Origin of the sequence: Nonomuraea turcica (assembly GCF_030718205.1) — a bacterium.
Lineage (GTDB): Bacteria > Actinomycetota > Actinomycetes > Streptosporangiales > Streptosporangiaceae > Nonomuraea.
The window spans coordinates 1-885,037 of sequence record NZ_JAUZQF010000001.1; the positions used below are offsets into that span (position 1 = coordinate 1).

Sequence of the window (885,037 nt, forward strand, 5' to 3'; positions counted from 1 at the left end):
GCGGGGCATGGCCCCCCCGACCCCCCGTCCCTGGGGGCTGTTGCCCTCAGACCCCCGTCTTCTCGGGCTGTTGTCCTCTGGGCTGTTGCCCTCAGACCCCCGTCTTCTCGGGCTGTTGTCCTTTGGGCTGTTGCCCTCAGACCCCCGTCTTCTCGGGCTGTTGTCCCCACGTCTGCTGCGGCTTTGCCCCCAGAAGTCCTTTGTTTGCTGTGGTTGTTCGTCGTTGGGTGCGGTCCCACCCTGACGAAGTCGTCGGCGGATCGCAAGGGTTGTGGGGGCTCTTTTTCTGGGGGTGGGGCGCCCTTGGAGCGTGCTTCAGGGTGGTTGCAAGGTGCTTTCGGGGGGCTTGCTGATGTGTTTTACGTCACAGCCTGGTGTCCAGCAGCTCGCCCAGTAGGTCGGTGAGGCTCACCATTCCGATGACTGATCCTGATTGGTTCGTTACCAGGGCCAGGTGGGATCTTGCCTCTTGTAGGGCTGTTACCGCTTCTGGGACCTGGGTTACGCATGGCAGGTGGGGGAGGGTGTGTGTTAGGTCGCCTGCTTTGTCTCTTGGGTTTAGGAGGGCGTCTCTGGCGTGTAGGGCGCCTTCTACTGAGGTGGGGGTACCTACCAGGAGTCTCAGGTGGCCGCTTTCTGTTGCGGCTGATCTGATCTGGGCTGCTGTTGCTGCTGGCGGGACCATGACCGCCTGGGTTATGGGGACCATGAGGCGTTCTATGCCTTCTGCCTGGAGGCGGAGGGCTCTGGTCAGGAGGTCGTGTTCGTCTCTGTCCAGGAGGCCCATGCGGCCTGACTCGCCTACCAGCATGGCCAGTTGTCGCGGTGTGCGCGTTGTGGCGAGTTCGTTTTTCGGTTGTACGCCGAAGAGGCGGAGGATGGCGTTGGTCAGGGCGTTCAGGGTCGTGAGCAGGGGGCGCATCACGTGGGTGAAGGCGCGGAACGGCAGGGTCAGGAGGAGAGCCGCGCGTTCCGGGTGTGTTAGGGCCCACGATTTGGGGGCCATTTCGCCGATCACCATGTGGAGGAACGTCACCAGCGCCAGGGCGAGGGTGAGGGATATGGGGAGGCGGAGGGACTCCGGGATTCCCACGGCGGCGAAGACCGGCTCCAGCGCGTGTTCCAGTGCCGGTTCCGAGACCAGGCCCAGGCCCAGGGTGCACAGGGTGATGCCCAGCTGGGCGCCGGCCAGCATGAGAGACAGTTGCCTTCCGCCGGATACGGCGGATTTGGCGGCGAATCTCACCACGCGGTTGCTGCCTGTGGCCATCTCCTCCAGGCGGTGGCGTCTGGCGGAGACGAAGGCGAATTCGGCGGCGACGAACAGCGCGTTGAAGGCCAGGAGGGCGAGGCTGATGAGGAGCATCGTCATTGGGTCGCCTCCGCGTGCGCGTGCTTTGCGGGGACCAGGCGGACCCATTCGGGGACGCGGCGGTTCAGGGACATGACCGTCACGTGCGCCACGTGGTTGTGGTCGGTCTCTGTGAACGGGTCGTCGGTGGGGTAGCTCATGGGGACCGTCAGCTCGTCCCCAGGGTCTGGCAGGCGGCCCAGTTGGGCCAGGATCAGGCCGGCGAGGGTGTCGTAGTCGTCGCTCTCCGGGAGGGAGATGCCGGTGGCGCGCTCTACCTCGTCCAGCCTCAGCCAGCCGGGCACCTCCCAGACGCCGGGCCCGCGCTCCACGGCGCCCGCCGGCTCGGGGTCGTTCTCGTCCAGCAGCTCGCCGACCAGCTCCTCGGCCAGGTCCTCGATGGTGATCACACCGGCCAGGCCGCCGTACTCGTCGATGACCAGGGCGATGTCGTCCCTGGCCGTGCGAAGTTTGTCCAGTACGGCCGGAAGGGGGAGGGAATCTGGGACCAGGAGAGCTGGGCGGGTGATGGTTTTGATGTCGCCTTCGTTCATGTGTGATGCGAGGAGCTCGCGGACGCCCGTCACTCCGAGCACGTCGCCGTCGGCGCCGAGCACCGGGTAGCGGGAGTGGCCGCGCCGCCGCATGACCTCGAGCAGGTCGGAGATCGGCTGCGTGTCGCGGAGCACGACGACTCGAGGGCGGGGGACCATGATCTCTTCCGCTGTGCGGTCGCCGAACTCCAGGGCTCGCTCGAGGAGCTCTGACAGAGTCGGAGGGAGCTCGCCGGCTTTGGTCGACTCTTCGATGATGCGTGATAGCTCCTCCGGGGTCGCGCCGTGCTCCACCTCCTCCACGGGCTCGACGCCGACGCGCCTGAGCAGGCCCGTGGCGGCCGAGTCGAACAGGCGCACCAACGGGCCGACCACGGCCAGGTAGGTCAGTGTCGCGCTCGCCAGGGACTTGGCCACCGGCTCCGGGCGGGCGATGCCCAGGTTCTTCGGCGCCAGCTCGCCCAGGACCATCTGCACCACCGTGGCCACGAACACGCCGGCGGCCACGGAGATGCCGGAGATCATGGTGGTGGACAGTCCGGTGTTCTCGAGCCAGGGGCGGACGATCACGGAGATCGCCGGTTCGGCCAGGAAGCCGACCAGCAGGGCCGTTACCGTGATGCCCAGCTGGGCGCCGGAGAGCATGAAGGACAGCCGCGAGGTCACCTGGAGTGCCTTCTCGGCGGACTTGTCGCCCGCGGCGGCCTGCTCACGGAGAATGCCGCGGTCCGCGGCGACGTACGCGAACTCCTGAGCGACGAAAAAACCCGTTGCCGCGGTCAGGAGGAACAGGGCCAAGAGCCCGAAATATGCGCTCACCGCAGTGAGCTTTCAGAAGAACCCGTGCCAGAGCACGGGCAAAGACTCCACGGGTCCGGAGCGGACACGATCATCCCTTCGATAGAGGTCGTCACCAACGTAACGACACAAGTGGCGACTATGTTTCCACGGTCACTGTGCGTGACGCCTTATGGCGGATCCGCTGGTTCTCGGTAGTTTTCCCTAGACAAAGGTTGGGCGAGGCTCTGCACTTGCCGGGGGTTCGACGTACCGTCTATGACAAGCGAAGGGAAGAGGGCGAAGTGACTGAGGACGACCGGACGAGGGCCATGCGCTCGCCAGGCGACGGCCGCCCGCTGCCTCCAAGGCCCGCTGACGGCTTGCGCTCCGGCGGTGCGCCCGCCTACCAGGTGCCGTCCGGCGGGGCGGGAGCGCCCACGCACAAGCTCCCTGTCGCTTCCCAGAATCCTGAGGCGCCGGCTCCGCCCAAGGCCGGCTCGCGGGTCTATGGGAGGGCGCGGTCGGGCAGCAGTCCGGTCAAGCCGCTGCGGTCCAGGCGGGACGGCGCTCCGCCGTCGGAGATGGCCCCCAGAGGGCCCCGCAAGCGGCCGTCGGGTAAGACGGTTCTGAAGATCGTTGCCGGGCTGCTGGTGGTGTTGCTGGTGGCGGCCGTGGGCATGTTCTTCTGGATCGACTCCCGGTTGGCCGGGATCGACGCGGTGCTCGACGACTACGAGGGCCGTCCGGCCGACACCCCGGGCACCAACTGGCTGCTGGTGGGCTCCGACAGCCGCAAGGGTCTGTCGGAGGCCGAGCGTAAGAAGCTCCGCACCGGGCGTGCCGTGGGGCAGCGTACGGACTCGATGATGTTGCTGCACATTCCGGAAGGCAGCGACAAGCCGACGCTGGTCAGCCTGCCCCGCGACTCGGCGGTCACCATCCCGGGCAAGGGGCGCGACAAGCTCAACTCCGCCTACTCGCTAGGTGGGCCGAAGCTGCTGGCCCGCACGGTGGAGACGGTCACGGGGATCCATGTCGACCACTACATGGAGATCGGGTTCGCCGGATTCGTGGACATCGTGGACGCCATCGGCGGCGTCGAGATCAATGTCCGGGCCGACGTGAACGACCCCAAAGCGGGGCTGAAACTGAAGAAGGGCACGCAGGTGCTCAATGGCGCCCAGGCCCTGGGGTACGTCCGCACCCGGAAGGGCGGCGCGCTGCCCGACTTCGAGCGGACCAAGCGGCAGCGGCAGTTCCTCGGCGCGGTCGTGAAGAAGGCGGCCAGCCCGGGAGTGCTGATCAACCCGTTCACCTCGATCCCGCTGGCCATGAGCGCCACGGACGCGGTCCAGGTCGACGGCGGCACCGGGGCGTTCGACATGCTCTCGCTCGGGCTGGCCATGGGTGACAGCCCGGTGACGACGGTGGTGCCGTTCGGCGGGGAAGAGCCTGTGCCGAGCGGGGGCACGGCGGTCAAGTGGGACCGGACGAAGGCCCTGGCGCTCTTCGACGCGCTGAAGAACGACAAGCCGGTCCCGAAGACCGTTGTCGACGCCGGCTGATTCCCGGGCCGGGGCTAGCCCGAGGAGCCGGCCGTGGCGGTTGTGGCGGCGGTGATCGCCGCCATGGCCGCCGCGTTGATGGAGGCGATGGTCTTGGCGACCGCGTCGCCCGCCCAGGCGCCCTCCGCGATCTCCTTGATGCGTGCCTTGCTCGCTCCCGGGAACGCCTTGCGATCCAGCTTGGCCGCGTGCATGATCGCGATCAGGACGGCGGTGCGGGCGTCGGGGTCGGCGCCCGCGAGCACGGCGGAGACTCGTTCACGGACGTTCGCCTCCACTCCCGGCTGCGCCTCCAGCCAGCGGGTGGTCGGAAACAGGCCCAGGACCTTGCCCCGTTCCTCGGTCAGCACGCCTGCCGAGGCCAGCTTGGTGAGCAGGCGCGTGCGTAGCTTGGCCGAGTGCAGGCGCTGCACCCACCACTGCGGTGTGCGGTCCTTGCGTTCGGCGGCGATGCGGGTGAGCGTGGCGTCCAGCTCGTCGTCGCCGACCGGGGCCGGGTCCTTGAGCGTGAGCTTCTTGTTCGACAGCTCCACGCGGTCCGCCACGGCGAGCTCGGCCAAGATGGCGCCGGCCAGCGCCGGGTCGAGCTGCGTGGAGTTGATGAGCGGCTTGCCGTCTTCTTTGTAAGCCAGCAGGAGGAGTTCCTCGGCGATCGTCACCGTCATGGTTCGACACTAATCTCCCAGCCATGACTATGTCGGAGACGTTGCATGCCGTCGGTCGTCCGCTGCTCCAGGCGCAGCTGGAGCATCCCACCGTGGCCGGGATAGCGCGGGGCGACCTGGCCGAGCCGGTGTTCAGGTCGTGGCTGGAGCAGGACTACCTGTTCCTGCTCGACTACGTGCGGGTGTTCTCCCGGCTGGCCTGGCAGGCGCCCGACGCGCATCTGGGCGACCTGGTGGATCTGGCGCACACGACGTACCACGACGAGCTGAGCTTGCATCGGTCGTTGTCGGCGGAGTTCGGGGCCGATCTGGACGGGGCGGTGAAGGGGCCGGCGTGTGCGGCGTATACGGCGTTCCTGCTGGATTCGGCGGCGTCGTACGGGGAGGGGCTGGCGGCGCTCTATCCGTGCATGTGGGGGTATTCGAGCCTCGGGCGGATCCTGGTGGAGAATCCGCCTGCCGAGCCGCGGTACCGGGCGTGGGTGGACACGTACGCGCATCCGGGGTTCGCGGCGTTGACGGTGCGGATCGCGCAGATGATCGATGAGGCCGACCCCGATCCGGCGCGGGCGGAGGCGCTGTTCAGGGAAGGGATGGCACACGAGCTGGCCTTCTGGGACGTTCCGTAGTTTCCACAGGCTGTGGACGGCCGGGTGTGCGCCGTACCCTGGTGGCATGCCGGAACTTCCCGAAGTGGAATCTCTGGCCCACTTCCTGCGCGACCGGGCGGTGGGCCGCACCATCCTGGGTGTCGACGTGGTCGCCATCCAGGCGCTCAAGACGTTCGATCCGCCGGTCACCGCGCTCGGCGGGCTGACCGTGACCGGCGTGGCCAGGCACGGCAAGTTCCTCGACCTCGACTGCGACGGGCTGCATCTGGTCATCCACCTCGCCCGCGCGGGGTGGCTGCGCTGGCGCGAGGATCTGTCCGGGGCGAAGCCGGTCCGTCCTGGGAAGGGGCCGCTCGCGGTGCGGCTGCGGCTGGCACCCGATGACGAGGACTTGGCGCCCGGGTTCGAGCTCACCGAGGCGGGGACGCAGAAGCGCCTTGCCGTCTATGTCACGAAAAATCCGGACGATGTCCCCGGCATCGCCGCCCTCGGCCCCGACCCCCTGGACGAATCCTTCACCGTGGAGGCGCTCAGGCGGATCGTGGGCGGGAGCCGCACCCAGATCAAAGGGCTGCTGCGCGACCAGAAGGTCATCGCGGGCATCGGGAACGCCTACTCCGACGAGGTGCTGCACGCGGCCAAGATGTCCCCGTTCAAGATCGCGGCGACCTTGACGGACGCCCAGATCGCCGATCTGCACGAGGCCATCGTGACCACGCTGAGGGAGGCGGTGGAGCGGGCGCACGGGCTGGCGGCCAAGGACCTCAAGGCGGAGAAGAAGTCCGGGCTTCGGGTGCACAACCGGGCGGGGCAGCCGTGTGACGTGTGCGGTGACACGATCCGCGAGGTGTCGTTCGCCGACTCCGCGCTCCAGTACTGCCCCACCTGCCAGACCGGCGGCAAGCCCCTCGCCGACCGGCGGCTGTCTCGACTCCTTAAGTGACCCCTTTTTCTTTTACGGTCGCCCAGCGTCACCGCACGCGCCGACGTCCCTTGCCGTCTGTCATGGCCGGTCGTGAAGGCTCACGGGTTGCTCGCCGTGACGGAGCGCATGCTTGGCCGGGTTCCGTGGTTCGGGGCTGGGCCGCCGTGTCCGTTGCGCCGGTCTCCGCCGCACCCCGACCCGGCGCCCATGCCGCCTCCACTCGTCCAGGCGGCTCGGCCCGCCCGCACCGGTCCCCGGCCTGACGTTGCGTCGATGGCGGTGTCGCTCGGCCGAGGGTGGGTCAGGCCTTGACCGGGACGCGGTCCCTTGTCCGTGTGCGGGTGCGGAGGCCGATGGTGGCGATGATGGCGGCCAGCAGGGTTGCGGTCACCGGGGCGAGGAGGGCTGTGCGGAGGGCGGTCAGGGATGCTTGGGGGGTGGGGTCGGTGCCGAGAGCCGCGACGTGGATCGCGGTGACGGCCGACAGGCCCAGGGCGGCGCCGAACTGGAACGAGGAGTTGATGAGGCCGCCGGCCAGGCCCTGCTCGTGCTCGGCGATGCCGTCCGTGGCCACGATCGTGAGCGGGCCGTACACGAAGGCGAACATCAGGCCGATGAGCAGCATCGACGGCAGCATGGCCGCGTACGTCCAGTCCAGGCCGACGCCCAGGAACAAGGCGTATGCCAGCAGGCCCGACAGCAGGCCGCCCAGCACGACCTTCGCGTTGCCGTACCGGTTGACCAGCCACGGGGTGAGTGTGGGGGCCAGCACCACGTCGGCGGCGGCCGCCAGCAGGGCCAGGCCCGTCTGGATGGTGGACCAGCCGCGCAACTCCTGCAGGTAGAGCGTGACCAGGAACTGGAAGCCGAAGAACGAGGCCGTGAGCAGGGCGGCCATCAGGTTGGCCCGCACCAGGGAGCCCGACCTGAGGATGCCGAGTCGCACCAGCGGGCCGGCGGAGCGGCGCTCGACGGCGGCGAACGCGGCGAGCAGGGCCAGGCCGCCGGCGAAGGCCGCGACGGTCAGTGGCCAGCCGTCGGCCGGCTGCTCCAGGCGTACGACGCCGTAGACCAGCAGCATCATCGCGCCCGTGATGGTGACGGCGCCCGCCAGATCGAACCCCGTGGCCGGAGGGCGTTCGGCGGCGGGCTCCTTGATCAGAGGGATCGCGATGGCCAGGATCACGGCCGACATCAGCACCGGTGCGAAGAAGACCCAGCGCCAGCCGAAGGCTGTGAGCAGGCCGCCGATCACCAGGCCGAGCGCGAAGCCGCCCGCGGCCGTCCCCGCATAGATGAGCAGCGCCCGGTTGCGCAGCCGGCCCTCGGGGAAGGTCGTGGTGATCAGGGAGAGGCCGGCCGGGGTCATGAAGGCGGCGGCCACACCCGTGACGAAGCGGGCGATCAGCAGGACCCAGCCCTCGTCCGCGAAGCCCCCGAGGCCGGAGAACACCAGGAACACCCCGAGCCAGAGCAGGAACATGCGGCGGCGGCCCAGCAGGTCGGCCGCGCGGCCGCCGAGCAGCATGAAACCGCCGTAGCCGAGCACGTACGCGCTCACGACCCCGCTCAGCATGCCCGTGGACAATCCCAGGTCGGCTCGGATAGACGGGAGGGCGACGTTCAGCATGGCCACGTCGATGCCCTCGAGGAAGATGGCGCCGCACAAGACGGCGAGGACGCCCCAGGAACGGGCAGGCATGACAAACCCCCGGTTACGAATAGGCAGTCGGTTCTCTCTTGTAACCGTCCACATCTTGGGCCAGCATGAAATGTCATGGAAGACGGCACTTTCAGATCACTCAGTTACTGCGACAGCACCGTGGACGACGACTACGACGTGCGGCAGTGGGACACCCGCGAGGACTGCGAGGTCCGCCAGATACTCGACCGCATCGCGGACAAGTGGTCGCTGCTGGTCATCGCGTTGCTCGACTGCCAGAGCCTGCGTTTCTCCCAGCTGCGCCGCGAGATCGACGGCGTCAGCCAGCGCATGCTCAGCGTGACCCTGCGCCACCTCGAGCGTGACGGGCTGGTGTCCCGTAAGGTCCACCCGGTGGTGCCGCCCAGGGTGGACTATGCGCTGACGCCGCTCGGGCGGACCCTGCACCAGACGATCAAATCCCTGGTCACGTGGACTGAGGAGCATCAGGCGGAGATCGCGTCGGCGCGTGCGGAGTACGACGCGAGGCAAGAGATGATGGAGGCATGACCGTTCCTGAGATCGAGGCCAGTGCCCTTCCCGATGACGCCTACCTGCTTGACGTGCGCGAGCAGGAGGAGTGGGTGGCCGGGCACGCCCCTGACGCCGCGCACATCCCCATGACCCAGATCCAGCAGCGGGTGGACGAGGTGCCGGCAGACCGGACGGTCTACGTCGTCTGCCGGGTGGGCGGGCGGTCGCTGCAGGTCGCGGCCTGGCTCAACCAGCTCGGGCGGGACGCGGTCAACGTCGGCGGCGGCATGCAGTCGTGGGAGGCCGCGCGCCGCCCGATGGTGAGCGAGACCGGACAGCAACCTTTCGTGGCCTAACGCGCAGTTCGCCCTTTATGGCATCATGAGGGCGCTAACTTCAGATTGTCGCGGGAGCTCGGGGTGCCGGGCTGAGAGGGCAGCTATCCAGCCGCTGCCGACCGCCTGAACCTGTCCGGGTAATGCCGGCGTAGGGAGTGTGCGATGACGCATGTCGCCGACGAAGTTCCGCTGACCCTCCAGGGAACGCCCCCGAAAACGCTCGGCGTCCTCGATCAAGGCGCGCTCTGGGCGAACCTCGGCGTCAGTCTCCTGGGCTTCTCGGGCGCCCTCTACCTGCTCGACCCCCTCGGCAACGCACCGCTCAGCCTGATCGCCGCGCTCACCGCCACCGTGGTGGGCAGCCTGATCGGCACGTCCATGGTGGGCCTGGCCGCCATCCCCGGCACCCAGACGGGGCAACCCTCGATGGTGCTGCTCCGCGGGCTCTTCGGGGCCAAAGCGTCCTACGTGCCCACGGTGCTGAACATCGTCCAGATGCTCGGCTGGGGCGCGTTCGAGCTCTGGGTGATCGCCAAGGCCGCCAGCGCGATCTTCAGTGGCATCCCGTACCAGGTGTGGGTGATCGCGGCCGGGGTGCTGACCACGGCGCTCACGATCTGGCCGCTCGGGGCGGTCCGCCTGATCCGGCGGTACGTCACCATCGGCGTGATCGTGTCCATGATCTGGTTCACCTGGTACCTCGTGTCCGAGGCGCCGGCGCACACAGGTGGCGGCTGGACCGCCTTCCCCGCGGCCGTGGACTACGTGATCGCGCTCTCGGTGTCCTGGGTGCCGATGGCCGCCGACTTCGCCAGGCACTCCAGGTCCAGCAAGGCCGCGTTCACCGGCGTGGTGGGCGGCTACACGCTGGCCCAGGTCGCCTGCTTGGGGCTGGGCGTGTACGCGGTGGCCATCGCGGGCGCGGACGCGGTGCTCGCGGACGGCACGGCGGTGTTCGGACCGTTCGTGGCTGCGCCGCTGGGCGCGTTGTTCTTCGCGATCCTGGTGCTGCGTGAGACCGACCAGTCGTTCGCCAATGTCTACTCCACCACCGTGTCGCTGCAGAACCTGATGCCCCGCGTGGACCGCAGGGTGTTCTCCACCGGCATCGGCGTGCTCACCATCGCGATCGCGCTGGTCGTGGACGTCACCTCGTACGGCGCCTTCCTCGGCGTGATCGGCGCGGTGTTCGTGCCGATGTTCGCGGTGCTCGCCGTCGACTACTTCGTGCTGGGTGGCGCCGACCGCTGGAACACCGACGAGAACGCGCCCTCGCGCTGGACGATGCTGGTGCCGTGGGCGCTCGGTTTCGTCGCCTACTGGCTGACGACCTCGACTCCCACCGTGCCTGCATGGGACGGCTTCTGGGCGTCGGCCCGTGAGCTGATCGGCTTCACCCGGCAGCCCTGGATGAACGGCGCGCTCGGCGGGGCCTTGGTGGCCGCGCTGGTGACGCTGGTCATCGGCCTGCTGCTGCGGCGCGCTGCTCGACGTTGAGCAGGTGCTGCTTGGCGGCCGGGCCGCCCGCGTAGTCGCCGAGGGCGCCGTCCTCGCGCACCACCCGGTGACACGGCACGATCACGCAGACGGGGTTGGAGGCCAGCGCGTTGCCGATCGCCCGCAACGCGCGCGGCCGGCCGATGCTCGCGCCGATCTCCTCCAGCGTCGTGGTCGTGCCGTACGGCACCGCCATGGTCTTCTGCAGCACCGTGCGCGCGAAGGAGGTGGCCAGCGCCAGGTCCACGGGCGTGGCGAAGGCACGCAGGCGGCCGGAGAAGTAGGCGTCCAGCTCCCTGCGCACCGGGTCGAGCCGGCGCGGGTCCGGGCCGATGAACCTGCCCACATGCTTGGTGACCAGCTCGAAGACGGCGTTTTCCGGCTCGAAGGAACACGCGGCGATGCCTTTGCCGGTTACCGCCAGCACCATCCGGCCCAGCGCGCCGTCGTAGGTGCCGAAGGCGATGTCCGGCGGCGTCTCGCCCCGATAGGTGGTGGAGGTCACACGTAGCAGGGCATCCAGATCGCCGCTCGTCATGCCTCCACCCTTCCCCGCGACTGAGAAATCGCCGTGACCGCAGCGTATCGGACGGATCGCCCGACGCACCCACCTCGCCACGGGCACTATGGAGGTGTGGGGGACCAATGGGCCGGTAGTGACGATGAGATCGCTCGCGCGGTGCTCGCCAGCTCGCCCAACGCCGTCGTGGCGCTCGACAGGGACCAGAGCGTGCTGGTCTGGAACGAGGCCGCCGAGCGGCTCTTCGGGTGGACGGCCGAGGAGATGCTCGGGCGCAGGGCGCCGATCGTGCCCGCGGAGCTGACCGCCGAGCTCAACGCCGTGCTCGAACGCGTGCGCACCGGGGGCCAGGTGTCGCTCCGCACCAAACGCCTGCACAGCGACGGCAGCGTGCTCGACCTGCGGGTCGACATCAGCGCGTTGCGGCTGGGCAGCGCCGTGGCCGGCTACGTGTGCGTGCACCACCTGGCCAGGACCGACGAGGTCGCCAAGAACCGGATGGCACGCCGGGCCAGGCTCGTGCGCAAGCTGACCGACGTGGTCGGCGACATCAACTCCGAGCTGGAGCTGCCGGCCGTGCTGGACCGGATCTCGGCCAGCCTCACCGAGCTGACCGGGGCGGACGCGGGCGGGTTCGTGCTGATCGAGGAGGAGCGGCTGCGGCTGGTCAGCACGTACCAGCTGCCGGAGTCGATCAGGGGGACCACCTCCGACCTGCGGACGAGCCTGGTGGACCGGCTCTTAAGAACCGGCAAGACCGTCCTGCTGCAGTCGAACGAGCTCGACGACCTGGTGTGGGCGAAGCTGAACGGGCTGCACACGATCGCGCTGGGCCTGGCAGCCGTCGGCGGGCGGCCGTACGGCGCGCTCTACGCGCTGTTCGCCCGGCGCACGCCGGGGCATCTCGAACTGGAGCTGCTGGAGCTCCTGGCCGGGCACGCCGGCATCGCCGTCGGCAACGCGGTCGCCTACCAGGAGGCGGTCCGGCAGCGGGCGCACGAGCAGGCCGTGTTCGACGCCAGCGCCGACGGGATCGCCGTGCTGGATCAGGCCGGGCGCGTGGTGCGGTGGAACCCGGCCGCCGCCGAGATCACCGCGTTCCCCGCCGACGCCGTCATCGGCGGGCCGCCGCCGTTTCCGCTGCCCGAGGCGGGGGAGAAGCTCACGTTCCAGATGGAGAGCGGGCGGTGGCTGGACGTGGTGAGCGCACGGGTCGAGGAGACCGGCGAGATCGTCGTCGACTTCCGCGACGTGACCACGGCCAAGGAACTCGAGGAGGCCAAAGACCTGTTCCTGGCCACGACCAGCCACGAGCTGCGCACGCCGATCACGATCGTGCGGGGGTTCGCGAGCACGCTGGACTCGCGCTGGGACAAGATGAGCGACCCCGAGCGCCGCTCGGCCGTGCACACGATCGCCGAGCGGGCCAGGTCCCTGGGGCAGCTCATGGACCACCTGCTGCTCGGCGCCCGGGCGGGCGCGGACGAGCTGAAGGTGCGGATCGAGACGTTCGACCTGGCCGAGCGCATCCACGCCGCCACCCTGGGCCTGCCGGCGTTGTCGGACAAGCACCGGGTGGAGGTCGTGCTCCCCGACAAGCTGCCGGACGTGCTCGGCGACGCCCTGGCCACGGACATCGTCCTGGGGCAGCTGCTGGAGAACGCGTTCAAGTACTCGCCGAAGGGCGGGCTGATCAGCGTCGAGGCCTGGCTGGAGGACCAGAGCGTCGTCGTGGTGGTCGACGACGAGGGCGTCGGCATCGCCCCGCCGGACCGCGAGCGGATCTTCGAGAGGTTCGTCCAGGTGGACAGTGGCGACCGGAGAAGGTTTGGTGGAGTGGGGCTGGGTCTCTACATCGTCCGCAGCCTCGCCCGAGCACAGGGAGGCGACGTGAGCGCTCATCCGCGACCCGGAGGTGGCACCAGGATGCGGCTCGTCCTGCGGTGCCCGTCCCCTATCGGATCCGACACACCGATGCGGTAACGAGGTGGTCACGGTTCCGCTGACCTATCGTCCAATGTGTACAAGCTGTGATCGAGATGCGGTTTCTGGGATCGAGTAACGGGGCATTTCGGTCGTACCGGGGAGTGTTCCCGCGGGGGGCACAGGGAACGGGGAGGTGGGTGTGTCAAGCGTGGTGCTACTGCCGTACGCGCCGTCCAGCGTTGCCGTCGCCCGCCAGCGTCTGAGCACTGACCTGCAGGAAAGCGGGGTCTTTTCCACAGCGATCGACGATGCCGTGCTCGTGGTGAGCGAGTTGCTGAGCAACGCGCTGCGGCACGCGCATCCGCTGCCGTCGGGCATGGTGAGGGTGGCCTGGCTGCGTAGCGACGATCACATCGAGGTTGCGGTCAGCGACGGGGGCGCGGCGACCGAGCCGCGGGCCGGCCGCCCGACCCTGTCCTCGCTGGGGGGCAGGGGGCTCGGCATCGTGGAATACGTGGCTGAGAGCTGGGGAGTGCGTCACGACGGGGACACCACGACGGTGTGGGCCATCCTGCCCGCCCCCAAAGGATCGATGAACGGGCAGGTCGCAGCACTCAAAGAGGCCGGCTAGTCAGCACGGCCCGCTCTCCGGTCGCCCATGCCGTGGACACCAGCAAGTAGAGCCCGGCCGCCAGCGGGAGCACGAGTGCGGCCAGCACGGAGCCGTACGGCAGCAGCCGCATGATCCTCCGCATCACCTCAGGCTGCTCCTCGGAAACCTTGATCTGCCGCGCGGACAGCCACGCCACCGCTGTGACCAGTGCAATGACCAGAACGAAGACCAAAACCGGAGCACTGACCAGACCGTAATTGGTGACCAGTCCGGCCACTTGGTGCCCCAGGGGCGCCCCGAACAGGTCGTGACCGGCCAGGGCGGTCGGATGCGTGGCCACCCGGTACATCAGCCACATGAACGGCAGCTGCGCCAGCATCGGCAGGAAACCGGCGAACGGCGAGCTGCCTTCCTTGGCGTAGAGCGCACGTGTCTCCTTGGCCAGTCGCTCCGGATTCCGCCCGAAGCGTTTCTGCAGTTCGCGAAGCTTGGGCGCGAGCCGCTCGCGGATCTTCACCGTACGGGCCTGGCGGACGTTGAGCGGCAGCAGCAGGAGCCGCACGGTCACCGTGAACAACACGATCGCGAGCGCGGCATTGCCCCCGGACATGCCGATGATGAACGTGACAAGAGAATCGATCATGAGCCCTTCCATCAACAGGAGGTGAGAGAGGGCTCACATGCCGATGAGCCCCGCTGACGAGTGGTAGCGGGGCATGCCTAAGGCGCTCGTGGACGCGGACGTCCGGCCGCGTCGGGGTCGCGCTGGCGCTGGAACGCCGTACGGCGCGCGTAACTCAGCGGAAAGCTCGGCGGCTCCCCGCTGAAGACGGGCAGCAACGTGGCCGCCCACGTGGCCAGCAGCAGGATCGCCACCATGGTGATCCCGACCAGCCACGGATCAAGCAGGAAAAGTGTCAATGTGACCGGGAGGACTTGCCGACCACGGTGACCGCGATGAAGGCGACCAGGCCGACCACACCGATGATCAGGGCGATCTTGAACAGGAATGCCAGCATCGGCAGCAGGAAGTTGAACACCACGAAGAGACCCAGCAGGGTCCCTAGGACGAGCATGACGACTTTACCCATGGAGCCACCGTACGTCCTCCGGTCATGATCCGCGAGCCTTACGAAGCGATGACGTCATGCCACTTCCGCAGGGCGTGGCCGTACCGTGAAGGGGTGAACACGCGCATCCTGGTGGTCGATGACGATCCGACCGTCTCCGAGGTCGTCGCCCGCTATCTGGAGCGCGACGGGCACGAGGTCGAGTGTGTGGGCGACGGCGCGGAGGCGCTGCGCAGGGCGCTGGCGCACCCGCCGGACCTCATGGTCCTCGATCTCATGCTGCCCAAGATCGACGGGCTGCAGGTGTGCAGGAAGCTCAGGGAGCGCTGGCCGGTCCCGGTGATCATGCTGACCGCGCTCGGCGAGGAGATCGACCGGGTGGTCGGCCTGGAGACGGGGGCCGACGACTACGTGACCAAACCGTTCAGCCCACGTGAGCTGGCGCTGCGCGTGCAGTCCGTGTTGCGGCGGGCCAGGGGCGCCTCCGTGACCGGGGGGACCGGGGTGCTACGTGACGAGGACCTCGTGGTGGACGTGGGAGCCCACGAGGTGCGGCTGCGCGGGGACGAGGTCATGCTGACCGCCCGGGAGTTCGACCTGCTGGCATACCTCATGCGCAACCCACGCCAGGCGTTCAGCCGCTCGGCGCTGCTCAACCAGGTGTGGGGGTGGTCGTTCGGCGACTCGTCCACGGTGACCGTGCATGTACGGCGGCTGCGGGAGAAGATCGAGCCCGATCCGACCGCCCCGCGCAGGATCGTCACCGTGTGGGGGGTCGGCTACCGGTACGAGCCCTTGGAGGACGGCTCATGATGCCTTCTCTGTGGATGGTCGTCGCCGTGTCGGCCGGGTTGGGGCTGCTGGTCGCGCTCGCGGGGATCTTGCTGATGGGGCGGCTGCGCACCAGGTCCATCGGGGTGATGATGGCCGTGGTCGTGGTGGTCGCCGTGGCCGCGACGCTGGCCGGCATCGTGGCGATCATCATGCAGATGCTCCTCGAGGGAGCGGTCAGGGACTTCGTGCTCGTCGTGGTGGCCGTCGGGGGCCTGGTGGGACTCGGGGTCGCGTTCGTGCTGGCCAAGCGGGTGGTGCGGGAGAGCAAGCGGCTCGTGGACGCCGTACGGGAGCTGCCCTTCGTGGCGCCGCAGGGGCTGCCCGCCGAGTTGCAGACGATCGCGAACACGCTGGAGGAGGCGTACGCGCGGGAGCGGGCCCTGGAAGGGGCGCGGCGCGAGCTCGTCGCCTGGGTGAGCCACGACCTGCGGACGCCGCTGGCCGGGATGCGGGCCATGGCCGAGGCGCTGGAGGACGGGGTGGTGTCGGACACCGAGACGGTCGCCCGCTATCACGGCCAGATCAAGCTGGAGGTGGAGCGGCTGTCCGCCATGGTGGACGACCTGTTCGAGTTGTCCCGCATCCACGCCGGGGCGCTGCGGCTGTCCAGGGCCCGCATCGGGCTGACGGACCTCGTCGCCGACACTCTGGCGGGAGCCGAGCCGCTCGCCAGGGCCAAGGGCGTGGTGCTCACCGCCGAGGCGGCGGAGCCCGTGCCGGTGGAGGCCGACGCCGGGGCGCTCGGGCGGGCCCTTGGCAACCTCGTGGTCAACGCCATTCGGCACACGCCGTCGGACCGGACCGTGGTGTTGCGGGCCGGGGTGGAGGAGGGGATGGCGTGCCTGTCCGTGACGGACTGTTGCGGGGGGATTCCCGACGAGGATCTGCCTCGGGTGTTCGAGGTGGCCTTCCGTGGGGAGGCGGCGCGGACTCCCACCGCGGACGGCGGCGCGGGGCTCGGGCTGGCCATTGCGCAGGGCATCGTGGAAGCGCACGACGGGCTGATCGGGGTGGTCAACGAGGGGCCTGGGTGCCGGTTCGAGATCCGGCTTCCCCTGGTCAGCGGCTGACGCCCTTGGTCGGTTCGTGCGGCCCGGCGCCGTTCGCGGCAGCCGTATCGGGTATGTCCGGCTGGGTGCCGAACGACTCCGACATTGCCCGAAATGTCGGGCAGGGCCAGCGCCACATGCAGCTCCTGCACCGCAGGATCGGGTGTGCGGCGTCGCTGGTAATGCCGCCCGCGTCCCTCGGCTGGTGGAGATCGAGCAGCCTGAGCCCCAATTCGGAAAATTTGAGCAAATCGCTGCGGGCGCCGGCGAGGAACTCGAGGTCCTCGGTCGCCAGCCGGGTGCGGATGGGGACGTAGCCCTCGTGGTTCACCAGGCCACGGAGCCGTCCTGCTTCGTCATGCCATGAGGTGGCCTTCTCTGTGCGGATGAGGATGGACTCCAGGCGTTCTCGGAGCCCCTGACGCTGGAGATCTTCAGGGTTTTCTGCCTTCATCGATACGGGATCCGCCCCTCCTACTCGACGCCGCGGCGGCTGATTCGGTGTCACACTGTCAAGCTTTGCGTACTCTCTGTTTCCGTGGAGCCCAAACGGCGGACAAAAACCTGTCGTTGCCCTCTCGGCGTGACAACGTGACCGAAAGGCTTCGCGCCGCTAGCCTGCCCCTGTGGAGCTCAAGGTCTCGACTCGATCACATGCCGGGTGCGCGGTCGTCGCGGTCACCGGGGAAATCGACCTCTATACGGCGCCTCACCTGCAGTCCGAGTTCACTCGGCTGCTGCAGGAGGGGCCAAGCCGGGTGGTCATCGACATGTCCGCCGTGGATTTCTGCGACTCCACGGGGATGAACGTGCTGCTTTCGGCGCTCAAACGGATGAAAGAACAGGGTGGGACGCTCGAAGTGGCCGCGCCACGTCCCGCCGTACGCAAGATCCTGCAGGTCACCGGGCTCGACTCGGTGTTCATCGTGCATGACGAGGTGCCAGAGGAGTTCCTCATCGCCGAGGGATCGTGACGCGAGCCGTACGCGGACGCGGGGCGGTGCTGCCGGTGTGTGCTGCCCGGCCGCACCCCCGTGTCCAGCGCGTCGATGCGCTGTGCCGGGTAGGCGTGAGGTGGAGCGTCCTACGGCTTGGGCGGTGACGGCGACGTCCCGTTCGGGTGATGTTCTCTGTCTGGGGCGACTACCTTGGAGGACGATGTTGTCCTGTTCATGGAAGGTGACGGCCAGTGACCGGTGACACCGCGGTCATCATCCCGGCCGCCAACGAGGCCGACCGCATCGCGGCCACCGTCAAGGCCGCCGCGGCACTGCCCGGCGTGGACCTTGTCGTGGTCGTCGACGACGGCTCGCGGGACCAGACCGGCAGGGTGGCGCGCGCGGCGGGAGCCCGGGTGGTGCGGCACAGCCGCAACAGGGGCAAGGCCGCGGCGATGGAGACCGGAGCGGAGGCCGTACGCCTCCTGGACGAGGACGCCACCCCCCGCCACCTGCTCTTCCTCGACGCCGACCTGGGCCGGACGGCCGCCGCCGCGGCGCCGCTCGTCGAGCCCGTGCGCGCTGGCGAGGCCGACATGACCATCGCCGTGTTCACGACGAGGGTGAAGCTCGGCGGCCACGGCTTAGTCGTACGCCTGTCCAGGGAGGGCATCCGCCGGGCCACCGGCTTGGAGCTCGCCCAGCCGCTCAACGGTCAGCGTTGCCTGACGAGAGCGGCCTTCGAAGCGGCCCGGCCGCTGGCGCACGGGTTCGGCGTAGAGACCGCGCTGACGATCGACCTGGTGCGCAAGGGCTATCGGGTGACGGAGGTCGAGGTGGACATGGCACATCGGGCGACGGGGACGGACTGGCGGGCGCAGCTCCACCGCGCGATCCAACTCCGTGACGTGGCCCGCGCCCTGGCGATTCGCGACCCCCTGGTCACCCAAAACCTCCACAAACTTCACCCCAATCGCTGACCACCTGCGCCTCCCGCCCGGACCGTTGTCGTGCTCCGCCGGTTATCCACAGGCAACGGCCACCCGGCCGAAGGCGGTCGGCGTGTGTGCTGGAATTTGCGGGTGACTTCGCAGACGCGGCACGACAAGGCACGAGGCCGGCTGGCAGGGGCGGCCACGGGGGCGATCGGTGTCTCGATCCTGCTGACGATCATCATCGGCCTGCTCGGCCCGTCCCCCATGGTGCCCGCACTGGGTGGTCCGGCCTGGCACCCGCCCTATTCTCTCGACGTCCACCCCGCGCCTCACCTGACCGTCGCCCTCGCCGCTGTCGCGCTCATCCTGGGCGGGCTCGGCCTCCTGGCCGCCCTTTTCGCCGTGCGCACGACACCCGCGGCCAATGCCGACGTTCCGGTTCCGGTCGGCTCCGGCTCAGCCGGGACTCAAGCCGCACCCGGCCAAGAGACCCAGCCGATGGCACGGCGGCCCGGCCGACGCCGCTGGGGCTTGCCGAGCGCGCGCCTGCTGGTGCTCATGGGCTGCCTCGCCGCCGGGATCCTCGCGTTCCTGCCTCCCTCGGGCTCTGCCGACCATCTCAACTACGCAGCGTACGGCCGCATGGTGACGCTGGGCCTCAGCCCCTATACGCATGGTGCCGCCGACCTGGCGGGCGACCCCGTCGCCGACGCGGTCGAGGAGCCGTGGCGTGAGGAGGCCAGCGTCTACGGCCCGATGGCGACGGCTCTGCAGGCGGCCGCGAGCTGGGTCGGCGGGGACTCGCTCCGGTTGACGATCTTCGTTCTGGCGCTCTTCAACGCCGCCGCCTTCATCGCGACCGGCCTCCTCATCGACCGTTTCACCAAGGACGACCCGGACCGGCGGCTGCGGGCGGCCCTGCTGTGGACGGCCAACCCGCTCTTGCTCTATCACCTGGTCGCGGGCATGCATGTGGACACGCTGGCGGTCGCCTGCATGGTCGCGGCGCTCCTGGCCAGGAGTCGCCCCGTGGGCTCGGGCGCCCTGCTCGGGCTGGGCGTGGCCATCAAGATCAATGCTGGCCTCGTGGCCCTCGGGCCCGCCTGGGAGCTGCGCAGGCGCCCCGCCCGGCTGGCCCTCATGGCGGGCTGCGCCCTGGCGTTGGTGGTCGCCGGCTACGCGATCGTCGGGGCGGAGGCGATCACGCCGGTGACCCGCACCAGCAAGTCGATCTCGCATGCCTCTTACTGGAAGCTCGTCCAGGGCTGGCTCCAGTCCATCGTGGGCACGGGGAGCGCCTACCGGGGCGAGATCCAGGTCGGCTCGTTGCTGGTGCTCGCGCTCGTCGCCTGGTGCCTGCTCCGCTGGGCCTCCCGCACGCACTGGGCCGGCGGGGAGGCGCCGGTGGTGGCGGCGGGACTGGTGGTGGCATACCTGTTCGCCACGCCGTACATCCTGCCTTGGTACGACGGGCTGGCGTTCGGCATGTTGGCGCTCGTGGCGGCCTCTGCCGTGGACGGGTTCATGGTCGCTCACCTGCTGGCGTTGTCCCTCGCCTACTTGCCTGCCCGGGTCGAGGCGCAGCCCGCCGACCTCGAGTGGCTCAGGACGGTGGTCCGGCCTCAGATCGCGTGGGTGCTGCTTGCCCTGACCGTGGCGCTGGCGGTGTGGGCGTGGCAAGCTGCAGGGCGCGCACACAGGCGGCCAGCGTCAGCGGGACGGCGACCGTCAGCGCCATAGCCGGGATGGCGATGCCCGAGTCGTTCATCAGGAAGCCGACGAGGGCGCACGTCAAGGCGCCGAACAGGCCTGCTCTGAGCGTCGGGGCCAGCCCGTACGCCTGGCCAAGCGCCGGCGCCCCCCAGCGCGAGGGCCGGGTGAGGACCAGGAACAGGAACGCCAGCGCCACCACCGACAGGAGGGTCAGTGACCAGTTGCCGACCGTTACGCCGATCATGGCGCTGAACTTGCGGCCGACGACGGTCCACGCCTGACCGTCGATGACCTGCTGCACGAACGTGCCCAGGTGGGTCCGCTGGGTCTCGGGCCGCAGCCAGTCGACCACGGACAAGGCGCCGACCAGCGCCGCCCCCGCCAGGCCGACCAGCAGAAGGCGCAGCACCGACACCCGTCTGCCCGAGAGCAGGATGAGGAAGACGGCCAGCCCGACCACGAACGCCGGCACCCCGCCGAAGTCCGCACCCCACGACGGCCAGCCATCCGCGAACACCGCGAAGCCTCCATACAGCGAGCACACGCCCACCACGACAAACCTGGACAGCCCTCTGCTCAGCAACCATTGCGCCACCCCGGCCAGCCCGAGGATGGTGCCCGTGGCGTAGACGGCGAAGGCGATGTTACTGAAGCCGTAGAACCGCCCTCCGGTCACGGGCTCGTAGCCGGTCACGGCGTTCACCTGGAGTCTCGAGCCGGTCATGACGTCGATGAGGAGGGCGAGGGAGGTGATCGCGGCTACGGCGGTGAGCGGGCCGAGGACGTGCGCCCGCCAGGGGCCGGCGAAGGCGACGGCGGTGATCAGGCCGGCGATGGCCAAGATCGTCACAATGACGGAAAGCATCGGCACCGGCAGCGCCCACCAGGGCACCAACTGTGCCAGGAACGTGGAGACGGCGATGGCTCCGCTGACGACCGCCACGACTTGAACGGCACGCAGGAGCTTGGAGGTGCTCGCGAGCTGGTCGGTCGCGGCGGAGGAGGTGGAAGCGCTGAGGTGCGGTGGCTGGGCGGGGGTGCGGCGGCGGCGGAGTGCCAGGGCGGCCCAGGCGTAGAAGAGGAGCTGGACCGTCACCAGGACGGTGAAGAACGGGCCGCGAACCTCGCGGAGGACCTGGCTGGCCAGATCGCCGTCCGCCAGCTCCGCCACCGTGCCCGCCGCGGTTGCGGGCCCGGGACCGCCCGGTTGCCAGGGGCGGCCCACCACCTCGCGCGGGGCGGTCAGGCCCAGGAGCTGGATGGTGGTGGCGGTGAGGTCGGTGATGGTGACCAGGGCGTCCTGGCGGGTGGAGGTGGCGGTGAGGTGGCCGTGCGGGTACGGCTCCCCGCTCGGGGACGGGCCGGCGGCGATCGCCACGTGCAGGTGCGCGTTCGGGGTCACGTCCGAGATTCCGGCCACCAGGATCGTCGTGCCGGACGGCACCTTGCCGACCAGGGCGCCGATTTGCTGGTCCGCCCGGGCCACGGCGGCCTGGCGAGCCGGGGCCGACAAGGGGACCGGGACGCCGTACTCGTCGAGGGGCTGGCCCGCCCAGGCGTCCGCGAGGTCGGCTGCCTCGAAAACGATCAGGTTGTACAGGGCAGGATCGCCCAGGGCATCGAGATTAGGGGCGTATTTGGCGATATTTCCAGACCTGTCGGCCCCGGCAATCGCGGCGCCCGGCCCGACGGCCGCAACCTTGCCACCCCCGTCCGTCACCAGCTGCCCCAAGGTCCCGAGCCGCGCGTTGAAGCCGGTTTCCGACTGATGCGCCGTCAACGTCGACCAGTTGGGGACGGCCGCACCCGCGCCCGCCGGCTGGGGCGCGGCAGGGGCCGGGCAGCCCTTGCCCGCCGTGCCGGCCCGCTGACCGGCGGAGACCGTCATCCAGCCGGCGATGGGGCAGGTGATGCCGCGGTCCGGCGGGGGCACGGCCCGGGTCGAAAGCGAGGCCGAGGCGCCCTGGCTCACCAGACGCCACAGGTTGGGCGTCCGGGCCTGGTCGAGATCGCTCCATTCGAGCCCAGGCACGCCGATGAGGGCCACGCGCCCCTCGGCCGCGGTCGCCGATGCCGCTCCGGCCGCGCTCGTCAGGGCAAGTGGTCCCGTGATCAGCATGCCCAGCAGGAGCACCACGACGAACCGGCGAAGGCGGGACCCGCGGCCTACCAGCGAGCGCCGCTCGTGGCGTGCCGGGGTTGGCATGGCGTCGTTCGGCATGGACGGAATCGTTCCTCAAGACTGAGCGGGAGCAAACCTGATCTCAGAGCTTATGCTCACCGACGCGCGAAACGCGGTCGCCGGGTAACGTGCGACCTCGTGATAGATGGCGAGGTGCGGGTGATCCGGCGGCAGTGGTGGGCGTGGGCGGTCGCGGCGCTCGTCGTCGTGGCGGCCGTGGCGCCGTTGGTGCACGCGTGGCTCACCAACCCGGACGATCAACGGCTGGTCGACCTGGACGTCTACCGCACCGGTGGGCAGATGCTGCTCGAGGGGCGACGGGTCTACGACTACTTCACGCCCGCGCCGCAACTGCTGCCGTTCACCTACCCGCCCGTCGCCGCGATGCTGGCGGTGGTGCTGGCGAAGATGTCCTGGGAGACGGCCCAATGGGTGTGGACGGCCGGGATCTTCGTGGCACTGGCCGTGACGGTGTGGTTCGCATTCAGGGAGGCGCTGAGCGGACCAGCGGTGCGGAAGTACGTGCCGTGGGCGTTCGCGCTGCTGATGGTCGCCGGCACATACCTGATGCCGATCAGGGACCAGGTGCGGTTCGGGCAGGTGGACATCATGCTCGTCGCGCTGTGCCTGGCCGACTGCGTGGCCAGGCGGCCGTGGTGGCCTCGGGGGTTCCTGATCGGGCTGGCCACGGCGGTGAAGCTGACGCCCGGCGTCTTCCTGATCTATCTGTTGATCACCAGGCAGTGGCGCACGTTCTTCATGGCGTCGTTCGCGGCGGCCGTGCTCACGTTGGTGCCGTTCGCGGTAATCCCGCAGGACGCGGCCGACTTCTGGTTCTCGGCGCTGCTCGATCCCGAACGCCTCGGCTCGAACGCGGCCACCACCAACCAGTCGATCCGCGGCATGCTGATCCGCCTCTACTTGCCGGACGCGCTGACGTCCGTTCTCTGGCTCGCGATCGTGGCCGGGGTCGGCTGGTACGGCTTCCGTGGCGCCCGCGACGCGTACCGGGCGGGTGACCAGCTCACCGCGGTCGCGCTCGTCGGACTGATGGCCGTGCTGCTCTCGCCCGTCGCGTGGATCCACCACCTGGCCTGGGTGGTCGTGGTGCTCGGTGCGATCGTCGGCGACGGGCGGGATCCGGTCAGGCTGCGGGTGGCGGCGGGGGTGTGGCTCTACTACGTGGTGCCGATCCCGTGGTGGGGAGTTTCGCTGAAGGCCGCGGACATACCGGGGGTCAGCGTGGTGCTGGGGAAGATCGTTCAGAACGGGTTCGGGCTGGGGGCGTTGGCTCTGGTGTGGATGTTGGTGTCCTGGTTGCCGAAACACCGGAGATCCCCTGACTGAACCATTACCCTCTGTGCCGTGCTCGTTACCACCTGGATCATCGTGGGCGTCGTCGCCGGGGTCAGTGGCGTCATGATCGGTTATCTGGCGCTCCGGCAGGCCAGAGCCGTCGTGGAGGACTGCCAGCGGATGCTGGCCAGACAGACCAGCGAGGGCAGGGGCGATCTCAAGGCCATCAGGGACGTGGCCGTCTGCCGGTACGACGCGCTCTCCGAGATGACGGGGCGGCTGTCCTTCTCGATCGCGATGATCAACGGGCTGGGTGACGGCATCGTCCTGACCTCGATCAACGGCCGGAGCGAGACCCGTACGTACGTGCGGCCGGTGGTGGGCGGGAAGGGGCAGCAGCCGCTGTCGCCGGAGGAGGAAGAGGCGGTGCGCGCGGCCAGGCTGGGGCTCGGCCCGCTGGTCCCGTCCCGGGCATCAGGCCCGCTCTGACGGCCGGAACGGACCGTCGGCCATGGTGACGGCCGGGACGGACCGTCGGCCATGGTGACGGCCGGGACGGGCGGTCGGCCTTGGGTGAGGGCGTGGGACGGTGCAGGCCGTAAGCGATAGGGCGCGCGTGCCTGCCGACCTGCGGATACTCTAGATGCATGCCCAGACTCGCCTATCTCGGGCCGGAAGGGACCTTCACCGAAGAGGCCCTGCGGCTCCTCGACCCCACCGCCGAGCGGCTGCCCTGCGCCACGGTCAGTGCCGCGCTCAACGCCGCTCGCACCGGTGAGGCCGACGGGGCCGTGGTCCCGCTGGAAAACTCGATCGAGGGCGCGATCACCACGACGCTCGACGAGTTCGCCTGGGGCGAGCCGTTGCTGATCACGGCCGAGCTGCTGCTGCCCGTGCAGTTCTCGCTGCTGGCCCGGCCCGACACCGAGATCCCGCACATCAAGCGCGTCTACACGCATCCTGCGGCCATCACCCAGTGCCGCGCCTTCCTCGCCCGCGAGCTGCCCGACGCGGTCGTGGTGTCCGCGCCTTCGACGGCGGCCGCGGCGCAGGAGGTGTCGCTGCCGGGCGCCCCATACGACGCCGCCATCGCCGCCCGCATCGCCGGCGAGCACTATGGGCTGGTCGAGCTGGCCACCGACATCGGCGACAGGTCGGACACCGTGACCAGGTTCGTCAAAGTCGGCCGCCCCGGGCCGCTGCCCGAGCCGACCGGCTCCGACCGCACCACGCTGGTCGTTTTCCTGGCTGACGACCACCCGGGCGCGCTGTTGGAGATGCTGACCGAGTTCTCCGTGCGTGGGGTCAACCTGACGCGCATCGAGTCGCGGCCCACCGGCGACGGCATCGGGCGTTACTTCTTCCACTTCGACTTCGAGGGGCACGTGGCCGACGCCCGGGTCGGCGAGGCCATCTCGGGGCTGCACCGCATCTGCGGCGAGGTGCGTTTCCTGGGCAGTTACCCGCGGGCCGACGGCATCGCGCCGCAGATCAAGCGGGGCACGGCTGACGCCGAGTTCGCCGAGGCAGGCGATTGGCTTGCCCGCGTCCGCGCCGGCCAAGTCTGAGCGCTCCAGCATCCGCGAGTCGGACCGTCCGCGAGTCCGAGTGTCTCAGCGTCCGCGAGTCCGGCGTCCGCGAGTCCGGCGTCCGCGAGTCCGAGCGTCTCAGCGTGCGCGAGTCTGAGCGTCCCAGCGACCCGTCGCCCCTGAGTGTCCGAGCGTCCGCAAGCCTGAACGTCTGAGCGTCGCGAGTCTGAGCGTCTCAGAGTCCGCGAGCCTGAACGTCCCAGCATCCCGTCGCCCTGAGCGACGCTCGCCCTGCCCGGGTCCTTTGGCGGTCAGGCGGGTGTGTCGGGGGCGCCGACGAGGGGCCGCGGCCGCCGAGACAGCCGTTCGGGGCATGAGGCCCGGTGCGTGGTCACCGCGACCGCGTGGGGCAGGTGAGCGGCAGGTCCAGGGGCGGTCATGGCGGGCAGAGGTAATCCGGGGGCGAGACGCAGCCGGGCGCCGGTAGCCTTTCCTTGTGATTGACCTGCGTACCCTTCGTGAGCATCCCGACCGGCTACGGGCGTCGCAGCGTGCCCGCGGTGAGGACGACTCCGTCGTCGACACGCTGCTCGACCTCGACGAGCGCCGCCGATCCGCGCTGACCTCGTTCGAGTCTCTGCGCGCCGAGCAGAAGAGCATGGGCAAGTCGGTCTCCAAGGCGCAGGGCGAGGAGAAGGCGGCGCTGCTCCAGCGTGCCAAGGACCTCGCGAGCCAGGTCAAGGCGGCCGAGGCGGAGGCGGAGAAGCTCGGGGCCGAGCTCGACGAGCTCGTCCAGACGCTGCCCAACATCGTCGAGGAGGGCGCGCCGCCCGGCGGCGAGGACGACTACGTGGTGCTCGAGACCCACGGCGAGCCGCGGACGTTCGACTTCGAGCCCAAGGACCACCTGGAGCTGGGCGAGGCGCTCGGCGCCATCGACATGGAGCGGGGCGCCAAGGTGTCCGGCTCGCGGTTCTTCTTCCTCAAGGGTGTAGGCGCGCGCCTGCAGCTGGGGCTGCTCAACATGGCCATGCAGCAGGCGATCGAGGCCGGGTTCACGCCGATGATCACGCCGGTGCTCGTCAAGCCGGAGACCATGCAGGGCACCGGCTTCCACGTGGCCCACGACAAGGAGATCTACCGGCTGCCGGAGGACGACCTCTACCTGGTCGGCACCTCGGAGGTCTCGCTGGCCGGCTACCACGCCCAGGAGATCATCGACGCCGGCGAGCTGCCGCTGCGTTACGCGGGCTGGTCGTCGTGCTTCCGTCGCGAGGCGGGCTCCTACGGCAAGGACACCAGGGGCATCATCCGGGTCCACCAGTTCGACAAGGTCGAGATGTTCTCCTACGTGCGCCCCGAGGACGCCCACGAGGAGCACCAGCGCCTGCTGGCCTGGGAGAAGGAGATGCTGGCCAAGATCGAGGTCCCCTACCGGATCATCGACACGGCGGCGGGCGATCTCGGCATGTCGGCCGCCCGCAAGTTCGACTGCGAGGCCTGGATCCCGACCCAGGGCCGCTACCGGGAGCTGACCTCAACGTCCAACTGCACCGAGTTCCAGGCTCGCAGGCTCGGGACCCGCTACCGCGACAAGGACGGCAAGCCGCGCCACCTGGCCACGCTCAACGGCACGCTCGCCACGACCCGCTGGATCGTGGCGATCCTCGAGAACCACCAGCAGGCCGACGGCTCCGTGGTGGTTCCCGAGGCGCTGCGCCCTTACGTGGGCCTCGACGTGCTCACACCGGCCAAGTAGCCGGCCAGGCAGCCCACGCCGACCGAGCTGGGCTCAAGGAGCCCAGGGAGGACTGTCCGCCGGCGAGCTCGCCCGGCGGGCGTCCCTCCTGATGAGGGTGAGGGCGGGCAGCAGCACCAGCGCGGTCAGCAGCACGGCGAGCACGACCGCCGCCCAGTAGGTCGCAGGCGTGCCCGCCGCCCACCCGTGGAAGGGTGTGTAGACGCTCAGGTAGACCAGCGGCGCGCCCAGCACCCCGACGGCCAGGGGCGCCGCCCGCGCCCGCCCCGTGAAGAGCAGCGCGATGCACACCGCGAACCCCACCGGGATGGTCATCAGACCGAGGAGCCGCACCACGACATCGAGATCGGCGATCGGGCCGGCAAAGCGCTGCGCATTCACCACGGCCAGATAACTCAGGCAGGCGGCCGCGGCGAAGCCCAGGTAGAGGCGGTGGTATCGGCGCAGCCCCGCTCCGGCGCAGCCGAACAACATGCACGCGGCCAGGAAGATCGCCACGTGCATCTCGGGAGAGAGGTCCACCGACGGGCTCTCCGGGTCGTTGCCCGGCCAGCCGAGCCGCCGCCAGGTGCCCGCCTCGTCGCGGACCACGATGCCGTCCAGTCCGTTCGCGACGACCACGACGTGCCCGCCGCGCCAGGCCTGCACGGCGAGCCCCATCGAGCGCAGCCCGGACTCGTCGTCGTACGTCCTGACGAGGCGCTCGCGCTCGTCGCCGTCGGACAGGGACCACGAGGGGTGCCAGGTGTCGCCGCCGTCGTCGGACTGCTCCACGGCCATCAGACCGTGCACCACCCGATAGCAGCGCGTCGCCTGGTAGGGCACACACGCGGCGGCCTGCGGCGACTTGACGTCCTGGAGTCGGCTGCGGATGTCTGGAGGCAGGTCGTCGAAGGGGACGCTGCTCGACGACCAGGTGGCCGCATGGTCCTCGGACTCCCAGATGGTGAAGTCGTCGGCGTACACGAGGATCCGGTCGTCCTTCACCTCGACCGCAGCGGCCGTGGGCGGGCCAGGCGCGGCGGACGTGGCGGTGACCGCCAGGACGGCCAGCGGCATCGTCACGATGATCCGCCAGCGCGGGGAGGAACCTGCCGCGAGGCTGCGCCGGCGTACCCACCAGGCCAGCGCGAGCGCGGGCAGGGCGAGAAGGTCCGTGGAATCGGCCAGGACGCGCGAGGGGCCCGCTACGAGGGTCCAAGCTTGGGAGGCGGCCTCAGCGCCCGTCTCCGTCGTTTTCACGAGCGCGAACAGCACTCCCGTCAGCACGGTGGCGGCCAGGTCGGCCCGCCGCCAGAAGAACAGGGCCAGCAGCGCGGGCGCCACGACAAGGCCGGCCGCGTCGCTGAGCTTGCCCGTCACGAACCCGGGCCAGGCCTGCTTGAGCAGGTGGTCGTTGACCAAGAGCACGATCACCCCGGCAACGGTCACGGGATGACATAACCACGCGTACCTCATATAGGTGTGGACGGTGGGGACGGCCCGGCGGTTGAGGTGTGGTCCCACCCGTGACCAACCCGACACAAGCAAAAGACCGAGGCCCGCTGGAAGCGAACCCCGGTCTTGCTTGCCGATTACAGGTCAGACGGCGCGGACCTGCGAGGCCTGCGGCCCCTTCTGGCCCTGTGTGATCTCGAACTCGACCCGCTGCCCGTCTTCAAGGCTGCGGTAGCCACTGCCGACGATCTCGGAGAAGTGCACGAACACGTCCGGCGCACCGCCGTCCGGGGCGATGAAGCCGAAGCCCTTCTCGGCGTTGAACCACTTGACGGTTCCCTGAGCCATAAAAGCTCTCCCTCAGGATGTGAATCTATGGGACCCACACCTCGTGGGTCCCGGTGTGTCGTACAGCAAGCACCCGGGGTGGCTCAGACAAAGTCATGCTGGTTTTCACTACGGGATCAGCTAATACAACGCCATCACATCTAACACCATTCTGGCGCGTTGGTGTTCCCCTCCCATGGAAGATTTCTCTCGGGCAGCATGACCGGGCAAACTGGAACCTGTTATGCAGAGCCTTCCCATGCCCCGTCTAGTGGCCACCGACCTCGACGGCACCGCGTTGCGTCCGGACGGAACGGTCTCTCCCCGTACGGTCGCGGCCTTCGGCCGGGTCGAGGAATCGGGCGCTGTGCTGGTGTTCGTGACCGGACGGCCGCCGCGGTGGATGGGCGGGGTCGCGAATGCGCTACGTCACCGCGGGCTCGCGATCTGTGCGAATGGGGCACTGATCTACGACCTCCATACCGAGCGGATAGTGGAATCTCACCTCATCACGGTCGAGGTACTCGAGGAAGTCGTCGCTCAGCTAAGAGCGAACGTGTCCGATCTCGTATTTTCGGTCGAGTATGAAGCTGGTTTTGCGCATGAGTCCGATTTCCTGCTGGGTGGCCTGGACCGCGTAGGCGCCGGTGCGGTTCGTGCCGAGTCGGTAACCGCCCACCCTTGCGCCAAGCTTCTGGCCTTGCACCCGCACATGGGCCCGGACGAGCTGCAGGCCGTCGTGCACGAGCTGGTCGGGCACCTGGTGACCGCCACCCACTCCAGCGGCAGGGGCCTGATCGAGATGAGCGCGCAGGGCGTGACGAAGGCGACCGCCCTGGCGGCGCTCGCGGCGCAGCTCGAGATCAAGCCGTCGCAGGTCATCGCGTTCGGTGACATGCCGAACGACCTGCCCATGCTGAGCTGGGCAGGCACGTCGTACGCGGTCGCGAACGCGCACCCCGACGTGATCGCGGCGGTCGATCACGTGACCGCCGCGAACGACGACGATGGGGTCGCGCAGGTCCTGGAGAAGCTGTTCTAGAGGTAGGGGCCCGAGCCGCCGGGCGGCCGATGCCCCGGCTCATCGTGCGGCACGCCGGGCAACGCCCTGCGCATCTGCTCCAGCTGGGCGCGCGCCGCCATCTGCTGCGCGAACAGCGTGGTCTGGATGCCGTGGAACAACCCCTCGAGCCAGCCGACCAGCTGGGCGTGCGCGATGCGCAGCTCGGCCTCGCTCGGCGGCGTGCCGTTGTCGTCGGTGAACGGCAGCGACAACCGCTCCAGCTCGTCGACCAGCTCCGGCGCCAGACCGTCCTCGAGCTCCTTGATGGAGGACGCGTGGATCTCCTTCAACCGCTTGCGGCTGGCCTCGTCGAGGGGAGCGGCGCGGACCTCCTCCAGGAGCTGCCTGATCATGCTGCCGATACGCATCACCTTGGCGGGCTGCTCGACCAGCTGCGTGACCGAGCGGTCCTCGTCGCCGCTATCGCCCTGACCTTGGAAGTCGGGGCCCACCACCACGATGTGGGGGGTGTTGTTGTCCTCAGCATTCATATGACTCACCGTACTAGGAGGATCTTGCCGACGTGCTGTCCCGAATCCAACATACGGTGTGCTTCGGCCGCCTCGGACATAGGAACTTCGGCGTAGACCACCGGACGCACCGCACCCGCGGCCACCAGCGGCCAGACGTTGTCCACGACGCTCCGGACGATGACGCCCTTCTCCTCCACCGGCCGCGAGCGCAGCGTGGTGCCGTGGACGGCGGCGCGCTTGGCCATGAGGGCGCCGATGTCGAGCTCGGCCTTGCGGCCGCCCTGCATCCCGATGATCACCAGCCGGCCGCCGGTGCGCAGCGCCCGGACGTTGCCCGCGAGGTATTTGGCGCCCATGATGTCGAGGATCACGTCCGCCTTGATCTTTTCCGCGAAGTCCTCCTCGCGGTAGTTAACGACCTCGTCGGCGCCCAGGCGCCGGACCTGCTCGGCCTTCTCCGCGGTGCCGACGGTCGCGATCACGTGCGAGCCGAGCGCCTTGGCCAGCTGGACGGCGAACGTGCCCACGCCGCTGGCGCCGCCGTGCACCAGCAGTGTCTCGCCGCGGCGCAGCCGCCCGACCATGAACACGTTGGACCAGACCGTGCAGGCCGCCTCCGGCAGCGCCGCCGCGACCGTCAGGGGCACGCCGTCCGGCACCGGCATCACCTGCTGCCAGGGCACGGCTACGCGCTCGGCGTAACCGCCGCCGCCGAGCAGTGCGCACACCTCGTCCCCGACCTGGAACTGCTCCACGTCCGCGCCGACCTCGGCCACCACGCCGGCGACCTCGAGCCCCGGGTAGGGCGGCGTGCCGGGGGGTGGGTCATAGAATCCGTTGCGTTGCAGCACGTCGGCGCGGTTCACCGCCGAGGCCGCCACGTCGATGAGCACGTCTCCGCGCTCGACACGTGGCTCCGGCACCTCGCGCCACTCCAGCACCTCAGGGCCGCCGGGCTCGGTGATCTCAATGGCTCGCATGCGAACCACGGTAGCCGGGCAAAGAAGTTGTGGGTTGCCGGGCTGCACGGCAACGCGTGGCGTTACCCTGCAAGATATTTGCTGCCCCTTTAGACCCACCCGAGGGGGAACACGGTGGCAAGACACGATCGAGAAGAATCGCTCGAGGAACAGCTCGCCTGGCTGGACGCGATCAAGGAGACGGAAGAAGCTCCGGTCGCGGTCAGCGCCTCGAGTGCTTCTGCCGACGAGCCCATCGCCTCGCCGTACCCCAAGGACCCGTGGCTGCTCGTCCCGACGCAGCACGAGACGCCGACACCGCCGCTGTTCAGGGCCGCCGTCGACTCGGTGTACGGCCACGCGGCGGCCGAGGATCTGCCCGAGGCCGAGAGTGAGGCCGGGGAGTGGCTCGGCAAGGCGACCACCAGGGACGAGCCCACGAGCCCGGCGGGCCCGAGTGCGGACGACCCGTTCCACGCCCCGCTCAAGCCGCTGCCGCGCCCGGACGACACCGACACGTTCAGGTTGTCGTTCACGCCGCCCCTGGAGACAAGCACGCCCGAGCAGGCGGCGGAGGAGGCTAAAGACACCTCGTGGCCGCCGGCCGACTGGTCACGCCCGGCCGAGGAGTCGCCGGCCGCCGAGCAGCCCAAGCAGTTCGAGGGCGACCAGCCCGGCCCCGCTGAGGCGGATGACGACGACGAGGCCTGGGAGGAGACCCTCCCCAGGAACGAGCGCCCGCAGTGGACGGACCCGCCGCTCAAGGACGAGCCTCCCCAGGACCCCGAGCCGGTCCAGCAGCGAGCCGAGCCGCTTCAGGAGCGAGCCGAGCCGCTGGAACGGCGTCCCGATCCGCTCCAGCAGCGTCCCGAGCCGCTGGAGCGGCGTCCCGAGCCGCTGGAGCGGCGTCCCGAGCCGCTGGAGCGGCGTCCCGAGCCGGTGGAGCGGCGTCCCGAGCCGCTCCAGCTCCGTCCCGAGCCGGTGGAACGGCGTCCCGACCCGCTCCAGCAGCGTCCCGAGCCGACCGAACGGCCTGCCGAGCACGTCGAGCGGCGTCCCGAGCCGCCGTCCCCGCAGCAGGAGCGCCCTCAATGGACGGAGCAGCAGGAATGGCGGCCCGCGGAGCGCGAGATCCCCACACCGCCCCCTCAGCCGCGCCGCCGCCCGGCCCCCATCCCCGTGTTCACCGCCCCGCCCAGGCCGCCGGTCACCGGCCGGCCCACCGCCGAGAGCCTGGACCCGGAGTCCCTGCTACGCGGACGGCGTAACGCCCCTTCCAAGGGCTGGCGCCGCCTGGTCTACAAGGCCTCCGGAGGCTGGATCAAGCCGGGCGAGCCACCGGAGGTACGCCGCCGCCGCCAACTCGTCGGCCGTGCCCGCACCCCCGTGACGACGGGGCACCACCGCGTGGCCGTGCTGAGCCTGAAGGGCGGCGTGGGCAAGACCACGACCACGGTCGGCCTCGGCGCCACCTTGGCGCAGATGCGCGGCGACCGCGTGATCGCCGTGGACGCCAACCCGGACCGCGGCACGCTCTCGGACAAGCTGGTCCTGGAGACCTCGGCCACCGTGCGCGACCTGCTCAACGAGCGCGACCAGGTCAAGCGGTACGTCGACATCAGGGCGTTCACCTCGCAGGCGCCCTCGCGCCTTGAGGTGCTGGCCTCCGACCGCGACCCGTCGGTCTCCGAGGCGTTCAGCGGCTCCGACTACCAGGCCGTCTCCCAGGTGCTGGAGAACTTCTACTCGATCTGCATCACCGACTGCGGCACTGGGCTGCTCCACTCGGCCATGGGCGGTGTGCTGGGGCTCGCCGACCAGATCGTCCTGGTCAGCTCCCCGTCGGTAGACGGCGCCCGGGCGGCCTCGGCCACGCTCGACTGGCTGGAGGCGCACCACTACGCCGACCTGGTGAAGAACGCGACCGTGGTGTTGTGCAGCGTCCGGCCCCGGTCGAAGTCGGCGGTCGACATCAAGAAGCTGGAGGCCCACTTCGCCGCCAGGTGCCGCGCCGTGATCCGGGTCCCGTACGACCCGCACCTGGAGGAGGGCGCGGAGATCGACCTGGACCGGCTGCAGGAGTCCACCAGGGACGCCTACCTCCAGCTCGCCGCCTGCGTGGGCGACGGATTCGCGGGGATCCGAGATTAAGCGGAGGGTATGGGATTCGAACCCATGAGGCCATCGCTGACCTGGCCGCTTTCAAGGCGGCTGCACTCGTCCACTATGCGAACCCTCCTGTGCGCCAACCACGATAGCGGCTGCGGTGACGCGGGTGTACGTTCAGGACGTGGCGGATCTCAACGTCGAGGTGGCGCGTGCTGACTCCGGCACGATCGTGCGCCTGGTCGGCGATCTCGACAAGCTCACCGCGCCGTTGCTCAAGGAACGCCTGCTGAAGCTCTTCGCCGACGGCCGGGTCGAGATCGTCGTCGACGCGACGCGGCTCGAGTTCTGCGACTCGAGCGGCCTGTGGGTGCTGGTCGAGCACCAGCGCAGGGTGGCAGCGCAGGCGGGCTGCTTACGCCTGGTCGGCGTGCATGGTGTGCTGCAGCGCGTCCTGGAGGTGACCGGCCTCAAGGCCGCCTTCGACAGCGTGGTCATGGCCGAGCTGTAAGGGTCACCGGTCGCCCAGCTGGGAGAGCAGCCACTTGGGACCCACGATCTCCGCGCCCAGCTCGCTGACCCGCTCCCGCAGCCCCCGATCCGCGGTGACCACGACCACCCGCTCCCACGGCCGGCTCTCCCGCACGACCTCCACGATCGCGTCGTCTCCGCTGCCGGCGGCCGCCACCACCTCGATCCCGGGAACGGCGGGCACGTGCTTGGCCGCCCCCTCGACGACCGCGACCACCCTCGGATACCACTGCGCCAGCACGGGATGGTCCAGCCTGAGCCCCGCCACATCCTCAAGCAACCGCGTCGCCGCCCCCGCGCGATCGCGCCACCAGCCATGTTCGGCCCGCGCGCCGACGATGTTGGCCACGTCGAGCACGATCATCTCCGGCCTGATCGCCCCCTGGATCTCGCCCCACGTCGCCGCGAACCCCGGATGCAGCTTCCGCCCGGCCACCTCGTCCAGCGCCAGCCAGCGCAGCTCGGTGCTCTCACGGTTGGCCGGCGCCGCGGCCAGCCGCTCGGCCGACGCCGCGATCACTGTCTCGAACGCCCATCCGCCGTGATCGTCGAGGTAGACGCCCTGCACCCGCAGCCCTTCGCCGCGGAGCGCGGCCTCCTCGTGAGCCTCGCGCAACGCGCTGGTGACGGCGTCCTCGTGGCTGTCCCGCGCCCCGCCGGGCAGCCCCCACGTGCCGCCATGGTGGCTCCACCAGGAACGTTTCTGCATGAGCACGTACGGCACGCCCACGTCGTCATGGTGCACGATGAGCAACCCCGAGGCCCCATGCACCCCCCAATGCCTGTGGCCTAGAGAGCACTCGGCCCACCCATCGCCGTCCTTAGCCGCCATGGTGGGATTGTCTCAGCCTCCGCCCTTGGAGAAATGCTGGTAGTCCTTCGCACCGGACCAGTAGCCACCCCACTCCCAGCCGACCTGAGCGAAGGCCTTCACCACCTTGTCGCCAGGATTAATCACACCTTTGCCCTTCATTGGGCGCTCGGTGTACTTCTCGGCATTTTCGTGTGCCGTGCTGCCACTTGCGGTGACATATGGGTTCTGCTGGGGATTGATGTCTATCGCTTCCCCGTAGGCGTGGTTGGACCAATTACTGGAACCGGTCGCCTTGCGGCAGTTGAAGGCAGAGGTGTTGTTCGCCTCGATCGAGGCGAAGTCGTCAGCCTTGTACGCGTCCACCAGCTTCATCTGGTAGACCGGCCAGCGCCACCCGTACAGCTTCTTGAAGACCGTCACGATGTCGTCGGTCACCGTCTTGCGCACGACCAGCTCGCCGGTGTGCGGCTTGTTGTCGAACCCCCAGTAGGACAGCGTGACCAGCCGCAGATCCCGGTAGTGGACCGGGCAGCCGGGCCGCCACGAGTACGGCAGGCGGTCGCGGGCTACGTTGGACACCTTGGCGCTGAACTCGGGCGGCGAGGCCGGTTTGGTCGGCGTGGCCGTCGGCGAGCCAGGTGTCTCGTATGCGGGTGTGGACGTCGTGGGCTCAGGAGCGACCGACGCGATCGGCTCGGTCGCGGCGCACGAAACGGACGCGAGCACCACGAACGCCATGGTTGCAGCACGTTTCATCCACCCACCATATGCGACGTCTCGCCAGGTCAGGGGACTATCAGCACCGTACGGCGAGCCCTCTTCGCCAGCGTGGCCGCCACCGAGCCGCACCAGGCATGACGCGAGCGGCCCACCACGATGGCGTCGGCCATGTAGGCGCCGGCGAGCGTCTCCAACTCCCGCGCCGTGTCACCCCGTACGCTGACGAACTGCCACGGAACGCCCGCGCCCTTCAGCTCGTCCCTGAGGTCCTCGGCGAGGTCGGCCGCCGAGTCCGGGATGATCGGCGACCCGGCGAAGAACCATAGGGCGGCGGCGTTGAGCGCCTCCACGAAGGCGATGAGCAGCGCGGCGCCGTCCCTGCGGGCGAGCCCGGCTGCGTACGCGAGCGCGTTGCGGCTCGGGCCCGATCCGTCGAACCCCACCACGAGCAGGCTCGCACCGTCCTTGCCGATCTCGAACCGCCCGGCGGGGAGCCTGCCCGTCAACGGCGGCTCCCACCGCGGGTCCGTACTTCCGCCGGACATGGGCTCAGTTGTCGGCGTGCTTGCCGCGACGAGCCAGCTCACGCAGGGCGTCCGCCGCGTAGATCACGATGGCGACGAAAGAGAGCGCGGCGAGCGAGCCGCCGACCCACAGGTCGTTGACCGTCGCGTCGACGTACGCGGCGCCCCTCGGCTGGTAGCCGACCGCGAACGGGGCCGCGACCAGCCACAGGCCGCCGAGGAACAACAGGACCAGGGCGGAGACGCCCAGCTTGGCCTTCATCGGTTCTCCTCCACTCCGACCAGGGGAGCCGTGCCGTTCCTGCGGTGCTCACCCGTCTTCAAGTCCTCACGCAGCGCCTCGACGAGCGGGGCGAGCAACGCGGCCAGTTCGGCCGACGACGCCTGAGGCGTGCTCGGCACGGCCTCGGGCTCCGGCTCGGCCACGCGCGGGCGCACGGCCACCACCCCCCGCGCCACCAGCTCCTCACGCAGGGCCATGGCGAAGCTGACCACGCCGGCGAGCCCCACCACCGCCACGCCGAGACCGGTGAAGAACTCCGAGATCGTGGGGTCGGTCCAGTCGGCGTTCTCCGGTTGGGTGCCGAGGGCGAAGGGCGCGATCATCAACCACAGCCCGCCCAGGACCGCCAGGGACGCCGCGACGGCGCCCACGAACTTGCGAATCATTGCGAGATTCCTCCAGAGACGAGGTCTTTCTGCGGGGGCGTGGCCTGCGCGATCAGGGCACGCGAGGTGGGCCGCAGTACGGTACGCGCCACCGCCCTGGCGCGTTCGCGTTCGGAGCGATCGTCCGGCGGGGCCATCTTGGCGACCGCGGTGAGCAGCGCTGACGGCTCGCCGTTCGCCCGCTCGACGCGCTGGGCCACGAGCTCCAGCAGCAGCCCGGCCAGGACCAGGTCGTCCTTGCTGAGCGGCGCGGGCGCCGCGGGCGCCGTCGCGGGGCCGCGCAGCGGGAGCTCCTTGAGGAAGATCGTGGCCACGAAGCCGAGCAGCGCAATGGGCACGCCCACCATGAACACGGTCTCCAGGCCGCGCGTGAACGACTCCAGCACGATGTTCTTGATCGGCCCGGGCAGCTGCTGGATGGCACTGGGGCTGCCGAGCTTGACGTCCGAGCCGCCGGGCAGCGAGATGCCTGCCGCCTTGAGCATCTCGGCCATTTCGTCCTTGAGCCGGTTCGTCAGGATCGCGCCGAACGCGGCCACGCCGACGGCGCCGCCCAGCGAACGGAAGAACGACACGCCCGACGTGGTGGAGGCCATATCGCGTGGTTCGGCGCCGTTCTGGGCGGCCAGGATGAGCATCTGCATGGACAGGCCGAGGCCGACGCCGAGAACCGCCACGTCGAAGCCGATGAGCCACTCGCTGGAGTTCACGTGCAGCCGGGAGAGCAGGAACAGCCCCACGGCCACGATGAGCAGGCCCGCGACCGGGAAGATCTTCCACTTGCCTGTCTGGGTGACGATCTTGCCGGAGATCACGCCGGCCAGGAAGAGCGCCAGCACCATGGGCAGCGTCATCAGACCCGAGTTCGTCGGGCTGAGGCCCTTGACGATCTGCAGGTACTGCGGCAGGTAGATCATCGCGCCGAACATCGCCATGCCGACGAACAACGAGGCCAGGCTGGTGAGCACGAACGTACGGTTGCGGAACAGCCGCGGCGGCAGGATCGGGTTGCTCGCCGTCCGCTCGGACAGCACCGCGAGCGCCAGCATGAGCAGGGTGAACGCGGCCAGGAAGTACGTCCAGCCCGAGTTCCACGCGAACTCCGTGCCACCGAGTGTCAGCAGCAGCATGAGCCCGCTCGCGCTGGCCGTGATCGTCGTCGCACCCCAGATGTCGATCGAGGTGTTCCGCTTGACCGTCGGCAGCCGCAGCACCTTCTGGATCACCAGGAACGACACCAGCGCGAACGGCACCACGACGTAGAAGCACCAGCGCCAGCCCAGCCAGTCGGTGTCCACGATGAACCCGCCGAGCAGCGGCCCCGCGACCGTGGAGATCCCGAAGACCGCGCCCATGTAGCCCGAGTACCGGCCCCGCTCGCGCGGCGAGACGATGTCCCCCAGGATCACTTGGGAGAGCGCCGACAAACCGCCCACACCCAGGCCCTGCACGGCCCGCGCCGCGATCAGCTGCCCCATGTTCTGCGACAGGCCGGCCACCACCGACGACGCGACGAACAACGCCAGCGCCGACTGGAAGAGCAGCTTGCGCCCGAAGAGGTCGGACAGCTTGCCCCACAACGGCGTGGACACCGTCATCGTCAGCATGGTCGCGGAGGCGACCCATGAGTACTGGTCCTGACCGCCGAGCTCCCCCACGATCGTCGGCAGAGCCGTGCCCACAACCGAGGTCGAGATCATCGATGTGAGCATCGCGAGCATCAGCCCGGACATGATCTCGAGGATCTCGCGGTGGGTGTACGTCCGCTTCGTGGGGGAGGCGGCCTGCGCCTGGGCTACCACGACACCACATCCCCTTCATACAGTTTTAGCTGACTCGAGTATACGTGTGTTTACTAGCCGAGCGGCAAGTGGGGTCGGGTCTTGAGTAGAGTTCGGGTCATGAACGCCGAGGTGACCCGGCCCCGCGGCAGGGAGGCCACCCGTGAACGGATCCTGCAGGCCGCCCGGACGTTGTTCGGCGAGCACGGCTACGAGCAGGTGACCATCCGCATGATCGCCGCCGCGGCGGACGCCAACATCGCGCTGGTCGGCCGCTATTTCGGCTCCAAGGCCGGGCTGTTCGGCGCGGTGCTGGAGGGCGAGCCGACCATCAGCGCGCTGTTCGAGGGCCCGGAGGAGGGGCTGGCGAGGCGGCTGGCGGTTTACGCCGCCGAGCGCATGCAGCACCCGCCGGACAGCCCGATCCTGCGCACGCTCGAACGCTCCGCCCGCCACCCCGAGGTCCAGGAGGTGGCCCGCGAGCGTCTGATCGCCGCCGTGCTCGATCCGTTGCAGGCCCAGCTCGGCGGCGGCCCGGACGCTCTGGCCAGAGCCCGCATGGTGGCGGCGGTCTTCCTGGGCATCGGCGCCATGCGTCGCCGGCTCGGCCCGGAGACGCCGACGCCGGCCGACGTGGACCGGCTGACCGCGATCTTCGAGGCGTGCCTGGCCGAGTGAAACTTTCACCCCCCAACGACCTCCTGGCCAGGGGATATGCGGTGGGAAGCGATCCGATGTCTTTGACCGGCCCGCTACGCCTCCTACCATCCGGGAGTGCTAGTGGGAGCGCTCCCACATGACCAACGGAGTGATTTCATGTCTCGCAGAAGGCCCATGTTGGCGGTGCTCCTGACGGCGGCCGCCATGGCCGCGGCAGGGGCGGTCGTGTTCTCGTCGTCCACCGCCCAGGCCGCCGACTCCGCTTTCTACGTGGATCCCCAGACCAACGCGGCCAAGTGGGTGGCCGCGAACCCGAACGACAGCCGTACCCCCGTGATCAGGGACAGGATCGCCGCCGTGCCGCAGGGCCGGTGGTTCGCGACGTACAACCCGTCGACCGTGCGCGGCCAGGTCGACTCCTACGTCGGCGCGGCCGCCGCGGCCGGCAAGACCCCGATCATGGTCGTGTACGCCATGCCGAACCGCGACTGCGGCGGCGCCAGCGCGGGCGGCGCCCCCGACCACGCGTCCTACCGCGCCTGGATCGACCAGATCGCGGCCGGGCTGGCCGGCCGCCCCGCGTCGATCATCCTGGAGCCGGACGCTCTGGCGATCATGTCCAACTGCATGAACGCCTCCCAGCAGGCCGAGGTCAAGGCCTCCATGGCGTACGCGGGCAAGAAGCTCAGAGGCCAGGCCAAGGTCTACTTCGACATCGGCCACGACGCCTGGCTGGGCGCCTCGGAGGCCGCCTCCCGGCTGACCGGCGCGGACGTGGCCAACAGCGCCGACGGCATCGCGGTCAACACCTCCAACTACCGGGCCACGCCCGGGCTGGTGTCGTACGCGAAGAACGTGATCGCGGCGACCGGCGTGTCCAGGCTGAAGGCCGTCATCGACACCAGCCGCAACGGCAACGGCCCGGCCGGCAGCGAGTGGTGCGACCCGGCCGGCCGCGCGACCGGCATCTGGAGCACCACGAACACCGGCGACTCCGCCATCGACGCCTACCTCTGGGTGAAGCCCCCGGGTGAGGCCGACGGGTGCATCGCGGGGGCCGGGCAGTTCGTGCCGCAGCGGGCGTACGACCTGGCCATCGCTGCCCCGTCACCCACCGCCACCCCGACCGTGACGCCGACCGTCACCCCCACGGTCACCCCCACCGTGACGCCGACCACCGGCCCTGGCGGCTGCACGGCCACCTACAAGGTGACGAGCCAATGGCAGGGCGGCTTCCAGGGTGAGGTCACCGTGAAGGCCGGCTCGTCCGCCATCTCCGGCTGGAGGGTCGGCTGGACGTTCCCGAACGGGCAGACGATCACCCAGCTCTGGAACGGCAACCTCTCCGGCAGCGGCACGGTCTCCGTCACGAACCTGAACTGGAACGGCGCCCTGGCCGCGGGCGCGACCGCCTCGTTCGGCTTCACCGGCAACTGGACCGGCCAGAACGGCACCCCGTCCCCGGTGACCTGCACCGCGTCCTGACAGATTCGCCGGGCCCTCGATCCCCGGGGGCCCGGCGAAATATCCGCGCCTTCATTGCTGTTGCAACGAGCCAGGTCATCTATGCCGGCTCTGCGAAAGGCGCGTACCCATGGCTTTGCCGCTGTCCATCCTGGATCTGGCGCACATCGGCGAGGGAGAGACGGCGGGTGACAGCTTCACCGCCAGCGTGGCCCTGGCCCAGCGGGCGGAGGAGCTCGGATATCAGCGGATCTGGTACGCAGAGCACCACAACATGGACAGCATCGCCTCCTCGGCGACCAGCGTGCTCATCGCCCACGTGGCCGCGCACACCCAGACGATCCGCCTCGGAGCGGGCGGCGTGATGCTCCCGAACCACTCCCCGCTGACCATCGCCGAGCAGTTCGGCACGCTCGAAACCCTGCATCCCGGGCGCATCGACCTGGGCCTGGGCCGCGCGCCCGGCAGCGACCAGCAGACCATGCGGGCACTACGCCGCACCCCGGCCGCCGCGGACACCTTCCCCGAGGACGTGCTGGAGCTGCAGGGATACCTGACTGGCCAGTCGCGGATCCCCGGCGTCAACGCGACCCCCGGCAAGGGGACCGACGTCCCGCTGTACATCCTCGGGTCGTCCCTGTTCGGGGCCCAGCTGGCCGCCATGCTGGGGTTGCCGTACGCGTTCGCCTCGCACTTCGCCCCGACAGCGCTGGAGGAGGCCGTGGCGCTCTACCGGCGCGAGTTCAAGCCGTCCGAGCAACTGGCGCAGCCGTACGTGATGGCGGCGCTCAACGTAATCGCGGCGGACACGGCCGAGGAGGCGCAGGAGCAGTTCCTGGCGGCCAAGCGGCTGCGGGTGAGCAGGTTCCTGGGGCGCGGGCGCACGTTCACGCCGGAAGAGGCCGACCTGATCCTCGACTCGCCGGCCGGGCAGCAGCTCCTGCAGATGGCCAAGTATTCGGCCGTCGGGGACCCGGGCGAGGTGAAGGACTACGTCGACCGTTTCGCCGAGCACGCCCAGGCCGACGAACTCATCGTCGTGTTCTCCGCGCCCGACAGGAAGGCATGGCTGCGCTCGGCGGAGCTGCTGGCCCGGGCGTACGGGCTCTAGGCGGTTATTCGTGGTGCGGGCCGATCACGTAAGGCCCGGTGGTCTCAGAGGCCGGCAAAGGGGACAGCCCTGCCGCGACCAGCTGGGTCCGCAACGTCATCACCGTCCGCTCCAGTGCCCTGATCTGCGCCTGGAGCCGCCGGATCTGGTCGCGCATCGCGGTCGAGGTGCTCTGCTCGGTGATCAGGTCGGTGCTGAGCTGGGTGGCCTGGCTATGCACCCGGCTCATCTGCCGCTCCATCTGGGTCAGCGCGTCCTCGTAGATCGTCTTCGCTCGGAGGAACGCCTCGGCGTCCACTTTGGACCGTTCTATCTCGGCCTGATGTTCGGCCTGCGCCAGCGCGGTCTGCTGGGTCTTCTTGTTGGCGTCGGTGGCCGACTTGAAGGCCAGGTACGCCACGCCGAGCGGGACCACGCCCACGCCGACCTGGATGAGGATGTCAGTCAGCCCGGGCATCACGGCCTCCCCCCACCGGCCGGATCACGCCCGTATAGGTGATGCCGTCGTCGCTGTGCCAGGCGTTGACGGTCAGCGCGATGGGAAACTCGCTGCCGTCGCGACGCAGACCCACCAGGGGGATGATCCGGCCGTCCAGCTCCGACTCGCCGCTGGCGCGTACCCGGGCCAGCCCGGCGGCGTGCTGGTCGCGGAAGCGGGACGGCATCAGTACCGTCAACGGCCGCCCGACGGCCTCGTCCGTGCTCCAGCCGAACAAGGCCGCGGCCTGCGGGTTCCACGACAGAATGATCCCGGACGCGTCGGCGACGACGACGGCCGTGGACCCCGTGCCCGGGAGCCGGTCCACGCTGACGGCCTCCGGCCAGGTGGCGATCAGCGCGATCCAGCCGCCGAACGCCAGCCAGACCGCCCCGCCGACCCAGCCACGTGGATTGTCGCCGGTGAAGGTCGAAACCAGATATACCAGGCCGTAGAGCACGAGCAGTGCCGTGGCGGCGGCGAAGGCGACCCGGTCGGAGCGCATGAACGTCTGCACCAGGCACAGGGCGCCGATAACGCACCAGGCCGCGGCCCAGACGGTCAGCGGGGCGAAGGAAGCCAGCATGGCGTAGCCGGGGGTGGCGCGCTGGTCGGCCGGCGCGAACGCCAGGGAGGCGGCGATGGCCAGGCTGAGCAGCCCGACGAACGCGAGAGACGCGCCACGTCGTCCGATGCGGCGCATCACCCGTGCCACGACGTCGTTACTCACAGTGGCAAGATTAATGCACATCGTTAGCTCTGTAAGGGTGAATCCTTGGCCGTTGCTCAACGGGGTCAGCCGGAACGCCGGATGACCGGCATGTATCCACCTCGCGCCCGCCCGCTCTCGGCCAGAGCTGCCCAGCTGAACGTCTCGTTGTGCACGTCGACCGCCGCCACAACGGCCCCACCGGCCCGGTCCACGGTGCCCAACCACGCGAAACGCTCATCGGCCTCGTCCCGGTGCGTGATCCCTTCGACCATGAGCCGAAACCGCCCCGGCCCTTCGATCATCGAGAAGGTCACACCGGGGATGAACTCCCACCCGGCGCAGGTGGACGGCCTGCCCGAAACGAGCCGGAACGTGGGAAGTTGCACGATGGGTTCGGCCGAGTAGAGGACCAGCGTCGGTAGGGCGCCGCCGAAATAACGGGCATCCTCACGAGGGACACAGGATGGCACGCGGGGGAGTATGCCACCGGCACCACCTGATCACCTGAGAAAGACGTAACCGATCTGTGGCAGATCGTGGCCGGGATCTCTCGCCAACGTGGATGTCCCGCTGTATGACGGACTGGTGACCACGTCGATGAGAAGGAACATGTCCATGGAAAGCAGGCATCCCGCGCTCTCCCGGCTCGATGTGCTCGTCGGCCGGTGGACCGTACACGTCCCCGGCGTGGGCAGCGCGTGGGCGGAATTCGCCTGGCAGGACGAGGGCGCTTACCTGCGCCAGGTGTCCGACATCGACGCGATGCCGGACACGGCCCCGCAGGCGTGGAGGGAGAACGCCCCCTTCCCGACCACCGCCCTGATCGGCCTCGACGACGCGACCGAGCAGTTCACGATGTTGTACGCCGACGCCCGCGGCGTGCACCGGGTGTACCAGATGACGTTCGCGGGCGGCGAGTGGCGGATCTGGCGCGACACCCCCGGCTTCAACCAGCGTTTCATCGGCACGCTGAGCCCGGACGGCGACACCATAGAAGCACGCTGGGAGCAGTCGAAGGACGGCATGACCTGGGACCTCGACTTCGAGCTCACGTACTCGCGCATCGCGCCCGCACGTTCATGACCGGCTCGTCGGCACCGGGTCGTGCCGACGCGTCCGGAGCGTGCGGCCGTCAGACGTCGGTGCGCTTGAGCCGCCAGGCGGCGGCGATGACGGTCACCGCGATGTAGGCCACGAAGACGGCGAGCCCGCCCCACGGTGCGAGCATGCCCTCGCCGGGTGAGACGGCGGTGAACGCGGCGGCGGCGTCGGCAGGCAGGTACTGGGTGACCTCGGCCCAGCTCGCCGGCAGCAGCAGCGAGGCGACCCCGCTGAGCAGGAACATGACGCCGAACAGCGTGGTGATGGCTGCGGGGGTGGAGCGTAGGAGCCCGCCGAGTGCGACACCGAGCACGCCCGACCCGGCGAGTACGACCGCCGAGCCGACGACTGCGCGCGCCACCCCTGGATCGGACCATGAGGCGCCGGCGTCACCAATGATCGCTTGGCCACCGCTGAACGGGCACCCTCATCGCGGCCTCGGCGCAGTGGCTGTCCGCCATCGCCGTGATCGCGATCGTCGCCCTCGCCGTCACCGCACGCCGCGCCACCTCTCCCATGGCCAGAAGCCTCCTGCTCGCAGGCGCCGCAGGCGTGGCGTTCGCCGTGTCATCGGTCCTGACCAAGACCGTGATGATCGACCTGCCCGCCGGCATCACCGGCGCCTCGCTGCCTTCTCTGGTCACGATCGCCGTCCTGGCCGTGGCCGGACAACTGCTCAGCCAGCATTCCTACCGAGGGGGCGGCCTGGCGGCCCCGCTGGCCATGGTCAGTGTCGCGAACCCGGTCGTCGCCGGCGCGATCGGGATCCTGCTGCTGGGAGACGGCGTTCGCATGGGCGGGGCGGGAGTGGTCCTCGCCGTGGGCGCGGTCGTCGTCACCGTCGGCGGCGTCATCGGCCTGGCCGCACACACTCCGGCCGGTGACGCCGCCGCGCCCGTCCGAGGCGGTGGCACGACGCGGGACACCGTAACCGCCCTCGACCCGGACAACGCGGACACCGGCCGATCAGCGCCCTGCGTGTTCGCTTGACCTTGAACGAGCGCTGTCGGCTCGTGCGCTGGGATGTGAGCGTCGGCCGACGCCGGACCGCGGGTCGTCATCGACCACGGGCAGGCACCCAAGTCGGCGATCAATCCCCAAGCCGGAGTGCCACGCCGGAGGCGATCCGATGAGCATCGCGCCGGCGGCGCGGAGCACCGCAGGGGGTCACCTCCATCAGCGGCTGGGGACGCGACACCCCGGGAGCCGGCCATGGCGGCGATCGTTAAGGGGCTCGCATGTGGTGATCTTATGGCGGTTTTGTGGGGCCCGACGCAATTGTTGACCATGAGGCGATCGCACCGGGAGAGCCGGCTCTACCTGCGCCGTCTATCAGTCCGGTAACCGCTGATCGTGTGGCTGCTCACCACACCACCCATATGCCTCGCTGCGGACAGGCCGGAGCGAGAGTCGAATGGAGGAACCTGTGGTCAGAATGAGCCTGCGCTATGCCAGGTACGCACTCAGCACCCTGACGACTGCACTGTTCCAGCTGCCCTGCAGCTAACGGAAACACGGTCGGCCGGTCTACGGACCGGCCGACCGAGCCAGTCTGTGCCGTCAGATGAATTGAGGCCCCATGCTTGCCACAGCCGCTCGACAGCTCCGCTATGTCGCCACCGTGCTCCGCGGCGGCCGATTCGACGTTGACGCACTACGGAAAATGGTGAGCGACCTCCGTCAGACGCTTGACGAGTTCGGCGAGCCGGGTGAGGGCGCCAATGAGCTGCTGCCCGGCGGCGGTGTCGATGACCCGGAGATCCGGCGGTCGATGGCGGACCGGCGCCTGCGCCAGGCGATCCGCCAGGCTGCCGAGCACACTGCCTACTATCGGCTCTGGTTCAAGGAGCACGGGGTCGATCCGAGTCGTATCGGTCTCGATCAACTGCACCAGGTCGCGTCCACGCCCAAGTCGGCCTTGCGCGGCGCCGGTCCGGCGTTCGTGTCCGACCAGAGCGAACCGGTCCTGATGGCACAGACCACCGGCACCACCGGGACGCCGACGGTCGTCTGGTTTTCGCGCTACGAGCTGGAGCTGTCCGCGGTGCTGTCCGCGATCTCCTACCTCATGGTCGGTGGCGTGCGGGAACACCACGTCAGCATGTCGTGTGTCAGCTCGCGAGCGACCGTGGGCCTGATCTCGGTGCAGCGGGCGCTGGGCCTCGTCGGCGCCGGTTTCGTCGCGCAAGGACTGGTCGACCCGGGCATCGCGTTGGACCGGCTGGCCACGCCGCTGCACCTGCCAGGAAAGGCGCCGCACATCACCGACCTGTACACGGTTCCCTCGTACCTGGGGGCGCTCGTGCAGCGCGCCGAGCAGGACGGCTGGCAGGCCAGAGATTTCGGGCTGCGCCAGATCCTGACCGGAGCGGAAATCCTGACCGACGCGCTGCGCGAGCGGGTACGCGAGGTGTTCGACGTGCCGGTCTCCGACGTGTACGGAATGACGGAGCTCGTGCCGACCACGGGACTGGTCTGCACGCAGCAGCACCTTCATCTGGCATCCGAGCAGGCCCACTTCGAGGTACTCGACCGGAACGCCGACACCCCGGCGCCGGTGGGTGAGATCGGCGAACTCGTGGCCACGCCGTACGTTCCCTACCGAGACACGACGCTGCTCGTCCGGTACAGAACGGGCGATCTCGTCCGCCGGCTCCCGGACGAACCCTATGGCTGTGAGCTGGCCCAGCTCCCGGCCACCTCACCGATCGTCGGGCGGGCCAAACACTTCACCGGAGGTCCGACCGCCCGCGACATCCTGGAGGTGCTGCAGGGAGTGAGGGAGGTCCCGCTGCCCACCCGGTACGCGCTGACCGGCGATCCGCTCAAGCCCGATCTTCATGTCGTCGCACCACGCGGCGGCGGTCTGCTCGGCCGGATCGAGGAGCGAGCGGCGGCTCGGTCACTCCAGGTCGCCGACATCGTGCTCGTCGAAGAAGCCGGGGATCTTCCCGAGCCGTGCCGAGTGCGCGCGGACCTGTACGAGCACAGTTTCGAGACGTCGCCTTCATAGCGGCGATCACCTCTCTCGCCGGCCCGGAGACCCATGTTCACCTTGCAGAACTTCGCGTTACTCGACCTCCTCATCGCTCTGATCGTGCTGCTCGGCCTCGGCTACGCGCACCGGTTCCGGCTGCCGCGACCGCCGGTAGGGCGTTTCACCACCTCCGACGTGCTCATCATGAGCTGTCTGGTGGTCGTGATGCCCATCACGTATCTCGCCATGCCGGCACCGGCCGTCTCCGGGGTATTCGGCGTCATGTTCCTCGCCAGCGTCCAGCTCGCGCTCGCGCCGTTGCTGGGGGGACGATCGGCCACGGTCGCCGCCGTCCTGCTCGCCGCCGCCGCGGCCGGGGCCGCCATCGCCGGGTACGGCACCTTGGTGCTGGTGCTCAATGCCGTCCTCATCATGATCGCCGTGATCGGTGTGACAAGTCTGTGGACGCAGACCGGGATGACAGCCGGGCACGTCGCGGCGTTCGCCACCGCGCTGGCGGTGTACGACCTGTTCGCTACCGGCCTTGGCGACATGACCGATCGGTTCCTGGCTCAGGTGGAGGGCTATCCGTTCGCGCCGCTCCTCGCCGTGACGAGCGGAGCCATACCGGTCGCGGCGGGCCTCGGCGACTGTCTGATCCTGGCGCTGTGGCCGATGGTGGCGACCAAGGCGTACGGCAAGCCCGCGGGATGGATCGGGGCGGCCACCGGCATCGGCCTGATCATCGTGGTGCAGATCGGATTCGCCACCGGCGTGCTCCACTCAGGCATGGCGTTCCTCACCGTGCTGGGGCCGGCGATCCTTGTTCAGTATCTGCTCTGGCGCAGGATCCGCGGGGCGGAACGCCGCACCCACCAATGGCTCGGTGTACCGACGTCAGCGGTCGACACGTCCGGCCGAATCGACCAGATGGCGAGCGCCCTGCGCACCGCCCGATCCGCGACCGACCTGCCGGCCGGCACCTGGGCGGCCGTTGACGACGATGCGGTCATCGCACAGGGACCGACACCTGGGACGGCGCTAAGAGCCGCACGCCGCGCCGGTTACCTGAACGTCCCGTTCATCAGGCAGATCTAGGGCCGGTATAGCAAGGCGAACGTCTCCGTCTGTTCAGGTGCGCCCGCTTTCGTCAGGATGGCGTGCGCACGCCGCCAAGCCGACCGTGCCGCGCCCTCTCTCCCCGTCCCCTGAAACACATGCCCCAGAGTGATCAGCGTTCTGGCCTGGGCGAGCCGCTGCCCGGTTCGCCGGAAGATCCGCAGTGCCTCCTCACAGTGCTCCTCGCAGGAGACCAGCTCGCCCAGACCAAGGCACGCGGCCGAAAGAGCGCTATGTGCCTTGCCCAGCGCCAAGGCGTACCCATTGCCTGCCAGGTGCCGGGCACAGTCGGCGAGGCTCAGCGCCTCGGTGTGAAGACCTCGGAAGTGGGCCAGCTCCGATCGCGCCAGCAGCAGCTCCACCTGGTTCGGCCGATGGCTGGTGTGTTCGGCGATGGCCGCAGCCGCGGCGAGGCGGTCATCGGCGTCTCCAGCATCCCTGCACCGGAGGCTCACCAGCGCCAGTCCGATCAGCGCGCGCACCTCGACTTCGTGGTTCTCGACGCTCTTGGCCACGGATATCGCCTCCGACAGGGCTTGGAGCGCGGAGTCATAGCGACCGGCCTCCAGATGCACGCCGCCGAGGGATTCCAGCGCCATGGCCTCCACGTACGGGGATCCGATCTCGCGCCCGACGGTCAATGACCCGCTGAGCGTGGCGAAGGCGTCCTCGAGCCGGCCCATCTCCCGCTGAACCACTCCGAGGTTGGTGCGCACGACGGCCTCGAGCTGGCGCTTGCCGATCTCGATGGCCGCGGCGAGCGCCTGCCGGTGGCGCTCTTCAGCGTCGCGCAAGCGGCCGAGGTCAAGATACAGAGCCGCCAGGTTGCCGAGGCTGGACGTCTCGCCCGCGCGGTTGCCGAGTTCGCGGTCGATGGCAAGGGCTCGCCGGAACCGGCCGATGGCCCGCTCCGGCACCCCGGCCTGCGCGAGAGCCACCCCGCTGGCTCGCAGCACGGCCGATTCTCCCGCGCTCCAGCCCGCGCGGCGCAGGAAAGGCAGCGCCTGGCGGTAGGCGTCCATGGCGGCGTCCAGGTCGGCGATCCGCCACCGTATGTAGCCGATGGACATCAGCATCGCGCCCTGCCCCATGCTGTCCTGCTCGATGCGGGCGGCCTTGAGCCCGAGTTCGGCGATGCGCAGGCACTCGGTGATGGGCCGTTTCCAGGGCAGGACATCTCTCAGGGCATCGGCCAGCCGCCAGGCCAAGGCGTGGGGGCCGCGCTCAGCCGCACGGGCGATCAACGTGGCGATGGTGTCCCACTCCCGGTCGAGCCAGTTCTCCGCGTCGGCCGTGCTGCTGAAGGAGAGGGGCGTCACCTCCGTGACCGGTCCGTCCGGCGCCGGTCCGACCACGCGTACATCGACGTGCTCACCCGCGGAGACGATGGTCCGCAGGTAGAAGTCCAAGTACCGGTTGATGGCGGTCTCACGCTCGGCGGGCGGGTCCTCCGCCTCAGCCCGCTCCGCGGCGTACGTGACCAGCAGGTCGTGACAGGTATAGCGGTCCGGTCCCGCGTTCATCAGATGGACCCGCGCCAAGTCGTCCAGGAGCTTGGCCGTGTCCGTCGGGGAGTAGCCTGCCAGCGCCACCGCGCCCGCGACGGTGATGCCGGTGTTCGGCACCAGCCCGATCAGCCGGAACAGCCGCCGTCCCGCCGGGGCCAGCGCCTCGTGGGATCGTCCGACCGCGCCGCGCACCGCCGTGCGCCGATCGCCCGCGACCTCCAGTTGGGAAAGAAGGTCGTGATCGCCGAGCTCGGCCATGTACTGTGCGATCGTCTTGTGCGGGCTGCTCGCCACCCTGGCGCCCGAGACCCGCAGGGCCAGCGGCAGGCGCGCGCAGAGTTCAGCCAGTCGCGCGGCGGCGTGCGGTTCCCTGCGGACCTTGTCCGGTCCCACGGTGTCGGCGAGCAGTTCGACGGCATCGTCCGGATCAAGCACGTCCAGCGTGACCCGCCCGGCGGACTCCAGCGCCACCAGGCCGCTCAGCCGGTCCCGGCTGGTAACCAGGATCCGGGATCCGGTGTCGGGGGGTATCAGCGAACGGATCTGGTCCGGCTCGGCGGCGTTGTCCAGCACCACGAGAACACGCTGTCCAGCCAGGATCGACCGGTACAGGCCGATCTGGGCCTCAAGCTCCACGGGGATGTCCTCCGCGGGCCAGCCGAGCGCCTGGATCAGGCGCGGCAGCGCCTCGGCTGTGCTCATCGGCGGCGCCTGGTCGAACCCCCGCAGGTCGAGGAAGAGCTGCCCGTCGGGGAAGCGCTCCGCCACGTGATGCGCCCAGTGGACGGCGAGCGTGGTCTTGCCGACTCCGGCGCCCCCGACCACGAGGATCACCTGCGCGGCTGACACCTCGTCCAGCTGTCCGAGCTCCGCCCGCCTGCCGATCAGCCGGCCCACCGCCGGCGGGAGCTGCCGGGGAACGAGGCGGCGTACAGTCTGGCGCTCGGGCAGGGTGAGCGCCTCGTCGTTCCCCAGGATCGCCGCGTGCAGGCGCTGGAGCTCGGTGCCCGGTTCGACGCCCAGCTCACCCGCCAACACCGTCCGGACCCGGTCGTAGATCTCCAGGGCCTCGGCCCGCCTGCCGGACCGGTGGAGTGCCAGGATGAGCTGCAGCCAGACGCGTTCGTTGAGCGAGTTGGCCTCGGCGAGCGCCCGTAGCTCGCCGATCAGCTCTTCGTGCAGGCCCAGCCGCAAGCGGACGTCGGTCCAGTCGGACCGGGCGGAAAGCGCCAATTCCTCCAGAACAGCGACGCGAGGCGTCACGGCGGAGGTGAGCAGCGCGTCCTCGGCAGGTCGGCCGCGCCACAGCGACAGTGCGGTCCGGTATGCGTCGTTGGCCGCGGCCAGGTCTCCATCGTTCGCGTGGTGGCGGGCCGTGCTCAGCAGGTCCTCGAAGACGAGCAGGTCGAGCTGGGTCCGCTCGAGATTCAGAAGATAGCCGTGGTCCTGGGTGACGAGGTGAGGGACGACCGTTCGGCGGAGGCGGGTGACGTAGCTGTGGATGTTCGACACGGCGGACGCGGGCGGCTCTTCCCACAGGCAGTCGATCAGCCGCTCCAGGGAGACCGACATATTAGGAAAGAGCAGTAACACGCCAAGCACGGACCGCTGTTTTCCCGAGAGGTGCACGGGCCTGTCTGCGGAGAGGGCCTGAACAGAACCGAGGATTCCGTACACGGTCACAGGCGGCTCCCGATCATCGTCGAGACACGTTGTACACCGGGCCGTCGAGGCCACGCAAGGCGACCTCGTGGTCACCCGCGCGTCCACGACGCTCGGCACCGGCCTGAGTACACTAGTGCCCGGCCGCGACTGGCGCAGGTGGGCCACCACCGGGGAGCGGCCGTGTCCCGATGCGAGCGTCGACCGCCTGGGCGCCTCCATCAGCGAAGTCCCGCTGAGGAGGCCAGAACGTGCAGTTGCGCTACGGAATCAACCCGCAGCAAACACAAGCGCACGCCATCCCGACGACGCCGGACCGCTGGCCGGTCCGGATTCTGCACGGACAACCGTCGTTCACCAACCTGCTCGATGCCCTGAACGCCTGGCAACTCGTGCACGAGGCCGCCCAGGCGCTGGGCAAGCCCGCTGCCGCGTCCTTCAAGCACGTCTCACCCGCGGGCGCGGCCCTGTCCGGGCCCATCGACGAGGTCACCGAGCAGCTCCATGGCATCGTCGGCTCGCGCATCACCGACCTGACCAGCGCCTACCTTCGCGCTCGCGACGCCGACCCCAAATCCTCCTACGGCGACATCGCCGCCGTCTCCCATCCCGTCGACGCCGACCTCGCCGAACTCCTGACCGGAATGGTCTGCGACGGCATCATCGCCCCCGGATTCGAGCCCGGCACCGTCGAACGGCTCAGCACCAAGAAGAACGGCCGATTCCTCATCCTGGAGGCGGACCCGGCGTTCATCCCTCCGCCGCAGGAGTCGCGGGAGGTCTTCGGCGTGCGCCTGAACCAGGACCGCGACCAGGTCCCGATCTCCCGAGACCTGCTCGACGTCGTCGTAGGCGCGCCGTTGCCCGAGACGGCCGCCGACGATCTGGTGCTGGGCCTGATCGTCCTGCGCTACACCCAGTCGAATTCGGTCTGCTACCTGCGTGACGGTATGACCCTTGGCATCGGCGCGGGCCAGCAGTCTCGGGTGGACTGCACCCGCCTGGCCGGCGCCAAGGTGGACACCTGGTGGCTCCGCCGTCACCCGACGGTGCATGCCCTTCCCTTCGTGCCCGGGTTGCGGAACCAGGAGAAGATCAACTGGCAGGTTCGCTTCATCGAGGGCGGCCTCACCCCCCTCGAGCGGCGCCACTTCGCCCAAGCCCTGATAGAACCGGTCGACGAGCTGACACCCGACCAGCGTGCCGAGTGGAGCCGCCGTCTTAGGGAAGTCGCGTTCGTCTCCGACGGCTACCTGCCGTTCCGCGACAACATCGATCATGCCCAGCGCCACGGCGTCACCTACATCGCCGAGCCGGGCGGATCCATCCGGTCCGACGAGATCGCGGTCGCCTGCCGCGAGCACGGGATCACGCTGGCCCGCACCGGCCTACGGCTGTTCCACCACTGAGCGTCATTCCTGGCCGGGCCGGACAAGCCGCTCTTGTACGCGAACGCCGCCCCCCGTCACCTCGGCATCAGTGACCGGCTCCCTGGAACTCGGCGGTGTTGTCCGCCCGGGCCGGTAGAAGCAGGGCGGTGATGACCACAGCCACGGACAGCACCGCGCCGATGATGAAGGCCAGCCGCATGCCGTCGAGGACGGCGAGCACCTCGGTGACTCCCGCGGACTTCAGGGCATCGGCCCGCGCGCTCATCACGGTGATCACGAGCGCGGTGCCGAAGGCCGCCGCGACCTGCTGCAGCGTGCTCAGGATCGAACTGCCGTGGGAGTAGAGCCTCGGGGGAACCGCTCCGAGCCCAAGAGTGAACACCGGGGTGAAGGTCGCGGCCAGACTCACCATCATCAGCGCGTGCAGACCGAGCAGCTGCCAGAACGGCATGGTCATCGTGACCTGGGTGAATCCGGCGAGCGAGAGGGTGATCCCGATGGCGCCGGGGATGACCAGGACCCGGCCGCCGAACTTGTCGAACAGCCGGCCGACGGTCGGGCCCAGCAGTCCCATCGCGAGGCCGCCCGGCATCACGAGGAGTCCGGTCTCCAGGGCGCTGAGCCCGCGGACGTTCTGCAGGTAGAGCGGCAGCAAGATCATCGAGCCGAGCATCGCCATGAAGGCCACCGACATCAGGATCAGCGCGACCGTGTAGGTGCGGTGGCGCAAGGTGCGCAGGTCCATCAGCGGCACACCGCGCTTCTGCAACGACAGCTGGCGCACGACGAAGACGACGATGGCGGCCAGGCCGGCCGCCACGATCGCGGCCGCGACGCGGATGTCACCGCCCTCGAACTGGCTGAGCCCGTAGACCAGGCCGCCGAAGCCCGCACCCGCGGTCACCACGCTCAGCCAGTCGATGGTGCTGAACTGGGGCTCTCCGACGTTCTTGAGCTGCTTCAGGCCGCCCCAAGTGATCAGAGCGGCGATGGGGAGCACCACGGCGAACAGCAGCCGCCAGGACCCGAATTGGAGGATCACTCCCGAGACCGTCGGGCCCATCGCGGGCGCGACCGAGATGGCCAGGGTGACGTTGCCCATCACCCGGCCCCGGTCCTCCTCGGGGACAACCTGCATCAACGTGGTCATCAGCAGCGGCATCATCACGGCCGTCCCGGACGCCTGGATGATGCGGGCGCCCAGCAACACCTCGAACGACGGCGCGACGGCGGCCAACGCCGTGCCGAGCAGAAACAAACCCATCGCGGTGGAATAGGCGCGGCGGGTGGACACCCGCTGCAGGAACCATCCGGTGATGGGGATGACCGCGGCCATCGTCAGCATGAAGGCGGTCGAGAGCCACTGCGCGGTCTGCTCGGTGATGTTGAGCGCGCCCATCAGCCGCGGGATCGCGTTGATCATGATCGTCTCGTTGAGGATGACCACGAATGTGGCGAGCACCAGCAGCCGGACCACGGCTGGGGTGCGACCCGCGGGGGTCGCCAATTGGGCAGGTGAGTCGAGCTGTGGGCTGGACACGGCACCTCGATCTGGGTTGTCGGACAAGACAGGGTGATGGCTGGCGTCGCAGCCCTCGGTCTCACAAGAAGTTGTGGTCATGCAAGACTGACCGCCCCCACCGACAAAACTCATCGCCCCGCCCCAGGATTCCGGCAAGCGATGCGAAATGTCACCCGGTTTTCACCGATGGCGGACGATGACCAGGCCGGGCCGGACGCGCGCGAGGTCACCTCATCGGCGTCGGCCATCGGGGCAGCGGCAACCGGTGAAACCCGGTCGAGGGCGCCGTGAAACCGGCACCCTCGACAGTGAAGCCATGAGCATCACAGAACTCAAACGTACCGGGGGCGGCCCGGCCCACGCAGGTGGCGCCGATCTGGCCGTACGTGCGGAAGGGCTGGTGAAGACGTTCGGCGAGCACCGTGCCGTCGACGGGATCGACCTGGACGTACGCCCCGGTGAGATCTTCGGCGTCCTCGGCCCCAACGGGGCGGGCAAAACCACCACGCTGCGGATGCTGGCCACTCTGTTGAAGATCGACGCGGGCCGTGCCGAGATCTTCGGGGTCGACGTGGCCGGCAATCCGCACGTGATCCGCCAACTGGTCGGCGTCACCGGACAGTACGCGTCGGTCGACGAGAACCTGACCGCCCGCGAGAACCTCTGGCTCTTCAGCCGCCTGCAGGGCATCGCCGCGCCGCGCGCCCGGCGCATCGCCATCGAACTGCTGGGCCAGTTCGGCCTGGAGGAGGCCGCCGACAGACCGATCGCGCAGTTCTCCGGCGGCATGCGCCGGCGCCTCGACCTGGCGGCCAGCCTGATCACCAGGCCGCCGCTGATCTTCCTCGATGAGCCGACGACCGGTCTCGATCCGCGCACCCGTGGTCAGATGTGGGACACCATCCGCGGTCTGGTCGCCGACGGCTGCACGGTGCTGCTGACCACGCAATACCTGGACGAGGCCGACCAGCTCGCCGACCGCGTCGCCGTCATCGACCACGGCCGCAAGGTCGCCGAAGGCACTCCCGACGAGTTGAAGACCGCGGTCGGCAACTCCACCCTCCAGCTGCTGCTCGCCGATCCGGGCGAGGTGCCCGCCGCCGTGGAGGTCATGCGGCGTGTCCTCGGCTCCGACCCGGTCCTCAGCCCGGAGCAGGGCCGCCTCAACGTCGCCCTCGACCAGGCGGACCTGGCGGCGGACGTACTGATCGCGCTGCGCACCGCAGGGGTGTCGATCTCCTCGGTCAGCGTGGCCAAGCCCAGCCTGGACGAGGTGTTTCTCGCCCTCACCGGCCACGAGACGGACAGGGACGACGAGACCGGCACGGAGGAGAACCGATGAGCACCATGATCGCACCCGCCCGCGAGGCGGTGCGGGCCGCCGACCGCGTGGCGGCCGCCCGGCGGCGCGTCTCCATGGGGGAGACGCTCGCCCAGACCCTGACGATGGCGTGGCGGGCGCTCAAGAAGATGCGCCGCAACCCGGAGCAGTTCTTCGACGTGGCGTTGCAGCCCCTCCTGTTCACCGCGATGTTCGCCTTCATCTTCGGCGGCGCCGTCGCCGGCGACGTGGAGAGCTACCTCCCCCTGATGATCCCCGGCATCATCGCCCAGACCGTGCTGACCACCTGCATGGCCACGGGCACGCAACTCCGCGAGGACATGGAGAAGGGCGTGTTCGACCGGTTCAAGTCGTTGCCGATCGCCCGGATCGCGCCGCTCGCCGGCCCGATGGTGGCCGACCTGCTGCGCTACACGATCGCGGCCACGCTGACCTTCGCCATGGGCCTGCTGATGGGCTACCGCCCGGGTGGCGGAGCGGGCGGGGTGCTCGCCGCGATCCTGCTGGCGATCTTCACGGGCTGGTCGCTGGCGTGGGTCTTCACCTGGGTCGGCACGATCGCCCGGAGCGCCCAGGCCGTGCAGGGCATCTCCATGATGATCTTGTTTCCGCTGACGTTCCTGTCGAACGCGTTCGTCCCCGTAGAGACCCTGCCCGGCTGGCTGGCCGCGTTCGTCCGGGTCAACCCGGTCTCACACCTGGTCACGGCCGCCCGCGACCTCGCCAACAACGGCGTCGTCAGCGGAGAGGTGGCCTGGACGCTCCTGGCGTGCCTGATCGTCATCGCGATCTTCGCGCCCCTGTCGGTACGCAGCTACAAGCGGCACATGTGATCTCCGCCCGTCGCGACCGGAGACCTGCTGGACGAGACTTCGTGCCTTGTCGAGCAGGTCGGAGCCGCGCCGGTCGCCGTACTCGGCTTGCACGGTGGCGATCATCCCCGACGCGGCCCGCTCGGCGTACGGTTCGATCCGCTCGAAGGCCATGCTCGGCATGAGGCCGTTGTACGCGAACCGCTCGGCCAGCACCAGCAACCGGATCGCGTCGCCGGGAGCCATGACACCCCGCAGCAGCCCCCAGGCGCCGAGCGCGAACAGCATGCAGCCGCACAACGGGTAGTCGATGACGGGACTTTCCGCGGACAGCACGTCGTGGCCGCCGAGGATGGAGAACAGCTCCTCGCCGTACCGGACGGCTTCCGGCGGGGCGTGGTACGCGTACGCCGTCAGGGTGACCGACTCCGCGACGATCGTCCACGGCAGGGACCCGCCGTTCAGTATCCCCGGCAGGCGCAGGTCACGCGCCCGCTGGACGGCCCGGCGGTATTCCGTGAGCGCGGCGGCCGTCTCGCCGCGGGCCAGAGCGAGCTCGGCCGCGCACAACGAGACCATCGCCATTCCGCCGAGCACTGCCTCGTTGTCGTTGATCCGGGTGATCGCGGCGAGTTCGGCCTCCGCGGAGCCGAGGTCGCCGTCGGTGATCGCGGAGGTCAGCAGCAGCGCGCGGAGCTGGGTCTCGTCGTCGGCGGCGCCGAGCCTGCTCAGCACGGGAATGGCGGTTCGCGCGTGTCCGACCGCCCGCCGCCGGTCGCCGAGACGCATGACCAGGTGGGCCAGCACGGCATGCATGATCGCGGGGAACCAAGGCCCGTCGTCCTCGCGGAGCATCGTCAGGGTCCGCTCCGCGGCCTCGATCGCCCCGGCCACGTCTCCCGCGTTCTCCAGGACGTGAACGCTCGCGTGCGTCGCCGCCAAGGCCACGTCATCGTCGGGGCTCCGGCGCAACTCCGACAGCACGCGTGGCAGGTCGGGGCCGTCGGCCGCGAGCGCCACCGTGGCCATCGCCGCCACGCGGGAATCCGTCGCGTCACTGGTGGGCAGCGCGCCGAGAAGATCGCGCAGCGGATCGTCCCGGCGGTCGGTGATGATCATGACGTTCATGAGCATGATCAACGTGGCGGCCCTGGTCGCCTCGACGAGGTGCGGTGGCGGCATCCAGCCGGTGATCACCTGGGTGATGGCGTCCCGGTGCGCGAGGATCCGGGGATGGTCGCCGCGGATCGACCACAGCGCGCCGACGCCGGCCAGCAACTGGATCGCCGTGACGGGATCGGGCTCGCCGAGAGCCTGCCGGAGCAGATCGGCGAGGTTGCTCTCCTCAGCGCGCAACGCGTCGGCCGCGGCGAACTGCGCCGGGCCGAACAGCTGGGTGGCGTGACCGAGGGCGTAGGCCGTCGCCCACTCCCGCTGCGCGGCCCGAGCGGTCGACTCCTCGCCGGCCTCCTTCAGCCGCATCCGCCCGAACTCCCTGACCGTCTCCAGCATCCGGTAGCGCAGGCCGTACGTGGTCTCGCGGACGCTCAGCATCGACTGCTCGGTCAGCGCGTCCACGACGCGCAGGGCGTCCGGGCCGAGGACGTGCTCGGCCGCGGCCAGCGTGAAACCGTCGCCGAACAGCGACAACCACCGCAACGCCCGCCGTTCCGGCTCATCCAGCAGATTCCACGACCAGTCGATGACCGCGAGTAACGTCTGGTGCCGGTCAGGGGCCGTACGGTTTCCACCGCGCAGCAGGGCGAACCGGTCCGCCAGGCGCCGCGCGATGTCCTCCACCGTCATCACCCGCACCTTGGCCGCGGCCAGCTCGATCGCGAGCGGCAGTCCGTCGAGGCGGGCGACGACCTCCTCGACCACTGCCTCGTCGATCCGCACACCCGGGCGGGCGGCCGTGGCGCGCTGGCGGAACAACTCCACGGCGTCACCCGCGGGCAGCTCGCCGAGCAGGTAGACACGTTCGGCGGGGATCGACAAGGCGGCGCGCGAGGTGATGAGCACCCGCAGGTCGCGGGTCGTCACGGTCAGGAACGCCACCAGGTCGGCGACGGCCTCGATCACGTGCTCGCAGTTGTCCAGGATCAGCAGCGCCGGAGCCTGGTCGAGATGCTGGGCGATCCGGGCGCGAACGTCGGAGCGCTGCTCGGCGGTCAGGGCACGACGCCCGCTGACCGAGTCCCGAACCCCGAGCGCCGAGCCCACCTCGCCCGCCACGCCCTCCGGCGAGGAGACGCTGACGAGTTCGATGAAGTGAGCGACGTGCTGCGTGGCGTTCCTGCCGACGACATGAGCCAGCCGCGTCTTGCCCAGCCCGCCGGGGCCGACGATGGAGACCACCCGGTTCGTCTGCAACAGGGCGTGCACCGCACGGATGTCGCCGTCGCGGCCGAGCAGCGAGGAACCGTCGAACAGGATGCCCTCACGCACCGGCCGATCCGCGACGAGGAGCTCGGCGTACACGCGGGCGAGCTCAGGTCCTGGGTCGGTGCCGAGCCGCGCGACCAGGCCCGCGCGATAACGCTCGTAGCGCTCCAGAGCGGCGGCGGCACCGCGTACGGCGGCCTCGCTGCGCAGCAGGCAGGCGAGCAGCTCCTCGTCGTACGGCCGATCGGCCGCGGCCTCCTCCAGCAGCGGCAGCGCACCCTCGTGAGCGCCGCTCCGGCTCCGCGCGATCGCCGCCACCCGTCGCGCCTCGGCCACCCGCCCTGCCGCGACGCTCCTCAGCTCGGCGAGTGCTCCCGTCGCGCCGTCCAAGCCGGCCACGAGTCCCATGGCCTCTTCGGCGCGGCGCCCCGCGAGCGCCATGTCGTCGTCGCCGAGTGCGGCACGTGCCTGCTCCACCAGCGCGCCGAGCAGCAGCGCGTCCACCTGGTCGGCGGGCAGCCCGAGCCGGTAACCACGCGGCATCCGTACCACGACGTCGGCGTATGTCGCCGACCTGGTCCGCGAGACGACCACCTGCAGCGCCTTCGTCGGGTTGGCCGGCGCCTCGTCGGGCCACAGCTCCTCGACCAGGCGCTCGTCACTGACGCCTGCCCGCCCGTGCAGGGCGAGCACGGCCAGCAGGGTCTGCGCGCGATCGCCGACCACGCGCACACCCCGCCAGCGGACGCCGTCGAGCAGGACCAGTGTGGGGGACACACCCTCAGCTTACGGACGAGCCACTGAGGAGCGTGACCGCGAGCACCGCTCCACGGCCGGCCTTGCTGTGACAACCTTCGCGAAGAAGATGGCATCTAACCCGCCATGGAAGCGCTGAGCGCGGGGGACCCCCAGCGCATCGGGAACTACTGGCTCGCCGGACGGCTCGGTTCGGGCGGGCAGGGCATCGTGTACGACGCCTACGACGCCGACGGCAACCGGGTCGCGGTCAAGGTCCTGCACGCGGCCGGCGATCGTGCGATCCGCGACAGGTTCGCGAAGGAGACGACAGCCGCGCGGCGGGTGTCGTCGTTCTGTACGGCCCGCGTGCTGGCCGCCGATCTGGATGGGCGCAGGCCGTATCTGGTCTCCGAGTACGTGCCGGGGCCGAGCCTGGGCGCGGCCGTGCGGGACGGACGCCGGTTCACCGGTGACGACCTCTACCGGCTGGCCACGGCGGTGGCCACCGCGCTGACGGCGATCCATGACGCGGGAGTCGTGCACCGTGACCTCAAACCGGACAACGTGCTGCTCGGTCCCGACGGCCCGCGGGTGATCGACTTCGGCATAGCCCGCACGCTCGACATGTCGCTCACCAGGACCGGCGAGGTGTCGGGCACGCCGGCGTACATGGCGCCCGAGGTGTTCACGGGGGAGCGGGCGGGCGGGCCGGCCGACGTGTTCGCGTGGGGCGTGATCATGGTGTTCGCCGCCACGGGGCGCGAGCCGTTCGCCGCCGACAACCTGGGCGCCGTCATGCACCGGGTGCTGTCGCACCGACCCGACCTGAGCGCCCTGCCGCCACGCCTGGCCCCGCTGGTCGAGGCGGCCATGGCCAAGGACCCGGCGGCCCGTCCCACGGCCCGCGACCTGCTGCTGGCGCTGGTCAGCGGGAACGGCGCCGACACCAGGGGGCTGCTGGCGGCGGGCAGCAGGACCGCACGGGGCGTGTACGGGTCGGAGCAGGGCGATCCCGCTCTGGGGACGATCGCCGAGGACGCCTACGAGTCGCTGAACCCCGAGGAGCGGGAGGTGGCGGCCGAGGTGTTCCTGCGGCTGGTGGCCGTCGGGGAGGACGGGCACGAGACCGGACGGTCGGCCGGATATGACGAGCTGTTCGAGGGGCGCTCCGAGCGGGAGTCGGCGGCGGTCAGGCGGGTGCTGGCCGCGTTCTCGTACGTGATCGTCAGCGGCGACGGCACGGTGTCCCTGTCCCGACCCGGCCTGCTGCGTGCCTGGCCGAGACTACGCATGTGGGTGGATGCCGACCGCGACGGGCTGGCCATGCTGAACGGCATCAACGCCGCCGCCCGCCGCTGGGCCGAGAACGGCAGGCGCGATGCCGACGTGCTCCAGGGCAGCCACCTGGAGCAGGTGCTGAGCTGGGCCGCGACCGGTCGCCGGCACGTCACGCTGACCCCGTTCGAACGAGACTTCCTGCGTGCCGGCACCGACCTCACCAGACGGCGGGCCAGGCGCAGGACGCTGACCACGGTCGCGCTGGCCGGGCTGCTGGTGGTGTCGCTCGTGGCCGGCGGGCTGGCCGTCTGGCAGCGCCAGGAGACGGCACGGCAACGCGACATCCTGGCCGCCAAGCAGGCGGCCGCCGAGGCGGACCGGCAGCGGACCATCGACCCGTCCCTGGCGATGCTGCTGAGCGTGGCGGCCTGGCGGGTCTCGCCGGCGCAGCCGGAGGCCCGCTCCAGCCTGACGGCCGCACTCCAGCAGCATGAGACGGCCGTCTTCCGCGACCCGCCGGTCACGGGCGTGGCACGGCGGCTGCTCAGCCGCGACGGCCGCACGCTGGTCAGCGTCAGCGAAGGCGGGGTCAACGTGTACGACGTGCGCACCGGCAGGCGTACGGCGAGCTGGCCCCAGATGACCCTGAGCGGGACCATCTTCTATCCGCCGGCGCTGAGCCGCAGCGGGCGACTGCTGGCCGCGACCACGACCGAGAGGCTCGGTGTCTGGGACCTGAAGACCGGCAGGAAGCTGCTCGAACGGCCGCTTCCATCACCGTCCATGTTCTACTACAGCGCCGTGTTCGGCGAGCACGAGACCATGCTCACGGTGCTGTACAGCATGCATGACATCCACTACCTGCTCGACGTCTCGACCGGCGAGCAGTTCGGCAAGGGCGTCTTCGAGCTCCGTGAGGAGAAGGCGGTGAACCGGCCGCTCGTGGACCTCGCGGGCAAGCGTCTGTTACTGCCGGGAGAGCGCCTCGACCAGGTCGCGCTGCCCGGGTGGCGGATGGAGCGGCCGTTCCCCGCCTGTGCGGACCATCCCAAGGAGGTGGCGTTCAGCCAGGACGGCAGGACGCTCGCCTGCGGCAACAGCACGGATATCGCCCTCGTCGACGCCGCCTCGGGTCGCGCCCGCGGCGACTCGCTGTCCTGCCACGCCTGCGGGACCGACGGCCAGTTGCGCTTCAGCCCGGACGGCCGGTACCTCGCCTCCTTCCTCAAGAGGGATGTGCAGGTCTGGGACCTGCGCACCCGGAACCTCGTGCTCGACTACCGCGCCGAGGGCGAGCTGACCGACATCGCGTTCGACCCCGACGGCGCCACGCTCCGGTACATCATGGACGACGCCGTCGTCAGCCTGGACCTGCGGCCGCGCACCCAGGCGACGGCCGTGCCGGGATTGCCCTACCTCAGTGGAGACGGCAAGTGGGCCGTCGTCAGAGCCGGCAAGCAGCTTCGGATCTGGGACGTGGGCGCGGACAAGGAGACCGGCCGCCTGTCCGTCGATACGGAGAACGCGGTGCCCGCCGACTTCTCCCATACGAAGCTGGCCGTCATGGACGTCAACGGCACGGTCACGCTCTGGGACCTGCGTACCCGGGCGAAGCTCTGGTCGGTGCGGATGCCCGGGAAGGGTGGCGCCCCCGTCGACGTGCACTTCGCCCCGGACGGGCGGCGGCTCGCGATGACCGTCATGTACGGGCGGGTCCCGGTGTTCAAGAAAGTGGTGCTCGACGCCGCCGACGGGCACGTGCTGAGCTCGTTCGACACGAGTTCCCGAGGCGGGCCGTTCCTGCCGGGCGGCACGGCGTACGTGTCGCCGGATGGCGGCAGGTTCATCGACGTCGGCACCGGCAAGCCGGTAGGTGCCGGGTTCGTGCCCACCGAAGCGGTCGCGATCAGCAAGGGAGGGCTCCTCGCCGCGTACGAGAGCACCACCGGGCGGGTCGGGCTGTGGAACGTCGACGGGCCGAAGGCACTGCGCCCCGCCCTGCCCCGGGCCGCCGCAGCAGTCGGTTTCCTGGCCTTCTCACCCGACGGCAGGACGCTCGCCACCGTCTCGATGAGCGGCGTGCTCCAGCTCTGGGACGTCGAGGCCAGGCGACGGCTCGGCGGGTCCTACCTGCTGCAGGAGGGCCAGCCGTGGTCGCTCGCGTTCAGCGCCGATGGGGCGGCCGTGTACGTCGGGATGGGCGGGGCCGTCCGCACGGTTTCCGTTGGCGGAGAACGGGTCGCGCGGGAGGTGTGCGCGCGGGTCGGGCGCTCGCTGTCGCCCGCCGAGTGGGAGCGGTACCTGGGCGGAGCGCCGTACCAGAACGTCTGCCCCTGACGGAAGGGGCGGGCACGGGATGCCCGCCTCACCAATTGGTGCGGGGTTCAGGGTTCCGCGTGCCGGTCGAGGCCGAGCGTGGCGATGAGGTCTTCATGGAGCTCGAACCAGACACGATGGCAGGAGTCGACGTCGGTGCGGTCGACCCAGCTGCCGTCCCCGGCTCGGGCGCGCGCCAGGGCTGCGGTGAATCGTGTGTCGTATCCGCGGAACCGCGTCAGGACGCTCCCGAGCCGGTCCGCGAGCGGCCGGAGTGCGCGGTCGATGTCGGCGAGCTCGTGGAGGATTCTGGCGTCCCAGGCGGGATCGGAGTGGTCGTTGACGGCGAGCCGATCGCCGGCGGTGGGCCGGAGTTGCCAGTCGGTGCAGGCTCGTAGCAGGAGGGCGTTCAGCGGGAGGAATGCGCGGTAGACGTCACCGACCTCGTCGGCACCGTCGACGCGGGCGAGCTCGGCCGCGAGCTGGCGCTCGTTCTCGGCTCGGCCCGATCCGGTCAGCGACCAGCCTCCGGTGCCGGCGAAGGCGGTGTGTTCGACCCAGCCACATGCCTCGGCGTCGAGGAGCACCTCTTTCGTCTCGGCCGTGCTGAGGCCGTACCGGTGTGCGAGCACCGGGGTGTCGGCGAACCCGGTGATGCGCACGGCATGCAGGACCAGGAGGGCGGGCGGAGAGTCTGGCGTCATGAGTCGGCGTCCTGTCGTGCTGTCAGGCGGGTGTAGTGCTGCTGGCAGGCCTGCGGGGAGTTGAATCCCATCGCCTGCGCCATCTGCGCCCAGGTCAGGCCTGCGCTCCGGGCCATGAACAGCAGGGCTGATTCAAGTCCTTCGACCTCGGCGCGTGCGGCGGGCAGGAAGGTGAGCGCGCTCAGGATGTCCTCCGGGTTCAGGTCGGCGTTGCGCCAGACGGCGAACTGCACAAGGTCGACCGCTGACGGCGGGGCGGGCGGGGGTCGCCACGGGCGGGCGTCGAGCGCGTCCGCGCCCAGGCTCAGGAGACGCTGACGCGCGTCCTGCTCACGTTGGGCCTGAGCGTGGTCGGCGTGCGCACTGTGAGCGATGTCCTGCTTGCGTGCCATACGACTTACGATGCACAATCAACGAAACGTTGTCAACAATCTGTTGAAAGCGAGGGCGGATGATCGTACCTCTCACGGAGGCTGTCGCCGATACCTGCGGGGGCAAGGCGGGCACACTTGGCGCATTGCTGCGCGCGGGTCTGCCGGTTCCTGACGGCTTCGTCGTCTCGTTCGCCGCCTACCTCGCCGCTGTCCGCGACCTGGACCTCGGACGGTTCGCCGGGGAGCCAGACGATCTTGCTGTGGCACGGCAGGCGCTCGCGGCCCGCCCACTCCACGCCACCGTGATCGACGCACTGGGACGCGCGCTCGACGAACTCGGCGATCCGGCCGTGGCGGTAAGATCATCGGCGGCGGACGAGGACACCGGTCAGGCATCGGCGGCCGGTCAGTTCGAGAGCTTTCTCGCCGTGCACGGGATCAGCGACGTCGCCGATGCCGTACGTGCCTGCTGGGCCTCGCTGTTGTCTCCCCGCGCCATCTCCTACCGGGATGCCTCCGGCCGCGACGGCCGGCCGTCCGCCGATCTTGTGATGGCCGTCATCGTCCAACGTCATCTGGATGCCGAGGTATCCGGGGTCATGTTCACACCCGCAGGCCCGGACGACGCAACCGAGATCGAGGCCTCCTGGGGCCTGGGCCCCAGCATCGTCGGAGGCACGGTCACCCCTGACGCCTACCGCGTCGCCGAGGACGGGACGGTCACTCGCACCATCGCCGACAAACGGACCCGCCTTGACCGGCGTGGCACGCAGCTCATCGTTCGCGACGTGCCCGCCCATGCCCGGCATCAACCGACGATCGACGACGCGACCGCCACGCAGCTCGCCGAGCTGGGCAGGGAGATTGCCGGCGCACTCGGCGGACCGCAGGACATCGAGTGGGCGATCGTCGACGGTCGCACCTGGGTTCTGCAAGCACGGCCGATCACCGCCGCACCCCCACGGCGCCCTTCGCCTTCCGGCGCCTCGGACATCCCGGCCACCACACTCACCGGAACACCGGGCAGCCGCGGGACCGTGACCGGCCCCGCGAGGATCGTCCGCGGTCCCGGCGACTTCGCGCGCGTGCACCCGGGCGACATCCTCGTCTGCCCCTTCACCGACCCCGCTTGGACACCGCTGCTGCGCATCGCCGCCGGCGTCGTCACCGAAACCGGAGGCGTACTGTCCCACGCCGCGATCGTCGCCCGCGAGCACGCCATCCCCGCCGTCCTCGGCATCCCGAACGCGACAAGCAGGCTCCACGACGACACCCTCATCACCATCGACGGCACCACCGGCACCGTTGCGGCGACCAACGCGTGACCGATCACTTCCCCCACGGATCGAAAGGAGAAGGGGAAGCGGGTCCGCACGGGCATCGCGCCCCCAACGGCTGATGACAACGCGACACCTCTACCTGGCCCGCCACGGCGCGGCCGACGCGTTCGGGGAACTCACCGCCATCGGGCGCCGGCAGGTGGGCCTGCTGGGCGAACGGCTCGCCGGCATACCGGTCGACGCCGTGTGGCACTCTCCGCTGCCCCGCGCCGTAGCGAGCGCGCACGAACTCGCCCGGCATCTGCCGAACGTGCCCGTGACCGAGGCCGCCGAACTCATCGACCACGTGCCGTACGTCCCCAGCGCGGCCGAAACGCCCCCGTCCTGGGCCGGCTTCTTCGACGGCTACGACGACACCGAGGCAGCCTCGGGCCAAAGTCTCGCCAAGGCCCTGGTCGCCCGGTTCGCGAAGGTCCCCGACACGACTGCAGGAGGGACCCAATCCGACACGCACGAGGTCCTGGTGACGCATGCCTACCCGATCGCGTGGCTGGTGCGGCACGCACTGGACGCGCCGCCGCCCCGGTGGCTCGGACTGAACAGCGCCAACACCGCGCTGACGGTCATCGAGTACCGTACCGGTCTGCCGCCCACGATCGTGATGTTCAACGACATGAGCCACCTCCCGGCCGACCTGCGCTGGACCGGTTTCCCCGGAGGCGTGCGGCCGTGAGGTGCCGGTGCCGCGCTTCGGGCTTCGGGCGCAAGGACAAGCACCCGCCGCAGTTCCGCGACCGACGGTGCACGACGACCTGGCGACCCGCCCATGCATCGACGATGCTGTGACACGTGGAGTACGTGTCCAGAGTGCCACGACCGCCGCTGGCCGGGCTGATCGACGACCTCTACTACCTGGAGGGCACACCGCCGTACCCCCGCCTGACGCTGCCGCCGACGCCGTCGGCGGTCCTCATCTTCAATCTCGGGGCGCCGTTCCGCATCCGCGCCGGCACCGACCTCGAGCCGGCCGAGTACGCCGACGGCTGCGTGGTCACCACACCCACCCGCGCCTTCGAGTTCGGCTACCCAGCGGGGACCCGGTCGGTCGGCGTGCACTTCAAGCCATGGGGGCTGGCGCCGTTCCTGCCGATGCCTGCGGCCGAGCTGTGCGACCGGCCGGTGACGGTGGAGCAGGTCTGGGGCCGCGCCACCAGCGCTGAGCTGCGAGACCGGCTGGCCACGGTGGCCAGGCCGCACGAGATGCTGACGCTCCTCGAGGAGGAGTTGATGCGACGGCTCCGCGAGACCGCGGGCTTGGGGCTGGTCCGCCACGCGAGCAGCGTCATCGCGGCGGCCACGGGAGCGTTGGCGATCGGCGACCTGAGCGTGGCGGCCGGCGTCAGCAGCACTCATCTGGCACAGCGGTTCAAGGAGCTCATCGGTGTCACGCCGAAGCGGCTCGCCCGCACCTACCGCTTCGCCGCCACCGTGCGCGCGATCGACCCCGCCGGACCGGTCAACTGGGTCGACCTCGCCGGTCGTACCGGCTACTTCGACCAGGCCCACTTCGGCCACGAGTTCCGGACGTTCACGGGGCTTACGCCGACCCGGTACGTCGACGTCCGGCGGCGGTTCCTACGCGAACATCCCGGCCATGCGCTCGACGTCGGGCCGCTGCCGGCCGATTGATTTCTTACAAGAGCCGGCAACTCCCGACACGCCACCATGGGACTTCCCCAGCAGAGGAGGAAAGAGCCCATGGGCAAGGTCGTCATGTACAGCACGGTGTCGGTGGACGGCTTCATCGCGGACGACAACGACCAGGTCGGACCGCTGTTCGACTGGATGTCCAGCGGTGACGTCCCGTTGGACGAGACGGGGGAGGTGAAGGTGTCGCAGGCGTCCTACGACTACACCCGGCCGTACTGGGACCAGATCGGAGTGACGGTCGTCGGTCGCCACGTCTTCGACCTGACGGACGGCTGGGGTGGCAAGCCACCGGCCGGAATCGACCACGTGGTCGTCGTGTCGCACCGGCCGATGCCCGAGGGCTGGGACGCCGAGGCGCCGTACCACTTCGTCGACGGCGTCGAGGCCGCCATGGCCAAGGCACAGGAGCTTGCGGGCGAACGCACGGTCGAGGTCGCCGCCGGCGACGTCGGCGGCCAGGTGCTGGCCGCAGGGCTCGTCGACGAGGTCGCCATGGACGTCGCGCCCGTGGTGTTCGGGTCCGGCAAGCGCTACTTCGGGTCCGTCGACACACAGCACCTGCTGGAGGATCCTGACGTGGTGATCCAGGGCAACCGGGTACTCCACCTGCGCTATCGGGTGCGCCGATGACCGATCTGAGCGGGTATGCGAAGAAGCTCGCACTGCCAAACCCCCTCCCTTGATCCTTTATACTCTTTTATCGGTTTAAGTGATCTGCAAGTGGCACACGGCAGGCTCTCCTCATCAGCGCAACGCTGCCGTCCGCTTGGATGGCACGAAGGGGAAACACCATGCAGTTTGGCAAGAAGCTCACTGCCATCGCCGCTTGCGCCATCATGGCGACTGGGGTGCTGGCCACGGCGACCCCCGCAGCAGCTACGGCGGCTACTGCGGCTACGGCGGGGGAGAGTGCAGCACGTTACTACTACGGCGCCATCGCCGTGTCGCGGGACGGCCGTGTCGGCAGGTCCTGGGACTACAGAACAGCGACTGCCGCCAAGAAGCGGGCACTGAGGGAATGCGGCCGCTCCAGCTGCAAAGTCCTCACCACCTTTGTCAACGGTTGTGGCGCTGTCGCCTACAACGCCAGGAGAAACGTCTACTGGGGCGGCAGGGGGAGCACACCCGCCAGAGCGAAGAGGAACGCCATCGCCAACGCGGGCGGCGGCCGCTGGATCGCCTATCAGTGCACCAGACGATACCGCTAGCGCCCCGGTGAGCCAGCCGTTGCGATCATTGATCGTTTAACAGGTGCCGAGTCCCTGGAGATCGACGACTGGTTTCAGGCGCCCGAGCGCGCGTCGGCAGCTACAAACACGTGAGGGCCCGCTCAAGAGCGCGTGCCTGTGGAGATAGATCAAGTGGGGCCATCCTTCGCAGATGGCCCCACTGCCAACCGCGAGACGCGGGTAACTCGTGCGCGAGGTGTCACGAAGGGAACCGCTCCGGGCGGAAGTCCGCAAGCATCCCGTCTCTCTTCCCGCTGAGGATCTCCGAAGCAAGCAGCCGGCCGATGACCGGCCCGAGCGTGATGCCGCTGTGGGAAACGGCCTCGTAGTAGCCCGGCACAGACGGCACCGCTCCCACCGAGGGGAAACCGTCGGCCGGGATGGGCCGCTCGACTACCCGCGTCTGTACGATGCGGGAGTTGCCGAGCTCGGGAACGACGTGCCCCGCCGATTCGTGGAGCAGCCGTGCGAGTTCCGCTGGATCTTCGCCTGTGTCGATGAGTGCGTCGATCTCGCGGCTGTGGAGGACCACCGAAGCGTCTCCGTCAGGACGGATCTCGATGTGAGGCGCGTGCATGGCCCGGTGAACCGGGACCTGAGCACAGCCGATCCGGGTGACGGCGCCGGGTTCCCGGCGCATCGGCAAGTGCCGTGCGACGAGCCCGGCAATGTGGGAGGCGCTGGGTCCTGCTGCATTCACGACGATGTCGACGTCGAGACAGCTCCCATCGGATAGAGCAACTGTCCGGATGCTCCCGTCTGCACCGGTGCCGATGTCACAGACCGCGGTGCCGAACCGGTGCCCGGCGCCGGCTGCAACGGCCTGGCCGACCAGGCGGCCGACGAGATGACGTCCGTACACCCAGGCTTCGTCGGGGTAGAACACGACAGGAATCTCGCCGGGCATCGTGAGAGCAGGTTCGAGGCGTCGGCGCACCTCGGCCCCCGTCCACACCTCGACCCGGTAGTCCCAGCCAGCCAGCAGTGCGGCTGTTTCCAGGAGCTTCGCCTCTGCTACGGGATCGTCTGCCCAGCGCAGGTGGCCGCTGGGATACCACCATGAGTCTGGCCCGATGGTCCTGGCAAGCTCACGGTGCGCCGCCATGCCCGCGACGTTCAGGTCGAAGTAGGACTTGCGCGCGGTCTTGTTGCTGGCATTGACCCACGAGAAAGACCAGTTGGTGACGCCTTCGCCCGGCTGGCCTGAGTCGATGAAGATCACCTTGGCGCCGTGCCGGGACAGGTTCCAGCCCACGCTGGCTCCGAGGATGCCCACTCCGATGACAGCAACACGTTGAGGCCGCTTTCCGGACCCGATCCTCACGTACGCCGCCTTCCCAGATCACGGGCGAACTCCCGCTTCTAGCATGCACGCATGTGGAACGCCAGCGGCGGTTGCGCCGTGGGAGTCCTAGCAACCAAGGATCGCTAGGCGTATCCGCGTACCGCCCACGCCCTGGCGGTGAGCGCGATCGAGCCGTCCGGCCCCGTGGGCAGGCGGCGGCGCAGCGCGTCCCGCAGGGCGGTCCTGTGGTCCTCCGCGAGCGCCATGACGTACCCAGGCGCAGGTCCCTGGCCGCCGAGGAACGGCATCCAGTAGTCGTCGAAGTCCGCGAACACGGTCGGCACCTCGATCGGCTCGACCGCCACGCTGCTCAGCCCCGTTCCCGTCCACAGCTCGCCCAGCCGCTCCGGCCGGCACAGCGGGAAGCGCGCGCCCTCGTCCAGCGTCGCGGCGGCGGGGTCGAGGACGGTGGCCGCATCCCAGAAGTACCGCAGCATCGCCATGCCCTCGGCGTAGTCCCAGACGTAGGCGGCGACCGTCGCGCCAGGAGCGGCCACGCGTGCGAACTCGGCCACGGCGCGGGCCGGCTCGGGCACGAAGTTGAGCACCAGTCCGCTCACCACCGCATCGAACCGGCCGGCGGGAAAGGACAGCGAGGTGGCGTCGCCGACCTCGAACCTGGCCCGCGCATCGGCGATCTGGGCGCGGGCGTGCCCGATGAAGCCTTCCGCCGGATCGACGCCCGTCACCTCGGCGGGATCCGCGGCAGCGAGCACGGCGGCAGAGAGCGCGCCGGTGCCGCAGCCGGCGTCCAGCCACCGCCGGCCGGGCGGCACGCCGAGCCAGGGCACGAACGCCGCAGCCACCCGCCGGCTCCAGCGGCCCATGAAGAACCCGTAGGCGTCGCCGCGGGCCCACACCTCATGCATCACGTCGCAAGAGTAGACCGCCGGAGCCCAGACGGCGCGAAAACGCGTTGCCGCAGATACCGCAAAACGCATGGTTGTGCGCTCGTGATCACAATGGTGGAGCGCCTCCTACCTGCCCCGCTGGGAACAGGATTCCGGTGGTTGCCGGCCTCGAGCTGGCTGACAAATCTCGGTGACGGAACCGCGGCCGCCGCGCCCGCTCCGGCCGCGTCGCCATCGTGTACGTCACCTTCACGCCGAACAACGACCGGCACCTGTTCGACACGCTGGACGCCGCCCTCTGCCACCCGTACGCCTGACCCGCCAGGTCAGGCGAAGCCGTTCGACAGCCGCTGAAGGTTGGCGGCGTGGCCGAGCGGCGAGTCGTCCTCGAACCATCGGGTGAGCGTCGCGGGACTGAAGAGGTGCTCGATGGCGAGCAGCACGGCACCTGTGACGCCTTCCATGTGGTTCATCGACGCGGCCCGGATCTCCAGGTCCTGGGCCGCGAGGTCGGTTGGCCGCCACCATGGCGATGGTCCCCGCGGCGCGGTCGACCACGCAGCCCCGCATTCCCGTTGGACAGCAGGATGTGAACAATGACGAACATGGAACAGGCTCTTCCCGCGGAGAACCAATGGGGCCTGCTGGTCGAGTACGGCCGCGGACTCGAGCTCGGCTTTCACGCCCTCTGGGTGGAGAGCGACGACCCGGAAGAACTGTCCAGCCGATTCCGCGTGGATCCGGGCACACGGCTGGAGTGCGACGTGACAACGCTCGCGGGAACGTACAAAGGCCCTCCGGCGAAAGGCATCTGGATCGGCCCTCACACGCCGGGCTGGACGCACCTCATCGTCTTCGGGCTGTCCTCGAACCATCCCGCGATCGGCAATCTCGGAAGGCGGCGAGCCTTCCAGATCAAATTCTGGGGCGAGGTGGGCGAAGGCCTCGAGCCGTTGTACCTCCATTACGACGGGGAACTGCTCGGCGATGTCAATCCGCCGTACGAGGAGGGCGGATACATGTCCCTCCCCGACTACCGGCCCTTCACCGAGGGGCTGGCACTCGACCCCGACGGTGACCTTGAGCATGACGTCCACACCTTGTGGTGCATGGTCGGCCGGATCACGGGACGCTTCGCAGATCCGGAGTGGTGGACGTCGGCCCGTACCTTCTACAGCATCCCCGCCGGAGCCTGGGAACGCTGAACAACGCCGACCTGGCCAGCATCACGGTCGCCACCGCGAGGGCCACCCCCGCTCCAGCGGTGGCGACGAGCCCGCCCAGCACCGCCACCCCGAGTTCTTGTAGGTATCAAGCGGCGCCGCTCCGCGCCGCCAGTGCGGCCCTGCGCTCGGCCGCAGGCCGCGTGCGGCCTGGAGGCAACGTTGTTAGCGGCTTGTCTCTCGTGGCGTCTTGTCGCTGCGACCACGACCCACGCGATGATCGCGGCCACGATGCCGCCGATGACCGCAGAGAGCGCGCCCTGTAACAGGTTCGCCCACCAACCTTGCATGCGCCACTCCCGGGGCATCTCGTGACGAGGTCTCGTGGCTCAATGGCAGAGCTCACGTCGTTAGACTGACCTGTCCTCTTAAAAGCCGCTGGCGCCGCACATGGCGGCGCCCGTGGGTGTGCGGTGTGCGGCCGGCCGTTGCCATACCAAGAGCGAACTGGTCAGCCGTGCCCTCGATGACGGGCTCATCACCCTGGCCGAGCTCAACCAGACGGAGACCTCGTTGTAGACATTCGGCGGGCATCGGTACGCCCGATGCCTCCGTAGAACAGCCAAGACCGTCCAGCCGGAGCTGATCGCGGTGGCCGGGCCGAACTTGTTGCCGCCTTCGCTGTTCCAGACAGTCAGCGTCCCGGTGGCGGCCGAGAAGATGTCGGCCACGCCGTCGGAGTTGAAGTCCGGCGTGGCCGATCCACTCATCGCGGCTTAGCGCGGGTTCTTCGCGTGGGTGAGGGTCTCCCAGGCCAGGAAGCGCGAGGCATTGACCGGGCGCTTCTGCTTCACCCACATCTCGGCTTGGGGCATGTCGTATCCGAGACGCTGGTGCAGCGCGTTGTAGCCGACTTCGAGGTTCGGCCCGAGGCCGAGGGTGACCTTTCCGCCGCACAGCCACGATGGCACCGTCGCGCCCAGTTGCAGGCGAGCGTGGAACTCCATCGCGAATCGCAGCCGGTGCTTGGCCTCGGCGTACAGGTCCACGCCCTGGTGGCGGGCCGTCTCTGCGACGTGGGAGATGGCCGCGATGCCCCATCCCGTGTGCCCGAAGTCGCGGCAGGTTTCCTGGGCCAGGCCGTTCACGAACTTGGTCTGCCCGTGCCAGTAGTCGATGATCTCGGCTTCGGTGTCGTGCTTGCTGTTCGGCGGCGCCTTGGGCAGCGAGCCATCCGTCGCGAGGTAGATGTAGGCGGGCAGCCTGCCGCGCCAGGTCGTGACCGCTCGGTCGAAGGAGGCGCGGTCGTCCAGGTGCACGGCGATGCCGATGGCGGCATCGGTCATGATCAGTTCCCAGTTGCCTTGGTTGTTAGGCTTTCCGGCGATCACGGTCGGGAGGTACACGGTGCGCAGCTTGTCGGCGAACCGGCCGGCCTGGGTCCAGCCGGTGTAGGTGTGCTTGATGAGTTCGGCGGCGCGGGAGAAGTTGGCGCCCGCAAAGCCAGTCTGGAGCGGCGCGTTGCTCCCGGTGTGTTCAGTGATCACGGCCGACCAGGCGTCCATGATCTGGATCGCTTTCTTGGCGTAGCGGGAGTCCTTGGTGAGGTACCACCGCAGGGCGTGTGTGTAGGCCGCATTGGCGTCCTCACGCTCGTCCGAGCAGCCGTGGTCGGGGTTCCCATACATACCGCACTCCACGACGGCGCGGGGCTTGGCCGTGTAGGACAGCGAGGCATAGGAACTGCGTTGCAGGGCTTCCCAGGCAGACTTCCACGGTTCCTTGCCGAGGTTGGCTTTGACGAAGTCGAGCTGAGCACGGCTGACCAGGACGCCGGGATGCTTGAATGCGGCCGCCTGCGCGGGCTGCGGGGTGGATAAGGCGGCGGCCACGAGCATGGTGGCGGCGAGAGGGCGAGCGAGACGCACGGGTTTCCTTCCAGGCGCGGACGTCCATTCAGCCAGCCGCCGACCCAGCTGTCAACATTTCCGACTCAGCTGTCAACATTTTCGCGCCGTGGACATCGGCCGCTATACCGCCGCATGCCGTACGCACGGTTGGACACCCCGCCGGGCAATCGTGGAGGCCTAACGTGCTCAGCCGACAGCGACGGTGAAGGTGTTAGCAAGATCCCGAGATTGTCCTGACAAACATAAAGGCCCGCTCCAGGATGTGCCTGGTGGCGGGCCTTTCGTATGAGCGCGGCCGACAGGAGTCGAACCCGTAACCTTCTGATCCGTAGTCAGATGCTCTATCCATTGAGCTACGGCCGCTCGTTGCGTAAGCCAGCATAGCGGGTTCTGGGGAGTGCCTCGAACCAGTTAACGCAATCATGGCCCCCGCGGCTGGTTCCCCCGCGCCTGTGGATACATCGAAGTGTGTATCCACAGGCAGGTCCCTCGCAGGAGGGCGACAGGGGGCTGGGGTGGTGGGATAGGAGCATGAAGTGGGTCGTGTTCGGGGCTGTGGTGGCCTTCGCGGCGGGTGTGGTGCTGATCGCGGGTGGCGCCTATGTCGAGCGCGGGGTGCCCGAGTGGCTGCTCGTCCTGCCCTTGACGATCACTTGTGCTGGGGTTCTCGTGCGGCAGCGGGCGCCGCTCTTGTCTCTGGGGCTCGGGGTGGTCGCGGTCACCGTGGACGGGTTCGTGGGGCCGTCCTTGGGGACCGTGCTCGTGTTCACCGACAACCTGTACGCGGCCGTGCTCTACGGGCCGGCCCGGTTTGCTCGGGTGCTGCTCGGGGTGACGGCCACGCTGGCGGTGGTGGGTGGGGCGGTGGCCGGGTTCATCGCCCAGGACTGGCGAGCGCTGGCCGTGATGGGGATCCAGGCGGGGTTGGTGCTGGTCACGCCGGTCACGACTGCGCTGGTGCTGCGGGAGCAGCGAGATCGGGCGGCGGCCGAGCGGCTGCGGGCGGAGCAGGTGGCGCATCTGGCGGAGCTCGATCGGCAGGCGGCCATCGCCGCGGAGCGTACGCGTATGGCGCGCGAACTGCATGACATGATCGCCAATCACTTCAGCGCGATAGCCATCCAGTCCACGGCTGCGCTCTCTCGTACGGATCTCGATCCGGAGACGGTTCGGAAGGTCATGGAGTCCGTACGGGAGAACAGCGTCAAGGGGATGGCCGAGATGCGGTCCATGATCGGACTGTTGCGGCAGGAGGGGGAGGAGCCTGAGGCCACTCGGCCGCGGCTGGCCGATGCGGAGACCTTGGTGGAGCGGGTCAGGCGGGCGGGGCTCGTTGCCGGATTGCGGGTCGACGGGGATGCCCGTGAGGTGCCTGCCTCCGTTGACCTGGCCGGCTATCGGATTCTGCAGGAGGCGTTGACCAACGCGCTCAAGCATGGGGACTCGCCGGTTGACGTCGTGGTCTCCTATGAGGCCGGGCGCGTCGTGGTGACCGTTGACAACGTCGTGGGAGGGGCAGGCGCGGCGCGGTTGCCGGGGGCGAGGGCCGGGGTGATCGGCATGCGGGAGAGGGCCTCGTTGGTCGGAGGTTCCCTGGATGTCGGACCTGGTGGGCAGGACGGCATGGGGCGGGGCCGGTGGCGGGTGCTCGCCGTGCTGCCTACCTCTGACAATCAGACTTTCCACGGGAATGGGGCGGGGCCGATTGCGGTCGACGTACGGCAGGAAGGTGCGTGACAGGTGACGATCAAGGTGTTGGTCGCCGACGATCATGCGGCGGTCCGGGCCGGGATCGCCTTGATCCTCGGCGGCGTGCCGGACATCGAGGTGATCGGCGAGGCGGGTGACGGGGAGCAGGCTGTGGCCATGGCCAAGCAGCTCCGGCCCGATGTGGTGCTGATGGACGTACGCATGCCACGCCTCGACGGCATCTCGGCCACCAGGGAGCTGGCGGGGATCAGCGATGTGCTGATCCTGACGACGTTCGATGTCGACGAGTACGTTTTCGGCGCCCTGCGCGCGGGTGCGGCCGGTTTCCTGCTGAAGAACACCGACGCCGAGTCCCTGGTGGAGGCGGTCCGGCTGGTGGCGCGTGGTGATGGGCTGATCTCGCCGGCGGTCACGCGGAAGTTGATCGCGGCCTTCGCCGGGGAGGTGACGCCGTCGCGGCGGGAGCCGGCGGCCGGTCCGGACAGCCTGACGCCGCGCGAGCGGGAAGTGCTGGCCTGCATCGGGCGCGGCATGTCCAACGCCGAGATCGCCAGAGAGCTGGACATGGCGGAGGCCACGACGAAGACGCATGTCAGCCGGGTGCTGAACAAGCTGGGACTGAAGAGCCGGGTACAGGCGGCGATTTACTACTCAGGCGGCACTTAGCGCCGTAATGTGTGCGACGTGAGCATGCCGCCGCCGCCTGAGCCGCCTCAGGGGCCACCTCAAGGGCCACAGCAGGAGCCGCCTCGTCGTACGGGGCTGATCGTCGGGCTGGCGTTCGCCGGGTTCTTCGGCTATCTCGTCATCAATGTGATCACCGGCTTCGTCGCCTTTGCGTTCGAGTCGGAGGTGGCGTTCGGGGTGGGGGCCGGGTTCCTGGCGCTCGTCGGCATCGGTGTGGGGTTGGTGTTCGTGCTGCTGCGGAGATCGTGGTCCCTGGGACTGGGGCTGGGTCTGATGATCGGCTGGGCGCTCACGTCGATCGTCACGGCCGGCTGGTGCACGGGGCTCAACCCGGGCCTGTACGCGTAGATGGACGTTGTGATCCGATGGCAATCGCCCGCCCCTAGCCTGGCCTCCAGCCCGATGGCGACGTGGGGGAGAACCGACCGATGAGCATGCCGCCGCCCGACCCGAACCACCGTTGGCAGCCCCCGTACGGACCACCGCCGCCTCCGCCCAGCGGGTCCTCCACCGGCGTCGTCGTCGCGCTCGCGTTCGCCGGCCTGGCGCTCTACAGCGTGGTCAACGTCATCGTCGGCTTCTTCGTCTTCTTCGCCGCCATGGGCTCGAACGGCTCCAACATCCTCCCCGTGGTGGCGGGTACGGCGGTCCTCGCCCTCGTCGGCCTGGGCGCTGGCATAGCCCTCGTGATCATCCGCCAACCCTGGACCCGGGGCCTCGGCCTAGGGCTCATGATCGGGTGGGCGCTGTGGTCGATCCTGTCCGCCGGGATCTGCACCGGCCTGAACCCGGGCCTGTACGCCTGACATGCTTCCCCTTCACGAGATATTCGTCGGCCTGGGTGTCTTCGTGGCCTCCGTCGTCTTCGTACGGGAGGCCAGAAGACGCGGCGCCCTCAACGAGCAGTCGCTGATAGCCGTCACCGGCGCCCTGGTCGGCGGCGCCATCGGCATGCGCCTGGCCGGCTGGCTGGAGACGCTGGACCTCCAGAACCTCTGGCTGTACGGCTCCCGCAGCATCCTCGGCGGCCTGACCGGCGCGTACGTCGGCGTGCTCGCCGCCAAGAAGATCATCGGCTACAAGGAACGCACCGGCGACCTGTTCGCTCCGGCCGTGGCGCTCGGCATGGCGGTGGGCAGGATCGGCTGCCATCTCACCGAGGCCCCGGGCCGGCCCACCGACCTGCCCTGGGGCGTGCACGCCCCGGCGTCGACCCCCGAATGCCCCGGCTGCCTGGCCGGCCAGGCCATGCACCCGTCGTTCATCTACGAGATCATCTTCCAGCTCGCCGCATTCGCAGCGCTCATGTGGGCACGGAAGCGGCTCACACAGCCCGGCGAACTGCTCACCCTCTACCTCGCCGGGTATGCCGCCTTCCGTTTCCTCGTCGAGTTCACCAGAGCCAACGACACGCTCTGGCTCGGCCTGACCGGGCCACAGTGTTTCCTGCTCGTCGGGTTGCCGCTGCTCGCGTTCCGGCTCGCGTACGGCTGGCGGCGCGGTTATTACGATCCCCTTTTCCAGCGGAAGGTCATGGCATGAACACAGGGATGGGTCTGCGGGGCGACCGCATCCTCAGGTACGTCAACGCGTTCTGCCCGCACTGCCACGGCCAGGACCTGGACAAGGTCGAGCGCCTGAGCGGCTACCTGGCCGAACGCGACGGCCGCGTATGGCTGGAGCGGGGCTGCCGCGAGCACGGCCTGATCCGGACTTTGTACGACGAAGACCCAGAAATCCTCAAATACCTGGAGGAATGGACCGCCCCGACCAAGCACCACGTACCGGATCTGTCGGGAAACTTTGCTCCGATCCCCCTCGCGTACCTCAACGGCCTCCCCGAGATGCAGACCCAGCACACCTGCATCCTCCTCGAGGACATCGCCGAGACCTGCAACCTGCGCTGCCCCACCTGCTTCGCCGACAGTTCCCCTGACCTCGCCGGCGTCGTCCCCGTCCCCGACATCCTCGCGAACGTGGACCAACGTCTCGAAAGGGAGAACGGCCGCCTCGACGTCCTCATGCTGAGCGGCGGCGAGCCCACCCTCCACCCCGAGCTCAAAACCCTGCTGACCGAGCTCGAACAGCGCCCGATCACCCGCATCCTGATCAACACCAACGGCGTCCTCATCGCCAGGGACGATTCTCTCCTCGACCTCCTCACCGAGCACAGGGAGCGGGTGGAGGTCTATCTGCAGTACGACGGCTCCTCCGAGCACGCCTCGAGGCACCACCGAGGCGGCGACCTGCGCCGGCTCAAGGCCGCGGCCCTCGAGCGCCTGTCGGCGCGCGAGATCTTCACCACCCTGGTCATGACGGCCGCGCTGGGCGTCAACGACGGCGAGATCGGCGACGTCGTACGCCTCGCGCTCGACACCCCGTACGTCGGAGGCGTCTCCCTGCAACCCCAGTTCGGTTCGGGCCGATCGGGCACCATCGACCCGATGAACCGGCTCACCCACACCGGCGTGCTCAAACGCCTCGGCCCGCAGACCGGTGGCCTGGTGACCTGGCGCGACCTCACCGCCCTGCCCTGCTCCCACCCCCACTGCTGCTCGGTCGGCTACCTGATCCGCGACGACGCCCAGCAGTGGCGCTCCCTCACCGCGCTGATCGGCCACGACCGGCTCAAGGAGAACCTGGGCCTGGTCTCCAACCGCATCGCCGACAGCGAAATCCCGAAGGAACTGCGGCTTGCCGTACAGGAATCCCTGCTCGGACTCCTGTCCGAGCAGTCGTCGCTGTCCCACCCGCAGATCGGCGACCTGTGGCGGAACATCTGCGAGAACTGCGACCTCGGCGTCTCCACCCTCCTCACCCTCGCCTCCTCAGCGCTCCCGGGCCGGCGCAGGAAACTGCGCAGGATGCTGGGGGAGCGGGTGGTACGCATCACGATCAAACCGTTCATGGACATCTCCACGATGATCGAGGAGCGGCTCACGCAGTGCTGCGTGCACGTGGGCACGCGGGCCGAGCAGGACCAGTGCGCGCCGTTCTGCGCCGTACAGGCCTGGCCGCAACTCTCCCGTCAACGACTGTCGGCGGTGACGTCGTGACGGCGGACGATCCTCGCTCTGGCGAGACTTCGGCGAAGGGCCAGCCGTACGATCCGCGCTCCAGCGGGACTCCGGCGAAGGGCCAGCCGTACGACCCGCTCAGGTTGTGCGTGTACGCGACCGTCGCCGTCCTGGCCTGGCTGCTCGGGCCGTGGGCGGTGCTGGGGTTCGCGGTGCTCGGGTTCGCCGGCTACTGGAAGGCGCGGCGAGCCGGGCTGACCCGAAGCAAGTGCCTGCTCAGGGACACCCGGCTCGTGCTGGCCTACCTCGGGCTTCTCGCCGTCGTGGCCGTCGTCGCGATCATCGTGTGACCACCGCATTGCCGGCGCCACGACGTCCTCGGAATGGCCGGACAGCACGCAGCCGTACCGTCGTCACTGTTGCACGTGAAACGCCGGGTTATTCGGCGGGTACGTACAAGCTCAGGGTCTCGGCCACACAGGCAGGGCGCCTCTCACCCTCGATCTCGACCGTCAGCTTCAGATTGGACAGATAGCCGGCCGGGGTGCCCTTGACGTCCGTGAGCTCGCCCACCGCCCTGATCCGCGCGCCCACGGGCACCGGCCTGGGAAAGCGGACCTTGTTCAGGCCGTAGTTGACGCCCATCGCGATGCCCTCGACCTTGACCATCTCGAACATGAACGCCGGCAGCAGCGACAGGGTCAGATAGCCGTGCGCGATCGTCCCGCCGAACGGTCCCTCCTTGGCCCGCTCCACGTCCACGTGGATCCACTGGTGGTCGTCGGTGGCCTCGGCGAAGAGATTGACCTGTTCCTGAGTGACGGTGCGCCACTCGGTCGGGCCGAACGTCTCGCCGACGGCCGCCTTGAGCTCCTGAACATTCGCGAAGGTCCGCATGGTGCGAACGCTATTGCCCGGGTGGTACGGCTGCCAAGTTGAGCACCCGGAACGTGCCGGGCCTGCCTTCCCAGTAGATGATCGTGCTGGGCTCGGACGACGTGCCGATGCCCATCCACGAACTTCCCATGCCGACGGTGGCCATTTTTCCGGTTGCGATGTCGTACACGCTGCTGGAGAGCGGGACGAACCGGTCGAGAATCGGGGTCAGCGACATCCGGTGCCCAAAATCGGAACCCTTCACCGCGCGTGTCTCCGTGCCGTCGACCCGATGGACGAAGCCGCCTTTCGGGTTCCGCCCGAAGCACCAGGACGGTCCGCAGCGCAGCCCTTTCGTGCCCGGGCGTACGGCGATCTGCAGCGCGGTTCCGGAGGACAGATCGACCATCTTGGTCTGGTTGCGGTCGCCGGTGCCGGGCCCGGCGGCCACGTCACCAGCCCAGGGCCAGGTCAGCAAGTGCAGGCCGGCGCCACCAGGAATCTGTTCAGGGACGCCGCCCGCGATGGGGATCTCCCAGACGCCGCCCGGCTCCGACCAGACGATCCGGTCCCCGTCGATCGCGATCGCGTCGATTTCCGCCCGCTCGCCGGTCAGCGTGGTGACCAGTCTGGGCTTGCCGCCGGTCAGCGGAACCGTCCAGATCTCCCGCAGCCTCATGCCGTTCTTCCTGCCGAAGGAGAACCAGGCGATGGTCTTGCCGTCGGTCGTCATGGTCTGCGGTATGTAGTCCTTCAGCCCCGGTGTTCTCGGAACTTCGGTGACCACGCGGGACTTCCTGGTGGCGGAGTCGTACACCTCGATCTTGCCTGCCCGCTCGAACGACGACTCCGCCGAGAGCAGGACCTTCGTGGCGCTGAGGGAGGTGATCGGGCGATAGCGCCAGCCGTCGGCATTCTTGGCGGGCATGGTGAAGACCGCCTTGGGCCAGACCTTGTCCGCCGCCATCGCGTTCGGGGCCGGGCGAAGGGCTTCGGGGCTGACCGTCACCGTTCTGGTGGGGGTGGGAAGGACGTTCGAAGGGGGAGCGATCACGGGATCCGCGGCCCAGCCGGAGAAGAGACTCCTGGTCGCCAGCCCCACTCCGATCACCGCCGCCGCGCACGCGATCGCCATTGCTTGCGTGCGCCGCCGCTGCCTGCGGCGCTTGCGCATCGCGACCGCCTTCAGCAGGTCGCCTGCCTCGGGAGCACGCGTGGCAGCCGCTCGCAGCGCGCCTGCCAGTTCGTCCTCTGTCCTCATGTCCGTTCCCTTTCGAGCACCGACGGCTTGACGCGCAGTGCGTTGAGCGCGTGGAATGCCTGACTTCTCACGGTGCCGCGGGAGATGCCGAGGATCTCGGCGATCTCCTTGTCCGGCAGGTCCTCGTAGTAACGCAGCACCAGGACGACCCGCTGCTTACGCGGCAGCGTGGCCAGTTCCTTCCACAGCTCGCCGAAGGAGTGGTCGTCGGTGTAGGAGCCCTCGGGCACCTCGTCCGTCACGTGCTCCCTGTGTCGCCGGCGCCACCAGCTGATGTGCTGGCGGGCCATGATCGTGCGCACGTAGGACTCCGGGTTGTCCTTGTTGCGGACCCTGCGCCAGGCGCCGCTCAGCTTGAGCAACGCCTCCTGGACCAGGTCGGCCGCGTCATCGGCGTTGCCGGAGAGCACGTAGCCGTACCGCAGCAGGGCCGTGCCGCGCGCACGGACGAAATCCTCGAACTCCACATCACCGAGACGCACGAGAGGGTCCGCACTGTTGCAAAGATCTTTACTCGAAACCATCGCATAGGTGTTCGAGTCCGCGCTACAGTCTTAGGTACCGCAATCGAACAAGGGTTCGGCCTGGTGAGAGGGGGTGTGTCCGGTGACGGTGCTCGCGCCCGCCCCTGCTCGGACACGCCGTAGCACTTTCTTCCCAAATCTAAGACGGCCGCTATATCCGGCAATAAAGTCCGAGAGCGTGGACCCTGTGCGAAACCCTTACGCCCCCGGAGCCGGACAGCGTCCCCCGGAGCTCGCCGGGCGTGACCGAGAGCTGCAGCAGTTCGAGGTCGTGCTCGAGCGTGTGGCCCGTGGCCGCCCCGAGCGGAGCATGGTCGTCACCGGTCTTCGGGGCGTCGGCAAGACCGTCCTGCTCAACACGTTCAAGTCCATGGCCATGCAGCGGCTGTGGGGCACGGGCAAGATCGAGGCCCGGCCCGACCAGTCGATCAGGCGGCCGGTCGCGGCCGCGCTGCACATGGCGATCAGGGAGCTGGCCCCGCGGCACCGCGCGCCCGAGCGGATCGAGGAGTTTCTCGGCGTGCTCAAGGCGTTCGCGATGCGCGATCCCGGGGCTGCCAAGGGCACCTCGCACTGGTCGCCCGGCATCGAGGTGCCCGCCAGCCGCGGGCGCGCCGACTCGGGCGACCTGGAGATCGACCTCACCGAGCTGTTCGTCGACGCCGCCAGTGTGGCCACCGACCTGGCCGTCGGCATCGCGTTGTTCATCGACGAGATGCAGGACGTGCCGGCCGCCGACGTCTCCGCGCTCTGCGCCGCCTGTCACGAGCTGTCGCAGACGGGCGGGCCGCTGATTGTGGTGGGCGCCGGGCTGCCGCACCTGCCCAGCGTGTTGTCGGCCAGCAAGAGCTATTCCGAACGGCTCTTCCGCTACGCGCGCATCGACAAGCTCGACCGGGACGCGGCCGATCTCGCGTTGATCCTGCCGGCCCGGGAGGAGGAGGTGGAGTTCACCCAGGACGCCCTGGATGCGCTCTACGAGGCGGCCGACGGCTATCCCTACTTCGTCCAGGCCTACGGCAAGGTCGCCTGGGACCTCGCGCCACGCAGCCCGATCACCATCGAGGACGTCAAGGTCTCCGCGCCCGAGGCCGAGGAAGAGCTCGCGGTCGGCTTCTTCGGCAGCCGCTACGAGCGGGCGACCCCAGCCGAGCGCGACTACATGCACGCCATGGCGCACATCGGCGACGAGCCGGTCGCCACTGCTGACGTGGCCGACGCCCTTGGGCGCAAGCCGTCCAGCCTCTCGCCCGCCCGTGACAGCCTCATCAAGAAAGGGCTCATCTACAGCGCCGAACGTGGGCTGATCGCGTTCACGGTGCCGCATTTCGGGAAGTTCCTGCGCGCTCAACCGGTCTGAGCGGCGCCCCTAGACCTCTATTGGGCTGTCTAGTGGGGAAGCTAGACAGCCCAATAGAGCTATATGACCATGCCTGCCTGCGTTGTCGAGAGAAATCTACGGCTCTCTAGCGTCAGGCCGATACTGGCGTATATTCCGGCAGACTGCCGCTGTCCTGCGCGCTCACCACGGCCATCCGCACCGCCGGGCGCCGCCCGCTGAGATAGACCGCGAAGACGACGTCGTCCTGCTCGTGGTTGCGGAAGGCGAAGAAGCGCCAGCACAGCTCGCGCCAGCTGTCGTACGGCTCGGCCGAGGACAGCTCGTCCCGATGAGCCCGCCAGGTGCCGCTTGCCCGGAGCAGGGCGAGGGTGACCGACTCGGCGGGGCCGCGGCGCTGCTCGCACGGCGCGCGGTAGCGTACCCGATCGATCATCTCCTCGATCTCCGGCGACAACACGACGAGGACGAGCAGCCCGGCGGCCGTCAGCCACGACGGCCGGGTCACCGCCACCCAGCCCGTCACCGGCGCCCACAGCGAGAGCGAGGCCATCCCGGTCAGCACGACCGTCCGGGCGATCGAGCGCAGTCCGACCGGCGCCGAGCTCACCTCGCCGAAGCAGCCGCAGCCCGCATCGGGCCGCCGTCTGCGCAGCTCCAGCAGCACGTACGTGGACAGCGCGAAGAACGCGAGCGTACCCCACCGGAAGATCGCATGCGTGCTCAGCAGCAGCCCGACGGCCAGCACCATCTCACCGGCCGCGCAGACCAGCAGCGCGGGCGCCTGCATGCGGCCCGGCACCAGGACCGCCGGCCCCAGCCTGGACAGCGCCCCAGGCTCGCCGCCGGATCGTGCCGTGCTCACCTTGGCCACCGTGCCCAGGACGAGTAGCACGATCAGGATCGGCAACTGCGATTCCAACACGCGTGTCACCCCAATCCGATCTGAGCGTTGAAGCAGCCTTTCACCAAATCGCCGCCGAGTTCCACATAGGCGAACGGCGACAACTCCGCGATCCGCCCGCGTGGCGAGGTGTCGCACTCAACGCAGCGGTCGCAGAACCGCCCGGCCACGCACCCGCACGCCACCACCGGCACGTTGGCGGAGCGGTTGGAGCAGACGTTCCTGATCTGCAGGAGGGAGCCGAGGGCGAGGTAGGGCAGGCCCGCGCACGACGCGCCGACGTCCGGGCAGCCCGTGTCGGCCCGCTCCAGCATGGGATAGGCCGCCCCCCGCTCTTCCTCGTCGAACGTGTCCGACCACGTCGCGGTGCCCGAGATCCGCGACTGCAGGCCGGCATACGCGGGCGGCGGGTCCGGCACGGCCCGCGCCGGGTACGCCGGCTGCGAGGTCGCCGGCAGCAGGGCCAATCCTGCGCCGTCGCGCCTGACGCCGATCGCGTCGAACAGGTAGCCGGGCTCGAACTTGGGATGTCGCACCTGCAGCCGGCCCGACGCCCGGTAGGGGATGACGATCGTACGGTGCCCGCGATGCGGCCCGCAGTCGAGCTCCACCGTCAGGTCCTTGCGCCCGCTGATCGACAGGATCGTCCCGGTGATGCGCGTGGTGTCCGCCCAGATCCGCTCGACCACGCGCCCGTCGCGCAGGGCCCGCATCATGACCATGGAGCCCACGGGCAGATCGGCGGGTGCGGTGTCGCCGCCGTGCCAGGCGGTGGCCCACGGCGCGATGACGAGTCGCTCCTCCGTGCCGTCCGGGGTCTCGATGATGATGAGATGCGGGCTGACGTCAAGGACCTCCCCGGTGACCGCGTTGATGGGTTGTCCATCGCCTGGGTCAGGACCTGGTATGCCCGGATCGCGGCCGAGCGCGGCCGCGGCGAGCACCCGGCGGCGCTCGACGCTCGGATAGCCCATCCGCCCCTCCCTCGCTCGCTACTAGGTTCACACGACTCGGGGACCGCTCACGCCGGGTGGCGCAGAAGAGAGCAAAATACGCATCCCCTGGAGAAGGAGTTGACATCCCTCGGCGGAGAATCCGCCACCGACCTTGGCTTACCTTTATCGTCGGCGGGCCGAAACCTGAATTCCGGTTCAGGCCTAATAGGGCATGAGGCTGCGATTCTGGCCACGATGCAGACCACCGGTTGGGAAGAAGAGTTCCGCGAGTACGTCAGGACCCGCGGTCCGGCGTTGCTGCGCGCCGCTCACCAGCTCACCGGGCACCCGCTGGACGCGGAGGATTTGCTCCAGAACGCGCTGACCAAGACGTACCTGGCGTGGGAGCGCATCGAGGACCGGGGCGCGCTGGACGGGTACGTGCGGCGGGCGATGGTGAACATCAACATCTCGCAGTGGCGGCGGCGCAAGCTGGAGGAGTATCCCTCCGACGAGCTGCCGGAGATCGTCACCGACCCCGTGGTGTGGGGGGAGGTGCACGAACGGCTGGAGCAGGCGCTGGAGGAGCTGCCGGAGCGGATGCGGGCGGCGATCGTGCTGCGGTATTACGAGGACATGACGGAGCCGGAGATCGCCAGGAAGCTCGGGATCAGCGTCGGCACGGTCAAGAGCACGGTGTCGCGGGGGATGGCCAAGCTGCGGACCGCTTTGGGACTGGGAGGATGATCCGCTTCGGGTCTGGGCGTGGTCAGGAGGTGGAGGAAGAAGCCGAGTCGACCGCGACCTCGCGCTCGGCGGGGGTGGGGGCGGGGACGTGGGCCCTTTGGGCCCTTTGGTCCGGCGAACCTGCCGTCAGAGCCTCCACGCAGGCCTCCACCCCGCCCTCCACTCCGGCCTCCCCCGCGCCGGCGGTGGCGCAGGGCCGCACCACATCCCGGATCTTCCGCAAAGTAGCCAGAAACGCCTCCAGCTCCTCCGCGTCGAGCAGGCTCGTGAAGGTGTCGTCGATGTCCTGCAGGTGCTGTGGCAGCACGGACTGCAGCCGCTCGCGCCCGGCATCGGTCAGCACGGCGTAGGACGCTCGGCGGTCACTGGGACACGCCCGCCTCCTCACCACCCCTTCGCGCTCGAGCCGGTCGACGACGCGGGTCACGCCACTCGTGGACAGCCCGGTCTGCGCCGCGAGATCACTCATCCGCAGCTGCTCCCCTGGGGACCGGGCCAGCCGCAGGACAGCCTCGAAGTCGATCTCCGACAACCTCGCCGCCGCGATCGCCGGCTGGAGCCTGGCCATGAGACCGGCATGCACTTCCGCCAGCAGCCCGACAGCCGTCAGCCGGGGGTCGTCAAAGTTCATCACGTTCATACCTTAACCGACGATAGTTGACGAGAGGAATATTCCTCGTGTAGACATTTGTTGCCGCAGACATCCGCAGTGCAACCTTCCTAATAAGGAGAACCCCATGACCACCCGCACCTGGGAGGCCCTGGCCATCCCCGCCGCCGGCACCTACAACCTGGACGCCGCCCACACCACCATCGGCTTCTCGGTCAAGCACATGATGGTCAGCAAGGTCCGCGGCCACTTCGGCGACTTCAGTGGCTCGGTCACGATTGCCGAGAACCCCTTGGAGTCCACCGCCGAGCTCACGATCAAGACCGCCAGCATCCACACCGGCGTCGCCGACCGCGACGGCCACCTGCGCAGCGACGACTTCCTGTCCGTCGAGAAGTTCCCGGAGATCACCTTCAAGAGCGCCCGCGTGGTCAGCCACTCCGGCGACGAGTTCACCGTGGTCGGCGACCTCACCGTCCGTGACGTCACCAAGGAGGTCGAGCTCACCGTCGAGTACGGCGGCGCGGGCACGAACCCGTGGGGTGCCGAGGTGTGGGGCTACTCGATCAGCGCCGAGATCGACCGCGAGGACTTCGGCCTGACCTGGAACCAGGCCCTGGAGACCGGCGGCGTGCTGGTAGGCAAGAAGATCAAGATCGAGATCGAGGGCGAGGCCAACCCCGCCGCCTGAGCCCATGCTCTGTCCGGCTACGGTTATCCACAGCCCGTGAAGCCCGCCCACGCTCTGGGCGGGCTTCATCCACAACCAGTTACCCACAGCCTGTTGATAACTCTTGGTGAACGCTGTGGATAGGTGGGGAGTGGAATCGCTTTGCCGCCTCGCCAGAAGGCCGGTACGCTGTGCTGAGCCACAACGGCTTCCGGGAGGATTCGCCTAGTCAGGTCTATGGCGCCGCACTGCTAATGCGGTTTGGTGGCAACACCATCCGGGGTTCAAATCCCCGATCCTCCGCTGGCGAAAGGCCCTCTACCGAACTTCGGTAGAGGGCCTTTTTTTGATCTCTGTGGTCGCCAGGTTTGCAGTTGCCCGTCACGGGGCGTCCCAGAGGCCCCCTGGTCCATGCGATCGCTGGCGGCCTTCATCTGGAGCGTCGCTACATGGGTGTAGCGCTCTGTAGTTCCGGTCGGGCCGCAGGCCGGCGGGTAATTGGGTGGCTCGTGCCCGCCCGTGTTCCCTACTGTTTCCGCCATGCCGTCCTACGCTCATCCGCTGGCCTGGCTCTTGGCACTGGAAGGCGTGGCGCTGCTGCGTACGCAGGCCGGCGATCTCGGTGATGCGGCGTTCGTGGAGCAGCGGATCGCCGAGATCCGCAGACTTACCGCCGATCGGGACCTGGCGCTGAGCGCGGGCGCGGTCGTCGGCCGCGCCACCACGGTGGAGGGATATGCGCAGTGGGCCGATCAGTACGACTCCGAGGTCAACCCACTGATCGTGGCAGAGGAGCCACGAGTTCAGCACATCCTCAGCACGCTGCCGCCGGGCCGGGCTCTGGACGCCGCGTGCGGCACGGGAAGGCACGCCGCGTTCCTGGCAGGATTGGGGCATGAGGTCGTCGGCGTCGACTCCTCGGCGGAAATGCTCGCCCTGGCCAAGGCCAAGACGCCGGACGGCACGTTTCACCAGGCGGACCTGCGCGCCATGCCGGTCGAGCCTGCGAGCTTCGACCTGGTGGTCTGTGCGCTGGCCCTGACCCACCAGCCGGCTCTCGGGCCGGCGCTGAGCGAGTTCGCCCGGGTGACCCGGCCCGGCGGCCACATCGTGCTGTCGGACATTCATGTGCTGTCGCTGTACCTGGGGGGCGTGGCCAAGGTGGGCGGGCAGGACGGGGGCGTCCGGGCGATGCCGGCCAGCCGCTTCCTGGCCAGCGACTACATCGCCGCGATCCACGAGGCCGGGCTGGAGATAGAGGCATGTCATGAGCCCAGGTGGGGCGAGGTGCCCGGCGGGCACGGCGGCCCGCTGGCCCAGCAATGGTGCCCCGAGGCGGCCGCGGCCGCGTACCACGACACCCCCGCTCTGATCATCTGGCATCTCCGCCGCCCCCGGAAATGAGGCGACGAGGTGGGGTGTGGCGTGTGCGGTTCGGTGGCTCGGACGCGCGGAACTGGCAGAACTGGGCTGTGTACGGCAAAGCCGCCCGTGCCCTGATTACGAGGGCAATCAAAGTAGTGGACGAGCAGACGTCAGCTTCACCCTGACGAAAGCTGTCGCCCTTGCGTGAAACCGTCGAGGCGGTCATTTAGGGAGACCCGACCAGGTGTCGCGCCTGCAATCCTCCGGTGACAAGGTCGAGATCAGCGGTCGACGAAAATGATCCCATGAGAAGCTTATGCGCGCTGCTAGGCGTCCTGGCCCTGCTGCTCACGTCACCTCTGGCAGGCGCGGCACACGCACAGGCCAGCGGTTCACTGGCCCAGGTGATATCCGCGCTCAAGGGCGAGTTCGCAAAGAAGAGTAGTGTGCTGTTCTCTCAGAACACCCGCCGAGGCTTGACCTCGGACGCCAGCCTCACGGTTGCCCATGGCAAGCACCGCTTCGCCGCAAGGACAGGTGTTTACGCCAGCGATGTGACGGAGGCTTTCACAGCAGGTGATCAGGATGACCCGGTACCCTTCCGCGTGGTCAACATCGGTCGCGATAGCTACACCCAAAGCGGCTGGGACAGCCTGCCCAAGGGCAAGAAATGGAACCACTGGCGAGACAAGGAGGCTTTTCTCTGGTCACAAAACCTGGTGGACGCTCTTAACCCGAAATTCCTGCAACTGATCGCCGCTAGCGCCAAGAAGGTGCCCACCAAGGACCGTTACGACGGCGTACGCACATCCCGCTATGACGGCTCGGTGGAGGTCGGTTCCATTGGCTCGCGCAAGGCCGGCATCTACTACAGCGAGCGAGAAGGAGATTGGGACGGAGGCCGCGTCCAGTGGAAGCTCTGGTTGGGCCCGGATAACCTGCCCAGGCGTTTCCAAGCCGAGATCGTGTACGAGCCCTATGGCGCGGAGCAGAGAGCTGACACCGTGAGGATGAACGTCCTCTACAAAGGCTGGGGAACGCCTGTGCACATCACCGCCCCTCCCAAGAGGCTCGTGGTCGAGGCTGAATGAGCCCACCGCCGAGGTGTCCCGAGCGCCGCCAACATCACCCTCATGTCGCTGTGCCAGATGGCACCGTGATGGCACAAACGACCCCGCACCGTGCCATCGGAGTCCCAACCAAACAAGCAGTAGCCCTTGACCTCCTGAAACGCCATGAGGCCGAACGGAAACGAACACGTCATAACGAGGTTTAAGGGACTGCCAATGCGGTTTGGGTCTACCGCCCATCCGGGGTTCCAACCCCCGATCCTGCCCGTGCTCGGGGCTGTGGCTACATGGGTGAGTTCTCACGACCACGTCAGGTGTCTGTTTGCGGAGATATCGCGGCTACCTGGCAGACTGGGCGCCCGTGACCCGCTCTGACCTGGCTCGCAGAATTCATTCCGCATCCCACCTCACTGGCCACTTCGTGCTCCGCTCGGGACGTACCACCACCGAGTACTTCGACAAGTACAAGTTCGAGGGCGATCCCGTCCTCCTAGATGACATCGCTCGAGCGATGACTCCCCTGGTCCCGGGGGATATCGAGGTGTTGGCCGGGCTCGAGATGGGCGGGATCCCGGTGGTGACTGCCCTCGGCCGGCATACCGGTTTGCCGTGCGCTTTCGTACGCAAGCAGGCCAAGACGTACGGGACCTGCCGCCTGGCCGAAGGTGCCGATGTGTCGGGACGGCGGGTTCTGGTCGTTGAGGACGTCGTCACCAGCGGTGGCCAGATTGTTTTGTCCACCGCCGATCTTCGTGGCCTAGGGGCGCAGATTAGCGAGGCATTGTGCGTCATCGACCGCGAACAGAGAGGTGCGGCAGCGCTGGCCGCAGAAGGCATCAGGCTTTCGTCACTGTTGACGGCCACCGACCTGCACGCGATCAGGTGATCCACAGGGCCGACAACCAACTCCTCGTTCGGGGATCGGCTCCATGCACATGCCGTCCAACCGGACGACCATTAGCAGGGCGAAGCAGAAGGCGTGCAGTAGAGGTCACTGGCACTGTGCGTCCCCCTAGTTCAGGACGCGATTGCGGCCTTCGGCGAGGAGATGCTGCACGCGGCCCACGAGCTGAACGGGCCGACCTACGCACACGCCATCGTGACGACGGCGGAACTCCTCACGGCGATTCGGCCGGCGCGATGAAGAGAGGCGGGCGGTTGGGCGGGGTCAGGGGCCGGGCATCGGCAGCAGGGCCAGGTGATCGCTGGTCACCAGGTTGAACTTCAGCGCGAGGGAGACCAGCGCGTGGCGCTGCCAGTCGGCCTTGCCCTCGCCGCCCTGCGGGCCTTTGACATGGAGCTTGTTCTCGGCCAGGTAACCGATGTGGAAGCCGATGGCGCTCCGGCTCAGCCCCAGGTCGGGGAGTCTTTCGATGATCTCGGGGATCGTCGGTATGCGGGAGGTCGACGGGTCGCGCAGGCGTGGCTCACACAGTGCCACCAGGATGCGGAAATACTTGGCGTTCTGGTCGAGGGGGTAGGCGACCTGCGTGGCCGTCCCGCCATCGGTGTCGGGTGACGGCACGTGTACGTGCTGCGGCGCGAACACCAGGAACGAGATCGTGCCGTCGACCGCGGGCAGGCACACTCGGGAGAACTCGAACGGGATCGGCGCGCCCATCCGGCCCGGCGGTACCTTCACGAACTCTCCGCCGCCCTCGGGGTTCTCCACGACGTACGTCTTCGACGTACTGAGGTTGGAGAGCAGCCAGTAGTCGCCCACTGCGACGATCTTGCCGGCCCGGCGGGAGACCGCGGGGTCGTCGAGCATGATGTCCACTGGGGAGCCGGGAGTCCCGCGCCCGAAGAACGCCTGCTCTCCGGGCGCGAGCTCCAGCGAGTACGGCCGGTCGCCGGTCGGCGCCGCCGCCATCTGGATCAAGATCGTGCTGTGCATCGGCGGGACCCTACTCGCATGCCGGTGACGGTGTCCAGGTCATTCGGGCAGCGGCTTGCCGCCCGGGCGCGGGCACGTGCGCAGGCCGGCGTCGGGCTCGTTGTTGCCGCCGCCGCGGAAGTAGACCTCGCTGACGTATCCCCATTGATTGTTGTCGGCCATGGTGGAGGCCCACCAGTAGTTGCGGTAGCCGCCGCGCTCGTAACTGGCGCCCGTTTTCTGGCACAGGTACCAGTCGCCCCCCGCCGGATTGATGGTGCCGACGATCCTGCCCTTCGCGGGTGACGCATAGACCGGGATGCTCCCGCTCGGTGACCAGTCGGGGCAGTTCTGAACCGTACGGCCGTTGTGCTGGTACTGCCGGCCGCACGGCTGTGCGTCTCCCGCGGCGGCCTGCGCGGCCGGAGCGGCGGTGGCCAGGCCCGCCAGCGCGACGGACATGGCGATCGCGGCCTGTCGCTTTCTCATGATGATTCCCTCCCCGTTTCGGTGTCGCTGCGTCGATCCTGCGGGCGGAGGGCGGATTCCGTAACCTGGCAGCTGCCAGGGCACGTGGACGAAGCCCTGACCATCGGCCATGATGAGCTGAATGACGGCTCCTTCCCACGCAGGTCGTTACCGGATCGAGCAGCTCATCGGCGTCGGGGGTTTCGCCTCCGTCCATCTGGCCCACGATGACGAGTTGCGCTCGCCGGTGGCGGTCAAGATCCTCGCAGAGAACTGGGCCCGGCAGACCGACGTGCGTGAGCGCTTCCTCCAGGAGGCGCGGCTGCTGCGCAGGGCCGACTCCCACCTGCTCGTGCAGGTCTTCGACATCGGCGAGCTCGACGACGGCAGGCCGTACTTCGTGATGACGTACGCCGACCGCGGCACCCTCGAGGAGCGCCTGGCCGGCCGGCTGTTCACCATCGACGAGACGCTTGGCTTGATGCGCGACATCTGCCAGGGCGTGGCCGTGCTGCACAGCATCGGGGTCGTCCACCGCGACCTGAAACCGTCGAACGTGCTGTTCTGCTCGCGGCCGGAGGGCGGTGAGCGGATGATGGTGGCCGACCTCGGCATCGCCAGGTCCACCGCCCACCTGAGCGGGCTGACGCTGCCCGCGGGCTCGCCCGGCTATCAGGCCCCCGAGCAGCTCTACTTCGACGGGGCGCCGGACGCGCGCGCCGACGTGCACGGACTGGGGGCGCTGACGTATCACATGCTCACCGGCCAGGTGCCTGCCAAGCCGGAGCAGCGGGTGCCACCGAGCGCGCTGCGGCCCGAGGTGCCGGAGGTGATCGACGCCGCGGTGATGCGCGCCCTGGATCTTGACAGGGAGGCACGCTGGAACGATGCCGCTGCCTATGCCGCGGCCCTGTCGTCGTCGACGACCGTCTCCCCGCCGGAGACCCCGCCCGGAGCGGCCCCAGCCGGAGCGGTCCCGTCCGGAGCCGTCTCGTCCAGGGCGGTCCCGTCCGAAAGCGAGCTGCCGCGCGAGGGGCGCAGGCCGGGGCGGCGGATCGCGATCGTCGGTGGCACGGCGGCGGCCGTCGTTGCCGCAGCGGCCGTCACCGCCGTGGTCGTCAACAGTGCCCAGAGCCCCGATTCGCCCGGCGGTATCGATGCGACGACGAGCCCGCCGCCCGCGAACGCCGATACCAGCACCTGGCTGCGCGACGACTCCGACATCCCCCGCCAGTATCGCGGGCCGATCGTCCAGGCGGGCACGTACTGCGAGCTGCCCGGCCTGAGCCCCGCCCTGATCGCCGCGATGCTCAAGGCGGAGTCGGGCTACGATCCCGGCCTGTCCGATCCTGAGAACAACGAGTACGGCATCGCCAGGTGGACACCCGAGGTGCTGTGGCACTGGCAGCCGGGCGGCCTGCAGAGTCCGAAGCCCACGCCGCCGCTCAGCCCCGAGCCGTCGATCGTGTCCATGGGGCGGTTCATGTGCACCCTGGGCCCTCGGGTCCAGGATCTGCCCGGAGACCCCGCGCTAAAGCTCGCCGCCCTCTACCGCAGCGGCGTCGACCCGCTGAAGCGGGCAGGCGGCATACCCGAGCGGTGGCGCGCATACACCGACAAGGTCTCCCGCTACATGCGCGACTACCAGCCGGCCTGAGCGTGACGCCGTTGAAGTACTGCAGCCGCACGCCAGTGAGATACAAGCACGACCGCCTAGCGTCATGCCCATGCGAAGAGTGGGCGTGGCGCTGGCGGCGCTGCTGGTCCTGACGGGGTGTGCGCGAGAGGCCGCGGACGAACGCCCCCAGGGCGCGCCGTCACCGAGTGCCTCAAGAACGTCCGATACCACCAGAAACAGGCTGCTGGGCGCGCTGGCCGACGTCTCTGGCGAGGGGCCCGCCGCGGCATACCTCGAATACGGCGAACCGGCCTGGTGGCGCGGCTTCGGTGGCTCCGGCGATAGGCGCCGATGGCTGCCCGCGGCCGGTTCCGGTCTCGGGAGCTTGGCCCATGCCGCGGCGGCGCTGCCGAAGACCACGGGCATGACGCCCGAGGCGGGTGCGCGGGCGATCGCGATCGGCGTGCCGCCGCAGCAGGCATTCCGGTTCGACGGCGGTGTCGACCCAGGCGCCGTACGGGCGAAGCTGGCCGCCCTCGGCGCCAAGCCCGGACGCTTGGGCGGCCACGACGGGTTCTCCTTCGCTCCCGATACCGAGATAGACCCCTCCCGCACGATCGTCCCCGGGGTGACCAACCAGCTCAACAAGGTCGTGGTCACCGACACCACGGTGGCGACGGCCACCGCCACCGGGCCGCTGGCGGCCGTCATGGGAAGTGGACCCTCGCTGGCCGACAGCCCGGATCATGCCGCGATGGCCGCCTGCCTCGGCGATGTCGCCGCCGCCACGATCATGGCGCCGTCGGTGCCGGGCTCCGTCACGCTGTACGGCGTGGGGCTGCGCCGCCCGGCCGGCCTGGGTGACCGGCCGGTCAACATCATCTGCGTGCTGCCCTCCGCGTCCACCGCCGCTGAGGTGGAGCAGTCGCTGACGACTCGGCTCACCCCGACGGCGAACACGCGCAACGGCGGGACGTACGGCGACTACGCAGCGGAGATCACCCACGACCGGGTCCGCGCCGACGGGCGCACGGTGCTGAGGACCGTCCTGACGCTGAACGACAGGGCAGACGTGCTATTCGTCAACCGGCTGCTGTACCAGGGCGAACTGGAGGCGCTGAGCAACCCATCCCGGTGAGGCTCCCGCTGATTATGGGCTCTCGCAGGTGAGGCGGGTCGCAGCCACGTGAGGAGGGCTGTGCATGTAAAATGAAGGCATGGCCAGGAACATGCAGATCCGCGATGTTCCCGACGACGTCGCCGACGCTATCGCGGCACGAGCTCGCGCCAAGGGGCAGTCCGCGCAGGCGTACATGCTGTCCCTTTTGGTGGCGGACACGCGCCGTTCTCGCAACATCGACCTCATAGCCCAGTTCGAAGGGCGTGACGACGGCATGCACAGCGCTCCGGGCCAGACTGCGGATCTCGTCCGCCAGTCGCGGGCCGAACGGGAGGAGCAGCTGGCTGAGTCCACCGGAGACTGCCGGTGCTCGTGATCGATGCCTCTGTCATGATCAACGCGCTGACTGACGACGGAGAAGCCGGTCGCGCTGCTCGTAAGGCCATCATGACCGACCCCGCCTGGATCGCGCCCGGCCACATGCCGAGCGAAGTCGCCCACGTCATCACCCGCCTCGTCAGGCAAGAACTGATCACCCAAGCGCGTGGGCGGAGCGCCTTCGAAGCGCTTGCCCAGACGGAGATCGAATTGGCCGATATCCGGCCTCTTCTGCCCCGTATTTGGCAACTGCGCGGCAATATCAAGGCCTACGACGCCGCCTACGTAGCCCTGGCCGAAATTGAGGGCTGCACCCTGGTGACCAGTGATGCGAAGCTCGGCGGCCTGCCGGTGGGCATCGGTTGCGACATTCGCCTCGTTTGAGCGCTCGGAGGCGGTGCGCAGGCGGGCGGGACTGATCGGTCCGACAACGTCAGCGCGTCATTCGAGGGGGATCAGGCGAGCCAGTTGGGCGGCGTTGATCTGGGCGTAGTCGCGGTAGCAGTTGTTCATGAGGACGTGGGTCGACTCGGCGTCCTCGGCAAGGCGCCGGAGTTTCGGCGCCCACTCCCGCAGTTCCTTCTCCTGATAGAGGTAGCCGAACCGCTCGTGGATGTCCTTGCTCGTCCATTTCTCCGAATGGCCATGGAAGCGCACCACGGCCAGGTCTGCCGTGGCCGCGAGGACGGGCGGGATGGAGTCGGGGTAGCCCTGGGGCATGTCCACACTCACGTACGGCAAGCCATAGGAAGTGAGGAAGTCCAGCGTCTCGGCCTGGTTCTCCTTGCTCATCCAGGTGTGGTTGCGGAACTCGACGCAGATGCGCAGCGGATCGCAGCGGGCCTTGCACTCCAGGATGTACTGCTTGTTGCCCTTGCTGATGGGGAACCAGCGCGGAAACTGGAACAGGATCGTGCCCAGCCGGCTCGAGTCGTGGAGCGGGGCCAGCGCCGTCAGGAAACGATCCCATACCTGATCGACCAGCTGCGGATCGAGGTCGCGGAGATAGAGGTTCTTCTTCGGCGCCTCTCCCAGTTGTTCGCGCAGGTCCTTGTACAGCGCCGTCGGCTTGGTCGGGTGCTGGGTCAGCAGGGAGAACGCCTTGATGTCGAAGGTGAAGCCGGCCGGGGTCCGGTCACGCCACAGCGAGACCGTGCTTTCCGCGGGCGGCGAGTAGTAGGACGAGTCCACCTCCACCAGGGGAAACCGGCTCGCGTAGTAGCTCAGTCTCTCCTGGGCGGAGGTGACATCGTCGGGATACCACCCCGAGGCCAGCAGTGTCTTGTCGGTCCACGAAGCGGTCCCCACCAGGATGCGGCCCATGTCCGCACCCGTACCCGAACCCTCAGTGTCGAGACGTCAGTCGAGGATGTGGGCGGTGGCGCGGGCGTAGCGGTGGCGGATTTCCGGGACGGCCTCGCCTTCGTACGTCGCCGTGTCCTCCACCTGCCAGTCCGGGGTGGTGAGGAGGGTCGCGGCCTGGTGTGCGGCGCCGTTGGCGACGTATTCGGCCGGTGGCGGCACGGTGATCGGGACGCCGAAGATCGTGGGGGCGATGCGGCGGACGGCCTCCGAGCGGGCGGCGCCGCCGATCAGGAGGACCCGCTCCGGGCGCATGGCCAGCGCGTCCAGGGCGTCGGCCAGGCCGCACAGCATGCCCTCGATGGCTGCCCGGGCCAGGTGGGCGGGGGTGGAGGTGGACAGGGTCAGGCCGTGGATGGAGCCGGTGGCGGTGGGGCGGTTGGGAGTGCGCTCGCCCTCCAAGTACGGCACCAGCGTCAGTCCGTCCGCCCCCGGAGGAGCCTGGAGGGCGAGGTCGCTCAGGTCGTTGAGACCGACTCCGGTGATGCGGGCGGCGGCATCCAAGACCCTTGCGGCGTTGAGCGTGGCCAGCAGCGGCAAGAACCGTCCCGTCGCGTCCGCGAAGCCGGCGACCGCGCCCGTGGGGTCGGCGCTGGGAGTATCCGCGACCGCGAAGACGGTGCCGGAGGTGCCGAGCGACACGACGACGTCACCGGGCTTGGCGCCCACGCCCAGAGCGGCGGCCATGTTGTCACCGGTGCCGGGGGCGATGAGCACCCGTCCCGGTCCGGCATCCGCACCCTGCGCGCCGGTGACCGCCGTGATGGCCTCTTCCGCCGGTCCCAGCACGCGCGGCAGCAGCGGCACCGCTCCGAAGGCGGCCTTCAGCAGGTCCGTACGGTAAGCGCCGGTGAAGGGCGACCAGTAGCCGGTGCCCGAGGCGTCGCCCCGGTCCGTGGTGAGGTGGGAGAGGGGTGGGAGCGGGGCGTCCTGCCAGCCCTCCCGGGAGAACGGCACACCTGAGGTGAGCGCGCCGGCCAGCCGCCACGTGAGCCAGTCGTGCGGCAGGCACACCGCCGCCGTGCGCCGCGCGTTGGCAGGCTCGTGCTCGGCCAGCCACCGCAGCTTGGTGACCGTGAACGAGGCCACCGGCACCGAACCGGCCGCGTCCGCCCACGCCTGCGGGCCGCCCAGCTCCGCGATCAGGTCGAGGGCGGCCTGGGCGGAGCGGGTGTCGTTCCAGAGGAGGGCGTCGCGTACGACATTTCCGGACTCGTCCAGGCAGACCATGCCGTGCTGCTGCCCGGCGACACTGATGGCCGCCACGCCGTCCAGCCCGCCGGCCTCCTCGATGGCCTGCAGCAACGCCGACCACCAGTGCGACGGGTGCACCTCCGTGCCGTCCGGATGCGGTGCCCGGCCCTGCCGCACCAGCGTGCCCGTCTCCGCGTCACGAATGACGACCTTGCAACTTTGTGTCGAAGAATCGACCCCTGCGACCAGCGTCACCCACGAACTCCTAACAAGTGCTCCAGCGCAAGCTGGTTGAGATGCGTGAAATGGTATCCGCGCTGAGCGGCCATGTCGGGATCGAAGTCGTCCCCGGACAGATCGGCCAGCGTCTCGCCACGGTTGAGCGTGGGCAGGCCGAGCTCCTCGACGCGGGCGGCCCGCAGGGCTTCACGGACCTCCGGGTCGGCCCGGAAGGTGCGCGCCTTTTCCCGCAGAATGAGGTAGGTGCGCATGTTGGCCGCCGCCGACACCCACACGTCGGAGGGGTCCTCCGTGCGCAACGGTTTGTAGTCGAAGTGGCGCGGGCCGTCGTAGCCGCCGTGCTCCAGCAGGTCCACCAGGTGGAACGCGCTCATCACGTCGCCGTGCCCGAAGACCAGGTCCTGGTCGAAGCGGGGGCCGTGCTGCCCGTTGAGGTCGATGTGGAACAGCTTGCCGTGCCACAACGCCTGCGCGATGCCGTGCACGAAGTTGAGCCCGGCCATCTGCTCGTGGCCGACCTCGGGGTTGAGTCCCACCATGTCGGGAAACTCGAGCTCGCCGATGAACGCCAGCGCGTGCCCGATCGTCGGCAGCAGGATGTCCCCGCGCGGCTCGTTGGGCTTGGGCTCGATGGCTAAGCGGAGGTCATAACCGCGCTCGCGTACGTAGCCGCACAGCAGGTCGATGGCCTCCTTGTAGCGGGCGAGCGCGGCCCGCACGTCCTTGGCCGCGTCGGACTCGGCACCCTCGCGTCCGCCCCAGCACACATACGTGCGGGCGCCCAGCGAGGCGGCCAGGTCGAGGTTGCGCGTCACCTTGCGCAGGGCGTATCGCCGCACGTCACGGTCGTTGCTGGTGAACGCGCCGTCGCGGAAGACGGGATGCGTGAACAGGTTGGTGGTGGCCATGGGCACTTTCAGCCCGGTCTCGGCAAGCGCTTTCCGGAAGGCCGCGATCGCCCGGTCGCGATCCGGCTCGACGGCGAGCAGGTCGTCGTCGTGGAAAGTGACGCCATAGGCTCCGAGCTCCGCCAGCCGGTGCACGCTCTCCACGGGATCGAGAGGCGCCCGGGTGGCGTCCCCGAACGGATCGCGTGCCTGCCAGCCGACCGTCCACAGACCGAACGTGAATCGATCATCAGGGGTTGGCTCGTACATGATTCGATGCTCCCCTGGCGATCAGTTGTTCACAAGCCCGACGGATCCCGTCCCACGCTGATCTCCTCGGCGATCTTGCGTAGCTCTGCCACCTCGAGGCCGGGAGCCTTGGGCAGGTCGCGCAGCAGCGCGTCCATGACCACGGGCACGGGCTGGCCGGCGAAGCGGCCCGCAATGCCATGGACGGCCCTGAACAGCGCCTCTTCGGTGTCGCGCATCGGCATCTCCTCGATCGGCTACGCCGAGAACGCTACGGCCTCCGCCCGACAGTTTTCTCGCTATCGCTCCAGCGTGTTCCCGTCGGCCGCGGAAACGATGGCCGAACAGATCTCGTCCAGTTCCCTTACCTGCTCGGGCTTGAGCACGTCGAACAGGGCGCGCCGCACCTCCTCCGCGTGCCCGGGAGCGGCGGAGGCGAGCGCGGCGTACCCCTCGTCGGTAAGCACGGCGAGGTTGCCGCGGCGGTCGGACGCGGCACGCTCGCGGCGCACCCAGCCGCGCTCCTCCAGGCGCGCCACCGCGTGCGAGAGGCGGCTCTGGGAGCACTGCGCCTGGGCGGCCAGCTCAGTCATCCGCATCGCCCGCCCGGGCGTCTCGGACAGGCGTACGAGGATCACGTAGTAGGCGTGCGGCATGTTCGCCTCCCGCTGGAGCTGGCGATCGAGCGCCTCGTTGATCAGCTGCGTCGCCGCCAGGAATCTCCGCCAGGTCTGCTGTTCGTCCTCATCCAGCCATCTGGTCACGGTCCCATTTTAGTTGAACTCTCATATACTTAGGGCGGGACTCTGCTGAAAGGGGATCACCATGCCGGTCCATCGGCTCAACCACGCCGTCCTTTACGTCCGTGACGTGGAGCGCAGCGTCGCCTTCTACCGGGAGGCGCTCGGCTTCGAGGTCGTGATGGGCATGCGGGGCGCCGCGTTCCTGCAGGCCCCCGGCTCGACGAACGACCATGACCTGGGCCTGTTCGAGATCGGCGAGAACGCCGCGCCGTCGCCGGCCGGCCGCACCTCCGTGGGCCTCTACCACCTGGCCTGGGAGGTCGACACCCTCGAGGAGCTGGAGCGGGTCGCCGCCAAGCTGGGCGAGCTCGGCGCGCTGGTCGGCGCGTCCGACCACGGCACCACCAAGGCGCTCTACGCCAAGGACCCGGACGGGCTGGAGTTCGAGGTGTCATGGCTGGTGCCGGCCTCGCTGCTGACCGACGAGATCCTGGCCTCCCGCGCCAGCATCCGCCCGCTCGACCTCAACGCCGACAAGGAGCGCTACGGCCCCCAGACGCGGGGCGGCGTGGGCGTGTCCATCCCGGCCTGAAGTACCGTGGCTGTATCGACTCCTTCTCGTCCCGGAGAACGGTCATGCAAAGCGATCCTGATCACCTGCTCGACGCCATCGACGGCGTCGTCGACGAGTGGGAGACGCTGAGCGCCGACGCCATGCGCTGGGCGCCTCCCGAGAGCAAGAGTCCCGATTTGGTGACCGAGATGACGGAGATCTTCGGTCCGCTGGTCAACGCGTTCTCCGAGGCGCTGCGGCCGGTCAGCGACGCGTTCGAGCGCGTCCTGCACGCCCTGGACGAGGACGACGACTAGCCCGTACGCCGCCGCCGGGCCCGCCGGGGGTAGGCCTTGGCCGTCTCGGCCAGCCGCGCGGAGTGTTCGGCCTGCTTGCGCCAGTGCCCGTACGCGTCACCGCGCTGCGCCAGCCTGTCGAGCTCGCGCATGGTCGTGAGCGGGATGAACGCCGGCTCGGCGTCCCGCCACGGCGTGCCGGGCAGCGGCATGAACGTGTGCGTGTGAATGCGCGCCCCGAGATCGGCCAGATCCTCGGCCAGCTTGAGCGAGGCGGCCTGATCGCTCTCGTCCTCGCCGGGCATCCCGAAGATGAAGTCGACGTTGGGCCGGAAGCCGTGCTCGACCGCGATCCTGACCGCATCGCGCACCGGCGAGGTGTCGTGCCCGCGCCCCGAGGCCGCCAGCACCTTGTCGGATCCCGACTGGGCGCCGATGATCAGGTTGTCGTTGGCCACGTACTTCTTGAGCAGCCGCATGGCCTCCGGCGTGACATGCTCGGGGCGCACCTCGGACGGGAAACTCCCGAAGAACACCCGCCCGTGCGGCGGCAGCTCCTCCTTGACCCCGGCCAGCAGCTCCTCCACCGCGCCGAGATCGGGGTCGGGGCCGGGGGAGCCGTAGGAGAGCGAGGTCGGCGTGATGAACCGGATGTCGCGCAGCCCTCTGTCCACCATGCCCCGCACGTGCTCACGCACGCTGTCGACCGACCGGTGCCGGAACTGGCCGCCGAACATGAAGGGCGTCTGACAGAAGCGGCATGTATAACGGCAGCCTCGGGTGATCTCGATCGGCCCGTTCCTGCCGACGAAGGACGGGAACGCGTCCAGCGGCAGCTGCGGCGCGGGCCTGGTGCGGAGCGCGACCCCGTCCTCGTCCTTGATCGCCAGCCCGGGGACCGTGGTGAGCGGCCGGTCGTCCTGCAGCGCGCGGACCAGCGCGATGATCGTCGACTCGCCCTCGCCGATCCCCGCCAGGTCCCAGCCCGCGTCGATGACCTGCTGCGGCTCCGCGGTCGCGTGCACACCGCCCGCGATGTGCAGCCCTCGGCCGCCGCTCAGTGCCTTGACCGTGGCCAGCTCGGCCGCCATGTCCTCGGCGTCCGGCGAGTAGAAGGACCAGAGCACCAGCACCCGGTCGGCCTCACTGGCCGTGATGTGCTCGGCGGTCTCCTCGGGAGTGGTGCCGAGCCGCAGGTCGTGCTCGATCTCCGCGGTCTCCAGGGCGGCGAGCAGCGCGTGCACGCCGTACGTCACCGCCTTGCGGTATCGGACCACCACACTGACGTCAGCCACCATTGGACTCTATGACAGGGCTGGGGACGCTCCGTGCACGCTGGAACGCCGCCCCTCCCCGCGCCGGGATTGACGCTAGACTCGTGCCATGCACTGGCGACATTGATGACTGACCAGAGGCCGGCGCGGGGCGCGCGGACCTCCGAGGCGACGAGCACTCGGAGTCCTCGTTCGTCCTCAGCTGGAAGGCCTCATGTTCGTCGCGAAACTTTACGCCTACGCATTCGTAGGCGAATTCATCCTGCTCTACCCGGTGTACACGCTGTTGTTCATCGACACCGGGCTGTCCGTGGCCGAGACCTCGTCCCTGTTCGTCATCTGGTCGGTGACCGGCATGGTGCTGGAGGTCCCGTCCGGCGCGTGGGCCGACGCCGTGTCCCGGCGTCTGCTCCTGTGCCTCGGCCCGCTCTTGGCCGGTGCCGGTTACGCCCTGTGGATCCTCTTCCCCTCCTATTGGGCGTTCGCCGTGGGCTTCGTGTTGTGGGGCGCTCAGGGCGCCCTCGTCTCAGGCGCCTACGAGGCCCTCGCGTACGAGGAGCTGGAGTGTCTCGGCCATGAGAGCCGGTACGCCACCGTCATGGGCAGGGCCGAGTCCGCCGGTCTCGTTGCGGCGGCGGCGTCGATCGGGCTCGCCACGCCGGTGTTCGCGGTCGGCGGGTATCCCGCCGTGGGGGTGGCCAGCGTGCTGGCCTGCGTTCTCGGCGCCGCCGTCGCCCTGACGCTCCCCGAGCACAGAACCCCCGGCGCCGTTACGGAGGGCAGCTATTTGGCGGTGTTGCGGGCCGGCATCGCGGAGACCCGCAGGGATCGAGGCGTGCTCCACGCGGTGCTGCTGGTCTCCTTCGTCACGGCGATCTGGGGAGCCCTGGAGGAGTACGTCCCTTACCTAGGCGTCGAGACCGGCGTGGCCAAGGCTGCCATCCCCTTACTGGTGCTCGTCGTCTGGATCGGCGCTACGGCCGGCGGCCTGCTGGCCGGCAGGGCGCAGGGCATGTCCGCCCGCGCCTACGCCCTGACGATCGGAGGAGCGGCGCTCGCCATGGCGGCGGGGGCCGTGAGCGGGCATCCGGCCGGGTTCGCGCTGATCGCGGTGGCGTTCGGGGCGTTCCAGTTGGCCGGCGTGGTGGCCGACGCGCGGCTCCAGGAGCGGATCACCGGTCCTTCCCGGGCCACCGTGACGTCGGTCGCCGGCCTGGGGACGAATGTGGTCACCCTGGCGGTCTACATGGCCTACGGGGCCGCCTCGTCGGGCTTGCCGCATGGTGTCGCGTTCGCCGTCCTGGTGGCTCCGTACGTGCTGATCGCCCTGCTGGCGGCCCGCCCGCCGACGCCGGCACCAGTTCAGTAGCGGGACGGGATCCGCTTGGGCAGAGGCGGCGGTTCCGGGGCCGCCGCCTCCACCGGCCCCTCTTCGGGCGGCGGTACGACCGGCTTCACCGCCGCCCGCCATCGGGATGGAAAGACCGAGGCGGTGAGCAGGATGCAGCCGACCACGGGGGACCAGGTGTGGAGCAGCGTTTCGTAGCCCTGGAGATATTCGGCCGGCACGAACGCGTACCACAGCCGGTGGTCGCCCCCCATGCCCATGCGCACCTGCACCGTCACCCAGAAACCCGTGAAGGCCAGGCCGGGCAGCAGCGAGGCGAGCGGCGACACCCTCGACCCGGCCAGGACGCCGACGGTGACCACGGCGCCGAAGAACGCGGTCAGCGCTATCCAGCCAGCGATCGGCTGGGGCTTGTTGAGCCCGTACCCGAGCCCCGCGGCGATCAGTGGTGTGGCCAGCAGGCCCGCGCCCGCACCGAGCAAGTGACGAACACCGTTTCGCAAAGAGAACACCTCCAGCAATGGGACCTTACCGACCCGCCTCCCCGTTCACCTTTAAGGCGGTAAATGTCCGGTTCGAGACACGGCCAAAACCCGGCCATATCACCGAAATAGGGTCTCTTTGGTATCTGAACGGCCTTCGTACCCAGCCGTTACCTTGACAGCACCCCCACCCGAGGAGTGCACATGTTGAGAAAGCGCTCTGCGCTGGTAGGCGGCGTCATCTTAGCCGTCAGCCTGGCAACCCCGCTCAGCCCAGCAGCAGCTGACCCTGGAGCTCCGGCGTCTCAATCCGCCTCCCCAGCACCCCCCGCCATGGTCGACGCGCTCGAGCGCGACCTCGGCCTCTCCGAGGCGCAAGTCGTCACCCGGCTGGCCAACGAGGAACGCGCCGCGGCCGCGGAGTCCACGCTGACCGCCGAGCTCGGCGGGTCGTTCGGCGGCGCCTGGCTGAACGACGACGCCTCCAAGCTCATGGTCGCCACCACCGACCCCAACGCCGCCCCCGCCATCGAGGCGAAGGGCGCGCAGCCGGTCCTCGTCAAGCGCCCGCTGGCCGACCTCAACGCGGTCATGCAGAAGCTCGACGCGGCCCCGCGGCGGGCCACCGCCGCCGCCTCCCTCTGGTTCGTCGACGTCAAGACGAACACCGTCTCCGTCCAGGCGCCCACGGTCGAGGCCGCCGACGCCCTCGTCGCGGCCGCCGGCGTCGACCGGAGCCTGGTCACCGTGGCGGCGACGGCCGAGCGGCCGGGGACGTACATCGACATCATCGGCGGCGCGCCGTACTACATCGGCTCCAGCCGCTGCAGCGTCGGCTTCTCCGTCACCAGGGGCAGCACTCCCGGCTTCGTCACCGCCGGGCACTGTGGCCGGGCCGGCGCCAGGACCACCAACCCCACGGGCACCTTCCAGGGCTCGTCCTTCCCCGGCAACGACTACGCCTGGGTCGCCGCCCCCGGCAACAACGCGACGCCGTACGTACGTGGCTCCGGCGGCTCGCTCGTGACCGTCCGCGGCTCCACCCAGGCCTCGGTCGGCGCGTCCATCTGCCGCTCCGGCTCGACCACCGGCTGGCGCTGCGGCCTCATCCAGCAGCACAACGCCACCGTCCGGTACGCGCAGGGCACCGTCACCGGCCTGACCAGGACCAGTGCCTGCGCCCAGCCGGGCGACTCTGGCGGCTCGTTCATCTCGGGCAGCCAGGCCCAGGGCGTGACCTCCGGCGGCTCGGGCAACTGCACCACCGGCGGCACGACGTACCACCAGCCGGTCAATGAGATCTTGAGCGCTTACGGTCTCACGCTCCGAATCGGCTGACCGAAAACCCTCGCGCAGCGTGCCCCCCAGACCCGGGCACGCTGCGCGGCCGTTGTCGCGATGAGTTTTCGCCCGCCGCCCGGTCTGTCCCTCGAACGCGCATTCAACGCACAGAGGAGACAGTCATGACGCGACCTGCCCTGGGCAGTCTGCTGCTCGCCAGCACCGACCCCGACCGCCTCCGCAGCTGGTACGCCGCCGCCCTCGACCCCGAGAGCGACACCGACGCCAACGGTTACCGCATCCTCAAGTTCGGCGAAATCTTCCTGCTCATTGACACGCGGGACGACGTGGCGGACAAGAGTCCCGAGCCCGGCCGGGTGATCCTGAACTTCGATGTGGAGGACGCCCGGGCCGTGGCGGCCCGCATGGAGAGCGCGGGCGTGACGTGGCTGGCGGAGCTGGAGGACCGCGACGGCAGCCTCTTCGCCACCGCGATCGACCCGGACGGCAACTACGTCCAGATCATCCAGCTCAGCGAGGAGCACAGGAAGGCGATGTGACGATGTTCGGCACGACGAAAGCGTTCAGCGGGTTCTCGGTGAACGACATCGCGGCGGCGAAGAAGTTCTACGGCGAGACGCTGGGGCTCCGGGTCTCCGAAGAGCACGGCCTGCTGACCCTCCATATAGCGGGCGGCACCGACATCCTGGTCTACCCGAAGGACAATCACACCCCGGCCACGTTCACGATTCTCAACTTCCCGGTGGAGGACATCGACAAGGCCGTGGACGGGCTGGTGGCACGTGGCGTGCGCTTCGAGCGCTACCCGAACTTCAAAACCGACGAGAAAGGCATCCTCCGGGAGGAGGGGCCGCCGATCGCCTGGTTCACCGACCCGGCCGGAAACATCCTTTCGGTCTTGCAGCCGTAGAAGGCGCAGAGGGGCCTCCCGGGATTCCGGGAGGTGACCGGCGCCTCACTTGGGCACGCGGGCCAGGTTTTGGTCGGCCAGGCCGGCCAGCTCGTACAGGCCGGACGGCTTCACCTGCTTGCCGACCACCAGCATGCTCATGACCACGGTGCCGCGCCTGATCATGACGGAGCCGATCTGGGCGTTCTTGTCCCCGCCCGCGGCCGTGGTCAGGTAGGCCCGCGACTGATCGCCCTTGGTCGGCATGGGCAGTGTTCGCGTCTTGTACGAGATCTTCGCGCCGCCGACGTCTGCGGAGTAGGAGGCGCACTGCTCGGGGAGCGGCGCGGGGAACGATGCCGACGGGAGCCGCACCACGGCCTGGGTGATCGAGCCGCGTTCCGCGGCGTAGGCGATCACCGCGGCCGGCGCCTTGGCGACGTCCGGCTTGGCGGCGTCGAGCTGGGCAGCCCCGGCGCACTCCGGCCGCTCCAGCTTGGCCTCGCGCACGGCGGCCAGCCCTTGCTGGGTGGACTTGAGCGAGCCGAAGGCGCCCAGCTCCGGGCCGTACGAGACGCGCATGCCCGCGGGCGCGGGGATCAGTGCGGCCTTGAGCTGGGCCGCGTCGGCGGATGACGCCGTCGCCGGCTGCCCGGCGGCCGACGCCGCCCCGGTCTTGTCGGACGAACATCCGGCAACCGCCACCATGCTCAGACATATGCCGGAAATGGCCTTGCGCATGAGCCCTCCCCTTCACTCCAGCGGCATTTTCGAAAACGCTAGAGGAATTCCGGGCCGCGCATCCGTGTAACGTCGCTATTCGCGGAATTCAGGGGTTTTAGGAATGATTTCCGATTCGCCGTTGTTCGGGTTTCCGCCGTTAAGCAATGCCCTGGCCAGGCCCAGTCCGGTGCCGCCCAGCGTGAGCGCCTTGGCGAGCATTTCCTCGATGCCCTGGGCGCCGTTCAGCACCACCATGTGCTCCACGTTCCCGAAGGCCTTCCCCGCGGCGTCGACGATTTCCGGCCAGCGCTCGGCGAGCTGCTGGGCGACGACCGCCTCCTGGTTCTGCGCCAGCGCGTCGGCGCGCGCCTTGATGGCCTCCGCCTGGGCCAGGCCCTTGGCCTTGGCCGCATCGGCCTCAGCCATGCCGCGCAGCCTGGTCGCCTCGGCCTCCGCCTCGCCGCGCAGCCTGATGCCCTCGGCCTCGGCCTGCGCCTGGGCGACGGACGCCCGCCGCGCCGCGTCGGCGAGGGTGACCTGCTCGTACGCCTTCGCGTCCGCCGGCCTGCGCACCTCCCCCTCGAGCCGCTTCTCGGCCAGGTCGGCCTCCCGCTGCGCCGCGGCTGTCTGCTGGACCACGACCTCTTGGCGGGCGGAGGCCTCGGCCAGGGGGCCCGCCTGCTTGGCCATGGCCCCCGCGCGGTCGATCTCGGCCTGGTAGCCGGCTTGTTGAATGCGTGCCTCGCGGACCGCGGCGGCCTTCTTGATGTTGGCCTCCTGCTCGGCGGCGGTGGCCTCCTGGTCGCGCTGCGCCTCGGCGATCCTGGCCAGGGAGGCCACGGCGGCCGCGTGCGGGCGGCCGAGGTTGATGATGTAGCCGGTGGCGTCCTCGATCTCCTGGATCTGCAGGGAGTCCACGACCAGGCCGAGCTTGCTCATCTCGTCGGCCGACGACGTGCGGATCTCGTTGGTGAGCGCGTCGCGGTTGACGATCAGGTCCTCGACCGTGAGGTTGCCGATGATCGAGCGCAGGTGGCCGGAGAAGAGCTGGTGCGTCTTGTCGTCCACGGTCTTCTGCTGGTCGAGGAAGCGCCGCGCGGCGTTGGCGATGGAGGCGATGTCGTCGCCGACCTTGTAGATCACCACACCGCGTACGTGCACCGGGATGCCCTGCTTGGTCACGCATTTGACCTCGAGCTGAGAGTCCCTGCTGTCGAGCGACATGCGGCGCGCGATCTGGAAGCCGGGGACGACCAGAGCACCCTTCCCCGTGACGATCTTGAATCCGAGTGTGTCTCTGCCCCGCGCGCCGAGCCCGGAGATGAGGACGGCCTCATTGGGCTCGGCGACTCGCCAGACTAACTTGAAGGCCACGACGCAGAAGATCGCGATTGCCACGATGATGCCTGCGAGGAGCATGTCCATGATGTCTCCCGGGACGCGGTCGGACCTGTCGCCGACCAGCCTTCCCGGCACGCCCTGCCTCGAAGGTACGTGTGCTCAGGGCGTTTTACCAGACATTTCTGGATCGGCTCCGTTGGGGGTCGCGCCGTTGAGCAGGGCCCTGGCGAGCCCCAGTCCGGTGCCGCCCAGCGTGAGCGCCTTGGCCAGGAGCTCCTCCACACCCTGGGCGCCGTTGAGCACCACCATGTGGTCCACGTTCCCGAACGCCTTCGCGCCTGCCTCCACGACCTCCGGCCAGCGCTCGGCGAGCTGCTGGGCGATGACCGCCTCCTGGTTCTCCTTCAGCGCCTGGGCCCGCGCGCTGATCGCCTTGGCCTCCGCCAGGCCCTTGGCCTGCGACGCCTCGGCCTCGGCCAGGCCCAGCGCCTTCGCGGCCTCGGCGCTCGCCAGCCCGCGGGCACGGGCGGCCTGGGCCTCGGCCTCGCCGGCGATCTTCGTGGCCGCGCCGGCCGCCTCGCCGCGCAGCCGCACGGCCTCCGCCTCGGCCGCGGCGGCCTGCTTGACCTGCGAGGCCTGCGCGGCCGCGCGCAGCTCGGTCTCCCTGGCCTCGGCCTCCGCCTGGGCGATGCGGGCGTCGCGCTCGGCCTGGGAGAGCGTGACGGTCTCGTACGCCTTGGCGTCGGCGGGCTTGCGTACCTGTGACTGCAGGCGCTGCTCGGACAGCTGGGCCTCCAGCTCCGCGGCCCTGGTCTCCTGGACCACCACCTCCTGGCGGGCGGTGGCATCCGACAGCGGGCCCGCCTGCCTGGAGGTGGCCTGAGCCCGGTCGATCTCGGCCTGGTAGGAGGCCTCCTTGATGCGGGCGTCGCGCCGGGCGGCGGCCATGTTGGCGGCGGCGATCTGCTCGGCCTCGGTGGCCTCCTGGTCGCGCTGGGCCTGGGCGATGCGGGCGGTGGCGGCGACCTTGGCGGCGTGGGGCTTGCCGAGGTTGACGATGTAGCCGGTCTCGTCGTCGATCTCCTGGATCTGCAGCGAGTCCACGATCAGGCCGAGCTTGCTCATCTCGTCGGCCGCCGACGCCCGGGTCTCGCTGGTCAGGCGCTCACGGTTGAGAATCAGGTCCTCGATCGTGAGGTTGCCGATGATGGAGCGCAGATGTCCGGTGAACAGCTCGTGGATCGCGCTGGTCATGAAGTCCTGCTGGTCGAGGAAGCGGCGGGCGGCGTTGGCGATGGAGGAGAAGTCGTCGCCGACCTTGTAGATCACCACACCGCGGATCTGCACCGGGATGCCCTGCTGGGTGACGCAGGCGACCTGGAGGTTGGCGGCCCTGGTGTCGAGGCGCAGCCGCCTGGCGGTCTGGAAGCCCGGCAGCACCGCCGTGCCCTTGCCCGTGATGATCTTGAAGCCGAGGCTGTCGAGGCCCTCACTCCGCCGGCGCGCGCCCAGGCCGGAGATGATCAGGGCCTCGTTGGGCTCCGCGACCCGCCACACGGCCTTGAACAGCAGAGTGATGACGACAATGGCGGCGATGACGGCGCCGCCGATGATGTAGAGCTCAGGGGACATCGACCCCTCCCTAGACGAGTGCTTTGGCCACGTAGACCGTGCGCGGGGGGAAGTAATCCACGACGACGACGATGGCCCCGACGGGGATCTCCTCGTCTGTCACGCTCGGATGGGCGTAGAAGGCCTCGACGCCGCCCCTGATCGGGATCATGACCTCGCCGACGAGGCCAGGGCCGATCTTTCCTGTGACCCTGCCCTGTTTGCCGACCACCGGACTCCCCCCGTTGGTGATATTCCGGACGGTACTCCAAACCGGCATTCGCGGTAATAGGCCGCGCAAAATGTTTCTCGAGACGCTGCGCGTCTCTCATCCCATTTGGCCGGACCTGCTGATGATCGCGCCATGAGCTTGAGCCCGCGCGACCTCGGGATGAACCGGCCCATTTCCCGCCGTGACTTCTTCGACGGCATCGCCGTCGGCGCTGTCGTGTCCTCGGGGAAAGCCGAGAAGGCCCAGGCGAGCGCGGTTCTGCCCGCGCCGGGTGGATTCCGCGGCGGCGCAGCCCAGGCGCTCAGCGTGCCGCACGCGCTGCGGGACGGCCGTTTCTGGCAGTACGCGGACCCGCCCGAGCCCACCGGCGAGAGCTACGACCTCGTGGTGGTCGGCGGCGGGCTCAGCGGGGTGAGCGCGGCCTGCGAGTGGCTGCGCCGCGATCCCGGCGCGGCCGTGCTCGTCCTCGACAACCACGACGAGATCGGCGGGCAGGCGCGGCGCGCGCTCTTCCACCGGCAGAGCGGCCCGGCGCACGCCGACCCCGGCCTGGCCGACGGCGTGATGTGCGACGCGGAGACCTTCGGCGCGGACACGCTGGTCAGGCTCCAGTCCGACTGGGTGGCCAGGCTGCCGATCGACGGGCGGGCCAGGGAGGACCTGCGCATGCTGCACCGGGAGCCGCCCGACTGGCTTCCCGGGCTCTCGGCCGAGGGCAAGCAGGAGCGGCTGGCGGAGCTGACGTACTCGGCCTTCCTGCTGGAGGTCTGCGGCGTGCACCCGGACGTGGAGCGGTTCTACCGCAGCATGTCGTGCCCGGAATGGGGGTACGACACGCGGGCGCTCGGTGCGATCGACGCCTGGGGCACCGGATATCCGGGATTCGCGGGCCTGGGACTCGATGCGAACAAGCCGTCGCGGTTCAACTCGCCCACCGTGAAAAAGCAGTGGGGAATGGCGGATCCGGACCTTTATCTCTTTCCCGAGGGAAATCAGGCATTGGTGCGGACAATGGTGCAACGGGCGCTCGACCGGCCCGGCAACCGGGTGCGCTTCCGGCTGTCCAGCCCCGTGGTGTCGGTACGCGACGGCGCCGCGTCGGCGACCGTGGGCTACTTCGACGGCCACCAGGTCATGACCGTCACGGCCGGGGCGGTGATCCTGGCCTGCTGGAGCGCGGTCATCCCTTACCTGGTGCCGGAGCTGCCCACCGAGCAGCGGCAGGCGCTGAGCGCGGCCGTCCGGGTGCCGCTGCTGCACGCCACGGTACGGGTGCGCGACGAGGACGCATGGCGGCGGGCCGGCGTGGGCCGGGTGCGCTGGACCGGCGCGTACTGGTCGCTGACCGAGCTGGAGCCGCCCCGCCGTCCGGGCGGGCCGGCCGCGGTGCACCTGCTGGCCACGCCGTGCCGGTCGGAGCTGGGTCCTGAGGCGGGCGCCGTGGCGGGCCGGCGCGAGCTCATCAAGACGCCGTACGAGCAGCTGGAGCACACGATCCGGGACCAGCTCACCCGGCTGCTGGGGCCCGGTGGGTTCGATCCGGCCGGGGACATCGAGGCGATCACGGTCAATCGGTGGGGGCACGGGAACGCGCCCGAGTACTGCCGGCCGTGGCACCCGTTCTATCCCGACGGGCCGTTCCCCGCGGACACGGCGCGCAGGCGCTTCGGCAGGATCGCGATCGCGGGCTCGGACTCGGCGCCGGCCGCCCGCGCCGACGCCGCCGTCACCGCGGCGTTCCGCGCGGTGGAGGAGCTGGCCCGATGACGCTCTGGCTCCGGGTCTTCCTGGTCGGGCTCGCGCTCTGGGTGGCCACCGTCGTGGTGACGGCCTGGACGCACAACTCCAACCTCGTCCCGACCGTGGTGCTGTTCGGCAGTTTCTTGGTGCCGGTGACGTTCGTGGTGTGGGCGTACGGGCGGGGCCGCTCACCGCGGGTCACGGTCGAGATGATGTTCACGGCGTTCGTGGTGGGCGGCGTGCTGGGCGTGCTCGGCGCCTCGGTCCTGGAGGCCTGGCTCATCCGGCCGTCGATCATCATGTACGTGCTGGTCGGGCTGATCGAGGAGGGCGCGAAGCTGGCCGCGCTGATCTTCGTCACCCGGCGCATGACCACGCGCGGCACCATGGACGGCGTCATCCTCGGCGCGACCGTCGGCTTCGGCTTCGCCGCGTTCGAGAGCGCTGGTTACGCCTTCAACGCCCTCTTCACCTCCGAGGGCCTGTCGCTGTTCCAACTGGTCGAGACCGAGGTGCTGCGCGGCATCCTGACGCCCGTCGGGCACGGCCTGTGGACGGCCATCGCCGGCGGTGTCCTGTTCGCCGCCCGCGGCCGGATCACGGTTCCCGTGGTGCTGACCTACCTCGGCGTCTCGCTGCTGCACGCGCTGTGGGACTCGATGACCGCCATCGCCATCGCCATCACGCTTGTGCTGACCGGCCGGCCGTGGCAATTCGAGTTGCTGCGGATCGGCCGGGTGCCGCGGGTGACCGCGTGGCAGGTGCACATCTTCACGCTGCTGAACTGGGCGGGGCTCAGCACGATCTCGCTGGTCGCGCTGGTCTGGCTGTGGACGGTCGTACGATCGGGCAAGCACCGGCGAGAGATCGCGTCCCAATAATCACGGTAATGAACGTCTTCCTCCCACTGCGCCGGAGCCATAAACGGTGCTAGTCTCCTGTGCGATCTTCCGGAGGTGTATTTACACAAGGTGTGGAAATGCCCCCGACTCGAGGTTGGGACATGGGCTCGCGAAACCGGTCTATTCGGTTCAAGATCTTTCTGTTGCTGCTGCTACCCCTCCTGTCTCTGAGCGCGCTTTGGGGTTTCGTCCTCAACCTCACCATGGGCGACGCCCAGTCACTGCTCCGGGCCGGCACGCTGTACCAGACCCTCGGCGTCACCTCCACCGACCTGGGCTTGCAACTTCAGGCCGAGCGAGTGCGCTCCGCCGAGGCACTCACCACGCGTGAGCTCACCGAGGCGCTCGGCGGCCAGCGCGCCCGCACCGACCGGTCCGTCGGCGAGTTCCGTCAGGCCGTCACGGAGGCCGGCGACGCGGCCGGCAACCTGGGCCGCCCGCTGGGCACGCTGATGGGTGCGCTCGATCAGCTCGGTTCGATCAGGGCCGACATAGACAACGGCCTCAGTTCCCGCCTGTCTGGGCTGAACGAGTACAACCGCATCCTCGATTCGATCTTCCTGCTCTACGACCACCTGGTCTCCGTCTCCGACCTGGGCATACTCCAGCAGGCATCCTCGCTGCAGGCCATGGGCATGGCCAGGGAGCAGATCGCGAGGGAGCACGCGCTGGTCATCGGGGCGCTGGCCGACGGGCGGCTCACCGAGCCCGAGACCGCGGCGTTCACCGAGTACGCCGCCTCCAGGAGGTTCCTGCACGCGCGCGGGCTGGCGGGCCTCGAGGTGACGCTGCGCAGACCGTACGAGCAGATCTTCGCTTCCGAGTCGTTTCAGACCTTCCTCAGCCTGGAAGCCAGGATCGTCAGGACCGGCGCCCCGCCGCCCGACGCCGCCGGCTGGACGGAGACGATCAGCAGCCTGACCTCTCAGCTGGACAAACACGGCCTGGCCGCAGCCGAGGTGCTGGCCGCGCGCACGTCCGAGGCCGCCACGGCCACGGTCGCCGAGATCGCGATCGCGGGCGGCGTCGGCTTGATCGCAGTGCTCGCGTCGATCATCATCTCTGTACGCTTCGGTCGTCGCCTGGCCCGAGAGCTCGGCGGGCTGCGCGCGGCCGCGGTCGAGCTGTCGGAGCAGCGGCTCCCCGACATCGTGGAGCGGTTGCGCAAGGGCGAGGACATCGACGTGCGGAAGGAGGCCAAGGCGATCAAGGTGAGCGGTTCCGCTGAGATCACCGACGTGGCCAGGGCCTTCGGTTCCGTGCAGCGCACCGCCGTGACGGCGGCGGTCGGCCAGGCCGCGCTGCGGCGCGGGGTCGGCCAGGTCTTCCTCAACCTCGCCCGGCGCAAGCAGGGGCTGCTGCACCGGCAGCTGGCGCTGCTCGACGGCATGCAGCGGCGCACGCACGACCCTGACCGGCTGGAGGAGCTCTTCCGGCTCGACCACCTCACCACCCGCATGCGGCGGCACGCCGAGAGCCTGATCGTCCTGTCCGGGTCCGCGCCCGGGCGGGCGTGGCGCAAGCCCGTGCCCGTGATCGACATCGTCCGGGCCGCGGTCGCCGAGGTCGAGGACTACACCAGGGTCGCCGTCGAGGCGATGCCGGTCAGCGCGTTCGATGGGGGCGCCGCGGCCGACCTCACGCACCTGCTCGCCGAGCTGGTCGAGAACGCCACGATCTATTCACCGCCGGACACTCAGGTCCAGGTGCGCGGCGACCAGGTGAGCAATGGCTACGCCGTCGAGATCGAGGACAAGGGCCCGGGCCTGTCGGCCCCCGAGTACGCCGCGTTCAACACGCTGCTGGCCGACCCCCCGGAGTTCGACCTGGCCGACAGCGACAGGCTCGGCCTGTTCGTGGTGGCCAGGCTGGCCGCGCGGCACGGGATCAAGGTGCTGCTGCGGCGCTCGCCCTTCGGCGGCACGACCGCCATCGTGCTCGTGCCGCGCGAGATGGTGACCGAGCAGACGGCGCTGACGGCCGGCGACAGCGGGGAGGAGATGGCCGCGCTGCCGAGCCGTACCAGGAAGAAGGCGCTCGCGGTGGTCACCTCGGGCACCCACGCCGGACTGCCCAGGCGAGTGCGCCAGGCCGGCCCGTCGTCACGGCTCCAGCCGTCCGAGGAGCCTGCGCCCGGGCAGCCGGCCGACCGCTCTCCCGACGAGGTACGCGACCTGTTCTCCGCCTTCCAGCGGGGAACCCAACGCGCCCGAGAAGAAGCCCAGGATGAGGGGGACAAATGAGTGTGCCGACCACCAACACCGGTGAACTTAACTGGCTGCTGGACGACCTGACCGCCAGGGTGGCCGCCGTGCGCCAGGCGGTCATCCTGTCGACCGACGGCCTGGCGATCGGCTACTCCAAGGGGCTGATGCGGGAGGACGCCGAGCACCTGTCGGCCGTGGCGGCCGGTTTCCAGAGCCTGGCCCGGGGCACCGGCCGCCATTTCGGCGGCGGCGACGTGCGCCAGACCATTGTGGAGATGGAGTCGGCGTTCCTGTTCGTCACGGCGGCGGGACAGGGCACCTGCCTGGCCGTGATCGCCGATGCGAACGTGGATGTCGGCCACATCGCCTACGAGATGGCGATGCTGGTCAAGCGGGTGGGCCAGCACATCACGACCAATCCGCGCGCTGGAGCGTCATGAGCGACAGCCCGCAGTGGTTCGATGAGGAGGCGGGGCCCGTGGTCCGGCCCTACGCCCTCATCCGCGGCCGCACGCGTTCCTCCGGGGACACGTTCGACCTCGTCGCGACCGTGCGCGCCATCGGCGACCCGACGGATGCGCTCGGTCCGGAGCAGCAACTGATCCTGCGGGCTGCTCGCAGTCCTATCTCGGTGGCCGATCTGGCCGTCGAGCTCGACCTGCCCATCGGCGTCGTCCGAGTCCTGCTCGGCGACATGCGTGACCACGGTCTCATCTCGGTGTCGTCGTCCTCGGCCGGAGGAACGCGGTCGAATGAGCGCATTCTCAAGGAAGTGATCAATGGACTCCGTGCTCTCTGAGGACCCCGTCGCGCTGAAGATCCTCGTTGCCGGCGGGTTCGGCGTGGGCAAGACCACCCTGGTCGGATCGATCAGCGAGATCAAACCGCTGCGTACGGAGGAGGTGCTCTCCGACCGCGGGATCGGCGTGGACGATCTCGACGGCGTGGAGGCCAAGACCACCACGACCGTGGCGATGGACTTCGGCCGCATCACGATCCGCGAAGGGCTGGTGGTTTACCTGTTCGGCACGCCCGGGCAGGAGCGGTTCTGGTTCATGTGGGACGAGCTGTCCTACGGCGCGCTGGGCGCGGTCGTGATCGCCGACACCCGGCGGCTGACCGACTGCTTCCCCTCCGTCGACTACTTCGAGCAGCGCGGCACGCCGTTCGTGGTGGCCGTCAACTGCTTCGACGGGGCCGAGCGGCACAGCGTGGACGACGTGCGCATCGCGCTCGACCTGGACGACAACGTGCCGGTGATGCTGTGCGACGTGCGGCGGCGCACGTCGGCCAAGGAAGTCATGATCACCCTGGTCGAGCACTCCCTGCGCACGCTGACCTCGGCGAACTGAGGCGCACCGAGGTCGGCGTCAGAGCGCTCTGAGGCCGTTGATCACTTCACGGAGCAGGCTCTCGGTCGCCGTGGACGCCTGGTCGCGCTGCGGGCGTACCGAGACCAGGCCGTGCTCCAGCAGGTCCCCCAGCAGCACCCGTAGCACGCCGACCGGCAGGCTCACCTCCGAGGCGAGCTCGGCGACGGGCTTGCCCTGGCCGGACACGCAGCTGACCACCCTCCGGTGCTGAGCACTGAGCTCGGCGTTGGACGGGGCGGGCAACCCGGTCGCGACGACGGTCGCCAGCAGGTCGAGCGCGGAGGACGCGGGCCTGGTGCGCCCGCGCGCGACCGCGTACGGCCGGACGACGGGTCCCGCCTCCTCGTCGACCCACTCGTGCTCGCGGCTCACGGCTGAGATCCCCCATCCTGGTCGCTGTCCTGCCGCCCGCGCTGCCAGCCGGACTGGAGCGAGGAGAGCAATGCCCTGGCCTCCTCGGGCGAACGCTCCTCGGCGGGCGGGGTGGGGGGCGGCTGCTGCTGAAGCCGCTCCGGCAGGTTGGTCTGCCGCTGGCGGCGGGGCAGGCTCGTCTGCCGTTCGGCGGCCGGCCTGCCTGTCTGCTCGTCGGGGTGCTCGTGCCGTTCGCGGCGGGGGAGGCCGGTCGTCCCATTACGCTGCGGGAGGCCGGTCGTCCCATTAGGTTGCGGGAGGCCGGTCGGCCGCTCCCGCTCCGCGAGCTCCGCGGGCTGCGCCTGCTGTGGCAGCGCGGGACCCTCGCCGCGCTTGGCGGTACGGACCCGGCGCGGCAAGTCGCCGGGCCCCGTGGTGTCCGGCCGGACCACCGACACGGAGATGGACTCGAACTCCAGCGGCTGCACGGGGGGCGCCATGGGCTCGACCAGCGATCCCGGGACCAGCACGATCGCGGTGGTGCCGCCGTACGGCGAGGGCTTGAGCGTCACCTTGATGCCGTGCCGGGCCGCGAGCATGCCGACCACCGCGAACCCGAGCCGCTCGGTCTGGGCGGCGTCGAACTCCGGCGGGCTGGCCAGGCGCTCGTTGATGATCCTCCGGGTGGCCTCGTCCATGCCGAGGCCGCGGTCCTCGATCTCGACGGCGAAGCCCCTGCCGACCATCTCGCCGCGTACCGAGACCTCGTTGCTGGGCGAGGAGAAGGCGGCGGCGTTCTCGATCAGCTCGGCGAACAGGTGCATGAGGTCGGCCACCGCCGTGCCGGAGACGCCGCACTCGGTCATCGGGTAGACGCGGACCCGGGTGTACTCCTCCACCTGGGCCGCGGCGCCGCTGAGCACGTCCTCGATCGGGATGACGCCGCGCCACCTGCGGCCCGCGGAACCGCCGGAGAGCAGCACCAGGCCCTCGGCGTGGCGGCGCATGCGGGTGGTCAGGTGGTCGAGCTTGAACAGCCGCTCCAGGGCCTCGGGCTCTTCCGTCTGGTTCTGCATCTCGTCGAGCAGCTTGAGCTGGCGCTGCAGCAGCGACTGGCTGCGCCGCGCCAGGTTACGCAGCGCCTCGGACAGCCCCTCGCGCATCCTGGCCTGCTCGACGGCCGCGTCGACGGCCGTGCTCTGCACGCTGTCGAACGCCGCGGCCAGGTCGCTGACCTCGCTGGTGGCGTTGCGGGCCACCTTGATGGGCGGCGCCTCGGCCTCGATGTCGACGCTCTCGCCCTTGCGCAGCTTGGCCACGACGTCGGGCAGCCTGATCTCGGCCAGGTCGAGAGCGGTACGGCGGAGCGTCGCCAGCTCGCGGGTGATCCTGCGGCCGACCCGGACCGAGATGAAGATCGAGAAGATGACCGCGATCAGCCCGGCCGCGCCCGCGATGGCGGCCCGCACCACGATGGCGATGCCGGCGGGCTCCATCCTGGCCAGCAGCTTGTCGCCGGTGCGCCAGATGGCCTCTTGGTATTCCTTCTGCACCTGGTCGGCGACGCCCCGCCAGAGCTCGACGTCCAGCGGCCGGCCGGAGACGTAGCCCTCCACCAGGTTCTCCATGGTGACGTACCGGGAGGAGTAGTAGATCTTCTCGAACGGGGCCCGCAGCTCGCTGTCGAGGTTGGCCAGAGCCTTCGGGAACAGGTAGGTGCGGGCGCCGTCGATCCCCGCCAGCATGTGGACGTCGCGCATGTTCGCCTGGCCGTTCGCGGCGATGATCAGGGCGTGCTCGCGGCTCAGCAGCTCGCGCACCTCGTCGGCGGCGATCAGGCCCTGCGCCTGCAGCGAGAGCTCGACGTCCGTGCCCATTGTCAGCCGGGAGTAGAGCAGGTGGACCTCATCGGAGATCTTCGCGTACTCCGTCACCAGACCGCCGGGGGTGAGGCTGCGCTCATCCACCTTGCGCCTGATGTCAGGGAGCCGGTCGATCGCCGCGAACACGCTTTGGAGCTGGTTCTGCATGTCCAGCGTGAGCGCGTCCTGCGTGTCCTGCGACTGCGCCTGCTGCGTCAGGTCTTTCCTGTTCGCGTCGACCTTGGCCCGTGCCTTGCTCAGCGCGTCCGGGTCCGTGACGGCGCCTGCGATCTGCTCGGCCGAGGCCAGCCGCTCGGCCTGCAGGTTGCCGGTCAGACCGTCGGCGTGGTTGATGACACCGGTCCAGATCGTCTCGACCTTGAGCAGGTCGAGCGCCTCTCCCGACGTGGTGCTCGCGGCGAAGCCCCAGAGCGCGACCAGGGAGACCAAGGGGATGACGAGCAGCGTCGAGATCTTGAATCGGATGGATCTGCCCGATGCCATGACACCTGCTCCCGGATAGAAGATCGCGGGAGAGAATAGCATCGAAACGCATGGTTTTAAGATCGACTAGCGATAAATCTGTGATATGTCGGGATTTTTAGGGCCTCGACCTGGCTTGGCGATGTCCTCCGCCGCCAGGCGAGCCGCACCAGCCAGGCCGCCAGCACGGCGAGCAACGCCACCTCCGCGCCCAGCAGCAACCTCTCCACGAGCCCGATCATCACCCGCTCGCCCGGCAGGGCCACGTACGTGATCGCCAGCAGTCCGAACCCCCCGGCCAGCGCCACCCACTCCACGGCCCGCGCCACGGGCTTCCAGTCGGCGTCGGCGGCCAGTCGGGGGACCAGCAGCGCCCCGGCCGCCGGAAGGCTGATGAAGGCCGCCACGGACGCGTACCGATGGATCTGTGCCGCCAGGTCGAGGTCCGTGCCGATCGGCGTGGTCGGGACGATCGCGGCCACCACGAGCGCCCCCGACCACACCATCAGCAACCGCTCGGGCATCCCCCGGACGGGCGCCCCCGCCGCCCTGAGGCCCGCCAGCAACGCCAGGGACCCGATCCCCAGGACCGCCATCGCGACCTCCGTGACGCCCCCGCGGTCCGACACGGCGTACTCGCTGACGGTCACGTTCATGGGGTCGAGGTAAGGGTCGGGGCCGAACTGCCCGACCACCACCGCGACCACGGCGAACATGATCGATCCACAGGCGATCAGCGGAAAGAGCCTCTTTGCTGCGGTCATGCCGCAACTCTCCCGCTGTGCCCCCCTTCCTCACATCCGGCCCCGCCCCCGAGCCGTCCCTGACCCGACCCTGACTTCTCAGGGTCTTGCTGAAGAGAACCCTCGGGGCTCAGATCAGGACGTGGGCGTCCGGGCGGCCGACGAACGAGAACTGGGCGTTGCGGGTCAGCTTGATGTGGTCCGCCTGCCAGGTGTGCATCGAGGCGTCGGCGCTGCGCCAGTAGACGAAGTTGAAGCGGTCCGCCGAGTAGATCTTGACGGAGTCCGCCTTCAGCCGCCGCACCAGCTCGGTGTCCTCGCCCCGGGTGATGTCCGCGAACCCGTAGGAGCGGAACATGTCCACCTTGCCGAGGAACGTGCCGCCCTGGACGAGGAACGAGTAGCGGTGCTCCAGGCCGGGCAGCCGGAGCATCGTGGTGTCGCTGCCCTCGAAGTACGCGTAGTGCGCACCCTTGCCCACCAGCTCCGCGTCCGAATAGTCGAACGCCCGGACCAGGTCCGACAGGTAGTGCTCGCCGTACAGGTTGTCGTCGTCCATCTTGGCGATCAGGTCGCCTTCGGCGGCCGCGATGCCCAGGTTCATGCAGGCGCCGAGCGACAGCGAGGCGTCGGCGGGCAGGACCGCGACGTCCGTGATGCCCGCCATGCGGGCCTTGTCGGCGACCACGACGGGGTCGATGTCGAGGCCGTGCAGCACCATGATCAGCTGCAGCGGGCGGTGGATCTGCCGGGCCACCGACGAGATCGCGTGCTCGATCTGGGAGGCGCGGTTGGTGGGCAGCACGACCGAGATCGACCGGGTCCTGGGCGTCACCTGGTGCCCGAGGTCCTGGAGGATCTGGTCCACGCGGTGGGAGAACAGGTGCTTGTCGAACACCTCGCGCATCGCCAGGTGCCCCATCCTGGCCCGCAGCTCGGGGCTGTTGATCAGGTGCAGGACCTGGTTGTACGACTCGAGCGGCTCCCGCGCGATGGGAACGAGGCTGCCGAAGGTCTCCTCGATCGCCCGCGACCACCCCGACACGACCGGCGTCGCGCAGGCGGACAGCTCGAAGACCCGCCGCGCGCACATGGTCGGCGAGTCCAGCACCGAGTTGACGTTGAGGAAGACCTTGTACATCCGGTACGCGGCCAGCATCTGGTCGTAGGGCAGCTCGCCCACGATGTGCGGGCGGTACTTCTCCGGCCAGGCGTACTTCTCGTCCACCTCGCCGTTGCGCGCGAAGATGTGCAGGCCCAGCTCGCGTACCGGGTCGAGGACGGTCTCCATCTGCTCGCGGCGCTCGGGATGCTTGTCCCGGAAGTACATCCCGGCGAACACCACGTCGTGCAGCCGGCCCTGCTTCTGCTGGATCGGATTGTGCACACGAGGCTGGGCGGCGAACTGCAGCACATCAACGCGGTCGTGTCCCAAAATTTCCCGATATTTGGGCAGCATGTCACCGTCGCAGGTGAACACGTAATCGAACAACTTGGCCGTGTCGATGAAGAAGTCGAAGTTCGGCGGGTCTTCTTTGTTCCAGAAAACCGTTGGGATGCCCTCTTGCCGGCACCAGGCCACCAGATCGCGCAGGGGCTCCTTGGGCGCGTTGGTGCCGGTCATCTGGTAGCGCCAGCGGCCCTGGTTCCCATGCCAGGCCGACTCGCAGAAGAGCAGGTCGGGCCGCTTCTCCGCGAAGATTTCCGGCCAGTCCTTGAGCCCGAACTCGATCTGGTCCCACTCGTAGCGGAAGGCCATCCTGGAGAAGTCGTCCAGGATCACCGCGACCTTGAGGTCCGGCCGGTTCACCGGCCCGGCCGGCCACTTCACCGGCGGCACCTCGGCCAGCGGGGGCCGGTTGTTCGCGATCTGGGTCGCCTCGGTGACAGGGATCGGCGGCTTCGGCGCCTTCTCCTTGGAGCGGACCGCCTCCATGATCTTCCCCGGGCTCTTGGAGCCCAGGGCCTCACCCAGCTTGAACGTGCGCTTGGCCTGCGTGGCCTCGAGCTTCCACGTGGCGTACGCGGCCTTGGCCTCGGCGATCTCCAACCGCCGCCGCAGCTCCCTGACCTCCGCTTCGTAGCGCTCGACGAGCTTGCGCTCCTCGGGCAGCCAGTTGACGGGTCCCAGTCTTTGAAACGCAGGGGGCTCGGGGGTATCGGCCATGGTGGTACGCCTATCGCTCAGCGGAGGAGGTTGTCATGTTACGTCGGAAGCGAAGGCTATTCGGGGCGTTTGGCCTGGGAAGCGGGTGCCAGGTTGTCGCCCTTCAGCCAGGCCGCGATCACCGTGGCGATCCGCGGGCCCGCCTTGCCGTCCCAGAGCACCGGCAGCTCCCCGGCCGGCGTGGCGGCGCCGTCGGCCAGCGCCTTCTCCGCGGCCGCGGGCAGAAGGGCGGGCGTGACCAGCCGGTTCGTGCCATGCGTGATCGTGATCGGCCGCTCGGTGTTGGGCCGCAGCGTCAGGCAGGGCACGCCCAGCATGGTCGTCTCCTCCTGCACGCCGCCGGAGTCCGTGACCACCAGAGCGGCGCCGCGGACGAGTGAGAGAAAGTCCACATAGCCGAGCGGCTCGATGACCTTGATCGTCTCGCCGTCGACCAGGCCCGCCTCGGCCAGCCGCGCCTTGCCGCGCGGGTGCACCGGAATCACGATCGGGACCTGCCGCGACACCTCCAGCACGGCCTCGACCAGCTCCTTGGCGGCTTCGGCGGTGTCCACGTTCGCGGGGCGGTGCAACGTCGCGACGGCATAGCGAGCCGGCACGCCCAGCCGCGCCACCACGGGAGCCGGGTCCAGCGTCGGCAGTGCGGAGAACAAGCTGTCGATCATGGGGTTGCCGACCAGGTGCACCTTGGACGGCGGCACCCCCTCGGCCGACAGGTAGGCAAGCGCCTCGGGAGAGGTGGCGAAGAGCAGGTCGGCCAGCGCGTCGGTGACGACCCGGTTGACCTCCTCGGGCATGCCCCGGTCGAACGAGCGCAGCCCCGCCTCCACGTGCGCGGTCGGCACGCCCAGCTTGGCGCAGACGAGGATCGCGGCCAGCGTGGAGTTCACGTCGCCGTACACCACGACGAGGTCGGGATCGTGCTCCTGGACGACCTCCTCCAGACCGACGAGCAGGGCCGCGGTCTGCTTGGCGTGGCTGCCCGAGCCGACCCCCAGGTTCGCCACCGGATCCGGCAGGCCGAGGTCGGCGAAGAAGACGTCGGACATCAGCGCGTCGTAGTGCTGGCCAGTGTGGATGATGCCCTGCCGCACGCCGAGTTCACCGAGTGCCCGCACCACCGGAGCCGCTTTCACGAAATTGGGACGAGCACCCAAAACGTGCAGGACCAGGGGGTTCTCCCTCATTGACCTCGCCTTTCATAGCGGAAGGGAAAAAGCGTTGCCTATGGTACGGTCACGGCGTGGCATCCGACGCCAGTCGTCAAGACTCCTCTAAGGTTTCCGCGAAGTCCGCCCGTGCCGGCGTCGGTGGACTTCTCAAGGGCTTCGTCCAGCACCCCATCATCGTCACCCGCGTCGTCGTGACGAAGGTCAAGTCCGATCCCGTCCGCGTGGCCCAGGCCGCCGCCGACGCGCTCCCGCCCCGGCTGCGCCCCATCGTGGGCAGCGTGGCCTGGCCGGCCGCGCGCCGGGCCCGGCACATCGTGCGCAAGCTTGGCATGCGCGTGATCAAGGGACCGTGGAACGAGGCCAAGGAGCACTGGGACGCCGGCCGGGTCAGCCAGGCCGCCGCCGTGCTCGAGGCCCACACCAAATACCCGTTCGTCAAGCGCAGGGCCGCCTACTACCGGGGCGAGCTGGGCGCCATCAGCCCCGACCCGATCCCGCCCGGGCCCAAGGTGGCCATACTGGAGCGGGTCCAGGGCCGGGTCATGCACCTGGTCACCAACGCGTTGCCGTACACGCAGGCCGGTTACACCGTCCGCACCCACCGCATCGTCACCTCGCAGAAGGCCGCGGGGCTCGACCCGCACGTGGTCACGAGCTGGGGCTGGCCGATGATGCAGGGGCACGCGGACGCGCCGCCGTTCGAGGAGCTCGACGGCATCCCCTACTACCGGCTGCTGCCCGACGGGCACGGCGAGGTGCCGTTCGAGATGCGCGGGCGCATGATCAGGGGCGCCGACGCGGTCACCAAGCTCGTCACCCAGCTGCGGCCGCAGGTGCTGCACGCCGCCACCGACCACCGCAACGGCTCGGTCGCGCACGCCGTGCGCGACCGCACGGGCACGCCGTTCGTCTATGAGGTACGCGGCTTCCTGGAGGAGACCTGGGCCTCCCGCGACCCGATCAGGGTCGGCAGCGAGCGGCACGTGCTCCAGCGCGAGCGCGAGGCGTTCCTGATGCGCGAGGCCGACGCGGTGGTCACGCTGGCCGAGACCATGGCCGCCGAGATCGTCGAGCGCGGCGTGCCCAGGGAGAAGATCCACCTGGCGCCCAACGCGGTGGACGACTCGCTGCTGACGGCCCACTACGACGGCGCCTCGTTCCGGGACGCGTACGGCATCAAGCCCCATGAGGTCGTCGTCGGCTCGGTGTCCAGCATCGTGGCCTACGAGGGGTTCGCCACCCTGCTGCGGGCCGCCGCGCTGCTGCGTGACCAGGGCACGCCTGTGCGAGTCCTCATCGTCGGCGACGGCACCGAGCGCGACAACCTGCTGGAGCTCGTCGGCGAGCTCGGTCTGAGCGACGCCATCCTGCCCGGCAGGGTCGGGCCCGAGGAGGCGCTGCAGGCGCAGGACGCCATCGACGTCTTCGCCTGCCCGCGCGAGGACCTGCGGGTATGCCGACTTGTTACGCCATTGAAACCCGTCGAGGCGATGGCGCTCGGAAAGCCCGTGGTGCTCAGCGATCTGCCGGCCCTGTCCGAGCTCGTCGGCTCCGACGGCGCCGGGCTGCTGGTGCCGCCGGGCGATCCCGAGGCGCTCGCCAAGGCCATCGCCGGGCTCAGGGAGGACCCCGCCAAGCGGGCCGAGATGGGGGAGGCGGGTCGCGCCGAAGTGGCCGCGAAGCGCACCTGGAGCCGCGTTGCCGAGACTTATCAAGCTCTGTACCGATCCTTGGCTGAATGATGACCTTCAAGTTGCCTGTCTTTTGTGACGGTTTCCGTCGCATAAGGCGTGAGCTAGGTGGACTTGAGATAACCTTTGCGACCATGAAGTGTTGTTTCCGGCTCCTCAAGGCACAGCTGTGACAGAAATAGACTTGGCTGTCATCGGCCTGGGCTACGTCGGCATGCCACTCGCCAAGGAGGCGGTGGGCGCCGGCCTGCGAGTCGTCGGCGTGGACGTCGACCCCGCCAAGGTGGACGCGCTCAACGCCGGCCGGTCCTACATCGATGACCTGACCGATGCCGACCTCGAGCACATGCTGGCCCACGGGTTCAGCGCCACGCTCGACGAGACCGTGCTGGCCCGGAGCAACACGATCGTCATCTGCGTGCCCACTCCGCTGGACGAGGACCACCGGCCGGACCTGTCCGCCGTGGAGGGTGCGACCAAGGCCGTCGCCCGCAACCTGAGCAAGGGCACGCTCGTCGTGCTCGAGTCCACCACCTGGCCGGGCACCACCGACGAGGTGGCCAGGCCCTTGCTGGAGAGCTCGGGGCTGGTCGCCGGCCAGGACTTCCACCTGGCCTTCTCGCCCGAGCGCATCGACCCGGGCAACGCCAAGTTCGGCCTGCGCAACACCCCCAAGGTCGTGGGCGGCTACACCGCGACCTGCCGGGACCGCGCGACCGACTTCTACGCGCAGTTCATCGAGCAGGTGGTGCCGGTCAGCGGCACCCGCGAGGCCGAGATGGCCAAGCTGCTGGAAAACACCTACCGGCACGTCAACATCGCGCTCGTCAACGAGATGGCGATCTTCTGTGACGAGCTGGGGATCGACCTGTGGGAAGCCATCGAGGCGGCGGCCACCAAGCCGTTCGGCTTCCAAAAGTTCCTGCCGGGGCCGGGCGTCGGCGGGCACTGCATCCCCGTCGACCCGTCGTACCTGTCGTACACCGTGCGCAAGCTGGGCTACCCCTTCCGGTTCGTGGAGCTGGCGCAGGAGATCAACGAGCGGATGCCGTCCTACGTGGTGGCCCGTGTCCAGCGTCTGCTGAACAGGCATAAGAAGCCCGTGAACGGCGCCAGAGTCGTTATGCTCGGCGTCACGTACAAGCCGGATATCGCCGACGAACGGGAAACCCCGGCCCTGCCGGTGGCGCGTGCGCTGCTGGAACTGGGCGCCGAGCTCTCGTTCGCGGACCCGTACGTCAAGGAGTGGTCGGTAGACGGCACCCCGGTGCCGCGTGAGGAGGACCTGGCCGAAGCCGTGGTCAACGCCGACGTGACGCTGCTCATGCAGCAGCACGCCGCGTTCGACCTCGCCATGGTCGAGGCGAAGGCCAGACTCGTGCTGGACACCCGCGGCGTGCTCGCCGAGGGCGAACGCGTCGAGCGGCTGTAGCGACGGAGGGCTGCGCGCAGTGCACGTGCTCGTCATGACGGTGGTGCATAACCCCGAGGATGCTCGGATCCTGCATCGGCAGATCCGTGCCCTCGTGGATGCCGGTCATGAGGTCACGTATGCCGCCGCCTTCACCGCCTTCGGCGTCGTCCCGCGTCCCTGGGTCACCGGGGTGGACCTGCCGAGGGCGGCCCAGCGCAATCGGATCTCGGCGACGTGGGCCGCGCGGCGGGTGTTCAAGCGCATGCGCGACAAGGTCGACCTCGTCCTCGTCCACGACCCCGAGCTGCTGTTCGCCGTGTGGGGCATGCGCGGCAGACCGCCCGTGGTGTGGGACGTGCACGAGGACACGCCGGCCACGCTGTCGCTCAAGCCCTGGCTGCCCTCGCTGCTGCGGCCGCCGGTGCGGTTCCTGGCCCGCCTGCTGGAGGGCACGGCCGAGCGTCACCTGCACCTGATGCTGGCCGAGACGGCGTACGCGGGCCGCTTCAAGCACGCCCATCCGATCGTCCCCAACGAGACGTGGGTGCCCGACTCCGTGACGCCGCCCGGCGACGACCGGGTGGTCTACCTCGGCTGGTTGTCCAGGGCCAGGGGCGTGATCGAGGCGGTCGAGGTGGCCAAGCTGCTGCAGCCGTACCGGGTGGCCGTGGAGCTGATCGGTTACGCCGACCCGCAGAGCCGCCCCGTGCTCAACCAGGCCGTCACCGAAGGCGTGCTGGAGTGGCGCGACTTCATGCCCAACGACGAGGCGCTCAAACGGCTCGACGGGGCGCTGGCCGGGCTGTCGCTGCTGCACGACGAGCCGAACTACCGGCACTCGATGCCCACCAAGATCGTGGAGTATATGGCGCACGGCATCCCCGTCATCACCACTCCCTCGCCGCGTGCCGTGGAGCTCGTCGAGCGTTACGACAGCGGTGTCGTGGTGCCCTGGCAGGACCCCAAGGCCGTCGCCCAGGCCGTGCTGACGTTACGGGACGACGTACGCGAGCGGCGGGCGCAGGGCGCGCGCGGCTACGCGGCGGCTCGCGCCAACCATCACTGGCCCAACTCGGCGAAGCGCTTCGTGGCCCAGCTGGAGTCCTGGGCCGGGGTCAAGCGATAACGGGTTGCCGCACGTGCGCTGGCTCTTCTTCGTCGTGGGTGCAGTCGTCCTGGCCGTGGTCGCCGCTGTGGTCATCGTCCTTCCCCAGTCTTCGGACGAGCCGGCCCCCAAGGTGAGCAGCCCGGCTGCGTCCCAGCCGCCGTCGGACCAGCCGACCCCGCAGGTGAGCGAGTTCACTGACGACTGTGGAACGTTCGAGACCAAGGAGAGGGCCCCGTACGCCGTCACCGGCTACTGGATCATGCCCAAGTCGAACCCCTGCACCTGGCGCACCCAGCTGAAAGAGATCCACGACGTCGGCGGCGACACGATCATCAGGATCGGCTACGGCCTGCAGTTCCGCCCCGTGTCCGACGACGGCGAGATCCTGACCAGGGACGGCGAGCTCGACTCGCTCTACAAACCCTGCGAAGAGGACGGCCTGACCTGCCGCGACGCCGCGGAGCGGGACCTGAGGAAGGCCCACCCGGACAGCAGGATCGGCCGCACGTACGTCTACCGCACCGACGAGTCGTTCAGCGAGAACGTCTTCCGCTGCCCGGAGATGGAGCACAGCATCCAGGCGGGCAACCGCACCTACTTCCGGATCATCACCCAGCCGGACGGCTCCGACGACGCCACGTGCGACTTCTCCAGCAAGGGCCGCTCCTACGACCTCATCCTGGTGGCCGGCTCGTCCAAGGACAGCCTGACCCAGCTGCTCGACCTGGGTGACCAGTTCGGCATCCGGATCTTCCCGGCGCTGCCGCTGGCCCCGCGCGACCCCAACACGCCGATCAGGGCGTACAAGCACCACCTGGGCGCGCTGACCACGCTGACGCGCCGCATCCTGCAGGACTACGGCGACCGTTTTGCCGACCGTGATTCGCTGGGCGGCGTCTACCAGCCGTTCGAGGTCCAGATGTCGGCCACCCTGGCCTCCAATCCGACGCTCGAGGTGTACGCCGACCAGCACACGATCGTGGAGCAGGAGCTGCCCGGCAAACCCATCCTGATCAGCCCCTACATGGACGCGCGCCGGCGGGTGGGCTTCGGCCAGACGCCCAAGCAGGTGGCCGAGGCGTTCAAGGAGCTGGCCAAGACCGGGGTCGGCATCATCGCCCCGCAGGACAGCCGGGGCACGGGCAAGGTGGGCCTGTTCTGGCCCGACGAGCGAGACACCGAGGTGGACGAGCGGCTGCGGCCGGTGGTCGGGGAGTCCACGTACGGGACCGCGTACCACGGGTCCACGCGCGACTACTACCGGGAGATGGCGCTGGCCCGTGAGGAGATGATCCAGGCCGGCTACCAGGTGCAGCTGTGGGCGAACGTGGAGGCGTTCGAGCCGTCGGGCGAGCAGCCCTGCACGCCTCAGGGCACGCGCGGCAAGACCGACAAGAAACGCCTGGACCAGGCGGTCACCATGGCCGGACGCTACGTGCAGAAGGTCGTCTCCTACATGTGGAGCGACTTCATGACCTGCGGGCAGCCCTCGCTCGAAGAGGAGATCACCTCGGACTGGCAACGCCCGATCGCGGTGGACGCGATCAGGCGCGCGCGCGACATCCAGGACGGCGTGGAGGTCCGCGGCTACAACTTCAAGGACGGCACGATCACCATCCAGTGGTCGGGCGGGACCAAGGACCTGGTGGTGTCCGCCGTGGGCTGGCTGGATGAGAACCCGCTCGAGGAGTTGCCCGAAGGCATGTCCACCGCCTGGGTGCCGTTCGACTGGGCCCAGGTGCCCGCCGGGGAGTGGGTCAGGATCACGGTCAAGGCCCCCTCGGGCCAGGCCGCGACCGAACCCTTACACGTGCGCATCGCGACCTGACGGACGTTTCGCGGCTCACACCTAACTACGTGTACCGTGCGGTCATGGTCCCGAGCGTCCCGGTCAGCGTCGACCTGGTCGTCCTCACCGTGCGTAACCACGCGCTGAGCGCCCTGGTGTGGCGCCGCGACAACCCGCCGTTCCTGCGGCGCTGGTCACTGTCGGGCGGCTTCATCCAGCTGGATGAGGACCTGCCGGACGCCGCCCGCCGCATCCTCGCGGAGCGGGCGGGCCTCCCCGGCGCGCCGGTGCACCTGGAGCAGCTCCAGACCTACGGCTACCCGGACCGCGACCCCCGCCAGCGGGTCCTGAGCGTCGCCTACCTCGGCCTGGCCCCCGACCTGCCGGCCTCGGAGAAGGCGCACATGAGCTGGCAGCCGGTGGATGCCCTCACGGTCATGGCCTTCGACCACCGCCGGATCATGCTCGATGGAGTGGAGCGGGCCCGGGCGAAGCTGGAGTACACCTCGCTGGGGGCCGCGTTCTGCCCGCCCGAGTTCACGGTGGCGGACCTGCGCCGCGTGTACGAGATCGTCTGGGGTCGGCCCCTGGATCCCAGAAACTTCCACAGGAAGGTCACCAAGGCGGAGGGCTTCCTGGTGGAGACCGGGGCCAGCACGACACGTGACGGCGGCCGCCCCGCCAAGCTCTACCGCCGCGGCCCCGCCGAGCTCCTCCACCCTCCCATGCTCCGCTCGCTCAAGGAATGATCCCTAGCGCGGTGCGGGCACCACGGACAGCTCGCAGGCATAGGCGTCCGCGGGGGCCGCGAGCGCCCAGACGATCATCTCGGCGAGCGTCTCCGGCCGGATGCAGCGCTCGGGATCGTACGGCCGGCCGAAGGTCGTTCTGACCTCCCGAAGCAGCTCGGTGGCCGTCGCGGCCGGATAGACCGTGGTGACGCGTACGCCATGGGGCTCCTCCTCCTCGCGCAGCGAGTCCGCCAGCTCCCGCAGCGCGGCCTTGCTCCCGACGAACGCCGACCAACGGGCGACCCCGGTCATCCCGGGCGAGGCGTTGACGAAGACCACATGGCCTCGGGACCGCCGCAGCGCCGGCAGCGTCAGGCGTACCAGCGTCCGCTCCCACGTCTCCGGGCCGGCGTCGGCGACGGCCGCGATGGGAGAGATGCCCGCGCAGTGGACCAGCGCCTGTACGTCGCGCAGCTCGCCCACGGCGGCGGCGAGCGTGCCCGGCGCGGCGAGATCGGCCTCGATCGCCGGCACATCCAACCGCCCGACGTCGCGGCCGATGGCGGTCACCTGATGACCTGCCTTCACCAGGGCGCGGACCAGCGCCGTCCCGATCCCGCCCGTGGCACCGGTCACCAGCACCTGTCCCATGCCGAAGCTCCCATCCCGGAATCCCAGTAAGATCATCGCACGGCGACCAGTGCCAAGGTGGATCGCTGATTCGGTTTCGCGATAGCCATCCACCCGCACGTGCGCAGTCAGTACAGCCAAGGCTCGCTCATCGATGGAGTTCAGCCGTGTGTGTGTCCCCAGAGGGCCGAGAGGGGAAGCAACTGAATGCCACCGCCGAGAGACACGCTCTGCTCGCCGAGGTGCAGGACCACGCCAGAAGCAAATCGCTCGCCGAGCGAGTCGCGTAGCCAGCGCAAATGTGCGGCATCCTTGGCGGTTGGCGAAGCGGTGGCTTTGACCTCGATGCCGGCAATACGCCCGTCATAGCGCTCGAGAACGAAGTCTATCTCCCGGCCGTGGCGATCACGGAAATAGTAGATCTTGAAGGGCTCCGGTGTCGTGGAGCGGAGTTTGATGAGCTCATTGAAGGCGAAGGTCTCGACGAGGCCGCCCAGCGCGCTATTGCCCGGGCGTCGCAGCGCTTCCGTGTCGACCTGGAGCACGAAGGCGGCCAGTCCTGAGTCCGTGAGAAAGGGCTTGGCCGACTTGGCCGCTCTGGTGGAGAGATTGGCCGACCAAGCGGGGACGGTGGCCGTGAGGAAGACGCCGTTGAGGTAGGCGAGGTAGTTTCGGACCGTGTCCCTGGTGAGCTCGGTGCTCCGCGCGAGATCGGAGATCTCGGCAGTGCTGCCGGCTCGGGTGGCGAGAAGGCTGAGGAGACGTGGTATTGACTCTCCATGCTGGATATGGGCGAACTCGCGTACGTCGCGGGATATGACGGTACGTAGATAGGAGTCGAACCACTCCCATCGCGCCCGCCTGGCCATACTGATCACCTCGGGGTAACTGCCGCCGCAGACGACGTCGAGATAGTCGGTACGGGTCCACGGTGACGGACTCGTGCGGCGCAGCGAAGCGGGATCAGCGAAGAGGATGTCACAGAAGTCGGACGGGCCGGAGGTGCGCTCGGCCATCGAGAAGGGCCAAAGATCCAGGAAGGCGGCGCGGCCCGCGAGGGACTCCGACAGCTTGGGGACCGTCAGGAACTGCGCCGAGCCTGACAGGATGAATTGCCCACGACTGCGATCCCGGTCACTGGCCCGCTTGATGCTCAGGACCAGCGGGTCTCCGGCCCTTTGCACCTCGTCGATCAGCAACGGACGGTCGGCTTCGTCGACGAGGCTGCGAGGATCGGCGAGCGCGGCCGTCAGCTGTACCGGATCGTCCAGAGACAGGAAAGCACCGCGGTGATGATCACGGTATTGGCTCGTCACTTCGCTGCTCCCTCCGGCCGCACATGCTCATCGTCGGCGTGGACATCGAGCCGACCGCCTACACCAAGCAGGGGAAGCGGGGACCAGGAACTAAGGTAGGGCCATGCCTCGTTTCCGCCGGATCCTGGACACCATGGCCCCCTACAAGCCGGGCAAGGCCGTCGCGGCTCCCGATGGGCGGTCGTACAAGCTGTCGTCCAACGAATCCCCCTACGACCCGCTGCCGTCCGTGGTGGAGGCGATCGCCGAGGGGGCCCGCCACATCAACCGCTACCCGGACCCCGGCGCGATCAAGCTGACCGAGGCCATCGCGGAGCGATACGGGGTGCCGTTCGACCACGTCGCGCTCGGCCCGGGCTCGGTCACGGTGCAGCAGCAGCTGCTGGAGGCGGTGGGCGACCCCGGGGCGGAAGTCGTCTACGCGTGGCGGTCGTTCGAGGCGTACCCGCTGCTCTGCGATCTGGCCGGCGTCACGTCCGTCAGGGTACCGCTGGCGGGCGAGGATCATGACCTGGACGCCATGGCGGAGGCGATCAACGACGACACCCGCCTGGTCTTCGTGTGCAACCCGAACAACCCGACGAGCACCGCGATCCGGCGCGCCGAGCTGGAGGCGTTCCTCGATCGGGTGCCCGAGCACGTGCTGGTGGTCCTGGACGAGGCCTACCGCGAGTACGTCCGTGACGAGGACGTCCCCGACGGCCTCACGCTCTACCGCGACCGGCCCAACGTGTGCGTCGTCCGCACGTTCTCGAAGGCCTACGGGCTGGCCGGGCTGCGGGTCGGCTACATGATCGCGCACGAGCCCGTGGCCGCGGCCGTCCGCAAGACGATCGTGCCGTTCGCGGTCAACCACCTCGCCCAGGTCGCGGCCATCGCCTCGCTGCAGGCGGAGGACGAGCTGCTGGAGCGGGTCGAGCGGGTCGTCAAGGAGCGCACCCGCGTCCGCGAGGCGCTCATCGCCCAGGGGTGGACGGTGCCGCACAGCGAGGCCAACTTCGTCTGGCTGCGGCTCGGCGAGCGTACCCTCGACTTCGCCGCCGCCTGCGCCGTCGAGGGGGTCGCCGTCCGCCCCTTCGCGGGCGAGGGCGCCCGCGTATCGATCGGCGACCCCGAGGCGAACGACACCTTTCTCAAGGCCGCCGCCGAATTCCGCACGTGAGTGTTCGCTATTCCCACTTCAGCAGGCGGGACAGCGTGATGAGGTGGGAGGAGTTGGTCGCGGTGAAGTTCGCGTACTTCGTACCGACCAGCGCCTTCACCTGGGGATCCCACTCGGTGAGCTCCAGCCACGAGTGCAGGTAGTAGTCGACCCCGTTGGCCGCGGTCCCGGTGCCGTCGACATACAGGCTGAAGACGGGAGCCGTCGTGGAGTCGTTCCACATCTTGGCCAGCAGCGTGTTCTTCAGCGCCGTCATGTCGGCCGCCGTGAAGACCTGGGAGCTCCGGTAGAACTCCAGGAACGCCGAGAGGTCCACGTTGGCGTGGGAGAGATCCTCCTTCGTGGGCGTGTAGGTCGCGTAGTTCCAGATGTAGGCCCCGCCCGAGCTGGTCAGGTCGTTGCGGGTCCAGCGCGCCAGGCGGGTCGCCCGGTCCAGGTAGGTCGGGTTCCCGTTGACAGCGTGTAGCACCATGAGCATGTTCCCGAAGGCCAGTGCCTGGTTGTACGGCAGGTCGCTGGAGACCCTGCTGTGGCTGAATGCGTCGAAGTTCGGCGATTGCGTGTAGAGACCCTCGGTGGTCCCGATCGGTTTCCACGTGTTGCCGATGTACGAGCTCGACTCCCACCGCGGGACGATCTCGTTCTCCAGGAAGGCCCGGTAAGTGGCTGCCTTGGCGGCGTACCCGGAAAGGGCCGGGGTCTGGGCAACGAGGCGGACGAACTCGGCGATAGGGATGCCGATCATCCCGTCGTGCACGATGTACGGCAGGACCGCGCTCAGCTTGACGTCGTCGAAGTAGGCCGACCCGCTGACCGTGTAGGACTTGTGCTCCAGCCACACCTCCAGCGATCGTCCCGCCGGCAGCGAGCACGTGACCTCCTTGTAGGTCCACGTGCTGGTCGTGTACTCCAGCATGCACAGCGTCGTGGAGCCCTCGCGCAGCACGATGCGCCCCACGACGGAGCCGGTGCGCTTGCCCCAGCCGCGCAACACGTGCTGGGTGCCGCCCTCATAGGTGCTCGCCACGGGCTGGCGGAGCTTCTTCCACCTGGTCACGTCGGAGACGACGCGCACCGACTGGCTGCCCGTTCCGCTCGGCACGTCGGTGGTCCGATAGATGTGGCTGCCGGTGTCCTGGAACCTGGTCCAGTTGACGGGCAGCGTGGTGTCGCCGCTCGCGGCCGTCTCGAAGCTGGGGTTGCCCAGCTCGACCGGCGAATACCGGCTGGTGCTCCAGCCGAGGTAGCCGTCGCCGTCGATGTCGTCGGCGTGGGTCAGGATGGCGTCGGTGTGGGTGACCAGCTTGTCGAGCCAGCGGGTGTCCTGGGTGGCACCGTAGACGTCGAGATAGCTGCGCAGGATGTAGCTCTCGCCCCACGCCAGGTTCGCGCTGCTCTTGTTCGTGTAGAGCGAGTCGCCGATCTGGCTCTCCAAGGCTGTGTACTTGGTCAGCCACACGCTCTCGGCCGGGACGACGGTGGTGGTCAGGGCCAGGACGGCCGCAACCAGGGTGCGTAACATCAGGCCCCCCTGCGCGCGTGCCAGTTAAGGTAGGCGACGCAGAGCAGGTACGAGCCCTGCTGCGGCTGGGTCGCCCGGCCGTCGTAGATCGCCCGCGAGTGGGTGAAGACCGTCTCGTCCCAGGGGGCCACGGCCATCCAGCGCGGTGCCTGCATGTACTGCCCGGCGCTGTTGGTGGCGCCCGTGCCGTCGACGCGCACGTACGCCGTGGCGATCCCGTCGGCGCCGGTCGGCGCGACCAGGTTCTTGCTGTAGGTGCGCGCGAAGCGGGCCATGTCGTCGCCGATGAAGGAGAGCTTGTGGCGGAAGGCGGCCACGGCGAACTCCACGTCGATGGCGCCGTGGCTGAGATCCTCGATCTGCCGGGCGCCGGCGGTGTAGGACGGCGTGAACTCCGAGACGTTGTCCGTCTTGGCGAAGCCCTGGTAGAGCTTGCCGAACTTCGGCCAGTACGGCCAGACGTAGGCGTCGTCGGCGTCGACGGTGAGGTCCAGGGAGAAGGTGTGGCCCATCCGGCGTACCCGGTCGCGGTAACGGTGGTCGCCGGTGGCGGCGGCGAGCTCGGCGAAGGTCTGGCCGAGTGAGACGCTCTGGTTGATGGGCTGCTCGGCGCCGTCATAGGCGAGCGGCGTCCCCTTGTTCCAGACGTAGTAGCCGCGGCCGTCCTCCGTCTGGCGCCACTCCTCGTCGTGCACGGCGGCGGCGTCCTTGGCCGCCTTGAGGAACTCCAGCGCCTTGCTCTTGTATCGCGACCAGAGCGAGGGGTTGGCCAGCACCGTCCTGGCGAACGTGGCCATCGGATAGGTGATCATGCCGGTGTGCACGCTGAAGATGACCGGCTGCGAGACGAAGGAGGTTGGTCCTTGGGCGGGCGTCGCGTTGCCGGAGGGGGACTCCCGCAGGTCGCGCGCCGTCACCATGGTCGGGGTCGGGTAGGCGTCGTAGATGCGCTTGACGGCGTAATTCGCCGACGCCGGGTCCAGCGAGAGGTCGGGGAATCTCGCCACCGTGTTGTTCCAGTTGTTCTTGACCTCCAGCGAGAAGCTGCCCTCGGCGCTGCCGGTCGTGACCGTCGCGACCGCTTGGTCGGCGTAGGCCAGCGCGGTGCGTACCTGCAGCAGCGGCGTGCCGTCGGCGTCCTTGAGCGTGGCGAAGCCCACCGTGTAGGGGTGCATGGCGCGCCAGGCGGGCAGCGACTTGCCTCGATGGTCGGTGACGCCACGGGCGGAGTCGCGGTTGGCCAGCACCTGCTCGACGTTCTCGACCAACCGGTCGAGGTAGTGGGTGTCCTTGTAGGCCTCCCACATGCGCATGAAGCCCATCAGGACGTACGACTGGCCCCAGGCCAGCGCGCCGTGCTCGTTGTTGTCGGTGGGCTTGCCGGTGCCGGTACCGCTGTGGAAGAGCCGGTCGAACAGGTCGAAGGTCTCCCTGGAGGTGTAGTCGTAGGCCGATGAGCTGGAGAAGCCGAGCGCGCCCATGGCGAGCGCGCCCAGGCCGAACTGCCGTCGGGACAGGTGCATGGTCAGGACCTCCGGGCGAACCAGTTGAGATAGGCCATGTTGGCGAGGTAAGAGGCGGGATAGGCGCCCTGGGCGGGTTGCACGGCCCGGGCGTCGTAGATCGAGCGGGAGTGCGTGAACACGCCGGCGTCCCAGGGGGCGACGGCCATCCAGCGCCCCGCCTGGAGCGAACCCTCGGCGTTCAGCGGCCCGCCGGTGCCGTCGAGCCGCGCGTTGGTGGTCGGCAGGCCGTCGGGGCCGGTGGTGGCCAGGTTCCTGGTGTACGTCCGGGCGATCCTGGCCAGGTCGATGCCCCGGTAGTAGATCTTGTGCCGGAAGGCCAGCGCGGCGAACTCCACGTCGATGCCGCCGTGGCTGAGATCCTCGATCTGCCGCGCTCCGGCGATGGAGGGCGTGTACTCGGAGACGTTCTGGTCGGCCGTGTAGCCGTTGTAGGTCTTGCCGAAGGAGGGCCAGTAGGACCAGACATAGGCGTCACCGGCATCCGGCTTGAGCTCGCCTCCGAAGGAGCGCGCCATCCGGAGCGCCCGGTCCCGGTAGAAGGGGTCGCCCGTGGCCGCGGCCAGCTCCGCGTAGGTCAGCCCGAGCGCCAGCCACTGGTTGGTGGGCTGTTCCGTGCCGTCGTAGGGCAGCGGCATGCCCTTGACCCAGATCAGGTGCCCCTCAGGCCGCCATTCCCGTTCGTGGACGGCCACCGCCTCCTTGACCGCCTGGAGGTATTCCAGCGCCTTGCCCCGATATTTCGTCAGGTGGCCGTCGTGCAGCACGATCCTGGCGAAGGCCGCCATCGGGTAGGTGATCATGCCGGTGTGCACCGCGAAGATCATCGGCTTCACGCTGAGCCGCGTCTCGCCCAGGACGGGCACGGTGCCGTCGGCCGGCGCCGGACGCGGATCGCGCGCTGTCACCATGGTCGGGGTGGGGTAGGCGTCGTGGATGCGCTTGACGGCGTAGTCGGGCGAGGCCGGGTCCAGCGACAGGTCGGGGAAGGTCGCCACCCGCCCGTACCTGGCGTTGCGCACCTCCAGGGTGAAGCGGCTGGCCGAGGTGCCCGCGCTGACTGTGGCGGTGGCCTCGTCGGCGTAGCTGAGCGCGCTGCGCGCTTCGAGGAGGGGCTGCCCGCTCGCGTCCGTCAGCGTGGCGAAGCCCACCGTATAGGCGCCGGCGGCCTGCCAGGCGGGCAGCGAGAGGCCGCGGTAGTCCTTGAAGCCGCGCTCGGAGTCGCGGCCGGCCAGCACCTGGTCGGCGTCGATGATGAAGCGGTCGAGGTAGGCGGTGTCCCTGTAGGCCTCGTACATCCGGGTGAACGCGAACATCACGTAGGAGGCACCCCACGCCAGCCTGCCGCGTTCGTTGGTCTCCGTCGGCTGGCCGGGCGCGCCGGCCTCGCGGAAGACCCGCTCGAAGTGGTCGAACGTCTGTCTCGATGCGTAGTCGTGTGCCGTCGAACTGCTGAAGCCGAGCGCGCCTACGGCGAGCGCGCCCAACCCTAACTGCCTGCGGGTCAACATGATCTAGCCCTTCACTGCGCCTCGCATGCCTTCGAGGACGTGGCGTTGCATGAGCATGAAAACGATGACGACCGGGATGATCGACATGATCGTTCCGGCGGCGAGCGTGCGGACGTCGGTGCCCGTGATCCCGGCGAGGTAGGAGATCCCGAGCGCGAGCGGGTACTTCGCGGAGTCCTTCAGCACGACCAGCGGCCAGATGAAGCTGTTCCAGACCGAGATGAAGCCGAAGATGCTCAGGATGGCCAGCGTCGGGCGGGCGGCCGGCAGCATGACGTGCCAGAAGATGCGCAGCTCGTGGCAGCCGTCGGTGCGCGCGGCGTCCACGACGTCGCGCGGCACGCCCGCGAAGGTCTGGCGGAGCAGGAAGATCCCGAAGGCGGACAGCAGGCCGGGCAGGATGACGCCGGCGAACGTGTCGGCCATGCCGAGCTGGGTGACCACCAGGAACCGCGGGATGAGCATGAGCTCGCCCGGCAGGAACATCGTGGACAGGATGGCGAAGAAGACGATGGTGCGCCCGCGGAAGTGCATCTGGGCCAGCGGGTAGGCGCACAGCGCCGAGACGATGACGTAGGCGGGCACCGTCAGGCCGACGTAGATGACGGAGTTGAGCAAGTAGGTGGGGTAGGGGATGGAGGTCCACGCCTCGATCATCCAGTTCAGCACCGGCGGCCGGGGGATGATGTCCGGCGGGAAGGAGTAGACGGCCTGGTCGGCGGGCTTGAGCCCGGCCGACAGCAGGATGAGGAACGGCCCGACGAAGACCAGCGCGATCGCGGTAAGCAGGATGTACATCCCCGCGCGCCGAAGGATCATGCGAGGACCGTCCTTCCGCGGGTGATCCGGTAGTTGAGGATGGCCAGGCCGATCATCAGCACCCACAGGACCAGCCCCATGGCGCTCGCGTAGCCCATCTCGTAGCGCTCGAAGGCCGCCGACCAGATGTAGTAGCCCAGCGTGAGCGTCGCGTCCTGAGGCCCGCCCTTGGTCATCACGTAGATCGAGGTGAAGGCCTGCATCGCGTCGAGCATCTCCACGGTGATCGCGACCGCGATGTAGGGAATGAGCAGCGGAACGGTGATGCTCCGCAGGCGGTGCCAGGCGTTGGCGCCGTCCACCCGCGCGGCCTCGTAGATGCTCGCCGGGATGGTCTGCAGGCCGGCGAGGTAGATCATCATGTAGAAGCCCATGTTCTTCCAGCCTTCGACCAGGATGACCGCGGGCAGAGCCCAGGCCGGGTCGAGGAGGTACTGGATCGGCTCGTCGAGCAGGCCGGCGCCGGTGAGCATCCAGTTGAGGACGCCCTTCTGGTGGAAGACGTACTCCCAGGCGATGCCGACCGCGACCATCGACGTCACGACCGGCAGGTAGTAGAGCATCCGGAAGGTCTTGATGCCCGGCAGCTTCTGGTTGACCAGTACGGCCAGCAGCAACGGCACCACGACCAGCAGCGGGAACATCCCGACGAGAAACAGGACCGAGTTGAGCAGCGCGGTCCAGAACCGGCCGTCGCCGAGCATGCGGACGAAGTTGTCCACGCCTACGACGACGGGTGGCGGGGAGATCATGTCGTACTTGAAGAACGACAACTGGATCGCCGTCACCGCAGGCCAGGCGAAGAAGACGCCGAACAGCACGAGCGCCGGCGCGGCGAAGAGATAGGGCGTGTACCAGCGCTGTCCGGGTATGCGCATGGCTTCACACCCTTCCTTGATGATTGTGACGGCCGTAGATCAGATAACGGATGGCCAGAAGTTATACAGATCTGATACATACGGTCAATAGGTGGCGCTTGACCGGAAAAATCTGAGATGCCATTCTGCCGAAAGGAAGATTAAGGACGGCCAGAATCGAGGACCTCTGCGATGTCCCGTAGGTTTGCCTTAGTGACAGGCGCGCTGGCGCTGTCGCTCCTCACCACCGGCTGCGTGGCCGGCACGTCCACCAACGCCCCGGCTGCCGCCGACGACCAGCCTTTCGAGGGCGAGGTCGAGTTCTGGACGATCAACCTCAAGAAGAACTACAGCGACTACATCGACGGGCTCATCGCCGACTACCAGAAGCAGCACCCGAAGGTCACGATCAAGTGGGTCGACGTGCCCGGCCAGGAGAGCGCAACCAAGCTGCTGGCCGCCGTGGCCAGCGGCGACGTGCCGGACGTCGTCAACGTCAACTCCGTGGAGCTCGGCCGCTTCGTCCCGTCGCTGACCCCGCTCGACGAGCTGCTCAAGGCGGAAGACCTGGCGGACTTCCAGCCCAACCTGGTGGAACCGCTGCGCACCGACGGCAAGCTCTACGCCGTGCCCTGGTACAACGGCGGCGCTCCGGTGGCGATGTACCGCAAGTCCGTGGTGAGCAAGGCCGGCTTCGACGAGGCCGCCCCGCCGAAGTCCTACGACGAGGCACTGGAGTTGGGCGACAAGGTCTACAAGGAGACCAAGGTCTACGGCTCCAACATCATCCCGGACCACAACGTGCTCCGCTACTACGGCATCAGCCTGCTGTCGGAGGACAAGAAGATGGCCGAGTTCAACACGCCACAGGCCGTGGAGATCCTGGAGAAGTTCAAGAAGAGCTACAAGAGCGGCATCGCGCCGGGCGCGATCTCCAAGGACATCCGCAACCTGCCTCAGAGCCTGGAGAACGAGCAGGTCGCCTTCAAGCCGACGGCCAACGCCGCCGAGCTGCTCAACATCCAGAAGAACTCGCCCGACGTCTACAAGGACCTGGTCATCACCGAGCCGGTCCAGATGAACACCGGCAACTACCTCCTCCTGGCCCAGCAGGCCTTCTCCATCCCCAAGGCCTCCAAGCACAAGAAGGCGGCGGCCGAGTTCCTCAAGTACGTCACCAACGGCGCCAACCAGCTGGCCTTCTGCAAGATCGTGCCGATCTACCCGTCCACGATCTCCTCCACCAAGGACGCCTTCTTCACCCAGGCCGAGAGCGGCGACGCGATGGGCGCGGCCCGCCAGGTCATCGTGAAGGGGCTGGCCAAGCTCGAGTACAAGCCCATCGGCACCAGCAAGGACGCCGAGCTCGGGGAGTACCTCTCCGAGGAGGTCAGGGCATTCCTGTCGGGGACCAAGAGCGCCAAGGAGGCGCTCGACACAGCAGAGAAGCAATGGAATGACGCACTTGCCTCCTAAGCTCAGAATCGGGATCATCGGCACCGGCATCATGGGACGCGGCCACGCCGAGGTGCTGGCCGCGCACCCCGACGCCGAGATCACCGCCGTCTGCCGCAAGCCGCTGGCCGATGCGCCGGTGTTCCCGACGTACCGGGAACTGATCGGGTCGGGGCGCGTCGACGCGGTGTCGATCACTACGCCGGACCACCTGCACGCGGACATGATGGTGGCCGCGGCCGAGGCCGGTCTGCACATCCTGGTCGAGAAGCCCTTCACGACCACGGTGGAGGACGCCGACCGGGCCGTGCGGGCCATCCGGCAGGCGGGCGTGGTCGCCATGTGCCTGTTCAACCACCGATGGGTGCCTGCCTACGCGCAGGCCAAGGACCAGATGAGGGTGATCGGCGAGCCGGTGGTCGGCTACGCGCGCAAGGACGACACAATCTACGTGCCGACCGAGATGATCGGCTGGGCCGACCAGACGACGTGCGCGTGGTTCCTGTCCAGCCACGACATCGACCTGCTGACGTGGCTCTACGACGACCACGTCGCGGAGGTCTTCGCCACCGCCCGGTACGGCAAGCTGCGCGACCGCGGCATCGACACCCCCGACGCCGTGCAGATCCAGGCCCGCTTCAGCCGCGGCGCGGTGGCCACGTTCGAGTCGGCGTGGATCTACCCCAACACGTTCCCGACGATGGTCGACAGTTACGTCACCGTCGTCGGCGAGGACGGAGTGATCCAGCTGGACCGGCAGAAGGAGAACATCCAGCTGGCCACCGACAAGGCCTACACGTACCCGCGCAACATGCTGCAGCGGGTCGTGCACGGCGTGCCCGCCGGCGCGTACCGGGATGCCATCCACCACTTCGTGGCGTGCGCGCGCACCGGCACCGAGCCGCTGATCACAGTGGAGAGCTCGCGCCACGTCACTGCGGTGCTGGCGGCGGCGCACGAGTCCGTCCGGTCGGGTCTGCCGGTGAAGGTCTCATGAAATATGTGGAGAAGGCGCCGCATGTGGACCCGGTGCGCATGCGGCACATCACCGACGAGGCGCTCCTGGCCGAGCTGGGCGTTACGTCGATCGCCGAGGCCAGGCCGTGGCGCCGCCCCGCCCCCGCCTGGGACGGCTCCGCGACGATCGAGGAAGCCGACGCGCTCATCGGGGCAGAGGTCGACTTCCTCGACAAGGGCCGCGGGCGCTCGCGGCTGTACGGCTTCCACTACCTGCGGTGGATGACGCCGCTGGTGCACGCCTACCGCGAGACCGGCGACGCACGCTACGCCGCGGAGTGGGACCGGCTGTTCCGGCAGTGGTACGGCACGCGCGACCAGGTCGAAGGTGACTGGCCGGGCCTCGACGTCATCTGGTACTCGCTGGGCGTCTGGGCCAGGTCGATGCACGTCACCCGGGCCATGGCGGAGCTGGCGGACGAGCCCGCGCTCAGCGACGAGTGCTGGGCGATGATGATGAAGACCGTCCTCGGCGGCGCCCGCTGGTCGGCGGAGGAGCACGACGAGTTCCGGCACGGCAACTGGCAGTTCGTCTGCGCCGCCGAGCTCCTGCACGTCGCCACGCTCTTCCCGGAACTCCCCGAGGCACCGCGCTGGGCCGAGATCGGCCGGGCGCGCGTCCTGGAGCACCTGGAGCTCGACGTGCGGGCCGACGGCGGGCACCACGAGCGCTCGCCCGGCTACCACGGCATGGTCCTGGACGCCGTGCACCGTGTGCTGGCGTTGGACCCGAGCTTCGCCGAGCACCCCAGGGTGCGGGCCATGCACTCCTGGTTCGCCTCCCTGGTCACCTCCGGCGGCTGGATCCCGCACCTGCAGGACAGCGGCGTGGTCTGGCCCGCCGACGCGCTCCGGCGCGGCGCGGAGCTGGGCGTGCGGCCCGAGCCTGGGTCACACCTGCTGGACGCGAGCGGCTACGCGATCTTCCGCGCCGGGCACCTGCACACCGTGATCAACTACGGGCCCTACGTGGGGCACGAGCTCGAGCCGCACAGCCACCACGCGGCGCTCGACTTCGTGCTGTCGGGCTGGGGTGTGCCGCTGGCCTGGGAAGGGGGCGGTCCGCCGTCCTACGACGACCCCGGCTACTACGACTGGTACCAGGCGACCAGGGCGCACAACACGCTACTCGTGCCCGGCGAGGAATACACCGAGGACCGCCGCGCCGCCTGCGACCTGTTCTCCGTGTCCGCAGAGGCCGACGTCTTCACCGGGCACCATCACGGCTACAGCGCGCGGCATGACCGCAAGATCGTCTTCATCAAGGGCGACCACCCGTACTGGATCGTCACCGACCGGATCGACGCGGAGGCGGTCTGGCAGATCCACGGCCTGTCGCCGTGGGTGGAGCACGACGGTGGATTCGTGGGCACCCGCGGCCCCGGAATCTTCGTAGTGCCTCTGGAGCCGCCCGATGAGGTGCTGTACGGGACGGGTCCGGCCAGGATCCCCGACCCCGCCACCAGGACCGCCGAGTACGGCGAGATCCACTCGCTCGGCCTGAGGCGAAGCGACGGCAGGTTCACCGTCGGCATCTTCCCCTACCGCGACGAGCCACTCTCAATCCCGGAAGATTGGACGGTTCATGCTGATCGACGCTGACGCGATGCTCGGGCGCCACCCCCGCAGAGATGTGGGCACGGGCTCGATCACGGAGGCGCTGGACAGGATGGACCGCTTCGGCATCGCGGAGGCCGTGGTCAGCCACACCCTGTCGTGGCTGCACGACCCCGCGACGGGCAACAGGGAACTGCTCGGCCTGGTCGCCGATCAGCCCAGGCTGCGCCCCTGCTGGGTGCTGCTGCCTGACACCTGCGGCGAGACCGGCACGCCGGACGAGTTCGTGACCGCCGCGCTGGAGTCCGGGGTGTGCGCCGTGCGCGCCTACCCCGCCGACCACGGCTACGACCTCGCCGGCGGCGACTGCGCAGCCATGCTCGGCGCGGTCGCGGAGGCCGGGCTGCCGCTGTTCGTCGACGCGGCCCAGACCGGCTGGCCCGCGGTGGAAACCGTCGCCGCCGAACACCCGAAACTGAGGACTGTGGTGGGCGCGCTCGGCTACCGCCAGCTAAGGCAGGCGGCCGGGGTGCTCTCGCGTACCAGTAACGTCTACCTGGGCCTGGCCAACTTGTCCTCGCACTGCGGACTCGAATGGCTCGTCGAGCGTTACGGCGAGCGCCGTCTCGTCTTCGGCACGGGCGCGCCGCTCAGAGACCCGGCCGAGGCGGTCACCCGGCTGCTGTGGTCGGAGCTCGACGACGGGGCCGTGGCGGCCATCGGCGCCGGCACCCTGCTGGACCTGCTACCCGTGAGGGCGGTGTGAACGCGATCACCTCCGCGCTGTGGCGGCGGCGCCCGCAGACCAGCGTCAGGATCGTCGACGCACACGCGCACGCCGGCCCCTACAGCCTGTTCTTCATTCCCGATGCGTCCCCGGACGCGATGGTCAGGGTAATGGACAGGTGCGGCGTGGCGCACGCCGTCCTCTCCAGCCACCTGGCGATCCAGCTCGACGCGGCGGCGGGGAACGCCGCGACCGCCGAGGCGGTGGACCGCGCGCCGGACCGCTTCACCGGGTATCTGACGATCAACCCCTGGCAGGACCCTGATGGCGAGCTGGGCAAATGGGGGGCGGATCCACGCTTCGGCGGCATCAAAATCCACCCCGACCTGCACGATTACCCGCTCACCGGCAGGCGCTACGCCGGTGTGTGGGAGTTCGCGCAGCGCACCGGCTGCCCGGTGCTCACCCACACCTACGACGGCTCCCCCTACAACGATCTGGCGGAAGTGGACGCCGTCGCGTCGGAGCATCCCGACGTGGTGATCATCGCAGGGCACGCGGGCGCGACCCCGCTCGGTTTCGAGAAGGCCATAGAGGTGGCGCAGCGGCGCCCAGGTGTGATCCTGGAGGTGTGCGGGTCCTTCAACACCGGGCCCGACATCGCCAGGATGGTACGGGAGGTCGGGATCGACCGAGTGGTCTACGGATCCGACTTCCCCTTCATCGATCTTCGGATCTCGCTGGGGAGGGTACTCTTCAGTGGCCTCGGGGAGAAGGACCAGGCCGCGGTGCTCGGTGCGACGATGACCCGCTTGCTTCAGTGGAGATCCGGACTGGGGTGATCAAGATCATGGATCGGCTGCGTTCGGAGTCGAGGTCCAGAGTGGCGATCGGGATCGTAGGGCCGCACGATCTCGTCGAAGAGATCATGATGATCGGCGCCGACCTTCCGGCCGCGGCCGACTGGCGGCTGGTCGGCGCGCCGCATGCCGAGGAGCACGAGACCTACGACAAATTCCTGCGGATCTCCGACAGCATCGACGTGGTGCTGTTCACCGGACCGCTCCAGCACGACCTAGCCAGGCAGGCGGGCGAACTGCTGGTCCCTGCCACATTCGTGCCCATGAGCGGGGCCAGCCTGTACGCCAGCCTGCTGCGCGGGGTGCTCAGCCACGGGATCGACCCGTCCAGGGTGAGCATCGACTCGCTGCCCGCCGCCGACGTGGACGAGGCGTACGGTGAGATCGGCGTGAGCACGGCCGGCGTGCACCTCTCCGAGTACGACCGGCCGGAGTCGGCGCGCGGCTTCAGCGCCTTCCACGAGCAGCTCTACCGCCAGGGGGAGACCACGGCGGCGCTCACCACGATAAGGAGCGTCGCCAACAAGCTGACCGCCGCCAGGGTGCCCGTGCTGCGCCTGCTGCCGACCTCCCACACGTTGCGCCTCGCACTCAACACCGCCGCGCTGCTCGGCACCGGCAGCAGGCTGGAGGACGCGCAGATCGCCATCGTGGTCGTCGAGCTCGCCGCCTCCGCCAAGCCCAATTACTCCGGGCCGGGCAACTACTGGCAGCAGGAGCTGAAGCTGTCGCTGCACCGCTCGCTGCTCGCCGACGCGCGGCTGATGGGCGCCACGGTGGTGCCCCGAGACGAGAACAGCTACGTCGTCACCGCCACCGTCGGTGCTCTCAATCAGGCCACCGACGGGTTCAGGGTGGCGCCGTTCATGGACCGGATCCACTCCGAGGCCGGGGTCGCCGTCGAGGTCGGCATCGGGCTCGGAAGCACGGCCCGCGACGCCGACGCCAACGCGCTGGCGGCCGTCGAGAAGGCGCGCAACGCCGGTGGCGCCGCCGCGTACCTGGTCGGGGGCGACGGCACCGTGCTGTCGCTGCCGGTGCGCAGGCGCAAACGGCAGGAGAGCGTGCCCGTCGTCTCCACCAAGGCGGCCAAACTGCTCGAACGCCTGGTGGAGAGCCTCGACGACGGCGACACGATGGTGGTCGACGCCGAGATCGTCGCCGACGTGCTGTCGGTCTCTCCGCGTAGTGCTCGCCGGGTTCTTCAGAGCCTCGCGGAGGAGGGGCTGGCCTGGCCGATGCCCCCGGTCAAGGGCACCCAGGCGGGCCGGCCGCGCCAGCCGTACCGGCTCGTGCGGGCCTAGGCGTCGCCGAGGCGCACACGTGAGGGTCGAGACGCCGCCGGCCGTGCCGCCGCCTGGCAGCGGCAGCGCGGCGTCACCGTACGGCGCGCCGTTGTCGATGGCCACCTGGGCCAGGTCCGCCAGTTCGTCCACGGCCAGTCCGGCGGTGTGCGCGCGAGAGGTGATGGCGACCACCTGGTGCCCGTGCCGCACCGCGAGGCGGGCTATCTCCACGATCGCCGCAATGTCGCGGATGCCGAGCTGGTTGACCGGCACCAGCGCGCCCGCCTTTCCGATCGCATCGCATTCGGCGGTGAGCAGCCGGTCCACGGCCGATCTGGCGATCTGCGCGTACGCACTCTGGTCGATCACAAATCCTCCAGTAGCTGTCGTGCGGTCTCGGCGATCAGTTCGGCGCTGCCCGGAGCCACCTGGCTGGCCAGCACCTCATACTCGGCGTGCTGGTAGGCGCCCGCCGTCGGCAGGTAGCCGGGGTACCCGTTGACGTAGCCCAGGACCAGGGTCGGCTCGCCGGGCCGGTCGGCGATGCGCTCGGCGACGGCGAGGAACGGCTCGCCGGGCAGCCCGGCCAGGGCGAGCCCGCCGAGGCGGGCGACGTTCACGTCGACGGCCGTCCGGACGGGCCGTGCGGTGCGGGCCCGCAGTCCCTCGAGCCTGCTGCGGGCCAGACGGGTGGCGACCGGATCGCCTGACGCCGCGGCCTGCTCGTACCCGGCGGTGAGCGCCGCCTCGTCGGCCGTCGTGGAGGCGGGTTCGAGTGTCAGGCGTCGCGTGGCCCAGGAGATCCGCCGGCCAGCCGATCCGGCTCGCCAGAGCGGCGTCCCCGGACCTGCCAGCAGGTCGGCGCAGCGGTCCGCGACGAGCGCGCCCAGGCGTTCCAGCTCAGCCGCGTCCTGGCTTCGCCTGGTGTGGCGGGTGCTGATGTCACCGGCCGCGCCGGTGGCGACCACCACCGAGACGTCCTCGCCGAGTCGCTTCCTCAGACTCCTGCGTACGGCTCCGACCAGGTCGGCGCTGACCAGGCGGTTCGTCGCGGGCAGCACGGTGGGGTGCACGGGAAGGACCACCAGGACCCCGGCGAGCTCGCCGTCGTCCATGGCGATCAGGTCGAGCGGAACCACGGCGGGCGCTCGTGGTCTGCTCCGATCGGAGCCGACGCCCCGCAGTTCGCCGCGGTACACCGTGCCCTCGCACGGCCTCTCCCTGTCGATCGCCTGCCGTACAGCCGTGCCGACCGCCTCGGTGACCCGTTCGAGCCATGGCTCGGGCGTCGGCCCGCCGCCTGGTACGCAGCCGGTCTCGGGCCCTGCGTGGGTGTGGCTCGCCGCCAGCCACAGCTCGCATCCGGCCGCCTGCCTGGCCCGCCTGGCCAGGTCCTCGTTGACGCAGATGATGTCGGCGGTCGCCAGCGCGAACCGCCTCTCGCCGTCCGACCAGGTCAGCGCGCTCACCGACAGCGGGTCGGCCGGCCCCGTGGACGGCCCCGGCCGGTCGAGGTAACCGCCCATCGGCGTGCCGTCCGGCACGGGCAGATCGGTGGTGCCGTATCCCACTCTCATCGTTCCGCCGTTCTGATCATCGCCTGGTAGCGGCCGGGTCCTGCGGAGGCGGCCAGCAGGGCGGCGCCCGCGAGACTGTCACCCGCAGGGGGGTGGAGCCTCGCTCTGGGGAGCAGCCGGGCCAGCTCCGCCTCGAACCCGGCACGGAGCCCGGAGTCACGCAGCAGGCGGCCGGTCCACGCGACGGGCACCGCCGTTCCCTCCGCGAAGCAGCGGGCTGCCGCCGCCACCGTGCCCGCCAGTTCGCGGGCCGCCTCCTCGGCGATGGCCCGGGCCGTGCGGTCTTCCGTCAGCTCCAGGACGTGGACCGCGAAGCGCGCGATCCGCGCCACCGCGTCGGGAGCGAGGTAGAGGCGTCCGGGCAGGTCGGCCAGGTCGCCGAACACGGCCTGGGCACGCTCGGTGAGCGGGCCCGGTTCCGCGCGCCCGTCGAAGCCCCGGCAGGCGGCGTCGAGGCCGCGGCGGCCGATCCAGAAGCCGCTGCCCGCGTCGCCGTAGAGGTAGCCCCAGCCGTCCACCTGCCGGATGTCGTCACCCACGCCCAGTGCGATCGCTCCGGTGCCCGCGGCCAGCACCACGCCCTTGCCGCCCGAGAACGCGCCCGCATGCGAGGTGACCACATCGGTCGTGATCATCACCCGGCGGGCGGTGGCGAGCAGGTGGCCGGCCAGTTTGCCGGGATCATCCAGGACCGTGGTCAGCCCGAGGCAGATGGTGCCGAGTTCCCCCCATCCCGTCCCGATCCGCTCCAGCACGGCCATGACCGGGGAGCCCTCCGCGTACGACAGGCCGGGCAGCTCCCGGATCTCCTGGATCCGTCCCCCCTCGGCCAGGCCGAGCCGCAGGCCCGTCTGCCCGCCGTCGATCGCCAAGTCCATGAAACACCGTCCTGGTCACGATCCGGGCCGGAATCCCGCCCGGCGGTACTCGGTGGGAGAGCAGCCGACGTGGCGGCTGAACGCGCTCCGCAGCGCCTTGGCGCTCGGGTAGCCCGTGTGCGCGGCGATCACGTCGACCGGCAGGGTGGTGGTGGACAGCAGCCGGCGCGCATGCCGCAGGCGCAGGCCCGTCAGGTGGCGCAGGAACGTGGTGCGGCGCTCCTCCGCGAACAGATGCGAGATGTAGAACGGGCTCGCGCCCACCGCCTGCGCCACCGTCGCCAGGCGCAGCCCCGGGTCGGTGTAGTGCTCGGCCAGGTACGCCTCCGCCAGCGCGAGCACATCTCTGCGTGGCGGCTCGGGCATCAGCCGCCCGAGCGTCTCGCGCAGCCACATGTGCAGGTAGGAGCGCTCGTGGATGTCGCCGACCGCGACGATGTCCTCGATGGGCAGCCGGGCGCACGTCACGACCCAGTCGGTCGAACCGTCGGCCAGCCTGGCACGGTTGGCCACGTCCACGACGAACAGCAGCTGCCCGATGAGCCAGTCGCGCAGAGTCTGGGGGTCGGCGTCGCGAGCGCACCTGTTGACCCAGCTCGCCAGCAGCCCTGCCGCGCCGTTGCTGTCGCCCGCGCGGACACGCCTGGTCAGCTCCCGCTCGATCCGTACGGGTGGCCCATCGACGGACATCGCGGCCACTCTGCCACCGGCCTGCGGCTCGATCACCCGGTCGCCGCCGAGCACGAGCTTGTAGCCGTTGACCCGCCGGGCGTCCCGCTCGGTCGCGATCGAGCCCACGCTGGGCGAGCCCAGGCTGACGGTGGCGGTGCACGCCGTCTCGCGGACGATCCTGGCGCGTACTTCCTCCGCCAGCGCGGTCGCGTCGGACATCAACGCGTCGGGATCGGCTCCCGTCAGCAGGACGAGCCACTCCTCGGGCGGCTGTGCGCGGCAGGTCGCCCCCGGGCGGCCGCTGGTGGCCGCGCGCACCGCCTGGTCGGCGTGCCGGAGCTGGCGCTGTGCCCATGACCGCCCGCGAGCCTGCTCGGAGACCATGAAGTCGTCGATGTCCACCAGGGCAGCCACAGCGTAGGTCATGTCTCCACTTTAGGCGGACCGAAATTTGACCGTATTTACCAGCGTCCCGATTCCCTCCACCGTCGCCCGCATGGTGTCGCCGTCTTCGAGCGGGGCGATCCCGGCGATGGTGCCGGTCGCGATGAGGTCGCCCGGCATCAGCGTCATCCCGTCGGACAGGTCGGCGATGAGCCGGGGGAGGCCGAAGACCATCTGCCTGGTGTTGGCCCGCTGCCTGACTTCGCCGTCCACTTCCAAGGTCAGCTCCAGCGCCTGTGGATCGGGCACTTCGTCCACCGTCGCCAGGTACGGGCCCGCAGGCGCGAAGGTGTCGAACCCCTTGGACTGGTCCCACGGCACGTTGCGGGCGATGTTGGCCAGTTGCAGGTCGCGCGCCGTCATATCGTTGATCACGGTGTATCCGGCGACGGCCTCGCGCCACCGCTCGGCCGGCAGGTCCCTGGTCACCTTGCCGATGACCACGGCCAGCTCGACTTCGTGCTCCAGATGACGGGTACGGGCAGGGGCGAGCACCGGGTGGTTGTGGCCCACGAGCGCGGACGGCGGCTTGAAAAACAACACCGGCTCAGGCGGAACCTCCAGGCCGCTCTCGTCCGCGTGCTCCTGGTAGTTCAGCGCCAGACAGCAGATCTTCGTGCAGGTGGCCACGGGCGGCTCGAAGAGCACGGCGTCCTCGTCCAGCGTGGGGCCGTCGCGGTCGGCCACCAGGTCGGTCAGGCGGTCGAGCCCGTACGAGTCCAGGGCCGCGACTGGATCCGATCCGAGGTCGGCCAGGCTCACCAGCTCGCCGGCCGTGCGCCGGGCCACCAGCTCGACAGGGCTGGAGGGGGTACGCCGAATACGTCCAAGAAACATGTCCGTAAGCCCATCAAGGCCCACCGACCTCCACAAGCACCGAAATTTGCGCTTACGACCTGCTTCTTGCTCTCTTTCTTGTCGCCGGGCTAGGTGTCCCCGTTTTATGGTCGGCATGACCCGGACTCTGGATCTCAGCCGCGACCTCTACACCACTGCCCAGCGTTACATCGCAGGCGGCGTCTCCAGCGACGCGCGCCGTACCGCGGGTGTGCCGCTCTACGTGGACAGGGCGTCAGGAGCCAGGCTCTGGGACGTGGACGGCAACACCTACATCGACTATGTGCTCGGTCAGGGCCCCGCGCTGCTGGGCCACTGCCCGCCGGCCGTGGTGGAGGCCGTCACCGCGCAGGTGGCCCGCGGCATCGTCTACTCCGCCCAGCACGCGGCGGAGGCCCGCGTCGCCGAGCGGTTGTGCGCGATGGTGCCTTCGGCGGAGCGGGTCCGCTTCAACACCGTCGGTTCCGAGGCCGCGCACGCCGCGTGGCGCCTGGCGCGCGGCTTCACGGGACGTCCCAAGATCCTCAAGTTCGAGGGCCACTACCACGGCTGGCTCGACCCGGTCCTCTACAGCGTGCACCCGTCGCTGGACGACGCGGGACCGCAGGACCACCCCCGCGCCGTCCCCGGCACCGCGGGCCAGCCGCCCGCCGCCGACCTGGTGATCTGCCCCTGGAACGATCTGGACGCGCTCAGCCGTCTCATGGACGAGCACGCGGGACAGATCGCCGCCGTTGTCGCCGAGCCGGTGCTCTGCAACACCGGCGCCATCGAGCCGGCTCCCGGCTACCTCCAGGGAGTGCGCGAGCTGTGCGACCGCCACAGCAGCGTGCTGATCTTCGACGAGATCATCACCGGTTTCCGGCTCGCTCCCGGCGGTGCCCAGGAGTACCTCGGAGTCAGTCCCGATCTGTCGGTCTTCGGCAAGGCGATGGCGGGCGGCATGCAGGTGTCCGCGTTGGCTGGGCGGGCGTTCGTGATGGACGCCATCTCCTCGGGCAAGGTCGCGCATGCGGGGACGTTCAACTCCCAGCCCGTCGGCATCGCCGCCGCCGAGGCCACCCTGCGCATCCTCGACGAGCGGCGTGAGGAGGTCTATGGCACCCTCTACGCCCGAGGCCGGCAGCTCATGACCGGACTGCGCGAGGCCGCGGCCAAGGTGGGTGTCCCGATGCTGGTGGACGGGCCCGGGCCGGTTTTCCAGACGTACTTCACCGACGCGCCCGCGGTGCGGAACTACCGCGACTTCGCCAGGACCGACCGCGCCATGATGGCCCGCCTACACGCCGCGCTGCTCGACCGCGGGGTCAACATGGTGCCGCGAGGGCTGTGGTTCCTGTCCACCGCTCACACCGAGGCGGACGTCGCCGCCACCGTCGAGGTCTTCGAGGACGCGCTTCGGTCCCTTCCGCTCGGTTGAGATCACCAGTGCCACGCCGGCCAGGATGACCAAGCCGCCGAGGATCACCTGGGTCGTGATCGGCTCGTGCAGGACGAGCGCGCCCAGCGCGACGGCCACGGCCGGGTTGACGTACGCGTAAGTGGACACCAGCGAGATGGGGGCGTTGCCGAGCAGCCAAGAGAACGCGGTGAACCCGATCAAAGACCCCACCACGATCAGGTAGGCCAGCGCCAGCCAGGATCTGGTGGTGACGGCCGATAGATCGAGCCGCTCGCCGAGCCCGGTGCCGAGCACCAGCAGGCCGGCACCTCCCACGACCATCTCGACCGCGCTGGTGGCGAGCGCGTTGGCGGGCATCTGGATCCTGCTCGACAGGAACGAGCCCACGGCCCATGACACCGAGGCGAGCAGCACCACCCCGATCCCGGCGCCACTGCCGCCCTCGGCGCCGGTCAGCGACAGTGCCCCGACCCCGCCGAGCCCGACCAGCACGCCCGCGAGCGTGAGCGCCTTGGGGCGGTCGCGCACGGCGAACCTGAACACGACCAGCCACAGCGGCACCGAGGCCACCAGGAGCGCTGCCAGCCCCGTGGAGATGTACTGCTCGGCCACCGCCAGCATCCCGTTGCCCAGGGTCAGGAGCAGTACGCCCACGAGAGCTGCGCCGAGGAACTGCCTGCGCGACATCCTGAAGACCGTCGGCCCCGACCGCACCAGCAGGAAACCGGCAAGCAGGGCGGCGGCGGTGATGAACCGCAGGGCCCCGCTGAGCATGGGCGGTATCGACTCGATCGCGATGCCGATCCCCAGATACGTCGAACCCCACACCACATAGACGATCGCCAAGGCGCCCCAGACCAGGAGAGGAGCCCGGCTGTCAGGTGTGTTCGCAGTCATGGCTCATGACCTTACCGGGGGACACCGACACAATGCTCGCGAGTATCGGACTCTGGACTGTGGCGTGATATTAACGACAGGCGGCATTCGCGCCACTGTCGGTGCGCTCACCCACCTGGCAGGCTCCCTTCAGACCCGAAAGGAGCCCCATGTCCGCCGCCGTAGCCCACTTCACCGCCCGCCTGACCTTCGAGACCGACGTCTCCGACATGGCCGCCGACCTGACGGCAGCGACCCCCGACTTCGTCGTGGTCGACTCCCGCAGCCGGGAGAGCTGGGACCAGGGCCACATCGAGGGCGCCGTCCACCTCCCCACCGCCGAGATCGCCACCCGAGCCGCCGCACTGATCCCGAAGAGCAGCCTGGTGGTGACGTATTGCTGGGGCCCAGGCTGCAACGGCGCCACCCGCGCGGCCCTGGAATTCGCCAAGCTCGGCTACGAGGTAAAGGAGATGCTCGGCGGCTTCGAGTATTGGGCCAGAGAAGGCTTCCCGGTGGAGACCGCCTCCGGAATCACCCGCCGCGAGGTGGACGCGCTGACGGCCCCCGTACGCGGAATAGTTTGCGGCTGCTAATCGCGCATTACGCCCCGCCGATCGGCCCGCCCAGCACCCCCACAGCCCCGCGCAGCGCCCACTCTGGCGCGCAAGGGCATGCCGGAAAAGATTGGTGCCCCCGTCCGAATCCTGTCGATCGGGGGCGTCCGAGAACATACCCTCATCGACGCGGGTCAACCAACAAGTTCACAAGAGTCAATGACCAAGTTCCCAGACTGACAGGGCCCGTCAATTTCGCCCCGTAACCGGCCCGCAAGCCGCCGTAGCGGCGGCCCGCCGGTGAACGGGTCAGCAGCGTCTCCCTGGACAGAGATCAGCCCCGTACGGCGGTTGGCGCTGCGTTGGCTCGCCGTAACAAATGGTGTTGATGGCGGGCCAAAGGCCCGCGCGTGGGACGGCGGGCCGGCATGAATCATGAGGCCCGCCACCGGAAACGGGGTGGCGAACACGAGGCCCGCCGCCGGAAACGCGGCGGCGGAACACGAGGCCCGCCGTCCACGGATATGGACGGCGGGCCAGCGGGCTTCAAGACAGGCGACCAGACATCATCGCGGACCGAGCTTCTCCACGATGAGCCGATACAACTGCCTCGGACGACCCGGTTGCGGCGTGCGGTTGGGCGGTAGCGGCCACGCGAGTCCCTCGTCAACCAACGTGCGCAGCAACCGCCGAGCCGTGCGAGGCGTGACACCGAGCATCTTCCCCGCACCTTCCGCGTCGACCACCGTGTCGCCGCCTTCCAGCTTGGCCGCCAGCCGGGCCAGTACCTCCACCCCCTTCGGCTTGAGTGCGGTGGATCCGGTCGGCGGCATGCGCGGGGCCGGGATGAGCGCCCGCCCCTCGCGGTCCACCGCGAACCCCTGTGCCTGTTTGCCGGCCTGCGTGCGCGCCAGCGCAGCCCGCGCGTGTGACTCCGCGTCGTGCGTCGTACGCCCCATGCCCACGCCGACCTCGACCGCCAGCCCCAGCTCGTCCCTGATCCTGGCCGCGAACGGCAACACCCTGAACCCGTCCGTGGCCGCCGCGATCGACCCCCTGGTCGCGGTGACCAGGTAGCTGTGATCGTCGATCGGCCAGACGGTGGCGTTGATCCGGTTCGCCTCCTGGACCAGGAGCCGGTGCAGGGACAGCCGCAGCTCGTCGCGCCAGTAGCGGGGCGCGGCACGGCGCACAGGTTCGCGCAGCGTCGGCACCTCCACCAGCACCACGGTCAGTTGCGACTCCTCCAGCCGGTGGTGCGCGCCGAGCAGCGCCGCCGTGTGCAGCGCCGTGCGCACCGCCGCGGAGGTCGGCCTGATCCTGATGACCGGCACGCCTGCTGCTTGCAGCCGCTCGGCCACCGCGGGCAGGCACGTCAAGGCCCCCGTGGTCGCGCCCTGCCGGGCCAGGCGTTCGTGATAGGCCGCGATCGTGCCGGTGGCGCCCGGCTCGTCGCGGCTGTGCACGTCCGTGGCGGGAATGCCGAGGTCGGTGTAAGCCTCCTCGACATCGGCCCGGCTCACCACGTCGATGCTGACCCGCTGGGGGTCCATGCGGGTGTCGAGCGCGGCCTTGGCCAACGCCGCCACCAATGCTGCTCCACCGAGTTGGACGTACGTCGCGGGCATCGTCAGCACACCGGAACGCCTGGCCAGGTCATAAGGGACCGGGCTGGCGAACAGGCATGCGTCGACGCCGGGACCGAGCCGCGTCACTTTGTCCGGTGCCTCCTGCTCGTCGCGGTAGGCGGCCGCCACTAGGCGACACGGCAACGGCGCCGCGGCGTGACCCATCAGCATGACCCGCTCCACCAGGTCGTGGGGTCCGACCACGCCAATGGTGAGGTCCGGTGTCATTGCGCCCGGGCGTGACACTCGGGGAGTTTCTTCGGCCCTCTCGACCAATGTTCGTCCCATCCTGCCATCCGTTGCAGTGCTCTCTTTTGGAACGATCGCTCGCGGGGGCCGAAATGTCACGCCCGACTTTTCCGGAAAGCCGTTCAGGATGACCGCCCGACTAGAGGTCTCAGCAGCTCAACGAGGTTTTACGCGCGATTTTTAGTGTTCGGAAATCTCTCGTGTAATGTCCGCGCCGAGCGCACGCATTCGCGCGGCGAGATGTGCGTGCCCGCGATCGATGAGGTATCCCGAGTCGATCACCGTCTCGCCGTCGGCCGCGAGGCCCGCGAGCACGAGCGCGATGCCCGAGCGCAAGTCGTGCGCCGTCACCCGGGTGCCGGTCAGCGGCGTGCGGCCGCGCACGACGGCCCGGCTGCCGTCGACCTCGACGTTCGCCCCCATTTTGTTGAGCTCGCCGGCCAGCGCGAACCGGCCGTCGAAGATGCGCTCGTGGATGTAGCTGGTGCCGTCGGCCAGCGCCGCGACCGTCATCATCGGCGACTGCAGGTCCGTGGCGAAGCCCGGGTAGGTGTCGGTGATGATGTTGATGGGCCGCAACTTGCCCTCCGACCGCACGTGCAGCACCGCGCCCTGCCGGGCGAACTCGACGCCCATCTGCTCCAGCTTGTAGCGCACCACGCCCAGGTCGAGGCCGGTGCCCACCAGGCTCAGCTCACCCCCGGTGATCGCCGCCGCCATCGCGAACACGCCCGCGTCCAGCCGGTCGGGCATCACCGTGTGCTCGACGGCGTGCAGCTCGTCCACGCCCTCCACGGTGATGAACCCGGTGCCGCCGCCGCTGATGCGCGCGCCCATTTTGGTGAGCATGTCGATGACGTCGAGCACCTCGGGCTCCAGCGCCGCGTTCTCGATCACGGTCGTGCCCTTGGCCAGGGCGGCGGCCATGATGAGGTTTTCCGTGCCGGTGTGGGACGGGGTGTCGAGGTAGAGGGTGGCGCCGGTCATTCCGGACACTTTGACGTGGATGACGGTCTCGCCCTCGTCCACGATCGCGCCCAGCCGCTTGTAGCCGAGGTAGTGGAAGTCGAGGTTGCGGCTGCCGAGATTGCAGCCGCCGACTCCCTCGATGATCGCCTCGCCCAGCCGGTGCAGCAGCGCGGGGGTGAACAGGACCGAGCCGCGGAAACGCCTGGCGATCTCGGCGGGCAGCACCGGGCTGTCCAGCTTGGAGGCGTCGATGACCAGCGTGCGCTCTGACTCGTGCAGCTCGACGTACGCGCCGATGGCCTCGGCCAGCTCCACGGCGCGGCGGACGTCCTCAATGATCGGGACGTTGCGCAGGACGGTGCGGCCCTTCGCGGCGAGCAGAGCCGCACCGATCATGGGCAGCACGGCGTTCTTCGCGCCCTGGATGAACGCGGTTCCGCGCAGTGCGTTGCCACCGCGCACGCGGTAACGGACCATTCGTGCGGCTCCTTGAAATCAATGGTGAGGCTTGATCGGGCCAACAGTAGTCGCTAACACCACATGACCCAGCCGAATCATCCGCTAAAGGGAGTCCCCGTGAGCCGCTCATATGCTTCTAGGTATCGCTGCCTGGTCTGCTCGATCACGTGATCGGGAAGTTGAGGTGGGGGGTTTCCGGAGTCTTTGTCCCATCCGGATTCGGGTGAGAGGAGCCAATCCCGTACATATTGCTTGTCAAAAGACGGTTGGGTCCGGCCCGGCCGCCACTCGTCGGCCGGCCAGAACCGCGAGGAGTCCGGGGTCAGCACCTCATCGCCCAGTGTCAGCACGCCATCGGCGTCCCAGCCCAGCTCGATCTTGGTGTCGGCCACGATGATGCCGCGCTCGCGGGCGATCTCCGCGCCACGCGTGTAGACGGCCAGCGTGATCCGCCGCAGTTCCTCAGCGGTCTCCGCACCGACCTCGGCCACGACCTGCTTGTACGAGATCGGCTCGTCGTGCTGCCCCACGGGCGCCTTGGTGGACGGCGTGAAGATCGGCTCCGGCAGCCTGGACCCGTCCTCCAGCCCGTCCGGCAGGGGCACGCCGGAGACCGTGCCGCCGGCGCGGTATTCGCTCAGCCCGCCGCCCGTCAGGTAGCCCCGCGCCACGCACTCCACCGGCACCATTCGCAGCGGCCGGCACAGGACGCTGTGCGGGTCGTCGCCCCGGGCCACGATGTGGTTGGGCACGACATCCTTGAGCTGGTCGAACCACCACAACGACATCTGCGTGAGAATGGCGCCCTTGTCCGGGATGTCCGGCTGCAACACGTAGTCGAAGGCGGAGATCCGATCGGAGGCGACCATCAGCAGCAGGCCGTCCTCGGTCTCGTAGAGATCGCGGACCTTGCCGGAGTGCACGAGCTTCATCGGGCGATGTCCGTCCTGTAGTGCGAGCCGCGCAACTTGATCCGGCCGACGAGGTCATAGGCCGCCTCGCGCGCGCTCTCCTGGTCGGGCCCACTGCCGACCACGTTCAGCACCCGGCCGCCGTCGGAGACGACGTCGTCGTCGGCCCACTTGGTCCCGGCGTGCAGCACGTACGCGTGCTCGGTCTCCTGCGGCCCCGTGATCACGTCGCCCTTGACCGGCGCGACCGGGTAGTTCTGTGCCGCGATCACGACGGTCACCGCGGAGCCCTCCTTGAACACCGGGTCCAGCCCGAGCTCGCCCGTCGCGCACGCCATCAGCAGCCCGCCCAGCGGCGTCTCCAGCCGGTCGAGCAGCACCTGCGTCTCCGGGTCCCCGAAACGGGCGTTGAACTCGACCACCTTCGGCCCCTTCGAGGTCAGGGCGAGACCCACGTAGAGCACTCCCTGGTACGGCAGTCCGCGCCGCGACAACTCGGCGATCGTCGGATGCACGACCTCCCGCATGACCTGCTCGGTGAGCCCTTCCGGCGCCCAGGGGAGCGGCGTGTAGGCCCCCATGCCACCCGTGTTGGGGCCTCCGTCGCCGTCGTGGAGCCGCTTGAAGTCCTGCGCGAGCTGCAACGGCACGGCGGTGCTCCCGTCGCACAGCGCGAACAGCGACACCTCGGGGCCGTCCAGGTATTCCTCGATCACCACCCGGTCGCAGGTCAGCGCGTGCGCCAGCGCCTGCTCGCGGTCATGGGTGACCACCACGCCCTTGCCGGCCGCCAGGCCGTCGTCCTTGACCACGTATGGTGCCCCGAATGCGTCGAGGGCGGCCGCGGCCTCCTCTTCGGTGGTGCACACCCGGGCCCGCGCGGTCGGCACGTCGGCCGCCCTCATGATCTCCTTGGCGAAGGCCTTTGACCCCTCGATCATGGCCGCCTCGCTGGAGGGCCCGAAGCAGGCGATGCCCGCCTCGCGCACGGCGTCGGACACGCCGGCCACGAGCGGGGCCTCCGGTCCGACCACCACGAGATCGACCCGAAGCGTCATGGCCAGCTCGGCCACCTGCGCCGGATCGAGGGGATCGACGGGATAGACGGCCGCGAACCGCTCGATGCCCGGGTTGCCCGGGGCGCAAAGGACCTCGCTGACCTGGGGATCGAGCTTGAGCGAACGACATAGGGCGTGCTCACGCCCTCCGGAACCAATGACTAGAACGCGCACACGCTCCATTGTCGCAGGCCCGCGGCCAGGCGCAGGCTCTGGCCTCCAGGACACCACATGCCGGAACAGGCGACAATCTTTGTCGAGTTCTACCTGAACGGCGAGCGCTTGGGCCGGTATCGTCGGATAGGTTCAGTCGCCTGTGGTAAGTTAAGGCGGCTTTACGGCGTCTCTAGCGATTGGAGGTGGTCCGGGATGAATCCTGGTGATCCCAGCAGTACGTGCTTCGCCACGTACTCCCCGCATACCCCCGACCACTCCAATCCGGCAGCCTGATCGTGCCTCCACGCATGTGTGTTGATTGAGGTGACTTTTCATCGCGCGTGGAGCGTGCCATGTCGGGCGGAAAGGGACTGCCATGCGCTCGTCCACGCTTTTCCGTCGTATCAACCGTCACCCCGTGCCGTCGCGCGCCGCGCACCAGCTCGCCAAGCCGGTGCGTGAGATCTGCGTGCCCCCCGTCGACTCCATCGTCGAATTCGGCGCCTACGTCCAGGGCAAGAAGGTCTCGGCGACCGGCATCGTGGAAGCGCTCGAGCACGTGCGCGAGCACAACAAGGCCACTGAGGGCGCCAAGGCGTTCGTCTGGGTGGGGCTGCACGAGCCGGAAGCCCCCGAGGTGGAGTGGCTGTCGGAGGTGTTCGGCCTGCACCCGCTGTCCGTCGAGGACGCCGTCAAGGCGCACCAGCGCCCCAAGGTCGAGCGATATGGCGATTCGCTGTTCATGGTGCTGAAGACCGTCGCCTACCTCGACCACGACGAGCTGACCGCCAACAGCGAGATCATCGCCACTGGCGAGATCATGGTGTTCCTCGGCGTGGATTTCGTGGTGACGGTGCGGCACGGTGAGCACTGCCCGCTGACTGTGGTGCGCGAGCGCCTTGAGGACAAGCCCAAGTTGATGAACCGGGGTCCGGCCGGCGTGCTGCACGCCATCTCCGACCACGTCGTCGACCAATACCTCCAGGTCGCCGACCTCATGCAGATGGAGCTCGAAGAGGTCGAGGCCACCGTGTTCGCCGACGTCAGCTCCCGCGACATCAACCGGATCTATCAGCTCAAGCGGGAGATGCTGGAGATGAAGCGGGCCGTCACCCCGCTGCAGGCCCCCTTGTCCGCCTTGCCCCAGCGCCGCGTGATCCCGTCGGAGATGCGGGAATACTTCCGCGACGTCGGCGACCACCTGTCCAGGGTGTGCGAGCAGGTGGAGTCCTCGAACGAGCTGTGCAGCTCGATCCTGCAGGCCGCTCTGGCCCGCTCGAACGCGCTGGCCAACGAGGACATGCGCAAGATCTCGTCATGGGTGGCCATCCTGGCCGTGCCCACGATGATCGCCGGCGTCTACGGCATGAACTTCGACTTCATGCCGGAGACCAAGCAGGTCTGGGGTTACCCGGCGGTGCTGGCCCTCATGGTCACCGCCTGCGTGCTGCTGCACCGCGGCTTCCGCAGGAACGGCTGGCTGTAGCTCCGGAGACCGGGCGCGGACTGCAGGGGGCTCGAGCGCTGCCGCGCTCGCGGTCAGACGCCTACGGGCTTGAGCGGACCGACCGGCGCGGGCAGCTCGAGCCCGCGCTCACGCCACACCTTCCGCAGGCGATCGGGATAGTCGGTCACGATCCCCGCCACCCCGAGATCCAGCATCCGTCCGGCCAACCCGGGCTCGTTGACCGTCCATACAGCCACGTCGAGTCCCGCCGCGGCCGCCTGCGCCATCAGCGCCTCGTCCACCATGACGTGCTCGGGCGAGAGCGTGGTGGCCCCGGCCGCGCGCGCGGCGGCGGGAATGTCGTCTCCCAGGCCGCCCTCGTGCCAGTGCAGGGTGTCCAGCTCGATGAGCGCGAACCGGCGCGTGCCCGGCGCCATCTCGGCGGCGTGCCGCACGATCCGCCAGTCGAAGCTCAGGATGGCCACGTTGCCCAGCCTGCCGTGCCGGTCGAGCTCGTCGACGACGAGCTCGGTGAACATCTCGGGATCCGGCGTCAGCTCCGGTCTGGTGGGATCCGACTTGAGCTCGACGTGCAGGCGTACGCCCTCCGCCTCGTAGGCGTTCACCAGCCCCAGCACCGCGCCCAGCGTCGGCATCCTGGTCTCCGGCATGGCGGCCTGCGTCAACGCGAAGGGGTCGTCGAGATGCCGTGGCCACCGTACGCCCACGTCGAGCATGCGCAGCTGGGCCAGCGTGAGCGCGTTGATCGGCTTGCCGACATAGGGGTAGAGCGGATCGCCGGCACGCAGCGGCCGCGTGTCGGCGCTGGTGACCGCGGACACCGTGAGATCGTGCGTGAGCACGAGCCGCCGATCGCCGGTGAGCGCCACGTCCAGCTCGAGCGCGTGAACGCCGAGCTCCATCGTGCGGCTCATACCCGGCAGGGTGTTCTCCGGCCAGAGACCCCGCGCACCTCGGTGACCATGAATCTCAACGCGCACACCCGGACCCTACCTGCCACCGGGCACGTCTAGGCGGTGCCACGCCGTGTCCTTTTTATCCTGCTACGCCCCGTCGTGCGGTAACCGGCGGACAATAGGCTGTTCTCTATGACGGAGGTTCTCAAACCCGCCCATTCCCCAACAGTCCGGGCATGGGTCGACGGCTGGGTCATCTCCCGCAACACGCCACGCCCCGTACGCGAACCGTGGGGGCTGCGCGTGGATGTCGGCCTACCCGGTCACGTGGCCCGCCACATCGTCCCCGCCCCCACCCCGGAGATCCTCCACCACCTGACCACGACACTGACGAGGCCCGGCACCTGGCTCAAACTCTGCGCCCCCGCCGAGGCCGTCGCTTCCTACCTGCCTCCGGCCTGGACGGTCAAGGACCGGGAGTTCATGATGACCGCCCCCTTGGCCCGCACCGCAACCCCGCAGGCCCCGCCCGGCTACACCCTGGCCATCACCACCAGGGCCGGCGTCACGGCGGCCCGGCTCCTGACGGCCGCCGGCGAGGTCGCGGCCCGCGGCCAGGTCGCCGTGGCGGGCTCGGCCGCCGTGGTCGACCAGGTGGAAACAGCCGCCGGCCACCGCCGCCGCGGCCTCGGCACGATCATCATGCACACGCTGGCGTCGACGGCCGCCTCCCGGGGGGCGCGGACGGGCATCCTGGTGGCGACCTCGGACGGCCAGGCCCTGTACGAAACGGTGGGCTGGACCCTCCACACCCCGATGACCGCCGTGGTGTTGACCTGAAGTTACCGACATCTTTGTCGCCGACATCGACGTCGCCGACAAAAATGTCGGTTACCTCAGGCGAGGAACGTGAACGCGGCCAGGCGACGTGGCCGGCGACCCGCCGGCCACGTCAGAGCCGGTCAGACGAGCGAGCGCACCACCACGGTCTGGTCGCGGCCCGGGCCGACGCCGATCGCGGAGACCGGCGCCCCGGCCATCTCCTCCAGCGCCCGTACATAAGACTGCGCCGTCGGCGGCAGGTCATCGAAGGACTTGGCGCTGGTGATGTCCTCCTGCCACCCCGGGAACTCCTCGTAGATCGGCGTCGCGTGGTGGAACTCGGTCTGCGTCATCGGGATCTCGTCGTGCCGCACCCCGTCCACGTCGTAGGCCACGCACACCGGGATCCGCTCCAGCCCCGACAACACATCCAGCTTGGTGAGGAAGTAGTCGGTGATCCCGTTGATGCGGGTCGCGTAGCGGGCGATCACCGCGTCGAACCAGCCGCAGCGGCGGTTGCGGCCGGTGGTGACGCCGTACTCGCCACCGGTCTGGCGCAGCCACTCGCCCATCTCGTCCGTCAGCTCGGTCGGGAAGGGCCCGGAGCCGACCCGGGTCGTGTACGCCTTCAGGATGCCGATGATCTTGGTGAGCCGGTTCGGCGGGATCCCGGCTCCGGCGCACGCGCCGCCCGACGTGGGAGACGACGACGTGACGAACGGGTACGTGCCGTGGTCGATGTCGAGCAGCGTCCCCTGCCCGCCCTCCAGCAGCACGAACTTGCCCTCGTCCAGCGCCTTCGAGAGCACCAGCGTGGTGTCGGCGATGTGTGGCTTGAGCCGCTCGGCGTAGGCGAGGTATTCCTCCAGCACGGCTTCGTGGTCGATCCCGCGCCGGTTGTAGACCTTGGTCAGCACCTGGTTCTTCTCGGTCAGCGCGACTTCGATCTTCTTCGCCAGGATGCCCGGGTCGAGCAGGTCCTGCACGCGCACGCCCATGCGTGCGATCTTGTCGCCGTACGCGGGCCCGATCCCGCGCCCGGTCGTGCCGATCCTGGCCTTGCCCAGGTAGCGCTCGGTGACCTTGTCGAGCGCCTTGTGGTGGGGCATGATCAAGTGCGCGTTCGAGGAGATCAGCAGCCGCTCGGCGGAGATACCCCGCGCGGCCAGCCCGTCGATCTCGCTCAGCAGGACACCCGGGTCGATCACCACACCGTTGCCGATCACCGGCACGACTTCTGGCGAGAGGATTCCGGTGGGAAGCAGGTGGAGGGCGTATTTCTGGTCGCCGATGACGACCGTGTGTCCCGCGTTGTTGCCACCCTGATAACGGACGACGTAATCGACGTCGCCACCGAGCAGGTCGGTGGCCTTGCCCTTGCCCTCATCGCCCCACTGGGCACCAACGAGAACGGCAGCCGGCATGGTTCAGTCTCCTGAGCACAAAACGAAACCCCTGGCGCAAGCGCGACAGGAGCTCTTGCGTAGTGAGACTACCCGAACACGCCTAAACACCCCAAGGGCTAACCCTTGGTCAGCGCGTCGTAACCAGATTCCGTGCTGTCCTTAAGGAACTGCAGGCACCGCTCGGCCTCGTCTTTCTCGCCGATCGCCTGGGCGGCTCGCGACAGCGCGTACAGGCACCGCAGGAAGCCGCGGTTGGGCTCGTGCTCCCACGGAATGGGCCCGTGGCCCTTCCAGCCGCTGCGGCGCAGGTGGTCGAGCCCGCGATGGTAGCCCGTGCGCGCGAAGGCGTAGGAGGTCACGGCGTGCCCCTGGGCGAAGTATTCCTCCGCGAGCGCGGCCCACGCCGCCGGGTGGGCGGGGAAGCGGGCCGCCACGTCGGCGGGCTTGGCACCGGACTCCAGCGCCTCTCTGGCCTCGGGCTGATCCGGCAGGTGAGTCGGGGGCGGCCCGGCGAGAAGGTTATCCATAGGACAAGTCATACCCGCCGGGCCGCCTCAATGGCTAGGAGATCTTCGTCCCAGCGCTCTTCAGGCTCTCGCACGCCTCCACGACACGCGCGGCCATCCCGGCCTCCGCGGCCTTGCCGTACGCGCGCGGGTCGTAGGACTTCTTGTTGCCCACGTCGCCGTCCACCTTGAGCACGCCGTCGTAGTTGCGGAACATGTGGTCCGCGATCGGCCTGGTGAAGGCGTATTGGGTGTCGGTGTCGACGTTCATCTTGACGACGCCGTAGGAGATGGCCTCGTGGATCTCCGAGAGCAGCGAGCCGGAGCCGCCGTGGAAGACCAGGTCGAACGGCTTGTCCTTGCCGTATTTGGCGCCGACCGCGTCCTGGATCTCCTTCAGCACGCTCGGCCGCAGCTTGACGTGGCCCGGCTTGTAGACGCCGTGCACGTTGCCGAACGTGGCGGCCAGCATGTAGCGGCCCTGCTCCCCGATGCCGACGGCCTCGGCGGTCGCCAGCGCGTCCTCGGCGGTCGTGTAGAGCTTCTCGTTGATCTCGCCGACGACGCCGTCTTCCTCGCCGCCGACGACGCCGATCTCCATCTCCATGATGATCCGGGCCCGCGCGCACTTGTCCAGGAGCTCCTTGGCGATCTCCAGGTTTTCCTCCAGCAGCACGGCCGAGCCGTCCCACATGTGCGACTGGAAGAGCGGGTCCAGGCCCTTGGAGACCCGCTCAAGGGAGATGTCGATCAGCGGCCGCATGAAGCCGTCGAGCTTGTCCTTGGGGCAGTGGTCGGTGTGCAACGCCACCGTGACGGGGTATTTCGCGGCCACGATCCGGGCGTACTCGGCCAGCGCCGTCGCCCCGGCGACCATGTCCTTGACGGTGGCGCCGGACAGGAACTCGGCGCCGCCGGTGGAGACCTGAACGATGCCGTCGCTCTCGGCCTCGGCGAAGCCGCGCAGAGCGGCATTCAGCGTCTGAGACGAGGTCACGTTGATCGCCGGGTAGGCGAATCCGCCGGCCTTGGCCCGGTCGAGCATCTCAGCGTAGACCTCTGGAGTCGCAATAGGCATGATTCATCTCCCTGAGAAGTTACGGCTTCGCGCCAGGGCCCAGTATCCCGGCTCCCTACCCCATGTGGTAGATACAACGCGTTGTTGAAGGCGCGCGCCCGATGGTCACGCCAGGCATGCCCGCTCCGGGTAGGCTCTCGGCGTGGACTGGCTTTTGAATCTCCTAGACCCGACGTGGTGGCTCACGATTCTTGGCGCTTTCGCCACGGTCGGCGTCCTGGCCATCATCTTCGCTGAAACGGGTCTGCTGCTCGGGTTCTTCTTGCCCGGCGACTCGCTGCTGGTGGCCGCGGGGATTTTCAGCTCGGCCTCGGTGGCCGCGGGAATGGGCATCGAGCCGCTCTCGCTGCCGGTCCTGTTGATCGGCACCCCGCTGTGCGCGATCGCGGGGGCCCAGCTCGGGCATTTCCTAGGTCTCCGATTCGGCCGCAAACTCTTTGACAAGCCGGATTCACGGTTGTTCAAGCGGGAGCACGTGCTCAGGGCCGAGGAGTTCTTCGAGAAGTTCGGCCCGGCCAAGGCGGTGATTCTGGCCAGGTTCGTGCCGATCGTCCGCACGTTCATGAACCCCGTGGCCGGCGTGCTGGAGATGCCGCCCAAACGGTTCTTCCTGTGGAACGTCATCGGCGGCGTCTTCTGGGTCGAGAGCCTGCTCCTGGTCGGCCACTTCCTCGGCGGCCAGGTCGACCCCAAGGAGATCGACAAATACATCCTGCCGGGCGTCTTCCTCATCGTGCTCATCTCGCTGATCCCGATCTTCGTCGAGGTCGTCAAGAAGCGCCGCGAGGCCAAGCGGCTCCCCGTGCCCAACGGCAAACACCACCGCGTGGGCGATCCGTCCTGACGGCGTAGGCGACTACCGGTAGGAGTGGCATACGTCACGGTACGCTGCCCACTGTGGGACGCCACAGGTCAGATCCGATGGGCCTCGCCCGCCTGGCGCTCGCCGTCCTGGCGGTCGTGGCCGTGGTGACACTCCTGGTCATAGGCGGTCGCGCGCTGCTCGCCTCGCTCGACGCGCCGACCCAGGCCGAGCGCGAGCGCGCCACCGCGACCGCCCTCGCCACCGCCGGCACTGCCGGCACTGCCGGCCAGGAGGACACCGTCCAGGTGCCGACGGTGCACATCGAGTGCCTGGCCCAAACCTGCCCCACCGTCACCGTACGGGTGCCGGGCGGCGACGTGCTCCAGCACCGTGAGATGAGCAAGGGCGAGGAGGTCAGCTACTTCGAGCCCGAGCTGGACGTGGTGCTCAGCGACGCGGGCACGGTCCGCGTCACCGAGAACGGCAAGCGGCGCGAGCAGGGGGAGCAGGGCGCCAGGCAGGCGTTCACTGCCCGCGCGCCCGGCTAGAGGCCCAGCTCCTGCGGGGTGAAGGCGGTGCGGTAGTCGAGTCCCGCGCCGACGATCCGCTCGTGCGCTCCGCGGTCCACGATCGTGGCCACGGCCACCACCTCGGCCCCGGCCTCCCGCAGCGCCTCCACGGCGGTCAGCACCGACGCGCCGGTCGTGGAGGTGTCCTCGAGCGCGAGCACCCGCCGCCCCTTCACCTCGGGCCCCTCGATCCTGCGCTGCAGGCCGTGCTCCTTCATCGCCTTGCGCACCACGAACGCGTCCAGCACGCGTCCCCGCGCCGCCGCGGCATGCAGCATCGCGGCCGCGATGGGATCGGCCCCCAGCGTGAGCCCGCCCACCGCGTCGTAGTCGAGATCCTCGGTCAGGTCGAGCATCACCTTGCCGACGAGGGGCGCGGCCACGCCGTCGAGCGTGATCCGCCGCAGGTCGAGATAGTAGTCGGCCTCTATGCCGGAGGAGAGCGTGACCTTGCCGTGGACGACGGCCTTCTTCTTGATCTCGGCCAGCAGGTTGTCGCGATCTGTCATGCGTCCAAGCTTAGGGTCCTGACCAGGGTGCGAGCTTGCCGTGGGGGACGTTCGCCGGGCGGTAAAGACCGCGTCGCGGTTTAGTCGTGACGGGTTATGCGGAATGATTGCGCCGGGCAACCCCGCGTAATCGTGAGGTCACTATGGGTGTCGAATCGCCACAAAGCGACGCAGAGCTCCTGCAGGCCGTCAGGGAGGGCAACGCATCCGCTTACGGGCAGCTCTACGAGCGCCACGTCGCCGCGGCCCGCGCGCTGGCCCGGCAGCTCGTCAAGAGCACCGAGGCCGAGGACGTGATCGCCGAGGCGTTCACCAAGATCCTCGACCTGGTCGGCAGGGGCGCGGGTCCCGAGGCCGGCTTCCGCACCTACCTGCTGACCGTGGTGCGGCGCACGGTCCACGACCGGTCCAGGATCGAGGGCCGCCCACTGAGCACGGAGGAGATCGAGGACTACGACCCCGGGATGCCGTTCGTGGATCCCGCGCTCGTGGGGCTGGAGACGTCGCCGATCGCCACGGCATACCTGTCGTTGCCCGAGCGGTGGCGGGCGGTGCTCTGGCACATCGAGGTGGAGCGGAGCAAGCAGGCTGAGGTGGCGCCGCTGCTGGGGCTGTCGGCCAATGGCGTGGCCGCGCTGACGTACCGGGCCAGGGAGGGGCTTCGGCAGGTCTACCTGCAGCTGCATCTGGGCACGCAGCCGCGGCCCGAGTGCCGTCCCGTTCTCGGCAAGCTGGGCTCCTACGTCAGGGGTGGGCTGACCAGGCGCGACGCCAAGGCGGTCGACGAGCATGTGAGCGGCTGCGAGGAGTGCCACGGGGTCCTGCTGGAGCTGGGCGATGTCAACCGCGGGCTGCGGGTCATCGTCGGACCGCTGATCGCCGGGCCGCTCTTCGGCGGCTACGCTGCCGCCCTCACCAAGCCGGCGGTCGGCGGCCGCGTGGGCGGGTTGCTGCGGGCCTCGGCGTGGCTGTGGCGGGCGCCCAAGCCCCAGCAGGCCGCGCTGGCCGGTGGCATGGCCGTCGTGCTCGCCGCGGCCATCGCGCTTCTGCTGATATCCGAGGCACGGCCGATCGACACGCCCACGCCCGCGCCGATCGCCCAGCCGCCGCCATCGGCGCTGCAGGCGCGGCCCGAGCCCAGAGAGGAGCCCGCGCGGGTCCCGCCGCCGGGCAGGACCGAGCGGCAGCCGGGCAAGGCGAGGCTGCGGGCCACGATCGACCCGCTCGGTGCACTCGTACGCGCTCAGCCCGGCATCATCGGCATCCGCCTGCGCAACGACGGCGACGGGCCCAGCCAGGCCTTGGCGGCGCTCGTGGACCTGCCGCGGGGCGTGCGGCTCATCCCGGCGGCACGCCGTCACCAGGCCGCCTCCCTCGCCGGGCCCGCGGGCACGGTGGACGGCTGGGCCTGCCGCCCGGCCGGCGGCGGCGCGCGGTGCACCAGGGAGTCGCTCGCGGCCGGCCAGGGCACGGCGGTGTTCCTGCGGGTCCTCGTCGCCGGCGAGGCGCCGGTGGGCGCGGGGCCCGCTGTGCGCGTCGAGGCCGGCGCGCTGCGGGTCACGGCGCGGGCCGAGGAAGGCGTACGCGCGTCCGGGGCGCCGGCCAGGTTCGCCACCGAGGGCAAGGTGACCGTCAGGGCGATCGGCAACTCGCTGCTGACCTGTCCCGAGGAGCTGGTGGGCTGCGTGCCCGCCCGGCGGCGCGAGGGCGACCAGCTCGACAACGACCTGTGGCCGATGACCGCGCTCGACCGGGACGGCGCGGCGGACACCACCTCCTCCAGCGCGGCCGAGTTGTCGCTGCCGAAGGGCAGCCGGGTCGTGTGGGCCGGGCTCTACTGGTCGGCGAGCGGCGAGCGGGCCGGGCCCATCAAGGTCCGCCCGCCCGGGCGGGCGGATTACGTGCCGGTCCGGCCCTCTCACGTGGCCGTCCGCGAGCTCCCCGCCGGCCCCGTCTACCAGGCGTTCGCCGACGTGAGCCAGCTGGTCGCCGGCGCACGCAGGAGCGGCACATGGTGGGCGGCCGACGCGCCGATGGAGGAGGGGGTGGCCCGGTATGCCGGCTGGAGCCTGGTGCTGATCGTCACCGACCCCTCGGAGCCGTACAGCCAGGCCGTTGTGCTCGACACGGCCACCGTGATCGGCGGCCGGGCCGGGCGCGTACGCCTACCGCTCGGGGGCCTGACCCCCGCGGCCGCTCCGGCCAGGCTCGAACTGATCACCTGGGAGGGCGACGCCGACCTCGCGGGCGACAAGGTCTCGCTCGGCTCCGGCGCCCTCACCCCCGCGGGCGGCGACCGCGATCCCGCCAACGTCTTCGACGGCTCGTCGAGCGGTGCCGCGGGCATGACGTTCGGGGTCGACGTCGACACGGTCGGCGCCGAGCTCGGAGTGGATCCGGGACTGACGATCGCCACGGACAAGGACGTCATCCTGCTCGGGATCGCCGCGTTGAGCGTGCGTGCGCGCTCGTGACCGCGAACGGGACAAACTGGTACGGTCTGCCTAGACGGTCTGGTGCATCGGCGGGCAGGCGTCGAATCGTCGGCATTAACCCTCGCACGATCACCAGCTTTCATTACCCTGAGAGAGGGCCGCCGAGTCCGGTCTCTGACGGTGCAGAGCCAGCAAGGTCGGACCACCAGGAAAGGGGCGGTGTCAGTGGATCGCTGTGCGCTGTTCGTAGACGCCGGCTATCTGCTGGCTGATGGCGCGATGGCCGTGCACGGCACGCGTCATCGCGAAGCGGTCGCCTGGGATTACCCGGGCCTGCTCCAGCTGATGACCAGCCTGTCGCGCGAGCGCACCGGCCTGCCGCTGCTTCGGTGCTACTGGTACGAGGCGACGGTCGAAGGCCGCCGCACGCCGGAGCACGACGCGTTGGCCGACATCCCCGGCCTCAAGCTCAGGCTGTCACGGATCCGGCCGGGCCGTCGCGAGGGCGTCGACGCCCAGGTCCACCGCGATCTCATGACGCTCGCCCGCAACAACGCCATCTGCGACGCGGTGGTCGTGAGCGGGGACGAGGACCTGGCGCAGGTCGTGTGCGACGCGCAGGACCTCGGCATCAGGGTGAGCGTCATCCACATCGCGGCCGACGGCGGCTGGGCCGTCTCCCGCTCGCTCCGGCAGGAGTGCGACGACCTGGTCGAGGTGGGCTCCGCCCACCTGCGGCCTTACGTCTCCCTGGTGACCGGTGTCACCGACGCGGCCTCCAACGGGCACCACCAGCCGCTCAGCAACGGTCAGGCCACGCACTCGCTGCCGCCCTCGTCGTCCTCCTCGTCCCTGCCTCCGTCCTCGTTGCCGTCGTCGCTGCCCCCGGCCACGCCGTCCACCGGCAGCCATGCCGCCGGCTCGTCGTCCTCTTCCACCTCGAGCAGCCAGCCGTCCTCCAACGGGCCGGTGTCGTCGGGGCGCGGGCATGCGTCATCCACGCCGCCCTCGCTGCCCACCTATGCCAGCTACCAGCAGGCGGAGCAGCCGTCGGCCCCGTCGACCGGGCCCATGCAGGCCCAGCAATCAGCCCAGTCGCCCAGCACCGGGCAGTTCGCCTCGCCGTCGAGTGGGGGCACTTACCAGCCGTCGCAGCTGGGGCCGTACACCGGGCCGCAGCCCGCGCCCGTCACGCCGCCACCCGCCGCGACCGCGGGCGCCACCACGCTCTCCGACGCGGTCAAGGCCGCCCACCGGGAAGGGCACGACTTCGGCGAGTCCGTGGCCAGGGACGCGCCGGCGCTGTGGCTGGAGGCGGTGCTGGCCCGCAAGCCGCGCATGCCGTCCGACCTGGAGGCGCGGCTGCTTCAGGGGTCGTCGTTGCCGATCGATTTCCTGCTGCATGATGAGGTACGGCACGCGTTGCGGCGCGGCTTCTGGGACGCGCTCGAACGCGCCCGCCACTGACCCACCTCCCCGGCCCTTCCCCCGCTGCACCACTTCCCCAGTCCCGCCACCGCTCTCCGGCCGCGCCCTCCGCCGCCTTCCCGGCCGCCCCGCTCGTTTCGCCGTTTCCTTGACGTTGTGCGCTCTGGTCTCCCAACCGCCTACGCCACGGCCGTCACCGACGGCACCTTCAAGATGAACGCTCCTGCTCGAACATCTCGAGAATCTCGCTGTACCAGTCCAGATCTGGAGCGGACGAAGAGCTCAGGTACCAGTCGTCGGACTGGGCGATGTTCAGCTGCCGGGCAATCGTTCGCAGCACCTTTGTGCTGGATGCCCATTGCATGACCGCCCTGGCCCGGGAGAGCGCCCACGAGAGCTTCAGATCACTCTCGATGAACTGGAATGTTCGGTCCAGTTCGATGTGCAGTGTGGACGCAGGGGGCTCAGGACGTAGCCAAAGCTTCCAAGCAGTCGCACAGAGCGCCGGGTTCATGCGGTCGAGAGCCTCCAGGCTCGCGAATGCCTGCTCCAGCCGATCGCTCACTTCCCGGACCTCGGCTCCGGCTTCGAGCACCCTAAGCCGTATCGCCTTCAGGAGCATGTTGTGCTGCGTCCACCAGGCGAGCCCCGTTTGCCCCGACTTCAACGCTCCGTCGAGGTCGTAACGGAGCGCCATCAACGCCAGATGAAGGGCGTTCATCTCACGCTTGGCCTTGAGCCAGTCCTTGACGGGGTCGATGCGAACCGTCATCAGGAGGTGACCTCTTTCCCCGCTGGTGCGATCAGATAGCCGGCCGCTGCTAGTTCGTGCATATGTCTGTAGGACGCCGTCAGAACATATTCGACGGGGATGTCGCAAGCCCCGGCGACCATTCCCACAGCTTCTTGCCAGGGCCGCCCTTCACACAGTCGGGTAATGATCAACCCGGCCGTCCCGGCAACCTGCGCGATCGACTTCCTGCCCAGCACCAGGTGGAGGGCGCCTCCGTCGACGACCACCGCCACCTCGGGATTCAGGTCCCATCTCTGCCCCGTGAACTCCTGCAGCACACCAGCGGATACGACCACGCGCTCACGCAGCCACTTCCGGACGATCGCGAAGTCATCGGGTAGAGCGGACGCTCCGTAGAGACAGTCGCGGTATGTCGCGGTGCCGGTCCCGAAGAGCCGAGCGGCCTTGACCGTTGCCCACTTCAGGGAGGGATAGCCCTCTCCTGCTGCGGCCAGCACGCTTGTGGAGCGCCAGAGCGCCGCCTCTCGCAAGGAGACCAGTGCGCGGTCGCCCCGGCCGAGCGCATGCTCGACATCGGAACGGGCGAGATACTCGTAGGCGCGCGCCAGGGACCACTCAGCGAGCACCTGGCACGAGCGACCCTTCGAGCACCTGTCCAGAACAGTCGCCACCTCATCCGATACCGTGAGCCGAGCCGCGATGGCGAGACGGTAGTAGCGGTCGATGTCGCGCAGGGTGAACCGTGAGGGCGAATGACCTGCCGACGAGGGGTCGAACCGCGCGGCGAGCTGCTCGATGGCACCGATGTTCAGGTACTCGCAGTCGACGTACCGAGAGCCCCTGATACCGATGGAGACCGGCCTGGAAGCAGATCCCGGAGACCCCTGAATGATGTACAGGTCGATGTCGGAGTTGGCGTTGCCGATGCCTTCGATCAACGATCCCGTGGCCACACATGAGGCGTCTTCCGGCACCCTCTCCACGAACTGGGTGATCTCCTGTGCCACGCTATCCGGCAGATTCGCGGGAAGCAGGTGCGCCCAAGGGGGAACTGCGGTCCTGGTCAATGGTGTCCTCGCTGGTATCTGTAGACGGGTTTCACCGTGTTGTCTTCGAACATGACCCGGCACCGTTCCCGTTGGATCTTGCCGCTGGTGGTGACCGGGAGAGTCCCCGCCAGGACAAGCAAGACGCAGTGCGCCGAGATGCCGGCATCGTGACCGAGCGCAGCAATGATCGATCTGACGATCTCCGCGCCGGTGTGCTCGTCAAGTTCGTCCGCGTCGCTGCATTCCGCCATGACCACCGGTGCGGGCGACGGCCACTGTTCGAGCCGGCCGAGGAATACCGCTGTCCGCCCTGCCCTGAGCCGTGGATGGGCGGCACCGGCCGCGACCTCGAGTTCCACGCTGTAGAAATTCTGTCCCGCGACCTGGAAGCGTTCCTTCGCCCGCCCGATGAGGTAGAGCTCGGACTCATGCCAGAAACCCATGTCTCCCGTACGGTGGCCGGGGGTTCTGTCGATCTCGTGCGCGCCATCCGCTGACGGCCGCACCTGAGGGCCGGCGATCCAGATCTCTCCCACCCTGTCGGCAGCCAGTGGGCGGCCGGTGTCGGGATCGATGACCTCCACCCGGGTTCCCTGAAGCGGCCGCCCACAGGACGTCACCTCGGTGGCACCCTCGGTGCTCTGCACGGGGACCACATGACCTTGACGTAAACGCTCGGCGGAGACCCACAGTGTCCTGAACGATTCACCGGGGCGGCACGTTGTGACGGTCAATGTCGCTTCCGCCAGGCCGTAAGAGGGCTTGAACGCCCGGCGGTCGAAGCCCGCGGGCTGGAAGCGGTCGGTGAACGCGCGCATGGTGCTGCCGCGCACCGGCTCACCTGCCGAACGGGCGACTCTCAACGGACTGAGGTCAAACGGCCGGACGTCGCTCACCTTTCTCGCGCAGAGCGCATAGCCGAAATCAGGCGCGGATGTGTGGGTGGCGCGCCATCGCGTCATGGCCTGTGGCCAGAGTGCGGGATCTTTAACAAAATCAAAGGGGTCCAACAGAACTGAGACGTGACCTGACCACAAGGGGCGAAGCACGCTGGTTACCAGGCCCATGTCGTGATAGAGCGGAACCCAGTTGACAGAAACGTTGTCCGAACTGTCTTCGTACGCTTCTGCGGCCTGCGCGAGCTGGGCCAGTACATGCTCATGCCGGAGCGCAACGGGCTTGGGCGCCGCGATTGAGCCGGAGGTGTACTGAACATATGCCGTGGAGCGCTCGACGTGGTCGGCTGGGAGGAGGGTCCTCCCCTGCTCGCCCAGCAGAGCATCGACCAGCAGGACCGGCCGGTCAAAGAATGGAATCGCCGACATCTCAGGTTCGTCGGTCAGCAGCGCGGCCGGGTTCGATGCCGTGAGAATGCTGAGCAGGCGCTGGTGATGCCCTCGGTGCGCATACGGCCGGCTCGGTGCCGGCACCGGCACCATTCCGGCCTGGATGACCGCGAAGAATCCGGTGATGAAGCGCAGCGGGTCGCGGATCACCAGGCAGACGAGTCGGTCTTCGTCCGGGGCGTCTTCCGGTGGTTCGACGAGTCTCTGCAGACACGCACCGGCCACCGGCACGAGCTGGGATAAGTGCGCTCCCGTCAATTCGCGAGTGCTTCCGTTGGTGTGGGGGTGAACATAGCGCAGTCGCTCCACTGCTTCTCCTCTCGTGAGGAGGCGCAGGAGGGACGAGGTCGAGTCCTGTTGTCCGGCTGTGGGAACATCAGTTGTCAACGGTGGCAAGCATTTCTGCGAAGGTCTGGCTCTGGATAACGGTTTCCATGCCGACGTTCCGGCCGAGTTCCGCGGTCAGCATCTCGGCCATCTCGACGGCGTCGAGCGAGTCGCCGCCCACTCCGAAGAAGTCGTCATGAGGATGGATCCGGTCCAATCCCATGATGGCGGCGCATTTGTTGAGCAATTCCAGTTGACGCTCGTTCATCAATGAAGCGGCCTTCTATCGGTCGGGTACGCCAGTTTTTTTGGAGGGAGGCGGCCGCTGCCGAGACGATTATTCGTTCCGCTCGGCGCAGGCAGGATTCCAGTTGATCCGGGGAGAGTATCGCGGTGTCCGCGAGCAGACTTATGCCAGAACCGAGAAAAGCGTTGGCGAACAGGAGTATTTTCTCGTGCTCGAACTTCTCGATCCATTGAAACTGTTTCGTATTCGTCGACGTCGGGGTACGTGGACGGGCGACGGCATTGTATGTCATCGCTTGATAGTGGACGCCGCCCGGCAGGATACTCGTCGCGACATCCGGATCGTATTCGCCGTGCCGGTACGCCTGCATTATTGTTCGATGTACGCGTCCGGCGAACTCAAGGAACTCGGACGGCGCCACGTCGACCACGACCGGAACATTCTGGCAGAGGTAGGTGACCGATCTCTTGACCTCCGGTCTGAATCTGTTGCTGGATCTGATCCACAGCGGAAAGCGGGTGTATCGCATTTCATTGCTGAGTGGCTCGAGCAGGGCGGCGAGGATTATCGCAGACTCGCTCATGCGTGCGTATTTCGCCAAGGCCCGCGAAGCTTCGTACATCTCTCCGGAGAGGTAGCGACCGTGCCAGAAGCGCGGCGACGCCGGTGTTCTCGGCTGGATGTCAAAGGGTGGATCGGGGGCCTGCGTCATCACTTCACGCCAGTAGGCGTACGTCTCCTGGTATCGCTGGTCGGCGCTCGCCGCCTGCTGGGCGTGCGCGATGTCCAACGGTTGCGCCGTAGGCTCTTCCAGAAGTGTGCGATGATCGCTTGATTCGGACAGTAAAATCTTCAGTTCGGCGCGTAGAATTCGGTTCGAATAGGCGTCTGTTGCCATATGGGAAAGGCATAGGTTCACGCGATCGACTAGCCTTCCTCGCAGACCCAGAGCGAGACGCAGCGGCAGTTGATTCGCCACGTCGAAGCGCTCTCCCAGGTCCGGTGACTCCTGGTCGTACAGATGAGCCGAGACCTCGCCGCCCCCTCGCACCTTCTGCACCGGCACTCCGTCCGGACCCAGCGGATAGGTGGTCCGCAGAGATTCGTGACGACGCAGGATCGTCCGGAGTGCCGCCGAAACTCGTTCCATCGACACGGGCTGTGGCAAGACGAGGTGGATGAGCTGGTTCAAGTGCTGATCATTCGACGCCAGCCGCTGAATGTTGTTCCACATGGACTTCTGTGACCAGGACAGTGGTCCGCTTCTGTCATCCGAGCCGTCGAACGCGATTACCTGCATAGATCAATCCTGATTGGCATAGGCGTGGGCCTGGGCGGTGTAGAGCTTGGCGTAAAGCCCGTCGGCGTCGAGCAGGTCGGTGTGGCTGCCTTGCTCGAGGACGCGCCCGCCATCGATGACCACGATGTGGTCAGCCATGTTCACCGTGGAGAACCGGTGCGACACGATCACAGTGACCGCGCCGTGCGCGGCGGCGTCCCGGGCCTGGGCGGTGAAGGTCTCGAAGAGTTCGTGTTCGGCCTGCGGGTCGAGGGCCGAGGTGGGCTCGTCCAGGATCAGCAGCAAGGGCCGCTTCCGCATGATGCCCCGCGCGAGAGCGAGTTTCTGCCACTGACCGTAGGAAAGGTCCACCCCCTGGAAAAGGGTGCCGAGCTGGGCGTCGAGCCCTTCGGGGAGGTTGTCGACCACCGGCCGGGCACCGGCGCGGCTGACAGCGTCGACGATGGCGCCGGTGTCGTCCAGCCGGGGCAGGTCGCCGACCCCCACGTTCTCGCGGACCAGGAACTGGAGCCTCGCGAAGTCCTGGAAGACGCCGGCGCAGCGGTCGGCCCATCGCCGCGGGCCGATGTCCGTCAGCGGCACGCCGTCCGCGGTGATGGTGCCCGCCTCGGGGCGGTACAGTCCAGTCAGCAGTTTGATCATGGTGGTCTTGCCGGCGCCGTTGAGGCCGACGAAGGCGACGGTGCTGCCCGCCAGGAGGTCCAGGTCGATCCCGTCCAGCACACGGGTCGACGTACCTGGATAGGAGAAGGTGATCCCGCGCAGGCTGATCCCGGTGACCAGCCGCTCAGGGGCAGCTCTACCGACCATGGACCGTGCCTTGCTGTACTCCTTGAGCCACAGGTAGTGGTCGGTGACGTGACCGGCGTCGGTCACGGTCGAGAAGCCGACGACGATGCGCTCGATCTGCCCGCTGAGGGCGGTGGCGAGAGTGGTGAGCAGCACGACGTCCCCGATGCTCGCCCGGCCCTCGGTGTACAGGCTCAGCGTGAAGGCGAGGGCCGTGCCGAGCGCGGCGAGCAGCACAAGCCAGCCGATGGCCTCATAACCGGTGGCGACCGCGCGAGCGCGGGTGAGTTGCCGGGTAGTGTCGTCCCACAACTGGCTGGCGCGAAGGGACAGGTGGGGGCCGCTGCCCGCGATCCGCAGTTCCTTCGCCGGATCGGGACGCAGGCACAGCTCGTGCAGAGAGCGTTCGTGGCGTTCGCTCTCCCCGGTGCGGTCGCGCACCAGCCGCCGATGCCTGTTGCCGCGGTTGGTGAGCAGCAGCAGAGGTACAGCGAAGGCCGTCAGCAGCGGCAGCGCGGGATGTACCCCGGTCAGTAACCAGACGCTTGCCCCCAGGCTGAGCAGGGCTCCGACGAAGGAGGCGGCCGACCATACCGAGGCGGCCAGCGCCATCGTGCCACGGCGCAGGTTGGTGACCCGATCCAGGAAGTCCGGCCGCTCGAGGTGTTCCAGGGTGGGGATGCCGGCGGCGAGAGTGAGCACCTCGAGGTCGAGCTCGCGGGCCACCCGCACGATCTGATCCTGCCGCACTTCACCCTGGATACGTGCCATCAAGAAGGTGCCCGCGTGGGCCGGCACCCCCAAAGCGGCCGCGACCACGATGGCGGTGGTCGTCCCAGAGCTCGCACCGTCGATGAGCAGACGCTGGGCGGCCGCGGTGAGGGCGACCGCTCCCGACATCAGCGCGATCAGCACGATGTTGACGACGGTGACCGCTGGGGCGACCCGCCAGGACAGCCCGAACATGTGGCGGTAGACGACCGCTCGGTCTTTCACGGGGCGGCCTCTTCGAATCGGGAAGCCTGCAGCCGCCAGAGCCGTGCGTACGTGCCGGTGCCATGGGCGAGCAGTGCCTCGTGGGAGCCGGACTCGGTGATACGGCCGCCCTCCAGGACAACGATGCGGTCAGCGTTCCGGATCGTGGACAGCCGGTGCGAGATCAACACGACGGACACCCCGTCGGCCCTGGCCACGGAGACCACCTTCTCGAAGAACTCGATCTCCGCACTGACATCCATGCCGGCCGTAGGCTCGTCCAGAATGATCAGATCGCGGCCATGTGCGGTGGCATACAACGTACGAGCGATGGCCAGCTTCTGCCACTGCCCGCCGGACAGGTCCCGGCCACCGCTGCCGGTACGCCACAGCTGGGTGTCCAGACCATCCGGCAAACCCGCCCAGTCGGCGCCGGCCCGGCGGGCTGCCTCGCGGACCGCGGTGTCGTCAGCCGGGTGCTCAGGGGCGCCGAGGATGACGTTGTCCCGAACGGTCGCCGGATAACGCAGGAAATCCTGGTAAACCACGCTGAGCCGCCGCCGCCAGGCTTCGACATCGCAGATCGTCAGATCGTGCCCGTCCACGAGGATCCGGCCCGCTGTCGGTTCGTAGAGACCGGCCAACAGTTTGGTGAGCGTGGTCTTGCCTGCGCCGTTGACGCCGACGATGGCCACGACCTCCCCCGGGCTGATCGTGAAATCGAGACCGTGCAGAATGGGCCGCTCGCTTCGCGGATAACGGAATTCGACCTGGTCGAAACAGATCGCAGGAGTCTTGATCGTGGCAAGCTTCGCCGCTCCGGAGTCATGCCGTATGCCGTACCGGGAAGTAAGCCGGTCCACGGCCTCCACCGCGCCCTTGCCGTACTCGATGTCAAACGTCTCCCTCCCGACAAAGGTGATCTCGAAGATGCCGAAGGCCGCCACCAGGCAGGTGGCCAGCGTCGCCACGCTGATTGTCCCGCTTGCCGCGGCGATGCCGGGCACCAGAAACGCGCCCGCGGCGCACATCACCGACAGCAGCACTGCCAGCCCCTGGCGGCGCAGGATGCTGCGGCGCAACGCCCACATCGGCGAGCGAAGCTCCCAATGCGCGCTGGCCCGGCGCATGACCAGCCAGTCGGCCAGGCCGAACAGCCGGATTTCCTTGGCCGCCTCGAGCCCAGCGGCCAACTCGTCGAGGTAATCCAGCCGCCGTTGGCCACCGCTCAACTGGTCGCCGAAAGCAACGAAGAAGGTCCACTGGCGACGCTGCAGCGCCCGGCTGAGCAATGAAGCCGCGAACAAGAAAAGCGCCAGCCGGGGAAACCACACGGCGATCAGCAGAGCGGAACCGCCCGCGGCGAGCACCCGCCCGCTCAGCAGCACGCTGGAGTAGGCGGCGGTGCCGGCCGAGCGCACCCACCCGCCCTCACCGATCTCGCTGGCGCGCAGGGCGTCGTCCTGGAAATCGGCCTCCTCCAGGTGGGCGATGGTGCTCGGGCCGAGCGCGGTACGGCGGAGGACAGCCCGCAGAGCACCATCGATCCGGCGGGTCGCGGCTGTCATCACCAAGTCACCAAGCGGCCGCGCCAGACGGCTGAGGAGCAACACGCCAAGCAGCCCGGCCAGCACCCACGCGACGTTCTCACCTCGTACGGCTCCCGACACCAGCGCACCGATCAGCAATGCGAGGGCGGGACCGCTGAGGACGATGAGCACCACCAGCACCAGCAGACCGGCCAGCGAGCCATAACCGGCCAAGGGGAGAAGCCGCATCAGCCTGACCCGCTCGTCGATCAACCTGCGAAATGCGGAAGGACGCAGCGCGCCGGCATCGAACCGAGGGTCAGGGATATCGCTCGTCATCATGGGGGCTGGGCTCCAAGGCCTCCTGGGCCTCACCGTCAGGCTTCACGTACTTTGCGCGCATCTGCGTGAACGTCTCACACGCAGGGAGGATCACCGTAGGCAGGCGTGCACCAGGAATTGATTGGAGGGTAACGACCAGGCTGTGGGCATCGTCCCGCCAATCGTGTGAGGACTCACGCTCACCTGGGAGAACGTCCGGTCGAGCGCGGCACGCCGGACGGGGTTGAGTTCGTCGCCGCAGCAGAAGAAGGAGAACCGGCCTCCGGGACGGAGGATCTCGGGTACGGCCTGCTCGACGAAGACCAGGAAGTCCTCATCGGCCCAGCCGGGCGGGGGAAAGGAGTCGACCATGACAGCGTCGAAGGTGCGCCTGGCGGGCAGACTGGTCTGCCAGGGGCCCTGGATGACCTCACAGGGGTGGCCGAAGGCACGCAAGATGTGCCCGGCCATGCGCGCGACGACCGGATGGAGTTCGACGCACAGGTACGTGCGCGGCGCCCGGAGGTTGATCTCCAGCGCGCAGACCCCGAGCCCGAAGCCGATTTCGAGGACGTCCCCGGCGCCGGGCGCCGGGATGAGCGCTGCCGCGTGGCGTGCCATCAGCTCCTGTTCGGCGAAGAACATCACGTGCTCGTCATCGAAGCGCATGCCCTCGCCGTCAATGACGACCTGGGAGTCATTGAGCCAGGCGAAATACGATTCGTGATCAGGGGTGAGCGGGTAGCTCCGGCAGTCCAATCAGGGCGTCCCTTCTAGGCTTCATCTGCTCGTAGGGGAGTCTTTCGCTGGATGTCGGGAGCAGCCCTGAGTGATCATTGAGCGCGACTTGAGCAAGCCCCGGCATCGACGCGCACATACCCGGTGCATACCGCGCCATGGAAAACTCCTGCGCCTATGCGACCTGAGGGTTTCGAATTCAGGATTCTGGGCCCGCTCGAGGTGTGGAAGACAAAGGGGCCGGTGCCGATCACAGCGGCGAAGCAGCGCACTGTCCTGGCGGCCCTACTACTCAACCTGGACCGGGCACTGTCGGTGGACGACCTCGTCGACATCGTGTGGGACTATGCGCCACCGCGCGCCGCCAAGGTCACCCTCCACACCTACCTGTCCAAGCTGCGTGGAATCCTGCACAGTGATTGCGGCGCGACGATGCTGACCTCACGCTCGGGCGGCTACATGCTGGACATCGATCGCGAGCGGTTCGACGTCCACAGGTTCGAACGCCTTGTTGAGCAGGCGAGAGGCAACCTGGTGAACAGGCATGCGCAGGACGCCGCTGTGACACTGCGTACCGCGCTCGATCTGTGGCGCGGGGACGCTCTCGCGGACGTGGAGTCCGAGATCTTGAGCTCGGCCGACGGGCGCCGCCTCGAGGAGTACCGCCTGGCGGTCACCGAGGAGTGGGCCGAGCTTGAGCTCACCCTGGGGCGCCATGCGCAGCTCCTGCCCGAGCTGCGCAAGCTGGTGGAGCGCTACCCTCTCAGCCAGACGCTCCGCGCCCAGTTGATGCTCACCCTGTATCGCCTGAGGAGGCCCGCCGAGGCCCTGCAGGAGTACCAGGACACCTACCAACTGCTGCGCAACGAGGCCGGGCTCGAGCCGATGCCCGCACTCCAGTCGCTCCAGCAGTCGATCCTGGCCGCCGACCCCGCGCTCGACTGGAATCCGCCGCAGCGTACCTCGCTCTCGATCCTGCACCCGGGCACCCTGCGGCCGTTCCAGCTCCCGCCGGCCGTGCCCGAGCTGGTGAACAGGGAAACGGAGATCGAGTGCCTGCACAAGCACCTGCTCGGGCGGAACACGTTGTCGGCTCCTGCGGCATTCTTGACCGGCATGCCTGGCGCGGGCAAGAGCGCTCTGGCGGTCAAACTCGCGCACGCGATTGCGGCCGAGTTCCCCGACGGCGTGCTGTACCTGGATCTCGGCGCCACCGATCAGCCGCTCGAACCGGTCGAGGCACTTGGTCGTATCATCCGCTCGTACACAAGCGAGACGGCGGCCTTACCGGCAGACCTGAGCGGCAGGATCCAGCACTACCGGTCCCTGATCGCCGGGCGCAGGGTCCTGGTGGTGCTCGAAGACGCCCTCGACGAGGCTCAGGTGCGGCCGCTGCTTCCTGCCACCTCGGGATGCGCGGCGCTGGTCACCGGCGGTAGACGCCTACCGGGGCTGGACGGCGCGCACGTGACTGTAGGCATGCTTCCGCATCGCCACGGGCTCGCCATGCTGCGGACCATCGTCGGGCAGCGTCGCATCGCCGCCGAGCCGGACGCGGCCGACGAGGTCGTGGCGGCCTGCGGCGGGCTGCCTCTAGCGCTTCGTCTGGCGGGCGCCAGACTGGCCGCCCGCCCTGACTGGAGCATGGCCTTCTTCGCCGGCAGGATGCGCGATCCTGTCAAGCTCTTCGCCGACCTGTCGGTGGGCGACATCGATTTGCGACGGGTTCTCTCCGGCGGACTGGCCGGGTGCGGTGGTCCCGAGATACACCTGTTCCGTCACGCCACGAGCCTCGGAGAAGAGTTCGGCGCCAACGAGCTCACCGCAGGCGAGGACAGGTCAGAGATGCTCGGTGCGCTGGTGCAGCGTCACCTGATCGAGGCAGGTCAGGAGGCGGGGGAGAACGCGCCGAGGTACTCCGTTCACCCGCTGCTCAGGCTCTTGGTAGCGATAGACGGGGATGGCGACCGGCAGCACTCCAGCCCCGCTCAACGTGCGCTCAAGTCCGGCGCCCGTGACCTTTGCCAAGCTTGGCCCAGTTGCCGGAAATCGACTGGTTCTCATAAGGAGGCCCCATGACACCGACGACGAAGAAGAGGGCATGGCGTAGGCCGCAGTGGCGCGCTCGCAACGTCAGGACGCACTGCTGAGCATGGTCGTCCGCCAACGCCTCCCCCGTGGGCCCCGGCTCGTGGGGGAGGGTGTCGACCGCGTCCAGCCCGGCGCACTGCGCGACCGGGCGTTCCTGAGGGTGACGGACTTCCTGGTTCCCGAGGCCGCCGAGGCGTTGTGCCACGAGCTGGAGACCCATCTGGAATACGAGAGGGTGGAGTACGGCGAACTGACGCGGCTGTGGCGGGGCGCCCGCCCGGTCGGCGACCCGTACTTCGGCCCGCTGCTGCGCAAACCTGCTGCGGCCACCAATGACCTGGCCTACGAGGCGCTCACGGTGTTCGAGTCCCCATGGTTCATCGAGTGGTTGTCCGCCGTGACAGATACCGAGGTGTGCTTCCTGCGACCTCCTACGGCGTACCGCCTGGAGGCCGGCGATCGAATCTGCCTGCACGACGACATGACCAACCCGGTCCATGCCTTCTCCGTCGCCTACAACCTCACTCCTGGATGGCGGCAGGGCCAGGGGGGAGAGACCCGAGTAGGGCGCGTGGTGCGGAAGCGCCCGGCACCGACTCCGCCTGACTGCCCCATCGACCTTCACTACTGGGAGGTCCGGCCCGACGCGGAGATCCTGACGCCGATTTTCAACTCCATCCTCTTGATCAAGCTGAGCACCGAGTACGCGCACTCCGTCGAGCCTGTGAGCGGCGCCCCACGGCACTCGATCACCACGATCTACGGGCGCAGCGCCTTCCCCGACTAAGGAGTAAGCCGTGATTGACTATGCCGCGCGGTTGAGCATCGCCGACCACGTCGTCTTCCGCGAGACCAATGGCACGTTGTGCATGCTGTTCGACCGCGACAAGGGCGTGATGTACGAGCTGAACGAGACCGCCTCTGCCGTAGTTCGTTCGTTGCGTGATGATGCGCGGAGCTTCTCCGAACTGATCCAGGACTTGGCGACGGAATACGACGCGTCCCCAGAGATGATCGCTGAGGATTCGACGGCGCTGGTCACAGACCTCGAGCAGGCCGGACTGCTGCGAATCGTCACGAGCTGAAGGAGCACCCGTGTCGACGACGCTGACGAACGCAGCCGATTACCAGCTCCCGGAGACCAAGATCCCGATCCTGGTCCAGCTTGGCCTGACCTACCGGTGCAACCTCAAGTGCTCGCACTGCTACGCCCTCTACCGCAGGGACCGCGAGGAGTTCACGTTCGCCGAGCTTGAGCGCCTCGCCGGAGAGCTGTACGACGCGGGCAGCGGAGCGCTCGTCTACTCGCACGGCGAGAACATGATCCGCCGCGACTTCTACGACGTGGCTGCGCTGTTCCGAGACCGCGACTTCTACCAGACCCTCATGCTCAACGGCTACTACGTGCGCAGCGCCTCCGACGCGGCGAAGGTGGTCGCCAGCGGGATCAACCGCACCATGGTCTCGCTGGACAGCACCGACCCGGCAATCCACGACGACGTGCGCGGCAAGAAGGGCGCGTTCGATGTCGCGCTGCGAGCGCTTACCCTCCTCAAGGAGGCAGGCGTGGACACCGTGGGCCTGTCGACCACGATCGACACGCACAACTACGAAGACGTCGAGCACATCGTGGAGTTCGCGGTCGGCCACGGGGTCGACGCGATCAGCTTCATGCAAAACCGGTACAACAGGACCAGCGTCTTCGACCGCAGAGTGTGGCCGCGCTACCGGGAGGTGAGCCGCAGGCTGTACGACCTGATCGTCTCGCACCGCGGTGTCATCGACGTTTATACCCACGACCCGTTCATGCTGACGCTTCTTGACGACCGCATCGCCGACCCGGAATGGCGTGCCACGTTCATCGGCGCCAATCTGTGCAACGTCGGCACGAGCATGGTGTCGATCGACCCGGTCGGCAATGTGTCCGGCTGCAACTTCATCGAGGAAAGCGTCGGCAACGTCCGCGACGAGCCGTTCTGGGCCATCTGGGATCGGCTGGTGGCCAAATACTCAGACACGCTGGAGCCGCCGACCGGGCCCTGCTCCTCCTGCGATGCCTTGCCTGGGTGCATGGGCGGCTGCAAGGCCTTCCACTACAACGGCAAGTACGACGAGCGTTGCGGCGCCCAGCGGTTTGTGGACGCCGATCCGCACAGGCTGGAGGAGAGCTCTCTGGGCATCCCACAACGGGAGCCCGACAGGGCGCCCGGGACATTTCTCGGCCTGCCGCGGCGGCGGGCGAACAGCGACACGTAGGAGACCAAGGTGCGAGTGCTGTTCGTCAACCCTCACTACACGCACGACCCGCTCACCCTGCTGCTCCACCCGCCGCTCTGCTACGGCTACATGAGCAACGCGCTGAAGGCGAACGGGCACGACGTGATCCATGCCGACCTGCCCTTTGAGGGGAACCGGCCCGAGGTGGTGGCCACATACCTAGACGATTACCGGCCCGACCTGGTCGGTGTGACCAGCGTCGCGCAGAGCTACTACCACGCGTTGGAGATCGCCAGGGTCGTCAAGGAGTGGGACGCCCGCACGCCAGTGGTGTTCGGTGGTCCGCACACCTCGTTCATCGGCCCGGAGTGTCTCAGCCGCCACCGCGACGTCGACTTCGTGCTGCTCTTCGACGCCGAACACAGCATCGTCGAGCTGGTGAGCGCACTGGGCGCGGGAGGCGACACCACGGTACTGGGTGCGGTGCCCGGACTGGTGTACCGCGACGGCGACGCGATACGGACCACCCCTCCAGATCCGCCCTCACTCGACTTGGACCAGTACGGCATGCCCGACCGGTCGATCTTCGACATGGAGCGATACGCGCACTACGACTATGAGACCGTGGTGATGACCGCGCGCGGCTGCCCGAGCCGCTGCACCTTCTGCTCGACCACCGCGGCGGGCCGCGCCGCGCGATGGAACGGCCCCAAGCACGTCTGCGACGAGTTGGAGCAGGTCATCGATCTGGGCTTCAGCTCGGTGTTCTTCGGCGACGACACCTTCTCAGGAGACCCCCGCCGCGCGATCGCGATCTGCGAGGAGATCGTCCGGCGCGACCTGCGTATCCCCTGGACCAGCAACATGCGGGCGCAGGACGCGCGGCCGCAGGTGCTCGACGCCATGCGGGAAGCGGGCGCGTACCGCGTGTTCGTTGGGTACGAGTCGATACAGCAGCGGACGCTTCGGCTGGTGAAGAAGGGCACCTCGCCCGAGCGGCTTTACAAGACGGCCAACCGCATCATGGCGCACGGCTTGGAACTGCACGCTTCCTTCATCGTGGGCGCACCCGGCGACACCCACGAGACGCTTGCCGCAACGCTCGACTTCATCCGGCTGATCAACCCCACGGTCGCCACCTTCAACGTCATGGAGCCACGGCCCGGTACGGACGTCTACCGCAACCCGGATCGCTACGGCATCGCGATCCCCGATCCCTACTGGTATGAGACGACGAGCTGGCTTGACCTGCCCGTCTGCGCTACCGAGAACCTCAGCCAGGAGGAGATCAGGGACTGGGTGCACCGCTGCTACGACGAGTTCTGCGGCGACGGCTTCCGCAGGCCCGAGGTGATGGAGCGGCTGGAGCCGACCAGGGCCGAATGGGACGCGGCGGCCGATAAGGTCCAGCGGCACCTTCCCATTCTCAGCGGCTGAGTCGGCCATGAGGGTCGCACTGGTCGGCTCCGGCATCGCCGGGCTTTCCCACGCGCTCGACATCGTGACGAGCCCCGAGCTGGAGTTCACCGCGGTCTGCTCGCGCACCCGATCGCGCGCGGCCGAGCTGGCCGGCCGTTTCGGGGTGCCACGGGTGTTCAGGTCCGTCACGGAGCTGCTGGACGCCGAATGTTGTGACGCTGTGGTCGTGGCCGTGCCGCCGGCGGCGACGCTGCCCATCGTCCTGGCCTGCCGGGAGCGCTCGCTGCGGATCATGGCAGAGAAACCGGTCGCGCGCTCGGCGAGCGAGCTGCCGCTCGTGGAAGAAGTGTCGCGCGGCGTCTTGGCACCGTTCAACCGCAGGTATCTCGCCCACGTGCGGGAGGCTGTCGAGGCGGTCCATGGCGGCGCAATCGGTGCGATCCGGCAAGTGGACGCGCGGTGGGTGGGGCCCTACCTCGAGCGCTACGCGCCCGGCGCGCCGACGTACCGCGCTCGTGCCGGGCGCAGACAGGGACTTCTCGTCGACACGGGCAGCCACGTCCTAGACGCCCTCAGTTGGGTTATGGGGCCCGTACGGCCGCTGCCTGGGTGCCGGATGGAGTTCAACGCGCGGGGTGCCGAGGTCGGCTTCGATCTGCTCATGCGCAACGGTGACGGAGCGACCGCGAGCGTGCGTGCCGAGGGGAAGGGCGGTGAAGAGCGGTGGGAGATCCGCGTGACCGGCGACCGCGGACAGGCGACCCTCGGGCCCGACACCGCTGAGGTGCGTGCGGGAACCCGCCGCACCCGCCTGGCGGCCAGGCCGGTACGCCGCCCAGTCGATGACCTGCTCATCGGTTGGCGCGGCGAGCAGGTGTGGGGCCCGTCCCCGGCCGAGTTGGTGCGGCTCAGCGAGACCCTGGTCGGCGTCTACGACCTCGTCGATGCCGACGCCCGGACGCGCTGGCTCCGGCCGCGCTTCAAACCTTGGGGCCGCCTCAATGGATCATGCTGACAGGTGCTTCGTGTTCACCGGCGCTCACGGCGTCGGGAAGAGTTCGCTGATCCGAGCAATGGAATATCAGGGAGAGCGGGTAGTGAGGGAGGCCGCGCAGGACGTACGGCTGCTGATGGAAGCCGCGGGTGATCCCTTCCCACTCGACCGCGACGACTTCGAGAGCCGGTGCCTGCAACTGCACCGGATGCGAGAGGAGCGCGCGCGTGCGAGTGGTGGCACGGTGTTCCTCGACAGAGGGTGCCTCGACTACCTCGCCTACGCAGAACTAGGACCGTGGCCGCTGAGTGACGCGGAACGAGATCATTGTCGCGCGACGCGTTATGACGCAGTCTTCCTGGTCCTGCCGCACGGGCGCGAGTGGGGGTCGACGCTACGCGCCGGCGAGCGTGAGTTCTGCGAGCGTCTCGTGTGCGAGCTGCGGCGGCTCTACACCGAGCTGGGCATGCCCGTGTACGAGGTGCCCGCAGGAGACGTGTGGGAGCGCGCCGGATGGGTGCGCGCGCGGTGCGCGGAGACCGGTCAGGCGCCGCTCAGACGGTCGGCGACCTCGCCCCAGAAGGCGGTCATGTGACGGTTCACGTCGGGCCCGTACGCCACGCGCACACAGGGCACCTTTTGCACCAGCGCCATGGTGCGGCTCCTCTCGGCGCTGTCGGTGGGACGGCGAGGGAGCACGCCGAGGAAGTCGATGCCGTGCTTGCGCTGCCGGGTATCGGCGAGGCAGTGGGGGTCAGTGTGCCAGCTCGGCCGGGTCACGGGATCGATGCGCCAGCCTGCTCGCTCACGCTCGGCGACCGGCAGGACCACGCCGACCAGCTCGGCCTCTGGAACGCCGTGGACCCGGGTGAGCGGGAAGAACTCCTCCAGGTCGAAATACACCCTGCTGCGGTGCTCAGCGCCCCAGGGCAGCACGTCCGCACCGCCCAGTGGGCCGACAGGTCCCTTGTGCCAGCGCAACGACGCCCGCTCGATGACGCTTCTCTGCGGATGCTCGACCAGCGCGGTCGCGCTCACCGCCACCCGCTTGGGCCAGCCGGCGATCAAGGGCGGGCCGCCCGCGTCCCTGCGCCAGATGTGCACCATGTCCTCGGCCAGGAAATCCCAGCCGACCAGCGTGCATACCTGGAAGGCCAACGTGGACTTACCGCTGCCCGCCTTGCCCATGATGAGCACCCCCGCGCCATCGCGTGCCACGCCGGAGGCGTGGAACGCGGGCAGGCCGGCCGCCTCAAGCTGGCCGCCTATCACGTACATGAGCATCCGGCTGATCGCACGCATGGTCTCGGTCGACTCGTCGTACACCTCGAGCTCCACCAATCCGCGCTCGGGCTCGGCGGAGATGAGCATTGCCGCGGCGTCGTTCTCCCGCTGCCGCAGCCACCGCACGGCCCCCGCCTGGTGACCCACACAGACGTACGTTGTGCTCGAAGGGCCCATGCTCAGCCGTGGCAACCGCCAACAGTCGGCCAGCGTGCCCGGATCCACGCTCGGCATCGCGCGCAGCGCGACCCGCACCGTCACACCCGGCGCATCGTGTGGCGCGCCCAGCCGGTAGATCGGGCTGACCATGCTCCCCGCTCGCTCTAGGACGCTCGCCAGCGCCGATTCCACGTTCGCCGTTGCGGGGCCGCTGGAGAGTCCGAAAACTTCCGCAGATTCGAAGGAAGGCGATGTCATTGGCAGATCTCCTGACGTATGTGGGCGGTTCAGGCGCCGCTGTGGTCGAAGTCGAGGGGCCGTCCGGCGCGGGCAAGTCCACACTGATCCGGGCGCTGGTCGCGGCGTCGGGACCGGGAGCGCGCTGTGTGGACGTGGCCGCGGCCGAATCCGTGCCTGACGAGCCGATGCAACTCGTCGGCGACCTCATGCGCGCCATGCCCGCGCGTCTCGAACCGCTGGAGGCCGCGTTCCTGTTCTGCGCGCGTACGGCGGGCCGCTGCCGGGTCATCGGCCGCTTGGGGCGCGGCGGACCGGTCATCCTTTTGGCCGACCGGCTGCGCCTGTCTCTGTACGCGCAGCTGCGTCGAGCGGGCCTGGAGGTGTCGGCGGCGGCAGAGCTGACGCTGCTGGCGGCGCGGAAGGTCCGTCCGCACCTGACGATTCTCCTGGACGTCGACCACGCCGAGCACAGCCGCCGCGTCACGCATCGCGGTCACGTGCCCACGCGGGAGCGGGAATTCCGCGCACTCAGGGGATGGCTGTGCGAGGCGTTCGACACGCTAGGCGCGGATGGACCCCGCCTCGACACCACCGGCCTCACGCCCGAGCAGGTTCGTGACCGAGTCGTGGCGACCGGGGTGATGCCGGCTCTGTGACCGATCCGGACGCGGCCCCCCCCAGTGCGCTGCCGACGGCCGACCTCGTCCCATGCCGGGGCCGCTCGAATTCCGCGCTGAAACCAGACGGAAAACTCGGCCCTCGAGGCTGACCGTATCCACGGCTCAGGAATTGGCATGCAGAGTCAATCACTTTCCCATTCGCCGGTTAAGTAGTGCGAACATGCTAGCGACGCGGTAATTGAGTGCGGCTTGAGCGGCGTTGTAGCGGTGCCTGAGCATGTCATTCACCACTGCGGCCAGGCGCTAGGTTGGCCCTCATGAAGTATCTCGCATACACTCCTGAGCTCGCCGAAATCGACAAGATCCTGGTCGACGGAAATGAAGCGGGCCGCGGCCTGCAGTTGAGCCATTGGCCGGGAAACAGGACCCCCAAGCATCTGAAGGCGGATCTGAGCGTCGAGATCGCGCTCCGTTTCATCGCCGACCCCGGCCATTCGGAATGGGTTCGCGGGCGGGAAATAGTGACGAATGACCATTACGACACCGACGGCCTGCTCGCCGCATGGGTCGTGCTCAATCCGGAATCGGCGGCCGAGCACGCCGCAGCGTTGATCGCGTGTGCGGAAGCAGGCGACTTCTACGAGTTCACCCATCCGGACGCGGTCAAACTCGACCTCACCATCCAGGCCTTCGCCGACCCCGAGCGATCTCCCTTCAGGGTGGAGCCGGCCGGCGCCTCGACCGTGGAATTCGAGCAGCGAGCCAGCGACGAAATCCTCGCCCGGCTACCCGGCCTGCTCTACGACGTCTCGGATTACGAGGAATTGTGGGGCGAGCGTTACGAGAAGATCGTCGGGCGCCTGGGTTGGCTGAACGATGGTCGTGTACGCGTGCGCGAATGGCCGGAGGCGCGGATGTCCACGATCGAGAGCTCGGACAGGCTCGATCATTTCGCCAGGAACACGTTCTGCAATGGCCATCGGATACTCGAGGCTGTATCCGTGCCGGGCGGCACCTCCTACGTGCTGCACTACCGCGAGTTCCTCTGGTACGACATCGTGTCGCGCGCATCGAGTCCCAAGCACCGCATGACACGAACCGCCGATCGGCTGAACGAATTGGAGCCCGCAGGTGACGGGGCGTGGGCGGTCACCACGTGGACGCCCGCCATCTTGTTCTCCGCCGAGGGGAAGGGCGAGACGAGGGTTGTCTCGTACAAGGAGCCGCGAGGGGCGAGCGCATTGCCCGTCGAGACCGTGGAGCAGGTCATCTGCGAGGAACTTCTCGACCTCGACCGAGCATAGCCAGACGGCGCAAGGAAGTTCGGTAGCCTTGAGAGCGTTTCTCCGCTGGGTGCGCGTCATGTCCCGGCCGCCTGAATGATCATGGAAGGATCGTTGTCCTGTGAGCCGATTCCTGCCGACCGCGCCCTATCGGGGCACCCGAGACTTCCTTCCGGATGAGATGTCGGTGCGCCAGCAGGTTTTCTCCCGCCTCTACGAGGCCGTAGAGCGCTACGGCTACGTACGTTACGACGGGCCCATACTGGAATCGGCGGACATATACGAGGCCAAGTCAGGCAGGGAGATCGCGGACCAGCAGCTCTACTCCCTGACCGACCGTGCCGGCCGTAGGCTCGCGCTGCGCCCGGAGATGACGCCGTCAGTGGCAAGGATGATCGCCGGGCACGCCGGCGAGCTCCAGTTCCCTGTCCGGTGGTATTCCCACGTCAACTGCCACCGCTACGAGCGGCCACAGCGCGGCCGCGTGCGCGAGCACTGGCAGATCAACGTGGATGTTTTCGGCTCTGACAGCCCCAACTGCGAGATCGAGATCTTCCAGGTCATCCACGACATGATGGCCTCACTCGGCGCCACCAGGGACATGTACGTGCTGCGCGCCAACGACCGCATCCTCCTGGAGAGCCTGCTCGTCGACGTGATCGGGATCCCCCACGAGAAGGTCCGCGACGTCTCCTCGATCCTCGACCGCTGGGCCAAATACCCCAGGGAGCAGCTCCTGGACAGCGCGCTCCAACTCGAGATCTCCGAGCAGCAGTTCGAGCGCATCGAGGTGGCCCTGAAGTCGGACGAAAGCCTGCTGCCAGAAATGCCGGCCGAGACGCTTGAGCGGTCACCGCTGGCCAGGATTCTCGCCGGGCCCGGGCGCGATCTGGTGGTGTTCGACCCATCGATCGTGCGCGCGTTCGAGTATTACACCGCCACGGTGTTCGAGGTCTTCGACACGAACCCCGCCAACAGCCGATCGCTGTTCGGCGGCGGCCGATACAGCGATCTGGTGGGGCTCTTCTCCGACCAGCGCATCCCGGGCATCGGATTCGGCATGGGCGATGTGACGCTGATGGATTTCCTCGACACGCATGGTCTGCTGCCTACGCCCAAGCCCGAGTGTGATGTGGCCGTGATGCCCGTCGAAGAGGAACTGCTCCCCGTGGTCAGGGACATCGCCGGCGAACTGCGGGCGGCCGGCTACCGCACGGTCGTCCCGCTGGAGAGCCGCAAACTGGGCAAGGAGCTCAAGCGGGCGGACAGGAGCGGTGCCAGGGCCGGGGTCATCGTGGGGCCCGATGACTGGCAGCGCGGCATGGTGGGGGTGCGCGACCTCGCCGGTCGCGAGCAGCAGACGGTCCCACGTGAGGAGGTCGTGGCCGCGGTCGCCCAGATACTCAGCAGCCCGCGGCCTGACAGGACCACGATCTGACAACCTCCGGCCTGACGGTCCCGCGAGCGACGGACCGGCCTCGCCATGCCGCGAGGCCCCTAGGGGACGCCGACGACCGGATGGTCGTCCCATGCGCCATCCCCGGACGCGGGGTGCGTCCGGGGATGCGGCACGTCAGGACAGGGCGTCGAAGCCGGCTCGCAAATGCGTCAGGCGGTCGGTGAGGTCCGAGAGCGGCGCGGCCAGCGCCGGGTCCTGGGACTTGCGGGCCAGCTCCCGAATCCGGGCCAGCTCATCCTCCACGGCCGTCAGCCGCCGCGACAGCTCCGGCAGCACCGACGCCTGATCACCGGCCCCGGCCGGCAGCTCGCCGCTGAGCCGGTCGCGGAGCAGGGACGCCTGCTCGGCCAGCCGCTTGTTCATGTTGTAGAGCTCGGTGAACACCGACACCTTTGCCCGCAACACCCACGGGTCGAACGGCTTGGTCAGATAGTCCACCGCACCTGCCGCGTAGCCGCGGAAGGCGTAGTCGGGCGCGCTGTCCACCACGGTCAGGAAGATGATCGGAATGTTCCTGGTCCGCTCGCGCCGCTTGATGTGCGCAGCCGTCTCGAACCCGTCCATGCCCGGCATCCGCACGTCGAGCAGGATGAGCGCGAACTCGGTGTTGAGCAGTGCTTTCAGCGCCTCCTCGCCCGACCGGGCGCGCACCGGCACCAGGTCGAGCGAGCTGAGGATGGCTTCCAGCGCGATGAGGTTTTCCTCGCGGTCGTCTACCAGGAGGATCTTCGCTCGCTCCGCCATCGATCACGACCCTTCGGCTGACGAGTCAGAAGTGGCCCCTCGGCCGCGGCTCAGCCAGCCGCGCAGGCGTTCGAGCAGGCGGTCGACGTCGACCGGCTTGGGCACGTAGTCGGACGCGCCCGACGCGATGCTCTTCTCCCGGTCGCCCCGCATGACCTTGGCCGTCAACGCGATGATCGGCAGGTCGGCGAACTGCGGCATGCGCCGGATCGCCGAGGTCGTGGCCCAGCCGTCCATCTCCGGCATCATGATGTCCATCAGCACGAGCGCGACGTCCTCGTTTCGTTCGAGCTGCTCGATCCCCTCCCGGCCGTTCTCAGCGTAGACGACTGTAGAGCCGTGTCGCTCCAGCACGCTGGTCAGGGCGAACACGTTGCGGATGTCGTCGTCCACGATGAGGATCTTCGCGCCGCTGAGCGGGTCGTCACCCTGCCACTGGACAGGCGTCTCGATCGGCGGCTCGACCAGCTCGGGCATCGGCAGATCGAGCGGCATCGGCGGCTCGGGCACGGTGACGGTGGCAGGCTCGTCCGCGGGCGAGGCCATGAGCTGCCGGCGTCCCGCGCTCCCGTCCGTGGCGGCCAGCGGCCCGGTGTACGAGGCCGGCAGGTAGAGCGTGAACGTGCTGCCCTTGCCCAGCTCGCTGTCCACGTGGATCTCGCCGCCGAGCAGCCTGGCGATGTCCCGGCAGATGGCCAGGCCCAGGCCCGTGCCGCCGTATTTCCTGCTCGTCGTGCCGTCGGCCTGCCGGAACGCCTCGAAGATCACGTCCCGCTTGTCGGGCGCGATGCCGATGCCGGTGTCGATCACCTGGAACGCCAGCAGGTCCCTGGCGTCGTGCAGCGTGTTGTCGTCGAAGTCCACCCCGGGCGGCGCCACCGCGACCCGCAGCTTCACCTCGCCGCGCGGCGTGAACTTCACCGCGTTGGACAGCAGGTTACGCAGCACCTGTTGCAGCCGCTGCTCGTCGGCGCGCAACTCGTTGGGAACATCGGACTCGACGTCCACGCTGAACGACAGGCCCTTGTCCTGAGCGAGCGGCGCGAACGCCGCCTCCAGCAGATCGACCATCTTGGGCAGCGACACCTGGATGGGGTGGATGTCCATCCGGCCCGCCTCGACCTTCGACAGGTCGAGCATGTCGTTGATCAGCTGGAGCAGCGCGGATCCTGCGCTGTGGATCGTCCGGGCGAACTCGACCTGCTGCGAGGTCAGGTTGCCCTCGGCGTTCTCGGTCAGCAGCTTGGCCAGCACCAGCAGGCTGTTGAGCGGCGTGCGCAGCTCGTGCGACATGTTCGCGAGGAACTCGGACTTGTAGCGCGAGGACACCGCGAGCTGCTCCGCGCGCTCCTCCAGTGTGCGGCGGGCCTGCTCGATCTGGAAGTTCTGGATCTCGATCGCGCGGTTCTGCTTGGCCAGCAGCGCCGCCTTGTCCTCCAGCTCGGCGTTGGACCTGCGCAGCTCCTCCTGCTGGCGCTGCAGCTCGTCCGAGCGCTCCTGCAGCTCGCGGGTGAGCCGCTGCGACTCGGTCAGCAGGTCCTCGGTGCGGGAGTTGGCGATGATCGTGTTCATCGTGACACCGATGGTCTCGACGAGCTGCCGCAGGAAGTCCAGGTGCACCTCGCCGAACGGGGTGAACGAGGCCAGCTCCAGCGCGCCGAGCACGCGGCTCTCGAACAGGATCGGCAGCACCACGATCTGCGCGGGCGTGGACTGGCTCAGCCCGCTGTCGATGGTGATGAACTGCGGCGGCACGTCGTCGAGCACGATGGGCCGGCCTTCGGCCGCGGCCTGGCCGACGATGCCCTCGCCGATCGCGAAGCGCTGACGCGGCGCCCGGTCGGGACGCACGCCGTAGCCGCCGATCAGCACCAGCTCGTGGTCGCCCTCGGGATCGATGCCGTAGAAGGCGCCGTAGCGGGCCGACACCAGCGGCGTCAGCTCGCTCATCGTCAGCTTGGCCACCTCGTAGAGGTCGCGGTGGCCCTGCATGAGCCGGGAGATGCGGGCCAGGTTGGACTTGAGCCAGTCCTGCTCCTGGTTGGCCTGGGTGGTCTCGCGGAGGTTGGCCACCATCGAGTTGATGTTGTCCTTCAGCTCCGCCAGCTCGCCCTGCGCCTCGACGGCGATCGAGCGGGTCAGGTCGCCGCGCGCCACGGCGCTGGTCACGGTCGCGATCGCACGCACCTGGGTGGTGAGGTTGCCGGCCAGCTCGTTGACGCTCTCGGTGAGCCGCTTCCACGTGCCCTCGACGCCCTCGACCCGGGCCTGGCCGCCCAGCTGGCCCTCAGAGCCCACCTCGCGGGCGACTCGGGTGACCTCGGAGGCGAAGGACGACAGCTGGTCCACCATGCGGTTGATGGTGGTCTTCAGTGCCAGGATCTCGCCCTGGGCGTCCACGTCGATCTTGCGCATGAGGTCGCCGTTGGCGACCGCGGTGGTGACCTCGGCGATGTTGCGCACCTGGTAGGTCAGGTTGTTGGCCATGAAGTTGACGTTGTCGGTGAGGTCCTTCCACACACCGGACACGCCCTGCACCCGCGCCTGGCCGCCCAGCTGACCCTCGGTGCCCACCTCGCGGGCGACTCGGGTCACCTCGGAGGCGAAGGACGACAGCTGGTCCACCATCGTGTTGAGGGTGTCCTTGAGCTGCAACATCTCGCCCTGGGCGTCGACCGTGATCTTCTTCGACAGGTTGCCCTGCGCCACCGCGGACGAGACGGCCGCGATCTGGCGCACCTGAGAGGTCAGGTTGTTGGCCATCGAGTTGACGTTGTCCGTCAGGTCCTTCCAGACCCCGGACACGCCGCGGACCTGCGCCTGGCCGCCCAGCTGGCCCTCGGTGCCCACCTCGCGGGCGACTCGGGTCACCTCGGAGGCGAACGACGACAGCTGCTCGACCATCGTGTTCATGGTCGACTTGAGCTCCAGGATCTCGCCCTGGGCGTCCACGTCGATCTTGCGGGTGAGGTCGCCATTGGCCACGGCCGTGGTCACCTGGGCGATGTTCCGCACCTGATAGGTGAGGTTGTTGGCCATGGAGTTGACGTTGTCGGTGAGGTCCTTCCAGACGCCCGACACGCCCTTCACCTCGGCGCGGCCGCCGAGCTTTCCTTCGGTGCCGACCTCGCGGGCCACGCGGGTGACCTCGTCGGCGAAGGAGGACAGCTGGTCCACCATCGTGTTGAGGGTGTCCTTCAGCTGGAGGATCTCGCCCTGGGCGTCGACGGTGATCTTCTTGGACAGGTTGCCCTGGGCCACCGCCGTGGCCACGGTCGCGATGCTGCGCACCTGAGAGGTCAGGTTGTTGGCCATGAAGTTGACGTTGTCGGTGAGGTCCTTCCAGACCCCGGACACGCCGGTGACCTGCGCCTGGCCGCCGAGCTGGCCTTCGGTGCCGACCTCGCGGGCCACGCGGGTGACCTCCTCGGCGAAGCCGGACAGCTGGTCCACCATCGTGTTGACGGTGTTCTTCAGCTCGAACATCTCGCCCACGGCGTCGACCGTCACCTTGCGGCTCAGGTCGCCCTTGGCCACCGCCGTGGTCACGACCGCGATGTCGCGCACCTGGGCGGCCACACGCGAGGACATCGTGTTGACGGCCTCGGTGAGGTCGCGCCAGCTGCCCGACATGCCGCGCAGGTTGGCACTGCCGCCGAGGCGGCCCTCGGTGCCGGCCTCGCGGGCCACCCTGGTCACCTCGGAGTTGAACAGCGCCAGCTGATCCACCATGCCGTTGATGGCCTTGCCCAGGCGGCGCACCTCGCCACGGGCCGACCGGTCGAGGTCGATGCGGCGCGAGAGATCGCCCTTGGCGACCGCGTCGATCACATCGGCCGCGCCGCTCACCGGGCTCACCAGGGCCTCGATCAGCTGGTTGACCGACTCGACGCTCTCCGCCCACGCGCCCACGCCGGGGCCGGGCGTCAGCCGCTCGCTGAACCGGCCCTCCTTGACCACTTCCTTACGGACGCGTACGAGCTCGTTGGACAGATGCTCGCGACGATCGGCCACCTCGTTGAGCAGCAGCCGTATCTCGCTGAGAATGCCGGGAGGCGCATGAGGCACCCGACGCCGGAAGTCACCGTCACGCCAAGAGAAAAGGGTCTCCAGGACGGGCACGAGATCCGATTCGGTGTACGTCCTCTCCTCGGGGCTTAGCGCGGCCTTGGCCGTGGTCATGGGGCCTCCTTCACTCGCTGCCTGCCTCGGCGAGTGATTCAAGTCTGTCACGATGAGTAGCTCGTAGTCCTGTCCTTGGATTTACCCCAAGTCAGTGGGAAGTGTGGTAGGCACGGTGGGATGACTGCTTCTCCCCATGCGGTGCTGGCCGCGACGTTCGCGCCCGGCGAGACCGCTGTGACGGCTGCGATGAGGTTCACGCGTGAGGTGATGACCGCGTGGGCCACTGGTGGCGTGCTCCATACTGCCGAGCAAGTCGCAGGGGACTTGGCCGAGCAGGTCGCTGACGAGCCATTTGAGGTCATTTGGAAGCATTTCGGGGACGCCGTACAGATCGAATTCCGGCAACGAAGCGTCTCCCAGAGTGATCCGAAAGCTCCTTCCTCGAACGTCGAAGAGTGGGGAGTCACCTTCGCGGGCGATTCCCGTGTCCATTGGGCTAGGCTCACGCTACCTGGCTCCGTGGACAGGGTCGCAGCCGAATGGCTGGAGGAGAGGTCCACCGGACCTCATTGGCTGGGGTTCCTGGCTGACGCGAGCGACTTGCTGGCAGGCACTCTCGACCCCGACATGGTGCCGGCGATCATCGCCCAGATTGTGGTGCCGAGGTTGGCGAGTTGGTGCGCTGTCTACACCTCCGACGGCGCCGCCGGACCGCTGCGGCTGGTCTATCTGTGGCATGCCGACGAGGCCAGGATCGACGGGCTGCGCGAGCAACTGGCGGACATGGACGTGGGCGCCGCCGGCACCAGCGTCACCTCCACCCTTCACCTGGCCGACTCGCAGGTGCTGGCGGTGCCGCTGACGGCGCGCGGGCGCAGCCTCGGCATGATGTGCCTGGGCCGGCCCGACCGGTTCCGTGACGAGGTCATCCAGTTCGCCGACGACATCGGCAGGCGCGCCGCGCTGGCCATGGACAACGCCAGGCTCTACGCCCAGCAGGCCGCCGCCAACCGGGCGCTGCAGCGCAGCCTGCTCCCGCCCAACGAGCCCGACGTGCCGGGGCTCGACTACGGCGTCATCTACGAGCCCGCCGGCGAGGTCAACGAGGTCGGCGGCGACTTCTACGACCTGTTCAAGGCGGGCGACGACTCGTGGCGGTTCGCGATCGGTGACGTCTGCGGCACCGGCCCGGAGGCCGCGGCTGTGACCGGCCTCGCCCGGCACACGCTGCGGCTGCTGGCGCGGGAGGGATATGGGGTGGCCGCCGTGCTCGGCCGGCTCAACCAGGCGATCCTGGAGGAGGGGGAGCGGGCCAGGTTCCTCACGCTGCTGCACGGCGACATCACCCCCGTGGAGACCGGCCTGGAGGTCCGCCTGGTGTCGGCGGGGCATCCCGAGGCGCTGCGGCTCAAGCCGAACGGCAAGGTCGAGACCGTCACCACGCCGCAGTCGTTGCTCGGGGTCTTCCACGAGGTCGTGTTCGAGGCCGACACCCTCCATCTCGCCCACGGCGACGTGCTGCTGGCCGTCACGGACGGGGTGACCGAGCGGCGCTCCGGCGGTCGCCTGCTCGACGACGACGGCGGCCTGGCCAAGCTGCTCGCCGAGTGCGCCGGGCTGTCGGCCAGGGCGGTGGCCGAGCGCATCCGCAGGGGCGCGGCCGAGTTCGCCTCCGAGCCGAGCGCCGACGACCTCGCCATCGTGGTGCTGCGCGCACGCTGACGCGTGGGCGGCGTGGTGCTCGATGAGGACCTCCCGATGTACGGCGGTGCGCGCGATCGTGACAGCGGTCAGGCCCGACGGTCAAGACCGTCGGGCCTGCAAGTCCTTACAACCTGTCAACCTCAGTGTGCATTCACGTGCTTTCGCGCGAATTCGAGCTGCACCGCGATCTGCGCGATCCGCTCCGACACCACGAGCGAGCCGCGAATGGCGTCGTAGGTGTAGACCTCATGCTCGCGGCCGTGCTCGGCGAGCGTGGCCACGTACTTCTCGATCTGGCGGAGCGGGCAGCGCGTGTCGTTCTCGCCGGCGAGGATCAGCAGAGGGGCCTTCACCTGGTCGGCGTACGTGATCGGAGAGCTGGCGGCATACCGCTCGGGCTGCTCGTCGGGTGAGCCGCCGAGCAACGCGCGGTGGTAGGCGCGCAGGCTCTCGGCCTCGTCCTCGTACGAGGTCTGGTGGCAGGCGATCGGGACCGCCGCGATGCCGGCCGCCCACAACTCGGGTTGGGTGCCGAGGCCGAGCAACGTGAGATAGCCGCCCCACGCCGAGCCGGCCAGCACCAGACGGTCCGGGTCGGCGATGCCGCGTTCGATCACGCAGTGGCGTACGGCGGCCACGTCGGCCAGCTCGATGTGCCCCACCTCGCCGTGCAGCGCGTCGCGCCAGGCCGAGCCGTAGCCGGTCGAGCCGCGGTAGTTGACCCGCACCACGGCGAAGCCCGCGTCCACCCAGGCCGCGACGGTGGACGAGAACGCGTCGCGGTCGTGTGCCGCCGGCCCATGGTGCAGCAGGAAGACCGTGGGGTGGGGCGCGGTGCCGGTCTCCGGTTTGGAGATCAGCGCGTGGATGCGGCCGCCCTCGCCCTCGACGTCGATGTCCTCGACGGGCACACTCGGCGGCGCCGGCGGCCCACCGGGGTTGATCACGACCTGTCCGGTGCTGGAGCGGATGACCGACGGGCGGGAGGCGCTGGACCAGGAGTATTCGACGTGGCCGCCGGGCCGGGGAGCCGCCTCGTCGATCACGCCGTGCGGCGTGTCGATGAGGGTCAGGCCGCCGCCGGCCAGGTCGTAGCGGTGCAGGTAGCTGCGGGCCCGGTCCTCGCGCAGGATCAGCAGGCCGCGGCCGTCGTCGTACCACTCGGCGTCCAGGTCTCCGGAGTCCTTCAGCCAGATCTCGCGCTGTTCACCGGTCACCGGGTCCCAGACCAGGGGCTCGTGGCGCTGGCGGCGCTCGTGCAGGGCGAGCAGGCGGCGGTCGCCCACGACAGGGGCGAAGTGGAGTCCGAGCACACCCTTGCCGGGGCCGTCGTACAGCTCGCTGACGGTCTCGCCGTTGGCGCGGACGACGCGGAGCGCGGGGTGACGGAAATCGCCGTACTCACCGTGATTTATCGCTAAGAGCGAGCCGTCGAGGGACATGTCGCACACCCAGGCGGCCTCGGTGTGCTCGTAGAGCAACCGGTCCGGCTCGCCCTCGCGTACCAGGTGGATGCGGAAGGTGCTGTCACTGGCCAGGCTGATCGCCGCGACGCCGGTCGTGGACAGCGCGATGCCGCCGGGCTGGCCGGGCGGCAGGCTCGGGGCCACCGGCTCGTCGGGGCCGCCGGTGAACGGCTGGCGCCACCATCCGCCGAACTCGTCGCCGTCGGTGTCGGCGAACCAGTAGATCCACTGGCCGGTGGGGTCGATGGCGGCGTACGCGGTGCCCTTGGGCCGGTCGGTCACCTGCCGGATGGCACCCGTCACGCGATCCCAGGCGTAGACCTCCCACGTTCCCGTGGCGTTGGAGCGGTAGATGGAGCGGTTCGGAGCCTGACGCGCCCAGGAGGGCAGCGTCATGCGCGAGGCCCGGAACCTGGCCTGCCAGCGTTCCTCCGCCTTCATCCGGCGCGCCCCCTCCCATTGCTGTCCCGCGTGTCCCGGCTCGGGATGCCGTCCAGTATTGCGCCTACGCCGGGGAAATACGTCGGGAATGTGGGGGAATTTCCGTCTAAATGCCCCATCAGTAACACCAGTCGCACGTGTCCGTCAAGGAACAGGGCTTGATCGGGGTGCGGGCTCGAAGGTAGATAGGTGAAATGCCGCGTGCGTCACTACTTTCTGCCGACTTTTCGCGACTTCTGCGGCTTCCGCGTCCTTCGCGGCATTTCGGGAGACATATCCCGCGATGCGCTGCTCAAGGTCGGCCACGTCGGCGTGCCAGGCACTCGGGCCCATCCCGACCACCTGGGCGATGTCCTCGGGGCTCAGCTCCATGTCGAACTCGATCGAGCGCCGCCCGGTCTCCGCGAAGCCCTCCATGCTGCGCGCGACCCTGCGCTCCTTCTCCTCGTCCACGGAAAGCAGTCCCAACTCCTCTACCAGCGGGCTCAGATGTGTCCGCGCGGGCGTGACGACCACTACGACGCCGTCCGGCCGCAGGATCCTCCTGAACTCGGGCCCGTTCCTGGGCGCGAAAACGTCGATCACCACATCGGCCACCCCATCCCGGATGGGGAGAGGCCGCCACACGTCGGCCACAAAGGCTCCCGCCCTCGGATGCACCCGCGCCGCCCGGCGTACAGCGTGCTTCGACACATCGAACGCCATCCCGATGCCATCGCTCACGGCATTGAGCACGGTCGCCAGATAATGTCCGGTTCCCGTGCCGGCGTCGACGATCACCGGTGCGGTCCTGCCCTCCGCGCGGCGACCCTCGACGTTGTCCCGGTCAGACACAGGACCTCCTGCTGGTCCCACGCCGTAACCGGCCTCCATTCCCGCCCCACGGTACGCCTTCAGCACGCCGCCGTCATTCGTTTCGGTGGACGACTCGCGTTCTAGTGGACCGTTCTGCCCTGATGTGTGTTCCAGCACGCTTTCGGCCACGGCGGCGGCGAGCGGGGCGTAGTGCCCCGCGTCGAGGAACTCGGCCCTGGCTGCCACCATTGCCGCGCTGTCGGCGGTGCCCGGCGGTCTGGAGCCGATGAGGAGGCTGACGTATCCCTGCTTGGCCACGTCGAACGCGTGCCCGTTCGCACATCGCACCGCCTCCTCCTCCAGCCGCACGCGGGCGCGGCATACGGGGCAGATGAGATATTCGACGATGTCAGCCAGCATGTGCCCCATTCTGGTCCACCGCCACGGAGTCACCTATGGGAGCAGCCGTCCACAGACGTCAGGGATGGTTCGGATGAGCTCCGTGGGCGAACCGCACGGTGATGGACAGGCCGCCTTCGGGACGCGCGCTGGTGGTGAGGGTGGCGTGGTGGGCTTGGGTGACGGCGTTGACGATGGCGAGGCCGAGGCCGTAGCCGTCGCGGTGGCCGTGACGATGGGGCGCCAGTTTCTGGAAGGGCTGGAAGAGCCGCTGGATCTGGTTGTCGGGGATGACCGGCCCGCTGTTGCTGACCGTCAGGGCCACCTCCGTGCCGGAGGTCTGAGTGGTGATCTTTACGTGCCCGTCCGGGCGGTTGTGGCGGATGGCGTTGTCGATGAGGTTGGCGACGAGGCTTTCGATCAGTCCGGGGTCCCCGGCCGTCACTGCGGGCGTGAGGTATTCGGCGAGGTCAATGCCTGTCTCCGTGGCTTGGTCGCGGCGCGAGTCGAGCACTCCTTCGACGATCTGGGTGAGGTCGAGGGTGTCCCACCGGGTGACGCCGCGCTCGCTGGTGGCCAGAGCGAGCAGCGCTTGGAGGAGTCGCTCCTGGTGTTCGCCCAGAGCGAGGGCCTCCCGGCAGATCGAGCGCAGGGCCTCGGCGTCGGCGTCGGGGTCGGCGAGGGCGACTTCGAGGAGGGTGCGCAGGCCGGCGAGCGGGGTGCGCAGCTCGTGGGAGGCGTTGGCGACGAAGTGGCGCTGGGCGTCGAAGGAGGCTTGAAGGCGGGCGAACAGGTCGTCGAGGGTGTGGCCGAGTTCGGTCAGCTCGTCCGCAGGCTCGCCGAGGTCGAGGCGCCGGTGGAGGTTTCCGGCGGAGATGATTTTGGCGGTGGTGGTGATGGCGCGCAGCGGGTGCAGGAACCGGCCGGCGACGTACCAGCCGAGAGTCAGGGCGACGGGAATCAGTATGACCAGGGCGACGGCGGATCCGGTGAGGAGTTGGGGCAGGCTGATCCCGGGCCCTGCTTCGATGATCGTGCCGGATGAGGAGGGGCCTTTGGGCCTGGCCATGTCGATGCTGGCCAGCGGGACGTTGACGAATATGAGCACGAAGGTCCCGGCGGCGTAGATGCCCGCCGCGTAGGCGAGCGCGAGCCGCGTCTGCAGGGACCTTCTGGTGAGCGCCTGGGAGGTCATGACGGTCCGATGCGGTAGCCGCCTTCGCGGATGGTCTCGATCACGGGCGGGTCGCCGAGCTTGGCCCGCAGCCGGTGCATGGTGTGCTTGACGGCGCTGCTGAAGGGGTCGGCGGCCTCGTCCCAGACGCGTTCGAGCAGTTCCTCGGCGGAGATGACCAGGCCGGGTACGGCGAGTAGGCATTCGAGCAGGCCGAACTCCCTGGGGCTCAGCTCAAGGCGCCGACCGGCCCGGAACGCGATACGGCGGGCCGGATCGAGGGTGATGTCCCCGCATGCCAGGGTGGGCGGCAGCGGCGGGGTGGCGCGGCGGGCCAGGGCACGAACGCGCGCGACCAGTTCGGCGAACGCGAACGGCTTGGGCAGGTAGTCGTCGGCGCCGAGGCTGAGCCCGTCGACGCGGTCCTCGATCGTGCCGGAGGCGGTGAGCATCAGGACGCGGGTCTCACAGCGGCCGTGGGCGAGTCGCCGGCAGATCTCGTCCCCGTGGACGCCGGGCAGGTCGCGATCGAGGATCACCACGTCGTAGCGGGTGGCGGCCAGACGGTCGAGGGCGGCGGTTCCATCCAGGACGACGTCGACGGCCATGCCCTCGCGGCGCAACCCGGTTCCGATGGAGCGGGCGAGGACCTCGAAGTCCTCGACGACGAGGACCCTCACCGCCCCTCACCGCCAGTCATCGTGTGGCCGAATCTGCCGCCGGGTCGAGGTGCCATGCTTTGACGATGCCAGATCCCAGGTTCCAGCCCGGTCGCAGCGGCTGCGACCGGGCTGGAACCGGGTACCGCGTACAACCGTCGGCATGAGTTCATTCACGCCTCAACGATCCAATCAGCGGGCCGGGCAGGACCGTTTCCCTCAGTTGCTGCGCGCGGAGTGGACCAAGTTCCGCTCCGGGCTGGGCTGGGTGCTCCTCATGGCTTCCGTGGTGGTCACCGTGTCGCTCGGACTGCTGATCGCCGGGGGTGCCCGCAGCGCCTGCGTGACCGGGAAGGGGGAGGGCCCCTGCCCCGCACCTCTGGTGGGTCCCGATGGTACGGCGGTGAGGGACAAGTACTACTTCGTGCATCAGCCGCTCACGGGGGACGGCAGCATCACCGCCCGCGTGTCGGACATGACCGGGCAGATGCGGCTGCCGGACGTCGTGCCCGGAGTGCGCAATGTCAAAGAGGGAGTGGTGCCGTGGGCGAAGGCCGGGCTCCTCCTGAGGCAGAGCCTCAAGCAGGGCACACCGTACGCCGCCGTCATGCTCACCGGAGATCACGGCGTGCGGATGCAGTACAACTACACCCACGACGTGCCCGGCGGTCCTCACAATGGCCCGCAGTGGCTGCGGCTGACCAGGTCGGGCGACACCGTCACCGGCTACGAGTCGGACGACGGCAAGACGTGGACCGAGGTCGGCACGGTCAAGCTGACCGGGCTGCCGGAGACGGTCGAGATCGGGCTGTTCGCCACCTCACCAGGCGCCTTGTGGGACATGGCGAAAGCCTTCGCCCAGGCCACCGCCACCTTCGACCAGATCACGCTGGAGGGCGCGAACGGTTCGTGGCGCCGCGACGACGTCGGCGTCGTCATGGAGTCCGACGGCAAGACCCCGCATCATCCGGGCGGGGTCGTCGAGTCCGGTGACAAGCTCATCGTGACCGGGGGTGGTGACATCGGTCCCGCCACGGTGGAGGGCGGTCTGCGCGCTGACCTCATGCTGATCGGCGGGGCCGTGGGGCTGATCCCGGTGCTCGTGGCGGCGGTCTTGTTCTTCACCGCGGAACACCGGCGGAGGCTGATCGGGACCGGTCTGCCGGCCGAGTCGCATCCAGCGCGGCTGCTGGCGGCCAAGGCCTTGGTGGTCGGCGCGGTCGCGTTCGTGACGGGGCTGGTGACCTCGGGGGTCGTGGTCCCTGCCGGTCTGGCGATGTTGCGTGCCAATCAGAACCCGATACAGCCGATCACCTTGGGTACCGAGCTGCGTGTGATCGTCGGCTACGCGGCGCTGACCGCGGTCGCCGCCGTGCTGGCTCTGGGCCTCGCCGCGCTGGTCAAGCGGGGGATCGTCGCCATCGGGCTGGCCATCGCGCTGGTCGTCGTGCCTCACCTGCTGGCGAGCGCGGGGCTGGTGCCATGGCTGCTGATGATCACCCCTGCCGCCGGGTTCGCGATCACGCAGAGCATCCCCACGTTCGCGCATGTGGACGTGGACCAGTCACTGCTCGGGGGCTATTACCCGCTCCCGCCATGGGCGGGTTTGACCGTGACCTTCGGGTACGCCGCCCTCGCCCTCGGGGCGGCGATAGCCGTACACCGCGGGGCGGACTCAAGACAATCCCGCGAATGGCGCGGTGGCCGATGATCGTGCGGGGGCCGATGGCGTGGCGCCCGTGCGGGATGGGAGGCGGGTCAGGCGGCGGTTGCGGCTTCGAGGAGGAAGGCGGCGTTGGACGACGTGGCGCGGAGCTTGTCGACGAGGACCTGGAGTCCTTGCTGCTTCTCGAGCCCGGTGAGCATCCGCCGCAAGCGCCAGACCACCTTCCGCTCCTCCGCGTGCAGCAGGATCTCCTCCCGCCGCGTCCCCGAGCTCTCCAGGTCAACTGCGGGGAACAGCCGCCGCTCGGCCAGCTCGCGGGTGAGGTGCAGCTCCATGTTGCCCGTCCCCTTGAACTCCTCGTACAGGTTGTTGTCCATCCGCGACCCCGTGTCGACGAGCGCGGTGGCGAGGATGGTGAGGGAGCCGCCGCCTTCGACGTTGCGTGCGGCGCCGAAGAAGCGCTTGGGCGGGTAGAGAGCGCGGGCGTCGATGCCGCCGGTGAGCACGCGTCCGCCGCCGGGCGCCAGGTTGTTGTACGCCCGCCCCAGCCGGGTGAGCGAGTCGAGCAGCACCACCACGTCCCGTCCGGACTCGACGAGCCGCTTGGCCCGCTCGATGGCCAGCTCGGCGACGGTGGTGTGGTCGTGGTCGGGGTGGTCGAAGGTCGAGGAGTAGACCTCGCCCGCGATGGTGGCCCGCATCTCGGTGACCTCCTCGGGCCGCTCGCCCACGAGCACGACCATGAGGTGCACCTCGGGGTGGTTGCGGGTGATCCCGGCGGCCAGCGCCTGCAGGACCATGGTCTTGCCGGCCTTGGGCGGCGCGACGATGAGGCCGCGCTGTCCCTTGCCGATGGGGGCGAACAAGTCGATGACGCGCGTGCTGAGCGACTCGGTCTCGATGGTGAGCCGTTCGGTCGGGTGTACGGGCGTCAGGTCAGCGAACGTGGGCCGCCCGCGCCACTGCGTGTCGCCGTTGACCGACTCGACGCGGGCGAGCTTGTTGCCTGCGAAGGAGGCGACGACGTGGTCGCCCGGCCGCAGGTCGAACTGTTTGATTTTCTCGGGAAGCACGCGCACGTCACCCGGTCCCGGCAGGTGCTCGGCCCGGATGAACGCGGATTTTTCGCGTATGTCCAGGAGGCCGCTCACCTGCCGCACGGGCACGTCCGCACGCTGTTCAGGAATGGTGTGCACAGACATGGTGAAACCCCTTTGGGGGAATGCGCCGGACCCGTGAAGGCCGGCGAGTGATGAAAGGAAGCCGGACCCCGTAACGCGGGGCGAGGCTGAGATCGAAGATCAGCGGAGCTGTAGCTCAACGCTGGTTGGAACATACCACACGATCTGACCTACCAAACGCCTAGCCCTCTTGGGCTATTCCCGGGCGATTCTCGGGTCTTCGCGCACACGCACGGGACACGCCGCGTGACAATCTTCTTCTCGACACCGTACTCCGAGGAAAATTACCGCGGCCGGTGTATCGAAGGACACAGAGCCCCCATCAGCGCAGCGTCATCGTGTCAAGTGACATGCAGGACCCCTGCAACTCGGTGAGGGTTCCATAGGACCAACAGAACCTCCTTGGGGGAGCACCATCATGACCGTCAACCACTGCCCGCGGTGCCACCACGAGCTCGACGAGGGCCCGATCATGTACCGGTGCGCGAACTGCCGCCGCGCCGTCTACGCCGCCGACCTCGAGAACGAGTACGTTCCGCATCTCCACGCCGAGCCTGTCGCCGCCTAGTCTTGGCGGGTGCCGCATCAACCGATAACCGTGTCCGGCGTCGAGGTGACACCGCTCTGCGACGCCGTGGGCCCGATGGGGTCGGCGATCCGCCGCCCGCTCGCCGAGATGTTCCCCGATTCGGGGCTCCGGGACGAGCCGTGGGTCCTGCACTTCCACTGCTATCTGCTGCGTTCGGCGGCAGGCCGCCTCACTCTGGTCGACACCGGCATCGGCGGCGCCGAGTCGCCGGCGTCCAGTTGGGCGCCGGTCCCGGGAACGCTGGCCGGCGAGCTGGCCGCGGCCGGCGTCGCGCCCGCTGACATCGACACCGTCGTCCTCACCCACCTGCACAGCGACCACGCCAGCGGCGTGGTGACCGACGACGGCAGGCCGGCGTTCGAGAACGCGCGCCATGTGCTCCAGCAGGCCGAGCTGGACGCCGCGGCGGGGCCCGTGCTCGACCGGCTGCTCGCTCCGATCAAGGGCCAACTACACGTGGTGGAGGGCCGGGCCGAGGTCGCCCCCGGTGTTCACGTGCACCTCGCGGCGGGGCACACGCCCGGCCATCAGATCGTCCGGGTCGGCGACGTGGCCATGACCGGCGACCTCGTTGTCCATCCCGTGCAGCTCGACGACCCTGGCGTGCGTTACCTCTACGACGACGACCAGGAGGCGGCCGCACGCACCCGCGCCGAGGTGCTCGACGCGCTCAGGGCCGAGCGGGCGATTCTGGCCACCGCCCACTTCAGCGAGCCTTTCCTGCGTCTTTGAGCACGTCCGGGTCTGCCATAGTGCTGGTGTGAACGATTTCTGGGCCACGGTCAACCGGGTGATCGCAGGAGCGGCGGCGTACATCACTGACGAGAAGGGGCGGGTCCTGCTGGTCGACCCGAACTACCGCGAGCACTGGAACTTCCCCGGCGGCATCGTCGACGCCGGGGAGCATCCCGCGCAGGCCTGCGCCAGGGAAGTGGCCGAGGAGGTCGGGCTGAAGGTGGAGGTCGGCAGGCTGCTGACCGTGCACTGGGGTGAGCTGTCGTACATCCCCTATCCGCTGGTCAACTTCCTGTTCGACTGCGGCGAGATCGCCTCTGACACGCCCATCACCCTGCAGGCCGAGGAGCTGGACGACTACGGGTTCTTCACGGTCGAGGAGGCCGAGCGGCTGCTGCCGAGCCACGTCTACCAGCGGCTGCTGGCCGCGGCGGCCGCCCGGGAGTCCGGCGGGATGCGCTACCTATCGCCCGCTCAGGACGGGCTGGTCGGCCAGTAGCGAGGCGGGCAGGGCCACCATCGCGGTCAGGCCGCCGTACGGCGAGGGCGACAGGGTGACCTTGATGTCGTGCCGGGCCGCCAGCCTGCTGACCACGAACAAGCCGAGCCGGTCGCTCTGCGCCAGGTCGAACTCCGGCGTCGTGGTCAGCCGGTCGTTGAGCTCGTCGAGCTCAACGCGGGGCAGGCCGAGCCCTCGGTCCTCGACCTCGACCACCAGGCCGTTCGGGGTCGTCGTGCTCCGCACGTCCACCCTGGTCTGGGGCGGCGAGAACAGCGTGGCGTTCTCGACCAGCTCGGCCATCAGATGGGCCACGTCCGTGACCGCCGAGCCCAGCAGCGCGACCGGCGGCGTCTGGAGCACCTCGACCCGCTCGTACTCCTCCACCTCGGCCACCGCCGCGCGCAGCACGTCGTGGATCGGCACCGGATTGCGCCAGCCGCGACCCGGGGTCTGGCCGGACAGGATGATCAGGCTCTCGGCGTGCCGGCGCATGCGGGTCGTGAGGTGGTCCAGCTTGAACAGGTCCGCCAGGAGCTCCGGCTGCTCGGTCGCCCGTTCCATGCTGTCGAGCTGGAGCAGCTGCCGGTGCAGCAGCGACTGGTTGCGCCTGGCCAGGTTGACGAAGACCTGGCTGACGCCGTGCCGCAGCCTGGCCTGGTCCACCGCGGCCTCGACGGCCGTGGACTGCACCTGGTTGAAGGCCTCGACGATGTCGTCCACCTCGGCGCTGTGCGTCCTGACCTCCAGCGGCGCGATCTCGGCCGGCGTGGGCGCGGCCGTGTTCGTCCGCAGGCGCCTGACCAGCCCCGGCAGCCGTACCTCGGCCAGCTCGGTGGCGGCGTCTCGGAGCCCGGCCAGCTCGCGCACCAGGCGCTTGCGGAAGCGCAGCGAGAGCATGATCGAGGCGATGACGGCGACGAGGCCCACGCCACCCGCCACGCCGATCTTGACCAGCATGCCGATGGCCGTCGGGGTGACCCGCTGCGTGATGCCGGTCACGGCCGCGGCCTGGTTGCGCTCGACGGCCCGCCACAGGTTCTCGCCGTCCACGGGCCAGGTGGCGGCCGTCGCGGGCAGGCCGTTCGTGGCCGCCTGCCCCCTGATGGCGTCCTCGGCCTTCAGGAACTCCTGGTAGACGGGCGAGGCGGACAACGTCTCGTACGGCCCCCGCAGGTCGGCGTCCAGGTGCGAGAGCGCCTGCGCGAACAGCAGCCGCCTGGTCGCGGCCATCCCCGTGAACGCCTCCCGATCCCGGGGCTCCACCTGGCCCTTGGCCAGCACCACGGCGATCATCGCCCGCTCCCTGGACAGCAGGTCCTTGGCCTCGCCCAGCATGGTGATGGCCTTGGCCTGCTGGTAGAGCGTCATCTCGGGCACCAGCACCATGGCGTCGTACATGCGGAAGGACGCGTCCACGATCTGGCTGTAGCCGTCGATCACGTCGAGCGGCGCGACGCTCGCGCCGTCCACGTCCTTGCGGACCTGAGCGAGCTGGTCGAGCTTGCCGTTCAGGGTGTTGAGCTGCGCGGTCATCTCAGGCGACAGGTCGCGTACGTTCTTGACCAGGCGGCGGAACGTCGCCACGGCCCGGTCGGTCCGGCCGCGCCGCTTGGCGAGGCCGTCCGCGCCCCGCCCGCTGACCAGGACCTCCACGGAGGCCAGCCGCTCCTCCTGCAGCGCGATGTTGACCTGCTCCGACGGCGTGGCCAGGTTCGTGACCAAATCGTTGATCGCGAGCAGGCGGACACCGTCCGCGCCGGTCAGGCCCGCCGCGAACGCCCACAGCCCGACGAGGGACAGCAGCGGGACGAGCAGCAGGATGAGGAGCTTCACAGCAATGGGACGGCCACGCTTGGGGGGCATGCGACCTCCGGGTGCATGATGAGATCGCCTCGCAGATTACACCCCCCTTTGGAAGGATTTCTGTGCGTCTTCCGCGTTCTTTCTCCGGCTGGACCATCGCGGTCTTCGGATTCCTGGCCTTCGCCCTGGGGCTGCTCGGGCTGGTCTCGCCCGGCACGCAGCTGTCCATGCTGGGTTTCGAGGTGCTCGACGAACGGCCGGCCGGTGACTATACGGCGGTTTTCATGGCGGCATCGTCGATGGCGGCGGTGAACATGGGCGTCTACTACATGTTCGCGGCGTCGGCGGATTACACGCCGTTCTTCCGCTGGACCGTGCCGTTCAGGCTCGTGACGTTCACCGTCTTCACCGCGCTGGTGGTGACCGGGACGGCGCCGTCCGGGTTCTTCGGCGTCGGGTTGTGGGAGGGGCTGGGGGCGGCGGTCACGGGATTCGCGCTCTGGCGCGAGGGCAAGCTGATGCCCTCGCGCCAGGCGGCCTGATCACGGATTGTCGGAGCCGCCGGCCACGAGGCGGTCGCCGGCCCTGTGCTCGCGTTCCAGCCGCCGCTCCAGATCGCGTTTCTCGTCCTCCAACCGGGCCACTTGGTCGGAGGCCTCGGCCCTGGCACTGCGCAGCCTGCGGCGGTGCCTGGCCGTCCGGCGCGAACCCGAGCCCAGCATCCAGAGACCCAGCGCCAGGACGGCCATGGTGACCGCGCCCGCCAAGAACATCTCCAGGTGGTTGAGCTCAAAGGTGTATCCGAACAGGATGTACCTCGAGCTCTCCTCAGTGAGGACCAGGGCCACGGCGCCGCCGGCGAGCAGGACCAGGAGAAGACCCAAAAGAATCATCCAACTCACCCCTTGTCGTCAGAGCGCGGTTCTCCTTCCCCGATGGCGTCGGGGTATGCGCGATGATGACGTTCATGAGACCCGAGCCCGGACAGGTGCTCCACTTCTCCGAGGACCCGACGATCGAGCGGTTCGTCCCGCACGTGGCGCCCACGAGCGCGCTGAGCGAGGCGTACGTGTGGGCGGTCGACCATGACCGCTCCCCCGACTACTGGTTCCCGCGCGCCTGCCCGCGGGCGATGGCGTGGGTGGGGCCGCGCACCACAGAGGAGGACAAGGTCCGCATCATCGGCCCTGGCTGCGGTGAGCGTGTGCACGCCATCGAATACGGCTGGCTCGACGCTCTCAGGGACGTCAAGCTGTACGCCTACCGCCTGCTCGCCGATGACTTCGAGCCCATCGGCGACCCGCCGAGCGCCGTGGTCGCGAAGGTGCCGGTCGAGCCACTCGGCCCGCCCGAGCGCGTGGGTGACCTCTTCGAGCTGCACGAAGAGGCGGGGATTCAGTTGCGGGTGCTGCCCAACCTGTGGGCGTTCTGGCACGAGGTGATCGAGAGCACGCTGGAGTTCAGCGGGATTCGGCTGCGCAACGCTCGTCCATGAGCGCGACCAGCGTCTTCAGCGGCATCGAGGCGGGCGGGAGCTTCTCGCGGGCATGCCGGTTCGCCTCGCGCCGCAGCACCTCGTTGACCGGAGTGGGCACGCCGTGCAGGCGGCCGAGCAGGACGATCTCGCCGTTGAGGTAGTCGGCCTCGATGGAGCCGCTGGCCCTGGCCAGGCTCTGCCACGATGAGCCGCCGCCGCGGTCGACGCCCTCGATGGGGCGCATGTCCACCTGGTGGCCACGCATCTGGCGTTCGTCCTCGGGAGTGGAGTACGCGATGCCGGCCTTGTCCAGCACGTCCATGGCCTCGGCCCGGGCCCGGTCCACGACCGTCGCCATACCGTCGGGGTGGCCGACGAGGGCCTCCACGGCGTTGGCGAGGTTGCCGAGCAGCTTGCCGTGCTTCCAGCGCATCACGTCGGGGAACGCGCGGGCCACGAGGCCCCGCTTGCCGAGGTCGGTGACGATGCGCGCGGCGAGGTCGTCCACACCTTGTGGATAACGCCCGACGTGCAGCATGCCCGAGTAGGGGTAGCCGTGGGCGGCCACCACGCCGGGCTCCAGGTGCTGGGCGGGCAGCCAGACACACATGCCGTAAACGCGCGAAAACCGCCGCAGGACCATGCGCTCGTTGGCGACGCCGTTCTGGGCGCACACCACGGGCAGGTCCGTCGGCCAGTCGGCCAGCGCGGCGATCGTGTCCTGGGACTTGGTGGCCAGGATCAGCACGTCGTCGTCGCGGGCCGGCACGGGGCCGTCGGCGGCGGGGATGTCGAGGGTCTCGGTGGTCTCAGGGGTGATCAGGCGCAGGCCGTCCCGCTTCAGCGCTTCGTAGTGGGCGCCTCTCGCGATGAGGAGAACGTCGTGCCCGCCTTGGTACAGGCGGGCACCAATGGTTCCACCAACGGCTCCTGCTCCGATCACTATGTAGCGCATTGTCCGAGGATGTCATTCCTCATTTCGCAAGCGCTACTTGGGTCTGCGTCGTGACGGCGGTGCCGCGCCCACGTTCCCGCATGATCGTCTTGAGCACGCGCCAGCCGTCGCGGACGGCGTTGAGGTTGCTGGCGCCGTGGATGCGGGAGCGCTCGTGGCTGGGGACCTCGCGGATGACGAGCCCGGCCTGGGCGGCGCGGACGTTCATCAGCGTCTCGATTTCGAAACCGTCGCAATCGAGGTCAAGGGCCTCCAGGTGGCGCGCCCAGAAGGCGTTGTAGCCGTAGCAGAGGTCGGTGTAGCGGGTGCCGTAGAGCAGGTTGGTCAGCCCGGTGAGGACCTTGTTGCCGAGCGAGCGCCACGGGCTGAGGTCGTCGGAGCCGCCGCCGGGCGCGTATCTGGAGCCCTTGGCGAAGTCGGCGCCGGCGAGCAAGGTGTCGACGAAGGAGCGGATCTCACGGCCGTCCGTGGAGCCGTCAGCGTCGATCATCACGATGATGTCGCCCCTGGCGGCTTGGAAGCCCTCGATGAGCGCGTTGCCCTTGCCGCGCCGGGTCTGCACGACGACCCGCAGGTCCGGGCGCAGCCTCCGCGCCACGGCGATGGTGTCGTCGGCCGAGTTGCCGTCGACCAGGATCACCTCGTCGATCCAGTCGGGCAGCGTGGCGAAGACATGGGGAAGGTTCTCGGCCTCGTTCATCGCGGGAACGATGACACTGACGCTGGCGGCGGAAAGCTGCTTGTTCATGGAAACAAGGTCCTCCTGCACACATGCAGGCGACTTGACTCTGCCTTGCATTGGTCCTTTCTATGGAAGATCGTCGTCGACTCTCGCTTCGCCGATCCTTGAAAGGATCTCCTTCACCGTCTCCTCCGGGCTCTGTCGCGAGGTGTCCAGCCACAGGCCGATGCGCGGGGTCTCGCGGTGGAGCACCTGGTCGAGCAGGGTCACCGTCCAGCCGCCGCCGTAACCGTCCTTGGCCCGGGCCCGCTCCCGAGCCTCCACCGCGGCCGGGTCCGGAGCGAGCACGACCACGTGCAACGGGCGGGTGCGGATGAGCTTCGTGAAGCGCTCCAGGTCCGCTCCGAGGATGACGTCCTGGACGATCGGCGTGAACCCGGCCTCGGCGTACAGGTCCGCCGTGGTCGCCGCGATCCGGTAACGGAGGTGGAGTTGGCGGACCGCCTCGTCGATCGGCTCGGGGGTCATCTCGGCGCGGCCGGAGACCACCATGCGGCGGAAGGTGTCGCCGCGGACGTGGGCCGCGCGAGGCAGGCGCTCGGCCAGGGCCTGCGCCACGGTGGACTTGCCGGCGGCCGAGACGCCGGTGATGAGGACCGCGCCGTTCACGCGCCCACGAGTTTCCTGACCCGGTCGGCGCCCACGGCGAGCAGGAGTGTGGGAAGCCGTGGGCCGGTGTCGCGGCCGACGAGCAGCTTGTAGAGCAGGGCGAAGAAGGCCCGTTGGGCGGCCTTCAGCTCAGGGGTGGGGTCGGCGTCGGCGGGCAGGCCCGCCTGGAGCTTCGGCACCCCGTACACGAGCGTGGTCAGCCCGTCGAGTGACCAGTCGTCGAGGCCGTCGGCCAGCAGTCGCAGCGACTCTCGCTCGCTCGCGCCGAGCGAGTCGAGCAGCTCCTCGTCCGGCGACTCCCGCACCCGGGTGCGCTGGTCGGCGGGCAAGTGGGCGTCGACCCAGCGCTGTGCCCGGTCCAGGCGGGGGCGGGCGGCGTCGAGGTCGCCGATCCCGTCGAGGTCGCGCAGGATGCGCAGGGTCTGCTCGGCGTGGCCGGTCGTGATGTCCACGATGGAGGCCAGCGTCCGGTAGGGGACGGGGCGCGGGGTGACGGGCAGCGGGCCCTCGGCCGTGTGCACCGCGCGGTCGTAGGCGGCCAGCTCGGCGGGCTGGGCCTGGCCCGCGGCCACCTTGCGGCCCAAGGCGTCCCACTCGTCGTAGAGCCGGTGGATCTCCTGGTCGAAGGCGATCTTGAAGGACTGGGCGGGCTTGCGGCGGGCGTACAGCCAGCGCAGCACGGGCGCCTCCATGATCTCCAGGGCGTCGGCCGCGGTCGGCACGTCTCCCTTTGAGCTGCTCATTTTGGCCATGCCGATGATGCCGACGAACGCGTACATGGGGCCGATCGGCTGCTGCCCGCCGAACACCTCGGACACGATCCGGCCGCCGACGGTCCACGCCGAGCCCGGAGAGTGGTGGTCGACGCCGGACGGCTCGAAGATCACGCCCTCGTACGCCCACCGCATCGGCCAGTCGACCTTCCACACCAGCTTGCCGCGGTCGTGCTCGGCCAGCCGCACGGTCTCGCCGAAGCCGCACTCGCAGGTGTAGGCCAGCTCGGTGGTCGCATCGTCGTAGGCCGTGACGGTCGTGAGGTCGCGCCCGCACAGGTCGCAATAGGGCTTGTAGGGGAAATAGTCCTCCACCTGCTTCGACCGGTGCCGCGACAACACGGCGTCGATCGCGGCCCGCTCGCGCACCGCCAGCAGGATCTGCTCGCGGTAGGCGCCCGAGGTGTATTGCTCGGTCTGGCTGATCGTCCGGCACTGCACGCCCAGCTCCGCCATGGCCTCGATCATGGGGGCCTTGAAGTGCTCGGCCCAGTTGGCGTGTGCGCTGCCCGGCGGGGCGGGCACCGACGTCAGCGGCTTGCCGATGTGCTCGGCCCACGACGGGTCGATGCCCGCGGGCACCCTGCGGAACCGGTCGTAGTCATCCCAGGACAGCAGGTGCGTGCACGCGACCCCACGCCGCCTGATCTCGTCGGCGACGAGGTGGGGCGTCATGATCTCGCGCAGGTTGCCCAGGTGGACCGGGCCTGACGGGCTCAGGCCGGAGGCGCAGACGATCGGGGTGCCAGGCGCGCGCTTCTCCGCCTCGGAGATCACTTGGTCCGCGAACCTGGACACCCAGTCGGTCTCGCCACTCGTAGCCATCGGGCCATTCTCGCGGTTCCCGGCGGCTCAGGCCAACGTATTCGCAAAGCTCACGGCAGCGTGCGCGCGTACGGGTCCCACTCCGCGGGAAGCGGCTCCGGCGCGGTCAGGCTCGAGGCGATCGGGCGGAACTCCGATCGTTCGCCGGAATCGGCGATGGCGACCATGAGCTCCAGCACGTGGTACGCCAGCTCACCGGACGCCCGATGCGCCGTGCCCGCGCGGATCGACCTGGCCATGTCCAGGACGCCGATGCCGCGCCCGGCCGTGGTGCCGGACAGCGGCAGCTCCCGCCAGTCGGTGTCGTGCAGGCCGCGGGCCAGCAGCGGCCCCTCGAAGGTGTTCGGGTCGGGGAGCGACAGCGCGCCCTCGGTGCCGATGATCTCGATCATCCTGCGGTTGACGGCCGAGTCGAAGCTGAACGTGGCCGCCGCCGTGGCCGTGCCCGGGAAGTCGAGCAGGGCGTTGACGTGGGTCGGCACGTCCACCGGGAAGATCTTCCCTGCCTTCGGCCCCGAGCCGACGACCCGCTGGTCACGGGCCCTGCGGCTGTCCGCCGCCACTCGGGCGACGGGGCCGAGCAGGGACACCAGGGCGGTCAGGTAGTAGGGGCCGAGGTCGAACAGCGGCCCGCCGCCGGGCTGGTAGAAGAACTCGGGGTTGGGATGCCAGGACTCCGGGCCGAGGCTCTGCGTGGCCGCCGTGACGGCGACCGGCTCGCCGATAACGCCCGAGCGCAGGGCGTGCACCGTGGACTGGAGCCCGGCGCCGAGGAAGGTGTCGGGGGCGCCGCCGACCCGCAGGCCGAGGTTGGCGGCCTCGGCCATGATCTTCGTTCCGTCGTCGGTGTTCATGGCGAAGGGCTTCTCGCCGTACACGTGCTTGCCCGCGCGCAGCGACTCCAGCGCGACGGCCGCGTGCGCGGACGGGATGGTGAGGTTGACGACGATCTCGACCTCGGGCACGGCGAGCACCGTCCCGAGGTGGCCCGACACGGGGACGTCGTACTCCCGCGCGACCTCGGCGGCACGCTCGGCGTCGAGGTCCCCGACGCCGAGCACGCGCACGTCGGGGAAGGCGGTGAGGTTGCGGAGGTACTGGCCACTGATGTTTCCGGCGCCGACCAGGGCGACGCCGACGGGGCCATGACTCAAGAGCCCTCCAAGGAGGTGAGATAGGCGTGACTGTCCGCGAGAGCGGCGAAGATGTCGGTCGCGCACTCGTCGAGCTCGACGATGCGCCAGGCAGCGGGCGCGGCGGCCAGGATGCCGGGCACGGGCATGACGCCCTGGCCCACCGCGACGTGCGGCTCGCCCTTGACCACCGGCCCGTCCTTGACGTGCAGCGCCAGCGTGCGCTCGGCCAGGCGGCCGAGCAGGGCGGGCACGTCGGCGCCGCCCACGGCCGCCCAGTAGGTGTCGATCTCCAGGAAGACCTCGGGGGCGAGCAGGTCGGCCAGCACCTCGATGGCGTGCCGGCCCTCGACCCGCGGCTCGATCTCCCACCAGTGGTTGTGGTAGCCGATCCGCATGCCGTGCCCCGCCGCCTGCTCGGCCAGGCCGTTCAGCAGGTCGGCGGTGCGCTGGAGGCCGTCGCGGGTGGTGAACTCCTCCTCGGCGATGCCGCCGGGGAGGATCACCAGGTCGGTGCCGACCGTGGCGATGGCGTCGAAGACCTTCGCGGGCTCCTGGCTGAGCAGCGCGTACGCGTGCGTGCTCGACACGCTCAGCCCCAGGTCGTCGGCCACCTGGCGGAAGCCCTTGGGGTCGGCCGTCGGGTCGTAGGGCTCCACCGCCTGGTAGCCGAGCTCCGCGATGCGCCGTAAGACGGCGTCGCGGTCGGCGGCCATCGCCTCCCTGACCGTGTAGAGCTGGACGCTGATGGGTTTGCTCATCCACGTACCCCCATGAGGTGCTCGAGCGCGAGCTGGTTGAGCCGGGTGAAGTGGAAGCCGCGCAGGGCCGCCGCCTCGACGTCGAAGTCGTCCTTGGCCAGGTCCTGCCAGGTCTCACCCGCGGCCAGCGTGGGCTGGGCCAGCTCGTCCACGCGCGAGGCGCGGATGGCCTCCTGGACCTCGGGGTCCTGGCGGAACTTGGCGGCCTTGTCCTTGAGGATCAGGTAGGTGCGCATGTTCGCGGCGGCCGAGACCCACACGTCCTCGGGGTCGTCGGTACGCAGCGGCTTGTAGTCGAAGACCAGCGGGCCGTCGTAACCGTGCGACTCCAGCAGGTCCACCAGGAAGAACGCGCTCTTCAGATCGCCGTGCCCGAAGATCAGGTCCTGGTCGTACTTCGGGCCGTGCTGGCCGTTGAGGTCGATGTGGAAGAGCTTGCCGCGCCACAGGGCCTGGGCGATGCCGTGCACGAAGTTGAGCCCGGCCATCTGCTCGTGGCCGACCTCGGGGTTCACGCCCACCATCTCGGGGTGCTCCAGCTCGTTGATCAGGGCCAGGGCGTGGCCGATCGTGGGCAGGAGGATGTCGCCGCGGGGCTCGTTCGGCTTGGGCTCGATGGCGAAGCGGATGTCATAGCCCTTGTCGATGACGTACTGGCAGATGAGGTCCAGGCCCTCCTTGTAGCGGTCCATGGCGGCCTTGACGTCCTTGGCGGCGTCGGACTCGGCGCCCTCGCGCCCGCCCCAGCACACGTACGTCCGCGCGCCGAGCGAGGCGGCCAGGTCGAGGTTGCGCATGACCTTGCGCAGGGCGTAGCGGCGCACGTCGCGGTCGTTGCTGGTGAAGGCGCCGTCCTTGAACACCGGGTGGGTGAACAGGTTCGTGGTGGCCGCGGGGACCTTCATGCCGGTCTCGTCCAGGGCCTTCCTGAAGGCGGCGATGGCCTTGTCCCGGTCGGGCTCGACGGCGAGCAGGTCGTCGTCGTGGAAGCTGACGCCGTAGGCGCCCAGCTCGGCCAGGCGGTGCACGGTCTCCACCGGGTCGAGCGCGGGGCGGGAGGCGTCGCCGAACGGGTCGCGCGCCTGCCAGCCCACGGTCCACAGGCCGAAGGAGAAGCGGTCGTCCGGGGTCGGGGTGAATGCGGTCATTCGCGTGCGCTCCCTGATATTAGTCCATAATCTGTACATAATCCTGAGGAGGTGGATGGGGTGTCGTCAAGAGGTGTCCGGCATGATTCCATGCGTGCCCGTAACTTGGCCGTAGTACTCGGCGCCATCCACGGAACAGGACCTCACACCCGGGCCGCGCTCGCTGAGATGACCGGATTGACCAAGACCACCGTGTCGAGCCTGGTCGCGGACCTGCTGGAGGCGGGGGTGGTGACCGAGAGCGGCGCGGTGCGCGGCGGCGAGCGCGGTCGCCCCGGCGTGGCGGTGAGCCTGAGCGGCCACCGGGTGGCCACGCTCGGGCTGGAGATCAACATCGACTACCTGGCCGCCTGCGTCGTCGACCTCACCCGCACCGTACGGCTGCGCCGCACCCAGCCGGCCGACAACCGCAACTCGAACCCGGCGGAGATCCTGGAGCGGCTGCGCGACCTGGTGAAGGACACCACCGTCGAGGCCGAGTCGGCCGGGTTGCGGGTCATCGGCGCCGCCCTGGCCGTGCCGGGGACCGTGGAAGGCGGGGTACTGCGTCACGCGCCCCACCTGGGCTGGCGCGACGTGCGGGTCGACGACCTCACCATCGACAACGAGGCCAACCTGGCGGCGCTGGGCGAGCTGTGGTTTGGCTCGCGGGCCACGGACTTCCTGTACGTCTCCGGCGAGATCGGCATCGGAGCGGGGCTCGTCGTCGGCGGCACGGTGTTCCGCGGCACGTTCGGGCAGGCCGGCGAGCTGGGCCACGTCGTCGTCGTGCCCGACGGGCCCGCGTGCCGGTGCGGCGGGCGCGGCTGCCTGGAGGTGTACGCGGGACAGGACGCTCTGCTCGGCCCCCTGAACTCGGTGGCCGCGCTGGTGGCCCGCCTGGAGTCGGGTGAGCGGCGCGCGCTGGAGTCGTGCGAGCGCGCCGGGCACGCCCTCGGTGTGGCGCTCACCTCTGCGGTGCACCTGCTCGACCCCGGCAGGATCGTGCTCGGCGGGATCTTCGCCCCGCTGTTCCCCTGGCTGAAAGGTCCGGTGGCGGACGGGCTCGGGACCCGGCTCGGTCACATGCGCGGCACGCCGCCACCCCTCGTCGTCTCGGGGATCGGCGCGGACGCGGCGGTGCTGGGCGCGGCCGGGCTGGTCATCCAGCGGGTCCTCGCCGACCCCGCCGAGGTCCTCGGCCTCTAACATGTCGCCATGCTGGTGATCGAGGAGCGCACCGCCGACGACGGCGAGCTGGCCGCGTTGCTGGACGCGGCGTTCGCGGAACTGGTCGCCCGGTACGGGCCCGACGGGCGTTCGCAGGTCAAGGAAGGGGCCAGATATCTCGTGGCGTCCGTGGCCGGCACGGCCGTCGGATGCGGCGCCGTCCAACCCGTGGACGCTGTCACAGCGGAGCTCAAGCGGATGTTCGTGATCCCGGGGCGGCGCGGCCAGGGCATCGCCACGTCACTGCTGTCGGCGCTGGAGGACCTGGCCCGCGAGTTGGGTTACCGGCGGCTGCGCCTGGCTACCGGCGTGCGGCAACCCGAGGCCATCGCGCTCTACGAGCGGTGCGCGTACACGCTCACCGAGCCGTACGGCAAGTACGTGGACGCGCCCCTGACCCGCTGCTACCAGAAGGCGCTGGCTGGACCGTGACGCCAGGCCCAATCAGACCGGTTGCCTGATGCTCTCGAAGATCCGGGCGAAGCCCTCCCTGCCGTGGCCCGCGTCGATCTGGCGTTGGATGAGCCGCTGGACCATGGCGACCACCTCGGTGCTGATGCCCTGGTCGGAGCTGGCGGCCAGGAGGTGGCCGAGATCGGAGAACTCGAGGCTCTGCTGCCCTTCAACGGTGTAGTCCCCGCCGTCGATGACCGCGGCGAACCCTTGGAACCCGCCGGTCATGGCGGTCAGCCAAGGCGCGGCCATGCCGGCGAACTCGCGCGCCGTCACCCCGGCCGGCGCCACCATGGCGGCGCCGTGCACGAATCCGGCGAACATGACGTACATGCCCGCAAGGAGCGCGAGGTCGTACAGGGACGCCAGCCCGGCGTCCTCCCCGAAATAGGTGCTGGTTCCCCACTGGTCGAGCAGCGGCTTGTACTGCTGGAAGACATCGGCCGATCCGCTGTAGAGGATCGATGACCCGGGCTGGCCGATCATGTGCGGTACGGCCATGATGCCGCCGTCCAGATACGCGACGCCGGCAGCGGCGGCCCAGGCGGCCAATTCCCGTGACTGAGCCGGTGACGTCGTGGTGACGTTGATCAAGGTTCGTCCGGCCAGGTCCTCGGAGAGCGGATCAAGCACCTCGTGGACCGACGCGTGGTCCAGCAGGCATGCGATCACCAGCCCACTGGCCCCGACCGCGTCGCCGGCCGTGGCGGCGGCCTTCGCGCCCTGCGCGACGAGATCATCCGCCTTCCCCGCCGAGCGGTTCCAGATCGTTGTCGCGTATCCGGCCTTCACCAAGGCGCCTGCGAGAGCGCCGCCCATCGCGCCCAGCCCGAGAACACTCACCTGGACGCTGTCGTTGGTCGTCATGTACGGATTCCCCCTCGTGATTCGTCGTTCGACTAGATCCTCTCCGCTGCCGGTAGAGTTGACCAGTACGGACTATTTAGTCAGGTACTCACCTTCTGGTAAGTGCGTCTTGGAGGGCGGATGGCGACATCAGCACGGAGTGGTCCCTACTTCTGCGGCATCGACGCGGCGATGGACGTGGTCGCCGGCAAGTGGAAGTCGCTGATCCTCTGGGAGCTGCACAACTACGGGACCCGTCGCTTCGCCGAGCTCCGGCGCGGCCTGCCGGGCGTCAGCGAGAAGATGCTGATTCAGCATCTGCGGGAGATGGAAGAAGACGGGCTCGTCCATCGTGAGGTCTATCGCGAGGTGCCGCCGAAGGTGGAATATTCCCTGACAGAGCAGGGCGTCTCGCTCAACGCCGCCCTTGCCCCCTTGGGAGAATGGGGCGGCGAACGCATGCGGCGGATCGGCGCGGAAAGGGTGGCTCACTAGGAGTCCCAGCGCATACCAAGCCGGTACCAAGAGAAGAGTCAGAGCGGCGGCGCACGCTGGTGCCCTACCCAAAGAGGAGGAGCATCACGATGGCGCCCAACCTGCTCGGAATCCGTCTCGCCCACCGCGCCATGCGCGGCGACGCCCGCCGTCTGGCCAGGTTGATGGACCGGCTCGCGACCGGCGACGAGCCGGCCGACGCGGCCAGGCTCACCGCGATCGCCACGTTCGCCACCAAGCTGTGCGACGGCATCCACCATCACCACCAGGCCGAGGACGCCGTGTTGTGGCCGGTCATCGCACGTTCGGCCGGCGCCGAGGTGGACCTGAGCGACCTGAGCGACGACCACGCCCAGCTGGAGCGGCTGCTGGAGGAGATCAGCTGGTTCGCCACCCGGCTCGGCAAGGACCCGGTGGCCGCCAAGCGGATGGCCGCGGCCCTCGGCACCCTCGCCGACCTGCTGGACGAGCACATCGAGCAGGAGGAACGCCTGCTCTTCCCGATCATCGCCAAATACGTGTCCGAGCCGGACTGGAACACGGTCGAGAACGCCGTGAGCAAGGACGGCGACCTCGGCTTCGACCTGCCGCGGATCGGCCAGTACGCGCGCCCCGACGAGCTGGCCGAGCTCCGAAGGGTGGCGGGGCCGGTGCTGGCGCTCCTGCTCGCGCTGCTGAACCGCGGGCACCGGCGCCGCCAGAAGCTGATCTTCGGCGCGGCGTGACGCCGACCGGCGCCGTCCAGCTCGCCCGCGCGCCCGCCGCCGGCGCGCCTTGCCGCGGGTGGTCGGTTCGTCGTCTCCTCCCCTTTCGTGAGCGTTCACGGCCTGGCCAGTGTGGGGCGGTGTGATCGCGAGGTGTTCTCACCCCGTTTATGGCTCGCTGTCGCTCTGGCCGGCGTGACCGTCGGCGTCATGCCGGCCGAAGCCACCGCCATCACGAAGGTCTCCGACCCCGTCCGCCACGTCGACCCGCTGATCGGCTCGGCCAACGGCGGCAACACCTACCCCGGCGCCGTGCTCCCGTTCGGGATGATGTCCTGGAGCCCGACCAACACGGCCGGCGACCAGACGAACGCCGCAGGCTCCAACGGCTACTCCTACAACACGCCGCGGGTGCGCGGCTTCGCGTTGACGCACGTCAACGGGGCCGGCTGTCACCCGGGCGCGGCCGGAGACATCCCCATCATGCCGTACGCCGGCGAGGTCGCCTCGTCACCGACGGCCGACACCACCGACGCGATCTACGCCGGCACCTTCAGCCACGACAAGGAGACCGCGCGGCCCGGCCGGTACACCGTCACGCTGGACTCCGGCGTCCAAGCAGACCTGTCGGTCACCACCCGGGCGGGCGTCGGCGAGTTCACCTTCCCGCGGAACTCGCCGGGCAACCTGCTGTTCCGGGTGTCCAACTCGCTCAACGGCAGCGAGGACGCCGAGATCACCATCGACCCCGCCACCCGTACCGTGACCGGCTCGGTGCTGACCGGCGCGTTCTGCGGCCGCCGCGCCAACGGCGGGGTGAACAACAGGAAGAGCTACTACCGCCTGCATTTCGTCGCCACCTTCGACCGCGCCTTCTCCGGCACCGGTACGTGGGTCAACGGCGAGCTGAGGCCCGGCGGCACGACGGCGAGCGGTGGGGAGGGCTACGCGACCGGCGCCGACCGTGCCGGGCGCGGCTCGGGCGGATACGTCACTTTCGACACCGCCGCGGACGCCGACGTACGCGTGAAGATCGGCATCTCGTACACCAGCCTGGACGCCGCCAAGCAGAATCTGTCCCGGGAGTTGACGCCCAAGGACTCCGTGGACTCCGTGGCCGAGCGAGCCGGCCGTGCCTGGACGCAGCGGCTGCGTTCGATCGAGGTCGCCGGTGGCTCCCCCGACCAGCTCACCACCTTCTACACCGCCCTCTACCACGCGTATCTGCAGCCCAACATCACCAGCGACGTCGCGGGCACGTACCCGGGCAGCGACGGGAAGGTGCACCGGCTGGTCCCCGGGCAGCGCGCCCAGTACGGCAACTTCTCCGGCTGGGACCAATACCGCGCCCACACCCAGCTGCTCGCGCTGCTCGAACCGCGGGTGGCCGGCGACTACGCGCAATCGCTCTTCAACCTCGCGCGGCAGAACGGCGGCGTGTGGGACCGCTGGGTGCACGTCAACGGCCCCACCCACGTGATGACCGGCGACCCGTCGGCCCCGGCACTCGCGGGTTTCCACGCGCTCGGCGTACGGAACTTCGACGTGCGCGGCGCCTTCGACTCCCTGGTCCAGCAGGCCACCGTGCCGCACCCGTCCGGGCTGTCCGACAAGGGCTGCCCGGGACAGTGCGAGGGCCAGCGTCCCAACCTGGCCGAATACCTGCGACTCGGGTACGCGCCCCAGGACACCTGCCACTGCTGGGGCGGCGCCGCGGAGACGCTGGAGGACTCGGCCGCCGACTTCGCCCTCGCCGACTGGGCCGGACGGCTCGGCCGCGACGCCGAGCACGACACGCTGATGACGCGGGCGAGCTGGTGGCGCAACACGTTCAACCCGTCGGCCGGGGCCGAGGGCGGCTACCAGCAGGCGCGCAAGGCCGACGGCAGCTGGCTGTGGCCGTTCTCCCCGACCTCCGACGCCGGCTTCGCCCAGGGCACGAGCGCGACCTACACCTGGATGGTTCCGCACGACGTGTCGGGCCTCGCCGCGGCCATGGGCGGCAGGGAACGTGCCGCGCAACGCCTCGACGCCTTCTTCCACCGCGCGGACGGCTCGTGGGCGACCGGCGGCGACGGCTTCCGCTACGACCCCACCAACGAGCCCGGCATCCACACCCCCTGGCTGTACAACGCGCTCGGCCGACCGTGGCAGACCCAGGAGACCGTACGCGCCATGGCGTCCCTGGTCTACAAGACCGGCCCCGGCGGCCTGCCCGGCAACGACGATCTCGGCACCATGTCGTCCTGGTACGTCTTCGCCGCCCTGGGCATGTACCCGCAGACACCGAGCCGGGCCGAGATGCTGCTGTCGAGCCCGATGTTCCCCAAGGCGTGGATCAAGCGCGACGGCGGGCCCACGATCACGGTGGCCGCCCCGCAAGCCGGCCCCGACGCGATCTACATCCAGGACGTCCGCGTGAACGGCCGCCCGCACAGCCGCTCGTGGCTGCCGGAGTCCTTGCTCAACAAGGGCGGCGACGTGGTGGTCAACGTCGGCACGACGCCCGACAAGTCCTGGGCCACGGCACCCGCCGATCTCCCGGTGGACCACGTGCCCGCCGCCACCGCCCCGATACCCAACCTCCCTGAGTCCTGCGTGCCGCAGGGTTCGCACTGCCTGCACAACCTGCAGTACGACGTCGACGGAGTGGCCACGGCGGACGCCAAGTCCCAAGGCAACCTGGACGGGAAGGGCTGGAGCTTCCCTGCCGAGCAACTGCCGGAGCCCGGCACCCGTACCGTGGGCGGCGCCACCTACCTCGTGCCCGGCACCAAGGGAACGTCCGGCAACTTCCACAGCCTCCGAGGCCAGCGGACGTACCTGACCCCGGGCCGCTACCAGGCTCTGGACCTGCTCGTCACGGCCGTGAACGGCGACCAGCGGACCGACGTCACGATCACGTACGCGGACGGCACCACCTCGATTGTTCCGCTGAAGGTGACCGACTGGGCGAGCACCGCACCGCACTTCGGCGAGGAGTCCGTGATCACCGCCGACACCCGCTACAACGTCAACGGCACCGCGGACGGGCGGAAGGTGACCATCTGGCATGTGAGTGTGCCACTCGACCCGGCCCGCGAGGCGGCGTCCTTCACCAGCCCAGCGACACCCAACATCAAGATCTTCGCCCTCAGCGGTCGTACCTGAGCCGATCACCGGCCCGCCCGCGTGACAGCGGCACGCGGGCGGGCCGCTGTCACGGGCTGGCGCACTGGTAGCCGGAGGGCAGCTGTGTGTTCCCGTTGGGACGGCTGGCCTGGAAGCCGAACGTGGTGCTCTGGCTCGCCGCGAGCGTGCCGTTGTGCCCGGCGTTCCTGGCCGTGACGGTCTGCCCGTTGACGGTGAACGCGGCGTTCCACGATCCCGTGACGGTGTGGCCGGCAGGCAGCGTGAACGTCACCGTCCAGCCGTTGATCGTGGACGTGCCGGTGTTGGCGACCGTGACGGGCTGGATCACGTAGCCGGTGCCCCACTGGGATTGGGTGGCCGGCGTCGCCGTGCATCCGCCGGTGGTGGTGCCCCCCGAGGTGGTGACCGTGACCGTGTTGGACACGGGGGAGAGGTTGCCGGCCGCGTCGCGGGCGCGGACCTGGTAGCGGTAGGTGGTGTTGGCGGTCAGCCCGGTGTCGGTGAACGACGTGGTCGCCGAGGTGCCTGCCTGGGAGAAGGCGCCGCCGGACGAGCCTGGCGCACGCAGGATGTCATAGCCGGTCACGCCGACGTTGTCGGTCGAGGCGGTCCACGACAGGGCGGTGCCGGTGCCGGTCGTCCCTGACGCGGCCAGGTTGCCCGGCGCGGTCGGCGCGGTGGTGTCGGTTCCGCTCGTGGCCGGCGGGATGCGGATGATGCGGTCGTCCTGGGCCACCGGAGTGCCGCGCCCGTCGCGGTTGCTGGTCGCCACCCAGAGCCAGCCGTCCCCGCCGACCGCGACCGCGCGCAGCCGACCGTAGGTGGACTGGAGCTCTGCCAGCGGTGTGCCCGCGCCGCCGCTGCTGGTCAGCGGCACCGTCCACAGCCGCCGGCCCTGCAGCGCCGCCGCGAAGAGCGTGTTGTTGGCGTACGCCAGCCCGCTCGGTGACGCCTCCGCGGTCGTCCACGTGAGGATCGGGTTGCGGAAGGACGTGTTGCCGCAGGCGCCCTCGCACGTGGGCCAGCCGTAGTTGCCGCCCGCGACGATCTGGTTGATCTCGTCCCAGGTGTTCTGTCCGAACTCGGTGGCGTACATCCTGCCTTGGGAGTCCCAGGCCAGGCCCTGCACGTTGCGGTGGCCGTAGCTCCAGACGCGGGAGCCGGAGAACGGGTTGCCCGACGGTATTCCGCCGGTGGGCGTCATGCGCAGGATCTTCCCTGCCGGGCTGTTGAGGTTTTGGGCGTTGGCGGTGTTGCTCGCGTCGCCGGTCGCCACGTACAGCATGCCGTCAGGGCCGAAGGCGATGCGGCCGCCGTCGTGGATAGCGGCGCTCGGGACTCCGGAGAAGATTACCGTCTGCGTCTGCGGGGCGCCCAGTTGGAGCCTGACCAGGCGGTTGTCGCCGCTGGTGCTGGTGAAGTACGCGTACACCCAGCCGTCCTGGGCGTAGGAAGGCGACACGGCGATGCCGAGCAGGCCGCTCTCACCCGAGGCGCTCACCCCGCTGATCGTGGCCACCGTGGTGGGCGTCTGGCCGGGGCGTACTTGGAGGATGCGCCCGGTGTTGCGCTCGGAGACCAGCGCGCTGCCGTCAGGCAGGAACGCCAGCGCCCAAGGAACCTGCAGGCCCGTGACGGACACCTCCGCCCGGGAGAAGTCGAAACCGCCCACCACCTGGGCGCGTGCCTCGGGAACGTTGATGAACAGCGCGAGCAGCGCCAAGACCATGACCGGAACGACACGGGCGCGCATGACGGACTCCTTGACCGTTTCGCCGTGTGCGGATGTCAGCACCGTAGGCATGCGGACGGCCCGGGCTCAATCATCGTGCCGGGCGCGGTCCGGTGATCTGCGGCGACGCCTGAAACTTTCATGCCATCCACCATTCGGTGGATTTTCGGATCCACCACATCCACCGCGAATCCCGGCCCACCGGGCGATCCCCGCCGTGACCTGGAAAATCATGATTGATCCATGGCAGTCATCGACGTCACCGACCTCACCAAGAGGTACGCGGACCACACCGTACTGAACGGCATCTCGTTCTCCGTCGAAGAAGGCGAGATCTTCGGCCTTCTCGGTCCCAACGGCACCGGCAAGACCACCACCGTCGAGTGTGTGGAGGGCTTGCGACGCGCCGACGGCGGTTCGATCCGGGTGCTCGGCCTCGACCCGATCAGGGACGGCCGCGAGCTGCGCGAGCGCATCGGGGTGCAGCTGCAGCACACCCAACTGCCCGAGAACATCAAGGTCTGGGAGGCGCTCGACCTGTACGCCTCCTTCTACGCCAAGCCGCGCGACTGGCGCGAGCTGCTGGAGGAGTGGGGCCTGGCCGACAAGCGGAACGCCCGCTTCGGCAAGTTGTCCGGCGGCCAGAAGCAGCGGCTGTTCATCGCGCTCGCGCTGGTAGGCAACCCGCGGGTGGCGTTCCTCGACGAGCTCACCACCGGACTCGACCCGCAGGCGCGCCGGGCCACGTGGGAACTGATCAAGAAGGTCCGGGCGTCCGGCGTGACCGTGGTCCTGGTCAGCCACTTCATGGACGAGGTGGAGGAGCTCTGCGACCGCGTCGCGGTCTTCGACCGGGGCCGCATCGTGGCGACCGGCACGCCGGAGGAGCTGATCGACGGGATCGACGCCGAGCACCAGATGCGGTTCACGCTGATGGCGGGGGACCGCAGCGACCCGGCCGCCCTGCTGAGCGGCCTGCCCGGCGTGTCGAGCGTGACCCGCGACGGCGACCAGGTGACCGTCACCGGCCGGGGCGACTTCGCCACCACCGTCACCTCGGCCCTGGCCCGCGACCTCATCCCCGTCGCCGACCTGCGCATCGACAAGCGCACGCTCGACGACGCCTTCCTCGCCCTGACCGGCCGCTCGTTCCACCTCTGAGGAGATCCCGACATGACCGTCATCGCCAAGCTCACCACCGTCGAGCTCAAGTTGCTGGCCCGTGAGCCCGGCTCGATCTTCACGATCCTCATCCCCCTGTTCATCCTGGTCGCCTTCGGCAGCTCGATCTCGCCGGGCGACACGGTGCTCCTGCCGATGACGCTGGCGATCGCCGTGGGCCTCGTGGGGTTGTACCAGTTGCCGACCACCCTGGCCACGTACCGGGAACGGGGCATCCTGCGGCGTCTGTCCACTACTCCGGTCCGCCCGGGGAGCATGCTGGGGGTTCAGCTCATCCTCCAGCTCGTCCTCGCCTTGACCGCCTGCGCCCTGCTGCTCGCCGTAGCGGGAACCGTCCTGAGCGCGCATGTGCCCTCCCAGGTGGTGCCGCTCGCCGCTGCCTTCCTGCTGGGCACGGCCGCGATGTTCGCGATCGGCCTGCTGATCGCCGCCGTCGCGGCGAACGGGCGCACCGCCAACGGGGTGGGGGTGATGCTGTACTTCCCGATGGCGTACCTCGCCGGACTGATGCAGCCCGTCGAGAACATGCCCGTTATCCTGGCCCGCGTCGGTGAATTCACCCCCTTGGGCGCTTTTCGGCAGACTCTTCAGGACGTCTGGGCGGGTGTGTCGCCTGATCCTCTGCTGCTGGGTGTCATGGCCGCGTACGCGGTGCTCGTCAGCCTGGCCGCAGCCAAGTTCTTCCGCTGGGAGTGAAGGGTGCCGACGGTGACGGACACGCGCCTGGACCGATGGGAGCGGCTCCTCGAGCGGCTCATGGGCGGCGTTCCGTACCTGCTGCTGGCGATCTCCACGATGCTGTCCTGGCTCACCGACGACCGCGCGTGGACGTACCACCTGGTCACGCTCGGTCTGGCCGCGCTCGCCGCGGCCTGGATCCGGCTGATGGCGGCCCGCCGACCGGCGATCTACGTCGCCGGCCTGGTCATCCTGATCGCGGTCCTGTGCACACGTGGAGTCTGGTTCGCCGGCTTCTTCTCCTTCACCGGCTACCTTCACTCTTGGCAACTGCTGAACGGGAAGTGGAGGTTCGCCGGGGTGGCGGCCACGGCTGCGATCAGCATCACGGCCTACAGCGGCGGGCTGCCCGAGCCCACCCCGGCCGGGATCCTCACGCACGTGCTCTTCACCGCCGCGGTCGTGGCCGGGGTCAGCTTGTTCAGCTTCGTCGGCGAGGTCACGGCCGAGCGCAGCGCCGAGCGCAAGAGGATGGTGGCGCGGCTGGAGGAGACGATGCGGGAGAACGCCGGCCTGCACGCCCAGCTCCTCGTCCAGGCTCGTGAGGCGGGTGTGCTGGACGAGCGCCAGCGCATGGCGGGGGAGATTCACGACACTCTCGCCCAGGGCCTGACCGGCATCATCACCCAGCTCCAGGCCGCCGTGCGCGCCGAGGCCGATCCCTCCGCGTGGCGGCGGCACCTCGACAACGCGACCCGGCTGGCCCGCGAGAGCCTCGCCGAGGCGCGCAGATCCGTGCACGCCGTAGGGCCAGGGCCGCTGGAGACGACGCCGTTGCCCGACGCCCTCGCGGAGATCACCGCAGGGTGGTCGGAGTTGAACGGTGTCCGTGCGGAAGCGACCACGATCGGCACGGTCCGCGCGCTGCATCCGGAGGTGGAGGCCACCCTGCTCCGCATCGCACAGGAGGCCCTCGCCAACATCGCCAAGCACGCCAGAGCGTCCCGGGTGGGGGTCACGCTGTCGTACATGGAGGACGTGATCACCCTGGACGTACGCGACGACGGCGCCGGCTTCGACCCGGCCCGCGCCGTGGACGGGGGCGGCTTCGGCCTGGCGTCGATGCGTAACCGGGTCACCCGCCTGGCCGGCCGCTTCGAGGTGGAGTCCGAGCCGGGCGCGGGCACCGCGATCTCCGCCGCGGTCCCGGCCATACTCAAGGAGCCCTTCAAAGAGACGTTCGAGGAGACCCGGAGTGTCTGAGGCCCCCATCCGGCTGCTCATCGCCGACGATCATCCCATCGTCCGTGACGGCCTGCGCGGCATGTTCACCGGCGATCCCGGCTTCGAGGTGCTGGCCGAGGCCGGCGACGGCGCCCAAGCAGTCGAGCTCGCCCGGGCACTGGACCCCGATGTCATCCTCATGGACCTGCGCATGCCCAGGATGGACGGGGTGACGGCCATCAGGGAGCTGGCCAGGCTGGGCCTCAAGGCCCGCGTGCTCGTCTTGACCACGTACGACACCGACAGCGACGTGCTGCCCGCGATCGAGGCCGGCGCCACGGGCTACCTCCTCAAGGACGCCCTTCGCGACGAGCTCGTGCGGGCCGTGGCCGCGGCGGCGCGCGGCGAGGCCGCACTCGCCCCATCAGTCGCCACCCGCCTGCTCGGCCAGGTACGCACTCCGGTCGACCCGCTGAGCACGCGGGAGCTGGAGATCCTGAAGCTGATCGCCCAGGGCACCACCAACCGCGAGGCGGCCGCCCGCCTGTTCATCAGCGAGGCCACGGTCAAGACGCACGTGCTGCACATTTACGCCAAGCTCGGCGTCAACGACCGCGCGGCCGCCGTCGCTGTCGCCTTCCAACGCGGCCTGCTTCCACTGGAGTAGAGGCCCAGGTCGTCGGCTGGTGCAGCCGTCCCTGGCTCGCCTGGCAGGAAGCGACCATCACGAACGTGACGCTGACCAGCAGCGCCCAGGCCCCGAACTTGGCGGGGTGGACCAGCTGCCAGGTCTCCCGCTGGTGCGGGTACTGCCAGGCGCCGAGGTAGGTCGCGATGTTCTCGGCCACCCACAAGAAGAATCCGATGAGCGTGAACGACAGCGCCAGCGGCATCTGGTATCGGTGCTCGCCCACGGTGAAGTGCACCACCGTCCCCCACGTGACCAGGACGAGCGCGAGGGCCAGCGGGATCCGCAGGTCGATCCACCAGTGCCGGCTGACGAAGTTGACGTAGATCGCCAGCGCCACCAGGGTCACCGGAACCGTTCGGTAGGCCACCAGGCGCAACGAGAAGATCCGCCAGGCCGAGCAGACGTAGCTGCCCACGGCGGCGTAGAGGAACCCGCTGTACAGCGGCACCCCGCCCACCTTGGTATAGGCATCCTCGGGATAGCTCCACGAGCCGAGCCGTACCTTGATCATCTCAAAGGCCAGCCCGACCACATGGAACGCGGCGATGACGGCCGTCTCCTGACTGCTCTCCCACCGCAGCGCACGGAAGATCACCGCCACTGCCACGGCATAGACCAGCAGTGCGTCATAGCGCGGGATCGGCAGCGGCAGGACAGACGAAGCGGCGAGCCCCGCGAACAGGGCGACCGCGAACGCGCACGACTTCGCCTCGGCCCACGCGAAGCGGAACATCTGGGCGACGAAGAACCTCACGCCCTTATCCGACCGCCCGAACAGCGCCGATGTTTACCGCATTTTGGGGAGGTTAAGTGAAGAAATCGCTCACCCGCGCCGCGCGATTGATCAGTCCAGGCAGAACTCGTTGCCCTCGGGGTCGGCCATCATGATGTGACCAGCGCCGAGAGGGGGAGCGGGCTCGTAGCGCTGGAGCCGGGTGGCGCCGTGGGAGACGAGCCGTTCAGCCTCCGCCTCCAGGGCCGCCATCCGCGCGTCGCCCTCGAGCCCGGGAGCGGCCCGCACATCGAGGTGCACGCGGTTCTTGGCCTGCTTGCCCTCCGGCACCCGTTGAAAGAACAGCCGCGGCCCGGAGCCTTCGGGGTCGACCACCGCCGAGGCGTCGTTGCGGCGCTCGGGCGGCACGCCCATCGCCTCCAGGGCCTGCTCCCACGACGTGAAGCCGGGGGGCGGGTCCTGCAGCCGGTAGCCGAGGGCTTCGGCCCAGAATGCCGACAACCCGGCCGGGTCGGCGCAGTCGAAGGTGATCTGTACGTCGCGGGCCATCTCAGCTCGCCTCCTGTCGGATCTGCTGGTGGGTGTGCAGGTAGAGGTCGCGGAGCAGGCACACCTCGGCCAGATGGTGGATCAGCTCGCGGTTGATGTGCAGCACCAGGGCTGCCAGGGGACGCTCGCCGTACGGTCCCTCTGCCTCCCCGCACGGGCGGGCGAGGCCGGTTTCGCCGAGGGACTCGACCCCGGCCAGCCACGTGGCGTACTCGGCGTCGAGCTGGGCCAGCGCCGTGTCCGCGGTCGCGGCGTACTCGAACGACTCGTAGTCGGTGGCCGCGCGACCGAAGTGCGCGGCGTTGCGCATCGCGAGCACGCCGACGATCACGTGCCCGAGTCGCCAGGCGATCGTCGTGAACGGTGGCGGATCGGGCATCGGCATCGCGAAGTCGATGGTCATCGCGCCGGACCCGGCCTGCACCGGTGCGGTGCCGGTGCCGCGCGGGCGCACGCTCCAGCAGCCGGGCGCCGGCTCCCAGAAGTATTCGTCGTCGGTGAGCCCGTCGAGGCGAGCGCGCAGCTGCTCGGTCCAATGCCAGTCGATCTGCTCTCGGAGCAGGGGATTCCAGGTCTGGTCGGTCATGGTGCTCACCTTGCCGCATATAGCGGACAGAGTCGTTCCGTGATCTGTGGGACGATGAGCGCGTGACCGTCGAGGCGACGACCGAGCGGGTGCTGCGGATGCTGGCGCTGCTGCAGCACCGGCCGTCCTGGACCGCCGCCGAGCTCGCCGCCGAGCTGGGGGTCACCGACCGCTCGGTGCGCCGCGACGTGGAGCGGCTGCGTGCGCTCGGCTACCCCGTGCACGCGACCGCGGGCGTCGGCGGCGGCTACCAGCTCGGCGCGGGCACCCGGCTGCCGCCGCTGCTCCTCGACGACGAGGAGGCGATCGCGACGGCGGTGTCCCTGCGGCTGGCGTCGGGTGGCACGGTCGCCGGCGCGGGCGAGGCGGCGCTGCGGGCGCTGACGAAGCTCGACCAGGTGATGCCGCCCCGGCTGCGCGCCGAGGTCCGGGCGGTGCACGGCGCCACCGAGACCCTGGTCGGCCCCGGGATCGAGATCGACCCGGAGCTGCTGGTGACGCTCGCGCGGGCCTGTCGCGACGCCGTGCGGGTGCGGTTCCGGTACGCCGGCCGCGACGGCGGGGAGCGCGAGCGCACGGTCGAGCCGGTGCGGATGGTCGCCACCGGCCGCCGCTGGTACCTGATGGCCTGGGACGTCGACCGCGACGACTGGCGCACCTTCCGGCTGGACCGGATGCGCGAGGTGGCGGCGACGACCTGGCGCTTCCGGCCGAGGGAGCATCCGGACCCGGTCGCCTTCGTGCAGCGGGGCGTGACGGAGGCGCCGTACCGCTATCTCGCCCGGGTGCGGGTGCACGCCAGGACCGACCTGGTCCGGGAGCTGGTGCCGCCCCAGGTGGGGCGCGTCGAGGACGATCGCGACGGGTGGTGCGTGCTCGTCGTCGGCGGGGATGACCTGGACTGGATGGCCGTGCACGTGGCCCGGATGGGCTTCGAGGCGGAGGTGCTGGAGCCTCCGGAGCTGCGGGAGGCCATTGCCCGGCTCGCCCGCCGCCTCGCGGCGATGGCCGCCCGCGTTGCTACCGATCGGCGGTGACGGCGAGGGTGCCGAGCAAGGCGAGCGCGTCGGCGCTCGGGGAGCCGGGTTCGGCGTGGTAGACGACGAGTTGCTGGCCGGGTGCGGCGCGCACGTCGAAGCTTTGCATGCGCAGCGTGAGTTCGCCGACGTCGCGGTGGTGAAAGGTCTTCACCTCGGCGCGTTTGCCGCGCGCCTCGTTTCGCCGCCACAGCTCCGCGAACTCCGGACTCCGGTCCAGCATGAGGCCCAGCACCTCGCGTACGCGTGGATGGTGCGGATATTGCCCGTGGAGCAGCCGGAAGCCGGCCACCGTGTTGACGGCGGCGGCCTCCCAATCCCCGTAGAACGACCGCGCGTCCGGATCGAGGAAGAGTTTGACCAGGAGGTTGGCGCCGCCGTGGAAGCCTTCGAAGAGCGCGTATCCGAGCCGGTTGCCGGCGAGCACGTCGTAGGCCCGCCCGAGCACCAGCGCCGGGTTGTGCGGCCAGCCGTCGAGCAGCTGGAGCAACTCGGGGTCCACGCGTTCGGGGGCGGACCAGGCGGGCCGTGGGGTGAGGCCGGCGAGCCGGAACAGGTGGGCGCGGGCGTCGTCGTCGAGGTGGAGTACGGCCCCCAACGCGGCCAGGACCTGTGGTGACGGGTTGCGTTCCCGGCCTTGCTCCAGCCGTACGTAATAGTCCACGCTGACGTCGGCCAGCATCGCGACCTCCTCGCGCCGCAGCCCCGGTACGCGCCGCCGCGAGCCGGCGGGCAGGCCGGCGTCTTCGGGGCGTACGCGGGCCCGGTGGCTGCGGAGGAAGTCCCCCAGAGGCGTTTCCGTCATGCCATCAAGCGTAGGCGTGAACCGCCGACCGAGGGTGGGTGCGCTACTCCCAGGCTCACCGCGGCCTGGGCCACCTCCGTCATGCACCCGAAGCTCGAAACCATGACAAAGACACTTGAACGCAAGGTCGTGCTGGTGACCGGCGCAAGCAGCGGCATCGGCGAGGCCACGGCTCGTACGCTCGCGGCCGCCGGCCATCATGTGATCCTCACCGCCCGCCGCGCCGACCGCATCAAAACGATCGCCGATGACCTGTCTGTCGCCGGCTTCTCCGCCGAGGCACGGCCCCTCGACGTCACCGACGGCGCCCGCTTCCATGAGGTGGCCGAAGAAGTGGTGACGTCGTACGGGCGGCTGGATGTGCTGGTCGGCAATGCCGGTGTGATGCTCCTCTCCCGCCTCGACGCACTGCTGGTCGAGGAGTGGGAGCAGATGCTCGATGTGAACGTGCGCGGCCTGCTCAACGGCATCGCCGCGACGCTGCCGATCTTCCAGAGCCAGGGGAGCGGCCACTTCGTCACCGTCGCCTCGATCGGCGCCCATCAGGTCGTGGAGACCTCCGCGATCTACTCAGCCACCAAATACGCGGCCTGGGCGCTGACCGAGGGGCTGCGCCAGGAGTCGGAGCCGGGCATCCGGGTCACCACGATCTCCCCGGGCGTGGTCGACACCGAACTCGCCGATCACATCACCGACCCGGAAGCCGCCGAGGCCATGCGTACGTACCGGGCCGCCCTGATCCGTCCCGAGGACATCGCGAACGCGATCAAGTACGCCCTCGACCAGCCGTCCGACGTGGACGTCAACGAGATCATCCTGCGCCCGTCGGCGCAGCGCCCATAGAACGGGGGATGAGCATGAGCAAGACCTGGTCCATCACCGGCGCCTCCCGTGGCTTCGGCCGCGCGTTCACGGCCGCGGCCCTGGAGCGGGGCGGCCGCCACCGAGGCCGTACACCGGGCCCACGCTGAGTTGGGACGGCTCGACGTGGTCGTCAACAACGCGGGCTACGGCCACTTCGGCATGGTGGAGGAGCTATCCGAGAGCGACCTCCGCGATCAGCTGGAGGCCAACCTGTTCGGTGCGGTCTGGGGCATCCAGGCGGCGCTGCCACTGCTGCGCGCTCAAGGCAGTGGGCACATTGTGCAGGTCTCCTCGATCGGCGGGGTGGGGGCGTTCACCAACCTGGGTGCGTACCACGCCTCCAAGTGGGCGCTGGAGGGCATCAGCGAGTCCCTGGCCCTGGAGGTGGCGGCCTTCGGCATCAAGGTCACCCTGGTCGAGCCAGGCGGGTTCGCCACCGACTGGGCGGGCGCTTCGGCCCGGCGATCCCCAGCGCTGCCGGAGTACGACGGGGTACGGGAGGCCGCGGCCGCGCGCCGCAGTGTGCAGCCGCCGGGCGACCCGGGGGCGGCGGCCCGGACATTGCTGGAGGTCGTGGACTCCGACGAACCACCGCTGCGCGTGCTCTTCGGCGCGCAGGCGCCCGGGATCGTCACCGGCATCTATCAACGCCGCCTGGCGGAGTGGAAGAAGTGGGAGCTGCTGGCTCACGAGGCCCAGGGCTAGGCCGCGCTCACCCTTGGGCGGCGCTCCGGCCCTCCGTCCCCGTGACGCTGATCGTGCCGGTGGTGCCGCGCAGGCCGAAGCCGTAGTGGTACCGCTGTCGCTCCTGCCCCGTCGTGAAGAGGAGCGGGATGGCGATGCTGTGCAGCCGTTGCCACGTGTCGGCCTGCTCCGCGTAGGCCGTGACGGATTGGTCGGTCATCTCCAAGGCCAAGCGGTCTCCCGGGCTCAGGCGCAGCGGGATCTCGTTGGGCACGTGGACGAATTCGCCGTTCAGGCGTACGTCGATCCCGCTGGTCTGGCGGGTGTTGTTGTACCACACGGTGACGTAGTTGCTCCGGTCCTTCACCCAGCCGGCGAAGAGGCTGTCCTCGGTCTCGCCGCTTCCTGCGAGGCCTCCGACGGTCACGATGCTGACCGCCCGGCCGGAGGACGGCGCACTCGGCCCGGCCACCAGAGCGAAGAACGGGGCCGAGCCGCTCCCGCTGAACCGCCCTCCACCCACGCTGATCTCCGGCTTCTGCTCGTCGGGGAACGGCTGGTAGACGGTATATCGGCCGGAGGTGTCGCCGGCGAACTCGTCGAAGCCGTCGACCTTGGGAAACGCCGCGAGGTCCAGTACGGGAGGGAGTGGCGCCTGCGCCTGCTGTGTCTGCGACTTGCTCGGCTCGGCGGTGACCGGCCCACCGAGCAGAGACGGCGAGAACACCACCCCCGCAGTCACGGCGGCGGCCGACACTGCGACCGCTATTGTGATCTTGATCCAGGGCGTCCGCCGCCGCGGCGCACGGTGCCCCTGAGGGGGCGCGACCGGATCAGTGTCGTGCCTGCCCTGCAGCTGGATCGTCGGCGTCGGCCGCCCCGCTCCTCCCGCCGGCGCGACACGGTTGTCGTAGCCGCTGGTGTTGGCGCGGCCGGTGAGATCGCGGAGCACATGGGCGGCGGCCGGGCGCGCCGTCGGGTCCTTGGCCAGGCAGGCGAGCACCAGCGGGCGCAGCGGGCCGGGCACAGCGGAGACCTCGGGCTCGGCGTGCAGGATGGCGTGCAGAATCGCGGGCACCACCGCGCCGCTGAACGGGATTCGCCCGCTCGCGGCGAAGACCATGGTGCCGGCCCAGGAGAACATGTCCGAGGCCGGGGTGAGCGTCTCGGCCGAGAGCTGCTCGGGAGACATGTACGCGGGCGTCCCCAACAGCGAGGTGTTGCTCGTGACGTGGTCGATGGCGCGGGCGATGCCGAAGTCGATCACGACGGGCCCTTCCGGTCCCAGGATCACGTTGCTCGGCTTGAAGTCGCGGTGCACGATCCCGGCGCTGTGGATCGAGGCGAGCGCGGTCAACGTGGAGACCGCCAGCCGCTCCAGCCCGCTGCCGGTCCGCGGACCGTCGCGCTTGACCAGCTCGTCCAGGGACGGCCCCGGGACGTATTCGCTGACGATGTACGGCCGCTCGGCCACCAGGCCGGTGCCGATCACCCTGGCGGTACAGAACGCGGCGACCCGGGCCGCGACCTCCGCCTCGCGCAGGAAGCGGCGCCGCGTGTCGGCATCGGCCGCGTACCGCGCATGCAGCATCTTGATCGCCACACGCTGTCCGTCGGGCGACTCCCCTAGGAAGACAGACCCCTGGCCGCCCTCGCCTAACCGCGCCACGACCCGGTAGTCGCCGATGCCCTCCGGCACTCGGTCCTCGACCATGCCATGAATGGTCACGCAATCACTCCGCAAGATCGGCTTAGGTCGCTTGCTAACCGGAAAGCCTTTCCGTATAGTTCCGGAATAGCTTTCCGCTTCGGTTTACCGTACGGCACCGACAGATCGCTCACCACACCCTCGACCACAACAAACCCAGGAGAACCGCATGCAGTACCGCACCCTCGGCCGGACCGGCATCAAGGTCAGCCCCTACGCGCTCGGCGCCATGATGTTCGGGGCCGTCGGCAACCCCGACCACGACGACTCGATCAAGATTATCCATAGGGCCCTCGACGCCGGGATCAACTTCATCGACACCGCCGACATGTACTCCCACGGCGAGTCCGAGGAGATCGTGGGCAAGGCACTCAAGGGCCGCCGCGACGACGTCGTGCTCGCCACCAAGGCCAGGTTCCCCGTGAACTTTGACCCCAGCGGCGCCACCCCGGTCGTTCCGAACCGGTCGGGAGCCTCTCGCCTCTGGCTGATCCGCGCCCTGGACGGCTCGCTGCGCCGCCTGGGCACCGACTACGTCGACCTGTTCCAGATCCACCGGCCCGACCCCGACACCGACATCGAGGAGACCCTCTCGGTGCTCACCGACCTGGTGCGGGCCGGCAAGGTCCGGGCCATCGGCACCTCCTCCCTGCCCGCCTCGGACATCGTCCAGTCCCACTGGGTCGCCGAGCGGCGCGGCCTGACCCGGTTGCGCACCGAGCAGCCTCCGTACTCGATCCTCAACCGCGGCATCGAGCGCGAGGTCCTCCCCGTGGCCCAGGAGTACGGCATGGGCACCCTGGTCTGGAGCCCGCTCGCCGGCGGCCTGCTCACCGGCCGCTACCGCAAGAACCAGCAGAACGCCACACACCGGTCCCAGTTCGGCTTCCAGCATCTGAGCGACGAGCGCCGCCTGGACGCCGTCGAGCAGCTCATCCCCGTCGCCCAGGACGCCGGGATCTCGCTGACCCACCTGGCCATGGCCTTCGCCATCGCCCACCCCGGCGTCACGTCCGCGATCATCGGACCACGCACCATGGATCACCTCGACGACCTGCTCGCCGGCGTCGACGTCAAGCTCACCGACGAGATCCTCGACCGGATCGACGAGATCGTCCCGCCCGGCACCGACATCGGCCGGCTCGACATGGCCTACAACCCACCCGCCATCCAGCACGCGCGCCTGCGTCGCCGGCCCGCCGACGAACGCGCCGCCGCCTGACCGCATCCCCTCACCATCCCCGCTTATCGTCACGCGTAAAACGGGATGAACCCCTCCAGGTTCGGTGCGAGGCTGGGCTCGTGAGCGACACGCGAACCGTGGTCCTGGTCGAGGGCGTCAGTGACAAGTCGGCCATTCAAGCGTTGGCCGAGCGCCGTGGCCGGAACCTGGCGGCCGAAGGCATCTCCCTTGTGGCGATGGGCGGTGCCACAAATATCGGGACATATATCGGCAGGTTCGGCCCGTCCGGTCGCAACCTCCGGCTGGCCGGTCTGTGCGACGTCGGAGAGGAAGGCGACTTCCGGAGGGTTCTCGAGCGCGCCGGCCTGGGATCCAATCTCAGCCGAAGCGATCTGGAAGCGCTCGGATTCTTCGTGTGCGTCGCTGACCTGGAAGACGAGCTGATCCGCGCCCTCGGCACCGCCACGGTTGAGCGCGTCATTGACGCCGAGGGCGAGCTCCGCTCATTTCGCACGCTTCAGAAGCAACCCGAATGGCGCGGGAGCGCCACTCACGACCAGCTGCGCCGGTTCATGGGATCAGGCGGTGGCCGCAAGATCCGCTACTCTGGCCTGCTCGCCGCGGCACTCGATCTCGATCGCGTGCCGCGGCCGCTGGATAGGCTGCTGGCCCACCTTTGCTGATCTCCTTCCTCATCGCGGAGGAACACAAGACTCAGCCGCCGGTCAGATAGCGCTGGAGAGTCGGCGCGAGCCACTCGATCACCTCCTCGTCCGCCATGTCGGCCGCGGGAGGAAATTTCAGAATGTAGCGGCAGAGCGCCATCCCCAGCACTTGGGAGGCCACGAGCGCCGCCCTGGTCGCCGCCTGGTCCCCCGCGAAGACTGCGGTCACCGGCGCGAGCTGGCCGCCGAAGACCTCGCGCATGCGCCTGGCCGCGGTCTCGTTCGTCACCCCCGTACGCAGCAGGACCTGAAGCACGTCATCGGCGTGCCACCGCTCCAGGAAATGCCGGATCACCATCTCGCCCAGGCGCTCGCGCGGCACCTGGCTCAGGTCGGGCAGGCGTAGGTCGAACTCGGCGGCGCTGGCGAACAGCTTGTCCTTCGTGCCGAAGTACCGCATCACCATCGCCGGGTCAATGCCCGCGTCGGCGGCGACCGCCCTGATCGTCGCCTTCTCGTAGCCGTCGGCGGCGAAGCGCTCGCGGGCGGCGGCCAGGATGGCCGCCTTGGTCTCTCCTGCCGATCTCCTCATGCCAGCAAGTGTAGGCCAACACGTGTTGACTTTGTGGGCACGTTAGGTCAACAATTGTTGGCATGAGCCGAAAGGAGCACGCCATGTCGAAGACAGTGCTGGTCACCGGTGCTTCCACCGGAATCGGGCGGGCCACCGCCCTTCTGCTGGCCCGCGAGGGCTTCACCGTCTACGCCGGAGTCCGCAAGGAGGCCGACGGCCAGGCGCTCGGCCCGACGGTCACCCCGATCACGCTGGACGTCACCGACCCCGGCCAGATCGCGCAAGCGGTCAGGACGATCGATCGCCTGGACGCCCTGGTCAACAACGCCGGCATCGGCGTCACCGGCCCCCTGGAGTTCGTCTCCCTGGACGCGCTGCGCCGGCAGTACGAGGTCAACGTCTTCGGCCAGGTGGCCGTCACCCAGGCCATGCTGCCGAAGCTGCGCGCCTCGAAAGGCCGCGTCGTCACCGTCGGCTCGGTCGGCAGCTGGATCACCCTGCCCTTCGGCGGCCCCCTGTGCTCCTCCAAACACGCCATCCGCTCCCTCAACGACGCGCTGCGCATGGAGGTCAAGCCCTGGGGCATCCGCGCGGTCCTCATCGAACCCGGCTCCATCCACACCGCCGCCGTCGACAAGCTCGAAGGCGAGGTCGAACCCCGCCTGGCCGCCATCGGCGAGGAAGGCAGACGCCTGTACGGCGCCGCCTACCGGACCATGGTCACCAGCGGCCTGAAGGAAGAGCGCTCCGGCTCCAGCCCCGACGTGGTCGCCCGCGCCGTCCTGCACGCCCTGACCGCCCGCAAGCCGCGCTCGCGCTACCCGGTCGGCAAGAAATCACGGCTGATGAGCACGCTCGGCCGCATCCTCCCCCAATACACCCTCGACGCCCTGCGGCTGCGCGCACTGGGCCTGTCCTGACCCGTGGGCCACAACCTGTGAGGCGCCCCCCAACACCGCACAATGGAGGGCCATGATGCCTTTCGACGCTGTGCTCTGCGACCTTGACGGCGTGCTCCGCCACTTCGACCATGCCGTTCAGGCGGAAATCGAGGCCCGTTACGGGCTGCCGCTGATGCGGACCGCCTTCGACCCAGCCCTCATCGGGCCGGCCACACTCGGCCTGATCAGCGAGGAGAAGTGGGCGGAGTCGGTCGTCGTCGCCCTGGGCGGAGACGAACGGGCAAGGCTCGCGGTCGCCGAGTTCATCGCCGTACCGTTCACGGTGGATGAGGACGTCAAGGCGCTGCTGGCGAAGGCACAGGAGCGAGTGCCGGTGGTGCTGGTGACCAACGCCACGGACACCTTGGACGAGCACCTGGACCGCATCGGACTCACCCACTTCGCCGACGCCGTGGTCAGCAGCGCCACGGTCGGGGTGGCCAAGCCCGACCAGCGCATCTACGAGATCGCCGCAGAACTCGCCGGCGCCGCCACCGAGCGCTGCCTGTTCGTGGACGACCGGCTCGAGAACGTAGAGGCGGCCACATCGCTCGGCATGACCGGTGTCCACTACCGAACGGTGGCGGACCTCGCCGCTCGGTTGCCGTGGTAGCGTCGCCGTGGCGGCTCGTACGTGCCTGCCCCGGACGAGATGTGCGCCGTACCCGGCCCGCCAAGACGACGCACTCAAGGAGACGTCTTGGGTGCCCACACCTCCCTGATCGACTTCACCGCAGCGACTCCCCGGCCTCGTGCGTTGGATGTCCGGTGGATCCACGGCTCGCCGTCGGCCAAGCACAACACCGACCCGGACATCCAGGTCCACGCCTACGACGAGCACACGTTCATCCTCCGGCAGAACATGGCGATCGACTACGAGGCGCCGTTCCTGTTCCTGCTCTTCGGCAACACCCAGGCGGTGCTGATCGACACCGGAGCCACCGAATCCGCCGACTTCTTCCCTCTTCGCCGGGTGGTCGACGAGCTCATTGAGTCCTGGCTCGCCCGTCACCCCCGGCACGGGTACCACCTGCTAGTGCTCCACACCCATCCGCACGGTGACCACATCGCGGGCGACGGCCAGTTCACCGATCGTCCCGACACCACGGTGGTCGGCGCGGACCTGGCCACTGCCTGGGCGTACTTCGAATTCGCCGACCACCCCGCTGCCGTGGCGCAGGTCGACCTGGGAGGCCGGGTGCTGGAGTGTCTGGCCACCCCGGGCCACCACGAAGCGGCGGTCACGTTCTACGACCCGTGGACCGGATTCCTCCTCACCGGCGACACGGTCTACCCCGGCCGGCTCTACATTCAGGACTGGCAGGCATTCACCCGGACGATCGATCGCTTGATCGACTTCTGCGATCTCCGGACGGTCACCCACGTGCTCGGCTGCCACATCGAGATGACCCGGCAACCGGGCATGGACTATCCGATCCGCACTGTCTACCAGCCCGACGAGCCCCCACTGCAGATGACCACCGGTCACCTGCACGAGATCCGCGCAGCGCTGAAGGAGATCGGCGACCAACCCAGCCGCCGCGCCTTCCCGCTCTTCGTCCTGTGCCCCAGCGCCTGAGCGACGCGAACAGACGAGGTCCAGTCCCCAGCGCCCCGAACGTCAGGCTCGCCACAAGCGCGCACGAGCGGTGACGGAAGAGCCGGAGATCGAGGAGAGGGCGGTTCTGGTCCGCAGGGCGTGCCGGGCGAACGCCGCGACCAGGCTCACCCCCGCCACCAGGCTGATGATCGCCGTAGCGCTGCCGAGGCCCCGGCCTTCCGCACCGTCCTCACCGCCGATTCGCCGGCCGGGTGGGTGACGTCGGTCAGTTCGGCGATGCCTACGCCGAGGACGCGCGCCAGTTCCACCAGCACGCTGTGGCTGTCGATGCGGCGTACGCCGCGTTCGACCTGGCTGAGCCAGCTCTCCGACCGGCCGATCAGACCGGCGACGTGCCACCGATCAACTGGTTCAGCTCGCTAAGGACATCGTCCCAGGCAGGCATACGTCTCTCATAGGGCGCCGAGGGATCGAACAACACCCGCACGCCCATCTGCCTCAGAACGTCGAGACTGCGCTCAAAAGCCAGGTGCGTGGCGAGGGCGGGCTTCAGCATGGGCACGGCCACGATCGGCACCCCGTAACCAGTCAGCTCACACAGCAGGCCGAGCGCGAAGTCGCTCCGCACCGGCTCCCCGGTCAGCTCCTCAAGCTGCAGCGGATCGAAGAACCGTAGGCCCAAGGGGGTAGAGACGACGAGCACCCGCCAACGGGAGGCTTTTGCCTTGACCACGAGATCGGCGATGGATCCGGCATGGGACGGGGCCGCGCTGGTGACCACATGCAACACGGACACGATCGTCAGCGTAATTCGCCGGCACTGTGCTGTCCGTGGAACGGAGCTTGCTGCCCCGCTGTCCATGCTGTGGCAGGCTGCCGCGGACGGTCACCTCGGCGTGCCGATCATCCCCTTCTAGGCCGCAGCCCGGCACGCGACACGTACGACGGCGCCACGAGCCAGCAGCGCTCCCCGGTCCGGATGACAGCATCTGGTGCTCGAGCGCGACCCCGTCGTCGGCAGACCATTTATCTGGGGTTGTGGGTCCGTTCTCGCAGCTCAGATCGACATGGTCTCTTCTGACACGTGAGGCACGTTGACGGTCCTCAAGGCATGTTGCGTGCCGGTGCGGGGGTTCTTGTGGCGGGCCTTGGCCGTGATGAGTTGCAGCGGACTTCGGCCAGCGAGCGCGTGGTTGCCCCTCGCGCGCCTCGAGAGCAAGCGCCCGGCTGCGGGCCCAGGCCTCCGGTGGTCGCTTGCCGGGCCCCGGGGGCCGGGGCGGTCAGCCGCCAGCGTCGGTGGTCACCGTCTCGGGATCCGGCGCCTTGATGGACACCTTGGCGCCCCACCCGGTGAAGCGGCTGTCGATCGTGATCGTCTTGCCTTCGAACCCGTTGGTGTCGAATACGCCGGTGGCCGCGTACGACGACTTCACCCTGCTCACCAGCCCGGCAGAGGTCAGCGTGAGCGTGTAGGAGACCTTCGTGTCGTTGTGCATGCGCAGCGGGATCGACGCCCCGAACCAGCGCGACACCTTCTCCAGCTCCTTGAAGGTGATCTTCCCCGTGAGCGTGCTCCCGCTCAGCTTGCCCTTCTTGACCAGCGCCGCCAGGGTCTTCGGCTCGACGGGGTTGATGACCTGCCCGTAGAAGCCGCTGCCGCCGCCGAGCAGGCCGTTGCTCTTGAGCCAGGACTTGCCCTCCGGTAAGCGGTCTTCCCACATGCCGCCCGAGGTGTAGCTGACCTTGCCGATGCTGATCGTGCGCTCGCGAGGGCGGCCCACGGGGGTGGCGGTGATGTCGGAGGCCGCCACGCCCTGGGCATTGAACTGGAACGTCCCCTTGCGGCTCTGAAGCTTGATCTTGTCGTCGCCCGAGAGCGTCGTCGTCTCGGTGAACCGCACGCCGTGCCCGGAGGTGAGCTTGCTCTTGAGAGCGCGTACGGGATCCTTGGGAGCGGCCTGGGCGGGCGCGGCCGCCGCCAGCAGGCAGCCGCAGGCCACCATCGCTGTGATCGTTGTCTTTTTCACAAGCCGCGATCTTGCCGCAAGTAGGTCACGTCCAGAGCACGGCCGTAATCGCCGCTCCGGCCGGGCGGGTCGAAGGCGCGGGCGTGCGGCGCGGCCGGTCATGGCTTCCCCCAAAGGCCCCGCTCGGTCCGGTGCGATGAGTCCGAAGCAGGGCCGGCAGGCCGAGCACAGCGAGTAGGAATCGCCTGTTTGGCGCGCCCGTCGACGGGTTACGGCTCGAACGTGGCGGGATAAGTCTAGTAAGCGCGGGCGGCGGGGCGTGGCTCTGAGCGCAACCGGAGCAGGGCCGTGGCGGGAGCACCGCTTGGCGTGCCCCTCTGCACCGCAAGCATCGCGGCGACTTCTCCATGAGCGACTGGGGCAACGACGTGTACCGGGACCCCGACGAGACAGACGAATACGGCCTTCAGATCGGGCCGCGAACAGCGGCCGATCCAAGCGCGAAATTTCGGCCAGCTGTGACCAGTACCTGAAGAAGACTCCCGTCCCTGTGCCTTGGTCCCCGCCGAACTCGGCTGCGCTGCCCTGCCCATCGAGGCCTCCGCCGCCGCTTCGGCCACGCCTCCACCGAGACCACCCAGCTGTACGCACTGCTGGACAACAAGATCCCTGACACCCGAGATCCGCGCCGCCCGCCGACGACGCGACCGCGCTGTCGACGGCTGCGGTCGCAGTGTCCTACGGTGATGCCATGGGACTGCGTATCGGTGCCTTAATCGTCGATTCCCAAGATCCCGGACGACTGGCCAGGTTCTGGGCAGAGGTACTGGATTGGGTGATCAGCCAAGACGAAGATCCTGAGTGGGTCGTCGAGCCACCCGAAGGTAGTCGCGAAGACTGCGTCGTGGCCGACCTGTTGTTCATCAAGGTGCCTGAGATGCCCATCCGCCGCAGGTCCGAGCACAGTGGCTACAGCGGTACGAGGCCTACCAGCCGGTTCACACCTCAACGTGATGGTCCAGATGGCCGGCGACAAGCGGACGTCGCTATGTGTGGGTGTCGGCGAGCCATGTGCGGCGACTGGCGAGCACCGGCAGAGACCCGTAAGCCCCTTCGACTTTGTCCATGACACGGCTAAGACCGATGCGATCTTCGATGTTGAGAACGTGATCGCGTACGGCGTGGGTGCGGTTTCACTGTCAGCCGAGGGACTGGAGATGGGCCATCTCGTCGTCGGACAGCCGCAGCATTCCGGCAGTCACGTTCTCGGCGAGGTGGTGCGGATTCCCGGTGCCCGGGATGACCAGCACATGCGGCCCTCGCTGCAGCGTCCAGGCCAGCCGGATCTGCGCGGGTGTCGCGCCGTGCGCATGGGCGATGGCGAGCACGTCCTGGTGCTCCGTGGCGGTCGCCCCTGCCTCGCGCCCGGCGCCTGCGATCGCGAAGAACGGCACGTAAGCGATACCCTGCTCGCCGCAGCTGCGTAGGAGCTCCTGTTCGCCGGCCGACGCGCCGATGCCGAAGGAGTTCTGCACGCACACCACCGGCGCGATGGCCTGGGCCTCAGCCAGCTGCTCTGGTGTGACGTTGGATATCCCCAGGTGGCGAATGAGCCCAGCGTCGCGAAGCTCGGCCAGCGCGCCGAAATGGTCAGTGATCGAGCCGGTCTTCCGGCTTGGGGGGATGCGCAGGTTCACCACGTCGAGATGGTCACGCCCCAGCTGGCGCAGGTTCTCCTCGACCTGACCGCGCAACTGCTCTGGCGTGGCCCACCACCATCCACCCGACGGATCACGCGCCGGCCACACTTTCGTGGCGATGACGAGGTCGTCCGGATAGGGGGCCAACGCTCGGTTGATCAGCTCATTGGCCGACAGGTGCGGCGAGAAGTAGAACGCGGCGGTGTCGATGTGGTTGACCCCAAGCTCGATCGCGCGCCGCAGCACGCCGATCGAACGATCGCGGTCGCCCGGGATACCGGGGCCGAAGGCGACGCTGCCCGTCAGACGCATCGCTCCGAACCCGATCCGGTTGACGGTCAGGTTGCCGAGGTCCCAGGTGCCCGCCGACGCGGCGGTGTTCGTCTGTGTAGTCATGATCAGGTGTATGTCCTTGCCTAGGAGTCTGCCGGAGAGGTGTGTGAGCGCCCGCGGTCATCGGGTCTGGCCGGATCCGGGCATGAAAAAAGCCTCCCCGTGCGGAGTTGCTCCGGCCAAGAAGGCTCAAACAGTAATGATCAGTTTATCAGCTTGATCCGAGGGCCGGGATTTTGACCTCGGCTACGTGCTGGCCATCGCCGGCAACCGGCGCGTGAACCTGTTCGGGTCCGACCGTAGCCCGGCCGACATCGCCGCCAGTGTGGCCGATCGGCACTGGCATCGCTACCGCGCATGCGGCCATCGTGTCGTGTGGGCGGACGTGGCGGCCGCCGAGATCCCGGTCATCGGCTCCGAGAGCGACGCGCCTTCGGGCAGCTCACGGCATGCCACTCCCAGCAAAGCCCCGGCCCGTGGTCGGGCCAGGGGGTCGGCATCGCGGCTCACGCCACGATCGGGAAGCGGCGATCCAGACCGGTGACGCGCAGCAGCCGGGCCATGAACGGGGGCATGCCGGTCAAGGCCAGCGTGATGCCCCGTGCCCGGGCCCGGCCTTGCACGCCGAGCAGCACACCCAGCCCGCCGGCACTGCAGAAGGTGACCTGGGACAGGTCCAGGATGAGCAGGCTGGAGCTGTGGGTAAGGGCGTTCACCAGTCGCTGGCGCAGCTGCGCTGTAGTGAAGATGTCGATGTTCCCGGCCAGGTGCACGAGGGTGGACGCGGAGGCGGACGCCCCGTGGAATGGGGCGGTGTCGATGACGGTCATGGAAGTCTCCTGTTCGGAGAGGCTGAAAATGGGATGAGGAGCCTGCCGGCCGGAGATCGGTCCGCTGCCAGAACGGGCAGTGCCTGAACCGCTCAATCTGGCCGGCAGGCGGCACGTGGTCACGCCGGCGCTGACGGCCGTCTGACGGTGGACTGCGCCTCCTGCTCGGTGACCGATCCGGCCTCGTTCTCCCAGTGGGCCGAACTGCCGGCGGGCGTCGCGCGGACAGCGGGGTCGGGCGGCAGGTGCGCGAGGGTGAAAATGGCGTCGATAGTCCAGCCGGTGGTGTCCTGGGCGGTGAGCTTGAGGGTGGCCTCGGCAGGGCCGGTGGTGGTGCCCGGCGGGATGGTCAGCAGGACGACCGGCTCGGCGGCGGCGAAGAATAGAATGATCACACGCGGATCGGCGTGGTGGAACCAGCCGACCCGGACCTGCCGCCCGCGTGCCGGGATCCGGCGCGGGACGCGCTGCCACGCGTCCCGGTGCACACTGATGCGGAGCGTGACCCGGCCAAGCAGCTGGTCCACGGCGGCGATGAGGCCAGGCAGTTCGGCCCTTGCGTCGCGGGAGTAGGGCCACCAGGCCCCGTTCACCACGGCTCGTCGATCCAGCACCGGGTGGAGACTGAGCCGTAGCGCGGAATCGACCTGAGGGATCGCGGATGAGGCGGAGCTGAGCGGTGTGCGTTGAGAAAGAAGTATCGGCGTCATGGTCGCCTGACCCGTCCAGGCCCTCCGCAGAGGGACCGGTAGCGTTGGTTCGCCGCGGGCGACGCCAGCCTGAGTGCCAACGCTCGAAATGTCCTCGGTGCCTTTACTCTACCTCATCGCCCGCGAATGAGCTGGCCGGCTTGATCATGTTGGGGCCGTTGAACAGCAGGCTAGCCGCATGGCGATCTCGGTCGTGAAAGCAGTCCGCAGGCGGAAGGGCCACATGCGATGGGCGGCCATTCGTCACTGTGGTGGATGCATCTCCTTGATGAGGGTGTCGAGCGGCACATGGGCGAATCCGATGCGGGTGTCGCTCGCCCCGTAGGGCAGCCACACGGCGTCATCGTGGAGGAGGCCGCCGCAGGAGTACACCACGTTGGGCACGTAGCCTTCACGTTCGGTGCAGTCGGCGGTGAGCAGTGGGCCGGGGAGTTCGGCGATGACGCGTTGTGGCTGGTGGGAGTCGAGCAGCAGGGCGCCGATGGCGTAGTCGCGCATGGGGCCGACGCCGTGGGTCAGGACGAGCCAGCCGAATCTGGTCTCGATGGGGGATCCGCAGTTGCCCACTTGGATGAGTTCCCAGTCGCGGCGCGGGGTGTGCAGGGGTACCGGCCGTTGCCACCTGTTGTGCCGGTCAAGGGCGGTGAGTCCGGTGGTCTCGCCGTCGGAACGGCACAGCGCCAGCCTGCGTCCGCCGACCAGCCGGGGGAACAACGCCATGCCCTTGTTCACTGCGGCGGGGCCGCGCATGGGAGTGATCTCGAAATGGCGCAGGTCGTCGCTGGTGATCAGGTGAGAACGGATGTGCTGCCCGTCGTAGGCGGTGTAAGTGGCGCGGTACGACGGCCTGCCGTCTTCGTCGATGATCCGTACGAATCGTGCGTCCTCCATGCCGTTGCACTCGGCTGCGGTCGCCGGCCAGAGGACTCGCCGGTGAAGTGGGAGCTCGGCGGGGAATGCCACGGCGTAGTCCAAGCGCGTCGCGCGGCGCATCTCTTCGAGGGTCGACTGCGTGCTGGTGCGAGTGAGCAGGTCAGTGGGGAGCTGGGCGATCGCGTGTTCGAAGTCGTCGTCCTCGAAACGTTCCGGCAGGGATCGCAGCATGCTGGCCGTCACCTCGTTGTCCCAGGCGTCGTCGGCGAGTCCGGCGGCGAGCAGGTCGCGCCGATGATGGGTCCGGTGCCGGCGTCCAACGGAGAGCGTCCCGGAGCGGTCGGCGATGCCGAGGTCGGAGCCGGGCCCGAGCACTGCCGTGGTGAAGCCGATGGAGGACAGATGGCCCTCGCCGATCTGCCGCAGGCTGATCGCCACGCGGAGCTGTCCGGTGCTCAGGCCGGACTGGTCGGGATGGGGGATCATCGACGGGTTGCACACCGCGGCGGCCTCCACGGCGTACTCGTGACTGAAGTAGGCGCCCACGAGGAGGCGGGCCGGCAGGGACAGGTCGACGTCGCGCGGGACGCGATGGCGGATCAGGTCGTGGTGATGGGCGAAGGTCGCTTCAAGGTCGTGGTGCCGCCCGCCGAATCGCCGCAGCGTCCGCTGGAGCATCTCGGTCGTCTGGTCGTGATCGAGGAGGAGGACGCGGTCGATCAGCGCGGCGGCCCGGGTACGGGTGAGCGCGGCGTCCTCGCCGGGCACGAAGAGCTTGATGATCACTCTTCGCGGGTCGGGAGTCAGCGTCGGGCCGAGCCGTGTGGCCAGATCCCTGGTGGTCATGCGAGCCGCCTGGCGTGTTGCATGGTGGAGATCAGCGCGATGGTCGACTCCGCGCCCTGGTTGAGGTTCGGGCCTTGCTCGGTCAGGCCGTCGTAGCCTCCGCCGGTCGCCGGGTCCCACATCGGAACGCCGGCGTCGTTGGCACCCTGGAACCACTCCACTGCCCCCCGTACCTTCTCCTGCCACGAAGGGTCACCGGTCGCGAGTCCGGCGGTGGCGCAGGCGTCGGCGAGCGCGGCCACCTCGATCGGCTGCTGGTCGTAGCGAGACCGCGGCGCGCCCTGCCGCCAGCCGGCGGCAGGCACGACCGAGAGCCGGCCGTTCTTCGTCTGAATGTCACACAGCCACGTGAGCATGCGCAGGCCGACGCTGAGTAGCTGCCGGTCATCACTCAGGTCTCCGGCGGAGATGATCACCTCGGCGAGAGCGGCGTTGGCGTACGTCAGCTGCGGCTGTGGCCACGGCCAGGAGGGGTTCTCCGAGGGAGCACCGATCGTCTCCACGGCGTTCATCAGCAGGGTTGCGGCCACGCTGCTGTCCGGGGTGGCGCGTAGGACCTCCGCCGCGCCGAGCCCGGCGAAGGCCATGGCGCGCGGATGTGGGGAGCGCTGTTCGGCCCCGAGGGTGAAGGCGCGCAGAGCCTCATTCCGTATCCACGGAGCGGAGTTGCGGGCCGCGGCTGTGCCAAGGCCCCACATCGCCCGGCCCCACCAATCGCCGACGTCTGGCCGGTCACTCCAGCGCCGGTCGAAGGCGAGCCTGTTGCGGAACGCGCCGGAACGATCCTGAGCGTGCGTGAGGAAGGCCAGATAGCACTCGCTCAGCCGGGTCAGGCGGTGCGCCGGGTGCGGCTCCCGGCTGGCGACGACGAGGCCGCGGGCGACGTCGTCGGTGCAGTAACCGTGATGGCGCAAGACGGTGGCGTGCCGGGCATGCTCGAACAGGCCGGTGTCGTCGCTCATCCGGACCAGGTGCCTGAATCCAGGAGTGACGGTGCTCACGGCAGCACCGCGGCCGTCGCGGCCGGCCTCTGCGCGAGGAGCGACCGGGCGAGGCCGTCGTATCGGGCCGCGACCGCGGGCCACAGCAGGGTCGGGATCAGGGCGCGGGTACGGCCGGTGAGATCGTCGGCCAGCCCGGGTTGTGTGAGGACACGGCGTACGGCGGAGGCGAGCGCTGCGGGGTCGCCGTGGGGGACCAGAAGTCCTGGACCGCAGGTGAGCAGTTCCACGGCGTGGGGGAAGGAGGTGGCGACGACCGGCACGCCCGCGGCGACGGCCTCGATGAGGACGCCGGATGTGACCTGCTCCGCTGAGTCATAGGGCAGCACGACGACGTCCGCCGAGCGGATGAGTCGGCTCAGCGAGTCCTGATCCCGGTAGACAGGGTCGTGTCGTACGGCCTTGGACACCCCGATCCGGGCGGCGAGTTCATACAGGCGGTTGCGATAGGCCTCGCCTTGGTGTTCCAGCACCTTGGGGTGGGTCTTTCCGGCGATCGTGTAGGTCGGTGACGGGTCGAGGCCTCGCAGGAGCGCGAGCGCGCGCAACGCCCACTCGATGCCTTTACCGGGCCCGAGCAGGCCCCAGGTGAGCAGATGCGGACGAGGGTGGCGCCGAGCTGGGCCCCGCAGATGCTCGGCGGCACCGTGCGGGATGACGAACACCTTGCCGGCGTCCACCCGGTAGCCGGCCGTCAATCGGTCACGAGCGGTGCCGGTCATGGTCACGATCGCGCCGGCGGCGGCCCCGATCTCCTCGAGCAGGGCTTTCTGCTGAGGTGTGGGCCTGGCCAGGACGGTGTGCAGGACCACGATGCTCGGCACGATGAGGCAACGCAGCAGCGGCAGGACGTCCCGGCCGTCCGCGCCGGGGTAGATGCCGTATTCGTGCTGCACGATGGCTACGTCGAAGTCCTCGAGAGCGGCGGCCGCGGTCTTCCACCCGCCGGGAGTGTTCGCAGTCCAGGTGTGCACGACCCACGGCTGAGGCCGTTCGTCGTCGCCTTCCGCGGTGACACGGACGATCCCGCCGAACACACCGCCCCTGGTGAGATGGGCGGCGAGGGCGGAGTTGAAGGTCGCGAGCCCGCATTGGGTGGGCGGGTGCGTGCTGAGAAAGCCGTATGTGAGGGCCACTGCCCTGCCTTTCGGTCATCCAGCCGCACCAGAACGCACGCCGATGCGGCTCGCGCGGTGAAGACGGCTACCCCGTCTGCCTGTGCGGTGGAGCCCGGAGCCTGCACCGGGGGCCCGCCTCATATCGGGGGCCCGGCGGTCGCGACCCTCAGCTGATGGCGTGGTCTGCGGCCATTTGACACTATCAGTCGCTGACCTTGTCCAAGGTCAGCGATCCTCCGGTCGGCACAGCGGAAAATGCCGGCCTTCGTCCAGCGTGGCGACGTCTACGGGATGTCCGCGTGGGTTTTCCTGGTGTGTCTGGCGGCGTTCCGGCCGGCCCATTGGATGGCGTGGTCCGCGACTCGTTCCCATTGGGGGGCGCCGAGGGCGAAGTGCGGCATACGGGCGAACTCCTGGTAGTCGGTGACCGCGCGGGACGTGCGGTAGCGCTGGTAGGTCGCGCGAACCAGCGTGGCGGGAACGGTGTGGTCGGCGCCGCCGGCGATCAGGAGCAGCGGGGCGCGGGTGTCATTGCGCACGTCCACCCTGGTGGCGGGATGCCGTCGCAGATTGGCGGCGGCCGCTTGGAACAGTGGCCGGCCAGGAGCCGGGACGTGATAGCGCTGGTAGATCACCTCTGACTCGTGCGGGGTCAGAGTGTTGGTGAACGCGTAGTGGAACTGCCTGGGGCTCAGCGCCACGGTCCGAGTGCGGTTGGCGGGGTTGGCCAGGGCCGGCAGGGCGGCGCGCAGGCTGCTGAGCGGCAGCCGTAGCACACCCTTGATCGGAGCGGGGTGGATCGCGACGCCGGCGGCGCCCAGACCGCGGTTCAGCAGGATCTGGACGATCAGGCCGCCGAAGGAGTGGCCGACGATGATGGGCGGCCGGGCCTGATCTCGGACGACAGTCTCGTAGAAGTCGGCCACCTCGGTGATGCCGAGGCCGTTCATCACCTCAGGATTCTTGCGCAGCGCTTCGACCTCGATCTCCATGCCCGGCCAGGCCGGCGCGAGTACCTGATGGCCGAGCTGGGTGTAGTGCTCGATCCAGTGCTCCCAGGCGCGTGGGGTCAGCCAGAGCCCGTGGATGAGGATGATGGGAGGCTTGGCGCCGGTGTTCTCTGGTCCGGTCATGGAGCTACTCCTGAGAGGTCATTGGTCTGGTAACCGGCAGCCGTGGGCGTTACGGGGACGCGACGCGGCAGTCGGAGCTCAGCTCGCCGGCGGCGTCCCCGGTCCGGGCGGGTTCGCTCCGGCGTCCCTCCAGGACACACGAGCATGGACCAGAGGGAAACAGGGAGGTTGCGCGCAGCTCATCTCCCTGGCTGATAACCCGGCCGATCAGCGCCAGCCGAGCGAGTAGCGCCAACGCTCGTCCATGAGCCCACACTCCACGAGGCACCTAGAGTGGGGGAGACGCCTGGATCGGCGCCGCTCAGCAGAAAGGGTTGGCGGGCATGGAGCTACGTCAGCTGCGCTATTTCGTGACGCTGGCTGAAGAGTTGCATTTCGGCCGGGCCGCGGCCCGCGAGCACATCGTGCAGTCCGCGCTGAGCCAGCAGATCCAGCGGCTGGAACGCGAGTTGGGCGTGCGACTGCTGGATCGCAGCACCCACCACGTCGCTCTGACCCCGGCGGGCGCGGCTTTCCTCATCGAGGCGCGCCAGATCCTCGACCACGTGGGCCGCGCCGGGCAAGCCGCACGCAACGCCGTCGCGTCAGCGCCCACGCTCCGTGTCGGCATCATCGACGCCGGCTACGACACCATGCCGCAGATCCTGCGCGAATTCCAACACGCCCATCCCGACATCACGATCCACCAGGTCGAATCAGGCACCCCCGAGCAGTACCGGCAACTGGCCGACGGCCGCCTGGACATCGCCATCGGACCTGCTGGCCAGACCCCGGCCGCAGTGGAGTCCAAGCTGATCAGACTCGATCCGCTCGGCGTGCTGGTGCCCGACGACCACGACTTCGCCGACATGACGGACGGCGTACGCGTCGCCGCTCTCGCTGACGAACCCCTGCTGCTCGGCGAGGAATCCCAAACGCCGGAGCTCAACCAGTTCGTCCTCGAGCTGTGCCGTTCGGCCGGGTTCGCGCCCACCATCTACGAGGGAACCGTTGAGAGCACCCGCGCCGCGGCTGACCTCGTACTCCAGCGCCGGTGCGTGCACTGCGTCCCCTCCTCCTTTCGCACCTCCACCCGGCCGGGCACCACCTGGCGGCCCCTGATCGAACCTGCCACGCACTACCCCTGGTCACTGTTGTGGTACGACGCCAACCCCTCTCCCCACATCGCCACCGTCATCGACAGCGCACGCCAACTCGCCGAGCGGCTCGGCTGGCTGGAACCCGCCGTCCCGCCCACCGGACCAACGCCCGGCGGAGGGGCTCCGAGCGTCACCAGCCACAGCGATGAGCCTGTCTGATGCGCCGGCTCGAACCATGGTGTACGCCACGAAGCCCAGGTGCTGCAGACAGTGGATGGCGTGGTCCGCGACTTGTTCCCGCGCCGAGGGCGAAGTGCGGCATACGGGCGAACTCCTGGTAGTCGGTGACCGCGCGGGACGTGCGGTAGCGCTGGTGGGTCTGGCGGACCAGCGTGGCGCCGTCGCAGGGTTAGCGATGGCCGCCGGCACGGTAGGCGGATGTGGAGGGCAGTTGCCTACAGCGTTCGATGCTGGGCAGGTGCTCCTTGCGGATTCTGGCGAGAGGGGGCGGGCCGTGTCAGAGAATGTCGCGTTGATCATTCGATTCCGCCTGGTGGGCGGTGAAGACATTTCCGTGATGAGCGGGGACTTCGCTGGGGAGCCGGAGGCGGTGGCGGCGGTCGCACGTGCTGTGGACGAGCGGCGCAGCCTGGTGTTGATGCGGGCGAGATATGACCGTGAGGCTGACGTGCACGGCGTGGTCATCAACCTCGCCAATGTGGTGTCGGTGCGTGTGTCGAAGACAGACAGCGCCGAGGCGGGCCAGTACCTGTAGCGGGCGGGCTGCCCAACATGACACGGCAGAGAGGGAATCCAGTACGGGGGAACCGGATCAGTTATGACGGGACGTGTGCCGGAGGGCCGCAAGGTTGTGGTGGACCGGTCGGAAGGCTTCGGCGAGCGGCTGCTGGGGCAGTTGCTGGACCGGGCTCACGCTATGCCCCCACAGCTGATCGCTCCGTTGGTGGCGGAGGAGGTGCGCAGGATCGGTGGCCGGGATGTGTCGATCTTGCTGCTGGCCTATGACCAGGTGATGTTGGTGCCGCTGCCGGGCAGGGGGCTCATGGGGGGCGATCCCGTGCCCATTGACGGGTCATGGGCAGGTGAGGCTTTTGTCAGCGAGGCGAGGCAGGAGCATCCGGTGGCCGACGGCATCCGGATGTTCCTGCCGCTGCTTGATGGCAGTGACGAGGTCGGGGTGATGGCCCTGACCCTCAGCAGGGTCGACGACGACGACCGCCGATTTCTGCGACGGCTGGCCGGCCTGGTCGCCGATATGCTCGTCATCAAGAACAGCTATACAGACGAGTTCTCCCGGGCGCGGCGTCGCGAGCCGATGAGCGTGTCGGCGGAGATCCAGTGGTCGCTGTTGCCCCCGTTGTCCATGGCCATCCCGCAGGTCGCGGTTGCCGGGATCATGGAGCCGGCCTATGACGTCGCCGGGGATAGCTTGGATTACGCCCTCAACGACGAGGTCCTGCACATGGCCGTTATTGACGCGATGGGCCATGGTTTGAACGCCGCTGTGCTGGCGACCGTGGCCATTGGCGCCTATCGGCGTGCCAGGCGCGCCAACGTGGGGCTTGCCGAATTGTATGAATTCATGGATACCGCCATCAATGAGCAGTTCGGTCCCGATCAGTTCGTCACGGCGCAGATGGCGCGTCTGGATATCGGGTCGGGTTACTTGGAATGGGTCAACGCGGGACATCCGGCGCCGTTGCTGATCCGCGGCAACCGGGTCATTGAGGCGTTGGAAGGTGCGGGCACCCGACCGGTCGGTTTCGGCGGTGCCGCCCCGCAGATCAACACGCGCCAGCTCATGCGTCACGATCGGGTGCTGTTCTACACCGATGGTCTTGTCGAAGAGCACGAGATCGGTGGTGAGCAGTTCGGCGAAGAACGTCTGATCAACTCCATCGAGCGTGTCGGGCCCATGACGAGAAGCGTGCAGCAGATGGTACGAAGCCTTTCTCACACCCTGATGCGGCAGAGGAAGGGGACGACAAGTGATGACGCGACCCTCTTCCTGGTCGAATGGTGCGGCGGAACCGCCGACCACCTGGCCGAGGTCTTTGACCGTTCTGAACATTCTGCTGATGCGGTCGCGGGCAAGGCTTATCATCAGCCGTGCTCACCGGCCGGACGCTGCCGGGACGACCAGACGGTTCTGATCTCGGAGACGCCGCAAAACTGACCCCCTGGGGACGCTCTCCCGTTGACCACAGCCGGCACCGGGCGCAGAGCCCCGGCCTGTGGTGGGCACGACGGGATCGGACAACTCTCGGATCTCAAGGACGGCACGGTGAAGAGTGATGAATGATCGACCTCCGCGGCGGCCGGATCCGAACGATGACATGGATCAGGCACTGGCCGACGTCTTGAAAGCGATCGGCACAGCCTCGCGCGCACTCGCCTTTCAGAACGCGACGAGCATGGCCTGCCGCGGTGACCGGCAGCGGCTCGCCGTCTGTCTTGAGGCGATGACGCCTGGTCAGCTAGTTGAGGTGGCTGCCGCCGCCCGGTTGCTCAGCACCGAGGCCGACCACGCGCTCGCCAGGAGGGAGCCGTAACGGGTGTGCGGTCCGCACCGAAACGTGTGATCAGGTGCCGAGCGCGTTGGCAGCGGCGGCGGGTGTGGTGCCGGGTGGGATGACGAGCAGGTTGAAGTGCTCGATACCCGGGATGATCAGGTTGATCGGCACTCACTGCGAGAGCCGTGGCTCGCTATCGCCTCAGGTGATGAGGCTAGCTGGGATTGCGTGTTTCCGCGGGCTCGCTGAGCACCTTGAGTGGTGGGTGACCAGTCGGCGCAGCTTGCGTCGCTGTCACGGTGAGGGGGTCGTCATGACCCTGGACGCACAAAGAACGAGCGCGACCGACCGCGCACGCCTGAATGGTCAGGCGCCGCGCTGCGATCACGTCGACCTGCTCCCGGCTGTGGAGTACGGACCACCCGAATGCAAGGAATGTCTGGCCCTCGGCCAGACCTGGACGCGGTTGCTGGTGTGCCTGACCTGCGGGTGGGTGGCCTGTTCCGATGATTCACGCGGGCGTCATGCCCGTGCCCACTACCGGGAGACCGACCACCCGGTGGTCACCGTCCTGGAGCCACGGTCGACGTGGCGTTGGTGTTACGTGCACTGCCGGACCGTATAGACGAGATGAGGGAGATTCCATGACTGTTTCCGAGCAGGCGGCGGAACGCCGTCAGGACTACGACGGCGCATCGCCGTTCCCCGAGGCAGCAGGACACGCGCCGGCCGGTGGCGCTCAGGTGGGGCTGACGGCGGCGATCGTCGTGGCGCCGTTCATTGCGCTCGGTGTCGCGATCTTCCTGGCATGGGGGCAGGGAGTGGCGTTCACCGATCTGCTGCTGGCCGCGGGCTTGTATGTGGTGACCGGGCTGGGCGTGACGGTCGGGTTCCACCGGCTGCTGACTCATGGTTCTTTCACTGCGCGGCCATGGCTGCGCGTGGCGTTGGCGGTCGCTGGTTCGATGGGCTTCCAGGGCAACGTGATCGACTGGGTGGCGGTGCATCGCCGCCATCACGCGTTTACTGACCGGCCGGGCGATCCGCACTCTCCCTACCGATACGGAACCGGTCTTCGCGGGCAGCTTCGGGGGCTTGCCCACGCTCACCTTGGCTGGATGTTCACCGACGACCAGACGCCGGCCGAGCGCTATGCCCCGGACCTGCTGGCCGATCCGGCCATGGTCCGGGTGACACGCGCTTTTCCCGCGTTGTGTGCGCTGTCGCTCGCGCTGCCGTTCCTGGCCGGCTGGGCGATCACCGGCACCCTGTACGGTGGCCTGACCGCTTTCCTGTGGGCCGGGTTGATCCGCATCGCGCTGCTGCAGCACGTCACCTGGAGCGTCAACTCCCTGTGCCACGTCGTCGGCAGCAGGCCTTTCAAAACCCGCCGCCACGACCGCTCCACCAACCTGTGGCCGCTGGCCCTGCTGTCCTTCGGCGAGAGCTGGCACAACGGCCATCACAGCGAGCCCAGCTGCGCCCGTCACGGTCTCGAGCGGGGCCAAATCGACCCGGCGGGCGGGGTGATCCGCCTGCTAGAGCGGCTGGGTTGGGCCAGCGACGTGCACTGGCCCGATGCCGACCGCGTCCAACACCGCCGCGCCGCGCCGCGATCACAAGCCCGCGCCCCGGCCGGAGACTGAGCGATGCCGCTTGCGATGTCGCTGCCGGCACCTCCACCCGGCCGGGCACCTCGTGCGGCCGCGGCCACGATCGCGTCCTTCTCCGCGTCGGTGAGGACCTTGGTTCGGACCAGCTCGCCGGAGCCGGCCCCGCCCACGATCACCTACCTGCGCAGGTCCGAGCCTGGGCAGGCGTCGCGCTCGGGCGTGTATCGGAGCAGGTGTGAGCCGTACTGCTCGTCCTGGGGCCTGAGCACCGGCCCCATCACATGCTCGGCCAGCCGACTCACGATTCTTCCTTCCTGCCGCGAAGCCTGGAGGCCAGGAACCGGCCGGCTCGCTCCAGCGCCGCTGCCGCCTCGGCCGATTCGTTGTGCTGGAACACGTGCGGTTGGCGCGGAGCGACCTCCAACGTCACCGCGACCTCGTCGGCCCCGGCGCGCCCGGCCAGCCGTACGGCGTCGTCCAGCAGGAGCTCGCTCGATCCGACCTGGATCAGCAGGGGCGGCAGCCCGGTGAGGTCGGCGAAGACCGGGCTCACCTCGGGCGCCGACCTGTCACCGCCGGCGACGTACTGATCGAAGTACCACTCGAGATCGGCCGGGGTGAAGATGGGGTCGACCCCGTCCTTGGACCGCATGCTCCCGCCGCTGAGGGTGAGATCGACCGCCGGAGAGAACAGGACCGCCGCCGCCGGCATCGGCAGGCCCGCGTCCCGGGCGCGCAGCATGGTGACCACGGCCAGCCCGGCTCCGGCCGAGTCGCCCGCGATCACCAGCCGCTGGGGGTCGGTGCCGGAGTCCAGCAGTTCGCGGTAGGCCGCCAGGCAGTCATCGGACGCGGCCGGGAACGAATGCTCCGGCGCCAGCCGGTAGTCGAGCGAGATCGCCCGGCCGTCGAGGTGCTGCAGCAGCGCGACGGTGAGGTGGGCGGTGACACGCGCCGACCCGACCACGAAGGCGCCGCCGTGGAGATACAGCAGCACGTCCTCGCCTGCCGCACCGGGCGCTCCGATCCGCAGCTCCAGTGCCGGCCGTCCGCCGAGTGTGGTCGCCGATGAAGCGACATTCGCGGGTAAGGGCCTGGTGAGCATGGCCGCGAACTGCTCGCGCTGTTCGGCAAGGTTTCGCATCTGGTCCTCCAGCAAATTAGTCAAGCGACCTGACAGTCAGGTGACTTTACCACGCCTGCTGATATCGTCAAGCTGCCTGACGAAATCGCATGGAAGGGAGGCCGCACGGCGATGACGAGGCGATCCCCAACGTGGGAGCAGCAAGACCAGTCCAACGTGCCCCTTCCCACCCTGCTCACGCAGGCCAAGGACATCGCGCTCGGGCGACTTCACCAGCGGCTGGCCGACGAAGGGTTCGAGGGGATCCGGTACGTGCACGGCTCCGTCTTCCGGTTCATCGACGCCGAAGGCTCGCGGCTGACCACGCTCGCCGAACGCTCCGGGCTCACCAAGCAGGCGATCAGCGAGCTGGTCGGCGAACTTGAGGATCAGGGTTACGTCGAGCGCGTGCCCGACGCGGTCGACCGCCGCGCCAAGATCATCCGCCTCACCGACCAGGGCACGATGGCCCAGGTCGCAGCGGCCCGGATCCTCGCCGACATCGAGCAGCGGTGGTCGCGGCATCTCGGCGCGGACCAGGTCGCCGTGCTGCGGCGCGCCTTGGAAGAGGTCATCGCCCTCGAACGCGGTTAGCACTCCGACCGTTCACCCGGAGCGCGACCGCGCGAGACTCGTCAGATGCAGGATCGAGCGGTGCCTGACTGCCGCCACGTCGGCCCGCGGGCGCAGGTCGGCCGAGGACTACTCCGACCAGGACCAGCACCAGCCCGCACAGTTGCTGGACCGTCAGCACCTCTCCGGCGACCGCGGTGCCGAGCAGCACGCCCGTAACGGGGTTGAGCAGTCCGATCAGACCCACTGTCCCCGCAGGCAAGCGCCGGAGCCCGGCGAACCAGGCGGCGAAGGCCAGCGCGGTGGCGACCAGGGAGACGTAGCCGAATGCGAGGAGCGCCGGTGTGGAGAGCGCGGGCGGAGGGCCCTCCACAACTGCGGCGACCGGGAGCAGGAACAGACCTCCGGCGGTGAGTTGCCAGGCGGTCGAGGCGAGGACATCGGCACCGGCGCTCCATCGCTTGGCCAGGATGTGGCCGAAGGACGAAACCAGCACGGCGGCGACCGAGGCGAGGATTCCTGGCACGCTCACGCCTCCCACTCCCGTGAGCAGCATGAGACATACCCCGGCGAGCCCGATCACGGCGCCGGCGAGGTGCGCGATGCTGGGCCGCTCGGACACCAGGGACCAGGCAATGAGCATCATCGTCAGCGGCGACACCGCCATGACGGTCGAGGCGACGCTCGTCGGAAGCAACTGAGAGGCGGCGTAGACGAGGACGAAGAACACGCTCACGTTGAGCAGCCCGAGCACGGCGGATCGCCACCACCATGCGCCGCGTGGCCGCTGCCTGCACAAGGCCAGCAGAACGAGGCCGGCGGGCAGCGCCCGCAGAGCTGCTCCCTGCAGCGGGCGGTCTGCGGGGAGGAACTCGTGGGTGACGAAGTAGTTGGCCCCCCAGGCCACCGGCGCGACCGCGGTCAGTGCGACCCAGCGCACATTAGCTTCCATGGAAGACAATATAACTTCCCGGGAAGCTATATTGGTGTCCATGGAACATCGGCAACCGCTGGACCGCGTGGCCCGCATCCAAGCCGACTGGCGCCGCGAACGTCCCGACGTCGACGTCTCCCCACAGGGAGTGATCGGCCGGCTCCACCGCCTGGCCGACCAGCTCACCGAGAGACTCTGCCTCGTCTACGGCCGCTACGGTCTCAGCGAGGGAGAATTCGACGTCCTGTGTGCCCTGCGCCGCGCCGGTGAGCCCTACGAACGGGCCCCCGGCGAGCTCGCCGCGCACACCATGGTCACCACCGGCGCGATGACGAAGAGGATCGACCGCCTGGAGCGAGCCGGACTCGTCACCCGCCGCCGTTCCAAGGGCGACCAGCGTGGCCGGATCGTCGCCCTCACCAGACCGGGGCGCGAACTGATCGACCGAGCTTTCACCGAGCACATGCGCAACGAACGCGACCTGCTTGATCTGCTGACGCCCACAGAGGCCGAGACGCTCGAAACACTGCTCACGACCTGGCTCTCCCGCATGGAGCATCAGCACCCTCCCAGCAGCGGGTGATCCGTTGTCAGGCGCCAGGTATGCGTAGCGCTGGGCCACCTGGTGCCCGACCCGGCTTGCCGCACAGCCGTACACCCGTGTTTGGTAGGTGGTGCAGAGCGCGGGGAAGCGCTTGCGGATGCTCGGGCTCACCGGAGAAGCACCGTACGATGACACATCATGCCGTCAAGAGGGTAGGGGTCCGTGTCCGATGACCGCGCATGGCACCGGGATCCCCGCGGAGGTGCGCACCACCGGCGGGCGCCAGGTGCGAGCGGTTCGCCCCACGCTGCCAGGGCGGTGTCCCGCCGTGATCGGACGGGCTGGTGGGTGGCCGGGGCGTTGGTCCTCACGTTCACGGTCGCGGTCGCGGCCACGCTCTACGTGGTGACCGGGCGTGAGAGCGCGCCGACGTCGGCGAAGGCTCCGTCGGAGGCGCCGGCGGGGTGGCGGCTGGTCTGGGCGGACGAGTTCGACGGTCCCGCCGGGCCGCCGGATCCGGCGAAGTGGAATCTGGTCGACGACCATCTCGGCTACAACAACGAGCTGGAGTACTACACGCCGCGCAACGCGGTCGTGGACGGCCAGGGCCGGCTGGTCATCACCGCCCGGTCCGACGACGCGGGCGCCCACGACTGCAGCCCCCGCGTGTGCGCGGCCACCTCCGCCCGGTTGTTCACGGCGGGGAAGTTCGTCCAGCGCTACGGGCGGATCGAGGCCCGCATCAAGTTGCCCACAGGTCAGGGCATGTGGCCGGCCTTCTGGGCGCGGCGCTCTCCCCAGGGCAGCGGGCGCGGGGAGATCGACATCATGGAGCACCTCGGGCGCGAGCCGGACACGGTCCACGGCAACCTGCACGGGGAAAAGGGCTACGACGCGCTCAACTCCTACCGGCTGCCCGACGGGGGCAGGTTCGCCGACGACTTCCACGTCTTCGCCGCCGACTGGTACCCCGACCGCATCTCCTTCCTGGTCGACGGCCAGGTCTACGCCACCGAGCACAAGGCCGACGCCCCGCCCGGCGGCTGGGACTTCGACGTGCCCTACTACCTCCTGCTCAACCTGGCCGTCGGCGGTGACTGGCCCGGCCCGCCCGACTCGACGACCCGCTTCCCGCAGCAGCTGATCGTGGACCACGTCCGCGTGTACGCCGCCGCTACCGATCCGCCGCGCTGACCTCGGCACGCCGCCCGGGGGCGAAGGCAGCGATCAGCACGCCCACTCCCAGCAGCAGGGACAGGCCCTGCGCGAGCGTCCAGCCGAGGGCCGCGGCGGTCAGCCCGTACGGGAGCAGCGCCGCCACCAGCCCCAGGACCAGGACCGCGTTGGCGCCGTTCATGAAGACGTACGCACCGGTGCGGTCCCTGCTGATCAGGATCGTGTCCACCAGATAGTTCCCCGCGCCGACCAGCGCCGCCAGGGCCAGGACCCGCAGCGTCTCCGCCGCCTGCGCCGAGTAGGCGTCCCCGAACACCCGAAGGATGTACGGCGCGCCGACCACGATCACCGCGACGGCGGGGACGAGCAGGCCGTAGATCCCCACCACGGCCTTGCGCAGGTACCGGCGCAGCGAGATCCGCTGCGCCTCGGCGAACAGCACCTGCGCGCTCGTCGAAGGGATGAAGTTGAGGAACGCCGCCACCTGGAAGGCGATCGCGAAGTACGCCGCCGCTTGTGGCCCCTGGACGGCCAGCACCTCCAGCGGCACGACGGTGCTCGGTAGCATGCCGAGCGCGGTCGCCAGGTAACCGGCGGTGGAGAACGGCAGGTACCGCCGCAGCAGCTCCATCGGCCGTGCGCGGTCTGCGGCGCGGCGCAGCCGCGGCCACAGGGCCGCCCCGCCGAGCAGGCACGCGAGCAGTGCGCCGCCGCCGTAGGCGAGGACCAGGCCGGTGAATCCGAGCGGGACCAACGGCAGCAGCGCGCCGACCTTCAGCACGGTGCCCGCCAGGTTCTTGGCCAGCAGCGCCGCGGTGCCCCGGACCGCCACCAGCCCCGCGTCCAGCGTCCCGCCCACCGCGGTGACCATCACCAGGACGGTGACCAGCGTGATTGTCCCCGGCTGCCGGATCAGCTCCGGACCGCCGGGCAGCAGCGGCGCCAGGATCAGCAGCGACAGCAGGGCGAGCACGCCGCCGATCGCGCCGACGGCGGTCACAGCGATCGCCGCCAGCCGGCGCGGGTCGTCGGCTTTGACGAGATGGCGCAGCAGCGTGGTGGGCAGGCCGAGGGCGGCGACGGTGGACAGCAGGTTGACACTCGCGGTCACGGCGGTCAGCCAGCCGACGGCCTCGACCGGGTAGTTGCGCGCCGCCAGCGTGAAGAACGCGAAGCCGCCGGCCGCGAGCAGCACCGTGTTCGCCAGCAGCAGGAAGGTCCCGCGGACCAGGACGTTGCGGAACAGCGAGCGGACACGCTCCCGCATCCGCCCACCCGCGGCGTCGAGGCCCATGCGCTCCCCCATCCGATCGAGGCGCACGCGTTCCCCCGTCTGCCCGCCCCGATCCCGCAGCACGGTGGCGTAGCCGTTCCGGGTCGCGCGGGCGATCTCGGTCCAGCCGAGGCCGTTCACGTGCTCCAGCGCCGCTGCCGACATCGCCGCCAGCGTCGCCGCGTCCCAGCCCGCCACCGCCCGCAGGGCCGCGGTGAGCCCGGTGACGCCGCCGCGGTAACCGGCCAGGGCTGCGGCCGGCAGCCCCGCCAGGGCGGGCAGCGCGGGGACGATCAGCGGCCTGCCGTGGGCGAGGGCGAGCAGCGCGCTGCCGCTGGTGGTGATCTCGCGGAACGGCAGCACGACGATGTCGGCCGCCGCGAACAGCCCGGCGACGTCCTCGTCGCGCACCCGCCCGAGCCGCAGCTCGACGCCGTCGTCGGCGGCGGCCGACGCCTTCAGCCGGGCCGCGAGCGCCGCGTCCGGGCATGATCCGGCGATCACAAGGCGCACGTCCAGCCCGCCGGGCAGCGCAGTGAAGGCCGCAAGCAGGTCCTCGACCCCCTTGTACGGCTCGATCCGCCCGAAGAACAGGAACGTGCGGGGCCCGACCGACCGGCCCGGCGGCGGCAGCGGTGGCGCGGGGAAGGGGCCGTGCGGGATCACGGCGGCCCTGGACGGCACCGCCCCCAGGGCCGCCAGCCGGTGCAGCGCCGTCGAGTGGTGGGCGATCACGAGGTCGCAGTGCCGTACCAGGGTGCGCCGGGCGGCGGCGTCGTCGGCGAAGACCGGCCGGTGCGGCAGCACGTTGTGCGCGGTCCACACCAGCCGCAGGCCGAGCAGCCGCACGACGCCGAGGACGGCGGCGAACCACAGCTGCGCCGGCCGCCGCATCCAGGCCCCGCCCGGCAGCGCGAACTTCCACACCCAGTGCAGATGCACGATCCGGGCCCCGGCCAGCCGCCAGGCGGCCAGCTCGGCGGGGAGCAGCAGGAGGTTGAGCGTGTGGGAGAAGGTCAGCTCGCCCAGATAGTGGACGCGGACGCCGGTCCGGCGTAACTCGTCGTGCAGCAGGTCCTGGTACGGGTTGCTGTCGCGGGGGAAGACCAGCACCTTCATCGGCCGGCGCGACCCCGGGGAGCGGCGAGTTCGGCGAGCACGCCCGCGCCGTACGCCAGGTGGTCGGCGAGGACCCGCACCGGACCGTTGTGCCGGTTGCGCCAGGCCGGCAGCAGCAGCAGCGCCGGGTAGAGCGGGAACCACAGGGTCAGCGGCAGGCCGAGCAGGAAGAGGGGATACGCCACGACCATCGGTTCCCGGCGCAGCAGGTGCGCCCGTCGGCCCCGGTGCTTGAGGTAGAGCCGGGCGCGGGCCTTGCCGTAGACGTACGAGCGGCGGAGCTGCCGCCGGCGGTCCCCCCACTCGTGGGTGACGACCGCGTCCCCAGCGCTGCGGATGCGGTGCCCGGTGTCCTGGACCCGCCAGCTGAAGTCGACGTCGGAGCCGTACCCGAACGTCTCGTCGAAGCCGGCGACCTCGTCGAAGACCTCCCGGCGCACCGCGAGGTTGCCGGTGCCGCACTCCGGGAGGTAGCGGGCGGTGGCGCGGCGCCGGGCGTCGGCGTCGTAGAGGCTGTCGTGCCCCTCGGGGCCGGTGACCAGCCCCGACACGACGCTCTCGCCCTCGTCGAGGATCGGCGTGACGAGGCCGCGCAGCCAGTCGCCCTGAGGGAGGCAGCCCGCGTCGGTGAACACGACGATCTCGCCCTTGGCGGCGCGCACGCCGGCGTTGCGCTGGTGCGGAATGGTCACGCGCACGCCTGGCGGCGGGGTGAAGGCCGTCCACCGCACGTGCGGGTGGGCGGCGGCGACGGCGTCGAGCCGGCCGTCCGAGGCGTCCACGACGATGATCTCGTATGGCAGGCCGGCGGACTCGGCCGCGCCGGTGACGCCGTCGAGGGTGCCGTCCAGCGCGGGCTCGTCCTTGCTGATGATGACGATAGAGATCATCGGTGGAAGACCTTCGTGACTCCGCTCGTGTAGACGAGATCGTAGTGTGCCTCGAGGAAGCCGGTCGGGAACGCGTACAGGGCGAGCTGGTTGTCGAACAGCGACCTGGCACGGCCGACGGCGGTGTTGGTCCAGCTCGCATACACCCAGGCCCGGCGGTCCAGGGTCAGGGGGGTGATGTCGGTCTGGATCCGCCGCCCCGGCCCGAGCTCGGCGAACAACCGCAGCTGCGCGTACCGGTCGGCGTAGACGCGGTCGGGCGAGCCGCGTGCCGCCGCTTCGAGCCAGCGCGCCCCCGCCAGCTCGGCCTCGTACATGCAGAACCGCTCGCAGTCCTCGCCGCGCGCCGAAAGGTTGGTCGCCCGCTCCCCGCCGAGCAGCACGTTGTCCAGGCCGCTGCCGGTCGCGAAGGTGACGACGACGGCCGCTCCCGCCAGCCCGTACACCGTCCGGCGGAGCGGGGCGGGGAATTTGGCCGCCGAGACGCGGTGCAGCAGCCAGAACATGGCGATGGTGACGAGCGTCAGCGCCTGCAACTGGGCGCGGCTCTGGTTGTACGCGGCCGCGAGGGTGCCGGAGAAGCGCAGCAGCACCAGGGCGGCCAGCATCGGCACGGCCAGCACGCCGATCCGCCGGACCAGCCACGACGAGCGGCGGCGCAGGGCCATGACCAGGGCGCCGATCAGGCCGAGCAGGTTCGCCAGCTGCTGGACCAGCAGCACGCCGAGGTCGAGCGACGCGCTCACCGCCGGCGCGATCTTCGGGGGTACGGGCACCCCCGCGTCCCCGAGCGCCCATCGGGGATCGTCCGCGTCGGCGGCAGGCGTCACGGTGGCCTTGGGTGGACGGTATTTGGGCACCACCCGCTTGGCGTAGAGGTACGTCGGGATGCGGGTCACGTCGGTGCCCCGCAGGTAGGCGGACAGCAGCGTCCCGGCGGTCTCGGCGCCGGGCAACAGCCGCAGGCCCTCCGAGCTCAGCGCGGTGCGGAACTCGCCGATGTTGGCCGTCGACCGGGTGATCGGAACGTACCAGAGCACCCCGGCGAGCAGCCCGGGCAGCAGCGCCGCCACGACCGCCCGCGGCGCGATCCGCGGCCGCCGCAGGGCCCACAGAGCGGCCTGCAGGACCAGTGCCCCGCCGAGCATCACGGCCGTGAAGTACGCGGTCGTGTAGTGCGAGACCACGATGCCCGCCCCGAACAGGCACAACAACGCGCTCTTGGGGAAATGCCGCAGCCGGGCGTCGAGCAGGGCCCCGCACAGCGCGGCGAACAGCAGCATGGCGATCTCCTGCCGGGCCAGCGCCGGGAACTGCTGGGACAGCGCGCCCTGCGCCGTCACGAACGCGGCGGCGGCGAACGCCCACTGGCCCGGCAGGAAGCGCCTGGCGAGGTGGAAGATCCCGACGGGGAACATCGCGAAGATCGCCGGGTAGACGACCTTGAGCACCAGGAGGACCGGCAGCCCGGTCAGCGCGTGCAGCTCGGCGGGCAGAACGGTGATGCTGAGCATCGCCCCGTACGCGTCGGGGTGCGGGCCGGTCACCCAGATCCCCGAGGTCGCCGTCTCCTGGGCCACGGCGTACTCGGAGGCGATGTCGAACCCGTAGACCAGCTCGCCGCGGAGCGCGTACGACCACATCATGGCCAGCGAGACGGCGTACAGCAGCACGGCCGGCCGTCCCGTCCCGAGCCGCCCGGCTCGGACGATCCCGAAGGCCAGCACGAGCACACAGCCGGCGACGGCCGCGATCGCCACCTCGGGGCCGTACCCGTGGTTGAGCCGCAGCGCCCCCGCCGCGGCGAGCAGCGGCAGCAGCAACGGCAGCGACAACCACCCGGCGGAGGGCAGAGACCGCCACGGGACGGCCGTCTCCTGCGGCGCCCTCACCCCGGCGAGGAACAGCCCCAGGCAGACCAGCATGAGCCCGGCGAGCAGCGGCCCGGGTCGGAGCGGCGCCCCGGGGTCCGAGCCGGGACTGAACACCGCGTCGAGGACGGCGCCGTCGACCAGCGGCACGAGGAGGGTGACCGCGAGGCCGGACACCATGAGCACGATCAGCGACGCGGCCGGCACGTACAACGGGAACGCCGCCACCCGGTGGCCCGGCACCCGCAACGCCCGGAGCAGCAGGCATCCGGGCACGATCAACAGCAGCGGCACGAGCAACAGCTGGGCCGCCCACAGCTGGCGCACCTGGGTCAACCCGACGATCAGGACGAGGGCCGCGCCGTACAGCACCAAACGCCTGTCCTGCTCGCGGACGGTCACGTGCTCTGCCCCCCGCCCCGGCCGGTCCTGTCCTCGGCGAACATGCGGCGGAAGGCCCACAGACCGTGCAGGAAGCCGATATTCTCGCACGCTTCCTGGGCGAGCCGGAGGTACGGGTCGGCGAGCGCCTCGATCCTGCCCCTCACCGCGTTCCGCAGCCCCACCGGGTAGAGCAGCAGTGGTAGCAGCACGGGCGCGACCGCGACCGCCGGCCACCGGATGGCCGCGAGGGCGAGACCCGCGACGAGCACCGGCCACGGGAACACCGTCGGCCGCACCGCGGGCCACTTGAGGTACTGCATCGCGGCGCCCCGCCCGTACGCCAGACTGCGGCGCAGCATTCCGCGCACCGTGGGTGTGTACCGGTGCGCGACCGGCGCGTCGGGGACGAAGACCAGCCGTCCCGGCCGGTCCCGTCGGAGCCTGCGGGACAGGTCCTCCTCCTCGGCCGCGTACCGGAACCTGGTGTCGAACCCGCCCGCGGCCAGCAGCCGCTCCCGCTCGAACGACATGTTGCCGCCGCTGAAGGCGTAGACGTCCCGCCGCCCGCGGGCTGCCTCGGCTGTCGCCCACTGCCGCCGCAGATACAACCACAGCCGGTACGGCAGCGCCGCGCTGACGGTGAGCTCCAGCTCCAGCGGCTGGTGCCGGTTGTTGCGTTCGAGGAACCGCGGCAGGAAGCCCTCCCCGGTCACGGGCACGATCGGACCGCCCACGCCGGCGACGCCCTCCTCGGCGTAGCCGCCCAGCAGCAGCTCGGCCCAGCGGGGACACGGCTCGCAGTCGTCGTCGAGGAAGGCCACGACCTGCCCCTTCGCGGCCCGCAGGCCGGTGTCGCGTGCCGCTGCCGTGCCGCGGTTCGTTTCGTGGCGGATGACCGTGACCCCGTGGCCGCGCGCGACGTCCCCGGTCCCGTCCAGGGACGCGTCGTCGACGACGATGATCTCCAGGTCGGCGTGGGCGGTCTGGGCCGCCAGCGCGTCGAGGGTCCGCCCGAGGCGGAGCGCGCCGTTGTAGGAGCAGATGACGACGGACAGGCTAGGGGGCATCGGGACGGTTCCCGGGGATGCGGGCGAGCGGGCTGCGAACGGCCTCGTACACGGCGACCGTCCGCGTCGTGACCGTGCTCAGGTCGGTGTCCAACGTGCCCGAGTCCGGCACCATGTCCAACGTGCCCGAGTCCGGCACCATGTCCGGCGGGTGCGCGACGCCGCCTCCCTCCGGACCGGTCGCAAGGAGGTCGGCGATCGCCGCGGCCAGCCGGTCAGGGGCGCCAGGGGGGACGGCCCACGGGGAGCCCTCGAACAGCTCGGCCAGCCCGCCCACGGTGGTCGCGATCACCGGTACGCCGAAGGCGCGGGCCAGGTTGGCCACCCCGCTCTGCTCGGCGTCGCGGTAGGGCAGCACGACGGCCTCCGCCGCGGCGAACCAGGCCGCGATCTCGCCGTCGGGTACGTACCCGGTGAACACCAGCCGGTCGCGCAGCCCGTGCCGGCGCGCCAGCCGGCGCACCATCGCCTGGTGCAGGTGGTCGCGTGCCTCGAACACCCGGAACGGGCCGTGGCGCCGCCGTACCGCGCCGGCGACCACGACCCGCACCCCGCCGAGCGTCGCGGGCGGCAGCGTGGCGATTGCCCGCACCAGGTCGTCGAGCCCCTTGCTGACGTGGATGTGGCCGAAGGCCAGGAGCAGGCGGTCGTCACCCAGCCCGAAGCGGGCCCGCAGGCCGGCGGCGGTGCCGGTCGCGGGCGGCGGCGGCGCGGAGAAGTGCGGGACCACCGTGGCGTTGCCGTCCAGCCCGAGAGCGCCGAGCGTGTCCCGCGCCGCCCGCGTGTGCACGATGAGCCGGTCGCAGCCCCGCGCGAGATGCCGATACAGCGCCCTCCCCGGCCCGCGCAGCAGCGCCGTGTCGCGGCTGACCTCGTGCAGCGTGGCCACCGCCGGGACCCCGGGGCCGGCCAGCCAGCGCGCCACGGCCAAGGTACGAGCCCCGAACGCGGGCACCGCGAACTGCACGTGCACCACGTCCGGCCGGAACCGGGCCACGGCCGCACGCAGCGGCGCCACCCCACCGCCCAGCGCACCGATGACCTCCTCGGGCGCGTCGGGATGCGGACGCGCGGCGACCACCGCGACCTCGTGGCCGCGTTCGCGTACGGCTCGGGCGAGCACGTGGGTGTAGGTCCCGATGCCGTCGCGGGCCGGCGGGTAAGGGCTGACGTAGAGGATCCTCACGGCAGCATCGCTTTGACCACGTGGGAGGCGATCGAATCCAGGGCGTACTCGCCGACCCACGGCTCCGCCGGCGCATCGTCCGCGGGCCCGTCGAGGGCGTCGGCCAGGGCTGTGGCGAACGCGTCCAGCGTGTGGTCGCAGACGATCCCCCGCCGGCTGCGCCGCACCAGGTGCTGGGCCAGGTTGTCCCTGGCCGAGGTGGTCACTACCGGCACTCCGCAGGCGATCGCCTCCAGCACGGCGATGCCGAACCCCTCCCTGGTGGACGGGAAGGCGAACACCCGGCCCGCCTTGACCAGCGAGTACACGTCCTTCTGCTCGCTGACGTCGTGCCGGAACTCCACGGCGTGCGCGATGCCGAGCCGTTCGGCCTCTTCGCGCAGCGTGTCGCGTTCCGGGCCGTCGCCGATGATCCGGCAGGTGACCGCCCGGCCGCGCTCCCGCAGCCGGGCGATGGCGGCGAGCAGCAGGTCCAGGCCCTTGTGCCGCATCAGCCTGCTCACCACGACCAGGTCGGTGCGCTGCTCGTGCGGCGCTGCCTGGTTCACCCCGTCGAGGTCGACCCCGTTGGGTGCGATCGTGATCGGGGCCCGCTCGCCGAGCTCAGCCCGCAGCCGCCGCGCCGTCTCCGGGGAGACGGCGATGATGCGATCGGGCGCCCGCATCGCCAGCCGCTCGATCCACCACGCCGGCCGCCAGCCGGCGCGCATGCTGTAGCGCCAGTACTCGGGGCCCCACACCTCGTGCCAGGTCGCGATCAGCGGTTTGCGGCGCAGAGTGGCGACCAGGCGCAGCGGCAACAGGTGCAGGAACGGGATCTGGTCGACGTTGAGCACGTCGAACCGATGCCGCAGCAGCCGGAGGCAGGCCACCGCGAAGACCAGCGCCTGCCAGGTGGAGCGGACACCGTGCCGGTACATCGGCAGCAGCGGGGAGATCGCGTGGAAGGTGACGCCGCCCTCGGTGCGCACCCGGGGACCGTGCCACCAGCGCATGGTGAACACGTGGAGGTCGGCGTGCGGCGTGAAGTGCTCGTACAACTCGTGGTAGCGGATCTCCCTGCCACCGAAGCTGTACGGGTGGATGGCATCGGTGACGAGTGCCACCACGGGCCGTCTGGGCACGCGCCTACCCCTCGTCGATGTCCGCGGAGCAGGCGGCGCGGAACGCGATGGCCTCGCCGCCTTCCAGCAGGACCCCGAGAGTGATCGGGCCGGGCTCGCACAGCGCCTTCGTGGGCGGCGTGATCGTCACCGGCTGACCGTCGGCCAGGGTCACCCGCCCGCTGGCGACGGTGCGGGTCTTGCCGGACTCGGTCAGGCGTACCGACCAGCCGTACTCGCGCTGCCGCCCGGTGACGTTGCGGATGGTGAAGGAGGGCGGGACCAGGAACGACGTGGCGGGCACCCGGGCCGGCAGCGCCTGGGGTGCGACGAACGCCAGCTCGGTGTACCCGGTGGGCGCGCCGGCCAGCCCGGCCGTGAGGAGCAGGTGGCGCCCCTGCTCGGTCTGCGCGCCGAGCGCGGCCACGACGACCGCGCCGAGCAGGGCGGCAGTCGTTAAAGAGGTGAAACGGGGAAATAATCGCGTCATTTACGGCGTGACTTCACCATGATGCCAATGGGATGGTTGATCCTAATGGCACGGAAGAGGCTGGTGCCCCAAAATGACGGTCGCAACGGTACAAACGTTATTAAGGACCGTTCCAAACGGATATTTCCGTAAATTTCGGCACTGCGGCGAAGGGTGTGCTCAGCGCTGGCGGTACACCCGCACCCAGTCGACGACCATCCGCGCCGGGAAGCGCGTCGCGATGGTCGGATTTCCCACCCAGCTGCCACCCACCTGCAGGTTGAGGATCAAGTAGAAGGGCTCGTCGAACGGCCAGCCGGGATAGCGCGGGTATTGGGCGTACGGCTTGCCGTCCACCCACCAGGTGATGCTCTGGGGCGTCCAGTCGACGCCGTACACGTGGAAACCGGCGTCCAGCCGCTCCGGCAGGGTGGTCTGGCCGCCGCCCTTGCGACCCTTGGAGTGGGTGTAGGCCCTGACGAGATGGGTCTCGTGGCCGCGGTTCTCCATGATGTCGATCTCGCCGTACGTCGTGGAGCCGGAGCGGCCGGCGTCGCTGCGCTTGAGCCAGAACGCCGGCCACAGCCCCTTGCCGAGCGGCAGCTTGATGCGCGCGGTGAACCGCCCGTACGCCTGGTCGAAGGTCTTCCTGGTCTCCAACCGGGCGGAGCTGTAGTCGCACGGGCCGTACCAGCAGGCCGGCCGGTCCGCGGCCCGCGTCCGCAGCCCGGAGATGACCAGGCGGCCGGAGCCGTCCTGCACCGCGTTCGCCGGGCTGTAGTAGTGCAGCGCCTTCCGGTTCGACCAGCTCGTGCCGGACAGGGCGGTCCACTTGGTGGGCCGGCCCCGCCCGTTGAACTCGTCGGACCAGCTCAGTTTCCAGGAGGCCTCGGGCAGCGCCAGCGGCGGAGGCTCGATCGACTGCGCAGGCGGCGGCGTCGTCTCCCCGTTCCGAGCCGCGTCTGAAGGCGTCTCACCGACGGTGCGCACCCCTGCCGCGCTGGCCGCCACCACGGTGGCGCAGATCGCCGCGGCGAGGATCCAGGTGCGGAAATGGGCCGGGCCGTCAGCCGCCGTCATCGGGCCGGCTCGCGCTCGGACTTCGTTTCGTGGCGCTTCCCATAAATAATGACTTCCGGCGAGGGGCTCCGTCCTGGCCGGGACAATACCAAAGGGAGAGGCTGCGGTGACCGGAGGTGGTTGGAGGAGCGAGACGGGCGATCCCGACGGTTCGCCCGAGCAGGTGAACGAGCGGCTCTCCCAGCCGTCACTGCCACCGGACGAACGGACGTCCCAGCCGTCGTCACCACACGACGAACGGCTCTCCCAGCCGTCGTTACCGCCGGTCGAACGGCTCTCCCAGCCCTCGTTACCGCCGGTCGAACGCTTCTCGCAGCCCTCGTCACCGTTCTCTCATCCGTTCTCTCAACCGTCGTTGCCGTCGCTACCGTCAGTGCCACCGACCACCGAGCTGACCGACCCCGACGTCGGCTACCCGGCCCCGGCGACGGACCCGATGCCTCCAGGCCGGCAGAAGCGCTTCCGTTCGCTGCTGATCGGCGGCGCCTCCGTCACGTTCGCGATCGTCGTGGCGGGCGGTGTGCTGGTGGCCTCCCGCCAGAGCGACGAGCCGGCGGCCGCGGAGCTGGCCGGCAGCCTGTTCGCGGCGGGTCCGGCCGGCAGCGGCGACGGCCAGCAGCTGGAGCTCAATGGGGTCGCCGCCATGGGCGCCACGGTGGTGATCGCGGGCGGCGAGGACGCCGACTCCGGCTACCGGACCGAGTTCTTCCTGTCCAAGGACGCGGGCCGCAGCTTCGTCCGCGCTCAGGTGCGGACCGCGAAGGGCGAGCCGCCCGCCGCCGGCGAGGTCCCCCGCCACCTCGCCGCGGGCCCCGCGAGCTCCGCGAGCTCCGGCGGCTGGGTCGCGCTCGGCGACCGCGTCGGCGGCACCGTCGTCTGGACGAGCCCCGACGGCGCGGCCTGGACCCGCCAGCCCGACGCCACCGCCAGCCTCGCTTTCGGCCCGCGCGACCAGGTCGCCGACGTCGCGTGGACCGGAAACGGCTTCACCGCCGTGGGACGGACCTCGGACAAGGGCGACTTCACCGACGCCTCCCCGGTGGTGTGGCTGTCCCGCGACGGCCGGAGCTGGGAACGCCGGGCCGGCTGGCGGCTGCACCCGCCGACCGGCGGCACCCTTGCCCTCACCGACGTGGCGAGCGTCAAGAACGCCATCGTGGTCCGCGGCGAGAGCTCCATCAAGCCGTACGACATCACCTGGCGCTCGACCGACGCCGGCAGCACCTGGCAGGCGTTCGCCGTCCCGGGCAAGTCGCGTATGCCGGAGCTGACCTTCGCCGCGACCGCGACGACCATGCTCGCGGTGCGCCAGGACGGCTCCCACGCCACCACCTACACCTCGCCCGACGGCGTGCGCTGGACGACGGCGGCGAAGATCGACGTGCCGGGCTTCCGGCGCCTGTTACGGCTGACCGCCACGTCCCAGGCCGCGGTCGCCACGATCGAGACCGACAGCGGGATCCGGCTGGTCCGCAGCACGGACGGCCGCTCCTGGCAACCCGCCGGCACAACGGCCGACGGCGCCGAGGTGCGCGATGCCGCCGCGGCCGCGGACAACACCGTCGTGGTGGGCGCCGACGCGGCCCACGGGGGCACAGGCGCCCTGCTCGCGGTACGCGACAAGGCAGGGAAAGACGTCCCCACCGGCCTCCCGAACACCACCGGGAGCGGCAAGGTCGTGGACGCGCTCGGCACGGCCGACGGCCGGGTGGTCGCGGTCGGTGGCGCCAACGGGGAGGCCGCCGTCTGGACCTCCGCGGACGGGACCGCGTGGGGGCGCATCCAGGACAAGGAGAAGGCCCTGACCGGCCAGGGGCGGCAGCGACTGACCGGCCTCACGTCCGGCTTCGCCGGCTGGCTGGCGGTCGGGTCGAGCGGCCGGACGCCCGGCCGTCCCCTGGTCGTGACCTCGGCGGACGGCGAGAGCTGGCGGCGGGCCGACGGCGTGGCGGCGTTCCAGCCCGACGGCACGAACGCGCTGATCGCCCGCGGCGCCGCCGCCGGCCCGGACGGCTACGTGATCGTGGGTGAGGACGGCTTCGGCGCGGGCACCTGGTGGTCCCCGGACCTCAAGACCTGGGAGCGCGGCATCCCGGCGGGCGAGGACAACCTCGTCGGCACGCCGACGACTAGGCGGTGGATGCACTCCGTGACCAGCGGCATGTTCGGCTTCGTCGCCGCCGGCGGCGTGACCGACCCCAATGCCTACGGCGGCGTCTTCATCCGCCGCCCCACCGTGTGGATCTCGCCGGACGGCCGCAAGTGGTCGCTGGTACGCCTGCCGATCCCGGCCGGCGTCAACGAGGGCTGGCTGACCCACATCGCCTCCCACGACGATGTCCTGGTGACCGCCGGTACGGCCGTCACCGGCAACGGCACGGGCACGGCCGCGTTCGGGTACGCGTCGGTCGACGGCGGCCGGAGCTGGCAGCCGATCTCACTGCCGGTGGTGGCCGGCGAGCAGTCCAGCGTCACCGCCGTGGCCGCGACCCCGCGGGGCTTCGTCGTGGCCGGCACCGTGGGCAGGCCCGGCGACGTGGTCATCTGGACCTCGGCGGACGGCCGCTCCTGGAAGCCGGAGCAGCCGCGCGGCGTCGGCATGTCCGGCCCGGGCGACCAGCGGCTGACCGCGTTCACCACGGTGGACGGCGAGCTCGTCGGCGTGGGTTCCACGGCCACCGGCCAGGGCGACGAGCCGACCGTGTGGCGGCGCCCGCTGTCCTCGGACGAGACCGGCACTCCGTAGTGCGGTCTCAGCACGGAACCGGCACTCCCTAGCGCGTGCCCGACACTCCCAGCGCGGGACCGGCACTTTCTAGCGCGTGCCCCACACTCTCAGCGTGGCGTCACCGGCAACTCCGGTGACGGTCGTGCCGTCCCGGCTGAACGCCACCGAGTAGACCCAGTCGGCCGGCCCGTCCAGCTCGCCGGTGCCGCGTCCGCTCGCCACGTCCCACAGCCGTACCTTGCGGTCATAGCCGCCGCTGGCCAGCGTCTTCCCGTCCGGGCTGAAGGCGACCGCGGTGGCCCAGCCCCGGTGACCGGCGAGCACGGTGCGCTCCTTGCGGGCGGCGACGTCCCACAGCCGGATGCTACGGTCGGCGCTCGCGCTCGCCAGGGTCTTCCCGTCCGGACTGAAGGCCACCGAGAAGACCCAGTAGCGGTGGCCGGAGAGCACGGCGGCGGCCTCGCCGGTCGCCGGATGCCAGAGCCGTACGGTCCGGTCGTGGCCGCTCGTGGCGATCGTGGCGCCGTCCGGGCTGAACGCCACCGAGTCCACCCAGTCGGTGTGGCCGGCGAGGATCGCGGTGCCGTCGCCGGTCGCGGCGTTCCACAACCGCACGGTCCGGTCGCGGCTGGCGCTGGCCACGGTCTTGCCGTCCGGGCTGAACGTCACCGACCCGACCCCTCCGGTGTGGCCGGTGAGCGCGCCCCTGCCACGCCCCGAGGGCAGGCTCCACAGCCGTACGGTCCCGTCGTCGCTCCCCGTCGCGAGCGTCTTGCCATCCGGGCTGAACGCCACCGCGTGGACGCCCTTGGTGTGGCCGTCGAGCGAGGCGGTGACGCGGCGGGTGGCGGCGTCCCACAGCCACACGGCCCCATTGGCGCCGCTGGTCGCGAACGTCTTCCCGTCCGGGCTGTACGCGACAGCGTAGGCGGGTTCCGGGGAGAGGGTCCGGGTCACCTCCGGCTGGATCACCGGCGTCGTAGGCCCCGGGACGACGGTGGGTCGCGTCACGACCGTGGGCGTCGCCGGCCCGGCAAGGGCGAAGTATGCGCCCGTGGCGACGGCCCCGGCGGCCACCAGCCCGAGGGACGCGACGACCAGGGTGCGCCGCGACCTGAGACCGGCGCGAACGCGCGGACCCACCAGCGATTCCGTCGCCGAGACCATCCCAGCATCAGGGAACGACGCCCCGCCCGAGACCGGGGACGGACCCGAAAGCGAGGCGGGAACGGACTGCGACGACGAACCCGAGGGGAATGGCGGAGCCCACTGCGAGGACGGACCCGACGGCGAGGACGGACCCGACGGCGAGGACGGACCCGACGGCGAGGACGGACCCGACGGCGAGAACGGGCCCGACGGCGAGAACGGGCCGGGCAGCGAGGACGACCCCGCAAGCGACGGGGTGCCCGTCTGGGACGCGGCACCCTCGCCACCGCCCTCCTGCGGCCGCGTCCCGATCGAGAAGAGGGATTCCTGGCCCATCGCCTCGCGCGCGGGATTGGGCACGCCGTGGCCGAGCAGGTAGAACAGCAGGTCGGTTGCCGACGGCCGGGCCGCGGGATTCTTGTCCAGGCACGCCACCACCAGTGACCGCATCGGCTCGGTGAGCCCGGAGAGGTCCGGCTCCTCGTTGAGTATGCGCTGGAAGATGCCCGGGATGCTGTCGTTCCCGAACGGCGGCCGCCCGCTCGCCGCGTAGGCCATGGTGGCGGCCCAGCTGAACATGTCCGACGCCGCGGTCACCACGCCGGCGCTGAACTGCTCCGGCGCCATGTAAGCCGGCGTTCCGAGGATGTCGCTGCTCTCGGCGACCGTGGAGTCCAGGGCGCGCGCCAGCCCGAAGTCGATCACCCGGGGCCCGTCGGGACCGCAGACGACGTTGCTGGGCTTGAAGTCGCGGTGCACGATGCCGGCCTGGTGGATGGCGACCAGCGCGGTGACGGTGGCGACCGCCAGCCGCTCCAGCGCGTCAGGGTCGCGGACCCCCTGCGTGGCGATGAGCCGGCTCAGCGAGATGCCCTCGACGTACTGGCTGACCACGTACGGCTGGTCCCCGCTGGTGTCGGCGTCCAGCACCCGGGCCGTGCAGAACTGACGTACCTGCCGGGTCGCGGCGATCTCCTGGAGGAATCGCTCGCGGGCCTGGGGTTCCTCCGACAGCCGGGCGTGCAGCACCTTGATCGCGACGACCTGGCCCTCGGGCGACTCTCCGACGTAAACGGTGCCCTGGCCGCCCGCGCCCAGATAGCCCGTCAGCCGGTAAGGACCCACCTGGCGCGGGTCGGTCGGCCGCAGAGGACTGAAACTGGGCACACGTACCTTCCCCAAGAAGGATGCTCAGCAGAATGATGGCGCAGGGACGCTTACGCACGAAATCCAGCGCTAAAAGCCTACTCTCATAAGGCGCACATCCGGCCTTCCGCAGCAACTCGGCCGCCGGATCGTTGATCTTGACGGCTTGTGGTGATATAGGTGGATTGGTGCGATTCCAAGGTGCGGCGGTGACAGCCCGCCGGTTCCGCCGGTAGCGGTGGGACGACTCGGTGTGATTCCGGGCCACGCGGTGACACCCCGCCACCTCTCGGGCCTTGCTCACGGCCCCTGACTCCTTCGTGTGGCGAGGATCGTCCTTGCCGCTGTCGAGAGGTGGTGCCGGATGTTCACCGGGCACATTCAGGAAGTCGGAACGGTGGTGGCCGTCGACCGTGCGCGTATCGCGGTCAGAGCGCCCAAGGTCACCGCGAGCGGGCTGGGTTCGATCTGCCTGAACGGCGTCGGGCTGATGATCGCCCAGACCGATCACGAGACGGACGTGCTGGAAGCCAGGCTGACGGGCGAGACCCGCCGCAGATCGACCCTCGATCAGATCCAGCCCGGCACGCGGGTCAACGTGGAGGCGCCCTTGGCGCTGGGCGACCCGCTGGGCGGTCACCTGGTCCAGGGCGCCGTGGATGGCGTGGGCAAGGTCGTGAGGGTCGACGACGAGGGCGGCACACGGCGGCTGTGGATCAAGCCGCCGGAGCGTTTCCTCCCGCTGGTCGTCCCTAAGGGGCAGATCGCGGTCGACGGCGTCAGCCTGACCGTCGCCGAGGTGTCGCGTGACCGGTTCTCGGTGGCGCTTATCCCCATGACGTTGGAGGCCACCACGCTGGCGGAGTTGTCGGCCGGCGATCGCGTGAACCTGGAGTCCGATCTGCTCGCCCGCCTGGCGCGGCGCTGGCCGTCAGGCCCGGGGCGAGCGGTGGGCGAGGTGGTCGCGGCGCTGCCGTGGGCGGGACGGGTCTGGGGCAGGCAAGGCGTGCAGAAGGCGCTGGCGCAACTCGCGTCCGGGGGAGCCGTGGTGATCTGGGATCCCGACCGGGAGGGCGAGGGCGATGTGATATTCGCCGGGGCGCGGTTGCGGCCGGAAGCGTTCACCTTCCTGCTCACCCAGGTCTGCGGTCATCCGACCGTGCCGTGCGCGCCCGAGGTCCTGGACCGTCTGGAAATCGGGCCCATCCCTGGACCCGGTGATCGGCATGGCACCCGGCCGCACGTTCCGGTGGATCTGGCCGCCGGAACAGGCACCGGGGTGTCGGCGGCCGAACGCGCCGCGACCGTACGCCGCCTGGCCCATCCGGAGTCCAGGCCGGCCGACTTCCTCCGGCCGGGGCATGTCTTCCCCCTGGCCGCACGCCCTGGAGGGCTTGCCGAGCGTGCCGGTCACACCGAGGCCACCATCGCCCTGTGCGTGGCGGCCGGGCTACCGCCGGTCGGGGTGTGCTGTGAGGTCATGAACCCCGACGGAACCATGGCCAAGGCGGCCGAACTGGAGCTGGCCGCGCTGCGCTGGGGTCTGCCGCTGCTCGACGTGGACGACCTGAGGAAGCACCTGTGATCACGGCGGGTCGCGACCTGTATGACGATCCCCGCTTCTTCGAGGGCTACCGCCGGCTCAGGGATTCCGGCGCCGGGATCAACGACGCCATCGAGATCCCGGCCATGAGCCGCATGCTCCCTCCCGTGGCGGGCGCCGCCATCGTCGATCTGGGCTGCGGGGCCGGCGCGCTCGCCCACCGGCTGGCCGACGCCGGAGCGGCGCACGTCCTGGCGGTGGACTCCTCCCAGCGGATGCTGGCGCTGGCCACCCCGCATCCGCGGGTCCGCTACCTGCACGCAGACCTGGACGAGCTCACTCTGCCCGCCCACTCCGCCGACCTGGTAGTCAGCAGCCTCGCCCTGCACTACGTCGCCGACTACCCGGGACTTGTCCGGCGCGTCGCACACTGGCTGCGACCGGATGGACGGTTCATCTTCTCCATCGAACACCCCATCTGCACCGCCGCCGATCCGATGACCGGCTGGCGGAAAACCGGCGAGGGCACCGTCTGGCCCGTCGACGACTACGCCTCCGAAGGGCCCCGGACCCAGAGCTGGATCATCGAGGGCGTGGAGAAACACCACAGGCGGCTGGCCACGCTGATCGGCGGCCTGCTCGACGCCGGCCTGGAACTGACCGGTATCGACGAACCCGTTCCCGGCCCCGCCATTCTCCAGAGCCATCCTCACCTGGCCGAACATCTCAGACGCCCGCCGCTGCTGCTGCTGGGAGCCCGGCGCAGAAAGGTCGATCCGGTAGACGGAGCGGAATGACGAGGTTCGTGAACGCCAACCCGTACCAGACGATCGGCTTCGGCTACTCCCGCCACCGGCGCCCCGACCCCCGTATCGCCGACCAGATCGACCAGGCCCTGGGATCCGCCCAGACGGTGATCAACGTTGGCGCCGGAACCGGCTCCTACGAGCCCCGCAGCCGGCGGGTCACCGCGGTGGAGCCGTCCACGGTGATGATGCGCCAGCGTCCCCCCGGCTCCGCGCCGGTCATCCAGGGATACGCCGAGAGTCTCCCGTTCCCTGACAAGTCGTTCGACGCCGCGATGGCCATCCTCACCGTCCACCACTGGACCGACGCGGCCGCGGGCCTCGCCGAGATGCGCCGGGTATCCGGCCGGCAGATCATCCTCACCTGGGACCCCGCCGTCACCGCACGATTCTGGCTGGTCGAGGAGTACCTCCCGGAGATCGCCGAAGCTGACGCCGGACTCGCCTCTGTGGACGTTGTCCAGACCTGGTTCCGGCGCAACGGCGCACGGGTGAGCGTCGTCCACGTGCCGGTGGCCGCCGACTGCACCGACGGCTTCCTGGGCGCGTACTGGCAACGCCCGCACCGCTACCTCGACCCCCAGGTACGCGCCGCAATCTCCGCGCTGGCAAACCTCGACCAGCACCTTGTCGAGTACGCGATGCGACGCCTCGCAGTCGACGTCGCCACCGGACGCTGGCATGACCGTCACCGCCGCCTCCTGGCCGTCGGCACCCTCGACTTGGGCTACCGCCTCGTCATAACCACTGATCCGGCCACGCCGACCAGCCGGACAGGCGGTCTGCTGCCGAATGTGACCTGAGCGCCAAGGTAGCTCTGCGTGATGATGGTGGTGACAGTGCTCTGATCTTGCTGGTGCGGGAGGCCGGTGCGGCGCAAAGGCCGGCACAGATGAGGCCGGCGCACTCTCGTCCAGTCGGAAGGAGCCGAGGCGTGGGAGGGAACGCGATGATCGCGGTCGACGTGATGGACGGCATCGGGGTCGTACGACTGGCCCATGGCAAGGTCAACGCCCTGAATCTGGAGCTGTGCCGGACGATCGAGCAGACAATGCGCGATCTGGACGACCAGCGGGGACCCGTGCGGGCCGTGGTGGTGACCGGAGCCGGACGGGTGTTTTCGGCGGGCGTTGACCTCAAGCGTGTCGTGGACGGCGGCGCCGCGTACGTGGCGGAGTTCCTGCCCGCGCTCAGCGGTGCCTTCCGATCCGTCTTCGACCTGGGCAAGCCGGTGGTCGCCGCGGTCAATGGGCACGCCATCGCCGGTGGCTGCGTGCTCGCCGCGGCCTGCGACCACCGGATCATGGCCTCCGGGAGCGGCACGATCGGGGTTCCCGAGCTGCGGGTCGGGGTGCCATTCCCGCATTCGGCGCTGGAGATCATGCGATTCGCGCTGGGCCCGGTCGGCGCCCGCCGTGCGATCTTCGACGGTGCCAACCACGAGCCGGACGCGGCCCTGGCCCTGGGCCTGGTCGACGAGCTGAGCGACCCGGACGCCCTGCTGGACCACGCGATGGCCGTTGCCGGCCGCATGGCCACCGACATCCCGGCCGACACCTTCCGCTGCACCAAGGCGCAACTCCGGCAGGAGGTGAACGAGCGGCTCGACCGTGTTACGGAGCGAGCCACCGTGGAACTGTGGACGACGGCGGCAACCGACGGCCGGATCCGGGCCTTCATGGACCGGACAGTAGGCCGCTCAGCCGACGGCACCTGAGGAGGAGACATCGCCTTGCCGATCATTGATGTCTGGGCACAACATCCGACGCGGCGCTTCATCCAACACGACATGTTCGACTCGCTGCGCAACTGGTCCGGCACCTCCCTGCCACTCGACCAGCCGCCGCTCTCCGTCACCGTGGCAGCCATGGACGCGGCCGCCGTCGACCTGGCCCTGATCAGCGCTTGGTACGGGCCGGAAGGCGCGCTGATCTCCAACGACGAGGTGGCCGCCTTCGTCGCCGAGTCAGGCGGTCGCCTGGCCGGGGTCGCCTCCGTCGACCTGCGCAAGCCGATGGCGGCCATCCGCGAGCTCCGGCGGGCGGTCACCGAACTCGGCTTCAAGGCGTTGCGCATCGTGCCTTGGTTGTGGGAGCTGCCGCCCACCGACCGCCGCTACTACCCGCTCTACGCCGAATGCGTCGAGCTCGGCATCCCGTTCTGCACTCAGGCGGGCCACACCGGCCCGTTGCGTCCCTCCGAGCCCGGCCGGCCCATCCCGTATCTCGACCAGGTGGCGCTGGACTTTCCCGAGCTGACGATCGTGGCCGGGCACATCGGCTATCCGTGGACCACCGAGATGATCGCGGTGGCCACCAAGCACCCCAACGTCTACATCGACACCTCCGCCTACACCGTTCGCCGCTATCCCGCCGAGCTGGTCGCGTACCTGAAGAGCCACGGCCGGGGCAAGGTGCTGTTCGGCACCAACTACCCGATGATCACACCGCTCAAGGCACTGGACGAGCTGGATCAACTCGGGCTGGATGAGGAGACCCGTGCCATGTTCCTCCACGGGAACGCCCGGCGCGTGTTCCAGACCGGGTGATCAGCTCGGTGAGATCGCCGGGCTGCTCCGCGACCATGTTGTGGCCCTCAGGTCAGTCCTGGGAGCCTGGACAGCTCGGCGCGGGAGGAGACGCCCAGCTTGGGGAAGGCCTTGTACAGGTGGGAGGCGACCGTGCGCGGGCTGAGGAAGAGGTGCGCGCCGATCTCGCGGTTGGAGGCGCCGGTGACGGCCAGCCGGACCACTTGGAGCTCTTGCGGTGTGAGCACGTTCAGGGGATCTGCGGTACGGGCGTGGTCGGGCAGGGAGAGGCCGGTGGCGCGCAGTTCGGCGGCCGCGCGGTCGGACCAGGGGGCCGCGCCGAGTTGGTCGAAGGCGTCCATGGCGGCTTGGAGCTGGGTGCGTGCCTCGGCGCGCCGCTTGTGGCGGCGCAGCCATTCGCCGTAGAGCAGGCGGGTGCGTGCCTGGTCGAAGGGCTGCTCGGCCTCGCTGTGCAGGGCCAGCGCCCGCTCATACAGTTCCACGGCCTGGCTGTCGGGGGCCAGCAGCGCACGAACCCGATACAGGACGGCAAGCGCCCTGGATCGGCCGGTGGCCTCGGCCCATTCGGCGTAGAGTCTCAGCGGCTGCTGGGCGCGGTGCGGATCCCCGACCCGGACGGCGGCCTCGATGTAGTCGGGCCAGGAATAGCGCCACAGGAAGGCGTGGCTGGCGGGACCGGACATGGCCCGGTCCACCCGGTCGAGCATCGCTTCGTAGCGGCCCAGCGTGAAGTCCAGAGCTGCGAGGGCGTACTCGGCCCAGCAGTATCCCGGCATCCACCGGCGGTGGCCGGCCTCCCAAATGGCCTGCTCGGCCATCGCCGCGCATTCCTCCTGCGCGCCGGCGATCGCGGACAGCCAGGCGTGCACGCCCGCCAGGTAGCTGCCCCATTGCGGCTGGCCGACGTCGGCGGCCAGGGCCAGACCGGCGGCCACCGCGGAGCGTGCGGAGCGGTGGTGTCCGTTGAGGAGCTGCGCGATGGTGAAGATCGTCATGGCCTGGGGCAGGCGTCCCAGACGTCCCTCGGCCCGGCAGTCCTGGACGATCTGGGCCGAGCCCTCCAGCATGCCGTCGAGGTCGGCGCGGACCATGCTCTGGTAGGCGATGATGAAGCGCAGCTCGAACGGTATGCGTTCGGCCTGGTCCGGCATCCGGTAGGTGAGCGTGGTCACGGCGTCACCCTCCAGGATCAGGCGGAAGGCGTGGTTGAACGTGCGCACCATAGCGGCCAGCCCGTCGCCGTCCGGGCACAGCTCTTCGGTACGGCGGGCCAGCGCGACCTGGTCGGGGTGGGCCGCGCTGGCCCAGGTGTAGAAGCCCGCCAGGCTGAGCAGCGACAGCTTGACGGACAGGTCGCCGACCGCTTCGGCGCCCTCGTGCAGCAGGCGGACACCGTCCAGCGGCCGGCCCGCCTCGATCTCCAGCTTCGCTCTCACCAGGGCCAGCTCGGCCGGCACGGCCTCCTCCAGCGTTGTCTCCTCCGCCAGCCGCCGCGCCCGGTCCACCAACACACGCGCACGCTCCCACAGGCCTGCCTCGGCCGCGGCCGCGGCTGCGGCCGTCCACCGGCGTACGGCCTCGCCGGGATCGGCCGACAGCTCGGCCGCGCGCGCGTAGGCCGCCGACACCGCCGTCTGCCCGCCCCGCTGCCGGGCGCGCAGCGCCAGGCTCTCCAGCTGCCCGGCCACCTCCTCATCGGGTTGCCGGGTGACGGCGGCCAGGTGCCAGGCCCGCCGATCCTCATCGACCGTCTCGGCCAGCGCCCGGTGCGCGGCCATCCGGGCGGCGATGTCACAGCCCAGCAGCACAGCGGTACGCACCAGCGGATGGTGGAAGACCACACCCCCCAAACCCACCCGCACCAGGCCCGCGCGCTCGGCCTCGGCGAAGTCGGCCAGCGAGGCCCCGAGCAGGCCGACCGCGCCCGCGAGCACGTCCAGCTCGTCATGATGATCGAGCGCCGCCACCAGCAGGCAGCAGCGGGTGGCCTCAGGCAGCGCCGCGATCCGATCGTGGAAACCCGTCAGCACCCGGTCCGTCACCGGCTGCGCCGCACCCAGCGAGAACGACAACGGCACGACGGCGCCCCGGCGCTGCTCGGCGGTGAGCATACGGGGCAACTCGACCAGCGCCAGCGGGTTACCCCCGGCCTCGGCCACCACCTGATCGCGAACGGCCGGCGGCAGATCCGCCGCCTGCTCAGCGAGAACCTCCCGAGCCGCCTCGGCATCCAGCGTGCCCAGCCGCAACTCCGGCAGACCCCGCGCCGGAAAATCACCCTCCCGCGCGCCGAACAGCACGACGACAGGCTCGGCATACAGACGGCGCGCAGCGAACAACAGCGCGTCGGCCGACTCACCATCCAGCCACTGCGCGTCGTCGACCACGCACACCACCGGGCCCGCCGCCGACAGCTCCACCAGCAGGCTCAGCGTCGCCAGCCCAACCAGGAAACGATCACCCCGAGTCGCGCCGCCGAGACCGAGCGCGCCACGCAACGCCTCCGCCTGCTGCGGCGGCAACGCCTCGATGTGATCCACGACCGGGCGCAGCAGCAGATGCAAGGCCGCGAACGGCAGATCCGCCTCAGACTCCACACCGGTCACCCGCAACACCCGCACCCGCGCACCCGCCACGCAGGACTCCAGAAGAGCCGACTTGCCAATGCCCGCCTCGCCACGCACCACCAGAGCACCGGACCGGCCGTCCAGCAGCCCGCCGATGACGGCCTGCTCCGCCTGACGCCCGTACAACATGGCACTCCAAGAACGCCTTGTCCCTAACGTGACCTGTGGGAACGTTATCGCTTGCCGAACGTTGAGGACGATGCGGGGAACCGTCACTCCTGCGCCCTTTCCGATCGTGAGGATCCTATGGAGGGAGTCGGTGACCACGGTTCGCCGCCGAGGACATGGCGGCCCTCGTGTTCGACTATCGCGGCTTCGGAGAGAGCGGTGGCGAGCCGCGGCGGCTCGCCGACATCGGCGGTCAGCAGGAGGACCTGCGGACCGCCATCGCATTCGCTCGCCGCAGCGAGCACGTCGACCTCCGCGGCGTCACGCTGTGGGGCAACTCGCTCGGCGGTGCCCACGTCATTTCCGTCGCCGTTCGCATGAGGGCAGCCCCAACCTCCGGCTGCCCTCGCCCATGCCCGTCCGGCTACTTCGGCGCTGCTCACCTTAGCGGCGCGCTCTCTGGCGCCGCCGTCCGGCGTTCTCAGGCCGCGTTCGGTGTGGCCGCACGGCTGGGGACAGCGTCCGGTCGAGGTAGTCGGCCACGACCTGGGGGTCGTCGGTGCGCACGGCGATGTATCCGTCGGGGCGGATCAGGACCAGGGTGCCGGGGCGAACCCGGTAGAGCCGGGGTGCCTCCTGGCCGACGAGGGCCTTCGGGCACCCGGTCTGGCCGGAGTCGGCGACCTGCAGGGTGCTGACGTGTGGGCCGTGGAGGGTGGCGAGGGGATGGGTGGTTTCCACGCCGAAACCCAGAAGGGTCCAGTGCGTTCCGCGGGTGACGTCGAAGAGGCGGAGCGGGGCGCCGTCGGGGGTGGTGCCGCGGGCGTCGGGTGCACGGCCACCGGCCTTGGGGCCGCGGCGCGGGCCACCGGCGACGGTCAGGGGCGAGTCGGGGTAGGCGATGTCGAGCTGGCTGGTCTTGGCCAACAGGCGGCTCATGACGGCGGGCCGCTTGATGAGCGGGAAGAGCACATGGTCGCGCAGGAACCGGCGCACGCCCTTGAGCATGAAGATGGATTCGAAGCCGCGGGAGCTGCCGGCCAGGACCTTGGCCGCGACAGGGATACGCTCGGCCCCGTAGGTGTCAAGGATCGCCTCGGACGCGCCGGCGAGGGCCGCGGCCAGCTTCCAGCCGAGGTTGTAGGCGTCCTGGATGCCGGTGTTCATGCCCTGGCCACCAGCGGGGGAGTGCACGTGGGCGGCATCGCCGGCCAGGAAGACGCGGCCATACCGGTAGCTATGGACCATCCGGGCGTTGAAGCGGTAACGCGACAGCCAGGTTGCATCGCTCAGCGTCACCTCGGCCCGGCCGGACCTCTCGCGGAACAGCTCGCTGAAGAGCTCCAGGGTGGGCTCGGCAACCTCGCCGTCGGGGCCGGGAAGCACGCTGGCCTGGTACTGCCAGGCGCCCTCGGCGTTCGGCAACGGCGCGACGGCCAGGTACGAGCCGTCCTCGCCGAACCAGGCGTGGGAGGCGTCCGCGGCGAGGCCGTGGATATGCACGTCGCCGACGAGGAAGAACTGGTCGGTGCGGGTGTGCCCGTCCATCGTCGCGTCGAGCAGGTGCCGGACGATGCTGTGCCCGCCGTCGCTGCCGACAAGGTAGCGGGCCCGGACGATCTGGCCGTTGGCCAGCGTTGCGGTGACGCCGTCCTCGTCCTGGGTGAAGGCACTCAGTGCGGCGCCGTAGAGCACCCGTCCGCCGAGAGCGGTCAGCCGGTCGCGCAGGATCTGCTCCACCCGCCACTCCGGCAACATCACCAGGTCGGGATACGGCACGCCCGGCCGTGCTCCCGTGGCAGTGGCGGTGGCCAGTTCTACGGTGAGCTCGTGTCCCTGGTAGACCCGCAGAGGCAAGCCGACGGTGCCGTTGGCGAGGATCTCATCGATCACGCCCAGATCGTCCAGCACCTCCAGGCTGCGCGGCTGGAGCCCCTTCCCACGCGATCCGATCGCGGGCGCCTGACCGGCATCGACCAGCAGGTGATCGATGCCCCGTCGGGCGAGCTCGACGGACAAAGTCAGACCGGTCGGGCCGGCGCCCGCTACCAGGACCTGAGTGATGCCGGTTGTCATCGGCGTTCCTTTCACCCGAAAGCAGTCCACTACAACGTAGTACGACGCTGTAGTACTACGTTGTAGTACGACGCTGTAGTAGAGTCAAGGCGTGCCGAGGGAAAGTGATCGACGCGAAATGCTGGCCGACACCGCGATGCGACTCATCGACGAGGTCGGCCTCGCGGGAGTGACCCACCGCGCCATCGACGCGGCCGCCGGCGTTCCGGTCGGCACCACCTCCAATTACTTCCGCACCCGGTCCGCCCTCTACGAGGCGATCGCCCACCGGATCCTGGATCAGCAGCTCGCTGCCCTGCAGGCCGCACCGGCGACGCCACCCGACCGCGAGGACCTCGTCGACAGCCTCACCGCCGCCATTGACGATGGGACCGGCCCGGCACGCAACCGCTACCTGGCCCGGTTCGAGCTGTCCCTGGAGGCCGCCCGCAACCCTCGGCTGGCCGCGCTCATGCGCGAACTTCGCGCCGTGACCTTGCGCATCCGCACCGCCCAGATCCGCGCCGTCCACCCCGCCGCCACCGACGAGCAACTCGACGCCCTCGGCTCCCTGCTGACCGGAGTGACCTTCGACCGCATCACCGTCGGTGTCCCCGGGATGGACACCCGGGCCCTCGTCCAGGCCCTCGTCGCAGGGTTTCTGCCGGCAGAGGGTAGGAGTGAACCGTAAGTCACCTCCGTGGTCCGCTCCGGCGGGGGAGAGGCTCACAGTCGGCGGCAGCACCGCTGAAAAACCAGGCCGGCGGCGCAGCGAGGATGAACGATCAGACTCGCTCACATGTCCGGCGGGAACCAAGCCTGAAGGTTCTCCGGATTAATCGGCAGAGAGATGTGTTCGTGCGTGATCAACCACTTGCCGCTGATCCGTCGGCAGCAAACGGTCGATCGCGCCCATATCGCGCTCTTGAGCCCGTTCGTGCGCTCCCCGGTGTCCAGGTGAAGCATGTGCGCGAAGGCGACATCTCCGCTTGTCGCAATGGTGAGGTCGTGCGTTTTCAGGCTGATGGGTCCGTCGTATCCATCGAACCATCGCACAAAGTTGCGGCGGACTTCTTCGGTCCCGATGAACTGGAGAGGGGGTACGACATCGTAGTAAACGATGTCGGAAGAATAAAGTGACATGAGTGCATCGATGTCCTTTTTCTGGCTGGCATCGACTCGACTCTCCAAGAGCGCCCTAACTTCGGAATCGTTCGAAGTCACTTCATCCTCCATTCAACAACTTCTGACCGCTGAGCGGCCTTTGTGGTTTCAATAGTCTCGACGACGCAGCCCTGCAGAATGTGAGGTGCCACGCTGGATCAGGCGGTGCGGCCGGCCTTGAGCGCGGCCGCGATGTCGACGACGCGGCGGGCCTGGTGACGTGCCGCCGCCAAGGTCACCTCGGTGGGCGCCCCGATACCGGCCACGTGGGAAGTGCCGTAGGGATTGCCCGACTGGAACTGGATGGGGTCGGTGTAGCCGGGGGGCACGATGACGCCGCCCCAGTGGTAGAAGGTGTTCCCCAGCGCCAGGATGGTGGATTCCTGCCCACCGTGGGCGGTGCTGGAGGCAGTGAAAGCCGAATACACCTTGTCCGCGAGCTTGCCCTGCATCCACAGGGGACCTGTGGATTCGATGAACGCCCTGAGCTGGCTGGCCGGGTTGCCGAAGCGGGTAGGGGCGCCGAACAGCACCGCATCAGCCCACCCCAGATCCTCATGGTCGGCCTCGGCCACATCGGCGGTGTCCTTGAGATGCTGGGCCCATTCCGGCCTGGCGCCGATCGCCTCCGGCGGCGCCAGTTCGGCGACCTTCCGCAGCCGCACGTACGCGCCGGCCTTCTCGGCGCCCTCGGCGGCGGCCTGCGCCAGAGCGTGCACGTTGCCGGTGGCGCTGTAGTAAATGATCGCGACGTTAACGGGTTCCACGATCGGTTGTTTCCTTCCTGGTCGATCTCGAGCGATACGACGAGGTGGCACTGCGAAATGTGAGGCGACGCGCCAACCTCACATTCGAGGAGGCTGTCTCGTCGGCATGATGAGTGCAGATGCGACAAGGAAGGCTGGCCGGCGACACCATGAGCATCACATCCGCGGCAGGAACCTGTTGGCTCGACCCGAGCCTGAGCGCGATCATGAGCGAGCGGCGTCAGCTGATCAATCTTGCGTACCGGCTCCTCGGCTCGCTGGCCGATGCCGAGGATGTCGTGCAGGAGACCTACACCCGCTGGTACGCCATGTCCCGTCAACAGCAGGAGGCCATCGAATCGCCGGGCGCCTGGCTGACGAGGGTCGCCGGCCGCATCTGCCTGGACCAGCTCGACTCGGCGCGGGTCAGGCGGGAGCGCTACGTGGGCGAATGGCTCCCCGAGCCGCTTCCCGACCACAGAGAGTGGACCAGCGGCGGCGTCCCGGCAGACCCCGCCGACCGCGTCACTCTCGACGAATCGGTCAGCATAGCCTTCCTCGTCGTACTCGATTCGATGACTCCGGCCGAGCGCGTCGCATTCGTGCTGCACGACGTCTTTCGATACCCGTTCGCCGAGGTGGCCGAGATTGTCGGCCGTACGCCGGTGGCATGCCGCCAGCTGGCCTCCTCCGCCCGCCGCCGCATCGACGCCTCGCGGACGCCCGCAGCACCGACGGCCCAGCAGGCCAGCATCGTCAGGGACTTCAAGCAGGCGTGGGAAGCCAAAGACATCAACACCCTCATCGGCCTCCTCGACCCCGACGCCACCGGAATCGCCGACGGCGGAGGCCTGGTCAGCGCCATGCTTCACCCGATCGAGGGCAGCGAGCAGATCGCGCGCTACTTCCTCGACGTTGCCGTCAGAGCACCCGGCATGACGATGACGGAGCGCACGGTCAACGGTCAGCCCGGCCTGGTTCTCCAGCTAGGCGAGGCCACCACGGCGGTGCTGGCGTTCGACATCGCCGGCGACCGGATCAAGCGCATCTGGGCCGTACGCAACCCCGACAAGCTCCGCCCGTGGACGGCAGGCTGATCATCCGGGCCGATCGCGGTTCGTCGGTGATCCAAACCGAGCACCGCCGGCAGCGTCACCAACCGATGCGGCTCAGCGGGTCCGGTAGCGCGCGTAGATCAGTCCGCTGTCGAAGGCACGCTCCTCGACCAGCTCCAGATCGAGGCGCACACCGTCGGGGAAGAACCGCTTGCCGCCGCCGACCACGCTCGTGGTGATGAACAGGTGGTACTCGTCCACCAGGCCGGCCGCGATCGCCTGGGCCGCGAGGTTCGGGCCGTCGACAGTGAGGTCGTGATCAGCCTCGGCCTTGAGCTTGCGCACCGCGTCCGGGTCGAAGGTCCGCTCGATCCTGGTCTTCGCGCTGGACACCGACTCGAGCGTCGTGGAGTACACGATCTTCTCTGCGGCCTGCCAGTCGCGGGCGTACTGCAGGATGTGCGGCGGCTGGTCGGGCTCGGTGTGCGCGGTCTCCCAGTAGACCATCGTCTCGTACATCCGTCGGCCGTAGAGGTACGTGCCGACGGGGCGGAAGAGGTCGTTGATGAAGGTATGCACCTCCCGGTCGTCGGCCCCGGTGCCGAGGTCGCCCTCCGCCGCCTCGGCGTAGCCGTCGAGCGAGGTGATCATCGAGTAGATGAGCTTTGCCATGCGTCTCCTTCGGGTACGAGCGCGTCAGTCTGTCAGCGGTCCTGCAAGCTGTGACCTCCGCACGACCCGAAACTCATCGATCGGCTGGCCTGGCCGGTTCCGTCAACCGTCAGATCCCGGACGAAGCGCACCTCGGGCTTCTGGCCGACCACCTGGCCACCGTGGCATGGTCACCTCGATCAGCCGCCAGCACCTGTCATCCACCCTTTCGCCACGGGGAGTCCCGACCGCCGGCCGACCGAGGCCGAGGAGGCAGGCGGATTAGTGTGCGGTGGCCCGGACGGCGTCCACGATCAGTTCGGCGACACGTTCGGGGTGAGCGAGCATCACGAGGTGCGAGGACTGGACGTTGATGGTCGTCATGCCGGCTCGTTCGTAGCCGAAACGCTCGACGTCGGGGTTGATGGTGCGGTCGGCCGTGGCGACCAAGCCCCAGGAGGGCTTGGTCTTCCAGGCTGCGGCCGGGGCCTTCTCGGTGAAGGCCTGCGCAGCCAGCGGGCGCTGGGAGACGGCGAGGACAGAGGCGAGGCCGGGGTCGACGTCGGCGGCGAAGACCATCGGGAACTTGTCGATCTGGACCGACACGTCGGTGCCGGCCTCGGTGGAGCCCTCGATCGGGAAGGGCGTGTAGACGAGGGCGCCGGCGAGGTCGGAGTCGGGGAAGCGGCCCTGCAACTCGCCCAGGCTCTCGCCTTCCTCCAGGGCATAGCCGGCCAGGAAGACCAGTGCCTTGACGTTGTCTTCCATTCCGGCGACCGTGATGATCGCGCCGCCGTAGGAGTGGCCGACCAGGATCACTGGACCGGGCACCTGGCGGACGAACGAGGCGATATAGGCGGAGTCGCCGAGCAGGCTGCGGTTGGGAACCGCAGGGGCCAACACGTTGAGGCCGCGGGCGATCAGTTTGGGGATGACGCGGGCAAAGCTGGACGCGTCGGCGAACGCGCCGTGGACCAGGACGACGGTCGGGCTGTCAGGACGGGACATGGCACAACTCTCTCTGTGTTGACGTGGTTCGATCGGCCGACGCTGACCCGAGGTCAGGGGTTCGCTGCCTCTGGTGGTGCTGAGGCGCGGACGCTGTCCTTGGGGCAGCTCATGTGGGTAAGGAGTGCAGTGTGTGGTTCGCCTGGGTGGCGGCCGGACACGCCTGTGCCGCCCCCGCGGGCAAAGCGCGGCGGGGCGGACAGAGGCATTTTCACGGGACCGGACGGGGGAGCGGGGTGTTGACGAGGTGCTCGGCGAGGAACCAGACGTGGGCTTCGCCGGTGCGGACCACCTGCGAAACGAGGAGGTCGTTGGTGCCGTCGTCGCCCATGTCGGCGGCGCGCACAGCAGCGGCGCGGCCGTCGATCAGAATCGACTCGTGGGCACGCAGCATGCGGGAGAGCATCGCAGGCACCTCCTCGGTCCCGTCCGGAGGGCGGGGGATCGAGGTGATCTCCGCGATGTGCCGCGGATCTCCCACGGCTACGCCGCCCAGGCTTTGGATGCGCTCAGCGAGTGCGTCCACCAGCGCGAGCTGCTCTCCGGCGTGCTTGTCGAAGAGCTGGTGCAATTGGTAGAAGGTGGCGCCGCGCACCGTCCAGTGGTGCTTCTTGTAGAGCGAGTACAGGACCTGGGTGTCGGCGAGCAGCCGATTGAGGCGCTGGCAGGAGTACGCCCGGGTGGCGTGGGACAGGCCGATCGGGAAGAGTCTGACGGTCCCGAAGGCCTGCACCTCGGTGCCGTCAGGCTGGAGCATCGGCTGGCTGCTCGTCGGGGTGGTCGTTTCCATGGCAGTGTCTCCTGGTAGTGGCGGAGTGACGCCGTCCGTCTTGGCCGGATCGCGGTTCGCACGAACGGCGGACAGGTGGGCAATCAGCCCCTGTGATGCGCATGCGGGATACGCATGGTCATACGAATCGCGCGAGGTCCGGCTAATCGGTCGGCGCCGCCGGGCGGTGCAGGAGGATCCGGGTCAGCAGCCCGCTGCCCAGCCCGACCGTCACAGCGACGGCGGACCACCAGGCCGAAACCGGCAGCAGGCCGATCAGCTGGTCGGCGGACCACTGCCCCGGCCCGGTGGCGGCGAGGACGGCGGCCGTGGTGATGAGGACCAGCGGGTACTCGTAGCCATCCTTTTGAACCCACAGGCCGTGGCGCCATTTGACGGTGAGTGCCACCGTCATGACACCGATGACGCCGGCGGCGGCGAGCGGGGTTGCCAAGCCGGCCGCCAACAGCAGACCGGAGCCGATCTGACCCGCCCCGGCGGCCAGAGCGGTGAGGGGGCCGCCGCGGAAGCCGTCTTCGCGGAACTCGCGGGTGCCGCCCTCCAGCCCTTTGCCGCCCAGGTGGAAGCTGATCTTCTGGATGCCGTGTGCGGCGATCAGCAGCCCGGTCACCAGGCGCAAGATCAGCAGACCGAGGTTCAGCAGCGTGGGGCTCACCGGCCACTCCGTGGTGCGGTGCGGTGGCTGTGGCGGGGCATGGGTCAGCCCGCCGCGTGCGCGCCAATGACGGTCTGCGCGTACAAGACCCCGAGACCATAGGCGCCGGCGTGTTCCTTGACGATCTCCATGACCGTCCCGTACGTCTCCTGACGGGCCCAGTCCCGCTGCAGCTCCAACAGGACCTGAACCCAGGTGACCGGGACCGCGCCTGCGGCGGTCATGCGCTGGATGGCGTGCTCGTGCGCTTCGGAGCTCACACCGCCGGAAGCGTCGGCGACGACGTAGACCTCGTAGCCCTGGCCGAGCGCCGAAAGCGCCGGAAGCACCAGGCACACCTCGGTCCACAGGCCGGACAGGATGATCTTCTTACGGCCGGTCGCCTTGACGGCCTCGACGACCGACGCGTCCTCCCATGCGTTCATCGTGCTGCGGTCGAGGACCTCGTTCAGGGGGAAGACCTCGGTCAGCTGCGGCAGGATCGGGCCGGAGAAGGACTCCGCGGCGACGGTGGTGAGCACCACCGGAACGTCGAAGGCCCGAGCGGCCTTCGCCAGACCGACCGTGCTGTTGATGATGGCGGCGCGGTCGCCGCTGCCCACGCCGAAGAACATCTGCGGCTGGTGGTCCACGAAGAGCATGACCGCGTTGTGCGGAGTGAGCAGGTCAGGGCTGGGGACGGGCTTCACCTGGGCGAAGTCGACCATGACGATTTCCTCTCTGACAAGGCGTGATCCCGCCCGCACGGAATGCGGGGCGGAGAGCGGCGACCTCTCGGGGTTGCCGCGGGATAAGGTGCGGACCATTCCCTGCCGCACCGGATGGGGCGGGAGTCGGCCTGGCGCCGTGTCGATCACGCTAGCCCGGCTCGGCTGGTCGTTTCTTTCCTCATGGTGGCCTTTGCTGTTCCCGGACTGCACGGCACAGGACGTGCCCGCCCGCCGCCGTGGTTTCCGCGTGAGAGGCGAGCTGAGTGGCGACACACCCGCGCCGACCTTCCGTTATGCGCAGTTGTACTCTGTGATGCGGTGTTCGGGAGGCGGCGACCGCATCGCAGGGCGGGGTGGCATGGAGCGGTCCAGTTGTGATCTTCGTTTCGCGGTGCTCGGGCCCGTACGGGCCTGGCGGAACGGGTCGGAACTCGAGCTCGGGCCCCCACAACAACGAGCCTTGCTGGCACTGCTGCTGGCAGGCTCGGACAGGGCGGTGACTGCCGAGGAGATCGTGGACGCGCTCTGGCGGGACGATCCCCCGGCGAGCGCGGTCAACATCGTGCAGCGCTACGTCGGCAAACTGCGCAGACTGCTCGACCCGGAGTTGCCGCCGCGTTCGGAGGGGACTCTGCTGGTGCGCAGCGGGGGCGGATACCGGCTGGGGGCGGCGGCCGACGACGTGGACCTGCTGGTCTTCCGCCGCGGTGTGGAAAAGGCCCTGCGCGCGGATGCGGCGGGAGACCCTGAGCTGTGCGTGCGGCTGCTGGTGGAGGCGCTCGACCTGTGGCGAGGGCCGGTGGCGGCCAACGTGGAGGTGGACGTCCGCACCCATCCGGTGTTCGTCGCGCTGGAGCGGGAGTACGTGAGCGCGGTGCGCCAGGCGGCGGACGTGGCGCTGCGCGCCGGCTCGGCCGAGCGGGCCTTGGTGGCGGTGCAGCGGGCGGCTGAGGCGTACCCGCTGGACGAGTCGTTGCAGGCCAGGCTGATCCGCATGCTCGCGGCCACCGGACAGCAGGCGGCCGCGTTCACGGTCTTCCACGCCCTTCGGGACCGGCTCGCGGACGAGCTCGGCGTCGACCCGGGTCCTGAGGTGCGTGCGGCGCACGACGCCGTCCTGTCCGAGCTCGCCGCACCTCCTGCCCAGCCTGCCCAGCCCGGAAGTCCCGTGCCAGGGCTTCCCGCGGTGGTGCCGGCCCAGTTGCCCGTGGACGTGGCGACCTTCACCGGCCGCCATGAACAGGTCGCGGAGTTGCTCGATCGGGTGTCCGGCGCCCACCGGACCGTCCTCATCAGCGCGATCGGCGGCATGGCCGGGATCGGCAAGACCACGCTGGCGATCCACGTCGCGCACCGGCTCGCCGGCCGTTTCCCCGACGGCCGGCTCTACGTCAACTTGCGCGGCTTCGACCCGACCGACGCACCCCTGGCCCCGGCCGACGTGCTGCACGGATTCCTGGAAGCGCTCGACGTGCCGCCCGAGCGCGTGCCGTCGGGTCTGGACGCGCGCGCGGCGCTGTTCCGCAGTCTGCTGGCCGGGCGGCGGATGCTGATCCTGCTCGACAACGCACGGGACACGGCGCAGGTGACGCCGCTGCTGCCGGGCACCCCGGGCGCACTCGTCCTGGTGACCAGCAGGAACCACCTGCTCGGTCTGGTCGTCGCGCACGGCGCGCACGCGCTCGTCCTCGACGTGCTGACGGCCGAGGAGGCACGCGACTTCCTGGCCCGGCGGCTGGGCGGCGACCGGGTGACGGCCGAGCCGGACGCGACCGAAGAGATCATCGCCCTGTGCGCGCGGCTGCCGCTCGCGCTGGCGATCGTGGCGGCCCGCGCCGCCGCGAACCGCGCCTTCACCCTGTCGTCCATCGCGGCCGAACTGCGCGACGGGGACGGCAGCCTGCACGCGTTCACCGGTCCCGACGCGGCCATCGACGCCAGAGCCGTCTTCTCCTGGTCCTACAAGACGCTCAGCGAGCCGGCAGCCCGCCTATTCCGGCTGCTCGCCGTGCACCCCGGCAGGGGCGAGGTGGGCCTCGACGCGGCCGCCGCGCTCGCCGCCGCCCCGGCCAGGACGTTGCTGGCCGAGCTGGTCGCGGCCAACCTCCTCACCGAAACGTCGCCCGGACGGTACGCCTTCCACGATCTCCTGCACGCCTACGCCGCCGAACTCGCCGACGAAGGCGAAGGCGGGCAGGCCCTGCGGCGGGTGCTCGACTACTACCTGCACACAACGCATGCCGCCCACCGATTGATCGCACCGTTCGCGAAAAGGATCACGGTGGAGCCGCCCCTGCGCGGTGTCCCAGAGACACACTTCGCCGACGAGGAGCAGGCCGAGGCTTGGCTACGAACCGAGCATCGCACTCTGGTCGCCGCGGTACAGGCGGCGGCGCGGTCCGGGTTCGACACACATGCCTGGCAACTGGCCTGGGCACTGACGGAGTTCCTTGAGCGGAGGGGCTATCGGGAAGAGGCGCTGACCACTCATCGGACGGCGGTCCAGGCCGCCGAACGGCTGGGGGACCTCGGCGCGCAGGCTCACGCCTATCACAGCCTGGGCGGCGCGGCGAGCGACCTGGGGCGCACGCAGGAGGCGCTCGAATACGTCTCCCGCGCGGTCGAACTGTTCGGCAAAGTGGGCGATCTCGACAACCAGGCGCAGGCCATGCGCTACGTCTCCTACGAGCTCAACAAGCAGGGACGGACCGCGGAGGCGTTGGCCCTCACTGAGCAGGCGCTTGAGCTGTTCACCGTCAGCGGCGACGCTCGCGGGCGGGCGACCACGCTCAACGACGTCGGCTGGTACCACATGCAGCTCGGTCACTTCCAGCAGGGCCTGGAACTCTGCCAGAGCGCGGTCGAGCGACTGGCGGAGCTGGGATTTCGCCGGGGCGAGTCTGCGGCCTGGGACAGCGTCGGGTACGCCAGGCACCGGCTCGGGCAGTTCCAGCAGGCCATCACCGCATACCGGCGTGCCGCCGAGCTACGCAACAGCATGGGTGCGCGTTATCCCGAGGCATCGTCGCTCGGGAGCCTGGGGGATGTGCACCTGGATGCCGGAGAGCGCGAGGCCGCACGTGAGGCGTGGCAGGCCGCCCTGACGATTCTCACCGACCTGCGCCATCCCGCGGCAGAGGAGATCAGGGCCAAGCTGGCGGCTCTCTGAACAGCCCTGTCACAGATCTCGCACAGTTCATACACAGGGTCCTTCCTAGGCTCGATATGCCTAGGAAGGACCTACTTCATGTCTGCTCGTGCGATGAGCCGTGCCGGGGTGCGGAGCGCCAAGCCGCCCTCGCCCGTCTCGCCCATCCGCCTTTCGCCGTGCGCGCTCGTTACGCCGCCGGCGCGGTCATGCACGGATGCCGCCTTCCGGCCAGGTATAGCAGTCCGCCCTCTTTTGGGTCGGTTGCGGGTGCGTGTCACTCTTGCTGAGGGGAGCGCAGGTTGAGCATGGTGTTGACGACCGCTTCCGTTCCTGACCGCGACAAGGTCGCCTACTGGAACGACGTGGTAAGCAGAACACTGGTGCCGATGACCGTCGTCCCGCAGAGCGACGGGCCATTCGACGGCAGGATCACGACCGACCGCCTCGGGTATCTCCGGGTCTCCACCATGGAGGCCGACGCGAAGCGGATCAGCCGCACGCCGACGCTGATCGCACGCTCGTCGGAGGCGTACGTGGCGATCGGTGTCCAGGTATCGGGCACAGCAACGTTGATCCAGGATGGCCGGCGGGCCGAGGTGGGCGAGGGCGATCTGGTGGTGTACGACACGACGAGGCCGTACTTCTTCGACTATCCGCAACGGTTCTCCACGCATGTCTTCCAGCTGCCCCGCCGTGTGCTGGGCGTTGCGGAGGCCCACATCCGGCAGGTCACCGGCACCGCCGTCGGCACCGCGGACGGCTTCGGCTCGATGCTGGTGCCTTTCCTGGCCACGCTGGCCGCCTCGGCCCACGCCTACACGTCGGCCGTGGCGGACCGATTGGCGGGCAACGTGGTCGACCTGTTCTCCACTCTGGTGGCCGAGCGGACCAACCAGGGCACCCCGGAGGCGGACACCGCCCGCGCCCATCTCGTCCTGCAGGTTCGCGATCACATCAACCGGAATCTGGGCGATCCCGATCTGTCGCCGGAGAGCATCGCGCAGGCGCTCCGGATTTCCGTCCGCTACCTGCACCGGATCTTCGAGGGTGAAGGGATCACGGTTGGCCGGCTCATCCAGCACAGGCGTCTGGAGGAGTGCGGGCGCGAGCTGGCCCGCCGCGGCAGGACGGTGCCCACGGTGTCGGCCGTGGCCCAGCGATGGGGGTTCGTCAATCCCGCCCACTTCAGCCGTTCCTTCCGCGCCGTCTACGGGGTTTCCCCTCGTGAATGGCGCAACCTTCGCGTCGCCGAAGGAGATGGTAGGCCGGGGCCGGGCTCCTTCGCGGAGATTCGCCTGCCCAGCACCGATCAGCGGTGACCTCCGCGCCCGGCTTGTTGTGAACGGCAGGTGGCCGCGACGATGTCCAGCCGCGGACTGACGATGGGCTGTCGAGCAGGTAAAGTCCCCGTTCGAAACAGTGAGAGCCGCCACAGCTCCTGGCGGTGCTGCCCCGGGCCAGCGACCGGTGGTATCGCGACCGCCGATCGGCCGGGGCACGTGGTGCACCTAAAGAACCCATTGGACTCAGGCCTTGGTGGCCTTTTTGGCAGGAGACCATGTGAGCGACACGGCTTCGCCGTTCGATCGGCACCCGGTCCTGGATCGCCCTTCCCGGGCGTTCCTGGACGGCCACGTTTGCCTGTCGTCAGTGGGCGGTGCGGATCTGGACGTGAAGCAGGCGCGACTGACCCTGGTCGAACTGCAGGGCGGAGACCGTCTCCCCGAGGACGCGGACACATCGGCGGAGTGGTTCGCCCTGCCGGGCGGTCCGACCGGACATGTGCGGGTGCAGGTGGTCAAGCCCGCCGACAGCGTCGGCGACATCCCCGTCGTGCTGTTCCTGCACGGCCTGAGCTGGTCCGTGGGGGACGTCGGCACACACAAGCGCCTGGTACGCGAATTCGCTCTCGGCACGGACGCGGCCGTGGTGTTCGTGGAGTACGAGCGCGCCCCAGAGGCTCGATATCCGGTCGCCCTCGAGCAGTGCTACGCCGCCGCGAAGTGGATCTGCGACCGAGGCGACGAGATCGGCCTGGATGGCAACCGGATGGCCGCGGTGGGTGACTCGGCGGGGGGCAACCTGGTGGCGGCGCTGACCCTGCTCGCCAAACAACGGGGAGGGGTACGGCTGGTGCAGCAGGTGCTGTTCTGCCCGATCACCGACGCCGCCTTCGACACCCCCTCGTACCGGGAGTTCGCCGAGGGATACCTCCTCAGCCGCGAGACCATGCGCTGGTTCTGGGACCAGTACCTGCCCGACGTACGGCGGCGGAGCGAGGTCACCGCGTCACCGCTGAGGGCTTCCCTGGAACAGCTCACCGGCCTGCCTCCGGCGCTGGTGGTCACCGGTGAGGCCGACGTGGTCCGCGACGAGGGCGAGGCATACGCGGCCAAGCTGCGTGCGGCCGGAGTGCCGGTGGTGTCCATGCGCTACCACGGGACCATCCACGGCTTCATGGTGCTCGATCCCCTCCACGACACGGACGCCGCCCGCGCCGCCCTCATCCAGGCCATCGACACCCTCCACGTCGTCCTGCACCGCTCCCACGGCTGACTTCTCGTTACCCAGGCACGGACGTGACGTGTGACATCCCGCCCCACGGTCCTCTGGCCCACTAACGCCATGTCGGGGTGGCAGGGCTGACGCGAACGACCTGACCCGGCCGTGGTCCGGCCGCCGCCCGCCGCCGTACGCCAACCGTAGGCCCGCGAGATAGTGCCAACGCTCCCACCAGCGCACCGGCATGCGTCCCCTCGTGGCACTTCCGGGCAAGAAGCAGTGCGCTTCAGGGCAACAGGCGGCAAGAGATCCCTCTAACGTCATGGGCATCACGGGCTGGCACATGTCACTAACGCCCGGCCCCGGCCACCGACAGCAGCCCGATGCGGTCCGCCCAGCGCCCTTCCTCCTACCGGCCTGGGCGTGGTCCTGAGCGCGCGCACCGCTACCACCATTGAGATCTAAGGAGCAGGTCCATGCCGTACATCACCGTTGGTCAGGAGAACTCCACCTCCATCGACCTTTACTACGAGGATCACGGAACCGGGCAGCCGGTCGTCCTCATCCACGGGTTCCCGCTCGACGGACACTCCTGGGAACGGCAGGCAACCGCGCTGCTCGATGCGGGCCACCGCGTGATCACTTACGACCGGCGTGGTTTCGGCCGTTCCAGCCAGCCGACGACCGGCTACGACTACGACACCTTCGCGGCCGACCTGAACACCGTGATGGAGACCCTCGATCTGCGGGACGCCGTCCTGGTCGGCTTCTCTATGGGCACCGGTGAGGTCGCCCGGTACGTGTCCGCCTACGGCACGGCCCGCGTGGCCAAGGCCGCCTTCCTGGGAGGGCTGCCTCCCTTCCTGCTCAAGACTGACGACAACCCGGCCGGGGCCGCTCCGAAGGAGTTCTTCGACGGCGTGATCGCGGCCGTCAAGACGGACCGCTACGCGTACTACAGCGACTTCTTCAAGGACTTCTACAACCTCGACGAGAACCTCGGCACCAGGATCAGCGACGAGGCGGTCCGCAACAGCTGGAACGTCGCGGCGGGCGGCGGCTTCTTCGCCGCCGCTGCCGCGCCCTCGACCTGGTACACCGACTTCCGGGCCGACATCCCGGCCATCGATGTGCCGGCCCTGATCCTGCACGGCACCGCCGACCGCATCCTGCCCATCGAGGCCACCGCACGAGCCTTCCACCGCCTGCTGCCCGCCGCGACGCTCGTGGAGATCGAGGGCGCCCCGCACGGCCTGCTGTGGACCCACGCCACCGAGGTCAACCAGGCCCTGCTCGACTTCATCAAGTGACCCGGCGGCCCATCCGTACCCCGCCGTCTCACGACAATAAGGACACACGATGACACAGCTCACCCGGCGCCAGGCCCTCGGCACCGCGCTCGCCGCCTCCATAGCCGTCTCCGCCGCCGCCGCCTCCTCCTCCACCGCCGCCTCCGCCGAGACCCAGGGCGCGGCCAAGCCCACCGTCGTGCTCGTGCACGGCGCCTTCGCCGACGCCTCCTGCTGGAAAGGCGTGATCGAGCGGCTCCAGCGCAAGGGCTACGCCGTCCTCGCGCCGGCCAACCCGCTCCGCGGCCTCTCCGCCGACGCCGCCGGCACCGCCGCCCTGCTCGCCACCGTCAAAGGCCCCGTCGTCCTGGTCGGCCACTCCTACGGCGGCGCGGTCATCACCAACGCCGCGCGCGGCAACGACAACGTCAAAGCCCTCGTCTACGTCGCCGCCTTCATCCCCGACGAAGGCGAAAGCGCGGCCGAACTCGCGGGCAGATACCCCGGCAGCACCCTCGGCGAGACCCTTCGGCAGGTGCCGTTGCCCGGCGGCGGCACCGACCTGTACGTCGAGCAGGACAAGTTCCGCAGGCAGTTCGCCCATGACGTACCCGCTCGTGACGCCCAGGTGATGGCCGTCACCCAGCGTCCGATCACCGCCGCCGCGCTCGACGAACCCTCCGGCGCCACGCCCGCCTGGAAGGCCGTCACCTCTTGGGCGTTGTTCGGCACCGGGGACAAGAACATTCCGCCGGCCGCGCTGCGCTTCATGGCCGAGCGTGCCGACGCCCGCGCCACTGTCACGATCAAGGGCGCCTCTCACGCCGTACTGGTCTCCCACCCCGACGCGGTGACCCGCCTGATCGAGCGCGCCGCCACCGGCCGCTGATCCCGCGATTCCCTTCTCACACGTGGAGCAATCATGAACAAGCCTGTCCTCGAACCCGCCGCACGAGCCTTCGCCGAAGCCACCGCGCAGCCTCCCTTCCTGTTCCAGCTGCTGCCGAGCGAGGGCCGCAAGGCCGTCGACGACGTGCAGTCCGGGCCCATCGCCAAGCCGGCCGTGGACGAGGAGTGGGTGACGATCCCCGGCGGACCCACCGGCCAGGTCAAGGCCCGCATCGTGCGGCCCGCGGGCCGCACGGGCGACCTACCCGTGATCATCTACATTCATGGCGCCGGCTGGGTGTTCGGCAACGCCCACACCCACGACCGGCTCGTCCGCGAGCTCGCGACCGGCGCCGACGCCGCCGTGGTCTTCCCCGAGTACGACCTGTCGCCCGAGCACCGCTACCCGGTGGCCATCGAGCAGAACTGGACCGTGGCCCGGTGGATCGTCACCGAGGGCGCCGCCAAGGGACTGGACGCCACCCGGATCGCGGTGGCCGGCGACTCCGTCGGCGGCAACATGAGCGCCGCCCTGACACTGATGGCCAAGCAGCGCGGCGGACTGCCGCTGCGCCAGCAGGTGCTGTTCTACCCGGTGACCGACGCCTCCTTCGACACCGACTCCTACCACCAGTTCGCCGAGGGCTACTTCCTGCGCCGGGACGGCATGCAGTGGTTCTGGGACCAGTACACCACCGACGAGGCCCAACGCGCCGAGATCACCGCCTCCCCGCTGCGGGCCTCGCTGGAGGAGCTGGCCGGGCTGCCCCCGGCGCTGATCATCACTGGCGAAGCCGACGTGCTCCGCGACGAGGGCGAGGCGTACGCCAACAAGCTGCGCACCGCCGGGGTGCCGGTAACCGCGGTGCGCTACCTGGGCATCATTCACGACTTCGTCATGCTCAACACGCTGCGCGAAACCTACGCCGCCGACTCCGCGATCGAGCTGGCCGTCAGCACGCTGCGCCGTGCCCTGGCCAAGAGCTGAGACCGGGGGCCCGTGGGCCCATCCCCCTCGAACTCGGCCCGCGTGGGGCGGACGTCGCCCCACGCGGGCCAGGAAGACCTCGCTATGAACACCCCTGACCCCCAGCCCGGCGGCGAGCAGGCCTCACCCGGCGGCCGCTACCACGAACCGGATCTGCGCCGCATGACGCGCATCAACCTGCGGCCGATCGCCTCCCCGATGCCGCTCGGCTTCTACTCGGTGGCCATCGCGTCGGTCATGATCGCCAGCCTCCAACTGGGCCTGTTCCCTCCCGGAGCCCACCGTGCGATCGCCATGACCATCCTGCCGGCGTTTGTCCTGCAGCTCGTGGTGGCGGTCTTCGCCTTCGGCGCCCGCGACGTGATCGCGGCCACCCTGATGGCCTGCTTCTCCGGCATGTGGCTGGCCAGTTCCCTGGTGCTCGCCCTCGACTCCCCGCCCGGCACTTCCGTGCTCGGCGTACTGAACCTGGTCTTCGCCCTGTTCGCCCTCCTGATGGCGAGCGTGGCCAAACCCAAGCGGGCGCTGTGGCTGGTGCTGTGCACGGCCGTGCCCCGCTTCGCCGTCGGCGCGGCCGCCAACCTGACCGGGACGCCGTGGGTGGCCACGATCTCCGGCGTACTCGGTCTGCTGCTGGCCGCCGTGGCGTTGTACGCGGCCTTCGCGCTGATGCTGGAGGACATGCGCGGCCAGGAAGTGCTGCCGGTCGGCCGTTCCGGCCCCGCGCACCATGCCGTCGAGGGCGACCTGGCGGTCCAGCTGCGCAACCTCGAACGCCAGGCGGGCGTGCGCCGCACCCTGTGATGCACCCCGCTGCTCCCAGATTTCGTGACTTGTGAACGAGAGAGAGCCATGACCTCGATGCCAGTCGCCGGTGTCATCCCGGCACCCGGCAGTGACGATAGGCAGATCGCCGACCTCATCGTCCGTAATGCGAAAGTTTTCACCGGAGATCCGCGCAAACCCGTAGTCTCGGCGATCGCCGTACGCGGCGGCAGGATCACCGCGCTTGGCGAGGACGGGGACATCGCCGAGCACGTCGGAGCCCGCACACGAGTGGTGGACGCTCTGGGACGGCGGCTGATACCCGGACTGAACGACTCCCACCTGCACGTCATCCGCGGCGGCCTCAACTACGTGCTGGAGCTGCGCTGGGACGGCGTCCGCTCGCTGCGCCAAGCCCTGGCCATGCTGCGTGAGCAAGCGGCCCGCACCCCCAAGGGCCAATGGATCCGGGTGGTGGGCGGCTGGACGGCCGAGCAGTTCGCCGAACGCCGCATGCCGACCGCCGCCGAACTGACCGACGCCGCCCCGGACACGCCCGTCTTCGTCCTGCACCTCTACCAGAGCGCCATCCTGAACCGGGCGGCCGTGCGCGCCGCCGGTTTCACCCGCGACACCCCCGACCCCAAGGGTGGGCAGATCGTGCGTGACCGCGACGGCGAGCCGACCGGCGTTCTGCTGGCCGCCCCCAGCGCGCTCATCCTGTACTCCACCCTGGCCGGCGCGCCCACGCTCGACAACGCAGACAAGAAGATCTCCACCCGGCACTTCCTGCGCGAGCTGAACCGCTTCGGCCTCACCTCGGCAATCGACGCGGCCGGCGGCTTCCAGAACTTCCCCGACAACTACCGCACCGTCATCGAACTGGCCCGCGATGGCGAGCTGTCCCTGCGCATCGCCTACCACCTCTTCCCCCAGACCGCCGGGCAGGAGCTGGCGGACCTGAAGCGGTGGATCGAAACGGTGCGCCCCGGCGACGGCGACGAATGGCTGCGGCTCAACGGCGCGGGCGAGAACCTGACCTGGGCCGCCGCCGACTTCGAGAACTTCTCCGAGCCGCGCCCCGAACTCGCGCCCGGCTACGAGGAGGAGTTCGAGCAGGCGGTCCGGCTGCTCATGGAGAACGGCTGGGGCTTTCGCCTGCACGCCACCTACGACGAGACGATCCGCCGCGACCTGGCCGTCTTCGAGAAGCTCGCCGCCGACGGCCTGTTCCCGGCGGGCAACCGGTGGCTGTTCGACCACGCCGAGACCGTCTCAGCCGAAAGCCTGGAGCGCATCGCGGCCCTCGGCGGCACCATCAGCGTCCAGAACCGGATGTCCTTCCAAGGCCGGGCGTTCGCCGAGCGGTACGGCGCCGCGGTCGCCGCCCGCACCCCGCCCATCAAGGAGATGCTGGAACAGGGGCTTGCCGTGGCGGCCGGCACCGACGCGACCCGGGTTTCCTCCTACAACCCGTGGGTGGCCCTGCACTGGCTGGTCACTGGACGCAGCGTCGGCGGATTTCACCTTTACCCCGCCGACCGGCGCCTTTCCCGGGAGAAGGCGCTGGAACTGTTCACCCGCGCCGGGGCGCGCATCACCGGTGAGCAGGACGTCAAGGGCACCCTGCGGGAGGGGTACTTTGCCGACTTCACTGTGCTCACCCACGACTACTTCTCCGTCCACGACGACGACATCCCGTACATCGAATCGGTGCTGACCGTGGTCGGCGGCCGCATCGTGTACGCCGCGGCAGAGTACGAGGGCATGGACGAGCTCATGCCGTCCATCAGCCCTTCATGGAGCCCGGTCTCCCACTTCGGCGGTTACCAGGCCAGCCCGCCACCGAGCAGCACCGGCGCACGCCAGGCCGATCGGCTGGGCGAGGCCGTCGCCGATGCGGAGCAGCACCACCGGTGGCGCGTTACCCGTGGGCTCGCCCCCGAGTCCGCGCCAGCGATCTTCGACCCCTGCTTCACCCTCTGACACCACGCCGCGTCGGCTCTTGCGCGGGCACATAGTCCAGCGCACGGGCACTTCGCCACAGGTATCCGGCAAGGCCGTGGTGCGAATGCTCGGTCATTGCCGCCGGGCACGGGGACCGAGCCGACCCCGGCCCGGTGACGGGCGGCGTCGGACCTGCGTGGTACTGGGCAACTCATCGCTCATGAGGACCTGAAGGACGTCGAGCGGAACGCCCGCGTCCCCCTCTGTGCCAAGCTCGGACCCCAGCTGACCCTTTACGCCCTGCGATCAAGGTGATCGAGAAAACTCATGTGAACCCGTCAGTGCCCACCAGGGGTGTTCAGACGGACGGTCAAATGACGGTCAAACGATCAAGAGCCTGGTTCTCAATCTTGAGAACCAGGCTCTTGACCTGCGACAACTCTGTCGGGGTGGCGGGATTTGAACCCACGACCTCTTCGTCCCGAACTCTCGGCGTGAGGGTCGTTGAGAGTTAGCCCGGAGGTCAAGCAGGCCGCATGACTCACGGACGGTCGCCGGTGGTCGACGGGGTTGCTGCACTCTCGTGCTGCATATGCTCCGCCTTCGTCCGGGCTTGTCTGAGAGACCGCGCCGTCGTCTTCATCGCGCCGCCTGTTGGTCACGTCTTGAGGACTGTCTGCGTCGATGCAGCAGGATGCCGAGCCCGATAGCAGCAGCCCCTCCGAACGCGGCGGCAGCTTTTCGTTCGAAACGTGGTTTGCCAACTGGATTGACGGTAGTGCGAGGAGGGGTGGCTTCGGCTGCTCTTAGTTCTTCATCCATGAGCCGAAGGACGGAACGCAAGCGTCCATTTGGCCGGCCTGCCCAATAGGACGATCGGCTATCAATCCAGAAGCTCCGCCCTAGCTGACCTCGGAACAGGCGCCTGACTACACCACGCAAGGTGTCTTGGTCTATCAGCCCGAGATCGTACATAGTTAGCCAGTGCGCTATCCACTGGTTGATTACCACGTGCGATTGAAAGCGGAAGTCATCGTGGTGACCCCGCCAGACCTCTCCCTCCACCTGAGCTAATGCTGGATTTTCAATCACCAGACGAGCGATTTCGAATTGGCGGGTCCTAAGCCCTTGTAAAGCTGCTATTCGCGTGGTGCGTGCCTGCATATCGACCGACAGGGCGACGCCGGCAAGGGCAGCGGCGCTGATCAGGGCAGCGACCGATCCATATGCCTGACCCACCTCGCTCAGCAGTGCCCATCGGGAGGCAGGTATCAGGTCGGCGATGCCGCTCACTGCGACTGGCGCCAGTACGACGGCCCCTGCAGCAGCGACGGCAATGACCGAGGCACATGCTACGAGTACAGCTCGCGTTGCCCGTCTCCTCATCTTCGACTCCTCGTCGGTTTGAGTGGGTGGATGCTCAATGATGCGCCGCCCTACTTGAGTCGGCCGTGTCTTGAAACATGCGGCAATCCAGTCCTCTGATCTTGCCCGCTCACTGTGCTTCGAGCACGCGGATCAGCTTCGCCTTTTCCCTTGCGGCTCTTGCGGGCAACACGTGCAGGGTGCTGGAAACGGCGGGAGGCTGTGATGCTGGAGGAGACGCAAGACACCGAGGACATCATCGAACGGGTCGCGGCGCTGGACGTCGGGAAGGCCGAGTTGGTCTGCTGTGTCCGGCTTCCCAGCGAGGATCGGCCAGGCAGGCGGCTGCAGGAGGTCAGCACACACACGACCATGACCCGCTCGGTCCTGTCGCTGGCCGACCGCCTGCACTGTCTGGGCGTGACCCGGGTGGTGATGGAAGCAACCAGCGATTACTGGAAACCGATCTTCTACATCCTGGAAGCCGCCGGGTTCGAGACCTGGCTGGTCAATGCCCGCGATGTCAAACATCTGCCCGGGCGTCCCAAGACCGACAGGCTGGATGCGGTCTGGTTGTGCAAGGTCGCCGAACGGCAGATGATCCGCCCCAGCTTCGTGCCTCCGCCACAGATCCGGCAGCTGCGGGATCGGGTTCGCTACCGCTGCGACCTGGTTTCGGTGCGCACGGCGGAGAAGAACCGGGCGGAGAAGCTCCTGGAGGACGCACAGATCAAGTTATCGGTGGTGGCCTCCGACATCTTCGGCGTGTCCGGCCGCGCCATGATGGCCGCGCTGATCGCAGGAGGGCGCAATCCCGCCGTGCTCGCGCAGATGGCCCGCGCCAGCATGCGCGCCAAGATCAGCGCGGTGGAGGAGGCGTTCACTGGCCGCTTCACCGACCACCACGCGTTCCTGCTCGCCAAGATGCTGGTCCGCGTCGATCAGCTCAACCGGGATATCGCCGAGGTGGATGCCAAAATCGAGGAGCTCATCGCCCCTTTCGCCGCGGCGGTGGAGCGGCTGGACGACATCCCCGGCATCGGACGCACCGCCGCCTCATTGATCCTTTCCGAAATCGGTCTGGACATGACGCGCTTCCCGACCGCCGGCCATCTGGCCTCGTGGGCACGCTTCGCCCCCACGATGAAGGAATCGGCCGGCCGGAGGAAAGGCCAAGCCGCCACCGGCCACGGCAACCTCTATCTGGCCCGGGTTCTGGGCGAAGCCGCGGTCTCGGCCGGCAAAACCAACACCTTCCTCGGCGAACGCTACCGCCGCATCGCCCGCCGCCGCGGCAAGAAGAGAGCCATCGTCGCCGTCGGCCGCTCCATCCTCACCATCGTCTGGCACCTGCTGTCCGATCCCAACGCTCGCTTCATCGACCTCGGCGCCGACTTCTACGACACCCGCATCGGCCCCGAGCGCAAGAAACGCAACCACGTCCGCCAGCTCGAAGCCCTGGGCTATCGAGTCATCTTGGAACCCATCGCCTGACCAGCTGACCTGATCACAAACCCCGTCGCACCGAGCCACGCCGGGGTTCGCTGCCGCCTTCCCACTTACTCTCCGATTTTCGGATCAGTGGTCACATGTGGTGTGGGGAGGGCTTGGGGAGTGGGTCGGCTCCCAAACGGCTCCCAGCGGGACTTCTGTCGCTGGAGAATCGCGGCTGGTTGTCCTCCTCGGACGGCACGGACCCGGGGTCATCGGTCGCTGGCATGCCGTTGCGCAGGACGAGCGCCAGTTTGTGGGACGGCACGGTGCCCTCCGTCTGGGGGCTCCTTTGGTGGATCGTTCGGGACGCCGAAGGCAACACTTTCCGTCTGCCCAGTTGTCCGGTCTGAGCACCGGTCGAGGCCCTGCGCAGCGTCATGCGTTGAGCGGGTGTGCCCGGATCGACGTGGATCACAGTCGTTGCAGGACATCCCGCCGAACCGGCCGTCGCCGGTCGTGCCGGATCGTCAGACCTTGACGACCTCGATCGCGGGTCCGCAGAGCAAGCTGATGTCTTCGGGGTCGGAGGTGAGGACGGTGACTGGTCCTGGCGCGGAGCGTGCGATGGCGGCGAGGACGGCGTCGATGGCGTACTTGTGGCCACTGAGACGGTGGCTGCGCAACAGTGCTGCGGCTTGGTCGGTGACATCCTTGGTGACGTCATGGACGTCAATCCGGGAGAGTACCCACCGGATGCGGGCAGGGTGGATACGTTCGTAGTTTGCCTCGAGGGTGGTCATGGCGGTCGTGACCACCCGGATGCCTTCTTCCGAGGCTGCTTGGACGAGGGCCAGGAGGGTGCGGTCCTTGAGGTAGAGCTTGGACAGGCCCTCGCTGTCGAGGAGGAGCGTGCCGGGCATCAGGCTGCGGCACCGCCTGAGTTGCGCTGATCGTGGCGCAGCAGGGCGCGGGCCGCTTCGACCTCTTCCCGGGACAACGGGTCGTTGTCGGTCTCGAAGTCGGCGACGATCTCACGAAGCTCGTCCATGGCCACACGCTGCTCCAGCGCCTCGGCCACGTAGGCGGAGAAGCCGCCGGGGCCCACATGGGTGCGTACGGTTTCGGCGAGGTCTTCGGGAAGACTGATGGAGTACTTCTTGCTACCGCTCATGGTTGTGATCCTACCATTGGTAGGAAGATCCGTGTGCTCGTCTGAGCGGGCGGGACGGATGAATACCGTTCCACTTCTCGGACGGCTTCCTGCACCCAAGGTCGCTGCGTCTGTGCGGTGTGGGTGCCCAGTCTGTGTGAGTGGTGCGTGCTGCGTGGCGTTGATCTGCGGAAACAGCGCGCCACTGACAGCGAGCACATGCTCACGCGAGCATCCGTCTCCGATCCCCGAGGCTTGGCCGCTCGGACGGCACGGGCGGGGTTGTCGTTGAAGTGCCAGCCCTGGCCATACCTGACCCCGCGTGCCTAACGGCGACGCCCCGGAGAACCTGCTCTAGCCCGGTCCGGATTCTGAGATTTGCTGCAGTATGGGGATCTAGAAGGGCGAGTCTCGGGGGGAGCGAGGGCCAAGGAGCGATGCATGACCGATGTCCGCAACTTCCTGCGAGACCTGTTCGGCAGGCTCGTGAGGCGGCCTGCCTGGTGGCGCCGTGACGGGTCGCGCAGGTGTCGATCTTCCTGAACGGCGACGAGGGCGCCATCAAGGACCTTCTGGACGGCGACGAGGGCGACCTCAAGGCGCTCATCGTGCCGGGTGGCCAGCCGGCACCGTACTTCTCGTCGGGCCCGCCCACCAGCGTTCGCGATCTGGTAGAGAAGGCGACCGGCAAGCTCGGCGAGCGGACCGGCCCGAAGGGGCTGCCTCCCATCAGGTTTCAGCTCACCACGTTTGTGCTGCTGGTGATGCGGCAGCGCGAGGTCCGCAAGGTCGAGCTCGCCGACATGGAGCAGGCCCTGGCCGAGCACCGCCCGGGCCGGGTCGGGCCAAACGAGGACCGCCCGCTCGTGGTCTGGCTGGACTACCTGAGCAGGTCGCTCACCGGTTGGATCCCCGCGGCCTCGTTGATCGCCGCCGGGCTCGGCCGGATCACCACGATCCTCGGCTGGCTGCTGGCCGTCGCGGGCGGTGTCGTGGTCGCCGCGGGTCACGCGGTGCTGCTCGCCCGGACCTACGTCAGGAGTTCCTGGTTCCGCGGGCAGGAGTTCCACGCGCGTAACCCGTGGGAGCGGCTGCCCGTGTACGCCGAGAGGCTGGCCTCCATAGAGGCGGCACGCCATGCTGGCCTACGATGCCGCGCTCGCCCTCGGGCTCGCGATCGGCTCCGCCTACGGCGGCACCGACGCCGTGCCGGACAAGGGCACGGTCCTGTACGGCCTGAGCACGCTCGGCACGCAGTACGGGACCACGGGCGTGATGGAGTTCACCGGGGGCAGGGAGCCGCACGAGTCGGCAGGCAAGCCCGTCATGCTCATTCAGGTGCCGCGAGGCCCGGGAGACCAGACGCTCGCGGGCCTGTGCGGCAGGCTCACCGAGCTGGTGCCGCCCGAGGCCGCCTGCCCCGACGCTGACCTGCGCGGAGCCCAGGAAGGCGGAACCTAGGAAGGCGAACGGCCCGCCGGCGTGCGGGCGGGCCGTCAGTGAGGTGTCAGATGGTGTCGACGACCTCGGAGGCGCCGGGCACGTCGCTGAGCAGGCGCGAGGCGGGGCCGATGTAGTTGGCGCTGGGGCGGACGAGTCTCCCCGTGCGCTTCTGCTCCAGGATGTGCGCGGCCCAGCCGGCCGTGTGGGCGCAGGTGAACATCGAGGTGAACATGTGGGGCGGCACCTCGGCGAAGTCCAGCACCACGGCCGCCCCAGTACTCGACGTTGGTGGCGAGCACCCGGTCGGGCTTGCGCGCGTGCAGCTCCTCCAGCGCGGCCTGCTCCAGCGCCGCCGCGACCTCGTACCGAGGCGCGTCGAGCTCTTTGGCGGTACGGCGCAGCACGCGGGCGCGCGGGTCCTCGGCGCGGTAGACGCGGGTGCTCAAGGCCGCCGAGGTGTCCGAACTCCACGCCTACGTGGTGATCAGCCTCACCACGGGCGTTCGTACCGAGGAAGCCCGCGCACTGCGCTGGGATCACGTCGTCGCCTGGATCCCCGGCCTCAAGGCGTGGCATCCGGTGACCGAGGCCGGGTTCAAACACAAGAGGTTCGCCATCTATGTGTGGCGTGCCGACCGAGTAGGAGGTGACGCCAAGACCCGTAAGTCACGGCGCACGCTCGAACTGCCTAAGCTCGCTGCTGACGCTCTCCGGCGACACCACACCCGCCAAGCCGCCCACAAGCTCCAGGCGGGTGAGGCATGGCAAGATCACAGCCTGGTGTTCTGCACAAACGTCGGCACCCCACAGGCCGCGGCGAACGTACGACGGGCGTTCCGTAAGATCACCAAGGACGCCAAGATCGGAACCAACTGGACACCCCGCGAACTGCGTCACTCGTTCGTCTCCACCACGAGTGACCAGGGCGTACCCATCGAGACCATCGCCGATCTCGTCGGGCACGCGGGCACCAGCGTCACGGAAGCGGTCTACCGGCACCAGCTCAAGCCGGTGATCACCAAGGGGCGCCCACACCATGAACACAATCTTCGGCGACAAGTCGACGGGTTGAGTCCGAGTGAGATGGCTCCCCGATTGGCTCCTATCGACTTCCAGAAACGGAAAAGGGCCCGACCCACTTAGCGGATCAAGCCCTCTACCTGGTCAAACTGTGTCGGGGTGGCGGGATTTGAACCCACGACCTCTTCGTCCCGAACGAAGCGCGCTGCCAAGCTGCGCTACACCCCGGCGCACGCCGGTCTTGCGCGTGCTTGGAAAAGTCTAGCGGACTCTCAAGGTGCTTGTGACCGCCTTTATCGCCGGGGCACGAGGGTGAGGAGGGAGGCCTCGGGGAAGCAGGCGAAGCGGGCAGGTGCGTACGGGGAGGTGCCGAGGCCGGCGGACACGTGGAGCCAGGCGGACTCGTGGTGGCTCAAGCCCTTCACCCTGGCGCGGTCGATGCCGCAGTTGGTCACCAGGGCGCCGTAGAACGGGATGCAGAGCTGGCCGCCGTGGGTGTGGCCGGCCAGCAGGAGCTGGTAGCCGTCGGCGGCGAAGAGGCTCATGTTACGGGGCTCCGGCGAGTGCATGACGCCCAGGCGGAGGTCGGCGTCCGCCGGGGCGGGTCCGGCCACCAGGTCGTAGCGGTCGCGGGAGATGTGGGAGTCATGGATGCCGGCCACTGCCACGTCCAGGTCGGCCACCTTGATGCGGGCCGTGGTGTTGTTCATGTCGAGCCAGCCCTCGGACGCCATGCCTGCCCCCAGCTCCTCCCAGGGGAGGTTGGGTATGTGCTGGCGGCGTTCGTTTCTGGACGTGCGCCACAGGTAGCGCGCCGGGTTCTTCGGCGTCGGGGCGTAGAGGTCGTTGGAGCCGTAGACGAACAGGCCCGGGCGGGACAGCAGCGGCTCCAGGGCGTGGAGGAGCGAGAGCACGGCGTCCGGGTGGGCGATCGAGTCGCCGGTGTTGACGACCAGGTCCGGCTTGAGCGCGCCCAGCGAGCGGACCCAGTTGATGAGCATCGTGCGGCGTGGCGTCAGATGGAGGTCCGACAGGTGGAGGACGCGCACGGGACGCTGGCCGCGCTCGAGCACGGGCACGTCGAAGCGGCGCAGCCGGAACGAGTTGCGCTCCACCACAGAGGCGTAACCCAGCCCGGCCAGGCCGAGACCGAGCATGGACAGAGGTACTGCGACGGCTTTCCTCACCTACTCATGATGCCCGACATCCGGCGCGAGGTGTCCGCGCAGGCGGCAAGATGGACCGCATGAGCGCATTGAAAGACAAGCTGAAGGCCGATCTGACGGCCTCGCTGAAGAGCCGGGACGAGGTCCGTCTCCGGACGATTCGCATGGCACTGGCCGCGGTGAACGTCGAGGAGGTCGCCGGCAAGCAGGCCAGGGAGCTTTCGGATGACGAGATCATCAAGGTGCTGACCAAGGAGGCCAAGAAGCGGCGGGAAGCGGCGGAGGCGTTCAGCAACGCCGGGCGCGCCGAGCAGGCGCAGGCGGAGCTGGACGAGCAGGCGGTGCTGGAGGCTTACCTGCCGGCGCAGCTGTCCGACGAGGAGCTGGTCGAGCTCGTCGACGCCGCCATCGCCGAGGCCGGCGCCTCCGGGCCGCAGGCCATGGGGCAGGTCATGAAGGTCGTCAATCCGAAGGTCGCGGGGAGGGCCGAGGGCGGTCGGGTGGCTGCCACCGTCCGGGCCCGCTTGGCCGCAGGCTGACGCCCGCCACCGTCCGGGCACGCTGGGCCGTCGGCTGACGGCCGCCACCGCTGCTGCTGCCGCTGGACGGGGCCGCTTCGCCGCCGTCGGTCGGCACGATCGCCTGCGTTCGTCGCCACTCGCCGCGCTCCGGTGCAGGGCCCTCAGGGGGCGAGACCGGGACGGGTCTCACGCGGGCCCGTGGCCGGGTCTCGCGCGAGCCCGTGGCCGGGTCTCACGCAGGCCCGTGGCCGGGTCTCACGCAGGCCCGTGGTGGGTGACCGGCTCAGTCGCCGGGGACGACGATCGGGCCGGCGTCGCCGCCGCGGCCCCGCCCGTCGTCGTTGCCCGGCCCGTCCCCCTCCGGCGGCCCGTCGCCGTTGTCCGGCGGGTCGAAGATGTCGAACGGGTCGCCGTCCCTGGGCCCTTCCTCGTCCTTCTTCTCCTTCTTGGGCTTGGGCGCACACTGCTCCGTGCACCCGCCGAAGCGCGATCGGTCCACCGGCGTGAAGTCGACCGCCTCGACCCCCTTCAAGGCGTCGATCATGGATTCTTTCCAGATCCGTCCTGAGATGGACGCGCCGTACACGTACGAGTAGTAGCGTCCGCCGATCGTGATGCTGGTCAGTTTGTGGCCGGAGGCGCCGCGCGGGTCGCCCAGGCTGACCGCTGAGGCCAGGTTCGGCGTGTAGCCGGCGAACCAGGCCGACATGTAGTTGTCGGTGGTGCCGGTCTTGCCCGCCGCGTCCCGGCCGATGCCGCCGACCTCACGCATCGTGCCCTTGGTGAACACACCCGACAGGATGCCGTTGACCGCGTCCGCGACCTCTTCCTCCAGGACCTGCGAGCACTTGGGCTTGTACTGCTTGGCCTTGCCGTTCCTGTCCTTGATCTCGGTGATGGCCAGCGGCTTGCAGTATTGCCCGCGCGAGGCGAAGACCGCGTAGGAGCTGGCGATCGTGATCGGATCGACCTCGTTGACCCCCAGCGTGAACGTCTCCACCTCAGACAGCTTCTGGCCGTCGGCCCGCTTGACCCCGAGCTTCTTGGCCATCTTGACCACGCTGCAGAGCCCGACCTCCTCCTGGAGCTTGATGAAGAACGTGTTGACCGAGCCCCACGTGCCGCTCTCCAGGGTCTTGAAGCCGCCGCCGCCCTCGCTGGAGTTGCGCACCTCGTGCGACGGGTCGCCGACGTTCTGGCCCTTGCAGTTCTTGAAGGTGCTGTAGCCGCCCGCCCGGTAGCCGGCGGGCGCCGGGAAGCCGTCGGCGTACTTCAAGCCCTCTTCCAGCGCCGCGGCCAGCGTGTAGACCTTGGCGGTCGAGCCCTGCTGGAAGCCGGTGCCGCCACCGTGTGCCGCATCGGCCACGATGTTGTAGCTCATCTCGTTCTTCTTCTTGCTCCCGCCGAACGTCCGCGAGGCGGCCATCGCCTTGATCTCGCCGGTGCCGGGGACGACCATGGCCTGCGAGGCCACGGGCTTGTCCTTGCGGGAGACGAACTCCTTGATGGCCTTGTCGGCGGCCGCCTGCATCTTGGGGTCGATCGTGGTCTTGATCGTCAGACCGCCCCGCTGGAGCAGCTTCCTCCGCTCGTCCGGGTTCTTGCCGAACTCCTCGTTGTTGAGGATCTCGTACTGGACGTAGAGGCAGAAGTACGGATATTTGCTGGCCTCGCAGCCGCCCGGGAACTCGACGTCCTTGTACCCCAGCTTCTTCGCCTTGGCGTCGGCGGCCTCCTGCGCCGTGATGTTCTTGAGCTCGAACATGCGGTCGAGCACAAGGTTGCGCCGCTGCAGCAGCCGCTCCCGCGACTCGGGGCCGACGTTGGGGTCGGTCCTGGCGGGGTTTTGCACGGCGCCGGCCAGCGTGGCGGCCTCGACGAGGGTGAGCTCGGAGGCGGGCTTGTCGAAGAAGCGCTTGGCCGCAGCTTGGATGCCGTGGGCGCCGGCGCCGAAGTAAGCGATGTTGAGATATTTCTCGAGGATCTGGTCCTTGGCGTATTTCTCCTCGATGGCCATTGCGTAGCGCAGCTCGGCCAGTTTGCGGGAGAGTGTCGGGGCGATGGCCGCCGCCTGCTCCTCGGGCGTCTCGGCCTTGTTGACCAGCACCTGCTTGACGTACTGCTGGGTGATCGACGAGCCGCCCTGCGTCACGCCACCCTGCGTCAAATTCTTGAGGAGCGCTCTGGCCGTTCCTTCCACATCGATCGGCCCGTGCTGGTAGAAACGGAAGTCCTCGATCGTGATCAGGGCGGTCCGCATGATCGGGGCGACCTGGTCGAGGCGTACGGACTGGCGGTTCTCGTAGTAGAAACGCCCGATCTCCTTGCCGTTGGCGTCTTGGAGGATCGTGCGCTCGGGAAGAGGGGGTTCGTCGAGCTCTTCGGGCTTGAGGTCGAGGGCCTCGACGGCGCTCTTCGCCGACACTCCCGCGCCGCCGACCGCAGGCAAGGCCACCGCGGCCGCGAGCACCCCAGCGGCGGTCCCCGCGATGATCAGACGCAGGAGGGCCAGGATGGGGTTGGAGCGATCTTTGCGCTGCGCTTGCACGCATCCAAGAGTACGTGGAAAGCCTGACGTTTTCGGTATCCGACCCCCATTTCGCCTTGACTGGTGGGGGTGACTAGTCATTCCCGGTCAAGACTGCCGCGAGAATTTGGTCCTCTGGGGTCTGTCGGCCCGAACGTCTCGTTGCGTACGTTCTCCTCTGCGGCAACTGAATACGGAGGCTCGGCGCCCGCGCCCGTCGGCCCCAAATGACGACTGACCACCTAAGGGGAGTGGGGTCGAAAATGTGGATCACGGATTGGACCTCCCGTGCCGCCTGTAAAGGTGCGGATCCGGATGCCCTGTTCGTGCAGGGCGCCGCGCAGAACAGGGCGAAGCTCATCTGCCGGGGTTGCCCGGTCCGTACTGAATGCCTCGCCGATGCGCTGGACAATCGCATCGAGTTCGGGGTGTGGGGCGGTATGACCGAACGGGAACGTCGTGCGCTCCTGCGACGGCGACCCGACGTGGACTCGTGGCGAGAGCTGCTCGAGTCGGCGAAGGAAGAGTACGAGCGGACCAATGAGTTGATCGCGGGCTGAGCCAAGCCCGGCGAGCCGTGTACGGCCGGCGCCGTCCGCCGGCCGTACTTTTATGAGACGACTACGTGCTCGCCAGCAGCTCCCCGATCTGCCGCAACCCGGCAAGATCGTGAACGTCTTCGGACATGGCGCGGACCTGCGCCACGGGCACCGTGGGGTGGGCCGAGACGAAGTGTTCGCGCTCGCGGCTCTCGCGGGCCTTGAGTTGCATCCGCCCGGCGTGCAGCCGCAGCACGGCGGTGGTCAGCTCGTGTTCGCCCCGGGACTCCAGGTCCTCGGCCGCGGCGGCGCTACGGGCCGCTGAGAGCGCGACGGCAGGGGACATGTGCACCCGGTTGACCACCAGGCCGGCCAGGGGCATACGTTCCTCGGCGAGCCGTTCGACGAAGTAGGACGCCTCGCGCATCGCGTCGCGCTCCGGCGTGGCCACCACGAGGAAGGCCGTGCCAGGGGCCTGAAGCAGCTTGTACGTCATCTCCGCCCGCTGCCGGAACCCGCCGAACACGGCGTCGAGCGCGGACACGAACGTCTGCAGATCCTTGATCACCTGTGCGCCGAGCAGTTTGGTCATGGCCCCGGCCATCAGCCCGAACCCGGCGTTGAGCAGCCGGAAGGCGCTGCGCCCGCCGGCCTTGGCCGGAGCGGTCAGCAGCCGGATGAACCGGCCGTCAAGGAAGCGCCCGAGCCGCTCGGGAGCGTCGAGGAAGTCGAGCGCCGAGCGTGACGGCGGCGTGTCCACGACGATCAGGTCCCACTCGTCGGAGCGGCGCAGCTGGCCCAGCTTCTCCATGGCCATGTACTCCTGCGTGCCGGAGAAGCTGGAGGACAGCGACTGGTAGAAGGGGTTCGACAGGATCTGGCGGGCCCGCTCGGGATCGGCGTGCGCCTCGATGATCTCGTCGAACGTGCGCTTCATGTCGAGCATCATGGCGTAGAGCTGACCGTCGCCGTCCGGTGAGCTGATCAGCCGTGGGGTGTTGTCCAGCTCGGTGAGCCCCATCGACTGCGCCAGCCGTCGCGCCGGGTCCACGGTCAGCACGACGGCGCACCTGCCGCGCTCGGCCGCGCGCAGCCCCAGCGCCGCCGCGGTCGTGGTCTTGCCCACGCCGCCGGCGCCGCAGCAGACGATGATCCTGGTGCCGGGGTCGTCGAGTATCGCGTCGATGTCCAGCCTGGTGGGCTTCTTCACGCTGCTCCCTGGGTGCGGATGCTCTCTGCCAGCTCGTACAGCCCCGCCAGGTCCACGCCGTCGGCCAGCAGCGGCAGCTCGTACCTCTTCAGCCCGGCCCCGGCCAGCGACTCGCGTTCGGCCTGCTCAAGCTCGGTGCGGCGGGCGTGCTCGGCCACCTCTTCGGCGAGCGTCGCGGCCAGCGTCGCGGCCTCGGCTCCGTCGGCCAGCCCCGCCGCCTTGAGCCCGAGCACGAGCTCGCCGACGTCGAAACGGCCCTTGACAGCCGTGTCAAGAGCGGTTTGCGGGAGCAGGGATTCGCGCACCATGTTGACGAAAATCCCACCGGCGGGCAGTCCGGCCGAACGCAATTCCGCGATGCCGTCGAGCGTCTCCTGAACGGGCATCTCCTCCAGCAGCGTCACGAAGTGCACCGCCGTCTCCGGAGATTTCACGACACCGCTGACGAGGTCCGAGTGGTTCTTGATCGGTCCCACCTTGGCCAGCCCGGCGACCTCCCTGGTGACGTTCAGGAAGCGCGTGATGCGGCCGGTGGGCGGCGCGTCCAGCACGACCGCGTCGTAGATCCTGCGGCCGTTCTTGCCCCGCCTGCGCACCGCCTCGGTGGTCTTGCCGGTGACCAGCACGTCGCGGAAGCCCGGCGCCACGGTGGTGGCGAAGTCGACGATGCCCATCTTGGTCAGCGCCCGGCCGGCCCGGCGCATCCCGTAGAACATCTCCATGTACTCGAGCATGGCTTCTTCGGGGTCGATCGCCAGCGCGTACACGTCCCCACCGGACGGCGCGACGGCGATCCTGCGTTCCTCGTACGGCAGCGGTGGCAGATCGAAGATCTGCGCGATGCCCTGCCTGCCCTCCACCTCGACCAGGAGCACCTTGCGCCCGCCCGAGGCCAAGGCCAGGGCGAGGGCCGCGGCTACGGTCGTCTTGCCCGTGCCGCCCTTTCCAGTGACGACATGGAGCCGTACACCGGCCCAGTCCGTGTCCGGAGAGTCCACGTTTCGAGGCTACCGAACGGTCACTTGTCGAAAGCCGGTGACCACCCTTTGAGATTGCTCACACTAATGTGACCGTCATGAAGAAATGGGAGTACCTCACAGCCCCCGTGCTGATCCACAACACGAAGATGATCCTCGACAACTTCGGATCGGACGGCTGGGAGCTGGTCCAGATCCTGCAGGGCGCCTCGCCCGAGCAGCTGGTCGCCTACTTCAAGCGGGAGAAGCAGTGACGCCCGAGGAGCGCCTCGAGGCGCTCGGCCTGACGCTGCCCGAGGTCCCCAAGCCGGTGGCGGCCTACGTGCCGGCCGTACGCACGGGAGACCTCGTCTACACCTCCGGTCAGGTGCCGCTGGTCGACGGCAAGCCTGCCAGGACCGGCAAGCTGGGCGCGGAGCTGACCACCGAGGAAGGCGCCGAGATGGCCCGCATCTGCGGGCTCAACGTCCTGGCCGCGCTCAAGTCGGAGGTCGGCGATCTGGGGCGCGTCAGGCGCATCGTCAAGGTCGTGGTGTTCGTGGCCAGCGACCCGGCCTTCACCGAGCAGCCGAAGGTCGGCAACGGCGCGAGTGAGCTGTTCGCCGAGGTGTTCGGGGAGGCGGGCAAGCACGCGCGCAGCGCCGTCGGCGTGGCCGCGCTCCCGCTGGACGTGCCCGTGGAGGTGGAGGTGATCGCCGAAGTCGCCTGAGCGGGGATATGTCACCATGACCGAGTGATGTTCTAGAAGGAGGTCATGTGACCGGGTTTCCGCTTCCAGCCGAGCTCGCCGCGCGGGCCAGGGATGTCCTCGCAGGACGGGTCGAGCCGGTGCCCACCCGGGACGCCGCGACGGTGGTGATTGTCCGGGAGGGGCCTGAGGTCTACCTGTTGCGACGGAAGTCCACCATGGCCTTCGCGGCGGGTGCGTACGTCTTCCCCGGCGGTTCGGTCGACGGCCGCGACACCGACCAGGCCGTGGCCTGGGCCGGGCCGTCGCCGGCGGAGTGGGGCGCGGTGTTCCACGCGAGCGAGCAGGTCGCCCGCGGCCTGGTGTGCGCGGCCGTGCGCGAGACGTTCGAGGAGTCCGGCGTGTTGCTGGCCGGCCCGGGACCCGGCTCCGTGGTGGCGGACACGACGGGGGACGACTGGGAGTCCGACCGGCTGGCGCTGATCGACCGGAGCCTGGCCTTCGCCGACTTCCTGGCCAGGCGTGGCCTGGTGCTCCGGTCGGACCTGCTCAAGCCGTGGGCGCACTGGATCACGCCGGAGATCGAGCAGCGGCGCTTCGACACCCGCTTCTTCGTCGCCGTGTTGCCCGAGGGCCAGCGCACCCGTGACGTCGGCGGCGAGGCCGACCAGGTCGCGTGGCGGCGTCCGGCCGAGGCGATCGAACTGGCGCACCGGAGGGAGATCTTTCTGATGCCGCCGACGTATCACACGCTGACCGAGTTGTCGGCGTACGACAGTGTGGCCGAGGTCCTGGCCGCGCACCGGGAGATCGTGACCATCATGCCGAGGGCCGTGGAGATCGAGGGCGAGATGCGGCTGGTGATGACATGAGTGGTTTGCACATCCCGATCGACACGCCTGACGGCTCGCGTACGGAGCACGCAGAAAACCTGCTCGCCCCCAACCCGTCGATCATGACGCTCGACGGCACCAACACGTGGGTGATCGGCGCCGGCGAGGAGGTGATCGTCGTCGACCCGGGGCCGGACGACGACCGGCACCTGCGCCGCGTACACGACCACCTGGCCGGCCGCCGCGTCACCCAGATCCTGCTGACCCACGGACACTTCGACCACAGCGGCGGCGCCAAGTCCTTCGCCGCGATGACGCACGCGCCCGTACGCGCCCTGGACCCTCGTCACCGGCTCGGCGACGAGGGGCTCGCCGATGGCGATGTGGTGACCGTGGCCGGCTTGGAGATCCACGTGTACGGCACCCCGGGCCACTCGTTCGACTCGCTGTGCTTCTGGCTGCCCGCCGATGGGGCGATGCTGACCGGCGACACGGTGCTCGGCCGGGGCACCACGATCATCGCCCAGGACGGCGGCCTGGCCGACTATCTACGCAGCCTTGACCGGCTCAGGGCGGCGGCGGAGGGCCTGGAGGCGCGGGCGCTGCTGCCCGGGCACGGGCCCGTGCTGCCGGACCCGATCGGGGCGCTGGACGGCTATATCGCGCACAGGCGTCAGCGGCTCGACCAGATCAGGGCGGCGCAGGCACAGGGCGCGCGCACGCCGCGCGAGATCGTCCGCATCGTCTACGCCGACGTCGACAAGTCGCTGTGGGCGGCCGCCGAGATGTCGGTGAGAGCCCAGCTGGACTACCTGGAACGGTTGTAGAGCCGATCCATGTCGAGAATGACCACGGCCTTGGCCTCGATCCGCAGCCAGCCACGCCCGGCGAAGTCGGCCAGCGCCTTGTTGACCGTCTCCCGGGAGGCGCCGACAAGCTGGGCCAGCTCCTCCTGCGTGAGGTCGTGGTGCACCCGCAGGCCGTCCTCGGTCTTGGTGCCGAACCGCTCGGCCAGGTCGAGCAGCTGCTTGGCCACGCGTCCCGGCACGTCGGTGAAGACCAGGTCGGCCAGCACGTCGTTGGTGCGGCGCAACCGCTGCGCGAGCGCGCGCAGCAGATGCAGCGCCACCTCGGGACGGCCGGTCAACCACGGGCGCAGGTCGTCATGGCCGAGGCCCGCCAGCCGCACCTCGGTCAGCGCCGTCGCCGTGGCCGTGCGCGGCCGCGGGTCGAACAGGGACAACTCGCCGAACATCTCGCTCGGTCCCAGCACGCTCAGCAGGTTTTCCCTGCCGTCGGGCGAGGTGCGGGAAAGCTTGATCTTGCCTTCCAGCACGACGTAGAGCCGGTCGCCGGTCTCGTTCTCGTGGAAGAGCGTCTGTCCCTTGGACAGCTGGACCTCGGTGATGCTTGTGCGCAGCGCCGCGGCGCTCTCGCGGTCCAGCGCGGCGAACAGGGGGGCCTTGCCCAGCACATCTTCGGTGTTCACTCTGCCTCCTCTGCTGCCATTGTGACTCACCCCACTTCAAGCAGCACACACAGGTTATGGGAATGCCGGAGTGTTCTGCTTCGTAACGATGAGCCTTATCCAGGGGAAAAGTACCGGAAGTCCTGGATCAAGAGGCGAGCAGGTCGTCGACAGAGGCCACGGCCGTCGCCACGGTATGGCCGAGGAGGACGCGCAGCAGGTCCACAGCCCTCGGGCGAGCCGCTGCGTCCGATTGGCGGCATTGCTCCACCGCAATGCGCAGCGCGGGAGGCAGGACCGCGCGATCGCCGTCCTTGACACCGGTCGCCGCGAACACCACAAGATCGGCCCAGGCCTGTACGTCCTCGGCCGCCGAGCCTCCAACATTGGGGTGCCAGCCGATGAGCACCTGGCCCCGCGTGCCGAGCGCCACGCTCTCCGGGCTGAGCCGCAGCCCGGACATGCCGCTCGCGTGCAGCCTGGCCAGGGTGGCCGCGCAGGCGATGGCGAGGCGCTGCAGCGCCTGCCCGCGCAACGGCCCCGAGTGCCGAACGAAGTCCGCAAGCGCCGAGCCCTGACCGCTCATGGTCACCGCCTCCCGTGTCGCCAGGTTGTACGCGGTCGAGGCGGTCCAGGGTTCAACCCTTTGTGGTTACCCTTGCGGCATGGCGACGAACGCGGCGGGGCGCAAGCCGGAGACCCAGCTGGCACTGGTGCGGCGGGCGCGCAAGATGAACCGCATCCTCGCGGAGACCTACCCGGACGCCCACTGCGAGCTCGACTTCCGCAACCCGCTCGAGCTGCTGGTCGCGACCATCCTCTCCGCGCAGTGCACGGACAAGCGGGTCAACATGGTGACCCCCATTCTCTTCGCGAAATATCCGACGGCCGAGGACTACGCCGCCGCGGACCGGACCGACGTGGAGGAGATCATCCGCTCGACCGGGTTCTTCCGCGCGAAGACCAACAGCATCATCGGCATGGCGCAGGCGATCTGCGAGCGGCACGGCGGCGAGGTGCCGGGCAAGCTGAACGACCTGGTCAAGCTGCCCGGAGTGGGCCGCAAGACGGCCAACGTGGTGCTGGGAAACGCGTTCGGGGTGCCGGGACTCACCGTCGACACCCATTTCCAGCGGTTGGTGCGCCGCTTCGGCTGGACGGAGGAGACCGACCCGGTCAAGATCGAGCACGTCGTGGCCGAGCTGCTGCCCAGGCGCGAGTGGACGATCTTCTCGCATCGGGTGATCTGGCATGGCCGCCGCATCTGCCACGCCCGGCGCCCGGCCTGCGGCGTCTGCCCGCTGACCGCGCTCTGCCCCTCGTACGGCACCGGCCCCACCTCGGCCGCCGAGGCCCAGAAGCTCGTCAGGCCCGGCCCCTTCTCCTGACCGGCGGGGAAGTCACCGGAGCCCCGGCGTGTTGGAGGATGCGTGACCCAAGTCCCCGACTGGCTCGACAGGCTGGCGGCGCAAGCGCAGCAGACCCGAGTCCCCCGATACCTGCGGCCACCCGACGGGCGCGGGCGGGCCGCGGCTGTGCTGATGTTGTTCGGAGAAGGGCCGCTCGGCCCCGACGTGCTCCTCATCCAGCGCAGCACGCGCGGCCGCAGGCACGCGGGCCAGCCCGCCTTCCCAGGCGGCGGCGTGGACCCCGAGGACGGCGGCCCGATCGAGGCGGCGCTACGCGAGGCCGAGGAGGAGACCGGGCTCGACCCGAGCGGGGTCGAGGTGCTGTGCGCGTTGTCGGAGCTCTACCTCACCTACAGCGACAACCGGGTCACGCCGGTGATCGGGTGGTGGCGCGAGCCGTCGGCGGTGCACGCGGCCTCGCCCGACGAGGTCGACTCCGTGGAGCGGGTGCCGATCGCCGAGCTGGTCGACCCGGATAACCGGATCATGTTGCGACACCCCAGCGGCATGGCGGGGCCGGCGTTTCGCGTGCGGGGCATGCTGGTGTGGGGGTTCACGGCGATGGTCCTGGACTCGGTGCTGCGCGAGGCGGGGCTCGAACGGCCGTGGGACTCCTCGCGGATCGAGGAGCTGCCCCCTGAGGTGGTCAGACTAGCGCGCTGAGCGGAGCGTCACGCCCAGTGAGGCCCAGCCCGCCACGTCGGCATCGCTGTCGCCGGCCAGCATGCGCAGCGCGTCCAGGCCCGCCGGGTCCGGCGGGTCGCCGAGCACGTGGTGCAGCGCGTACGCGGCACCGTACCTGACCCTCGCGTCGTCGTGGCCGGCCAGGTCGATCACGGACGGCAGCGAGCGCGGGTCGCCCAGGTGGCCGAACGCGATCAGCACCGAGTAGAGGACCATGGCGTCGTCCTCGCTGGCGGCCAGGAAGCGCAGCACCGGCAGCGTGCGGTCCGCGAACGGCCGCAACATCCCCATGATGTCCACCCCGAGCAGCCGCTCGGGCACGGTCTCCGCGGCGCACAACCGCCGCGCCTCGATGAACGACTCCAGGTCGCCGCGCTGACGCAGCACGGAGATGACGTGCCAGCGCAGCGGGCCGTCGGGATCGCTGTCCCGTAGAGCTGCGTCGATCAGATCGCGCACTGTTCCCTCGGCCGGCGGCATACCGCTCAAGGTAGCCAGGGGTGACGCCGTCCTGGCCGAAGACTTGCACGCTTGACCGTATCGCTGGCTACCTTTGAAGCGTGCGCGGTGATCTGCTTGACCTCATCTTGATCGGCCTCATGGTCGCCTTCGGCATCTCGGGATACCGCCAGGGCTTCATCATCGGGGTCATGAGCTTCGTGGGGTTCGCAGGCGGAGCCGTGCTGGGTGTGTTCATCGCGCCGCCCATCGCCAAGGCCGTCGTGGACGGCGACACGCCGCAGGCGTTGCTGGCCATCGTGATCGTGTTCCTGTCCGCCACCATCGGCCAGTTCGCCTCCTCGACCATCGGCGCCGTCGTGCGCAGCCACGTCACGTGGGAGCCCGCGAAGATGGCCGACGCGGTCGGCGGCACCTTCGCCAGCGCGCTGTCCGTGCTGGTCTTCGCCTGGCTGATCGGCTCGCTGATCATCTCCACGGCCTTCACCCCGCTCGTCGACCAGGTCAAGAACTCCGCGCTGCTCACCACGGTCGACGACGCGATCCCGCAGGCGGCACGCAACTGGCAGCAGCCGTTCAAGAAGTTCATCGACCGCTCGGAGTTCCCGCCCGTCTTCGACGCCATCGGCGCCGGCCAGCTCATCGACGTGCCGCCGCCCGACCAGAGCGTGTTCCAGGGCGACCGGCTCAACCGGGCCCGGCGCGCGATCGTCAAGGTGCAGGGCAACGCGGAGAGCTGCAACAAGCACATCGAGGGCACCGGCTTCATCTACGCCCCCGGCCGGATCATGACCAACGCGCACGTGGTCGCGGGCGTGACCAGGGACCTGCAGGTCATCGACCACAACAACGTCAGGCACGCGGCCACGGTCGTGCGCTACAACCCGCGCCGCGACATCGCCGTGCTCCACGTCCCCGGGCTCGACCTGCCGCAGCTCGCCTTCGACGGCGAGGGCGGCCGGGGCGACGGCGCGATCATCGCCGGGTTCCCGAAGGGCAAGGGCTTCACGGCCGTGGCGGCCAGGATCGGCGGCCGGCTCGACGCCGAGGGCCCCGACATCTACCGGGAGAACACCGTCACCCGCAAGGTCTACGTGGTCCGCGGTGAGGTGCTGCCCGGCAACTCGGGCGGCCCCCTGCTCACGCCGGACGGCCGCGTCTACGGCGTGATCTTCGCCGCGGCGGTCAACGAGGAGGAGACCGGCTACGTGCTGACGGCCGAGGAGGTCGCCCCCGACGCCTCCGCCGGTCGCAACGACACCACGCCGGCCAGCACGCAGGAGTGCGACTAGCCGCCGGAACCCCGCGCTTGAGGGTCTGTCTTCGCATCTTCTGATGTGATAGCTTCTCACAATGTGAAAGCTAATCACATACAGATGCGCAGACTCGGCAGGACGGACATCGAGATCACCCCTATCGGCCTGGGCTGCATGCAGTTCGCCGGCACGCGGAACGTCACCCGCTGGATCGTCAGGCCGATCGACCAGACGACCGCCACGTCGGTGGTGCGGGCCGCACTCGACGGCGGCGTTAACTGGTTCGACACGGCGGAGATGTACGGCGCGGGTCACTCCGAGGAGATGCTGGCCGCCGCGCTCAAGGAGTGCGGCATCGCTCCAGGCGAGGTCGCCGTCGCGACCAAATGGGCGCCGCTCGGGCGCACCGCGACCAGCATCCTCCGCACCATCGGCGACCGGCTGACGCATCTCGGCGGGTTCCCGATCGACCTGCACCAGATCCACATGCCGACAGGCAGCCTCTCGAGCATCCCCGCCCAGCTCAAGGCCATGGCCAAGCTGCTCAAGGCGGGGAAGATCCGCTCGGTCGGGGTGAGCAACTTCTCCGCGCGCCAACTCGCGCTCGCCCACCAGGTGCTGGCCGGCGAAGGCGTCACGCTGGCCGCGAACCAGGTCAGGATCAACCTGCTGCACAGGAACATCGAGCGTGACGGCGTCCTGGACACCGCCCGCAGGCTGGGTGTCACGCTGATCGCGTACTCGCCGCTGGAGGGCGGGATCCTCACCGGCCGCTACCACGAGCATCCGGCGCTGGCCAGGTCGGCGCCGGTGATGCGCCGGTTCTTCGGGCGCCGCGAGCTGAGCGCCAAGGGGATCGCGCGGACGCGGCCGCTCATCGACGCCATGCGCGAGATCGGGACGTCCTACGGCGTGTCCATCGCGCAGGTGGCGCTGAACTGGGTGATCACCCGGTACGGCGACGCGGTGGTGGCCATACCCGGCGCCTCCAAACCGCGGCAGGCGAGCGAGGCGGCGGGCGCGATAGCGTTCACGCTCAGCGAGACGGAAGTCCGCCGGCTGGATGAGCTGTCGCTAACCTGAACCTGTGCCCCGAACGACCAAGCGCGACCGCTACCACCACGGCGACCTGCGGGCCGCGCTGATCGACACCGCGACGGAGCTGATCGCCGAGCACGGGGTCCAAGGATTCTCCCTCGCCGAGGCCAGCAGGCGGCTCGGCGTCGCGGTCAGCGCCCCCTACCGCCACTTCGCCGACCGGGATGAATTGCTGCTCGCGGTCGGGGTGCGGGCGGGTGAGCTGCTGGTCGCGGCCGTCCGCGCCGAAGAGCGCGGCAGCGCGCCCGAGGACCGGCTCGTTGCGGTGGCCAGGGGCTATGTCAGGTTCGCCGCCAAACACCGCGCGTTGTTCGAGTCGCTGTTCGGCACAGCGCTCTCCCCGATCGGCGAGCCGGAGCTGGAGCGGGCTTCCCAGCCGGTCAAGGAGGCCTTCCACACGGCGGCGATGACGCTGGCGGACGGGGACCCGGCGGCGGCCGAGGCGCTCGGAGTGGCCGTGGCGGCCACCGCGCACGGGCACGCGGGGCTGCTGCACCTGGGGATGTTCGGCCAGGGCGACGAGGCCGTGGACACGGCGGTGCGACGCGCGGCCGCCGCCACCGTCGCGCTCATCGAGGGGCGCTCAGCGCTGTGTTGATGGCCTCACTCCGTGAGGCGGGCTAGCTGGGGAGTTTCTCCAGGATCAAGGCGATCGCCTCGGCCGGGTCGCTGTCATGGCTCAGGTGGGAGGCGGCCTTGCCGACCGCGTCGTACGCGCCCCCGTACGCCTGCGCCTTGGCCGCGCCCCGGCTGAAGAGCGTCACCGCGCCGGGCCCGTTCCCGCGCTGCAGGTGCGTCAGCCCGACGCAGATCTGCGCCAGGCCCTGCCACAGATCGCGCTCGTCGTCCGGGGCGCACTTCCAGCGGCCCTCGAACACCTCGTGCGCGTTGAACGGCATTCCCTCGCTCAGGAACCTGCGGCCGTCGGCCAGGGCCTGCTCGGTCGTGGGCGCGTAGTCGTCGGGAACCCTGGGCACGCCGGGCGAGCCGTAGGGGAGCGGCCTGCCGAACGCGTCGCGCGGCCTGCCCTGGCGCGGCCGGCCCTCGGGGTCGCGGTCTCTCATCGGTCGGGCTCCGGGTCGGCCAGCCAGCCGAGCAGCTCGGTGTCGAACACGTCAGGGATCTCCTCATGGGGGAAGTGGCCCGCTCCTTCGAGCAGCCGCCACCGGTACGGGGCCGCCACGTAGCGGCTCGAGCCCTGGGCCGTACGCGGCAGGACCCGCGGGTCGAGCGCGCCGTGCAGGTGCAACGTAGGGGCCTCGACCTCCGTGCGCATGACGCGGGCGTAGCGGCGGCCGTCAGGACGCAGCTGGGAGCGGCCGAACCAGCGGTGGTATTCCAGCGCGCAGTGCGCCACGGCCGGGATCCTGAACGCCTCGCGGTAAGTGCGCGCGTCCTCGGGCTCCGGCCAGCCGGGCCGCGACCACTCGTCGAGGAACCGGCCGACCAGCGCCCCTTCGCGGCGCCTGAGCCGGTGCTCGGGCAGCAGCGGCAGTTGGAAGGCCAGCGCCTGGGCGCTGGCCTTGAGCTGGCCGAACGGGTCGGTGAGCAGCGCGCTGCGTAGCCGCAGCGGATGCGGCGCGGACACGATGACCAGCCGCCGCACGCTCTTGGGCTCGCGTACGGCCATCGTCCAGGCCAGCAGCCCGCCCCAGTCGTGCCCGACCACGATCGCCCCGGTCTCGCCCAGCGCGCGGATCAGGCCGGCCGCGTCGGCGGCCAGCGTGGGCAGGTCGTAGCCGCGCGGCGGCTTGTCGCTGCCGCCGTAACCGCGCAGGTCGGCCGCGACCGCCCGGTATCCGGCCCGCGCCAGCGAGGCCAGCTGGTGGCGCCAGGTCCACCAGAACTGCGGGAACCCGTGCAGCAGCAGCACCAGCGGTCCCTCTCCGGCCTCGACGACGTGGAAACGGGTGCCGCCGGCGTGCACCGCGCGGTGCGTCCACGGCCCCTCGATCTGGACGACCGACTCGTCAGGCGCCATCGCGGGTCACCGGCTCGCGATCTGAACGTGGGGCGGGCAGATGCTCGTCGGGACTCGCGATCTCCTTCAGCCCCTTGATCGACCTGGCGGTGCGCTTCATCCCGGCCAGGCCCTTGAGTCGCCGCACGCCGATGAACACCAGCAGACCCGCGACCACCAGGTAGAACACGGTCACGATGAGGAAGGCGAGCCAGTTGGGCATCCACTGGGCCAGCGCGTAGGCGATGGCGAACGAGGCCAGGATCAGGCACAGATGCGCCATGAACGCGGCCGCGGCGAACAGGCCCCCGGCCGTGCCGACCCGCTTGGCGTCGAACCTGAACTCGGCCTTGGCCAGCTCGATCTCCGAGCGGACCAGGTCCGAGATGTGACTGCTCGCCTGGGCGACCAGGGAGCCCAGGGATTCTTCCTCGGGAGTCTGCGGCATGAACGTCTCCTATCGAGGCCTGGTGGCCGTGTCAATCATCATCCAGCGCATTGCGACGCTCGCGTAGCCGAACGTGCTGCTTATCGCCGCGATGTCCCGGCAGTGGAGCCCCTTCGACTCCCAGATCTACCCGATCGGAGAAGATAACGCCCAGGCAGAATGCGATCGGTTCCGCCCCCGCCGTTCAGCGGGCGGAAGGGGACGCCCCACGAGAAGGCGCATGTACCGATTTTTCGCGACATTCGCCTTCTCGTGGAGGTGGTGTCAGTCTTCGGACTTCGCCGAAGGGAGCTTCTCCGAGATCAGGTTCATCACCGTGCTGTCGGCCAGGGTGGTGACGTCACCGACGCTGCGGTTCTCCGCCACGTCACGCAGGAGGCGGCGCATGATCTTGCCGGAGCGGGTCTTGGGCAGCTCGGGCACCACCAGGATCTGGCGCGGCTTGGCGATCGGGCCGAGCGTCTTGGCCACGTGGTTGCGCAGGTCGGCGGCGATGTCGTCGCTCTCCTCCGCGCTGCCGCGCAGGATCACGAACGACACGATGGCCTGCCCGGTCACCGGGTCGGTCGCGCCCACCACGGCCGCCTCGGCCACCTTCGGGTGGCTGACCAGCGCGCTCTCCACCTCGGTGGTGGAGATGTTGTGGCCGGAGACCAGCATGACGTCGTCCACGCGGCCGAGCAGCCACAGGTCGCCGTCCTCGTCCTTCTTGGCGCCGTCGCCGGGGAAGTACATCCCCTCGAACCTGCTCCAGTAGGTCTCGATGTAACGCTGGTCGTCGCCCCAGATCGTGCGGAGCATCGACGGCCACGGCTCCCTGACCACGAGGAAGCCGCCCCCACCGTCGGGAACGCTGTTGCCCTGGTCGTCGACGACGTCCGCGGTGATGCCGGGGAGCGGGCGCATCGCGGCGCCCGGCTTGCCGGCGGTCACGCCGGGCAGCGGGCTGATCATGATGGCGCCGGTCTCCGTCTGCCACCAGGTGTCCACGACCGGGCAGCGGCTGCCGCCGATGTGCTCGCGGTACCAGACGTACGCCTCGGGGTTGATCGGCTCGCCGACGGAGCCCAGGATGCGCAGGCTGGACATGTCGTACTTGGCGGGGATGTCGTCACCCCACTTCATGAACGTCCGGATCGCCGTGGGCGCGGTGTACAGGATCGTGATCTTGTACTTCTGGACGATCTCCCAGAACCGGCCGCGGTGCGGCGTGTCCGGGGTGCCCTCGTAGATGACGCTGGTGGCGCCGTTGGCGAGGGGGCCGTACACGATGTAGGAATGGCCGGTCACCCAGCCGATGTCGGCCGTGCACCAGTAGATGTCGGTTTCCGGCTTGAGGTCGAATACCGCGTGGTGCGTCCAGGCGGTCTGCGTCAGGTAGCCGCCGGTCGTGTGCAGGATGCCCTTGGGCTTACCGGTGGTGCCGCTGGTGTAGAGGATGTACAGCGGGTCCTCGGCGTCGTGGGGCTCGGGGGTGTGCTGGTCACTCTGGCGCTCCACCAGGTCGTGCCACCAGACGTCCTTGCCGTTCGTGGGGACGTTCTGGCCGGTGCGTCGTACGACGAGGACGTGCTCCACCTGTGGGCACTCTGCGACGGCCTCGTCCACCGTCGGCTTGAGCGCGCTCGGATTGCCCCTGCGGTAGCCGCCGTCGGCCGTGATCACCAGTTTGGCGTCGGCGTCGTCGATGCGGCTCTTCAGCGCGCTCGCCGAGAACCCGCCGAAGACCACCGAGTGGACCGCGCCGATGCGGGCGCAGGCCAGCATCGCGATCGGCAGCTCGGGGATCATCGGCATGTAGATCGCGACGCGGTCGCCCTTGCCGACGCCCAGCTCTTGAAGGGCGTTGGCGGCCTTGCTGACCTCGGTCTTCAGGTCGTTGTAGGTGAGGGTGCGGGTGTCGCCGTCAGGCTCGCCCTCCCAGAAATAGGCGACCTTGTCGCCGCGGCCCTCCTCGACGTGGCGGTCGACGCAGTTGTAGGCGACGTTGAGCTCGCCGCCGATGAACCACTTGGCGAAGGGGGGGTTCCATTCAAGGGTCCTGTCCCACCGTTTGGCCCAGGTCAGCCGCTCGGCCGCACGCTCCCAGAAGGCGAGACGGTCCGCGGAGGCCTCGTCGTAAGCGGTTGCGGTCACGTTCGCGGCCGCCGCCAGGTCAGCCGGAGGTGCGAACCGGCGGTTCTCCTGCAGCAGGTTGGACAGCGCCTGGGGTTCGGTGCCAGGGGTCTCCGGGGCCACCTCGTGCTCCTTCTATGGCCAGGTTGGATAGGTCGTGTCCCACTTCACCAGGTCACAGTGTCCATACACAAGAGGTCTAGACAGGTCTGTACCGTGGGTCCGGGGATGGGGGCGGCGCTTATCAGGTCGCATAACAAATGCTATTGAAATGTTGTCATCTTGAAATCAGGAGAATATCGGGCGGGGTTGCTCGGGTTTATAGGTCCCTTGGGGCGGCTGTTGTTTGCGTCGGCCGGTCCGGTCGTCCTTTCCCATGACTTTCAGCCCGGTCCCTACCAGTTGTGCGGTACGGCTTGTGACGATGCGACTTGTGCGGTGGGGCTTGTGTGATGCGACTTGTTCGTGTGCGGTGGGGCTTGTGCGGTACGGCGGTGGCGCGCCCGGGGGTTGCGGCCCGGCCTCGAGCGGCTTTGAGCGGGCCTTGGAGGAGCAGACCGTACTCACGGGTAAGGTCGGTTTCCGTGAGTGACCCATTGGCCGTCATCGCGCGGTTCCCCGGCGTGCCTGAGGCGGTGGACGAGGCTCGCGAGGCCGTCGACAGGCTCTACCGCCACCGCGTGCTGCGCCGGGCGAGCCCCGCCGTGTCCGCGGAGTCGTCCTTGCGCGGAGCGCGTGCGTCGGCTGCCGTCGAAGGCGTCGACGTGCCCCTCGACGCCCTTCGCAGGGACGAGATCCACGACCCGCTCGTCCAGGGGGCGCTACGGGCGTCGGCCGAGATGGGCCGCCTGGGCCCGACCTGGCGCAAGGCGCCGCGCCAAGTGCTGGCCCGCCTGCACACGGTCGCGGCGGCCGGCCTCGTGCCGCAGGCCGCGCTGGGCCGTCCCCGTACGGAAGACGAGGCCCCTGACCCGCTGGAGCTGGGCCCGGCGCCGGACGCCAAGGAGACCGCGGCCCGCATGGACGGCCTGATGGACCTGCTGGAACATCCTACGAAGGCGCCCGCGATCGTGCTGGCCGCCGTGGTGCACGCCGAGCTGGCCGTGATGCGGCCGTTCGGCTCGGCTGACGGGGTGATCGCGCGTTCGGCCGAGCGGCTGACCCTGGTCGAGTACGGGCTGGACCCGAAGTCCCTGGTGGCCGTGGAGGTGGGGCATCTGGAGCTGCCGTACGCGGCCGGGCTGCGAGCGTACCTGAGCGGCACGCCGGAGGGCGTCGGCCAGTGGGTACAGCAGTGTGCCTCCGCGGTAAGCCTCGGGGTGCGCGAGACGACCGCCATCTGCGAAGCCATGCAAAGGGGCTGAGCCGGAGCGGATGACATAGCTGACGGCGTCTCAGTCAAGAGACGCCGTCTGCCGGTGCATCACGCCGGGTTACCAAGCGTGCACCTGTATTCGTCGGAGCGGGTCAAGCCCGTCACGACGCGCCTCCCGCGGCTGGTCGCGCGTGGGTGCCCGGTGGATGCACCCGGACAAGTGGTCCGTAAAACCTTTCTACGACGGATTCGCCCTGATGGGAACCCCTTGGACCAAGACCTTTACCCGGTCGTGGAGCGGAGCCCAGGTGGGCGCGGGGGCTCTCGGGCGAGCCAACCTGGTTACCAAGCCGTGATGATCACTCTCCGTGATCGCCTTTATGTGATCGTTATCGGGCGGCGAAAAAACTTGGCGAAAATGCGAGATTGCTCCTCGACGAAACTCGATCCGATCGGGCAGCATACGGGGGTATCGCCTCGAAACTGGAGCGACCTTGCACGGGATAGGTTTGCCAGTCCCTTGCCAGGCTCTGGTGAAGTGATGAAAGCTTTCTTCTGAAACGGGACCGGCTCTACCCCCCCGGAGCCGGACCGGTCAGGCGACCCCCGCTCTCCCCCCCGGCGGGGGTCGCCCCTTTTCCGGCCTGTGCCCCCTTACGGCCGCCCGGACCCGCCGCCCCGGCTCTTCTCAGATCCGGACGCGCCGCCTCGGCCCTGCCCGCGGCCCGCGGGCGCCCGGCCCTCCAAGCCATGCGGATGCGACGTCCTGGCTCTGCCCACGCTCCATGGCATCTGCCGCCACCCTGGCTTTCCGCGGCCCTCACGGCACTTCCCGCAGCTCCGACGGCACCACCGAGTTCTTCCACCTCCAATGGCGTTTCACGCGGAGGCGTGCTCGGTCCTCACGGTCCTCCCAGCGGCAGCAGGGTCACCAATAGTCTCCAGCAGTTATCCACAGGAACACCACCACCGACCCCGCTCTATCCCCAGAACCCCGTTCGGCCTCTCACCACCACGACCACCTGCAACAAGATGTCCCTCCCATCAAACGGGAGGCCGACATGCACCGACCCTTGGTCATCACCGACGACCACGCCCTGCTGGACGACCTGGTCCGGATCGCAGCCGCAGCCGGCGCACAACTCGACGTGGCCCACGTCCCAGCCCACGCCCGCCCATACTGGAATCTCGCCCCGCTCATAGCAGTGGGCGCCGACCAGGCAGAGGCAGTGGCTGCGTCATCACCTCCCGCCCGCGATCAAGTCCTCCTCGTCACCCGTGACCTCGAGAACCCGGACACCTGGCGGAAATGCGTCGCCGTAGGAGCCCAAGCCGTCGTGAGCCTCCCCGCTGACGAACGCCACCTGGTGGAGCGGCTGGCAGACGCCATCGAGCCAGACCCGCGCTCCGGAGCGGTGATCTGCGTGACCGGCGGCCGCGGCGGAGTAGGCGCGAGCGTCCTATCAGCCTGCCTGGCCCTTCACGCTTCCGGCAGCGGCCGCCTCCGCACGCTCCTCGTGGACGCCGACCCTCTGGGCGGCGGCATAGACGCGCTGCTTGGCCACGAGGAGGCGTCAGGCGCCCGCTGGGGAGACCTCGTCGCCAGGGAGGGCCGGATCAACTGCGCAGCCCTGCAGGCGGCGTTGCCGTCGTTCGGCGACCTGGCTGTCCTGGCCTTCCACCGGGGTGAGGTGGCCGAAATCCCGGCCCAGGCCATGCGCTCTGTCCTCGAAGCCGGCCAGAGAGGCTTCGACTTGGTGATCGTAGACCTCCCACGCCACCTCGACCCGGCCGCCACCGAGGCCCTCACCAGAGCGAACGCCACCCTCGTCGTGGCGGCGGCCGACGTACGCGGAATCCTGTCCGCGGTCCAGGTCCTGTGCGAGGCCCGCAAGCACACCTCCGACCTGCGAGCGATCCTCCGCCCCGGCATCGTGGACGACGACATGGCAGTGGCCGCGCTCGGCATCCCCTGCGCCGGCACCCTCCCCGACCAGCCAAGACTCACCGCCACCCTCAACCGCGGCGAGCTACCCAAACTAGGCCCGCGCACCGTACTAGGCGGCCTCTGCGCCTCCCTGCTACGCGACGTCCTGCCACCGTGACGAGCCCTGCGTCCGGTCACTGGGACGGGCCCCATGCCCGGCCCCGATATGCCCTGCACCTTGCAATCACCGAAAGCAGGCGAGCACTCTGAAGCCCAAGACCACCCCTTCGGCGGCCCCGCAACCGACCACCCCATCCCCTCCCAAACCGGCATCCGCCGTGTCCCCGGAACTGGTGGAGGCCGTCCGAGTACGCCTGGCCCGCACCGGCGCCGAACCCAGCGCCGCGCAGGTCGCCGTCGCACTCAGAGCCGAGAAGGCCGTTTACGGCGACGCGGAGATTCTCGCCGTGGCCCGAGCCCTCTGCGCGGACCTCATAGGCGCGGGCCCCCTGGAACCGCTCCTGGCCCGTCCCGACGTAACAGACGTTCTGGTCAACGGCCCTCGGGAGGTGTGGATCGATGACGGCAGCGGCCTGCACCGCACCTCGGTGACCTTCACCGACGACCCGGCAGTGCGCAGGCTGGCTCAGCGCCTTGCGGCCGCGGCAGGCAGACGACTGGACGACGCCTCCCCGTACGTGGACGCCAGGCTCGCCGGAGGCGTACGTCTCCACGCCGTGCTCCCGCCCGTCGCCCCCGACGGCACCTGCGTGTCGCTGCGCCTGCCGCCGCGCCGCACGTTCACACTGCCGGACCTGGTGTCAGCAGGCATGATCGCTCCATCCGCCATCCCTGTGCTGACCGCGATGGTGGCCGCTCGACTGGCCTTCCTCGTAACCGGCGGCACTGGGACAGGAAAGACAACGCTGCTGTCGGCCATGCTCTCGCTGGCCGACCCGGGCGAACGGCTCCTCCTGGTCGAGGACTCGGCCGAGCTCCGCCCCCTTCACCCGCACGTCGTACGCCTGGAGACCCGCCCGGCGAACCTGGAGGGCGCGGGCGGAGTGGGTCTGCGTGACCTGGTACGGCAGGCATTGCGGATGCGCCCGGACCGTTTGGTGGTCGGTGAGGTGCGGGGTGCCGAGGTGGTGGACCTGCTGGCCGCTCTCAATACCGGCCACGAAGGAGGTTGCGGCACCCTGCACGCGAACACGGCGGCGGACGTGCCGCCCCGCCTGGAGGCACTGGGCTGTGCTGCCGGCTTGAGCAGGGAGGCCGTACACAGCCAACTGTCCGCGGCCCTCGACGCCGTCATCCACCTGACCCGTGACCGCCCCGACGGGCGAAGACGCATCGCCGAAATCTGCCTGCTCTCCATAACGTCAACAGGCTTCGTCGCGTCACTCCCCGCCCTGACCTTCGACACGAAGGGCAACTCCCGAATCGGCCCAGGCCACGACGCCCTCGTCCAGGCCGTACAGCGGGACACCCACTCCCGATGAGAGGAAGGCAAGCAGGCGATGACAAACACCGCCCTGGTAGCCACCGCGTTGTCCACAGCCTGCGCAGTGTGGCTGTGGACAGGCCCGACCACCGCCACAACCCGCCTAGCCAGACTGACCGCAAGCCACCAGAAGCCCCAGTGGCAGTCCCTGCGAAGGCTATTCACCCGTCAAAGCCCCGCGCGCCGAGCTCAAGCCTGGCGACTGGCGTCCATCGAACTGTGCCAGGCACTCTCTGCGGAACTGTCCGCAGGCCGCACCCCAGGAGAGGCGCTGACCAGGGCCATAACGGCAGTGGACTTCCCCGACCCCAAGGCCATGCGCCCGATCGTCGCGGCGGCGAGAGACGGCGGCGACGTCTCCGCTGCCCTGACCGCCGCGGCCCCGCCACAGGGAGGCGAGGGCCTACGCCAACTCGCAGCATGCTGGAACGTGAGCGTCACGGTAGGCGCAGGCCTGGCAGCCTTGGTCGAACGCGTCGCCAGCACATTACGCACAGCGCAGGTTCACCGCCAGGACGTCGCAGCACAACTGGCAGGACCACGCACCACGGCCAGAATGCTTGCCGCGCTTCCGGCCCTCGGCCTCCTCATGGCCGCGGCCCTGAACATGCACCCCCTGACCTTCCTCCTCGGCAGCCTCCCCGGCTTCGCATGCCTGCTGATCGGAATCACCCTCGACGCCTTCGGCCTGTGGTGGACAAACCGAATGGCCGCCCAAGCACAAGGCTGACCAGCCAACCCCCGAACCACCCAGCCACTTCCCGATCGAGCCCAGCTAGAAGATGCGCTCGGCCAAAGCGTTCCCCAGCGCCAGTGCGACGGACATTCCTTTCCCGACGAACTTGATCGGAGTCCCGCCAATGCTCGAATTCCTGTCTGCCCTGTGCGCCGGCATGGCTACGTGGCTGTGGCTCTCCCCAAGGACACCGCAGGAACGCCTGGCCCGACTCCGTCCCCCGCAGAAGGGCCCGGATAGCCCTCCCATCTCTCCCTCACAAGCCCTCTCGCCGTACCAAAACCCGAACATCCCAACATCACCAAGTCCGAACATCGAACGACCCCACCCGACCTGGCTCGATCCACCTCATGACAAGACACGACCGATCACCCGCAAGACGATCATCACCGCCACGTGCGCTGGAGTGGCGACCGCAGCCCTCATCGGCGGCACGCTCGGAATCCTGGCCGGCCTTCTGATCACTCCCGCCGCCGGGATGTATCTCCACAAGAAGAAACCGGCACAGAACCAACACGAGCACGAACGAATCATCAATGACCTACCTTTCGCCGCCGATCTGATGACCGCCTGTCTGCTCGCTGGACGCCCGGTGAGCGCCGCCACCGAGATCGCCGCCAATGCGATCGGCGGCCCCCTAGGCGAGCAGTTGACCTGGGTAAGCGGTCAGCTACGCCTAGGTGCCGATCCCGAGCCCACCTGGGCCCTCCTCGCCAATGACCCCGCATTGGGCCGGCTCTCCCGGGCCATGACTCGAGCTGCTCAGAGCGGCGCCCCGGTAGCAGACGTCCTGACCCGCCTGGCCGACGACGCCCGAGAAGCCGCCCGAGCCGCGTCTGTCGCCTCGGCCAGGCGCGTCGGCGTAAAGGCGGTCGCACCCTTGGGCTTGTGCTTCCTACCGGCGTTCGTCCTCCTGGGCATCATCCCGGTAATAGCCGGCCTCGCCTCGACAATCGTCCTCCCGTAGCGGTCATCCCTCGCGAAACGCGGATCATGGTCATCCACAGACCCCCGTAATCCACAGGACTAGCGCCGTCGCCCCCGCCCATCCACAGAACGCCACTCGGCCCATCGAACCCGACGTCGTCTCGGCGAACCTAGGTCTCCCGCCGGACAAGAGCCCGGCTCCACCGAGCACCTGGAGGCACGATGCATAGTCCCGCCACCACGCCAGGCAACATCAGCGCCATCCCAGTAGCCCTCCTCGCCACATCGCCGAAAAGCCCAGCCAGCAAGGTGAATCTCAGCAAGACGAACGTTCCCGCGCTCACCCACTCCACCGATACGCCCTCGTCTGGCAAGACGGCCGGCATGGCCGTGATCACTCACAACCCGACCCACTCCATTGCAGCTAGAAGCGCAATTCACGAGGCCGCAGAGGCCGTGCACACAGCTCGCGAGTTCCCAAGGGGCATCGAGCCGGACTCCAAGCACCCATCAGCGCCCCACACCTCCCCGCATAAGCCATCGACCACCGCTCCCGATGACCCCAGAGCACGCCGAAGCTCGCGACAGCGGTCCAACAGGTGGCTTCACTACGCGGCCGCCAACCGGGAACGAGGCATGTCCACGGCTGAGTACGCCGTCGGAACCATCGCAGCCTGCGCTTTCGCCGCACTTCTCTTCAAGGTGGTCAGTAGTCCGGAGGTCCAGGAAATGTTGTCGTCCCTCATCGACCGAGCGCTCAACACGAACGGGTGACCCTACGCCCCGCACAGGTTACGCCTCTCGCGTGGACCACTAGGCGCGGCCGGACCACGACTGCGGGGGCGCGAGCTCCGATGGACGGCCAGCGGATGGCATCGCGCGGCTCGGTGACGGCCGAGACCGCCGCGATGCTGCCGGGGCTCATGCTCGTCCTGGCTGCCGCGCTATGGGCCATCCAAGCCGTAGGCACGCAATTGGAATGCGTGGACGCGGCCCGCGCGGCGGCCCGAGCCGCCGCTCGGGGCGAGCCGCTGGACCAGGTCCGCGACGTCGCCCGCTCGGCCACACACCCAGATGCTCACGTAGACGTAACGCGCGACACAGAGACCACAAAAGTGCAGATCACAGTGCAAGTACGACCAGCATGGGGTTCCTCGCTGCCAGCAGTTCGCGTATCAGCTTCGGCCACCGCCGATACCGAATCATGACGACCGCCATGACGTAGAAGAGAGGCCGTGGAGTCGTGGGATCCATCCACCGTTCGCCATCTAGAGAGGGTGAGAGCGGATGTATGCCAGCTTGCCGCATCTTGCCGGCAACGGCTCCATGGCAGCCTCCACGGCCCACGACCCGCGGCCCACACCCGCGACCCGAGACCACACGTGCGGGCCGTGTCCATACCGGCGGCCCGTTGCCCACACCGACGACCGCGACCCGTATCCGCACGCGGGCCGTGTCCACGCCGTCGACCCGCGGCCCACAGGGCACCCGCGACCCGAGACCACACGTGCGGGCCAGTCCATACCGGCGACCCGCAGCCCACACCGGCGACCCCCGCCCCATATCCACACGCGCGGGCCGTGTCCACGCCGTCGACCCGCGGCCCACACGGCACCCGCGACCCGAGACCACACGCGCGGCCCGCGCCTACACCGGCGACCCGCGGCGCACATCGCGACCCGCGGCCCGTGGCCCGCGACCGGCGACCTGCAACCCACGACCACGAACCCACCAGCAAGGTGGCACGTAAGGGGAGGTAGCAATCAATCCCAGGGAACGAGGGTCAGCCACGATATGGGGCGTTGCCCTCATGGGGCTCCTGATGGCCGTCGCTACGGCGTTCGCCACCGTGGGCGCCGCGCGGGTGGCCCGCCATCGCGTCAACAACGCCGCCGACATGAGCGCCCTTGCCGCCGCCAGGTTGGCTCTCTTCGACCCCGAAGGCGCCTGCGCCAGAGCCGCCGCACTGGCCGCCGAGAACGGCGTCGAGCTGACCCGATGCGAGATCAACGATGAGGTGGCCGATGTCTGGACCTCGTTACCGATCTCGTTGCCCATTGTCGGCACTCGCACCGTGAGCGGCAGAGCGCGGGCGGGCCCGGCAGAGCGGACGCCACTCGGCAGCGACGATCATTAGAAGCCATCGCTGCGCTGCGATGGTCGGGCCATGATGGGCTGCTCCGGGCGGTGCTGCAGGATCCCTGCAGCACAGGCCGGACGCCGCGCGGCCTCCCTCCGAAAGGGAGCGCCTGTCGAAGGGTGGTTTCTGAGATCACAGGCGCCTCCTGCAGGGCTGGTGAGTGTGTTTGGGAGGATGGATCAAACGGGGCTTTTGGGGTTTGTGAGACAAGGTCGCAATCAAGTCACGACTTCTTGGACAGCGTGTCCAAGAGTTGGATATCTCGCGTAACGTTCCGCTTACCCTCGGTCCATGCCGTCTACGACAAAGGGTCTGGGAGAGCCGGGACGGAGTCGCTAAGGTGCGGGTCCGGGGGCGGTCGGTGACCGTATCGCCGGGCGGACTGCACTTCCGATCGTCGTCCGAATCCCCCCATCCGGACGGCGCGAGGCTCTCGATGGAGGGAAGCGTCGTGACGGTAGTTGGCAGAGTGGTGACCGCGGGGATCGTCGCGGTGGCATCCATTGTGCTCGGCGGTTCTGCCCAGCCTGTGACGGCGGCCACGGTGACCGGGGTGACGCAGGCCGGCTCCTCCGGGCAGATCACCTCACCCTCCGACGGTCAGGTCGTCTCGAGTTCGTCAGTCACGGTTTCCGCGCGTACGGGGCTGATGCAGCTCCGCATGGGCCTGTACGTGGATGGGCCATCGACACCCACGCAGAAGGTGGCCGATGGCGGAGCGAACCAGACGATTTCCGGTACGTTCGACGCCGGGAACGCCCCCAATGGCACGTTCACCGTGACACTCAAAGGCGAGATCACCGGGACCGCCTACGCGAACAGCACGTTCAAGCTACGGCGGCCCGCCCAGACCCCAGGCAACGTGAACGCCAGCCTCCAGGGCACCAAAAAGATCTCGGTGACCTGGAGCAAGGGATCCGAGCCCGACTTGCAGTCGTACGAGGTGGCCAACACCCACTCCGGAGTCGTGGGGCGGGTGCCTGTGGACAGCGCGTGCGCCGGCGGCACCTGCGAGGCGGCGCTCGCCGTGCCGGCCAATGCGGCGGGGCAGAAGGTGGGATTCACGGTCAAGGCGTTCCGGGGTGACGGCGACGGCGGGTCGATCGGGTCGGACGAATCGGGTGCCGCCTACGTCACGATCCCCGCCCCGCCCGCCGCCCAGCCGAAGAAGGAAACGGCCAAGACCCGGCAGACGCCGAAGGACACCCGGAAGGTCGATCCGCTGCCGACCCTGCCGGCCAAGAAGCAGACCGTGCCCACGAGCAAGCCGACCACCCGCAAGCCGACGACCTCCAGGTTGCCCGCCATCCCCGATACCGACGCGGACGGCAACCTCCCGATCCCGACCGCCGACAGCCAGGGTGACACGGGCGGCCTGAACCCCGCGGGAACCAAGGAAGATGGCACGGACTCCGCGCCTGTCCAGGCGGGTGATGTGAAGGCGCAATCGGACGAGTCCCCGATCGGGAACTTCGGCCAGTATGGGCTCTACATCGCGGGCGGCCTGCTCCTGCTGCTGCTCGGCGCCCACGCAGGGGCTTGGGCCCGGAGACGCGCGCTCGCCGCCGAGGGCGGACGGCACCCCCAAGCCCCGGCCGTCATGGCTTCGAGGGCGGTTGCCGATTCGGAGGGGGGCGAGGTGGCGGCGGCGGTGCGAGCTGATGACGGCGGCGTCCCGGTGACCTCGACACCCCCTCGGCGCAGGCCAGCTGTGATCCTTGCCGTGGCCAAGACACGCGTTCCCGATCGTTCACCTGCTTCGAAGGCGTCGTCGGCCGATCGGCCACATACTGAGGACGCGTCCTCGGCCGAGGGTTCAGTGGGTGACGGTCTGTCGTCGGTTGGCCGGCTCCCCGAGGCGGCTCTGCCCGACCAGGCACACAAGGAAGTGCCTGCCGTGGCGCCGTCAGATGGTGGCGAGGCGCGGGCGGTCGAGGGCACGGCCGGGGATGCGGGTGGTGCCGACGAAGCGCCCGTGGTCGACGAAGTGCGCGTGGTTCGTCAGGAGCCGGTGCGGATCGCCCTGCCCAGTTCGGCTGTTACGGATGTGCCTGAGTCGTCGGCTTCCGTTCTGCGCCCCGCCGTGCGGATCGAGGATCGCTGGGACGACTACCTGCCGCCGTCGCCCAGGTCCATGGAGGACAGTGGGTTCTGGGAGCGGCCACAGCCTGGGGCCGCGGATTTCTGGGCCGCGGACGACGATGACGACGACAACGCCGGGGATGAAGGGGATGAGGACAAGCGCGCCTATGCGGCACGCCGGCGCGCCTGAAGGACCGCCAGGTCCTACGTCAGTGCTGCCGACGCTGGGCCATCATCGGCCTGGCGCAAGTGCCAGCCCGGTCCGGCGCAGTGCCAGCCCGGTCCGGCGCAGTGCCAGCCCGGTCCGGCGCAGTGCCAGCCCGGTCCGGCGCAGTGCCAGCCCCGAGCCGAGGCTGAGCCATCATCGACCCGACGCAGTGCCACCCCCGATCCGGCGTGGAGCCATCGCGTAGCGGACGAAGTCGTGCGGTTCACCTGGTCAAGGGCCTGATCGCGGGCGGGTTTCCGTCATGCCGGTCGTGCTCCGGTGTTGGTCATTCGGTGGCCAAGAGTGTGTTCAGGAGACGGATCGCGCCGCGTTTGTGCAGGGGTTCGTTGCCATTGCCGCATTTCGGGGACTGGATGCAGGATGGGCAGCCGCGTTCGCATTCGCAGGACGCGATGGCTTCGCGGGTGGCCGTCAGCCAGTCCGTCGCGCGGGCGTAGCCGCGTTCGGCGAAACCGGCGCCGCCTTCGTGGCCGTCGTACACGAACACCGTGAGCAGGCCTGTGTCGGCGTGCAGCTCCGTGGAGACGCCGCCGATGTCCCAGCGGTCGCAGGTGGCGAACAGCGGCAGCAGGCCGATCGAGGCGTGCTCGGCGGCATGGGCTGCGCCTCCGAGGTCGATGCCCGCTTCCGCGAGGGGCGCCACGGCCGAGGCGGGCAGCGTCCACCAGACCGCGCGGGTACGGAGCGTACGGGGCGGCAGGTCGAGCGGCTCGTCGCCGAGCATCTCGCCGGAGTGGAGACGCCTCATGAGGTACGAGACCACCTGCCTGGTCACCTCCACCTGGCCGAAGTGCAGCGTGCCGGGACCCAGTGGCTGGGAACGCTCGGTGGCCAGGATGGAGATGTCGGTTATGTCCCGCGCGAACGTCGAGTAGTCGGGATTGGCGCTGGAGACCAGGGCCACGCCGGCGTCCAGGTCGAGGAGCTCCACGAGGAAGGTCTCGCCCTGGTGGATGTAGACCGCGCCGGTGTGGACGGTGGTGTGCGCGGACGGCTCGTCCACGCTGCCCAGGAGGCGGCCCGTGGACGACTCGACGACCTGGATCGGGGCGCCTCCGCCGCCTCTGATGTCGGCGAGGTCGGTGGCCCGCTCGCGCCTGGTCCAGAACCAGCCCGCCGGGCGCTTCCGCAGCAATCCTTCGCCGACCAGGTCGTCCAGGACATCGGGGGTGGTGGGGCCGAAGATGGGCAGGTCGTCCTCGGTCAGGGGGATCTCGGCGGCCGCGGCGCAGAGATGAGGGCCCAGGACGTACGGGTTGCCGGGGTCCAGGACGATGGCCTCCACGGGCTGGCCGAACAGGGCCTGCGGGTGGTGGACGAGGTAGGTGTCCAGTGGGTCGTCTCTGGCGATCAGCACGGCGAGGGCGTCCCGGCCGTCGCGGCCCGCGCGGCCTGCCTGCTGCCACAGGGAGGCCCGGGTGCCGGGCCAGCCCGCGATCAGCACGGCGTCCAGGCCGGAGACGTCGACGCCTAGCTCGAGGGCGTTCGTGGTGGCCAGGCCCATGATGGTGCCTTCGCGGAGCGCCTTCTCCAGGAGGCGGCGGTCTTCCGCGAGGTAGCCGGCTCGATAGGCGGCGATCTTGTTCGGGAGGTCCGCCAGGTCGGGGAGGTCCGCCGGCGTCCAGGTGTCCGCTGAGGGCAAGGTGCCATGGGGCCGATCGAGGTGCGCCGGCCGCTCGGGGGCTGTCTGGCGATTCGCGCGGCTGGAGGCGGGGGGCGTGGCGCCGTGGTTTTGGGCGGCTGGCGTGGCGCTGCGGTCTTGGGCAGGGGGCGTGGCGCTACGGTCGTGGGCAGGCGTCGCAGGTGCAGGGCCTGGGCCAGGCGTTGACGGTGTAGGGCCCGGAGCCTGCGCGGCAGGTGCGGCGGTGGGTCCATGGGGTGTGGGGGACATGCCCGTACCGATGAAGGGCATGGAGAAGGCGACGTCGGCGAGTTTGGCGCGGGCCGACAGCGCGACCGTCTCCGCGCCGCGCCGGGAGCGGACGAAGGCGAGCGTGCGGACGTCCGCCAGAACGAGGTCCGCGAGCAGATCCGCCGTCTCCGCCGTCGCCGTGCGCCGCACAGGAGCCCCTCCCTCGCCCCGTAGCTCCGTCAGAGGCGGCTCCCACAGCGCGATGGTGGTAGACCCCTTGGGAGAGGCGTCCACAGTCACCTCGTCCATCTCAAGCCCCGTCAGCCTCATCGCGAACGTCCCCGGCTCGCTGGCCGTCGCCGAGGCGAGCAAGAACGTGGGTCGCGAGCCGTACCGGGCGCAGACGCGGCGCAGGCGGCGCAGGATCTGGGCGACGTGGGAGCCGAAGACGCCGCGGTAGCCGTGGCACTCGTCCACGACGATCAGGCGGAGCCGGCGGAAGAACGCGGACCACTGCGCGTGTCGCGGCAAAATCCCCCGATGGAGCATGTCTGGATTTGTCAGGACGTAGTTCGCGTGCTGGCGGACCCACGTCCGCTCCTCGAACGGCGTGTCCCCGTCGAAGCAGGCCGCGCGTACCTGGGTGATGCGCAGCTCCCGCAGCCCGCGCAGCTGGTCGGCGGCCAGGGCCTTGGTCGGCGTCAGATACAGCACCGTGCCGCCGTCCAGACACGAGGCGACGGCCGGAGTGAGGTACGCCAGCGACTTCCCCGACGCCGTCCCTGTGGAGATGATCACGTTTCGGCCACGAAATGCCAGGTCGGCGGCCTCATATTGGTGAGGCCAGAGTCCTGTCACCCCGCGGTTCGCCAAGCGCGTAACAAGCACTTCTGGCGTCCATTTGGGCCAGCGGCCTTGACCGGCCTGACGTGCTGGAACATGCTCCACATGGGTGACACGCTCATGACGTGCGGGAACACTAAGCAGGTGGCGGAGGAGTGGACCTGCTTGTTCTGGGGAGGATGCCGAGGAAGTCACTGTTTCCAGTCTTGCATCGATGGGCAAAGTCGCCGGGAATCGTGATTTCGTATAGACACAAGCCACACGCGTGGTTGAATGCCCACGCGTCAAGGTCGGGCAGTCTGGAGCCGAGACTCCAGATTGCCAGGCTGGCAAGAGTACTTTCGCAGGCGAGGCGCTGGAGGATCTGTGGATCTGAAGTTGGATCACCACAACGAGGACCGACTCACCATCGTCGAGGTCGAGGGTGAGATCGATGTCTACACCGCGCCGAGATTGCGTGAGCTTCTGATCGACCTGGTGAACAAGGGTAACTTCCACCTTCTCGTCAACATGGAGAAGGTCGACTTCCTCGACTCCACGGGCCTGGGCGTCCTGGTCGGCGGGCTCAAGCGTGTACGGGCGCACGACGGCTCCCTCGAGCTGGTCTGCACGCAGGAGCGCATCCTCAAGATCTTCCGGATCACCGGTCTGACCAAGGTCTTCGGGATCTACGCTTCGGTCGACGAAGCCAAGGAAGCTCACGGCAAAGACAAGTAGCATGGCTACCGTCGAGCTGACGTTCAGTGCCCTCCCCGCGCATGTGCGGACCGCCCGGCTGGTCGCGACGGCGATAGCGCGCCGCACCGGTGTGGAGGAGTCCCTGCTGGACGAGGTCAGGCTCGCTGTGGGTGAGGCGTGTTCCCGGGCAGTGGAGGCGCATCGCGCTCACTGTCCGGGCGAGCCCATTCGCATCGAGCTGCGTGACGACGCCGGGCGCTTCGAGGTCACGGTGAGCGATCATGCCCCCAGCGATGAGCTCCAGCAGGAGAAGCCGCTTGACCTCGGCATGCTCTCTGACTCGTTCATGACGGGTTTCGGGCTCGCGGTCATCGCGGGGCTGGCCGACGACGTGGAGGTCCTGCCCACTCCCAAGGGCACCGACATCCGCATGAGCTGGCCCGCCGCTGGTATCCCTACCTCATAGTCTTTTCCTTTCTTTCTTTACGGTGGCCCACCCCGGCCCCACCCCCGCACGGGGCTGGGGCCTGTCCGGGGAGACGCTGCTGACTCGTTCAGTGGCAGGCCGCCGTTACGGCGCTACGGGCACCATCGCCTCCCTAGAGGCGTGGGCCACGGGCGCCTTCTCTCTTTCAGGCGTGCCCGTGGACCTGGATCGTCCACGGTCACGCCGTGCATGCACGCGCTTGCCCATCCCGGGTTTCGGCTGACCGGAACGATACCTTGTCATGCCCGTAAACAGAGGGAAATTACGGTTGTCAGGGTGCAAACCGGGGCACGGGCAGGGGCTTGCTGGACGTCTGCATAATTAGTGACCTTCCGAGCCTTCATATCCGTTCACGGCCTGCGTAGACTCCCGGCACCGGCCAAGGTGATCCGGCGGAACGCGGATTCAACCGGAAGCGGCACCCACAACCCGGAAGGTGCCGCAACACCCGCCGAGGAAAACTGCAGCACCGTCCGGGCAGGACGACCGGTCTTGCCGAGGAGAACGATGAGCAGGCACATGCTGGCATCGGAGCCAGCGTCCAATCTGGCCCTGAGCGCAAACAATCTCACCATCGTGATCGTGGTCGCCGCGGTCGCACTGATCGCACTAGCCGTCGCCGGCGGCCTGGTGCGCGAAGTGCTGTCCGCCGGCCAGGGCACCGAGCGCATGCAAAACATCGCCCGTGCCGTACAAGAAGGCGCCGCCGCCTATCTCACGCGTCAATTCCGCACGTTGGCGATCTTCGTCGTCGTGATTCCCTTCCTGTTGCTCCTGCTACCTGGAGAGATGGACGTCCGCATCGGGCGATCGATCTTCTTCGTGGTCGGGGCGGTATTCTCCGCGCTGACCGGGTTCATAGGCATGTGGCTGGCCGTGCGCGGGAACGTCCGCGTCGCCGCCGCGGCCAATGACTCGGGCGAGAAGCGCGCCATGCGCATCGCGTTCCGCACCGGCGGCGTCGCCGGGATGTTCACCGTCGGCCTCGGCCTGCTGGGCGCGGCCGTGGTCGTGTTCATCTACCGGGGCGAGGCGCCCCACGTGCTCGAAGGGTTCGGCTTCGGGGCGGCGCTGCTGGCGATGTTCATGCGAGTCGGCGGCGGCATCTTCACCAAGGCCGCCGACGTCGGCGCCGACCTGGTCGGCAAGGTCGAGCAGGGCATCCCCGAAGACGACCCGCGCAACGCCGCCACCATCGCCGACAACGTGGGCGATAACGTCGGCGACTGCGCGGGCATGGCCGCCGACCTGTTCGAGTCGTACGCGGTCATGCTGGTCGCCAGCCTCATCCTGGGCAGCGCGGCCTTCGGCGAGCAGGGGCTGATCTTCCCCCTGATCGTCCCGATGATCGGCGTCATCACGGCGATCATCGGCATTTTCGTCACCGGGATGCGCGACGGCGACCGCAACGGCATGGCCGCGATCAACCGCAGCTTCTTCATCTCGGCCGGGATCTCCGCGGTGCTGGTCGCCGTGGCGGCGTTCCTGTACCTGCCCGCCGACTTCAGCGGCCTGACCGGCTCGGTCGTCCAGTCCGACGCCGACCCGCGGCTCATCGCCATCGGCGCGGTCCTCATCGGCCTGGTGCTAGCCAGCGCCATCCAGCTGCTGACCGGCTACTTCACCGAGACCACCCGGCGCCCCGTACGCGAGATCGGCGAGAGCTCCCGCACCGGCGCCGCCACCGTCATCCTGGCTGGCATCAGCGTCGGCCTGGAGTCGGCCGTCTACTCCGCCCTGATCATCGGCGGCGCGGTCTACGGCGCATTCCTGCTGGGCTTCGGCAACGTGACGCTCGCGCTGTTCGCGGTGGCCCTGGCCGGCACGGGCCTGCTGACGACGGTGGGCGTCATCGTGTCCATGGATACCTTCGGCCCGGTCTCCGACAACGCGCAGGGCATCGCCGAGATGTCGGGCGACGTCCATGGGGAGGGCGCCCAGGTGCTCACCAGCCTGGACGCCGTCGGCAACACCACGAAGGCGATCACCAAGGGCATCGCGATCGCCACGGCCGTGCTGGCGGCGACCGCGCTGTTCGGCGCCTTCCGCACCGCGGTGGAGCTCGAGCTCGCCAAGGCTGACGCGTCGATCAAGGACGCCCTGGGAATCTTCCAGAACTTCAGCCTGAGCATCGACAACCCGAACGTCCTGGTCGGCCTCATCATCGGGGCCGCGGTCGTGTTCCTGTTCTCCGGCCTGGCGATCTCGGCCGTCGGGCGGGCCGCGATGCGGGTCGTCTTCGAGGTCCGGGAGCAGTTCCGCACCAAGCCCGGCATCATGGACGGCACGGAGAAGCCGGACTACGGGCGCGTCGTCGACATCTGCACCCGCGACTCGCTGCGCGAGCTGGCCACGCCTGGGTTGCTCGCGGTCATGACCCCGATCGCGGTGGGTTTCGCCCTCGGGTACGCGCCGCTCGGTGCGTTCCTGGCGGGGGCGATCGCCTGCGGCACGCTGATGGCCGTGTTCCTGGCCAACTCCGGTGGGGCCTGGGACAACGCCAAGAAGCTGGTCGAGGACGGGCACCACGGCGGCAAGGGCTCGGAGGCGCACGCCGCCACGGTCATCGGCGACACGGTCGGGGACCCGTTCAAGGACACGGCCGGGCCTGCCATCAACCCGCTCATCAAGGTGATGAACCTGGTGGCGCTGCTGGTCGCGCCCGCGGTGGTGCTCTACGCCGGCAACCCGGCCCTGCGGATCGGCATCACCGTGGTGGCGGTGGCCGTGGTGGTCGGCGCCATCGTGGTGTCCAAGCGGCGGTCGGCGACCAGTGAGCCGGCCAGCGACAACAACAATCGTGAGCAGGAGCCGGTCGCGTCATAACCCGGCTCCCATGCCAGAGACGCCCGCTCCCGCGTGGGGGCGGGCGTCCCGCTGTCCGGGGTGTGGGGGCGGTTGCGACAGGCGCGCGTGGCACCGGAGGGCCTCGGTGCGAAACTAGGCACGTGGAAGATGACAAGCCGCCCAGCGGCGGAAAGACCCTGGGCCTCATTCTGCTGGCGATGCTCGTCATCCTGGCCGCGCTCGTCGCGCTGGCCAACTGGGCTTCGAAGACAGGGTGATCCGGTGCGGACGTTGATCGTACTGCGGCATGCGAAAGCCGCCCACATCCCCGGCCTGGCCGACCGGGAGCGGCCGCTGACCGACCGCGGGGAGCGGGACGCGAAGCGGGCGGGCGATGAGATCAGGGCCGCCGGGCTGGAACCGGACGCGGTGCTCTGCTCGCCGGCGCTCAGGACCAAGCGCACCGCCGAGATCGCCTTCCCGGAGATGGAGATCAGCTACGAGCGCGACATCTACGAGGCCTACCCCGAGGAGCTGCTGGAGCTGGTCCGCCGGTCCGATCCGGACCTGGGCACCGTGGTGTTGTGCGGCCACAACCCCGGCGTGCACGAATTGGCCTTGGGCCTGGCCGGAGGCGACTACGTGTTCCGGCCGGGCGCGTTCGCGGTGATCCGGGTGGAGTCGGCGTGGGCGGACCTCTACCCAGGAGAGGGCCGGCTGATGACGCTCTGGGATCCGAAGGAAAACTAGCCGGCCGTGAGCACGCCGTCCTCGGCGTCGGCCGCCTCCACCTCGTCCCGCGAAATCCCCAGCAGGTAGAGGATCGAGTCCAGGTAGGGCGTGTTGACCGCGGTGTCGGCGGCCTGCCGGACCACCGGCTTGGCGTTGAACGCGATCCCCAGCCCGGCCACCGCGATCATGTCCAGGTCGTTGGCCCCGTCGCCGATGGCCACGGTCTGGGAGATCGGCAGGTGGGCCTCGCGCGCGAAGCGCTCCAGCGCCCGGGCCTTGCCCGGCCGGTCGACGATCTCACCGACGACCCGGCCGGTCAGCCGCCCGTCCACGACCTCCAGGACGTTCGCGGCGGAGTAGTCGATGCCCAGCTCCTCGACCAGCCCGTCGGTGATCTGGGTGAAGCCGCCGCTGACGATGGCGAAGCGGTAGTCGAGCCGCTTGAGCGTCCGCACCAGCGTACGGGCGCCGGGCGTGAGCACGACCTGCTTGCGCACCTGCTCGAACACCTCGGCAGGCAGCCCCTCGAGCAACGCGACCCGCTTGCGCAGCGACTCGGCGAAGTCGAGCTCGCCGCGCATGGCCTGCTCGGTGACCTTGGCGACCTCGTCGAGGCAGCCGGCGTGAGCGGCCAGCAGCTCGATCACCTCGCCCTGGATGAGGGTCGAGTCGACGTCCATGACGATCAGCCGCTTGGCTCGCCGGGACAGCCCCGTGCGCTGCACGGCCACGTCGACTTCCTGGGCGGCGGCCTCGGCGGCCAGCTCGACCCGCAGCGCGTCCGGGTTGGCCCCGGAGACGGACAGCTCGATGCAGGTGACGGGCCACTGGGCCAAGCGCTCGATGCGGTCGATGTTGGCGCCGGCGGCGGCGATGCGCCCGGCGATGCCCGCGATCGCGGCGGGCTGAAGTGTGGCGCCGAGCACGCTGACCGACAGGCGGCCACGGCGGCGCTGGTCCCGGGTCTGGGATCCGGTGGAGAGCTCGACCTCCATGCCGAGGTCCTCGGCCACCCGCTCGACGGCGGTCCACATGGCGCCGAGCGTGGTGCCGGTGCCGGTCGAGGAGCCGCCCGCGTACGCGACGAGCACGCCGAGCGTGAGCCGGCCCCGGATGACGACCTGCTCGATGTCGGAGACCGTCACCGGGAAGCCGGAAAGGACGGAGAAGAGACGCGACGTGACACCGGGCCGGTCGGGGCCGGTCAGGGTGATCAGGAGGGTGCGCTGGTCCACATCCAGCCACGGTACTGCGCCCGGTCCGATGGTCGTGCAGCAGGTACGCCCTTCGGACCGGGCACCGGTCAGCGAACGACCTTGGTCTTGACCGTCTTCGCGAAGCCGAACCCGGGGATGCCGAGCCGGTCCAGCTCCTCCTTGCTCATGTTCTCCATGCCCTGGTCCACGTTGTAGGAGACCACGCCGAGCGTCGCCGTCTGCGTGCCCCGGGCGCTCTTCTTCAGCGGGGCGTCGAACGCCATGGAGATGGAGTCGCCCACCTCGACCACCTGCGGCAGGAAGCAGTAGAACGCCCGGCCCTCGCCGTAGCACTCGGTGCCCTTGACGCTCGTGCCGAACCTGATCTTGTTGAGGTCGACGCCCTTGGGGAACTGACCCCCGACGAACCAGGAGTCCGCGTAGTGCGGGCCCTTGTTGGTGGCGACGATGGTGTACTTGATCTTTCCGCCGGCCTTGACGGCCTTCGTCGCCTTGACCTTGACGTCGAAGGCGGAGTACGGGTCGGCTGCCTTGGTCACAGCCGTGGTGGTGGCCGTGGTCGCGGCGGAGGCGGGAACAGCCGGGATGAGCAGGGCGCCGGCCAGCAACGCCAGCGTGGCGGCCTTGGGAAGGGAGTAGCGCATTCAACGTCTCCGGTGAGGAATTGGGCACGGGGACGCACATCGCCAAGCCCCCGTAAATGTCGGCTGTTCCTATCACGACGGCAAAATCTATGTAAAGCCTATTTCTTCAGTATCAAGTGTGTGTCGCCGAACTCGTGCCACAAGTACCCCTCCCGTAGCGCCTCGTCATACGCCCGGGCCAGGGCCTGCTCGCCCGCGATCGCGGTCAGCATCAGCAGGTGACTGGAGCGCGGCTCGTGCAGTCCGGTGATCAGCCCCGTGACGGCCCGCACGCCGCGTTCCGGGGTGACAACGTGCTCGGTCCAGCCCGCGGCCGCGCTCACCCGCCCGTCCGCGCCCGCGGCCGTCTCCAGAGCCCGTACGACCGTCGTGCCCGCCGCCACCACCCGGTTGCCGCTCCGGCGCGCCAGGTTGACCAGCCGCGCGGTCGAGGCCGGCACTTCATACCGCTCCGCGTACGGCGGCTCGTCCTTCTCCGGCGAGGCCACCCCCGTGTGCAGGGTGATCGGCGCGATCCCGACCCCGCGTGCCACCAGCGCCGTCACGAGATCGGCGGTGAATGGCCGCGCCGCGCTCGGCATCTCCGCACTGCCCGGCACGGTCGCGAACGCGGTCTGGTAGGCGTCGATCGGCCAGTCCCGATCCACGTAGGAGTAGCGGATCGGGACCCCGTACGCGCGCAGGTAGGCCTCCACGTCCCGATCCAGCGCCGCCCGCCACAACCGCGGCGTCTCCCGTTCGATCAGCCGCAGCGTGGCCCGCCCCGGCAGCGGAAGCCACTCCCCGGCCTCGCCCCCGCTGTACGGCTCGGTGGCCTTCGCGGTACGCCTGCGCAACTCGACCAGCCACGTGCCGTCCTCGCGCGCGGTGGAGAAGTGCACCGCCAGCCGGTCGAGCCTGACGGCCGCGGGCAGGGTGGCCGAGTTGTTCACCACGATCAGGTCCCCGGGGTCGAGCAGCCCCGGCAGGTCCACGAACCGGTGGTGCTCGGGCTCGGTGTCGCCACGCGAGACCATCAGGCGAACCGCGTCCCTGGACATCCCCCTGGCCTCGGGCGGCTCGTGGGCCGTCAGGCCGGGCGGCAGCACGAAGTCGAGTGCCGGCGTCGTCATTGCAGGCTCACTCGTCCGCTGGCCGGCCGGGAGCTGATCAGGTCGTGCAGCGCCGCGGCCACCTTCGCCGGGTCGGCCGCGGCGGCGGCCTCTTCGGCGCCCACGGCGTCGGCCAGCATGCGGGTGTTCATCTCGCCCGGATCCACCCACCACACGCGGACCTCGGGCTCCTCGGCGGCCAGCACGTTCGACAGCTGCTCCAGCGCAGCCTTGCCGGCGCCGTAGCCGCCCCAGCCTTCGTATGCGCCGGTGGCGGCGTCGGAGGTGACGTTCACGATGGCGCCGGAGGAGGACGAGCGCAGCGCCGGAAGCGCGGCCTGGATGAGGGCGAGGGGAGCGGTCACGTTCGTCTCCAGCAGCGACCTGAACGCCTCCAGCGGATAGCCCGCCAGCGGCGGCAGCGGCGTCACGCCCAGGTCGCTGGCGTTGTTGACCAGCAGATCCAGCTCGGGGGCCGCCCGGGCCAGCCACTCGACGTGCGCCGGGTCTGCCACGTCGCCCGGGATCGCGGTCGCGCCCAGCTCGGCCGCGACCCGCTCCAGGTCGTCCGCCCCGCGGGCGGTGAGGACGAGGTTCCAGCCAGAGCCTGCCAGCGAGCGCGCCAGCGCGAGGCCGAGACCACGGGAGGCGCCGGTGATGAGTGCGGTGTTCGTCATGTCTCGACGCTAGAAACGTGACGGCCGGCGGACATCGGGCTGAGGACCGGTCCGGGCCTGGGCACATCGTCCTAGGACCCGGGGTGGCCGGGGATCATAGAGTGGTTGCGTGATGGCCGACCGAGACGAGATCCTGCAGGCGGTGAGCTCCGCGGTGCTCGCGGTCACCCGCCATCTGTCGGTCCGCGAGGTGCTGCAGGTGATCGTACGCTCGGCGCAGCGGCTGCTCGATGCCCGCTACGCCGCGCTGGGCGTGCCCGACGAAGAAGGGTCGTTCGGCGAGTTCGTCGCCGAGGGCCTCACCGACAAGCAGTGGGACGCGATCGGGCCGCTGCCCCGGCAGCATGGCATGCTCGGCGCGATGCTCCGGGAAGGCGCCCCCGTCAGGCTGCCCGACCTGCGCAAGGACCCCAGGTTCGAGTGGTGGCCGAAGGCCCATCCGGTGATGAAGGACTTCCTGGGTGTCCCCATCCGCGACGGCGAGGACGTGCTCGGCATCATCTTCCTGGCCAACAAGCGCACGCCCGGCGGCGGCTTCACGCAGGACGACCAGGACCTGCTCACGTTGTTCGCGGCGCACGCGGCGATCGCGCTGACCAACGCCAGGCTCTACGAGCGCGGCCGCGAGCTGGCCATGCTGGAGGAGCGCAACCGCGTGGCCAGGGAGCTGCACGACGCCGTCACGCAGAAGCTCTTCTCGCTCCGGCTCACCGCCCAGGCCGCGGGCGCGATGCTGACGCGGGACCCCGGCAAGGCGGCCGTGGAGCTCGAACGCGTCCAGCGCCTGGCCGGCGAGGCCCTGGCGGAGCTGCGTGCCGTGATCGTGGAGCTGCGTCCGGCCGAGCTCGACCGGCACGGGCTGACCGAGACGCTGCGCAAGCACGTACGCATGCTCGACAGGCTCCATCCGTCCCTGGTCGCGTTCGAGTGCGGCGAGCTGCCGCCGCTGGATTCGACGGTCGAGGTGGCCGTGCTGCGGGTGGCCCAGGAGGCGCTGCACAACGCGCTCAGGCACTCCGGAGCCTCCCGGGTCCTCGTACGCCTGGTCTCTGAGGACGGCAAGCTGGCGCTGACCGTGAGCGACGACGGCAGCGGGTTCGAGCAGGCGGACTCGCGCGGTCTCGGGCTGGTGTCGATGCGGGACAGGGCCGAGTCGGTCGGCGGCATGATGACCGTCGAGTCGGCCCCCGGCCAGGGGACCACGGTCCGCGTGGAGGTGGGCGTTTGATCCGGGTGCTGATCGCCGACGATCATCCAGTGGTGCGGCAGGGGTTGCGGACGTTCCTCGACCTGCAGGACGACATCACGGTCGTCGGCGAGGCCGGCGACGGGGCGCAGGCCGTCGAGCGGGTCGCGGAGCTGGCCCCCGACGTGCTGCTGCTGGATCTGAAGATGCCGGTGCTCGACGGCCTCGGCGCGCTGGAGCGCCTGGCCGGGACGACGACCAAAGTGGTCGTGCTGACGTCGGTGAGCGATCGTGGGGACGTGGGCCCGGCGATGCGCGCCGGTGCGTCCGGGTTCCTCTACAAGGACGTCGACCCGTCCGCGCTGGTCCACGCGGTCCGCGCCGTGCACGGCGGTCAGGTGCTGCTCGCGCCCGAAGCGGCCGAGGCGATGCTGTCCACGGCCGGAGCCCGGGACGTGCCGGCGCCGGTCCCGCTGACCGACCGCGAGCGCGAGGTGCTCGCGCTCATCGCGGCCGGCCGGTCCAACAGGGAGATCGCGCGGAGCCTGGCCGTCGCGGAGAAGACGGTCAAGACCCACGTCTCCAACGTGCTGATGAAGCTGGGCGTGCAGGACCGCACCCAGGCCGCACTGTACGCGGTACGGCACGGCCTGGGCTGAGGGTCAGGTGTCCTTCTTGTTGTTGGTCTCGACGTGGCTGGACGGCGGGTTGTACTCCTGGACCGGGGGCGGCGGCGTGTAGCCCCGCCCGGGCCGCGACGGGCTGACGATCGTCGTCTTGACCGTCTTGAGCCAGTGGTAACCCTTGATGCCGAGGCGCTTGAGCTCGGCCTCGCTCATGTTCTCCATGCCCTGGTCCACGTCGAACGACAACACGCCGACGCGGGCCTTGGCGGTGCCCGTGGTGCCCTTCTTCAGCGTCACCTGGAAGTTGAGCCAGTCGGTCTTGCCCTTCTCCAGGCGTATCGGTCCCCAGCACCAGAACCAGCGGTCCTCCCAGGTGCACTTCGTGCCCTTGGGGCCGCCCCAGCGCAGGGTCGGCACGACGCCCTTCGGCACCTCGCCGCCCATCCAGTAGTAGTCGGCGTAGTGCGGGCCGAGGTTTTTCGCCTTCACGTAGTATGTGATCTTGCCGCCGCGCTTGGTACGCGTGGTGTGCTTGACCGAGATCTTGAAACTCGAGTACGGCGCCAGCCGCGCCGTCGACTTCGTGGGCGCCGCCGCGGTCGTGGCGGACGTGGCCGTGGTGGCGGCGCTGACCTGGCCGGGCGCGGCCAGGGTGCCGGCGGCGAGACCTCCGGCTAAGAACAGGCTGAAGCTTCTGCGCATGTGACGGCTCCCCGTACGGTGCTGGAAATCCCCGATCATCTCCACGATTATTGCGGAGGGGAAATATTTCGCAAAGAGCGATGATCTTTCGTGACCTGGGATGGCTTGCGGGGGTTCGCGTGGGCCCATCACGCTTGTGATCGGGGGATTCGCACAAGGGGGAGGACCAGGTGCCGGACACGCACCCCTTACAGGCGGGTGATCCGCAGACGCTGGGCACCTATCGGCTGCTCGGCCGCCTGGGCAAAGGGGCGCAGGGGATCGTCTTCAAGGGGGAGGCGCCCGATGGGCGGCTCGTGGCGATCAAGCTGCTGAAGACCCGGCTCGACAAGCCGGGGATCGACGGTGAGCGCTTCATGCGCGAGGTGGCCGCGGCGCGCCGGGTCGCCCAGTTCTGCACCGCCCAGGTGCTGGACGCCAACATGGACGGCGAGCAGGCGTACATCGTGAGTGAGCTGGTCGACGGCGTGTCGCTCCAGCTCGTGGTGCAGCGGGACGGGCCGCGCGCGGGCGGTGCGCTCTACCGGCTGGCCGTCGGGACGGTGACCGCGCTGGCCGCCATCCACCGGGCGGGCATCGTGCACCGGGACTTCAAGCCGAGCAACGTGCTGATCGGCAGCGACGGGCCCCGGGTCATCGACTTCGGCATCGCCAGGGCGCTGGACTCGGCGATGACGATCAGCAGCGGGGTGGTGGGGACGCCGGCTTATATGTCGCCCGAGCAGATCTCCGCCGAACGGGTTGGGTCCGCCAGCGACATGTTCAGCTGGGGCCTGACCATGGTGTACGCCGCCACGGGGCGGCCCGCGTTCGGGCAGGACAGCCTGCCGGCGGTCATCTACCGGGTGATGAACGAGGAGCCGGATCTGTCGGTGCTGCCCGACGATCTGCGGCCGATTGTGCAGGCGTGCCTCAGCAAGCGGGCCGAGGAGCGGCCTACGGCGGCCGAGGCGCTGTTCGCGCTGCTGGAGCACCAGGGGGAGTCGCCTCGGCTCGACGACGAGGTCGCCCTCACCACCGGCTCCCAGCTCGCCGCCGAACAAACTCCCCCCATCCCCGGCCCGGCGGGCATCCCTGGCTCTGCGGCGGGCTTCGCCGCTACCCCTGGCCTCGCAGCCCCGGCACCCACCCCAGGCTCCGCATTCGCCCACGGGTGGGCACCCACTCCCGGCTGGGCGAGCCCAGAAGGCCACCCGGCCGAAACTTCCGGCCCGCATGGCGCCGGCCCGCATGGCGCCGGCCCGCAGGGTGCCGGCCCGCAGGGTGCTGGGCCGCAGGGTGCTGGGCCGCAGGGTGCTGGGCCGCAGGGTGCTGGGCCGCAGGGTGCTGGGCCGCAGGGTGCTGGGCCGCAGGGTGCTGGGCCGCACAGTGCTGGGCCGCATGGCGCTGGCTCGCATGGCGCTGGGTCGCATGGCGCCGGCCCGCATGGCGCCGGCCCGCATGGCGCCGGGCCTCAGGGCGCCGGGCCTCAGGGCGTTGGCCCGCAGGGCACCGGCCCGCATGGCACCGGCCCGCGGGGCGCTGAGCCTCAGGGCGTTGGCCCGCAGGGGGTCGGGCCGCATGGCGCTGGGCCGCACAGTGCTGGGCCACAGGGCACTGGGCCGCAGGGCGCCGGCCCGCATGGCGCCGGCCCGCATGGCACCGGCCCGCGGGGCGCTGAGCCTCAGGGCGTGGGCCCGCAGGGTGTCGGCCCGCAGGGTGTCGGCCCGCAGGGTGTCGGCCCGCAGGGTGTCGGCCCGCATGGCGCTGGCCCGCATGGCGCCGGGCCTCAGGGCGTTGGCCCGCAGGGCGCTGGGCCGCAGGGCCGCGGGCCGCAGAGTGGCGGAGCGGGAGGGGTGCCTGCGGCCTCCGGGTGGGTGAGTCCGGAAGGGCGGCCGGCTGCCGCATCCGGGTGGGTCAGTCCCGATGGGCAGGGGCGTGCGGCCTCCGCGTGGGCCAGCCCCTCCGGAGAGGCCCACACGCAGCCCCGGGCGTCCGGGGCCGAGGCGGTCGACCGTCACCCGCCCGCCGGGCACCCGCCGGGTTCGCCGTCGCAGCAACCGGCTGGTGGGCAGGGCGCTTCCAGCAGGCCGTCGGCGGGCTCCTTCGTGCCGGCGCAAGGCCAGCAGCACATGCCGCCGCCGTATCCGATGAGAGCGACGGGATCGCCCGCGCAGGACCCGGCAGCCGGTCACATGGGATCGGCCGGGCAGGCGGGTGTTCAAAGGCGCGCCGAAGCTCACGGGCAGGCCGGTGTGCAGGGGCAGGCCGGTGTGCAGGGGCAGCCCGGTGTGCAGGGGCAGCCCGGGATGCGGCAGCACCCCGGGGTGCAAGGGGCGGCGGGCGATCATGGGCGTGGCGGCTCGGGCCGGCCCGCCGGCCCAGGGCACGGGGAGGCGCGGGCACGAGGGGACAACGACGCGTTCTTCAAGCACACACCACTCGAGGAGCGGACCGACGCGGCCGACGCCAGGCGGAGGCGCGCTGCCCTGGTCGCGGGCACCCTGGTCGTGGCGCTCGCCCTGGCCGGCGGCGTGCTGTACTTCGGGCCGAAGATGTTCGGACCCGCCGCCGGGGGCGAGAACGTCGCCCAGGTGACCACGTCCCTCAGCCCGACGGCCGCCACACCCACGGCTGCCACGCCGACGGCCCCCACGCCCACGCCCACGGCCCCCACCCCCACCCCGACGGCGCCGACACCCACCCCCACAGCGGTGACCCCGACCCCCACACCCACCCAGGACCAGCCCCAGGAGCAGACGGTCCCCGTGGTGGGCAAGCAGGACGGCACGTCGCTCAAGGGCCATACCAAGGGCGTCCAGACGTTCTCCGCCGTCTCCGTGAGTGACAAGACGACCTGGCTGGTCACCGGCGGACAGGACGGCAGGGTACGCCTGTGGGACCTGGCCAAGCACAAGTCCCTGGCCACCATGAAGGGCCACAGCCAGGAGGTGTACGCCGTGGCCGGCGCGATGATGGGCAAAACCCCCGTCGCGGTCTCCGGCGGCTACGACGGCAGCGTCCGCCTGTGGAACCTCAAGACCCGCAAGGGCAAGGTCCTCGGCTGGCACGGCGACGCCGTCTACTCGGTCGCCGTGACCAAGGTCAAGGACAAGTGGATGGCGGTCACCGGCGACGCCGACGGCTACCTGAGATTCTGGGACCTGGGCAAGCGCAAGGCCACGGGCAAGAGCATCAGGGCCCACCGCAAGCCGGTGAACTGGCTCAGCGCCACCCACATCGGCGACCGCGCGATCGCGATCTCGGCCAGCGAGGATGAGTCGCTCCGCATGTGGGACATGTCCAAGCGCAAGTCGTACGGGAAGACGTACAAGGGCCACTCGAAGGGCGTGTACGCGGTCACGGTGGGCAAGGTCGATGACGAGACAGTCGTGGCATCGGGCGGCAAAGACGGGAAAATCCGGATTTGGGACCCGACAAACGGCAAAACCATCGGCACCATGTCCGGCCACAAGAAGATCATCTACTCGCTGTCCTTCGGCACCATGGCCGACCGGCCGGTCCTGCTGTCGGGCAGCACCGACGGCACGATCAGGCTGTGGGACCTCGGCACCCGCAAGGCGCTCGGCAAGCCGGTCAAAGCACACAAGAGCGGCGTGTACGCCGTAGGCATCGTCCGCCTCGACGACCGCGTCACCCTCGTCTCGGCCGGCAAGGACAAGCTGGTCAGGCTGTGGAAGGCCGGGGATGCGCCTACGGGTTCTTGAGCGGCTCGAAGATCGCGTGGTGGGCGGCCACGAGCGCACGGCGTACCGCGCGGTCGAGCTCGCGCAGTGCGGCGCCGCGGGCGGCGATCTGCCCGGAGGTGAGCCCCCGGTCGTCGGCGAGGCTCAGCACGGCGGCCAGCCGCGCGGCCAGCGCCGAGACGCGATGCGCCCGCGCGGGATAGCCCGGCGCCAGATCGCCGCCCCGCGGCCCGAGCTCGGGACGGCCCTGCGCGGGCCCGTCGACGGAGGCCAGTGCCTCGGTGGCCGAGCGGATCGCGTCCGACAGCTCGCGCTCGGCCTCGGCCAGCGAGGGCAGGTCATGGCGTACCGGCCCGGATTCGTGCACGTCCAGCCGTACGCCGACATAGGACGACCCGCGCAGGTCCGGCGCCGGCACCAGCCCGAGGTTGTGGTCGTCGAGCACAGCGATCACGGCCTGTCCGGCGTCGACCGCGGCCGAGTTGAACGTCGCAGGACCCGACAGCCCGAGCGGGTCGCCCGGCGCGGGCAGGGCGAGGCGCACCTCGCGCAGCCCGCTCGCGCGCAGGTTTGCGAGGTATTTACGCAACGGGACCTCGCCCGCGATGACGGGCCCGCCGGCGGATTCTACGTGGTCAGCCGCCTCGTCGAGGCCGACGTGGCCGGCAAGCCACGCGTTGCCCCAGGCGACCAGGGACGGACAGACAGGCGATTCAGGGCGCACCGATCCACGATAAGCGCTCGGCCTGCAATAGGTTTGTCCCCAGGGTGACTCCAAAGGGAGGTTCGGGGATGGGTGGTCAGGTGCTGCGGCTCCAGGACGTCGCCGTCAGGCGCGACGGAGCGGCCCTGTTGCGCGGCATCGACTGGACGGTCAATGCGGACGAGCGATGGGCCGTCATCGGCCCCAATGGCGCGGGCAAGACCACGTTGCTGCAGGTCGCCAGCACGTTGCTCTACCCGAGCGAGGGCGTGGTCGAGGTGCTCGGGGAGCGGCTGGGGCAGGCGGACGTGTTCGATCTGCGGCCGCGCATCGGACTCGCGAGCGCCGCGCTGGCCGAGCGCATCCCACCCGAGGAGAAGGTCATCGACCTGGTGCTGACCGCCTCCTACGGGATCATGGGCCGCTGGACCGAGGAATATGACTCCAATGACGTGACCCGCGCGGTCGAGCTGATCGACATGATGGGCGCGGCTCATTTGATCAGGCGGCGCTTCGGCACGTTGTCCGAGGGGGAGCGCAAGCGGGTGCAGATCGCCCGCGCGCTCATGCCCGATCCCGAGGTGCTCCTGCTCGACGAGCCCGCGGCCGGGCTCGACCTCGGCGGTCGCGAGGACCTGGTGCGCCGCCTGGCGTTGCTGGCCGGCGACTTCCGCTCGCCGACGCTGGTCTTGGTGACGCACCACGTGGAGGAAGTGCCCGCCGGGTTCACGCATGGGCTTCTGCTGCGGCATGGCTCCGTGGTGTCCCAGGGGCCGCTCGAGCACGTGATGACGTCCGACAACCTGTCCCAGACGTTCGGGGTGCCGCTGACGCTGGATCGCAGTGCAGAGGGCCGCTGGTACGCCCGCGCGTACTAGCGAGATCGCGATAGTAGATCACTTTTATGCACACAAAAGGCCCCGCCAGCTGAAACGAAATAGGATCTACGGAGTCGGTCCCCTCGACTTCGGAGCGTCGCCATGTCCGTCGAGCAGCTCATCGTCGCCCTCGTCGTGGTCGCGGCGGTGGGCTTCGGAATGGTCCGCACCATCCGCATCATCCCGCAGGCCACGGCGGCCATCGTCGAGCGGCTCGGGCGCTACCACAGGACGCTGACGCCGGGACTGAACCTGGTGGTGCCGTTCATCGACCGCATCAAGGACATGATCGACCTGCGTGAGCAGGTGGTGTCGTTCCCGCCCCAGCCGGTGATCACGTCCGACAACCTGGTGGTCTCCATCGACACGGTGATCTACTTCCAGGTCACGAACCCGAAGAAGGCCACGTACGAGATCGCGAACTTCCTCATCGGCGTCGAGCAGCTCACGGTCACCACGCTGCGCAACGTGGTCGGCGGCATGGACCTGGAGCGCACGCTGACCTCGCGCGAGGACATCAACACCGCGCTGCGCGGCGTGCTCGACGAGGCGACCGGCAAGTGGGGCATCCGCGTCAACCGCGTCGAGCTGAAGGCCATCGATCCGCCCGCCTCCATCCAGGACTCGATGGAGAAGCAGATGCGCGCCGACCGCGACAAGCGCGCCGCCGTGCTGACCGCAGAGGGCCAGCGGCAGGCGGCGATCCTGCAGGCCGAGGGTGAGAAGCAGGCGTCGGTGCTGCGGGCGCGCGGTGAGGCGGAGGCGGCCGTGCTGCGGGCCCAGGCCGAGGCCGAGGCGCAGGCCATGCGTGCCAAGGGGCAGGCGGACGCGATCGGGATGGTGTTCAAGGCCATCCATGAGGGGAAGCCCACCCAGCAACTGCTCGCTTACCAGTATCTGCAGACCCTGCCGGAGATCGCCAAAGGCGAGGCAAATAAGATCTGGATCGTCCCATCGGAGATGGGCAAGGTCCTGGAGAGCCTTGGCGGCCTGTTCACACCCCCCAAGAGCCCAGATACGTAAAAGGAGGGTTCGTGACGGGGTGGGAGCTGGTCGCGGTCTGCGCGGCCGGGGTGGTGGCCGGTGCCATCAACGCGGTCGTCGGGTCGGGCTCGCTGATCACGTTCCCGACGCTGGTGGCCATCGGCGTCGATCCCGTCACGGCGAACGTCTCCAACACCATCGGCCTGGTGCCCGGCTCCTTCACCGGCGCGTACGGCTACCGCCCCGAGCTCCTCGGCCAGCGCGACCGCCTGCTGCGCCTGGGCGCGGCCTCGGCGGCCGGCGCGCTGATCGGCGGCATCCTGCTGCTGTTCCTGGACCCCGACGTCTTCGAGATCGTCGTCGTCGCGCTGATCGCGCTGGCCTGCGTGCTCGTCGTGGCGCAGCCGCGGATCAACCGCTGGCTCGCCGAGCGCCGCGAGCACGCGCACCCGCACGGGGGCCCGGCGTTGTGGCTGGGCGTGCTGGCCGCGGGCGTTTACGGCGGGTATTTCGGCGCGGCTCAAGGCGTGCTGCTGATCGGCCTGCTGGGCAGCTTCCTCGACGACCACCTCCAGCGGGTCAACGCCGCCAAGAACGTCCTCGCGCTGATCGTCAACGCCGTGGCGGCCACGCTGTTCCTGGCGGTCGCGGACGTGGACATGCAGGCCGTGGCCGGGGTGGGGATAGGCGCGGTGGTCGGCGGATTCCTGGGAGCCCGGGTAGGGCGGCGGATCCCTGCGCCTGTCTTGCGGGGCGTCATCGTGTGCGTGGGGATCGCGGCGATTATCGTACTGGTGTACGGATAGGTGTGGTGGGTATAACCCGGACATGAAGGGTGACCGGGTGGAGATCGTCATCGACGCGGGCGGCACGCCACGTACTTACGAGATCAAGGCCACCCGTGCCGGTCGGCGGGTGGAGGTGACCACGGGCCGGGGGCTCGTCGAGGTGAGCGAGGTCACCCGTAGCGGCACCGCCGTACGCACGGCCCGGTTCATGTCCAGCCGCATCCTCGCCCTGGTGGAGCACCCGGCCGACGAGGTCAGCTGAAGTCGGCGGCGTGGTCGCGCGCCCACTGGCGGAAGGTCAGCGCCGGCCTGCCGAGCAGCCGCCGCACCGTGTCGGTGACCGGCTCCGGGCTGGTCACGAAGCCGTCCCACGTCCGTAGCGCGCTCTCCACGAACGTCGGGTCACCCCACGCCGCCATGAGCTGGTCGCGGGCCTCCTCCGGCGGCTGCTCCTCCCAGCGCACCTCGCGCCCGGCCGCTTCGCCGATCACCCGCACCTGCTCGGCCTGGGTGAGCTGCTCCGGCCCGGTGAGGATGTACGTGGCCCCGTTGTGGCCAGCGGAGGTGAGCACGTGGACGGCCACCGCCGCGATGTCCTTCTCGTGGATCAGCGACCTCGACGCCTGCCCGTAGGGCCACCGCACGACACCCTGACGGATCTGCCCGGCCCAGCCCAGCGTGTTGGCCGCGAAGCCGCCGGGCCGCAGGAACGTCCAGCCGAGCCCGGAATGCCGGATCAGCTGCTCGATCTCGTGGTAGTGCGTCACCGGCTCATCCGCTACGTTCGCCGACAGGTAGACCACGCGCCGCGCGTGCTTGGCGATCGCCGCGATCACCTCGTCGGCGCCGGCCGCTGTGACGCTCGGCCAGAGCAGGAACACGCTCTCCACGTCCTCCAACGCGGGCTCCAGCGTCTCTGCCGCGTTCAGGTCACCCTGCGCCATCTCGACGGGCAGCCGCGCCCGCGCCGGGTCTCTGACGAGCGCCCGCACCTCCAGTCCGGCCTCCGCGAGCTGGGAAACCACATGCCTGCCAACATTGCCGGTCGCGCCGGTCACCAGAATCTTGCCCATGACTCGACCGTAGAACCTCAACCAAACTTCAGGTCAACCCCGGCCGTACCTGGATCGTGCCGTCCCGCCGGATCCTCGTCTCGAACGTGGGCGCGGGAGCGGTCGCGGGCCCGTGCCGCACGGTGCCGTCCACCAGCCGGAACGTGCTGCCGTGCCACGGGCAGACCACGCACGCCTCGCCGTTGTCGATGACGAGCCTGCCCTGGTGCAGGGGACCGGCCAGATGGGGGCAATGGTCGGCGAGCACGGTCACGCCCTCGCCCTGGCGCAGCACGAAGAGCTGGATGTAGCCGAGCCGCCGGGCCACCGGGCGGCCGTCCGGCAGGTCCTTGATCGGGCACAGATCGTGCCAGCCCAGCGGCACCAGGTGCGAGACCTGCGGGGCGTGGTTGGCCCCCGCCGCCTGCCGGTAGGCCATGTGGCCGCCCAAATAGGCGCCGAGCGTGCCGACCCCGAGCCCGGCGAAGGACAGGATCTTTCCTGCCCGCTCCTGGCCGCGCAGGCGGGCCATCAAGGACGCGGAGAACAGACTGAGCGCGGTCAAATTTGACAACATATGGACGAAGCCGACCCGCTGCTGCTCGCGGTGGAGCGTGGACCAGTCGGTCAGCCCGGCGGCGGCGGTGGGCAGCGCGTTGGCCACGCCGGTGGCCAGCAGCAGCCGCGAGGCCCGCGGGTCGGCTCCGGCCAGGTCGAGCACGGCCGTCGAGATCCAGCAACCCAGGCTGACCGAGGCCAGCGGCGGGTGCAGGGGCTCGCCGATGGGCACGCCGTGCAGCAGGTCGCGGACAAAGCCCGGGCGGATGCGCCGGCGTATCGCCTTGGCGAGCACCCTGATCGGCCGGTCCATGGACTTCGACTTCTCGAGCCGATCGGCAAGGGCAACCGGCCCGGCGAAACCCCGCAATTGCCGACGTCTCGCTCGTACTTCCTCTTTCACGACAAGTCCCCTACCCCCGCCGTGAGGGGATCACTCGGACAGGTGCCCCCTGGCCACGGAGAGTTCGACCAGCTCCAGGGCGTACGCGCCGAGCGAGGGCGAGCCTTCCTCGATGATCCGTACCTTCTCCCTGACCTGCGAAGCCTTGACCTTGAACAGCGGCCACGTGCCGCCTTCGGTGTGGTGGTTGGCCAGGATCGGGGCGAAGCGGTCGAGCGCCTTGGCGAAGCGCGCCTCCGGCGTCTTCCTCGCCTCGAACTCGTCCCACAACTCCCGCACCCACACCGCCTGGTCGGCGGGGAGCAGGCCGAAAATGCGGTCCGCGGCGGACCGCTCGGCGTCGGCCTGGGCGGCGACCTCCACCGGGTCGTAGATGAACGTGTCGCCGGCGTCGATCTCCACCAGGTCGTGCACCAGCAACATGGCCACGACCCGTTGAAGGTCTGTCCCCGGCGGGGCATGCTCGCCGAGGACCATCGCCAGCGTGCCCACGTACCAGGAGTGCTCTGCGGTGTTCTCCCGCCGCGAACCGTCGATCAGATGGTTGCGGCGGATGATCCGCTTCAACTTGTCGATTTCGATGGCGAAGGAGATCTGGGCGTTCAGGCGGTCCTCTTCTGGCGCGATAGTCACGCGCGACACCCTAATGCGCGGTGATCACCCCAGTTGGTGAAATCCTGACCGGAACTCCGTTGAACACTGCGTTACCACTTGGAACGTCTATGGCCGATTCGTCCGTGAGCGTGTTCACGGAGACGCCCGCGTGCTCGGCCGCCACGCTCTGCGCGCTGCCCGCGTGGCCCCAGCCGTGCGGCAGGCTGACCACGCCCGGCATGATGGTGTCGGTGGGCTCCAGAGGCACCGTGAGCTGCCCCTTCGCCGAGCTGACCACGGCCTCGCCGTCGAGTCCGAGCCTGGCCACGTCGGCCGGGTTGATCTGCAGCGTGCAGGTGTTGCTGCCGCCGACCAGCGAGCCCACGTTGTGCAGCCAGCTGTTGTTGGAGCGCAGGTGGCGCCGCCCGATCAGGACGATCTCCGGTGGCTCCTCGTCCAGCTTGCTCCGCAGCCGCTCGACGTCCTCGATGAGCTGCGGCGGCGCCAGCTCGATCTGGCCGGAGGCGGTCTTGAGGACCTCGTCGAGCCGGGGCTCCAGCGGGCCGAGGTCCAGTCCGTGCGGGTGGTCAAGCAGCTTGCGCAGCGACAGGTCGCCCTTGCCGGCCCACTCGCCGTACGGGCCGAGCCTGAGCATGAGGTCGAGCCTGCGCTCGCCGCCGGTCTCGCCGTCCAGCTCGGCGCGCAGCTCGGCCACGTCCCGCCCCTCGACGCCGGAGCCGGGCGTCTGCGTGGCCTTGCGCAACATCTCGTCGATAACGAACGCGTCCAGGTCCCCTTCGAGCCCTGAGGCGATCAAGGCCAGCCTCGCCAGGACCTGCGCCTCGGACGGCTGCCCGTCCAGGGGCAGCGACGGCGGCGAGTACCGCGTGTAGTTGCGTACGGCGAACCCGAGCAGCGCGAAGTCGTAGTGCCCCGACTGCAGCACCCGCGGCGGCGGCAGGATGACGTTGGCGTGCTTGGTGGTCTCGTTCAGGTAGGGGTCCACACTCACCATGAAGTCGAGCCCCTCGAAGGCCGCGTCCAGCCTGTCCCCGTGGGGCGCCGACAACACGGGGTTGCCGGCGATCGTGATCAGGAATTTGACCTGGCCGTCGCCAGGGGTCTCGATCTCGTCCGCGAGCGTGGCCACCGGCAGCTCGCCGTTGGCCTCGGGCAGGCCGCGCACCCGGCTGGTCCACCGGCCCACCTGGTATGGCCTGCGGCGCGCCGCGAACTCCGTGGCCGGTTTGGGGAACATGGCGCCGCCCGGCCGGTCGAGGTTGCCGGTGAGCACATTGAGCACGTCCACCAGCCATTGGGCCAGCGTGCCGAACTCGGCCGTGCAGGTGCCGATCCTGGCGTACACGGCCGCCGTACGTGCTGCCGCCAGCTCCCTGGCCAGCCGTACGATCACCTCGGCCGGCACCCCGGTACGGCGGGCCACCGACTCCGGCGGGAAGTGCTTGGCCGCCTCCCGCACCTGATCCAGGCCGTTGACCTGGTGTGACACCGTGACCAGTTCCTCGGCGAAGAGCGTGTGGACGAGCCCGAACAGCAGGTAGGCATCCGTTCCCGGGCGGACGAAGACGTGCTCGTCGGCCAGCGCGGCGGTCCTGGTCCGCCGCGGATCGACGACGACGAGCCGTCCACCGCGCCGGCGCAGCGCCTTCAACCTGCCGGGGAAGTCCGGCGCGGTGCACAGCGAGCCGTTCGACTCCAGCGGGTTGGCGCCCAGCATCAGCAGGTAGTCCGTACGGTCCAGGTCGGGGACCGGGATGGCCAGCGGGTGCCCGAACATCAGGCCGCTGGCCACGTGCTTGGGCATCTGGTCGGCGGTGCTGGCGGAGTAGATGTTGCGGGTGCCGAGGGCCTTGATCAGCGGGGCGCCGTAGAGCGCGCCCGCCATGCTGTGGGCGTTGGGATTGCCGAGGTAGACCGCGATGGACTGGCGGTCGCTCACCTGGTCGAGCGCGGCCTTCACGGCGCCGAACGCCTCGTCCCAGCCGACCTCCCGCCACAGGTCGCCCTCCCGGATCAGCGGTTTGCGCAGCCGGTCGGGGTCCTCGTCCAGGCGGCCGAGGCTCGCCCCCTTCGGGCAGATGAAGCCCTTGCTGAACGGATCGTCCTTGTCGCCGCGGACGCTGGTCACGTGCCCGCCCTCGTCGAGCGTGAGCGTCAGCCCGCAGACGGCTTCGCAGAGGGGGCATGTCCGGTGGACGGTCGAGGTCATCACGACTCCTGAGTTCGCCAGATGAACTCATATTGGTCTGTGTCACGCGCATGGGGAAGCCCCGGAGCCCCCGCGGTCTCCGGGGCTTCCTCCCCGGGGAAGGCCCCTTTACCCCGGGGTTCTCAGCCGACCTGCGACAGCATGACCCGCGTGCGCAGATCGGGCGGCTCCTCGAGATCGGGTCTGAGCGAGACCCACTCGCGCCTGCCGTAGAGCCGGTCCAGCCCAGGTGAGGTGGCGCCCGGGACCTCGTCGCGCCGGACGATCTCCACGATCAGCAGCTGCGCCCGCGTGCGGTTCCGGTAGACGTTCACGCTCCTCGCCCAGCAGGCCGCCGCGATCTCCTCGCTGTACGCCTCGAACTCCTCGGCGCTGATCCCGGCCCGCGTCAGGATCAGTGCCTTCTCGCCGGTCGTCGTCGGCGTGATCCACAACACCAGCGGGATGCGGCCTGCCCTGGTGTGCATCGTGGTCTCCAGGCAGACCCGCTGCAGGCGGTGCCTGGACACCACGCACCAGAAGTGGGCGGCGATCCAATTGCGGCCGATCCTGGTGGCGGCCGGCGCCGAGACCGCGCTCATCAGCAGCAGGAAGGGCACCCACCGCCCTTCCTGCGTCGCGTTGAGCAAGGTCAGCGCGAACAGCGCCAGCATGGTCGCGAGCAACAACTCGGTCCGTGACCGCCAGAGCCGGACCAGCTCCCCGCCGCCGCGGGCGCCGGGGAGGTCCTCGTTGGCGGGGTAGATCTGGTTGCGCGGGTTCCTCGACATCAGGTCACCTCCTCGTGCACCCGGCGAGGCAGGCGGAGCTGGTCGAAGCGTGGGTCCCGGTAGCGACGGGCACCGAATCCCGTCCTGGTCACGGTCCAGCCGACGTGGTGCGCGAATTCATCGGGCTCCATGCAGATTTCGCGGTCGGCCCATGCGATGAGTTCCCGGATCCGGGACTTGATTCGGCTGAGTCCCTTGGTACCTTGTGAGTACATAGAAGACCCCTTTCGCGGCATTTCTAGAGGTGGCTTCTTCACCGGTCCGAGGGCTGATGACCAGGCCCGTCGCAGGGTGGCAGCCCATATGCGGGGACACTGGTCGTCAGTCTCGGATCGGTGTTTTCCTGCGCTGGTGAGTCAACGTGCGCCGGATTCGTCGGCGCTGGCTGCTTCAGTCGGTTGCGAGGTCCTTTCGGCAAGCGGCCTCCCTGGGGGCGAGATTCGTATCCGGGGCGGCGACGTTGCCGTCGATGCGGCCCTGGCAGGGGCGCGCGACCAAAGGGGGAAGGCCCGGTGCGTGCGGCGATGTCGTCATGCCCGGCCTCCCTCACACTCGAGAAACCCTCCTCGAAACCGATGGTCCTCCGAGGTCTGCGTTGCTGCAATACCTTGAGCAAGGAAGATTTCATTTTCTTCGCTTCTTGCTGATGAGCTTGCTCTGCAACTTGCACGAGAAGTGTCGACGACCCTCTGGCCGGGGCGGAGAGACTGGAATCTTTGCGTCGACCTAGAAGGCTTCATGGAGCTTGTCTTGCTCCTACGCTCTCCCCGTGACAGCCTTCTGGCAAGGCCAGACGCGACTACGCGTGCAACTTGCAGTGTAAGATTGGGCGACCGATCCCTAAACTCAGCTTCCAAACGATCCCTTCCGGCTACACCTTCCTTCCCGACAAGGAGAGCGGACGGTGCCAACGCAGCAGGGCAGCCCGACGGTACGCAGGCTCCGGCTCGGCCAGGAGCTGCGTTCGCTGCGCGAGCGGCGAAAGCTCACCGGGGCCAAGGCGGCGATGGAGCTCGGCTGGTCGCCCAGCAAGATCAGTCGCATCGAGGCCGCGAGGACGATGCCCAGCACCGACGACATCAAGGCGCTGGTAAAGCTCTATCGCGTTGATGGGGACAAACTTGATGAACTCATCGGCCTGTTGCGGGATGCGGAGCAGCGGGGGTGGTGGGAAGATTACGAAGACGTCCTGCCCGAGGAATACACAAGATTCCTCGGGCTAGAGGCTGAGGCGACCTCTCAGCGATCCTGGGAGCCGCAGATCGTGCCGGGCCTCCTGCAAACCGAGGACTACGCGCGGGAGATCATCGTGGCTTCCCGGGGCATCGCGCGCATCACGCACAGCGGTGTCCGCAGCCGCGTCGAGGCCCGCCTCGACCGGCAACGGCGCGTGCTGCACCGGCCGGAGCCCTGCCGGCTCACGGTCGTGCTCGACGAGTCGGCGCTGATGCGCCGCTTCGGCGAACCCTCGGTGATGCGTGAGCAGATGGAGCATCTCCTGGAGCTCTCCCTGCTCCCGCATGTCAGCGTGCACGTCCTGACCTTGGACTCACTTCATCCGGTGAACACCGGCACCTTTATTCATTTGCAGTTTGCGGAATTCGACGATGTTGTCTACCTGGAACAGTTGTATACTGCCAACTTCGTCGAAGACCTCCAACGCGTGGCTGGATACGAAATCGCCTTCGACCACGTCAAGTCAGAGGCGCTCGACGAGGACGAATCCCGCGTTCTCATCCAGCGCAAAGCCATGCTGTGGCGGCGATAGAGACGCCCACCTCAACAAGGGGCAATGGAGCCCCTTTAGCTATTTGGGGAGATAATGCACAACCACCCTTCGAAGGCGGCTTGGCGGAAGAGCACCTTCTGCAATGGCGCAGACGCCTGTGTCGAGATCGCTCCGCTCCCCGACGGCAACGTCGCGCTGCGTGACAGCAAGGAGCAGGACGGTCCCGTTCTCGTGTTCACTCCTGCGGAGTGGGCCGCGTTCACCTCCGGCGTTCGCGAGGGTGAATTCGACCTGACGACACTGGCGGCGACGAGCGCCTAAAGAAAACGGCCCGGCGACGTTGAGGACACAACATCGCAGGGCCGCTCCCCGCACGGCCGTCAAGGGGCCATGGCCAACTCCTGCTCGCCTCGCGAGCGAGCGTAGAAGACGTAGCCATCATGGCATAGCATCCCCCCGGATGATCAAGCGCCATGGGATTTGATCTCGTGTGGCCCGTCGCCAATTCGAGATGCGATAAGCCGTCTTACCGGATCCGTTTCGAGAGCTGCCGGTGAAAAGCCCGGACGGCCGGAAGAATTCCGCTTGAACACGCGCGCGGCGCATCCTTTTCCGGGGTGCGCCGCTCTTCATGTCGGCGGTGACCTCGGGGGCCGAGGCGTGGCCGACGATGGTGATCCTGCAGGAGCAGTGGCCGTTCGGGCCAAGATCAGCTTTGACAGTTCGGGCAGACGCCCCAGAACGTGACGTCGGCTTCGTCCACGACGTAGCCGGCCCTGTCGCAGGGCTCGAGGCAGGGGGCGATCCCCACCACACAGTCGACGTCGGTCACGGTCCCGCACTCCCGGCAGACGAGGTGGTGGTGGTTGTCGCCCACGCGGGCCTCGTAGCGTGCCGGGCTGCCCATGGGCTCGACCTTCCGTACGAGACCGGCCTCGTGCAGCGCGTGCAGCGAGTCGTAGACCGCCTGAAGTGAGACCTGTCCCAGTCGTTCACGCACGCCGTGATAGACGTCGTCCACGTCCGGGTGGTCGGCATCGCGAACGGTTTGCATGATCGCCAGCCGGGCCGCGGTGACCCGGAGCCCGGCCTGGCGGAGAAGGTCGTCGTCCCCCATGACAACCACGCTATGTCCTTAACCGGAGTCATCCAAGTAAAGGAATTCTCCAACTTTAGGCATGTGACGGCACACGGCTGCGTACGAGGAAGATCGAGTCCGGTGCCGATGAGCGCGCTGCGGCGACCAGGTCCGCAATGAGTAAATTGATGGGGTCTGCCCGGTAATCTGCCCTGCATGGCATGCTCGATCCCTGAAAGTCAGGATTCGAGCGGAAATGGCGGCAGATGAGACTCCCCCGTGCCCTCCCGTTGTTCGCCTTCGTCGTCTCGCTTGCCGCCTGCTCATCGGCGCCTGAGCAGGAGTTGCAGAGCAAGCAGGTCGACCAGCAGGCGGCCGCCACGCCGGAGGAGGAGCCGACGCCTGAGCGGCGGCCGTACACGATCTCCTTCGGTGGGGACGTGCACTTCGAAGGGATGTTGCGGCCCAGGTTGTCGAACCCGCGTACCGCGCTCGGGCCGATCGCCGGCGTGCTGCGCCAGGCCGACTTGGCGATGGTGAACCTGGAGACCGCCATCACCACCGGGGGGACGCCCGCGCCCGGCAAGCAGTTCACCTTCCGGGCGCCCGCGACGGCGTTCACCGCGTTGAAGGCCGCGGGGGTGGACGTCGTGTCCATGGCGAACAACCACGGCATGGACTACATGGAGAGCGGGCTGGCTGACTCGCTGGCGGCGATCAAGCGCAGCAAGTATCCCGTGGTGGGGATCGGGAAGAACGCGGCGGAGGCCTACAAGCCGTTCAGGAAGACCGTGAACGGGAACCGGGTCGCGATCATCGGGGCCACTCAGGTGCTGGACGCCGAGTTCATCCAGTCCTGGACGGCCACGGCCGACCAGGGCGGGCTGGCCTCGGCCAAGGACGAGGCGAGCCTGCTGAGTGCGGTGCGCCAGGCGCGCAAGAACTCCGACACGGTGATCGTCCATCTGCACTGGGGCACCGAGATGCAGAAGTGCCCGAACCCGGCGCAGCTCTCGCTCGCCCCCAAGCTGGTCAAGGCCGGTGCGGACGTGATCGTCGGCGGGCACGCGCACATCCTGCTCGGGTCCGGATATCTCGGTAAGGCGTACGTCAACTACGGCATGGGCAACTTCGCCTTCTACAACTCCAACCCGGCGACCACCGGCAGGACCGGGGTGTTGACGTTGACGATCAACGGGCGAAAGGTGCTGAAAGACCGCTGGACGCCGGCCACCATCCAGAGCGGTGTCCCGGTCCCGATGACCGGTGCCGCGGGGACCCAGGCGGTGGCGGACTGGAGGGCGCTGCGTTCCTGCACCGGGCTGGCCGCGCGCCCCGGGGTGGCCGCGCGGCCCTGACGGATCTATATTTGGACATCACGTCCAATAGGAGGTCGCCATGCGGTGGGTCGAGTCCGGTGACGTGCGGCTGGCGGTCTTCGAGGACGGTGACCCGGCCCGTCCCACGCTGCTGCTCCTGCACGGCTACCCGGACACGCATCGGGTCTGGGACGAGGTGGTCGCGCTGTTGCGCGACCGCTTCCACGTGGTGCGGTACGACGTACGCGGGGCCGGGGCGTCCACCGAGCCGCGCGACCGTCGCGACTACGGGTTCGACCGGCTGATGGACGATCTTTCCGCCGTGCTCGACGCCGTGGGGAAACCCCGCGTGCATCTCGTCGGGCACGACTGGGGGTCCCTGCAGGGATGGGAAGCGGTGGGACGGCCCAGGGTGCTGGAGCGGGTGGCCTCGTTCACCAGTGTCGGCGGGCCGGGGTTGCGGCAGACGGCGCACTTCCTCCGGCACGGCAGGCGGCGCGAGGTCGCCGCGCAGCTGGTCAAGTCCTGGTACATCGGCGGGTTCCTGGTCCCCGTGGTGCCGGAGCTCGTGTGGAGCTCGATCCTGCCCCGGCTGATCGCGCGGGGCTTCGGCGAGGGGGTCGCGGCGCGGGCCGGTCATCCCGCCGAGACGCTGGTCAGGGACGGGCGCAACGGGCTGTGGCTCTACCGGCGGAACATGACCGGCACGCTCGCGGACCCCGATCTCAGCCCGGCCGTCGGGGACGTTCCCGTGCAGCTCATCGAGGCCGCTCATGACAGGTACGTGACCCCGGCGCTGCTGGCCTCGATCGGGCAATGGGTGCCCAGGTTGTGGCATCGGGAGATCGCGGCCGGCCACTGGGCCCAGCGCAGCCACCCCGGCCTCGTCGCCGGGATGATCGCCGAGTTCGCCGCCCACGTGGACGGCGCCCCGGCGTCCAGGGAGTTGCGGCGGGCGCGGGCGGGCGCGCGCCGCGGGGCGTTCGGGGACCGGTTGGTGGTGGTCACCGGCGCGGGGTCGGGGATCGGGCTGGCCACGGCACGGGCGTTCGCCGCCCATGGGGGCGAGGTGGTCTGCGCGGACATCGACGCCGACGCCGCCGCACGAGCCGCGCGGGGGATCGTCAAGGATCTCGGGGGCACGGCGTGGGCCGTGCAGGTAGATGTCGCGAATATCGATCAGATGGAGGATTTTTCGCGAAATATTCTCACTAAATTTGGGGTGCCGGACATTGTGGTCAACAATGCCGGGATCGCCGTGGCCGGGCCTATTCTCGATCACACTGTTGACGACTGGCGCAGAACGATCGACGTCAATCTCTGGGGCGTCGTGCATGGCTGCCGGCTGTTCGGCGCCGCCATGGTGGAGCGCGGCCAGGGCGGGCACATCGTCAACGTCGCCTCCTTGGCCGCGTTCGCGCCGTCCAGGATGTTGCCCGCGTACTCGGTCTCGAAGGCGGCCGTGAAGATGCTCAGCGACTGCCTGAGAGCCGAACTCTCCGGGCATGGGATCGGCGTCAGCGCCATCTGCCCCGGCTTCGTGTCCACGCCGCTGGCGCAGCACGCCACGTACGTGGGGCGGGATCTGCGCGAGGAGGCCGTGCGCGGGCTGGCGCGGCGCCGGTATCCACCCGAGCGGGTGGCCGCCCACATTCTGCGGGCCGTACACCGGAATCAGGCGGTCGTCCCGGTCAATCTGGAAGGCAAAATAGGCTACGTGCTGTCCAGGATTTCGCCGCGGGCGATGCGTCGGCTGGCGCGGCTCGGTTGAGCCGCAAGAAATCCATAAATTTGCAGGTAACGATCGCCCGTAGGGGAGAAGATGAAGCCGTGTCTTCGCCGCAGATGGATGACGATTGTGCCCAGCCCCAAACTCTGAGGCGGCAGCCCGCACAGCGCCGCAGCGCGCGGCGGGTCGAGCGCATGCTCGACGCCTGTGCCGAGCTGCTCGACGAGACCGGATACGAGGCCCTGTCCACCACCCGCATAGCCGAGCGGGCGGACGTGGCGATCGGATCGGTCTACCAGTTCTTTCCCGACAAGCGGGCCATCACCCAAGAGGTCACCCGGCGCAACGTCGAGGAGTTCGTCCGCAGGGTGGACCGCCGGTTCCTGGAGGAGGACCATCGCGGCTGGTGGGAGGCGGTCGACGCGATCATCGACGAGTACGTCGACATGAACAGGACCGTCGCCGGCTTCAAGAGCCTGCACTTCGGTGACGCCGTCGATCTCAACATGCTCGACTCCGACTCCGACAACAACACGGTGATCGCGGGACGGCTGCGCGGGCTGTTCCTGAAGGAGTTCGGGCTGGCCGACAGCCCGGAGCTGGACCTGGCGGTGCTGGTGGCCGTCGAGGCCGGGGACGCCGTGCTGAAGCTGGCCTTCCGCCGCGATCCCGACGGCGCTCCCGAGATCATCGATGCTGCCAAGCAGTTGATCCGCGGCTTCCTGTCGCGTCAGCTCAAATCCTGGTCGCCACCGTCATAGGGCCTTGCCGCGGAAATGGCGTCCGCGACCTCCTTCAGCAGCCCGGGCAGCCAGTCCGGCACGTCACCGGACACATGCGTGTGATGACCGAGCGCGGTCGCGGGAACCTCCTGGAACCGGGGCGTGGGAGGCGTGCGCACGCACGGCCCGGGGAACGCCACCGGGCGCGCGTCCCGGGCTTCACGGAGATCCAGCCTGGCCTCCAGGGCCCGCAGGTTACGTTCCGCGGCCTCGATGGCCTCCAGCCGGGCCGACAGGTAGCCGGCCACGCCCGGAATGAGAGCCGACAGTACGACCGTACAGGCCAGCGCGAAGGTCATCTGCTTGGACATGCCCATCACAGCCCCTTCCGCTCGCAAGGCGCAAAGCAACCGATATATGCCCTGCTACCTGCATATACACGCGCACTGTAAGCATGGTTTGACGAGACGTTACCGAATTTCGCACGGACCGGCGATGTGCATTGACCGGGCAAAGCCGCGGGTGGCTCGGTAGTCTCGCGGTGTGGCGCATGTGACCCGTGAGCACCTTGATCGTCTGCTTGAGCAGGCCCTGCTGGCCGACGACCACAGTTCCCTGGCCAGTCGGCTTTACGACGTCGCGCTCGACTACTCCTCCGGCGACGTCTCCAGGGCGTCCATCCTTGTCCTCGCCGCCGAGGAGTGGCGAGCGGCGGGCCAGCCCGTGCGCGCGATGGAGTGTTTCCAGCGCGCGGTCGAGGATGGTGGCGATGCGGGTTTCGACCCGCGTGCCGGAATCGCCGACACGCTCTTCGAGCTCGACAGGGCCGATGAGGCAAGGGAGGTCATCGAGAGGATACGCGCCGAGGGCGGCGTTTCCACGGCAACCGCACACACGATCGCCGAGACGCTGGTGGCGTACGGGGATCTGCAGGGCGGGCTCGAGTGGGCCACCCAGGCCGCGCTGGGGTCCGACGAGAGCGATCCTGAGCATGTGGCGGCGTTGCGTACGCGCTACCGGATCAGGGTCGATCTGGGACTGCCCGAGGACGAACTGGACGCACTCGTCCACTGACGCCGCGGCCCGGCCGCCCGGCAGTCGGCGTGTGCGCGCACGCCTGTCCATGTCAGCATGCACCTCGAAGGGGCACCTGCGCCGTATGGGACTGGTGTGACGTCCCGCTCCAGCCCATCGGCGGCGCGCGCGTCGTGTCTACGAATCGGGCCCTCGCCGGCGTTGGGCACCCCATCGGCACGTTCGCCTCGCGCGGCGTTCCCGGTCGCGCGGGGCGCGTCCGCCGGGGTGACAGGGGCGTTCGGCTGGTATACGGGCCGTCGGGCTGGCACCCAGGCCCCGGCACACAGGCCCCGGCACACAGCCCGTCTGGCCAGCGCACAGGCCCCGGCGCACAGCCCGTCGGCTGGAACACGGGCCGTCGAGTTGGCAGGCGCCGGGAGACCCGTCCGCCTTTGGGCGCCCGCCCTCTCATGGGATCCACTGCGGGGCGCTCGGTGCATTGAAGGTGAGTGCCGCCCACCAGGAGATTCCCCACTGGGCGGTGAGGCGCCCGAGGGAGCCGCCGTCTGGCCGGGGTGCAGGGGGCCGAAGGGGCCGCGGCGCTGGATGGACGCGGCCCCTTCGGCTAGGGGGCGCCGGGCGCGGCAGGCACGGTCCGCGCCCGGACGAGGGGGCTGGGAGGCCGCAGACTCACCTCGAGTCGATGCCCTCGGCCGGGCCGGCGAGGGGTAGGAGCGGCAGCGCGGGCACGTGAGCTGCCGTAGACAGGTCCTTCATCCCGGCCGGACGTGTCCTCACGGGAGAGAGTCCGGCCGGGCCGGCCGGTGAGGGCATGGCCCAGGTCGCCACGATCCCGCCGAGGTCGCCCAGGCCGGGCGCCGGGTTCCCGGCCGCCGGACCGGCCAGGCCGGGCGCCGGGTTCCCGGCCGCCGGACCGGCCAGGCCCTCACTACAGTCCAGGTCGGACGCGGTCATGGCGGGGCCCGTGTTCCCACACGTCTTCGCCTGCGTGGCTCCCACGACGGGCCAGGTGACACCCGCGACAATGGCTGCCGCCGCGACGATGTTTCGGATCATCCGGGATGGCACCGCACGCCCCCTGATCGATTTCGGTGATCTGACGAACGTCGAACGTAGTCACCGCGGAGGCGGCCCGAGTGGGGCTTGTCCGAAGACTGAGCCGAGCCTTACCAAGGTGCGGCCCCGATGACCGCGCCATGACACGCAGAAGCCCGGAGATCGCGGGTGGATCTCCGGGCTCCCTCAGTGGGTCAGGCGGCTCGCTGGATGAGCAACTCGTCGTCGCCGAGATCGACGATGACCTTGTCGCCGTCCACGACCTCACCCGACAGCACGGACTTGGCCAGTTTGTCGCCGATGGCGGACTGGACCAGGCGGCGCAGCGGGCGGGCGCCGTACAGCGGGTCGTAGCCGGTCATGGCCAGCCACTCGCGCGCCGCCGGCGTGACGTCCAGCGTCAGCCTGCGGTCGGACAGGCGCCGCGCCAGGCGCTCGACCTGCAGGTCGACGATCTGCGCCAGCTCCTCCGTCCCCAGCGCGTCGAACAGGATGACGTCGTCGAGACGGTTGAGGAACTCCGGCTTGAAAGAGGTGCGCACCGCTCCCATGACGGCGTCCCGCTTGGCGCCGTTCTCCAGTTTGGGGTCGATGAGGAACTGCGAGCCGATGTTGGAGGTGAGGATCAGGATCGTGTTGCGGAAGTCGACCGTGCGGCCCTGGCCGTCGGTCAGCCGCCCGTCGTCGAGCACCTGGAGAAGGATGTCGAAGACCTCGGGGTGGGCCTTCTCCACCTCATCGAGCAGCACGACGGTGTACGGGCGCCGCCGCACGGCCTCGGTCAGCTGCCCGCCCTCCTCGTAGCCGACGTAGCCGGGCGGTGCGCCGACGAGCCTGGCCACGCTGTGCTTCTCGGAGTATTCGCTCATGTCGATGCGGGTCATGGCCCGCTCGTCGTCGAACAGGAACTCCGCCAGCGCCTTGGCCAGCTCCGTCTTGCCCACACCGGTCGGGCCGAGGAAGAGGAACGAGCCCGTCGGGCGGTCGGGGTCGGCGATGCCGGCCCGGCTGCGGCGTACGGCGTCGGAGACGGCCTGTACGGCCTGCTGCTGGCCGATGAGCCGCCTGCCCAGCTCATCCTCCATCCTCAGCAGCTTGGCCGTCTCAGCCTCCAGCAGACGCCCCGCGGGGATGCCGGTCCACGACGAGATCACCTCGGCGATGTCGTCGGCGCCGACCTCCTCCTTGACCATGGCGTTGTCCGGCGGCGCGGCCTCGGAGGCGGCCTGCAGCGCCTGCTCCAGCCGCGGCACCTCGGCGTACATCAGCCGCGAGGCGGCCTCGAAGTCGCCGTCGCGCTGCGCCCGCTCGGCGGCGCCGCGGGCCTCGTCGAGCTGCTTCTTCAGCTCGCCGACCTTGTTGAGCCCGGCCTTCTCCTGCTCCCAGCGGCCGACGAGGGCGTTGAGCTCCTCCTGGCGGTCGGCCAGCTCCTTCCGGAGCCGCTCGAGGCGCTGCACCGAGGCCTCGTCGGTCTCCTTCGACAGGGCCAGCTCCTCCATCTTCATGCGGTCGACGTTGCGCTGGAGCTGGTCGATCTCCACGGGACGGGAGTCGATCTCCATGCGCAGCCGCGAGGCGGCCTCGTCGACCAGGTCGATGGCCTTGTCGGGGAGGAAACGGCTGGTGATGTAGCGGTCGGACAGCGCGGCGGCGGCCACCAACGCGCTGTCGGCGATCTGCACCTGGTGGTGGGCCTCGTAGCGGCCCTTCAGCCCGCGCAGGATCGCGATCGTGTCCTCGACCGTGGGCTCGCCCACGTAGACCTGCTGGAAGCGGCGCTCCAGCGCCGGGTCCTTCTCGATGCGCTCGCGGTATTCGTCGAGCGTGGTCGCGCCGATCATGCGCAGCTCACCCCGGGCCAGCATGGGCTTGAGCATGTTGCCCGCGTCCATGGCGCCCTCGGCGGCGCCCGCGCCGACCACGGTGTGCAGCTCGTCGATGAACGTCACGATCTGCCCGTTGCTCTCCTTGATCTCGGAGAGCACGGCCTTGAGCCGCTCCTCGAACTCGCCGCGGTATTTCGCGCCGGCCACCATCGCGCTCAGGTCGAGCGAGATGAGCCGCTTGTTGCGCAGCGACTCGGGCACGTCGCCGGCCACGATGCGCTGCGCCAGGCCCTCGACGACGGCGGTCTTGCCGACGCCGGGCTCGCCGATCAGCACGGGGTTGTTCTTGGTGCGCCGGCTGAGCACCTGGACCACGCGGCGGATCTCGCTGTCGCGGCCGATGACCGGGTCGAGCTTGCCGGCGCGGGCGCGCTCGGTCAGGTCGACGCCGTACTTCTCCAGTGCCTGGTAGGTGTCCTCAGGGGTTTCGCTGGTGACGCGGGCGTGGCCGCGCACTTTCTCGAACGCGTCGAGCAGCGCCTGCGGCGTCGCACCCTGCGACCTGAGCAGCTCGGCCGCCTGGCCGCCGTCGGCGGCGAGGCCCACCAGCAGGTGCTCGGTGGAGACGTAGAGGTCCTCGATGCGGTTGGCGTGCTGGGCCGCGGTGTTCATCACGGTGAGCAGCTGGCGGGAGCTCGACGGCGCCCCGACCGTCGCGCCCTGCGCCTTCGGCAGCGCCGCGAGCAGCTCCTCGGCTCGCGCCCGCAGTGTGCGCCAGTCGGCGCCCACGGCTTCGAGCAGCGGAACGGCGGTGCCGCCCGTCTGCGACAGCAGCGTGGTCAGCAGGTGAGCCGGGGCGATCTCCGGGTTGCCCTCAGCGGCGGCACGCCGCATGGCCCCCGAGAGCGCTTCCTGGCTCTTCTGGGTGAGCTTGTATTCCATTCTTTCTAAGCCCCCGGTGGCAGCTCATAGCGGATCAACGCTCTGACCATCCGCATCTCGGCACGCAGGCGGTGGACCTCCTCACGCAGCCGCAGCGATTCGTTCTCGAGCTCGAGGATCCGCTTGATGCCCGCGAGGTTGATGCCCTCCTCCTGGGAAAGCCGCTGCACCTCGCGGAGCTGGATGATGTCTCTTGTGGAGTAGAGGCGGCCGCGCCCGGCGGTCCTGCCAGGGCTGACCAGCCCCAGCCGGTCGTACTGCCGCAGGGTCTGCGGGTGGAGCCCGGACAGCTGCGCGGCCACCGAGATCACGTAGACGGGTGTGTCGTCGGACAGGTCGAAGTAATTGGCGTCCATCGGCTACTCGCTTCTGGCTCGCTGAATGAGATCAGCGCGCGGGTCCTCTCCCGCGGTCGCGGTGTTGAACTCGGTCAGGAGCTCGCGCGACTTGTCGTCGAGCGTCTTCGGCACGGTCACCTCGACGGTGGCGAGCAGGTCGCCCTTCGTGCCGTCCTTGCGGGCCACGCCCCTGCCACGCACCCGGAACGTGCGCCCGTTGGGCGTGCCCGTGGGGATGCGCAGCGTGACCGGCAGGCCCTTGAGAATCGGCACTTTGATCTCGGCGCCCAGCGCGGCCTCCGTGAACGTCACCGGCACCGTGACGGTCAGGTTGTCACCCGCCCTGCCGAACACGGCGTGCGGCTTCACGTTGGTCTGGATGTAGAGGTCGCCGGCCGGGCCGCCGTTCTCGCCCGGGGCGCCCTTGCCCTTGAGCTTGACCCGCTGGCCGTCGGCCACGCCGGCGGGGATGCGGGCCTGGATGGTGCGGGTGCTCTTGGCACGGCCGCTGCCCTCGCACACGGGGCAGGGGTCGTCCACGATCAGGCCGCGGCCCTTGCAGTCGCGGCAGGGCTCGGAGAAGGCGAAGTTGCCCAGGTTGCGGCTGGCCGCGCCGGTGCCCTCGCAGGTGGGACAGACCCTGGGGGTCGTGCCCGCCTTGGCGCCGGTGCCGGTGCACGCGGCACACGCGGCCGAGCTGGTCAGCCTGAGCGACACCGTCGTGCCCTCGACCGCCTCGGTGAACGTCAGCGTGACCTCGGACTCGACGTCCTGGCCGCGGCGCGGCCTGGACGTCGTGGTGGTGCGGGTCGAGCCACCGCGGTTGAACAGCCCGCCGAACAGGTCGCCGAGCCGCTCACCCGCGCCGCCGTGGCCCTGCTGTGCGGTCCCGCCGAACAGGTCACCGAAGTCGAACGGGAAACCGCCACCGCCGGCCCGCTGGCCGCCCACCCCGGAGCCGAACAGCGTGCGCGCCTCGTCGTATTCCTTGCGGCGCTTGCTGTCGGACAGGACGTCGTAAGCCTCCGAGACCTCCTTGAACTTGGCCTCTTTGGTCGCGTCGCCCTGGTTGCTGTCGGGGTGGTATTGCCTGGCGAGCTTGCGGTACGCCTTTTTGATCTCATCAGCGGTGGCGGTCTTGGGCACACCAAGGACGGCGTAGTAGTCCTTCTCCAAGTAGTCCTTGGTGCTCATCTAGGGCCCTTCGTCCTCGATCAGTTGTCTTCTTCGGATTGTGCGTCGCCATTGGGCGCAGCGGGCGCGTCTTCGGGCTCGGCCACGGCCACGCGCGCCGGGCGGAGCACCCTGTCACCCATGCGGTATCCAGGCTGCAGCACTTCGATCGCGGTCGGCTCGGTCACGTCCGGGGAGTAACTGTGCATCAGCGCCTCGTGGACGGTCGGGTCGAAGGGCTCGCCCTTCTGTCCGAAGGAGCTGAGGCCCAGCTTGGTGACGGCCGCCTCCAGCGACTCCGCCACCTTCGCGAAGCCCCCGGTTAGCTCACCGTGGTCGCGGGCCCTGCCGATGTCGTCGAGCACGGGCAGGAGCTCCACCAGCGCACCCGCGACCGCCTGCTCCCTGACCGCGGCCCGGTCGCGCTCGACCCGCCTGCGGTAGTTCACGTATTCGGCCTGGAGCCGCTGCAGGTCGGCGGTCCGCTCGGCGAGCTGGGCGGCCAGCTCGCCGTCGGGGGAGGCCGCAGCCGGCGCCTCGGCGAACGGCTGCGCGGCCGCCTGGTCGGCGGCGGCGGTCTCCCTGACCTGCCCTGTCTCCGGGTCGATCTTGCGCTTGTCGCGGATCACCGGCTCCTCATGCCCGTTTTCACGCGCCGGCATCACTTGTCCTTCTTCGGCTCGTCGTCGACGATCTCGGCCTCGACCACGTCCTCGTCGGCCTTCTGGCCGTCACCGGCGGAGGCGTCCTGCGGGGCGCCCTCGCCACCGGCCTGCTGGCCCTGGCTCGCGGCGTAGATCGCCGAACCCATCTTCTGGCTCACGGTGGCGAGCTTCTCGGCCGAGGTGCGGATGACGTCGGTGTCGGTGCCCTCCAGAGCCTTCTTCAGCTCGGCCAGGGCGTCGTTGACCTCGGTCTTGATGTCGCCGGGGACCTTGTCGTCGTTCTCGCGGAGGAACTTCTCCGTCTGGTAGGCCAGACCGTCCGCGTTGTTGCGGACCTCGGCCTCCTCGCGGCGCTTCTTGTCCTCCTCGGCGTACGACTCCGCCTCGCGCATCATGCGCTCGATGTCGTCCTTCGGCAGCGCGGAGCCGCCGGTGATCGTCATCGACTGCTCCTTGCCCGTGCCCAGGTCCTTGGCGCCGACGTTGACGATGCCGTTGGCGTCGATGTCGAAGGTGACCTCGATCTGCGGGATGCCGCGCGGCGCCGGCGCGATGCCGGTCAGCTCGAACGTGGCGAGCTTCTTGTTGTACGCGGCGATCTCGCGCTCGCCCTGGAAGACCTGGATCTGCACCGACGGCTGGTTGTCCTCGGCCGTGGTGAAGACCTCGGAGCGCTTCGTCGGGATCGTCGTGTTGCGCTCGATGATCTTCGTGAAGATCCCGCCCTTGGTCTCGATGCCCAGCGACAGCGGGGTCACGTCGAGCAGCAGGACGTCCTTGACCTCACCCTTGAGCACACCGGCCTGCAGGGCGGCGCCGATGGCGACGACCTCGTCCGGGTTGACGCCCTTGTTGGGCTCCTTGCCGCCGGTCAGCTCCTTGACCAGCTCGGTCACGGCGGGCATGCGGGTCGAGCCGCCGACGAGCACCACGTGCGCGATGTCGGCGACCTTGATGCCGGCGTCCTTGATGACCTGGTGGAACGGGCCCTTGGTCCGCTCGAGCAGGTCGGCCGTCAGCCGCTGGAACTCGCTGCGCGTGAGCTTCTCGTCCAGGTGCAGCGGGCCCTCGGACGACGCCGTGATGTAGGGCAGGTTGATGTTGGTCTCGGACTGGCTGGACAGCTCGATCTTCGCCTTCTCGGCGGCCTCGCGAAGGCGCTGGAGCGCCATCTTGTCCTTGGCCAGGTCGACGCCGTGCGCGTTCTGGAAACGCTTGACGAGCTCGTCCACGACGCGCTGGTCCCAGTCGTCACCACCGAGGTGGTTGTCACCGGAGGTGGCCTTGACCTCGACGAAGCCGTGGCCGTCCTCCTGACCGACGTCGAGCAGCGACACGTCGAAGGTGCCACCGCCGAGGTCGAAGACCAGGATGGTCTGGTCCTGCTCCTTGTCGAGCCCGTAGGCGAGAGCCGCCGCGGTGGGCTCGTTGATGATGCGGAGCACGTTGAGGCCCGCGACCGTGCCGGCCTCCTTGGTGGCCTGGCGCTGGGCGTCGTTGAAGTAGGCCGGGACGGTGACCACCGCGTCGGTGATCTTCTCACCGAGGTAGGCCTCCGCGTCCTGCTTCAGCTTCTGCAGCACGAAGGCGCTGATCTGCTGCGGGGAGAACTTCTTGCCGTCGATCTCCTTGGACCAGTTGGTGCCCATCTCCCGCTTGACCGAGCGGATCGTCCGGTCCACATTGGTGACGGCCTGCCGCTTGGCGACCTCGCCGACCAGGACCTCGCCGTTCTTCGCGAAGGCGACCACGGACGGCGTGGTCCGCGAGCCCTGCGCGTTGGCGATGACGGTGGGCTCACCGCCCTCGAGGATCGAGACGACGGAGTTGGTCGTCCCAAGGTCGATACCTACCGCACGTGCCATGAGTACGTCCTTGTAGTCAAAGTTGAGTCGGTCGGACTCAAGTTACGGATGCGTGTCGTCTTTGTCAAACGACTTGAGCCTACTCGACTCAACCCTTGTGAGCGTCGCTGTATTCCAGATTCTGCACGACAAAGCGAACCCCCGGCGGTGGGTGTGCCGGGGGTCCGCGTTGATGACGGCTCTCAGCCTCAGGGTGCCGTCGAGGCCTGCCGGGTTGCCGCTGCTGCGCACGTCCTGATAACGCAGGGCGTCGCCCTCCGCGCTGGGCGGGGTGAGTGCCGTGCCGGTCGGCGACGGCGGGTCGCCGCAGGGGTTGTCCGGGGTGAGGCGCCCGTCACCTCCGGTGCCTGATCGATGTATCGCAACAAATCGATCAGTCGTCACCGGGGTTGTCCGTAAGTGGACATGTCACGTTTTGGAGCCGTCCACGATCTTGCGCTTGCCGAGCGCCTTCTTCAGCGTCACGGTCGTGGTCTTCTCCACCGCGATCATGATGCAGGACACGTTCCTGGCCTTGGGCGCGGTGCCCTCGTACAGGGTGATCGTGACCCTCTTCTTCGTCTCCTTGACCTTGACCTTGTGCAACACGGTGCACGGCGCGACGCCGGACGACCAGATGAGCTGGATCTTCTTGCCCTTGGCGACCGGCGTGGCCTTGGTCCAGCGGACCTTGTGGACGTTGATGGCGTTGCCCGTCGGCTTGACCGGCTCCGGTCCCTTCGTGGGGGCGGTGGTGACCGGGCTCACGGCGACCGGGGCGTCGGGCGTGGCGGAGGCGGCCTGCTTAGGGGGCGGCGCCGTGGCACAACTCGTCGCGAGCACCAGGGACCCGGCCAGAAGAGTCGCTTTCGTCATTGTGCGCATACTCATACGACGGACAAGGCTCGTTCCCGGTTCAGCGTCATACCGGAGTTAGTGTGGTTCCCGTGCTCCGTCAGGCTCTGCTCGCCGTCTCCAAGAGCGAACGCGCCGAGCGCGTCATCTCCACCTCCCCTCTGACCAGGGACGTCGTCAGGCGCTATGTAGCCGACGACGTCGGCCCCGTGATCGACGAGCTGACCCGCAGTGGGCTGCTCGTCACGGTCGATCACCTCGGTGAGGAGGTGACGGATCCCGCGCAGGCCGGCGACACCGTGCGCGAATACCTGTCGCTGCTCGACCTGCTGCCCGCGGGCGCCGACGTGTCGGTCAAGCTCACCGCGCTCGGGCTGCGGCTGTCGGAGCAGCTCGCGCTCGACCACGCCGCCGCCATCTGCCGGGCCGCCGCGGCCAGGAACGTCACGGTGACGCTCGACGCCGAGGAGCACGACACGATCCCGGGGCTGCACTCCGTGCACACCGCGCTGCGCAGAGACCATCCGGACGTGGGCGTGGTGGTGCAGGCCTACCTGCCGGAGGCGCTGGAACGCTGCGAGAAGCTGGGCGGCGCCCGGGTGCGCCTGTGCAAGGGCGCCTACACCGCTCCCGGCGCCTACACCCGGCCCGCCGACATCGACCGCTCATTCGTCCGCTGCCTGAAGATCCTCATGGCCGGCACCGGCTACCCCATGGTCGCCACGCACGACCCCAGGCTGGTGCGCATCGCCTCCACGCTGGCCGTGCTCTCCGGGCGCGACGTGACAGGCTTCGAATACCAGATGTTGTACGGAGTCCGCCCCGACGAGCAGGCCCGCCTGGCCGGCCTCGGCACCCAGATGCGCGTCTACGTCCCGTACGGCTCCGACTGGTACGCCTACCTCATGCGCCGCCTCGCCGAGCGCCCCCGCAACCTGACCTTCTTCCTCAGGTCACTGCTCTCCCGCCAATAGGCCACGGCCGCAACCGAACACCGGAGGGGTGTTAGTAGGCTGCCAGCGTGATTGCGATTCTGGGCACGGGCAAGATGGGCGAGGCCCTGCTGTCTGGCCTGCTGCGCGCGGGCTTCAAGCCGGGCGACATCATGGCGACCTCCCGCCGGGCCGAGCGGGCGCAGGCGCTGCGCGAGACCTATGGCGTGCGCACCGTCTCCAACTCCGAGGCGGCCAAGGCGGCCGACACGCTGATCCTGGCGGTCAAGCCGCAGGACATGGCCACGCTCCTGGCCGAGATAGCCCCTTACGTCCCCGCGGACCGCCTGGTGATCAGCGCGGCGGCCGGCATCACGACGTCCTTCGTCGAGCAGCGGCTGGGCGTCGACGTGCCCGTGGTGCGGGTGATGTCCAACACGCCCATCAGGTTCGACGAGGCGATGAGCGTGATCTCGGCGGGCGCGCACGCGGGGGAGGAGCACCTGAAGCTGACGGAAAACCTGCTCAAGCCCGTCGGCAAGGTGCTGCGCATCCCGGAGTCCCAGCAGGACGCCGCCACGGCGCTGTCCGGCAGCGGCCCCGCCTACTTCTTCTACCTGGTGGAGGCCATGGTGGACGCGGGCATCCTGCTCGGCATGCCGCGGGCCGCCGCGCTCGACATGGTCACCCAGTCCATCGTCGGCGCGGCCGTGATGTTGCGCGACTCGGGCGAGCACCCGGTCATCCTGCGCGAGGCCGTCACCTCACCGGGCGGCACGACGATCGCCGCGATCGCCGAGCTGGAGCGGCACAGCGTGCGTGCGGCGTTCCTGGCCGCCATCGAGGCCGCCCGCGACCGCGGCCGCCAGCTCGGCTCCGGCTGACAGGGCTGAGAGCCTGAGAGCTCGCTGAGAGCCGGTCGGCGGCCCGGCGGCACCGGCTCATACGATGTCTCGGGTGACGTTACGTCGCGGCGTCGCGCCGCTGCTCGTCCTCTTAACACTGACCGGCTGCACGTCCGAGGAGCCGTCGAACGTCCACGTCGGGGACGTCCGGCGGGCCCCGGTCACCGAGGTCGTCGAGGCTCCCGCCACGGTGGGCGCGCGGGCCTCGGCCACGCTGCGCTCCCCGGCCCAGGGCACGATCGCCAAGCTGTACGTCCGAGAGGGCGACCGCGTCCGCAAGGGCGACATCCTGGCCAAGATCCGCTCGCCTCAGGTCCAGAGCCAGCTCGAACAGGCCCGCCAGGCCTCCAAGATGGCCGCCCCGGCAGGCGTCGCCATGCCGAGCGTGCGCCTGCCGTCGCTCGACACCAGGGCGTTCAACCGCAAGGTCGCCGCGCACTTCGCCAAGGCCCGCAAGGAGGCGAAGAAGGTCGAGGACGCCAGGGCGCGCAAGCAACTGCTCCAGGCCATCGACCTGGCCCAGGACCAGCACAAGGCGCAGACCAAGGCCCTGGCCACGATCACCGTCCAGCTCAACCGCTCGATCAACGGCATCCTGTCCGGCGTGACCAGCGGCCTGTCGAGCTCCATGGCCTCGCTCCAGGCGGCCTCGACGTCCCAGGCCAAGGCTGCGGTCAAGGCGGCGGAGAGCACGGTCAAGTCGCTCACGATCAAGGCGCCGTTCGGCGGGGTCGTCACGCTGGGCCGCGTGTCGGGCGGCGGTGGAGGGGGCGGCGTCGAGAGCCTGCTCAGCCAGATCCCCGGCGGCGGCGGGCAGCTGCCGTCCATGCCCTCGGGGGGCTCCTCGGGCGGGACGCCGGTGGCGACGGGGGTGCCCGTCTCGGCGGGCGACACGATCGTCACCGTCACCGACGTCTCCACGCTCCTGCTGGACGCCGATGTCGACGAGACCGACGTGTTGCTGGTCAAGAAGGGCGTGAAGGCCGCGGTCGAACTGGACGCCGTCCCCGGGGCCACGTACACGGCCGTGGTCACCGGCATCGGGGTCACCCCCAAGGAGGGCACCACGGGCGGCGTCAGCTATCCGGTACGGCTCACGCTCGGCGCCGGCACGTTCGACGACGGCTCGCAGGCGCCCACCCCCAAACCGGGGATGAGCGCCGTCACCCGGCTGACCGTGCGCGAGTCGCCGTCCGCGGTCTCGGCCCCGGCCTCCGCCATCGTCTCCAGCGGGCGCGAGAGCGTGGTCTGGGTGATCAGGAACGGTGTCGCCGAGCGGCGCGTCGTCAAGCTCGGCGCGCAGGGCGACGCGGTGGTGGAGGTGCTGAGCGGGCTGTCCGTGGGCGACCGGATCGTGGTCAAGGGGGCGGACTCCGTCCGGCAAGGGCAGCGTCTGCCATGACGCCGGCCATGGAGGCGGTGGACCTCACCCGGCGTTACCAGCTCGACGGCGTGGCCGTGGAGGCGCTCCGCGGTGTCTCGCTGACGATCGGGCAGGGCGAGTTCGCCGCGATCCTGGGCCCGTCGGGATCCGGCAAGTCCACGCTCATGCACCTGCTCGGCTGTCTGGACCGGCCCACCTCGGGGACGCTCAGGATCAACGGGGTGGAGATGTCGGGTTTGTCGGACACAGACCTGGCGGACCTGCGGAACAAGACGATCGGCTTCGTCTTCCAGTCCTTCCACCTGCTGGGCCGGACCACCGCGCTGGACAACGTGGCCCTGCCGCTGGTCTACCGGGGCGTCGGCAGGTCCGAGCGGCGGGCCAGGGCCAAAGCGGCGCTGGAGTCCGTCGGGCTCGGGCACCGCATGGGGCATCGGCCGTCCCAGATGTCCGGTGGCGAGCAGCAACGCGTCGCCATCGCCAGGGCGCTGGTCGGGGAGCCCAAGGTGCTGCTGGCCGACGAGCCCACCGGCAACCTCGACACCGCCAACGGCGCGGAGGTGATGGGCATACTTGACCGGCTCAACAGCGACCGGGGCGTGGCCGTGGTGCTGGTCACGCACGAGCCGGAGGTCGCCGCCCACGCCCGGCGGCAGATCCACGTACGGGATGGGCTGATCGAGAAGGACACCGCGTGAGAACGGGCGAGGCGCTGGCGATGGCGCTGGAGGCGCTGCGGGTCAACCGGCTGCGGAGCGTGCTGACCATGCTCGGCGTCGTCATCGGCGTGCTCGCCGTGGTGATCCTCGTGGCCATCGGCACCGGCGCCAAGGACGAGATCGAGAAGCAGATCTCGGGCCTCGGCACCAACATCATCCTGGTGGTCCCCGGGCGCATCAGCCTGGGCGCGGCGCCGACGCAGAGCAAGCTCAATCTGGCCGACGTGGCGTACGTGCGGCGTGTGGTCGGCGACCCGTCGAAGGTGACCGTCTCGCTGCAGTCGGGCGAGACCGTGCGCGTCGGCCGGACGGAGGCGTTCGTCACGGTGGTCGGCACCGACCAGAATCTCGTCAACATCTTCGAGCGGCCGGTCGAGAAGGGCCGCCCGCTGAGCGAGACCGACGTCGACACCCGCCGCAGGGTGGCCGTCCTCGGCTCGGAGGTGGCCGACCGCATGTTCGGCGACCTCGACCCGATCGGCCGGCAGGTGACGATCTCCGGGGCCAGGTTCCGGGTGGTGGGGGTGTACGCCGAGGTCGGGCAGACGTTCGGGCTCTCCCGCGACCAGGAGATCCACATCCCGGTGACCACGGCGCAGCGGCTGTTCGGGCTCGAGCGGATCAACGGGATGGCCGTCGGCGCCTCCGGGCCGGACGAGATCGACGCGCTGTCAGACAAGGTGACGGCCGCGCTGCGGTCCCGTTATCCGGGCGAGCAGTTTTCCGCGGTCACGCAGACCGCGTTGCTCGGCACGATCGGCAGCGTGCTCGGCATGCTCACCGGCGTGCTGGCCGCCATCGCGGGCATCTCGCTGCTGGTCGGCGGGGTCGGCGTGTCGAACATCATGCTCGTCAGCGTGCGCGAGCGCACCCGCGAGATCGGGCTGCGCAAGGCGCTGGGCGCCAGGCAGCGCGACATCCTGGCCCAGTTTCTCATCGAGGCGGTGCTGCTGACCACGATCGGCGGGCTCATCGGGATCCTGCTCGGGGTCGGCGGCTCGCTGGCCATCGCCGCGTTCACGGAGGTGCCGGCGTCGATCACATGGTGGTCGATCGCGCTGGCCTTCGGAGTGTCGGCGGCGGTCGGCGTGTTCTTCGGCGTGGCGCCGGCGCGGAGGGCGGGCAGGCTGGACCCGGTCATCGCCCTTCGCGCCGAGTGAGCCAGCCGCCGCACCTGGTCAACGGGGTGAGGGCCGTCGCGTTGGGGTGGCCTACGCGTCGCGGCGCTGCATCAGCACCGCACCCGAGATCATGGCGACCACGATCCACACCAGGTAGACGCCGAACCCGCTCCACGGGCCCAGCGCGCCGTTGCCCTGGTTGCTGACGATCAGCATGCCGGCGTTGGTGGTGAAGTATTCGGCCACGGTCTTGCCCCACTGCCCCGGTAGCTGGGTCGCCAGCGTGGGCAGCACCAGTATCAGCGCGATAGCCGAAACGAGCGCACCCGGTGTGTGCCTGATGAGCGTGCCGAGGCCGAGTCCGAACACGCCGCACGCAGTGAGGTAGAGGGTGGCCCCGAGCACGGCCCGCGCCACCTCGCCCAGCTCCACTGCGGGCGGCTGGATGATGGCCAGACCGATGCCGATGGCCGAGGCCGACGCGAGCGCGGAAACGACCAGCGACGTCGCGGCGAAGATCACGATCTTGCCGGCCAGCAGGCTCATGCGCCGGGGCACGGCCATCAGCGACGTGCGGATGCCGCCCGTGCGGTATTCGCTGGAGATCACCAGCGCGCCCAGCGTGGCCATGGCCAGCTGCGCGAACATGACGCCGATCAGGCTCATCATGATCGCATCCTCGCCGGAGACCGGCCCGCCCGGGTTGTTCTTGGAAGCCGCGGTGACGAGCGCGGACAGGCCCGCCATCAGCACGACAGTGACGGCCAGCGTCCACACCGTCGAGCGCACGGAGCGGATCTTGGTCCATTCGGACCTGAGAATGTCGATCATGACGTGAACTCCAGGCTGTCCTTGGTGAGCTCCATGTAGGCCGCTTCGAGTGAGGGCTGCACATACGTCAGCTCCTCCAGCGGGATGCCGGCCCGCGTCGTGAGCGTGCCGATCTCGAGAGTGGTCATCGCGGTCACCCGCAGGTGGTCGGGATGCAGCTCACCCACCTTGATCAGCTCGGCCACCTCGGCGAGCCGGGGCGAGCGCACCCGTACGTAGCCCTGCGAGCTGCGCCCGATGAACTCCTCCACGCTCGTGTCGGCGATGAGCGCGCCCTTGCCGATCACGATCAGGTGGTCGGCGGTCTGCGCCATCTCGCTCATGAGGTGGCTGGAGACGAACACCGTCCGTCCCTCCGCCGCCAGTTTGCGCATGAACGTGCGGATCCACAGGATGCCGTCCGGGTCGAGCCCGTTGACGGGCTCGTCGAAGAGCAGGATCTCCGGGTCGCCGAGCAGCGCCGCGGCGATGCCCAGCCGCTGCGACATGCCCAGCGAGAATCCGCCGACCCGCCGCTTGGCCACCTCCGCCAGTCCCACCGTCTCCAGCACCTCGCTCACCCGGCTCGCCGGGATGCCGTTGCTCTGCGCGATGGCCAGCAGGTGGTTGCGGGCGCTGCGCCCGCCGTGCACCGCCTTGGCGTCCAGCAGGGCCCCCACTTTGTGTAACGGGTGCCGCAGCTCGTGGTAAGGCCGCCCGTCCACGAGCACGGAGCCGCCGGAAGGCCGGTCGAGGCCCAGGATCATCCGCATGGTCGTGGACTTGCCTGCCCCGTTGGGCCCGAGGAAGCCGGTCACCTGACCGGGCTCGACGTCGAACGACAGGTCCGCCACCGCGACGGTGCCGCCGTAGCGCTTGCTCAGGTTCGTTGCTCGGATCGCGGTCATGATCCCAGGGTGCCGTCGCGGGCGGCCGGTTTCGTCCTGCCTGGGGACCGTTCTCGGCGGGGGTCTCTAGGACCCTGGTCCTACTCTCCAGGGTGGATCAACGCCGCCTCGTAGGCGACGATCACGGCCTGCGCCCGGTCCCTGACACCGATCTTGGCGAACAGGCTCGTCACGTGGTTCTTGACGGTCGAGGGAGAGACGGACAGGTCGGCGGCGATCTCCTGGTTCGACCGGCCGCGGGCGATCAGGACGAGGATTTCCCGCTCCCTGTCGGTCAGCCCGGCCAGCCGGGCGGGCAGCGCCCGGGGACGGGAGGCGCGGACGAAGGTGCCGATCAGCCGGGTCAGCAGGCGCGGCGCGACGGCCGACTCGCCGCGGTGCACCACGCGCACGCCCTCGATCAGCTCCTCGGGGGAGACGTCCTTGGGCAGGAACCCGTCGGCGCCCGCCCGGAGCGCCGCGACCACGTTCTCGTCCAGGTCGAACGTGCTCAGCGCGAGCACCCGCACCTCGGGCAGCTCCGCGGTGATCAGCTCGGTCGCGCGCACGCCGTCCAGATTCGGCATGTGCAGGTCCATCAGCACGACATCGGGGGTGAGCCGCCTGCTCAGGTCCACCGCCTCCGCGCCGTCGGCGGCCTCGCCGACCACGCTCAGGTCGGACTGGGCGTCGAGCATGAGCCTGAACCCCTTGCGCACCAGCTCGTGGTCGTCGGCCAGCAGGATCCTGATCATGCTCCCTCCAATGGGATGCGGGCGTGCACCCGGAAACCGCCTTCTGGACGCGGGCCGGTGGACAGCTGGCCGCCGCATAATGCCACGCGCTCGGCCATGCCGCCGAGTCCGAACCCCGGCGCGCCGTCCTGCTTCGCCAGGCCGTCGTCGACCACCTCGACTTCCACCGCGCCCGGCTCGTACGCCAGGCGCACGCTGGCCCTGGCGCTGACCGCGTGCTTGCGGGTGTTGGTCAGCGCCTCCTGCACGATGCGGTAGACGGCGTGGTCCACGGTCGCGGGCAGTTCGACGGGCTCACCCGTCACCGTCAGGCTGGCCGGCAGGCCCGCCGACTTCGCCTCCTTGATCAGCACGGGCAGCCGCGCCGCGCCCACGCCCGTCGCGGCGCCGGGGCCGTCCCCGCCGTCGGCCCTGAGCACGTCCAGCAGGCGGCGCATCTCCGACATCGCCTGGCGGGCGGTCTGCTCCGCGCTCTCCAGCGCGTTCCTGGTGACCTCCTGCTCGGGCGGGAGCGTGGCCCGCGCACCGCCGACCAGGGCGTTGATCACGGTGATGTGGTGGGCCACCACGTCATGCAGCTCCCTGGCGATGCGCCGCCGCTCGGCGCGTACGGCGGCCTCGGTGGCCTCCCGCCTGCTGCGCTCGTTCAGCTCGGCCCTGAGCCGGACCAACTGCCCGACACCGACCGGGACGCCCACCCCGATCAGCGCCGCCAGCCAGCCGCCCTGCGCCCGCCAGAACAGCTCCATGGTCGTCGCGTAGGCGGCGAAACCGGCCACCGAGACGATCGCGGTCGGCCGGCCGGTGGTGTAGCGGCCCACGCTGTAGAACGCGACGGCCGAGGGTGACGTGACGAACAGGACGGACTGCGCCACGATGCCCACGCAGTCCAGCACGGTCACCAGAGCGGCGGTCACGAGGGGCCGCCGGCGCCGCACGAGCAGGGGCAGGACGCTCAACTGGTAGAGCGCCACGATCAGGGGCGGCGACGGGACCTCCCCCTGGACGGCCATCCCCTGGACGACCATGGCGATGGCGGCCGCGACCGTCGGGAGGGAGAGCACGATCACGAGCGTCGTGTCGAAGACCCGGGGGCGGCGGAACCAGCGAACGATCTTCATGAAGGTTCGTGCCACGCGCACGTTACGACCCTAAAGCACCCGGGCTACAACGAGGTGTCTGCGCTGCGGTAACGTCGGCGAAAGGCCAGGGAGCACAGAGGGGTTGCGCATGAGCCGGTCGGCACGGGTGATCTGGGACGACGCTCTCATCTCCTACAATTTCGGCCCCAGTCATCCGCTGGCCCCCGTGCGGGTGGAGCTCACCATGGCGCTCGCCCGCGAGCTCGGCGTCCTGGACAAGGTCGAGATGGCCGGCTGCGGCCCGGCAAGCGACGACGAGCTGTCCATGATCCACAAGCGTGACTACATCGAGGCCGTCAAGCGGGTGTCGGCCTCAGGCCGGCCCGATCTCGGCTGCGGGCTGGGCACGCCCGACAATCCGGCCTTCACGGGCGTGCACGAGGCTTCGGCGTTGATCGCGGGCGCCTCGCTGGCGGCCGCCCGCGCGGTCTGGGAGGGCACGGCTGAGCACGCGGTCAACATCGCCGGCGGGCTGCACCACGCCATGCCCGCGGTGGCCAGCGGCTTCTGCGTCTACAACGATCCCGCGCTGGCCATCGCCTGGTTGCTGGCCCAGGGCGTAGGCAAGATCGCGTACGTGGACGTGGACGTGCACCACGGCGACGGCGTGCAGGCGATGTTCTACGACGACCCGCGGGTCCTGACGATCAGCCTGCACGAGAGCCCGCGCACCTTGTTCCCTGGCACCGGGTTCCCCGAGGAGACCGGCGCCGACGGCACGGCCGTCAACGTGGCGCTGCCCGCGGGCTGCGGCGACGCCGGCTGGCTGCGGGCCTTCCACGCGGTGGTGCCGCCGCTGCTGCACGAGTTCAGCCCCGAGATCCTGGTGACCCAGCACGGCTGCGACAGCCACGCGCTCGACCCGCTCGCCAACCTGATGCTGAGCGTGGACGGCCAGCGCGCGGCTTACGCCGCCCTGCACCGCCTGGCGCACGAGACGGCCGGCGGGCGGTGGATCGCCACGGGCGGCGGCGGATACGAGCTGGTCCAGGTCGTGCCGCGGGCGTGGACCCACCTCATCGCCGAGCTGGCCGGACACCCCGTGGATCCCGCCACGCCGACCGGCCAGGAGTGGCGCAGGCTCGTCAGGGAGCGCACGGGTGAGACGCCGCCGCTCACCATGACCGACGGCCGGAGCCCGGAATTTCATGACCTATCCGGTGGTTATGACCCAGCGGACCCCATTGACCGTGCGGTCATGGCGACCCGGCACGCGGTGTTCCCCCTGCACGGCCTCGACCCCCTGCCCTAGCGAGGAAAGAGCTGTGCTGAGCCGCGACCAACTCCGCGAGCACCTCGTCCGCAGCCGGATTGCCGGCGACGTCGCGACCTCCCGCGAGAACAACCTCGACCACTACAGCTCGCTGGCCAACGGCGATGATTACTACAAGCTGGGGCTGACGTTCGACCAGCCGTGGTCCTACCGCGACATCCTGGCGCTCATGGCCAAGTCCGCCGGCGTGGTCGCCGACGCCGGGCACCGCTGGGGCCAGGACACCATCGATCCCGACCTGACGATCGACGCCGTCGACGCCATGGCGGAGCGGATCGCCGCGGTGTTGTCGCGGCCGAGCCCGCGCGTGTTGTTCGCCACCGGGCATCCGACCGGGCTGCTCGCCATCCACCTGCCGCTGGCCGCGCTGCTGGCCGGGCACGGCGCCGAGCTGCTGACGCCGGGCGAGGGATGGGCGTATGCCGGGTCGGCCTTCGGTCGCCCGCGCCACATCCGCTACCTGCAGGACATCGCGATGCTCGACGACAGAGGCGGCTTCGTGCACAGCCACGACGCCGCGCCCATGCGGCACATGCTCGGCGAGCTCGACGGAGAGCTGCCCGACCTGGTGATCGCCGATCACGGATGGGCGGGCGCTGCCGGAGAGGCCGGCGTGCCGACGGTCGCGTTCGCCGACAGCAACGACCCGGGCCTGTTCGTCGGGGAGGCGGAAGGCAAGATCGACGTGGTCGTGCCACTCGATGACAATGTGCTGCCCCGCTATTACGCTCCGCTGACAGACAGACTGGTCACTCAGGTCTCACGAGCCCTTTGAGTCGAATTCGGTCCTCCCGATACCGTCTTTTCGCGCCTGCATTCCAAGAGGCTCGCTGTCCCTTTGCCAACTTTTGACGGGGCTCCGGCGACTCTTATGTGTGGCAACTTGGACAGTTCCAACGTCCGAGTCTGGTGCTCGGCCCGGCAGCTGGCCAGCAACTTTGCTGGTTCGGCTGACAGGTGGCTCCGTCCAGAGAGAAAATAGGGGGTTTGCCGAGTCGGAGTCCCGACTTACGCTGACGGCAGTACACGTGCGTGAGCAATGGCACCAGTGGGGATAACCCGGAAACACGTGCGGAAGAGGCGTCCGATGGGTGCAGGCGAAAGACCTCTCAGCGAGGTGAAGTTCCTGACCGTCGCAGAAGTGGCGACGGTCATGAGGGTGTCCAAGATGACGGTGTACCGGCTCGTACACTCCGGCGAGCTCCCGGCCATCAGGGTAGGCCGGTCGTTCAGAGTGCCCGAGCAGGCGGTACACGACTATCTGCGGGAGGCCTACATCGAGGCAGGTTGACGTAGCGACGTGAATGGTCACGCCGTGAGTGCTGTCGCGGGAGAGGCCCGGCCGCGGCGAGAGACACGGCCGGGCTCTCGCCCCCCCAAGGGGCGATCTACGGTGGATCGCCGGTAGTCTGTGAGCCGGTGTGCGCTCGCACTCCGATTCAGACTTGCTACCAGCACCAGGGGGTCCCGTGGGCTCTGTTATCAAGAAGCGCCGCAAGCGGATGGCCAAGAAGAAGCACCGCAAGCTGCTCAAGAAGACGCGCATCCAGCGGCGTAACAAGAAGTAACGAACGCAGCTGCGAGGCGCTGATGACCCACACCGTGCTCGTCACCGGGGTCTCGCGCCACATCGGCGCCCGGGTGGCGAGTGTTCTAGCTGCGGACCCGGACATCAGCCGTGTCATAGGAGTCGACACCGTGCCGCCCCCCTCGCTGACGCGGGACGGCGGCGACTCCCTCGGCCGGACGGAGTTCGTCCGGGTCGATCTGCGTAGCCCCGACATCGCTCAGGTGATCGCGGCCGCGGACATCGACACCGTTGTGCACATGAGCCTGGTCAGCGCTCCCTCGCGGAGCGGTGGCAGGGCTGCCATGAAGGAGCACAACGTCATCGGCACCATGCAGCTGCTCGGGGCCTGCCAGCGGTCGGCGACCGTGCGGCGCGTGGTGGTCCGCTCCACCACCGCCGTCTATGGCTCGTCGCCGCGGGATCCGGCGGTGTTCACCGAGGACCTGGAGCCGCACGACGGTCCCAGCCACGGCTACGCCAAAGACGCGGTCGAGGTCGAAGGCTACGTACGCGGTTTCGCCCGGCGCCGTCCCGACGTGACGGTGTCACTGCTGCGCTTCGCCAACTTCATGGGTCCAGGCGTGGACTCGCCGCTGACGCGTTACTTCACCCAGCCGGTGCTGCCGACCGTGTTCGGCTTCGACCCACGGCTGCAGTTCGTCCACGAGGACGACGCGGTCGAGGTGCTGCGCCGGATGGCGAGCGAGGATCATCCCGGCACGTTCAACGTGGCCGGGGTCGGCGTGCTGCTGCTGTCGCAGTGCGCCAGGCGGGCGGGGCGGCTGTCGCTGCCACTGCTCTCGCCCGCGTTCAAACTGCTGGGCAACACCGCGCGCCGGGTCGGGCTCGTCGAATACTCGCCCGAGCAGCTCAGACTGATGAGCCATGGCCGCGCTGTCGACACCTCCAGGCTGGAGGCCGAGCTCGGCTGGAAGCCCAAGTTCACGACCGGGGCGGCCTACGACGACTTCTTGCGTTCCCGGGGCCTGCACCCGTTCGGAGGTGTGCCGAGTTGAGTGTTCCCAGCGAAGAGGACGCGCGGGTGATCCCGATCAGCGCCGCGCCGTCCTTCGAGCAGCCGGATCCTGAGCCCCTGGCCAAGCTCCTGGCCTTCGTCCGCAGGCGGGTCAGCGGCGACTACGAGGTCGACGAGTTCGGCTACGACGCCGAGCTGACGGACAAGGTCTTCCTCGAGCTGGTCAGGCCCCTCTACACCCGCTGGTTCCGGGTCGAGACGGTCCAGCTCAAGAACGTGCCCGAGGAGGGCGGCGCCCTGGTCGTCGCCAACCACTCGGGCACGCTGCCGCTCGACGCGCTGATGCTCCAGGTGGCCATGCACGACGACGTGGGCAGGCCGCTGCGGCTACTCGGCGCCGACCTGGTCTACCAGCTGCCGATGCTCAGCCACCTGGCCCGCAAGACTGGCCACACGCTGGCCTGCAGGGAGGACGCTGACCGGCTGCTGCGCAAGGGCGAGCTGGTCGGGGTGTTCCCCGAGGGCTTCAAGGGCGTCGGCAAGCCGTTCTCCGAGCGCTACAAGCTGCAGCGGTTCGGCCGCGGCGGGTTCGTGGCGTCGGCCATCCGCGCCGGGGTGCCGATCCTGCCCACCGCGATCGTGGGCGCCGAGGAGATCTATCCGAAGATCGGCGATCTGAAGTTCCTGGCCAGGACGCTCGGCCTGCCCTACCTGCCGATCACACCGTTCTTCCCGCTGCTCGGCCCGCTCGGGCTGGTGCCGCTGCCGTCCAAGTGGATGATCGAGTTCGGCGAGCCGATCCGCACCGACGAATACGAGCCGTCGGCGGCCGACGATCCGATGCTGGTGTTCAACCTCACCGACCACATACGCGAGGTGATCCAGCAGATGCTCAACGAGTTGCGGCTGCGCAGAGGCCACGCCTTCCCGCCGTTCCTGTAGTGCAACCGGTGGGGTGTCCCCGGTGTTCTCCGGGCGATTCGTCGTCAACACCGAAGGACATCCCCATGGATCTCGAGCTTTCCGGCCGCGTCGCCGTCGTCACCGGCGCGTCCAAGGGCATCGGCCTCGCCGTCGCCCGAACCCTGGCCGACGAGGGCGCGCACGTGGTCGCCGCCTCCCGTACACCGGTCGACGCCAAAGCGACGCACGTCGCGGTCGACCTCATGGACCCGCAGGCGCCGGCGCGGGTCATCGCGCGTGCGGTGGAGGAGTTCGGCGGCGTGGACATCCTCGTCAACAACGCCGGCGGGCCGCCGCCCGGGGTGAGGTTGCCGCGGGTCGGGTTCATGACGCCCGGCGACGCGGACTGGCAGGCGATGTTCGAGTTCAACCTGTTCGCGGCCGTACGCATGATCCGCGCCGCCGTGCCCGTCATGATCGAGCGGGGCGGCGGCTCGATCATCAACATCTCCAGCGGCTCGGCTCGGCAGCCCGGGGCCATGAACGTCGACTACGGCGCGGCCAAGGCGGCGCTCAACCACGTCGGCAAGGCCGTGTCGGAGGAGTTCGGCGCGCAGGGCATCCGGGTCAACACGATCTCGCCCGGGCCCGTGCTCACCCACTGGTGGACAAAGGAGGGCGGGGCCGCCGAGGTCATCGGCGGCATGGCCGGGGCCTCCAAGGAGGACATCGTCGCCCGGGTCGCCCCTGACATGATGAAACTGGTCACCGGGCGTCTGGTGCGTCCGCAGGAGATCGCGGACATGGTCGCCCTGCTGGCCTCGCCCCGCTCGGCCAGCACGACCGGCGCCGAGTTCGCCGTCGACGGAGGCTTCCTGAAGGAGCTGTGAACCCTTGTGGCGGGTTGAGGCAAGACATCGGTGACCGATCCCCCTACAGAAGGGCGGAGATGATCCTTCAACCCGCCACCCGGGGTGCGGACGCGGAGCTCGTATGCGCCTCGTGGACCGACCCCGAGGTGTTCGCCGAGCTGTTCGACCGCTACTCCGCCATGCTCTATCGGTACGTCTCCAAACGGCTCGGCCCCGAGCCCGCGGAAGACCTCGTCGGCGAGACGTTCCTGGTCGCCTTCTCCCGCAGGGAGAGCTATGACCTGGCGTACGAGGACGCCCGGCCGTGGCTCTTCGGCATCCTCACCAAGCTCATCTCCCGGCACCACCGCAAGGAGGCCGCCCGCTACCGCGCCCTCCTGCGTGCCCCTGTCGACTCCGACATCGAGTCGCCCGCCGACCGGGTGGCCGCCGGTGTGACCGCTCAGGCCGTACGCGCCGAGCTGGCGGGCGCACTGGCCGCCCTGCCCACCAAGGACCGCGACGTCCTGCTGTTGATCGCCTGGGGCGATCTCACGTACGAGGAGGTCGCGCAGGCGCTCGGCATCCCCATCGGAACCGTGCGCTCCCGCCTCAACAGGGGCAGGCGGAAGGTACGTGCCGCGCTCGGCGACGCCAACCCCATGGAGGAGGAGTGACGATGGACGACCTGAAGCTGCTCCGCGACCTCGGCGGGGAGCTGGAGCACGAACCGCCCGCGACGCTCGTCCGCCAGCGGGACCGCCTGCTGCGGGCCCGGCCGCGGCGCCGGTGGGCAGGCTGGTGGACCGCCGGGCTCGTGGCCGTCGCCACGGCCGCCGCGGTCGCCGTGCCCACCGTGCTGATCGCCGACCGGCACACCGCCGCGCCTCCTGCCGGATCGCAGGCCGTGGACATGAGCGGCACGCGTAACGTGCTGGTGATCGGGTCGGACACGCGGGAGGGTGAGGGCAACGCTCCTTATGGCCCGCGGTCCACCGGAGCGGGGAAACGGTCCGACACCATCATGATCATTCACGTGCCCGCCGATCGGGGCAGGGCCACGGCCGTCAGCGTGCCGCGCGACTCGATGGTGGCGATTCCCGCCTGCTCGGGGCTGCCGGCGCGGACGGACATGATCAATTCGGTGTACAACAAGGGCGGGGCCGCCTGCCTGCGCAGGACACTGGAAAAGCTGACCGGGCTGTCCATCCAGCACACGGTGGAGGTGGACTTCGCGGGCTTCAAAGGCATGGTGGACGCGCTCGGGGGAGTGGAGATCACCGTGGCCCGGGCCGTGGACGATCCGAAGGCGAAGCTGAAGCTGCCTGCCGGGAAGGTCCTGCTGAACGGGGAGACGGCGCTGGGATATGCGCGGCTGCGGTATGTCGGCGATGGGTCGGACATCGGGCGGATCAAGCGGCAGCAGCAGCTCGTGCTCGCGATGGTGAAGAAGGCCGGCGCGGCCTTCGCGGACGCCGATCGGCTGAAGGCCTTCCTCGGTGCGCTGCGGAAGGCGGTCAAGACCGACCTGAGCTTGGAGGCGATGTACGAGCTGGCGGGCGAGCTGTCGAAGACCAAGATGGATGTGGTGACGGTCCCGTGGGAGCCGTACACGCGTGACAACCACCGCCTCCAGTGGAAGCAGCCGGAGGCCGGTGAGCTGTTCAAGTCGCTGAAGTGACGCGACCCGCCCGCCGCCCGCCGCCCCGCCGTCCGCCAGACGGAGGCCGCGGCGGGCGGGTCGGGCGTGGTGCGGGGAGGCTCAGCGCTGCGTGCGGTAGTGGCGGCGCAGTGCGATGGCGGCGGCGACGCCGCCGGCCACGGCCCCCACGCCGGCGGCGATGGGCAGGGCCGTCAGAGTCGCCTTGCGCCCGGTGCGGAAGTCCTTGATGGGCCAGTCGTGTCTCCTGGCGTGCTCGCGGAGCTCGCTGTCCGGGTTGATGGCCACCGCCTGGCCGACCAGCGACAACATCGGCAGGTCGTTGGCCGAGTCGCTGTAGGCGGTGCAGCGGGTCAGATCGAGGCCCTCACGACGGGCCAGCGCCCGGACCGCCTCGGCCTTGGCCGGTCCGTGGAGGAGGTCGCCGACCAGCCGGCCGGTGTAGATGCCGTTGCTGGTCTCGGCCACCGTGCCGAGCGCGCCGGTCAGTCCGAGGCGCTGCGCGATGACCCTGGCCAGCTCCACCGGCGTGGCGGTGACCAGCCAGACCCGCTGCCCGGCGTCCAGGTGGGCCTGGGCGAGCGCCCGGGTGCCGCCCCAGATGCGGTCGGCCATGACCTCGTCGTAGATCTCCTCGCCTAGGCGTACGACGTCCTCGACCTTGGCGCCGGCCACGAACGCCAGCGCGGTCTCCCGGGCCACCGCGATGTGCTCGGGGTTTTCGTTGCCCCGCAACCGGAACACCGCCTGCCCCACGGCGAACTTGAACAGGTCGGACGTGGTGAACATGCCGCGTGTGGCAAGCCCTCTGGCGAAGTGGTAGATCGAGGCGCCGCGCATCATCGTGTTGTCGACGTCGAAGAAGGCCGCCGCCTGGAGGTCCGGCTCGACCGGGGCGACGGCGATCGCCGCTTCCGCCGCGGCCTCGCCGGCGGCCTCGGGCTCCACCTCGTGTCGTCGTCGGATTAGCCGCCACATGAGCGCCAGCTTACAGAGCTACCCGGGCGCGGCCAGACCTTCGATGTAGTGCAAATAGCCCTCCGCTTGGGTCTGCTGATCCTCGTTGAGCTGCGGGAGCATCGGCCCGACGACCTCTTTCTGGTCGCGTGCGAATTTTTCGATCTTCGGTGAGCGCGGCTCGGCCCGCTTCAGCCGGCTGATGCCCGACCGCGTGGACTTCTCCATCTCGGTGAGCGTCTCGCCGACCAGCGTGCCGTCGGACGAGCCGAGCAGGGTGGCGACCTCCTTGGCGCGGGTCTTGGCCGAGTCCAGCTCCCGCTCGCCGCGTTCGGCGTCGTCGGAGCTGAGGCGTACGAGCGTGCTCTCGGCGGCGCGCTTGAGCGGGTAGAGCGAGTCCCCCGGCACCGCCTGATAGGTGGCGAACGCCGAGATCATCATGGCCGCCGCCAGCCCGAACGTGGCCAGATGGGACAGCAGGGGCCGCCGGCGTGCCGGGCGGCGGCGAGCGTGCTTGGGCGCGGCGGGACGCGCCCGCTCCGCGGCCAGGGCGCCGGAGAGCAGCTCCGCGCGCAGCCGGGCGCGGAAGGACGGCTCCGGCGCGCCGCCGATGGGCAGCCGCCGCAACTCCGTGAGGTGCTCGAGCACGCGTTCCCGCCGTCTGCGCGCCCTACCCATGGCAGCTCCCGTATGGCCGTGACACCTGCCTAACGAGGGGTGGATGGGGGAGGTTACGCCAGGTCGTGCTTGAGCGCCCGGGCGAGCGCGCGTACGGCACGGAACTGCAGCGCTTTGATCGCTCCACTCTTCTTCCCCATGATCAGTGCGGTTTCCGCGAGCGAGAGGCCGTGCAGGAAACGCAGGACCACGCATTCCTGCTGCTCAGGATTGAGATCTCGGACGGCACGCAGCACCCGGTCGTTGATGATGGCCGTGACCACGGCGTTCTCCGGAATGTGCGAGCCGTCGAGCGGAACGTCGATGATCTCCCCGGTGGGGATCTCGAGCCGGTACCGGCCCGACTTGAAGTGATCGGTCACCAGGTTCCTGGCGATGGTCACGAGCCAAGCGCCGAAGTCCCGGCCTTGCCAGGTGAAGTCGGCGATCCTGCGCAGCGCCCGGAGGAAGGTCTCGCTGGTCAGGTCCTCGGCGAGCTGGTGAGAGCCGACCCGGAAGTAGATGTAGCGATAGACCAGGTCCACGTAGCGGTCGTAGAGCGTGCCAAAAGACTCCGTGCAGCCGTCCTTGGCGAGCATCACGAGCGTGCGTACGTCGTCGGGTGCTCGTCCGTCGCCGGGCACTGCCGCGCCCGACTCTTCTGGGCGCACGGCGAGCTCGCCCGTCGGGGCAGGTCCAGCGACCGCTGGCGCGAGCAGCCCGGCGAACGGCGGCGAGTCAGGCATCCGGTATCCCTAGGGGTAAGGGGTGCGGCGTGCTCGAACACTCTAGAAATCAACCGGAAATTTCACAATCCGCTGAGTGCATGCATGACTACCTGTAATCGGCGGATACGGTGTAGGCGCGCGGTCCCCTACCTGCGGTGAACCGTTCAACTCGGCTCACGTCGTCGTACCCGTTCCGTCATCGGCTACCGGCAGGGAGGCATCCTCCGGCAGCATTGGAGTCACCATGGAGATCCTCGTTGCTGTCATAGGTCTTGCCGGTGCGCTCCTCGCCGCCTTCGCGGCCGGTGCCTTGATCAGACGGCTGCGCGACGAGCCAGAGGGATGGTTGATCGCCTGGACCGTCGCGGCCGTGGCGCTGTGCCTGTCACTGGGTGTGATCGCGGTCGGCTACCTCATGGGGTTCGGGTCGGTCACGTTCCGGCTCTATCAGGTGACGGGATCGATGCTGGCGCCGCTCTGGCTGGCCGTCGGCATGATCCAGCTGCTGACCGAGCGGGTGCCGCCGCGGTTCCTCGCGTGGTTGATGGGCATCGCGCTGACCATCGTCGCGGGCACGATCATGATCATCGACCCGCTGAAGTCGACCGAGATGGGCAAGACGCTGCCCGCGAGCTCGAGCTTCTGGAATCTCGTCCCCAGCTACCTGCTGATCGGCGTGCACGCGGTCGCGGTGCTGATCATGCTGGCGATGCTGGTGGTCGCGGCGATCAAATGGCGCAGCGGCGACGAGTACGACACCGACAACCTGCACGCGTCCCTGGTCATCGTCCCGTCGGGGATCGCGCTCGTCGGCGCGATGAGGTTCACGGTGCCACCGCTGTTCACCACGGCGCTGCTGGCCGTGGCCGCCGCGGCGATCTGGTACACCGTGCTGCGGCCGCTGGCGCCGTACGAGGACGACGATGAGGACGACTTCGACGACCAGCGAGGAGCCCCTGTGAGGCAGGAATCGCCGATGCCGGCCGGCGGCCGTTCCCAGCGGGGGCGCGGGGCCATGCCGGAGCCCGTGCCGGCGGCGGACCTGCCGCCGGGCCCGCCGCCCAGGCCCACGGGCCTGGGCGATCTGGTGGCCGAATACCGGGCGGGGGACCAGCAGGTCGACTACGCCGCCCGCATGGTGCCGCCGTCCGGCGCCGGCCCCTCGACCGGTTACATCATGAACGGCGCCCCGCCCCAGCCGGCGCCGCCCCAGCAAGACCTGCCGCCCCAGCGCGCCGACTACGCGATGCCGCCCGGTCCGCCGCCGTCGGGCCCGGCCACCGGGATGTTCTACACCGGCTCCGACGTGTTCTCGCCCGCCCCGCCCCAGCCCCAGCCCCAGCAGCAGCCCGGCTCCAGCAAGCCGTCACCGAACATCTACGGCCTGCTGACCGTGTTCACGATCATGGACGGCGCGGGGGAGGCGTTCGACCGGCTCGCCGAGGCGACGGTGGAGGCGGTGCGCCGCGGCGAGCCCGACACGCTGGTGTACGTCTGCCACGCCGTCAAGTCGGCGCCCCTGCAGCGCATCGTCTACGAGCTCTACCGTGACGAGGTGGCCTACCGCGACCACCAGCGCCAGCCGCACGTCGAGAGGTTCGTCAACGAGCGGCAGTCCATGGTGCTGGCCACCAACGTCATCGAGCTCAACATCAACGCCGCGAAGGTCGTGCCCCTGCCGACGGCGATGTTCTGAGGATTCAGGCGGAGAGCGCGGCGCGCAGGCGGCCCTCGTCGACCCGCCAGAAGTCGTGCTGCACGCCGTCGATCAGCGTCACCGGGATCATCTCCCAGTATTTCTCCCTGAGCTCCTCGGAAGTCTCGATGCTGACTTCCTCCCAGGGCACGCCGAGCTCGTCGGCCACCCTGGCGATGACCTCGCGCGCGTCGTCACACAAGTGACAGCCGGGTTTTCCGATGAGCGTGATGCGGTGCATAGGGCAACCGTACTCCGGTTACTTTGTGCATCGGTTCACAAAGGGATTAACCTGAAAGACGGTTCGATTCCATCACGCGGTCCCCAAGCCGCCCGTCCCCTGGAGCTCCGGCACGTGAAGAGCCCGTCCCAGCCCCGTGACCGCGGCATCCCCGAGGCGACAGTCGCCCGGCTCCCGCTGTACCTGCGGGCGTTGCACGGGATGGCCGAGCGGGGCATCGCCACCGTCAGCTCCGAGGACCTGGCCGTGGCCGCGGGGGTCAACTCCGCCAAGCTCCGCAAGGATCTGTCACATCTCGGCTCATACGGCACCCGGGGCGTAGGCTATGACGTGGAGTACCTCGTCTACCAGATCTCCCGCGAGCTCGGGCTGACGCAGGACTGGGCGGTCGCGATCGTCGGTGTCGGTAACCTCGGCCGCGCGCTGGCCAACTACGGCGGCTTCGTCTCCAGAGGCTTCCGTGTGGCGGCGCTGGTCGATGCCGACCCCGAAGTCGTGGGCGACACTATCGCGGGGTTGAATGTGGAGCACATCGACGAACTGGAAGCCGTCATCAAACGGCGCGGAGTCTCGATCGTGGTGCTGGCGACACCGGCGGAGGCGGCGCAGGAGGTCTGCGAGCGCGTGATTGCCGTAGGCGTCACCAGCATCCTGAACTTCGCACCGGTTGTGCTTTCCGTCCCGGATAGTGTCGATGTCCGTAAGGTCGACTTGTCAATCGAACTGCAGATTCTCGCGTTCCACGAGCAACGCAAAGCTGGGGGGCCACTCATGGCGGTGGACAGTCAATGAGTGTTCTGGCGATCGGACTCAGCCACCGGACCTCTCCGGTGGCCCTTCTCGAGCGCGTGTCGATAACGGGCGACGCGCTCGTCAAGCTGCTGCACGACCTGCAGGAGGACCCCTGCGTGGCCGAGGCCATGGTGGTCTCGACCTGCAACAGGGTCGAGGTCTACGTCACCGTCGACCGCTTCCACCCCGCCGTCAACGCCGTCACCGGCCTCCTGGGCCGGCACTCGGGCGTCCCTGTCGAGGAGCTGACGCCGCACCTCTACGTGCATTACGAGGAGCAGGCGGTCGAGCACCTGTTCTCCGTCGTGTGCGGGCTCGACTCCATGGTCGTGGGCGAGGGCCAGATCCTCGGCCAGGTCCGCCAGGCGCTCAAGCTGGCGCAGCGCCGGGGCACCGTGGGCGCCGCCCTCAACGACCTGGTCCAGCAGGCGCTGCGGGTGGGCAAGCGGGCGCACACCGACACCGGCATCGACCAGGCCGGCGCCTCCCTCGTCACCGCGGGCCTGGCGCTGGCGGGCGAGCTGGCAGGGCTGCGGGTGCTGGTGGTCGGCGCCGGCTCGATGAGCTCGCTGGCCGCCGCCACGCTCGTGCGCGCGGGCGTGACCGACATCGTGGTGGCCAACCGGACGTACGAGCGGGGCGCCCGGCTGGCCGAGAAGGTCGGCGGGCGCGCGGTGGAGTTCTCCGCCGTGGCGCGGGAGCTCGCCGAGGCCGACCTTGTGATCACGTGCACGGGCGCGGGCCGCCACATCATCACGCCTGACATGCTGAGCCGGCCGGCCTTCCTGCTGGACCTGGCGCTGCCGCACGACATCGACCCCGCCGTGCGCGAGGTTGCCGGCGTCACGCTGGTCGACCTGGAGACGATCCAGGAGTCCGGCATCGGCTCGCAGGAGGGCGACGCGGTCCCGTCCGTACGCGCCCTCGTCGCCGAAGAGCTGCGGGCCTACCTCGACGCCGAGCGGGCCGCCAAGGTCACTCCGACCGTGGTGGCGCTGCGCACCAAGGCCGCGGGCGTGGTCGAGTCCGAGCTGGGCCGCCTGCTGATGCGGGTGCCCGACCTCGACGAGCGGTCCAGGGACGAGGTCGCGATGACCGTGCAGCGGGTCGTCGACAAGCTGCTCCACGAGCCGACCGTGCGTGTCAAGCAGCTGGCCTCCTGCCCAGGAGGCGATCATTATGCGGAAGCGCTGCGTGAGTTGTTCAATCTTGATCCGAAGATGCCCGAGGCCGTGAGGGAGGTGGAGCTGTGAGGTTGGGGACCCGCAGGAGCCTGATGGCCACCACGCAGTCGCAGATGGTGGCCGACGCCTACACCGAGCGCACCGGGCGCTCGATCGAGCTGGTGGGCGTCACCACGTTCGGCGACGTCACGAAGGCCCACCTCGCCCAGCTCGGCGGCACGGGCGTGTTCGTCACCGCGCTGCGTGACAAGCTGCTCGAAGGCGAGATCGACTTCGCCGTGCACTCGCTCAAGGACCTGCCGACCAAGCAGGACCCGCGCTTCACACTGGCCGCGATCCCGGCCCGGCACGACCACCGCGACGCGCTCGTCGGGCCACACAAGTTCGCCGACCTGGCGCCCGGCGCCCGGGTCGGCACCGGCTCGCCGCGCAGGATCGCCATGCTCAGCGCCATGCGCCCCGACCTGGAATACGTCCCGATCCGCGGCAACGCCGACACGCGCATCGGCAAGGTGGCCTCCGGCGAGCTGGACGCCGTCGTGCTGGCCTCGGCCGGCCTGACCAGGATCGGCCGCGCCGCGGACGTCGCGCAGATCTTCGAGATCGAAGAGCTGCTGCCCGCGCCCGGCCAGGGCGCGCTGGCCGTCGAGTGCCGCGCCGACCGCCCCGACCTCATCGAGTTCCTCAGCGTGCTCGACGACCCGCGCACCCGCTCCGCGGTGACCGCCGAGCGTGAGGTGCTGGCCGCCCTGGAGGCCGGCTGCGCTGCTCCAGTGGGTGCTTTCGCGCTCGATGACGGGCACACTCTGAACTTGACCGCCACGGTCGTCGCCATCGACGGCCGTGAAGCGGTCCGCAAGTCCGCCGCCGGCTCTCCTTCGGAGGCTGTAAACCTGGGCCGCCGCCTCGCGGCCGAGATGATCGCCGAAGGGGCCGACAGATTGATGGGGGAGCATTCCCATTGAGCTCCGATAGTCCAACCTCCGGTTTCGTCGCGTTCGTGGGCGCGGGTCCCGGCGATCCCAATCTGCTCACGCTCCGCGCCGCCGAGCTGCTCGCCAAGGCCGACGCCGTGGTGCTCGGCGAGGAAGCGCACCGCCCGCTGCTGCGTCACTGCCGCGAAGGCGTCCAGGTCGTCGAGGACGACGACCTGAGGGACAAGATCGTCAAGCGCGCGATGAGCGGGCAGGTCGTGGTACGCCTGTGCGCGGGCGACCCCATGCTGTTCTCCTCGATCACCGAGGAGGTCGCGGCCTGCGCCACGGCGGAGGTGGACTTCGAGATCGTGCCCGGCGTGCCGCCCGCGACCGCGGTGCTCACCTACGCGGGCATCCCGCCGGCCACGGCCGTGCCCGAGTTCAGGATCGTGGACGCCGCGCAGGAGCAGGACTGGGCCCAGCACGCAGCCTGCCGCGGCACCCTGGTCATCTACCACGGCATCGGCGACGCCGTGGCCATCGGCAAGGCCCTCATCGCCGGCGGCAAGCCCGACACCACGCCGGTCGCCGTCAGCAGTGGCGGCACCACGACCGAGCAATACACCGTCGTGTCCTCGCTCGGCAGGCTGCAGGCCGACCTCAAGCACGCCGGGTTCACCGAGCCCGCGCTGATCGTGGTCGGCGAGGCTGTCGGGCTGCGGGACAAGTTGTCGTGGTTCGAGACCAAGCCGCTGTTCGGCTGGCGGGTGCTGGTTCCCCGTACCAAAGAGCAGTCGCGCAGCCTGTCCGAGCAGCTCGTCGCCTACGGCGCGGTGCCGGAGGAGGTGCCGACCATCTCGGTCGAGCCGCCCCGCACGCCGCAGCAGATGGACCGCGCGATCAAGGGCCTGGTCACGGGCCGCTACGAGTGGGTGGCCTTCACCAGCGCCAACGCGGTCAAGGCCGTACGCGAGAAGTTCGAGGAATACGGCCTCGACGCACGGGCCTTCGCCGGGCTCAAGGTGGCGGCCGTGGGCGATGCGACCGCGCAGGCCCTGGTCGAGTTCGGGGTCAGGCCGGACCTGCTGCCGTCGGGCGAGCAGTCGTCCGAGGGGCTGGTGGCCGAGTGGCCGCCGTACGACTCGATGCTCGACCCGATCAACCGGGTGCTGCTGCCGCGGGCCGACATCTCGACCGACACGCTGGTGGCCGGGCTCACCGAGCTGGGCTGGGAGTGCGATGACGTCACCGCCTACCGGACCGTGCGGGCCGCGCCGCCGCCCGCGCCCATCCGCGAGGCGATCAAGGGTGGCGGCTTCGACGCCGTGCTCTTCACGTCGTCGTCCACCGTGCGCAACCTGGTGGGCATCGCGGGCAAGCCGCACAACGTCACCGTGATCGCGGTCATCGGGCCGCAGACGGCCAAGACCGCCGAGGAGTTCGGGCTCCGGGTCGACGTCATGTCCGACAAGCCATCCGCATCCGCCTTGGCCGCCGCACTGGCCGAGTACGGTGCCAAGCAGCGCCAAGCGGCGTTGGCCGCGGGAGACACCCCGCGCAAGCCCTCGCAGAACCGCCGGGGCGCGAGAAGGAGACTCAGATGAGCGCGCGATTCCCGGTCGCCCGGCCGCGGCGGCTGCGCCGCAGCCCCGCGTTGCGGCGGATGGTGGCGGGCACCCGGCTGCACGCCGCCGACCTGATCCTGCCCATGTTCGTCAAGGAAGGCATCACCGAGCCGCAGCCGGTGGCCTCCATGCCGGGCGTGGTGCAGCACACCCGCGACTCGCTGCGCAAGGCCGCGCACGAGGCGGCGGAGGCCGGCGTGGGCGGGCTGATCCTCTTCGGCATCCCCGCCGTCAAGGACGCCCGCGGCTCGGCCGCCGACGACCCCGACGGCATCCTGCAGCTCGCGCTGCGCGACGTGAACGCCGAGGTCGGCGACTCCATCGTGGTCATGGCCGACACATGCCTCGACGAGTTCACCGACAACGGGCACTGCGGGATCCTCACCCCGTCCGGTGACGTGGACAACGACGCCACGCTAGAGCGCTACGCCTCGATCGCGGTGGCCCAGGCCGAGGCCGGGTCGCAGATGGTGGCGCCGAGCGGGATGATGGACGGCCAGGTGGGGGCGATCCGCGCGGCACTGGACGGCGCCGGTTACGGAAATATCCCGATTTTGGCCTATTCCGCCAAGTATGCGTCCGCCTTCTTCGGGCCGTTCCGCGACGCCGCCGAGTGCGCGCCGCAGTTCGGCGACCGCAGCACCCACCAGCAGGACCCCGCCGGGCCGCTGGAGGAGGCGCTGCGCGAGGTCCGGCTCGACCTCGCCGAGGGCGCCGACGCCGTCATGGTCAAGCCGGCGCTGGCCTACCTCGACATCATCGCCCGCTTCCGGGACGAGGTGGACGTGCCCGTGGCCGCTTACCAGGTGAGCGGCGAGTACGCCATGATCGAGGCCGCGGCGGCCAACGGCTGGGTGGACCGGGAGCGGATGATCATGGAGTCGCTGGTCGCGATCAAGCGGGCCGGGGCCGACCTGATCTTGACGTACTGGGCCACCGAAGTGGCGCGGCGTGTCTGATTGGCGAGCCTCCGCTCGCGTACCTCGATGGATGTCCTCGCTTCGCTGCGGATCCATCGAGGTCTGACTGGCAAGCTTCCACACGCGTACCAAGGGGTTTCCCGTCAACTCCTGTGGCCTGTGCGTTAGAGTGCGATAACAAGTGCTGGTGTGTCCCGCGTGTGCTTAAGTCCGCCCGGAGCCGGGACCTCCTCAGGCGCGCGAGGGATTGTGACGGGAGACACCAATGGTGGGGGTACCACTGGCTCGGCGTACCAAAAAGCGGCCGCGACCGACGCGCATCAGCGCCGTGCTCGAATACGCGGCCATGGGCTGGCCCGTGGTGCCCGGCGCCTATCCGCTTCGGAACGGTCCGCGCGCGTGCTCCTGTGATCGGCTCGGCTGTCCCGACCCGGGTGCCCACCCGCTGTCTCCCGCCTGGTCGCTCCAGGCCACGACGGATCCCGCGCAGCTCACCCGATGGTGGCAGGCCGAGCCCGAGGCCGGTGTGATTCTGCCCACGGGACGTGTGTTCGACGTCTTCGACGTACCGCTCGCCGCCGGCCTATCGGCCCTCACCAGGATCGACGCCGCGGACGCTCACTCTGGCCCGGTCGCCGCAAGTGGCGACCGGGTCTTGTTTTATGTCGCCACGCGGGGCAACCCGGAGGACGAGGACGAGTGGTGGTCCTGTCACCTGGACTGCGGTCCGGCGACCATCGAGGACACGCCGGGGTTGCGGTGGCACTGCCGCGACAGCTACGTCCTCGCGCCGCCGTCGATGCTTCCCAGCGGCCAGCCCGTCACGTGGCTGCGGCCCCCGGACGGGCGGCCCTTGCCTGACCCGCTGCGCATCCTGGAGTGGCTCGCCGACTGAGTCAGAATCGGCGGATGTCGCGCTGCTCGACGTCGGTCATGACCTTGGCCACTTTGCGTGAGCTTGTATTGGGCGCTCTCTACCCAGCGCCAGGCGCTCTTTGGAACTGGCCCCTCCGTACGTGTGGGCTCGCAGATGCGTAGCGGTTGCGTGGTGATCCGGTCGGCCCATGCTCGAGCGCGTCCGCGTTCCGAAGGAGATGCCACAGCGCGGATGTGTCGATGAGGTAGGACATCAAGAGATGGCCTCTTTCCAGGCTGCCCTCGCTGCGTCACGCGCAGCCGAGGCGTCGTCGAATTCGCCTCGTTGCGCACGCGCGGCGAGTTTCTCCGATGCCTCGATCCGTCTGACTCGCGCGACGTACTCGCGAAGCGCGAGGTTGACGGTCTCCTTCTTCGTTGTCGTGCCCATCATGCGCATGGCCTCTTTGAGGACGTCGTCATCGATGTCGATCTGAGTGACAGACACGCTTCCTCCTCATGTTGATGACCACTAAACGTTATGCACCTAGCCGTCATAGCGCGTGCTGGGGCGGAGAGCGGGATGGGGCGGGACTAACCTGGGTCGGGTGAGCCGTACTCAGAACTCCGAGGACCTGTTCGCCCGCGCCCGCCAGATCGTGCCCGGGGGCGTCAACTCGCCGGTGCGCGCGTTCGGCGCGGTCGGTGGCACGCCGCGCTTCATGGCCTCAGGGCAGGGGCCCTACATCACGGACGTGGACGGCAACCGCTACGTGGACCTGGTGTGCTCCTGGGGACCGATGATCCTCGGCCACCGGCACCCTGCGGTGGTTGAGGCCGTGTCGAATGCGGTCGCCCACGGGTTCTCGTACGGCACGGCCACGCAGGGCGAGGTCGAGCTGGCCGAGGAAATCGTCGCCAGGGTGGCCCCCGTCGAGAAGGTGCGGCTGGTCAGCTCGGGCACCGAGGCGACGATGAGCGCGGTGCGGCTGGCTCGCGGCTTCACCGGGCGGTCCAAGGTGATCAAGTTCGCCGGGTGTTACCACGGGCACGTGGACGCGTTGCTGGCCTCGGCGGGGTCCGGGGTGGCGACGTTCGGGCTGCCGGACACGCCGGGCGTGACCGGGGCGTCGGCGGCTGACACGATCGTGTTGCCGTACAACTCGATCGAGGCTGTCGAGGAGGCCTTCGCGGCTGCCGACGTGGCGTGTGTGATCACGGAGGCGTGTCCGGCGAACATGGGGGTCGTCCCGCCGCGTGACGGGTTCAACGCGCGGCTACGCGAGCTCTGCACGGCCAACGGGGCGCTGCTCATCGTGGACGAGGTGCTGACGGGCTTCCGGGTCTCGTCCGCCGGCTGGTACGGGCTGGACCCCGTCGAGGCCGACCTCATGACGTTCGGGAAGGTCATGGGCGGCGGGCTGCCGGCGGCGGCGTTCGGCGGACGGGCCGACGTCATGGCCAACCTCGCACCGGAGGGTCCCGTCTATCAGGCGGGGACGCTGTCGGGTAACCCGCTGGCGTGCGCGGCCGGGTTGGCCACGTTGCGCGCGCTGGACGACGCAGCCTACGAGCGGGTTGACGCCGCGGCGCTCGCCGTCGGACGGGCGGCTTCAGAGGCCCTGGCCGCGGCCGGGGTGCCGCACCGGCTGCAGCGGGCGGGCAGCCTGTTCTCGATCTTCTTCAGTGACACGGACGTGACGAACTTCGACGAGGCCAAGACGCAGAACACCGCGGCGTTCACCGCGTTCTTCCACGCGATGCTGGACCAGGGTGTCTACCTGCCGCCGTCGGCGTACGAGGCGTGGTTCCTGTCCGCCGCGCACGACGATGAGGCGATCAACCGCGTCGCGGAAGCACTTCCTGCCGCCGCGAAGGCGGCTGCTGCCGTTCTTTAACCCGGGTGCCGGCGTAGAGCACGCCGGCGACGATGAGGGCCGCCGCCAGGAGCTTGAGCCAGGTGAGCGGCTCGCCCGTGACCAGGGCGGCTGACGACATGCCGAAGACCGGAACGAGCAGCGTGTACGGCGCCACGGTCGAGGCGTCGTAGCGGCGTAGCAGCCATCCCCAGACGCCGAAGCCCCCCAGTGTGGAGATGAACGCGACGTAGAGGAGGGACAGCCAGCCCTCTAGGGGTGAGGCCAGCGTCGGCACGCCCTCCAGCCACAACGACAGGAGGAGGAGTGGCGGGGCGGACAGTGCGCTGACCCAGACCATGAAGCGGAGGGAGTCCGGAGGGGCAGCGCGGCGTTGGATGACGTTGCCGAGGCCCCAGGCGGCGGCCGCCGCCACGCATAGGGCGAAGGCGCCGATCGGGCCGGAGACGCCGAAGTCGAGTGCGACCAGGGCCAGCCCGCCGAAGGCGATGGCCAGCCCGAGCACGCGGCGGGCGGTGAGCCGCTCCCCGAGCAGCGTCACCGCGAACACGACGGTGAAGAGGGCCTGCATCTGCAGGACGAGTGAGGTGAGCCCGGCTGGCATGCCTGCTCGCATGCCCACGAGCAGAAGGCCGAACTGGCCCACCCCGATGGTGGCCGCCACCCCGGCGACCCAGCGCCAGGGGACTCCGGGACGCCCCACGATGAGCAGGGCGGGGAAGGCCGCCATGGCGAACCTGATTCCCGCGTACAGCAGGGGCGGGAAGTGCTGCAGGCCCACTTGCATGACGACGAAGTTGAAGCCCCAGACGGCTGCGAGGCCGACGGCGAGGGCGAGGTGGCGGGGGCGCACTCAGCGAGTGGGCTTCTGGTACCGGATCCGCTGCTCGCGCGCCTGCTCGGCGAGGACCTTCAGGTACGAGGTGGAGCCCGACTGCTGCTTCTTCGACTTAATGATTCGCATGCATATATTTTCATCCACTTCAGATTGAAGGACAAGCGAGACTTTCTACGCTAAACCCTTTAGTCTGGCTTACATGTTGGACTTGAACCGGCTCAAGGCCCTTCACGCAGTGCACATCTACGGGTCGGTGGGCGCGGCGGCCGACGCGCTCATGGTCACGCCGTCGGCCGTGTCGCAGCAGATCGCCAAGCTGGAGCGGGAGACCGGCGCCAGGCTCATGGAACGCAACGGCCGCGGCGTGCGGCTGACGGACGCGGCCGGGTTGCTGGCCGAGCACGCCGAGCGCATCCTCGCCCTGGTCGAGACCGCCGAGGCCGACTTCGAGGCACTGCGCGGCGAGGTCGTCGGCCGGCTGAACATCGCGGCCTTCCCCACCGCGACCCGCGGCATCATGCCGAAGGCGCTGGCCGCGCTCCGCGAGCGCCACCCCGACCTGTGGATCCAACTCAACGAGCGCGAGCCCGAGCGGGTCGTCCGCGACGTGGCCAGGGGCGAGCTGGACCTGGGCGTCATCCAGGACTGGCTCAACAGGCCGATGGCGCTGCCCGACGGCCTGTCCAAGGCCACGCTGCTCGACGACATCGCCGACGTGGCCCTGCCCGCCGGTCACCCGCTCGCCGATGCCAGGGAGGTGGAGCTGGCCGACCTGCACGGCGAGCGCTGGATCAGCTCCTCGCCCGGCACCGTCTGCCACGACTGGCTGGTGTTCACGCTGCGCAACGCCTCGCTGGAGCCGGTGATCGCGTGCATGGCGGACGAATACCCGACCCAGCTCGCGCTGGTGGCGGCCGGCCTGGGCTGCGCCATCGTGCCGCGGCTCGGCCGCGACTGCGTGCCCGCCGGTGTGCGGCTGGTGCCGATCAGGCCGCGGCAGTCGCGCCGCATCTATGCGGTGTGGCGGGCGGACGCGGCGCGCCGTCCCGCGATCAGGGCTTTGGTCGAGGCTCTCGCCGAGGCGAGCAGGGTGCAGGAGAACGCCTGGGCGGTCAACTGACCGTGTGACCTGATCCAGCGGATAGGCTTTCCACACCATGGCTGAAACCACCGTCGTCCACCTTCTGCGCCACGGTGAGGTGCACAATCCCAGCGGCATCCTCTACGGCAGGCTGCCCGACTACCACCTGTCCGAGACAGGTCAGCTCATGGCCGAGACGGTCGCCAAGGCCGTCGGCGGTCGTGACATCGTGGCTCTCTACAGCTCGCCGCTGGAGCGTGCCCTGGAGACCGCGGCCCCGCTCGCCGAGAAGCTCGGCCTGGAGATCCAGCAGGACATCCGGCTGATCGAGGCCGGCAACCTTCTGGAGGGCCGCCCGGTCGGGCAGGGGATGGCGCTGTTTCGCGACTGGCGCAACTACCGCTATTTCTGGAACCCGCTGCGCCCGTCATGGGGCGAGGCATACCCGGCCATCGTCGAGCGCATGAAGTCGATGGTCGAGGAGGCCAGGGCGGCGGCACGCGGGCACGAGGCCGTGCTCGTCAGCCACCAGCTCCCGATCTGGGCGATCAGGATGGCCGCCGAGGGCCGCAGGCTCTGGCACGATCCCCGGCGCAGGCAGTGCGCGCTGGCCAGCCTCACCACGCTCACGTTCGACGGCAACCGGCTGATCAGCATCGGCTACAGCGAGCCCGCCGGGTCGCTGAACGCCGGGCCGTCCGTGCCTGGCGCATGATCCCGAGGTCACCCGATGTCAGGGGCGTACGGCCCCGCCGGTAGAGTTGCAAGCTCTACCGGTTGTAGTACAAGGAGATCTTCCTCCGTGCGCGCCAAGTCCATCTCCCTCGTCCTCCTGGCCGTGCTGGTCGGGGGCTGCGCCGGCAACCAGAGCGGGCAGCCGCAGGCGGGTGACACCCGGTTCGTCGCGGGCGACGGGAAGATGCAGGTGTTCGCCGCGGGCGAGCGCAAGGCCGCACCGGCCATCCAAGGTCCGACCCTCGACGGGGGCAACGCCTCGCTGGCCGCGCACAAGGGCAAGGTCGTGGTGCTCAACTTCTGGGCGTCGTGGTGCGGCCCGTGCCGGGCGGAGGCGCCGGTGCTCAAGGAGGTCGCGGCCAAGACCAAGAGCAGCGGCGTGGAGTTCCTGGGCGTCGACTTCAAGGACCGCCAGGCCGACGCGCTGGCGTTCGAGCGCTCCGAGAAGACCGGCTACCCCTCGATCTTCGACCAGCCGGGCAAGGTGGCGCTGGCCTTCCAGGGCACCGTGCCGCCGGCGGCCATCCCCTCCACGCTGATCATCGACAAGCAGGGCAGGATCGCGGCCAGGGCGCTGGGCGCGGTCAAATACACCGACTTGATGGACACCGTGACCAAGGTGCGCGATGAATGACGTCGTGGCCTCCGGGTCGCTGCTGCTGGCGGTGCCGATCGCGGTGCTGGCCGGGGTGGTGTCGTTCCTGTCGCCGTGCGTGCTGCCGCTGGTGCCGGGCTACCTGTCGTACGTGACGGGCATGAGCGCCGACCCCAAGCGGGGACGGCTGGTGCTCGGGACGGCGTTGTTCGTGGCCGGCTTCGGCGTGGTGTTCGTGCTCAGCGGGGCGTTGTTCGGCGCGCTCGGGTCGGTGCTGCTGGGCAACGCCGAGATCATCACGCGGGTGCTCGGGGTGCTGACGATCCTGCTCGGGCTGGCGTTCCTGGGCGTGGTGCCCGGGTTGATGCGGGACGTGCGGATCCACCGGTTGCCGGCCGCGGGGCTGGCCGGGGCGCCGCTGCTCGGGGTGGTGTTCGGGCTGGGGTGGACGCCGTGCATCGGCCCCACGCTGGCCGTCGTGCTCGCGCTCGGGCTCAACGAGGGCAGTGCCGCCCGCGGGGCGCTCCTGGCCGTGGCGTACGCGCTGGGCCTCGGGCTGCCGTTCGTGGGCGCGGCGCTCGCGTACAGCAAGGCGCTGCGCACGTTCCGGGCCATCCGCAAGCACTCACGTCTGATCACCAGGATCGGCGGCGGCATGATGGTGGCCGTCGGCCTGCTGCTGGTGACCGGGGTTTGGGGACAGATGATCGCCGGCATGCAGGGGCTGATCGGCGCATTCGAGCCGGTGATCTGATGAGCGTTCAGGAGCTGGAGAAGGAGCAGGCGCCCAAGCAGGCCGGGTTCGGGCTGGTGGGCTGGCTGCGGTGGGGGTGGCGCACGCTCACCTCGATGCGGACGGCGCTGATCCTGCTGTTCCTGCTGGCGCTCGGCTCGGTGCCCGGCTCGCTGGTGCCGCAGCGCGGCGTCGAGCCCGACAAGGTGGCGCGGCTCTACGAACAGAACCCGGCGCTGGCCGAGTGGTACGACAGGTTCCAGCTGTTCGAGGTGTTCACCTCCACCTGGTTCGCGGCCGTCTACCTGCTGCTGTTCACCTCGCTGATCGGCTGCGTCATCCCGCGCACCGCGACCTACCTGCGCGAGCTGCGCCGCAAGCCGCCCGCCGCGCCGAAAAACCTGTCGCGGCTGCCCCACGCGGCCGCGTTCGAGGGGGACCTGGAGGTCGAGGAGGCCGCCCGGCGGCTGCGCAAGCTGCGCTTCCGCGTCGTGACCGGGGACAGCTGGGTGTCGGCGGAGAAGGGCTACCTGCGGGAGACGGGAAACCTGTTCTTTCACATCGCCCTGCTCGGCATCCTGCTCGCGATCGGCGCGGGCTCCTTGTTCGGCTACCGCGGCAACGTCCTGGTCGTGGAGGGTGACGGGTTCGCCAACACGGTGGCCGCCTACGACCGGTACATCCCGGGCAGTCAGGTCTCGGCCGAGTCACTGGAGCCGTTCTCGCTCCAGCTGGCCGACTTCAAGGTCGCCTACCAGGTCGCGGGCGACAAGAAGGGGCAGGCGCTCGACTACACAGCGCATCTCAAGGTCAACGACTCGCCGGACGCGCCCGCCAGGGACTTCGACCTCAAGGTCAACACGCCGCTCGAGGTCAACGGCACGCAGACCTACCTGATCGGCAACGGCTACGCCCCCGTCTTCAAGGTCACCGACGGCAAGGGCCAGGTGGCGTTCGAGGGCGCGGTGCCGTGCTTGATCGAGGACAAGGCCACGATGACCTCGGGATGCGTGGTCAAGGCGCCGGACGCGCAGCCGGAGCAGCTGGGTTTCCTGCTGCGGTTCCTGCCCACCAGCGTGCCGCTGACCGACGGCACCTACGCCTCCGCCTTCCCCGGGGAGCTCAACCCCGAGGTGCAGCTCATCGGGGCCTTCTCCGGCGACCTGGGCATGCGCTCGGGCAAGCCGCAGTCGGTTTACGAGCTCGCGCCGCCCGACGTCATGAAGAAGCTCAAGCCGCTCGTCATGGGCACGAACGTGCCCAAGCCGCTCGCCGCCGGGCAGTCGGTCGACCTGCCGGAAGGGGCGGGCAAGCTGGAGTTCGTGGGGGTGAAGGAGTGGATCACCCTCCAGATCGCCTACGACCCGGGACGGGTGCCCGCCCTGGTGTTCGCCGGGACGGCCGTCGTCGCCATCGCGCTCTCGCTCATGATCCGGCGGCGCAGGGTCTTCGTGCGGGTCAAGGAGGGCCCCGATGGGGGCAGGGTCGAGGTGGGCGGCCTGACCCGCACCGAGGGCTCCGCAGCGGGCTTCGCCGAGGAGTTCGCCGACATCGTCAAGGTTCTATCGGCAGGAGAGAAGGATGTCCGCTGAGCAACTGGCCGAGGCGAGCGACTATTTCGTCGTCGCCGCGGTCCTGCTCTACGTCTTCGCCATGGTCGCCTTCGCGACCGAGCTGGCCTTCGGACGCTTCCGGCCGGGCAAGAAGGCCGACGGGGCCGACGCCGAGCGGCATGCCGTCCGGCAACCGGTGGCGGTCGGAGTGGCTGCGGCCGGCGCCGTCGACGCCGCCGCGGATTCCGGCAGCGGCGACGCGGTGTCCGTTGCCCACGGATCCACGGCGGGCGACCTGGGCGCGGTGCGGCCAGGCGGAGCGACCGTGGCCGGAGAGGCCGAGGGCCACGACGGGCAGTCGCCGGGGGCGGCCAGGGCCGGGACGGTGGCGCTGGTGCTCGCCTGGGTCGGTTGGGTTGCCAACCTGGGGGCCATCGCCACCCGCGGCCTGGCCGTGGAGCGGTGGCCGTGGGGCAACATGTACGAGTTCGTGGTGGCCATCTGCTTCGCCGCCGTGACCGCGTTCCTCGGCACCCAGCTGCGCCACAACGTCCGCTTCCTCGGCGCTTTCGTCATGGTGACGGCCGCGCTCGGGCTCGGGCTCGCCGTCAAGGTGTTCTACACGGCCGCGGGCCCGGTGGTGCCCGCGCTGAACTCGTACTGGATCGCCATCCACGTCACCGCGGCGATCATCGCCAGCGGCCTGCTGACCATGGCCGGGGTCGCCGGCATCCTCTATCTGCTGCGCGGGGACGGGATGTCCCGCCTGCCGGCCCGTGAGGACCTGGAGCGGGTGGCGCACCGGGCGATCGTGTTTGCCTTCCCGCTGTGGACGTTCGCGGTGATCGCTGGAGCGTTGTGGGCGGACCGCGCGTGGGGCCGCTACTGGGGCTGGGACCCCAAGGAGGTCTGGTCGTTCATCACGTGGGTGGCTTACGCGGCCTACCTCCACGCCAGGGTGACGGCCGGATGGCGCGGGCGGGCCGCGACGATCGTGCAACTGGTGGCGTTCGCCTGCCTGCTGTTCAACCTGATCGGCGTCAACATCTTCATCAGCGGTCTGCACAGCTACGCCGACGTGTGACCTAGCCCAGGTCGTCACCCCGCATCCGGCGGTCGAGGTCGCGCAGGAAGTCAGGGTCGTCGTCGGGACCCTTCGGCACGCCGGGGCCGGGGGGCACCGGCCAGACCTCCCGCGGGGTCCGCGGGCGGCCGCGCGCCAGCCAGACCAGGCCGCCGAGCAGTGGGACCAGCACGACGACCAGGATCCACAGGGCCTTTGGTACGTTCCTAACCTCGTCTTCCGGTGAAGTGATCACGTCGAAGATGGAAAAGAGCCAGAAGGCCAGCAGCGCCAGGCCGATCAGAACACCTGCCATGCCCGAACTGTAAGCCATTCGCGACGTGATCGTGCTTCCGGTTGTCCCGTTTCGGGTGACTTGGAGAAGATCCCCGTCGTACCGTGGAGTGTCCGCAGGCTGCCACGGGCGTTGAGGGGTGCGATGGCCTTTTCCAACGACAAGGGCCGCCATCGTCGTGGCCGCTGGTGGCGGCGTGGGTCGTACCTGTTCTCGCGCCGTGCGGAGGCCCCGCGAGGGGCGGAGCGCTCATTCTGGTCCAACGCCCGTGAGAGGCTCCAGGAGGCCCGGAGCCGCTCGCCGGAGGGCCAAGGGCTCAACGGCGCCAAACGACGCCGCTGGCCGGGCGCTGAGCGGCCGGAGCGGCCGTTGTGGCCGGGCGAGCACGAGCGGGCACGTCCCGAGGCTCAGAAGACGACCTGGGACGGCTTCGCGGTGCGCGAACGCCAGGAGCTGTCCGCGGCCGTGATGGAGCGCCCCCGCTACGCCTGGTACGACTTCGAGCTCGACGACCGCCCCCTCAGGGCGCAACCGCACCGGCCGGACGTGCCGTCCATGGGCGACGGCCTGCGCCACTGCGGGAAGCTGGAGCGGATCCTGCACCGCCAGTGGGACGCCAGGCTGGGCCCGCCGCCGCCCGACGTCGTCCGCGCCGTCGAGAGCCTCGCCAGGCTGCCCGACCGGCTGAAGGAGAAGCTCGCGAACGGCCTGGAGGGCATCTACGTCGGCCCCGGCGGCGTGCCCGACCTCGACGACATGGGCTACTTACGCGGCGCCCCGTTACCGTCCGGCCGCGCCACGTGGGACATCTGCGCCGGCGCCTACGGCGACCGCAAGATCGTCGTGGGTGACCGCCCCTCGCCCACTCCTGACGTGATGATGCACGAGGTCGGCCACGCCATCGACGACATCGACTCGGCCTACGGCGACTGGGTATCCGATTCGCCAGAGTTCGTGCACCTCTACGAGGGGGCCAGGCCCATCCTCGCCTCGGCCTTCCACCGCCAGGGCGGCGGGCTCGGGCGCAAGGAGTTCTTCGCCGACGCCTTCGCCGCCATCGCCGCCCGGCAGCGTCCCGCGCTCGTCGACATGCTCGGGGGCGACACGCGGATGGCGCTCAACGTCATGCTGTTCTTCAACCGGCGCTACGGAATCTAGGTGGTTCGGTCATGTACGTCATCCGGCTCGCGGACGGGACCTTGCGCGTACCGCAGAGCCTGACCAGCGAGGACGGCCGCCTGATCGGCAACGCCTACGTGGAGGTGCAGCCCGGCGACGCGGACTACGAGCAGTGGCTGGCCGAGTCGCTGACGGAGGAGGAGGCGGCGACGCGCCGCAGGCGCTGGGAAGAGGAGAACGACGACCTGGAGCGCGAGTTCCTGGAGTTCAAGGCGGAGCAGGAAGAGGACGCCTGATCAAGCAGAGGACAGGCGCCAGCCACGGTCGGCGGTTGGCGCCGCCCCATGCTTTCCGTACGGAAGTGTGCCGGGAAGCACGCGAAAAGTGGGGTCCGCCGGCGGTGACCCTGCCATGGTCACAGGATCACCGTCTGCGCGGATCGTCAGACGCGCGGGGACTCACCTGTCGGCCTGTCGGCCGTAAGAACGTCCTCGCCTCGGAGAAGGGCGTGCACTTCCGACTCGCGGAAACGCCGGTGCCCTCCGGGGGTGCGGATACTGCTGATGCGGCCTGCCGCAGCCCAGCGTGTAACCGTCTTTGGGTCTACCCGGAAGAGGGCGGCAACCTCTCCTGGGGTCAGCAGACGCTCGCTGCTACTCTCCACCAATCTCTCCCCCTCGCATCCCGCTTCCTGCCAGCGGGCGGACAGGTAACCAGTGTGTCGAGCGAAGCCTGATTTATCCGTGGTTTTCTACAAAGATCACGGGTTGTTATCAGCTGACTGCCCGATTGTTATATGATAGAGCCTCTTTGGGGCTCTCGTGGGTGTTTCTTTACGAAACTCCCTAACTGGGAACAGTAGCAGCGCACGCGTCCGATGCGAAGAGCGACCGGTCCGCAGGCCCGAGTAACCTCGAACCTGTGCGTCCCGTTCTCGTTTACACCGCGTCGCGGATCGGCCTGTTCATCGTGACCCTCGGTGTGCTGTACCTGCTCGGCCTGACAAATCCGCTGTTCTTGATCCTGGGTGCCTTCTTGATCAGCGGTCTGGCCAGCTACGTCCTGCTGTCCAAGCAGCGTGACGCCATGAGCGAACGGATCAGCGACAAGATCGACCGGCCGAAGCCGCAGGACGACTAGGGCAGAGGGAACATGCCAATCCGGGCATGGTACTCCCGTCCGAGTCTCGTTGTGTCACTACCGACAAGTAGTCCGGTGTGATGCGCTGAAAACGCCTTCACGCCGATGCCGCGCTCCCGTGTGGGATTCCAACTGAGGGCCTTTCCGGTACGCGGATGAATGGCGCCGATGCCCGGCCGCGAGACCGCTCCAGGGCCGGCCGAGTCCCGCCCCCGCGGATTGTCAAGCCAGCGCTGATGCCCGCCGACGAAGACGGCCGCCCCTGTCACCGTGACCGCGTAGAGGGAGTCGCCGCCCGTGGCGTTGACCCAGGTGGGCCGGATGTTCGAGCCCTTGGCGTACGTCTCGAACCTGGCGGCCGTGTCGCACATCCCGCCTCTGGCGCCCCCTGTGGTGACGACCGCGAAGTAGCTGCCGTCGGGCGCGAAGTCGAGCCCGCGGACGTAGGAGGGGAACGCGGAGGCGCATTTGCGCGCGTACGCCGAGGTCCGCCACGGCGCGACCTTGGCCACGGGGCCGCTGATGTCGATCAGCCCGAGCTGGGGCCTGGAGTGGCCGTCGAGCGTGGTGAACGTGCCGTCCACGGCGAGCCGCCCGCGCGAAACGGCCAGCGAGTAGACCTTGGCCGCGGAGGTCAGCGGCGCTCCCGGTGTGATGGCGAAGCCCGGGTCGGCCGCCCCTGTGGTCGCGTCCAGCCTGGCCAGCGCCTCGCGCGGGCCGACGAAGTCGCCGCCGACGTACAGCTTGCCGCCCTGCCTGGCCAGCGCGGACACCGAGCCGCCGATGAGGCGCGGCCGGAAGCCCGGCACCAGCGCGCCGTCGGAGATCCGCAGCCTGGCGAGCGCTCTGGCGCGGGCGCCGTTGACGCCGTAGAACTCGCCGCCGACGTAGACGGTGCCGTGCTCGCCCGCGGCCAGCGCGTAGACGGGGCCGGTCACGATGGGCGCGAAGTCGGGCAGGATCCGGCCGGTGCGCAGATCGAAGGCGAACAGGTTGTGCCGAGGCAGGGCGGTGGTGCGTTCGGCGTCGGCCACCTCGCTGAACGCGCCGCCGACCACGGCGGTGTGGCCGACGACGGCAATGGCGTTGACGATGCCGTCGAGCACGTGGGGGGTGCTGTCGATCGGGTCGGCCGTCACGACGCGGGTGTGGGCGATGGGGGCGGCGGCGACGGGGCGCCCCTCCGCGACGAGGGCCGAGGCGATGATCACCGCAAGGGCGACACGGGCAAGCATTCCCCAACTTCTAGCAGACAGTCAGTAATGCCGAGGCTACTTTCCGTTGATTATCCTGGATGGCCATAAGCTTTCAGGCATGACGCGCGCTCAGTTGGACAAGCAGCCGGACGAGGTCGCCGCGATGTTCGATCGCACCGCCCGGCGCTACGACCTGGTCAATGACGTGATCTCCCTCGGGCAGGTCAGGCTCTGGCGCAAGGCGGTGGCCGCCGCCGTCGACGCGGGCCCGGGCGAGCTCGTCCTCGACTTGGGTGCCGGCACCGGCACGTCCACTGACGCGTTCACCACGCTCGGCGCGCGCGCGATCGCCTCCGACTTCTCGCTCGGCATGCTCCGCACGGGCGTGCGCCGCCACGGCGGCAATGCGCTGAGCGGCGCGGGGGTGCCGTTCATCGCGGGGGACGCGTTGCGGCTGCCGTTCGCCGACGACTCCTTCGACGCGGTGACGATCTCGGTGGCGCTGCGCAACGTCCATGACACCGCGCAGGCGCTGCGCGAGATGCTGCGGGTGACCAAGCCAGGCGGGCGGCTGGTGATCCTGGAGTTCTCGCATGTGACGGTGCCCGCTGTCGACCTGGTCTACCGCGAATATCTGATGAGGCTGCTGCCGAAAGTGGCCAAAGTCTTCGGGTCCAATGACGATTCCTACGAATATCTGGCCGAGTCGATCCGGGATTGGCCCGACCAGAGCACGCTCGCGGGGATCATTCAGCAGGCGGGCTGGGAGCGGGTGGCCTGGCGCAATCTCACGATGGGGATCGTCGCCCTGCACAGGGGGTTCAAGCCACTGTGATGTCACGGGCGACACACCGTTCCTCTTGGATCACAGAACAGCACCCCGACTGCCACTATGTACAGGAAAAGCAGTAGACTGCGGGCCGACAAGTTTGTGAAGGGGTTCACAAAGGAACGAAGGCGCGCCACCCCACGGCCTTCGCGCGTGTAGGACAGGACAGGTCTAGTGACCGTGCCAGCAGCCACTCAGGCTGACGCTGACGTCATCGTCGTCGGCGCCGGTCCCGCCGGTTCCGCAACTGCCTTTTACCTCGCTCAGGCCGGGCTCGACGTGCTGGTCCTCGAGAAGACCAGGTTCCCCCGCGAGAAGGTCTGCGGCGACGGGCTGACCCCCCGCGCGGTCAAGCAGCTGCAGAACATGGGCGTCGACATCGACGCGCCCGGCTGGGTCAGGAACAAGGGCCTGCGGGTCGTCGGCGGTGGCCACCGATTCGAGCTCGACTGGCCGCAACTCGAGCGTTTCCCCGACTTCGGGCTGGTCCGCACCCGCATGGACTTCGACGAGATCGTCGCGGCCAACGCGGTCAAGAACGGCGTGCGGATGATGGAGGGCGTCACCGTCACGGGGCCCGTGCTCGACGACCGCAGCGGCCACATCGTGGGCGTGACGACCAAGGACGGGCGGACCTACCGTAGCCGCGTGGTGGTCGCCGCCGACGGCAACAGCACCCGGCTGGCCGTGGGCATGGGGCTGCACAAGCGTGAGGACCGGCCGATGGGCGTGGCCGTCCGCACCTATTTCGAGAGCCCCCGGCACGACGACGACTACCTCGAGATCTGGCTGGAGCTGTGGGACGGCGAGACGCTGCTGCCCGGCTACGGCTGGATCTTCGGCGTCGGCGACGGCACCGCCAACGTCGGGCTCGGGCTGCTCAACACCAGCGACCAGTTCAAGAACATCGACTACCGTGACCTGCTCCGCCGCTGGTGCAAGGCCATGCCGGCCGACTGGGAGTTCACCGAGGACACCATGACGGCCCCGATCCGCGGCGCCGCGCTCCCGATGGCCTTCAACCGGCAGCCGCACTACACGCGCGGGCTCGTGCTCGTCGGCGACTCGGGCGGGTCGATCAACCCGTTCAACGGCGAGGGCATCGCCTACGCCATGGAGACCGGCGAGATCGCCGCCGAGGTCATCGCGAAGGCGCTCAAGGGCACCACGCCCGCGCAGCGCGAGCGGACCCTGCGGACCTACCCCAAGACGCTGAAGGACGCCTACGGCGGATATTTCACGCTCGGCAGGTTGTTCGTCGAGGCGATTGGGAAGCCGGGTGTGATGAGCTTCGGCACCAGGCACGGGCTCCCTCACCCCAGGCTGATGCGCTTCGCTCTCAAACTCCTTGGTAATCTCACCGACCGGCGAGGCGATGCGTCAGACAAGATCATCAACGCACTCTCGAAGGTCGCCCCACCAGCATGAATCCCGCAATTAACAGATCCTGCTGCGCGCCGGCGCGCGCGGCGACTCCAGAGGAGGCGTAGCGATGGACCTTTACGTGCCCATCCTGGTGCTCGCCGTTCTCGCGGGGGGCTTCGCGATCTTCTCGGTCGCCATCGCTCCCTTCACCGGCCCCAAGCGCTGGAACCGCGCCAAGCTTGACGCCTATGAATGCGGCATCGAGCCGACGCCCCAGCCCGTCGGTGGCGGACGGTTCCCGCTCAAATACATGGTCACCGCGATGCTCTTCATCGTGTTCGACATCGAGATCATCTTCCTTTATCCGTGGGCGGTCTCGTTCGCGCCGCAGACGGACGACCTCGGCCGCGTGCTCTCCTCGGGCCTCGGGCTGTTCGCGCTCGTGGAGATGCTGCTGTTCATCGTCACCGTGCTCGTCGCCTACGCGTACGTGTGGCGCCGCAAGGGTCTGGACTGGGACTAAAAAATGGGACTTGAAGAAAAACTCCCCAGCGGGTTCATCCTCAGCACGGTCGAACAGGCCGCCGGATGGGCACGCAAGAACTCCGTATGGCCGGCCACCTTCGGGTTGGCATGCTGCGCCATCGAACTGATGGCCACCGGCGGCCCCCACTACGACCTGGCGCGCTTCGGCATGGAGCGCGCTTCGGCGTCTCCTCGCCAGGCCGACCTGATGATCGTCGCCGGGCGCGTCTCCCAGAAGATGGCCCCCGTGCTGCGCCAGATCTACGACCAGATGGCCGAGCCCAAGTGGGTCATCGCCATGGGCGTGTGCGCCTCCAGCGGCGGCATGTTCAACAACTACGCCATCGTGCAGGGCGTGGACCACGTCGTGCCGGTCGACATCTACCTGCCGGGCTGCCCGCCGCGGCCGGAGATGCTCATCGACGCCATCGTCAAGCTGCACGACAAGATTCAAAACATGAAGTTCGGCGCGCACCGTGCCAAGCAGATCGAGGAGCTCGAGCTGCAGGCGCTGCGCACGCTGCCGCTGATCGACCAGGGGGCCGCGAAGTGACCTCGCCCGACAACCTCCCCGGTAGCCCGGACAGCGGCGAGACCCCCGAGGTCCCGGTCCCGGCGGTGCCCGAGGCTCCCGTCGCCAGGCGTGGCATGTTCGGGGCATCGGACTCCGGCGACACCTCCGGCTACGGTGGCCTCGTCGTCCGCCGGGCGCCGCAGATCTCCACGCCGCGCCCGTACGGGAGCTACTTCGACGAGATCGTCGACACCCTGGCGCTCGACGACGCGATCGAGCGCGTGGTCGTGGACCGCGGCGAGCTGACCCTGCACGTCAAGCGCGAGCGCCTCGTCGAGGTGGCGCAGAAGCTGCGTGACGACCCGGCGCTGCGTTTCGAGCTGTCGCTCGGCGTGTCCGGGGTGCACTACCCCCACCTGGTGGGCGAGGAGCTGCACGCGGTCTATCACCTGGTCTCGATCACCCACAACCGGCGCGTGCGCGTGGAGGTGAGCGCGCCGGACGCCGACCCGCACATCCCATCGACTGTGAGCGTTTACCCTGGTCACGACTGGCATGAGCGGGAGACGTACGACTTCTTCGGGATCGTCTTCGACGGCCACCCCGCGCTCACCCGGATCATGATGCCGGACGACTGGGACGGTCACCCGCAGCGTAAGGACTACCCGCTGGGCGGCATCCCGGTCGAATACCGCGGCGCCACCATCCCCGCGCCGGACCAGAGGAGAAGCTACTCATGAGCACCGCTTATGATGAGGCGACCGAGGGCAAGGTCTACTCGGTCAACGGCGGCGACTGGGACCAGGTCGTCGCCGGGGCGCGCGACACCGAAGAAGAGCGCCTGGTCGTCAACATGGGCCCGCAGCACCCGTCCACCCACGGCGTGCTCCGTCTGGTCCTGACCCTCGACGGTGAGACGGTGACCGAGGCCCGCGGCGTCATCGGCTACCTGCACACCGGCATCGAGAAGAACATGGAGTTCCGGACGTGGACCCAGGGGACCACGTTCGTGACCCGCATGGACTACCTCTCGCCGATCTTCAACGAGACCGCCTACAGCATGGGCGTGGAGAAGCTGCTCGGCATCACCGACCGCGTCCCCGAGCGGGCGCAGGCCATCCGCGTGATGATGATGGAGCTCAACCGCATCGCCTCGCACCTGGTGGCCATGGGCACGTTCGGCATGGAGCTGGGTGCGACCACGCCGTTCCTGTTCGGGTACCGCGACCGTGAGATGGTCATGGACCTGTTCGAGTACATCACCGGCCTGCGCATGAACCACGCCTACGTCCGCCCCGGCGGCGTCAGCGTGGACCTGCCGGCCGGCGCGGTGGACAAGGTCGGCGAGTTCCTCAAGGAGATGCCGAAGCGGATCAAGGACATCCGCAAGCTCCTGGACGAGAACCCCGTCTATGTGCGCCGCACCAGGGACGTGGCCTACCTCGACCTCACCGGCTGCATGGCGCTCGGCGTCACCGGACCGATCCTCCGCGCCGCCGGCCTGCCGTGGGACCTGCGCAAGTCGCAGCCCTACTGCGGCTATGAGACGTACGAGTTCGAGGTCCCCACCGAGCGCGGCTGCGACGTCTACTCGCGCTACCTCGTGCGTATGAGGGAGATGGAAGAATCCCTCAAGATCATCGAGCAGGCCCTGGACCGCATCGCCGGTCCGCTCAAGGGCGACCCGGTGATGATCGAGGACAAGAAGATCGGCTGGCCCGCGCAGCTCGCGCTCGGCCCCGACGGGTTCGGCAACTCGCCCGATCACATCGCCCACATCATGGGCACCTCGATGGAGGCCCTCATCCACCACTTCAAGCTGGTGACCGAGGGCTTCAGGGTGCCGGCCGGGCAGGCGTACGCCAGCATCGAGTCCCCCAAGGGCGAGCTTGGCGCGCACGTGGTCAGCGACGGCGGCACCCGGCCCTACCGCGTGCACTTCCGCGAGCCGTCCTTCTGCAACCTGCAGAGCTTCCCCGCGATGGCGGAGGGCGGCCAGGTCGCCGACGTGATCGCCGCGGTGGCATCTATCGACCCCGTCATGGGAGGTGTGGACCGGTGACTTACTCACCGGATGTCCGTGAGCGTCTTGAGCGGGACGCCAAGGAGATCATCGGGCGCTACCCGAAGACGCGGTCGGCGCTGCTGCCGCTGCTCCACCTCGTCCAGTCCGAGGACGGTTACGTCTCGGACGACGGGCAGGAGTTCTGCGCGGAGATGCTGGGCCTCAGCAAGGCCGAGGTCACGGGCGTGGCGACCTTCTACACCATGTACAAGCGCAAGCCCGTCGGCGACTACCACGTCGGCGTGTGCATCAACGCGCTGTGCGCGGTCATGGGCGGCGACGAGATCTGGGAGGAGCTGTCGGAGCACGTCGGCGTCGGTCACGACGAGGCGACCCCGGACGGCAAGGTCTCGCTGGAGCGCCTGGAGTGCAACGCGGCCTGCGACTTCGCGCCCGTCATGATGGTCAACTGGGAGTTCTTCGACAACCAGACGCCCGAGTCGGCCAAGCAGCTCGTCGACGACCTGCGTGACGGCAAGGACGTGCGGCCCACGCGCGGCCCGAAGAAGCTGTGCACCTTCAAGGAGGCCTCGCGGGTGCTCGCGGGCCTGCCCGACGACCAGGCGGGCGACGGCCCGTCGGCGGCCGGTCCCTCGCTGGAGGGCCTGAAGGTGGCCAAGGCCAGAGGATGGAAGGCCCCGGAGGCATGACGACGACTTTGACACCGGTCCTGACGGCGAACTGGGACCAGCCCAACTCCTTCACCCTCGACGTCTACGGCGAGTACGACGCGGCCAAGAAGGCGCTGGGCATGGACCCCGACGCCGTCATCCAGGCCGTCAAGGACTCGGGCCTGCGCGGCCGCGGCGGCGCGGGCTTCCCCACCGGCATGAAGTGGGGCTTCATCCCGCAGGGCGACGGAAAGCCGCACTACCTCGTCGTCAACGCCGACGAGTCGGAGCCGGGCACCTGCAAGGACATCCCGCTCATGATGGCCAACCCGCACGCGCTGGTCGAGGGCATCATCATCACGTCCTACGCGATCCGGGCCAACCACGCCTTCATCTACGTGCGGGGCGAGGTCCTGCACGTGATCCGGCGGCTGCACGCGGCCGTGCGGGAGGCGTACGAGAAGGGTTACCTCGGCAGCGACATCTTCGGCTCGGGCTACGACCTGGAGCTGGTGGTGCACAGCGGCGCGGGCGCGTACATCTGCGGCGAGGAGACGGCGCTGCTCGACTCGCTGGAGGGCTTCAGAGGTCAACCGCGGCTCAAGCCCCCGTTCCCGGCCGTGGCGGGCCTCTACGCCTCGCCCACTGTGGTCAACAACGTCGAGTCGATCGCCAGTGTTCCCTCGATCATCGCCAACGGGGCCGACTGGTTCGCCGGGATGGGCACCGAGAAGTCCAAGGGCTTCGGCATCTTCTCGCTCAGCGGCCACGTGACCCGCCCCGGCCAGTACGAGGCACCGCTCGGCATCACGCTGCGCGAGCTGCTCGACATGGCCGGCGGCGTCCGCGCCGGGCACCAGATCAAGTTCTGGACCCCGGGCGGCTCGTCCACGCCGATCTTCACCGACGAGCACCTGGACGTGCCGCTCGACTTCGAGGCGGTCGGCGCCAAGGGCTCCATGCTCGGCACCCGCGCGCTGCAGATCTTCGACGAGACCACCTGCGTGGTCCGCACCGTGCTGCGGTGGACGGAGTTCTACGCGCACGAGTCGTGCGGCAAGTGCACGCCGTGCCGCGAGGGCACCTACTGGCTCAAGCAGGTGCTCAAGCGCCTGGAGAAGGGCCAGGGCACCGAGGAGGACCTGACCACGATCACCGACATCGCGGACAACATCCTCGGTCGCTCGTTCTGTGCCCTGGGCGACGGCGCGACCAGCCCGATTCACTCCTCCGTGAAGTACTTCCGTGAGGAGTACCTCAAGCACTTCGAGATCGGCGGCTGCCCGTTCGACCCGAAGAAGTCCACTCTCTGGGGTGAGCAGTGACCGTCGTAGAAACAGAAACGAACCTGGTGACCCTGACCATCGACGGGTTCCAGGTCAGTGTCCCCAAGGGCACCCTGATCATCCGGGCCGCCGAGCTGCTGGGCATCCAGATCCCCAGGTTCTGCGACCACCCCCTGCTGGACCCTGCGGCCAACTGCCGTCAGTGTCTGGTCGACATCCCTGACGCAGGCAACGGCCGCGGCTTCCCCAAGCCGCAGCCGTCGTGCGCGATCGAGGTCGCCGAGGGCATGGTCGTGCAGACCCAGCTCACCTCGCCGGTGGCCGAGAAGGCGCAGCGGTCGGCGATGGAGTTCCTGCTCCTCAACCACCCGCTGGACTGCCCGGTCTGCGACAAGGGCGGCGAGTGCCCGCTGCAGAACCAGGCCATGTCCAACGGCCGCGGCGAGTCCAGGTTCCAGGAGCAGAAGCGCACCTTCCCCAAGCCGCTGCCGCTGTCCACGCAGGTGCTGCTGGACCGCGAGCGCTGCGTGCAGTGCGCGCGCTGCATCCGCTTCTCCGACCAGATCGCGGGCGACCCGCTCATCGAGTTCTTCGAGCGCGGGGCCAAGGAGCAGGTGCGTACGGCCGACGGCAAGCCGTTCAACTCCTACTTCTCCGGCAACACGGTGCAGATCTGCCCGGTCGGCGCGCTCACCGGCGCCGCCTACCGGTTCCGCGCCCGCCCGTTCGACCTGGTGTCCACGCCGAGCGCGTGCGAGCACTGCGCCGCCGGTTGCGCCCAGCGCACCGACCACCGGCGCGGCCGCGTCACCCGCCGCCTGGCGGGCAACGACCCGCAGGTCAATGAGGAGTGGAACTGCGACAAGGGCCGCTGGGCGTTCTCCTACGCCACGCAGCCCGACCGGCTCAAGACGCCGCTGGTCCGCAACGAGGAAGGCGTGCTGGTGCCGGCCTCGTGGCCGGAGGCGCTGGCCGTCGCCGCCGAGGGCCTGGCCAAGGCCCGCGGCAAGGCGGGTGTGCTGGTCGGCGGCCGGGTCACGGTCGAGGACGCCTACGCCTACGCCAAGTTCGCCAGGCTCGCGCTGGGCACCAACGACATCGACTTCCGCGCCAGGCCGCACTCCGCCGAGGAGGCGCAGTTCCTGGCCCACGCGGTGGCCGGCAAGGGCATCGAGGTCAGCTACAGCGACCTGGAGAACGCCCCGCACGTGCTGCTCGTCGGGTTCGAGCCCGAAGAGGAGTCCCCGATCGTCTTCCTGCGCCTGCGCAAGGCGTGGATGAAGAAGGGGCTCAAGGTCAGCTCGATCGCGCCGTTCGCCTCCCCGGGCCTGGCGAAGATGGGCGGCACGCTCATCCGCACCGCGCCCGGCGTCGAGGCCGACGCGATCGGCGACCTGGTCGGCACGCTGCCCGAGGGCGCGATCATCCTGGCGGGCGAGCGACTGGCCACCGTGCCCGGCGCCCTGTCCGCCGCGGTGCGCCTGGCCGCTGCCTCCGGCGGCAAGCTCGCCTGGATCCCGCGCAGGGCCGGTGAGCGCGGCGCGGTCGAGGCCGGCGCGCTGCCCAACCTGCTGCCGATCGGCCGCCCGGTGGACGACGAGACCGCCAGGGCCGAGGTCGCCAGGGCGTGGAACGTGTCCTCACTGCCCGCCGCCCCGGGCCGCGACACCGCGGACATCCTCACGGCCGCCCGCGACGGGGACATCGACGCGCTGGTCGTGGCCGGCGTCGACCCGTACGACCTGGCCGACCCGGCGGCGGCGCTCGACGCGCTCGAGCACACGCCGTTCATCGTCAGCCTGGAGATCCGCGCCAGCGCCGTCACCGACCGCGCCGACGTGGTGCTGCCGGTCGCCGCCGTGCAGGAGAAGGCCGGCACGTTCGTCAACTGGGAGGGCCGAGGCCGCTCGTTCGAGGCGCCGCTGAAGGTTCCCGGCCTGCAGAGCGACCTGGCCGTGATCGGCAACCTGGCCGACCGGATGGACGTGCACCTGGGCCTGCCGGACGCCAAGGGCGCCCGTCGTGAGCTGTCCACCCTGGGCGCTTGGCGTGGCAGCCGGGTCAGCGCCCCCAACGCCCTGACCCGCACCCAGGAGGTGCCGGAGGCGGGCCAGGCGCTGCTGGCCACCTGGCACCTGCTGCTCGACGACGGCAGGCTGCAGGACGGCGAGCCGTACCTCGCGGGCACCGCCCGCACCGCCGAAGCACTGGTCTCCGAGGGCACGGCCGCCGAGCTGGGCGTCGCCGACGGCGACAAGCTCGTCGTCGGCGACAACGTGACGCTGCCGGTGCGCGTCGCCGACCTGCCCGACCGGGTGGTCTGGGTGCCTTCGAACTCCGGCGGCTGCTCGGTCACGCGCGACCTGCGTGCGGTGGCCGGCGACATCGTCACCATCGGGAGCGCCTCATGATCCACGTTCTCGCGGCCGATCCCACCCTGGCCAACTTCGGCCAGGACCCGGTGTGGATCACCATCATCAAGGCCGTGATGCTGTTCGTCTTCCTGATGCTGGGCGTGCTGTTCGGCGTCTGGTTCGAGCGGAAGCTGATCTCGCGGATGCAGAACCGCTACGGCCCCAACCGGGCCGGTAAGTTCGGTCTGCTGCAGTCCGTGGCCGACGGCCTGAAGATGGGCCTGAAGGAGGACCTCTTCCCCAACACGGTGGACAAGGTGCTCTACCTGCTGGCGCCGATCATCATGGTGGTGCCGGCGTTCCTGGCCTTCTCGATCGTGCCGTTCGGGCCGATGGTCAACCTGTTCGGCGTGCAGACGCCGCTGCAGCTGGTGGACCTGCCGGTGGCGGTGCTGTTCATGCTGGCCATGGGCGCGGTGTCGGTTTACGGGGTGGTGCTGGCCGGGTGGTCGTCGCGCTCGCCGTACGCGTTGCTGGGCGGGTTGCGGTCGGCGGCGCAGGTGGTGTCGTACGAGATCGCGATGGGCCTGTCGTTCGTGGCGGTGTTCCTGTTCGCCGGGACGCTGTCGACGTCGGAGATCGTGGCGGCGCAGGAGCAGACCTGGTATGTGTTCCTGCTGCTCCCGTCGTTCCTGATCTACGTGGTCTGCATGTTCGGTGAGGCCGCCCGCATTCCGTTCGACCTGCCCGAGGGTGAGGGTGAGCTGGTCGGTGGGTTCCAGACCGAATACTCCTCGTCGCTGAAGTTCGCCCTGATCATGATGGGTGAATACCTGCACACGTTCACCGCCTCCGGCATCGCGGTGACGCTGTTCCTCGGCGGGTGGCGGGCGCCGTTCCCGATCTCGCTGTGGGAGGGCGCCAACACGGGCTGGTGGCCGGTGTTGTGGTTCTTCATCAAGTTCGTGCTGACCTTCAGCTTCATCGTGTGGGTGCGGGCGTCGCTGCCGCGGGTGCGTTACGACCAGCTCATGTCGCTGGGCTGGAAGGTGCTGATCCCGGTCAACCTGGCGTGGATCCTGCTGGTCGCCGGTGTGCGCAGCGTGGTGATCAACGACTCCCGGATGATCAGTCTCGCGGTCACCGGGATCATCGTGGTCGGGGCGCTGGCCATCTGGATGCGGTTCGACACGGTCAACCAGCGGCGCAAGGAAGCCAGGAAGGCCCAGGTCGAAGCCGAGTTCGAGGAACTGTCCAACGAGCCGACGAAGGGTGGCTTCCCGGTGCCGCCGCTCGATCTGCCGCACTACCACGGGGTGCAGCACAAGGAGATTCCCAGTGGGACTAACTGATTGGCTGAACCCCGTCAAAGGCTTCGGGGTCACCTTCCATACGATGTTCAAGAAGCCCGTCACGACGAACTACCCGGAGGAGAAGAGGCCGACGGCTCCTCGCTTCCACGGGCGTCACCAGCTCAACCGCTGGCCCGACGGGCTGGAGAAGTGCGTGGGGTGCGAGCTGTGCGCCTGGGCGTGTCCGGCCGACGCGATCTACGTCGAGGGCGCGGACAACACCGATGAGGAGCGCTTCTCGCCGGGCGAGCGTTACGGCCGCACCTACCAGATCAACTATCTGCGGTGCATCCTGTGCGGTCTCTGCATCGAGGCCTGCCCGACCCGCGCGCTCACCATGACCAACGAGTACGAGCTCGCCGACAGCACTCGCGAGGGCCTCATCTTCACCAAGGAGATGTTGCTCGCGCCGCTGACCCAGGGCATGGAGCAGCCGCCGCACCCCATGCGGCTCGGTGAGACCGAAGAGGATTACTACCGGCTGGGGCGGACCAATGGGTGAGACCATCACGTTCTGGGTGCTTGCCGTCGTGTCCGTCGGCGCCGCGCTCGGCATGGTCTTCAACCGGAAGGCCGTGTACTCGGCGCTGATGCTCGGCACGGTGATGCTCTGCCTCGCGGTCCTGTACGCGGTGCAGGACGCGCCTTTCCTGGCCGCGGTGCAGATCATCGTCTACACCGGCGCCGTCATGATGCTGTTCCTGTTCGTGCTCATGCTGGTGGGCGTGGACTCGTCCGACTCCTTCGTCGAGACGATCAGGGGCCAGCGCTTCTGGGCGGTGCTCGCCGGCATCAGCTTCGCCACGCTGATCATCCTGGCCGTCGGTAACGCGATCTTCGCTCCCGAGGTCGGGCTGACGCAGGCCACGGCGCAGGGCGGCTATATCCGCTCGATCGCGCTGCTGATATTCACCAAGTACGTCTTCGCGTTCGAGATCACCTCGGCGCTGCTGATCACCGCGGCGCTGGGCGCCATGGTGCTGGCGCACCGCGAGCGGCTCACCGACAAGCCCACGCAGAAGGACCTGGCCCGGGCCAGGTTCGCCGGCGACCGGCCGTCGGCGCTGCCGGGCCCCGGCACGTACGCCACCGGCAACGCCATCGACATGCCGGCGCTGCTGCCCGACGGGACGGTCGCGGAGTCCTCGGTCAACCGCTACATCGCGCGCTACGACGTCGAGCACGACCACCTGCCCGCCGACCCCAGGTTCGCCGCGGCCATCAAGCACACGGTCGAGGAAGACGCCGAGGAGCGCGACATCCACGCGCGCGACGAGGCCGAGGAGCAGGACGCCGAGCAGACCACCAACGAGGTGAACAAATGACGACGCAATACCTCGTCCTGTCCGGCCTGTTGTTCGCCATCGGCGCCATCGGCGTGCTGATCAGGCGTAACGCGATCGTGGTGTTCATGTGCGTGGAGCTCATGCTCAACGCCTGCAACCTCGCGTTCGTCGCCTTCTCCAGGCAGGTCGGCAACTTGGAAGGCCAGATCATCGCGTTCTTCGTGATGGTGGTGGCCGCGGCCGAGGTCGTGGTAGGCCTCGCCATCATCGTGACGATCTTCCGAACCCGCAGGTCCGCGTCGGTCGACGACGCCAACCTGCTGAAGTACTAAGAGGTGACTGGTGGAATCTGAAATCGCTCAGATCGCCCAGCACACCGGCGGCATGATCGGCAACGCCTGGCTGATGATCGCTTTCCCGCTGCTGGGAGCGTTCATCCTGCTGGCGTTCAACCGGCTCACCGACCGCTGGGGCCATCTGCTGGGCGTGGCCATGTCCCTCGCCTCGTTCGTCGTGGCGGTGCTGGCGTTTGTCGAGCTCATCGGCTTTGGGGAGAACGAGCGCCGCCGGGCGGTGCACCTGTGGGAGTTCATCCCCAACCTCGACATCAACATCGGGCTGCTGATCGACCCGCTGTCGATCAGCTTCGCGCTGCTGATCACCGGTGTGGGTTCGCTGATCCACATCTACTCGATCGGCTACATGTCGCACGACGAGCACCGGCGCAGGTTCTTCGCCTATCTCAACCTGTTCGTGGCGGCGATGCTGCTGCTGGTGCTGGCCGACAACTATGTGGGCCTGTTCATCGGCTGGGAGGGCGTCGGTCTGGCGTCGTACCTGCTGATCGGGTTCTGGCAGTTCAAGCCGTCGGCGGCGGTCGCGGCCAAGAAGGCGTTCGTGGTCAACCGCGTCGGTGACTTCGGCCTGCTGGTCGGCATGTTCGTCATCTTCACGACGTACCAGACGCTGTCGTTCGCGGAGCTCAAGCCGATCCAGGCCGAGAACGGCACCACGCTCGCCATCGGGCTGCTGCTGCTCCTCGGCGCCTGCGGCAAGTCGGCGCAGCTGCCACTGCAGTCCTGGCTCCTGGACGCCATGGAGGGTCCGACTCCTGTGTCGGCCCTGATCCACGCCGCGACTATGGTCACCGCCGGTGTCTACCTGGTGGTCCGGTCCGGGGTGTACTTCTTCCCCGAAGGCTCCGGGGCGGCGCTGGCCGTGGCCATCGTGGGTGCGGCCACGCTGCTCGCCGGTGCCATCATCGGTTGTGCGAAGGACGACATCAAGAAGGGCCTGGCCGGTTCGACGATGTCGCAGATCGGCTACATGATGCTGGGCGCGGGTCTCGGCCCGGCCGGCTACGCCTTCGCGATCGGCCACCTGATCACGCACGGTTTCTTCAAGGCCGACCTGTTCCTCGGGGCCGGGTCCGTCATGCACGGCATGAACGACGAAGTCGACATGCGGAAGTACGGCGGGCTGCGCAAGTTCATGCCGCTGACCTTCGTCACGTTCTTCGTCGGCTACCTGGCGATCATCGGGTTCCCGCTGCTGTCCGGTTACTTCACCAAGGACGGCATCATCGAGACCGCGGTGCACCACCAGCCCATCCTGGGTTGGCTGGCCGTGCTCGGCGCCGGGATCACCGGCTTCTACATGTCGCGGATGGTCTTCATGACCTTCTTCGGCCAGAAGCGCTGGGCCGAGGGCGCACACCCGCACGAGTCGCCGGCGGTCATGACCTGGCCGTTGATCATCCTGTCGATCGGCGCCATCGGCCTGGGCGGCTACCTCGTCCTGAGCAACCGGCTCCTGCTGTTCCTGGCGCCGGCGGTCGGACGGCCGGCGGAGCTGCCGGAGTTCCACTTCACCAGCACGCCGGGTCTCGCCACGCTGGCGCTGGTCGCCGTGGGTGCGGCCTACGCCTGGATGAAGTACGGCCGGGTCGAGGTGCCTGCCGTGCAGCCGCGCGGTTCGTTCCTCACCACGTTCGCCCGCCGCGACCTGTACGGTGACGCGCTCAACGAGTCGCTGTTCATGCGCCCCGGCCAGTGGCTGACCCGCCTCGCCGTGTTCTTCGACAACCGCGGCGTCGACGGGCTGGTCAACGGCCTGGCCGCGGGCATCGGCGGCAGCTCCGGGCGCCTCAGGCGGATCCAGACGGGCTTCGCCAGAACGTACGCGTTGTCCATCTTCATCGGTGCCGCCCTGCTGACCGGCGCCCTGCTCCTCGTTGGGACCATCTGATGTCACCCTGGCTTCCGATACTCATGGCGGTGCCCGTGGTGGGCGCCATCGTGGTGGCCCTGCTCCCCAAGGGCAGTGACAAGCTGGCCAAGCAGGTCACGCTGCTGGTCTCGCTGCTGGTGCTGGTGCTCACGGGCGTCATGGCGGCCGGGTTCCAGCCGACCGGCGAGCGGTTCCAGTTCAAGGCCGAGTACAACTGGATCCCCAGCTTCGGCGTGAAGTTCGGGGTCGGCGTCGACGGCGTGGCCCTCGTGCTCATCGCGCTGTCGGCGGTGCTGGTGCCGATCGTTGTGCTGGCCTCCTGGCACGACGCCGACGGCGTCAAGAGTGCCGACGGCACCGTGATCGCGCCCAAGCGGTCGGTGAAGACGTACTTCTCGCTGCTGCTGGTGCTGGAGACGATGATGATCGGCGTCTTCGCGGCGACCGACATCTTCCTCTTCTACGTCTTCTTCGAAGCGATGCTGATCCCGATGTACTTCATGATCGGCTCGTACGGCGGCGCCCAGCGGTCCTACGCGGCCGTCAAGTTCCTGCTGTACTCGCTGTTCGGCGGCCTGCTCATGCTGGTCGCGGTCATCGGGCTCTACTTCGTGGCCGGCAAGAACACGTTCATGTTCCCCCAGCTGGTCGGGGCCATCCAGGACCCGGCCATGCAGAAGTGGCTGTTCGCCGGGTTCTTCATCGCCTTCGCGATCAAGGCGCCGCTGTGGCCGGTGCACACGTGGCTGCCCGACGCGGCCGCGCAGGCGCCGGCCGGGGCCGCCGTGCTGCTGGTCGGCGTGCTGGACAAGGTCGGCACATTCGGCATGCTGCGCTTCTGCCTGGAGCTGTTCCCGGAGGCGGCCAAGGCGTTCACGATGCCGATCGTCGTGCTCGCGGTCATCAGCATCATCTACGGCGCCATCGTGGCCATCGGGCAGAACGACATGAAGCGGCTCATCGCCTACACGTCGATCTCGCACTTCGGCTTCATCGTGCTCGGCGTGTTCGCCATGTCGGACGTCGCCCAGTCCGGTGCCGCCCTCTACATGGTCAACCACGGCTTCGCCACCGGTGCGCTGTTCCTGGCCGCCGGCTTCCTCATCGCCCGGCGCGGCTCGCCGTACATCGAGGACTACGGAGGCGTGCAGAAGGTCGCGCCGGTGCTGGCGGGCTTCTTCCTGGTCGCCGGTCTTGCGGGGCTCTCGCTGCCCGGTCTGTCGTCGTTCGTCAGCGAGTTCATGGTCATGATCGGGACCTACTCCAGCGCGGCCCATGGCTCCGGGGCGCTGACGGCGGCCGCCGTCATCTCCGCGGTGGCCGTGGTCCTCGCGGCTGTCTACATCCTGTGGATGGTCCAGCGGGTCATGAACGGGCCGACCGCCGAGCCGGTCAAGGCGTTCAAGGACCTGAACGCCCGCGAGATCTGGGTGCTGGCCCCGCTGGTCGCCCTGATCATCGGGTTCGGCTTCTTCCCCAAGCCGCTGCTCGACGTGATCAACCCGTCCGTGCAAGAGACCCTGACCAACGTGAAGGTGCCGGTCTCCACCATCGCTGAGAAGGGGACAGGTCAGTGAACTCCATTCCAGCGCCGACGATCGAGTACGGCACGCTGGCGCCGCTGCTGGTGGTGTTCGGCGCGGCCGTCATCGGCGTGCTCGTCGAGGCGTTCGCGCCGCGTTACCTGCGTAAGGCGATCCACGTACCGCTCACTCTGCTGAGCCTGCTCGGCGCGTTCGCACTGGTGCTCGTGCAGGTGCTGCGCGGCCAGGTGTCCACGACGGCCGCCGCCATGGGCGCGGTCGCGGTGGACGGGCCCTCGCTGTTCATCTGGGGCGTCATCCTCGTCCTGTCGTTCGTGTGCGTGCTTCTGATCAACGACGAGGGCCACTTCGTCGCCTCGGCCGCGGCCGTGCCGGGCAGCGCCGACGAGGAAGAGGCCGAGACCGTGACCGGCGGCGCCGGCCACACCGAGGTATACCCGCTGGTGTTGTTCGCGGTCGGCGGCATGCTGCTCTTCCCGGCCTCGCACGACCTGCTCATGATGTTCGTGGCCCTCGAGGTCATGTCGCTGCCGCTCTACCTGCTGTGCGGACTGGCCCGCCGGCGTCGCCTGCTGTCGCAGGAGGCGTCCATGAAGTACTTCCTGCTGGGCGCGTTCTCCTCGGCCTTCTTCCTGTACGGCACCGCGATGGTCTACGGGTACGCGGGCACCGTCTCGCTCCCTGGCATCAACCAGGCCCTGGCCGAGGGCGCGGCGCTCGACCCGCTGCTGATGATCGGGCTCGCGCTGCTCGGCGTGGGCCTGCTGTTCAAGATCGGCGCGGCGCCGTTCCAGGCGTGGAAGCCGGACGTCTACCAGGGCGCCCCGACCCCGATCACCGCTCTGATGGCCTCGGGCACGCTGGTCGCGGCCGTGGGCGCCGTGCTGCGGGTGTTCTGGGTGGGTCTGGGCAACCTCGACTGGAACTGGCGGCCTGTCATCTGGGTCATCGCGGCGCTGACCATGGTCGTCGGCTCGGTGCTGGCGATCACGCAGACCGAGATCAAGCGCATGCTGGCCTACTCGTCCATCGCGCACGCGGGCTTCCTGCTCGTCGGCGTGATGGCCACGTTCGGCTCCGCCGAGCAGAACGCGGTTTCGCTGAAGGCGATCCTGTTCTACCTGGCGGTCTACGGCATCACGACGGTCGGCGCGTTCGCGATCGTCACGCTGGTGCGCGACCCCGGCGGCGAGGCCGGGCACCTGTCGCGCTGGGCCGGGCTCGGCAAGCGGGCCCCGATCCTGGCCGGGGTGTTCGCCTTCTTCCTGCTGGCCTTCGCCGGCATCCCGCTGACCAGCGGCTTCTTCGGCAAGTACGCCGTCTTCGCTGCCGCGCTCAACAGCGGGACGCAGCCCGGCGACTCGATGGGCGGCTGGATGGCCGGACTGGTCGTCGTGGGTGTGGTGGCCTCGGCCGTCGCGGCGTTCTTCTACGTGCGCGTGATCGTCCTGATGTTCTTCAGCGAGCCGGCCGCCGACGGCCCGGCGATCGTGGTGCCCAGTGCGGGGACCGTGGCTGTCATCGCCGTCGCGCTGCTGGTTACCGTAGGGGTGGGGCTCTACCCGGAGTCCATGCTCAGCGTTGCCAACGAAGCTGCTAGCAGCTTGTTCATCAGATAAGGGGATCTCGTATGTCTGCGCCACCCGTGGTTGACCTTCCCATTGAGGACGAACGGTTGGCGCAGGACGTGGCCACCGGACTGGCCGCGGTGGAGAAGCTCCTGCGTACGTCGGTGGAGAGCGAGGACGCCTTCGTCACGGAGGCGTCCAAGCACCTCATTGAGGCCGGCGGCAAGCGGTTCCGCACGCTGATGGTGTTGCTCGCCGCCCAGTTCGGCGATTCGTCGGCGCCGGGCGTCGTGCCCGGCGCGGTGGTCATCGAGCTGACCCACCTGGGCTCGCTCTACCACGACGACGTCATGGACGAGGCCCGGGTACGCCGGGGCTCCCCGTCCGCGAACGCGCGGTGGGACAACACTGTCGCGATTCTCACCGGCGACTACCTGTTCGCCCAGGCCTCCGACATCCTGGCCGACCTCGGGCCCGAGTTGATCCGCATCCAGGCGCAGACGTTCTCCCGCCTGGTCCAGGGCCAGATCCGCGAGACCGTCGGCCCGCGCGCTGATGAGGACCCGATCGCGCACTACGTCAACGTCCTGGCCGACAAGACGGGCTCGCTGATCGCCGCCTCCGGCCGCTTCGGAGCCCTGCTCTCCGGGGCTCCCGCGGACGTCGAGGAGCGGCTGAGCCGGGCCTGCGAGGCCATCGGAGTGGCCTGGCAGCTGGGGGACGACCTGCTGGACGTGGCCTCCACGGGGGCGCAGTCGGGCAAGACGCCGGGCACTGACCTCCGTGAGGGCATCAAGACCCTCCCGGTCCTGTACGCCCTGGCCGCCGACGACTCCCCACGCCTTTCCGAGCTGCTGTCGGGCCCGGTGGCCGAGTCCGACGTGGACGAGGCGTTGACCCTGCTCCGTGCGCACCCGGCGATGGCGCGGGCGCGGGCGGAGCTGGAGGCGTGGGTGGACCGGGCGCGGGATGACATTTCCGGTTTGCCTGACATCCCGGCGCGAGACGCCTTTTTGGCGCTATGTGACTACGTGGTCCAGCGTTCTGGCTGATCTCCTGACACGCGCGGCCGCCCGGGCCGTCCTGATGCTGTCGTACGTGAAGATCGCCAAGGCCAGCCAGACGATCGAGAACCCGATCCACCGGCTGGGCGGCATTGTCTCCTTGGCGATCAGCACACCGCACGCGAACTGCAGGATCGGCGCGATGTACTGCAGCAGCCCCATCGTGCTGAGCGGCACCCGGATGGCGGCCGCCCCAAAGCAGATCAGCGGCACCGCCGTGACGATCCCCGCCCCGACCAGCAACAACGCATGCCCGGCCCCTTGATTCGGGAAGGTCGCCTCCCCGCTCACCTGCAGCGTGATCAGATACCCGAGAGCGGGCAGCAGCAGAACCAGCGTCTCGACCGCCAGGCCCTCGGTCGCCGCCACATTGGCCTTCTTCTTGACCAGCCCGTACACCCCGAAGCTCACCGCCAGCGTGAGCGCGATCCACGGCAGCCGCCCGTAGTCGAAGGCCAGCACGAGCACCGCGACCGCCCCGAACCCGACGGCCGCCCACTGCAGCAGCCGCAGCCGCTCGCGCAGCAGCACCACGCCGAACACCACGTTGACGAGTGGATTGATGAAGTACCCCAGGGCGCTCTCCACCACATGCCCGGTGTTGACCGCGTAGATGTAGGTGCCCCAGTTGAGGGTGACGACAATGGCCGCGACGGTGAGCAGGGCGAGCTTCCCGGGTTGCCTGGCCAGCTCCCGGATCCAGGACCAGTGCCTGCGGACGGCGAGCGCGGCGGCGACGGCGACCAGTGACCACACCATCCGGTGCGCCAGGATCTCGACGGCACCTGACGGCTTGAGCAGCGGCCAGTAGAGGGGGAAGAGCCCCCACATGGTGTAGGCGGCGACCCCGTACAAGACGCCGCGCCGAAGGTCAGGCATGTACGCCATCTTCGCCCATTACCACCTTTAACCACAAATTCCATCCACTATACGGAAATGTGTAGATCTCCTTAAGCGTTGCTGCCTGTGTAGGCTGACAGAGAGCGATGGAGGTAGTGCGATGGGCTGGCTGTTCGGCGGCAACAAGACATCGATGGTCCGACCCGAGGACGCCCTCCCGGGCCGCGCGGAGACCATGCCCGTCCCGGCCCGCCACGCGGTCCTGGACGCCCCGCTGGCCCCGCCGTACCCGTCCGGCACGGAGATCGCCGACTTCGGCCTTGGCTGCTTCTGGGGCGCCGAGCGCAAGTTCTGGCAGACCCCCGGGGTCGTGACGACGGCGGTCGGCTACCAGGGCGGCTACACGCCGAACCCGACGTACGAGGAGGTCTGCAGCGGCCGCACGGGCCACACCGAGGCCGTGCGGGTCGTCTTCGACCCCGCCAAGATCTCGTACGAGGAGCTCCTGAAGGTCTTCTGGGAGGCCCACGACCCGACGCAGGGCATGCGCCAGGGCAACGACGTCGGCACCCAATACCGCTCGGCGATCTACTACCACTCGCCGGAGCAGCAGAAGGCGGCGGAGACGTCCCGGGACGCGTACCGGGGGGTGCTGAAGGCGGCGGGCTACGGCGAGATCACCACGGAGATCGCCGAGGCGGGGCCGTTCTACTTCGCCGAGGATTATCACCAGCAGTACCTCTTTAAAGTGCCGAACGGTTACTGCGGTATCGGCGGCACCGGAGTGGCCTGCCCGATCGGTCTGACCTCCGGCGAGGCATGATCGGCCTGTCCTGATCCACGCTGGGGGATCAAGGGAGGGAGTGCGAGAGTCTTCTACGAGATCGTCGCGTCTCTCCCTGGCTACGAGTTCGATGACCTCGACTGGCGGGCTGTCGAGAGTGCCCTGCCCGCCAGCGTCGTAGGCGGCGCAACGATCAGTCCGTATCACCCTTATATCCGGCACCACCGGTATATTCGGACTCCTCAAACAGCCGAGTCCGACGCCAGACGCCGTCGATGCATTGTCCTTCCGCCTCGACCCAGTGGCCGTTGACACACGTCGTATAGATCACGAAGAGCTCCGGCAGTACGGCTGTGGCCTTGTCCTCGCGAAGCGTGTAGCCCGCGTTCGGAGGGACGACCGGATAGCGGTGTCCTTGCACCCACGGCAGCAACCAGCACGGGCCGTCCTGCCCCTGCCAGCCCTCAATCAGCGATCCTCCGCACCATGGGCATAAGAAGCGCTCCGACGGCCGATAATCATCGAACATTCCCACGAAGACCAGTGTGACCCCTCGGGTGCTTTGCGCGCCGGCCAGGCGACCGAGCGTCTCGGCACGCCGGCCGATCGCATCTGCCTGGCCGGTCCTGGGTCTGGCAGGTGGATAGTGATCTACACCGTGGGGATTTTCCGTAGCGATTGGGTTTTGCGCTGAGCGAAGACTTCGCGTTTTGCTACTTTGAGTAGTAAACTGGTTCTATGAGCATGCCTGAGCAAGAGTTCGCCCCCGGGGCCGGGCCGGCGGCCAAGGTCAGCGTATCCCTGAGAGCGGGCAACATTCGCGCTGTTCGAGAGCGGGTCGGAGCCCGCGGGTTCTCTGCCTATGTTGATGCCGCTGTGGAGCGCCAGATCGAGCGGGATCTCTTGGAGGAGGCCCTTCAGGCGAACGAGGCCGCGTCTGGCCCGATTCCACAGTCTTTGCGTGATGAGGCGGCTGAGTTGTTCCGCCACGTCAAGTCGGCGCCTGAACTCCAGGAGGAGGACGGATGGCGCGCGCACGAAGCAGGCTGAGCGCAGGCACGGTGGTTCTCGACTGTCAGGGGCTCGTGAAGTGGTGCGAGGCCGACCAGCGGGTGACTGCGTTCGTACGGGAGGCGCAAGACAACGACTTTCGGGTTGTGGTCAGCGCGATGACACCGATCGAGGCGCAGGACGTTCGCGTCAGGAGCGATCGTCTCAGGTGGTATTTGTCCCGGCTGAAGATCGAGCCTGTGACCGAGGACATCTCGTCACAGGCGATCGAGCTTCTTCGGGATGCCCGCTTGCACGGTCACAAGTACGCGATTGACGCTGTGGTCGCGGCTACCGCACTGCGCTCGGCGCGCCCAGTCATCGTCCTGACATCTGACGAAGACGACATGACTAAACTGTGCGGGAAAACCGTGCAGGTGGTCCCTGTCTGAGACCGCACGCGGTGTGGCCGCGTGAGCGTCCAGAGAACTATTGCGGGAGGCGAGCCACTACCACCAGCAGTACTTGTTTAAAGTGCCGAACGGTTACTGCGGTATCGGTGGCACCGGGATCTCCTGCCCGATCGGCCTGACCTCCGGCGAGGCGCAGACCTGCGGAGACAACTGCGATCTGGCCCTCGATCGCCGGCCCCATCCGGGCGTGCGGCTGACGGCCGGTCTCGTACGGCGCGAAACTACGGCCGGGCGCCGCACGGGGGGAATCTGCCGTGCTTGCCTCCCGTCCCGTCGGCGTAGGTGCACGCGACGGCTTCCCCTCGCCGCCCTGAGACCACGCCAGACTTGATCGCTGACAACGGACGGCCATCGCCCCGGACAAACCTTGGCTCCTGCAAGGGCGAGTACAGCCAGACCCGGTGGCGCTTCCCGTGACATACCTGGTGCGGCACGCCTGACTACCGTCACGTTGACAGATTCGCCGCGAAGAGGATCGGCCTAATTTCGGTGTCACTTGAAAGAACATCGAAAGGGCAGGTCATGAAGGCGACGCGGATGGCAGGGATGGGTCTCGCGGTCGGGGCGGTGCTTGCGCTGTGCACGATCGTGAGCCCGGCGCAGGCGACCGACGAGGGCTGGGACAGAGTGGGCTGCGCGGAGGCGCGGCCGGAGGTCACCTCCATCAGCGGCTGGGTGTCGCCCAACGCGTGCACCTTCATCAAGCGGCAGATCAAGTTCGGCAAGGTCACCACGCCCGACCGGGTGAGCGCCTACGTCGACATCTGGTCCAAGGACGCGACGCTGTGGGAGCCGGCGAAGGCGAGCAGGCCGCTGCTCCAAGGTGAGGAGGCCATCAGAAAGTCGATCAGCGGAACGCTCAGCCTTATCCCCGACTTCCGCTTCCGCGGTACGCGCATCGCCGTGAATGGTCCCGCCGTGATGTTCGAAGCCCACAACGAGGCCACAGTCAAGGGACACGAGATCGCCTACCCTGCGGTCTACCGGGTCCTGCTGACCGACGATGGCAAGGTCGTCCAGGGCCGCCGCTACTACGACCGGCACAGCTTGTTCAAGGTGCTCGACCCCGAGTTGCCCGATCTGTTCGCCGACGTCGCCGACGGCAGCACCCCCGACCAGGGCCGCAAGCCTGTCCTTGGCCCCGACGAGCTCAATGCCCGCGCCGAGGCATGGAACGGCGAGGACGCGGAGGCCCTGGTGGAACGGTTCACCGGCGCGCCGCTGTCCGCCCCCGGCCTGAACGGCGGCACGCTGAGCACCACGCAGGGCAAGCTCGATTACCTGAAGAGGTTCTTCGACCAGGTCAGCGACGTCCAACTACAGCCGGGCCAGGCCGTCAAGGTAGACGGCTGGACGTACCTGGAATGGCACGGCACGCTCCTGCCCAAGGGGCAGACCGAATCGGTCAGTTTCGGCATCATCGAGCGCGTCGGCGACACCGGTGGCATCTCGAGTGACTGGACCCTGACCTTCGACCGGCTGCCGCTCGTCGCCGACGAAGCCAAGATCATCGAGCTGTACGGCAGGCTCAGGTAGCGATCGCGGCCAGCTCCGCCCGCGAGGAGATCCCCAGCTTGGGGAAGGCCTTGTAGAGGTGGTAGCCGACGGTGCGCGGGCTGAGGTACAGCTGGGCCGCGATGTCGCGGTTGGACGCGCCCGTGGCGGCCAGCCGTACCACCTGCCTCTCCTGCGCGGTGAGGACGCTGAGCGGGTCGTCCGCCTGGCGTGGGGCTGCGGGAACGTCGCCGGTGGCGCGCAGCTCCGCGCGGGCCCGCTCGGCCCACAGCGTCATGCCGAGCCGGTCGAACGTCTCCAGGGCGGCGCGCAGCTGGGCGCGGGCGGCGGCGCGCTTGCGCGCACGACGCAGCCACCCGCCGTAGAGCAGCTGCGTGCGGGCCTGCTCGTGCGGCTGCTCGCCCTGCTCGTGCGCCCGCACGGCCTCGTCGTACAGATCCTCGTCGTCCTCGACGAGGGCACGGCAGCGCAGTGCGACCGCATCGGCGGACGGTATGCAGACGCCGGCCGCCCAGTCCAGGTAGTACGCCAGGGGCTCGCGCGCCAGCTCGGGTTCCCTGGCCCTGACCGCGGCCTCGATCCGGTCGGGGGCGGAGAAGACGGACACCGGCGCCATGGCGGGGGAAATCCTCTCCAGGATGCCCAGAGACGCCTCTGGACGGCCCAGCGCGAGCTCCAGCCGCCCGAGCCCGGCCACCGCGACCGCCTCAGCCGCTCGGAGCCCGCGCGCTCCCGCCTGTTCCAAAGCGGCCGCGGCCGCCGCCCGGCAACCCTGCTCGTCACCCAGCTCGCCGCGGGCCAATGCGAGCAGTGCGGTGAGCGCGACCGTTCCGTTCCGCTGCCCCAGGTCGCCGACCATGGGGATGATCTCCTCCAGCCTGGCCGCCGCTTCGCGATACCTGCCGAGCAGCAGCTGCGCTTGCAGCCGGGTCTCCACCGCGACGGTCAGCCAGCCACCCATGTCGTGGGCTCTGCACTCGGCCTCGACGCGCGCCGCGACAGCCTCGCCCTGACCGTAGCGCCCGGTCGGCGCGCACAGCTGGGCCACGAGGAGCAGACCCGGCACCTGGAGCGCGGACAGATCCGGAGCGAGCGCCAGCCCCTGCATGAGCGTGACCGCATCCTGCAGCTCGCCGTTGATCAGTGCGGCCAGCCCGAGCGCACCGCTCACCAACGGAGAGCCGATCTCGGGCAGGGCCCTGAGCGGCTTCGCCGCCTGCTCCGTCAGGCCCGGGTCACTGGCGTACCACCCGCAGCGCACCGCCTCCACGAGCAGGTAGGCCGCCCGCTCGGCGTCCAGCGGGGCGACCCGCTCCGCGCCGGCGATGATGAGCTCGCCGGCCGCGGCCTGGCTGCCCTGCTCGAACTCCCGATGGGCGCGCACCTGGATCAGGTGGGCGAGGGCCAGCGGGTCCTGGATCTCCTCACTGGCCCGGTCAGCCAGCGTGCCCGCGCGGGTCGGCTGGCCCGCGTCGCTGGCCGCCACGGCCGCCGCGGCCAGCCGTACCGAGCGCTTGGCGGCGTCGGGGGTGAGCTCGGCGGCCCGTTCGTAGGCCGCGGCCATGGCCGCATAACCGGAACGGGTGCGCGCCCGTTCCGCGGCCAGCTCCAGCTCGTGCGCCACCTCCTCATCAGGCATGGTCGTCGCCGCGGCCAGATGCCAGGCCCGGCGGTCGGCGTGCTCGCCGCCGTCGAGCACCTTGGCGAGCGCAAGCCGTACGGCCACCCGCGACGTCAACGGCACGTTCTGGTAGGCAGCGCCCCTGATGAGCGGGTGCCTGAAGGCCACCGCGGCTCCGTTCACCGTGACCAGTTTGGCCTGCTCCGCCGCTTCCAGGTCCGCCAGCCGGGCGGAGAAGGACTCGGCGGCGCGCAGCACGATGCCCAGGTCGCCCGTGTCGTCGGCGGCGAGCACCGCGAGCAGGGCCTGAGCCGTGTTGGGCAGCGCCCTGATCTGCTGCTGGAAGGCCTCCTGCACCCGGTTGGCGACCGGAATCGTGGTGAACGGGTTCAGCTGCCCGGCCTGCTGCTCCGCGCTAAGCGTGGACGGTAGCTCGATGAGCGCGAGGGGATTGCCGCCCGCCTCGGCCAGGACGCGGTCACGCACTTTCGGCGCCAGATCCCTGGCCGACTCGGCCAGCAGCGCGACGGCGGCGTCGCGGTCCACCCCGTCCAGCCACAGCTCCGGCAGCCCGTGCGGGTGGAACTCCTCCCTGCCCGCGAACACCAGCGCGATGCCTTCCGCGTCCAGCCGCCGCGCCACGAACACCAGCGCGTCGATAGACGCCCGATCGAACCACTGCGCGTCGTCGACCAGGCAGAGCAGCGGCCCGTCGCCCGCGACCTCGGCCAGCAGGCTGAGCACGGCCAGCCCGACGAGGAACCGGTTCTCCGGAGCCGCCGCGCCCAGCCCCAGCGCGCCCCGCAGCGCCGCCGCCTGTGTCTCGGGCAGCGCGTCGATCCGGGCAAGCTCGGAACGCACGAGCAGATGCAGGGCGGCATACGGCAGCTCCGCCTCGGACTCGATGCCGACCCCGTGAAGCACCCGCACCCCCGCGGCCTGCTCCGTCAGATGGCCGAGCAAGGCGGTCTTCCCGATACCCGGCTGCCCGCGCACCACCAGCACACCACTGCGGCCGGACCGCGCGTCCGCCAGCAGCCGATCCACCTGAGCCTGCTCCGCAGCCCGCCCGTACAACATGGCCGAAAATCTAGCGGAACGCGCGTCATGCCTCCGGCCTGGCAGCGGCGGCGAAGGCCAGGGCCGGAAATGCCCGCCCAGCGTGCGAGCGGGTGACCGTGACCTGGCACTACCGTCACGATGACAGATTCGGCGGGGCACTGGCCTGCGTAATTTCGTTGGCACAGGGACGACGGCGTCCCGCACGACGAAAGGATCTGATCATGGCCGCCATTGCCGCCGCACCCACCACTCCGGAATCCACCGCCGAGGCCAAGCTGCTGCGGTTCGCGCTGAGGCAGGACGCCATCGGGTCGGGCGCCAACGGCCTCGTCTTCCTGACCGTCGCGGCGATCTTCGGCTCGATGTTCGGCCTGCCCGCCGCCTTCCTCGTGCCGGTCGGCGCCTTCCTGGTCGCCTTCGCCGCGACCCTCCTCTACCTTGCCGCTCGCCCGGTGGTGAACAGGGCGGCGGTGATCGCGGTGATGGCGGTCAACGTGGCCTGGGTGGCGGCCAGCGCGGAGATACTGATCGCAGGCTGGTTCCCGGTGACGGGTCTGGGCACCGCCTTCGTGATCGCCCAGGCGGCGGTGGTGGCGGGATTCACCGGCCTGCAGTTCGCCGGGCTCCGCAAGGCCTGAGCGAGTGCCGGGGATTTCTCGCGGACCCGTTGATCTACACGGTGGGGATGGCCCGGGAGGACATTGCCGCTCTTGATCTCCAAGAGGCCGTCGACTTGTGGGCCGAGTACCGGTCGAAGCACCATTCGGCCGCACGTCTATTGCCTGGAGAGAAGTGCTACCACCAGCAGTACTTGTTTAAAGTGCCGAACGGCTACTGCGGTATCGGTGGCACCGGAGTCTCGTGCCCGGTAGGTGTCGCGCCTGCTGGCGAGTGATCTGACGACTCTCACACGCCCAGCAAGATCGTGAGTCGTTGTCCCTTGCGTAAGTGGCGAAAGGCAACGACCGTGCTATGGCGCCCATCCAGGCTGGCTGCCCAGCCGTGGAGGCGATCTCCACCTGTAGGCGCTGGCGGCCGACATCGGAGCCTACGAAAGTCGATGGGTGGAGCGAGACTTGAATCTCGCTCGCCCCACGGCCCTCAAGCTGGTTGAGCTACGCCAAGGATCGCCGCAACGATTACGGTGAGAACGACAAGAGCTCCAGGAAGAACATCCCCCGGCGCAAGAGGGCGCCTCTTGGTGCCTCCACCAGGGCGTGGAGCGATTCACGGTTGTGCCAGGCACTTGGCGCCGGCGATGCCCACGGAGAGCTCCTTGCCGGATCTGCCGTACACACTGATGGAGTTGGTGTCGCCGGTGTAGGCCACCTCGGCTGCTGAGTCGCAGATCTTCTGTGCTGCGCTTGACTCGCCGTCGCCGAGGGTGGTCTCGATCGACACCAGCGTGCACTGGCCCTGCATGGTGACCGATTCGATTTCGGGCTGCTGCGCACGCTGCCTGACCTTGTCGGGGGTCTCGCCGCAGGAGTCCTGGGCGGGTGCCGAGGTTGCACTCTGGCCGTCCCCGGGTGGTGGGCTCGGTGAGCGTGGGCCGGCTCCCGCCTGGCCGCAGCCGGACGAGACGACGAGCGCGATAGCCACCAGGGCGTTCCTGGAGATCATTGCCATCAGGCGGTCACCGACAGGGTCCAGCCCTGCTTGCAACTGGAGCTGAAGGTTCCGTTGTCACAGCCTTCGACGATGAATCGGTAGGCGCTGGTGGTCATCACGCGGACCCGCATCCGGCCGCTGGTGCCTCCGCCTATGTCTCGCTGTGTTCCGGCTCTGTCCGCGGCGCTGGTCCAGCGGACGAGGAAGCGGTCGTAGGAGCGGGGGGCGGTCGTGCGCCAGTCGACGTAGGCGTATCCGCCGATCGACCAGGCCGACACCACCATCTTGGGCCCTTGCCGGGGTGACCAGACCATCTGCCCGCGAAGGAAGTTCTGCCTGCGTCCGGCCCAGACGCCGTTGAGGTAGACGTCCACCTCGGAGGTGCGCGGGCAGCCCAGTGCGCTGTTCTCGCCGCCGAGCTCGATCCACCGGGCGCCGATCAGGCCGTAGGGCTGGATGCGGCAGGCGCTCATCACGGCCGCCGTGGTGGTGCCGGCATGGGCGGGGACCCCGGCGTACAGCGTTGCGGCCAGCGCGAGCGGGGTGCTGACCGACACCGCGCAGCGTAAGGTCACTGCTGCGGATGTACGGCTGGTGCCAACACTTGGCATGATGTGATCATCTCGTTTCTGGTGGTGTGGTGAGGTTTCTTCGGGGTGCGCCAAGCGTGCGGCGGCCGGCCCAGGGGCGCGCATGGTCTGATGCATGAGCGCGCCCTTGCCCCCTGGTGAAGGGCTCAGTTGCTGTTGGCATCCCGACGAGGCCCGGGGAGGAGTGGATTGGAGTGGGATCGGCTCGTCGGCCGGCTTGCGGCTGCCGTTGCTTGATCTGTCGATCGATGTGAGGGCGACGATGCCAACGCTGGGCGGGCACGTGATGAGCTGGTGGGGACGCTGCAGCAGTCCACGTGAAGGCCGCGACCTGCGTGACCTGGTTCTGATCAGGTGGTACTGGGCCCCAGCGGGCTGTCAGGGGTTGGCGAGCCGCTCGCGAGCGGCTCCTTCAGCTCAACGAAGATCGTGTGTGTGTCGGTGTCCCCGATGTTCTCGCCGGAATGCTCTTGAGCGCCGACCCATCGCACCTGCCCGGCTTGGAGTTCGACATCCACCTGCCGGGTGCCGGCCGCAACCCTTCTCTTGAAGGAACTCAGCGTGTACATGACGCTATCGGGATGCCGGTGGGGTGTGGTCTTGTCGCCCGGCTTGTCCTTGTATTCCAGTACACGGATGCGCTCGTTCTCGAAGATCAGTTTGTAGAGGTCGGGATTCGTCGTGGTGGGATCGTGGTCCATGAGCGCATCACCCGGTCTGCTTCGTCAGAGCACTGACGCCGTTATGGGACTCAAGTCCCATGGGACGAAGATACCATGATGGGCATGTCAGTACCATATGAGTTGGGTGGCCGTCATCAGCAGAAGGCTCGCACGCGCCAAGCGCTCATCTCGGCCACGCGTGAGCTGCTGACACAGGGAGTCATTCCCACCGTGGAGCAGGCCGCAGCCGCAGCAGGGATCTCCCGGACGACGGCGTATCGGTACTACCCCAACCAGCGCACACTGCTGCTTGCCGCACATCCCGAGACCCAGCAGCAGTCGCTGTTGCCTGAGCATGCGCCCAGCGATCCGCAGGCCCGGCTCGACCTGGTAATGGAGGCTTTCACCCGGATAACGGTCGAGTGGGAACCGCAGCTGCGCACCTCGCTGCGCCTGTCGCTCGAACCGGCCCCCGACACGGACCGGCCGGTTCTCCGCGGAGGGCGAGCCATCGGCTGGATCGAGGACGCCCTGGCGCCCCTGCGCGAGACCAACCCCGAGATCGATGTGCATCGGCTCGCCGTGGCGATCCGATCCGCCAGCGGCATCGAAGCGCTGATATGGCTCACCGACATCGCCGGCCTCTCCCGTGAGGAGGCGGTGGAAACCATGCGTTGGTCGGCACACGCCCTGCTGCAAGCGGCGCTCGCCGGCGCGGCACCCTCACAGTAGTAGCCTTACCCATCCGACTCCGAACTTTGGCGGCGGGGCCGGTTCCTGGGGTGAACTGGTCGACGCATCCGTGATCGCGGTTGCCGAACGGCTCAACGTTTCGGAGGTAAGTTGTCCAACGCTTGTCCTACCGGTCTAACGCAGACCGAAGACTGCCGAGATCAATTCTGATCTCATACCCCCGATCAACCCCCTGTCTGCGCTCAGTGCCTCGGCCGTGATCGTTAGTGTTCCGTGCGGCGGGCGAGGAGGTATGCCTGCGGAAAGCTCCGCTTGGGGTCCTCACTCGGGGCGATGACCAGCCGGGCCACCTCGGCGAGCCCCGCCGTGAGCAGTAGTTCGGCTACGCGGTCGGGCGAATACCGGTAGGCGAGTGACACAAGGTGGTCGAACGCCTCGGCCAACTCGTCGGGATCGTCGTACGCCTGGAATCCGAGCAGCAGATAGCCGCCGGGCGCCAGCACGCGGTGGAACTCGGCGAGTGTTCCGGAGAGTCGTTCGGGCGGGGTGTGAATGATCGAGTAGTGGGCCAGAACCCCGGCCAGGGAAGCGTCGTCCTCCGCAAGAGCATCCATCAGCCCCACCTCGAAGCGCAGCTTCGGATGAGCAACGCGGGCGAGTGCGATCATCTCCGGTGAGAAGTCGACGCCGAAGGCGTTCACGCCGAGGGAATGCAGATGCGCCGTGACGTGGCCGGGGCCGCATCCCACGTCCGCCACCAGGCCGTCGCCGGTGGTTCGGATCAGCTCGGCGAAAACCGGGATCATCGCGTGGCCGAGTGGGCTGGAGTGGTAACGCTCAGGGATCTCCTCGGCGTAGCGGGTGGCGACGGCGTCGTACGCGGCGCGGGTAGCGGTGGAGAAGTCCGGCTCGGTCATGGCGAGCCATACTATGCCCTGTCTGGCAGACTGTGATCTTGCTTGTCACGCCTCGCGCAAATCGTGCGGGCTGCCACCCGGTCGCGGTCGTCGGCGCGCTGATGCCCGCACGGGTTCAGCGCCAACGGTGTGGTGAGCTTGTCGCTGATCTTGTAGCCGTGTTCGTCTGCCTCATGGGGTCCACGTGCCTCCGCGCGTCGCGTTTGGTGAGCAGGAAGTTCTTCGGAATCTCGGTCAGGTAGCCGGGAACAGGGCCAGCAGTAAGTGGGCGTCCCGATGCCCGCCGGGCTTCGTATCACCGGCATGATCGCCGCACTTTCCGGCCTGGCCGCGGTCGGGCTTCCGTAGACGACCGGGACCGACGGCCCTACGGTGGCGCTGGAACAGCTCGGGTACGCGCTCCACCTGCCCATCATGATCTGGTACGGGGTCCTGGGCTGGCGGTATCTGCGTAGGCAGCACGCGGACGTCGGTGGCACCAAGGTGTCTGCCCGGTAGGGCATCGCCCCTGCGGACGAATGACGACCCGTCGTATGTGAAGGCCCCGGAGCTCCCGCATTTCCGGGGCCGAGACATATCCTGCGATCGAACGACCTTCAGAGCGTAGATGGGCTGGCGAGGACGGGGATCTTGCGTTGGACGAGGTCGGCCATGGCCGCCTGTCCCTGCTGGTTGAGGTGCAGAACCGCGTCGATGCCCTCCTGGCCCGGAGCGAGTGCGTCGAAGCCTCGGTAGAAGGGCGGCTCGGCCTGGCACAGCGAATGGCCCTCGAAGTCGGGCCGGAGATCGACCGAATTCACATAGGGGCTGACGAACCGGACGTTGACCCCCTGCGCCTTGGCGGCCCACGCGGCATTCCTCAGCGTCGCGTCGAGTTCTCTCGCGACCTGGTTGCCTTCCAGTCGCTCCTGCGCGCTGAACACCTGGCTGTCGCAGATCGGGTCCAGCGGGACGCCCTGGGCGTTCTCGCCTGGTGTGACCTGCTGTCCGTACCCGGTCAGCACGATCTTGGCGCGCGGGCTGCGGGCCTTGATGTCGATCAGGAGAGCCTTCAGCTTCTCGCCCATGGCCGGCAGCAGGCCTCTGATCGTCGTGGCGGGCGCGCCGGAGCAGTCCGCCTGGATGCACAGTCCGCCGAATCCGGCGAAGTCGATATCGCCGGTGCCGATGCTCAGCATGACCACGTTGGTGTTGCGCTTGAGCGCGTCGAACTGAGGGAGCTCGCCTTTGAACGATTCCCGTAGTGTTCTGATCGCCGAGCCGCTGCAGGTGACGTTCGTGAAATTCACCTGCTTGCCCCGCTGGCGGAGTTCGTTGACGATGATCGAGGAGTAAGAGTTGGCGCTCCGAAAGCAGCCTCCCTCGGTGCCCGGTTCGTAGTTGCCGGCGCCTGTGCCGGACCCATAGGAGTCACCCATCGCCACTACGTTCAGCGACGCAGTGGATTCGGCGTCGGCGGCGGCCGTGGTGGGTAATACACTTATCGTGCCGATGGCGAGAACCGCTAGTAATGATTTCATGTCGGCATCTTAATGATATGCCATATAAAATCCGTGTGAATTAGTGTGTTTCGTGCGTTGAATATCTCGAGGTGCACAGTGCGCTTCGGTAGGCGTCGGAAGCAGAGGTGCTGCCGGCTCGCGCGCCGACGTTCTCCATCCGGAACGGCGGTGCTGATCGAAGGTGGATGCTCGGCCCGCAGAGTAGTCAGACAGCCCGGCCCGGCCCGTGACGCGCACTTGATCGTCGGTCAGGAAGGCCGGTCGCTTACGTGTCGGTGCCCACCGCGGCCGACCCGCCGCCCCGCGCCGTGCTGCCGGCGCTCTCTCCGCGATCCTCGATCAAGAATTCAAGATCAGATACTTGATTGTCGCCTGACGTGAAGTGCTACCACCAGCAGTACTTGTTTAAAGTGCCGAACGGTTACTGCGGTATCGGCGGCACCGGGATTTCCTGTCCGGTGGGCATCGCGCCTGCCAGCGAGTGAGAAAATCGGTTCCGTGCTGTTGGCCACCTGGACCTGCTTTTCCCGATGACCACGCGTGGCATGGACATCTACGATCAGCCGGTCGCCTTACTTGGGATTCTGCGTGGCTGTCGGCTGCCCGTCGGGCTGAGGTCAGCCGATGAGGCGTCTGCGCCAGTCGATCGGCGTGACGGTGATGGCCTGATCCGGATCGCCGTTCCATTCGACGGGGAGGCCGGCCTGCCTGAGCGCGGCCACGACGTCACGGCCGATGGCCGCCGTGGTGGCCGGCGGGCCGTCGAAGCCGCCGTACAGGAGGGTCAGGCCGTGGCCGGCCGCGGTGGCGTCCGTGCACTGGCTGTGGAAGAAGACGTAGCCCCGGGCGTCTAGTGAGCCCGCGTCGCGGATCTCCGTCCGGCCGCAGGAATGGCAGCAGGTGAAGTTCTCCTTGGCCGTGATGCCGGCGTCCGCCAAGGCTGTGAAGGCGCGGGTGAGTCGTTCGGGGTCGGTCTCGCCCTCCCAGGCGCTCTGCACCTCGACGTGCTCCAGCCACAGCCGGTCGGCCAGTTCGCGGGCCTGTTCAGGAGAGACAGGCCGGTGATCGCCTGACACCAGGTACTCCTCCGCGATCTCGGCCAGCTCCGCCCTGGTCGCATACCCGCCTAAGATCACTTCTCGAATGCGCGCCTCGAGGGTGGCACGATCGTCCTCTTCCAGGTCGAGCGGCGGAGTCGGCTCGGGCGTACCCAGGTCCAACGGGGTCCAGGCGAGCATGGATCGCCAGCTGTCCTCCTGGTGCGCCCACGCGGTCATGGCTGCGATCACCGGCTCGGGCCTGTCGAGGATCACCTGGAAGTGCCGGTCGGCCCCGCCTTCACGATGCTCGAGCGTATAGTCGCCTCCGTCATGCCACACCTGCATGAAGACGTCCGGCAGGTCAGGGATCCGCTGAAGGATCAGGAACCTGGAGTTCCGCGACCCCAGCCCATCGACCAGTCCGGCGATGTCCTCCTCGCCTGCCCGCACGAGCCGGCGGCCGTCCTCGGTCACCACAGTGATCGCCAACATGCCGCCCACCCTGGCACACCACTCTCCGAAGGAGAAACCATGCCGGACCGTCCTCCGGCCAGGGCCGGGCTGATCTTGGAATGCCAGGTCGAGCGGGATCTCCTGGAGGAAGCGCTTCAGGCCAATGAGGCCGAATCCGGGCCGACCCCACAGTCACTGCGTGATGAGGCGGCGGAGCGGTTTCGTTACGTCAAATCGGCACCCGGGCTGCATGAGGAGTGTGGATGGCGCGCACGGGCGGGCTGAGCGCGGGCACCCTGCATGGCCCCGGTGGCAAGGTGAGTTGTTCGGTTCGCTTTTTTTTGCCGAGACGAACAACTTGAGCTGAGTTTGTTCGGTACGGTTAATCTGATCCAGCCGAACAAAATCTTGGGAGCATCGGTGTCGGGACCGGGCAGGCCGTCCAGGGCGACTGTATATCAGCGCCTCGAGGAGGCCGTTCGAGAGCTGCGTGACCGCTTGGGTGGCTTGCCTTCCCCCACTGAGGCGGAGGACATCTGGTCCGACATCTGGCATCAAGAAGCCCACAACAGCACTGCGATCGAGGGCAACACCCTTGTGTTGCAAGAGGTGGAGAAGCTCCTGGAGGAAGGGCGGGCAGTCGGTGCGAAGCCGCTCAGGGACTACATGGAGGTGAAGGGCTACGGCGACGCCGCGAAGTGGGTGTACGGGCAAGCGCTGGAGCCGGGAGACTGGCAAAACGGAGATCTCATTACGCTTCAGGAGATCCGTCAGATACACCACACAGCCATGTCGCTCGTGTGGGCCGTAGCACCCCACCCGCATGCGGCCCCTGCCGAGTCGCCGGGCAACTTCCGGCAGCACGAGATCGCCAAGTTCCCGGGAGGTATGAAGCCGCCACCGTGGCCAGAAGTCGACCCTCAGCTGCGGGATTGGATAAAGGCGGTCGACGACCTTCGCGCTGAGTCCGACGAAGCACTCCCCGAACGCTTGGCCCGTGTCCATAACCGGTTCGAACAGATACACCCGTTTCTCGATGGCAATGGACGGACGGGCCGGTTGGTGCTCAACTTGATACTTTGCCGAACGGGATATCCCCCAGCGATCATCTATAAGCGCGACCGCGACAAGTACCTCCAGGCGATGCGTCGAGCCGACAACGAGGAGTTCGGCCCATTGGGTGAACTCGTCGCACGAAGCGTGACGACGAATCTGTACCGTTTCGTCATGCCAGCGGTGGCCGGTCCGGTCAAGCTTGTCCCTCTACCCGCTCTCGCGACGCACGATGTGACCGAAAACGCGCTCCGGGTCGCTGCCGCGCGGGGACGACTCCGTGCGGTCAAAGGGGACGACGGTATGTGGCGCAGCAGCAAGAAGTGGGTGAATGACTACCTCAAGTCCAGGCATCGCCGCTCGTGACTGGTGGCTCCCAGGCCATTCTCTGATCATCGGATAGCTGCTTCGCAGCCTGCGTGTTTACGGTCTGGAGCGGCTGAGTGCTCCGCATCTCGGTGACCTGGAACCGCATCTGATGCCGGTCTGTCCGGTACGTGGACGGCCACGTGGCCGGCGGTCTGGCGCACAGCCTGGGCGAGTCGTCACATCAGAATGTGTTCTGACATACGCTCATGGCGTGAGCACCAGCCATGCCGACGCAGTGACCTTTTCCGACTTGTCGAGAAATCCCCGAGCGGTCGCCGAGCGCGCGGCACGCCTGGGACGTGTGCGTGTCACACATCGGGACGCTCCAGACTTCTACCTGAGCGCGGCGGATCGTGAAGAGGAGCGCGAACGGACGCTGGCCACCGCGTCTCGGCTCTTCCTTGCCTTGATCAAGCATGATCCCACCGCGCGTGCGCTGGTCATAGCCATGCCGGAGGTCTTTCCTTGGGTTCGCCACCTATCTCCGGACGAACTGCGCGACTTCACTCTGGAACTGGTCGAGGCGCTCTCGGATGCGGCCGAGTTGGATGTCGATGCGACCACCGAGGAGGTCATCGCGGGCTGGCGGGCCACCGCCAGAATCAAGGCCGACCCTGCGCACTACGCCGAGGCTCGCAAGCCCACGAGCGGGGACTTCGGGCGGGTGCAGGTTTCGGTATGAGCCCGAAGCGCGGAGATCGAGTTACGGTGCCACCGCCGGATGGCGAGTGGGATGTCCGGTTCGGTACCAGCGACGCGGTCAGGGGCCGGGAAGAGCTGTGCCGTCACTGAAGCGGCCCAGCGAGGGGTTGCCCGCCTGGTGGCTGATGCGAAGCAGGGGACTGATCTGGTGGTCACCCGTCGGCACCAGCCGGGGGCGGCCGTGGTGAGCATCCGCCGGCTCAATGAGTTGGAGGAGGCCGCGGCTGATCTGCGGGATCTGGCGCTTGTGCTGGTCCGGTCGGTCACGGACACGGGGGAGCGGGTGTTGCTCGATGAGGTGCTCGCCGCCTTCGGGCAGACTCGTGAGTCGCTGGCCGCCATCCCGGACGACGAGTGAGTCGTGTATGAGCAAACTTGTGCGGGAAGGCCGTGCAGGTGGTTGGGGGCGCGGTCTGCACGGTGTCCAAGAGGGAGTTCCCCTGGCTGATGCTCGCGCCTTTGGGAGCTGATCAAGCGGCGTGGGTGTGCTGCCGTGGACGCACGGACACCTCAAGGACGATGGCATGGGCGCCGTCGGCGTCGATGAGGTGGTCTTCCACAGTGGGACCGGTGATGGCAAGGCGGTGGCGGTGCAGCCAGACGAACAGGTCCTGTCCGGCGCGGACCACATCTGTTGAGGGTGGGACGACGGCCCGTACGACGGTGCGGGCGGGCAGGGAGAGTTGCTCGCCATCGCTGTCGGTGGTCACCGCGGCGGCGAATCCGCCCGTCGGCTGTCCGTGAAGCCAGGTCAGCAGGGCCGCCGGTGGTGCCGCGCAGACGGTGGCCAGTTCGGCGGCATGGGTGAGATGCAGGTGGCGGATGTGTAACCGGCGCGGGCCCACTGCGGTCTGCTGGGGCAGGATCGACATCGGTGTGGCGAGGTGGTCCTCGGCGTGGGCTGCGGTCGCGGCCAGCGTGGCGATGTCATGTCGGATGCTCGTCACGATCTCGGTCAGTGCCTGCCGCAGCTGCGTCTCTGGTGCGTCCAGCAGATCGGCGACCTGGCGCAGCGGCAGGCCGAGGCGCTGCAGTCCGCGGATGCGTTCGAGCCGGGACAACTCGGCCACGCCGTACCACCGGTAGCCGCTGGTCCGGTCGACCGCGGCGGGAGTCAGCAGCCCGATCTTGTCGTAGTGGCGCAGGGTGCGTTCGGATACGCCGACCATGCGCGCCAGTTGCCCTATCCGCCACATGACGTTGCCTCTCTCGGCATGTTGACCTTGTCCCTGCGTCAGGGTTCTAGCGTCACTGTCCATGAGTGATCTGAACCCTCGGCACCGGCTCATCGGTGTGCTGCTGTTGACCTCGCTGGCTGCCATGATCGCCGCTGCGGCCATGGTGGTGCCATCGGGGATGACCCTGAGTCCGTCCGATCCCGACGCTGCCCTGGCCGCAGTGGGCGAGCAGGTCGGGCTGCACTTGACCGAGTTGGCATTCGACGTGCTGGGCTGGCTGGCACTGACCGCGGCCGGGCTGGTGATGGCCGCTCGCCCGGCCGAGACGTCAAGACCGTATCTGGTGACGCTTGCCGGTGGCCTGCTGGCCGGCGCCGGGCTGGCGGGCCTGCTTCATGACGCCGGCAACCTGGCAGTGACCCAGTTGGCCGCCCGCCCGGCGGCCCCGGCGGCCGCCACAGTGGCCTTGGCGGTCCTGCTCACCGCCAAATGGGCGGTCAACCTGGCCGGGCTGCTGTGGGTCGCCGCTACCGTCGCCGCCGTGGCGGGCATCCCGATGCCGGCCACGCTTCGTGTCACCGGCATGATCGCCGCGCTTTCCGGCCTGGCCGCGGTCGGGCTTCCGTGGACGACCGGGACCGACGGCCCTACGGTGGCGCTGGAACAGCTCGGGTACGCACTCCACCTGCCCATCATGATCTGGTACGGGATCCTGGGCGGGCGGTATCTGCGTGGGCGGCACACAACACCGGAAACCGTCGCTGCGGCGTGAGGCGGCCAGACTCCACCGCCTAGGTGGTATCGGGGGACACCGACGCGCAGCAGCTTGCCCGCCATGCCGACGCATCCGGCGTGGTTGATCTGCCGGTCTACCTCCACCACCGCATCGGCTCCCATCTGATGGGGAAGGAACGTGGGGGCATCTACCGGGTGAGGTCGCTGGCCGGAAGAGAGGAATTCGGATGGTGCATCGCCCGGAAGTCATTCACGTACGTACCAACCTGGGCCTGGTACCCGGTGTCGAACGGCTCGGTACGGCGCTGCTGGATGAAGGGTTGGCCGAGGCCGTCGGCGCGAGCGTCGGGCCGGTGGTGGAGGCGCCACCGTACTCGGGGGACCGCGTTCACCCGAGCCGGCTGCTCAACGCCGAGGCGATGGCCGAGGTGGCGCTGCGCCAGGCCGACGTCGTGGCGGACACGATCGAGGACGGCCGGTTGCCCGTGGTCCTCGGTGGGGACGACAGCGTGATATTCGGTAGTTTGCTGGCGCTGCGTCGGCGAGGCGCTTACGGCTTGGTGTTTCTCGACGCGCACATCGACTTCTATCCGCCCAGCGACTCGCCGACAGGTCAGGCGTCGGATTCCGAGATGTATCTCGCGTTCGGCCACGGTGCGGACGTGATCGCGAACGTGGGCGGGGCACGGCCGTTGGTAACCCCTCGGGCCGCAGCGTTGATCGGCCACCGTGACTCTGACGAGTGGCGGGACACCGGCGCGGTGCTGTCCGCCACCGATGCCCTGGTCGTCTCCCTAGAGGAACTGCGTGAGAACGGCGCGGAGGCCACTGCGCAGCGTGCGCTCGCTCATCTGCACGGCACGGGCGCCGAGGGCTTCCTGCTGCACATCGACGCTGACGTGCTCGACGATGTGCTCATGCCGGCGGTCGACTACCGCGTGCCCGGCGGGTTGGACCGAAGGGAGTTCGTCGTGCTCGCGGGGACGCTGCTGGCCGACGAAGGGGTCGCGTGTGTCGACGTAACGATCTACAACCCCTTGCTCGACCCGGACGGCGAGGCACGGCGTAACCTCACTGGCTGCTTGATCGACGCGTTCACCGCACGCGCAGGGTCGTAGTCCGGCCAGGACAAGGTGCCCACGTCTGGGGACGCCTAGGCGGACCTTTCGCCCGGTACCTTCGCGAGCGGCACACCACGCAGGCTGAGCAGCACCATCGCGGCGCACCCGCAGGTGAGTGCGATGTCGGCGACGTTCCCCACGAACAGGCCGTAGTCGATGAAGTCCACGACGTGCCCGCGGGCGAAGCCGGGCTCGCGGAAGAGCCGGTCGCCCAGGTGGGATATCGCGCCGCCGAGCAGCACGCCCAGCACGAGCGCCCAGCCGGGCGAGGCCAGCCGGCGCGCCGCGTAGAGGATGCCGACCACTGCGACTGCCGCTGCCAGGGCGAACACCCATGTCGCGCCGGTGCCTATGGAGAACGCGGCGCCAGCGTTGTACAGCAGCCGGAAGTGGATCAGAGGGGGGATCACGGCGACGCGCTCGCTGTCGGACAGGGCGGAGACCGCCCAGAGTTTGGTGAGCTGGTCCACGAGCAGGACCACCGCGGCCAGCATGAACATCATGCCGTACAGCCGACTCGAACCCCGCTCTAACCGCATCATTCATGGCCTCCGTGCTGAGACATGCTTCAGGTTGTGAGGGAGGCTGGCATCCTCGCCCGCCCGGACGAACCGGCGACCGTCCTCGGTCACCATAGTGATCGCGGGTGCCGAGCGTCCCGAGATCGTCCAGCTCGGCCAGGTGATCGAACGCCTTGGCACGCTGGCCGATCACACTCGAGTGGAGAAAGCACCCCCTAGAGAACCGGTTCCAGACTGGCTCGCAGACCGGTTGATCTACACGGTCGGGATGGCCCGCGAGGACGTTGCTGCTAGGTGCCCGAGCGCAGGCACTCAGTCGCCCGGCGCGTGGTCCCGAAGAAACGTTCTCGCCACCGCCTGTGCCTGGCTCGCTCCCGGGCTGAGCCAGAAGCCCAGATGGTCCTCGTGCTCCATCCAGTGTCGTTTCGCGCCGGGTATCCGCTCTGCCGCGAACTCCCCATGCTGGAAGGGCACGTCGCCGTCCTGCCTGCCGTGGATCAGCAAGGTCGGAGTCGTGATCCGCTCCAGAGGCAAAGCGCCGCGTCGCGCTTGAGCTGCGTCGTTGTCCGTGCCCGGCCAGCGTTCCGGATAGGGGAACGTCACCGTGAACATCGCTTCGAAGAACGTCCGCACGTGCGGCGTGTTCATGATGTACGAGACGCGCTCCGCCTGTTGCTTCCCGGTGAAGGTGCTGGTCTCCTCCACGGTGGCCGAGACGATGGTCTCGAACGATACCTGGGCCGTCAGCAGGGTGAGCTTCTCGCCGACGGCGGTAAGGAACGCTCTCCGCAGCGACGAGCCCGCACCGCCGGGCTGCGGCTTGCTCACTCCTCCGATGGAGACCAACCCCCAGACCCGATCCGGATGGCGGGCGGCGAAGGTGTAGCCCACCGTGCTCCCGGCCGAGACCGCGAGCACACCGACTTGATCGATGCCGAGCTCGTCCAGCAGTGCGGCGAGCAGGTCGGCCTGCTCCTCGTTGGTCGGGCCACTGTCCAGCGGCGTGCCGAGGTAACCGGGCCGCGAGGGGCTCAGGACGCGGAACCCGTCATCCTGCAGCCAACTGGCGAACAGCCGCCCCTGGTCGGCTCCGCCGAGACCGCCGTGCAGGGACAGCAGCACGGGACCTTCCGTGCCGTATAAGTCGTACTCGACCGGGCCGAGCCGCGTGCTGACCGTCCGCAGATCGATCTGGACACCGCGGATGAGCTCGCGGCGCGGATCAGTGTCGATGCCGCCGTCCCAGAGAAGCAGCGCGGCGATCCCCGCGGCCGGCACCCCGACCAGAACGGCAAGGACCCAGACGACGATCTTGATGACTCTACGCTTCCGCATCGCTCTTGCCTGCTCTCATAAACCCCCATGGTCGTCGAGCCGATGGGCGATTGGCGTCCCACCAGGGGAGACTTCGCCTCATACGATGCCGGGACGAGAGGGCCGGCGACCTACCGCCCCGGGAGCAGGCCGGGGGGCCTTGCTGAGGATGAGCGCGAGGCGCCCGTCGTCCTCGAACGGCAGCCGCGTTCGGCCGCGGATCGGGATAGTCGGCGCCGGCTTGGTCAGGTGGCGGTGGACCCGCTGGGCGTGCCGCCCAGAGGCACCAGGCTGGGTCTTGGTGCAGCTGCCCACTGCGGCCGCGGGGGAGGCGGTGCTGCCGACGAGGGCGGCGGCTCCGAGAACGACGCTGGCGACGCTGGAAAGGCGGACCTCCTCAGCGCCGTGGCCGGGGAGTCCAGCGAGATGGCCGTGCTGCTGCGTCGTCGCGTCGCCGTGCTGGAGCAGCGCATCGAGCAGGCGCGCGCGGACATGAGCCACAGCCCTCTCCTCCCGGAGGGGGCTGGTGCCGCATCGGGCTGTCCGGGCGGCCTGACGTCCGGCGAGGCGTAGGCCCGTACAAAATCAGCAGACGGCGGGCAGTGTGCAGACCTTCGCCGCCATCTTGGCGGCAGTACGATGCAGGGTCTTGAGGGCTCGCTTCTGCGGGTGGCCGAGGGTTTCCAAATCACCGGTGTAAATCATCAGCGCACGACCCTTGCGTGCCACGATGCCGGACAACAGCGGAGCCCATTCCTTGTTCAGCTTGTCGTACATCATGAGGCGCATCAGCGCAGCCTCGGTCCCGAGCCGCGTGCGATTCACCACCCATCGGGTCTTCCCGTCGTTGGACCAGCTGTACGGCTTGCCATGCGGATGGGCCACGCACCGCTTGGCGTCGGCGAGCAGCTTTCTCATGGCGGTCGTCGCCGCCTTGGCGTTCCGGTAGATCACGAGTTGCTCGCCGTAGTACGAGGGCGCGCTTGTCTTGTGGACAATAGTGCGTGCCGCCGACCGGTCTGCCGTCGTGGCGCGCTTGCGCCCGCACGGGTTCAGTGCCAAGGGCTCGTTCAGTTTGTCGCTGATCTGCCACCACTCCTCGGCTTTCTGTATTTCCGACAGGGGCGCACGGGCGGCCTTCTCGCTCAGCAGGAAATCCTTGGGGATCTGGACGGGGGCAAGGGCGAGGGACACCGCAAGGACCACGATCATGTGGGATTGGACGATCGGCGATCCCGTCCAGTTCGTGATCGTTCTTAGGGATTCACCGTGATCTGGAGTTGGTCCACAGTCAGGCGGTGGACGGGCAGCCGGCGCGGGCCCACGATGGCCTGCTGGGGCAGGATCGGCGTGGCGAGGTGGTCCTGAGTCTGCGCGGCGGTCGCGGTCAGCGTGGCGATGTCGTGCTGGATGCTCGTGACGATCTCGTTCAGCGCCACGCTTACCGCGGTGGGCGAGCAGGTCGGCCTGCATCTGACCGAGCTGGCCTTCGACGTGTTGGGCTGGCTGGCGCTGACCGCGGTCGGCATCCCCATGACCACCGGGCTTCGTATCACCGGCCTGATCACCGCGCTGTCCGGCCTGGCCGCGGTCGCGCTTCCGTGGGCGACCGGTGCCGACGGCCCCACAGCTGCGCTGGAACGGGTCGGAGGTCCGGCTGGCTTCCCAAGCGGCTGCGGCGGCTCTGGACGGGTGATCTTTGGGTCATTCGAGGTCACGACGGCGGAGCGCCGCCAGCCCGACAGTGGTGAGCCCGGCGGCGACGGCGGTCAGCACGATCAGCGGCGTCACGGTGAATTCGGCGACCGGAAGCCCAGGGGTCTGCGCGAACGGCGACACCATCAAGATCGACGGGTTGGCGTGCAGCAGTTCCACCGCGAATTCGAGCACGAGGCACAGGCCGAGCGCGGCATAGGCGATGATCGCGGTGAGTCGTGGCAGCAGGCCGTACACCAGCGCCGAGATGGCGGCCAGCACCAGCACCGAAGGCAGCCGCGTCAGGCTCGCACCCAACAGCCGTGCGACCTCGGCGCCCAGATCCCCCGTGGAGAGCCCGTAGACCAGACCCATCCCGAGACCGAGCCCGGCGAGCACGATGCCCGACCCGGCCACGACGATGGCCAGGTGACCGCCTGCCCAGCGCAGCCTGCCGACCGGGCCGGTCAGGAGGATATCGGCACGGCCGGCCGTCTCTTCTGCGCGCAATCGCAGGGTCGCCTGAATCGCGTAGACCGAGATGACCTGGCTCATCAGGTAGATGACGAAGGCGAAGAAGCCGTCGACGGGACGGCTGCCGCCGCCCATCCGCTCGACCAGGCCTCGGAGGGCCTCGCTCGCGTTCAGTTGTTCGGCGGCGCTTTGCGCCGCGCCTCCCAGGCCGGCGCTGAAAGCGGTGAATGCGACGGCCCAGGCGAGCAACGTGCCCCGCTGCAGCCGCCATGCCAGGGCAAGTGAGGTACGCAGGCCCGGCGCCGCGTCGGTGGGGCCGAGCCGGGGCGGGAGGATTCCGGCGTCCAGGTCTCGGCGTGCGGATATCCGGTAGGCGCCGGCCACCAGCAGCAGGATCAGGCCGGCGACAGGTAGGAGCGGCCAATAGTGGTCCCCGGCGAAGGGGCGCATGTGCTGGGTCCAGCCGAACGGCGACAGCCAGGAAATCCCGTGACTCTGCTGGACGTCCGCGGTCGCGCGCACCGCGTAAAGGACGGCCATCGCCGTGGCAGCGAGGCCGGTGGCGGTACGAGAGCTTTCGGTCAACTGGGCCGTCAGGCCTGCGAGCGCGGCGAAGAGGCACCCGGCGGCGGCGACCGACAGTGCCATCACCAGGGAGCCTTGCGGAGGTAACCCCTGGCCGATGAGTCCCAGTGCCACGAAAAGGGCGGTCACCAGATTGGCGGCGAACGCCACGATCAGCGTGGCCGTCAGTGCCGCATGCCTGCCGACCACGGTCGAGCCCAGCAGCTCGCTCCGGCCCACCTCCTCCTCCGCCCGGGTGCCGCGGATCACCAGGAACATGCTCGCCAGCGCGATCAGCAGGGCGGCCTGCCCGCGTACGCGCCACGCGGCGAGCCCTCCGGCCGACGAGTCATAGATGGGGCCGATCATCATGAGCTGAGTCGGGTCGCCGTTGGTCGTGTGGAGGAACGCCTGCCGTGCCACTTCAGTGGGATAGGCGTCGGCCACCGAACTGGCGACGCCGATCACGAGCATCGCCACCAGCCCGAACCAGACCGGTAGCCTCACTCGGTCGCGTCGCAGGATGAGCCGGATAAGTCCGCCGGTGCCGGTGAGGGTGCTCATCGCCGTACCACCGCACCCATGCCGGGCAGATCGTCTTCGTAGTGGCGCAGGAACATCTCCTCCAACGTCGGCGGCCGGCTGACCAGGCTCTGCACGCCGACCTTCAGGAGCTCGCCCAGCAGCGCATCCAGCGCGTCGCCGTCGACCTGGCAGCGCAGCCGGTTGTCCTGCGTCCACAGATCGTGCACGCCGGCTGTTCCGGCGAGTTGGGGAACGGGCCCGGCGAGCTCGGCCGTGATCGAGGTGCGGGTGAGGTGGCGCAGCTCGGTGAGCGTGCCCGTCTCCACCGTGCGGCCGCGCCGGATGATGCTCACCCTGTCGCACAGGGCTTCGACCTCGGCGAGGATGTGGCTGGACAGCAGCACCGTACGTCCTTTGCGCCGCTCTTCCTGGATGCTCTCCTGGAAGACCGCCTCCATCAGCGGGTCGAGGCCGGAAGTGGGCTCGTCCAGGATGAGCAGGTCGGCATCCGACGACAGCGCGGCGACGAGGGCCACTTTCTGCCGGTTGCCCTTGGAGTAGGCCCGCCCCTTCTTGCGCGGATCCAACTCGAAGCGCTCGAGCAGTTCGGCCCTGCGCCGGGGATCGAGCCCGCCGCGCATCCGGCCGAGCAGGTCGATCGTCTCGCCACCGGACAGCGTCGGCCACAGAGTCACGTCGCCGGGCACGTACGCCAGCCGGCGGTGCAGCGCGGTTGCGTCTCGCCACGGATCGCCATCCAGCAGCCGGGCCGTGCCGGAGTCCTGGCGCAGCAGCCCGAGCAGGATCCGGATGGTGGTGGACTTGCCGGCCCCGTTGGGACCGAGGAACCCGTGCACCTCACCGGCCTGGACCGTCAGATCCAGGCCGTCGAGTGCCCGTGTCCGGCCGAAGGTCTTGACCAGACCGGACACGGAGATCATATTCGACATGCTTCGCAGGCTACATGAACTTCACGAAATTCGTGAAACATCGATAATCTGTAGCCTGGGGCCTATCAGAGACGACCGCAGAGGTGTGCATGACCGAGAGAGTTGACGACGAGAGCGGCATGATCGAGAGAGTCGGCAACGCGTCTACGGCCGACGCGCTCCGATTCCTCGAACGGTTCGCCGTGATCATGTCCGACTCGGGTTATCCGCGCATGGCCGCACGCGTGCTCTCGGCGCTCCTCATCGCCGACGACGGCCGGCGTACCGCCGCCGAACTCGCCGACGTGCTGCAGGTCGGCCCTTCGGCCATCTCCGGCGCGGTGAAGTACCTGATGCGGGTCGGGATGGTGACCCGTGAGCGGGACCCCGGGGAGCGTCGTGATCACTACCGCGTCGACCAGGGGGCGTGGTACAAGGCGGCGGCGTCGAGCGACGAGGTGTTCCGTCGCTTCGAGGAGGGCGCGCGCGATGGGGCCGAGGTGCTGGGCGCGGATACGCCCGCGGGCGCCCGGATGGACGAGACCCGGCGCTTCTTCGCGTTTCTCCGCAGCGAGGTTCCCCAGCTTCTGCACAAGTGGAACGAGGTGAACGCTCAGCCCACAGAGCAGCCGGGCAGCCGAGGTCGGGGGGCTCGGGCCGTCCCATGACCGCGTGCTTGGTGATCACTCTGCCGCCCGCGCCGGTGGCCTGCTGAGCCTGCGCGGGAGCCGGGCCGTGGCGGCCAGGACGGGCCACAGGCGGATGGCCAGGTTCCGGGCGAGGATGCCGGGTCGTGTCGCAGGCACGAGGAGTGCCGCGCCCTGCCTGATGCCGCGCTGCCTGGGGTCCACCAGGCGGCGGTGGGCGCTCTCATAGCGGCGGAAGGCCGTCTCGGGGTTGCCGGGGGCGGCGGCCAGCTTTTCGGCCAGGGTGAACGCCCCCGCCATGGCGAGTGTGGAGCCGTCTCCGAACAGCGACACGCAGGACGCGGCGTCGCCGAGCAGCGCGACCCGGCCGTTCGACCAGCGGGGCAGCACCACCTGGCTGACCGAGTCGAAGTAGAGGTCGTCGGCGACACGTACGCGCTCCAGCAGTTCGGGCGCCCGCCAGGACACGTCCGCGAACGCGTCGGCCAGCATGCGCTTGTGCTGCCCGGTGTCGCGGTGGTCGAAGCCGGGCTCGGCCGGGCTGCGGTAGAGGAAGAAAGCCAGGTCGCCGCTGGGTGTGGGGCTGACGGCGACGGCCTTGCCGGGGGCGTTGTGCATGAGCACATCCCGGCCGGGTCCGTCCCCGCCGCCGAGCGGGGTGGTGGCGACGTAGAGGCCCATGTGGCGGACGATCCCGCCCTGCGCTCCGAAGGCCAGCCGGCGCGTCGTCGAGTGCAGGCCGTCGGCCCCGATCACCAGGTCGAAGCGGCGGGGCTCGGCGCGCTCGAAGGTGACCTCGACCCCGTGCCCGTCCTGCCGGAGGGCCGCGATGGAGTCGTCCATGAGGAGTTCGGCATGATCACGGCAGGTCTCGTACAGGATCGAGGCGAGGTCGCCGCGCGGCAGCTCGATCTCCCCCGCCCGCTGGGCGCCACCCATGTCCATCCGGGCGAGGCGTCGGCCTTCGGCGTTGACGAAACTGAGCCCGGTGTTGCCGGTGGCGGCCCGGCGCAGCCGCGGCACAATCCCCATCCGTTCGGCGACGGCCAGAGCGGGCCCGCGGACATCCACCGGGTTGCCGCTGGAGCGCAGTGCCTGGGCCCGTTCGACGACGGTGACGCGGAAACCTTGCCTGGCCAGCCAGTAGGCCAGTGTCAGCCCGGCTATGCCGGCTCCGGAGATCAGAAGGTTCCGGCTGTTCATGACAGACCTCGCTAACTGGAGGAATTTCCTCCACTCTTTGGAGAGTACTCTAACCGGAGGAAAACCGTCCAGTCTTATCGCGTGTCGGGGTGGAATAGGTGGCGAAGGCGAACAATCAGCAGGAAACGACTGCTCTGCGGGCCGACGCGCGCCGCAATCGGGATCTGATCGTCGTGGCGGCCCGGGAGTTGTTCCTGGAGCAGGGCATCGACGTGCCGCTGGACGAGGTGGCCCGCCGCGCCGGCGTCGGGATCGGTACGCTGTACCGCCGCTTCCCCGACCGGGAAGCGCTGCTCCGCGCGGTCGGCGAGGAAAATCTGCACCACCTGGCGGACCTGGCGCAGACCGCCCAGCGGGAGGAACCCGACGCCTGGCACGCGTTGTGCCGCTTCCTGCGCGGTTGCGTCAAGCTGCGCATGGGCGAGTTGTCGGCAAAGCTGGACCCGCACCTGCACCAGCGGCTCCGAGCCGGTCACGACCTGCACGAGATCCGGCAGCAGGTGATCGACGCCTTGCTGGGGATGACAGAGCAGGCGCAGGCGGACGGGGCCCTGCGCGGCGACGTCGGCCCCGGGGACATCGCCATGCTGATGACCCTGCACATCTACTTGCCGGCGAACATGACCGGCGGGCCGGCCGTGGCACGCGTGACGGAGATCATGCTGAACGGCCTGCGCGCTGGCGTCGGCTCGCCCCTTCCCGGGGAGGCGCTCACCGGCGACGACCTGCGCCGCTACACGGCCACGGAGTGAGTCGGCCGCCAGGGCCGGTCAAGCGCGTCCCCGATCCCTGCGGCAGGCATCTTTGCGAAGGTAGTGGGAGGAGACGCCCTTCAGGGAGTTGACGAGTTTGCTGATGGCGACTTTGGGCGGGTAATGGACGAGCAGGCGGACGTGGTCGTGTTCGCCGGTGAAGTCGCGGAGTTCGGCCTCGAAACTGTCGCACACCTCGATCATGATGTCTTTGCAGCGGCGCTGCATCTCCTCATCGAAGACGTTTGCGCGATATTTAGTGACAAAGACCAGATGGGCGTGCAGCGCCGAAAGCACGTGTCTGCCTCGCGGGTATTCGACTTTCTGGCTCATGGGCCAGGTGATAATGTGTTCGAGTCTTGAGGCGCAGGCGTCCCGTGGGAGAGGGGTGTTTCGCGTGCTGGCGGGCCGGAAGTACCGCCTGGAGTTCGACTTCGGGCAGCGGGTGTTCGCCGAAAGGCTGGGCGGGATCTGCCGGGCCGTGTGGAACACCGGTCTGGAGCAACGGCGGGAGTACCGGCGGCGCGGAGGGTGGATCACGTATGAGGAGCAGTGCAGGCAGCTCGCCGAGGCGAAGGCCGACCCGTACTGCGGCTGGCTCGCCGACGCGCCCGCCCAGGTGATCCAGCAGACCCTCAAGGACCTGGACGAGGCGTGCCGCAGGCATGGCACGTGGAAGGTGCACTGGAAGGCCAAGGCGAGGTGGCGGCCGTCGTTTCGGTTCCCCACCGCCAAGCACATCCCGGTCGAGCGGATCGGCCGTAAGTGGGGGCGGGTGTTCCTGCCCAAGTTCGGGTGGGCGCGCTTTCGCCTGTCGCGCCCGCTCGGGGGCAGCGTCAAGTCCGCGACCGTGTCCCGGCACGGCAAACACTGGTTCATCAGCTTCCTCATCGATGATGGGATCGGCGAGCGTGAGGAGCACGCCTGCCCGGCATGGGTGGGCGTGGACCGGGGCGTGGTCACAGCCGCCGTCACCTCCGATGGGGAGTTCTTCGACCGCCGCCACGCCGCAACCGACGGCGTGTCCTCCAGGCAGCCGCCAGCGGACAGCAAACAGGACCGCCAGGACGACCTCGGGTATCTCACACCCGGCCAAGCGGAACGGTATCTGCGGCTGCAACGCCGGCTCGCCCGCGCGAAGAAGGGATCGAAGCGGCGCAAGACGGTCGTGGCCGCGATGAGTGAGATCATGCGGCGGGTGCGGTGGCGGCGCGCCGACTTCAACGCGCAGGCCGCGCACCGGCTCACCCGCGCCTACGGCCATGTGGTCATCGAAGAGCTGAACACCAAGGGCATGAGCGCGGCCGCCAAACCGAAACCCGACCCCGACCGGCCGGGCCGGTTCCTGCGCAACGGCGCGGCGGCGAAATCCGGGCTCAACAAGGCCATTCTCGACAAGGGCTGGTACGGCCTGGAAGTCGCCCTGCGCTCCAAGGCCCGCTACACCGGCAGCGCCATCCATAAGATCAACCCCGCGTACACGTCCCAGACGTGCCCGAACCCTGCCTGCGGGACAGTGGACGAGAAGAGCCGCAAGAGCCAAGCGGTCTTCTCCTGCACTTCTTGCGGGCATACCGAGCACGCCGACATCGTCGGAGCGAAGAACATCAAGGCCAAAGGACAGGCGGCCGGGCTGGTCGTCTCAGGGCGTGGAGACCCACCCGGGTCCGCGAAACGTCAAGCACCCCGTTCCACAGCACAGGCCGCGCACGCGGCACGAGCTGCCGCATAGCGGCACGGGAATCCCCGTCCCTTCAGGACGGGGAGCAGGTCAATATTTCCGTCACGATCTTCTGAGAGAACAATTAGCCGAAAGGTCCACGGCCTAGCCTGGCGAGCTCCTGATCTGTGAGCGTCAGACCGGTCGCGGCGGCGGAGTCCCGAATGGAGGCCGGGCGGCTGGCGCCGGGAATCGGGATGACGTGCGGGCCGGCCGCGAGCAGCCAGGCGAGGCACACCTGCTGCGGGCTGACGTTCCGTTCACCGGCGATCGCGTGGAACGCGGCGTGCCCCGCCGGCCTCGCCTCATCTGCTTCCAGCGCGCTCCGCGAGATTCCGCCGAGCGGGCTCCACGGCAGGAACGCGATCCCGAGTTCGGCGCAGAGCCGCAGCTCGGGGCCGCTGTCGCGGACCGCGGGAGAATACCGGTTCTGCACGGAGACAAGCCGTCCGCCGAGCTCCCGATGGGCCTGCCGAATCTGCGGCACGTCCACGTTGGAAATCCCGACCATCCGGACCTTTCCCTCGTCGTACAGCTCGCGGAGCGCGCCCAGCGACTCCGCGAACGGCACCGCCGGATCGGGCTTGTGCAGCTGGTACAGCCCTATGGCAACCACCCCCAGCCGCTTCAGCGAGCCCTCGCACGCACGCCTGAGGTGCCGCGGATCACCGTTCACTGTCCAGGAGCCGTCGCCCGGACGGCCCCGGCCGCCCTTGGTCGCCACGAGGACGTCGCCGGTGTCACCGCCGTAGCTCGCCAGCGCGCGGGCGATGAGCAGCTCGTTGTGCCCGACCTCGCCGGAGCTCCAGTGGTACGAATCCGCTGTGTCGATCAGTGTGACGCCCGCGTCCAGCGCCGCGTGGACCGTGGCCATCGCTCTGGCCTCGTCCGGCCTGCCCTCAATGGACAGCGGCATCGCGCCCAGCCCGATCGCGCCGACGGAAACGTCGCCGATCACACGCATGCCAGGGCCTCCGAGAGGACGTGCGGCAGCCAGTCCGCGGTGTGCGAGAACACGAAGCCGAGCCGTACGGCACGCCCGTTGTCCATGGCATACGCACGGTCGAAGGAGAACGGTGAGGCGTCCGGGCCTGTCGTGTACGTCGCCGGCTCCGCCCCGGCCGCCATGGAAAGCGCGTCGCACAGGGAGGTGACGTCGAACGGGCCGTGCGAACACGCGTTCACCGGCCCCGTGAAGCCGGACTCCGCAGTCCATACCAGGAAGTCGGCGATCTCCCGGTCATTGATGAACGACGACGGGCGCGGCTCCTGGTGTACGGCGACGGGGAGACCGTCGCGGATCCGCGTCGTGTAGTGGTCGAGCCTTCCGGTGAAGTCCGCACCGCCCAGTACGTGTCCCGTACGGACACTCACGAAGTCGAACACCGGCTCACGGGCGAAGACCGCCTCCGCCTGAGCCTTGCCCACCCCGTAGTGCTCGTCGACGAAGGCCGGTTCGTGCCACGGCAGATCCATTCGTACCGGAACGTTCGCGAGATCGATCGCGTCCTCGGTGACGGGCACAGTGGTGTCCAGCGCGGAATACACCTCGATCGTGGAGGTCATCACGTACCGTCGCGTGCGCTCCGCGAAGACCCTCCGCGCTGAGGCGGCCTGCCGCGGCGTGTAGCAGACCTGGTCGATCACCACGTCGAAGACGCGATCCCCGAGGGCGGCACGCAGCCCGTCCTCGTCGTCGCGGTCGGCGATGAGCTGGCTCACCCCTTCCGGCGCCGGTGAGGAGCCACGATTGACCACGGTGACGGCCGTTCCCGCATCGCGCAGCCGCTCGATCACCCGTCTTCCGAAGTACCGGTTGCCGCCGATCACACACACGCTGTCCATGGCCACAGCCTGGCGGATCTATAGTTTTAAGCGGTAGTGGTGATCTGCTTATCCAGTCGACAGGATGACTAATGATCGACGTCCAGCGCCTGCGTGTGCTGCGCGAGGTGGCCAGGCACGGCAGCTTCAACCGGGCCGCCGCCGAGCTGCGCTTCACCCCTTCGGCCGTGTCGCAGCAGATCGCCGCGCTGGAGCGCGGCCTCGGCCTGGCCGTCGTCGAGCGCAGCACTCGAGGCGTGACGCTCACCCAAGCGGGCCTCCTCCTGGTGGAGACGGCGGAGGCCATCGCCGCGGAGCTGACCGACGCCCAAGAACGGATCGACCGGCTCACCTGCGAGCGCACCCGATTCACGGTTGCGACGTTCGCCAGCGGAGGCCGGCAGCTGCTCCCGTCCGCGCTCGCGCGGTTCGCCGCCGCCCACCCCGAGGTGGAGCTGACCATCCTGGAGCGGGAGCCGGAAGACAGCATCCCGCTCCTGAGAGAAGGACGGGCCGACCTGGCCCTGGCCTACCATTTCGACGGACCCCCGCCGGCCAGTCCAGGCGACCGGTCCGGTCTCGTCTGGACTCCGCTCAGACCCGACCCGCTCCGGGTCGTCCTGCCCCGCACTCATCCTCACGCCGGCCGGGAAAGCGTTCATCTCGCCGAGCTGGCCGGAGAGCGGTGGGTGCTCGGGTGCCTGAAGACCGTCGACCTGCTGCGGCGCTACGCCGCTCTGGCCGGATTCGAGCTGCACATCTCCTGCAGCGCGACCGACTACATGTTCGCCCAGTCCCTCGTCTCGGCGGGAATAGGCGTCGCCCTCATCCCGGAGATCGCCCTCATGGAAGCCCCCGACCTGGTCGCCGTCTCCCTCCAGCCGCCCAGCCCGTCCCGCCATATCGGCGTCGCCACCACCCGCCGCCACCGAGGCCCCGCACAGCCGTACATGGAATCCCTCCTGGAGTTCCTGTCCGCCGGCCCATGACCCACGCCAGCCGCAGGGCGACGCTCAACGTGCGCCGGGCGGTCCTGAACCCAGGCCGGCGTCGCGGGCTCGGGCCACCGCCGCGGCGCGGTCGGTGACGCCGAGCTTGCCGTAGACGGTGCTGACGTAATTGCGGACCGTCTTGTCGGAGACGTAGAGCCGGGAGGCGATGGCGGCGTTGGACAGCCCGCGCGCCATCAGGTCGAGGATCTCCACCTCTCGCTCGGTCAGCTCGGGCAGCACCGGGTTCGCGACGGTACGCCGGGACTCCGCCCCGACGAGCCCGGCGAGTGCCCGGGCGGCGTTCGGGCCGAAGTACGCGCCGCCGTCCCGGCAGACCTCCAGCGCCCGTACGATCTCGGCCCGGCCCGCCCCCTTGAGGAGGTAGCCGCGGGCGCCCGCCCGTACGGCCGCGGCCAGCGAGTCGTCGGACTCCAGCATCGTCAGGACCACGATGGCGACGCCCGGCAGCTCGGCCAGCAAGCGCCCGGTGGCCTCGACGCCGTTCATGACCGGCATGTGCAGATCCATCAGGACGATGTCGGGAGTGAGCCGGACGGCCAGCTCGACGGCTTCCGCCCCGTCACCCGCCTCGCCCACGACCGTGACGCCGGGCTGGCGGGAGAGCGTCGCGACCAGCCCCTCCCGATACATGGGATGGTCGTCCACGATCAGCACACGCATGTCACACCTCGACTCTCGGCAACCGCACACGGACCTCGGTGCCGCCCCCAGCTGCAGCAAGAATCTCGCATTTCCCATCAAGCTGGGCGGCGGCCTCGGCCATCGACTCCAGGCCCACGCCAACGCGCCACCCGGCGCCGGTGCCTGTTATGCCCACGCCGTCATCTCGTATCGAGAAGTGCAAGGCGTCCGGCGCCAGCTCCACCTCTACGTCGCAGCCGCTGGCACGCGCGTGCCGGGCGGTGTTGGCCAGCGCCTCGCCGACGATGCGCAGGACCGCCGCCTCGGTGGCGGCCGGAAGCGGAGGCAGGCCCTCCTCGGGCAGGCGCAACCGGACCGCCAGCCCGGGCCGGCTGAAGCCCGCCGTCTGTGCGCGAAGCGCCTCCGCCAAGCCGAGATCGTCCAAGGCGGACGGGCCGAGACCGTCCACGATGCGGCGAACGTCGCCCACGGTACCGGCCAGCCACGTGGCGCACCGGTCGGCAAGGGCGCCGGCACCGGCCGGATCGGTCGCCACCATGTCGCGGAGGGTCTCCAGCTGCAGGTGTACGGCCGACAGGCTCGGCCCGAGATGGTCGTGCAGGTCCCGGCGCAGCCGGCGGCGCTCCTCGGCACGCGCGGTCACCAGCGCCCGCCGCGACCGGTCCAGGTCCGCGGCGAGCCGGGCGGCGTGCGCGGCCGCACCCGCCTGCCGGGCCAGAACGTGCAACAGCCGCGCCTCGGCGGGACGGAACTCCCCGGCTCGCGGCCGGGTCAGCAGCAGCTCTCCCACCGCCTCCCCGGCATGCACCAAGGGCACCCGTACGGGGTCCGCGCCGAGCTCTTCTCCGTGGCGGGACTCCGGCCCGTCCAGCACCAGCACCCACACGGCCGGAACACGGAGGATCCTGGCCACATCGCCCGCCAGCCGTTCGAGCGCCTCCGCCGGGGCCGCGGCCGTCTCCAGGGTGGCGCCCAACCGCCCCAGCGCGTCGTACGGGTCCGCCGCGTCGCCGTACAACAACCGCCGTACCCCTCTCTGCAGGAGCCTGTGGACGGGAGCCACGCTGATGGCCACCACCGCCGCGGCGACGAGGGGAGCGCCCACACTACGCCCGAGGAGGTCTCCGAGCAGCGCGACGACCACCGCGTAGCAGAGCGCGATCTCCGCCGACATGAGCGCCCAGACCAGCCCGCGGCGCAGGACGGTCTCCATGTCCCACATCCGGTACCGCTGGATCGCCAGCACCACGGAGATCGGCAACGGCAGGGCCGAGGCCGCCAGCAGGACCCCCGCACCGCGGGCCTCGACCGTCTGGGCGGCGACCAGCAGGAGTACCGTGCCTGCCATGCCCGCGCCCACCCAGGCCAGCTGACCGCGTTCGTCGCTCTCGGCTCGGCGCAGGCGGACGCCCAGGGACGCGAGCCCGCCCAGCGCCGCGACGGCGACCATGACCAAGCAGACGGGCAGCAGCGCCTCCGCTCCCGCGACGCTCAAGGGGCTGACCAGCCCGCTGTCGGCCAGCGCCGAGTCGTCGCTCTGCTGCCACGGCAGCAGCGCCCACGCGGCCGATCCGGCCACCACAGAGGCACACCCGAGGTACATCAGCGGGCGAAACACCCCCGTCGGCCGCTCACCCGAGGGGAGCCAGTAGGGGACGACGGCGGCCACGATCACGTAGGCGGGCAACCAGCTCCACACCGACAGCCAGAGCATGATCAAGTGGCCGGGCCAGCCGCGGCCGGCCGCGGCGGTGGCGTACTCGCCGGTGAAGGCGCTCGTGGCGGCGCTCGCGCTCACTGCGACGAAGAGCCAGCCCAGAACCGTCCGGCCGCGCCGGATGAGGAACGCGCCGGGCGCGCCGTACACCATGGCCGTGATGGAGATCCACAACCAGTAGTCGTCGGCGAACCCCGCCGATGACTGCAGCCGCAGCACGAATCCGGCCAGCGTCGCCGCGGCGGCGGCACCCGCGACCGAATCCCCCATCATCACCAGACGCGAACGCATAGGGAGAATTGTCCGCTATGCGATGTCCCAACTACACGGGACATTTTGTCCTTGTTCGAAGGGGAGACTGCTGGCTCAGGCGGCCCGGGACAGGACTGCGCGATTGTTCTCGGCATGCGGCGAATGAACCGCGATCTACCGAGGAGCACCAACCATGAGCACGTCCCCCACCCCCCGAAGGCCCTTCCTACTCACCGCGGCGATCATCGCGGGCCCGCTCGCCGGCGCAGTCTGGCATCTCGTCGAAAAGGTCGGCCTCCCCAGGACCGAGGCGGCGGACTACCTCGCCCAAGTGGCCGCCAACCGGAGCAACTTCGCGATCAGCACCCTGCTCTACATGGTCTTCGTCGGCTGCTTCATCCCCTTGGGCCTGGCCGTGATGCGGGTGCTGCGCGGCCGGGCACCGCTGGCCGCGACGATCTCCGGCCTGCTGTTCGGCCTGGCCGGTGCACTCGGCCTGGTCGTGTCGGGCATGCGGCCGCTCGTCCTGGGCCTGGCCCCTGAGGGCCCGGTCATCGCCGAGGCCGCCGCGGCCTACCAGCGGTACCAGAGCTCCCCGTGGTTCGACTTCGTCATGCTGGCCATGCTGGCCTCGGTCCTGATCGGCCTGGTCGTGCTGGCCGCCGCGATCCTGCGTACCGGCGTCCTTCCGCGCTGGACGGCTGCGCTCCTGGTGGGCGGTTTCGTCCTGTCCAGCGGGGAGTTCCCCCCGGCCGTCACGATCCTGGGCGGCGTGGTGCAGTTGGCGGGCTTCCTGCCACTGGCCGGCCGGCTCGTCGCCGAGACCGAGTCGAAAACCGCCGTCCTCACCTGACGTCCACGACGGGCCGCCGGAGATCACCCTTTGCGGCCATGTCCGATGCATCGTTTCTCGCGGCGACCCGCGACTCCTATGACGCGCTGGCCCCCATCTACGCCGATGTGCTCGACCCAGACCTGGACCGGCATCGACCTGTCCCCCGAGCCCACCGAAAAGACTCACCATGGCGATGTCCTGGCACGCAAGCCAGCGGCCGCCGTAAGCAATACCCCTGCGAGTACCAGCCCCCTCCGGGAGGAGAGGGCTGTGGCTCCCGTCAATCCATCACCGACTCCCCGCCGGGGTAGGTGAAGGACGACCGGGGCGAGTAGAAGCCCCACACGATCTGCAGCGGGTCAGCGGGGCGAAGCGCGTAGACGGAGTGGCTCGGCTCCAGGAACTCCAGCGAGACGATCTCGAACGGATCGACCGGCTCCGCCACGAACGGGTAGATGCCGCTGATCCGCTGCCCGCCGACCTCGGTGATGTACCGCAGTTGCCCGCGGTTGACCGCCGTACCAGTGTGCCCCACCCGTGCGGTTGTACGGATCACCGGCACACCGTCGGACTCGGTCGTCGCAACCAGTGTCTTCCCTTCGACCCCGATCGTCGTACGACCGGGGGTGGCGGGCACACCTCGTGCGGCCGCGTACTCGCGTACCACTGCGCTCGAGTTGAAATAGTGCGTCCACCAGCGGCCGGGGGTCACGCCGTCGGGCGCGTAGGCATCTTCCAGGTCGGGCCCGATATACGTCAGCGAGTACGCGCCGAACCCGGAGGTCTGCTCGGGCTGGTCGACGACGTACTGGTTCATGAAGACCTGCCGATTGGCCGTCGGCTTCAAACCGTCGGGTACCAGTGCCGCGACGGCATCGGGTTCGGCCGGCACCCACCCGAAGTAGATCATCCGGCTGTTGACGACGAGCTGAGGTGCGACAAGTTCGGGCACGGGCTCTCCCTTGCTATGGGCGATGCATAGCCGGAACTTACGTGACCTCTTCAACGAGAACAACAAGTCACGACCGACGAGTTCACCAGCCGCCTCGACCGCGCAATCGCGCACGGCCCCTTCTGGTCCCCCAGCTACCTTGCCGCCTCCTGCGGCGAAGCATCACTATCAATCATCAAGACGTATATCGAACAGCAACGCCACCCCACGTGAGGGTCCGCGCTCCGCGCTCCGGGATCCCCCGCCCACAGCGGGACATCCCCAGGCCATCCCCCCAAAAGGGGGACCGCATTCATCCCGGCCTGAACCTGAAGGCCGAGGTTTTCTGCGGACCTTCGGTAAAGGCGCGGTGAAGTCGTCGCCAAGGAAAGTGTCAGCGCAGTCGGTTCGCATGCCGGGCTTGGCAGGCTTGAAGCGGTCTTTCAGAGACGAAACCGGGCGGAGGGCTCATGCGCCTTGTCGGAGACGACCAGACATTCGATCGCCTGCTCGACGCGGCGGGCGCCTACTGGGAGGGAAGTCGATCCTCTCGGGCGGACGGCGATCAATGTGTCGTCACCGAGGCGCTGCATCAGGACATCCGGGTCGTGATACGCAACCTGCTGATGGCGAATGCGCTGTGCGACCTGCTCTCGGCCCGGCTGGTCGTGCTCACGGGCACGGATCAGGAGTGGAGCGAGGCGCTCTGGGAGCAGTACGACATCGAGCGGGTCCGGCGGCTGGCGGAGGCGTTCGGGGCGGCCGAGGTCGTCAACGTGCACGATCTCGTGGACCGTCACCTGGCAGGTCAGGGCGAAAGCGCGGCTCCGGAGGGCCTAGACGCCATAGAGAGGGCCACGCTCGTCCGGTTGGCTCGGGTGCCGCGGCTGCCGGAGACCGAGGACGAGTGGTACCGAGCACGCCGCGGTCGCATCAGGGCTTTCTCCGCCGTCTACGAACGATTGTTCGCCGACCTGCCCGCTGCCGCCCTCGTCACCAGTCACGTCGACTACGACCAGTGGGGATTGGCGGTCGAGGCGGCCATGCGCCGGGAGATACCGGTCGTCCATGTTCAGAGCACCGGGTGCATGAAGGCCTATGCGCTCTTTCCTGAGCGGCGCAAGGGACTGAGCACCTTCAGGGAGGAACTCACCGGTCTGATCGCCGGCCATTTCCACGACCACGTATGGCCGCACAGGAGCGCCATCAAGGCGAACGCCGAATTGGTGGCCTGCCGGGCGAAAGGCAATCTCGGCCGGCCCAGTTGGTGGCGGGCCGGCCGCACCAGTCAGTTCGAGCTGCAGTCGGAAGCTGAGCGGCGGCAGCTGCGCCTGCTGGGGTGTCACCGTTTCGGGCTGGATCCGGATCGTCCGGTGTTCGCGGTCTTCAACCACGCCATTTCCGACGCTCTGGGCACCAACAGAGAGGTGTTCGACGATCTGGCCCAGTGGTTCGAGCAGACCGCGGACTTCGCCGCCCGGCAGGACGCGGTGAACTGGCTTTTCCTGGACCATCCCAGCCAGTCGCTCTATGACACGACCGGGCATTTCGCTGCGGTGACGGCGCGCTATGCCGGGCGCCGGCACATGGTCTTCATGCCCAGCCTCGCGCTGTCGAAGAACATGTTGTGGAGCATGACGGACCTGGGCGTGACCGTGCGGGGGAGCGTCTCGAACGAACTTCCGGCCTTCGGCATCCCGGTCATCCAGGCCGGCTGGTCGGAATGGAGCGGATGCGGGCTGTCGTACGTCGCCGAGAACCGGGACGACTACTGGCGGCTGCTCGGCGAGGCCATCACCCGGCATGTCAAAGGCGAGACCATGCTGACGGAGGAGCAGCGGGAGCGGGCCCGTCTCTGGTTGTGGCTCTACCGCAGCGGGGCCGACGTGCCGTCGCCGTTGCTGCCGCACTGGGAAATGGGCGAGGGGGACACCTACGCTCAGGTGCTCACCGTCGCCATGCGGCACGTGGAACGCGATGGCGATCCCTTCTCCTGCGCGGTACGCCGCATGTGGGAACGGCGTGAGCCGCTTCTCACCCGGCTGGACTTCCGACATACCACCGGAATCGACCGCGCCCTCGGCACTCCCGTACGCGCCGTGACCGACGCTCCACCGGCAATGCTCACCGGCACCGGCTTCGACCCGGCCGTCCCGCCCGCCCAGGTGCCCATGGAGATCTCGAGCGGCCAGGCGGCAGAGCTGCAGGCGGCGGACCACTTCCATCGTGGAGTGCAGATCGTGGGCCGGTTCGAGCGCTCGGGGCTGGTCGGGATCAAGGTGGCGGAGGCCGACCACGCCCTGCGCGTCAGCGTCTCCCTGTCGGTGGACCGGCTCTCGGTGCAGGACTGGCATCTCAATCAAGAGACGGGCGTGGATGACCAGGCGCTGCCGCGGCTCATCCAGGTCCGCGCCCAGGGGCGGTTGCGCCAGTGCCTGCTTCTCGAGAGCGATGGCGCCATGAAGCGCGGCACCGTCGTCTTCGACCTGATGCCCGATGAGATGCCGGCCGATGGCCTGCTCTGCATCGAGGTGCTGGACGTCACGGAAGGCAGCGGCGTCCCGGAGACACTCCGCGGGGCCGTGGCGGGATCGGTCATGGACGACGGCGTGGCCGGGCTGCGCATCGACCGCGTCAGGCTCCAGGAGATCCCGGACGACGGCGTCTCCGACACCGCTGTCGTGAGCTTGGACGCGTCACGCTGCGAGCGCGCCTCCCTGATCAGCTCCGGCGGCCTGGTCAACCTCAAGGGCCGCGGCAGCCATTCCCTGAGCACCGGCATGTTCGTCGTCAACCCCGTGCCGCGGGGCGTCTTTGGATCCGGCGGCGACCTCGCGATCCGGCTGGGGCAGAAACCAGGCCCCTCGTGCCGCGAGCCGAGAGCGTGGCTGCGCCGGATGGCGTGGCACCGGGCAAGGTGGGGTCGTCGCACGTCAGGGGCTCCGAACGTGGGGCAGGTCCTGAGCATGCACGACGGGGATGAGGTGCCCGTGGCGCGCTCGAAGACAGGCGACGGCACCGAGCTTCGCCTGCGCGCGCCGGCCGAGTCGCCGCTCCTTGTCACCGTCGCTTCGGCGCAAGGCGCCCAGCCGACGCTGATTTCCGCCGACTGGTTTCCGTGATGGGCTTCTTTATGGGGCGGTCAGCGCAGCTTCCAGCTCTGCGCCGTGGCGCTGCAGCCATGCCTCCCGCCGTTTGATCCTGTCGCCGACGCCCTCCTGCCACATCCGCGCCCAGCCGCCACCCTGCTCCTCGGCGATGTGCTTCATCGAGAACCACGCTCGCCGCGCTCGCAGGACGGCCACCTCGACGAGGCGGGACCTGTCCAGATCCGACATGCCGTACGCGTCGGCGAGGATCCGGCATCGACGGGGGACGTCGACGTCGTGCAGCGGTGGGTCGGCGTCCATGGGATCGCCCAGCGGGGCCCAGTAGAGCATCGCGTTATGGATCTCATCCACCCTGGAAGCCGGTCTGGCCATGTCGAAGTCGATGAGCGCGGCGGCCTCACCGTCCCGGAACACGATGTTGTCGGGCGTGAGGTCCATGTGCCCGACGAGTTCGGCAGGATAGGCCGGTGCGGGCGGCATGTCCGGCGGTTCGGACACGCCGAAGTCGGGCTGGATGCCTTCAGGGAGCACGAAGCCCGCGGCGGCGTCATCGTAGGCGCGGACGAGGCGGCCGACCGAGATCAGTCGCGCCTCGTCGGCCAGCCAGGCGGGCCGCGGGCGTCCGGCGACCTCGCCCCTGACGTATGTCAGCACCTCACGTCCGGATGCGTCGATGCCGAGAAGCCGCGGAGCGCCGGCGAACCCGGCCTCCTCCAGATGGCGGAGCAAGGCATGCACCAGTGGAGCGTTGTGGCCGACTGGGCGGCGGACCGTGCTGCCTCTCCGGACTACGCCTTCGGTGACATCACCGCCCAGCAATGGGACTTCGGGTTCGGACTCGTCGGGCTCGACGTAGGTGGCTGCGCTCATCATGCTCCCCTCGACACAAAACGCACCCAGCCTAAAGTTCTTCACAGGTGATTGACGTGGCCGACGGGTCAACGGTTGAACCAGCGTCTGCTCGCGGGCAGGAGCAGCGCAATGGCGACGGTCACAGGGAAGAACGTGTTCGGGTGCAGGATCCGGAGCCACGTCAGGTCGGAGTCGACGACGAGCAGGACGAGACGCTGCGTGAGCAAGAAGATCTCGAGGGCGACGGCCGTCCAGACGAGCCGTCTCCGGCGGGTCGGCCAGCGAGCCAGCACCCAGCCGGTCAGGGCTGTGACCGCGGTGCTGTAGGCCAGGAGCAGGAGCACTATGACGTCGAACGTGGCGGTGAAGGCGACGAGCGGGAAAGCCAGCCCCACCAGGCCGAACGCGACATCGAGCGTCATGATGAATCTGGCCGTTTTCACGGCTGCCGGCATGCGCTCCGTCCCGGTGGTTTCCGTCACACCGTCATTGTGGCGGGGAAACGGCGGCGCAGGCCATTGCCGCGAACTTCGCGTTAACCGGCCCTTTCGGGGAAGCGGCCATTGGCGGGCGGATGAAATCACTGGTGGACAGGTGCATTTGTGCGGCAGATATTAGAGGGAGAGGAGGTTCTCCATGGACGCACGCCTCGACCATATCGTCTGCTGGGTCGCCGACCAGCTCGTCTCGCTGCGCTTCTACGAGCAGGTGGTAGGACTGCCCGGAGTGCGGGCCGAGGAGTTTCGCGAGGGGAAGGCGGCGTTCCCGAGCGTGCGGGTCTCCTCCGGGACCATTCTCGATCTGATGGCGTACGAAAGCGCCAACGGCGTGGACGAGGGCACCGGCGTGACGGGCAGCGCCGGGCACCCGATCAATCATTTCTGCCTGGCAGTGAGCAGGGAGGATTTCGACGCGCTCCAGGTCCGGCTGAAGCAGCACGACGTGGAGGTCACGGGCTCCGGGACCAACTCCTTCGGCGCCCAGGGCATCGCCCCTGAGACCATTTATTTCCCGGATCCGGACGGCAACGTGCTGGAAGTCCGCTACTACGAGTGACGGCGATGGCCGGTCGTAGTGCTCCACCACTCGGAAACGTCGGTCGAGTCTGGTACACAGGGCGGCATGGGTGTGAGCGTCGAAGAGTTCCTGGAGATGCTGGACGAGCTGCCCGAGGTCAAGATGAGCCACGGCGGCGAGTGGATCGGCCTCAAGGTGCGGGACAAGGGGTTCGGCTACTTGTGGGAGGCGACCGAGACCGTCGGCCTCAAGGCCACGATCGAGGAGCAGATCGCGCTCGTGGCCGAGCGGCCCGAGGTGTTCGAGGTGCAGTTCACGGCCGGACGGTTCGGGTGGGTGGTGGTCCACCTCGACAAGATCGACGCCGATGAGCTGTTCGAGCTCGTGGCGGAGGCGTGGTGCCTGACGGCGCCCAAGCAGATGGTGGCCGATTTCGAGGCCGCCCACGAGATCGGACAGCAGGTGCATCCCGGGTAATCTCGGGCAGCGTGCTCTCTATGGATATACGACTGCGGGAATGGCGCGACAGCGACGCGCCCGCGGTCCTCCAGGCTTTCCAGGCCGCCGATCTGCGCAGGCAAACCGCCTTTCCGATCGTCACGCTCCAGGACGCCCAGGGGTGGATCACCTCCTGGGAGGGGGTCGGGTACGCCTTCGCCGTGACCGTCGGCGAGCGGGTGGTCGGCAATGTGGCGGTGGCCGGGATCGACGCGCACGACAACGGATGGGTGTCCTACTGGGTCGTGCCGGAGGCCAGGGGACGGGGGATCGCGGCGGTCGCCGCGGAAAAGCTGGCCACGTGGGCGTTCGACGAGCTCGGGCTCTACCGGCTCGAGCTGGGGCATCGCACGAACAATCAGGCCTCGTGCCGGGTCGCCACCAAGGCCGGATTCCGGCCTGAGGGCATCGAACGGGGCAAACTTGCATATAACGGCGTACGTTACGACGTAGAACGGCACGCGCGCCTGGCAACCGACTGACCGCTGATCTACCCTTTCATGGGTGGACAGCGAGAGTCTGGCCGCAGCCGGGCTGCTGGCGGCCCTGAGCCGGGCGTCGAAGATTCTCGCGGAGTTGCGTCATCCGCTCGTCAGAAGCGAGGGCTTCTCCTATTTCTTCCCGGACGCCGGCGCCCGCATCGGCACCACGTTCACGCTGCCCGACGGGCGCGAGGTGCGTTTCGAGGTCTCCATCACCGTCTCCGCCGCCGCCTTCCAGGTCGAGGGGGCGATCACCGCGGAGAACGACCCGCTGCTCGAACTCCCCCGCAAGAGCCTGCCCAGCATCAGCGACGGCTTGGCCGCGTTCGACGACTACGTGGGGGAGGTGGCGGCCCCGGCGACTCGGCTGATCGAGCAGCTACTGGACGAAATTGTCTAATTGTCAGACAATGGCTCCCATGAGGAAGGGACCCTTGTCTGTCGTCGGCGCGTCCGTGCTCTGGGGCACGGCCGGCACGGCGGGCCTGCTCGTCTCCGCCGACTCCGTGGCGCTGGCCGCCGCCCGGCTGGTCATCGGGGGCGCGGTGCTCGCGACGTTCGCTGGGGCGGGCCTCAGGCAGGTGGCCAGGCCCGGCCTGCTGCTCGGCGCCGCGGCGGTGGCCGCCTACCAGCTGTGTTTCTTCGCCGCGGTCGGCCGTACCGGCGTCGCGATCGGAACCGTGGTGGCCATCGGCAGTGGGCCGGTTTTCACCGGGATGTTGTCGTGGGTCCTGCACGGGCGGCGGCCGAGCGGCCGGTGGACCCTCGCGACCACGGCCGCCGTCTGCGGGTGCGCGGCACTGATCGTCGGGGGCGGGGCGCAGGCAGGCGGTCAGGTCGTGTCGGGTCTGCTCTTCGCGTTGCTCGGGGGGCTGCTCTACGCCTTCTACGCCGTCACGGCGGCCCGGGCGATCGAGGACGGGGGACAGTCCAACGCGGTCATGGGGCTGATGTTCGGCGGGGCAGCGGTGATCATGCTGCCGGTCCTCCTCCTCGGCGGTGTGGGGTGGCTGGCGGAGCCGCGCGGGCTGGTCGCCGTGCTCTACCTCGGGCTCGCGACCACCGCCCTGTCCTACTTCCTGTACGGGCGCGGCCTGCGCACCACCCCCGTGGCCACGGCCGCCACGCTGGCGCTGGCCGAGCCGGCCGTCGCCGCGCTGCTCGGTCTGGTGGTGCTCGGCGAGCGGCTGGCCCCGGTCTCGGTCGCCGGCCTCGTGCTGCTCGCGCTCAGCCTGGTCGCAGTGGCCGTACCCGAAAGGGAAAGAGCGTTAGAGTCGCAGGCGTGACGTTGCCCCTCAGACCCGTTTCCACCGTTGGGGCGCTGGCCGACGCCCTGCGGAGCAGGGTGCTGTCCGGCGAGATCGAGCCCGGCACCCCGCTGCCCGAGCAGGAGATCGCCGCGTCCTACCGGGTGGCCAGGCCGACGGTGCGGGAGGCGCTGGCGATCCTGGTCCATGAAGGACTGCTCAGGCGCGAGCGCAATCGCAGCGCCTATGTCCCCGAAGTGACGATCGCGGACCTCAACGATCTCATGTACGTACGCCGGCCCCTCGAGGACCTCATGGCGCAGGCGATGGCCGGCCAGCGGGCCCCACGGGCGGAGGCCGCGCTGCACCGGATGGCGGCGCTGCCCGCCGGCGCGCCGTGGTCGGAGACCGTGGCCGAGCACATGGCGCTGCACGAGGCGTTGATCGAGGCGGTCGGCAGCCCACGGCTCGAACGGCTCTACGGCGTGCTCGCGGCCGAGACCCGGCTGGGCCTGGTGCGGCTGCGCCAGGTCTACCAGGACAGGGACGTTCTGGTGCGTGAGCATCGCGAGCTGCTGGACGCGATCGCGGACGGACCGGAGGACGCGGCCAGGGCGGCGGTGGCGGCGCATCTCGGCCACTCGTGGGGCGCCGAGGACCCCGTCCACGCGCACCATTGAGTGCGAACCCTTGCGGGACAGGCCCGGAACTCGCAAGAATCGCGGCCATGCACGGCAATCCGATGCCGGACTCCTACGTATATGTCACGGAAGAGGGCGTCACCCGTCACTACGCGGACGGGAGCGTCGAGGCCCTTGCGTGGGAGGACGTGGTGGAGGTCCGTGTCGTCACCGCATCCGGGGAAGACGTCCTGTTCATCCTGCTCGACCGTGACGGCGAGGGCTGCGTGGTGCCGCGCTCGGCCACGGACGCCACCTTCCTCGCCCGCCTGCGCTATCTGCCGGACTTCGACCTGGACCGGCTGGCCCTGGCGGCCGACTCCGCACACGACGGGGTGGTGGTGGTCTGGCGTAGCCCGGATCCGCCCTCTGCGCTGCCCGACCTGGAGTACGACTAAACGGTTCATAGAGCGGCAACCTGCTGAAATGCCGCCGTAAACCTCACATTTCCCCGTTTGGGACGCTGCACCGATGGAGCGTTCCGTCAAGCCCTGGGCCTCCCCATCCCGCGTCCGATTGTGGACATTTGACGTTATTCCCCATGCTGGAATCGATCTTTACTCTTTAGTGGGGGCCGCCGCCCTTTAAGTGCGTGGGACTTGTCAACCCATGTGGTTCAAGGAACGTCAAGTTATCGCGGTGCACAGAGTTTCGGGGTGGTCCAAAGGGTGGAGGCTATGAGGGTGGGGACTGGGGAGTCCGCTGTTGTGCTCCTCGGGGCCGTGCCGCGCCGCGCGTCGAGCATCTGGACGCGCGCGTACCTACGGCTCCTGTTATTCGGGGACACGGTATGTGCTCTGCTGGCATGCGTGTGCGTGCTCAGCATCCGGCTGATGGCCGGTGCGTTCATTCCATTGGTCGAGTTCGCGCTCGGATTCGGCCTGGTCGTCGCCTGGCCCGTCGCGCTCATGATGGGCGGCGCGTACCGCCAGCGCGCCAACGGCGAGGGGCCGGAGGAGTTCAAGGCCGTTTTCAACGGCGGCGTCGGCCTGATGGCCACGGTCGCCATCATGGCGTATGCCACGCAGACCGTCATCGCGCGCAGCTTCGTGATGGCGATGTTGCCGCTGGCGCTGCTTACCACGCTCTACTTCCGCTACCGCATGCGTAAACGTCTCCACCGAAGGAGAGCGGTGGGCGACTACATGCGCCAGGTGATCGCGGTAGGGCATCGGGAGTCGATTCTCAACCTGGTGATGCAGTTCAGGCGCCAGCCGCATCACGGAATGCAGGTGGTGGGAGCCTGCCTTCCTGAGCACGCGATGAACGTCGACCTGGACGGCATTCCCGTGCTCGGCTCCTTCGGCGACGTGGCCGCGGTGGTCGCGCGCGAGCAGGCCGACGCCGTGGCCGTGCTGGCCTGTCCGGAGCTGGACGGGGCCGCGCTGCGCCGGCTGGCCTGGAGCCTGGAGACCGCGCGTACCGATCTCTTCGTGGCTCCCGCGCTCATGGACGTGGCCGGGCCGCGCATCAGCATCAAGCCCGTCGCCGGGATGCCGCTCCTGCACGTGGAGCATCCCGACCTCGACGGCACCCGGCAGGTCGTGAAGACGGTGTTCGACCGGCTGGTCGCCGTGGCCGCACTGCTGCTTCTGGCGCTGCCGCTGCTGGCCATCGCACTGGTGATCCGCCTCACGAGCCACGGGCCCGCGCTCTTCTATCAGATCCGGGTCGGCAAAGGCGGCAAAGAGTTCCGTGTCGTGAAGTTCCGTACGATGGTGGCTGACGCCGAGCAGCTCAAGAACGCACTTCTGGATGCGAACGAATTCGACGGGGTGCTCTTCAAGATTAGGAACGATCCAAGAATTACGAAGGTAGGCGCTTTCCTGCGGAAATACTCGCTGGACGAGCTGCCCCAGCTGCTCAATGTGCTCCGTGGCGAGATGTCCCTGGTCGGGCCGCGCCCGCCGCTGCCGGAGGAGGCGGGCAGGTACGCCGTCGACGTCCGCCGCCGCCTGGTGGTCAAGCCGGGGATGACGGGGCTCTGGCAGGTCAGCGGCCGCTCCGACCTTACCTGGGAGGAGTCGGTACGCCTCGACCTGCGGTACGTGGAGAACTGGTCGCTCATCCTCGACCTGCAGATCCTCTGGAAGACCTGGTCCGTCGTCACCCGTGGAGAAGGGGCTTACTAGCGGTGAAAGCACTCGTGCTCGCCGGGGGATCGGGCACACGACTCCGACCCATCACGCACACTTCGGCCAAGCAGCTGGTCCCGGTCGCGAACAAGCCGGTCCTGTTCTACGGCCTGGAGTCCATCGCCGCGGCGGGGATCAAGGAGCTCGGCCTGGTGGTCGGCGACACGCAGCCGGAGATCGAGGCGGCCGTGGGAGACGGCTCGGCGTTCGGACTGCAGGTCACCTACCTGCGGCAGGAGGCGCCGCTCGGGCTGGCGCACGGCGTGCTGATCGCCCGCGAGTTCCTCGGTGACGAGGACTTCGTCATGTACCTGGGTGACAACTTCATCGTGGGCGGGATCAATGGCCTGGTGGACAGGTTCGCCCGCGAGCGGCCCGCCGCCCAGATCATGCTCACCAGGGTCGGCGACCCGCGCCAGTTCGGGGTGGCCGAGCTCGACGCCAAGGGCCGGGTGGTCGGCCTGGAGGAGAAGCCCGCGCAGCCCAAGAGCGATCTGGCGCTGGTCGGCGTCTACCTGTTCAGCTCCGCCATCCACGCCGCGGTGGCGGAGCTCAAGCCGTCATCGCGGGGCGAGCTGGAGATCACCGACGCGATCCAGTGGCTGATCGAGGCGGGGTTGCACGTCGAGTCATCGGTGATCTCCGGCTACTGGAAGGACACCGGCAACGTCACCGACATGCTGGAGGTCAACCGCCTGGTCCTGGAGTCGGTCGAGCCCAGGGTACGGGGACGCGTGGACGAGGTCAGCGAGCTGGTGGGCCGGGTGGTCGTCGAGAAGGGGGCTGTGGTCGAGCGGTCCAGGATCGTCGGCCCGGTGATCATCGGCAAGGGCGCGCGGATCCGGGACAGCTACGTCGGCCCCTTCACCTCCATCGGTGCCGACTGCGCCGTCACCGGCAGCGAGATCGAGTACTCGATCGTGTTACCCAGGGCTTCCATCGCCGGGGTCGGTCGCATCGAATCGTCGCTGATCGGCCACGACGTCGAGGTCACCCCGGCGCCCAACACGCCCAAAGCCCATCGTCTCGTCTTGGGCGATCACAGCAAGGTACAGATCAGTTCATGACACGCGTTCTTGTGACGGGCGGTGCGGGCTTCATAGGCTCCCACTTCGTCCGCAATTTGCACGACATGTACGTCACAGTGCTGGACAAGCTGACGTATGCCGGCAACCGAGCCAACCTCGAAGGGGTGCGGCATGAGTTCGTGCATGGGGACATCTGCGACGCCGAGCTGCTCGGCCAGGTCGTGCCCGGCCACGACCTGGTGGTGAACTTCGCGGCCGAGTCGCACGTCGACCGGTCGATCGAGGGCGCCGCCGAGTTCATGCGCACGAACGTGCTCGGCACCCAGACGGTGCTGCAGGCGTGCCTGGAGGCGGAGGTCCCGAAGGTGGTGCAGGTGTCGACCGACGAGGTGTACGGCTCGATCGACGTCGGCTCCTGGGACGAGGCCGCGCCGCTGCGGCCGCGCTCGCCGTACGCGGCGTCGAAGGCCGGTGGCGACCTGATCGCCCGCGCCTATGCGATCACCCATGGCCTGAACGTCTCGATCACCAGGTGCGGCAACAACTACGGTCCGAGACAGTACCCGGAGAAGGTCATCCCGCTGTTCGTCACGAACCTGCTGCGCGGCCGGAAGATCCCCCTGTACGGCGACGGTGGCAACATCCGCGACTGGATCCACGTCGAGGACCACTGCGCCGGCATCCGGCTGGTCGCCGAGAAGGGCGAGCCAGGCGAGGTCTACAACATCGCGGGCACGGCCGAGCTGACCAACAAGGAGCTGACCGGCCTGCTGCTCGAAGCCTGCGGCAGGGACTGGGGCGCGGTCCAGTACGTCGAGGACCGCAAGGGCCACGACCGGAGGTACTCGCTGGACGACTCCAAGCTCCGGGCGCTCGGCTACCGTCCCGAGATCTCGTTCGAAAAGGGGCTGAAGGACACGGTCCGCTGGTATGCCGAGCACCGTGACTGGTGGGCCGCATGACCGGCCGGTCGCGCCGGGAGGCGTTATGAGATGGCTCATCACGGGCGGCGGCGGCATGCTGGCCGCCGACGTCCTCGACCGGGCGGCGCTGAGCGGGGAGCCGGTGCTCGCGCTCGGCCGGTCGGAGCTCGACCTGACCGACAAGCGCGCGGTACGCGACTTCGTGTCCGCCTACCGGCCCAGAGTGGTGATCAACTGTGCCGGCTGGACGGCGGTGGACGACGCGGAGACGCACGAGGACGAGGCGCTGGCGATCAACGGGCACGCGGTGGGCTGGCTGGCCGAGACCTGCTCGCGGACCGGGGCGCGGCTCCTGCATGTGTCCACCGATTACGTCTTCGACGGGACCGCCCGACTGCCGTACCGGGAGGATGCGCCGACCGCGCCGGTGAACGCGTACGGCAGGACCAAGCTCGCCGGGGAACAGGCGGCGCTGGAGCACGGCCATTACGTGGTGCGCACCGCCTGGCTCTACGGTTCCGCGGGACGGAACTTCGTGACGACCATGATCAGGCTGGCCGCCGAGCGCGAGACCGTCGAGGTGGTCGACGACCAGCGCGGCCAGCCGACCTGGACGGCAGACCTGGCCGACTACCTGGTGCGGCTGGCGCAGTCCGACCTGCCGCCGGACGTCTATCACGGCACCAGCGCCGGCGAGACGAGCTGGTGGGGGCTGGCCAAGGAGATCTTCACCCTGCTGGGCCTCGATTCCGAGCGGGTGCGCCCCGTGACGTCCTCATCCTTTCCGCGGCCGGCCAGGCGCCCGGCCAACAGTGTGCTCGCGCACACCCGGGGGGAGCCGATCCGGCACTGGCGCCAGGCGCTGCAAGCGGCCTGGCCGGTGCTGATGCGTGGCCGCCAGTGCAGCGTCGTTTAGGAGACTCGGTGCTGTGGCTCATGGTGACAGGCCTGGCCGGGTGGGTGAGCCTGCGCCTGTGCGGGTGGGAGCCGAAGTTCTTCTGGTCTCAGCTGGTGTCGTTCACTCCTTATGCGGCTGCCCTCTCGCTGGTGCCGTTGGCGTTCGCGGTCGTCCTGCGTGCCGGGCCGCTGCTGGTGGCCGCGCTCATCGTGACCTGCGCCTTCGCGGTGACCGTCCTGCCGCGCGTGGTGCCGGAGAGCAACCCGCCCGCCGGGGGTCCGGTGCTGCGGGTGATGGCCGTCAATCTGCTGCACTCCTCCGTGCTGCCGCCCGTCCTGGTCGACGCCGTCGCGCGCGATCGGCCGGACGTGCTGCACCTGCTGGAGTTCACCAACCTGATGAGGGAACGAGTGGACCGGCTGGGGCTGGGAAGGCTGCTGCCATACAAGATCGTCCTGCCGGGAACGAATTCCGAGGGCGCGGCGATCTACTCGCGCTACCCGCTGCGGCCGGCGGACACGCCGATCGCGGCCCCCGCCTTCAAGGACAGTCCGCGCCACCTCCCCGCCGTTGTCACCCTGCCGGGCGGGCAGGAGGTGGAGCTCGTCGCGGTCCACGCGTGCGCGCCCTCCGAGGGCTGGCGTACGGCGTGCTGGGCGCCGAGCATCCGGGCACTGCCACCCGCTGGAGGGCGCCTGCGGGTGCTGGCCGGAGACTTCAACTCCACCCTCGACCATGTGGTGCTGCGTGACCTGATCGCCACCGGCTACCGGGACGCCGCCGACGTCACCGGAAAGGGGCTGTCCATGACCTGGCCCTATTACGAGCAGCCGCGGCTGTTCCCGAAGGTGGCGATCGACCATGTGCTGGCCGATCGCCGGATCGCGATCCGGAGCTTCCAGACCCTGCGGCTGCCCCGGACGGACCACCGGGCGACGCTCACCGAGCTGGTCCTCCCGTGATGTCACATTTCCGGAGCTAAGACCGATATGTCATGGACGCCCAGGGGGATGAATGACGAGGTTACCGGAGCAGGCCTCCAGGAAAACGGTATTAGGGACCGTGCTGGACGCCCTCACCATGAGCCAGGTGATCGCGCACTGCGTGGCGGCGATTTCGGAGCAGAGGCGGCTCACCATCGGCGTGGTGAACGCCGCCAAGGTCGTCAACATGCGCACGGACGCCGCGCTGCGGCAGTCGGTCATCGACAGCGATCTCGTGCTGGCCGATGGGCAGGCGGTGGTCTGGGCCGCGCGGATGCTCGGCCATCGGCTTCCCGAGCGGGTGGCGGGCATCGACCTGTTCACCGAGCTGATGGCCGAGGGAGACCGGCGCGGCTACCGCGCCTATTTCCTCGGCGCGACCGATGAGGTGCTGGCCGGAGTGCTGGCAGAGGTACGGCTGCGCTATCCCGGATTGGCCATCGCCGGCTCGCGTGACGGCTATTTCCCGGTGGAGGACTCGGCCGTCGTCGCCGCCGAGATCGCCGAATCCCAGGCCGATCTGTTGTTCCTGGGCATCACCTCGCCGAAGAAGGAAATCTTCATCCGGGAGTGGGGCGAGGCCACCCGGGCACGGATCATCCACGGCGTGGGCGGCTCGTTCGACGTGCTCGCCGGCCACACCCGCAGGGCGCCGCTGCGCTGGCAGCGCCTGGGCCTGGAATGGCTCTACCGCATGCTGCAGGAGCCGCTGCGGCTCGGGCCGCGCTACGTGCAGACCAACGGCAGATTCCTGCTCCTGGTGCTCAGGGAGCGGGCCGGTGTCAGACGCAGGATCGAGGAGACGACGTGACGGATCACCGGATCGCTCTGCTGAGCTCCGGACATCAGGACTTCGTGGCGGGCATGGTGGACCTGGCGGTGCGCGGGCTGCCGCCGGGGTACGTCGACGGCGAGTTCGTGTTCACCCGCCGCGGCCGCCAGGACGCCGACGGGACCTGGACGGCGGTGCCGGAAGGGCGCAGCATCCGTTACGCGGCGATCGTCGCGCTCGGCGTGGCGACCCTGGGGGAGGAGCGGCAGCGGGCGGCACTGGCCGGTGACAGCCTCCTCGACCTCGTGGGCAACCTGGTCAAACGGCTACCTGAGGTGACGGGGCCCGGCGATGCCGCGCTGATCTGCTGGGCGGCGGCGGAGGCCGGGCACGCCGATCTCGATCTGGCGCTGAGCCGCCTCGCGGAGCTGGACGCGGGTCCCCAGATCTACACCGTCGAAGCGGCGTGGGCGCTGGCTGCTCTGGTCGCGGCCGGCGTGGCCGGCGGCCGGGTCGAGCGCGCCCGCGAGCGGCTGCTCGGCGGGCTGGCGGGCAACCGGCTCTACCCGCACGCGCTCGGGACGGGGCCGCTGGTCCCCCGGTATCGCGCCCACGTGGGCTGCTTCGCCGATCAGGTCTACCCGCTGCAGGCGCTGGCCAGGCTGCACGCCGCTACCGGCGACGCCGAAGCGTTGCGCGCGGCCGAGCAGGTGGCGCAGGGGATCTGCCAGGCCCAGGGCCCGCAGGGGGAGTGGTGGTGGCACTACGACGCCCGCAGCGGGTCGGTGGTCGAGGGGTATCCGGTCTACAGCGTTCATCAGCTGGCGATGGGGCCGATGGCGCTGCTCGATCTGGCCGGCGCGGGAGGCACCGCCTACGTGGCGGAGATCTCCAAGGGACTCGACTGGATGATCGAGCGGCCGGCCTTCGTGCTCGATGAGCTCGCTCTGACGTGGCGCAAGGAAGCGCGGGCGGATCCGCGCAAACTGGTGCGCGGCCTGCGGGCGGTGGCGACCGGCGTGCGTCCGGGGCTACGCCTCGGCGTGCTGGATCGGGTTTATCCGCCGGTTGCCGTCGACCGGGAGTGCCGGCCGTACGAGTTGGGCTGGTTGTTGTACGCGTGGCTGGCCACATGTGGACAGACCTCGTGACTTCCGGCTGATTCAGTGCGATAGATCGGATTCAGGGCTCGGGGGAGTATCGGTTCAAGGGGGTTCTCGTGTTGCGGCGGCTTTGCCATGCGCTTTTATCCGTCCTGCTGCTCACCACCGGCCTGGCGCTTGTCGCGCCATCCGCCGCGCAGGCGCTGCCGGGCAGTTTCCAGAAACAGGTCGTCTTCAGCGGGCTGACCAACCCGGCCAACATCGAGTTCGCCTCGGACGGCCGGGTGTTCGTCGCCGAGAAGAGTGGCCTGATCAAGGTCTTCGACTCCATCACCGACACCACGGCGACGATCTACGCCGACCTGCGCACGCAGGTGCACAACTTCTGGGACCGCGGGCTCCTCGGCATGGCCCTGCATCCCGACTTCCCGGCCGACCCGCGCATCTATGTCCTGTACGCCTACGACGCGGTGCCCGGTGGCACCGCGCCACGCTGGGGTACGGCAGGCGTGAGCGGTGATCCCTGCCCGACTCCGCCCGGCGCCACGGGCGACGGCTGCCTCATCACCGGGCGCTTGTCCTCACTGGCGCCCTCGGGCAGCTCCGTCGTCGAGACCCCGCTGATCACCGACTGGTGCCAGCAGCACCCCAGCCACTCCGTCGGCGACCTCAAGTTCGGCTCCGACGGCATGCTGTACGCCAGCGGCGGCGACGGCGCCAGCTTCAACTTCGCCGACTACGGCCAGGACAACCTGACCAGCTCGGACATCACCCCGGACAACCCCTGCGGCGACCCGCCGTCGCCGGTCGGCACGGCGCTCACCCCACCGGCCGCCGAAGGCGGCGCGCTGCGCTCGCAGGACCCGCGCACCAGCGGTGACCCGGCGAGCCTCAACGGCACCACCATCAGGATCGACCCGGACACCGGCGCGGCCGCCCCCGGCAACCCGAACGCCGGCAGCAGCGACCCCAACCTGGCCAGGATCATCGCCTACGGCCAGCGCAACCCGTTCCGCATCACCATCCGGCCGGGCACCAGCGAGGTCTGGGCCGGTGAAGTCGGCTGGAACACGTGGGAAGAGATCAACCGGATCGCCGACCCCACGGGCCCGGTGAACAACTTCGGCTGGCCCTGCTACGAGGGCTCAGGCAGGCAGGGAGGATACGACAATCTCAACCTGACCCTCTGCGAGAACCTGTACGCGGCGGGAGCGGCGGCTCACGCGCAGCCGTACTTCGCCTGGAACCACGGTTCCAGGCCCGCGCCGAACGATCCGTGCCCGTCCGGGGGCTCCTCTTCCAGCGGCGTGGCCTTCTACAACGGCGGCTCCTACCCCGACGCCTACGACGGCGCGATGTTCTTCTCCGACTACAGCCGATCGTGCGTCTGGGTCATGACCAAGGGCGCCAACGGCCTGCCCGACCCGGCGACCATCGCCACCTTCGACTCGGGAATCCCCGCGGTGGAGGTGCAGACCGGCCCCGGCGGAGACCTCTTCGCGGTCGACTACGCCAACGGGCAGATCATCCGCTACATCTACAACAACACCCCGCCGAGCGCCGTCATCGGCGCGAGCGCCACGTCGGGCAACGCGCCGCTCGCGGTGAACTTCACCTCCGCCGGCTCCGCGGACGCCGACGGCGACCCGCTCACCTTCCGGTGGGACCTGGACGGCGACGGCGAGTTCGACGACTCCACCTCGGCCACCCCGTCCTTCACCTACACCCAGCCGGGCTCCTATGTGGTGAAGCTGCGAGCCGACGACGGGCGTGGCGGCCGGGGCGACGCCACCGTCACGATCAACGTGAGCAACACGCCGCCGGCCGCGGCCATCGGCTCCCCGTCGTCCTCCCTCACCTGGGCGGTCGGAGACACGATCGCGTTCTCCGGCACCGGCACGGACGCCCAGGACGGCACGATCCCGGGGTCGCGGATGTCGTGGAAGCTGATCATGCATCACTGCCCCGGCACCTGCCACGAGCACGAGATCACCACGTTCACCGGCACGAGCGGCTCCTTCGCCCCTCCGGACCACGAATATCCCGCTCACCTGGAGCTCAGGCTGACCGTGACGGACGCGCACGGCCTGACCGACACCAAGAGCGTGACACTCCAGCCGAAGACGGTGGACCTGACCTTCCAGACCAACCCCGCCGGGCTGCAGCTCGGCTTCAACAGCGAGCAGACCATCGCCCCCTTCACCCGGACGGTGATCGTGGGTTCGCACAACTCGATCTCCGCGCCCTCGCCGCAGAGTGCCGACGGCTTCAGCCACACGCTCGTCTCCTGGTCCGACGGCGGCGCGGCCACCCACAACATCACCGCGCCCGCCACCGCGACGACCTATACGGCGAGCTACCAGCAGTCACAGACACCGGACGGGCTGGTGGCCGCCTACGCGATGGACGAGGGCGGCGGCACGTCCGTCGTCGACGCCTCGGGCAAGGGCAACAACGGCACGGCCGCGAACACCACGTGGTCCGTCACCGGGAAGTACGGTCAGGCGCTGTCGTTCAACGGCACGTCCAGTTGGGTCACGGCGGCCGATTCCAGCACGTTGCGGTTGACCAACGGGATGACGCTGGAGGCGTGGGTCCGGCCTGCCAGCGTCACGGGATGGCGGACGGTGTTGATGAAGGAGTTCGGCACCGATCTGGCCTACGCCATCATGGGCAGCGGCGGCAGCGGTCCCGGGGCGTACATCCACACCTCGTCGGGGGCGAACGCGCCGGCGCCGAGCAACCTGCCGTTGAACACGTGGAGCCATGTGGCGGCCACCTACGACGGGTCCACGTTGCGGATGTTCGTCAACGGTACACAGGTGTCCACCAACCTCACGGGCGGCAACCTGCGTACCGGGACGAGCCCGCTACGGATCGGTGGCAACAGCGGTTCGGGTGAGTACTTCAGCGGTCTGATCGACGAGGTCCGCATCTACAACAAGGCGCTCACCGCGGCACAGATCGCCACCGACATGAACACGCCCGTCGGTCAGCAGGGACCGCCCGACACCCAGGCGCCCACCGCACCGGGCTCGCTGGCGGCGACCGGCGGATCGGGCAGCGCCCAGCTGACCTGGACGGCCTCGACCGACAACGTGGGCGTGACCGGGTACACCGTCCACCGGTCCGCCACCGCCGGCTTCACCCCGTCCGGCGCCAACCAGGTGGGCTCGACCGCGAGCACGTCGTTCACCGACTCGGGTGTCGAGGCGGGCACGTACTACTACCGCGTCGTGGCCTTCGACGGGTCCAGCAACACCAGTCCGTCGTCCAACGAGGCGTCGGCGGTCGTGACCCAGCCGCCCACGGTCACCGGCCTGGTGGCCGCCTACGGAATGAACGCGGGCACCGGCACCGCCGTCGCCGACGCCTCCGGCAACGGCAACAACGGCACGGCCACCTCGGCGACCTGGGCGTCCGGCAAGTACGGCCAGGCGCTGTCGTTCAACGGCACGTCGAGTTGGGTCACGGTGGCCGATTCGAGCACGTTGCGGTTGACCAACGGGATGACCTTGGAGGCGTGGGTCCGGCCTGCCAGTGTCACGGGGTGGCGGACGGTGTTGATGAAGGAGTTCGGCACCGATCTGGCCTACGCGATCATGAGTAGTGGCGGCAGCGGTCCTGGGGCGTTCATCTTCACCTCGTCGGGGGCGAACGCGCCGGCGCCGAGCAACCTGCCGTTGAACACGTGGAGTCATGTGGCGGCCACGTACGACGGGTCCACGTTGCGGATGTTCGTCAACGGCACACAGGTGTCCACCAACCTCACGGGCGGCAACCTGCGTACCGGGACGAGCCCGCTACGGATCGGTGGCAACAGCGGTTCGGGTGAGTACTTCAGCGGTCTGATCGACGAGGTCCGCATCTACAACAAGGCGCTCACCGCGGCAGAGATCACGACCGACATGAACACGCCGGTCGGTTAGCTCCGGCTGCTCTCGTCACGCAACCAGGTGGTGTAGTCGCCCGCGCGGATCGCGCGGGCGGCTCTCCGCCTGGCCAGCACGGCCACCATGGCGAAGACGACCGCCGCGCCCACCAGACGCGGCTCTCCGGCCACGATGGCCAACAGGTCGCGCATCCCCGTGCGCTCTCCGGCCGTGGCCGAGGTCTGCTCCAGCTCGTTCACGCTGGTCATGGCACGCACCCGGCGGCGCAGCAGGTCGGCGACCGTACGTGGAGGCTGGATCACCGCGCGGGCGCCGGTCACGATCACGCGCTCGTCAGATGCGAACGCGTTCGAGGCGGCCAGGTCGTCGGCCATCGCCGGGGGCAGGGCGCGGATGCGGGCATTGCCCGCGTCGTTCACCGCGATGACGCCCCGGCCGAACAGCCCGGCGCGCACATGCGGCAGCCGCGTCCAGATCGCGTAATAGGCGCGGACCGGCCACGGGCGATCGGCCAGCGCCAGCTCCCGCTCGGGCGCGGCGGCGAGCGGCCCGTCCGGCGCGGCCAGCACGGCCGCGAGCGCGCGAGCGGAGGCGGTGCTCAGCCCGATGTCGGCGTCCACGTACAGCCGGGGATATCCACGTGCAGCCTCATCGCCCATCCGCAGCGCCTCGCGCTTGGAGGGGACCGGCGTCGTCAGGACGCGGACATCGTACGGCTGCGCCACGGCGACCGTGCCGTCGGTGCAGCCGTTGGCCACGACGACGACGTCGAACTCGCCCGGCGCGGCGTCACGGAGCAGGCCGTCCAGCAGCCGGCCGATCACTTTGGCCTCGTTGTGGGCCGGAATCACGACGCTCACCACGATGGCAGTATCCCTGCCTCACGGGCCTGCGCGAGCGTGGGCGCCGCGGCGTCCTTGGCCGAGAGGATCGGCTCACCGCCGAGCGGCCATTCGATGCCGAGCTCCGGATCCAGCGGGTGGATGCCGTGCTCGCGTGCCGGCTCGTACGCGGTGGAGCAGAGGTAGATGACCGTGGCCGATTCGCTGAGCGCCAGGAAGCCATGGCCTAAGCCTTCGGCGAGGTAGACCCCGCAGCGCGACACGTCGTCCAAGCGCACCGCCTCCCACTGGCCGAAGGTGGGCGAGCCCACGCGTACGTCGACGACGACGTCCAGCACCTCGCCCGCCACGCACGTGACGTATTTGGCCTGGCCCGGCGGGACGTCGGCGAAGTGGATGCCGCGCAGCACGCCGCGCCCGGAGACCGAGCAGTTCACCTGGGCGAGCTCCATCGAGTGCCCCAGCGCCTCCCGCAGGTCTGCCGCGCGGAAGGCTTCCAGGAAATCGCCACGTGGATCGCTGTGGATGCGGGGGGTGTAGAGCAAGGCTCCATCGATGCTCAGGCGTTTCATGAGGACACTTGTAACACTCTTTGGCGCTCACCCGAAGTACGGCTGTGGGTGGTCAAAGGGGGAAATTTTGGCTTTTTCGGGTGGGGGCCATTGTTGAAGAAATCGTGCCGGCTGTGTGGCTCGGCGGACCTGGTCGGCGTGGTGGATCTCGGGGCGACACCGCCCTGTGAGCTCTTCCTCACCGAGGAACAGCTCGACGAGCCCGAGCTCACCTATCCGCTTCACCTGCGGGTCTGTACCAGCTGCTGGCTGGCTCAGATTCCGCCGCTGATCACGCCGGAAGAGACGTTCACCGAATACGCCTACTTCGCGTCCTATTCCGCTTCCTGGGTGGAGCATGCGCGGCAGTTCGTCGACGCGGCTGTGGAACGTTTGAAGCCGGCGTTCGTGGTCGAGGCTGCCAGCAACGACGGCTACCTGTTGCAGCACGTGGTCGAGCGGGGCGTCCGGTGCCTGGGCATCGAACCGTCGGCCAACGTGGGGCAGGCGGCCAAGGACAAGGGCGTGCCGACGCTCACCGCGTTCCTGACGCCGGAGACGGGGGCCGCGGTGCGGGCCGAGCACGGTCCCGCAAACCTGGTCGTGGCCAACAACGTCTACGCGCACATCCCCGACGTGATCGGCTTCACCGAGGGGCTGCGCGCCCTGGTGGCCGACGACGGCTGGGTGTCGATCGAGGTCCAGCACCTGCTGACGCTCATGGAGCTGAACCAGTACGACACGATCTATCACGAGCACTTCCAGTACTACACGGTCGCCTCCGCGCAGCGGGCGCTGGCCAGTGGCGGGCTGACGCTGGTGGACGTCGAGCTGCTGCCCACCCATGGCGGGTCCATCCGGCTGTGGGCGCGGCCGTCGGGCAGCCCGTCCGATCGGGTGCTCGACGTGCTGGCACGGGAGAAGGCCGCCGGGCTGCACGACCTGTCCGGCTACGCCGGCTTCGCCGACCGGGTGGCACGCGTCCGCCGTGACCTGCTCCGCTTCCTCATCACCGCCGCCGAAGAAGGCAAGACGGTCGTCGGCTACGGCGCGCCCGGGAAGGGCAACACGCTGCTCAACCACTGTGGCATCCGCCAGGACCTGCTGGCCTACACGGTGGACCGCAACCCGTACAAGCACGGCAGGTTCACTCCGGGCACCAGGATCCCCATCGCTCCGCCGGAGCGCATCGCCCAAGATCGTCCGGACTATGTGCTGGTCCTGCCGTGGAACCTGCGCGAAGAGCTCACCGCTCAGCTCTCCTATGTGCACGAATGGGGAGGCCGTCTGGTCTTCCCGATCCCACACCTGGAGGTCGTGTGAAGGTCGTCCTGTTCTGTGGAGGCTTTGGCACGCGCATGCGCACCGGTGTCCCGGGCGAGGTGCCCAAGCCGATGGCGCTCGTCGGCCCGCGACCGCTGCTCTGGCACGTCATGCGCTACTACGCGCACTTCGGGCACAAGGAGTTCATCCTGTGCCTGGGCTACGGCGCCCACCACATCAAGGACTTCTTCCTCGGCTACCAGGAGGCCACGTCCAACGATTTCGTGTTACGCGGCGGCAAGGTCGAGCTGCTGTCGAGCGACATCTCCGACTGGTCGATCTCCTTCGTGCAGACCGGGCCTAACTCCCCGATCGGTGAACGGCTGCGCCGCGTCCGTCCCTACTTGGGCGGCGACGAGGTATTCCTCGCGAACTACGCGGACGTACTCACCGACGCACCGCTGCCCGACATCATCGACCGCTTCGTCGAATCGGGCGCGGCCGCCTCGATGATGGTCGTGCCGCCGTCGCAGACCTTCCACTGCGTGGATGTGGGCGAGAACGGCCTGGTCGGGGGGATCTCGCCGGTCAGCGAGATGCCGGTGTGGGTCAACGGTGGCTACTTCGTGCTGACCCAGGAGGTCTTCCAGCACATCCCGGAGAACGGGGACCTGGTCGCCGACGGCTGCGTGGAACTGGCCAAGCGCGGACGCCTGCTGGCCTACCCGCACCGCGGCTACTGGCGGCCGACCGACACCGTGAACCAGCGGATGGAACTGGACGAGGCCTACTCCCGCGGCGAGCGGCCTTGGGCCCTGTGGGAACGGTCCCAATGATCGGCCTGCGCGCGGGAGGGCTCACTGGCATCGTGGCACTCGCCGCGCACTGTGACGACCTAGCGATCGGGGCGGGCGGCAGCCTGCTGACGATCTGCGCCGCCCGGCCCGGCATCCGCGTGGACGCGCTGGTGCTGTCCGGCGGCGGGAGTGAGCGCGAGTACGAGGAGCGCGCGGCGCTGGCGGACTTCTGCCCGGGCGCGGATCTCCGGGTCACCGTGCTGAAGCTGCCCGACGGCTACCTGCCGGCCAGGTGGGAGGAGGCCAAGACCGCGGTGGAGGAGCTCCGTGCCCGCACCGAACCCGGCCTGATCTTCGCGCCCTGGCGGGGCGACGCCCACCAGGACCACCGGGGACTGGCCAAGCTCGTGCCCACGGCCTTCCGCGACCACCTGACGTTCGGCTACGAGATCGTCAAATGGGACGGCGACCTCGCCGCGCCCGCTGTGTACCAGCCGCTCTCGGCGGAGGTGGCGGAGCTGAAGGTGGATCTGCTCCAGCGCCACTACGCCTCCCAGCGGCACCGGCCCTGGTACGACCGCGAGGCGTTCCTGGGCCTGGCCCGCATCCGCGGCATCGAGTGCCACACCCGCTATGCCGAGGCCTTTCACGTTTCCAAGCTGACCGTCGATCTGGAGAACTGATGCGGGTACTTCTCACCGGCCACCAGGGCTACCTGGGCAGCGTGATGGCCCCCATGCTGAGTGAGGCCGGGCACCAGGTGGCCGGCCTGGACTCCGGCCTGTTCGCCGACTGCCTGCTCGGCCCCGCTCCCGAGACGATCGAGGCGCACGCCGTGGACCTGCGTGACGTGGGTCCCGAACACGTGGCCGGATTCGACGCGGTGATCCACCTGGCCGCGCTGTCCAACGACCCGCTCGGCGCGCTCGCGCCCGACCTGACCTACGACATCAACCACCACGCCTCCGTCCGGCTGGCCAGGCTGGCCAAGGAGGCGGGCGTGCGCCGCTTCCTGTACGCCTCCACCTGCTCGGTCTACGGCGCGTCCGGCGGCGAGGACCTGCTGGACGAGGAGGCGCCGCTGCGCCCGGTGACGCCGTACGCCGAATCCAAGGTGCGGGTCGAAGACGACCTGGTCGACCTGGCCGACGACGACTTCACGCCGGTGTTCCTGCGCAACGCCACAGCCTTCGGGTTCTCGCCGCGGCTGCGTGCCGACATCGTGCTGAACAACCTGGTGGGCCACGCGTACCTGACCGGCGAGGTCCGGGTGCTGTCCGACGGCACCCCATGGCGCCCGCTGGTGCACGCCAGGGACATCGCCGAGGCCTTCGCGGTCGCTCTCGTCGCCCCTCGCGAAGCCGTACACGCGACGGCCTTCAACGTGGGCACCGAGGTCAACAACGTGACCGTCGCCGAGATCGCGGCCGAAGTGGTCGCCGCGGTGCCCGGATCGACGCTGGCGATCACCGGCGAGACGGGAGCCGATCCGCGCTCCTATCGCGTCGACTTCTCCCGGATCAGGGCCGCGCTGGGCTACGAGGCGCGCTGGACGGTCAAGGCGGGGGCGGTGGAGCTGATCGACGCCTACCGCGAACACGGCCTGACCAAGCAGGACTTCGAACGCCGCTTCACCAGGCTGGCCCGGCTCGCCGACCGGCGCGCGGCCGGCACCGTCGACGAAACCCTGCGGCCATGACCGGCGCCGATATGCACGATCTGGTACGGCGGCTCTATCCACTGTGCCGGAGCATCACCGGCGCCGGACTGCGGCGCACCCTGGAGATCATCGGTGAGTCGATCCCGCTGGAGATCACCGAGGTGCCGACGGGGACCAACGTCCTCGACTGGACGATCCCCCGGGAATGGAACATCCGCGATGCCTACATCAAGGACGCCGCGGGGAACAAGGTGGTCGACTTCCAGGAGTCCAACCTGCACGTCGTCGGGTACAGCGTGCCGGTCGAGGCCACCATGTCCCTGGAGGAGCTGCGCGGGCACCTGCACACCCTGCCCGACCAGCCGGACCTGATCCCGTACCGGACCAGCTACTACGCCGAGACCTGGGGCTTCTGCCTGAGCCAGAACACCCTGGACGGGCTGGCGGACGGGCCGTACGAGGTCAAGATCGACGCCACGCTCGCCGACGGACACCTGACCTACGGTGAGCACGTGATCCGCGGCAGGAGCTCCGAGGAAGTGCTGATCTCCTGCCACATCTGCCATCCCTCGCTGGCCAACGACAACCTGGCCGGGGTGGCGGTGGCCGTCGCGCTGGCGCAGCGCCTGTCCGATCCCTGGTACACCTATCGGTTCATCTTCGCGCCCGGCACCATCGGCGCGATCACCTGGCTCGCGCTCAACCGGGAGAACACCGACCGGATCAGGCACGGCGTGACCCTGGCCTGCGCGGGAGACAGCGGCGCGATCACCTACAAGCGCAGCAGGCGTGGCGACGCCGAGATCGACCAGGTCTTCGCGCACGTGCTGAAGGACAGGCCGCACACCATCCTGGACTTCTCTCCCTACGGCTACGACGAGCGGCAGTATTGCTCGCCGGGCTTCAACCTCGCCGTCGGCTCGTTGACCAGGACGCCCTACGGAAGCTACCCGGAGTATCACACCTCCGCTGACAACCCCGGCTTCGTGCGTCCTGAGGCCATGGAGGACACCCTGGAGACGCTGTGGGCGGCCGTGCGGGTCCTGGAGGGCAACCGCCGCTACCAGAACCTCAGCCCGTACGGCGAGCCCCAGCTGGGAACCCGAGGCCTGTACGGGTCACTTGGCGGACGCAGTGACACGAAGCAGGCCCAGATGGCGATGTTGTGGGTGTTGAACCTTTCCGACGGGCTGAACAGCCTCCTGGACATCGCGGAACGGTCGAACCTGCCGTTCCAGGCATTGGCGGACGCGGCACTCTCCCTGCAGAGCGCGGGCCTGGTGAAGGAGTGGATGGGTTGAGTCAGGCGCTGAAAGTCGGCGACGTGGTCGAGGTCCTCAACGCTGAGGAGATCCTGGCCACTCTCGATGAGAAGGGGGAGCTGGACAATCTCCCCTTCATGCCGGAGATGCTGCGGTTCTGCGGGCAGCGGCTCACCGTGCACAAGGTGGCCAACAAGCTCTGCGACACGATCACCGGGACCGGGATGCGGCGAATGGAGGACGCCGTCCACCTGACGGCCACCCGCTGCGACGGTTCGGCCCATGGCGGCTGCCAGACCGCCTGCGTGCTCTACTGGAAGACCTCCTGGCTCAAGCGGGTGGACGGGCCGTCCACGCCGGAGCCGGCTCGGTCCGAGCGGCCGCTGCTGCCGATTCTGGAGGTCAACACCCGGCGGGAGCCGGGACCCGAGGGCGAGGAACGGTTCCGCTGCCAGGCGACCGAGCTGCTGCGCGCCGCCCCGGAGCGACTCCCGTTTCGTGACCTGGGGCAGTACGTCACGGACATCCGGGTGGGGAACGCCGGCGTCGGACCGACCCTCCGCACGCTCTTCTTCGGGCTGTTCAACCGCTACCAGAGGCTCTCCAGGAAGTTTCCGCGCTGGTTGCGGATCAAGGGCGGCCTGGCGTGGGGGTTCGTGCAACCGGGTCCGCACACCGGCCCCGCCCCGACGGGCACGACCGACCTCCAGCCGGGTGAGCTGGTCCGGATCAAGTCCAAGAACGAGATCGTCGCCACGCTGACCACCAAGGGGTTCAACCGCGGCCTGGGATTCGAGGAGGACATGGCCCGCTCGTGCGGGCGCACGGCCCGCGTGACCGCCCGCGTCGAGCGCTGCATCGACGAGAAGACCGGCCAGATGCTGGAGATGAAGAACCCCTGCATCGTGCTCGACGGCATCATCTGCGACGGCGTATACAAATCCAACTGCCCCCGCGCGTTCATCCCGTTCTGGCGGGAGATCTGGCTGGAGCGGATCAACGAGCCGAGGTAGGCGGCCATGGCAGAGCAACCGGGCCCGGACATCAGCGACATCGGGCGCAAGGCGGGCCGAGGGGCAGTGTGGAGCCTGCTTGGCACACTGGTCACCCGCGCGGGCTCGTTCATCCTCGGCCTGGTCCTGGCCAGGCTTCTGGCGCCGGCGGACTTCGGCATATACGCGGTCGCGCTCGCGGCCACCCAGTTCGTCATGGTGGTCAAGGACGCCGGCGTCATGTCGGCCGTCCTGCAGTGGCGGGGGCGGCTGGAGGACATCGCGCCCACGGCCACAACTCTGACGATGTTCTCCGCCGTGGGCTTGTACGCGGTCTTCTGGGTCGGCGCGCCGTACTTCTCGATGCTGGCGGGCAGCGAGGAGGCCACGTCCGTGGTGCGGATCCTCACCGCGGTCATCCTCGTCGAGGCGATCACCGCGGTGCGCAGCGCGGCCCTGTTGCGCTGGTTCCGCACGGGCAAGAACGCCAAGGCGGTCCTGGCGGGCTTCCTGGTCAACGCGCCGGTGGCCATCGTCCTCGCGATAGGCGGCGCGGGGGCGTACAGCTTCGCCTGGGGACAGCTCGTGGGAGCCGTGGTCACCGGCGTCTTCATGCTGATCTACGCGCGGCTGCCCTACCGGCTCGGGTTCGACCGGCAGATCGCGGCCAAGCTGCTGCGGTTCGGCATTCCCTCGGCGGCCGGGATCGCCCTGGAGGTCCTGCTGCTCAACGTGGGCTACATCATCGTCGGCAACATCATGGGCAAGGACTGGCTGGGCTTCTACCTGATGGCGTTTAACGTGTCGAGCTGGGTGCCCGGCATGATCGGCAGCGCCATCCGCATGGTGTCGATCGCCGGCTTCTCCCGGCTGGCCGAACGTGACGAAGAGTCCCTGTCGCTCGGCGTGCAGAGAACCGTGCCCCTGCTCATCACCACGGTGCTGCCGCTGGCCGCCTTCATGGCGGTGCTCGCACACCCATTGATCATTTTCATCTACGGCGCGAAGTGGGAGCTGGCCGCCGGCGTGCTGCGATTCCTGGCGGTCCTGATGGTGGTGCGCATGCTCACCTCCTTCGCCCTCGACATCCTGAACGGGCAGGGCGCCACCCGCTCGACGGTCTGGATGAACCTCGGGCACGCGGCGGCGATGATCCCGGCGGTCATCATCGGCACGCATCTCGACGGCATCCGCGGCGCCGCGATCGGGCAGGCGGCCGCGGCGGTGCTGGTCGCCCTTCCGCTCGCCATGCTGGCCGTGCAGCGGGCAGGAGTACGGCTCGCGCCGGTCCTGCCCGCTCTCGTCCGCCCGGCAGCGGGAGCGGTGGTATGTGCGGCCGTCATGCTGGGCCTCTCGATGCTGACCCAAGAGAGCCCGCTCATCCAGCTCATCGTGGCGGGCGGCGGCGGCCTGCTGGCCTACGCGCTGCTCGTCGTGACCCGCGACCAGTTCCACTTTGTGAGCGATCGCCTGGTGCGGCTGCTTCCCGCCCGCGCGCGGTGACCTCGAGGAGAAAGCGATGCTGGTGTCCATCGGAATCCCGGTCCGCAATGGCGCGGACCGGCTGGAGACGGCCGTGCGATCGGCGCTCGCCCAGGATCACACCGAGCTCGAGGTGGTGATCTCGGACAACGCCTCCACCGACGACACAGAGGAGCTCTGCCGCGAGCTGGCGAGGCAGGACAGCCGGATCGCCTACTACCGGCAGCCGCATGATCTGCACGTGATCGGGAACTTCGTGGAGGTGCTCCGGCGTGCGCGGGGCGAGTTCTTCCGCTGGATGGGCGACGACGACCTGCTCGAACCCGGCTACGTTTCCAGGACCCTGGAGCCGTTCCTGGCCGATGAGCGGCTCATCCTGGTGACCTCTGACGTCACGTACATCGGGGCCGACGGGACGGTGCACGAGCCGCGCTACCGCGGCACCCGGATGCTCTCCGACGACCCCATCGACCGCCTGGACGAGCTGTGGGACGTCGTCACCACCGAGCACCACGGACTCGATCCCCTCTACGGCCTGATGCGGCGGGAGCGGGTGGCCGCCGTGCCGCGGCCGCTGATGATCCGTGAGGACGAGGTCTACGCCACCATGCTCGCGCTGACCGCGCCTTGGGGTCACGTGCCAGAGGTGCTCGCACACCGCAACCTGCGCGAGCGGCGCCTGTCCGGGATCGCCGCGGCGCTCGGCGTGCCGGCCTGGACCGCGCATTTCGCCACCACGCTGCAGTTCCGGGCGATGTATCGAGCGCTCGGCATCCTGGAGCTCTCCCCGGAGCAACGTAGTCGTGCCCGTGCCGTTCTGCTGCGTACCTATTGGCGGCGGCAGCAGCAGATGCTGGCGCACCGCAGCCGCAAACTCGCCGGGTTGGCCGCCCGCGCCGTCTCCTCGAAAGGGTGATCTCCTCTTGTTGGTTCGCATCGTGCGGCTGCTCATGCAGCCGGGCCGGATCCTGCTGGCCCTCATGCGGCGTCTGCCGTTCGGCTCGTACGAGCTGCGCTGCTCGCTCGACCTCTATCCCAGGCCGCACTACGCCTATGGCGTGCAGCAGGCGGCCGAACTGGCCAGGCGTCTCGGTATTGGCCGGATCAGCGTGGTCGAGTTCGGCGTCGCGGGGGGCGCCGGCATGGTGGAGCTCAACCGCATGGCGGCGCTGGCGACGGCCGCCTCGGGTGTGAAGATCGACGTCTACGGCTTCGACACCGGTGCCGGGCTGCCCAAACCCACTGACTTCCGGGACCTGCCCTATATCTGGCGGGAAGGCGATTTCGTCATGGACGTCGACGCCCTCCGGGCACGGCTGGGAACGGCCAGTCTGATCCTGGGCAACATCGAGGACACCGTGGACGAGTTCCTCGACGGTGAGCAGCCGGCGCCGATCGGGTTCGTCTCCATCGACGTGGACTTCTACTCCTCGACAGCGGCGGCGCTCAAGCTGTTCAAGGGCGACCACAAGTATTTCCTGCCCCGCGTGTTCTGTTACCTCGACGACACCGTCGGCGACGACGACCAGGTCATCCACAACGAGTACGTCGGCGAGCTGAGCGCGGTCCGGGAGTTCAACCAGGACAACGACCTGATGAAGCTGGCTCCGATCAACGGTCTGCGTCACAAGCGCCCGGTTCCCGCTCCCTGGAACGACAACATCCAGGCGCTGCACCGCTTCGACCACCCGGACTACTCGACCTACGTCGGCAGACCGGACACTCAGACACAGCTCCCCCTGTAACCAACGTGTCTGTAACAAAGTAGTGGGCCACGGCGAGAGAGGGTAAAAGAACAACGCGAGGGGGAATCTCGCTATGTCCGTAATATTGGCCAACAGCCGAATCGGTGACGACGCTCGGCGTCAAAAGATCTTCAAGGGAGACGTTTTCCTCTACTCCGCGACGCCTGCCTCGACCAAGCTGATCGAGTTCGCTCGCGAGTTGATCGAGGAGGCGTTCGAGGGCCGCGACCCCCAGACCGCCCAGCACGAGATGCCGGTCGAGGAGTTCGCCGCGCTGCTCGCGGAGCTCAAGCCACGCTTCATCCACCATCCCACCAGCAAGAAGATCCTCGCTGCTGTGCTGGACGAGCTGGGCATGGCGCTGGACAAGACCTATTTCGACGTGCCGAGGCTGCGCACCTCCACTGCCGACCATTACCTCGACTCCGGCATCTCCTACGCCTACCACGCTCACCGCGACTGCTGGTACGCCGCGCCGTTCTGCCAGGTCAACTTCTGGATGCCGATCTACGAAGTGGTCCCGGAGAACGTCTTCGCCCTGCACCCGCAGTACTTCGACCGCCCCGTCCGCAACGGCAGCGGCCGCTACGACTACGCGGAATGGACCGCTGTCAGCCGGCCCACCGCCGCACAGCACATCTACAGCGACACCCGGGACCAGCCCAAGCCGGAGGAGGCGCTCGATCTGGAAACGGAGCTCCGGCTGGTGCCGGAGCCGGGCGGCATGATGCTCTTCTCCGGGGCGCACCTGCATTCCACCGTCGCCAACACCTCCGGCAGGACCCGCTTCAGCATCGACTTCCGCACCGTCCACATCGACGATGTCCGGTCCCGCGCGGCGGCGCCCAACGTGGACGCCACCTGTCGTGGCACCACCCTGCGTGACTTCTACCGGGCCGACGACCTGTCGCGCATCCCGGAAGAGCTCGCGGCGGAGTACGAGGCTGAAGCGCTGGCCAAGCTCACCTGAACCGCGCACGTACGGCGGCGCGCAGGCCCTTCCAGCTCCGGTGCCGTTGGAAGGGCAATTCGAAGACCGAAGCGAACAACCACGCCGCACCCACACTCGCCGGCACGGACAGGGCGAGCGTGAGGAGGAACGCCGGCATGCCCGGTGGCACGTGCGGGGCGACGACGAGCCGGTTCACCATGACGACGATCGGTGAGTGGATCAGGTAGAGGCTGTAGGAGAAGGAGCCCAGCCGCCGGAGCGGACGGGTGTCGAGCAGCCGTACGAGCCAGACCGGCTTGCCTGTCGCCACACCCGTCAGCAGCAGCCCGGCAGCCGGGCCGACCGCCAGATCCACCCAGAAGAGGTTCGCGACCACCCATACCGGCCCGGCCACCACGATCAGCAGGAGCACCGGGAGCGCGGCCGCCGCCGCGAACCAGTGCCAGGCCAGGCGGCTCGTCCGCTCCTGCGCACTCACGATGCCCGCGCAGACGGCGCCCATGGCGAACAGCGCGGCGAACTGCGGAGTCAGCCGCATCAGCAGGTCCACGGCCGGTACGGCAGGCGCCAGCGCCCCCACCGCCACGACGATCAAGGTAACCGCGCCGAGCATCACCGCCGCGCCCATCTTGCGCAGGACCAGCAGCATCAGCGGGAAGACCAGGTAGAGCTGCGCCTCGACGGCGATCGACCACAGGGCCCCATTGGGGCTGGGGGAGCCGAAGACGTCCTGCAGCAGCAGCCCGTAGATGAGGACCGACTGCCCGGTGGGCGTCTGCTGCCCGGGCTGCGGGATGACCGTCCACGCGATCACCAGGCTGAACAGCAGCGCCGCCCAGTACGGCGGCAGGATGCGCCACGCTCGACGCTTGAAGAACGTGGGGATGCCGCCCAGCTGCCAGCCGGACCGGGCGGGCGAGACCGCCAGCGAGAAGCCCGACAGGACGATGAACACCACGACCGCGAAATGGCCGTGGAGCAGCCATCCCGTCCACCAGGGCGCGTCGTTGACCGGAAACCCGGGGAAGGACAGGAGCCAGCAATGGTGGAGGACGACGAATAACGCGGCCAGGCCCCGTATGCCGTCGAGTCCGGCAAGCCTTTCCCGCGTTGCCGGACGCTCTACTGTCAGCCCCACCCGAAGCCCCCGTCGCCGTAGTCGTAGGTCTATCGCTCCGACTCCGCGCGATGTAACCGTTCTGCGGCGATGTAACGTCCGGCCGTGGTACGGCGATGGTTCCCTATAGGGCAAGCATTGCGGATGCGGGGGAACGTACCAATATGGAGTTCTGGAAGGCGGTCCTTGGTCTTCTCCGGCGAATTCTGATAGGCCCGCCGCTGATTCTTCTCTCGATCTTGATGGGCGTCGCGGTGTACGCCGTCGTTCCGGTGAGCTACACGGCCGATGTCTCCCTTGTTCTGGCCACGCCGGTGAACGGGGGCACCGTCTCCACCGACAAGACCAAACAAGGGCTCACCAACCCCTTCCTCTCCTTCAACGACGCTCTGAAGACCGGGGCCAGCATCGTCATCCTGTCGATGAACACGCAGGACGTCTGGACGCAGCTCGGCGCTCCCAAAGACGGCCCGACGGAGATCACGATCGACGACGGCCGTACCAACCCCAATGTCCTGGACATCAGCGGGCCCTACATCTACATCAGGGTCGAGAGCGAGTCTCCCGGGCAGGCCTCGGCCGTGCTCATGGCGGCACGCGACCGCGTGGCGACCGAGTTGTACAAATGGCAGAAGGCGCTCGGCGCTCCGGCGAACACCTTCATCACCTCCACCGACATCGTGCCGCCGTCCAGACCCGAGGCCGACTACAGCATGAACTGGCAGGGGGCGATCGGCGGCGGCTTGCTCTGCCTGTTCCTGGGCCTCGGCATCGCCTACGGGGTGGTGATCAGGCGCGCCGGAGCTCAGCCCAAGCCGTTGGAGCAGCCGGAGCCCGCAGCTCCCGTGGCAGCCCCAGCGGCAGTCTCAGTGCCGACACCGGTACCCGTCACGGCACCACCGGCACCGGTTCCGTCCCCGGCGCCCGTGGCGCAGCCGGTGGAAGCGCAGGTGGACGAGCCCGTCGCATTGCCGGACCTCGACGATGACAGCTCTGCCACCATGGAGTTTCCCGCCTACCGGGGGGAGCACCTCTCTCCCGTGCCCGGGCCCAGGAAGGCGAACCAGGACGACGGCGAGGAATGAGGCCCGCCATGGATTTCTGGGCGACGGCGACAGTTCTGTTCAAACGGTGGTACGTGACGATTCCGGCCTTCCTGCTCACGATCGCAGGAGCCTTCGGCGTCTACACCGTGGCGCCCAAGACTTTCATCTCCAGCTCGGCGCTCGTTCTCACCCTGCCGGTCACCGGCGGCAGCGTGCCGAGCGATCCCAAGTTCCCCAATCCGCGCACCAACCCCATGGTCTCCTTCGACCAGGGCTTGAGCATGACCTCGTCGATCCTCATCCAGGCGCTGAACACCCCTCAGACGGCTGCCAAGGTCGGCGCGCCGATCGGGGGCGACGTCACACTAAAGATCACCAGCGGCGGGACCAACCCCGAGCTGATGCCGGCGACCCCCTTCATCGTCATCACCTGCGAGGCGCCGAGCGCTGAGCTGGCCCATAGCATCGTGGTGAAGGTCACCGAGCTGGCCCAAACGGAGCTGCGCGCCCGGCAGCAGCAGGTCAAGGCGCCGCCCACCACCTACGTGACCGCCACTGTCGTGGTGCCGCCGACCGAACCGGACGAGAAGAAGGGCAGCCGGATGCGCAGCGCGGTGGTCACCGGGGCGCTGGCGTTCTTCATGGGCCTGTTCGCCGCCTTCGCGTTCGAGAGCTTCGCCCGGCATCGCCGGGCGCGCCGCCCGGTCATGAGTGAGCCCACCCGGCTCGAGCCCGCCGCCGCCAACGGAACGCGGTCACTGGCTGGACGTGAAGGATGAAACCGACCGCCCTGCCGCGGCGCGCTGACGGCGCCACGTTGGTCGGCTTGTTCGTCCTGATCCTGCTGATACTCCCGGCCCGCCTGGCGGTGGCCGGGCTTCCGCTGTCGCTCACGCCCGCCGAGATCATGGCCCTGGTGCTGGGCGTGGTGTGGGTGTGCGCGCAGATGATCAGTACGGCAGGCGTGGCCAAGGGCAGCAACCCGGTCCGCACCTCGATCTTCGCGTACGGCATGATCCTGCTGGCCGTCTACGGGTACACGACCTCCCTGTATCTGCCCTCCGACGAGCTCAACCTCGCCGACCACACGATCGTGCTCTACGTGGGGTACGTGAGCCTGCTGCTGGTGGTCTGCGATGGCATCGGCAGTCGCGAGCGCCTCGATTTCGTCCTCAAGGCGCTCGTGATCGGCGGCACGTTCGCGGCGATCGTCGCCCTGATGCAGTTCAGGCTCGACTTCGACCTCACCCAGTACATGAAGATCCCCGGGCTCCGCCACACCTCCGCGGAAGAGGTGCCGACCGTGATCTCCCGGTCGGACCTGCGCCGGGTCGCCGGCACGCTCGGGCACCCGATCGAGTTCGGCGCGCTATCGGCGATGCTGCTGCCGCTGGCCGCGCATCTCGGCTTCCAGGCGCGCAGCCGCGGTCAGGCCGCGACTCGCTGGTGGATCTGCGCCGTCATCATCGCGGCCGGCCTGATGTTCTCGGTCTCCAGGACCGCCGTGCTCGGCCTGGCGGGGGCGGGGCTGATCCTCCTGCTCGGCTGGTCCAACCGGCGCCGGATCGTCACCATCGGCGCGTTCGCGGTGTTCCTGGGCTTCATGAAGGTCCTGGCGCCGGGCCTGATCGGCACGTTCTACAACCTGTTCGCCGGCGCCGGTGACGACAGCAGCATCATGTACCGCACCCACGACTACCCCTTCGCGATGCGGGAGTTCGCCAAGAGCCCGATCTTCGGCCGTGGGCCCGGCACCTGGTATCCGTTCAAGCATCAGGTGTTCGACAACCAGTACCTGCTGTCTCTGGTGGAGACCGGGCTGCTCGGGGTGCTGGGCTTCGTCGGCGTGATCGGGTGCGGGATCGTCGTGGCCCTCCGGGTTCGCCGGCTGAGTACCGACCCGAACGTCCGCAACCTGGGACTGACCATCGCCGCCTGCTTGGTGATCCCGCTGCTGGGCGCGGCCACTTTCGACATGCTCTCCTTCCCCGGCATCACCAGCGTGATGTTCCTGCTCGTCGGCGCGGCCGGGGCGCTGCTGCGGTACGAGCGCGCGGATCAGGCGGACAAGCTGCTCGTGAGCTCCTTCCAGGAGCCCGCGGACCGGTCGCGCTCGCTGATCGCGCTGACCGGCAACGGCCACGGCAGCGCGAGGTCGGGATCGTCGTAGCGGACGGCCAGGTCCTCGGCGGGGTCGTGCTCCCTGTCGATGCGGTAGCAGACATCGGCGTGCTCGGTCAGCGCCTGGTAGCCGTGCAGAATCCCCGGCGGCACGTAGAGGTTCGCGAACGACACATCGTCGAGCCGGATGGTGATGTGGGAGCCGAACGTGGGTGAGGCCGGCCGCGCGTCCACGAGGATGTCGAGCACGGCGCCGTGCGCCGTCCGCACCAGCTTGGCCTCGCCGCGACCGGAGCGGCCGTGCATGCCCCTGATAGTGCCCATACGCGAGCGCGACTGGCTGTCCTGGACGAACGCTGTGTGGTCCAGCCCGTGCTCCGCGGCGATCGCGGCGTCGAAGGTCCTGGTGAAGAAGCCTCGATCGTCGTGGCTGGGCGTCGGGACGAACAGCAGCACGCCCTCGATCTCCAGATGCTCGACTCTCATGGTGTTCCTCTCATCCGGGTAGGTCCGGAGCTCATTCAGGTAGGTCCGGAGCTCATCCGGGTAGGGTGCGCAGCCGACGGGAGGGTCTGAGCAGGGCCACGACCGACGCCCTGGCCGTGCGGCGGCCCGCGGCGGCCCGCATCACCTCGCCGAGCAGAACGGCGAGGTAGAAGCCGGCAGTCGCGATCCTGCCCCTGCGTCGCCGGAACAGCCGCACGCGGTTGACCGTGAGCAGCGCGGCCAGCATCGGGCTGATCTTCGCCTCGCCGCCGATGTGCTCGACCACCGCGGCGGGTTCGTACCAGAGCGTCCAGCCCTCGTCCGCGGCCCGCAGCGCGTACTCGGTCTCTTCGCTGTACAGCAGGAAGGACTCGTCCCACGCGCCGACTTCGGTGAGTGCCGCGACTGAGATGAGCATGGCGGCTCCGGTGGCCCAGTCCGCGGGGCCTGGCCGCTCGTAGCGGCCGGGGTCGACGATCATCTCGCCCAGCGTGCCGACGCGGCCTGCCAGGCGCCCGCCGATCAACGCCTCGGCCAGCGCACGGCGTACGGCCGGCGCGCGGCGAAGCGAGTGATGGAGCACACCCTCGGTGCTGACCAGCCGGGGGACGGCGATGCCGGTGCCCGGACGGTCCAGGGCCTTGCACAATACGGCCAGCGAGCCGGGGTGAAGGCGGCAGTCGGGGTTCATCACGAAGATCGCATCGAGCTCGTGGAGGTCGAGCGCCGCGATCCCGGCGTTGATCGCCGCCGCGTAACCGGCGTTCCTGCCCACTTGCACGGGGCGAATGGGCAGGTCTGCGGTCTGTTCCGCGAGGCGGAGCGAGTCGTCCTTGGAGGCGTTGTCCGCCACGACGACGGCGGCCAGCCGTACCCCTCCAGCGCCCTCAGCCAGAGAGGCCAGGCAACCGCCGAGGACCGGCGCGCTGTTGTAGGTCACGATCACGATCGCAACTCGGGGAGAGCCTGGAGCCACATGTCGCCATCGCGGCCCGGCAATGGATCGTTACAAGTAACAGGTGACACTGCTGAGGCGATGAGGAGGTAGGGGCCGGTGTCGTAGAGACGGAGACACACTTCATGCAGGATCTGCAGGCTTTCACCTTTCGCCGGGATGAGCTCTTCCCGCTCGCGGACAAATATTCCGAGCAGTTCCGTACAGCCTCGCCGTTCCGTCATGTGGTCATCGACGACTTCCTGCCGCCCGACGCGCTGGAGCCCATCCTCGAGGAGTTCCCCGAGCCGCGAGATGCCACTTGGCAGAGGTTCGACACCGCGCGCGAGGTGAAGCTGGCGCTGGCCGACCCCGAGCGCATGGGGCCGGCCACCCGGCACCTGCTGGCGGAGTTCAACAGCGGAGTGTTCGTCGAGTTCCTCGAGCGGCTGACCGGCATCACGCAACTGGTCTCCGACCCGCACTACGAAGGCGGCGGCCTGCACCAGATCCGGCCGGGTGGCTTCCTCAAGGTGCATGCCGACTTCAACAAGAGCCGCAAGCTCAACCTCGACCGCCGGCTCAACGGCCTGCTCTACCTCAACAAGGACTGGGAGGAGAGCTACGGCGGGCACCTGCAGCTGTGGAACAAGGACATGACCGAGTGCGAGGGCAAGATCCTCCCGGTCTTCAACAGGTTCGTGCTGTTCGCCACGACCGATGACGCCAACCACGGGCATCCGGACCCGCTGACCTGTCCGGAGGATCGGGCGCGGCGCTCGATGGCGCTCTACTACTACTCCAACGGCAGGCCCGAGGACGAGGTCACCGACGAGCACACCACGCTGTTCAAGCAACGGCCCGGCGAGGCGTGGAAGAGCAATCTCCGCCAGGTCGCTAAGCGCTGGACGCCACCTGCGCTGGCCGACCTCGTCGGCAATCGGAAGACCAAGGAAACGTGAGGTCGTACGCCGGAGGCTGGTGTCTCGGTGTCGGCCTGATCGTGCTGCTCAGCGGGTGCCAGAGTTCCGGTGCCGCGCAGAAGCCGGTCGCCACCCAGCCACCCGCCACGGCTGCGTCCCCATCTGTCTCGGCTCCGTCCTCCAAGCCGCCCGAGCGGGCTTGGCCGGGGCCGGACAATACGGGTGTACCCGAGGGCGTGGAACTGCGTAAGTCCGACTCCATGCGGGTGACCAAGAGCGGCACGGTCATCGACGGCGTCGAGGTGACCGGCTACATCACGGTCGAGGCCGACAACGTCACCATCCGCAACACCCGAGTCCGCGGCACCAAGGGCTGGTGGGGGATCCTCCAGCGCGAGGGGCGCACAGGGCTGAAGGTCGAGGACAGCGAGATCTTCGGCAACGGCAAACAGCGCACCCAGTTCGGCATACTCAACCAGGGCAAGATGATCACGGTGCGCCGGGTCGACATCCACACGATCTCCAACGGGATCCTGACCCAGCAGGGTGTGGTCGAGGATTCCTACGTGCACGACCCGAAGTACTACTCCGGCGACCACACCGACATGATCATGTCGACCGGGCCGCCCGCCGCCGGCACCGAGCTGATCATCCGGCACAACACCGTCATCAACACGCTCGACCAGACGGGTGCCATCGCGCTGTTCCAGGACTTCGGCGTGATCAAGGACGTGACGGTGGAGGGCAACCTGCTGGCCGGGGGCGGCTGGTCGTTGTACGCGGGCGCCGGGGCCAAGGGCAGATCGTCGAATATCAAAGTGATCGACAACGTCTTCAGCCGCAGGGTGTGGCCCAAGGGCGGAGCTGCGGGGCCGGTTTCATATTGGGATAATGATGGGCCCGGAAACCTGTGGCGGGGGAACACCTGGGAAAACGGTGGGACGGTACCGCCGGGGTGACCGCCATTTGTCAAATCTTGTGTGGTATTTGAGAAAGTTGAGGTTGGATGTGAATTGAGGGGAAAACGAGTCCTTTTCGTTAAAAACCCCCTCTTAGTTCTTCCGGCATGGCTACTCTCTCCCTTTGGGGGATTCGGCGTGGCCATGATCGGAAGGAGTCGCCTGTGTCGAGGCATCGAAGGAGCAAGCGGCGTAGCGGGTGGTTATCCCTGGCCGGTGTCTCCGCCGTGGCGGTGCTGGCCGGCGGATACGGCATCATCGCCGCTGACGTGCGGGAACCTCAGGCGGTCCTGACGGACGCGAAGGGGACCCTTGCCACGACTTCGCCGCACGCTGCCGCCGGCCAGAGGCTCCGGCCGCGCCCCACCACCGACAAACCGCGGCCTGGGAAGGTCACGACCAGGGGTCCATGGTGGTGGCCCAGACGGCCTACCAAGAAGCCGACCTCGCGGCCGACACGCAGACCGACCAAGACGCCGACGCTGACCGCGAGTCCTCCCGTGACGCCGACGCTGACCGCGAGTCCTCCCGTGACCCCGACGATGACGCCCAGCACGACGGCGACCGTGACGCCTACGGTGACTCCGACGAAGACTCCAACGGCCACTCCCACGGCGACTCCGACGAGGACGCCGACTGCGACTCCGACTGAGACTCCGACGAGGACGCCGACTGCGACCCCGACGGTGACTCCGACGAGGACGCCGACTGCGACCCCGACGGTGACTCCGACGAGGACGCCGACTGCGACCCCGACGGTGACTCCGACGAAGACGCCCACTGCGACCCCGACAGAGACTCCGACCGCCACTCCTACGGCGACGGCTACGAAGACCCCGACCGAGACTCCGACGGCGACGCCTACGAAGACGCCGACGACCGCCCCGCCGCCGAGCGGCAACTGGCCCGGAGCCGGCAACACCGGCGTTCCCGCCGGCACTGAGATGGTCAAGAAGACCGGCTCGATCGTCATCAAGGAAGACGGCAAGGTCATCGACGGTTGGGACGTCACCGGCGACATCACGGTTGAGGCCAACAATGTCACCATCCGCAACACCCGAGTGCGGGGCCAGGACGACTATTGGGGCATCCTCCAGCGCGCGGGCTTCTCGGGCCTCAAGGTGGAGGACAGCGAGATCTTCGGCAACGGCAAGCAGCGCACCCAGTTCGGCATACTCAACCAGGGCAAGATGATCACCGTGCGCCGCGTGGACATCCACACGATCTCCAACGGCATCCTCACCGACCAAGGATTGGTCGAGGACTCCTACGTGCACGACCCGAAGTACTACTCCGAGGACCACACCGACATGATCATGTCAACCGGTACCGCCGCCACCGGCACCGAGCTGATCATCCGGCACAACACCGTGATCAACACGCTCGACCAGACGGGTGCGATCGCGCTCTTCCAGGACTTCGGCGTGACCCGCAACGTCACCGTGGAAGGCAACCTGCTGGCCGGGGGTGGCTGGACGCTCTACGCGGGCGCCGGCAGGAAGGGACTGTCCTCGAACATCAAGGTGATCGACAACGTCTTCAGTCGCAGGGTGTGGCCGAAGGGCGGCTACGCGGGCCCGGTGTCGTACTGGGACGCCAACGGGCCGGGCAACGTCTGGCGCGGCAACACCTGGGAGAGCAGCGGCGCGAGCGTGTCGGCCGCAGGCTAGCTGCGGATGGAGATGACCGATTTCACCAGCCCTGCCAGCCGTTCGAAGCGGATCTGGGACTTGGGGAAGTAGTGTCGCATCTCGGTCACGCTGAGCAACTCGACCTCCATGGCGATCATGCGGGCGGCGTCCCGGTCGGAGGTCGGGGTGTGGACGAGTGGCCAGCGGCGCAGGATCGTCGTCCGTGCGGCGAGCGGCAGGAACTGGAATCCAGGGAACAGAAAGTGCGGCTCGACCGGGAAATAGCGGTAGGGCGTCTGTACCCAGTGTCGCTCGGCCATCTCGTGCACGGTGTCGGCGAACTGCTGCCGACGCTGGTGCCCGCCGACATGTTCGATCACCGCGTTGGAGAACACCAGGTCGTACCGCCTGCCACGGATCGAGGCCGGCAGGTCGCAAGCGTCGGCGACATCGGCGCGCAGCCACGCCGGCAGGTCGGCGGGCGGTTGCTCGAGGTTGACGATGTGTACGTGCGCCGGCCTGACCGGAGCGCGCATCCAGGCTCCGGCAGTGCCGCCGAGGTCGAGGACGTTCATCTGGTCGAGGTCCGGGAACCGGTCGGCGAACCACTGCCACCTTCGCGCCCGTGCCTTGGCTCCCAGTGAGTCCGGAGCATCCACGAAACGACTGCGTAGGGCATTCAGACGGCTCATCAAGGGGCTCCTCCGGCCAGATAAGTACCCCTATGCTCCCAGAATTCTGCCTGCGCGGCTAAGAGCGTGATTCTTTGTGACTTTCTTGCGACGCGTACCAATCGACTGTTCGGCGCAACCCCTCGTCCAATTCTGTGACAGGATGCCAGCCGAGCAGGTCCGCGGCCGGCGTGATGTCGCCGACCTGCGTAATATCGTGCGGGCGATCGGGGGTCGTGCCGAATTCAGGCTTCGAGCTGGCGTCGACGATTCGATAAAGCCTCTCGACGATCTCATGGGCCGGGGTCTTGAGACCGGTCCCGATATCAAGAGTGTGTCCGATCGCCTTGTCCGATTCGCCTGCCAAGACGAACGCGTCGACGACATCGTCGACATAGATCCAGTCGGCGAGCTTGGTGGCCCTGGTAAGGCGGGGACGCTGCCCCCGGAGGAGGCAGAGAGTCACATAGGGCACGAGCTTGGTGGTGTCGGGCTGGGCCGGCCCGTAGACCATGCTGGGGCGCAGCACGGTGACGGGCAGATCCCAGAGCCGGTGGTAGAGCTGGGCGTAGCCGGTGGCGGCCCACTTGGACATCGCGTACGCCGATGACGGCGGCGCCTGGTCGTTGCCCGGGCGCGGCTCCTCGATGGAGCCGGTGAGGACCGTCTTGACGCCACTTTCATGGGCGGCGGCCAGCACGTTGACCCCGCCGATGACATTGCTCTCCAGGGTGGCACGGACGACCTCGTCACTCCTCGAACCAGTGACTTCGCCGGCGACGTGGAACAGGACGCTTGGCCGTACCGACTGGACGAGCCGGGTCGTCTCACCGGCGTCGTTCAGGTGCGCCGCGTGCCAGATCTCTCCATGGCGAGCCTGCTGAGGGCGGCGGCTGACCGCGTGCACCTCAGCGCCAAGGGCTCGTAAGCGCGTCACCAGATGCGAGCCGATGAATCCGGCGGCCCCTGTCACCAGCACCACGGTCCCAGGCCAATTCGACATCGTGGATTGACCTCCGTGGGAAATGGAGCCGCCCGGCCGACGGCTCCATTCTCATCATCAACTAGCCGATGCGCCAGGTGTCTCCGCCGAGCAGCAGCTCGCTCAGGTCCCCTGGACCCTTCTGCTGCGCGGCCTCCTCCATCTGCTCGGCCATGGCCACCTCGTACGAGGGCCGGTCCACGCTGCGGAAGACGCCGATCGGCACGTGCTCGAACGCCGGGTCGTCCAGCCTGCTCAGCGCGAAGGCGATCGACGGGTCGGGGTTGTGCGCGTCGTGCACGAGGATCTCGTCCTCGCTCACGCCGTCGCGGGCCACCACGTCAAGACTGCCGGAAGCGGCCCGGACGACCGCCTTGGTGGCGCTCACGATCGGCTGCCCGTGCTCCAGCCGCAGCGTGATGTCGTCGCGGACCTCCGGGTCCTTGAGCGGCTCGAAGGCGTTGTCGTTGAAGATGTTGCAGTTTTGGTAGATCTCCACCAGCGACGCGCCGCGGTGCGCGGTGGCCTCGCGCAGCACCGACTGCAGGTGCTTGCGGTCGGAGTCGAGGGTGCGGGCCACGAACGACGCCTCCGCGCCGATGGCCAGCGAGATCGGGTTGAACGGCTTGTCCAGCGACCCCATCGGCGTCGACTTGGTGATCTTGCCGACCTCGGACGTGGGGGAGTATTGGCCCTTGGTCAGACCGTAGATCCTGTTGTTGAACAGCAGGATGTTGAGGTTGACGTTGCGGCGCAGCGCGTGGATCAGGTGGTTGCCGCCGATGGACAGCGCGTCACCGTCACCCGTGATCACCCACACCGACAGGTCGGGCCTGGAGGCGGACAGCCCGGTCGCGATCGCCGGCGCGCGGCCGTGGATCGAGTGGAACCCGTAGGTGTTGAGGTAGTAGGGGAACCGCGACGAGCAGCCGATGCCCGACACGAACACGATGTTCTCGCGCTTGAGCCCGAGCTCGGGCAGGAAGCTCTGCACCGCGGCCAGGATCGCGTAGTCACCGCAGCCGGGGCACCAGCGGACCTCCTGGTCGGACTTGAAGTCCTTCAGGCCCTGCTTCACATCCGTCTTGGGAACGAGCGACAGGCCCTTCCCATTTACCAGCTCAGTCACTGTCGATCACGTCCTGGATGACTCCGGCCAGCTCCTCGGCCTTGAACGGGAGCCCGCGCACACGGTTGTAGCTGATCACGTCGACGAGGTAGCGGCCCCGCAGCAGCAGGGCCAGCTGGCCCAGGTTGATCTCGGGGAGCAGCACCTTGTCGTAGCGCTTGAGCACCTCGCCGGTGTTGGCCGGCAGCGGGTTGAGGTGGCGGAAGTGTGCCTGGGCGGCCTTGCCGCCGTTCCTCCTGATCCGCCGCATGGCCGCGGCGATCGGGCCGTACGTCGAGCCCCAGCCGATGACCAGCACCTTCGCGTCGCCGTCGGGGTCGTCGACCTCGAGGTCGGGCACGTCGATGCCGGCGATCTTGGCGGCCCGGCTGCGGACCATCAGGTCGTGGTTGTCCGGGTCGTAGGAGATGTTGCCGGTGCCGTCGGCCTTCTCGATGCCGCCGATGCGGTGCTCCAGCCCGGCGGTGCCGGGGATGGCCCACGGGCGGGCGAGGGTCTCGCTGTCCCGCTTGTACGGCAGGAACTCGCCGTCGTCACCGTTCGGAGTCGTCGTAAATTCTTGTGAAATATCGGGCAAGTCGGAAATTTCGGGTAGGCGCCACGGCTCCGAGCCGTTGGCCAAGTAGCCGTCCGAGAGCAGCATGACCGGGGTGCGGTATTTGACCGCGATCCTGGTCGCCTCGATGGCCGCGTCGAAGCAGTCGCTCGGCGACATCGGCGCCACGATCGGCACCGGGGACTCGCCGTTGCGGCCGTACATGGCCATCAGCAGGTCGGTCTGCTCGGTCTTGGTCGGCATGCCGGTGCTCGGTCCGGCCCGCTGCACGTCCACGATGATCAGCGGCAGCTCGGTGGTGACCGCCAGGCCGACCGTCTCGGCCTTCAGTGCCACACCCGGACCCGAGGTGGTGGTCACGCCCAGCGCGCCGCCGAAGGCGGCCCCGAGCGCCGCGCCGACGCCCGCGATCTCGTCCTCCGCCTGGAAGGTGCGGATGCCGAACTTCTTGTGCTTGCTGAGCTCGTGCAGGATGTCGCTGGCCGGGGTGATCGGGTAGGAGCCCAGGAACAGCGGCAGCTTGGACTGCACGCTGGCGGCGATCAGGCCGTAGGCCAGCGCCTGGTTGCCGGAGATGTTGCGGTAGACGCCCGGCGCCAGCTGCGCCGGCTTGACCTCGTAGGACACCGAGAACGACTCGGTGGTCTCCCCGTAGTTCCAGCCCGCCTGGAAGGCCGCGATGTTGGCCTTGGCGATCTCCGGCTTCTTTGCGAACTTTTGCTCGAGGAACTTGATGGTGTGGTCGGTCGGCCGGTGGTAGAGCCAGCTGAGCAGACCGAGGGCGAACATGTTCTTCGACCGCTCGGCGTCCTTCTTGGACAGGTCGAAGCCCTCGAGCGCCTTGACGGTGAGCGAGGTCAGCGGCACCGCGTGGACCCGCCACTCGTTGAGCGAGTCGTCCTCCAGCGGGTTGGCGGCGTAGCCGACCTTCTGCAGGTTGCGCTTGGTGAACTCGTCCGTGTTCACGATGATGTCGGAGCCCCGGGGCAGGTCGCCCAGGTTGGCCTTGAGTGCCGCCGGGTTCATGGCCACGAGCACGTTCGGCGCGTCGCCGGGCGTGAGAATGTCGTGGTCGGCGAAGTGGAGCTGGAAGCTCGACACGCCTGGCAGGGTGCCTGCCGGCGCGCGGATCTCAGCCGGGAAGTTGGGCAACGTGGAAAGGTCGTTGCCGAACTCCGCCGTGCCCGCCGTGAAGCGGTCGCCGGTGAGCTGCATGCCGTCGCCGGAGTCCCCAGCGAACCGGATGATCACGCGGTCGAGTTGCTGGACCTGCTTCGTCACAGCTCAGTCCTCCTCGACGCGCCAAGGCGCGGTTGCATTAGGCGCGTTCTCTATATCCATGCTAGATCCTCGGAAGGTCGCGCGTTTGCAGCCCGCGTAAAGCGGGTAAACGCGGTCGGTCTCAGGGTGAGGTCGGAGAACAACGACGACACAGCCCGGACGCGAGCCTGCAGAGGTCTACATGCAGGCGGGCGAACAGGACGGTTCGGGTCACGAGCGCCAACTATACGTCCCCCCAACACGTGCGCTACGTCAGGGGCTGCTTACGGGACGGCTCGCTCCCTGACCTGTACAGCCGTCCGGCCTGCATTCCTGCAGAGCCGTACAACTCTGGAACGGTGACGAAGCTGTAACCCTTCCCGCGCAACCTTTTGAGGATGTCCGGAACCGCGTCAACGGTTTCCTGAAGAGTGTCGTGCATCAGAATGATCGCACCTGGATGCGCCTCGCGCACGGCCCGGTTAACGATGTCGGCCGCCTTTGCGCCCTGTTCGTCGCCGGTGTCCACGTCCCAGGTGACCAGTGAGAAGCCGTGTTGGCGCGCGATGTCGCGCAGGTCCCCGCTCACCGCCCCATACGGCGGCCGTACCAGCGTCGGCGCCTGCCCGATCGCCGCCGCGATCGTGTCCTCGGTGCGCCCGAGCGAGTCGGCGATCTTGCTGCTGGCCTGCTTCGACAGGTCCCTGTGCACCCAGCTGTGGTTTCCGACCAGATGACCTTCCGAGCTCATCCTGCGCAGCAGCTCCGGCTGCGCGGCCGCGCTGCTGCCGACCATGAAGAACGTGGCCCGCGCCTGCGCCTCCCTCAGCAAGCTCAGCAGCCTGCCGGTGAACGGCCCCGGCCCGTCGTCGAACGTCAGCGCGACACACTTGGCCTCGGCGCAGTCCACGGTGCCGGCCCGGCTGCTGACGGCCGGGGGGCTGCTCGCGGAGGCGTCCTGCGGCGAGGCGCTCACGTAGGAGGGCAGGCCGCTCTCGTCCTCCCTGACGCCCGGACCCGTCGCCCCGCGGACGCTTTCCTGGGCACGCCGCCCCAGATCGGACAGCAGCGGCGCCGCCTCCTCCGCCGGCACCGCCACGGCCAGCCGTCCCAGCGAGCACGGCCCGAGCTGGCAGTCGTCGAACTCGACCACCAGATCCCCGCCCCTGTTGAACGCCATCGAGTCGAACTGCTCCTCACCGGCCGTGACCGCGTTCCGCTCGACCTGCTCACCGCGCCCCTTGAGCCGCTCCTTGACCAGCACCGCGAGCCGCCGCAACGCGTCCTGCCCGGCCAGCAGCCCGGTGGAGCCGACGGCCTTGTCCTTGCGCGGGTCGTACCAAAGGGTCTGTGTGGAATTGCCCCAGCTCGCGCCAAGGAACTCGCCGGTACGCAGCCGTACGCCGATCGCCTGGGCGGAGGCGGCGGCGAGCTGCCAGCCAACGTTCAGCTCGGGGCGCGGGTAGACGCCGCCGGGGGTGCGCTTGCGGAAGTCCTGCAGTTGCCGCTGGGCCTGCGCCCGTAGCGCCCGGTTGAGCGGGGGTGCGGAGGGGAGCTCGGGGTAGTTGATGTGCACATATCGCGCCGCACTGGAGGAGTTGCCCTCGGTCATCGTCCTGATGGACAGGCCGCCGACGGTCGCCGGGTCGACGAAGTCGATCAGTGTCGGCTCTGCCGGGACCACGACGTCCCGCCCGTGGGGGGAGGTGGTCACACCGCATCCGCCGGCTGAGAGGGCTAGCAGAGCGATTCCGGAAAAGAATCGCGATTTGTGCATGTGCGTCAGGTTATGGGGTTGATCTTCCTGTTTACCCCGGTCTTGGGTGAGGAGGTAAGAGGTCTTGACCGATCCTTGGTTTTAAGACCCGGCTCATCGGCCTTTTGTTCAAGAACCGGCTCCCTGGGGTTCCAGGCGGTGCGTTTGCGAGGGTCGTTGGGTTGCGGCGGCTGGGGCTATGGGGGGTCGGCGAGTTACGATCGACGTCATGGACGGCTACTTCGGGTCCTACGTGCTGGTCGCCGCGCTGCTGGCCATCGGCATCGCCATCGTGGCCGGGGCTTTGACGGCCAACCGCCTCCTCCGCCCGAGCCGTCCCACGCCCGAGAAGCTGACCACGTACGAATGCGGGGTTGACCCGGTCGGCGAGGGCTGGGCGCAGTCGCAGGTCCGCTACTACGTCTTCACCTACCTCTACGTCGTGTTCGCGGTGGACGCCGTCTTCCTGTTCCCCTGGGCCACCGTCTTCGACGCGCCGGGCTACGGGCTGACGACGCTGGTGGAGATGTTCGTGTTCCTGGGGTTCATCGCGCTCGGGATCGTTTACGCCTGGCGCAAGCGCGTGCTCACCTGGACCTAGCTCGGCCTTCTTTGCCTGGCCTGCGATCCGCGCAACAATGGAATCATGGCAGCGACGGATCTCCCGATGCCCACAGTGGGGCCGATCTCCCGGTTGGCGCCCAAGCCGATGCGCTTCGTGCTCAACTGGGGTCGCCGCTATTCCCTGTGGGTGTTCAACTTCGGGCTGGCGTGCTGCGCGATCGAGTTCATCGCGACGTCGATGAGCAGGCATGACTTCATCCGGTTCGGAGTGATCCCGTTCGCGAACGGCCCCCGCCAGGCCGACCTCATGATCGTCTCAGGCACGGTCACCGACAAGATGGCCCCGGCCGTCAAGCGGCTGTACGAGCAGATGCCCGACCCGAAATACGTGATTTCGTTCGGCGCCTGCTCCAACACCGGCGGCCCCTACTGGGACTCCTACTGCGTGACCAACGGGGTGGATCAGATCATCCCCGTGGACGTTTACGTGCCCGGCTGTCCGCCCAGGCCCGAGGCCCTCCTGTACGGGATCATGAAGCTCCAGGAGAAGATCGCCGAGGAGAAGCTCAGCGACCGCTACGTGTGGTCCCGCTCGCACGGGCCCTCGCCCTCGGAGTCGCCGTCGGGGTCGCCGTCGGGGTCGTCGTCGGGGTCGGAGGAGGCATGAGGGCCGCCGAGCTCTCCGCACGTTTCGGCGACCGGGCCGAGGTCTCCGAGTCCTACGGCGACACGACGATCGACGTCGCGCCCGCTGACTGGATCGAACTGCTGACGTTCGTCCGCGATGACCTCGGCTACGCGTTCTTCGACTGGCTGACCGGCGTCGACGACCCGCCGGACGCCTTCCTCGTCGTGGCCCACGTCTACAACCTGGTCGCCGGCGAGCGGTTGCTGCTCCGCACGCGCGTCCCGCGCGCCGACCCGCACCTGCCGACCGCCGTCGGCGTCTACAGGGGTGCCAACTGGCATGAGCGGGAGACGTACGAGATGTTCGGCGTGATCTTCGACGGCCACCCTTACCTGGTGCCGCTGCTGCTGCCCGACGGCTTCGAAGGCCACCCGCTACGCAAGGACTTCATCCTGGCCGCCCGTGTGGCCAAGCCCTGGCCGGGCGCCAAGGAGCCCGGGGAGTCGGGACATGGTGCCCCGAGCCGCCGCAAAACCCTCCCACCGGGCGTACCCGCGGATTGGGGAGCCCCGGATGCCTGACCCGCCCGGCCCCCCACCCCAGGCACCACCGACGTCTCATCCATGCCCGCTGTCGCTGATCGCCCTGGGCCGCCGGCCACAGCCCGATCATCGAAGAGCGCCCGCCGACTCCGATGGGGAGCCGTCCAATGCTTGATGTGGTGCTGAGCTTCGCCGTCATCCTCGTCGTGTTCCTGGCGCTGCCTCTGATCATCGGTCAGACCGAGCACAAGGTCATGGCCCACATGCAGTCACGGCTCGGCCCCATGTACGCGGGTGGCTTCCACGGCTGGGCGCAGCTCATCGCCGACGGGGTGAAGTTCATGCAGAAGGAGGACGTCATCCCGGCCGCGGCCGACCGCCGCATCTTCATGATCGCTCCCGGCGTGGCGCTGGTGCCCTACCTGGTCGTGCTGATCGCCATCCCCATCGACCGCGGCCGCGTGGCCGTGGACCTCGACCTGGGTCTCTTCTTCGTCCTCGCCGTCATGGGCATCGGCGTGCTCGGCTCGATCATGGCCGGCTGGGCCTCGGCCAACAAATACTCGGTGCTCGGGGGCATGCGCTCGGCCGCTCAGCTCATGTCGTACGAGCTGCCGCTGGTGCTGGCGGCCTCCTCGGTGGCGATGGCCGCGGGCACGCTGTCGATCCCCGGAATCGTCGAGGCGTGGCAGTGGTGGTGGCTGCCGTGGCAGGCGATCGGCGGCGTGGTCTTCTTCATGGCAGGGCTGGCCGAGCTGCGGCGGCCGCCGTTCGACATGCCGATCGCCGAGTCCGAGATCATCATGGGCCCGATGACGGAATACACCGGCATGCGCTTCGCCCTGTTCATGCTCTCCGAGTACGCCGGGATCGTGGTCCTGTCCTTCCTCACCACCGTCTTGTTCCTGGGCGGCTGGCACGGCCCATTCCTGCCCGGCTGGCTGTGGACGCTGGTCAAGGTGTTCCTGCTGGCGTTCGTCGTGATCTGGCTGCGGGTGACGTATCCGCGGCTGCGCGAGGACCAACTGCAGAAGCTCGCCTGGGCCGGCCTCGTCCCCTTGGCCCTTGTCCAGCTGGCTCTCACCGGGGTCATCAAAGTCCTCATCTGAATTTCGAGGCGGAAACTTTACGCCCGCCTTATTCGTCGTACCGGGCAAGGGGCCCATGGGGGATGACGCATGAACGAGCTTCTTCCGGTAGCAGGCGCGACAAAGGGCAGCCGCTGCCCCGAAACCATCCTGACCGCAGACAGGGATTCGCTGACGGTCACCGACAACACCTCAGGCCATTCGGTACGTCTGACGCCGGCCCAGCTTTACCAGTACGGCTATGAGCACGGGGACAGCTCTGTGCAGGGTCTGGCCGCGTTGGATTCCGACGGCCTGGTCATGCTCGACCTGCCCGGCGAATGGCACACGCCTCACCTGCGGTCCTTCGCTGCACGGGCCGGAATCCCACTGGTGGACGCCCGTGGCAGGCCCTCGCGGGTGGTGCACAAGGTGCTCGCGAGCCGCGCCCCCGGCTGGGTTCGCTTACACGGCCTCTCCCGCCCCTCATTCACCAAATGGCACAAAACCGCATTCATATGCGCGGGAGCCATCGGCTTGTGCGTCATGGCATATCTGGCCTACGCGGGGCTGTGGGTCGCCTGGCGTGGCATTTCTTGGATCGGCCGGCTGATTATGGACATCGTCGATGCGAAATGGCTGGTCGTGGCCCTCAGCCCGGCATTGATGGTCATTCGCCCCGTCAGAGCGAGAATCCACCGCCGACGCGTCGACAAAGGCTCGATCGTGGGCCCGCCCCATGGCCCGTACCTGGCCGGAAAGGACAGGTGGAGGCTCCAGATCATCCAGCGGAACGTCGTCATCGCCGACTTCCCCATGGGCGTGGACACCAACGAGGCGTTCAGCCTGCTCCTCTACAGTTACGAGGACCTGACGGGCCTGGTCGTCCTGGACAGGATGGATCACGTTCTCCATCACCTCCCCGGCCGCTGGCCCGCGAACGACGTGGACCGCTTTGCCAAGCGCCAGGAACTGCTTCTGGTCGTGGAACGGCTGTCGCGCGAGGAGTATCTCGACTTGGTCAAGCGGGCAAGAACGGCAACCCCGTAACGCCGGTGACGACGGCCGCGACATGCGGGATCAGTTGATGATCGCCAACATCACATCGGAGGCCGACGGCCGCTCCTCGGGCCGTTTGCTCAGACAGCCCCCCACAACCCCGCGTAACGCAGGCGGCAACGGCGATAAGTCCGGATGAACGGTGAGCACCCGGTTGAACACCGCAGGTACGGAGTCCTCCCCGAACGCCGGCCGCCCCGTGGCCGCGAACACGATCGTCACGGCCCAGCTGAACACGTCGGACGCCGGCCCCACCGTCTCCCCGGACAACTGCTCAGGCGACATGTAAGGCGGCGTGCCCACCATTTTCCCTGACGTCATGGTCATCTGATCGAGCGCCCGAGCGATCCCGAAGTCGATCACTCGTGGCCCGTCATGCCCGATCAGCACGTTGCTCGGCTTGAAATCGCGATGAACGATCCCCGCCTTGTGGATAGCCGCCAGCGCCCCCGCTGTGGACAACGCCAGCCGAGTCAGGCTGTCCTCGTCGCGCGGCCCGTGCTTCCTGACGAGCTGCTCCAGCGACGGCCCCTCCACGTATTCGCTGACGATGTACGGGTATTGCCCGGTGATGTTCACGTCCAGCACCCGGGCTGTGGAAAACGTCGCCACCCGCCGGGCCGCTTCCACCTCCCGCGCGAACCTCGCCCGCGCCGTCTCATCGACCAGATCGTGCAGCACCTTCACGGCGACCCGCACCCCGTTGGGCGCCGCGGCCAGATAAACGGCCCCCTGCCCGCCACGTCCGAGTGACTTGAGCACCCGATAGTGCCCGACCCACTCGGGCTCACCCGGCGTCCGCTGGTGGCTGGGCGCGGTGGTCCGCTGGTGCAGATCCACCTGCTGCATGGGCGGCGGGTGCTGGTGCTGTCGGGGCCGTTGGTACGGCCGGTACGGACTGTGCACAGGAGCGCTGAGCCGCGCCCGCACCATCGCCGGCACCAGGATCCCGGAATGGATGACACCGCCGCCCCAGCTGACGATGAGCCCCAGGGACACCAGCAGGCCCAGCGGCTCGGGAATGTCCTCGAATTCGGCGTACGCGAGCGCCGAGATCACGAAGGAGCCGATGCAGACCAGGTAAACAGAGGCGGCAGCGGCCTGGAACGCGCTGCGCAGCCAGAACGCCGCGAACCCGATCGTGAACGGGGTCGCCAGTCCGCACGTGAACAGGGGCAGGCAGGCCCACGCGACCGCGGCCGCCCACGCCCCGCCACTGGGACGGACCTGATGGCTGTGCTGCATGGCCGAGAGACTATCGTCCTGTCGCGGTTCATACCGGGCATGTCATCAGCTTGTGGATAACCTCCCGCCAGCCTGTGGATGACTGTGGAAAAAACTGGGGACAACGCTCTGGCTCATTCACCTGCGGCGCTAAGTGCGACATGATGTTGATATGGGGAGGATGCCGGGAGTCGGACTGGCAAAGGGGTTGTCTATCACCCTTCGCCACATGCTGCGTAGATCGGTGACGCAGCAGTATCCCGAGGTCAAGCCCGACCTCCCGCCCCGCAGCCGCGGCGTCATCGCCCTGGTCGAGGAAAACTGCACCTCCTGCATGCTCTGCGCCCGGGAGTGCCCCGACTGGTGCATCTACATCGATTCCCACAAGGAGACCATCCCGGCTCCCGAGGGCGGCCGCGCCCGCCAGCGCAACGTTCTCGACCGCTTCGCCATCGACTTCTCCCTCTGCATGTACTGCGGCATCTGCATTGAGGTGTGCCCGTTCGACGCGCTCTTCTGGTCGCCGGAGTTCGAGTACGCCGAGGGTGACATCCGCAACCTCGTGCATGAGAAGGACCAGCTGGCGGCTTGGACCCAGACAGTTCCCCCGCCTCCGGCCCACGACCCCGGCGCCGAGCCCCCTAAGGAACTCACCGCCGCCCCCCGCCGCCCGGCCCCGGACCGCTCCCCCCGCCCACCTGCGGATCGCGGCACCGGCCCGTCTGGCGACCGTCCGGCCCGCCAGGGTGCCGACCGCCCCTCACGCCCGGCCTCTGATCGCGGCGCCGGCCCGTCCGTCGACCGTCCGGCCCGCCCGGCCACCGAAGGCGTGTCGGGTCCCACCACCGAAGGCGTGTCGGGCCCGGCCACCCAAGGCGTGTCGGGCCCCGCCACCGAACAGCCCGCTAGCCCGAGTGCCGAACAGCCCACGTCGGCCGAGCCCGCCGGCACCGAGCCCGCCGGCACCGAGCCCGCCGGCACCGAGCCCGCCGGCACCGAGCCCGCCGGCACCGAGCCCGCCGGCACCGAGCCCGCCGGCACCGAGCCCGCCGGCACCGAGCCCACGGACCGTACGCCTGCCCGCGACGCCACGTCCGAACAGACCAGCGCAGGCGCGACAACCACCCCCACAAGGGCGGAAGCGGCCGACGACGCCGCGAGGACAGACCCCACGGCCCACGCGCAAGAGGCGAAACCGACGACGAACGCGCCCGGCGAGGGCCCCGCACCGGCAACAGGCCCCACAGGCAGGCCTCAGCGCGAACGCCGGCCGATGTCGAACGTACGCGGAATCAGGCCACCCGGCGCTCTCCCCGCCCGCTCCGAGGGCGAGGCCGTCACGGACGAGGCCGGAGAGCACGTTACGGACGAGGCTGGAGAGCAGTCCCAGGGACCGGCTTCATCCACAGGCGATGCAACCGCAGAAAAGTTGTCCACAGCCTCGGCCGATCCGCAACCACGGCCCGAGCCGGAGGAGCAGACTTCTGCCGCGAGCCCCCGCAGGCACAAGATGGCCGACCCACGGTCCATCCGCCCGCCCGGACGGCTCGGCCCTGACGAAACAAGGGAGTCCGAGGAGGAGTCGTGACCGAAGCGGTGCCCTCCTACCTGTCACCCACCGGGCAAGAAATAGTGTTCTTGCTGCTGGGTGCGGTAGCGGTTGGATCGGCGCTGCTTGTCGTCACGACCAGGCAACTGGTCCACGCGGCCCTCTGGCTCGTGGTCTGCTTCGGGGCCCTGGCGGGTTGTTACCTGGTGTTGACGGCCGAGTTCGTGGCCTGGGTCCAGGTACTTATCTACGTGGGCGCGGTGGTCGTGCTGCTGTTGTTCGGCATCATGCTCACCCGCGCCCCCATCGGCCGCTCCGCGGACCTCGACAGCGGCAACCGGCTCGTCTCTGCCCTTGTGGCGGTGTCGACGGCCGCGATCCTGGTCACGGTGGTGATCGACGGATTCCGCACGGCGTACACACCGCTGACACCCGGCCCCGGCGCCGCCAAGGAATTGGGCGCAAGCATATTCGCGACCTGGGTGCTGCCCTTCGAGGCCCTGTCCGTGCTGCTGCTCGCCGCGCTGATCGGCGCCATCGTGCTGTCCCGTACGGACATCCCCGGCGGCTCACCACCAGACCAAACAGGCGATTCCGCGGGAAATTCGGGACGCCGTCAGACCGGCGGTAGCTCGGCACCCGATCAAACCGGGGGTCATTAGTGCATATCGTCTACCCGGCAGTCGTCTCCGCGCTCCTCTTCTCCATCGGCGTCTACGGCGTGCTCGCCCGCCGCAACACGATCCTCGTGCTGATGTCGGTCGAGTTGATGCTCAACGCCGTCAACCTCAACCTGGTGGCGTTCGACGTATGGCTCCGTGACCGCCTGCACAGCGGCCAGGTGCTCACCCTCTTCGTCATCGTCATCGCGGCCGCCGAAGTGGGCTTGGGCCTCGCGATCGTCCTCGCCCTCTACCGCAACCGCCGCACGGTCGACATCGACCAGCTCCGCGACCTCGCCGAGCCCGCCGACGACCCTCCGGCCCTCATCTCCACATCCGCCTCTGCGCCCACCGGAGTCGCGTCCGCCTCTTCGCCCACCAGAGCCACCTCCGCCTCTCCACCCACCAGAGCCACAACAGACGGCCTGACGGCACCGGCACGCACTCAGGCGAGCCTCCCGGGGGATAGGCCCGACCCCACGGTCGCTCCCACAGCACAGCCGTCCCACGGCGCCCCTGACTCCGACGGCGACAGCACAGCCGACACGCCGGAGCCCCGGGAGCACCGAGGCACTCAGGGAGAAGCCCAGGACGGCCACGGAAGCGAGCAGCCGGTGAACCGAGGTGGCCGGCGATGACGACCTTCCCCCTGCTGGCCGTCCTCCTGCCCTTCCTGGCCGCCTTCGCGGGCCTGCTGCTTTCACGCTGGCCCCACCAACGCCCAGCCGCCGCCATTCACCCGCCGCGCCCAGCCACCATTCACCCGCCGCCCCACGGCAGCGGAAGCGACACCGCCCCCCAGACCGCGGCAACCGACGGGCAGCGTGCGAATGCCCGCGCGGCTTGGCTGGCCATCCTGCCCACCGCCGCCTCGGCAGTGCTGGCAGCCTGGCTGGCCTGGGACCCGGGCTTCGCGTTCCTGGCGGGCACCACCACGGCACCACAGCCCACAGGCCAGACCTACGGCACGGTGACCACCGGCGCCATCCCGATCTCACTCACCCTCCAGGCCGATCCTCTGTCCAGCCTCCTCGGCGTCCTGGTCACGCTCGTAGCCCTGGCCGTACAGGTCTATTCGGTCGGATACCTCAAAGACGACCCGCGCTACCCCTCCTACAGCGCCTTCATCAGCCTGTTCACCAGCGCGATGCTCCTGGTCGTCTACGCAGGGGACCTCCTGGTCCTCTACGTCGGCTGGGAGATCATGGGCCTCTGCTCCTACCTGCTCATCGGCCACTGGTGGGAGGACCGGGGCAATTCGCGCGCCGCGGTGAAGGCGTTCCTCGTGACCCGCCTCGGTGACGTCGGCTTCCTCTTCGGGATCTTCGTGCTGGGCCAGGCGGCGGGCAGTTTCCGCATCGCCGACGTCCTGGCCAAGGTGCCAGAGATGTCCACGGCCACCACCGTAACCGCCACCATGCTTCTCCTGGCCGGTGTGGCCGGTAAGAGCGCCCAGGTCCCGCTGCACACCTGGCTCCCCGACGCCATGGCGGGCCCGACGCCGATCAGCGCCCTGATCCACGCTGCCACCATGGTCGCCGCCGGGATCTTCATCGTCGCCAGGCTCTTCGACGTGTTCCGCGAAGCCCCGCCCACGATGGACGTGCTGGCCGTCGTGGCGGCACTGGGCATGCTCGGCGCCGCCCTGGCCGCGCTGGCGCAGGATGACCTGAAACGGGTGCTCGCCTACTCCACGGTCAGCCAGCTCGCCTACATGGCCGGCGGCCTGGCCGCGGGCTCCGACACGTCGGCCATCTTCCACCTGCTGACACATGGCGCGTTCAAGGCGCTGCTGTTCCTCTGCGCCGGCGCGGTGATCCACCACGTCGGCTCCAACTTGATGACGCAGATGGGCGGCCAGCGCAGGGAGCTGCCGATCACGTTCGTGACGATGACGATCGGCTTCGCCGCCCTCATGGGCATCCCTCCGGCCAGCGGTTTCTTCAGCAAGGACGCGATCCTGGCAGCCATGGACGACGCCCTGGCCACCGGCACGCTGACGGACGCGGCAGCGCTCCTGCTTTACGGCTGCGGCCTCGCCACCGTGGCCGTCACCGGCGCGTACGCCACCCGAGCCTGGCTCCGCACGTTCTTCGGCGAGGCGAGGGCGGTTGCGTTGCCCGAGCCCGAACCCGGCACGGCCCACGTCGTGGACGTCACGGAAGCCCCGCGGACGATGCTGGTGCCCCTCATCCTCCTCGCCGTCCCCGCGCTCCTGCTCGGCTTCGCCGGCGAACTCCACGTGGATCTGGGCGTGGCCGCCATCAGCGTCGTGCTCGCGCTGCTCGGCGCGGGGGTGGTCTACGCCTTCTGGCGCATCGACCCCATCGCCGACCCCGCACGCCTGCTGGGCCCACTGCGGGCGCCATGTGAGCAGGCGTTCCATGTGGACCAGCTGTACGCCGCGCTGTTTGTCCGCCCGGTCCTGGCCCTGGCCAGGCTCGTCGTCAGGACGGACGACGTGGTCGTGGACGGCGCGGTCCGCGGCTCCGGCAGGTCGGCCCGCGGATTGGCCGGGGTGCTGCGCCTGGCCCAGAACGGCAACGTCCAGCTCTACATCAGCGGCATCCTGGCCGGTGTCCTCCTGATCGCGGTAGGGGCGGTGGTGTTCGCATGACCGGACGGCCCGTGAGCGTTTGGGCGGTGATGTTCGCATGACCGGACGGCCCGTGAGCGCTTGGGCGGTGGTGTCCGCATGATGGGCTGGATCCCGGTTTCGCTGCTGGCCGTGCCGCTGCTGGGCGCACTCGCCCTCGTCCTGGCCCCGCAGGCCCTCCGCCCGGCGCTGCGCACGTACGGACTGATCCTTTCGGGCATCACCCTGGCCCTGGCAGCCCTGCTGGTGGCGATGTTCGACTACGGCCAGGCCTCGCGGCAGCAGTTCGAAGTGGACATCCCTTGGATCCCGGGACTCGGGCTCCGCTTCCACCTCGGCCTCGACGGGATCTCGCTGCCGCTGATCGCGCTGACGGCCCTGCTGACCTTCCTGTGCTTCGTCTATCTCTCCTGGGGCAGCGCCCGAGCCCCCGGCCAGCTGATGGGCACCAGGCCGAGGGCGCTGGTGTTCACGCTGCTCGTGCTCGAAGTCGGCATGATCGGCACGTTCCTCGCCCTCGACCTGCTGCTCTTCTTCGTGTTCTTCGAGATCGTGCTGATCCCGATGTACTTCCTGATCGGCATCTGGGGCGGCGAGGGCCGGCGGGCGGCGTCGATCAAGTTCATCCTCTACACGCTGCTCGGCTCGGTGGTGATGCTGCTCGGCCTGCTGCTCGTCTGGGCCCAGACCGGCACGCTCGACATCGAGGCGCTGAGCGCGGCCCAGGGCAGCGGTATGGCCAGATCGGTGCAGATCCTGGCCTTCGTGGCGATCGGCATCGGCCTGGCGGTCAAGACCCCCATGTGGCCGCTGCACACCTGGCTGCCCGATGCCCACACGGAGGCACCCACCGTGGGCTCGGTGCTGCTGGCCGGGGTGCTGCTGAAGATGGGCACGTACGGCTTCGCCAGGATCGCCATCCCCATCCTCCCCGAGGGGGCGGCGGCGGTGGCGCCGTGGCTGGGCGCCCTGGCGGTGGTCGGCATCGTGTACGGGGCCCTGGCGTGCCTCGCCCAGCGCGACCTCAAACGTATGATCGCCTACTCCTCGGTCGGCCACATGGGCTTCGTCCTGCTCGGCTTCGCCACGCTGACTCCGGTCGGCATCAATGGCGCGCTCTTCGCCAACGTCGCCCACGGTCTGATCACCGGCCTGCTCTTCTTCCTGGCCGGCGCGATCAAGGAGCGCTACCACACCGCCGACATGCCGTCGCTGGGCGGCGGCATGCTGACAACGTTGCCGCGGCTCGGATCGTTGCTGACCTACGCGTCGATCGCCTCGCTCGGGTTGCCGGGGCTGGCCGGGTTCTGGGGCGAAATGCTGGCGCTCTACGGCTCCTATCAGCCGGCGAACGGCCTGCCGCGCGGCCTGTTCCTCACCTACATGGCGATCGGGGGCCTGGGCGCGGTCCTGACGGCCGCGTACTTCCTGGTGATGCTCTCCCGCGTCACCCACGGCCGCCCCCTGCTGATCGCGGACCTCCCACCAGAAGCCGCGGACGACCGCCTGGTCCGCGAAACCCCGGACGAACGCCCCGTCGTCCCCCTCGGCTCGCCGCCGCAACAGATCGCCGTCCTCGCGCCGGCGGCGGCAGCCGACATCAGGACCTACGAACTGCTGGCCTGGACGCCGCTCGTGGCCCTGATCCTCCTGCTCGGCCTCTGGCCAGGTCTCCTGCTCTCCCTCACCACGCCGGCCGTGCAGACCCTGCTGGGAGCCATCTCATGATCCAGCAGATCGACTACTTCGTCATCGCGCCCCCGCTAGTGCTGGCCGTCGTGGCCGGCCTGGTGCTGCTGCTCGACGCCTTCCTCCCCGCCCGCCCGCGTACGAAGACCACGCTGGGCCTGACCACGCTCGCCGGCGTCCTGACCTCCCTGGGCTTCGTCATCGCCCAGACGGCGACCGGCGGCGGCCAGACCTTCTGCGTCCCCCCCAATCTCACCACCGAGGGGACGCTCTGCTCCTTCGTCGCGGACGGCTTCACGCTCGTCTTCGCGGGCCTGGTGCTGGTGGCGGCCGTGGTCGTCGTCCTGATGTCGATGACGGAGCTGGCAAGCGGCGGCATCCCGGTCGGTGAGTGGTATTTCCTCCTGCTCTGCACCCTCGTGGGCGCGGTGAGCCTGCCTGCCTCCCGAGACCTGATCATGCTGGTGGTGGCACTGGAGCTCGTCTCGCTCCCGGTGTTCGCCCTGACCGCGCTGAAGCGTTACGACGGGCGCTCCTCCGAGGCGGCCGTGAAGCTGTTCGTCGTGTCCGTCGTCTCCACGGCGATCATGCTGTTCGGCGTCTCCCTCCTGTACGGCATCGCCGGGACGGTCTACCTGTCCCGCCTGGCCGCCGTCTTCAGCGGCCAGATCCCCGCGCCGGGCGCGGCGCTGCCCGCCGACCAGGGCCTGCCCGCCGTCGTCACGGTCGGTGTCGTCCTCGTCGTGGCCGGGTTCGCGTTCAAGATCGCCGCCGTGCCGTTCCACTCCTGGGCGGCCGACGTCTACCAGGGCGCTCCCATCCCGGTGGCCGCACTGCTGTCGGTCATTTCCAAGGCGACGGGGTTCGCCGGGCTGATCCTCATCCTGGTCGCGGCGTTGTCCGGGCAGGCCGCCACCTGGACCCCGATCATCGCGATCATCTCCGCGCTGACCATGACCGTGGGCAACCTGCTCGCCCTGCGCCAGCGTTCGGCCGTACGCCTGCTGGCCTGGTCCTCGGTGGCCCAGTCCGGCTACATCCTGGCCCCGCTGGCGGTCGGCACGGCGGGCGCGATCGGCGCGTCCACCGCCTACCTCGTCATCTACGCGGCCATGAACCTCGGCGCGTTCGCGGTCGTCATGCTCGTCTCCAGAACAGCCGCCCGCAACGAGCTCGACGACTACCGCGGCCTGGTCTACCGCAATCGGGCGGCGGGCATCGCGCTCGCGTTCTGCCTGGTCTGCCTGGCCGGTCTGCCGCCGGGCCTGGCCGGGCTCTTCGCCAAGGTCTTCGTCTTCCGCGAGATCATCGAGGGCGGCACCGGCTGGCTCGCGCTGGTCATGGCCGTCAACACGGTGATCGGCCTCTACTACTACGCCGTCTGGACGGCACGCCTGTTCACCCCTGCAGAGGCCGCGGCACCCGCCGCGCACCGCCCGTCACCGGCGATCTGGCCCGCGATGGGCCTGGCCGTGGCAGCGGCGATCCTGTTCTCGATCGCACCCCAACTGGTCCTGGACATGACCACACTGTCCATCAGGTGAGAAACGAGAAAGTCGCACTCCGCCCTCAACTGAGCACGCCGGGGAACGAAGAGCCGGGTCATCGTCGTTGGACGTGGTGGACCTCGACCACGAAGGGGGGAACCTTGCATCACAACGGTCTGCGCACAGCCGTGCTACTCGGCAGCCTGTCGGCGCTGATTGTCGCGGCGGGCGCGTGGTTGGGCGGCGGAACCGGTGTGCAGATCGCGCTCGTGCTCGCCCTGGCGAGCAACGGCGCGGCCTACCTCTTCTCCGACCGGATCGCGCTGTCGGCCATGCGCGCCAGGCCGGTCAGCGAGGTCGAGCAGCCCACGCTCTTCCGGATCGTGCGCGAGCTGTCCACCGAGGCCCGGCAGCCCATGCCACGGCTGTACATCTCGCCGACGGCACAGCCGAACGCGTTCGCGACGGGCCGAAGCCCGCGTAAGGCCGCGGTGTGCGTCACGTACGGGCTGACCCAGCTGCTCGATGAGACCGAGCTGCGCGGCGTGATCGGGCACGAGCTGTCGCACGTCTACAACCGGGACATTCTCGTCTCGTCCGTGGCCGGCGCATTGGCTACGATGATCACCTGGCTCAGCTATGTGGCCGTGTTCTTCGGCGGCTCCGACGACGACGAGGGCCCGGGCTTCGTAGGCGCGCTGCTGATGATGGTCCTGGGTCCGGTGGCGGCAGGGATGGTGCAGATGGCGATCTCCCGTACGAGAGAGTTCCAGGCCGACGAGTCGGGCGCCAGGCTCACGGGCGACCCGCTCGCCCTGGCCTCCGCCCTCCGCAAGATCGAGATGGGCGCGCGCCGGCATCCGCTCCCCGAGAACAGCCGCCTCACCTCGGCCTCCCACATGATGATCGCGAACCCATTCAGCGGCTCCGGCTTCGGCCGCCTCTTCTCCACCCACCCGCCTACGTCCGAGCGCGTCGCCCGCCTCGAGCGCATGGCCGGCTACCGCCGCTGATCGACCAGATGGGCCGAACCCCCCGGCTGACCGAAGCCGAGCGCAAACTGTGGAACGCGTTTCCCACAGGTGACTTCGTCGAACTCGGCCCGGTCACCCGCGCCTCCGACAGCCCCGCGGGAGAGAACGCTCCGAAGGACGGCGACACGTGGGGCCCCGAGCGGACGATCCGCGCCAAGGTCATCTCCTCCCTGCTGCTCGGCGCCCGCGAGGCGGGCGCAGGTCAGGTTCCCGCAGTACGGGTGCGCGGTGCGCGCATCACCGGCCAAATCGCCCTCCTGGGCGGCACCATCCAGCACGAATTCGCGCTGAGCGGCTGCCACCTGGACGAATCCATCCAGCTCACCAACGCCACCACCCGCTCGATCCGCCTGACCGACTGCGCGTTCCCGGGCCTCAACGGCGGCGGCATGCGGGTCGCCGGCCACCTCAGCCTCTCCGGCTCCAACATCACCGGGACCGTCCGCGTCGCCCGCACCCAGTTCGAGAGCGGGTTGTGGCTCGCCGGCACCAAGATCGTGGGCGACGACGGCGAATGGGCTCTCTACGCGAACGCCACCATCGTGGACGCGGGCATGCACCTGCGCAACGCCGACCTCACCGGCGGTGTCGGCCTGGTCGGCGCGCGCCTGAACGGCGGACTCTTCCTCGAGAACGCAACACTCCGCAATCCCGGCAAGGACGCCCTCACCGCTGACAACATGGTCGTCGAGGACATCATGCGCTGCACCGACGGATTCCACGCAGACGGCTGCGTACGACTCCGAGGCGCCCGCATCAACGGGACGTTCTCCCTCAACGGCACCGTGAGCAGCCCCGACACCCGTTACGCCCTCCACATGAGCCACATGGAGGTCCGCGAGCTCTACCTCAAGCCCGCCGAACCCGTCGACGGCGTCGTCACTCTCACGCACTCCAAGGTAGGCACCCTGCATGACGACCCCGAAACGTGGCCGGCGAAGCTGCGCCTGAACGGCCTGACGTACGACCGCCTGCGCTCCGGCGTCAAACGGAGGGTCGAATGGGTCACGCGGGACCCCGAGGGCTTCCGCCCGCAGCCGTACGAGCAACTGGCGGCCTGGTACCTCAGCGACGGCAACGACGCGCTCGCCCGCCGTACCCAGCTGGCCAAACTCCGCGCCAGACGCCAGACCCAGGGGTTAGGCGGCCGGCTATGGGGCCGCCTGCTCGACGTCGCGGTCGGATACGGCTACCGCCCCTGGCTGGCAGGCCTATGGTTCACGCTCCTGCTGGCGATCGGCGCGGTCGTCTTCGGCCTCAACCCACCCAGAGCCCTCAAGCCCGCCGAGAGCCCCGATTTCAACTCATTCGCGTACACCTTCGACCTCCTGCTCCCCCTGCCCGCATTCGGGCAACGAGAGCACTTCGACCCGCACGGATGGACGCAGTGGCTGGCGTACGCCCTGATCGTCTCAGGCTGGATCCTGGCAACGGCTCTGATCGCGGGAGCCACGCGAATCCTGCGCCGCCCGCAGTGACCTTCCGCAGCACGGCCACCAGCAGAAGAAGAGAAGCATGGCCGCCCGCGTATCAACCAACCACGTCCGGCCATGCTGTCAGACGTCCGAACCCACCTCCCGCGGGCTCTCCACGACCCCCACGACCGCGTGCCGCCTCGGAGGTGACCACGACCACCGCTATCGGTAGTTGACGAACTGCAACGCGATGTCCAGATCCTTGCCCTTGAGCAGCGAGATGACCTCCTGCAGCTCATCCTTCTTCTTCGAGCTCACCCGAAGCTCCTCGCCCTGAATCTGCGCCTTGACCCCCTTGGGCCCCTCGTCGCGAATCAGCTTGGAGATCTTCTTGGCGTGCTCCTGGTCGATGCCCTCCTTGAGGCTGACCAGCATGCGGTATTCCTTACCGGACAGCTTGGCCTCACCGGCGTCGAGGATCTTCAGCGAGAGCCCTCGCTTGACCACCTTCTCCTTGAACACGTCGAGCGCGGCATCGGCCCGCTCCTCGCTGTTGGCCTTGATCTCGATGTTGTTCTGCCCGGACCAGCTGATGCTCGCCCCGGTGCCCTTGAAGTCGAACCGATGCCCGATCTCCTTGACCGTCTGGTTCAGAGCGTTGTCGACCTCCTGCCGGTCGATCTTGCTAACGATGTCGAAAGACGAATCGGCCAAAACACCCACCCTTTCAGCTGCGAAGCACTACGCGGATCCCGCCTGCACCGGCGTCGCGAACGCACGAATAGCGAACGAACGGACCCAGCGAACGAGCCTAGCCAGCATCGGCCCGCCGCGCAGGACACCGCCCCCCGTACACCGATGATCACCTTTCATGATCCCTTGCCCAGAACCGCACCGCTTGGCCAGGTAGGTGGATGGGGTGCCCGGGCTGGTTCCGGTCGAGCATGACGCCACAATCCGGCAGGGACAAACCGGTGTCACGTACACCTCGGAAGTCCGCTATCCTTCTGTGTGTCGCCGCGAGAGCGGAAGACACGGCAGGTTGCCCGAGTGGCCAAAGGGAGCGGTCTGTAAAACCGTCGGCTCAGCCTACGCAAGTTCGAACCTTGCACCTGCCACCAGCAGTAACAGCAGGTCAGAGGCCCTTCGGGGCCTCTTCTGCGTTTCAGGGGTGTGCAGCCGGATGCCGCTCTGAGCGGCCCGTTGTCGCTGGTCCACCAATATGCGTGCAATGATCTTGAGTGTGTTTCCGCAGGTCGGACACCGGATTCGGCCAATACGCGGCCAAGATGAAGAGCCCCGGTGGTGGGCCGGGGCTCTGAGGGCGGTTGGTATGCGGTCATGCGGCGAGGGCGTCGCCGATCCGCTTGTTGGCGATCTCCTGTTGGCCGTCGATGCACTTGGCGTAGACCCTCAGGAGGACATCGACGCTGTGGCCCGCTCGTTCGGCCACATCCGGAGCTGAGACGCCTGCATTGAGCCACAGGGAAACTGCCGCGTGCCGGAGATCGTACGGGCGCTTGGCGAGCGGAGAGGCGACCTGGGCGGGCGTGAAGGCCAGGATCCGGGCACCCTGCCAGACCTCGGTGTAGGCGGTGGAGGCGACAACTCCGCCTCGCTCGCTTCGAAAGATACGGCCGTCCTTGGCCGTCCCGTACTCCGCGATGTGCTCGCGAAGGATGTTGACTAGCACTGGTGGGATAGGGACCGGCCGGACATCCTGCCTACCTCGATGCTTGAGGCCGCGTTCTTCGTGGGCGTCCCCGCTGTCGGTCCACTGGGTGTTGACCTCTGGCCGGGACACGTCGATGGTCAGCCGCCCCCAGCCTGACGGAGGGAGGTGGCAGTCCTGGATGCGGAGGCCGACTGCTTCGGCCGGGCGCAAAGCGGCGTAGTACATGCAGGCGAAGAGAGCCATCAGCCGCCGGCCCCTGCCGCGCCGTCCTACGTAGGTCACTGCGGTCAGCAGCTCTTGTGCCTGGCGGGGATTCACCACAACGCGCGGGTCTACGGTCTCGGTGGTCTTGGGCGGCTTCCACTTGACCTTGTGCAGCGGATTTGCCGAAAGCTCCTCCAGCTCCACCGCGTACTCCAGGAGCGAGTGGAAGACGGCACGCTTGCGAGCGATCGTCGTTGAGGCCGCCGCGCTGCCATCGAGGCACAGCGTCAGGGCGTGCAGGGCGAGCCGTACCGTCTTGGCCTCCTCCAGGCTCCCCAGGTCGAGCGAGGCCGCTTTGAGCCAGGAGGCCGTGGCAGCGTGCTGCTGCGGCACGTCCGGCCGTTTGTCCTCGGGCAGGAGGAGGCACTTGCGCAGGACCGTGCGAAGCTCGCGAGCGTCCGGGCGGCCTGCGCGATCCTTGGTCAGCGCGGGCAGGACCGTTGCGAGAGCGTCGGACATGCTGTCTCGGCTCTTGGCCGCCGCATGTGGCCACTTGATCTCTATGAACGCCTGGGCGAACTCCAGCACGCTCCGAGCGTCCTTGGCCTTGAGCATGGACGCAGGAAGCCCGGAGTCCACATCGAACGCCTCACCCCGCTTGGCCGCCTGCCGGAGATCAGACAGGAAGCTCTCGGCCAGAGCCTTGGTTCGGTAGGTCTTGGAGGAGCGCTTGCGGGCGACAGACCAGCGGACGACGTAGGAAGGCGTCTTGCTGGACTTGTTGCGGCTGATCTCGAAGAACTTCACGTCGTAGGAGGTCGTCATGCGGCGCTCCGGAGAGATTCGAGCCAGGCGTTGAGATCGCTGCGGTAGATGCGCAGTTCGCCGTTGGGCAGGCGGATGCCCTCCGGAGCCTTGCCGATCTCGCGCCAGCGGTAGAAGGTGCGGCGGGAGACGCCGCCGAGCTCGTCGAGGACCTGAGCCACGGTCAGCAGCTCGTCTCGCTTCGTCATGCGGCCCTCCCCGTGAGCTCGATTGCCGAAAGATCTTGTACTGCCGCTCTGGCTTCCAACTCGCGGAGATGGGCACGCCATCGTTGCCGTTCGTGGACGGATCTGAGGAGCCGGACGGAGAGAGGCGGCACGTTGGCGTCTCCGGCCGGGACAGGCCGCCACACATAGCGATGAGGGTCGGTGGGTTCGTCGAGTTGGCCGAGGGCTTCCAGGACCCAGGTACGGCGATCCTGCTTGTGCTCGGCGAGTGTCTTGTTCGACCACTTACGGGAGACCAGAACGCGGCGTCCGGCGTAGCCCAGGTGATCGGGCTTGTGGGCTTTGCCACGGCATCGGCCCGGAGCCATGCCAGCCTTGGCGTCCTTGGGCTGGACTCCGTAGCGCAGCCAGTTCGGACAGGCAGGTGAGCAGGGCTCGAAGCGGAGAGCATCGAGCATGCGGGCGGCGTGCTCACGCTGGGAGTGTCCGCCGTCGAGGCTTTCGGCGATCGACTTGGTGAGGTACTTGGACAGGTAGCGGATGCACCGGTCGGCGTCCGGTGTCCCGGCGAGAACGCCTTGGATATCGACTTGTTCGCCGAAGCGGATCACGTGCTGGGGCTCGGCGTCTTCGTCGGCGTCGAGCTGGTCTAGGGCCTCGTCCCAGGTGGGCAGGACTTCACCGGTCTCTGGGTCGAGGTAGCCGGTGCCGTCCTGCCAGACGGGCAGGTGGTGGCCGTCAAAGAGCACCTTGTTGGCCTGTGGCGGCGGCTATCTGCTTGATCTCGGCGCGCGGCAGAGTGCCACGGATGGCCATGTGCAGGTGGGGGGCGAGCCGCTTCTGCGGCTCCACAGAGGCGAAGTACTGCACGTCGTAGCCTGCGACACGGCGAAGGTTCTGCACGAAGCGATCGACGAGCTTGGAGAAGTGCAGCGCGTCTCGAGCGGCACGCTGGTAGTCGTACGCGTCTGGATCGACGGGCACGCCGTCACGGACCTTGCCGTACGAGGGCAAGGTCAGCGTGACGAACAGGGAGGGCCGGTAGGTCTTGCCGTCTGCGGCTTGGAAGGTGCGCCCGAGCGTGGTGTTGGCCATCTTGCGCTTGGGCAGGTCCGGCACGTCCTGCCGCCGTCTGGTCGAGCGAGAGCGCTTGGGAGTGGTACGCCCGAGGACGCTACCGCGCATGCCAGCGGCGGTGATCTCCTCATCGAGACCGGTGATGATCGCGTCCAATTCGGTGGTGTCGTCGCTGGCCTTCTCGGCGGCGTCACGCTTGGCCTGCATGTCGGCGCGGAACTCGACGAGCCAGCGCTGTTCCTCGTTCGCCTCGTCCGGCGTGATGGTGGGCTCCTCGTCGAGGTGCCATCCTTCACGGCACTGAGCCATGCGGAGCTGCCGGTTGCGCTTGGCGCACGGTGGACACTTGCTCTCCAGCGTGGAACCGCACGGGACATCGATGATCTCGGACTTGCCCGTCACGGTGTCGAGTCGCCGGAGCGGTACGGGCCGGATGCACACCCCATGCAGTTTGGCGACCTCTTCGACGACATCACGGGCCATCGGCATGGCCATCCGAACCGCGCGGGGAAGGGAACGATCGGTCATACGGTCCTCCCTTCGTCGGGAACGGTGAGGGCGGTCTGGCCGCATTCAGCGCACTCGACGACGCCACGGAGCGGATCGAGCCACAGGACGTTGAGCGCGCCACAAATCGAGCAGCGCAGGCCGTCAAGGAAGTGAGCGAGTGTCGTCACGCGGCCTCCCTGAACTCGGCGACCATGGCGCGGATGTCGGCGTCGGAGACGTATGCAGCGCGCACGCGGATGGGCTCTGGCGAGGTCTCCATGCGCATGTAGGCCACGCCCGCACCCTGCTCGGGGATGGGCGAGATGTGGTCGGCGAGAGCGCCGCGATCCCTTGCACCGTCGCCGAGGACCATGTCCACCTGCTCGGACTCGTCGAGCCGGAGAGCGATCTTGTCAGGGAAGAGGTTGCGGATGTTCATGACCTCTTTGCGTGGGTCCTGGAGCGCCGCCATGACACCGACGCCGACCGAGCGGCCCTGGGTGGCGAGCGTGGCCAGAGCAGCGGAGATGCGTTGCCGGAGGTGCTTGTCGGGTTGGTAGGCGGTCAGGAACGCCACCTCGTCGACGAGCACCAGGACGAACGGATCCTCGATGGCCGGGATATGGGAGCGCTGGAGACCGGAGAAGCGGGCGGCCCGCTTTTGCATGACGCTGACGGCCTCGTCGAGGAGGTCGGCGCAGTCGGCTGGATCGGCGGCGTAGCGGCCTTGGAACAACTCTCGTCCGAAGGACAGCTCCATCAGTTTGGGATCGAGCGCCCAGACTTCTACGAGGCCAGCCCGCATGGCGGGAAGCAAGCCGCGGATGGTGGCCCACAGGAATGAGCCCTTGCCGGCCCCGGTCGCCCCCGCGATCAAGACGTGCGTGCCGTGCACCTTGAGCCGTAGCGGTTGCCCATCTTCCTGCTTACCGATCTCGACCGGCCCCACGGTCGGCTCCTCTGGGATGGGGAGCGCGGGTATAGGTTCAGCGAGCGGATCGCTACGCGGAAAGGTCAACAGCAGGCGTCCGCCCTTGATGAGCGCGACGCGACAGGATGCAGCGCCGAAGCCCTGGGCGAGGTTGTCGATGCGGTCGGCCCAGTCTTTGATCGCCTGTCCCTTGAGCATGCGGACGGTGATCCGGTCGGCCCAGCCATCGCACTGGACGCGGGCGAGGACGGGCAGGTAGTCGCGGCCGTGCACGCGCTTGGCGAGGCCGGAGACGTCCATGACGGCTTGCCAGTGGCGGCGGTAGACCGACATGAGCCGCCACCAGGCCAGCAGCCGCCAGCCGACCAGACGGGAGAAGGAGTAACGATCGGCGAAGGCCCAGGAGATCAAGGCCAGGACGACGATGCCGAGCGTGGAGGCCGCGAGGGGCCAGCCGTGCCAGGTCCAGATGACGCCGAGGGCGGCCGGTACGGCGACGGCGACGGGATGCCGCCAGATCGTACGAACGAGGCCAGCAAGGAAGCGCCAGCCGTAGATGAGCAGAGTGACGACGGCAGGAGTCTTGAGCACGGCCGGGCGGAAGACGACGGCCGTGTCGGGCGTAGTGGAGACGAGGCTGCGCGCCTCATCGCCAGGCAGCCGCTTGAACATAAGCTGGAAACCTCTCGTGATGTCGCAGTCAGGGGAGAACCGAGGGGCCGCCGGAAGTTGCCGCTTCCAGCGGCCCCGCTTCTTGTCAGGCCGCGTCTGTGGCGTCCTTGGCCGACTGTTCGGCGTGCAGGCACTCGCAGTCGGCCAGGTAGCGAGCGGCGGCGTTGAAGATCTCTCGGGCGGTGGCCAGGTCGGCGTCCGTGACCGGCCCAGCTCCGGTGGTGGAGATGTGCACGTCCGCCTCGTGGGAGCTGAACTCCAGGTACGGCCGCGGATTGCTGAGCAGCATTCCGGCGCGAACCTTGAGACGCGTTGTGTGGAAGGAGACCCCGACGTGCGGCGCGGACTCGGGGCGCACGGACAGGGTGACGTAGGTGTAGGGCCGGTGCTCGCTCACGCCGCCACTCCCTGACCATCGGGGAGCCCGTAGAAGCTGCGCTCCATGGAACGGGCGAAGCGGGAGGCCTCGCGGGCGAGCTGGCGCGCGAACTCCAGGTCCTCCTCCGTGACGGGTCCGCTCGTGGTGACCAGGACGGAGGTAGCGCCGAAGTCGAGCGCCAGGACGGGCTCACGGCGGGTGAACGGGTGGTTCATAGTGCGGGCGGCGTGGCCGGTGGTCAGCCGGATCACGCTGTTGCGAGGGGTACGGCGACGGGTCATCAGGCGGCGTCCTTTCCGGCCTTGCTCGTCGGGGCGGTCTGGGCGGTCTGGCGTGGAGCGTGCATCTCACGGACCTTGATCGAGTACGCGAGACGACCGTTGCCGTTGACGTACGGCGTGATGGAGACCCCGTCGAACTCGACGGGCGTGAACGGCAGCCCCGGCATGGGCGACGGCGGCACCGGCTGGACCGGAGCCAGGATCTTGACCGCCACCGTCTTCTGCGCGGGCTTGAGAGTCGGGTCACCGTCCATGACCGCGACCTGCCAGACCAGCTCTCCGGTCTGCTTGTCGCGAGACTGCACGAACCGGCCGTTGGACGAGGCGTCGAAGTCCTTGACCGGCTCGACCTCGCCGACGATGTAGCAGCCGTGCGGGAAGACCATGGCGAAGGTGACGGGGATGGGGCCTTGTAGAGCCATAACGGATTCCTCTCTTGGATGACAGGCACTCGACCTATCAAGTAGTTAGACCGTAACTCTGCGTAGCTTGCTAGGTCAAGTGACTGAGTGTGAGGTGACGGGTGTGTCACCTGTGCGATAGACAGGCGCCCAAGCCGATGGTCGGACATCTGGGGAGGATCTGATGCGAATCCTGTGGGGCTGCTTAGCCGTGGCCGTGATCGCCCCGCTGGTCGGGCTGTTCCTGCTGATCATGAAGCCGGTGTGGCGCGACGATGCCCGGCTCGACGACTTTCATGAGCGAGTGCTGGCCATCCCGCTGCCGCCTGAGACACGCAGCAATGGCGACACCGAAGCCGAATTCGGCAAGAACTCCGGTGGAAGTGGCGACTACTGCCACTATGAGATCCGACTGCCTCTCAGCACCGGCCTGTCGGCGGGGGAGATCGGTGCCTACTACCGCAAGGCCGCGATTGCCGGAGTGGAGAACGAGTCCAACGTCCGTCTGACCTGGGGCGAGGACACCGGAGACGGTAGAGCCGTCGTTGTGGAGTTCAGCGACATCAGCTCCAGCGATTGGGACCACCGCTGCACATAGACGGCAGCCCGATCACGTGATCGGGTAGGCGTCTTCCAACTCGTGCCGGTCAGCAGGGAGCAGGACCTCGACGACAGCAAGGGGCCGGCCGGAGGCATCACGGACAGCGCCGAAGACCGCTAGGAGCGGGATGTTCTTGGGCATGGCCAGTTGCTTTGCCTCGTCGGACGCAGGCATGCGCGCGGTGATCTGCTCCACGATGTGGTCGAACCGGACGCCCTTACGAGCCTGAAGATGTTCTCGGAACCCCTGCCGCAACGGCTCACCACTGGTGAGGTCCGTACCGCCGGAGAGATCCAACGGCAGCCAGAGCGACACCAGCTCGGTCGGCTCGCCGTCACGCACGATGAGCCGCCGCCGAACGAACACCTTGCTCTTGGGCTGCACGTCCAGCAGCACACCAACGCGGTTCGGGGCCGCCACAGCGCCCACTTCGACAACCTCGCCCGTAGTGCCGGCCTCCGGCTTGGTCAGGTACGCCTGTCCAGGCCGCTTCTGCTCAATGGAGGCCATGGCCGGACGGCCGCGCACGAAGCGCCCCTTGCCCTGCTGGGACTCGATCCAGCCCTGCTCACGCAGCACGCGCAGGGCGGCGACCACGGTGGGACGGGAGACGCTGAACTCCTGGATGAGCTGGTTCTCGCTCGGCAGCAGGGCGCCCGGCGGGTAGTCCCCTGACTCGATACGCCGCTGAAGAGTGTGCACAAGCTGTGCATACTTCGGTGGCACGGACTCTAGTGACATCATGACCGTCCAGCACCCGACAAGTTGTTTTACTAAGTTTGAGCGTAACCGGATCGCCACTGCGTGTCCACGCGGATTGAAGAAGCGACGGCCATACGAACGAACTCGGCAGGTAGACCAGCGCACGGCCCCGGGGGATGGCGACGTGGGATACCGCTAAACCCGCCTGCCGAGAGAGGAGGCACGACGAGGCGGGCGGGATGAGCGCCCGTTCCCCTCCGACCGGGAGCAACCCGCCTCGCCGTGCCCGTCATCACCTGGCGATGTACTCAGCCAGGACGCTTGCCGCACCCTCCGGATCGCTCGTCGGGTGACGCCTCTCCGCGTTCTGCCACGAGTAGTAGGCCCCGCCGTACCCGACGAACACCCACACCGGCAGGCCCGGCGCAGCGGGATGCACCATGAGCGCGCTGTTGTTGTCCCGCAGTTCGGCGTTGACACCGAGGTTCGTGAGCTGGTCACGCAGCCGGACGAGCATGTCGCCCTCGTCTTGGTCCTGCGCGAAGCCGGTCATCGCCGCCAGCATGATCGAATTCACCTTTCGCTCCCTTCGGCCCGGCCGCTTCCGAGGCAGTCGAGACACTCCCGCTCCCCACTTGTGGACGGCTCTCCGTCGCTGTCATCGATGAGGAGCGCACGGCGTGAGTCACGCAGCTTGATCCCGCGTCCCCGACATGCGGGGCAGGGCGCACCATCGCTCTTCTCATCAGGCCGGATCACCGTCGCCATCTCCTCGTTCATCCGGCGTTCCCTGTGGCGGGAGGCCGCGTGACGTACCGTGGTTGATTGATGACAAGTCCACCGGCAACCGCATCTGAGCAGGACCCCTGAACGGCCCCCTTGTTTCCCCTTTCGAGCCCCCAGCCGGGAGGAAGAACCGCAGATGCCCGACTACATCCCAAACGTTCGCCTACGTGCCTGGCGCAACGAGCACAGGCTCACCCGCGCGGACATGGCCGACCGCATCAACGCCACACCGGTAGGCATCGCCGAACGCCTGACGTGCGACGAGGAACGGGTCCGCCGCTGGGAGGCCGGCGAAGTCCGCTGGCCACGCACGCCGTACCGGCTGGCGCTCACTCAGTTGACCGGCATGGAACCCGAAGCGCTGGGGTTCTCACCGAACAGGCAGACAGCCAGCCGCCTCATCGAGGCGAAAGTCATGCCGATGGATGCCCTGCGGGCGGAGGCTGACTTGTACGGGACGATGGAGCTTGCCCAGCAACTCCAGGCATCCGACGTCGGAACCGGAACGCTGGAGGCTCTCGCCGAGGCCGTCGACTTGCTGTGCCGCGCCTATCCAGTGGTACCCGCTGGCACACTGCGTGATCGCACGCAAAAGCGCCTGGCCCAGATCAACCATCTACTCGCCGGACGTCTCACCCTTGACCAGCACCGTGAATTGCTCGTGATCACCGGCTGGCTCACCGCTCTGCTGGGGTGCGTCCACTATGACCTGGGTGAGAGGGAAGAGGCCGAGACCGCCCGACGTACCGCCTTCGAAATGGGTCGTCAGGTAGGGCACGGCGAACTCATGGGATGGGCACACGAAATGTCTGCCTGGTTCGCCCTCGTCGAAGGCCGCTACGAAGACGTCGTCACCGCCGCCCGCATGGGCCAGGCCGTAGCCGGCACCAGCAGCGCCATGGTCCAACTCACCCTCCAAGAAGCCCGCGGCCTCGCCCGCATCGGCGACCGCCGCGAAGCCGACCGCGCCTTGACCCGCGGAGCCGAAGTCCTCAGCAGCCTGCCCACGCCCGACCGTCCAGACCACCACTTCGTCTTCGACCACGCCAAGTGGGTCTTCTACGCCGCCACCTGCTACACCTGGCTCGCCGACGACGACCGCGCCGAAGAACACGCCCGCGAAACCATCCAGATGCACACCCGCCCAGACGGCACCTCCAACGCCCCCATGCGCGTCGCCGACGCCCACATAGACCTCGGCATCATCTACGCCCGACGCGGCGACCTCGACGCTGCGGTTGAAGAGGGCATGGCCGCATTCGACATCGACCGACGCTCGCTCACCGACCTCGTCAACCGCGCGGGAGACCTCGACCGCGTCCTACGGCAACGCTACCGAAGAGAAGCGCTCGCCGAAGAATTCCACGAACGGTTTGTGATTGCACGGCGAGCCCTCGCGAACCGTCGCCCGGACCTGCTCGACTAAGCATAGGACTATTAAGTAGATTGACGGCCGCGCTGCGGATCATTGGTCTGTTACGGCCAGTCTCGCAATGACAAACATGAACGGGACCCTAATAGCTCTCCAAGCAGCCTGTGCTATTTGTGGCCTCTGGCTATCCCTTGTCTTCGCGGGCTAGCTCTTCGCTAAAAAACTCGATTGTTTCTAGCCGTGTACCGTCTGGTCGAATCTCGATAGTCCTTCTCTTCACTACTCCCTTGGTGATTCGGCGAGAGGTTGCCCTCTTTTCGCTACGCAGTCTTTTAGGAACCTCTTCCTCCGAGGTCTCCTCCACAATCTCGGTGAACCTTTCCGGCTGCTCCCTGCTGAACCAGGCCGCAGTCCCGCCACTTGCTGCCGTGGCCAACACAACTGCCGCCCACGCGATTGGGTTTGCAACCAATTCTGTGGCAATATTGATGGAGATTCCAACTGCAGACGCAAGAACTGCGGTTGACAAACCGGCAAATAGTGGGTGCCCCCTAATCGATAGCTTTCTACGAGCTTCATTCGTCACGACGCTCACCGCCGACAAGGCTGCGTCGAAGCTCCAAAGCCTCGTTACGAGCATCTCTGTAGAAGCGTGCTGCGGGATCCCTTGGACCGGCCATCTCTATAGCAGTCTGATAAAGATTTATGGCCTCATCGATCGCATCGGTCAGGGGTTGACCGCCTAGAGGTCGATACCGCTCGATTAGCAGCGACGCTAGATTTGCGACATAAGAAGAAAGGAATCTATCGCTCGGGCTTAGCTGCGCGATCACACTGCGTAGCAAGGTGATTGCCTCGTCAAGATCGACAAAATTTCCGCTTGCCGAGTATCTCGCTTGTAGGGCAGTTGCGAGGTTTGAGATATAGGCAGACCTGACGCCAGAGTCGCTTGGCAGCAACTCAATAGATCTGCGAAGCAGGTTGATAGCTTCATCCAAGCTTGCTAGAGCGCGAGTTACATTGTGTTCATGAACCAAGGCAAGTGCGAGATTGGAGAGCTGTTGAGGAAGTCTAGACGAGTCTGGTTGAGATAGCTCAACTGCCTCCCGCAGATGATGCACGGCCGCATTCAGATCCGCAGCGGCGCCCGAACCCTCATAGCGTGCGCGGAGTGCGATCCCAAGGTTCGACAGCCTGCTGGCAAGCTCGGGTGTGTCCGGCTCGGTTAGCTCGGTCGCTCTTTGAAGAGTGGTGATGGCTTCATCTAGATCGGGCTGCTGACCTGTGTGCTCATAGCGTGCGCGGAGTGCGATCCCAAGGTTCGACAGCCTGCTGGCAAGCTCGGGTGCGTCCGGCTCGGTTAGCTCAATCGCTCTTCGAAGCACGGCTACAGCTCTATCGAGATCGGGCTGCAATCCTGATTCTGAATATGCTTGAATAAGGTCGGACCCGATTTCTGATAGAACTGTCGGATCGTTATCCAGATCGTGAGAAGTGGTAGAAATGCGGTGAATTGTTCTGTCGGCATTCTGAAAAACGGCAGAGTCAAATGATTGTTCTGCTCTAAATACGCAATCCTCAAACGAGATGTATCCACGAAAGATCGCTCGGTCAAAAAATGCATCACGATTAAATTGACTTGCATCAAAATATGCATCATCGGAAAAGTGGGCATCTACAAAAGAGGCATCCCAGCCGAAGTTTGCATTTCGAAAAATCGTGCGCCCGTTGAAGGTGGTGGAATCGAACGTCGCATTGCGGTCAAAGTTGACTCCACTGAAGTCACAGTCGCCAACGAAAACTGCATTACCCGCCGTGAACTGTTGCGCAAAGTGTGCATGGGAGAAGCGGGCGGAACCCTCAATTCTTGCTTCATAATAGAGTGTGTCGCCAGTAAAGTGGCTGCCGTCGCAGATCAGTTCACCGGAGAAGTGAGTATGTGAGAACCTGCTCTGGCCGATAAACACTGCATTGGCAAACGTGGCAGAGTGCAAGTGGCAGTCGGTAAGGTCGAAGTCGCGGAGATTGGCGCCGGTGAGATCGAGGTTTATATGTGGCCAAAAACGGTCCGACGTGTTGCCATCTTTGGGCAAGCGTAGATGTGTCGATATAACCCGCTGCGTTGTGGACCGGATCGTTATTTCGGCGCGCTCATCTGTATCGAGCAGGTCGATGTCCGCTTCCGTGCTGAAAGGGGAATCGCTCTGACCGAACCTCGAAGCGGAATCCTTTGGCAGGGGCATCCTCAGGTATGCGCATAGGACGTCAACAATCGTCTGGCGCAGGCTTGGGTTGTTTTGCCCTAGCCGTTCTAGCGCATATATCCCGGCCAGTTGCACTGGGGCTGAGTCGCTTCCCAGTTGCTCGACTGCGGTGGTGTATTGCTGCGTTGTCTCACGCTCCATCGCATCGGCGGCCGCAAGATCCGCCTGGCGTTGTCTTCGTGTGAGGAGTCGCAGCGCATAGGTAGCCGCCATGGCGAGGACGGCGGCACTAGCGGCAAGGACCACTTCAGCCCAGAGCCGAATCGTTTCAAACACGAATATATGTTCCCTAAGTATCTGTCTTGCCGAGTCTCGTTGCCCTAGCCGCAAGACCAAACTACAGCCGAGCCCGCGTCCCGGCGGCTCAAAGACACCTTTGAGCATGATCTTGCCTCGATATAAGCCTGAGGAGCAATAGTCTGACAGAGCTTGCCGGAAAGATCTCTCTACTATTCAGTACTGTTTGGCGAGCTTTCACTGACCGCAGCCAGGCTGTCTCGATGAGAGCGGCCTGTAGGTGCCGGTCGGTCCACCTGTAGTACGAGCGGCCTCCGGGCAACCCGCCCCGCGTCTCTGGCTTAATCGGTTGCTGTCCGGTCGCTGTGAAGTCCCCGTGTAGGCGCAGCGTAGGCCCAGCCATCACTGGTGTGTACTGTCTCGCTTGATGCTTGACACAGCCATCACTGGCCATCACTCGTGTCACCACCGGTGGCGTTGCCGAATTATTCTCATAGGAATCAAGCGGCGGCGCGCCGCGCCGCCGTACAGCGGCCCGTCGCTTGCCCGCCGCCCGGGCATGCGGCCTGGGGGCCGGTCCCGGGCGGCAGCAGCACGGGCCGCCACACCGACCGCCAACCCGCCGACCCGAACGATCTCGCCGACTCCAGTGCCACGCCGCCGCACGGATACAGCCCTACGATCGCCCCGTGTGGGCTGGCCTCCGTTGGTGGTCGGGGGCGATCGACGATCCGGCGCTTCGTTCCTCAGCACCGGCTCACCGGACAGTGGTCTACTCGCCGTGCTTCCACGCGCATCCCGTACCCGTAACCTGCTCATCGACCGGGTTCACGCTCATGCCCTCAGCTTGGTATTAGCTTCCGATCTTGGCATGTGCCCTGATTGATACTGATGGTGATCTATCGTGCATAGCAGGCTGTGGCGGTGAGGCCGTGTCGATTTGAAAGACGAGAGGCGGCCAGTGGTTGGATCAGCGGAACTCGACCTCGACACCACGCTCGGAGAAGATCTCCAGGAGATCGTCCAGTTCGACGTTCGGTCCCCAATACCGCAGGTCGTGGGTGAGCCGGTCGTAACCCGGGACGAGATGCCGGCGGGCCACGTCGGAGTGGTGCCAGACCAGCCGGAACGGGGTGGCGGCGCCCCATCCGCCGTAGAGGCAGTCGTGCAGGGCGTGGAGGTTGCGGCCGAAGTAGCCGCCGGGACCGTTGATCGCCTCTCCGACGGCGCAGTAGAAGGCATCGATATCGGTGACGAAACGGCCGTCGAGGTGATACGTCGTTCCCGCTGGTTTGTCAGGCAGGCCCCGAGGACGATGACAGGCGGCCAGGCCTGGCCATTCGTGCCGCAGCGGCCGGTCGTAACGTGCCCATAGGTTGGGCTCGACCGGGCCGCCGTCGTACCACGTCTGGAAGATCTCACGGGCGCCGCTCGGCAGTGGCTCCTCCACGCCGCCGTTCAGGGCGATGTCCAGCAGACCGTCGCCCAACCTCGACGGCTGGGCGGAAACGACGGCGGCCGACAGCACCCCGGCCCCTCCGGCAATGCGTCCGTCGCGTTGGACGGCTATGAGGGACGCCGTGATTCTGCGTCCCTCGCTGACCCACGGCAGCGGCGCTTCGGGACGGAAGCCGATCAGCGTCACCGGCCGGACGGGCGCGGCGGGGCGCACACGAAAGACTCCGGCAACGTCCAGGCATTCGCCGAGCTTCTCGTTATCGAGCGCGGACAGGCGAAACCCCGTCCCGTCGGGCTTCTCCTCCGACAGCCCACACTCCGGAAGCAGCCGGACGTATCCGCGTAAGTCGAGGTCCACCAGGCCGTCCCGGGCCGCCGACGGTCGTCGGCTGACCACGGTGACGTCGATGAGTTCCTCCTCGCACGTGCACCCGTGCTCGTACTCCCGGCACCCGTCGGGCCGCTGCTGCGGCCGGTGAACGGGCGTCAGGGCGATGCTGGGCAGCCACGCCCGCTCGGTCCCCAGATGCCGCAGCGCCTCCAGCAGCGGACCCGCCGGATCGCAGCCGAGCAGGGTGAAGGTCTCGGGCGGAGGCAAGGGGTCGGGGTCCACGAAGAGCCCGTCGATGTCGTGGCACATGCCCAGCGTGACGTCCGGCTCACCCACCTCACCGGTGTACTCGTCCAGCAGCAACCACCGCGCGCCCGATAAAGCAGAAGTCGTCATCACGACAGACCCTAACGGCTGGAGAACCGATGGACACGCCTCAGCGGCACCAGCACGGGAGGCACTGACAGCCGCGTTCGGGAGAATAACCGGATGCAGCGATTGGAGGCCGCGGGGGCTGGACTTGTCCCCGGGCAAGCGGTGCGAGTCCAGGTGACCAGCCATGAGCCGTGGGGTGTCATGGTGGTGATCTCCGGTCATGAGGACATCGGTGCGTCTGTGGACGGAGCAATGATCGACAGCCCTTCAGGGAGCTCGCGTGCCCTCTCCTGTGAATACCCTCGTATCGGGTCCGAGGCCGACGCTGTCGTACAGGAAGTCAGCCGGCACTTCCCGCCCGCCTGGGTGCGGTTGACGATGCGCAGAGAGGACCTGGCGTGCTTCCGATGGCGGTGCGACTTTTGCGGAACGCACGCCATCTTGAGCCCAGGTGGCGATGGAGTGGTCATGGAGGTCCGAAGCGCCGACGGCCCTGGCAGCACCGCTATCGTCTCCCACCGCGAATGCCTGGTCACACGACTTCACCCTCAAAGCCTTGAACCCGCCCGGGTCCGCTCGGTCGGCCGGAAGCAGTAGGCCTCTCACTCCCAAGATCCGGAATATGCGCGGAACGCTCTTCCCAACCTGGGAGGGAGCAACCACCTCGGCCCCAGGTCAGCGAGCCATCATCCGGGGAAGAGCGACCCACTTTTATCCGTGAGGGCGAGATGGACCTGACCAAGTCAGTTGCCCTCTGACAGACGTTGCCGGGCCGTCTCCCATGGCCGCATCTCGTCCTCTTCGTCGGCGTCCTCTTCGTACCAGCCCGTTTCCGAAAGCCACGTCTCCAACCAGCCGGCCAGGCTTTCGGAGTCGATGTACCACGCGTGGTGCCACTCATCGTCGATGCCGTTCGGCTCGAAGAGCAGTACGGCACCCTCGGGGCTACGGCAGTCCACTGCGGCGAACATGCCGCACCCCCAATCCAGGACCGGCAGGACATCCTGCGGCCAGTGCGTGGCCTCATCATCAGACCCTGCCGTCGCGCGTTCCTCGCGGTAGACGCTGACCGCGGTACGCCCTTCACCCAGGAGCGGAAAGAGCTGGTATTCAGGGCCGAAGCCGCCGTTGGCCACCTCACGGTAGAGCCGAGCGAGCACAGGAGGAAGGCGGAAACCCAAGATGCTTTCCGCTTGAGCCATTTCCTCTGCCGTGACAGGAGGAGGTAGCCGCTCTGGGGTCGCGCTCGCCTTCACCCGCACCCGGCGAAGAAGATCATCCATGCTTGTCATGGCGATGATCCTGCCATCTCTCCCAGACAATCCCTTCGACGGTCGAGGAGAGCAGTGGATTGGAGTTTGGGTTGCAATACGAGGTCGTTCAGAGGCGTTCATGATGGACCGGCATTGGCGTTGGCCTGCTGCTGGAGAGGCTTAAGGTCCGGTCTTCTCTCTGTAGGTGCCATCGGCCTAGGCTTCCTGCTCATGGCTCGCACTACTTCCAGCCCCCCGCTCGACATCACACAGATGTTCCCTGAGCTGAGCGCATACGCAAGGACAGCCGTCCGCCTCCACCCGCGGCCAGGCAAGCCGAGTATGTATAACAGCCACATCGGAGGACCACTGCTCTGGCCGTCCGACGAGCCATGGCCGACATGTGACCGAACGGTCCAGGTACAGGCCGCGCCCTTTGGCCAGCCTGGCTGGCTGACGATGAAGAACCGTGTCCCTGAGAGTCCGGTGCCCATGGTCGGTGTCGCACAGTTCTACGCACGCGACATCCCTGAGATCCCCTTTCCCGAGGGTGCCGATCTGCTCCAGGTGCTGTGGTGCCCCAACGAACACGACCTGGAAGACATTGGACTTGCTCCTGCCCCATTACTGGTCTGGCGCCGCACCGCCGACCTCACGGATGTCCTCGCCGATCCGCCCATGCGGGATCACACCACACCTGACGGTCTTCTCGACACTCCGGCGGCCGACCTCAGCTATGAGGATTACCTGCCGCGCCCCTGTGTGCTGCACCCCGAACAAGTCACCGAATACCCCTATCCTGAAGAGCTCCCCGAGCAACTCCAGACAGCCCTGGACGCGTGGAACGAAGAAGCCGATTACTCCTACGGATACCTGCTGTCCATTGCGCCGGGCTGCAAAATCGGGGGATGGGAGTCCTGGCACCTCACCGACATGTACGAGCTGCCCTGCAACATCTGCGGTACCGAAACCGAGCCGCTCCTCAAACTAGCCAGCAGCGAATGGGACGGCGAAAGCGGACGGCGATGGCGCCCGCTGGAAGAACGACACCTCGAACGGGGCATGCCCGAATACCTGGAGGCGTTGGAACCGACCACACTCCAGCTTGGCCGCTACGCGTCCCTCACCATCTTCCTCTGCCCCCGATCCACCGATCACGGCTACCGCCTGACCATCCAGTAGCCGAAGAGGAACTCATGGGTCTCCGGCGCCGGGATGTTCGCCGCGCAGGAGGTCAGGACCGTAGCCGGCTGAGGTTAGCTCCAGCGCCCACCGTGCAATATACGGGCAATGATCACGGAGCTCACGGCGGAGAGACATGGTCATGCCGCAGGTGGAAGGCCGTTTCCTAGCCGGAACGGTCACGAGCTGTAAAGCCGTAGGCAGATCGGATGGTGGCAAACCGAGCAGCTACCAAGATCTTGCGCCTAACCTCGGGCAGTCTCCTCAGTACCGCGGGCAAGAGCGGTGTCCGGCGCTGGCGGTCAGCCTGGAGGCACGCGGATGGCTGCGCTCGGAGCTGTTCTTGGACCCGGAGACCTTCGCCTATCGCGGCGCCAGGGAGGCCGCCGTCCGCGACCACACGCTCTAAAACGGGTTCTTCGTGTGGCGCGGCGGCGAATCGGTCCCCAGCCCAGCCCCAGCCCGGCGGCTGGGTGATCGAGGCGGGCGCCGTCTACCGCCAATTCACCCGGACCGCCATCGCCGTGGTGGACGAGCCCGGGCAACGCCCTTAGACGGGCGTTGGGCTGTGAGGCCTTAGTCCGGGATCAGGACGGCGCGGCTCTCTGCCACGTCCCGGGTGGGGGAGGGCCGCGCCTCTTTGCTGCTGGTCACGCGCGGACGATGGCCAGCTCGTGGATCACAGTTCGGCCTGGGCGTTGTCGAGACAGCACAGGGCGCCTGATCAGCCGTTCGCTTGCTGATAGGCCAGCCAGGACCGGCCCGCGTCAGCGGCGCGGGCGCGGGCCTCGCGAACCTACTCCGGCCCGTACTGGGCCTTGTAGAGGCGGAACAGCGTCCATGCCGCAGCGATCCCGGCCACGGCCTTGCGGGGTGCGTCGCGCCAGTGCGGCAGCGTGGACAGGAGTTGGTCGGTCTTCTCCGGCGTATGCCCCGCCTCGATCAGCCGCGGCGCGAAGAGAGCGGCGTCCAGCCAGGCCGCGCCGCGGGCCGCGAACGACCAGTCGACGACGCGGACGCGCCCGCCCGTGACGAGCAGGTTGCCGGCGCTCAGGTCGTAGTGCAGCAGCGTGTTGCCACGCAGGGCGGACAGGTCGAAGCCGTTGACCGCGGCCTCGTACAGGGCGCGCTCGGCCAGTTCGCCCGGGGGCTTGTCGAGCATGTGCCGGGCTTTGGCCATCAGCGCGTTGACGTTCTCCGACACCGGCATGGCGCCGTTCGGGCATGGTGTGAGCATCGCGCCGAGGAGCGCCATCGTGTCGAGGACAGCGGGCGGGTCCTCCGACCGGGGCGAGAGGTCGGCGTGGTGGGCGTTGTCGTTGACGTACTCCCACACCATGGCGTGCCAGTCGCCGACGGTGTCAGCCCATAGCATGCGCGGAGCGGGAACCTCCGCCGGCAGGCTCCGGCCCGCCCACCGCTCCCGCAGGTGCAGGCGTGCGGCCTCGTGGGTCCGCTCAATGGCTTTGAAGAACACGTGTCCGCCGCCCTCGAGGTCGAGGCGGGTCGCGATGCCGGGCATGATGCCGTGGGTAGCGGTCTCGGCCTTGAGCACTTGGCCGCACTGTGTTTGCACGGCGTTGATGACGCTGTCGGGAAGCTCTTCCCAGGTTGGTCGGGTCACGGCTGGATCCCTTCGGGACTCGGGTCGTCGACGCAGCCGGCGTAGCACTGGCTGCATTCGGCGTTGGTCAGCCACAGCTCGCGGTCCACTGTCATGCCCAGGGCGCGCATCGCCTGGATGGTGTCACCCAGTCTGGCCGCGAATGCCGCCTTGTTGCCGCCGGGTTCCTCGGGATTGTGGTGGAGGAAACGGCCCGCGATGCGGGATGACGCGGCCCTGCAACGCCGAAAGGCCCCGGGGACAGCCGGAGCCCTTCGAGGAGTGCTGCTTGAGATCTCATGCGGTCAGTACGTCCGCTATCCGCTGGTTGACGATCTCCTCCTGACCGTCGATCAAGCGGCGGCGCGCGCCGCGCCGCCGTGCCCGGCCCTCCGCCGCCCGCCGACCGGGCGTGCGGCCTGGCGGCCGGTCCCGATCGACGGCGGCCGGGGCTGTAGCCGTACCACGCAATCGCCGCACCAAGCGAACGCGCCGACCGCCGGCCTGCCGCCGCCACCAGCGCGAACCGTGCCATCCTGTGCACCATGGACGACCTCGAATTACTCCGTCCCGAACCACCCCAGTACTACGAAGCCGCCATCGAACGACTCCATGACCTTCAGAACTGGTTCGTCACCGGCCGGTCCCCTTATCTCGCCTCCTACACATGGCCCGGTCTCTAGGCGACTGCCATGACCAGCCTTAAGAGGCCATGACAAACCGTTAGTTCAGAGAAGGCCCGGGTTGGAGGACTCCGGTGACATCGGTCGCGCGCCGAGCCACCTCGGCGGGGGTGAGCCCATCGTGTGAACTACATGATCAACCGCGGTTGTCTGGGCCTGTGTGTACCTGCTCCGGTAGAAGTCGGTCAGGCCCGGACGCTCAGGGCCCGACTCAAAGCATTGGTGCCACGTCTCACGGCTGGCGTGCAGTTGAACGGAAATGGCCGGCGTACCGGGTGGAAGCAGTCCGGCGACCAGTCGGTGCATTTCTGTGGACTGGAACACTCGTCCCCATGGCCGGCGGTCGCCCGGACGAGCTGGGAGATGATCTCGATAGAACCGCTGCCCAGCACCAGGTTGCCGACGTCGGCCGCGTACCGGCCGCACAGCTCGGCGGTCAGCTCGCGCGCCGCGGTGTTAGACCCGGCAGACGTGAGCCATCTTTCCGCCGGTCGGGTTCCATGACCTCCGCGAGCGTGTGACGGCCTGGCCGGAAGCTGCTGGGCCCTTCACATCGGCCCGGTGATCCCACATTGTGGGGTCTGTATCCGGCTTCGATCAAGGAGGGCGCCGCAGGCCACGCGCTCAGTGGCCATGGGCTCTTCCGGCACGGAAAGGACTCCAGCCCATGGCCCTTGCCAGCGTATTGCTTCCCCTCGCTCTGGCGATCATCATGCTGGGGCTCGGCCTGAGCCTGACGATCGCCGACTTCCGACGTGTGGTCGCGTACCCCAAGGCCGCCGTCGTGGCGCTGACCTGTCAGGTCGTCCTCTTACCCGCCGTGTGCCTCGGCCTCGTCCTCGCTTTCGGCCTGCCACCCGCACTCGCCGTCGGCATGATGCTCCTGGCCGCCTCGCCTGGCGGCACGACCGCTAACCTCTACAGCCACCTGTTCGGCGGCGACGTCGCGCTGAACGTGACGCTCACCGCGATCAACTCGGTGCTGGCCGTCGTGACGCTGCCTCTGGTGACCAACCTGTCCCTGAGCTACTTCGGCGATGCCGGCACGCTGGGCCTCCAGTTCGACAAGACGGTGCAGGTAACCGCACTGGTGCTCGTCCCCGTGGCGGTCGGCATGGCGGTGCGTTCGTTCAGGCCTCGGTTCGCGGACCGTATGGAATCCCCCGTGAAGATCGCTTCTGCCGTCATCCTGGTCCTGGTCATCCTCGGCGCGTTGTTGCAGGAGCTGGACAACATCGCAGGCTACATCCGCTCCGTGGGCGCCATCACGGTCCTGTTCAGCGTGATCAGCTTGGCCGTCGGATACTGGGCGCCCCGCCTGGCCGGGGTGGGCCGCCGCCAGGCCATCGCGTCCTGCATGGAGATCGGCATTCACAACGCGACCCTCGCGATCACCGTCGCGCTCAGCCCGGCGCTGCTGAACAACACCCAGATGGCGGTGCCCGCCGCGACGTACGGCGTCCTGATGTTCTTCACCGCGGCCGTCGCCGGTTTCCTCGTCCGAGCTCGCGCCTCCTCCGATGCCGCGTCACAAGCGAGCACTGCCTGAGCCGGGCGGGGCGCAGGGGAGTCGTCCAACTCCTGAACGGGCCTGGTCGAGATCGTCGGCGATGCCGCGTTCGAGCAGCCTGACGTAAAGCTCGTCGGGACCCTGGCCGTAACTGCGTATCTGGTCGGCGCCTCTGTGCTTCTCGGATGATCTTCTCGGGGCGGCCGCGCCGGCCGTAGGCCTCGAGGAACAGGCGCAGCCGCTCTGGCCGGCGTGGTCGCCGAAGCAGTCGGCCTCCGCCGCGCGCCGGGCATACAGGGGCGTAGTTGCTCGTGCGATGGCCGAGGTGGGGCAGCTGGATCATCACCGCTGCCCCTTCGTCGTGGACCTCCGTGGCGAGCCAGCGCAGCAGCGGCTCGGACTCCTCCTTCCACAGTTGGTGGTTGCCGAAGGCGGGCGCGCTGCCTGGCCGCGCGGATGGCGTCCTGGCCGGCGCCGCCGCGTCCAGCTGTCTCATTTTCCGTACGCCCGATTTTAGGTGGTTTACAACTCTTTGACTGTTTCATTAGAGTTCGTCACGCCTAATCCACTCAGCGTTTGCGTGGAGCCGGGGACCCACCTTCCCCCCTGGGGCGAATCGGCATCGCCGTAGGGCCACTTCCAGGCCCGAGCCCGTCAGCTAACCCGGTAGGCCGCGTGGAAGGACAGCAGTGTCTCGCATTGCCATCTGCCTGGCGGCAGCCATCGCCGGGCTCACTCTGGCCGCTCCGGCCCAGGCCGCCACCGACGACCCCACCACCCTGACCGGCCCCCAGGTCAAGCGCATCCAGCAGAAGCGCCAGCCCACTCGCGCCTGGAAACTCGCCCTCCACTTCGCCATGAAGAAGCGCGGCATCCCGTACGTCTGGGGCGGGACCAGCGACCGCGGCTACGACTGCTCCGGGCTCATGCTCAGGGCATACGAGCACGCTGGCATCGAGTTGCCGCGCACCGCGGCGCAACAGTACAACGCGTTCACCAGGAAGATCTCCTGGGACGACCTCAAACCAGGTGACCTGGTCTTCTTCCACGGACTCGGGCACGTGGGGATGATCTCGAGGCCCGGCTACATGGTGCACGCGCCGCGCACTGGAGACGTGGTCAAGGAGGAACGCCTCTCCGACTGGCGCAGGCAGTCTTTCGTGGGCGCCGTACGGCCAGACCCTAAGGGAGTACGGCTCTCCATCGAGCAGCGCAAGACCCCCGCGCCCTCGATGCTCACCGCCACCCTGTGACAACGGCGGTGGCCCCCCGCGCCTTCCCTTTCTGCAGGTTCCGGCCACTGAGCCTTGTGTGAACTCAACGTGAAGCGGGCCGCAAGGCCGGTCCACTTCTGCACGGACGTCACGGCACTTTCTCCGTGCTTTCACGACCATGGAAGCACGGAGAAGTGACATCAGGTTGTGGGGGCGCTCGTACAGGGCGATCTGTCGTCCGATGCGGTGACGCGCCCCCATGGTGAGAAGCGCGACGTCGGAGCAGCGGATGCGACGACCCGCGGCCTCGCCTGACCGCCCGCAGACGGCCCATGGCGGCCCAATCGCGGCGCAACCGAGGCACCAGCCAGAGCTGCCGCGGGTCCGATCATTCGCGTGACCCGTGTCGCGAAGAACCCTCCGGCGAGCCCCCCCAACGGCGCCGATGCCCAGCAACACGCCGTAGCCCCAAGCCGGTAGACCGAGGACCTGAGGCACGTAGAGCATGAGCACGGCGAACCAGGCGCTGTCCATCGCGGCGAAGCCGTTCGACTCGCTCAGAATGGTCCGATGGATTACGCCTGGTTCATCGACGAGTATCAAAAGGACAGCGACCTGGTCGGCGTGACGTTCGTGCGGGGCCTGTCTCCTGAGGCAGCATTGCACCGGATCGGCGCCACTCCCGGTGACATCTCCCGAGAAGTGGGCATTGCCGCCTACGCGGGAGACGGAGGAGCGGTCCTGATTGACTACCATTGCCAGCCACTTCCAGAGACCCTCTCTCAGGGTACGGAGATGGCAAGGGTCATTACAGGCATCACCATGGACGAGCACTTCGTCTACTCTGTCGACGGGGTGGTGGTCACGGAATTCGAGCCGTTCTTCCCCGGCGATCGGAACGGCAGCGATCCTGACCGCCTGCTGGCCCATATGCGAGAGCTGGACATGCCGCTGGACGGAGAGGCCGGCACGCGGACTTCCACCGCTCTCGCCATTGCGCTGGCTACACGGGCCACTGGGGTCACCCTGACACCGACTCACTACGCGGCGGAGCCCATCGTCGGGACGATCGACTGAAGGTTCCGACCCAGCGACCTGCCGGGGTTCGGTACATGATCGGGACCATCAGGCCGCGAACCGCTACGGCGTGATCGCGCCGGCGGCCTGGGCCGCCGGCTTCAGCAGTCGCCATCCCAGGGGCGCCAGGGCCAGCCACATGCACAGGACCGCGAACGGCATGAGAGCCTGGCGGCCGGGTCCGTCCAGCACTTCGTAGCTGATGAACAGGGCCAGGGTGGCCAGGACGAGTATCAGGGTCGTAGCTCTGATTCGCTTCAGAACGGCCAGCTGAATGATCAGGACCAGGAGCCCAAGGTAGACAAGCTGGGTGCCGAATCCATACAGGATCGGCTCGGCTCCCGGGATGCTTCGGATCTGCTGGTCCAGGGCCTTCAACTGCGCGTGATTGTCGGTGGCGAAGAGGACGTACAGGTCGACGAGCATCTCGGCGATCGAGGCGGCGACGCTGATCAGTGCCACCGCCAGACTCGCCCTGGCGAGGAGCTGCCCGGCGCCGCGGCTTCGGACCCGGCGATAAAGTTCGAGGCAGGCGACGGCCAGCAGCACGAAGCCGATGAGCCACACCGAATGCGCGATCGTCGTCCATGGCTCGACTCCTTCGTTGCCGCCGAGCCTCATCAAGGTCCAGCCGCCGATCTGCGCCACCGGCGCCAGGATGAGTGACCACCCGGCGAGGGTTTGCCAGGTCGTCGTCGCCGCCTGGGTCGAGCCGGATGGGCTGCGGCGCAACAGTTCACGTCCTACCGGCAGGAAGGCCAGCCACAGGATCAGCGCCGATCCGGCCTGGGCCAGCCGCAACGGGATCTCCACCAGCAGCTCGGCGCCGTTGACCAGAACCGCCACCGTCACCAGGATCGCGAACAGTGCGGTGGCCCTGCCCTGCGTCGCGAGGTGTATCGCCTGCACGATCAGCACCAGGAACAGCAGCGCCGGCCCGACGTCGTAGATGGCCACCTGCACTCCCGGCAGGTCGTGGATCTGGCCGCTCAGGGCCCGCATGTCGGTGCGGTTGCCGGTGGAGAAGCCCACCACCAGATCGATCACCATCTGGATGAGCAGGCAGCCCGCGCCGATGACACCGACGATGAGCGAGCCGGTGGCCAGTATCCGCCCTCCCGAGGTGGTGTCCTTGGCACGTCTATACAGCTCGACGCAGACGATCGCGTACATGACGGTGTTGAGGACCCAGGCGATGTGGGCCAAGGTCCAGCCGGGTTCCTGGCCACCGGTACCGCCAAGGCGCATCAAAGCCCAGCCGGTCAGGACCAACAGTGGAGCGGTGACGAAGGACACCCCGGCGATTCGTTTCCAGTTCATGGTCGCCGACCCTAGCTGTACAGAATTTTTTCTGCAAGTTTTTCTCTGCATGAATCTTTCTGCATAATTGTCTCGGTACGGCTAAGCTGGTCACATGTCAACGGAACCGGTCATGCACACCCCGGCGGCGATGAAGGCGCTCGCCAGCCCACTGCGGCGAGAGATCCTCCGCCACCTCGCCAATCACGGCCCGGCCACCTCCACCACGCTGGCCAAAGCCATGGGCCAGAACACCGGGACAACCAGCTACCACCTGCGGATGTTGTCCGACACCGGTTTCGTGACCGAGCTGCGCGACCGCGCCAAAGGGCGGGAACGCTGGTGGGACGTCGTCAAAGCCGACCGGCGGATGCCCACCCGCGATGAACTGACCGACGCCGAACAAGACCTCGCCGAGCGACTGGGCGACTCCAAGCTGGCCGAGGACCTACGGCTGCTGTCGGCCTTCGCCCACAACCGGGACGAGGACGGCGACTGGCAGCAGGGCTCCCGCGCCAGCACCTTCATGACCAAGGCACAGCTCAAAGAATTCCACGAGGAGTACCTCAAACTGGTGCACCGCTTCGGCACCGATCGCGACACCGCACCCGCGGACGCCCGGATGATCCTGCTGCGCTGGATCGGTTTCCCCGACCCCCGCGGCTCCTGATCCCCTCGTCCCCGACGTCTTGGTTCGCGGGAGATACTCGGGGTCCAGATCCGCTCCGAGATTACGAACATGATCGACTGGTGGCCGCTTCTGGCCGCCCCTCGGCTGGACCGGCACACGTCCACACCACGCCCGAGGGGTCGTGGGAGCCCTGCAGCTCGCCGGTGAGGAACTCCAGGCCGATGCCGGCGGCGCGCAGCTGCTCGGCCAGGGCGGCCAGGTCGAGGCCGGGGCCGAGCCGTTTGTGCTCGTGCACCACGAGCGTGACCGCGACGCCTGCCGATCGGAGCGCGCGGGCCAGGGCGACGGCCTTGTCGAGTTCGGGCCGGGTGGTGGCGCGCGTGGAGATCTTCTCGGAGAGGATGCGGGTGACGCCGGCGGCCTGGAGCGCGTCGAGCCGGGTGTCCAAGGACTGCCGGACGGTAGAGGCGAGGGCGTACCCGATGCGTACGTGCCCCGCCGGTTCGGTGCCGGCCGCAGCGGGGCGGGGCAGTTCGATCCAGAGCGTGCCCGGCTTGCGCACGGTCGGGGTCGCCACGGTGAGCGTCTTGGCGAGCGCGGGCACGAGGTGGAAGCGGGCGGTGTGGTACTGGACGACGACCTTGCCCTTGCCGGTCCGGCAGGGCGATCGGGCGGTCCCGTCGAGATCGCCCTATCCTGGTCGCCCCTCAGAGCTGGGTGGAGGTCTGGTTCGCGTCACGCCGGTAGGCGTAGTGGATGAGGCCCTTGTGGAACTTGCCCACCTTGTCGTACAGCGCGCGAGCCGGGGCGTCTTCCAACGTGTTCCAGTAGAGGCCTGGGAAGCCGTGCTCCTTGGCGTCCCGCGCCACCCACTCGATCACTGCCGTCGCGATACCCCGCCGCCGGACTTCCGCGTCCACGAACAAGTCCGCCAGATAGCATCTCCCGGCGTACCAGACACTGGCGTGGAACAGGTAGTGCGCGATGCCGACCATCTTGCCGTCCAGCCGGGCGGCGATCCCGCGTATCTGCTCGTCGTCGAGCAGGCGGCGCCAGGTCCGTTCGTAGTCGTCGTCGCTGCGCTCGACCTCGAAGTATGTGTCTTTGCCACGGGCCAGCACTTCCCAGCAGGCGCGGTCGGATTCGGTCAGGAAGTTGATCTCCATCATGGCGGCCATCCTGCCCTACGGTCACGCCCGAGGCCTTCGCGAGCTCCTTCTGCGTCACCTGACCGGGACGGCGGACGCGCGCTTGGTCCCACAGCCGCGCCAGCTCCACCAGGACCTAGGAACTCGACTCTTCCGGCCGGAACGCCGCCACGACGCACGGCCTCCTCAGCGCAAAGGACAATCATTCGGATCCGAGACGGGTCGGCCAGGATCCCCGCTCACCGGAAGCGTAGCCCCGCAGGTCCGGACTCTTCCGGCATGCCTTCAACATGGTCAGCGGGTTGGATGTGATGCGGGCATGACCATCACCGACACCCCGGCGCTAGAGAGGGCCCGTCCTCGCCACGACACCGCTCTGCCCGTATCCGACGTCTCCGCCGCGCCATCGGTATCGCCTTCGCCCGTGGCGCCTTGTCGGCCTGTTGTTCTGGTGGATCATGCAGCACTGAGCCGCGACAGCACCATCGACTGGTCTGCACGCAGCATGGGCGTGCAGACCACTTCGGACACCCATGCATAGGACTTCGAAACTGACACTCGGTTTCAGGAAGGCAACCTGCTGAGGCTGTCCACGAGCTTGATCACGGCCAAGAGGCCAAGTTGAGCTGGCCATGAGTGTATGCCCAGGTCAGGGCATGATCGCGACGGGACTGTAAAACCGTCGGCTCAGCCTACGCAAGTTCGAACCTTGCACCTTTCACCAGCAGTAAGAGCAGCTCAGAGGCCCTACGGGGCCTCTTCTGTATTTCAGGGTTATGCAGCCAGATGCCGCCGCGAGCAGGCTGGTCGCGAACTAAGGAAGCTGGTAGAACGCGGCAGGCGAGATGATCGTGAGAGGAGTGCCGATGTACGTGAGGTTCCAGAGCCCCACGCCAAACGGAAGAGGGGCGTACTCCGGCGTGTTCGGCCTCGTCAACAGCCTGGCCATGCAAGGGCGACTGTCGGAGGAAGAGGAACGGTTCCGGCGTGAGAACAACGCCTGGTACGAAGCGAACTTCACTAATCCCGCAGACGTGGACCCCACGGTCTACGATCGGCAGCTCAACCCTGGAGCCGCGGCCTGGTTCAAGCCGTCAGCTCGTCATCTCATGGAGAGGGTGCCGGGCTATTTGGCGATCCTCGCCGCTCATGGGGTGGAGTGCGTGCGCCTCGAAGTGGCCGACCCTGGCAAGGTGATCTACGAAGATGACGATCAGATCGTCGTAGTTCCCTACGAGATCGGGTAGGCGTCTACCAGCTCGTGACGATCCGCAGGAAGAAGCACTTCCACCACGGCCAACGGTCGCCCAGAGGCCTCGCGGACCGCGCCGAACACGGCCAAGAGGGGAGCATTCTTGGGCATGGCCAGTTGCTTGGCCTCGTCCGAGGTGGGCATGCGGGCGGTGATCTGCTCTGATGTGATCGAAACGGACGCCCTTGCGCGACTGGAGATGCTCGCGCAACCCTTGCTTCAGCGCCTCGCCACTGGTCAGATCGGTCCCTTCGGACACTTCCAACGGCACCCATAGCGCCACCAGGCCGGTCGGCTCACCCTCACGCGCGATCAAGCGGCGACGTACGAAGGCCCGGCTTTGGGCTCCAAGCCCAGCAGCGCGCCCACTCGGTTCTGTACGGCTATTCCTCAGGATCCGGGCCTTGTAGGCGGTATAGCGGCGGGCCGCGGCCCGCTCGCGTACCTGTGGGTCAGGGATCCTGCTCGCTTGCTCCCACGAAGGGATGCCTCCTTCCCCACCCTCAGCACAGAGTTTTGTACCTGTTTGGGATATCTCTGTCCATTTTGGCAGGGAGGGGTGAACGGGCTGGTGGGCGTCGCACCGACTGGTGATGGTGTGCAGGGACGCGTCGCAGTAGATCGGCGCTTAGTTGTGGACTGGCGGTGGTCGACCAGCATTGATCGACATGTCGCCCTCGTGCGGGCCTTCACACCAAGCGCCGTGGCGCCCCTCTGTCCAGGAGTGCCGTGGCCTCGAGCGTTCCTGAACGTCAGCCGCAGACCGGCGAGTTCTGGGTCTTGTCGGCGTACCAGTAGTAGCGCGAATGGGCATTAAGGTTGGAGCAGCCGCCGGAAGGGCCGTCCATCTTTACGGCGAGGCACCACCGCGTGCTCTGCTTGGGCATTCCGGAGGCCGCGCATGTGCTGGGGTTGATCCCAACTCCCCCAAAATTGATCATCGTTTCGGTTTTCGGAAGGTAGCGGTCACCGCTGCTGCTGTTCATGACCATGGCGTAGGCCTGCACCTTGCCGCCGCCGTACATGATGCAGGTGAAGATCTTGTGGCTGGAGTCGGTCAGGTTGGCCCCGCTCGAACACTTGGCGGTGCCCCAGGTCGGCTGGGTCGAGGTCCACGAGGCGGCGGCGGCCGGGGACTGCAGGGCGCCCGTCAGTGCGAGGGCTGCGCCGAGCGTGCCGGCGAATTTGAGGGACTTCTTCATGGGGGGCCTCACTTCTTGCGGGTCTGAACGACCGGATGTGAACGCCGCAAAGGGTACACAGCGGGATGGTCGCCCGCAGGAAGAGATCTTTCTGGGAGCTTTCCGGAGCCTGTCCGCCCGATTTCGGCATCCAAATCCCTTGTGTCACCTAGACTGATCGGTGATTGTTCCGGAGGCTGGTCGTCCATGGCCAGGCCTGTGCGCCAGCTGGGTTGTTCAGACGGAGGCCCATACTGCACAATGAGCTCCCAGCGGCCGCGCGTTGACGATCAAATTCTTGGTCGAACCCGATCTCCTACATCGCGGCCGCACCCATGCACAGCGTGTTACCCAATCGCGATCATCGCCACCGTCCCCCGCACGGACCTTCGTCACGCTCCGCACAGACTCCACGAAATCGGCTACAGAGCCCTTCTCCCTGGCAAGCGACACTCAGCCCCGGCCCACCGGGCATCGGTAGGCTCCGCCGCTTCGGACTGCGCTGCCGACAAAACCGGCTCTACCTCACTCTCGGCGGAGATGTCAGACTTCCTATGTGCATGAAAAGACACCGGAGTCTCAGCGATCGAAGATCGGATTCCTCCGGTCGATTCCACGCAGGTGGGGTGACGACCAACTCATGCTTGCCAGCCCTGCCTGGCTGAACTACGTCTTGTTTATCGTCGGCCTTTCACTGTTCGCCGGACAGGTCTGGTCGGTGATGCTTGGCCCAATGGGGCTTCACTTGGCATTCGACATATCTTGGGGCGTTCAGCGCGTACTGGCACTCGCCGTCTTTGGTTTTGTGGCATACGCCGAGGCGCGGGGACTGATGATGCGAGCACGGCGACGGGCTACCGGATCACCCTCCGATCAGCGTTAGCTGACTGCAGGGTTTGAGGCACGGGTGACCCCCAGAGGCCGCCGTGCAATATACGTGCAATGATCACTGATCTGACGTCGGTGATACATGACCATGCTGCAGGTGGAAGGCCATCTCTCGGCCGGAACGGTCGCGAGCTGTAAACCGTCAGCTCAGCCTACGCAAGTTCGAACCTTGCACCTGCCACCAGCAGTAAGTGCAGCTCAGAGGCCCTTCGGGGCCTCTTCTGCGTTTCAGCGGCATGCCGCCGTGAGTAGCTCTGAGTGGCCGTTTGTCGGTGGTCGCGCAATGGCGCAATGATCTTGGGCTGTTTTCGCTGGTGGCTCCCCGTCTTTGCTGCACACGCGTGGCTCGAATCGTACCGCCCGCTGCCTGCGACGTGGCAGGATGTGGTGCATGCTGACTCGAAAGGACCATGCCGCGTAAGCCCCCCAGCGCGCTGCGATCTGGCGGGAGTCGATCATCCGAGCGCACGTCGCGTAAGCACATCCGTGGACTCTCAGCCAAAGCCCAAGGCGCGATACGCCGCCTTGAAGATCAACGTTTCTGGCCGAACGCCATCGCCGATGCGCTGCATGCCTACGCGAGCTTTCTCCGAACTACCGGCCGGTACATCTACGTGAACCAGGATTGCCCCTTCTGTGATCCGGTAGAGGCTCGTGATCGCTTGGAAGAGGCCTTGCGAGCCCTTCCCGCCGCTGCTCGCTCTGAGCTACGCGTAGTTGTGGAGCGACTGGACGACCAGTTCCGTATCCGCACCTTGCCCGACCCGAGAGCAGCGCCCCAAAGCGCATGGCGCGCAGCTGCGTGGTGGCGTCAGCGCATGACGGGTTGGTGATGGCTTGATGGATCATGAGTGTGATGACTCCGGCCGAGGGAGCTGCAGGGCCGAGGCCCCGGCTGGTTGTCAAGCCACCGACAGTCAGCCGAAAGCGGCTGGCAGGGGACCGGCAAGCGGCATCGGCATGGTTAGAGGTGTCAAAAGGTATAAGCCGCTGCACTGCGGAGGCGATTCGGATGGCTGCGATGACGATGAGAGAGTTCCCGGCCGTGCTGGAGGAGCTCGGTCACGTGCGTCATTTCGTGGTCGGCGTCGTGGCCGGCCACCCGGCCGCGGACGACGTGGTGCTGGCGGTCTCCGAACTGGCCGCCAACGCCGTCGAGCACTCCGCCGCCGGCCGTGACGACAACTTCGAAGTGCGCATCGCCCACCTGCCCGGCGCGGTTCGCGTCGAGGTGCACGACCACGGTGGCGCGGGAGAGCCGCGGCTGGGCCGGGCCGGAGAGGAGGCCACGCGAGGCCGCGGGCTGTTCCTCGTCGACCATCTGTCCCGTACCTGGGGTATCAGCCACCTGCCCGACCACACCGGCGTCTGGTGCGAGATCGGCTGCACCTGCACTGATGTACCGGAACTCGAGCGGGCCGTCGCCTGACGCGAAGCAAATTGTGTGGTGTGGTTGTTGAAGCCGGTCGACTCGTAACCTCGAATCCGCGCTCTTTGCCCACTTGAGGAAATCTCTGCTGGAGAGTAAGTCGTCTTGGGTGAAGATGAAGGCGATTGACAGGAGCGCTACGCCGGTTTACGGGGATTCGGCTACTTCACGGATCACCGGAGCTTGGCTTGATTGCGCCGGGACTGTAAAACCGTTGGCTCAGCCTACGCAAGTTCGAACCTTGCACCTGCCACCAGCAGTAAGTGCAGCTCAGAGGCCTAGCGGTGGAGGCACTCGCCGCAGGCGTGCGGGTCCTTGCAGCCGTGGCGGTAGCGCTGGTGCTTGATCTGCCAGAAGACGCGGATGACGCCTCTCTTGAGGTCCACGTACTTCCAGCGCAGGCCGAGTGCTTCACAATGCCTCGCCCGGGCCGCCCGATGAGGAGCCGCCACGCCTCTCGGCGAGCACCTGGTCGACGCTGAAGCCGCCCGCACCGATGCTCAGCAGCGCGACGGAGGCCGCGAACATGATCAGCGCCGACCCCGACGCGCTGCCCTATGACCAGGCCCTCACCGGGGTGGACGAAGACCAGCATCCCGGCGGTTCGGGTGAACCCCGGGCCGGGTCAGGCGGAGGCCTGGACGTAGGAGCCGGAGGTCAGCTCGTCGAGCAGGTTCGGCGATGTGGGGTTCCAGCCGAACAGCCGCCGCGCCTTGGCGGAGTTCAGCGGCGATGAATGGGTGAGTATGGCGGCGACCGGTCCCATTATCTCGGCCGCCTGCTCAGGGGTGAGGGACACGGCGTGGGCTCCGGCCGTCGCGGCGACGGCCTCGACGATCCTACGCATGGGGGTCCGCTCGGCCCCGGCGGCATTCACGACCGTCCCGGGCGAACGGCGCGCCAGCACGGCCGCGTACAGCGCGGCGAGGTCGTCGACGTGGACCGACGACCATTCGTTGGTCCCCTCGCCGATGTAGGCGACCGTGCCCTGCTGCCGGGCGGAGGCCAGCATGGCCTGCAACAGCCCCGACCCGGCCCGGCCGTAGACGAGCCCCGCCCGGATCACCGTGCCCGCGACGTGGCCGGTGTCCAGGACCTGCCGTTCGCCGAGGATCTTGAAGGGCTGCGGGCTCTGCGGGTCGACCGGGTGCTCCTCGTCCACCGTGGCGCCCTGGGTGTCGGGGTAGACCAGGCCGGTGCTGGTGTAGAGGAACGCCGCCCCTTCGTTCAGCCCGTCCAGCATCCACCGCAGGGCGTCGCGCTCGATGTCCCCCATGCCGGCGTTGAAGTAGTCCACCGCGGTGTGCACGACGGCGTCGGCGCCGGCGGCTCCCGCGCGCAGGACGTCGAGGTCCTGCAGTCCGCCGGGCATCGCCTTGGCGCCCAGCGCCTCGACCCGCTCGCTGGCCCGGTCCGACCGGGCCAGGGCGACCACCTCGTGGCCGGCCCGGACCAGGTGCTCAGTGACGACGCCGCCGACATAGCCGCTCGCGCCGGTGATGAAGATCCGCATGCTTCGCGCTGCCTTTCCGTAGTGAGCTGTCCGATGGACGGGTGGACGTCTCCAGGGGCGGCCCGGGTGTCCACCGTCCGACAACCTCACCGTCGCCCGGGCCAGTCCCGCTCAGCCAGGGACCAGGAGTCCATGGCTGAGGTCCGGCGCGGGACATACCGTGGCACATATGGACAGACATGCGTTGGCGGATTTCCTGCGCAACAAGCGGGCGCGGATCAGCCCGGCGGACGTGGGCCTGCCCCAGGGGCATCGCCGGCGCACCCCGGGCCTGCGGCGCGAGGAGGTCGCCCAGCTCGCCTACATCTCTGTCGACCACTACACGCGACTGGAGCAGGCGCGCGGCCGGCACCCGTCACGGCGCGTCCTCGGCGGCATCGCCCGCGCGCTGCGCCTCACCGACCAGGAGCGCGCCCACCTGTTCCAGCTCGCGGGGGAGAGGGAGGAGAACGAGGCGGTCGAACCGGCGCGTGAGGTGCAGCAGAGCACGCTGAACCTGATCAACCGGCTGACCGACGCCGCTGCGATCGTCGTCGACTCCACCTGCCGCGTCGTAGCCTGGAATCCGCTGGCCGCGGCCCTGCTGGTGGACTTCTCTGCCCTGCCTCCCGGCCAGGAGCGCAACCTCGTCCGGGGCTACTTCCTGCACTCGGACCCGGACCGGCCGCCACTTGGCTTGGGCGGCTCCGATCGGTTCGCCGTCACAGCGGTCAGCTACCTGCGCCTGGCGGCCACCCGCTACCCCTACAGCCGGGAACTGAAGAACCTGGTGGCGGAACTGCTGGCCGGCAGCGAGGACTTCGCCCGCCTGTGGAACTCCCACCAGCTCCGCATCGACCGTCACCTGCGGCAGACCGTGCGGCATCCCGAGGTCGGCGTGATCGAGCTGGACTTCGACGTCCTCACCGTGCCCGACCAGGAGCAGCAGGTGATCATCTTCACCGCCGAGCCCGAATCCTCCGCCTACCAGACCCTGCAGTTGCTGAAGGTCATCGGCACCCAGCGCATGACTGTCGAGAGCTGACCGCCCGGCGGGTGCCCGACCAGCGCCTTCGCCGTGGCCCAGGGGCCACGGCGCTAACGCTTCCCGGGTGAGAGTTCGTCCAGGCCGATGGGGAGCCCGTAGACCTGACCGCCCACAAGCCGGCGACCGCCCGGGTCGGCCACGGTACGGCCCGGGCGGTACGTACTAATGCGAAGCGCATGCGCGTTTCAACAGCTCGGCGGTCGCCTCCCACAGGCGCCGCTCCCGGTCGCGGTCGTGGGCGACCGGCTGCACCTCGGTCAGCTTGGTCTTCACCACGAACGCGCCGTCGCGCAAGTGTGCCCACTTGTCATCGAGGGCCATCGCGGCCAGCAGCGGCCCCGAGCGTTGCGGCGTCGACACGCCGGGGACCCGGCGCAAGGCGCGGCTCATCGCCTGGACCGCCTTGGGGGCGCCACGGCCCAGCGCGGTGCCGGGCATCCAGCCCGGTTCGAACACCGACACGTTGATCCCGGCGCTGGCGTGGCGCTGCAGCTCATGGGCGTAGTACAGGATCGCCAGCTTGGCGTTGGAGTAGGCGACTCCGGAGGCGGTCATGCCCGGGGCCTGCTCACCGATAGCCGGGCGGGCGAGCTCGACGGGGTCGGCCCACTTGGCCTCGGCCACGCCCAGCAGCTTGCGCCAGAAGTTGGCGTGATAGGTGTTCGAGCCGAGCAGCACGACCCGCGCCGGGGCGGTGAACGAGCCAAGCAGGTCACCGATGAGCTGGGCATGGGCGAGGTAGTTGACGGCGAAAGTCATCTCGTAGCCGTCGGGCGAGGCCCGCCGGGTGTCGGCCGACATGGCGCCGGCGTTGGCGACCAGCGCGCGCAGCGGCCGAACGGCGCCGGTCGCGAGCAGGTCGCGCACGGTGGCCGCGGCGGCACGAACGTCGGCCAGCTGCGACAGGTCGCAGCCGATCTCGCGGACGCGGGCGCCGCGCGCGCGGGCCTCGTCGGCGACCGCGGTCAGGTCCCGCCCGGCGCGGCCGACCAGCAGCAGGTCGGGTCGCTGCCCGTGCTGGCGGTCGGCCATGGCCAGCACGGCGTGGCGGCCCAGGTTGCGGGTCGGGCCGGTGATCAGAACAGTTCCGGGTTCGGTCATGGCCCCAGCCTGCGGGATCGGCCGGGCCACAGGCAGTCGTTCGGTTTTCGTAGGACTGCCAGGGCCAGGACAACCCGGTGCGGGCTCGCGCAGACTGGAACGCATGGAAGCGTGGGAGTTCGGCCGGACGGTACGCCGCTGGCGCGACCGGGTGGCACCCGAGGCCGTTGGCGTGCCGGTGGGCCGCCGACGCCGGGCCAGCGGGCTGCGCCGTGAGGAGCTGGCCGCGCTCGCCGGAATCTCGGCCGACTACCTGACCCGTCTCGAGCAGGGGCGCGCGACCGCGCCGTCGGCGCAGGTGGTGGAGTCGCTGGCTCGGGCGCTGCGCCTGTCCGACACCGAACGCGACCTGCTCTACCGGCTGGCCGGGCACGCCGCGCCCGGCCCGGACGTCGTGCCGTCGCGGATCCCCCCGAGCGTGCAACGGCTGCTCGACCGGCTGTCGCACACCCCGGTGGTCGTGTACGACGCCAGCTGGACGCTCGTGCTGGCCAACGCGCCCTACGACGCGCTCATGGGCGAGACGACCACGTGGCGCGGCCTGGAACGCAACGCCGTCTGGCGCAACGTCGCCCGCCTGCCCTCGCGGGTCGTGCACACCCGGCAGGAGCAGGCCGAGCACGAGGCCCGGCTCGTGGCCGACCTGCGCCTGACGGCCTCGCGCTACCCAGCCGACCGCGCCTTGCGACGCTTGATCGCCGACCTGGCCTCCGGCAGCCCGCGCTTTGCCGAACTCTGGGACGCTGAGACCCCACCGCCACTGAGCGACCCGTCCAGACGCAAGACCATCAAGCACCCGGAGGTCGGCCCGATCACCCTCGACTGCGACGCGTTGTTCGTCGCCCTGGACGACCTGCGCATCACCGTCTACACCGCCGCGCCCGGCACCGAGGACGCCGACCGCCTGGCCCTCGCTGTCGTCCTGGGCACTCAGTCCCTATCGCAGGTAGGCGTGCAGGGCCCGCGTCTGGACGGTGTGTGATGGGGATGGTCGGAGTAGGCCAGAGCGAACTGGCGCAAGGATCCGAAGTGCGCGGTCGAGCAAGGCTTTTCCCTCAGTCCTCGGGGTCGCGCAGGCCGACGCAGTCAAAGGCCCAAAAGGCCTCTGAGTAGACGAAGGTGCCCGTCATCCACGGCTCGTAAGCGGACAATCGGGCGACCTGGAACGCGGCTTCAGGGATACGCAGCGACGGCGAACGGAAGCCCACCGCGCTGGCACTCTCGAAGCCGCGCGTGCCGTAGTAACGTGGCGAACCCTCCAGGAATACCAACGGCACACCCTGGCTGTCGGCCGCCTCGAGGGCGTACGTGATGAGCTGAGTACCGATCCCCTGACGCTGAAACTCCGGGACCACGCCCAGCGGTGACAGGGACAGGACGTCCACGATCCGGCGCGGGGCGTCCACCCGCGTCGCGCTCAGCAGGACATGCCCCACAACGCGGTCATCAACGGTAGCGACGAAGGACATCGGCGCCAACGCAGCCTCCGCAACGCGAAGTGCCTCCACGAGCCCGGGAACCCGCTCGCTGTCACCGAAGGCGCGCGTATGAACCTCGCGCACATCTCGATGATCGTCAGCGGTCTCTTGCCGAATCACCAGCCCTGCGCCATCGGGAGCGATCCGGGATCCTTCAGGCGCATCGTGTGACGTCATGCCGCGAGGGTAGATCGCGGGGCGGCTCGTGCGCGAGGCAATTACGCACCAGGTCGATACAGGCGAACAGGGCCATGAGTCGCCGGCCACAGCCCCGCCTGCCACACCAGCGGCAAGAGGTCCGTCACCAGCGGAAACGCGGTGACGGGCCTCTCGCTTTGTGTCCGGCCGTCTACGGTTGATCGTTCCCAGCGCGTTCCCAATGGATTAAGGGACCATCGGGGAGGAGAGAGGGTGCGGCTAGTTGCGCCCTACCTCGAACCCGAGGGCCGGCTCCCTCACACCGATCGCTCTGCTGGCGCAGAGGTGATCGCCGCGCGTTCGTATCGTGCCGCGATGGTGTGGAGAGGTTCGGCGAATCCGGCGGGCGACTCGATGGTGAAGTCCACGTCGAGCATGGTCAGCAGGGAGACGAGCATCCGCGGGGTCTCCGCGCCGACGTACAGGAGACAGCTGTGCTCGTCCACGGCTTCCAGCCGCCCGTTCAAGGGCCACATCCGCTGTCGTGCCGACTCCGCCGAGGTGTGGAGGCGGATCGTGGCCTGCACCGGCCAGACGTCGGACACTCCCTGTGCGACGAACTGCGCGGCGTCACCGCCGGGCAGTTCGCGCGGGGTGAACCGCGGGCCGACGGGAGTCCGGGGGATATCCGGTCGACTCGGAAGCTGCGCCAGTCGGCCCTGTCGAGATACCAGGCGACCAGATACCAGCGCCGCCCCCAGGACACCAGGCGGTGGGGCTCGGTGCGGCGAGAGGATTCGCCGCCGTCGTGTCCGCGGTAGTTGAAATGCAGCTGTCGATGGTCGCGGCAGGCAGTGGCGACGATGGTCAGTACGTCGGCGTCGACGCTCGGAGCGCCGGCGGCCGGGACGGTGGCGATCTGCAGGGCGCCGACGCGGTGCCGGAGCCTCGATAGCATCACCTGCTCAAGCTTCACTAGCGCACGCAGCGCCGCCTCGTCGATCCCGCTCACCCCGCCGCCGACCGCGGTCCGCAGTGCCACCGCGACGGCGACCGCCTCGTCGTCGTCGAGCTGCATCGGTGGCAATGCCGTACCCGCCTTGAGCCGATAGCCCGCTCCCAGGCCGCTGCCCGCGTGCACCGGGTATTCGAGCTGTCGTAGCTTCTCGATGTCACGGCGGATCGTCCGCGTGCTCACCCCGAGCCGGTCGGCGAGCTCGGCGCCCGACCACTCGGGGCGGGCCTGGAGCATGGTCAGCAGGCGGAGCAGGCGAGCGGCTTCACTCAGCATTTGCAGGCTGGCCGGACAGCGGAGCGCGGCGCCAAGCAGCAGCACTAGATCTCCTGGCAGGTGGAGAGCCTGGACGACATCATCGCCTTCCACCACCGCTTCCGCGAGGAAGGAGTGGAGGTTCAGCGGGAGGTCACCCACGGCAACGCCTTCGGCATCTACTTCTTCGATCCTGAAGGCAATCGCAATGAGGTCTATCTGCGCATCGAGCGGGACGTTCGCCAACCGTTCCGCAAGACGCTCAACCTGGATCAGTCCCCGGAGGAGATCTATGCCGAGGCTGAGCGGCTGCTCATCGAGGGCGGGCCCGCCTACAAGCCGGTCCAGTAGCTTTTTCGCAGTGTGGCGATGAGCAACCCGATCCTGCGCAACCTCATCAACGGCAATACCGGGCTCGGCATCGATCTGGGTCTCCCGCCCGTCACGCCCAACGTCCGCAGGATCCGGACGTGGGCGCCAACGCCTGCGACCCGTCCGGGTACGGCGAGGGGCTCCTTCCTCGGTGTGCCGACCGCTGCCACCGGGCCCGGGGGGTTCGATGTCGGCACCGACGACCTGCGAGAGCGGCGCCACCCATCCTCTTTCGCCGTGCCTGGTGAAAGGCCTACTGGTGGGCCGCGCTGCGGTCGACGGCGGGCGTCAGGCCCTCATCCGGCGTACTGGTGACGGGGACCGGGTCGGCGAGCTCGCCGACGAAGTGGCCGTCGACGAGGTCGCGGAAGGCCATCAGGTGCCACCGGCCGTCGTGCCGGACCAGGCGACCGGCGTAGAGCGAGGTGTCGGGGAACAGCCGGGCGGTGGAGATGTCGAAAGGGCCGTGGAGGCTGGGCCCGGTCACGCTGAAGATGCCCCCGGTGCCGTAACGACGGAGAGCGTCGTCGTCGAGTTGGGCGTGTGCACACGAGAAAATCAGCGTGGGAGTGCCGTCGACGACTTCGGCTTGGACGACCTCCAAGTGGCCGAACCCGGCGCCGGGCTCGGTCAGCGGCGGCTGGACGTGCCACTGCTCCAGATCGGTGGAGGTGCAGTGCCCGACGACACCACGGCTTCGCCAATCGCCGTGGCTGGCGCGGGCGGTGACGTACATGTGCCATTGGCCGTCCTCGCCGCGGAAGACGAATGGGTCCCGCCAGGCTTCTTCGCGCCAGGCGGACTGGCCGTGCTTCTCGTACCAGCGGGGGTCGGCTTCCAGGACGGTGCATGGAGGGTGTTTGTGCCAGACGAGGAGGTCCGTGGAGGTGGCGACGCCGACGCGCTGGATGTCGCCGCCGTCCCGCCGGGTGGTGCCGGTGTAGAACATCCACCACCGCCCGGCGTCGTCGCGTACGACGCTGCCGGTCCAGGTGGTCCAATCGTCGAAGGCCGGGGAGTCTGAGACCGTCAGGGCGTCGGGGAGGACCGTCCAGTCCCGCAGGTCGGCGGACACGGCGTGGCCGACGCTCGGGTGGCGGTGACGGCGCTCGGGATCCCCGAGGCCGCGCGAGGCGCGGAGGTAGAACACGTGGTGGAGCCCACCGTCGTAGGCGTACCACGAGTCCCAGATCCAGCTGTCCGCCAGTCGCAACATTGACTACCCCTTGATTCCGCTGTTGGCCACGCTGGCCACGAAACTGCGTTGGAAGATGACGAAAAGCACCATGATCGGCAGGGTGGCCAGGGTGGTGTAGCCCATGATCTGGCCCCATGGCACGCCCTCGGCGGTGCCGGACTGGAAGAAGTAGTCCAGGCCGACGGGGAGCGGCCGCAGGCCCTCCTCCTGGACGACCATTGTCGGCCATAGGTAGGAGTTCCAGATGGGCAGGAAGGTGAGGATGGCGCTGGTGGCGAAGGCCGGTCCGCTCAGCGGGACGACGATGCGCCGGTAGACGGTCAGGAAACCGGCGCCGTCGATGAAGGCGGCCTCGTCGAGCTGGCGCGGGATGGACTTGAAGAACTGCACGAACAGGAAGATCGAGAACGCGTTGGCGATGAACGGGACGATCTGCACGGCGTAGGTGTTGATCCAGCCGGTGGTCAGCTCCGGCGACCCGGTGGCGAAGGAGAGATAGGGCAGATTGTTCACCCAGTACAGCAGCGGGAGCGCGAGCGTCTCGAACGGCACAATGAGGGTCGCGATGAGCACCCCCATGACGATCCCCTGCCCGCGCCAGCGCATCCGGGCGATGCCGAAGGCAGCCAGGCTGTTGACCACCAGGCCGAGCCCGACGACGAGGAACGACACGAGCAGGGAGTTGGCGTAGAAGCGGGCGAGCGGGACCCGGCCGAACAGTCCTTGGTAGTTCGCGAGTCCGACGTCGCCCACCGGCAGGAACGCCCGGACGGATTCGAGGTCTTCGAAGATCTGCAGCTTGCCTTTGAAGCTCGATACGATCATGAAGATCATGGGCAGCAGGAAGGCGAGCGAGAGCAGCGCCCCGGCCGCGTAAAAGGCGGTGCGTGCGACGGTACGGCGGGCCTTGATGCTGGTCATACGTCCTTCTCCCTGGTCAGCCGGCGCTGGATGAGCGCGACGCACAGCACGAGCACGAAGAACACGAAGGAGATGGCCGAGGCGTAGCCGATGCGCTGCTTGCCGTAGCCCTCGGCGAAGGCCTGGTAGACGAGCGTGGAGGTGGAGTCCAGCGGCCCGCCCTTGGTCATGACGTTGATCTGCGTGAACAGTCCAAGCGCGGCGATGGTGATGGTGACCAGGACGAACACGAAGGTGTGCCGCAACCCCGGCCAGGTGACGGCGGTGAAGGTACGCCAGGGGCCCGCGCCGTCCATCTTGGCGGCCTCGTACAGCTCGGCCGGGATGGTCTGCAGCCCCGCCAACCAGATGATCATATGGAAGCCGACGGCCTGCCAGATCGACATGGCGATGATGGCGGGGAGTGCGGTGGACGGTTCGGCGAGGAAGGCGATCGGGTCCCAGGACGGGTAGACCGCCTTGATCGCGTTGTTGAGCAGTCCGTCCTTCTCATAGAGGAAGGCCCACAGGATCGACACCACGACCATCGACATCACCACGGGCAGGAAGAACACCGTACGGAAGAACACCCGTCCCGGGAATTTGCTGTTGACCAGCAGCGCCAGGAGCAGGCCCAGCCCTCCTTGGACGGGGACCACGACGAGGGCGAACACGGCGGTGTTGCGCAGCGACTTCCAGAACAGCGGGTCGCCGGCGAGCCAGAAGCTGCCGCTCTTGCCGTCGGCGGCGACGGAGTCCGACAGCACCGACATGCCTTCGTACGGGGTTCCGCTGCCGTTCTTGGTCAGGCTGCGCAGGGCGGCGCGGACGGTGCCCTCAGGTCCGGCGAGCTCGCGAACGCGGGCCTGGTCGAGGGTGAGCTGCTTGAGACTCAGGAGGTCTTCGAAGTTGGACAGGCCGACCCAGCGGGTGGGTTGCGGCGAGGAGAGCTTGGCGTCGGTGAAGCCGAGGCTGAGGGCCAGGGCTATCGGGATGATGAGGAAGATCAGCAGCAGGAACGTCGCCGGGGCGGTGAAGAGCCGTCCCGTCCTGGCCTCGGCCTTGTGGCGGTCGGCGGGTCGCCTGGGCCATCGGCTGGGCCGGTCCTGCATGTAGGTGACGGATCGCTTGGGTCTGCCGCGGGCATGCGTCAGGGACACGTGGGCCTCACAGGTGGGGGCGGGTCCGGGGTGGGAGCGACACACCCCGGACCGGGGCCGATCACTGGTAGTTGTCGTTCTCGGCCAGGTTCTTGTCGATGGCGTCGACGGCGGTGTTCAACGCGTCCTGCACGTTGGCGCCGGCGATGATGTCCTGCGCCGCCTTCTCGAAGGTCTTGGCGATGAACGGGTAGGCGGGTGTCGGCGGGCGGATGAGCGCGTACTTGCGAGCGAGCTCGATGTAGGTGCTCTCCCTGGTGCCTTCCTTGAACTTCTTGCCCAGCGCCTGCGCACTGGCGGAGGCGGGCAGGTTGCCGAGCTGCTCGCTGAAGGCCGACAGGTACTTGTCCTGCAGCCCGAAGTTGATCCAGCCGTTGACCGCCTCAGGGGTCTGGCAGGTCGCGGACATCCCCCACTGCCAGGAGCCCGCGCCGATGTAGGGCTGCTTGCCCAGATTCGGCGGCGGCAGGACCAGGATGTCGTCGCCGAACTTCTTCACCGCGTCGCCGATGGCCCAGGAGCCGTTCCATTGCATCGCGACTTTGCCCTGGAGGAAGTCCGTTCGGTCTTCGGACTCCTTGGGGTTGGCCAGCTTGTTCTTGAACAGGCCCTGGAACCACTCGCCCCACTTGACCGCCTGGGGACCGTTGAGCACACCCTCGGCGGTGGAGAAGTCGGTGCGGTTGATGAGGTCGCCGCCGAAGGACTGCAGGAGCGGGGAGTAGGCGTAGGGGTACCACTCACCGGTCCAACCAGTGCCGGCGTCCAGGGGGTAGTCATACTTGCCCGACGCCTTGAGCTTGGTGAGGGCGGCGTCGAACTCCTCCAGGGTCCACGGCTGGTCGATGGTCGGGATCCGGATGTCGTTGTCCTCGAGGATCGACTTGCGTGTCACGATGCCGAGGGCGGCGTCGTAGAAGCCGACCGAGTACAGCTTGTCGTTGTAGACGCCCTTGACTCCCGGCAGCAGCGGGTCCGTGAGCTTGGCGTCGAGGGCCAGCGGCTGGAGGTAGTTGGCGTACGCCCAGCTAGGCATGATCGGAGCGTCGACGTCCAGGAGGCACGGCAGGCTCTTGGACGCCGCGGCCGACACGATGGCGTCGTTGTAGGACTCCTGCGGGAACGCCTGGATGGTGATCTCGTACTTGTCCTGCGAGGCGTTGTAGTCGTTGGTGACCTGCTGGACCAGCTTGAGCTCGACCTCGTTGCCGGCGTTGTGCGTCCACATGGTGACCTTGGTTTTGCCGCCGGAGGCGGCCGGGGCGGAACCGGCCGGCCCCGCGCTCGTCCCGCCGCCACCGCAGGCGGCGAGCGCCAGCGCACCGGCGACGCCCAGGGCGGCCATGGGGAGGCTCCGGGCTAGTATTGACATGATGCCCTCCAAGCGAGGCAACGGCTGCGCCGTTGCGTGGGTATTGCTCACCTCCGCGTACTGGCCCTGACCCGACCAGTGCGCGGAGCGGCGACTGAGTCTCGGACGACCAGGCCGCCATTGATTCGGACCTGGCTGATCCCCAGGTCCTCCGCCGACTCGATGCGCTCGATGAGCCGGCCCACCGCCCACTTGCCCATCTGGCGATGGGGCAGTGCCACGGTGGTCAGTCCGGGACGGAGCGCTTCCGACACCAGGACCTGGTCGTCGAATCCGACGATCGACATGTCCTGGGGCACGCGGATGCCCCGCTCGAAACAGGCCATGTAGACGCCCATGGCCATGCGATCGGTGAAGGCGGCGACCGCCGTCACCTTGGGGAATTGCTCAAGCAGCCGCAGCATGGCCGCGTAGCCGTCCGCGGCGTCGGCGTGCTCGGTCAGGACGACGCGCCGCGGGTCGTCGTCCCATCCGTAACGCGCCGCGACGTCCTCGAACGCCTTGGTTCGCAGCCTGGTCGCGGGATACCTCGGGGAATCACAGATCCAGCCGACGTGGTGGTGGCCGGCGCGGGCGAGCTCCTCCAGTAACTCGGTCTCGCCGTCGTACTCGTCGGGCACCACCCAATCGATGTCGCGGTCCGGACACAGCGCGTCGACGAGAACGGTGGGCGCGGGCAGCTGCGCGGGTAGGACCAGCTCCCGGTGGAAGTAGGAGGCGATCAGGATGCCCGCCACCTGGTGCTCCTCCAGCAGGAGCAGGTTCTCGGCAATGGCGTCCGGGGTGCCGACGTCGTCCGGGGTGCCGACCTCGATGAACAGCAGGTCGTAGTCATGCTCGCGCGCCGCTGACTGCGCGGCTTCGAGCATCGCCCCGGCGTAGGGGAGGGTGGCCACGCCCAGGCTCAGCAGGCCCAGCAGGGGAGCCGACTGCCGGCGCAGACTGCGGGCGGCGCGGTTGCCGCGGTAGCCCAGCTCCGCCGCTGCCGTCCGGACCCGCTCGGCGGTCGCCTCGGCGACCCGGCCTTCGGCCTTGCCGGACAGGACGAGCGACGCGGCCGCGACCGACACTTCGGCCCGGAGAGCGACGTCCTTCAGGGTGGCTGCCATGGCTCCTCGTTAATCGATTGACGTTAATCGATTGACGGAACCGTACGTCCACGTATCGGTCACGTCAACAGTTGTTACCGGTACGTGACGGGACCCGCATCCTCCACCGCCTGAACAGGTGCTCCTTGGTTGACGCTCTCGCGCAGACCAGCCGAACTGTGACTTGGCCGGACTGCTCCCACCCCGCCGCCCTCACCCGCACTGCCCACCACGTCCCGAGACGAGCGGCCCATCGCCCTGGCCGAACGCCACAGACAACAACAGGCCCTGGCCCTCCTTCACCAAGATCCCAACCGTCCCTGGCCGGCCCGCGACATCGCCCGCCACCTCGGCGATGTCACCCTGAACACCATGTACCGGCAGCTGTCGCGCTGGACCGACGCCAGCTCATCCGCAAGATCGGGCCAGGCATCTACACCGCCGGGCCAATCTCGCCAGCGCTCGTGCCAGCGGCTCAGAGGCCTTGACTACCCGACCTTGGGGCAAGACCAGTTCCGTTGTTGCTCGCGGCCTGCCCGCGGATGGGAGTCCTGCGGGGGAGGGCGTCCACGATGCCGGTTTCCCTTCATGCCCGGCGATGGCCGCTGCTGCAGCCGTCTGGAGCTTGATCACGGCCAATACGCGCCGTCGTGCTGCTGATGCCGGAAGCGCACGCGCTCGACCAGGTCAGGTTGGGCGGCGCCATCGCGCCGACGGTGATGAGGTCGGCTCGGCCTTCTTCGATGTCCTTGGCGCCGGTGGCGATGTCGGTGCTGGCCCTGGTTGAGGACCAGCGTGGTCGGCTACCACCCGGGGGAGGGTGGCGAGGAGTTCGTGGACGCAGGTGCTCGATGTGGCCTGATCCTCAGGGCAGCTGCGGGTAGAGCGCCGTGACGCCTGCGGCCAGCGCGGCCTGTGCCTGGCGGCTGACGTCGTCCGCGAGGATTTCGTAGGCGCCGGCGGCGATGCCGTCGACGGCGATCCGGGCGATGTCGGCGGGGTCGGACTTGGCCGAGGTGACCGTACGCGCCATGTCGGTGTCCATGTAGCCGACGTGCAGTCCGGCCACTCGGATGCCCTGGTCGGCGAGCTGCACGCGCAGGGCGTTGGTGAGTGACCACTGCGCGGACTTGGCGGCGCAGTAGGCGCCGATCTCCGGGAAGCTGACCCAGGACAGGCCGGACAGGATGTTCAGGATCGCGCCGCCGCCGTTGGCGGCGATCTGGGGTACGAAGCCGCGGGTTACCGAGAGGGTGCCGAAATAGTGGGTGTCCATCTCCAGGCGGATGTCGTCCAGGTCGCCGGCGAGCAGGTCGCTGCCGGTGGCTGAGCCGGCGTTGTTGATCAGGACCGTCACGTCGCCTGTGGCTTGGGCGGCGGCCGCCACGGAGGCGGGGTCGGTGACGTCGAGCGCGATCGGCTTGACGCCCGGCAGGTCGACCTGGTCGGGGTTGCGGGCACCGGCGTAGACGGAGGCGCCGCGGCCGAGCAGTTCGGCAGCGAGCGCGCGGCCGAACCCCCGGTTGGCTCCGGTGACAAGAACGGTGCTGGTGGACAGATCCATGGAAGGCTCCTGGTGAAATGGGAGAGGCGTGTTGATCGCGTCTGGTGGGCCGGCCGGGGTTCCGGGTCAGGCGGCGAGGAAGTTGGTCACCTCGGTGGCGAACGTTTTGGCGTGCTGGAACAGGAAGGCGTGGCCGGCGTCGCTGTAGAGGATGAGGGTGGCCGAGTCGAGGTGCTGGACCGCGACGTAGGAAGCGTGTGCGGGGAGCATCACGTCGTGCACGCCATTGGCGTAAAGGACGGGGTGCTTGATGGCTTCCAGTTCTGCTCGCGCCTGGTCGAAGGGGCGCTCCAGGAGCTTGGCCACCGCGGTGAGCAGGCCCTTGGCCGCTGCCTCGGAGATGTCGGGGCCGCCAGTGGCAAGCCGGGTCGAGACGTGGGCGAAATGCTCGCGTGCGGCGGCGCGGCCCGCGTCGGTTTCGGGATAGAACAGGTACGTCGTGTCGTCCAGGTCGCCGCCATCGGGCTTGGACATGATGCCCAAGACCTTCTCGCTCATGGGCGGCGCCCCGGGCACCCAGGCGGCCGGGCTGCTGCCCGCCACGATGAGCTTGCGCACCAACTCGGGGCGTCGCAGGGCCACGTGCTGGGCCACGATGCCACCCAGTGACCAGCCGAGCAGGTCGGCCTGCGCAAGACCGAGTGCCTCGATGAACTCGATGACGCCCTCGGCGAATCCCTCCAGGGAGTCGCGCGGCTCGCCGGTGGTGTAGCCGATCCCGACGTTGTCGAACACGATGACGTCGTGCTCGGCGGCCAGGTAGTCCAGGAACTCCGGGTCCCACCAGTCGATGGTGCCGCGGAAGCGGTGCAGCAGGACCAGCGGGACACCGCGCCGCGGTCCCATCCGCCGGTAGGTGAACCGGGCGGAGGGACCTTCTACATAACGGTTCTCGGCTGCGTCTGCCATATAGGTGCTCATGATGTGCTTCTCCTGCTTGTCGGTGTGTTTGCGGGGCGGCCCGTGGCCGGATGTTCATCTCACCTTGACGACGACCTTGCCTTTAGCACGTCCCGTTTCGAGGTAGGCCATGGCTTCGTTGGTTGATTCGAATGGAAAGACCCGGTCCACGACCGGGCGTATGATCCCCGAATCGATGAGAGAGCTGATCTCGCGCAGCTGATCTCCGCTTGCTCTCATGAACAGAAACGAATAGCTGACGTGACGACGTTTTGCGGCCCGCCTGGCCCGATAGCTCAAAACGCGCATTACCGGCCGCAAAATCCATGGCGATCCGATCTCTTTCGCGAAATCGGGATCAGGTGGGCCCGAGATCGAGATGAGCTTTCCGCCGGGCTTCAGCACGCGTAGGGATTTTTTGAGCGTCTCGTCGTCCAGGCTATGCAGGACCACATCGTAGCCATGCAGAAGTTTTTCGAAGTCGTCTTTCCTATAGTCGATCACGACATCTGCGCCGAGGCGCTTCACCAGATCGATGTTCGCTGTGCTGGTTGTTGTGGCCACGGTCGCGCCGACATGCTTGGCCAACTGGATGGCAAATGTTCCTACGCCGCCGGAACCCGCTTGGATGAGAACTTTCTGTCCTTTCCTCAGCTTCGCTGTTTCGATCAACGCTTGCCAAGCAGTCAAGCCGACCAGTGGGATGGAGGCCGCTTCTTCCATGGTAAGGTGTGTTGGCTTCAGCGCCAGATCGTCTTCTTTTATCGAGATGAGTTCCGCGAAGGCACCGATTCGATCTTGGTTCGGTCGTGCGTAGACCTCGTCGCCGGGTTTGAATCGCCGCACTCGAGACCCGACCCGGACCACGACGCCGGCCACATCATTGCCCAGAATGACCGGCAGGCGATAGGGCAGAATGAGTTTGAACTCTCCGTCCCTGATTTTGGAATCGAGAAGGTTAACACCTGCGGCGTGGATCTGGACCAGGACGTCGTACTCCCGTACCTCCGGGTCCGGCATTACGCCCGCACGCACGCTATCGTTGTTTCCATAGCGGTCGAGGATGAATGCTTTCATGATATTTCTGTTCCCGATTCTTGCTAAATGAGAATGAAAGGAAGTTTTCGAGGCAAGTGCCGAGACGTGGAACTCGGCGTCGGACAACCGGGGCGCATGCCAGTCCTGGCCGACAAGAAATTATGGCGCGAGGAATTCCAGAGCCTTTTTGACGAACTCTTCGTGATACTGGAATATGCCGCCGTGTCCGGCGTCACGATACAGTGTGAGTTCGGCGTCCGGCAGCCGTCGAGCCATGTCGACGGAATTGCTGCTGGGCACCATCCTGTCGTTGTCGCCGTTGACCACCAGGACAGGATGCTGAATGTCCGACAAGTCATAGGGATCTTGCAATCCCCAGGCATGGATGGCCTTGAGCTGGGAACGGAAAGCCGTTAGCGAAATCGACTTATCCCGGTTGTCCGTACGCTCCTTCAGCCGCTGCAAGAACTGCCGGGCCGCCGCCCGGCCGTTTGCTGTTCGAGTGAAGAAGAGATACTGCTTCGGATCTTTGAAGGTCAGCGCACCCTTTATCGTGTCGCGGATGGTGAGAGAGGTGACCTTGTCGATGCCTTGGCCTCCGGCCGGGCCTGTGCCGGCGAGGATGAGCTTGCGAACGAGCTTCGGCTCTTCTTCCACGATCACCTGAGCGACCATGCCGCCGAGGGAGAAGCCCAGGAGATCGACCTGCTCGAAGCCCATCGCCCGGATGAAGGCGATGGCGTCACGCGCCATCGCGGCCACTGAGTTCGGTGTCTTGCCTTGTGACGCGCCGACGCCTCGGTTGTCGAAGGTGACCACTCGATGTCCGGCGGCGATGCCGTCGACGATCCTGGGATCCCAGTTGTCCAGAACCCCGGTCAAGTGGTTGAGGAATATCACTGGCACGCCGTTGCCCGTTCCGAGTCGCCGGTACGCGAAACTCGTTCCGCCGACATCGACCGTCTTGGTGGGCGCGTCCTTGTACGTGATGCTCATGGTTTCTCCTCGCTCTGCAATAACGAGCCGCGCCGACGGGCGACGAGTCGTTCTTCCGCTCAGGTGCCGAGGTGGCGGCGGAGCCATGCACCCATCTGCTGGATCGCCTGATCCACCTCGGGTACGCGCCCCGCGCCCAGGACGAACGAATGCTGTCCTTCGGGCAGCGGGTGGACCTCGGAGGTGACCTTGAAGTCCGCGAGCCGGCGGCCAAGCTGGGCGCCGTCGTCGGCGAGGGTCTCGTACTCGCCGTAGTGGACGGTCGTGGGCGGCAGGCCGGTCAGGTCGGCGTTGATGAGGCTGATCTGCGGGTCGGCGAAGTCCAGGGTGGGGTCCTGCAGCCAGGCTCCTCGGAAGAGTTCGAGCGTGCGCCTGCTGAGCATCTTGTCCGTTTTCTCGTTCTCGTCCACCGACGCGTTCCGGATGGTGAGGTCGGCCCACGGCGAGACGCTGACGATCGCGCCTGGGGTCGCCTCGCCGTTGGCGAGCAGACGCAGTGGCAGCATGACCGCGAGGGTGCCGCCGATCGAGTGGCCCGTGCTGCCGATGTTCCGCGGTTCGTAGCCTTGTGAGAGCAGCCACCGGTAGGCCGTCTCGGCGTCGTCGAGCTGCGCCGGGTAGGGGTGTTCGGGCGCCAGGCGGAAGTCCACGACGAGGGAGCGGGCGCCGGCCGCTTTCGCGATGTGGCCGGCGGCCTTGCGGTCGGAGTGCATCGAGGCGGTGACCGACCCGCCGAAGTGGAAGTGGAGCAGCGCTCGGTCGGGATCGGCGTCCTCGGGGATGCACCAGAGGGCGGGGACGCCGTTCGCGTCCACTTCGGCGTAGGTCACGCCTTCCGGCTCGGTCGACGCCCGATGGTTCGTCTCGACGATGTCGCGGACGATGGCCAGGTCGAGGCCCGGCGTCGAGGACTTCGCGCTCACGCTCTCAAGGAACTGTGCGAACTGCTGTGCCTGGGGGCTTACTCCCATGGTGACGCTCCTGCTCGGTGCTGCGCACGCTGCTCGTGCATCGCCTTTAGATTATGACCATACGACCATAGGATGAGACGCCCTCCGAGCGCAAGGGTTCCGCCGAATTTAGATTATGATCGTACGAAGACGGGGTGTGGGGAGGGCGCGTTGGGTCCCCCCGGGGAGGAGGAGCGCGTGGTGCGGTACAGCAAGGAGCACAAGCAGGCGACGAGGCAGCGGATCATCGAGACCGCCGGCCGCCGGCTCAAGAAGGACGGCATCGACGGCTCCGGAGTCGCCACGCTCATGGCGGACGCGGGACTGACCAATGGCGCCTTCTACGCCCACTTCGCCTCCAAGGAGGAACTGGTCGCCACCACCGTCGCCGACCAGCTCCGCGAACAGCGCGAAAACCTCAGCGCGGTGGCGCCCGGCCGCGCCGGAGTCGAGCAGCTCGTGCGTGCATACCTGTCGCCCGAGCACCGCGACAACCCCGGCGAAGGCTGTCCGTCGGCCGCCCTGCTCGACGAGATCGGCCGCTGCACGGACGTGACCAGGCAGGCCTACACCGACGGTGTGCTGGACATCATCGACGACTTCACCGCGCGTCTGGCGCCGCACGATCCGCAGTCGGCACGCGTCAAGACGCTCACCATCTACGCAGGAATGGTCGGGACACTGCAACTCTCCCGCGCCCTGGCCGACCGGCAGCTCGCCGACGCCGTCCTCGAGCAGGGCATCCAGAACGCCCTCACGCTGCTGGACGCCACACAACAGAGCTGACGCGCCGCCGCTTCGTTCCTCAGCCCCGGCCCACCGGGTTTCGTGGCTGGTCTGTTGGGCCCGGCAGGTTCGCCGCGTAGATCCAATCGAGGCCGTCCTCTCCGCTTTCGTCGAGGTGCTCGGCCCGGGACAGGCCAGCATGGACCGCCACGCGTTGGGAGGCGACGTTGGCCGGTCTGACGCGGGCGATTAGCGGGAGGTCGGGGACGGTTTTGGATGCCCAGGTGGTGACCACGGTCGCGGCCTCACTGGCGTAGCCGCGGCCCCATGCTGAGACGGCGAAGCGGTAGAAGAGGTTGAGCACCTTCATATCGTGTAGTTCCATAGGCTTAATTCCGCAGAACCCGAGTTGCTGGGTACTACCGTGGCGTTGGACGACCCAGTACCCGTATCCACAGCTCTGCCATTGGTTGTTCCAGCGTTGATAGAGCTGTTCTGCCTCGTCGAGCCGGGCGAGCGCGTCGGATGGATTGTGCAGGCTGGTTTGGGGGTCCTTATGAATTGCGAAGATCGCATCAATATCGGTTTCGGTCGGGGGCCGCAGGAACAGCCGGGCGGTCCTCAGCTCTACGCCTGTCGGGCTTGGGTCGTTCATAAGCAAAGCGTAGAGCTCAGGACTGACGGCAACGTTGACGGCAGCAGCACTACTAGATACGGGTCGCAAGCGTAACCACAACCCCCGCAGGTCTACCTGCAGCCTTCGATTGTCGTGCACGGTGACGATCACGCGGGCATGGATGCGGCCTGCGGTTCGGCCCTCGCCGCCAGCAGCTCGGGGGCCGGAACATCTTCCTTGCAGTCGGCACCACAGGCCTCATCATCGGAGGGTTCCTCACCCTCACCGGAGAGCAAGCCGAAGGCGCTTCCCTTCTCCCGATAGCGCTGATCTCTATGCTCGAGCGATCGCCTGCGCCATGACCGAACATTCTCGGCGGGACACGTAAGCCAGGTGCCGCGCTAAGATCGCGTCCCATGCTTCCGGATAGTTTATGGCGGATTATCAGGATTGGATTAGTCGGCCTGGTTCTTGCGGCGGCGGTCGCGGGCCTGGTGCTCGGCGACATCTGGCTCTGGGTGGCCGTCGAATGGACGCCGCCGACCTATGCGGAGTTCTACGCGCGCGGCGGGTTTGACACCCCGACGGTTGTGGCGCTGCTCGTGGCCGCCCTGGTGAAGGCCGCGCTCCTGTGGGTGATCCTGCGTGCCCCCGCGCCGGGACCGCTGGACCGCCGGGCGAAGGCGCTGCGCCGACTGCTGTATCTGGCGGTGGCGTACGCCCTCGTGCTGTGGTACCCGATCGCGCTGCTCCCCGACGCGGTCGACGCGGCGTTCCAGATCGCGCTGCGGACCGCGATCGACGTCCTCTACCTGCTCGTTATCCGCTGGCGGTCCCGCATGCTGCGCGCGGCGGCCGGAGCGATGTTCGCGGTCGGGCTGGCCGGGATGGCCAACGCAGTGCTCGACGAACTCGACCTCCCAGAGCTTGGACCGGGCAGCATTCTCGAACTGGGCTTGATGCTGAGCGGAGTGGCGGCGACCATCATCACGGTCGTCGGGCAGCGGCGCGACGGCCGGTGGAGCCGTGGCACGCAGGTCGCCGGGTGGTTGTCGGCGGGCGTTTGCGCGCTGGTGATCCCGCTCAACCTTCTCTCCGGAAGGATCTTCAGCGGCAATCCGGCGATGGTGGTCATGATGGACGCGGCGGGGCTCGTCATCACCGTGTGGATCGCGGCGACCGCCCGTGAACTGCCCGCTGGGGACCGCCCGGCGGACCTTCCGCCGGCGCGGCAGCGCGTGATCCGCGTCGCGGTGGCGGCCGTGGCCGTACTGCCGATCATCGCAATGATCCACCCGGAGCAGGCCGCGCACCTCACCTACACCGGCCGGTCGATGGGCTGCTATGACCGGCCCAGCTTCGGCGACCTGAAAGCTGCGGAACGCGACGCCGCGTTCCTGTGCCGGGCGCGGAGCACAGACGGCGGAGTCCCGCCCATGTTCCCGGACAGCCTGTCGGACCAGGGGATCCTCGCGTACGGGCGGGCGCTGTGCCGTGCAAAGGACCGCGACGAGCAGAAGGCGATTCTGACGCGGGCCGGGAGCGCGCGGCCCGCCTGGGGCGTGGACCCGTGGGACCTCGTCTACGTCTGCCCGGAGATCGTCGGTGCCACCCATCCCGAGCTGCTGCGGTCGACCACGGAGACGGCGGCGGCGAACGCCGCCTACATCGCCGAGGAGAACGCGAAGTGCCGCGACCCGTGGCCCCGGACGAAGGGTGTCGTCCAGGCCACGGCCAAATACTTCCTGTTCGTCGACGGCGATCACGGCTATCTGGTCCACGATCCCGACGACGAAGCCGCCGACGAGGCGGCGGAGCAGGCGACGGACAAGGTCTACGACGACAACACCCTCGTCGGGGTGGCCGGCAGCGCGGTGCTCGTCGGGCACGTCGAAGACGTCTCTGATCTGTGCCTTACGGTGAAGGCCTTCCGCACCGCGCCGCCACAGCGGACGGCCGGGTGGGATCAGGTCAACGAAGTGTCGATCGTCAGCCGCAGCGGCCGGCTCACCGTGCCGTACATGGGCGAGGGCGGAGAAGTGGGCGCGGGTGCCCCGATGCCGAACCTGGCGATCGCGGGTAAGGGCCGCTACCGGCTCCGTGTTTACGTGCGGGTCGGCGATGCAGGGGAGGAGCACCTGGTCGTCGTGTTCCCGGGTGCGTCGAGGAAGAGGCTCAAGCTGAAGCCGTGAGCGGTGGCGGGGCGCACACGGCGGCGGCGGCGGACGCGCCAGCCGCCGAGCTGAGAATCTCGCGGTGCACGTCCGGCGCCGGCCTGTGAGCAGATGATCATCCCATGATCGCTTCGTACAGGCGTCGTGCCTGGTGGAGTAGTTGGCTTGAGCCCTTGCGCGCGGCCAGGTCCGCCAGACCCGGCATGTCGCCTCGTGCCCCGGCCAGGTCCGCCGCCCGCACGGCGACCTTGAGCAGCTCACCCATCCCGGCCCTGGCCTTCTCGCCGGGCCCGGGCAGCAGCAGCGGGATCGCCTCCACCAGGGCGGTCCATATCTCGGCGTGCGCCCCGGCCGACGTGACTTCGTCGAGTACGCCGGTGACCCGATTGAGCTTGACCTGATCGCCTCGGACCATATGGCCCACGGCCCGGCCGAGGTCGGCCGCCGGCAGGTCACCGTACGCGGCCAGGGTGATGATCGCGTCGGTGGCGAGCGCCCGCTGGGCGGGGAGCCGATGCCCCATGCCGAGGACGATCGTGCTGGCGGTCGCGATGCCCGCGGGGCCGCCGGTGTGCGCCAGAGCGGCCACCACCTCCACCTGGCCGTCGGTGCTGTCCATGACCCAAGGCAGACACGCGAGGACGTGGGCCGCGACGGCCTCACGGTGGGACGGCATGGTGGGCGGCCACCACACCATGTGTCGGGAGAAGGGGGGATAGTTGGGCTTGGGGTTCAAGGTCCAGAGTTCGGCGAGCTGCCCGGAGACCCCTTCGGGCGGCGTGAGGCTGGCATGGGCCTCCTGCAGCGTCTGCTGGTAGTACTCAGGGCGGTCGAACGCCAGAAGCTCCCACGTCACGACGGGCTCGGGCAACCCGCCGTCGCGCAGGCAGGCGGCCAGCCGCCGGCCCGCCTGTGACGGCAGTTTCTCCGCCCGCACCACCAGCCCGGGATCGATGTGGCGCGGCAACCGCAGCAGCGCCTGCAGGAAGTCGGACTCCAGCGGCTCGGTGTCGCCCAGCTCTTCCATGCGCGCGACCAGGGTGGCGGCGTCGAGGTGCCCGGTGGGCGAGGTCGGTGTGGCCAGCAGCACGGGGATTGACTCGCCCCGTTCGAACAGGGACATGACCTCGCGGAAACGCCGCTGGACGAATCGCTGTGGGGCGGGTTCGGAGCTGGGCCAGCGGTTGGTCTCGTTCAGCGTCGCGGTCAGCACGCGGCTGTCGGCGGGCGAGACGACGGCCAGCGCACAACGCGCCAACAGGAAACGGATGTCCTCGTCGAAGCCGGAAATGCCGTGCGCGTACGTGTGCGCGTCGAACGGATGCCGCCAGTTCGTCCGCCACCAGGACTGCAACCCCGCCACGACGGCGTCGCGGTCCTGGTGGGTCAGCCCGACCAGAGCGGCGAGGATGCGCTCGAACTGCGCGGGCACCTCCGGCCAGAGCGGTGCGGCCAACTCGGCGGCCAGTTCCTCGACCGAGGCGATGGGCGACGCCAGGGCGGGCAGCGACGTCACGGTCAGCGTGGCGGCGGCCATGGGCTCCGGCTGGATCTCCTCCACCGCGCCGAAGGCGGTGGCGACCCGTTCGCGAAGGTCGGCAGGCAGCCGGACGGCCGCCTCGCGGATCGCCTCCCTATCGGGCTCGGCGGTGTGCGGGGCGAGCTTGATTGCGACACGTACCGCACGTTCGCGCAGGCTGGGCGTGTCCACATCGAAGACGGGCGCGAGCGCGGCCACCGCAAGGGCGCCCCTGGACAGTGACGCGGCGGCGGTCCACTTCACCGCGGTCGCCATGTACTTCTTCTCCGGCCGGTACGCCAGCGCCTGGACCGCCTCGGCGAACAGCTCCCCATCGAGCGCCGACTCCGCCCTTTGCAGTTCCTCCAGCGCGAGCTGCACGACGGGCGAGGACGCCGACGGCAACATCCGTACGAAGTCGGCCACCGGGACCTCGGCCACCTCCGGCTCCAGCTGCCGCCACAGCGCGACGAAGGGAGCCGCCTCGGTCGCGTCGACTCCGGCCAGGAACCGGCTCGCGCAGCCGTCGATCAGCACCTGGCGCGGCACGCGGCCCGTTCCGGCCATCGCGACCAGCTGCCCGAGGATGGTGCGGCCCTCTCCCCACTCCTGGTCCCAGGTCAGCCCGTCCGCCACGCCCTGAGCCTGGAACAGGCGTGGCAGCATGTGATCGAGCAGCCGATCGTCGGCGAGCACCAGGTTCCGGTTCATCCGCTGCCGCTCGGCCTTGCGCAACACCCACCCGGCCACGAACGCGTCGTTCTCCGGCGGCTCCACGCCCGTCTCGATCACCAGCGCCGCCGCCAGATCCCAGTTTCCCAGCGCCTGTATGCGCCGCCACGTCGAACCAGTGGTCGGCCGCAGCCGCTGCACCAGGCGTACGGCCAGGTCGCGCCGCCACGCCTCCGGCCGGTCGCTCAGCACGGACATGACGCGTGCGACGTCCGCCTCCGGCTCCACCCAGCGCAGCTCACGCCGGTTGAGCCAGCTCGCCACCTGCTCGGCCCCGCCCAGGCAGGCCGCTCCGGCCAGACGGTAGAGGGGGGCCAGCTCGCGTACCCGTCGCTCGGCCTCGAACCCGGAACGCCGGCGTTCGCCCAGATGAGCGGGCAGGTGCCGGGCAACCGCACGCTTGTCGTCGTCACCGAGACCGTTCAGGTACGTGACGAGGTTCGCCACCGAGCCTGCTTCGATGCGGTCGAGCAGCTCCTGGACGGCGTTCATGCGGGTGCCTCGCATAACATGGTGTCGATCATGGGCCGCAGCCTATTGATCCGCACCGACAATCGGGGCATTGACCGTCGGCGTTAAGCTCCAGCGCGTGGCGGGCCATCCGGCCTACGGGTGCGGTGGGCATAGGCCCTCAGCGCGCGGCGCCCAGCACGGTCAGGGCGGCGGCGAGTTGCGGGTCCGCCTGTCCCGCTTCCTCCAAAGCGGCACTCAGTGTCTCCTCGTAGGTGCGGCTCGCCTCGGCGTATCTAGCCCGGCCCGTCTCGGTGATGACCGTGTAGACGCCGCGCTTGTCATCCGGGCACAGATCCCGGTAGGCGAAGTCCGCCGCGTTCAGTCGCGCCACCAGGCGGGTCACCGAACTCTGGTTGAGCCCGACCTTGTCGGCCAACTCCTGCATGCGCAGTTCGCTGGTGGGGGAGGCGGCGAGGTGGCCGAGCGCACGGAACTCTGACAGGCCGATGCCGTGCCTTCGCTGCAGCGCGGTGGCGAGTTTGCTCTCCACGTGGGCGTGCAGCAGAAGAATGCGCTGCCAGGTGGCGGCGATGTCCGAAAGGGGCGGCGCGGGGACCGGGACGGGCGCTGTGGGGGCCATGGGACCTCGTGGTTCTTGAGACTGGCTTGACAGAAGCATACATGTACATGCAACATCCTTCCCGTTGGTCCATGTATTTGCACATACATACAAATAGGAGTCTCGATGGCCTGGATGTACCTGCTCATAGCGGCCGTCTTCGAAGTCGTCTTCGCCCTGGCCACCAACGCCACCGAGGGTTTCACCCAGCTGTGGCCGTCCTTGCTCACGGCCGCCGCGGCGGCCGGCGGGATCTTTTTCCTGAGCCTGGCGCTGAAGACGCTGGACGTCGGCGTCGGCTACACCGTCTGGACCGGCATCGGCTCGGTCGGCACGGTCGTGCTGGGTGCCGTGATCTTCGGCGAGGAGATCACCATCGGGAAGGCGCTGGCCTTCGTCCTGATCATCGGCGGCGTGCTGGGCCTCAAGCTCTCCGACCGCCTCTCCGCGGGCAAGCCGACCGCCGCCTGACCATCACCAGCTGAGGAAACGTCATCATGGCCTGGATCTACCTCTCCATCGCGATCGTCTTCGAGATCGGCTTCGCCCTCGGCACCAACGCCACCAAGGGCTTCACCCGCCTCTGGCCGTCGATCTTCACGCTGCTGTCGGCCGCCGGCGGCATCTTCACCCTCAGCCTGGCGCTCAAGACGCTGGACGTCGGCGTCGGCTACACCATCTGGACCGGCGTCGGCTCCATCGGCACGGTCATTCTCGGCGCCCTCATCTACAAGGAGAAAATCACCTTCGCCAAGCTCGGCTCGTTCGCCGCCATTATTGGCGGCGTTGTCCTCCTCAAGATCGCCGCGGGGATCTGATCCGCGATGCCGAACGCCACCCAACCCGCCTGGCTCACCGAGCTCCTGACCCAAGCCGTCGCCCTGGCCACCGAGCTCGGGCTGCCCGGCGCCGCGTACCGCGCCGCGCTGGAAAGCGGCCGGTACGCCCAGGTCGGGCCACGTCATACCCAGGTCTGACACAAAAGAGCCAGCCACGGTCCGATGTCCCAGGCGAGCCCCCACGAGAGAGTCGTGGACATGACATCCACCTTTCCCGGCCGCTGGGTCAGTGGCGTGACCATGGTGCTGGCACCGCTGTTCCTCCTGACAGGGGCCCTGTTGCGCGTGCCGTACGACTTCTTCTTTCCCGCTCAGCTCGCCGCGCACGAGAGTGAGCCCGCGCTGCTGACCACCTCCTACACCCTGATCGCGGTCGGCACGTTCCTGCTCTGGCCGGCCGTGGCCCTGCTCGCCGCCACGATCGGCTCAGGATGGGGGCTGGTGGGCGGGCTCTTCACCATGTCAGGGCTGTTCGCCCGGGTCTTACATGCGGGCGCCGACCACATGGCGTTCCGGCTGACCGACGCCGTGGGCGCGGACGCAGCCACGAAGGTGGTGTCCGAGACGTACGGCGCCTTCCAGCCGCTGTTGTTCCTCAATGTCGCCATCCTTGCAGGTTGGCCGATCTTGGCGTTCGGTGCCTGGCGCGCCGGAGTGCTCGGCCCGATCCGTGCGTTGGCCCTGGCGTCGGCGGCGGCTCTGCCGCTCGGAGTGCTGAAGGGCACCACACCGCTGTCCCTGGTGGCCTTGGCCGGGCTCGCGATCGCGTTGGTTTCGTACGGCTTGGCCGTACTGAACGCTTCCCCGCGGCCAAGCAGGGCGGCCGTGCTGCGATGGGTGCCCATCACGCTGGCCGCGCTCGGGCTGATGATCGTGCTGGGGCAGGCGGGGTAACATGGAACGATACGGTCGGCGCATGAAGCGGCTCCCGTATGTCGTCGATCTGGTGGCAGCCGTAGCTGTGACCGTGATCTACCTGGATTTCGCGCGCACGCCCGCCACGGACGGCTTACCCGCCTACAGCGGTCCAGCGTGGCTGGCCTGGGTCGTCGCGGCGGCGGCTGGGCTGCCCATCGCGGTGCGCCGCCGGTGGCCGTTGCCGGTCCTCGGCGTCGTGCTCGCCGCCGTCACCAGCGCGTCCATCCTCGACCTGACGCGCGAGCCGTACATCTCAGCGGGGTTGGCCGCCTACCTGGTAGGGCTCGCGGAGCCTGCCCGCCGTTCCGTGCCTGCTCTGGCCGTCGCGCTCCCAGCGGCTTCGGCAGGGGTCTATCTCGGCGAGGCGGTGATCACCCCGTCCGGCAGCGCGCAGGACGCGGGCGGACTGATCGCCCTGGTGCTGGTGGTGATCGGCGGCGCGTGGACAGCTGGGTTCACCGTCCGCTCCCGCCGAGCGGGAAGTCGTCGGAAGGCCGAGCACGCGCTGGTGGCCGAGCGCCTGCACATCGCGCGCGAGATGCACGACATCGTCTCGCACAACCTCAGCCTCATCGCCGTCAAGGCGGGTGTCGCGGCGCATGTGGCAGCGGACGACCCGCAGGAGGCCAGCGCCGCGCTCAAGGTCATCGAGGAGACCAGCAGGTCGGCGCTGACCGAGATGCGCCGCGCACTCGGCGTCCTGCGCACCGACGGCGCCCCGATGGGGCCGGTGCCCGGCGTCGAAGGTCTGGACGGGCTCGCCGAGGAGACACGCCGGGCAGGGGTCGAGGTCGCTTTGAAGGTGCGTGGGCTGGCGGGCCTCAACGAGGGCACGCAGCTGACGGTCTACCGAATCGTGCAGGAAGCACTCACGAACGTCGTCAAGCACGCCGCCCCGACCCGCTGCATTGTCACCGTGACGGCCCGAGGCGGTAGCGCCGCCATCGACGTCGTCGACGACGGGCCCGGCGGCCCACGCCGCAAGCTTCCAGGCGGGCACGGCCTGATTGGCATACGGGAGCGGGCCCTCATGTACGGCGGAACCTTCACTGCAGGCCCGCGCGAGGAGGGAGGCTTCGCTGTGTCAGTACGGCTTCCGCTCCAGGGGGAAGGCAGTCCGTGAGCGGCGTCCGCGTTCTGATCGCCGACGATCAGGCCATGGTGCGCGGCAGCTTCCGCGTCCTCGTCGACCACACACCCGGCTTCCAGGCCGTGGGTGAGGCGGCCACCGGTGTCGAGGCTATCGAGCTGGCCCGCGAGCACAAGCCGGATGTCGTTCTCATGGACATCCGGATGCCGGACGTGGACGGCATCGAAGCCACCCGCCGCATCTGTGCCGATCCGGCGACGGCAGGCGTCCGGGTGCTCATCCTGACCACGTTCGACCTCGACGACTACGTCTACGCGGCCCTTCGAGCAGGAGCCGCGGGTTTCCTACTCAAGGACACCCCTCCGGCTGAGGTGCTCAACGCCATCCGCGTGGTCGCCGACGGTGACGCACTGCTCGGGCCCTCGATCACGCGGCGGCTCATCGCGGAGTTCGCCGGCCGGCCGCAACCTGGGCATCGGCTGGTCAAGAGCCTCGACGGCCTTACCGGACGCGAGCGGGAGGTGCTCGCGCTGATCGCCCACGGCCTGTCCAACACCGAGCTGGCCGAGCACCTGCAGCTGAGCATGGCCACGGTCAAGACGCACATCGGCCGGCTGCTGGCCAAACTCCAGGCGCGCGACCGCGCCCAGCTGGTGATCATCGCCTACGAGACCGGCCTCGTCTGACCAGCCAGGGCATGCGGCCTGGTTGCCGTGGCAGATCTTGCGAGCTCACGAGCCTGTCTCCTGATCTGCAGGATCGGGGTCTGCTATGTCGAGGCGGCGCGCAGCGTCGCGGCAACGGCCGCCGCGTGGTCGGGGTCGGCCATGACCTGACCCCCGTGGACCAGGGCGAAGTGGGTGCTGTAGGCGGCCCTCCTGGCGTCGGGTGACAGGGCGTGGCGTACTGAATCACCGCCTGCCAGCGCGGCCGGACTGCCTCCCGCTCCGCTTCGCCCGGGCGGTGATGCCACCTGCAGCTCGGGCAGGCCGGCATGCCGGTCGCGGTATCGATGGAGAAGATGGTGCGCCTGCTGTCCAGGGAGCGGTGCGGATCCGCAGATGGGCCGGCCATCCACTCGCCCGGTGGCCCCGTCGATCGAATGGCCGGTCAGCTCCGACTCGTAGCCGCCGATGAGCTCGGCGAGCGGGGAGTCGTGCCCGACCGACCACGTCTCGCCCCGCTCGGCCGAAGCCAGCGCGGCGGCGAGCACCGGGTGATCGGCGACGCCGGCCAGCTCGCACTGGCGGCGGGCTTCGGCGACCGCGGCCCGCCGCTGCAGGTCAGGGGCGGCATTGTCGATGGCCTCGGCGAGCTCCCGGTTGAAGACCCGCAGGGCATTCGCCGCGATCTGCATGTCCATCTGCCTTCACTTTCGGTCGGCCTCACAGTGCGCCCTTCAGCGCTCGTGCCTGCCGGCGCCAGAACTCCCGCGAGACCTCGGCCTTAGGAAATACCAGGTCGAAGCCGTGGAAGGCGCCGGGGATGACGTCGAGGTCGCAGGGGACGCCGCTGTCACTCAGCCGGCGCGCGTACTCGACGTCTTCGTCGTGGAAGAGATCGAGGGTGCCGACGCCGATCCAGGCCGGAGGAAGACCGGTGAGATCCTCGCGGCGGGCTGCGGCCGCGTACGGGGAGACGTCCGGGCCCGCGACGGCGTTGCCGAGGTAGGACGACCAGCCGTATCGGTTGCTCTTGGGCGTCCAGACGCGCACCTTGCGGGTGTCCAGGTCGGTTCTCGTCGTCGTGCGGTCGTCCAGCATGGGGTAGAGGAGCAGTTGGAAAACTGGGCGGATCTCGGCCCGGTCATGGGCGAGCAGCGCGAGGGCCGCGGCGATTCCGCCGCCCGCGCTGGCACCGCCGATCGCGATGCGATCGATGTCGATGTGCAGGTCGCCCGCGCACTCGGCCAGTCCACGCAGCGCGGCGTAGGCGTCCTCGACCGCGGCGGGCGCGGGATGGTCCGGCCCCAGTCGATAACGAACCGCGGCGACGGTGATGCCGAGCTCGCGGGCGAAGGCGATGTTCGTACGGTCGTCCTGCTCGGGTGCGCCGAAGATCAGTCCGCCTCCGTGTATCCAGAGCAGCGCCGGAGCCGCTGCCTTCAGGCCGGTCGGTTGGAAGACGCGAACCGAGACGGGCGGTGCGCCCTTGGGCCCGGGCACGACGATCTCCTGAACCGTGACGTCCGGCCCTGGATCGGTCGGGCGCCACTTCACGCTCCGAACGATGCGCGACGACAGACGTCCGTAGGACACATTGGGGATAAAGCGACCTCGTTTGAGATCGGGGTGGAAGGCACTCATCGGGTCCTCGTTCTTTCCCTCATCGAGGGTGTATGGAATCGTCTGGCCACGCGGCGGGTGGCCAGCGTCGAGAGTGGGGACGGTTGTGAAGCCGGTGCGACACCGACGATGGGCCATCAGACGCGGAGCCGTGTCGCGTTCGGCGTCGGTGCGCGCGTAGCTGAAGCCGCCGTCGTGGTCAGCCGTCCCGGCCGTCGCCTCCGGACCGGGACGAGGTCGCGGACCTGCGCGCCACCGCAGGCCATGTTCGCGTCTGTTCCCCCCGTCCCGATCCGGCAGACGCGCGGCTCTTGCGACTGCCGCGCCTGTACCGCTCGGTCAGATCTTGGTCTTCTCGCGGACCCACGCGCCGATCTGTGCGATGGCGGCGTCGGTCTCCGGAATCCGGCCGGCTCCGTAGACGTACGAGTGCTGGCCTCCGGGGACCACAACGGTCGCCGTGTCGATTCCGGCGTCCTTGACGCGGGCGGCGAACTCCTCGTCCTCGCCGGCGAGGACCTCGTACGTTCCCCAGGAGACGAGGGTGGGGGGAAGACCGCTCAGGTCCGCCCGGTTCAGGTTGATCCGGGTGTCCGTGAACTCGATGCCCGTGCCGCCGATCCAGGCATCCCGGAAGAACTCCAGCAGTTCCTTGCTGAGAATCTTGTCCGTCCCGGCGTTGGTCGCGATGGTCTCGTTGGCGATCTCGAGGTCGCACCAGGGGGAGATCGACACGATGGCGCCGGGCAGGGGCTGCTTCTTGTCGCGGAGGCGAAGCGCCAGGGCGACGGCGATGAACCCGCCGATCGAGTGGCCGATCGTGATGATGTTTCCCGGCGCATACCCTTCGGAGAGCAGCCAGGTGAAGGCCGCCTCCGCGTCGTCCACCTGAGCCGGGTACTTGTGTTCCGGTGCGCGCCGGAAGTCCAGGACCAGTACGGGGGCCCCGGCGGCCTTGGCGATATGGCCGGCGAGCTTTCTGTCGACGTGTGCTGACGCCAGAACGGAGCCCCCGGCGTGAGTGTGCAGGAGGACGTAGTCGGTGTTGGCGTCGACGGGTTCGCACCAGATTCCCAGAACGCCACCCGCGTCCACCTCCCGATAGGTGACGCCTTCCGGCTCCCGGGCCGCGAGATGGACTTGCTCCGCCTGGATGCGCGCCGCATCCAACTCGGACGGGGGATTCGCCCCTGTGGCCAGCCATTCCGCGAATTGGATCGCTTCCGGGCTCAGTTCAACAGCAGCGTGCTCAGACATTTGGTACCTCCATGGGGCCATTTGGCATACCGGCCCGCCAGGACCGGTATCGCCGGGGTTTGTCAGGCGGTGTGGGTGGGGTAGTCGGTGTGGCAGATCTCGTCTGCCACGGCGGTGGTGACCTCGACGGCGAAGCGGATGCGGTTGTCGAGGGAGCCGCCGACCTTGTTCGACCGGACCAGCTTCTGATCGGTACGCGGATGGCGTCTCAGTTGTGCTGCTCGGCATCCAGGAGTGCGAGGGCGTTGCGGATGCCCTGTTCGAGGAGTTGGTCGGCGAGCTGCCGGTCGGTCAGGGCGCGGGAGAGTTGCAGTGTCCCGGCCAGCATGCCGAGGAGGCCGAGTGCTTTCAGACGCGCCGACGGTGGATCGTGGGGTGCCAGGCGGGCGGCGAAGTCGTCGATGAGGACAAGCGCGCCGTCGGTGTATGCCTGCCTGGTGGGATCCGTGGAGCGTGCGATCTCGTCGAGCAGGGCGGCGTTGGGGCAGCCGTCCTCGATGTTGTCGCGCTGCTCGGGGGAGAAGTACCAGCGCACGATCTGTTCGAGTCCGGCACGGCCGGGCGCTGCCTGCGCGACGATGTTGGCGTGTTGTGCGCGCATCTGGTCGGCGACCGCGGCGGTGACGAGTTCGTCCTTGGAGGGGAAGTAGGCGTAGAGGGCGCCGTTGGTCAGGCCCGCGTCCCTCATGAGGGTCGCGACTCCGGAGCCGTCGATGCCGTCCCGCTTGAGCCGGCGACCGGCCGTCGCAATGATCCGCTGCCTTGTCTCCTGCTTGTGTTCTTTCGCGTACCGCACCATGCGTTTCTCCATCGCAGCCGGGGCTAGCGCTGCAGATACCGCCCCGGCCAGGTCACTGTGCCGCGTTGGCCAGGAGAGCGGCGAAATTGATCCTCCCGGTCTGCAGTTTCGCGTCGTGGGGCTCGGGGACCCCGCCGTTGGTGATGTACAACCGGTCGCCGCGAACCGCGGTCGCGGAGGGCGATGCGAGACCGTCCGCGCTGGTCAGAACGGCCTTGTAGGTGCCGTTCGGGTAGACCACCACGATCCTGTCCGGACCGTTCTGCGAGGAGGAGCCGTTCTGCGCCACGAACACCACATCGGACCACGGGGTCAGGAAGCTGAAATCGTCGATGTTGGGCAGGCCGCCCGCGACAAGGCGGATGGGACCAGCCGCGCCGGCGCCGGTGACCGGTACCCGCAGCAGTGTTCCCTTGTTGAAGTTGCTGACCCACAGAGCGCCGTTGTGGAACCTGAGCCCGTTGGCCCCGATCGGCAGGGCTTCGGTCGGAACCGGCGCGAGAGCGGCATCGGTCAGCCACGGGGTCACCGATCCGCCCGAGACCGGAACGGACCAGATGATGCTTTTGAAGCTGTCCGCGATGTAGAGGGTGCGTCCGGCCGGGTCGATGGCCAGCCCATTGGGGCCCGCGTCGGCGGGCAGAGCGGCGATGCGCTGAGGGGTACCGTCCGGACGCAGCGTGTACACGCCGTTCCTGGCCGCGTTGCCCGGGGCCCACACGCTGTAGTAGACGGTGCCGTCACTGCCACGGGTGTTGCCGCTGATCGCCTCACCCACCTGCCCGGTGACGAGCACCGTGCGGCCTCCGGACGCGGAAATGCGCATCAGCTGCGGCCCATGGGTGCGCTGGCACACCGCGCAACTGCCGAGCATGGACAGGATCATTGAGCCGTCGGGGTTGACGGTGATGTTCTCGGGGATCTCGCCGGCGGCGTAGTCGAACTGCGCCGCGGTCCGTACATCGGTGACGACGGATCCGCGATACGAGTGTCCCGTCCCTGCGGACGCGGACGTCGCCGGCCCCAGGACGGCCGCCGTCGCGGTGACCGCCAGCGCGATTCCGACGTTCTTCTTCAGAAAACGCCTTGCGCTCGATGCACTGCGCCGGGCCGTTTGCTGGCGTTGCTGCTGCATGACTCTCCTCGCAAATCAACGAGTGACTGATCAATGGACTTTCGGCGACATCACAGATGTCGGGTACATCGGAGGTCAGGCGGGCATGCGGTTGTTCTTGCGGATCTGCTTGTCGAACGTCCTGGCGGGGACGAGGCGGCGCGCCGTGGTGACGCGTGAGGCCAGCGGGCCGGCGGTGTAGCGCAGCTTCGGCTTCTTGTCGGTGGCCGCAGTGACGATCACCTTGGCGACGGCGGCGGGGTCGTCGCCGTTCTTCATCGCAACCGCCAGCACCTCGTCGAAAACGCGCCGTCGCTCCGCGTACAGAGGCAGCGGGGTGTCGGGCTGCGCGGCGTTGGTGTCGAAGCCGGTCTTGGTATAGGCGGGCTGGACGAGGAGGACCCGGACGCCGTGCTCGCGGACTTCGTGGTCCAGCGACTCGGAGTAGCCCTCGATGGCGTGCTTCGACGCGACGTAGAGGGCCATGAAGGGCTGGGGGGCGACCCCGAGGACGGACGAGATGTTGATGACGCGTCCGCCACCCTGGGCGCGCATGTGCGGTAGGACGGCCTTCGTCATACGGATGACACCGAGGAGGTTGATGTTCAGGACGTGCTGGGCCTGGGTGACGGAGTTCTCCTCGACGGCGCCCGCCGAGCCGATGCCTGCGTTGTTGACCAGGACGTCGATGCGTCCGAACCGGTCGATCACCTCTCCGACCGCGGCGGCGGCCGAGTCGTCACTGGCCACGTCGAGATCGAGGTACGTCACACCGGCGGGCGGGGTGAGCCCGGAGGTCTTGCGGCCGGTTCCGATCACCTCGAAACCCGCCGCGGCGAAGGCGCGGGCCGCCTCCTTGCCGATCCCCGATGAGGCACCTGTCACGAGCACCACCGGCCGAGTTGTCCCCATCACGGACTCCCTTGATTTTGTATTACGTTCGTATACCTTACGTTCGTACGACCATACGGTGGTCGCCGGTCGATGGCAAGTGGTCACGTCCGGCGATCCGAGAAAGATCCGGGAAGCGCTCCGTGTTCTCCGGCGGCGTAGCGGTTCCAGGCCCCGCCGCCTTCCCGAAGGAGGCGGGTGGTGGTCTTGTCGTGGTAGCTGAGGGCGTCGGCGACGACGGGGCAGGCATCTCCAGGAGTTGCTGCCGGATCGCAGCACCGCGGGCGGCGGCCGGGAACAGCCAGCGAGAAGCGCGGTTGGTGGCGGTATTCATGTTGTCGCGTGCCGCAATGTAGTCCATTAGCAGGGCGGCGGCCGGCCCGGGGACGGGCGAGGGCGGTTCCCCGAGGCGCAAGAACACGTCTTCTTTGTCGCGGAGCAGGTCGTCGACGGTGAGCCGGACGACGCGGGTAAGGGGTTGTGCGTAGAGGAGCACGACAGCGACACCCGCGCGCTGATCGAACGAGCACTCGCAGATGTCATCCCAACCATGGGATACGAGTAGCGGCCGGACAGGACACGCGCTCGCGAGCGGCGCTGCCCTCGTCGCCCTTCCGACGCCCGCTATCGGCGCATAGACGAGCGTCGAGGTGCCTCTAACGCGCGGCTCCGTGGTCGACGCTCCGCGTCATATACCGCCGGGTGGGGGCCATGGGGTGAGGGCGCCTACGCGGCATGGCCCTTTCTGGTCAATGTCATGATGATCGCATGCCTGATGCGTGACCGAGCGGCCTGCCTGTACTCGTAGGGGGTGCAATTTGGTTGGGACCAGCATGATCGCTGTGGTCGATCCATCCAGTGAAACCAGGCGTCGAGTATCTGGCCGACCTGGCGGCACTCCTGCTCCCATCCCGGAGGAGTGGCATCCGTGACTTCCGACAGTGTGGGCAGACCGCGAGCGCCGGTACCACCGGGTCCGGAGGACCGGACGTCGAGTGCAAAGAGCGCCGCCAAGGGTGCGAGCCGGCACAGCGCCAAGGGCAATCCCTCAACCTCCGTCCAACCGTTCGCGGAGCGGCGCATCGACCCGTCGCGCTTGGTCAGGAAGACGTCGACGTAGGACGCATATCCCGAGTCCACCGGCCCATGCTCCCGCCCTGCTCGCCGACTCGTTATTCACGGCGCTTCGCACAGCCGTCGGATCAGTAGCCAGTTCCCTGCTCGACCCACTCCGCGGTCCGGTCCGACGTCCGCCCATAGGGTGATGCTTGCACAGCAATGCTCGGTTCTGGCCCTCGCGATACGCGTTCAAGCGGATTCGCGGATGACCAGTTCGGTAGGGAGGATGAGTGGGGTGGGCTGCTCGCCGCGGATCAGGGCGAGTAGCATGCGGGTCATCTCGCGGCCGAGGGCCTTGATGGGCTGGCGCACCGTGGTCAAGGTGGGATGGGTGTGCCGGGCGGTCACCACGTCGTCGAACCCCACGACCGCGATCTCACCGGGCACGGCCCGGCCGTGCTCTTTGATCACGCCGAGCGCGCCCACGGCCATCTCGTCGGAGGCGACCAGCACGGCGTCGAGGTCCGGGTGCTCGGTCAGCAGGCGAGCCATCGCGGCGGCTCCGCTGGCCTCGGTGAAGTCGCCGTGCGCGACCCGCTCGGCTCCGAGCCCGGCCAGCGCCAGCGCCTCGCGGAAGCCGAGGTAGCGGGAAAGGCCGACGTGCATATCGAGCGGCCCGGTGATGGTCGCGATCCGGGTGCGGCCGGTGGAGATCAGGTATTCCGCCGCCTGGCGCGCGCCGTCCCGGTTGTCGGCGTCCACGTACCAGTGGTGAGACCCGCCGAGGGAGCGTCCGCCATATACGACGGGGACGCCGCCCTCGGCGGCCACCTTCGCCAGGGGGTCGTTTTCCCGCAGGGCCAGCAGCATGACACCGTCGGCTCTGCGGGACTGCAGGACACGGGCCAGCCGGCTCCTGCCGCGCTCTGAGGCGGCCAGGATCAGCAGCAGCTCAAGGTCGGTTTCCTCCAGGACGGCGTTCACCCCGACGACGACCTCGGCGAAGAAGGGGTTGGTGAACAGGGCCTGGTCGTCGCTGGAGACCGCCAGCACGACCGCGCCACTGCGCTGGGTGGCCAGGGAGCGGGCGGCGACGTTGGGCACGTAGCCCAGGTCCTTGATGGCCCGCTCCACGGCCTGCCGCGCGGCCCGGCTGACATGCGGGGCGTTGTTGATCACCCGGGACACCGTGCCCCTGGAGACTCCCGCCCGCCGGGCCACCTCGTCCAGCGTCGGCTGCCGATCCGTCATTTTTAGGAGCGCTCCCAAGGGTTTACATGCTGGTCATGCGGAGCGTACCAGGCTTTCACTCTGTGAGCGCTCCCAATCGCGATCAGGGCCTGGTGAGCGGGCTGAACGGCCCATCCGCCATGCGTTCCACCACGTCGTCCAAGATCTCGTCGATCGCGCTGAGCACGTCATCTCCGAGGGGCACCCCGGATGCCGCCGCACTGTCGTGCACCTGCTCGGGCCGCGAGCCGCCGACGATCGCAGCCGAAACCCCAGGGCCGCGCAGCACCCAGGCGATCGCCAGTTGCGCCATGCTCAGTCCGAGGTCCGCCGCGATCGGGCGGAGCCGCTCCACGCGCGTCAGGACGTCGTCGGTCAGCAGGCGGTCCACGAACTCCCTGCGTGCCTCGGCGGGCGGCGCCTGGCCGGGGGAATAGCGCCCAGCCAGCACGCCCTGGGCCATCGGCTGGTAGACGAGCTGGCCGACACCTTCCTTGGCGCATAGTGGGAGGATCTCCGGCTCGATGACCCTGCGGAGCATGTTGTACTGCGGCTGGTTGGACACGATCCGGTCCAGGCCCAGGTCGTCGGCGATCCGCAGCGCGTCGGCGATCTGCTCCGCCGTCCAGTCGGAGACGCCGACGTACAGGACCTTGCCGGCTCGCACCAGGTCGTCGAAGGCCCGCAGGGTCTCCTCCAGCGGGGTGGCGTAGTCGTAGCGGTGTGCCTGGTAGAGATCCACGTAGTCGGTGCCGAGCCGGCGCAGGGAGCCGTCGATCGAGCGCATGATGTGCTTGCGGGACAGGCCGCGGTCGTTGGGGCCGGGGCCGGTGGGCCAGTAGATCTTGGTGAGGATCTCCACCGAATCGCGGCGGATGCCCCGCAGCGCCTGGCCGAGCGCCTCCTCTGCGCGGGTCTCGGCATAGGCGTCGGCGGTGTCGAACGTGGTGATCCCGGCGTCGAGGGCAGCGTGCACGCAGGGTTCGACGGTGTCCTCGGTCAGCCAGTTGCCGTAGGCGATCTCGCTGACCATGAGCCCGCTGTGCCCCAGATGGCGAAATTTCATGAAGTCTCCCTTGTCACGAGGTGTGGGGTGAGGACGAGCACGGATCGGCTCGGTGTCCCGCCGCCGATCAGCTCGAGCAGCAGGCGGACCATCTCCCGGCCCATGTCCTCGACCGGCTGATGGACCGAGGTGAGCCCGGCCTGCTCGGCGAGTGGCGAGTCGTCGAAGCCCACGACGGCCACGTCGGCGCGGCCTGCCTCGCGCAGCTCCCGCAGCGCACCCAGGGCCATCAGGTCGGAGGCGGCGAAGACCGCGTCGAGGTCGGGCCTGCGGGCCAGCAGTGCCCGCATGGCTACGGCACCGCTCTGCTCACTGAAGTCCCCGTCTGCCACGAGTTCGGGGCTCTCCTCGATCCGGGCGGCGGTCAGAGCGTCCCGGTAGCCGCCCAGTCGGTGGACGCTGACGAGCATGTCCATCGGCCCCGTGATGGTCGCGATCCGGCGCCGTCCCCGCTCGATCAGGTGCCGCACCGCCAGGTACGCTCCCGCCTGGTTGTCCACGTCCACGACATGAGCGGCGAGAGCGGGATCGAGCGGCCTGCCGCCCAGCACCGCTGGGACGCCGAGCTCCCCCAGGTGGGACGGGAGCGGATCCTCGTGGTGCAGGGAGAGCAGCAGGACTCCGTCCACGTGGCCGCCCCCGAGATAGGCCTCCAAGGCTGACCGCTCGCTGCTCGACCGGGCCATGGTCATCAGCAACTGCCTGCCGGACGACGTCAGCTGCGCCGCGATGCCGCGTACGACGCCCGCGAAGAACGGGTCGCTGAACACGCGCTCGGGAGACTCGGAGATGACCAGCGCGACTGTGTCGGTGCGCCGGGTGACCAGCGAACGCGCGGCCCGGTTGGGGGTGTAGCGCAACTCCTCGATGGCCTTCTGCACGGTGAGCCTGGTTTTCGGGCGCACCTTGGGGGAGCCGTTGAGCACGCGGGAGACCGTGCTCCGGCCGACCCCCGCGTGCGCGGCCACCTGCTCGATCGTGGGTCTCACAGCCCACCGCGCTTGATCACCTCGGCATACCAGCGCGCGCTGTCCTTGGGGGTACGGCGCTGCGTGGCGAAGTCGACGTGAACCAGGCCGAACCGCTGGGCGTACCCGTGCGCCCACTCGAAGTTGTCCAGCAGAGACCAGGCGAAATAGCCGCGCAGCGGCGCTCCCTGCGCCACGGCATCGTGGCAGGCGCGCAGGTGGCCGTCGAGGTAGGCGATCCGGTCGGCGTCGTGAACCTCGTCGTCGTAGGCCGCGCCGTTCTCGGTGACGTAGAGGGCGGTCACCGGGTAGTCGCGGGCGAGCCGTACGAGCAGGTCGGACAGCCCGCTGGCGTCGATCTCCCATCCCAGGGTGGTTCGCGGCCGCCCGCCGTCCACGAACCGCACCGTCTCCGCCCCGACGTAGGGGCTCGGCTTGCCCGGCGGGCTGGTGGGACCGTCGCCGGAGACGATGGCCGGGGTGTAGTAGTTGACGCCGAGGAAGTCCAGCGGCGCGGCGATCACCTTCAGGTCGTCGTCACGGACGTGCTCGAAGTCGGTGATCTTGGTCAGGTCCTGGACCACGTCCGGCGGGTACGCGGCCCGGAACAGCGGGTCCAGGAAGATCCGGTTGGCCACGCCGTCGATGCGGCGCGCGGCGTCCAGGTCCTCGGCCGAGCTGGTGGCCGGGCGCATCTGGGTGGGGTTCAGCGTGATGCCGACCCGCGAGCCGCTCATGGCGCTCGCCGCCATGCCGTGACCGAGCAGCAGGTGGTGCACGGCACGGATGGCGGCGGCAGGCTCACGCCGGCCGGGCGCGTGCTCTCCGGTGGCGTACCCGAGGAAGGCCGAACACCAGGGCTCGTTGAGCGTGGTCCAGTGCGTCACCCTGTCGGCCAGCGCGTCGTGCACGGCGGCGGCGTAGTCGGCGAAGCGCAGGGCCGTGTCCCGCACGGGCCAGCCACCGGCGTCCTCCAGCGGCTGGGGCAGGTCCCAGTGGTACAGCGTCGGCCACGGCTCGATCCCGCGGCTCAGCAACTCGTCCACAAGGCGCCGGTAGAAGTCCAGGCCGCGCTGGTTGACGGGCCCCGATCCGCGCGGCTGCACCCGCGGCCAGGCCACGGAGAAGCGGTAGGCACGCAGGCCGAGCTCGGCCATGAGGGCGACGTCGTCGCGGTAGCGGTGGTAGTGGTCACAGGCGACGTCGCCGGTGTCGCCGTCGCGCACGTTGCCGGGCTGCGCGGCGAAGACATCCCAGATCGAAGGCTCGCGTCCGTCCTCGGCGGACGCCCCCTCGATCTGGTAGCTCGAGGTGGCGGCCCCCCAGAGAAAGCCAGGATCGAACGTGTTCACGCCTTGACGGCTCCTTCCATGATGCCGCCGATGATCTGGCGGCCGAACGCGATGAAGACGACCAGCAGCGGGAGCGTGGCGATCAGCGTCCCGGAGAACATGAGCGTGTAGTCGGTGTAGTACGTGCTGGACAACTGACTGAGCGAGAACTGGACGGTCGGGTTGTCGGCCTCCAGAACGGCCAGCGGCCACAGGAACTCGTTCCAGGTGCCCATGAAGGTGAACAGCCCCAGCACGGCGGCGCCCGGCCGCAGAGCGGGTAGCACGACCTTCCAGAAGATGCCGAAGGTCGAGCAGCCGTCCACCCGCGCCGCCTCGACCAGCTCGTCGGGGACGGCCCGCTCGGCGTACTGCCGCATCAGGAAGACACCGAACGCCGAGACCAGGAAGGGCACGATGACCGCCTGCAGCCGGTTCTGCCAACCGAGCTCTACCATGATCATATAGAGCGGGATGATGCCCATCTGGACCGGGATCATCATCGTGGCCAGGATGACGAGCAACAGCGCGTTCCTGCCGCGGAAGCGCAGCTTGGCGAACGCGAAGCCGGCCAGCGAGCAGAAGAACACCACCGACACGGTCACGGTGATGGAGGCGATCGCGGAGTTGACCATCCCCAGCAGGAAATTGGCGTCCTCGGCCGCGAAGAGCCGCGTGACGTTCTCGCCCAGGTTGCCGCCCGGGGTGAGCGGCGGCGGCCAGTCGCCGACGACGTCGTTGGCCCGGGTGGCCACGACGAACAGCCAGTAGAGCGGGAAGACCGACAGCGCGATCGCCACCAGCAGGGTGAGGTAGACCAGGGGTCCGGAGTTTCGCATGGCTATCTCGCTCTCCGCGTGACCAGGAAGTTGACCAGAGCGAAGACCACGATGAGCAGGAAGATCATCCAGGCGACAGCCGAGCCATAGCCGTAGTCGAAGTCCCTGAAGGCCTTCTCGAACATGTACATGGCCACGGTCTGGAACTGCCGCAGACTGCCGCCGGAGATGGCGTAGCCGCCCTGGCCGAAGATGAGCGGCTCGGTGAACAGCTGCATCCCGCCGATGGTCGAGATGATCACAGCGAACAGGATCGCCGGCCGGATCAGCGGCACCGTGATACCCCAGAACTGCCTGATCTTGGAGGCGCCGTCGATGGCCGCCGCCTCGTACACGTCGCGCGGCACCGACTGCATCGCGGCCAGGAAGATCAGCGCGTTGTAGCCGGTCCATCGCCAATCGACCATGACCGAGATCGCCAGCCAGGACGACCACTTGTCCGCCCGCCAGTCCACAGGGTCCACGCCCAGCAGGGCGAGCAGGCCGTTGGCCATGCCGGCGTCGCGGTCGAAGATCTGGCTGAACACGATGCCCACCGCCGCAACCGAGGTGACGATCGGCGCGAGCACCCCCATCCGGAAGAACGTCAGCGCACGCAGCCGCTGGTTGAGCAGGCTCGCCACGACCAGTGCCAGGAGCAGCTGCGGCACCGTGGCCAGCACGAACATGCCGAGGGTGTTGACGACCGCGTTCCAGAAGTCGGGGTCGGCGAACAGATCCGCGTAGTTCGCCAGCCCGACGAAGCCCGCGTTCCCTGCCAGGTCCCAGTCGTGCAGCGAAACCCATGCGGTGTACAGCAGCGGGAAGAGTCCGAAGACCCCGAAGATCACGAAGAACGGCGCCACGAAAAGGTAGGGCGAGCCCACCAGGTCGAGGCGGGACAGCAGCCCCGCCCGCGACCTCGCGTGCGTAGCGGATCGCGCCTTGTTACTTAGCAGCACGCTTGGCGTCCTCGACAGCCTTGGTCCACGCCTCGTCCGGCTGGAGCTTGCCCTGCTCGACGGCCATCAGCGCGTTGCCGACCCGGTCACCGACCGGGTTGTTGTTCGGCCCCAGGTACACCGGCTTGAGCGCCTTCGCGCTCGCTCCGAAGATCTTCCCGACGGGAGCGTTGTTGAAGTAGTCGTTGACGAAGCCCTGCACCGCCGGGTCGTCGATGGCCTGCGGCGATGAGGGGAAGTTGCTCTTGGCCTTGAACGCCGCGATCTGCCCCTTCGGGCTGGTGAGGAATTTGACCAGCTCGGCCGCTTCCTTCTGATGCTTGCTCTGCGTCGGCACCGCCAGGAACGAGCCGCCGCGAACGGCTCCGTCACCCGGCACGCGCGCTACGTCCCACTTGCCGGCGTTCTCCGGACCCGCCTGCTCCTCAATGACGCCGAGCATCCAGGACGGGCACGGGATGGTGGCGAAGGTTCCCTTCTTGAACCCGGCGTTCCACTGCGGGCTCCACTGCGCGAGATTCGCCGACAGCCCACCCTGGATCATCTTGACCGCCTGGTCCCAGGCCGCCTTCACCCCGGGATTGGTGTCGATCACCAGGTTGTTGGAGGTGTCGTAGTAGGTGTGGTCGCCCTGCTGCATCAGGATGTTCTGATAGATGCCGCCGGCCGAGTCGAAGAAGTGCGCTCCCGTCTTGGCCTGAGCGAACTTCTGCCCGGTGGCAAGGTAAGCGTCCCAGGTCGGCCAGAGCTCGCCGACCTTCTCGCGATCGGTGGGCAGCCCGGCCTTGGCGAACAGGTCTGTTCGGTAGCACATGCCTTGCGCGCCGACGTCGGTGCCGAGCCCGACGAGTTTGGAGCCGTCGTTCGTGAGCGCCTGCTTCCACTTCCATTCCAGGAAATCGGCCTTCAGCGACCCGGCTCCGTGGTCGAGGAGGTTCACGAACTGCTCGGGCTTGGCCATGAACTGGATGAGGATGCCCTCCTCCAGCGCGACCACGTCTCCGGCTCCGCTGCCCGAGGCCATCCACTGCTGCAGCTTGGGCAGGTAGTCGCCGAGCTGGGCGATGCTCTCCTGCTTGATCGTTATTCCAGGATGAGCGGCCTCGTACTGCTTATAGAGCTCCTCGTAGCCGAACTCGCTGAAGGTCTTGACCACCAGGGTGATCTTTCCCGGCGTCGCGGTGTCCGGCGTCTGTGCGCCGGCGCCGCACGCCGCGAGCAGGCCGGTGAGGGTGGCGGCGAGCAGCGGCCGCGCCAGCCTTGTCGTCATGTCATATCTCCCTGCTTCCGGGAGCGGTTCCAGTGGGGGCGGAGCCGCTTGATACACTCGACTACCTGCGTTGACGCCGCGGAGGATGCCGGTGTTCTTGTGCAAATTCCGTGCACTATTGGGAGCGCTCCCAGCCGATGTTAAGGGATTGTCGCACAGCTGAGAAGGGGGCGAAGAGAACAAGGATCAATCTCCGCGAAACAGTTGACAGCGGGCGGCGCCCTGGCGGAAGATCCGGCACGACGCCGCGGTGTGCCGGGGACGATCTGTCCAGCGACCTGAAAGGTCCCGGTATGTCCGCCACACTCAGGCTGTCCGCAGCCTGTGTCCTCCTCCTCGCCGGCCTCGCGACCCCCGCGCACGCCGACTCCTACGAACGCCTCCTGAACGGCAGCTTCGACAGCGGCAAAGACCCTTGGTGGAGCAGCCAGAACACCCCGTCACGCGTCGAATCGGGCCGGTTGTGCGCCGACGTCCCCGCGGGGACCACGAACCCGTGGGACTCCATGATCGGCCAGAACGACGTCCCGTTGGAGGACGGCCAGCCGTACACCCTCCGCTTCACCGCTTCCGCCAGCCGGGACGTCACCATCCGCACCACCGTCCAGCTCGCCGGCCCGCCGTACACCACCCCTATGGACCAGCGGCCCGAGCTGACAACCACGCCGCGGACGTTCGAGTACACCGCGACGTCGAACGTCTCGGACTCGCACGGACAGGTGACCTTCCAGATGGGCGGCGCCACGGAGCCGTACACGCTCTGCCTGGACGAGATCTCCCTGGTCGGGGGCGTGCTCCCACCCGGCGGCGACCGGGACCTCGGCTCGCCGGTGCGGATCAACCAGCACGGCTACGCGACCTCAGGGCCCAAGCGCGCCACGATCGTCAACCCCGGGACGGAGCCGCTGGACTGGCGCCTGCTCGACACGCGCGGCGCCGCCGTGGCCCAGGGCCGCACCCGGGTCCACGGCGCCGACGCGATGTCCGGCGACCATGTCCACGTGGCCGACTTCTCGTCCGTCCGCAAGGCGGGCACCGGCTACACGCTCGCGGTCGGCGACCAGGTCAGCCTGCCGTTCGACATCGCCGACGACCTGTACGACGGGCTGCGCAGAGACGCGCTGGCGTACTTCTACCACAACCGCAGCGGCATCCCGATCGAGGCCACATACGTCGGCGACGCCTACGCCAGGCCGGCCGGGCACCTCGGCGTCGCCCCCAACCAGGGCGACACCCGCGTCCCGTGCCTGCCCGGCACCTGCGACCACACGCTGGACGTGCGCGGAGGCTGGTACGACGCGGGCGACCATGGCAAATACGTCGTGAACGGCGCCCTCGCCGCCTGGCAGCTCATGGACCTCTACGAGCGCTCGCACAGGCAGGACGACCGGGAGGGGACGCGCGACGGCCTGCTGCGCATCCCCGAGGCCGGCAACGGCGTCCCGGACGTGCTCGACGAGGCCCGCTGGGAGCTGGAGTTCCTGCTTCGCATGCAGGTGCCCGGCAGCGGCCTGGTCCACCACAAGATGCACGACGCCGCGTGGACCGGGCACCCGACGATCCCGCACCTGGACGCCCAGCCGCGCTACCTCCACCCGCCCTCCACCGCCGCGACGCTCAACCTCGCCGCCGCCGGCGCCCAGTGTGCCCGGATCTGGAAGGCATGGGACCGTGCGTTCGCCCGGCGTTGCCTTGAGGCCGCCGAGACCGCTTGGCAGGCGGCCCGTGCGCATCCCGACCTCTATGCACCACCTGGCGGCGAGGGCGGGGGCGCTTACGACGACACCGACGTCTCCGACGAGTTCTCCTGGGCCGCCGCCGAGCTGTACGCGACCCACCGGCAAGCACTCTTACCTGCCCTTCGTCACCACGAAGCTGACCGCGGACGGGTTCTCCTGGCAGTCGACCGGCGCGCTGGCCGACCTGACCGTCGTCCGGCTGCCCGGCCGCTTCCCGGCCGTCATGTCCGCTGCCGCGCGCAAGCGGGTGCTGTCCGTCGCCGACGGCAACGTGCGCGACATGAACGCCCAGGGTTACGCCAACCCGTATCTGCCGACCGACGGCCGGTACGTCTGGGGGTCGACCAGCGCCACCACCAACAGCGCAGTGATCATGGCGACGGCCTACGACCTCACCCGCGACCGCCGCTACCGCGAAGCGGTCCTGGAGTCGATGGACTACCTGCTCGGGCGCAACGCGCTCAACCAGTCCTACGTCACCGGGTACGGCGAGCGGGCCAGCCACAATCAGCACCATCGATTCTGGGCCCACCAGATCGACCCGAGCCTTCCCGCCCCCGCCCCCGGTTCCCTCGCCGGGGGTCCCAATTCCGGTCTCCAGGATCCGGTCGCCCAGCGCAACCTCGCCGGCTGTACGCCGGCCAAGTGCTACATCGACGACATCGGCTCCTGGTCCACCAACGAGGTAGCGATCAACTGGAACTCATCCCTTGCCTGGATCGCCGCCTTCGCCGACTCCCTGTGACAGGGGATCCCCTAGGAAAGGAAGCAGTACATGCGAGTATTAACCCGCTTGGCAGCGATCACCGCCGCAACGGTGACCGCCCTGTCGGTGACCGTCGCCACACCCGCCGCCGCCGCGACCGAGCTGGTGGTCAACGGCACCTTCACCACCGGCACCGCACCATGGTGGAACTCGTCCAACACCTCCATGGCGGTGGACACCGGGCGGCTGCGCGTCAACGTGGCCGGTGGCACGGCCAACCCGTGGGACGCCATGGTGGCCCAGAACAACATCGCCCTGACCAGCGGCAAGACCTACACGCTGTCCTTCGACGCCTCCGCCTCCACCTCGGTCAGCGCGGTCACCACCGTGCAACTGGCCAACAGCCCGTACACCAACACCCTGACGAAGACGATCGCGCTCACCACGACGAGCAAGCGCTTCAGCTTCCCCTTCACCTCCAGCCTGAGTACGGCGGCCGGACAGGTGTCGTTCCAGCTCGGTAAGAACGTCGCCCACACGGTCTACCTCGACAACGTCTCCCTCACCGATACCACGTCCGGGCCGCTCGGCATGACGAGCGGCTTCTACGTCGACCCCAACTCCAACCCCGCGGTCTGGGTGAGAAACAACTCCGGCGATTCCCGGGCTGCCCGGATCCAGTCCTCTATCGCCTCCAAGCCGATGGCCCGGTGGTTCGGTAGCTGGAGTGGCGACATCGCCGCCGCCGTCTCCGGCTTCGTGGGTGCCGCGGACAGCGCCGACAAACTGCCGATCCTGGTCGCGTACAACATCCCCGGCCGCGACGCGTGCGGCGGCCACTCCGGCGGCGGCGCCGGCACCGAAGCGGCGTACAAGACGTGGATCTCCGCGTTCGCCTCCGGCATCGGCAACCGGCCCGCGGTCGTCGTCATCGAGCCCGACTCGCTTGGTGACTTCGACTGCATGAGCGAGACTGCCCGGCAAGAACGCATCCGCATGCTGACCTACGCCACCGAGCAGTTCCGAAGCAAGGCCGCCAACACCTGGGCCTACCTCGACGCCGGCAACGCCGGCTGGACCGCACCGGCGACCATGGCCTCCCGGCTGCAGAGCGTGGGCGTCGCCAACGTGCGCGGCTTCTCCGTCAACGTCTCCAACTACTACACCACCAGCCAGTCGGCCACGTACGGCAACGCGATCAACTCCTCGCTCGGCGGCACCGCCAAGTTCGTGATCGACACCAGCCGCAATGGCAACGGCTCCAACGGTGAATGGTGCAACCCGTCGGGCCGCAAGCTCGGCGCCACGACGCAGATCGGCGGCGGCGCCGAGATGCTGCTCTGGGTCAAGGTCCCCGGCGACTCGGACGGCAACTGCGGCATCGCGCCGAACGTGCCCGCCGGAACGTTCAGCCCGGACCTCGCCATACGACTGATCGACGGAATCTGACCAAGCCGCATAGTCCAGGAACGACGGGTCAGAGCATTACGTACCGCATCGGCAGACCTGCCGCTCTGGGGTGGGCCGGGGCAATTTTCGCGTGCTTGTTCATCATGGGTTCCCCGGCCCACCCGCCGACGTCTAGCCTCGGGCTTTCGTGCGCCTCGTCGAGCCCGGCGTAGCGTGTCACCAGGTCACGTGCAACGACTTCAGTCCGAACACGAGACTGAAGACGCGGAACTCGACCTGGTCGTCCGGCTCGGCGAGCGCAAGCTTGGGGAAGCGCTGGAGCAGCGCCGGGAACGCGATGCGCATCTCCATCCGGGCCAGCGGAGCCCCGAGGCAGTGGTGCACCCCATGGCCGAAGGCGACGTGACCGGGCGCTCCCCGGGTGATGTCGAGGGTGTCGGGTTTCTCGATGAAGGCGCGGTCACGGTTGGCGGCGGGCAGCGACGGGAGCACGAGCGACCCCGCCGGGATGATGTGCCCGGCCAGTTCCACCTCCGTGGTGGTGGTGCGCGGCGGCATCGAGTGCACGATCGACAGCCAGCGCAGCATTTCCTCTACAGCCGGCTCGACCAGGGCGGGATCGTCGCGGAGCAAGGCGAGTTGGTCCGGGTGCCGCAGCAGGGCCAGAGTGCCCAGGCCGAGCATGTTCGAGGTCGTCTCGTGTCCGGCCAACAGCAGTAGGCCGGCGATCCCGATCAGCTCATTGGTGCTCAGTTCGTCGCCGTGCTCGCGGACCAGCATTCCCAGCATGTCCTCGCCGGGGTCGGCCTGCGCTCGGGCGACCAGGCTCGCCATGTACTCGCGGTCCTGCCGTCGTGCCGCGATCCGCTGCTCCTCCGGCAACGAGATGTCCAGCAGGCGAGCGGAGCGGTCCTGGAACTCGGCGCGGTCGGCGTAGGGCACCCCCAGCAACTCGCTGATCACCAAGGACGGCACCGGCAGCGCGAAATTCGACACCAGATCGGCCGGCTTGCCGGCCCGTTCCATGTCGTTCAGCGCCGCATCCACGATCTCGGTGATCCGCGGCTCCAGCCGGCGCATCCGGCGCACCGTGAACTCCGGGGTCAGCATCCGGCGCAACCGCGTGTGCTCCGGCGGGTCGAGCCCGATCAGGTTCCCGGCCCGCATAGCGGCCAGCTCATCCTCGCTCACCTGGGTCACGCCAGGTACGCCGACCGCGGTGAAGACATTGCTGAACCGGGCCGAGTCCGACAGCACCTCGCGAACATCCTCGTAGCGAAGAACGAGATACGCGGGCACGCCGAACGGCGTCATCACCTGTATCACGCCCGCACCGTCGCGTGCGCGGGCCAGCTCCTGGACCGGGTCGAACCCGTTGCGCCGCATCTGCAGCGGCAACTCCGGCGCTTCCGTCATTGTCTGTCCACCCTTTCCCCCGATTGGTGTGAGACCACCATGTCGTTAGGCCGGCATGGCCGTTGCAGAGGACACGCTGGACACCATCGCTGATCGTCGCGACGGCCCTGCGCCCCTTGGCCTCGTCGCGCCCCCCGGCACGACGTGCGCGCCGCAGTCCACTTGCACGCTGCCATGTTGCCCAGGCTGCCATTGTTGGCACAATGTGTCAACATGTTCCTCGTAGGACAGAAATAGCACGAGATAGCATTCGGTGGTGGATATGAACGTGGCCGCCCCGGCCAACATGGCCGAGCGCAAACGCCGGCTCGTGCGCGATGAGCTGACCGAAGCCGCCGTCAAGTTGCTGGCCTATCAGGGATTCGACGAGACGACGGTCGACCAGATAGTGGCCGCCGTGGGGATGTCGCGCCGCACGTTCTCCCGCTACTTCGAGTCCAAGGAAGACGTCATCGTCCACATGCTCGCGGGAGCCGGCGCGCAACTGTGCGCGCAACTGCGCGCCCGGCCCGCCGACGAGTCACCCGCGGCGGCATTGCGTCACGCGCTGTCGGTGTTCACCGCCATGATGGTCGACCATCCGGACAAGACACTGCACGTGACCAGGCTGATCCTCGGCACTCCGGCCCTGCTGGCCCGGTTCCTGGAACGGCAGTCGCACTGGCAGGCCGAGATGACGACGATCCTGGCCGAACGCACCGGCCTCGCCCCGGACACCGACCTGCGGCCGACGCTGGCCGCCGGTGTCGCACTCACCGCGTTCAACGCCGCGCTGCGTCGCTGGGCAGACGGCGACGGCACCGCGGACATGGACGAACTGGTCGATGAGGCTTTCACCGCCATTACGCCGGCACTCGACCTCGCCACCGACGTGAACTGACCCCCGAACCCCAGCTCCTGCCGATAGAAGGCGGTGTCGGCAATCGCCGACTCCCACGCGCGCACGACACGAGAGGCCCAGCACAATGGTCAACCGCGACGCCGTCTCACTCGACGACCCGGTCGGTGAGTCGCTCCGCGGCCACCACACACATCTGGCCCGCCGGCTCGGCCAGGCGGCCGGTTACCTCCCGGAAGTCGCAACCTTCTCCACGGTATCCGCCGACCCAGACGCGGCAGAGTGGGCCGATCTCGCTCGTTTGCTCGGTCACGGCAAGCTCGCCGATCTGTTCAGCTGCCCGGCGACCCCGCCTGCGGACTGGGAGCCGATCTTCACCCTCGACGGCCTTCAAATGATCGGTCCCGCCGGCGGCCACCCCGGTCACGTTGATGCCGAGCCAGAGACGGGGGTGGTCGAACTGGGCGTCGACGACGTGCCTGAGATGCTCGAGCTCGCTGCGCGGACCCAACCAGGACCGTTCTGGTCCCGCACTCACGAACTCGGCACCTATCTCGGCGTACGCGACAACGGCACATTGGTGGCAATGGCCGGCGAACGGCTCCGGCCTCCGGGATGGACCGAGATCAGCGCTGTCTGCACCGCTCCCGAGGCACGTGGGAGAGGCCATGCCGCCCGCCTGGTCAGTGTGCTCGCCGCGCGCATCGCGGCTCGGAGCGAACGTCCCTTCCTGCACGTCGCTGAGGCGAACACCGGCGCGATCGCCCTCTACGAGCGGCTCGGCTTCGAGGCTCGGAAACACGTGACCTTTCGCGGGTTCCGCACTCCGTGATGGCCTCAGGCCCTCGGCTTTGAGCCTCGAGGCGCCGATCAGTCGAGCGGGAGATGGAGCTCGGATCGTAGCGATCGGCCGCCATGCAGCGCTCATTAACGAGTGCGACCGTACATGAGTCGGCACCGGCCGGCCTGGCAGTCCTGAAGGCTTTCCAGGGCGGCGTGGCGGGCTCTGGTCAGTTCGGCGATCTTGGTGTCGATCCGGTCCACCACTGCCTCCAGCCGCCAGCGCTCGCTGTCGCAGGTGGCGCCGCCCTGGTCGTGGGCGGTCAGGGCGTCGACGACCTCGTCCAAGGTGAAGCCCAGTTCCTGCAGGGTCTTGGCCATCTGGATGCGTTCCACCGCGGCGGCGGTGAAGATGCGATATCCCGAGGGTCGGCGCTCGGCGGCGGGGAGGATGCCACGCCGCTCGTAGAAGCGGACCGTGTCCACGCTGACCCCGGCCTCCTGCGCGACCTGTCCGATTTTCACGGCACCTCACCTCTTGACTCTGGACTTAAGTCCAGACTCTATGGTTTGAGTGATGGCGCAGCAAGAGCGCCTGAAACCCGCCGAGAAGGAGGCTCCGCCGTGGACATCCCACCCGCTTCCACGCCCATCGTGTGCGACATGACCACTGCCCTCGACACCGCCCAGCAGCGCCTGGACGAATACCGGCACCTGTTCGGCCGGCATCTCGTGAGCCGCGAGAAGACCAGCCAGGGCATCCGCTTCCGCCTGCGCGCCGAGCCTGGCGTGGTGGCGTGGGTGCGGGATCTGGCCACGCGGGAGAAGGCCTGCTGCGCGTTCTTCGCCTTCGACGTCACCGTCGAGGGCGAGACGGTGATCTGGGACTGCGCGGTCAGTGATAACGACACCGCCCGCGCCATCCTTGAGGAGTACTACCACCTGCCCGACACCGCCCCTCAAAGCCTCGACGAGCTGGAGAAGCGCCTGGCCACCAAGGGCCTGCACTTCATCGCCGACCCGGCCGACCCCCTCCGCTATACGGTCGGTTGACCCCCGGCACACCGGCGGACCGAGCCCCGCTGCCCGCGCAAAGGTCGGTGGCGGGGCTTGCGCGCCGGGATGCGTTGTCCTGGCTACTCCCAGGTGACCGGCAGTTCGTGGACGCCGTAGATGCTCATGTCGTTGCGGAACCGGATCTGCTCCAGTGGCACGGCGAGCCGCAGGTTCGGCAGACGGCGCAGCAGCGTGGGCAGCGCGATCTCCAGTTCGGCGCGGGCGAGTGTCTGTCCGAGGCACTGGTGGACGCCGTAGCCGAAGGCCATGTGCGCGCGCGTGTTGCGGTCGATGTCGAGGGTGTCGGGGTTGTCGAGGAAGGCCGGGTCGCGGTTGGCGGCGGGCAGATTCATGATCAGCCCTTCGCCGGCGCGGACGAGGGTGCCGCCGATCTCGGTGTCCTCTGTGGCCACCCGGGCGACGAGGCTGTGCACGATCGTCAGGTACCGCAACAGCTCCTCGACCGCGCCTGAGACCACCCTGGGGTCGTCGGTGTCGCGGAGGCGGGCCAAGGTGTCCGGGTTCTCCAGCAGGGCCAGGGTGCCGAGGCCGATCATGTTGGCGGTGGTCTCGTGGCCGGCACTGAGCAGGATGAAGCTGTTCATCGCGATGGTCTCGCGGGTCAGCTGCCCGGTCGGGAGATACTCCTGGATGAGGCGGCTGATCAGGGCATCGTCCGGCTCGGCTTCCTTGCGGGCCACGAGCTCGTACAGGTAGCCGAAGATCTTCCCGTTGGCCTGCTGCTTCTCCTCCTCGGTGGCGGTACGGCTCATCAGGACACCGGTGATCTCCTGGAAGAAGGCGTGGTCGGAGTACGGCACGCCGAGCAGCAGGGAGATCACCAGGGACGGGACGGGCAGCGCGTAGGCCTGGACCAGGTCCGCGGTGCCGCCGCCGGCGACCATCGTGTCGATGAACGCGTTCGCCATCTTCTCGATCTCGGGCCGCAGCGCGTTGACCCGCTTGACCGTGAAGTCCTTGGTCAGCATCCGCCGCAGCACGGCGTGCTCGGGGTCGTCCATGCGGGGAAAGATCTTGGGCATGGTGTCGCCGTGGTGTGCCGCGCTGCCCTGCTGTGCGGCGACCTCCGCGCTGATCCGCGGGTCGGTCATCGCCACCTTGATGTCCTCGTACCGGCTCACCGCCCAGACCGTGTGGCCTTGCCAGTTCACCTGCCGCAAACCGCCGGTCGTACGCCACTGCGTGTACTCGGGGGCGGGGTCGAAGGGGCAGCGAGGGTCCCGGTCGCCCGGGAAGGCCGGGAGTTCGGTGTCAGAGGTGGTCATGGAATCCTCCTGGAGGGTTGGGCGGCGGTGAGTACGGTGCCCCACGGCGAGCCGGTGGCGATGAGGGTGCGCCAGGTGCACAGAACTTTGGGGGACTGGCCTGCGGCGAGCGCGCCGCACCGACGATCACCATCCGGTTCATGACTCGGCCAGGTGGATGGCCGAAGCGGGGCAGACCATGGCCGCTTCGCGGACGGCGTCGTGGTGTTCCGGTGCGGGTGTCTCGTCGAGGAGGACCACGACGCCGTCCTCGTCGCGCTGGTCGAAGACCTCCGGCGCGAGCAGCACACACTGCCCCGCGGCAACGCACTTGTCGGTTTCGACGCTGAGCTTCATCGGATCTCCTCGCACGACAAGATCTTGCATGTGACTGCAAATTCCCCTGAGGCGAAGCTAGCATAAGTTGCACTCGACTGCAGATTGATACGCTGTTGCGATGGTCACCGACCCTGAGCGCCGCTTGCGCGCTGACGCGGCGCGCAACGCCGAGCGCATTCTGCGCACCGCACGGGCGGCCTTCGCCGACCTCGGCCCGGATGTGCAGCTCGAGGAGATCGCCCGCCGCGCCGACGTGCGCATCAGGACGCTGTACAACCATTTCCCCAACAAGGCGGACCTGGTCCGGGCCGCCCTCGACCAGAGCATCACGGAGGACCTCGCACCTGCCGCCGAACGCGCACTCGCCGACGATGACCCGCTGCACGGGCTCCTCAGCCTGATCGAAGCCGCGATGGGATTGGCGGCACGCGAGCTGAACACCCTGGCCGCCGCACGCAACGCCGGCACCCTGACCGCAGAGGTCTACACCCCGTTCTACGAGTCTCTGATCCTGCTCGCCCAACGCGCACAGGACGCCGGCCTGCTCCGCGCCGACCTCGTCCCCGACGACCTGCCCAGGATCATGGCCATGCTGACCAGCACGCTGTGGACCATGGACCCCAGCACCGACGGCTGGCGCCGCTACCTGGCGCTCATGTTCGAGGGGCTGACCCCCGCCGCGGCCAACCCCCTCCCGTCGCCGGTCACCCTGTTGAAGGGGCAACGGACGGGCGGCTGGTCGCTCTGATCCCAGGACGGCTCTGACCTGACCGCCTGCGAGGCCTTCCTCAAGGGTGTCACCTCGCGCTTCACCATGAAGGCCGTCCAAGGACCCACAGGCCCGGAGCTCGTGAGGAGTCGGTGTAACGGCCATACCGGCCGTACCAGTAGCTCCGCTGGTTCCCCCGATCACGGGCTGACTCCGGACTTGCCGACCTGGTCGTGCCGTTCACTGTCACCGGCAGCACCGCCGACCACACGTTGCCGTGTCAGCGGCCGCGTCAGGACGGCAACGGCCCGGTATCAGAGCGGTCGGCGATGGTGGATGTCATCAACGGTTCGTAACAGATTTGAAGGAGCACACCACCATGTCCGTCACCCTGACCGACCAGGACAAGACCACCCTGCGCACCGCCGCCTACGGCGCCGTCACGCTGCTGTCCGCCGCCGGAGCCGCCGGCTCGCCCCACAAGATCGCCACCGCCGGCTCCATCGCCCTGGCTTCGGCGACCGGCCTGGTCGGGCACGTGCTCGCCGCCAAGACCAAGGACATCAACCTGTACGGCAAGTCGGTGGCCGAACTGGCCGACCACGTGCTGCCGGCCCTGACTGCAGCCATGAGCCTGCTCAAGAAGCAGGATCCGGCAGAGGCCGACAACTTCCGCAACACCGTCCTCGTCGCCATCGAAGCAGCCGCCCGGACCCACCAGGGCGAGCCCAGTCCCACTATGGCCGACATGATCCGCAAGATCACCGAAGCCCTCGACGCTGCTTGAGGGACCCCATCCCTGTTGACCACGAATTGCTCGGCGAGCCATTCGCCTGAGCGCCACTAGAGACGAGGAACAATGAAAACCCAATCCCCACCAGTGATCACGGCGACGGGGCTGCGTATCTACGGCGTGCACCAGCGCCCGGTCATCCGCGGCAAGGTCTTCCGGCGAGCGGCGGTCACGGCGCTGGCGGCCGCGCTGCTGGCCGGGACGGCCACCCCCGCGGTGGCCGCCGCCGACAGCAGGGTGGCCGTGCTGAAGGCCGCTGCCGACAGCAACGCGGCTGTGCTGAAGGCCGCTGACGGGCAGGATCGTCCGGAGCTGCGGGAGGCCATGCAGGCGTTCGTCGATGCCGGTTTCGCCGGGGTGCAGGTGCGCGTGCACGATGAGCAGGGCGAGTGGGTCGGCAGCGCCGGGGTGCGCAAGCTGGGCCAGAGCGTCAAGCCGCCGACCAACGGGCGGTTCTGGGCGGGCAGCGTCAGCAAGACCTTCACCGCGACTTTGGTGTTACAGCTGGTGGCCGAGGGCAAGATCGGGCTGGATACCCCGGTGGCCGGCTATCTGCCCGAGTTCGGGCTGGACCGGCGGATCACGGTGCGGATGCTGCTGCAGCACACCAGCGGCTTGTTCAACTACACCGGCGAATACTACGACAACGGGACGGTCGTGCCGGGAATCCCCGCCACCGGCGACGAGTGGCTGAACAACCGGTTCCGCAGCTACCAGCCAGAAGAGCTGATCCGGCTGGCGTTGTCCAAGCCGCCGCGGTTCGAGCCGGGCACGGGCCAGAACTACGCCAACACCAACTACACGCTGGCTTTGCTGCTGATCGAGAAGGTCTCCGGCCGCTCCTACGCCGAGGAGATGCAGCGGCGGATCCTGCGGCCGCTCGGGCTGAAGGGCACCATGGCGGCGGGCAACCGGACGCAGCTCCCTGGGCCGCACGCGCACGGCTATTACCGCTACAGGGACGCCGCCGGCCAGCAGAAGGTGGTCGACATCAGCCGCCAGAACCTCTCCCTGCTGGCCGGCGCCGGTGACCTGATCTCGACCACCCAGGATCTCCACACGTTCATCTCCGCACTCAATGGCGGCAAGCTCCTGCCGGCCAACCTGCTGGCCGAGATGCGCAAGCCACACCCGAAGATGGGCTACGGCCTCGGGCTGTTCGTGCAGGACCTGGGCCCGAACTGCGGCACCGTCTACCAGCACAACGGCAGCCCCCCGCACGGCTATGGGGCGCTGATGTACAGCTCGCCCGACGGCAGGACGACTGTGACGGGCTCGGTGACCTGGGTGGACGAGGCCACAAGGGGCCCGGCAGCGGGATTCGAGAAGCTGCTGGGCAGGCTCGTCAAGGAGGTGTTCTGCGACGGGCAGACCGCGGGCTGACGGGTCGAGCCGGTCGCGGCGTGGCCGGTCCACAGGCGCGCGCGTGCCGGCCTGGGCGTGGCCGGTCCATAGGCGCGCGCGTGCCGGGCCCGGCAGGGCAAGAGGTTGCCGGAGATCGTGCAGGAACTTGCACGTCACAACCAGACGGGGTTCCCTCAACTGCGCAGACGGGTGATCGCTTGAGGTGTCAGATGCTGGGCGAGTTCCTCCAGCAGGGCGGTGACTGTGGCGATCTGCTGGGCGTCGGTGGTGTCCAGAGCTTTGGCCAGGGCGAGGTCGATGGAACTCGCGCGCACCTGTTCGACCCGGTCGGAGGTCTCGGGTGCGGGACGGATGAGGAGTCGGCGGCGGTCGCGGGTGTCGGGTTCGGTGACGACGGCTTCGGCCTGACGGAGGCGCGTCACCGCGGCCGATACGGCGCTCTGCGGTAGTCCGGTGCGCTCGGCGATCTCGCCGACCGCCGAGCCGGGATGGAGGCGCACGTCACTGACCACGATCAGGACTGTGCGGACGCTGGTGGGCTGGTTGATCGCGGCACCGGCCCGATGCTGCTGATCTCCCTGAGTGGCGAGGGCGACGCCGACCGCAGCACCGACCTCGTCGACCAGCTCGTCAACGCCTACACCGTCGTCACCTACGACCGACGCGCCTGTCCCGCAGCACCATCGACGACCCCACCCGCGGAGTGACGCTGATCGAGCACGCCGACGACGTGCACCGGCTGCTGGCCGAGCTCACCGACGAACCCGCCCTCATGCTGGGGTGCAGCCTCGGCACCTCCATCGGCTTCCACCGCCTCGACGGGCTGACCGCGACCTTCACCGCGATCGCCCGAGTGCTCGGCATCGACCCCGCCAACCCCGACGCCGAACCCGGCCTCACCCCGCAGCCGATGACCCCTCAGCGGATGCGCAACTTCGAGTTCTTCATCGAGAAGGACTTCACCGCCATCATCAACGACCCCCTTGACGTGGCCGCCCTGAAGAACACGCCGACCCGCATCGTCCCGATCGCCGGCGCAACCACCCCGCCCACCGTCTTCGACCACAAATGCGCCACAGCGCTGGCCACCCTGCTCGGCAGCGAGGTCACCGCGTTCCCCGGCGGCCACAACGGCAACACCACTCATCCACGCGCCTACGCCACCCAGCTCAGGCACGTCCTGCAGAACGCCTGATCCGGCCGACATCACCCCATGAAAGAGCCTGACAGAGCAACCATGACCATCGACATCACCGGCAAGCTCAAGACCCTGCACTACCACGTACGCGGGAGCGGGCCGATGCTGCTGATCGCCCAGGGCGGCGACGGCGACGCCAACCGCAGTCGCCCGGCGGGGGACGGCGTCCTGCTCCCGAAGCTGTCTCAAACCTCAATGCAGCTGTGAGCTAGATCACGGTTGAGGTTGACCTTGGGTCAGGGTGGAGGCTCGGCGCAGCGGCGCGACGCCGACCCGAACATAACAACTTCGAAGGGCAAACCACCATGACGATCAACCTTTCCGATCAGGACAAGAGCACCCTGCGGATTGCCGCGTACGGCGCCGTGTCGCTGATGGCCGCCGCCGGTGCCGCTGGCAAGCCTCACAAGATCGCCACCAGCGGCAGCATCGCGCTGGGCTCGGCCACTGGCCTGATCGGGCATGTGCTCGCCGACTACCCAGAGGGCAAGGACCTGACCGGCAAGTCCGTGGCCGAGATCGCCGACCGCGTGCTGCCAGCCCTGACCGCGGCCATGAACCTCCTGAAGCAGCAGGATCCGGCCGAGGCCGACAACTTCCGCAGCACCGTCCTCGTCGCTGTCGAGACCGCCCAGATGAACCAGGGCCGGCCGAGCCCCGCCACGGCCGAGATGGCCCGCAAGATCACCGAAGCCCTCGACGACGCCAGGGTGGCCGCTGCGGACAGCGGGGCCGTGCCGGCAGCTGCGGCCGGGCAGGATCGCCCGGAGCTACAGAAGGCGATCGAGGAGATCGTCGAGTCCGGTTTCCTCGGAGTGTCGCTGCGCGTGCACGATGAGCGGGGCGAGTGGGCCGGCAGCGCCGGGGTGGCCGAGCTGGGCGGGACCGCGAAGCCGCCGGTCAACGGGCATGCCCGGATCGGCAGCAACACCAAGACCTTCACCGCGACCCTGGTGCTGCAACTGGTGGCCGAGGGCAAGATCGAGCTGGACACCCCGGCGGCCGACTACCTGCCCGCGTTCGGGCTGGACCGGCGGATCACGGTGCGGATGCTGTTGCAGCACACCAGCGGGCTGTTCAACTTCACCGGCGAGGTATACGACGACGGGTCGATCGTGCACGGGATCCCCGTGCCCTACAGCACCACGGGCAAGGAGTGGGTGGACAACCGGTTCCACACCTACCGGCCCGAGGAGCTGGTACGTCTGGCGCTGTCCAAGCCGGCCCGGTTCGAGCCGGGGACGGGCTGGAGCTATTCCAACACCAACTACGTGCTGGCCCGGCTGCTGATCGAGAAGGTCACCGGCCGCTCGCTGGCCGAGGAGATGCAGCGGCTGATCCTGGGGCCGCTCGGGCTGTCGGGCACCGTGGTGCCGGACGCCTCGCCGGAGATTCCTGAGCCGCACGCCCACATCTACTACCGCTACGAGGAAGCCGGCCGGCAGAAGACGATCGACATCACCCGCTACAACCCCTCCTGGGTCTCCACCGGCGGTGACATGATCTCGACCAGCCAGGACCTGCACACGTTCATCTCCGCGCTGGTAGGCGGCAAGCTCCTGCCGGCCGCACTGCTGGCCGAGATGTGCACCCCGCACGCCACGGGCATCCCGAACATGGACTACGGGCTGGGGGTGTTCGTCCAGAAAACGGACTGCGGCGGCACCGTCATCACCCACAACGGCGGCAACGTCGGCTCCATGACGCTGATGTACAGCACGCCCGACGGCGGCAAGACCCTGACCGCCGTACTGAACTGGGTGGACGACGCCGACATGTCCATGGCGACAGTGGTCCAGAACGCCCGGCAAAGGCTGGTCAACGAGGTGTTCTGCGGCGAGCAGGCCGATCCGGCTCAGCCGGCGGACTGAACACCTGTGACCCGTACGCCTCGAGAGGCGACCCCTTCCGGCTGTGCATCAGGTAGAACGCGAAGCGGGGCCACGCCGAGCTCAGCGGGCTCGGCGTGGCCCGTCCATATGCTCGGCTGCGATGTGCGTAGCCGCCGAGCTCGAGCACAAGGCAGGCTGAGCAGATGAGGAACGGAGTCACGATCGGGCAGGCGGCGGCCTTCGTCGGCGTCACAGTGAAGACGGTGCGCCACTACCACAAGCTCGGCCTGGTGAAGGAGCCGGAACGCGACAGCTCCGGCTACCGCAGGTACGGATCGGCCGAGCTGTTGCGGCTGGTGCAGGTCCGGACGCTGGCCGCCGCCGGGGTACCGCTGGCCGAAGTCGGGCCCCTGCTCGACGCCGACGCCGAGCTGTTCGCCGCCGCGCTCGCCGACGTCGAGCGGCAGCTCACCGAACGGATCGAGGAGCTGATCGCGCGCCGTGACATGCTGCACCGGCTCGCCGACGGAGACCGGGCTCTGCTGCCCGACCGCGCTGTGGCGCTGCTGGAGCGGATGTCCGGCCTCGGATTCCCCGCGGACGAGGTGGCGGCCACCAGGGAGGGCTGGGTGCTGGCCAGGGCCCTGGTCCCGGAGGGCTTCGACGACTTCCTCACCCATGTCGAGCACGCCCTCGACGACCCCCGCTTCGTCGCGTTGAGCAAGCGCGCCACCGAAGCCACGGCATGGGAGCCGGACGACCCACGCCTGGCCGAACTCGCCACTGCCATTGCCGACCACTTCCTCGCCAACCCCGCACACCTGAAGATCGTGACCGGCCTGCAAGCCCGCACCGACGCCGCGGCCCGGTACCACCTGATCGCCCACTACGGCGAAGAGCAGGGATCGGCCACGGCTCGGGGGGTCGCGCTCGTCGAGGCCAAGCTCCGCGCCGCGGGCATCCATATCCCCAGACCAGACTCCCACTGACCGCGCCGTGCTCCGGTCCATCGGCCTGGCGACCGGCCGGGGCCTGCCCACAGATACCGCCGGAGCGACTGCACGGCGTCACGACGGGGGGCCGCCCGTGATCAGTACCGTGTTCGGGGCGGGGCGCGGATCAGAACAGCGTGTCGCGGACCCACAGCGGCCGGTAGCCGATCGGGCCGAGTTAGGCGAGTTCGGCGTCGATGTCGACCTCGATCGCGCTATCTTCCGCTCGCGGCAGCTCGCACCATCTGCACAATGGTCGCCATGGACGAGAACATCGCGAACGAAGCGTGGTGGAGGCGGCAAACCGCCGCACAAGCGGACTGGTGGAAGAAACGGTCGGAAGGACAGCAGGAGGAGACCCTCCGGCAGAACAACCTCATGTACGGCGGCTTGATAGCCATCGGAGTCGTCTTCATGCAGCCGTTCCTGACCGAGGGAGCCGCTTCCCTGGATCTGTCCGCCAAGATATGCGTGATCGCTTTCTCCTTGGCCATCCCGCTCTTGTCTGCTCTTATCGTGTTGAACCGGCATGAAACCTATCGTCGACGCATGACGAGTTCCGTTGTCGTGCTGGTGGCGCAGCAGGCTGCGCTCGGGCTCGGGTACGTCGGGGTGGTCGCCGGCTTCTGGCACATCATGACGCTCGCCGGGATCGCGATCCTGGTTGGCACGATCTTGGGTGTGGCCGTTCACTCCGCGGGTTATGTGCGGGTGGAGAAAGACGACGCCCAAGCCACACCAGGTGCGGAGCAGCCACCACTGTAAAGCTCTGGCCGCTGAGGCGGTGTGGCGTCAGCGGCCGTGTCAGGGCGGCAACGGCCTGGTATCAGAGCGGTCGGCGATCGTTGAGGCATGAACAGTTCAGCGATTGCGGCCTCTCTAAAGGAGCACACCATCATGTCCATCACCCTTACCGAGCAGGACAAGATCACCCTGCGGATCGCCGCGTGGGGCGCCGTGTCGCTGATGTCCGCCGCCGGCGCTGCCGGCTCGGCCCACAAGGTCGCCACCCACGGCTCCATCGCCCTGACTTCCGCAACCGGTCTGGTCGGGCACGTGCTCGCCAAGGCGCCCAAGGGCAAGGACCTGAATGGCAAGACCGTAGCCGCACTCGCCGACCACGTGCTGCCGGCCCTGACGGCCGCCATGACCCTGCTCAAGAAGCAGGGTCCGGTAGAGGCCGCCAACTTCCGCAACACCGTGATCGTCGCCATAGAAGCAGCCGCAAGCACCTACCAGGGCCGGCCCAGTCCCACCCTGGCCGACATGGCCCGCAAGATCACCGAAGCCCTCGACGCCGCTTGAGGGGATGTCGACCTGCGCGCCGCGATCGTCTCTCCGCCACGCTGATCTGCATCAAGGCAGACTCGATCACACGGCCTAGGAGATCTTGCGGCGGTAGGTGGTCATGGCGAAGAAGTACGCGACGATGAGGATGCCGACACACCAGGCGAGGGCGATCCAGATGTCGGTGCCGACCGGCTGCTGCGTGAACAGGTCACGGATGGCATTGACGATGGAGGTCACCGGCTGGTGCTCGGCGAAGACGCGCAGCGGCCCGGGCATGGTGTCGGTGGGAACGAACGCCGAGCTGAGGAACGGCAGGAAGATGAGCGGGTAGGAGAACGCGCTCGCGCCTTCCATCGTCTTGGCGGACAGGCCGGGGATAACGGCGATCCAGGTCAACGCCAGGGTGAACAGGATCAGGATGCCCGCCACCGACAGCCACGCCAGCACTCCCGCCGAGGAGCGGAAGCCCATGAGCAGGGCCACGAGCATCACGACCACGAGCGAGATCAGATTGGCGACCAGCGAGGTCAGCACGTGCGCCCACAGCACCGACGACCGCGCGGTCGGCATCGATTGGAAGCGCTCGAAGATGCCGCCCTTCATGTCCATGAACAGCCGGTACGCGGTGTAGGCGATGCCCGAGGCGACCGTGATGAGCAGGATGCCGGGCAGCATGTAATTCACATACGAATCCGACCCTGTTCTAATCGCGCCGCCGAACACGTAGACGAACATCAGCATCATGGCAATCGGCATGATCGCGGTCGTGATGATGGTGTCCGGGCTGCGCGTGATGTGGCGCAGGGATCGTCCCAGCAGGACGGCGGTGTCGCCGAAGAAATGCTTGCTCATCGTGGTTCCTTACTCGCGCGTATCGAAGTGCGGTGTTTGCCGGCGTCGCCGTCCTTGCCGTCGGTGCCGACGAGTGCGAGGAAGACGTCCTCGAGGGTCGGCTGCTTCTCGACGTATTCGACCTTGGCGGGTGGCGGCAGTTGCTTGAGCTCGTCCAGGGTGCCGTTCACGATGATCCGGCCCTGGTGCAGGATCGCGATCCGGTCGGCGAGTTGTTCGGCCTCGTCCAGATACTGTGTCGTGAGCAGCACCGTCGTACCCTGGGCGGCGAGTTCCTTGATCGCCTCCCACACCTCGATACGCGCCTGGGGGTCGAGTCCGGTTGTGGGCTCGTCGAGGAAGATGACCGGCGGACTGCCGATGAGGCTCATGGCGATGTCGAGGCGGCGGCGCATGCCCCCCGAATACGTCGACACCTTCCGCGCGCCCGCGTCGGTCAGCGAGAAACGCTCGAGCAGGTCATCGGCGATCTTGCCCGGGTTCTTGAGGTGCCGCAGCCGGGCGACGAGCACGAGGTTCTCCCGCCCACTGAGGATCTCGTCGACTGCAGCGAACTGTCCGGTGAGGCTGATGGACTCCCGCACGTCCGCGGCCTGCGTGGCGACGTCGAAGCCGTTGACGCTGGCAGTGCCCGCATCGGCCTTGAGCAGCGTGGACAGGATTTTGACTGCCGTGGTCTTGCCCGCCCCGTTGGAGCCGAGCAGGGCGAAGATGCTGCCCCGCGCCACGGTGAAGTCCACGCCGCGCAGCACCCGCAGTTCCTTGTACGACTTCTCCAGGCCTTTGACCTGGATCGCCTGGGCTTGCTGTGTCGTCATCAGACTGTCCTGTCTCCTCTTGCGGTGTCTTCGCCGGCGGCGCGCTCGATGGCGCTGGTGAAGCGGTTCCGCTCCCGGGTTCTGTACTGCCCGAGGGGGTAATTGGCCACGAACGCCTCCACGAACTCCACGGGGTCTTTCCCGAAGATGTCGCGGATCGGGGTTCCATCGGCCGCGCTCTGTTCGATCAGATCGGCAAGGTCCTCGTACATCGACAGCGCGTCGGCGCCGTCCGCCGGCCCGAAGTGCATCAGGTAGCGCTCCAGCGCTTCGACTGCCGTGCGATAGTTCTCGGGAAGCTGCTTGATGCGCGCCTTGTATTGCCGGTAGCGCCGCTTGTCCTCGAGCGACCCGGTGATCACCTCCAGATACTGCAGGTAGCGGCTCTTCGGCTCGTCCGACCCTGTGGCCATGTCTAATTGCCTCCTTCGCGGAGCTGTTCGAGCCGTTCCGTGAGGAAACTCCAGGTCCTCCAGAACTCTTCGAGGTACTCCCGTCCCTGAGCGTTCAGGGAATACACCTTGCGCGGCGGCCCCTTCTCGGACGGGACCTTCTCCACATCGACCAGGCCGCGCTGCTCGACCCGGACCAGCAGCGCGTAGATGGTGCCTTCGGCGATGTCGGAGAAGCCCTGAGCCCGCAGCCACGCCGTGATCTCGTAGCCGTAGGCGGGCCGGCCGGACAGGATCGCGAGGACGATGCCCTCCAGCGTTCCCTTGAGCATCTCCGTCACGAGCTTGCCCATGGAACACCCCCACTCAGCTACTCGGTGTCGCTAGCTACTGGTATAAAGTAACACTGATTACCGATACCTAGCAACACCGAGTAGCTGAAGGTGCAGCCCGGGACCGCAAGCGTGTGGGTGGGGGCGGCCTGATCGCTGCTCGTCACGATCGCCAGACAGAACGTCAATGATCCCGGTGGCGATCAGGTCTGATGCGGTGTCGTGTCAGCGACCGCGTCAGCACGGCAACGGCCCGATATCAGAGCGGTCGGAGATCGTGGATGCCATGAACGGTTCAGCGACTACGGCCTCGGGGCCGGTCTCGCAGATCGAACACTGTGCGCAAGGAGATTCATGATGAGACACAGCAACAGCGGCTTCTCCAAGACGGGGCTGGACAGACTGCGGGACGTGCTGGCACGCCACGTCGAGTCCGGGAAGATTCCCGGACTTGTCGCCCTGGTCAGCCGGGGAGATAAGACGCACGTCGAAACGATCGGGACGATGCGCCATGACGGTGGCGCGCCGATGAGCCGGGACACGATCTTCCGGATGGCCTCCACGTCCAAGCCGGTCTCGGTCGGGGCGGCGATGGTCCTGCTGGATGAGTGCCGGCTGCGGCTGGATGACCCGGTGGATCCGTGGTTGCCCGAACTGGCCGACCGGCAGGTGCTGAAGCGGATCGACAGCCCGCTGGACGACACCGTGCCGGCGCGGCGGCCGATCACCGTGCGCGACGTGCTGACCTCCACGTTCGGGCTCGGCATGGACATGACGTCGCTGGGCACTCCGATCATGGGCGCGATCTTCGAGCAGGGGCTCACGCCCAATCTGCCGGAGCCGATGCCCGAGCCGGATGAGTGGATGCGCCGCCTGGGCGCGCTTCCGCTGATGCACCAGCCTGGCGAGCGCTGGCAGTACCAGATCAGCAACGATCTCCTCGGCGTGCTGGTGGCCAGGGTCACGGGCCAGTCGTTCGAGACGTTCCTGCGCGAACGCATCTTCGACCCCCTGGGCATGAAGGACACCGCCTTCCACGTGCCGGCCGACAAGATCGACCGGCTGCCGACCCTCTACGCTCCTGACCCGCAGAGCGGAGAATTCCACGTGTGGGACGAGGCCGCCGGGGGACGGTGGAGTCGGCCTCCGGCGTTCCAGGGCGGCGGCGGTGGGCTGGTCTCCACCGTCGATGACTACCACGCCTACTTCCGCATGCTGCTCAACGGCGGCATGCACGGCAGCGAGCGGATCTTGTCCCGGCCCGCTGTGGAGTTGATGACCACCAACCGCCTCACGCCGGAGCAGCAAGCCGCCCGGCACGCCATGGCCGTCAACAACGTCCATGTGTCCTTCGGCCAAGGCCAGCACGGCGGCTGGGGCTTCGGGATGGCGGTGCGCACCTACCGCGGCGACTACGCGCCCATCGGCCAGTTCGGCTGGGACGGCGGAAGCGGCACCTCGACCTACGCCGACCCGGACAACCAGCTCACCGGAATCCTGCTCACCCAGGTCGGGGCGTCCGCCCCGTATTCGATACGGCTGATGCACGACTTCTGGACCACGCTCTACCAGGCCATCGACGACTGACACCGAGCCCACGCCCGGTAGACCCGCCATCCGTCCGTTCGACTGAACGTCAGAACAGATTCAAAGGAGCACACGACCATGTCCGTCACCCTTAACGACCAGGACAAGCTCACCCTGCGGACCGCCGCGTACGGCGCCGTCACGCTGATGTCCGCCGCCGATGCCGCCGGCAAGCCCCACAAGGCCGCCACCGAGGGCTCCATCGCCCTGGCCTCCGCCACCGGGCTGGTCGGGCACGTGCTCGCCAAGGCGCCCAAGGGCAAGGACCTGGGCGGCAAGTCCGTGGCCGCACTCGCCGACCACGTGCTGCCGGCCCTGACCGCGGCCATGACCCTGCTCAAGAAGCAGGATCCCGCAGAGGCCGGCAACTTCCGCAACACCGTCATCGTCGCCATCGAAGCAGCCGCCCGCACCCACCAGGGCCAGCCCAGCCCCACCCTGGCCGACATGGCCCGCAAGATCATCGAAGCCCTCGACGCCGCTTGACGGGCTGTCGGCCGGCGCCCACCGCCGGGCAACGCACAAGTCGCTCAGCCGCTCGACACCGCTGACGGCGGGTAACGGCAAGATCGATCATTCGTACGGTCGCGGCCAGTGTGGTCGCGACCGTACGCATGACGTCGATGAGCCAGGCGGAAGTCGCTAGGCGGTATCCGGGCCGTAGAGCGCGGCGATGTCCTTGGAGGTGGTCCACCGGCTGTAAGTGGGCGACTGCGGCCAGCCCTCGGGCGAGTCCTGCCACTCCTCCTGTCGCCCGTACGGCAGCAGGTCGATCAGGGCGAAGGTGTGGCTGAGCTGCTCGGTGCCGCGGCCGTTGGTGTGCCAGGTGCGATACACGGTGTCGCCATCGCGCAGGAACACGTTGACGGCGAAGCCTTCGCCGGGCGGTGCGCCGACGTCGGCGCCGAACGGGCTGTTCGCGGTGGAATACCAGGCCATCGTGTTCCCGACCCGCCGCTTGTAGGCGAGTGCCTCGTCGATCGGGCCCTGGGTGACGATGACGAATCGGGCATCGTAGTTGTCCAGGAACTCCAGCCGGGTGAACTGCGAGGTGTACCCGGTGCAGCCCGGGCACTGCCACTCCTTGCCCGGGAACCACATGTGGTTGTAGACGATCAGCTGGCTCCTGCCTTCGAAGACGTCCGCCAGCCGAATGGGTCCGTGCTCGCCCTCGAGGGTGTAGTCCGGCATCCTCACCATGGGCAGGCGGCGGCGCTGGGCGGCGATGGCGTCGAGTTCCCGGGTCGCGGCCTTCTCCCGGGCACGCAGTGCTTCGAGCTGACGCTGCCAGGTGTCGGCGTCGACGACGGGCGGTAGTGCGTTTGTGGTCATGGTCCCTCACTGATCATGTGCGCAGCTTTGCCGTGTTGAGGAGTAGACCTGGCCCGGTCGTCGGATTCATCGGTGGTCGGCCGATCCGATCCACAAAGCCACGGAACGAGAGCGCACACGCCCGCCCCGGAAACGCGTTCGTCGCACACCGAGCGCCTGATTCCGCGAAAACGGCGAATTTCGTAGAAGCCCCAACCGTTCACCCCTTCCCGGGCGTCTTGTTTACATGACGGAATCCGAGGCGTTCGAGGCCTTCGTCGCCGCCTGGCACCCGCGGCTGCTGCGTGCCGCCATCCTCATCAGCGGTGACATGCATCTGGCCGAGGACGTGCTTCAGGATGCCCTGATCAAACTGGCGCGCCGCTGGTCGAAGGTGCATACCGACCCGGTCAGTTACCTGCGTACCACCCTGTACAGGGACGTGGCGACCAGGTGGCGGAGGCGACGGGAATTCCCCTACGGGGAGCCGCCCGATCAGGCGGATCGCGATACCTCGGGAGCCTCAGACCTGAAGGTGGTGTTCGCCCGCGCGCTGGCCAGGCTGCCGGTGAAGCAGCGGGCGGTGCTGGTGCTGCGCTTCTACGAGGATCTGCCCGTCGGGGAGGTCGCCGCGATCCTCGGGGTCTCGCCCGGGACGGTGAAGAGCCAGACGCACGCGGCGCTGAAGCGGTTACGCGAGGTCGCTCCCGAGCTGGAGAAGGTGTTGATATGACGGATCAGAGGCTGCGGGAGCTCTTCAATGATCTCGCCGAGACTCTGCCTGAGGGGGCGTCCCGCGCGGGCGAGCTGTGGCGGCAGGGCACGCGGAGCCGTACCCGTCGCCGGTGGACGGTGGCCGCGGCGGCCGCGACGGTCACCGCGCTCGTCGTGGTGGGGATCGCCGTGTTCCCGGAGCCGGTCGAGCGCGGCATCACTGTGTATCCCGGCGTCGCACTCACGCCCACGCCCACGATCCCGCCGACTCCCGCCATGGACATAGCGCCGCTGCCCAGCGGTGAGGCGGCGCTGCCCACGGCGGCGACCGCGCTGCCGGAAAGGTGGGCCGACATCCCCGTGGTGACCGCGGTTTCCGGACCCGTCCTGGCGCTGGCCGAGTTCGGCGACGGGCAGATCTACGTGATGAAATCAGGCGGCCGCATCCCTCTCAAGGTGAAGCTGGATGATTCCGTGGATGCGGACGGCAACGGCGGGACGCCGCTGAAGCCCAACTCGCTCGCCCCCGACGGGACGATGGCCGCCTTCCCGCAGAAGGACGAGGTGGTGGTCGTCGACCTCGTGATCGGCGAGACCAGGCGCTACCCGGTGCCGGGGTTCAACGAGGTGGTGCTCTGGCGCGGCGAGCAACTCCTCGTCGAGCAGGGGGAGGCGAACTACCTGCTCGACTTGGCCACGGGGAAGGTGCGGCGGCAGCCGTACAAGGGCTTTACCGGTGTCGCAGGCTACCGTGACCTCAGGATCGTCTCGCCCGGCAAAGGCGGCCGGACGGTCATCCAGGAGGGCAGGTCGGAGGTGGAGCTGGACCTCCAGGCCATCACCCACGGGGGCAGCAGGCCCGCGGGCATCCTGGGCGATCAGGCATGGCAATGGGACGGCTTGGTCGCCCTGTCCGCGTTCGCCCAAGACGACCAGGCGGGGGGAGCCGACATGGTCGTCGTGGCCGACGCCGCCACGGGACGGGTGGTCAGGACGCTGCTCCTGCCCTGGGGTCAGTCTGCTGACACGAGGTGCGGGAAGGGCGGCTGCCCCGTGCGCGGCTGGATCAGCCAGGGCGTGATCATCGAGAGCGAGGACAGGCTGCTCGGCTGGAACATCAACACCGGCGCGCTGTCACGCGTCGCCGAACTGCCCGAGGACGTGACCGCCTACTCCCTGCGCAGTGGGTGAGCGGCCAGGCGCGGCGTACAGCCCGGCCATGTTCAGGCCACAGTGCGGTCGACCAGGACGCGGGCGAGGACGATGGTGACGGCGCCGGCCAGGACGACCGACAGCAGTCCGACGCGCAGGCTGCTGAGGTCGGCGACGAATCCGACGAGCAGCGGGGACAGCAGGAATCCGCCGCGCAGCAGCCAGCTGACGATGGTCAGGCCGGTGCCGGAGGGCAGGCCGGGCAGTTCGTCGCCGGTGTGCATGGCGGCCGGGACGAGGGTGGCGAAGCCGAGCCCGGCGAGGGCGAAGCCGGCCAGCGCCGCGGGACGACGTTGAAGAACACGGCGCCGTTGGTGAGGAACAGCGCCGCGACGGCGGCACGGGCCAGGCGCGCCTCACGGATGGGCGCGGCTGGAGGGGCGCCGGCAGCGGACATCGGCTTTCCGATCACGTATGTGCAGGGGAGGAATCAGCGCAGGAACCGGTGGATGGCGTGGCGGATCTGCTCGGGCGTCATCGGGTCGGTCGACAGGGCGCTGTGCAGCACGAGCCCTTCGATGAGCGCGTCCAGCTCCCGGGCGGTGGTGGCGTCGAAGTGGCGTTCCAGCGCCTGCCGGCTGCGCGCCATCCAGGCTTGGGTGACGGCCCGCAAGGCCGGATTACGTGCCGCGGCCACGTACAGCTCCACGGAAAGGACGAGGTCGTCCTGTGAGCCGAGCTGGTCGTCGGCCACCAGCGTGATGACGGCCTCGATCGCCGCGTCCTTGTCTGGCGCGGCGCTCAGCCGCTCGTCGAAGACGCGGGCCACGGAGTCGGCGTGCCGGGTGAACGCTTCGGCGAGCACCTCCTCCAGCGAGGTGAAGTGGTAGGTCATCGAGCCCAGCGGTACGTCCGCGACCCGGGCGATCTCCCGGTGCGTCGTCCCGGCCACGCCGCGCTCGGCGATGACGGTGAGCGCGGCGTCGATCAGCCGGTCCCGTCGCCCGGGGTCGTGCCGACGAGGCCGCCGCGGGACGGGTGAGCGCGGGCTGGCGGGGCTGTTCATGGCATGCCGGGCTCGATGGTGCGGATCACGCGGGCGGGATTGCCCACGGCGACGACGTTCGCCGGAAGGTCTCTGGTGACCACCGCGCCGGCGCCGACGACGGTGTTCTCCCCGATCGTGACCCCGGCCAGGATGATCGCCCCGCTGCCCAGCCACACGTTGTCGCCGATGGTGATCGGTTTCGCGGCCTCCCACTTCGCTCTGCGGGGCTCCGGATCCACCGGGTGGGTCGGCGTCATCAGCTGAACGTAGGACCCGATCTGCACGTCGTCGCCGATGATGATCGGCGCGACGTCCAAAGCCACGAGACCGAAGTTGGCGAACGACCGGGCGCCGATGCGGATGTTGCTGCCGTAGTCCACCCGCAGCGGCGGCCGGATCTCCGTGCCCTCACCGATGGCGCCGAGCAGCTCGGTGAGCAGCCGGCGCCGCTCTCGGGGGTCACGGGCCGGTGTCGCGTTGAACGCCTCCATCAGGTCCGCCGCGCGCAGCATGTGCTCGGCCAGCTCCGGGTCATCGGCGATGTACAGGTCACCGGCGAGCATCCGCTCGCGCATCGAGCGGCCATCAAAGTCGGGCATCATACGTACAAGCGTACACATCGAATGTACGTATGTACATATCGCGCCATGTCCGGACACGACGCGACATCGCGCCGGACTTGACGGCCGGCCATCACACCTTGACGTCGCGGCATTGGCCCAAAAGAATTAGCGCGTCCTGGCGGTCGGCCGGCTTCTTCTTCCTGTCGTACTCGTGCACGTCCTTGCGCCATCGGAAGGTGTTGGTGACGGTCGCCCGCTGGGTTTCGCCGGCCTCGATGGTGACGCTGTGGTCAGAGATCACGGGCTTCGCCGCGGCGACCTTCCTGGTGGCGCCGGTGTTGGGCTCGTTGATCGTGCACACGCTGCCGGCCGGGATTTCGTTGATCGTCCGCCGGTAGGTGTCGGCGGACGTGCCCGCACGCAGGCTCCGGACGTAGCGCCGGTTCAGTGAGGTCTCCGTGCCGTGGCAGACCACCTCGATCACGATCTTGCCTCGCTGCCCGGTGATCGTGGGTTTTGACACTTCGTATGGGTAACCGCTATCTATTAGCTAACCGTTAGGGGGATGGAGTGCAGGACGCAGTGCTGGCGATGCTCGCCAAAGAGCCGTCGCACGGCTACCACCTGCGCGCTCGGCTGCAGCAGAGTCTTGGCCCACTGGGCGAGTCGATGAACCCCGGTCAGATCTATGTGACCTTGACTCGGCTGGAAAGAGCCGGGCTCGTGGTCTGCGAAAGGGCCGAGGGCCTTCCCGAGCGGCCAGAGCGCAAGATCTATGCCCTGACACCGGCAGGGCAACAGCGGGTGGCCGCCTGGCTGGCCGAGGTGAGCTGGCCGAAACCGGATCTGGTGGAGTTTCATCTCAAGCTCGTCGCGGCCGCCGCGGCCCGGCTCGCCGACCCGGTCGAGCTGGTGGCGGCCCAGCGCCGTGAGCTGCTGCGCCGCTTGCGTGAGGCGCAGCAGGCGGCGCTGGCCGAGCCTGCGGGGTCGGGCGCCGGCCTGCTGCTGGAAGGGGTCGTGCTCCGGTTGCAGGCGGACCTGCGCTGGCTGGATGCCTGTGAGCGGGCCTGGTCCAAGGTCGATGACGAAGCTGAGGGCGGATGAACGTGTCAAGTGCCGCGGTCCGGGCCTGCGGCCTGGTGAAGACGCATGGTCAGGGGCAGAGCCGGGTTCGCGCGGTGGACGAGGTCGACCTGGAGGTGCCTCAGGGACAGACGCTGGCGGTGATGGGGCCCAGCGGCTGCGGGAAATCTACTCTGCTGCACCTGCTGGGTGGCCTGGAGCGGCCCACCGGTGGGGAGGTGTGGGTCGCCGGGCGGCGCATCGATGCCTTGAGCGAGCGGGCCTTGGCGCGGCTGCGGCGCCGGTCGGTGGGGTTCATCTTCCAGGCCTTCCATCTGGTGGAGGAGCTGTCGGCGGCCGAGAACGTGGAGCTGCCCGCGCTGCTGGCCGGGCGCTCGCGCCGCCAGGCCAGACGGCGCGCGAGCCTGCTGCTGGAACGGGTCGGGCTCGCCGACCGTGCCCGGCATCTGCCGTCGCAGCTGTCCGGTGGGCAGCGTCAGCGCGTCGCCATCGCTCGCGCGCTGGTCAACGACCCGCTGGTCGTCCTGGCCGACGAGCCGACCGGCAACCTCGACACCGCGGCGACCCTCGATGTGCTGAGGATCTTCGAGGACCTGCGTTCCGCGGGGCAGACCCTCGTGATCGTCACGCATGACGAGCGGGTCGCGGCCACCGCGGACCGGCTGGTCTCGATGCGCGACGGGATGTTCGTCGACGACACCCGGCTGGCCGGCTTCCCCACGCGTGGGCTCGGCGGGCTGATCGGGCTGGAGGGCTGAACGTCATGGGCTCCATCGTGCTCGTCATGCGCCTCGTCCTGGCTGACGTGCGCCGGCACAAGGCCCAGGCCGCGATGCTCCTGCTCGCGGTGACCGTGGCCACCGCCACGATGGCACTGGGGCTGTCCCTGCGCGGCGTGAGCGACGCGCTGTACGAGCAGACCCGCGCGGCCACCGCCGGGCCGGACGTGGTGGCACTCTCCGGCGACACGGGACCCACCGTGACCTCGGCCCTGGCCTCGCTGGCGGACGATCCCGAAGTGGTCGCCCACCATGGCCCCTATCGCATCGTCTACGCCGAGCTCACCACGCGCGGTTCCACCTCGTCCCCCGTGGTGGTGCACGGTTTCGGCGAGACGCTTGGCGCGGTCAACCGGCCGCTGGTGACCTCGGGTCATTGGGTACGCTCCGGCGGCACGGTCCTCGAACGCGGCTTCGCCACCGCGCTGGACGTCGGCGTCGGCGACCGCGTCACCATCGCCGGCCGGTCGTACCCCGTCGTCGGGATCGCGGTCACCGCGGCCACCTCCATCTACCCTTGGGCGGCCCAGATCGGCCCCGGCGGCGGCCCCAGCGACTACAGCGGCCTGGCCTGGATGACCCGATCAGATGCCCGGAGACTGGCGTTGTCCCAAGATCTCCCGGTGACCTCGGCCGTGGACCTGAAGCTGCGCGACCCCGCCGCGACCGAGGCCTTCCGCGATGCCCACCGCGGCTCCTCCATCAGGATCAACTTCCACTCCTGGCAGTTCAAAGCCCAACAGGACATGGTCATCCTCAGAAACAGTCAGCCGGTCCTGGTCGTTGGCAGCTGGCTGCTCAGTTTCCTGGCCATCACCGGAGTGGCGGCGCTGGCCGCGGGACGCGCCGTCGAGCAGACGCGCCGGGCCGGGCTGCTCAAGGCCGTCGGCGCCACCCCAGGTCTCATCGCCACCGTCCTGCTCACCGAGTACCTGGCGCTGGCGCTGGCCGGCGACGCGCTGGGGCTGATGATCGCCCGCCTGACCGTGCCCGCCATCGCCAGCCCCACCGCCAGCCGGATCGGCGACGCGGCCGGGCCGACCGCCGCCACCGTCGCGGCGGCGACCGTCCTCGCCGTGGCGGTGGCGCTGCTGTCCACCCTGCGCCCCACGCTGCGGGCCATGCGTACGGCGACGGTCACGGCGCTGTCCGCCACCGCGCACCAGCCCCGTCACCGACCCTGGCTCACCGCGCTGTCCGCGCTGCTGCCCACCCCGCTGTTGCTCGGGCTGCGGCTGACCGCCCGCCGGCCGGGCCGCGCCGTGCTGCAGGCGTGCTCCACCGCCACCACGCTGATCGCGATCGTCGCCCTGCTGACCCTCTACGCCCAGCCGGAGAGGGGCTACGGCCTGGATGGCTCCTCCGCCCTGCCCAACCTGCGGGGCGAGCACGACCGCCGGCTGATGCTCGCCGTCACCATCCTGCTGATCGCACTCGCCGTCGTGAACACCATCACGTTCACCTGGACCACTGCCATAGAGGCGCGGGCGAACATGGCCATCGCACGTACGCTCGGCGCCACCCCCGGACAGATCACCGCGGGACTGTCCACCGCCCAACTCCTGCCCGCGCTGCCCGGCGCCATCATCGGCGTCCCTCTGGGCATCGGCCTGCTCTCGCTGTTCGCCGCCAGGAATGCGGTGGATCCCCCGTCCTCCTGGCTGCTCGGCGCCGTACTCGCGACTCTCCTGGCGACGGCGGCACTTACCGCCCTGCCCGCACGCCTGGCGGCGCGCCGGCCTGTGGCACAGACCCTCAGCGCCGAAACGGCCTGACCGACCCAGCCCAGGTACGGTTCGCGGCGCATGACAAGGTGCCCCATCAGCAGCCTGTTCTGAGAGGCGGGCTGGTGCGTGCTTACGGGGTGGTGCCAGGCCGCGGAGCGGGTGGGAAGAGAGCTGTGACGGCGCGGATGACAGCGGCGCGGCGTGCGGGGAGGGTGGCGTCGGCGGCGACGTGGCGGGCGAGAGTGGCGAGTTCGGTTTGGTCGATCCAGGTGTGGGCGATCTGGGTGACCAGGGCCATGATGTCGATGGGGTCCCAGGCGGGGTCGAGGTCGCCGTTCTGCTGAGCGCGGCGGATCTTCTCGATCTTGCCAAGGATGGCGGCGTGGTAGGGGCCTGGGGCATCGTCACGGGGTTCGGCGGCGGGGCCGACGGCCAGTTCCAGGCGTCCCCAGGCGATGAACCGGTGCCGGTCGGGATGGGCGGCGAAGTAGTCGAACACGCCATCAGGCTGCGGTTGTGAGGTCGCTCACACCACGTCACAGCCGAGCGGGGCGTGTCGTCTTAGGGGCATGACGCGCTCGGAACAGACCTCGGTGTTGATCACCGGAGGCAACAAGGGACTTGGCTTTGAGGCGGCCCGGCGGCTCGGGGAGCAGGGCTGGACGATCTTTCTCGGCTCGCGTGATGAAGGTCGAGGACGGGCGGCTGCCGACAAGCTGACCGACGGTGGCGCGAACGTGGTCATGGTCCCGCTGGACGTGACCTCGGACGAGTCGGTGACCGACGCTGTACGACTCGTCCGGGAGCACACCGATCGGCTGGATGTGCTGATCAACAACGCCGGCGCGCCGGGAAGGCTCGTCGCACCTGCGGACGCGACGGCCGACGAAATTCACTCCGTCTACGACACCAACGTGTACGGACCGGTCAGGGTCACCCATGCATTCCTTCCTTTGCTGCAGGCGGCGGACCATCCGCGGGTGGTGATGGTGTCCAGCGGTGCCGGCTCCTTCGCGGTCATCACCGATCCGGAGCAGCCCACCTCGAAAATGCACGAGCTCGCCTACAGCTCATCGAAAGCGGCGCTGAACATGATCACCATCCGGTACGCCCAGGCACTTCCGAAGATCAAATTCAACATCGCCACTCCCGGAGAAGTCGCCAATCGCAAATTCGCCGCCACCGACATGAACAATCACACCGGCCAGCTGACGGTCACCGAGGGCACCGACTCGATCGTCAAACTCGCGATGATGCACGCCGACGGGCCGACCGGGATCTTCATCGATCGCCTTGGCCCCGTCGCGTGGTGATCGCCGCGCAACCGACCTGCGGCCGATGCCGGAGACCCGGCAAAGGCCCCGAGGCGCGGCGGCCCGGGCGACGTCAGGAGCTCGTGAGGATGACGAGTTGCTGGGTCGCTCGGGTCATCGCGACATAGCGGTCGACCGCTCCTTCGATGCCCTCGCCGAACGCCTCCGGGTCGATGAGGACGACCAGGTCGAACTCGAGCCCCTTCGACAGCTCCGGAGTCAGCGACCGGACGCGGGACGTCTCCTGGAATGTGGGATCGCCGATGACGCAGGCGATCCCGTCGGCATGCGCGGCGAGCCAGGTGTCGAGGATCGAGCTCAGATCCGCAGCGGACCCGCGGACGACGGGGACGCCGTTGCTGCGGATGGAGGTCGGTACGTTGGCGTCGGGGAGCACGGCCCGGATGACCGGCTCGGCTTCCGCCATGACCTCTTCCGGGGTCCGGTAGTTGATGCTCAAGGAGGCCAGGTTGATCTGGTCGAGCCCGACCCGCTTGAGCCGTTCCTGCCACGACTCGGTGAACCCGTGCCTGGCCTGGGCACGGTCCCCGACGATGGTGAAGCTCCGAGACGGGCAGCGGAGCAGCAGCATCTGCCACTCCGCATCGGTGAGTTCCTGAGCCTCGTCCACGACGATGTGCGCGAACGGGCCGGCGAGCCTGTCCGGGTCGGTGACGGGTAGTGCGGTCTCGTCGACCAGCGAGGTCTGTAGATCCTGCCCGCGCAGCATCGTCACCAGGCCTTCACCGTCGTCATCGGCCTCGATCAGGTTGTCGACGACCCGCGCCATGCGCTCGCGTTGGGCGGCGACGGCGGCGTCATGCCGACGCTTATGTCGTGCCGCCTCCGGGTCGCCGAGCCGCTGCCGTGCCGCGTCCAGGAGCGGCAGGTCGGACACCGTCCAGGCATGGGCGTCCTCGCGCTGCAGCTTCTGAACGTCGTCGCGGCTGAGCCAGGGAGCGCACATCCGCAGATAGGCGGGTACGGACCACAGGTCTCCGACGAGGTCAGCTGCTTCGATCAGCGGCCACGCGCGGTTGAAGGTCGTGAGCAGCTCCCTGTTCCGCAGCAGCGACCTGCGGAGCAGATCAGCCGGGACGTCCTCGTCGTGCTTGTCCACCAGGATCGTGAGCAGCCCCTGCCAGATCTGGTCGCGCGCCTCGTTGTGCGGGGTACCGGGTTCCGCTGCTTCGAACGCCTCGGCCCAGTCCTCCACGCTCAGCCAGATGTCGGACCAGTTCGTCGTGACCGTCATCCCCTTGGTGGGCGGGTTCTCGTAGAACCTGACGGCCGGCTCGATCGCCTGCACCAGGTTCGCGGACGACTTCAGGCGGGCCACGTCCGGGTCGGTTTCGATCGCCGCCGCGGCTCCCTCGGCGACGAGGTCCCGCAGCGTGCAGGTCTGCACGCCCTCCTCTCCGAGGCTGGGCAGGACGTCGGCGACGTAGGCCAGGTAGGGCTGGTGCGGACCGACGAACAGCACGCCGCCCCGGCGGTGACCGAGGCGAGGGTCGGAGTAGAGGAGGTAGGCGGAACGGTGCAGCGCGACGACCGTCTTCCCCGTACCCGGGCCGCCGTCGACGACAAGAGCGCCGCGGGATCCGGCGCGGATGATGGCGTCCTGGTCGGCCTGGATGGTGCCGAGCACGTCCCGCATGCGGGACGACCGGTTGCCGCCCAGGCTGGCGATGAAGGCGGACTGGTCGTCGAGCGCGGCGTGCCCGTCGAACCCGTCCGAGGTGAACACCTCGTCCCAGTAGTCGCTGATCCGGCCGCGGGTCCAGCGGTATCTGCGGCGGCTTGCCAGACCCATCGGGTTGGCGTGGGTCGCTCCGAAGAACGGCTCAGCCGCGGGGGAGCGCCAGTCGAGCAGCAGCCGGCGACCCGCGCTGTCCGTAAGGCCGAGTCGCCCGATGTACACGGGCTCGGGATTGTCCGCGCTGACGATGTGTCCGAGACACAGGTCCAATCCGAAGCGACGCAGTGCGCGCAGGCGGGCGGTCAGCCGGTGAATCTCCATGTCCCGGTCCATCGCCGCCCGGCCCTTGCCGCCGGGCGCCTTGCGCTCGTCATCGAGGCGGTCGGACAGGTCGGCGATCGACTGCTCGAGGCTCTCCGCGATGGCCGCGAAGTGCCGCTCATCGTCGGCGATCAGCGTCGGGTCGGCCTTGGGGGCGAGGTGGTCAGGAAGGTCAAACGCGCTGGTCGTCAGCGGGTTCACGTATTAGCTCCGATCTGAGGTCGCTTGCGACCGTTACATGCCGATCCCGTGTGGTTCACGCGGACACGGGCGGCGAGTTCCCGCAACCGCACCGCGAGTCCGCCATCGGTTCGACGTCCTCGCGCGATCCGTACGTCGACAACAACACCCGCATTCCGCGTCCCCCGTTTCCGCTGGTTCTGGCCTCGGCCGACGATTCTGCGGCACGACCCGGGTCTTGCCGCAAGCCCCCCGGTGCGCTATAGGTTGATAGTGGTAAGGAGTGGATGCTCCCCTTACCCCTCATCGTCCGCTGTGGACGGACAACCTCCTCGCCAAGCGGCGGCGCGCCGTCGTCGAGTGCGCCGCCATTCTCATGGGAGTCGTCGCCGCACCGCCGCCAAGGCGAATCCGACTCCGCCGGCCGCGATGGCGGCCGTTACCGCGATGGCCGAGCTCCACCCGCTCATCTCCACGCACCACCCGTAGAAAGGCGGCCCGAGCAGCGTGCCCAGGCTACCCAGTTGTGTCACCGCCCCGACCCCCCAGGCGACACGACCGCTCGCGACGCCGGGCAACGCCGCGAACACCGCTGAGACGGCCAGGCCATTGAGCGCCAGCACGCCCGCCGCGCACAGCGCCACCACCGCCACCGGCGCCGCTAGGAAGACTCCGGCGCTCAATGGCGCCATGAGCAGCGCCGCGGCGATCAGCCGTCCCGGCCGCGCCCCGGCCCGTAGCGCGGCACTGGCCGCCAGGCTGCCCAGCATGCTGGCCGCCGGCACCAGCCCTGCCAACAGGCTCGCTTGGGAGCCGGTCAGCCTCATCTCGCCCATGAGATAGGTCGGGAGAACAGTGACAACGCTGACGCCGACCAGGGCGATCATCGCGAACCCGGCCGCCAGCGCGGCCACCGCCCACCCCGCACCCGGTTCGCCGAGCCGATCGTGGTCCTCAACCCGGCTGGGACGGGAGTCTGGAGGCAGCGTGCCGGCGAGCACCGCCACTCCCAAGGTGAGCAGGCCCACGCCCGCGACCTGGGCACGCCATCCGGCGGCTCCCGCGAGCGACCCCGCGGCATTCGCCAGCGCCAGCCCGGCCGGGATGCACAATCCCCACAACGCCAGGGCGGTCTGCCGCGCCCTGCCCTCCAGCAGCCGGACCAGCAAGCTCGGCCCTATGATCACCACCAGGGCGTACCCGGCGGCCTGGATCACCCGCACGGCGAACAACATCTCGGTGCTGCCGAGGAACGCGGCCCCCACCCCTGCCGCGCCCAGCGCCACCAGAGCGGCCACGAAGAGCCCGCGCAGCCGCCTTCGATCCACCCAGATCCCCAGCGGGAGGCAGGCGAGCCCGGCCACCAGTGTGATGAGTGACGACAGCCATCCCGCGGTGGTGAGCGACAGGGCGAACTCCTCGCCCACCACCGTGAGAAACGGGATGAATTCCCCCAAGGCCATACTGGCTGCGACACCCGCCGCCAGCACGGCGACAGCAGGACGAGGTCTCATCGGGCACGCACCTCCCACAGATCGGGGAGACGCGACCGGAGCACCGGCCCGATCCTCAAGCCCCGGATGGGCGACGCCTCAACGAGGATCCTTGCGCAGCAGGCGGCAAACCGCCGATGTCATCGTACGCCCCACGTTTTCGCTGCGATCGCGGCGTCTGCGCCGAGCAGGAAACGAACACGATCCGAAGCTTCCGGAGGGGCGCTCCGGGATGACCGCAGGGTTGCGCATCAACGCCTTCCTGCTGTCGATGACGTCATCGGCGGCGGCCGATGGTGAGGATGGCCGACCAGTGGCGGGTGAGCCGTCCGTCCGGGCGGGCGGCGAGGCGGCGGCGTATCTCGCGGTAGAGGTGTTGGTTCTTGTCCGGCTCCATGGCGATGTGGCCGGAGAACGTGTCGAGCAGCGCGATGTATTCGTCTGCCGTGTAGCGCAGGGCCCAGACGTAGCGCCGCGTCCCGACGACCGCGAAGTGCCCGGAGGCGTCGAACTCGGCGGCTATGGGGTTGGGCTCGTCCTCGGGCAGTGGAGGTGGCCACGGGCCGTCATGGCCTTCGCCGATTTCCTCATAGACCTTCTGGATCTCGATGAAGAACGGGTCGACGTCTGCCGGGAATGCGTGGTCGGCGTTCCACACGGCCAAATGGCCGCCCTGGGGGAGCAGGGTGGCTGCCTTCGCGTACTTGACGTCCGGATCCACCCACTTCCAGGCTGTGGCCGCGTAGACCAGATCGAAGCGGACTCCTGTGGGCGGCTCCCAGTCTTCGAACGATGAGGTGATCACCGAGACGCCGGCGAATTCGGCGAGGTGGTGCCGCGCCTCCGTCGCCAGGGCCTCGCCGAGCTCGATCGCGGTGATCCGAAAGCCCATCCGGGCCAAGGGCAGCGTGGCTTTTCCCGGGCCGCATCCGACTTCGAGCAGGTGCGCGGGTGATTCGATACCCGAGATCGCAAGCAGGTCGGAATACAGCTCGGCAGGGTAATCGGGGCGCGCCTGCTGATATAGAGAAGCGGCGGTGTCAAAGGTGGATCGAAGACGTTCGCGCGACATACGCCAATCCTGGCAGCCGTTAGGTGGTCCCGCCCTCGTGGAGCGAAGGGCCCCGCAGGATACGCCAGAGCACATACGCCTGCAGCAAGCCTGCGCAGGAAAGGATCACTGTGAGCAGCACGGGGTCCTCCAGCTGAGGTGGGACCAGATCCCATCCCCACCAGATCAGCCACCCAAGAGGGAATGTAATGATCACGAGGGCCACGCCGGTCAACAGGATCGGATCTTGCGCGGTCAGCAAGATCACCACCGAGACGACGCCAAGGATTACCACCAGGCCGGCGTACGCACCGGCGAGAACTGCCGCGACCAGGCCATTTCTGTAACGCCTCATCCGGTCACGCTCCTTGGACGTCCTTCGAGGGACGCTGAGTGTACTCGCGGGCCCGGCTGAGCGGGTCCGGATCGCGCCGTGCCAGGGTATATTCACAGGCGCCGATATCGATGGATGTCAATATGGAGTGCCGGTGGAGCTGCTTGAGACGCTGGAATGTTGTTCGCCACTGGCCGGCGAACCGCTCGACACCGGGCAGGCGCTCCGGCTGGCTCGGGTGTTCAAGGCGCTGGGTGATCCGGTACGGCTGCGCATCGTGTCGATCGTGGCCAGTCACGCGGGCGGCGAGGCGTGCGTGTGCGACCTGACGGCGAGCTTCGATGTGTCCCAGCCGACGATCAGTCACCACCTCAAGGTGCTCAAGCAGGTCGGGCTGTTGACCAGCGAGCGGCGCGCCTCGTGGGTTTACTACCGCATCGTGCCCGAGATGATGGCTGAACTGTCTGACCTGTTGGACCTCTCCGGGGCGCTGGGCGGGTCCCGTGAGGGCGGCGTTTCGCGTCAGGGTGGTGGCCGATGAGCCTGCCGCGGCGGCTGCTGGCCGAGTTCGTGGGTACGGCGCTGCTGGTGACTGTGGTGGTGGGCTCGGGGATCATGGCCCAGACGCTGTCCCCGGGTGACGTGGGCCTGCAACTGCTGGAAAACTCCACCGCGACCGTGTTCGGGCTCGGCGTGCTGATCGTGGTGCTCGGTCCGGTGTCGGGAGCCCATTTCAACCCCGTGGTGTCGGCGGCAGACTGGTGGTATCTGCGGCAGGGCGGGGCCGGGTCGCGCATCGGTGACTTGGCCGCGTACGCCGTCGCGCAGATTCTCGGCGGCATCGGCGGGGCCATCCTGGCCAACTTGATGTTCGACAAGCCCGCGATCTCCTGGTCCACGCATGAGCGAGCTGCGCCGCATCTGTGGCTGGGCGAAGTCGTCGCCACCGCGGGGCTGGTGCTGGTCATCTTCTGCCTGGTACGGGCGGGACGCGCAGCCGTCGCGCCGGTCGCGGTGGCGAGCTATATCGGCGCGGCCTACTGGTTCACCTCCTCCACCAGCTTCGCCAACCCCGCCGTCACGATCGGCCGGGCGTTCTCCGACACCTTCGCCGGGATCGCACCGGAGTCGCTGCCTGGCTTCATCGCAGCGCAAATGGTCGGCGGCGTCGTTGGTCTCCTGCTGGTGCGCGGCCTGTTCGGCCGTGTCGAAACCATCGTGCAAGAGCCTGTCGTGCCGCATGCGGCAGGTCCCGGCTCTTGACGCCCATAGATTGGCTCAATGATTATTGAGTCAATGGACATTGAGGAGAATCGGTCGCTGGTGGCCCGGGCGCGTGTGCACGCGGCGCTCGGCGAGCCCGCCCGTTTGGCGATCGTCGACCACCTTGCCCTGGGTGACGCGTCGCCCGGAGAGATCGGTCAGAGGCTGGGGTTGCCCACGAACCTGCTCGCCCACCACCTGAAGATCCTCGATCAGGCGGGGCTGATCCGGCGGCGCCAGTCGGAGGGCGACCGGCGACGCAGCTACCTGCAACTGGTGCCCGGCGCGCTGGCCGGGCTGCTGCCGGCCCCGCTGCGGCATGCGCCCCGGGTGGTGTTCGTCTGCACCCACAACTCGGCGCGTTCCCAGCTCGCCGCGGCGTTGTGGGCGCGTACGGGCAGCGTGCCCGCCGTCTCGGCCGGCACCAGCCCGGCGGCGCGCGTGCATCACCACGCGGTGGCCATCGCCCAGCGGCACGGACTGTCGCTCGCCTCCGCCCGCCCCCGTCACCTCGAGGACGTGCTACGCCCGGACGATCTGGTCGTGGCGGTCTGCGACAACGCCCACGAAAACCTGGGCGATCGGCTCGGCGGCGACGACCGGCTGCACTGGTCGATCCCAGACCCGGTGCCGGCAGGCACCGGCACCGCCTTCGAGCACGCCTACACCGATATCGCCGGTCGGATCGACCGGCTGGCCCCGGCCGTCCACCCCCGGAAGAAGTGAGTGATCATGGCCCAGACCTATCATCGCGATGACCTGTCCGTGGACCAGCGGCTCGCGCTGGCCACCGCCGCCCGCCGCCTGCGCGATGAGTTCACCGGCGTTGTCGGCACCGAGACCATTGAACGCTTCCTGCACACCAGCTACGACCAGTTCGCCGTGCACAGCACCATCGCCAACTTCCTGCCGCTGCTGGCCGAGCGGTTCGCCCGCCAGCGCCTGCACGCCCTGGCCCGCGTCGAGGGTCACCATGACGGTCGGCCGGTCGTGCTGTTCTTGTGCGTGCACAATGCCGGTCGTTCCCAGATGGCCATGGGGTTCTTCCAGCACCTGGCCGGAGACGACGCGCTGGCCTGGTCGGGAGGGTCCGAGTTCGCCACCGAGATCAACCCGGCCGCGGTCGCGTCCATGGCGGAGCGGGGCATCGACATCTCGAAGGAGTTCCCCAAGCCGTGGACTGAGGAGATCGTCCGGGCTGCTGATGTGGTGGTCACCATGGGCTGTGGCGACGCCTGTCCGATCTTCCCCGGTAAGCGCTACCTGGACTGGGCGCTGGACGATCCTGCGGGTCAGAGTGTCGAGGACGTACGCCCGATCCGCGACGAGATCGAACGCCGCGTCCGCGCCCTTCTCGATGAACTGAGCGTTCCCGCCAAGGGGTGACCACATCTACAGGTTCGTCGGCAGTGCCCTCTGGAAGGCGCTCCGTGCTGCCGCGACAACACCGGTACAGTGAAGGCAAGGTTCGCGGCGGTGGGGCCCGCCGCCCCCGGATCAACCGGGGAAACCGCGGTCAGTGTGCCGCCAACGGTCCCTACCAGGGGTGATGCCTGTCATTCTGGTAGGGAGGTCGTATGCAAGAGCCTGTTGCCCCCATTGATGCCGATGTGGCCGTGCGAGCCGAGATCCGGCCCAGCGCGTGGCCGGTGCTGGCGGCCATCTCCGCCGGCGGTGTGCTGGGTGCGCTGGCGCGCTACGGCGTCTCCCTTGCGCTGCCGCACGCTCCAACGGGATTCCCATGGTCGACGTTCCTGATCAACGTGTCGGGCTGCCTGCTGATCGGCGTCCTGATGGTGCTGGTCAATGAGATGCGGACAGGGCGGCTGCTGCGCCCGTTCTGGGGGGTGGGCGTCCTGGGCGGTTACACCACCTTCTCCACCTACATCATCGACATCCATCAGGCGATGCGCGCCGGTGCACCCGGGGTGGCCCTGGCCTACCTGCTCGCCACGCTGGTGGCCGCCCTGCTGGCGGTCTGGGCGGGCACGGCGATGACTGCTCAAGTCTTGGCGATCGCTCGGCGTCGGCGCGAACAAAGGAGGCAGCGGTGAAACTCCATGGACCCGCACTGCGGCTGACCGTCTTCGTGGGCGACACCGACACCTGGCACCACAAGCCGCTTTACCACGAGATCGTCCATCGCGCGCACTCCGCCGGGCTGGCCGGCGCGAGCGTGTTTCGCGGCATGGAAGGCTACGGCGCCTCTAACCACATCCACACCACCCGCATCCTGTCCCTGTCGGAGGACCTGCCGGTGGCCGTCGTCATCGTCGACGCGGCCGACAAGATCCGCAGCTTCCTTCCCCAGTTGGACGAGCTGATCAGCGAGGGCCTGGTCATGCTCGACGAGGTTGAGGTGATCCGCTACGCGGGCCGCGCGGCCGGACAGGGGGGACGCCGATGACGGTGCTGCTGGTGGCTCTCGGCGCCGCGATCGGGGCTCCGCTGCGCTATCTGGCTGATCGCCTGGTGCAATCCCGGCACGACTCGGTGTTTCCCTGGGGCACCCTCGCGGTCAACCTGGCGGGCTCGTTCGTGCTGGGACTGCTGGTGGGCATGCCCGCCGGGCCGGCCTTGTCCGCCACTCTCGGCACCGGCTTTTGTGGCGCGCTGACCACCTACTCCACCTTCAGCTACGAGACGTTGCGCCTGGCCCAGGAGGGCACCCGCTTCTATGCGCTGGCCAACATCGTTGCCGGCATCGTGGCCGGGCTCGGGGCCGGCCTGGCCGGCCTGCTCGTCGCCCAGGCCATCACCGCCTGACCAGGCGGCCGGGCCGACCGGCATAGCGCCTGGACGCCTCAAACGGTGACGGCGGGTTCGGCGAGCGGGGTGAACAGCTCGCCGAGCCGGGCGACCTGCCGCGGGATGATCCAGTAGTAGACCCAGGTGCCGCGGCGCTCACTGCCGATCAGCCCGGCTGTACGCAGGACTTTCAGGTGGTGGCTGATGGTGGGGGCGGTGAGGTCGAAGGCGTCGGTCAGGTCGCAGACGCACGCCTCCCCGCCCGGGTGGGAGCCGATCATGGACAGCAGGCGGAGCCGTACGGGATCGGCGACAGCCTTCAGGAGCGCGGCCAGCTCGGCGGCGTCGGTCTCCGACAGCGGCTCGCGTGCGATCGGGGAGCAGCACGCTCCTGCGGTGGCGGTCACGACGGCACCTCCTGCTTCGACAGTTGTCTAAATGATAGCCGCCGGTAGACGACCAGAGCGAACGCGGCTACCGCGAACAGCGGCCCGCCTGGGCTGGGTTCAGCCGCAGCAGCTGCCGCCGCTGGAGGCGGAGACGGTGGCGAGCTGTCGAATCAGCGCGTAGGGCGGCCTGATCGGGGACGAGAATCAACGTCACGAGGGTGCATGGTGGCGCTCGACAGCCGCCACGGTTCGCGCGACATCGCCCGCGATGATCGCGTCCACCAGCTCCGCGTGCACCTCCAGCCGCAGGCGGAGATAGTCCTCCTTGCGGCTGTCGTCGGGATCGGCATGCTCTGACATCTCGGTGATGAACCGGGTCATGCTCAGGTAGACGGCTTTGGCCAGGTGGTTGGGGCTGATCTCGGCGATGCGCTCGTGCAGGGCCCAGTTGGCGCGCATGAAGCGGTCGGTGCTGGTCGTCGCGCGTTTGAGATGGGTCATGTGCCGGCGCAGGTCGGAGATGTCCTGCCGGCTCCGGTGCTGCGCCGCGTCGGTGGCGATCAGCGGCTCCAGCGCCTCGCGTACGGCGATGGCGTCGGCCACGGTGGTGGGCATCCTCCGCACGGTCAGCAGGGTGTGCCGCAGCCGCACGATCGGGTTGGGCTGGGCCACGAACAGGCCGCCACCGCGTCCGGGACGGATCTCGACGCTGCCGCGGTCGTTGAGCAGGCGCGCGGCTTCGCTGATGGTCGCGCGCCCGTAACCGGAGTGGTCGCGGAACTCCTCCATCGTGCCGATCAGGTCGCCGGGGCCCAGGCCGCGTTCGACGATCATCGACTCGATGTCTGCGGCCAGCGCCTCCGCGCGCGTCAGAGGTTCAGCCTTAACCACCCGAACAGTTCTACCAGATTCCTAGCCATTCCGGCAGTCGGGCGGTACGCTCCGGCGAGAACATAACACCCTAAACGTCCGGGTGTTTATTCCCGTCGATCAGCCTGCTGGCCAGCGATTTTGCCCCGCATCGAGGAGGGTTGCGATGAAAACCGCCGTGTTCCCGCTCAGCCACCTCGGAGGTGCCGCATGACCGCCCTTCTGCATCAGGTGCTCAGCCAGGTCGACGGACCGGACCCGCGGCTCAACGAGCTCGTCCGGGGCCTGGTCACGCACCTGCACGCCTTCGTCGAGGAGGCGCGCCCCACTCCCGAGGAGTGGCTGGCGGGGCTCGACTTCCTCATCGAGACCGGCAAGATGTGCACCCCCGTCCGCAACGAGTTCATCCTGCTGTCCGACATGCTCGGCCTGACCTCGGCCGTGGACGATGTCAACAACGAGGGTCCCGAGAGCATGACCCCATCCTCGGTCGAGGGCCCGTTCCACTCTCCGGCGCCGGAGCGTGAGCTCGGCGCCTGGATCAGCTTCGGTCCCGAGCGGGAGCGGGCGGTCCCCACGGTCGTCCACGGGCGGGTGCTGGACTGCGACGGCACCCCGCTGGCCGGCGCGGTGGTGGATCTGTGGCAAGCCAACGACACCGGCCTGTACGACACCCAGGACGACGCCCAGGACACCGGCAACCTGCGCGGCCTGTTCACCACCGACGCCGAGGGCCGCTACTGGTTCCGCACCATCCGGCCCAGCAGCTATCCGGTCCCCACCGACGGCAGCGGCGGCAGGCTGCTGAAGGCCATCGGCCGTCACCCCATGCGCCCGGCTCACCTGCACTACCGCGTCACCGCCCCGGGATACCGGACGCTGACCACCCACGTGTTCCTGGCCGGCGACCCCTACCTCGGCTCCGACGCCGCGTACGCGGTCAAGGACGAGCTGATCTGCGACCCCCGCGAGCGCATCGAGGGCTGGGAGATGGACGGTCCGTATGAGGAGATCGAGTTCGATCTCAAGCTGGTGCCTCTCGACTGGAAGGAAGGGCAGTGAAGCTCGCCGGAGTCCGGCTCCCCGGAGACGACATCGTGCACATCGCGCGTCTGGACGGCGACACCGTCCAGATCGTGACCGACGTGGCGCGCTTCTGGGCCGACGCCCGCGGCTGGACGGCCAAGGCCGCCCGGCTCACCGGCGACGCCGTGCCGGTCGCGTCGGTGCGTTTCGCACCGCCGGTGCCACCGTCGGCGCGGGTGATCTGCGTCGGGCTCAACTACCGCGCCCACGCTGCGGAGGGCTCGTTCGAGGTGCCCGGCTACCCGACGTTGTTCGGCCGGTGGACGGCGTCGCTCAGCGTGGATGACGTGCCCGCGCCGGTCCCGGCCGGGGAGCCCGGTTTGGACTGGGAGGGCGAGGTCGCCGCGTACGTCGCCGAGCCGCTGTGCGATGTGGACCCTGGCACCGCGCTCGCCGCCGTGCTCGGCTACTCCACCTTCAACGACCTGACCGCCCGCCGCGCCCAGAAGCTCACCACCCAGTGGACGCTGGGCAAGAACGGCGATCGCAGCGGCCCCATAGGGCCGATCGTCACCGCCGACGCGGTCGGCGACCTGCGCGACGGGCTCCGCATTCAGACCAGGGTCAACGGCGCCGTCGTTCAGGACGGCAACACGCGAGACATGATCTTCGGTGTCGGCGAGGTGCTTTCCTTGATCAGCCGTACCCTAACGCTCAACCCCGGTGACGTGATCGCCACCGGAACCCCCGACGGCGTCGGCTACGTCCGCACGCCACCGTGGCTGCTGCAGGCGGGCGACGTCGTGGAGGTCGAGATCGACCGGCTGGGCACACTCCGCACCCCCATCGTGGGAGCGGACGGCCGCGCCCCGAGACGCGAGGGCATCGCATGACCATCCCGCACCCCGGCTTCGGGACTTTTGCGACCGTGCCGGATAGGAAACTGCGGAAATATCGGACCTGACTTATATGGGGATTCTGCATTCCATGCCGAAATGTAATCAGATCGAGCTGATCATTTATGTTAAGGCGCTGTTCGTCATTCACGGAGAGGATGCAAGATATTACTCTGCCGGCATCAAGGGGTGGTGCGTATGGGTGGATATTCGGACTCTCAGCCGCAGCTGCTTGTCGTCAGCAGGGGGATGGCGGGGGTCAGGTTCGATATTCCCGGCGGGCACACCGAGATCGGCGGCATGCACGGGTCGGGGATCCGGTTAGAGGTGGACGGGGTCAGCAGGCGGCACGCGTCGCTCGATCGGACCGGGGACCAGGTGGTCATCAACGATCTCGGGTCGACGAACGGGACGTGGGTCAACGGCCATAAGATCGTCAGTGGTCAGGTGCTGCGTGACGGGGACCGGCTGCGGATAGGGTACGCGGAGCTGCGGTTCGTGCAGGGTGCCGCGGCGGCTCCGCCGGCGAGTTACGGGTTCGGGGACGTACGCGGGCCGGTGAACGCGGGGAGTGGTGTTCAGTACGTCGGCGGGTATCACCAGTCGGCCGGCAGAGACATCTATGGCGACAATTACGACATTCAGGTGAATGCCGATTATGAGCCTATCGACGAGGTATTTCAGGGGAGAGGGTTCGGGCGCGTCCTCCTGATCCTCGGCATGATGATCGCTCTGGCGGGCTTCGGCATCTGGGGGTCCTTCATCTTCGGATTCGTGACCACCAACGATTTCTCGAATCCGTTCGAAAAGGAATTGGTGCCCGGGATTCCCATGGCGCCCACGGGTTTCGGTCTTTTCGTGGCCGGTGGGGTGCTCGCGGGGATCGGCTCGTCCATGTCCAAGGCTGCGCGTAAGCGCGCGCAGGAGCGCAATCGGCGGCGGCGTGGGCCGCGGCGTTAGGGAGAGGTGGCGGTAATGGGGGAGACCTTCCGTTTCGGTAATGTCACCGGGCCGGTGAACGCGGGGAGCGGCACGCAATACGTGGGCGGGCATCATCAGGTCGCCGGGAGAGACCTCCACGGCGTCGCAGGGAACCAGATCATGAACCAGGGTCTCCACGCCGACCTGGAGGTCATCAGGAACGCTCTTGGCGAGCTGAGGCTGACCGCGACCGAACGCCAGAACGCCGAGCGCGAACTGTCCGTGGTCGAGGACGCGGTGCGAGCGGAGACGCCCGACAGGGAGCAGGCGGCCGACCACCTCCAGGCGCTCACTTCGGGACTGGAGCGCGCCGGAGCGCTCGCCGACGCAGGCACCTCATTGGTCGACGCCCTGGGCCGGATCGCCCAGTGGCTGGGCCCGCTGGGCGCGGGAGTGATCGCACTCCTCGGCCTCTGACAGCCCGGGAGGCCGACGGAAGGCTGCCGTAGTCGTGATGATTACAGTTGGCCGGTGCCCCAACTTCGTCTCGCCCTGAATCAGATCGACTCGACCGTCGGCGACCTCTCCGGGAACGCCGAGTCGATCGTGCGCTGGACCCGGCATGCGGCTGAGCAGGGAGCTCACCTGGTGGCGTTCCCCGAGATGGCGTTGACCGGATTTCCCCTGGAGGACCTCGCGCTCCGGTCCTCCTTCGTGGACGCCACCCGCGCCGCGCTGGACGGGCTCGCGGCGCGACTGGTCTCCGAGGGGTGCGGGGAACTGCCGGTGGTCGTCGGCTACGTCGACCGTGGCGAGGCGCGGCCCGGGCAGCCTGCCGGCGCGCCGCAGAACGTCGCCGCTGTTCTTCACGGGGGGGACGTCGTTCTGCGGTTCGCGAAGCACCGTCTGCAGAACTATGGCGTCTTCGACGAGGTCCGCTACTTCGTGCCGGGAAACACGCTTCCCGTGGTGCGGGTGCACGGCGTCGATGTCGCGCTCGCGATCTGCGAGGACCTGTGGCAGGAGGGCGGCAGGGCTCCCGCCGCCCGGGCCGCCGGGGCTGGTCTGCTGCTGTCCATCAACGGTTCGCCGTACGAGCTCAGCAAGCACGACGACCGCCTGGACGTGGTCCGCAAGCGCGCCCAGGAGGCTGGTTGCACGCTGGCCTACTTGACGATGACGGGCGGCCAGGACGAACTGGTCTTCGACGGCGACTCCATCGTGGTGTCGGCTCAGGGCGAGGTCATCAGCCGGGCGCGGCAGTTCGAGGAGGGCTGCATGTTGGTCGATCTGGAGCTCCCGGCCGCCGCCGAGGAACCGCCGAGCGGTGCGGTCGCTGACGGGCTGGTGGTAGAGCACCGTACGATCTCGGCCGAGCCGCTACCGCCGTACGAGGTCCAGGCGCCCGGCGGGCAGGCCGCACGCCTCGAGGACGAGGAGGAGATCTACACCGCGCTGGTCGTGGGCCTGCGAGCGTACGTCGCCAAGAACGGCTTCCGCAGCGTGCTGATCGGGCTGTCAGGCGGCATCGACTCGGCCCTGGTCGCCGCCATCGCCTGCGACGCCGTAGGGGCGGCCAACGTTCACGGGGTGGCCATGCCGTCCCGATACTCCTCGGAGCACTCCGTCGCCGACGCGGCGGAGCTGGCCCGGCTCACCGGGCTGAACTTCCGGACCGTACCGATCGTGCCGATGTTCGACGCCTCCATGGGGGCGTTGGGGCTGACCGGTCTCGCCGAGGAGAACCTGCAGTCACGGCTGCGCGGGACGGTGCTCATGACCCTGTCCAACCAGGAGGGGCACATCGTGCTCGCGCCCGGCAACAAGAGCGAACTGGCGGTGGGCTACTCCACCCTGTACGGCGACTCGGTGGGCGCCTACGCGCCGATCAAGGACGTCTACAAGACGTCCGTCTTCGCCCTGGCCCGGTGGCGTAACCGCGCCGCGCTGGAGCGCGGCCAGACCCCGCCGATCCCGCGCAACTCCCTCAGCAAGCCGCCCAGCGCCGAGCTGCGGCCGGGCCAGGTCGACACCGACTCCCTGCCCGACTACGCCGTCCTGGACCAGATCCTGTCGCTCTACATCGACTGCGAGCAGGGGCGCGAGGCGATCGTGGCGGCGGGCTACGACGCGGAACTGGTGACGCGGGTCCTGCGGATGGTGGACACGGCGGAGTACAAGCGGCGGCAATACCCGCCCGGCACGAAGATCTCACCAAAGGTCTTCGGCAAGGACCGCCGCCTCCCGATCACCAACCGCTGGCGCGAGTCCGGAAATTTCCATTTCTTCTCCGCGCGCGGCGCCGACCGGGAATGATCGAAGATCGGCCGTGTGCCGCGTGAGCGGACCGGCTGACCGACCAAACGATTGGAGCAACGTGCGAAGAAGATCTTCCCTGCTCGCCACCGCTTTCATGGCGATGGCGGTGCTGTTACCCGTCTTGCCGGCCGCGGCGGCCGCTGAGAACGGTGTCTCGGCGGTCAGCGGGAGTGGCGGCATCGCATGGCAGCCCTGCGAAGAGGAGCCCGCCGCCGAGTGCGGCACACTGACCGTCCCGATCGACTGGTCCAAGCCGGACGGACCCACCGTCGACCTGGCCGTCGCCCGGCGCAAGGCCACCGATCCCGCCGCCAGGATCGGGTCTCTGGTGCTCGGCGCGGGTGGCCCGGGCGGATCGGGTGTGGAGTTCGCCTACAGCTCCCCCGGATTCTTCACCGAGGAGATCCAGAAGCGGTTCGACATCGTCGGTTTCGATCCCCGGGGCGTGGGCCGCAGTAACCCGGTGATCTGCTCGGCGTCGGTGTACAACGAGATGCCGTACGCCGTCATGAAGAGCCAGGCCGACTTCGACAAGTGGACCGCCTACAACAAGAGGCTGCACGCCGATTGCCGGGCCCGCACCGGCCCCCTGTACGACCACGTCGACTCGGTCAACGTCGCGCGTGACATGGACGCCCTGCGCGCCGCGCTCGGCGAAGAGAAGCTGACCTTCTACGGGGTCTCGTACGGCACCCTGCTCGGGCAGATGTACGCCGAGCTGTTCCCCAACCGGATTCGCGCGCTGGCCCTGGACAGCAACATGGACCACAGCCTCGGCGTCAAGGCGTTCCTCTACACCGAGGCGCTCGCCGTCGAGGACGCCTTCGACCAGTTCGTCGGCTGGTGCGACCAGGAGCCCAGCTGCGCCCTGCACGGGCAGGACGTCCGGGCGTTGTGGAAGAGGCTGCTGGACAAGGCGCAGAAGGGCGAGCTCTACTGGCCGGGCGTCACGGATCGCCCGATGACCGAGCTGCAGGTCCTGTGGAACGGCGTGCTGGGCACCGAGGGGCCCGCCTGGCAGCTGCTGAGCGAGATGCTTCGCGCCCTGGACGGTGGCGAGCCGCCGTCGTGGATGCCGCCGCTGCCCGGCCGCCAGCCCGTGACTGGAGAAGTCGCCCAGCTGCCGACCGTGATTCTCTGCGAGGACTACAACCTCCAGGTGCGCAACTATGACGAGTACGCCGAGATCATGCGAAACTCCGGTCGCCTGGCACCCGACATGCGGTTCAACCCGATGCCGATCGAGGACCTGCCCGTCTGCCTCAACCACCCCACCACCAACCCGCAGCACACGCTGCGCTACACGGGCAGTGCTCCGATCCTGCTGGGAAACTCGATCCACGACCCCTCCACCCCGTGGATCTGGTCCGCCAACGTGGGCCGCCAGCTCGGCTCCAAGGCGGTGCTCCTCACCTACGAGGGCTGGGGCCACCGCATCTACGGCAAGGACGAGTGCAGCACGGTGCCGATCGACAACTACCTGATCTCGCTGACCGTGCCCCCGCACGGCTTCCGCTGCCCCGTGGGCGGCAGGGTCGAGAACACGCTCAAGCGGCAGGCCGAGTTGTGGCCGACGGACGGGCTCCCCTGGGGCGGCTCGCTCGCGCCCTCGCTCCGCTCATAGCCGGGTGATGATCCGTGCTGAGCCGGTCGCCAGGACCGGCTCAGCACCAAACCCTCGCTGAACGAGAGCTGTCGTCAGCCGTACCTGTCGGGAGGTGTCAGGTACGCCTGGCAGCCTGGACCTCGACCTTCACCAAGGAGTGGGACGGCATGAGCGACACCGAAAAGACGCTGGCGGAAATCGAGCAGCGCATGCTGGACGCCGACGCGGCCTTCGACGAGGGCTTTTTCGCGGAACACTGCGCCGATGACTTCGTCGCCATGGGAAATTACGGCATCGTGTCCAAGCAGCAGGTTCTCGACATGTATGCCAAAGGAAGCGGAAATCCGGACCGGCGTAACCAGGCACACGACGTCGTAGTCAAACCGCTCGGCGACGCCGGTGCTGTGGTCGCGTACAAACTGACGAGCACGACCGGCGACGAGACGTCCTCGTGGTACGCCTCGACGGTCTACCGCCGGACCCCGGACGGCTGGCGTGTCGTCCTCCTCCACCAGACGCCCATGTAGGTGCTGGAGATCCAGCGACGGGTGCCTAGTGAGTCACTCGGCGCATGGGGTTGGTGCCATTCCATTCGCTCAGTGGGGCGCAGTGCCATCTCCACCCCACCTGCCGCTCTTGACCGGGGAGGTCGGCGCGGCCGTTGGCCCACAACAACGTCTCCCACGGGTCCGTGTCCGCCGGCGCCCAGGGAAACAGGCGACGCACGGTGGCCGCCGCGAGCTTCTCGGCAGGGAGGAAGCTCTGGCCGACCCCAGAGCCGACGTCGGCGGTGTGCACGAGCATCTCGTCGCAGGCCATCGCGGCGAAGCCGGACGCGTCGGCGAGACCCCAGGGATGCCACCCGCGAGTCCCGGGCGCAGTCGCGTCGACGATCCGCGCGAGGATCGTGGCGTGTGTGGTCATCGTGGTGATGAGGTCGTCCGGCTTCGACTCAGGACGGACATGGATCTCCGTCGTGCTGAGCTCCTGCTCCCCAGCGGCAAGATCAGTGGCATACCACAGCAGGCAGTCGCTGACGTGAGCCATGGCCCGTGCGGCGGTCCAGTCCATCCCGGGGATGGGGGTTTCCGCCCAGCTCCGGTCGGCTACTGAACGCAGGAATCTCTCGCATTCGGCTGCTGTCTGCAGAACCAAGCTTCCGTCCATGCGGGGGATCATCGCACACGGCACTGACAGAACTCCCGCGGGCGACGGCTGCCGAACGGCGTCGCGTTGACGGCCCTCCCGGGAGTCGGGCATCATCTCCGCACCGATAGTCATCCAGAGGATCTGAGGGACCTGGCCCGGTGACGGTCCGGCAACCTGCCCGAAGCGGCAAGGTGCCAACGCCAGGAACGATGAGGAGGGTTTCGATGAGCCTGCCGCTCGATGTCCCCGTGCTGCGCGGAGCGCTGGTCAGGTTGGAGCCGCTGGCGATGCGGCATGCGGCGGATCTGGCGTGGGCGGCGGAGGAGGATCGCTCCGCCTACGCGTTCACCCTGGTGCCCCGAGGCGCGGACATCGAGGCATACCTGCGGGACCAGTGGGAGCGCGCGGGGCTGACACCGTTCGCGCAGGTGCGGGTGGCGGACGGCAGGGCCGTCGGATGTACGGGGTTCTGGGATCCCCGCAGTTGGCCGGGGCGGGACGAGCTGCGGGCGATCGAAGTGGGCTGGACGTGGCTGGCGGCCTCGGCGCAGGGCACGGGGATCAACACCGAGGCCAAGCTGCTGCTGTTCACCCACGCGTTCGAGGCGCTCGGGGTGGTGCGGGTCGATCTCAAGACCGATGCCAGGAACGCGCGCTCGCGGCGGGCGATCGAGCGCCTCGGCGCCAGGTTCGAAGGTGTGCTGCGGAATTGGTCACCCTCGTGGGCGCCGGGTGAGGAAGGAAAGGTGCGGGACTCGGCCGTCTTCTCCGTGATCGCCGATGAGTGGCCGGAGGTCAAAGCGGCCCTGAGCGCCCGCGTCCGGAGCCGCCGTTGAGCGGTCCGATACCCGCCAGCGGCCCCCCTGACGCGCCACGACACTGATCCGCATGAGCATTTTCGTCGACGCGGACCCGCACGCCAGGATCGAGCCCAACATTCTCTACTTCGGCACGCCCGTGGTGTTGCTCTCTTCCATGAACGAGGACGGCACCCCCAACCTGGCCCCCATGTCGTCGGCCTTCTGGCTCGGCTGGCGGGGCATGCTGGGGCTGGGTTCACGGGCCAAGACGGCTCACAACTTGATCAGGACGCGGGAATGCGTCCTGAACCTGCCCTCCGACGCGCTCGCCACCGCCGTTGACCGGCTGGCGCTCACCACGGGCGCCCATCCCGTTCCGGACCGCAAGTGGGAGCGGGGATATCGGTACGTGCCGGACAAGTTCCAGCGGGCCGGGCTGACCGCCACACCTTCCGAGACGGTGGCGCCGCCCCGGGTGGCCGAGTGCCCGGTCAGTATGGAGGCCGTGGTCGAGGCCGTGCATCCGGTGGGGGACGACGGCGGGACGCTGGCGTTCGAGGTGCGGGTCCAGCGGGTGTGGGTGCACGAAGAGATCAGGATGGCCGGGACGGTTGACCGGATCGATCCCGACGCCTGGCGGCCGCTGATCATGAGCTTCCAGAAGTTCTACGGGCTGGGCGCGCAGGTCCATCCGTCCACACTGGCCAGCATTCCCGAGCATCTCTACCGCGGCAAAGACCTAGAGCGAGCCCGCGCGCTCTAGCAGCGTCAGCCACGTACGGGGCCCGCAGAGGCGCTCGATGTCCGCGCGTGGCAGCCACTCGGCGCGGGTGCTCTCAGAGCCGGCCGGCGGGCGGGTCGGGGCACCCGGGCCCGGCAGGACGGCGCGGAACATGGCCATATACGTGAGCGACGCGTAACGGTAGTCGGCGGGCGGGGCGTCGAAGAGCTCGATACGCTGCCAGGCGAAGATCGACAGGGCGGCGGCCGGGAGGCGCAGGCCGGTTTCCTCGTGCAGCTCGCGGACCACCGCGTCGATCGCGCTCTCGCCGGGCTCGAGGTGGCCGCCCGGGATGTCCCAGCCGCGCCCCTCCCGATCGACGCAGGTCATCAGGGTCCTGCCGAGCCCGTCCGCGACGAACGCGAACGCCGACGTGGTGCTCGCCGCGGGCGGAACGGTCCGGGAGAGCATGACGTCGAGGCGGTGCGCCACGGGGATCCAGGGCACGGTCTTTGTCGCGATCACATGGGCCACGAGGTCACCTTCATTCCCGCCAAAACGTGATGTCAAGGCATTATCAGGGTGAAACCATTTTCCGCCTCCAAAAGAAGGGAAGAACGCCCTGTATATGCTTCGTAACGCTGCGAGGTTGTGGACCGTTCTCATACCCGCTCTGGCGCTGCTCGTGCTGGGGCTCACCTGGGGCCGTGAGCTGCCGGTCGCGATCGCGATCGGCGCGGCCCTTCTGCTGGCCGGGGCGGTGCTGGCCGCCGTGCACCACGCCGAGGTCATCGCGCACCGCGTCGGGGAGCCCTTCGGCTCGCTGGTGCTGGCGGTGGCCGTGACGGTGATCGAGGTGGCGCTCATCGTCAGCCTCATGATGACCGGCGGCGCGCAGACCGGGTCGCTGGCCCGCGACACCGTGTTCGCGGCCGTGATGATCACCTGCAATGGCATCGTAGGAGTGTCCCTGCTCGCCGTCACGATGAAGCGGCGGATCGCGGTGTTCAACGCCGAGGGCACGGGGAAGGCGCTCGCCACCGTGGCGACGCTCAGCACGCTGAGCCTGGTGCTGCCCACGTTCACGACGAGCGCGCAAGGACCGGCGTTCTCTCCCGCCCAGCTCGCCTTCGCGGCGGTGGCCTCGCTGGCGCTGTACGGGTTGTTCGTGGTGACGCAGACCGTACGGCACCGCGACTACTTCCTCCCCGTTCCCAGGGACGGCGCACCCCTCGACCCGGAGGAGCACGCGCCCAGGCCGTCCGGACGCACTGCGCTGACCAGCCTCGGGCTGCTGCTGGTCGCGCTCGTGTCGGTCGTCGGCCTGGCCAAGGTCGAGTCGCCGGTCATCGAGCTGGCGGTGTCGTCGGCCGGACTGCCCCAGGCCTTCGTGGGCGTGGTGATCGCGCTGCTGGTGCTGCTGCCCGAGACGATCGCCGCACTCAACGCGGCCCGGCGCGACCAGGTCCAGATCAGCCTGAACCTGGCGCTCGGGTCGGCGATGGCCAGCATCGGGCTGACCATCCCGGCCATCGCGGTGGCGTCGATCTGGCTCGAAGGGCCGCTGCTGCTCGGCCTGGGCGGCACCCACATGGTGCTGCTGGCCCTGACCGTCGTGGTCTCGACGCTCACCGTCGTGCCCGGCCGGGCGACGCTCATGCAGAGCGGGGTGCACCTGGTGTTGTTCGCGGCGTTCGTGTTCCTGGCGATCAGTCCCTGATCAGACCACGCCCTGGCGCATGGCGCGGTTGCCCAGGTAGAGGCCGGCCGCGGCGATCAGGCAGGCGGACGCGGTGCCGTACAGGATCGAGGGGTCGGCGAGGTCTCCCGCGAACAGGGATCGCTGGGCGTCCACGATGTACGTCACCGGGTTGACCTGCCCGATCGCGCGCAGCCACGCCGGGGCGCTCTCCAGTGGCAGCAGCACCCCTGACAGGAGCAGCAGCGGGAACATGATCGATTGGCTGACGATCCAGAACAGGGTGCCTCCCGGGGCCGACTTGATGGCCAGGACGAACGAGAACGCGCCCAGCCCGACCCCGAAGACCACCAGCTGGGCCAGGCCGGCCAGCACCCCCGCCGGGTACAGCTCGAATCCCAGCGGCAGTGACATCAGGATGATCAGCACAGCCTGGACCAGCAGGACGATCATCGCCTTCATGGCCTTGCCCACTAGCATCGCCGTCCGGTTCAGCGGCGTGACCAGCATGCGCTCCATCGAGCCGCCGATCAGCTCGACCAGCAACGTGTAACCGGCGGACATGGGCCCCGTCAGGCACATCATGACCAGGATCCCCGGCACGAACCACTGCCACGACGAGCCGACCGCCCCGTCCAGCAGCGACCCGAACAGGAACAGGAACAGCAGCGGCTGCCCCATCTCGAACAGCAGCCCGGCAGGGTTGCGCAGCGCGGGCTTGAACTCGCGCGAGAAGACGGTGGTGGTGTCACGCAGGAATGTCGTCATCGGTGAGGCTTCTCCCGGTGAGAGTGAGGAACACGTCGTCGAGGGTGGGACGGGTGGTCTCGGCCGTGGTGACCTTGATGCCGGTTCCGTCCAGGGTGCGCAGGCACTCGGGCAGGGCGGCGGCCGCGTTGGCGACCCGCAGGCGTACGGTCGTGCCCGCCGCCGTGCCGCCGCCCATCTCCGCGGCCCGCCGCGCCTCCTCCTCCGTGCTGGTGGTGAGCGTGATGTGGTCGCCGGCCAGGTCGTTCTTGAGCTGCTCCGAGGTGCCGTCCGCGATGATCCGGCCGTTGTCGATGATCACCACCCGCTCGGCCATGCTGTCGGCCTCCTCCAGGTAGTGGGTGGTCAGGAACAACGTCGTCCCGTACGTCTCCCGCAGCCGCAGGATGTGCTGCCAGATCTCGGCGCGGCTCTTCGGGTCGAGACCGGTCGAGGGCTCGTCGAGGAAGAGCAGGTCGGGGCGGTGGACGAGGCCGAGCGCGATGTCGAGACGGCGGCGCTGGCCGCCCGAGAGCGTGCCCGGCCTGCGCTTGGCCAGTGGCGTCAGGTCGAGCAGGTCGAGGAGCTCGTCGGCGCGGGCCGCCGCCTCCCTGACGGGCAGGCCGTAGCAGCGGCCCTGGGTGACCAGCTCGTCGCGGGCGAGGAAGTCCTCACCCGCGCTGTTGCGCTGGCCGACGTAGCCGATGCGGGAGCGTACGCCGGCCGGGTCCCTGGCCACGTCGTGCCCGGCCACGGTAGCGCTGCCCGAGGTGGGCGGCAGGAGGGTGGTGAGCATGCGCAGCGTAGTCGACTTGCCCGCGCCGTTGGGGCCGAGGAACGCGACGAGCTGGCCGGGTTCGACGTCGAGGTCGATGCCGCGGACGGCCTCGACGGTCTCCTTCTTCTTGAGCTTGAACACTCGGGTCAGGCCCCGGGCATGGATCATGGTCGGCCTCCTGCGGGCATGGCGAAGAAACCCCAGGTCGGGGCTCGATTGAGGGTCGAACCCAGTTTGTGCAGCCAAAACCGCCTTTGGCAAACGCGAATGTTACGTTCATAAACGGCCCCCACCTGCGGAAACGTCGTCAGAGTGACATCCCGGCGACCGCGAGTTTTGTGGTTCTGAAGTGCGGTTTCTTCGAATGCGGCGGAAAATTTCGACGTCGGTTCCGCGGCCGGAGGGAGCGGACTTGCGGAATTGCGTCAAGCTCCGCAATGATCTCCGGCGTGAAACGTGTCTGGTTATGCGCGGTAATCGCGGCGCTGGGGTTGGGTGGCGGGGTCGCCGAGGCGGCCGATGGCGTATCCGGGGTCGACGTCAGCAATTGGACCGGCGACATCGACTGGGCAGGCGTCGCCTCCGGGGGTGGCAAGTTCGCGTTCGTCCATGCCACCGAGGGGACTGACTACCGTAACCCGCGATTCGACGCCCAGTTCAGCGGTGCCGCGGCGGCCGGGCTGGTCCGCGGGGCATATCACTTCGCGCAACCGCACGAATCCGATGGGGTAACGCAGGCCGATTATTTCCTCCAGAACGGCGGCAGCTGGATCGCCGACGGCCAGACGTTGCAAGGGGTGCTCGATATCGAGGACAACCCCTACAAGGACAGGAACGGCAAGAACAACTGTTACGACCTGTCCACGGAAGACATGGTCGGCTGGCTCACGGACTTCACGAAGCGGTACCGGGCGCGAACCGGCCGGCACGCCATCATCTACACCACGACGAGCTGGTGGCAGACCTGCACGGGCAACTCCACGAAGTTCAAGTCGAACCCGCTCTGGCTCGCGCGGTGGGGCAGCGATCCCGGGGAGTTGCCGAAGAGCTGGAAGAAGCACACCTTCTGGCAGTCGGCGGACAAGGGGCCGCTGGTCGGTGGCGGTAACGCGTTCAACGGCTCGGAATCCGAGCTCAAGGCCATGGCCAACCCGCCGGCCGAGGTGTCGGTGACGGGGGCGGCGAAGAGCAGGAGGACGTACACGGTCACCGTCGCCAACACCGGCCCGCACCCCGTCACGAACGTCAAGCTGTCCGGGCGGGCGTTCGGCGGGCAGCGGGTGGTCAAGGCGCCGGGGTGCACCTACAGCGGCACGGCGGTGCGCTGCGCGATCGCGGACCTGCCGCGCGGCAAGAAGGTGACGTTCACGTTCACCACCAAGCCGCGCACGTCGAAGGGCACGGTCGGCATCAACGTCGCCGTTGGTTCGGTGAAGCTCACTCTTAAAGCCGGATAATGCAGGATAAATCCCGGAGCCCGACAGCAGCTGGAGGGGGACGGGATGAAGCGGCGGTTAGCCGTGGCGGCGGTGTTGATCCTGCTGACCGCCACTGCTTCCATGCCGTTCGCCACGCGCGTGCTGCCGAGGATCGTGCAGATCGCGTACGAGATCGAGCGGCGCGACATCGTGTACTCATGGGGCGGCGGCCACGCGGAGCGGCCGGGGCCGTCAAAGGGAACCTGCACGGGCTACAAGGGCCGGATCAAGCCCTGCCCGGCCGCGAAGACCCGCGGACTCGACTGCTCGGGGTTCGCCCGGTGGGTGTACGCGCTGGCGCACGGGGAGGACGTGCTGGGGCCCGGGAACACCAATGATCACGTCCGGAGGATGCGGCGGGTCGACGCGGCGCCCGTACCCGGCGATCTTGTTTTCTTCGGCAAAATCACCGAAAAGACCGTCAAAACCCACCACGTCGGCATCTACCTGGGACAGGGCAAGATGATGAACGCGCCTGAGACCGGGGCCGTGGTGCGGATCGACGACATCTCGCGGGTGAAGGACTTCGCGGGCTTCTACCGCAACTGAAGACCTGCCGACTCGGTATGGCTGTAACGCCTGTGGCGTGGCAAAAATTGAGAGACCCTGCGGCTACTCTGTGCCGCTATGGAAAGGCGATGGGTCGGGCTCGACGGCTATGAGGTCGTGGGCGCCGTGCGGGCCGGGCGGCAGGTGCTGCGGGTGCGCCGGCACGGATGGGTCGTCGCGGACTGCTCCTCCGTGGCGGAGGTGGCCAGGCACGTCGATTTGGCCGATCTGTGCGAGATCATCGAGCTTCCCGCACGGCGGGTGGCGGAGAAGATCGTAAGGGCCGGCACCAGTTCGCATCATCGCTGAGTGCCGTGTATGGTTACACCTGTCCGCAGCGACGGACAGGCCCCTATAGCTCAGTCGGCAGAGCGTCTCCATGGTAAGGAGAAGGTCAACGGTTCGATTCCGTTTGGGGGCTCTCGCTCTGAACAGATAAAACGCCCGGCCTGAGATCATCTCGGACCGGGCTTTCTTGATCGAATGCGCCGTGAGTGCGCGGGTCTCTTGTCCCGCCTACCCGCTGCGTCCCTCCAGCGGGATCACCTTCGCCCGCGCTGGCATCGGCGACACCGGCTTCTTGCGGCCCTCTCGGAACGGCTCCAGCATCGCGTCCAGCATCTGCACCGGCGAATGCAGCCCGAACCACGCCCGCTCCGCCAACGCCCGCTCAGCAATCCTCTGAAGGTCGCCCCGAAGCGCCGTGCGCCACTCCGGCAAGATGTCGGTGTACGTCATCCGCATGCCCCGCATCTCCGGCGACACATGCCCCATCCGATCGTCTCGCAGCCGCAGCGGCGTCCCCAACCCGTGCAACAGGGTGCTATGGGCGTGCCGCACTTGGTGCGGGGTCAGGCCGTCCAGGAGCGGCAGCCATGACGCCACCGGCGTGTCCTCGGCCAGGTAGTGGCAGCGGATGAATCGGTCGATGATCTGCACCCGGGTCATCTGCCGCGCTTCCTCCTCCGCAACCCCCTGCTCGATCGCGAACGCCACCAGCGCGGCACGCGGCGACGCCACGTTCACGCCAAGCTTTGGCGGCCTGCGGCTGTACCCGTTCAGCGCCGGCCGCTCGTACGGGGCTCCCGGGACGGCCCGCTGCCACGCCGGGATCGGGACGCCCGGCCATGCGCTGCCGAGCTCCACCGCCACCGGCAGCGTGTCGGGGCGCCGCTGCCCGTTGCTGGTCGGGTAGCGGCCGTCTGCGGCCGGAGCCCATAGCCGGGACGAAAAGTTGCCGTTGCGGGGATGCCCGCCCTTCGGGCCGACGAAAACACACGGCAGGCCACCCTGGCAGGGCTGCTCTTTCTGCCCCTCGATCGTGACCGGCTTGCACGCGCACCGCCGCTCCGGGTGCGCCGCGATCAATTGGGTGAGCGCATTGTGCACCATCGGGGGGAGGTCCACGTCGCGGTTGGAGTCGTCCTTCGGCGGCAGCAGATACCAGCGGCTGTCGATCTCCTCCAGTTGCCAGTCGACCCGTATCCCGGCGGGCCGCATGTACGGGCGTTGCAGCCCGACGGCCTCGCCGTACCGCAGCGCGCCGAACGTCAACAGCAGCCCCAGCACGAACTCGTCGTCACGGCCGGACAGGACGCCGAGCCGCTCCGACATCTGCAACCACTGCAACGGCTGCAGCACCGGTTTGTCAGCTCGGCGCCCGGCGGTACGCACTCCGGAGCGGCGCCCGCGGTGACGCTGACGAAGCGCCGGGTTGGAGCCGATCAACCTTTCGATGACAGCGTCGCCAAGCAGGGTGGTCAGCCGGGTGCGGGCGCCTGCGGGGACGCCGTCGCGCTCGTAGCCGGCGTCGATGAGCCGTTTCTCCCACGCGTTGACGTCTGATGCTTTGATATCGCACAGCCGCCAGTGCCCCCACTCCGGGAGGATGTACACGCGGAAGTAGTAGGCGTAGTTGTGCTGGCTTTTCAGGCCGACATCGAGGCCGACCCACCACTGCTCGAACCATTCCGTGACGGTGGATTCCCCTGTTAGGCCGGTGCTCTCGGACTCCTCCCCTTCGGCGTCTAGGAGGCCGAGTCTTGCTTTGGCTTCCTGGTTCTTGCCCCACGTGAGGGCTTCCCGTTGCGAGGCCCAGGGGTGGCCGGTTTCCGGGTTGATAGTGGTGGAGGGTTTCTTGGGTGTGCGGCCGGGGGCGTTCTTCCAGCGGACGTAGATGACTCCGTCGCGGACGAAGGTGTACGCCATCGGGGCCCTCCTGGCGGATGAGCGGTGGGGCGGACGCTACAGGACGCAGAGGTCGATCAACGGGTTGACGTCGATATGGATCAGCCCGCCACACGTTGGGGATGGCGGGGGAGCCGCAGTCGGCTGGCCAGGATCGGGCTTGGACGACGTGGGCGCCGGCGAGGGGGTGGAGCGTTCACTCGGCGTAGGCGACGGCAGCTCTGGCCGGTCAGAGACGGTTGGGGGAGGCGGCGGCGGATCCTCGCCACCCTCGGCATCCGGCGGCGTTGTGGACCGTGTGGGGGCGGCCCGCGGGGTGGGGTTGGTTGTTGCCGAGGCTCGGGGCGTCGGCCGCCTCGAGGAGTTGCTGCCGGGTTCCGGCGCCGGGTCGTCGGAGTCGCCGGCGGCCGAGGGTGGGTCGCTGTGAGTCGGCCGGCCCGAATCGTCTTCGGCAGGTGACGGCGGCGGGGCGGTGCTGGGGTCCATGCTCATGGCGACCGTCGCCTGCGGGGCCGCTTCGCCTGGCGGGGTATCGCGGTGTAGGACGCCCGTCGCGGCCACGGCCGCGAAACCGACCGCCACGACCGCTGTGGCGCTGGCGGCCACCGTGGCGGCCCGCTGGTGTTTTCGAGCCTTGCCCTGCGCCCACTTCCATGCCGCGCCTACAAGCGCGATGGGGAGGACGGCCTGCCGGTGGTGGCGGAGGATCGGCAGGATGTAGGCGTTCCGCTCCCGATCGTGCAGTTCCTCGTCAACCTCGATGATGAGGATCCGGTCGTCACCTTCGCCTTCCCAATGGGCCACGACGGGGAAGGGCGGATCGGTCACTACTCGGATCTGCCACCGCGGCATCCGGCTCACGACTGCTGCCCTTTGTAGCGTTTCAGCAGTGCGCGCCACCGCTTGTCGGCCTCAGCGGGGTCGGTGACGCCGCAGGCGGGGATGGCGAGGGTGAGCTGGCGGCCGTCGATGGTGACGTCTACGGGCTGGATGTGGCCGCCATGGCAGGCCATGGCGTCGCGTACCTCGGGCGGGGCGGTGGGAGCGTCTGCGGCGCGGAGTTCGATCTCCCGCGCGATGATCAGCTCTGCGGCGTCGAGTTCGGCGACGATCTTCTCGAAGCGGCGGCGCATGAAAATGGGGTCGTGGAATGCTTCTTCGGGAAGGTTGCGCGCGGCGGCGGCCTGGTCGTGGATCGCGTCGGCGGCGCGCTGTAGGTCGTCGATGTGCTGCTGGTCGTCAACGTTGTTGGCGATCTCTATCACCCCCCAGTGATAACCCGGGACGCTCTTTGGTCCCGAAAGGGCATTCCACGCTCAGGAAACGCTTACGGCAACAAGAGTTCCATCATGTTGCAGGATTGTGATTTTGCAACTTCCTGCACTGCTTCAACGCGGGGCGGTTGCCGTCATTATGGAGCACGCACGTGAAAAGCGCATACGACCTCCGCGAATGGCGCTCTTTGCCTACCGGCGGGAGATTGTCACGAATTTCGGCTAAGACGTTTTCCGAAATTGTTTCACGTCCGCATTCGGGCGGGGGTCCTCTTCCTCTTCTGCCCGGAGAGCCGCTCGCAGAGAGATGATCACGTGGCGGCGGACGCGCTCCGGCAGGTCCCGCATCTCCCAGAGTTGCCGCTCGTGCGGGTCGGTGTATGGGGAAGGCTCGACGGGGGCGCTCGCCTCGTCCGGGGATTCCCGCCGGATGGGGAGTTCGTCGGGGGTGGCGACACCCGCGAAGACCATCATTTCGCCGAGTGTGTAGCCGAGGGCCTTACCGATGCCTCGAAGGGCATCGAGGGCGGGGACGACTTCATCGTTGAGAGCGCGGGACACGATTGACAGGTTGATTCCGGCATCGCGGGCGAGTCTCGTTGAGCCGCCGCGGCCACTGTAGCCACGCCGGTCCATCTGTTCCCGCAGCCACGCACCGAACCCGCGACCAGGCGTTTTGCTCACGAGCAAGCATGATACTCCGTTGACTGCTGCCGCGACACGCTCCCGTGAGCGAGTAGCACCTGGCCATCTGCAAATTCGCCGCTATAACCCCATGTCAGGACGATTTGGACACAACAAAAGAATCTTGAAATTGTTCTTGCTTGCCAGCAAGCAAGAGGGCTACGGTGAATCCTGCTTGCTCACAAGCAAATTCTCTATCTGGAGGAGGCCTAATGGCGCGGATCAAGCTGCGCCGCCCCGAGTTCGAACGGAGGGCGGCCACCTGCGGGCTCGACTCCCAGCGAGAGCAGGCCGCCGCACTCGGGGTGCACGAGTCCATCCACAGCCGCGCCCTCAACGGCCGCATCACCCTGAGCGCCCCATACGTGATCGGCGTACTGCGACTGCTGGGCTCAGACCAACTCCGCGCCGAAATCGACGCAGTCTTCGACGTCCCCGCCAACGACACCGAGACGGCGCAGGCGGCGTCATGACCCGCCCCGCCCTGCACACCGTCGCCGAGGCCGTGCCGATCCTCCGCAAATCCAAATCGTGGATCTACGCGGCGATGCGCGACAGGCGCATCCCCTACACCGAGGTCGGCTCGAACAAGTTCCTGTCCGACGCCGACATCGCCGAAATCCTCCGCAAGGGCGCACGGCCAGCGAAAGCCAAACCCGAACGGCGCCCCAGCGAAACGGCCAAACAGAAGCCACAGCGGACCGCCCCGGCTCCACAACCCGCGCGGCGCCCGCGCCCGCGAGGAACAGGGCCGACCGCTATTCCGCAGGCCGACCCGACCGCCAGCCGCAAATACCGGCCACCCATGCCAGCCGCCTGAAAAGCCGGCGGGGCCTGAACCGATTCCGGCGGCCAGGCCCCGCACACAACACGATCCCGCATCCCTACTCGAGCACAGGAAGCGATAACCGTGACAACGATTCTCTCAGAGCCCGTCAAGAGCAGCATCTCCACCAACCAGGCCCCAGCAGACGGGATCCCCGCCGTACTCCGGCGGGCAGCCGCCGAGATCACCGCCCTGCCGCATGTGATGGTGGTCGCCGGAGACCTCCACCACGCCCTCACCCGGGCCAGCGGCGGCGACTACCACCTCGCCCAGGCAAGTCTCGAAGCGCTCGCCGCCCACCTCGCCACCTGGGGAGTCGGGGACTGGGTGCGCCGCTGGAGCAAAGCCCGCCACCGCGACACCGTCGCCGCCCAGCTCCACACGGCGGCCGACGCCCAGCCGGACACGCCGGAGGTAGCGGTCGCACTGCGCCGCGCGGCCCGCTACGCCAGTCCGCCGGTCAACGACAGCCTGGCCGGAGCCCTCCACCAGGCCACCCCGGACCGGGACGTCCGGTTGGAGGCCGTCGAGGCGCTCGCCCAGACGCTGCGCCGCCACGTGCGGGACCTGCGCGTGTGGGACGCCACCCGCAGCCGCGCCCGCGTGGCCGCCGGTCTGCGGAACGCCGCCGCCCGCGTCGAGGCCGCGGGGGTGGCCAAGTGAACCGCGCACTCACCACGCTCGCGGCCTGCGCCGCCGTCCACCGCAACACCCCGGTCGGGGCCTCGTTGGAGACGGCGCTGATCGCCGCCGTCATCGCCGACCAGCACCCGATCCCCGAGATGGAGGCGGTGCGGCTGGCCGAGAAGGACCGGTGGGACGACCGGGTCCGAGTCGCGTCCCGCTGCGCCCGCCTGCTCATCGACGAGGCGCACCTCGAGCTGCAGGCGGTGACCGCATGACCACCAGCCTGCCTGCCGAGTGGGCACCCACGCCGGGCGACACCGTCACCCGCGCCGGCAGCGACGGGACATGGATCGTCCGCGGCTGGGAGGACGACGACTTCGTGTGGGTTCACCGACCGGACGTGCGCATGGTGCCGAAGGTGGGGCGCAACACCGGCGGCATGGTGGATCTCGCCGGGTGGCGGGACGAGCCCGAGCACGAGGAACTGGCCGCGGTCGCCGAGCTGCGGCCCGTCGAGGCTACGGCGGTGACGCGATGAGCCGCCTGCCCACAGTGCCCGTGGACGCCGTCAACGTCAAGCGCGAGCACCTCATCCCCGTCGACGGCATGGTCGCCAAGGTCACCTCGGTGGACAAAACCCGACCGGGCAGGCGCGCCATCTACTGGCAGCAGGTCGACGCGAAGCCCGGCCAGACCCCGGTGACTGGGGTGCTGCCGGTCCGCGAGGACGGCGAGGTGCTGTGCATCCGCGTCTCCGACTGGCTGGACTTCCTGGAGCGCGAGGCGGTGACCCGATGACGCACCTTTGGGACGCCGACCACCCGTACTACGCGAAGCAGGGCAACTTCTACGTCGCCCCAGCCGACTGGGACCGCGAAGGCATCCACCGCAGGTACGCCTCCTGGCACGAGTTCATGGAGGCGCGCGGCGGCTCCGACCCCGACTGCGCGCTCGTCTACCGCTGGGACTGGAACATCGGCGAGAACGGCGAGCCGGACACCTTGGACGTGTTCTGGATCATCCAGGGCAACGCCATCTGCCAGTCCAGCACCGTGACCGTCACCCGCGGCGACGAGCCCGCCGTCCGTGCCTGGCTCGCTGAGCGAGCCCGCACTATCGCCGCGATCTGGGCGCCCGTCCTCGCCGATCTCAACGCGAGAGGCGGCCAGCCGTGACTGACTACCGCCTCGACCCGGACGGCCCTCGCACGTCGGACTACGCGCAGCAGGTAGGCGAAGCGCTCGCCGAGAGCGTCCGCGTCCTCAACCACATCACCCGATCCCCCGACGCCGTACCGAACCCGAACACGATCTACACCCTGCTCGGGCACGCGCATGCCGCCATCGCCGGATTCGACCAACTGCTCCGCCAGCTCACCGAGCGGCTCGACGCCATGCACGCGGACGACCTCGTCCACCACGACAGCGACATCCCCGCCCGAGCCGCGTACGCCGTCACGGCCACGGCGGGGACGCTTGACCACTGCCGCGCGCTGGCCGGAAGCCTCGCTGGCGGCCTGGCCTCCGCACATGCCCACACCGCCGCGCTGTACCTCGGCATGCCCGTCGACGAGGAGGACACCTGATGGCCAAGCCCCACGAGCTCCACGACGGCGACATCGCCACCACCCCGGACTGGAACAACGGCCGCCCGGTGCGGATCAGCCGCGTCGGCTCCGCCATCCGCTGGCAGGACGTCAACGCCCGCGAGCACGCCCGCCAGGTGCCGGCGGGCGACACGACGGAGGTCACCGTCAAGGCCCGGCGAGGTGGCCGATGAACCGCGACCTACTCCTACGCATCGCTGGCCACGCCCACGACGCCAACGACCTCCGACTACTGCTCGACATCCTCGGCCTCGCCTCTGGCCAGGAAGCGCCGGACCAATACGTCACCTCGACGGCCGGTCTGGCCTCCATGGCGACCGGCGCCAACCACGGCACATTCCGCGCCTACGTGGCGGGCTGCCGCTGCGACGAATGCCGCGCCAAGAACGCCGCCGAGATGCGCAAGCACCGCCGCCGCGCCGCCAACGACCCCACACGCGCGGACCGCGCAGGCCACGGCAAGGCGAACACCTACAAGAACCACGCCTGCCGCTGCGACGCCTGCAAGACCGCGTACAAGCACTGGGCGGAGGACTGCAAGGCCCGGAAGCAGGCCGCCGCATGACGAAGAAGCCGCCGTCGCCCTGGCTCCCGCCCGGCACTCCATCCACCGGGATCTGCCGCAACGGCCACCTCAACCCGGCCACCAACACCAGCTGCTGGAAGAAGGGCTGCTCGTCATGACCGTGTACGTAGACGACTGGCGCCAGCAGGCCACCGTCGGCAGGCACACCTCCCGCTGGTCGCACCTGTTCTCTGACACCTCCGACGAGGAACTCCACGAGTTCGCCGCCTCCATCGGCCTGAAGCGTGCCTGGTTCCAGAAGGCGAACGACCCGCTGCAGCTCGCCCGCCACTACGACGTCAGCGAAAGCAAGCGTAGGGCGGCCGTCGCCGCAGGCGCGGTGGAGATCTCGTGGCGTGATGCGGGCCGGATGCGCAGCGTCGAACGCGAGCGGCTCAGGGGCGAGAAGGCCGGTGACCGCTGATGTTCCGTGGCAAGACCGCCAACGAGATCGCCAGGGCGATCGACGCCGAAGCGCGCGAGTGGGTCGCCACCATGCGGCCCACCCCGCACCCCTACGACCAGCCCGGCAAGCCCGTCTGGTGGAACGGCCCACACTCCGAGCCCAGCGAGGACGAGAGCGGCATCCCCACCATCCATGTCGGCGAGCCTGCCCGCGTCTACGTCGCCCGGGCGGACGTCGCCGCCGACGCCAACCGCCTCGCTAGGGAGGCCAACAACCGATGACGGCCACCAACAAGCATCAGATCAAGTGCGGCGAAAAGGTCGACCTCGCGATCAAGGGCGTCCGGCTCGTCAACCACCCGTCAGCCCGCCTGGTGCGAATCGCCGACGAGCACGGCGACGTGTACGACATGCCGCCCCAGACAGCCATCACCCGCGCTGGCAAGGCCGACGACAGCCGCGTCGCCTCCATCCTCTCCCTGTTGGACAGCATGGAGGCGGAGGGCTACCTCCAACCCTACGTCGCCGCCGCCGTGCGAAAAGAGGTTGGCCTTCCACCCCGCCACTGGCCGCCGCAGGCCGGCGACGTGTGGGACGACGGCATCCCCTTCGGTGGTTCGCTGTGGTTCGCCCGTGAATACCCGGCCAAGCCGGACGACCCCGACCAGACGCCGAAGATCGGAATGGTGTTCGTGGCGGGCGGCATCAGCGACCGGACCCCGCAGGGCCTGCTCGAATCGGCCCCCGAGCTCAAGCTGGTCTACCGCCACAAGGACGGTGACCGGTGAACGCGCGCATGGAGCCCGAGTTCATGGACCCGCCACCCGTCCGCCCCTCCCAGGGCGACGAGTGGAAGCCCACCGCCGAGGCGCTGATCAAAAACAGCGGAAAGTGGGCCCGCGTCTTCATCGGCGACTACAAGACCGCCAACCGGCTCACCCGCCGCATCCGGCAGAGCCGCGACGCCTGGGCCGGCCACACGTGGGAGTACACCACCCGAAACACCGCCAGCTCCTCTGAGGTGCACGTGTACGCCCGCCACGTCGCCCTGCTGAACCACTGTCGGGGAGGCGGCCAGTGACCACCACGGCAGAGCCGCTCGACGCGCCCGCCATCGTGCCCGGCGTCTACGACATCCCCGCCGAGGTCTACCACGCCGACCCCGTCCCGGGCGGCAGCCTGTCGTCGTCCGGCGCGCGCAAGCTGCTGCCGCCGTCGTGCCCGGCCCGGTTCAAGTGGGAGCGCGATAACCCGCCCCCGCCCAAGAAGGTCTTCGAGGTCGGGACCGCCGCGCACAAGCTCGTGCTCGGCACCGGCCCCGAACTCGTGCTCGTGGACAAGGCGCGGTGGGACACCGACGAGACCAAGGCCAAGGTCGCCGAGATCCGAGCGCGCGGCGCCGTACCGCTCAAACGGTCCGACTGGGACCACGTCCATGGGATGGCGGCAGCACTTCGCCGCCACCCCATCGCCAGCGCGCTGTTCGCGCCTGAGCGTGGACAGGCAGAGCAGGCGCTGCTCTGGCAGGACCGGGCGACCGGCGTGTGGCGGCGGGCACTACTCGACCACCTGCCGCACCCCACCAGCGGGCGCATGGTCGTAGCCGACTACAAGTCGACCACCAGCAGTAGCCCTGCCACCGCACGGAAGACGGTCTTCAACTACGGCTACCACTGCCAAGGCGGCTGGTACCTCGACGGCGTCGAAGCGCTCGGCCTCGCCCGCGACCCGGCGTTCGTGCTGGTCATGCAGGAGAAAGAGCCGCCCTACCTGATCACTGTGGTGCAGCTCGACCACGAATCCATCCAGCTCGGCCGCGAACTCAACCGGCGCGCCATCGACACCTACGCCCGCTGCGTCGAGACCGGCCACTGGCCCGGCTACAGCGACCAGATCGAACTCATCACCCCGCCCGCGTGGGCGGCCAGCACGCACCACGAGGAGTACATGTGAGCAACCCCAACCGGATCGCCACCATCAACCTGCCAGCCCCATCCCGCGTCGGGCAGGCCACGGCGGTCGAGCAGTCCCGCGCTGTGGCCGAGGTCCACGCCGCGATGGTCATGGCCCAGCAGGTGCCGCGCAACATCGACCAGGCCATCGCCGAGATGGAGCGGTCCTGCCGCCAGATGGGCCTCGCCGAGCGCGCCTTCTACGCCTTCCCCCGCGGCGGGCAAACCGTGTCCGGGCCGTCCATCCACATGGCCCGCGAGCTCGCCCGCTGCTGGGGCAACATCCAGCACGGCCTGCACGAGATGCGCCGCGACGACGAAGCCCACCAGTCGGAGATGCAGGCGTTCGCGTGGGACGTCGAGAAGAACACCCGCGTCGCCTCGACGTTCATCGTCCCGCACAAGCGAGCCGCCAACCAGGTCCTCACCGACATGCGGGACATCTACGAGAACAACACCAACAACGGCTCCCGCCGCGTCCGCGAGGCCATCTTCGCGGTCCTGCCGCCGTGGTTCGTCGAGCGCGCCAAGGATCTGTGCAACCAGACCCTCGAGGCCGCCGTCGAAAAGCAAGGGTTGCCGCAGCGCATCCAGGAAGCGGTCAAGGCGTACGCCGGCGGCGGCATCACCCAGCAGCAGCTTGAGGAGAAGCTGGGCAAGCCCGTCGCCGAGTGGGACGCCGCCGACGTCACCCAGCTCGACGTGCTGTTCCGCAGCCTGCGCCGCCGCGAGGTGACGAAGGAGGAAGCGTTCCCGTCCGCGTCGCAAAAGGTAACCCCCGACGAGATCGCCGCCTCGCCCAGTGCACAGCCGCCAGCCCCGCCGACACCCGCCGACAACCCAGCGGCGGACACCACGGACAGCCCTACGCCTCAGCAGGAGGACCCGCCTGCCGCGCCGCAAAGCGCGGACGTCGACACCGAGCAGATCCTGGCCCTCATCGTCGGCGAATGGGAGGCCCGCGGCGGAACCAAGCAACAACTGACCGGCGTGTTCCGCAAAGCCATGGGCGTCGGACATCGGGAGGCGGCAGCCAACAAGCTGCAGGCATTCCTCGCCCAACTCAGGGAGGGCAAGCACCAGCCTGCCGGGGGTGCCAAGTGAGCAGCCGCGAAACCACCAACGTCAGGCCGCTTGGCTGGCCGAAAGCCGGCCCGCTCGAATACGTCGACGGCAAATGGTCGATGACCATCGACTACGGGCACGGCGAAACCGTCCGCGTCACCGACCCCGCCTGGGCCCGCCAGAACGCCACCGCCTACACCGTCGCGGCGAACACGCTCGAGGCGAAACTCGGCATCGACATGCTCCCGTTCCCACCGCAGGGGGAGGAGCGGCGGCCAGCGCCGGAGCAGACCGGGCTCATGCCCACCATCCCGCCAGCCCCGGCCTCGCGGGCATGCAACGGGTGCGGACAGCCGGTCGGCGACGCCACTCCGGAGGAGCTCGCCGCGGTCGCGGCCGGTGCACCGCTGCCGGACGTTCGGCGCGAATGCGCCAACTGCCGAGGCGAGGCCCACGCCGACGTCAAGGTCGCGCCGTGACCGCCGCGATCGCGGTCGCCGCGCTCGGCCTCGCCTCCCTCACCGGCCAGTGGCTGCACTACCGGCCCGACGTCCGCGCCCACCTCCGCGCCGCCCTCGTGACGCCGGTGCTGCGGCGTGGCCACAGTGCGCGCCGCTCCCTGGCCGCCCTCAGACGCGGCCTTTCCTTCCGGCTGTACCGGCCGGCCCACGCTCCCACCAGAAGGACGCAGCCGTGAGTCACACCGACCTGACCATCTACCGCACCACCAGCCCTGCCGTCCTCCAGCGCTGGCACGACACCGAAAACGCCATCGAAGCCTGGGGCAAGCAGGTCGAAGCCGCCCTGGCCGAACTCGGCATGGGTGACCGAACGATCTACTACGACCAGGTGAGCGGCCGCATCACCGGCATCTCCACAGAAGCAGACGACATCCCCGACGGCTGGCGGATGGATCGCCGGACCTACCACCTCGTCCCTCGCCTCACCAGCAAGGCAGGAAAGGCGATCGGCGCCAAGCTCGACAGCCTGCGACGGCCGGACCCGCGGGATCTGCCCGGTATGCCGAAGCACGCCTTCGCTGGCCTGTCATTCCTCACCTGCGGGCTCGCCTTCATGGGGGGAGCTCTCTACGCCCAATGGAGCAAGCCGATACCCGAGCACAACGTGGATCTCGCGACCTGGGAGCGGGTGAAGCTCTCGGAGTACTACGCCGTCCTGGAGGCGCACGAGGCCGCGAAACTGCTCCCGGACGGTGTCCGATGACCACCACCCTCGACCTGGCCGCCGCGCCGGTCCTGCTACGCGCCGCCAACATCATCACCCAGCACGGGCACGCCACCGGCGACTTCAACCCCGACAGCGGCGGCTACGACATCCCCGGCGCCATCGCCGAAGCGTCCGGGATCAGCCCCGACGACTGGGACGACACCGCCGCCGGGCGGCCCACCCTGCGCGACTATGACACCGCCGCCGACCACGAGACCGCTCTGGCCGAGTGGAAAGCTGGGCGCCGCGCCTCGCTGGCCGCGCTCCGCACGCTCCTCTCCCACCTCGATGGGGCCGCCCGGCCCGAGGACATGTCCCGCAAAGAGCTGATCGAGCGGATCAGCCTGTGGAACGACCACGACGACCGCACCCCAGCCGAGGTCATCACCGCACTCCGAACCGCCGCCGAGGCGGTGACCCCATGGCCAACCAAGCCTGGGCCGTAGTCGTCCTCGCCGCGATCTTCGCGCTCGCCGCCGCGGCGGCCGGCTACCGCCACAACCCCCACCGGCGGCGGCGACGCCGCGAACGCGCCCAAGCGGCAGCCCTCGAATGGCGAGCCATCCAGGCGGCCGGAGCCCGCTACCACGCCCACCGCATCGCCGACAACCCGACCACCTGGGCCGACTTCGTCAACGAACACACCCATGACAGCGAGAAATGACCACCACCAACCACGACACCGCCCTCCACAAAGCCCTCCACCAGCACGCGGACCACATCGAACCCCGGCCCCTGCTGCCGGACATCCTCGCCGCCGCACGCTGCGGCGAACCCGCCCTGATCGCCCTCATCACCCTGACGAAACTCGCCGCGCTCATCGCCGCGCTGGTGCTGCTCACCCAGCAAGACCCAGCCACGCCACCGCCCACACCCGCCACCCGACTGCAGGAGAACAGGTGAACACTCCCGCAACCGCGTCCGCCACCACCACGCCCGCGCTGGCGGGCGCCCGATGACCGCCCCCGCAGTCACCGCGGCCGCTCCCATCACGGGGGCGGCACCCCGGGTCTACAGCCTCGATGTCAGCCTCACCGCTACGGGGATCGCGTCCAGCCTCGGCTGGTGCGACACCATCGGCACCACCGGCGTCACCACCCTCCCCCTGGCCGAACGCGACCAGGCGCTGTGCGAACTCGCCGACCGCATCACCCACCTCATCCCGCTCACCGCCGACCTCGTCCTCATCGAAGCCCCCGCCTACAGCCGCAGCAGCGGCGGCGCCCACGAACGCGCCGGCCTGTGGTGGCGCATCGTCCACCGCCTCCACAACCTCGACATCCCCGTCGTCGAGGTCAACCCCGCTCACCGCGGTATCTACGCCACCGGCAAGAGCCAGCCGAAGAAGACCGAGGTCGTGGACGCCGTCGCCCGACGGTGGTCGACCTGGGAAACCGGCGGCGACGACAACTGCGCCGACGCCGTCGTCCTCATGGCCATGGGCCTCGACCACCTCGGCGCCCCGCTCACCCCCATGCCCGCCAAACACCGCGCCGCGCTCGACCGCGTCGCATGGCCGGAGGTGACTATCCCGTGCTAACCCTCATGGACTGGTTCTGCGGGGCCGGTGGGAGCTCGCAGGGCGCCCACGCCGTGCCCGGCGTCGAGGTGACCCGCGCTGCCAACCACTGGGAGCGCGCCATCGAATCCCACGCCGCCAACTTCCCCAACACCGACCACTGGCGCGGCGACATCCGCGAAGCACCCGTCGAGAAGTGGCCCGTCTGCGACATCTTCTGGGCCTCCCCAGAATGCCCGCAATGGTCCCAGGCCAACGGCAAGCGGCGCGACTTCCACGTCTCACTCCAGGACTCCCTGTTCGGCGAAACGCGCGACGAGGAAGCCGAACGGTCCCGCGCGCTCATGGAAGAAGTCCCCATGTACCTGCGCGGCGTGCAAGAGCGCGGAGGGCTCGTCCTCGCCGGCGTGGTCGAGAACGTCGTCGACGTGGACTCGTGGGACCAGATGCCTCGCTGGCGCAACGAGATCGCCAAGCTCGGTTACCGCTGGCGCAAGATCGCAGTCAACAGCATGCACGCCCAGCCCGTCTCCACCGACTGGACACCGCAGTCGCGCGACCGCTGGTACTTCCCCTACTGGCACGAAAGCCTCGGCCGCGACCCCGACTGGGACAAGTGGCTTCGCCCTGCTGCCTACTGTCCTGGCTGCGGCGAATGGGTTCGCGCCATGCAGGTGTTCAAAACCCCCGGCCGGGACATGGGCCGCTACCGGCAGCAGTACGTCTACCGGTGCCCGCGCTCCTCCTGCCGCAACGCAATGGTGGAACCGTTCGCGCTCCCGGCCATGTACGCCATCGACTGGACGATCCCTGGGCAGCGGATCGGCGACCGGGACAAGCCGCTGGCTGACAAGACACTGGCACGAATCAGGGCGGGCCTGAAGAAGTACGCCCGGCCGATCACGATCGAGGCGGCGGGCAACACGTTCGAGCGGCGGCCTGGCGTGCGCGCGTGGCCGGTGGACCAGCCGCTCACCACCCAGACCACCACGGCCACCAAGGCCGTGGCCGTGCCGCCCCTCATGGTCCCGGCCGGTGGCACGTGGCGGAACGAGGCGTCCCCGGTCACCGAGCCGATGCCGACCAGGACCACCCGCGAGAACGACGGCCTCGCGGTCGTGCCCCCGTTCCTGGTACCGCTCCGCTCTGACCGGAACCGCAGCTTGCGAGCCGACACCGACCCGCTCGCCACGGTCGTCGCCGACGGCGGCAACCACGGGCTGGTCGTGCCGCCGCTGCTCGTGCCCGTCGAAGGCCGGGAAGGCAAGGAAGCATCTCCCGCCGACGCGCCACTGCGCACCCAGACCGCCCGCAACGAGACCGGGCTCGCATGGCCGCCGTTCGTCGCAGAACTCCGCGGCGGCGGCAGCGACGCCCGCTCAGTCAGTGAGGCCTTGGCGACCGTGACCGCGTCCGGGAATCACCATGGGCTCGTCACTCCGCCCGGGTTGGTGATGCGCAACAACGGCAGCAAGGGGGACGGCGGCGAGCACTGCACCGGCGTCGACGAGCCGCTCCGCACGCTCACCACCGCCGGCCACCAGTCGCTGGTCACCTGGGAGACGCTGCTCGTGCCGTACTGGGGCAAGGGCAACGCCCGCCCGGTCGGCGAGCCGATCGAGACACTCACCACCCGGGACAAATACGCCGTCGTCAACGGAATCGACGACATCGACCTCGACGACGTGCTCTTCAGGATGCTGGAGCCGCACGAGATCGGCCGGGCCATGGCGTTCGCCCAGGACTACGTCGTGCTCGGCAACAAGCGGGAGAAGGTGCGCCAGTACGGCAACGCCGTCACCCCGCCGGTCGCCGAGATCATCGTGTCCGCGTTGGTCGAGTGCATCACCGGCGAAGAGCTGGAGCGTGCTCTATGACCACCAGCCTTGTCCTGATCATCTGCCGCGACTGCAAAACTCGCGCCATCCACGGCGGCCGAGGCCTCTGCAACACCTGCTACCGCAATCACGCCAGCGCGGGCACCCTCCACCAGTTTCCGTCCGTCCGCGGTGACCGCGAGTGGCAGGCCACCCACCGGCTCACTCCCGCCCAGCGGCCCGCACCGCCAGCCACGACGCCGCCCGCCCCGTCCGGGGAGGTGGAGCGGTGGCAGGACCGGGCCGCCTGCCGCGACGCCGACCCCGAACAGTTCTTCCCGGTCAGCGAAGCCGCCGACAGCCTCGCCGTCCAAGCAGCCAAGCAGATCTGCCGCAGCTGCCCCGTCCTCGAAAACTGCGCCGACTGGGTGACCGCGAACCCGCAAGACCACGGCATCTGGGCCGGCACCACGCCACGCGAACGCCGCGACATCCGCCGGACATCTGCCGCAAGGAGCACAGCATGACCACCACCACTGACGCCCTGTTCGAGCACGTCGGCAAAGCCCTTACCTGGATCGACCGGGAGAACGGCCGCAGCCCGCAGGAGACCGTGCTGCGGCTGCTGAAGCTGGCCGAGGAGACCGGCGAAGTCGCCGCCGCCTACATCGGCATGGTCGGCCAGAACCCCCGCAAGGGCGTCACCCACACCGTCGAAGACGTCGCCGACGAACTGTGCGACGTCACCGTGACCGCCCTGGTGGCGCTCGCGACCATCACCGGCGACGCCAACACGGCCCGGGCCGCGCTCGACAGGCACATCGCCAAGCGCGCACCGCGGCTCGCCGCCCTCACCTCGCAGGCCGACGACCAGCTCACCCTGTTCGCAATGGAGGCCGCCCGATGAAGCTCACCATCGAACCGCGCCTGCTCGCCGACACCGTCGCCTGGGCCGCCCGCGCCCTCCCCAACCGGCCGGTCGTCCCCGTCCTCGCCGGCCTCCTGCTCGAGGCCGACGGCGACCAGGTCACCATCTCGGCGTTCGACTACGACGTCTCCTCCCGCGCCACCATCCCCGCCGACGTCGCCGAACCCGGCCGCATCGTGTTGCCCGGCCGGCTCCTCGCCGAACTCACCAAAACCCTCCCCGACCGGGCCATGCTCGACCTCGCCGCCACCGGCGCCGAGGCCACTCTCACCTACACCGGCGGCGAATTCGGCATCCTCACCCTGCCCGCCGACGACTACCCCGCCCTCCCCGAGCCGCCAGCCCCCGCAGGCAGCATCGACGCCGGCGAACTGGCCACCGCCGTCAACCAGGTGCACGTCGCCTGCAGCAGCGACGACACCCTCCCCATGCTCACCGCCATCCGCCTTGACACCGACGGCGACCAGCTCACCGTCGCGGCGACAGACCGGTACCGGATCGCCGTCCGCGACACCACCTGGCAACCCATCACCGACACCCCCATCGGCGTGTGCATCCCAGGGCGGACCCTCCACGACATCACCCGCGCACTCGGCGCCGGCACCGTCGACCTCGCCTTCAACGACGGCATGGCCGCCTTCACCAACGGCGGACGCCAAACCACCGTCCGGCTACTGGACGACCAGTTCATCGACTACCAGGCCCGCACCGTCCTGGACGCGAACACCACAGCCACCATCAACCCCCGCCATCTGGCCGACGCCGTCAAACGCGTCGCCCTCGTCGGCGACCGCACCACCCCGATCCGGCTCACCTTCACCCCCGACGAGGTCCTCGTCCAAGCCGCCAGCGAGACCGGCCGCGGCTCCCAAACCGCCGACTGCACCCTCGACGGCGACCCCATCGAGATCGCCTTCCAAGCCTCGTTCCTCACCGACGCCCTCACCGCCGTCCAGGGGGAGCAGGCGGCCTTCGGCATGACCGGCCCTCACCGGCCTGCCCTCATCACCGGCGATGGCGACGCCTACCGGTACCTCGTCATGGCACTTCGGACCACTTCGTGAGCAAGCCGTGCACCCGCTGGGACGCAGCCGCAGGCCGACACTGCGGCCGCGTCCCCACACGCCTCTACGCCCAAGGCCCGCGCTGCGCCGCCTGCACCCCGTCTGCACTGGAAGGCAAACAGGAGCCGCGTGAGGGCGCGTGCGCGCCGCTGCGCCACTACTGCCGGCCCGAGAACCGGTGCGCCACCTGGGCATGGCAGCAGCAGCCCTGGCGTGTCCTGGCCACTGGAGGGCGTGACCGGGAAGACCAGCGGCGGATCTGGCTGGAGTTCGACCGGATCCGCGCCATCCACCCCGCGCTGACGGTCGTGCACGGCGCCGCCTACCCCAAGCCGGTACGTGGCGTCCGCCCGGATCGGTCTGCGGACTGGCTCATCCACCTGTGGTGCCTCGCCCACGGCGTCACCGAGGAAGCGCACCCGGCCGACTGGGACACCTGCTCAACCCCAGCCTGCACGCCAAAGCACCGCCGACCGCGTCCTGGCGGGGGCACGTACTGCCCGGACGCCGGGTTCTGGCGCAACGGCCTCATGGTCAAGGCCGGCGCGGACGAGTGCGTCGCCTTCCCCGGCAAGGGCGGGGGCACCCGAGACTGCATGCGCCAAGCCGCCGCCGCAGGCATCCCCGTCCGCACCATCTGGGACCCCACAACGGCGGTGGCGCATGTCTGAACTCACGCTCCAGCAGTTGCTCGACCACGGTCTCACGCTCCGCCAACTGGAGCACTGGGTAGCCCGCGACCTCCTCCGTCCCATCACCTTCGGGCACGGCGTACCCCGCCAGTGGCCGCAGGAAGAGCTGCGAGTCGCGGACCTGATGCGGCGGCTCGTCACAGCCGGATTCACCGCCGAAGCCGCCGCCCGCGCGGCACGCGCTCATCTGGCCGGGCGACCCCTAGTACCACTCGTTCCAGGTGTGGTCCTCGCCATCGACACCGACCTCCTCACCCGGGAGGAAACATGATCTGCGACGAGCAGGAGGTCAACTTCTACCTCGGCACCCACCGCGAGCAGTGGCTCACCACCGCACCCGAGGACGTGTGCCTGTTCGTGTCCCACCGCGTCCTGTCCGCCCGCAAGACCCTGCCGAAAGCACCACTCGGGCGGCACTACGCAGTCGACTCCGGAGCGTTCACCGAACTCTCCCTGCACGGCGAATTCCGCACCACACCCGAGCAGTACATACAGGCGCTCGCCCGCTACGACGAAGAGATCGGCGACATCGCCTGGGCCGCGCCCCAGGACTGGATGTGCGAGCCGTTCATGCTCGAACGCACCGGCCTGACCATCGCCGAGCACCAACACCGCACCGTCGACAACTTCGTCCGCCTGGCCACCCTGTGGGAGGAGAACGAGGCACCGGGCGACTGCCCCGTCATGCCCGTCATCCAAGGCTGGGAGATCGACGACTACCTGCGGTGCGTCGACCTGTACGAGCAGGAGGGCGTCCGCCTCGCCCAGGACTACCCCGTCGTGGGCGTCGGCTCCGTCTGCCGCCGCCAGTCAACCCCCGAGATCGGCCGCATCTTCCGCGAACTCGCGATGCTGGACCTGCCCCTGCACGGATTCGGCGTGAAAACCGCAGGCCTGGCCAGGTACGGCCGGTGGCTCACCAGCGCCGACTCCATGGCCTGGAGCTACCAAGGACGCCGCACCCCCACCCTCTGCGGCAGCAGCAGCCACAAGAACGAAGCCAACTGCATGACGTTCGCGCTGGCCTGGCGTGACCGGCTCCTCACCAAGCCGACCAAGACCGGCCTCGACCAGCCACCGCTAGTCGACGACGCCGAACTCGCCGCCATAACCGCAGGCCACGCATTGACAGTTTGCGATCAGAGACAGACAGCAAGCACGACCTGCACAAACACCCTCCCAGCAGTCCCGCCGAAAAGGCCGAACCGGAGAGAAACCGCAGATCACGCCGATCCTACGGTCTCTGATCGTAAACAAACACCAACCTCACGCCCACCAACCCAGGAGAACCAATGAGCCGCCACCCCATCCGAAGCCTCGCCGGCCTCACCCACGCCTGGGACAGCCCCGAAATGGAACGCCCCGTCTACTGGCGCACCCTCATCGGCCGCAACACCTGGGCACTCCTCCTCATCACCAAAGGCAAACCCGGCGAACCACCACCACGCCCCGAACTCGCGCCCAAGATGCGCATCTCCACCGAATGGGCGCGCCGCACCGGAGCCGACCTCACCCCCGAAGACCTGCTGCACGAGCGGATCACCCAGCACCTCAAGGCGCACATCCAAGACGAGGTCGAGATCGACGCTGCCCGCGCCGCGTCGATAGCCACCGACGCCACCATCAGCATGCTCGCCGAACACGGCATCGACATCGCCACCTTGAAGCGGACCGATGCTCTGTGAGCCGAGGAAAACCCCATGGACTGGGTGAGTACGTGCAGCACCTGCCGGCGCCCGGCGACCCGGATCATCACCGGCCGCATCCCCGGCAAGACGTGTTACAGCGCCCTGACCTGCGACACCTGCGCACCCAAACACCGCGAGAAAGCGCGCGAAGCCGGGCCCGTAGTCGAAGAACCCCTCCCCGGCCGCGCCCAAGACCAGCTCTGGTAACCCGCATGCGCCGAAAACGCGCCCCGCCCCGCGAAAAAGCCCAGCCGCTGCCGAACCGAGCACCATCAGGGGGACCGCTTGAGTACCACGCAGGACCCAAACGACCTCCTATGGGACCTGGACGCCGAACAGGCCGTTCTCGGCACCTGCATGACGACCCTCTACGTCATCCCCCACATCCGCGCGGTCATCCCCGAGCCGCGGGCGTTCTTCCGCACCCAACACCAGGTCATCTACGCCGCCATCCTCGACCTGCACGACCAAGACGCGCCCACCGACCCTGTCGCCGTCAAGGACTATCTCGAACGCGCCAAAACCCTCGGCCAAGCCGGAGGCCCGCTCTACCTCCACGAACTGATGACCCGCGGGCTGTACGCCGGAGACCCCGCCCACCACGCGGGCATCGTCATGAGGCACTGGCGCAACCGCGAAGGCATCGTCGACCTCCAACGCGCTATCCGCGAGATCCAAACCCAGGACCCCGACGACGGGCCCGACAGGCTCCGCGCCCTCGGCGAAAAGCTGATCAAAACCGCCGACGAGCTCGCCATCGGCGCCAGCGCCACACCCAAGGACGACGACCGCTTCGCCCGCGTCGACTGGCTCGAAGCGTTCACCACCGACTTCACCGAAATCAATTGGCTGCCAGGCCGGTTCCTCGAACACGGTCAGCAGATCGCCCTCGTCGGCGACGGCAAAGTCGGCAAATCAATCTTCACCCTGTACTGGATCTGGTGCGCCATCACCGGACGGTCCTGCCTCGGCGACATCCGCCGCGAACCCATCAACGTCCTCTACTTCGACCGAGAAAACTCGCTGCGCGACATCGTCACCAGGCTCACCGCGTTCGGCGCCACCGAAGACGACCTCGAAATCCTGCACGACAGGCTCGACTACCGGCTGTTTCCCCGCTTCTCCGGCGCCCTCAACGCGTCCGAGACCGCGGCCGCCGAGATGCTCTCCATCGTCGACGAGAAGCCGCGGGACGTCGTCATTCTCGACACCGTCTCCCGCTACATCGCCGGCAAGGAGAACGACTCCGACACGTGGCTGGACCTGTACCGGCGGGTCCATGAGCCGCTCAAGGCCCGCAGCATCGCCTCCATCAGGCTCGACCACTTCGGCAAGGACACGGAGAAGGGATCCCGCGGCAGCTCGGCGAAAACGCAGGACGTCGATCACGTGTGGGAGTTGACCGCCTACGACGAGCACCGCACCTACGACGAGACCATCGAGTCGGTCATCACCCGGCTGAAGATGGTGCGCACCCACACCCGCACCGGGCTGGGGGAAGACATCTTCCACATCACGCGGCGGGGCGAGAAGGAGCGGAACGAGGGCTGGCTGCCGGGCCGTACCCGTCATGAGCTGACCGATGCGAAGGTTGCTGACGCCCACCGGGTGAAGATCCAAACGTATGTGGATGAGCTGATCGTCCACGGGGTTCCGGAGGGGCTTGGGCGTGACGCTCTGAGGCGCTGGGCGGAGCAGAAGAACATTCCGTTGCCGGGCAAGACGACCGCTTTGGCGGAGGTTGTGGCGGCGTTGAAGGCGGCTCAGCGGACCCCCCAAGGAGCGTTCGAATGACGCCTGGAATGTCTCGAACTGTCTGTTCCCGTCCCAATCGGCTTTCTGACTGTTCCCCCAACTGTTCCCACCTGTTCCCTGATCTTGCATTTCCGCAGGTCACACCTGTTCCCCCAACTGTTCCTGACTGTTCCCAGGCAGACCTGTTCCCTGTTCCCTCCCTATATAGGGAGGGAACAGGGGGACAGCCCGGGGAACAGCGGCCCGCCAACCCGCCCGCTGGAGCCCTCCGTGAAGATCCAAAACCTCGCCCCCGCACCCCTCGACCAAACCGCCCCGCACACCCGCCAAGGCACCCACTGATGGGCCGCAGCCGAACCCCAGTACTCGACACCCAGCCGCCCCTCTTCGACCCCGTCGCCGACGCGCGACCAGTCGCACCAAGCACCCCCACAACACCGGCGCCCTCGAAACCACGACGCAAGCGGCTCCGCACCCACGTGCTCGGCCTGCCCCGACCCTGGAACGAGCGCATCCCATGCACCGCCACCTGCCTCGGCTGCCGCCGCCCCGAGGATCTCGGCGTCTGCCCCGACGGTGGTTGCGCGGTCGTATGCGGACGCCCCGACCGCACCGGCCCCGTCGAGGTCTGCCTGCTCACCGTCGTCGTCCCCGCCCGCCAGATAGGCCGGTACGCGGTCGTCACCTGCCCCCACTGCGACAACCTCCACTGGCACCAGGCCGCCCCCGGGCGCCGCTTCCGGGTCGGGCCGTGCCGGCAGCCATACGTCGTCCTGACCTTGACCGGCTAACCCCGTTCCCGGGCTGTTCCCACCTGTTCCCCGACCTGTTCCCGCCCCTGTTCCCCGAGGAGGATGCGTGACGGATCCGACCACCCTGTACCGGCTCTACGATGCCGCCGACCAGCTCCTGTACGTCGGCATCGGCGGCAACCCCGGCCGCCGGTTCGAGCAGCACCGCAGCGGCAAACCATGGTGGGGCAAGGTCGCCCGGGTCACGCTCGAGCACCACCCCACCCGCGAGTCTGCGCTCGCGGCCGAAGTGGTGGCGATCCAGGTCGAGCGGCCCCGCTACAACATCGCCGGCCGCGCCGAACCGGCCTCCACCGCGCCCGGGTGGGAGCACCGGCGGCTGCCGAACGGTGCCTACCTCGACACCGAACAGCGCGGCGACCACCTCCGCGTCTACGTCAACCGCGACCAGCTCACCACCGAACTCCTCCACGCTGGACGCCCGCACGAGGTGCCCGAGCATGTCGCCGCCGCCCACGCCCGGCTCGCCCAGGTCGCCTGCCGGTGGCTGTGGGCCGCCGGGCGAGCGCGAGGCGAGGTGTTCCAGTTGCACGCCGGCCGGTGGCGGTACATCGCGGTCGCCGCCGAGCATGTTCCGGCCGCCCAGCGTGCGTTGGCCGCATCCGAACTCGACGGCGACGCGGCCGCGCTGGACCGGCTCGCGGAGCGGCTGGTCGACACCTTCCCTGCCGACCGGGCCGACGCCGGCGTGTTGCGGCAGGAGGCGCTGGCCCTACTGGCGCAGGACTTGGTGTCGCCGTGAGAACCCCATGCCTGCCGAACATCCCTCGCCATCCGACTCTCCGGAAGGACCCAGCTCATGATCCGAGAAGACAAGTTTGTGATCTCCAGGCGTCCGTACGCCGTGGACCTGTCCAGCCTCCGCCTTACGGAGGAGCAGGGGCACGCCGGCCTGTTCTGGCGTGGCCGGGTCGACGCCGTGTGGTTCCGCCGCCGCAAGGGCGTCACGGTGGCCTGTATCGGCATCCTGTGGGACTCCCAGCACGAGCGGCCAGCCGACGCGGCCGCGTTCCTGCGGGCGCACGACGACGGTCGGTACGGCGGCGACTGCGACGGCCGGTGGGACGGCGCCTCGTACTGGGGCAACGTCACCCTCGACGTCCAAGAGCAGCACCTCGCCATCCTCTGGCCGATGCTCGCCAACTATCCGGAACTGCCCGCCGGATGGTCGGGGTGGTGGAGGTTCTGATGACCGACGACGAGCTGATGGCCACCCTGGGCAATGCCCGCATCCAGTTCTGGACCTGCCCCAACCCGGCGCACCGCACGGTCACCTGGCATGGGGACGTCGCCACGTGTGACCAGTGCGGGCTCACTTCGACGATGACCCGCCGGAAGTACGCCGTGGTGCGCGAGGTCGAGCAGAAGCGGATCGGCAAGCTGCTGCGCCGGGTGGCTGCGGGCCGCCGCGAGTACGCGGATGGCGCGCCGGACGACATGCGGCAGGCGCTGCTCCACGAGGCGGACCTGTTCGAGGCGGCGGCGCGGATAGCCGAGGGGGACGTGCTCGCGGTGTGCGGGCTCATCCCGACATGGCAGTGGACTGACGCGGAGCAAGCGACGGCGGGCAACAAGGAGGCGGAGACGTGACCGCGACGCAGCAACTCATGGACGCGCTCATCGCGCACTACCGCAAGCCCGGCGCCGACCAGGACGGCGAGGTCCTCCTCCCCGAGGTTGCCGCGCCTGGGTCGAACCGGCGCGCGGACCTGGTGCGCATCGGGCTGTGGCCGTCCCGCGGCTACGGCATCGACGTCCACGAACTCAAGGTCAGCAGGAGCGACTGGCTGCGCGAGCTCGACCAGCCGGCGAAGGCGGACGCCTGGTGGGAGCACTCCTCGAGGTTCTGGGTGGTGGCGCCGCCGAAGATGATCCTTCCGGAGGAAGTGCCGCCCGGTTGGGGCCTGATGGAGCCGCCCACGCAGGCGAATCGCCGCCGCTTCAAGGTCGTGGTCAAGCCGGCTGAGCGGCAGCCGAAGCTCACCGTCGCCCTGCTCGCCGAACTGGTCGGCCGGGCCGACAACCTGCGGATCAACGAGATGTGGCAACTCCGGCAGGAGCACCGCAACGAGGTGTTCCGGCTGGAGCAGAAGATCCGAGCTGAGGTGGGCCCGGCCAAGCTCGACGCCGATACGCAGGACGCGCTCGACGTGCTGGCCAAGTTCGAGGCCGCAATGGGCTGCACTCTGCGGGAGTGGGTGTCCCGGGTGGACCGGGACCACGTCTCGGTGGACGAGATCGTGGCGGCGCTCGGCGAGTACTCGCGGGAGCACGTTGCCTTGCAGCGGCGCCGCCGGGAGCTGGACGGCATGGAGGATCGGATCCGGCGTGCCGCGCACTTCGCTCTCACGCATCTGCCGGAGGTGGCTGAGTGAGCCGCTGGTCTGAGGCGATCGAGGCCCACCTCGAGGCGCTGTACGTGCAAGTCCCGGACGTGGGCTGCAAGGGGCTGTGTCAGGAGGCGTGCGGCCCGATCGACATGCACCCGTACGAGCGGGCCCGTATACGCCGCGCCGGAGTCACGATCCCGCGGCCGGCCGAGGCGCTCGAGCGGATCCTCGCCGGTGAGGACTACACCTGCCCTGCCCTGGTGGATGGCCGGTGCAGCGTGTACGAGATCCGGCCGCTGATCTGCAGGGCGTGGGGAGCCAGCGAGGCGATGCCGTGCCCGTACGGCTGCCGCCCCGCCGGAGGGCTGTTGCCGGCCGCGGTGACCCGCCGTCTGGTCGACGAGTCCAAAGCCCCCGCGGCCGGGCGAGGGGAGGTGCGTCGTGGGTAGGCGTGGGAGGCCGTCGGCGGAGCTGGATCCGCTCGTGGCGGTGTTGCGTGATCTGCGCTGGGAGCGTGGTCTCACGCAGAAGCAGCTGGCTGCGCTGGCGGGGGTGAGTGACCGGACGATCCGGCAGTGGGAGCAGGGGTTGAAGGATCCGCGGCTGCCGAATTTCGTGGCGTGCCTGGAGGCGTTGGGCGCCCGCCTGACAGTGGAGCCGCTGAGCGGGCCGCTGGCTAGTCATATTCACGTCCAGGTGTCAAGACAGCGACACGAGCCCGGCGGCGGCTCTACGGCCGCTACAGCCCCGCCCAGGAGCGTCCCCATCCCGGGCGGCACAACAAACGGAAGGGAACCATGAGCAAGATCACGGCAGATCGGGACACCTACCCGCAGGCACTCCACACCCTCACCAGCGCCGCAGCCGCCTTCTACCGCATCGCCGACCTGTTCGACCTCGACCAACTGCGCAGCCTGTGCGCCCAATATCAGGCGCTGGCGCCCATCATCCAGCCCCCCGCCTACCAGCAGGGCGGCGCACGCCGGCTCGACGACCAGGAGGCGTTCCTCGCCGCCATCCACAGGCTTGTGGAAGACCTGCGCAAGCTCGACCCCGCCAGTCCCGGCGCCCGCTCCAAGCAGTCCAGGGAGGCGTCGTGATGTCCGCCGACGTCCGCTCCCAAGCCTGCTCCTCACCGCCATCAACCGGCGGCTGGAAGTCCGGATCGCCTGCGTCCGTGCTCTTCATCCCTGCGCTGAGGAGGCTCACGCAGTCGGGCAAGCCCTCTGCATTGAGTGCTGCGCTCCCGCACCGTGTGAGACGCGCAAGGCGCTCGACGCTGCTCTCGACTCCCGGCAGGCAGACCGTGGCTGAGCCGCTCATCGTGGTCGCCCTCGACGCCGCCGACACCCAGCTGGCGGAGGAGTTCGAGGGCGTTGACGAGTGGTACGTCGGGGAGCGCGGCGACCACCTCTACCCGACCTGCCCCGGCCTCGCTCGCACGGGCAGGCCGCCACGGCGCGGGTCGGGCAGGCTGTACCCGGAGGCCGGAGACGTCTGCCTGACCTGCCTCAGATGGTGGCGAGCACGCAAGGCGAAGGAGACTGGGGACCATGGCCAACCCTGACTTCAAGGTCAACGACAAGGCCCGCCGCATTCTGGAAGTCCTCCTCAACGCCGATCAGCGCCTGACCGGGCTGACCATCTGCGACCTCACCGGCCTGCACGCGATCCACCCGGAGCTGGCCAGCCTGGAGGCCAACGAGTGGGTTGAGAGCGCATGGGCGACGCAGGAACCGCTCCCGGACCGGCCACGCCGCCGCCTCTACCAGTTGACCCCGTACGGGCGTACGAGGGCGCTTCATGCGCTGGGGCGGTACGAGACGCCGTGACCCTCCTCAACCTCCCGATCACCCTGGTCCACTGCCTCGGATGCGGTCGCCTCCTGTGGGACCCGAAGTCGAGGAAGCGCCGGCGCGGCCGGGAGTGCGCGGAGAAGGCGGGGATCATCGACCCGCCGTCGCCGCGTATCGCCCGGCGTGACAGAGGAGACTGCGAAGGACAGACAGACCTGCTGAAGGAGACAACGTGACGACATGGCGCATCAACCCCGAGAACCTCAGCCTCGGCCCCGAGGAGGAGCGGAGCAGCACGACGTTCACGGATCAGGAGTGGCGCGCCCAGGAGTGGCCGGAGTGTCCGGTCTGCGGCACCACCGTAAGCGTGAGCAGGATCAGCACGCCGTCCGCTGACGAGCGCATCCCGAGGTACATCATGGGCCGCTGGGAGTGCCCCAACGGCTGCGACCCTCGCCAGCATTGAGTGCTTGAGGAAGGAACGACACCTTGAGCACACACCAGTGCCTCCGCCCTGAGGGTACGACTGAGCCGTGGCGGTGTCCCGAGTGTGGCCTGTTGTGGGAGCCGCTTCCTTCAGCGCCGGTGGAAGCACCCAAGCGAAAGATCACTGTCAGCCAGAACACGGTCGTCGTCGTGGCTGGCGTGGCTGCTGGCGTGATCTGCTTGGGCATGCTGGCGGTGTCCCTGGAGGCGGCCGTCGTCGCCATGTGCATCGTGGGGCTTGTGTCCCTCGTGTATGCGTTCCGGCTGATCAGCCGTTTGTGAGACGATTACTGCCAATCTCGCCCACAAGGACATACGCCAGGCTCTCACCGAGCGCGAAAGCGGCCCTCCGCCACCAACGGAGAGCCGCCCTCTACCCGCCACCTTCAGCCCCAACTGCCTCAGGTCTCCCAAAGAGCGTACTAGCACGTCAGGGGGACACGTTGGCTCTGGACTGCCCGGTCAGCATGTGTGACCGTACGATGCCCGGCTCCGCCGCCAGGCTCGACTCCTAGCAACCATTGAGCCGAACGCCATGGCGCAGGACGCTGCGGCCAGCCGAGACAATAGACCCGTGATCACAGCCGGGGCGCTGCCCTGCGACCTGCATCCCGTCGCCGACGGCGTCCTCGTCATCCCGCACATCCTCCCGATCCGCGTCCCTGCCGCCGCCTACACGCTCACGGTCGCCGAGTGGCTCCGCCTGCCCGCCGAGGCCGCCACCGTCCCGTAGGCGAAACTGGTAACCACACCTACCCATCGGAGGGGAGGCCACCAGGTGTCCGGCACCAGAGGCGGCAACGGCCGCTACACCCGCGACCCAGCCACCGCCCATCGCGACGCCGAAGCGTGCCGGCTACGCGCCCGCGGCCTCACCTACCAGCAGATCGCCGACCAACTCGGCACAACCCGCAGCAACGCCTACGAAGCTGTCCAACGCGCCATCGCCGACATCGTCCGCGAGCCCGCCGAAGAAGTCCGCCAGCTCGAGCTGATGCGGCTGGACGAGATGCACACCGCGGCGCTCGCCATCCTCGAGGCCCGCCACTTCGTGGTGGACCGCGGCGAAGTCGTCGAATGGGAGGGAGCGCCACTGATCGACGACGGGCCGAAGCTCGCAGCGATCGACCGCCTCCTGAAAATTCAGGCCCGGCGCGCCGCGCTGCTCGGCCTGGACGCTGAGAAGAAGGTCAGTGTGTCCGGCGGCGTCAAGTACGAGGTGGTCGGCGTGGACCCAGATCAACTGAAATGATCCGCATGACCTGCGGAAACAGTAAAATAAAAGTCATGAGGCCCCGGCGACGGCGGCAACCGTCCCGGGGTGCGGCCGACTGTCCAGGAGCCGACATGACCGAGCGTACTTGTTCCGAGGAAGATTGCACCAAACCGCTCAAGGCGCGCGGCCTGTGCGACACGCACTACGCACGCTTGCGCCGGGCTGGCCTACCTGAGCGACCTATCCGTGTCTGTGGGGTAGATGGCTGCGGCAGGAAGCACAACACGGCGGGCTACTGCTACACGCACTATGTGCGGCTAAAGAACACGGGTACCGTCGGCAGTGCGCAGATCCGCACATACAAACCCACGACTGTCCGAGATGAGCAGGGCCGGAAGCAGTGCCGTACATGCCGCATATGGCAGCCGGAGACTGAGTTTCAAGCCACGAGGAACTGCGCGGACGGCCTGAATCCGCGGTGCAAGACCTGCAAGCGGAGCGACAAACTGCGCGCCAACTTCGGTTTGTCCCTAGCCCAGTACGAAGCGCTCGTGGCCGCACAGACTGGTGCCTGCGCCATCTGTGGCGACAATCAGGAAATTCTTCACGTCGACCACGATCATGCCTGTTGCCCCACCAAGGGCAAGAGCTGCGGGCAATGCGTGCGACAACTGCTGTGTCAGTGGTGCAACCGCGCTATCGGGATGTTCAAGGATGACCCGAAGCTTCTGCGAGCCGCCGCTGACTACGTGGAGCGGCACCGTGGCTGAGATCGTGGTCAGGTACGAGCCGCGTGGTGCGGTACAGGATCTTTTCCGATCTACTGATCCTGAGGTCCTCCTAAGCGGCGCAGCAGGGACCGGCAAGAGCGTGGGCGCGCTGATGTACATACATCTCGCATGCCTTGCGACACCCAAGGTTCGAGCCTTGATCGTTCGCAAGACCCACGCTTCGCTGACCGCCTCCACCTTGGTCACTTTCCGGGAGAAGGTTGCCAAGGAAGCTCTCGCCGCGGGCATCCTCCACTTCTACGGTGGTTCGGCACAGGAACCAGCCTCGTATCGGTACACGAACGGCAGTGTCATCGTCGTTGGGGGGCTAGATCGCGCATCGCGATTGCTCAGTACCGAGTTTGACCTGGCGTTCGTGGACGAGGCCATTGAAGTCACCGACGAAGATCTTGACACCATCGTTAGTCGGCTGAGAAACGGCGTACTCACCCATCAGCGTCTCATCATGGCGACCAACCCTGGTCACCCAAGCCACCACCTCAAGCAGCGGGCCGACTCTGGGCGCTGCCGGATGTTGTACAGCAAACACGAGGACAACCCCCCGCTGTACCAAAACGGTGAGTGGACAGAGTACGGCCGCACATACCTTGCGCGGCTCGACAGTCTCTCCGGCGCTCGCTACCAGCGGATGCGGTGGGGGAAGTGGGTGTCGGCTGAGGGGCTCGTGTATGACGGTTTCGACCCGGCGGTGCACGTGGTGGACCGGTTTGAGATCCCTGGGTCGTGGTCGCGTTGGTGGTCGATCGACTTCGGGTTCACCAATCCGTTCGTCTGCCAGTTCTGGGCTGAGGACGGCGACGGACGGTTCTACCTCTACCGGGAGATCTACATCACCCGCCGTCTGGTCGAGGACCACGCCAAGACCATCCTCAGCCTGGTCCAGCGCGACGGCTCCTGGATCGAGCCACACCCTCGAGCTGTCATCTGCGATCATGATGCCGAAGACCGCGCCACCCTCGAACGCCACCTCGGCCTGCCCACGTCCCCAGCGCGGAAGTCGGTCAGGGATGGCATTCAAGCCGTCCAAGCCCGACTGCGCCCGGCAGGGGACGCACGGCCGCGGCTGTACCTCATGCGCGACAGCCTCGTCGAACGGGATCCAGAGCTGGAGGAGGCCAAGAAGCCGGCCAGCACGGCGGAAGAGTTCCCAGCGTACGTGTGGGCCGTGAGGCCCGGCGGAGTGTTGAAGGAGGAGCCGGTCAAGTCAGACGACCACGGGATGGACGCCCTCAGGTACTTGGTCGCCGAACGGGACCTGATCGGGACTGGCAGCGTGCGATCGCCGGCTCGGGCTCGGGAGGGTCGGCCGTCTGGGGCGGCTGCGCGGTACGGGCGGCCTGTCGTTGGGAGCAGCGCGCAGCGTGTGGCTCGCTAGAGGTCGCCGTATCGGCGGATGTTGCGTGCGATTCGTGATGCCTTGAGTACCGTACGTCAGAGCGGGTATGCGGGATGTGCGTGCCCGGACGGTTGAGCCAATTGTGAGCAAATCGCCATATGTAAACCAAAGCTGAGACGTTAACGTCTAGCTGAGGAACGAGTTGGAGAGGGAGGGGCGCAACATGTACAGCACCGTGCTCGCAGCTGCGCTCTCGGGCGCCACCGTCGGCCAGTTGAAGCACTGGAGACGTCGGCCCCCGGTGTTCGCGCCCGAATACCAGACACCCCACAAGGTCCTCTACTCCTACAGAGACGTCGTCGCGCTCCGCTCGATCGTCTACCTCCGCGAGAAGGACACCACCTCGCTGCAGAGCATCCGCAAGTCGATCAGAAACCTGCGAGCCCTCGGCAACATCGACCACCTGTCGGAGTACAAGCTGGTCCGCAGCGGCGACACCATCGTCATGGTGGACGGCGACGAGGCGATCGACCTGCTCCGCAAGCCGGGTAACCACATGCTCGCAGGCATGTGGGACGTCTTCGGAGAGTTCGAAGGCCGGGTCGGCCCTGTGCTGCCATTCCTGCGACCCGTTCCCGGCGTGGTCCTAGACCCTGAGGTCCGCAGCGGCTTCCCCATCATCGAAGGGACGCGCGTCGGCTACGACCAAGTCGCAGACCTGATGGCCGACGACGTCCCCGCAAATGAGATCGCGCGATTTTTCCCCTCAGTCACAGCCGAAGCGGCTCGAGCAGCGCAGCGATTCGCGGAATACGTCAGCACGTACAGCAATCGAGGGCAGACTGACCGAGTCGCTTGATGAAAATCCTCCTCGATGAGAACGTCCCAGAACAGCTCTCAGACCCGCTGACCTGGCTCCTGCGTGAGCACCAGATGGCGCACGTCAACCGGCGGTGGAAGGGCATCAAGGACAAGCAGCTCTACGACAAGGCCAAGCGGTACGGCTACGACATCGTCATCTCGATCGACAGCCAGCAGCTCTACGACTCCGATATCTGCAAGGCGATTCAACGGTCCAGCAGGCATGTGGTGTTCGTGGAGACGACCAGCGGTGGTTTAAAGCATCTCGCTGCGGCCGCAGGAGCGTTGATGCACTGCATCCGCGACATCGTCGCAGAGTTAGAAAAGGTGGAGACGCAACGGATTGTCGTCGTACCGGCGCTCCTGGGCGAGCCGAAGTATAAGCCGTACGATCCGCGCAAGGAGGCGCCCTCTCCGCTATGGCCGAGGAAGCAGCACGGTGATCACAAACCGTCTCGGGGCAGCCGCTCGTAGGTGACGGTCCCGAATGCGGCCATCGATAGCAGCGGGCCCTGCCGAAGGTCTGAACGCAGCTGAACGCTGCTGGATATTTCCAGCCACGATCGACGGCCCGGAGGGCTTTTGTCCTGTCTCGTTGAACTTGAAGTACGGGATAGCGCTGGCCTGCGGTGCCTCAGATTGGATGAGACGCGCGGAACCGATGGCGTCTCGTCGATCATGAGGCGAATCCTCGTTTCGCTCGCGAGGTCTGTCGGTCGAGCCTGGCCAGGGGCCGACCGTATCGGCCCACCGCTCGGGTTGGCGCGACTGGACGCAAGGCAGCTCTGCGTCATCGAGTGCGAGCTGTTCAGGTGTCCTCTGCCGAGGTGGGCAGAATCCGCAGGGCTCCTGGACTGCGCAGACCTGCTGCTGGTGGACGGTGACCCGACCAGCCGCATCATCGCCATCGGCAACATCGCCGACGCGTGGGCGCCGTGGTGTTACAGCAAGCCGGATGGCGCAGTCAGTCTGAGAACGTGCTTGCGATGATCGCGATGCTCTGGTGGTCAGAGCGGAGGACGGCTATCCCGAAGTCTATGGAGCAGCCGTCGCGGCCGTGCCAGTCGGAGGTGTAGAACAGCCAGGTGCACTGGTCGGCGACCCATTTGAGCGTTGCGGGGTCGCCGTCGGTCCCGGTCAGGGCTGCGAGGGATTGCCAAGCGGTCAGGCGCCCGTATGCGCCGGTACCGTACAGCGTTCGCACCACATCGGCAGTCCGTGCGTGATGCACGGTCAGGTTGCCTACGGCCGATTGCAGGCTCAGGGCCGCCAGCGTGGTGGCCCCGAAATCGCCCGGCACCAGCGGGCGGTCAAGGAGGAACAACTTGGCCTCGGTGTAGTCGCTCATGCCGTCTGTTGAGCGTCGTTCGTCGGGGTGGAGCCATCTGGTGATGGCATTCATGGCCTGGACAGCCTGTGGCCAGTCGATCTCGGCCGCTTTCAGCTCGATCCCGGTCGCGCCGGGGGCGGCGACCGGCTCGGGAGCGACGTACCAGATCTTGCGTGGCTTGCCGGGATATTGCGGCACGCCCAGTTGTTGGTGCTCGGCTGGCAAACGGTGGAGCGGCAAGATGGCGAGCGGATGGTCTGCCGCGCGAAGCCGTCCAGCGAACTCGACTGCCGCCCGCGCGGACCTGAGGTCGTCGTGGCGCAGCACTGCCTCCTGAAGAAGGCAGGCCGCTATCTCGTCATCGGCCTGGGCCATGGCGAAGACCGGGATCAGATGTTCCAGTGGCTGGGCGGTGGCCAGCCACTCGGCCACCTCCCGAGGCAACTCTCGGATCGAGCCCCATTTCTCCCCCGCGGCGGAGGCGATTCTCCACACCGTCATCACGTGCTCTGGATCACCTTCTGCCAGCGCGAATCGCTGCAGCGCCTCCCGGAATCCGTACCGCATCGGGTAGGTCGGCGATGCGACCTGCAGCAGAGCTGTCATCAATTGCTCAAGCCAGTCGGGTTCGGCCCTTCGTACGACCTTCTCGGTCACCGCGATCGCATTTTTCCACTGCTCGTCCTGGTAGGTGTTGGCGAGTCCCATCCGAAACACTGCGTCGTCGATCTTCATCTGACAGAGTCTCCCAGATCGCACAACGACATCTGGCGACGAGAATGCCCATGTGACCGAAACCGCAATCACTCAGCCTGGATCCGCTGCTGCGAATCTGACAAAAGAACCGTGAAATAGGGCCAGGCGCCCTTTGACCTGGGATGATGGGAGTTTTCTACGCTTCCAGCAGTCCGGTCGGAAGGACACTTCGTAAGTGCAATTCTTCCACGACGCGGCCAAGACCGACGCGATCTTCGACGATGAGCACATGATCGCGTACGGCGGTTTGGTCCCGGCGATGCGGCTGGCCGAGCGGTGGGGCCTGGATGACCTGGTCGGCGAGCACGTGGCCATCACCGCCGCCGACGGTATTCAACGGATGTGATCCTGTTCAGGCCGCCGATCCCCAAGGAACCGTCGGGTGGGGTTTCCGGCTTGTCGGACGTCCCGGGAACGTCGGTGGCGGTGGTGGATTCGCGGGCTCCGGTGGGCGGCGTTCCGTCCCGTCGGACGCGAACTGCCCGCAGGCATGTCGGAGTTGGAGAGGGCGGGAGCCTCGACGCATGCCGCGACATACCGGCGATATACCCAGGCTCACTAACTTAGATGAGCGGTCACGCTTCAGCGCGACGCCTACCGTCGTCCGTCCAAGGAATCTCGCCCTGAGAATTGTGTCGTTGCCGGCAGCCGGGACTGCAACAGCGCCGCTCCTTGCCGGCGGCCTCGTACTGGAAGGACTGGTTTGGTGAGATCGGGGCCATTGAGCGGCGCATACATGAGGAGCCCGTCGGAAGCATGCGCGCTGGTCTCAGGGAGATGGCGTACCGGGCCGCTGTCGTCCGTTGTGGTGAGGAGATCGTCAGTACTTGCGGCGTTATGCGTGCTGCTGTCGGCATGTACGGCGACGCCGGAGACCCCACCCGGACCCGCTTGGACCCAGTCCAGTGCCACGCCCTGCCCCGTGAAGCCCCTCACGGCCAAGGGGCCCGAGGTTCTCGACAACGGCGGCCACTCCGACGTGCTGGGCGTTGCCTTCGGGGAGCTGGACGGCAAGACGATCGCAGTCTCCGCGGGCGCGGAGGGCAAGGTCCGCTTCTGGTCGCTGCCTGACTTCACCTCGGTGGCGCCGCCGGTTGAGGGCACCGGAGTCTTCGGTCTCGGGCGAGATGTGTTGATCACCTCGGGCGACGAGGTCTACGTGTGGGATCTGGCCGGGCGCCGGGTCGTCATGCGTACGGCCAAGCCCGCCGGGATCTCGCTGCATGGCGATCACCTCTACGTCAGCGACCGCCGTACCATCCGGGTCTGGAACACCCGCACCCGCGCCTGGACCGGCTCGCACAAGATCCGTGGCGCCGTGGAGTTCGCCGTGGGGCGCGTGGGTGGGCGTACCATCCTGGTCACCGGAGGTCACCAGAAGCCCTTCCAGCGCTGGGATCTGGCCACGGACCGGCGCATCGGCGAGGGCTTCATCAGCGGCGGCCACAGCCCCGAACGTGTGGGCCGCCTGCAGATCGTGGACGGCCGGCTCCACTACGGAACCGCCTATGGCGTCTACGCCACCGAACTTGCCGCACCAGACATGAGGGCGCCGGAGATCCACAGGGAAATCTCTCCACGCGACGCCCCATTCTTCGATGATGCCCACGGCTTGGCTCCCAGCGTCGCCTTCGACGAGCTGGTCGCAGTTGGCGAGCGCTCCTTCGCCTGGGGAGACGGCACCAGATCCGTGGCCGGCGTCATCAATCTGTTCGGGCTGTTCAGGCGGGAGCGCCTGCGCGGCCACAACGCCGGGATCACCGCCCTGGCCGCAGGCACGCTCGACGGCAAACAGGTGCTGCTCAGTGGCAGCGACGACAACACCGTCCGGCTCTGGGATGTGGAGAACGAGAAGCAACTCGGCTCCAGCCCGGCCAACACCATCCACGGCGCGGACCATCTCGCCATCTCCGACGGCACGCGCGTCGTCGCCACCGAGGACGTGGGCGCGATGCGGGTGTGGGACCTGACCACGGGCAGGCTGGACGGCGACCCCAGGACCGGCCCGGCGCACATCATGTCGGTGGGCACCGCCACCATCGACGGCACGCCCGTCGCGATCACCGGTCACCTGCCGCAGGAGTCTGAGCCCGCCATAACCCGCACCTGGGATCTGACCACCTCGGCCGAACCCGAGAGTGACTTCGGTGCTCCTGCCTCGAAGACCGGTGTGGGGCAGTTCGTCCAGGTCGGCGACCGCCTTGTCGGCGTGGCCGGTACGGAGGTCATCACCTGGCAGCTGGACAACAAGGTCCCGGACGGCCGCCTCACGCTCGACGCCGAGACGGTGCGCCTGGGGCTGATCCACGGCGAACCCGTCGCCGTGGCTTTCAACAACGGCTGGGGTGACCCCGTCCTCGCGAGTCAGCACCCCAAACAGTTCTCCATCTGGGATGTCACCACCAAACGGCAGATCTCAGCCTTCAGGCTGGAGCCGGCGTCGTACAAGTTCACCATCGCTCACGTCGGCATGTACGGCTGCGCGCCGGCCATCGTCGTCACCGGCGAGAAGAGCAGCTGGATCCGCTTCCTCGACCCCCTGACCGGCCGCGATCTCGCCGAGCCGTTCACGCTGCCGAACACGGTCTTCTCGGTCGATGGCATCGGCACCGCCCACAACCACCTCATTGCCAGGCTGACAATCGACCGCGACGGAGGCAACCAGACCCAGCTGTGGGACCTGTCCACGCGTACCGCACTCAGCGAACCTCTCCCGGAAATCAAGTCCAAGGCCTTCGCCGTCTCCACCGAGGCAGCCGTGATGACCGGACCCGACGAGCAGCTCCTGTTGTGGCGGCTGACCCCGTGAACCAGACGCCTTGGTGGAGGCCTTCACCGGCCACTTCACCGACCACCATGCCTTCCTGCTGACCACCATGCCGGTCCGCCCACCGCCCTTCCGGGAAACGATCACGCCCACGCGGGAAGCGATCTTCGGAGGAAAGGCCCTCAGACCGTGAAATAGGGCGAGGTGCCCTTTGACCTGGCATCCGAGCGAATGCCTCATGATCGGCGAGACGTGTCTCAAGTCGGATGAGACGAACAGCTTTGTTGCCGTGCGGAATGTTTGCCGTCAATGACAGAGCCTCTCGGGGCCGATTCCTGACCTACGAGAATGTGAATTCCCGGAGGTTGATCTAGAAATCTGCCTACGCTTGAAGGCGTGACCGACGTCCTCCCCGCCCTCATCGAAGACCACCTACCGGCTCTCCCCATCGCCCGGCCCGACGACCGCAACCCCTATCGGGCCTACATCGACAGCCTCCCGCGCGAAGAGTCCAAGCGCACCATGGCCGGCTGCCTCCGCCGCCTCGCCGACATCATGGACTACGACCCGAACCGTCCCGAAGACGTGCCCTGGGAGCATCTGCGCTACGAGTACACCACCCGCATTCGCGCGATCCTCGCCGAGCAGACCACCACCCGCAACGGCGAAACCGTCCCCTGGTCACCCTCATCCATCAACAAGCACCTGTCCGCCCTCCGCGGCGTCCTCAAAGCCGCCTGGCGACTCGGCCTCATCCCCACCGACGACTATCACCGCGCCATCGACATCCCCGGCGACAAAGGCACCCGCCTCCCCGCCGGCCGCAGCATCGCCCACGGCGAACTGGCCGCCATGCTCGCCGCCTGCCCCGGCGACACCCTGATCGGGATCCGCAACGCCGCCATCATCGCCACCCTCGCCGCCACCGGCGCCCGTCGCGCCGAGCTCGCCGCCGCCCGCCGTGAGCACTACGACCCCGGCCAGCGCTCCCTGCGCATCATCGGCAAGGGCAACAAGCAGCGCGAGGTCTACCTCAGCGAGGATGCCGCCGTCTATCTCGGCCGCTGGCTCGCCAAGCACGACGCCACCACCGGGCCGCTGTTCTGCCCGGTCAACCGGTGGGCGACTATCGTCCGACGCCACCTCACCGACCACTCCATCGCCGAAGTCATCAACACCGCCCGGCAGGACGCAGGCCTGCCCCGGCTGACCGCCCACGACTTCCGCCGGACCTTCATCGGCGAACTCCTCGACGCTGGCGTCGACCTCGCCACCACTCAGGCGCTCGTCGGCCACTCCTCGCCGAGCACCACCGGCCGGTACGACCGCAGACCCGCCGCCGCGCGTAAGGCCGCCGCCGAACTGATCCGCATGCCGCGCCCCGAAGACCTATAGCAGTAATATTTCTCGCTCAGCTCCCCCAAGGCGAAGGATTTCCTGTCGCGGCCCTATGATGGTCGCCAATTCCGGAAATCCTTCTGCTGGGGGCGCCGGTGCTCACCATCGTCGAACTGGTCATCCTCGCCCTCGCCTCGTTCAGGGCAACCAGGCTGGTCGTCCACGACGTCATCGCCGACCCGGTCCGTGACGCCGTCTTCCGCTGGCTGACCCAGCCCGTTCAGTCCCGTGTCCGCGACATGGGCATGACGCTCCTGTCCTGCATCTACTGCGCCGGCTGGTGGGTATCGGGGCTGCTGCTCGCCGTCTACCTCACCGCCGCCCACCGCTGGACTGATGCGAACATCCTGATCCACGGGCTGGAGTGGTTCGCCGTCGCAGGCGGCGCCGCCCTCCTCAACCGCGCCGACGACACCCTCGCCGAGGCCAGCGCGTGACCCGCCCCGTCGACCTCACCGCCGCCGCCGCCAGGTTCACCGAGCGTCGGCTGCGCGTCCGCCCGGTCGACCAGTCGTGGCAGGAACGCGCATGGCAGTTCTACGACCAGGTCCCAGAAGTGCGGTTCGCCGCCCAGTGGGTGGCCAACGCCATGTCCGGCGCCCGCCTCTTCGCCGGCCGCCGCGCCGACGACGGCACGATCGAAGAGGCCCCGGACGGGCACCGGACCACCGAGCTCGTCACCGGCATCGCTGGCGGCCCCGAAGGCCAGGCGCAACTCCTGGGGGACTTCGGCCCGCACCTGGTCGTCGCTGGGGAAGGGTGGATCGTCATCCGCCCCACCATCACCCAGCAGCAGGTCAGCAGCGAAGAGTGGCGGGTTCTGTCGGTGGCGGAGGTGACGCAGCAGGGCGGCAAACTCATCGCCGAGATCGACGGCGAACCGGTCATCATCCCCGCACACGACCTCGACCAGCCGACCGACCCTGCCGCGCCGGTCGCGATCCGGGTGTGGGAGCCGCACCCGCGCCGCCACCTCGAGGCTGACTCGCCGGTCAGGTCGTCGCTGGGGCTGCTGGAGGAACTGCAGCTGCTGAACGCTGCGGTGGCTGCCATCGCGCGTTCCCGGCTGACAGGGCGGGGTGTGCTGCTCGTCCCTAAGGGGGCGCGGTTCCCGACGACGCCCGGACAGGATGCGGCCGAGGACGACCTGCTTGAGGTGTTCATGCAGGTGGCCGAGACCGCCTACCGGGAGCCGGAGTCGGCCGCGGCGACGGTGCCGATCATCCTGGAGGTTCCGGCGGAGGTGATCAGCGAGATGAAGCTGCTCACCTTCGAGTCCGACTTCGACGATTTGGCGATCCGGCTGCGTGAAGAGGCGATCCGCCGGTTCGCGACCGGGCTGGAGGTGCCGGCCGAGGTGCTGCTCGGCATGGGCGACGTCAACCACTGGGGCCAGTGGGCGTTGCAGGCGGAGGCGATCCGGCTCGGTATCGAACCGCGGCTGGCCACCGTCGCCCACGCTCTCACCACCCAGTGGCTGCGGCCACTGCTGGAGGACGAGGGCGTCGAGGACTCCGGCCAGTGGCTGGTCTGGTACGACACCGCGCCGCTCAGGGTCCGGCAGAACCGCAGCCAGACCGCCCTTGAGGTGTATGACCGGGGCGCCATCTCGGCTGAGGCGCTGCGCCGGGAGACGGGATTCGACGACGCCGACGCCCCAACCAGCCCGCCCGCCCGGGAGGCGCGCCCGGCGCCGTCCCCGCTGCCGGTCGACGAGACCAGCGCGCCGCCGGACACGCTGCCCGCGTCTGCCGCGCTGCCGGACGCGTTGCTGGCCGCCGCGGACGGGCTGATCTGGGCCGCCCTCAACAGCGCCGGCGAGAAGCTCCGCCGCACCCCGGCCTGCCCGCGCAGCGAGCGCGCCCGGGCAAAGGAGATCACCCCGGCCGCGTTGCACACGATCCTGCCGGTGGATCGCGACCAGGTGGAGCAGTGGCGGCTCCTGGACGGGGCGTGGGCGCGGGTGCCGGAGGTCGCCGCCCGGTATGGGCTCGACCCGGACTGTCTCGCCGTCACGCTCGACTCGTACTGCCGGGAGTTGATCGCCGCTGGTGTGGAGCACCGCTACGACCAGACGAGCGGCGTGCTGCGCGCCCCGTGCGTGATGGAGGCGGCTTGACCACCCCCGACCCACGAGCCGAATCCAGGGAAGCTGCCGAGCGCACCCTCACCACGCTTGAGGACCTCCTCGAGGCGGTGGTGCAGCGCGCGCTAGACAAGGTCGCCGAAGGCTTTGCCCAAGTCGTGCGTGAGGCGGTCCGAGAAGAGAAGCAGTCAGCCGAGCTGCTGGCGGCGCTCGACAACCCCACACTGCGGCGGATCGTCGAACTGTGGGGTGAGCAACTCCGGCCGATCCTGGCTGCGCTGCTCGCCATCTTCGAGGCAGCCGTCCGTGCCGTCACGCGCCGGTTCAGCGTGCCCTTCCCTCCCGACATGGAGGACCTGCCGGAGCGGTGGCTGGACGATCCGTTCTCGGTGCTAGACCAGGTCCGCCAGTACCTGTCGGCCGCGGAGAACCGGCTCGTAGGGGTGGGGGACCGGCTGTGGGATGCCGCCCGCGACGCCCTGGTCGAGGGGAACGACGCTGGGGAGGGGATCGACCAGATCGGCCGCCGCCTCCGCAAGGTGTTCGCCGAGGACGGCGTCGAGCTCGGCCGCGCGCGGGCAGAGCGGATCGCCCGCACCGAAGTGATCAGCGTATGGAATCACGCAAGCCTCGACGCCGCCCAGGTACTGCCTGCTGAGGTGCGGCCGCCGTACAAGAGCTGGCTGGCTACTGCGGATGAGCGCACGAGGCCGGCGCACTGGCAGGCCGACGCTGCCACGGTTCCCCTCGCTGCGCCGTTCCTGGTCGGCGGTGAACCGCTCATGTACCCGGGCGACCCGGCTGGCTCGCCGAGCAACGTCATCCAGTGCCGGTGTGCGGTGACGTTCGGGTACGACGATCGGCCACCGGAGGATGCGGGCCGCCAGTTCTTGTCGGACGGGGAGATCGCGGAGGTCGTCCGCTACTTCGAGGAGGAGCACGGCATCGTGAGAGACGCCCATAGATCAGCGCTGACCGCCGCGTCTGGCGGCCCGTACGAGGGCGGCATGGTTGCCCTCGTCCCGTCGCAGGCGGACATCGACCGGCTCGCCGTCGAAGACGGAGAACTCCCGCCCGATCTGCACCTGACGCTGCTGTTTCTCGGCAGCGGCGCCGACGTGCCCGCCGAGATCCGGCAGCAGATCGTGGACCGGCTGACCGGCGTCGTGGCCGGGCTGCGCGATGAGGACCAGGTCGCCATGCCGGTGCAGGGCAACGGGTTCGCCCTCAGCGTCTTCAACCCAAACAGCGCCGAGCGGGACACGTGCATCGTGCTCGGCGTCGGCGGCGCTGACCTGCAGAGCGTCCGCAACGGCGTCGGCGCTGCGGTCACCGAGCTGATGGAACTCCCCGAGCAGCACGCGCCCTGGGTTCCGCATGTCACCCTCACCTACACCGACGACCTGCCCCAGATCGTCGGCCTCACAGACCGGACCGGACCCATCACGTTTGACCGGCTGCAGGTGGCGTTCGGCGACGACATCACCGACATCCCCCTCACCCCAGCAGAGCAGGAGGTAGCCGTGACCGCCGACCCGCCGACCGCCGGCCAGCCACGCCGCTGGTCCACCCCCGGAGACACCGCCCTCGCCTGGGAAAACCAAGAGACCGGCGACGGCAGAATCTTCGCCCCCGGCGCCCTCTACTGGGAGGCCGGGCCGTGGCCGCTGCAGTACGCCGACGAAATGCTCATCGGCCACGAAGGCGCCGAACTCGCCGGCGCCATCCAGACGCTGGGGCGGGACGGCGACCGGATCCCCGGCACCGGCCTCCTCTACCCCGGCCAAGCCTCCGGTGCGGCCGCGATCCGGCTGCTGGAAGAGGACGCCCCGCTCGGCGTGTCGGTGGACCTGGACGATGTGGACGTGGAGCTCATCGACCGCCGCCCAGCCGAGGAACGCGACACCGGCGAGGGGGAGGTGATCCTGCTCGCCTCCCTGGCCACGGCCAGCGTGCTCCCGCTCCCGGAGGGTGGCCACTTGGTGCGGGCCACCCACGTCACCGAGCAAGCCGCGAGCGGCCGGACCGTGCGCGCCGCCCACACGGTGGAGTGGACGGTAGACCCCCACGGGCGGGTGCCAGTCGCCGAACTCCGGGTGGCCCTCACCGCGTCCGGCATCATGACCGCCGCCGCGGGGGACGCGGACGACAGCGCGGGTCAGGTGTTGATGGCGGAGCGGTCCGGCGACATGGTCATGCGCATCACCCGCGGCCGAGTCCGAGGCGCCACCCTCGTCAGCATGCCTGCGTTCGCCCGGGCGCGGATCACCCTCGACCCGGTAGGGGACCTGGCCGCCGCCTGCGAGGAGCCACCAGCCGGCCGGATGCGGGACATCGTCGCCTACGTCGCCGCCAGCCCGGTGCCGGTCGGCGCCACCCAGGTCGCGGACGCGCTCGCCATCTCGACCGTAGCGGCGCGCGACTACCTCGCGCGGGCCGCCGCAGCCGGGTACATCACCCGCTTGTCGCGCGGCCTGTACGTGGCCGCGTCCACGCTGCCGGAGGGCGCCGGGGAGGAGCCGGAGATGGACGACCTCGAAGCCAGCGCATGGAGCGAATTTCAGGCGCTGCCACCCCTGCCTGCTGCATGGTTCCGTGAACCTGAGGCGCTGGGCACCGAAGATGGGCCGGTACATGTCACTGAGGACGGCCGCATCTACGGTTGGGTCGCCCAGCGCGGGGTGTGCCACGACGGCTACACCGGCCAGTGCGTCACGATCGACCAGCTCGGCGACGTCGACACCAGCTACTTCCTGCGCTCCCGCGTCAAGCTCGACGACGGCTCGACCGAGCTGGCCGGGGTGTTCACGATGAACACTGGCCACGACAACGACGGCACCGACGCCGCCTCCACGCGCGCCTTGTTCGACAACACGCGCACCGTGGCCGGGATCGTCACCGTCGGCACCAACGACCGTGGCATGTGGTTTTCTGGCGCCGCCGCGCCGTGGCTGTCGGAGTGGGATCGTGCCGTGTTTGCCGCGTGCGCCCCGTCCGGGCATTGGCGGCGCGACCGGGGCGGCCGGTGGTCGCTGCGCGCGGTGCTCAGCGTGCCGGTGCCGGGCTACCCGACCCGGCTGGCGGCGTCGGCGGTGGCGCGCGCCAACCTGGCGCTGACCGCGTCCGCTGCGCCCCGCACACCTGTGCTGGCTGGCGTGGGCGTCGACGTGCTGGCGAGCGCCGTGGTGGATGAGATGGAGCGCCGGCAGGCGGCGCGAGAGGAGATTGAGCGGCTCGCCGCGGAGTTGGCTCCGGTGCGGGCGGAGATCGCCGCCAGCATGGCCACGCAGATCAACGGAGGAAACTGACCATGGGGTGTGGCTGCAACAAGAACCGGCAGCAGTTCGAGGTTGTGACCGCTGAGGGGAAGGTCGTCTACACGAGTACATCGGAGCCGACGGCCAAGAGCGTCGCGAAGCGGTATGAGGGCAGCACCGTCCGACCCAAGGAACAGCAGGCGCCAGCAGCGACCGCGACGTGATCTGTCCCTACCCTCCAGACGTCCGTTCTAAGGCGCACGTCGCCTGCTTGGCCGGCCGCCCGGGGGCCATCTCTGCCGATGCGCTTGGCGCATCTTGGGGGCACTTCTACGCTTCAGGCATGCAGGACCTCGGACTGCTCCAGGCGTGGGGCATGTGGTTCGACAACGTGCAGGTGAATCAGCATACGATCTACGGGATCTCCATCCTCGGGCTCGGCCGTGTCGGCAAAGTCGTCTCCTTTATCGCCGGCATGACCGTGATCCTGGACATCATCGGCCCGGACCGCATCAGGCAGTTCGGCAGCAGGCACAAGCGGTTCGAGCCCTTCCGCTCGCGTACGTACATGAAGATCGTCATTGCTGTGTCCCTGCTAGGTCTGATCATTTGCGCAATGATCTTTATGGCTAACCGTGACGCTGGTCCTAGTGAAGGAGCATCTGCGGCCGTTGGTGCAATCCTTCTCGCTGGCATGGTGCTTTTCATCGCGCCTGGAGTAGCGAGGGCAATGACACAAGTCTTGGCGAAGGGCTTGGAGAATCAGGCGTGGGAGCGCGCCATCCGCTGGTCGGCGGTGATCTTGCTTGCTGTCGGCTTCCACTTCGACCTACTCGCCTCATAGCCGCCCCCAAATCGAGCATTCATAAACTGGGGCGAACTGGTTGCAATCCGCTACATGCGTCCTACAGTCGATGTGCGTCCGTCTGTTGCCCCCGTACAGATGGGCCGCCAGGCCGGTGGAAGGCGCGAGAGGTGCCAACCACCGGCCCCACTCGAATAACCGTTCGATGGAGGGGTATTCTCGGCAACGTGTCCAACCCTCCATCCGTTCGGCTCCTTGAACACGACCCGGAAGCGGGCTTCCTGCTGGCATGGCGGAAAGGCAGCGACGGATCCAAGGAATACCTGGTGGAGTGGGTGCCGATCATCGAGGGGTTCAAAGGCGGACTCGGAGAGCCCCAGCAAACATGGTTCCCCGCCAGCAAGGTGCAGCCCCTCCCCAACGCGGACTACAGCCGCGTTCCACGAGTCGAGCCTGAACAGCCTTAGCGGCACCACCCCACCCTGCACCGGCTGCGCTAACATCGAAACGATCGCCGCTGGTTGTGGGCCGGGCTCTCACCCCTAGGAGGAGAGAGACCCAGCCCGTGGACCCGTTCGAGCTCCCCGAAGACATCACGCAGCTCGCCGACGACCAGCTCGCCGAACTCCTCGACGGCGCCGTCGCCGCGTTCGACGCCAGAAGCACCTCCACCACCGTCACCCCCGACGACCTCGCCCAGCTTCGCCGACTCGCGACCGCCGTCAATAACATCCGCGCTGAGCAGCAGACCCGGCGTGAGGCCGCCGCCCAGGCCGCCGCGGAGATCGACGCGCTCGCCGCCCAGGTCCGTGGCGGCAGCCAGGAGACCAGCGAGACCAGCCCCGACGGCGAGGAAGGCGACGCCGACGCCGACGACGTCGAGGCGTCCAGCACGCCCGACCCCGACCCGCAACCGCAGCAGGAGCAGGTGCTGTCAGCGTCCAGCGTCATCCCGCCACGCCGGCCCGCGCTCGACCTGTCCGGCGTCCGCCGCCGCCAGCCGCGCGTGCTGCCGGATCCTCCCGCCCCAGGCACGGAGATCACGGCGGCGGTGGACGTGCCTGGGTATGTGCCGGGCGCGCGTATCGAGTTCGACCAGATCACCGCCGGCATCATCTCCCGCGCCAACGCCCTCAAAACGGCGGGCGGCGGCGTCGGGCAGGTGATCTCCTACCGGCATCCGTTCGCCAAGGAGCTGATCGTCACCGACTCCTCCAGCGCGCCGGAGGGTACGACCGTCGCCATCACGGCCGCCAACCAGCGTCGCCTGCCGCAGGGTGACCTGGTCGCGTCCGGGGGATGGTGCGCTCCGTCGGAGATTTTGTACGACCTGGTGGACGTGGCGTGCCCCGACATGCTGTGGGACGCGCCGGAGATCCAGCTGTCCAGGGGTGGGCTGCGCTACTTCCTGACCCCGTCGTTGGATGTGGCGGCGCTGACGTGGGTGCACACCGAGGCCGACGACATCTCCGGCGCTGAGAAGCCCTGCTTCAAGATCCCGTGCCCGGAGCCGGTCGAGGTGCGCTGCGACGCGGTCGGTGTCTGTCTGGAGGCGGGCATCCTGACGCAGCGGCATTTCCCGGAGCTGATCAACTGGTACCTGCGCAACAGCATGGTCGCCCACGAGATCCGCATCCGGCAGGTGCTGTTCGACCAGGCCGTCGCCCAGGCGACCCCGGTCACCATGCCGGCGACCATGGCCGCCCTGTCGGCCGTGTACGCCGCGGTCGCGCTCCAGGCCGCCGACATGATCGAGCGGCACTCGCTGTGCGAGCGGATCAGCCTCGAGGTCGTCTTCCCCTGGTGGAGCCGCAACCTGTTCCTGGCCGACCTGGCGCGGCAGAACGGCGTCAACGTCTGCGACCTCAACCCGAACTGCATCCAGGACCTGTTCTCCACGCTCGGTGTGCGGGTGCAGTTCGCGCGTGGTCTGGCCCCGGCCGTCCCCGCCGACATCGGCGCCGCCACCCCGGCCACCGAGTGGCCCGCAGACCTGCAGTTCCTCATCTACCCGGCCGGGCAGATCCAGATCGGCCGGGGCGAAGAGGTCAACCTGGGCGTCATTCACGATTCGGCAAAGTTCAGCCATAACGATTACACCGCCCTGTTCGTGGAGGAATGTGTCGCCCTCGTGAACCGCAGCGTCGACACCCGGATCGTGACCGTCCCGGTCTGCCCGGACGGCGCGACCGGTGCGCAGCTGGAGATGGTCTGCGCCGCAGGCAGCAGCTGACCCCCTTTTCCGCCCGCAGCCCCGGCCCTCTGCCCGGCCGGGGCCGCCCCCGGATGAGAGGACGTGAGGCAGATGCCACCAGCCGGACTGCGCAAGCTCGTCAGTCCCATCCCGGGCTCGCCGTCGCCTCACGGCATCCTCGGGGGGTGCGTCGACATCGTCGACGTGTCCGACGAACATGAAATGCTCGGCACCGAATTTCTCAGTTTGTCCTGCTCGGGTGCTCACGATTGGAACTGGTGCCCCGATCCGGATACACCTCCCGGGCCGACAGAGAAGACCTTCGACCGGCCCGAGGTGTGCACCTTCCCCAGCATCACGATCTACGCGGGAAGCCAGTGCAGCACCATCGGCCAGTCGTATGAGGAGGCGGTTCAGCGAGCACGGGAACAGCTGCGCATGGGCGAGCAACGCGCGCTCGAGGAATGGTTCATGCGGGACGTGCTGTGCCCCATGGCCGAAGACCTCACGCCAGGTGCGGCGGTTCCCGTTCCTCAGGGCGTAGCGGCGCTTGAGGGCTGGCTCGCCGAGGCGTGGGGCGGACAGGGCGTCCTCCACATTCCCGCGGCTGCGGCTGCGCTCACGGGCTGCTGCAACGTGGTCCAACCTGATGGGGACTGCCCGCGGACCCTCATGGGCAACGGGGTCATCTTCGGCGCCGGATACGCCCTGAACGTCGGCCCGCCGGACTGCTCGCAGGCCCCGCCCGGCGAGGCTTGGCTTTACGCGACTGGGCCGATCCGGGTCCGGCGTGAGGCGCCGCAAATCGTCCCGGACACCGACGCCGAAAGTGTCCGCTACACCGTCAACCAGAGGTTCGTGCTCGCAGAGCGTTCATTCGTTGTCGAGGTTGCCTGCTGCCGCGCAGCGGCTATCCGAGTGAGTCTTTGCCCATGCTGATGATCATCGTTCAGCCTCCGCGTGCCCTCCGGGTCGAGATGGCCCGCTGGGCTGTGCAGCAGACCCCGAAGGTGCGCACCTGCTCCACCACGGAGTTCGCGGTGCCGGCGCACCTGTTCACACACATCCCCGAGGAGGTCCTGGCCGGGTCTGTCGTGGACGGCCAGCGGTATATCAGCCCCGACCCCCAACCGGAGCCCGCCGCAGTCGTTGCGCCGGGCCCGGCAGACCCCCCGCAGGAAACCCTTCATACAGCGCCCGACAACCCGCACACGGCCCACACAACGCCGCTCACCACCACGCCAGACACCACCACGCCAGACTCCGCGCCGTACCCGTGCGGAGCCTGCCCCCGCGAGTTCACCACCCAGCGCGGCCGAGACATGCACCGCCGCCAGGCCCACCCGGAGGTGGACTAGTGGCAGTTCAGCCCATTCCATGCGCATGCGGCGGCGGTGGAGGCGGGACCGGGGAGGCGTGCTGCGCGCCGTCGATCACGTCGACGCCGTTGTGCCGCCCGGACTGCACGATGGTTCTCCTCGTCGTCCGCTCCGGCTGCGCCGACTGCGGGGCGGCCCCGACGGAGCCGGAGGTCGTCGGCTGGGTCGATCCCGCCACCGGCACCTTCACCGCCGGGCCGCCGCCGGCGGACGCCGGGCCGTGCGAGGCGAATTGCGGCTGTGTCGACACGATCTGTGTGCAGCGGTGCGACGACACCACCGGCGATGGCACCGCGGACACCACGTACTCGGAGCTGTGGTGCGTCCACGCCGACGGCACCACGGATCTGCTCCTCACCTACCAGGACGACCCGAGCGTCCCGTACACTCCTGTCTCGCCGGTCGAATGCACCTATGCCTGCCCCGAGACCGAGACGATCACCCTGTGCGACGACACCGGCCCGTTCCTCAGGCGGTACACCTTCCTCAACGGTCAGGCCTCCTACGAGGACGTCGAGCTCGACGGGCAGACGCCGCACGTCGTCACCGGCACCGTCGGCATATGCGCAGGAGGTAGCGGCAGCGCGACCGGATGCGTGGACACCATCTGCGTCACCAGATGCGACGACACCGACGGGGATGGCCAGCCGGACGCCACCTATTCCGAGTTGTGGTGCGTCGCCGACGACGGCACCACCAGCCTGCTGCTGACCTACGCCGGAGACCCCTCGACGCCGTATGTGCCGGTGGCGCCGGTGCCCTGCGTGTACGGCACCACAGGGTCGACCGATCTGGTCCTGTGCGACGAGGCCGGGCCGTTCATCCGCCGCATCACGGTCACCGGCGGCGTGGCCACCGCCGAGGACTTCGAGCTCGACGGCACCACACCGCACGTGGTCACCGGCACGGTCGGCGTGTGCGCCGGCGAGGGCGGCGCGCCGTGCGCCGAGCAGACCACCCCCGCCGCGACGCTCGGCCTGTGCCTGCCGGGTGGAGTGCCCATCGCAGTTGTTCTCACCCGCGACTGCTCGGGCGTCGTCACCCAGGACGGATGGATCAACCTCACCACCGGCACCTACAGCGCGGGCGCCCCGCCGGCGGGCGCGGCCGCGTGCGGCGACTCCCGGGCGTTCGAGCTGACGGGCATCTTGTGCGACGTCGACCCGGCCACCGGCGACGTGCTCGGCCTGGTCCTGGTCGAGTACGAGTACAACCCCGACGGCTCCCTCGCGAGCGTGCGGCTGGTCGACCCCGCCACCGGCGACACCTACACCCTGCAGGGGGAGCTGCGGCACTGCCCGGCCGGCACCGCCCAGCCTGACCTCGACCTGGCCGTGCTGTGCGACGTCGCGGCCGACGGCACGACGACGGCGTTCCTGCGCGACTGGAGACGTGACGAGAACGGCGTCATCGTCGGGTACAGCGATTACTCGCTGGACGGTACCGCGTATGTTCCGGCCGGGACGGTCGGTACCTGCTCGGAGCCGTGCCGCAACACCAGCACGCTCCTGGTGTGTGATCTCCCCACCGATGGGGAGCCCGCCCCGGCCGTCACGGACACTGACCCGACCCCGTACCAGAACCTGCCCGGGGCAGACCCGGTCGCTGGCGGCGCGGCCGCGCTGTGGTCGGGCGGCAGCCTGACCATCCCACCCGACACCGCCCCCGCGGCGGACGGCAACCCGCAGCGGGTGCGTACCTTCGCCGCCACGGTGGCCGCGCCCCGCCCGGCGTGTGACACCGGCACCGCCACCGTCACCGCGGCCGTCCGGGTCGAACGCACCGGCCCGGACGATGGATGCGCAGGCACCGGCCGGTTCGACCTACGCATCGGCGGGACTGTCGTGGCCGCCGAAGGCGTCACCCCCATGAATGTCCCGGTCGGCACGGTGCAGACGCTCACCGTTTCCGCCCAGGCCCCGGCCGCCGACCTGGCGGCCGGCAACGTCGCCTTGTTCGGGCTGCTGGAGACCTACCACCTGGCTCCCACTTCCTGCCCCGGGGGCAGCAACCCCGACGGGGCCCGCATCGGCGGCTGGGTCCTCGACGAGTTCACCATCGACGTGGTGTTCGACCAGGCGGGCTGCGGCGAGCAGATTCTCGCCAACGTCGTCACGGACTGCGAAACCGGACAAGTCGAGTCCGTCACCTACACCACCCTCGACGGCGCCGAGTACGAGCCCACGGGCACCGTGGGCCAGTGCATCCCGGCCAGCGCCGCGCCGCTACCGTGCCCGGTGCAGCAGGTGATCGCGCAGTGCCGGTGCGACGACACCGACTCCGACGGCATCGGCGACACCGACTACGTGGAACTGCTCGGCGTCGACTGCGCCGGCACCCTCACCAGCCTGGGCACCTACACCGAGGACCTGAGCGCCCTCTATGAGCCGGTCGCGCCGGTCGCGTGCCCGGTGCAGGGCGCTCCCGAGCCGGAGTGCCCCCAGTATCTGCTGTCCGAATGCCGGTGGGACGACACCGACGGGGACGGCCTGGGCGATGTCGAGTATGTCGAGTTGATCGCGGTGAACGGCTGCACGGGCGCCCTCGCCTCGATCGGCACCTACCTGCCGGACCTGAGCGGCCCCTACACGCCGATCGCGCCCACCACCGAATGCCCGACCGAGGGTGCGCCGGCCGCCCGCGGCGTGCGGGCCCGCCGCGTCCAGCTCGGCCCCGGCGGTACGTGGGACGCAGCGACAGTGCCGCTGCTGCAGTCGGTCACCGCGACAGCTCATGGCGGAAACGCGCAGGTCACCACCATGGACGGCACGACCACGCTGTTCGCCGGCGAGAGCGTCACCTGGTCGATCGTGCGTGACGACGATGCCGCGCTGACCGGCCCCTTGACGATCACCGCGCAGACCGCGCCCGTCACGATCACGTACACCCAAGGAGTGCAACTGTAATGTCAAGTTGCTGCGGGCAGGGCCCGGTCATCATCAGCGGCGCCCCAGCCCCGCCTCGTGTCGACGTCGAGGCAGTTGTCCTCTGCGATGTCCTCGCGGACGGGACGGTCGCCGGAGTCGCCCTCGTCGAACCCATATACGACACCACCAGCGGTGACCGGATCGGCACGCGCACCGTGGACCCAGTCAGCGGCGCGGCCTACGTGCCGGCCGGGACGTTGCGGCCGTGCTCGCCGGACGGCTGCAACGCCACCACCACGGCGCAGGTGCTGTGCGACGTCCAGGCGGACGGGACCGCTGTCCAGTTCGTACGGGCGACCACATACGACTGCGAGGGCGCGCTCCTGGCCACCCTGGACCGCACCCTGGACGGTGCCGCCTACACGGTGACCGGCACCGTCGAGGTCTGCCCCACCGTCCCGGACTGCGAGCAACCGACGACCCCGACCGCGACCGTGGGTCTCTGCCTGAGCGATGGCACGCCCATCGCCGTGACCGTGGTCCGGGACTGCGAAGGCGTCGTGACCTCGGAGGGCTGGATCAACCTCGTCACCGGCGCGTTCTCGGCCGGAGCCCCGCCGGCCGGGACAGTCGCTTGCGGCGATTCCCGCTCTATCGAAGTCAGCGGGGTGTTCTGCGACCTCGACCCGGACGGCACGGTGCTAGGCCTGGTCCTCATCGAGTACAGCTACGCCGCAGACGGCAGTATCGACTCCGTCCGCCTGGTCGACGCCACCACCGGCGCCACCTACACGCCGCAGGGTGAGATCAGCGTGTGCCCGGCCGGGGTCGGGCAGCCCGAGCAGGACGTCGTCCAGCTCTGCGACGTCGCCGCCGACGGCAGCGTGACGCCGTTCATACGCGACTACCGCCGCGACGAGAACGGGGCCATTGTCGGCCGCAGCGACTACACCCTCGACGGTGCCGCCTACGCCCCCACCGGAACCGTTGGGGCGTGCCAGGCCGCGGAGGCCTGCCTGCACTGCGAGACGCTGCCCATGTGCGACGTGGGCCCGGCCCAACAGGTCACCCTCGACCGCACCCTGACGGACACGGACCCCACGCCGTACTTCCAGGCCTCGGACAACCTGTGGAAGGTGCCCTTGCCCGGCGGCGGCCAGGCGTTCTGGGACGGCGGGCAGCTGGTGTGGCCGGAGGGCACCGCGCCGCCACCGCAGCAGACCAACCAGCAGCAGCACCACTACATCGCCGCCCTCATCCAGGGCGCGCCGGTCGTGCCGCCGTGCCCGGCCGCGGACCCGCCGACCGAGGTCACCATCACGGCCACCGCGCACGTGGTAAACGACGGCCCGACGTTCGCGTACTCGACCGCCGGCGTGCTGCGCCTGCTCCAGGGCGGGACGCAGCTCGCGGCAAACCCCGTCTTCAACATCCAGGTGGGCGGGGCTCGGGACTTCACGCTCACGCACACCGTCACCTATGAACAGTGGCTCTCCGGTGAACTCGCGATCGAGCTGGACCTGGAGACATACACCCAAGGCGGCAAGGGGTGGACGTCGTCAGCATTCACCCTGGCCGCCACCGCCAACGTCACCAGCTGTTCCACGCCGTTCCTCCGGACGATCTGCCGGGACTGCTCAGGAGAGATCATCTCCACGACGGACACCACCCTGGACGGCGCCGCCTACACCCCGGTCGGCCCGATCAGCCCGGGCGCGTGCGAGGTCGGCGAGGACAGCCCGGCGTGCGCTGAGGTGGCCGTGGTGCCGCTGTGCGACGTCCAGGCGGACACCACGGTCCCGTTCCTGCGGCACGTCCAGCACGACTGTTCCGGAGCGGTCACGCGGATATGGGACACGGACCTGGACGGCGGGGACTTCCTGGCCTCCGGTGAGGTCACCGTGTGCGGGGGCCAGGAGCCCGGGTGCGCGAAGCAGATCATCGAGCGGTGCGGCTGCGACACCACCGCCACGGGCGAGGTCATCCCCTACACCGAGCTGTGGGCGGTCGACCCGTGCAACGGGGAGGCCCCGGTCCTCCTCGGCGCCTACCGCGACGGCGACCTGACACAGCCGTACACGCCCGTGAACCCCGGCGAATGCCCGGCCAGCATGGAGGAGCCGGAGCCGCTGCTCACCGGCGTCCGCCGCCTGACAGGGGATGAGGTCCTGAACCTGTCTGGCCTCCACCCCGGCATCCAGTCCGTCACGCTCACCGTTTTGGCGGGCCAGGGGACGGTGACCACTGACGACGGCACGGAGACGATCCCGGCCGGCGTCACGCTCTCCTGGTCGGTGTCCAAAGACTCCGACCAGGCGCTCACCACCTGGAGCGGCGGCAGCCTCGGTACGGGTTCGGACGTCCTCCTCCACTACACCTACAGGGGTTGATAAGGCATGGCTGGATCCTGCTGTGCGGGCCTTCCCGGCCCGCCTGGTCCTCCTGGGCCTCCGGGAACGCCGGGCGGCCCTCCGGGGCCTCCTGGCCCGCCTGGGCCGCCCGGGGAAGACGGGCAGGACGGTGTCACGCCGCAGTTCGCGGACACCTCGTGCATCGCGATCGACGGGGTCGGCTCCGCCGCGGCGCCGATCCGCGCGAGGCCGGTCATCCACCCGGCCGCCTGCAACGGCCTGACGTGCACCGCGAGTGGGCTGCTCGTCCCGGAGACGCGTGTGGTCGGGGACCTCGGCCCGGTGCCCGGACGTCTGGCGAGCAACCTGCAGTCCGTCGACGTCGTGGTCACGCCCCCGGCCGCCGCTACCGCGTGCCCCCAGACGTACACAGTCCAGGCGTACCTGACGCCGCTGCGCCAGTCGATCGGCAACGTCGCCGAGGTCAGCCTCCTCGGCACCCGGACGAATGCGAACTGGGTCAACACCGGGCTCGCCCTGGTCCTGCCGGACCCCGGCGAGTACCTGATCACCGGCGACATCCGCACCAACATCTGCGCGACCGTCGACGACCTGGGCGCCACCAACCTGTGGACCACGGTCCGGCTGCTGCACGTCCAATCCGGGGCCGTCGAGCTCGGCGGCAACCGCATCGGAGCACAGCACCAGTTCTCCAGCGCGCCCGGCACCCAGTTCCAGACGTGCCAGAGCGGCACAGCGCCGCTGACCGGGCTGGTCCGGGTGACCGCTGCACAGGCAACAAAGACCGTCCGCGTACAGGCCAAGCTCAACGGCGGCGGCCCCAACTTCGGCCTCACGGGCGGCTCGACCATCCAGACCAGCATCTTCGACGGTGCCAACAGCCAGCTGACATACGTCAAGATCGCCGACTAGGAGGCAGTGGTGGCAGGTTCCTGCGGGCGGGTGTACCGGATCGACCCGCGCATCGTCGACTCGGCGTGCAACGCCCTCACGCAGACGGCGGCCGGGCTCCTCGTGCCGGAGGCCCAGCTCCAGGCCGGCCCCGGCATCACGGTCACGCCGCCGGCGGACGGAGCATGCCCGGCCGTGTGGCAGGTTGCCGCAGACGGCTCGTGGGCGCAAAACGCGACGCTCACCTTCACCCACGTCCTGGACGGCGCCGACCGGGTCTATGAGCAGGTGACGGAAGTCCCCGCCATCACGATCCCGCGCGCCGGGGTGTGGGAGGTCGACTACAACGCCCGCGCCTCCGTGGCCATGCCTGCGGCCACGGCCGGGTCCGAGTACGTCACCACCGCGCTCTACAAGAACGGCGCGGCGATCGTCGGCAGTGAGGCCCTGATCATCGGCACCACCGGAGCGGGCAGCGCCAACCAGGCGACGGGCGGCCTCTCCTTCCTCCACTCCTTCGCCGCGGGCGACCTCGTGACGCTCTGGGCGTACCGCATCGGCCAGGCCGGAGCTGGGGCCGTCCACTCCAACGTGGACGGGCGTACGCGGATCTCAATGCACTGGATCGGCCCGGAAGGAGACACACCAGCATGAACGGCACGCACGCGCCCCTGCACCCCATCCCATACACGCACGGAGGTTCAGCAATGTCCGGTGTCCTCGTCTCAACCGCGCGGGAGATGTAGACGTGTCAGGAACCTCCGCGGGGCTGTCGATCGACTGCCCGCAGACGATCGCCTCGGAGTGCTGGAAGATCCCGGGCTACCGGTACGTCACCTACGACAACTCGGCCAGCACCCCGTGCGGTGTCTCCTCCATCGACGGCACCCCGGCCGGGATCTGTGACCGGCCGAACATCAAGGTCACGTCCTGGGTGATCAACGGGATCAACGTCGTCGCCGCGCCCTTCAACGACGGCTGGGACGAGTGCGGCACGCCGTTCCTGTCCGACCTGGCCGCATCCCTGAACACGTGGGATCCGTTCGCCGGCGGGTGGACGGTCGCCGTGTCGGACACCTGCGCCTACCACGTGCGCTCGCGGGCGCTGCCGCCCACGGGCACCGACTACGGCGTCCTGACCGCGGTCGACAACGACACCGGCGACGTCCTCACCTTCGCCCCTGCCGAGACCGTCGTCCAAGACCAGGTTTTCCGCCGGATCGTCGAGGTCGACTGCCAGGGGCAGACGTCCGTGCGGTGGACGAACGCCGCGGGCGCTACGGTCCCGGCCCCCAACCCGGCACAGATCGTCGAGTGTTCAGTCCAGGTCACCCCGGGCGCTCGGGTCACGCCCACGATGCGGATACGGCCACGGATCCAGCGCTACACCGGCACGGAGTCCTCGCCGAACTTCGACAGCCTCGGCTCCGACGTCCAGGCGGTCACGCTCACCGTCCTGGCCGGTGCCGTCCGCGTCCGCGCTGCAGGTTCCGGCTCCAGCAACGGCGGCGCGCCCACCGCGTACGCCGACGACGTCGCGGTCCCGGCCGGGGTCACGCTCACCTGGGGTGTCGACGGCGACTCCTACGATCTCGCCCTCGACGGCTCGCTCATCTTCACCGGCACGGCCGCGGGCGCCGACTTCATCGTCCACTGGACCGAACACCTCTACACGGACCAGGACTGACCCATGGGAACCTCCAGCAGCATCCGGATCAGCGAGCGGGGATACGCCGAGCTGCCCGCCATGGTCGACCTCGCAGGCACCGGCACAGGGGTGTGGGTGAACACGGGCCTTCAGCTGACGCTCCCGGTCGCCGGCACCTATCACCTCGACGCCAGCGTGCGGTCCGTGCTGAACGCCACGGACGGCACCAACGCATGGATCGGCGCCCGGCTGTTCGACGTCACCGCGGGCGCTGTGGTGCCCGACAGTGAGGTCCTGGTCCAGCAGATCGACACAGCCGTTTCCCCGGCCACGACGGTCGTCACCATCGGCACTAACCAGAACGCGCCGATCCTCATCCCGTACGCCGTGCCCGGCTCGCGGCTCGTCCGCCTCCAGGTCGTCAAGCACTTCAGCGGGCCCGCACCGTCTGTTGCCCGCGTCCAGTCCGACGGCAACGGGCGCACGACCTTGCGCTACGAGCGGATCGCATGAGCACGCGCGTCGATACTCCAGTGACACTTCGCGATCATCGGTGGAATCTGCGCTGGTAGTGGCAGCGTGTGGCGCTCACTTGATCGGCGTGAGCGCCACACCGAACGCTAAGTGTTGCGGTACAGGTTCCAGCCAACTCCGGGCGACAGCGACTTCCGACAGTAGTAATCCCTCCAGGGGTACATGGCCGTGTAAAGCGCATCTGCCGCATTGCATTTCTTCCAGGTGGCGTAGCCGCCGCGTACAAGGACATCTGCGCTGGCCGGAGCTGAACTGAGCAACAGCGTCATGCAAGTCGCTGCTGCCACTGTAGCCACCGTCAAGAATCGTCTCACGAAACACCCCTCTGGGCCGCGCAGTTTTAACTGTCACACCCTGCGCGGCGAATCTTTCACGGTGGGCAGTATGGGTCGGCTTCGGCACCCGGCCGCCACGCTTACGGCCGCCGGGAATGGATCACGTACCGCAGCTTAGGGAGCAGCGGTATAGGCGCGGTATGTCGCTGGTATGCGGTGTGGGCCATCACTTCCACTGCCAGCGTAGATTCCACCGATGATCGCGAAGTGTCACTGGAGTACTACTGAGTGCACCCTTCGTTAGAGCATGCCTAACTAATGGGGCCGTAGCCAGCGAGACGGGTGAAACCCGGTGCCGGGACCATCAGGCTTCGGCAGGCTTGCTCCCGAGCGGCCTGGCGATCTGGGCCATCATCTCGTTGAAGATGACCATCCAGCCGTCAGGGTCTACGCTGTGGCTCGCGGCTACCGCACGATCTTTGGTTGTCTTCACAAACTCCGAATGATCACGTGGTGGCCGTCGCCATGTGACCCCAACGCCTCAAGATCGCGAAGTGTCACTGGAGTACTAGGAGAGGTATCCGCATTGGGCATGCGCATCCTGGCGCTCATGCCGAGCTATGAGCAGCACGAGCACCTGCGGGCTATGGCCGCGGCCGGGCATGAGGTGCACGTCGTCACCACCGTCCGCAGGCGTGACAGCCCGCGCCAGGTGGACGGCGTCCGGGTGTGGCCGCTCGGCTACTGGTGGAGGGCTATGAAGGCGGCCCGCCCGGATGTCCTCGTCACGCATGCTGGTGATCGGCAGGCAGAGCGGCTCGCGGCACGCATGAGGGGCGTTCCGCGTCTGGTGCTGGGCCAGCCCGACGCGGACGTGGGCGAGTTCGAAGAGGCCTGCATCCGGCTGCTGCCCGCGCGCCGCCAGGCCGAGGCCCGCACCCCTGTCCCAGGCGATCCCCTCGCCGGCGAGCGGACCAAGGTGGTGGCGTGGATCCACTACGGCGTGCCGTACCGGCGTGCCGGGTCGGAGACGATGCTTCAGACGATGATGCGCGCGCTCAAGGACGCCGGCATGGGTGTGCTGGTGGTGTGCTCGTCGATGCCGGAGGCGCCGCCGTCGTGGGACGTGGACGGCGTCCCCTACATGCACCTGGGGCCGCACGCCGCCGAGCTGCTGGCCCGGGCCATGCGGCCGGACGTGATGGTCACGCACCACAACTACGCGGCGCGCGCTATCACTCTCGCCAAGGAAGTCGGGGCGCGGTCGGTGCTGCTGATGCACTCCGACCACGACTTCTCTGCCCGCTCCCTGTGGGCCGGCCCGGACCTGGTCGTCTACAACACGCATTGGGTACGGGCCTCTCTCGCCGCCCGCTATCTGGAAGTCGACCGTACTGCGTCGCTCGTGGTGCATCCCCCGGTGGGGCCTGACGAGCACCGCGCTCCGGTGACAGGGGATCGGGTGACGCTCGTCAATACATCAGGAGACAAAGGCGTCTACACGTGGCGGGGCGCCGCCCGCATGCTGCCGGAGTTGCCGTTCCTCGGCGTGACCGGCGCGCACGGTCTACAGGTGACGGCGCCGGTTCTGCCGAACATGCACGTGATACCGCAGACCTCGGACATGCGCGGCGACGTGTGGGCCCGCACCAGGGTCCTGCTCATGCCGAGCATCTACGAGTCGTACGGCATGGCCGCAGTGGAAGCGCTGGCGTCTGGTTTGCCGGTGATCGCGCACCCAACGGCTGGCCTGCGCGAGGCGCTTGGCGACGCCGCTGTGTTCATCGACCGCGACGACACCAAGGCGTGGGTCGCAGCCATCCGCGAGCTGTACCCCGCCGGGCCCCGCCGTGCCGCCGCTGTCAGCGCAGCGCTGGCCCGCAGCGCGTTCCTCACCGACCAGGCGCACACCGAACTGAAAGCGTGGGCCGAGGCCGTCCAACATCTCGCCGGCCGGTAGAGCGACTCGGCCCCCGCCAGGTGGGGCAGAGGCAGCCACCCCGACAGTCGGATCACTAAACTGGTAGTAGTCGCTGGTTCTGGGCCGGGCTTGCTTCGTTCCGAGGAGCCCGCCAGTGCCCTGCCCTCTGATCGCCAACGCCTCAACCCTGCGAGTCACAAGAGTCGATGGATGCGGTCGGCCCGTGTGCGGCGAAGACAATGCGTTCGTCACAGATTGTTTCGCCTCCGTCCAGATGGAGGCCAATGTCGAAGAGGGCGAGGACGTCGTCTTCAGGGCCGCCAACGGCCGCCAGTGCGGATACAAGAAGGGTTGCCCGTCCTTCAACGGCTTCGACACCACGTTGAACATCTTTCAGGCGTCTCCGGAGCTGCTGGAGATCCTCACCGGGTCGCCGGTCGTGTACGGGTGGGACGGAGAGCCGATCGGCTTCGACTCCTGCAGCATCCAATGCAATTCGGGGTTCGCTCTGGAGTTGTGGGCGGACGTGCTCGGCGAGGACGTTTGCCCAGAGGAGGACACCGGCGACGGCGCCTGGGTGTATTTCCTCCTCCCGTGGGTGACGAACGGCCTCCTGGGTGACCTTGAGGTGGGTAGCGAGGCCGTCACGCTCACCCTGACCGGGGCAACCCGCGCCGGCGGCCGCTGGGGTGTGGGCCCCTACGATGTGCTCGCCCAGGACGCCGCAGGGACGCCGGGCCCGCTGCTGACCCCGCTGGATGCTTCCTGTCACCGCAGGATGCTGGTCACGACGATCGCCCCGCCGGCCCCGTCGTGCGGATACCAGCCGGTCCTGTGCGACGCGTCGGCCTCCTGACCCGTGGCTGCCGACCTGGTAGTGCCGGTGCGGGAGGGAGCCCACAACCAGCAGTTGCGGTACGCGCTGCGTTCGTGGGCGGCGAACCTTCCGCACCGGCACGTGTGGATCGTCGGATATCGGCCGTGGTGGGCGGCCGGCGCCCGGCACATCCCGACGTCTCAGCGGGGCAACTCCCGGTACGTCAACACCACCATCGCGATGCGCGCGGCGTGCGAGCACCCGGAGGTGTCGGACCCGTTCATCTGGGCGAACGACGACATGTTCGTCATGCGGGCGCAGCCGTCGCCGTTCCCGGTGTTCCACCGGGGCCCGGTGCGTGAGCTTGAGGCGCACTTCGGGCCGCGGTCGACCGTGTACCTGGCGGCGATGCGGGAGACGCGCGCCTTCCTCGTGGGGCTCGGCTACGAGGACCCGATCTCCTACGAGCTGCACGTACCGCTGCCCGTGGAGAAGGCGGCCATGGTGAAGGCCCTGGAGGTCGGCCGTGGTCATGACGCGCACAAGCGCACCGTGTACGGGATGCTGGCCGGGATCGGCGGCACGCAGATGGCAGACGTCAAGGTGTCGCGCCGCGGGCCGCAGTTCGATGCCAGGTCGCCGTTCCTGTCGACGATGCCGGACAGCTTCGCTCACGGGCAGGTCGGCAAGTTCATTCGGGCCGCGTTCCCGGGGCGGTGCCCGTATGAGCAGGCGCGGAGGGGGCGCTGATGCCGCTCCAGACCTCGCCGTGTGCGCCGTGGCCGATCGAGCCCTGCTGCGACATTCCCGACGGGATGGATGAGGCCGAGGTCGAGCGGTGGCGCCTGGTCGCGAGCCAGATCCTTTTCCGCCTGTCCGGCCGACGTTACGGGCCTTCATGTGCCCTGACGATCAGGCCGTGCGGGCGGTCGTGTGTCGAGCAGTTGTTCCCGGCCGGCTGGTCGTGGCTGGGGCCGCAGTCGGGCGGCCGGGTGCCGTACCTCGGCGCGGATGGGGTGTGGCGGAACGCGGTGTGCGGGTGCCGTACGGACTGCTCGTGCACCGAGTTGTGCGAACTCGTCCTGGACGGCCCCGTGTTCGACATCCTCGAGGTCGTCGTTGATGGTGTGATGTTGCCGCCGGAGGCGTACCGGGTGGACTCGCCGAACCGGCTGGTCCGGCTGGACGGCGACTGCTGGGCGGCCTGCCAGGACCTGTCGGCGCCGCCGACCGAGCCCGGGACGGCGGCGGTCACCTACCGGATCGGGCTGCCGCTGGACGAGTCCGCGATAGCGGCCGCCTCGGAGCTGTTCTGCCACCTGGTGCGCGGGTGCGGCGGTTCGGGGTCGTGCGGCTGCCGGATGCCTGCGAACACGACGAAAGTGCAGCGCCAGGGCGTGACCGTGGAGATGGCAGACCTGGCCGAGATCTACGCCGACGGCCGCACCGGCATCCCCGGCGTGGACTTGTGGATCCGGAGCGTCAACCCGTACGGGCTCGCCTCGCCGAGCCGCGTCTTGAGCCCAGACCTGCCAACACCGCGGACGCATCAATGGCCATAGGAGCACTCGGCTTGCACGACGTCGCCGCAGCCGTCCTGGCGTGCGTGTGCGAGGCGCTCGATCGCACGGCGGCCGAAGTGGAGGGCCAGCCGGGTTGCCCGTGCCGCGCCTGCGTGGTGGCCGGCGCTCCGGCGTTCGACCAGTGCGAGGACCCGTGCTCGGGCGAGCCCGGCGGCCAGCTCACCGTGAACGTGGAGCGAGTCTGGCCATCGTCGTCCTTCCCTGAGGAGGACCGTGACGTACGCGGCGTCAAGGGATGCGCCCCGGTGCCGACGCTCGCCGCCGAACTCGTGATCACGTTGCTGCGGTGTGCCCCGATGCAGGATGAGGGCGGCTGCCCTCCCTCGTGCGAGGAGTTGGAGGCCGCCGCGCGGATCGTGCACGTCGACGCCGTCACCATCCTGAGCGCGCTGCAATGCTGCCTGCCCACCACCGCCGGCCGGCGCGGCCGACGGTATGTGATGGGCCGCACCAGGATCCTCACCCCGGAGGGCGGCTGCATGGGCGTCGAGGCCCGTGTCACCGTGGCGCTGCCTGGCATCTGCTGCCCGGACGGCGAGGTGTCGCCGTGAGCGTACGGGTGAACATCGACACCGCGGCGCTCCGCGGCATGGCGTACCGGCCCGGCAGCCCCCTCGTAACCGGATTGCACCGCAAGGTGCGCCTGGTCGAGACGCGCGCCAAGCAGCTGGCCCCGGTCGACACCGGCCGGCTGCGGTCCTCGATCCACACTCAAGGCCCCACTGCAGGGCCGACCGGGGCCCGGTTCGAGGTGGTCGCACCCGTGGCTTATGCGATGTGGGTCCACAAGGGATGGCGTGAGTACCGGCGCGGCAGCGGCCCCATCGTGCGGGCACGGGCTGGAGCGCGCCCGTTCCTGGCCGAGGCGCTGCGGCAGGTCTTCACCTGACCCCCGCAGCCTGGATATGGCGATACCAGGCCCGGCCGCCCGTTAACCCGCTCTTGTCCGAGGCCGAGGTGATGATGGTGGCGTCGATGTCGATGACGATCCATCCCCTCAGCCGTTTACCCGCGACCGTCAGCCAGGGGAAGCCGCTCGGGCGCAGGTGCAGCAGTTGCCAGACGTGTCGTCGTACCCTCGCCCTGGCCTTGGCGCTGCGCGTGAGCATCGCCTCATCCAGGCCGGCCAGCGTGCGGCGGGTCCGACGGCACGACCCCGAACAGCGCCGCCTGATGGGCTTGCAGCCGCTCGGCTTCCAGCACGCTCCGCGCGCCGCACACGATCGCCGTGGCCAGGCTGAGGAGCACGTGCGCGCGATCGCGCCAGGTTGTGCTCTGCCCGCCCGGCCATAGCCCGCCGAGCGCCTCCGTCAGCCCGACCCGGTCGGCGATCTTGTGCAACAGCACCGCGCCCGCATGCCCGACCAGCCCTTTTCCATCAGCGGTGACAGACAACCGCCGGTCCCACCCGGTACGCTCACTCACCAGAAAGGTGCACCTGCTTCTGCAGCGGATATGGCGTCGACACCCAAATCCTTGCAGGTCAGGGGCACCTTTTCTCATGATCTAGAACGCAGCTACCGCCTCGGCTGAATACTTGAGGCTAACCCGGCGGCATTGGATCATAGGTGGGTGAGTGCATGATGATCTTAGGCTCGCATACCACGGACATACCGCGGACATACCGCCCGTCACTACCCTCGCCAGGGACGGACAGCTGTTGACTGTCCATCAGGAGGTGTTCCGGAAGGAACGCCTTTGCTCGACGCCTACGGAAGGGGGTGCCCTGGGCCCGAGGCCGGGTCACGCTGGGCTCGAACGTACTCACGAGCGCCGTGTGATTGGAGTGGGAGATGGGATTCCATGGAAAAGGTAATTGTCGACAATGATCCGCAGGGCACTAGCGCGGAACCGTCCAAGTCGAACAATTCGGCCGACATCGCAATTGCCAGCGAATAGTATCAACTAATTCTGATATATGCTCGCCTCCGCGCAGGGGGATTGCGACGAGCCGCTATTGCTGCTTTGCGATCCCTCTCGTGCACTTTATATTCCGAGCTGCGGTCGACCAAGGAGAGGCGATGCGGATTACTCTTGCGTCCATGCCGTGGGCATCGATAGACACGCCATCTCTTGCATTGGGAATTCTCACTTCTCGACTTCAGGAAACAATGCCAGAAGTTGAGGTGGACACTCGCTTCGTCAATATCGAGTGCGCCGAGTGGATGGGGCGCATCATACCCGGATCCAACCGTCTGGACTATGACTTCTTCGCACTGCGGAGTTACTTCAAGGGGTGTGGTGACTGGATCTTCACCTCGGCCCTGTACGGCACGCGCGAGTGGAATATCGAGGGCTTCGCCGAGCAGATGAAGGGTAAGATCTCATCCCGGGACTACGATATCTGCATGCGCCTGCATGCCGGCGCTCCAGAGTTCATCGATGCTCAGGCCAAGTCAATTTTGGCTACGAAACCCGACATGGTCTGCTTCACCTCGACGGTTCAGCAGAACGTAGCTTCCCTGGCATTGGCGCGTCGGCTGAAAGAGATCATTCCAGACGTCCGTTGCGTCATGGGGGGCGCAAACTGCGACGGGGACCAGGGCGCAGGATTGCACCGCGCTTTCGAACAAATCGACTTCGTTGTGCGAGGTGAGGGGGAGCGAAGCTTCCCAGATCTCATACGCTGCCTCCTGACTGGCGCGGACCTCTCGGCAATCCCCGGGCTCTGCTGGCGGAAGGGAGACCAGTCGGTGGCTAACCCCATGTCGGACCGCCTCCTGACGCCTGCAGAGATGCCGACGCCCAACTACGATGCCTATTTTTCGCGCATCGAGACCACCAGCGTATCCTCCTGGTTCGAGCCACGGCTGGTGCTTGAGTCGGCTCGTGGATGCTGGTGGGGGGAGAAGCATCACTGTACATTCTGCGGACTCAACGGATCAGCCATGACCTTCCGCAGCAAGCCTCCGGAAGTGTTCACTCGTGAGCTGGAGTACCTGGCGAGACGGCATAAGGTCATGGACTTCTTCGTGGTCGACAATATCCTGGATATGCAGTACCTGAACACTGCCGTGCGTGAAATTGCGGAAGGAGATCACGACTACCGAATCCACTACGAAATCAAATCGAATATGAAGCTCCATCACCTGAAGCAGCTTCGTGACGCAGGAATAGTGTCTGTCCAACCGGGAATCGAGAACCTGAACGCGACTGTGCTGCGACTCATGGACAAAGGGGTCAGCGGGGTACAGAATGTTCGACTGCTGCGGGATGCGGAGAGCACCGGACTCTCTGTTATCTGGAACTATCTGTACGGATTTCCGGGCGAATCTGAAGATCACTACCTCCCCGTCATCGCCCAGCTTCCCTGCCTGCATCACCTGCAACCACCAGGAGGTGCGTCACGCATTGCGCTGGAGCGATTCAGTCCTTATTTCAACAAGCCTGAACTCGGGTTCTCGGTCCGGCGGCCTCACCGCCAGTACATGATGATCTACGATCTCCCCGATTCCGACCTCTACGACATCGCCTACCTCTTCGATACACCTGACATGGGAATCGAAGGCGGCGTGGCCGACTCGCTGATAGAAGCTCTTGCGCTGTGGGAACAACAGCACCAATTTAGCACTCTCGCCCATCAGGACGTTGGTGACGCCATTCTCCTCGCCAACACCAGGCCAAGTTTTGATTGGCGCCACGTCGAACTCCGAAACCCTGAGGAAATTATCCTCTTCCGCATGCTGGACCAGCCACGCACGGATGCCGCTCTGTGTTCCGCGCTGGATGACGTCAGCTCCCCCCTGGGCGCCGATGGCAGCACAACGGTCCGCAGGATTCTCGCAGAATGGCGACGGCTCGGCCTGATCTTCACCGACGATGGCCGCCATGTTCACGTGGCCACCACTGCCGAGAACCAGCAGCTCTGCAGAGTCGGCCGTCGCACGGATAAGGCCGCCTCATGACAGACACTCCCACACCGTTGCGAGCAGACTGCACTGACCGGCTGAAGGTCCGACTCCATAATCCTGACCCGTTTCCCGCGGGTGAGCTCTATCGCTCCGGTGTCCGTACCGTAGAACTTGACCAGCCTGTCGACCTGGTCGCACCCTCACCAGCGGATTGCCGGGGAATGGACATCGTGCGACTCGCAACCGCTCGTGGCATGCGGGTGATCTGGGAAATCCGCTCGATGCCTCCTTCAATTGGTGCCGATGCGCTGAGTCACCTTCATCCGCCACGCCGAATCCAGGGCCCTGATGGCGCGGAGAAGATCGCAGCCTGGTGGGAGGAGTTCTACCTCGGGCGCTGTTGCTGGAGACAAGGGCCGGGATTCTTGCAGATACGTGACCGTCGCAGCCGTCGACTGGTCAAATACACGCTGACCGAACCGGATCTGATAGCCGCTCTGCGCGAGCTCGATCAGGGAAATCACGGAGTTCCTGCCGAAGCCATCGGCCCTCTGATCGAGGAGGGGCTTGTCCTGGCGATGGGTGAGCTGTTCTGGCTGGCTCCCTATCGCATGGTCCGCTGGCCATTCCCATCGATGACGGTCTGAGTGAGTGCTCCCGAGGCTCGAGCCCGTTTTTAACGGCGTTCGGTCCATGCATAAAACGCGACTTCGCCTATATACATCACACTGCCGCAATTGGCAGTCGACGTGCTTCTCGGGCTTGTCCAGGATCCGTATCGAGTGTATTCAGCCCAGTATCCTGGGAAACCCGGGAACCATCCCGTACATCTTGCGCCTACGCGATGTTGTCCTGTTCCGGATGTGCACCGGCCGTGCGCGTATACTCCCGATACCTCAACGCTGCAGCCGCTTGGAATAGCAGCTGCTGGAGGCGCTAATGCAATAACTGCAGCCATGGTGGCCGCAGCGGCCGATACGCCAGCGAATGTTCTCCGAAGGAGCATGTTACCCCCGTCCTTTCGTTTTCCTTCCCGTCTTGATAGGCAACCATGGGGCCGTCATAATCCCGTCATAACTGCCGACCCCGCCTGTTATCGGGATGGGCGGACAGGCGCTCCGCTAGGCTCTCGGTCGTAGCTGCTGGTTATGGGCCGGGCAACCCTTCACCGGCGGAGCTATGCCATGGCGCGCAAATCCTTCCAACTCCAGACCGAACCCCACGTGGCCGAGATCGGCGACACCGAGCTGCTGCTGAGGCCCGAAGTGATGGGCGATGAGTTCCTCGACATGCTCGAAGAACTCCAGGCCACCTACCGAGACCTGGGCGTGGACCTGGGCAACGTGGCCACGCTGAATGCCGAGCAGCTCAAACCCGCCGTGGCGGCGGTACGACGGTTCCTGGCCGAGTTCATGCTGCCGGAGTCAGCCGAGCTGTTCGCCGGCATGCGGCTGCCGGATCGGATCCTGGTGCAGCTGCTGGAGTGGGTGATCGAGATCTACGGCGGTGGGAGCCGCCCTACTGGGTCGTCCTCCGGCTCTGCCACTCCATCGCCGCCTCCTGGGAGTCGTGGCTCGGCCAGCTCGCGCTCCAAGGCGTCGACCCGCGCGCGTGGCCGCTGAGGACGATGCTCGCCGCGGCAGAGGCCGCCATGGACCTGGCCGCGGGCGACGACGCCGAGCGGGAGCGTAACCGCGCCCGCCTCTACGCCCCACCCCCCGCAGGCGGTGCTGTGCGCGGCAGAGGCGGTCCCGCAGCTCGCGGTATGGCGATGACGGACGTGCAGACGTTGATGGCGCAGATGGCGGCCGAGGACTCGCAGCACGCCCGTGGCCGAAACCCCTCCCGGTAGTCTGGAGAGCGCCGCTGGTTCTGGGCCGGGCAACCTACGCACGTCGTGAGGTTGCCTGGTGGCCGACGACATCGTCGGATCAGCGAGAATCCGCATCGAGCTCGACGACGGCGCCGTAGTCGCCGAAGCGCGTGTCCTCGGCCAGCGCATCAAACGCGCCCTTGACCAGGGCACCCGCAACGTCGGCAAAGACGTCGGCGACAGGCTCGTCCGCGATGTCAACGGCCGCCTGCACGACGCCAAGGGCCGTTTCATCGCCGAAGGGCGAGGGCTGGGCGCAGCCCTCGGGCTCGGCGTCGGCCGCGGCATCGGCGCCAGCATCGCCGGCGCGCTGACAGGCGCGCTGCGCGGGGTGTCCAAGCTCGTCGCAGGCGCGGCCGCCCTGACGTTCCTGTCCATCACGTTGGCCTCGACCGCGCATGCCGCGCTCGGCCTGGCCGCCGCGCTCGCCCCGGCGGCGGGCATTCTCGCCGCGCTGCCTGCCGGGGCGCTGCTGGCTGCCGCCGCGATCGGCACGCTACGGCTGGCCGTGGCCGGCATGTCGGCCGCGTTCGAGGCCGCGCTCGGCGACGACGCCGCCAAATTCGAGGAGTCCCTCAAAGGGCTGGCGCCCGCTGCCCAATCGGTCGCGCGGGAGCTGCGCGCCGCCAAACCCGCCATCGACGGGCTGCGCCAGTCCGTCCAGGGCGCATTCTTCGCCCCCCTGCAGGGCGAGATCACGCGGCTTGTCGCCACCCTGCGGGGGCCGCTCACCTCCGGCATGTCGGCGGTCGCCTCGCAGTTCGGGCGGCTGGCCGCCGTGGTGACCGGGTTCGCTCGGTCGGCGGCCGGCGTCCAGCTCGTGAACGGCGTGTTCGCGACGCTGCGCAACACGCTGGCGTCGATCCGGTCCGACACGATCGACCGGCTTCTGCAGGCCATCTCGGGGTTCGCGACCAGCACGCTTCCTGCCTTCGCCGGGCTCGGCGCCGCCATCGACGGCGTGCTGAAGCGCTTCTCGGCGTTCCTGGAGCGGGCCACGGCCGCAGGGGACGGCGTGGCGTGGATCCAGGGCGCTGTCACCGTCTTCCAGCAGCTCGGCTCGATCATCGCCGACGTCGTCGCGATCATCAGCGGCGTCTTCTCCGCTGTCCAGTCCGCCGGCGGCAGCGCGCTCGGCGTCCTGGGCTCCGCGCTGGAAGGTGTCCGCGCCTTCGTCGAGTCGGCGCAGGGCCAGCAGGCAATCGTGGAGATCTTCCGCGCCCTTGGTGAGGTCGGCTCCCAGCTTGGGTCGATCTTCGCCGCCCTTGCGACGGGCCTGGCGGGGATCGCGCCCGTGGTCGCGGAGCTAGCGGCCACCCTGGGGCCGATCCTGGTCGAGGCGATCGGCGCGCTCGGGCCCGCGATCGCAGCGCTCGGGCCCGGCGTCATCTCGGTGTTCCAGGCGATCGGGCAGGCCGTGTCCACGATCGCCGACAGCGGCGCCCTGACCTCGTTTGCGACGGCGATCTCCGGCGTGCTCACAGCCATCGCCCCGCTCGGGCCGGTGATCGGCCAGCTCGTCACGTCCGGGCTGCAGATCCTGACGCCTCTGCTGCAACTGCTCGCCCCGATCCTGAACGCGGTGTCGACCGCGCTGGCCGCGGTGATGGCCGCCCTCGCCCCAGTGATCACCGCGCTGGTCGGCCAGTTGACCCCGATCCTCACCCCGATCAGCGCCCTGCTCGGCCAGCTCGCCGCCGTGATCGGCCAAGCCCTGGTCACCGTCCTGCAGACCGCCGGGCCCGCCCTCGCCCAGCTCGTCGGCGCCCTCGGTCAGGTGCTGGTCGCGGTGCTTCCGCTGGTAGAGGCGCTACTGCCGCTGATCCCGATCATCGCCGACCTGGCCGCGCAGATCGTCGCCGGCCTCGTCCCGGCCATCGTCCCGCTGGTCGAGCTGCTCGCCCAACTCCTGAACGTGATCGTCCCGCCACTCGCTGCGGTGATCGGGTTCCTGGCGCAGGTCATCGGCGGCGTCCTGTCGGTCGCGGTCACCGTCGTGACAGGTGTGATCCGGTTCCTGGTCAACATCCTGACGGGGCTGCTCAACTTGATCGTCGGCGGATTGACGACAGCCTGGCAGACCCTGTCCGGGCTGCTGTCCGGCGCCGTCCGCGGCGCGTTCAACGCCATCGTGTCGGTAGGCCGCACCCTCTACAACAGCGTCCTACGGCCCGTTGGGCAGTTCCTGGCCGGCGTGTTCAAGTCCGCGTGGAACGGCATCGTCAACGCCGTCAACACCCTGCGCAACGCCTTCTCGTCGCTGTCAGGGCCGATCCAGACCGTGATCGGCTGGCTGCAGAGCCTGCTCGCCAAAGCCCGGGAGGCGCTGTCGTCGATCCGGAACATCCCCGGCATCGGCGGCATCGCCTCCATCGCTGGGTTCGCTGACGGCGGCATCATCACCCACCCCACATTTTCCGTGCTCGGCGAGGGGCGCCGGCCCGAGGTCGTCATCCCGCTCACGCGGCCGCAGCGGGCTCGGCAGCTCGCCGAGGAATCCGGGCTGCTCAAGGTGCTCGCCGGCGCCAGCCCGCCCGGCGGCAGCCAGGGGCCGGCGCGTGGCGGCGATACCCACCACACCTGGCACATCTATGGCGCGAGCGACGGCGAGGCCACCGCTCAGCGGGTCCTCAACCGGCTGGCGCTCGCCGCAGGAGGCTTGTGATGATCGCGGACTATCTGGCGCTCGGCGGCGTCGAGCTGGTCAATTCGGCCAGGCTGCGGGCCTACCTGGAGACCGTGGGCAGCCCTCTGACGGGCGCGCCGGAGGATGTGTGCGGCTGCCCCACCTTCACCGCCGAGGCCGTCGGGGACGCCCCGTACACGACGCCAGAGGACGACGACGCCCCCTGGTACGACCCCGACGTCCCAGAAAGCGCCGACTTCGCCGGGCTGCTCGTCCTGCGCGTGGACGGGCTGGACGACCACCCCGTCCGCCGCACCGTCACCGGCGCGGTCGCCGGCGGCGCCGCGCTCGGCCCCGCCCGCGTCCAGCCCCGCACCATCACCGTCACCGCGTTGCTGCTCGGCGCCACCTGCTGCGGCGTGGAGTACGGAATGCACTGGCTCGCCCAGGCCCTCGAAGGCTGCGACAGCGCCGGCTGCAGCGGCGACTGCCTGACCGTCTACAACTGCTGCCCGCCCGAGGAAATGGATCCCGAGGAGTTCAACGCGCGGCACCGGCGCACCCTGCGCCGTGTCGCCCTGGTCGACGGCCCCCGCGTGGTGGCCAGGAACGGCGACGGCTGCGCGACCGGCGAATGCTCGATCGGGGCGGACATCCTGACGGTGGAGTTCGTGCTCACCGCCGCGACGCCGTGGCTGTGGGCGGACCCGCTGCCGATGCTGGATGTGGCCGCGCCCGGCGACGACGGCACGGCCTGCGTCACCTGGTGTGTGCACGGCGGCCCGGCCGCGCCGCCGAAGACGCTGTGCGTCGAGCTGGGCGAGGTCTGCCCGCCCGGCAGCACCGCGGTCCCGTTCGGCGACGGTGGGGTATGTGAGACCGCCTGGCCGGACGCCGAACCGGTCGATGACCCCTGCTCAGGCACATGCAGGCTGGCCGCCTGCCCCGACCCGGTATCGGCGTGCGCAGACCCGTCCTGCATGCCGCCCGCACCCCCAGTGCCGACCCCGCCGGACACGTGCTTCTGTGAGGCGGTCGCGGTCAACAGCGCCTGCTACGAGCTGGACCTGACCTCCCGGCCCGCCTGGTCGCCCGACGCCCCCATGATCATCGTGGAGGCGGGCAGCTCAGATCTGCGCAGGCTGACGATCACCTTCTACGAGCGGACCGACGACAACGCCGACCTCACCTGCGAGGAGGTAGCCGACGCCGACCGGTGCACCCCGCACTCGGTCTACCACGTCGGGTACGTGCCCGCCGGGGGCGTGCTCACCCTCGACGGGCAGATCGGCCGCGCCTACGTCGAATGCGGCGGCGTGTGCGAGTCATCCGGCAGCGTGTGGGGCCGTGACGGCAACCCGCCCAGCTGGCGGCTGCTGGACTGCGACCGCTACTGCGTATGCGTGACCACCGACGCCCTGTTCCCGCCCGCCGCGGACGCCGCGGTATCGATCGCACTGTCAGGGAGGGGTTAGGAGTGCCAGCTGGGTGCGGAAGCCACACCGCGATGATCCTCGACCGTGACGGCGCTGTGGTGGCGGACGCCGAGGTGCTAACCGAGGTGGAGTGGAGTCGTGTCCTCGATGACACCTCTACTGCGAAGGTCGTCATCACGCCTGGCGGGGACTGCTGCGAACGGCTCAAGCAGGTCCGGTCGTGGCGGCATCGGCTGGCGATCTGGCGGGACGGTGACCCGGTGTGGGAGGGGCCGATCCTTCAGGCGGAGTGGTCGGTCGGCCAGGTCGAGATCAATGCCGGGGACGTACTGGCATGGCTCGATCGGCGCGTCCCGCACGAGACGATCACCTTCCACCAGGAGGACCTGACCACCATCGCGCAGTGGCTGATCGCCGACGGGTTCCTGCCCGACGACCCCGGCCACCAGGTGCAGGTGATCGGCCCGCCACTGGTGCGCGGCGACCGCGCATACGAGCAAGATGTCGGCCAGACCGGTGACCACCTGCGCGACCTGGCCGACACAGGCCTCGACTACACCGCGGTCGGCTCGGTGATCGTGCTGCTGCCGGAAGACCACACCGCCAGCGTCGGCTCGCTGACCGATGCCGATCTGCCCGAAGGGCTCACCGTCGCTGAGGACGGGGTCGCGCTGGCCACCCGCTGGGTCGTCCACGGCGACGAGGTCAAGGGCGAGGCGGGCGGCCGCCACGACTATTACGGGCTGCTCGAGCGCAGCGTCGAGGAGAACTCCATCAAGGACACCGGCTCCGCCCGCGCCGCCGCACGGTCCCGGCTACGCGGCAGCCTGCCCGCGCCGGTGTGGATCAGCTCCGAGCGGGTCACCTTGTCGCCGGAGGCCGCCGTCGACGTGCCCAAGCTGGTGCCCGGCTGGTGCGTGGACGTGACCACCACAGCCACCTGCCGCACCATCGGCCAACGCCTGAAGATCGCCGGAGTGAAGGTGACCGAGAACGCCGAGGGGGAAAGCGTGCAGCTGCAGCTCGCCCCGACCGGCGCAGGACTGGAGGGGGCATAGCGTGGCGGCGAGAGGATCCCCGCTCCGGCAGGTGCCCGGCGCACCGCTGGCCGGGGTATTGCGTGACCTGGGCCGGCGCACGCGCACCGTGGAACGGCAGGCTGGCCGCCAAGCCCGGCCAGGGCCGCAAGGCCCCCCGGGCGCCCCAGGGGATCCGGGACCTGTGGGGCCGCCTGGCGAGCCCGGCCCGCCGCTGCTGGCCGCCGTGGTGACAACCGACGGCGACGGGCGGGCCCGCTGGGACTTCCCGCGCGAGCTTGCCGCCCCGCCGGTCATCGGCGCTCTGCCGGTCTCCCCTAACCGGCGCAACGAGACCGCCCTGTCCGTCGTCCTGGAAGAGGTCACCAGCACGTATGCCGTCGTGCGGGTGTGGCGGGCCCGGCCGCGGCTCGGGCTGGGTCTGCTGCCCGCAGAACCCGCCGGCGCGGGCGTGCAGGTGCACGTGACGACGATTCCGACCATAACCATCTGAAAGAGGACAAATATGGCAAACGCGTGCGTGTGCGGGGAGTACTTCAACGTCAACGACGAGGGTGAGCTGTGCCTGAACCCGGGCACGATGGGCCTGCGCCAGCTGGTCATCTACGCGACGCCGGGCACCCACCAATTCGTCAAGGCCAATTACCCATGGCTGGCCAGGGTGCGCGTCCAGGCACAAGGTGCCGGCGGCGGCAGCGCCGGGGCGAACGCCGCGCCGAATGAGTGCATCGTCCGGCCCGGCGCGGCGGGCGGCGGTTGGTCGGAGTCCGTCATCCAGGCCTCCGCGCTGGGCGCCAGCGAGGCCGTGGTGGTGGGCGCCGGCGGCCTGGCTGGGGCGGGCAACAACCCCGGCGGCGCCGGCGGCTCCTCCAGCTTCGGCGGGTTCGTTGTCGCTCCGGGCGGTGACGGCGGCACCGCCAACGAAACGTCGGGTACCGGGCTCGACGCCGTGTCCGGCGTTTCCGGGCCGCTGGCCGGGACCGGGCAGCACATCTCCGGTGGCGGCGCCGGCCACGGCGCGATCCGGCTCAGCGCCACCCAGGGGCTGTCCGGCGCCGGCGGCGAATCCCGCCTCGGGCACGGCGGGTTCGCCCGCGCCACCGAAGGGTCCGGGACGGCGCCGCGCGGCCGCGGAGGCGGTGCAGGGGGAGCGCTCTCCTACGGCGACTCGGTCAACGGCGAACCCGGCGGCGACGGGATCGTCATAGTCGAGCTGTACGGCTGAACCTTGCTACGGTGAGCTTCTCGATCCTGGGACGCTTACCTCGGCAGGAGAGCCTGAGAAAAAGGCGGGCACGCTGGGTACGATCTGACACGTCGATCACCTCTGAGATCTCCGGATCGGCCATGTCCCGGACCGTTGCAGCGGTGCCGGGGCCTTTCGGGTTCTGGCTCACTTTTGATGATCGCGGTGACAGAGCGTTGCCCAATGAGCTGTAGGCACCAGCCCGGTGAGCTTACGCAATCACTCAGATGGCTCGTCCCTGACTGCGAATTCGTCGTAGGTCCGGGGACGGATGGGTGGGAGCGATCGCGGCCGTGCTGGTTCGATCAAGGACGGTTCGATTCCGTCGGGCCAGACGGTGTTGTCATCGAAAACTACCCGCTTCAGGGAGGCGCCGGTCAGCATGGCACCGCTCAGAGTCGCTCCGCGAAGATCGCTGTAATCGAGGCGGGCGCCACGCAGGTTCGCGTTACGCAGGTCGGCTCTGCTCAGATCGGTGGCGCGTAGGTCGATGCCCTCGGCAATGATGCCGGTCAGGACGGCGTCCCGTAAATCGGCCTGGTAGAGGATCGCGTCCGGGAGGATCGCGCCGGCCAGCCGTGCTCCGGTCAGATCCGCACGGGTCAGATCGACTCCGACGAGGGAGGATTCGGTCAGGTCGCTGAAGTGGAGATCCACATCGTGGAGCCGGGCGGAGGCGAGGTTGGTCTTGGGCAGGACCACCCGGTCCAGACCGAGCACCTGGCCTCTCACTGATTGGCGGCGGCCGAGGACCGTGAGTGCCGCGTGGATGTCCGGAGCTCGGAGGGAGAGGTTCACCAGATCGTCGGGGGGCGCGGCCGTGTGCTGGGCGTCCTGCGCATTTCTGTGAGGACGGCGGGTGCGGGTGCCGATGAATGCGGTGAGGATCTCGCCGATGGTACGGCGGTCGGCTGTGGAAGAGCGTGCGATGCGTTCCAGGGCGTAGATGCCGCCGAGTCGGACATCCACGCTGGGATCACCCAGGTGGGCGATCGCGGCGGCGAACGATTCGGTGGCCTGGCCGTGGCGGCTGAGCTGGAGTTGGCGCCAGGTGAGGTAGGCGCCCATTAGAAGCACCAGGCCGCCAACTCCCTGCAGTAGGGCTGTGCGGATGTTGTTCACGGCGGCCGCGTAGTCGGCCGGCGGTTGCGCCGATCCCAAGTCCCAGGCGAGCAGGTGACGTGGGAGCAGAATGGCGCAGGCCAAGGCGGCGATACCCAGAAGTGCGGTGATGATGAAGGGAGCAGAGATCCGGTGGCGCCAGGACGCACCGACACGGGCGATCTTGTCCGTTCGGACGGGGTGGCGGGGGAGCGGTGGCGTGCGGTCTTCGATGCGCGTCATGGCCTCACCGAGAGTCGGGCTAGAAGGATTGCACCAGTCGAGGCTTTACTATCTCGCGGAGGCAGCCCGTTCAATCTGGATCCACGCCCACCCACCGGACCACCGCCATTGAACTCCACTCATCCACTGACCATTTCTCGGGCGCAGAGCCCCTTTTCGTGATCGCACCCCACCCCGTGGCTCCAGCTGTGTGAGAGGCACCGGGATAGACTCGCCGTAGCCGCTGGTTATGGGCCGGGCCAAGACCTCCGAAAGCACTGGGAGGCTCGTCTTGGCTCGATGCGGATGCGGCTCCACTCGATGCGCGTGCACGGTGACGGCTGGGCCGAACATCACCGTTGACGGCGACGGCTCCACCGCCAACCCTTACGTCATCTCGGGCACCGGTGGCGGCGCGGTCACCTGTGACCAGGTCCGGCCCTGTCTGTCGGCTGGGCCTGGCGTCGCCTATGACCCGGCAACCGGTGTTATCTCCGCCCGCCTGTCCACCGACGCGGGCAACAACGCCACGTTCGGCGGCGACCAGGGCATCTTCGTGCCCGCGGCCGGTGGCGCCACCGTCATCACCGCCGACAGCCCGTGCATCGCCCTGGACGGCGACGGCTCGGCCGGCGCACCGATCACCGCAACCCCGGTGGTCGACCCGGCCCCGGCCAACCTGCTGGCGTGCGGCCCGAATGGGCTGCTGGTCACCGGAGGCGCGGCATTGGCCACCGGCTGCGGCCTGTCGGGCGACGGCACCGCAGCCGCGCCGCTCGCCGCGGCGGTGCAAGAGTGGCCGTACCCGTGCGACGTCACCACCGAGGCCGGCGGGGTGTACTGCGACGCCAACGGCGTGCTGCGCGCCGAGCCGCGCGGCTACATGGTCAGCAGCAACAGCCCGACCAACAACCAGACGTACCCGAATCTCGCGGTGCCCGCGGCACAAGACACGTTGATCGAGACCCGAACGTTTCTGATCACCAACCCGGACACGTGCCGCGATGCCTACGTGATCGTCGAGCTCGAGCTCGACGTGGATTTCGTGCTGCCCGCGGGGGCTGGCGCGGCGGCCGGGATGTACACGGACGAGATGGTGTTCCACCGCAACACCGGGTCATCGGCGGAGAACGACTTCCACGTCCAGGTCACGAAGGTGCTCGCTCAGACCCCGTTCGTCCTGCCGCCTGGCGGCAGCAACAACTTCGGTCTCGACATCAGGCTGGGCCGCGGCTCTGGCGGCGCCACCTACAACCGCATCCAAACGTTCGTTAGAGCATTTCTCTGGATCCTGTAGGAGAGACCGTGACAAACCAGTCAACCGACCCCGTGGTGACGTACTACGCCACCCCCGACGGCAGCGTTGGCCAGGGCGGCAGTGACGGCATCGTCAACTTCGTGATGCCCGCGGGCGCGGTCGAGATCACCGCCGAGGAGTATGCGGACGCCGTCGCAGAGTGGGAGAAGTCCAAGGCGGCATATGTCGCCGAACTGGAGGCCGCGGACCGTGCGCGACAGGAAACCGACTTCGACGCGCTGACCGCGCTCGGCCTGCCGGACGCGACCGCGCGCCGGCTGTCCGGGCTACCGGCCGCACCCGATGAGTGACCCGTTCGACGGCGCGGTCACCGCGCGGGACGTGTATGGCAAGGTCGTCGAGGTCGCTGAGCGCGTCGCCCAGATCGACGCCAAGGTTGACCGGGTCGAGCAGAAGGTCGACGGCGTGGTCGCACGGGTGGATGACCATGAGGGCCGGTTGCGCAAGCTGGAGGCGGCGCGCTGGCCGCACAACAAGCTCACGCTCCTGGTGGCCGCGGCTGGCCTCGGCGTGTCAATCCTTGCGCTGATCGTCGGGCTGATCATCAAAGGAGTGCCGTGAGGTTCGAGACGAGGGCGGTAGTCGGCCTGCCCGACATGTCGGGCGTCTCCACGGACATCACCCCCGGCGCGGGCGGCGTCGCGGTCCACTACGTGGGCGGCGCGGTCGGCATCGGCCAGACCACGCCGCACACACACTGCCGGGCCAAGGTGCGGGAGATCCACGACTGGCACACCTCGGGGAACGGGTGGGCATACTTCGCCTACAGCATGGCTGTCTGCCAGCACGGCATCGTCATGGAGGGCCGCGGCACCGGACGGCGTACCGCCGCGAACGGCACCAACGACGCCAACCAGCGCTTCTACGCCGTGCTCGGGTTGATCGGCGGCAACGAGAAACCCAGCGACGCGATGGTGGCCGGTATCCGCGACGCCATCTCCTATCTGCGGGTCAAGGGCGGGGCCCGGAAACTGGTCACCGGGCACCGCGATCACTACTCCACCGACTGCCCCGGCACGGCCCTGTACGCGCTGGCGAAGTCGGGGGCGCTCGACCCTGCCGAGCCTGAACCCTCGTGGACGGAGAAGCTCGTGAAAGACCTGCCCACACTCGGCTTGGGCGACGACAACTACGACGTCAAGACCGTCCGCGCGGCACTGTTCGCCCGCGGCCACGTACCCGACGAGGCGTACGGTGAGCCCGCCGGGTTGAAGGCGTGGCTGGAGCGGACGGCGTTCGACTCCCAGCTCGCCACGCTCGTAGCCGTGTTCCAGAAGGCCGAGGAACTGGACGATGACGGTGTCGTTGGCCCGCGTACGTGGCGCAGGCTGGTGCGCCGGTGAGGGGCCGTACCGGCCCCCCCGCCACATGCCGAGGAGGTGGCGGGGTTCTCTTTCGCCATGCACACCCCGACGGGTCTCGCTTGACTCGCATGCCTGCGGCGGTCAGGCTCGAAGCGCCAGAGTCCCGGCCAACCCCAACATGGGAGGGATCATGCGGCTACGCTTCCTCGTCATCGACCCCAACACCGAAGGCGACCACTGCCCGGCCATGCAGGTGGACGAGGAGACCGGAGATCTAGCATTCGTGGGCGAAACGATCCTCGACGAGAACGACCTCGCCCAACTGCGGGCCAGTAGCGGGATCTCGCCGTGGGAGTCTGGGGTTCGCATCCCACGACGCATGAGAAGGCTCATCCTGGAGAAGCTGCGTGAACTCGAAGAAAAAGATCCCACCGTTTCCTGAGCTGCTCGCAGCGACGACCCGCAGCGCCATCCACTTGGAGATGCGCGACACGTACTGGCCTGACAACCCCAACTTCCTGAAGTGGCGCCAGACGGGCAACCTCGACCACATCGACTTCACCACGTGGAGGCGCACCATCGGCGACGCTGTAGGACGAGGAGTGTCGTTCCGCAGAGCACGCGTCGTTTCGGAGCCGATCACCGACTACATCAGATACGAGTACATCCTCACCGAGCCGTACAACGTCGCGGCCGGCGAGCAGGTGAGGTGGCTCCCTCGGCGGCAGGCATCCGACCTGGCGTTGCCCGGCAACGACTTCTGGGTGTTCGACAACACACTCATCAGGTTCCACCACTTCGCGGGGGACGGCTCAATCCTCGATGACGAACTGTGTGACGATCCTGCCGTGGCCCGGCTTTGCACCTCAGCTTTTGAGGCCGTCTGGGAACGCGCGGTAAATCATGCGGAGTACACGCCGGCCTAGTCGGAGCCAGTAGCACACACCGCCGTGTCGACCTCGCCCGCATCCTCGGTCCTTGAAGCTCGCAAGGCGCTTGCCAAGCGGCTACGAGACATGCGCGAGGACGCCGAGCTTACGGCTGTTGCGCTGGCCAAGGCGGCGGGCTGGGAACGCACAAAGGTATCCAAGATCGAACACGCGGCGCGGTCGCCGTCCGTAGCCGACATCCGTACCTGGTGCCGCATCTGCGGGGCGCAGGACCAGACCGAAGACCTGTTGGCCGCACTGCGAGCCGTGGCCAGCATGTACGTGGAATGGAAGCGCCACCGGCGCACGGGCCTGCGCCAGATCCAGCAGGCGAGGGTGCCACTGTATGAGCGGACCGAGCTCATGCGCGCCTACTGCTCACAGGTGATCCCCGGCCATTTCCAGACCCGCGAGTACGCCGTCGCCTTGTTCCGTGGCATCAACGCAGGCCATCAGTTCACCGATGACGCAGAGGAAGCGGCAGCCGTCCGCACGAAGCGGGCGCAGATCATCCGTAAGCCGGGCCACCGCTTCGCCTTCGTCATCGAAGAAGCGGTCCTCTACTACCGGATGGGCGGCCCGGAGGTGATGGCGGACCAGATGGAGCACCTGTTGTCGGTCATGACTCTGCCGTCGGTGTCCTTCGGCGTGATCCCCCGCGACATCACCCGGAGCGTGCACGTCACCCATAATTTCTCGATCTTCGACGACGTTCAGGTCAGCGTGGAGTTGGTCAGTGCCGCCGTCACTGTGACAGCGCCAGGCGAGATAGCCCGCTATGAACGAGAGTTCGCCAGGCTGGCTGAGATGGCGGTCTACGGGGAGAAAGCACGCGAACTGATCAAAAAAGCGCAGGCTGTGTACCGGGCATAGAAAGTCGCGTGCCACACTTCGCCACACTCGTTGAGCCTGCGTAAGGCCCACTTCTACGGTCCGAGCCATGGACAGTCACGGGTCCGCACCCCCACCTTCGCCCGCTCCGGGCGTCACGAGCAGGCCTGCCGGCGCTGGCGTGACACGGCGGCGGCAGGCCGAACCCGCCGCCATGAAACGCCTCCGGCCGACGTGGGTCCGCTCCAGCGAGGCGCCGTTCCGGGCGGGAGACCCGTCGTGAGACGCGTCCCCTATGTGACCGCCTATGACGGGGAGAACGTCGCCTACCAGCTCGCGCTCGTGCCCTCCGCGGAGGCGACGGACGGGATCCGGCTCTCCTACGCCGACCCCACAGAGCACGACTGGATGTTCGGGGTGCTGTGGCACCGCCACGGCCTGACCCGTGCAGGACACCCTCAGTGGAAACTAGTCAACACCTCGCGGCAGCGTCGCTGCATGCTGCAGGAGCTGTGCCAGGTGTGCGGGCAGACGGCCGTGGACAGCGACACCGGCCGGATCTGGTGGGTCATAGCGGAGCCGCCCGGCAAGTCCGCGCTCGGCGCGTCGTTCACGAACACGCCGCCGACGTGTCGATCATGCATCGGGTTGGCGCGTCTCCTCTGCCCTCGGCTGCGGGAATGGTCGCAGGCGTGCACTGTTGCAGCCGCCGAGCCGTACGGAGTAGTTGCGGATGTGTTCAAGCCGGTGGGCCGGGGGCTGGTCTCAACTGGAATCGCAACAGAACTGCCACTCGATGCCTATCGCGACCTTGAGTATGCGCTGGCGAAGCAGCTCATCGTGTCGCTGGAAGATCTCCGGCCAGAACAGGTTTCCTCCGCCGGAGTGCCGATGGCCCATCTGGCGTAGTGGCCCACCTTGGTTCTGGTCTGCGTGGTCCGGGTGTCGCCTCGGGCGAGCGAGGCGGTCTGTCATAGGATCGACGCACCGCGCACCATCTGGGGGATTTGCCATGGTCGACTATGAGCCGCCGTCTGACCTGATTGATCTCCGCAAGGCTTTCCTGGCCAGCGAGGCGATGCTCGCCGAGCTCCGGCAGACCCATCCCGCGCCTACGGCGATAGCGGCCGGTGAAGCCGAGCTTAGTGATGATCAGCGCGTGGAGTGGGCGGCCGCACTGGACGAGCTGCGGAGGCTGGCGGAGGAGATCGGCCGGCACGCGTGGTGGGCGCAGGTGGATAATCGGCACAGCGCTTGGATGGCTCTACGGCGTGCGGCGGTCGATGGGTAGAGGGATGACTTCGACCAGGTCGGCGAGATCAACGTGTTGGGCTACTTGGCGGGTGTTGGTGCAGTAGTCGAGTAGGTAGCGGCGGCCGTGCACTAGCTGAGTGACACGCAGGCGTGGCCGGTCGTTGAGGATGATCGGTTCGACGATGATGCCCTCGGGGCCGTGCCAAGTTGCCATGGCAGCAGGCTACGCCGAATCGGACATTGGGTCACATTTTGGGTGGTCGGTTCTTTGCTCCAACGAAGCGTTCCGACGCCCCTGATATGAGTCGTGACAAAGATGGCAGCGGAAGGCACCCCGTTCTCATCGAGGACGGGGCGCCTTCGCATCGGTCAGTCCAGAGGGATGATGGTCTGGCGGACGCCCGGACCGGGGTTCGCGGCGAAATAGCCGTGGCGTCGGCCGTCGTCGCCATCGAGTTCAAAGCCGTGCTCGGTGGGGTCAATAAGGCGTCCACTCCATTCAGCGGTGCGGTTTCCCGTGGTCGGGTGCGGTGGGTCGAACTCGCGGCGTACGACGACGCGGTCTCCGTTCTTCACCGGGTTCTCCGTTCTGCGTCGACCACCAAGTCGAGGTGCCTGCCGTCGGCGTCGGCGTAGATGCATGTCGAGGTGTCATTCACCGCGGGCCGCCTCCTCGATCGCCGCCCGCACCGTGGCGGCCTGGTCGTGCGGGATCGTCACCCGGTAGGTGCTCGCTCTGGTCGCTACCACCAGGTTGGTGCCGCGCTCCTGGGCGTACACGGTCAGCGAGTCGTCATCGTCATCGTCGCCGTGTTCGAGGGAGAGCAGGAAGTACTCGCGCGCCGAGTCCGGGCTGAGCGTGTCGAGCAGCCGCGCTAGGTCGTCGGCTTCGAGCCCGATGATGCAGCCGGACACGTTGAGCAGGATGGAGCCGGCCGGGGCGTCGGGAAGTGGCCCGAGCACGTCGAAGTACGTGCCTTCGGGGCCGGCGTAGACGGCGGTGCTGATCTCAGGCATTCCACACCACCACGGCGTTCGGGTGGACGGGGCAGGACGCGTTGCCGTGGACGTGCGGAGGTCCGGAGAGTCCGCAAGCGGTGGCCGGGTCTTGGTTGCAGTAGGTGTCGCATACGCATCCGTGCTGGTGGTTACGCATGGGCGGCCACCTCCTGCCTGGCGGTGTGGGCGTGGAACTCGGTGTCCAGGTCGGCCGCGGGAACCGCCCGTCGGCAGTTGCCGCACCGGTACAGGACCGGGCCTTCGTTGAGCGGTGTGCTGCAGCGTGGGCAGCAGGTTGGGGCCATCATGGGGTTGCCCTTTCGATCTCTCTGTAGGGGTTGGGGGGGTACGGGCGCGCCTGGTGTGAGGCTTCTTGGCGGGAGTGATCACACTCGTGCGCGCCCGTCTTCATCTGTTGCGGTTCAGCGCAGGGTCGGATCCTGGTGCTCTTCGCCTAGGCCGTGCCACCAGTTCGCGGCTCCGCCCTCGTCCTCGATACGAAGCGCATGCTCACGGCAGTGCCCGAAGTCCGCTTCCGGGTCGGATCGCTGGCGGCAGTACACGGTCCCGGTCCAGTTGCCCTGCTCGACGACCCAGGAGCAGAGGCCCTGCCGGAACAGCACCACCTCCTCCGCCAGCCACCGGCACGGATGCGTGTCGGGCGTGATGCGAGCGCCCGCCGGCCGCCCGTCTGTGTGCGCGTACCTCATCCGAACTCCCCCGGCCAGTACGTGATCGGCCACGCCCCCCTGGTCCTGGGCTCAACGAACAGCCGGGCGCTGAACTCGCAGAACCCCACCGGGCGCAGGTCGAACGTGGCGTACCCGTGACAGATCGTCGCCCGGACCCGCTCGGCGCCACCATCAAGGTGTGCCAGCGGGTCGTCCACCACGGTCCCGGGCGCGTAATGGATGTGCTGCATGTACTCGGCGACGGCCTTTGTCATCCGCTCGGGGCTGACGTGGCCGAGCACGTACAGGTGATCGTCGTCCTCGCTGTCATAGAGATCGAGGCCCGCAGCGGGAAATCCCTTGGGAGGCCGGGTTCGGCGGCGCTGCCAGGCGACCAGCAGGCCGGTTATCAAGCGACGCATCAGGCCCACCCTTCGCGGACGATGCCGGAGTCCGGCGGCGGCTCCCACAGCTGCATGCTGGTGACCCAGCTCAGCCGAATGACTCTGGGGACGACGCCACCGGTGGGTGTGAGCTGGGCGTACACCGACATGACCACCTGGCCGGGTGGCGCTGCCAGGTCGTGGGGGTTGAGCAGCATCTCGTACTGCCCCTCGCTGACCTGCGCGTACAACTTGCGGGGAGTGCGGTCGTCTCCCTCGTACGTGATCTCGACGTTGCGGAACAATTCACTCACGGTCAGCTCCCTACCGGCCGGGCAGCGAACTGGTCGACCGCGTCCAGGTCGTCCCGGCTCATCCGGGCAAGGCCGAGTTCCGCGAGGAACCGCACCCACCCGGGGTGATCGTCGAAAACGTGCCCGGCGACGGACGCGACACCGAAGGGGAAGGTGGCGCGCTCGATCATCAGCCACTGCTTGGTGTGGTTAGTGATGAGGACGCCGACGCTGGCGTTGTCGCAGACCTTTACGACGACGCGGTCACCGGCCTTCACCGGGTTCTCCGCTCGGCGTCGAGCAGCGTCCAGCCGGACGCCTGCGGGCCGAACGCCTTCACGGCGTTGGCCCGGGCCCGCTGTTCGATCTCGGCGTCGGACAACTTCTCGTACGGCTCCACCGGGACGCGGGTGTGCCAGCAGACGTTGCCGCTGTCGGCGCCCATGCGCATGCGGACGCGGTAGTGCGGCGACATCACGCCCCCGCCCTGTGGGTGTGGAATGCGCCTCGACAGCAGTCGGGGCAGTTCGTGTCGAAGTAGTCGCCCGGGTAGGCGGGCTGGCCGTTCGGCCGCTGCAGCTCGACTGGGATGGGCAGGCTGCACATGCAGCAGCGGGTGCCGTTGCCTCGCCCTATGCATCCTGGGCAGGTGTCGCTCATGCGCCCTCCGCCCATTGCACGACGACCCAGCGGGGGATGATCCCCATGCCGCCGCAGAAGTCGCAGCCGTCGCCGTCGCACCCGGTGCATGTGGCCGGGTTGTCCTCTTCCCAGGGTTTCGTGCCAGGGATCATCAGTGCGCTCCTATTGGTCGTCTTCCGTGGCTTTTCGGACGCTGATTCGCACGCCCGCCTGGTTGGCCGCCTGCTTCAACTGCTGGAGTTCGGCGTCGCTGTATATGGCGTGAGGCGTACCGGCGAACGGGCGGTCGTCGTAGACCCTGACGAAGTACTTGATCTGAGGCATCAGTTTCCCTTCGGGCGGTCGTGGAGGACTGCCTCCTTGGTGGCCTGGTCCGCGCGGCCCCACGCCTCCACGTAGGCGGCGTCGGCGGCCGGGTCGCGCCGGGCGGCGGCGCGAAGCCTCCGCAGGTCTTCGACGGTCGGCTGGCTGTTCATCGAATGGCGCTCCTTTCGGTGTGAGGGTGGGTGTCAGCCGAGCAGCTCGCGCAGCAAGGCCTCGTGCGCCGCGAACACCCGGCCGCCGTAGACCCTTCGCAGGTACTCCACGAGAGCGGCGTAGGTGCCCGCGCACACCCACTCAGCGCGCCGCGCGTCGTCCGCCCCGACCACAGCCGGCAACTCCGCCCCGACGACGGTGCCCAGATGGGTGCGGACGGGCACAGTCACCATCCACGCCTCATCCGACGCACGCGGATCCGGCACGTACCGCGCAGGCAGCACACGCCAGGGAACGCCACCCAGCCGCAGGCCGGTCTCCTCGCGCAGCTCGCGGAGCGCTGCCACTCCCGGATCCTCGCCAGCTTCCACGGTGCCGCCGGGCAGCGCCCAGCCGTGGCCGTCGCCCCGCTCCACCATGACCAGCACCCGGTCGTGCGCGGTGTGCGCGGTCACGATGGCGTCCGCGCAGAGCTGCTCGCCCCAGTGGCCGAGCTCGTTGCGGCCGTACCTAATACCGGTGGGCGCGAACGGGTTGAGCGGGCGCCCGTCGACAACGTGGAACGGGATCGCGGCGGCAGCCTGGCGGGGCGCCCAGTCGATCTGAGTGGGGTCGTCGCACGGGTCAGCCCAGCCGTCGCGGACGCCTATCGTCAGCACGTCGGGATGCGTGTATGTGCGCATGCTGCCTCACATCTGGATGTTGATGTCGCCGACGATGGTGTCGGCCTGGACGCCGACGCGGCCGCGCCCGACCTGCATGTTGACCGTCCGCTCTTTGCCGGTCTTGCGTGGGGGCTTCGGCGTCTCGGGGTTGGTGTCCGACTGCGTCTCGTTGTCGCCGGGCGGCACGACGCGTCCGACCTGGACGGGGGTGTAGCCGCTCTTGGCGATGTTCGTCTTCTTGCTCATGGATTGCTCCTCTGCTGTGTTGTTGGGGCGATGGGTGGTGGCCCGGCCGCGCCAGGTCCGGGCCACCACGCTCGGGTCAGCGTCGGACGCGGTAGCGAGCCTCGCCGCGCGTGACCATGCCGCTGTGGCCGTTGCTGAGTTCGATCCAGCGGCCTTGGATGCGGAAGCCGTCACCGTCGCCGATGCCGTAGGCGTCGAGCACGCGTGTGCCGTCTTCGAGAACGTCACCGGCCTTCAGGTCAGCGGCGTCCACTTCGCGGATCGCCATCGGTTAGGCGGCGCTCACGGCCTGCTTGAACCCAGCGCCCGCCTTGAACGCCGGCACGTGCTTCGCTGCCACCGGCACCGGCGCGCCGCCGCGCGGGTTCGGCGCGGTGCGGGCCTCGCGGAACCTGCGCTCGAAGCTGCCGAAGCCGATGATCTGCACCGTGTCCCCGGCGGCCACGGCGGCCTGAACGGTGTCGAGCGTGGCGCTGATGATGGCGGCGACGTCGGCCTTGCTGCGGCCGGTGTTGACGGCGACGGTGTCGATGAGCTGGGTCTTGTTCATGTGCTTCTCCTTGCTGTGGTGGTGGAGCGGACGCTCCGGGCGCACGCCCGGCCCGAGAAGGGGGCTGGAGTAGGCCGGGCGTGCACGCGCAACGTCAGCGGAGGCGGCTCAGGTGCTCAGCTCGCGCAGGATGCGCTTCGGCCCCCAATTCGGGTTGGCCTTGGCCAGCTTCTGCGCCTCAGGCGTGGCCAGCCGCGCCACATCCGCCGGGTTCTGCGGGGTGCGCCGGTCGGGGTTGTTGATGGGGTGGAACGGGCCGCTGCCGCGGGGGTCGTCGTTGTCTCCGAACATGTGAAGTCCTTCCTTCTGTGGACGAGGGGCCGGTCGCCCCGGGCGCCCGCCCGGCGGAGGGAAGACGCCGGGCGAGCACCCCGAACGGTCGGATCAGTGGCTGGGGACTGTCATGGCGGGCTGGCGGGCGTGGAACTCGACGTCGAGATCAGCCGCCCACACGGCACGCCGGCAGTTGGCGCACCGGTAGACGACCGGCCCCTCGTCCAACGCCGTGGCGCAGCGCGGGCAGCGGTTCATAGCGCCCGGCATCCCTGGGCGTGCTTGTCGGCGTCCGTGTGACGGCCGTTCGCCTTGTCGCCGCAGCCGCCGCACTGGTACTCGCCGGGCCCGAACAACGGTTGAACGTTCTCCGGGTGGCGTGTCCAGGTGACGGTGTTGCCGCCAGCGGTCTTGTACTTGATCTCGTCCTTCATGGGTTTCCTCTCCGGGGCTAGTTGGGGGAGGTTCTCGTCACGTACGGGACGTGGATCTCGTGGCCGCGTCTGCAGGACCCGTTGTATGGGCCGAGCTCGTTGGCGCTGGTCGCGAATGCGTCCACGCCGCACCCTTCGGCAGGGCAGGTGTACAGCGCCAGCCACCCGCTACCGTGCGGGTTCTTTCCGATCTTGTAGTTGAGGTGTCCGGCGTACCTCATAGCGACCGGTCCCGGGCGACCGCGCGGCCGAGTGGCGGGAGCTTCGCCTCCGCCTTGCGGATGCGCTCCTGGCTGGCTGCGTAGCGCGGGTCTTCCTCGCTGTCCACGTGCGCCGTGTCGCGGAGCGCGGCCGTGAGTTCGTCGCGGTCCGCCTTACTGCCGAGGATCTTGCTCATGGTGTTCTCCTTCGTTCGACGGTGTCCGAGTGGTGGCGGCACGTCCGCTAGAGCGCGTTGCAGACCTTGGCGTGCCGCTCGGCATCGCCGGAGTAGACGCGCGCGTCCTTATTGCGGCCGTGGCAGCCCTTGCACTCCCAGCCGCCCGTCAGATCGCCGAAACCGTCTTCTCGGGTCGGCTTGAACACCACGACGTTGCCGCCCTTGGTGCGGTATCGGATCACGTTCATGACAGGTCTCCTGTTCGCTTGATGGGGAGCTGGCTGCTCCGGCCGCCCGTCCAGCCCCAGGGGAAGCGGCTGGACGGGAGCCGCAACGTCAGCGCCTACCGGTGCCGTTGCAAGACGGGCAGTCCGCCGCGAGTGCGAGCCCGTTGGGCGCCGGCGTGCCGGTGACCTGGCCGGAGCCGTGGCAGTCGGCGCACACGCCCTTCGTCGTTCGCCGCATCGTTCACTTCTCCTTGGTGGTGAGTTGCTTGATGTACCGGTCGGCCATGGCGAACCGGGCGGCGGCCGGCTTGGTCGCGCGGGCCGCCCTCTGGAGCGTCTGCTTGTCGGTCACTGCGGCGTCCGGTCTTCGCGCCGGGTCTCGAGGGTGATGAGCACGATCACCGCACCGCTCAGCGCCGCCGTCCCGACGAGCGCCAGCCATGCCAGCGCGACGTGGCCGCCGAACAGCAGCCACAGCATCAGGGCCGAACCGCCGCCGAGCACCGCGGTAAGACTGGCCAGCTTTATGGCGACGCCCATCAGAAGCTGTCCCGCACCTTGCGCGCGGCGTCCTTCATCAGCCGCTTGGCCTCTCGCGAGCCGACCTCGCGAATCAGGTCGGCCTCTGCGGCGCGCTGGTCCGCGCGGCTAGAGCCGAAGCCCGGATTGGCGGTGTAGGCGAGCCGCTGGTGGCGGTTCGTGGTGTGGCTCTGGGCTCTGGCGCGGGCGTCCGTCTTGTCGGGCATCCGGCTGCCGGCGCCTGCGTTCGCGAGCTTGTCGAGCTTTTCGAACAGACCCACGGTTTCCCTCTTTCTTGGTCGGGTGTATGGGGATTGTTGGAGCGGCTGCTCCGGGGCTGTGTCCACGCGGGGTTAGGGGATCTGGCAGCAGGCGAGGGCGTGCTTGTTGGCGATGGTCCACTCCACCGGTCTGCTGGTCGTGCGGCAGCCCGAGCAGGTGTAGGGACCCACCTCGAGCACGACGTCGGTACGCGTGTGCGTCCACGTGACGGTGCCGCCGCCCTGGGTGCGGAACGTGCGCTCCTTCACCGTGTTGTCTCCTCTCTTGATCGGGTTGGTAGGGAATCTTGGAGCGGCTGCTCCGGGCGGCCCTCCAAGGGCTTGGAGAGCACCCGCAACCACCCGCTCGCGGGCGGTGATCATGGAGTTAGGTCTTCGAAATCGAGTTAGGTTTCTAACCTGGGCCCGATCCCGGCATAACCAGCCGTTGACCTGCGGGAAGTTAGGTCAGTTAGCTCGTTGGAGCGAGTTAGATCGGGGCCTCTGAGAGCGGCCAGGACCCACTTCGAGGGGCGGAGGCGGGCTAACTTAACCCGCCTCTCCGTCGTCGCTCTGGCGCTGCGCCAGAGCTGCACGAACGACCTCCGGATCGACCAGCCAGCGGTTACCGGTCGATGGAACCTTCACCCCGAGAGCGGCCAGGTCTTCCACCAACTGCTTGCCTGTCAGCGTCTTGTATGGCTGCCACGTCGGCGCGTGCCGGGCCAGTAGCGCAGGCAGGTCTGCCGCCTTGATCGGCTCGTCGCCCATGACCGCAGCCACGTCCTCCAGGAGTTCTCGGCGCTCAGGCGCCGGCGCTGGCCGACACCGGCCCGGCACACCCATCCCCCGCCGCTTGATCTCGGCAAGCGACCTCTCGATGAGTGGCGTGACCTGATCGTTGCCCTTGGCGACGCTGAGGAAGTACGCCTGCACCATCTCCGAGCGCTGACCCGAGAAGCCCTTCACCAGAGCCGTCCCGCGGTCCACGCCCGGGATGAGCTCGGTGGCGCGGTGGCCGCCACGGTAGGCACCCTGCCCGAGCAGGGCGTCGTTGGCGACGTGGTCGCCCACGGCGAACGCGATCCCGTTGGAGCAGTTGCGGGTGATGTCCCGCGGGATGCTGTCCCTGGTCGGCGCCTGCGTAGACACGATCAGGTGAATGCCACGCTTGCGGCCCAGCTTCACGATGGACGTCGCCAGTTCGGCGATTTCCTCGCCGTACTCCTTGTGCTGGAAGGCCACATGTGCCTCCTCTAGCAGGCCGACCACCGGGTGCAGGCCCACGCCGGCGTTGGCCAACTCGCGGGTTACCTCGGGCTCGCGGTGCTCGACCAGCAGATCACCGCGTGTCTGGACCTCGCCGTCCAACTCGCGCAGGTCGTAGAGAATCTGCTCGATCTTCTCGTCTTCGGCGCCCATCACGTAGCGGGAGCAGCGCTGCTTGAACACCTCGAAGTCGTAGTTGGCGTCCGGCACCCAAATCCGCAGCTCGACGGTGATGTCCAGGGACGCGCCGGCCATGATGACCCGGCCTGCTGAGCTTTTGCCCTGCTCGGGCATGCCGCCGACGATCGTGTTTCGGCCGATGACCGGCGCCACCATCGGGTCGCCTCGCAGCGTCTTGCCGTAGGGCACCCCCTTGAACACGTCCACGAATCCCTTGTCGAGCAGCGGATACGGGCCAGCTCCTTCCGCCAGGGCACCCTTGTCCGCAATCCACAGCTTGAGGATCCCGGCCTCGCTGCCGGTGGTCGGCCACACTTCCTTGGTCGCCCGGTAGAGGCCGGCGGCCAGAGCAGCACGCTTGGCCGGCTTGCTGATCCACTCGGCTGGCACGCCCGTGGGCAGCCGTACTTCGGCATAGGTACCGCGTCCGTCCTTGCGGGCAGAGACGAGAAACTGCAGGGGCAGCTTCTGCTTGAGGTACGCCGTGATCGCGGGGATCCGCAGGGCGGCAAGAGCGGTGGTGATCGTGACTTCATCGATCCTGACGTCCACGTCGAGTTCTGCCGACGTTGCCAGCCACTTCGGTCCCGTTGTCGGCTGCCGGTTTCCCTCCAGCCATCCCCAGGCGATGAGCCACACCGGCCACGCGAACACGAACACCCACCCAGCGAACGTCACCGCCGTGAACAACCAGCGGATCACGCCGCCGAGCCACACCCACACATCGGTCCAGTCGCCTGCGCCGGTCATCCAAACGACGGTTGCCACGACGACCATCAGCACCAGGAAACCGGCCACAGACATACCTACGAAGGCCGCCATCCGCAGCACGAGCAGCGGCAGTTCCATCAGCCGGTCGCGGCGGTCGCGCTTGGCTTCCTTCCGCTTATCCAGCCAGAACGCCAGCTTCTCGTCATCACCGAGCGCCTTGGCCGCACGGATCCGCTCACGGATCACGCCGTCGGTGAGACCGCTGAACATGCGGACCAGCCACGAGTGCCAGCCAGCCAGGACGATCGCGCCGTGCCTGGCAGTGACCAGGGCCGCCTTCTTCGCGCCGGGGGACGGGCGGACGACCATGACCCGGTCGACGACCACCGAGGGGAGCAAGCGGGTGCGTTCTGGTTGTTCGGAGACGATTTCGCCCTCGTACACCACCTCCTCGACGTCCTGGTCGGGGCGCGGCTCCAGCTCGTCGTGGCGATCCTCGTCGAGGGGCAGGTCGGGGGCGTCGTCCGCGCGGCGGCCGGTGACGAGCTCGAGGCGAGGCCGGTTCGGCGCGGTCACGCGGCACCTCCGACAGCGGGCCTGCCCGCCTCCATCAGTGCGCTTGCCAGCGCGCCGACGAGGATGACTGCGCCGCGGAATAGCGCGGGCACGCCGCGTCCGAGCATTTCGACGGCGGGCGTGCACAGTCGGAATGCGTCAACGACCACGAGGAGGGTGGTGGCCAGGGCGACGCGCAGGGTGCCGAGCATGCAGCCGATCCAGCCTGCGCGGCGGGCGCGGGCCTGGTAATCGGCCCAGGTGTGGGTGTCGGCGGTGAGCGGCCGCAGTGACAGGAGCACGAACGACAGGGCGACGATGGCGCCGATGAGGAAGTCGGACATCATGCACCTCCGGTCATGATGAGGGCTGCGATGAAGAGGAACAGCACGTGGAAGGACTGGTCGAGCGCGTAGGCGCCGGATCCGAGGTGGCCGTTGCCGAGCTTGTAGAAGTCGGCCTTGCCGAGCCGCTCAGCGAGCGCCTGCAGGGTGGTGCGCCGGTCGGCCCAGTAGTGCGAGACGGCGTCGACCGTCAGGCCGGCTACCGCGTAGGCGGGGTGGATGTCGAGCCCGGTCACGGCAACCAGGGCGAGCAGGGCGACCACTTTGGTGAGGGCGAGGCTGAGCACGTGCTGGGCGCACAACGCCCGCCCGATCCTGCTAGGGCCGCTCTTGCCGCATGCCTGCCGGTGCGTCTGCACCCAGTGGTCGCCTACCTGGTGACCGACGTACAGGGTGGCGAACACCGCTGCGAAGGTGGCGAGCTTGAGGAGCGTGTACCCGGTCACTGCTGGGCTCCGTTCACGGTCTTGATGGACGGGGTGGTCGCGACCGGTCGCGGCGGCGTCGGGGTGCCCTTTTCGTCGAAGCTCCAGCCCTCGGCGATCATGGTTTGACGGGCCTCTTGGATGCATCCGAGCGCCCATGTCTCGGAGAACCCGGTCCATTCGGCAAGGGTCCGCTTGGACGGCGGGTTGAGCTTCTTCGCGCGGCCGATCCAGAAGCGGATGGCTCGGCGTCGGTCCTGCTCGGTGGGCTTTTCGCGGTCGGCGACCGGTCGGCGACCGGTCGCGACCACACCCGCGTCTGGGGCGTCTCCGGCGACCGGTGCCGCGACCACTTCGGCGACTGGCTGGTGATCGGCTGCCTCGTTGGCGACCGGTCGCGGTTCCGGTCGCGACCAGGGCACGAGATTGGTCAGCCAGGACCGTCCCTCATCGGCGATCGACGGGGCTTCGTCGGCGTCCGGCGCGGCCAGTGTCTCCGCGCCGCGACCGGTCGCGGCGGTGGTCGCCAGTCGGTCGCTGGTCGCGATCGGCAGCGGATAGACCTCACCGCGCAGCGCGGTATTCCGGTCGAGCGCGGCCGCCAAGATGATCGCCTCGCTGTCGCGGATCAGGCCGGTGACTGCGGGGTGGTCGAGGTGCTCCCACGGCGCCTGGCCGGGCAGGTCGAGCAGCCGCGGGGCGCCGTACAGCGTGGACACCTGGTCCAACAGCGCGGCCATGACACGGCGGTCGCGGCTGACCGCGGTGTGCTCGACAGCCTTGTCCATGGCCTTGTCGAGCCTGGCCAGCGCGCGGGCCAGCTTCTTCGGCTTCGCACCACCGTCGCGCAGCGCCTTGGCCTTCTTCGCGGCCAAAGCGACCCGGGTGAGTCTGCGGTGGGCGTCCACCTCGGAGGCCGTACGGTCGTTCGCCTCCGCCAAGCCGAGACGCACCAGGATCCGCTCCGGGGTGAGCCGCCAGTTGATCCGCGTCCGGCCGGTGATGCGCTGCCGCTCGATGGCCATGCCGCGCTCCCACAGCCACGCGGCTACCAGCGGCGCGGCGAGCCGGAAGATGAATTCCGGCGGAGATGCGGCTTCGAGGGAGGACAGGACGGCGGTGAGGCCGGTGAGGACCCATACGGCGGTGCCGTCGATGCCAGCGGACGGTCGGACGAGCGGGTCGGTCTTGGCTCGGGCGGCGGAGTCGCGCATGTTGCGGCGCGCTCGGACGGCGCTGGCGAGCATGCCGATCTCGATGAACGCGAACAGCGCGACGCGGAGGGGCACGGGCAGGTCGGGGAAGACGACCTCGAAGAAGTGCCACATGCCCTGCATGGAGACGCCGGTGGCGATGGCGGCGGCGGCATAGGTGAGTAGGTCGGCGCCGGGCGTGGCCGCGCGGGTGATGGCGCGCTTGGCCTGCCAGAGCAGAAACAGCACGGTTACGCCCGCGGTAGCCGCCCAGACGACGTCGGGAACGCTCGCGATGGCGTCACCGAGAAGTGTCTTGATCTGGTCGATGTTCATGGCTCCGGGTTTCTGAGTCGTTGCGAGGCGGTGGTTGGTGCCCGCCCGGGGCTTGCTCCCCGGGGATGCCGGCTCCCTCGCGGGCCCGGTCGGGCTGGGGGTCAGGTCAGCCGTTGCCCTTCGCCTGCGCGTGGTCGGCGTGAGCCCTCTTGGCCTGCGCCTCGTACCCGTAGAAGTTGGCGCTTTCCCTGCCGCAGGAGCACGACCACCGGTAGAACGGCGGCCGGTTAGTGCCGGTCGAGACAGGGCGGGGAGAGTAGACGTGAGCAGACATTTGATCTCCTACGGGGTGGTCGTCTTGGGGGTGCCGACGACGATCGGCATGCCGGTCGCACGGCCCTTGTGCAGCAGGTCTGCCACCGCCTTGCGCATCGCGAGGCTCTTGCCCTGGCCGGTCATACCGCCGATGAGGGCGTGCGCCTCGTCCACGACGATCACGAGTGGGGCGTCGGGTGCGGTCTTCTCGCTGCCGTCCATACGGGGCTACCTGCTGGCGCGGCGGCGGGATGCAGGGGTGCGGGCGTTCCGCTCCTCCGCCTCGCGGCGCTTCTCGGCGCGAACGGTCTGCATGTAGCCCTTGTGGTGAGGGCCGTTCCAGCGGGTCACAGTGGTCTCCTTCGCTCGGTTGGTGGTGCTGCGTGCCCGCCCAGGGTTCGCGCCTGGTTCCCGGCTGCCTCGATGGGCCCCGGTCGGGCTGGTGGTGCTCACATGCGGTTGACGGCGTCCTGCATCTCGGCGAGCTCGACAGTCACCAGGGCAAGCAGGTCCTCCGCCGCAGCGAGCCGGATGCGCCAGTCCTGCGTGATCTCATGGACGGCGACCTCAAGACCGGTCACGACACGTCCTCGTCGCTGCTGGCCTCGGCGAGCAGCGCCTTGGCCATCGCGATCTCCAGCCGGTTGGCGGCCGCCACACGCTTCTTGAGCTCCTGCAGCTCCTCCTCCGGCGTCACCGCTTGCCTCCCCGCGGCTTGCAGGTCGGGCAGGTGCAGGCGTTCCTGACGAGGTTGGGACGGGAGGATGGGGACACTGCCGTGCATGCCTTCATCGCCTGGTCGAGGGTGGCGAGCGTCTTCTTGATCTCGGCGTTCGTCATCGGGCCCCTCCCGCCCTGCGCCGCACGGCGTTGCCCTCGGGCAACTGGGGATTGCAGATGCGGCACCGGTTGAAGTCGCACAGGCCCGGGTGGTGTGACGGCGAGGTCCATTCCGTCAACACCGAGTCGAGCTCGGATGCGGTGAGACCTCTCGTCTGGTAGTTCGTCATCGCGCTACCGCCGCCAGATGGGCGCGACAGGCGCGCCGCTCGTCGAGCGACACCACGTTCGCTGACAACGTCGGGCTGGGCAGGCCAGGTGCGGGCGCGTGGCCGGCGTCGATGAGCAGGTCTGCGGCGGCCATCGAGACACGGGTGGCGAGGGTAATGAGTGCCTGAAGGTCATCGACCGGCACTGCGATGGTGGGCTGTGCCATCATGGGGCGTGTTCCTTTCGCTCGTGAGGGCGGGGATGAGGGCGGCCCAGGTCTTGGCGGATGGGGCCGCCCTCGTCATGTCTGGACGGCTCGGCTGGGTGGCCGTTTCGCTGCTTGAGCAGTGCGACGAGGCCAACGGCGAGAAGCCGGGTCAGCCCTTGAGAATCGTGTAGCCGATCTCGATGAGGCCGACGTTGGCGAGCACGAAGAGCAGTGCGAACACCATCAGGTTGAAGGCGGTAGGACGCATTCCAGGCCACCTCAGGTGAGGACTTTGGAGAAGAACGTGGCGAGCTGGTCGGCGCCCTGCATGATGCCGTCGAATGCGCCGTTGACGGCGTCGGCCGCGTTGGCGGGCTTGGTGAGCAGGTAGAAGGCGGCGAACGCGATGGCCGCGCGGACGATCCACTTCTTGTACTGCATGATCGATTCCTCTCGTGAGCTTGAGCAGAGCAAGATCCCTAGAAGTCGAAGACGCGGTTGGCGACGACAGCCACCACAGCGCCACCGATGACGATCGCCCAGTTGATGGGCGCACCGAGGACGAGGTACAGGAGCACGCCGAAGACGGCGAAGAGAGCCGCCACAAAGGCGTCAAAGCTGATCATGGGTGTTTTCTCCGAAGAAGGACTCGATGAGGTTGCCGTCGCACCATTGCGCGCAGTCCAGGCAGACAGGGCCGGACTTGTCGCCGATGCGAGCCTGCTGGGTGTTGTCTGTGGGCTCGACGCAGACGATGCAGATGTTCTGGTCACTGGGCATGTGATAGCTCCCTTGGTCAGGCGGCTCTTGGCTCTCCTGCAGCAGCGCTTCGACGTCGGCGCGGAGGAAGACCAAGACCCGTCCGCCGGGGTTCCTGCGCGACCGGAGCTTGCCGGTCCGCGCCCACACCCTGACCGTCTCGGGGTCGACCTCGAACAGGGCGGCCACCTCAGGGACTTTCATCAGCGGCTTCGGCTGACGGTCGGCAGGCTTGACGATCACGACACCTCCCAATTCGGACATAGGACTAGCAGGGACTAGGCGAAGCCCCGATAGACTGCCTTACACACCATGCTGGACTATGCATGCAAGGTACGTCAAGGCGAAGCGCAACGTTGAATAGATTGAGGGCCGCTGGTTGTGCTGAACTAGAAGCACCATGTTCTACAAAGTGCAGTAGGAGCCCTCATTGACCGACGCGACCGGGCGCACGCTCTACCTTCAGATCGTCAACGACCTTCGGTCGCAGATCGCCTCAGGCAAGCTCAAGGTGGGTGACGAGATCCCATCCACAGCGAAGCTCAAGGCGCAGTACGGCTACTCCGTCACAGTGGTCCGCAAGGCCGTCGAGGTTCTGCGCAATGAGGGCCTAGTCATGGGGCAGCCCGGCAAGGCCGTCTACGTCCAAGCCACACCCAAGGACCTTGAAGCCGAGCGCGTCAGCATCGTAGACCTCACCCGCCAGGTCGCCGACCTGCGAAGAGAAGTCCACGACCTGGCACAACGACTTGAGGACGGACACCAGATCAAGGAACTGATGGCCGAGGTCGCCGAGCTACGCGGAACCGTCGAACAGCTCTACAACAGGCTCGGCCACCCGTACCCCAACGACAACGCCGACTCGGCGAAACCACGCCGCAAGACCGGAACCTGACCCCTACGAGACGAGAGCGCCGCCGATGGTCGAACCAGGCAAGGTCATCGATCTACGCACGCGATCCACCTACCAGCCGGACTGCGCCACACTCGCGCGCAACCGGCTCCTTCTCGCCCGCAAGAGCCTCGGCCTCACCCATGCCGAATTCGCCGACATGCTCACCCCCATGGTCGGCTGGCCCGTCTCGCCGGACGCCGTCGAAGCGTGGGAGACCAGCCTCGTGCCGCCCGGCGATGTGCTCATCGCCGTCAGCACCGTCACCCCAGCCGCCGCCGACAGGGCCGGGATCCGCTCCCACAAGTTCATCGCCGCCTACGTCGGCCAGCCCGCCGCCGAGAAACTGGCCGAGCCCGGCCAGCCCGCCAGCGCCGACCACCCGACTCTCCTGGCAGACCATCCTTCCGGCGAGTGTCGCCTGCATATCTGGCCGTACGGAGTGGCCATCTTCCACTTGGTGGAGGACCTGGACATGCCCAATCTCGCCCACATGGCGGTCTGGCGCTACCAGTCGTACGAGCGCGACCTCGACTGGGCCACCCAGCAACTCCGGCACCTCACCGGCCGCGCCGAGGTCGCCGCCTCGTACGTGTTGAGCCTCTACTGGCTGCACAGCCCCACCTGGGTCGGCCAGATGCTCGACACCGCTCTGCGGATCATCTGCGCCCCGCGGATCCTCGTCGACCGTGACCAGGCCGGCAGCGACACCTGCCTCGCTACCGCCGAACAAGCCGAGCAGGTGTTACTCGCAGAGGGATTCCACCACCACGAAATGCGGTCATTCGGCCTGGCCGGCGTGTCCCTCGGATACGCCTCCTGGTCAGGTGTCGCCTACCACCCCCTCGACCAGGCTCGATGCCTCGCCGAGGAGGAACTCGTCGACTGCGAGCTGGCGACGCAGGCCGCCTGGGCATACTGCGAGTACATCAACGATCAGGTCGAGAACGGCCATGACCCGGCGATCCCCGACGGGTACGGGTGGCGGTTCCTCCGGGCCACCCGATCCCGGCTCACCAACCCGCGACCGCGCGAGACGGGCCAGCACCGCTCGATGCGCGACGCCATCGTGGAAACGAGCGGCATCGCAGGCCACCTCGATCAGGCGATCGAGGCGCTCAGAGAGGCAGGAAACCCATGACCAGCAACACCCTCAAGCGACAGTCGGTATTGGTCGTCGTCGACGTGCAGAACGGTTTCGTCCGTGACGAGTCGGCCCACGTGGTACCGACGATCGTGGACTTGGTGGACCGGTGGCAGGCCGCCGGGGGTGATGTGCTGTTCACCCGGTACATCAACTACCCGGGCAGCCCATTCGAGCGGCTGGTGCGCTGGTCCGAATGCATGGAGTCGCCTCAGATCGACATCGTGGATGAGCTCCAGCTGTACGCGGCTAAGGCCCATGTTGTCGACAAGAAGGGGTACGGCCTGTTCTCCGACCAGGCCGGCGCTGCGCTGGTCGCAAAGCGCGGATGGCGCGACATCTACGTGTGCGGCATCGCCACCGAGTCGTGCGTACTTGCGACCGCGCTCGGCGCGTTCGAGCTCGACCTGACGCCGTGGATGATCGAGGACGCCTCAGCCAGCCACGCCGGCCAGCACGTTCACGACGCCGGCGTGCTGGTGACACAGCGGTTCATCGGTGAACGGCAGATCATCACGACGGCGGACATCCCCGCTGACCTACTGGCACCTCCCAGAGAGAAGTGCGACGCCTGATGGCTGATCACTGGCGGGCACGACGGACAAGATCGAGGATCGCGCTCGCTACCAGCTCAGGGTCGTGACGGTGCACGAAGTGCCCGGCGTTCTCGGCCACGATGTGCCTACTGTCTTTCGACAGCGTGGCCAACTCCGCCTGGAGTTGCGACCAGATCCGGTAGTCCGCCCGCCGGCGGGCGATCTGGCGGGGCGTCACGTAGTCCGACGACAGCTCGCTCGAGGTCACCACCGTGAGCGGAATGTCGCCCAGGGACGGCGCACGCCTGCCGGTGTCCGCGGCCAGGCGCGGCCAGTCCAGCAGTTCGCGAATGTCAGCGCGGCGGTGGCGGTCATTCAGCATCATCCCGGCCATGTGCTTGGTCCACACGCCCGGGACGCGACTGCTGGCCTTTCTCTCCACAGCATCGGTCAGGTTCAGGTCATTGGCCAACCGGACCAGCCCGTACGGGCGGACCCGTTCCCGCAGGTAGATGCTTGCCATCCGGCGCGGATAGTGGGGGAACCAATGGAACTGGTCGTGGTGGCTGGAGTCGATGAGGACCACCCCCGCCACATCTTCCGGATGGTCGGCCGCGAACAACCGTGCGATGTACCCGCCGATAGAGTGCCCCGCCACGACATACGGCGGAGCGGTGCAGGGCTCGGTGCAGGGCTCGGTGCAGGTCGTCGGCGGCGTGTAGGAGCGCGTGTCGGCTGGGTGCTGGGTCGCTCCAGCCGAGCCCGGCCCGGTCGACGACCACGACACGCACGTCCTCGTCCGCTTGGAGGGCGGGCATCAGGCAGGCGAAATCGAGGCAGCACGCACCCAGCGACGGGATGATCACAATGGCGGGGGTGGGCACGCTCTCATTCCAGACCCACAGGTGGATCCGCCGTCCGCCGATGTCGATCTGTCGGCCGGGAGGGCGAAGTTCGCGACGGTCGCGGGCAGAGCCCCAGGTCTGATAGACCGCGCTGGCGGCCCCGAGCGCGGCGCAGGCGGCACCGGCTACGACGAGAGATCTTCCGAAGGCAGGCACGATCTCCACACAAGCAAGCATCACCAGCGACGTCACGCCTCGTTGTGGACACAAGCAGCTATCGAACCCTGCTCGGGACAGCTCGCGGGAGGCGACGCCGTCGCTCACGCTGTGAGCATGGTGGCGTGGCTGGCGATGAGGATCCGCAGACACGCTGCTTTCAACTGGGCGAGCGACGTCACACCGGATCGCGGACGTAAATCGATTCGCTAAGCCGGCCCACCACCTGCCTAATTTTTTAGGGACGGCGACCACTGGCGATCAAGTTCGGCATATGGTGTCATAACATTCACCAAAGGGACATCGGGGATAAGAGCAAGCGCGAGTACGTGCGGTGAAGGTATTGGCCTCCCCGAAGGAGCCTTTATGGAATCCGCTGATGGCCGTATTATGGTGCTCATCATCGTCGGGATTGCCCTGTTCATCGTTGGGCGACGCTTCCAGTTCATGGTCATGATGTGGCAGGCGTGGAAGGACACGGTGGCGGCTGTTCCGGTTCGGAAACGGACCGCTTTTTCTGCGGTGAAAAACCTCATCAAGGTCGCTATTATCGCCGCGATCATCTTCTGGGTTGCGGCGAATATCAACCGTTTTATGTGACTGCAGGACAGGGCCTCCGCTAGTGGGAGCAGGTTGCCCAGTACTCATCGGGTCCGGTTCGGCTGACTCGAAGACAGCCGAGGCTGGCATGGTTACGCTCAGGTGGTGCCTGAACCGATCGACGGCGATCCATCAGCAGATCGCGGCTACCTGGACGAATTCGGTGACCTCGAGACGGCCATCGAACTTATCCGCGCAATGAAGCGGACAAACGATCCCGTTGCCGAAGGTGACCACGAGGCTTTCATGCAACTCGTCGCCGGCATGGGCGACCCCCAGCGCATCCGCGATGTTGGGGTGGCGTGCATGAATCTCGTGGACATGCTGCGAGTCCTCCTCGACGACAACCCCTTCGACTTCATCCCGGCCGCCATCCGCAAAATTCGAGCCATGGAAGGCGTCCCGGACGAGGTGCTGCCGGATGTGGCAGGAGGACTCACCGCCGCCTTCCTGAATCAGTCCTGCCGCACGTGGCGTGAAGCCCGTAGTCCCATCCCGCAGCGCGAGTTCCTGGCCTGGACATACGCCGCCTGGTTCCTGGCCGACTTCATCGACTTCGCCGCGGAGGAACGTGGCTATGCGCTCAACGCCGTCGAGACGCTCATGGAGCGCGTTCTGACGCAAGACCTCGCTGGCACTGGAGACCCTGAACCCGTATAGGCGCCTTGCCCATCCCAGCCCCGGTCGCTCACTCTGGGTGCATGGCGGCTTGGTTGGTGTGCGAGGACCCGTACGGGCTGGTCCGGCTGGACAGCATCGTGTCGGTGACGGCGATCCCGCTCAACGATCGAGCCATCCCCATCCGTCGCTGGGAAGAACTGCACCCGGATCTGCGGATCAGGGAAGCACGCCGAGTCCGCATCATGGTCGCAGGGGAGAGCGGTCCCCAGATGTGCGCGCTGACCTGCCCAGGCCTGTCCGTTCGGCACGCGATCGGCCAGCTTGTGGCGTTGATCGAGAACCCGCCGGGGGCAGACGACAAGCGCCGCCTGTACGTGTACGGGCATCGCCGGTCGTGGGGCGGGAACGCTGATATCTGGCGGGTCGCTGAGAAGCTTCCGGACCCGGACTATCCGCCGGTCAGGCCGTGAGACCCTGGAGTCGTGTCTTGGTCGTCGCGGGAGACAGGCCCGGCCAGGACGCCGACCGCGAGGGTACCGTGAAGTCATGAGCGCACAGCCTGTGCATGACACTCAGGCATGATCAATGAGGATTTGCTGCCCTCCAGGCAGCTCAAGCATGCCGGCGGTACGGCCACAGCGCGATCTTCATTCGCATCACGCTGTGGCCCTACCTATGCGCATGTCAGGCCTCAAGACCCGTGAGCCGGACGTTCAACAGGTAGGAGTAGAACGTCGTGTGGGTGCCCTGGATCCGTCGCTGTTTGTCTCGTACCTCGCCCACCTGCATGTTGCCGCAGTCGGCGGGGACGACGGTGATGGTGCCGAGCTCGAAGTTCTTGAGGATGAACGTGGGGTCGACCTCGATTAGAGCGATGCTCTTACCTACGTTGTTGTTCATCACCGTGCTTGGGTCATCGAACACGCTTCCGCTTTTGCGGTCGCGCGCTTCCATTTGGACCCAGCTGCTCTCGCCGGGGTACGCATTCCCTCCGATCCTCACTCGGATCTCGTCTGCGCCCTTCTCGTCGATGTCCCCGGCCTCGACGAGGGTGACGTCGATCCGGCACGCCCCAGCGATCTCGGCCTGCGCCGGAGCGGCAGTCAGCGTTAACGCCCCCATGCAGGTAGTGAAGGCGAGCGCGAGCCCCATGGCCTTCCTGATGCTCATTGTGAGTTCCCCTCCTTGTGTGGCCCAAGGCCTGCTCCCGGTAGGGTCCTTGGACCATCTCTGTCAGCGGTCATCCTCATTACTCAGGGCTCAGCATTCTCCGGATAAATGCGCAGTGACGCGGTATTCCTGACGACTGCACTGTGGGGCCACGTTGTCCTCTTCGCAATCCGACGGAGGCGAGGATGTCCACTCCACGTGCGGTTTCGCCAGGCAATGTAACGGCGGTCACCCTGGCTTGCTCTCGATGGCTGACGTGATCGGTGCCGTTGAGCGTGAACCGCGAACTCCAGGTCATTACGGCGGCATCCCACCGGAAGGCAAGCCGGTCCGCCGGCTCGCCGACGCGGTAGAGGTCGTCCAACCCACCGGCACCACGGCGCAGCTCGACCTGAAGGCCCTGGCCGACGTGGCGCTCGGCGCTCAACGCGCGACTCACCGAGCTCCGCGAGAAGATCCGCCAGCTCCGCGATCGCGTGCATGACTTGGAAGCGAAGGTGCAGCGGCAGGAGCGCGCCCGCCGGATCCTCCCCAGCGAGCGCGACGACTTCGCCCGCTGATCGTCCTCACGCGCGCGCACATGCGCGGCATCCGCACGCACCCTGGAGGCGCTGCCTGAGAAGTGGCGTCCGCAGTTCCTCGCCGAGTACGAGTCGGACGACGTTCGGCGCGTTCTGCTTCGCGTTCTTCGTCGTAGATGATGGTGCTGAACTGATCACGATCTATGACTTGGTTTGGGGCCGGATGATCAGCATGTCCGCTGGAGCGCACTCCATGATCGAGTGCGCCGTGAGTGCGCCGCACCCGTGTGATTGGCGCATACGGACAAGCACTGGTTGACACTGCTTGGACTGTTGACCTGCAGCTAAGCCTAGATCGCCAGGTCGCGGCTAGGTCCGGATCTCCATGGTAAGGAGAAGGTCAACGGTTCGATTCCGTTTGGGGGCTCTCGCTCTGAACAGAAAGACGCCCGGACCAAGATGACTTGGGACCCGGGCGTTTCGCATGTGACGATCTTTTCCTCGGTGGCCGGTCAGCCTGCCATCTGCTTGTGCGGTTGTGGGGCGTCGACCACGCGGCGTCGCGAGCCGAAAAGGCCGAGTCCGGCGGCGAGGACCGACGTGGCGAGTGCGAGCAGGCCGACGGCGTCGGCCCGGCTCCCGGCGGCGGACGCGAGCGCGAGCACCACGAGCGGGCAGACGAACTGGCCGATAAAGAAGGTAGCCGTCCACAAGCCGGTGCCGCGACCGCGGTCGGCGTAATCGAGCTTGGACATGGCGAGGGTGAGCAGGCTGGGCAGCATGACGCCGCCGCCGAAGCAGTTGATCACGGCGCCGATGATCAGCACGGCGGCGTTGGGGGCGAACCAGATCACCGCGAAGCCGAGGGCGCACACGGCGAAGACGGCGGGCAACCAGACGTCCGGGGTGCGACCCAGCTTGGTGAAGGTGACGGCGCCGGCCACTGTCGCGGCGCTGGCGATGGCGGTTGCCAGGCCGATCATGCCGGGGTCGGTCACGCCGATGTCGTCCAGGAGGTAGGACATGTGCACTGTGAGGGTGTAGAAGACGACGCTGCCGAAGACGGTCAGCGCACATATCCCAGCCAGCGGTCGCCAGGGGAAGGGGCGCTTGGCCGGCTCCGGGGCGGCGGCGACGCCGGCCGCATCCGTGGCGGAGGCGGCGTCGGTGGTCGCATGCTTCCTAGCGATGGTGGCCGGGCGGGGTGTGGGGAGGAAGGCGGCCATGGCGGGGGCGAGCAGCAGGCTCACGGCATAGGCCCAGAACGGCGCGCGCCAGCCGGCCGCTCCCGCCGCGCCCCCTAGCACGAAGAAGGCCGTCGCCGAGATCGAGGCGCACATCGTCTGGAGGGCGAGGTAGCGGTCGCGTTGCCGGCCGGTGTAGTAGTCGCCGATCAACGTGGTGCAGCAGGTCATGATGGCGGCCTCGACGACGCCGACGAGGGCGCGGCTGGCCACGATCGCGCCGAGGGAGTCCAGCCACAGCGGTGCGGTGCCGACGAGGGCGTACAGCACGGTGGCGGTGACGAGCAGGCGCTTGCGGCCGAGCCGGTCGACGATGACGCCGGCGAAGGGCGCCAGCAGCGCCAGGAACAGGGCGGGGATCGTCAGAGCCATGGGGACCAACGCCTCGGCGCCGGGCACGGCGGCGAAGTGGTCCTGCATCTGCGGGAGGACCGGGGCGATGAGCACCGCGCCCAGGATGGGCAGGCAGCTGCCGGCCATCAGCAGCGTGATCCGAAGCCGGTGCCCAGGACCGGACACGAGCTGCTCGGACGGGTCTTCGGCCGTGGGCGGGGACGGGGGCACGGGTGAAGGCATGCGGGAACTCCCACGTGGCATGTCGAGTGGGGACAGGGTGACGCGGCACCGTGTGCGTGGCCGCGCGGAAGGTGAGCCGGCGCCGGAGCGGGCGGCCCGATGCGGCTGTGGCGCCGCCGCGGGCCGGTGTGCCGGATGTCTGTGCCGACCTGGAGTGGGGACGGCTCCGGGCCGGGTTGAGATGACTATGAACCACTGGGCAGGTCCTGCCTAGACCTCGCCCCATCGTGATTCGCGATGCTGATCATCCTTGTCCTGGATGCCGCCTACCTCCACTCCTCTGGCCCCCCTTGCTTGCCGTCAGCTCGGCGCCGACCCGGGCGGCGGTCTCCCGCAGCCAGATGTGGCCCGCGTCGTGGGTGTGGCCCGGGTGCCACCACAGCGCCATCTGCACCGGGACGGCCTCATAGGGAGGCTCCATGACGCGTACGGCGGCCACCCCGCTCAACAGCCCGGCCAGCCGCCGTTGTATCAGGGCGATCCGGCGGGTGCCCGCGACCAGGTAGGGCAGAGTCTGGAAGCTGTCGACGGAGACCTGCGCGCGGGGTTCGATGCCGAGCATGCTCAGCTGCCGGACGGCCGGAGCGTCGTAGGTGCGCTGGTAGATGACCCAGGGCAGCCGTGCCATGTCGTCCATGGTCAGCCGGTCGCCGACCGCGTCATTGGTCTCGGCGACCAGGAAGGCCCAGCGGTCGGCGTACAGCTCGACGGTGGGGAAGCCGCTGATGATGCCGTGCGGCAACAGCAGGCCGTCGGCCGTGCTGAGCAGTGTCGCGGTGTCCTCGGTGACATCGGTCGGGAGCCGGCGGAAGTGCAGCCGTACCCCCGGGGCTTCGGCGTGCACGGTGCGGACGAGCTCGGCGCCGAACACGGCGACGGCGTAGTCGGAGGCGAGCAGCGTGAACTCGCGCTCCTCCTTGTCCGGGACGAAGTCGGCCCGGCTGCTGAAGACCCGTTCCAGCAGGTCACAGGCGGTGGCGGTGCGGTCGAGCAGGGCGTGGCCGAGGGCCGTCAGCTCATACTGGCCGCCGACGCGGGACAGCAGCTCGTCGTCGAAGTGGCGGCGCAGGCGGGCCAGAGCCGCGCTCATCGCGGGCTGGCTCAGCCCGATGCGCTGACCGGCGCGGGTGACGTTGCGCTCCTCCAGCAACGCGCGCAGGGACAGAACGAGGTTGAGGTCGAGACCGGACAGATTCACAACGCCACCGTTCAGGAGACCGCCCCGCGGCAGTTGGTATTTACGGCATCGATGAACCACATTCAAAGAATCGATTTCCTTGATTGTGGTCCGGTCAGTCAGATTAGTGCCACCGCAACCCGGAGGAAACACCTGTGAAACCCTCTGACATGCCGATCTTCACCGCCCCCTTCGGGGTCGGCACCTTTTCCCAGGCCGACGCCGCCGATCCAGGCGCCTTCCCAGGCTTGGTGACACCGGACGGGCACGTGCTCGACCTGCGTGCCGCCTTGGGCGATCGCACCCTGACGGTCCGCACGATGCTGGAAAGATGCGGTGGGCGGCTGTCGTCCCTTCGCCGGTACGCCGAAGCCCGCGACGGCGCCCGGCGGCCGCTGGACGAGCTGCGGGTGCACGCCCCGGTCGAGCCCCGGCAGCTCTTCCAGTCCGGCGCCAACTACCGGCAGCACGTGATCGACCTGGAGCTCGCCCACCGCGGGCCGGACGACCCGCGCAGCGAGGCCGAAGCCCGGGCCGAGATCGCCGCGGTCATGGACCGGCGGGCGGCGGAGGATCTGCCGTACGTCTTCACCGGGCTGCCCTCCGCGATCACCGGCCCGTACGACGACGTGGTGCTGCCGGCCTGGGCCGAGAAGCCCGACTGGGAGCTGGAGCTGGCCGTGGTGATCGGCCGGCCCGCCTACCGGGTGCCGCAGGCGCAGGCCCTTGACCACGTCGCCGGCTACACCATCGCCAATGACCTGACCGACCGGTCCACCGTCTTCCGGCGCGATATGCCGGCCATCGGCACCGACTGGCTGCGCTGCAAGAACGCCCCCGGGTTCACACCGCTGGGCCCGTTCATCGTGCCGGCCGAGTTCGTCGCGAACCCCAGTGATCTGCAGGTGACGCTGAAGCTCAACGGTGAGGTGATGCAGGACGAGTCCACCAAGGACATGATCTTCGGCGTGGCGCGGCTGGTGTCGTACATTTCGCAGACCGCCCGGCTCCTGCCCGGCGACCTGGTCCTGACCGGCAGCCCGGCCGGCAACGGCCTGCACTGGGGGCGGCTGCTGCGCGACGGCGACGTCATGGAGGGGACCATCACCGGCCTCGGGGCCCAGCGCACCCGATGCGTCGCGGAGAACGCGTCATGATCGACCGCACCGACCCCGAGGGCGCGATCGCCGAGGCGGCGAAGGCGTACTCCAACTGGGGCCGCTGGGGTGCTGACGACGTCCTCGGCACCCTGAACTTCCTGGACGAGGGCAAACGCCGTGAGGGGGCCGCGCTCGTCCAGCGGGGCGTGAGCTTCTCGCTGGCACAGCGGTTCGACATGAACGGTCCCCAGAAGGGCTGGCGGCGCCGTACCAACCCCGTCCACACCATGCTGGACACGGGCACGGACGCGGCCTTGGGCAACCAGGGCTTCCCGCACGGCATCGGTGGCGCCGACGATGTGATCTCCATGCCGCTGCAGTGCTCCACCCAGTGGGACGGGCTGGGCCACATCTTCGACCACGGCAAGGCCTGGAACGGCCGCCCTGCCGAGCGGGTCGTCACCTCCGACGGCGACCTCGTCACTGGCATCGAGCACATGGCTCCGCACGTCGCAGGGCGGGGTGTGCTCCTAGACGTCGGGCGGGTCTTCGGCACGGCCGGGGAGCTCCCGGACGGCTTCGCCGTCACCGAGGAACATCTGATCGCGACCGCCGAGGCGCACGGGATGACGGTCGGCCGGGGCGACATCGTCGTCGTCCGGACCGGGCAGCTCACCCGGGCCCGCCGCGACGGCTGGGGGGACTACGCCGGCGGGCCCGCACCCGGGCTGTCCTTCACAGCCGCGGGCTGGCTGCACCGCACTGAGATCGCCGCGATCGCCACCGACACCTGGGGCTTCGAGGTGCGGCCCAACGAGTTCGACGTCGCCTTCCAGCCGCTGCACCAGGTCGCCATCCCCAACATGGGCCTGCTGATCGGGGAGATGTGGGACCCCGACGCCCTGGCTGCGGACTGCGCCGCGGACGGCGTCTATGAGTTCTGGCTCACGGCGGCGCCCCTGCCCATCACTGGAGCCGTCGGCTCTCCCGTCAACCCGATCGCCGTCAAGTAGGCCGCGCAAGCAAGCCTGCGCACGCAAGCACTCAAGTGAGCAGTTCAACGAAGGAGCCGGCCATGGGGCCCAGGCAACCCACTGTCCTCGTCGTCGGAGGAGGCACCTCCGGCAACGCCCTGACCATCCTGCTGCGGCAGGCGGGCATCGCGGTGGATCTCGTCGAGATCAAGCCGGACTGGAACGTCCGCGGCTCCGGCATCACCCTGCAGGGCAACGCCCTGCGCGTACTGCGCGAGGTCGGCGTGTGGGACGAGATCCGCGCCCACGGCTACGCGTTCGACGCCTTGGGGCTGACCGCGCCAGACGGTACCGTGCTCCACGTTCACGAGGACCTCCGCACCGGCGGAGACGACCTGCCGGCCACCTTGGGCATGCAACGCCCGATGCTGCAGCACATCCTCACCGACGCCGTCCAGGCATCCGGCGCGCGCATCCGGCTGGGCACCACCGCCGACACCATCACCCAGGACGGCACCGGGGTCGTCGCCGGCTTCAGCGACGGCACGCAGAGCCGCTATGACCTCGTGGTGGCCGCCGACGGGCTCAACTCCGCAACGCGCGCCGCCATCGGCATCGGCGACAAACCTGAGCCGACCGGCATGTCCATCTGGCGTATCCCGGCACCTCGCCCGGTCGGCGTGGAGCGCAGCGACCTCACCTACGGCGGGTCCTGCTTCATCGCCGGCTACACGCCGACCAGCAAGGACACCCTGTACGCCTATCTGGTCGAGCCCGACCGTGACCGCGCGGACCTCCCGCCCGACTGCTACGCCAAGGAGATGCGGCGCCTCGCCGAGGGGTACGGCGGCGCTTGGGACGAGATCCGCGCGTCGATCAACGACTCGGCCCAGGTGAACTACACCCGGTTCACCCGGATGCTGGTCGAGGGATCCTGGCATCGGGGCCGGGTCGTGCTCATCGGGGACGCCGCGCACTGCTGTCCGCCCACCCTGGCCCAGGGCGCGGCCATGTCCCTGGAGGACGCGTGGGTGCTGGCCCAGCTGCTGAGCAGCGGGGCCGCGTGGGACGAGGAGCTGCTCAGCAGCTACCGCGAGCGGCGGATCGGCCGGGTCAGGATGGTCGTCGACGCCTCCGTGCAGCTCGGGCAGTGGCTGCTCGACGGGGTACGCGGTGACGTGCCCGGGCTCATGGGCGCCACCATGACCGCGCTCAAGGAGCTGCCGTGACCGCGGATGCCCCCACGGTCGACGTGCACGCGCACGTCCTGCTGCCCGAGGTCGACCAGGCGGTCGCCGAACGGCCGGGACTGGCCGCCGCCCGCGCGCTGGACGCGCGCCGCAACGGACCCGACGCGCTGGCCGTCAACGCCGCGATGATCCGCGAACGCATCCCGCGGCTCACCGATGTGACGGCCCGGCTCGCCGCGATGGACGCGGCCGGAGTGGACGTCCAGTTGATCTCGCCCTCGCCGTCGCACTACCACTACTGGGCCGACGAGGACCTGGCCCGCTCGGTGTGGGAGCTGGCCAACGCCGGGACCGCCGCGCACGCCGCCGCAGCTCCCGGCCGGCTGTACGGCCTCGGCCTGGTCCCGCTCCAGCACCCGGGACTCGCCGTGCCGGCCCTGGACCACGCCCTCGGCCTCGGCCTGCGCGGGGTCGAGATCTCCAGCCACGCCCCGGGCAGGGAGCTGTCCGACCCGGCATACGAACCCTTCTGGGCCCGTGCCGAGGAGACCGGTGCCATCGTCTTCCTGCACCCGTTCGGCTGTACTCTCGACGAACGGCTCGACCGCTGGTATCTGTCCAACACGGTCGGCCAGCCGGCCGAGAACGCGGTGGCGCTCTCCCACCTGATCTTCTCCGGCGTGCTGGACCGCCACCCGGGGCTGCGGATCGTCGCCGCGCACGGTGGCGGCTACCTGCCCACCCATATCGGCCGCTCCGACCACGCTTGGCGGTCGCGCACCGATGCCCGCGCCGGCTGCGCGCACCCGCCCAGCAGCTATCTGGCGCGCCTGTGGTTCGACTCCCTCGTCCATGACCCGCACGTCCTGCGGGAGCTGCTGCGCGTCGCGGGCCCGCAGCGGGTGCTGCTGGGCTCCGACTTCCCCTTCGACATGGGCACCGACGATCCGCTGGGCGCGCTGCGCGCCGCGGGCCTGTCCGATGCCGACTTCCACGCCGTACGCGGCGGCAACGCGACGTCGCTGCTGCGCCTCACCTGAGAGGGATCCCCTGCCATGACCGAACGCCTGCTCACCCATCTGCGGCACGTCGACCTCGCCGTGCCCGACTACGACAAGCAGCTCGACTTCTACGGCGGCGTCTGGGGCCTGACGAAGGTCGCCGAGGACTCCGGCATCGCGTTCCTCGCCGCCGAGGGCTCACCGGAGCAGTACGTCGTCCGGCTGCGCCAGGCTGACGAGAAGCGCCTCGACCTGGTGTCGTACGGGGCCGCGAGCCCGGCCGACGTGGATGCCCTCGCCGAGCGGCTGCTCGCGGGCGGGGTCCGGCTGATCTCCCAACCGGGCAAGGTCGACACCCCGGGCGGCGGCTACGGCTTCCGGTTCTTCGACGTCGACGGCCGGACCATCGAGGTCTCCGCGGACGTCGAGGTCCGCCGGCACCGCAAGATCGAGGAGAAGGAGGCGATCCCGGTCAAGCTCTCCCACGTCGTCCTCAACTCCCCGAATCTCGACCGGACGCGGGAGTGGTACGAGCGGCACCTCGGCTTCCGTCTCTCCGACACCCTCATGCACCCCAGGATGGGTGAGGCGATGCACTTCATGCGGATCAGCAACCAGCATCACTCGATGGCGATCGCCAAGGGACCGCACACCTCCCTGCACCACATCTCGTTCGAGATGCGCGGCATCGACGAGTACATGCGCGGCTCCGGCCGCGTCATCCGCGCGGGTCACCGCAAGATCTGGGGTCCCGGGCGGCATCTGGCGGGCGACAACACGTTCACGTACTTCCTCGACCCGCACGGCAACACCGTCGAGTACACAACGGAGCTGGAGCTGCTTGACGAGGACACCTGGCACCCGCACGTCTACGACTTCTCTCAGCCGGAGGTCAGCGACCAGTGGGGCACCGCCAACCCGATGAACGAGCTGGTCGCCAAGGAGTCCTTCAACGACCCTGACCAGGGCTGCTTCGTCGCACCGCCGGTCTGATCCCCTTGGCACGGCCTCTCGACCGCGCCCTTGATCCCTTCCACGGAGCCGCGCCATGCGCTTTGCCCGATATGAACAGCACGGACGCCGGCACGTCGCCGTCCTCGACGATGACGGCCGACTCCATCCGGTTCCAGGAGAGGACTCGCTGCTCGACCTGCTCCGCACCGGCCGTCTGCGCGAGGCGGCCGCCGCGCTGGCACTGACTGCCGGCCCGCACGTCACCGACGTCCGTCTCCTGCCGCCGCTGGAGCCTCCGACGATCCGGGACTTCGTCACCTTCGAGGAGCACGTCGAGGGCGTACGCCGCTCGATCGACGGCTCGGACGGCGTGCCCGACGCCTGGTACGACGCCCCGACCTTCTACTTCACCAACCCGTACGCGGTCATCGGCCCGTACGACGACGTGCCCGTCCCGCCGGGCAGCCAGGTGCTCGACTTCGAGCTCGAAGTCGCCGCCGTCATCGGCCGTGAGGGCCGTGACCTCACCCCTGAACAGGCCAGGGACCACATCGCCGGTTACACGATCTTCAACGACTGGTCCGCGCGCGACCTCCAGTCCCGCGAGATGCAGGTCAACCTCGGCCCGTGCAAGGGCAAGGACACCGCCACCACTCTCGGCCCGTACCTGGTCACCGCCGACGAGTTGGAGCCTTACCGCGACGCCGAAGGCTTCCTGCGCCTGGCGCTCACTGCCGAGATCAACGGCGAGGTGGTCGGCGCGGACCTGCTGTCCAACATGAGCTGGACCTTCGAGGAGATGATCGCCTATGCCTCGCGTGGCGCACAGGTGCGTCCCGGTGACGTGCTCGGCTCGGGCACGTGTGGCAACGGCGGGTGTCTGGCGGAGCTCTGGGGTGTCCGCGGGCGCGACTCCCGCCCGCCGTTGAAACCCGGCGACACGGTCACCCTCACCGTCGAGGGCCTCGGCACCACGTCCAACACTGTGGTCCCGGGAGCAGCCCCGGTGCCGGTCCCCAGGGCCCGCCGCCGGATCCGGGAGCGACCATGAGGCTGCTGGGCAAGGTCGTGGTCGTCACCGGTGCGGCCCGCGGCCAGGGCGCCGCGGAGGCGGCGGCGCTGGCTCGTGAGGGTGCCCAGGTGGTCGCCACCGATGTGGAGGCGACGGGCGACTGCCGCCGGCTGGACGTCACCATCGAGCAGGATTGGGCCCGGCTGGCCGCCGATCTGCGGGAGTCGTACGGCCAGGTCCACGGCCTGGTCAACAACGCGGGGATCACCTGGCGTGCGCGCCTGACGGACGTGCGGGCGGAGGACTTCGACCGCGTTCATGCCGTGAACGTCACCGGCCCGCTGCTCGGCATCCAGCACCTCGTCCCGCTGATGCCGCCGGGCTCGTCCATCGTGAACGTCGGCTCGGCCGCCGCGCTCACCGGCCACTATCCGGTCGCGTACACAGCCGGCAAATGGGCGCTGCGCGGTCTGTCGAAGGCGGCGGCCACGGAACTGGGCCCGCGCGGAATCCGCGTGAACACCATCCACCCCGGCTTCATCGAAACCGAGATGACCGCCTCCGCCCACCCCGCCTTCCGCGCCGCGAACATCCGCGAGACCCCGCTCGGCCGCACGGGCACGATCGACGAGGTCGTCCCCCTCGTCGTCTTCCTCCTGTCCGACGAGGCGTCCTTCATTACCGGAGCCGAGATTCCGGTGGACGGCGGCCTCACCGCGCACGGCGGCGTCAAGTCCATCTCCGACGCGCTGCGTCCAGAGCGGTCATAGGCCCTGACCGGAGGCGTTTCCGCGGGGAGGGCGCCGTCGCGGCAGCGGCTGATGATCGCGGGGCGGAAAACCCGCAGAAGGTGGGAAGGCGTCGGCTATATGGTGCGTCAGTGGACACTCTGGAAAGCCTCGTCATCGTCCGGCGGCTACGAGTTCCCATCGACGCTCCCGCCGACGTCGCGCCCGCCGGCTGGGGAGAGGTGGCCGCCCGCCAGCTCGACGCCGCACTCCTGAGCGTCGGCTTCAAGTGCTCGGCGCCCCTGCTCGAACGCCTGGCGGGGCTGCCCGGCGAGACCGTCCTGGACCTTGGCGTACGGGTCCTGGCGGCGGTCCGCGGCCTGGTGGGCGACCATGTCCAGCACAACGCGTACTTCATCGACTTCCCCGAGAACGTGCCGGACACCCTGGAGTTCTGGGCCGGCCTCCTGCGTGAGACCATGCTCGACCCGGTCGCCGCCGAGCGGCTCCAGCCGCCGACGCTCAACCTGCTGACCCTGCCGGGCTACGGCCGCTACCAGCACACCTACGCCGACCTGCTGGCCGCGCACGCTGAGCTGATCCCGCTGGCAGGCGACCGGGTGACCGTACTGGAGCTGGGCGGAAGCCTGGAGGCGGAGGCACGCGGGCTCTACTTCTCGCTGGCGGGCTCGCAGTCGCCGCTGGCCGCCGAGGACCTGGCGGCGTTGCGGTCGCTGGCGTCGCACTGCGCCGACGAGCCGGAGCGCATCCCGGTGCGCGAGAACCGCGCCATCGTCAACGAAGTGCGGCTGGCCGCCGGCCGGCCGCTGCTCGTGGACACGGTCACCGACGTGCTCCGGCTCGCCTGCGGCTGCTCCGGCGGCGATGTCACGCTGGCCGCGCCCACCCGGTTCCGCTCCTTCCGCCGCGCCGAGCGCCGCGCCCTCCTGCGGGCTCTGGACGCGGTCGCCACTCCGGCCAAGCTCGGCGACGTGCCACGCCACCGCGAGCAGTGGAAGCGGCTCGGTGAGCGGCTGCATCCCCACGACTATCCGCATCTGACGCGGGCCGGCCACGTCTTCGAGGTGGCCAGGGGCGTACGCGAGGCCGCCGGCTTCGACAGCCGGGTCGAGGCCGCTCTGTCGGCGGGCCGTACTGCGGATGCCGTCCGGCTGCTGGAGAGGGCGCCCGGCGCGTTGCTGCGCCGCCTCGACCACCTGCTGCGGACCGGCCTGTCCGCGTCGGCCGTGCTGGACGCCGCTGAGGGAGCGGCGGCCGGTGCTTCCGGCCGTGTCCTGCTGTCCCTGCGCGAGCACCTGCAGAACCGGCTCGCCCCCACCGCGGGCCGCGTCTTCACCAACCGGTACGGCAGGGCGTGGGCGACCCCCGACACCCGATCGACGCTGGAGGAGGACGTCCTCGCGCGGGCGCTGGACATCCTGGACAGGCAGATCGCCGGCCGCCTGCCCGACCCGGGCGAGCTGATCGTCGATCCTGACGTGCTCGACGTGGCACTGCCGTTATCCGGCAAGGCGGTCGCGCCCGGGCTCGGCATGCTGCCGCGCGGCTCGCTGTCGGCCGTGGGCGGCGAATTGCTCAGGTTCTTCGTCCATTGGCGGCAGGCCCGGCGGCGCACGGACTACGACCTGTCCGCTCTCCTGCTGGACGCCTCTTACGGCAACCCGGCGCACATCTCGTGGACGAACTACTCCAACGGCTTCGCCGAGTACTCCGGTGACCTCACCGAGGCGCCGGACGGCGCGTCGGAGTTCATCAACATCCGTCTCGCCGAAGCGGCCCGGCCGATCATCATCCCGCAGGTCAACATCTACGCCGGGGAACGGTTCGACGAGGCCGCCGAGGCGTTCTTCGGGTACATGACCAGGGACGCCGCGCAGGAAGGCAGGCCGTTCGAGCCGCGGACCGTACGCATGAAGTCCGACCTGCGCGGCTCCGGCCGGATCGCGCTGCCTCTGGTCTTCCTGCGCGGAGACGACGGCACATGGCGGGTGAAGTGGCTGCATCTCTACCTGAAGGGGCATCCCGGCTTCAACCAGGTGGAGGGCAACCGGGTCACCGCCTCGCTGCTGGTGCGCTCGATCGTGGAACGCGACTACCTACGCGTCCGCTATCTGGCCGACCTGCTGCGGACGAAGAGCTCGCAGCAGGCCGGGGGCACCACCTACATCGGGATGGAGGCGTCGGCCGATCTCCCGCCGGGCGCGCGGGTGTACACGCCTGGGACCCTGCACGAACTGATCCCGGCCTGATACGGTTGAGATCGTCATGAGGCCATTCGAGGGCTTCCTTCTCACCTTTCGGACCAGGAATGCCCGAAAGGGCGCCTGGCTTGGCTAGCTCTCGAGCCTTCCTCACGACCCAGCGGGTGCCTCGTTCTTCCAGGCGACGTCCTGTGTTCATCGACGGGTCGCGGCCGGCCCCTAGATTCCGATCTCGTGAAATTTCATGACAGCACGGATGTCAAGGAGCGCGGCCTCGCCCGGCGTACGCTCATCGCCGGCGCCCTGTCCGCGACGGGCCTCACCGTCCTGGGCAGCACGGCGGCCCACGCGGCCGCCCAGCCGAACGGGAAGCCGCCCCGCGTCCTGATCGCCACCAACGAGCCCTGGGGCACCTACCACGTGGCACCCCTGCTGCCCGAGGCACGCCGCCTGGGGTGGGAGATCGTGCAGCTGGTGCCCGATCTGTCCGGGATCAAGCCTGGTGACCCGGTCACGGTGGCGACCCCGGACCGCATCCCGCCGGCCGACCTGCTCGTGGTGACGGGCGCGGGAGACTGGCCCGCGGACTGCGCCGCGCGGCTGCCCGGGCTGCCGATGATCGCCAGCTCGCTCGCGTACCAGCTTCCGGTCGAGGCGCCCCGCGCGGCGGAATTCCGCTCCCGGCTCAGGGCGATCACGGCGTCCTCCCCGGCCGAGGCGAAGGTGTTCGACGACTACCTGGGCACGCGCCGCCCGATCACGGTCGTGGGCACGCCGCAGACCGACGACCTACCCCGGCACACCCCCGAACCCGGCACCGTGCTGGTGCTCACCAGCGTGACCAGGTCCAGCCAGACCGGCGGCTCGGCCCCGGGCACCGAGCTGCTCCTGGCCGCCGCCGAGCGGCTCGCGGCGGCCGGCAAGCACATCCTGGTGGGGCTGCACCCGCGCGAGGACCGCTCGTTGTGGGACCGGTACGAGATCAGCTCCGTTCCCTCGGTCCAGGCGTCGGCGCGGGCCGAGGCCGCCATCGGCATCCCGGGCACGGTGTTCCCGGTCGTCGCCGCCGTGGGCGTCCCCTTGGTGGGCTGCACGGATCCGCGCCTGCAGATCCCCGGCTACCTGCTGAGCGTGTGCTCGCACACGATCACGGCCGCGGACGCCGCGGTGACCGCCGTGGCGCAGGCCAAGCCGGTCTCGCGCGACGTGCTGTACGAGGCAGTCGGCCCCATCGGCGGCTCGGCCCGCAGGCTGCTCAAGGTGTGGAGGAAGGCGGGCACCCGAGTCTGACCGGCTGCTCGGCGGCGCTCCGGGTCATTGGCGGCAGGTAGTATCTTGTTTTCGGATTTCGGTTCTCGGGGTTGCTGAGGCATACTGCGGAGAGCACCCTGCTCGATCGGGCGAGTTACGAAACTGCTCCCTGCGTCGGGTATCCTCTACAGGCCGGGTCCATACCGGCTCAAGGCGGAGTAGCTCAGTCAGGCAGAGCAAACGGCTCATAATCGTTGTGTCGCCGGTTCAAGTCCGGCCTCCGCTACTGCCCAATCCCAGGTCGGCAGGCCTGGGCATGGGCGTGTCCATGTCCCGAACGTAGAAAGGCACTCCCAAGTGGCTGCCACCGACGTTAGGCCGAAGATCACGCTGGCCTGCCAGGAGTGCAAGCACCGCAACTACATCACGCGGAAGAACCGGCGTAACGACCCGGATCGGCTTGAGCTGAAGAAATACTGCCCCAACTGCCGCACGCACCGCGCGCACCGCGAGACTCGATAGCTCTCCGGGGGCTTCTCCATCGTTCATATCGCACAACCGGCGTCCTGGTGTGGGCGCCGGTTTGTCGTGTCTGCACGCTGGTGCCCGCCTCGCCCCGCGGGTGCGCGTCGGCCGGCCACGGCACCGCGTAAAGAGCGGGCATCACCGGCGACAGCCGAACCTTGTTCTGTTACCGTCGGCCTCAGCAGCGCTCGGACGAGGGACATTGCGAGGGAGCACTGATGGCCTTGAACCGTGACTTCGTGGGCAGGACCTACCCGCCCAGCGCCCCCTACGAGGTCAGCCGGGTGAAGATCAGGGAGTTCGCGGCCGCGATCGGCGACGCCAACCCGATCTACCGCGACAAAGAAGCCGCCCAGGCCGCCGGTTATCGCGACGTGATCGCGCCGCCGACGTTCCCCATCGTGTTCAGCCTGCAGAGCGGCGGCGACGCGCTGGTGGATCCGGATCTCGGGCTGAACTTCGCCATGGTGGTCCACGGCGAGCAGCGTTTCGAGTACGTACGCCCCGTCTACGCCGGTGATCAGCTGGTCAGCATCGCCACGATCACCGACATCCGGACCGCCGGGCGCAACGAGCTGCTGACGGTGCGCAGTGAGGTCGCGACCGTCGAGGGCGAGCCCGTCTGCGTCACCTACAACACGATCGTCGAGCGCGGAGGGGCCGGCTGATGGGCGCCACGGTGAAGTACGACGAGGTCGAGGTCGGGCAGGAGATCCCGGCCGTGGACTACAACGTGCGCAGGCTCGACCTGGTGATGTACGCCGGTGCTTCCGGGGACTTCAACCAGATCCACTGGAACGAGCGGTTTGCCAAGATGGTCGGGCTGCCTGACGTGATCGCGCATGGGATGTACACGATGGCGCAGGCCGGGCGGTTCGTTACCGACTGGGTGGGGGATCCCGGTGCGGTGCTGGACTTCGGCGTGCGGTTCTCGTCGATGGTGGTCGTGCCCGATGACGATCAAGGTGCGACGATCTCGGTGAGCGGGGTCGTGGAGGAGAAGCTCCAGGACAAGCGCGTGGTCATCGGCCTGACGGCCAAGTCGGCCGAGGCCAAGGTGCTGTCCAAGGCTCGCGCGGTGGTCCAGCTGTCCTGACGCGCGATGATAGGTCCGGTGGCTCTCGGGTACCCGTGTGCCTATGAGTGAAGCTGCGCGACAGGTATGGCCCACGGTCCGGTCGATCCCCGTCTCCGCCGTGACCGACGCCAAGCCGCCCGGGCGGCTGCGGCCCGCGCGCCTGGAGCAGGTGGCGGGCAGTTCGGGGACCGGCCGGGACACCACGGGCGGCGCCGCGACCGGTGTGGGCACGGCCGGGGCCAAGCCGCGGGCGGGCTCGGGCACGCACGCCCGCCCCAACCCCGCCGCCGAGCTGGGCTTCTCCGGCGACCCGGGCCAGCACGGCGACACGGGCGACCCTGGCGACGCGATGCTGCACGCCCAGCGCGTCTGGGACGCCTCACTGGCCACGAACCGCCTCGACGACCTGGGCGTCAACGCCGAGCGGCAGCGCATGGAGATCAAGGACATCACGACCACGGTGAGCCTGCTCGCCGACGGCTGGCCCGCTGATGTGCGTACCTGCGTGCAGTCGGTGATCGACCACACGGACGTGCAGGTGCTCGCGCTCGACCTGGGCAACCTCGACGGCGCCGGTGACGTGCTGGACGACCTGGCCGAGCGCTACCCGCAGCGCGTCGCCGTCTGGCACGTGGCCGAGCGGCCGCACTGGCGAGGAGGCACGGCGACCTGGGGCGAGAGCCGGGCCAAACTGCTGCGGCTGGACGAGTCGGACGTACACGTGCTGATGGAGACCTCGATCGTGCTCCGCGGCGACGCGCTGACCCCGCTGGTCGCGGCCGTCGCGGAAGGGGCGGTGGCCGCCGGGTGGCGGGGTGTGGACCCGTCCGACGGGCGTGAGACCGGCCCGGGCAGGGTGCCGGCGCTGACCGGCGAGCTCATGGCGGTACGCCGATCGGCCGCGCTCGGTGCGCTGCCCGAGGACGCCCACTACGGCCGCCACGCGGACCTGGAGCTGTCGCTCGGCCTGCGGGGGGAGCTGGTCGTGCCTGCGGGGCCGCCGCCGGTGGAGCGGCTCGGCACGCACGACGTCCCGGCCGACTACCAGGAGCGCGAGTCGCGGCGTAACTATGACGGGGTGCTGCGCATGCTGAGCGCCTCATAAGCTAGGTGCCCATGGAAATGCTCGCGCCGTACACCACGCTGCGCCTGGGCGGTCCCGCCCGCGAATTCGCCGAAGCCACCACGGCGGAGCAGCTCGTGTCCCTGATCGCCGAGGCCGACATGACCGCGGTGCCCACGCTGGTGCTCGGTGGAGGCAGCAACGTCGTGGTGGCGGACGCGGGGTTCGACGGGCTCGTCATCAAGGTCGCGACCAGCGGGGTGGCCGTCTCACGTGACGGCGATGAGGTGCTGGTCACGGTCGAAGCGGGCGAGGACTGGGATCCGTTCGTGGCCCGTGCGGTGGCAGAGGGCTGGTCGGGCATTGAGTGCATGTCCGGCATTCCCGGGCTAGTGGGGTCCACGCCCATCCAGAACGTCGGCGCGTACGGGCAGGAGGTCTCCCAGACCGTCAGGTGCGTGCGTGCTTACGATCGCCGCACCCGGCAGGTGGTGGATCTGGAGGCGCGGCAGTGCGGGTTCTCTTACCGCGACAGTGCCTTCAAGCGGGATCTGGTGCGATATGTGGTGCTGGCCGTGACGTACGCGCTGAAGGTTTCCGAAATGTCAGGACCTGTGGCCTATAAGGAGCTGGCCGGGCTGCTGCGGGTCGAGCTCGGCGACCGGGTGCCGCTGGCGCAGGCCCGTGAGGCCGTCCTGGGGTTGCGGCGCGGCAAGGGCATGGTGCTCGATCCGGACGATCCTGACACCCGCAGCGCCGGCTCGTTCTTCACCAACCCGATCCTGACCGCTGAGCAGGCGGCGGAGCTGGCGACCCTGGCACCCGGCCATCCGCGCTGGGAGATGCCGGACGGGTCGCTCAAGGTGCCGGCCGCGTGGCTGATCGAGCAGGCCGGCTTTCCGAAGGGTTATGAGCGCGGGCCCGTACGGATCTCCACCAAGCACACCCTGGCCCTGACCAACCCCACGGGAGCCGCCACCACCGCCGAGCTGCTCGCGCTGGCGTGTGAGGTGCGGGACGGGGTGCGGGAGAAGTTCGGCGTCACGCTGGTCAACGAGCCGGTGCTGGTCGGCTGCGCCCTGGGGGAATAGGCGTCCCGGCGGGGCTGTTATGGTGTTCTGGAATTGCCGAGGGGGAGTAGTCCCAATCGTGTGATCGACATACTGGCGCGTTCGCGCGCCCGGTCACGCGGGCCTTTCAACGGGCGGACGAGACCTTCGGCCTGGCAGCCGTATGGATGAAGACGCTGCCGGGCCGAAGTCATGCCCGAAAACTCCCCGGGTGCCTGCTTCCGGCCTGGTCGCGCGGAAGAGGACCGTTGGAAGCGTTCTGGATCAGCCTCGCCGTCATTTTCGTGGCCGAGCTCGGTGACAAGAGCCAGCTCATGGCGATGACGTTCGCGACCCGTTTCAAGACCTGGCCCGTGCTCCTGGGCATCACGATCGCCACGACCGTCGTGCACCTGGTGAGCGTGGCCGTCGGGGGCCTCATCGGGGACGCGCTGCCCACGACCGCGATCGCGGTGGTGGCCGGGCTGGCCTTCCTCGGCTTCGCCGTGTGGACGCTGCGCGGTGACGAGCTGGCCGAGGAGGAGTCGCGCAAGGCCCAGCGCACCACCAGGAACGCCCTGATCGCGGTGACCGTGGCGTTCTTCCTGAGCGAGCTGGGCGACAAGACGATGCTGGCCACGATCACGCTCGCGACGCAGCACGGCTGGGTCGGCACCTGGATCGGCTCGACCGTCGGCATGGTCGCGGCCGACGCCCTGGCCATCCTCGTCGGCCGCCTGCTGGGCAAGCACCTCCCCGAGAAGATCATCCGGTACGGCGCCGCCGCGGCCTTCGCCGTCTTCGGCGTGGCCCTGCTGGTGGAGGCTCTTCTCTAGGAACTCCTACGAGATCAAGGACAGGCGGTGGGCGGCGGCGGCCGCCTCTCCGCGGGTCGTGACGCCGAGCTTGGCCAGGATGTTCGACACGTGCACGCTGACCGTCTTGACCGAGATGAACAACTCGGCGGCGATGTCCCGGTTGGTTCTGCCCTGGGTGACCAGCCGCAGGACCTCCAGCTCACGCGGTGTCAGCAACTCCGACGATTCCTGGGCAGGCGCGCCGCCCACCCGCCGCGACAGCGTCTCGATCTCCTCGACCAGCGGGCTGGCCCGCAGCGCCTGGGCCAGCGGAAGTGCCACCTTCAGCCGGGCGGCCGCCCCCTCGCGGTCGCCGGCCCGCGCAGCGGCCGCGGCGGCCCGGAACAGGGCCTTGGCCTGGTTGTGCGGGCGCTTGAGCCGCTCCCAGCCGGCGGCCGCGGCGTCGAAGTCGCCGATGTAGGACAGCCGGTAGGCATCCACGACAGGACCGATCACCGACAGCTCGGCCGCCACGTCGGCGGCGTGCGCGCGGACCGCCGCGGCCCGTTCGGGCTCGATGGTCTCGACGGCGTCGCAGACGATGCGGAGCAGGGCGAGCAGGCGCCAGCCCAGCATGGCCTTGGACGACTGCTTGGGGAGGGCGATCACCTGCTCGGCCACGGTCAGCGCGGCGCCGGGCTCACCCCGCAGCAGGTGCCAGCCGATGCGCAGGCGGGCGTTGCTGGTGATGTCCTGGACGAAGTCCTCGGCGCGGTCCTTGAGCACGCCGACCTCGGACAGGAGGCTCTCGACCAGCTGCAGCTCGCCCCTGGCCAGGGCGATGTCGGCGCGCACCCGCAGCAGGGCGTATCGGGTGCGCAGGTTGGGGCCATGGCTCAGTGCGGCTTCGACGAGCTCGATGGCCTCGTCCCAGCGGCCGACCGACTCCAGCGCCTCGGCCCAGTTGTTCTTGATGAACAGGCCGCTGCCGCGCAGCCGGCCATACTCCTTGGAGATCTTCCAGCCCTGCTCGGACAGGCGTATGGCTTCGTCCTCGCGGCCCAGGTCGATCAGCGCGTCGATGTTGTTGGCGATCGCCCGGGTGATGATGCGGCCGGAGCGCTCCTCGTGCCCGATCTCCATGGCCTGCTCGTTGACCGCGATGGTGGACTCGAGCTCGCCGTTGAGCGAGTGGCCGAGCGCCAGGTTCATCAGCAGGTCGGCCTCGAGGCACCGGTCGCCGTGCTCCCTGGCCAGGCGCAGGCCGTCGGCGATGATCTCGCTCGCCTCGGCGGTCTCCCCGCGCAGCATGAGGTGGCGGCTCAGCGGAGTGAGGACCTCGGCCCGGTCGAGGCTGTCCTCGGGGACGAGCCGCAGGGCGTGCCGGAACTCCTCGATGACCCCCATCTGGCCTTTGCTCATCTTGAATCCAGCCCGCCGGACGATCAGCTGTGCCACGCGGCCCGGCTCGCGGGTCTCGTCCAGCTCGGACAGGGCGGCCTTGACGAACTTCATGCCCTTGTCGACCTCGCCGCCGGCGTTCGCGGCCTCGGCGGCCCGCTCCAGCACGGCGGTGTGGTCGGCGCCGATGCGCTCGGCGGCGTCGGGGACCCGGTCCCAGAGCATGAGCACGCGTTCGAGCAGCGGCACGGCCTCGGTGTAGGCGAACGCCTTGAAGGACTTCTGCGCGGCCTCCCACGCGGAGATCAGCGCCCAGAGGTCGTTGCGGGCGCCGTACCAGTGATGGGCCAGCTCGACGGGGGCACGGCCCATCGGGACGAGCGTGCGGTCCTTGGAGATCTCCTCGGCGAACCTGGCGTGCAGGCGCTGGTGCTCGCCGGGCAGCAGCTCGTCGTGCACGGCCTCGCGGATGAGCGAGTGACGGAAGACGTACGCCCGGTTGTCGGCGACCTGCAGGACGTTGCCCGCGATGGCCGGGCGCAGCGCGCTCTCCAGCTCGACGTCGGACAGGCCGCTCACGGCGGCCAGCAGCGCGTGGCCGACCCGGATGCCGCCGGCCGCGGCGATGCGCAGCACCCGCTGGGTCTCTTCGGGCAGCCGCTCGACGGAGTTGAGTATCAGGTCCTGCATGGTCTCGGGGAACGTGCAGTCCTCGCCGCTCTCCAGCATGGCCTCGACGAACAGCGGGATGCCCTCGCTGCGCTCGTAGACGTTCTCGACACTGCTGTATTCGGGGACCTTGCCGAGGATCCCGGTCATCTGCTGGGCGACCTCGTCGCGCGACAGGCGGGGCAGGTCGAGCCGGTGCACGCCGTTCACCCGGCCCAGCTCGGCCAGCACCGGCCGGAGCGGGTGCTGGCGGTGCAGGTCGTCCGAGCGGTAGGTCATGACGATCAGCACCTGCGGAATGTGCAGGTTGCGGCTGAGGAAGGCGATGAGGTCGCGGCTGGAGCGGTCGGCCCAGTGGATGTCCTCGATGACGAGGACCGTCGGGCGGGCGTCGGCCAGGCGTTCCAGCAGGGTGAGGAACTGCTCGAAGAGCCGCGCGCGGCCGGTGTCGGTCTCGCCGTCGCCGCTGGGCTCGCCGAACTCGGGCAACAGCCGGGCCAGGTCGCGCTGGGCGCCCTCGGGGAGTAACCCGGCGACCGCGGCGGGGCCCTGCTCCCTGACGAGCTGCCGCAGCGCCGCGGTGAAGGGCGCGTAGGCCAGGCCCTCGGTGGACAACTCCACGCACCCGCCGAACAACACGTGCGCGCCGTCGGCGGCGCAGCGCTCGGTGAAGCGCTGCACCAAACGGGTCTTGCCGACGCCGGCCTCGCCCCCAAGCAGGACGGCTGTCACCTTGCCCTTTTTGGCCTCGTCGAAGCTGTCGGAGAGAGCCCCCAGCTCCTCCTCCCGTCCGACGAAGACGGGACTGACCGAACGTCCCCGCATGTCATCAAGCATGTCATGCCTCACAGACGGTTTTCGACGCATTTAGGGGCTTCTACGGAGGCAGAGAGGCCCGGCCACGAGGGAGGTAGTGGCCGGGCTCTCGTGGGGCGCTCATGAGGGACGGCGCTTGCCGAAGATTGAGCGGCGCTCGGACTTGTTGCCCCGCTCCGCCTCACGTACGCGCCGGTGCGCGGCCGCCGCCTTGCGCAGCTCGTTCATGTGGCTCTTCATGAGCTCATACTCGATCTCGGGATTCATCACTCATGTCTCCTTTTTCATCTGCTGACATCCTTAAGAGTCGGTCTAAGGCCAGGTACGCCACATCGGGTGGATGCCTTATCTCTGGGTGTAGAAGCAGCTCGGCATACCTAGGACCGGCCGCACGGCGTCCTAAGGTGGTCCGGTTTGGAGGAGGAGGCCCTGGTCGGCGATGCTGTGATGGTGTCAACTCTGACGACTTCGCTCGCGGACGTAGCCGCGTCCGGCGCGACGCTACGGGCATTCCTGCACGGCCTGCCCGGCGTCGACCGGGTCGGCGCAGACCAGCGGGCGGCCATGCTCGGCACCCGATCGATCAAGACAACCGCCAAAGCCAAGGCCATTGACCTGGCCATTTCCATGGTCGACCTGACCACCCTCGAGGGCGCGGACACGGCAGGCAAGGTGCGCGCGATGTGCATCAAGGCCGTGCGCCCCGGCGGCGACGCCCCTAAGGTGGCGGCCGTCTGCGTTTATCCCGACCTGGTCGCCGTGGCCGCCGAGACGCTGCGCGGGTCGGGGGTGAAGGTGGCCTCGGTGGCGACCGCGTTCCCCAGCGGGCGCTCGTCGCTGGAGGTCAAGGTGAGCGACACGGCGCTGGCCGTCGCCGCGGGCGCCGACGAGATCGACATGGTGATCGATCGCGGCGCGTTCCTGTCCGGCGACTACCTGAAGGTCTTCGAGGAGATCGTCGCGGTCAAGGCCGCGTGCGGCGCGGCGCACCTGAAGGTGATCCTGGAGACCGGCGAGCTGGCGACCTACGACAACGTGCGGCGGGCGTCGTGGCTGGCGATGCTGGCGGGCGCCGACTTCATCAAGACCTCCACGGGCAAGGTGTCCCCCGCGGCCACGCCGCCCGTCACGCTGATCATGCTCGAGGCGGTGCGCGACTTCCGCGACGCGACGGGCCGCCAGGTGGGGGTCAAGCCCGCGGGCGGCATCCGCACCACCAAGGACGCGATCAAAAACCTGGTGCTGGTCAACGAGACGGCCGGCGACGACTGGCTGACGCCCGACTGGTTCAGGCTGGGCGCCTCGTCGCTGCTCAACGACCTGCTGATGCAGCGCCAAAAGCTGGCCACCGGGCGATACGCCGGTCCCGACTACTTCACCCTGGACTGATGATGGCGATCTTCGAGTACGCACCCGCGCCCGAGTCGCGCGACGTCGTCGACATCAAGCCGGCGTACGGGCTGTTCATCAACGGCGAGTTCGTGGACGGCTCCGGCCCCACGTTCAAGACGATCAACCCGGCGACCGAGGAGAAGCTGGCCGAGATCGCCACCGCCACGTCCGACGACGTGGACCGGGCCGTGCAGGCGGCGCGTAAGGCGTTCGGGGTCTGGAGCGCGCTGCCCGGCGCCGAGCGGGCGAAATACCTGTTCCGCATCGCGCGCATCATCCAGGAGCGGGCCCGCGAACTCGCGGTGCTGGAGTCGCTGGACAACGGCAAGCCGATCCGCGAGTCGCGCGACGTCGACCTGCCTCTGGTCGCGGCGCACTTCTTCTACTACGCGGGCTGGGCGGACAAGCTGGAATACGCCGGGTTCGGCCGGAGGACGACAAATGGGCAGGGTGGGGGTAAGCCGCTGGGCGTGGCCGGGCAGGTCATCCCGTGGAACTTCCCCCTGCTCATGCTGGCCTGGAAGATCGCGCCCGCGCTGGCCTGCGGCAACACGGTCGTGCTCAAGCCGGCCGAGACCACGCCGCTGACCGCGTTGTTGTTCGCCGACATCTGCCGGCAGGCCGACCTGCCGCCGGGCGTGGTCAACATCGTGACCGGCGCGGGCGAGACCGGCGCGGCCGTGGTCGCGCACCCCGACGTCAACAAGGTGGCCTTCACCGGCTCCACCGAGGTCGGCCGGATCATCGCGCGCACGGTGGCGGGCACCGACAAGAAGCTGACGCTGGAGCTGGGCGGTAAGGCCGCGAACATCGTGTTCGAGGACGCCGCCATCGACCAGGCGGTCGAGGGCATCGTCAACGGCATCTTCTTCAACCAGGGACATGTGTGCTGCGCGGGCTCGCGGCTGCTGGTGCAGGAGTCGATCCAGGACGAGCTGCTCGACGCGCTCAAGCGCAGGCTCGGCACGCTGCGGCTCGGGGACCCGCTGGACAAGAACACCGACGTCGGCGCGATCAACTCCGCCGACCAGCTCGCCAAGATCCGTGAGCTGTCCGCGATCGGCGAGTCGGAGGGGGCGCTTCGCTGGTCGCCCGTCTGCGAGCTGCCGGACAAGGGTTTCTGGTTCCCGCCGACGATCTTCACCGGCGTGGCGCAGTCGCACACGATCGCCAGGGACGAGATCTTCGGCCCGGTGCTCTCCGTACTGACCTTCCGCACCCCGGCCGAGGCCGTCGAGAAGGCCAACAACACCCCCTATGGGCTGTCCGCGGGCATCTGGACTGAGAAGGGCTCGCGCATCCTGTGGATGGCGGACAAGCTCAGGGCCGGTGTGGTCTGGGCCAACACGTTCAACAAGTTCGACCCCGCCTCTCCCTTCGGCGGCTACAAGGAGTCCGGGTACGGCCGCGAGGGCGGGTTGCTCGGCTTGGAGGCCTACCTTGACGTGTGAGCATCGCCGCTTCGGGCGTAGGAAACGGCGTGCGCAGGCCACCCGGGGCCACGCTTTCGCGCGGGCCGGTCGTCCGGTACGCACCGGCTGGTACGCCCACCGCTGCGGCGTGAGCCGGTGCGGCCAGGTCTTCGTCCCCGTCCATACTTCGCAGGAGGGTCGATGAGCCGGCTGTCCGTCAGAAAGACCTACAAGCTGTACATCGGCGGGGCGTTCCCGCGCTCTGAGAGTGGGAGGTCCTACCCCGTGACCTCGCCCAAGGGCGAATTCCTCGCCAACGCCTCGCATGCCTCGCGCAAGGACGCCCGCGACGCCGTGGTGGCCGCGCGCAAGGCGTTCCCCGGCTGGTCGGGCGCGACCCCCTACAACCGGGGGCAGATCCTCTATCGCGTCGCCGAGATGCTTGAGGGGCGGCGCGCCCAGTTCGCCGAGGAGCTCGCCCAGGTTAGACAGGGCGGTAAGAGGGCGGCGCTGGAGGCGGTGGACGCGGCGGTGGACCGGCTCGTCTGGTACGCCGGGTGGTCCGACAAGATCGCCTCGGTGCACGGGGCGGCCAACCCGGTCGCGGGCCCCTACTTCAACCTGTCCTCACCCGAGCCGACCGGGGTGGTCGCGATCGTCGCGCCCGCCGACCCGCTGCTCGGGCTGGTGTCGGTGGTCGCCCCGGTGATCGTCACCGGCAACACCTGCGTGGTCGTGGCCTCCGAGCCGTCCCCGCTCGCCTCGATCACCCTGGCCGAGGTCATGGCCACGTCCGACCTGCCCGGCGGTGTCGTCAACGTGCTCACCGGCAAGCAGGCCGAGCTCGCGCCCTGGCTGGCGGGCCACATGGACGTCAACGGGCTCGACCTGACCGGGGTGGCGGACGCCGATCTGGCGCTGCGCTGTGAGCAGGCGGCTGCGGACAACCTCAAGCGGGTCCTGCGGCCCGCCCAGGAGGACTGGACGGCCGACCCGGGGATCGGGCGGATGACCCGGTTCCTGGAGACCAAGACCGTCTGGCACCCGGTCGGGATCTGAGCCGTTCACCCCCCGGCGGTCAGTGATAGCCGCGTGGCCGCACCGGGGGGTGGGCGGACTGGAGCTGGGCGGCCAGGCCGAGCAGGTGCGGCTCGCCGCCGGGCGGGGCGATGAGCTGCACGCCGATCGGCAGGCCGCTGGAGTGGGTGGCGATGGGCACGCTGATCGCGGGCCAGCCGCACATGTTCCAGGCGCCCGTGGCGGGGGCGAACCTGAGGTTCGCCAGCACGTTGCGGAGCAGTCCGCGCTCGCCCCAGCGGTCCGCCCTGGGCGGGATGGTGCCCAGCACGGGCGTGACCAGCACGTCCGCGTCGCCGAACCACTGATCGGCCCCATAGGCGCTCCAGCGCTCGCGTCCGCGTACGCCGTTCAGCTTGAGCCGGCCCAGCACCCGGCCGGCGCGGGCCAGCGCCCGGGTGCGCCGCTCCACACTCCGGCTGTCCAGATCGTCCGCCGCCGTCGCGGCCTGGCCGAGCCAGGTGGCGACCGCGGCCGGGCCCAGCCAGGCAGGCAGCCGGTGGCCGTGCTCGACCACCGTGTGCCCGGCCACCCGCAACGTCTCCGCCGCCGCGCGCACCGCCGCCTGGAACTCCTTGTCGATGGGCAGGCCGATCGGCAGCGGCTGAGGCGCGTACGCCACCCGCAGGTCGAACAGCTCCTGGCTGTCCGGCGGCGGCGGCTCCCACACCTCCTCGTCGTCCGCCCAGACCGAGCGCAGCATGGGCGGGCGTGGATCCACCCGGCGGCCGCCACGCCATGCCTCGGCCAGCGACGGGTCGGCGGCCAGCACGGACAGCGCGAGCGACAGGTCGGACGCGGTCGTGGCCAGCGGGCCGTTCTCCGTCAGCCGATCCCAGTCGTTGGCCGGCGGGGGCACGACCCCGGCGCCCGGCTTGATGGCCAGCACGCCGCAGGCCGCCGCCGGGATGCGCAGCGAGCCCATGCCGTCGTTGCCGAGCGCGATCGGCACCATGCCCGCCGCCACGGCCGCCGCGCTGCCCGAGGACGAGCCGCCGGTCGTGCGGGTCCGGTCCCAGGGGTTGCGCACGATGCCGTACGCGCTGTCGCCGAACGCCACGAGCCCCAGCTCGGGCAGGTTGGTCAGGCCGACGACCACCGCGCCCGCCGCGCGCAGCCGCGCGACCGTCACGTGGTCCGCCCGCGCGGGCACGTCGGCAGTGCCGGCGGAGCCGCCGCGGGTGGCCTCGCCCGCCACCTCCAGGTTGTCCTTCACCGCGACGGGAACGCCGGCCAGCGGCAACTGCGCCAGGTCGGGACGTTTCTGCACGGCCTGCGCCTCCTCCACGGCCTGTTCCCTGACCAGCCGGAAGGCTCCCACCTCGGGGTCCCGTGCGGAGATGACGTGCAGATGCTCCTCGACGACCGTCGTGGCCGAGACCTCGCCGCGCCGGACGGCCGTCGCGATCTCGGTGGCGGTCCTGCCTGCCCACAACATGTCTAGAGTGTGCAGCTTTTCCCACCTGGTGGCGAGAGTGGGATGGTCATCTGCGGGTCCGGCTCGTGGGGACGGCGGTCAGCGGGTCCTCTGGCCAGGGGTGCTTGGGGTAGCGGCCGCGGAGTTCGGCGCGTACGGAACGGTAGGCGTCCCGCCAGAACGACGCCAGGTCCGCGGTGACCGCCACCGGCCGGCCCGCCGGGGAGAGCAGATGCACCAGGACCGGCACGCCCGCGATCTCCGGCGTCTCCTGCCAGCCGAACAGCTCCTGTAGCTTCACCGCCAGCACCGGCTGCTCGCCCGAGTAGTCCACACGGATGTGGGAGCCGCTGGGCACCTCGATGCGCTCGGGGGCGACCTTCTCCAGGCGTTCGCTCCACGGGATCAGGCGTTTGAGCGCCTGGGCGACGTCGAGGCGTTCCAGGTCGGCGCGGCGGCGGGCTCTCGACAACTCGGGTTCCAGCCACTGGTCGGCCAGGTCGATGAGCGTGTCCATCGAGGGCCACGGGGGGCCGATCGCGCGGTGGCAGAAGGCCAGGCGGTCCCTGAGGTCCTTGGCCTGTTTCGTCCAGGTCAGGACGTCCTCGGTGCGGAGGCCGTACAGGATGGCCTCGCGGACGTCGGCGTCCTTGAGCGGGGTCGAGGACAGCTCGATGGCGCCCATGCGCTCGACCCTGCGGGCGGAGACGTCGCCGCGACGCTCGCCCGGCGGGACCCGCCACTCGACCTCGTCTTCTGTCGTGGTGGGGTGCGCCAGCCTGGCGATGTCCTCGTCGATCGCGACTGCCTGCCTGATGCGGGCCGAGGCCGACCCGGTGGGGCGGTCGGCGACCGCGATGGCCAGCCATTCGGCGGTCTGCAGCCGGGAGCCGTCGGGCAGCTGGGCCCGGGTGCCGGACGCCATGAGATAGCCGCCGCCACGCCGCCGCGCCACCCGCTCGGGAAACGCCAGCGCCACGGCCATCCCGGCCAGCACGTCCTGTGTGGTCGCGCCGCCGGCCTCGCGCGCCGGTGGTTCCAGACCACCGGGCTGGCGCGTCGAGGACGCCGGGGTGGCAGGCGGATCCGGGTTGCGGGCCTGGGTGGCCGCTCTGCTGAGACGCTGAGCCTCCCGGCGCCAGCGTGCGGCGAAGCCGGATCCGCCGCGGAGAGCCGTGCGCCAGACCTCCACCAGGTCGTCCCCCGCGTCGCGCGGCAACTGCTCGGACAGCAGCGCCACCACCTCGGCGGCGCGCGGCCCCAGATCCAGCAGCGCCCTGGCCAGGCGAGGGTGCACACCCGCGAGTGCCATCCGCCGCCCGCGGTCCGTCACCCGGGAGCCCGGCCCGAGGGCACCGAGCTCCGTCAGGGTGCGGGCGGCGGCGGACATCGCGGCGGCCGGTGGCGGATCCAGGAGCGCCAGGCCGGAGGCGTCGGCGTCACCCCAGCAGGCCGCCTGCAACGCGAACCCGGTCAGGTCCGCGAGCACGATCTCAGGGCGCGGATGGTCGGCCAGGCGCTCGTGGTCGGCGGCGGTCCAGCATCGATACACCGTGCCAGGGGCCTCCCGTCCCGCCCGGCCCGCCCGCTGGGCCGCAGCCGCCTTGGAGGCCCTGACCGTGGTGAGCGACCCCAGACCCCGGGCATGGTCCGTACGCGGCTCGCGCGCCAGCCCCGAGTCCACGACCACCCGGACCCCGGGAACGGTCAGGCTCGACTCGGCGACGGAAGTGGCCAGGACCACCCGGCGCGCCCGCCCCGCCGACAGGACGGCGTCCTGGACGTGGGCCGGGGCCTGGCCGTGCACCTGCAGGACCTCCGGGACGTCGGAGAGTGCCGCCGCCACCTTGGCGATTTCGCCCACCCCGGGAAGGAAGCACAGCACGTCGCCGTCGCGTTCGGCCCAAGCGCGGCGGACCACGGAAGCCACGTGGGACAGGAACGCGGGGTCCACGCGTAGGCCGTGGGGCGGGGCGGCCGGGCGCGGAGATGGGGCCCACACCGTCTCCACCGGATACGCGGCCCCGGTGGCCGTCACGACGGGGCCCCCGAGCAGGCGGGACCAGGGCGCGGCGTCGGCGGTGGCGGAGGTGGCGATGAGGCGCAGGTCGGGGCGGAGCGTGTCGCGCACGTCCAGCAGGAACGCCAGTGCCGTGTCCGCGTCCAGGTGCCGCTCGTGGCACTCGTCCAGCATGACCGCGTCCACCCCGGCCAGTTCCTGGTCCCGCTGGAGGCGCTGGAGCAGCACGCCGGTCGTGACCACCTCGACCATGGGGTTCGCGCCCGTGTGGCGCTCACCGCGGATCGTGTAGCTCACGCCCATCCGCCGGGCCGCCGCGCGGACGGCCAGCCGCCGCGGCTCGGCCACCAGCACCCGCATCCCCGCCTCGGCCAGCGCCAGGGGCACCACCGTCGTCTTCCCCGTGCCGGGTGGTGCGGTCAGCACGGCGGTGCCGTGCCGCTCGAGCATGGCGAGCAGCTCGGGCAGGACGTGGTGGATGGGCAGCTGGTCAGAAGCGGACATGGGATGTGGTCGCGGCGAGGATCGAGTCGAGCAGGCCGGGGAAGCGGGATTCCAGGTCGTCGCGGCGCAGGCTCATGAACTTGAGCCTGCCTTCCTGCTTGGTGAGCACCACGCCCGCCTCGCGCAGGGTCCGGTAATGGTGTGAGGCCGTCGACTTGTGTACGCCGAGGTCGTCACCGGCGACGGTGCAGTTCAACTCGCCCGCCACGGCCAACCGGACGACGATCTCCAGCCGGACCGGGTCGGCCAGCGCCCGCAGGACCTCGGTGAGCTCGATGTCCTCGGTGGCGGGATGCGGGAGCAGGCGCATGGGTGAACCCTACCTCTGTCTTATGGTTTGACAACAATCCAACTATAAGACAGTTTGATGGGCATCCAACATTCGCTGGAGGCTTCATGAGTGCGCGGCTCTTTCCGCTTGCTGTCGGAAATTTCGCGATCGGTACTGGCATATTCGTGACCGCCGGGCTCTTAGCGCCCATCTCGGCGGATCTGGCGGTTTCACCGTCGGCGGCGGGGCAGTTGATGACGGTCTTCGCGCTGGCGTACGCGGTGTTGTCGCCCCCGCTCGCCGCCCTGACCGCCCGCCTGCCGCGCAAGCGGTTGTTGCTCCTGGCCCTGGGCGTCTTCGTGCTGGGCAACGTGCTGACCGCGTTCGCCGCGACGTACCCGCTGGTCCTGGTCACCCGGGTGATCGCCGCCGCCGGGGCGGCCATGTTCACGCCGACCGCGTCGGGCGTGGCCAACGCGCTGGCCGCGCCGGAGCGCCGCGGGCGCGCACTCGCGCTGGTCATGGGCGGATTGAGTGTTTCGTCGGCGATCGGGGTGCCGCTCGGCACCTGGCTGGGCTCGGCCGCCGGCTGGCGGGCCACGCTCTGGCTCGTGGTAGGACTCGGGGTGGTCGGGCTCGCCTGGGTGGCGGCTGTGGTGCCCGAGCTCAGGATTCCGGCGTCGGGGCGGCTGAAGGAGCGTTTCACGCCGCTGGGGGACCGGCGGGTGCTGGCGGTGCTGGTCACGCAGTTGCTGATGTTCGCGGCCGGGTTCACCGCGTACACCTACATCGGGTCGCTGTTCGACCTGCCGCTGCCCGCGGTGTTGTGGGCATGGGGGCTGGGCGGGGTCGTCGGCAACCAACTGGGCGGGCGTCTCACCGACGCATACGGCCCACGCAAGATGATCATGGTGGGCCTGGCCGCGTCCACCGTGTTCATGGCCCTCATCCCCGTCGCGAACCTCGCGCTGCCGATCGCGCTCGGCTGGGCGTTCCTGTGGGGCGCGCTCGGCTGGCTGGTGGCGCCTGCCCAGCAGTTCAGGACCGTCGCCGCGGTTCCCGACAACGTGCCGATCGGGCTCGGGCTGCTGTCGTCCGCGCAGTACCTCGGGCTGTTCATGGCCGGGCTCGCCGGCGGCGCGGCGCTCGACTGGTATGGCAGGACGGGCGTGATCGTGCTGGCCACCGCGTTCGGCCTGGTGACGCTGCTGTTCACGATGGCCACCTACCGTGAGACGGCGATCTCCTCCAGGGAGAGCGCACCCGTCAGATAACGCTGGAGGGTCGGTGCGACGGCGGCCGCGACCACGTCGGCGGGCAGCGACGCCAGCGGCTCCACCTTGAGGACGTAGCGGAGCATCGCGATGCCGACCAGTTGCGAGGCCGCCAGCAGTGCCCGGACCTCGGCGTGGTCGCTCGACAGCCGCCGGGCGATGGGGCCGAGCAACTCCTGGCGCATCAGGTGCTTCAGCAGGTCGGCCGCCGCCGAGGTGGCGGTGGCCGCCTGCAATACGGCCGACATCCTCGGCCCGTGCGCCGGATCCTCCCAGAGCTCCACATATCTCCTGGAGAGCCGCTCGGCGAGGTGCTCCTCGTCGCCGTCGAGGGCCTCCATCATCAGCGCGACCGGCATGCTGCCGTTGATCGCCGCTTCGAACAGCCCGTCCTTGGTGCCGAAGAAGTGCATCACGAGCGCCGGGTCGACGCCTGCCTCCCGTGCCACGCCCCTGATCGTGGTGTCGCGATAGCCCTTGGCGAGGAAGGCGGCGATCGCGGCCTCCAGGATCTCGTCCCTCGTCTGCGGGTTCCCCGGTCGTCTGCCCCGTTCGTCGGCCATGGGCCTATTCAACCACGTGGAATTCATCTACCGTAGAATTCAACATCGATGAAGTCATCAGGTGGTGAAAAAGATGGGAAAGATCATCGGCCTCGTGGTCGGGGTCACCCTGCTGGGGATGCTCTTCGCGGGATCGTTCCTCGGCGCGTTCCACCAGCCGGAGCCGCACGGCGTGCCCGTCGCGGTCGTCGCGCCCGGCGAGCAGGTCGCACAGCTCCAGGCGGGCATCGACCAGCGCAAGGAGGGGGCCTTCGCGCTGAGCGAATACACCACGGCCGACGTCGCGCGGGCCGCGCTGCTCGACAGGGAGGTGGACGCGGTGCTCGTGCCGCAGGAGGGCAAGCTGATCGTGGCCAGCGCGGGCGGACGCACCGGCGCCACGATCATCACCTCCGCCTTCCAGGCGGCGGCCCAGGCCCAGGGGCGTCCGTTGCGGGTGGAGGACGCGGCACCGCTGCCGCCCGGCGACTCCGGCGGCATCTCCGGCATGTTCTACGTGCTCGCGCTGGTCCTGCCGGGCATCGCGCTGGCCGTGCTGATGTTCCAGGTCGCGCCCGGGCTCGGTTTGGGCGGGCGGCTCGGCGTGCTGGCAGCCGGCTCGCTGGTCGCGGGCGCGGGCAACGCGTGGCTCGCCGACACGGTCTTCGGGGCGCTCCCGGGTCGGTTCGGCTGGCTGGTGCTGGTGTCGTGGGGCATCTCACTGGCGATCGGGCTCGTGGTCGCGGGACTGCGCAAGCTCCTCGGCGTGCCCGGGGTGGGGGTCGCGGCGCTGCTGTTCATCCCGATCGGGCTGCCGGCCAGCGGCGGGCCGCTCGGGGCGCGGTACATCCCGGAGTGGTACGCCGCCGTCGGGCAGATCCTCCCGCTCGGACCGGCCGCCGAGGCGGTGCGCAACACGGTCTTCTTCGACGGCGCGGCCCTGTGGACGCCAGTGGGCGTCCTGGCCCTGTGGGGCCTGCTGGGCCTGGTGCTGCTCGCCCTGCCGGGCCGCCGCCCCCAGCCCGGTGTCGTCGTCCCGCGCACGCCCGTTGCGGCGTGACGCACCGGCGCGGCCGGCTCTCCACGACGGAGGTCCGGCCGCGCTCCGGCGGCCCGCGCCGCCTGATCTTCTCCGCCTATGAGCGGACGAGCCGTCCTCCAGCAGGCGGACGACCGCGGGCACACTCCCGGCCTACCGTCAGCGCCATGTTGAACGACCAGGTGACTTTCCGCCGCGTCACGGCAGGCGTCCTGCTGATCGTGGCCCCGCTGCTCCAGGCCATCGCCGTCGCCGTCGACCCGGGCACCTGGGGCGACGACAGAGAGGCCGTCAGCTTCGGCGACAACCCCGCGCTCGCCCAGACCCAGTCCGTCCTCTACCACTGGAGCTGGATGCTCATGGCCGTCGCCGTGCTCGGCCTGGTGCACCTGACCAGGCGCAAGGCCACGTGGTTCGGCCACGTGGCGGGCGCGCTGACGATGCTCGGCTACCTCGCCCTCTCCGCCCTGCTGATGGGCGACCCGGTGGAGTGGTGGCTGGGGCAGCACTATCCGCCGGAGCGGGCAACGCAGATCATGGACGAGATGATGAACCTGCCCGGCGTGATCTTCGGCTATCAGCTCCCGTGGATGTTCTTCGGCCTCTTCGGCCTGCCGGTGCTGCTCGTGGCCGTGTGGCGGACCGGGTTCACAGGCTGGTGGGTGCCGCTCGTCGTGGCCGCCGGCTACCTCGGCTCCTTCGCGGTCCCGTACGGCCCCGCGATCGTGCCCTTCTGGACCGCGCCCGTCGTCGCCCTCGGCTGGGTCGGGGTGAAGATCCTCAGGATGGGCGACGAGGCGTGGGCGGCGTACTACCGTCCGGTCCAGAGCGCTGACGTAGCGGGCGAAAACGTTATTGCCCGGTAAACCCCGCGGCTGTCTCATGTCTGTATCCGATTGTGGTGGTGCAGGTGACGCGGGACGTCGAAGAGGGTTTCGCCTGGTTCTTCCGGGCGCAGTTCCCGCGTGTCGTGAGCACGGTCTACCTGATCCTGCATGATCACGGCCATGCGGAGGAGATCGCGCAGGACGCGTTCATCCAGCTCTTCGAACGCTGGACGAAGATCTCCCGGTACGAGCAGCCCGAAGCGTGGGTACGCAGGGTCGCCATCCGCATGGCCGTACGGCACGCCCGCCGCGAACGCTTACGCAACCTGTTGGAACGCCGAGGCGACGGCTGGACCGCGCCTGATGACGTGCCGGTGGACGTCCACGCAGCGGTGCTGCGGCTGCCACCGGCACAGCGCGCCGCGGTGGTGCTCTTCTACTTCGAGGACCGCCCGATTTCGGAGATCGCCGACTTTCTGGGCTGCACCCGTTCGACGGCCAAGGTCCACCTGCACAAGGCCAGGCAGCGGCTGGCGTCCCTCCTGAAGGAGGAGATCGACGATGTCCTTTGAGCGGCGCCTGCGTGAAGGGCTGGTCGCGGCAGCGGCCCGGGTGGAGCCGGACACCGAGCGGGCGCTGGTCCGGGTACGGCTGCATCGCCGGCGCCGCCGCCTGTTTCGTCCGCTGGTCGCGGTGGTGGCGGTGGCCATGACGGTCCTCCTGGTGCCCGTCGTCCTGGCTCTCTCCGCCGAGCGCCGGGACGAGGCCGTCACGCGGGAGCTCGCGGCCACGTACACAGCCGAATTGCCGGACACATCGGGGCTGAACCTGGCCGGCAGGTGGTTCCTCACCGTCCGGCCCGACGGGTCCGCCAATGTGGGCGGACCGCCGGGGCTCACGGTCAGGGGGCCCGGGCCCGCGGGCACGTACGTCCGGATCGACGACGAGCGACTGCGTACCAACCTCTTCTACAACGACCTGTGCACCGGGGAGGGGCTGTACGGCTGGCGGCGTGACGGTGACGTGCTGACCTTCACGGTCGTGGAGGACACCTGTGCGGCGCGGCGGATGTTGCTGACGTCGAGCCCGTGGAGCCGGTAAACCTTCCCGCCCCATCGGGTCTGTCTACGGGCATGAGGAAGCATCACTGGCCGGCAGCACTGCTCATCGGCCTGGCCTTGACCGCGTGCGCGGATACGGCGCCGAAGGAGCGTGCCGTATCGCCCGGCTCCCCGGCGGCCGTCGAGGCGAGACTGCCTGAGGGCACCTATCGGACCTCGCCTGTCGGACGGGACCGGATCGAGGCGGTGCTGGAGGAAGGCGGCTTCGACGCCAAAGAGATCGAGGGCGTCACGGGGCGGATGTCGTCGCAGGATCGGGTCGTCTTCACGCTGAAGGCGCAGGGCGGCCGCTGGACACAGTTCCAGTCCGTCAACGGCGGCCCGGGCGAACTGGGCTGGAGCGGCACCTACCGGGTGATCGACCTCGAGACCGTGGCGGCCACGGACGCCTGCGGCACGGTCACCTACACGTACCAGCTCTCCGGCGACCAGCTGCGGCTGAAGATGACCGAGGACACCTGCGAGGGTATGGCCGGCGACAGCAGGACGGGCGAGCTGATGGCGCAGACCATGATCTATCACAGTGCTCCCTTCGAGAAGGTGTCGTGATGCGCGCCGTCATCGCGGTCCTGCTGCTTCTGACGGCGACCGCCTGCAGCCAGGCGCCCGCCAAGCAGCCCACGCCACGGCTGGGGTATCAGGGCATCGCCTGTCCCGCGGACGTCCTGGCGGAGATCGTCGATGTGGAGGCCTCGTGCGGCTACCTGACGGTGCCGGAGTCACGGGTCAAGCGCGACGGGGCGACGGTTCGGCTGTTCGTCATCCGCTTCGAACCACCCGGAACGGCCTCGCCCGATCCCATGGTGGTGGTGGGCGAGACGCTGGGGCAACGCAAGAACTACGGAGAACTCGCGCCCTTCGCCTCGCGTACCCACCGTTCTGTGATCTTCCTCGACCAGCGGGGGATCGGTTTGTCGGAGCCCAGCCTGGCCTGCCCGGAAGTCCGGGCGATCGCTCCTGAACTGGCCGGGCTGCTGATGGCGGAGGTGAAGGGGCCGCTGCTGGAGGGTGTGCGGGCCTGCCGTACCCGGTTGGAACAACGGGGCATCGACCTGACCGCCTACAGCCTCCGCGAGAGCGCGGCGGACGTGGCCGATCTGCGCGAGGCGCTCGGCCTGGAGCAGGTCAACCTCACGAGTTTCGGCACCGCGTCGCTCCTGGCCCTGGAGGTCATGCGCCACCATCCCGAGCACATCCGCTCCGTCGTGCTGGACAGCCCCGCCCTCCCCAACCTGCGCGTCGACCCGGACACCCGCCTGCGCGAGGTGCTCGCGAGGGCCGGCGACCTGTGCGCCAATGCGCCCGGCTGCCGGGCGCTGACCAAGGACCTGCGCCGCTCGTTCGACAAGGCTCTCGCCCGGCTTCGCGACAAGCCGGTCACCGTCACCGTGCGGTCGGCCTCGGGCAGGGACGTCAAGGTCGTCGTGGACGACGCGGCGCTGACGAGACTGGTCACCTCCACCTTGGGCTACGGAGGCAACGTCCAGGCGGTCGCGGAGCTCGTGACCGGACCTCCCGACTGGGGGAGCGTCGCCGCGGACCTGGCCAACGACGAGGGCATGTGCGCGGGGTTCATGCCTGAGTGCGCCGGTGGGCTGACGCACGGCCTGTACTACTCGCTGACCTGCCCGCATGCCGCCGGACCGCACGCGGAGGCGTGCACCGTCTGGCCCGCGGGCGAGGCACCGTCCGGCGAGCCGGTCGCCTCGGACATCCCCACGCTGATCACCATCGGGGGACTGGACACCTTCGGCGGCTCGGCGCCGGATGTGGCGGCGGCGACGAGATCGCTCACCCGCGCCCGCCTTCTGGAGATCCCGTCCGGCAACTACGGCGCCTACCGCGAAGACTGCCCCCGCCCGATCCGCAACGCCTGGATCGACGATCCCGCCGCCCCGCTCCGCAACGCCGACTGCGTGAAGGAGGTCGGACCGCGTGTGGGCTGACGTGCCATTCACCGGCCGTACGGGAGAGCGCCAGGCGATCAGGGCAGCGCTGCACCAAGGCAGGGGGATCCTGATCGTCGGCGAGGCCGGGGCGGGCAGGAACAGGCTCCTGGCCGAGGCGGTCCCGTGGCACGAGTCCGTGGTGCGGGTGGTGGGCATGACCCCCGAGACGCCGTTCGGGGCGTTCGCGCACCTGCTGCCCGGTACACCGGACCCGGTCAACCCGGTCGGCTGGGCGGCGGATCGCCTCGCCGCGGACGTCCTCGTGGTGAGGGACACGCACCTGCTCGACGCGTCCTCGGCGGCGCTGTGCGGGCACCTGGTCAGGAACCTGGGCGTACGGCTGGCGGCCACCGCTCTCGCGGGCGCGCCGATCCCGGGCCCGCTGCTGGCGCTGTGGAAGGACGGCATCCTGGGCCGCCTCGACCTCGGACCGTTGTCCGTTCACGAGACGGCCCGGCTGCTGGCCGGGATGCTCGGCGGGCAGGTGGAGGGGCTGACGGTCCGGCGGCTCTGGCACGCGACCCAGGGCAACCCGCGCTTCCTCGTCGAGCTCGTACGCTCCGGGCAGCTCGCGCACAGCGGCGGCCTGTGGCGGTGGCATGGGGAATTCGTGCTGACCGAGCGGCTCCGGCAGCTGATCGAGGCCGCGATCGGAGAGGTGAACGAGGCCGAGCGCGAGGTGTTGGAGTTCGTCGCCTTCGGTCCGTCGCTGGACCTCGACGCACTGCTCGAGCTGGTGTCCGCCGAGGCCGCCGAACGGCTGGAAGGGCGCGGCCTGATCGTCTTGGAACGTTCCGCGGCCCGGGTGCGGCTGCGTCACCCCTTGTTCGCGTACGTGATCCGGACATGGGCTGGACCCGTCCGGACTCGTCACCGGCTGGCGAAGGTCATGAGGTTGCGGGGTGGCGACGACCAGGAGGACCTCCAGCTGAGCGCCCGCGAACGCGAGGTCGCCCGCCTGGCCTCGTGGGACCTGACCAACAGGGAGATCGCCGAACTGCTCACGGTGTCCCAGCGCACGGTGGGCAACCACCTGTACCGGATCTACGCCAAGCTCGGCGTCAACGACCGCCGCGACCTGGCTCGCCTGTTGGCCTGAGCGATGCCTTCCGCAATGGGAGCAGCCCTACCCCTGCGGGGGGATCCAGTCGAGGGTGACCGCGAGTATGACGAAGAACCCGAGCACGATCCGGTAGATCACGAAGCCCGTGAAGCGGTGGGTGCTGATGTAGCGCAGGAACCAGGCCACCGCCAGATAGCCGACGATGAACGAGATGATCGTGGCGAGGATGGTCGGCCCCCACGCCGGAGCCGGCCCATTGCCGATCTCGCTGAGCTCGAAAATGCCCGACGCCAGGACGGCCGGGATGGCCAGCAGGAAGGAGTATTTGGCCGCGTCCTCGCGGCGGTAGTCGAGCAGCAGGCCCGCGGTGGTGGTGCCGCCGGAGCGGGACACGCCGGGGATCAGCGCGAGGGCCTGGGCGAAGCCGTAGACGATGGCGTGGGTGAAGCTGAGGTGTTTCTCCAGCGTGAGCTTGTTGCGGGCGGTGCGGTCGGCGAACCACAGGATGAGCGCGAAGACGATCAGCGTGGTGCCCACCAGGCGCAGGTCGCGGAAGACGGTCTCGATCTGGTCCTTGAGCACCAGGCCGAGCACGCCGATCGGCAGCGTGCCGACGATGACATACCAGCCCATGCGGGCCGCCCAGTGGCTGCGCAGGTCCTTGTTCCACAACGACCTCGTCCAGGTGGAGATGATCTCCCAGATTTCCTTGCGGAAGTAGATGATCACGGCCGTCTCGGTGCCGATCTGGATGACGGCCGTGAACGCCGCCCCCGGGTCCTGCCAGCCGGCGAAAGCGGAGACCACCCGGATGTGGGCGCTGGAGGAGATCGGCAAGAACTCCGTGAGTCCTTGGATCAACCCCAGAATCACCGCTTCGAACCAGCCGATCACAACGACACCTTTCGAAAACACGAGAGTGACGAGGTGAGGTTAGCGGAAATAGGGGACCCGGGAGCCGCTCTCAGACGCGACTAGAGCTTCCAGACGTGGGCGTTGGCCCTGGCGAAGTCGGCGAAGTCGCGGGCCGGGCGGCCGAGCGCCTGCTGGACGCCGTCGCTCACGCTCGCGTTGCGGCCGTCGAGGATCTCGGTGAACATCGCGGACAGGCTCTCCGCCTCCGCCTGGGGCAGGCCGTGCGCGACGGCCGCGGCCACGTACTCCTCCGGCGTCACCCGGACGAACGAGATCTTCCTGCCGGTGGCCTGGGACAGCTCCTCGGCGGCGTGCGCGAACGTCAGCAGCCGCGGCCCGGTCAGTTCATACAGCTTGCCGATGTGGCCGTCCTGGCTGAGCGCCGCGGCGGCCACGTCGGCGATGTCGTCGACGTCCACGAACGGCTCGGGCACGTCGGCGGCGGGCAGCGCGATGACGCCCTCGCGCATCGGCTCCAGCAGGAAGTCCTCGCTGAAGTTCTGCATGAACCAGCTGCAGCGCACGATCGTCCACTCCGCTCCCGACTCCTGGACGGTCACCTCGCTGGCCTGCGCCTCCGGCTCGCCCCGGCCCGACAGCAGGACCAGCCGCCGCACCCCGTTGCGTACCGCGAGCTCGGTGAACGCCTTGATGTCGTCGTACGCGCCGGGGAAGGCCGCGTCGGGGTAGTAGGCGAGGTAGACGGCCGAGACGCCGTCGAGCGCGGCCGGCCACGTCGAGCGGTCGGCCCAGTCGAAGGGCGGTGTGGCGGAGCGGGACCCGATGCGTACGGGCAGGCCGAGAGCGGTGAGCCGGTCGGCCACGCGGCGGCCGGTCTTTCCCGTGCCGCTGGTTACCAAAATCGTCATGTGTCCAGTAAGCCGTCGTGCGCGGCAGACTCTCCATGGTTGAGAAGCGCAATCCCATATGCGATCGTCTGGCCATGGACCAGCTCGCGGCATTGCTCGACGGCCCACGCGCGCGTGGCGCCTTCCTGCTCCGCGTGATCCTCGATTCGCCCTGGTCGCTGCGCATCCAGGACGAGGCGCCGCTGGCGGCCACCGCGGTGGTGCGCGGGCAGGCGTGGGTGGTGCCCGACAAGGGCGAGCCGGTACGCGTCGGGCCGGGCGAGGTCGTGATCAACAGAGGGCCGGAGCCGTACACGGTGGCCGACGATCCCGGCACCGCGCCGCAGATCGTGATCCACCCAGGCGAGCGCTGCACCACGATCGACGGCGAGCCGCTCGCGCAGGCCATGGACCTGGGCGTGCGGACGTGGGGCGACAACCCCGACGGCGACACCGTGATGCTGACCGGCGCCTACACCATGGAAGGCGAGGTCAGCAGGCGGCTGCTGGAGGCACTGCCCCCGATGATCGTCCAGCCCGGCGGGCCGATCGCCGCGCTGCTCGGCGCCGAGATCGTCAAGGACGAGCCCGGACAGGAGGCGGTCCTGGACCGGCTGCTCGACCTGCTGCTCATCGCGGTGCTGCGGTCGTGGTTCGCCACCCATGAGGCGCCGGCCTGGTACCGCGCCATGAGCGACCCGGTGGTCGGCAAGGCCATGCGGATGTTGCACAACAACCCCGCCCACCCCTGGACCGTCGCCGCCCTGGCCGCCGAGGTCGGCGTCTCCAGGGCGTCGCTGGCCCGGCGCTTCACCGAGCTGGTCGGCGAGCCGCCCATGTCCTTCCTCACCGACTGGCGTCTCGCCCTGGCCGCCGACCTGCTGCGCGAGCCCGACGCTACGATCGGGTCCGTCGCGAGGAAGGTTGGGTACGGCAGCCCGTTCGCGCTCAGCGCGGCCTTCAAGCGAGTGCGGGGGATCAGCCCGCAGGAGTACCGCGTACGGGACGCGACGGCCGGAGCGGTGACGTGAAACCTCTGCTGCTGCTCGACGTGGACGGGGTCCTCAACCCCATGGGCCGGCCCACCCCCGACTTCCGCCGCTACCGGTGCACGATCGACGGCGAGCTCTACATCGTCCACCTCAACCCCAGGCACGGGCGCCGCCTCCTCGACCTGGCGCTGGCCACCGGGGCGGAGTTGGTCTGGGCGACCACCTGGGGGCACCACGCCAACGACTGGATCGCCCCCCGGATCGGCCTGCCCTCGCTCCCCGTCATCCCCGTGACCCCGGACTTCCCGCCGCCCCCGAGGAGCGAGTACGGCGAACTGTTCAAAACCCCGTGCGTGGCCGCGTACGCCGGCCGCCGCCCGTTCGTCTGGTTCGACGACCAGATCTGGGCGGAGGACGAGGAGTATCTCAGGGTGCATCGGGGTTTGGATGATTTCCTCCTCATCCACGTCGACCCGGCACATGGACTGACCAGCCGTCATCTGGGCATGGCACGTGAATGGCTGACCCTTACAGGGTTTTCTCAGGGTTCTTAGCGGGAGTTCTGCGGCCTGGCTGTCCGTTTTCCAGATAGGTCGTCATTCACGGAGGAATCAATCATGTACCGCTCACGAGAGCACAGGATCATCGCGGGAGTCTGCGGGGGCCTCGCCGACAAGATCGGCCTGCCGCCCACTCTCGTCCGGATCCTCTGGCTGCTTCTTTCCCTTATCCCGGGCCCGCTGTGGGTCGTCTACGTCGTCATGTGGATCCTCATCCCTGAGGAGCCCAAGGGCTACCGTACGGCGTAGTCCCCGCGACTCGGCAGAGACCCCGGACACGCCGTCCGGGGTCCGATGAGTTTCGCCGCTCCCGCTGGTCTCCATCACAGGCATCGAGAAGGAGCGACCACATGACGAGCGAGCCCAAGTCCCACACCCTAGAGGTCCCCGGTGCGACTCTCGCCTATGACGTACGGGAGTCCGCAACGAGCACCGCCGCGACGCTGTTGATGATCGGATCGCCGATGGACGCCAGCGGGTTCGCCAGCCTGGCCGGGCACTTCCAGGATCGTACGGTGGTGACCTATGACCCGCGAGGGATCGGCCGGAGCCGGCGGACCGACGGCGGCGCGGAGTCGACGCCTGAGCAGCACGGCGACGACCTGCACCGGCTGATCACCGCGCTCGGCGGCGGGCCGGTGGACATCTTCGCCAGCAGCGGGGGCGCCGTCAACGGACTGGCGCTGGTGGCCCGGCATCCGGAGCAGGTCCGCCTGCTCGTGGCCCACGAGCCGCCGGCCGCCCAGGTCCTGCCGGACCGGGAGCAGGCACTGGCGGCGGTGGCGGACATCCGCCAGACGTACGATCGGGACGGCTTCGGACCGGCGATGGCGAAGTTCATCGCGATCAGCAGCCTGCGCGGCCCGATCCCAACCGATTTCGCCGATCTGCCCGTTCCGAACCCCGCCGACCTCGGGATGCCGACGGAAGACGACGGTTCCCGCGACGACGTGCTGTTCCGGCAGAACCTCATGACCTGTACGCACTACCAGCACGACTTCGAGGCGCTCCGCGCGGCGCCGACCCGCATCGTCGTCGGCGTCGGAGCCGAGTCGGAGGGCGAGATGGCCCACCGCGCCGGCGTGGCGGTCGCCGAACGGCTCGGGATCAAGCCCGTGACCTTCCCCAGCCACCACGGCGGTTTCCTCGGCGGCGAGTTTGGCTACAAGGGCGACCCGGACGCCTTCGCCGTCACGCTCCGGCAGGTCCTGTCCGAGTAGGGCGGATTCTGATCCACGCGCAGGCGCCCCCGCTGCCCGCGCGCCCGAACGGGCCGCGCAGCGGGGTGCTGCGCGGCCGCTCGACGTCCGGTGGCCGGTGATGGTCAGCTGCCGGCGGGCGGTTGCCCCTCGGAGCCGCCGACGTCGTTCCAGGTCGGGTCCTCGACGGCGACGCACGGCTTGACCGGGCCGGTGATCAGGCCGGTCGTGAGCCGCCAGAGCACGCCCTCCTTCTTCTGCCCGGCCGACGGGTCGCTCTCGCTGAACTCCAGCAGCAAGGTCTGGTCCTTGCCGATGTACTTCGGATAGATCTCCAGACCGCCGGGCAGGTGCGGCCGGGTGACGTTGGCCGAAGGCGACTTGCGGAATTCCTCCGTGCCGGGTCGCCCCTGGCCTCCGGCGCGCTTGCCCCGGTCGGGATCGCACTCCGTGCCGGCCTTGAGGTAGGTGACGTCGGCCGTGACGCCGGCGTCCTTCAGATCCCGCTCCAGCCGGTCGGCGTCGCGGAACTCGTTGATCTCCACCAGTACCGTGCCGTCGGCGCTTTTGCTCACGGCGTAGGCGGGGGTGTCCGTGCCCGTCAACAGCGGCACTGCGATCGCCGCCGCGGCGGTCAGCCCGGCTACCGTGCCCCCGGCGTAAATCCTGCGAGCAACGCGGCGGCGCCGTTCGGCGCGGGCCGTGATCTCGGCTTTCAGATCCATCAGCAGGTGCTCCTCGAATGTCATCCTGGTGCTCCATCCATGACGAAGGGCAGGTTTCGCAGCGTCCGGCGGGCGCGGTGCAGCCGTACCTTGGCGGCCCCCTGCCGGATGCCGAGGGCCTGCGCCGCTTCCGTGACCGTGAGCTGGTCGATGACGACCAGCTCGAGCACGGCGCGTTCGCCCTCGGGCAGGTGGGCCATGGCCTCGAAGACCTGCCTGGCGTGGCGCTCAGCGTCGATCCGCTCTTCCAGCCTGGCGACGTCGTCGGTGTCCAGCGGTCGGCGCCCGCTCACCCGATCGGTCAGCTGGTGCTGCTTGTACGCCCGGCGCCGCTCGGCCGAGATCGTCTTGCGGGCCACTCCGTAGAGCCACGCGATCTCGGTGCCCAGTTCGGCCCGGTAGGTGTGGGCCGAGTCGAGCACCGCTACGAACACCTCGGCCACCAGATCCGCGACGGTGTGCGGGTCGTCGACGCGACGAGCGAGGAAACGGGTGACCGCATCGACGTGCCGTCGGTAGAAGGCCTCGAAGGCCACAGGATCTGTGGCGATCTTCGCCTGTTTGCGACGCACCGGCCGTGCTCCCTTCGTCGATTCACACCCCTGCTTGGTGAGAACCGGAGAAAGGGTTACAAGCTTGGACCATTGTGGTGTTGATCTGCATCTTCGTTCTGGCGGGATGTGCGTGCGCCGGTGTCCGGGAGGCGTCTTATCCTCGAAGCATGAGGGCAAGGCCGCTGACACTCATTCAGGACGATCTCGTCGACTACGACACGGCGATGGAGCGCATGACCGACCTCGTCGGGCAGCGCCAGCGGGACGAGCGGCCGGACACGCTCTGGCTGCTCAGCCATCCGTCCGTCTACACCATCGGCCGCCGCACGCCGCTCACCCACTTGCCCGACCCCACACGCGGCATCCCGGTGGTCGAGACGGGGCGCGGCGGGCAGCTCACCTACCACGGCCCCGGGCAGCTCGTCGGCTACCTGATCGTCAAGCTGGACGAGGACCAGGGCATCGTCGACTACGTCCGCGAGGTGGAGCTGCGGCTGGTGGAGGCGCTGGGCAAGCTGGGTCTGCCCGCTGAGCGGCGCGACACGCCGCCGGGGTCCGAGCTGCTGACCGGCGTCTGGACCGTCGAGACCGGCCGGAAGATCGTCTCCATCGGGATGCGGCAGAGCCGGGGTGTCACCAGCCACGGGTTCGCGCTCAACGTGGACGGCGACCTGACGCCGTGGGACTGGGCGGTCGCCTGCGGGATGCCGGACGTGGACATGACCTCGCTCAGGCGCGAGCTGGGGACTGCTTCCATGGACGAGGTCCGCACGGCCGTGGCCGCCGCCTTCGAGGCGTCCTGACCTCGGGGATCAGCTGCGCGGAAACACCTGCACGTCGGCGTTGTGGGCGCTTCCGGCCAGCTTGCCGTCGCAGGTGAAGAGGGGAGCTTCCAATGCCTCGGCCAGTGCGAGGTAGGAGGCGTCGTAGGAGGTGTAGTTGTACCGCAACTCCCACACTCGATCCGCGATCCCCTTGATCTCATAACGGGAGATTCTCAGGGCGAGATAGTCGGCTCGTGCCCGCTCGGCTGCGGCGGTGGTCAGCTTGCCGCCCAACGCGAGCCCCCGCAGGGTGGACAGGACCTCCACATCGAGCAGATGCGGGGCATGGACACTTGCCTGAAGGGCGTCGAGGAGCTCTAGTGGTGCCTCGCGGCCGACCAGTGCCTCGACCATTGCCGAGGAATCGATGACGATCATCGCCTGCCCTCTGCGACGGCCTCAAGTATGTCGGCGGTCGACGGCCCCTGGGAGCGATCTTGTGTCTTCAGTCGCTTGACTATCTCGGCATTAGTAGGGCGGGCGGCGATATCGGCTAGCTCTCTGGCAACGTAGGCCGAAAGGGACAAGCCTGCTTCGGCGGCGCGCTCCTTCAACGACTCGGCGACCGGCTCGGGGACATCGCGAATATAGAGGGTTGCCATATCCACGATGCTAGCAGGTTGCAAGCAAGTGGGTACGGCTCGCGGGAGCCGTACCCACTGACAAGGCGTCAGGCGGTCGGGACCTCGTCGACCGTGCGGCGAGGACCTGTGAACCAGTGCTTGGCCGACAACTTCCACCACAGGGCGATGCCGACGAGCACGAGCCCTACCGCGATCGGCGCGTAGTTGACCGACGTCCAGGTGAAGTCGGGGTTGCCCGGTACGCCGGCCGGCGAGAACGGCATGATGAAGTAGATCGAGACGATCACGATCTCGGCGCAGGCGATCCAGCACAGGACCCGATATTTCTTGCCGAGGGTCCACGGGCCGGGCTCGAAAGAGTCGCCCATGCGCAGCCGCAGCCAGATCGGGATGAGGAACGCCAGGTAGAGCCCGATGACCGCGATCGACACCACGGCGTAGAAGGCGACCGGCGTGCCCGGCAACCCGGGAGGGGCGTACAGGGCGGGTAGCGTGATCAGCGCGGCCGCCACGCAGCCGCCGAGGATCGCGTTGACGGGGGTGCGGTTGCGGTCCACCTTGGACCACAGCCGCCAGCCGGGCACTGCGCCGTCGCGCGAGAACGCGTACGTCATCCGCGACATCGACGTCACGCAGCTCATCCCGCAGAAGAACTGCCCGATCGTGGAGATCGCGAAGATCGCCGTGGCCAGCGGAGAGGAGAGCGCGGTCTCGAAGATGGCGCCGACGAACCCGCCGCCCTTGTTGATCGCCTCCACGTTCGTCGCGGCGAACAGGAACGACAGCAGCAGAATCCAGCCGCCGATCGCCGAGTAGAAGATCGACTGCCACAGGCCGCGTGCCGCGCTCTTGGCGGCTCCCTGCGTTTCCTCCGACACGTGCGCGCAGGCGTCGAAGCCGGTGATCGTGTACTGGGTGAGCAGGAAGCCGAGCGGCAGCACGTACAGCCAGAAGGGAAGACCGTCGGAGCCGTCGCCGAAGCCGGAGTTGTTGTTCGTGCCGAAGAAGACGAAGTCGGCCGTCTGGTGCTGGCTGGGCGCGAAGATCAGGATGGCGACGATGATCACGGCGCCGGCGACGTGCCACCAGACCGAGACGTTCTGCAGCACCGAGATCAGCTTGTGGCTGTAGATGTTGATCAGGGCGTGCAGCGCCAGGATGATCACGAATAGCAGGAACGCCTGGGGGAGCGTGGCTTCCCAAGCGCCGCCGGTCAGCCGGTTGAGGGTGATGTTGAGGAACGTCGCGCAGCCGTAGTCGACCGACGCGGTGACGGCGATGAGGCCGATCAGGTTGAGCCAGCCGGTGAACCAGCCGTGGATCGGCTTGCCCATCTTGGCGGCCCACCAGTAGATGCCGCCCGCCGTCGGATAGGCCGACACCAGCTCCGACATGCAGAAGCCGATGATGAGGATGAACAACGAGATCAACGGCCAGCCCCATGAGATGGCGATGGGGCCGCCGTTGTTCCAGGCCTGTCCGAAGGTCGTGAAGCAGCCGGCGAGGATCGAGATGATGGAGAAGGAAATGGCGAAGTTAGAGAATCCGCTCCAGGTACGGGCCAGCTCCTGCTTATAGCCGAGCTCGGCGAGTCGCCTGGAATCCTCGTCAATGGTCATGAGGTCTCCCTGGGGGCGCGGAGGACGCTCCAATTGGACTACATCTAGACCATTTCCTTTCAGGTGACAAGGCGTTACACGCGAGTTTCGATGCGGTCAGGGCAGAAAGAAGCCCGCGGCCCGGTGGACCGCGGGCGGTAGGTTACTGGCCGAATGCGTCGTTCGCGGCCTGGCAGAAGGCCTTGAGGTCGTCCGGCTTGCGACTGGTAACGAGCGTGTTCGGGCCGGCCGTGCACACCATGACCTCCTGGTCCACCCAGGTCGCGCCGGCGTTGCGCAGGTCGGTCTGGAGGCTGGGCCAGGACGTGAGCGTACGTCCGCGCACCACGTCGGCCTCGATCAGAGTCCAGGGCGCGTGGCAGATGGCCGCCACCGGCTTGCCCGCGTCGAAGAAGGCGCGGACGAACTGCACGGCCTGCGGCACCGTACGCAGGTAGTCGGGGTTGGCGACACCCCCCGGGAGTACGAGGCCGTCAAAGGCGGTCGCGTGGGCGCCGTCCGTCGTGTCGTCCACGGCGAACATGTCGCCCTGGCGCAGGTGGTGGAACGCCTGGATGTGGCCGGGTTCGGTGGAGATGAGCCGGGCCGCCCCGCCGGCCTGCTTGACCGCCTTCCAGGGTTCGGTGAGCTCCACCTGCTCCACTCCCTCGGGAGCGACCAGGAACGCGATGGTCTTGCCGTTCAGCATGTGAACTCCTCCCCACGGGCTTTTCTCCCACCTATCCGCCTGGGTGAGATGTATGCGCTTTTACCCCCTAGGGGTATAGTGCCGCTATGACTGTTACGACATACCAGGTTGAAGGCATGACCTGCGGCCACTGCGTCAGCTCGGTGACCGCCGAGGTCGGCAAGGTGGCCGGAGTGAGTGGGGTCCAGGTGGACCTGACGTCCGGGGCCGTGACCGTGACGAGCGTGGAGCCGCTCGACCGCGGGCTGGTCGAGGCCGCCGTGACCGAGGCCGGTTACGAGCTCGGCGGCAAGGTGGAGCTGCTGCCGCAGGTGAGCGGCGGCTCGTGCTGCGGCTCCGGTGGTTGCCACTGACCTGTTCCTGCACCTTTGAGCCCGCCGCGCCGCCCCGGTGCGGCGGGCTCGCTATTCGCCCAGGTGATCGAGAAGGGTTCGGCTGATGTCCTCGAGGTGGCGTAGCTGCTCAGGGCTGAGGACGTCGACGAGATTGGCGCGCACGCTCGTGACGTGCAGGGGAGCCGCCCCCTGCAGGGCCTGAAGGCCCTCGTCCGTGAGCACGGCCAGCCATCCGCGCCGGTCCACGGCATAGTGCTCGCGGCGCACCCAGCCGGCCTGCTCCAGCTTGTTGACCGCGTGAGAGATGCGGCTCGGCTTGGACCGGGTCCACTTGGCCAGCTCGGCCATCCGCAGCGTCCTGTCCGGCGCCTCCGACAACATGACCAGCAGCTCGTAGTAGGTCAGCGGCATGCCGGCGGCCTGCAGGTCGCGCTCGAGACGCTCGGTGAGCAGTCGAGTCGCCGTGCCGAACGCCCGCCAGGCGCGCTGCTCTTCCTCGCTGAGCCACTTCATGTTCCTCAACCTATCAAAGGTTGCGCGCTGAAATAACTGACTGTACTGTCGTGCTGAATCTTTCAGTGCTGAACTAAGGACAGTGAGATGGTCAACGTCGCCGTCATTTACTACTCCTCGACCGGGACGATCGCCGAGATCGCCGCCGAGATCGCCCGGTCCGCCGAGCAGGCAGGCGCGCGGGTGCGGCTGCGCCGGGTGGCCGAGCTGGCGCCGCAGGAGGCGATCGACGCCAACCCGCGCTGGGCCGAGCACGCCCGCGCGAGCGCCGCCGTCCCGGTCGCTGAGCCGGACGACATGGTCTGGGCCGATGCGGTGATCTTCGGTACGCCGACGCGGTTCGGCAACGTCTCCTCGCAGCTGAAGCAGTTCATCGACACGCTGGGCGGGCTGCAGGCCCAGGGTTTGCTGGCGGACAAGGTCTACAGCGGCTTCACCTCCACCACGACAGCGCACGGCGGCCACGAGTCGACGCTGCTCGCGCTGGGCAACACGTTCCACCACTTCGGCGGTGTCATCGTGCCGCCCGGCTACACGGACGAAGCCAATGCCAACCCGTACGGGACCTCGCACCATGACGCGTTCGGCACCGCCCCGGTTGGCGAGTCCACCAGGGCGGCCGCCCGCGCTCAGGCCGAGCGAGTGGCGAAGTTCGCCGAGGTGGTCAAGGGCACGCGGGTGGCCGCCTGAGCCACAAGACGTGGGCGGCGAAGGCGGCGCCCGCACCGGCGGCGTACCAGAAGAGGTCGGGCGGGTTGAAGGTGCTGCCCAGCACTGGACGCAGGACGGAAGGAATCTCCGTGAGCTGGGCGAACTCGATCGCCCAGCTCAGCCCCGTGGCCATCAGGGCGGCCACCCATGGGCGGATCACGGGCCGGATCAGCAGGACGAGCGCGTAGATCAACACGGTGTAGAGAGCGTCGCCTGCGTATTTGGACACCGGGCCGTCCCACACCACCCGCACCCCCAGCCCGGCCGCGATCGTCAGGGCGGCGGCGAGGGTGACGGGCAGGCGAGACACGCAGCTCACGGTAGTCCCAAGGGGACTGAAAATTTACACCGCCAAAGGAAACGAAGATGAAACAATTTTCCGTGATGCGTTGACACGCGGTCTTCGTATGGTGTGCCTTTCTCTACACAGGAATCCCCGCCTGAAGGTGAGGCACTTATGAGGAAATGGCTCGCGCGCCTGGCAGCGCTGGGCGTGGCGCTTTTAGTAGCAGGTCAGGGCACCACCGCCGCCCTTGCCCAGGACCCGTCGGCGGGGAAGAAGACCATGCGCGTCGGCGCGACGCAGGCCATGGACTCGATGAACCCGTTCCTGGCGGTCCGCTTGGTCTCGACGTCGATCCACCGCTGGATGTACGGCTTCCTCACGGTCCCCGACTCCAAGACCCTGCAGCCCAGCCCCGACCTGGCCGAGTCGTGGACCACGTCCGAGGACGGGCTCACGTGGACGTTCAAGATCCGCGCGGCCAAGTGGTCGGACGGCAAGCCGATCACGGCCGACGACGCGGCCTGGACGTTCAACAAGATGATGACGGACGAGGCCGCCAAGACCGCCAACGGCCCGGCGGTGGAGAACTTCGAGAGCGTCACGGCCAGCGGCCAGGACCTGACCATCAAGCTCAAGTCCCCGCAGGCGTCCATGCTGGAGAACCCGGTCCCGATCATGCCGAAGCATGTCTGGGAGTCGGTCACCGACATGGCGAACTACGACGCCGAGAAGTACCCGAGCGTGAGCAGCGGCCCGTACATCGCCGTCGAGCACAAGAAGGACCAGTACGTCAAGCTGCAGGCCAACCCGAACTACTGGCGCGGTGCACCGAAGATCAACGAGCTGCAGGTCATCTTCTACGACAACCCGCAGGCCGCCATCGCGGGACTGAAGAACGGTGACATCGACCTGATCGGCCGCCTGTCGCCGCCCGAGTTCCAGGCCATCCAGAACGACCCGAACATCGAGGCGTGGAACACCCAGGGCCGGCGCGCGTCCTACCTGCAGATCAACCACGGCGCCACCACGACCGACGACAAGCCCGTCGGCGACGGCCACCCGGCGCTGAAGGATGTCAAGGTCCGCCAGGCGCTGCACTACGCCATCGACAAGCAGAAGCTGGTCGACGAGGTCCAGAACGGCCTGGCCAAGCCGGCCGACGGCTCGATCGTGCCGCCCATGTACACGGACTTCTTCTGGGAGGCCACCGGCGACACCAAGGTCGCCTACGACGCCGCCAAGGCCAACCAGATCCTCGACGACGCCGGCTACAAGAAGGGCGCCGACGGCGTCCGCACGATGCCCGACGGGAAGCGCAAGCTGGAGTTCCGCTTCACCATCCACACCGACACCCCGATCGAGGACAAGCTCGCCGAATACCTGACGGGCTTCTTCAAGGAGATCGGCATCACGCTGACCACGGTGAAGCTGGACTCCAGCAAGTTCAGCGAGGAGACCGGCGTCACCGGCAACTTCGACATCGCGATCAGCGGCTGGTCGGTCAACCCCGACCCCGAAGAGGTCATGGCCACGCACCTGTGCAGCCGCAGGCCGGCCCCGGGCGGCGAGGGCGGCGGCACCGAGTCGTTCTTCTGCGACGAGACCTTCGAAAAGCTCTACCAAGACCAGTTGAAGGAGCTCGACCGGCCCAAGCGCGCCGAGATCCTCAAGCAGATGCAGGAGCGGCTCTACACCCAGGCGCCGATCATCGCCATCTACTACCCGAACGACCTCGAGGGCTACCGCAAGGACCGGATCACCAGCATCACCCCGATCCCCGAGACCAAGGGCCTGCTCTACGGCGGCAGCGGCTACTGGCCGTTCTACACCGTGGACGTCAAGGCCACGGCGACGGGCGGCGGCGCGAGCGGCGGCGGCTCCAACACCGGCCTCATCGCCGGCATCGTCGGCGGCGTGGTGGTCGTGGGCCTGGCGGCCTTCCTCCTGACCAGGCGGCGCAAGAGCACCGCCGACGAACGCGAATGACCACTCCTCTCGAAGCAGCAGAGCCCGCCGCCGTCCAGGCGGCGGGTCCTGGTGACGAGCGCCCCACCCACCGCGGCACGCTGCAGTACGCGCTGTCCAAGGCGGGTGGGGCGTTGTTCAGCATCGCCATGGTGATCGTCGGCACGTTCTTCCTGTTTCGGCTGCTGCCCGGTGATCCGGTACGCAACCTGGCGCAGGGCCGCAACATGACCCCTGCCCAGCTGGATCTCGAACGGCGGAAGCTGGGCCTGGACAAGCCGCTCATCGAGCAGTTCGTCGACTTCGCGGGCGACACGCTCCGGCTCGACCTGGGCACGTCGTACGAGTACAAGCGGCCCGTGCTCGACCTGATCGGCGAGCGGCTCGGCCCGACGTTGCTGCTGGCCGGGACGGGCCTGGTCATCGCGGTCAGCCTCGGCATCTGGCAGGGGACGCGGGCCGGGTGGCGGCACGGCAGCCGGTTCGACCGGTTCTCCACCGGTGCGTCGCTGGTGTTGTGGTCCGTGCCGACGTTCTGGCTCGGGCTGCTGCTGATGATGGTGTTCGGCGTCGGCATCGGGCCGATCCCGGGCCTGTTCCCGTTCCGCGGCATCGAGAGCGTGGACGCGCCCGACGGCTTCGCCTACATCCTGGACGTGGCGTACCACATGGTGCTGCCGTGCCTGACCCTCGTGGCCGTGGTCTACGCGCAGTACCTCCTCGTCATGCGCTCGTCGCTGCTGGAGGAGGTCAGCCAGGACTACGTCACCGTGGCGCGCGCCAAGGGCCTGAAGGACGACGACGTACGCCGCCGGCACGCGGTGCCCAACGCCCTGCTGCCCACGGTGACGCTGGTGTTCATGCGCGTCGGCTTCGTGGTCGGCGGCGCGGTCACCGTGGAGACGATCTACACCTGGCCCGGTCTGGGGCAACTGTTCTACGAGGCGGTCCGAGTGCCTGACTTCACGCTCATGCAGGGCACGTTCATGCTGATCACGGTGGCCGTGATCCTCATGAACACGCTGGCCGACGTGGTCTACCACATGCTCGACCCGCGAGTGAGGGCAGCATGACCAGCGTCGCCAGAGCCCGCAGACGGCTCGCGTTGAGCCGTTTCTGGGCCGATTTCCGCCATCACCGCGCCGGAATGATCGGCCTGGGCGTCCTCGTCGCCGCCGTGGCGCTCGCGCTGGTCGCGCCGCTGTTCATCAGCGAGGACGTGACCAGCGTCGTCAGGGGGACCGGTGAGAAGTGGGCGGCACCCAGCCTGGGCGAGCCGTTCGGCACCGACGAGTCCGGGCGCTCGATCCTGCTGATGGTCTGGTGGGGCTCGCGCACGTCGCTGCTGATCGGCTTCCTGGCCGCGCTGCTCAGCATCGTGATCGGCCTCGTCGTCGGAGTCGCGGCCGGTCACTTCCGCGGCTGGCTCGGCGGCACGCTCATGCGCGTCACCGACTGGTTCCTGGTGTTGCCGTCGCTGGTCACGGCCCTGGTGCTGGCGGCCATCCTGGGCGGCAGCACGTTCACGATCATCATGGCGATCGGGATCACGACCTGGCCCTCGACCGCCCGCCTGATCCGGGCGCAGACGCTGGCCGTCGAGGCTCGCCCGTACATCGAGCGGTCGAAGGCACTCGGCGCCGGGCACTGGCACATCACCACCCGGCACGTGCTGCCGAACGTGGCGCCGCTGCTGCTGGCCAGCACGACGCTGGAGGTGGCCAGCGCCATCGTCACCGAGTCCACGCTGGCCTTCCTCGGCGCCAGCGCGAACAAGACCTCCTGGGGGACCATGCTGCGCGGCTCGTACGACTACGGCGCGGCCACCCAGGGCGCCTGGTGGTACATCCTCATCCCCGGCCTGGCCATCCTCGGCGTCGTCATGGCGTTCACCCTGGTCGGCCGGGCACTGGAGGCTGTGTTGAACCCTCGCCTCAGGAGGGCCGCATGAGTTTGCTCGAACTCGACGACCTGTCGGTGACCTACCGCATCGCCTCGGGCGAGGTGCCCGCGGTGCGGGGTGTGTCGCTGACGCTCGACTCCGGAGCGGCACTCGGAGTCGCCGGCGAGTCGGGATCCGGCAAGTCGACGCTGGCCATGGCGCTGCTCCGGCTCCTGCCCCGGGACGCGCGCGTCGGCGGCCGGATCCTGCTCGACGGTGATGACGTCCTCGCCATGAAGTGGGGCCGCATGCGGGCGGTGCGCTGGGCGGAGGCCTCGATCGTGTTCCAGGGAGCCCAGCACGGGCTCAACCCGGTGCGCAGGATCGGCGACCAGATCGCCGAGCCGCTGCTCGTGCACAACCTGGCCAAGCCGGACGCCGCTCGCAAGCGCGTCACCGAGCTGCTCGAACAGGTCGGCCTGCCGGCCTGGCGGGCCCGCAGCTACCCGCACGAGCTGTCGGGCGGGCAGCGGCAGCGCGTGATGATCGCGATGGCGCTGGCCTGCTCACCCCGGCTGATCATCGCCGACGAGCCGACCACCGCACTCGACGTGATGGTCCAGGCCCAGGTCCTCACGCTGATCAAGGACCTGGTGGCCCAGCACGACATCTCGCTGCTCATGATCTCGCACGACCTGTCGGTGCTCGCCGACGTGTGCGACCAGCTCGCGGTCATGTACGCGGGCCGCGTCGTCGAACACGGCCCCTCGCACGAGGTCTTCCACGACGCCAAGCACCCCTACAGCCGGGCCCTCGCCGCGGCGTTCCCGACGGTGGGGGACCCGGCGTCGCGGCTGGCGCCCAAGGGGCTCGGCGGCGACCCGCCCGACCCGATGCAGCTGCCGACCGGCTGCTCGTTCCACCCGCGCTGCCCGGTCGCGCTGGAGGAGTGCGCGACCATGGACGTGGAGCTCTGGGCGGCCGGCAAGGGCCGTACCGCGGCCTGCGTGCACGTACAGGAGGCCTCATGACAGAGACGCAGACCGCCGCCGAGGCGGTCTCGACGACGCGGCCGACCTTGCTGGAAGCCCGTGACCTGCACGTCGATTTCGCCTCCCGCGGCCGCCGCGCCCGCGCCGTGGACGGCGTGAACCTCGCGATCGGCGAGGGCGAGATCGTGGCGCTGGTCGGCGAGTCCGGCTGCGGCAAGACCACGCTGGCGCGCACCTTGCTCGGCCTCGAACGCCCCACCTCCGGCGAGGTCCGCTACGGCGGCGCCGCGCTGGACTACTCCTCCAAGGCGCTCAAGGCCTACCGCCGGCAGGTGCAACTCGTCCTGCAGGACCCGACGGGCTCGCTCAACCCCCGTCACACGGTGTACGAGGCCGTCGCCGAGGGCCCGCGCATCCACGGCCTGCCGGACGAGCGGGAGGTCGTGGCCACGGCCCTGTCCAGGGCGGGGCTGCGGCCGCCCGACCGGTTCTTCCTGCGCTACCCGCACGAGCTGTCCGGCGGGCAGCGGCAGCGCGTGGTGATCGCGGGCGCCCTGGCGCTGAACCCGAAGGTGCTGGTGGCCGACGAGCCGGTGGCCTCGCTCGACGCCTCCGTGCGTGGCGAGATCCTGGCCCTGCTGCTCAAGCTGCGGGAGGAGCTGGGGTTGTCGGCGCTGGTCGTCACCCACGACCTGGGGCTGGCCTGGAACATCGCGGACCGGGTGGCCGTGATGTATCTGGGCAGGATCGTCGAATCCGGGCCTGTCGAGCAGGTGCTGACCGCGCCGCGGCATCCGTACACGCAGGCGCTGATGTCGGTGTTGCCCGAGTCTCCCGAGCGGGTGGTGCTGACCGGCGAGCCGCCGGACCCGACGCGGATTCCTGGCGGGTGCCGCTTCCACGCCCGTTGCCAGGTGCTCGCCTCCGGGCGGGCGGCCGAGGCCGGGGTGGACGCCAAGTGCCGGGCGGAGCCGCTCGCCATCCTGCCCGCGGTGTCCGAGGCGCAGGCGGCCTGCTACTACGCGGACGCTGTCGTTCAGTAGGGGTGATGGTCGGGCTTGTTCGCCCAGGTCGCGTACGCTTGGGCGCCGAGCTCGGGATGGATTTGATCCAGCTCGATCTTTCGCTGGTCGTAGGGTTTCGTGAAGTCTTCGTACTGGAAGGCGTCGTCGAAGCCGATCTTCCGGGTCGCCTCCAGGTCCGCGCTGAAGTGCACGGCGTCGATCCTTGACCAGTAAATGGCGCTCATGCACATGGGGCAGGGATAGCCGCTCGTGTAGAGGGAACAGCCCATGAGCATCCTGGCCCGCTCGGGCAGCGGGTCGGGCGACCCAGCGGGGCGTGGCACGAGCTCGAGCGTCGACTCGTTCTGGTGTTCCTCCGGGACGGAGGGCGCCTGCGGATTCAGGACCTGAATGGCCTTGCGGATCGCCTCGACTTCGCCGTGCGCGGTCGGATCGCCGGTGAGGAGGACACGATTCTGGCCGCGGGCCACAATTTCTCCGTCCTTGACGATGACCGCGCCGAACGGGCCGCCCCATCCATGAGTCACTGACTCGGTGGCGAGCCGTACGGCTTCGGCCATGAAATCCTTGGGTGTCATTTGATGACCTCCGGCAGGTAAAATACAACTGAAATTTCGACCCTGATCAACGTTATGGTGGATTCGTTGCCGCATTTCTTCCCTGGGTGCCCTGGACTACACTTGCCCAGGTGAAGCCTTATGCGCACCGCGGACCCGGAGGCGGCGTCGCCGCTGTGGTGATCTCCTCTAAAGTCCGCGAAGGCCGCGAGGTGGACTATCGGCGCTGGCAGCAGAAGATAAATGACACCATGCGCTCGTTTCCTGGTTTTCAGGGCTCGGACGTTTATCCGCCTATTCCTGGCGAGCAGGATGTCTGGGTGGTCGTGTTCCGCTTCTCGAGCACCACCGAATTGACCGGGTGGCTGGATTCGGAAACGCGAAGAAGACTGCTCGAGGACGTTCGCCCGCTGCTGGAGAAGCCCTCGGAACTGGAGATCCTGGCAGGGGAGCCGCCGACGAGGGAGGCGGTCACGGCAGTGATCTCCCACAACGTGCAACCGGGGCGTGAGCGTGATTTCCAGCGCTGGCAGGACAAGGTGCGCAAGGCGCAGGAGAAGTTCCCCGGATTCCTGGGGTTCGAAGCGTTCGAACCCGTGCCGGGTGTCCAGGAGCACTGGGTCGTCATGTTCCGCTACGACACCCGGGAGCACCTCGACGACTGGCTCGAGTCCGGCACCCGCAGGAAACTCCTGGACGAGGGGCGCCACTACTTCGCCGACTTCGACGTGCGTACGGTCAAGTCGGCGTTCAGCGGCTGGTTCCGGTTCAACGGCGAGACGGCGCGAGAGCCCCCGCCCAACTGGAAGCAGGCCATGTCCGTGCTGCTGGGCCTCTATCCCACGGTGATGATCCTGAATTTGACGGTGGGCCGCGCGTTCGAGGCGGTGCGCCTGCCCGGATACCTCGCCATGTTCATCAGCAACGGCTTGAGCGTCTCCATCCTCACGTGGCTGATGATGCCGCTCGTCAACAGAGCCTTCACGTCCTGGCTGTCGCCCAGCGGGGGCGGCTCGCCCTTCACGAACATCGCGGGCGCGTTGGTGATGGTGGCGTGCATGGCGCTGTGCATCGCCGTCTTCGGCCTGATCACGAGTTAGACGGTCAGCTCAGGTCGGCGTCATGGACCAGGATGGCCGCTTGGACCCGGTTGGCCAGGCCCAGCTTGGCCAGCACGCGGCTGACGTGCGCCTTCACGGTGGCCTCCGTCAGGTGCAGCTCGCGGCCGATCTCGGCGTTGGACAGGCCTCGGGCCAGCGCCCTGATCACGTCCTCCTCGCGGCCTGTGAGCGTGGCCAGGTGTTTGCGGGCGGTCTCGGCGCGGGAGGGCGCGCGGTCCGCGTACGAGGCGATCAGGCGTTTGGTGACCGAAGGGGAGAGCATGGCCTGGCCGTCCGCGACCGTGCGGACGGCGGCGGCCAGCTCCCTGGGCGGGGTGTCCTTGAGCAGGAACCCGACCGCGCCCAGGCGGAGCGCCTCGTGCACGTACTCGTCCAGGTCGAACGTCGTCAGCATCACCAGCTTGGGCGCGCCGGGGCGGGACAGTAGTCGCGCGGCGGCGGTCAGGCCGTCCATGCCCGGCATGCGCACGTCCATCAGCACGACCTCGGGCCTTAGCCGGTCCGCCGCCGACACCGCTTCCGCCCCGTCGCGGGCCTCGCCGATGACCGCGATATCGCCGGCCGCCTCCAGGATCAGCCGCAGCCCCGACCGTACGAGCTCCTCGTCGTCGACCACGAGCACCCTGATCATGCCGGCCGCCGGTCGCCGGTCACGGGGAGCGCCGCCCCGCTCGCCGGGATCCTCGCGCTGACCAGGAAGCCGCCGCCGTCCTGGGCGCTGGTGCGCAACGTGCCGCCGAGCAGCTCGACCCGCTCGCGCAGCCCCACGAGCCCCCAGCCCGCGCCTGGAAGCTCCTGGCGCGGCGACTGCGACGCCTGGTTGCGCACCTCCACCTCCAGCTCGCCGGCGCCGTAGTGGATGCGCACGTCCGTGCGAGCGTCCCCGGCGTGCTTGTGCACGTTGGTGAGTGCCTCCTGGACCACCCGGTACGCGGTCCGCTCCACCGTCGGCTCCATGGCCCGCTCCTCGCCCTCGTCGTGCCTGGTCACCACGATGCCGAGCGCCCTGGACTGGTCGAGCAGCCGGTCGAGGTCCGCGAGCGTGGGCGGCGGCTCGGTGTCCGTCGCGGACGAGCGCAGCACGCCGAGCACGTCACGCAGGTTGGCCAGCGCCTCCCGCCCGATCCCACCGATCATGGCGGCCGTCCGCACGGTCTCCTCGTCGGCCGCCCGCACCTCCAGGGCACCGGCGTGCAGCACGATCAACGAGACCCGGTGCGCGACGACGTCGTGCATTTCCCTGGCGATCCTGGCCCGCTCCTGTGCCCTGGCCTGTTCGGCCCGCATGACCTGCTCGCGTTCCGCGCGCCGCTGGACCTCGACGCGGGCGCGTACCCAGAGGCCGAGCGCGAACGGCAGCCCGATCACGGCCAGCGCCATGAACAGCGCGTTGCCCAAGCCCGCGGTCAGGACCTCCTGCAGACCGTCCTGCCACTCGCCGACCAGCGCGGAGATCCCGCACACCACGAGACAGCCGCCGAGGTAGGCGGCGATGTGGCGCCTCCCGCTCAACGAGCGGCCGGCGTAGTAGGAGGCGACCAGCAGCGGCGGCCACATCACCAGCCACGCGTACGTGACGGCGCCCACGGCGGCCAGCGGCCACCAGGACCGCCGCGCCCACCAGGCGGCCAGCCCCGCCACCGTGGCCACGGCCACCAGCACCGGAAGGGGGAGACTCGACGGCACCCCGGCCTGCCCGTGCAGGACGGGCAGCGAGAGAGCGAACACACCCGCGCCGAGAAGAACGAACCGCATGGGCCCAGCGTATGGGTCCGACCGGAAAGGGCTTTACGACGAAAGTAGTAAGAGCCGATCGACGATCGGAGCGGACGGCCGGGCCCTTTTCGCCGCGATCGTGGCACCCATGATCGCTCTGTCTTTGATCGTTCTTGCCGCGCACACGACCCTGCCGGCCGACCTCGCCCTGCCGGAGCCGACCGGCCCGAAGCCCGTCGGCACGACGAGCCTGCACCTGATCGACTCCAGCCGCCCTGACCCGTGGAACCCGAACGCCGGCGAACGCGAGCTCCTGGTCACGCTCTGGTATCCCGCCCGCAAGGCCGCCGGGGAACGGGCGCCCTACGTCACCCCGCAGGAGTCGGCCGCCATACTCAAGCCCTACGAGAACGTGCCCGCGGACGCCCTCACCCAGGTCGAGACGCATGCCAGACGCGAGGCCCCCATACGCCGAGGCCGCCTGCCGCTCGTCGTCATGTCGCCCGGGTTCAGCTTCCCGCGGGCGAGCCTCACCTCGCTGGGCGAGGACCTCGCCAGCAGGGGATACCTGGTCGCGGCCGTGGAGCACACGTACGAGTCGGTGGCCACCACGTTCCCCGACGGGCGGACCACCACCTGCCTGGCGTGCGTGAAGGGCCAGGACGGCGCGAAGGTCGCCGCCAGCCGGGTGGTGGACGTGCGCTTCGTGCTGGACGAGCTGGCCAAGGGCCGCTGGGGCAAGGCGATCGACCGGTCGAGGATCGCCATGGTGGGCCACTCGATGGGCGGCAACAGCGCGGCCCACGCCATGGCGGCCGACCCGCGGATCAAGGCAGGCGCCAACCTGGACGGCTCCTTCCAGCCGATCGTCGAACGACTGGACCGCCCGTTCCTGCTCATCGGGGCCCCGCCGCAGCGCACGCCGGACGGGAGCGATCAGTCGTGGAAGAAGTCCTGGGCCGGCATGACCGGGCCGAAGCGCTGGATCACGGTGGCGGGGACCGACCACTCCGCCTTCGTCGACTACGCCGTGCTCAGACCGCCGCTCGGCATCCCCGCCCAGGAGCTCGACGGCACGCGGGCGTTGCGCATCACCCGCGCCCATCTCGCCGCCTTCCTCGACCGGCACCTACGCGGTAAGAACACGCCGGTCGAGGCCTATCCCGAGGTCACCGATCACACGCGGAACGCGTCGGCGTTCTCCGCGGCCCACTGAGCGAAGCCGCGCGCGTCCCGGCCGGTGACCTCTCGCACGGTCGGGACCACGGTGTAGCCGACCTCCGGCGTGTTGCCGAGCGCGTTGACGAGGAACTCGATGGTCTCCTCGCCCATGCCGTCGCCACGCCACTTGGCCCGCGCCTCGTCCACGGTCAGCTCCACAAACCGCACGTCTCTGCCGATCGCCGCGCCCAGGATCGCGATCTTCTCCCTGAGCGTGATCGCCTCGGGGCCGGTCAGCGTGTACGTCTTGCCGTCGTGTCCCCCCTCGACCAGCACCGTCGCGGCCACGGCGGCGATGTCGCGCTCGTGCACCAGCGCGCTCAGCCGGTCGCCGAACGGCTCCTTGATGACGCCTTCCGTCCTGATCGTGTGCGCCCACCAGCGCAGCGTGTTGGACATGAACTCGACGGGGTGCAGCAACGTCCACTCGATGTCGGTCGTGGCCAGCGCCTGCTCCAGCTCGCCGTCCGCGCGCCCGCCGAGCACCGTGACCCGCCGCACGCCTGCCGCGGCGACCAGTTTCACCAAACCGGCGCCATCCGGCAGCGGCTGGTAGTCGTCACCCGCGAAGTTGATGAAGTGCACGCCCTCGACCCCGTCGAAGACGCCGGCCAGCGTGTCGAGCCTGGCCAGGTCGCCCGCGACCACCTCGACGCCCTCGGGCAGGTCTGCCTTGGCGGGATTCCTGGTCAGGGCCCGCACCTGCTGCCCGGCCGCGAGGAGCTCCTCGACGACGAGACGGCCGACGGTCCCGGTGGCTCCGGTGACGAGGAAAGTCATGGCGAACCTCTTTCTGTTCGGAACGGAACGTTCTGCTCTCACTATAGCAGAACGGAACGCTTCATTCCATATATGTCTTGAGCGAGATGGCGTTCGCGGCCCGGTGGATCGGCCCCGCGATCCGCTCGACCATGCGGTCGCGTCCCGGCAGGTGGGGCAGCAGCTTGATCATCTTGATCTGGATCCAGAGGGCCAGCCGGGACGGGATCACCATGCCCTTGAGGTTGGCCTCGGCGAGCGCCTGGTTGGCCGCGACGAAGCCGCGCAGTTCCCGCTCGTAGCCGTCCGCGCCGCCGCCGGAGGCCAGCTCGCCGGCCAGCACGTACGCCCCCACGATCGCCAGGCTCGTGCCCTGCCCCGAGGCCGGCGAGGCGCAGTACGCCGCGTCGCCCACGAGCATGACTCGGCCCTTCGACCAGCGGTCCATGTGGATCTGGCCGACCGAGTCGAAGTAGAAGTCCTTGGCGTCCCGCACGGCCTCGAGCAGCCCGGGAACCTCCCAGCCGGTCCCCTCCATGGCTCGCGCCAGCAGCTCCTTCTGCTCGGTCACGCTCCTGTGGTCGTAGGTCAGCGGTGGCGACGACCAAATGAATAACGCTTTGGCGCCCGTGTCCTGGCGGGTGCTGTAGACGTTCGCGGTCCGGCCCGGCGCCGCGTGCACGGCCTCCTCGCGGTCCAGCCCCAGTGTGTTGGGCACCGTGCAGATCGAGATGTAGTGGCCGAGGTGGCGGGCGAAGCGCTCCTCCTCGCCGAAGGCCAGTCTCCTGACGTTGGAATGGGCGCCGTCCGCCCCGATGACCAGGTCGAACGCGCGCGGCTGCGAGCGCTCGAAGGTCACCGTGCCGTCGTTGGCGATGCCGGTGATCGAGTCGTCGAAGATGTACTCCACCTTGTCGCGCGTCAGCTCGTACAGCAGCTCGTTGAGGTCGCCGCGCATGATCTCGACGTCATCGCCCGTGCGGCCGCCGAACAGGGCGGCGTCCATGGTCGCGACCGGCCTGCCCTTGGCGTCGTAGTGGGTGGCGACCCGCATGTCCGTGCTCCTGGCGCGGACCGCTTCCATGAGCCCCATGCGCTCGATCACCTGGAGCGCCGCGCCCCGGATGTCGATCTTGTAGCCGCCCTCGCGAATGGCGGGCGCCCGCTCCACCACGGTGACGGTGAAGCCGTGCCTGCGCAGCCAGTAGGCCGTCGTCGTGCCGGCGATGCTGGCGCCGGAAATCAGGATGTTCGTCATGCCGATGACGGTACATCTGTCTCAGACGCCTGTCTAGGACGATTGTGCTATTCTCTGGGCATGGGAAACAGGGAAGATCTGCTGGCCGGGGCGAAGCGGTGCCTGATCGAGAAGGGCTACTCACGCACGACGGCGCGGGACATCGCCAACGTGTCCGGCGTGAGCCTGGCGGGCATCGGATACCACTTCAAGTCGAAGGACGCGCTGATGAACGAGGCGCTGTTCGAGGCGATGCGGGAGTGGGGCGACGACCTGGCCGCGACCCTGGCGGCCGACGTCAAGCAGGACGCCACCCCGCTGGAGCGGTTCGAGGCGGCGTGGGATCGGGTGGTGGAGTCGTTCTCGCGGTTGCGGCCACTGTGGGTCACCCAGTTCGAGCTGCTCGGGCAGATCGACCACATTCCGGAGGTGCGCGAGCAGCTCGTGCACGGCATCAAGGAGGCGCGGCTGGGGCTCGCGGAGCTGTTCGAGGGCATCCAGCCGGAGAGCGATCCCGAGCGTGCGCGGCTGACCGGGACCTTCTATCAGGCCATGCTGACGGGGTTTCTGTCCCAGTGGCTGTTCGACCCGGACAGTGCGCTGTCGGGCCGCGAAGTGGTCGCGGCCCTGCGCATGATCGCCTCCTAGAAGGCGCTTATCGTGGCCGGGGCGCGCTCGGCGCGGCTCAGCGTGCGGATGACGGCCGTGGCCCCGTGCCGGTGCACGGCCAGCCGGGCCAGCAGCTCGACCGCCGGATCGATGACCGACTCCGGCAGGGCAGGCGTCTCGACGCCCACGCTGGCGGCCAGGTCGTCGGAGTGCACGACCAGCTCGACCAACCTGGTCAGCAGGAAGTCGTCCAGCGTGAGCGACCAGTTCGCCCACGGCAGGTGCACGACCCGGTCGGCCGGCTCGGCGGGCAGTGCGGCGGTCAGCAGGTCGAGCAGTGCCTGTGTGCGCTCCACCAGCGCGACCGGCCCGTCGGCGGCGGCCGCCTCCCCGCCCCGCCGGACGAAGACGTTGCTCTCGTGGTCGAGGCCCGCCTGCACCCATGGTGACCTGGAAAAGTGCTCGATGAGCCCGATCGGCTCCTCGGCGGCTCCGTTGTCGGCCGCCAACGCGTCGCGAACCCTCACGATCTGGTGGGCCAGGTGTCCGGCCAGTCCGCCGACGCTGAATTCCGTGAGCGCGCTCGGCTTGTCCCACGCCCCGGCCACGGCCGGGTCGCTCAGGAGCGACACGGCCGACGCCGCGGCGACCAGATAGGACTGCCTGCTCTCCCCCATATGTCGCCCTTCCGCTGATTCAGCTGGTAACTCGGGCCAACACTATCCCTCCGACGATGAGCGCGAGCGCCGTCATCCTGCCCACTGAGACGGGGTCGTCGTTGAGCACGATGCCCAGGATGATCGCGCCGACGGCGCCGATGCCGGTGAAGACCGCGTACGCGGTGCCGACCGGCAAGGTGTTCATGGCCTGCGACAGCAGCCAGACGGCGGCAGCCATCAGGGCCAGGGAGACCAGAGTGGGCACGGGCCTGGTGAAGTTGTGCGTCGGCTTGATGCTCTGCGACCACGCCACCTCCACCAGCCCGGCCAGCATCAGGATCAGCCAGTTCATCGGGCCGCCTCCTTCAGTGCCGCGGCCAGGGACTCCTCGTGCCGGCCGCGCAGGTGGGCCAGCGCCGGGTCGAGGCGGGCGTTGACCAGCTCCGCGTGGATGAACGTCACGTCCTCGACCCGGAAGTGGCCCTTGAAGAAGTCGCGCAGGTAACGCTCCTGGTGGTCATACGGCTCGCGGGGCGTGCCCGGGCCGTACGCGCCGCCGCGCGCGCCGGTCACCACGAACGAGCGGCCTGCGAGCGACATCTTGGGGAACGTGATCTGGTCGAGCCAGGCCTTCAGCGATGAGGGGATCGAGTAGTTGTACATCGGCGTGCCGATCAGGATCACCTCGGCGGCCACCACCTCGGCCAGCAGCGGCTCCACGACGGCCCACGCCCGCCGGTGGGCGGGGGTGCGGACCGCCTCCTCATAACGCGAAATTTCGGTTATCTCGTGCTCAAGGATGTAGTCGCACAACTCCGTCCAAGCCTCGCTGATGTGCGGCACGGGTTGTGCGGCCAGGTCGCGGTAGACGTACCCGGCCTGCGGATTGGCGGCTCGCCAGGTCTCGGCGTACACGCTCGACAACCTGCGCGAGAACGACGCCGCGCGGCGTGCGCTGGCGTCCAGGTGCAGCAACATGATCTCTCCAATAACTGGACACGCTGTCCGGATCACTATAACCGGACGACGTGTCCACCTACAATGGGCGACATGGAGAGAGCCGACGCCGCGCGCAACCGCGCCCGGATCCTCGAAGCGGCAGCCCAGCTCTTCGCCGAGAAGGCGCCGCAGGACGTGACGATGGACGACATCGCCAGGAGGGCGGGGGTGGGCCGGGGCACGCTTTATCGCCGCTACCCGGACCGTGCCTCCATCGCCGTCGCGCTGCTCGACGAGCACGAACGGGAGCTGCAGGAACGGCTGCTGCGCGGCGAGCCGCCGCTGGGCCCGGGCGCGCCGGCCGCCGAGCGGCTGGCCGCCTTCTACGCCGCCATGGTGCGGCTGCTGGAGGACCACGCGCACCTGGTGCTCGGCTCGGAAGTGGGTCGCACACGTTTCGAGACCGGCGCGTACGGTTTCTGGCGGGCACACGTGCGGGTGCTCCTGGTCGCCGCCGGCACGCCCGGCCCCGACGCGCTGGTCGACGTCCTGCTCGCGCCTCTGGCCCCCGAGGTGTACGGCTATCAGCGCTCGGTGCTCGGCCTGACCCCCGCCCAGATCAGCGAGGCACTGACCAGGCTCACGGCGATTCTAGAACCCTCGTGACCGTGGACCTGATGAACGCGCGGGCCAGCTTGGCCCTTCTGAACCGGCTCAGCGGCGGTGCCGTCGTGCCGTACCTGCGGGCGCGCACATCGGCCACCACGATCGCGGGCGCGCCCAGCTCGTGCAGCACCTCCAGGGCCTCCCGCTTGCTGATCAGCCGCCCGTCCCGCAGCGTGACCACGGCCCTGGCGACCGTGACCATGCCCAGGTCCACCCAGATGTCGTGCAGCCACCGGCGGCGTCCCCCCGTCCTGTCCAGCCAGAAGTCCCGCAGGTCCGCCCGGACGTACTCGGCCAGCTCCGCGTCAGAGACCGGCGGCAGCAGGCCGGTGGGCGGCGGCCCGTGCAGCTCCAGGGGCGTGGTGTGCAGTTCGCGCCGGGTGACGGCGGTGACCGGACGCCGGAAGATCTGCGCGTGTGCCCATGTCACGTGCTCGGCCGACAGGTCCGCCAGCTCCTGCCTGGCCATGTACGAGCAGTGCAGCTTGTCCGCGAGCGGCAGGTCGATGGCCCGGTGCAGGGCCTTGATCCGCCGCCACTGCGCCATCGTGATGGGCTCGGCGACGACGGCGATGAGGTCCAGGTCGCTGCGGCCCGGCTGGTAGTCGTCGGTCGCCAGTGAGCCGTGCGCCCATAACGCGACAAGGGGAACGGCCGGCTCCACTGCCTCGAGGAAATGCCTTAGCAGGCGGTCGGTCGCTGCGTGCATGATGGCAACTATGATCGATACTCGCCGAGGTGAAAAGGTCGCGTTGATCACTGGTGTGGGACGCACCATTGGCATCGGCGCGGGAATCGCCCGCCAACTGGCGGCTTCAGGCTGGGACATCGCCTTCACTTACTGGCATGCCTACGACGAACGCATGACCTGGGGGCCCGAGCCGGCGGCGACGGAGACGATCACCAAGGAACTCGCCGAGCGTGGCGCGGCCACCGCCGCCATCGAGGCGGATCTCATCGACGTCGAGACCCCCGCACGCGTCTTCGACGCGGCGGAGCGGCAATTGGGCCAGGTCACCGCCCTGGTGATGTGCCACTGCGAGTCGGTCGACTCCGGTCTGCTCGACACCACCGTGGAGAGCTTCGACCGGCACTTCGCCGTGAACGCCCGCGCCACGTGGCTGCTGATCCGGGAGTTCGGCAGGCGTTTCCAGGGCGCCAAGGGGTCCGGCCGGATCATCGCCCTCACCAGCGACCACACGGTCGGCAACCTGCCGTACGGGGCGAGCAAAGGCGCGCTGGACCGCATCACCCTGGCGGCCGCCTCTGAGCTCGCTCACCTCGGCATCAACGCGAACGTCATCAATCCCGGCCCGGTGGACACCGGTTGGATATCGGACGAGCTGCGCGAGACCCTCGTCGGACGCATAGCGCGCGGCCGCCTCGGCACCCCGGAAGACACCGCACACCTCGTCGACTTCCTCTGCTCGCCGCAGGGGGAGTGGATCAACGGCCAATTGCTGATGAGCAACGGCGGCTGGGCCTGAACGTCCCAGATCGTCAAGGTGTGCTGAACAGGGCGCTCACCGACTCGCCGTCGTGGATGCGGCGCATGGCCTCGGCCAGGGCGGGCGCGATCGACAGGACCGTGAGCTTGTCGCTGGGCTTGGGCGGCGGCACGGTGTTCGTGCAGACGATCTCCTCGATCTCCGGCAGCGCGCTCAGCCGCTCCACCGCCCCGCTGGAGAACAACCCGTGCGTGCAGGCCACGCGCACCGAGCGCACGCCGCGCTCGCGCAGCCGGTCGAGCAGCTCGATGACCGTGCTGCCCTTGGCGATCTCGTCGTCCAGGACGATGACGTCCTTGCCCGCCACGTCGCCGATGACCGAGCTGATCACCACGCGGTCGTCGCTGAAGCGTTGTTTGGCGCCCATCGCGACGCCGGTGCCGAGCAGGCGGGCGAAGTGGGCGGCCTCCTTGGCATTGCCGAGGTCGGGGGAGACGACGACCGTGTTGGACAGGTCGTACTGACGGAAGTGCGCGGCCAGCTCCCGCAGTGCGTGCAGGTGGTCGACCGGGACGCTGAAGAAGCCGTGCACCTGCGGCGAGTGCAGCGTCATCGCCAGCACCCGGTTGGCGCCCGCGGCCACCATCAGGTCGGCGACCAGCCGCGCGCCGATGGAGATGCGCGGTGCGTCCTTCTTGTCCGACCTGGCATAGGCGTAGTGCGGGAGCACGACGGTGGTCCTGGCCGCGGACGCGCCGCGGGCGGCGTCCAGCATGAGCAGCAGTTCGACCAGGTGCTCCTGGACGGGCGGCACCAGTGGCTGGATGAGGAAGACGTCACGCTCGCGGCAGTTGGCCTGCAACTGCACTTCCAGCGCGTCGTTGGCGAAGCGACTGACCTGGACGGGGTGCAGGGGAGTGCCCAGGTGGGCACAGATCTCTTCGGCCAGTTCGGGATGGGCGGTGCCGCTGAACACGGTGATGTCTCGCACGGTTCCCAGAGCATAGCGACCAGGTGCACACGTTCACGAGAGCAGGTCGGGGGTGAGCGCGTCGAGTCCAGGCAACACCCGCCAGGCCAGCGCGAGCGCGTCCGGCGCGGGCGGGTACGCCGGGTGCGGCACGGCGATCACCCGCATCCCGGCGGCGTGCGCCGACCGCAGGCCGTTGCTCGAATCCTCGACCGCCACGCACCCGCGCGGGTCGACCTTCATCCGCCGCGCCGCCTCCAGATATCCGTCCGGCGCCGGCTTGCCGCGCGCGACCTCCTCGGTGGACACCGTGGCCGCGAAACACTCCTTCAGCTCGGCCGCGTCCAGCACCACGTCGATCAGCCGGCGCGGCGACGAGCTGGCCAGCCCCAGCGTGACGTGCCCGGACGTGCGCCGCACCGCCTCCACCGCACCGGGCAGCAGTGGCACCTCGTCGCGATAGCGCGCGGCCATCTGGTCCACCACGCCGCGCGCGATCTCGTCCGGCGCCATCCGCACCCCCAGCTCGGCCAGGTACGCGGCCCACTCGCCGGTGCTCATGCCCATGAGCCTGGACTGGGTGTCCGGCTGCCACGTGCCGCCGTGCTCGGCAACGAACGCCCGTCGCACCTCCTCCCATACCGGCTCTGAATCGACCAGCACGCCGTCGAGGTCGAACACGCACGCTTCCATGGCATCTCCCGTGGGGATCGACAGGTCCAACATCATCGCATGTCCTTATTGCCCGAGATTCATCCTCTTAGGGGCGTTCATTGAGCTACCCCGGGCTGAATACCGGGCATGCGGCTAGGCATGGCAGATCTTCCATTTCACGACAAGGGCGACTTTGCGGACGCGGATCGGGGATTCATCGCCAAGCTCAGCCCCGCCGTGATCAAGACTGTGGACGGCAGGGTCATCTGGGACGGCGACTCCTACGACTTCCTCCAGGGGGAGTGCCCGGCGACGGCCCATCCCAGCCTGTGGCGGCAGGCCCAGTTGTGTGCCAGACAAGGTCTGTACGAGGTCACCGACGGCATCTACCAGGTACGCGGCCTGGACCTGTCCAACATGACGCTGGTCGAGGGCGAGAGCGGCGTCATCGTCGTCGACCCGCTGATCTCCACCGAGTGCGCCGCCGCCGCGCTGAAGCTGTACCGGGCCCACCGCGGCCCCCGGCCCGTCACCGCCGTGATCTACACGCATCCCCACGCCGACCACTTCGGCGGCGTCCGCGGCGTCACCCGCGGCGGGGTGCCCATCCTGGCCGCTGCCGGGTTCCTCGAACAGGCGGTGTCGGACACCGTGTACGCGGGCCCGGCGCTCTCCCGCCGCGCCGTCTACATGTACGGCCCCGCATTGCCCCGCTCGCCCGAGGGCCAGATCGGCTGCGGCCTCGGCATGACCGTCTCGACGGGCAGCCTGTCCTTCATCCCGCCCACGGTCGGCATCACCCGCACTGGACAGGAAGAGACGGTCGACGGCGTACGGATGGTCTTCCAGCTCGGCTCGGGCGCCGAGATGACGATCCTCCTGCCTGACCGCCACGCGTTGTGCCTGGCCGAGAACGCCACCCACAACCAGCACAACCTGCTATCCCTGCGCGGCGGCCCGTACCACGATGCCCGGGCCTGGGCGCGGGGCCTCAACGAGACACTGTCCCTGTTCGCCGGCCAGGCCGACGTCGCCTTCGCCGCACACCACTGGCCGACGTGGGGCCGCGACGACATCGCCCGTTTCCTGTCCCGGCAGCGCGACATGTACGCCTACCTGCACGACCAGACCCTTCGCCTGCTCAACAAGGGCCTGACGGCGGCCGAGATCGCCGAGGCCGTGCAGCTGCCGCCCGAGCTCGAGCGCTCCTGGCATACCCACGGCTACCACGGCTCGGCCAGCCACAACGTCAAGGCCGTCTACCAGCGGTACGTGGGCTGGTTCGACGGCAACCCCGCGCACCTGTGGGAGCACCCGCCGCGGGAGAGCGCGATCCGATACGTCGAGTGCCTGGGCGGCGGCGCGGCCGTGGTCGAGTTCGCCCGCCGTTACCTGGCCGAGAACGACCTGCGCTTCGCCGCCCAGCTGCTCAACCACGCCGTCTTCGCCGACGAGGGCAACAAGGAGGCCCGCGACCTGCTCGCCGACGTCTACACCAGGCTCGGCCGCGGCGCGGAGAACGCCACGTGGCGCAACTTCTACCTCATGGGCGCGCTGGAGCTGGCGGACGGCATCGTGCCCGCCACCGCCGACACCGTCCCGGCCGATCTGTGCGCCGCGCTGAGCGTGGAGCAGATCTTCGACTCGCTGGCCATCCGCGTGGACGGCCCGCGGGCCTGGCACGAGCGCCTGGCCATCGACTGGCACCTGACCGACCTGGGGGAGCGGCACCGTACGACGTTGTCCAACGGGGCGCTGATCCACCAGGCCGAGCCGCGCGACGAGGCCGCGGACCTGACGTTGCGGCTGACGAAGGCGCAGCTGCTCGGCCTGCTGTCGGGCAAGGGCGTCGAAGGCGTGGAACGGGAGGGCGACACCTCGGCGCTGCGGCGGCTGGTAGCGGTGCTGGACCGGCCGGTGCCCGACTTCGCCATCGTCACGGCGTGAGGACCCGTCGGCGCTGCCGGAGGGCTATCGGACGGCGCTTGCGGCGGCCTCAGTCGGAGCGCCGTCCGGCCGCCGCACCCAGCGCCCGGCAGGCCAGGGCCAACAGGGTGACCACCATGGCCGCGACGCCGGGGCCCAGCACCAGCGGCACCGTCAGCCCGCCCGCGTGCCAGGCCGCCGCCAGGACCGCCGCCGACGTCAGCGCGCCCACCCCGAACATCGCCCCCCACATGGGGAGCACATGCAGGTAGGAGAAGAGCAACGGGAACGCCAGCCACACGAACGGCGGCGCCGCCACGGCCAGCACCGCCCAGCCCGCGGTCACCGAGCCCAGCCACACCCGCTTGCCCTCGATCGCGAAACCGGCGGCGTAGACCAGACCGAGCAGCATGCCGCCGACGGCCACGGCCACGCGATCCTCGCGCAGCAGGCCGAGCACGGCGACCACCAGCAGCCCGTAGGCGGTGGCATGCACCGTCCACAGCAGCATTCGCAACGGAATGTCCATCATCAGTCACTAAGCGTAACTGGAGGTGACTGCCACCGCCAGATGCGTCAGGCGGTGCGGCGAGGTCGCAGCACAGCGGTGATCAGGTAGTACAGCACCCCGGCCAGCACGAGCGCGATGACCACGCCGATGTTCGCCGCCCCGAACGTGCTCTTCTCCAGGTCCTCACTCATCAGGAAGCCCACGACGTTCGCGATGTTCTGGTCGGCGGACGTGATGAGGCCCAGCCCCACCGCCGACGCCACCACCAGCGACAACACGCCGGGCCAGTTGGCGGCCGGCGCCCCGGCCCGCAGCAGCCGCTCGTCGTAGGCCTGGCCGCCGGCCCGCAGCCGCCACATGTCCACCAGGAAGATCGCGACCCAGGCCGCCATCACCACGCCGACGATCGCCAGGAACGCCTGGAAGGTGGCGAGGAAGCTGCTGGAGACGAACAGCAGGTAGTAGCCGCCGAGCACCATGAGCAGCCCGTCGATCAGTACCGCGTAGTGCCGCCTGATCGGCACCCCGAGCGCCAGCATCGACAGCCCGGACGAATAAATGTCCATGATCGCCCCGGCCAGGAAGCCGCCGATTGCGGTCAGCAGGTACGGCAGCAGGAACCACGTCGGCAGCGCCCCCGCCAGCGCCCCCACCGGGTCGCCGCCCGCCGCCCCGGCCAGCTGCGGATCGCCGCCCGCGAGCAGCACCCCGAACACGAGCAGCACCATCGGCGGCAGCGCGCCCCCGAGCGCCGTCCACAGTGCCACCGATCTCGGAGGGGAGCTCGTAGGCAGGTAACGCGAATAGTCGGCGCCGCAGTTGACCCAGCCCAGGCCCAGCAGGGTCATCGCGAAGATGATCCCGCCCACCCAGCCGCCGGGCCCGGCCGTGGTCTCCAGCGACGCACCGAGCCGGGGCACCATGAGGATCATGTAGATGACGGTCAGCAGAATGAACGCGTACGTCAGATACCGCTGCACCACCATGATCATGGCGTGGCCGTACACGCCGACGGCGATCACCACCACGGCCGCGACGGCGAAGCAGATGGCGGTGGCCGTCGTGCCGGGCAGGCCGGGCGCGAGCCGCGCCAGGATGGCCGCGCCGCTCTGCGCCGCCAGCGTGACCAGCACGATCTCCCAGCCGACGTTCGAGATGTAGGAGAACACCGTGGGCAGCTTGTTGCCCTGGTATCCGAACGGGGCCCGCCCCAGCGTCATCGTCGGCACGCCCGACCGCGCGCCGCCGACCGCGACCAGGCCGACCAGCAGGAACGACAGTGCGTACCCGATGGCGCCGGTGATGACGGCGGGCACGACGCCGAGGCCGAGGCCCACGATGTACACGCCGAACGCGACGCCGAACAGGGACAGGTTGGAGCCGGCCCACGGCCAGAACAGGTCACTGGGGCGGCCGCGCCGCTCCGCCTCGGGAACGGCGTTGATGCCGTTTTGCTCGACGGTCATCGTGTCCATGATCGGACGTTACCTGCCTTCCACGGAGAAGCCCATCCCTGGGGTATTCCTGGGTAGCCAGGGGCGATATTTCATAGCTTGCGGGGAATCATCGTCGGGCCGCGGCGGCCGTACCGACTCCTGCCGCGCGGAGAGGTAGCCGTCATGGGGGCGTCCGGATTCGACTCGCGCCGGCACGCTTTGGCCGTGTGCCTGGTGGCGGCGTTCATGAGCGGTCTCGACGTGAGCATCGTGAACGTGGCGCTTCCGTCCATCAGGGAAGGGCTGGGGGCAACGGAGGACGGGCTGCAGTGGACGCTGTCCGGGTACGCACTCACGTTCGGGCTGCTGCTGATTCCGGCCGGCAGGCTGGGGGACGCCAGGAGCCGGCGGGCGATCTTCATGTTCGGGGTGGCGTTGTTCACGCTCGCCAGCGCGGCGTGCGGGTTCGCCGGCAACATGCCGCTGCTGATCACGGCCAGGCTGGTGCAGGGCATGGCGGCCGGCATGCTGAACCCGCAGGTCTCGGGGCTGATCCAGCAGATGTTCCAGGGGTATGAGCGGGCACGGGCGTTCGGCGTGCTCGGCGCCACCATCGGCCTGTCCACGACCGCAGGGCCGCTGATCGGCGGTGCCCTGGTCAGCGCCTTCGGGCCCGAGTACGGATGGCGGTGGGTGTTCCTGGTGAACCTGCCGATCGGCATCGCCCTCCTGCCGCTGGCCTACCGCGTGCTCCCGGCCCCGCGCCCCACGGCGGTGTCCCGGGATGGCCGGGGGCGGCGCGAGAGCATGGACCCGGTGGGCGTGCTGCTGCTCGGCGTCGGCATCGCGGGCCTGTTGCTGCCGTTCATCCAGCGGCATCAATGGGAGGGCGCGACCAAGTGGCTGCTCATCCCCGCCGCGTTCACCGTGCTGGCCGGGTTCGTGGCATGGGAGCGGGTCTATCCCCGCGAGCCGCTGGTGAACCTGTCCCTCTTCAGCAAGCGCTCCTACAGCCTGGGCTCGGCCATCGCCCTGTTCTACTTCGCCGGCTTCACCGGCATCTTCTTCACCTTCACGCTGTACCTGCAGAGCGGCCTCAACTACAGCCCGCTGATGGCCGGGTTGTCGATCACGCCGTTCGCCCTCGGCTCGGCCTCGGCGTCCGTGGTCGGCGGGCGGCTCGTGTCGCGGGCCGGACGGCGGGTGGTGGCTGTCGGCCTCACCACGGTGATCGTCGGGCTCTGCGCCACGATGGCCGCGACCGCGCTGGTGCCCGGCCAAGGGGTCGGGCTGGCGACCGCGTTGCCACTCCTGGTCGCGGGGGTGGGCAGCGGCCTGGTGATCTCACCCAACCAGGCGATCGCCCTGTCGGAGGTGCCACCCGAAGGCGGTGGAAGCGCGGCCGGGGTGCTGCAGACGGGTCAGCGGCTGGGGTCGGCCATCGGGATCGCGGCGGCGGGCTCGACGTTCTTCGGCTCACTGGCCGACGGCTGGCCGACGGCCTTCCGTCACGGCCTGCTGGTGGTGCTGCTCTTCGTCGCCATCGCCCTCGCCGCCGCCGTCTACGACCTCATCCGCACCTACCGCTCCGCTCCACGGGACCAGCGCTGACCGCCCCGCCCGGCTTGTTCAGCAGCACAGGAGCCTCGCCTCCACCGCCCGGCCCGGCTCGTTCAGCCGGGCCGGGCCGGGCCGGCCCGGCGCGTTCAGCCGGCCAGGAGCCGCGCCTCCACCGCCGGATCGATCCCCTTCTGCGGCCGATCCGGCCGCATAGGAGCCACACCGCCGATGCTCAGCAACCACGCCCACGTATCGGCCACCGTCTCCGCCACGGGCCGTAGGCGCAGCCCCGCCGCCACGGCCTTGGACACGTCACCTCCGTGCATGTAGTCGTAGTCCTCGCCCACCAGCCAGATCGGCAGCTGGATCCACGGCGTCACCCCAGCCGCCAGGATCGCCTCAGCCTCGACCCACCGCAGCTCGGCTTCGGCCCCGGTCACCTTCACGCAGGTCTCGAGCAGCTCCCGCATCGTCACGAACCCCGGCGGGCTCACCACGTTGAACGCCCCGCCGATCCCGCGCTCGGCCGCCCGCAGGCACCACACGGCCAGGTCACGCGCGTCGACGTATTGCAAACCGAGGTCGGCGGGCCCGGGCGCGAGCACCGGCCCGCCGCGGGCGATCCTGCTCAGCCACCACGGCAGCCGCCCGACGTTCTCGTAAGGCCCGATGATCAGCCCCGCCCTGGCCAGCAGTGCCCGCTCTCCGAACGCCGCGACCGCCGCCAGCTCCGCCCCCGCCTTGTTTCTGGCGTAGTCGGAGGCGTCGTCATCGTCGGCGGAGGCCGCCACGACCGGCGCGCTCTCGTCCGCGCCGAAAGGCAAGGGCTCGGCGTAGACCGACCTGCTGGACACGTAGACGTAGTGACCCGAGCGCTCGGCCAGCAGCGACGCGGAGTCCCTGACCGCGGAGGCCGCCCATGACCAGGTGTCGACCACGACGTCCCATTCGCCGTGCTCCAGCGCCGCCAGCCCGCCGGCCGCCGTCCGGTCACCGCGTAACGCCGTCACCCCCGCGGGCGGCTCGTGGCTGCCCCGGTTGAACACCGTCACATCCCATCCCAGGCCCAGCGCCTCTTCGACGACCGCGCGCCCGACGAACTCCGTGCCACCCAGCACCAGAACCTTCATGGCACCTCACTCTGGCCCAGGCACCTCCGCGCGAACAGAGGTCCACGCCATCAGCGGAATCGCCACAAGCGAAAACCCGAGGTGCTCAGAGCGATCCTGGGCCGACCACATGCACAGAGCGTGGCGAATCGCCCCTCTTGGCCCCCTGTTTACCCAATCTCGATCTATATAGCACCAGATCAAGCGGCTTGATGTTGTGTGGGCCACACCTGGGTAAGTGTCACAGACAGTGAGTACGGGGGATGGATGGCGACGAGGCTCTTTCCGCGTTCGATCCGGGCGCGCTTGACCATGATCGCGACTTTGGTCGCGGCGCTGGTCTTCACCGCCACGTCCACCATCACCCTCGCCACCGTGCCGAACAGCCTGCACGGCCTGGTCTATGCCCGGGAGGAGCTGGCCGTGCGCAGGGTCGCCAACGACGCTCGCGACGGTCAGCTCCCGGCCGAGCTCGAGCCGGCGTCGAAGGTGCACCTCTTGCAGGTGGTCTCCCAGAAGGGCAAGGTGCTGGCCGCCACCCCCGACCTCCGTAGCGACCCACCGATCCTGGGGGCCATGCGGGCCGTCCAGCCCGGAAAGATCTACGTGACCGAGCAGATGCTGCCGCCGGCCCTGGGCGAGGAGGAGGGGGAATACCTCGTCATGGCCATGCCCGTGCGCACACCCCAGGGCCTCCTCACCGTTTACGGCGCCGTCTCGCTCAACGAGGTCAACCGGCAACTGACCTGGCTCTACCTTCTGGTCTTCCTCGGCACCCCGCTGGTCCTGCTGATGGTCGCGGGCACGACGTGGGCGGTGGTCGGGTTCGCCCTGCGCCCGGTCGAGCGTATCCGCGCCGAGATGGCGGAGATCACCGGTCAGGACCTCAGCAGGCGCGTCCCCGTACCCGACACCGGTGACGAGATCACCAACCTCGCCGCCACGACGAACCACACGCTCGACCGTCTCGAACGCTCCGCGGAAACCCAGCGCCGCTTCGTCGCCGACGCCTCGCACGAGCTCCGCAGCCCCATCTCGGCCCTGCGCGCCCAGCTCGAGTTCGCCAACGCCTATCCGGAGGAAACGGACTGGGCGGCCACCGGCGTCCGCGCCCTGTCCGCCGCCGACCGCCTCACCTCCATCATCGACGAGCTGCTGATGCTGGCCAAGCTGGACGCGGGCGCGGTCATGCACCGCCGCGTGGTGGACATGTGCCACGTGGCAGCCGAGCAAGTGCGCCGCCGCGAACCGCCCAGAGTCCCCATCGTCCTGGCCCCCTGCCACCCGGCACCCGTCCACGGCTCACCCGTGCAGCTCGACCGCCTCCTGACGAACCTCCTCGACAACGCCACCCGGCACGCCGCCACCAGAATCGACCTCTCGGTCACGGTCGAGGACGACAAGGTGATCGTCACGGTGACGGACGACGGCGAGGGCATCCCGCCGGAGGACAGGGAGCGGGTCTTCGAACGATTCACCCGCCTGGAGAGCGCCCGCGTCAAGGACAAGGGCGGCAGCGGCCTCGGCCTCCCCCTGTCCCGCGAAATCGCCACCGCCCACGGCGGCACGCTGACCATCGCCGAGCACGAGCCCGGGGCCCGCTTCGTGGTCGTGCTCCCGCTGTACGAGGGCGGGCCGTAGATTCTGGAGGCGACGGCTCAGTAGGCGACCGTGATCGCGCGGGCGGGGCCGTCGAGGCGGATTCGGCCACCGTACGGGATCACCAGTTTCGGGTCGGTGTGCCCGAAGTCGACGTCGAAGACGATCAGCGCGTCGTCGTTGTACTCGGCGAACGCACGCAGCACCGCCTCCCGCTGATCCCGCGCGTACATGATCCGCTCCTCAGGAGTGGTGCGGCGCTCGAGCGACCAGCCCCGGGCACGCCCGACCATGACGCCGCCGAAGCGCCGCAGCAGCCCACGCTCGCCCATGCAGCGCAGGATCCGGTAGACCTCCGTGGCGCTCGGCATCGCCTCCGAGGTCTCGAAGAACAGCACCCCGCCCTCGTGCTCGCCGGCCGGCCGGATCGCGCGGCCGGCCATCAGCAGCCACGACAGAATCTCGAGGCATCCGCCCCAGCTCACGCCCTCGACGACCCGGTCCGCGTTGTGCCAGGTCCAGCCGTCCGGGCACGGCGTCATCGGCGGCTCGCTCGCGAACGTCTCGGGCTCGTCCCACGGCCGGTCCACGTCGGTGTAGGCGGTGGCCGCCCGCAACTCGTACGGACCGCTGGTGAACAGCGCGGCGTGCAGCGACTCCGCGGTGAGCGGATGCATCGCCCCCGCCCGGCCGAACTCGGTCATGACCGCGCCGCCGTGGTATCCGACGATCCCGAGATCCCAGAGGAAGGCCAGCATGTTGGTGGCGTCGCTGTAGCCGAAGAACGGCTTCGGATGGGCCTTCAGCAGGTCGCGGTCGAGGTGGGCCAGCACGGTGATCTGGTCGTCGCCGCCGATGCTGCTGATCACGGCGGCAATGTCCGGGTCGGCGAAGGCGGCATGAAGATCCCTGGCACGGTCGGCCGGCGACGACCCCATCCTGCGGGTCGTCGGATACTCCACGGGGATCAGGCCGAAGTCGTCGCGCAGCCGCCGCAACCCCAGCTCGTACGGCATCGGGAAGAGCTCCGGCAGTCCGGCGGACGGCGACACGACCGCCACCCGGTCACCGGGCTTCGGCTTGCCGGGGTAGGAGGGGGTGTGCATGAAAGTATCTTCCCGGACTCCCACCAACGGTGGCCATCGTCTTTCCCCGGGTCGGCCGCGCGCGGGCGGCATACTGAGAAAGCGCAGGCATCGTTCTGATTCCCCTGCGCCCGCCCGGCACGAGCGTCACACTGTTCCCTGCGGCCACGCACGTGCTCCCTTCCGTCCCCGGACGATGCCCCTCCAAGGAACACGTGCGGGCCGTCGCGGTTGCCGGACACGTGGTGGAACAGGCGTTACGGCGGAACGGGCCGACCTCGCAGGCCGCCGCGACGGCGGGAAAGCACCGTCGCGGCGGCCCCATCGGAGGCCTGCAAGAGAGGCGTCAGTCGATCACGGTGATGCGGTTGGTGGCGGGCGGCGCGGTGGGGCTGTTGGCGCCGAGGTAGTCGACGAAGGCGTCGATGTCCAGCGGCCCGCTCCACAGCTCCGTACCGTCCCGGAAGGCGACGAACGCGTCACCGCCGCCCACCAGGAAGTTGTTCGCCGCGACCCGGATGGTCTGCGCGTCCGTCACCGGCACTCCGTCGATCTTCATGTTCGACACCTTGGAGCCCCAGGCGGCGCTCCGGCTGTAGGTGTAGGTGAAGTTGGCCGAGGGCTGCAGGATCTTGGTGAACGCCTGGTTGTTGGGCCCGCCGGTGAACTGCTGCTCCAGCACCGTCTTCAGCTGGGCACCCGTCAGGGTCACGACCTGCATGAGGTTGTTGAACGGCTGCGTGGCGAACGCCTCACCGTACGTCACGACGCCGTCGCCCTCGTTCGCCGGCGAGGTCGCGTACGTCAGCGGCTCCCGTACACCGCCCGGGTTCATCAGGGCGATCTGCGCGTTGCCGCCGGTCTTGGTGGCGGCCAGCTGGGCGTCGGCGATGAGGTCGCCGAGCGGGGTCTCGCCGGAGGGGGCGGCCATGTTGGCGACGTCGGTGGTGATCGTGCCGACCGGCTTGTTGGCGACCGGACCGACGCGGTTCTTCCACGTCTGCACGAAAGCGGAAATTTCAGGATCAGGAGCAACCGTCCGCGTGACCACGTGGTTGTCCGCCACGACCGAGGCCCGCTCGATGTCACGGGTCCGGACATTGACGTTCATGTCCACCTGCGTGATGACGCGGCCGAACGAGCCACCCTGCGAGTAGACGCGATCGTTGCCCGCCGGGTCCTTGACCTTGCACAGGTACGCCTGGTGCGAGTGCCCGCTGAGCACGAGGTCGACCTCGGCATCCACCTGTGTGGCGATGCGGTTGCCGACGCCCGGGATGGCGCTGCACGCGTCCGGCGACTGGCCGGTGGTCACCTGGTCGCCTTCGTGCACGAGCACGACCTGCGCCTTGACGCCCACCAGCTTGAGCAGCTTGGAGGCGACGTTCGCGGCCTTGACCTCGTCCACGAACTTGAGGTCCTTGATGCCCTCGGTCGTGACGATGCTCGGCGTGGTCTGCGTGACGAGTCCGATGAAGCCGATCGGCACGCCGTTCATCCACTTGACGCTGACCGGCGGCAACGCGGGCACGCCCCAGTCGGCCAGCAGCTGCTTGACCTCCGACTGCTTGGCGCCCAGCGCGGACAGGGCGTCGGTCTTCTCGTTGGGGTTCTTGAACAGCACGTTCGCGCCGACGTAGTCGAATTTGGCGCCCTTCCACTCGCCAGCCGGCGAGCAGCCGTCGACCGGGTGGCAGCCGCCGTCCATGATGCGGCGCAGCTCGGCGTACCCCTCGTCGAACTCGTGGTTGCCCACCGCGGCCACCTTGAGTCCCAGCTTGTCCATGAACTCGATGGACGGCTCGTCGTGGTACGCCGCCGAGATCAGCGGCGTCGCCCCGATGAGGTCACCCTGGGCCACCGCGATGGTGTTCGGGTCGGCCAGGGCCTTCATGTGCGCGGCGACGTAGGCGGCGCCGCCGGCGTCGACGGTCTGCCCGTGCTCGTCCACCATGCGGCCGGAGGACCCGGTGGGAGGCTCGAGGTGACCGTGGAAGTCGTTGAGCGCGAGCAGCCGTACGGGAACCGTACTCGGCGGGGCCTTGCTTGCGTCCGCCGGGAGGGTGGCGAGCAGGACCGCTCCCGACGTGACGGCTCCGGCGAGCGCCAGCCGGAGTAAGGAACGAGACGTCATGGCCTTAGACGTTAGGGCCGGAAGCTACGCGGCCAATGTCGCAAAGATAACGATTTGTCGGGAGATCTCATGGCGTTATTTGCCAGTCGTACGCCTAGAGTTCTCGTGTGAGTGCGCATGTGAAGATCAGGGAACGGCTGGACGATTCGGAGATCACCGAGGTGCTCGGCCTCGTGGAGGCGGCGACGGAGGCCGACGGCGTCCGCCCGCTCAACGAGCACGTGATGCTCCACCTGAGGTACGGCGGCGACCCCCAGGCGCGCTCGCTCCTGCTGTACGGGGACGCCTTGGCGGGCTATGCCCACGTCGATCCGACGGACGAGGTCGAGGGCCCGAGCGCCGAGCTGGTCATCCACCCGGCACACCGTCACCAGGGCCACGGCGCCGTCCTGCTGCGATCCGTGCTCGACCTGACCGGCGGCCGGGTGCGCCTGTGGGCACATGGCGACCACGCGGGCGCCGGTGCGCTGGCGGCGCAATTCGGCCTCGAACGCGCGCGCTCGCTCTGGCAGATGCGCCGCTCCCTGTTCGCCCCTTTGGAGGCGTTCGTGCTCCCGGAGGGGGTGCGGCTGCGGACGTTCGTCCCCGGACAGGACGAGGAGGCCTGGCTCAAGGTCAACGCCGCGGCCTTCGCCCATCACCCCGAGCAGGGCGCGTGGACGATGGACGACCTGCTGCGGCGCGAGCAGGAGCCGTGGTTCGACCCGGAGGGCTTCTTCCTGGCCTTCCGCGGCGACAAGCTGGCCGGCTTCCACTGGACGAAGATCCACGGCTCGTCCGAGCACGGTCACGAGCCGCTCGGCGAGGTCTATGTGGTCGGGGTCGACCCCTCGCAGCAGGGCACCGGCCTGGGCAAAGCGCTCACCCTGGCCGGCCTGAGCCACCTGCGCGCCCGCGGCCTCGCCCAGGCGATGCTGTACGTGGACGAGGCCAACACCTGGGCGATCAGGATGTACGAGTCCCTGGGCTTCGCCCGCTGGGACGTGGACGTGATGTACGCGGTCGCGTAGCGGTTATTCCACGATCGCGTGGAGGAGGAAATAGGAGACGGCGGCCACCGCGGCGGCGGCCGGAATGGTCAGGATCCAGGCGGTGATGATGTTGCCCGCCACGCCCCACCGCACGGCACTGAGCCGCTTGGTCGCGCCCACGCCCATGATCGCCGAAGTGATCGTGTGCGTGGTCGAGATCGGCGCGCCGAACCCGATGGCGGCCGCGTACAGGACAGTCGCCGCCGCCGACTCGGCCGCGAACCCCTGCGGCGGGTCGAGCGCGATGATGCGCCGCCCCAGGGTGCGCATGATGCGCCAGCCGCCCGCGTACGTGCCGAGGGAGATCGCACCCGCGGCGGCCAGGATGACCCACTGCGGGATGGGATCGTCCGGCGAGGCGAAGCCGCCGACGGTGAGGGACAGGAAGATCACACCCATGGTCTTCTGCGCGTCCTGCAGGCCGTGCCCGAGCGCCATGGCGGCGGCCGAGACGGTCTGCGAGTAACGGAAGCCGCGGTTGGTCTTGCCCGGCTGGCTGTTGCGGAAGATCCAGTAAATTGCGATCATGATCGCGGCGGCGAGGGTGAACCCGACCAACGGCGAGAGGATCATCGGGATGACGACCTTCTCGAGGACACCGTCCCAGTGCACGGCCTTGCCCCAGTCCGCGATTTTGGCGGAGGCCAGGGCCGAGCCCACCAGGCCACCGATGAGCGCATGACTGGAGGAAGAGGGCAGGCCGAAATACCAGGTGATCAGGTTCCAGGTGATCGCACCGATGAGCGCCGCGGCCACGATGACCAGACCGTGTGAACCGTTCGGCGCGTCGATGATGCCTTTGCCGACCGTCGAGGCGACCTGGGTGCCCAGGTGGGCGCCGATGAAGTTCATGGCCGCGGCCATGAACAACGCGGCCCTGGGGGTGAGGGCCCGGGTCGAGACGGAGGTCGCGATGGCGTTCGCCGCGTCGTGGAACCCGTTGGTGTAGTCGAAGATCAGAGCGACGACGACCACGCCGATGACGAGGGCGAGCGAGAGGTCCACTGGGCCTAGCTTTCTTTGACCGCGATGGACTCGACGGTGTTGGCCACGTGCTCGAAGGCGTCGGCCGCCTCCTCGAGGGCGTCGACGACCTCCTTCATCTTCATGACCGTGAGGGCGTCGTACTCGCCGCTGAACAGCTTGGCCAGCAGTCTCCTGTAGACCTGGTCGCCCTGGTTCTCCAGGCGGTTGACCTCGATCCAGTATTCGTTGAGGTTTTTCATCGACCGCAGCCGCGGCATGGCCTCGGCCGTCAGCTCCGCGGCCCGCTCCAGGACCTCGACCTGCCTGACCACGTCTTTGGGCAGGTGATCGAGCTGGTAGAGGACGATGAGGTCGGAGGCGGCCTCCATGGCGTCCATCACGTCGTCGAGGTTGGATGCGAGGCGGTAGATGTCCTCGCGGTCGAACGGAGTGATGAAACTCTCATTGAGCCGGTTCATGATCGCATGAGTGCGTTCGTCACCGGCGTGCTCGCAAGCGCGCATCTTCTCGGCCAGGGCTTCCCTGTCCGAGCCCTCACTGATGATCTCCACCAGCAAGCGCGATGCGGTGACCAGGTTGTTCGCCGAATCGGCGAACAGGTCGTAGTAGCTGTCCTCACGTGGCGTGAGACGCAGGCGCACGTCGTTCTCCAGCTGTGCGGGGATGGTCCGTGAAGAGGGTACGGCCTACCAGGCGAAATGCGAACTTCATCTCTCCTTCGCCTAATGGCTACCCGCCGTATGTTGCGCAACACCGGGATTGCGGGTACTTCTGGGGCTTTTTGCTGCTCGCACGCCTTCCCATCAGCACGTACGACCCCGCCGAAGGCCTGAGACCAGCCCTCCGATCACCTCAATGTTCTCTTTGTGTTCACCTTCCGTTCATTTTGTTCATATCTTCGTGCGGTGGAAGTTCCGGAACGACCGGGACGGCGTCGGCCCCCGCTGGCCCTGGTAGCGCGACCCGTACTTGGCGGACCCGTACGGATGCTCGGCCGGCGAGCTGAGCTTGAACACGCACAGCTGCCCGATCTTCATCCCCGGCCACAGCTTGATCGGCAACGTCGCCACGTTCGACAGCTCCAGCGTCACATGCCCGCTGAACCCCGGATCAATGAACCCGGCCGTCGAGTGCGTCAACAACCCGAGCCGCCCCAGCGAGCTCTTCCCCTCCAGTCGCGACGCCAGATCATCGGGCAGCGTGATCACCTCGTACGTGGAGGCCAGCACGAACTCGCCCGGATGCAAGATGAACGGCTCGTCCCCGGGGGGCTCCACCATACGCGTGAGATCCGGCTGCTCGATCGACGGGTCGATGTGCGGGTACCGATGGTTCTCGAACACCCGAAAGAACCGGTCAAGCCGCACATCGATGCTGGAGGGCTGGATCATCTCCCGATCGAAGGGGTCAAGCATGAGCCGGCCGGTGTTGATCTCGGCAAGGATGTCGCGGTCAGATAGCAGCACGGAGAGCAACTTACCGTCCGGGTGGAAACTGCGCGGGCTCGGGATTGCTGTTGTGGGGCAAGTTTCCGCTACAGTGGAGGGCGCGACTTCGGGTCGTGCGCGGGTGTAGTTCAATGGCAGAACATCAGCTTCCCAAGCTGACAGCGCGGGTTCGATTCCCGTCACCCGCTCTCAGCCAGAAAGCCCAGGTAGACCGATGGATTCGGTACCTGGGCTTCGTTGTTTTCTAGGGGCGTTGATCTCCGCGTGCCATTAGCGTGCCATTAGGGCTCGTGGTCACCCGGCGGGGACCAGCAGGCCGGGCGGGTCGTCGTCGTCCTCGTCGCGTGCCCGTTCGTGCCCGATCAGATGCTTGTCGATGGCTTCGGTGATCAGTTTGTCGGCTCCCCGGACGGCGTGCTGATAGATCATCGCGGCGCGGACGTTGTCGTGTCCCATGCGTGCCATGAGGTCCTTGAGGCCCGCGCCCGAGTCCGCTGCGATCATGTTTCCCGTGTGACGGAGATCATGGAAGTGCAGCCCCGGGACGCCGATCGCCCGTACGGCCTCTATCCAGCCGGACAGCTTGTTGAACCCGCTCCGGCGCATGGGGCTGCCCTTGACTCCGGTGAAGACCAGAGATCCGGCTTCGGGCTTCACGTAGAGCCGCAGGTGCTCTCGTAGGGCTGGGATGATCGCCTGCGGGATACCCACGATACGCTTGCCAGCCTTGGACTTGGGCGGACCAAGAACCAGCTCGCCAGTGGAGCGTTCCACATAGGCCAGGCGCACCCGGACCGTACCCGCGTCGAGGTCGAGGTCTGCTCGGGTCAGCGCGGTGATCTCGCCCCATCGCAGGCTCGCGAAGGTGGCCAGGAGCACGAAGGCCCTGTACCGCCGATCGTGCGTGCTGTCGGCCTGCCCGGTGTCGATCATCCGCCACAGCGCCCGCTCGGCTTCCGCTCGCGTCGGGAAGACCTCCGGATACGTCCGCATCTCCCCATGCCGCTGGAACCGGATGCGGTGCCCCTCACCTCTCTTGAGCCCTCGAATGCTGCCCACCGGGCGGCGCCCGACCTTGTCCGCCAGCTCGAAGACCTGCCCCACGGACAGGACCGGTCGCTCTTCGGCGTGCTCGTCGCCGGCCCCGCGGATCCTGCACGGGTTGCGGGAGATGATCCGGTCGTCCTCGGCCGCCGTCATGAGCACGGCGCGGAGGAGCCGGTACGCCTTGGCCGCCATGCTCACCGAGACGCCCTTGCCGAGCAGATCCGCCCGCCACTGCCGGATCATCGCCGTGGAGAGCTTGCCGAGCGAGACGTTGCCGAGATACGGCGTGATGTGCTTCTTGAGCAGCCAGCGATAGAGGTCGATCGTCCTCGGCCGGAGCCCAGGACGCTGGTCGATCCAGGTTGCCGAATACTCCGCGAGCTTGACTTTGGCCCGCTCGGGGTCGGTCCACGTCCCAGCGAGGATCTTTCCCTCGATCAGGGTCAGCGCCCGGTCTGCGTCGCCCTTGCGCTCGTAGGTCTCCTCACCAGTTCTGATGCGCCCGTCCGGTCCGGGGTAGCGGATCTGGAAGCGTCCCGAGGGCAGCTTGCGGATGTTGCCGAAACGGCGGTGGTTGTCCTTGTTGGCCATCAGGCGGCCCTCCCCGTTGCGTCGAAGGTCGTCATGGGCGCGACGGTCCCGGCGACGACGAAGGCGATCAGTGCGGACTCTCGGATGCGGACGTGCCGCCCGACCTTGACGAACTCGATCCGGCGTTCGGCGATCAGTCGGCGGACGAAGCGAACCGAGGTGCTGAGCAGTTCGGCCGCTTCCGGGACGGTGAACAGTTGGTCCAAGATCTCCTCCTCTCAGGCTGCCTGCGGAGTTGCCGAAAGTTCTTCGAGGCGTCTCAGGTGGGCGCGCCATCGCTGCCGTTCGGCGATGGACCTGAAGAGCCGGACGCCGATCGGAGCGACCTCGGGATCGCCCGGCCTGACCGGTTGCCAGACGTAGCGGTGTGGGTCGGTGGGTTCGTCGGCCTGGCCGAGCGCTTCCAGGACCCAGGTGCGGCGGTCCTGCTTGTGTTCGGCGAGCGTCTTGTTGCTCCACTTCCGGGAGACGAGGACCCGGCGACCGGCGTAGCCGAGGTGTTCGGGCTTGTGAGCCTTGGACCGGCAGCGGCCGGGAACCATCCCCGGCTTGGCGTTCTTGGGCTGAACGCCGTACCGGAGCCAGTTCGGGCAGGTCGGTGAGCACGGCTCGTAGCGGAGGGCATCGACGAAGCGGGCCGCGTGCTCCCGCTGAGCCTGACCGTCCAGGGTCTCGCCGAGGCTCTTCGTCAGGTACTTGGACAGGTACCGGATGCACTGATCGGCGTCCGGCGACCCGGCGAGCACGCCCTTGACGTCCACCTGATCGCCGAAGCGGATCACGTGCATGGGCTCGTCGTCGAGCTGGTCGAGTGCTTCGTCCCAGGTGCGTAGGACCTCGCCCGTCTCTGGGTCCACGTAGCCGTCGTTCCAGATGGGCAGGTGGTCACCCTCGAAACGGACTTCATCCGCCTGAGGCCACCAGACCTGGTGATAGGTCGCCGCCGCGATCTGCTTCATCTCGGCGCGCGGCAGGGTGCCCCGGACGGCCATGTGCAGATGCGGAGCGAGCCGCTTCTGAGGTTCCACCGTGGCGAAGTACTGCACGTCATAGCCAGCGACCCGGCGAAGGTTCTGCACGAACCGATCCACGAGCTTGGAGAAGTGCAGCGCGTCACGGGCCGCCCGAACGTAGTCGTACGTGTCCGGATCGACGGGGGAGCCGTTCATGACCTTGCCGTAGCTCGGCAGGGTGAGCGTGACGAACAGAGAAGGCCGGTAGGTCCTGCCGTCTGACGCCTCGAAGGTCCGCCCCAGAGTCGTGCTGGCCATCTTCCGCTTCGGCAGGTCAGGCGCGTCCTGGCGGCGCTTGGTGGAGCGGACGCGCTTGGACCCTGTACGACCGAGCACGTTGCCGCGCATCCCGGCCTCGTTGATCTCGATGTCGAGCCCGGTGAGCACGGCGTCCAAGTCGGAGGTGTCGCCGCCGGCCCTTTCCTCCTCGTCGCGCTTGGCCTGCATGTCGGCCCGGAACTCGACAAGCCAGCGCTGCCCATCGGTCGCCTCGTCGGGCGTGATGATCGGCTCCTCATCGAGGTGCCATCCCTCCCGGCACTGCGCCATCCGGAGCTGCCGGTTGCGCTTGGCGCACGGAGGACACTTGCTCTCCAGCGGTGAGCCGCACGGGACATCGACGATCTCTGACTTGCCGGTCGTCATGTCGAGCCGCTTGAGCGCCACGGGACGGATGCAGACGCCGTGAAGCTTGGCGATCTCCTCGGCCACGTCGCGGGCGAGCGGTTGAGCCATGCGGATGGCTCGCAGAGTCTTGCGGTCGTTCAACGGACCTCCTCTCCAACCTCGGGGAACGTGAGCGCGATCTGTCCGCACTCGGAGCACTCGACCAGGCCGCGCATCGCGTCGAGCCAGAGAACATTCAGAGCACGGCACGAAGCGCAGCGGAGGCCGTCGAGGAAGTGAGCCAGTGTCATCGGACCTCACCGACCATCGCGCGGATGTCGTCGTCGGAGACGTACGCGGCCCGTACGCGGATCGGATCGGGACTGGTCTCCAGCCGGACGTATCCGACGCCCGCGCCCCGTTCTGGACGAGGGGAGATGCGGTCGGCCAGCGCGCCGCGATCCCTTGCCCCGTCACCGAGCACCATGTCCACCTGCTCCGACTCATCGAGCCGCAGAGCGATCTTGTCCGGGAAGAGGTTGCGGATGTTCATGACCTCCTTGCGAGGGTCCTGGAGAGCCGCCAGGACGCCGACGCCGACCGCGCGGCCTTGAGTGGTCAGCGTGGCCAGGGCAGCCGAGATGCGTTGCCTGAGCTGCCTGTCGGACTGGTAGGCGGTCAGGAACGCCACCTCATCGACCACGACCAGGACGAACGGGTCGTCGAGAGTGGGTGTGTGTGATCGTTGAACCCCGGCGAAACGAGCCGCACGCTTCTGCATGACGCTCACGGCCTCGTCGAGCAGGTCAGCGCAGTCAGCGGGATCCGCCGCGTACCGGCCGCCGAAGAGGGCCCTGCCGTACGACAGCTCCATCAGCTTCGGGTCGAGCGCCCAGATCTCGACCAGGCCCGCATGCAGGGCTGGCATGAGGCCACGAATCGCTGACCAGATGATCGAGCCCTTGCCCGCCCCAGTGGCACCGGCGACGAGGACATGAGTCCCGTGCAGCCGGAGGAGCCACGGCGAGCCGTCCTCTTGCCTGCCGATCTCGACCGGCCCGACAGTCGGTGTGTCTGGGACGGGAAGCGCGGCTATCGGCGTGGCCAGCGGATCGTGACGCGGGAAGGTCAGCACGAGCTGACCGGCCCTGGCCACCGCGACGCGGCAGCTCTCCGACCCGAAGCCGTGGGACAGGTTCTCGATCCTGTCGGACCAGTCCTTGACCGCTTGGCCGTCGAGCATGCGGACGGTGAGCCGATCGGCCCAGGAGTCGGAGGTGACCTTGACCAGCCGCGGGATGTACTCCCGTCCGCGTATGTGCCGGGCCAGCCCGGCGACGGTCATGACCGGCTGCCAGTGTCGCCGATAGATCCAGAACCAGCGTGCGAAGGCGACCAGCCGCCAGCCGATCCACCGCGCGAACGTCGGCCTGTCGAGGATCGCCCAGGCGCCCATGGCCACGAGAGCGGGAACGACGAGCAGCAGCGCGACGCGCCAGCCGTACACGAGGCAGAGCCCAGCAGGAACGGCGATCGCCGCCAGCGCGACGGGATGCCGCCAGACCAGACGGAAGAGGCCGGCTACGAACCGGGCGATGAAGATGACCAGAGTGATGATGGCCGGGGTCTGCACCACGGCCGGTTTGAAGACCACCGCCGTGTCAGGGGTGGTCGAGACGATGCGGTGCGGCTCGTCGCCGGGCATCCTCTTGAACATTAGGGTGAAGTCCTTCCATGCATGTCGCGTGTGTGCGGAAGACCGAGGGGCCGCCGGAAGTTGCCGCTTCCTGCGGCCCCGCTGAGCATCAGGCCGCCTCGCCGTCGGTGGCCTTGCCTGACTCGCCGGAGTGCAGCCGCTCGCAGTCAGCCAGATAGCGAGCGGCGGCGTTGAAGACCTCGCGAGCAACGGTCAGGTCGTTATCGGTCACCGGTCCCGACGTCGAGACGGTCACCGAGGCGTCCTGGGTGTCGAGGTCGAAGCAGGGCTTGCCGTTCTCCCCGAGCCAGGCACGCGCCCGCAGCTCCGCCGAGCAGAAGGCGATGCTGAACCGCGACGGCTGACCGGGACGTAGGGAGACGGTGACGTAGGTGTACGGGCTGAGCGTCATCGACCCGCCACCCCCAGACCGTTCGGGAGGCCGTGGAACATGCGCTCCACCGCTCTGGCGAACATGGCGGCCTCTCGCGCCAGAGTCCGAGCGAACTCGACGTCGTCGAGGGTGACGTGATCGTTGGCCGACGTGGTGACGAGCACCTGCGTACCGCCGAAGACGAGCCCCAGGACCGGCGACCGCTGCGGGTACGGATGGTTCCGTGGGTCAGCGCCCTGACCGACCTTGAGCGCGATCGTGCTGACCGGACGGGCCTTCCGCCGCCCCATCACGCTGCGTCCTTGGTAGCGGTCGTCGCCCTACCAGCCGGACGAGGAGCGCGCATCTCGCGAACCTTGATCGAGTACGCCAGCCTTCCGGCCTGGTTGACGTACGGGGTGGCGGTCATCTGGTCGAACTCGACCGGCGTGAACGGCAGCCCGGCCATAGGAGCCGGAGGAACCGGCTGAGTCGGGCTGAGCAGCTTGACGGAGACGGTCTTCTGAGCCGCCTTGAGCGTCGGGTCGGCATCCATGACGCTGACCTGCCAGACGAGCTCTCCGCTCTGCTTGTCGCGGGTCTGGACGAAGCGCCCGTTGGTCGAGGCATCGAAGTCCTTGACGGGCTCGACGTCGCCCACGATGTAGCAGCCGTGCGGGAAGACCATGTCGAACGTGACGGGGATGGGACCTTGCAGTGCCATGAGGCTTGCTCCTAGCTTGTCGTCTTGTCGCTAACTCGTCTTGTCGAGTTGTCATGAAAGTACCCGCAGGTCAGGGACTTGACAACACGAGTTAGCGGGATTTCTTCAAGATCTTTTAGGGGGCCATGACAAATCCATCCATAAGCCATTGCGGCATAGCGGATGGATCGGTTTAAATGACGATCAACTCCACGTGATCTCCAAAGCTCGTGCGGGGACCATGTGGCAGTCGCGCCGATATGGGACCGTGCAAGGAGTGCGAGATCTCGAAATTACGGTACGACCTCAATCATGCCCGCGACATGTCGCTCAAGAGTGAGCCCGACGATGAAGCCATGAGGCCGCCGCCTGGCGGTCGTGGGGTAGATATCGTCAAGATCAAAGCCCGTGCCCGACAACTGGCTAGACGTAGGCTGACGAATCAGGAAGAAAAATCCCAAAGATGGAGAATCGCCCTTATTCGGGCTGAGTGCAGCGAGCAGGAGCGCCGCAGAAATGGGCTCTGACTAGAGCGAGTAAGAGTCCTCTAGCTCGTGAAGGTCCCCGGGGAGCACCAGATCCACGACGAGTACGGGCCGTCCTCCGCCATTGAACACGCTCGCCAGAACACCGAGAACGGGCGCGCTCTTGCGAATCTCCATGAGCTTGGCCTCGTCGGTTGAAGGGTGCCTTGCGCTCAGTCGTTCGACGACGTGTTGGAGCTTGAGGCCCTTGCTCGCTCGCAGATGTTCCCTGATGCCGGCACTAAGGGGCTGCGCGTCGCCGAGCTGCGTCCCCTCGGCCCGTTGAGCCGGACACCACACGGTGAACAGATCCGTGGGTCGCTCATCATCACGGAAGAGGACGCGGCGCCGTACGACCGTGGACCCCTCCGGCACGTCCAACAGCTTGGCGATTGCCGCACTGGCTGCCAATGATCCGGCGTCGATGACCGTGCTGTTCTCGTCGGCTTCCACACGGTCCAGGACGGCGCGGCCCGGACGGTGGTTCTGGCTGGACGCGCCCGGCGGAGCCGCCTTCACGAAGGAGCCCTTGCCATGTTCCCGCTCGATGACGCCGCGGAGCTGGAGAACCTGGAGTGCGCGGACGACCGTTGGGCGGCTCACCTTGAAGTCTCGAACAAGCTGCGTCTCGGAGGGCAGCAGAGAGCCGGGCGGATAGGTCCCGTCCGCGATCTTTTGCCTGATCGTCTGCACGATCTGGGCGTACTTCGGGGGCGCGAACTCTTCAGACGACATGACGACCACCCAACAACTCGACTTGTCGTAAAGCCTAGTTCGAGTTGGACGGCCTGTCTCCCCCTCAACTACAGGAAGCGTACGAACTGGTGGAGGAACCATCTGACTGCGCTACAGACAGCCCCTCCACCAGCACCAAGACGCGACGGAATGGCACCCCTGTACTCGCCAACCGCCGCGCCCGCCTATCGAGCCTCGCCATTGAGGAGGGCAATCCAGGCGTCCTGTGCCTCCTTGGATCGCCAGCGATACGTCTCGTGAATCTGCTGCACCACTCCATCGAGACGCGTAGTCCGACGGATGTAGACAAGGCCACCCTCGCGACACCGTTCGTAGATGATGTCCTCGCACTCGCAGGTGAACTCGATCACGCGCGGCGGACCCTGCTCGCGGACCACCTCCCGCCAGACCAGGCGCATGCAGTCTGGCCGAAGCGGACCAACGTGAGGCGCAAAGCAGCCGACGTAGACGTTCACAGCAACGCACCCGCCCGTCCGGTCCCGCTGCACCGCCAGCAGTCATCGCGGTGTCGGTCATCAGGAGCGGCGTCGCCTGAGTTGTTCTCGGCCACCACCACGGCCCGGCGGAGGCTGACGTACTTCCAGCCTCGCCCTGAGCAGGAGTTACACGGCGCAGTCATGCAACGAGGATTGCCGGAGGACCTGTCACGTCTCGATCGCTCCCGAGTACCGTCTGTAATCGACTCGTCTCTTTTCGTCTCCTCTTTGTCTCGTCCGAGACCGTCTCTGTCGCTAACCTGGGCTCATATGGCACCCCAGTCCGAGGCGCGGATCATGACTGACCAGCCGATCCTGTTGAAGACTCTCCTGACGCAACGCCACTGGCAGACCTACAGCACGTTCTGTAAGGAGTACGACAAGGCGGCCAAGAAGGTGGACCCGTCGTTGCAGGGCGGTTGGCCGAGCCGGGCACAGCTCCACCGATGGCTGAACGGGGAACTCAAGGGCTTGCCGTACTCGGGCCACTGCCGCGTCTTGGAAGCGATGTTCCCGGGCAGGTCGGCGAGCGAATTGTTCTCCACAACCGCCCCGGCGATTCCGGCGCAGCGGATAGAGCCGGAGCCAGCCAGAAGCGGCGGCCTCGACGCCGCAACCTGCTCCATGCCGCAGATGGCCGACGTAACGGCGGTATTCAGCAGCCGCTCGGCCTTCTCCTCCGCATATCCGGCATCCACGATGTTCGACGACGCGAAGGAAATCAGCGCAGCAGGCCTGTCGCTCAACATCCTCTGCCAGAGCTACCCCGATCATCAGCTCAGGCGTCTGCTGGACTCCGGTACGCTCATCCGCTGTCTCTTCCTCGACCCGAAGGGACAGGCCATCCGCGCCCGCGATGCAGAAGAGGGCTACACCGACAGCACCCTGACGACCCTCACGGCGCTCAACATCAGCATGCTGACCAGGCTGCGCGCTCGGCTCGACACCACGTCCGCCCAACGCCTTGAACTTCACGTCTACGACGAGACGATCCGATTCAATCTGATCATCGTGGACCGGGCGTTGTGCGTGGTCCAGCCGTACTTGCCGCAGGCACGCGGAGTCGATTCACCAACCTTTGTGATCAAGGACAACACCGCCGCAGAGGGGCTGTTCCCCATCTTCGACCAGGTGTTCAGGGATATGTGGGAGCGGAGCAAACCCGTATGACCATCGACGCCAGGACTCTTCTCCCCATCGCTGAGCGGGCCGTGTCGATCGCCAGCGAGATCATCCGCACCAAGGCTCCCGGCGTTGTCACCGCCAAAGGCGATCGGGACATGGCGACGGAGGTGGACTACGCCGTAGAACATGCCGTACGGGAGTTCCTGGCCCGCGAGACACCTGAGATCGGCTTCCTCGGCGAGGAGGAAGGCGTTAGCCACCCGGGCGACAGCCTGATGTGGGCGCTGGACCCCGTGGACGGAACGGCCAACTTCCTGCACGGCATCCCGCTCTGCGGTGTCTCCCTCGGGCTGATCGACAAGGACACGCCCGCACTCGGAGTGATCGACCTGCCGTTCCTCAACCTTCGCTACTCGGCGGCCGAGAATGTTGGCGCTACCGCCAACGGATCTGCCATCCAGGTAAGTGACGCCCGCGAGTTGCAGGCCGCGATCGTGGCGATCGGTGACTATGCCGTGGGGGAGAACGCCGACGAGCGAAACCGGCCACGGCTTGCCCTGACCCAAGAACTCGCTGCTCGTGTCCAGCGCATCCGGATGTTCGGCTCAGCCGCGATCGATCTCGCCTGGGTGGCAGACGGCAGGATCGATGCCAACATCATGCTCAGCAACAACCCGTGGGACACCGCAGCAGGAGTCGCCATCGCCCGAGAAGCCGGAGCGACTGTGGTCGATCTCGACGGCAGCCCGCACAGCATGAACGCTCACGCGACCATCGCAGCAAGCCCCAAACTCGTGGCAGACCTCGTGGAACTCATCGCCGAGGCCCGCAAGGCCGTGGTGCTCGATCGGAACATTGCCGAATAGTTCTTGTAGGTATCAAGCGGCGGCGCGCCGCGCCGCCGTACAGCGGCCCGTCGCTTGCCCGCCGCCCGGGCATGCGGCCTGGGGGCCGGTCCCGGGCGGCAGCAGCACGGACCGCCACGCCGATCGTGGCGCCCGCCGTACTGAGCAAGCTCACCGACCCCAGCGTCACGCCGCCGCACGAATGCAGCCCTACGATCGCCACGCGTGGGCTGGCCTCAGGTAGTGGCTGGGGGCGATCGACGATCCGGTGCTTCGTTCCTCAGCACCGGCTCACCGGATAGCGGTGTCCTCAGGTCGCGAAGCCAAGCATGTGGCTGCTGACTCGGTCGTGTCGTCGTAGGTAGACAGCGAGACAGCGGATCGTCTGTGCGCCCTTTCGGGATTTGACTGCTGCCCATACTCTGTGCCCTAGCAAGAACGATCATGCATCGAAAGCGGGAAACCCATGCATACCTGGGTCAGCACCGCAGGAGGTCCGCTAGGGCCTGTGTTGAGTCGTGATCATTGGAGGCTGCGCATCCAGATCACTGCTCCTCGCAGGTGGAGGCCAGCAAGATCGCTCTCGGGCATCTTGTCGTAGCGGCTCGCGATGCCGTGCCACGCCTTCAGCCCAGGACGCGGAACAGCTCAGCAGCCGTACCACCCGGCGTAGGCGTCCCACTTGCCGTTCTTGGTGAATTCTGCGCTCTTGCCCTTGTTGATCGTGGTGCACTTGGAGTCGGGCATAAAGGCCCCCCTCCAGTCCACCTTGAGCTTCTTCTTGCTGGCGCAGTTGTTCGTGATCTTCACCCAGTGGTGATAGTACTTTCCGAAGGCGGTCTCCTCGTAGAAGGTCCTCCCATGCTGGACATTGACGCAGGAGGGCGCGGCGTTGGCCGCCGGAGCGGCGGCGGCCGGTGTGGCGACAGTCATGGTGAGCACAGCTGCCGCCAGAGCTGCGGCTCGGATGAAGGCACGGGAATCCATCGTTCTCCTTGGGGATATCGCGGCGATTTTGGATGCTGCCGGTTGGGCAGCAAGAAACGCCCGCCACATGCGGGTTGTTGACACGGCCAACGCTAGCGAGGGGCGGTATATCGCGGGTATGGCAGTGATTCGGGCAAGGCCAGGCCGGATACCCGCTTCGTCGACCTCGACCACGCTCAACCGCTACACGCACGCGTCGCCCGAGGGTCTGTAGTGCCGAGTCAACAATCGCCTCTGGAGTGGATCTCCAGCTCAGGGAGGGGGAAGTGCTCAAGATCGGCGGGTCCTAATGGGGCCGAGGCGGGCGGGGTGCGCGCAGTGCGTTTCAATCCCAGGTCGGAGAGCTGATCCTCGTGCCAGATGCGTGCCAGAACGAACGGCAGGTCAAGGTCATTCAGGGCCACTCACGGCCACTCGTCGCGGTCTGACCAGGACCCCCGTTCTCCCCGCTCAGGACACCAAGATCAGTAGCCGGTTCCCAAGCTGACAGCGCGGGTTCGATTCCCGTCACCCGCTCCACAGAAAGCTCAGCCAGGCCTCTGGCACTGGCCGGTTTCCTTGATCTTCCTCATCTCTCTTCATGTCGCCGTGGTATCGCGGTCGCTAGCACAGGTGCGAGCTGGCAGTATCGAGATGGAGGGGAGACACCATGAACTTCGATCGGATCACTGTCGAGCCCGACAAGCTCGAAGGCAAACCGACCATCCGAGGGCTGCGGATCACCGTGGAGACGGTGGTACGGCTCGTCGCGGCTGGATGGACCTTCGATGAGATCTTGTCGGACTACCCCGACCTCGAACGCGAGGACATCAAGCAGGGGCTGGAATACGCAGCGGCCTCCACGAACGTCCACTTCTACCGCCTCCGAGAGCCGGCGTGAACTTCCTGATTGATGAGAACCTCTCACCGCGCGTCGCTGAACTGCTGGCGAAGGCCGGTCACGATGCGGTGCACGTGCGCGATCTCCAAGCGACGAGTGCGCCGGACTCCACGATCATGGCCCTTGCCATGGCGGACGACCGGGTCATCGTCTCGGCGGATACAGACTTCGGCGCGCTTTTGGCTCAGGCCCGTACCACCAAGCCCTCGGTCATGCTTGTGCGGGAGATCCTTGAGCTTCGACCGCCTGAGCTGGTGAATATCATCCTTAACCACCTTGATGTCCTCGACCCTCACCTGTCTACGGGTGCGATCGTGGCCTTTGCCCCCGCAGGCATCAGAGTGCGAGCGCTCCCGCTCCGTTGAACAAAGAGCATTTGACCGCCGTGCCATTAGCGTGCCATTAAGCGCGGTGACGAGGGGTCAACCACGGTCACTCACGGCCGGCCTCAGTCGCAGGTCAGCGCGTCCACAAGCCAAGATCCCTGCAATTCCCAAGCTGACAGCGCGGGTTCGATTCCCGTCACCCGCTCTCATAGCGAAAGCCCAGGTAGACCGATGGATTCGGTACCTGGGCTTTGATCTTGTAGGGGCCTGTTCGATCTTCGCGGGCCATTAACGGGCCATTAGCTCTCGGTCACCCTGCTGGGACCAGTGCGCCCGCCGTGCTCTCGTCGCCGTCAGCGCCCGCCGTACCGAGCGAATTCGCCGACCTCAGCGCCGCGCCGCCGCACATATGCAGTCCTACGATCCCCTGGTTATGGCTGGTCTCGGTTCGTGGTTAGTGGCAATCGACGATCCGGCGCTTCGTTCCACAGCGCCGGCTCACCGGATAGCGGTGTCCTGAGGTCGCGTGGCCGGCCATGTCGGCGCTGACTCGGTCGTAGGTAACAGTGGATCGCCTGTGCTCCCTTCCGGAGGGTTGGCCTCTGCTCATACTCTGTCTATCCGAGAACGATCATGCAACGAAAGCGAGGCCGTCAGTGCTGCACACCTGGGTCAGCACCGAAGGAGGGCCACTAATAGCCGTCCCCAAGTCTGAGCTGAACAGCTGGGCGGGTGTGGATGACAACGACGGTCCCGTAGAGACCTGGGGCGACTACGGCCGTGCCTGTGCCGTCGAGGGCTACATCGGCCTCGTTACCGTGGGTGCGCAGCAGGCCCTTGTCCTCGGAGACGAACCTGCCATGACGACCTATCTGCCGACCGAACGCCTCTTCCTGCGCTGGGCCGCCGCAAACTCCGAAGCCGAGCTGGTCACGGCAGCCAAGCGAGCCCTCGCAACGGAGCCGGATTGGGACGACGACGAAGACCTGGACTGGGAGGTACGGGAGGCGGTCGTGCTCTTCGACTCCGCCATTCCCGGTGCTGAGCTGGAGCCTGACGACCGACTCATTATCGATCTCGAGCCTGGCCAGTACAGGGTCCGAGCCACCTACACGAAGGACGAGGGCAACTGGATGATCCTCGTCCAACTCCAGCCGGCAACCTGAGCCCCGGGCGTACTCCGCGCCTGTGCCGCTCTTCCATAGATCATGCGGTCGGGTGGTATAGAAGCCTCAGCGTGGCATTGCCCGAGCGTGCTGCGCCGAAAGGGCCGCCCACCGCTCAACATCGCGTACCTGACCACCTGGCGGCCATGCGGAATGCTCGCTCACCTGCACATCCTTCCAGGAGGCATCGTTCGTGTCAGGCACAGGAAGTTCTGCTCCGCCGCGCTCGACGAGCACCAGGGCTGTCGCTATGAAGCCCTCCATGAGTGAGTGCAGGATTGGATGGTTCGAACGCTCGTAGCGCCTGATAAGTGCACTCACGAAGGCCGCGAGGGTGGCCGGGTCGACCTCGCATTCGTCGCTCTCCATAGGGCCGAGCCCTGTCGGTAATCCCGTCTCGGGGGCAAGAGCCTCCGCTGATCGCATGAATAGGCCAGCGACTCCGTTAGAGGGGTTCCAGAGGACTTGATCGCCAACCTGGAAATACTGGCTCATGTTCTCCTCGTTCCACCACGGTCTGGTGTCCTGGTGTTTCCCCTGGTCGATGCTGTGATCTTGAAAGAGTTCCCAAGCTGACAGCGCGGGTTCGATTCCCGTCACCCGCTCTCATGCGAAAGGCCCAGGTAGACCGGTGCATTCGGTGCCTGGGCTTTGACGTTGTCAAGGGTTGTCGATCTCTGCGTGCGATTGGGCCGGGTGATCCCCCTGCCGGAACCAGTGGGCTAGGAGCACGACTCAGACCTTGATGACAGTGACGCGTGCGCCACATAGGGCGGCGAGGTCGTCGGGGTCGGACGTGAGGACCGTGACGGGACCTGGAGCAGCGAGGGCGGTGGCGCTGAGCATGGCATCGATGGCGTACTTGTGCCCGTGCAGGCTGGCATCGGACAACAGCATGGCGGCTTGGCGGGCGATCGGTTCGGTGACCGGCTCGACGACAAGGCGGGACAGCGTCCACTCCAGGGCCGGCCGGTTGACGCGGGGGTGGACCACCTCGACGAGGGTGGCGGCGGAGGTGATGACACGGAGGTCGTCGGCACGGGCGAGAGCGAGCCATGCCGTGACCGTACGGTCGCGCAGGACGGCCTTGGCCAGTCCCTCGCTGTCGAGGACGAGGGTGCCGCCGGGAGCCGCTGGAGAACGGGTCACGCGGCCGCCCCGCCCTTGGCCTGTCCCCGCCGGACCTGGTGGAGTTGGTCGCGCAGCGCCTGGACCTCGTCGTCGGTGATGGGGCCGTGCTCAGCCTCGGCGACCTGGATGAGTTCGTTAAGGTTGTCGCGCTCGATCTGGCGGGCGACGGCGGCGGCGACGTAGGCGGACAGGCCGGAAGGGCCGCTCCGGGATCGGGCGGCCTCGGCGATGTCACGCGGCATGGTGATCGAATATTTGCCAGTGGGCTCGCTCATGCTCTCTATCCTACCTCCCATCCTCCCGCGACTTCGTGTCCGCCTTGCCAGCGTCGGGAGCTGAGCGCTCACTGGTGTTGCTTCCGGGATGGCGACCGTACGAAGTCCCCGCGCGGGCCGAGATAGCGGACAAGCGCGTACTCGACCTGTCCCATGGCTACGGAGTCGAGGTGGTCGTACAGCCCGCCGAGGACATACTGGGTGTCGATGGTGCGGATTTGGTCGGTCAGTGCGCGTCTCGCGCCCCTGAATGGTCAGCCTGGGCCGGAAGCTGGCCGGTTGGGACTGGTCGACGTGGGCACGATCGTCACGGTGGACCAGTGGTCCTGCGAGATGCTGACGACGATGCCGAGGCGTCTGCCGCGCTGCTCGTGGCCGCGCTTGGCGTCGCCGAGATCAACTGGATAGACGCCGCCGCGGATCACCGTCCGGTCTCACGGCGAGCGGGGACCACGATGCCGGTGTCGACGATCCGAATGTCGCCGTCGTCGGTGTATGCCCACTCGTCGGGGAGCTGCGACAAGTCCTCGCCCTCATCGGCCAGGCGCGCCATGTCGGCGCGGGCCTGCCGCTCCCACTCCACGTGCTCCAGGGCGCGCAGCCCCCGGCGCAGCACGTCGGAGTTGGACTCGCCTTCGCGGCGAAGTGAGTCGATGATCCGGCTGTCGTCGGCGGTGGGTCGGAAGCCCACCGTGCTTGGAGTGCCCATGACGCCAGCATGCAACAAATGTTGAACAAGGTGGAAGGGTGGTGACTCGCCCTTCAGTAATCGCTACACGCCCCGATCAACCGGATCGACTATCAACACCACCCGATCAGCCTCTACATCGAACCCAAGGTCCTGATGATCAGAGGATCCCTCCGGAGTCATCAGCGCGGACTTCCCGAGGCGCCGCCCGAACAACCGGAAGAAGTCCAGAGGCGGACGTCCATCCGCTCCTGGCTCTGCAACTCTCAGGTCAACGTCGGAGTCAACGGGAGGTATCCGTGTTCGGCTCAGCCGCTATCGACCTGGCTTGGGTCGCGGACGGCAAGATCGACGCCAACATCATGCTCAGCAACAACCCATGGGACACCGCCGCTGGCGTCGTCATCGCTCGCGAAGCCGGAGCCGCAGTCGTCGACATCGACGGCAGCCCGCACACCATGTCCGCCCACGCGGCCATCGCCGCAAGTCCCAAGCTCGTAGCTGACCTTGTCGAACTCATCGCCGAGGCCCGCAAGGTGGCGAGATACAGCCAGCGCACTGCCGAATAGCTCTTGTAGGTATCAAGGCGGCGGCGCACACGCCGCCGCGCGGCCCGAGCATGCGGCCCGCACGCTGCGCGTGCGGCCCGGGGCCGTTCTCGGGCGCGGACCGCCACTTGGGCCGCACATCATGCAAAAGCCGCCAAGATATCCATAGAGCCGTCCTCCGAGTTGCTGATCTTCAGATATACCTCTTGGCCGTCCCACTCAGTACTAACGCCGTCAAGCCCATCGACACAACGGAAGCACCCATCCTGTGGATCATCGATTCGACTCCATCCCTTGGCGAGAAACTTCTCGAATATCTGCTCGCTAGTCATGGTGCGACTGGCTTTGAAGGCAAGGAACCCGCCACTTCCGGAGTCACAGTCGTCTTCCTCCATGACAGTCTCAGCAATAGTCCTCGGGAGAAGACCTGGAACGATCTGCTTCAGTTCGTTGATTTCCTGCTTCGCCTGCGCTTCGCACATTGCTCCACAGCCGGTCATTGAAGTAGCTAAGACGATACCCACTGTGAAGACTGCACAGGTTCTCGCAAGGCCATTCATAATCTTTGGCTCCAGAGCTCGCGGGGCGGTGGCAGCAGTAAAGGACAGTCGCCTCCTCGGAGGGCGACCGCCTGCATGGTTGTTGAAGGTATCGACAGGGTGGTACGGGCGACAGTGGGAATTTGCTGCCACGCGAAGCGGTTGGAGGCGTCCGAGAGTCACGGTCCTAGCCGCCACACCGCCCGGGCCACATCGGGTCGCACCTATGCTGCCCTTACGATCGCCGAGCTGCTGACCAATGCAGGGCACGACGCGGTCCACGTACGCGATCTCCAGGCAACGAGCGCACCCGACACCACGATCATGGAACTTGCCGTCGCGGACAGTCGGACCATCATCTCCGCCGACACCGACTTCGGCGCGCTCCTGGCCCACGCCCGCGCGACCGAACCCTCCGTGATCCTCGTGCAGGAGATGGTGGAGCTTCGTCCATCCGACTTGGTCAACGTCATCTTGGCTAATCTCGAGGTTCTCGAACAGCACCTTCAGGTAGGCGCGATCGCGGCCTTCACCACCGCAGGCATCCGCGTCCGGGCGCTCCCTCTGCGCTGAAGCCGGCATGATCCACGTGCCAGATCCGTGCGCCGTCCGGGCGTCCGGGCGTCCGGGCGTGCGGCCTGGGGGCCGGTCCCGGACAGCGCGGGACGGCGGGCCGGGCACCACACGCCAGGCCCCACCGTACCAACCGACAGCTCCGACCGGGATTGCCACGCCGCCGCCCAGATGCAGCCCTCCACGATCGCCACGTCGTGGCCGGTCGCCCCCGTCCCTGGCAGCTATCGGGAGCGGGGAGGGGAATGGGCCAGGCGGTCGTTGACCAAACGCTGGCGTTCCATCGGAAGACTGCGAGCAGTCATAGCCCTATGCAGAAGATCTGCATCGAACCCGTGCGCCGCCATGTGGTCGAGGAGAGGTTCGTATCGATCGGGCCGATCACGCAAGAGTTCTGTGGCCAACCGCAGTTCCAGACGCACGACAGGAACGCGATGCGAGCCACACCTGATCAAGACGTAGTGCTGCCACGGGCCACGGCCAATGCACTCCATTCCATCGGAGTCGGTCTCCTGCTCAACCGTGCTGACCTCTACATGGACCCCGTTCACCTCGTACCTAGCGAAATACTGCGAACTCTCGGGGAGCCAAGACGCCGTATACAGGCAGGGGAAGGACGAAAGGGCGGCAGCGAACGCGTCCACGTCCTTCCGCCGAGCTACTAAGAGGTCGACATCCCCGACAGGAAGATGAACACCTTGCAGTAGAGCGGCACCTGTGCCACCCACGCGGTACATCGGGTCGGTCCCCACAGCCCTCAGGGCGGTGAGAGTCGTCTCTAACGCCGACGCTACATCCTCCAGCCGCAGAAATGCCTCACCGTCTCCCATGACGATCAGCGTACCCATTACGAGCCTCCAAGGTCAGGGCTCTATTTGTTGGTCCCATTGACCCCGGTGACGAGGGGTCAACCACGGTCACTCGAGACCGATCTCCCTCCCAGCTCAGAGCCGCGACGTCGACGGAGAAGTTCAAGTTCAACGAGTTGGAGGCCGAGTTCGAGGCGGTCGGCAGCGAGATCGAGACCGTGGCGCGCGAGGTGATCGCTGAGGACTTCTGGTTTGTGGCGTCGGCCTACAGGTTCGCCGACGCGGACGTGGAAGAGTTGGTCGCGACCCGCGATTGGTGACGCGCCGACTGCTCACGGCCCCGCCTCCGATGTCTCCGCTTGTCAAGGTGATGGGCTCAGCTCGTGGGGATGCGCAGGGATGAGCGGTGCGCCCAGGTCGCCCAGCGCCAGAGCCACTCGATGGGGCCCTGGCGGTAGCGACGCAGCCAGAGGGTGGAGAACAGCCACTGGGCTGCCAGGATGGCTCCCGCGGTCCAGTACGCAGCCGTCGAGGATTGGCCGATCGGCAGGCCGAGGATGTGACTGGCCGCCAGAACGAGGAGTGTGGCGGTCAGATAACTGGTCAGTGCCATCCGGCCCAGTGGCGCGAAGACGAACTGCAGCGCCGGTCTCAGCGGCGTTCTGAGCAGGACCAGCAGGCCGCACACGTACACACCGACGAGGAGCAGATCGGCAAGGCTGGACGTGGAAGACAGGTACGTCGTGGCCCCCACGGCCCGCATGCTGGCCTGTACCCACAGGGCAGAAACCAGTCCCGCCGCGAAGACCAGGCCCAGCAGGAGGGGCCCTCGGGTGGACCGCTCGATCTGCTCGATCACTCCGTAGCGGACCAGTGCCGAGCCCAGCAGGAACAGCCCGGCGATCAGCAGGGGCCCGCCCCCGCCGAAGATCAGCGCTGCCGGGATGAGCACGGCGGCGAGGCCGGCCATGGCCCACCGCGGCAGCCAGGTCGAAGGCAGCAGCACCAGTAATCCGACGACGGCGTAGTCGGTCAGGATCTCGCCCGGCCATAGCAGCATGTGGACGAGGCCGATCGCGAGCAGCGCCCCGAGCCGGCGCAGCAGGACCAGGCGTGGGCGGGGGACGCGGCTCGCGGCGGAGTCCAGCAGCAGCGCGAAACCGATGCCGAACAGCAGGGAGAAGATCGGCAGTCCGAGCCAGGGGTCCCAGTCGCCCATGGGCTGCGCCACGACGGCGGAGCTGCCGGTGGCCATGAGTTGGATGTTGGCGAGCAGGATCTCGCACAGCGCGAACCCGCGCAGCACGTCGAGCGCGATGATCCGGGGCCGACCCGGGGAGAGCGCAGCGGTCTGGGGCTGGCCGGACGCATGCCCGGCGGTCTGAGGCCGATCGGGTGAGGCGGCGGCGGTCCCGTCGTGCGGGAGACGGCGGCCGGGATGGCTGGCCTGGCCTTTGGGAGGCGATTCCTGGGGAAGGTCTTCGCATGGCATGGCGCCTCATCCTGCTGGGCTACCAGGGGGACGGCACCGGTCGAAAGCAGGGTCCGCAGCACCCGAGATCATACTTTCGGCCGGTTCATCGGCGAGGGCGGGCGCCTGGCCTTAAGCGATCGCTGAGGATCCACGCTGGTAGCCCCTGATCTCGGAAGGCGCGCGGGTGCAGCGGCGGATTCCGGTAAGACAGCCAGGCCAGCATCTCCCCTTCTCAAGACCTTCTCAAGATCATGATCTTGAAAGTGCCTGGTAGGAGTGCGGTGGCGGACCTGCGGTGGCTGGTTCAGGCGTACCCTTCGGACGATTCAGGACAAGAACACCGCGAAGCCAAGCGGCGGGTGAACGTTTCAGACGTTGACGAGCCAGGTGCAAACGGCCCGAAAACATGCCTTCGACGTATCAAGACGTCGTTACGCTTCTAGATCCGGTGACGAATGGGAGCGCTCCGTATGGGTCTGGAGATCAGGTTCCTCGGTCCGTGGCAGATCACGACGGATGACCATGTGGTCAAGCTGGCCGGGCAGCGGCGGATCGGGGTGCTCGCCAGGCTCGCTCTGGACACAGGCCAGGCCGTCCACGCCGACCGCATCATCTCCGACGTGTGGGCGGGCAGTTCGGCGGCGACCGCGGCCAAGCAGCTCCACATCGTGATCTCCAAGCTCCGAGAGACGCTTGTTCCCCACGGCGGTGAGGACATCATCGAGACGGTCCCCGGCGCTTACCGGCTCACCCTCGACCGTGACCGCGTCGATGCGCACCTGTTCACCAGGCTGGCCGTGCGGGCGCGCACCGCCCGCGCCCAGGACGCGACAGCGACCGCCGACGCGCTGTTCCGCCAGGCGCTCGGGCTGTGGCGAGGGCCGGCGCTGGCCGAGGTGGACGCGCCATGGGCGAGGATCGAGGCCGGCCGGTTGGAGGAGGAACGGCTCGCTGTTCTGGAAGAGCACGTCGATTTACGGCTCGCCGCCGGGGACCACCGCGCCGTGGCCGCCGAACTCGCCGCGCACGTCAAGGCTCACCCGCTGCGCGAGCGGCCCGCCGCCCAGCTCATGCTCGCCCTGTACCGCGACGCGCGATCTTCCGAGGCGCTGGCCGTCTACCAGGACACCCGCCGGGTCATGGTGGAGGAGTTGGGCATCGAACCCAGCAACGAGCTGCGCCGCCTCCACCAGGCCATCCTCGGCCGCAACCCGGTGCTCGACCTCAGCGTTCCGGCGCAGGACGTCACGCTGGCCGAGCCGGTCGTGCCTGCCGAGCTTCCCGCCGACACGCAGGCGTTCACCGCCCGGGCCACCGAGATCGAGCGGCTGCGAGCCGCCCTCGTCACGGGCGGCGGTTCCATGATCACGGTGATCGACGGTCCCGGCGGCATCGGCAAGTCGGCGCTCGCCGTACACGTGGCGCATGCCGTCAGCGGCCGCTTCACCGACGGCGTTGTCTACGTCAACCTGCACGGCTCCACCGCCGGGCTTGCCCCACTGACGTCCATCGAAGCGCTACGCCACTTGCTGCGCTCGCTGGGCCTCGACGGCAGTGCCGTACCCGCCGACCCCAGTGAGGCCGCCGCCCGCTACCGATCGCTCACCGCGACGTGCAACCTGCTGGTGATCCTCGACAACGCCCGCGACGTACGTCAGGCCCGCCCTCTCATCCCAGGTGGGGCGGGCTGCCGGGTCCTCATCACCAGCCGCGACCCGCTCGCCGTCCTGGACAACGCCCACCACCTGCACCTCGGCACGCTCGACGACTCCGACGCGGCCGCGCTGCTCACCCGCGTCGTCGGTGCCGACCGGGTACGCGCCGAGCCGGAGGCGACGGCGGAGATCGTACGGCTCTGCGGCGGCTTTCCGCTCGCGCTCCGGATCGCGGGCGCCCGGCTGGCGGCCCGCCCCGACCGAGCGATTTCCGATCTGGCGGTACGGCTCGCCGACGCCACCCGGCGCCTGGATCTGCTGGAGTACGCCGACCTGGCCGTGCGCGCCGGTATCGCGGTCAGCCACCAGCACCTGCGCGAGGAGTCGGCCGGGCGGGACGCCGCTCACCTACTGGCCCTGCTCGGCCTGCTTGAACTGCCCACGCACACCCCCGCCGCCACCGCCGCCCTGGCAGGCTGGCCGGAACACCGCGCCGAGGCCGCCCTGGAACGCCTCCTGGACGCCCGGCTCCTCGAACCCGCAGGGCCTGACCGCTACCAGTTTCACGACCTGGTCCGCCTCTACGCCCGGGAACAGGAGCTTGCCGCGGAGGAGCGGGCCAGCGCGATCCGCCGCGCCCTGCACCACTACCTGGCCACGGCGAAGCAGGTCAACAGCCTGGTGAACGCCGGCAACGTGGACTTTGACCGGTTCCCCGCCGAGCAGCCCGGGGAGAAGATCACCACCCTGGAGGCCGCGAACGAGTGGATCGAGCGTGAACGGGACAACCTGCTGGCCGCGGTCCGCCAGGCGGCCTGTGATTCCACCGATCAGACGGCGGCCGCTCTCGCGAATGTCACCCAATGGCTGTTCGACCGGCGGGGTTGGTTCTCCGAGCTTATCGAGGTGAGTGAGGAGGCTTTGCGAGGTGCCGGGGAGCTGGGGGACTGGGCCGCCAAGGCAGCCCTGCACCAGGGGCTCGGCTCCGTCCACCAGCAACTCGGACGCTTCGGGGAGTCCCTGGACCAGCTGGAGGAGGGGCTGGCCTGCATGGACCGGGCCGGACAGCCGGACCGGAAGGCGGGGATTTACAACGACCTCGGGATCGTCTACACCATGATGGGCCGCAACGACGACGCCCTGGCCGCGCTGGAGCGTGCGCTCGCCACTATCGAGCGTACCGGCCGCAGGGACCACGAGTCCTACGTCCGCAACAACCGGGTGCACGTCTACTACCGTCAGGGGAGATTCGGGGAAGCCGTCGACGAAGCACGGCACGTCCTGGCCATGACGGAGGAACTGGACGACACCGGGAGCCTCGGCATCGCCCGCGACACCCTCGCCGACGCCTACCGGGCCAACGGCATGCTCGTCGAGGCCGTAGAGGAATACCGCCACGCCATCAAGCTCCAGCGCGAGGTCGGCTTCACCATCGGCACCGCCGTGTCGTGCTGGTGGCTCGGCCAAACCCTGCACGACCTGGGACGACGGGAGGAGGCGTGGACCTCCTGGCGGGAGTCGCTCGACCTGCTTCTCGAGGCCCGCCTCCTGACCCCCGTCGAGGTGGCGGCCTACCTCGCGCAGCCCGTCCCGGACACGCCGGAACCCATCAAGAACCAGCTGTGAGCGCCGAAGTCCCCTGTGAGAAGCAACGCCATCACGAGCCTCTGCGTCTTGATCTTGTCCAGCGCCGTGGAGGCTAGGCTGGAGCGCACGAGCAGTGAGACATCGGTCTGTACGATCCAGGAGATCTTCCTGGTCTCCGTCACGTTGACCTCGCCGCTCTCCAACCGCAACCGCCATGCGAACGCGTTTGGATCGGCATGCATGGGGTCCAACCGTAGGTACGGTATGCCGCGGGTATATCGGCCTATGTCCACGGCACGAATTCCTTGACAGCGTGAGCCGACGGCTGGCGAAATGGGCGTCCGGATCTTGGAAGGAAGCCCGTGCGTTTCGCTCGTCCTCTTGCGGTCACCATGCTCGTGGCCGCCGCCTTAGCCGTGCCGCAACCTGCCCAGGCGGCCGTGTTCAAGCATCCTGGCGTCCTGGTCAGCCGTGCTCAGCTCGACTTCGTCAGGGCCAACCTCGGCAACGAGCCGTGGAAGTCCGCCTGGAACGCCCTGCGAAGCCATTCCTTTGCCTCGCTGTCCTATACGGCCAAGCCCCGTGCCGTCGTGGAGTGCGGCCCGGTGTCGAATCCCGACTACGGCTGCTCGGACGAACGCAAGGACGCCATGGCGGCCTACACGCACGCTCTCCAGTGGTACCTGACCAAGGACTCCCGCTACGCCGTCAAGGCGATCCAGATCATGGACGCCTGGTCGGCCGTGATCACCAAGCACACCGGGGACAACGCGCCGCTGCAGACCGGCTGGGCGGGCGCCAACTTCTCCCGCGCCGCCGAGCTGATCAAGCACACCTACACAGGCTGGGCTCAGGCCGGCCGGTTCGCCGGCAAGCTGCGCACCGTGTACCTCCCGACCGTGATCGCCGGAAGGCCTAACAGCAACGGCAACTGGGAACTGATCATGACGGATGCCGCCATCGGCATCGCCGTGCACCTCGACGACCGCGTCTCCTTCGACCGGGCGGTCACGACCTGGCGCGGCAGACTGCCCGCCTATATCTACCTCAAGACGGACGGCTCATACCCCAAGGCACCGCCGAACAGCCAGTACGACACCAAGGCCGAGATCATCGACTACTGGAAGGGGCAGACCACGTTCGTGGACGGGCTGACCCAGGAGACGTGCCGGGACTTCTGGCACACCGGATGGGGTCTCGCCGCCATCTCCCACGTCGCGGAGACGGCCCGCCACCAGGGCGTGGACCTGTACTCCACTGCCAAGCACCGGCTGCGATTCGCGATGGACTTCCACGCTCGCCTGGAGCTGGGCGGGACGGTGCCGTCGTGGCTGTGCGGCGGCAAGGTCACCAAGGGCCTTGGGGACCACTTCGAGGTCGGCTTCAACGCGCTGCACCATCGTCTCGGCTACGACGACATGCCCTACGCCAAGCAGTGGGTCGAGCAGAACCGCCCCGCCGGGGTGTCACACTTCCTGGGCTGGGAGACCCTCACCCACGCGCAGAACCCGCACGGCGCCGGGATGACTGCATCGGCCACCCCCGACTTCAACGCCGACGGCGTGGGCGACCTCTTCTCCGCCGCCACCGGAACGCTGACCGTCTGGAACGGCAAGGGCGGCAACCAGTTCGGCCCGGCCACCGCGATCGACTCCAGCTGGACGGCCTTCTCCCGGCCGATCGCCGGCGACTTCAACGGTGACGGGATCAGCGACCTGGCGGCGGTCAAGAAGGACAGCCACACGCTGCATGTCTGGAACGGCCAGGGCGCCAACGACTTCACCAGTGCCACCGAGCTTGGGCCCGGCTGGAGCCCGTACGAGGGCTCGTTGATGTCGCTGGGCGACGTCAACGAGGACGGCAGGACCGACATAGGCGCCGTGCACAGCGAGACCGGGACGCTGACCGTCTGGAACGGCAAGGGCGGCAACCAGTTCGGCCCGGGCGACGCGATCGGCCCTGGCTGGGGCGCCTTCTCCCGGCCGATCGCCGGCGACTTCAACGGTGACGGCATCGGCGACCTGGCGGCGGTCAAGAAGGACAGCCACACGCTGCATGTCTGGAACGGCCAGGGCGCCAACGACTTCACCAGTGCCACCGAGCTTGGGCCCGGCTGGAGCCCGTACGAGGGCTCGTTGATGTCGCTGGGCGACGTCAACGAGGACGGCAGGACCGACATAGGCGCCGTGCACAGCGAGACCGGAGCGCTGACCGTCTGGAACGGCAAGGGCGGCAACCAGTTCGGCCCGGGCACCGCGATCAGTCCCGGCTGGGCACCGTACTTCTGAGAGATTCCGGCCCGGATGAGGGCTGTATGCCCGCGAACTCTAGGCCGACGGCGCCGGTGGGATCGGCTCTCTCGAGGTGGCCGGATGTCGAAAGCCCAGGTAGACCGATGGATTCGGCACCTGGGCTTCCCTCTTGCGGGGCCGGGCCACCGCTCGCTGGCGCTAGCTGGTTTTCCGCACGTGAGGTTGTTTGAAGATCGCCGGGTTGCTGTGGTGATCGTCGTCGCGGTATGACGTGGCTGGTGAGACCGCGTGCGCAGTGGGGGCCAGGCCGGTGTCGAGAAGATGCTGGGAGCGTCACCGGTGGTGGCTGGGTTCTGCTCGCGGTTGCGGATCCGGGAGCTGGTGGATGTGGCCTGGAACAGGCGGCCATCGAGTTCGGCGGCGCGTCGGTACGGCTCATCCAGACCCCATGGAACACCGATGGAGCGCTGCCCCTCGATTGGACCGAAGCGCCAGTCGCCAGGAGCCGTCCGGGCCGTGACCCGTCCGGATCGTGAGCCAACAATTGTCGGATGGGTCCGGCAGGATGGCCGCCATGGTTTCTTATCAGCTGGTCATTGACTGTGCGGCACCCGAGCGGATGGCCCGGTTCTGGGCGGGCGCGCTGCGGTACACGGTGGAGCCGCCGCCGGGTGGATTCGACACGTGGCGGGATTACTGGCGCAGTCTCGGAGTGCCGGAGGACGAGCTGGGCGAGGGGGACGGCAGCGACAGCATCGTCGATCCTGAGGGGTACGCGCCGAGGATCTGGTTTCAGCAGGTGCCTGAGGGCAAGGTGGTCAAGAACCGGTTCCACCTGGATGTGAAGGTGGGCGGCAAGCGGGAGGACGTACCGCTGGAGACCCGGAAAGCGCGGGTGGATGCCGAGGTGGAGCGGCTTGTCCAGGCGGGGGCGTCCGTGGTGCGGGTGCTGTCGCAGCCCGGGGTTGATCACTATGCGGTGGCGATGGTGGATCCCGAGGGGAACGAGTTCGACGTGGTCTAGCGCCGTTTTTCGCACGTCATCACGGCTATCCCGCGTCTCCGCATCCCCCGCCGCACTTCGGCTTAGGTCCTTTTGAAAAGGAAGCTTGGGCGGTGAGAAGGACGGGGTGTGGACGCGGTACCACGGACGAAGCGGCACGTGCGGAAAACGGGGATTCGGTCGGCGAGGTGTTGCCGTAGACCGGGGGCCGCGGTGCCCGCGAGGTCACCGCAGGTCAGGATGTTCCCACAGAACTTGATCTCACCTTGATAGGGCCCAGAACAGCGAAATCCATGTTTCTCCCCGCATGAACGCTGTGAGGTACCACGGTTTGGTGATCAGCCTCCACCTCGGTCGAGCAAACACCAAAGGTGCGGCTCCCTTAGAGTGATCTGATCATCCAGCAGCGTGCCAAGAGGGTCTGTCTGACAAACGATCAGCTGCCCGGTTCGCCTGGTAGGAGCCTCCCCGGGTTGGCAGAAGCGAGGGCGATAACATCACGATCATGACGGATTGGGAGCTTCGGCCGGCGTTGATGGCGGACGTCGAGGGGGTGGCCGAGTTGCGGGCCGTGGTGATGAGGCCGGATCTCGAGCGGCTCGGGAGGTACGACGAGCAGCGTGTGCGGCAGCGGCTCCGGGACGGGTTCACGCCGGCGCACACGTGGATGATCGAGGTGGATGGCGCCCCGGCCGGCTGTGTGGCGCTGCGGCCGACGAAAACCGCCTACTGGCTGGAGCACTTCTACCTGGACCCGGATTCGCAGGGCAGAGGCATCGGTTCTGCCGTGCTGAGCAGGTTGTTGGAACGGTGTGATCGCGAAGACGCCGTGGTTCGGCTGAACGTGCTGCAGGGCAGTTCGGCTCGCCGGTTGTACGAGCGGCACGGGTTCACGGTCGAGAGCGAGGACGCGGTGGACGTCTTCATGGTGCGCCGCCCCTCTTCGCCTGGCGATCGGGATCACTCGGTAGGGACCAGGCCGGGCGAGTCGTCCTTGTCACCATCGCCCGCCCGCTCCGGCTTGCACCCTTAGCTCCGTTCCGGACCGTGACAGGTCCGGCTTCCGCAAGTTCGAAACCGGGTGTGGCTGTGCCGGTGCCCAGGCTCAGAAGTGGGGATAAATGCATCGACGTGGTGGACGCTCGGCGGTTACCGTCTGGGGCCATGCGGCTGAATCATCTGGCTCTCGCCGTACGCGACATCGAGCGTTCCCGCAGGTTCTACGAGACCTACTTCGGCTTCGATGCGGGCCCGGCGAGCAGGTATGAGGACGGAACCTTGATCATCCGGGATGGGGAGGGGTTCGACCTCGCCCTCCACCCTGACCCCGATCCCCGCAAGCTGCCTGACTTCGCGCACTTCGGGTTCACGACGCCCGATGTCGCCGGGCGCCTGGCTCTCCTTGAGCGTGATGGTGTTCCGATCGTGGAGCGGTGGTCGGAGCCGGGGCTTGAGAGTTTCAAGTGCCTCGACCCGGATGGATACGTGGTGGAGGTCTACTGGGAGGAGCCGGTCTCCGAGGGCTGACCGGGCGATTGGTGGCCGCTCACCCGTGTCGGGTGTGCCCGTGCCTGCGGGGGTTGATCGCGAGTGTGGCGATAAGGTCGCAGCCGTGAGCCATGTTGCTGATGGGGTTGAAGACGGACAATTTTCAAAGGGTCCGTCGGCGCGGTCCGTCGTGATGATGTGTGGGATCGCTGGGTCAGGCAAGTCGACTTACGCTCAGGCGCTGGAACGGCGCGGCTACGTCCGGCTGTCGATTGATGAAGTGATCTGGACGCAGTTCGGTCGAGATGCGGCGGAGTTCGAACCGGCTGAATATGAGCGCCACAAGACCGCTGTTGAGAAAATCTTGAGGAATCAGCTCGTGGAGCTCATGGAAGCCGGACGACCGGTGGTCTTGGACTACAGCTTTTGGAGCCGGTCGACTCGTGACCGCTACAAAGCCCTTATCGAGAGCCATGGATGTCAGTGGGAGCTCATCTATCTCAAGGCGAGCCCGGAAACGCTGCGCCAGCGGCTCGCCGCGCGCAACAAGCTGCACGGGGCCAACTCGGTGACCGTGTCCGAGGATCTCCTCAACAAGTATCTTGCTGGATTCGAGGAGCCCGTTGACGAGGGAGAGCTCACCATTCTGCAGGACTGAGATGACATTACGGGTTCCGTTCCCGGAATCGATCCGCCTCCATGGTGAAGGCCGAGGTCAATGCCGATCCGGGCCCCACCACGCGTGGCGGGGCCAACGACGAGGGTGCCCGGTGGTTGGTTCATGCGAGTGCCGTCATGGCTGGGATCGTTATGATCGCGTCTGCCGCATTTTCGCCGAGGAGACGAACATGCCCATCAGCAAGGCGATCCGCGACAAGGCGCTCTGCTACATCGTCCGGGACGGGCGCCTCCTGGTCTTCCGGCACGTGGACTACGGCTTCGAGGAGGTCGGCATCCAGGTGCCCGCCGGCACCGTCAAGCCCGGGGAGGAGCCTGAGCAAGCCGCGCTCCGGGAGGCGCGGGAGGAGACGGGGCTGCGTGACTTCACCGTGGTCAGGAAGCTCGGCACGTACGAGTACGACATCACGCCGTACCGTCCCGAGATCCACCGCTGCCACGTCTTCCAGCTGGCCCTCCACCAGGAAACCCCCGACCGCTGGGCCAGCCAGGAAGAGAACGACGGACTGGGGGAGCCGATCCGGTTCGAGTGCTTCTGGATCCCGCTCGAGCACGGCCACGTGCTGCAATCAGGTCAAGGGACGCTTCTCTCCCGCCTCTTCGATCATGAACCGTCGCATGCGTGAGATTCTCCTGCTACCCGGCGGTGGGCGGACGAGCCGGGACCGGGAAATCCGATTGACGGGGTCGAAGGCCGACGATCATCCTCGACGGATGCATATCGACTTTTCGAGGATCTCCGCCGGCGACGGAGAAGTGCTTGCCGACTTCCTGGCCGGTGAGGAGTGGCCGTACCACGCGGGCAGGCAGGACCGCGAGACCGTGCTGCGGTTCGCCGCCGAGGGCCGCTACGACGATGGCGAGACGCGCACGTTCTGGGTGCTCGCGGACGGCGAGCGGGCGGGGCTGGTCAAGCTGCAGGACCTCGCCGACGACACCCCCATGTTCGACCTACGGGTACGCCAAGCGTGGCGCGGACGCGGCGTCGGCGCGGCGGCGGTGGCCTGGCTGACCGGCTACCTGTTCACCGAGCTGCCCGACGTGCTGCGGATCGAGGGCACGACTCGTCAGGACAATCACGCGATGCGGGCGGTCTTCCGTAAGAGCGGGTACGCGAAGGAGGCGCACTATCGGGAGGCCTGGCCGGCCCCGGACGGCACGCGGCACGACGCGGTGGGCTATGCGATCCTGCGTCGTGACTGGCTGTCCGGGACCGTCACCCCGCCCGACTGGGACGATGAGCCCAAGGTTCCTCTCGCCTGAGGCCCTGGTCGCACATGTCATGTGTGGCCATCTCCTCGAACGCGCACCGGCAGATCACCCGCAGGGCGTCGGTCGCGTAGCCGGCGCCCAAGCATCTAGGAGTTCTCTACTCTCGCGCGCACGGACGCGCTGTCGGGCTCCAGGCCCGGGATACGCGCCGCGATGAGGTCGTCGATGTGCATGAAGGCGATCAGGTTGCTCACCGCGTGGGCCGGGTCGGCCATGATCTGGTGGATTTCGGCCTGCTTCTGGGCATCTGTCGCCTTCGGTCCGATGTGCCAGACGCCGTTCCGCGTGATCGCATCGATGGCCATGTCCCGGAGGGCCTGCGCGTCGGTGATCGACATGGTCATCGTGATCTCGACGCTGACGTCCTGCCGTGTGACGGCCAGCCTAATCGTCGGCAGTGAGCTGTAGTGCCGCGAGTTCTTTGCGTGACAGGTAGCCGAGCTTGCGCAGCGCGCTGGAGATGTGGCTCTCGACGGTGCGCCTGGAAAGGAACAGCTCGGTGGCGATCTCCTGGTTCGTCTTGCCTCCGGCGGCCAGCAGGGCCACCTCGCGTTCGCGGGACGAGAGCGTGCGTCCGTGGGAGGGACGGCCGCCTCGCCACGGGTACGGGATGGAGACGCCGTTCTGTCGCATGATCCGGGTGACGCGGGCGATGTCCCGGTCGGCGCGCATTGAGCCGTACGAGCGCAGCGCGTCCTCCAGCAGGTGGCCGCCGGCGGATGCCCCGCGCTCGCATCGCCAGCGGCCCAGTCGCTCGGCGGCCAGGGCCTCCTCGTACCGCAGCCCGGCGTCCTCCAGCGTGGTACGCGCCGCGTCCAGCAGGCGATCGGCCTCGTCCGCCGCCCCGCGCGACCGGGCCAGCACGGCCTGGGCGGTCATCAGGGCGGCCTGGGCCGACGGCGCGTCGGCCCCCGCGATTCCGGCGGCCAGCTCACCCACGACCTCAGTGGCACCGCCCAGCCCGCCCCACGCTTCCAGGGCGTCCACCAGGCACAACGTGGTTTCCGCGCCCCACACCCACGCCCCCTTGGCGCGGACCTGGACAAGCGCCGCGGACGCCTGCCCGGCGGCCCCCGCCGCGTCATTCAACGTCAGCAGCAGCCGCGACAGCGCCGTCCGGGCGGGGATGAGCGGCCACACCGCACCCACCCGCTCGGCGATGGCGATCACCTGCCCCAGGCAGGAGACGGCTTCCTCGGCTGGACCGGTCGCGGCGAGCAGCACACCCTGCAGCAGACGCGAGTCCAGGGAGGCGGCGGCGAAGGTGGCCGTCGCCCCGCCGAAGCGGCGCAGCCGGTCGGCCAGGCCGTCCCATCGTCCGGCGGCCCGGTCCACGGCGGCCGTGACGAGCTCGACGACCTCCGCCACCCGCAGGTATCCGGCCTGGTCGGCGACGTGGCGCCCCTCGGCCAGCAGATCCTCGGCACGCTGGAGCCGGCCGATGTGCAGCGCGGCCTGGGCCCAGTTGATGCAGGCGCGGGCGTGTTCCCGCGGCGCGGCACGCAGGCGCTCGTCATGCAGGAGATCGTCGATCAGCCGCCAGCTCGCCGGATCGCCCTGCTCCAGCAGGAGCGAGGCACGCGCGATGCGTACCGCGATGGCGGCGTCGGGGTCGCCGCTGCGCCGGGCGGCCTCCTCGGCCTGGTCGCAACGGGCGGCGTGCTCGGTGACGTGCCGGTCCACGACGGTCTCCGGCGCGGCGAGCACCGCCAGCGCCCGGCTCAGCAGCCGGGGCCGGTCGCCGAGATCGCGCACCGCCTCCTCGATCCGCAGGTAGCCCGCCCGGGCCTCGCCCTGCTGGCGCAGCAGGCGGCCGAGGGCGAAACGCAGCTCCCCGCGCAGGGAGGCAGGCAGCGGCTCGGTCGTCAGCAGGCGTTCGAGTATCGGCACGGCCTCCGCGTGCGCCAGCCCGTCCACCGCGGCCCGGCCCAGCTTGACGGCCAGCCGTACCCGGACCTCGCGGGACAGCTCGCCGACCTCCAGCGCCTGGAGCAGGAACCGGGCGGCGGTGGCGTCGTCTCCGTGGGAGAGCGCGGTGCCGGCCGCCGCCTCGGCGTTGTCGACGAACTCGGCCGTGTGGCCGGCCTGCCGGAAATGGTGGGCGAGCCTGGCCACCGGCCGTGGACCCGGTCCCGACTCCAGGGCCCGCGCGGTCTTGAGATGCAGCCAGCGCCGGGTGGACACCGGCACGTTCTCGTACACGATCTGCCGGGCCAGCGCGTGCCGGAACCGGCACTGCCCGTCCTCCTCGTGCAGCAGCCCCACCGCCTGCGCCGCGGCGAGCGCACGGGCGATGCGCGCGGCGTCGCGGC

The 885,037-nt window shown here is 68.7% G+C and carries 929 protein-coding genes, 9 tRNA genes, 14 pseudogenes and 5 riboswitches (1 of these 957 cut by a window edge); of the genes and pseudogenes, 535 read left to right on the forward strand and 417 right to left on the reverse strand.

What is annotated here, in order from left to right; all coding sequences use genetic code 11:
• Positions 1–364: 364 nt before the first annotated feature.
• Entirely contained in the window at positions 365–1,372 is a 1,008-nt protein-coding gene (locus tag Q9G87_RS00005) for a hemolysin family protein (protein ID WP_305914040.1), read from the reverse strand.
• Complete coding sequence (locus Q9G87_RS00010) at positions 1,369–2,724, reverse strand: hemolysin family protein (RefSeq protein ID WP_305914041.1); 1,356 nt, start codon at positions 2,722–2,724, stop codon at positions 1,369–1,371. The genes Q9G87_RS00005 and Q9G87_RS00010 overlap by 4 nt, the downstream gene beginning before the upstream one ends.
• Positions 2,725–2,987: 263 nt before the next feature.
• Between Q9G87_RS00010 and Q9G87_RS00015 the strand changes: the two genes are divergently transcribed.
• Positions 2,988–4,250, forward strand: a complete 1,263-nt coding sequence (locus tag Q9G87_RS00015; protein ID WP_305914042.1) for an LCP family protein — start codon at positions 2,988–2,990, stop codon at positions 4,248–4,250.
• A 14-nt stretch (positions 4,251–4,264) separates the two neighbouring features.
• Here the strand turns inward: Q9G87_RS00015 and Q9G87_RS00020 are convergent, their stop codons facing one another.
• Complete coding sequence (locus tag Q9G87_RS00020) at positions 4,265–4,915, reverse strand: GOLPH3/VPS74 family protein (protein ID WP_305914043.1); 651 nt, start codon at positions 4,913–4,915, stop codon at positions 4,265–4,267.
• A gap of 23 nt (positions 4,916–4,938) precedes the next feature.
• On the opposite strand from Q9G87_RS00020, the gene Q9G87_RS00025 reads away from it, so the two are divergent.
• Positions 4,939–5,544, forward strand: coding sequence for a TenA family protein (locus tag Q9G87_RS00025; protein ID WP_305914044.1), 606 nt, complete (start codon positions 4,939–4,941; stop codon positions 5,542–5,544).
• A gap of 46 nt (positions 5,545–5,590) precedes the next feature.
• Entirely contained in the window at positions 5,591–6,469 is an 879-nt protein-coding gene (locus tag Q9G87_RS00030) for an Fpg/Nei family DNA glycosylase (protein ID WP_305914045.1), read from the forward strand.
• A gap of 283 nt (positions 6,470–6,752) precedes the next feature.
• Here the strand turns inward: Q9G87_RS00030 and Q9G87_RS00035 are convergent, their stop codons facing one another.
• Positions 6,753–8,153 carry an MFS transporter gene (locus Q9G87_RS00035; protein ID WP_305914046.1) on the reverse strand — a complete coding sequence of 467 codons (1,401 nt, stop codon included), beginning with the start codon at positions 8,151–8,153 and terminating at the stop codon, positions 6,753–6,755.
• A gap of 75 nt (positions 8,154–8,228) precedes the next feature.
• Between Q9G87_RS00035 and Q9G87_RS00040 the strand changes: the two genes are divergently transcribed.
• The 3 genes from Q9G87_RS00040 (at position 8,229) to Q9G87_RS00050 (ending at position 10,462) form a co-directional block, all read left to right on the forward strand.
• Positions 8,229–8,663 carry a winged helix-turn-helix transcriptional regulator gene (locus Q9G87_RS00040; RefSeq protein WP_305914047.1) on the forward strand — a complete coding sequence of 145 codons (435 nt, stop codon included), beginning with the start codon at positions 8,229–8,231 and terminating at the stop codon, positions 8,661–8,663.
• Positions 8,660–8,983: a rhodanese-like domain-containing protein gene (locus Q9G87_RS00045; RefSeq protein ID WP_305914048.1), complete on the forward strand. Its 324-nt coding sequence runs from the start codon at positions 8,660–8,662 to the stop codon at positions 8,981–8,983. The genes Q9G87_RS00040 and Q9G87_RS00045 overlap by 4 nt, the downstream gene beginning before the upstream one ends.
• Positions 8,984–9,023: 40 nt before the next feature.
• A riboswitch (TPP riboswitch) is annotated at positions 9,024–9,137 on the forward strand.
• Positions 9,128–10,462 carry a purine-cytosine permease family protein gene (locus Q9G87_RS00050; protein ID WP_305914049.1) on the forward strand — a complete coding sequence of 445 codons (1,335 nt, stop codon included), beginning with the start codon at positions 9,128–9,130 and terminating at the stop codon, positions 10,460–10,462. It overlaps the preceding riboswitch by 10 nt.
• On the opposite strand, the gene Q9G87_RS00055 is transcribed toward Q9G87_RS00050, so the two are convergent.
• Positions 10,425–11,000 (reverse strand): methylated-DNA--[protein]-cysteine S-methyltransferase, encoded by a 576-nt coding sequence (locus Q9G87_RS00055; RefSeq protein ID WP_305914050.1) that lies wholly within the window; start codon positions 10,998–11,000, stop codon positions 10,425–10,427. The two genes, Q9G87_RS00050 and Q9G87_RS00055, sit on opposite strands and share 38 nt — an antisense overlap.
• A 96-nt stretch (positions 11,001–11,096) precedes the next feature.
• Here Q9G87_RS00055 and Q9G87_RS00060 point away from each other — a divergent pair, with 96 nt between their 5' ends.
• Positions 11,097–12,965 (forward strand): sensor histidine kinase, encoded by a 1,869-nt coding sequence (locus Q9G87_RS00060; RefSeq protein ID WP_305914051.1) that lies wholly within the window; start codon positions 11,097–11,099, stop codon positions 12,963–12,965.
• Positions 12,966–13,107: 142 nt separating this feature from the next.
• Positions 13,108–13,539 (forward strand): ATP-binding protein, encoded by a 432-nt coding sequence (locus Q9G87_RS00065; protein WP_305914052.1) that lies wholly within the window; start codon positions 13,108–13,110, stop codon positions 13,537–13,539.
• Here the strand turns inward: Q9G87_RS00065 and Q9G87_RS00070 are convergent.
• The 3 genes from Q9G87_RS00070 to Q9G87_RS00080 form a co-directional block, all read right to left on the reverse strand.
• Positions 13,523–14,164 (reverse strand): YidC/Oxa1 family membrane protein insertase, encoded by a 642-nt coding sequence (locus tag Q9G87_RS00070; RefSeq protein WP_305914053.1) that lies wholly within the window; start codon positions 14,162–14,164, stop codon positions 13,523–13,525. The two genes, Q9G87_RS00065 and Q9G87_RS00070, sit on opposite strands and share 17 nt — an antisense overlap.
• Positions 14,165–14,241: 77 nt before the next feature.
• On the reverse strand, positions 14,242–14,442 hold the full coding sequence (locus Q9G87_RS00075) for a DUF6412 domain-containing protein (RefSeq protein ID WP_305914054.1): 201 nt from the start codon (positions 14,440–14,442) through the stop codon (positions 14,242–14,244).
• Positions 14,439–14,612 carry a hypothetical protein gene (locus Q9G87_RS00080; RefSeq protein WP_305914055.1) on the reverse strand — a complete coding sequence of 58 codons (174 nt, stop codon included), beginning with the start codon at positions 14,610–14,612 and terminating at the stop codon, positions 14,439–14,441. Before Q9G87_RS00080 ends, Q9G87_RS00075 begins: the two co-directional genes overlap by 4 nt.
• A gap of 93 nt (positions 14,613–14,705) precedes the next feature.
• Here Q9G87_RS00080 and Q9G87_RS00085 point away from each other — a divergent pair, with 93 nt between their 5' ends.
• Together Q9G87_RS00085 and Q9G87_RS00090 are read left to right on the forward strand one after the other, a co-directional pair.
• Positions 14,706–15,404, forward strand: a complete 699-nt coding sequence (locus tag Q9G87_RS00085; RefSeq protein ID WP_305914056.1) for a response regulator transcription factor — start codon at positions 14,706–14,708, stop codon at positions 15,402–15,404.
• Positions 15,401–16,495: a sensor histidine kinase gene (locus tag Q9G87_RS00090; protein ID WP_305914057.1), complete on the forward strand. Its 1,095-nt coding sequence runs from the start codon at positions 15,401–15,403 to the stop codon at positions 16,493–16,495. The genes Q9G87_RS00085 and Q9G87_RS00090 overlap by 4 nt, the downstream gene beginning before the upstream one ends.
• Here the strand turns inward: Q9G87_RS00090 and Q9G87_RS00095 are convergent.
• A complete protein-coding gene (locus Q9G87_RS00095) occupies positions 16,485–16,928 on the reverse strand; it encodes a hypothetical protein (RefSeq protein WP_305914058.1) in 444 nt (147 codons plus the stop codon). The genes Q9G87_RS00090 and Q9G87_RS00095 overlap by 11 nt on opposite strands.
• A gap of 172 nt (positions 16,929–17,100) precedes the next feature.
• On the opposite strand from Q9G87_RS00095, the gene Q9G87_RS00100 reads away from it, so the two are divergent.
• From Q9G87_RS00100 to serS, 7 genes are all read left to right on the forward strand, one after another.
• Positions 17,101–17,448, forward strand: a complete 348-nt coding sequence (locus Q9G87_RS00100; protein WP_305914059.1) for an STAS domain-containing protein — start codon at positions 17,101–17,103, stop codon at positions 17,446–17,448.
• 215 nt (positions 17,449–17,663) lie between these two features.
• Positions 17,664–18,392 carry a glycosyltransferase family 2 protein gene (locus tag Q9G87_RS00105; protein ID WP_305914060.1) on the forward strand — a complete coding sequence of 243 codons (729 nt, stop codon included), beginning with the start codon at positions 17,664–17,666 and terminating at the stop codon, positions 18,390–18,392.
• A 102-nt stretch (positions 18,393–18,494) separates the two neighbouring features.
• On the forward strand, positions 18,495–20,087 hold the full coding sequence (mptB, locus tag Q9G87_RS60490) for a polyprenol phosphomannose-dependent alpha 1,6 mannosyltransferase MptB (protein ID WP_371825706.1): 1,593 nt from the start codon (positions 18,495–18,497) through the stop codon (positions 20,085–20,087).
• A 2,293-nt stretch (positions 20,088–22,380) separates the two neighbouring features.
• A complete protein-coding gene (locus Q9G87_RS00120) occupies positions 22,381–23,589 on the forward strand; it encodes a glycosyltransferase 87 family protein (protein ID WP_305914062.1) in 1,209 nt (402 codons plus the stop codon).
• A gap of 18 nt (positions 23,590–23,607) precedes the next feature.
• Entirely contained in the window at positions 23,608–24,027 is a 420-nt protein-coding gene (locus Q9G87_RS00125; protein WP_305914063.1) for a DUF4446 family protein, read from the forward strand.
• A 158-nt stretch (positions 24,028–24,185) separates the two neighbouring features.
• Positions 24,186–25,106: a prephenate dehydratase gene (gene pheA / locus Q9G87_RS00130; protein WP_305914064.1), complete on the forward strand. Its 921-nt coding sequence runs from the start codon at positions 24,186–24,188 to the stop codon at positions 25,104–25,106.
• Between the two features lie 457 nt (positions 25,107–25,563).
• The gene (serS, locus tag Q9G87_RS00135) at positions 25,564–26,826 is read left to right on the forward strand and encodes a serine--tRNA ligase (RefSeq protein WP_305914065.1); all 1,263 of its coding nucleotides are present in this window, start codon (positions 25,564–25,566) and stop codon (positions 26,824–26,826) included.
• 33 nt (positions 26,827–26,859) lie between these two features.
• Here the strand turns inward: serS and Q9G87_RS00140 are convergent, their stop codons facing one another.
• Together Q9G87_RS00140 and Q9G87_RS00145 are read right to left on the reverse strand one after the other, a co-directional pair.
• Positions 26,860–28,242: a hypothetical protein gene (locus tag Q9G87_RS00140; RefSeq protein ID WP_305914066.1), complete on the reverse strand. Its 1,383-nt coding sequence runs from the start codon at positions 28,240–28,242 to the stop codon at positions 26,860–26,862.
• A gap of 165 nt (positions 28,243–28,407) precedes the next feature.
• A complete protein-coding gene (locus Q9G87_RS00145; protein WP_127938141.1) occupies positions 28,408–28,611 on the reverse strand; it encodes a cold-shock protein in 204 nt (67 codons plus the stop codon).
• A gap of 250 nt (positions 28,612–28,861) precedes the next feature.
• Here Q9G87_RS00145 and Q9G87_RS00150 point away from each other — a divergent pair, with 250 nt between their 5' ends.
• Positions 28,862–29,632, forward strand: coding sequence for an HAD family hydrolase (locus Q9G87_RS00150; RefSeq protein WP_327586620.1), 771 nt, complete (start codon positions 28,862–28,864; stop codon positions 29,630–29,632).
• Here Q9G87_RS00150 and Q9G87_RS00155 read toward each other — a convergent pair.
• Both Q9G87_RS00155 and Q9G87_RS00160 read right to left on the reverse strand, forming a co-directional pair.
• Complete coding sequence (locus Q9G87_RS00155) at positions 29,629–30,144, reverse strand: bacterial proteasome activator family protein (protein ID WP_305914068.1); 516 nt, start codon at positions 30,142–30,144, stop codon at positions 29,629–29,631. The genes Q9G87_RS00150 and Q9G87_RS00155 overlap by 4 nt on opposite strands.
• Before the next feature lie 5 nt (positions 30,145–30,149).
• The gene (locus Q9G87_RS00160; protein WP_305914069.1) at positions 30,150–31,106 is read right to left on the reverse strand and encodes an NAD(P)H-quinone oxidoreductase; all 957 of its coding nucleotides are present in this window, start codon (positions 31,104–31,106) and stop codon (positions 30,150–30,152) included.
• Positions 31,107–31,220: 114 nt separating this feature from the next.
• Between Q9G87_RS00160 and Q9G87_RS00165 the strand changes: the two genes are divergently transcribed.
• Entirely contained in the window at positions 31,221–33,236 is a 2,016-nt protein-coding gene (locus Q9G87_RS00165; protein ID WP_305914070.1) for a MinD/ParA family ATP-binding protein, read from the forward strand.
• 1 nt (position 33,237) lies between these two features.
• Here Q9G87_RS00165 and Q9G87_RS00170 read toward each other — a convergent pair.
• Positions 33,238–33,324: transfer RNA gene (locus Q9G87_RS00170), tRNA-Ser, on the reverse strand.
• A 51-nt stretch (positions 33,325–33,375) separates the two neighbouring features.
• Here Q9G87_RS00170 and Q9G87_RS00175 point away from each other — a divergent pair.
• Positions 33,376–33,702 (forward strand): STAS domain-containing protein, encoded by a 327-nt coding sequence (locus Q9G87_RS00175; protein WP_305914071.1) that lies wholly within the window; start codon positions 33,376–33,378, stop codon positions 33,700–33,702.
• 3 nt (positions 33,703–33,705) lie between these two features.
• Here Q9G87_RS00175 and Q9G87_RS00180 read toward each other — a convergent pair whose 3' ends face one another.
• From Q9G87_RS00180 to Q9G87_RS00205, 6 genes are all read right to left on the reverse strand, one after another.
• The gene (locus Q9G87_RS00180; RefSeq protein WP_305914072.1) at positions 33,706–34,467 is read right to left on the reverse strand and encodes an NUDIX domain-containing protein; all 762 of its coding nucleotides are present in this window, start codon (positions 34,465–34,467) and stop codon (positions 33,706–33,708) included.
• 99 nt (positions 34,468–34,566) lie between these two features.
• A complete protein-coding gene (locus Q9G87_RS00185; protein WP_305914073.1) occupies positions 34,567–35,274 on the reverse strand; it encodes a M15 family metallopeptidase in 708 nt (235 codons plus the stop codon).
• Positions 35,275–35,321: 47 nt separating this feature from the next.
• Positions 35,322–35,762: a universal stress protein gene (locus tag Q9G87_RS00190; RefSeq protein WP_305914074.1), complete on the reverse strand. Its 441-nt coding sequence runs from the start codon at positions 35,760–35,762 to the stop codon at positions 35,322–35,324.
• 43 nt (positions 35,763–35,805) lie between these two features.
• Complete coding sequence (locus tag Q9G87_RS00195; RefSeq protein ID WP_305914075.1) at positions 35,806–36,042, reverse strand: hypothetical protein; 237 nt, start codon at positions 36,040–36,042, stop codon at positions 35,806–35,808.
• Positions 36,039–36,449, reverse strand: a complete 411-nt coding sequence (locus Q9G87_RS00200) for a hypothetical protein (protein WP_305914076.1) — start codon at positions 36,447–36,449, stop codon at positions 36,039–36,041. The genes Q9G87_RS00195 and Q9G87_RS00200 overlap by 4 nt, the downstream gene beginning before the upstream one ends.
• Entirely contained in the window at positions 36,446–38,251 is a 1,806-nt protein-coding gene (locus tag Q9G87_RS00205; RefSeq protein ID WP_305914077.1) for an MDR family MFS transporter, read from the reverse strand. The genes Q9G87_RS00200 and Q9G87_RS00205 overlap by 4 nt, the downstream gene beginning before the upstream one ends.
• A 99-nt stretch (positions 38,252–38,350) precedes the next feature.
• Here Q9G87_RS00205 and Q9G87_RS00210 point away from each other — a divergent pair, with 99 nt between their 5' ends.
• The 3 genes from Q9G87_RS00210 to Q9G87_RS00220 all read left to right on the forward strand — a co-directional run bounded on the left by Q9G87_RS00210 (position 38,351) and on the right by Q9G87_RS00220 (position 41,465).
• Positions 38,351–38,908, forward strand: coding sequence for a TetR/AcrR family transcriptional regulator (locus Q9G87_RS00210; protein ID WP_305914078.1), 558 nt, complete (start codon positions 38,351–38,353; stop codon positions 38,906–38,908).
• 138 nt (positions 38,909–39,046) lie between these two features.
• Positions 39,047–40,375 carry a glycoside hydrolase family 6 protein gene (locus Q9G87_RS00215; protein WP_305914079.1) on the forward strand — a complete coding sequence of 443 codons (1,329 nt, stop codon included), beginning with the start codon at positions 39,047–39,049 and terminating at the stop codon, positions 40,373–40,375.
• A 109-nt stretch (positions 40,376–40,484) separates the two neighbouring features.
• Entirely contained in the window at positions 40,485–41,465 is a 981-nt protein-coding gene (locus Q9G87_RS00220; RefSeq protein WP_305914080.1) for an LLM class flavin-dependent oxidoreductase, read from the forward strand.
• Between the two features lie 4 nt (positions 41,466–41,469).
• On the opposite strand, the gene Q9G87_RS00225 is transcribed toward Q9G87_RS00220, so the two are convergent.
• From Q9G87_RS00225 to Q9G87_RS00235, 3 genes are all read right to left on the reverse strand, one after another.
• Positions 41,470–41,922 carry a hypothetical protein gene (locus Q9G87_RS00225; RefSeq protein ID WP_305914081.1) on the reverse strand — a complete coding sequence of 151 codons (453 nt, stop codon included), beginning with the start codon at positions 41,920–41,922 and terminating at the stop codon, positions 41,470–41,472.
• Positions 41,906–42,673 (reverse strand): PAS domain S-box protein, encoded by a 768-nt coding sequence (locus tag Q9G87_RS00230; protein WP_305914082.1) that lies wholly within the window; start codon positions 42,671–42,673, stop codon positions 41,906–41,908. Before Q9G87_RS00230 ends, Q9G87_RS00225 begins: the two co-directional genes overlap by 17 nt.
• A 65-nt stretch (positions 42,674–42,738) precedes the next feature.
• Positions 42,739–43,125 carry a hypothetical protein gene (locus Q9G87_RS00235; protein ID WP_305914083.1) on the reverse strand — a complete coding sequence of 129 codons (387 nt, stop codon included), beginning with the start codon at positions 43,123–43,125 and terminating at the stop codon, positions 42,739–42,741.
• Between the two features lie 145 nt (positions 43,126–43,270).
• Between Q9G87_RS00235 and Q9G87_RS00240 the strand changes: the two genes are divergently transcribed.
• Positions 43,271–43,738, forward strand: a complete 468-nt coding sequence (locus Q9G87_RS00240) for a hypothetical protein (protein WP_305914084.1) — start codon at positions 43,271–43,273, stop codon at positions 43,736–43,738.
• A 49-nt stretch (positions 43,739–43,787) separates the two neighbouring features.
• Here Q9G87_RS00240 and Q9G87_RS00245 read toward each other — a convergent pair whose 3' ends face one another.
• The gene (locus Q9G87_RS00245; protein WP_305914085.1) at positions 43,788–44,117 is read right to left on the reverse strand and encodes a hypothetical protein; all 330 of its coding nucleotides are present in this window, start codon (positions 44,115–44,117) and stop codon (positions 43,788–43,790) included.
• 68 nt (positions 44,118–44,185) lie between these two features.
• On the opposite strand from Q9G87_RS00245, the gene Q9G87_RS00250 reads away from it, so the two are divergent.
• The 3 genes from Q9G87_RS00250 to Q9G87_RS00260 all read left to right on the forward strand — a co-directional run bounded on the left by Q9G87_RS00250 (position 44,186) and on the right by Q9G87_RS00260 (position 47,831).
• A complete protein-coding gene (locus tag Q9G87_RS00250; RefSeq protein WP_305915102.1) occupies positions 44,186–44,746 on the forward strand; it encodes a DMT family transporter in 561 nt (186 codons plus the stop codon).
• 589 nt (positions 44,747–45,335) lie between these two features.
• On the forward strand, positions 45,336–46,769 hold the full coding sequence (locus tag Q9G87_RS00255; protein WP_305914086.1) for a phenylacetate--CoA ligase family protein: 1,434 nt from the start codon (positions 45,336–45,338) through the stop codon (positions 46,767–46,769).
• Between the two features lie 33 nt (positions 46,770–46,802).
• Positions 46,803–47,831, forward strand: coding sequence for a hypothetical protein (locus tag Q9G87_RS00260; RefSeq protein ID WP_305914087.1), 1,029 nt, complete (start codon positions 46,803–46,805; stop codon positions 47,829–47,831).
• Here Q9G87_RS00260 and Q9G87_RS00265 read toward each other — a convergent pair.
• Positions 47,828–51,193, reverse strand: coding sequence for an AfsR/SARP family transcriptional regulator (locus Q9G87_RS00265; protein ID WP_371825707.1), 3,366 nt, complete (start codon positions 51,191–51,193; stop codon positions 47,828–47,830). The two genes, Q9G87_RS00260 and Q9G87_RS00265, sit on opposite strands and share 4 nt — an antisense overlap.
• Positions 51,159–51,243, forward strand: a riboswitch (ZMP/ZTP riboswitch). (Overlaps the previous gene by 35 nt.)
• Before the next feature lie 30 nt (positions 51,244–51,273).
• On the opposite strand from Q9G87_RS00265, the gene Q9G87_RS00270 reads away from it, so the two are divergent.
• Positions 51,274–52,431, forward strand: coding sequence for a phosphoribosylaminoimidazolecarboxamide formyltransferase (locus tag Q9G87_RS00270; RefSeq protein ID WP_305914088.1), 1,158 nt, complete (start codon positions 51,274–51,276; stop codon positions 52,429–52,431).
• A gap of 67 nt (positions 52,432–52,498) precedes the next feature.
• On the opposite strand, the gene Q9G87_RS00275 is transcribed toward Q9G87_RS00270, so the two are convergent.
• A complete protein-coding gene (locus tag Q9G87_RS00275) occupies positions 52,499–53,953 on the reverse strand; it encodes an MDR family MFS transporter (RefSeq protein WP_305914089.1) in 1,455 nt (484 codons plus the stop codon).
• 298 nt (positions 53,954–54,251) lie between these two features.
• Here Q9G87_RS00275 and Q9G87_RS00280 point away from each other — a divergent pair, with 298 nt between their 5' ends.
• Together Q9G87_RS00280 and Q9G87_RS00285 are read left to right on the forward strand one after the other, a co-directional pair.
• Positions 54,252–55,277, forward strand: coding sequence for an ATP-binding cassette domain-containing protein (locus tag Q9G87_RS00280; protein ID WP_305914090.1), 1,026 nt, complete (start codon positions 54,252–54,254; stop codon positions 55,275–55,277).
• Positions 55,274–56,110 carry an ABC transporter permease gene (locus Q9G87_RS00285; RefSeq protein WP_305914091.1) on the forward strand — a complete coding sequence of 279 codons (837 nt, stop codon included), beginning with the start codon at positions 55,274–55,276 and terminating at the stop codon, positions 56,108–56,110. Before Q9G87_RS00280 ends, Q9G87_RS00285 begins: the two co-directional genes overlap by 4 nt.
• A gap of 1,680 nt (positions 56,111–57,790) precedes the next feature.
• Here Q9G87_RS00285 and Q9G87_RS00290 read toward each other — a convergent pair.
• A pseudogene (locus Q9G87_RS00290) lies at positions 57,791–59,017 on the reverse strand (ATP-binding protein); the annotation flags it as partial.
• A gap of 339 nt (positions 59,018–59,356) precedes the next feature.
• Here Q9G87_RS00290 and Q9G87_RS00295 point away from each other — a divergent pair.
• Complete coding sequence (locus tag Q9G87_RS00295) at positions 59,357–62,827, forward strand: serine/threonine-protein kinase (protein ID WP_305914092.1); 3,471 nt, start codon at positions 59,357–59,359, stop codon at positions 62,825–62,827.
• Between the two features lie 47 nt (positions 62,828–62,874).
• Here the strand turns inward: Q9G87_RS00295 and Q9G87_RS00300 are convergent, their stop codons facing one another.
• Positions 62,875–63,510 (reverse strand): transcriptional regulator, encoded by a 636-nt coding sequence (locus Q9G87_RS00300; protein WP_305914093.1) that lies wholly within the window; start codon positions 63,508–63,510, stop codon positions 62,875–62,877.
• Complete coding sequence (locus Q9G87_RS00305) at positions 63,507–63,902, reverse strand: DNA-binding protein (protein ID WP_305914094.1); 396 nt, start codon at positions 63,900–63,902, stop codon at positions 63,507–63,509. Before Q9G87_RS00305 ends, Q9G87_RS00300 begins: the two co-directional genes overlap by 4 nt.
• Before the next feature lie 59 nt (positions 63,903–63,961).
• Between Q9G87_RS00305 and Q9G87_RS00310 the strand changes: the two genes are divergently transcribed.
• The 5 genes from Q9G87_RS00310 (at position 63,962) to Q9G87_RS00330 (ending at position 68,082) form a co-directional block, all read left to right on the forward strand.
• On the forward strand, positions 63,962–65,209 hold the full coding sequence (locus Q9G87_RS00310; protein WP_305914095.1) for a PEP/pyruvate-binding domain-containing protein: 1,248 nt from the start codon (positions 63,962–63,964) through the stop codon (positions 65,207–65,209).
• 73 nt (positions 65,210–65,282) lie between these two features.
• Positions 65,283–65,897: a histidine phosphatase family protein gene (locus Q9G87_RS00315; RefSeq protein WP_305914096.1), complete on the forward strand. Its 615-nt coding sequence runs from the start codon at positions 65,283–65,285 to the stop codon at positions 65,895–65,897.
• Between the two features lie 116 nt (positions 65,898–66,013).
• Entirely contained in the window at positions 66,014–66,853 is an 840-nt protein-coding gene (locus Q9G87_RS00320) for a helix-turn-helix domain-containing protein (RefSeq protein WP_305914097.1), read from the forward strand.
• Positions 66,854–66,922: 69 nt separating this feature from the next.
• Positions 66,923–67,504 (forward strand): dihydrofolate reductase family protein, encoded by a 582-nt coding sequence (locus Q9G87_RS00325; RefSeq protein WP_305914098.1) that lies wholly within the window; start codon positions 66,923–66,925, stop codon positions 67,502–67,504.
• Positions 67,505–67,665: 161 nt separating this feature from the next.
• Complete coding sequence (locus Q9G87_RS00330) at positions 67,666–68,082, forward strand: DUF4189 domain-containing protein (protein WP_305914099.1); 417 nt, start codon at positions 67,666–67,668, stop codon at positions 68,080–68,082.
• A gap of 220 nt (positions 68,083–68,302) precedes the next feature.
• Here Q9G87_RS00330 and Q9G87_RS00335 read toward each other — a convergent pair whose 3' ends face one another.
• The 3 genes from Q9G87_RS00335 to Q9G87_RS00345 all read right to left on the reverse strand — a co-directional run bounded on the left by Q9G87_RS00335 (position 68,303) and on the right by Q9G87_RS00345 (position 70,763).
• Entirely contained in the window at positions 68,303–69,427 is a 1,125-nt protein-coding gene (locus Q9G87_RS00335) for an NAD(P)/FAD-dependent oxidoreductase (protein WP_305914100.1), read from the reverse strand.
• Between the two features lie 104 nt (positions 69,428–69,531).
• Positions 69,532–70,317: a class I SAM-dependent methyltransferase gene (locus Q9G87_RS00340; RefSeq protein WP_305915104.1), complete on the reverse strand. Its 786-nt coding sequence runs from the start codon at positions 70,315–70,317 to the stop codon at positions 69,532–69,534.
• A 308-nt stretch (positions 70,318–70,625) separates the two neighbouring features.
• Positions 70,626–70,763: a hypothetical protein gene (locus Q9G87_RS00345; RefSeq protein ID WP_305914101.1), complete on the reverse strand. Its 138-nt coding sequence runs from the start codon at positions 70,761–70,763 to the stop codon at positions 70,626–70,628.
• 132 nt (positions 70,764–70,895) lie between these two features.
• Here Q9G87_RS00345 and Q9G87_RS00350 point away from each other — a divergent pair, with 132 nt between their 5' ends.
• Positions 70,896–71,504, forward strand: a complete 609-nt coding sequence (locus tag Q9G87_RS00350; RefSeq protein ID WP_305914102.1) for a hypothetical protein — start codon at positions 70,896–70,898, stop codon at positions 71,502–71,504.
• A gap of 386 nt (positions 71,505–71,890) precedes the next feature.
• Here Q9G87_RS00350 and Q9G87_RS00355 read toward each other — a convergent pair whose 3' ends face one another.
• The 3 genes from Q9G87_RS00355 to Q9G87_RS00365 form a co-directional block, all read right to left on the reverse strand.
• Positions 71,891–72,232, reverse strand: a complete 342-nt coding sequence (locus Q9G87_RS00355; RefSeq protein ID WP_305914103.1) for an FG-GAP repeat domain-containing protein — start codon at positions 72,230–72,232, stop codon at positions 71,891–71,893.
• Positions 72,233–72,238: 6 nt separating this feature from the next.
• Complete coding sequence (locus tag Q9G87_RS00360; protein WP_305914104.1) at positions 72,239–73,390, reverse strand: alginate lyase family protein; 1,152 nt, start codon at positions 73,388–73,390, stop codon at positions 72,239–72,241.
• A 272-nt stretch (positions 73,391–73,662) separates the two neighbouring features.
• Positions 73,663–73,735 (reverse strand) — tRNA-Arg (locus Q9G87_RS00365).
• Between the two features lie 168 nt (positions 73,736–73,903).
• Here Q9G87_RS00365 and Q9G87_RS00370 point away from each other — a divergent pair.
• From Q9G87_RS00370 to Q9G87_RS00400, 7 genes are all read left to right on the forward strand, one after another.
• Positions 73,904–75,109 carry a sensor histidine kinase gene (locus tag Q9G87_RS00370; RefSeq protein WP_305914105.1) on the forward strand — a complete coding sequence of 402 codons (1,206 nt, stop codon included), beginning with the start codon at positions 73,904–73,906 and terminating at the stop codon, positions 75,107–75,109.
• Positions 75,110–75,112: 3 nt separating this feature from the next.
• Positions 75,113–75,748, forward strand: coding sequence for a response regulator (locus Q9G87_RS00375; RefSeq protein ID WP_305914106.1), 636 nt, complete (start codon positions 75,113–75,115; stop codon positions 75,746–75,748).
• 18 nt (positions 75,749–75,766) lie between these two features.
• Positions 75,767–76,117, forward strand: a complete 351-nt coding sequence (locus tag Q9G87_RS00380) for a hypothetical protein (RefSeq protein ID WP_305914107.1) — start codon at positions 75,767–75,769, stop codon at positions 76,115–76,117.
• An 80-nt stretch (positions 76,118–76,197) separates the two neighbouring features.
• Positions 76,198–76,575 carry a hypothetical protein gene (locus tag Q9G87_RS00385; protein ID WP_305914108.1) on the forward strand — a complete coding sequence of 126 codons (378 nt, stop codon included), beginning with the start codon at positions 76,198–76,200 and terminating at the stop codon, positions 76,573–76,575.
• Position 76,576: 1 nt separating this feature from the next.
• Positions 76,577–77,311: a prolipoprotein diacylglyceryl transferase gene (locus tag Q9G87_RS00390; RefSeq protein ID WP_305914109.1), complete on the forward strand. Its 735-nt coding sequence runs from the start codon at positions 76,577–76,579 to the stop codon at positions 77,309–77,311.
• A complete protein-coding gene (locus Q9G87_RS00395) occupies positions 77,308–78,825 on the forward strand; it encodes a radical SAM protein (RefSeq protein ID WP_305914110.1) in 1,518 nt (505 codons plus the stop codon). The genes Q9G87_RS00390 and Q9G87_RS00395 overlap by 4 nt, the downstream gene beginning before the upstream one ends.
• Positions 78,822–79,136, forward strand: a complete 315-nt coding sequence (locus tag Q9G87_RS00400) for a hypothetical protein (RefSeq protein WP_305914111.1) — start codon at positions 78,822–78,824, stop codon at positions 79,134–79,136. The genes Q9G87_RS00395 and Q9G87_RS00400 overlap by 4 nt, the downstream gene beginning before the upstream one ends.
• 88 nt (positions 79,137–79,224) lie before the next feature.
• Here Q9G87_RS00400 and Q9G87_RS00405 read toward each other — a convergent pair whose 3' ends face one another.
• From Q9G87_RS00405 to Q9G87_RS00415, 3 genes are read right to left on the reverse strand one after another with little or no spacing between them, the layout of a single operon-like run.
• A complete protein-coding gene (locus Q9G87_RS00405) occupies positions 79,225–79,683 on the reverse strand; it encodes a MaoC family dehydratase (RefSeq protein ID WP_305914112.1) in 459 nt (152 codons plus the stop codon).
• 10 nt (positions 79,684–79,693) lie between these two features.
• Positions 79,694–80,923 (reverse strand): TolB family protein, encoded by a 1,230-nt coding sequence (locus Q9G87_RS00410; protein WP_305914113.1) that lies wholly within the window; start codon positions 80,921–80,923, stop codon positions 79,694–79,696.
• Positions 80,920–81,405, reverse strand: a complete 486-nt coding sequence (locus Q9G87_RS00415) for a SigE family RNA polymerase sigma factor (RefSeq protein WP_305914114.1) — start codon at positions 81,403–81,405, stop codon at positions 80,920–80,922. The genes Q9G87_RS00410 and Q9G87_RS00415 overlap by 4 nt, the downstream gene beginning before the upstream one ends.
• A 220-nt stretch (positions 81,406–81,625) precedes the next feature.
• On the opposite strand from Q9G87_RS00415, the gene Q9G87_RS00420 reads away from it, so the two are divergent.
• Entirely contained in the window at positions 81,626–82,807 is a 1,182-nt protein-coding gene (locus Q9G87_RS00420; protein ID WP_305914115.1) for an ATP-binding protein, read from the forward strand.
• Between the two features lie 112 nt (positions 82,808–82,919).
• On the opposite strand, the gene Q9G87_RS00425 is transcribed toward Q9G87_RS00420, so the two are convergent.
• Together Q9G87_RS00425 and Q9G87_RS00430 are read right to left on the reverse strand one after the other, a co-directional pair.
• Entirely contained in the window at positions 82,920–83,711 is a 792-nt protein-coding gene (locus tag Q9G87_RS00425; protein ID WP_305914116.1) for a MauE/DoxX family redox-associated membrane protein, read from the reverse strand.
• Positions 83,712–83,716: 5 nt separating this feature from the next.
• Positions 83,717–84,664, reverse strand: coding sequence for a hypothetical protein (locus Q9G87_RS00430; RefSeq protein ID WP_305914117.1), 948 nt, complete (start codon positions 84,662–84,664; stop codon positions 83,717–83,719).
• Between the two features lie 216 nt (positions 84,665–84,880).
• Between Q9G87_RS00430 and Q9G87_RS00435 the strand changes: the two genes are divergently transcribed.
• Positions 84,881–85,372, forward strand: coding sequence for a SigE family RNA polymerase sigma factor (locus Q9G87_RS00435; RefSeq protein ID WP_305914118.1), 492 nt, complete (start codon positions 84,881–84,883; stop codon positions 85,370–85,372).
• Positions 85,373–85,394: 22 nt separating this feature from the next.
• Here Q9G87_RS00435 and Q9G87_RS00440 read toward each other — a convergent pair whose 3' ends face one another.
• The gene (locus Q9G87_RS00440) at positions 85,395–86,003 is read right to left on the reverse strand and encodes a MarR family winged helix-turn-helix transcriptional regulator (RefSeq protein WP_305914119.1); all 609 of its coding nucleotides are present in this window, start codon (positions 86,001–86,003) and stop codon (positions 85,395–85,397) included.
• A gap of 106 nt (positions 86,004–86,109) precedes the next feature.
• Between Q9G87_RS00440 and Q9G87_RS00445 the strand changes: the two genes are divergently transcribed.
• The 5 genes from Q9G87_RS00445 to pyrE (Q9G87_RS00465) all read left to right on the forward strand — a co-directional run bounded on the left by Q9G87_RS00445 (position 86,110) and on the right by pyrE (Q9G87_RS00465) (position 89,973).
• Positions 86,110–86,673: a YceI family protein gene (locus tag Q9G87_RS00445; RefSeq protein WP_305914120.1), complete on the forward strand. Its 564-nt coding sequence runs from the start codon at positions 86,110–86,112 to the stop codon at positions 86,671–86,673.
• 193 nt (positions 86,674–86,866) lie between these two features.
• Positions 86,867–86,955: transfer RNA gene (locus Q9G87_RS00450), tRNA-Ser, on the forward strand.
• A 237-nt stretch (positions 86,956–87,192) separates the two neighbouring features.
• Positions 87,193–88,056: a class I SAM-dependent DNA methyltransferase gene (locus Q9G87_RS00455; RefSeq protein ID WP_305914121.1), complete on the forward strand. Its 864-nt coding sequence runs from the start codon at positions 87,193–87,195 to the stop codon at positions 88,054–88,056.
• A gap of 266 nt (positions 88,057–88,322) precedes the next feature.
• Positions 88,323–89,108, forward strand: a complete 786-nt coding sequence (locus tag Q9G87_RS00460) for a hypothetical protein (protein WP_305914122.1) — start codon at positions 88,323–88,325, stop codon at positions 89,106–89,108.
• Between the two features lie 340 nt (positions 89,109–89,448).
• Positions 89,449–89,973 (forward strand): orotate phosphoribosyltransferase, encoded by a 525-nt coding sequence (gene pyrE / locus Q9G87_RS00465; RefSeq protein ID WP_305914123.1) that lies wholly within the window; start codon positions 89,449–89,451, stop codon positions 89,971–89,973.
• Between the two features lie 282 nt (positions 89,974–90,255).
• On the opposite strand, the gene Q9G87_RS00470 is transcribed toward pyrE (Q9G87_RS00465), so the two are convergent.
• Positions 90,256–90,984 (reverse strand): FHA domain-containing protein, encoded by a 729-nt coding sequence (locus tag Q9G87_RS00470; protein WP_305914124.1) that lies wholly within the window; start codon positions 90,982–90,984, stop codon positions 90,256–90,258.
• A gap of 39 nt (positions 90,985–91,023) precedes the next feature.
• On the reverse strand, positions 91,024–91,452 hold the full coding sequence (locus Q9G87_RS00475; protein WP_305914125.1) for a hypothetical protein: 429 nt from the start codon (positions 91,450–91,452) through the stop codon (positions 91,024–91,026).
• A gap of 121 nt (positions 91,453–91,573) precedes the next feature.
• Between Q9G87_RS00475 and Q9G87_RS00480 the strand changes: the two genes are divergently transcribed.
• The 4 genes from Q9G87_RS00480 (at position 91,574) to Q9G87_RS00495 (ending at position 94,931) form a co-directional block, all read left to right on the forward strand.
• Positions 91,574–93,088 (forward strand): serine/threonine-protein kinase, encoded by a 1,515-nt coding sequence (locus tag Q9G87_RS00480; RefSeq protein ID WP_305914126.1) that lies wholly within the window; start codon positions 91,574–91,576, stop codon positions 93,086–93,088.
• Between the two features lie 70 nt (positions 93,089–93,158).
• Entirely contained in the window at positions 93,159–94,187 is a 1,029-nt protein-coding gene (locus Q9G87_RS00485; protein ID WP_305914127.1) for a hypothetical protein, read from the forward strand.
• Positions 94,188–94,266: 79 nt separating this feature from the next.
• The gene (locus tag Q9G87_RS00490; RefSeq protein WP_305914128.1) at positions 94,267–94,545 is read left to right on the forward strand and encodes a FitA-like ribbon-helix-helix domain-containing protein; all 279 of its coding nucleotides are present in this window, start codon (positions 94,267–94,269) and stop codon (positions 94,543–94,545) included.
• Complete coding sequence (locus Q9G87_RS00495; protein ID WP_305914129.1) at positions 94,536–94,931, forward strand: type II toxin-antitoxin system VapC family toxin; 396 nt, start codon at positions 94,536–94,538, stop codon at positions 94,929–94,931. The genes Q9G87_RS00490 and Q9G87_RS00495 overlap by 10 nt, the downstream gene beginning before the upstream one ends.
• Before the next feature lie 57 nt (positions 94,932–94,988).
• Here Q9G87_RS00495 and Q9G87_RS00500 read toward each other — a convergent pair whose 3' ends face one another.
• From Q9G87_RS00500 to Q9G87_RS00520, 5 genes are read right to left on the reverse strand one after another with little or no spacing between them, the layout of a single operon-like run.
• Entirely contained in the window at positions 94,989–95,870 is an 882-nt protein-coding gene (locus tag Q9G87_RS00500) for a DUF72 domain-containing protein (protein ID WP_305914130.1), read from the reverse strand.
• 36 nt (positions 95,871–95,906) lie between these two features.
• On the reverse strand, positions 95,907–97,358 hold the full coding sequence (locus Q9G87_RS00505; RefSeq protein WP_305914131.1) for a xylulokinase: 1,452 nt from the start codon (positions 97,356–97,358) through the stop codon (positions 95,907–95,909).
• Positions 97,355–98,500 carry a xylose isomerase gene (xylA, locus tag Q9G87_RS00510; protein WP_305914132.1) on the reverse strand — a complete coding sequence of 382 codons (1,146 nt, stop codon included), beginning with the start codon at positions 98,498–98,500 and terminating at the stop codon, positions 97,355–97,357. The genes Q9G87_RS00505 and xylA (Q9G87_RS00510) overlap by 4 nt, the downstream gene beginning before the upstream one ends.
• A gap of 29 nt (positions 98,501–98,529) precedes the next feature.
• Positions 98,530–98,718, reverse strand: coding sequence for a hypothetical protein (locus tag Q9G87_RS00515; protein ID WP_305914133.1), 189 nt, complete (start codon positions 98,716–98,718; stop codon positions 98,530–98,532).
• Between the two features lie 60 nt (positions 98,719–98,778).
• Positions 98,779–99,243: a MarR family winged helix-turn-helix transcriptional regulator gene (locus tag Q9G87_RS00520; protein WP_305914134.1), complete on the reverse strand. Its 465-nt coding sequence runs from the start codon at positions 99,241–99,243 to the stop codon at positions 98,779–98,781.
• 61 nt (positions 99,244–99,304) lie between these two features.
• Here Q9G87_RS00520 and Q9G87_RS00525 point away from each other — a divergent pair, with 61 nt between their 5' ends.
• Positions 99,305–99,814: a VOC family protein gene (locus Q9G87_RS00525; RefSeq protein WP_305914135.1), complete on the forward strand. Its 510-nt coding sequence runs from the start codon at positions 99,305–99,307 to the stop codon at positions 99,812–99,814.
• A gap of 44 nt (positions 99,815–99,858) precedes the next feature.
• Complete coding sequence (locus Q9G87_RS00530; protein ID WP_305914136.1) at positions 99,859–100,092, forward strand: hypothetical protein; 234 nt, start codon at positions 99,859–99,861, stop codon at positions 100,090–100,092.
• Here Q9G87_RS00530 and Q9G87_RS00535 read toward each other — a convergent pair.
• A complete protein-coding gene (locus Q9G87_RS00535) occupies positions 100,089–101,366 on the reverse strand; it encodes a TIGR04013 family B12-binding domain/radical SAM domain-containing protein (protein WP_371825708.1) in 1,278 nt (425 codons plus the stop codon). The two genes, Q9G87_RS00530 and Q9G87_RS00535, sit on opposite strands and share 4 nt — an antisense overlap.
• A gap of 193 nt (positions 101,367–101,559) precedes the next feature.
• Between Q9G87_RS00535 and Q9G87_RS00540 the strand changes: the two genes are divergently transcribed.
• Positions 101,560–102,714: an MFS transporter gene (locus Q9G87_RS00540; RefSeq protein WP_305914138.1), complete on the forward strand. Its 1,155-nt coding sequence runs from the start codon at positions 101,560–101,562 to the stop codon at positions 102,712–102,714.
• Here the strand turns inward: Q9G87_RS00540 and Q9G87_RS00545 are convergent.
• Positions 102,708–103,196 carry a hypothetical protein gene (locus tag Q9G87_RS00545; protein WP_305914139.1) on the reverse strand — a complete coding sequence of 163 codons (489 nt, stop codon included), beginning with the start codon at positions 103,194–103,196 and terminating at the stop codon, positions 102,708–102,710. The genes Q9G87_RS00540 and Q9G87_RS00545 overlap by 7 nt on opposite strands.
• Positions 103,197–103,508: 312 nt before the next feature.
• On the opposite strand from Q9G87_RS00545, the gene Q9G87_RS00550 reads away from it, so the two are divergent.
• The 3 genes from Q9G87_RS00550 (at position 103,509) to Q9G87_RS00560 (ending at position 105,387) form a co-directional block, all read left to right on the forward strand.
• Positions 103,509–104,513, forward strand: coding sequence for a S1 family peptidase (locus Q9G87_RS00550; RefSeq protein WP_305914140.1), 1,005 nt, complete (start codon positions 103,509–103,511; stop codon positions 104,511–104,513).
• Positions 104,514–104,638: 125 nt separating this feature from the next.
• Entirely contained in the window at positions 104,639–105,016 is a 378-nt protein-coding gene (locus Q9G87_RS00555) for a VOC family protein (protein WP_305914141.1), read from the forward strand.
• Between the two features lie 2 nt (positions 105,017–105,018).
• On the forward strand, positions 105,019–105,387 hold the full coding sequence (locus Q9G87_RS00560) for a VOC family protein (protein WP_305915105.1): 369 nt from the start codon (positions 105,019–105,021) through the stop codon (positions 105,385–105,387).
• Between the two features lie 45 nt (positions 105,388–105,432).
• Here Q9G87_RS00560 and Q9G87_RS00565 read toward each other — a convergent pair whose 3' ends face one another.
• The 4 genes from Q9G87_RS00565 to Q9G87_RS00580 form a co-directional block, all read right to left on the reverse strand.
• Positions 105,433–106,107 carry a hypothetical protein gene (locus tag Q9G87_RS00565; protein WP_305914142.1) on the reverse strand — a complete coding sequence of 225 codons (675 nt, stop codon included), beginning with the start codon at positions 106,105–106,107 and terminating at the stop codon, positions 105,433–105,435.
• A 75-nt stretch (positions 106,108–106,182) separates the two neighbouring features.
• Entirely contained in the window at positions 106,183–107,514 is a 1,332-nt protein-coding gene (locus tag Q9G87_RS00570) for a flotillin family protein (protein ID WP_305914143.1), read from the reverse strand.
• A gap of 75 nt (positions 107,515–107,589) precedes the next feature.
• Entirely contained in the window at positions 107,590–109,062 is a 1,473-nt protein-coding gene (locus Q9G87_RS00575; RefSeq protein WP_305914144.1) for an SPFH domain-containing protein, read from the reverse strand.
• A 10-nt stretch (positions 109,063–109,072) separates the two neighbouring features.
• On the reverse strand, positions 109,073–109,273 hold the full coding sequence (locus tag Q9G87_RS00580) for a hypothetical protein (RefSeq protein WP_305914145.1): 201 nt from the start codon (positions 109,271–109,273) through the stop codon (positions 109,073–109,075).
• Positions 109,274–109,405: 132 nt separating this feature from the next.
• On the opposite strand from Q9G87_RS00580, the gene Q9G87_RS00585 reads away from it, so the two are divergent.
• From Q9G87_RS00585 to Q9G87_RS00610, 6 genes are all read left to right on the forward strand, one after another.
• Positions 109,406–111,040 carry an FAD-dependent oxidoreductase gene (locus Q9G87_RS00585; RefSeq protein ID WP_305914146.1) on the forward strand — a complete coding sequence of 545 codons (1,635 nt, stop codon included), beginning with the start codon at positions 109,406–109,408 and terminating at the stop codon, positions 111,038–111,040.
• Positions 111,037–111,894, forward strand: a complete 858-nt coding sequence (locus Q9G87_RS00590) for a PrsW family intramembrane metalloprotease (RefSeq protein ID WP_305914147.1) — start codon at positions 111,037–111,039, stop codon at positions 111,892–111,894. Before Q9G87_RS00585 ends, Q9G87_RS00590 begins: the two co-directional genes overlap by 4 nt.
• Positions 111,895–112,058: 164 nt before the next feature.
• The gene (locus Q9G87_RS00595) at positions 112,059–114,158 is read left to right on the forward strand and encodes a sensor histidine kinase (protein WP_305914148.1); all 2,100 of its coding nucleotides are present in this window, start codon (positions 112,059–112,061) and stop codon (positions 114,156–114,158) included.
• Positions 114,155–114,562: a roadblock/LC7 domain-containing protein gene (locus Q9G87_RS00600; RefSeq protein WP_305914149.1), complete on the forward strand. Its 408-nt coding sequence runs from the start codon at positions 114,155–114,157 to the stop codon at positions 114,560–114,562. Before Q9G87_RS00595 ends, Q9G87_RS00600 begins: the two co-directional genes overlap by 4 nt.
• Complete coding sequence (locus Q9G87_RS00605; RefSeq protein ID WP_305914150.1) at positions 114,559–114,921, forward strand: DUF742 domain-containing protein; 363 nt, start codon at positions 114,559–114,561, stop codon at positions 114,919–114,921. The genes Q9G87_RS00600 and Q9G87_RS00605 overlap by 4 nt, the downstream gene beginning before the upstream one ends.
• On the forward strand, positions 114,902–115,474 hold the full coding sequence (locus Q9G87_RS00610; RefSeq protein WP_305914151.1) for a GTP-binding protein: 573 nt from the start codon (positions 114,902–114,904) through the stop codon (positions 115,472–115,474). Before Q9G87_RS00605 ends, Q9G87_RS00610 begins: the two co-directional genes overlap by 20 nt.
• Before the next feature lie 18 nt (positions 115,475–115,492).
• Here the strand turns inward: Q9G87_RS00610 and Q9G87_RS00615 are convergent, their stop codons facing one another.
• The 5 genes from Q9G87_RS00615 to wecB all read right to left on the reverse strand — a co-directional run bounded on the left by Q9G87_RS00615 (position 115,493) and on the right by wecB (position 122,288).
• Entirely contained in the window at positions 115,493–115,867 is a 375-nt protein-coding gene (locus Q9G87_RS00615) for a DUF742 domain-containing protein (protein ID WP_305914152.1), read from the reverse strand.
• Complete coding sequence (locus Q9G87_RS00620) at positions 115,864–118,212, reverse strand: sensor histidine kinase (protein WP_305914153.1); 2,349 nt, start codon at positions 118,210–118,212, stop codon at positions 115,864–115,866. The genes Q9G87_RS00615 and Q9G87_RS00620 overlap by 4 nt, the downstream gene beginning before the upstream one ends.
• Before the next feature lie 56 nt (positions 118,213–118,268).
• Positions 118,269–118,955, reverse strand: coding sequence for a DUF998 domain-containing protein (locus tag Q9G87_RS00625; RefSeq protein ID WP_305914154.1), 687 nt, complete (start codon positions 118,953–118,955; stop codon positions 118,269–118,271).
• Between the two features lie 109 nt (positions 118,956–119,064).
• On the reverse strand, positions 119,065–121,101 hold the full coding sequence (locus Q9G87_RS00630) for a glycosyltransferase family protein (RefSeq protein ID WP_305914155.1): 2,037 nt from the start codon (positions 121,099–121,101) through the stop codon (positions 119,065–119,067).
• A gap of 56 nt (positions 121,102–121,157) precedes the next feature.
• Positions 121,158–122,288, reverse strand: a complete 1,131-nt coding sequence (gene wecB / locus Q9G87_RS00635) for a non-hydrolyzing UDP-N-acetylglucosamine 2-epimerase (protein WP_305914156.1) — start codon at positions 122,286–122,288, stop codon at positions 121,158–121,160.
• Between the two features lie 56 nt (positions 122,289–122,344).
• On the opposite strand from wecB, the gene Q9G87_RS00640 reads away from it, so the two are divergent.
• The 5 genes from Q9G87_RS00640 (at position 122,345) to Q9G87_RS00660 (ending at position 129,024) form a co-directional block, all read left to right on the forward strand.
• Positions 122,345–124,015 carry a glycosyltransferase gene (locus Q9G87_RS00640; RefSeq protein ID WP_305914157.1) on the forward strand — a complete coding sequence of 557 codons (1,671 nt, stop codon included), beginning with the start codon at positions 122,345–122,347 and terminating at the stop codon, positions 124,013–124,015.
• Between the two features lie 118 nt (positions 124,016–124,133).
• Positions 124,134–125,396 carry a nucleotide sugar dehydrogenase gene (locus tag Q9G87_RS00645; RefSeq protein ID WP_305914158.1) on the forward strand — a complete coding sequence of 421 codons (1,263 nt, stop codon included), beginning with the start codon at positions 124,134–124,136 and terminating at the stop codon, positions 125,394–125,396.
• Between the two features lie 19 nt (positions 125,397–125,415).
• A complete protein-coding gene (locus Q9G87_RS00650) occupies positions 125,416–126,504 on the forward strand; it encodes a glycosyltransferase (protein ID WP_305914159.1) in 1,089 nt (362 codons plus the stop codon).
• A 13-nt stretch (positions 126,505–126,517) separates the two neighbouring features.
• Entirely contained in the window at positions 126,518–128,314 is a 1,797-nt protein-coding gene (locus Q9G87_RS00655) for a DUF4434 domain-containing protein (protein ID WP_305914160.1), read from the forward strand.
• Positions 128,315–128,358: 44 nt separating this feature from the next.
• Positions 128,359–129,024, forward strand: a complete 666-nt coding sequence (locus tag Q9G87_RS00660) for an NUDIX hydrolase (RefSeq protein WP_305914161.1) — start codon at positions 128,359–128,361, stop codon at positions 129,022–129,024.
• A gap of 3 nt (positions 129,025–129,027) precedes the next feature.
• Here Q9G87_RS00660 and Q9G87_RS00665 read toward each other — a convergent pair whose 3' ends face one another.
• Together Q9G87_RS00665 and Q9G87_RS00670 are read right to left on the reverse strand one after the other, a co-directional pair.
• A complete protein-coding gene (locus tag Q9G87_RS00665) occupies positions 129,028–129,657 on the reverse strand; it encodes an SDR family NAD(P)-dependent oxidoreductase (protein ID WP_305914162.1) in 630 nt (209 codons plus the stop codon).
• A gap of 140 nt (positions 129,658–129,797) precedes the next feature.
• A complete protein-coding gene (locus Q9G87_RS00670) occupies positions 129,798–130,952 on the reverse strand; it encodes an ATP-binding protein (RefSeq protein ID WP_305914163.1) in 1,155 nt (384 codons plus the stop codon).
• A gap of 103 nt (positions 130,953–131,055) precedes the next feature.
• Between Q9G87_RS00670 and hisC the strand changes: the two genes are divergently transcribed.
• On the forward strand, positions 131,056–132,114 hold the full coding sequence (gene hisC, locus Q9G87_RS00675) for a histidinol-phosphate transaminase (RefSeq protein ID WP_305914164.1): 1,059 nt from the start codon (positions 131,056–131,058) through the stop codon (positions 132,112–132,114).
• 7 nt (positions 132,115–132,121) lie between these two features.
• Here the strand turns inward: hisC and Q9G87_RS00680 are convergent, their stop codons facing one another.
• Genes Q9G87_RS00680 through Q9G87_RS00700 form a run of 5 tightly spaced genes read right to left on the reverse strand, consistent with a single transcriptional unit; the run spans position 132,122 to position 138,367 of the window.
• Positions 132,122–133,636 (reverse strand): hypothetical protein, encoded by a 1,515-nt coding sequence (locus tag Q9G87_RS00680; protein ID WP_305914165.1) that lies wholly within the window; start codon positions 133,634–133,636, stop codon positions 132,122–132,124.
• Positions 133,636–135,159, reverse strand: a complete 1,524-nt coding sequence (locus Q9G87_RS00685; RefSeq protein WP_305914166.1) for a hypothetical protein — start codon at positions 135,157–135,159, stop codon at positions 133,636–133,638. The genes Q9G87_RS00680 and Q9G87_RS00685 overlap by 1 nt, the downstream gene beginning before the upstream one ends.
• Before the next feature lie 2 nt (positions 135,160–135,161).
• Positions 135,162–136,670 carry a hypothetical protein gene (locus Q9G87_RS00690; protein ID WP_305914167.1) on the reverse strand — a complete coding sequence of 503 codons (1,509 nt, stop codon included), beginning with the start codon at positions 136,668–136,670 and terminating at the stop codon, positions 135,162–135,164.
• Between the two features lie 3 nt (positions 136,671–136,673).
• Positions 136,674–137,489 carry a carbohydrate ABC transporter permease gene (locus Q9G87_RS00695; RefSeq protein WP_305914168.1) on the reverse strand — a complete coding sequence of 272 codons (816 nt, stop codon included), beginning with the start codon at positions 137,487–137,489 and terminating at the stop codon, positions 136,674–136,676.
• The gene (locus tag Q9G87_RS00700; protein WP_305914169.1) at positions 137,486–138,367 is read right to left on the reverse strand and encodes a carbohydrate ABC transporter permease; all 882 of its coding nucleotides are present in this window, start codon (positions 138,365–138,367) and stop codon (positions 137,486–137,488) included. Before Q9G87_RS00700 ends, Q9G87_RS00695 begins: the two co-directional genes overlap by 4 nt.
• Positions 138,368–138,559: 192 nt before the next feature.
• Between Q9G87_RS00700 and Q9G87_RS00705 the strand changes: the two genes are divergently transcribed.
• The 6 genes from Q9G87_RS00705 to Q9G87_RS00730 are packed head-to-tail and all read left to right on the forward strand — an operon-like array spanning position 138,560 to position 145,266.
• Complete coding sequence (locus tag Q9G87_RS00705) at positions 138,560–139,822, forward strand: ABC transporter substrate-binding protein (protein ID WP_305914170.1); 1,263 nt, start codon at positions 138,560–138,562, stop codon at positions 139,820–139,822.
• On the forward strand, positions 139,803–140,798 hold the full coding sequence (locus Q9G87_RS00710) for a Gfo/Idh/MocA family protein (protein WP_305914171.1): 996 nt from the start codon (positions 139,803–139,805) through the stop codon (positions 140,796–140,798). The genes Q9G87_RS00705 and Q9G87_RS00710 overlap by 20 nt, the downstream gene beginning before the upstream one ends.
• Complete coding sequence (locus Q9G87_RS00715) at positions 140,795–142,420, forward strand: heparinase II/III family protein (protein WP_305914172.1); 1,626 nt, start codon at positions 140,795–140,797, stop codon at positions 142,418–142,420. Before Q9G87_RS00710 ends, Q9G87_RS00715 begins: the two co-directional genes overlap by 4 nt.
• Positions 142,404–143,141, forward strand: coding sequence for an amidohydrolase family protein (locus tag Q9G87_RS00720; RefSeq protein WP_305914173.1), 738 nt, complete (start codon positions 142,404–142,406; stop codon positions 143,139–143,141). The genes Q9G87_RS00715 and Q9G87_RS00720 overlap by 17 nt, the downstream gene beginning before the upstream one ends.
• The gene (locus Q9G87_RS00725; RefSeq protein ID WP_305914174.1) at positions 143,138–143,944 is read left to right on the forward strand and encodes an amidohydrolase family protein; all 807 of its coding nucleotides are present in this window, start codon (positions 143,138–143,140) and stop codon (positions 143,942–143,944) included. The genes Q9G87_RS00720 and Q9G87_RS00725 overlap by 4 nt, the downstream gene beginning before the upstream one ends.
• Entirely contained in the window at positions 143,923–145,266 is a 1,344-nt protein-coding gene (locus Q9G87_RS00730) for a transcriptional regulator (protein ID WP_305914175.1), read from the forward strand. The genes Q9G87_RS00725 and Q9G87_RS00730 overlap by 22 nt, the downstream gene beginning before the upstream one ends.
• A gap of 347 nt (positions 145,267–145,613) precedes the next feature.
• Here the strand turns inward: Q9G87_RS00730 and Q9G87_RS00735 are convergent, their stop codons facing one another.
• Genes Q9G87_RS00735 through Q9G87_RS00750 form a run of 4 tightly spaced genes read right to left on the reverse strand, consistent with a single transcriptional unit; the run spans position 145,614 to position 149,656 of the window.
• Complete coding sequence (locus tag Q9G87_RS00735) at positions 145,614–146,825, reverse strand: hypothetical protein (RefSeq protein ID WP_305914176.1); 1,212 nt, start codon at positions 146,823–146,825, stop codon at positions 145,614–145,616.
• Positions 146,822–147,703 carry a BadF/BadG/BcrA/BcrD ATPase family protein gene (locus tag Q9G87_RS00740; RefSeq protein WP_305914177.1) on the reverse strand — a complete coding sequence of 294 codons (882 nt, stop codon included), beginning with the start codon at positions 147,701–147,703 and terminating at the stop codon, positions 146,822–146,824. Before Q9G87_RS00740 ends, Q9G87_RS00735 begins: the two co-directional genes overlap by 4 nt.
• A gap of 15 nt (positions 147,704–147,718) precedes the next feature.
• Positions 147,719–148,801 (reverse strand): helix-turn-helix domain-containing protein, encoded by a 1,083-nt coding sequence (locus Q9G87_RS00745; protein ID WP_305914178.1) that lies wholly within the window; start codon positions 148,799–148,801, stop codon positions 147,719–147,721.
• A gap of 9 nt (positions 148,802–148,810) precedes the next feature.
• Positions 148,811–149,656, reverse strand: coding sequence for a fumarylacetoacetate hydrolase family protein (locus Q9G87_RS00750; RefSeq protein WP_305914179.1), 846 nt, complete (start codon positions 149,654–149,656; stop codon positions 148,811–148,813).
• A 115-nt stretch (positions 149,657–149,771) separates the two neighbouring features.
• Here Q9G87_RS00750 and Q9G87_RS00755 point away from each other — a divergent pair.
• Positions 149,772–151,001 (forward strand): annotated as a pseudogene (locus Q9G87_RS00755) (aspartate aminotransferase family protein); the annotation flags it as partial.
• Here the strand turns inward: Q9G87_RS00755 and Q9G87_RS00760 are convergent.
• Positions 150,936–151,955 (reverse strand): EamA family transporter, encoded by a 1,020-nt coding sequence (locus tag Q9G87_RS00760; RefSeq protein WP_305914180.1) that lies wholly within the window; start codon positions 151,953–151,955, stop codon positions 150,936–150,938. The pseudogene Q9G87_RS00755 and the gene Q9G87_RS00760 overlap by 66 nt on opposite strands.
• Before the next feature lie 149 nt (positions 151,956–152,104).
• Between Q9G87_RS00760 and Q9G87_RS00765 the strand changes: the two genes are divergently transcribed.
• On the forward strand, positions 152,105–152,530 hold the full coding sequence (locus tag Q9G87_RS00765; protein WP_305914181.1) for a rhodanese-like domain-containing protein: 426 nt from the start codon (positions 152,105–152,107) through the stop codon (positions 152,528–152,530).
• 527 nt (positions 152,531–153,057) lie between these two features.
• Here the strand turns inward: Q9G87_RS00765 and Q9G87_RS00770 are convergent.
• From Q9G87_RS00770 to purD, 4 genes are all read right to left on the reverse strand, one after another.
• On the reverse strand, positions 153,058–154,347 hold the full coding sequence (locus tag Q9G87_RS00770; protein ID WP_305914182.1) for a GTP cyclohydrolase IIa: 1,290 nt from the start codon (positions 154,345–154,347) through the stop codon (positions 153,058–153,060).
• A 201-nt stretch (positions 154,348–154,548) separates the two neighbouring features.
• Positions 154,549–155,814, reverse strand: coding sequence for a UDP-N-acetylglucosamine 1-carboxyvinyltransferase (gene murA, locus Q9G87_RS00775; RefSeq protein ID WP_305914183.1), 1,266 nt, complete (start codon positions 155,812–155,814; stop codon positions 154,549–154,551).
• Positions 155,815–155,891: 77 nt separating this feature from the next.
• The gene (locus Q9G87_RS00780; protein WP_305914184.1) at positions 155,892–156,728 is read right to left on the reverse strand and encodes a phosphoribosylaminoimidazolesuccinocarboxamide synthase; all 837 of its coding nucleotides are present in this window, start codon (positions 156,726–156,728) and stop codon (positions 155,892–155,894) included.
• A complete protein-coding gene (gene purD, locus Q9G87_RS00785) occupies positions 156,725–157,939 on the reverse strand; it encodes a phosphoribosylamine--glycine ligase (protein WP_305914185.1) in 1,215 nt (404 codons plus the stop codon). The genes Q9G87_RS00780 and purD overlap by 4 nt, the downstream gene beginning before the upstream one ends.
• Before the next feature lie 400 nt (positions 157,940–158,339).
• Between purD and corA the strand changes: the two genes are divergently transcribed.
• Entirely contained in the window at positions 158,340–159,407 is a 1,068-nt protein-coding gene (gene corA, locus Q9G87_RS00790; protein ID WP_305914186.1) for a magnesium/cobalt transporter CorA, read from the forward strand.
• 53 nt (positions 159,408–159,460) lie between these two features.
• Here the strand turns inward: corA and Q9G87_RS00795 are convergent, their stop codons facing one another.
• Positions 159,461–160,369, reverse strand: a complete 909-nt coding sequence (locus Q9G87_RS00795) for a glycerophosphodiester phosphodiesterase family protein (RefSeq protein WP_305914187.1) — start codon at positions 160,367–160,369, stop codon at positions 159,461–159,463.
• A 108-nt stretch (positions 160,370–160,477) separates the two neighbouring features.
• Here Q9G87_RS00795 and Q9G87_RS00800 point away from each other — a divergent pair, with 108 nt between their 5' ends.
• On the forward strand, positions 160,478–161,125 hold the full coding sequence (locus Q9G87_RS00800; RefSeq protein WP_305914188.1) for a GNAT family N-acetyltransferase: 648 nt from the start codon (positions 160,478–160,480) through the stop codon (positions 161,123–161,125).
• Positions 161,126–161,247: 122 nt separating this feature from the next.
• On the opposite strand, the gene Q9G87_RS00805 is transcribed toward Q9G87_RS00800, so the two are convergent.
• From Q9G87_RS00805 to fbaA, 3 genes are all read right to left on the reverse strand, one after another.
• Positions 161,248–162,531, reverse strand: coding sequence for an adenylosuccinate synthase (locus Q9G87_RS00805; protein WP_305914189.1), 1,284 nt, complete (start codon positions 162,529–162,531; stop codon positions 161,248–161,250).
• Positions 162,532–162,629: 98 nt separating this feature from the next.
• Complete coding sequence (locus Q9G87_RS00810; protein WP_305914190.1) at positions 162,630–163,040, reverse strand: DUF3151 domain-containing protein; 411 nt, start codon at positions 163,038–163,040, stop codon at positions 162,630–162,632.
• A 34-nt stretch (positions 163,041–163,074) separates the two neighbouring features.
• Complete coding sequence (gene fbaA / locus Q9G87_RS00815; protein ID WP_305914191.1) at positions 163,075–164,097, reverse strand: class II fructose-bisphosphate aldolase; 1,023 nt, start codon at positions 164,095–164,097, stop codon at positions 163,075–163,077.
• Between the two features lie 142 nt (positions 164,098–164,239).
• Here fbaA and Q9G87_RS00820 point away from each other — a divergent pair, with 142 nt between their 5' ends.
• On the forward strand, positions 164,240–164,941 hold the full coding sequence (locus Q9G87_RS00820; RefSeq protein ID WP_305914192.1) for a DedA family protein: 702 nt from the start codon (positions 164,240–164,242) through the stop codon (positions 164,939–164,941).
• Positions 164,942–164,994: 53 nt separating this feature from the next.
• On the forward strand, positions 164,995–165,450 hold the full coding sequence (locus tag Q9G87_RS00825) for a hypothetical protein (protein ID WP_305914193.1): 456 nt from the start codon (positions 164,995–164,997) through the stop codon (positions 165,448–165,450).
• On the opposite strand, the gene pyrE (Q9G87_RS00830) is transcribed toward Q9G87_RS00825, so the two are convergent.
• Positions 165,447–165,980 (reverse strand): orotate phosphoribosyltransferase, encoded by a 534-nt coding sequence (gene pyrE, locus Q9G87_RS00830; protein WP_305914194.1) that lies wholly within the window; start codon positions 165,978–165,980, stop codon positions 165,447–165,449. The genes Q9G87_RS00825 and pyrE (Q9G87_RS00830) overlap by 4 nt on opposite strands.
• A gap of 143 nt (positions 165,981–166,123) precedes the next feature.
• Between pyrE (Q9G87_RS00830) and Q9G87_RS00835 the strand changes: the two genes are divergently transcribed.
• Positions 166,124–168,454: a sigma-70 family RNA polymerase sigma factor gene (locus tag Q9G87_RS00835; protein ID WP_305914195.1), complete on the forward strand. Its 2,331-nt coding sequence runs from the start codon at positions 166,124–166,126 to the stop codon at positions 168,452–168,454.
• Between the two features lie 186 nt (positions 168,455–168,640).
• Positions 168,641–169,882 (forward strand): NYN domain-containing protein, encoded by a 1,242-nt coding sequence (locus tag Q9G87_RS00840; protein WP_305915106.1) that lies wholly within the window; start codon positions 168,641–168,643, stop codon positions 169,880–169,882.
• Positions 169,883–170,051: 169 nt separating this feature from the next.
• Here Q9G87_RS00840 and Q9G87_RS00845 read toward each other — a convergent pair whose 3' ends face one another.
• The 8 genes from Q9G87_RS00845 to Q9G87_RS00880 form a co-directional block, all read right to left on the reverse strand.
• The gene (locus tag Q9G87_RS00845; protein WP_305914196.1) at positions 170,052–170,615 is read right to left on the reverse strand and encodes a hypothetical protein; all 564 of its coding nucleotides are present in this window, start codon (positions 170,613–170,615) and stop codon (positions 170,052–170,054) included.
• Complete coding sequence (locus Q9G87_RS00850; protein ID WP_305914197.1) at positions 170,615–171,604, reverse strand: hypothetical protein; 990 nt, start codon at positions 171,602–171,604, stop codon at positions 170,615–170,617. Before Q9G87_RS00850 ends, Q9G87_RS00845 begins: the two co-directional genes overlap by 1 nt.
• 56 nt (positions 171,605–171,660) lie before the next feature.
• Positions 171,661–173,301 carry an AMP-binding protein gene (locus tag Q9G87_RS00855; protein WP_305914198.1) on the reverse strand — a complete coding sequence of 547 codons (1,641 nt, stop codon included), beginning with the start codon at positions 173,299–173,301 and terminating at the stop codon, positions 171,661–171,663.
• Between the two features lie 67 nt (positions 173,302–173,368).
• Positions 173,369–173,542, reverse strand: a complete 174-nt coding sequence (locus tag Q9G87_RS00860; protein ID WP_305914199.1) for an acyl carrier protein — start codon at positions 173,540–173,542, stop codon at positions 173,369–173,371.
• Positions 173,514–174,866, reverse strand: a complete 1,353-nt coding sequence (locus Q9G87_RS00865) for a condensation domain-containing protein (RefSeq protein ID WP_305914200.1) — start codon at positions 174,864–174,866, stop codon at positions 173,514–173,516. Before Q9G87_RS00865 ends, Q9G87_RS00860 begins: the two co-directional genes overlap by 29 nt.
• A gap of 3 nt (positions 174,867–174,869) precedes the next feature.
• Positions 174,870–176,651, reverse strand: coding sequence for an ABC transporter ATP-binding protein (locus Q9G87_RS00870; RefSeq protein ID WP_305914201.1), 1,782 nt, complete (start codon positions 176,649–176,651; stop codon positions 174,870–174,872).
• On the reverse strand, positions 176,648–178,432 hold the full coding sequence (locus Q9G87_RS00875) for an ABC transporter ATP-binding protein (protein WP_305914202.1): 1,785 nt from the start codon (positions 178,430–178,432) through the stop codon (positions 176,648–176,650). Before Q9G87_RS00875 ends, Q9G87_RS00870 begins: the two co-directional genes overlap by 4 nt.
• A gap of 159 nt (positions 178,433–178,591) precedes the next feature.
• The gene (locus tag Q9G87_RS00880) at positions 178,592–179,149 is read right to left on the reverse strand and encodes a class I SAM-dependent methyltransferase (RefSeq protein ID WP_305914203.1); all 558 of its coding nucleotides are present in this window, start codon (positions 179,147–179,149) and stop codon (positions 178,592–178,594) included.
• Between the two features lie 312 nt (positions 179,150–179,461).
• Between Q9G87_RS00880 and Q9G87_RS00885 the strand changes: the two genes are divergently transcribed.
• The 7 genes from Q9G87_RS00885 to Q9G87_RS00915 all read left to right on the forward strand — a co-directional run bounded on the left by Q9G87_RS00885 (position 179,462) and on the right by Q9G87_RS00915 (position 186,534).
• On the forward strand, positions 179,462–181,297 hold the full coding sequence (locus Q9G87_RS00885; RefSeq protein ID WP_305914204.1) for an AfsR/SARP family transcriptional regulator: 1,836 nt from the start codon (positions 179,462–179,464) through the stop codon (positions 181,295–181,297).
• A 73-nt stretch (positions 181,298–181,370) separates the two neighbouring features.
• Positions 181,371–182,096, forward strand: coding sequence for a 2OG-Fe(II) oxygenase (locus tag Q9G87_RS00890; protein WP_305914205.1), 726 nt, complete (start codon positions 181,371–181,373; stop codon positions 182,094–182,096).
• A 10-nt stretch (positions 182,097–182,106) separates the two neighbouring features.
• Positions 182,107–182,394, forward strand: coding sequence for a PqqD family protein (locus Q9G87_RS00895; RefSeq protein WP_305914206.1), 288 nt, complete (start codon positions 182,107–182,109; stop codon positions 182,392–182,394).
• A 10-nt stretch (positions 182,395–182,404) separates the two neighbouring features.
• The gene (locus Q9G87_RS00900) at positions 182,405–183,565 is read left to right on the forward strand and encodes a radical SAM/SPASM domain-containing protein (protein WP_305914207.1); all 1,161 of its coding nucleotides are present in this window, start codon (positions 182,405–182,407) and stop codon (positions 183,563–183,565) included.
• Between the two features lie 9 nt (positions 183,566–183,574).
• Positions 183,575–184,963, forward strand: a complete 1,389-nt coding sequence (locus Q9G87_RS00905; RefSeq protein WP_305914208.1) for a B12-binding domain-containing radical SAM protein — start codon at positions 183,575–183,577, stop codon at positions 184,961–184,963.
• Positions 184,964–184,970: 7 nt separating this feature from the next.
• Positions 184,971–185,960: a Gfo/Idh/MocA family protein gene (locus Q9G87_RS00910; protein WP_305914209.1), complete on the forward strand. Its 990-nt coding sequence runs from the start codon at positions 184,971–184,973 to the stop codon at positions 185,958–185,960.
• Complete coding sequence (locus Q9G87_RS00915; RefSeq protein WP_305914210.1) at positions 185,947–186,534, forward strand: ATP/GTP-binding protein; 588 nt, start codon at positions 185,947–185,949, stop codon at positions 186,532–186,534. Before Q9G87_RS00910 ends, Q9G87_RS00915 begins: the two co-directional genes overlap by 14 nt.
• Here the strand turns inward: Q9G87_RS00915 and Q9G87_RS00920 are convergent.
• The gene (locus Q9G87_RS00920) at positions 186,483–187,532 is read right to left on the reverse strand and encodes a phosphoenolpyruvate carboxykinase (ATP) (RefSeq protein ID WP_305914211.1); all 1,050 of its coding nucleotides are present in this window, start codon (positions 187,530–187,532) and stop codon (positions 186,483–186,485) included. The two genes, Q9G87_RS00915 and Q9G87_RS00920, sit on opposite strands and share 52 nt — an antisense overlap.
• Positions 187,533–187,633: 101 nt before the next feature.
• Between Q9G87_RS00920 and Q9G87_RS00925 the strand changes: the two genes are divergently transcribed.
• The 3 genes from Q9G87_RS00925 to hisS all read left to right on the forward strand — a co-directional run bounded on the left by Q9G87_RS00925 (position 187,634) and on the right by hisS (position 190,963).
• A complete protein-coding gene (locus tag Q9G87_RS00925) occupies positions 187,634–188,278 on the forward strand; it encodes a dTMP kinase (protein WP_305914212.1) in 645 nt (214 codons plus the stop codon).
• Between the two features lie 281 nt (positions 188,279–188,559).
• Positions 188,560–189,546 (forward strand): DUF6687 family protein, encoded by a 987-nt coding sequence (locus tag Q9G87_RS00930; RefSeq protein ID WP_371825727.1) that lies wholly within the window; start codon positions 188,560–188,562, stop codon positions 189,544–189,546.
• Between the two features lie 100 nt (positions 189,547–189,646).
• Entirely contained in the window at positions 189,647–190,963 is a 1,317-nt protein-coding gene (gene hisS, locus Q9G87_RS00935) for a histidine--tRNA ligase (protein ID WP_305914214.1), read from the forward strand.
• A gap of 135 nt (positions 190,964–191,098) precedes the next feature.
• Here the strand turns inward: hisS and Q9G87_RS00940 are convergent, their stop codons facing one another.
• The gene (locus Q9G87_RS00940) at positions 191,099–191,728 is read right to left on the reverse strand and encodes a response regulator (RefSeq protein WP_305914215.1); all 630 of its coding nucleotides are present in this window, start codon (positions 191,726–191,728) and stop codon (positions 191,099–191,101) included.
• A 3-nt stretch (positions 191,729–191,731) separates the two neighbouring features.
• Entirely contained in the window at positions 191,732–195,910 is a 4,179-nt protein-coding gene (locus Q9G87_RS00945; RefSeq protein ID WP_305914216.1) for a HAMP domain-containing protein, read from the reverse strand.
• A 462-nt stretch (positions 195,911–196,372) separates the two neighbouring features.
• Here Q9G87_RS00945 and Q9G87_RS00950 point away from each other — a divergent pair, with 462 nt between their 5' ends.
• Positions 196,373–197,575, forward strand: coding sequence for a PP2C family protein-serine/threonine phosphatase (locus tag Q9G87_RS00950; protein ID WP_305914217.1), 1,203 nt, complete (start codon positions 196,373–196,375; stop codon positions 197,573–197,575).
• A 122-nt stretch (positions 197,576–197,697) separates the two neighbouring features.
• On the opposite strand, the gene Q9G87_RS00955 is transcribed toward Q9G87_RS00950, so the two are convergent.
• The 4 genes from Q9G87_RS00955 to Q9G87_RS00970 form a co-directional block, all read right to left on the reverse strand.
• The gene (locus Q9G87_RS00955; protein ID WP_305914218.1) at positions 197,698–199,464 is read right to left on the reverse strand and encodes a S9 family peptidase; all 1,767 of its coding nucleotides are present in this window, start codon (positions 199,462–199,464) and stop codon (positions 197,698–197,700) included.
• Between the two features lie 144 nt (positions 199,465–199,608).
• The gene (locus Q9G87_RS00960) at positions 199,609–200,679 is read right to left on the reverse strand and encodes a putative RNA methyltransferase (protein ID WP_305914219.1); all 1,071 of its coding nucleotides are present in this window, start codon (positions 200,677–200,679) and stop codon (positions 199,609–199,611) included.
• 58 nt (positions 200,680–200,737) lie between these two features.
• Complete coding sequence (locus tag Q9G87_RS00965; protein WP_305914220.1) at positions 200,738–201,853, reverse strand: sensor histidine kinase; 1,116 nt, start codon at positions 201,851–201,853, stop codon at positions 200,738–200,740.
• Positions 201,850–202,512 (reverse strand): response regulator transcription factor, encoded by a 663-nt coding sequence (locus tag Q9G87_RS00970; RefSeq protein ID WP_305914221.1) that lies wholly within the window; start codon positions 202,510–202,512, stop codon positions 201,850–201,852. The genes Q9G87_RS00965 and Q9G87_RS00970 overlap by 4 nt, the downstream gene beginning before the upstream one ends.
• Positions 202,513–202,654: 142 nt before the next feature.
• Between Q9G87_RS00970 and Q9G87_RS00975 the strand changes: the two genes are divergently transcribed.
• Positions 202,655–204,202: a DUF1349 domain-containing protein gene (locus tag Q9G87_RS00975; RefSeq protein ID WP_305914222.1), complete on the forward strand. Its 1,548-nt coding sequence runs from the start codon at positions 202,655–202,657 to the stop codon at positions 204,200–204,202.
• Between the two features lie 47 nt (positions 204,203–204,249).
• Here the strand turns inward: Q9G87_RS00975 and rho are convergent, their stop codons facing one another.
• Positions 204,250–205,359, reverse strand: a complete 1,110-nt coding sequence (rho, locus tag Q9G87_RS00980) for a transcription termination factor Rho (protein ID WP_371825709.1) — start codon at positions 205,357–205,359, stop codon at positions 204,250–204,252.
• A 397-nt stretch (positions 205,360–205,756) separates the two neighbouring features.
• Between rho and Q9G87_RS00985 the strand changes: the two genes are divergently transcribed.
• Genes Q9G87_RS00985 through Q9G87_RS00995 form a run of 3 tightly spaced genes read left to right on the forward strand, consistent with a single transcriptional unit; the run spans position 205,757 to position 207,161 of the window.
• On the forward strand, positions 205,757–205,906 hold the full coding sequence (locus Q9G87_RS00985; protein WP_305914223.1) for a hypothetical protein: 150 nt from the start codon (positions 205,757–205,759) through the stop codon (positions 205,904–205,906).
• A gap of 9 nt (positions 205,907–205,915) precedes the next feature.
• Positions 205,916–206,659: an MBL fold metallo-hydrolase gene (locus Q9G87_RS00990; RefSeq protein WP_305914224.1), complete on the forward strand. Its 744-nt coding sequence runs from the start codon at positions 205,916–205,918 to the stop codon at positions 206,657–206,659.
• A 28-nt stretch (positions 206,660–206,687) separates the two neighbouring features.
• On the forward strand, positions 206,688–207,161 hold the full coding sequence (locus Q9G87_RS00995) for an NUDIX domain-containing protein (protein WP_305914225.1): 474 nt from the start codon (positions 206,688–206,690) through the stop codon (positions 207,159–207,161).
• Here Q9G87_RS00995 and Q9G87_RS01000 read toward each other — a convergent pair.
• Entirely contained in the window at positions 207,126–209,027 is a 1,902-nt protein-coding gene (locus Q9G87_RS01000; protein WP_305914226.1) for a sensor histidine kinase, read from the reverse strand. The two genes, Q9G87_RS00995 and Q9G87_RS01000, sit on opposite strands and share 36 nt — an antisense overlap.
• Positions 209,028–209,089: 62 nt before the next feature.
• Between Q9G87_RS01000 and Q9G87_RS01005 the strand changes: the two genes are divergently transcribed.
• A complete protein-coding gene (locus tag Q9G87_RS01005) occupies positions 209,090–209,509 on the forward strand; it encodes a hypothetical protein (protein WP_305914227.1) in 420 nt (139 codons plus the stop codon).
• Here Q9G87_RS01005 and Q9G87_RS01010 read toward each other — a convergent pair whose 3' ends face one another.
• Complete coding sequence (locus tag Q9G87_RS01010) at positions 209,510–209,860, reverse strand: hypothetical protein (protein ID WP_305914228.1); 351 nt, start codon at positions 209,858–209,860, stop codon at positions 209,510–209,512.
• 74 nt (positions 209,861–209,934) lie between these two features.
• On the opposite strand from Q9G87_RS01010, the gene Q9G87_RS01015 reads away from it, so the two are divergent.
• A complete protein-coding gene (locus tag Q9G87_RS01015; RefSeq protein ID WP_305914229.1) occupies positions 209,935–210,462 on the forward strand; it encodes a DUF6886 family protein in 528 nt (175 codons plus the stop codon).
• Here the strand turns inward: Q9G87_RS01015 and Q9G87_RS01020 are convergent.
• From Q9G87_RS01020 to xylA (Q9G87_RS01050), 7 genes are read right to left on the reverse strand one after another with little or no spacing between them, the layout of a single operon-like run.
• A complete protein-coding gene (locus tag Q9G87_RS01020) occupies positions 210,428–211,399 on the reverse strand; it encodes a ketopantoate reductase family protein (RefSeq protein WP_305914230.1) in 972 nt (323 codons plus the stop codon). The genes Q9G87_RS01015 and Q9G87_RS01020 overlap by 35 nt on opposite strands.
• A 19-nt stretch (positions 211,400–211,418) precedes the next feature.
• Positions 211,419–212,147 (reverse strand): glycosyltransferase family 2 protein, encoded by a 729-nt coding sequence (locus tag Q9G87_RS01025; RefSeq protein ID WP_305914231.1) that lies wholly within the window; start codon positions 212,145–212,147, stop codon positions 211,419–211,421.
• A gap of 60 nt (positions 212,148–212,207) precedes the next feature.
• Complete coding sequence (locus Q9G87_RS01030; protein ID WP_305914232.1) at positions 212,208–212,750, reverse strand: AAA family ATPase; 543 nt, start codon at positions 212,748–212,750, stop codon at positions 212,208–212,210.
• A complete protein-coding gene (lysS, locus tag Q9G87_RS01035; protein ID WP_305914233.1) occupies positions 212,747–214,348 on the reverse strand; it encodes a lysine--tRNA ligase in 1,602 nt (533 codons plus the stop codon). The genes Q9G87_RS01030 and lysS overlap by 4 nt, the downstream gene beginning before the upstream one ends.
• A gap of 50 nt (positions 214,349–214,398) precedes the next feature.
• A complete protein-coding gene (locus Q9G87_RS01040; RefSeq protein WP_305914234.1) occupies positions 214,399–215,502 on the reverse strand; it encodes a Gfo/Idh/MocA family protein in 1,104 nt (367 codons plus the stop codon).
• On the reverse strand, positions 215,499–216,242 hold the full coding sequence (locus Q9G87_RS01045; protein WP_305914235.1) for a sugar phosphate isomerase/epimerase family protein: 744 nt from the start codon (positions 216,240–216,242) through the stop codon (positions 215,499–215,501). The genes Q9G87_RS01040 and Q9G87_RS01045 overlap by 4 nt, the downstream gene beginning before the upstream one ends.
• Positions 216,239–217,390, reverse strand: a complete 1,152-nt coding sequence (gene xylA, locus Q9G87_RS01050; protein WP_305914236.1) for a xylose isomerase — start codon at positions 217,388–217,390, stop codon at positions 216,239–216,241. The genes Q9G87_RS01045 and xylA (Q9G87_RS01050) overlap by 4 nt, the downstream gene beginning before the upstream one ends.
• Positions 217,391–217,480: 90 nt before the next feature.
• Between xylA (Q9G87_RS01050) and Q9G87_RS01055 the strand changes: the two genes are divergently transcribed.
• Positions 217,481–218,578: an ROK family transcriptional regulator gene (locus Q9G87_RS01055; protein WP_305914237.1), complete on the forward strand. Its 1,098-nt coding sequence runs from the start codon at positions 217,481–217,483 to the stop codon at positions 218,576–218,578.
• Between the two features lie 9 nt (positions 218,579–218,587).
• On the forward strand, positions 218,588–219,031 hold the full coding sequence (locus Q9G87_RS01060) for a GNAT family N-acetyltransferase (RefSeq protein ID WP_305914238.1): 444 nt from the start codon (positions 218,588–218,590) through the stop codon (positions 219,029–219,031).
• 12 nt (positions 219,032–219,043) lie between these two features.
• Here the strand turns inward: Q9G87_RS01060 and Q9G87_RS01065 are convergent, their stop codons facing one another.
• Positions 219,044–219,919, reverse strand: coding sequence for an NAD(P)-dependent oxidoreductase (locus Q9G87_RS01065; RefSeq protein WP_305914239.1), 876 nt, complete (start codon positions 219,917–219,919; stop codon positions 219,044–219,046).
• Positions 219,920–220,039: 120 nt separating this feature from the next.
• Here Q9G87_RS01065 and Q9G87_RS01070 point away from each other — a divergent pair, with 120 nt between their 5' ends.
• The 3 genes from Q9G87_RS01070 to Q9G87_RS01080 all read left to right on the forward strand — a co-directional run bounded on the left by Q9G87_RS01070 (position 220,040) and on the right by Q9G87_RS01080 (position 224,247).
• The gene (locus tag Q9G87_RS01070) at positions 220,040–220,393 is read left to right on the forward strand and encodes a winged helix-turn-helix transcriptional regulator (RefSeq protein ID WP_305914240.1); all 354 of its coding nucleotides are present in this window, start codon (positions 220,040–220,042) and stop codon (positions 220,391–220,393) included.
• 89 nt (positions 220,394–220,482) lie between these two features.
• The gene (locus Q9G87_RS01075; RefSeq protein ID WP_305914241.1) at positions 220,483–221,118 is read left to right on the forward strand and encodes a hemerythrin domain-containing protein; all 636 of its coding nucleotides are present in this window, start codon (positions 220,483–220,485) and stop codon (positions 221,116–221,118) included.
• An 87-nt stretch (positions 221,119–221,205) separates the two neighbouring features.
• Positions 221,206–224,247, forward strand: coding sequence for a GH92 family glycosyl hydrolase (locus Q9G87_RS01080; RefSeq protein WP_305914242.1), 3,042 nt, complete (start codon positions 221,206–221,208; stop codon positions 224,245–224,247).
• Positions 224,248–224,296: 49 nt separating this feature from the next.
• Here the strand turns inward: Q9G87_RS01080 and Q9G87_RS01085 are convergent, their stop codons facing one another.
• On the reverse strand, positions 224,297–225,982 hold the full coding sequence (locus tag Q9G87_RS01085; RefSeq protein WP_305914243.1) for a PQQ-dependent sugar dehydrogenase: 1,686 nt from the start codon (positions 225,980–225,982) through the stop codon (positions 224,297–224,299).
• A gap of 222 nt (positions 225,983–226,204) precedes the next feature.
• On the opposite strand from Q9G87_RS01085, the gene Q9G87_RS01090 reads away from it, so the two are divergent.
• The 4 genes from Q9G87_RS01090 to Q9G87_RS01105 are packed head-to-tail and all read left to right on the forward strand — an operon-like array spanning position 226,205 to position 229,712.
• Entirely contained in the window at positions 226,205–227,122 is a 918-nt protein-coding gene (locus Q9G87_RS01090; protein ID WP_305914244.1) for an ABC transporter ATP-binding protein, read from the forward strand.
• 12 nt (positions 227,123–227,134) lie between these two features.
• Positions 227,135–227,839 (forward strand): ABC transporter permease, encoded by a 705-nt coding sequence (locus tag Q9G87_RS01095; RefSeq protein WP_305914245.1) that lies wholly within the window; start codon positions 227,135–227,137, stop codon positions 227,837–227,839.
• Positions 227,840–227,851: 12 nt separating this feature from the next.
• On the forward strand, positions 227,852–229,084 hold the full coding sequence (locus Q9G87_RS01100; protein ID WP_371825710.1) for a sensor histidine kinase: 1,233 nt from the start codon (positions 227,852–227,854) through the stop codon (positions 229,082–229,084).
• Positions 229,077–229,712, forward strand: coding sequence for a response regulator (locus tag Q9G87_RS01105; RefSeq protein WP_305914247.1), 636 nt, complete (start codon positions 229,077–229,079; stop codon positions 229,710–229,712). The genes Q9G87_RS01100 and Q9G87_RS01105 overlap by 8 nt, the downstream gene beginning before the upstream one ends.
• Here the strand turns inward: Q9G87_RS01105 and Q9G87_RS01110 are convergent.
• From Q9G87_RS01110 to Q9G87_RS01120, 3 genes are all read right to left on the reverse strand, one after another.
• A complete protein-coding gene (locus Q9G87_RS01110) occupies positions 229,651–230,490 on the reverse strand; it encodes a DUF817 domain-containing protein (protein WP_305914248.1) in 840 nt (279 codons plus the stop codon). The two genes, Q9G87_RS01105 and Q9G87_RS01110, sit on opposite strands and share 62 nt — an antisense overlap.
• A gap of 90 nt (positions 230,491–230,580) precedes the next feature.
• Complete coding sequence (locus tag Q9G87_RS01115; RefSeq protein ID WP_305914249.1) at positions 230,581–231,018, reverse strand: VOC family protein; 438 nt, start codon at positions 231,016–231,018, stop codon at positions 230,581–230,583.
• A 1-nt stretch (position 231,019) separates the two neighbouring features.
• Entirely contained in the window at positions 231,020–231,604 is a 585-nt protein-coding gene (locus Q9G87_RS01120) for a DinB family protein (protein ID WP_305914250.1), read from the reverse strand.
• A 98-nt stretch (positions 231,605–231,702) separates the two neighbouring features.
• Between Q9G87_RS01120 and Q9G87_RS01125 the strand changes: the two genes are divergently transcribed.
• Entirely contained in the window at positions 231,703–232,641 is a 939-nt protein-coding gene (locus tag Q9G87_RS01125; protein WP_371825728.1) for a helix-turn-helix transcriptional regulator, read from the forward strand.
• Here the strand turns inward: Q9G87_RS01125 and Q9G87_RS01130 are convergent.
• The gene (locus Q9G87_RS01130; protein WP_305914252.1) at positions 232,625–233,446 is read right to left on the reverse strand and encodes a helix-turn-helix transcriptional regulator; all 822 of its coding nucleotides are present in this window, start codon (positions 233,444–233,446) and stop codon (positions 232,625–232,627) included. The genes Q9G87_RS01125 and Q9G87_RS01130 overlap by 17 nt on opposite strands.
• A 102-nt stretch (positions 233,447–233,548) precedes the next feature.
• Between Q9G87_RS01130 and Q9G87_RS01135 the strand changes: the two genes are divergently transcribed.
• Together Q9G87_RS01135 and Q9G87_RS01140 are read left to right on the forward strand one after the other, a co-directional pair.
• Entirely contained in the window at positions 233,549–234,289 is a 741-nt protein-coding gene (locus tag Q9G87_RS01135; protein WP_305914253.1) for an SDR family oxidoreductase, read from the forward strand.
• Positions 234,290–234,418: 129 nt separating this feature from the next.
• Positions 234,419–235,015 (forward strand): SDR family NAD(P)-dependent oxidoreductase, encoded by a 597-nt coding sequence (locus Q9G87_RS01140; protein ID WP_305914254.1) that lies wholly within the window; start codon positions 234,419–234,421, stop codon positions 235,013–235,015.
• A 7-nt stretch (positions 235,016–235,022) separates the two neighbouring features.
• Here the strand turns inward: Q9G87_RS01140 and Q9G87_RS01145 are convergent, their stop codons facing one another.
• A complete protein-coding gene (locus tag Q9G87_RS01145; RefSeq protein WP_305914255.1) occupies positions 235,023–236,708 on the reverse strand; it encodes a serine/threonine-protein kinase in 1,686 nt (561 codons plus the stop codon).
• A 163-nt stretch (positions 236,709–236,871) separates the two neighbouring features.
• On the opposite strand from Q9G87_RS01145, the gene Q9G87_RS01150 reads away from it, so the two are divergent.
• Both Q9G87_RS01150 and Q9G87_RS01155 read left to right on the forward strand, forming a co-directional pair.
• Positions 236,872–237,924 (forward strand): aldo/keto reductase, encoded by a 1,053-nt coding sequence (locus tag Q9G87_RS01150; RefSeq protein ID WP_305914256.1) that lies wholly within the window; start codon positions 236,872–236,874, stop codon positions 237,922–237,924.
• Positions 237,925–238,004: 80 nt separating this feature from the next.
• Positions 238,005–238,568 carry a TOPRIM nucleotidyl transferase/hydrolase domain-containing protein gene (locus Q9G87_RS01155; RefSeq protein ID WP_305914257.1) on the forward strand — a complete coding sequence of 188 codons (564 nt, stop codon included), beginning with the start codon at positions 238,005–238,007 and terminating at the stop codon, positions 238,566–238,568.
• A gap of 31 nt (positions 238,569–238,599) precedes the next feature.
• Here the strand turns inward: Q9G87_RS01155 and Q9G87_RS01160 are convergent, their stop codons facing one another.
• On the reverse strand, positions 238,600–239,142 hold the full coding sequence (locus tag Q9G87_RS01160) for a TetR/AcrR family transcriptional regulator (protein ID WP_305914258.1): 543 nt from the start codon (positions 239,140–239,142) through the stop codon (positions 238,600–238,602).
• A gap of 83 nt (positions 239,143–239,225) precedes the next feature.
• Between Q9G87_RS01160 and Q9G87_RS01165 the strand changes: the two genes are divergently transcribed.
• The 3 genes from Q9G87_RS01165 (at position 239,226) to Q9G87_RS01175 (ending at position 241,644) form a co-directional block, all read left to right on the forward strand.
• Positions 239,226–240,044: an SDR family oxidoreductase gene (locus tag Q9G87_RS01165; RefSeq protein ID WP_305914259.1), complete on the forward strand. Its 819-nt coding sequence runs from the start codon at positions 239,226–239,228 to the stop codon at positions 240,042–240,044.
• A gap of 52 nt (positions 240,045–240,096) precedes the next feature.
• The gene (locus tag Q9G87_RS01170) at positions 240,097–240,678 is read left to right on the forward strand and encodes an HAD family hydrolase (RefSeq protein WP_305914260.1); all 582 of its coding nucleotides are present in this window, start codon (positions 240,097–240,099) and stop codon (positions 240,676–240,678) included.
• Between the two features lie 7 nt (positions 240,679–240,685).
• A riboswitch (guanidine-III (ykkC-III) riboswitch) is annotated at positions 240,686–240,753 on the forward strand.
• 12 nt (positions 240,754–240,765) lie between these two features.
• Positions 240,766–241,644, forward strand: coding sequence for an MBL fold metallo-hydrolase (locus tag Q9G87_RS01175; protein WP_305914261.1), 879 nt, complete (start codon positions 240,766–240,768; stop codon positions 241,642–241,644).
• Positions 241,645–241,790: 146 nt separating this feature from the next.
• Here Q9G87_RS01175 and Q9G87_RS01180 read toward each other — a convergent pair whose 3' ends face one another.
• The 3 genes from Q9G87_RS01180 to Q9G87_RS01190 all read right to left on the reverse strand — a co-directional run bounded on the left by Q9G87_RS01180 (position 241,791) and on the right by Q9G87_RS01190 (position 243,653).
• Positions 241,791–242,009 (reverse strand): helix-turn-helix domain-containing protein, encoded by a 219-nt coding sequence (locus tag Q9G87_RS01180; protein WP_371825729.1) that lies wholly within the window; start codon positions 242,007–242,009, stop codon positions 241,791–241,793.
• Positions 242,006–242,422, reverse strand: coding sequence for a flavoprotein (locus Q9G87_RS01185; protein ID WP_371825711.1), 417 nt, complete (start codon positions 242,420–242,422; stop codon positions 242,006–242,008). Before Q9G87_RS01185 ends, Q9G87_RS01180 begins: the two co-directional genes overlap by 4 nt.
• A gap of 484 nt (positions 242,423–242,906) precedes the next feature.
• A complete protein-coding gene (locus tag Q9G87_RS01190; protein ID WP_305914262.1) occupies positions 242,907–243,653 on the reverse strand; it encodes a hypothetical protein in 747 nt (248 codons plus the stop codon).
• A gap of 691 nt (positions 243,654–244,344) precedes the next feature.
• Here Q9G87_RS01190 and Q9G87_RS60495 point away from each other — a divergent pair.
• Positions 244,345–244,722, forward strand: coding sequence for a VOC family protein (locus Q9G87_RS60495; RefSeq protein WP_371825712.1), 378 nt, complete (start codon positions 244,345–244,347; stop codon positions 244,720–244,722).
• A gap of 70 nt (positions 244,723–244,792) precedes the next feature.
• On the opposite strand, the gene Q9G87_RS01195 is transcribed toward Q9G87_RS60495, so the two are convergent.
• From Q9G87_RS01195 to Q9G87_RS01225, 7 genes are all read right to left on the reverse strand, one after another.
• Complete coding sequence (locus Q9G87_RS01195) at positions 244,793–245,689, reverse strand: oxidoreductase (protein WP_305914263.1); 897 nt, start codon at positions 245,687–245,689, stop codon at positions 244,793–244,795.
• Positions 245,690–246,132: 443 nt separating this feature from the next.
• A complete protein-coding gene (locus Q9G87_RS01200) occupies positions 246,133–246,456 on the reverse strand; it encodes an STAS domain-containing protein (protein WP_305914264.1) in 324 nt (107 codons plus the stop codon).
• Between the two features lie 119 nt (positions 246,457–246,575).
• Positions 246,576–247,166 carry a DUF5994 family protein gene (locus Q9G87_RS01205; RefSeq protein ID WP_305914265.1) on the reverse strand — a complete coding sequence of 197 codons (591 nt, stop codon included), beginning with the start codon at positions 247,164–247,166 and terminating at the stop codon, positions 246,576–246,578.
• A gap of 243 nt (positions 247,167–247,409) precedes the next feature.
• A complete protein-coding gene (locus Q9G87_RS01210; RefSeq protein ID WP_305914266.1) occupies positions 247,410–248,885 on the reverse strand; it encodes a glycoside hydrolase family 130 protein in 1,476 nt (491 codons plus the stop codon).
• Positions 248,882–249,886: a glycosyltransferase gene (locus Q9G87_RS01215; protein WP_305914267.1), complete on the reverse strand. Its 1,005-nt coding sequence runs from the start codon at positions 249,884–249,886 to the stop codon at positions 248,882–248,884. Before Q9G87_RS01215 ends, Q9G87_RS01210 begins: the two co-directional genes overlap by 4 nt.
• Positions 249,883–251,022 (reverse strand): glycosyltransferase, encoded by a 1,140-nt coding sequence (locus tag Q9G87_RS01220; RefSeq protein WP_305914268.1) that lies wholly within the window; start codon positions 251,020–251,022, stop codon positions 249,883–249,885. Before Q9G87_RS01220 ends, Q9G87_RS01215 begins: the two co-directional genes overlap by 4 nt.
• Before the next feature lie 266 nt (positions 251,023–251,288).
• A complete protein-coding gene (locus tag Q9G87_RS01225; RefSeq protein WP_305914269.1) occupies positions 251,289–252,137 on the reverse strand; it encodes an alpha/beta hydrolase in 849 nt (282 codons plus the stop codon).
• 323 nt (positions 252,138–252,460) lie between these two features.
• Here Q9G87_RS01225 and Q9G87_RS01230 point away from each other — a divergent pair, with 323 nt between their 5' ends.
• The 6 genes from Q9G87_RS01230 to Q9G87_RS01255 all read left to right on the forward strand — a co-directional run bounded on the left by Q9G87_RS01230 (position 252,461) and on the right by Q9G87_RS01255 (position 257,396).
• On the forward strand, positions 252,461–253,435 hold the full coding sequence (locus tag Q9G87_RS01230) for a LysR family transcriptional regulator (protein ID WP_305914270.1): 975 nt from the start codon (positions 252,461–252,463) through the stop codon (positions 253,433–253,435).
• A 295-nt stretch (positions 253,436–253,730) separates the two neighbouring features.
• Entirely contained in the window at positions 253,731–253,991 is a 261-nt protein-coding gene (locus Q9G87_RS01235) for a hypothetical protein (RefSeq protein ID WP_305914271.1), read from the forward strand.
• 63 nt (positions 253,992–254,054) lie between these two features.
• Positions 254,055–255,413: a PP2C family protein-serine/threonine phosphatase gene (locus tag Q9G87_RS01240; protein WP_305914272.1), complete on the forward strand. Its 1,359-nt coding sequence runs from the start codon at positions 254,055–254,057 to the stop codon at positions 255,411–255,413.
• A gap of 160 nt (positions 255,414–255,573) precedes the next feature.
• Positions 255,574–255,789, forward strand: a complete 216-nt coding sequence (locus Q9G87_RS01245) for a hypothetical protein (RefSeq protein ID WP_305914273.1) — start codon at positions 255,574–255,576, stop codon at positions 255,787–255,789.
• Positions 255,790–256,063: 274 nt separating this feature from the next.
• Entirely contained in the window at positions 256,064–256,375 is a 312-nt protein-coding gene (locus tag Q9G87_RS01250) for a UBP-type zinc finger domain-containing protein (RefSeq protein WP_305914274.1), read from the forward strand.
• A 19-nt stretch (positions 256,376–256,394) separates the two neighbouring features.
• Positions 256,395–257,396, forward strand: a complete 1,002-nt coding sequence (locus Q9G87_RS01255) for an acyl-CoA desaturase (RefSeq protein WP_305914275.1) — start codon at positions 256,395–256,397, stop codon at positions 257,394–257,396.
• A 143-nt stretch (positions 257,397–257,539) separates the two neighbouring features.
• Here the strand turns inward: Q9G87_RS01255 and Q9G87_RS01260 are convergent, their stop codons facing one another.
• Both Q9G87_RS01260 and Q9G87_RS01265 read right to left on the reverse strand, forming a co-directional pair.
• A complete protein-coding gene (locus Q9G87_RS01260; RefSeq protein WP_305914276.1) occupies positions 257,540–257,665 on the reverse strand; it encodes a hypothetical protein in 126 nt (41 codons plus the stop codon).
• On the reverse strand, positions 257,662–258,507 hold the full coding sequence (locus tag Q9G87_RS01265; protein ID WP_305914277.1) for an alpha/beta hydrolase: 846 nt from the start codon (positions 258,505–258,507) through the stop codon (positions 257,662–257,664). The genes Q9G87_RS01260 and Q9G87_RS01265 overlap by 4 nt, the downstream gene beginning before the upstream one ends.
• Before the next feature lie 111 nt (positions 258,508–258,618).
• Between Q9G87_RS01265 and Q9G87_RS01270 the strand changes: the two genes are divergently transcribed.
• Entirely contained in the window at positions 258,619–259,080 is a 462-nt protein-coding gene (locus tag Q9G87_RS01270; RefSeq protein WP_305914278.1) for a MarR family winged helix-turn-helix transcriptional regulator, read from the forward strand.
• On the opposite strand, the gene Q9G87_RS01275 is transcribed toward Q9G87_RS01270, so the two are convergent.
• Entirely contained in the window at positions 259,058–260,011 is a 954-nt protein-coding gene (locus Q9G87_RS01275) for an EamA family transporter (protein WP_305914279.1), read from the reverse strand. The two genes, Q9G87_RS01270 and Q9G87_RS01275, sit on opposite strands and share 23 nt — an antisense overlap.
• 40 nt (positions 260,012–260,051) lie before the next feature.
• On the opposite strand from Q9G87_RS01275, the gene Q9G87_RS01280 reads away from it, so the two are divergent.
• Entirely contained in the window at positions 260,052–260,576 is a 525-nt protein-coding gene (locus tag Q9G87_RS01280; protein WP_305914280.1) for a MarR family winged helix-turn-helix transcriptional regulator, read from the forward strand.
• Positions 260,577–260,855: 279 nt separating this feature from the next.
• Positions 260,856–261,731 carry a glycoside hydrolase family 16 protein gene (locus tag Q9G87_RS01285; RefSeq protein WP_305914281.1) on the forward strand — a complete coding sequence of 292 codons (876 nt, stop codon included), beginning with the start codon at positions 260,856–260,858 and terminating at the stop codon, positions 261,729–261,731.
• On the opposite strand, the gene Q9G87_RS01290 is transcribed toward Q9G87_RS01285, so the two are convergent.
• From Q9G87_RS01290 to Q9G87_RS01325, 8 genes are all read right to left on the reverse strand, one after another.
• Positions 261,712–264,105: a glycosyltransferase gene (locus Q9G87_RS01290; RefSeq protein ID WP_305914282.1), complete on the reverse strand. Its 2,394-nt coding sequence runs from the start codon at positions 264,103–264,105 to the stop codon at positions 261,712–261,714. The genes Q9G87_RS01285 and Q9G87_RS01290 overlap by 20 nt on opposite strands.
• On the reverse strand, positions 264,102–264,995 hold the full coding sequence (locus Q9G87_RS01295) for a glycosyltransferase family 2 protein (RefSeq protein WP_305914283.1): 894 nt from the start codon (positions 264,993–264,995) through the stop codon (positions 264,102–264,104). The genes Q9G87_RS01290 and Q9G87_RS01295 overlap by 4 nt, the downstream gene beginning before the upstream one ends.
• Positions 264,992–267,268: a hypothetical protein gene (locus Q9G87_RS01300; RefSeq protein ID WP_305914284.1), complete on the reverse strand. Its 2,277-nt coding sequence runs from the start codon at positions 267,266–267,268 to the stop codon at positions 264,992–264,994. Before Q9G87_RS01300 ends, Q9G87_RS01295 begins: the two co-directional genes overlap by 4 nt.
• Positions 267,265–268,317 (reverse strand): glycosyltransferase, encoded by a 1,053-nt coding sequence (locus tag Q9G87_RS01305; RefSeq protein WP_305914285.1) that lies wholly within the window; start codon positions 268,315–268,317, stop codon positions 267,265–267,267. The genes Q9G87_RS01300 and Q9G87_RS01305 overlap by 4 nt, the downstream gene beginning before the upstream one ends.
• Positions 268,307–269,503 (reverse strand): glycosyltransferase, encoded by a 1,197-nt coding sequence (locus Q9G87_RS01310; RefSeq protein ID WP_305914286.1) that lies wholly within the window; start codon positions 269,501–269,503, stop codon positions 268,307–268,309. Before Q9G87_RS01310 ends, Q9G87_RS01305 begins: the two co-directional genes overlap by 11 nt.
• Positions 269,500–270,627, reverse strand: coding sequence for a glycosyltransferase (locus Q9G87_RS01315; RefSeq protein WP_305914287.1), 1,128 nt, complete (start codon positions 270,625–270,627; stop codon positions 269,500–269,502). Before Q9G87_RS01315 ends, Q9G87_RS01310 begins: the two co-directional genes overlap by 4 nt.
• A gap of 4 nt (positions 270,628–270,631) precedes the next feature.
• Positions 270,632–271,096 (reverse strand): hypothetical protein, encoded by a 465-nt coding sequence (locus Q9G87_RS01320; RefSeq protein WP_305914288.1) that lies wholly within the window; start codon positions 271,094–271,096, stop codon positions 270,632–270,634.
• A gap of 159 nt (positions 271,097–271,255) precedes the next feature.
• The gene (locus Q9G87_RS01325; RefSeq protein WP_305914289.1) at positions 271,256–272,155 is read right to left on the reverse strand and encodes a glycoside hydrolase family 16 protein; all 900 of its coding nucleotides are present in this window, start codon (positions 272,153–272,155) and stop codon (positions 271,256–271,258) included.
• 373 nt (positions 272,156–272,528) lie between these two features.
• Between Q9G87_RS01325 and Q9G87_RS01330 the strand changes: the two genes are divergently transcribed.
• On the forward strand, positions 272,529–274,901 hold the full coding sequence (locus tag Q9G87_RS01330; protein WP_305914290.1) for a beta propeller repeat protein: 2,373 nt from the start codon (positions 272,529–272,531) through the stop codon (positions 274,899–274,901).
• Positions 274,902–274,970: 69 nt separating this feature from the next.
• Here Q9G87_RS01330 and Q9G87_RS01335 read toward each other — a convergent pair whose 3' ends face one another.
• On the reverse strand, positions 274,971–277,199 hold the full coding sequence (locus Q9G87_RS01335) for a WD40 repeat domain-containing serine/threonine protein kinase (protein ID WP_305914291.1): 2,229 nt from the start codon (positions 277,197–277,199) through the stop codon (positions 274,971–274,973).
• 343 nt (positions 277,200–277,542) lie between these two features.
• On the opposite strand from Q9G87_RS01335, the gene Q9G87_RS01340 reads away from it, so the two are divergent.
• The 5 genes from Q9G87_RS01340 to Q9G87_RS01360 all read left to right on the forward strand — a co-directional run bounded on the left by Q9G87_RS01340 (position 277,543) and on the right by Q9G87_RS01360 (position 282,075).
• A complete protein-coding gene (locus tag Q9G87_RS01340; RefSeq protein ID WP_305914292.1) occupies positions 277,543–278,763 on the forward strand; it encodes a riboflavin synthase in 1,221 nt (406 codons plus the stop codon).
• Positions 278,760–279,518 carry a class I SAM-dependent methyltransferase gene (locus tag Q9G87_RS01345; protein WP_305914293.1) on the forward strand — a complete coding sequence of 253 codons (759 nt, stop codon included), beginning with the start codon at positions 278,760–278,762 and terminating at the stop codon, positions 279,516–279,518. Before Q9G87_RS01340 ends, Q9G87_RS01345 begins: the two co-directional genes overlap by 4 nt.
• Complete coding sequence (locus tag Q9G87_RS01350; RefSeq protein WP_305914294.1) at positions 279,515–280,330, forward strand: class I SAM-dependent methyltransferase; 816 nt, start codon at positions 279,515–279,517, stop codon at positions 280,328–280,330. The genes Q9G87_RS01345 and Q9G87_RS01350 overlap by 4 nt, the downstream gene beginning before the upstream one ends.
• A gap of 131 nt (positions 280,331–280,461) precedes the next feature.
• The gene (locus Q9G87_RS01355) at positions 280,462–281,244 is read left to right on the forward strand and encodes an enoyl-CoA hydratase/isomerase family protein (RefSeq protein ID WP_305914295.1); all 783 of its coding nucleotides are present in this window, start codon (positions 280,462–280,464) and stop codon (positions 281,242–281,244) included.
• 15 nt (positions 281,245–281,259) lie between these two features.
• Positions 281,260–282,075 (forward strand): amidohydrolase family protein, encoded by an 816-nt coding sequence (locus tag Q9G87_RS01360; protein ID WP_305914296.1) that lies wholly within the window; start codon positions 281,260–281,262, stop codon positions 282,073–282,075.
• A 47-nt stretch (positions 282,076–282,122) separates the two neighbouring features.
• Here Q9G87_RS01360 and Q9G87_RS01365 read toward each other — a convergent pair whose 3' ends face one another.
• Entirely contained in the window at positions 282,123–284,831 is a 2,709-nt protein-coding gene (locus Q9G87_RS01365) for a helix-turn-helix transcriptional regulator (RefSeq protein WP_305914297.1), read from the reverse strand.
• A gap of 155 nt (positions 284,832–284,986) precedes the next feature.
• On the opposite strand from Q9G87_RS01365, the pseudogene Q9G87_RS60500 reads away from it, so the two are divergent.
• Positions 284,987–285,133: pseudogene (locus Q9G87_RS60500) on the forward strand (alpha/beta hydrolase); the annotation flags it as partial.
• Positions 285,134–285,254: 121 nt separating this feature from the next.
• Here the strand turns inward: Q9G87_RS60500 and Q9G87_RS01375 are convergent.
• Positions 285,255–286,886, reverse strand: coding sequence for an FAD-dependent monooxygenase (locus Q9G87_RS01375; protein ID WP_305914299.1), 1,632 nt, complete (start codon positions 286,884–286,886; stop codon positions 285,255–285,257).
• A gap of 91 nt (positions 286,887–286,977) precedes the next feature.
• Here Q9G87_RS01375 and Q9G87_RS01380 point away from each other — a divergent pair, with 91 nt between their 5' ends.
• Positions 286,978–287,556 (forward strand): TetR/AcrR family transcriptional regulator, encoded by a 579-nt coding sequence (locus tag Q9G87_RS01380; RefSeq protein ID WP_305914300.1) that lies wholly within the window; start codon positions 286,978–286,980, stop codon positions 287,554–287,556.
• Positions 287,557–287,660: 104 nt separating this feature from the next.
• Here the strand turns inward: Q9G87_RS01380 and Q9G87_RS01385 are convergent, their stop codons facing one another.
• Entirely contained in the window at positions 287,661–288,101 is a 441-nt protein-coding gene (locus Q9G87_RS01385) for a YybH family protein (RefSeq protein WP_305914301.1), read from the reverse strand.
• A gap of 86 nt (positions 288,102–288,187) precedes the next feature.
• Entirely contained in the window at positions 288,188–288,796 is a 609-nt protein-coding gene (gene wrbA / locus Q9G87_RS01390; RefSeq protein WP_305914302.1) for an NAD(P)H:quinone oxidoreductase, read from the reverse strand.
• Between the two features lie 206 nt (positions 288,797–289,002).
• On the opposite strand from wrbA (Q9G87_RS01390), the gene sigJ reads away from it, so the two are divergent.
• Positions 289,003–289,872: an RNA polymerase sigma factor SigJ gene (gene sigJ / locus Q9G87_RS01395; RefSeq protein ID WP_305914303.1), complete on the forward strand. Its 870-nt coding sequence runs from the start codon at positions 289,003–289,005 to the stop codon at positions 289,870–289,872.
• Between the two features lie 72 nt (positions 289,873–289,944).
• Here sigJ and Q9G87_RS01400 read toward each other — a convergent pair whose 3' ends face one another.
• From Q9G87_RS01400 to Q9G87_RS01420, 5 genes are all read right to left on the reverse strand, one after another.
• Positions 289,945–290,502, reverse strand: coding sequence for a dihydrofolate reductase family protein (locus Q9G87_RS01400; RefSeq protein WP_305914304.1), 558 nt, complete (start codon positions 290,500–290,502; stop codon positions 289,945–289,947).
• Positions 290,503–290,763: 261 nt separating this feature from the next.
• Positions 290,764–291,489: an alpha/beta hydrolase gene (locus tag Q9G87_RS01405; protein ID WP_305914305.1), complete on the reverse strand. Its 726-nt coding sequence runs from the start codon at positions 291,487–291,489 to the stop codon at positions 290,764–290,766.
• A 211-nt stretch (positions 291,490–291,700) separates the two neighbouring features.
• On the reverse strand, positions 291,701–292,279 hold the full coding sequence (locus Q9G87_RS01410) for a Dps family protein (RefSeq protein WP_305914306.1): 579 nt from the start codon (positions 292,277–292,279) through the stop codon (positions 291,701–291,703).
• 142 nt (positions 292,280–292,421) lie between these two features.
• Positions 292,422–292,934, reverse strand: coding sequence for a DoxX family protein (locus Q9G87_RS01415; protein WP_305914307.1), 513 nt, complete (start codon positions 292,932–292,934; stop codon positions 292,422–292,424).
• A gap of 44 nt (positions 292,935–292,978) precedes the next feature.
• Positions 292,979–293,641, reverse strand: a complete 663-nt coding sequence (locus Q9G87_RS01420; RefSeq protein ID WP_305914308.1) for a hydrolase — start codon at positions 293,639–293,641, stop codon at positions 292,979–292,981.
• A gap of 361 nt (positions 293,642–294,002) precedes the next feature.
• Between Q9G87_RS01420 and Q9G87_RS01425 the strand changes: the two genes are divergently transcribed.
• The 8 genes from Q9G87_RS01425 to Q9G87_RS01460 all read left to right on the forward strand — a co-directional run bounded on the left by Q9G87_RS01425 (position 294,003) and on the right by Q9G87_RS01460 (position 305,213).
• A complete protein-coding gene (locus Q9G87_RS01425) occupies positions 294,003–296,813 on the forward strand; it encodes an AfsR/SARP family transcriptional regulator (protein ID WP_305914309.1) in 2,811 nt (936 codons plus the stop codon).
• A gap of 287 nt (positions 296,814–297,100) precedes the next feature.
• Positions 297,101–298,114: an AraC-like ligand-binding domain-containing protein gene (locus Q9G87_RS01430; RefSeq protein WP_305915109.1), complete on the forward strand. Its 1,014-nt coding sequence runs from the start codon at positions 297,101–297,103 to the stop codon at positions 298,112–298,114.
• Positions 298,115–298,355: 241 nt separating this feature from the next.
• Positions 298,356–299,351 (forward strand): alpha/beta hydrolase, encoded by a 996-nt coding sequence (locus Q9G87_RS01435; RefSeq protein WP_305914310.1) that lies wholly within the window; start codon positions 298,356–298,358, stop codon positions 299,349–299,351.
• A gap of 422 nt (positions 299,352–299,773) precedes the next feature.
• A complete protein-coding gene (locus Q9G87_RS01440; protein WP_305914311.1) occupies positions 299,774–300,607 on the forward strand; it encodes an alpha/beta fold hydrolase in 834 nt (277 codons plus the stop codon).
• Between the two features lie 49 nt (positions 300,608–300,656).
• Positions 300,657–301,475 carry an alpha/beta fold hydrolase gene (locus Q9G87_RS01445; protein ID WP_305914312.1) on the forward strand — a complete coding sequence of 273 codons (819 nt, stop codon included), beginning with the start codon at positions 300,657–300,659 and terminating at the stop codon, positions 301,473–301,475.
• A 33-nt stretch (positions 301,476–301,508) separates the two neighbouring features.
• A complete protein-coding gene (locus tag Q9G87_RS01450) occupies positions 301,509–302,462 on the forward strand; it encodes an alpha/beta hydrolase (RefSeq protein WP_305914313.1) in 954 nt (317 codons plus the stop codon).
• An 84-nt stretch (positions 302,463–302,546) separates the two neighbouring features.
• A complete protein-coding gene (locus tag Q9G87_RS01455) occupies positions 302,547–303,266 on the forward strand; it encodes an acetate uptake transporter family protein (protein ID WP_305914314.1) in 720 nt (239 codons plus the stop codon).
• Between the two features lie 48 nt (positions 303,267–303,314).
• Positions 303,315–305,213: an amidohydrolase gene (locus tag Q9G87_RS01460; protein ID WP_305914315.1), complete on the forward strand. Its 1,899-nt coding sequence runs from the start codon at positions 303,315–303,317 to the stop codon at positions 305,211–305,213.
• 600 nt (positions 305,214–305,813) lie between these two features.
• On the opposite strand, the gene Q9G87_RS01465 is transcribed toward Q9G87_RS01460, so the two are convergent.
• Complete coding sequence (locus tag Q9G87_RS01465) at positions 305,814–306,467, reverse strand: DUF6082 family protein (RefSeq protein WP_305914316.1); 654 nt, start codon at positions 306,465–306,467, stop codon at positions 305,814–305,816.
• Positions 306,468–306,764: 297 nt separating this feature from the next.
• Here Q9G87_RS01465 and Q9G87_RS01470 point away from each other — a divergent pair, with 297 nt between their 5' ends.
• A complete protein-coding gene (locus Q9G87_RS01470) occupies positions 306,765–308,033 on the forward strand; it encodes an IS110 family RNA-guided transposase (protein WP_305914317.1) in 1,269 nt (422 codons plus the stop codon).
• Between the two features lie 467 nt (positions 308,034–308,500).
• Here the strand turns inward: Q9G87_RS01470 and Q9G87_RS01475 are convergent, their stop codons facing one another.
• Entirely contained in the window at positions 308,501–308,893 is a 393-nt protein-coding gene (locus Q9G87_RS01475; RefSeq protein ID WP_305914318.1) for a type II toxin-antitoxin system VapC family toxin, read from the reverse strand.
• Positions 308,893–309,144, reverse strand: coding sequence for a CopG family transcriptional regulator (locus Q9G87_RS01480; protein ID WP_305914319.1), 252 nt, complete (start codon positions 309,142–309,144; stop codon positions 308,893–308,895). Before Q9G87_RS01480 ends, Q9G87_RS01475 begins: the two co-directional genes overlap by 1 nt.
• A gap of 1,116 nt (positions 309,145–310,260) precedes the next feature.
• Here Q9G87_RS01480 and Q9G87_RS01485 point away from each other — a divergent pair.
• On the forward strand, positions 310,261–310,584 hold the full coding sequence (locus Q9G87_RS01485) for a hypothetical protein (protein WP_305914320.1): 324 nt from the start codon (positions 310,261–310,263) through the stop codon (positions 310,582–310,584).
• Positions 310,585–310,630: 46 nt separating this feature from the next.
• On the opposite strand, the pseudogene Q9G87_RS01490 reads toward Q9G87_RS01485, so the two are convergent.
• A pseudogene (locus Q9G87_RS01490) lies at positions 310,631–311,003 on the reverse strand (citrate/2-methylcitrate synthase); the annotation flags it as partial.
• Position 311,004: 1 nt separating this feature from the next.
• On the opposite strand from Q9G87_RS01490, the gene Q9G87_RS01495 reads away from it, so the two are divergent.
• Positions 311,005–311,709 carry a site-specific integrase gene (locus tag Q9G87_RS01495; RefSeq protein WP_305914321.1) on the forward strand — a complete coding sequence of 235 codons (705 nt, stop codon included), beginning with the start codon at positions 311,005–311,007 and terminating at the stop codon, positions 311,707–311,709.
• Positions 311,710–311,740: 31 nt separating this feature from the next.
• Here Q9G87_RS01495 and Q9G87_RS01500 read toward each other — a convergent pair.
• Both Q9G87_RS01500 and Q9G87_RS01505 read right to left on the reverse strand, forming a co-directional pair.
• A tRNA-Pro gene (locus Q9G87_RS01500) sits at positions 311,741–311,814 on the reverse strand.
• Between the two features lie 65 nt (positions 311,815–311,879).
• Positions 311,880–312,743, reverse strand: coding sequence for a metallophosphoesterase (locus tag Q9G87_RS01505; protein WP_305915110.1), 864 nt, complete (start codon positions 312,741–312,743; stop codon positions 311,880–311,882).
• Between the two features lie 89 nt (positions 312,744–312,832).
• Here Q9G87_RS01505 and Q9G87_RS01510 point away from each other — a divergent pair, with 89 nt between their 5' ends.
• Positions 312,833–313,291, forward strand: a complete 459-nt coding sequence (locus tag Q9G87_RS01510; RefSeq protein WP_305914322.1) for a GatB/YqeY domain-containing protein — start codon at positions 312,833–312,835, stop codon at positions 313,289–313,291.
• A 265-nt stretch (positions 313,292–313,556) separates the two neighbouring features.
• Here the strand turns inward: Q9G87_RS01510 and Q9G87_RS01515 are convergent, their stop codons facing one another.
• The gene (locus tag Q9G87_RS01515) at positions 313,557–315,821 is read right to left on the reverse strand and encodes a transglycosylase domain-containing protein (RefSeq protein ID WP_305914323.1); all 2,265 of its coding nucleotides are present in this window, start codon (positions 315,819–315,821) and stop codon (positions 313,557–313,559) included.
• Between the two features lie 242 nt (positions 315,822–316,063).
• Here Q9G87_RS01515 and Q9G87_RS01520 point away from each other — a divergent pair, with 242 nt between their 5' ends.
• Positions 316,064–316,360 (forward strand): WhiB family transcriptional regulator, encoded by a 297-nt coding sequence (locus Q9G87_RS01520; RefSeq protein WP_020542548.1) that lies wholly within the window; start codon positions 316,064–316,066, stop codon positions 316,358–316,360.
• A gap of 61 nt (positions 316,361–316,421) precedes the next feature.
• Here Q9G87_RS01520 and Q9G87_RS01525 read toward each other — a convergent pair whose 3' ends face one another.
• Positions 316,422–317,549 (reverse strand): ArsA family ATPase, encoded by a 1,128-nt coding sequence (locus tag Q9G87_RS01525; protein WP_305914324.1) that lies wholly within the window; start codon positions 317,547–317,549, stop codon positions 316,422–316,424.
• A complete protein-coding gene (locus tag Q9G87_RS01530) occupies positions 317,546–318,547 on the reverse strand; it encodes an ArsA-related P-loop ATPase (RefSeq protein WP_305914325.1) in 1,002 nt (333 codons plus the stop codon). Before Q9G87_RS01530 ends, Q9G87_RS01525 begins: the two co-directional genes overlap by 4 nt.
• 77 nt (positions 318,548–318,624) lie before the next feature.
• On the opposite strand from Q9G87_RS01530, the gene Q9G87_RS01535 reads away from it, so the two are divergent.
• From Q9G87_RS01535 to Q9G87_RS01550, 4 genes are read left to right on the forward strand one after another with little or no spacing between them, the layout of a single operon-like run.
• Positions 318,625–318,780: a hypothetical protein gene (locus Q9G87_RS01535; protein WP_164904088.1), complete on the forward strand. Its 156-nt coding sequence runs from the start codon at positions 318,625–318,627 to the stop codon at positions 318,778–318,780.
• The gene (locus tag Q9G87_RS01540) at positions 318,777–319,235 is read left to right on the forward strand and encodes a RidA family protein (protein ID WP_305914326.1); all 459 of its coding nucleotides are present in this window, start codon (positions 318,777–318,779) and stop codon (positions 319,233–319,235) included. The genes Q9G87_RS01535 and Q9G87_RS01540 overlap by 4 nt, the downstream gene beginning before the upstream one ends.
• A gap of 47 nt (positions 319,236–319,282) precedes the next feature.
• A complete protein-coding gene (locus Q9G87_RS01545) occupies positions 319,283–320,086 on the forward strand; it encodes an NUDIX hydrolase (protein ID WP_305914327.1) in 804 nt (267 codons plus the stop codon).
• Positions 320,083–320,874, forward strand: coding sequence for an MBL fold metallo-hydrolase (locus Q9G87_RS01550; protein WP_305914328.1), 792 nt, complete (start codon positions 320,083–320,085; stop codon positions 320,872–320,874). The genes Q9G87_RS01545 and Q9G87_RS01550 overlap by 4 nt, the downstream gene beginning before the upstream one ends.
• Here the strand turns inward: Q9G87_RS01550 and Q9G87_RS01555 are convergent.
• Positions 320,856–321,536: a Crp/Fnr family transcriptional regulator gene (locus tag Q9G87_RS01555; protein WP_371825713.1), complete on the reverse strand. Its 681-nt coding sequence runs from the start codon at positions 321,534–321,536 to the stop codon at positions 320,856–320,858. The two genes, Q9G87_RS01550 and Q9G87_RS01555, sit on opposite strands and share 19 nt — an antisense overlap.
• A gap of 127 nt (positions 321,537–321,663) precedes the next feature.
• Positions 321,664–322,101: a hypothetical protein gene (locus tag Q9G87_RS01560; RefSeq protein ID WP_305914329.1), complete on the reverse strand. Its 438-nt coding sequence runs from the start codon at positions 322,099–322,101 to the stop codon at positions 321,664–321,666.
• Between the two features lie 79 nt (positions 322,102–322,180).
• Between Q9G87_RS01560 and nth the strand changes: the two genes are divergently transcribed.
• Both nth and Q9G87_RS01570 read left to right on the forward strand, forming a co-directional pair.
• Positions 322,181–322,903 carry an endonuclease III gene (nth, locus tag Q9G87_RS01565; protein WP_305914330.1) on the forward strand — a complete coding sequence of 241 codons (723 nt, stop codon included), beginning with the start codon at positions 322,181–322,183 and terminating at the stop codon, positions 322,901–322,903.
• Positions 322,904–322,945: 42 nt separating this feature from the next.
• Complete coding sequence (locus Q9G87_RS01570) at positions 322,946–323,587, forward strand: NUDIX hydrolase (protein WP_305914331.1); 642 nt, start codon at positions 322,946–322,948, stop codon at positions 323,585–323,587.
• Here the strand turns inward: Q9G87_RS01570 and Q9G87_RS01575 are convergent.
• Entirely contained in the window at positions 323,576–324,088 is a 513-nt protein-coding gene (locus Q9G87_RS01575; protein WP_305914332.1) for a HEAT repeat domain-containing protein, read from the reverse strand. The two genes, Q9G87_RS01570 and Q9G87_RS01575, sit on opposite strands and share 12 nt — an antisense overlap.
• 80 nt (positions 324,089–324,168) lie before the next feature.
• On the opposite strand from Q9G87_RS01575, the gene Q9G87_RS01580 reads away from it, so the two are divergent.
• The 3 genes from Q9G87_RS01580 (at position 324,169) to Q9G87_RS01590 (ending at position 327,019) form a co-directional block, all read left to right on the forward strand.
• Entirely contained in the window at positions 324,169–325,359 is a 1,191-nt protein-coding gene (locus Q9G87_RS01580; protein ID WP_305914333.1) for a MarP family serine protease, read from the forward strand.
• Positions 325,360–325,443: 84 nt separating this feature from the next.
• On the forward strand, positions 325,444–326,406 hold the full coding sequence (locus Q9G87_RS01585) for an aldo/keto reductase (protein ID WP_305914334.1): 963 nt from the start codon (positions 325,444–325,446) through the stop codon (positions 326,404–326,406).
• 4 nt (positions 326,407–326,410) lie between these two features.
• Entirely contained in the window at positions 326,411–327,019 is a 609-nt protein-coding gene (locus Q9G87_RS01590; RefSeq protein WP_305914335.1) for a TetR/AcrR family transcriptional regulator, read from the forward strand.
• Positions 327,020–327,041: 22 nt separating this feature from the next.
• On the opposite strand, the gene Q9G87_RS01595 is transcribed toward Q9G87_RS01590, so the two are convergent.
• The 4 genes from Q9G87_RS01595 to acs all read right to left on the reverse strand — a co-directional run bounded on the left by Q9G87_RS01595 (position 327,042) and on the right by acs (position 331,067).
• Entirely contained in the window at positions 327,042–327,485 is a 444-nt protein-coding gene (locus Q9G87_RS01595; RefSeq protein ID WP_305914336.1) for a DUF309 domain-containing protein, read from the reverse strand.
• Positions 327,482–328,402 carry an alpha/beta fold hydrolase gene (locus Q9G87_RS01600; protein ID WP_305914337.1) on the reverse strand — a complete coding sequence of 307 codons (921 nt, stop codon included), beginning with the start codon at positions 328,400–328,402 and terminating at the stop codon, positions 327,482–327,484. Before Q9G87_RS01600 ends, Q9G87_RS01595 begins: the two co-directional genes overlap by 4 nt.
• Entirely contained in the window at positions 328,392–328,829 is a 438-nt protein-coding gene (locus Q9G87_RS01605) for a phage holin family protein (protein WP_305914338.1), read from the reverse strand. The genes Q9G87_RS01600 and Q9G87_RS01605 overlap by 11 nt, the downstream gene beginning before the upstream one ends.
• Before the next feature lie 264 nt (positions 328,830–329,093).
• Positions 329,094–331,067, reverse strand: coding sequence for an acetate--CoA ligase (gene acs / locus Q9G87_RS01610; RefSeq protein ID WP_305914339.1), 1,974 nt, complete (start codon positions 331,065–331,067; stop codon positions 329,094–329,096).
• Positions 331,068–331,528: 461 nt separating this feature from the next.
• Between acs and Q9G87_RS01615 the strand changes: the two genes are divergently transcribed.
• The 9 genes from Q9G87_RS01615 to Q9G87_RS01655 all read left to right on the forward strand — a co-directional run bounded on the left by Q9G87_RS01615 (position 331,529) and on the right by Q9G87_RS01655 (position 341,765).
• Positions 331,529–332,308: a Fic family protein gene (locus Q9G87_RS01615; protein ID WP_305914340.1), complete on the forward strand. Its 780-nt coding sequence runs from the start codon at positions 331,529–331,531 to the stop codon at positions 332,306–332,308.
• A gap of 1,012 nt (positions 332,309–333,320) precedes the next feature.
• A complete protein-coding gene (gene ssd / locus Q9G87_RS01620; RefSeq protein WP_305914341.1) occupies positions 333,321–334,364 on the forward strand; it encodes a septum site-determining protein Ssd in 1,044 nt (347 codons plus the stop codon).
• A 160-nt stretch (positions 334,365–334,524) separates the two neighbouring features.
• On the forward strand, positions 334,525–335,688 hold the full coding sequence (locus Q9G87_RS01625; RefSeq protein WP_305914342.1) for a TadA family conjugal transfer-associated ATPase: 1,164 nt from the start codon (positions 334,525–334,527) through the stop codon (positions 335,686–335,688).
• Between the two features lie 18 nt (positions 335,689–335,706).
• Entirely contained in the window at positions 335,707–336,420 is a 714-nt protein-coding gene (locus Q9G87_RS01630; RefSeq protein WP_305914343.1) for a type II secretion system F family protein, read from the forward strand.
• Positions 336,421–336,550: 130 nt separating this feature from the next.
• Positions 336,551–337,393 carry a type II secretion system F family protein gene (locus Q9G87_RS01635; protein ID WP_305914344.1) on the forward strand — a complete coding sequence of 281 codons (843 nt, stop codon included), beginning with the start codon at positions 336,551–336,553 and terminating at the stop codon, positions 337,391–337,393.
• A gap of 596 nt (positions 337,394–337,989) precedes the next feature.
• On the forward strand, positions 337,990–338,127 hold the full coding sequence (locus Q9G87_RS60505; protein ID WP_127938717.1) for a DUF4244 domain-containing protein: 138 nt from the start codon (positions 337,990–337,992) through the stop codon (positions 338,125–338,127).
• 95 nt (positions 338,128–338,222) lie between these two features.
• Entirely contained in the window at positions 338,223–338,561 is a 339-nt protein-coding gene (locus Q9G87_RS01645; protein WP_305915113.1) for a TadE family type IV pilus minor pilin, read from the forward strand.
• A 554-nt stretch (positions 338,562–339,115) separates the two neighbouring features.
• Positions 339,116–339,490, forward strand: a complete 375-nt coding sequence (locus tag Q9G87_RS01650) for an Rv3654c family TadE-like protein (RefSeq protein WP_305915114.1) — start codon at positions 339,116–339,118, stop codon at positions 339,488–339,490.
• Positions 339,491–339,944: 454 nt separating this feature from the next.
• Positions 339,945–341,765, forward strand: coding sequence for a hypothetical protein (locus tag Q9G87_RS01655; protein WP_305914345.1), 1,821 nt, complete (start codon positions 339,945–339,947; stop codon positions 341,763–341,765).
• Between the two features lie 304 nt (positions 341,766–342,069).
• On the opposite strand, the gene Q9G87_RS01660 is transcribed toward Q9G87_RS01655, so the two are convergent.
• Entirely contained in the window at positions 342,070–344,454 is a 2,385-nt protein-coding gene (locus tag Q9G87_RS01660; RefSeq protein ID WP_305914346.1) for a DEAD/DEAH box helicase, read from the reverse strand.
• A gap of 411 nt (positions 344,455–344,865) precedes the next feature.
• Here Q9G87_RS01660 and Q9G87_RS01665 point away from each other — a divergent pair, with 411 nt between their 5' ends.
• From Q9G87_RS01665 to Q9G87_RS01680, 4 genes are all read left to right on the forward strand, one after another.
• The gene (locus tag Q9G87_RS01665; protein WP_020542579.1) at positions 344,866–345,216 is read left to right on the forward strand and encodes an STAS domain-containing protein; all 351 of its coding nucleotides are present in this window, start codon (positions 344,866–344,868) and stop codon (positions 345,214–345,216) included.
• 1 nt (position 345,217) lies between these two features.
• Positions 345,218–345,643, forward strand: coding sequence for an ATP-binding protein (locus tag Q9G87_RS01670; RefSeq protein WP_305914347.1), 426 nt, complete (start codon positions 345,218–345,220; stop codon positions 345,641–345,643).
• A 528-nt stretch (positions 345,644–346,171) separates the two neighbouring features.
• Positions 346,172–348,490 (forward strand): sodium-translocating pyrophosphatase, encoded by a 2,319-nt coding sequence (locus tag Q9G87_RS01675; RefSeq protein ID WP_305914348.1) that lies wholly within the window; start codon positions 346,172–346,174, stop codon positions 348,488–348,490.
• 243 nt (positions 348,491–348,733) lie between these two features.
• The gene (locus Q9G87_RS01680; RefSeq protein WP_305914349.1) at positions 348,734–349,201 is read left to right on the forward strand and encodes a SixA phosphatase family protein; all 468 of its coding nucleotides are present in this window, start codon (positions 348,734–348,736) and stop codon (positions 349,199–349,201) included.
• Here the strand turns inward: Q9G87_RS01680 and serB are convergent.
• The 4 genes from serB to Q9G87_RS01700 all read right to left on the reverse strand — a co-directional run bounded on the left by serB (position 349,198) and on the right by Q9G87_RS01700 (position 352,812).
• Positions 349,198–350,418, reverse strand: coding sequence for a phosphoserine phosphatase SerB (gene serB, locus Q9G87_RS01685; protein WP_305914350.1), 1,221 nt, complete (start codon positions 350,416–350,418; stop codon positions 349,198–349,200). The two genes, Q9G87_RS01680 and serB, sit on opposite strands and share 4 nt — an antisense overlap.
• A 68-nt stretch (positions 350,419–350,486) precedes the next feature.
• Complete coding sequence (locus Q9G87_RS01690) at positions 350,487–351,044, reverse strand: hypothetical protein (RefSeq protein ID WP_305914351.1); 558 nt, start codon at positions 351,042–351,044, stop codon at positions 350,487–350,489.
• 98 nt (positions 351,045–351,142) lie between these two features.
• On the reverse strand, positions 351,143–352,156 hold the full coding sequence (locus Q9G87_RS01695) for an S-adenosylmethionine:tRNA ribosyltransferase-isomerase (protein ID WP_305914352.1): 1,014 nt from the start codon (positions 352,154–352,156) through the stop codon (positions 351,143–351,145).
• Complete coding sequence (locus Q9G87_RS01700; RefSeq protein WP_305914353.1) at positions 352,153–352,812, reverse strand: SDR family oxidoreductase; 660 nt, start codon at positions 352,810–352,812, stop codon at positions 352,153–352,155. The genes Q9G87_RS01695 and Q9G87_RS01700 overlap by 4 nt, the downstream gene beginning before the upstream one ends.
• A 112-nt stretch (positions 352,813–352,924) precedes the next feature.
• On the opposite strand from Q9G87_RS01700, the gene Q9G87_RS01705 reads away from it, so the two are divergent.
• Positions 352,925–354,040 carry a GAF domain-containing sensor histidine kinase gene (locus Q9G87_RS01705; protein ID WP_305915115.1) on the forward strand — a complete coding sequence of 372 codons (1,116 nt, stop codon included), beginning with the start codon at positions 352,925–352,927 and terminating at the stop codon, positions 354,038–354,040.
• Positions 354,037–354,657 (forward strand): response regulator, encoded by a 621-nt coding sequence (locus tag Q9G87_RS01710; RefSeq protein WP_305914354.1) that lies wholly within the window; start codon positions 354,037–354,039, stop codon positions 354,655–354,657. Before Q9G87_RS01705 ends, Q9G87_RS01710 begins: the two co-directional genes overlap by 4 nt.
• A 3-nt stretch (positions 354,658–354,660) precedes the next feature.
• Here the strand turns inward: Q9G87_RS01710 and Q9G87_RS01715 are convergent, their stop codons facing one another.
• Positions 354,661–355,326 carry a hypothetical protein gene (locus tag Q9G87_RS01715; RefSeq protein ID WP_305914355.1) on the reverse strand — a complete coding sequence of 222 codons (666 nt, stop codon included), beginning with the start codon at positions 355,324–355,326 and terminating at the stop codon, positions 354,661–354,663.
• A gap of 170 nt (positions 355,327–355,496) precedes the next feature.
• On the opposite strand from Q9G87_RS01715, the gene Q9G87_RS01720 reads away from it, so the two are divergent.
• Positions 355,497–359,033 carry a protein kinase domain-containing protein gene (locus Q9G87_RS01720; protein ID WP_305914356.1) on the forward strand — a complete coding sequence of 1,179 codons (3,537 nt, stop codon included), beginning with the start codon at positions 355,497–355,499 and terminating at the stop codon, positions 359,031–359,033.
• On the opposite strand, the gene Q9G87_RS01725 is transcribed toward Q9G87_RS01720, so the two are convergent.
• Positions 359,020–359,736 (reverse strand): hypothetical protein, encoded by a 717-nt coding sequence (locus Q9G87_RS01725; protein ID WP_305914357.1) that lies wholly within the window; start codon positions 359,734–359,736, stop codon positions 359,020–359,022. The two genes, Q9G87_RS01720 and Q9G87_RS01725, sit on opposite strands and share 14 nt — an antisense overlap.
• A 68-nt stretch (positions 359,737–359,804) precedes the next feature.
• On the opposite strand from Q9G87_RS01725, the gene Q9G87_RS01730 reads away from it, so the two are divergent.
• From Q9G87_RS01730 to Q9G87_RS01745, 4 genes are all read left to right on the forward strand, one after another.
• On the forward strand, positions 359,805–360,593 hold the full coding sequence (locus Q9G87_RS01730) for an ABC transporter ATP-binding protein (protein ID WP_305914358.1): 789 nt from the start codon (positions 359,805–359,807) through the stop codon (positions 360,591–360,593).
• A gap of 102 nt (positions 360,594–360,695) precedes the next feature.
• Positions 360,696–361,616, forward strand: coding sequence for an SPFH domain-containing protein (locus Q9G87_RS01735; RefSeq protein WP_371825714.1), 921 nt, complete (start codon positions 360,696–360,698; stop codon positions 361,614–361,616).
• Positions 361,617–361,627: 11 nt separating this feature from the next.
• On the forward strand, positions 361,628–362,383 hold the full coding sequence (locus Q9G87_RS01740) for a sulfite exporter TauE/SafE family protein (protein WP_305914359.1): 756 nt from the start codon (positions 361,628–361,630) through the stop codon (positions 362,381–362,383).
• Between the two features lie 22 nt (positions 362,384–362,405).
• The gene (locus Q9G87_RS01745) at positions 362,406–362,627 is read left to right on the forward strand and encodes a hypothetical protein (protein ID WP_305914360.1); all 222 of its coding nucleotides are present in this window, start codon (positions 362,406–362,408) and stop codon (positions 362,625–362,627) included.
• On the opposite strand, the gene Q9G87_RS01750 is transcribed toward Q9G87_RS01745, so the two are convergent.
• The 6 genes from Q9G87_RS01750 to Q9G87_RS01775 all read right to left on the reverse strand — a co-directional run bounded on the left by Q9G87_RS01750 (position 362,620) and on the right by Q9G87_RS01775 (position 368,103).
• Positions 362,620–363,438: an NAD(P)H-binding protein gene (locus Q9G87_RS01750; RefSeq protein WP_305914361.1), complete on the reverse strand. Its 819-nt coding sequence runs from the start codon at positions 363,436–363,438 to the stop codon at positions 362,620–362,622. The genes Q9G87_RS01745 and Q9G87_RS01750 overlap by 8 nt on opposite strands.
• A 28-nt stretch (positions 363,439–363,466) precedes the next feature.
• On the reverse strand, positions 363,467–364,288 hold the full coding sequence (locus Q9G87_RS01755; protein ID WP_305914362.1) for a Rieske 2Fe-2S domain-containing protein: 822 nt from the start codon (positions 364,286–364,288) through the stop codon (positions 363,467–363,469).
• A gap of 120 nt (positions 364,289–364,408) precedes the next feature.
• Positions 364,409–365,020 carry an HD domain-containing protein gene (locus Q9G87_RS01760; protein ID WP_305914363.1) on the reverse strand — a complete coding sequence of 204 codons (612 nt, stop codon included), beginning with the start codon at positions 365,018–365,020 and terminating at the stop codon, positions 364,409–364,411.
• Position 365,021: 1 nt separating this feature from the next.
• Positions 365,022–367,202, reverse strand: a complete 2,181-nt coding sequence (locus tag Q9G87_RS01765; RefSeq protein ID WP_305914364.1) for a molybdopterin-dependent oxidoreductase — start codon at positions 367,200–367,202, stop codon at positions 365,022–365,024.
• 122 nt (positions 367,203–367,324) lie between these two features.
• Entirely contained in the window at positions 367,325–367,972 is a 648-nt protein-coding gene (locus tag Q9G87_RS01770) for a hypothetical protein (RefSeq protein ID WP_305914365.1), read from the reverse strand.
• On the reverse strand, positions 367,972–368,103 hold the full coding sequence (locus Q9G87_RS01775) for a hypothetical protein (protein WP_305914366.1): 132 nt from the start codon (positions 368,101–368,103) through the stop codon (positions 367,972–367,974). Before Q9G87_RS01775 ends, Q9G87_RS01770 begins: the two co-directional genes overlap by 1 nt.
• A 773-nt stretch (positions 368,104–368,876) precedes the next feature.
• Between Q9G87_RS01775 and Q9G87_RS01780 the strand changes: the two genes are divergently transcribed.
• Both Q9G87_RS01780 and Q9G87_RS01785 read left to right on the forward strand, forming a co-directional pair.
• Positions 368,877–369,740, forward strand: coding sequence for a helix-turn-helix domain-containing protein (locus Q9G87_RS01780; RefSeq protein WP_305914367.1), 864 nt, complete (start codon positions 368,877–368,879; stop codon positions 369,738–369,740).
• Positions 369,741–369,794: 54 nt separating this feature from the next.
• Positions 369,795–370,022, forward strand: a complete 228-nt coding sequence (locus tag Q9G87_RS01785) for a DUF397 domain-containing protein (protein ID WP_305914368.1) — start codon at positions 369,795–369,797, stop codon at positions 370,020–370,022.
• A 388-nt stretch (positions 370,023–370,410) separates the two neighbouring features.
• On the opposite strand, the gene Q9G87_RS01790 is transcribed toward Q9G87_RS01785, so the two are convergent.
• On the reverse strand, positions 370,411–370,818 hold the full coding sequence (locus tag Q9G87_RS01790) for a Fur family transcriptional regulator (protein ID WP_305914369.1): 408 nt from the start codon (positions 370,816–370,818) through the stop codon (positions 370,411–370,413).
• A gap of 227 nt (positions 370,819–371,045) precedes the next feature.
• On the opposite strand from Q9G87_RS01790, the gene Q9G87_RS01795 reads away from it, so the two are divergent.
• From Q9G87_RS01795 to Q9G87_RS01805, 3 genes are all read left to right on the forward strand, one after another.
• Positions 371,046–372,137 carry a CapA family protein gene (locus Q9G87_RS01795; RefSeq protein WP_305914370.1) on the forward strand — a complete coding sequence of 364 codons (1,092 nt, stop codon included), beginning with the start codon at positions 371,046–371,048 and terminating at the stop codon, positions 372,135–372,137.
• Positions 372,138–372,177: 40 nt separating this feature from the next.
• Complete coding sequence (locus Q9G87_RS01800; RefSeq protein WP_305914371.1) at positions 372,178–373,869, forward strand: SDR family oxidoreductase; 1,692 nt, start codon at positions 372,178–372,180, stop codon at positions 373,867–373,869.
• A 74-nt stretch (positions 373,870–373,943) separates the two neighbouring features.
• Positions 373,944–374,588 (forward strand): TetR/AcrR family transcriptional regulator, encoded by a 645-nt coding sequence (locus Q9G87_RS01805; protein ID WP_305914372.1) that lies wholly within the window; start codon positions 373,944–373,946, stop codon positions 374,586–374,588.
• Here Q9G87_RS01805 and Q9G87_RS01810 read toward each other — a convergent pair.
• Positions 374,558–374,920 carry a hypothetical protein gene (locus Q9G87_RS01810; RefSeq protein WP_305914373.1) on the reverse strand — a complete coding sequence of 121 codons (363 nt, stop codon included), beginning with the start codon at positions 374,918–374,920 and terminating at the stop codon, positions 374,558–374,560. The genes Q9G87_RS01805 and Q9G87_RS01810 overlap by 31 nt on opposite strands.
• Positions 374,921–375,092: 172 nt before the next feature.
• On the opposite strand from Q9G87_RS01810, the gene Q9G87_RS01815 reads away from it, so the two are divergent.
• Positions 375,093–375,623, forward strand: a complete 531-nt coding sequence (locus tag Q9G87_RS01815; RefSeq protein ID WP_305914374.1) for a tetratricopeptide repeat protein — start codon at positions 375,093–375,095, stop codon at positions 375,621–375,623.
• 633 nt (positions 375,624–376,256) lie between these two features.
• Here Q9G87_RS01815 and Q9G87_RS01820 read toward each other — a convergent pair.
• The 7 genes and pseudogenes from Q9G87_RS01820 to Q9G87_RS01850 all read right to left on the reverse strand — a co-directional run bounded on the left by Q9G87_RS01820 (position 376,257) and on the right by Q9G87_RS01850 (position 384,307).
• A complete protein-coding gene (locus Q9G87_RS01820; protein ID WP_305914375.1) occupies positions 376,257–376,643 on the reverse strand; it encodes a hypothetical protein in 387 nt (128 codons plus the stop codon).
• A gap of 194 nt (positions 376,644–376,837) precedes the next feature.
• On the reverse strand, positions 376,838–379,411 hold the full coding sequence (gene clpB / locus Q9G87_RS01825) for an ATP-dependent chaperone ClpB (protein ID WP_305914376.1): 2,574 nt from the start codon (positions 379,409–379,411) through the stop codon (positions 376,838–376,840).
• A gap of 32 nt (positions 379,412–379,443) precedes the next feature.
• Positions 379,444–379,767, reverse strand: a pseudogene (locus Q9G87_RS01830) (heat shock protein transcriptional repressor HspR); the annotation flags it as partial.
• 3 nt (positions 379,768–379,770) lie between these two features.
• On the reverse strand, positions 379,771–380,943 hold the full coding sequence (dnaJ, locus tag Q9G87_RS01835; protein WP_305914377.1) for a molecular chaperone DnaJ: 1,173 nt from the start codon (positions 380,941–380,943) through the stop codon (positions 379,771–379,773).
• Positions 380,944–380,963: 20 nt separating this feature from the next.
• Positions 380,964–381,584 carry a nucleotide exchange factor GrpE gene (gene grpE / locus Q9G87_RS01840; RefSeq protein WP_305914378.1) on the reverse strand — a complete coding sequence of 207 codons (621 nt, stop codon included), beginning with the start codon at positions 381,582–381,584 and terminating at the stop codon, positions 380,964–380,966.
• Positions 381,584–383,452 (reverse strand): molecular chaperone DnaK, encoded by a 1,869-nt coding sequence (dnaK, locus tag Q9G87_RS01845; RefSeq protein WP_305914379.1) that lies wholly within the window; start codon positions 383,450–383,452, stop codon positions 381,584–381,586. Before dnaK ends, grpE begins: the two co-directional genes overlap by 1 nt.
• Positions 383,453–383,860: 408 nt before the next feature.
• A complete protein-coding gene (locus tag Q9G87_RS01850; RefSeq protein WP_305914380.1) occupies positions 383,861–384,307 on the reverse strand; it encodes a hypothetical protein in 447 nt (148 codons plus the stop codon).
• Between the two features lie 71 nt (positions 384,308–384,378).
• Between Q9G87_RS01850 and Q9G87_RS01855 the strand changes: the two genes are divergently transcribed.
• From Q9G87_RS01855 to Q9G87_RS01875, 5 genes are all read left to right on the forward strand, one after another.
• The gene (locus Q9G87_RS01855) at positions 384,379–385,260 is read left to right on the forward strand and encodes a proline dehydrogenase family protein (protein ID WP_305914381.1); all 882 of its coding nucleotides are present in this window, start codon (positions 384,379–384,381) and stop codon (positions 385,258–385,260) included.
• A gap of 47 nt (positions 385,261–385,307) precedes the next feature.
• Positions 385,308–386,102, forward strand: a complete 795-nt coding sequence (gene proC / locus Q9G87_RS01860; RefSeq protein WP_305914382.1) for a pyrroline-5-carboxylate reductase — start codon at positions 385,308–385,310, stop codon at positions 386,100–386,102.
• 73 nt (positions 386,103–386,175) lie between these two features.
• On the forward strand, positions 386,176–387,525 hold the full coding sequence (locus Q9G87_RS01865) for an efflux RND transporter periplasmic adaptor subunit (protein ID WP_305914383.1): 1,350 nt from the start codon (positions 386,176–386,178) through the stop codon (positions 387,523–387,525).
• A complete protein-coding gene (locus tag Q9G87_RS01870; RefSeq protein ID WP_305914384.1) occupies positions 387,522–388,205 on the forward strand; it encodes an ABC transporter ATP-binding protein in 684 nt (227 codons plus the stop codon). The genes Q9G87_RS01865 and Q9G87_RS01870 overlap by 4 nt, the downstream gene beginning before the upstream one ends.
• The gene (locus tag Q9G87_RS01875; protein ID WP_305914385.1) at positions 388,202–389,386 is read left to right on the forward strand and encodes an ABC transporter permease; all 1,185 of its coding nucleotides are present in this window, start codon (positions 388,202–388,204) and stop codon (positions 389,384–389,386) included. Before Q9G87_RS01870 ends, Q9G87_RS01875 begins: the two co-directional genes overlap by 4 nt.
• A gap of 51 nt (positions 389,387–389,437) precedes the next feature.
• On the opposite strand, the gene Q9G87_RS01880 is transcribed toward Q9G87_RS01875, so the two are convergent.
• From Q9G87_RS01880 to Q9G87_RS01895, 4 genes are all read right to left on the reverse strand, one after another.
• Positions 389,438–390,178, reverse strand: a complete 741-nt coding sequence (locus tag Q9G87_RS01880; RefSeq protein WP_305914386.1) for an ABC transporter permease subunit — start codon at positions 390,176–390,178, stop codon at positions 389,438–389,440.
• Positions 390,175–391,065 carry an ABC transporter ATP-binding protein gene (locus Q9G87_RS01885; protein WP_305914387.1) on the reverse strand — a complete coding sequence of 297 codons (891 nt, stop codon included), beginning with the start codon at positions 391,063–391,065 and terminating at the stop codon, positions 390,175–390,177. The genes Q9G87_RS01880 and Q9G87_RS01885 overlap by 4 nt, the downstream gene beginning before the upstream one ends.
• A gap of 80 nt (positions 391,066–391,145) precedes the next feature.
• Entirely contained in the window at positions 391,146–391,799 is a 654-nt protein-coding gene (locus Q9G87_RS01890; protein ID WP_305914388.1) for a response regulator, read from the reverse strand.
• Positions 391,796–392,941: a sensor histidine kinase gene (locus Q9G87_RS01895; RefSeq protein ID WP_305914389.1), complete on the reverse strand. Its 1,146-nt coding sequence runs from the start codon at positions 392,939–392,941 to the stop codon at positions 391,796–391,798. The genes Q9G87_RS01890 and Q9G87_RS01895 overlap by 4 nt, the downstream gene beginning before the upstream one ends.
• 88 nt (positions 392,942–393,029) lie before the next feature.
• On the opposite strand from Q9G87_RS01895, the gene Q9G87_RS01900 reads away from it, so the two are divergent.
• The 9 genes from Q9G87_RS01900 (at position 393,030) to Q9G87_RS01940 (ending at position 400,195) form a co-directional block, all read left to right on the forward strand.
• A complete protein-coding gene (locus tag Q9G87_RS01900) occupies positions 393,030–394,193 on the forward strand; it encodes an acetoin utilization protein AcuC (protein WP_305914390.1) in 1,164 nt (387 codons plus the stop codon).
• A gap of 13 nt (positions 394,194–394,206) precedes the next feature.
• Positions 394,207–394,989, forward strand: a complete 783-nt coding sequence (locus Q9G87_RS01905; protein WP_305914391.1) for a phosphatase — start codon at positions 394,207–394,209, stop codon at positions 394,987–394,989.
• A 312-nt stretch (positions 394,990–395,301) separates the two neighbouring features.
• Positions 395,302–395,505 carry a helix-turn-helix domain-containing protein gene (locus Q9G87_RS01910; protein ID WP_026214222.1) on the forward strand — a complete coding sequence of 68 codons (204 nt, stop codon included), beginning with the start codon at positions 395,302–395,304 and terminating at the stop codon, positions 395,503–395,505.
• A 178-nt stretch (positions 395,506–395,683) separates the two neighbouring features.
• Positions 395,684–395,782, forward strand: a complete 99-nt coding sequence (locus Q9G87_RS01915; protein WP_018654693.1) for a 30S ribosomal protein bS22 — start codon at positions 395,684–395,686, stop codon at positions 395,780–395,782.
• Between the two features lie 22 nt (positions 395,783–395,804).
• Entirely contained in the window at positions 395,805–396,800 is a 996-nt protein-coding gene (locus Q9G87_RS01920; protein WP_305914392.1) for an NAD-dependent epimerase/dehydratase family protein, read from the forward strand.
• On the forward strand, positions 396,797–397,702 hold the full coding sequence (locus tag Q9G87_RS01925) for a lysophospholipid acyltransferase family protein (protein WP_371825715.1): 906 nt from the start codon (positions 396,797–396,799) through the stop codon (positions 397,700–397,702). The genes Q9G87_RS01920 and Q9G87_RS01925 overlap by 4 nt, the downstream gene beginning before the upstream one ends.
• Positions 397,703–397,767: 65 nt before the next feature.
• Positions 397,768–398,553 (forward strand): SDR family NAD(P)-dependent oxidoreductase, encoded by a 786-nt coding sequence (locus Q9G87_RS01930; RefSeq protein ID WP_305914393.1) that lies wholly within the window; start codon positions 397,768–397,770, stop codon positions 398,551–398,553.
• 59 nt (positions 398,554–398,612) lie between these two features.
• Positions 398,613–399,191, forward strand: coding sequence for an RNA polymerase sigma factor (locus Q9G87_RS01935; protein WP_305914394.1), 579 nt, complete (start codon positions 398,613–398,615; stop codon positions 399,189–399,191).
• Positions 399,192–399,193: 2 nt separating this feature from the next.
• The gene (locus Q9G87_RS01940; RefSeq protein ID WP_305914395.1) at positions 399,194–400,195 is read left to right on the forward strand and encodes an LCP family protein; all 1,002 of its coding nucleotides are present in this window, start codon (positions 399,194–399,196) and stop codon (positions 400,193–400,195) included.
• Between the two features lie 81 nt (positions 400,196–400,276).
• Here Q9G87_RS01940 and Q9G87_RS01945 read toward each other — a convergent pair whose 3' ends face one another.
• The 3 genes from Q9G87_RS01945 to Q9G87_RS01955 are packed head-to-tail and all read right to left on the reverse strand — an operon-like array spanning position 400,277 to position 402,534.
• Positions 400,277–401,152 carry an HAD family hydrolase gene (locus Q9G87_RS01945; protein ID WP_305914396.1) on the reverse strand — a complete coding sequence of 292 codons (876 nt, stop codon included), beginning with the start codon at positions 401,150–401,152 and terminating at the stop codon, positions 400,277–400,279.
• A gap of 18 nt (positions 401,153–401,170) precedes the next feature.
• On the reverse strand, positions 401,171–401,809 hold the full coding sequence (locus Q9G87_RS01950; RefSeq protein ID WP_305914397.1) for a DUF5667 domain-containing protein: 639 nt from the start codon (positions 401,807–401,809) through the stop codon (positions 401,171–401,173).
• A 53-nt stretch (positions 401,810–401,862) separates the two neighbouring features.
• Positions 401,863–402,534, reverse strand: a complete 672-nt coding sequence (locus Q9G87_RS01955; protein ID WP_305914398.1) for a sigma-70 family RNA polymerase sigma factor — start codon at positions 402,532–402,534, stop codon at positions 401,863–401,865.
• Positions 402,535–402,760: 226 nt separating this feature from the next.
• On the opposite strand from Q9G87_RS01955, the gene Q9G87_RS01960 reads away from it, so the two are divergent.
• Complete coding sequence (locus tag Q9G87_RS01960; RefSeq protein ID WP_305914399.1) at positions 402,761–404,212, forward strand: putative quinol monooxygenase; 1,452 nt, start codon at positions 402,761–402,763, stop codon at positions 404,210–404,212.
• Between the two features lie 4 nt (positions 404,213–404,216).
• On the opposite strand, the gene Q9G87_RS01965 is transcribed toward Q9G87_RS01960, so the two are convergent.
• Positions 404,217–404,453: a glutaredoxin family protein gene (locus tag Q9G87_RS01965; protein WP_305914400.1), complete on the reverse strand. Its 237-nt coding sequence runs from the start codon at positions 404,451–404,453 to the stop codon at positions 404,217–404,219.
• A gap of 114 nt (positions 404,454–404,567) precedes the next feature.
• On the opposite strand from Q9G87_RS01965, the gene Q9G87_RS01970 reads away from it, so the two are divergent.
• From Q9G87_RS01970 to Q9G87_RS01995, 6 genes are all read left to right on the forward strand, one after another.
• A complete protein-coding gene (locus Q9G87_RS01970; protein ID WP_305914401.1) occupies positions 404,568–405,245 on the forward strand; it encodes a redox-sensing transcriptional repressor Rex in 678 nt (225 codons plus the stop codon).
• Positions 405,242–406,498 carry a glutamyl-tRNA reductase gene (locus Q9G87_RS01975; RefSeq protein WP_305914402.1) on the forward strand — a complete coding sequence of 419 codons (1,257 nt, stop codon included), beginning with the start codon at positions 405,242–405,244 and terminating at the stop codon, positions 406,496–406,498. Before Q9G87_RS01970 ends, Q9G87_RS01975 begins: the two co-directional genes overlap by 4 nt.
• A gap of 23 nt (positions 406,499–406,521) precedes the next feature.
• Positions 406,522–407,394, forward strand: a complete 873-nt coding sequence (gene hemC, locus Q9G87_RS01980) for a hydroxymethylbilane synthase (protein ID WP_305914403.1) — start codon at positions 406,522–406,524, stop codon at positions 407,392–407,394.
• Positions 407,391–408,950, forward strand: a complete 1,560-nt coding sequence (locus Q9G87_RS01985) for a bifunctional uroporphyrinogen-III C-methyltransferase/uroporphyrinogen-III synthase (protein WP_305914404.1) — start codon at positions 407,391–407,393, stop codon at positions 408,948–408,950. The genes hemC and Q9G87_RS01985 overlap by 4 nt, the downstream gene beginning before the upstream one ends.
• Positions 408,947–409,930 (forward strand): porphobilinogen synthase, encoded by a 984-nt coding sequence (gene hemB, locus Q9G87_RS01990; RefSeq protein ID WP_305914405.1) that lies wholly within the window; start codon positions 408,947–408,949, stop codon positions 409,928–409,930. Before Q9G87_RS01985 ends, hemB begins: the two co-directional genes overlap by 4 nt.
• Positions 409,931–410,156: 226 nt before the next feature.
• Positions 410,157–410,786, forward strand: a complete 630-nt coding sequence (locus Q9G87_RS01995; protein WP_305914406.1) for a bifunctional DNA primase/polymerase — start codon at positions 410,157–410,159, stop codon at positions 410,784–410,786.
• 234 nt (positions 410,787–411,020) lie between these two features.
• Here Q9G87_RS01995 and Q9G87_RS02000 read toward each other — a convergent pair whose 3' ends face one another.
• Positions 411,021–411,254: a type II toxin-antitoxin system VapB family antitoxin gene (locus tag Q9G87_RS02000; RefSeq protein ID WP_305914407.1), complete on the reverse strand. Its 234-nt coding sequence runs from the start codon at positions 411,252–411,254 to the stop codon at positions 411,021–411,023.
• A 100-nt stretch (positions 411,255–411,354) separates the two neighbouring features.
• On the opposite strand from Q9G87_RS02000, the gene hemL reads away from it, so the two are divergent.
• On the forward strand, positions 411,355–412,644 hold the full coding sequence (gene hemL / locus Q9G87_RS02005; RefSeq protein WP_305914408.1) for a glutamate-1-semialdehyde 2,1-aminomutase: 1,290 nt from the start codon (positions 411,355–411,357) through the stop codon (positions 412,642–412,644).
• Here hemL and Q9G87_RS02010 read toward each other — a convergent pair.
• Entirely contained in the window at positions 412,586–413,476 is an 891-nt protein-coding gene (locus Q9G87_RS02010; protein WP_305914409.1) for an EamA family transporter, read from the reverse strand. The genes hemL and Q9G87_RS02010 overlap by 59 nt on opposite strands.
• 184 nt (positions 413,477–413,660) lie before the next feature.
• On the opposite strand from Q9G87_RS02010, the gene Q9G87_RS02015 reads away from it, so the two are divergent.
• The 6 genes from Q9G87_RS02015 (at position 413,661) to ccsB (ending at position 419,242) form a co-directional block, all read left to right on the forward strand.
• Positions 413,661–414,581: a LysR family transcriptional regulator gene (locus Q9G87_RS02015; protein WP_305914410.1), complete on the forward strand. Its 921-nt coding sequence runs from the start codon at positions 413,661–413,663 to the stop codon at positions 414,579–414,581.
• 37 nt (positions 414,582–414,618) lie between these two features.
• Positions 414,619–415,257: a histidine phosphatase family protein gene (locus Q9G87_RS02020; RefSeq protein ID WP_305914411.1), complete on the forward strand. Its 639-nt coding sequence runs from the start codon at positions 414,619–414,621 to the stop codon at positions 415,255–415,257.
• Positions 415,258–415,344: 87 nt separating this feature from the next.
• A complete protein-coding gene (locus Q9G87_RS02025; protein WP_305914412.1) occupies positions 415,345–415,911 on the forward strand; it encodes a TlpA family protein disulfide reductase in 567 nt (188 codons plus the stop codon).
• Entirely contained in the window at positions 415,904–416,626 is a 723-nt protein-coding gene (locus Q9G87_RS02030) for a cytochrome c biogenesis CcdA family protein (protein WP_305914413.1), read from the forward strand. The genes Q9G87_RS02025 and Q9G87_RS02030 overlap by 8 nt, the downstream gene beginning before the upstream one ends.
• Positions 416,626–418,197 carry a cytochrome c biogenesis protein ResB gene (gene resB, locus Q9G87_RS02035; protein ID WP_305914414.1) on the forward strand — a complete coding sequence of 524 codons (1,572 nt, stop codon included), beginning with the start codon at positions 416,626–416,628 and terminating at the stop codon, positions 418,195–418,197. The genes Q9G87_RS02030 and resB overlap by 1 nt, the downstream gene beginning before the upstream one ends.
• Positions 418,187–419,242, forward strand: a complete 1,056-nt coding sequence (ccsB, locus tag Q9G87_RS02040; protein WP_305914415.1) for a c-type cytochrome biogenesis protein CcsB — start codon at positions 418,187–418,189, stop codon at positions 419,240–419,242. The genes resB and ccsB overlap by 11 nt, the downstream gene beginning before the upstream one ends.
• 1 nt (position 419,243) lies before the next feature.
• Here ccsB and Q9G87_RS02045 read toward each other — a convergent pair whose 3' ends face one another.
• Entirely contained in the window at positions 419,244–419,537 is a 294-nt protein-coding gene (locus tag Q9G87_RS02045) for a PLDc N-terminal domain-containing protein (RefSeq protein WP_305914416.1), read from the reverse strand.
• A 123-nt stretch (positions 419,538–419,660) separates the two neighbouring features.
• On the opposite strand from Q9G87_RS02045, the gene Q9G87_RS02050 reads away from it, so the two are divergent.
• On the forward strand, positions 419,661–420,674 hold the full coding sequence (locus tag Q9G87_RS02050) for a hypothetical protein (protein ID WP_305914417.1): 1,014 nt from the start codon (positions 419,661–419,663) through the stop codon (positions 420,672–420,674).
• 11 nt (positions 420,675–420,685) lie between these two features.
• Complete coding sequence (locus Q9G87_RS02055) at positions 420,686–420,931, forward strand: hypothetical protein (protein ID WP_305914418.1); 246 nt, start codon at positions 420,686–420,688, stop codon at positions 420,929–420,931.
• Between the two features lie 146 nt (positions 420,932–421,077).
• Here the strand turns inward: Q9G87_RS02055 and Q9G87_RS02060 are convergent, their stop codons facing one another.
• Complete coding sequence (locus tag Q9G87_RS02060) at positions 421,078–421,299, reverse strand: BldC family transcriptional regulator (protein WP_181616591.1); 222 nt, start codon at positions 421,297–421,299, stop codon at positions 421,078–421,080.
• A 257-nt stretch (positions 421,300–421,556) separates the two neighbouring features.
• Here Q9G87_RS02060 and Q9G87_RS02065 point away from each other — a divergent pair, with 257 nt between their 5' ends.
• Positions 421,557–421,775, forward strand: coding sequence for a DUF4229 domain-containing protein (locus Q9G87_RS02065; RefSeq protein WP_305914419.1), 219 nt, complete (start codon positions 421,557–421,559; stop codon positions 421,773–421,775).
• On the opposite strand, the gene Q9G87_RS02070 is transcribed toward Q9G87_RS02065, so the two are convergent.
• Entirely contained in the window at positions 421,772–423,010 is a 1,239-nt protein-coding gene (locus Q9G87_RS02070; RefSeq protein ID WP_305914420.1) for a hypothetical protein, read from the reverse strand. The genes Q9G87_RS02065 and Q9G87_RS02070 overlap by 4 nt on opposite strands.
• Before the next feature lie 79 nt (positions 423,011–423,089).
• On the opposite strand from Q9G87_RS02070, the gene Q9G87_RS02075 reads away from it, so the two are divergent.
• From Q9G87_RS02075 to Q9G87_RS02155, 17 genes are all read left to right on the forward strand, one after another.
• The gene (locus tag Q9G87_RS02075; protein ID WP_305914421.1) at positions 423,090–423,806 is read left to right on the forward strand and encodes a demethylmenaquinone methyltransferase; all 717 of its coding nucleotides are present in this window, start codon (positions 423,090–423,092) and stop codon (positions 423,804–423,806) included.
• 168 nt (positions 423,807–423,974) lie between these two features.
• Positions 423,975–425,228, forward strand: coding sequence for a geranylgeranyl reductase family protein (locus Q9G87_RS02080; protein WP_305914422.1), 1,254 nt, complete (start codon positions 423,975–423,977; stop codon positions 425,226–425,228).
• Positions 425,229–425,292: 64 nt separating this feature from the next.
• On the forward strand, positions 425,293–425,688 hold the full coding sequence (locus Q9G87_RS02085; protein WP_111175515.1) for an NADH-quinone oxidoreductase subunit A: 396 nt from the start codon (positions 425,293–425,295) through the stop codon (positions 425,686–425,688).
• 3 nt (positions 425,689–425,691) lie between these two features.
• Positions 425,692–426,243: a NuoB/complex I 20 kDa subunit family protein gene (locus Q9G87_RS02090; RefSeq protein WP_305914423.1), complete on the forward strand. Its 552-nt coding sequence runs from the start codon at positions 425,692–425,694 to the stop codon at positions 426,241–426,243.
• Positions 426,240–426,944: an NADH-quinone oxidoreductase subunit C gene (locus Q9G87_RS02095; protein ID WP_371825716.1), complete on the forward strand. Its 705-nt coding sequence runs from the start codon at positions 426,240–426,242 to the stop codon at positions 426,942–426,944. Before Q9G87_RS02090 ends, Q9G87_RS02095 begins: the two co-directional genes overlap by 4 nt.
• The gene (locus Q9G87_RS02100) at positions 426,941–428,266 is read left to right on the forward strand and encodes an NADH-quinone oxidoreductase subunit D (RefSeq protein WP_305914424.1); all 1,326 of its coding nucleotides are present in this window, start codon (positions 426,941–426,943) and stop codon (positions 428,264–428,266) included. The genes Q9G87_RS02095 and Q9G87_RS02100 overlap by 4 nt, the downstream gene beginning before the upstream one ends.
• Positions 428,263–428,919, forward strand: coding sequence for an NADH-quinone oxidoreductase subunit NuoE (nuoE, locus tag Q9G87_RS02105; RefSeq protein WP_305914425.1), 657 nt, complete (start codon positions 428,263–428,265; stop codon positions 428,917–428,919). The genes Q9G87_RS02100 and nuoE overlap by 4 nt, the downstream gene beginning before the upstream one ends.
• On the forward strand, positions 428,916–430,205 hold the full coding sequence (gene nuoF, locus Q9G87_RS02110) for an NADH-quinone oxidoreductase subunit NuoF (protein ID WP_305914426.1): 1,290 nt from the start codon (positions 428,916–428,918) through the stop codon (positions 430,203–430,205). The genes nuoE and nuoF overlap by 4 nt, the downstream gene beginning before the upstream one ends.
• A complete protein-coding gene (locus Q9G87_RS02115) occupies positions 430,202–432,577 on the forward strand; it encodes an NADH-quinone oxidoreductase subunit G (RefSeq protein WP_305914427.1) in 2,376 nt (791 codons plus the stop codon). Before nuoF ends, Q9G87_RS02115 begins: the two co-directional genes overlap by 4 nt.
• Positions 432,574–433,872: an NADH-quinone oxidoreductase subunit NuoH gene (gene nuoH / locus Q9G87_RS02120; protein ID WP_305914428.1), complete on the forward strand. Its 1,299-nt coding sequence runs from the start codon at positions 432,574–432,576 to the stop codon at positions 433,870–433,872. The genes Q9G87_RS02115 and nuoH (Q9G87_RS02120) overlap by 4 nt, the downstream gene beginning before the upstream one ends.
• Complete coding sequence (nuoI, locus tag Q9G87_RS02125; RefSeq protein WP_305914429.1) at positions 433,859–434,374, forward strand: NADH-quinone oxidoreductase subunit NuoI; 516 nt, start codon at positions 433,859–433,861, stop codon at positions 434,372–434,374. The genes nuoH (Q9G87_RS02120) and nuoI overlap by 14 nt, the downstream gene beginning before the upstream one ends.
• Positions 434,367–435,197, forward strand: a complete 831-nt coding sequence (locus tag Q9G87_RS02130) for an NADH-quinone oxidoreductase subunit J (RefSeq protein ID WP_305914430.1) — start codon at positions 434,367–434,369, stop codon at positions 435,195–435,197. Before nuoI ends, Q9G87_RS02130 begins: the two co-directional genes overlap by 8 nt.
• Positions 435,194–435,490: an NADH-quinone oxidoreductase subunit NuoK gene (nuoK, locus tag Q9G87_RS02135; RefSeq protein WP_305914431.1), complete on the forward strand. Its 297-nt coding sequence runs from the start codon at positions 435,194–435,196 to the stop codon at positions 435,488–435,490. The genes Q9G87_RS02130 and nuoK (Q9G87_RS02135) overlap by 4 nt, the downstream gene beginning before the upstream one ends.
• Before the next feature lie 52 nt (positions 435,491–435,542).
• Positions 435,543–437,405, forward strand: a complete 1,863-nt coding sequence (nuoL, locus tag Q9G87_RS02140; RefSeq protein ID WP_305915119.1) for an NADH-quinone oxidoreductase subunit L — start codon at positions 435,543–435,545, stop codon at positions 437,403–437,405.
• On the forward strand, positions 437,405–438,964 hold the full coding sequence (locus Q9G87_RS02145) for an NADH-quinone oxidoreductase subunit M (RefSeq protein WP_305914432.1): 1,560 nt from the start codon (positions 437,405–437,407) through the stop codon (positions 438,962–438,964). Before nuoL ends, Q9G87_RS02145 begins: the two co-directional genes overlap by 1 nt.
• On the forward strand, positions 438,961–440,550 hold the full coding sequence (nuoN, locus tag Q9G87_RS02150; RefSeq protein ID WP_305914433.1) for an NADH-quinone oxidoreductase subunit NuoN: 1,590 nt from the start codon (positions 438,961–438,963) through the stop codon (positions 440,548–440,550). The genes Q9G87_RS02145 and nuoN overlap by 4 nt, the downstream gene beginning before the upstream one ends.
• A gap of 11 nt (positions 440,551–440,561) precedes the next feature.
• Positions 440,562–441,551 (forward strand): polyprenyl synthetase family protein, encoded by a 990-nt coding sequence (locus tag Q9G87_RS02155; protein ID WP_305914434.1) that lies wholly within the window; start codon positions 440,562–440,564, stop codon positions 441,549–441,551.
• On the opposite strand, the gene rarD is transcribed toward Q9G87_RS02155, so the two are convergent.
• Positions 441,519–442,442, reverse strand: coding sequence for an EamA family transporter RarD (gene rarD / locus Q9G87_RS02160; RefSeq protein ID WP_305914435.1), 924 nt, complete (start codon positions 442,440–442,442; stop codon positions 441,519–441,521). The genes Q9G87_RS02155 and rarD overlap by 33 nt on opposite strands.
• Positions 442,443–442,563: 121 nt before the next feature.
• On the opposite strand from rarD, the gene msrA reads away from it, so the two are divergent.
• Entirely contained in the window at positions 442,564–443,226 is a 663-nt protein-coding gene (msrA, locus tag Q9G87_RS02165) for a peptide-methionine (S)-S-oxide reductase MsrA (RefSeq protein ID WP_305914436.1), read from the forward strand.
• A gap of 154 nt (positions 443,227–443,380) precedes the next feature.
• On the opposite strand, the gene Q9G87_RS02170 is transcribed toward msrA, so the two are convergent.
• Positions 443,381–443,722, reverse strand: a complete 342-nt coding sequence (locus tag Q9G87_RS02170; RefSeq protein ID WP_305914437.1) for a hypothetical protein — start codon at positions 443,720–443,722, stop codon at positions 443,381–443,383.
• 203 nt (positions 443,723–443,925) lie between these two features.
• Here Q9G87_RS02170 and Q9G87_RS02175 point away from each other — a divergent pair, with 203 nt between their 5' ends.
• The 4 genes and pseudogenes from Q9G87_RS02175 to Q9G87_RS02190 all read left to right on the forward strand — a co-directional run bounded on the left by Q9G87_RS02175 (position 443,926) and on the right by Q9G87_RS02190 (position 446,186).
• Positions 443,926–444,237, forward strand: coding sequence for a hypothetical protein (locus Q9G87_RS02175; RefSeq protein WP_305914438.1), 312 nt, complete (start codon positions 443,926–443,928; stop codon positions 444,235–444,237).
• Positions 444,213–444,629, forward strand: a complete 417-nt coding sequence (locus tag Q9G87_RS02180; RefSeq protein WP_305914439.1) for a type II toxin-antitoxin system VapC family toxin — start codon at positions 444,213–444,215, stop codon at positions 444,627–444,629. The genes Q9G87_RS02175 and Q9G87_RS02180 overlap by 25 nt, the downstream gene beginning before the upstream one ends.
• 49 nt (positions 444,630–444,678) lie before the next feature.
• A pseudogene (locus Q9G87_RS02185) lies at positions 444,679–444,783 on the forward strand (peptide-methionine (S)-S-oxide reductase MsrA); the annotation flags it as partial.
• A gap of 389 nt (positions 444,784–445,172) precedes the next feature.
• The gene (locus Q9G87_RS02190) at positions 445,173–446,186 is read left to right on the forward strand and encodes a nuclear transport factor 2 family protein (protein WP_305914440.1); all 1,014 of its coding nucleotides are present in this window, start codon (positions 445,173–445,175) and stop codon (positions 446,184–446,186) included.
• Here Q9G87_RS02190 and Q9G87_RS02195 read toward each other — a convergent pair.
• Positions 446,179–448,866, reverse strand: a complete 2,688-nt coding sequence (locus Q9G87_RS02195; RefSeq protein WP_305914441.1) for an ATP-binding protein — start codon at positions 448,864–448,866, stop codon at positions 446,179–446,181. The two genes, Q9G87_RS02190 and Q9G87_RS02195, sit on opposite strands and share 8 nt — an antisense overlap.
• 203 nt (positions 448,867–449,069) lie before the next feature.
• Here Q9G87_RS02195 and Q9G87_RS02200 point away from each other — a divergent pair, with 203 nt between their 5' ends.
• Both Q9G87_RS02200 and Q9G87_RS02205 read left to right on the forward strand, forming a co-directional pair.
• Entirely contained in the window at positions 449,070–449,486 is a 417-nt protein-coding gene (locus tag Q9G87_RS02200) for a hypothetical protein (RefSeq protein WP_305914442.1), read from the forward strand.
• A 158-nt stretch (positions 449,487–449,644) separates the two neighbouring features.
• A pseudogene (locus Q9G87_RS02205) lies at positions 449,645–449,743 on the forward strand (peptide-methionine (S)-S-oxide reductase MsrA); the annotation flags it as partial.
• Positions 449,744–450,075: 332 nt separating this feature from the next.
• Here Q9G87_RS02205 and Q9G87_RS02210 read toward each other — a convergent pair.
• From Q9G87_RS02210 to Q9G87_RS02220, 3 genes are all read right to left on the reverse strand, one after another.
• Positions 450,076–450,477: a hypothetical protein gene (locus Q9G87_RS02210; RefSeq protein WP_305914443.1), complete on the reverse strand. Its 402-nt coding sequence runs from the start codon at positions 450,475–450,477 to the stop codon at positions 450,076–450,078.
• Positions 450,477–451,034 (reverse strand): LGFP repeat-containing protein, encoded by a 558-nt coding sequence (locus Q9G87_RS02215; protein ID WP_305914444.1) that lies wholly within the window; start codon positions 451,032–451,034, stop codon positions 450,477–450,479. Before Q9G87_RS02215 ends, Q9G87_RS02210 begins: the two co-directional genes overlap by 1 nt.
• Before the next feature lie 365 nt (positions 451,035–451,399).
• Positions 451,400–451,750: a cupin domain-containing protein gene (locus Q9G87_RS02220; protein ID WP_305914445.1), complete on the reverse strand. Its 351-nt coding sequence runs from the start codon at positions 451,748–451,750 to the stop codon at positions 451,400–451,402.
• A gap of 75 nt (positions 451,751–451,825) precedes the next feature.
• Here Q9G87_RS02220 and Q9G87_RS02225 point away from each other — a divergent pair, with 75 nt between their 5' ends.
• Positions 451,826–452,443, forward strand: a complete 618-nt coding sequence (locus tag Q9G87_RS02225) for a TetR/AcrR family transcriptional regulator (protein ID WP_305914446.1) — start codon at positions 451,826–451,828, stop codon at positions 452,441–452,443.
• Positions 452,444–452,667: 224 nt separating this feature from the next.
• Here Q9G87_RS02225 and Q9G87_RS02230 read toward each other — a convergent pair whose 3' ends face one another.
• Positions 452,668–453,321 (reverse strand): class I SAM-dependent methyltransferase, encoded by a 654-nt coding sequence (locus Q9G87_RS02230; RefSeq protein WP_305914447.1) that lies wholly within the window; start codon positions 453,319–453,321, stop codon positions 452,668–452,670.
• Positions 453,322–453,693: 372 nt separating this feature from the next.
• Between Q9G87_RS02230 and Q9G87_RS02235 the strand changes: the two genes are divergently transcribed.
• Positions 453,694–453,819: a hypothetical protein gene (locus Q9G87_RS02235; protein WP_305914448.1), complete on the forward strand. Its 126-nt coding sequence runs from the start codon at positions 453,694–453,696 to the stop codon at positions 453,817–453,819.
• 98 nt (positions 453,820–453,917) lie between these two features.
• Here Q9G87_RS02235 and Q9G87_RS02240 read toward each other — a convergent pair whose 3' ends face one another.
• Positions 453,918–454,841, reverse strand: coding sequence for an SGNH/GDSL hydrolase family protein (locus Q9G87_RS02240; protein ID WP_305914449.1), 924 nt, complete (start codon positions 454,839–454,841; stop codon positions 453,918–453,920).
• A gap of 368 nt (positions 454,842–455,209) precedes the next feature.
• On the opposite strand from Q9G87_RS02240, the pseudogene Q9G87_RS02245 reads away from it, so the two are divergent.
• Positions 455,210–455,308 (forward strand): annotated as a pseudogene (locus tag Q9G87_RS02245) (peptide-methionine (S)-S-oxide reductase MsrA); the annotation flags it as partial.
• 132 nt (positions 455,309–455,440) lie between these two features.
• Here the strand turns inward: Q9G87_RS02245 and Q9G87_RS02250 are convergent.
• Positions 455,441–456,355: a DUF6891 domain-containing protein gene (locus tag Q9G87_RS02250; protein ID WP_305914450.1), complete on the reverse strand. Its 915-nt coding sequence runs from the start codon at positions 456,353–456,355 to the stop codon at positions 455,441–455,443.
• A 381-nt stretch (positions 456,356–456,736) separates the two neighbouring features.
• Here Q9G87_RS02250 and Q9G87_RS02255 point away from each other — a divergent pair, with 381 nt between their 5' ends.
• From Q9G87_RS02255 to Q9G87_RS02265, 3 genes are all read left to right on the forward strand, one after another.
• Entirely contained in the window at positions 456,737–457,735 is a 999-nt protein-coding gene (locus tag Q9G87_RS02255; protein WP_305914451.1) for a Fic family protein, read from the forward strand.
• Between the two features lie 214 nt (positions 457,736–457,949).
• Positions 457,950–458,420, forward strand: a complete 471-nt coding sequence (locus Q9G87_RS02260) for a hypothetical protein (RefSeq protein ID WP_305914452.1) — start codon at positions 457,950–457,952, stop codon at positions 458,418–458,420.
• 138 nt (positions 458,421–458,558) lie between these two features.
• Entirely contained in the window at positions 458,559–458,798 is a 240-nt protein-coding gene (locus Q9G87_RS02265; RefSeq protein WP_305914453.1) for a prevent-host-death family protein, read from the forward strand.
• Between the two features lie 112 nt (positions 458,799–458,910).
• Here the strand turns inward: Q9G87_RS02265 and Q9G87_RS02270 are convergent, their stop codons facing one another.
• Positions 458,911–459,780 carry a MerR family transcriptional regulator gene (locus Q9G87_RS02270; protein WP_371825717.1) on the reverse strand — a complete coding sequence of 290 codons (870 nt, stop codon included), beginning with the start codon at positions 459,778–459,780 and terminating at the stop codon, positions 458,911–458,913.
• Here Q9G87_RS02270 and Q9G87_RS02275 point away from each other — a divergent pair.
• Entirely contained in the window at positions 459,698–460,390 is a 693-nt protein-coding gene (locus Q9G87_RS02275) for a hypothetical protein (protein WP_305914455.1), read from the forward strand. The two genes, Q9G87_RS02270 and Q9G87_RS02275, sit on opposite strands and share 83 nt — an antisense overlap.
• A 190-nt stretch (positions 460,391–460,580) precedes the next feature.
• Positions 460,581–461,471, forward strand: a complete 891-nt coding sequence (locus Q9G87_RS02280) for an arginase family protein (protein ID WP_305914456.1) — start codon at positions 460,581–460,583, stop codon at positions 461,469–461,471.
• 35 nt (positions 461,472–461,506) lie between these two features.
• Here the strand turns inward: Q9G87_RS02280 and Q9G87_RS02285 are convergent, their stop codons facing one another.
• From Q9G87_RS02285 to Q9G87_RS02315, 7 genes are all read right to left on the reverse strand, one after another.
• Positions 461,507–462,016: a signal peptidase II gene (locus Q9G87_RS02285; protein WP_305914457.1), complete on the reverse strand. Its 510-nt coding sequence runs from the start codon at positions 462,014–462,016 to the stop codon at positions 461,507–461,509.
• Positions 462,017–462,307: 291 nt separating this feature from the next.
• Positions 462,308–463,330 (reverse strand): alpha/beta fold hydrolase, encoded by a 1,023-nt coding sequence (locus Q9G87_RS02290; RefSeq protein WP_305914458.1) that lies wholly within the window; start codon positions 463,328–463,330, stop codon positions 462,308–462,310.
• Positions 463,331–463,408: 78 nt separating this feature from the next.
• On the reverse strand, positions 463,409–463,810 hold the full coding sequence (locus Q9G87_RS02295) for a hypothetical protein (protein WP_305914459.1): 402 nt from the start codon (positions 463,808–463,810) through the stop codon (positions 463,409–463,411).
• A gap of 84 nt (positions 463,811–463,894) precedes the next feature.
• Positions 463,895–464,521 carry a hypothetical protein gene (locus tag Q9G87_RS02300; RefSeq protein ID WP_305914460.1) on the reverse strand — a complete coding sequence of 209 codons (627 nt, stop codon included), beginning with the start codon at positions 464,519–464,521 and terminating at the stop codon, positions 463,895–463,897.
• Positions 464,522–464,565: 44 nt separating this feature from the next.
• A complete protein-coding gene (locus tag Q9G87_RS02305) occupies positions 464,566–464,844 on the reverse strand; it encodes a hypothetical protein (RefSeq protein ID WP_305914461.1) in 279 nt (92 codons plus the stop codon).
• A 169-nt stretch (positions 464,845–465,013) separates the two neighbouring features.
• On the reverse strand, positions 465,014–466,606 hold the full coding sequence (locus Q9G87_RS02310) for an ABC transporter permease (protein ID WP_305914462.1): 1,593 nt from the start codon (positions 466,604–466,606) through the stop codon (positions 465,014–465,016).
• Positions 466,603–467,517 carry an ABC transporter ATP-binding protein gene (locus Q9G87_RS02315; protein WP_305914463.1) on the reverse strand — a complete coding sequence of 305 codons (915 nt, stop codon included), beginning with the start codon at positions 467,515–467,517 and terminating at the stop codon, positions 466,603–466,605. The genes Q9G87_RS02310 and Q9G87_RS02315 overlap by 4 nt, the downstream gene beginning before the upstream one ends.
• Before the next feature lie 89 nt (positions 467,518–467,606).
• Between Q9G87_RS02315 and Q9G87_RS02320 the strand changes: the two genes are divergently transcribed.
• The gene (locus Q9G87_RS02320; RefSeq protein ID WP_305914464.1) at positions 467,607–468,164 is read left to right on the forward strand and encodes a GbsR/MarR family transcriptional regulator; all 558 of its coding nucleotides are present in this window, start codon (positions 467,607–467,609) and stop codon (positions 468,162–468,164) included.
• Between the two features lie 15 nt (positions 468,165–468,179).
• Here the strand turns inward: Q9G87_RS02320 and Q9G87_RS02325 are convergent, their stop codons facing one another.
• The gene (locus tag Q9G87_RS02325) at positions 468,180–469,346 is read right to left on the reverse strand and encodes an FAD-dependent oxidoreductase (protein WP_305914465.1); all 1,167 of its coding nucleotides are present in this window, start codon (positions 469,344–469,346) and stop codon (positions 468,180–468,182) included.
• Between the two features lie 98 nt (positions 469,347–469,444).
• Between Q9G87_RS02325 and Q9G87_RS02330 the strand changes: the two genes are divergently transcribed.
• A complete protein-coding gene (locus Q9G87_RS02330; RefSeq protein WP_305914466.1) occupies positions 469,445–470,098 on the forward strand; it encodes a TetR/AcrR family transcriptional regulator in 654 nt (217 codons plus the stop codon).
• Positions 470,099–470,146: 48 nt separating this feature from the next.
• Here the strand turns inward: Q9G87_RS02330 and tnpA are convergent.
• Positions 470,147–470,431: pseudogene (gene tnpA / locus Q9G87_RS02335) on the reverse strand (IS200/IS605 family transposase); the annotation flags it as partial.
• Between the two features lie 64 nt (positions 470,432–470,495).
• Between tnpA and Q9G87_RS02340 the strand changes: the two are divergent.
• Complete coding sequence (locus Q9G87_RS02340; protein ID WP_305914467.1) at positions 470,496–471,830, forward strand: RNA-guided endonuclease InsQ/TnpB family protein; 1,335 nt, start codon at positions 470,496–470,498, stop codon at positions 471,828–471,830.
• A 73-nt stretch (positions 471,831–471,903) separates the two neighbouring features.
• Here the strand turns inward: Q9G87_RS02340 and Q9G87_RS02345 are convergent, their stop codons facing one another.
• Together Q9G87_RS02345 and Q9G87_RS02350 are read right to left on the reverse strand one after the other, a co-directional pair.
• A complete protein-coding gene (locus Q9G87_RS02345) occupies positions 471,904–472,782 on the reverse strand; it encodes an aldo/keto reductase (RefSeq protein ID WP_305914468.1) in 879 nt (292 codons plus the stop codon).
• Positions 472,773–473,663 (reverse strand): NAD-dependent epimerase/dehydratase family protein, encoded by an 891-nt coding sequence (locus tag Q9G87_RS02350; protein WP_305914469.1) that lies wholly within the window; start codon positions 473,661–473,663, stop codon positions 472,773–472,775. The genes Q9G87_RS02345 and Q9G87_RS02350 overlap by 10 nt, the downstream gene beginning before the upstream one ends.
• A 71-nt stretch (positions 473,664–473,734) precedes the next feature.
• On the opposite strand from Q9G87_RS02350, the gene Q9G87_RS02355 reads away from it, so the two are divergent.
• Positions 473,735–474,631, forward strand: coding sequence for a LysR family transcriptional regulator (locus Q9G87_RS02355; protein ID WP_305914470.1), 897 nt, complete (start codon positions 473,735–473,737; stop codon positions 474,629–474,631).
• A 24-nt stretch (positions 474,632–474,655) separates the two neighbouring features.
• On the opposite strand, the gene Q9G87_RS02360 is transcribed toward Q9G87_RS02355, so the two are convergent.
• Positions 474,656–475,315, reverse strand: a complete 660-nt coding sequence (locus Q9G87_RS02360) for a response regulator transcription factor (RefSeq protein ID WP_305914471.1) — start codon at positions 475,313–475,315, stop codon at positions 474,656–474,658.
• Between the two features lies 1 nt (position 475,316).
• On the reverse strand, positions 475,317–477,305 hold the full coding sequence (locus tag Q9G87_RS02365; RefSeq protein ID WP_305914472.1) for a histidine kinase: 1,989 nt from the start codon (positions 477,303–477,305) through the stop codon (positions 475,317–475,319).
• Positions 477,306–477,459: 154 nt separating this feature from the next.
• Between Q9G87_RS02365 and Q9G87_RS02370 the strand changes: the two genes are divergently transcribed.
• Complete coding sequence (locus tag Q9G87_RS02370; protein WP_305914473.1) at positions 477,460–478,119, forward strand: DUF4386 family protein; 660 nt, start codon at positions 477,460–477,462, stop codon at positions 478,117–478,119.
• 262 nt (positions 478,120–478,381) lie between these two features.
• On the opposite strand, the gene Q9G87_RS02375 is transcribed toward Q9G87_RS02370, so the two are convergent.
• Positions 478,382–479,053, reverse strand: coding sequence for an acetoacetate decarboxylase family protein (locus tag Q9G87_RS02375; protein WP_305914474.1), 672 nt, complete (start codon positions 479,051–479,053; stop codon positions 478,382–478,384).
• 90 nt (positions 479,054–479,143) lie between these two features.
• Between Q9G87_RS02375 and Q9G87_RS60510 the strand changes: the two are divergent.
• Positions 479,144–479,266: pseudogene (locus Q9G87_RS60510) on the forward strand (transposase); the annotation flags it as partial.
• Between the two features lie 236 nt (positions 479,267–479,502).
• The gene (locus Q9G87_RS02380; protein WP_305914475.1) at positions 479,503–482,154 is read left to right on the forward strand and encodes a hypothetical protein; all 2,652 of its coding nucleotides are present in this window, start codon (positions 479,503–479,505) and stop codon (positions 482,152–482,154) included.
• A 9-nt stretch (positions 482,155–482,163) separates the two neighbouring features.
• Here Q9G87_RS02380 and Q9G87_RS02385 read toward each other — a convergent pair whose 3' ends face one another.
• Complete coding sequence (locus Q9G87_RS02385; RefSeq protein ID WP_305914476.1) at positions 482,164–482,880, reverse strand: phosphotransferase; 717 nt, start codon at positions 482,878–482,880, stop codon at positions 482,164–482,166.
• A 200-nt stretch (positions 482,881–483,080) separates the two neighbouring features.
• The gene (locus tag Q9G87_RS02390) at positions 483,081–483,476 is read right to left on the reverse strand and encodes a hypothetical protein (RefSeq protein ID WP_305914477.1); all 396 of its coding nucleotides are present in this window, start codon (positions 483,474–483,476) and stop codon (positions 483,081–483,083) included.
• Between the two features lie 154 nt (positions 483,477–483,630).
• Between Q9G87_RS02390 and Q9G87_RS02395 the strand changes: the two genes are divergently transcribed.
• From Q9G87_RS02395 to Q9G87_RS02465, 15 genes are all read left to right on the forward strand, one after another.
• Positions 483,631–484,050, forward strand: a complete 420-nt coding sequence (locus tag Q9G87_RS02395; protein ID WP_305914478.1) for a VOC family protein — start codon at positions 483,631–483,633, stop codon at positions 484,048–484,050.
• A gap of 66 nt (positions 484,051–484,116) precedes the next feature.
• Positions 484,117–484,488 (forward strand): MmcQ/YjbR family DNA-binding protein, encoded by a 372-nt coding sequence (locus Q9G87_RS02400; protein WP_305914479.1) that lies wholly within the window; start codon positions 484,117–484,119, stop codon positions 484,486–484,488.
• Positions 484,489–484,508: 20 nt separating this feature from the next.
• On the forward strand, positions 484,509–484,991 hold the full coding sequence (locus Q9G87_RS02405; RefSeq protein WP_305914480.1) for a GNAT family N-acetyltransferase: 483 nt from the start codon (positions 484,509–484,511) through the stop codon (positions 484,989–484,991).
• A gap of 22 nt (positions 484,992–485,013) precedes the next feature.
• Positions 485,014–485,391: a hypothetical protein gene (locus Q9G87_RS02410; RefSeq protein WP_305914481.1), complete on the forward strand. Its 378-nt coding sequence runs from the start codon at positions 485,014–485,016 to the stop codon at positions 485,389–485,391.
• A gap of 19 nt (positions 485,392–485,410) precedes the next feature.
• A complete protein-coding gene (locus tag Q9G87_RS02415; protein ID WP_305914482.1) occupies positions 485,411–486,277 on the forward strand; it encodes a DMT family transporter in 867 nt (288 codons plus the stop codon).
• Complete coding sequence (locus tag Q9G87_RS02420; protein WP_305914483.1) at positions 486,274–486,918, forward strand: GntR family transcriptional regulator; 645 nt, start codon at positions 486,274–486,276, stop codon at positions 486,916–486,918. The genes Q9G87_RS02415 and Q9G87_RS02420 overlap by 4 nt, the downstream gene beginning before the upstream one ends.
• A gap of 47 nt (positions 486,919–486,965) precedes the next feature.
• Complete coding sequence (locus Q9G87_RS02425) at positions 486,966–487,316, forward strand: hypothetical protein (RefSeq protein WP_138672784.1); 351 nt, start codon at positions 486,966–486,968, stop codon at positions 487,314–487,316.
• A gap of 279 nt (positions 487,317–487,595) precedes the next feature.
• Positions 487,596–489,050 carry a sugar transferase gene (locus Q9G87_RS02430; protein WP_305914484.1) on the forward strand — a complete coding sequence of 485 codons (1,455 nt, stop codon included), beginning with the start codon at positions 487,596–487,598 and terminating at the stop codon, positions 489,048–489,050.
• Positions 489,051–489,052: 2 nt separating this feature from the next.
• Positions 489,053–490,120 (forward strand): glucose-1-phosphate thymidylyltransferase, encoded by a 1,068-nt coding sequence (locus tag Q9G87_RS02435; protein ID WP_305914485.1) that lies wholly within the window; start codon positions 489,053–489,055, stop codon positions 490,118–490,120.
• Complete coding sequence (gene rfbB, locus Q9G87_RS02440) at positions 490,117–491,043, forward strand: dTDP-glucose 4,6-dehydratase (protein WP_305914486.1); 927 nt, start codon at positions 490,117–490,119, stop codon at positions 491,041–491,043. The genes Q9G87_RS02435 and rfbB overlap by 4 nt, the downstream gene beginning before the upstream one ends.
• Positions 491,044–491,068: 25 nt before the next feature.
• On the forward strand, positions 491,069–491,920 hold the full coding sequence (gene rfbD / locus Q9G87_RS02445) for a dTDP-4-dehydrorhamnose reductase (protein WP_305914487.1): 852 nt from the start codon (positions 491,069–491,071) through the stop codon (positions 491,918–491,920).
• Positions 491,921–491,928: 8 nt separating this feature from the next.
• Positions 491,929–492,864 (forward strand): endonuclease/exonuclease/phosphatase family protein, encoded by a 936-nt coding sequence (locus tag Q9G87_RS02450; RefSeq protein WP_305914488.1) that lies wholly within the window; start codon positions 491,929–491,931, stop codon positions 492,862–492,864.
• A gap of 52 nt (positions 492,865–492,916) precedes the next feature.
• Positions 492,917–493,696 carry a WecB/TagA/CpsF family glycosyltransferase gene (locus Q9G87_RS02455; protein ID WP_305914489.1) on the forward strand — a complete coding sequence of 260 codons (780 nt, stop codon included), beginning with the start codon at positions 492,917–492,919 and terminating at the stop codon, positions 493,694–493,696.
• Positions 493,693–494,808, forward strand: a complete 1,116-nt coding sequence (locus Q9G87_RS02460) for a hypothetical protein (protein WP_305914490.1) — start codon at positions 493,693–493,695, stop codon at positions 494,806–494,808. Before Q9G87_RS02455 ends, Q9G87_RS02460 begins: the two co-directional genes overlap by 4 nt.
• Positions 494,809–494,876: 68 nt before the next feature.
• Positions 494,877–498,689, forward strand: coding sequence for a LamG-like jellyroll fold domain-containing protein (locus tag Q9G87_RS02465; protein ID WP_305914491.1), 3,813 nt, complete (start codon positions 494,877–494,879; stop codon positions 498,687–498,689).
• Here Q9G87_RS02465 and Q9G87_RS02470 read toward each other — a convergent pair.
• Positions 498,686–499,516 (reverse strand): glycosyltransferase, encoded by an 831-nt coding sequence (locus tag Q9G87_RS02470; RefSeq protein ID WP_305914492.1) that lies wholly within the window; start codon positions 499,514–499,516, stop codon positions 498,686–498,688. The two genes, Q9G87_RS02465 and Q9G87_RS02470, sit on opposite strands and share 4 nt — an antisense overlap.
• Positions 499,510–500,067 (reverse strand): dTDP-4-dehydrorhamnose 3,5-epimerase, encoded by a 558-nt coding sequence (gene rfbC, locus Q9G87_RS02475; protein WP_305914493.1) that lies wholly within the window; start codon positions 500,065–500,067, stop codon positions 499,510–499,512. The genes Q9G87_RS02470 and rfbC overlap by 7 nt, the downstream gene beginning before the upstream one ends.
• A 90-nt stretch (positions 500,068–500,157) precedes the next feature.
• Here rfbC and Q9G87_RS02480 point away from each other — a divergent pair, with 90 nt between their 5' ends.
• The 10 genes from Q9G87_RS02480 to Q9G87_RS02525 all read left to right on the forward strand — a co-directional run bounded on the left by Q9G87_RS02480 (position 500,158) and on the right by Q9G87_RS02525 (position 510,217).
• On the forward strand, positions 500,158–501,369 hold the full coding sequence (locus Q9G87_RS02480) for a class I SAM-dependent methyltransferase (RefSeq protein ID WP_305914494.1): 1,212 nt from the start codon (positions 500,158–500,160) through the stop codon (positions 501,367–501,369).
• A gap of 35 nt (positions 501,370–501,404) precedes the next feature.
• A complete protein-coding gene (locus Q9G87_RS02485; protein ID WP_305914495.1) occupies positions 501,405–502,145 on the forward strand; it encodes a glycosyltransferase family protein in 741 nt (246 codons plus the stop codon).
• Entirely contained in the window at positions 502,142–502,789 is a 648-nt protein-coding gene (locus tag Q9G87_RS02490; RefSeq protein ID WP_305914496.1) for a PIG-L deacetylase family protein, read from the forward strand. Before Q9G87_RS02485 ends, Q9G87_RS02490 begins: the two co-directional genes overlap by 4 nt.
• Positions 502,789–503,805 carry an NAD-dependent epimerase/dehydratase family protein gene (locus Q9G87_RS02495; RefSeq protein WP_305914497.1) on the forward strand — a complete coding sequence of 339 codons (1,017 nt, stop codon included), beginning with the start codon at positions 502,789–502,791 and terminating at the stop codon, positions 503,803–503,805. The genes Q9G87_RS02490 and Q9G87_RS02495 overlap by 1 nt, the downstream gene beginning before the upstream one ends.
• A complete protein-coding gene (locus Q9G87_RS02500) occupies positions 503,802–505,067 on the forward strand; it encodes a DUF4910 domain-containing protein (protein ID WP_305914498.1) in 1,266 nt (421 codons plus the stop codon). The genes Q9G87_RS02495 and Q9G87_RS02500 overlap by 4 nt, the downstream gene beginning before the upstream one ends.
• Positions 505,064–506,041, forward strand: coding sequence for a hypothetical protein (locus tag Q9G87_RS02505; RefSeq protein WP_305914499.1), 978 nt, complete (start codon positions 505,064–505,066; stop codon positions 506,039–506,041). The genes Q9G87_RS02500 and Q9G87_RS02505 overlap by 4 nt, the downstream gene beginning before the upstream one ends.
• Before the next feature lie 6 nt (positions 506,042–506,047).
• On the forward strand, positions 506,048–507,523 hold the full coding sequence (locus tag Q9G87_RS02510; RefSeq protein WP_305914500.1) for an oligosaccharide flippase family protein: 1,476 nt from the start codon (positions 506,048–506,050) through the stop codon (positions 507,521–507,523).
• Between the two features lie 16 nt (positions 507,524–507,539).
• Positions 507,540–508,418 (forward strand): glycosyltransferase family 2 protein, encoded by an 879-nt coding sequence (locus tag Q9G87_RS02515; protein WP_305914501.1) that lies wholly within the window; start codon positions 507,540–507,542, stop codon positions 508,416–508,418.
• Between the two features lie 7 nt (positions 508,419–508,425).
• A complete protein-coding gene (locus Q9G87_RS02520; RefSeq protein WP_305914502.1) occupies positions 508,426–509,247 on the forward strand; it encodes a class I SAM-dependent methyltransferase in 822 nt (273 codons plus the stop codon).
• A gap of 73 nt (positions 509,248–509,320) precedes the next feature.
• A complete protein-coding gene (locus Q9G87_RS02525) occupies positions 509,321–510,217 on the forward strand; it encodes a hypothetical protein (RefSeq protein WP_305914503.1) in 897 nt (298 codons plus the stop codon).
• Here Q9G87_RS02525 and Q9G87_RS02530 read toward each other — a convergent pair.
• Positions 510,210–511,337, reverse strand: coding sequence for an acyltransferase family protein (locus tag Q9G87_RS02530; protein WP_305914504.1), 1,128 nt, complete (start codon positions 511,335–511,337; stop codon positions 510,210–510,212). The genes Q9G87_RS02525 and Q9G87_RS02530 overlap by 8 nt on opposite strands.
• 221 nt (positions 511,338–511,558) lie before the next feature.
• On the opposite strand from Q9G87_RS02530, the gene Q9G87_RS02535 reads away from it, so the two are divergent.
• From Q9G87_RS02535 to Q9G87_RS02545, 3 genes are read left to right on the forward strand one after another with little or no spacing between them, the layout of a single operon-like run.
• Positions 511,559–512,401: a hypothetical protein gene (locus Q9G87_RS02535; RefSeq protein WP_305914505.1), complete on the forward strand. Its 843-nt coding sequence runs from the start codon at positions 511,559–511,561 to the stop codon at positions 512,399–512,401.
• A gap of 8 nt (positions 512,402–512,409) precedes the next feature.
• On the forward strand, positions 512,410–513,141 hold the full coding sequence (locus tag Q9G87_RS02540) for a GumC domain-containing protein (protein WP_305914506.1): 732 nt from the start codon (positions 512,410–512,412) through the stop codon (positions 513,139–513,141).
• Positions 513,138–514,532 carry an O-antigen ligase family protein gene (locus Q9G87_RS02545; protein WP_305914507.1) on the forward strand — a complete coding sequence of 465 codons (1,395 nt, stop codon included), beginning with the start codon at positions 513,138–513,140 and terminating at the stop codon, positions 514,530–514,532. The genes Q9G87_RS02540 and Q9G87_RS02545 overlap by 4 nt, the downstream gene beginning before the upstream one ends.
• Here the strand turns inward: Q9G87_RS02545 and Q9G87_RS02550 are convergent.
• A complete protein-coding gene (locus Q9G87_RS02550; RefSeq protein WP_305914508.1) occupies positions 514,421–514,969 on the reverse strand; it encodes a dTDP-4-dehydrorhamnose 3,5-epimerase family protein in 549 nt (182 codons plus the stop codon). The two genes, Q9G87_RS02545 and Q9G87_RS02550, sit on opposite strands and share 112 nt — an antisense overlap.
• Positions 514,970–515,021: 52 nt before the next feature.
• Entirely contained in the window at positions 515,022–515,945 is a 924-nt protein-coding gene (locus tag Q9G87_RS02555; RefSeq protein WP_305914509.1) for a glycosyltransferase family 2 protein, read from the reverse strand.
• A 104-nt stretch (positions 515,946–516,049) separates the two neighbouring features.
• Here Q9G87_RS02555 and Q9G87_RS02560 point away from each other — a divergent pair, with 104 nt between their 5' ends.
• Together Q9G87_RS02560 and Q9G87_RS02565 are read left to right on the forward strand one after the other, a co-directional pair.
• Entirely contained in the window at positions 516,050–516,865 is an 816-nt protein-coding gene (locus tag Q9G87_RS02560) for a 2OG-Fe(II) oxygenase (RefSeq protein ID WP_305914510.1), read from the forward strand.
• 197 nt (positions 516,866–517,062) lie between these two features.
• Positions 517,063–517,785: a right-handed parallel beta-helix repeat-containing protein gene (locus Q9G87_RS02565; RefSeq protein ID WP_305914511.1), complete on the forward strand. Its 723-nt coding sequence runs from the start codon at positions 517,063–517,065 to the stop codon at positions 517,783–517,785.
• 280 nt (positions 517,786–518,065) lie between these two features.
• Here the strand turns inward: Q9G87_RS02565 and Q9G87_RS02570 are convergent, their stop codons facing one another.
• Positions 518,066–518,758 (reverse strand): hypothetical protein, encoded by a 693-nt coding sequence (locus tag Q9G87_RS02570; protein WP_305914512.1) that lies wholly within the window; start codon positions 518,756–518,758, stop codon positions 518,066–518,068.
• Here Q9G87_RS02570 and Q9G87_RS02575 point away from each other — a divergent pair.
• A complete protein-coding gene (locus Q9G87_RS02575; RefSeq protein ID WP_305914513.1) occupies positions 518,730–519,455 on the forward strand; it encodes a right-handed parallel beta-helix repeat-containing protein in 726 nt (241 codons plus the stop codon). The genes Q9G87_RS02570 and Q9G87_RS02575 overlap by 29 nt on opposite strands.
• Here Q9G87_RS02575 and Q9G87_RS02580 read toward each other — a convergent pair.
• The 6 genes from Q9G87_RS02580 to Q9G87_RS02600 all read right to left on the reverse strand — a co-directional run bounded on the left by Q9G87_RS02580 (position 519,452) and on the right by Q9G87_RS02600 (position 525,728).
• Positions 519,452–520,108, reverse strand: a complete 657-nt coding sequence (locus tag Q9G87_RS02580) for a class I SAM-dependent methyltransferase (protein WP_305914514.1) — start codon at positions 520,106–520,108, stop codon at positions 519,452–519,454. The two genes, Q9G87_RS02575 and Q9G87_RS02580, sit on opposite strands and share 4 nt — an antisense overlap.
• Before the next feature lie 58 nt (positions 520,109–520,166).
• Positions 520,167–521,069 (reverse strand): NAD-dependent epimerase/dehydratase family protein, encoded by a 903-nt coding sequence (locus Q9G87_RS02585; protein WP_305914515.1) that lies wholly within the window; start codon positions 521,067–521,069, stop codon positions 520,167–520,169.
• An 82-nt stretch (positions 521,070–521,151) separates the two neighbouring features.
• Positions 521,152–522,198 carry a 2-oxoacid:ferredoxin oxidoreductase subunit beta gene (locus Q9G87_RS02590; protein ID WP_305914516.1) on the reverse strand — a complete coding sequence of 349 codons (1,047 nt, stop codon included), beginning with the start codon at positions 522,196–522,198 and terminating at the stop codon, positions 521,152–521,154.
• Complete coding sequence (locus tag Q9G87_RS02595) at positions 522,191–524,035, reverse strand: 2-oxoacid:acceptor oxidoreductase subunit alpha (RefSeq protein WP_305914517.1); 1,845 nt, start codon at positions 524,033–524,035, stop codon at positions 522,191–522,193. Before Q9G87_RS02595 ends, Q9G87_RS02590 begins: the two co-directional genes overlap by 8 nt.
• Before the next feature lie 121 nt (positions 524,036–524,156).
• Positions 524,157–524,249 carry a putative leader peptide gene (locus tag Q9G87_RS60515; RefSeq protein ID WP_367804195.1) on the reverse strand — a complete coding sequence of 31 codons (93 nt, stop codon included), beginning with the start codon at positions 524,247–524,249 and terminating at the stop codon, positions 524,157–524,159.
• Between the two features lie 33 nt (positions 524,250–524,282).
• Positions 524,283–525,728: a polysaccharide deacetylase family protein gene (locus Q9G87_RS02600; RefSeq protein ID WP_305914518.1), complete on the reverse strand. Its 1,446-nt coding sequence runs from the start codon at positions 525,726–525,728 to the stop codon at positions 524,283–524,285.
• Positions 525,729–525,999: 271 nt separating this feature from the next.
• Here Q9G87_RS02600 and Q9G87_RS02605 point away from each other — a divergent pair, with 271 nt between their 5' ends.
• The 5 genes from Q9G87_RS02605 to Q9G87_RS02625 all read left to right on the forward strand — a co-directional run bounded on the left by Q9G87_RS02605 (position 526,000) and on the right by Q9G87_RS02625 (position 529,621).
• Positions 526,000–526,371, forward strand: a complete 372-nt coding sequence (locus tag Q9G87_RS02605) for an NADH-quinone oxidoreductase subunit A (protein WP_305914519.1) — start codon at positions 526,000–526,002, stop codon at positions 526,369–526,371.
• A gap of 45 nt (positions 526,372–526,416) precedes the next feature.
• Positions 526,417–527,001 carry an NADH-quinone oxidoreductase subunit B gene (locus Q9G87_RS02610; protein WP_452448544.1) on the forward strand — a complete coding sequence of 195 codons (585 nt, stop codon included), beginning with the start codon at positions 526,417–526,419 and terminating at the stop codon, positions 526,999–527,001.
• The gene (locus Q9G87_RS02615) at positions 526,998–527,543 is read left to right on the forward strand and encodes an NADH-quinone oxidoreductase subunit C (RefSeq protein ID WP_305914520.1); all 546 of its coding nucleotides are present in this window, start codon (positions 526,998–527,000) and stop codon (positions 527,541–527,543) included. The genes Q9G87_RS02610 and Q9G87_RS02615 overlap by 4 nt, the downstream gene beginning before the upstream one ends.
• A gap of 128 nt (positions 527,544–527,671) precedes the next feature.
• Positions 527,672–528,613 (forward strand): NADH-quinone oxidoreductase subunit NuoH, encoded by a 942-nt coding sequence (gene nuoH, locus Q9G87_RS02620; protein ID WP_305914521.1) that lies wholly within the window; start codon positions 527,672–527,674, stop codon positions 528,611–528,613.
• A 69-nt stretch (positions 528,614–528,682) separates the two neighbouring features.
• Positions 528,683–529,621, forward strand: coding sequence for a hypothetical protein (locus tag Q9G87_RS02625; protein ID WP_305914522.1), 939 nt, complete (start codon positions 528,683–528,685; stop codon positions 529,619–529,621).
• A gap of 30 nt (positions 529,622–529,651) precedes the next feature.
• On the opposite strand, the gene Q9G87_RS02630 is transcribed toward Q9G87_RS02625, so the two are convergent.
• Complete coding sequence (locus Q9G87_RS02630) at positions 529,652–530,875, reverse strand: serine/threonine-protein kinase (protein WP_305914523.1); 1,224 nt, start codon at positions 530,873–530,875, stop codon at positions 529,652–529,654.
• A gap of 208 nt (positions 530,876–531,083) precedes the next feature.
• Here Q9G87_RS02630 and Q9G87_RS02635 point away from each other — a divergent pair, with 208 nt between their 5' ends.
• The 8 genes and pseudogenes from Q9G87_RS02635 to Q9G87_RS02670 all read left to right on the forward strand — a co-directional run bounded on the left by Q9G87_RS02635 (position 531,084) and on the right by Q9G87_RS02670 (position 541,349).
• On the forward strand, positions 531,084–532,442 hold the full coding sequence (locus tag Q9G87_RS02635; RefSeq protein WP_305914524.1) for a NuoI/complex I 23 kDa subunit family protein: 1,359 nt from the start codon (positions 531,084–531,086) through the stop codon (positions 532,440–532,442).
• Entirely contained in the window at positions 532,439–533,065 is a 627-nt protein-coding gene (locus Q9G87_RS02640; protein WP_305914525.1) for an NADH-quinone oxidoreductase subunit J family protein, read from the forward strand. The genes Q9G87_RS02635 and Q9G87_RS02640 overlap by 4 nt, the downstream gene beginning before the upstream one ends.
• Positions 533,065–533,379: pseudogene (gene nuoK / locus Q9G87_RS60520) on the forward strand (NADH-quinone oxidoreductase subunit NuoK); the annotation flags it as partial. The gene Q9G87_RS02640 and the pseudogene nuoK (Q9G87_RS60520), both read left to right, overlap by 1 nt.
• A gap of 320 nt (positions 533,380–533,699) precedes the next feature.
• Complete coding sequence (locus Q9G87_RS02650; protein ID WP_305914527.1) at positions 533,700–535,682, forward strand: NADH-quinone oxidoreductase subunit 5 family protein; 1,983 nt, start codon at positions 533,700–533,702, stop codon at positions 535,680–535,682.
• Positions 535,683–535,763: 81 nt separating this feature from the next.
• Positions 535,764–537,389 (forward strand): complex I subunit 4 family protein, encoded by a 1,626-nt coding sequence (locus Q9G87_RS02655; RefSeq protein ID WP_305915120.1) that lies wholly within the window; start codon positions 535,764–535,766, stop codon positions 537,387–537,389.
• A complete protein-coding gene (locus Q9G87_RS02660) occupies positions 537,386–538,894 on the forward strand; it encodes an NADH-quinone oxidoreductase subunit N (protein WP_305914528.1) in 1,509 nt (502 codons plus the stop codon). Before Q9G87_RS02655 ends, Q9G87_RS02660 begins: the two co-directional genes overlap by 4 nt.
• 104 nt (positions 538,895–538,998) lie before the next feature.
• Complete coding sequence (gene htpX, locus Q9G87_RS02665) at positions 538,999–539,850, forward strand: zinc metalloprotease HtpX (protein WP_305914529.1); 852 nt, start codon at positions 538,999–539,001, stop codon at positions 539,848–539,850.
• Positions 539,851–539,858: 8 nt separating this feature from the next.
• Positions 539,859–541,349, forward strand: a complete 1,491-nt coding sequence (locus Q9G87_RS02670) for a hypothetical protein (RefSeq protein WP_305914530.1) — start codon at positions 539,859–539,861, stop codon at positions 541,347–541,349.
• A 159-nt stretch (positions 541,350–541,508) separates the two neighbouring features.
• Here the strand turns inward: Q9G87_RS02670 and Q9G87_RS02675 are convergent, their stop codons facing one another.
• Positions 541,509–542,000, reverse strand: a complete 492-nt coding sequence (locus tag Q9G87_RS02675; protein ID WP_371825718.1) for a YajQ family cyclic di-GMP-binding protein — start codon at positions 541,998–542,000, stop codon at positions 541,509–541,511.
• A 322-nt stretch (positions 542,001–542,322) separates the two neighbouring features.
• Here Q9G87_RS02675 and Q9G87_RS02680 point away from each other — a divergent pair.
• Positions 542,323–542,407: transfer RNA gene (locus tag Q9G87_RS02680), tRNA-Tyr, on the forward strand.
• Between the two features lie 218 nt (positions 542,408–542,625).
• Here Q9G87_RS02680 and Q9G87_RS02685 read toward each other — a convergent pair.
• The 9 genes from Q9G87_RS02685 to Q9G87_RS02720 all read right to left on the reverse strand — a co-directional run bounded on the left by Q9G87_RS02685 (position 542,626) and on the right by Q9G87_RS02720 (position 548,408).
• Positions 542,626–543,990 carry a tyrosine-type recombinase/integrase gene (locus tag Q9G87_RS02685; RefSeq protein WP_305914532.1) on the reverse strand — a complete coding sequence of 455 codons (1,365 nt, stop codon included), beginning with the start codon at positions 543,988–543,990 and terminating at the stop codon, positions 542,626–542,628.
• A complete protein-coding gene (locus tag Q9G87_RS02690) occupies positions 543,987–544,178 on the reverse strand; it encodes a helix-turn-helix transcriptional regulator (RefSeq protein ID WP_132612273.1) in 192 nt (63 codons plus the stop codon). Before Q9G87_RS02690 ends, Q9G87_RS02685 begins: the two co-directional genes overlap by 4 nt.
• Complete coding sequence (locus tag Q9G87_RS61330) at positions 544,175–544,906, reverse strand: replication initiator (RefSeq protein WP_452448550.1); 732 nt, start codon at positions 544,904–544,906, stop codon at positions 544,175–544,177. The genes Q9G87_RS02690 and Q9G87_RS61330 overlap by 4 nt, the downstream gene beginning before the upstream one ends.
• Positions 544,896–545,762 carry a replication initiator gene (locus tag Q9G87_RS61335; RefSeq protein ID WP_452448552.1) on the reverse strand — a complete coding sequence of 289 codons (867 nt, stop codon included), beginning with the start codon at positions 545,760–545,762 and terminating at the stop codon, positions 544,896–544,898. The genes Q9G87_RS61330 and Q9G87_RS61335 overlap by 11 nt, the downstream gene beginning before the upstream one ends.
• Positions 545,759–545,911 carry a hypothetical protein gene (locus tag Q9G87_RS02700; protein WP_305914533.1) on the reverse strand — a complete coding sequence of 51 codons (153 nt, stop codon included), beginning with the start codon at positions 545,909–545,911 and terminating at the stop codon, positions 545,759–545,761. The genes Q9G87_RS61335 and Q9G87_RS02700 overlap by 4 nt, the downstream gene beginning before the upstream one ends.
• Positions 545,908–547,326 carry an FtsK/SpoIIIE domain-containing protein gene (locus Q9G87_RS02705; protein WP_305914534.1) on the reverse strand — a complete coding sequence of 473 codons (1,419 nt, stop codon included), beginning with the start codon at positions 547,324–547,326 and terminating at the stop codon, positions 545,908–545,910. Before Q9G87_RS02705 ends, Q9G87_RS02700 begins: the two co-directional genes overlap by 4 nt.
• 85 nt (positions 547,327–547,411) lie before the next feature.
• Positions 547,412–547,723 (reverse strand): hypothetical protein, encoded by a 312-nt coding sequence (locus tag Q9G87_RS02710; RefSeq protein ID WP_305914535.1) that lies wholly within the window; start codon positions 547,721–547,723, stop codon positions 547,412–547,414.
• The gene (locus Q9G87_RS02715; RefSeq protein WP_305914536.1) at positions 547,720–547,986 is read right to left on the reverse strand and encodes a hypothetical protein; all 267 of its coding nucleotides are present in this window, start codon (positions 547,984–547,986) and stop codon (positions 547,720–547,722) included. Before Q9G87_RS02715 ends, Q9G87_RS02710 begins: the two co-directional genes overlap by 4 nt.
• A complete protein-coding gene (locus Q9G87_RS02720; protein ID WP_305914537.1) occupies positions 547,986–548,408 on the reverse strand; it encodes a plasmid replication, integration and excision activator in 423 nt (140 codons plus the stop codon). Before Q9G87_RS02720 ends, Q9G87_RS02715 begins: the two co-directional genes overlap by 1 nt.
• A 163-nt stretch (positions 548,409–548,571) precedes the next feature.
• Here Q9G87_RS02720 and Q9G87_RS02725 point away from each other — a divergent pair, with 163 nt between their 5' ends.
• A complete protein-coding gene (locus Q9G87_RS02725) occupies positions 548,572–548,985 on the forward strand; it encodes a hypothetical protein (RefSeq protein ID WP_305914538.1) in 414 nt (137 codons plus the stop codon).
• 12 nt (positions 548,986–548,997) lie between these two features.
• Here Q9G87_RS02725 and Q9G87_RS02730 read toward each other — a convergent pair whose 3' ends face one another.
• Together Q9G87_RS02730 and Q9G87_RS02735 are read right to left on the reverse strand one after the other, a co-directional pair.
• Positions 548,998–549,690 carry a GntR family transcriptional regulator gene (locus tag Q9G87_RS02730; RefSeq protein ID WP_305914539.1) on the reverse strand — a complete coding sequence of 231 codons (693 nt, stop codon included), beginning with the start codon at positions 549,688–549,690 and terminating at the stop codon, positions 548,998–549,000.
• Positions 549,691–549,982: 292 nt separating this feature from the next.
• The gene (locus Q9G87_RS02735; protein WP_305914540.1) at positions 549,983–550,267 is read right to left on the reverse strand and encodes a hypothetical protein; all 285 of its coding nucleotides are present in this window, start codon (positions 550,265–550,267) and stop codon (positions 549,983–549,985) included.
• Positions 550,268–550,612: 345 nt separating this feature from the next.
• On the opposite strand from Q9G87_RS02735, the gene Q9G87_RS02740 reads away from it, so the two are divergent.
• Positions 550,613–551,902 (forward strand): hypothetical protein, encoded by a 1,290-nt coding sequence (locus tag Q9G87_RS02740; protein WP_305914541.1) that lies wholly within the window; start codon positions 550,613–550,615, stop codon positions 551,900–551,902.
• Positions 551,903–552,032: 130 nt separating this feature from the next.
• Here the strand turns inward: Q9G87_RS02740 and Q9G87_RS02745 are convergent, their stop codons facing one another.
• The 4 genes from Q9G87_RS02745 to Q9G87_RS02760 all read right to left on the reverse strand — a co-directional run bounded on the left by Q9G87_RS02745 (position 552,033) and on the right by Q9G87_RS02760 (position 557,907).
• Positions 552,033–552,443, reverse strand: a complete 411-nt coding sequence (locus Q9G87_RS02745) for a hypothetical protein (protein WP_305914542.1) — start codon at positions 552,441–552,443, stop codon at positions 552,033–552,035.
• Positions 552,424–554,388, reverse strand: coding sequence for a pentapeptide repeat-containing protein (locus Q9G87_RS02750; protein ID WP_305914543.1), 1,965 nt, complete (start codon positions 554,386–554,388; stop codon positions 552,424–552,426). Before Q9G87_RS02750 ends, Q9G87_RS02745 begins: the two co-directional genes overlap by 20 nt.
• Before the next feature lie 931 nt (positions 554,389–555,319).
• Positions 555,320–556,534: a barstar family protein gene (locus Q9G87_RS02755; RefSeq protein ID WP_305914544.1), complete on the reverse strand. Its 1,215-nt coding sequence runs from the start codon at positions 556,532–556,534 to the stop codon at positions 555,320–555,322.
• Between the two features lie 722 nt (positions 556,535–557,256).
• Entirely contained in the window at positions 557,257–557,907 is a 651-nt protein-coding gene (locus tag Q9G87_RS02760; protein WP_371825719.1) for an SMI1/KNR4 family protein, read from the reverse strand.
• 318 nt (positions 557,908–558,225) lie between these two features.
• On the opposite strand from Q9G87_RS02760, the gene Q9G87_RS02765 reads away from it, so the two are divergent.
• Positions 558,226–558,948, forward strand: coding sequence for a hypothetical protein (locus Q9G87_RS02765; RefSeq protein WP_305914545.1), 723 nt, complete (start codon positions 558,226–558,228; stop codon positions 558,946–558,948).
• 796 nt (positions 558,949–559,744) lie between these two features.
• On the opposite strand, the gene Q9G87_RS02770 is transcribed toward Q9G87_RS02765, so the two are convergent.
• Positions 559,745–560,572 carry a phosphotransferase family protein gene (locus tag Q9G87_RS02770; protein WP_305914546.1) on the reverse strand — a complete coding sequence of 276 codons (828 nt, stop codon included), beginning with the start codon at positions 560,570–560,572 and terminating at the stop codon, positions 559,745–559,747.
• A gap of 1,329 nt (positions 560,573–561,901) precedes the next feature.
• Here Q9G87_RS02770 and Q9G87_RS02775 point away from each other — a divergent pair.
• From Q9G87_RS02775 to Q9G87_RS02785, 3 genes are all read left to right on the forward strand, one after another.
• Positions 561,902–562,783 carry a bile acid:sodium symporter family protein gene (locus Q9G87_RS02775; protein ID WP_305914547.1) on the forward strand — a complete coding sequence of 294 codons (882 nt, stop codon included), beginning with the start codon at positions 561,902–561,904 and terminating at the stop codon, positions 562,781–562,783.
• Between the two features lie 508 nt (positions 562,784–563,291).
• Positions 563,292–563,431: riboswitch (cyclic di-AMP (ydaO/yuaA leader) on the forward strand.
• 2 nt (positions 563,432–563,433) lie between these two features.
• Positions 563,434–563,997: a C40 family peptidase gene (locus Q9G87_RS02780; RefSeq protein WP_305914548.1), complete on the forward strand. Its 564-nt coding sequence runs from the start codon at positions 563,434–563,436 to the stop codon at positions 563,995–563,997.
• Positions 563,998–564,528: 531 nt separating this feature from the next.
• A complete protein-coding gene (locus Q9G87_RS02785; protein ID WP_305914549.1) occupies positions 564,529–565,035 on the forward strand; it encodes a DUF6461 domain-containing protein in 507 nt (168 codons plus the stop codon).
• Positions 565,036–565,098: 63 nt separating this feature from the next.
• On the opposite strand, the gene Q9G87_RS02790 is transcribed toward Q9G87_RS02785, so the two are convergent.
• Positions 565,099–566,355: a hypothetical protein gene (locus Q9G87_RS02790; RefSeq protein WP_305914550.1), complete on the reverse strand. Its 1,257-nt coding sequence runs from the start codon at positions 566,353–566,355 to the stop codon at positions 565,099–565,101.
• A 94-nt stretch (positions 566,356–566,449) separates the two neighbouring features.
• Here Q9G87_RS02790 and Q9G87_RS02795 point away from each other — a divergent pair, with 94 nt between their 5' ends.
• The gene (locus tag Q9G87_RS02795; protein ID WP_305914551.1) at positions 566,450–567,004 is read left to right on the forward strand and encodes an ArsR/SmtB family transcription factor; all 555 of its coding nucleotides are present in this window, start codon (positions 566,450–566,452) and stop codon (positions 567,002–567,004) included.
• Positions 567,005–567,065: 61 nt separating this feature from the next.
• Here Q9G87_RS02795 and Q9G87_RS02800 read toward each other — a convergent pair whose 3' ends face one another.
• Entirely contained in the window at positions 567,066–567,569 is a 504-nt protein-coding gene (locus Q9G87_RS02800) for a recombinase family protein (RefSeq protein ID WP_305914552.1), read from the reverse strand.
• A 103-nt stretch (positions 567,570–567,672) separates the two neighbouring features.
• Positions 567,673–568,134 carry a GNAT family N-acetyltransferase gene (locus Q9G87_RS02805; RefSeq protein ID WP_305914553.1) on the reverse strand — a complete coding sequence of 154 codons (462 nt, stop codon included), beginning with the start codon at positions 568,132–568,134 and terminating at the stop codon, positions 567,673–567,675.
• 298 nt (positions 568,135–568,432) lie between these two features.
• On the opposite strand from Q9G87_RS02805, the gene Q9G87_RS02810 reads away from it, so the two are divergent.
• Entirely contained in the window at positions 568,433–568,654 is a 222-nt protein-coding gene (locus tag Q9G87_RS02810; RefSeq protein ID WP_305914554.1) for a hypothetical protein, read from the forward strand.
• 379 nt (positions 568,655–569,033) lie between these two features.
• Positions 569,034–569,360, forward strand: coding sequence for a hypothetical protein (locus Q9G87_RS02815; RefSeq protein ID WP_305914555.1), 327 nt, complete (start codon positions 569,034–569,036; stop codon positions 569,358–569,360).
• On the opposite strand, the gene Q9G87_RS60525 is transcribed toward Q9G87_RS02815, so the two are convergent.
• Entirely contained in the window at positions 569,345–569,566 is a 222-nt protein-coding gene (locus Q9G87_RS60525; protein ID WP_371825731.1) for a UTRA domain-containing protein, read from the reverse strand. The two genes, Q9G87_RS02815 and Q9G87_RS60525, sit on opposite strands and share 16 nt — an antisense overlap.
• Positions 569,567–570,117: 551 nt before the next feature.
• Complete coding sequence (locus tag Q9G87_RS02820; RefSeq protein ID WP_305914556.1) at positions 570,118–570,567, reverse strand: hypothetical protein; 450 nt, start codon at positions 570,565–570,567, stop codon at positions 570,118–570,120.
• A gap of 1,888 nt (positions 570,568–572,455) precedes the next feature.
• On the opposite strand from Q9G87_RS02820, the gene Q9G87_RS02825 reads away from it, so the two are divergent.
• The gene (locus Q9G87_RS02825) at positions 572,456–572,863 is read left to right on the forward strand and encodes an ATP-binding protein (RefSeq protein ID WP_305914557.1); all 408 of its coding nucleotides are present in this window, start codon (positions 572,456–572,458) and stop codon (positions 572,861–572,863) included.
• A 625-nt stretch (positions 572,864–573,488) separates the two neighbouring features.
• On the opposite strand, the gene Q9G87_RS02830 is transcribed toward Q9G87_RS02825, so the two are convergent.
• Positions 573,489–574,376 (reverse strand): NAD-dependent epimerase/dehydratase family protein, encoded by an 888-nt coding sequence (locus tag Q9G87_RS02830; RefSeq protein ID WP_305914558.1) that lies wholly within the window; start codon positions 574,374–574,376, stop codon positions 573,489–573,491.
• Between the two features lie 169 nt (positions 574,377–574,545).
• On the opposite strand from Q9G87_RS02830, the gene Q9G87_RS02835 reads away from it, so the two are divergent.
• Positions 574,546–575,400, forward strand: coding sequence for a helix-turn-helix transcriptional regulator (locus Q9G87_RS02835; protein ID WP_305914559.1), 855 nt, complete (start codon positions 574,546–574,548; stop codon positions 575,398–575,400).
• A 165-nt stretch (positions 575,401–575,565) separates the two neighbouring features.
• On the opposite strand, the gene Q9G87_RS02840 is transcribed toward Q9G87_RS02835, so the two are convergent.
• Positions 575,566–576,504: an SDR family NAD(P)-dependent oxidoreductase gene (locus Q9G87_RS02840; protein WP_305914560.1), complete on the reverse strand. Its 939-nt coding sequence runs from the start codon at positions 576,502–576,504 to the stop codon at positions 575,566–575,568.
• 103 nt (positions 576,505–576,607) lie between these two features.
• On the opposite strand from Q9G87_RS02840, the gene Q9G87_RS02845 reads away from it, so the two are divergent.
• Positions 576,608–577,486, forward strand: coding sequence for a helix-turn-helix transcriptional regulator (locus Q9G87_RS02845; RefSeq protein WP_305914561.1), 879 nt, complete (start codon positions 576,608–576,610; stop codon positions 577,484–577,486).
• Between the two features lie 73 nt (positions 577,487–577,559).
• Here Q9G87_RS02845 and Q9G87_RS02850 read toward each other — a convergent pair whose 3' ends face one another.
• A complete protein-coding gene (locus tag Q9G87_RS02850) occupies positions 577,560–578,159 on the reverse strand; it encodes a GNAT family N-acetyltransferase (protein ID WP_305914562.1) in 600 nt (199 codons plus the stop codon).
• Between the two features lie 278 nt (positions 578,160–578,437).
• Positions 578,438–579,411, reverse strand: a pseudogene (locus tag Q9G87_RS02855) (helix-turn-helix transcriptional regulator).
• Positions 579,412–579,471: 60 nt separating this feature from the next.
• On the opposite strand from Q9G87_RS02855, the gene Q9G87_RS02860 reads away from it, so the two are divergent.
• Entirely contained in the window at positions 579,472–579,741 is a 270-nt protein-coding gene (locus Q9G87_RS02860) for a VOC family protein (RefSeq protein WP_305914563.1), read from the forward strand.
• A 274-nt stretch (positions 579,742–580,015) separates the two neighbouring features.
• On the opposite strand, the gene Q9G87_RS02865 is transcribed toward Q9G87_RS02860, so the two are convergent.
• The 10 genes from Q9G87_RS02865 to Q9G87_RS02910 all read right to left on the reverse strand — a co-directional run bounded on the left by Q9G87_RS02865 (position 580,016) and on the right by Q9G87_RS02910 (position 590,949).
• Positions 580,016–580,978: a glycoside hydrolase family protein gene (locus Q9G87_RS02865; protein ID WP_305914564.1), complete on the reverse strand. Its 963-nt coding sequence runs from the start codon at positions 580,976–580,978 to the stop codon at positions 580,016–580,018.
• A gap of 3 nt (positions 580,979–580,981) precedes the next feature.
• Positions 580,982–581,881 carry a carbohydrate ABC transporter permease gene (locus Q9G87_RS02870; RefSeq protein WP_305914565.1) on the reverse strand — a complete coding sequence of 300 codons (900 nt, stop codon included), beginning with the start codon at positions 581,879–581,881 and terminating at the stop codon, positions 580,982–580,984.
• Entirely contained in the window at positions 581,878–583,020 is a 1,143-nt protein-coding gene (locus Q9G87_RS02875; RefSeq protein ID WP_305914566.1) for a carbohydrate ABC transporter permease, read from the reverse strand. The genes Q9G87_RS02870 and Q9G87_RS02875 overlap by 4 nt, the downstream gene beginning before the upstream one ends.
• A 61-nt stretch (positions 583,021–583,081) precedes the next feature.
• Positions 583,082–584,392, reverse strand: a complete 1,311-nt coding sequence (locus Q9G87_RS02880) for an extracellular solute-binding protein (RefSeq protein ID WP_305914567.1) — start codon at positions 584,390–584,392, stop codon at positions 583,082–583,084.
• Between the two features lie 47 nt (positions 584,393–584,439).
• Positions 584,440–585,501: a LacI family DNA-binding transcriptional regulator gene (locus tag Q9G87_RS02885; RefSeq protein ID WP_305914568.1), complete on the reverse strand. Its 1,062-nt coding sequence runs from the start codon at positions 585,499–585,501 to the stop codon at positions 584,440–584,442.
• A gap of 844 nt (positions 585,502–586,345) precedes the next feature.
• Positions 586,346–587,044 (reverse strand): SDR family oxidoreductase, encoded by a 699-nt coding sequence (locus Q9G87_RS02890; protein ID WP_305914569.1) that lies wholly within the window; start codon positions 587,042–587,044, stop codon positions 586,346–586,348.
• A 66-nt stretch (positions 587,045–587,110) separates the two neighbouring features.
• Positions 587,111–587,965 carry an alpha/beta fold hydrolase gene (locus tag Q9G87_RS02895; protein WP_305914570.1) on the reverse strand — a complete coding sequence of 285 codons (855 nt, stop codon included), beginning with the start codon at positions 587,963–587,965 and terminating at the stop codon, positions 587,111–587,113.
• Between the two features lie 54 nt (positions 587,966–588,019).
• Positions 588,020–589,021: an NADP-dependent oxidoreductase gene (locus Q9G87_RS02900; RefSeq protein ID WP_305914571.1), complete on the reverse strand. Its 1,002-nt coding sequence runs from the start codon at positions 589,019–589,021 to the stop codon at positions 588,020–588,022.
• Positions 589,022–589,141: 120 nt separating this feature from the next.
• Positions 589,142–589,978 carry an alpha/beta fold hydrolase gene (locus tag Q9G87_RS02905; RefSeq protein WP_305914572.1) on the reverse strand — a complete coding sequence of 279 codons (837 nt, stop codon included), beginning with the start codon at positions 589,976–589,978 and terminating at the stop codon, positions 589,142–589,144.
• A 59-nt stretch (positions 589,979–590,037) separates the two neighbouring features.
• A complete protein-coding gene (locus tag Q9G87_RS02910) occupies positions 590,038–590,949 on the reverse strand; it encodes an alpha/beta hydrolase (protein WP_305914573.1) in 912 nt (303 codons plus the stop codon).
• A 180-nt stretch (positions 590,950–591,129) separates the two neighbouring features.
• Between Q9G87_RS02910 and Q9G87_RS02915 the strand changes: the two genes are divergently transcribed.
• Entirely contained in the window at positions 591,130–591,714 is a 585-nt protein-coding gene (locus tag Q9G87_RS02915; protein ID WP_305914574.1) for a TetR/AcrR family transcriptional regulator, read from the forward strand.
• 19 nt (positions 591,715–591,733) lie between these two features.
• On the opposite strand, the gene Q9G87_RS02920 is transcribed toward Q9G87_RS02915, so the two are convergent.
• Positions 591,734–592,441 carry a GNAT family N-acetyltransferase gene (locus Q9G87_RS02920; protein WP_305914575.1) on the reverse strand — a complete coding sequence of 236 codons (708 nt, stop codon included), beginning with the start codon at positions 592,439–592,441 and terminating at the stop codon, positions 591,734–591,736.
• A gap of 245 nt (positions 592,442–592,686) precedes the next feature.
• On the opposite strand from Q9G87_RS02920, the gene Q9G87_RS02925 reads away from it, so the two are divergent.
• Positions 592,687–594,462, forward strand: coding sequence for a hypothetical protein (locus Q9G87_RS02925; RefSeq protein ID WP_305914576.1), 1,776 nt, complete (start codon positions 592,687–592,689; stop codon positions 594,460–594,462).
• A gap of 97 nt (positions 594,463–594,559) precedes the next feature.
• On the opposite strand, the gene Q9G87_RS02930 is transcribed toward Q9G87_RS02925, so the two are convergent.
• Positions 594,560–597,187: a DUF6493 family protein gene (locus Q9G87_RS02930; protein ID WP_305914577.1), complete on the reverse strand. Its 2,628-nt coding sequence runs from the start codon at positions 597,185–597,187 to the stop codon at positions 594,560–594,562.
• Between the two features lie 139 nt (positions 597,188–597,326).
• The gene (locus Q9G87_RS02935; RefSeq protein WP_305914578.1) at positions 597,327–597,788 is read right to left on the reverse strand and encodes a MarR family winged helix-turn-helix transcriptional regulator; all 462 of its coding nucleotides are present in this window, start codon (positions 597,786–597,788) and stop codon (positions 597,327–597,329) included.
• A gap of 105 nt (positions 597,789–597,893) precedes the next feature.
• Here Q9G87_RS02935 and Q9G87_RS02940 point away from each other — a divergent pair, with 105 nt between their 5' ends.
• From Q9G87_RS02940 to Q9G87_RS02965, 6 genes are read left to right on the forward strand one after another with little or no spacing between them, the layout of a single operon-like run.
• Positions 597,894–598,238: a DMT family transporter gene (locus Q9G87_RS02940; RefSeq protein WP_305914579.1), complete on the forward strand. Its 345-nt coding sequence runs from the start codon at positions 597,894–597,896 to the stop codon at positions 598,236–598,238.
• 26 nt (positions 598,239–598,264) lie between these two features.
• Positions 598,265–598,585, forward strand: coding sequence for a DMT family transporter (locus Q9G87_RS02945; RefSeq protein ID WP_305914580.1), 321 nt, complete (start codon positions 598,265–598,267; stop codon positions 598,583–598,585).
• A 6-nt stretch (positions 598,586–598,591) separates the two neighbouring features.
• Positions 598,592–598,744: a hypothetical protein gene (locus tag Q9G87_RS02950; RefSeq protein ID WP_305914581.1), complete on the forward strand. Its 153-nt coding sequence runs from the start codon at positions 598,592–598,594 to the stop codon at positions 598,742–598,744.
• Between the two features lie 60 nt (positions 598,745–598,804).
• A complete protein-coding gene (locus tag Q9G87_RS02955; protein WP_305914582.1) occupies positions 598,805–599,500 on the forward strand; it encodes a hypothetical protein in 696 nt (231 codons plus the stop codon).
• A 22-nt stretch (positions 599,501–599,522) separates the two neighbouring features.
• Complete coding sequence (locus Q9G87_RS02960; RefSeq protein ID WP_305914583.1) at positions 599,523–600,647, forward strand: sensor histidine kinase; 1,125 nt, start codon at positions 599,523–599,525, stop codon at positions 600,645–600,647.
• On the forward strand, positions 600,644–601,300 hold the full coding sequence (locus Q9G87_RS02965; protein ID WP_305914584.1) for a response regulator: 657 nt from the start codon (positions 600,644–600,646) through the stop codon (positions 601,298–601,300). The genes Q9G87_RS02960 and Q9G87_RS02965 overlap by 4 nt, the downstream gene beginning before the upstream one ends.
• 83 nt (positions 601,301–601,383) lie before the next feature.
• Here the strand turns inward: Q9G87_RS02965 and Q9G87_RS02970 are convergent, their stop codons facing one another.
• From Q9G87_RS02970 to Q9G87_RS03030, 13 genes are all read right to left on the reverse strand, one after another.
• The gene (locus Q9G87_RS02970) at positions 601,384–601,977 is read right to left on the reverse strand and encodes a hypothetical protein (RefSeq protein WP_305914585.1); all 594 of its coding nucleotides are present in this window, start codon (positions 601,975–601,977) and stop codon (positions 601,384–601,386) included.
• Positions 601,978–601,999: 22 nt separating this feature from the next.
• Positions 602,000–602,833 carry an alpha/beta hydrolase fold domain-containing protein gene (locus Q9G87_RS02975; protein ID WP_305914586.1) on the reverse strand — a complete coding sequence of 278 codons (834 nt, stop codon included), beginning with the start codon at positions 602,831–602,833 and terminating at the stop codon, positions 602,000–602,002.
• A gap of 405 nt (positions 602,834–603,238) precedes the next feature.
• Positions 603,239–604,156 (reverse strand): alpha/beta hydrolase, encoded by a 918-nt coding sequence (locus tag Q9G87_RS02980; protein ID WP_305914587.1) that lies wholly within the window; start codon positions 604,154–604,156, stop codon positions 603,239–603,241.
• 208 nt (positions 604,157–604,364) lie between these two features.
• The gene (locus Q9G87_RS02985; RefSeq protein ID WP_305914588.1) at positions 604,365–604,955 is read right to left on the reverse strand and encodes a TetR/AcrR family transcriptional regulator; all 591 of its coding nucleotides are present in this window, start codon (positions 604,953–604,955) and stop codon (positions 604,365–604,367) included.
• A 52-nt stretch (positions 604,956–605,007) separates the two neighbouring features.
• The gene (locus Q9G87_RS02990) at positions 605,008–606,090 is read right to left on the reverse strand and encodes a hypothetical protein (protein WP_305914589.1); all 1,083 of its coding nucleotides are present in this window, start codon (positions 606,088–606,090) and stop codon (positions 605,008–605,010) included.
• 75 nt (positions 606,091–606,165) lie between these two features.
• Positions 606,166–606,981, reverse strand: coding sequence for an oxidoreductase (locus Q9G87_RS02995; RefSeq protein WP_305914590.1), 816 nt, complete (start codon positions 606,979–606,981; stop codon positions 606,166–606,168).
• A gap of 1,287 nt (positions 606,982–608,268) precedes the next feature.
• The gene (locus tag Q9G87_RS03000) at positions 608,269–609,270 is read right to left on the reverse strand and encodes a LacI family DNA-binding transcriptional regulator (protein WP_305914591.1); all 1,002 of its coding nucleotides are present in this window, start codon (positions 609,268–609,270) and stop codon (positions 608,269–608,271) included.
• An 82-nt stretch (positions 609,271–609,352) separates the two neighbouring features.
• On the reverse strand, positions 609,353–610,315 hold the full coding sequence (locus tag Q9G87_RS03005) for an aldo/keto reductase family protein (RefSeq protein WP_305914592.1): 963 nt from the start codon (positions 610,313–610,315) through the stop codon (positions 609,353–609,355).
• Positions 610,312–611,304 (reverse strand): LacI family DNA-binding transcriptional regulator, encoded by a 993-nt coding sequence (locus Q9G87_RS03010; RefSeq protein ID WP_305914593.1) that lies wholly within the window; start codon positions 611,302–611,304, stop codon positions 610,312–610,314. The genes Q9G87_RS03005 and Q9G87_RS03010 overlap by 4 nt, the downstream gene beginning before the upstream one ends.
• The gene (locus Q9G87_RS03015) at positions 611,301–612,635 is read right to left on the reverse strand and encodes a GH1 family beta-glucosidase (RefSeq protein ID WP_305914594.1); all 1,335 of its coding nucleotides are present in this window, start codon (positions 612,633–612,635) and stop codon (positions 611,301–611,303) included. The genes Q9G87_RS03010 and Q9G87_RS03015 overlap by 4 nt, the downstream gene beginning before the upstream one ends.
• Positions 612,632–613,453: a carbohydrate ABC transporter permease gene (locus Q9G87_RS03020; RefSeq protein WP_305914595.1), complete on the reverse strand. Its 822-nt coding sequence runs from the start codon at positions 613,451–613,453 to the stop codon at positions 612,632–612,634. The genes Q9G87_RS03015 and Q9G87_RS03020 overlap by 4 nt, the downstream gene beginning before the upstream one ends.
• 2 nt (positions 613,454–613,455) lie before the next feature.
• Positions 613,456–614,394: a carbohydrate ABC transporter permease gene (locus Q9G87_RS03025; RefSeq protein WP_305914596.1), complete on the reverse strand. Its 939-nt coding sequence runs from the start codon at positions 614,392–614,394 to the stop codon at positions 613,456–613,458.
• Positions 614,381–615,664 (reverse strand): ABC transporter substrate-binding protein, encoded by a 1,284-nt coding sequence (locus Q9G87_RS03030; RefSeq protein ID WP_305914597.1) that lies wholly within the window; start codon positions 615,662–615,664, stop codon positions 614,381–614,383. The genes Q9G87_RS03025 and Q9G87_RS03030 overlap by 14 nt, the downstream gene beginning before the upstream one ends.
• A gap of 293 nt (positions 615,665–615,957) precedes the next feature.
• Here Q9G87_RS03030 and Q9G87_RS60530 point away from each other — a divergent pair.
• From Q9G87_RS60530 to Q9G87_RS03050, 3 genes and pseudogenes are all read left to right on the forward strand, one after another.
• Positions 615,958–617,445: pseudogene (locus Q9G87_RS60530) on the forward strand (glycoside hydrolase family 9 protein); the annotation flags it as partial.
• A complete protein-coding gene (locus Q9G87_RS03045) occupies positions 617,408–618,148 on the forward strand; it encodes a glycoside hydrolase family 9 protein (RefSeq protein ID WP_371825732.1) in 741 nt (246 codons plus the stop codon). The pseudogene Q9G87_RS60530 and the gene Q9G87_RS03045, both read left to right, overlap by 38 nt.
• A 30-nt stretch (positions 618,149–618,178) precedes the next feature.
• Positions 618,179–619,558 (forward strand): glycoside hydrolase family 6 protein, encoded by a 1,380-nt coding sequence (locus Q9G87_RS03050; protein ID WP_305914601.1) that lies wholly within the window; start codon positions 618,179–618,181, stop codon positions 619,556–619,558.
• A gap of 177 nt (positions 619,559–619,735) precedes the next feature.
• On the opposite strand, the gene Q9G87_RS03055 is transcribed toward Q9G87_RS03050, so the two are convergent.
• Positions 619,736–620,935 (reverse strand): cytochrome P450, encoded by a 1,200-nt coding sequence (locus Q9G87_RS03055; RefSeq protein WP_305914602.1) that lies wholly within the window; start codon positions 620,933–620,935, stop codon positions 619,736–619,738.
• A gap of 262 nt (positions 620,936–621,197) precedes the next feature.
• On the opposite strand from Q9G87_RS03055, the gene Q9G87_RS03060 reads away from it, so the two are divergent.
• Positions 621,198–621,815 carry an acyl-CoA-like ligand-binding transcription factor gene (locus tag Q9G87_RS03060; protein ID WP_305915122.1) on the forward strand — a complete coding sequence of 206 codons (618 nt, stop codon included), beginning with the start codon at positions 621,198–621,200 and terminating at the stop codon, positions 621,813–621,815.
• Positions 621,816–621,900: 85 nt separating this feature from the next.
• Positions 621,901–622,605, forward strand: coding sequence for a GNAT family N-acetyltransferase (locus Q9G87_RS03065; protein WP_305914603.1), 705 nt, complete (start codon positions 621,901–621,903; stop codon positions 622,603–622,605).
• 95 nt (positions 622,606–622,700) lie between these two features.
• Here the strand turns inward: Q9G87_RS03065 and Q9G87_RS03070 are convergent, their stop codons facing one another.
• Positions 622,701–623,078 (reverse strand): MerR family transcriptional regulator, encoded by a 378-nt coding sequence (locus tag Q9G87_RS03070; RefSeq protein WP_305914604.1) that lies wholly within the window; start codon positions 623,076–623,078, stop codon positions 622,701–622,703.
• A gap of 99 nt (positions 623,079–623,177) precedes the next feature.
• Here Q9G87_RS03070 and Q9G87_RS03075 point away from each other — a divergent pair, with 99 nt between their 5' ends.
• Entirely contained in the window at positions 623,178–623,606 is a 429-nt protein-coding gene (locus Q9G87_RS03075) for a hypothetical protein (protein WP_305914605.1), read from the forward strand.
• An 83-nt stretch (positions 623,607–623,689) separates the two neighbouring features.
• Here the strand turns inward: Q9G87_RS03075 and Q9G87_RS03080 are convergent, their stop codons facing one another.
• Together Q9G87_RS03080 and Q9G87_RS03085 are read right to left on the reverse strand one after the other, a co-directional pair.
• The gene (locus tag Q9G87_RS03080; RefSeq protein ID WP_305914606.1) at positions 623,690–624,895 is read right to left on the reverse strand and encodes a cytochrome P450; all 1,206 of its coding nucleotides are present in this window, start codon (positions 624,893–624,895) and stop codon (positions 623,690–623,692) included.
• 138 nt (positions 624,896–625,033) lie between these two features.
• A complete protein-coding gene (locus Q9G87_RS03085) occupies positions 625,034–625,231 on the reverse strand; it encodes a ferredoxin (protein WP_305914607.1) in 198 nt (65 codons plus the stop codon).
• Between the two features lie 100 nt (positions 625,232–625,331).
• Here Q9G87_RS03085 and Q9G87_RS03090 point away from each other — a divergent pair, with 100 nt between their 5' ends.
• The 3 genes from Q9G87_RS03090 (at position 625,332) to Q9G87_RS03100 (ending at position 628,098) form a co-directional block, all read left to right on the forward strand.
• A complete protein-coding gene (locus Q9G87_RS03090; RefSeq protein ID WP_305914608.1) occupies positions 625,332–625,961 on the forward strand; it encodes a TetR/AcrR family transcriptional regulator in 630 nt (209 codons plus the stop codon).
• 340 nt (positions 625,962–626,301) lie between these two features.
• Complete coding sequence (locus tag Q9G87_RS03095) at positions 626,302–626,709, forward strand: hypothetical protein (protein ID WP_305914609.1); 408 nt, start codon at positions 626,302–626,304, stop codon at positions 626,707–626,709.
• Positions 626,710–626,781: 72 nt separating this feature from the next.
• Entirely contained in the window at positions 626,782–628,098 is a 1,317-nt protein-coding gene (locus Q9G87_RS03100; protein ID WP_305914610.1) for a serine hydrolase domain-containing protein, read from the forward strand.
• Positions 628,099–628,253: 155 nt separating this feature from the next.
• On the opposite strand, the gene Q9G87_RS03105 is transcribed toward Q9G87_RS03100, so the two are convergent.
• Positions 628,254–628,592, reverse strand: a complete 339-nt coding sequence (locus tag Q9G87_RS03105) for a MarR family winged helix-turn-helix transcriptional regulator (protein ID WP_305914611.1) — start codon at positions 628,590–628,592, stop codon at positions 628,254–628,256.
• Between the two features lie 51 nt (positions 628,593–628,643).
• Between Q9G87_RS03105 and Q9G87_RS03110 the strand changes: the two genes are divergently transcribed.
• The 7 genes from Q9G87_RS03110 (at position 628,644) to Q9G87_RS03140 (ending at position 633,407) form a co-directional block, all read left to right on the forward strand.
• Positions 628,644–628,787, forward strand: coding sequence for a hypothetical protein (locus tag Q9G87_RS03110; RefSeq protein WP_305914612.1), 144 nt, complete (start codon positions 628,644–628,646; stop codon positions 628,785–628,787).
• On the forward strand, positions 628,784–629,275 hold the full coding sequence (locus tag Q9G87_RS03115) for an alpha/beta fold hydrolase (RefSeq protein WP_305914613.1): 492 nt from the start codon (positions 628,784–628,786) through the stop codon (positions 629,273–629,275). Before Q9G87_RS03110 ends, Q9G87_RS03115 begins: the two co-directional genes overlap by 4 nt.
• A gap of 42 nt (positions 629,276–629,317) precedes the next feature.
• Positions 629,318–629,485 carry a hypothetical protein gene (locus Q9G87_RS03120; RefSeq protein WP_305914614.1) on the forward strand — a complete coding sequence of 56 codons (168 nt, stop codon included), beginning with the start codon at positions 629,318–629,320 and terminating at the stop codon, positions 629,483–629,485.
• 98 nt (positions 629,486–629,583) lie between these two features.
• Complete coding sequence (locus Q9G87_RS03125; protein WP_305914615.1) at positions 629,584–631,149, forward strand: serine hydrolase domain-containing protein; 1,566 nt, start codon at positions 629,584–629,586, stop codon at positions 631,147–631,149.
• A 164-nt stretch (positions 631,150–631,313) separates the two neighbouring features.
• Positions 631,314–632,099, forward strand: coding sequence for a MerR family transcriptional regulator (locus tag Q9G87_RS03130; RefSeq protein ID WP_305914616.1), 786 nt, complete (start codon positions 631,314–631,316; stop codon positions 632,097–632,099).
• A gap of 264 nt (positions 632,100–632,363) precedes the next feature.
• Entirely contained in the window at positions 632,364–632,867 is a 504-nt protein-coding gene (locus tag Q9G87_RS03135; protein WP_305914617.1) for a hypothetical protein, read from the forward strand.
• Between the two features lie 132 nt (positions 632,868–632,999).
• Entirely contained in the window at positions 633,000–633,407 is a 408-nt protein-coding gene (locus tag Q9G87_RS03140) for a hypothetical protein (RefSeq protein WP_305914618.1), read from the forward strand.
• A 75-nt stretch (positions 633,408–633,482) separates the two neighbouring features.
• Here the strand turns inward: Q9G87_RS03140 and Q9G87_RS03145 are convergent, their stop codons facing one another.
• The 4 genes from Q9G87_RS03145 to Q9G87_RS03160 are packed head-to-tail and all read right to left on the reverse strand — an operon-like array spanning position 633,483 to position 635,807.
• Entirely contained in the window at positions 633,483–634,244 is a 762-nt protein-coding gene (locus Q9G87_RS03145) for an ABC transporter permease (RefSeq protein ID WP_305914619.1), read from the reverse strand.
• A complete protein-coding gene (locus Q9G87_RS03150; protein WP_305914620.1) occupies positions 634,241–635,062 on the reverse strand; it encodes an ABC transporter ATP-binding protein in 822 nt (273 codons plus the stop codon). The genes Q9G87_RS03145 and Q9G87_RS03150 overlap by 4 nt, the downstream gene beginning before the upstream one ends.
• On the reverse strand, positions 635,062–635,475 hold the full coding sequence (locus Q9G87_RS03155; protein ID WP_305914621.1) for a DUF1048 domain-containing protein: 414 nt from the start codon (positions 635,473–635,475) through the stop codon (positions 635,062–635,064). Before Q9G87_RS03155 ends, Q9G87_RS03150 begins: the two co-directional genes overlap by 1 nt.
• A gap of 2 nt (positions 635,476–635,477) precedes the next feature.
• Positions 635,478–635,807, reverse strand: coding sequence for a PadR family transcriptional regulator (locus tag Q9G87_RS03160; RefSeq protein WP_305914622.1), 330 nt, complete (start codon positions 635,805–635,807; stop codon positions 635,478–635,480).
• A 336-nt stretch (positions 635,808–636,143) separates the two neighbouring features.
• Here Q9G87_RS03160 and Q9G87_RS03165 point away from each other — a divergent pair, with 336 nt between their 5' ends.
• Together Q9G87_RS03165 and Q9G87_RS03170 are read left to right on the forward strand one after the other, a co-directional pair.
• A complete protein-coding gene (locus Q9G87_RS03165; protein WP_371825733.1) occupies positions 636,144–637,373 on the forward strand; it encodes a serine hydrolase domain-containing protein in 1,230 nt (409 codons plus the stop codon).
• Between the two features lie 78 nt (positions 637,374–637,451).
• Entirely contained in the window at positions 637,452–637,859 is a 408-nt protein-coding gene (locus Q9G87_RS03170) for a hypothetical protein (RefSeq protein ID WP_305914624.1), read from the forward strand.
• A gap of 156 nt (positions 637,860–638,015) precedes the next feature.
• Here the strand turns inward: Q9G87_RS03170 and Q9G87_RS03175 are convergent, their stop codons facing one another.
• A complete protein-coding gene (locus Q9G87_RS03175; RefSeq protein ID WP_305914625.1) occupies positions 638,016–638,705 on the reverse strand; it encodes a DUF899 domain-containing protein in 690 nt (229 codons plus the stop codon).
• Between the two features lie 226 nt (positions 638,706–638,931).
• Between Q9G87_RS03175 and Q9G87_RS03180 the strand changes: the two genes are divergently transcribed.
• Positions 638,932–639,417, forward strand: coding sequence for a SigE family RNA polymerase sigma factor (locus Q9G87_RS03180; protein ID WP_305914626.1), 486 nt, complete (start codon positions 638,932–638,934; stop codon positions 639,415–639,417).
• Complete coding sequence (locus tag Q9G87_RS03185; protein WP_305914627.1) at positions 639,414–640,589, forward strand: hypothetical protein; 1,176 nt, start codon at positions 639,414–639,416, stop codon at positions 640,587–640,589. The genes Q9G87_RS03180 and Q9G87_RS03185 overlap by 4 nt, the downstream gene beginning before the upstream one ends.
• 32 nt (positions 640,590–640,621) lie before the next feature.
• Here Q9G87_RS03185 and Q9G87_RS03190 read toward each other — a convergent pair whose 3' ends face one another.
• From Q9G87_RS03190 to Q9G87_RS03205, 4 genes are all read right to left on the reverse strand, one after another.
• Positions 640,622–640,834 (reverse strand): hypothetical protein, encoded by a 213-nt coding sequence (locus tag Q9G87_RS03190; protein WP_305914628.1) that lies wholly within the window; start codon positions 640,832–640,834, stop codon positions 640,622–640,624.
• Positions 640,835–641,040: 206 nt separating this feature from the next.
• On the reverse strand, positions 641,041–641,616 hold the full coding sequence (locus Q9G87_RS03195; RefSeq protein WP_305914629.1) for a TetR/AcrR family transcriptional regulator: 576 nt from the start codon (positions 641,614–641,616) through the stop codon (positions 641,041–641,043).
• On the reverse strand, positions 641,613–642,197 hold the full coding sequence (locus tag Q9G87_RS03200) for a sugar O-acetyltransferase (protein WP_305915123.1): 585 nt from the start codon (positions 642,195–642,197) through the stop codon (positions 641,613–641,615). Before Q9G87_RS03200 ends, Q9G87_RS03195 begins: the two co-directional genes overlap by 4 nt.
• A gap of 94 nt (positions 642,198–642,291) precedes the next feature.
• The gene (locus tag Q9G87_RS03205) at positions 642,292–642,684 is read right to left on the reverse strand and encodes a DUF5979 domain-containing protein (protein WP_305914630.1); all 393 of its coding nucleotides are present in this window, start codon (positions 642,682–642,684) and stop codon (positions 642,292–642,294) included.
• 68 nt (positions 642,685–642,752) lie between these two features.
• Here Q9G87_RS03205 and Q9G87_RS03210 point away from each other — a divergent pair, with 68 nt between their 5' ends.
• The 3 genes from Q9G87_RS03210 to Q9G87_RS03220 are packed head-to-tail and all read left to right on the forward strand — an operon-like array spanning position 642,753 to position 645,798.
• The gene (locus Q9G87_RS03210; protein ID WP_305915124.1) at positions 642,753–643,265 is read left to right on the forward strand and encodes a PadR family transcriptional regulator; all 513 of its coding nucleotides are present in this window, start codon (positions 642,753–642,755) and stop codon (positions 643,263–643,265) included.
• Positions 643,262–644,002 carry an ABC transporter ATP-binding protein gene (locus Q9G87_RS03215; protein ID WP_305914631.1) on the forward strand — a complete coding sequence of 247 codons (741 nt, stop codon included), beginning with the start codon at positions 643,262–643,264 and terminating at the stop codon, positions 644,000–644,002. The genes Q9G87_RS03210 and Q9G87_RS03215 overlap by 4 nt, the downstream gene beginning before the upstream one ends.
• 5 nt (positions 644,003–644,007) lie before the next feature.
• Complete coding sequence (locus Q9G87_RS03220; protein ID WP_305914632.1) at positions 644,008–645,798, forward strand: FtsX-like permease family protein; 1,791 nt, start codon at positions 644,008–644,010, stop codon at positions 645,796–645,798.
• A gap of 82 nt (positions 645,799–645,880) precedes the next feature.
• Here Q9G87_RS03220 and Q9G87_RS03225 read toward each other — a convergent pair whose 3' ends face one another.
• Positions 645,881–646,249, reverse strand: a complete 369-nt coding sequence (locus tag Q9G87_RS03225) for a hypothetical protein (RefSeq protein ID WP_305914633.1) — start codon at positions 646,247–646,249, stop codon at positions 645,881–645,883.
• A 70-nt stretch (positions 646,250–646,319) separates the two neighbouring features.
• Between Q9G87_RS03225 and Q9G87_RS03230 the strand changes: the two genes are divergently transcribed.
• Positions 646,320–647,063: an SDR family NAD(P)-dependent oxidoreductase gene (locus Q9G87_RS03230; protein ID WP_305914634.1), complete on the forward strand. Its 744-nt coding sequence runs from the start codon at positions 646,320–646,322 to the stop codon at positions 647,061–647,063.
• A gap of 73 nt (positions 647,064–647,136) precedes the next feature.
• Here the strand turns inward: Q9G87_RS03230 and helR are convergent, their stop codons facing one another.
• The 4 genes from helR to Q9G87_RS03250 all read right to left on the reverse strand — a co-directional run bounded on the left by helR (position 647,137) and on the right by Q9G87_RS03250 (position 652,162).
• Complete coding sequence (gene helR / locus Q9G87_RS03235; protein ID WP_305914635.1) at positions 647,137–649,284, reverse strand: RNA polymerase recycling motor ATPase HelR; 2,148 nt, start codon at positions 649,282–649,284, stop codon at positions 647,137–647,139.
• 353 nt (positions 649,285–649,637) lie between these two features.
• On the reverse strand, positions 649,638–650,777 hold the full coding sequence (locus Q9G87_RS03240; protein WP_305914636.1) for an MFS transporter: 1,140 nt from the start codon (positions 650,775–650,777) through the stop codon (positions 649,638–649,640).
• A 256-nt stretch (positions 650,778–651,033) separates the two neighbouring features.
• Positions 651,034–651,828, reverse strand: coding sequence for a class I SAM-dependent methyltransferase (locus tag Q9G87_RS03245; protein ID WP_305914637.1), 795 nt, complete (start codon positions 651,826–651,828; stop codon positions 651,034–651,036).
• Between the two features lie 19 nt (positions 651,829–651,847).
• Positions 651,848–652,162, reverse strand: coding sequence for an SCO4225 family membrane protein (locus tag Q9G87_RS03250; RefSeq protein WP_305914638.1), 315 nt, complete (start codon positions 652,160–652,162; stop codon positions 651,848–651,850).
• A gap of 133 nt (positions 652,163–652,295) precedes the next feature.
• Here Q9G87_RS03250 and Q9G87_RS03255 point away from each other — a divergent pair, with 133 nt between their 5' ends.
• The 7 genes from Q9G87_RS03255 to crcB all read left to right on the forward strand — a co-directional run bounded on the left by Q9G87_RS03255 (position 652,296) and on the right by crcB (position 656,170).
• Positions 652,296–652,682: an ArsR/SmtB family transcription factor gene (locus Q9G87_RS03255; RefSeq protein ID WP_305915125.1), complete on the forward strand. Its 387-nt coding sequence runs from the start codon at positions 652,296–652,298 to the stop codon at positions 652,680–652,682.
• Positions 652,679–653,404, forward strand: a complete 726-nt coding sequence (locus tag Q9G87_RS03260; protein ID WP_305914639.1) for an aquaporin — start codon at positions 652,679–652,681, stop codon at positions 653,402–653,404. Before Q9G87_RS03255 ends, Q9G87_RS03260 begins: the two co-directional genes overlap by 4 nt.
• A gap of 33 nt (positions 653,405–653,437) precedes the next feature.
• Positions 653,438–654,130 (forward strand): arsenate reductase/protein-tyrosine-phosphatase family protein, encoded by a 693-nt coding sequence (locus Q9G87_RS03265; protein ID WP_305914640.1) that lies wholly within the window; start codon positions 653,438–653,440, stop codon positions 654,128–654,130.
• Positions 654,131–654,136: 6 nt separating this feature from the next.
• A complete protein-coding gene (locus Q9G87_RS03270; RefSeq protein ID WP_371825720.1) occupies positions 654,137–654,790 on the forward strand; it encodes an arsenate reductase ArsC in 654 nt (217 codons plus the stop codon).
• A 191-nt stretch (positions 654,791–654,981) separates the two neighbouring features.
• Complete coding sequence (locus Q9G87_RS03275) at positions 654,982–655,458, forward strand: FluC/FEX family fluoride channel (protein WP_305914641.1); 477 nt, start codon at positions 654,982–654,984, stop codon at positions 655,456–655,458.
• Positions 655,455–655,811 (forward strand): DUF190 domain-containing protein, encoded by a 357-nt coding sequence (locus Q9G87_RS03280; protein ID WP_305914642.1) that lies wholly within the window; start codon positions 655,455–655,457, stop codon positions 655,809–655,811. Before Q9G87_RS03275 ends, Q9G87_RS03280 begins: the two co-directional genes overlap by 4 nt.
• Complete coding sequence (crcB, locus tag Q9G87_RS03285) at positions 655,808–656,170, forward strand: fluoride efflux transporter CrcB (RefSeq protein ID WP_305914643.1); 363 nt, start codon at positions 655,808–655,810, stop codon at positions 656,168–656,170. Before Q9G87_RS03280 ends, crcB begins: the two co-directional genes overlap by 4 nt.
• Before the next feature lie 38 nt (positions 656,171–656,208).
• On the opposite strand, the gene Q9G87_RS03290 is transcribed toward crcB, so the two are convergent.
• Both Q9G87_RS03290 and Q9G87_RS03295 read right to left on the reverse strand, forming a co-directional pair.
• Complete coding sequence (locus Q9G87_RS03290; RefSeq protein WP_305914644.1) at positions 656,209–656,559, reverse strand: ArsR/SmtB family transcription factor; 351 nt, start codon at positions 656,557–656,559, stop codon at positions 656,209–656,211.
• Positions 656,560–656,751: 192 nt separating this feature from the next.
• Positions 656,752–657,432, reverse strand: coding sequence for a FadR/GntR family transcriptional regulator (locus Q9G87_RS03295; RefSeq protein ID WP_305914645.1), 681 nt, complete (start codon positions 657,430–657,432; stop codon positions 656,752–656,754).
• 189 nt (positions 657,433–657,621) lie between these two features.
• On the opposite strand from Q9G87_RS03295, the gene Q9G87_RS03300 reads away from it, so the two are divergent.
• The 7 genes from Q9G87_RS03300 (at position 657,622) to Q9G87_RS03330 (ending at position 664,706) form a co-directional block, all read left to right on the forward strand.
• The gene (locus Q9G87_RS03300) at positions 657,622–658,473 is read left to right on the forward strand and encodes a dioxygenase family protein (RefSeq protein ID WP_305914646.1); all 852 of its coding nucleotides are present in this window, start codon (positions 657,622–657,624) and stop codon (positions 658,471–658,473) included.
• Positions 658,470–659,330: a fumarylacetoacetate hydrolase family protein gene (locus Q9G87_RS03305; RefSeq protein WP_305914647.1), complete on the forward strand. Its 861-nt coding sequence runs from the start codon at positions 658,470–658,472 to the stop codon at positions 659,328–659,330. Before Q9G87_RS03300 ends, Q9G87_RS03305 begins: the two co-directional genes overlap by 4 nt.
• Before the next feature lie 201 nt (positions 659,331–659,531).
• Complete coding sequence (locus Q9G87_RS03310) at positions 659,532–660,293, forward strand: FHA domain-containing protein (RefSeq protein ID WP_305914648.1); 762 nt, start codon at positions 659,532–659,534, stop codon at positions 660,291–660,293.
• Between the two features lie 15 nt (positions 660,294–660,308).
• On the forward strand, positions 660,309–660,731 hold the full coding sequence (locus Q9G87_RS03315; RefSeq protein ID WP_305914649.1) for a hypothetical protein: 423 nt from the start codon (positions 660,309–660,311) through the stop codon (positions 660,729–660,731).
• A gap of 54 nt (positions 660,732–660,785) precedes the next feature.
• On the forward strand, positions 660,786–662,570 hold the full coding sequence (locus tag Q9G87_RS03320; protein WP_305914650.1) for an NAD+ synthase: 1,785 nt from the start codon (positions 660,786–660,788) through the stop codon (positions 662,568–662,570).
• A 61-nt stretch (positions 662,571–662,631) separates the two neighbouring features.
• Positions 662,632–664,197 carry an alpha/beta fold hydrolase gene (locus Q9G87_RS03325; RefSeq protein WP_305914651.1) on the forward strand — a complete coding sequence of 522 codons (1,566 nt, stop codon included), beginning with the start codon at positions 662,632–662,634 and terminating at the stop codon, positions 664,195–664,197.
• 149 nt (positions 664,198–664,346) lie between these two features.
• Positions 664,347–664,706, forward strand: coding sequence for a nuclear transport factor 2 family protein (locus Q9G87_RS03330; protein WP_305914652.1), 360 nt, complete (start codon positions 664,347–664,349; stop codon positions 664,704–664,706).
• A 25-nt stretch (positions 664,707–664,731) separates the two neighbouring features.
• On the opposite strand, the gene Q9G87_RS03335 is transcribed toward Q9G87_RS03330, so the two are convergent.
• Positions 664,732–665,250: a hypothetical protein gene (locus Q9G87_RS03335; RefSeq protein WP_305914653.1), complete on the reverse strand. Its 519-nt coding sequence runs from the start codon at positions 665,248–665,250 to the stop codon at positions 664,732–664,734.
• A gap of 203 nt (positions 665,251–665,453) precedes the next feature.
• Positions 665,454–665,544: riboswitch (SAM riboswitch) on the forward strand.
• A gap of 8 nt (positions 665,545–665,552) precedes the next feature.
• Here Q9G87_RS03335 and Q9G87_RS03340 point away from each other — a divergent pair.
• Entirely contained in the window at positions 665,553–666,164 is a 612-nt protein-coding gene (locus tag Q9G87_RS03340; protein WP_305914654.1) for a GNAT family N-acetyltransferase, read from the forward strand.
• A gap of 52 nt (positions 666,165–666,216) precedes the next feature.
• A complete protein-coding gene (locus tag Q9G87_RS03345; protein WP_305914655.1) occupies positions 666,217–666,891 on the forward strand; it encodes a flavin reductase family protein in 675 nt (224 codons plus the stop codon).
• Here the strand turns inward: Q9G87_RS03345 and Q9G87_RS03350 are convergent.
• On the reverse strand, positions 666,868–667,383 hold the full coding sequence (locus tag Q9G87_RS03350; RefSeq protein ID WP_305914656.1) for an NUDIX domain-containing protein: 516 nt from the start codon (positions 667,381–667,383) through the stop codon (positions 666,868–666,870). The genes Q9G87_RS03345 and Q9G87_RS03350 overlap by 24 nt on opposite strands.
• Before the next feature lie 115 nt (positions 667,384–667,498).
• Here Q9G87_RS03350 and Q9G87_RS03355 point away from each other — a divergent pair, with 115 nt between their 5' ends.
• The gene (locus Q9G87_RS03355; protein WP_305914657.1) at positions 667,499–668,569 is read left to right on the forward strand and encodes a calcium:proton antiporter; all 1,071 of its coding nucleotides are present in this window, start codon (positions 667,499–667,501) and stop codon (positions 668,567–668,569) included.
• Here the strand turns inward: Q9G87_RS03355 and Q9G87_RS03360 are convergent, their stop codons facing one another.
• Both Q9G87_RS03360 and Q9G87_RS03365 read right to left on the reverse strand, forming a co-directional pair.
• On the reverse strand, positions 668,570–669,316 hold the full coding sequence (locus Q9G87_RS03360; RefSeq protein ID WP_305914658.1) for an ABC transporter permease: 747 nt from the start codon (positions 669,314–669,316) through the stop codon (positions 668,570–668,572).
• Positions 669,297–670,241 (reverse strand): ATP-binding cassette domain-containing protein, encoded by a 945-nt coding sequence (locus Q9G87_RS03365; protein ID WP_305914659.1) that lies wholly within the window; start codon positions 670,239–670,241, stop codon positions 669,297–669,299. The genes Q9G87_RS03360 and Q9G87_RS03365 overlap by 20 nt, the downstream gene beginning before the upstream one ends.
• 281 nt (positions 670,242–670,522) lie before the next feature.
• Between Q9G87_RS03365 and Q9G87_RS03370 the strand changes: the two genes are divergently transcribed.
• The 4 genes from Q9G87_RS03370 to Q9G87_RS03385 all read left to right on the forward strand — a co-directional run bounded on the left by Q9G87_RS03370 (position 670,523) and on the right by Q9G87_RS03385 (position 672,521).
• Positions 670,523–671,530 (forward strand): GH25 family lysozyme, encoded by a 1,008-nt coding sequence (locus Q9G87_RS03370; protein WP_305914660.1) that lies wholly within the window; start codon positions 670,523–670,525, stop codon positions 671,528–671,530.
• Positions 671,531–671,575: 45 nt separating this feature from the next.
• Positions 671,576–672,100, forward strand: coding sequence for a C40 family peptidase (locus Q9G87_RS03375; RefSeq protein ID WP_305914661.1), 525 nt, complete (start codon positions 671,576–671,578; stop codon positions 672,098–672,100).
• Positions 672,101–672,178: 78 nt separating this feature from the next.
• A complete protein-coding gene (locus tag Q9G87_RS03380; protein WP_305914662.1) occupies positions 672,179–672,409 on the forward strand; it encodes a transposase in 231 nt (76 codons plus the stop codon).
• 39 nt (positions 672,410–672,448) lie between these two features.
• A tRNA-Thr gene (locus Q9G87_RS03385) sits at positions 672,449–672,521 on the forward strand.
• Between the two features lie 95 nt (positions 672,522–672,616).
• On the opposite strand, the gene Q9G87_RS03390 is transcribed toward Q9G87_RS03385, so the two are convergent.
• The 4 genes from Q9G87_RS03390 to Q9G87_RS03405 form a co-directional block, all read right to left on the reverse strand.
• Entirely contained in the window at positions 672,617–674,308 is a 1,692-nt protein-coding gene (locus Q9G87_RS03390; RefSeq protein ID WP_305914663.1) for a site-specific integrase, read from the reverse strand.
• A gap of 36 nt (positions 674,309–674,344) precedes the next feature.
• Positions 674,345–675,148: a hypothetical protein gene (locus Q9G87_RS03395; protein WP_305914664.1), complete on the reverse strand. Its 804-nt coding sequence runs from the start codon at positions 675,146–675,148 to the stop codon at positions 674,345–674,347.
• A complete protein-coding gene (locus tag Q9G87_RS03400) occupies positions 675,145–675,552 on the reverse strand; it encodes a hypothetical protein (protein ID WP_305914665.1) in 408 nt (135 codons plus the stop codon). The genes Q9G87_RS03395 and Q9G87_RS03400 overlap by 4 nt, the downstream gene beginning before the upstream one ends.
• A 231-nt stretch (positions 675,553–675,783) precedes the next feature.
• A complete protein-coding gene (locus Q9G87_RS03405) occupies positions 675,784–676,245 on the reverse strand; it encodes a helix-turn-helix domain-containing protein (RefSeq protein WP_305914666.1) in 462 nt (153 codons plus the stop codon).
• A 212-nt stretch (positions 676,246–676,457) separates the two neighbouring features.
• On the opposite strand from Q9G87_RS03405, the gene Q9G87_RS03410 reads away from it, so the two are divergent.
• From Q9G87_RS03410 to Q9G87_RS03655, 52 genes are all read left to right on the forward strand, one after another.
• Positions 676,458–676,718, forward strand: a complete 261-nt coding sequence (locus Q9G87_RS03410; RefSeq protein ID WP_305914667.1) for a hypothetical protein — start codon at positions 676,458–676,460, stop codon at positions 676,716–676,718.
• Positions 676,715–677,065, forward strand: coding sequence for a hypothetical protein (locus Q9G87_RS03415; protein WP_305914668.1), 351 nt, complete (start codon positions 676,715–676,717; stop codon positions 677,063–677,065). The genes Q9G87_RS03410 and Q9G87_RS03415 overlap by 4 nt, the downstream gene beginning before the upstream one ends.
• A 90-nt stretch (positions 677,066–677,155) precedes the next feature.
• Entirely contained in the window at positions 677,156–677,734 is a 579-nt protein-coding gene (locus Q9G87_RS03420; protein ID WP_305914669.1) for a hypothetical protein, read from the forward strand.
• Entirely contained in the window at positions 677,731–677,973 is a 243-nt protein-coding gene (locus Q9G87_RS03425) for a hypothetical protein (protein WP_305914670.1), read from the forward strand. The genes Q9G87_RS03420 and Q9G87_RS03425 overlap by 4 nt, the downstream gene beginning before the upstream one ends.
• Positions 677,970–678,236 carry a hypothetical protein gene (locus tag Q9G87_RS03430; RefSeq protein ID WP_305914671.1) on the forward strand — a complete coding sequence of 89 codons (267 nt, stop codon included), beginning with the start codon at positions 677,970–677,972 and terminating at the stop codon, positions 678,234–678,236. Before Q9G87_RS03425 ends, Q9G87_RS03430 begins: the two co-directional genes overlap by 4 nt.
• The gene (locus Q9G87_RS03435) at positions 678,233–678,496 is read left to right on the forward strand and encodes a hypothetical protein (protein WP_305914672.1); all 264 of its coding nucleotides are present in this window, start codon (positions 678,233–678,235) and stop codon (positions 678,494–678,496) included. The genes Q9G87_RS03430 and Q9G87_RS03435 overlap by 4 nt, the downstream gene beginning before the upstream one ends.
• Entirely contained in the window at positions 678,493–678,873 is a 381-nt protein-coding gene (locus Q9G87_RS03440; protein WP_305914673.1) for a hypothetical protein, read from the forward strand. The genes Q9G87_RS03435 and Q9G87_RS03440 overlap by 4 nt, the downstream gene beginning before the upstream one ends.
• On the forward strand, positions 678,870–679,283 hold the full coding sequence (locus tag Q9G87_RS03445; protein ID WP_305914674.1) for a hypothetical protein: 414 nt from the start codon (positions 678,870–678,872) through the stop codon (positions 679,281–679,283). The genes Q9G87_RS03440 and Q9G87_RS03445 overlap by 4 nt, the downstream gene beginning before the upstream one ends.
• Positions 679,283–679,477, forward strand: a complete 195-nt coding sequence (locus tag Q9G87_RS03450) for a hypothetical protein (RefSeq protein WP_305914675.1) — start codon at positions 679,283–679,285, stop codon at positions 679,475–679,477. The genes Q9G87_RS03445 and Q9G87_RS03450 overlap by 1 nt, the downstream gene beginning before the upstream one ends.
• Positions 679,474–679,869 carry a hypothetical protein gene (locus Q9G87_RS03455; RefSeq protein ID WP_305914676.1) on the forward strand — a complete coding sequence of 132 codons (396 nt, stop codon included), beginning with the start codon at positions 679,474–679,476 and terminating at the stop codon, positions 679,867–679,869. Before Q9G87_RS03450 ends, Q9G87_RS03455 begins: the two co-directional genes overlap by 4 nt.
• Positions 679,866–679,988: a hypothetical protein gene (locus tag Q9G87_RS03460; RefSeq protein WP_305914677.1), complete on the forward strand. Its 123-nt coding sequence runs from the start codon at positions 679,866–679,868 to the stop codon at positions 679,986–679,988. Before Q9G87_RS03455 ends, Q9G87_RS03460 begins: the two co-directional genes overlap by 4 nt.
• Positions 679,985–680,293, forward strand: a complete 309-nt coding sequence (locus Q9G87_RS03465; protein WP_305914678.1) for a DUF4031 domain-containing protein — start codon at positions 679,985–679,987, stop codon at positions 680,291–680,293. The genes Q9G87_RS03460 and Q9G87_RS03465 overlap by 4 nt, the downstream gene beginning before the upstream one ends.
• Positions 680,293–680,556, forward strand: a complete 264-nt coding sequence (locus tag Q9G87_RS03470) for a hypothetical protein (RefSeq protein ID WP_305914679.1) — start codon at positions 680,293–680,295, stop codon at positions 680,554–680,556. The genes Q9G87_RS03465 and Q9G87_RS03470 overlap by 1 nt, the downstream gene beginning before the upstream one ends.
• Positions 680,553–681,062, forward strand: a complete 510-nt coding sequence (locus Q9G87_RS03475) for a hypothetical protein (protein WP_305914680.1) — start codon at positions 680,553–680,555, stop codon at positions 681,060–681,062. Before Q9G87_RS03470 ends, Q9G87_RS03475 begins: the two co-directional genes overlap by 4 nt.
• Positions 681,059–681,355 (forward strand): hypothetical protein, encoded by a 297-nt coding sequence (locus Q9G87_RS03480; RefSeq protein WP_305914681.1) that lies wholly within the window; start codon positions 681,059–681,061, stop codon positions 681,353–681,355. Before Q9G87_RS03475 ends, Q9G87_RS03480 begins: the two co-directional genes overlap by 4 nt.
• On the forward strand, positions 681,352–682,227 hold the full coding sequence (locus tag Q9G87_RS03485) for a PD-(D/E)XK nuclease-like domain-containing protein (protein ID WP_305914682.1): 876 nt from the start codon (positions 681,352–681,354) through the stop codon (positions 682,225–682,227). Before Q9G87_RS03480 ends, Q9G87_RS03485 begins: the two co-directional genes overlap by 4 nt.
• Positions 682,224–683,330, forward strand: coding sequence for a hypothetical protein (locus Q9G87_RS03490; protein WP_305914683.1), 1,107 nt, complete (start codon positions 682,224–682,226; stop codon positions 683,328–683,330). The genes Q9G87_RS03485 and Q9G87_RS03490 overlap by 4 nt, the downstream gene beginning before the upstream one ends.
• Positions 683,327–683,770 (forward strand): hypothetical protein, encoded by a 444-nt coding sequence (locus tag Q9G87_RS03495; protein WP_305914684.1) that lies wholly within the window; start codon positions 683,327–683,329, stop codon positions 683,768–683,770. The genes Q9G87_RS03490 and Q9G87_RS03495 overlap by 4 nt, the downstream gene beginning before the upstream one ends.
• The gene (locus Q9G87_RS03500; protein WP_305914685.1) at positions 683,767–683,988 is read left to right on the forward strand and encodes a hypothetical protein; all 222 of its coding nucleotides are present in this window, start codon (positions 683,767–683,769) and stop codon (positions 683,986–683,988) included. Before Q9G87_RS03495 ends, Q9G87_RS03500 begins: the two co-directional genes overlap by 4 nt.
• Positions 683,985–684,515 carry a hypothetical protein gene (locus Q9G87_RS03505; protein ID WP_305914686.1) on the forward strand — a complete coding sequence of 177 codons (531 nt, stop codon included), beginning with the start codon at positions 683,985–683,987 and terminating at the stop codon, positions 684,513–684,515. The genes Q9G87_RS03500 and Q9G87_RS03505 overlap by 4 nt, the downstream gene beginning before the upstream one ends.
• Entirely contained in the window at positions 684,512–684,964 is a 453-nt protein-coding gene (locus tag Q9G87_RS03510; protein ID WP_305914687.1) for a DUF6197 family protein, read from the forward strand. Before Q9G87_RS03505 ends, Q9G87_RS03510 begins: the two co-directional genes overlap by 4 nt.
• On the forward strand, positions 684,940–685,182 hold the full coding sequence (locus Q9G87_RS03515; RefSeq protein WP_305914688.1) for a hypothetical protein: 243 nt from the start codon (positions 684,940–684,942) through the stop codon (positions 685,180–685,182). The genes Q9G87_RS03510 and Q9G87_RS03515 overlap by 25 nt, the downstream gene beginning before the upstream one ends.
• Positions 685,179–685,421 (forward strand): hypothetical protein, encoded by a 243-nt coding sequence (locus Q9G87_RS03520; protein ID WP_305914689.1) that lies wholly within the window; start codon positions 685,179–685,181, stop codon positions 685,419–685,421. The genes Q9G87_RS03515 and Q9G87_RS03520 overlap by 4 nt, the downstream gene beginning before the upstream one ends.
• Positions 685,422–685,473: 52 nt before the next feature.
• Positions 685,474–686,058 carry a RuvC family protein gene (locus Q9G87_RS03525; RefSeq protein WP_305914690.1) on the forward strand — a complete coding sequence of 195 codons (585 nt, stop codon included), beginning with the start codon at positions 685,474–685,476 and terminating at the stop codon, positions 686,056–686,058.
• Positions 686,052–687,914: a DNA cytosine methyltransferase gene (locus Q9G87_RS03530; RefSeq protein WP_305914691.1), complete on the forward strand. Its 1,863-nt coding sequence runs from the start codon at positions 686,052–686,054 to the stop codon at positions 687,912–687,914. Before Q9G87_RS03525 ends, Q9G87_RS03530 begins: the two co-directional genes overlap by 7 nt.
• A complete protein-coding gene (locus Q9G87_RS03535; RefSeq protein ID WP_305914692.1) occupies positions 687,911–688,381 on the forward strand; it encodes a WhiB family transcriptional regulator in 471 nt (156 codons plus the stop codon). Before Q9G87_RS03530 ends, Q9G87_RS03535 begins: the two co-directional genes overlap by 4 nt.
• Positions 688,378–688,761, forward strand: coding sequence for a MazG-like family protein (locus Q9G87_RS03540; RefSeq protein WP_305914693.1), 384 nt, complete (start codon positions 688,378–688,380; stop codon positions 688,759–688,761). The genes Q9G87_RS03535 and Q9G87_RS03540 overlap by 4 nt, the downstream gene beginning before the upstream one ends.
• Complete coding sequence (dnaN, locus tag Q9G87_RS03545; RefSeq protein ID WP_305914694.1) at positions 688,758–689,846, forward strand: DNA polymerase III subunit beta; 1,089 nt, start codon at positions 688,758–688,760, stop codon at positions 689,844–689,846. The genes Q9G87_RS03540 and dnaN overlap by 4 nt, the downstream gene beginning before the upstream one ends.
• Complete coding sequence (locus Q9G87_RS03550) at positions 689,843–690,517, forward strand: SLOG family protein (RefSeq protein WP_305914695.1); 675 nt, start codon at positions 689,843–689,845, stop codon at positions 690,515–690,517. The genes dnaN and Q9G87_RS03550 overlap by 4 nt, the downstream gene beginning before the upstream one ends.
• On the forward strand, positions 690,510–690,809 hold the full coding sequence (locus Q9G87_RS03555; protein ID WP_305914696.1) for a MerR family transcriptional regulator: 300 nt from the start codon (positions 690,510–690,512) through the stop codon (positions 690,807–690,809). The genes Q9G87_RS03550 and Q9G87_RS03555 overlap by 8 nt, the downstream gene beginning before the upstream one ends.
• Complete coding sequence (locus Q9G87_RS03560; RefSeq protein ID WP_305914697.1) at positions 690,806–691,834, forward strand: deazapurine DNA modification protein DpdA family protein; 1,029 nt, start codon at positions 690,806–690,808, stop codon at positions 691,832–691,834. The genes Q9G87_RS03555 and Q9G87_RS03560 overlap by 4 nt, the downstream gene beginning before the upstream one ends.
• Positions 691,831–692,223 (forward strand): hypothetical protein, encoded by a 393-nt coding sequence (locus Q9G87_RS03565; protein ID WP_305914698.1) that lies wholly within the window; start codon positions 691,831–691,833, stop codon positions 692,221–692,223. Before Q9G87_RS03560 ends, Q9G87_RS03565 begins: the two co-directional genes overlap by 4 nt.
• A gap of 288 nt (positions 692,224–692,511) precedes the next feature.
• Positions 692,512–694,020: an AAA family ATPase gene (locus Q9G87_RS03570; RefSeq protein WP_305914699.1), complete on the forward strand. Its 1,509-nt coding sequence runs from the start codon at positions 692,512–692,514 to the stop codon at positions 694,018–694,020.
• Between the two features lie 302 nt (positions 694,021–694,322).
• A complete protein-coding gene (locus Q9G87_RS03575) occupies positions 694,323–694,772 on the forward strand; it encodes a hypothetical protein (RefSeq protein ID WP_305914700.1) in 450 nt (149 codons plus the stop codon).
• A gap of 67 nt (positions 694,773–694,839) precedes the next feature.
• Entirely contained in the window at positions 694,840–695,535 is a 696-nt protein-coding gene (locus Q9G87_RS03580) for a GIY-YIG nuclease family protein (RefSeq protein WP_305914701.1), read from the forward strand.
• A gap of 57 nt (positions 695,536–695,592) precedes the next feature.
• On the forward strand, positions 695,593–695,982 hold the full coding sequence (locus Q9G87_RS03585) for a hypothetical protein (RefSeq protein ID WP_305914702.1): 390 nt from the start codon (positions 695,593–695,595) through the stop codon (positions 695,980–695,982).
• Entirely contained in the window at positions 695,982–696,383 is a 402-nt protein-coding gene (locus tag Q9G87_RS03590) for a hypothetical protein (protein WP_305914703.1), read from the forward strand. Before Q9G87_RS03585 ends, Q9G87_RS03590 begins: the two co-directional genes overlap by 1 nt.
• The gene (locus Q9G87_RS03595; RefSeq protein WP_305914704.1) at positions 696,380–697,168 is read left to right on the forward strand and encodes a hypothetical protein; all 789 of its coding nucleotides are present in this window, start codon (positions 696,380–696,382) and stop codon (positions 697,166–697,168) included. Before Q9G87_RS03590 ends, Q9G87_RS03595 begins: the two co-directional genes overlap by 4 nt.
• Positions 697,165–697,572, forward strand: coding sequence for a YkgJ family cysteine cluster protein (locus Q9G87_RS03600; protein ID WP_305914705.1), 408 nt, complete (start codon positions 697,165–697,167; stop codon positions 697,570–697,572). Before Q9G87_RS03595 ends, Q9G87_RS03600 begins: the two co-directional genes overlap by 4 nt.
• A 40-nt stretch (positions 697,573–697,612) precedes the next feature.
• Entirely contained in the window at positions 697,613–697,924 is a 312-nt protein-coding gene (locus Q9G87_RS60535) for a helix-turn-helix transcriptional regulator (RefSeq protein WP_371825734.1), read from the forward strand.
• A complete protein-coding gene (locus Q9G87_RS03605; RefSeq protein WP_305914706.1) occupies positions 697,921–698,223 on the forward strand; it encodes a hypothetical protein in 303 nt (100 codons plus the stop codon). Before Q9G87_RS60535 ends, Q9G87_RS03605 begins: the two co-directional genes overlap by 4 nt.
• Before the next feature lie 155 nt (positions 698,224–698,378).
• Positions 698,379–698,690, forward strand: a complete 312-nt coding sequence (locus Q9G87_RS03610; RefSeq protein ID WP_305914707.1) for a hypothetical protein — start codon at positions 698,379–698,381, stop codon at positions 698,688–698,690.
• Positions 698,677–698,955, forward strand: coding sequence for a PadR family transcriptional regulator (locus Q9G87_RS03615; RefSeq protein ID WP_305914708.1), 279 nt, complete (start codon positions 698,677–698,679; stop codon positions 698,953–698,955). The genes Q9G87_RS03610 and Q9G87_RS03615 overlap by 14 nt, the downstream gene beginning before the upstream one ends.
• Positions 698,844–699,155, forward strand: a complete 312-nt coding sequence (locus tag Q9G87_RS60540) for a DUF6011 domain-containing protein (RefSeq protein ID WP_371825721.1) — start codon at positions 698,844–698,846, stop codon at positions 699,153–699,155. Before Q9G87_RS03615 ends, Q9G87_RS60540 begins: the two co-directional genes overlap by 112 nt.
• On the forward strand, positions 699,152–699,385 hold the full coding sequence (locus tag Q9G87_RS03620; RefSeq protein WP_305914709.1) for an FmdB family zinc ribbon protein: 234 nt from the start codon (positions 699,152–699,154) through the stop codon (positions 699,383–699,385). The genes Q9G87_RS60540 and Q9G87_RS03620 overlap by 4 nt, the downstream gene beginning before the upstream one ends.
• 119 nt (positions 699,386–699,504) lie before the next feature.
• Positions 699,505–699,687, forward strand: a complete 183-nt coding sequence (locus Q9G87_RS03625) for a hypothetical protein (protein WP_305914710.1) — start codon at positions 699,505–699,507, stop codon at positions 699,685–699,687.
• Between the two features lie 292 nt (positions 699,688–699,979).
• Positions 699,980–700,138 (forward strand): hypothetical protein, encoded by a 159-nt coding sequence (locus Q9G87_RS03630; protein WP_305914711.1) that lies wholly within the window; start codon positions 699,980–699,982, stop codon positions 700,136–700,138.
• Positions 700,139–700,183: 45 nt separating this feature from the next.
• Entirely contained in the window at positions 700,184–700,657 is a 474-nt protein-coding gene (locus tag Q9G87_RS03635) for a hypothetical protein (protein ID WP_305914712.1), read from the forward strand.
• Positions 700,658–700,752: 95 nt separating this feature from the next.
• A complete protein-coding gene (locus tag Q9G87_RS03640) occupies positions 700,753–701,391 on the forward strand; it encodes an endonuclease domain-containing protein (RefSeq protein WP_305914713.1) in 639 nt (212 codons plus the stop codon).
• Positions 701,384–702,787, forward strand: coding sequence for a phage terminase large subunit (locus Q9G87_RS03645; RefSeq protein ID WP_305914714.1), 1,404 nt, complete (start codon positions 701,384–701,386; stop codon positions 702,785–702,787). Before Q9G87_RS03640 ends, Q9G87_RS03645 begins: the two co-directional genes overlap by 8 nt.
• Before the next feature lie 184 nt (positions 702,788–702,971).
• Positions 702,972–703,607, forward strand: a complete 636-nt coding sequence (locus tag Q9G87_RS03650; RefSeq protein ID WP_305914715.1) for a DUF433 domain-containing protein — start codon at positions 702,972–702,974, stop codon at positions 703,605–703,607.
• Complete coding sequence (locus Q9G87_RS03655) at positions 703,607–704,083, forward strand: hypothetical protein (RefSeq protein WP_305914716.1); 477 nt, start codon at positions 703,607–703,609, stop codon at positions 704,081–704,083. Before Q9G87_RS03650 ends, Q9G87_RS03655 begins: the two co-directional genes overlap by 1 nt.
• Before the next feature lie 490 nt (positions 704,084–704,573).
• On the opposite strand, the gene Q9G87_RS03660 is transcribed toward Q9G87_RS03655, so the two are convergent.
• Positions 704,574–705,674 (reverse strand): DUF6183 family protein, encoded by a 1,101-nt coding sequence (locus Q9G87_RS03660; RefSeq protein ID WP_305914717.1) that lies wholly within the window; start codon positions 705,672–705,674, stop codon positions 704,574–704,576.
• Between the two features lie 196 nt (positions 705,675–705,870).
• On the opposite strand from Q9G87_RS03660, the gene Q9G87_RS03665 reads away from it, so the two are divergent.
• From Q9G87_RS03665 to Q9G87_RS03775, 23 genes are all read left to right on the forward strand, one after another.
• Complete coding sequence (locus Q9G87_RS03665; protein ID WP_305914718.1) at positions 705,871–706,041, forward strand: hypothetical protein; 171 nt, start codon at positions 705,871–705,873, stop codon at positions 706,039–706,041.
• Between the two features lie 576 nt (positions 706,042–706,617).
• The gene (locus Q9G87_RS03670; RefSeq protein WP_305914719.1) at positions 706,618–708,504 is read left to right on the forward strand and encodes a WD40 repeat domain-containing protein; all 1,887 of its coding nucleotides are present in this window, start codon (positions 706,618–706,620) and stop codon (positions 708,502–708,504) included.
• A 354-nt stretch (positions 708,505–708,858) separates the two neighbouring features.
• Entirely contained in the window at positions 708,859–709,857 is a 999-nt protein-coding gene (locus Q9G87_RS03675; protein ID WP_305914720.1) for a tyrosine-type recombinase/integrase, read from the forward strand.
• A gap of 98 nt (positions 709,858–709,955) precedes the next feature.
• Complete coding sequence (locus Q9G87_RS03680; protein ID WP_305914721.1) at positions 709,956–710,297, forward strand: DUF1360 domain-containing protein; 342 nt, start codon at positions 709,956–709,958, stop codon at positions 710,295–710,297.
• Positions 710,294–711,979 (forward strand): hypothetical protein, encoded by a 1,686-nt coding sequence (locus Q9G87_RS03685; protein WP_305914722.1) that lies wholly within the window; start codon positions 710,294–710,296, stop codon positions 711,977–711,979. The genes Q9G87_RS03680 and Q9G87_RS03685 overlap by 4 nt, the downstream gene beginning before the upstream one ends.
• On the forward strand, positions 711,976–715,254 hold the full coding sequence (locus Q9G87_RS03690; protein ID WP_305914723.1) for a phage minor head protein: 3,279 nt from the start codon (positions 711,976–711,978) through the stop codon (positions 715,252–715,254). Before Q9G87_RS03685 ends, Q9G87_RS03690 begins: the two co-directional genes overlap by 4 nt.
• Before the next feature lie 292 nt (positions 715,255–715,546).
• Entirely contained in the window at positions 715,547–716,047 is a 501-nt protein-coding gene (locus tag Q9G87_RS03695) for a hypothetical protein (protein ID WP_305914724.1), read from the forward strand.
• A gap of 188 nt (positions 716,048–716,235) precedes the next feature.
• Positions 716,236–716,475, forward strand: coding sequence for a hypothetical protein (locus tag Q9G87_RS03700; protein WP_305914725.1), 240 nt, complete (start codon positions 716,236–716,238; stop codon positions 716,473–716,475).
• A gap of 98 nt (positions 716,476–716,573) precedes the next feature.
• Entirely contained in the window at positions 716,574–718,241 is a 1,668-nt protein-coding gene (locus Q9G87_RS03705) for a major capsid protein (protein WP_305914726.1), read from the forward strand.
• 63 nt (positions 718,242–718,304) lie between these two features.
• Positions 718,305–719,141, forward strand: coding sequence for a hypothetical protein (locus tag Q9G87_RS03710; protein ID WP_305914727.1), 837 nt, complete (start codon positions 718,305–718,307; stop codon positions 719,139–719,141).
• Positions 719,135–719,560: a hypothetical protein gene (locus Q9G87_RS03715; RefSeq protein WP_305914728.1), complete on the forward strand. Its 426-nt coding sequence runs from the start codon at positions 719,135–719,137 to the stop codon at positions 719,558–719,560. Before Q9G87_RS03710 ends, Q9G87_RS03715 begins: the two co-directional genes overlap by 7 nt.
• A 110-nt stretch (positions 719,561–719,670) precedes the next feature.
• Entirely contained in the window at positions 719,671–722,487 is a 2,817-nt protein-coding gene (locus Q9G87_RS03720; RefSeq protein ID WP_305914729.1) for a hypothetical protein, read from the forward strand.
• Positions 722,487–724,838 carry a hypothetical protein gene (locus tag Q9G87_RS03725; protein WP_305914730.1) on the forward strand — a complete coding sequence of 784 codons (2,352 nt, stop codon included), beginning with the start codon at positions 722,487–722,489 and terminating at the stop codon, positions 724,836–724,838. The genes Q9G87_RS03720 and Q9G87_RS03725 overlap by 1 nt, the downstream gene beginning before the upstream one ends.
• Positions 724,839–725,120: 282 nt before the next feature.
• The gene (locus tag Q9G87_RS03730; protein ID WP_305914731.1) at positions 725,121–725,732 is read left to right on the forward strand and encodes a hypothetical protein; all 612 of its coding nucleotides are present in this window, start codon (positions 725,121–725,123) and stop codon (positions 725,730–725,732) included.
• 9 nt (positions 725,733–725,741) lie between these two features.
• Positions 725,742–726,365, forward strand: a complete 624-nt coding sequence (locus tag Q9G87_RS03735; protein WP_305914732.1) for a hypothetical protein — start codon at positions 725,742–725,744, stop codon at positions 726,363–726,365.
• A 94-nt stretch (positions 726,366–726,459) separates the two neighbouring features.
• Positions 726,460–727,398, forward strand: coding sequence for a hypothetical protein (locus Q9G87_RS03740; RefSeq protein WP_305914733.1), 939 nt, complete (start codon positions 726,460–726,462; stop codon positions 727,396–727,398).
• 3 nt (positions 727,399–727,401) lie between these two features.
• A complete protein-coding gene (locus tag Q9G87_RS03745) occupies positions 727,402–727,872 on the forward strand; it encodes a hypothetical protein (RefSeq protein WP_305914734.1) in 471 nt (156 codons plus the stop codon).
• 906 nt (positions 727,873–728,778) lie between these two features.
• Positions 728,779–730,128, forward strand: a complete 1,350-nt coding sequence (locus tag Q9G87_RS03750) for a glycosyltransferase family 4 protein (RefSeq protein WP_305914735.1) — start codon at positions 728,779–728,781, stop codon at positions 730,126–730,128.
• Positions 730,129–730,363: 235 nt separating this feature from the next.
• Positions 730,364–730,945, forward strand: coding sequence for a hypothetical protein (locus Q9G87_RS03755; protein WP_305914736.1), 582 nt, complete (start codon positions 730,364–730,366; stop codon positions 730,943–730,945).
• Between the two features lie 3 nt (positions 730,946–730,948).
• On the forward strand, positions 730,949–731,656 hold the full coding sequence (locus Q9G87_RS03760) for a hypothetical protein (RefSeq protein ID WP_305914737.1): 708 nt from the start codon (positions 730,949–730,951) through the stop codon (positions 731,654–731,656).
• Positions 731,656–732,468, forward strand: coding sequence for a hypothetical protein (locus tag Q9G87_RS03765; protein ID WP_305914738.1), 813 nt, complete (start codon positions 731,656–731,658; stop codon positions 732,466–732,468). The genes Q9G87_RS03760 and Q9G87_RS03765 overlap by 1 nt, the downstream gene beginning before the upstream one ends.
• A gap of 11 nt (positions 732,469–732,479) precedes the next feature.
• Complete coding sequence (locus Q9G87_RS03770; RefSeq protein ID WP_305914739.1) at positions 732,480–733,040, forward strand: hypothetical protein; 561 nt, start codon at positions 732,480–732,482, stop codon at positions 733,038–733,040.
• Entirely contained in the window at positions 733,037–733,378 is a 342-nt protein-coding gene (locus Q9G87_RS03775; RefSeq protein ID WP_305914740.1) for a hypothetical protein, read from the forward strand. The genes Q9G87_RS03770 and Q9G87_RS03775 overlap by 4 nt, the downstream gene beginning before the upstream one ends.
• Here the strand turns inward: Q9G87_RS03775 and Q9G87_RS03780 are convergent.
• Together Q9G87_RS03780 and Q9G87_RS03785 are read right to left on the reverse strand one after the other, a co-directional pair.
• Positions 733,371–733,598: a hypothetical protein gene (locus tag Q9G87_RS03780; RefSeq protein ID WP_305914741.1), complete on the reverse strand. Its 228-nt coding sequence runs from the start codon at positions 733,596–733,598 to the stop codon at positions 733,371–733,373. The genes Q9G87_RS03775 and Q9G87_RS03780 overlap by 8 nt on opposite strands.
• 4 nt (positions 733,599–733,602) lie before the next feature.
• On the reverse strand, positions 733,603–733,914 hold the full coding sequence (locus tag Q9G87_RS03785) for a hypothetical protein (RefSeq protein WP_305914742.1): 312 nt from the start codon (positions 733,912–733,914) through the stop codon (positions 733,603–733,605).
• Between the two features lie 596 nt (positions 733,915–734,510).
• Here Q9G87_RS03785 and Q9G87_RS03790 point away from each other — a divergent pair.
• The 9 genes from Q9G87_RS03790 to Q9G87_RS03830 all read left to right on the forward strand — a co-directional run bounded on the left by Q9G87_RS03790 (position 734,511) and on the right by Q9G87_RS03830 (position 744,537).
• Positions 734,511–736,394 carry a RiPP maturation radical SAM C-methyltransferase gene (locus Q9G87_RS03790; protein ID WP_305914743.1) on the forward strand — a complete coding sequence of 628 codons (1,884 nt, stop codon included), beginning with the start codon at positions 734,511–734,513 and terminating at the stop codon, positions 736,392–736,394.
• Positions 736,391–736,987: a DUF5825 family protein gene (locus Q9G87_RS03795; RefSeq protein WP_305914744.1), complete on the forward strand. Its 597-nt coding sequence runs from the start codon at positions 736,391–736,393 to the stop codon at positions 736,985–736,987. The genes Q9G87_RS03790 and Q9G87_RS03795 overlap by 4 nt, the downstream gene beginning before the upstream one ends.
• A gap of 537 nt (positions 736,988–737,524) precedes the next feature.
• Positions 737,525–737,962 carry a hypothetical protein gene (locus Q9G87_RS03800; protein ID WP_305914745.1) on the forward strand — a complete coding sequence of 146 codons (438 nt, stop codon included), beginning with the start codon at positions 737,525–737,527 and terminating at the stop codon, positions 737,960–737,962.
• Between the two features lie 5 nt (positions 737,963–737,967).
• The gene (locus Q9G87_RS03805) at positions 737,968–738,192 is read left to right on the forward strand and encodes a hypothetical protein (protein ID WP_305914746.1); all 225 of its coding nucleotides are present in this window, start codon (positions 737,968–737,970) and stop codon (positions 738,190–738,192) included.
• Between the two features lie 58 nt (positions 738,193–738,250).
• Positions 738,251–740,878 (forward strand): phage tail protein, encoded by a 2,628-nt coding sequence (locus tag Q9G87_RS03810; RefSeq protein ID WP_305914747.1) that lies wholly within the window; start codon positions 738,251–738,253, stop codon positions 740,876–740,878.
• Positions 740,878–742,314 carry a hypothetical protein gene (locus Q9G87_RS03815; protein ID WP_305914748.1) on the forward strand — a complete coding sequence of 479 codons (1,437 nt, stop codon included), beginning with the start codon at positions 740,878–740,880 and terminating at the stop codon, positions 742,312–742,314. Before Q9G87_RS03810 ends, Q9G87_RS03815 begins: the two co-directional genes overlap by 1 nt.
• A 32-nt stretch (positions 742,315–742,346) precedes the next feature.
• On the forward strand, positions 742,347–743,333 hold the full coding sequence (locus Q9G87_RS03820; RefSeq protein ID WP_305914749.1) for a hypothetical protein: 987 nt from the start codon (positions 742,347–742,349) through the stop codon (positions 743,331–743,333).
• Positions 743,334–743,496: 163 nt separating this feature from the next.
• Entirely contained in the window at positions 743,497–743,805 is a 309-nt protein-coding gene (locus Q9G87_RS03825; RefSeq protein WP_305914750.1) for a hypothetical protein, read from the forward strand.
• A 12-nt stretch (positions 743,806–743,817) separates the two neighbouring features.
• Positions 743,818–744,537 (forward strand): glycine-rich domain-containing protein, encoded by a 720-nt coding sequence (locus Q9G87_RS03830; protein ID WP_305914751.1) that lies wholly within the window; start codon positions 743,818–743,820, stop codon positions 744,535–744,537.
• A 240-nt stretch (positions 744,538–744,777) separates the two neighbouring features.
• Here the strand turns inward: Q9G87_RS03830 and Q9G87_RS03835 are convergent, their stop codons facing one another.
• Positions 744,778–745,902: a pentapeptide repeat-containing protein gene (locus tag Q9G87_RS03835; RefSeq protein ID WP_305914752.1), complete on the reverse strand. Its 1,125-nt coding sequence runs from the start codon at positions 745,900–745,902 to the stop codon at positions 744,778–744,780.
• 313 nt (positions 745,903–746,215) lie between these two features.
• Between Q9G87_RS03835 and Q9G87_RS03840 the strand changes: the two genes are divergently transcribed.
• The 9 genes from Q9G87_RS03840 to Q9G87_RS03880 all read left to right on the forward strand — a co-directional run bounded on the left by Q9G87_RS03840 (position 746,216) and on the right by Q9G87_RS03880 (position 751,554).
• Entirely contained in the window at positions 746,216–747,178 is a 963-nt protein-coding gene (locus Q9G87_RS03840) for a hypothetical protein (protein WP_305914753.1), read from the forward strand.
• Positions 747,179–747,186: 8 nt separating this feature from the next.
• Positions 747,187–747,489, forward strand: a complete 303-nt coding sequence (locus Q9G87_RS03845; protein ID WP_305914754.1) for a hypothetical protein — start codon at positions 747,187–747,189, stop codon at positions 747,487–747,489.
• Positions 747,482–747,760: a hypothetical protein gene (locus tag Q9G87_RS03850; RefSeq protein WP_305914755.1), complete on the forward strand. Its 279-nt coding sequence runs from the start codon at positions 747,482–747,484 to the stop codon at positions 747,758–747,760. The genes Q9G87_RS03845 and Q9G87_RS03850 overlap by 8 nt, the downstream gene beginning before the upstream one ends.
• Positions 747,757–748,542, forward strand: a complete 786-nt coding sequence (locus Q9G87_RS03855) for a peptidoglycan recognition protein family protein (RefSeq protein ID WP_305914756.1) — start codon at positions 747,757–747,759, stop codon at positions 748,540–748,542. Before Q9G87_RS03850 ends, Q9G87_RS03855 begins: the two co-directional genes overlap by 4 nt.
• Before the next feature lie 151 nt (positions 748,543–748,693).
• Positions 748,694–748,945: a hypothetical protein gene (locus Q9G87_RS03860; RefSeq protein WP_305914757.1), complete on the forward strand. Its 252-nt coding sequence runs from the start codon at positions 748,694–748,696 to the stop codon at positions 748,943–748,945.
• Positions 748,911–749,429 (forward strand): DUF6879 family protein, encoded by a 519-nt coding sequence (locus Q9G87_RS03865; RefSeq protein ID WP_305914758.1) that lies wholly within the window; start codon positions 748,911–748,913, stop codon positions 749,427–749,429. Before Q9G87_RS03860 ends, Q9G87_RS03865 begins: the two co-directional genes overlap by 35 nt.
• Positions 749,430–749,453: 24 nt before the next feature.
• Entirely contained in the window at positions 749,454–750,305 is an 852-nt protein-coding gene (locus Q9G87_RS03870; RefSeq protein ID WP_305914759.1) for a helix-turn-helix domain-containing protein, read from the forward strand.
• A 237-nt stretch (positions 750,306–750,542) separates the two neighbouring features.
• Positions 750,543–751,172 carry a hypothetical protein gene (locus Q9G87_RS03875; protein WP_305914760.1) on the forward strand — a complete coding sequence of 210 codons (630 nt, stop codon included), beginning with the start codon at positions 750,543–750,545 and terminating at the stop codon, positions 751,170–751,172.
• A 103-nt stretch (positions 751,173–751,275) separates the two neighbouring features.
• Complete coding sequence (locus tag Q9G87_RS03880; RefSeq protein ID WP_305914761.1) at positions 751,276–751,554, forward strand: hypothetical protein; 279 nt, start codon at positions 751,276–751,278, stop codon at positions 751,552–751,554.
• Here Q9G87_RS03880 and Q9G87_RS03885 read toward each other — a convergent pair.
• The 39 genes from Q9G87_RS03885 to Q9G87_RS60545 form a co-directional block, all read right to left on the reverse strand.
• Positions 751,528–751,731, reverse strand: a complete 204-nt coding sequence (locus tag Q9G87_RS03885; RefSeq protein WP_305914762.1) for a transposase — start codon at positions 751,729–751,731, stop codon at positions 751,528–751,530. The genes Q9G87_RS03880 and Q9G87_RS03885 overlap by 27 nt on opposite strands.
• A 155-nt stretch (positions 751,732–751,886) precedes the next feature.
• The gene (locus tag Q9G87_RS03890; RefSeq protein WP_305914763.1) at positions 751,887–752,093 is read right to left on the reverse strand and encodes a hypothetical protein; all 207 of its coding nucleotides are present in this window, start codon (positions 752,091–752,093) and stop codon (positions 751,887–751,889) included.
• 75 nt (positions 752,094–752,168) lie between these two features.
• Complete coding sequence (locus Q9G87_RS03895; RefSeq protein WP_305914764.1) at positions 752,169–752,534, reverse strand: hypothetical protein; 366 nt, start codon at positions 752,532–752,534, stop codon at positions 752,169–752,171.
• 131 nt (positions 752,535–752,665) lie between these two features.
• Positions 752,666–752,824, reverse strand: a complete 159-nt coding sequence (locus Q9G87_RS03900; RefSeq protein WP_305914765.1) for a hypothetical protein — start codon at positions 752,822–752,824, stop codon at positions 752,666–752,668.
• A gap of 114 nt (positions 752,825–752,938) precedes the next feature.
• Positions 752,939–753,226, reverse strand: coding sequence for a hypothetical protein (locus Q9G87_RS03905; RefSeq protein WP_305914766.1), 288 nt, complete (start codon positions 753,224–753,226; stop codon positions 752,939–752,941).
• Positions 753,223–753,609, reverse strand: a complete 387-nt coding sequence (locus Q9G87_RS03910; protein ID WP_305914767.1) for a hypothetical protein — start codon at positions 753,607–753,609, stop codon at positions 753,223–753,225. The genes Q9G87_RS03905 and Q9G87_RS03910 overlap by 4 nt, the downstream gene beginning before the upstream one ends.
• Positions 753,609–753,884, reverse strand: a complete 276-nt coding sequence (locus Q9G87_RS03915; protein ID WP_305914768.1) for a hypothetical protein — start codon at positions 753,882–753,884, stop codon at positions 753,609–753,611. The genes Q9G87_RS03910 and Q9G87_RS03915 overlap by 1 nt, the downstream gene beginning before the upstream one ends.
• Before the next feature lie 2 nt (positions 753,885–753,886).
• Positions 753,887–754,141 carry a hypothetical protein gene (locus Q9G87_RS03920; protein WP_305914769.1) on the reverse strand — a complete coding sequence of 85 codons (255 nt, stop codon included), beginning with the start codon at positions 754,139–754,141 and terminating at the stop codon, positions 753,887–753,889.
• The gene (locus Q9G87_RS03925; protein ID WP_305914770.1) at positions 754,138–754,341 is read right to left on the reverse strand and encodes a hypothetical protein; all 204 of its coding nucleotides are present in this window, start codon (positions 754,339–754,341) and stop codon (positions 754,138–754,140) included. Before Q9G87_RS03925 ends, Q9G87_RS03920 begins: the two co-directional genes overlap by 4 nt.
• A 178-nt stretch (positions 754,342–754,519) precedes the next feature.
• Positions 754,520–754,657, reverse strand: coding sequence for a hypothetical protein (locus Q9G87_RS03930; RefSeq protein ID WP_305914771.1), 138 nt, complete (start codon positions 754,655–754,657; stop codon positions 754,520–754,522).
• 10 nt (positions 754,658–754,667) lie between these two features.
• Positions 754,668–754,829 carry a hypothetical protein gene (locus Q9G87_RS03935; protein ID WP_305914772.1) on the reverse strand — a complete coding sequence of 54 codons (162 nt, stop codon included), beginning with the start codon at positions 754,827–754,829 and terminating at the stop codon, positions 754,668–754,670.
• Entirely contained in the window at positions 754,829–754,981 is a 153-nt protein-coding gene (locus Q9G87_RS03940; protein ID WP_305914773.1) for a hypothetical protein, read from the reverse strand. Before Q9G87_RS03940 ends, Q9G87_RS03935 begins: the two co-directional genes overlap by 1 nt.
• A 33-nt stretch (positions 754,982–755,014) precedes the next feature.
• Positions 755,015–755,665, reverse strand: coding sequence for an NUDIX domain-containing protein (locus Q9G87_RS03945; RefSeq protein ID WP_305914774.1), 651 nt, complete (start codon positions 755,663–755,665; stop codon positions 755,015–755,017).
• Positions 755,666–755,671: 6 nt separating this feature from the next.
• The gene (locus Q9G87_RS03950; RefSeq protein WP_305914775.1) at positions 755,672–755,893 is read right to left on the reverse strand and encodes a hypothetical protein; all 222 of its coding nucleotides are present in this window, start codon (positions 755,891–755,893) and stop codon (positions 755,672–755,674) included.
• A gap of 76 nt (positions 755,894–755,969) precedes the next feature.
• Entirely contained in the window at positions 755,970–756,161 is a 192-nt protein-coding gene (locus Q9G87_RS03955) for a hypothetical protein (protein WP_305914776.1), read from the reverse strand.
• Positions 756,162–756,164: 3 nt separating this feature from the next.
• Positions 756,165–756,488 (reverse strand): HU family DNA-binding protein, encoded by a 324-nt coding sequence (locus tag Q9G87_RS03960; RefSeq protein ID WP_305914777.1) that lies wholly within the window; start codon positions 756,486–756,488, stop codon positions 756,165–756,167.
• 63 nt (positions 756,489–756,551) lie between these two features.
• Positions 756,552–756,734 carry a hypothetical protein gene (locus Q9G87_RS03965; protein ID WP_305914778.1) on the reverse strand — a complete coding sequence of 61 codons (183 nt, stop codon included), beginning with the start codon at positions 756,732–756,734 and terminating at the stop codon, positions 756,552–756,554.
• Positions 756,735–756,827: 93 nt separating this feature from the next.
• On the reverse strand, positions 756,828–756,974 hold the full coding sequence (locus Q9G87_RS03970) for a hypothetical protein (protein WP_305914779.1): 147 nt from the start codon (positions 756,972–756,974) through the stop codon (positions 756,828–756,830).
• Complete coding sequence (locus tag Q9G87_RS03975) at positions 756,971–757,150, reverse strand: hypothetical protein (RefSeq protein ID WP_305914780.1); 180 nt, start codon at positions 757,148–757,150, stop codon at positions 756,971–756,973. The genes Q9G87_RS03970 and Q9G87_RS03975 overlap by 4 nt, the downstream gene beginning before the upstream one ends.
• 17 nt (positions 757,151–757,167) lie before the next feature.
• Complete coding sequence (locus tag Q9G87_RS03980) at positions 757,168–757,371, reverse strand: hypothetical protein (RefSeq protein ID WP_305914781.1); 204 nt, start codon at positions 757,369–757,371, stop codon at positions 757,168–757,170.
• Positions 757,368–757,547 carry a hypothetical protein gene (locus Q9G87_RS03985; protein ID WP_305914782.1) on the reverse strand — a complete coding sequence of 60 codons (180 nt, stop codon included), beginning with the start codon at positions 757,545–757,547 and terminating at the stop codon, positions 757,368–757,370. The genes Q9G87_RS03980 and Q9G87_RS03985 overlap by 4 nt, the downstream gene beginning before the upstream one ends.
• A gap of 47 nt (positions 757,548–757,594) precedes the next feature.
• Complete coding sequence (locus Q9G87_RS03990; RefSeq protein ID WP_305914783.1) at positions 757,595–757,777, reverse strand: hypothetical protein; 183 nt, start codon at positions 757,775–757,777, stop codon at positions 757,595–757,597.
• An 88-nt stretch (positions 757,778–757,865) separates the two neighbouring features.
• Positions 757,866–757,994, reverse strand: coding sequence for a hypothetical protein (locus Q9G87_RS03995; protein WP_305914784.1), 129 nt, complete (start codon positions 757,992–757,994; stop codon positions 757,866–757,868).
• A 110-nt stretch (positions 757,995–758,104) separates the two neighbouring features.
• Positions 758,105–758,296 carry a hypothetical protein gene (locus Q9G87_RS04000; RefSeq protein ID WP_305914785.1) on the reverse strand — a complete coding sequence of 64 codons (192 nt, stop codon included), beginning with the start codon at positions 758,294–758,296 and terminating at the stop codon, positions 758,105–758,107.
• On the reverse strand, positions 758,296–758,556 hold the full coding sequence (locus Q9G87_RS04005) for a hypothetical protein (RefSeq protein WP_305914786.1): 261 nt from the start codon (positions 758,554–758,556) through the stop codon (positions 758,296–758,298). The genes Q9G87_RS04000 and Q9G87_RS04005 overlap by 1 nt, the downstream gene beginning before the upstream one ends.
• 72 nt (positions 758,557–758,628) lie before the next feature.
• On the reverse strand, positions 758,629–758,805 hold the full coding sequence (locus tag Q9G87_RS04010) for a hypothetical protein (protein ID WP_305914787.1): 177 nt from the start codon (positions 758,803–758,805) through the stop codon (positions 758,629–758,631).
• Positions 758,806–759,084: 279 nt separating this feature from the next.
• Positions 759,085–761,271 carry an FtsK/SpoIIIE domain-containing protein gene (locus Q9G87_RS04015; RefSeq protein ID WP_305914788.1) on the reverse strand — a complete coding sequence of 729 codons (2,187 nt, stop codon included), beginning with the start codon at positions 761,269–761,271 and terminating at the stop codon, positions 759,085–759,087.
• Positions 761,268–761,597 carry a hypothetical protein gene (locus Q9G87_RS04020; protein WP_305914789.1) on the reverse strand — a complete coding sequence of 110 codons (330 nt, stop codon included), beginning with the start codon at positions 761,595–761,597 and terminating at the stop codon, positions 761,268–761,270. The genes Q9G87_RS04015 and Q9G87_RS04020 overlap by 4 nt, the downstream gene beginning before the upstream one ends.
• Positions 761,594–762,040 (reverse strand): DUF3307 domain-containing protein, encoded by a 447-nt coding sequence (locus Q9G87_RS04025; protein ID WP_305914790.1) that lies wholly within the window; start codon positions 762,038–762,040, stop codon positions 761,594–761,596. The genes Q9G87_RS04020 and Q9G87_RS04025 overlap by 4 nt, the downstream gene beginning before the upstream one ends.
• Positions 762,037–763,548, reverse strand: coding sequence for a hypothetical protein (locus Q9G87_RS04030; RefSeq protein WP_305914791.1), 1,512 nt, complete (start codon positions 763,546–763,548; stop codon positions 762,037–762,039). The genes Q9G87_RS04025 and Q9G87_RS04030 overlap by 4 nt, the downstream gene beginning before the upstream one ends.
• 106 nt (positions 763,549–763,654) lie before the next feature.
• Positions 763,655–763,822, reverse strand: coding sequence for a hypothetical protein (locus Q9G87_RS04035; protein WP_305914792.1), 168 nt, complete (start codon positions 763,820–763,822; stop codon positions 763,655–763,657).
• A gap of 8 nt (positions 763,823–763,830) precedes the next feature.
• The gene (locus Q9G87_RS04040) at positions 763,831–764,025 is read right to left on the reverse strand and encodes a hypothetical protein (RefSeq protein WP_305914793.1); all 195 of its coding nucleotides are present in this window, start codon (positions 764,023–764,025) and stop codon (positions 763,831–763,833) included.
• A gap of 6 nt (positions 764,026–764,031) precedes the next feature.
• The gene (locus Q9G87_RS04045) at positions 764,032–764,154 is read right to left on the reverse strand and encodes a hypothetical protein (protein WP_305914794.1); all 123 of its coding nucleotides are present in this window, start codon (positions 764,152–764,154) and stop codon (positions 764,032–764,034) included.
• A 98-nt stretch (positions 764,155–764,252) separates the two neighbouring features.
• Positions 764,253–764,384 (reverse strand): hypothetical protein, encoded by a 132-nt coding sequence (locus tag Q9G87_RS04050; RefSeq protein WP_305914795.1) that lies wholly within the window; start codon positions 764,382–764,384, stop codon positions 764,253–764,255.
• A 112-nt stretch (positions 764,385–764,496) separates the two neighbouring features.
• Complete coding sequence (locus tag Q9G87_RS04055) at positions 764,497–764,643, reverse strand: hypothetical protein (RefSeq protein ID WP_305914796.1); 147 nt, start codon at positions 764,641–764,643, stop codon at positions 764,497–764,499.
• Positions 764,644–764,809: 166 nt separating this feature from the next.
• Complete coding sequence (locus Q9G87_RS04060; protein ID WP_305914797.1) at positions 764,810–765,022, reverse strand: hypothetical protein; 213 nt, start codon at positions 765,020–765,022, stop codon at positions 764,810–764,812.
• Between the two features lie 258 nt (positions 765,023–765,280).
• Positions 765,281–765,442: a hypothetical protein gene (locus Q9G87_RS04065; RefSeq protein ID WP_305914798.1), complete on the reverse strand. Its 162-nt coding sequence runs from the start codon at positions 765,440–765,442 to the stop codon at positions 765,281–765,283.
• A 38-nt stretch (positions 765,443–765,480) separates the two neighbouring features.
• Positions 765,481–765,627, reverse strand: a complete 147-nt coding sequence (locus Q9G87_RS04070; protein WP_305914799.1) for a hypothetical protein — start codon at positions 765,625–765,627, stop codon at positions 765,481–765,483.
• Complete coding sequence (locus Q9G87_RS60545; protein WP_371825722.1) at positions 765,614–766,003, reverse strand: helix-turn-helix domain-containing protein; 390 nt, start codon at positions 766,001–766,003, stop codon at positions 765,614–765,616. The genes Q9G87_RS04070 and Q9G87_RS60545 overlap by 14 nt, the downstream gene beginning before the upstream one ends.
• Positions 766,004–766,190: 187 nt before the next feature.
• On the opposite strand from Q9G87_RS60545, the gene Q9G87_RS04080 reads away from it, so the two are divergent.
• The 3 genes from Q9G87_RS04080 to Q9G87_RS04090 are packed head-to-tail and all read left to right on the forward strand — an operon-like array spanning position 766,191 to position 768,371.
• On the forward strand, positions 766,191–766,655 hold the full coding sequence (locus Q9G87_RS04080) for a GntR family transcriptional regulator (protein WP_305914800.1): 465 nt from the start codon (positions 766,191–766,193) through the stop codon (positions 766,653–766,655).
• A 25-nt stretch (positions 766,656–766,680) separates the two neighbouring features.
• Positions 766,681–767,793 carry a hypothetical protein gene (locus tag Q9G87_RS04085; protein ID WP_305914801.1) on the forward strand — a complete coding sequence of 371 codons (1,113 nt, stop codon included), beginning with the start codon at positions 766,681–766,683 and terminating at the stop codon, positions 767,791–767,793.
• Positions 767,790–768,371, forward strand: coding sequence for a cysteine hydrolase (locus tag Q9G87_RS04090; protein ID WP_305914802.1), 582 nt, complete (start codon positions 767,790–767,792; stop codon positions 768,369–768,371). Before Q9G87_RS04085 ends, Q9G87_RS04090 begins: the two co-directional genes overlap by 4 nt.
• Positions 768,372–768,378: 7 nt before the next feature.
• Here the strand turns inward: Q9G87_RS04090 and Q9G87_RS04095 are convergent, their stop codons facing one another.
• Positions 768,379–769,119: an alpha/beta fold hydrolase gene (locus tag Q9G87_RS04095; protein WP_305914803.1), complete on the reverse strand. Its 741-nt coding sequence runs from the start codon at positions 769,117–769,119 to the stop codon at positions 768,379–768,381.
• Positions 769,025–769,414 (reverse strand): annotated as a pseudogene (locus tag Q9G87_RS60550) (hypothetical protein); the annotation flags it as partial. The gene Q9G87_RS04095 and the pseudogene Q9G87_RS60550, both read right to left, overlap by 95 nt.
• Positions 769,415–769,759: 345 nt before the next feature.
• Between Q9G87_RS60550 and Q9G87_RS04100 the strand changes: the two are divergent.
• The 3 genes from Q9G87_RS04100 (at position 769,760) to Q9G87_RS04110 (ending at position 771,084) form a co-directional block, all read left to right on the forward strand.
• On the forward strand, positions 769,760–769,993 hold the full coding sequence (locus Q9G87_RS04100; protein ID WP_305914804.1) for a hypothetical protein: 234 nt from the start codon (positions 769,760–769,762) through the stop codon (positions 769,991–769,993).
• 105 nt (positions 769,994–770,098) lie between these two features.
• Positions 770,099–770,653, forward strand: a complete 555-nt coding sequence (locus Q9G87_RS04105) for a hypothetical protein (protein WP_305914805.1) — start codon at positions 770,099–770,101, stop codon at positions 770,651–770,653.
• 41 nt (positions 770,654–770,694) lie between these two features.
• Positions 770,695–771,084 carry a hypothetical protein gene (locus Q9G87_RS04110; protein ID WP_305914806.1) on the forward strand — a complete coding sequence of 130 codons (390 nt, stop codon included), beginning with the start codon at positions 770,695–770,697 and terminating at the stop codon, positions 771,082–771,084.
• 214 nt (positions 771,085–771,298) lie between these two features.
• Here the strand turns inward: Q9G87_RS04110 and Q9G87_RS04115 are convergent, their stop codons facing one another.
• Positions 771,299–771,784, reverse strand: a complete 486-nt coding sequence (locus Q9G87_RS04115) for a hypothetical protein (protein ID WP_305914807.1) — start codon at positions 771,782–771,784, stop codon at positions 771,299–771,301.
• A gap of 247 nt (positions 771,785–772,031) precedes the next feature.
• On the opposite strand from Q9G87_RS04115, the gene Q9G87_RS04120 reads away from it, so the two are divergent.
• Together Q9G87_RS04120 and Q9G87_RS04125 are read left to right on the forward strand one after the other, a co-directional pair.
• Positions 772,032–772,268 carry a hypothetical protein gene (locus tag Q9G87_RS04120; protein ID WP_305914808.1) on the forward strand — a complete coding sequence of 79 codons (237 nt, stop codon included), beginning with the start codon at positions 772,032–772,034 and terminating at the stop codon, positions 772,266–772,268.
• Between the two features lie 385 nt (positions 772,269–772,653).
• Positions 772,654–772,732 (forward strand) — tRNA-Thr (locus tag Q9G87_RS04125).
• 85 nt (positions 772,733–772,817) lie between these two features.
• Here the strand turns inward: Q9G87_RS04125 and Q9G87_RS04130 are convergent.
• Both Q9G87_RS04130 and Q9G87_RS04135 read right to left on the reverse strand, forming a co-directional pair.
• Positions 772,818–774,125: an MFS transporter gene (locus Q9G87_RS04130; RefSeq protein ID WP_305914809.1), complete on the reverse strand. Its 1,308-nt coding sequence runs from the start codon at positions 774,123–774,125 to the stop codon at positions 772,818–772,820.
• A 244-nt stretch (positions 774,126–774,369) separates the two neighbouring features.
• The gene (locus Q9G87_RS04135; protein WP_305914810.1) at positions 774,370–775,323 is read right to left on the reverse strand and encodes a LysR family transcriptional regulator; all 954 of its coding nucleotides are present in this window, start codon (positions 775,321–775,323) and stop codon (positions 774,370–774,372) included.
• Positions 775,324–775,457: 134 nt separating this feature from the next.
• Between Q9G87_RS04135 and Q9G87_RS04140 the strand changes: the two genes are divergently transcribed.
• From Q9G87_RS04140 to Q9G87_RS04215, 16 genes are all read left to right on the forward strand, one after another.
• Entirely contained in the window at positions 775,458–776,459 is a 1,002-nt protein-coding gene (locus tag Q9G87_RS04140) for a fumarylacetoacetate hydrolase family protein (RefSeq protein WP_305914811.1), read from the forward strand.
• Complete coding sequence (locus Q9G87_RS04145; protein WP_305914812.1) at positions 776,456–777,415, forward strand: cyclase family protein; 960 nt, start codon at positions 776,456–776,458, stop codon at positions 777,413–777,415. Before Q9G87_RS04140 ends, Q9G87_RS04145 begins: the two co-directional genes overlap by 4 nt.
• Before the next feature lie 62 nt (positions 777,416–777,477).
• Positions 777,478–778,605 (forward strand): FAD-dependent oxidoreductase, encoded by a 1,128-nt coding sequence (locus tag Q9G87_RS04150; protein WP_305914813.1) that lies wholly within the window; start codon positions 777,478–777,480, stop codon positions 778,603–778,605.
• A complete protein-coding gene (locus Q9G87_RS04155) occupies positions 778,602–779,606 on the forward strand; it encodes an amidohydrolase family protein (RefSeq protein WP_305914814.1) in 1,005 nt (334 codons plus the stop codon). The genes Q9G87_RS04150 and Q9G87_RS04155 overlap by 4 nt, the downstream gene beginning before the upstream one ends.
• A 15-nt stretch (positions 779,607–779,621) precedes the next feature.
• Positions 779,622–780,560: a VOC family protein gene (locus tag Q9G87_RS04160; protein ID WP_305914815.1), complete on the forward strand. Its 939-nt coding sequence runs from the start codon at positions 779,622–779,624 to the stop codon at positions 780,558–780,560.
• 55 nt (positions 780,561–780,615) lie between these two features.
• On the forward strand, positions 780,616–781,572 hold the full coding sequence (locus Q9G87_RS04165; RefSeq protein ID WP_305914816.1) for a fumarylacetoacetate hydrolase family protein: 957 nt from the start codon (positions 780,616–780,618) through the stop codon (positions 781,570–781,572).
• Positions 781,569–782,303: an SDR family NAD(P)-dependent oxidoreductase gene (locus tag Q9G87_RS04170; protein ID WP_305914817.1), complete on the forward strand. Its 735-nt coding sequence runs from the start codon at positions 781,569–781,571 to the stop codon at positions 782,301–782,303. The genes Q9G87_RS04165 and Q9G87_RS04170 overlap by 4 nt, the downstream gene beginning before the upstream one ends.
• 110 nt (positions 782,304–782,413) lie before the next feature.
• Positions 782,414–784,531, forward strand: coding sequence for a TerD family protein (locus Q9G87_RS04175; RefSeq protein WP_305914818.1), 2,118 nt, complete (start codon positions 782,414–782,416; stop codon positions 784,529–784,531).
• Positions 784,532–784,717: 186 nt separating this feature from the next.
• Positions 784,718–785,773 (forward strand): hypothetical protein, encoded by a 1,056-nt coding sequence (locus Q9G87_RS04180; protein ID WP_305914819.1) that lies wholly within the window; start codon positions 784,718–784,720, stop codon positions 785,771–785,773.
• A gap of 173 nt (positions 785,774–785,946) precedes the next feature.
• A tRNA-Met gene (locus Q9G87_RS04185) sits at positions 785,947–786,020 on the forward strand.
• 71 nt (positions 786,021–786,091) lie between these two features.
• A complete protein-coding gene (rpmG, locus tag Q9G87_RS04190) occupies positions 786,092–786,256 on the forward strand; it encodes a 50S ribosomal protein L33 (RefSeq protein WP_101786011.1) in 165 nt (54 codons plus the stop codon).
• 221 nt (positions 786,257–786,477) lie between these two features.
• Positions 786,478–786,927 (forward strand): MaoC family dehydratase N-terminal domain-containing protein, encoded by a 450-nt coding sequence (locus tag Q9G87_RS04195; protein WP_305914820.1) that lies wholly within the window; start codon positions 786,478–786,480, stop codon positions 786,925–786,927.
• Positions 786,927–787,355 (forward strand): MaoC family dehydratase, encoded by a 429-nt coding sequence (locus Q9G87_RS04200; protein ID WP_305914821.1) that lies wholly within the window; start codon positions 786,927–786,929, stop codon positions 787,353–787,355. The genes Q9G87_RS04195 and Q9G87_RS04200 overlap by 1 nt, the downstream gene beginning before the upstream one ends.
• Positions 787,356–787,398: 43 nt before the next feature.
• On the forward strand, positions 787,399–788,442 hold the full coding sequence (locus Q9G87_RS04205; protein ID WP_305914822.1) for a hypothetical protein: 1,044 nt from the start codon (positions 787,399–787,401) through the stop codon (positions 788,440–788,442).
• An 11-nt stretch (positions 788,443–788,453) separates the two neighbouring features.
• Positions 788,454–789,491 carry a UDP-N-acetylmuramate dehydrogenase gene (locus tag Q9G87_RS04210; RefSeq protein ID WP_305914823.1) on the forward strand — a complete coding sequence of 346 codons (1,038 nt, stop codon included), beginning with the start codon at positions 788,454–788,456 and terminating at the stop codon, positions 789,489–789,491.
• Positions 789,492–789,718: 227 nt separating this feature from the next.
• Positions 789,719–790,285 carry a TMEM165/GDT1 family protein gene (locus tag Q9G87_RS04215; RefSeq protein WP_305914824.1) on the forward strand — a complete coding sequence of 189 codons (567 nt, stop codon included), beginning with the start codon at positions 789,719–789,721 and terminating at the stop codon, positions 790,283–790,285.
• Positions 790,286–790,291: 6 nt separating this feature from the next.
• Here the strand turns inward: Q9G87_RS04215 and Q9G87_RS04220 are convergent, their stop codons facing one another.
• Both Q9G87_RS04220 and Q9G87_RS04225 read right to left on the reverse strand, forming a co-directional pair.
• Entirely contained in the window at positions 790,292–793,141 is a 2,850-nt protein-coding gene (locus tag Q9G87_RS04220; protein WP_305914825.1) for a helix-turn-helix transcriptional regulator, read from the reverse strand.
• Positions 793,142–793,252: 111 nt separating this feature from the next.
• A complete protein-coding gene (locus Q9G87_RS04225) occupies positions 793,253–793,399 on the reverse strand; it encodes a hypothetical protein (protein ID WP_305914826.1) in 147 nt (48 codons plus the stop codon).
• A 180-nt stretch (positions 793,400–793,579) separates the two neighbouring features.
• Here Q9G87_RS04225 and deoC point away from each other — a divergent pair, with 180 nt between their 5' ends.
• The 3 genes from deoC to Q9G87_RS04240 all read left to right on the forward strand — a co-directional run bounded on the left by deoC (position 793,580) and on the right by Q9G87_RS04240 (position 796,995).
• Complete coding sequence (deoC, locus tag Q9G87_RS04230) at positions 793,580–794,521, forward strand: deoxyribose-phosphate aldolase (RefSeq protein WP_305915127.1); 942 nt, start codon at positions 793,580–793,582, stop codon at positions 794,519–794,521.
• Positions 794,521–795,975 carry an aldehyde dehydrogenase family protein gene (locus tag Q9G87_RS04235; protein WP_452448634.1) on the forward strand — a complete coding sequence of 485 codons (1,455 nt, stop codon included), beginning with the start codon at positions 794,521–794,523 and terminating at the stop codon, positions 795,973–795,975. Before deoC ends, Q9G87_RS04235 begins: the two co-directional genes overlap by 1 nt.
• A gap of 162 nt (positions 795,976–796,137) precedes the next feature.
• Positions 796,138–796,995 (forward strand): aldehyde dehydrogenase family protein, encoded by an 858-nt coding sequence (locus tag Q9G87_RS04240; RefSeq protein WP_305914827.1) that lies wholly within the window; start codon positions 796,138–796,140, stop codon positions 796,993–796,995.
• 19 nt (positions 796,996–797,014) lie between these two features.
• On the opposite strand, the gene Q9G87_RS04245 is transcribed toward Q9G87_RS04240, so the two are convergent.
• The 3 genes from Q9G87_RS04245 to Q9G87_RS04255 are packed head-to-tail and all read right to left on the reverse strand — an operon-like array spanning position 797,015 to position 801,264.
• Positions 797,015–798,451 carry an amidase gene (locus tag Q9G87_RS04245; RefSeq protein ID WP_305914828.1) on the reverse strand — a complete coding sequence of 479 codons (1,437 nt, stop codon included), beginning with the start codon at positions 798,449–798,451 and terminating at the stop codon, positions 797,015–797,017.
• 46 nt (positions 798,452–798,497) lie between these two features.
• On the reverse strand, positions 798,498–800,954 hold the full coding sequence (hrpB, locus tag Q9G87_RS04250) for an ATP-dependent helicase HrpB (RefSeq protein ID WP_305914829.1): 2,457 nt from the start codon (positions 800,952–800,954) through the stop codon (positions 798,498–798,500).
• Positions 800,941–801,264 carry an ArsR/SmtB family transcription factor gene (locus Q9G87_RS04255; RefSeq protein WP_305914830.1) on the reverse strand — a complete coding sequence of 108 codons (324 nt, stop codon included), beginning with the start codon at positions 801,262–801,264 and terminating at the stop codon, positions 800,941–800,943. Before Q9G87_RS04255 ends, hrpB begins: the two co-directional genes overlap by 14 nt.
• Positions 801,265–801,350: 86 nt before the next feature.
• On the opposite strand from Q9G87_RS04255, the gene Q9G87_RS04260 reads away from it, so the two are divergent.
• Positions 801,351–802,499: an MFS transporter gene (locus tag Q9G87_RS04260; RefSeq protein WP_305914831.1), complete on the forward strand. Its 1,149-nt coding sequence runs from the start codon at positions 801,351–801,353 to the stop codon at positions 802,497–802,499.
• On the opposite strand, the gene Q9G87_RS04265 is transcribed toward Q9G87_RS04260, so the two are convergent.
• A complete protein-coding gene (locus Q9G87_RS04265) occupies positions 802,451–803,062 on the reverse strand; it encodes a TetR/AcrR family transcriptional regulator (protein WP_305914832.1) in 612 nt (203 codons plus the stop codon). The genes Q9G87_RS04260 and Q9G87_RS04265 overlap by 49 nt on opposite strands.
• 73 nt (positions 803,063–803,135) lie before the next feature.
• Between Q9G87_RS04265 and Q9G87_RS04270 the strand changes: the two genes are divergently transcribed.
• The 7 genes from Q9G87_RS04270 (at position 803,136) to Q9G87_RS04300 (ending at position 809,076) form a co-directional block, all read left to right on the forward strand.
• Complete coding sequence (locus Q9G87_RS04270) at positions 803,136–804,101, forward strand: hypothetical protein (RefSeq protein WP_305914833.1); 966 nt, start codon at positions 803,136–803,138, stop codon at positions 804,099–804,101.
• A 146-nt stretch (positions 804,102–804,247) separates the two neighbouring features.
• Positions 804,248–804,946 carry a hypothetical protein gene (locus Q9G87_RS04275; RefSeq protein WP_305914834.1) on the forward strand — a complete coding sequence of 233 codons (699 nt, stop codon included), beginning with the start codon at positions 804,248–804,250 and terminating at the stop codon, positions 804,944–804,946.
• A gap of 44 nt (positions 804,947–804,990) precedes the next feature.
• Positions 804,991–805,479, forward strand: a complete 489-nt coding sequence (locus Q9G87_RS04280) for an RNA polymerase sigma factor (RefSeq protein ID WP_305914835.1) — start codon at positions 804,991–804,993, stop codon at positions 805,477–805,479.
• Entirely contained in the window at positions 805,469–806,008 is a 540-nt protein-coding gene (locus Q9G87_RS04285) for a hypothetical protein (RefSeq protein ID WP_305914836.1), read from the forward strand. Before Q9G87_RS04280 ends, Q9G87_RS04285 begins: the two co-directional genes overlap by 11 nt.
• A 32-nt stretch (positions 806,009–806,040) precedes the next feature.
• Positions 806,041–806,577 (forward strand): hypothetical protein, encoded by a 537-nt coding sequence (locus Q9G87_RS04290; RefSeq protein WP_305914837.1) that lies wholly within the window; start codon positions 806,041–806,043, stop codon positions 806,575–806,577.
• Positions 806,577–807,974 carry an alpha/beta fold hydrolase gene (locus Q9G87_RS04295; RefSeq protein WP_305914838.1) on the forward strand — a complete coding sequence of 466 codons (1,398 nt, stop codon included), beginning with the start codon at positions 806,577–806,579 and terminating at the stop codon, positions 807,972–807,974. Before Q9G87_RS04290 ends, Q9G87_RS04295 begins: the two co-directional genes overlap by 1 nt.
• A complete protein-coding gene (locus tag Q9G87_RS04300; protein ID WP_305914839.1) occupies positions 807,964–809,076 on the forward strand; it encodes a helix-turn-helix transcriptional regulator in 1,113 nt (370 codons plus the stop codon). The genes Q9G87_RS04295 and Q9G87_RS04300 overlap by 11 nt, the downstream gene beginning before the upstream one ends.
• Positions 809,077–809,103: 27 nt before the next feature.
• Here Q9G87_RS04300 and Q9G87_RS04305 read toward each other — a convergent pair whose 3' ends face one another.
• Entirely contained in the window at positions 809,104–809,934 is an 831-nt protein-coding gene (locus Q9G87_RS04305) for an undecaprenyl-diphosphate phosphatase (RefSeq protein ID WP_305914840.1), read from the reverse strand.
• A gap of 80 nt (positions 809,935–810,014) precedes the next feature.
• Positions 810,015–810,824: an NmrA family NAD(P)-binding protein gene (locus Q9G87_RS04310; RefSeq protein ID WP_305914841.1), complete on the reverse strand. Its 810-nt coding sequence runs from the start codon at positions 810,822–810,824 to the stop codon at positions 810,015–810,017.
• A 74-nt stretch (positions 810,825–810,898) separates the two neighbouring features.
• On the opposite strand from Q9G87_RS04310, the gene Q9G87_RS04315 reads away from it, so the two are divergent.
• From Q9G87_RS04315 to Q9G87_RS04330, 4 genes are all read left to right on the forward strand, one after another.
• A complete protein-coding gene (locus tag Q9G87_RS04315) occupies positions 810,899–811,834 on the forward strand; it encodes an AraC family transcriptional regulator (protein WP_305914842.1) in 936 nt (311 codons plus the stop codon).
• Positions 811,831–812,349 (forward strand): HAD domain-containing protein, encoded by a 519-nt coding sequence (locus tag Q9G87_RS04320; protein WP_305914843.1) that lies wholly within the window; start codon positions 811,831–811,833, stop codon positions 812,347–812,349. Before Q9G87_RS04315 ends, Q9G87_RS04320 begins: the two co-directional genes overlap by 4 nt.
• 63 nt (positions 812,350–812,412) lie before the next feature.
• Positions 812,413–812,604, forward strand: coding sequence for a PspC domain-containing protein (locus Q9G87_RS04325; RefSeq protein WP_305914844.1), 192 nt, complete (start codon positions 812,413–812,415; stop codon positions 812,602–812,604).
• Positions 812,605–812,705: 101 nt separating this feature from the next.
• The gene (locus tag Q9G87_RS04330; RefSeq protein WP_305914845.1) at positions 812,706–813,575 is read left to right on the forward strand and encodes an alpha/beta fold hydrolase; all 870 of its coding nucleotides are present in this window, start codon (positions 812,706–812,708) and stop codon (positions 813,573–813,575) included.
• Positions 813,576–813,679: 104 nt separating this feature from the next.
• On the opposite strand, the gene Q9G87_RS04335 is transcribed toward Q9G87_RS04330, so the two are convergent.
• Positions 813,680–814,303, reverse strand: a complete 624-nt coding sequence (locus tag Q9G87_RS04335; RefSeq protein ID WP_305914846.1) for a hypothetical protein — start codon at positions 814,301–814,303, stop codon at positions 813,680–813,682.
• Positions 814,300–814,851, reverse strand: coding sequence for an RNA polymerase sigma factor (locus Q9G87_RS04340; protein WP_305914847.1), 552 nt, complete (start codon positions 814,849–814,851; stop codon positions 814,300–814,302). The genes Q9G87_RS04335 and Q9G87_RS04340 overlap by 4 nt, the downstream gene beginning before the upstream one ends.
• Before the next feature lie 149 nt (positions 814,852–815,000).
• Here Q9G87_RS04340 and lipB point away from each other — a divergent pair, with 149 nt between their 5' ends.
• Positions 815,001–815,636: a lipoyl(octanoyl) transferase LipB gene (gene lipB, locus Q9G87_RS04345; RefSeq protein WP_305914848.1), complete on the forward strand. Its 636-nt coding sequence runs from the start codon at positions 815,001–815,003 to the stop codon at positions 815,634–815,636.
• Between the two features lie 9 nt (positions 815,637–815,645).
• On the opposite strand, the gene Q9G87_RS04350 is transcribed toward lipB, so the two are convergent.
• The 4 genes from Q9G87_RS04350 to Q9G87_RS04365 all read right to left on the reverse strand — a co-directional run bounded on the left by Q9G87_RS04350 (position 815,646) and on the right by Q9G87_RS04365 (position 818,548).
• Entirely contained in the window at positions 815,646–816,035 is a 390-nt protein-coding gene (locus Q9G87_RS04350) for a type II toxin-antitoxin system VapC family toxin (protein WP_305914849.1), read from the reverse strand.
• Positions 816,032–816,259: a FitA-like ribbon-helix-helix domain-containing protein gene (locus Q9G87_RS04355; RefSeq protein ID WP_305914850.1), complete on the reverse strand. Its 228-nt coding sequence runs from the start codon at positions 816,257–816,259 to the stop codon at positions 816,032–816,034. The genes Q9G87_RS04350 and Q9G87_RS04355 overlap by 4 nt, the downstream gene beginning before the upstream one ends.
• Positions 816,260–816,327: 68 nt before the next feature.
• Complete coding sequence (locus tag Q9G87_RS04360; RefSeq protein WP_305914851.1) at positions 816,328–817,860, reverse strand: amino acid permease; 1,533 nt, start codon at positions 817,858–817,860, stop codon at positions 816,328–816,330.
• Between the two features lie 142 nt (positions 817,861–818,002).
• Positions 818,003–818,548 (reverse strand): type 1 glutamine amidotransferase domain-containing protein, encoded by a 546-nt coding sequence (locus Q9G87_RS04365; RefSeq protein ID WP_305914852.1) that lies wholly within the window; start codon positions 818,546–818,548, stop codon positions 818,003–818,005.
• 86 nt (positions 818,549–818,634) lie between these two features.
• Between Q9G87_RS04365 and Q9G87_RS04370 the strand changes: the two genes are divergently transcribed.
• Complete coding sequence (locus tag Q9G87_RS04370; RefSeq protein WP_371825723.1) at positions 818,635–818,901, forward strand: heavy-metal-associated domain-containing protein; 267 nt, start codon at positions 818,635–818,637, stop codon at positions 818,899–818,901.
• A 51-nt stretch (positions 818,902–818,952) separates the two neighbouring features.
• Here the strand turns inward: Q9G87_RS04370 and Q9G87_RS04375 are convergent, their stop codons facing one another.
• Positions 818,953–819,396, reverse strand: coding sequence for a MarR family winged helix-turn-helix transcriptional regulator (locus tag Q9G87_RS04375; protein WP_305914853.1), 444 nt, complete (start codon positions 819,394–819,396; stop codon positions 818,953–818,955).
• Positions 819,397–819,483: 87 nt separating this feature from the next.
• Between Q9G87_RS04375 and wrbA (Q9G87_RS04380) the strand changes: the two genes are divergently transcribed.
• The gene (gene wrbA / locus Q9G87_RS04380) at positions 819,484–820,086 is read left to right on the forward strand and encodes an NAD(P)H:quinone oxidoreductase (RefSeq protein ID WP_305914854.1); all 603 of its coding nucleotides are present in this window, start codon (positions 819,484–819,486) and stop codon (positions 820,084–820,086) included.
• Here wrbA (Q9G87_RS04380) and Q9G87_RS04385 read toward each other — a convergent pair.
• Positions 820,061–820,417, reverse strand: coding sequence for a ribosomal maturation YjgA family protein (locus tag Q9G87_RS04385; protein ID WP_305914855.1), 357 nt, complete (start codon positions 820,415–820,417; stop codon positions 820,061–820,063). The two genes, wrbA (Q9G87_RS04380) and Q9G87_RS04385, sit on opposite strands and share 26 nt — an antisense overlap.
• Positions 820,418–820,564: 147 nt before the next feature.
• Between Q9G87_RS04385 and Q9G87_RS04390 the strand changes: the two genes are divergently transcribed.
• Genes Q9G87_RS04390 through Q9G87_RS04410 form a run of 5 tightly spaced genes read left to right on the forward strand, consistent with a single transcriptional unit; the run spans position 820,565 to position 826,275 of the window.
• Positions 820,565–822,379: an ABC transporter substrate-binding protein gene (locus Q9G87_RS04390; RefSeq protein WP_305914856.1), complete on the forward strand. Its 1,815-nt coding sequence runs from the start codon at positions 820,565–820,567 to the stop codon at positions 822,377–822,379.
• Positions 822,376–823,431 (forward strand): ABC transporter permease, encoded by a 1,056-nt coding sequence (locus tag Q9G87_RS04395; protein ID WP_305914857.1) that lies wholly within the window; start codon positions 822,376–822,378, stop codon positions 823,429–823,431. Before Q9G87_RS04390 ends, Q9G87_RS04395 begins: the two co-directional genes overlap by 4 nt.
• Complete coding sequence (locus Q9G87_RS04400) at positions 823,428–824,309, forward strand: ABC transporter permease (protein ID WP_305914858.1); 882 nt, start codon at positions 823,428–823,430, stop codon at positions 824,307–824,309. The genes Q9G87_RS04395 and Q9G87_RS04400 overlap by 4 nt, the downstream gene beginning before the upstream one ends.
• Positions 824,306–825,271 carry an ABC transporter ATP-binding protein gene (locus tag Q9G87_RS04405; protein ID WP_305914859.1) on the forward strand — a complete coding sequence of 322 codons (966 nt, stop codon included), beginning with the start codon at positions 824,306–824,308 and terminating at the stop codon, positions 825,269–825,271. The genes Q9G87_RS04400 and Q9G87_RS04405 overlap by 4 nt, the downstream gene beginning before the upstream one ends.
• The gene (locus tag Q9G87_RS04410) at positions 825,268–826,275 is read left to right on the forward strand and encodes an ABC transporter ATP-binding protein (protein ID WP_305914860.1); all 1,008 of its coding nucleotides are present in this window, start codon (positions 825,268–825,270) and stop codon (positions 826,273–826,275) included. The genes Q9G87_RS04405 and Q9G87_RS04410 overlap by 4 nt, the downstream gene beginning before the upstream one ends.
• Here the strand turns inward: Q9G87_RS04410 and Q9G87_RS04415 are convergent.
• The gene (locus Q9G87_RS04415) at positions 826,269–826,835 is read right to left on the reverse strand and encodes a nucleoside deaminase (protein WP_305914861.1); all 567 of its coding nucleotides are present in this window, start codon (positions 826,833–826,835) and stop codon (positions 826,269–826,271) included. The two genes, Q9G87_RS04410 and Q9G87_RS04415, sit on opposite strands and share 7 nt — an antisense overlap.
• A gap of 110 nt (positions 826,836–826,945) precedes the next feature.
• On the opposite strand from Q9G87_RS04415, the gene Q9G87_RS04420 reads away from it, so the two are divergent.
• Positions 826,946–827,914: an antibiotic biosynthesis monooxygenase gene (locus tag Q9G87_RS04420; protein ID WP_305914862.1), complete on the forward strand. Its 969-nt coding sequence runs from the start codon at positions 826,946–826,948 to the stop codon at positions 827,912–827,914.
• A 4-nt stretch (positions 827,915–827,918) separates the two neighbouring features.
• Here Q9G87_RS04420 and Q9G87_RS04425 read toward each other — a convergent pair whose 3' ends face one another.
• Positions 827,919–828,566 carry a response regulator gene (locus tag Q9G87_RS04425; RefSeq protein WP_305914863.1) on the reverse strand — a complete coding sequence of 216 codons (648 nt, stop codon included), beginning with the start codon at positions 828,564–828,566 and terminating at the stop codon, positions 827,919–827,921.
• Positions 828,563–829,690 carry a sensor histidine kinase gene (locus Q9G87_RS04430; protein ID WP_305914864.1) on the reverse strand — a complete coding sequence of 376 codons (1,128 nt, stop codon included), beginning with the start codon at positions 829,688–829,690 and terminating at the stop codon, positions 828,563–828,565. Before Q9G87_RS04430 ends, Q9G87_RS04425 begins: the two co-directional genes overlap by 4 nt.
• A gap of 109 nt (positions 829,691–829,799) precedes the next feature.
• Here Q9G87_RS04430 and Q9G87_RS04435 point away from each other — a divergent pair, with 109 nt between their 5' ends.
• Positions 829,800–830,867: an alpha/beta hydrolase family protein gene (locus tag Q9G87_RS04435; RefSeq protein WP_305914865.1), complete on the forward strand. Its 1,068-nt coding sequence runs from the start codon at positions 829,800–829,802 to the stop codon at positions 830,865–830,867.
• On the opposite strand, the gene Q9G87_RS04440 is transcribed toward Q9G87_RS04435, so the two are convergent.
• Together Q9G87_RS04440 and Q9G87_RS04445 are read right to left on the reverse strand one after the other, a co-directional pair.
• Entirely contained in the window at positions 830,828–831,652 is an 825-nt protein-coding gene (locus tag Q9G87_RS04440; protein WP_305914866.1) for an NAD(P)H-binding protein, read from the reverse strand. The two genes, Q9G87_RS04435 and Q9G87_RS04440, sit on opposite strands and share 40 nt — an antisense overlap.
• 61 nt (positions 831,653–831,713) lie before the next feature.
• Positions 831,714–832,889, reverse strand: a complete 1,176-nt coding sequence (locus tag Q9G87_RS04445; protein ID WP_305914867.1) for an FAD-dependent monooxygenase — start codon at positions 832,887–832,889, stop codon at positions 831,714–831,716.
• Between the two features lie 60 nt (positions 832,890–832,949).
• On the opposite strand from Q9G87_RS04445, the gene Q9G87_RS04450 reads away from it, so the two are divergent.
• On the forward strand, positions 832,950–833,516 hold the full coding sequence (locus Q9G87_RS04450) for a TetR/AcrR family transcriptional regulator (protein WP_305914868.1): 567 nt from the start codon (positions 832,950–832,952) through the stop codon (positions 833,514–833,516).
• Here Q9G87_RS04450 and Q9G87_RS04455 read toward each other — a convergent pair.
• The 3 genes from Q9G87_RS04455 to Q9G87_RS04465 are packed head-to-tail and all read right to left on the reverse strand — an operon-like array spanning position 833,513 to position 835,114.
• Positions 833,513–834,154, reverse strand: coding sequence for a maleylpyruvate isomerase N-terminal domain-containing protein (locus Q9G87_RS04455; RefSeq protein WP_305914869.1), 642 nt, complete (start codon positions 834,152–834,154; stop codon positions 833,513–833,515). The two genes, Q9G87_RS04450 and Q9G87_RS04455, sit on opposite strands and share 4 nt — an antisense overlap.
• 19 nt (positions 834,155–834,173) lie before the next feature.
• A complete protein-coding gene (locus tag Q9G87_RS04460; protein ID WP_305914870.1) occupies positions 834,174–834,488 on the reverse strand; it encodes a DMT family transporter in 315 nt (104 codons plus the stop codon).
• Positions 834,485–835,114 (reverse strand): FMN-dependent NADH-azoreductase, encoded by a 630-nt coding sequence (locus Q9G87_RS04465; protein WP_305914871.1) that lies wholly within the window; start codon positions 835,112–835,114, stop codon positions 834,485–834,487. Before Q9G87_RS04465 ends, Q9G87_RS04460 begins: the two co-directional genes overlap by 4 nt.
• Positions 835,115–835,186: 72 nt before the next feature.
• On the opposite strand from Q9G87_RS04465, the gene Q9G87_RS04470 reads away from it, so the two are divergent.
• Positions 835,187–835,741, forward strand: a complete 555-nt coding sequence (locus Q9G87_RS04470) for a TetR/AcrR family transcriptional regulator (protein WP_305914872.1) — start codon at positions 835,187–835,189, stop codon at positions 835,739–835,741.
• Here the strand turns inward: Q9G87_RS04470 and Q9G87_RS04475 are convergent.
• Complete coding sequence (locus Q9G87_RS04475) at positions 835,716–836,450, reverse strand: nucleotidyltransferase domain-containing protein (protein WP_305914873.1); 735 nt, start codon at positions 836,448–836,450, stop codon at positions 835,716–835,718. The two genes, Q9G87_RS04470 and Q9G87_RS04475, sit on opposite strands and share 26 nt — an antisense overlap.
• A gap of 1 nt (position 836,451) precedes the next feature.
• Between Q9G87_RS04475 and Q9G87_RS04480 the strand changes: the two genes are divergently transcribed.
• Complete coding sequence (locus Q9G87_RS04480; RefSeq protein ID WP_305915129.1) at positions 836,452–837,228, forward strand: SDR family oxidoreductase; 777 nt, start codon at positions 836,452–836,454, stop codon at positions 837,226–837,228.
• 13 nt (positions 837,229–837,241) lie between these two features.
• Here the strand turns inward: Q9G87_RS04480 and Q9G87_RS04485 are convergent, their stop codons facing one another.
• Positions 837,242–838,180, reverse strand: a complete 939-nt coding sequence (locus tag Q9G87_RS04485; RefSeq protein WP_305914874.1) for a ribose-phosphate diphosphokinase — start codon at positions 838,178–838,180, stop codon at positions 837,242–837,244.
• 33 nt (positions 838,181–838,213) lie between these two features.
• Positions 838,214–838,888 carry an HAD family hydrolase gene (locus Q9G87_RS04490; protein ID WP_305914875.1) on the reverse strand — a complete coding sequence of 225 codons (675 nt, stop codon included), beginning with the start codon at positions 838,886–838,888 and terminating at the stop codon, positions 838,214–838,216.
• A gap of 84 nt (positions 838,889–838,972) precedes the next feature.
• Here Q9G87_RS04490 and Q9G87_RS04495 point away from each other — a divergent pair, with 84 nt between their 5' ends.
• Positions 838,973–840,760, forward strand: a complete 1,788-nt coding sequence (locus tag Q9G87_RS04495) for an alkyl/aryl-sulfatase (protein ID WP_305914876.1) — start codon at positions 838,973–838,975, stop codon at positions 840,758–840,760.
• A 49-nt stretch (positions 840,761–840,809) separates the two neighbouring features.
• Here Q9G87_RS04495 and Q9G87_RS04500 read toward each other — a convergent pair whose 3' ends face one another.
• Positions 840,810–841,271 carry a hypothetical protein gene (locus Q9G87_RS04500; protein ID WP_305914877.1) on the reverse strand — a complete coding sequence of 154 codons (462 nt, stop codon included), beginning with the start codon at positions 841,269–841,271 and terminating at the stop codon, positions 840,810–840,812.
• A gap of 44 nt (positions 841,272–841,315) precedes the next feature.
• Positions 841,316–842,716 (reverse strand): purine-cytosine permease family protein, encoded by a 1,401-nt coding sequence (locus Q9G87_RS04505; RefSeq protein WP_305914878.1) that lies wholly within the window; start codon positions 842,714–842,716, stop codon positions 841,316–841,318.
• A gap of 153 nt (positions 842,717–842,869) precedes the next feature.
• Here Q9G87_RS04505 and Q9G87_RS04510 point away from each other — a divergent pair, with 153 nt between their 5' ends.
• The gene (locus tag Q9G87_RS04510; protein WP_305914879.1) at positions 842,870–844,297 is read left to right on the forward strand and encodes an MFS transporter; all 1,428 of its coding nucleotides are present in this window, start codon (positions 842,870–842,872) and stop codon (positions 844,295–844,297) included.
• A gap of 95 nt (positions 844,298–844,392) precedes the next feature.
• Here Q9G87_RS04510 and Q9G87_RS04515 read toward each other — a convergent pair whose 3' ends face one another.
• A complete protein-coding gene (locus Q9G87_RS04515) occupies positions 844,393–845,376 on the reverse strand; it encodes an NAD-dependent epimerase/dehydratase family protein (RefSeq protein WP_305914880.1) in 984 nt (327 codons plus the stop codon).
• A 291-nt stretch (positions 845,377–845,667) separates the two neighbouring features.
• On the opposite strand from Q9G87_RS04515, the gene Q9G87_RS04520 reads away from it, so the two are divergent.
• A complete protein-coding gene (locus Q9G87_RS04520; RefSeq protein ID WP_305914881.1) occupies positions 845,668–846,996 on the forward strand; it encodes an ATP-binding protein in 1,329 nt (442 codons plus the stop codon).
• Positions 846,997–847,013: 17 nt separating this feature from the next.
• Here Q9G87_RS04520 and Q9G87_RS04525 read toward each other — a convergent pair whose 3' ends face one another.
• Together Q9G87_RS04525 and Q9G87_RS04530 are read right to left on the reverse strand one after the other, a co-directional pair.
• A complete protein-coding gene (locus Q9G87_RS04525; RefSeq protein WP_305914882.1) occupies positions 847,014–848,060 on the reverse strand; it encodes a S66 family peptidase in 1,047 nt (348 codons plus the stop codon).
• 325 nt (positions 848,061–848,385) lie between these two features.
• The gene (locus Q9G87_RS04530) at positions 848,386–850,173 is read right to left on the reverse strand and encodes a bifunctional metallophosphatase/5'-nucleotidase (protein ID WP_305914883.1); all 1,788 of its coding nucleotides are present in this window, start codon (positions 850,171–850,173) and stop codon (positions 848,386–848,388) included.
• 107 nt (positions 850,174–850,280) lie between these two features.
• Between Q9G87_RS04530 and mshD the strand changes: the two genes are divergently transcribed.
• Positions 850,281–851,183 carry a mycothiol synthase gene (mshD, locus tag Q9G87_RS04535; RefSeq protein WP_305914884.1) on the forward strand — a complete coding sequence of 301 codons (903 nt, stop codon included), beginning with the start codon at positions 850,281–850,283 and terminating at the stop codon, positions 851,181–851,183.
• A 3-nt stretch (positions 851,184–851,186) separates the two neighbouring features.
• Here the strand turns inward: mshD and Q9G87_RS04540 are convergent, their stop codons facing one another.
• From Q9G87_RS04540 to dcd, 3 genes are all read right to left on the reverse strand, one after another.
• Positions 851,187–852,209 carry an inorganic phosphate transporter gene (locus tag Q9G87_RS04540; protein WP_305914885.1) on the reverse strand — a complete coding sequence of 341 codons (1,023 nt, stop codon included), beginning with the start codon at positions 852,207–852,209 and terminating at the stop codon, positions 851,187–851,189.
• Between the two features lie 5 nt (positions 852,210–852,214).
• Positions 852,215–852,832, reverse strand: a complete 618-nt coding sequence (locus Q9G87_RS04545) for a DUF47 domain-containing protein (protein ID WP_127939425.1) — start codon at positions 852,830–852,832, stop codon at positions 852,215–852,217.
• Between the two features lie 249 nt (positions 852,833–853,081).
• Positions 853,082–853,657, reverse strand: coding sequence for a dCTP deaminase (gene dcd / locus Q9G87_RS04550; RefSeq protein WP_305914886.1), 576 nt, complete (start codon positions 853,655–853,657; stop codon positions 853,082–853,084).
• Positions 853,658–853,756: 99 nt separating this feature from the next.
• Here dcd and Q9G87_RS04555 point away from each other — a divergent pair.
• A tRNA-Gly gene (locus Q9G87_RS04555) sits at positions 853,757–853,827 on the forward strand.
• Between the two features lie 106 nt (positions 853,828–853,933).
• Here the strand turns inward: Q9G87_RS04555 and Q9G87_RS04560 are convergent.
• The 9 genes from Q9G87_RS04560 to Q9G87_RS04600 form a co-directional block, all read right to left on the reverse strand.
• Complete coding sequence (locus Q9G87_RS04560; RefSeq protein ID WP_305914887.1) at positions 853,934–855,277, reverse strand: tyrosine-type recombinase/integrase; 1,344 nt, start codon at positions 855,275–855,277, stop codon at positions 853,934–853,936.
• A complete protein-coding gene (locus Q9G87_RS04565; protein ID WP_225271124.1) occupies positions 855,277–855,483 on the reverse strand; it encodes a helix-turn-helix domain-containing protein in 207 nt (68 codons plus the stop codon). The genes Q9G87_RS04560 and Q9G87_RS04565 overlap by 1 nt, the downstream gene beginning before the upstream one ends.
• Positions 855,484–855,495: 12 nt before the next feature.
• The gene (locus Q9G87_RS04570; RefSeq protein WP_305915130.1) at positions 855,496–857,025 is read right to left on the reverse strand and encodes a replication initiator; all 1,530 of its coding nucleotides are present in this window, start codon (positions 857,023–857,025) and stop codon (positions 855,496–855,498) included.
• Positions 857,026–857,203: 178 nt separating this feature from the next.
• The gene (locus tag Q9G87_RS04575) at positions 857,204–858,613 is read right to left on the reverse strand and encodes an FtsK/SpoIIIE domain-containing protein (protein ID WP_305914888.1); all 1,410 of its coding nucleotides are present in this window, start codon (positions 858,611–858,613) and stop codon (positions 857,204–857,206) included.
• Between the two features lie 88 nt (positions 858,614–858,701).
• The gene (locus Q9G87_RS04580; protein ID WP_305914889.1) at positions 858,702–859,004 is read right to left on the reverse strand and encodes a hypothetical protein; all 303 of its coding nucleotides are present in this window, start codon (positions 859,002–859,004) and stop codon (positions 858,702–858,704) included.
• Positions 859,001–859,276 carry a hypothetical protein gene (locus tag Q9G87_RS04585; protein ID WP_305914890.1) on the reverse strand — a complete coding sequence of 92 codons (276 nt, stop codon included), beginning with the start codon at positions 859,274–859,276 and terminating at the stop codon, positions 859,001–859,003. The genes Q9G87_RS04580 and Q9G87_RS04585 overlap by 4 nt, the downstream gene beginning before the upstream one ends.
• Positions 859,276–859,689: a plasmid replication, integration and excision activator gene (locus Q9G87_RS04590; RefSeq protein WP_305914891.1), complete on the reverse strand. Its 414-nt coding sequence runs from the start codon at positions 859,687–859,689 to the stop codon at positions 859,276–859,278. The genes Q9G87_RS04585 and Q9G87_RS04590 overlap by 1 nt, the downstream gene beginning before the upstream one ends.
• 506 nt (positions 859,690–860,195) lie before the next feature.
• Positions 860,196–860,927, reverse strand: a complete 732-nt coding sequence (locus Q9G87_RS04595) for a GntR family transcriptional regulator (RefSeq protein ID WP_305915131.1) — start codon at positions 860,925–860,927, stop codon at positions 860,196–860,198.
• 185 nt (positions 860,928–861,112) lie between these two features.
• On the reverse strand, positions 861,113–861,403 hold the full coding sequence (locus tag Q9G87_RS04600) for a hypothetical protein (protein ID WP_305914892.1): 291 nt from the start codon (positions 861,401–861,403) through the stop codon (positions 861,113–861,115).
• A 318-nt stretch (positions 861,404–861,721) separates the two neighbouring features.
• On the opposite strand from Q9G87_RS04600, the gene Q9G87_RS04605 reads away from it, so the two are divergent.
• Both Q9G87_RS04605 and Q9G87_RS04610 read left to right on the forward strand, forming a co-directional pair.
• Positions 861,722–862,594, forward strand: coding sequence for a DUF5919 domain-containing protein (locus tag Q9G87_RS04605; protein WP_305914893.1), 873 nt, complete (start codon positions 861,722–861,724; stop codon positions 862,592–862,594).
• Positions 862,591–863,415 carry an inositol monophosphatase family protein gene (locus Q9G87_RS04610; protein WP_305914894.1) on the forward strand — a complete coding sequence of 275 codons (825 nt, stop codon included), beginning with the start codon at positions 862,591–862,593 and terminating at the stop codon, positions 863,413–863,415. Before Q9G87_RS04605 ends, Q9G87_RS04610 begins: the two co-directional genes overlap by 4 nt.
• Positions 863,416–864,042: 627 nt before the next feature.
• Here Q9G87_RS04610 and Q9G87_RS04620 read toward each other — a convergent pair.
• Entirely contained in the window at positions 864,043–864,381 is a 339-nt protein-coding gene (locus Q9G87_RS04620) for a hypothetical protein (RefSeq protein WP_305914895.1), read from the reverse strand.
• Between the two features lie 649 nt (positions 864,382–865,030).
• Between Q9G87_RS04620 and Q9G87_RS04625 the strand changes: the two genes are divergently transcribed.
• From Q9G87_RS04625 to Q9G87_RS04635, 3 genes are all read left to right on the forward strand, one after another.
• A complete protein-coding gene (locus Q9G87_RS04625; protein WP_103961631.1) occupies positions 865,031–865,261 on the forward strand; it encodes a DUF433 domain-containing protein in 231 nt (76 codons plus the stop codon).
• Entirely contained in the window at positions 865,258–865,626 is a 369-nt protein-coding gene (locus tag Q9G87_RS04630; RefSeq protein WP_188195486.1) for a DUF5615 family PIN-like protein, read from the forward strand. The genes Q9G87_RS04625 and Q9G87_RS04630 overlap by 4 nt, the downstream gene beginning before the upstream one ends.
• A 617-nt stretch (positions 865,627–866,243) precedes the next feature.
• Positions 866,244–866,753 carry an Imm21 family immunity protein gene (locus Q9G87_RS04635; protein WP_305914896.1) on the forward strand — a complete coding sequence of 170 codons (510 nt, stop codon included), beginning with the start codon at positions 866,244–866,246 and terminating at the stop codon, positions 866,751–866,753.
• Positions 866,754–866,819: 66 nt separating this feature from the next.
• On the opposite strand, the gene Q9G87_RS04640 is transcribed toward Q9G87_RS04635, so the two are convergent.
• The 5 genes from Q9G87_RS04640 to Q9G87_RS04660 form a co-directional block, all read right to left on the reverse strand.
• Positions 866,820–867,353, reverse strand: a complete 534-nt coding sequence (locus Q9G87_RS04640) for a DUF6086 family protein (protein ID WP_305914897.1) — start codon at positions 867,351–867,353, stop codon at positions 866,820–866,822.
• A gap of 135 nt (positions 867,354–867,488) precedes the next feature.
• Positions 867,489–867,902 carry a type II toxin-antitoxin system VapC family toxin gene (locus Q9G87_RS04645; RefSeq protein WP_305914898.1) on the reverse strand — a complete coding sequence of 138 codons (414 nt, stop codon included), beginning with the start codon at positions 867,900–867,902 and terminating at the stop codon, positions 867,489–867,491.
• The gene (locus tag Q9G87_RS04650; protein WP_305914899.1) at positions 867,899–868,159 is read right to left on the reverse strand and encodes a CopG family transcriptional regulator; all 261 of its coding nucleotides are present in this window, start codon (positions 868,157–868,159) and stop codon (positions 867,899–867,901) included. The genes Q9G87_RS04645 and Q9G87_RS04650 overlap by 4 nt, the downstream gene beginning before the upstream one ends.
• A gap of 254 nt (positions 868,160–868,413) precedes the next feature.
• Positions 868,414–868,584, reverse strand: a complete 171-nt coding sequence (locus tag Q9G87_RS04655; RefSeq protein WP_305914900.1) for a type II toxin-antitoxin system PemK/MazF family toxin — start codon at positions 868,582–868,584, stop codon at positions 868,414–868,416.
• Positions 868,581–868,868 carry a hypothetical protein gene (locus Q9G87_RS04660; RefSeq protein ID WP_305914901.1) on the reverse strand — a complete coding sequence of 96 codons (288 nt, stop codon included), beginning with the start codon at positions 868,866–868,868 and terminating at the stop codon, positions 868,581–868,583. The genes Q9G87_RS04655 and Q9G87_RS04660 overlap by 4 nt, the downstream gene beginning before the upstream one ends.
• Positions 868,869–869,146: 278 nt before the next feature.
• On the opposite strand from Q9G87_RS04660, the gene Q9G87_RS60555 reads away from it, so the two are divergent.
• Positions 869,147–869,416 (forward strand): inositol monophosphatase family protein, encoded by a 270-nt coding sequence (locus tag Q9G87_RS60555; protein ID WP_371825724.1) that lies wholly within the window; start codon positions 869,147–869,149, stop codon positions 869,414–869,416.
• 119 nt (positions 869,417–869,535) lie between these two features.
• Here the strand turns inward: Q9G87_RS60555 and Q9G87_RS04670 are convergent, their stop codons facing one another.
• Positions 869,536–869,955 (reverse strand): hypothetical protein, encoded by a 420-nt coding sequence (locus Q9G87_RS04670; RefSeq protein ID WP_305914902.1) that lies wholly within the window; start codon positions 869,953–869,955, stop codon positions 869,536–869,538.
• Between the two features lie 75 nt (positions 869,956–870,030).
• On the opposite strand from Q9G87_RS04670, the gene Q9G87_RS04675 reads away from it, so the two are divergent.
• Together Q9G87_RS04675 and Q9G87_RS04680 are read left to right on the forward strand one after the other, a co-directional pair.
• Positions 870,031–870,507, forward strand: a complete 477-nt coding sequence (locus Q9G87_RS04675) for a DUF5615 family PIN-like protein (protein ID WP_305914903.1) — start codon at positions 870,031–870,033, stop codon at positions 870,505–870,507.
• Positions 870,508–871,393: 886 nt separating this feature from the next.
• Entirely contained in the window at positions 871,394–871,636 is a 243-nt protein-coding gene (locus tag Q9G87_RS04680; protein ID WP_305915133.1) for a DUF5713 family protein, read from the forward strand.
• A gap of 56 nt (positions 871,637–871,692) precedes the next feature.
• Here Q9G87_RS04680 and Q9G87_RS04685 read toward each other — a convergent pair whose 3' ends face one another.
• Positions 871,693–872,808 (reverse strand): DUF418 domain-containing protein, encoded by a 1,116-nt coding sequence (locus Q9G87_RS04685; protein WP_305914904.1) that lies wholly within the window; start codon positions 872,806–872,808, stop codon positions 871,693–871,695.
• Positions 872,809–873,260: 452 nt separating this feature from the next.
• Here Q9G87_RS04685 and Q9G87_RS04690 point away from each other — a divergent pair, with 452 nt between their 5' ends.
• The 8 genes from Q9G87_RS04690 to Q9G87_RS04725 all read left to right on the forward strand — a co-directional run bounded on the left by Q9G87_RS04690 (position 873,261) and on the right by Q9G87_RS04725 (position 882,716).
• A complete protein-coding gene (locus Q9G87_RS04690) occupies positions 873,261–876,071 on the forward strand; it encodes an AfsR/SARP family transcriptional regulator (RefSeq protein WP_305914905.1) in 2,811 nt (936 codons plus the stop codon).
• Positions 876,072–876,394: 323 nt separating this feature from the next.
• Complete coding sequence (locus Q9G87_RS04695; RefSeq protein WP_305914906.1) at positions 876,395–878,320, forward strand: FG-GAP-like repeat-containing protein; 1,926 nt, start codon at positions 876,395–876,397, stop codon at positions 878,318–878,320.
• A 538-nt stretch (positions 878,321–878,858) separates the two neighbouring features.
• Entirely contained in the window at positions 878,859–879,308 is a 450-nt protein-coding gene (locus tag Q9G87_RS04700; protein WP_305914907.1) for a VOC family protein, read from the forward strand.
• A gap of 484 nt (positions 879,309–879,792) precedes the next feature.
• The gene (locus Q9G87_RS04705; protein ID WP_305914908.1) at positions 879,793–880,320 is read left to right on the forward strand and encodes a GNAT family N-acetyltransferase; all 528 of its coding nucleotides are present in this window, start codon (positions 879,793–879,795) and stop codon (positions 880,318–880,320) included.
• 131 nt (positions 880,321–880,451) lie between these two features.
• A complete protein-coding gene (locus Q9G87_RS04710; RefSeq protein ID WP_305914909.1) occupies positions 880,452–880,814 on the forward strand; it encodes a VOC family protein in 363 nt (120 codons plus the stop codon).
• A gap of 85 nt (positions 880,815–880,899) precedes the next feature.
• Positions 880,900–881,433, forward strand: a complete 534-nt coding sequence (locus tag Q9G87_RS04715) for an AAA family ATPase (protein ID WP_305914910.1) — start codon at positions 880,900–880,902, stop codon at positions 881,431–881,433.
• 190 nt (positions 881,434–881,623) lie between these two features.
• Positions 881,624–882,079 (forward strand): NUDIX hydrolase, encoded by a 456-nt coding sequence (locus Q9G87_RS04720; protein WP_305914911.1) that lies wholly within the window; start codon positions 881,624–881,626, stop codon positions 882,077–882,079.
• An 88-nt stretch (positions 882,080–882,167) separates the two neighbouring features.
• Entirely contained in the window at positions 882,168–882,716 is a 549-nt protein-coding gene (locus tag Q9G87_RS04725) for a GNAT family N-acetyltransferase (RefSeq protein WP_305914912.1), read from the forward strand.
• Positions 882,717–882,811: 95 nt separating this feature from the next.
• Here the strand turns inward: Q9G87_RS04725 and Q9G87_RS04730 are convergent, their stop codons facing one another.
• The gene (locus Q9G87_RS04730; protein ID WP_305914913.1) at positions 882,812–883,063 is read right to left on the reverse strand and encodes a hypothetical protein; all 252 of its coding nucleotides are present in this window, start codon (positions 883,061–883,063) and stop codon (positions 882,812–882,814) included.
• Positions 883,064–883,109: 46 nt separating this feature from the next.
• On the reverse strand, positions 883,110–885,037 hold the 3' portion of the coding sequence (locus Q9G87_RS04735; protein ID WP_305914914.1) for an ATP-binding protein. Its footprint extends 898 nt past the window's final position; 1,928 of the gene's 2,826 nt are visible here — the last part of the coding sequence; its start codon lies beyond the right edge, outside the window — the gene reads right to left on this strand; the stop codon is at positions 883,110–883,112.

What these genes read in the sequence shown, in the direction of transcription:
- Q9G87_RS00930 (WP_371825727.1), top strand. Translation starts at nt 188,560, where the DNA reads ATGAAGTATCTCGCATACACTCCTGAGCTCGCCGAAATCGACAAGATC.
- Q9G87_RS04690 (WP_305914905.1), top strand. Translation starts at nt 873,261, where the DNA reads ATGGGTCTGGAGATCAGGTTCCTCGGTCCGTGGCAGATCACGACGGAT.
- Q9G87_RS04510 (WP_305914879.1), top strand. Translation starts at nt 842,870, where the DNA reads ATGGGGGCGTCCGGATTCGACTCGCGCCGGCACGCTTTGGCCGTGTGC.
- Q9G87_RS02405 (WP_305914480.1), top strand. Translation starts at nt 484,509, where the DNA reads ATGGATATACGACTGCGGGAATGGCGCGACAGCGACGCGCCCGCGGTC.
- Q9G87_RS04115 (WP_305914807.1), bottom strand. Translation starts at nt 771,784, where the DNA reads ATGAGCATCAGGAAGGCCATGGGGCTCGCGCTCGCCTTCACTACCTGC.
- Q9G87_RS02285 (WP_305914457.1), bottom strand. Translation starts at nt 462,016, where the DNA reads ATGATGCGGTTAGAGCGGGGTTCGAGTCGGCTGTACGGCATGATGTTC.
- Q9G87_RS04490 (WP_305914875.1), bottom strand. Translation starts at nt 838,888, where the DNA reads ATGATGTTGGACCTGTCGATCCCCACGGGAGATGCCATGGAAGCGTGC.
- Q9G87_RS02610 (WP_452448544.1), top strand. Translation starts at nt 526,417, where the DNA reads ATGGCAGCGACGGATCTCCCGATGCCCACAGTGGGGCCGATCTCCCGG.
- Q9G87_RS01550 (WP_305914328.1), top strand. Translation starts at nt 320,083, where the DNA reads ATGAGTGGTTTGCACATCCCGATCGACACGCCTGACGGCTCGCGTACG.
- Q9G87_RS02935 (WP_305914578.1), bottom strand. Translation starts at nt 597,788, where the DNA reads ATGGCCCCCACAGCGCCCGTCCCGGTCCCCGCGCCGCCCCTTTCGGAC.
- Q9G87_RS04245 (WP_305914828.1), bottom strand. Translation starts at nt 798,451, where the DNA reads ATGTTGTGGGCAGGCAGGACCGCCACCGAGATCGCGACGGCCGTCCGG.
- hemB (WP_305914405.1), top strand. Translation starts at nt 408,947, where the DNA reads ATGAGCGCGCGATTCCCGGTCGCCCGGCCGCGGCGGCTGCGCCGCAGC.
- Q9G87_RS01305 (WP_305914285.1), bottom strand. Translation starts at nt 268,317, where the DNA reads ATGCCCCCTAGCCTGTCCGTCGTCATCTGCTCCTACAACGGCGCGCTC.
- Q9G87_RS03900 (WP_305914765.1), bottom strand. Translation starts at nt 752,824, where the DNA reads ATGATGGCCCCAACCTGCTGCCCACGCTGCAGCACACCGCTCAACGAA.
- Q9G87_RS00405 (WP_305914112.1), bottom strand. Translation starts at nt 79,683, where the DNA reads ATGCGGACCTTCGCGAATGTTCAGGAGCTCAAGGCGGCCGTCGGCGAG.
- Q9G87_RS00040 (WP_305914047.1), top strand. Translation starts at nt 8,229, where the DNA reads ATGGAAGACGGCACTTTCAGATCACTCAGTTACTGCGACAGCACCGTG.
- Q9G87_RS01455 (WP_305914314.1), top strand. Translation starts at nt 302,547, where the DNA reads ATGAACACCCCTGACCCCCAGCCCGGCGGCGAGCAGGCCTCACCCGGC.
- Q9G87_RS02870 (WP_305914565.1), bottom strand. Translation starts at nt 581,881, where the DNA reads ATGACCAGCATCAAGGCCCGCCGTACCGTCGCACGCACCGCCTTTTAC.
- Q9G87_RS00080 (WP_305914055.1), bottom strand. Translation starts at nt 14,612, where the DNA reads ATGGGTAAAGTCGTCATGCTCGTCCTAGGGACCCTGCTGGGTCTCTTC.
- Q9G87_RS00620 (WP_305914153.1), bottom strand. Translation starts at nt 118,212, where the DNA reads ATGGCATCGGGCAGATCCATCCGATTCAAGATCTCGACGCTGCTCGTC.
- Q9G87_RS00940 (WP_305914215.1), bottom strand. Translation starts at nt 191,728, where the DNA reads ATGGCGGAGCGAGCGAAGATCCTCCTGGTAGACGACCGCGAGGAAAAC.
- Q9G87_RS02755 (WP_305914544.1), bottom strand. Translation starts at nt 556,534, where the DNA reads ATGACGACTTCTGCTTTATCGGGCGCGCGGTGGTTGCTGCTGGACGAG.
- Q9G87_RS01420 (WP_305914308.1), bottom strand. Translation starts at nt 293,641, where the DNA reads ATGGTCGACTTCGCCCAGGTGAAGCCCGTCCCCAGCCCTGACCTGCTC.
- Q9G87_RS01600 (WP_305914337.1), bottom strand. Translation starts at nt 328,402, where the DNA reads ATGGCGCCTGACGAGTCGGTCGTCCAGATCGAGGGGCCGTGGACGCAC.
- Q9G87_RS03410 (WP_305914667.1), top strand. Translation starts at nt 676,458, where the DNA reads ATGGCGCGGATCAAGCTGCGCCGCCCCGAGTTCGAACGGAGGGCGGCC.
- Q9G87_RS01430 (WP_305915109.1), top strand. Translation starts at nt 297,101, where the DNA reads ATGGTGTTGACGACCGCTTCCGTTCCTGACCGCGACAAGGTCGCCTAC.
- Q9G87_RS04530 (WP_305914883.1), bottom strand. Translation starts at nt 850,173, where the DNA reads ATGACGTCTCGTTCCTTACTCCGGCTGGCGCTCGCCGGAGCCGTCACG.
- Q9G87_RS00865 (WP_305914200.1), bottom strand. Translation starts at nt 174,866, where the DNA reads ATGCAGGTAATCGCGTTCGACGGCTCGGATGACAGAAGCGGACCACTG.
- Q9G87_RS03555 (WP_305914696.1), top strand. Translation starts at nt 690,510, where the DNA reads ATGTCTGAACTCACGCTCCAGCAGTTGCTCGACCACGGTCTCACGCTC.
- Q9G87_RS04590 (WP_305914891.1), bottom strand. Translation starts at nt 859,689, where the DNA reads ATGGCACTGCAAGGTCCCATCCCCGTCACGTTCGACATGGTCTTCCCG.
- Q9G87_RS02960 (WP_305914583.1), top strand. Translation starts at nt 599,523, where the DNA reads ATGAAGCGGCTCCCGTATGTCGTCGATCTGGTGGCAGCCGTAGCTGTG.
- Q9G87_RS02660 (WP_305914528.1), top strand. Translation starts at nt 537,386, where the DNA reads ATGATCCAGCAGATCGACTACTTCGTCATCGCGCCCCCGCTAGTGCTG.
- Q9G87_RS01695 (WP_305914352.1), bottom strand. Translation starts at nt 352,156, where the DNA reads ATGACGACGCCGGCACTCGACTTCGTGCTGCCGCCCGGCCTGACGGCC.
- Q9G87_RS02990 (WP_305914589.1), bottom strand. Translation starts at nt 606,090, where the DNA reads ATGCAGCAGCAACGCCAGCAAACGGCCCGGCGCAGTGCATCGAGCGCA.
- Q9G87_RS04145 (WP_305914812.1), top strand. Translation starts at nt 776,456, where the DNA reads ATGATCGACCGCACCGACCCCGAGGGCGCGATCGCCGAGGCGGCGAAG.
- Q9G87_RS03055 (WP_305914602.1), bottom strand. Translation starts at nt 620,935, where the DNA reads ATGACGGAAGCGCCGGAGTTGCCGCTGCAGATGCGGCGCAACGGGTTC.
- Q9G87_RS04675 (WP_305914903.1), top strand. Translation starts at nt 870,031, where the DNA reads ATGGTTGTTGAAGGTATCGACAGGGTGGTACGGGCGACAGTGGGAATT.
- Q9G87_RS04090 (WP_305914802.1), top strand. Translation starts at nt 767,790, where the DNA reads ATGACCAGCAACACCCTCAAGCGACAGTCGGTATTGGTCGTCGTCGAC.
- Q9G87_RS02380 (WP_305914475.1), top strand. Translation starts at nt 479,503, where the DNA reads ATGCGCCTTGTCGGAGACGACCAGACATTCGATCGCCTGCTCGACGCG.
- Q9G87_RS03780 (WP_305914741.1), bottom strand. Translation starts at nt 733,598, where the DNA reads ATGCTCACGCGCAGCGCCAAGGCCAGGGCGAGGGTACGACGACACGTC.
- Q9G87_RS04570 (WP_305915130.1), bottom strand. Translation starts at nt 857,025, where the DNA reads ATGGCTCAACCGCTCGCCCGCGACGTGGCCGAGGAGATCGCCAAGCTT.
- Q9G87_RS01945 (WP_305914396.1), bottom strand. Translation starts at nt 401,152, where the DNA reads ATGTGGCGGCTAATCCGACGACGACACGAGGTGGAGCCCGAGGCCGCC.
- Q9G87_RS00220 (WP_305914080.1), top strand. Translation starts at nt 40,485, where the DNA reads ATGGCTTTGCCGCTGTCCATCCTGGATCTGGCGCACATCGGCGAGGGA.
- Q9G87_RS03125 (WP_305914615.1), top strand. Translation starts at nt 629,584, where the DNA reads ATGACGATCAACCTTTCCGATCAGGACAAGAGCACCCTGCGGATTGCC.
- Q9G87_RS04170 (WP_305914817.1), top strand. Translation starts at nt 781,569, where the DNA reads ATGAGGCTGCTGGGCAAGGTCGTGGTCGTCACCGGTGCGGCCCGCGGC.
- Q9G87_RS03150 (WP_305914620.1), bottom strand. Translation starts at nt 635,062, where the DNA reads ATGACGACACAGCAAGCCCAGGCGATCCAGGTCAAAGGCCTGGAGAAG.
- lipB (WP_305914848.1), top strand. Translation starts at nt 815,001, where the DNA reads ATGAGGGCAAGGCCGCTGACACTCATTCAGGACGATCTCGTCGACTAC.
- Q9G87_RS01755 (WP_305914362.1), bottom strand. Translation starts at nt 364,288, where the DNA reads ATGGACCGGCCGATCAGGGTGCTCGCCAAGGCGATACGCCGGCGCATC.
- Q9G87_RS01290 (WP_305914282.1), bottom strand. Translation starts at nt 264,105, where the DNA reads ATGAAGGTGCTGGTCTTCCCCCGCGACAGCAACCCGTACCAGGACCTG.
- Q9G87_RS02270 (WP_371825717.1), bottom strand. Translation starts at nt 459,780, where the DNA reads ATGGCCGCAGCGGCGATCATGGCAGCCAGCGAGGTCAACAGCAGCACA.
- Q9G87_RS00260 (WP_305914087.1), top strand. Translation starts at nt 46,803, where the DNA reads ATGTTCACCTTGCAGAACTTCGCGTTACTCGACCTCCTCATCGCTCTG.
- Q9G87_RS02100 (WP_305914424.1), top strand. Translation starts at nt 426,941, where the DNA reads ATGAGCACCGCTTATGATGAGGCGACCGAGGGCAAGGTCTACTCGGTC.
- Q9G87_RS02275 (WP_305914455.1), top strand. Translation starts at nt 459,698, where the DNA reads ATGAGTGATCTGAACCCTCGGCACCGGCTCATCGGTGTGCTGCTGTTG.
- Q9G87_RS02885 (WP_305914568.1), bottom strand. Translation starts at nt 585,501, where the DNA reads ATGGCAGCCACCCTGAAGGACGTCGCTCTCCGGGCCGAAGTGTCGGTC.
- Q9G87_RS04660 (WP_305914901.1), bottom strand. Translation starts at nt 868,868, where the DNA reads ATGGGCACTCCAAGCACGGTGGGCTTCCGACCCACCGCCGACGACAGC.
- Q9G87_RS02625 (WP_305914522.1), top strand. Translation starts at nt 528,683, where the DNA reads ATGAACGAGCTTCTTCCGGTAGCAGGCGCGACAAAGGGCAGCCGCTGC.
- Q9G87_RS01320 (WP_305914288.1), bottom strand. Translation starts at nt 271,096, where the DNA reads ATGACGCGATTATTTCCCCGTTTCACCTCTTTAACGACTGCCGCCCTG.
- Q9G87_RS04165 (WP_305914816.1), top strand. Translation starts at nt 780,616, where the DNA reads ATGCGCTTTGCCCGATATGAACAGCACGGACGCCGGCACGTCGCCGTC.
- Q9G87_RS04375 (WP_305914853.1), bottom strand. Translation starts at nt 819,396, where the DNA reads ATGAAGTGGCTCAGCGAGGAAGAGCAGCGCGCCTGGCGGGCGTTCGGC.
- Q9G87_RS03190 (WP_305914628.1), bottom strand. Translation starts at nt 640,834, where the DNA reads ATGCACACCGGCGACGAACTGCCCGGCCTGCCCTCCGGCACCGGCCTG.
- Q9G87_RS02055 (WP_305914418.1), top strand. Translation starts at nt 420,686, where the DNA reads ATGTACGTCATCCGGCTCGCGGACGGGACCTTGCGCGTACCGCAGAGC.
- Q9G87_RS03455 (WP_305914676.1), top strand. Translation starts at nt 679,474, where the DNA reads ATGAACCGCGACCTACTCCTACGCATCGCTGGCCACGCCCACGACGCC.
- Q9G87_RS00295 (WP_305914092.1), top strand. Translation starts at nt 59,357, where the DNA reads ATGGAAGCGCTGAGCGCGGGGGACCCCCAGCGCATCGGGAACTACTGG.
- Q9G87_RS04150 (WP_305914813.1), top strand. Translation starts at nt 777,478, where the DNA reads ATGGGGCCCAGGCAACCCACTGTCCTCGTCGTCGGAGGAGGCACCTCC.
- Q9G87_RS03905 (WP_305914766.1), bottom strand. Translation starts at nt 753,226, where the DNA reads ATGAGGTACGCGCACACAGACGGGCGGCCGGCGGGCGCTCGCATCACG.
- Q9G87_RS03460 (WP_305914677.1), top strand. Translation starts at nt 679,866, where the DNA reads ATGACGAAGAAGCCGCCGTCGCCCTGGCTCCCGCCCGGCACTCCATCC.
- Q9G87_RS00500 (WP_305914130.1), bottom strand. Translation starts at nt 95,870, where the DNA reads ATGGGCCGCATCCTGGTGGGGACCGCTTCGTGGACCGACAAGACACTG.
- Q9G87_RS04425 (WP_305914863.1), bottom strand. Translation starts at nt 828,566, where the DNA reads ATGATCAGGGTGCTCGTGGTCGACGACGAGGAGCTCGTACGGTCGGGG.
- Q9G87_RS03540 (WP_305914693.1), top strand. Translation starts at nt 688,378, where the DNA reads ATGACCACCACCACTGACGCCCTGTTCGAGCACGTCGGCAAAGCCCTT.
- Q9G87_RS03525 (WP_305914690.1), top strand. Translation starts at nt 685,474, where the DNA reads ATGACCGCCCCCGCAGTCACCGCGGCCGCTCCCATCACGGGGGCGGCA.
- fbaA (WP_305914191.1), bottom strand. Translation starts at nt 164,097, where the DNA reads ATGCCTATTGCGACTCCAGAGGTCTACGCTGAGATGCTCGACCGGGCC.
- Q9G87_RS04260 (WP_305914831.1), top strand. Translation starts at nt 801,351, where the DNA reads ATGAGTGCGCGGCTCTTTCCGCTTGCTGTCGGAAATTTCGCGATCGGT.
- Q9G87_RS01765 (WP_305914364.1), bottom strand. Translation starts at nt 367,202, where the DNA reads ATGACCTCGACCGTCCACCGGACATGCCCCCTCTGCGAAGCCGTCTGC.
- Q9G87_RS01425 (WP_305914309.1), top strand. Translation starts at nt 294,003, where the DNA reads ATGGAGCGGTCCAGTTGTGATCTTCGTTTCGCGGTGCTCGGGCCCGTA.
- Q9G87_RS02345 (WP_305914468.1), bottom strand. Translation starts at nt 472,782, where the DNA reads ATGCGTGTGATCGGCGACGTTTCCGTCGGCGCGATCGGGCTGGGCGCG.
- Q9G87_RS04335 (WP_305914846.1), bottom strand. Translation starts at nt 814,303, where the DNA reads ATGACATTCGAGGAGCACCTGCTGATGGATCTGAAAGCCGAGATCACG.
- Q9G87_RS01270 (WP_305914278.1), top strand. Translation starts at nt 258,619, where the DNA reads ATGACGAGGCGATCCCCAACGTGGGAGCAGCAAGACCAGTCCAACGTG.
- Q9G87_RS00430 (WP_305914117.1), bottom strand. Translation starts at nt 84,664, where the DNA reads ATGGGCTATCCGAGCGTCGAGCGCCGCCGGGTGCTCGCCGCGGCCGCG.
- Q9G87_RS03955 (WP_305914776.1), bottom strand. Translation starts at nt 756,161, where the DNA reads ATGGCGATCCGCGAAGTGGACGCCGCTGACCTGAAGGCCGGTGACGTT.
- Q9G87_RS02995 (WP_305914590.1), bottom strand. Translation starts at nt 606,981, where the DNA reads ATGGGGACAACTCGGCCGGTGGTGCTCGTGACAGGTGCCTCATCGGGG.
- Q9G87_RS03165 (WP_371825733.1), top strand. Translation starts at nt 636,144, where the DNA reads ATGAGACACAGCAACAGCGGCTTCTCCAAGACGGGGCTGGACAGACTG.
- Q9G87_RS03000 (WP_305914591.1), bottom strand. Translation starts at nt 609,270, where the DNA reads ATGACGGATCGGCAGCCGACGCTGGACGAGGTGGCCCGGCGGGCGGGA.
- Q9G87_RS01410 (WP_305914306.1), bottom strand. Translation starts at nt 292,279, where the DNA reads ATGGAAACGACCACCCCGACGAGCAGCCAGCCGATGCTCCAGCCTGAC.
- Q9G87_RS61335 (WP_452448552.1), bottom strand. Translation starts at nt 545,762, where the DNA reads ATGACCGATCGTTCCCTTCCCCGCGCGGTTCGGATGGCCATGCCGATG.
- Q9G87_RS01885 (WP_305914387.1), bottom strand. Translation starts at nt 391,065, where the DNA reads ATGACCGCGATCCGAGCAACGAACCTGAGCAAGCGCTACGGCGGCACC.
- nuoH (WP_305914428.1), top strand. Translation starts at nt 432,574, where the DNA reads ATGATCCACGTTCTCGCGGCCGATCCCACCCTGGCCAACTTCGGCCAG.
- Q9G87_RS01930 (WP_305914393.1), top strand. Translation starts at nt 397,768, where the DNA reads ATGGATCTCGAGCTTTCCGGCCGCGTCGCCGTCGTCACCGGCGCGTCC.
- Q9G87_RS04625 (WP_103961631.1), top strand. Translation starts at nt 865,031, where the DNA reads ATGAACTTCGATCGGATCACTGTCGAGCCCGACAAGCTCGAAGGCAAA.
- Q9G87_RS02050 (WP_305914417.1), top strand. Translation starts at nt 419,661, where the DNA reads ATGGCCTTTTCCAACGACAAGGGCCGCCATCGTCGTGGCCGCTGGTGG.
- Q9G87_RS03440 (WP_305914673.1), top strand. Translation starts at nt 678,493, where the DNA reads ATGACGCACCTTTGGGACGCCGACCACCCGTACTACGCGAAGCAGGGC.
- Q9G87_RS03195 (WP_305914629.1), bottom strand. Translation starts at nt 641,616, where the DNA reads ATGAACAGCCCCGCCAGCCCGCGCTCACCCGTCCCGCGGCGGCCTCGT.
- Q9G87_RS00475 (WP_305914125.1), bottom strand. Translation starts at nt 91,452, where the DNA reads ATGAGAAAGCGACAGGCCGCGATCGCCATGTCCGTCGCGCTGGCGGGC.
- Q9G87_RS03520 (WP_305914689.1), top strand. Translation starts at nt 685,179, where the DNA reads ATGACCACCACCAACCACGACACCGCCCTCCACAAAGCCCTCCACCAG.
- Q9G87_RS00045 (WP_305914048.1), top strand. Translation starts at nt 8,660, where the DNA reads ATGACCGTTCCTGAGATCGAGGCCAGTGCCCTTCCCGATGACGCCTAC.
- Q9G87_RS01090 (WP_305914244.1), top strand. Translation starts at nt 226,205, where the DNA reads ATGGCAGTCATCGACGTCACCGACCTCACCAAGAGGTACGCGGACCAC.
- Q9G87_RS01325 (WP_305914289.1), bottom strand. Translation starts at nt 272,155, where the DNA reads ATGACGGCGGCTGACGGCCCGGCCCATTTCCGCACCTGGATCCTCGCC.
- Q9G87_RS02280 (WP_305914456.1), top strand. Translation starts at nt 460,581, where the DNA reads ATGGTGCATCGCCCGGAAGTCATTCACGTACGTACCAACCTGGGCCTG.
- rfbC (WP_305914493.1), bottom strand. Translation starts at nt 500,067, where the DNA reads ATGAAACGCCTGAGCATCGATGGAGCCTTGCTCTACACCCCCCGCATC.
- Q9G87_RS02925 (WP_305914576.1), top strand. Translation starts at nt 592,687, where the DNA reads ATGCTTCCGGATAGTTTATGGCGGATTATCAGGATTGGATTAGTCGGC.
- Q9G87_RS04085 (WP_305914801.1), top strand. Translation starts at nt 766,681, where the DNA reads ATGGTCGAACCAGGCAAGGTCATCGATCTACGCACGCGATCCACCTAC.
- Q9G87_RS02240 (WP_305914449.1), bottom strand. Translation starts at nt 454,841, where the DNA reads ATGAAATCATTACTAGCGGTTCTCGCCATCGGCACGATAAGTGTATTA.
- Q9G87_RS00020 (WP_305914043.1), bottom strand. Translation starts at nt 4,915, where the DNA reads ATGACGGTGACGATCGCCGAGGAACTCCTCCTGCTGGCTTACAAAGAA.
- Q9G87_RS00605 (WP_305914150.1), top strand. Translation starts at nt 114,559, where the DNA reads ATGAGCGACAGCCCGCAGTGGTTCGATGAGGAGGCGGGGCCCGTGGTC.
- Q9G87_RS03250 (WP_305914638.1), bottom strand. Translation starts at nt 652,162, where the DNA reads ATGAGGCGTTACAGAAATGGCCTGGTCGCGGCAGTTCTCGCCGGTGCG.
- Q9G87_RS00740 (WP_305914177.1), bottom strand. Translation starts at nt 147,703, where the DNA reads ATGGACTTGGCGATCGACGGCGGGCAGACGGGCCTGCGGCTCGGCCTG.
- Q9G87_RS00745 (WP_305914178.1), bottom strand. Translation starts at nt 148,801, where the DNA reads ATGACCTACGCTGTGGCTGCCCTGGTGGACATCGACGACTTCATGGTC.
- Q9G87_RS03050 (WP_305914601.1), top strand. Translation starts at nt 618,179, where the DNA reads ATGCGAGTATTAACCCGCTTGGCAGCGATCACCGCCGCAACGGTGACC.
- Q9G87_RS00090 (WP_305914057.1), top strand. Translation starts at nt 15,401, where the DNA reads ATGATGCCTTCTCTGTGGATGGTCGTCGCCGTGTCGGCCGGGTTGGGG.
- Q9G87_RS03090 (WP_305914608.1), top strand. Translation starts at nt 625,332, where the DNA reads ATGGTCACCGACCCTGAGCGCCGCTTGCGCGCTGACGCGGCGCGCAAC.
- Q9G87_RS04650 (WP_305914899.1), bottom strand. Translation starts at nt 868,159, where the DNA reads ATGAGCGAGCCCACTGGCAAATATTCGATCACCATGCCGCGTGACATC.
- Q9G87_RS03140 (WP_305914618.1), top strand. Translation starts at nt 633,000, where the DNA reads ATGTCCATCACCCTTACCGAGCAGGACAAGATCACCCTGCGGATCGCC.
- Q9G87_RS04500 (WP_305914877.1), bottom strand. Translation starts at nt 841,271, where the DNA reads ATGATGGACATTCCGTTGCGAATGCTGCTGTGGACGGTGCATGCCACC.
- Q9G87_RS04610 (WP_305914894.1), top strand. Translation starts at nt 862,591, where the DNA reads ATGACCATCGACGCCAGGACTCTTCTCCCCATCGCTGAGCGGGCCGTG.
- Q9G87_RS03980 (WP_305914781.1), bottom strand. Translation starts at nt 757,371, where the DNA reads ATGAGGTACGCCGGACACCTCAACTACAAGATCGGAAAGAACCCGCAC.
- Q9G87_RS03145 (WP_305914619.1), bottom strand. Translation starts at nt 634,244, where the DNA reads ATGAGCAAGCATTTCTTCGGCGACACCGCCGTCCTGCTGGGACGATCC.
- nuoK (WP_305914431.1), top strand. Translation starts at nt 435,194, where the DNA reads ATGACGACGCAATACCTCGTCCTGTCCGGCCTGTTGTTCGCCATCGGC.
- Q9G87_RS02365 (WP_305914472.1), bottom strand. Translation starts at nt 477,305, where the DNA reads ATGCGTTCGCGTCTGGTGATGATGGGGGATTCGGTCGCGGGTGCCGCC.
- Q9G87_RS03020 (WP_305914595.1), bottom strand. Translation starts at nt 613,453, where the DNA reads ATGCGAAACTCCGGACCCCTGGTCTACCTCACCCTGCTGGTGGCGATC.
- Q9G87_RS00210 (WP_305914078.1), top strand. Translation starts at nt 38,351, where the DNA reads ATGAACGCCGAGGTGACCCGGCCCCGCGGCAGGGAGGCCACCCGTGAA.
- Q9G87_RS03945 (WP_305914774.1), bottom strand. Translation starts at nt 755,665, where the DNA reads ATGCGCACATACACGCATCCCGACGTGCTGACGATAGGCGTCCGCGAC.
- Q9G87_RS00800 (WP_305914188.1), top strand. Translation starts at nt 160,478, where the DNA reads ATGACGGAGGTTCTCAAACCCGCCCATTCCCCAACAGTCCGGGCATGG.
- wecB (WP_305914156.1), bottom strand. Translation starts at nt 122,288, where the DNA reads ATGAGGGAGAACCCCCTGGTCCTGCACGTTTTGGGTGCTCGTCCCAAT.
- Q9G87_RS02825 (WP_305914557.1), top strand. Translation starts at nt 572,456, where the DNA reads ATGACGATGAGAGAGTTCCCGGCCGTGCTGGAGGAGCTCGGTCACGTG.
- Q9G87_RS01770 (WP_305914365.1), bottom strand. Translation starts at nt 367,972, where the DNA reads ATGTCGAGGAACCCGCGCAACCAGATCTACCCCGCCAACGAGGACCTC.
- Q9G87_RS02835 (WP_305914559.1), top strand. Translation starts at nt 574,546, where the DNA reads ATGGACAGACATGCGTTGGCGGATTTCCTGCGCAACAAGCGGGCGCGG.
- Q9G87_RS02200 (WP_305914442.1), top strand. Translation starts at nt 449,070, where the DNA reads ATGGCCGCCATTGCCGCCGCACCCACCACTCCGGAATCCACCGCCGAG.
- Q9G87_RS04290 (WP_305914837.1), top strand. Translation starts at nt 806,041, where the DNA reads ATGAGGAAGCATCACTGGCCGGCAGCACTGCTCATCGGCCTGGCCTTG.
- Q9G87_RS03230 (WP_305914634.1), top strand. Translation starts at nt 646,320, where the DNA reads ATGACGCGCTCGGAACAGACCTCGGTGTTGATCACCGGAGGCAACAAG.
- Q9G87_RS02220 (WP_305914445.1), bottom strand. Translation starts at nt 451,750, where the DNA reads ATGGACCACGATCCCACCACGACGAATCCCGACCTCTACAAACTGATC.
- Q9G87_RS03135 (WP_305914617.1), top strand. Translation starts at nt 632,364, where the DNA reads ATGGACGAGAACATCGCGAACGAAGCGTGGTGGAGGCGGCAAACCGCC.
- Q9G87_RS00585 (WP_305914146.1), top strand. Translation starts at nt 109,406, where the DNA reads ATGAGCTTGAGCCCGCGCGACCTCGGGATGAACCGGCCCATTTCCCGC.
- Q9G87_RS03060 (WP_305915122.1), top strand. Translation starts at nt 621,198, where the DNA reads ATGAACGTGGCCGCCCCGGCCAACATGGCCGAGCGCAAACGCCGGCTC.
- Q9G87_RS01135 (WP_305914253.1), top strand. Translation starts at nt 233,549, where the DNA reads ATGACAAAGACACTTGAACGCAAGGTCGTGCTGGTGACCGGCGCAAGC.
- Q9G87_RS01955 (WP_305914398.1), bottom strand. Translation starts at nt 402,534, where the DNA reads ATGCCTGACTCGCCGCCGTTCGCCGGGCTGCTCGCGCCAGCGGTCGCT.
- Q9G87_RS03275 (WP_305914641.1), top strand. Translation starts at nt 654,982, where the DNA reads ATGCAAGAGCCTGTTGCCCCCATTGATGCCGATGTGGCCGTGCGAGCC.
- Q9G87_RS04060 (WP_305914797.1), bottom strand. Translation starts at nt 765,022, where the DNA reads ATGATGGCACAGCCCACCATCGCAGTGCCGGTCGATGACCTTCAGGCA.
- Q9G87_RS03515 (WP_305914688.1), top strand. Translation starts at nt 684,940, where the DNA reads ATGGCCAACCAAGCCTGGGCCGTAGTCGTCCTCGCCGCGATCTTCGCG.
- Q9G87_RS03535 (WP_305914692.1), top strand. Translation starts at nt 687,911, where the DNA reads ATGACCACCAGCCTTGTCCTGATCATCTGCCGCGACTGCAAAACTCGC.
- Q9G87_RS04515 (WP_305914880.1), bottom strand. Translation starts at nt 845,376, where the DNA reads ATGAAGGTTCTGGTGCTGGGTGGCACGGAGTTCGTCGGGCGCGCGGTC.
- dnaK (WP_305914379.1), bottom strand. Translation starts at nt 383,452, where the DNA reads ATGGCACGTGCGGTAGGTATCGACCTTGGGACGACCAACTCCGTCGTC.
- Q9G87_RS00540 (WP_305914138.1), top strand. Translation starts at nt 101,560, where the DNA reads ATGTTCGTCGCGAAACTTTACGCCTACGCATTCGTAGGCGAATTCATC.
- Q9G87_RS04220 (WP_305914825.1), bottom strand. Translation starts at nt 793,141, where the DNA reads ATGCGGGGACGTTCGGTCAGTCCCGTCTTCGTCGGACGGGAGGAGGAG.
- Q9G87_RS00525 (WP_305914135.1), top strand. Translation starts at nt 99,305, where the DNA reads ATGCCGGTCCATCGGCTCAACCACGCCGTCCTTTACGTCCGTGACGTG.
- Q9G87_RS03650 (WP_305914715.1), top strand. Translation starts at nt 702,972, where the DNA reads ATGTACAGCACCGTGCTCGCAGCTGCGCTCTCGGGCGCCACCGTCGGC.
- Q9G87_RS04255 (WP_305914830.1), bottom strand. Translation starts at nt 801,264, where the DNA reads ATGCGCCTGCTCCCGCATCCCGCCACCGAGGACATCGAGCTCACCGAG.
- Q9G87_RS02985 (WP_305914588.1), bottom strand. Translation starts at nt 604,955, where the DNA reads ATGGTGCGGTACGCGAAAGAACACAAGCAGGAGACAAGGCAGCGGATC.
- Q9G87_RS01690 (WP_305914351.1), bottom strand. Translation starts at nt 351,044, where the DNA reads ATGCGCTACTCCCTTCCCAAGGCCGCCACGCTGGCGTTGCTGGCCGGC.
- Q9G87_RS02795 (WP_305914551.1), top strand. Translation starts at nt 566,450, where the DNA reads ATGTCAACGGAACCGGTCATGCACACCCCGGCGGCGATGAAGGCGCTC.
- Q9G87_RS04730 (WP_305914913.1), bottom strand. Translation starts at nt 883,063, where the DNA reads ATGTCGATCACCGACGCGCAGGCCCTCCGGGACATGGCCATCGATGCG.
- Q9G87_RS02180 (WP_305914439.1), top strand. Translation starts at nt 444,213, where the DNA reads ATGGCGCGCGCACGAAGCAGGCTGAGCGCAGGCACGGTGGTTCTCGAC.
- Q9G87_RS00340 (WP_305915104.1), bottom strand. Translation starts at nt 70,317, where the DNA reads ATGCATGAGGTGTGGGCCCGCGGCGACGCCTACGGGTTCTTCATGGGC.
- Q9G87_RS04295 (WP_305914838.1), top strand. Translation starts at nt 806,577, where the DNA reads ATGCGCGCCGTCATCGCGGTCCTGCTGCTTCTGACGGCGACCGCCTGC.
- Q9G87_RS01880 (WP_305914386.1), bottom strand. Translation starts at nt 390,178, where the DNA reads ATGATCGACATTCTCAGGTCCGAATGGACCAAGATCCGCTCCGTGCGC.
- Q9G87_RS00225 (WP_305914081.1), bottom strand. Translation starts at nt 41,922, where the DNA reads ATGCCCGGGCTGACTGACATCCTCATCCAGGTCGGCGTGGGCGTGGTC.
- Q9G87_RS01440 (WP_305914311.1), top strand. Translation starts at nt 299,774, where the DNA reads ATGCCGTACATCACCGTTGGTCAGGAGAACTCCACCTCCATCGACCTT.
- Q9G87_RS60495 (WP_371825712.1), top strand. Translation starts at nt 244,345, where the DNA reads ATGGGACTGCGTATCGGTGCCTTAATCGTCGATTCCCAAGATCCCGGA.
- Q9G87_RS04705 (WP_305914908.1), top strand. Translation starts at nt 879,793, where the DNA reads ATGACGGATTGGGAGCTTCGGCCGGCGTTGATGGCGGACGTCGAGGGG.
- Q9G87_RS02725 (WP_305914538.1), top strand. Translation starts at nt 548,572, where the DNA reads ATGCGAATCCTGTGGGGCTGCTTAGCCGTGGCCGTGATCGCCCCGCTG.
- Q9G87_RS03715 (WP_305914728.1), top strand. Translation starts at nt 719,135, where the DNA reads ATGCTGATGATCATCGTTCAGCCTCCGCGTGCCCTCCGGGTCGAGATG.
- Q9G87_RS02655 (WP_305915120.1), top strand. Translation starts at nt 535,764, where the DNA reads ATGGGCTGGATCCCGGTTTCGCTGCTGGCCGTGCCGCTGCTGGGCGCA.
- Q9G87_RS00160 (WP_305914069.1), bottom strand. Translation starts at nt 31,106, where the DNA reads ATGCGAGCCATTGAGATCACCGAGCCCGGCGGCCCTGAGGTGCTGGAG.
- Q9G87_RS01870 (WP_305914384.1), top strand. Translation starts at nt 387,522, where the DNA reads ATGACGCCGGCCATGGAGGCGGTGGACCTCACCCGGCGTTACCAGCTC.
- Q9G87_RS00560 (WP_305915105.1), top strand. Translation starts at nt 105,019, where the DNA reads ATGTTCGGCACGACGAAAGCGTTCAGCGGGTTCTCGGTGAACGACATC.
- Q9G87_RS03120 (WP_305914614.1), top strand. Translation starts at nt 629,318, where the DNA reads ATGACCATCGACATCACCGGCAAGCTCAAGACCCTGCACTACCACGTA.
- Q9G87_RS00690 (WP_305914167.1), bottom strand. Translation starts at nt 136,670, where the DNA reads ATGTTGACCCGCAGGCAGTTAGGGTTGGGCGCGCTCGCCGTAGGCGCG.
- Q9G87_RS00750 (WP_305914179.1), bottom strand. Translation starts at nt 149,656, where the DNA reads ATGTTTCTTGGACGTATTCGGCGTACCCCCTCCAGCCCTGTCGAGCTG.
- Q9G87_RS00325 (WP_305914098.1), top strand. Translation starts at nt 66,923, where the DNA reads ATGGGCAAGGTCGTCATGTACAGCACGGTGTCGGTGGACGGCTTCATC.
- Q9G87_RS00185 (WP_305914073.1), bottom strand. Translation starts at nt 35,274, where the DNA reads ATGGCGTTCGTGGTGCTCGCGTCCGTTTCGTGCGCCGCGACCGAGCCG.
- Q9G87_RS01160 (WP_305914258.1), bottom strand. Translation starts at nt 239,142, where the DNA reads ATGAGGAGATCGGCAGGAGAGACCAAGGCGGCCATCCTGGCCGCCGCC.
- Q9G87_RS03755 (WP_305914736.1), top strand. Translation starts at nt 730,364, where the DNA reads ATGGAGGCCAATGTCGAAGAGGGCGAGGACGTCGTCTTCAGGGCCGCC.
- Q9G87_RS01020 (WP_305914230.1), bottom strand. Translation starts at nt 211,399, where the DNA reads ATGCGCTACATAGTGATCGGAGCAGGAGCCGTTGGTGGAACCATTGGT.
- Q9G87_RS01165 (WP_305914259.1), top strand. Translation starts at nt 239,226, where the DNA reads ATGTCGAAGACAGTGCTGGTCACCGGTGCTTCCACCGGAATCGGGCGG.
- Q9G87_RS04470 (WP_305914872.1), top strand. Translation starts at nt 835,187, where the DNA reads ATGGAGAGAGCCGACGCCGCGCGCAACCGCGCCCGGATCCTCGAAGCG.
- Q9G87_RS02305 (WP_305914461.1), bottom strand. Translation starts at nt 464,844, where the DNA reads ATGGGGATGCCGACCGCGGTCAGCGCCAGCCAGCCCAACACGTCGAAG.
- Q9G87_RS02740 (WP_305914541.1), top strand. Translation starts at nt 550,613, where the DNA reads ATGCCCGACTACATCCCAAACGTTCGCCTACGTGCCTGGCGCAACGAG.
- Q9G87_RS02500 (WP_305914498.1), top strand. Translation starts at nt 503,802, where the DNA reads ATGACCGGCGCCGATATGCACGATCTGGTACGGCGGCTCTATCCACTG.
- Q9G87_RS00435 (WP_305914118.1), top strand. Translation starts at nt 84,881, where the DNA reads ATGCAGACCACCGGTTGGGAAGAAGAGTTCCGCGAGTACGTCAGGACC.
- Q9G87_RS04670 (WP_305914902.1), bottom strand. Translation starts at nt 869,955, where the DNA reads ATGAATGGCCTTGCGAGAACCTGTGCAGTCTTCACAGTGGGTATCGTC.
- Q9G87_RS02880 (WP_305914567.1), bottom strand. Translation starts at nt 584,392, where the DNA reads ATGTCAATACTAGCCCGGAGCCTCCCCATGGCCGCCCTGGGCGTCGCC.
- Q9G87_RS03330 (WP_305914652.1), top strand. Translation starts at nt 664,347, where the DNA reads ATGAGCGACACCGAAAAGACGCTGGCGGAAATCGAGCAGCGCATGCTG.
- Q9G87_RS01470 (WP_305914317.1), top strand. Translation starts at nt 306,765, where the DNA reads ATGCTGGAGGAGACGCAAGACACCGAGGACATCATCGAACGGGTCGCG.
- Q9G87_RS04710 (WP_305914909.1), top strand. Translation starts at nt 880,452, where the DNA reads ATGCGGCTGAATCATCTGGCTCTCGCCGTACGCGACATCGAGCGTTCC.
- Q9G87_RS01560 (WP_305914329.1), bottom strand. Translation starts at nt 322,101, where the DNA reads ATGAGCGGTCAGGGCTCGGCGCTTGCGGACTTCGTTCGGCACTCGGGG.
- Q9G87_RS03795 (WP_305914744.1), top strand. Translation starts at nt 736,391, where the DNA reads ATGACAGACACTCCCACACCGTTGCGAGCAGACTGCACTGACCGGCTG.
- Q9G87_RS01025 (WP_305914231.1), bottom strand. Translation starts at nt 212,147, where the DNA reads ATGAACAAGCAGCTTTCCGCCGCCAGCGTCAGTGTCATCGTTCCCGCG.
- dnaN (WP_305914694.1), top strand. Translation starts at nt 688,758, where the DNA reads ATGAAGCTCACCATCGAACCGCGCCTGCTCGCCGACACCGTCGCCTGG.
- Q9G87_RS03940 (WP_305914773.1), bottom strand. Translation starts at nt 754,981, where the DNA reads ATGAACAGCCAGCCGACCGTCGAAGACCTGCGGAGGCTTCGCGCCGCC.
- Q9G87_RS03885 (WP_305914762.1), bottom strand. Translation starts at nt 751,731, where the DNA reads ATGGCAACTTGGCACGGCCCCGAGGGCATCATCGTCGAACCGATCATC.
- Q9G87_RS04480 (WP_305915129.1), top strand. Translation starts at nt 836,452, where the DNA reads ATGGCAACTATGATCGATACTCGCCGAGGTGAAAAGGTCGCGTTGATC.
- xylA (WP_305914236.1), bottom strand. Translation starts at nt 217,390, where the DNA reads ATGACCGCATTCACCCCGACCCCGGACGACCGCTTCTCCTTCGGCCTG.
- Q9G87_RS02250 (WP_305914450.1), bottom strand. Translation starts at nt 456,355, where the DNA reads ATGTTGGCGATCACTGTGGTGACCGAGGACGGCCGCCGGCTCGTGCGG.
- Q9G87_RS60540 (WP_371825721.1), top strand. Translation starts at nt 698,844, where the DNA reads ATGGGCGACGCAGGAACCGCTCCCGGACCGGCCACGCCGCCGCCTCTA.
- lysS (WP_305914233.1), bottom strand. Translation starts at nt 214,348, where the DNA reads ATGGCTACGAGTGGCGAGACCGACTGGGTGTCCAGGTTCGCGGACCAA.
- Q9G87_RS01670 (WP_305914347.1), top strand. Translation starts at nt 345,218, where the DNA reads ATGGCTACCGTCGAGCTGACGTTCAGTGCCCTCCCCGCGCATGTGCGG.
- nth (WP_305914330.1), top strand. Translation starts at nt 322,181, where the DNA reads ATGGCGACGAACGCGGCGGGGCGCAAGCCGGAGACCCAGCTGGCACTG.
- Q9G87_RS01700 (WP_305914353.1), bottom strand. Translation starts at nt 352,812, where the DNA reads ATGACGAACACCGCACTCATCACCGGCGCCTCCCGTGGTCTCGGCCTC.
- Q9G87_RS04360 (WP_305914851.1), bottom strand. Translation starts at nt 817,860, where the DNA reads ATGACCATTGACGAGGATTCCAGGCGACTCGCCGAGCTCGGCTATAAG.
- Q9G87_RS04595 (WP_305915131.1), bottom strand. Translation starts at nt 860,927, where the DNA reads ATGTCGTCTGAAGAGTTCGCGCCCCCGAAGTACGCCCAGATCGTGCAG.
- Q9G87_RS02070 (WP_305914420.1), bottom strand. Translation starts at nt 423,010, where the DNA reads ATGCTTGCCCGTGTCGCCCTTGCGGTGATCATCGCCTCGGCCCTCGTC.
- Q9G87_RS01145 (WP_305914255.1), bottom strand. Translation starts at nt 236,708, where the DNA reads ATGGTCGAGGACCGAGTGCCGGAGGGCATCGGCGACTACCGGGTCGTG.
- Q9G87_RS01535 (WP_164904088.1), top strand. Translation starts at nt 318,625, where the DNA reads ATGAAGAAATGGGAGTACCTCACAGCCCCCGTGCTGATCCACAACACG.
- Q9G87_RS01245 (WP_305914273.1), top strand. Translation starts at nt 255,574, where the DNA reads ATGGATCAGGCACTGGCCGACGTCTTGAAAGCGATCGGCACAGCCTCG.
- Q9G87_RS02580 (WP_305914514.1), bottom strand. Translation starts at nt 520,108, where the DNA reads ATGAGCCGTCTGAATGCCCTACGCAGTCGTTTCGTGGATGCTCCGGAC.
- Q9G87_RS00070 (WP_305914053.1), bottom strand. Translation starts at nt 14,164, where the DNA reads ATGATCGATTCTCTTGTCACGTTCATCATCGGCATGTCCGGGGGCAAT.
- Q9G87_RS01940 (WP_305914395.1), top strand. Translation starts at nt 399,194, where the DNA reads ATGGACGACCTGAAGCTGCTCCGCGACCTCGGCGGGGAGCTGGAGCAC.
- Q9G87_RS03615 (WP_305914708.1), top strand. Translation starts at nt 698,677, where the DNA reads ATGGCCAACCCTGACTTCAAGGTCAACGACAAGGCCCGCCGCATTCTG.
- Q9G87_RS02670 (WP_305914530.1), top strand. Translation starts at nt 539,859, where the DNA reads ATGGGCCGAACCCCCCGGCTGACCGAAGCCGAGCGCAAACTGTGGAAC.
- Q9G87_RS04410 (WP_305914860.1), top strand. Translation starts at nt 825,268, where the DNA reads ATGACAGAGACGCAGACCGCCGCCGAGGCGGTCTCGACGACGCGGCCG.
- Q9G87_RS01810 (WP_305914373.1), bottom strand. Translation starts at nt 374,920, where the DNA reads ATGTCCAAGCAGATGACCTTCGCGCTGGCCTGTACGGTCGTACTGTCG.
- murA (WP_305914183.1), bottom strand. Translation starts at nt 155,814, where the DNA reads ATGGTCCGTTACCGCGTGCGCGGTGGCAACGCACTGCGCGGAACCGCG.
- Q9G87_RS01645 (WP_305915113.1), top strand. Translation starts at nt 338,223, where the DNA reads ATGGCATCGCGCGGCTCGGTGACGGCCGAGACCGCCGCGATGCTGCCG.
- Q9G87_RS03175 (WP_305914625.1), bottom strand. Translation starts at nt 638,705, where the DNA reads ATGACCACAAACGCACTACCGCCCGTCGTCGACGCCGACACCTGGCAG.
- Q9G87_RS02865 (WP_305914564.1), bottom strand. Translation starts at nt 580,978, where the DNA reads ATGTTGCGACTGGCGGACAGCTGGATCTGGGACTCGTGGTACGCCTAC.
- Q9G87_RS03560 (WP_305914697.1), top strand. Translation starts at nt 690,806, where the DNA reads ATGATCTGCGACGAGCAGGAGGTCAACTTCTACCTCGGCACCCACCGC.
- Q9G87_RS03345 (WP_305914655.1), top strand. Translation starts at nt 666,217, where the DNA reads ATGAGCATTTTCGTCGACGCGGACCCGCACGCCAGGATCGAGCCCAAC.
- rho (WP_371825709.1), bottom strand. Translation starts at nt 205,359, where the DNA reads ATGTCTGTGCACACCATTCCTGAACAGCGTGCGGACGTGCCCGTGCGG.
- Q9G87_RS02850 (WP_305914562.1), bottom strand. Translation starts at nt 578,159, where the DNA reads ATGACGTCACACGATGCGCCTGAAGGATCCCGGATCGCTCCCGATGGC.
- Q9G87_RS01890 (WP_305914388.1), bottom strand. Translation starts at nt 391,799, where the DNA reads ATGATCAGGATCCTGCTGGCCGACGACCACGAGCTGGTGCGCAAGGGG.
- wrbA (WP_305914854.1), top strand. Translation starts at nt 819,484, where the DNA reads ATGGTCAACGTCGCCGTCATTTACTACTCCTCGACCGGGACGATCGCC.
- Q9G87_RS01150 (WP_305914256.1), top strand. Translation starts at nt 236,872, where the DNA reads ATGCAGTACCGCACCCTCGGCCGGACCGGCATCAAGGTCAGCCCCTAC.
- Q9G87_RS03835 (WP_305914752.1), bottom strand. Translation starts at nt 745,902, where the DNA reads ATGACGCGCATCGAAGACCGCACGCCACCGCTCCCCCGCCACCCCGTC.
- Q9G87_RS03935 (WP_305914772.1), bottom strand. Translation starts at nt 754,829, where the DNA reads ATGCCTCAGATCAAGTACTTCGTCAGGGTCTACGACGACCGCCCGTTC.
- Q9G87_RS03790 (WP_305914743.1), top strand. Translation starts at nt 734,511, where the DNA reads ATGCGGATTACTCTTGCGTCCATGCCGTGGGCATCGATAGACACGCCA.
- rarD (WP_305914435.1), bottom strand. Translation starts at nt 442,442, where the DNA reads ATGCCTGACCTTCGGCGCGGCGTCTTGTACGGGGTCGCCGCCTACACC.
- Q9G87_RS03045 (WP_371825732.1), top strand. Translation starts at nt 617,408, where the DNA reads ATGCACCACCTGGCGGCGAGGGCGGGGGCGCTTACGACGACACCGACG.
- Q9G87_RS04440 (WP_305914866.1), bottom strand. Translation starts at nt 831,652, where the DNA reads ATGACTTTCCTCGTCACCGGAGCCACCGGGACCGTCGGCCGTCTCGTC.
- Q9G87_RS02190 (WP_305914440.1), top strand. Translation starts at nt 445,173, where the DNA reads ATGAAGGCGACGCGGATGGCAGGGATGGGTCTCGCGGTCGGGGCGGTG.
- Q9G87_RS04035 (WP_305914792.1), bottom strand. Translation starts at nt 763,822, where the DNA reads ATGTCTGCTCACGTCTACTCTCCCCGCCCTGTCTCGACCGGCACTAAC.
- Q9G87_RS01790 (WP_305914369.1), bottom strand. Translation starts at nt 370,818, where the DNA reads ATGGGGGACGACGACCTTCTCCGCCAGGCCGGGCTCCGGGTCACCGCG.
- Q9G87_RS02785 (WP_305914549.1), top strand. Translation starts at nt 564,529, where the DNA reads ATGGATTACGCCTGGTTCATCGACGAGTATCAAAAGGACAGCGACCTG.
- Q9G87_RS03995 (WP_305914784.1), bottom strand. Translation starts at nt 757,994, where the DNA reads ATGCGGCGAACGACGAAGGGCGTGTGCGCCGACTGCCACGGCTCCGGC.
- Q9G87_RS04685 (WP_305914904.1), bottom strand. Translation starts at nt 872,808, where the DNA reads ATGCCATGCGAAGACCTTCCCCAGGAATCGCCTCCCAAAGGCCAGGCC.
- Q9G87_RS00880 (WP_305914203.1), bottom strand. Translation starts at nt 179,149, where the DNA reads ATGCGCTTCGATGACGAGCACGTGATGTTCTTCGCCGAACAGGAGCTG.
- Q9G87_RS00660 (WP_305914161.1), top strand. Translation starts at nt 128,359, where the DNA reads ATGGTCCCGAGCGTCCCGGTCAGCGTCGACCTGGTCGTCCTCACCGTG.
- Q9G87_RS04700 (WP_305914907.1), top strand. Translation starts at nt 878,859, where the DNA reads ATGGTTTCTTATCAGCTGGTCATTGACTGTGCGGCACCCGAGCGGATG.
- Q9G87_RS03850 (WP_305914755.1), top strand. Translation starts at nt 747,482, where the DNA reads ATGAGTGACCCGTTCGACGGCGCGGTCACCGCGCGGGACGTGTATGGC.
- Q9G87_RS03910 (WP_305914767.1), bottom strand. Translation starts at nt 753,609, where the DNA reads ATGCGTCGCTTGATAACCGGCCTGCTGGTCGCCTGGCAGCGCCGCCGA.
- Q9G87_RS00305 (WP_305914094.1), bottom strand. Translation starts at nt 63,902, where the DNA reads ATGGCACGCAAGCAGGACATCGCTCACAGTGCGCACGCCGACCACGCT.
- sigJ (WP_305914303.1), top strand. Translation starts at nt 289,003, where the DNA reads ATGAGCGAGCGGCGTCAGCTGATCAATCTTGCGTACCGGCTCCTCGGC.
- Q9G87_RS00610 (WP_305914151.1), top strand. Translation starts at nt 114,902, where the DNA reads ATGGACTCCGTGCTCTCTGAGGACCCCGTCGCGCTGAAGATCCTCGTT.
- Q9G87_RS03130 (WP_305914616.1), top strand. Translation starts at nt 631,314, where the DNA reads ATGAGGAACGGAGTCACGATCGGGCAGGCGGCGGCCTTCGTCGGCGTC.
- Q9G87_RS00810 (WP_305914190.1), bottom strand. Translation starts at nt 163,040, where the DNA reads ATGGATAACCTTCTCGCCGGGCCGCCCCCGACTCACCTGCCGGATCAG.
- Q9G87_RS03220 (WP_305914632.1), top strand. Translation starts at nt 644,008, where the DNA reads ATGGGCTCCATCGTGCTCGTCATGCGCCTCGTCCTGGCTGACGTGCGC.
- ccsB (WP_305914415.1), top strand. Translation starts at nt 418,187, where the DNA reads ATGTCCGCTGAGCAACTGGCCGAGGCGAGCGACTATTTCGTCGTCGCC.
- Q9G87_RS02195 (WP_305914441.1), bottom strand. Translation starts at nt 448,866, where the DNA reads ATGTTGTACGGGCGGGCTGCGGAGCAGGCTCAGGTGGATCGGCTGCTG.
- Q9G87_RS01045 (WP_305914235.1), bottom strand. Translation starts at nt 216,242, where the DNA reads ATGAGCAAACCCATCAGCGTCCAGCTCTACACGGTCAGGGAGGCGATG.
- Q9G87_RS04415 (WP_305914861.1), bottom strand. Translation starts at nt 826,835, where the DNA reads ATGACACCCAAGGATTTCATGGCCGAAGCCGTACGGCTCGCCACCGAG.
- Q9G87_RS01275 (WP_305914279.1), bottom strand. Translation starts at nt 260,011, where the DNA reads ATGGAAGCTAATGTGCGCTGGGTCGCACTGACCGCGGTCGCGCCGGTG.
- Q9G87_RS00390 (WP_305914109.1), top strand. Translation starts at nt 76,577, where the DNA reads ATGCTTCCCCTTCACGAGATATTCGTCGGCCTGGGTGTCTTCGTGGCC.
- Q9G87_RS01605 (WP_305914338.1), bottom strand. Translation starts at nt 328,829, where the DNA reads ATGCCGCAGACTCCCGAGGAAGAATCCCTGGGCTCCCTGGTCGCCCAG.
- Q9G87_RS01195 (WP_305914263.1), bottom strand. Translation starts at nt 245,689, where the DNA reads ATGACTACACAGACGAACACCGCCGCGTCGGCGGGCACCTGGGACCTC.
- Q9G87_RS00050 (WP_305914049.1), top strand. Translation starts at nt 9,128, where the DNA reads ATGACGCATGTCGCCGACGAAGTTCCGCTGACCCTCCAGGGAACGCCC.
- Q9G87_RS04270 (WP_305914833.1), top strand. Translation starts at nt 803,136, where the DNA reads ATGGGAAAGATCATCGGCCTCGTGGTCGGGGTCACCCTGCTGGGGATG.
- Q9G87_RS00780 (WP_305914184.1), bottom strand. Translation starts at nt 156,728, where the DNA reads ATGAAGCTCGTGCACTCCGGCAAGGTCCGCGATCTCTACGAGACCGAG.
- Q9G87_RS03240 (WP_305914636.1), bottom strand. Translation starts at nt 650,777, where the DNA reads ATGAGACCTCGTCCTGCTGTCGCCGTGCTGGCGGCGGGTGTCGCAGCC.
- Q9G87_RS04495 (WP_305914876.1), top strand. Translation starts at nt 838,973, where the DNA reads ATGGCAGATCTTCCATTTCACGACAAGGGCGACTTTGCGGACGCGGAT.
- Q9G87_RS00145 (WP_127938141.1), bottom strand. Translation starts at nt 28,611, where the DNA reads ATGGCTCAGGGAACCGTCAAGTGGTTCAACGCCGAGAAGGGCTTCGGC.
- Q9G87_RS03575 (WP_305914700.1), top strand. Translation starts at nt 694,323, where the DNA reads ATGGGCCGCAGCCGAACCCCAGTACTCGACACCCAGCCGCCCCTCTTC.
- Q9G87_RS00370 (WP_305914105.1), top strand. Translation starts at nt 73,904, where the DNA reads ATGAAGTGGGTCGTGTTCGGGGCTGTGGTGGCCTTCGCGGCGGGTGTG.
- Q9G87_RS02890 (WP_305914569.1), bottom strand. Translation starts at nt 587,044, where the DNA reads ATGGATCTGTCCACCAGCACCGTTCTTGTCACCGGAGCCAACCGGGGG.
- Q9G87_RS00440 (WP_305914119.1), bottom strand. Translation starts at nt 86,003, where the DNA reads ATGAACTTTGACGACCCCCGGCTGACGGCTGTCGGGCTGCTGGCGGAA.
- Q9G87_RS04040 (WP_305914793.1), bottom strand. Translation starts at nt 764,025, where the DNA reads ATGGACGGCAGCGAGAAGACCGCACCCGACGCCCCACTCGTGATCGTC.
- Q9G87_RS00315 (WP_305914096.1), top strand. Translation starts at nt 65,283, where the DNA reads ATGACAACGCGACACCTCTACCTGGCCCGCCACGGCGCGGCCGACGCG.
- hrpB (WP_305914829.1), bottom strand. Translation starts at nt 800,954, where the DNA reads ATGTCCGCTTCTGACCAGCTGCCCATCCACCACGTCCTGCCCGAGCTG.
- Q9G87_RS01015 (WP_305914229.1), top strand. Translation starts at nt 209,935, where the DNA reads ATGAGACCCGAGCCCGGACAGGTGCTCCACTTCTCCGAGGACCCGACG.
- Q9G87_RS02605 (WP_305914519.1), top strand. Translation starts at nt 526,000, where the DNA reads ATGGACGGCTACTTCGGGTCCTACGTGCTGGTCGCCGCGCTGCTGGCC.
- Q9G87_RS00565 (WP_305914142.1), bottom strand. Translation starts at nt 106,107, where the DNA reads ATGCGCAAGGCCATTTCCGGCATATGTCTGAGCATGGTGGCGGTTGCC.
- Q9G87_RS04240 (WP_305914827.1), top strand. Translation starts at nt 796,138, where the DNA reads ATGAGCCGGCTGTCCGTCAGAAAGACCTACAAGCTGTACATCGGCGGG.
- Q9G87_RS01065 (WP_305914239.1), bottom strand. Translation starts at nt 219,919, where the DNA reads ATGACGACCAACGACAGCGTCCAGGTGAGTGTTCTCGGGCTGGGCGCG.
- Q9G87_RS00550 (WP_305914140.1), top strand. Translation starts at nt 103,509, where the DNA reads ATGGTCGACGCGCTCGAGCGCGACCTCGGCCTCTCCGAGGCGCAAGTC.
- Q9G87_RS00030 (WP_305914045.1), top strand. Translation starts at nt 5,591, where the DNA reads ATGCCGGAACTTCCCGAAGTGGAATCTCTGGCCCACTTCCTGCGCGAC.
- Q9G87_RS04365 (WP_305914852.1), bottom strand. Translation starts at nt 818,548, where the DNA reads ATGCTGAACGGCAAGACCATCGCGTTCCTGGTCGCTCCCGAGGGAGTG.
- Q9G87_RS02490 (WP_305914496.1), top strand. Translation starts at nt 502,142, where the DNA reads ATGATCGGCCTGCGCGCGGGAGGGCTCACTGGCATCGTGGCACTCGCC.
- Q9G87_RS00860 (WP_305914199.1), bottom strand. Translation starts at nt 173,542, where the DNA reads ATGGGATTGGACCGGATCCATCCTCATGACGACTTCTTCGGAGTGGGC.
- Q9G87_RS04120 (WP_305914808.1), top strand. Translation starts at nt 772,032, where the DNA reads ATGGCTGACGTGATCGGTGCCGTTGAGCGTGAACCGCGAACTCCAGGT.
- Q9G87_RS02910 (WP_305914573.1), bottom strand. Translation starts at nt 590,949, where the DNA reads ATGGGAGTAAGCCCCCAGGCACAGCAGTTCGCACAGTTCCTTGAGAGC.
- Q9G87_RS03030 (WP_305914597.1), bottom strand. Translation starts at nt 615,664, where the DNA reads ATGACGACAAGGCTGGCGCGGCCGCTGCTCGCCGCCACCCTCACCGGC.
- Q9G87_RS00480 (WP_305914126.1), top strand. Translation starts at nt 91,574, where the DNA reads ATGACGGCTCCTTCCCACGCAGGTCGTTACCGGATCGAGCAGCTCATC.
- Q9G87_RS02510 (WP_305914500.1), top strand. Translation starts at nt 506,048, where the DNA reads ATGGCAGAGCAACCGGGCCCGGACATCAGCGACATCGGGCGCAAGGCG.
- Q9G87_RS03605 (WP_305914706.1), top strand. Translation starts at nt 697,921, where the DNA reads ATGAGCAAGATCACGGCAGATCGGGACACCTACCCGCAGGCACTCCAC.
- Q9G87_RS01350 (WP_305914294.1), top strand. Translation starts at nt 279,515, where the DNA reads ATGACGAGGTTCGTGAACGCCAACCCGTACCAGACGATCGGCTTCGGC.
- Q9G87_RS02225 (WP_305914446.1), top strand. Translation starts at nt 451,826, where the DNA reads ATGATGGGCATGTCAGTACCATATGAGTTGGGTGGCCGTCATCAGCAG.
- Q9G87_RS03450 (WP_305914675.1), top strand. Translation starts at nt 679,283, where the DNA reads ATGGCCAAGCCCCACGAGCTCCACGACGGCGACATCGCCACCACCCCG.
- Q9G87_RS03390 (WP_305914663.1), bottom strand. Translation starts at nt 674,308, where the DNA reads ATGGCGTACACCTTCGTCCGCGACGGAGTCATCTACGTCCGCTGGAAG.
- Q9G87_RS02455 (WP_305914489.1), top strand. Translation starts at nt 492,917, where the DNA reads ATGACGAGGTTACCGGAGCAGGCCTCCAGGAAAACGGTATTAGGGACC.
- Q9G87_RS01715 (WP_305914355.1), bottom strand. Translation starts at nt 355,326, where the DNA reads ATGCGCAGAAGCTTCAGCCTGTTCTTAGCCGGAGGTCTCGCCGCCGGC.
- Q9G87_RS02360 (WP_305914471.1), bottom strand. Translation starts at nt 475,315, where the DNA reads ATGCGTGTGCTGATCGTGGACGACCATCCCATGTATCGGGAGGGGCTG.
- Q9G87_RS03315 (WP_305914649.1), top strand. Translation starts at nt 660,309, where the DNA reads ATGGGGGAGACCTTCCGTTTCGGTAATGTCACCGGGCCGGTGAACGCG.
- Q9G87_RS01060 (WP_305914238.1), top strand. Translation starts at nt 218,588, where the DNA reads ATGCTGGTGATCGAGGAGCGCACCGCCGACGACGGCGAGCTGGCCGCG.
- Q9G87_RS02720 (WP_305914537.1), bottom strand. Translation starts at nt 548,408, where the DNA reads ATGGCTCTACAAGGCCCCATCCCCGTCACCTTCGCCATGGTCTTCCCG.
- Q9G87_RS01785 (WP_305914368.1), top strand. Translation starts at nt 369,795, where the DNA reads ATGCACAACCACCCTTCGAAGGCGGCTTGGCGGAAGAGCACCTTCTGC.
- Q9G87_RS00455 (WP_305914121.1), top strand. Translation starts at nt 87,193, where the DNA reads ATGCCGTCCTACGCTCATCCGCTGGCCTGGCTCTTGGCACTGGAAGGC.
- Q9G87_RS03380 (WP_305914662.1), top strand. Translation starts at nt 672,179, where the DNA reads ATGGAAAGGCGATGGGTCGGGCTCGACGGCTATGAGGTCGTGGGCGCC.
- Q9G87_RS03930 (WP_305914771.1), bottom strand. Translation starts at nt 754,657, where the DNA reads ATGATCCCTGGCACGAAACCCTGGGAAGAGGACAACCCGGCCACATGC.
- Q9G87_RS00570 (WP_305914143.1), bottom strand. Translation starts at nt 107,514, where the DNA reads ATGGACATGCTCCTCGCAGGCATCATCGTGGCAATCGCGATCTTCTGC.
- Q9G87_RS00240 (WP_305914084.1), top strand. Translation starts at nt 43,271, where the DNA reads ATGGAAAGCAGGCATCCCGCGCTCTCCCGGCTCGATGTGCTCGTCGGC.
- Q9G87_RS03880 (WP_305914761.1), top strand. Translation starts at nt 751,276, where the DNA reads ATGGTCGACTATGAGCCGCCGTCTGACCTGATTGATCTCCGCAAGGCT.
- Q9G87_RS03475 (WP_305914680.1), top strand. Translation starts at nt 680,553, where the DNA reads ATGACGGCCACCAACAAGCATCAGATCAAGTGCGGCGAAAAGGTCGAC.
- Q9G87_RS02690 (WP_132612273.1), bottom strand. Translation starts at nt 544,178, where the DNA reads ATGACGAAGCGAGACGAGCTGCTGACCGTGGCTCAGGTCCTCGACGAG.
- Q9G87_RS01205 (WP_305914265.1), bottom strand. Translation starts at nt 247,166, where the DNA reads ATGACGCCGATACTTCTTTCTCAACGCACACCGCTCAGCTCCGCCTCA.
- Q9G87_RS01735 (WP_371825714.1), top strand. Translation starts at nt 360,696, where the DNA reads ATGTCCGTCGAGCAGCTCATCGTCGCCCTCGTCGTGGTCGCGGCGGTG.
- Q9G87_RS03005 (WP_305914592.1), bottom strand. Translation starts at nt 610,315, where the DNA reads ATGAAATTTCGCCATCTGGGGCACAGCGGGCTCATGGTCAGCGAGATC.
- Q9G87_RS03080 (WP_305914606.1), bottom strand. Translation starts at nt 624,895, where the DNA reads ATGACCACCTCTGACACCGAACTCCCGGCCTTCCCGGGCGACCGGGAC.
- Q9G87_RS01450 (WP_305914313.1), top strand. Translation starts at nt 301,509, where the DNA reads ATGAACAAGCCTGTCCTCGAACCCGCCGCACGAGCCTTCGCCGAAGCC.
- Q9G87_RS01460 (WP_305914315.1), top strand. Translation starts at nt 303,315, where the DNA reads ATGACCTCGATGCCAGTCGCCGGTGTCATCCCGGCACCCGGCAGTGAC.
- Q9G87_RS01575 (WP_305914332.1), bottom strand. Translation starts at nt 324,088, where the DNA reads ATGCCGCCGGCCGAGGGAACAGTGCGCGATCTGATCGACGCAGCTCTA.
- Q9G87_RS00625 (WP_305914154.1), bottom strand. Translation starts at nt 118,955, where the DNA reads ATGACCGCAGCAAAGAGGCTCTTTCCGCTGATCGCCTGTGGATCGATC.
- Q9G87_RS02945 (WP_305914580.1), top strand. Translation starts at nt 598,265, where the DNA reads ATGGCCTGGATCTACCTCTCCATCGCGATCGTCTTCGAGATCGGCTTC.
- Q9G87_RS03155 (WP_305914621.1), bottom strand. Translation starts at nt 635,475, where the DNA reads ATGGCCACAGGGTCGGACGAGCCGAAGAGCCGCTACCTGCAGTATCTG.
- Q9G87_RS02485 (WP_305914495.1), top strand. Translation starts at nt 501,405, where the DNA reads ATGCGCACCGGTGTCCCGGGCGAGGTGCCCAAGCCGATGGCGCTCGTC.
- nuoL (WP_305915119.1), top strand. Translation starts at nt 435,543, where the DNA reads ATGATCGGCAACGCCTGGCTGATGATCGCTTTCCCGCTGCTGGGAGCG.
- Q9G87_RS04325 (WP_305914844.1), top strand. Translation starts at nt 812,413, where the DNA reads ATGTACCGCTCACGAGAGCACAGGATCATCGCGGGAGTCTGCGGGGGC.
- Q9G87_RS04620 (WP_305914895.1), bottom strand. Translation starts at nt 864,381, where the DNA reads ATGGATTCCCGTGCCTTCATCCGAGCCGCAGCTCTGGCGGCAGCTGTG.
- Q9G87_RS00195 (WP_305914075.1), bottom strand. Translation starts at nt 36,042, where the DNA reads ATGAAGGCCAAGCTGGGCGTCTCCGCCCTGGTCCTGTTGTTCCTCGGC.
- Q9G87_RS03270 (WP_371825720.1), top strand. Translation starts at nt 654,137, where the DNA reads ATGGCCCAGACCTATCATCGCGATGACCTGTCCGTGGACCAGCGGCTC.
- Q9G87_RS01095 (WP_305914245.1), top strand. Translation starts at nt 227,135, where the DNA reads ATGACCGTCATCGCCAAGCTCACCACCGTCGAGCTCAAGTTGCTGGCC.
- Q9G87_RS02015 (WP_305914410.1), top strand. Translation starts at nt 413,661, where the DNA reads ATGTTGGACTTGAACCGGCTCAAGGCCCTTCACGCAGTGCACATCTAC.
- Q9G87_RS01280 (WP_305914280.1), top strand. Translation starts at nt 260,052, where the DNA reads ATGGAACATCGGCAACCGCTGGACCGCGTGGCCCGCATCCAAGCCGAC.
- Q9G87_RS01295 (WP_305914283.1), bottom strand. Translation starts at nt 264,995, where the DNA reads ATGATCTCTATCGTCATCATCAGCAAGGACGAGCCCGCGCTGGACGGC.
- Q9G87_RS03085 (WP_305914607.1), bottom strand. Translation starts at nt 625,231, where the DNA reads ATGAAGCTCAGCGTCGAAACCGACAAGTGCGTTGCCGCGGGGCAGTGT.
- Q9G87_RS01055 (WP_305914237.1), top strand. Translation starts at nt 217,481, where the DNA reads ATGCGTGCCCGTAACTTGGCCGTAGTACTCGGCGCCATCCACGGAACA.
- Q9G87_RS04315 (WP_305914842.1), top strand. Translation starts at nt 810,899, where the DNA reads ATGGACCAGCTCGCGGCATTGCTCGACGGCCCACGCGCGCGTGGCGCC.
- Q9G87_RS01485 (WP_305914320.1), top strand. Translation starts at nt 310,261, where the DNA reads ATGCTGGCCTACGATGCCGCGCTCGCCCTCGGGCTCGCGATCGGCTCC.
- Q9G87_RS03100 (WP_305914610.1), top strand. Translation starts at nt 626,782, where the DNA reads ATGAAAACCCAATCCCCACCAGTGATCACGGCGACGGGGCTGCGTATC.
- Q9G87_RS00300 (WP_305914093.1), bottom strand. Translation starts at nt 63,510, where the DNA reads ATGACGCCAGACTCTCCGCCCGCCCTCCTGGTCCTGCATGCCGTGCGC.
- Q9G87_RS04195 (WP_305914820.1), top strand. Translation starts at nt 786,478, where the DNA reads ATGGCCTTGAACCGTGACTTCGTGGGCAGGACCTACCCGCCCAGCGCC.
- Q9G87_RS01975 (WP_305914402.1), top strand. Translation starts at nt 405,242, where the DNA reads ATGAGTGTTCTGGCGATCGGACTCAGCCACCGGACCTCTCCGGTGGCC.
- Q9G87_RS02075 (WP_305914421.1), top strand. Translation starts at nt 423,090, where the DNA reads ATGACGCGCGCTCAGTTGGACAAGCAGCCGGACGAGGTCGCCGCGATG.
- Q9G87_RS04020 (WP_305914789.1), bottom strand. Translation starts at nt 761,597, where the DNA reads ATGATGTCCGACTTCCTCATCGGCGCCATCGTCGCCCTGTCGTTCGTG.
- Q9G87_RS01800 (WP_305914371.1), top strand. Translation starts at nt 372,178, where the DNA reads ATGCGGTGGGTCGAGTCCGGTGACGTGCGGCTGGCGGTCTTCGAGGAC.
- Q9G87_RS00460 (WP_305914122.1), top strand. Translation starts at nt 88,323, where the DNA reads ATGAGAAGCTTATGCGCGCTGCTAGGCGTCCTGGCCCTGCTGCTCACG.
- Q9G87_RS04475 (WP_305914873.1), bottom strand. Translation starts at nt 836,450, where the DNA reads ATGCACGCAGCGACCGACCGCCTGCTAAGGCATTTCCTCGAGGCAGTG.
- Q9G87_RS01170 (WP_305914260.1), top strand. Translation starts at nt 240,097, where the DNA reads ATGATGCCTTTCGACGCTGTGCTCTGCGACCTTGACGGCGTGCTCCGC.
- Q9G87_RS04225 (WP_305914826.1), bottom strand. Translation starts at nt 793,399, where the DNA reads ATGAATCCCGAGATCGAGTATGAGCTCATGAAGAGCCACATGAACGAG.
- Q9G87_RS00945 (WP_305914216.1), bottom strand. Translation starts at nt 195,910, where the DNA reads ATGACCACGGCCAAGGCCGCGCTAAGCCCCGAGGAGAGGACGTACACC.
- Q9G87_RS04130 (WP_305914809.1), bottom strand. Translation starts at nt 774,125, where the DNA reads ATGCCTTCACCCGTGCCCCCGTCCCCGCCCACGGCCGAAGACCCGTCC.
- Q9G87_RS03430 (WP_305914671.1), top strand. Translation starts at nt 677,970, where the DNA reads ATGACCACCAGCCTGCCTGCCGAGTGGGCACCCACGCCGGGCGACACC.
- Q9G87_RS01250 (WP_305914274.1), top strand. Translation starts at nt 256,064, where the DNA reads ATGACCCTGGACGCACAAAGAACGAGCGCGACCGACCGCGCACGCCTG.
- Q9G87_RS03725 (WP_305914730.1), top strand. Translation starts at nt 722,487, where the DNA reads ATGTCAAGTTGCTGCGGGCAGGGCCCGGTCATCATCAGCGGCGCCCCA.
- Q9G87_RS04275 (WP_305914834.1), top strand. Translation starts at nt 804,248, where the DNA reads ATGTTGAACGACCAGGTGACTTTCCGCCGCGTCACGGCAGGCGTCCTG.
- Q9G87_RS04310 (WP_305914841.1), bottom strand. Translation starts at nt 810,824, where the DNA reads ATGACGATTTTGGTAACCAGCGGCACGGGAAAGACCGGCCGCCGCGTG.
- Q9G87_RS01675 (WP_305914348.1), top strand. Translation starts at nt 346,172, where the DNA reads ATGAGCAGGCACATGCTGGCATCGGAGCCAGCGTCCAATCTGGCCCTG.
- Q9G87_RS03815 (WP_305914748.1), top strand. Translation starts at nt 740,878, where the DNA reads ATGATCGCGGACTATCTGGCGCTCGGCGGCGTCGAGCTGGTCAATTCG.
- Q9G87_RS04355 (WP_305914850.1), bottom strand. Translation starts at nt 816,259, where the DNA reads ATGGCAACCCTCTATATTCGCGATGTCCCCGAGCCGGTCGCCGAGTCG.
- Q9G87_RS00410 (WP_305914113.1), bottom strand. Translation starts at nt 80,923, where the DNA reads ATGAGGACAGAGGACGAACTGGCAGGCGCGCTGCGAGCGGCTGCCACG.
- Q9G87_RS03465 (WP_305914678.1), top strand. Translation starts at nt 679,985, where the DNA reads ATGACCGTGTACGTAGACGACTGGCGCCAGCAGGCCACCGTCGGCAGG.
- Q9G87_RS02905 (WP_305914572.1), bottom strand. Translation starts at nt 589,978, where the DNA reads ATGAGCATCACGTACAAGGACGCGCCCACCAAGACGGTCGATGTCGGC.
- Q9G87_RS04725 (WP_305914912.1), top strand. Translation starts at nt 882,168, where the DNA reads ATGCATATCGACTTTTCGAGGATCTCCGCCGGCGACGGAGAAGTGCTT.
- Q9G87_RS00960 (WP_305914219.1), bottom strand. Translation starts at nt 200,679, where the DNA reads ATGCTGGCTGACATCGTCGAATATCTCATCTGCCCCGTATGCCGCGCC.
- Q9G87_RS01265 (WP_305914277.1), bottom strand. Translation starts at nt 258,507, where the DNA reads ATGCGAAACCTTGCCGAACAGCGCGAGCAGTTCGCGGCCATGCTCACC.
- Q9G87_RS00760 (WP_305914180.1), bottom strand. Translation starts at nt 151,955, where the DNA reads ATGACTGCGAACACACCTGACAGCCGGGCTCCTCTCCTGGTCTGGGGC.
- Q9G87_RS03895 (WP_305914764.1), bottom strand. Translation starts at nt 752,534, where the DNA reads ATGCCTGAGATCAGCACCGCCGTCTACGCCGGCCCCGAAGGCACGTAC.
- Q9G87_RS04560 (WP_305914887.1), bottom strand. Translation starts at nt 855,277, where the DNA reads ATGGCCAACAAGGACAACCACCGCCGTTTCGGCAACATCCGCAAGCTG.
- Q9G87_RS04585 (WP_305914890.1), bottom strand. Translation starts at nt 859,276, where the DNA reads ATGGGGCGGCGGAAGGCCCGTCCGGTCAGCACGATCGCGCTCAAGGTC.
- Q9G87_RS03160 (WP_305914622.1), bottom strand. Translation starts at nt 635,807, where the DNA reads ATGGGCAAGCTCGTGACGGAGATGCTCAAGGGAACGCTGGAGGGCATC.
- grpE (WP_305914378.1), bottom strand. Translation starts at nt 381,584, where the DNA reads ATGCCGGCGCGTGAAAACGGGCATGAGGAGCCGGTGATCCGCGACAAG.
- Q9G87_RS01240 (WP_305914272.1), top strand. Translation starts at nt 254,055, where the DNA reads ATGACGGGACGTGTGCCGGAGGGCCGCAAGGTTGTGGTGGACCGGTCG.
- Q9G87_RS02525 (WP_305914503.1), top strand. Translation starts at nt 509,321, where the DNA reads ATGTCCGTAATATTGGCCAACAGCCGAATCGGTGACGACGCTCGGCGT.
- Q9G87_RS00280 (WP_305914090.1), top strand. Translation starts at nt 54,252, where the DNA reads ATGAGCATCACAGAACTCAAACGTACCGGGGGCGGCCCGGCCCACGCA.
- Q9G87_RS04070 (WP_305914799.1), bottom strand. Translation starts at nt 765,627, where the DNA reads ATGATCAGCTTTGACGCCTTTGTGGCGGCTCTCTTCGCCGTCTTCGGC.
- Q9G87_RS00925 (WP_305914212.1), top strand. Translation starts at nt 187,634, where the DNA reads ATGTCATTGGCAGATCTCCTGACGTATGTGGGCGGTTCAGGCGCCGCT.
- pyrE (WP_305914194.1), bottom strand. Translation starts at nt 165,980, where the DNA reads ATGACAGATCGCGACAACCTGCTGGCCGAGATCAAGAAGAAGGCCGTC.
- Q9G87_RS00805 (WP_305914189.1), bottom strand. Translation starts at nt 162,531, where the DNA reads ATGCCGGCTGCCGTTCTCGTTGGTGCCCAGTGGGGCGATGAGGGCAAG.
- Q9G87_RS02315 (WP_305914463.1), bottom strand. Translation starts at nt 467,517, where the DNA reads ATGTCGAATATGATCTCCGTGTCCGGTCTGGTCAAGACCTTCGGCCGG.
- rfbB (WP_305914486.1), top strand. Translation starts at nt 490,117, where the DNA reads ATGACACGCGTTCTTGTGACGGGCGGTGCGGGCTTCATAGGCTCCCAC.
- Q9G87_RS02685 (WP_305914532.1), bottom strand. Translation starts at nt 543,990, where the DNA reads ATGACGACCTCCTACGACGTGAAGTTCTTCGAGATCAGCCGCAACAAG.
- Q9G87_RS04285 (WP_305914836.1), top strand. Translation starts at nt 805,469, where the DNA reads ATGTCCTTTGAGCGGCGCCTGCGTGAAGGGCTGGTCGCGGCAGCGGCC.
- Q9G87_RS00920 (WP_305914211.1), bottom strand. Translation starts at nt 187,532, where the DNA reads ATGGTCAGCCCGATCTACCGGCTGGGCGCGCCACACGATGCGCCGGGT.
- Q9G87_RS60505 (WP_127938717.1), top strand. Translation starts at nt 337,990, where the DNA reads ATGTCCACGGCTGAGTACGCCGTCGGAACCATCGCAGCCTGCGCTTTC.
- Q9G87_RS00700 (WP_305914169.1), bottom strand. Translation starts at nt 138,367, where the DNA reads ATGCGCATACCCGGACAGCGCTGGTACACGCCCTATCTCTTCGCCGCG.
- Q9G87_RS03985 (WP_305914782.1), bottom strand. Translation starts at nt 757,547, where the DNA reads ATGAGCAAGATCCTCGGCAGTAAGGCGGACCGCGACGAACTCACGGCC.
- Q9G87_RS01750 (WP_305914361.1), bottom strand. Translation starts at nt 363,438, where the DNA reads ATGGGCAAGATTCTGGTGACCGGCGCGACCGGCAATGTTGGCAGGCAT.
- Q9G87_RS03065 (WP_305914603.1), top strand. Translation starts at nt 621,901, where the DNA reads ATGGTCAACCGCGACGCCGTCTCACTCGACGACCCGGTCGGTGAGTCG.
- Q9G87_RS00095 (WP_305914058.1), bottom strand. Translation starts at nt 16,928, where the DNA reads ATGAAGGCAGAAAACCCTGAAGATCTCCAGCGTCAGGGGCTCCGAGAA.
- Q9G87_RS03975 (WP_305914780.1), bottom strand. Translation starts at nt 757,150, where the DNA reads ATGAAGGACGAGATCAAGTACAAGACCGCTGGCGGCAACACCGTCACC.
- Q9G87_RS02535 (WP_305914505.1), top strand. Translation starts at nt 511,559, where the DNA reads ATGGGCGTCGCGGTGTACGCCGTCGTTCCGGTGAGCTACACGGCCGAT.
- Q9G87_RS00385 (WP_305914108.1), top strand. Translation starts at nt 76,198, where the DNA reads ATGAGCATGCCGCCGCCCGACCCGAACCACCGTTGGCAGCCCCCGTAC.
- Q9G87_RS02045 (WP_305914416.1), bottom strand. Translation starts at nt 419,537, where the DNA reads ATGGCAGGTGTTCTGATCGGCCTGGCGCTGCTGGCCTTCTGGCTCTTT.
- Q9G87_RS03765 (WP_305914738.1), top strand. Translation starts at nt 731,656, where the DNA reads ATGCCGCTCCAGACCTCGCCGTGTGCGCCGTGGCCGATCGAGCCCTGC.
- Q9G87_RS03180 (WP_305914626.1), top strand. Translation starts at nt 638,932, where the DNA reads ATGACGGAATCCGAGGCGTTCGAGGCCTTCGTCGCCGCCTGGCACCCG.
- Q9G87_RS01900 (WP_305914390.1), top strand. Translation starts at nt 393,030, where the DNA reads ATGAGCCGGTCGGCACGGGTGATCTGGGACGACGCTCTCATCTCCTAC.
- Q9G87_RS00665 (WP_305914162.1), bottom strand. Translation starts at nt 129,657, where the DNA reads ATGGGACAGGTGCTGGTGACCGGTGCCACGGGCGGGATCGGGACGGCG.
- Q9G87_RS03820 (WP_305914749.1), top strand. Translation starts at nt 742,347, where the DNA reads ATGATCCTCGACCGTGACGGCGCTGTGGTGGCGGACGCCGAGGTGCTA.
- clpB (WP_305914376.1), bottom strand. Translation starts at nt 379,411, where the DNA reads ATGGAATACAAGCTCACCCAGAAGAGCCAGGAAGCGCTCTCGGGGGCC.
- Q9G87_RS03990 (WP_305914783.1), bottom strand. Translation starts at nt 757,777, where the DNA reads ATGAACGTGATCCGATACCGCACCAAGGGCGGCAACGTCGTGGTGTTC.
- Q9G87_RS04210 (WP_305914823.1), top strand. Translation starts at nt 788,454, where the DNA reads ATGGAAATGCTCGCGCCGTACACCACGCTGCGCCTGGGCGGTCCCGCC.
- Q9G87_RS00215 (WP_305914079.1), top strand. Translation starts at nt 39,047, where the DNA reads ATGTCTCGCAGAAGGCCCATGTTGGCGGTGCTCCTGACGGCGGCCGCC.
- Q9G87_RS03695 (WP_305914724.1), top strand. Translation starts at nt 715,547, where the DNA reads ATGCAGGACCTCGGACTGCTCCAGGCGTGGGGCATGTGGTTCGACAAC.
- Q9G87_RS04030 (WP_305914791.1), bottom strand. Translation starts at nt 763,548, where the DNA reads ATGAACATCGACCAGATCAAGACACTTCTCGGTGACGCCATCGCGAGC.
- ssd (WP_305914341.1), top strand. Translation starts at nt 333,321, where the DNA reads ATGCACCGACCCTTGGTCATCACCGACGACCACGCCCTGCTGGACGAC.
- Q9G87_RS03335 (WP_305914653.1), bottom strand. Translation starts at nt 665,250, where the DNA reads ATGGACTGGACCGCCGCACGGGCCATGGCTCACGTCAGCGACTGCCTG.
- Q9G87_RS04505 (WP_305914878.1), bottom strand. Translation starts at nt 842,716, where the DNA reads ATGACCGTCGAGCAAAACGGCATCAACGCCGTTCCCGAGGCGGAGCGG.
- Q9G87_RS00515 (WP_305914133.1), bottom strand. Translation starts at nt 98,718, where the DNA reads ATGCGCGACACCGAAGAGGCGCTGTTCAGGGCCGTCCATGGCATTGCG.
- resB (WP_305914414.1), top strand. Translation starts at nt 416,626, where the DNA reads ATGAGCGTTCAGGAGCTGGAGAAGGAGCAGGCGCCCAAGCAGGCCGGG.
- Q9G87_RS01445 (WP_305914312.1), top strand. Translation starts at nt 300,657, where the DNA reads ATGACACAGCTCACCCGGCGCCAGGCCCTCGGCACCGCGCTCGCCGCC.
- Q9G87_RS02145 (WP_305914432.1), top strand. Translation starts at nt 437,405, where the DNA reads ATGTCACCCTGGCTTCCGATACTCATGGCGGTGCCCGTGGTGGGCGCC.
- Q9G87_RS00715 (WP_305914172.1), top strand. Translation starts at nt 140,795, where the DNA reads ATGAAATATGTGGAGAAGGCGCCGCATGTGGACCCGGTGCGCATGCGG.
- Q9G87_RS02175 (WP_305914438.1), top strand. Translation starts at nt 443,926, where the DNA reads ATGAGCATGCCTGAGCAAGAGTTCGCCCCCGGGGCCGGGCCGGCGGCC.
- Q9G87_RS03965 (WP_305914778.1), bottom strand. Translation starts at nt 756,734, where the DNA reads ATGTTCGGAGACAACGACGACCCCCGCGGCAGCGGCCCGTTCCACCCC.
- nuoH (WP_305914521.1), top strand. Translation starts at nt 527,672, where the DNA reads ATGCTTGATGTGGTGCTGAGCTTCGCCGTCATCCTCGTCGTGTTCCTG.
- Q9G87_RS02940 (WP_305914579.1), top strand. Translation starts at nt 597,894, where the DNA reads ATGGCCTGGATGTACCTGCTCATAGCGGCCGTCTTCGAAGTCGTCTTC.
- Q9G87_RS01775 (WP_305914366.1), bottom strand. Translation starts at nt 368,103, where the DNA reads ATGGAGCCCGATGAATTCGCGCACCACGTCGGCTGGACCGTGACCAGG.
- Q9G87_RS04160 (WP_305914815.1), top strand. Translation starts at nt 779,622, where the DNA reads ATGACCGAACGCCTGCTCACCCATCTGCGGCACGTCGACCTCGCCGTG.
- Q9G87_RS02775 (WP_305914547.1), top strand. Translation starts at nt 561,902, where the DNA reads ATGGCCCTTGCCAGCGTATTGCTTCCCCTCGCTCTGGCGATCATCATG.
- Q9G87_RS02210 (WP_305914443.1), bottom strand. Translation starts at nt 450,477, where the DNA reads ATGGCAATGATCTCCAGGAACGCCCTGGTGGCTATCGCGCTCGTCGTC.
- Q9G87_RS02325 (WP_305914465.1), bottom strand. Translation starts at nt 469,346, where the DNA reads ATGAACAGCCGGAACCTTCTGATCTCCGGAGCCGGCATAGCCGGGCTG.
- Q9G87_RS02320 (WP_305914464.1), top strand. Translation starts at nt 467,607, where the DNA reads ATGACCGAGAGAGTTGACGACGAGAGCGGCATGATCGAGAGAGTCGGC.
- Q9G87_RS01125 (WP_371825728.1), top strand. Translation starts at nt 231,703, where the DNA reads ATGCTGGCGCTGCTGCAGCACCGGCCGTCCTGGACCGCCGCCGAGCTC.
- Q9G87_RS01120 (WP_305914250.1), bottom strand. Translation starts at nt 231,604, where the DNA reads ATGACCGACCAGACCTGGAATCCCCTGCTCCGAGAGCAGATCGACTGG.
- Q9G87_RS02980 (WP_305914587.1), bottom strand. Translation starts at nt 604,156, where the DNA reads ATGTCTGAGCACGCTGCTGTTGAACTGAGCCCGGAAGCGATCCAATTC.
- Q9G87_RS01910 (WP_026214222.1), top strand. Translation starts at nt 395,302, where the DNA reads ATGGGTGCAGGCGAAAGACCTCTCAGCGAGGTGAAGTTCCTGACCGTC.
- Q9G87_RS04605 (WP_305914893.1), top strand. Translation starts at nt 861,722, where the DNA reads ATGACTGACCAGCCGATCCTGTTGAAGACTCTCCTGACGCAACGCCAC.
- Q9G87_RS01085 (WP_305914243.1), bottom strand. Translation starts at nt 225,982, where the DNA reads ATGCGCGCCCGTGTCGTTCCGGTCATGGTCTTGGCGCTGCTCGCGCTG.
- Q9G87_RS04435 (WP_305914865.1), top strand. Translation starts at nt 829,800, where the DNA reads ATGATCGCTCTGTCTTTGATCGTTCTTGCCGCGCACACGACCCTGCCG.
- Q9G87_RS02030 (WP_305914413.1), top strand. Translation starts at nt 415,904, where the DNA reads ATGAATGACGTCGTGGCCTCCGGGTCGCTGCTGCTGGCGGTGCCGATC.
- Q9G87_RS00835 (WP_305914195.1), top strand. Translation starts at nt 166,124, where the DNA reads ATGGGTGTCGAATCGCCACAAAGCGACGCAGAGCTCCTGCAGGCCGTC.
- Q9G87_RS02715 (WP_305914536.1), bottom strand. Translation starts at nt 547,986, where the DNA reads ATGACCCGTCGCCGTACCCCTCGCAACAGCGTGATCCGGCTGACCACC.
- Q9G87_RS01995 (WP_305914406.1), top strand. Translation starts at nt 410,157, where the DNA reads ATGGTGGGGGTACCACTGGCTCGGCGTACCAAAAAGCGGCCGCGACCG.
- Q9G87_RS02765 (WP_305914545.1), top strand. Translation starts at nt 558,226, where the DNA reads ATGAAGAACCGTGTCCCTGAGAGTCCGGTGCCCATGGTCGGTGTCGCA.
- Q9G87_RS03950 (WP_305914775.1), bottom strand. Translation starts at nt 755,893, where the DNA reads ATGAGCAAGAAGACGAACATCGCCAAGAGCGGCTACACCCCCGTCCAG.
- Q9G87_RS02230 (WP_305914447.1), bottom strand. Translation starts at nt 453,321, where the DNA reads ATGACCGAGCCGGACTTCTCCACCGCTACCCGCGCCGCGTACGACGCC.
- Q9G87_RS01200 (WP_305914264.1), bottom strand. Translation starts at nt 246,456, where the DNA reads ATGACCGTCATCGACACCGCCCCATTCCACGGGGCGTCCGCCTCCGCG.
- Q9G87_RS03830 (WP_305914751.1), top strand. Translation starts at nt 743,818, where the DNA reads ATGGCAAACGCGTGCGTGTGCGGGGAGTACTTCAACGTCAACGACGAG.
- Q9G87_RS01705 (WP_305915115.1), top strand. Translation starts at nt 352,925, where the DNA reads ATGGCCGACCGAGACGAGATCCTGCAGGCGGTGAGCTCCGCGGTGCTC.
- Q9G87_RS03970 (WP_305914779.1), bottom strand. Translation starts at nt 756,974, where the DNA reads ATGAACCGCTGCCCGCGCTGCGCCACGGCGTTGGACGAGGGGCCGGTC.
- Q9G87_RS03110 (WP_305914612.1), top strand. Translation starts at nt 628,644, where the DNA reads ATGCTGCTGATCTCCCTGAGTGGCGAGGGCGACGCCGACCGCAGCACC.
- Q9G87_RS04205 (WP_305914822.1), top strand. Translation starts at nt 787,399, where the DNA reads ATGAGTGAAGCTGCGCGACAGGTATGGCCCACGGTCCGGTCGATCCCC.
- Q9G87_RS02950 (WP_305914581.1), top strand. Translation starts at nt 598,592, where the DNA reads ATGCCGAACGCCACCCAACCCGCCTGGCTCACCGAGCTCCTGACCCAA.
- Q9G87_RS03375 (WP_305914661.1), top strand. Translation starts at nt 671,576, where the DNA reads ATGAAGCGGCGGTTAGCCGTGGCGGCGGTGTTGATCCTGCTGACCGCC.
- Q9G87_RS01805 (WP_305914372.1), top strand. Translation starts at nt 373,944, where the DNA reads ATGGATGACGATTGTGCCCAGCCCCAAACTCTGAGGCGGCAGCCCGCA.
- Q9G87_RS03340 (WP_305914654.1), top strand. Translation starts at nt 665,553, where the DNA reads ATGAGCCTGCCGCTCGATGTCCCCGTGCTGCGCGGAGCGCTGGTCAGG.
- Q9G87_RS04430 (WP_305914864.1), bottom strand. Translation starts at nt 829,690, where the DNA reads ATGCGGTTCGTTCTTCTCGGCGCGGGTGTGTTCGCTCTCTCGCTGCCC.
- Q9G87_RS03215 (WP_305914631.1), top strand. Translation starts at nt 643,262, where the DNA reads ATGAACGTGTCAAGTGCCGCGGTCCGGGCCTGCGGCCTGGTGAAGACG.
- Q9G87_RS03185 (WP_305914627.1), top strand. Translation starts at nt 639,414, where the DNA reads ATGACGGATCAGAGGCTGCGGGAGCTCTTCAATGATCTCGCCGAGACT.
- Q9G87_RS00915 (WP_305914210.1), top strand. Translation starts at nt 185,947, where the DNA reads ATGGATCATGCTGACAGGTGCTTCGTGTTCACCGGCGCTCACGGCGTC.
- Q9G87_RS02395 (WP_305914478.1), top strand. Translation starts at nt 483,631, where the DNA reads ATGGACGCACGCCTCGACCATATCGTCTGCTGGGTCGCCGACCAGCTC.
- Q9G87_RS00055 (WP_305914050.1), bottom strand. Translation starts at nt 11,000, where the DNA reads ATGACGAGCGGCGATCTGGATGCCCTGCTACGTGTGACCTCCACCACC.
- Q9G87_RS01400 (WP_305914304.1), bottom strand. Translation starts at nt 290,502, where the DNA reads ATGGCAAAGCTCATCTACTCGATGATCACCTCGCTCGACGGCTACGCC.
- Q9G87_RS04390 (WP_305914856.1), top strand. Translation starts at nt 820,565, where the DNA reads ATGAGGAAATGGCTCGCGCGCCTGGCAGCGCTGGGCGTGGCGCTTTTA.
- Q9G87_RS01965 (WP_305914400.1), bottom strand. Translation starts at nt 404,453, where the DNA reads ATGCACCGCATCACGCTCATCGGAAAACCCGGCTGTCACTTGTGTGAC.
- Q9G87_RS04100 (WP_305914804.1), top strand. Translation starts at nt 769,760, where the DNA reads ATGGAATCCGCTGATGGCCGTATTATGGTGCTCATCATCGTCGGGATT.
- Q9G87_RS01480 (WP_305914319.1), bottom strand. Translation starts at nt 309,144, where the DNA reads ATGAGCGGTAGCAAGAAGTACTCCATCAGTCTTCCCGAAGACCTCGCC.
- Q9G87_RS02630 (WP_305914523.1), bottom strand. Translation starts at nt 530,875, where the DNA reads ATGCAGCACAGCCATCAGGTCCGTCCCAGTGGCGGGGCGTGGGCGGCC.
- Q9G87_RS02650 (WP_305914527.1), top strand. Translation starts at nt 533,700, where the DNA reads ATGACGACCTTCCCCCTGCTGGCCGTCCTCCTGCCCTTCCTGGCCGCC.
- Q9G87_RS02615 (WP_305914520.1), top strand. Translation starts at nt 526,998, where the DNA reads ATGAGGGCCGCCGAGCTCTCCGCACGTTTCGGCGACCGGGCCGAGGTC.
- Q9G87_RS00685 (WP_305914166.1), bottom strand. Translation starts at nt 135,159, where the DNA reads ATGCACCTGTCCCGACGGCAGTTCGGCCTGGGCGCGCTCGCCATGGGC.
- Q9G87_RS01505 (WP_305915110.1), bottom strand. Translation starts at nt 312,743, where the DNA reads ATGCTCGGTCTCGGCCTGGCCGGGCTGGGTTACGCCTCTGTGGTGGAG.
- Q9G87_RS04000 (WP_305914785.1), bottom strand. Translation starts at nt 758,296, where the DNA reads ATGGGCGTCGCCATAAAGCTGGCCAGTCTTACCGCGGTGCTCGGCGGC.
- Q9G87_RS00530 (WP_305914136.1), top strand. Translation starts at nt 99,859, where the DNA reads ATGCAAAGCGATCCTGATCACCTGCTCGACGCCATCGACGGCGTCGTC.
- Q9G87_RS02760 (WP_371825719.1), bottom strand. Translation starts at nt 557,907, where the DNA reads ATGAACGCCTCTGAACGACCTCGTATTGCAACCCAAACTCCAATCCAC.
- Q9G87_RS01255 (WP_305914275.1), top strand. Translation starts at nt 256,395, where the DNA reads ATGACTGTTTCCGAGCAGGCGGCGGAACGCCGTCAGGACTACGACGGC.
- Q9G87_RS02300 (WP_305914460.1), bottom strand. Translation starts at nt 464,521, where the DNA reads ATGATCGTGGTCCTTGCGGTGTCCCTCGCCCTTGCCCCCGTCCAGATC.
- Q9G87_RS00770 (WP_305914182.1), bottom strand. Translation starts at nt 154,347, where the DNA reads ATGACACCGGACCTCACCATTGGCGTGGTCGGACCCCACGACCTGGTG.
- Q9G87_RS03210 (WP_305915124.1), top strand. Translation starts at nt 642,753, where the DNA reads ATGCTCGCCAAAGAGCCGTCGCACGGCTACCACCTGCGCGCTCGGCTG.
- Q9G87_RS03200 (WP_305915123.1), bottom strand. Translation starts at nt 642,197, where the DNA reads ATGCCCGACTTTGATGGCCGCTCGATGCGCGAGCGGATGCTCGCCGGT.
- Q9G87_RS03745 (WP_305914734.1), top strand. Translation starts at nt 727,402, where the DNA reads ATGGGAACCTCCAGCAGCATCCGGATCAGCGAGCGGGGATACGCCGAG.
- Q9G87_RS01340 (WP_305914292.1), top strand. Translation starts at nt 277,543, where the DNA reads ATGTTCACCGGGCACATTCAGGAAGTCGGAACGGTGGTGGCCGTCGAC.
- Q9G87_RS03170 (WP_305914624.1), top strand. Translation starts at nt 637,452, where the DNA reads ATGTCCGTCACCCTTAACGACCAGGACAAGCTCACCCTGCGGACCGCC.
- Q9G87_RS02955 (WP_305914582.1), top strand. Translation starts at nt 598,805, where the DNA reads ATGACATCCACCTTTCCCGGCCGCTGGGTCAGTGGCGTGACCATGGTG.
- Q9G87_RS04450 (WP_305914868.1), top strand. Translation starts at nt 832,950, where the DNA reads ATGGGAAACAGGGAAGATCTGCTGGCCGGGGCGAAGCGGTGCCTGATC.
- Q9G87_RS00765 (WP_305914181.1), top strand. Translation starts at nt 152,105, where the DNA reads ATGTCCGCCGCCGTAGCCCACTTCACCGCCCGCCTGACCTTCGAGACC.
- Q9G87_RS01935 (WP_305914394.1), top strand. Translation starts at nt 398,613, where the DNA reads ATGATCCTTCAACCCGCCACCCGGGGTGCGGACGCGGAGCTCGTATGC.
- nuoF (WP_305914426.1), top strand. Translation starts at nt 428,916, where the DNA reads ATGACGACGACTTTGACACCGGTCCTGACGGCGAACTGGGACCAGCCC.
- Q9G87_RS03720 (WP_305914729.1), top strand. Translation starts at nt 719,671, where the DNA reads ATGGTTCTCCTCGTCGTCCGCTCCGGCTGCGCCGACTGCGGGGCGGCC.
- Q9G87_RS04460 (WP_305914870.1), bottom strand. Translation starts at nt 834,488, where the DNA reads ATGAACTGGCTGATCCTGATGCTGGCCGGGCTGGTGGAGGTGGCGTGG.
- Q9G87_RS02930 (WP_305914577.1), bottom strand. Translation starts at nt 597,187, where the DNA reads ATGAACGCCGTCCAGGAGCTGCTCGACCGCATCGAAGCAGGCTCGGTG.
- Q9G87_RS03750 (WP_305914735.1), top strand. Translation starts at nt 728,779, where the DNA reads ATGCCGAGCTATGAGCAGCACGAGCACCTGCGGGCTATGGCCGCGGCC.
- Q9G87_RS02310 (WP_305914462.1), bottom strand. Translation starts at nt 466,606, where the DNA reads ATGAGCACCCTCACCGGCACCGGCGGACTTATCCGGCTCATCCTGCGA.
- Q9G87_RS01745 (WP_305914360.1), top strand. Translation starts at nt 362,406, where the DNA reads ATGAAGGGTGACCGGGTGGAGATCGTCATCGACGCGGGCGGCACGCCA.
- Q9G87_RS02425 (WP_138672784.1), top strand. Translation starts at nt 486,966, where the DNA reads ATGCACGGCAATCCGATGCCGGACTCCTACGTATATGTCACGGAAGAG.
- Q9G87_RS03590 (WP_305914703.1), top strand. Translation starts at nt 695,982, where the DNA reads ATGACCGACGACGAGCTGATGGCCACCCTGGGCAATGCCCGCATCCAG.
- Q9G87_RS01365 (WP_305914297.1), bottom strand. Translation starts at nt 284,831, where the DNA reads ATGTTGTACGGGCGTCAGGCGGAGCAGGCCGTCATCGGCGGGCTGCTG.
- Q9G87_RS00710 (WP_305914171.1), top strand. Translation starts at nt 139,803, where the DNA reads ATGACGCACTTGCCTCCTAAGCTCAGAATCGGGATCATCGGCACCGGC.
- Q9G87_RS00845 (WP_305914196.1), bottom strand. Translation starts at nt 170,615, where the DNA reads ATGACGGTTCGCATCGACCCCGTCAAGGACTGGCTCAAGGCCAAGCGT.
- hemC (WP_305914403.1), top strand. Translation starts at nt 406,522, where the DNA reads ATGGCCACCACGCAGTCGCAGATGGTGGCCGACGCCTACACCGAGCGC.
- Q9G87_RS00345 (WP_305914101.1), bottom strand. Translation starts at nt 70,763, where the DNA reads ATGGAAGGCGTCACAGGTGCCGTGCTGCTCGCCATCGAGCACCTCTTC.
- Q9G87_RS03245 (WP_305914637.1), bottom strand. Translation starts at nt 651,828, where the DNA reads ATGTCGCGCGAACGTCTTCGATCCACCTTTGACACCGCCGCTTCTCTA.
- Q9G87_RS02495 (WP_305914497.1), top strand. Translation starts at nt 502,789, where the DNA reads ATGCGGGTACTTCTCACCGGCCACCAGGGCTACCTGGGCAGCGTGATG.
- Q9G87_RS00255 (WP_305914086.1), top strand. Translation starts at nt 45,336, where the DNA reads ATGCTTGCCACAGCCGCTCGACAGCTCCGCTATGTCGCCACCGTGCTC.
- Q9G87_RS00200 (WP_305914076.1), bottom strand. Translation starts at nt 36,449, where the DNA reads ATGATTCGCAAGTTCGTGGGCGCCGTCGCGGCGTCCCTGGCGGTCCTG.
- Q9G87_RS03310 (WP_305914648.1), top strand. Translation starts at nt 659,532, where the DNA reads ATGGGTGGATATTCGGACTCTCAGCCGCAGCTGCTTGTCGTCAGCAGG.
- Q9G87_RS02805 (WP_305914553.1), bottom strand. Translation starts at nt 568,134, where the DNA reads ATGATGGAGATCAACTTCCTGACCGAATCCGACCGCGCCTGCTGGGAA.
- Q9G87_RS01850 (WP_305914380.1), bottom strand. Translation starts at nt 384,307, where the DNA reads ATGACGAAAGCGACTCTTCTGGCCGGGTCCCTGGTGCTCGCGACGAGT.
- Q9G87_RS02090 (WP_305914423.1), top strand. Translation starts at nt 425,692, where the DNA reads ATGGGACTTGAAGAAAAACTCCCCAGCGGGTTCATCCTCAGCACGGTC.
- dnaJ (WP_305914377.1), bottom strand. Translation starts at nt 380,943, where the DNA reads ATGAGCACCAAGGACTACTTGGAGAAGGACTACTACGCCGTCCTTGGT.
- Q9G87_RS00035 (WP_305914046.1), bottom strand. Translation starts at nt 8,153, where the DNA reads ATGCCTGCCCGTTCCTGGGGCGTCCTCGCCGTCTTGTGCGGCGCCATC.
- Q9G87_RS00470 (WP_305914124.1), bottom strand. Translation starts at nt 90,984, where the DNA reads ATGCACAGCACGATCTTGATCCAGATGGCGGCGGCGCCGACCGGCGAC.
- Q9G87_RS04720 (WP_305914911.1), top strand. Translation starts at nt 881,624, where the DNA reads ATGCCCATCAGCAAGGCGATCCGCGACAAGGCGCTCTGCTACATCGTC.
- Q9G87_RS02900 (WP_305914571.1), bottom strand. Translation starts at nt 589,021, where the DNA reads ATGAAAGCATTCATCCTCGACCGCTATGGAAACAACGATAGCGTGCGT.
- Q9G87_RS04330 (WP_305914845.1), top strand. Translation starts at nt 812,706, where the DNA reads ATGACGAGCGAGCCCAAGTCCCACACCCTAGAGGTCCCCGGTGCGACT.
- Q9G87_RS01010 (WP_305914228.1), bottom strand. Translation starts at nt 209,860, where the DNA reads ATGATTCTTTTGGGTCTTCTCCTGGTCCTGCTCGCCGGCGGCGCCGTG.
- Q9G87_RS03470 (WP_305914679.1), top strand. Translation starts at nt 680,293, where the DNA reads ATGTTCCGTGGCAAGACCGCCAACGAGATCGCCAGGGCGATCGACGCC.
- Q9G87_RS02545 (WP_305914507.1), top strand. Translation starts at nt 513,138, where the DNA reads ATGAAACCGACCGCCCTGCCGCGGCGCGCTGACGGCGCCACGTTGGTC.
- Q9G87_RS01475 (WP_305914318.1), bottom strand. Translation starts at nt 308,893, where the DNA reads ATGCCCGGCACGCTCCTCCTCGACAGCGAGGGCCTGTCCAAGCTCTAC.
- Q9G87_RS04445 (WP_305914867.1), bottom strand. Translation starts at nt 832,889, where the DNA reads ATGACGAACATCCTGATTTCCGGCGCCAGCATCGCCGGCACGACGACG.
- pheA (WP_305914064.1), top strand. Translation starts at nt 24,186, where the DNA reads ATGCCCAGACTCGCCTATCTCGGGCCGGAAGGGACCTTCACCGAAGAG.
- Q9G87_RS04350 (WP_305914849.1), bottom strand. Translation starts at nt 816,035, where the DNA reads ATGATCGTCATCGATTCCTCGGCAATGGTCGAGGCACTGGTCGGCCGC.
- Q9G87_RS02415 (WP_305914482.1), top strand. Translation starts at nt 485,411, where the DNA reads ATGAGGAAGGGACCCTTGTCTGTCGTCGGCGCGTCCGTGCTCTGGGGC.
- Q9G87_RS04235 (WP_452448634.1), top strand. Translation starts at nt 794,521, where the DNA reads ATGATGGCGATCTTCGAGTACGCACCCGCGCCCGAGTCGCGCGACGTC.
- Q9G87_RS01595 (WP_305914336.1), bottom strand. Translation starts at nt 327,485, where the DNA reads ATGAGAGACCGCGACCCCGAGGGCCGGCCGCGCCAGGGCAGGCCGCGC.
- Q9G87_RS00485 (WP_305914127.1), top strand. Translation starts at nt 93,159, where the DNA reads ATGCGAAGAGTGGGCGTGGCGCTGGCGGCGCTGCTGGTCCTGACGGGG.
- Q9G87_RS02820 (WP_305914556.1), bottom strand. Translation starts at nt 570,567, where the DNA reads ATGAAGAAGTCCCTCAAATTCGCCGGCACGCTCGGCGCAGCCCTCGCA.
- Q9G87_RS01585 (WP_305914334.1), top strand. Translation starts at nt 325,444, where the DNA reads ATGCGCAGACTCGGCAGGACGGACATCGAGATCACCCCTATCGGCCTG.
- Q9G87_RS02430 (WP_305914484.1), top strand. Translation starts at nt 487,596, where the DNA reads ATGAGGGTGGGGACTGGGGAGTCCGCTGTTGTGCTCCTCGGGGCCGTG.
- Q9G87_RS01960 (WP_305914399.1), top strand. Translation starts at nt 402,761, where the DNA reads ATGGAGATCCTCGTTGCTGTCATAGGTCTTGCCGGTGCGCTCCTCGCC.
- Q9G87_RS03260 (WP_305914639.1), top strand. Translation starts at nt 652,679, where the DNA reads ATGAGCCTGCCGCGGCGGCTGCTGGCCGAGTTCGTGGGTACGGCGCTG.
- Q9G87_RS04400 (WP_305914858.1), top strand. Translation starts at nt 823,428, where the DNA reads ATGACCAGCGTCGCCAGAGCCCGCAGACGGCTCGCGTTGAGCCGTTTC.
- Q9G87_RS01000 (WP_305914226.1), bottom strand. Translation starts at nt 209,027, where the DNA reads ATGCCCCCCAAGCGTGGCCGTCCCATTGCTGTGAAGCTCCTCATCCTG.
- Q9G87_RS00680 (WP_305914165.1), bottom strand. Translation starts at nt 133,636, where the DNA reads ATGTTACGCACCCTGGTTGCGGCCGTCCTGGCCCTGACCACCACCGTC.
- Q9G87_RS00490 (WP_305914128.1), top strand. Translation starts at nt 94,267, where the DNA reads ATGGCCAGGAACATGCAGATCCGCGATGTTCCCGACGACGTCGCCGAC.
- Q9G87_RS00600 (WP_305914149.1), top strand. Translation starts at nt 114,155, where the DNA reads ATGAGTGTGCCGACCACCAACACCGGTGAACTTAACTGGCTGCTGGAC.
- Q9G87_RS03265 (WP_305914640.1), top strand. Translation starts at nt 653,438, where the DNA reads ATGGACATTGAGGAGAATCGGTCGCTGGTGGCCCGGGCGCGTGTGCAC.
- Q9G87_RS01130 (WP_305914252.1), bottom strand. Translation starts at nt 233,446, where the DNA reads ATGACGGAAACGCCTCTGGGGGACTTCCTCCGCAGCCACCGGGCCCGC.
- Q9G87_RS01225 (WP_305914269.1), bottom strand. Translation starts at nt 252,137, where the DNA reads ATGACCGGACCAGAGAACACCGGCGCCAAGCCTCCCATCATCCTCATC.
- Q9G87_RS03510 (WP_305914687.1), top strand. Translation starts at nt 684,512, where the DNA reads ATGACCACCACCCTCGACCTGGCCGCCGCGCCGGTCCTGCTACGCGCC.
- Q9G87_RS00285 (WP_305914091.1), top strand. Translation starts at nt 55,274, where the DNA reads ATGAGCACCATGATCGCACCCGCCCGCGAGGCGGTGCGGGCCGCCGAC.
- Q9G87_RS01230 (WP_305914270.1), top strand. Translation starts at nt 252,461, where the DNA reads ATGGAGCTACGTCAGCTGCGCTATTTCGTGACGCTGGCTGAAGAGTTG.
- crcB (WP_305914643.1), top strand. Translation starts at nt 655,808, where the DNA reads ATGACGGTGCTGCTGGTGGCTCTCGGCGCCGCGATCGGGGCTCCGCTG.
- Q9G87_RS02810 (WP_305914554.1), top strand. Translation starts at nt 568,433, where the DNA reads ATGACCATCACCGACACCCCGGCGCTAGAGAGGGCCCGTCCTCGCCAC.
- Q9G87_RS04370 (WP_371825723.1), top strand. Translation starts at nt 818,635, where the DNA reads ATGACTGTTACGACATACCAGGTTGAAGGCATGACCTGCGGCCACTGC.
- Q9G87_RS00890 (WP_305914205.1), top strand. Translation starts at nt 181,371, where the DNA reads ATGGTCGTCCGCCAACGCCTCCCCCGTGGGCCCCGGCTCGTGGGGGAG.
- Q9G87_RS02400 (WP_305914479.1), top strand. Translation starts at nt 484,117, where the DNA reads ATGGGTGTGAGCGTCGAAGAGTTCCTGGAGATGCTGGACGAGCTGCCC.
- Q9G87_RS01820 (WP_305914375.1), bottom strand. Translation starts at nt 376,643, where the DNA reads ATGATCCGAAACATCGTCGCGGCGGCAGCCATTGTCGCGGGTGTCACC.
- Q9G87_RS00720 (WP_305914173.1), top strand. Translation starts at nt 142,404, where the DNA reads ATGCTGATCGACGCTGACGCGATGCTCGGGCGCCACCCCCGCAGAGAT.
- Q9G87_RS00025 (WP_305914044.1), top strand. Translation starts at nt 4,939, where the DNA reads ATGACTATGTCGGAGACGTTGCATGCCGTCGGTCGTCCGCTGCTCCAG.
- Q9G87_RS03655 (WP_305914716.1), top strand. Translation starts at nt 703,607, where the DNA reads ATGAAAATCCTCCTCGATGAGAACGTCCCAGAACAGCTCTCAGACCCG.
- Q9G87_RS02895 (WP_305914570.1), bottom strand. Translation starts at nt 587,965, where the DNA reads ATGAGCACCTATATGGCAGACGCAGCCGAGAACCGTTATGTAGAAGGT.
- Q9G87_RS04575 (WP_305914888.1), bottom strand. Translation starts at nt 858,613, where the DNA reads ATGTTCAAGAGGATGCCCGGCGACGAGCCGCACCGCATCGTCTCGACC.
- xylA (WP_305914132.1), bottom strand. Translation starts at nt 98,500, where the DNA reads ATGTACGAGCCAACCCCTGATGATCGATTCACGTTCGGTCTGTGGACG.
- Q9G87_RS01385 (WP_305914301.1), bottom strand. Translation starts at nt 288,101, where the DNA reads ATGGAGGATGAAGTGACTTCGAACGATTCCGAAGTTAGGGCGCTCTTG.
- Q9G87_RS02840 (WP_305914560.1), bottom strand. Translation starts at nt 576,504, where the DNA reads ATGACCGAACCCGGAACTGTTCTGATCACCGGCCCGACCCGCAACCTG.
- Q9G87_RS00910 (WP_305914209.1), top strand. Translation starts at nt 184,971, where the DNA reads ATGAGGGTCGCACTGGTCGGCTCCGGCATCGCCGGGCTTTCCCACGCG.
- Q9G87_RS01405 (WP_305914305.1), bottom strand. Translation starts at nt 291,489, where the DNA reads ATGTCCCGTCCTGACAGCCCGACCGTCGTCCTGGTCCACGGCGCGTTC.
- Q9G87_RS00350 (WP_305914102.1), top strand. Translation starts at nt 70,896, where the DNA reads ATGACGAACATGGAACAGGCTCTTCCCGCGGAGAACCAATGGGGCCTG.
- Q9G87_RS02540 (WP_305914506.1), top strand. Translation starts at nt 512,410, where the DNA reads ATGGATTTCTGGGCGACGGCGACAGTTCTGTTCAAACGGTGGTACGTG.
- Q9G87_RS01730 (WP_305914358.1), top strand. Translation starts at nt 359,805, where the DNA reads ATGGGTGGTCAGGTGCTGCGGCTCCAGGACGTCGCCGTCAGGCGCGAC.
- Q9G87_RS04110 (WP_305914806.1), top strand. Translation starts at nt 770,695, where the DNA reads ATGGCGGCTTGGTTGGTGTGCGAGGACCCGTACGGGCTGGTCCGGCTG.
- Q9G87_RS04265 (WP_305914832.1), bottom strand. Translation starts at nt 803,062, where the DNA reads ATGGCCGACGAACGGGGCAGACGACCGGGGAACCCGCAGACGAGGGAC.
- Q9G87_RS02085 (WP_111175515.1), top strand. Translation starts at nt 425,293, where the DNA reads ATGGACCTTTACGTGCCCATCCTGGTGCTCGCCGTTCTCGCGGGGGGC.
- Q9G87_RS01630 (WP_305914343.1), top strand. Translation starts at nt 335,707, where the DNA reads ATGACAAACACCGCCCTGGTAGCCACCGCGTTGTCCACAGCCTGCGCA.
- Q9G87_RS01510 (WP_305914322.1), top strand. Translation starts at nt 312,833, where the DNA reads ATGAGCGCATTGAAAGACAAGCTGAAGGCCGATCTGACGGCCTCGCTG.
- Q9G87_RS00955 (WP_305914218.1), bottom strand. Translation starts at nt 199,464, where the DNA reads ATGAAGGCGGAGGAACGCTGGCAGGCCAGGTTCCGGGCCTCGCGCATG.
- Q9G87_RS03300 (WP_305914646.1), top strand. Translation starts at nt 657,622, where the DNA reads ATGACCGCCCTTCTGCATCAGGTGCTCAGCCAGGTCGACGGACCGGAC.
- Q9G87_RS00555 (WP_305914141.1), top strand. Translation starts at nt 104,639, where the DNA reads ATGACGCGACCTGCCCTGGGCAGTCTGCTGCTCGCCAGCACCGACCCC.
- Q9G87_RS02845 (WP_305914561.1), top strand. Translation starts at nt 576,608, where the DNA reads ATGGAAGCGTGGGAGTTCGGCCGGACGGTACGCCGCTGGCGCGACCGG.
- Q9G87_RS00005 (WP_305914040.1), bottom strand. Translation starts at nt 1,372, where the DNA reads ATGACGATGCTCCTCATCAGCCTCGCCCTCCTGGCCTTCAACGCGCTG.
- Q9G87_RS00330 (WP_305914099.1), top strand. Translation starts at nt 67,666, where the DNA reads ATGCAGTTTGGCAAGAAGCTCACTGCCATCGCCGCTTGCGCCATCATG.
- Q9G87_RS01210 (WP_305914266.1), bottom strand. Translation starts at nt 248,885, where the DNA reads ATGACCACCAGGGATCTGGCCACACGGCTCGGCCCGACGCTGACTCCC.
- deoC (WP_305915127.1), top strand. Translation starts at nt 793,580, where the DNA reads ATGGTGTCAACTCTGACGACTTCGCTCGCGGACGTAGCCGCGTCCGGC.
- Q9G87_RS00985 (WP_305914223.1), top strand. Translation starts at nt 205,757, where the DNA reads ATGACCGTCAACCACTGCCCGCGGTGCCACCACGAGCTCGACGAGGGC.
- Q9G87_RS04455 (WP_305914869.1), bottom strand. Translation starts at nt 834,154, where the DNA reads ATGGGGGAGAGCAGGCAGTCCTATCTGGTCGCCGCGGCGTCGGCCGTG.
- Q9G87_RS03565 (WP_305914698.1), top strand. Translation starts at nt 691,831, where the DNA reads ATGAGCCGCCACCCCATCCGAAGCCTCGCCGGCCTCACCCACGCCTGG.
- Q9G87_RS01520 (WP_020542548.1), top strand. Translation starts at nt 316,064, where the DNA reads ATGTGGATCACGGATTGGACCTCCCGTGCCGCCTGTAAAGGTGCGGAT.
- Q9G87_RS02370 (WP_305914473.1), top strand. Translation starts at nt 477,460, where the DNA reads ATGAGCACGTCCCCCACCCCCCGAAGGCCCTTCCTACTCACCGCGGCG.
- Q9G87_RS03365 (WP_305914659.1), bottom strand. Translation starts at nt 670,241, where the DNA reads ATGATCCATGCCCGGGGCCTGACCCGAGTGTTCAAGCTCAAGAAGAAG.
- Q9G87_RS02705 (WP_305914534.1), bottom strand. Translation starts at nt 547,326, where the DNA reads ATGTTCAAGCGGCTGCCTGGCGATGAGGCGCGCAGCCTCGTCTCCACT.
- Q9G87_RS03805 (WP_305914746.1), top strand. Translation starts at nt 737,968, where the DNA reads ATGCTCGCCGCGGCAGAGGCCGCCATGGACCTGGCCGCGGGCGACGAC.
- rfbD (WP_305914487.1), top strand. Translation starts at nt 491,069, where the DNA reads ATGAGATGGCTCATCACGGGCGGCGGCGGCATGCTGGCCGCCGACGTC.
- Q9G87_RS01375 (WP_305914299.1), bottom strand. Translation starts at nt 286,886, where the DNA reads ATGACAACCGGCATCACTCAGGTCCTGGTAGCGGGCGCCGGCCCGACC.
- Q9G87_RS00695 (WP_305914168.1), bottom strand. Translation starts at nt 137,489, where the DNA reads ATGATCCTTCGGCGCGCGGGGATGTACATCCTGCTTACCGCGATCGCG.
- Q9G87_RS03095 (WP_305914609.1), top strand. Translation starts at nt 626,302, where the DNA reads ATGTCCGTCACCCTGACCGACCAGGACAAGACCACCCTGCGCACCGCC.
- Q9G87_RS00965 (WP_305914220.1), bottom strand. Translation starts at nt 201,853, where the DNA reads ATGACCTCCCAGGCGCTCACCAGAAGGTCCCTGCAGACGCGGCTCGCG.
- Q9G87_RS02355 (WP_305914470.1), top strand. Translation starts at nt 473,735, where the DNA reads ATGATCGACGTCCAGCGCCTGCGTGTGCTGCGCGAGGTGGCCAGGCAC.
- Q9G87_RS04200 (WP_305914821.1), top strand. Translation starts at nt 786,927, where the DNA reads ATGGGCGCCACGGTGAAGTACGACGAGGTCGAGGTCGGGCAGGAGATC.
- Q9G87_RS00575 (WP_305914144.1), bottom strand. Translation starts at nt 109,062, where the DNA reads ATGTCCCCTGAGCTCTACATCATCGGCGGCGCCGTCATCGCCGCCATT.
- Q9G87_RS03860 (WP_305914757.1), top strand. Translation starts at nt 748,694, where the DNA reads ATGCGGCTACGCTTCCTCGTCATCGACCCCAACACCGAAGGCGACCAC.
- Q9G87_RS00590 (WP_305914147.1), top strand. Translation starts at nt 111,037, where the DNA reads ATGACGCTCTGGCTCCGGGTCTTCCTGGTCGGGCTCGCGCTCTGGGTG.
- Q9G87_RS03360 (WP_305914658.1), bottom strand. Translation starts at nt 669,316, where the DNA reads ATGACGACATTCCTGCGTGACACCACCACCGTCTTCTCGCGCGAGTTC.
- Q9G87_RS02290 (WP_305914458.1), bottom strand. Translation starts at nt 463,330, where the DNA reads ATGCGGAAGCGTAGAGTCATCAAGATCGTCGTCTGGGTCCTTGCCGTT.
- Q9G87_RS02155 (WP_305914434.1), top strand. Translation starts at nt 440,562, where the DNA reads ATGTCTGCGCCACCCGTGGTTGACCTTCCCATTGAGGACGAACGGTTG.
- Q9G87_RS01950 (WP_305914397.1), bottom strand. Translation starts at nt 401,809, where the DNA reads ATGGGTAGGGCGCGCAGACGGCGGGAACGCGTGCTCGAGCACCTCACG.
- Q9G87_RS00975 (WP_305914222.1), top strand. Translation starts at nt 202,655, where the DNA reads ATGAGTTCATTCACGCCTCAACGATCCAATCAGCGGGCCGGGCAGGAC.
- Q9G87_RS02570 (WP_305914512.1), bottom strand. Translation starts at nt 518,758, where the DNA reads ATGACGATCGAGCCGGTCTTCTTGACCATCTCAGTGCCGGCGGGAACG.
- Q9G87_RS02550 (WP_305914508.1), bottom strand. Translation starts at nt 514,969, where the DNA reads ATGAGAGTCGAGCATCTGGAGATCGAGGGCGTGCTGCTGTTCGTCCCG.
- Q9G87_RS04520 (WP_305914881.1), top strand. Translation starts at nt 845,668, where the DNA reads ATGATCGCGACTTTGGTCGCGGCGCTGGTCTTCACCGCCACGTCCACC.
- Q9G87_RS02790 (WP_305914550.1), bottom strand. Translation starts at nt 566,355, where the DNA reads ATGAACTGGAAACGAATCGCCGGGGTGTCCTTCGTCACCGCTCCACTG.
- Q9G87_RS02575 (WP_305914513.1), top strand. Translation starts at nt 518,730, where the DNA reads ATGGTCAAGAAGACCGGCTCGATCGTCATCAAGGAAGACGGCAAGGTC.
- Q9G87_RS04055 (WP_305914796.1), bottom strand. Translation starts at nt 764,643, where the DNA reads ATGACGAACGCCGAGATCAAGAAGACGCTCGCCACCCTCGACCAGGCG.
- Q9G87_RS03800 (WP_305914745.1), top strand. Translation starts at nt 737,525, where the DNA reads ATGGCGCGCAAATCCTTCCAACTCCAGACCGAACCCCACGTGGCCGAG.
- Q9G87_RS02830 (WP_305914558.1), bottom strand. Translation starts at nt 574,376, where the DNA reads ATGCGGATCTTCATCACCGGCGCGAGCGGCTATGTCGGCGGCGTCGTC.
- Q9G87_RS00445 (WP_305914120.1), top strand. Translation starts at nt 86,110, where the DNA reads ATGACCACCCGCACCTGGGAGGCCCTGGCCATCCCCGCCGCCGGCACC.
- Q9G87_RS02020 (WP_305914411.1), top strand. Translation starts at nt 414,619, where the DNA reads ATGGCTGAAACCACCGTCGTCCACCTTCTGCGCCACGGTGAGGTGCAC.
- Q9G87_RS04525 (WP_305914882.1), bottom strand. Translation starts at nt 848,060, where the DNA reads ATGCACACCCCCTCCTACCCCGGCAAGCCGAAGCCCGGTGACCGGGTG.
- hisC (WP_305914164.1), top strand. Translation starts at nt 131,056, where the DNA reads ATGCCTCGTTTCCGCCGGATCCTGGACACCATGGCCCCCTACAAGCCG.
- Q9G87_RS02130 (WP_305914430.1), top strand. Translation starts at nt 434,367, where the DNA reads ATGGGTGAGACCATCACGTTCTGGGTGCTTGCCGTCGTGTCCGTCGGC.
- Q9G87_RS03585 (WP_305914702.1), top strand. Translation starts at nt 695,593, where the DNA reads ATGATCCGAGAAGACAAGTTTGTGATCTCCAGGCGTCCGTACGCCGTG.
- Q9G87_RS01635 (WP_305914344.1), top strand. Translation starts at nt 336,551, where the DNA reads ATGCTCGAATTCCTGTCTGCCCTGTGCGCCGGCATGGCTACGTGGCTG.
- Q9G87_RS03415 (WP_305914668.1), top strand. Translation starts at nt 676,715, where the DNA reads ATGACCCGCCCCGCCCTGCACACCGTCGCCGAGGCCGTGCCGATCCTC.
- Q9G87_RS00155 (WP_305914068.1), bottom strand. Translation starts at nt 30,144, where the DNA reads ATGAATGCTGAGGACAACAACACCCCCCACATCGTGGTGGTGGGCCCC.
- Q9G87_RS02560 (WP_305914510.1), top strand. Translation starts at nt 516,050, where the DNA reads ATGCAGGATCTGCAGGCTTTCACCTTTCGCCGGGATGAGCTCTTCCCG.
- Q9G87_RS02635 (WP_305914524.1), top strand. Translation starts at nt 531,084, where the DNA reads ATGCTGCGTAGATCGGTGACGCAGCAGTATCCCGAGGTCAAGCCCGAC.
- Q9G87_RS04405 (WP_305914859.1), top strand. Translation starts at nt 824,306, where the DNA reads ATGAGTTTGCTCGAACTCGACGACCTGTCGGTGACCTACCGCATCGCC.
- Q9G87_RS01795 (WP_305914370.1), top strand. Translation starts at nt 371,046, where the DNA reads ATGAGACTCCCCCGTGCCCTCCCGTTGTTCGCCTTCGTCGTCTCGCTT.
- Q9G87_RS00735 (WP_305914176.1), bottom strand. Translation starts at nt 146,825, where the DNA reads ATGAGAGTGGGATACGGCACCACCGATCTGCCCGTGCCGGACGGCACG.
- Q9G87_RS00310 (WP_305914095.1), top strand. Translation starts at nt 63,962, where the DNA reads ATGATCGTACCTCTCACGGAGGCTGTCGCCGATACCTGCGGGGGCAAG.
- Q9G87_RS02515 (WP_305914501.1), top strand. Translation starts at nt 507,540, where the DNA reads ATGCTGGTGTCCATCGGAATCCCGGTCCGCAATGGCGCGGACCGGCTG.
- Q9G87_RS01075 (WP_305914241.1), top strand. Translation starts at nt 220,483, where the DNA reads ATGGCGCCCAACCTGCTCGGAATCCGTCTCGCCCACCGCGCCATGCGC.
- Q9G87_RS00395 (WP_305914110.1), top strand. Translation starts at nt 77,308, where the DNA reads ATGAACACAGGGATGGGTCTGCGGGGCGACCGCATCCTCAGGTACGTC.
- Q9G87_RS04580 (WP_305914889.1), bottom strand. Translation starts at nt 859,004, where the DNA reads ATGACGCTCAGCCCGTACACCTACGTCACCGTCTCCCTACGTCCCGGT.
- Q9G87_RS01070 (WP_305914240.1), top strand. Translation starts at nt 220,040, where the DNA reads ATGGCGACATCAGCACGGAGTGGTCCCTACTTCTGCGGCATCGACGCG.
- Q9G87_RS04465 (WP_305914871.1), bottom strand. Translation starts at nt 835,114, where the DNA reads ATGTTGCTGCACCTGGACGCCAGCGCACGCCGCGCGGCGTCGTTCTCG.
- msrA (WP_305914436.1), top strand. Translation starts at nt 442,564, where the DNA reads ATGGGCTGGCTGTTCGGCGGCAACAAGACATCGATGGTCCGACCCGAG.
- Q9G87_RS04395 (WP_305914857.1), top strand. Translation starts at nt 822,376, where the DNA reads ATGACCACTCCTCTCGAAGCAGCAGAGCCCGCCGCCGTCCAGGCGGCG.
- Q9G87_RS01115 (WP_305914249.1), bottom strand. Translation starts at nt 231,018, where the DNA reads ATGGCCCGCGACGTACAGATCACCTTCGACTGCGCCGACCCGGCCGGG.
- Q9G87_RS03435 (WP_305914672.1), top strand. Translation starts at nt 678,233, where the DNA reads ATGAGCCGCCTGCCCACAGTGCCCGTGGACGCCGTCAACGTCAAGCGC.
- Q9G87_RS01920 (WP_305914392.1), top strand. Translation starts at nt 395,805, where the DNA reads ATGACCCACACCGTGCTCGTCACCGGGGTCTCGCGCCACATCGGCGCC.
- Q9G87_RS04065 (WP_305914798.1), bottom strand. Translation starts at nt 765,442, where the DNA reads ATGCAGTACAAGAAGTGGATCGTCCGCGCGGCCATCGCGTTCGCCGCC.
- Q9G87_RS03660 (WP_305914717.1), bottom strand. Translation starts at nt 705,674, where the DNA reads ATGAAGATCGACGACGCAGTGTTTCGGATGGGACTCGCCAACACCTAC.
- Q9G87_RS03640 (WP_305914713.1), top strand. Translation starts at nt 700,753, where the DNA reads ATGACCGAGCGTACTTGTTCCGAGGAAGATTGCACCAAACCGCTCAAG.
- Q9G87_RS00355 (WP_305914103.1), bottom strand. Translation starts at nt 72,232, where the DNA reads ATGAGTGGATCGGCCACGCCGGACTTCAACTCCGACGGCGTGGCCGAC.
- Q9G87_RS00630 (WP_305914155.1), bottom strand. Translation starts at nt 121,101, where the DNA reads ATGGCCGATACCCCCGAGCCCCCTGCGTTTCAAAGACTGGGACCCGTC.
- Q9G87_RS02350 (WP_305914469.1), bottom strand. Translation starts at nt 473,663, where the DNA reads ATGGACAGCGTGTGTGTGATCGGCGGCAACCGGTACTTCGGAAGACGG.
- Q9G87_RS02970 (WP_305914585.1), bottom strand. Translation starts at nt 601,977, where the DNA reads ATGGACATGCAGATCGCGGCGAATGCCCTGCGGGTCTTCAACCGGGAG.